Source organism: Puniceibacterium sp. IMCC21224 (assembly GCF_001038505.1).
Lineage (GTDB): Bacteria > Pseudomonadota > Alphaproteobacteria > Rhodobacterales > Rhodobacteraceae > Puniceibacterium.
In genome coordinates, this window is record NZ_LDPY01000001.1 from 1319386 (window position 1) to 2242131 (window position 922746).

Genomic DNA, 922746 nt, shown 5'->3' on the forward strand with positions numbered 1-922746 from the left:
GGGACTGACGGTTGGTGCCGTCTGTGTCTATCACGACATGATCGGCCCGGCGGTGGCCGCTCTGAACGGAGCGGGCCAAAGCAGATCAAGCCTGCCGGTGGCAGCGGTGTCGACAGGGTTCCCTGCAGGTCTGTCACCTTTTGCCCTGCGGGTGGCCGAAATTCGCGAAAGTGTGGCGGCAGGCGCGTCCGAGATCGACATCGTGATTTCACGACGCCTGGTTTTGAACGGGGACTGGCAAGGGCTGTACGAAGAGATGCGGGCCTTTCGCATGGCGTGCGGCGACGCCCACGTAAAGGCGATTCTTGCCACCGGAGAGCTGGGAACGCTACGCGACGTGGCGCGGGCGTCGCTGGTCTGCATGATGGCGGGCGCGGATTTTATCAAGACCTCGACCGGCAAGGAGCCAGTCAATGCCACCCTGCCAGTGACGCTGGTGATGCTGCGCGCGATCCGCGACTATCACGAGGCGACTGGATTTCGCGTCGGCTACAAGCCTGCTGGCGGGATCTCAAAGGCCAAAGATGCACTGATCTATCTGGCGCTGATCAAGGATGAGCTGGGGGATCGCTGGCTGCGACCGGACCTGTTCCGCTTTGGCGCGTCGTCGCTGCTGGGTGATATCGAACGCCAGCTGGAGCATCACGTGACCGGCGCCTATTCGGCAGGATGGCGCCATGCAATGGGCTAAGCGCCTGTGGAGCGGTTGCATTTTGCGTATTTGGGAAGAGAAGAAGACATGTCCGTGAGCGAGATATTCGAAACGATGGACTATGGCCCTGCCCCCGAAAGCGCAGGTGACGCGCTGGCCTGGCTGGTCGATCAAGGCAGCCGGTTCGGGCACTTTATTGACGGGGTTATGACCGAACCAGGCGATGGATTCGAGAGCCGCAATCCCGCGACCGGCGAGGTGCTGGCGTTGCTGAGTCAGGCGACGCAGGGCGATGTTGACTGTGCGGTCGCGGCGGCGCGTCGGGCGCAGGGCAAATGGGCGGCACTCGGCGGGCCTGGGCGGGCGCGATATCTTTATGCGCTGGCGCGGTTGTTGCAGAAGCACGCGCGGCTGTTCGCTGTGCTTGAGACGCTCGACAACGGCAAGCCAATCCGTGAGAGCCGGGATATTGACGTGCCACTGGCGCAGCGGCATTTCTACTACCACGCCGGGATGGCGCAGCTGATGGAGGCCGAGTTGCCGGGGCGCGAGGCGCTGGGCGTCTGTGGCCAGATCATCCCGTGGAACTTTCCCCTGTTGATGCTGGCTTGGAAGGTGGCGCCAGCGCTGGCGATGGGCAATACCGTGGTGCTGAAACCGGCGGAATACACGTCGCTGACTGCATTGCTATTCGCCGATATTTGCCGTCAGGCCGGACTGCCCAAAGGGGTTGTCAACATCGTCACAGGCGATGGTGCCGTCGGCGAGATGATTGTGGCGGCCGAGGTGGACAAGATCGCCTTTACCGGGTCGACAGCTGTGGGGCGGCGTATCCGCGAGGTCACTGCGGGAACGGGTAAGGCGCTGACCTTGGAGCTGGGCGGAAAGAGCCCCTACATCGTCTTTGAAGATGCCGATATCGACTCGGCGGTTGAGGGACTGGTGGATGCGATCTGGTTCAATCAGGGGCAGGTGTGCTGCGCCGGGTCACGTCTGATCGTGCAAGAGGGTATTGCCTCGCGATTTTATACCAAGCTGCGGGCGCGGATGGACAAGCTGCGCATCGGTGATCCGCTGGACAAGTGCATTGACGTTGGGGCCATCGTCGATCCGGTGCAATTGGCACGGATCCGGAACCTTGTGGATGGCAATACCGAGGGTGAGACCTATTTCGCCGACACGCCCTGTCCTGATGGGTGCTTTTATCCGCCGACCTTGATCACCGGATTGTCGCCGGCGTCATCCCTCATGCAGCAAGAGATCTTTGGCCCAGTGCTGGTGGCGACCACGTTCCGCACCCCGGCCGAAGCGGTCGAGATTGCAAACAACACCCGCTACGGGCTTGCTGCGACTCTGTGGTCCGAAAATATCAATGTCGCGCTTGATATCGCGCCAAAGCTGGTCGCGGGCGTGGTCTGGATCAACGGCACCAATATGTTCGACGCAGCGGCACCGTTTGGCGGGGTGCGCGAGAGCGGCTTTGGTCGTGAGGGCGGCTGGGACGGGCTGATGGCCTATACCCGCGAGGCTGGGCGCAAACCGGCGGTACTAAAACCTGTGATGGGGTATGGCGGCGGCGAGGCTGAGCCGCAGATGGTGGACCGTACGGCCAAGTTGTATATCGGCGGCAAGCAAGCGCGGCCCGACAGCGGCTATGCGCGCAATGTCTACGGCAAGGGCGGCAAGCTGATCGGACAAGCACCGCTGGCCAGTCGCAAAGACGTGCGCAATGCGGTTGAGGCGGCGCGCGGCGCAAAGGGCTGGGCCGGAACAACGGCGCATCTGAGGGCGCAGATCCTGTATTATATCGCCGAGAATTTGGCGGCACGCGAAGCCGAGTTCGCGACGCGGATCGACGCCCTGACCGGTGGGCGCAACGGAGCAAAGGAGGTTGCGGCCAGTGTCAGTCGACTCTTTACCTACGCGGCATGGGCGGACAAATTCGAAGGGCGTGTGACGCAGGTGCCGATGCGCGGCGTGGCGATGGCGATGCGCGAACCCTGCGGTGTGATCGCGGCGCTTTGCCCTGACGACGTGCCCCTGCTGGGGCTGGTGTCGCTGATGGCGCCGGCCATTGCGATGGGGAACCGTGTGGTGCTGATTGCATCCGAGCCATATCCGTTGGCCGCGACAGATTTCTATCAGGTCTTGGACACCTCGGACGTGCCGGGTGGTGTGGTCAATATCCTGACCGGCAGTCATGCAGACCTAGCCCCGACGCTGGCGCGCCATATGGATATTGAGGCGGTCTGGAGCTTTTCCAGCACGGACCTGTCGGCGGTGATCGAGCGCGGCGCGGCGGGTACGCTTAAACGAAGCTGGGTCAACAATGGCCGAGACCGCGCATGGATCGGCCCGCAAGGCGAGGGCCGGACCTTTTTGGATGCCGCAACCGAAGTCAAAACTATCTGGGTGCCTTACGGCGCGTGAATCTAACTGGCTGACACGGTGGTCCAACCCCGGCGGATCGGCGCCGGGCGTTGGTATGCGTCGGCGACAGAACCTTGCGTCTGCCCGGTAACAGGTTTATGGCGCGCGTCTTACTGCGCGCTGCGACCCCTTTGGATGCAGTGACATTGAATTGAGACCATTGTGATGTTATGTTTGACTACGCCCAGCGTCGGGGCTCTGACGGCGCGCGCGACGAAGGAGGACGATGTCCTGTCAGCAACTGCCGATGCGGCTATGGCCGCAGTGCGGGGAATGCCCATGACGGGTGTGACCCATATGGATGTGACGAGCGACATGATCCTCGCCTCCGTCCTTGAATCCCTCGACGACAACAAGGCCGAAGAGGTCGTGCAGATTGATCTGCGCGGTAAGACTGCGATTGGCGACCACATGGTGGTCTGCTCGGGCCGATCGTCGCGCCAGGTTGCGGCGATTGCGGACAAGGTGGCCGAGGATCTGAAGCAGCGTCACGGCATTCTGTCCAAGACCGAGGGCAAAGAAACCGGTGACTGGGTGCTGATCGACACGGGTGATGTCATCGTCCACGTGTTCCGGCCCGAGGTGCGTGAATTCTACCAGCTAGAAAAGATGTGGTTGCCCAGCGGTATGGCCCCGCAGTCCAAGCCGCAGTAAATGCGGGTCCATTTGTGCGTTGTGGGTCGGCTGAGGTCTGGCCCTGAGCGCGAGTTGATCGACGACTACCTGATGCGGTTTGATCGGGGCGGCCGGGCTCTTGGCCTTGGCCCTGCGGTGCTGAGCGAAGTCGAGGATCGAAAAGGTGGCGGCATGGCGGCCGAAGCGGCCCTGCTGCGCAAGGCGGTGCCGACCGGGGCGCTAATCTGTGCTTTGGATGAACGCGGCACGGTGATGTCCTCGCCCGATTTTGCGGATTCGCTGGCGGGATGGCGTGATCGTGGGGTAAATGATCTGGCCTTTGTCATTGGTGGCGCTGACGGCATTGCGCCGGATTTGCGGGACGAGGCGCAGGCGCGCCTTTCCTTTGGCCAGATGGTCTGGCCGCACATGCTGGCGCGGGTCATGCTGGCGGAACAGTTATACCGCGCGGCGTCGATCCTGGCGGGTAGCCCCTATCACCGGGTCTGATCTCGACCTTAGCTATAGGCGTAGACCAGCAGCGCGATTCCCAGAATCACCCGGTAGATCACGTAGGGTGTAAAGCTCACTGATCGCAGCAGCCGCATCATCAGCACCAGCGCAAGCAGCGCCGCGAAAAATGCAAAGATCGCAGCAATAGCGCCGTCGCGGGCGGCCTGGGCGTCAGCGGTCTGAAGCACCTCGACGCCCAACAACAACCCAGACGCGGCAATCGTCGGGATCGACATCAGCATCGACAGCTTGGCTGCATCGGTCCGATCGTACCCCAAGTGGCGTGCGCCGGTGATTGTGATGCCAGACCGCGACGTGCCGGGGATCAGCGCGATGACCTGCCACAACCCCATGACAAACGCATCCCGCAAGGTCCAGTCACTGGCGGTCTTGTCGACCGGGTCCTTCTGGTCGGCCCAGTACAGCACGATGCCAAAGATCAGCATCGTCCAGCCGATCACTGCAACCGAGCGCAACATCTCATCCAGGCCGGTCAATTTCAGTGCCAGACCGGCCAGAACCACCGGGATCGTCGCGACAGCAAGGCAGAGCGCGAGAAAAGCGCCGGGGGTGTCGACCTTGCCAATCAACAGTCGCAGCGTGCCGGCGGCAGCGATACGGACATCAGACCAAAAGTAGATGATGACAGCCAGCAGAGTGCCCACATGCACCGCCACGTCGATGGCCTGACCCTGATCGGGGATGCCCACCAGCTTTGGCAAAAGAATCAAGTGACCCGATGAGGAAATGGGCAGAAACTCGGTTATGCCCTGAATCAGGGCAAGGATCAGGAGATGCGTGAAGGGCACGTTGCGGCTCCGGTCAGAAAACTTGACATCCGTATAGGTCCATAGAAATAATTGAAAAGCGGTATATTGGGTCCGGATTGATACCTAATTTCGCACTTGCAACGTAATAAATTTCGAAAGTGAACGATTTATTGCGCATATAGGTCAGTATTTCTTACTTTTATTTCCTTTCGACCTTCGATAAAGAAGCGTCAGCTACGGGATTCAGGAGTTTTGCCCTAATGGCACATCAGCCAATGTTGAAATTCGTGAAAGTTGAACGGGCGATGCCCGAAAAGCGTGACGCAAACGTACGCAACGCCGACTTTAACGAGATTTACGCCGAATATGCCGGGGCCATGGCCAAGGAGCAGTCAAGCCGGTGCAGCCAGTGCGGCGTACCCTATTGTCAGAGCCACTGCCCGCTGCACAACAATATTCCCGATTGGCTGCGTCTGACGGCTGAGGGGCGTCTGCAAGAGGCTTATGATCTTAGCCAGGCCACCAACACCTTTCCCGAGATTTGTGGCCGCATCTGCCCGCAGGACCGTCTGTGCGAAGGCAATTGCGTGATCGAACAGTCGGGCCATGGCACCGTCACCATCGGTTCGGTCGAGAAATATATCACCGACACCGCATGGGAACAGGGCTGGGTCCAGCCGATCAAACCGCATGCAGAGCGCAAGGAAAGCGTCGGTATCATCGGCGCCGGCCCCGGAGGATTGGCGGCGGCGGATGTGCTGCGGCGGCAGGGTGTGCAGGTCACTGTCTATGATCGCTATGATCGTTCGGGCGGACTGATGACCTATGGAATTCCGGGTTTCAAGCTTGAGAAAGATGTGGTGATGCGCCGCAACCAGCAGCTTGAGGATGGTGGCGTCACCTTCAAACTGAACTGCGCGGTGGGCGAGGATATTTCGTTCGCCGACATCCGTGATGCGCATGACGCGGTGGTGATTGCGACGGGCGTTTACAAAACCCGCGATCTGGCTGGCCCGGGCAGCGGTGCCGACGGGATCGAGCGGGCGATTGACTATCTGACGGCGAGCAATCGCAAAAGCTTTGGTGATGCAGTGCCGGAATTCGACAGCGGCGCGCTGGATGCCAAGGGCAAGCGTGTCGTGGTGATAGGTGGCGGTGACACGGCCATGGACTGTGTGCGGACCGCGATCCGGCAGGGCGCGACCAGCGTCAAATGCCTGTATCGTCGGGATCGCGCCAACATGCCGGGATCGCAGCGCGAAGTGCAGAACGCCGAAGAAGAGGGCGTCGTGTTTGAATGGCTGACCGCGCCCAAGGGATTTACCGGTACGCCGGTGTCGGGTGTCATCGTGGAACGGATGCGTTTGGGGCTGCCCGACGCTACAGGACGTCAAAGCCCCGAGGTGATCGACGGGTCGGAATATGTCGAGTCCGCCGATCTGGTGATCAAGGCGCTGGGATTCGAGCCCGAGGATCTACCGACGCTCTGGGACCAGCCCGATCTGGCTGTGACCCGCTGGGGCACGATCAAGGCCGAGTTTACCTCTGGCGCGACGGCGATGCCGGGCGTCTATGCGGTGGGTGACATCGTGCGGGGCGCGTCTCTGGTGGTTTGGGCCATCCGCGACGGTCGTGATTGTGCGGCGGCGGTGCTGGAACAGTTGAATGGCGTCGCAGCCGTGGCGGCAGAATAACGACGGCCCGCGATATGGATTGCACAGATCTTTGGCGGGGCGGTCAAAGGGCGGATCAGGGCATTTGGCATTTGTGCCTGACGGGGGAGTGAGGGCATGTCGGATCGGAACGGGCAATGTCTGTGTGGCGCGGTGACATTTTCCGCCCGCGATGTCGTATCCGGATTGGGCGTTTGCCATTGCAAGATGTGCCAGCGCTGGGGCGGGGTGTTCTTTGCCGGTGTGTCGGTCGGTGCCGATCGCATCACCTGGTCGGGGAATGCGCATATCCGGGTGGGCCAATCCTCGGACTGGGCGGAACGGGCGTGGTGCGATGGCTGCGGATCGCCACTCTGGTATCGCGTGACTGCTGAGGGGCCGAACCACGGCGACTATGAGGTGCCGCTGGGCCTGTTTGACGATGCCAGCGGCCTTAAGTTGGACCGCGAGATTTTTGCCGACCGCGCCGTACCGGCGCTGAACCTGTCGGGGACACATGAACGGATCAGCGAGGCCGAGACGCTGGCCCGCTATGGTCATACAGTGCAAGGAGCATGACAATGCAAGGACAGTGCCTGTGTGGTGACGTCAAAGTCAGTTTTGAACCAGTCGAGGACAAGCTGGGCGCGTGTCATTGCGCCATGTGCCGCCGTTGGACCGGCTCTGCGTTTCTTGAGATTGATGCAAAGCCGGGAACCCTGGAATATGACGGTCCGGTCAAGGTCTATGCCTCGTCCGAATGGGCCGAACGCGCGTGGTGCGACAGCTGCGGCACAACCCTGTGGTATCATCTGACGCTGCCGGGACATGATTATTACAGTATGTCAGCCGGGCTTGTCGATGACGCCGGCGGGCTAGAGCTAAAGACCGAAATCTACATTGACGTGAAGCCGGGCGGCTATGCCTTTGCCGGTAATCACGAGAGAAAAACCAAGGCCGAAGTCGAAGCAGGCTTTGCGGCGTTTGTTGAAGGAGCGCAGATATGACCACGTATGATGCAGACTGGGTACGGGCCGAAGAGGCCAAGCGCACATGGATGGCCGAAAATGGGCTGTATTCCGAGGCCGAAGAGCATTCGTCCTGCGGCGTGGGGCTGGTTGTGTCGCTGGACGGCAAACCCAGCCGCCGGGTTGTCGGTGCGGGTATTTCCGCGCTCAAGGCGATCTGGCATCGCGGTGCTGTCGATGCTGACGGCAAGACCGGCGATGGCGCGGGCATCCATGTACAGATCCCGGTGGCGTTCTTTTACGACCAGATCGACCGCACTGGCCACACGCCGCGCAAAGACGAACTGATGGCCGTGGGGCAGGTGTTCCTGCCGCGCACGGATTTTGGCGCGCAGGAAACCTGCCGGACCATTGTGGAATCCGAAGTTCTGCGCATGGGTTACTACATCTACGGCTGGCGCCACGTGCCGGTGAACGTCGAGTGTCTGGGTGACAAGGCCAATGCGACCCGCCCCGAGATCGAACAAATCCTGATCTCGAACGCCAAAGGCGTCGACGAAGAGACGTTTGAGCGCGAACTTTACGTGATCCGGCGGAGGATCGAAAAGGCGGCAATGGCAGCCGGTGTCAGCCAGCTTTACATTGCGTCGCTGTCCTGCCGATCGATCATCTACAAGGGCATGATGCTGGCGCAGGATGTGGCCGAATTCTATCCCGACCTGATGGATGACCGTTTTGAGTCGGCCTTTGCTATCTATCACCAGCGCTATTCCACCAACACATTCCCGCAGTGGTGGTTGGCTCAGCCGTTCAGGATGCTCGCCCACAACGGCGAGATCAACACGCTCAAGGGCAACGTCAACTGGATGAAGTCGCACGAGATCCGCATGGCCTCGTCGACGTTTGGCGATATGGCCGAGGATATCAAGCCGATCATCGCCAATGGTGCCAGCGATTCCGCGGCGCTGGATGCTGTGTTCGAGGTGCTGGTACGCGCGGGTCGATCCGCGCCGATGGCCAAGACGATGCTGGTGCCGGAATCCTGGTCCAAGCAGGCGATTGAACTGCCCGAGGCGTGGCGCGATATGTATTCATACTGCAACTCGGTGATGGAACCGTGGGATGGCCCTGCCGCACTTGCCATGACTGATGGTCGCTGGGTCTGCGGCGGGCTGGACCGCAACGGTCTGCGTCCGATGCGCTATGTCGTCACCGGCGACGGGCTGCTGATCGCTGGGTCCGAGGCCGGGATGGTGCCGGTCGACGAGGGGTCGGTGCGCGAAAAAGGCGCGCTTGGGCCGGGACAGATGATTGCCGTCGATATGAAAGAGGGCAAGCTGTACCACGACGTTGAGATCAAGAACCGGCTGGCCGCCGGTCAGCCGTTTGGCGAATGGGTCGGCAAGATCAACGAGCTGGACGAACCGCTGGCCAAAGTCACTGAAAAAGCGATCTTCAGCGGTGCGGAACTGCGGCGGCGTCAGATCGCGGCGGGCTATACCATCGAAGAGCTGGAACAGATCCTCGCCCCGATGGCCGAGGATGGTAAAGAAACGCTGGCCTCGATGGGGGATGACACGCCGTCGGCTGTGCTGTCGAAAAAGTACCGCCCACTCAGCCATTTCTTCCGCCAGAACTTTAGCCAGGTGACCAACCCGCCGATTGACTCGCTGCGCGAATTCCGGGTGATGAGCCTGAAAACGCGGTTCGGCAACCTCAAGAACGTGCTTGATGAAAGCTCGGCCCAGACCGAAATCCTCGTGCTCGACAGCCCGTTTGTCGGCAACGCGCAGTTCGACGAACTCAAGACGCATTTCAACGCCAGCCTGGTCGAGATTGACTGCACCTTCCCAGTGGGAGGCAGCAAGGATGCGCTGCGTAAAGGGTTGGAGCGTATCCGCGCTGAGGCCGAGGATGCCGTGCGTTCCGGCGCCGGTCATCTGACGCTGACCGATCAGGCGGCAGGCCCCGACAAAGTGGCGATGCCGATGATTCTGGCGACCAGCGCGGTTCACAGTCATCTGACGCGCAAAGGTCTGCGGACTTTCTGTTCGATCAACGTGCGGTCGGCGGAATGTATCGACCCGCATTATTTTGCAGTGCTGATCGGCGCCGGTGCCACAGTGGTGAACCCCTATCTGGCCGAGGACAGTCTGGCAGACCGGATTGAACGCGGCCTGTTGGATCTGACGCTGACCGAGGCGGTGCATAAATATCGCGAAGCCATTGATCAGGGTATGCTCAAGATCATGTCCAAGATGGGGATCTCGGTGATTTCGTCCTATCGCGGTGGTCTGAACTTTGAGGCGGTCGGCCTGTCCCGTGCCATGTGCGCCGAATATTTCCCCGGTATGATGAGCCGGATCAGCGGCATCGGCGTCAGCGGCATCCAGACCAAGGCCGAACAGGTCCACGCGCTGGGTCTGCGCGGCGGTCAGGACGTGCTGCCCATCGGCGGGTTTTACAAGGCGCGCAAATCCGGCGAAACCCACGCCTGGGGCGCGCAGACCATGCATCTGTTGCAGGCCGCCTGCAACAAGGCGTCCTACGAGATGTGGAAGACCTACTCAAAGGCGATGCAGGCCAACCCGCCGATTCATCTGCGCGACCTGTTGGCGATCAAACCCATCGGCCCCGCGATCCCATTGGAGCAGGTCGAAAGCATCACCTCAATCCGCAAGCGATTCGTGACGCCGGGCATGTCGCTGGGTGCCCTGTCACCCGAGGCGCACAAGACCCTGAACGTGGCGATGAACCGAATCGGCGCCAAGTCCGATTCCGGTGAGGGGGGCGAAGATCCGGCGCATTTTGTGCCCGAAGCCAATGGCGATAACCCGTCGGCCAAGATCAAGCAGGTCGCCTCTGGTCGGTTTGGCGTCACCGCCGAATACCTGAACCAGTGCGAAGAGCTGGAAATCAAGGTCGCGCAGGGTGCCAAGCCCGGTGAGGGTGGACAGTTGCCGGGAATGAAGGTCACTGACCTGATCGCTCGTCTGCGCCATTCGACCAAAGGCGTGACGCTGATCAGCCCGCCGCCGCACCACGATATCTACTCGATCGAGGATCTGGCGCAGCTGATCTACGACCTCAAGCAGATCAACCCGCGCTGCAAGGTGACGGTGAAACTGGTCGCCTCGTCCGGCGTCGGCACGATTGCAGCTGGCGTGGCCAAGGCCAAGGCGGACATCATCCTGATCTCGGGCCACAACGGCGGCACTGGGGCATCGCCCGCGACCTCGATCAAATACGCCGGGCTGCCGTGGGAAATGGGTCTGACCGAAGCGCATCAGGTTCTGTCGATGAACAACCTTCGGGCGCGCGTGACGCTGCGCACCGACGGCGGTCTGCGCACCGGGCGTGATATCGTCATGGCGGCAATGCTCGGGGCCGAGGAATACGGCATCGGCACCGCGGCGCTGATCGCGATGGGCTGCATCATGGTACGCCAGTGTCAATCGAACACCTGCCCGGTCGGGGTCTGCACCCAGGACGACGACCTGCGCGCCAAGTTCACGGGTAACGCCGACAAGGTGGTGAATCTGATCACCTTCTACGCCACCGAAGTGCGTGAACTTCTGGCCAGCATCGGCGCGCGGTCGCTGGACGACGTGATCGGGCGTGCCGATCTGCTGCGTCAGGTCAGCCGCGGGTCGGATCATCTGGACGATCTCGACCTCAACCCGTTGCTGATCCGTGTCGATGGGTCCGACGACATCGTCTACGACCGCGACAAGCCGCGCAACCCAGTGCCGGACACGCTGGACGCCGAAATTGTGCGCGACGCCGCGCGGTTCCTTGAAGATGGCGAAAAGATGCAGCTGTCCTACGCCGTGCAGAACACGCACCGCACCGTGGGCACCCGCACCAGCAGCCATATCGTGCGCAAGTTCGGGATGCGCAACGCGCTGCAATCGAACCATCTGACCGTCAAACTGACCGGATCGGCGGGGCAGTCGCTGGGGGCGTTTGCCGCACCGGGGCTGAAACTCGAAGTGTCGGGTGATGCCAACGACTATGTCGGTAAGGGACTGTCGGGCGGCACGATTGTGGTGCGTCCGCCGATGCATTCGCCGCTCACGGCGTCGCAGAATACGATCATCGGCAACACCGTGCTCTATGGTGCGACCGATGGGTTCCTGTTTGCTGCGGGCCGCGCAGGTGAACGCTTTGCGGTGCGCAACTCGGGTGCCACGGTGGTGGTTGAGGGATGCGGATCGAACGGTTGCGAATACATGACCGGCGGCGTTGCTGTGATCCTTGGGCCGGTGGGTGCCAACTTTGGTGCAGGCATGACCGGCGGCATGGCGTATCTGTATGATCCTGATGGTCGGGCAACCGATCTGATGAACATGGAGAGCATTGTGACCTGCCCGGTGACGGTAGATCACTGGTCGACCCAGCTCGAAGAGCTGATCGAGCGGCACGCGGCGGAAACCGGTAGCCGCAAGGCGCAGGATATCCTCCAGCATTGGGGCGAGGAAAAAGCGAACTTCCTCCAGATTTGCCCGAAAGAGATGCTGGACAAGATCACGCATCCGCTGAGCATTGAGCCGAAGGCGATGCCTGCAGAATGAATATGCCGCTGGGAGTCGTCTGCGAAATCGTCTGATCAAGAACGATGCCGCCGGTGTGATCCGGCGGCATTATTTTATCGCCGACTATGTGGCGACACGGGGTAGGCCAGATCGTGGTCGCGGTCCCGCAAACCGCAAACTTACACCTGCCGCCGTCAATGCCGGGTGCATTCGTACCCCCAAAGCTTGTTTTACAAGCCTATCTGTGGCGTGGTGTGGAAAAGTGCGAAGGCGGTAATCTCTATGCGATTTGGTGGTGTCAGTGTCGTTATCCTCTGTTCAGCCGTGGTGCTGTGGCCGGTTTCCGTTCAGTCCGCGAACGGCTCTTGTGGATATGAGCGTTGTTTTGGCGCTATCGCAGTTGCGCCGTCAGGCAAAACCGGTTGGTCCGCAGGGCAGCGAACCGCGCCTGGCGCAACCCGCTTGGCGCAGGACAATTGCGGCGAGGAATGCGCCGAGGTCGAACTATTCTGGAATTCCTGCGGAGTCATCGCCATAAACCAGACTGGTGATTGGGCGTTTGGCTGGGACGAGGATCAGGCGGTGGCGACAAACAAGGCGTTGGACGCCTGTTCGGCAGATGGCGCGCAATGTTACGTTCGCGACTGGGCCTGCTCGAAATAGGGCGCACCTGACCGGGCGGGCGCGCGGCTGTTTCTTCATCGCACCAGCGGGGATATTCCGTGATCTGGCGCGGCCTGTGTGGCTTTTCCCCGGGCGTTTGTCGGCGTAAGGATAGCGGCCATGGCGACACGTTCGAAATCCGCAAAACCGCGCAAAACGGCCAAGGCCGCTCTGGCACCGCGTTTCCAGCCCTTGCGCTGGCTGATGCGGTGGCTCTGGCGGGTGGTCTTTGTGGCGGCGGCATTGGTTCTGCTGATGGCGCTGCTCTACAAGGTGGTGAACCCGCCGACGACCCTATACATGCTGAGCGAGGGTCGCAGGCTGGGCGCTGACGTCGATCAGAAATGGGTTCCGGCGGACCGTGTCGCCCCGGTAATGTTGCGGTCGGTCGTGGCGGCCGAGGATGCCAATTTCTGCACCCACTGGGGTTTTGATATGAACGCGATCCGCGATGCCATCGAAGGTGGCGGCGCACGCGGCGCATCGACTCTGACCCAACAGGTGGTCAAAAATGCCTATCTCTGGCAGGGGCGCACCTATACCCGCAAGGCGCTCGAGGCGCTGATCACCCCGGTGGTTGAAGGGGTCTGGAGCAAGCGTCGTATCCTTGAAGTCTATCTGAACATTGCCGAATTCGACGAAGGTGTGTTCGGCGTCGAGGCGGCAGCCTATCACTATTTTGGCGTCGGCCCGGATGCGCTGAGTCCGACTCAGGCGGCGCGTCTGGCGGCAATTCTGCCCAATCCCAAGGGGCGTTCAGCGGCAAATCCGTCGAATTTTGTCCGTCGTCGCGCGGCATCAATCCGCGACGGAGCTGCGACGATCGCACGCGATGGGCGCGCTGCCTGCTTTGAGCCGGGCTGAGGTCCGAGCACAAGGCGCCGCACTTAGGGGAATTCATCTCGCGACTCCGGTATGATAGGGGATGGCCAGCGCGTATCTGATGCCCCCGTTGGCGGGCCTCTTAAATTTGCCATCAGACCGGAAACCGTAGGAAACCCGACATGAACGTATCCTTTGATCGACGCGGCGGCATTGCAATCTTGACCATTGACCGTCCGCCGGTAAATGCGCTGTCACAGGATCTGCGCGCGTTGATTGACGCCCGTCTGCAAGAGGTCGAGGCGGATGAGACAATCACTGGTCTGGTTCTGGCCTGCGCGGGACGTACCTTTGTCGCCGGGGCCGAGATTACCGAGGTGGGCAAACTGATGCCGCCAATGCTACGCGATGTAATCGACCGGATCGAACGGCTGAACAGGCCCAGCATCGCGGCGCTGCACGGTACCACGCTTGGCGGTGGTCTTGAGCTGTCGCTGGGCTGCACCTTTCGCATCGCGGCGCCTGACACCAGATTGGGTCTGCCCGAGGTCAAGCTGGGCTTTCTGCCGGGAGCGGGTGGCACGGTGCGTGGCAGCTACCTTGCTGGCGCAGAGGCGATACTGCGCCTTGCTGGCAGCGGCGATATGATCAGCGCTGACCAAGCTATGTCGCAGGGGCTGATCGACGCCATCGCGCAGGGCGATCTGATCGAAGATGCTATCGGGTTCCTGATGGCAAAGATCGCGGCGGGCGACAGTCCGCTTCCGGTCAGTCAGCGCCGTGACACGATGCCCCCGGCCACCCCAGAGCAACTGACCAAGATCGAAGCGGCGCTGTGCCGCAAGGCGCGCTCTTCAGCGCCGTCGTTGGTGGCGATTGCGGCGGGCAATGCGCTGGCGATGCCATTCGCCGACGCCATGCGCGAAGAGCGGGCGTTGTTTGATACAGCGGTGGACAGTCTGCGCTCTGCGGCGCTGCGTCATTTGTTCTTTGCCGAACGGCTGGCGGCGAAACCGACAGGCCCGGCAGCGACGGTCACGCCGCGCGACGTTCAGTCCGTGGGAGTGATCGGTGCCGGGACAATGGGGGGCGGCATCGCGATGACCTTTGCCAATGCCGGGTTCGACGTGATGATCCGCGAAACCAATCAGCAGGCCCTGGACGTGGGTCTGGCGCGGATCAGGGCAAACTATGTCGGCTCAGTGCAGCGCGGGTCGATCCCACAGAGCGAGGCTGACAGGCGCATCGGTCGTATCACCGGCACAATTCTGGTGTCCGACCTTGCCCAGTCCGATCTGATTGTCGAAGCCGCGTTCGAGGATATCGAGGTCAAGCGCAGCATCTTTGCCGAACTGGACGCCATCGCCCGGCCAGGCGCGATTCTGGCCACCAACACCTCGTATTTGGATGTGAATGCCATCGCGGGATTTACCAATCGTTCGGGGGATGTGTTGGGGCTGCACTTTTTCTCGCCCGCCAATGTGATGAAGTTGCTGGAGGTCGTGCAAGGTGCGGACACCGCGCCTGACGTAGTTGCCACCGCGCTAAAAGTTGCGCGGCGGCTTGGCAAACAATCGGTTGTTGTTGGGGTTTGCCACGGCTTTGTTGGCAACCGGATGCTGGCCGCCCGCAACGCGCAGTTGTCGCACCTGATGCTCGAAGGGGCTTTGCCCGCGCAGATTGATGCGGCCTTCCGGGCGCTTGGCTGGCCGATGGGCCCGTGCGAGATGCAGGATTTGGCCGGACTGGACATCAGCTGGCGCAATCGCAAGGCATTGGGACGGGTGGACGCATTGCCCGATCATCTGTGCGGCCTTGGGCGATTTGGGCAAAAGACCGGCAGCGGCTGGTACAGCTATCACGCCGGGGATCGTACACCGCATCCCGATCCGGCGGTCGAACTGATTGTCACCAAGCTGGCTGCAGATGCCGGTATCACGCGACGAAATCTGAGCGACGCCGAGATCATTGACCGCACACACGGCCCGATGATTGCCGAGGGACGCTCCATTCTGAGGGACGGGATCGCCGCGCGTGCGTCGGATATCGACGTGATCTGGGTTCAGGGATACGGGTTTCCGCGCGATCTGGGCGGTCCGATGTTCTGGGATGATCACGGACGCCCCCCAGCGCCCTAAGGCATCAGCGCGCCCCGAATATGGAGGCCGGACGGCGTTCAGATTTGGCGCGTCTACATCACCGCGCCGATCTGCCAGGGAACAAATTCGTTGTCGCCCAGACCCAAGGCTTCGGATTTGGTCTGTTGACCCGACGCCGTGGCCAGAATCATTTCGACGATTTGATCTGCTTTGGCATCCAGCGTGACTCCACCCGACAGCATGTCGCCGCAGTTGATGTCCATGTCTTCGGGCATCGCCGCGAACAGCGTGTCGTTGGTCGCCAGCTTGATCGTCGGCGCCGGTTTCGACCCAAAGGCCGAGCCGCGTCCGGTTGTGAAACACAGCACCTGCGCACCACCCGCGATCTGGCCAGTGGCGGACACCGGGTCATAGCCGGGGGTGTCCATGAACGTGAAACCAGTGCCGGTGATCTGTTCAGCATAGTCATAGACCGCCGTCAGCGGCGTATTGCCGCCTTTGGCGACAGCACCCAGCGATTTTTCAAGGATCGTGGTCAGTCCGCCCTGTTTGTTGCCGGGGGATGGATTGTTGTCCATCGACCCGCCGTTCATCCGGGTATACTCCTCCCACCAACTGATGAGGGCGAGCAGCTTGTCAGCCACATCTGCGGATGCCGCGCGGCGCAAAAGCAACTGTTCAGCGCCATAAATTTCGGGCGTCTCGGACAGGATAACCGTGCCACCCAGCCCGACAATCCGGTCTGAGGCCAGACCCAACGCCGGGTTGGCGGTCAGGCCGGAATAGCCGTCTGAGCCACCACATTGCAGCGCAACCTTCAGCGCCGAGGCCGGGCAGGGGCTGCGGCTGGCCTTGTTCACCTGTGGCAGCAATTCGGCCACCTTGGCCTTGATCGCGTCGATGGTGGCACGGGTGCCGCCGGTCGCCTGAATGGTCAAGCCCGAGATACGGTCGCCACCACCTGCCTTGTTCTGCATCCGGGCGATCTGCATCACTTCGCAGCCGAGTCCGACAAAGATCGCCGCGCCGACGTTGGGGTGTGTGGCATGACCCCAGAGCACACGGTCCAGAATATCAATCCCGCGCCCCGATGACGCCATGCCGCAGCCAGTGCTGTGGGCAAAGGCTGCAACGCCGTCAACGTTGGGATAGGCGTCCAGCACGCCCGAGGCTTCGATCTCAGACGCGGCGCGGCGGATGACGGTGGCGGAACAATTGACGGTGGCGCAGAGCGCGATGGTGTTGCGGGTGCCAACCTGCCCATTCTCGCGGACGTAACCCTGAAATGTGCGTGGTGCCATCACGGGAATGGCAGCACGGGCGACGGCCAAATCGGCACCGATCTCATAGGCGCGGCTGTGGTCGGAAAAGGCGCAGTTGTGGCTGTGGACGTGATCGCCGGCCACGATATCCTGGGTGGCATGGCCGATGACTTGCCCGAATTTGTAGATCGGCTGGCCGCTGGAAATCGCCACGCGCGCAATCTTGTGACCGCCCGATACCGTTTTGGATAGCGGGTTACCCAGACCCAGCGGATCGGCCCCAGCAGGCAAACGCGCGGGCAGGACAACAACCGAGTCTGCGGGGTTCAACAACATCGGATCAGCCACGGGTTGCCGCATATTCCAGGGCACGGAACACGCCGCGCAGCTCTGCCAGACCGCGCAGGCGGCCGATCATTGGATAGCCCGGTACGCTCTTGGCGCCAATATCCGACAGGATTTCGTGACCATGATCCGGGCGGACCGGGATGGAGGCAAAATCTTCACCTGCTTCGCGGCGGCGTGCCTCTTCGGTCACAAACACATCGGCCAGCGCCACCATGTCGGTGTCCCCCTCAAGATGTGCGGCCTCTTCGAACGATCCGTCGGGTTCTTTGCGCACATTGCGCAGATGACCAAAGCGGATCTTGTTGGCAAACCGTGCGGCAATCGCGGGGACATCATTCGCCGGATTCGCACCGAGCGAACCCGAGCAAAGCGTAAGCCCGTTGGCGGGGCTGTCCACCGCCGACAGGATCCAGTCGATATCGTCGCCGTCTGACACGATCCGCGGCAGGCCCAGAATATCGCGCGGCGGATCGTCGGGGTGGACACAGAACACCATTCCCAGATCCTCGGCCGCCGGGACCACTTCTTGCAGAAAGCGTTTGTAGTTGGCGCGCAGCGTGTCACGGTCGATGCCTTCATAACTTTGCAGCACGTCGCGCAGACCGGCGATGTCGTAGCGGTCAAAGGCGCCGGGCAGGCCGGACATGATCGCATGCAGCAACGCCTCGCGGTCGCTCTCAGAGGATTGCTGAAACCAGATCGCGGCCTTGTTGCGGACGTCCTGGCTATACTCATCCTCGGCGCCTGCGCGCCCCAACATATGGATTTCGAATGCGGCCATGCGGGATGCGTCAAAACGCAGGCAACTGCCCCCACGTGCCAGCGGAGCCCGAAGGTCGGTGCGGGTCCAGTCCAGCAGCGGCATGAAGTTGTAGCAGATCGTGCGAATACCGTTGGCGGCTAGGTTCGCCATGGATTGGCGGTAATTGGCGAACAGCGTGCTCAGATCCCCTTCGCCGCGTTTGACCGCTTCGTGGATCGGCAGGCTTTCGGCGACATCCCACGTGAATCCGGCGCCGGTAATTTCGGCCTTGCGGGCGGCGATGGCGTCGTTGGTCCAGACCTCGCCATACGGGACTTCGTGCAGTGCGTGCACAATGCCTGCGGCCCCGGTCTGGGCGACTTCTGGCAGAGTGATGGGGTCAAAGGGTCCGTACCAGCGCCAACTTTCGATCATTGTCCCAGGGCCTCCTGCACGGCGGCGCGGGCGCCTTTGGCTGTCAAAGTTTCAAATGCGACCGTCACCGGCACCTTGATCTGGTCCGCGACCCCAGCCGAGAATACATCGCGCAGATTCAACAGGGCTGCAACCTTGTCGGCGGGCGTGGTTGCGCCATCGGACAGGCGTTTGAGCTGCGCCGCCAGCGGGTCGCGCACGTCGATGGGGGTTCCGGCTTCGTCGACTCCGCCGACGTAGCGCATCCAGCCCGCCACGGCGAGGCAGAGACCGGGACAGGGCGTCGTCGCGTCGTCCAGCGTGCCAAGGAGGCGCTGCGGCAGTTTCTGGCTGCCGTCCATGGCGATCTGCCATGTCAAATGTCGGATCGCCGGATTCTGGTAGCGCGCCAGCAGTGCCGCGGCATAGTTGCCCAGATCGGTGCCCTCAGGTGCGCGAAGCGTTGGTATGATCTCACGCGTCCAAAGCATTTGCGCAAATTCGGCAAAGGTCGGATCGGTCGTGGTGTCGGAAATCGTCTCGTGACCGGCGAGATAGCCAAGATAGGCCAGCGACGAATGGGTGCCGTTCAGCATCCGCAGTTTCATCAGCTCGAACGGGGCGACGTCGCGCACCAGTTCAACACCGACCGCGCCAAAATCAGGGCGCTGGGCGTCGACAAAATTATCCTCGATCACCCATTGACGAAACGGTTCGTGGATCACCGGGGCGGCGTCCTGTCTGCCGGTCAGGGCTGCGACGCGGTCAAGGTCAGCGGGTTCGGTGGCCGGCACGATGCGGTCGACCATGGTGCTGGGAAACCGACCTTCGGTTTCGATCCAGCGGGCCAGCGCTGGGTCGATGGCTTGGGCCAGATCCAGCACGGCCTGGCGCACCACCGCGCCATTGTGGGGCAGGTTGTCACAGGTCAGCACGGTGAACGGGCGCAGTCCGGCGGCATGACGCGCCTGAAGTGCACGGACAAGAAACCCCGGCGCACTGCGCGGCTGGGGATCGGTCAGATCATGGGCAATGTCAGGATGGCCCATGTTCAGAGTGCCGGTCGCAGGATTGTGGCAATATCCCTTTTCCGTGACGGTCAGTGTGACGATCCGAACGCTGGGTTGCGCCATTGCCGCGATCAGGGCTTGGGGATCTTCTGGCGCGACGAGCAGATCCTCGATCACCTCGACCACCTGCGCGGTATCGCCATCGGGACCGGCTTCGAGTGCGGTATAGGCATAGCCCTGCGGCTTCAGCGCATCGCGTGTGCCCGGGTTTTTCAGACTGGCGGCAAGGATACCCCAGTTACCACCGGATTTGGCCATCGCTTCGGCGATATAAATCGCACCATGGGATCGGAAAAAGGCACCAAGGCCCAGATGCACGATGCCAACACCGGGGCGCGGCGCGTCCGAGCGGGTTAGTCGGGGCAGATCAACGGGCAAGCCAGCCTCCATCAACGTTGAGCACCGCGCCATGGATATAATCCGCAGCGGGTGAGGACAGGAACACGGCGGTGCCGGCGATATCCTTGGCGTCGCCCCAGCGGCCTGCCGGGATACGCTCCAGAATGGCTTTGTTGCGTTCGGGATCGGCGCGCAGGGCGGCTGTGTTGTTCGTCTCTATATAGCCGGGCGCAATGGCGTTGACATTGATGCCTTTGGCGGCCCATTCGTTGGTCAGGATCTTGGTCAGCCCGGCAACACCATGTTTCGCCGCTGTGTAGGACGGCACGCGGATGCCGCCCTGAAACGACAGCAGCGAGGCGATGTTGACGATCTTGCCGGTGCCCTCGCGTGCCAGAACGGCGCGGGCAAAGGCCTGACAGGTAAAGAACACCGCCTTGAGGTTGACGTCCATCACGTCATCCCAGTCCGCTTCGGTGAAATCGACGCTGTCGTTGCGGCGGATGATCCCGGCGTTGTTCACCAGAATGTCGATGGGTTCGCCTGCAAAGGCATCGCGCGCGGCCATCGGATCGGCAAAGTCCAGCGTCAGTTCACGGGCGTTGTCGATCGTGGCGACGGTTTCGGCGCAGGACGATCGGCTGACGCAGATCACCTGCGCCCCGGCCTGACCCATCGCCACAGCAATCGCCTGACCGATACCGGTGTTGGCGCCCGTGACCAGCGCAGTTTTGCCGTTCAGCGAAAAGCTCATCGCAAATCCCCCATCGGGATCATGTCCATATCGGTGAAATCGACGTTGTCACCGGCCATTGACCAGCAGAACGTATAGCTGCCGGTGCCCGCGCCTGCGTGGATCGACCACGGCGGAGAAATCACAACCTCTTCGTTTGCCATGACGATGTGGCGCGTCTCGGACGGCTGACCCATAAAGTGAAAGACGCGCTGATCGGCGCTCATGTCAAAGTACAGATACGCCTCCATCCGGCGGTCGTGAGTGTGCGCAGGCATAGTGTTCCAGACCGATCCTTCAGCGAACTGGGTGTAGCCCATCAGCAACTGGCAGCTGTCGCAGACCTCGGGGTGCAGCAACTGGATGATCACCCGCTCGTTCGCCTGCTCTTTGGAGCCAAGCTCGACCCTGCGGGCATCAGCCACCTTGATCAGTTTGGTCGGGCAGGTGCGGTGTGCGGGGGCCGACAGAACGTAGAACCGGCCTTTGCCGGAAAAAGTGACGGCACCAGACCCCATGCCGACATACAGCACCTCACCATGCGCGACGGTGTAGGTTTCATCGCCAACGGCAACTTCGCCGGTGTCCCCGATGTTGAGCACGCCGAGTTCGCGCCGCTCAAGGAACGTCTTGGTTCCGGTCTCAGCAACATGGTCCAGCGTCAGCGCGCTGCCCGCAGGCACAACCGACCCGATCAGCAGGCGGTCATAGTGGGAATAGACCAGCGCGATCTTGCCCTCTTGGAACAGGTCGCCGACATGGAAATGATCGCGCAAGCCCTGCGTGTCGAGGGTTTTGGCAGTGGCCGGATCAATAGCGTAGCGGGTCTGGGCGGTGGTCATGTCAGGGGGTCCTTTCAGAGGAAGTCGTCGCGTCGGGGGCTGAATGTATCGATCAGCGTTCCGGACTCGATGCAGAGGCATCCGTGCTTGGCGTTTGAAGAGATGATCAGGCTATCACCCGGGCCAAGGTCATGGTCTTTGCCGTCCAGATGGAAGGTAAAGCGCCCGGCCTCGACATAGGTGGCCTGCACATGCGGATGGCTGTGCAGTTTGCCGACTGCGCCGTCCTGAAACCGAAAGGCAACGGTCATAAGATCGGGCGTTTCAGCCAGCACCTGGCGCGTCACACCCGGATCGGTAGGGACGGTTGGAAATGTCATGTCGGAACCTCAGTGAAACAGCGATGGCAGCCAAAGCGACAGTGCCGGAATGTAGGTGACAGCCATCAGCGTGGCAAATGCGGCGCCGTAGAATGGCCAGATCGACCGCATCGCCTCGGATATCGGAATTCGGCCCACGGCACAGCCGACGAACAGCACAGCGCCCACCGGCGGTGTACACAATCCGATACCAAGGTTCAGGATCAGGATCACGCCGAAATGTACCGGGTCGACCCCGAACGCCTGCGCCACCGGCAGAAAGATCGGTGTGGTGATCACGATCAGCGGCGACATATCCATAAACGTGCCAAGGATCAGCAGCATTACGTTCATTAGCAGCAGGATCACAATCGGGTTGTCCGACAAACCCTGCAACGCTGTCACCATCGACGCTGGCACGCGGGTATAGGCCAGCAGCCAGCCGAAAGACGCGGCGCAGCCGATCACCATCAGCACCATTGCCGTGGTGCGCACGGCAGCAAAGGTTGCCTCGATGAAATCGTGCCAGCTGAGTGTGCGGTAGACGAAAAACGTCACCAGCATGGCATAGACCACAGCGATGTTCGACGATTCCGACGCGGTAAAGATGCCCGACCGCACGCCGCCAAAGATGATCGCGACCAGGATCAGCCCGGGCGCTGCACTGGCGAACAGCGTGGCAACCATCCGCCAGCCGGGAAAGGCCTGGGTGGGATAGCCGCGCTTTTTCGCGACCAGATAGGCGGCGATCATCAGCGACAAGGCCAGAACAAAGCCGGGAATGATGCCGGCGGTGAACAGATCGGCGATGGAAATGCGCCCACCGGCCGAGATCGAATAGATGATCATGTTGTGGCTGGGCGGCAGCAGCAGCGCGATGATCGAACTGACAACGGTCACGCTGACGGCATAATCCACGTCATAGCCGCGTTCCTTCATTTGCGGCACCATCAGTCCACCGACGGCAGAGGCATCCGCCGCAGCAGACCCCGACACGCCGCCGAACATGACGCTTGCCAGCACGTTGACCTGTCCCAGGCCGCCGCGCAGATGGCCGACAAAGCCACCCGCCAGCGCGACCAGTCGTCGGGCAATATCGCCGCGCACCATCAGGTCGCCGGCAAAGATAAAGAATGGAATGGCCATCAGCGCAAAGACCGACACGCCGGAATTGAGACGCTGAAACACCACAACCGGGGGCAGTCCCAGATACAGGATCGTCGCGAAGGACGACACGCCCAGGCAAAAGGCGACCGGCGTGCCGATCAGCAGCAGCACCACAAAGGTGCCAAACAGAACCCAGAGTTCCATCAATCAGTTCTCCCAGTCCGGGTCTTCGCCAAAGCGGGCGGTTTGCAGTCCGGCGGCGCGGCGCGCCACCCGTTCCAGCGAAAAGAGCACGACCAGAATGCCGCCCCCCACGATGGGTATGAAATCGAAGGCGCCGGAAATGCCGAGCGAGGGCAATTTGTTCCCGGCTGTCTTGGCTGCCAGTTCCCAGCCGAACCAGATCATGCCGCCGCCAAAGCCTGCGACGACGAGGTCCGAGATTGAAAACAGGATCAGTTTGACCCGGTCGGGCAGCACATACAGCAGCACGTCAAAGGACAGGTGATATCCTTCGCGGATGCCCACGGCGGCGCCCAAAAAGATGAACCAGCCCATGATCATGACCGAGGCAGGCTCGCTCCAGATCAGTGAGGAATTGAGAAGATAGCGGAAAACCACCTGCGCCGCGATGATCACTGTCATCAGGACAAGGCCGATCCCGGCAATCCAAAGGGCGAGCCGTGCCAAAAGGCCGGTCGCCAGCGCGACTTTTTGCATGGTGTCCGCTCAAACAAAGGGGGAAAGGATGCGGCCCGCGCAAACGTGGCGCGGGCCGCAGAAAGAGTATGATTTTATTCAGTCGCCTGAATACGCTCGACCATGCTCTTGAGCGTCTCGTCGGTGACGTACTTTTCATAGACCGGGGCCATCGCCTCGATGAATGGGGTCTTGTCGATGTCGGTGATGATCTCGACACCGGCGGCGCGGATCTTGTCCTCGGACTTCTTCTCCTGGGCGACCCAGAGTTCCCGCATGACGGGGGTCGAGTCCCGCGCCGCCTGACGCACCAGCGCCTGGTCTTCCGGGCTCAGCTTGTCCCACGATATTTTCGACATCACCAGAACTTCGGGCACGATCAGGTGCTGATCGAGCGTGTAGTACTTGGCAACCTCGAAATGGCCCGAAGTGTCATAGGACGGCCAGTTGTTTTCGGCCCCGTCGATGACGCCGGTCTGGATGCTGGAATAGACCTCGCCATACGGCATCGGGGTGGCATTGGCTCCCAGTGCCGACACCATGTCGACGAACATGTCCGACTGCATGACGCGGAACTTCATGCCCGTCATGTCGGCCATTGAGGTGATCGGCTTTTCCGAGTTGTAAAAGCTGCGCGACCCGCCGTCATAGAACGTCAGACCGACCAGATCGGCGGCGGCAAACGCATCCAGGATTTCCTGACCGATGGGGCCATCCATCACCTTGTGCATGTGATCGACCGACCGGAAGATATAGGGCAGCGACGGCACCTGGGTTTCGGCCACGATGTTGTTGAACGGCCCGAGAGAGACGCGGTTCAGGTCGATCACGCCGAACTGGGTCTGTTCGATCGTGTCTTTTTCTTCGCCCAGCTGTGCCGAGGCAAAAATCTCGATGCAGATACGGCCGTCGGTTTCCGCTTTCAGGGCTTCGCCCATCGACCGGACCGCTTCGACGGTGGGATAGGTGTCGGGATGTGTGTCGGACGATTTCAGCGTCACTTCACATTCGGCCCAGGCGGCGCTGGTCAGGGCAGCGCTGGCCAGCAGCGCGCCGATGAGTGTTTTTTTCAGTTTCATTGTTGTTTCCTCCCAGAATTGGCCCGTTCAGAGCCGGTAGGCCTGTTTAACAAGCCGATATGTGAGATCATGAGCGACCTCATATGCCTCATCCTCGTTCAGCCGCCCTGTGGCGACCAGCGTGGCGAGGTATGCACAATCCACCCGCCGCGCGACGTCGTGCCGGGCGGGGATGGAACAAAAGGCGCGGGTGTCATCGTTGAACCCGGCGGTGTTGTAAAAGCCCGCCGTCTCGGTCACGTTTTCGCGAAAGCGTTTCATGCCTTCGGCACTGTCAAAGAACCACCAAGGCGGCCCCAGTTTCAGCGCCGGGTAGACGCCGGCCAGCGGAGCGAGTTCGCGGCCCTGCGTGGTTTCGTCCAGCATGAACACGATCACCGACAGACGCGGATCGGTGCCAAAGGCGTTCAGCAGCGGTTTCAGATCACCAACAAAATCCGTGCGTCCGGGGATGTCGAACCCTTTGTCGCGGCCAAATTTGTTCAGGATGCCGGGGTTGTGGTTGCGTCGCGATCCGGCATGTATTTGCAGGACAAGGCCGTCGTCGATGCTCATCCGGGCCATTTCTGTCAGCATCTGACCACGGAAGGCATCCGCATCTTCGGCATTGCCTGTGCCCAGCTTGACCCGATCGAACAGGGCGCTGGCGTCGGACATGGACAGGTTTTCGGTGCGTGCCGACGGGTGGCCGTGATCCGACGCGGTTGCGCCATGCCGTTTGAAATAGGCGCGGCGAATGCGGTGCGCCTCAAGATATCCGGCCCAGGTCTGGGTATCAGTGCCGGTCAGCGCGCCGAATTTGGTAAGGTTGGCGGCAAAGTCTGCGGAGTCGGGATCGACCACGGTGTCAGGGCGATAAGTTGTCACAACCTTGCCGCCGGTCCAACCAGAGGCGGCGATCATTTTGTGCCATTGCAGATCGTCCAGCGCGCTTTCGGTGGTTGCGATCAGTTCGATATTGAACTTCTCGAATAGGGCGCGGGGGCGATAGTCGGGGTGTTGCAGGCAGTCGCTAATGTGATCATAAATTGCGTCTGCGGTTTGCGGGGTGAATTCCTCTTCGATGCCGAACACCTCGGCAAAGGCGTGATCGACCCACATTCGCGACGGGGTGCCACGCAGCAGGTAATAGTTGTCGGCAAACAGCTTCCAGATTTTGCGGCCGTCGGTTTCGACAGGTCCGCCATCCGCCCGCGGTACCCCAAGGGATTCGAGCGGCACGCCCTGCGAAAACAGCATCCGAAAGACGTAGTGATCAGGCGTCACGAACAGTTGGGCAGGATCGGGGAACGCTGCATTCTCGGCGTACCAGCGCGGGTCGGTGTGGCCATGCGGGCTGATGATTGGCAGGCCTTTGATGGTGTCGTACAGGGCGCGGGCCAGACTGCGGGCACCGTCTTCGATGGGGAACAATCGGTCCGGGTTCAGGTATGGCACAGTTTCTCGCTTTCCGTTCTGCGACTGGTAGACTGGCGCAGGTTGTTCTAGTATGCTGGAATACTAATATGCTAGTTTGTATTTGACGTCAATCGCCGGAGAAGATCGCCATGACAGAATCCGCCATTTTAGGCCCGCTTGAACCGGTGGCCCGTGCGTCCGTTACGGATCAGGTGTTTGAGGCGCTGCATGCACAGGTTCTGTCTCTGGCTCTTCCGCCGGGGACGAAATTGTCAGAATCGGATGTGGCCAAACAATTGGGCGTGTCGCGCCAGCCGGTGCGGGACGCGTTTTATCGTCTGTCCAAGCTGGGTTTCCTGCTGATTCAGCCACAAAAGGCGACACTGGTCAGCAAGATTCACACCCAGGACGTGCGCCGTGCGCGTTTCATCCGTACCGCGATCGAGGTGGATGTGATGCGTCTGGCTGCGGATCGCTTTGGTCCCGAGGATTTTGAGCGGCTGGAACCCAACCTCGCGGCGCAGGCAGACGCGGTTGAAAACGGCGACCGGACCGAATTTCATCGCCTGGATGATCTGTTTCACCAAATGCTCTGCGAGAGCGCCGGGGTTGGTTATGTCTGGGACGTGATTCGCGAGAATAAGGCCCACACCGACCGCGTTCGCTATCTGTCGCTGGCGGGGGGGGGCGGATCCCAACTAGCCTATAACGACCATTGCGCGGTGATCCATGCTCTGAAACAAGGGGATGCAGGGGGGGCGGTGATGGCGATGCGCAAGCATCTGGGCACCATTGAAGGTATTATTCAGCAGTTGCGGGAAGACAACCACAGCTGGTTTTCGGAAGAGGAGTTGGGCGCATGAAACTGGTCTTTGCTGGCGAATGTATGGTCGAACTGGCGCCAGACGGGGCGTGCTACACCAAGGGCTTTGCTGGTGATACGTTCAACATGGCCTGGTACGCGCGCAAGATCTGCCCGGCGGCGTGGTCGGTCGGATATGTATCTGCCATCGGCTCGGACGCGGTGTCAGACGAACTGGCCGCGTTCATGTCGGATGCGGGTGTTGATATCAGCCATGTTCAACGTCACGCGGACCGGACTGTCGGCCTCTATATGATCAGCCTCAAGGATGGCGAACGTAGCTTTTCCTACTGGCGCAGTCACAGCGCCGCGCGCCAGATGGCCGCCGACGGAGCCACGCTGGACAGTGCCTTTGCCGGGGCGGATGTGGTCTGCATCTCAGGGATCACCATAGCAGTTCTGGATGGCGACGGGCGTGCAACGCTGGCTGCGGCTTTGACCCGCTATCGCGCTGATGGTGGTCAGGTGGCCTTTGATCCCAACATCCGTCCGAGACTGTGGGCCGATGCCCCCAGCATGTGCGCATCGGTGATGACCTTCGCCGCGCTCAGCGACATCGTCTTGGCCTCGTTCGAGGATGAGGCAACCCATTTTGGCGATGCCGATCCCGCTGCAACGCTGCAACGCTATCAGGATGCCGGGGTGGGGTGCGTCGTGGTCAAGGATGGTGGCAACCCGATCCTTGGCGCGCGGGGCGACGAACAGGTTTGCGTCGCACCCGAACCCGTTGCCATGGTGGTCGATTCAACGGCCGCGGGCGACAGCTTTAACGCCGGTTTTCTGGTGAGCATGCTGTCAGGTGCTGATCTGGCCACCGCCCTGATCGGCGGCGCGTCCTTGTCACGTCAAGTCATTCAACAGCGCGGTGCCTTGTCGCAGGACGCCGTGCGATTTTGTGGTGGGGCCACTTAGGCGGCTCAGTGTTTCGTTGATGTGTTCTGCCGCCTGATATGGCGGTGTCAGAACGGCAGGCCAACGTAATTCTCGGCCAGATCCCTGCGCGCGGTTTCAGACTGCGCCAAGTGACTTAGCGTGGCGCGGCGCATCTGCGCGGCAAAGGCATCTTCGCCATCAAACCGGTGCAGCATTGTGGTCATCTGCCAGGAAAACCGCATCGCCTTCCAGATCCGTGACAGGGCATGATCCGAGTACCCATCAAGACCAGCCAAATCCCCCGATCTGAGGGCGGGGATCAACGCCTGATACAGATAGTGCACATCTGACACAGCAAGGTTGAGCCCCTTTGCCCCCGTGGGTGGCACGATATGGGCCGCATCCCCCACAAGGAACAGATTGCCCCATCGCAGCGGTTCCGAGACAAAGCTGCGCAGCGGCGCAATGGATTTCTCGATCGATGGCCCTGTAATCAGGCGCGCGGCGGCCTGAACCGGGATACGTTTGCGGAACGTGCTCCAGAAACGCTCATCAGACCAGTCGGCAACTGTGTCTGTCAGCGGCACTTGCACGTAATACCGCACCAAATTTGCATTCCGCATTGAGGCCAGCGCAAATCCGTCATCGGAATTGGCATAGATCAGTTCATCATTGACCGGCGGGGTTTCGGACAGGATGCCCAGCCAGCCAAATGGGTAGACCCGCTCGAACGACTTGCGCTTGTTGGCGGGAATCGCCTCGCGGGATACGCCGTGAAATCCATCACATCCGGCAACATAGGCGCAGGTGATCCGCTGAGGTTTACCGTCTTTGGTGAACTCAACAGCCGACATGGCCTGATCCAGATCATGGATCGTCACGTCCGATACTTGATGGTGGATCGTTGTCCCCAGGGCATCCTGTGCGTCGTACAGATCGCGGGTGACGTCGGTCTGGCCGTAGACCATGACCTGCTTGCCGGTCAGATCCTTGAAATCCACATGCACCATCAAATCGGAGTCGGTGAAATAGGCGCCGTCATGCGGCAGTCCTTTGCGATCCATCCGGGCACCGACGCCTGCATCGCGCAAGAGCTGCACAGTGCCCCATTCCAAGATACCCGCCCGAATCCGTGCCAGCACGTGGGCGCGGGTTGATCGTTCGAGCACCACCGTATCCACCCCGGCGCGGTTGAGCAGCTGCGACAGCAAGAGGCCGGATGGCCCGCCACCGATGATCACAACCTGGGTATCCATTGAGGCGCTCCTTTTGGGCGTTAGGATAGGCGCGCCGGGATGCCATAGGAATGGACGCGTTCTGCAAAGGCTTGTACTATTCGTGCATGAGCCCTCGTGATATCATCCCCGCATTTAATCTGTTTGGCGAAACCGGAGAGTTTCCGGACATCGTTCACTGCGAACGGATCGTAGATCGCGCGGGTTTGCATGATTGGGAGATCTCACCGCATCGCCATGGGCGGATGGCGCAGATCTTTGTGATGGAGCGAGGCCACGCACAGATGCGGTTGGATGGCGAGACGTGCGAAATCGCCGACAATCAAACGGTTTATATTCCGCCCAATGTCGTACATGGCTTCCGTTTTGCCAAAGGCAGCCATGGCTGGGTTCTGTCGTTTCCGGTGCAAGTGGTCCATGGAATGCGACCGGTGACACAGGAACTGAAACGCAGTCAGGGCCGCTGGGCCAAAGTTTCGTACACGCCCATGCAGAGAAATCTGATCGAAGCGTTGGTGCAGGCTTTCGCCGCGTCTGGTCCTTATCGCGCGCAACGCCTGATCGCGATGTCACAGGCGGCTCTGGCCACGGTGTTCGAAGATGCCGCCCATCAGATCAAAAGCCGTCAGACGGCAGGGCCACAGATGCAGCGACTGGACGATCTGCTGGCCCGTCACGCCACGGATGGCTGGAGGGCGGGTGAGTATGCCGGTGCGCTGGGCATCACCTCTGGGCATCTGAACCGGTTATGTCGGGCTGAAACCGGACAATCGGCATCCCGCGTTATCGAAAATGCGGTGATGACCGAGGCCTGCCGCCTGCTGGCATTTACCCAATTGCCGGTGGCTGAGGTCGGCTTTGGTTTGAAATTTCACGACCCGGCACATTTCTCGCGCCGGTTCCGTATCGTTCAGGGCGAAACGCCATCATCTTATCGGGCGCGGTTTTTGCATCGGTTTGCCGGACCCGCATCATCGTAAAGGTGCGTGCGGGTGGCGTGTTTCTCTCTGCGCCTCAAGAAGAGCCTGACGAAACAGCCGCACTGGCGGTGTCGGGTCCTCTTCTGACCGGGCGAGGATGCCGACGGGGCCTGCCATTTCGGCGGTGTCGATTGGCAGGGTGCGCATTCGTCCGGCGGCCACATCGCGTGCTACGACGCCCTGGCTGATGGTCCAGACCGCCTGCGCTGGCCCCAATGTCAGGGCGCGGCCAAAGGCTTCGGATACTGTTTCGATTCGTTTCGGCCAGTCGGTAATCCCGCGGGCCACCAAAAAGCGGTCGACCAGCGGGCGGATCGCGGCGCCTTTGGGCGGATAGAGCACGCGCCAATCTGACAGCGCTGCGATGTCGGTACTGCCCTGCAACGGGTGATCCGCCGCGACCGCAAACACGACCTGTTCGGTGTATAGCTGAGTAAAAGACAGACCGTTCATCGTTTCCGGCGGCCCCATTCGCCCGATGACAAGATCCAGATCACCCGACCGCAACCGGTCCACCAGCGCGCCGATGCGACCATCCTCGACCGTGACGGGGGTCGCGGGTGACAATTCGGCAAAGCCCAGGATCACGTCCGGTAGCAGATCCGCTGCCACGCTGGGCAGGGCGCCGATGCGCAGTGGGATCGCGGCACCGGCACCCAGTGCGTCCAGGCTGGCCAAGCCGTGGTTCAGCGCGGCCAGGCTTTGTTCCGCGAATTGCTGAAACACCGCGCCTTCGCGGGTCAACTCGATCCCGCCCCGGTCGCGTCGCAGCAAAGACACCGCCAGAATCTGTTCAAGATCCTTGAGCGTCTTGGAAATCGCGGGTTGGGTCAGAAAGGTACGCCCGGCTGCCGCCTTGAGACTGCCGGAATGCACAGTCTCAACAAAGGCCGACAGGTGTCGCATTTTGATCCGGCGGGTACGGTTACTTTCCATTTTGGCAATTAAATAAGTGAATTCGTCATTTTATTTGCCTTTATCAGCGTATTATAGGTCGGGCAACTGAATTTTGGGTGGACCGCGTGTCCGAGGGGGAATTTGATGTCAAGCCGGTTAGATGCGGGAATGAAGGTCCGACGCGAGGTGTTGGGCGATGTACATGTCGACCGGGCCGAGGCGGCAAAGACATCTTTTGACCAACCGTTCCAACAGATGATTACCGAAGGCGCCTGGGGTACACTCTGGGCGGATGACACGATTTCACGGCGCGACCGGTCGCTGCTAACGCTGGCGTTGCTGGCCGCGACCGGCAATTTCGGGGAAATTCCGATGCATATCCGCGCAAGCCGCAACACTGGTGCTACCCCGGAAGAGATCTTGCAAGCCTTTATGCACGTGGCAGTCTATGCTGGTGTGCCAAAGGCAAACCATGCGATCAAGCTGGCAAAGGCGACATTTGCCGAATTGGGGGTTGAGATATGACCAAAGCGCCGACGCTGGGCGGGTTTGTGCCGCGTGATCGCAACTGGCAACCACCTGCACTGACACCGACCTACAAAACCAGCGTCAAACGCAGCCCGGGTGCGGCATTGTTGTCGTTTCCGACAACTCTGTCAGAAGAGACGGGGCCGGTGTTCGGTCACGGGATGCTGGGCAAGCTGGACAACGATCTGATCCACAATTTCGCTCAGTCGGGAGAGAGCGCGATTGGTCCGCGGATCATCGTCTATGGCCGGGTGCTGGATGAAATGGGCCGTCCCGTGCCGGGCGCGCTGCTGGAATTCTGGCAGGCCAATGCCGGTGGACGGTATCGCCACAAAAAAGAAAGCTACCTCGCGCCGCTGGATCCGAATTTCGGCGGTTGCGGGCGGACCATCACGGCTGAGGATGGTAGCTATGAATTCCGCACGATTCAGCCCGGCCCCTATCCCTGGCCCAACGGCATGAATGACTGGCGCCCCGCCCACATCCATTTCAGCGTGTTCGGGCACGGTTTTGCGCAGCGTCTGATCACGCAGATGTATTTTGAGGGCGATCCGCATATCCAGTTGTGTCCGATCGTCGGTGCGATCACCTCACCCGAGGCGGTCGCGTCGCTGATTGCTGCGCTGGACATGCACCGCACGGTGCCGATGGACAGCCGCGCTTACAAGTTCGACATCGTGCTGCGTGGACGGCGGCAGACGACCTTTGAAAACCGGGCAGAGGGGCTCTGACATGGTGCAGAAACTGGACTACCTCAAGGAATCGCCGTCACAGACTGCGGGCCCCTATGTACATATCGGCTGTACGCCGAATTTTTCGGGTATCGACATCTACGGCGGCGACCTAGGCACGGCGATGAAGACAGGCCCGGTCAAGGGACAAGAGATCACCATTCGGGGCACGGTGTTTGACGGCACCGGAACCGCGCTTCGCGACGCGATGATCGAAATTTGGCAGGCCGATGCGGATGGGTTGCACAACGCGGTGTCGGAAACACGCGGACAGGCGGACCCGAACTTTACCGGATGGGGCCGTTCGCCTGGCGATATGGCCACTGGTGAATTTGTCTTTGAAACCGTCAAACCCGGTCAGGTGCCATGCCCCGACGGGCGGATGCAGGCACCACATGTGACGTTTTGGATCGTCGCGCGGGGGATCAATATCGGGCTGCACACCCGGATGTATTTTGCAGATGAAATGGCCGCCAATGCGCAGGATCCGATCCTGACCCGGATCGAGCATCAGAACCGTGTGCCGACCCTGCTCGCTCAGCCCGAGGGCAATGGCGTCTACCGGTTCGACATCCGCCTTCAGGGTGAGGGCGAGACGATTTTTTTCGATATTTGAAACTTACCCTCTTCCCCCTTCGACGGGGGGAGAGGGTATTGTGGGTCAGATCACCGGATCAGCCTTGGCGCTTTTGCGGTTCCAGCGGATCGACGACCACAGTGCCAGACCGATCAGCGCCGCCCCGGCCAGCCCAGTGATCACTTCGGGAACGTGGATCAGCGCCTGCGCGTACATGATCAGCGACAGGATCAGGATTGCATAAAACGCGCCATGTTCGAGATAGCGGTATTCTGTCAGCGTCTCCTTTTCCACCAGCATGATGGTCATCGACCGGACATACATCGCGCCGATCCCCAGCCCGATGGCAATCACAAACAGGTTCTGGCTCAGGGCAAAGGCGCCGATCACGCCGTCAAAGGAAAACGACGCGTCGAGGACTTCGAGGTAGAGGAACGCGCCAAGCCCGCCCTGTGCCGCAGACTTGACGCTGCTGCCGCTGTCCAGAAAACTGCCCAGAACGTCAACCGAGAGGAATGTCGCCAGCCCCCAGATCGCCGAGCGAAAGAACACCTGCGCGTCTTCGCCCTCAAGCAACCGCGAGAAGCCGAGGATCAGCAACAGGACCAGCACCACTTCGGCCCCGCGCACCCCGGCATAGCGCGCCAGCCGATGTTCGAGCCAGCCGACCCAGTGCACATCCTTGTCGACGTCACAAAAGAACGCGAGGCTGACCATCAGCAGAAAGGTTCCGCCAAAAGCTGCAATCGGCAGATGGGCGTCATGCATGATTTCTGCATAGCGTGCGGGTTCGGCTGCGGCGAGGGTCAGTGCCTCCCACGGGCCGATACGGGCCGAGATGACCACGATCAGCAGCGGAAACAGGATCCGCATGCCGAACACGGCGATCAGAATGCCCCAGGTCAGAAACCGCTGCCGCCAAATTGGCTGCATGTCCTTGAGTTTGTTGGCATTGACGATGGCATTGTCGAACGAGAGAGAAATTTCCAGAACGGCCAGCACGGTACATACGAAAAAGATTGTCAGCATCCCGCTGATCGTCCCTGTCATATGCCAGCCAAGGGCCGCGCCAAGGGCTAGCCCGATGACTGTCAGTACAAAAGCCCAGCGAAAATAAGATAGCATAGAGGCATGCGAAGGCACGGGGCCCGCAGTCACGTTTGAAGATGTGGGAGACATGAGAGGTCAAAGTCCAGGCGGCTGGAACGTTTCAGTGCCGACATCACGAAAGCGCCGCCACTTTCGCCAGAGGGGCCCGGTCACCCAACGACGCCCTGATCCGGGCGTTACCGCGTTCTGAATACACCCTGTCCGGCATCCGTCGCCAGCTAAATTTTTGGCACCTGACTTTGGTGTGCCGGGGATTGGGGACGCATACAGGGCCTGGAAAATCTGCTAGACAATCCAATGTTTTGCCCCGATTGACCACCAATACGGTGACGGCAGCGGGGCGATTGAGGCAACCCAGTCGCGGTGCAAAACCACAGCGCGACGCCTGCAAAATATCTCAGACCCCTTAAGATCGATTCGCCTTTAAGGTATCGGCAATCCGGCCGCGATCACCGCCCGCCGGTCAGCTTAGCTGCATCTCACGCGCCTGCGATGGTGTCATGCCTGTCCATTCGTGAAAGGCGCGGTAAAACGAATTCGGATCCTGATAGGCCAAAAGGTAACTGGTCTCTTCGGCGCTTAGTTTCTGGTCACGCAGATAGGTCATCGCCAGCGTCGCGCGGGTTTCGTCCAGTATGTTCTGGAACGAACTGCCTTCGACTTTGAGCTTGCGTTGCAGTGTGCGCTTGCTGATCCCAAGCCGGGCACTGACTTGATCCGCCGAAACAGCCCCTGATGGCAACAGGTCGGTCAGCGTGCGCGCGACCCGTTTGGCAAGGCCGATGCCATCCGCCACGGATTCAAGTTTGCTCAGCAGATCGCGCTCGATCAGTCGGTAGAAATCCGTATCGGCCGAGATCAGAGACCTGCGCGCGTCCTGCATGGAAAAGGTGATCGCGGGGATCTGGCTTTGGACAATTGGCGCGCCGACATAGGTTTGGTAGTCCGGTGTGACATGGCCAAGATGCGGAAGCTGCACAGTTTTCGGTACAATGTGATGTGCGGTAAAGGTCCGGGCGAAATCGAGAAAAAAGATGACTTCGGTTGCGGACATGACATTCGGTACAGGCTGCCCGCATTCCGACTCGAATCCGACAGTGAAGGCGTCCTCGTCTTCTGTCAGATGAAGCCGGATCGGTGCAACGAGCGGTTTGAAGATGGCAAGCCGGTTGAATCCGGTGTGAATGTCGGGACTGGCCGCAAACGCCAGCAATGCCGGCTGAAGCGGCCCCCGCGATGCGGCGCGCCCCAGTGTCAGTGGCAATTCGGGATCTTTGCTTTCTTCGGCATAGGCTGACCAGGCCGAGAAATATGTAGTGGCATCAACGCCTTTGTCCTCGTTCTCCAGAAAATCCGCCGTCAACCCGCAGCGTTCCAGCACCCGCGCCGGTGACAAGTTCAGGATACTGCAACACTGACGCAAATATGGCGTGATTTTGTACAGGCGTGATGCGGACATTCCGGCTCTCTTCGTTCTGTGCTAAGCTGGGGGTTGTATCGGGCAATCCACACCCCCGGCGATGTGGGTGTCGTCTTGTGTTAGAATTTTGGCGTCATCCGCGAGTGTTTATCACGCGCGCGGCAACGCACAATAGAGCACATTGAATATCTCTCCGATCCGGGGGCTACCCCGAGTCACTCCCACCGAACAAGGAAGGATCAAACGTGACGCGCGAACTCAGACTCAATGGCCAGACCGTCACGGTCGATGCCGAGGACGGAACGCCCCTGCTGTGGGTGATCCGCGATGAACTCAAGATGACTGGAACCAAGTTCGGCTGCGGCGTCGCTGCCTGTGGGGCCTGCACTGTGCATGTGGATGGTGCGCCGACGCGGTCGTGCCAGACCTATATCGAAGATGTCGAAGGGGCTGAGATCACAACGATCGAAGCGATGAGCGCCGACCGCATTGGCGCCGCAGTCCAGCAGGCCTGGACCGAACTGGACGTGGTTCAGTGCGGCTACTGCCAGTCGGGCCAGATCATGTCGGCGGTCGGGCTGTTGTCCGAAAACGGCAAGCCGTCAGCGGCTGAGATTGACGATTACATGTGGGGCAACGCCTGCCGCTGCGCCACCTATCAACGTATCCGTGCCGGCGTTCAGCGCGCGGCCGAAATTCTGGAGGGTTGAGATGACTGTGAACACATCCCGCCGCGGCTTTCTCAAAGGGGCTGCCGCTGCCACAGCTGTTCTGCTGATCGGCGCCCGGCCCAACGGTGCGCTTGCCGCCGGTTCTGACGCCACCAATCTTAACCCGTTTGTGCGCATTAGCGCCGATGGTCGTGTGACCGCCATCGTTAAGCATTTTGAGATGGGGCAGGGGCCGACCACGGGCCTGACCACGCTGATCGCCGAAGAGCTGGGCGTGACGATGGACCAGATCGACTATGATTTTGCCCCGTCGAATCCAGCGGTCTATAACAACCTGCTGTTTGGCCAGTTTCAGGGCACCGGCGGATCGACCGCCATGGCCAACAGCTATGACCAGTACCGCAACGCGGGCGCTGCTGCGCGCGAGATGCTGATTGCGGCGGCGGCGGCGGAATGGGGTACGGATGCCTCGGGCCTTGATATTGTCGACGGGCAGATCACCGGCAATGGCCATGCCGCGCCGTTGGCAGAATTTGTCGCGGCCGCCCTGACCCAGGGTGTGCCCGCCGAACCGCGCTTGCGCACGCCGGATGAATGGCGCCTGATCGGCAAGGAATCCGCCGTCAAGCGCAAGGATACCCCGGTCAAGATCAATGGGTCCGGCATTTTTGCCATGGACCTACATCTGGACAATCAGATGGTCGTCGTGATCGCCCACGCCCCCCGAATGGGTGCCAAGGTTGCATCGTTCGACGCCAGCGGCGCCGAAGGGATGACGGGCTTTGTCATGGCAAAGACCCTGCCGGACAACTCTGGCGTCGCGGTCTATGCCGAAGGCACTTGGCAGGCATTGCAGGCCCGCGAAGCGATCACTGTCGAGTGGGACAATTCCGAGGCTGAGATGCGGTCGTCTGACGTTATCCGCGACGAACTTATCGCCGCCGTTCAGGGTGACAGCACCTATCAGACCAAAGGCGTTCAAACGGACACGACGGCGTTGGTTGACGGCGCTGCCACAATCATCGACCGGACTTTCTACTTTCCGCTGCTGGCTCACGCCCCGATGGAGCCGCTGACCTGCACAATCGAAGCCACCGCTGACGGTGGCGCGATCCTGCATGACGGCGCGCAGTTCCCGACATTTGGCCATATGACGCTGAGCCACGTTCTGGACCTTCCAATGGAGAAAGTTCAGGTCAAAACCGTACTGGCCGGGGGATCTTTTGGTCGCCGCGCCAATCCGACGTCTGACTACAACCTCGAATGTGCCATGGCCTTTGCTCTGACGGATCGCAGCCGCCCGGTGAAACTGGTCTGGTCGCGCGAGGATGACATTCGTGGCGGATACTACCGCCCGGCCTTTGCCCATCGTGTGCGGGTGGGGCTGGACGCCGACGGGCAGATTGTTGGCTGGGATCACCGCATCGCGGGCCAGTCGATCATGAAGGGCACCGTCATGGAGCCTATGACCGTGAAAGACGGCGTCGATGGTACGTCGGTCGAAGGGGTGGCGGACACGCCCTATGCCGTGCCGGGGATGTCGGTTGGCCTGACCGACCACGCCAGGGCAACCAGCGTTTTGTGGTTCCGCTCGGTCGGGCATACCCACACAGCTTATGTGATGGAAAGCATGATGGATATGGTGGCCGAGGAAACCGGCGCCGACCCATTGGAGTTGCGCCTGTCGATGCTGCCGGGCGACACGCCGGCGCAGACCCGCATGGCTGGTGTGCTGCGCGAGGTGGCCAAACTGGCAGACTGGCAGGCCGGTGCGCCCGAGGGGCGCGCGCGTGGGCTGGCGGTACACCACTCATTCGGGTCATTCGTGGCCGAGATTGCCGAAGTTTCCGGCGGCGGCGCGGATGCAATCAAGATCGAAAAGGTCTTTTGCGCTGTCGATTGCGGTGTGGCGGTAAACCCTGATGTGATCCGCGCCCAGATGGAGGGCGGAATCGGTTACGGCATCGGCCATGTCATGCGCAACCAGATCACGCTCACGGATGGTGAGGTGGATCAGTTCAACTTTCCTGACTACGAACCGTTGCGGATTTCGGATATCGGAGCGATCGAGGTCGCGGTGGTCAGCTCGACCGACGCGCCAACAGGTGTCGGCGAACCGGGGGTCCCACCGGCTGGACCGGCGCTGGCGAACGCGATTGCCCGCGCAGGCAGCGAGCGTGTGACCGAACTGCCGATGATGGGTCAGGTCGACTTTGCCTGAACGAAACGCGCGCGGTCCCTCTAACGGGGGGCCGCTGGTCAGCGCTTTAAGTCGCGCTGGACAGAGGCAAATACCAGACGCTTAAACCGCTTTGACAGGAGACAGAAAGCGATAGCTTTCGTTTGCTGCCACCAGGAAGCCTTCGATGATCAGGTCGGAAATCGACAGGTCATAGTCAGCGGTCCAGTCGCCAGTGGCCTCAATGTCGACAAAGGTCAGAAACGCGTCCATCGTGTCGCAGGACAAATACTCTTCTGACGGGGTGACCTCGTAAAACAGCCGCGCATCTGATTCGTCATTGGCAAGCTTGCTGATCAGAGACCGGTCTTTTACCCGCGATTTCCAATGATCAAACCATTGCTTGCCCTGCCTGCGACGGAACTCTGGCGGAAATGATGTACGCACCTCCGCGAGCAGATCCCAAAGGCCTTGGGCCTCTTTTGATACCAACTCTAACTGTCCCATAAACTCTCTCGATTCTGCGCTCTGCTGTTCGTAGTATTTAGCCGTGGGCCATCTGCGTGGCTGACAAGGCGGTGATAAGTATTCTAATTGATGGCTATCGGGGTTTCCTGGCCCATGGCCCCAGCGCAATGGTTGTCCCAGAGATTGCCCATGCGCCTAAGCGCATTTCGTGCGATGCCTGAGTTGATCTTGGCGGTCTTGCACAGCGCATAGATGACGGTCTTGCCGTCGCCAGATGGCTGATACAGAAAGAAGTGATCCGACAGCGTGATCAGGGTTTGCTCCATCCCGACGTCGGCACCAGCATAGCGATAGAACTGGCTTTGGTGTTTCAGGCAATCATGACTGGCCCGGCCGGTTGCATGGGCAACGGTTTCGTCACCCGCCAAGACGGTGCACCGGGAACTGTCTTTTACGTCGATCAGGCCGGATGCGACAATGCTGTTGAGCCCGGACACGAATTCACGCAATTCGGCGGTAACCGCCTCGGTTTCCAAAGTTCTGGTTTCGTCAACCGGCGGCGCGCTGGCGACCTCTGCCATTGGCGCATCCACTTTGGCAGTGTCTTCCGGGGCTTTGGCCGCTATGGCAGGCTCTTCGATGACCTCTGCCGCTGATTGTTCGGTGTATTCGTCCATTTCTGGCTCGGGGGTAGCTACTTGGGCGATATCGGGTTCGATCTCGGGGCGCTTGCGGGATTTTTTGGCATAGTCCGCCACCAGGCCAGACAACATATCACCCTTGGCTATGCTCCAGCTTTCGTCCGAACCGGCGGATGCGTCGATCATGCGTTTGGAGGCATGCATGAACAGGATGTCCCCGAAAAAATCGGCGGCCTCGGACTCGAGCCGGGATTGGATCTTTTCAATTTCGCGCGCGGATTTCAGTTTATCCCCACGAGACACCACCAGAATCGAATGTTCGCGCTGAGCCTTGGGAAGGCGGGCAAGGATCGTGCGTTCCGTCAGGCGCCAAGCCTGCGACCCGATGGTCACCCAGATCAACAGATCCGCCGCCGCCATCAAGGTAAACGTGTCGTCGCCAAGTTCGCCGTCATGGCTAAAGGGCGCTTCGATCAGTTCGATCCCCGCCATATGCGGCGCATCGGTAAAGATTTCACACAGGTCCGCATCTGCCAGATCTTCGCAATCCTCTACCGCATCAAAGGTCCGGGACGCGCCGGACATATCATGGACGATGGCACAGGGTTGCGCGCCGTGACGCACCACAATCATCGGACGTTTGCGTTCACCAAAAAAGCTGGGAACGATGTTCTTGCGAACCAACAAATTGATGACGCTGGACTTTCCGGAATTCACTTCGCCGCCAACGACGAGGCTGATCACCGGACTGTCGCCACCTGTGATGGCCTTGACGCCTCGCGGCTTTTGAAGGAGTGGCGCGTTCATTTTCTTTCCTTCATGCCGCCTGAGCGAGGGTGTTTTTGGCCAGATGACTGTCGCAAACCGAAACGTGCTGAATGCGACGATCCAGAATCTCAAGCTGGCTTTGCAGACGGTGCGCCAGGCGGTTCAGGGCATCAGGGTCGGCAGCGAGGCGTTGCACCTGTGCGCGATCGGTTCTGAGACGCTGCTTGCAATCCTCGACGGTGCTGTCGACCATACGGGGGATGACCTGAAGCCGGGTTTGACCCGCGACGGCCCGTTCGACACATGCCTCACTGAACGCCGCGAGGATTTTCTGAATCGCCGGACGCAGTTCCGCCGCAGCGATGATGCGCAGCGCATCGAGCGATTTTTCAACATCGATGTTCTTGCGCCGCCAGAATGCCCAGGATTTGTTGGCGATCAGAACCAGATCCAGCTTTTTCTTGGACAGGGTCAGGGTCGAGACAAATGTATCATTGGGCAGGTTCTGCAAAGTGATGCCATCTGTGTCGATTTCGAACTTGTCACTGACCGCATTCAGCGAGACGCTCATGAAATTGGACAGCACGACGTCGATCCCGGCCCGCGCCTTGTCAAAGTTCTTTTTGATGTCCGCTTCGAGGTGCTCACGCAGGGGCAGCAGGTCGATGTTGAGCGTGTTGCTGGCAGCCGAGGCCACAGAGTTGCGGAACACCCGCTCTTTGATCCGGTCGCGTTGTTCGTCGATGAACACGCCGATCGATTCATTCAGAGATGCTTCGAGTGAAGCCCAGGATTTGGACACAATCTTGTCGATCTGGGCGTTAGACGATTCATAGTTTTCGTCGATCCCAACCTGGATACCGCTGAGCGTACCAAGTTCGGCTTCGATGACTTTCAGGGAATCCTCCCAGCGGTCGATATTCAGTTTCTCGACTTGCATCTGGATCGAGTCGCGCTCGCGCTTTGAGACGAACAGTAAACCACCAATTTCCGAGCGAACGTCTTCGACGATCTGACCAATTTGCTGGCTGCCGACGCCATGGTCGATCAGGTTGGACATCGTGCGGCGGACGTCTTCCAGACCGGCGGCCGCAAAGAACCGCTCGCGCTGGTCGGTGGGAAGACTGCCGGTGATGCTTCTGACATAGTTTGCCAGCCGATCGTCATCCAGTTCGTTGCGAATTTCAGCAGCCTCTTCGTCATCGCGCAGAGCCAGATCGGCAAGATAGGCGCTGCCGGCATGGATGGTGAATTCGACGTTCGGGATCGCCTCTTTCAGCCGGCTGGCAACGTCTTTTGTGACGCGCTGGATGTCCAGATCATAGTCGTCCAGCTCATCAATCCGGTTGATGAAAATGACGACATCCTTGGTTTCCTGCTGGGCCAGAATGCGCATCAGCGCGATATCCACCTCGGTCAGGGCCTGATGCGCGGATAGAACAACGATGAATACGTCGGATTTATCAAGGCTGCGGCAAGTAAATTCGTCGCGCACAAGGAACGGATCATTCACGCCGGGGGTGTCGGTGATGATCGTCGGCACGGCAAATTCAGGACGGCGGAAATACAGGTTGGCCACCTTGGTGATCGCCGCATAGCGACCCAGCGCGTCGCGCTCGCCCTCCTGTTCAGAGCTGGGGCCGGCACACACATAGCGTTGCAGCAGATCCGGTGTCAGAAAGTCGTAGTCATGCGACGTGCCGAGCAGGGTGTGGTAATATTTACCCAACCGTTTTTGCGCGCGTTCCTTCATTTCTTCGGTTTGCTTGCGCAGCAGATCTGCGTCAAAGCCGGGCAACAGCTGCTCTGTCAGCTTGCGCACTTCGCTGCCGCCATTGATGATCTCATCCCACGAGTTTTCGTCAAAAAACTCAAAACTCGCGCCGGTTTTGGGATCGTTGGTCAGGTTGATGCGAATGTTGGTGACCACCGAAGTCCAGGGGTTCACATCAGACGGCAGGAAATTATGCTGACCAAGAAAGGCGTTCAGAAAGGTGGATTTCCCCGCCTTGACCTGACCGATCACAGCGACACGCGCGGCCCAGTTGTCCAGCCGTTCGCTGAGGACGGTAAACGGTTCCCGTGCCGCGCGGCCCGCGACACCTTCGAGATCTCCAAGAGTCTCGCGCAGAAAGTCGATCTCTTTTCTTTGAAGCGTGGCGATTTGCATTTTTTGCGGCTCCTGAAGTTTTGCTGGCGCTGGCGGGTCGTCGTCTTGTTGGGTGTGCTTCAGCGGAATAGTTACGGCGGATACGGGTTAAAGTGGTTCAGGCCTTGATTTGTCGCGGCACGTTTGCCGCACTGTCGTATTGGTGACCAAAGCCGTCCTGGTCGTCGATTTCGTGGATCAGAGCATCAACGCTGGCCAGGATCGCGACGGGGTCGGTCATGTCTGTGTCTTGGCTGATGCGGTTCCAGGCAAGCCGGGCAGGCCCAGCCAGAATGACAGGGGATGCCGACGCAGGTGCCGTAGTCAGCGCCAGAATGGCGGTGTCCGACTTGATCGGCATCGCGATCAGTTTGTTTTCGTCCAACGGCCCCGAAATCGCCGAGGCGACCTTGCTCTCCAGGTCAAGAAGAGTGCCCGGACGATTGGTTGCAGGACGGTCGCAGAAACTGGCGTGCTTGGAGGTCTGTGACTTTGGCACAATCCGGCGTGGCTGGATTTGTCCGTCAGACGGTGTTTTTACGTCGGTAGCGGCAATGTCCGTGGGGGCGGTCACCGCGTTGGGGATGAGGTTCGGCAGGTCATCCTGTTCCGGCGCCAAAGCGCCGGTAAGATCGGCAATTCCGGTCACGTTGCTGATCAGGCGGTCGGCAAATCCGGCGATGTCATTTGCATCCAGCGCCGACAGCAAATCGAACGAATGGAAGAAATCCTTGGCGTCACGTTCCACACGGCGCAAAACCTTGCCCCTGGAGCGTTCGTCGGGGATCTGATCGGCATGGGTCAGTACGATGGCGCTGTGTCGTTTCAGCCGATCAGGCATGTCATTCCAGACGGACTTTTCGCTCTGGCGCCATGCCTGATTGGCATTGGAACACCAGATCACCAGATCGGCATAGGCGATCATCCGTTCCCAGGATTCGGGTGGAATGTTCGGATCCGAATTGCCGGGGGTGTCGATAAGGTCAAAATGTTCGAGGATCGGCGCGTCTGAAGGCAACAGGCAATATTTGGTCGTGCTAACCTCGACCTCGGAAATATCGTCGACTGCGTGCCACTCTCCGTCCAGATCGAGGCGCATCGGCGATCCGCCGCGCTGCAACAACCACATCGGCGGCAGCGAGGTAGAGGTGACATTGGACGGCAGGACATTCTGCCCCATCAGCGCATTCAGCAACCGGGTTTTCCCGGCACTAAATTCACCCGCAATCACGATCCGAGGGCGGCGCGTCCGAATGGCATTTTCGATCAAAGTCTCAGATTTTGTTGTATCCGTCATGCGACCTTCTCCTGCTGGGGTCCGGTGTCAAAGAGCAAGTTTGAAGGATCTTGCCTGCCCAAACATTCGAGAATGGTCTCGACAAATTGGTCTTCGTTCGAGAGGAATTTTTTGATCAGAGCCCGATTGGTTTGGACGTAAACATCGAAATGTTCCTCCAACAACTCGGCAATCAGCGGGGTGGTTTCGGCGCGGATGACGTCCTCATACCGTTTGGCATGGAGCTTGCGCTTGCCAAACCGCCAGAACCGGCGCCACCAGGTCGGTTGCAAATCTAGCGAAAGGGTCTGGGCAAGCGTGGTCGGCGGATTGGCGCCGGCAATGACAGGAGCTTCCATATCGGTGCCATGATCTTCGATGCCGAAGTTGTCTTCGAGCAAGAGATCGTATTCTTCCAGCGCGCGGCTGTGGGCAGATTTGGTATGCTTTCTGACGGTGCCACAGGTCGAAAGAAACGCTGTCCGCATCATCATCCGCAGGCTGACGGATTCGTAGGACCAGGTGTCAAATTCGCCATACGTCGCGAGATGAGATTCCAGCGCCTCGATCGCCGAAGCAACAAAGGTCTCGCGCGAGCGCAGCAGCCGTTCCTCGATGACCTTGCGCAAATCGCTGATCTGCTGGTCATAGCGTTCCAGCGTTTCGGTGGCGATATCATCCAGGCGTTTTCTGAGCGCGGGCAGGTTCAGATTGTCGATACGCTCCTGATCGATCTGCTGGTCGGCAATATTCGACACTGTGCTGATCATTTGCGAGATATTGTCGATTTCCGCCGACACGTCTTCGATCAGCAGATGGCCGGGGCCTTCGACGATGCGGGTGGCAATGGCACGGTGCAATTCGCCAACACCGGACGCATCAAAGGCAATCTGGCGAAAATCCTGAGGATCTTGGAGATCGCTGTCGGATTTTTCGGCCCAATGCAAAAGAGCGGCGCGGCTGGCGGGCATCATCTTGTCGCACGTGTTGCCAAGGGCGCAGTTGGCCCAATAGCCTGAGCCGAAAATGATCTTTACGCCCTCGGCGACGCCGTTCTTGGCCAGCGTATTCTTGATGCTTTCGTAAATCTTGATTGAATCGCCGCGCGGGTCCACCAGGGTGTCGATCCGGTTGACAAAAATCAGGACTTCGCGGGCCTGCACGTTGCAGATGATGCGCATCAGCGCCATGTCCATCGTCGACAGCGCCTGATGGGCTGACAGCACAACAACGCAGACGCGGCTGTCGCTGATCGCATTCAGCGTGATCTGTTCGCGCATCATGAAGGTGTCGTTCACGCCGGGTGTATCGCGGAAACACAGGCCCGTCGGATAGGTCGGAATGTCGATATAAAGGTCTGCCAGTTTGGTGATGTCGGCATAGACACCTTCGTCTGGCGTGTCCGAATCGTCGGGATCACCATAGCAGATATAGCGGTCGATGACGTCCTTTTCTATGGTTTCGAACGCGTGGCTCGCCCCAAGAAGGTCGTGAAATTTGTCACCAAGACGCTGTTCCGTGGTCTGGCGCATCTCCATGACCTGGTTCTTGACGGCGACCGCTTCGGTTTCAAATCCGGCGCGGTTGGCCATTTCACCAAGTCGACCGCCGGTGGTCACCAAGCGATCCCATTCCATTTCATCGAAGAAACGGAACAATGCGCTGGTCTTTGGCGGGCGGCGACGGGAATTCAGGTGGATCGCGGTGATGACCGAGGTCCAGGGATTGACGTCCGAGGGCAGCAACTCGGTCTGACCGATCAAAGCATTCAACAATGTGCTCTTGCCAGCCTTGACCTGGCCGATCACGCTGACCGCCGGTTCAAAGGAAACGATCTTTTCGGAAATGTTTTCAACCGCTTCCTGTACAAACGGAAGCGAACTTTCGGCCAGTGCCTCGGTCGCTCTTTCGACACGCTGAAGGCGTTGCCAAAATTCTTCCAATTGGGCAAAGCCGCCCTTCCCAAACAACGCAAAAGATTCGTCTTCAGAGAACATATTGTTACTCGCAAACTAGTTTGGTTCGAGTGCGCGGGGTGTTGCGAGGCGGCGGCAATTTTTGGCGCCGCTTCGCAACCTCCGGCAGTTTCAGATCACACCTCATCGGTCCGAAGGTTGATCAGTCTCAGCAGGCTCAGACTTCGAGGGTCGCTTCGCACTGCTTCACGTTCAAACGCGCCATACCAAGGTTCGCCTGCTTCTTGTCCAGAGCAACATAGAGGAAGATGGCACTGTTGGTCGAAAGCGGGCGGATCAGGTGATACTGCTGGCCGAGGGTGATCAGGATGTCTTCGATCGAGTCTTTCAGGCCCAGGGCCTTCATCGCGGCGTTCTTGGCACGTACCACTTCGGTGTTTGCTGCACCGGCGGCTTCGAGATCCAGTTTGCCAGTGCCCGCTTCGGACGCCAGCATCAGGCCGGATTCGCTGTCTACGAGGCAAGCGCCAATAAAGCCGGGGATGTTGTTCAGGTTCGAGATATCAGTTGTCATTTCATTTGCTCCAATAGGTTTCAACGATGCCGATATGCCCAGTAGATCAGGGCTGAACTGAGGCAGTTTGGAGAAAAATTTTATCCAGTTTTGACACAACTCTAACGGAACGTAACTTTTTATCTTATTGATAAAATTGTATTTTTTAATGAGGCAGGCTCGATTTGTGGCGATAACGTCATATTTTGACAGAATACCCGCAAGAATAGATCATTGTTTCTAGATTCTTTTTTTCGCGCCAGAATCTCCAAAAAAAGATGAATGCAACCTTAGGGGTGACGTTAAATGTATGCTCTCATCCTCTGGGCGTTTTATCTCGATCCCAATTATTGGAGGCGATTCGATATTATAGGGTAGATTCGCAGGCGTATTGGGTAATTTAATTTCAACTTATTGGCGAAATACGTAATTCCGTCGGGTCAACCCAAATTCGGTGCCCAATGTAAGATCGGACTGCAACGCCGCTGTTTCAGGCCATAACTGTGCAGAATCAGGTGATTTCGATGCATGGCGGGTGAATCTGCGTTGTCCGGGCTGACGGCAAGGGATTGCTTATGCCCTACCTCCCACGGCCTATGCTGCGGAATGTTACCGCTGCCTTGCGGGTCAATTCGGTTGCATGTTGCGAATCCGGTGCCGGGTTGATCGGTTTGCCTGCGATGCCAGCAAGCGGTCATATGAGCGATACGGCATAGCCTGAACACGAGAAACCGTTGTCAGCTGTTTCGTACCCTCCTAACATCAGAATCGTCTGGGGAGACTTGTTGGGCAGGCGGTCGCTGAACTTCGACCGGCTGAGCCAAGCATCCTGAATGGAGTTGGGCGGGTAAGCGCCCTTGGTCACAAAGGTGTGGTGCATATGTTGTCAAAATTCGGAAAACTTGCTCGGGATCATCGGGATCAGCTGGGCCTGACTGTTGACGAATTCGCCCGGCTCATGCGGATGGGTGTGGAGGATATTGAAGCCTGTGAAAACCAGCGGGCGCTGTGCGACGAAGATTTGGTATCACAGTATTCGCAGGTTCTGGGCATTTCCAAAGGATCGCAACCGCATTTGAATCTGAGTGATGCCGCCAATGAGGCGAACCAGAGGTACACCTATCACCGCAAGTTTCTGGGCGATGACCGGTTGATGGCGCTGCTGGCACGGCATGGTGATGCTTTGTCGGATGCCGCCAAAGCCAAAATAAATCGTATTGTCGCTGATGACATTGCGCGCCTGGCCTCGATACCAAAATATCAGCCAAAGGATGCTGTTGCCAATGTCGATGATGCTGCGGGTAAGATTGCACCGGAACCGTTACAGCCCCGCGCGCCGCTGCCCAGCCTGAGTCCTGCCCGCTTTGCCAGCCTGGTCTTGTTGTCCGAAGACATTCGCCAACTTTATATTCAGAACGAAGAGCCATTGTCTGCCGTTGCATTTCTGAAGGCCGAAGCAGAAAGGAGCGAGGATCTTACTTTCGAAGTATGCGCAAACATGCCGCTCTTTGCGCCAGATTCGGATGTCGTCATTGCGGGTGGCAGCCGCGGCCATACGATTTTTGCTCAGGAAAGTTTTGTGGCGGGTTGCGTCGCCACGCCCCGGTCGCTTGGGAACCACGTCCTGCTGCATGAATACGCTCATCACCGGCTTCATGCGGAAGACATCAGGAACGCCGAAGCAGGATATCTGCCACCACACCGGTTGGCGCATCCTGGCGGTGCAATACCGCAGGACACTGAACTTGACGCTGCGTTCGCGCTGACCAGCCTGACCGAGCTAGAGGCAGACTTTCTTGCCACCTTGCTGACCATCCCATGGATCAAACTGGCCGAGGTGGCGATTGAGGGCTACAAGCTGCGCTTTATGACCAGAAAGCTGGCCCGCGATTTTGGCGCACCGGAACAGGTCGCGGAGCGGCTGGTGCGGTATCTCAGGATAGACGTCGCCCGGGATCGTATCCGCGAAGGGTTGTACCGGCAAAACCGGATCGACCACCCTTTTCTTTTGCTGCTTTAAGCGGTGTGCGAGGGGCGCATATCTCGAATTAATCGCTCCACGTCGCTGCGGGGCCGGGCTTGCCTCGTGAGTAGGGCAAAAGCAAAGTGCGTTGATTGTTGGTACCATGGGTCAGATGCGCTCGCATCGCAGATGACAACATCACCCGCTTAGCTGACCCGCGCTGTGGTTGAACGTCGCGCAATAGCGTAGCCGCTCAAAACCATAGCCTTGCGCTGCCGCTTTGACGCCCGAAAGGTCCGGCATCTCTGGAATCGGGAAAGGAATCTAATATTGGTCGGAGTGAGAGGATTCGAACCTCCGACCCCCTGCTCCCGAAGCAGGTGCGCTACCAGGCTGCGCTACACTCCGACCGTGGCGGGCGGGATAGCCCGTCGCGCGAGGTTTGGCAAGGGGTCAGTGTCGATCCACGCCACGGCTCGTGCGCAATCGCAGCAAACTGCTGACCCGGGGCATTGTCGCGGTTTCGAACCTGCTGCGGCTCTTGAGCACCGGGGTGTTCTCTGATGTATCGGCGTTCCCTTCGCGCAGCACGATATAGACGCCGCTGGCGATGATGATCGACGCGCCAATCAGGGTCACAGTGTCGGGCCATTCGTCAAAGAACATTGCGCCAAACACTGTGGCCCAAAGGATCTGGGAATACTGCATCGGTGCCACGATCACGGCCTCGGCGGCCTTGTAGGCATAGATTATGATCATCGACGCGGCGAAGCCCAGCACGGCCATGCCGGCGTTCAGGGCCAGATGTTCAATCGGCATCGGTACGTAGACAACAGCGGTCAGCGCGCCCATCACGATAAAGTTAGTCAGCATCGGATACAGCACCAGCACCACCGGGCGCTCTTCGTTGCCGATCTTGCGCACAATAATCGAGGCCAGAGCCGAGCCACAGGCGGCAAACAGCGCGGCCAGATGGCCAAGCTCAAACTGCGTGGCACCGGGGCGCAGCACGACGATAACACCACACAGGCCGACAATTACCGCCATCCAGCGGCGCAGGCGGACACGTTCGCCCAGAATTGGGATCGACAGGATGGTGATCAGCAGCGGCGCGGCAAAGATGATCGCATACACCTCGGCCAGTGGCAGGGTGGTGAAGGCGTAGAACGCCGACGCGGCTGTGATCATCGCGGCGGCTGTCCGCAATCCGGTCCACCAGGGATGCACAGGGCGCAAGTGGCCGGGTTCTGAATCGCGGATCAGCATGACCACAACCAGGGGAAAGCTGAACAGAACGCTGAAAAACACGATCTGGAAGGGGCTGTAGTAGACGCCCAACGCTTTGACGATCACATCATGCGTGGCATAAAGTCCAAAGGACAGGAGCGCGAGCAAGGCGCCTTTTGCGTTCGGTCCCATACCTAGCTTCCCATGTTTTCGCTAACATCTTCTTGCTAATCACGCGTCCGCATTGGGATCAAGATCAAAGACCTAGAGTCGCAGGCTTGCACCGTAGCCGGAAACGCAAAGGCCCCCGGATTATAGTTCCGGGGGCTTTCGGATTCAACGTCCGTCGGACGATCAGCTAAGACTGGCGTCCAGTGCTGCGACGACGGCATCGCCCATCTGGCTGGTCGACACCGGGCTGCGCCCCTCTTCACCCAGCAGATCGGCAGTGCGGTAACCATCGGCCAGCACAGATTCGACGGCCTTTTCCAGACGTGTCGCCTCATCACCCTTGTCAAAGCTGTAGCGCAGCGCCATCGCGAACGACAGGATACAGGCAATCGGGTTTGCCTTGCCCTGACCGGCAATGTCGGGGGCCGAACCGTGTACCGGCTCGTACAGTGCTTTGGGGCGGCCATTGGCCATCGGCGCGCCAAGGCTGGCAGAGGGCAACATGCCCAGCGAACCGGTCAGCATCGCCGCGAGATCCGACAGCAGGTCGCCAAAGAGGTTGTCGGTGACGATCACGTCAAACTGCTTGGGCCAGCGGGTCAGCTGCATGGCGCCGGCATCGGCGTACATGTGCGACAGTTCGACATCCGGGTATTCGGTGTCGCCGATGCGCTGAACCACTTCGCGCCACAGCACGCCGGATTCCATCACATTCGCCTTTTCCATCGAGCACAGCTTGTTGCCGCGCTTGCGCGCCATCTCAAAGCCAGAGCGCGCGACACGCTCGATCTCGCTCTCGGTGTAGCGCTGGGTGTTGATGCCGACGCGTTCGTTGCCTTCCTTGAAGATGCCGCGCGGTTCGCCGAAATAGACGCCGCTGGTCAGTTCGCGGATGATCATGATGTCGAGACCGGCAACGACGTTCTTTTTCAGCGACGAAAAATCCGCCAGCGCGTCAAAGCACTGCGCCGGGCGCAGGTTGGCATACAGATCCATTTCCTTGCGCAGGCGCAGCAGGCCGCGCTCGGGTTTAACGGAGAAATCCAGGGAGTCGTATTTCGGGCCACCCACGGCACCCAGCAGAACGGCATCCACCTCTTGCGCGCGGGCCATGGTGTCATCGTGCAGCGGCGTGCCGTGCTTGTCATAGGCGCAGCCGCCGACAAGATCCTCGCTCACATCAAAGGCCAGATCGCGTTTGGTACCGTACCAGTCGATGATCTTGCGCACCTCGGCCATGACTTCGGGGCCGATCCCGTCACCGGGGAGAATAAGAAGCGAGGGGTTGCTCATGATGGGCGTGTCCTTTGGTCACAAATGCTCAGTCTCGCCTACCGACCTGCGCCGCGGGCGTCAAGATTCGAAGCCCGCCCCGTAGGTATGCGCCCTGCCAAAAGAATCGCGATTCGATCCATCATGGGGCAATCGTCAGATCGACCCAGACCGGTCTGTGTGGTCCGACGGCTGGTCCGTGGCCGGCCCCTGCAACCCCAAGGTCGGCCGAGGGCAAAACATAGCTGACCCGCATGGTTCCTGGTCCGGGCGGGGGCCAATGCACCGAATCGCTGCCAGGTACGGGATCTGTCAGGCGCGAGTCGGCGAGCAGGGCAATCATGGCCGCGTGCAGGCCGTCGCCGCGCTGGGAATCCAGGTTCGCGTCACCGATCACCACAAATTCGGACGTCGGCGGCGCCCCGCCAATCGCACCGTCCAGATAGCGGCGCCAGAACGCCACCTCGTCGTGGTTGCGTCGCCCGTTTCGATCCTCGGGCCCGTCAAAGACTGGCGGCGTGGCATAAAATGCCAGCAAGTGCAGCATCCGGTCCCCCGGCAGATGCAGCGGCACATCCCAATGCGCCGAAGAGGACAGGCGCTGGACGTCATATCCGGTATCGTCAGGCGACATCAGGTTGCCCGGCAGATCGCGCCACAGCAGGTCACTGAAATCGATCACTTGATCCATACCGACTGGAAAACGGCTCATCAGCGCCATACCACCCTGACCCGCGAAATAGCCAAAGCCCTGCGCGTCGCGCGGCCCCCCCAGCCGCCCGTCACCATCTAGATCCAGGCCGGTCGGCATGCCGGTATTTGGTTTGCGCGCCCAGAGGTAGGGATATCGGTTCGCCCCGTCCGGCATCGCGTTGCGCAGCGCGTTCAGTGCGATCAGATCAAAGTCATAGTCGATGTTGGTGAGCAGCAGAATGTCCGGGTCCAGCGTATCAATGCCCTCAGTGACAGCGGCTATCTCTGTATCCTCGCCGCGCAGGATGTCACGCAGCAACAGCCCCGGACCCTTGCGGCTGAGTGGCGCGTGCCAAGTCGCGACCCGGATCGTTTCGGCATACAAAGGTCCTGACAATGTGGGGATCAACAGCGCGCAGATCAAAACGGCCGCCGATCGTTGGATCAGGCGATCTGTAAATCCGCCTGCGCGTAGGCGCGGCGGCGCTTTTCCTCGATCAGGTCGGCGATGCGCATCAGGGCCACACCGCGCATCATCAATCCAGCGGGCAGAAAGGCCCATGCACTCATCGTCCATATCAGGGTCTGCGGGTCGGACAGCGACACCGGCTCCATCAGTTGGGACACCACCGACATTGCTGCCGGGATCAGGAATGGCAGCAAAAACCCTAATGCGACGTTAACATGCGCATCCCGTTTGAGCCGTCGCAGCACATCGCCCCCGGCAGTGGGGTCGAACAGCGGTAAGTTGACCCAGAAATTAAACGAACCACGGCGGATCGGCCAGTTCAGCAGCCGCACGATGGCGACAAAAACCAGCATGGTCAGCAGCGACATGAGATAGGCCAGCCCGGCGTGGGTGCGCACCTGCGACAGCGCGCTCTGTGGTGCGTCAGAAGGCACCAGCAACACCATAAGCCGCACCGGTGAAAACGGGAAATCCATCGCCTGACCAACTTGCCCGCCGAGATTGCCAAGCGCGGTACTGACCGCTGTTGGCTGAATCTGACCGCGGCTGATCATGGTCAGCGCAAAGACCGTCGCAAACAGCGCCGCAAAGCGCAGCCGGTTGAATGGCCCGGCGTCGCGAAATTCAAGGAAACTGGGATAGGCGCTGACATATTCGGAAAAGGTCAGGATCGCAGCAATCAGCGCCAGCAGGGCGATCATCTGGGTCCGGTCAGTAGATCCATCGTGCAACATCAGCGCGGGCAGTGCAATCAACACTGCCACAAGGAAGGCGCGGCCGCCTGCGCCGATAATGCGTTTCATCACTGTACTGCCCTTGTAAATCGGACGGACACGATGCGATGCCGTGACCTTGTTCCAATCTGATCCCGCCAATTGTGGCGGACTGCCTCATTCTTGCCCAATTTGTGCCTTCTTTTGCCAACTGCCTCAAGCATCAGGGAAACAATCGCCAAGGTTTGAGGCCACAAGAGGGAACACGTGGTGCGGGAATGCATCAAGTTCGGGGCAGGAATCTGGCGAAGCTATGGGGTGTCACAACATCTGGTGGCGCTGGCGAATTGGCCACTATTGCCACGCCAAATACGTAAACAACGTGATTTTGACGGAATATTGCGCGGCACCGTGCCATCAAGGGTACGGTGCCGCCAGGCAGGTCAGACCCAGGGGCGGGACTGGGCTGCTGCGGTTTCGAACGTGTCGATCGCGGTGACCTTTTCCATGGTAAGGCCGATATCGTCGAGGCCATTCATCAGGCAATGCTTCTTGAACGTATCGACGTCAAAGGTGAAAACTTCACCATCGGACGTGGTGATGGTCTGCGACTCGAGGTTGATTTCCATCCGGGCATTGGCACCCTTTTCCGCGTCCTTCATCAGCACGTCTATCTGCTCTTGCGGCAGGGCGATGGGCAGGATGCCGTTCTTGAAGCAGTTGTTGTAAAAGATGTCAGCAAAGCTCGGCGCGATAACGCAGGAAATACCGAAATCCTTGATTGCCCACGGGGCGTGTTCGCGGCTGGATCCGCAGCCAAAGTTTTCGCCAGCCACGATGATCTGTGCTTCACGGTACTGCGGTTTGTTCAGCACGAAATCCGGGATCTCGTTGCGGTCGTCATCATAGCGCATCTCATCGAACAGATTCACGCCCAGACCCGAGCGTTTGATCGTCTTTAGAAACTGCTTGGGGATGATCATGTCGGTATCGACGTTGATCAGGTCAAGCGGCGCGGCGATGCCGGTGAGTTTGTCGAATTTTTCCATTTAGAGTCTCCTTGGAACGGATGGCGGGGTTAAACCCCGCCCTGCGGGTTGCGGTAGGGCGGGGTTTAACCCGCCGCACCGTTCACATCAGGTCGCGGACATCCGTAAGATGCCCGGTCACTGCCGCCGCAGCCGCCATTGCAGGCGACATCAGGTGGGTTCGACCACCCCGGCCCTGGCGGCCCTCGAAGTTGCGGTTGGACGTCGCCGCGCAACGTTCGCCCGGAGACAACTGGTCGGGATTCATAGCAAGGCACATGGAACAGCCCGCCATGCGCCATTCAAAACCCGCCTCGATAAAGATATCGGCGAGGCCTTCCTCTTCGGCCTGGGCACGGACGAGGCCGGAACCCGGGACGACCATGGCACGCATGCCGTCCTTGACCTTTTTCCCCTTGAGGATGGCGGCGGCGGCGCGCAGATCCTCGATCCGCCCGTTGGTGCAGGAGCCGATAAAGACCGTGTCGATCTTGATCTCGGACAGTGGCGTCCCGGCGGTCAGCCCCATGTAGTCCAGCGACCGCTGCGCGGCTTCGACCTTGCCACCGGTAAAGCTGGCGGCGGCGGGCACATCGGCCGTGATCGGCAGCACATCCTCGGGTGAGGTGCCCCAGGTGACGACGGGTGCGATGTCTTCGCCCTTGATGGTCACGACCTTGTCCCAATGGGCGTCATCGTCGGAATAAAGCGTCTTCCACCAATTCATCGCGGCCTCCCATTGCGCACCTTTCGGCGCGTGGGGGCGGCCCATGACATAGGCAAAGGTCTTTTCGTCCGGCGCGATGAGGCCGGCGCGCGCGCCGCCTTCGATCGCCATGTTGCAGACGGTCATGCGGCCTTCCATCGACAGATCGCGGATCGCTTCGCCGCAATATTCGATGACATAGCCGGTGCCGCCGGCGGTGCCTGTTTTGCCGATGACGGACAGGGTGATGTCCTTGGCTGTGACGCCGGGGGACAGCTTGCCGGTGATTTCGACCTTCATGTTCTTGCCCTTGCGCTGGATCAGCGTCTGGGTGGCAAGGACGTGTTCAACTTCGGATGTACCGATGCCATGGGCAAGGCTGCCGAATGCGCCGTGGGTCGCGGTGTGGCTGTCGCCACAGACCACGGTCATGCCGGGCAGGGTCCAGCCCTGTTCCGGGCCGACGATGTGAACAATACCCTGACGGACGTCGGACACCGGGTAGTAGTGAATTCCGAAATCCTTGGCATTCTTGTCCAGCGCCTCGACTTGAATCCGGCTATCTTCGGTCATGGTGCTGGCATCGGCGCGGTCCAGCGTGGTCGGCACGTTGTGATCCGGTACGGCAATTGTCTTGTCCGGTGCGCGGACGGTGCGACCGGTCATGCGCAGACCTTCGAACGCCTGCGGGGATGTCACCTCGTGGACAAGGTGGCGGTCGATATACAACAGGCAGGTGCCGTCTTCGGCTTCGTCAGCGACATGGGCGTCCCAGATCTTGTCATAGAGCGTTTTGGGGGACATGCGTCCTCTCCCTTTTCTGATGGTTCAACTATTGGGTGGTCATGCGAATGGGCGCACCACGGCCATGCCTGCGGTGCGCAGTGCCTTATAGTCGGGCCAGCACGGTATGCGTCGCGCCGAAAAAGCGTTCACGCAGGCGGGCGCGGTCATCGAGGTCAAATACCGGTATCATGCAGCGCAGATACCCGTTTGCCCCGAGTCTATCAAGAGCGGCGTCTGTCGGCAAAACGGCGTGGCTCTGCACAGGCCTTGTCTGCCGGCTCCGGGAATGTAAATCTGTCAGACCATGGCAGACAAGGTGAGCGATGAACTCTGACGCGCCCCCCGAGGCGATATTCGAGATGATCCAGCGGATCGTCCTGACGCTTTTGGCGCGGGCCGAAGTCTTCGTCAGCGGGCTGATGCGTCCGTGGAACGCCTATCAAATCGTGATTGCCCTGCTGGTGTTTCTGGTGGCCACCGGGCTGACGCGGATGCTGCGGCAACCGCTGAATGACTGGATGCGCACGCGCGAAGGCTGGCCCAAGTGGCGGATGCGCATTCTGGTGCTGGCGCATCGCTGGCTGCGGACCATTCTGTTTGTTGTGTTGATCTGGATCGTCGCCATCGTCATGCGCGAAGTGACGTGGCCGTCGCGATCTTACCTGATCGTGGTGGTTGCCAATCTGACAACGGCCTGGCTGGCTATCGCCTTTGTCACCCGACTGATCGGCAATTCCATGTTGCGCCCGCTGGTGCGCTATGGCGCATGGGCCTGGGTCACGCTGCACATTCTGGGGCTGACCGAAGAAACGCAGCAGGTGCTGGACGGCGCGGCAATATCCATTGGCGACATGCGGCTGTCGCTGTGGCTGATTATTCAGGCGGCGATCACGCTGGGTCTGCTGATCGCCCTGGCGCGTTTCCTCGCCGTGACCAGCACCGCGCGCATCCGCAGCAACGAAGAAATATCACCGTCGATGCAGGTGCTGGCGGTCAAATTCCTTCAGGTCACGCTATATGGGTCTGCGCTGTTTATCGGGCTCAAGCTGGCCGGGGTGGATTTGACCGGCCTTGCCGTGTTGTCAGGGGCCATCGGTGTCGGCCTTGGCTTTGGTCTGCAAAAGGTGGTGTCGAACCTTGTATCCGGCATCATCATCCTGCTCGACAAGTCGATCAAGCCGGGCGATGTCATCTCGCTCGGGGAAACCTTTGGCTGGATCAACGCACTTGGTGCGCGCTATGTGTCAATCACCACCCGTGATGGCAAGGAATACCTGATTCCGAACGAGGATCTGATTACGGGGCAGGTGGTCAACTGGTCCCATTCCAACGATTTTGTCCGGCTAGACATCTTTTTCGGTACCGCCTACGGCGACGACCCGCACAAAGTGCGCCGCATCGCCATTGCCGCCGCGTCGAGTGTGGACCGCGTTCTGACCTCGCGCGCCGCCGTCTGCCATATCGTGGGATTTGGCGATTCTTCGGTGGATTACATCCTGCGGTTCTGGATTCGCGACCCCACGGGCGGACTGACCAATATCCGCGGTAATGTGTATCTGGCGCTCTGGGACGCGTTCAAGGAAAACGGCATTTCGATCCCCTTCCCGCAGCGCGAAGTGCGCATGTTGGAGGGGTCCGAGTTGCGCATGGCCCGGCGCGGAACCGCCGACCAGCCCGACTGAACCCGCTCAGCCCCAGTCGAGAACAACCTTGCCGCTTTGCCCCGACCGCATGGCATCAAAGCCCTCGATGAACTGATCCACCGGGAAACGGTGCGTGATCACCCCGCGCACGTCCAGACCGTTTTCCAGCATGGCAATCATCTTGTACCAAGTCTCGAAAATCTCGCGACCATAGACGCCCTTGATCGTGATCGCCTTGAACACGATCCTACTCCAATCGACCGGCGATTTTCCCGGTGGGATGCCCAGCAACGCGATGCGGCCGCCCATCACCAACGCCTCGACCATCTGGTCGAGCGCGCGCTGATTGCCCGACATCTCAAGCCCGACATCGAACCCCTCTTTCATCTTGAGCCGTGACCGGACCTCGGCCAGGTCCTGGGTGGCGACGTTGACCGGGACCACATCTGTGACTTGCGCGGCCAAATCCAGCCGCGCCTGATTGACGTCGGTGATCACCACATGCCGCGCCCCGACATGCCGCACCACTGCCGCCGCCATGATGCCAATGGGACCAGCCCCGGTGATCAACACATCCTCGCCCACCAGATCAAATGACAGCGCCGTGTGCACCGCATTGCCCAGCGGGTCGAGGATGGCGCCAATGTCATCGTCAATCGCGTCGGGCAAAGGCACCACATTGAACGCGGGCAGGCGCAAATATTCAGCAAAGGCGCCGGGTTCATTCACCCCGATGCCACGCGTCGCCGGGTCCAGATGGAATTTTCCGGCGCGACTCTGACGGCTGTTGCGCCCGATCAGATGCCCCTCGCCAGAGCAGCGTTGCCCCAGCTCAAGCCCTTCGACATTGCGGCCAAGTTCGACGATCTCACCGGCGAACTCGTGCCCGGTGATCAACGGCACCGGCACGGTGCGCTGGGCCCAGTCATCCCAGTTCCAGATATGGACATCCGTGCCGCAGATCCCGGTCTTCTTAATGCGGATGAGCACATCGTCCGGGCCGATCTCAGGAACCGGGGCACGCTGCATCCAAAGCCCCTCACGCGGTTCGGTTTTGACCAGCGCCTTCATGTCGTTGTGCATCTCAGATCACCCCCAGGGATTTGCCGACCTTGCCAAAGGCAGCCAGCGCGGTGTCCAGATCGTCGCGCGTCAGGGCCGCATTCATCTGCGTCCTGATCCGCGCCCGCCCTTTGGGCACCACCGGAAAGAAGAACCCCGAAACATAGATTCCCTCATCGAACAGCCCGCGCGCCATCTCTTGGGCCAGCCGCGCCTCGTGTGTCATCACCGGGATAATCGGATGCTCTCCCGGCAGGATGTCGAACCCCAGCTTGTCCAGGCCGGCCCGCCAATAGGTGGCATTTTCGAACAGCCGCGCACGCAGGGTGTCGCCTTCTTCCACCAGCTTCAGCACTTCGATCCCGGCGGCGACCACAGCGGGGGGCAGGGCGTTGGAAAACAGATAGGGCCGCGCCCGCTGACGCAGCAGATCAATCACCACCTGCGGCCCGGCGATATAGCCGCCGATGGCGCCACCCAGCGCTTTGCCCAGCGTGCCAGTCAGAATATCGACATCCACCCCGAAATGTTCTGGCGTGCCAGCGCCGGTGGCCCCCATGAAACCGGTGGCGTGGCAATCATCGACCATGGTCAGCGCATCATATTTTGCAGCCAACGCCGTGATGTCAGGCAAAGGCGCAAGGTAGCCATCCATGCTGAACACGCCGTCGGTGGCGATCATGATATGGCGTGCACCGTCGGCGCGGGCTTGCCTGAGCTGGGTTTCGAGATCATCCATATCCGCATTGGCATAACGATAGCGCCGCGCCTTGCACAAACGCACGCCGTCGATGATCGACGCATGGTTCAGGCTGTCCGAAACAATTGCATCCTCGGGTCCCAGCAATGGCTCGAATACGGCGGCGTTGGCATCAAAACACGCCGCAAACAGGATACTGTCGTCCTTGTCCAGAAACGTCGCCAGCTTTTGCTCTAGCTCGCGGTGCAGATCCTGCGTGCCGCAGATGAAACGCACACTCGCCATGCCATAGCCCAGCGTCTGCATTGCGTCTGTGGCTGCGGCGATCAGCCGGGGATGCGCTGCCAACCCGAGGTAGTTATTGGCACAAAGGTTCAGCATTCCGCGCCCGCCCACGGTGATCTGCGCACCTTGCGGCGAGGTCAGCGGTCGCTCGGTCTTCCACAACCCCTCCGCTTCGATGCCGCGCAGAGTGTTCTGGACCTGGGTGAGAAAAGCCTGTGTCATGATGATCTCCGAGTCGCCTCAATTTCCGTAATCCCGGACAATACACATACAGACGGCAACTGAGAAATTTGTCAGGCATCCTTTCTGAACTTATAGGTTCTCGTTGCGAAATGTCCGGGTCTTGAGGTTGGGAACAGTCCCGATCACCACGCAGCATTGATCAATACGCCCGATGCGTCAAAAGGCGAAATCGCTTGCTTCCAGGTCGTCCTCTGAGAAGATGAGCACGTTTTGGGTCTCGTCGCCAATGTCAAAGCTCAGGCTTGCGTGCCCATCCTCTTGCATCAGCGCAGCCATCAAGTCCTCACCACTGGCAAATGCCGCTGTGGCGGTAAGGTCAATCTGATCCGCATCCCCGTTCGCCCCAAAATCGCTGATCGTCACGGATCCTGCAACGTCCTGCAACGCAAAGACATCGTCGCCAGCGCCGCCGTGCAGGGTATCATCGCCGCCGCCACCCGTCAGAGTGTCATCGCCGCCGCCGCCGGAAAGCAGGTTGTCTCCGGTGTTGCCGGTCAGGCTGTCATCACCCGTCCCACCGAGGACGTTTTCGATTTCGGCGTAATTATTGCCATACTGGTCGGTGCCGGTCTCCAGGTTCACCTCGTAGTCGAGGTCGCTGGCGTCCGAGTTGGCAATATCTGCGGTGTCCGTCCCGGTCCCGTCGGCCGTACCCGCGCTGTCTTCGACCCAGACCGAGCCGTCCTGAGTGATGCTGACGTCGGAAATCTCGCCGATGAGAGGGGTGAGATCGGGGTTGGACGAGGCCCCAAGCGTGTTCGACAGGCGCGGCACATCCGCAGGCACCACACCATCGCCTTCGCCGACCTGAACGCCGTCCTTTTCTATATACATAAATCCGGTCTCGTCGACGCCGACGGTCCAGGTGGCGGTCTCGCCCTCGACCAGCGCATCCTCGGCCACGATCAGAGAGGTGGCGCCGTCATGCACGATCTCGAACAGGACGGCGGTGCTGGGGCCGAGCTGGCCAAAGGTGATGCTGTCCTCACCCGCGCCGCCGAATTCAAAGACCCTCTGGCTGCCGCCCGCGCCGATGTCGTCGAAACGCACCGTGGCCTCGAATTCGAAAGCGCCGTCGATCTGCGGCAGTTCGGCCGTGGGTCCGGCGGGGACGGTCGGTTCGGTTGGGTCGACAGGATCCACGGGGTCGACAGGGTCAATCGGATCGGCGGGGTCGTCAGGATCAGTTGGATCGGCGGGGTCAACTGTTGTGCTGCCCCCGTCCTCGACCCAGACCGAGCCGTCCTGAGTGATGCTGACGTCGGAAATCTCGCCGATGAGAGGGGTGAGATCGGGGTTGGACGAGGCCCCAAGCGTGTTCGACAGGCGCGGCACATCCGCAGGCACCACACCATCGCCTTCGCCGACCTGAACGCCGTCCTTTTCGATGTACATAAATCCGGTCTCGTCGACGCCGACGGTCCAGGTGGCCGTCTCGCCCTCGACCAGCGCATCCTCGGCCACGATCAGAGAGGTGGCGCCGTCTTGCACGATCTCGAACAGGACGGCTGTGCTGGGGCCAAGCTGGCCAAAGGTGATGCTGTCCTCACCCGCGCCGCCGAATTCAAAGACCCTCTGGCTGCCGCCCGCGCCGATGTCGTCGAAACGCACCGTGGCCTCGAATTCGAAAGCGCCGTCGATCTGCGGCAGTTCGGCCGTGGGTCCGGCGGGGTCGGTCGGGTCGACAGAATCCACGGGGTCGACAGGGTCAATCGGATCGGCGGGGTCGTCAGACGCTCCCTCTGCCAAAGGAATACCCAAGGCCGCCAATTGCGCCGGGGACTGAACCTGCGCGGCAGACACACCGGCCAGAACAAGCGAGACTGCCCCCGGAAAGGTCAGCACCGCATCGCCAGTGCCATCGCCCTGCGTGTCAGACACCGTGATATCAGAGGTGTCGATCAGGTTGTCATCTTCATCCCGGATGTCGGTGACATCAAGCAGATCGTTGCTTGCAAAGACACCGCCGCCAAGATCCGTCGGGGCGAAAAATCCGTGCACCACGTCCGCGCCGCCCTGAGCGCCCAATACGACTGTATCGACACCAGCCCCAAGCAGGATGTTTTCGATTTCGTCAAATTCCAGCGTGCTGAGGCCATCGCTCACCGTTCCGACTTCGGGATAGAGGCTGGTCAGGTCAACGCGCAACGCGTCGGTGACCGCCGACAGATCCAGCGTGTCACCGTTGGTTTCCGCGACACCTTCCGCGTCAACAGTATCGTTGCCAAAGCCGTTTTCGATGTGGAACGTGTCATCACCATAGCCGCCCCAGAGATAATCATCTCCCGCACCGCCATAAAGCGCATCGTTGTCGTAAGAGCCGCGCATCCAGTCATTGCCGTCGCCGCCATAGATCGTGTCATCACCCTCGTTTCCTTCGAGGTGATCATCACCGTCGCCGCCACTGACGTAATCGTTGCCGTATTCGCCATAGATCGAGTCGTTGCCAGCACCACCCTCGATGCTGTCCCCGTCTTCGTTGCCGAAGAGACTGTCGTCGCCTTCGTCGCCAAGGATTGTATCCGCGCCGTATCCGCCACGCATCGTATCCGCGCCCTGACCGCCGGTCAGAACGTCGTCGCCTTCATTCCCCAACAGGCTGTCGTCCCCGGAATTTCCGTCCAAGTTGTCTGCACCCGCATCGCCGGTCAGGGTGTCACCGCCCTCAGATCCGGTGACAAACCGGAACGCGCTCCAACCCGTCTGCCCGCCCAGATAAGCGTCGCGTCCACCACCCGCATTGCCTGCGCCGATGCGCAGCGCCGCGGTCCCGTCGGACAAAAACAGATCCTGGCTGTTTGCGTCAAAGCTGACGTCGAATCTGTCGGTCAGTGCAGTGAAATCAAGAGTGTCCTCGCCGGCGGTGGCGGTGACTCCGTTCCAGAAACCTGGATTGTTCCAGTTGGAAGGAGTTACGTGATAATTCGCCATGATACGGTCACTCGCTATTATATGTCCTGAGCGCGCGACTTTGCGTCAGTTGAACCGGTGGAAAGTCGCGTGATTAGCGTCCGAGTGATGGTCGAAATGTGTCTAAAATGAGGCAAACCTTTTTTTTGGCGCATTTCGGCCATAGTTGTCGCCGCAGACAAAACCGTCTTGTGGTCTGGATGGGATTGTCGCTGTTTCGTGTCGGGTCGGCCAAAGAAGCCACATCAGACGTTGCGAATCGAATTAGCATTCTGTGGTCAGTTCTGGTGCAAGGGGCCACCGCGTAAAAAACACTTAAGCGGGTGGCCATTCTTGAGAATCCCAAACCCTTCTTTGCAACCGGTACCGAGAGTTACGCGGCACCCTTCCATTTTACCGGGGTCACGTAGACAATGCCGTCATCAGCGCTGACCATCACATCGCCATCCTGAATATTGATCTGGATCTTCATCGCGCGGCTTGCCAGTTTGGCCAATGCAGCTGTGTCGGCCTCGGGAAAATTCACCACATGAAGGTTATTAAACCGGGTGGTGCTATTTTTGATCTTGTCCCACCACATCTCGGCGGTTCGGCCGCCATATGGATAGACAACCACCTTGCCAGCCTTGCCACAGGATTGGCGCATCACCTTCTCGCTTGGCAGCCCCAAAGCCACCCAGACATCAAGCTCGCCGCTCAGGCTTTTTTGCCAAATATCCGGTTCATCATCCGTTGACAGCCCCTTGGTCATTTCCAGATGCTCATGGGCATTCAGCGCAAAGGCGACAAGGCGCACCATCAGCCGTTCATTTGTCTCTGACGGGTGCTTGGCCACAGTGAGTTTGTGGGTTTCATAGTAGTGACGATCCATGTCCGAGACCGAGAGTTCAACTTTGTAAATGGTGGCCTGTTGCGCCATAATCTGTCCCAAACCTCTGATGATTGGGATGCCTACTCCGTCCGGCGACTTTTGAAAAGCCGATTGAAAAACCGCAAATTGGAAGCTGCGAGGTATGCCCGGTTGTGGGATCAAACGATGCAAGATGCTTGATCCGCGTCCGCGGCTTTGTTGCACGATTCGGCTGAGGGGATTCATCTTGTGAATCCAGCATGGTAGCTGGGTAGCATGAGCAGTTGGTCACCTACAGCATGCAAAACCACGAGCTGGTCGAGCTATACCACGCACTGAGACAGCGAGGGTCGCTGTCGATCGCTTGACCGGCAGCACATGCTTGTGTTTGGCGCCTTCGGCGGCCAGCCGATCTGCCCTGAGTGCGGCTGTGTTGATCACTACGACCTCAAAACCCGTCAAGTATACAAATGCAAGGGCTGCGCAAAGCAGTTCAGTATCACGTCAGGTACAATCTTTGCCAGCCGCAAGTTGCGGGTTCGCGATATTCTGACGGCAATCGCTATCTTTATAAATGGCGCGAAGGGCTACAGCGCGTTGCAGTTGTCCCGCGATCTCGGCGTTGACTACAAAACAGCCTTCGTTTTGCTGCACAAAGTCCGCGAAAGCATAGAGGCCGCTCGTAACGCTGGCGCTCTGTCCGGCAATGTCGAAGTGGATGGCGCTTATTTTGGTGTCTATGTGAAGCCTGCAAATGAAAAGAAGGACCGCAAGGACCGTCGCAAGAAGGTTCACCAGTCAGGTAAGCGTCAGAGCGTTATCGTGATGCGTGAGCGCGGTGGTCGTACCCTTACCTTTTGTCGACGCGGGTAAAGTTTTGCCAGCGGAATCGGGGTGAGGTTTGCCAATATAGGCACAAAAAAAGACCGCCCCGAAGGGCGACCTGCGTGTCGTCATGATAATTTGAGTTCAGAGAATGTTTCGGCGAAAGACTTTTGCTCTCAGCACATTTCGGTCCATGATTGGCTCAATACCCGCACTGGCCAGCTTCATGGACATAGACTGTCAACGGCAGAGTAAAAGTGGGCCAAAGGGCAGCGCAAAATGTTGCCACTTTGGGGTGGGTATGATTGCCGCATCGGGGTGCGCCAGCATCCGGGCAGCCGCGCTTGTCATATAGCTGGCGGTTGCCCGGAAGCTTTGGCCCGTGAGGGCCAATTACCTGCGATGTTGGTATTGGGTTACGCCTTGCCCTGGCGGGCCTTGCTCTGGCCAAGGCGGTAGCTGTCGCCATTCATCTCAAGGATGTTCACGTGGTGGGTCAGTCGATCCAGGAGAGCGCCGGTGAGGCGTTCTGAGCCGAAGGTTTCGGTCCATTCATCGAACGGCAGGTTGCTGGTGATCAATGTTGCGCCGCGTTCATAGCGTTGCGAGATCAGTTCGAACAGCAACTCGGCGCCGGTCTTGCTGAGCGGCACGAAGCCGAGCTCGTCGAGGCAGGGAGGACGGCGGTAATCCTTTTCCGAAAGTCCCGCGAGGTGGGCAAACAGGGCGGCCTCCGGCAGCGCGGTTCCCGTCTCGCCGACCAGCGAACCACTGCGCGTGGGCAGGTGCGTGAAGCCGCGGAGTGCGCCGTCGCTGTCCAATGTGGCAGAGACCTGCAGATCGCTGCGCGGATGGCCGACTTTGTCACCGCGGTCTCAGGTCGTCGCAGAACCCCAGAAGTCGATGAAGGATTTACACGCGCGCGTCCTCCCACGCTTTCAATGTCACCCTGACTTGAATCTTGGGGCGGTGTTGTTCGCGTTTCGACACTGCCGATCCCCTTGGGCTGAGGATCGGCAGGCTGCATGTCATCGTTTGCGTCTTGGTGCGATTTTCGGCGGCTCGGACTTGGCAGAACCGTAAAGTCAGGCCCGCACCAGCTTTTCGTAGCCGTCCGAAATATCCCGGGTCAGGCTACCGACCTCAAAGTTGTAGGTGCCGATCTGGCCCACTGGCGTGACTTCGGCGGCAGTGCCGGTCAGCCAGCATTGCTCGAATCCTTCCAGCTCTTCGGGCATGATGTGACGCTCATGGATCTTGATCTGGCGTTCTTCGAGCATGCCCAAAACAGTCTGACGCGTCAGACCATTGAGGAAGCAGTCGGGTTTGGGGGTGTGTACCTCGCCGTCCTTGACAAAAAAGATGTTGGCGCCAGTCGCCTCGGCCACATAGCCGCGATAGTCGAACATCATCGCATCGGAACAGCCTTTGGCCTCGGCCTCGTGTTTGGACATGGTGCAGATCATATAGAGGCCAGCCGCCTTGGCATGCGACGGCGCAGTTTCCGGTGAGGGGCGCTTCCATTTTGCAATGTCGAGCTTGGCGCCCTTCATTTTGGCATCACCATAGTAGTTGCCCCATTCCCACGCCGCGATCGCCAGCCGTACCGGATTGCGTTTCGACGCGACGCCCATATCTTCGCCCACACCGCGCCAGGCGACCGCGCGCACATAGGCATCGGTGAATCCGTTGGCGTGCAGGACTTCCTGTTTGGCGGCCTCAATCTCGTCCACCGTCCAGGGGATCTGAAAATCGAGGCAGCCTGCCGAATAGTGCAGCCGTTCGGAATGGGCACGGGATTTGAAAATCTTGCCGTTGTAGGCGCGCTCACCCTCGAAAACCGAGCTGGCGTAATGCATGGCATGGGTCAGAACATGCACATTGGCTTCGCGCCAATCCACCAAAGCGCCATCCATCCAGATCTTTCCGTCACGGTCGTCATATGAACCAGCCATCTTTGGCCTCCATCTACAGGTCTTTGCAAAAGTTGCGCAACTAAGTCCGGATCGGGCATAAAGTTGCGTAAAAACTGCGGCTCGCTACCAGTTCAGACTTGGAATGTCAACAAGGCTGACTTAAAGTGATCAATAATCGGACGATTTGTGAAAGGTATGCCATGGCTGAGGCGCAAGGGGCGCAGACCCATGGGGGCGAATCGCTCCTGTTTCTGACGGACGAACAACTGCGGCAGGGGATCGAGGCGATGTTCTTTGCCTATCGCGGCTTTACGGCGGATCCTGACCGGATTCTGCAGGGCCTGTCCTTTGGCCGGGCGCATCATCGGGCGCTGCATTTTATTCATTGCGCGCCGGGGACGACGGTGAATAACCTGCTGACAATTCTGGGCGTAACCAAGCAATCGCTGAACCGTGTATTGCGCGCACTGATCGAAGAAGGTCTGGTCGAAAGCCGGGTCGGGCGTGTCGACAAACGCGAGCGGCATCTGCACCTGACCGAGGCCGGGCAGGCGCTGGAGCGCGAGTTGTCGGATGCACAGCGGGCGCGGATGCGGGCGGCGTACCGCAACGCTGGGCCCGATGCTGTAGCCGGTTTCAGAAAGGTGTTGGAGGCAATGATGGATACCGAGATGCGGCGCCAGTATCACGGCCTGCGGGAGGGCCGGGGATGAGCGATCCTGATGCCCACCTGCTGATCGTCGACGATGACGAACGTATTCGCGGCTTGTTGCAAAAATTCCTGATCCGTAGCGGGTTTCTGGTAAGTGCCGCGCGCGATGCGGCGCATGCCAGACGCATTCTGGCCGGGCTTGATTTTGATCTGATCGTGCTGGATGTGATGATGCCGGGTGAGGATGGTGTCAGCCTGACACGGGGTATTCGCGAAACCTCGATCACGCCGATTCTGCTGCTCACCGCCAAATCCGAGACCGAGGACCGGATTGCTGGGCTTGAGGCGGGGGCGGATGATTATCTGGCCAAACCGTTCGAGCCAAAGGAATTGCTGCTGCGGATCAACGCGATCCTGCGGCGGATGCCTGACACCAGCGCCAAGGACGCGGCACCTAAACTGCTGACATTGGGGCCGATCCGCTATGACATCGAACGTGGAGAGATGTGGCGCGGCGACGATCTGGTTCGATTGACCGGCACCGAAAACCAGTTGATGCGGATCTTTGCCGCGCAGCCCGGGGCCGCAGTCAGCCGGACCAAGCTGGTCGAGGATCTGGGTCGCGATCGCAGTCAGAGTCAGGAACGCGCGGTCGATGTGCAGATCACTCGTCTGCGTCGCAAGATTGAGGCAGACCCGAAACAGCCGCGGTATCTGCAAACTGTGCGCGGCGAAGGCTACATGCTTGCCCCCGACTGACCAGCCTGTCTGGGGCGTCTATTCTGGTTTTACCTGCCCTAAGCCACGGACCAGGACTCATTTCTGCATCAAGGAACTGACCGAATGACTGCTCTGATCACGCATGCCGATTGTCTGAACCACGTGACGCCAGAGGGGCACCCTGAGCGGGTGGCGCGGCTCGAGCATGTGTTGCATGCGCTTGCGGGGCTGGATTTGAATCGAATATCGGCGCCGCTGGCCACGGATGCCGATGTGTTGCGCATTCATCCGCAACGCTATCTTGATCGGATTGAGGGAGGGGTGCCAATGCAGGGATCGGCACAACTGGACGCAGACACATGGCTGTCCCCCGGTTCGGAACAGGCGGCGCGGCGCGGCGCAGGGGCGGTCTTGAGGGCGGTGGATCTGGTGCTGGGGGGCGAGGAGACAAATGCGTTTTGTGCCATTCGTCCGCCGGGCCATCACGCGGAGTCCGAGACTGCGATGGGGTTTTGCCTGTTCGGCAATGCTGCGCTGGCGGCGAAATATGCGTTGGATCATCATGGGTTGGCACGGGTTGCTGTGGTGGATTTCGACGTACATCACGGCAACGGCACGCAGGATCTGCTGTGGGACGAGCCACGCGCGTTGACGATCACCAGCCAGCAGATGCCGCTATGGCCGGGCTCTGGCGCGCCGTCCGAACGCGGTGCGCATGACAATGTGCTGAATATTGCGCTGCCGCCGGAAAGTGACGGGGCGGTGATGCGCGCCGCCTATGAGGCGCAGGTTCTCCCGCGCCTGCGCGGCTTTGCGCCGGACCTGATTATCCTCTCTGCCGGGTTTGACGCCCATCAAGACGATCCGCTGGCATCGCTGAATTGGAGCACGGACGATTTCCGCTGGCTGACACGCGAACTCTGCACATTGGCGGCGCAATTGTGTGGTGGTCGGCTGGTCTCGACTCTTGAAGGTGGCTATGATCTTGAGGCGCTGAGCGCCTCGGCGCTCGCCCATGTCGAAGAATTGCTGGAGGCGTCTAAATGACCGACACACCCGTCGAAGAAATGAGCTTTGAGCAGGCGATGGCCGAATTGGAGCAGGTCGTTGGTCAGCTTGAGCGGGGCGATGTCGCGCTGGAACAGTCGATCACGCTGTACGAACGTGGCGCGGCGCTGAAAAAGCGGTGCGAGGCCAAGCTCAAAGATGCTGAGGAAAAGGTGGCGGCGATCACGCTGGATACCGAAGGCAATCCCACAGGCACAAAGCCCGTCGAGGGGCTGTAATGTGTTTCAGGACGATCTAGGCCGGGTTGCGTCCGCGATTCAGGCGGGGTTTGACCGGCTCCTTGACGATTTTCCAGACCTGCCGATGGCGCAGGGAATGCGCTATGCAACGCGAGGCGGCAAACGTCTGCGCGGGTTTCTGGTGATCGAGGGGGCGCGCCTGCATGGCGTCGGGCAAGATCGCGCATTATGGCCCGCCATGGCGATTGAGGCGGTGCATGCCTATTCGCTGGTGCATGATGATTTGCCCTGCATGGACGATGACGCGCTGCGACGCGGGTTGCCGACCGTGCATATCAAATGGGACGAAGGCACCGCCGTGTTGGTTGGGGATGCGCTTCAGGCGCTGGGGTTTGAGCTGGCCGCGCATGAAAACGTCGGGCCCGCCGAGGTTCGCGCCAACCTCGCGCTTAGTCTGGCCCGTGCCAGCGGTGCACGGGGCATGGTGCTGGGGCAGGCGCTGGATATTGCGGCCGAAACGACTGGCGTGCCGCTGACGCTGGACCAGATCACCGCGCTTCAGGTCGGCAAAACCGGCGCGCTGTTCTGCTGGGCGGCTGAGGCGGGCGCGCGGCTTGCCGGGGCTGACATCGCGCCGCTGGGGGCGTATGCCAGCGCGCTGGGACTGGCATTCCAGATCACCGACGACATTCTGGATGTTGAGGGCGACGCAGCGACTGTCGGCAAGGCGGTGGGCAAGGATGCGGACGCAGGCAAGGCCACTTTTGTGTCGCTGCTGGGCCTGGACGGGGCAAAACGCCGTGCAACAGAGCTGGTTGAGGAAAGCTGCGCTGCGCTAACTGTGTACGGCGACGCGGCGGAGAACTTGAAGCAGGCGGCCCGGTTCGTTATTGCCCGCCGGAACTGACGCAGCGTTCAGCGTCGCGGCACTGACAGCGATGCCCACGGTGCGGGGGCGATCACAACCGGCCATAAGAAGGAGGCGCGCATGTCGTCCAGACCACAGACCCCGCTGCTCGATACGGTGCATGTGCCCGGCGACCTCAAACCGCTGAGCGATGCGGATCTGCATCGGCTGGCGCAGGAATTGCGCGCCGAGACGATCGCCGCCGTCTCAGAAACCGGTGGCCATCTGGGCGCGGGTCTGGGTGTGGTCGAACTGACCGTCGCGCTGCATGCGGTGTTTGATGCGCCGCGTGACAAGATCATCTGGGACGTCAGCCACCAGTGTTACCCGCACAAGATCCTGACCGGGCGCCGTGATCGGATTCGCACGCTGCGGATGAAGGACGGGTTGTCGGGATTCACCAAACGGTCAGAAAGCCCCTATGACCCGTTCGGTGCGGCACATTCCTCGACCTCGATCTCGGCGGCGCTAGGATTTGCCGTGGCGCGCGATCTGGGCGGAGCGAGCGAAACCGGACATGGCGACGCCATCGCGGTGATCGGCGACGGGGCGATTTCGGCGGGCATGGCCTATGAGGCGATGAACAACGCGGGCCATCTGAAAAAGCGGTTAATCGTGATCCTGAATGACAACGACATGAGCATCGCGCCGCCCGTTGGCGCAATGTCGTCCTATCTATCGCGGCTGTATGCCGAAGCTCCGTTCCACGACCTCAAGGCCGCCGCCAAAGGTGCGGTCAGTCTGTTACCAGAACCGTTCCGGCTGGGCGCACAGCGGGCCAAGGATCTGCTCAAGGGCATGGCCGTTGGCGGCACCTTGTTCGAGGCGCTGGGGTTTTCCTATCTCGGGCCGATCGACGGGCATGATCTGGATCAGCTGTTGCCGGTGCTGCGCACGGTCAAGGCGCGCGCCACGGGCCCGATCCTGATTCATGTGCTGACCCAAAAAGGCAAGGGCTATGCCCCGGCCGAGCAGGCCGTGGACAAGGGCCACGCCACGGCCAAGTTCGATCTGGTCACCGGGGCGCAGAAAAAGGCGCCGTCCAACGCGCCTAGCTATACCTCGGTCTTTGGCAAGACGCTGGTCGATCTGGCGGCGGTGGATCCACGCATTTGTGCCGTGACGGCGGCGATGCCGGATGGCACAGGACTGAACCTGATGGCCGAACGCTTCCCCAGTCGCTGTTTCGACGTGGCGATTGCTGAACAGCATGGTGTCACCTTTGCCGCCGGTCTGGCGGCTGGCGGGATGCGGCCGTTCTGTGCCTTGTATTCGACATTCCTGCAGCGCGGCTATGATCAGATTGTGCATGACGTGGCGATCCAGCGCCTGCCGGTGCGCTTTGCGATTGATCGGGCTGGGCTGGTCGGGGCCGATGGCGCGACCCATGCGGGCAGCTACGACATTGCGTTTCTGGCCAATCTGCCGGGTTTTGTCGTTATGGCAGCGGCAGACGAAGCCGAACTGAAACATATGGTTGCCACGGCTGCGGCGCATGACGACGGCCCTATCGCGTTCCGCTATCCGCGCGGAGAGGGCGAGGGCGTCGAGATGCCCGAACATGGTGTTGCCCTGGAAATCGGCAAAGGCCGGATCGTGCGCAAAGGCGCCCGCGTGGCGATCCTGTCCTACGGTACTCGTCTTGGAGAGGTGCTGCGCGCCTGTGAGGCGCTTGAGGCGCGCGGCATCAGCCCGACGGTTGCGGATGCGCGGTTCGTGAAACCGCTGGACCACGATCTGATCCTGTCGCTGGCCGGTGATCACGAGGCGCTGATCACGATTGAGGAGGGTGCTGTTGGCGGCTTTGGCAGCCACGTCGCCCAGCTTTTGGCCGAAGAGGGCGTGTTCGACGCCGGACTAAAATACCGCTCGATGGTGCTGCCGGATATATTCATCGACCAGGCGAGTCCTGCGGAAATGTACGCCGTCGCGGGCCTGAATGCGGCGGATATCGAGGCAAAGGTGTTGGCGGTTCTGGGCGTGGCTCAGGTGGGGAAAAGGGCGTAGACGTATGGCAATTCCGTCATTACCGGAGTTTTATGTTCCGCTCATGCGTGCTCTGCGCGCCGGGGCGACAAATGCACGCTCGGCTTTGCCGACCTTGCGGGATGACATGCAATTTACCGATGATGAGATGGCTGAAACGATCCCCAGCGGAACCCGGGAACGGGTCTTCGACCGGGCCGATTGGGCGCTTTTCCATCTGATGAAGGGTGGTTTGATTGATCGGCCAAGACGCGGCCACTATGTTCTGTCCTCCGAAGGAGCAGCCTATCTGGCTGCGGGGCACGATGCGCTTTCACGGGCGACTCTGGAAGCGATCCCGCAATACGCCGCCTTCAAGGCTGCGACGCGCGATGCATCGCAACTGGCATCGCCGAAGCCCGCCGGGGTGCAACAGGACACGACGCCGCTTGAGCTGATCGCAACATCGCTTGCCGTGCTTGATGCCGAGACGGCGAGCGAGTTGCGCGCGCTGCTGCTGGAGGTCAGTCCGTCCCGATTCGAGAGAATCATCGTCGATCTGCTGATCGCGATGGGCTATGGCGGGGGTGATCCGGCAATGGGACAGAGCATCGGCAGGTCCGGCGATGGCGGGATCGACGGGGTGATCAACGAGGATGCGCTGGGTTTGGATGCAGTCTACATTCAGGCCAAACGCTACGCGGTCGAGAATAAGGTTGGCCGCCCAGCGTTGCAGGCTTTCGTGGGGTCATTGACGGGCGAGGGCGCAAACAAGGGCGTGTTTGTGACCACATCTGATTTCTCGTCCGAGGCGCGAGCCTATGTTGAACGGGTGCAGCAGCGGATCGTGCTTATCAACGGTGACCGGCTGGCGCGGCTGATGATCCAACACGGTGTTGGTGTGCGGCCACGCCAGACTTATGTGATACGTTCGGTCGACGAAGATTACTTTTCGGATATCTGAGCAAGGCTCAGAACAACCCGTTCCACGCCATGACAACGCCGCAGGCCAGCGCGACAGCGCCCGCGTAGCCGAACAGCAGATATAGTCCGTCGCGTGTCATCAGGCCGATGGTGATCAGGGCCACTATCGTGGCACCGACCGAGGTAAAGAACGGAACCAGCTCTAGAAATGGCCACAGGATCACGGTGACAATCACAGCGACCCAGGCCAATGGCGCGAGCGGTCCGCTGGACAAGATCCGCAGGCGGCGCTTACTGTGGCGGTCGACCCAGGCAGCGGGCGTTTTAAGGAATTTCAGCGCCTGACGCATTCGTTGGGCCGACAGGCTGCGCCGCATGATCACGTCGGGGAGCCATAGATGATCGCGTCCCCAAATGGCCTGAAGGGCGATCAGCGTCAGGATCAGCGCCCCGAGTGTCGGCATCCCTGGAATCCCCGACACCGGTGAGACAAGGATCAGCGCAGGTATCAGGGCCGCGGGGGCAAAGGACCGGTCGCCGATCCGCTTGAGTATGATGCGAACCGATATGCCGCTGGCATCCGTGTCGGGCTGCATTGCGCGCAGCAGATCTGTCAGGGATGCAGGTGGAAGCGCGCCAGACGAGGTGTCAGCGGTTGGCTCAGAGAGTGTATCGGTCACGGTTCAGCTCTTTCCTTCGGCGGTCAGAAGCGCACGTAGCCCGGTTTGGTAATCAGGGTAGAGCAGTTCAAGGCCAAGTTCCGCCTTGGCGCGGTCGTTCGCGACGCGCTTGCTTTCGGCATAAAAACTGCGGGCCATAGGCGAAAGGTCGGCCTTATCAAAGTGAATCTCGGGCGGGGTCGGCATATTCAGCAATTCGGCGGCAAAGGCGATTACGTCCTGAGGCGGAGCCGGGTCATCGTCGCACAGGTTGTAGACCGCACCGGGATTGGGACTAATGATCGAAAGCTCGAGCGCCTGCGCGATATCGTCGACATGGATGCGGCTGAACACCTGACCGGGTTTGATGATGCGCCGCGCGGTGCCGGCCCGCACTTTGGCAAACGGACCGCGACCGGGGCCGTAAATCCCGGCCAGACGGAATACATGCAGCGGCAGGCCGGTGATCGCGCCCCATTCTGCCTCGGCCTCGACGCGTTTGATGCCGCGCTCGGTGGTTGGGGTCAGCGGTGTTGTCTCATCGACCCAGGCACCATGATGGTCGCCGTAGACGCCCGTGGTCGACAGATAGCCGACCCAATAAAGATCGCGTGCGCGCTGTGTGATCTGTTCAGTCAGCATTCGCAGACTCGGGTCGCCGCGCTCATCCGGGCCAGCCGAGACCAGCACATGCGTAGCCTGCGACAAGGCCGCCTCCAGCGCCGTTTGATCCCAGAGCACCGGCTCGATCCCCATAGCTGCCAGTGCGTCGGCGGCATCCGGGGTGCGGGTTGTGCCCAGAATTCGCCAGCCCTGTGGCAGGAGGCGTCTGGCCAGCGCGCGGGCGGTATATCCGTGGCCGAGTGAGAGCAGGGTCTGAGTCATGCGCTTTAGATGCGGTGTTGGGCCGCTATTTGCAAGCGCAGGGTAGGGTTCTGTTCCAAAGCGGCCGGGTGTAGCCGCGTCTTTAGTGGAGTCAAAGGTCGGCGTTGGCCGGCGAACTGACGGCTCTGAATTGGTGGCGGCATTGCCTGAAATGGACGCAACCGGCACGAAATCCGGCGCCCTGTGGATGTATTGTTGCGGAGTCGCCGCATCTGAAATCCGCGGGTATCTGGGCGGATCTGCGTCATACAAGGCTGGCGATGGGCAAGGAATCGCCGGTTCCGGCCCGGGGGACTGGTGCGAATCATAGGCCTGTGTAGGAAGGCAGGGCGAAATATTCGGAGTTATCATGCGTTCCTTGACCCGCCGCGCCGCAATGGGTGCGATCCTGATGACGTTGGCAGCATGCGCCGGCGGCAACGCCCCCGAGATTTCGACCCGCGCCGCACCGCTTGAGCCGCCGCTCTATCCCAACGAGACGCGGGAATTGCGTGCGCTGATCAACAAATATGCGGATATTTATCATGTGCCGCGCCCTCTGGTGCATCGTGTGGTCGTGCGAGAAAGCACCCATCGCCCGGGCGCCCGCAACGGTCCTTATTACGGTCTGATGCAAATTCTGCCCGCAACTGCGCGCGGCATGGGATTTAAGGGGCCGGATTCGGCGTTGCTGGATGCCGAAACCAACCTGAAATACGCGGTGAAATATCTGCGCGGGGCCTGGATGTTGTCCGACGGGGATCATGGCACTGCGGTGATGTGGTACGCCCGTGGCTATTATTACGAAGCCAAGCGGCGCGGAATGCTGGTCGCCACCGGGTTGCGCAAGGCCTGAACCGGATTCGGTGTCGGGATCAGGGTGTCAGAGCGCTGCGCATCCCAGCTTCGGGGAAACAAGTGGGTGTTTGGCCGCTCGCCTCTTGCCAGCGCCCGATTGAGCGGCGGGTGCGAAATCCTGGCAATCCGTCAACCCCACCGACATCGTGTCCCATCGCGACGAGCGCCTGTTGCATCCGCGCGATGTCGGACCGGTAAAGGCCACCGACATCGCCCCAGCGCCCGGCAAAATTGCCAACGCCATATTGGATTCGGTCGCCGACATGGCCGACAAACAGCGCATAGAGATCGCTGGTGTTGTATTCCTTGATGACATAAAAATTCGGGGTAACGACAAAGCTGGGACCATGGCGTCCCGCAGGCATCAGCAAAAAGCCCTGTTCCCGGCGCTCATGATCAGGAAAGGGACGACCGGACACGCGACGGAGTCCCATCGTCTCCCACTCAGCGATGCTGCGCCCCTGGTCCGGACCTTCGAGCGCGCAAGAAACCGCTTTTGGCACCGTCACCTCGAATCCCCAGTCGCGCCCCGGGATCCAGCCGTGCCGGGCGAGGTAGGTGCCGATTGACGCGATGGTATCCGCCTCGGATCTCCAGATATCGGCGTGACCGTCGCCATCGCCATCCACCGCATATTTCAGGAAATTCGACGGCATGAATTGTGGTTGACCCAACGCACCGGCCCAGCTGCTTTTCATCTGGCCACTGGGTGCGTGGCCTGCCTGCGCGATTTCAAGCGCCGCGATCAGTTCGTCGGTGAAATAGGCCGCGCGGGTGCTCATGAATCCTTTGGTGCCAAGGACACGGAACACGTTATGGGGAATCTTGGCGCGACCATAGCCGCTTTCGCGCCCCCAGATGGCCAGAATGATCCGTCCAGGAACGCCGGTTGCGCGTTCGGTGGCGCTCAGGGCTGCGGCGTGGCGCGCGGCCACTTGACGACCGATGCTGGCCGCGCTGTCCACCGCGCCACGGTTGAAATATTTGCCTGGCGCGCCGAATTCAGATTGACGTTGCTGTTTCGGGGTTTGCGCCGGCGCCCCCGGTGGCGTGAGATCGGGCAGATCCCAGTTCAGCGTCACCCCGTCAAAGGCCGTTTGGAATGTCGCGTGCGACACGCCTTTGGCCTGTGCGCGGGGCCAGACGGTGTGATCCAGCCACGCGCGAAATTGCCCGTCAACGGTGCTTCGGTCCTGCGCCTGACCTGCCAACGGCAGACTGACAAGGCAGATCAACAGCAGATCCCGCACGTGCATCGTCAGACTCCTGTTTTGTGGCTCCTTGGGCCGGGGGTCAGGTGGCGTAATCCGATCCTTCGTCGTCCAGAATGGACTTGAGTTCGGCCAGGTGCCGCTCATCCTGCTCTGGGTAATCCTCGATTTCCTGCGCGGTTTTCTCTGCGATCTCGTGGCTGAGCACCTTGAGCGGCTGGCCGGTCTGCAATGCGCGGATATATGTTTCGGCCGCACGTTCGAAATAATAAAGCCGGTTGAAGGTCTCGGCCACGGTGTCACCGATGATCATGACGCCGTGGTTGCCCATCACCAGCACCTTTTGTTTTGGATCGGTGAAGAGTTGCGCGCAGCGGATGCCCTCTTCCTCGAATGCAAGGCCGCCGTAGTCGCGATCATAGGCGATGCGGTTGTAGAAGGTGGCGCCGTTCTGGTCGATCGGCGGCAGAGTCGGATCCTCAAGGCAGGCCAGAACTGTGGCGTGGATCGAATGCACATGCATGGCGCAGCGCGCCTGCGGACAGTGGCGGTGCAAGCCGCCGTGCAGGCCCCAGGCGGTGGGGTCGGGCGCGTCGGGACCGGTCAGGGTGTCGGGGTCGTTGGCGTCCACCACCAGCAGATCCGAAGCCTTGATCCGGGCAAAATGCTTTTGGTTCGGGTTCATCAGGAACTTGGTGCCGTCATCATTGATTGACAGGCTGAAATGGTTCGCCACGCCTTCGTGCATGTTCAGCCGCGCAGTCCAGCGAAAGGCCGCAGCCAGATCCACCCGTTCGGGCCAGAAATCCATGTTGGGGCGCAGATTGGTGACGGACATAAGTGGTCTCCTTGGTCAGAATATCAGGTTCGGGTACCGAAACCCGGGCATTGCAGGGCCGAGCGGTCATGCGCCGAACTGAATCGTTCTTTGCGGTTCTGACCTCGGCACCTGCGGTTTGCGTTCCGGGTAAACTTGAACCCGAGGCATGAAGCTGTCAACGTGCCGCGCAAACAGAACAGGGTGAGCAGCAGATGCAGGACCACACGAGCAGTTTAGAGATCGTGACGCCCGATGTGGCCGGACGTGTCGCATACAGCGATGCCAAAGCTGCCGTTGCTCAGCTTGTGGCACTTTACGAGCAATCCGTCGGCTTCCTGTGTGAGCGGTTCAACACCGCGATGAACCAGGGGCATCCGGGTGTGCGGTGCCGCGCTTTTTATCCTGAGGTTCGCCTGACCACGACGAGTTTTGTCAAAGTCGACAGCCGCCTGAGCTTTGGCCATGTTGCGGGGCCCGGCACTTATGCGGCGAGTATCACGCGGCCGGATCTGTTTCGTCAGTATCTGGAGCAGCAGATCGGGTTGCTGCTGGCCAATTACGGCGTCCCGGTTGAGGTGGGTCTGTCGGATACTCCGATGCCGGTGCATTTCGCCGTGGCCAACCGCGCCGATGTGACGGTCCCGCAAGAGGGGGCGGCGGATTTTGTCCTGCGTGACGTCTTTGACGTGCCGGATCTGAGCACCACAAATGACGATATCGTCAACGGACTGGCCACAGCCGCGCCCGATGGCGCCGCCGCGCTTGCACCATTCACCGCGCAGCGGGTGGACTATTCGCTGGCCCGGTTGGCACACTACACCGCCACCGCCGCCGAGCATTTCCAGAACCACGTCCTGTTTACCAATTACCAGTTCTACGTGAGCGAATTTGAGGCTTATGCCCGTATCGTACTGGCCGATCCTGACAGTGGCTACACGGCTTTTGTCAGCACTGGGGATGTCGAAATCACCGATGCCGATCAGCCGATCGCCCCGGTGCTGAAGATGCCGCAGATGCCGACCTATCATCTCAAACGCCCCGGCGGCGGCGGGATCACGTTGGTCAATATCGGCGTTGGCCCATCAAACGCCAAGACGGCGACGGATCACATCGCCGTGCTGCGTCCGCATGCCTGGTTGATGGTTGGTCATTGCGCAGGGTTGAGAAACTCGCAGTCTTTGGGCGATTTTGTCCTGGCCCACGCGTATCTGCGCGAAGACCGTGTGCTGGATGACGATCTGCCGATCTGGGTGCCGATCCCGGCGCTGGCCGAAATCCAGATTGCGCTGGAGCAGGCGGTCGCACAGGTGACGCAATTGGAGGGGTATGATCTGAAACGGATCATGCGCACGGGCACGGTGGCCAGTGTCGACAACCGAAACTGGGAATTGCGCGATCAGCGCGGCCCAGTGCAGCGGCTGAGTCAGTCGCGCGCTGTGGCGCTGGATATGGAGAGCGCCACGATCGCCGCCAACGGATTCCGTTTTCGGGTGCCCTATGGCACGTTGCTCTGTGTGAGCGATAAGCCGCTTCATGGTGAATTGAAGCTTCCCGGGATGGCCTCGGACTTTTACAAGACGCAAGTTGCGCGACATCTGATGATAGGAATCCGTGCGATGGAGCAGCTGCGCGATATGCCGTTGGAACGGATTCACAGCCGGAAGTTGCGCAGCTTTGAGGAAACAGCCTTTCTTTGACGGTAGGAAAGCCGCAAAATGCACGTTTTCCCCTTGCAATTATACACTAATCGTTGTGTTTAAACGCTACATACGGTTAGATTACCGGGATGAGGCCCTACTGGACGGGCGGAGAAGGAGACCATGAAATGGCGATACCACCGATGACAAAGACGCAGCTTGTGGCCGCTCTGGCAGACGAGATGGGCAGTGACAAGAAAGCGGCAGCTGCCGCGCTGGAAGCGGTTTGCTCGCTGATCACCAAACAAGTGGGCGGCGGCGGTGCCGTGACGCTCCCTGGCGTGGGCAAGATCTATTGCCGCGAGCGTCCCGAGCGGATGGTGCGCAATCCCGCAACTGGTGAGCAGTTCAAGAAAGAGGCCGACAAGGTGGTCAAGATGACCATCGCAAAGGCACTCAAAGACAGCGTCAACGGCTAAGCCTTCGGGCCTCGGTCACCAGATGAGAGGGTCGCGCAGTGCGCGGCCTTTTTCGTATTCTAAGGCGGCTTGCTGCAACGCATGCATATTGTGACTAGCGATAGCGGAGTGCGTACAAGACTTTTGAAAAAAGTCTTGTTAAAAATTTTTTAAAATTTTTGGGCGGCGGCGCGGGATTAGCGCATCAGGCGATGGGTTAGACCGGCGCGTACAGCGGGCCATTCTGATGCGATGATTGAATAACAGGCGGTATCGCGGACAGCTCCGTTTGGGCTGATCTGATGCGACCGCAGGACGCCGTCCAGTTTGGCGCCGAGCCGCTCAATCGCCGCACGCGACTGACGGTTCATGAAGTGGGTGCGAAATTCCACCGCGATGCAATCGAGCGCCTCGAAGGCATGGCCGAGCATCAGCAATTTGGCTTCGCTGTTCCAGGGGCCGCGCTGACCGGCTTGGCGCAGCCAGGTCGATCCGATCTCGACCCTGCGATTGGTCGCATCGACATTCATGTATGTTGTCATGCCAAGGGTCATACCCGTGCGCGCGTCAAATGTGGTAAACGGTGTCATCTGGCCTCGTTCCTGCAGGGCCAGACGGCGCACGATCTCGGCCTCGACATCCTCCGGTCGGGGGACAGAAGTATACCAGAGCGCGGCAAGGTCGCCATCGGTGGATGCTTCGGCCAGACCCGAGCTGTGGTCGAGACTGGTGGGTTCTAGCCGGACATGTGTCCCGGTCAGAGTACAGGGGGCGGGCCACATCGGTTCGTACCTTTGACTGACAGAGGTGCGGGCACTCTCTGCCCCAGTTATGGGACAGAGAGTGGGTTCAGCCGAAGACGCGCGTCAGCGCGCCATCGACAGCTGATAGAATATTGTCGATGTCATCTTTGCTGGCGATCAGAGCCGGCGAGAAGCAGAGCGTATTGTTATACCCCGGCACTGATCGGTTGGTGGCACCAATGATGACGCCTTGTGACATGCAGTCACCGACCACCGCCTGCACCATCTTTTCGACCACCGGTTCGCGGGTGACGCGGTCCGAAACCAGTTCGGCCCCCAGGAACAGCCCTTTGCCGCGCACCTGTCCTATAACCTTGTGCCGATCCATCATCGCGCCCAGCTGGTCGAGCATGTAGTCGCCCATCGCCACGGTGTTGGCCAGCAGGTCTTCGTCCTCGATGATGCGCAGATTCTCGAGCGCAGCCGCCGGTCCCGCCGTGCAACCGCCAAAGGTCGAGATGTCGCGGAAGTAGTCAAGCGGATCGCTGGCGTCGGATTTGAACATCTCGAACACCCGTTCGGACGTCACACAGCAGGCGATGGCGGCGTAACCACTCGCGACGCCTTTGGCCATGGTGACAAAATCCGGTTCGATCCCGTAGTGCTGATAGCCGAACCATGTACCCGTGCGACCAACACCGCAGACAACTTCGTCGATGTGCAGCAAAATATCGTATTTGCGGCAGATTTCCTGCACGCGCTGCCAATAGCCTTCGGGTGGGGTAATGACACCGCCACCGGCGGTTACCGGCTCCAGGCAGAGCGCGCCGACCGTGTCGGGGCCTTCACGCAGAATGACCGCCTCGATCTGGTCTGCCGCCCACAGGCCATAGTTTTCGACCGGTGCGCCCTGATCGGCGGCACGGTATTCCAGGCAATGCGGCACCCGGACAAAGCCGGGGGTGAAGGGGCCGTATTGCGCGTTACGCTCGTCCTGGCCACCAGCGGACAGGCAACTGATGGTGGTGCCGTGATAATCGCGCTCGCGGTAGAGGATTTTAGTCTTTTTGCCACCGTAAACCTTGTGCGCGATCTGGCGCACCATCTTGAAGGCTTTCTCGTTCGCCTCGGATCCCGAGTTGCAGTAGTACACGCGGGTCAGACCCGGCATTTTGGCAATCAGCTTTTCCGAGAACAGTGCGCCGGGGATAGATCCCGCCGAGCCGGCAAAATAGTTCAGTTTCAGCAATTGATCGCGCACGGCGTTGGCGATGCTTTCGCGGCCGTAGCCGACGTTGACAGTCCAGACTCCGCCCGACACCGCATCAAGGTGTTCCTTGCCGTGCTGATCCCAGACCGTCATTCCTTTGCCTTCGACGATGATGCGCGGATCGGTCGTCTCGTAGGGTTTGTGCTGGCTCAGGTGGTGCCAGACATGCGCTTTGTCCGCAGCAACCACGCGGTCAAGATCATTGTCGTGAAAAGTGCCGTCCATAGGAGACCTCCTGAGGCTGAAAACGGGATGACGAAACGGGAATGGCGCCGCGCTTTGCGGCGTCCTTACTCCTACATCAGCCCCTTTGTTATGCAGAGGATAGGGCCAGTTGGCGCGGACTTGTAGGGCCAAAACACCGAGGCCAGTCACCGATCCGGTGCTGGTGTTCGGACAATTCCCCGAAATCACTCGGTTTCCGATACATTCGGTTATGACAAATCTGCGGACCCGGTTTGCCGAAGCGGGCAAATAGTCGCGAAAAACAATTGATCGGTTGCCCGTTTTCCGGTCGGATCAGGAACAGAGCGCCGGGAATGGCGCCAGGATCGCAGCATCTGCGCGCGATCTGCAATAATCGCTCTAACCAGGGCGTAACAACAGGGAGTTATGTGTGATGGGATTGAAAACGATTTTGGCGGGCGCTGCGGCAAGTGTTGCGGCACTGAGCGCGGGGTCGGCCTTTGCGGCGGGTCACGACGGCATCACGGTTGGGTATTTCCTCGAATGGCCGATGCCGTTCGAATACGCTAAACAAATGGGCACTTATGACGAGGCGCTGGGCATGACGGTGAACTGGGTGTCCTTTGACACCGGCACCGCGATGTCGGCGGCGATGGCGTCGGGCGATGTTCAATTGTCCGTCTCGCAAGGCGTGCCGCCCTTTGTGGTCGCGACCAGTGCAGGGCAGGATCTGCAGGCGCTGGACGTCGCAGTCAGCTATTCCGACAACGACAATTGTGTGGTGGCCGAGGCGCTTGAGATCGACAAAGATTCTGCTGGTGAATTGGCGGGCAAAAAGGTGGCGGTACCTCTGGGCACGGCGGCGCATTACGGCTTTCTCAAGCAGATGAGCCATTTTGGTGTCGACCTGGCCAGCCTCAACATCGTTGACATGGCGCCGCCGGATGGGGCTGCGGCGATTGCGCAGGGTTCGGTCGATATGTTCTGCGGCTGGGGCGGATCGCTGCGCCGTGCCAAGGAATTCGGCAACGTGCTGCTGACTGGGGCCGAAAAGGAAGAGCTGGGCATTCTGGTGTTTGACTTGACCTCTGGTCCGGCGTCCTGGGTGGCCGAGAACAGCGATACTGTGGCCAAGTTCCTTGCTGTGACAGCCGAGGCGAACGCGATGTGGGCGGACGAGGCCAACCACGCCGAGATGCTGCCGGTGATCGCCAAGGATGCCGGCATGTCCGAAGAAGACACGGCGGCCACACTGGCCACATTTGTGTTCCCGACGGTCGAAGATCAGCTTTCGGCCAAGTGGCTGGGCGGCGGCGCGCAGGAGTTCATGAGCGGCGTCGCAGACGTGTTTGTCGAGGCAGGAAGCATCGATTCGGCGCTGCCGAGCTATGCGGACAACGTCAACACCGGTCCGCTGGCCACAGCCAACGGCATGTAAACCTAACCGCGCCTCTGACCGTTGCCGGTGTCGCCAGACAGGGCGGGCCGGTAGCGGTCAGAGCGATGGTGCAATTATCCAACAATAAAACAAGGAGCGGGCGATGTCGGGACTGACCATCGAAAATCTCTCCATGCGGTTCGACTTGCCCAACGGCAGTTCGGTACAGGCGCTCAAGGATGTGTCTCTGACGCTGGGAGCCGGTGAGTTATTAAGCGTTCTGGGCCCGTCGGGTTGTGGCAAGACCACGCTCCTGAACATTGTCGCAGGCTTTCTGGCGCCGACGGACGGGCGCATCCTGCTGAACGGGCATCGCGTCACCGGGCCGGATGCGGAACGCGGCATGGTGTTCCAGCAAGGTGCGTTGTTCGAGTGGATGGACGTGCGCGAGAATGTCAGTTTCGGCCCCCGGATGCGGGGCCAGCGCGCATCACAATATAACGCCAACGTGGATCATCTGCTGGATGTGGTCGGTTTGCGGGATTTCAAGGAAAAGGCGGTGTACGAGCTGTCGGGCGGAATGCAGCAGCGCGTGGCGCTGGCGCGGTGTCTGGCCAATGACCCGGATGTGATCCTGATGGATGAGCCGCTGGGTGCGCTGGATGCGCTGACGCGCGAAAAGATGCAGAGCCTGGTGCTCAAACTCTGGAAAGAGACTGGCAAGACGATCATTCTGATCACCCATTCGGTCGAAGAGGCGCTGCTGCTGGGGGAACGCCTACTGGTGATGGCACCGCGACCGGGGCGCATTCACCGCGAATACCGTCTGCCCTTTGCCGATATGGGGGTGGCGACCGATCTGCGCGAGGTCAAGAAACATCCCGAATTCGCCCAAAAGCGCGAGGAAATCCTAAGCATGATCTGGGACATGGAAGAAGAAATCATGGGCCGTACGGAGGCCGCGACATGATTGTTCTGCTGATCTATTTGGCCATCTTTGTGCTGTCCTATACCATCGTGCATTTTGCGCTGCGGCGGGCGGCCAGCGATTACACTTCGCTCAAGACCGTGACATTTGGCGACGAGAGCGCGGTGACACCCAATCGGGTCGCCAGCGTGGTGTCGATCCTGACGATCTTTGTGCTGTGGGGCACGTTCACCGGGTCCAGCCTGTTGCCGTCGTTCCTGCATATGCCAGGGCCTTTTATCGGCACCGCGACGTTTGACTATACTGCAGAACTGAGCGATGGCGCGCGTGACGACGCCACCGTGACCGTGGTCGTGACCCGCGCCGGTGAGACGCCGGTGTTACCGGATATCGCGCCCGGCGATGGGTTCGCCAAAAATGACGTGGACGAAATTGGCGCCTGGCGCAGCGGTCTGATCCGGGTTGATCGCAACGACGATGTGCCCGAAGGGCTGAGCGAGACGGTTGTCGCCGTCAACGGGGCACCCATTGCGCCGGGTGGGTCGGTGCAGACTGACTATGGCCGCATCGGGATGAGTCCGAAAGGCACGCTGAATTTCGAACCTGCCAAGGGCTGGCAGATGGAGCCGATCTGGCTGCCGCCCCCTGAAGCGGTCGCGGCGCGACTGGTCGAGATCAGCCGCGACGGCTATCGCGACAGCACGCTGCTCGAACATCTGGGCTATTCGCTGTTCCGCGTTATCGTGGGATTTGTCTGCGGCGCTGTGGTGGGCATCCCTCTGGGTTATGCCATGGGGTTAAGCAACTGGTTTCGGGGGTGGTTCGATCCGATCGTGGAATTCATGCGTCCGGTACCGCCACTGGCGCTGATCCCACTGGTGATCATTTGGGCGGGCATCGGTGAGACCGGCAAGATCATCCTGCTGTTCCTTGCCGCGCTGTGGATCATGGCGATTGCAGCGCGGGCTGGCGTGTCGGGCGTCAATATATCCAAGGTGCATGCAGCCTATGCGCTGGGGGCCAGCAAGGCGCAGATCATGCGTCATGTGATTGTACCCAATTCCCTGCCCGAGATATTCACCGGCGCGCGAGTTGCGATGGGGGTCTGCTGGGGAACAGTGGTTGCCGCCGAACTGGTCGCGGCCGAAAAAGGGGCCGGGATGATGATCATGGTGGCGTCCAAATTCCAGCTGACCGACATCGTGATCATGGGCATCATCCTGATCGGGGTCATCGGGTTTGGTATCGACATCCTGATGCGCTGGGCCGAACGGGTGCTTGTGCCGTGGAAAGGCAAGGGCTGACCTGATACGGCCCTGCTGATAGGTAAATCCTTTGGCGGGGCCGTTTCAATTTGGACGTTACGCAGTTCAGGAGCCGGAGTCCGTAGGAGTCGCTTCTGAGCTGAGATCGTCAAGCCCGCTCAGCAATGCGGTGATTTGCCCGTCCAGCCAACCGCGCGCTGAATCGACGAAACCGACATATGAGGTCAGTGCCGGTTCCAGGCCCGGTGCCATCTCGGACAGGCGCGGCGCAAAGGCATAGAGCGCGATCGCGAACACAGCCAGCATCAGGACCGAGGCAAATCCGCGCCCAAAGCCGCCCGGCTCGTCCTCTTCGTATAGCTCGGCCCGGCCCTGCGCGGTTTCCACCTCAAGCCGCTCGGAAGATGAGCGCAGGGTCTGGTTGATTTCATCTATATCCGGCAGCTGCCCGCGGCGCGATCCGCTGGCGGCCATTGTTGCCGCGACAGCGGTGGCGACGTCTGGTTCGGCTTGCGGTGTGGGCGGTGTTGCGTCGCGCATCCGTGCCATACGCTCGCGCGCCTCGCGTGACCGGCGGACGGCTTCGTCGATTTCTGGGGCGTCCAGACCTAGCTCGGGCTGGCTTTCCAGTGCCGTGGCTTCGCTGGCGCGATGACGGCTTTCACGTTCGGCCTCTTGGCGCAGCACGTCAGCAACCGAGGGGTCGAGGCCACGCTGGCGCAGCGACGTGGCGGCGGCCGGAAACGTCGCAGTCGGCGGCGGGGCGGGGTCTGGCACGGCTTCCGGCTCTGGCGGGGGCGCGATTATGTCCTGCGGCGGTTCGCTGACCTCGGGTTGATCCGGCTTGTCGAGTGATACAGGATTCGAGTCCGGATGCACCTGGAACCAGGTGTTTCCGCAGTTCGAGCATTGCACATCGCGCCCGCCCAGCGGGACCACATCTTTTGGAACCTCGTATTGTGCGCCACAATTCGGGCAAATCAGCCGCATGTTGTCCCCTTAGCTTTGCCGTTTACGTCTCTGCCGGACGGCGTTGGTCTGATACTAGGCCGGGTAGCCGGTGGCGAAAAGTCCCTTGTCGCAGGGTCGGTGCATTGAAACCTGCGCGATGCTGCTGCACAACAGGTCTGTGCAATGATGTGTAAGGCAGGATCCGCAGTGATCGAGTTGGAAAATGTGGGTTACAGCTATGGCGGCGGCGCCTTGCTGAGCGATATTTCATTGACCCTGGCGCCGGCCTCGTTCCATTTTCTGACCGGGCCGTCCGGGGCGGGCAAGACCACGTTCCTTAAATTATGTTACGGGGCATTGCGTGCGACCGAAGGGCATGTGCGGCTTTTTGACCGTGATGTGACCGAAATGGACCGCGACGCCATCGCGCATAGCCGACGCCGGATTGGCGTGGTGCATCAGGATTGTCAGTTCCTTGACCACCTTAGTCTGGTTGAGAATGTGGCGCTGCCGCTGGTCACGTCGGGGCAGGACAGCCTTGCCGAACAGGCCAATTTGCGTGAATTGCTGAATTGGGTCGGGCTGACGGGCCGCGCCGATGCGCTGCCGCCGCAGCTGTCGGGCGGGGAACGTCAGCGCGCGGCATTGGCGCGGGCGGTGATTATGTCGCCGGATGTGATCATGGCGGATGAACCCACCGGCAATGTCGATTGGGAGATGTCGCAACGCCTGCTGCGGCTGTTGATCGAACTGAACCGGATGGGCAAGACGATCATGATCGCAACCCATGATCTGGGCCTGATCCGTGCCGCCAAGAGCCAGGTGCAGGCACGGGTGTTGCGGATCTCGAACAAAGGTCTGCAATTGGCGGGGGCGGATCTGTGAAGCTGAACCTGTCAGTCCTGTATGGTGTGATGTCACGCGATGCGGCCGCCGACCGGGTGGTGCCGCCCTCTGGGTTCACCGTGCGGCTGACGTTGTTCAGCGCCGCCGCGATGGCGTTCCTTGCGGTCTTTGCATTGGCTCTGTCGCTGGCCTCTGGACGGCTGGCGACCAGCTGGGGAGAGGCGCTGGCGCGGTCTTCGACGGTGCGGATTTCTGCCCCGGTCGAAGAGATGGCAACCCAGACCGCCGCCGCCTTGCGGGTGCTTGAGACGACGCCGGGGGTGGCTCAGGCCCGCGCACTTAGCGCGGACGAGCAGCGCGTGCTGCTTGAACCATGGTTCGGCCCGGATTTGCCGGTCGAGAGCCTGCCGGTGCCACAACTGGTCGAGGTGATCGAGACCGATGCAGGATATGACGCCGCAGGGCTGCGGCTGCGGCTGTCAGCCGAGGTGCCTGGTGCTGTACTTGATGATCACACCCGTTGGCGGCGACCACTGGTCGCGGCGGCGTCGCGGTTGCGCCTGCTGGGATGGGTGTCGATTGCGTTGATTGGCGGCGCAATGGCGGCGATGATCACGCTGGCGGCGCATGCTGCACTTGCCGCCAATGCGCAGGTGATTGCGGTGCTTCGGCTGGTGGGGGCAACGGACTCTTATATCGCCGGGGCGTTTGTGCGTCGATTTACCGGGCGGTCCATGATCGGTGCCGCTGCCGGAACCGCGCTGGGCATTATTGCAGTGCTGCTGATGCCGGGCGCCGGTGACACTGGCGGCGTATTGACCGGGTTGGGGTTTGTTGGCTGGCATTGGATCTGGCCGCTATGTGTACCGCTTGTGGCGGCGCTGGTCGCGCTGCTGGCGACGCAGGCGGCGGCGCGGCGGGTGCTGGAGGGGCTGGCCTGATGGGATATGCGGTGCAATGGCTGCGGTCGCTGCTGTTCAATGTGCAGATGTATCTGGCGATGGCGGTGATCGGATTGGCGTTCCTGCCCTGGGCGCTGGTTTCGCCACGGGGGGCGCGTCTGGCCTGCCTGACCTATTGCCGCTGGGTCCGCTGGACGCTGGGCTGGATGACCGGCCTGCGCACCGAAGTGCGCGGCACGCCGCCGCAGGATGAAGTGATCGTCGCGGCCAAGCATCAATCCTTTCTCGATATTCTGATGATTTTTGGTGCGGTGCCTGCGGGCAAGTTCATCATGAAGCAAGAGATCATGTGGACTCCGATTATCGGTCAATACGCGATGCGGATCGGCTGCGTATCCGTCAACCGCGGCAAGCGTGGTGCGGCAATCAAAAAGATGGTGGCGGATGTGGCGGCAGGGGTGGCCAATCCCGGTCAGTTGATCATCTATTCGCAGGGCACGCGGGTCGCACCAGGGGTCAAGGCCCCCTACAAGGTAGGCACGGCGGTATTATACGAGCAGTTGGGACAGGATTGCGTGCCGGTGGCGACGAACGTCGGCGTGTTCTGGCCCAAGCGCGGGATTTACCGCAAGCCGGGCGTTGCCGTGGTGGAATTCCTGCCACGCATTTCTGCAGGTATGTCGCGGGATGCGTTCCTGTCGCAGCTTGAGCTTGATGTTGAAACCACCTCAGACCAGCTGATGGCCGAGGCGGGATTTCAATCGGATCGCTGAGGGCATCACGGCGCTTTCATCGTCGTGCGCCGGAGCAAGGGTTTGGCAGGCACGAGACCATCCAGTTGAATTGCTCATTCGGGCCAACAACACCCGATGAGTGGGGGCACGCGTTTGGTCCCGTCACGATGACACGATCCAGACTTTTCGCGGCGGGGCGAATCGTGAATGCTGGCCATATCGCCGCGACCCTGCGGCAGCTATAGAAAAGGTGGCACATTGGACCGAGATCTTGGGTTTGCCTGTCGATGTGGCGCGCTGTCGGGCACCCTGCATGACGTCGCGCCGCAGAACGTCTGCCATCTGGTGTGTTATTGCCGGGATTGCCGGGCTTTTGCCCGACATATGGGCCGTTCGGATGAGTTGGAGCCCGGAGGCGGCACGCCGCTGGTGCAGGTTCTGCCGGCGCGGATCACGATCACTCGGGGGGCGGAACACGTCGCCTGCCTGCGCCTGTCGAACAAGGGTTTGCATCGGTGGTATGCTGGTTGTTGTGGCACCCCCGTTGCCAATACAGTTGGCTCTTCGCGGATGCCGCTGGCAGGGATGTGGCGACCGCTGTTCGGTGCGACGGATCGCTTCGGTCCGGTGGTGACACATGGATTTACCAAGATGGCAGTGCCGGGCGCGGGTGTTCCCAGGCGGGACAAAGGTCTGCTTCGAATGCTGGGTGGTCTGGCGCAGCGATCTTTGGCCGCTTACATGGCGGGCACAGCACGCCAAAGCCCGTTCTTTGACGCCGCCGGACGACCGGTTGCGGTGCCTCAGGTGCTGACTGCCGAGGCGCGCGCGGCAGCCTACGCGCGTTGAAGGCTGCCCAAGGTTCGCAAGCGACACCTTTTGTCGGAAATTGCCATGGTTGGTGCCGGGAACGATTGTTAGGATGATCGGGTCGAGACGGAGTTGACGATGAAATTTTCCGCGCTGCGCATCCTCAAAGAAGGTCTGACCGGGAACAAAGGTTGGGGCCCGCATTGGCGTGATCCCGAACCAAAGGCCGAATATGATGCGGTTATCATCGGCGGTGGCGGCCATGGTCTAAGCACAGCCTACTATCTGGCGAAAGAGCACGGGCTGACCAACATCGCGGTGCTGGAAAAAGGCTATCTTGGTGGCGGCAACGTTGGGCGGAATACCACCATCGTGCGCGCCAACTACTTTTTGCCCGGAAACTCCGAATTTTATTCGCATTCGCTCAAGCTCTGGGAGGGGCTGGAGCAGGATCTGAACTACAACGTCATGCATTCGCAGCGCGGGCTGATCAACCTGTTCCATTCCGATGGGCAACGGGATGCCTTCGTGCGGCGCGGCAATTCGATGATCACGCAAGGGGATGACGCGGTGCTGCTGGACCGTGAAGGCGTGCGCCGACATCTGCCTTACCTTGATTTCGACAATGGCCGGTTCCCGATCTACGGCGGGCTGCTGCATCCACGCGGCGGCACGGCGCGGCACGATGCGGTGGCCTGGGGATATGCCCGTGGTGCGGATCAACGCGGCGTTGATCTGATCCAGAACTGCGAAGTGACAGGCATCGACATCGAGGGCGGCGTTGTAACGGGCGTGCAGACCACACGCGGCGCGATCCGGGCCAAGAAAGTTGGGATCGTGGTTGCGGGCCGCTCTGGGCAGGTGGCTGCGATGGCCGGAATACGATTGCCCATCGAAAGCCATGTGTTGCAGGCTTTTGTGACTGAGGGGCTGAAGCCATGCATCGACCACGTGGTCAGCTTTGGCATGGGGCATTTTTATATCAGCCAGTCGGACAAGGGTGGGCTGGTGTTCGGCGGCGATCTGGATTTCTACAGTTCTTATGCCGCGCGGGGAAACCTGCCGATGAAAGAGCATGTGATGGAGGCGGCAATGACGCTGATGCCGATGATCGGCAAGGCGCGCGTGCTGCGGTCCTGGGGCGGGATCATGGATATGACACCGGACGGATCCCCGATCATCGACCGGACGGGGGTCGAGGGCCTCTATATCGACTGCGGCTGGTGTTATGGCGGGTTCAAGGCGGTGCCGGGGTCGGGTTTTGCCTTGGCGCATCTGTTGGCGACAGACCGGCCGCACGAGACGGCCGATCGGTTCCGGCTGGACCGGTTCCGCACCGGTCGCGGACTGATGGACGAAGAAGGCACCGGGGCGCAACACAACCTGCATTAGGCGCCAGTTGAGAGGTCTGAATTTGCGTATTTTAGAAGAGAAGAAGCCGGGGGCCGGAGCGGTTCCGTCCCTTTTCGCGGCGGGAGCGTTGGTGTGAGGTTTCCCTGTCCGATCTGTGGTGAGCGCGACCGGCGCGAGTTCTATTATCAGGGAGTGGCGTTGGTGCGGCCTGATGCGGAGGCTGGTGTCGAGGCTTGGGACGATTATGTGCATCTGCGCGACAATCAGGCGGGCGAGACGCGCGATTTGTGGCAGCACGAGGCGGGCTGCGGGGCTTGGCTGGTGGTGACGCGGAATACGGTGACGCACGCTGTATTGGGCGCGGTGCTGGTGCGCGACGGGCTGGAGACTGGCGATGCGGGTTGAGGGCAGCGGCCGGGTGGACCGGTCAAAGGTGGTTAAGTTTAGTTTTGACGGGCAGGCGATGACCGGATTTGTCGGCGATACGCTTGCCTCGGCTTTGATGGCCAACGACGTGACGCTGTTGGCGCGGTCGTTCAAATATCACCGCCCGCGCGGCGTTTTGACCGCCGGGTCCGAAGAACCGAACGCGCTGGTGACGATTGGTGCGGGGGCGGCGCGCGATCCGAATGTGCGGGCGACCACGCAAGAACTGTACGACGGATTGTCAGCGCAGAGCCAAAACCGCTGGCCGTCGCTGGAATGGGATCTTTTGTCGATCAATGCACTGGCTAAGCCATTCCTGGGGGCGGGATTCTATTACAAGACATTTATGTGGCCAAAGGCCTTTTGGGAGCGGGTCTACGAGCCTGTCATTCGTCGCGCCGCGGGGCTCGGGGCGTTGTCTGGGCGGGCAAATGATGATGTCTATGAAAAGGCCTATGCTTTTTGTGATCTGTTGGTGGTTGGTGCCGGGCCAACTGGATTGATGGCCGCGTTGGTGGCGGCGCGGGGCGGCGCGGATGTGATCCTGTGTGACGAAGGCGCTGAGATGGGTGGGCGGCTGCTGGCCGAGCAGGAGCAGGTTGGCGGGCAGCCGGGGTCGGATTGGGTCGCTGATGTTGTGGCGGAGCTGTCCGCCATGGAGAATGTGCGGTTGATGGCCCGAACAACAATCACGGGGGCCTATGATCAACGTACTTATGGTGCGCTGGAGCGGGTCGCGCAGCACCGCGCCGACCGGACCGGCCTGCCGCTGGAGTGTTTCTGGCGGATCGTGGCCCGGCGCACAGTGCTGGCGGCGGGTGCGCTGGAGCGCGGTGTTGCCTTTGGCGAAAACGACCGGCCTGGAATACTGATGGCGGGGGCGATGCGCGCCTATCTCAATCGCTGGGGCGTGGTGCCGGGGCAGCGTGTCGCCGTCTTTGGCAACAATGACGATGCACACCGGACTGCGTGGGATTTGGCGAGGGCGGGGATCGAGGTTGTTGGCCTAGTCGACAGTCGTATCGATGCGGCATCTGGCGGTGACTTCCCGGTTTTTGCCGGCGCGGTGGTCAGTCGCACCCATGGCGGGCGGCAGGGTATCACCGGGATCACGATCAAGACGCCGCAGGGTCAGCGGCGTTTGGCTGTGGATGCGCTGGCAATGTCGGGGGGGTGGAATCCGTCGGTGCATCTGACCTGTCACATGAACGGCCGACCCGTTTGGGACGAAGCGATTGCCGGGTTTGTCCCGCGTCCGGGTGCCGTGCCGGGGTTGGTGGCTGCGGGGGCGTGTGCGGGTATCTTTTCAACCCATAGCTGCCTGATGGCGGGGATCGAGGCCGGGCAGGGCGCTCTGTCCGATCTTGGACGCAAGCCTGTGGATATTTTGCCCCCCGAGGCAGAGGATGCGCCGTATCGTTTGCAACCGCTGTGGCAGGTACCGGGCAAGGTCGCGGCCTGGCTCGATTTTCAGAACGACGTGACGGTCGCTGATGTGATGCAGGCGGCGGCCGAGAATTTCCGTTCGGTCGAACATATGAAACGCTACACCACGCAGGGTATGGCGACGGATCAGGGAAAGAGTTCGAACGTGGCGGCGCTGGCGGTGCTGGCGGATGTCACCGGGCGCAGTGTGCCCGAGACAGGCACGACGACCTTTCGCCCGCCGTTTGTTCCGGTCAGTATCGCAGCCATCGGGGCGGGATCGCAGGGCATGGGGTTTGCGCCGCAGCGGCTGACGACGTCGCATGCGGGCAGCGTTGTGCGGGGCGCGCCGATGATCGAGGCGGGGTTGTGGTACCGGCCCAGCCACTTCCCCCGCGCGCAGGAGATAACATGGCGTGAGGCCTGCGACCGCGAGGTCGCGATGGTGCGCAATGCTGTTGGCGTTTGCGATGTGTCGACCTTGGGCAAGATCGACCTTCAGGGACCGGATGCCGGAAAGTTTCTGGATCTGGTTTACACCAACACCTTCAGTACGCTGAAGGTCGGGCGGGTGCGCTACGGGCTCATGCTGCGCGAAGACGGGCATGTGATGGACGACGGCACGACGGCGCGGCTGGGGACAGATCATTTTGTGATGACCACCACAACTGCGGCAGCGGGTCCGGTGATGAAGCATCTGGAGTTCGTGCATCAGACGCATGTGCCGGGGATGGATCTGCGGATGATCTCGGTCACGGAACACTGGGCGCAATTCGCCATCGCAGGGCCAAAATCGCGCGAGCTGTTGAACGGTTTGCTGGCCGAGCCGGTCGACGATGCAGGCTGGCCGTTCATGGCCTGTGGCGTGGCGACTGTGCTGGGTGTCGCGGGGCGGCTTTTTCGGATCTCGTTCTCGGGTGAACATGCCTATGAGGTTGCGGTGCCGGCCCGCTATGGCGCGGCCCTGTTTCAGGAACTGGTGGCGCGCGCCGAGGCGATAGGGGGCGGTGCCTACGGGATGGAGGCGCTGAACGTGCTGCGGATCGAAAAGGGTCACATCACCCATGCCGAGATTCATGGCCGGACCACGGCATTCGACATTGGAATGGGGCGGATGGTCAGCGCCAAAAAGGACTGTATTGGCAAGGTGATGTCAGAGCGCCCCGGTCTGACCGGCGTTCGGCGGCAGCAGATGGTGGGCCTGCGCCCGGTGGCCGACGGCACCGTGACCGCCGGAGCGCATCTGTTCGCCGAGGGGGCGAATGTGGCGCGGGAAACGGACGAGGGGTACGTCACCAGCGTTTGTTGGTCGCCGACGTTGGACTGTTGGCTGGCGCTGGGCTTCCTGCGGGATGGGCGCGCACGTATCGGCCAGCGTGTGCGGTTGCTGGACGCGCTGCGCGGAGTCGATACGCTGTGCGAAGTCACCGATCCCATGGCCTATGACCAGAGTGGGGGACGGATGCGTGGTTGAACTGACCGCAATAACACCGTGTGAGGGGCTTTTGCCGCTGGCATGCGGTGGACTGACACTGAGAGAGGTCGACCCCGGCCGCATCACCGCTTTGTCGCCGTGGATGGGGCAGGCGGATGCATTGTCCGAGGCGCTGCAGACGGCGCATGGCATGAGATTTCCTGTATCGGGGCGGGCCACAGGGGGGGATGGCGCGCGCGTGGTCTGGACCGGGCTTGATCAGGCGATGCTGCTGGGGCCAGAGCCGGATATCGCGCTCGGACAACATTGCGTGATGGTGGATCAGTCCGACGCCTGGGCTGTTGTGCGCCTTGATGGGATCGGCGCGGAGGACGTGCTGGCGCGTCTGGTGCCGGTGGACCTGCGCCCGGCGGTGTTCAAACCTGGGCATACCGTGCGCAGTTTATTGGCACATATGACGGTTTCGGTCACGCGGCTGGGGCCGGAAACATTCCAGATCATGGCCTTTCGGTCGATGGCGGGCACGTTGGTGCACGATTTGCATGCGGCCATGTCAGCGGTAATGCGCCGGTCGGATGGGTGACAGTCGCGTGGCGATCTACTAGGTACTGGGGCAGACACGCGACATGACCGAGGTTTGCCCAAAATGAAGATCACGACTTGTACCGCTCTGTTGTGCGCACTGACGACCGCACCTGCCTTTGCTCAGGACAAGGCTGCGATGTGTGGCGATCAGGCCGAGATGGTGATGCAGGTCGTTGCGGCCCGTCAGAGCGGAGTTGCCGCCGTCAAAGCCGAACAATTGGTCGTGGACGCGCTGGACGCTGATACAAGTGCCTATGCTGGGGTTGTGCCGGCTGTGGTGGCCTGGGTCTACACCCTGCCAGAGGATCAATTGGGGGATGCGGTCGGCGAAAGTTGGTCTGCGGCCTGCCTCGCGCAATAGTATTGTCAGGTTCGGTGACGTTGCGCCCCGGCTTTTGCCCTCTCGACTCTGGCCCCGCCGGGCCTGATAATCGCCCTCATGAGTCTGCCCCCCGGTTTCCTTGACGAATTGCGCACCCGCATCAGCCTTTCGGCTGTGGTCGGGCGCAAGGTGATGTGGGACAGTCGCAAGTCCAATCAGGGCAAGGGCGACATGTGGGCGCCGTGCCCGTTCCATCAGGAAAAAAGCGCGTCCTTCCACGTAGATGACCGCAAGGGCTATTATTATTGCTTTGGCTGTCACGCCAAGGGCGACGCCATCTCGTTTGTGCGAGAGACCGAGAATGTCGATTTCATGGAAGCAATCCGTATTCTGGCGGGCGAAGCCGGGATGCCGATGCCCGAACGCGACCCGCAGGCGCAGGTCAAGGCGGATCGGAGGACACAACTGGCCGAGGTGATGGAACAGGCGCTGGCCTATTACCGGCTGCAATTGCGTACTGGCGCAGCGGCGGCTGCGCGCGCTTATCTTGACCGGCGTGGGCTCAGGGTGGAAACGCAGGACCGCTTTGGCATCGGATTTGCGCCCGATGGCTGGCAGGGTCTGTGGGACGCGCTGCGCAACAAAGGCGTGGCAGAAGATCTGATCATGGATGCGGGGTTGGCCAAGTCATCGTCCAAGGGCGGCAAGCCCTATGATGTCTTTCGCAATCGCATCATGTTCCCGATCCGCGACGGGCGCGACCGCTGCATCGCCTTTGGCGGACGCGCGATGGACCCGAACGATAATGCCAAATACCTGAACTCGCCCGAGACGCTGCTATTCGACAAGGGCCGCAATCTTTACAATCACGCCCCCGCGCGTGAGGCGGCGGGCAAGGGCCAGCCGCTGATCGTGGCCGAAGGCTATATGGATGTGATTGCGTTGGTCGAGGGCGGCTTTGGCGCCGTCGTGGCGCCGTTGGGCACGGCGGTAACCGAGACTCAGTTGCAACTGCTCTGGCGGATCTCGGATGAACCGATTGTGGCGCTGGATGGCGACACTGCCGGGTTACGCGCGGCGCATCGGGTCATTGATCTGGCGCTGCCGCTGCTTGAGGCGGGAAAGTCGCTGCGTTTTGCCCTGATGCCACAGGGCAAGGACCCCGACGACCTGATTCGTGCCGAAGGGGCCAGCGCGGTGAAAAAGGTGCTCGATGGGGCGCTGCCGATGGTGCAGCTGTTGTGGCGCCGCGAAACTGAGGGGCGGGTCTTCGATAGCCCCGAGCGCAAGGCCGCATTGGATAAATCGCTGCGCGAAAAGATCAAGCTGATCCAGGATCCCAGTCTGCGCGGTCATTACGGCGAAGAGATCAAGCAACTGCGCTGGGCGCTGTTTCGGCAGCGGCCCGGCTCTGCCACGCGCCGACCCGGCCAGCGGCGGACTTGGGGCAAGGATGTGCCGCAGCCGCCAACCGCCAGCACCAAGGCGTCGCTGCTGGTGTCAGGCGGTGCCAATGGCCAAGACCAATTGCGCGAAGCGGTGATCTTGGCGGCGCTTTTGTCCGCACCCGAACTTATCGAAGCGTTCGAGACACAGATCGCGGCGATGACCTGCGCCAATCCAATCCATTCGCGTCTGCGCGAGGCGCTGCTGCGTGGCGCAGGGAACACAGAAACGGAAATCCGTCAGCTGGTTGCGGCGCATGTCGGGCATGAAGCCCTTGATAATCTGCTCTCGGCACGCCACGTGGCCATTACGCCCTGCTTGCGCTCTCCGGGGAATATGGTGCTGGCGCGCAAAACGGTGACCGAGGAATTCGCCAAGCTCGAAGCGCATCGCGGTCAGGCGGTCGAGATTGCCGAGGCGGGTGAGGACCTGCAAGCCGATCTGGCAGACGAGAGCCTGACATACCGGCTGGGGCGCGCCGCCGAGGCGCCGTTCGCAGCCGGGCGGGCACAGGACGAGGATAGTGCCGACTACGTAACGGCCGAGAATGGGGTGCAAATGGACTCGGAAGAGTTACAGCGCAGCAGGGCGATTTTTGATTCGATCGATGTCACACGAGGTGGCAAACCACGGAAATCTTCCTAATTCGGGTACGATTAGGTAAACAAATCAGGGTAAACGGGTGTGCGAATCATCAGACCGCGCTATTGAGTCGGATCAAACGAATCGAATCACCGCAGGTCGCGCGTCCCCGACAGGAGAGCCATATGGCAGCCAAAGATAACGAAGACGCAAAAGCCGAAGTTCAGGATGACGAGGTTTCCCTCGACATGAGCCAGGCAGCGGTCAAAAAGATGATCGCCGATGCGCGCGAACGCGGCTACATCACGTATGATCAGCTGAACGAAGTGCTGCCGCCGGATCAGGTCTCATCGGACCAGATCGAGGACGTGATGTCGATGCTGTCCGAAATGGGCATCCAGGTCACTGAAGACGAGGAAGGCGAGGAGGAGGACAAAGGCTCCACCGATCTGGTCGACGCCTCGTCGAACAAGGAAGTGGCGCTGTCCTCCGGCACCAGCGAAAAGCTGGACCGCACCGATGATCCGGTGCGGATGTATCTGCGTGAGATGGGGTCGGTCGAACTGCTCAGCCGCGAGGGCGAGATCGCCATCGCCAAGCGGATCGAAGCCGGGCGAAACACAATGATCGCCGGGCTTTGCGAGAGCCCGCTTACCTTTCAGGCGATCACGATCTGGCGCGACGAATTGCTGTCCGAGGACATTTTGCTGCGTGACGTCATCGACCTTGAGACGACATTCGGCAACCAGTTGGGCGAAGAGGGCGAAATTGACGAGCCGGTCGTGCAACCCGGCGCGGTCGAAACCCCCAAAGCCGAAGGCGGCAGCGGCGAAAGTGAGTTGGACGCCGACGGCAATCCGATCAGCGACGACGACGACGATGACGACGATGAACAGGCCAACATGTCGCTGGCCGCGATGGAGGCTGCGCTTAAGCCGCGGGTTCTTGAAACGCTTGACCAGATCGCGCGCGACTACGAAGAACTTGCTGAAATGCAGGATAGCCGAATCTCGGCCACACTGAACGAGGACAAATCATTCAGTGCCGCCGACGAAGGTCGTTATCAGAAACTACGCTCTGAGATTGTGCTGCTGGTGAATGAATTGCACCTGCATAACAACCGGATCGAGGCACTGATCGACCAGCTTTATGGCATCAACAAACGCATCATGTCGATCGACAGCGCGATGGTGAAGCTGGCGGATCAGGCTCGCATCAACCGTCGCGAATTTGTCGATGAGTATCGGGGCCGCGAGCTGGACCCGAATTGGATGGAGCGGATGGCCGAGAAGGCCGGGCGCGGCTGGCAGATGTTCATCGAGCGATCAAGCGAGAAGGTCGAGGAACTTCGCGCCGAAATGGCCCAGGTTGGCCAGTATGTTGGCTTGGATATCAGTGAGTTCCGCCGCATTGTTCAACAAGTGCAGAAAGGCGAGAAAGAGGCTCGTCAGGCCAAAAAAGAGATGGTCGAGGCAAACCTGCGTCTTGTTATCTCAATCGCCAAAAAATACACGAACCGCGGCCTGCAATTCCTTGATCTTATTCAAGAAGGTAACATCGGCTTGATGAAGGCCGTGGACAAGTTCGAATATCGTCGCGGCTACAAGTTTTCGACCTACGCCACATGGTGGATTCGTCAGGCGATCACCCGGTCGATCGCCGATCAGGCCCGCACCATTCGTATCCCGGTTCACATGATCGAGACGATCAACAAGCTGGTGCGCACCGGTCGCCAGATGCTGCACGAGATTGGTCGTGAGCCGACGCCCGAAGAACTGGCCGAAAAGCTCCAGATGCCGTTGGAAAAGGTTCGCAAGGTGATGAAGATCGCCAAAGAGCCGATTTCTCTTGAGACCCCGATCGGGGACGAGGAAGATAGCCAGCTTGGCGATTTCATCGAGGACAAGAATGCGGTCCTGCCACTTGAAAGCGCGATTCAGGAGAACCTGAAGGAAACCACGACACGGGTGCTGTCGTCGTTGACGCCGCGCGAAGAGCGGGTCCTGCGGATGCGGTTCGGCATTGGCATGAACACGGATCACACTCTCGAAGAGGTCGGTCAGCAGTTCAGCGTGACCCGCGAACGTATCCGTCAGATCGAAGCAAAGGCGTTGCGCAAGCTCAAGCATCCGTCGCGGTCGCGCAAGTTGCGGTCTTTCCTGGACCAGTAGCCCGATTGATCGCTGATCAGCCGGAATCCTGATTGAAACGGCAAGTTCCAGTGTGGAGCCTGCCGTTTTTTTTTGGCTAGGGTAGGTGCGGTAAATCGACGGACTGAGAGTGGCAGGTGTTGACGCACAAGATTTCTGTGCGACCACCAATTGTGCAAATCTGCGCAATTTGCCCGCTGATCGACGTTGAAAAGCGGAAATTGGTAGATATTGAATGAAAATCGGCGCGCTTCATTTTGGGCCTGCGCTCTGCGGGTTATGAACGTACCCAAGTGCTTTGGGTGCGGGTAAAATTTACGGAACATTTGTCAGGGGCGACGGGCCGCAGGCAATTAGAACAAACAGGTAAGGGTGCGCTAGCCATGACCTTTCGTGTTTATCAATGCATAGATTGCGGCCACAAAATGCGCTGGAGCGGCGGACATTGTGGCTCTTGTTATTCGACCAAGCCGATGTGGCAGCAGGCCAAAGTTGCATATCTGGGTCTGTTTTGCCTGTGTCTGGGAATGATCGTGATTGTTGCCCTGATCGTCTGGCGATTCACCTAAACTTCTTACGTCGGGTTCCGATCGGGAACCTTTGTCGGATCAGGGACGTTCGTCTTGTAACAAGCAAAGGAGCGTCCCCATGACAAGAGCTACTGTAAAGCTGACCCTCTGCGCCACGGCGCTAAGCTGTGCGGCGGCGGCTGCATGGGCCGCGACTGAGGCGCTCGGGAACGATGGTCCAACTGTGATCGAGATCGAAGTTGCAGCAAATGAGCTGGCAGAATGCAGGGCGACACTTTCACAAGTCGCACAAATGCCAGCGGTTTACGACAATGGATCGCCCATATTGTTTAACTTTTCCGACGATCTTCCGACAGTGGATTGCGTCGTGCGCTAGAGCCGCACGACGCACAGTTCAGGTGACAGACAGTTAGGTAAGATGCTCATTAAAGAACGCGATTGTCCGGTCCCAAGCAATCCCGGCCTGCTCCTCATCGTAGCGCGGCGTTGAATCGTTGTGGAACCCGTGGTTCACGCCGGGGTAAATATGGGCCGTGTACGTTTTATCATTGGCTTTGAGTGCGGCCTCGTAATCCGGCCAGCCCGCGTTCACGCGCTCGTCCAGTTCGGCGTACTGGATCAGCAGGGGTGCCTGAATGCGGGGCACATCCCCGTCGGCTGCCTGACGTCCGTAGAACGGCACTGAGGCGCCAAGCTCCGGATAGGCCACGGCCAAGGCGTTGCAGACTCCGCCGCCATAACAAAAGCCGACGCAGCCGACTTTGCCCGTGGTATCATCGCTGGCCGCCATGAATTCGTAGGCGGCAAAGAAATCATTCATCAGCTTTTCGCCATCGACTGTCTGCTGCAATTCGCGCCCCTCTGTGTCGTTACCGGGATACCCGCCAACCGAGGTGAGCCCGTCAGGAGCAAGCGCGATAAAGCCTGCCTTGGCGACACGGCGGGCCACATCCTCGATGTACGGGTTCAGCCCGCGGTTCTCGTGGATGACCACCACGGCGGGCAGGGGACCCGACGCGTTAGCGGGTTTAACCAGATAGCCGCGTACCTCGCCATGTCCGTTTGGCGACGGGTAGGTGATGTATTCCGGCGTAATGTCAGGATCGTTGAACGAAACCTGTTCCGCCAGGGCATAATTAGGAGACATCATGCCAAGGATGGTGGTGGCGGTCAGCCCGGCGACGGCAAACTTGCCCGCGCGATCCAGGAATTCACGTTTGGTGATATGACCATGGGCGTAGAAATCGTACAGTTCCAGCAACGCGGGGTCAAAATCCTTGGCCGTCAGGCGGGGCTGTGGTGTCATCTCATTCATTGTGGCCTCCATGTGGTGGGTTGCCGCATCCCGGTGACGCGGGCCGACCGCAGCGTAGCACGGAGATGCAAGTTGGAAAGCCGATGATAGAACAGACGACGTTCACAATTTCGACGGCTGGACCGGGGCTTTATGAATTCACGCGTGAGGTGGCGAATTGGGTGCGCGGGTCCGGGCTGCTGACCTTGTTCATCCGCCACACCTCGGCCAGTCTGCTGATTCAGGAGAACGCCGACCCGGAGGTGCGCCGCGACTTGCAGGCATATTTTCATCGGTTGGTTCCGCCGACGAACGATCCGCGCATGTCCTACCTGGCCCACACCTATGAAGGGCCGGACGATATGCCGGGCCATATCAAGGCGGCGTTGCTGCCGGTGTCGCTGTCGATTCCGGTGACTGACGGGGCTATGGCGCTGGGCACCTGGCAGGGGATCTATGTGTTTGAACATCGCGCGACCCCGCACCGGCGTCAGGTCGCTGCACATCTGAGCAGTTGACAGCGCATTATTTCCGGTCTGGGTCTGCGTTTTCCACCATGATCTAGCGTCGACATTTTCATGCTACCCAAATTCTGGCGGAGCCCCTATAGTGGCTGTGGATAAGTGGGGGACAACCCCATTGCCAGAGGCAGAGACGACAGAAAAGAAAAAGGGGGACGGCCCATGCGCTGCCCGTTTTGCGGAAATATGGACACACAGGTCAAGGATTCCCGCCCGGCCGAGGATCATGTTTCGATCCGTCGGCGGCGATTTTGTCCGGCTTGTAGCGGGCGGTTCACGACATACGAACGGGTGCAGTTGCGCGATTTGGTGGTGATCAAGACCAACGGGCGACGCGAAGATTTCGACCGCGACAAGCTTGAGCGCTCGATCCGTATCGCGCTGCAAAAACGTCCGATCGAACCCGATCGGATGGACCAGATGATCAGCGGCATCGTGCGACGTCTCGAGTCGATGGGCGAGACCGATATTCCCTCCAAACAGATCGGCGAGATCGTGATGGAGGCGTTGGCGCGGATCGACACCGTGGCCTATGTGCGGTTTGCGTCCGTCTACAAGAATTTTCAGGCTGCGGACGATTTTGACAAATTTGTCAGCGAATTGCGACCCGAAGCTCCACCAGAAAAGTGAGCCGAGAAATGCTGGTGGACGATGCCCGCCATATGGCTCATGCGCTGGGCTTGGGCCGACGGGGCATGGGGCAATGCTGGCCAAATCCCGCCGTCGGCTGCGTGATCGTCCAAGGCGGCAGGATCGTCGGGCGCGGCTGGACGCAACCCGGCGGTCGCCCTCATGCCGAAACTGTGGCGCTCGCGCAGGCTCAGCGTGCAGCGCACGGCGCAACGGCATATGTCACACTGGAACCCTGCGCGCATCAGGGTCAGACTCCGCCCTGCGCTACGGCACTGATCCAGGCTGGTGTCGGCCGTGTGGTGGCGCCGCTGGAGGATAACGACCCGCGCGTCTCCGGCAAAGGGTTTGCCATGCTACGGGCCGCCGGGATCGAGGTTACCTGCGGGATTCTTGCCAAAGAGGCCGCGCGCGATCATGCAGGTTTCTTCCTGCGGACCGGGGCAGGGCGGCCCTTTGTGACACTGAAACTCGCCAGCAGCTTTGACGGGCGGATTGCCACCGCGACGGGCGAAAGTCGCTGGATCACCGGACCCGCAGCGCGGGCGTTGGTCCACGGCGAACGGGCGCGCCATGATGCGGTGATGGTTGGGGCAGGAACTGCACGAATGGACGATCCCGCGCTGACGGTGCGCGGTTTTGGCGAAATGCGACAGCCGGTGCGCGTGGTTGTCTCGCGGTTGATCGACCTGCCATTGATGGGGCAGCTGGCACGTACTGCGCGCGACATACCGGTTTGGATCTGCCACGGCCCCGATGCGCCCTCTGAACTCCGCAAAGCGTGGGAAGGGTTGGGAGCGACGCTGATCCCCTGCTCAAAAAACGGCAGACAGGTCAACGCAGCATCTGTGCTTCAGGCGCTCGGAAATCGCGGTCTGACGCGAGTGTTTTGCGAAGGGGGCGGTACCTTGGCCGCAACATTGCTGTCGGCGGATCTGGTTGACGCGCTGGTCGGCTTTACCGCCGGACTGGCAATTGGTGCAGAAGGCCAGCCAAGTCTGGGCGCGATGGGCCTGGATCGCCTAACCGCCGCGCCGCGCTTTGATCTGACGGAAACTCGAGCAGTTGGGGCTGATGTGCTACATAGATGGCGTCGACGCACGAGCTGACAAACCGCTGCGAAAGGGCTTGGACACTCGAATAATCGCGCCGCCCCCGCTTCTTCTCTTAAAAAATACGCAAAATGCGGCATATCCAAATGCGCTAAGGTCGCCAAAAATGCGCCTGACTGGCCAGAAGGCCCTGCAACTTCGACAGGGATCGGTTTAACGGCCCCGAACGCGGCACCTGACCGTTGCGCAGACGCTGTGCCACCACTTCGGCCGCGCAGGGCAGACCGGTTACCGGATCGCGGTAGCGCGGATAGTCGATCAGCGCGGCATGCACCAATCCCTCAAGTGCGGGGCGCGCGGCACGTCGCGCCGGCACCGGCCCAAGGTCGCGGCTTAAACCCCAGCCAGCATAGAACGGGGCGCCCAGCGTCACGACGCGGCAGCCGCGCAACAGTGCCTCAAACCCGGTGAGCGAGGTCATGGTCCAGACCTCATCCACCACATTCAGCAACGCGCCCATATCCGCATCGTCGATGACGATATCGGCCCATAGTTCGGGCAGGGCAACCGTGCCAGGCCGTAGCCCGGCGACGACATCAGGATGCGGCTTGAATAGGATCTTGGCCGTCGGATTTGCCTCTCGCGTACGGCGCAACAGGTCGGTGTTGCACCGAAGGTCCGGGCTGCCACGCAGAATCGACGCGTCATCTTCGACCTGTCCGGGGACCAGAATGCGGTGGCCTGCGGGCAGGGGGGGAACATCGCCACCCAGATTGTATTTTGACACCCCGCCACGCACCAGCAACCGGATCAGGGCCAAAGCGCGGGCCAGTTGATCCGGACGCAGTTTGACGCTGGCACTGATCAGTGCCTCAATCCGCGAGGGCCGCGTCGGATCATAATATATGCCAAGATCGTCACTCACCAATGACAGCGGCGGCACTAATTCAGCACCGAGGCCGCGCGAACGCAAAAAACCGTCTTCGATTCGGGTGACATCCTCGGTTGGGGTGGCTTTGCCCGCCCACACCATGAGGCCACGTCCGGTCTGATAGGCTTTGACGCGGGCGGCCGCCGCGTCGTTTTCAAAGATCATCCGGGTGTCGCGCCCAAAAAACTGCTGGAATGGCCGCCGTTTCCAAAGCCGGATATCTCGCGCCACCCAGCCGAGGTGATCCTCGCGCCAGGCGCGGGCGCGGGCGTCGAGATGCGCCAACACATCCTCGATCTCACAACGCCGATCAAAATGCGGGTCGTACCATATCGGATAAAGGATCATCGCCCCGGCAAAGAGCTGCGCCCGCGTCAGCTTGCGTTCGCGGCGCGGCACCGGGCGGTCATCGTCGGTCCACCCCCATCCGGCATAGAACGGTTGACCAAAGACGCGGGGGCGATGGCCGGCCAGGATTGCTTCGAACCCCAGTTGCGACGACACGGTGTAGACGCCCACCGCCCCCTCAAGCAGCGTCCAGGGCGACACTGGCGTGTCGAGCAGCGTGACGCGGGTATTGGTATCGGCGTCGGTAAAATGCCCGGCGCGATGGCCATCGCGGGTCTCGGGGTGGGTTTTGATCACCACACGTGCGCCGGGATGTTCCTCTTGGGCATAGACCAGCATCTCGATAAACCGGGCGCGGTCGGCGTTGCTTGCTGTGACCGATGCATCACCACGGGTCTGGTCGATCACCAGCACATAGCCGGGTTCGGGCACGGGCAGGGTTGGATCAACCGCAGCGTATTTGGTCAGATGGGCCGCCTGCATCCAGGCGATGGCCGCCCGGGCGCGGTCCAGAAGCGCGCTGTCGTCCAGTGGGTGTGTAGCCAGAAGATGCTCAAGATCCGATGGGGTGCGCCCGTCGAAATGCACACCACGACGATCCAGCATCAGCCCGACGGGTGGTTCACCCGCGCGACCCGGATGGAGCGAGCGTAGAAAGGCATCCTCGATCCGCAACAGGGGTGTTTTGTGGCGTGCAGCGATCGCTTCGCCCCGGTGGGCTGTCGGCGACTCGCCCCAGACGCCGATCATATCGTCGTCGCGCGGCAGTCCCAGCGCCACGCGATACCCGGCCAGCGCCAATATGCGCCGCAACCGTGGTTGTGTCAGAAAACCGCCGTTGTAAACGCACAGGCGCCGGAGGGTTTCCCCCCCGTCATCCCGGTGCTCGGGCCCGTTTCCGGGCACAGAAGTCAGCCCCCGCTCAGCGCAGTTGATGCGGTTGTGACTGTGCTGACTGCCGAAAGTGACCCGGTCAGCGCGGCAATCGTCTTGTCCCACTGGGTAAAGGGCGCTTCGGTCACATACAGTAGATCCTGATCACGCACGACAAAATCACGCGCCATGAACAGGCCATTGGGTTCGGTCAGGTCCAGAACATAGACCATCCGTTGTTCGCCGATCAGATCCGTGCGTCCCATCACTTGATTGGCGATCTCTGCCGGTTCGTTGCGGAAGATAAAGACGCCGGTGGGATCCGCAGAGGAAGTCAGCAGGCCACCAACCTGGGCGATGGCTTCGACTGCCGACAGGGTTTGGGTTTCAAACGGAACGCGGGCCTGAGTCCCGGTGGCACCCAGGGCGGTAAAGGCGCGGGTGTCTTCCTCAACCAGGATTTTGTCGCCGCCGCGCAGTGCGATGTCCATGCCGGGATGTTCGTAAAGGTCCTGGAACCAGATCTTGCCGCTCTCGCCGCCGCGCTGGACGGTGACCTGGGCAATCTCGGGGACGATGGTCACGCCGCCGGCCCGGGCCAGCATTGCCGACAGGGTGCGGGTGGGACGTTCAATCGCATAGACGCCCTGACCACCGACCGCACCCACCAGACTGACGGTGGAGCCGTCCCCGGCAAGGCGGCGCACCTGTACCTGCGGATCAGGTGTTTGATCTTCGAGCCGCTGGGTGATCACACGGCGGATCGCTTCGGGTGAATTGCCCGCAGCTTTGATCCGCCCGGCATAGGGTACAAAAATAAAGCCAGAGCCATCGACCTGCACCTCTTCGAGTGCGGTGGAATTGGTCGCATCCGCCGCCAGCAATCCGTCGTCGACGTTTTCCCAGATGGTCAGACCCAGCGTATCGCCGGGATTGATCACGTCGGAACCGACGACACCGGCGTTTTTGAATGCCTCGGAAAAGCCAAGCGCGGGTACAATCGCGGTGGCGCGGGTGACACGGTCGTTGACGGCTACGATAAACGCATCGCCTTCGCGCTGAACCGAGCCGGCAAAAATTTCACGTTTGTTGGGACCAACGCGTGGCAGGCCGCAAGATGCCAGAACTGACACCGCAGCCAGAAGGGCGACGGACCGCGCCCAACGGGAGGGAGTTCGTTTCACTGCTCGGTCTCCTCGACCTGTTATTATTCTGCCTCAGACTTTTTCTTTTACGCTAGGGGAATCTGTCAGCAAAATAAAGCCTTTGAATGGCCAGGTCTTAGTGCACCACGCGCAACTGTTGCCGAGGAGCCGCGGTCCCACGGCGCAGTGCGTCATAGGGATCATCGGGTGACAGCATCATGTCCACCACCTGACGCAGCAGTTGCCGTCGCCCGCGCGCAGAATAGAAGCCACCAGGAAGCTGTGATGTTTCAAGCAGATAGCGTCGGTAATCTTTGTAGGCGCGATTGTCCGGTCGCGATGCCGCGCTGAAAAATTCAGCCATGGGTTGATCTGACACAAATTCGGGTTTGGCATACACCGCGTCGCCGAACACCTTGAGCGGGATGCCACGCCACAAGACCTGCTGCGCAGCCGTCGAATTGACAGTGACAGCGGTGCGCGCATCGTTGAGCAGCTGCGCCAGCTTGCCTCCGCGCACGTAATGCACGCGATCCGCGACGCCATGGTGTGCGGCCAGGTCGCGGACCGCACGGCGCACATTCACGCGGCCATCTTCGAGCGGATGCGCCTTGAACACCAGATGGTGGTGGCCGGGGGCGCCACGGGCGAACCCCTCGATTACCAGCGCCAGAAAATCGGTCAGCGAGGCAAAGGGCGAATGCTTTTGGAACGAGCTGTCATGTTCGAGTTGCAGCAGAGCGAGATGGTAGGGAAACCCGCCCATCCGGATGCGCATCGTGGCGGCAATCCGGTCAAGCGCGGTCATCGGCATCAGCAACAGGCGTTTGACATACAACCGGAATTCCGTTGTGACCGGGATCGCGCGGTGGGGCCGGAAGTTGCGATATTTTCCATTCCGAAACATCACAAACCAATGATACAGCGCGCCGTAGAATATGTGCTGACGCATATCCCCCCAATGGGCCGGGGGCAGGGGGGCCTCCATTTCCGACAGCTTGAGCGCGTCTTGCATGTCGGTCACCGACATCTGCATCAGTCGGGAATGGCCGTTGCTGCCATCGCGTTCGTAGGTCACCCAATAGGGGCGCATATAGCCCTCTTCGAACACATGAACGGTCAGGCCGCGTGCCTTGGCGATGGCAACTGCCTGAGCGTGAACCGGGCGGGTGTCGCCATACAGCACGATGTCGGTGATGTGTTTCTGTTCCAGGATCTGGCGGAACCGGTCAGGCCAGCCATCTGCATCGCCAGTATAGGCCAGATAGCTGTCGCGGTGGAACCAGAATGCCCGATCACCAGCATTGAAGCCAACGCGCCAGACTTCTGCTCCGGTCTTGCGCAGCATCTTGCCGAGGCGATGAAAAAATGGGCCATGTGGTCCCTGAAGGAACAAAAAACAGCGTTTCTGGCCGGTTGCGTTGGTCATGTCGGGGCACTATCCACTCACTCAGAAAAGATGTGTAGCGCGCCTCTGCGACAAAATTAAGGCCGCGGGCAAAAAGTCATATTGTGTGGCAGGAAAAGGACGCAGGATCAGATGTTTACCGGGATCATCACCGATATTGGCGAAGTCCGCTCGCTTGAGCAGCGCGGCGATCTCAGGTCGCGGATCGCGACCGGTTACCAGACGGGCGGCATCGACATCGGCGCGTCGATTGCCTGCAATGGCGTATGTCTGACTGTGGTGGCGTTGGGCACCGACTGGTTTGATGTACAGATCAGTGCCGAGACAGTGAGCAAGACCAACCTTGGCGCCTGGTCGGTTGGCTATCGGCTGAATCTGGAACGCGCTCTCAAGGTCGGGGACGAGCTGGGCGGGCATATTGTGTCTGGCCATGTCGACGGTCAGGCCGAGGTGATTTCCGTGCGCGACGAAGGCGACAGCACCCGCGTCACCCTGCGCGCGCCGCGCGCTCTGGCGCGGTTTATCGCCCCCAAGGGGTCAGTGGCGCTGAACGGTACGTCGCTGACCGTCAACGAGGTCAATGATTGCGATTTTGGTATCAACTTTATCCCTCATACCAAGGTTGCGACAACCTGGGGGGATGTGCAGGAGGGCGATCTTGTGAACCTCGAAATTGATACACTGGCGCGCTATGTGGCGCGGCTGGCCGAGATGTCCTGACTCGCCGCGTCTGAGCCTTCTGCTCAGACGCGGCGGCGCCGGGCCAGCCAGACATGCAGGGCCAGACCACAGGCGTAGCTTAGAAATATAAATGCCAGTCCGCCACCCGGCCCGGCCAGTGCCAGCGCCGCCAACAGAACCGGGGTCCCGGCGAGGTTGCCCATATTGCCCATCTGCGCCACTGCGCCGTTGGCCAGCGCCCGGGCCGACGGCGTATCGTTCAGCTGCGGGATCGCGGCAAAGCTTGCCGCCTGCACCAGCGCCAGCGCCCCGAACAGCAGGATCGGCGGCCAGAGCGCGCCTGGCAGGCTCCAGACCAGCAAGGTGCCAAGAGCAGAGAGCGCGAACCCCGCGATCACCACCGGCACCGCAGGCACGACCCGCAACAGCGGCGCAACCAGCACCAGCGATACGGCGATTGACGTCAGTGGCAGTACACCCGTCAACCAGGGCGGTGCTTGCGGCCCGAGCACCATCGGCAGCACCGTCAGCAGCGACACAAAGGTCAGCGTATAGCAGAGCCAACCCAACCCCGCAGCGCCGATCCGGGGGGACTGGTAGATGGTGCCATGTTGGCGCAGGATGTCGCGCCAACCCGGCAGCGGCTGTGGTGTGGCAAGCGACCGTACTGGCAGCACCGACCAGAGCAACAGCGCCATCAGCGCCATGTAGCCCCCATGTACCGCCAGCAGTGCCCCCGGTCCGAACTGGTCGATCAGCGGCAGGCCAAGCCACGCGGCCAGGCCATAGGCGACACCGAAAAAACTGCTCCACAAGGTCATGGCACCGGCGCGCCAACGGTCTGGCGCCAGTTCAGCGATCAGCGTCGGAGCTGCCACGACAATCACCAGGTGCGACAGTCCCTCGGCCAGACGGCTGAGCAAGAACACCGGTAGCGGTGGCAGCAGCGCCTGTAGCATCGACAGTGCCGCGCCCAGCATCAGTCCACTCAGCAGCATCCGCCGATAGCCCAGCCGTGCCACGATCATCCCGGCAACGACACCGAGCAACAGTCCGACAAGGCTGAGCAGGGATACTGCAAACCCCAGACTTGCTCCGGCCTGCGGATAGATCAATGCGAGCGCTGGAAAGGCCACAGAAATCTTGGCAAATTGCCCCGCAGCCCCCAGCCCGGCCCCCCACAGCGCGAGGATCACAAAAAACGTGGCGCGGGGCATCGAAACATCTCTTGATCTGGGGCGGATGCCGACGTCTTAGGACATCACAGTCCCAAGTGCCAGTCGTAGCGCGACCAAAGGGAAGCCCGTCACCAGATCAGGATGGGGCGGGTTCAAATCCGGTGTGGTCGCGCAGCATCTGTTCCAGCAAGGACCAGAAGAAATTGTCGCCCGGATAGCCTTCGATCCGGGCCAGTTCGTGGCCATCGTCGATCAGGACGAACGTGGGAGTGAACGACACTGGCCGGTCATAGATGATGCCATCCGGCGGATCCGCACGCAGATCGGCGCGCAGGAGAGGGGCAAAGCGACCCTCGGCGGTTTTGGGGTAGATCGGCGCGATTTCTGCATCCCAGCGGGCGCAATAGACGCAGCCGGGCTGTTCAACCATCACAAGGCGCGGATCGGCCAGCGCGGGTGTTGCGACCGCAGTCATGGCCCAAAGCATGAGGGCAGGAAAAATATGTCGGGTCATTCGGTAGCCTGATTGACGTATCATCATATTCATAAGTAATGTTGCGATGAGACGGGATCAAGGCCCGGCCTCCCCGTTTGCAGCTAGGCGGGCAGCCGACAGAACCAACAGACGGAAATGGGGCGGGCATGCTGGATATCACCTTTGCCGGGGCGGCGCTGGCCGGGCTACTTAGCTTTTTTACCCCATGCATTCTGCCGATGGTGCCATTTTACCTGTGCTACATGGCGGGGCTGAGCATGGCCGAGCTGCGCGACGATCACGGCCTTGCTGTCGGGGCGCAGCGGCGGCTGGTCACGCAGGCGGTGTTGTTTGCGCTGGGGGTCACGACGATCTTTGTGCTGCTGGGCATGGGGGCGACGGCGCTGGGGCGGGCCTTTGCCGATTGGCGTGAACCGCTGGGCTATGTGGCTGCGGCGGTGCTGGCAATCTTTGGCCTGCATTTCTTGGGCGTGATCCGAGTGCCAATCCTGTACCGAGAGGCCCGCGTCGAAAGCACGACCGAGCCGACGACGCTGATTGGTGCCTATGTGATGGGGCTGGCGTTTGGATTTGGCTGGACGCCGTGTGTCGGGCCTGCGCTGGCGTCGATCCTGATGATTGCCAGTGGCATGGGGGACATCGCGCGCGGCGGACTGCTGCTGGCGGTTTACGGCGCCGGAATGACGGCGCCGTTTGTCGTGGCGGCGCTGTTTTCTGGGCCGTTCCTGCGCTGGGTCGCACGGCATCGCCGGGCCATGGGGGTCGTCGAAAAAGTGATGGGCGTTATGCTGCTGATCTTTGCTATACTCATCGCGACAAATAGTATGAACCTGCTGGCAGATGCGATGCTGCGCTGGTTTCCAGGGTTCGCCGCGATAGGATGAGGCCCGGCAAGATTTCCGACATAGGGAGAGGGTGGATGAAAACTGCAATGGCACGAGGCCTGATCGGATTGGCCGCAGCGGTATGTTTGATGACGGGGGGCGCAAGAGCGGTCGAGCTGGGCGACGACGGCCTGCACAAGGCGGACTGGATGCGCGACACCTTCAAAGACCTGCGCGAGGATCTGGACGAAGCCAATGCCGAGGGCAAGCGCCTGATGCTGATCTTTGAACAGCGCGGCTGCATCTATTGCACCAAGATGCACGAAGAGGTGTTTCCGACCCCGGCGGTACATGACTACCTGAGCGAGAACTATTTTGTTGTGCAGCTAAACCTGCATGGCGATATCGAAGTGACCGATTTCGATGGCGAAGTGCTGAGCGAAAAGGACATGGCGCGCAAGTGGCGGCTGCTCTTTACGCCGACCATGATGTTCCTGCCTCAGGAGGTTGGCGACGACCTTTCGGCGGACGAAGCGGCTGTGACGATCGTGCCCGGCGCATTCGGTGTCGGGACCACGCTGGACATGCTGACCTGGGTCAACGAAAAGCGCTATCTTCTGGACAGCGATGAAGATTTCCAACGCTACCATGCACGCCGGATTCAGGAGCGCGACAACGGCAAGACCGACTGAGCCGCGTGTCGCGCGCAGGCGGGGCGTCTTGACCGACGGGGTGACATTTCACAGATTTTGTCTCTGTACAGTGAGACGCGGCGCGACCTTGCAGGGTTCGGCGCAAGGCCGGATTTCCTGCATGCCGCGTTGACGTCGCCTGCGCTGGGCGGCATCCTGCCCGCATTCTAGCGCCGTCACCCAAACCCTAATTCCCCGCCAGCCCTTGCAGCCCCCCAAGGCCGATACTAAGACTCAGGTAAGACCTTTTCGGTAAGACGACGACAACAACAGGCAGGCGGATTATGAGAGACCCAGTTGAAACCTACATGAACCTCGTGCCCATGGTGGTCGAACAGACCAGCCGTGGCGAGCGGGCTTACGACATCTTCTCGCGCCTGTTGAAGGAGCGGATCATTTTCATCAACGGCCCGATCCATGACGGGATGAGCCATCTGATCGTGGCCCAGCTACTGCACCTTGAGGCAGAAAATCCGAGCAAGGAAATCAGCCTTTATATCAACTCGCCCGGTGGCGTAGTGACCAGCGGTCTGTCGATCTACGACACCATGCAGTACATCAAACCCAAGGTCAGCACGCTCTGCATTGGGCAGGCGGCGTCGATGGGGTCCGTGCTGCTGGCAGGTGGTGAGGCAGGGATGCGTTTCTCGCTGCCCAACAGCCGGATCATGGTTCACCAACCCTCGGGTGGGTATCAGGGCCAGGCGTCGGACATCATGATTCATGCGGCTGAAACTCAAAAGCTCAAGGATCGGTTGTACGATATTTACGTCAGACACACCGGCCAGACCAAGAAAGCTGTCGAAAAGGCGCTGGACCGCGACAACTTTATGTCCCCCGAAGAAGCCAAGGAATGGGGCCACATCGACGAGATCGTGACCAGCCGGGCCAAGGCTGAAGAAGACGCGTCCTAAGTTTCTGCTGCGCCGCCGGGACAGGTGCCCGGTGGCGCATTTTGCGATTGTGGCCGGGGTGGCCCTGTCCTAAGCTTGGACGATTAAGTGGCCAGGACGGTCGCTGCGGGGCTGGAATGGCCCTTGCGACACGATCTGGACAAGAAAGGTGCGAAATGGCGACGAACTCTGGCGGTGACAGCAAGAATACACTCTATTGCAGCTTCTGCGGCAAGAGCCAGCATGAGGTGCGCAAGCTGATCGCGGGCCCGACGGTGTTCATCTGCGACGAATGCGTAGAGCTTTGCATGGATATCATCCGCGAAGAAACCAAGGGATCTGGACTGAAATCCGCCGACGGGGTGCCGACTCCGCGCGAGATATGTCAGGTTCTGGACGATTATGTGATTGGCCAGATGATGGCCAAGCGTGTGCTGTCGGTTGCGGTGCACAACCATTACAAACGGCTGAACCACAGCGCCAAGACCAACGATATCGAACTGTCGAAATCCAACATTTTGCTGATCGGCCCAACCGGGTGCGGCAAGACGCTGCTTGCGCAGACCTTGGCGCGGATTCTGGATGTGCCGTTTACCATGGCCGATGCGACCACCCTGACTGAGGCCGGATATGTCGGGGAAGACGTCGAGAACATCATCCTCAAGCTGTTGCAGTCGTCTGAATACAATGTCGAACGCGCGCAGCGCGGCATCGTCTATATTGACGAGGTCGACAAGATTACCCGCAAGTCCGAAAACCCGTCGATCACCCGCGACGTGTCGGGCGAAGGTGTGCAGCAGGCGCTGCTCAAGCTGATGGAAGGCACCGTGGCGAGTGTCCCGCCGCAGGGGGGGCGCAAACATCCGCAGCAGGAATTCCTGCAGGTCGACACCACGAATATCCTGTTCATCTGCGGCGGTGCCTTTGCTGGTCTCGATCGGATCATCTCGCAGCGCGGAAAAGGCTCGGCAATGGGCTTTGGCGCGGATGTCCGTGACTTGGACTCCCGCGGCGTGGGCGAAGTGTTCAAGGAACTCGAACCCGAGGATCTGCTCAAGTTCGGCCTGATACCGGAATTTGTCGGTCGTCTGCCAGTTCTCGCCACACTTGAAGATCTGGATGAGGATGCGCTGGTCACTATCCTGACCCAGCCCAAGAACGCGCTGGTCAAGCAATATCAGCGCCTGTTCGAGATGGAAGATACCGCGCTGACCTTTACCGACGATGCGCTGACCGCGATTGCCAAACGGGCGATTGCGCGCAAGACCGGGGCACGTGGTCTGCGCTCGATCCTCGAAGCGATCCTGTTGGAAACGATGTTCGAACTGCCCGGCATGGACGAAGTGACCGAGGTTGTGGTGAACGAAGAGGCGGTGAACTCGGACGCGAAACCACTGATGATCTACGCCGACCAAAAGAAAGAGCCGGCCAGCGCAGGCTAAGCTCCCTGTGCGAACGACGGCGTGAACAGGGCGGGGGGAATCCCGCCCTTTTTGTATGCTTGGTGGAACTGGGACGTTGACAGCCGCACTTGTTTTGCGCTGATAGCGGTAAATCATCAGAGGTGCGATCCATGACCATCAAACGTATCTATTCCGGCAGTCAGTTCGAGGAAAAGATCGGCTATGCCCGCGCCGTGGTTGCGGGCGGCTTTGTGCATGTGGCCGGTACAGTGGGACAGGGCGATACGGTCGAAGAGCAATGCCAGACCGCGCTGGGCATTATCGCCTCGGCACTGCGCCAGGCGGGCGCGACGTTTTCCGATGCGGTGCGGGTGACCTATTATCTGCCTGATGCCGCCGAGTTCGAGGCGTGCTGGCCAATCCTCAAGCAGACCTTTGGTGATGCCCCACCGGCTGCGACAATGGTGGAATGCAACCTTATTGATCCGAAATACCGCATTGAGATTGAACTGACCGCGCTGACACCGGTCTGAAACGCTGGTCTGTCGCTCGGGTGTGCTGGACCTTGTACAGCCGATGGGCCATACAGGCAGACAACAAAAGGAGTCGTCCATGGGCATTCTGAACACGCTTCTGCGCGCCGTTACCTGGTGGAACGGGCAGACACTGAATACGCAATGGTACACCCGGCGCCACGGCGAAAAAGTGGGTGAGGATACACAGGGCAACATCTTTTATCAAACCAGTGATGGCAAACGCCGCTGGGTGATTTTCAACGGCGAGAACGAGGCGACGCGCGTTGGTGCGGAATGGCATGGCTGGCTGCACCACACCTATCAGGAACCGCCGACCGAACGCCCGTTGGCCCACAAGTCTTGGGAAAAGCCGCATCAGGAAAACCTGACCGGCACCGCGCTGGCATATGCCCCGGCCGGGTCCTTACGTCGTATGGATCCAAAACCACGCAGCGATTACGAGGCCTGGAGCCCGGAATAACGCCATGACCGAGCACACCACAGAGATCCTTGTGGGGGGGGCGGTTCTGGCAGCCGCGTTCGCCTTTGGGGTCTTTACCGTCCAAGTGGCTGGAATTGGCGTCAGGTCCGAAGGATATCCACTGACCGCAAGCTTTCGTTCACTTGAGGGCATATCCGTTGGGACCGATGTTCGGCTGGCAGGGGTCCGGGTTGGAACGGTGACCGGGGTAGAGCTGAACCCTGAAACCTATCGCGCCGAAACCGTGGTGCGGATCAACGGTGACATCAAAATTCCCGACGATTCCGCGATCGTGATCGCGTCCGAGGGTCTTCTGGGGGGGAACTTTGTCGAAATCTCGCCCGGTGGGTCGCCGTTTTTCTATGAAGCGGGGGCAGAAGTTCTGGACACGCAGGGCGCAGTCAGCCTGATGTCGCTGCTGATGAAATTTGTGGGCGGGCAGGCGGGCCAATGATCCGAAATATTCTATGGTGTTGTGCCACAGCTTTGGGGCTGTCGGCGGCTGTGGTCGGCGCGCAAGAGGCGGTGACTGACAGTTCAGGCGCAGTGCTGCGTACGTTGGACAAGCTGAACGGAACGGTGCGGGATCTGGATCTGTCCAAAGGGCAGGCACAGGCGCTGGGACGCATCGAAGTTGAATTGGACGATTGCCGCTACCCCGAAGGCAACCCTTCGGGGGATGCCTACGCCTTTTTGACCATCCGCGAGGTTGGCGTTGCTCAGCCAATATTCCGCGGGTGGATGGTTGCTTCGGCCCCGGCGTTGAACGCACTGGATCATCCGCGTTACGATGTCTGGGTGCTGCGCTGCAAGACCTCTTGACCCGAGGCTGGAAGCGGCACTGAGAGTATGTTCGCCTGAGCGTCCAGTGCATCCGCAAGACGACGCTGATAGTTAGAACGCGATATTTCGACGGCCCCCAGAGAGGCGAGGTGCGGTGTCAGGAATTGGGTGTCAAACAGCATGAAACCGGTCGTGCGCAGGTGGCAAATCAACCAGGCCAGCGCGACCTTTGATGCGTTGGTACGGCGAGAGAACATAGATTCTCCGCAAAAGGCCGATCCCAGGGTGACACCATAAACCCCACCGACGAGTTCGCGGTCTTGCCAGATTTCCAGTGAGTGTGCCTCACCCCGCCGGTGAAGGGCGCTGTATAAGGCAAAAATCTCGTTACTGATCCAGGTTTCATCCCGATCCGCGCATCCATGTACGACCTCTTGAAACGCCTGATTCAAGGTCACGGAGAACGTGTCGCGGCGCAATTGCCGTGCGAGGCTGCGCGAAATATGAAACCCTTCGAGTGGAAATATGCCCCTTCGCTGCGGATCGACCCAAAAAATCTCTGGATCATTGCGGCTTTCTGCCATCGGAAAGACGCCGTCACGGTAGGCCAGAATCAAAAGATCGGGTGTCACGTTCACGCCGACGCGGGCCCAAAAGTTTCGTGAAAACCTTTGGCAAGACTTTGTTCAAAAGTCTTTGGCGCGCGTCGGGTCATGAAAAAACTAGCCTTGCTGAAGTGCCTGTTCCAGCCATTTTTCCAACCAGTGGATATTGTAGGTTCCGGCATGGATATCGGGGTCCTGCAGCAGCGCGTGGAACAGCGGGATTGTGGTATCGACACCATCGACAATCAGCTCACCCAGGGCGCGATTCAGTCGCGCCAAAGCTTCTGGTCGATCGCGTCCATGCACGATCAGTTTGCCGATCAGGCTGTCGTAATAGGGGGGAATCCGGTAGCCATCATATAGCGCGGAATCCATTCGCACCCCCAGGCCACCCGGCGCATGATACTGGGTGATACGTCCCGGGCTTGGCGCAAAGTTCGGCAATTTCTCGGCGTTGATGCGGACCTCGATGGCGTGGCCATTGATCTTTAGATCATCCTGGCTGAACGACATCGGCAGGCCCGAGGCGACGCGGATCTGTTCGCGCACCAAATCGACGCCAAAAATGCCTTCGGTCACGGGATGTTCAACCTGAAGTCTGGTGTTCATCTCGATGAAGTAGAAATCGCCGTTCTCATACAGAAATTCGATGGTGCCAGCGCCAGTGTAGTTGATCGCCGCCACGGCGTCTGCACAGGTTTTTCCAATGCGGGCGCGTTCCTCGGCTGTGATGCAGGGACCAGGGGCCTCTTCGAACACCTTCTGATGGCGGCGCTGAAGCGAGCAGTCGCGCTCGCCCAGATGCACCGCGCCGCCCTTGCCATCGCCAAAGACCTGGATTTCGATATGGCGCGGGGTGGTCAGGTATTTCTCGATATAGACTTCGTCATTACCAAACGCGGCCTTGGATTCGGAGCGGGCGGTGTGGAAGGCGTGCTCCATCCCAGTGGCGTCGAGTGCAACTTTCATGCCGCGCCCCCCGCCGCCGGCCGTGGCCTTGACGATCACTGGATAACCGATTTCTTCCCCGACTGTTCGGGCGGTATCCAGATCGGGCACACCACCTTCAGAGCCTGGGACGCAGGGCACACCAAGCGCCTTCATCGTGTCCTTGGCGGTGATTTTATCCCCCATGGTACGGATATGTTCGGCGGTCGGGCCGATAAAGGTTAGGCCGTGATCTTCGACAATCTGCACGAAGCGGGCATTTTCCGAAAGAAAGCCGTAGCCGGGGTGGATCGCCTGAGCGCCGGTCACTTCGCAGGCCGAGATGATGGCGGGAATCGACAGGTAGGAGTTTATCGAGGGCGGCGGACCGATGCAGATCGTCTCGTCCGCCATGCGCACATGCATGGCGTCACTGTCAGCGGTGGAATGCACCGCCACCGAAGCGATTCCCATTTCGCGGCAGGCGCGGATGACACGCAGGGCAATTTCGCCCCGGTTGGCGATCAGGATCTTGTCAAACATCGGAGCGGCCTTATTCGAGGATCACGAGCGGCGCACCGTATTCGACGGGGGCACCATCCTCGACCAGAATGCGTTTGACCACGCCCGCACGTGGCGCGGGAATATGGTTCATGGTCTTCATTGCCTCGACGATCAACAGCGTGTCGCCTTCTGACACCGGCTGACCGACATGGATAAAGGCAGGCGAGCCTGGTTCACCCTGCATGTAGACGGTGCCGACCATCGGTGAGGTCACAGCGCCCGGATGGGCCGCGGGATCCTCGGCTGCGGGGGCCGTTGCCGCAGCCGCGGGAGCCGCAGCAACGGCCAGTGGCGCGGCGGCCACGGGGGCCGGTGCAATCTGCGTCTGACGGCTGACACGGACGCTGAGACTGTCGTCGTCGCCATATTCACGTTTGACCTGCAATTCGGTCAGGTCGTTTTTGCGCAGCAATTCGGCCAGTGCCTGGATAAAGGCCACATCTGCGTCGTGTTTCTTTTCGGTCATGAATCCTCGCCCGGTTCAACTGCGAACGGCCCTGCGGGGCCACCATCGGCTGCCCGCTTGTAGCCCATAGGTCGCGGTATGAAAAGCGATGCTGTAGACGAATGAGTGCGGCGGCCCGGTCCTGTCAGGCAAAGATGTCCAAATGGTGGTGACTGGCCGGGTTCTTGGGCGGTACAGCGTCGTCCGAGTCGGGTGGCATGATCTGTCCCGCTATGGCGACATGCGCTGCGACGCCGGTCGAGTTGGGCTCTTGAGGGGGCGTATTGGTCGTCCCCGTCGGGTCGGATGTCGGGGTGGTATCGCGCGCCGCATCGGGAGTGATCGGGTCAGAGCGTTCGGAGGAAAGTGCGGCGTCCCTGTCGGTTTCGGCAATGGTATTTCCGGTGGTTGGGTCGATTCCCGCCTGCTCTGATAAAAGAGCGATGATTTTCAGCTGGGTGATCGAAGGGGGCGCGATATGGGTTGCAGGATCTGGCCTACCTTGCGCCTCGAACCATAGGCGGGCGGTCGATTTGTCCTGTTCGAGGCCTGTGTCGCTGGTGGACTGTTGATTGACAGGGGCGACTTTGCGACTGGTCGATGGCAGGGGCGTAGTGGCGGGCAGGCCCAGCGGATGGCCGGTGGTCTGCGGTGCTGCCCATGGCGCGAGCGTCGGAACAAGCATGATATGCGTCCTTTGTAGCTGTGGCCCCCGACCTCAGACTAGCAGAAGAGACGCCGATTTCGGCGGAGAATCAAAGCAAAAGGTTAACGCCAGCCGCATTACCGGAAAAATCACGTTTAGGATGCGGGCCACCAGCGCGGCCCGCATCAAACGATCTCAGTCGCGATGCATCCGATTTTCGATCAGGTCATCCACCACGGACGGATCGGCGAGTGTCGAAATATCGCCAAGGGTTGCGTGGTCGTTTTCCGCGATCTTGCGCAAGATACGGCGCATGATCTTACCCGAGCGGGTCTTGGGCAGGCCGGGCGCCCATTGAATCAGGTCCGGCGAGGCGATCGGCCCGATCTCTTCGCGCACCCAGCCGCGCAGTTCTTTGCGCAACTCCTCGGTGGGTTCGACTCCGTTCATCAGGGTGACATAGCAATAGATGCCCTGACCTTTGATGGCGTGGGGATAGCCAACCACAGCGGCCTCGGCGACGGCGGCGTGGGCGACCAGCGCCGATTCAACTTCGGCGGTGCCCATGCGGTGGCCCGAGACATTGATGACATCGTCGACCCTGCCGGTGATCCAATAATCCCCATCGGCGTCGCGACGGCAGCCATCACCGGAAAAGTAGTAGCCTTTGTAATCCGAGAAATACGTTTTCTCGAACCGGTCGTGATCGCCCCAGACGGTGCGCATCTGGCCGGGCCAGCTTGTCTTGATCGCCAGCACACCTTCGGTGGGGGACTCGTGGATTTCCTCGCCGCTGGTGGGGTCCAGCACGACGGGTTGTACGCCAAAGAACGGCTTCATCGCGGCGCCGGGTTTGGTGGCATGCGCACCGGGCAGGGGGGTCAGCAGGTGACCGCCGGTCTCGGTCTGCCACCAGGTGTCGACGATCGGACATTTGCCGCCGCCGATCACGTCATTGTACCAGTTCCAGGCTTCGGGGTTGATTGGTTCGCCCACGGTGCCCAGCAGGCGCAGAGACGACAGGTCACATTTTGTGACGGGATCGTTGCCCTGACCCATCAATGCGCGGATCGCAGTGGGGGCGGTGTAGAACTGCGTCACCTTGTGCTTTTCGCACACCTGCCAGAACCGCGAAGCGTCTGGCCAGGTCGGCACACCCTCAAACATCAGTGTGGTGGCGCCATTGGCGAGCGGGCCGTAAACGATATACGAATGCCCGGTGACCCAGCCGACATCCGCCGTACACCAATAGACATCGCCGTCGTGGTAATCGAACGTCACTTCATGCGTCAGCGCGGCATAGACCAGATATCCACCTGATGAGTGGACGACCCCCTTGGGCTGGCCGGTCGAGCCAGAGGTGTAAAGTATAAAAAGCGGATCCTCGGCGTTCATCTCAGCCGGTTCAAAGCTGGTCGGCGCCTCGGCCGCGAGTGCGTTGTAATCAACATCGCGGTCCTGAACCCAGGTGGTCTGGTCGCCGGTGCGCTTGACCACCAAGCATTTTACCGAATCTTTGCAATGCAGCAGCGCCTTGTCGGCGTTGGTTTTCAGCGGCGTTTTGCGACCGCCGCGCGGGGCGTGATCGGCGGTGATCACCACCTTGGCTTCGGATCCGTTGATCCGTGCCGACAGGGCGTCGGGCGAAAAACCGGCAAAGACGATGGAATGGATCGCGCCGATGCGGGCACAGGCCAGCATGGCATAGGCAGCTTCGGGGATCATCGGCATGTAGATCACGACGCGGTCGCCGCGTCCGACACCCAGATCGCTGAGCACGTTGGCCATGCGGCAGGTGTTGTCGTGCAGCTGCTGATAGGTGATGTGCTGTGCACCCTCGGCAGGATCATCGGGTTCCCAGATGATTGCGGTCTGATCCGCACGCGTGGCCAGATGCCGGTCGATGCAATTTGCCGAGACGTTCAGCGTGCCATCGGCGAACCAGTTGATCTTGACCTGTCCCAGGGTGAAATCGACGTCGCTGACCTGCGTCGGGGACTTGATCCAGTCGATGCGCTTTGCCTCGCGCGACCAGTAGCCATCGGGGTCGGTGACGCTCTCTGCATAGAGCGCGTCATAGCGCGCCGCATCCACATGCGCGCGGGCAACGGTATCTGCCGCGGGGGGATAGGTTTTATGTATCATGGGGTCCTCCAGTTTTGCGCGCAGGGAAGCTGGACTGGTGCCGGAATGCAAGCCTGCTTTGGTCGTATCGCGGCCATGCCGCGGGTCGGGTAGGGCTGCTCGCGCTGGGATCGCACCTGCGCGAACGGCCCGGACTGGGCCTGCGCCCGGCCCATTGCGTCTGAACCGCAGGGCCGGACAGGCCGCGTCAGATCGCCAGATATTCGGCGCGAAGCTGCTCGTTCTCAAGCACTTCGGCGGCGGTGCCGTCGAACACGATGGACCCGGTGTCCAGGATCACAGCGCGGTCCGCCAGTTGCAGCGCCCGCACGGCGTTCTGTTCGACGATGATCGTGGTCATGCCCTGTTCCTTGACGATGCGCAGAGTTTTTTCGATCTCGTCAACGATCACGGGGGCCAGACCTTCGTAGGGTTCGTCCAGCAGCAGCACCTTGATATCGCGGGCCAGCGCACGGGCAATGGCGAGCATCTGCTGCTCACCGCCCGATAGGGTCACGCCCTCTTGTTTGCGCCGCTCACCAAGGCGGGGGAACAGCTCGTACAGCCGCTCAAGCGACCAGCCGATGGGCGGCGCGATCTGTGCCAGTTGCAGGTTTTCCTCGACTGTCAGGCCCGCGATGATGCGGCGGTCTTCGGGAACGAGGCCAAGGCCGGCAATCGACGCCTGATACGACGACATCCGGTGCAATGGCTGATGATCGAGCCAGATTTCACCCTTTTGAACCTGCGGATCTGCAAGCCGCGCGATCGAGCGCAGGGTGGTGGTTTTGCCAGCGCCGTTGCGGCCCAAAAGGGCGAGGATCTCGCCCTCGTGGACGTTAAAGCTCACGCCCTGAACAATATAGCTCTCGCCGTAATAGGCGTGAATATCCCAGACCGAGAGAAAGGCAGGGGCTGTTTCGGCGTGGTTGGCGTGCTTGGAAAAGTCGGGTTTGACGTTCATCTGTGTGCCCTTTTTTTAGGCCGATTCGCCGAGATACGCTTCGCGTACCTTGGGGTGGCCCTTGATGTTTTCCGGCGTATCCTCGACCAGCGGGGTACCTTGCGCCAACACCGTGATCCGATCCGCGAGCGAAAAGACCACGTGCATGTCGTGTTCGATGATGCACATGGTGATGTTGCCCCGGCCCTTGATCTCTTTGAGCAGGTCGATGGTGTTGTTGGTGTCTGCGCGGGCCATGCCTGCGGTCGGTTCATCCAGCAGCAACAGGCGCGGCTCCTGCACCAGACACATTGCCATTTCCAGCCGCCGCTTGTCGCCGCGCGACATCGACGCTGCGTGCATGTCCAGCTTGTCCTGCATGTTGACCTCGGTCAGCATTTCCTCGGCCCGTTCGCGCAGGGCTTTTTCGCGGAAGACGGATTCAATCGCCCGCATGCGAAACGATCCATCCCGTTTGGCAAAGCAGGGGATCATCATGTTTTCGATCACTGTCAGATCGCCAAAGATCTCGGGTGTCTGAAACACGCGTGAAATACCCATCTGGTTGATTTCAAACGGCTTGCGCCCCAGAACTGACTGACCGTCGAACATCACTGACCCTGTGTCAGGGATCAACTTGCCCACCAGGCAGTTCAGCAAAGTGGACTTGCCCGCGCCGTTCGGCCCGATGATGGCGTGGACGGTGTTCTCCGTCACCGAGAGGTTTACGTTGCCGAGGGCCTGTAGGCCACCGAAGCGCTTGTTGACGTCTTTGACTTCAAGAATGCCCATGTCGCGCCTCCTTATTCTGCGGGTGTCTTGGCGGCGGACGCAGCTGTGTCCGAAACCTTTTTGCGGCGAAACAGCTTGCCGATGCGCTGGCCACCTTCAACGAGGCCACCGGGCAGAAAGATCACCACGGCCATGAACATCAGGCCCAGCGTCAGCGACCAGCCTTTGCCCACAAAGGGGTGCACGATGGTCACGATAAAATCTTCGAGTCCGTCTGGCATGAAAGCGAACCACTGGTGCAGGACGTTATCGTTGATCTTCGAGAAGATATTCTCGAAATACTTGATAAAGCCTGCGCCCAGTACCGGGCCGATCAGCGTGCCGGCACCGCCCAGAATGGTCATCAGGACCACTTCGCCAGAGGCTGTCCACTGCATCCGCTCGGCACCTGCAAGCGGATCCATTGAGGCCAGAAGTCCGCCCGCCAAACCGGCATACATGCCCGAGATCACAAAGGCTGCCAGCGTGTAGGGCCGTGCATTCAGGCCAGTGTAGTTCATCCGCTGCTGGTTGGATTTTACCGCCCGCAGCATCAGACCAAAGGGTGAGCGGAAGATGCGGATCGCCAGATAAAAGGCCAGCAGCAGCATAACTGCGCAGAGGTAGTACCCGACATTGAACTGGAACAGCCAAGGGCCGACATCCATCTGGTAGGTTGACCGCATTTCCAGACCAAAGATCGCAGTGGCCGGGATGCCGCCGTCAGCGGTGGCAGACACCCCCAGAACCCTGGGATCGCTAAGCGTCAATTGCAGACCGGTTTCACCATTGGTGATGGGGGTCAGTACCGAATAGGCCAGCGCAAAGGACATCTGCGCAAAGGCCAGCGTCAGGATCGAGAAATAGATGCCAGAGCGGCGCAGGCTGACAAATCCAATGACCACTGCAAAGATTCCCGACACGATGACCGACAGCACAATGGCCGGCAGCACGTTCATGCTCAGGAGTTTGAACATCCAGACCGCTGAATAGGATCCGACCCCCAGAAAGGCCGCGTGGCCAAAGGACAGATAGCCGGTCAGGCCAAAGAGGATGTTGAAGCCGATGGCAAAGATGCCGAAGATCACGAACCGCTGCATCAGGTCGGGATAGCCCGCGTTGAACTGCGCCAGCGATGAGCCTTCGGGGAACGGGTTGAGGATAAATGGGGCAAGAAGCGTCATTGCCGCCACGATCAGCAGTAGGGTGGTGTCTTTTGTGTTCAATCCGAACATGGCTTAATCCTCCATCACGCCTTTGCGGCCCATCAGGCCCCGTGGACGGGTCAGCAACACGACGATTGCCACGACATAGATGATAATCTGGTTGATCCCCGGGATCAGGTCGATCACCTGAGTCATCGACGCAAAGCTTTCGAGGACCCCGAGTAGGAAGCCGGCCAGCACGGCACCGGGCAGCGATCCCATGCCGCCGACGACGACGACTACAAAGCTCAGCACCAGAAAATCCATGCCCATGTGGTAGTTGGGCGAATTGATCGGGGCGTACATCACACCGGCCAGCCCCGCCACGGCGGCGGCGATGCCGAACATGATGGTAAAGCGTTTGTCGATGTTGATGCCCAGCAGGCCGACGGTTTCGCGATCTGCCATGCCGGCCCGCACAACCATGCCGAAGGTCGTGAATTGCAGAAAGGCAAAGACCGCACCGATGATCACTGCAGCAAAGGCAAAGTACACAAGACGCCAGTAGGGATAGATGATCGCATTGGGATCAAAGCCCAGCAAGACGCCGAAATCGAACGACCCGGTGAACACGGCAGGCGCGCCGGTGGGGATCGGATTGGCACCGTAGAAATATTTGATCACTTCCTGCAACACGATGGCGAGGCCAAAGGTGACAAGGATCTGATCCGCGTGGGGACGTTTGTAGAAATGCTTGATCAGTCCGCGTTCCATGACAAAACCGATGAAAATCATCACCGGAACCGAGAAGATCAGCGCCAATGGGACCGACCAGTCGACGATCGCCGCGCCAAATTCGGGACCAAACCAGGATTCTACATAAGGTGTGTTGATTTTGGCGGGATTCCCCAGAAAATCGGTGCGTGTCGGGTCCAGCGTTTCATAGCTTAGCGACAGAATGCGCTGTACGGTGACGGCGCAGAACGAGCCGATCATAAACAGGGCCCCGTGGGCAAAATTGACCACGCCCAATGTGCCAAAAATCAGCGTCAGACCCAGCGCGATCAGCGCATAGGCCGAGCCTTTGTCGAGTCCGTTCAGCGTTTGCAGAATGATTGCGTCCATCGTCCCACCCTTTGTGCGGTTATCATGTGGGGAAGCACCCGGGCCCATGGCCACGGGTGCGATAAAACCGGCCGCGGGGTGGCGGCCGGTTTCGAAATCGAGCGCTTAGGCGCCCGGATTACAAGCACCCAGCTGGCCGCCGGCAAACATTGGATGCTCGGGGTCATAGGTCACTTGATCGACCGGAGTCACCTCGACGATTTCCACCAGGTGGAATTCGTCCTCGGGGTTTTCGGCACCTTTCACGACCAGCACGTCCTTGAAGCACTGGTGGTCTTCGGCACGGTACGAGGTCGGACCGTTGCCAAGGCCGTCGAATTCAAACCCGGCCAGGGCTTCGCCCACGGCGCAGGGGTTGAACGATCCGGCGCGCGCCACGGCATCCGCATAAAGCAGCGTCTGCGCGTAGCAGGTCTGGGCAGCCTGGCTCGGCGGGAAACCGTATGCCTCGCCAAAGGACTTAACGAACGCGTTGGTGCCTGCATATTTGGCGCCCTTCTCGTTCTCGATCTTCCAATCCCAGTTCTGCGACCCGACGATGCCCTTGATGTTGGCACCGGCACCTTTGGCCATCAGCTCGGAGTAGAGCGGCACGACGATCTCGAAGTTCTTGCCGTTCACCTGCTTTTCGCGCAGGCCGAATTGAACCGCGTTGGTCAGCGAGTTGACCATGTTCCCGCCGTAATGGTTCAGAACCAGAACATCTGCGCCCGAGTTCAGAACCGGCGCGATGTATGACGAAAAGTCCGTCGCGGCGAGCGGGGTGAGGACGTTGTTGACCGTGGTCCAGCCCAGAGCTTCGGTTGCCGCCTGGATCGATTCCTGCTGCGTCCAGCCCCAAGTGTAGTCGGCTGTCAGGTGATAGGCGGCACGATCCGCTCCGTAGAGGTTCTTGAGCACCGGCGCCAGCGCGGCGGCTGACATATAGGCGTTGAAAAAGTGCCGGAAACCGTTGGCCTTCTTGTCCTTGCCTGTGGTGTCGTTCGAGTGGGTCAAACCGGCCATAAAGACCACGCCGGCCTCTTGGCACAGGCCCTGAACCGCCACAGCCACACCCGAGGAGGAGCCGCCGGAGATCATGATCGCGCCGTCTTTTTCGATCATCGACTTGGCCGATGCGCGGGCGGCGTCGGATTTTGTCTGGGTGTCGCCAGTCACGAACTGGACCTTCTTACCCATGATGCCGGTGCCGTCGAGCGCCTTGGACGAGAAGGTCTGCAGCATGCCGCCGTCGCCTTCGCCGTTCAGGTGCTTGACCGCCAGTTCAAAGGCACGCAGCTCGTCCGCGCCCTCATCCGCATAGGGACCGGTCTGCGGTACGTTAAAGCCGAGTGTCACGGTGTCGCCCGTCGGAGCGTTGGTAAAGCCGGAATGCGCGGCCGCAGAAAGATAAGTGGGCAGGGCAAGGCCTGCGCCGGCTACAGCACCGGTCTTGATCACGCCACGGCGTGTCAGATGTTTGGTCATTAGAAACCTCCCAGTTTTTTGAAGTGCAGAGGCGAGCTCCTCAACTCGCGACCGCGCGCACATTTGTGCAAACTCAGTATCGCGGATGTGGTGCAAATTTCGCAACAACTGCTTTATTCGTATTGATTTTTTTGTCAAAAAATGAACAAGTAGACTTGCCATTCTGTAAATTATTTTATGTCGCAGCGCAGAAAGGTATTGTTAGCGAAAGGAAATTACCATGCCGCGGGACACGTTGACCGGCAGCCGCATTCGCGAAAGACGGATCATGGCGGGGCTGCGGCAGACTGATCTCGCCAAGCGGGCAGAGATCTCGGCCTCGTATCTGAACCTGATCGAGCACAACCGCCGCAGAATCGGCGGTACTCTATTGCGGCGCATTGCCGGAATCCTCGGGGTCGAGCAGGCCTTGCTGACCGATGGCGCAGAGGCAACGCTGGTTGCGTCCCTGCGCGAGGTGGCGTCGGATCAGCGCGGTGTGGGCGCAGAGCTGGATCAGGTCGAAGAGTTTGCCGGTCGGTTTCCCGGTTGGGCCGCGCTGCTGGCCGGGACCGGTCGGCGTGTCGCCGCGCTGGAACGCACGGTTGAGACGCTGACCGACCGGATGACCCATGATCCGCATCTGGCGGCCTCGCTGCACGAGATGCTGACCACGGTGACGGCGATCCGGTCTGCCGCATCGATCCTGGCCGAGCCGGGCGAGATCGAGCCAGAGTGGCAGATGCGGTTTCACCGCAACATTTACGATGACAGCGCCCGGTTGGCGGAAACCAGCCGCGGACTGGTCAGCTATCTTGAGGCTGCCGACGATGCCTCGGCTGCGATCAGTGTGCCGCAGGAAGAGGTGGACGCGTTGCTTGAGACTGCGGGCCATCATTTTGCTGGGCTGGAAGCCGGGCAAACCACGCCGGATGCGCTGGCTGAAAAGTTGACAGGGGGGGCGTCCGATGCGGCGCAAGATCTGTTGCGCCGGGGGCTGCAACGCTATGCCGAAGATGTTGAACGTCTGCCCGAGGCAAAGTTACGGGATCTTGTGACACAGACCGGGCCCGATCCGCTGGCGTTGGCACAGGCGGCGGGCGTTGATCCCGCACTTGCGATGCGGCGTCTGGCCAGCCTGCCAGAGGATGTTTTGGCCGATCCGGTGGGGCTCGTGATCTGTGACGCGTCGGGTACATTGACCTATCGCAAGCCGCTGCCGGACTTTGCCATGCCGCGGTTTGGGTCGGCCTGCCCTCTATGGCCATTGTATCGCGCGCTGAACCGTCCCGGCATGATGCTGGCCGAATATGTGGCGCAGCCGGGTCGCGCGGCCCGGCGGTTTCGTGCCTTTGCGCTGGCACAGCCGGTAGGGCCCGTGCAGGTGAACCGCGATCCGTTGTTTCAGGCGCATATGTTGGTTGTGCCTGATCCTGCGCCCGCTCCGGCATCCGGTGCCCAAACCGGACTGGTCGGGGTCACTTGCCGGATCTGTTCACGCAGCCGCTGTGCCGGACGGCGTGAGCCGTCAATCCTGGGTGGGCCTGAAGCAGAGGAATTTTGACAGCGGCCTGCTTCTTGATGATAAGGAAGAGGCGGGACACAGGAAACAAGGGCGCAAGACCCGGCCTGTCCCGCATATGCATGACACGGGGGGAGAGGACGGGGAATGGCCAAGCATGTTCTGGTGATCGAGGACGAACAGAACATCATCGAGGCGATCAGTTTCATTCTGTCGCGGGATGGCTGGTCGGTCCACACGCATTCCAACGGCGCCACTGCCGTCGAGGCGGTACATGCGCGCGCGCCGGATGTTGTCATCCTTGATGTGATGCTGCCGGGGCGCAGCGGGTATGACATTTTGCGCGACCTGCGTGACGATCCGCGTACCCAGGCGCTGCCGGTGCTGATGCTGACCGCGCGTGGCCAAAGCCGCGACCGCGAGATGGCGCAGCGGGCCGGTGCCAGCCGCTACATGACCAAGCCGTTCAGCAATGCCGAGGTGCTTGAGGCGCTTGAGGCGTTGCGGGCGCTGGGCACACCATGAGTGACGGCCCACGGCCTCGGGTACCGCTGTTTCTGGAGCGTCAGACTTACCGGCGGCGCAGGCTGATGGACGCGGCACGGTTTCTGCCGGTGCTGGGCCTGCTGCTCTGGGCCGTGCCGCTTTTGTGGCAAAGCGGGGTGGTGGCCAGTTCCGGCGCGCTGATCTATATATTTGGCGTCTGGCTGACGCTGGTGTTGGCAGCTTTTGTCCTGTCGTTCAGGTTGCGTCTGCGCGGCGATGAGCCTGGTGCAGACAGCGGAGCAGAGTTCCGGGGTACGGATAGCGGCGTATGATGACGCTGAACGCGCTGGTCGCGATTTGCATCGCTTATGTGATTTTTCTGTTCTCGGTCGCGTTTGTGGCAGAGCGGTCGGCCTTGCGGGGGCGGGTGCGCTGGCTGCGTGCGCCGGTGGTCTACACGTTGTCGCTGTCGATTTACTGCACTGCCTGGACCTTTTACGGTGCTGTTGGATCGGCGGTGCGCACGGGGTTTGAGTATCTGACGATTTACCTTGGGCCGAGCCTTGTGATGATTGGCTGGTGGTGGGTATTGCGCAAGCTGGTGCGCATCGGTCGCAGCCAGCGGATCACGTCGGTCGCTGATCTGATCTCGTCCCGCTATGGCAAGTCGAACCTGCTGGCGATTGGTGTGACCTTGCTGGCTGTGATCGGGACGACACCTTATATCGCCCTGCAACTTCAGTCTGTAACGCTGAGCTTTGAGGTCTTTGCCCAGCCCGGTGTCCCTTCGCCCGAAGAGGGCGCGCGCAGTTTCACGGCCTTGTGGGTCGCGGTTGGGCTGACAATCTTTACCATTATCTTTGGCACCCGAAACCTGGATGCCAACGAACGCCATCACGGCGTGGTTATGGCCATCGCGGTCGAGGCGGTGGTCAAGCTGGCCGCGCTGATGGCGGTCGGCATCTTTGTGGTCTGGGGCGTCTCGGGCGGAGTCGCGGCGACACTGGATCGCATCGACGCTTCGGAACTGGGTGAATGGCAGATGGACGGCGGTCGCTGGGCGGGTCTGACGATGTTGTCGGCCGCGGCTTTCCTGTGTCTGCCACGCATGTTCCAGGTGCTTGTGGTCGAAAGCGATGATGAAACCCATCTGCGCACAGCGAGTTGGGCGTTCCCGCTGTATATGATGCTGATGAGCCTGTTTGTGGTGCCGATTGCGGTGGTCGGGCTGGATCTGTTGCCGCCGGGGTCGAATCCGGATCTGTTTGTACTGACTGTGCCCCTTAGTCAGGGACGCGAGGGGCTGGCTGTCCTGTCGTTTCTTGGTGGCTTCAGCTCGGCGACGTCGATGGTGATTGTGGCGGCGATTGCGCTGTCGACGATGGTGTCGAACCATATTGTCATGCCGATCTGGCTGCGTCTGACCGGTGGCGGTGCATCTGTATCGGGCGACGTGCGCAATGTGGTGATCCTCGCCCGGCGGCTGTCGATCGGCGGCGTGGTGATGCTGGGGTATCTCTATTATTCGTTGTCCGGGGGCGGCACCGCACTGGCGGCAATCGGGCTGGTGTCGTTTGCTGGGTTGGCGCAAGTGTTGCCTGCGATGATGGGCGGCATCTTTTGGCGCGGTGGAACCCGTGTGGGTGCGCTCGCGGGACTGACCATCGGCTTTGCCATCTGGATGTATGCGCTGTTCCTGCCCAGCATTGGTGGCGGGATCTACTCTGATGCGATGATGGCGCAGGGGCCGTTCGAGTGGACCTGGCTGCGGCCGCAGGCGCTGTTCGGGATCGAGGGGCTGGACCCGTTGATGCATGCGTTGCTCTGGAGCATGTCGCTGAATTCCATAGCCTATTTCACCGCCTCCTTGGCCAGTTTCCCGGCGCCGCTAGAGCGGTTGCAGGGGGCGCAGTTCGTCAACGTCTTTCAGCACAGCACCGGCCCGCGCAGCTGGTCCGGTGGGGTTGCCCAGACCGAGGATCTGATGATCATGGCACAGCGCATCCTGGGCGCAACAGAGGCGCAGGCGCTGTTCAGCCGCGAGGCGCAGCGCCAGGGCGCGCGCGGCGCGCTGCCAGAACCGTCGCCGGATTTCCTCGAGACGTTGGAACGGGAATTGTCCGGGTCGGTCGGGGCGGCCACAGCGCATGCTATGGTTGGTCAGATCGTCGGCGGCATGTCCGTGTCGGTCGAGGATCTGATGGCCGTCGCGGATGAAACGGCGCAGATGATGGAGTATTCCGCGCGGCTCGAGACCCAATCGAACGAGCTGAGCCGCACCGCGCGGCAATTGCGCGAGGCGAACCAGAAACTCACCCGGCTGTCGGTGCAAAAGGACGCTTTTCTCAGTCAGATCAGCCATGAACTGCGCACGCCGATGACTTCGATCCGTGCGTTCTCTGAAATCCTGCGTGATGGAAACGGGCTCAGCACCGAAGATCAGGAGAAATACGCCACGATCATTCATGGCGAGGCGATCAGGTTGACCCGGCTGCTGGACGATCTTCTGGATCTGAGCGTGCTTGAGAACGGTCAGGTCAACCTGAACCTGCGTCACGGCACATTGCGTGCGGTGTTGGACCGGGCGGTTGCTGCGACCGGAATCGAGGGCGTGCTTGAGATCCGGCGCGACCCCGGACGTGAACAGCTTTTGTTGCACAGCGATTTGGACCGACTGAGTCAGGTGTTCATCAATCTGATTGCCAATGCGCGTAAATATTGCGATGCCGCGCAGCCTTTGCTGGAAATTCGCGTCGCTCAGGATCACGGTCTGCTGGTGATAGATTTTGCCGACAATGGAACAGGTGTGAGTCGCGAGGCACAAGACCTGATTTTCGAGAAATTCGCCCGCGTCAGCGACGGTGAGGCCGGCGGTGCCGGGCTGGGACTTGCGATCAGCCGCCAGATCATGACGCGGCTGGGTGGCGAAATTGCCTATCTACCGGAGCAAGGAGGCGCGGCATTTCGCGTGACGCTGCCAGCCGATATTGCCATGGCGCAGTAATTCTGGCGGCTTAAATCGATTGGTAACCAAATCCGCCGATAATCGGTGACGAGGCAGCCGAACGATGGGCGATATACGCAATGGGTGAACCAGCAAGGCAAGATGTTCTGGGCCAGAAGGCGCGTGCTTCACGGCGGGCGTTTGAGGCCCGCGCAATGTCACCAGTCAAGGCGCTGCGGTTGGCATTGTCGCGCACAGCAGATGCGCTGTGGGATCTGGCACTGGTGACACAGGGGGTCCAGCTGGAGTTGCTGGATCAGGAGGGCGCGCATGAGGCGGTGCCGGATGGTCTGCTGCTGGTGCTGCTCGACGGTCCCGACGGGGTTGCCGGGCTGGTTGCGGTAGATCGGAACGTGATGACAGCGATGACCGAGGTGCAAACCATCCTCCAGGTGACCTCGCTCCCGGTTGAAGAGCGCGCGATCACCCATACCGACGCTGCCATGATGGCGCCACTGATCGACGGCGCCTTGTCGCGATTCGAGGCCAATCTTGAAGGTCATCCTGATCTTGAGATGCTGTCAGGCTATCGTTTTGGCGCAATGGTTGAGGATTCCCGAACCGCTGGTCTGCTACTCGAGGCGGCGCGGTATCGTTTGTTTCGGGTCGCGATGGATCTGGGGGGGGGCAAACGGCAGGGCGATTTGCAAATCATGCTGCCCGAGCGAGAGATTGCTGCGCCGCAGCGACCCGAGGTCGAGCAGGGTCCGGGTCCGCATGAACAACGGCTGATGTTGGTGCCGGCGCAAATCGACGCGGTGCTGTGCCGAATGCGATTGTCGCTGCACAAGGCAGCAACGCTGAAGCCGGGGGACCTGCTGGAATTACCGGTCGACGCGCTGGGAACCGCCGAACTGATGGTCGGACAGAGGCATCGGATGGCACGTGGTAAAATGGGGCAGATGAACGGGTTTCGCGCGATCCGGCTGGAATGGCCGTTTTCCATGGCGCAACACGAGGTCGCGGCAGCATTAGAGAACCAGGCGCCTGATTTGGAGGGACCGACCGACACCGTGCCCACCGCTATTGATTCTGACGCCGATGTGGCGTCGGTCTCTGTCCCCGTGTCACTGGATCAGGCAGAGGAGGATTTACCCGACCTGCCGCCGATAGACTTTGAAGATGGCGCGTTTGAAGGCGACGAAACAGCGTTCAACTTTGATCCTGACGCACTTGATGCCGACGCAGAGTGGGACGAAAAGTGATCCGGGATCAGTAGAAAATCGGACAGGCTGGCGGTTGGACTGGTGAAAACCGCTCAGGCAAGTGAGTCTAGCGTCGTGCGTAGCCCGGACAGATCGTACCCGGCAGCGGTGGTCGCGGCCAGAATTTCGTCGGTCGAAAGCGTGCCAGCCTGTCCAAGCGCCCAAATGACCGAGCAGCGCGTGCCCGACGCGCAATAGGCCAGAACCTGCCCGGGAGCAGCCGAAACCAGTTCCGCCTGACGGGCTATATTCTCGGCAGTCATGGTCTGGTGGGTCAGTGGCAGCAGTTCAAATTCAAGACCTGCTGCGCGCACTGCCATCTCGATCGCGGCGGCCTGATGGCTTGGTGGAACCTCGGCATCGGGGCGGTTGCAGATTACTGTCGTGAATCCTGCATCCCTGAGGGCAGGAATATCCTCGACACTGATCTGTGGTGCGACGTGATAGCGGGGCGTGATCTGGTTTATTTGCATGAGGATCGATTACTCTGCCGGAAGGGTTCTGTCCAGACGGGACCGCAGCGCTGGGGCCAGCGCCATGCCCGCCAACATTGCCATGCCAAAGGTCAGAACCGGTATGCCGCCATAGCTGAGCGCGGCAATGACCGGTCCGGGGCACAGCCCGGCCAGCCCCCAACCGATGCCAAACAGAACAGAGCCGATCACGAGATTGCGACCCAGGCCTTGGTCGGGCTGTGAGGGAAAGGCGCCGCCCAGCAGCGGTGCGGTCCGGCGTCGCGCGATTTGCCAGGCCACGGCCATGGGCACAATCGCACCACCCATGACAAAGGCCAGTGTCGGATCCCAGTCGCCAAAGACATCTAGCCAACCCTGCACCTTGGCAGTGTCGGTCATACCCGAGACAAAGAGGCCCGCGCCAAAGAGCCCTCCGGCGAGCAGGGCATAGAGGTTTCGCACTTCAGATCACCCCCAGAAAATGGCGGAACAGGATCACACTCAGTCCGCCGGCGAGAATGTAGAACACCGTGGCCACGATCCCGCGCAGACTAAGCCGCGAAATACCGCAGACCCCATGCCCCGAGGTACAGCCATTTGCCAAACGGGTGCCCACCCCGACCAACAGCCCCGCGCTGATCAGCACGACGATATTGCCGGTGGCATGGGTGTCAGGCGCGCCGAACAGTAGGGCCATCAATGCAGGCAGCCCGAGCACCCCAGCCAGAAAGCATAGCCGTTCACGTCCCGTTACACGGCCCGACCCGTCGACCAACCCGCCGATGATGCCGCTGGCCCCCATGATCCTGCCGTTGGCCAGCAGATACACCGCGCCCCCTGTGCCAATCAGAAACCCGCCCAGCAGGCCGTATATCCAGTCCATTTGCATCCCGAGTCCTTTGGCAAGATTTCGCGTCAGATCTTGTTCAATGGCACTTTGAGAAAGACGTTGCCCAGCGCATCCGCAGGCGGCATCTGACCTGCACGCATGTTGATTTGCAATGATGGGATGATCAGCCTTGGCTTGCTGAGCGTGGCGTCACGGGCGTCGCGCATGGCAACGAATTCTTCGCGCGATTTGCCGCCGCCAATATGCACGTTCAGCGCCTTTTGCGCGCCGACGGTCGTCTCCCATGCGAACTCTTCCCGACCGGGTGCCTTGTAATCGTGGCCGACAAAGATCCGGGTCTCGTCCGGCAGGGCGAGGATTTTTTGCACCGAATTGAACAGCATTTCAGACGAGCCTCCGGGGAAATCGCAGCGCGCGGTGCCAAAATCCGGCATGAACAGCGTGTCGCCGACAAAGGCCGCGTCGCCGATCACATAGGTCAGGCAGGCCGGTGTATGGCCCGGTGTGTGCAGCACATCTCCGCGCATCTGCCCGATGTGAAAGCTGTCGCCTTCTTTGAACAACTGGTCGAACTGAGATCCGTCGCGCTGAAATTCGCTGCCTTCGTTAAACACCTTGCCGAAGGTGTCCTGCACTTCGGTGATAAGCGCGCCGATGCCGATTTTGCCGCCCAGATGCAGCTGTAGGTACGGCGCGGCGGAAAGGTGGTCGGCGTGGACATGGCTTTCGAGCAGCCATTTCACATCGAACCCGTGCTGGCGCACAAAGGCGATGATTGCGTCGGCTGATCGCGTGTCGGTGTGCCCTGACGCGTAGTCAAAGTCGAGAACGCTGTCGATGATCGCGCAATCTGATCCAGACGGGTCGCGGACCACGTATGAGATCGTGTTGGTGGCGTCGTCGAAGAAACCGGTGACGTCTGGCGACATGGGGAACCCTTTCATTTCGGACGTATGAATACATATATAGATTTGGGAATGTGTTGCAAGCTGTGGATGCGCTATCGGTGTCACAAACCTGAAACAGCAGCTGTGCAACTATGACTTGATCGACTCGGCCGAGCTGGGGCAAACTACCGCTAAGCGCGAGTGATTTGGGGGTGTAGGAGGCGCTCCTGGATCTGGATGATTTAAGGGGGCTTCCGACGCTCTGTCATTTTGCGGCATGGGGCGGTCCTGGACGGATAGAGGATCGTGTCGAGTTAAGCGGTGCAACGTGTCTTGGAACCAAAGGCAAAGCCGATGCATTTTTTCGGTATATGCAAAGCTGACCATGTGAGGGAGGAAACACATGACGGATCACAGCCAGACTACACCCAGTACCGGAACACCAAGAGCCGGAAAATCGACAGTACGCACTACAGAAACCGCGTCGGTTGAAGCGCGCGTCGACCGGACAACGCAGGCTTTGTGGCACTTAGGCGTCATTGGATCGAGCAAAGGACGATCCCCAGGCGCGCGGCGCGATCAGGCGCATGACGAGTCGCTGGAGGATCAGTTCGACAACATGCCGATCTGATCTTGCCACTGCGAGCCCGCGACGCACCCATCTGTCGCGGGCAACCTGACCCTTTCGACGCGATTCCATCTGACGCCAGGGTTGCCATGGGCGTCGTTCTGGCGTCTAATGTGCTGCAAACGCGTATCAAAATCGCGTAAACCCGAGGGGAAACGACGCGCAAGCGCCGTGTGGGGGCAGGTGTATGAGTGATCCGATCATTTATTCCGTTCGCGAAGGTGTGGCCTTTGTCGCGGTATCGCATCCGCCGGTGAACGCGCTGAGCCTTGCTGTCCGCAAGGGTCTGATCGCGGCGCTGGCGCGGGCCGAGGCGGATGAGACTGTTTATGAGATCGTTCTGATCGGGCAGGGGAAAACCTTTCCTGCCGGGGCGGACATTGCTGAATTTGATCTGCCGTTAAAGGAACCGTTGCTGCCAGAGGTCTGCGACCGGATCGAGGATTGCACCAAGCCGGTTGTGGCCGCGCTGCATGGCACGGCGCTGGGCGGTGGGTTTGAAATCGCGCTGGCAGCCCATTACCGCATCGCTCATGACAGTGCACGCGTTGGACTGCCCGAGGTGCGTTTAGGATTGCTTCCCGGCGCTGGCGGCACCCAGCGCGCGCCGCGACTGGGCGGGGCCAGGGTTGCGCTCGACATGATGCTGAGCGGGCAGGCCTATCCGGTGAACAGCCCGCCGGCGCAGGTGTTTCTGGATGCGATGACCGATGGTGACCTGGCCAAGGCGGCGCAGGCCTTTTGTCTGAAGCTACGCGAGGCAGGCAAGGGGCCGCGCCGGACACGGGACCGGCGCCGTGGTTTTGTTGACCCTGCCGCCTACCAGGCCGAAATCGAGGCCCGGCGCAAAAGTGTCGCCGCGCGGCCGGAGCTGGCCCCCCAAGAGATCGTCACCGCCGTCGAGGCCGCGCTGCTGTTGCCGTTCGAGGCCGGAATGGCACTGGAATGGGATTTGTTTTCGGATTGTCTGGACTCGGATCAATCGGCGGCCCTGCGTCACGCGTTCTTTGCCGAACGGCGCGCGAGAAAATTTCCGCTGGAGCCAGGGCAAGTCGTGCCTGAGATCGCCGCAATCGCCGTTTTGGGCGGCGGGCCGTTGGCACTTCACATCGTGCTGACGGCGCTGACCGCCGGTCTTGTGGTGCGATGGGGGACACGTGATCCGCAGATCCTGCAGGCCGGTGTGTCGCAGCTAGGCGCGCTGTTCAATCAGGCGGAAGCAGCTGGTGGGCTGACGCGCGAACAGGCGCGCGCACATCTGGCGCGGCTGACGACCGGCGAAAGTGCCGAAATGGCGCGCGGCACGGACATGATCCTGCATGCCGCACGCGGGCAGGGCAATGTTCCCGCGCCTGACGATGTGGTGCGCGCCGTCGCCATGCCCGGTCGGGTCGAAGAGCTGGGCCTGCGCTTTGCACATCCGGTCCATACCGCCCGGCTGGTCGAGGTGGTCGCGGGTCCGCTTGTGACCTCGAAACAGCTGGCGGCAGGTCTAGCGCTGGTGCGGCGTCTGAGTAAAGTGGCGGTGCGGGTTGTGTCGGAGGGCGACAGCATTGCCGGACGGATGACGGCGGCGCTGCACCGCGCGGCAGATGCATTGGTGGACGCGGGGCAGAGCCCCTATGCGGTGGATGCGGCACTGCGGGACTGGGGTTGGAACCACCCGCCGTTCGAGTTGCGCGACGCGCATGGCATGGACGAACTGGCACAGGCATCACGGGCAGAAGGTGCGCGAAACTGGTCAAAGTTCTGCGTCGAGAACGGGCGTAGCGGGCAGGCCAGCGGGGCGGGGGTTTACCTTTATCCTGCGGACGGGGGCGCGCCGGAACCTGATCCCGAAATGGAGCGCCTGCTTGCCGGTCAACGCCCGACACTGGCCCCAATGCCGCCAGCGCGTCTGGTCGATCTGTTGCTAGGCGCGCTGGTCAATGAGGGCGCGCGATTGCTGACCGAAGGCTGGGTGACGCGCCCGTCGGATATCGATATCGCGATGATGCTTGGGCTTGAGTTTCCGCGCTGGCGCGGCGGGCCAATGAAAGCGGCGGATTTGACGGGGCTTTTGCGGCTCAGTCAGGCACTGTCGCGGTTTGATCACGCGGATCGTGCGTTCTGGGACCCGCATCCATTGTTTGGTGAGCTGATCAAAAATGGCCGCAGGTTCGAGGCACTGAATCGCGTGTGACGCGGGCCTAGCCCAGAAAAATACCAACGATCACCAGCATCAGGCCGATCACCGACACAAACAGCGATCCCAGATTGAGCGGCATCACCTTTTGGACGGCAGCGCGCAGTTCATCGTCGGACAACCCTGCTTTGCGGGCGCGGGCAACACGGATGATGCACCACATCAGCCCGACAAGCCCCGCGACCGAAATTGCTGCTCCGCTCCAGATCAGACTATCCATGTATCACCTTTTCCAAAGATCCGACCGACGCGCGGTAATTCATTCGCTGCCCTGCTGCAACCCCTTGATGGAGCGCGGGCAGAGCGCTAGGAAAAGGCAAACCCTGAGGAGAGACAGAGCATGGACGACCAGCAGGCCGCCGACACCTACCGCGTCACAGCAGACGAATTGCGCCAATTTATCGAGCGTATTGAACGGCTTGACCAAGAAAAGAAAGACATCGCCGAGCAGCAGAAAGAAGTGATGGCTGAGGCGAAAGGCCGTGGCTACGACACCAAGATCCTGCGCAAGGTGATCGCGCTGCGCAAGCGCGAGCCCGATGATATTGCCGAAGAAGAAGCAGTGCTCGAGATGTACAAGGAAGCGCTCGGGATGTCATAATGTGAACATAAGCGTTTGATATTGTTTAATTAAATACTGGGTGTTGCGCATGAACTCTGTTGGGAAAATCGGGTTTTGGATTTTCCCGGTGAATCCAGCGTGATAGCTGTGGGACATGAGCAGACCATCACCCCCGTCCTACAAGATCAAGAACTGGCGGGCCTACAACGAAGCGCTCAAGCGCCGGGGCTCGCTGACGATCCACTGGTAATCCCCCCCGAAAGTAAGGGGCTGCGGAAGTAGAATTTTCTCGGCAAGATGCATGAGGAGATTCAGATGAAGATGACGAGATACAGTGAGCCGCAGATCCTTGCGATCCTGCGCCAGGCCGAAGGCGGTGTTCCGGTGGCCGAGCTTTGCCGCGAACATGGTATGAGCACAGCGTCCTTTTACAAATGGCGGGCGAAGTATGGCGGGATGGATGCTTCAATGATCGCGCAGACCAAGGCGCTTGAAGACGAGAACCGACGCCTGAAGAAGATGTTCGCAGAGTTGAGCATGCAGAACGAGTTGCTGAAGGAAGCCCTTGGAAAAAAGTGACTGGGCCATCTCAGCGACGAGAGATGGCCGCAACGGCGGTAGAGCGACGCGGGGTCAGTGTCGCCGTGGCGTGCCGCACCTTTGGGGTTAGCGAGACCTGCTATCGCTACAGCCCGCTTCTGAGCGATGAGAACGAACAGATTGCCGATTTGCTTGTCGGGCTGACGGATACGAGGAAGACTTGGGGCTTCGGACTTTGCTATCTGCACCTGCGCAACGTCAAAGGTCATCCGTGGAACCATAAGCGGGTCTATCGCATCTATTGCGCGCTGGAACTGAACCTGCGGATTAAGCCCCGCAAACGGCTAAAGCGGGATAAACCCGACGCGCTGGCGGTACCCGAGGCCCCCAACATGACCTGGTCGATGGACTTTATGGCCGACAGGCTGAGCGACGGTCGTCAGTTTCGACTGCTGAACGTGCTGGACGACTTCAACCGCGAAGGGCTTGGCATTGAGGTCGACTTTTCATTGCCTGCTGAACGCGTGATCCGGAGCCTCGATCGCATCATCGAATGGCGTGGCAAGCCCGGCACGATCCGGGTCGATAATGGCCCTGAATACATCAGCATCAAGCTGCTGGAATGGGCTGAGAAACAAGGTGTTACCCTCCAGCACATCCAACCAGGACAGCCCCAGCAGAACGCCTACATCGAACGTTACAACCGCACCGTCAGGAATGAATGGCTGGACCAACACATCATCGAAAACATCGAGGAGGCCCAAGACTTCGCCACGCAATGGCTCTGGACTTACAACAACGACCGCCCGAACATGGGCATCGGCGGCATCACACCCGCACAGAAACTGAAAATGGCCGCGTAAGTTCTACGGCTGCACCCCATTAAAAATGGGGGGATTACCCACTGACCGGCAGTGCATTGCGCAGCAATGTCACTGGACTTGTCGCGATTTAGTTCCGGTCTCTTTCGAGCGATATTCGCAATGAAGGAGACACAAATTGGCACCAAGATACAGCGACGAGTTCAGACGTGATGCGGTTCGCATTGCAACAAGCAGTGGACTGACGCGACCTCAGATTGCGTCTGATTTAGGGGTTGGTGTTTCGACACTGAACAAGTGGGTTCAACACCATCAGAATGATGACCTGATGTCCGGCCCGCATGAGGATGTGGAGAAGGAGAACGCCCGCCTTCGCAAAGAGAACCGGCTACTCCGCGAGGAGAGGGAAGTGTTAAAGAAGGCGACGATCTTCTTCGCAGGCCAAAAGGCGTGAGGTTTGCCTTTATCGACACCTGGAAGAAGATCTGGCCCATTGAGTTTCTATGCCGCGTTTTGCGGGTAACTTCCCGTGGGTTTCGCGCCTGGAAGATCCGCCCTATCAGCCGAAGCCAGCGAGATGACATGGTGCTGTTGGCCCATATCAGAGAACAACACCGCCTTAGCCTGCAAAGCTACGGCCGACCTCGCATGACGGAGGAACTGCGCGATCTCGGTCTTGTTGTCGGGCACCGCCGGGTAGGCCGGTTGATGCGTGAGAACGCGATCAAGGTTATTCGAACCCGTAAACATAAAGTCACGACTAACAGCAATCACGCCTTCAATGTCGCCCCCAACTTTCTTGATCAGGACTTCTCTGCTGATGGCCCAAACCAAAAATGGGCAGGGGACATTTCCTACATCTGGACGAGCGAGGGATGGCTGTATTTGGCCGTGATCATCGATCTTTACTCCCGCCGGGTCATTGGCTGGGCGGTCAGTAACCGGATGAAGCGGGACCTGGCCATCAAGGCATTAGACATGGCAGTAGGGCTGCGAAAGCCACCCAAAGGCTGTATCCATCATACGGATCGTGGCTCTCAATACTGTTCAGGTGACTATCAGAAAAGTCTGAAGCAGCATGGATTTCTGGTCTCAATGAGCGGCAAGGGAAATTGTTATGACAATTCCATGGTCGAGACCTTCTTCAAATCTCTGAAAGCCGAACTGATCTGGCGTCAGAAATGGGCGACCCGCAGACAAGCAGAAGGAGCAATATTCCAATACATCAATGGGTTCTACAACCCGCGAAGACGGCATTCATCCCTTGGCGGGAAAAGTCCCTTGGCTTTCGAGAGACGGGCTGCCTAACATGAGCTGAGAGACCGGAACTTTTGCGTGGCAAGTCCAGACCGGTCTGGACACCGGCGATTCCGATCCTCAACTGTCTATCGCGGGCAGCGCCGGAGGGTCTACTGTCAGCTACCTCGAATTTTCGGTCTTTTGGGAAGGGGTCGCTGCTGAGACGTTGTCGGATAGCAGCGATTTTCAGTACGACATTGTGTCCTGAACCGCCCCTTGGGTTCGAAGGTCTTGCGCGGCGGACTTGGCCTGCCTGACACGGCGACAAGAGTTCAGTGTGTTCCCGCAAAAGCGGGCGCATCAGTCTGTCCCGTCCTCATCATCCTCGGGCGAAAGGAATGTGATCTCTCCCGATGTGACCATGTCGCGGATGGCGCGGATCACAATGGTCACGGCCTCTTCGCCGACCTTTTGTTTCACCTTGCCTTTGGCATCAGCATCCTCGCGCAGGCTGGCAGACATGCGCTTGGACATATTTTCACACAAGAAGTCGACGGCTCTCAGATCTTCCTCGCTTGATGCAAAGGCGAACACGGTTGTCAGGGTCGCGGCATCGACGTCACGGGTGATTTTGGGCACGTCGTTGGGGTTCAGGCGGTCGGGAATGTTGGCAAAGGTAAAAATAGCACGGCGCACCGCCTCTGCAAAGGTGCTGTCTTCTTCGTCCAGCCCACTCAGCACGTCGTCGCGGGTTCTGGAGGCCGAAAAATTCAGGATTGCGCCAACGCGATCAGACGGGGTGATGCCAAACGCTTTGGGCGGTTCGGCATCTAGCTGGCTGGCAAGGCTGAGGCCGATGCGGTCCACCGCTTCGGGGGTTACGCCAGCGGTCATCGACACGGCATACGTGATCCGACGGGCGCGGGTACCGGGCAACCGGCCCAAGAGCGTCGCGGCCTTGTTCACGTCGATTTTGGACAGCAGAACGGCGGCGATTTCGGTGCTTTCGGTCAGGACAATCTGTTGCAGCCGCTCAACACTCAGCGCGGCGATGCGGGCCCATGGATCACCGGCCTGGCGCACTCCAGCCTCTTTGCGCAGGCGACGCGCGGTCTGAGGGCTGATCCTGCCATCCAGCGCCGACAGTGCGCCGGCGATATCCCCCGGGAACGACATGCCGATCTGATCAAGCTCATCCGCAAATTCCCCAACCACGCTGTTCAGCGTGTCCCGGTCAACATACCGCATCGCGCCCAACTGCTGTGTGAGCTGCGATTGCAGATCCTCGGGCAGCGCCGAGAGCGGGACATCCGCCCCCTCGTTCAGGATGAATTGCACAATAATCGCGGCCTTGGCCCGGCGGGTCAATACCGTAGGATTTGCCGCGCCACGGGACGGCCCAGGCAAGGCAGCCAGAGAGGTCAGATTGCTCATGTCACGCACTCCGTTACAGTCTGGCAACGGATAGCGCGGCAGGGTTAAGAAAGGCTGAGACTATTCCCTAAAAACCGAGGAGATCTGACATTTCGCGGCGCTCAAATTTGTACTCTGCCATCCAGACCCCGTGATATCTGCGGTATCGGGTCAGGACGTCCATTCGTTCCGCGAAAGCGGATCAGCCAGATACAACCTTGCAACTGTTTGAGGCGCTGTCGTAGCTCATCCCATCGCTGCACGACATGGCCTGCCGTTCATGCCCGGAACAACTGGCGGACACCAGTGTCGGGGCAACCGCCAGAACGATGGCGGTGAATAGGGCCTTGATCTGCATATTGTACCCTCCTGTTAGACTCGCCTCAGGATACCACAGGTTAACGTAGGGTCAAAATGCAGCTTGAGGCACAATTTCAAAAGGTTGCTGGATTTCACGTAAAGGTGTGCGACAATTGTGGGCCGCAATTCCCACGGCGCGTCGCAGCGGACACGCCGTAGTGTTTCTGCCAATTTGATCGTTAGTCGCTGTCAAAGACCCGCGCAAAGATCGTGTCGACATGTTTGGTGTGATAGCCGAGGTCGAATTTATCTTCGATCTCGGCCGGGCTCAGCGCTGCGGTCACTTCGGGGTCGGCCAGCAGCTCGGTTTTGAAATCCGCGCCCTGTTCCCAGACTTTCATCGCATTTCGCTGCACCAGTCGGTAGCTATCTTCGCGGCTAACACCGGCCTGCGTCAAAGCCAGCAAAACCCGCTGCGACATTACAAGGCCGCGGAATTTGTTCATGTTGGCCAGCATGTTGTCGGGATAAATCACCAGCTTGTCGATCACGTTTGTCAGCCGCGCCAGCGCGAAATCCAGCGTGATTGTGGTGTCAGGGCCGATGTTGCGTTCGACCGAGGAGTGCGAGATGTCGCGTTCGTGCCAGAGCGCGACGTTTTCCATCGCCGGAACCACCGCCATGCGCACCAAACGGGCGAGGCCAGTCAGGTTTTCGGTCAGCACCGGGTTACGTTTGTGCGGCATCGCGGACGATCCCTTTTGGCCGGCGGAAAAGAACTCCTCGGCCTCAAGGACTTCGGTGCGCTGCATGTGGCGGATCTCGATCGAGATATTTTCAATTGACGATCCGATCACGCCAAGCGTGGCAAAAAACGCCGCATGACGGTCGCGCGGGATGACCTGCGTGCTGATCGGCTCGGGCGTCAGGCCAAGCTGGGCGCAGACATGCTCTTCGACAGCAGGGTCGATATTGGCGAAGGTGCCGACAGCGCCAGAAATGGCGCCGGTGGCGATTTCGGCGCGGGCCACTTTCATTCGGGTCAGGTTGCGGTCCATTTCGGCATAGAACCGGGCAAAGGTCAGACCCATGGTTGTCGGCTCGGCGTGGATGCCATGGCTGCGACCGATACGGACAGTATCCTTGTGCTCAAACGCGCGGCGCTTGAGCGCGGCGAGCAGCCCTTCGATATCCGCAATCAGAATGTCGCTGGCGCGCACAAGCTGGATGTTGAACGTGGTGTCGAGCACGTCGGACGAGGTCATTCCCTGATGGACGAACCGTGCCACATCATTGCCGATGATTTCCGCCAGATGGGTGAGAAATGCGATGACGTCATGTTTGGTCACCGCCTCGATTTCATCAATCCGGGCGACGTCGAATTCGGTCTCCTTGGCTTTCCAGACCGCTTCGGCATTGGCCTTGGGGATGACACCCAGATCGGCCTGCGCGTCGCAGGCGTGGGCCTCGATCTCGTACCAGATACGGAACTTGGTGGCGGGTTCCCAAAGGGCGACCATCTCGGGGCGGGAATAGCGGGGGATCATGGCAGCGGGCCTTTCTGAGCTTGTTCAGCGTTTGTCAGAGGTCTTAGACTGAGGGTCGGCTGGCGGCAAGAGAGGCGGACAGGATGACAAAGACGCAGGGCGCAGCGGCGCGGGAAACGTCGAGCGGGGCAGCGCAGTCCTGCGAACGGGGCGTGTCATTCGACAGTCCGCGCGCAAAGCGCCGACTGTGACGATGGGCGGTCCCCATTCCATCGTGGATTTCACCGGGCGCTGGACGTTACGACGCGAGATTGCCGACCGACAATCGGGGCGGCATGGCCAGTTCGACGGAGACGCCGAGTTCCTGTCGGACGAGGACGGTCTGAGCTATGTCGAGCGCGGGCAGTTGCGGCTAGAGGGGCAGGGCGCGATGACTGCCGAACGGCGCTATCTCTGGCGTGCCACGCCGAGTGGTGTGGCGGTGCATTTTGCCGATGGTGCCGCGTTTCACAGTTTTGCGCTGGGCGGAGGCGGCGCGGAAGCGGCGCATTGGTGCGATCCGGATCAGTACGATGTGACTTATGAGTTTCAGCACTGGCCCCGATGGCGCAGCATCTGGGAGGTGCGCGGCCCGCGCAAAGACTACAGGATGGTGTCGGTTTTTGAGCGATAGTGCATGGTTGCGCTACCACTGTGGCCTGTGGGGCGGGATGGCGCTTGCGGTGCTGAGACGCTTGGGGCAGAACGGTGCGCAGTGAATTTTCAACAGGGAGGCAGGCTGATGAACCTGGCACTGAACCGAAACGTCCTCGTCGATATGTTTGGCGCGACGACTGGCACCGGGCTGAGGATCAAGCAGGCGGCGCTGATCGTAGCAGGGATCGTTCTGCTGGCTGTTGCCGCCAAGATCAAGGTGCCGGTGCCTGGATCGCCAGTGATGATCAGCATGGGAACCTTTGCGGTTCTGACCGTTGGCGCGGCGTATGGCCCACGTCTGGGGCTTGCCACCATGCTGGGCTGGATGATCGTCGGCCTGATGGGCTATGATGTGTTCCAAAGCTCGACCGCCGATCTGAATGGCATTGAGTACATGATGGGCGGCACCGGCGGGTATCTTGTCGGCTATGTGCTGGCGACGCTGGCGCTGGGTGTGCTGGCGCGGGCAGGCTGGGATCGCACAGCGCCGAAAATGGCTGGCGCGATGCTGCTGGGCAACGTGCTGATCTACGTGCCGGGCCTGATCTGGCTGGGCATGCTGTATGGCTGGGACAAGCCGATCCTGGCCTGGGGTCTGACCCCGTTCCTGCTGGGGGATGCGATCAAGCTGGCGCTGGCTGCGCTGATCCTGCCGGTGATTTGGAAGGCAGTGGGCCGCGCCCGCGGCTAAACGCAAAATCCGCCATTTTTGATCCAATTGAGAGGCGCAGAGCAATGCTCTGCGCCTCTCTGGTTTCTGGAGCAGGCTGGGACGCGAGCCCGCCGTCGCAACGCAGCGACTGTGGTCAGACCAGTTCAGTTTCCACCCGTGCGGTGCGTTCCAGCGTACGATGAACCGGGCATTTATCGGCAATCTCCAGCAGGCGCTGCCGCTGAGCATTGTCCAATGCCCCCTCAAGGGTGATGCGGCGCCGGAACAGGTCTATCTTGGCCTCGGTCACGCAGTCGGCATCCTGAGCGTGGACCTTGTCGTGACTGATGTCGACGCGCACATGATCCAGCGGCCAACCCTTGCGGCGGGCATACATGCGGATCGTCATCGAGGTACAGGCCCCCAGCCCGGCAGCGACGAGGCCATAGGGCGACATGCCTCGGTTGGTGCCACCATAGGCCATCGGTTCGTCCGCCAAGGTATGGTGATACGGTCCGGATTGCACATCCTGAAGAAAGCCGGCCGGGTCGGCTTCGGAAACCCGCACGATGCCTTCGGGCGCGCCGATCGGCGGGGCTGGCGGGGTGAGCTCAAGGTACCGACCGGCCCAGGTGGCAATGACATCGGCGGCGTATTCCGCATCGTTGGGATCGCTGATCAGATGATCCGTGTCATCAAGGGTCACAAAGCTTTTGGGATGTTTGGCGGCGTCAAAGATCTCGGCCGCGTTGGCAATGCCCACTATTGCGTCGCGCGGCGCGTGCAGAACCAGCAGCGCCTTTTTGAGATTGGCGAGGATGGGAGCGAGATTTGCGGCCTCTACATCGCGCACGAAGCTGTCGGTGATGGTGAAGGGCCGCCCGCCAAGGTCTACCGTTGCCTTGCCGTGTTCGCGGATCGTGTCGAGCGCGCTGCCAAAGTTATGTGTCACATGCGCCGGATCGAATGGTGCGCCGATGGTGACGACGGCGCGGGCTGAGGCAATGTCGGGGGCGGCGCGCAGCACAGCCGCTCCGCCCAGTGAATGGCCGATCAGCAGCTTGGGGGCAATGCCGCGGTCTTGCAGCGCCTGCGACGCAGCCAGCAAATCCGCAACATTCGAACTGAAGGCGGTGTTGGCAAATTCACCTTGCGAATGGCCAAGGCCGGTGAAGTCGAACCGCAGCACCGCAATGCCCATCGCGGCAAGCCGGGCCGAGATCCGGCGCGCGGCGGGAATATCTTTGGAACAGGTGAAGCAATGTGCAAACATCGCCGTAGCAAGATGCGGCCCGTCAGGCAGGTCGAGCCGGGCGGACAATATGTCGCCGGAATGGCCCGGAAAGGTGAGACGCTCGGTTGGCATGGGGGTCCTTGGGTGTCTGCTACGGTCTTTGGTTGCCCCTAAGGATGTGTCCTGCCAGAGCGGGCCGCAACCATTGTGTCAGCCGTGTCACTGGATGGTGAGCCGACGATCCTGAGGTGTGATGCGATCGCGATGCTGAGGCAGGATAAGCCGCCGCTCGCGTCCGGCATTTGCCTGTGCTGTCAGGGGGCGTTGCAAAATCAACCGGCTTGTTTAGGACACGGTGTTGAACCGGCCTGTCAGCGGGCGATCAGGTGGTTTTTGTCGTTAAACCTGCTGCCGCTACGGTTGGCTGTGCGGCAGGGTGTCCCGGTCGAAATAGAGGGGGGTAGGCAGGGTATACTCCTCGGTATCGCGCTGGTCGTCGCCCTGTCCCATCAGCACCGCAACGTTGCAGGTGCCGTGGGGGCTAAGCAATCCGTGATGCCAGACGCCGCGCTTGTAGATAATTCCGGTGCCGGGCGGTAGCAGAAATGCCCTGAGTTTGCCGGTGTCGGGTGTCCCGTCTGCCTTGGACGGGCAAGCCGCCATAAGCAGGACAGCTGCGGACAGCGGCAAAAAACTTTGCGGGCTGAAGGGATGACGCTCGATCTGGGCGAAGGTGATCTTCTGCGGGGCAGCGTTCAGGCTGTTGATCCACAGCCGGGGACGGACCTGCGGTGCGATATCCTCGAACGCCATGTCGAGATAGTGTCGCTCGGGTTGACCGGTATGGCGCACGAGGGTGCCAAAGGGCGCAAACCCGGATTCGGTGATCCATGTCGGAAGGGGCGTGGTGTTCATGGCAGTTTTGTTCCGGTTCCTGAGGCGTAATCTGGCGGAAATGACGTGACGCCCGCAGAGGCGCGGCGGCGGTTAATCCGGTTTCGGCGGGTGTTCCTGCATCCAGTGGCGGGCGATGTCGACGCGTCGGCAGATCCACACTTTTTCCCGGGACTGAATGTGGCGCAGGAATCGTTGCAGCGCCAAGGCGCGTCCGGGGTGGCCCATCAGTCGACAGTGCAGGCCGATATTCATCATACGTGGCTGCGTTTCGCCCTCTTCATAAAGTAAATCAAAGCTGTCGCGCAGAAATTCAAAGAACTGCCCTGCGGTTGCCGTGTTGCCACGCGCGAATTTTCCGTCGTTTAGAGTCAGGCTGTAGGGGATCACCAGATGATCACGTTCTCCAACCTGCGTCCAATATGGCAGTTCATCGGCATAACTGTCCGAATCGTATAGAAAACCACCATGATCGGCGATCAGCTGACGCGTCCGCAGCGACGGTGCATATCGACAGTACCAGCCCGCCGGAGGTTCGCCGCACAGGGTGCCGATGACGTCAAAGGCCCGCGCTATGGCGCGTTGCTCGGTTGCGGCGTCCAGCATTTGATGCCGCACCCAGCGGTCACCATGGGCGCAGACGTCCCAGCCATTGGCGCGGATCGCCTCGGCCACTTGGGGATTCCGCTCAAGCGCCTGAGCACACCCGAAAACGGTTGCCGGAACGCCAGCCTGTTGGAGCAGGCGAAACAGCCGCCAGACGCCGACCCGGCTGCCATATTCAAACATGGTTTCAGCGCCAAGATCGCGACCGGTGAATGCACCACCGCCGCCTTCGGTCAGTCCGCCTTCGGAGAGGGCATCGCCATCGCCAAAGCTTTCTTCGGCACCTTCTTCGTAGTTCACCACGATATTGACTGCAATCCGTGCGCCACCGGGCCAGCGCGGATCTGGCGGGTTTGGACCATAGCCGACGAAATCGCGGGTGGGATGGTGGATCGCCGGTGTCCGGATGGGTGTCGGCACCGGGTCGTTTGTGCATGACTGCAGCCATTGGATGTAGTCGCGACAGGCCATATCGGGCGTGCGAAACAGAAATCCAAAGTCGCGTTCGAACCTTGTGGCGATCAGCGGCTGTCGCGCCTGTGACGGATCGTCGTGCAACGTCAGCGTACTGTCACTGCCGTCTGGCTTGCCGATCCCGGCCTGCCATGTGGGGAAGGCGACGGCCAAATGCCCGGCCAGCAGCGCAGGGTTCCAGGGCGCGCCGATCCCAAGGTTATAAAGCTCAGCCTCCAGCTTTGGCGCAGTGGCAAGATGCAAGAGCGCCTCGGCCACGTCGCGGCTGCTGGTCCAGTCGCGCTGCAGGCCCGCAGGCAGCACGGTCGGTTTCCCCGTCATCGCCTGTTGCGCCATCTGGAACGGCAGGCTCATCATGTCGCGGGTCGTGGTTTCCCGTTCATGGGGGCCGAACAGCGCCGTGATACGGGCGCAGACGCAAGACGAGCCATAGCTTTTGGCCGTTTCCGCGACCAGTCGTTCGCTCGCCAGCTTGGTATAGCCATAGACCGAGACGGGGCGGGGTGGGGTGTCTTCGGTGATGGGCGTCCCGTCATAGAGTGCGGCACCGTAGACCGCAGTCGAGCTGGGATAGACAAAGCGCGCCACACCGACTTTTCGGGCCTCGTCCAGCAGAACTGCTGTCGAGACGGCGTTGACGTCGAACGCGGTATCGGCACCGGTCATTCGGCTCGTCGGCGCCAATGTCACTGCGGCTGCGTGAATGATGCCCTGAATGTCGTGACGTTGCAGGATGGCGGCCATGGCCGCACGGTCACGCACATCCGCGATTTCGATGGTCAGGCCGGGTCTGGTCGAAAACTCTGGCGGGAGAGGCCGGTCGTTCACTGCGACGCAGGGGATCGCATGCGCAAGCAGCGCCTCGACTATGTTCAGCCCGAGAAAGCCTCCGGCACCGGTGAGCAGAATTGTCATGGCTCAGTTACTCATGTTTCGGGGCAACCAAAGCACCAGCTCGGGCACGTAGACGATCACGGCAATAAAGGCGAGAAAGGCAACTACAAACGGCGCGATTCCGATGAATACGTCGTTGATGTTGGAATCCTTTGGCCGAAGGTTCTGGATAACGTACAGATTCAGCCCGACCGGCGGCGTGATCAGTGACAATTCCATCAGGATGGTCAGAAACACGCCAAACCACAAGGGATCGAACCCGGCGGCAATCACGATTGGGACAACAATACCGACGGTGGTCACCATCATGGCGACGGCCTCAAGAAAACAGCCAAGGATCACGTAGAACAGCACCAGCAGCCAGATCAGCGCATAGGGTCCCAGCCCGGCCTGGGTGATCGCGCGCGATGCGTCCTGTGGCAGCCCGAGCAATGAAATAATGAAGTTCAGGCAAAAGGCCGATACGATGATCAGCATGATCATCGACGTGGTGCGAAACGCGGCGGCAAACGCCTTGTGCAGCATCGCGACCGACAGTTTGCCGTTGCATGCGGCCAGCATCAGCGCCGCTACGATGCCCAGGGCCGCCGCCTCGGTCGGGGTGGCCAGACCGCCATAGATGCTGCCCATGACGACCAGAAACACAAGGAAAATCGGCGCGACCTGCCAGAGCATGCGCAGCTTTTGCGCCAGCGGGACACGTTCGGTTGCGATGGTGGGCGGTGCGATAAACACCGAAACGATGACAATGGTCAGTGACATCATTCCCGCCAGAAGCAGACCGGGAATAATCGCCGCGATGAACAGTTTGCTGACGGACAGTTCGGCCAGCGTGCCATAGACGATCATCAGGATACTTGGTGGGATCAACACGCCCAGCGTCCCCCCCGAGGCAAGCGATCCATAGATCAGACGCCGGTTGTAGCCGCGCGCCTCAAGCTCGGGGATGGCGATGGTGCCGATGGTGGCAGCCGTCGCAACACTGGACCCCGAGGTGGCGGCAAACACCGTGCTCGCATAGATATTGGTATGCAACAGCCCACCCGGCAGCCGGTTCATCCAGACCGAAAGGGCCGAATACAGCTTGTCCGCGACTCCACCGCGGATCAGGATTTCACCCAGCATCACAAACAGCGGGATCGCGACCAGAGTGAACGAGTTCATCTTGTCCCAGGCGATCGAGCCGAGCGACGCTGACAGCAATCCGTTGCTCAGGATCAGATCCGCACCAAAGGCGAGCAGGATAAGCGCCGTCGCCACATGAAGCCCAAGCATCAGAAGGGCGAGAAGCCCGCCAACAAACATCAGCGCGACAGTCATTATTCGATCCCCTGAATGCGCGTGATCTGGCTGTCCTCGCCGGAACGCGCCTCGCCCAGAAGATCGCTGGTGGCGTCTTTGTCCCCCAGCAGAATGGTTTGTAGCAGATGTAGCAGCCGCAGCACGATTGCCAGAAAGAACAGGCAGAACCCTCCGGCCCAGATTGCCTGCGGGTAGTAGATCGGGGTGCGCAGCGGCGTGTTTGAAAAGGCACCGAACAGGTAGGATTCGTCCGTCAGCCTGATCGCTCCCAGCGCCAGCATCCCGACCACGATGCCAAGGGCAAGGATCGCGATCACCGCAAACACCCGGCCCAGCCTTTTCGGCAGTTTGCGCACCACCACGTCAATCTGGATATGCGCATGTTCGTAAAAGCAATAGGCCAGCCCCAGCGACGCGGTGGTCGCAAGGGTGTAGCCGCCGTATTCATCGATTCCTTGCAGGGATTCACTGAACACCTTTCGCAGGAAAACTTCGACACAGATGCCAATCGACAACAATATCACGAGCCAGCCACCGACGATGCAGGCAGCATGGGATATGGCCCTGAGGGCCGCTTCTGAGGACGGGATGATGCGTTTCATGTCATTTGCGCCGAAATTTGTTTGCCTGTGTCGATTACTGAGCCGCAATCACTTTGCCGATGGTTTCGTCAAAGCGGTCGGCGCAGTCGGGGAAGATCGGGGTACAGCTTTCTTTCCACTTGGGGATGATCGTGGTGTTGACGATCTCTGCCAGGATGTCCTTGTCGCTCGCAGAGACTTCGGTGAACGTCATGCTGCCCGGTTCGCCGCCAAGGGTACATTCGCCCTGACCCGTCGCGCAGACCACACCCTGATTGTGGACGTCGGGGGCCATGGCCCACAGCTTGTCCTCGGCTTCCTTCATCTTGGCGCTGATCATGTCCTGATCTTCGGCCGAGAGGGTGTCCCAAAAGGTCTTGTTCGCGACCTGAACAACCTGGCTGTAGCTGCCCAATGGGAAATTATAGAGATGGTTGGCGACCTCGTGCCATTTGGTACTGTAGCCATATGTGCTGCCCGTGGAGCCACAGTTGACAAGGCCGCGCTGCAACGCCTGATAGACCTCGCCGCCGGTCAGGTTGACTGCGGTCGCGCCCAGTTGATCCAGCGTGTCAGCCGCGGGTGCGCCGGACACCCGGACCTTGCGACCCTTGAGGTCGGTGATGCTGTTGACTGGTTCATTGCACCAGACGATTTGCGGATTGAACGGCCAGTGGGTCAGCAGAACACCGTCAAACCGCTCTAGTCGCTCGGCCATGGTCGGACGGTAAACATCCGAGATTTTGCGAAGCGTTTCATAGTCATACGCCAGCCCGGGCAGATCAACGGCGACCAGAGACGGTTCGTCGCCGCTGACATAGGCCGGGCTGATGGTCATGATGTCAAAGGCACCGCGCTTGAGAAACCGCAACGCCTGATCCCCCTTCAGGCCGGCCTCGTTCAGGGTCAGGTACTGAATTTCGATCCGCCCGTCGGATTCGGCCTCGATGGCTTCCCACATCGGGCGGTCCACGTCGTCGATCTGCGGCTGGTTGCCCCAGAACCCAAGGACCTTGATTGTCACGTCCGCAGCCTGCGCCATCGAAGCAGACGAGAGGGCGCCAACAAACGCCGCGCTAAGGATTTTTGATGCTGTGTTCACTGATCTGTCTTTCTGTTTGAGTTGGAAGGGTTGCGTTTATCGGGGCCAAAGACCGGGCCGCCTGCCAGAGGCTGCGACTGCCCGCACGAGGTGTTCGTCGACCATGAATTTTCTTCCCCAAGATATTTCCCGTTTCATCGACGTTTCGGACCGAACCAACACGGGGGCGCGCCCGTGACGTCCACGCTGCCATCTGCGCCTGACCATGCTGATCCGACCCTCGAAATGGTTCGCCGGATTTGCCGCTGGATGAGATGTTGCGCGTTCTGCCTTGTCGTCCAAGAGGATTGATTTCTTTGCGCCAGGCGAATTTCCAATTAAATACAGCCGCAGTCACATAAGTTGGGGTTATACAAATGAACGTCCGCTATCTTGAGATATTCCGGGCCGTGATGCAGACCGGTTCAACCCTGGCGGCAGCTGAGCTGCTCAGCATCTCGCAACCGGCGGTATCGAACCAGCTGCGTCTGCTGGAATCTCAGATCGGTTTTTCACTGTTTGATCGCCGGTCCAGACGACTTGTCCCAACAGCCGAAGCGCACCTTTTCTATGAGCGTTCAAGAAGCTTCTTTGAGGTATTACAATCACTTGATGTCTATTCAGAGGAGTTGAGGCGGGGTGAACGGGGGCGGCTGAACTTTGTGTGCAGTCCGAGCCTGGCCAACGGTCGCATTCCCGAGGCCATTCGCCGGTTTCATCGTGACCGGTCGGATGTAACTCTCAGGCTCGATATGCCGTCGAACGAGCGGATCATCGCGATGATCCTGGCCGAGATGACCGAATTCGGACTGACGATTACCCCCCTCGAACACCCGTCACTCGAATCCTCTCTGCTCGCTAAGTTACCGATATATTGTGTTTTGCCTAAAAATCATGCGCTGTCGAAACGTGCGATCATCAAGCCAGCCGAACTGGAGGGCGAGAATCTGATCGCTTACCCCAAACATTCCGAGGTTGGTCGGATCATCGATTCAATACTGCCCGTGTCCGGGCGCGCTATCGAACCCTTCGCCGAAGTGCGCTATATTTCCATGGCCTTGCGCCTGGCCGAAGCGACATTGGGGATCGCGCTGGTGGATGGTGATACAGCCCTTGCGGCGAATCCCGATCTGGTGGCGGTCCGACCGGTGGAAACCGACCAGTTCCTGCCGCTCGTCGCGACACATCTGAAAGGGCAGAAGCTTTCGCTGATCGCCGAAAGTTTCATTGCAGATTATATCAAAGTCACAACCGCCCAGCCTGGTTGAATATTTGTATCCTTTAGGCCGGTGCCTCTTGTCATTCCCGGGACGGCTGCAAAGGATCAGCGTCGGCAGACAGGCTGGACAAAAAAGGGATCAGAATATGACGACCGACAAACCACTCAACGACCGTGTGGCCATCATCACCGGGGCAGGCGGCGACATTGGTCGCGCGATTGCCATGAGTTTTGTTGAGGCTGGCGCGCGGGTCTGTCTGATCGACCTTGCACCGGTGTCCATCGCGGATTTTCCCGAAGATCGCGCCCTGACGCTGGCCTGTGACATCACCGATCCGACCGCCGTCGATGAGATGGTCGCCACGGCCGCGCGGCATTTCGGGCGGATCGACATTCTGGTCAACAACGCCGCGGCCGAAGCCCGCATCGGCAAAATCTGCGACCTTCCGGTCGAAGCCTGGACCCAAACGCTGAGTGTGAATCTGACGGGGGCCTATCTGCTGTGTCGCGCCGGGATACCGCATTTGCGCCGCAGCAAAGGGGTGATTCTGAATATCGCATCGCAATTGGGCCATGTCACCGCGCTGGGGCATGCCGCCTATTCCGCCAGTAAGGCGGGGTTGATGTCGCTTACCCGGACCCTTGCTCTGGATCATGCAGATGAGGGCATTCGCGCAGTGAGCCTGTCGCCCGGTGCGGTGATGACCAGTCGGCTGATCCGCCGCGCCGGGAGTGAAGAAGACGCTCTGGCGCTGCACGCGCCGCGCCATCCACTGGGCCGCATCGGCACGCCGGACGAGGTCGCAGACGCGGCGCTGTTTCTGGTTTCTGACGCCGCGACTTTTATCACCGGCAGCGATCTTCTTGTCGACGGCGGCTATACGCTGAAGTGAGGCTGAAAGGTTTTACAGAACGTGGCAGTCACAATGCACTGGGCCATCGAACAGCATCAAGGCCTTTCGTTGAGCCATTCACATAGACACCATACTGCGTGTGACCCATTCGGTGAAACCTGCTGAGCTATCTGCATCGGCGGGGGCGGGCGGCACGGGTGGCCGCCCGCAGCGCCCGAGGATCTGACTGGCCGGTTCGTCCGTGGGGACAGAGCCACCCGGGTGGCGTTATAGCGGCCTGACTTTCAGCCGGGTGACGCGGTTGCCTTCGCGGCCTACCACCTCGAACCGGAAGCCGTGAAAGCTAAAGACCTGCCCGGCGGTCGGAATCATCTGCGCCTCGTGAATGACCAGACCGGCGACTGTGTTGGCCTCGTCATCCGGCAGGTTCCAGTCGGTGGCGCGGTTAAAGTCGCGGATCGTGGTGGCGCCGTCGATCCAGTAATGGCCATCTTCACTGAGTTTGAGAAGCTGTTCGGCCTCGGTGTCGAACTCGTCGGTGATCTCGCCGACGATCTCTTCGAGGATGTCTTCGAGGGTGATCAATCCCTGAAGCGCACCGTATTCATCGACAACCAGCGCAAAATGCGTCCGGCGGCGCAGGAACTGGCGCATCTGGTCGTCCAGAGATGTCGTGTCAGGGATAAAGTAGGGTTTCATCGCCACATCCGAGACTTTGAAATCCTTGAGAGAGGCAAAGGTCGTGTCGGTGTCCTGGATCAGTTTGTACATCGCACGCAGCAGATCCTTGGCGTGGATCACACCGATGATGTTTTCCGGGTCGCCGCGATACACTGGCAGACGGGTGTGGCTGCTCTCCAGACACTGCGTCAGGATTTCACGCGGGTCGGTGGCGGCATCGACCATCTCGATCCCGGACCGGTGCAGCATGATCTCTTCCACCGTGCGATCGCCCAGATCAAGTGCGCCAAGAATGCGGTCGCGATCCTCTTTCTGCACCACGCCTTCGGAATGGCCCAGTTGCAACGCGCCTGCAATCTCTTCGCGCACGGCCAGAATATGGCTGTTCGGGTCGGTCTTGACGCCAAAGAGGCTTAGCACCAGCCGCACCAGAACCCGCACCGCCGACACCATCGGTGAAAAGACCAGAATGATTACGGAAATAATGGGCGACACCCGCGCGGCGGCGGTTTCTGGATTGGTGATGGCATAGGTCTTGGGCAGGACCTCGGCAAAGATCAGCACCAGCAAGGTCATCACGAGCGTCGCCAGCGCCACACCGGATTCGCCAAAAAGCCGCGTGAACAATGCAGTGGCCAGCGAAGTGGCAAGGATGTTGACCAGGTTGTTACCCAGCAGCACCGATCCGATCAGGCGTTCGTTGTCTTCGGTGATTTTGAGCGCGCGTTCAGCCCCTTTGGAACCTTTGTCCACTGCTGCGCGCAACTTGCCACGTGACGCCGCCGTCAGGGCCGTCTCGGAGCCGGAGAAAAACCCCGACAGAACCAAAAGGCAAAAAATCGACCCCGAAGTGATCCAGAAAGAGGCGTCCAGCAGGCTGGCGTCAGTGGGGTCCATGGTGGTTGCCGTTCCTTATTTGGGTTTGCAAGATATGGGTTTGCAGGTGGTTATGGCGGTGGCGGCGACGTCAATCAAGAGGCAGGGCAGGGATCAGTCCCGTGCCATCGGATGATGATCGAATACAAGTTCCCTCAGCCGCTCTTCCAGGACGTGAGTATAGATCTCGGTTGTGGCGACGTCGGCGTGGCCCAGAAATGTCTGGATCGCCCGCAGATCGGCTCCATTGGCCAATAGATGTGTCGCAAACGCGTGGCGCAGCGTGTGCGGTGTAACCTTGGCGGGGGATACTCCGCCGTCGACGGCCAGTTCCTTGATCAGCACATAAAAAGCGTGGCGCGTCAGGTGCCCGGCCTTGCCGCGCGACGCAAAAAGAAAGGGAGAGGCTGGCTTGCCGTTGATACGGGCATCGGCTTCGGCCTCTTCCCGCGCGTCCAGCCAAGCGGCCAGCGCGACCCGGGCCGGGGCGCTGAGGGGCACCATGCGTTCCTTGCCGCCCTTGCCACGGATCAGCAGCATACGCGGATCACCCCGCGCTGCCGCCAGAGGAAGGGATACAAGTTCGCTCACCCGCATCCCTGTGGCATAGAGCAACTGCATCAGGCAGGTGTTGCGCAGGCGGTCCAGATCATTGCGGCCATGGCGGGTGGCGGCGTCTAGCAGGTGGTCGACTTCTTCAGTTGTCAGTGTCTTTGGCAGGCGTTTGTCCCGGCCTGGACCCGAGATTTGCAACGCCGGGTTATCCGTCCTCAGCCCTTCTTCAAACGCAAAGCGGTAGAGCTGCTTGATCGCCGACAATCGCCGGGCGCGGGTGGATTTGGCCAGCCCCTGCGCATCGCAATACACCAGATAGCTTTCGACATGGTCCTGGGTTGCTGCACTAGGGCTGGTTGCGCGTAGATGCAGCCAGTCCTCGAAATCCTTGAGATCGCGGGCATAGGCCAGCAAGGTATTATGCGCTGCGCCGCGTTCGGCGGCCTGCGCATCCAGAAAGGCCGAGATCCAGTAGGTGTCGCTCATCGCAGGACCCCTTCGGATTGCAGGATGACCAGTTGCAGCGCGGCGCGGCGGGCGGTGTCCTCGAGTCCAACCGCGCGAAAGGTCGCAAGTGCGTCGGTCAGATCGGCGGGATTGCCATCGGCTCCGCTGGAAAACAATGCGATGGCGCGCAGAATGACTTCGCCCAGCCGACCTTCGGTAAGCTGGGCTGCGATTTCAGGCGGTGGCGCTGCATCTGCGGCAAACGCCGCCGCGATGGCCTGTTGCTGGAGGGCGTCGGGCTGGGTTACCGGGACTTCGCCGCGCGCCACTGCGCTGAGAAAGGCAAGTTCGGGTGCGGATGCGCCGATGCGGTGGGCGGCGGCCTCGTATTCTTCGGATAGCAACGCCACGCGGGGGGCAATGTTTGCGGCGCGCCCCGACAAGGGAAGAGGCAGCAGCCGGGCACCATAGAGCTGCGAGAACGGCACCAGCAGTCCCGCGCTGCGCATCTGCGGCCAGACCTTCTCTAATGCCGATCCCACTGCCGAAGGATCCCCGGTCGTCATGGCCGTGTCAAAGCGTTGCAATGCCTCGACCCTGTCCCAGATTCCGCCTGACGCGGCGCGGCGTTGCCGTGTGTAAATCCCCAGCAACCGGTTCCCTGAAATGGCTCCGGCACGGGCCAGACGTTCTGCCGCCTCAAGCTGAGCCTTCCAGCCGGTATCGCCGCTTAGATCGACGGTGGCAAAGGCGCGGGGCAGGGCGGTTGTGGACAGCGGCTCTCCGATCGCCTGAAACAGGCGAAATTGCAGCGGTGTAGGGCGCGCCGGGGGAAAGGGAACCGCCGATTCTTCGGCCAGTGCAGGATCCAGGAACCGAGCAAGAAGATCGGCATCGCGCGCGCTGATTGTCCCCAGCGCCGCACCGGTTTCCAGCACAGTGGCGGCTATGGTCCAGTCGCCGTCTCGCGCGGTACAGTAGATCCGGGTTGCGAGGTCGGTGCTGAGCGACGGGCGCGCCGCCAGTGCCGCGCAGGGCGGCTGGGGGCGGTCCGTCAGCAGCGACAGATCGAACCATCGGCTGAACAGCGCGGGCGTGCCTGCACCGGCCCGTTCGACCAGCGCCTCGGCCGGATCAATCACTCCCTGGTCGATCAGCCGATCGAGTCGCGCCGCGAGCAATGGCGTCCCCGAACGGCGTCCGCGGGGCGGATCAGCCTCGGCGAGCATCAGCGTGTGTAGCAGGGCTGACAGCGCGGGCACCGCCGGGTCCACAGCCGCAATCAACTGTACCAAGGTGTCAGTCTGGCTACCCTGCCACAGACTGCGCGGCAATCCGGTGACGGAACTGGGCAGCAGCCCCACCGCTTCGGGCGTCGGCGCGTCGAGCGGCAGCACCTCGACGTCGGGCACAAGCACCGATTGCGCCACGGGGGGCTCGGATGTCGCCGGAGGCACGGCAGGCGGGGCCAGTTGCGGCACAGCCGATTGCTTGTCCATCCAGTCAATTGCGGACAGCGGCGCCTGCGCTATCGCGGGCCCGGCAACGCAGATCAGAACAAGCGAGACCGCCTTAACCTTCATCCAGTTGTACCGGCTTACGGATTTCTGTCTGCGGCGGCGAAAAGTCCGCCCCGAAGAACGGTCCGATATAAGCGTAGGCGACAAGCGCGATTCCGCCCAGCACGAGAAGATAGAACAGCCATTTGACGATGCGACCCATGGTTTCCGGTGACTCCTGCCTCGTGTTTTTTCCAACTTATACCTAGCCTTTTGCGTAAGATCACGTCATTCACGCACCAGTTTACAAAAATGGCGGCGTATAGCCGAAGAACAAGGGCAATGCAGGCACGGCTGAAGAAAACGGTAGTTCTGGTTGGACTGATGGGGGCAGGGAAAACCGCCGTGGGCAAGGCGCTCGCGACGATGCTGCGGGTGCCGTTTCGCGATTCGGATGCCGCCATTGTCGAAGCGGCGAACATGAGCATCGCAGAAATTTTCGCCCGCGACGGAGAGCCGTTCTTTCGCCGCAAGGAAAGTCAGGTGATCGAACGGTTGCTTGATAGCACGCCTTCGGTGCTGTCGACTGGCGGGGGTGCCTTTATGCAACCTGACACGCGCGAGATGGTGACACGCAAGGGGGTGTCGGTCTGGTTGGACGCGGATTTGCCGCTGTTGTGGTCGCGGGTGCGACACAAAGACACCCGGCCGCTGCTGCGCACCGCCAACCCGTTCGAGACATTGTCAGAACTGTATTCGGCGCGGGCGCCGATCTATGCGCTTGCGGATCTGAGTGTGACCGCACGCCCACGGTTTTCGATCGAAGATACCGCGGCCGAAGTCTGCGAGGCGCTGAAATCGCGCCCCGATGTATTGGAGTTCCCGAAATGACCGACACTGTTCATGTGGCCCTGGGCACGCGGGCCTATGATGTGCGCATCGGCTCTGGCCTGATTGCTGTCGCTGGAGCCGAGATTGTGCCGCTTTTGCACCGCCCCCGCGTGGCTGTTGTCACTGACGCAACCGTCGCGGGGCTGCATCTTGAGGCATTTGTTGCCGCGTTGGCAGCGCAGGGCATCGCGGCTGAAACGCTGATCTTGCCACCGGGTGAGAGCACCAAAGGCTGGCCGCAATTCACCCGCACTGTCGAATGGTTGCTGGCGCAAAAGATCGAACGCCGCGACGTTGTTGTGGCGCTTGGCGGCGGTGTGATCGGCGATTTGGTGGGCTTTGCTGCGGCGGTGCTGCGTCGGGGTGTGCGGTTTGTTCAGGTGCCGACGTCGCTTTTGGCGCAGGTTGACAGCTCGGTCGGGGGCAAGACCGGGATCAATGCGCCGCAGGGCAAGAACCTGATCGGGGCGTTTCATCAGCCGTCACTGGTGCTGGCGGATGTTGATGTTCTCGCGACCCTGACGCCGCGCGATTTTCTGGCCGGGTACGGTGAGGTGGTGAAATACGGGATGCTGGGTGATAGGGCGTTCTTTGAGTGGCTTGAAAACAACGGTGCGGCGCTGGCAGCCGGTGACACTGCGGCGCGGGCTTATGCTGTACGCCGCTCGGTCGAAATGAAGGCCGAAATTGTCGTGCGCGATGAGACCGAGCAGGGCGACCGCGCGTTGCTGAACCTTGGCCATACCTTCTGTCACGCGCTTGAGGCGGCGACCGGCTATGGTGACCGGCTGTTGCATGGTGAAGGCGTCGCCATCGGCTGTGCGCTGGCGTTTGATCTGTCGGCGCGTCTGGGACTGTGTCCGCAGGAAGAGCCGAGCCGCGTTTCCGCCCATCTGAGCGCCATGGGGATGAAGACTACCCTTGCCGATATTTCCGGCGACCTGCCCGATGCTGACGGTCTGTTGGACCTGATGGGGCAGGACAAAAAGGTGATGGACGGCCAGCTGCACTTTATCCTTGCCCGTGGCATCGGAGCGGCCTTTGTCACGTCGGATGTGCCGCGCGATCATGTGCGTAGCCTGCTGTCCGAAGCGCTGGCCGCCCGCTGACGGTGTTTGCAGCATCATCTGTGGTCGATCTTGCGAATGCTGTGCTGCCGGTTCAGGCGCTCTGATCTTTATGACATCGGGGCACGCGAACAGAAAAACGGCGCCTAGCCCCGCCAGACGCCGCCGGTTGTTCAGATAAGGTGTATCTTAGAACGGGATTTCGTCGTCGATATCGCGCGACGGGGCCCGTGCGGGTCCGCTGTCGCCGCCGCCGGAATACCCGCCGCGATCACCACCATCATAGTTACCGCCACCCGATCCGCCGCCGTCATAGCCGCCCCGGTCGCCACCACCACCACCGGCGCTGCCACCGCCTTCGCCGCGACCGTCGAGCATGGTCAGAACTCCGTCAAAGCCCTGCAGCACCACTTCGGTTGAATAGCGATCCTGGCCGCTCTGATCCTGCCATTTGCGGGTCTGAAGCTTGCCTTCGACGTAAATCTTGGAGCCCTTGCGCAGATATTGCTCGGCAATACGCACCAGACCTTCCTGAAAGATCGCCACGCTGTGCCATTCCGTCCGCTCGCGCCGTTCGCCGGTGTTGCGATCCTTCCAGGTTTCAGAGGTGGCGATGCGCAGGTTGCACACCTTGCCGCCGTTCTGGAAATTGCGCACCTCTGGATCTGCACCCAGATTGCCGATCAGGATGACTTTGTTGACTGAACCGGCCATGGGAACCCTCGTCTCTTGCTGTTGCGAATCTGCGGCATCACCGCATTTGAATGACTCTATACCACCGCACTGGCAGGACGCCACCGCACCGCGGGGAAAATCCGCCGGTCAATTGCTCTGGCGGAATCCGGTTTTTTGTCTATAGTCCCGCAGAGCAAGGTCTAGAGGCCGAGGGACAATGATCACACGAAACTGGCTTTTGCCCTTTGCAGCATCGGTATGCCTCGCGTTCGGTACCACGGCACAGGCCGAGGTGCTGTCGAGTAAGAGTCGCGTTAAACTGTTCTCTACCCAGACCAAGGTTCTGGATACACGCGCGGCGCAGCAATACAAAAATTCGATCCGGCTACAGCCGCCCACAGTTGTAACGCCCACCAAATGGGGTACGGAGGATGGCACCTCGCCAGTCTACCGCGGTCGCTACAAGGGGGTTTATGTCGGCATGGCGCGCGAAGCCGCCCGGCGCAATGGCGTGCCCGAGGATCTGTTCCTGCGGCTGGTGCAGCAGGAATCCAACTGGAACCCGAATGCGAAATCGCACAAAGGCGCGTTGGGGCTGGCACAGCTGATGCCGGGCACCGCCCGCGTCCTTGGCGTGGATCCGAAAGATCCGGCGCAGAACCTTGAGGGTGGTGCGCGCTACCTCAACCAGCAATATCGGAAATTCGGCTCGTGGCGGCTGGCTTTGGCAGCGTATAACGCTGGCCCTGGCGCTGTCGAAAAGCATGGTGGCGTGCCACCCTACCGTGAGACCAAGAATTACGTCAAAGTCATCTGGGGCGGCTAGGCCGTCGACCGTGCAGCGCGGACACTTTGATCCGTTCCGGATCGGGGCTGTGCGATATCCACTCTGCTGATTGACGGATCAGGTCTCATCGCCGCCGGGATCCAGGGGCCGCCGATCACGGATCTGACGCAACCTCGCGCCGTGAGCACGCTGAATGTGAAGCCGCATGGTGCGTTCCGCAGCATCCTCGTCTCGCGCGATGAGAGCCGCCAGAATGGCGTCATGTTCTGCCACAACCGCTTCGGCGCGCTCGTCCTGCTCAAGGGTCGAGCGCCCGAGGATCAGCAGCGTCTTACGGACCGACTGCATGGCGCGCAGCAGGAACCGATTGCGCGCGGCGTCCAGAATAGCAGCGTGAAACGTCTGGTTCAGACGGAACAGGTCTTCGCTCAGCTCGGCCTGCGTCATTGCCTGCTGGATCGCACTGATCTCGCTCAGTTCAACCGGTGACGCGGCCCGCGCGGCAAATCGGGCGGCGGTGCTTTCCAATACGGCGCGCATTTCGTACAGCTCTGCGATCTCGGAATGATCCAATGTGCGGATGGTTGCACCCAGACGCGGCATGTGAACGACAAGGCCATCTGCCTCAAGCTGGCGGATTGCTTCGCGCACTGGCGTGCGTGACATCCTGAACCGGGTGGCCAGTTCGGTTTCGGTCAGCTTGTCACCGGGCAACAATCGTCCTGATCGGATGTCGCGCACGATTTGCAGGTAGGCGTCCTGACCGGGGGGGCGGTCAGATTTCTGAGGTGGGGTCATGGCGCCTTGTGTCCTCCTGCCGATTGCGGATACATCTGTATACACGCGGATGCAAGAAGGACGAGATTCGAATGTTACCCCTCCTGAAACCGCACAGCCCCTCCGGTAAGCGCCTGATGACGTTCCTGATCGCAGTGATCGGGACGGCCCTGTTTTGGCTGACAGGGCTGCCGCTGCCATTTCTGTTTGGTCCTCTGACCGCCTGCTTGATTGCGGCCCTGATCGGGGTGCCGCTGCGCGGTTTTGGTCAGGTTTCGGTCGGGGCGCGGTCCATTCTGGGGGTCGCTGTAGGCGCGTCGATTACGCCCGAACTGTTGGGCCAGTTGCCGCAGATGGCAGCGTCGGTCGCACTGGTCCCGGTCTATATCATCGTGATTGCGGTGATCGGTGTGCCATTCTTTCACCGGGTCTGCGGTTTTGACAAAGTGACAGCCTGGTATGCGGCGATGCCCGGCGGGTTGCAGGATATGGTTGTTTTCGGCACCGAAGCCGGCGGCGACGGACGCGCCTTGTCCCTGATCCACGCCACCCGCGTTCTGATTGTTATCTCGATCGCGCCGGTGATCCTGACCATGGGCATGGGGGCTGAACTAAGCAATCCGATCGGCGCACCGGCCCGCGATCTGCCTCTGACCGAAATGGCGCTGATGGTGTTTGCCGCACTTTTCGGCTGGAAGGGGGGCGAACGGATTGGCCTTTTTGGCGCGGCGATCCTTGGGCCGATGATTGTGACTGCCGTGCTGTCGCTGGCCGGTCTGATCCACACCCGCCCCCCGGCCGAAGGTATCCTGTTCGCGCAATTCATGATCGGACTGGGGATCGGCGTCGGCTATGTTGGCATCACACTGGTCGAGTTCCGCAAGGATGTGCTGTCGGGGGTCGCCTTTGTGCTGGTGCTCGCGCTGTTGGCGGCAGGGTTTACCGAAGTCGTGGTGTATTTCGGGCTGGCGCACGCGGTTGAAGGGTTCCTGGCCTTTGCGCCTGGCGGGCAGGCCGAAATGACTGTTCTGGCAATCGTAGCAGGGGCGGACCTCGGCTTTGTCGTGGTGCACCATTTGACGCGGATCTTTCTGGTGATCACCTGCGCACCGCTGGCGGCACGTCTGATGATTGGCAAGAGCGGGCGCTGATCCGTCGGCGTCAGTCGGGATCCAGAGCATCTGATATCTGCGCGGCGTGAACCGACATGCGTTCCGCCCAGGCGAGCATCGCACAGCGCGCTTCGTTCGGGGCCAAGCGCGGCGATAGCCATGCAGTCACCATCAGCCAGCCGATGCGAAACCAGGCATCTGCGGCACGCTGCCGTCGCTCGGGGTCGTCACATGCGATAAGGCGCTCAGCCATTTTGGCGAACAGCCCGAGGTCAAGATCGCAAGCCGCGGCGATTTCAGAGAAAACATCGAATCCAACGTGATCACGGATCAGGCGACGCTCGAGAAAATCGAGCGCCTGTATCCCGGTGGTGCCCTCATATATCGCGGCCACGCGGATATCGCGTACGATCTGTTCCAGCGGCCATTCGCGGGTGTAACCGGCACCACCGAGGACGAGCATCCCCTGATTGGCGACCTCAAATCCGGTCTCGGCACCAAAATTCTTGATCAGCGGCAGCAGGAAACCCGACAGCGCCGCGGCATTGTCACGTTCTTGGGGGTGAGGGCTGCGCCGGGCAATGTCCATGGTGCAAGCCAGTTCCAGTGTCGCGGCGCGCAACAGTTCGGTCTGGCTGCGCATGAGCAGCAGTCGACGTGCCACATCCGGGTGGCGCGCGATGGAGATAGGTGGTGCGTTCGGGGGGCCGCCCTGCAACCGGTCCTGTGCATACCCTTCGGCGATGTCGCAGGCACGGGTCGCGGCGCCCAACCCCTGACAGCCAGTTTGCAGGCGCATCAATTCGATCATCTTGAACAGGGCGGGGACGCCGCGTCCCTCTTCTCCCAGCAGGGTTGCGTGTGCGCCATCAAACTCCAGCGTGCAGGTCGGAGAACCGTGCAGCCCCATCTTTTCTTCGATCCGCAGGCAAGTGATGCCGTTTGCCGCGCCGTTGTGGACCGAGGGGCATAGAAACAGGCTTAGCCCCCGGGTACCGGGCATGTCAGAGGTGCGGGCCAGGATGCAATGGCCGATCATGTCAGTCATGTCGTGGTCGCCGAACGAAATCCAGCATTTTTGCCCTGTGATCCGCCAGATGCCACCCTCGTTCTGGGCCAAGGTCTGAATGCGCCCCACATCGGACCCGGCGTCGGGTTCCGAGATGCAGATTGTGGCGGTGCGGGTGCCGGCGATCAGCGCAGGCACCCAGTCTGCGGCCACCATTGACGGGGCAACATCAGACAGCAGCACCGCCGCCGCGCGGCTGGCCCCGGTCGCCATGTTGAAGGCGATGCTGGCCCGGTCAAACAGCGGCTCGGCCGCAGCCTGAAGGACGATGGGCAGGCCAGATCCACCCATGCTCTCGGGCAGGTCGATCCCGATCCATCCGCCATCGGCAACCGCCCGATAGGCGGCGCTGTAGGCGGCAGGCACCTGAACCCGACCCTCTGTCAGGCGGCAGCCGTCGCGGTCGGCCACGCTGTCGAGCGGCTGAATGACCGTTTCAGCCAATGTACCGGCGGCAGACAAGATCGCCTGCGCGGTGCTGTCATCGACCTCGGGACAGAGCGTCCGGACGCGCGCCCAACCCGTCGTCTGCGCCAGTAGGCTTAGTGTTCGGGCCTGCTGATCATGGGTCAGGTCATACATTGCTTATCACTCGGCTTAGGTCGATCTGCGGTGGCCGCGGAATCACATCCAGGATGGAAGGAACAGCACAAGCTGCGGAAAGGCGATGATGATGGCCACCACCACGATATCTGCCACCAGAAACGGGATCACGCCCCGGAAGATCTGAACGACCGTGGCGTATTCGCTGGCCACGCTGCGGATGACAAAGACGTTCAGTCCCACGGGTGGTGTGATCATCCCGATCTCCAACAGCTTTACCACCAGGACGCCGAACCAGATCAGGTCGATGCCCTCGGCGCGAAAGATCGGCAGCAGAACTGGAAGTGTGACCAGCAGCGCGCCGAACGGCTCCATGAACATGCCGAGCACCAGATAGATCAGAACCACGATCACCATCAGGTGGACATAGCCAAGGTCGGCGCCACTGACCGCGCTTGAGATAAAGCTCGATACACCTGTCAGCCCAAGAAAGCGGGTGAACATCGCCGCACCGACACCGATGATAAACAGCGACGACGAGGTGGTGATGGTTTCAAGGATTGCGTTGCGCAGAACCTGCCAGCCAAAACGTCCGGTCAGTGTGGCAATGATGATCGACCCCAGCGCGCCAAAGGCGCCAGCCTCGGTCGCGGTAAAGAAACCCGAAAACAGCCCGCCAAACACCACAAAGATCAGCGCGATGACCGGCCAGATATTGGCCAGCGCCTGCCGTGCGCTGATGCCTTTGGCATCCAGCGGGCGGGGCGGCGCGATGTCCGGGCGCAACCAGCACGTCAGCAGAACCACAACCGCGTAGGACACCGCCGTCAGCAGGCCGATGGTGATGCCGCCAACAAAAACCTTGGTCACGGAAGTTTCGGCAAAGACGCCGTAGACGATCATCAGGATTGACGGCGGGATCAGCGCGCCGATGGTGCCGCCCGCCGCGATAGATCCTGCGGCAAAGCTGGGCGCATAGCCCGATTTCACCATTTCGGGAATCGCGATCCGTCCCATGGCAGCGGCGGTCGCCAGCGATGATCCGCAGACCGCCGCAAACCCCGAACATGCAAAGATAGACGAGATCGCCAGCGCGCCCGGAACCTTGCGCAACACGGCTTTGGCGGCCTCAAACAACCCCGCCGTCAGCCCGGCGTGAAAGGCGACAAAGCCCATGAGCAGGAACATAGGCACCGCAGACAGCGTCCAGTTCGCCACAAACGAGAACGGTGTCGAGGACAGGATTCCAATGGCCGGGGTCAGCCCCAGCAGCCATGTGATGCCAACAAACGGCACCGCGATCAGCGCCAGCGCCACGGGTACGCGCAGTGCCAGCAGAACAAACAGCAGTGCAACGCCGAAAAGTCCGGTTTCGACGCTCATGCCGGGTTGTCCTGTTCAGGCGAGAGAATGCGCACGGCGGTGACCGCGGCCGCCAGAGCAAAACCCAGCGGCGGCAGGAAATAAGCGGGCCAGGTCGGCACCGCCACGTTCTGCGCCAGTACAAAGGTGCCGGTGGCATAATTGCCCAGCGCCGTTTTCCACGTCACCCAGGCCAGCGCCGCATAGATCACGGTCGACAGCAATGCCACGAACCTGTCGGACAGGCGCAGCAAGGCCGGGGACATCAGTGGCTCAAGCACTTCGACCTGTACCATACCGCGCCGCCGTTCGAGCCAGGCCAGCGGCAGAAACGCCAGCGCGATCATATAGTAATGCGTGACAACTTCGTAGGTCGCGGGGATCGGCTGGTTCAGCAGGTTGCGCATCGCGACATCCGCCACGACGTGGATCATCAGCGTCAGGATCGCGAGTCCCCCCAGCACCGCCAGCAGATCGAGCCCCCGGTCGCGCAGTCGAGTCAGTAACGGCATCTTGCCAGATCTCCGCAGTTCAGAGCGGTTCGGACCCGGGCGCGCGACGCGCCGGGTCCGACCGGTGTCAGCCGCCGTAGGTGGCGTAATCGATCTTGGACCAGACTTCGTCATAGGTGCGGGCGGCCATTTTCACCGGATCGTTGTCCAGTTCCTCGGCAATCGCCGTCCACTTGTCGACCAGCTTTAGGAAAGCCTCGATCTGCTCGGGCGCATCGGCAATACCGAACTGTTCCTGACTGTAGCTGCCCGCTGTCTCGATATCCGCCTCAATGAACGACTGAAGTTCTGAGATAAGGGCCGGATCAGCCTCTAGGAACTCGATCCCGGCCTCATTCGCGGCACCTTCGGCAATCGCCGGGATCTCGGCACCCCAGCGGTTGGTGAAATCGGTGTTGGCCCGGTTGGCGGCACGCGCCATGGCGGCGCGATCCTCGGCTGACAGACTATCCCACGTTACCTTGGACGTGGCAAAGTTCGAGGTCGAGATATACATGCCCAGCGGCACATAGGTGATGTATTTCACCACTTCGACCAGGCGGAATGCCAGCATATCCCCGATCGAGGCCATGGTGCCGTCGATGCTGCCCTGGCTGATTGCCTCGAACTGGTCAAAGACCGACATTTGTACTGGCACCGCACCAAAATGCTCGGCCAGTCGCGCCCAGGGGGCACCGCCTGAACGCAGGCGCAGACCTTTGAGGTCCTCGGCGGTGCGCACTGGCTTGGTGGTCAGAAATTCATAGCCGTCCGACGCCCCGGATCCAAGAAAGACCAGCCCAAGCGTTTTCATCTCGTCCTGGCAGGGGGCGCAGTTGACGACAAATTCGGACATGGCTGCGCCCATCGCCTGACTGTTCGTGCCGGTCAGGGACAGCTGTCCGGTGACTGACATCATTGGCAGGTCGGCGGGAAAATAGAGCGGTAGCAGGTTGGCAACTTCGGCGATCTGCGATTGTAGTGCGTCCTTGACCTGCGTCAGGCTGACCACTTCGGGGCCAAGCATGATACCTGTCAGTCGGCCGTCGGATTCCTCGGGCAGGTATTTCAGGAAATTGGTGTACATCACGCCGTTGGCCGGGTGGGCCGGCGGTGCGGCGGGTGCTACGCGCAATTCGCGTGCCTCGGCGGATGCGAATGCGACCAATGATATCGCAAGGGCAAGGCCTGTCGTCTTCATCAGAGTTTTCATTGTGTCTCCTCCCAGAGTGCATCCATCACAGGTTCAGCAACCTTCGCGCATTTTCCTTCAGGATGAGCGGACGCACTTCATCCCGAAAACCGGCGTTTTCAAAATCGGCCAGCCAGCGGTCCGGCGTGATCGCGGGCCAGTCCGAACCAAAGAGCATCTTCTTTTTCAGCAAAGTGTTGGAGTAGCGGATCAGGATCTCGGGGAAATACTTCGGGCTCCAGCCGCTGAGGTCGATATAGACGTTGGGCTTGTGTTGCGCGACGGACAGCGCCTCTTCCTGCCAGGGAAAGGATGGGTGGGCCATCACGATCCCAAGGTCCGGAAAATCCACTGCAACGTCGTCGATCGCCATGGGGTGGGAATATTTCAGCCGCATCCCCATGCCGCCGCGCATGCCGGACCCGACGCCGGTCTGACCGGTGTGAAACAGCGCCAGCGCGCCCTCGTCCTGGATCGCCTCGTATAGCGGGTAGGCCATCCGGTCGTTTGGGTAGAAGCCCTGCATCGTCGGGTGAAACTTGAACCCGCGCACGCCGTAATCGCGCACCAGACGCCGCGCCTCGCGTACCGCCATCTTGCCCTTCCACGGGTCGATGCTGGCGAACGGGATCAGGATATCGTCGTTTTCGGCGCAGAGCCGGGCTACATCCTCGTTGGAATAACGGTGGAACCCGGTTTCGCGTTCGGCATCAACGGGAAAGATCACGGCGGCGATGTTGCGTTCGCGGTAATAGGCGGCGGTCTGTTCGACTGTCGGCAGCATGCCACCGGCCCCGGCCGGGTTTTTGAAATAGGCGGCCATGCCGGCCTGAAATTCGTTGTAGCCATCGTCGCGCGTTGTGCAGCAGGGTTCTTCGGCGTGGGTGTGAAAATCGATGGCTGTCACGTTGTCGATATCAATCATCACGCTTGTTCCCTGCAATATACCGTTTCAGCAGCGTCAGAATCTGGTCAAATTCCTCGGGGGCGAAACCGCTCCGGTCCTTGATTTCCAAGTTTTTCAAGGTTGTCTGCTGGTGGTCGACAAAGCGCTGGCCGTCTCTGGTAAGTGACAGTGTGACCGAGCGGCGATCCTCGGGTGTTGCCTCACGTTCGACATAGCCTGCATCCACCATGCGCTGGATCAGCTTGGTCATATGTGCGGGCTTGATCCGCAAAGCTTTGGCGATGACACCCTGACGCCGTCCGGGGTTCAGGCCAATCAGGCGCAACACGGTGAATTCCCCCGGTTTCATCTGCGTCGCGTCGAACGCGGCATAGAAGGAATCGAACGCCTGCAGTTGCGCAACCCGCAGCAGAAACCCGAGCGAGGCGTTCAGGTCGCCAAAATCGAGGGTATCTTCGTCAGGCGTATCGCGCAGGGGCAGGTTCATTCGTTTGACCCCGGTTTTGCGACCTTACTACCGGCCTTTTTGCTGAGAAAGGCGTTCAGGCGCGCTTCGGCTTCGGGGCTGGTGGCGGTGAACGAGGCGATGAAGCTTTCGACAAACAGCCCGTCATCGGTGGCCATGTCCTGAATGCGGGGCAGAGCGTGGATGATCGCGTAGTTCGAAATCTCGGCATTGGTGGCTGCCTGGGTTGCCAGTTCGACGGCTTTGTCCAGCGCCGCGCCCTCGGGCATCACATATTGCACCAGATTCCAGCGTTCGGCCTGATCCGCATCGACCGAACGTCCAGTCAGCATCAGGTCCGTCATCCGCGCCACACCCATCAGCCGCGCGGTGCGCACCGACGCGCCGCCGCCGACAAAGATGCCGCGCTGCCCCTCGGGCAAAGCAAAGAACGCCGAAGTATCCGCCACACGCACGTGGGTGGACGAAGCAAGTTCCAGTCCGCCGCCAACCACTGCACCATGCAACGCGGAAATCCACGGCAGCCTGCCACGCTGGATGCGGCCAAAAACCTCGTGCCAGCGGCGCGATCCGTGCACCCCCTCGAACGGAGTCTTGCGGACATGTTCGGCCAGATCCAGCCCGGCACAGAAATGCGGGCCATTGGCATGGATCACGCCAGCCTTGGCAACCGCTTCGGCCCATGTGATCGCAGCGTTCAGCTCTTCGACAAAGGCATCGGAAATGGCGTTGCGCTTTTCCGGTCGGTCCAGACAGATCAGGGCGACGTCGCCGCGCAGTTCAGTGGTAAGATAAGGCATCAGGCAGTTTATTCCTTAGGATCGTGTCATAATGTATCCATGGAAAATATATCCCTGTAAACTAGTATTTGTTGACACGAGCCACGCGCGCCCCCCAAACATAGGCTTCGGCGCTGCTCCCAGATCCGCCGCCCATCGGGTGCTGCGCAACGGGGCGTCCGAGATCAGGAGCGGGGAGGCTCAGTCCAATGAAGTCGGGAAAACTGCGCGATGTGGCGCTTTGGCAGACGGATATCGCCTGGGAAAGACGGGCGGATGGCGCGGTTCTGGTCTGGCAGACTGGTGCGTTGCCGCCTTACCCTGACCGCCTGTCGGATCGGATCGCTCATTGGGCGCAAGTCTCCCCGCAGACTACCTGGATGGCCGAGCGGGACGATGCAGGCAACTGGGCCCGGGTCGATTATGCGGAGCTGTTCGTGCAGGTCCGATCCATCGGGCAGGCGCTACTGGATCTGAACCTGTCCACCGAACGGCCATTGGTGATCCTGTCGGGCAATTCCATCGCCCACGCGCTGATGGCGCTGGGGGCGCAATATGTCGGCATTCCCTCGGCGGCGTTGGCACCGGCCTATGCCACATCTTCGGGCGATTTCGTCAAGTTGCGGCAGATCCGCGATCAGATCACGCCGGGGGCGGTCTTTGCCGACGATCTGGCCCCGTTCACACCGGCCATAGACGCTGTTTTTACTGATCTGCCGCGACTTGGCCTGCGCGGCGCTGGACGGGTGATCGACTGGGACAGCCTGCTGGTGACACCTGTCACCGGTGCCGTTGATGCGGCCAATCAGGCCACCGGCCCTGATACAGTGGCCAAGTTCATGTTCACATCAGGCACCACCGGCGCGCCCAAGGCGGTGATCCAGACTCAGCGGATGCTCTGCTCTAACATGGAGATGGTGCGCGACTGCTTTGCCTATCTCAAGGACGAGCCGCCGGTGCTGCTGGACTGGGCACCGTGGAACCATGTGGCAGCTGGCAATAAACTGTTCAATATGGCGCTCTATAACGGCGGCACATTCTACATTGATGCTGGCAAGCCGTCGCCGGCGCTGATCGGCCAGACCATTGCCAACCTGCGTGACGTGTCGCCCAACTGGTATTTCAACGTGCCTGTCGGTTTTGAGATGCTGGTCGAGGCGATGCGCAGCGACCAAGAACTGGCGCAGAGCTTTTTCCGCAATCTCAAGCTGATGATGTACGCTGGCGCGGCGATGGCCGAACACACCTGGGCCGAATTGGATCGGTTGGCAATCGAGGTGACGGGCGAACGTATCCTGCTGTCCACCGGGCTGGGGTCGACCGAAACTGCGCCACATGCGCTGTTTTGCACGGAACCGCAGGAGAAACCCGGCAATGTCGGTCTCCCCAACAAGGGGCTGACGCTAAAGCTGGTGCCGGTCGACGGCAAATGGGAGGCGCATGTCAAAGGCCCGTCGATCACGCCGGGATACTGGCGCGATGCCAAGCTGACAGCCGAGGCGTTTGACGACGAAGGCTTTTACAACTTTGGTGATGCGCTGCGCTTTGCGGATCCCGACGATCCGTCAAAGGGGTTCTTTTTTGACGGTCGCACAGCCGAGAATTTCAAGCTGGCCACCGGCACATGGGTCAGCGTCGGCATGTTGCGCGCCAAATTGACCAATGCACTGGATGGTCTGGCGCGCGATGTGGTGATCGCGGGCGAGGGGCAGACCCGGCTGGGCGCGCTTCTGCTGCCGTTCCGTCCCGCTATCGAACGACTGGTCCCGAATGGCGCAACATTGTCGGATGCCGCACTATATGCCCATCCGGTTCTGCGTGCCAAAGTGGCCGAACTTTTGGCGCGCCACAATGCCACCGCCGGGGGCAGTTCCATGCGCGTCCCGCTGGCGCTGTTCCTGACCGAACCACTGGATTTCGACAAGGGTGAGGTGACGGACAAGGGGTCCGTGAACCAGCGTGCGGTGCTGCGTCAGCGTTCTAACCTGATCGAGGCACTGTTCGCGGGCGATCCACAGGTGATCGATAGTCAGGTTTGACCGGCAGCACCACTTTCTGATCTCGCCGGCAGGCGTTTTCCCAAAGCGCTGTACGGACAAATTCCAATTGGAACGCCGCCCCGGAGTTGTGGTCAGTGGACGTCGCAAAGCGTCTCGTTTAAGGAAGATGTCAAATGCAACAGGGGCTTTTGAACATGGCTGACTCGAACAACGTCGATATCGTATACACCAAAGTGGATGAGGCACCGGAATTGGCGTCTGCGTCGCTTTTGCCGATCATCCGCAGCTTTGCCGCTGCGGCCGGGGTGTCTGTCGGCACCCGCGATATTTCTCTTGCCGGGCGCATCATCGCCACCTTCCCGGAAAAGCTGACACCCGAGCAGCGCCAGTCCGACGACCTCGCAATCCTGGGCGATCTGGTCAAATCGCCTGACGCCAATGTCATCAAGCTTCCCAATATTTCGGCCTCGGTGCCGCAGTTGGTTGCGGCGCTGAAAGAACTGCAATCGCAGGGCTACGATCTGCCGGACTACCCCGAAGATCCGCAGACCGCCGAAGAAAAAGATGTGCGCGCCCGTTTTGATGCGATCAAAGGCTCGGCCGTAAACCCGGTTCTGCGCGAGGGTAATTCGGACCGTCGCGCGGCTATCGCCGTGAAGAAATACGCTATGGCCAACCCGCATTCGATGGGTGCTTGGGCCAGCGACAGCAAAACCCATGTCTCGACCATGTCGGCCAACGACTTCCGCTCGAACGAGACCTCGGTCACGCTGAGCGACGCCCAAGCCGGACCCGCCAAGATCGAGCTGACCGCAACCGATGGCACGGTGACCGTTCTTAAGGACGGTGTGACGTTCCCGGCAGGCACCGTGGTCGATGCGACGTTCCTGTCGGCCAAGGCGCTGGATGCATTTCTGGCCGAACAGATCGAGGCGACGAAACAGGACGGCGTCCTTTTCTCGATCCACCTCAAGGCCACGATGATGAAAGTGTCCGACCCGATCATCTTTGGCCACGCCGTTGCTGCCTATCTGCAGCCGGTGTTTGACACCTATGGCGATGCGCTGGCCGCTGCCGGCGCCAACCCGAATGCCGGAATTGGCGATCTGCTGGCCCGTGTGGCCGATATGGCGGAAAAAGACGCGATTCTGGCCGCCATCGACAGCACGCTGGCAGACCGTCCGCCGCTCTATATGGTGAATTCTGACAAGGGCATCACCAACCTGCATGTGCCGTCAGATGTGATCATCGACGCCTCGCTACCGGCGCTGATCCGCGCCGGCGGCAAGGGCTGGGGGCCGGACGGCAAAGAGGCCGATACCAACTGCGTCATCCCCGACAGCTCGTACGCTGCGGTGTATGCCGAAACCATCGCCTATTTCAAAGAGACCGGCGCGCTGGACCCGACCACCGCAGGCACGGTACAAAACATCGGCCTGATGGCGCAAAAGGCCGAGGAATACGGTTCGCACCCCACCACATTTGAAATCGCGGCAGCAGGTACCGTGCGCATGATTGCGGCCAATGGCGACGTGCTGCACGAACACGCGGTTGAGGTGGGCGATATCTGGCGCTCGGCCTCGACGCGCAAGGCCCCGGTCGAGGATTGGGTCAGTCTCGCAATTTCGCGTCAAAAGGCCGAAAACTGCCAGGCGATCTTTTGGCTGGACGAAACCCGCGCCCATGACGCGCAGCTGATCGCCTATGTCAAACCGTTGCTCGCCGCAGCGGGTGCGACTGACAAGTTCCAGATCCTCGCTCCGCGCGAGGCGACGCGCCTGTCGTTCGAAACCATCCGCAAGGGCGAAACATCCATTGCGGTGACCGGCAACGTGCTGCGCGACTACCTCACCGATTTGTTTCCGATCCTCGAACTTGGCACCTCGGCCAAGATGCTGTCGATCGTCAAGCTGATGAACGGCGGCGGTATGTTCGAGACCGGGGCAGGCGGGTCGGCCCCGAAACATGTGCAGCAGCTGGTAGAGGAAAACCATCTGCGCTGGGATTCACTGGGTGAATTCTGCGCGCTGGGGGAAAGCCTCAAATTCCTTGCCGATGTCAAAGGCAATGAAAAGGCGCGTATACTGGGCGAGGCGGTCGATGTGGCGACGCAAGGCATCCTCGACAACAACAAATCGCCCAGCCGTCGTGTTGGGCAGCCTGACAACCGCGACAGCCATTTCTTTTTTGCGCTGTACTGGGCGCAGGCGCTGGCTGAGCAGAGCAAGGATGCAGAGCTGGCCGCGCATTTCGCCCCGATTGCCGCGACGCTGGCGTCACAAGAGTCTGCAATCGTTGCCGATCTGGCCGCCGCTCAGGGTGGCGTTGCCGAGACCGGCGGTTATTATCATACCGATGCGGCCAAGACCGTCGGCGTGATGCGTCCGTCATCGGTGTTCAATAAGATCATCGGTTGATTGTTTCTAGAATTGAAGTCGCCGTCCGAGGATACCTCGGGCGGCTTTTTTACGCTTCCGGCTGGGCAATGTCGCGTGGGGTTGCGTCACGGGCGCCTATGATACCGCTGACCGATGCGCTCGGGATGTCGACGCTGCGTCCTGGGTTGCCATGGAATTTGCAAATCCCCGTTTGGTGCGGATCAGTTTCATCGGTTCAGGCGGACTACCTATAAGTATATCTTGTGTCGACTGATGCAGCCAAAAGCCTGTCAAAATTGTGGCAGAGGTGCCGAATAGTGGCGCAGATTGTGTTGTCTAGGGTGGCCAGCTCGACGGTTGATTCGGGATTTGTTACTGGAAACCGGCGGTGCGGCTGATCAATCTATCCACGTTCGGGCGATTGATGCGCCTCAATGTACAAACGCTGCCACATTTGAACGCAAGAACGCGAACAGTTTACTTCGAACTGGGATCGCTGACATTGTGTCCAATTTTGCAACAATGCGCGATTCAGCGTGCCAGAGGTTTGCAAAAATCCATGAAAAATCCATGCTAAACCGGTAATTCGACCTGAGCGGACCGCAGGACACCGCGAAGCGAACGAAACAATCATGCGCCCAAAGACACAAATGCCTAGCGGCGAATACCCCGACGCGACGACAAAAGCGGAAATGCAGAAAGCTTTCATACATTTTGTCCTTTGTTCGCGACATCAGCTTAAGTATTAATCTCTCAAGCCCAACTGGGGGGTGATGTCTGTTGGCCACGGGGGCGGCCGCTGAACTGTATCGCATCCGCAGGGTGCTAAGGGACGCGTGGGTCGGGAAACCGATGAGCCGCCAGAAGGCGACCTTTGTTCACCATTTGGGTGGGCAGACGACATCGCGCGACCTTGGCACGATTGCAAGCTATACACACAAACGAAACCGGGCGGTGCTATCGTGCTGCCGTCGCGCAGCTGCGGCATGGGGCTTGCCCCCGTCTTAATGTAAAGAGGGTCAATGAGATGACTGATTTGGTATTAGACTGGGGCACACTAGGCGCCTACGGAACGAATTTGGATAGCACGGGGCCTGATACGGTCTCTGCAACGATCGAAACCGGGGGCGTCGCAATCGACGTGATCTACACCGGGGTCGAGCCGGGCAATCAGGCGTTCACCTTCAATTCCGAAGGGTATGTGGCGGACGGCGAAACCATCGACCCGTATTCGCATCTCAAACTGTTTGGCGATGGCAGCGGCACAGCTACCCCGTCGACCGAAGAGACGTCGAACGTCGTCTTTGATTTTCGCGCGACCGACACGTCGCTGTTCACCGACAACGTTCAGAACGTGACCTTCCGGCTGTCAGATGTCGATTCCAGCGATACGAACGAAGATCTGGATGGCGAACCAAATGGGACGTTTCAGGATTTCCTGACCGTCACAGCCTATGATGCCGAGGGAAATTCGACCCCGGTGACGCTGACCCCGGCTGGCACTGCAACGGTTGCAGGTGACACCGTGTCCGGCAACACCACCAGCGGCTTTGCCGATGTGGACGGTTCGGTTCTGGTCAGCATTCCCGGCCCGATTTCGCGTATCGAATTTACCTATGACAACGGCGGCAACGCGGCTCAGGGTCTTTTGATCTCGGATGTGCAGTTTTCGACCGTGGACGTAGAAGATGAGAACGACGCGCCGGTGGCCGTCGATGATGACGTGACAACCGACGCGGATATGGATGTCACCATTGAGGCACTGGCAAACGACTCGGACCCCGATGGAGATGAGATTTCGATTGTCGACAATACTGCCCCGGCCAATGGCACTGTCACCGATAATGGTGACGGCACATTTGGCTACACGCCGAATGCAGGCTTCATCGGCACGGATACCTTTGATTATACAATCAGCGATCCCTCGGGCGCGACGGACACCGGCACCGTGACGATTAAGGTGGGCGAGGACACTATAGATGGCGGTAACCGCCCGCCCGTGGCCGAGGATGACAGCGCAACCGTGCCCAGCGGCACGACCACAGCGATCCCAGTGCTGTTCAACGACAGCGACCCTGACGGTGATCCTTTCACCATCACCACGCTGACTGCGGCCAATGGTACGGTTACCGACAATGGCGACGGCACGGTGAATTACACACCGAACGACGGTTTCACGGGTGAAGATACGATCTCGTACACCATCACGGATGATGGCGGTCTGTCTGACGATGCTGTTGGCATTGTGACCGTCGAAGTTGGTGACACCAATGGTAACCCGGTTGCCAATGATGACACGGCTGACACAATCGGCGATCCGGTGATCATTTCCGTACTGGAAAACGACACCGATCCTGACGATGATCCACTGACTGTCACCGATGTTTCTGACCCGGACAACGGCACGGTTGTGATCAATGACGACGGTACCGTGACTTACACCCCGGACGATGGTTTTGTCGGGGATGACACCATCTCGTACACGATCGACGACGGGAATGGCGGCACGGACACTGGCACAATCACCGTGACGGTTGGGACTGCGCCGCCACCGCCGACCGGTGGTGATCCGCGTATCGACGTTGATGTTTTCCCGGTGGCTGATGCGGATCAAGCGCTCGACCCACTGGACGGGCTGGACGAAGATCCCGATCCCACCGACGATATGGAAACGCTGGTTGGCACGGATGGCGCTGACAGCATTGATGGTGGCGATGACAGCGATGTGATCACCGGTGGTGCCGGGGCTGATACGCTCGAGGGCGGGATCGACAATGACACCATCGACGGCGGCGGCGGCGACGACCTGATTACGGACGAGCAGGGCTCGGACAGCATCACAGGCGGCCAGGGCAATGATACCATCGTGGCGGGTGTCGATACCTTCTCGGATTACGAAGGGGATGATCCCAGTTTCCCGCTGACCGTGGGCGGCACAACCTTCCTGTCCGATCCAAACACCACGGACGGCATGGACACCGTGCATGGCGAAATGGGCGATGACCTGATTTCGACCGGTGACGACGCCGACAGCATCACCGGCGGCGACGGCAACGACACGCTGGACGGCGGTATCGACGACGACACCATCCGCGGCAACCTTGGTGATGACAGCATCATCGGTGGCCACGGTTCGGATTCGCTCGATGGGGGTCAGGGCAACGATTACATCGACGGGTCGAACTTTGCGATCCTCGAGCAGATCGACGCCATCGACGTAAACACGGAAAACGACCGGGACAGCATCTATGGCGGTCTGGGCGATGACACTCTGATCGGGGGCGACGATGACGACACTTTGCTTGGCGGCTCTGGCAATGACCTTCTGGATGGTGGCATCGATGAGGATAGCCTCAACGGTGGTGATGATAACGACACTCTGATCGGTGGCCAGGGTGGCGACACCCTGAACGGTGGTGCAGGCGTCGACAGCATCGACGGCGGCGCGGATCGCGACGTGATTATCGTCGACAGTGCCAGCGACGGCGCCGGTGATTATGTTCAGGGCGGCAACGCGGGCGACGATTTCGACATCCTCGACCTCAGCGGTGTTGGCGTTCAGGGCACCGACTACCGTCTTGTCAACGTGACGCCCGACGATGATGGCGATCTGCCCAGCAACGGCATCGACGGGACGGTCGAATTCCTGAACGGGTCTGGCGCTGTCACCGGCACGATGGATTTCTTCAACATCGAACAGGTGGTGCCGTGCTTTACCCCGGGTACGCTGATTGCAACCCCGCAAGGCGAACGCCTGGTCGAGGATCTGCGGGAAGGTGACCGGATTATCACCCGCGACAATGGTATTCAGGAAATCCGCTGGACGGGTCGCAAGGATCTGACCGGGCATCAGTTGTCACGTCAGCCGCACATGCGTCCCATCCTGATCCAGCGCGGCAGTCTGGGCAACAACCTGCCCGAGCATGATCTGCTGGTCAGTCCGAACCACCGCATTCTGGTCAACAACGACAAGACCGCGCTGTATTTCGAGGAAAACGAAGTGCTGGCCGCGGCCAAGCACCTTACCGGCCTTGACGGAGTGGATGAGGTTGGCGCGTTGGGTGTCAGCTACCTGCACTTCATGTTCGACCGTCACGAGGTTGTGTTGTCAAACGGCGCCTGGACCGAAAGCTTCCAGCCCGGCGATTACAGTCTCAAGGGGATCGGTGGTGCGCAGCGCTCTGAAATCCTGGAACTGTTCCCGGAGCTGGAGCATGCCGAGGGCATTCAGAGCTATCAGTCGGCCCGCCGGTCGCTGAAAAAGCACGAGGCAAAGCTTTTGACGAAGTAATCGTCAGGTAAACAGACGCAGTACAATCCGGTTGGATGTACGGAAAACGGGGCGGATCACACCGCCCCGTTTTTTGATTGTGGATGGCGACAGCGACGTCAGCGGCGCATTGTCCGCGCGCGACGTCAGATTTCCGGCGGGCTGCAATCTGCCAGTTGTGTCCTGCGCCAGGCTTCCCAGGCTTCGGGGGTATCAAGGTCGGTCAAGGCGTTGTTGCCGGGCAGGGCAACCTTTCGCACCCGGTGTGCGTTAGTCTTCAGAACGTCGCGCGCACCTCGATCCCCGCTCAACCGCTTGAGCGCCATAAAGCAATCTTCGGGAAATAGGACCGGGTGGCCCGCCACACCCGCAGCAGAGCTGCCCTGATAGATTAGAGGATGGTTTGCAGAACGGAATGCCGCGATAATGCTTTGATAGTCGTCCTCGGTCAGGTCCGGCATGTCGGCGGGTGCGATGGCAACGGCCGAGATTTCTTTTGGAAGAGACGCCACGCCGCGCCGGAGCGAATTGGCCATGCCAAGTTCAGCATCCGGTACGTGGACCATGCGCAGCGGCAGGCCAGCCATAGCCTGTGCGCGGGGGCCGTCGAGCGACCGCAGCGTGACCACCACATGGTCCGCGGCTGTCAGTGCACGCAGTGCCTGACGGCGCAGCAGCGGCATGCCATCGACAGACTGCAACAGCTTGTCAGCCCCGCGCATACGGGTGCCAAAGCCGGCGGCGGGAATCAGTATGGCAACGCGTTTCATGCGGCACCATACTGCTTTATCCACGCATGCGCGCCCCATCCGCATCAAAAAGCGGCTGAGTCAAAAGAACGGCTGGCCGCATCTTGCCGAGAATTTCAATCTCGGCCTGCAATCCGTCGTGCGCCAGCGCGCGAGGGATAAGCCCCAAGGCAATGGATTTGTTGGCATAATGCGAATAGCCGCCTGACGTGCAGAACCCCTGTACCTTGTCATCAATCCAAATCGGTTCGTAGGCGTTGACGTCAGTATCGTCGGCGTCCAGCTCAAACGCGACCAGCTGGCGCGCAGGAGGAACCTCTCGCTCAGCCTCGGCTGTGGATCGACCAATGAAATCAACGTTCTTGCGGAAAGAGATAAAGCGATCCAGTCCGGTTTCCGCCGCGGTGTAGTCGGGCGAAAACTCGCGCATCCACGAGCCAAAGAACTTGTCCAGGCGCAGCGACATCATCGCACGCATGCCGAATGGTTTCATGCCATGCGGTGTGCCTGCCGTCGTAAGTGTCTGCCACAGCTGGCGTTGGGCCATGGGATCGCAATAAATCTCAAACCCAAGATCGCCAGTATAGCTGACCCGCTGCACCAGACAATCGGACATGCCAACACCCAATTGCCGCACATCCATAAAGGCCATGTCGGAAACGTCGTTGCGGGTGCAGGCTTGGAGAACGGCCCGTGCCTGCGGTCCCGCGATCTGAAAACCTGTGCGCTTATCACTGATATTTTCGATGCTTACGCCGCTGTCCTGATGCTTCTGAAACCAGCGCATATGATAGTTCTGCGCGCTATAAGATGCGGTGAGCTGGAATGTCTCGTCTTCAAGACAGGAAATGGTGAAATCGCCGATCAGTCGTCCTCTGTGTGACAACATCGGGGTCAACGACAGCCGACCCGGCTGCGGCACGCGTCCGGCCATGATCCGGTCGAGCCATGCGCGGGCGTTGGGGCCGCTGATCAGATATTTTCCAAAGTTCTGAACTTCATTGATTCCAACGGCTTCGCGTACGGCCTTTACCTCTCGTGCCGTCGCCTCAAAGGCGTTCGAGCGTCGGAATGACGGTGCTTCAAACCGTGGTTCTCCCTCGGCGGCAAAGTAATTTGGCACTTCCAACCCGTATTGCTGCCCCCAGACCGCGCCCATCTGGTCAAAAATGTCGTACATCGGCGTGGTGCGGTTCGGACGCGCGGCTGGCTTTTCTTCGTTTGGATAAGCGACGGAAAAGCGGGTCTGGTAGTTTTCGGTCACTTTGGGACGGGTGTAGCCGGGCGTGATCCAGGGGCCAAATCGGGCTACATCCAGCGCGCTGACATCGCGCTCTGCCTCGCCCTCGATCATCCATTGCGCCAGCGTCAGGCCGACGCCGCCACCCTGCGAAAAGCCAGCCATGACGCCGCAGGCCGACCAGTAGTTCCGCAACCCTGGCACAGGCCCGACCAGAGGGTTACCATCGGGGGCAAAGGTAAAGGGTCCGTGGATCACCGTCTTAACGCCGGCGGTCTCAAGCACCGGAAAGCGTTTATAAGCAAATTCAATGCTGTCCGCAATTTTGTCAAAGTCATCTGGCAACAGTTCGTGGCCAAAATTCCATGGGGTGCCATCGACGGCCCAGGGACGGCAGGGCTGTTCATAGAACCCGATACACAGCCCGCGCCCCTCTTGGCGCAGATAGGATTCTCCGGCGGGGTCCATGATATGCGGGTGTTCGGTGCCACGTTCGTAAATTTCAGGAATGTCGTCGGTGACGATGTATTGATGTTCCATCGGGTGCAGCGGGAGGTAGATACCCGCCATTGCACCGACTTCGCGCGCCCAAAGGCCACCGGCGTTGACCACATGTTCGGCGTGGATCGTGCCCTTGTCTGTCACCACGTCCCAGGTGCCGTCTGGGCGCTGGTTGGTCTCGCGCACCATGCAATGTGTCTCGATGGTAGCGCCGCCCAGCCGGGCCGCCTTGGCATAGGCATGGGTCGTTCCAGATGGATCAAGGTGCCCGTCCAGAGGATCGTAGAGCCCGCCGATAATACGGTCGAGGTTCACGATAGGCGCAAATTCAGCGATCTCGGCCGGGGTCAGGATGCGGGTATCCAGGCCCATGTAGCGATGCTTGGCGCGCTCGGCCAGCATCATGTCGAACCGGTCCTGATTGTCCGCCAACGTCACGCCACCCACATGGTGCAGCCCGCAGGACATGCCAGTGATCTCTTCCAACTCTTTGTACAGCCGGATGGTATAGCCCTGCAGCGCGGCCATATTGGTGTCGCCATTCAGCGTGTGAAATCCGCCCGCGGCGTGCCAGGTGCTGCCGCTGGTCAGCTCGGATCGTTCAATCAGCATGACATCGGACCAGCCCAGCTTGGTCAGGTGATATAGCACGGAACAGCCGACAACGCCGCCTCCGATGACAGCAACGCGGGTGGTGGTTTTCATGGCATTCTCCCAACGGACTGGGCACAGCTTGCGTTGACGGCGCGACGTGGTGCCAGCCCGTTTCCGACACATCCTGTCGCAAGGGAGCCATGAGATGAGGGCGGGGCGCAAAAAGTCTTTGCTGACCGAATGAGCGTGCGCGTGATGTGTTGCCAGGGCAAGGCCGTTTTGCGGGTGCGGCGAATGCATCGCCACGGGATACACAACTGTGTCAGATGTGGCGCGATCTAACCCAGCAGATGCGCATGCGGCCAGTGTTGCAGTGTCTCGGGCATGTGTTGGGCGCAATAGGTATAGTCGGCGGCAAAGCGGGGGAACAGCTGCCGGGCGGTTTCGGGCGGGACGGCGCTGGCGTCAGCCGAGGCATTGACCTTTTGCGCGCCCTGTTTCGGGTCCGACGGAATGCCTGCATAGCTGCTGAGCGCATCGATTGCCGGGGTGGTGAACAGTGTTTCGAACAGGCCCGTATAGCGCCGCTCGGTGGGAAAGATCTGTGAAAGAGTGGTGAGCGTGGCGCGGTAACTGTCGGCTTCACCCGGCTGGAAGGTGGTGTAGCTGTCCAGAAACGCGGTTAGGTCTGTGTGGTCGGCTGACAGATGCCCTTTGCGCCGCTTCATGCGAAACACTGACCAGGCGCGCTCAATCGGGTCGCGCATGACAAAGATCGGTTTCACCACGATGCCACGCGCGGCAAAGCCGGTGTCGATCCGCTGTAGCACCTCGGCGGGCAGGGCGGCATAGCCGGGGGTGATATCGCCGGTATGCGTGATACCCGCCCGGGCGAGGATGCCGGCAAAATAGCTGAAATATCGGTCGGGGTTTTGTTGCAGCCGGTAGCGAAACGCCTTTGCGCCAATGGGCAGGCCCAGGCGGGTGGCGAACGCCGCTTCGATCCGCTTGAACAGGGGTGGGCGGGCAATGCGGTATTTGGCATTGGCCGGAATGTGTAGTGCGTCCCAGACCTGATATTCGCCCAGTCGGCCCATATCGACCATCGGCGCAGAGTTGAGATAGCTCTGAACCCAGCTGGTGCCGGATTTCGAGGCGCCTAGCCCAAGAAGGAAGGTCGGCTGCGTCATGTTGTGGCCTCAGCTGGGAAACTCGCCGGGTTGTAGGCAGAAACCGGATTGGGCGCAATTGGCGCCTGCTTGAATGCGCGCTGCCGCGGCGGGCAGGCGATGCCACACATTGTTGTGAGGAACCTTTCACAGGGCCGGGGCCTTTGCTCATGTATAGAGACAGACACAAATCTTAAGGATACCAAAATGACCGAGCAGTCCCTCTTTTCCGCTTTTACCGCTGGTGATATCGCGCTGAAGAACCGGGTGGTGATGGCCCCGCTGACACGCAATCGGGCGCGGCCCGAAGATGATACACCGCATGGCTTGCATGTCGACTACTACACGCAGCGCGCCGGAGCCGGGTTGATCATCACCGAAGCCACGCAGATTTCGCCCGAGGGCAAGGGCTATGCCTGGACGCCTGGCATCTATTCCGACGTGCAGGTCGCAGGTTGGAAAAAGGTGACTGAGTCGGTTCACAAGGCCGGTGGCCGGATTGTTCTGCAACTTTGGCACGTCGGTCGGGTATCTCATACCTCACTTCAGGAGGGGGGCAAGGCACCGGTCGCACCCTCGGCTATTGGTGCCGGCGCCAAGACTTTTGATGGCGAGAAGATGCTTGAAACCTCCGAACCGCGCGCGCTGGAACTGGATGAGATCCCGCGCATCATCGAGGATTTTCGCAAGGCGGCCGTCAACGCCCGTCGCGCCGGTTTTGACGGGGTCGAGCTGCACGCCGCCAATGGGTATCTGCTGGATCAGTTCATGAAGGACGGCGCGAACAAGCGCGATGATGCGTATGGCGGATCGCTGGACAACCGCACCCGCCTGACGTTCGAGGCGCTGGACGCGGTACTGCAGGAATGGGAGCCGGGACGCGTCGGTATCCGCATCAGCCCGTTTTCCAACGCGAACAACATCACCGAAAGCGATCCGGCTGCTCTGGCGCTGCATGTGGTGGACCGGCTGGCGGGCTATGATCTGGCCTATATCCACCTGATTGAGGGTCAGACCGGCGGCAAACGTGAGTGGCCCGAGAGCGTTGATATGGACGACCTAAAGGCGCGGTCCGGAACGCCCTGGATGGTCAACAACGGCTATGATCGTGCCATGGCGCTGGCAGCGGTGGCGGATGATCATGCCGATCTGGTGGCCTTTGGTGTGCCGTTCATCGCCAACCCCGATCTCGTTGCGCGGCTAAAGCTGGACGCACCGTTGAACCAGGCCGACTCGTCGACTTTTTACGGTGGTGGCGCAAAAGGGTACACCGACTACCCCACACTTGATGAGGCGCAAAAGAAGGCGGGCTAAGCCGCGCCGCTACGTCGCCCCTGCCCCCCGGCATCGCACCCCTTGCGTCTGTCGGGGGCCGGGGGCATGCTTAACCGCAAAAGACGGATGTGCTTGAAAAAGTCTGGCAGGTACACCATTTCTCATAACCGAGACCGGAGACAGCCGGAGTTGCCGCATAGCGGGACAAGCGCTGTCTTGCCAATAATAAGGATTGAGCATGAAAAAGCCCCTCAATACGTCTTATCCGGTGCTGCCGCTGCGCGATATCGTGGTGTTCCCGCATATGATTGTGCCGCTGTTTGTCGGCCGCGATAAATCCGTGCGTGCATTGGAAGAAGTCATGGCCGACGACAAGCAGATCCTGCTGTCGAGCCAGATCGACCCCGCAGTTGATGACCCCGACAGCACCGGCATTTACAAGGCTGGCGTGCTGGCCAATGTGCTGCAACTGCTCAAACTGCCCGATGGCACCGTCAAGGTTCTGGTCGAAGGTCAGGCGCGGGTGCGGATCACCGAATACCTTGAAAACGACTCGTTCTTCGAGGCAAAGGCTGAATATCTGACCGAAATGCCCGGTGATCCCACCGCAATCGAGGCGTTGGTGCGCACCGTGGGCGAAGAATTCGAACGCTACGCCAAGGTCAAAAAGAACATCCCAGATGAGGCGATGAGCGCCGTGTCCGAAGCGACCGAGTCGGCCAAGCTGGCCGATCTGGTGGCCGGGCATCTGGGAATCGAAGTCCATCAAAAGCAGGAACTGCTTGAGACGCTCGCCGTCAGCGACCGGCTGGAAAAGGTCTATGGCCTGATGCAGGGCGAAATGTCCGTCATGCAGGTCGAGAAAAAGATCAAGACCCGTGTCAAAAGCCAGATGGAGCGCACGCAGCGCGAATATTATTTGAATGAGCAGATGAAAGCCATTCAGAAGGAGTTGGGCGACGGTGAGGACGGCCAGAACGAGGTTGCCGAACTCGAATCCAAGGTCGCTGCGACCAAGCTGTCGAAAGAGGCCCGTGAAAAGGCCGACGCCGAGATCAAGAAGCTCAAGAACATGTCGCCAATGTCGGCCGAGGCGACAGTGGTGCGCAACTACCTTGACTGGATGCTAAGCATTCCGTGGGGTGTGCGCAGCCGTGTCAAAAAGGATTTGGGCCGGGCGCAGAAAGTGCTGGATGACGACCACTATTCGCTTGAGAAAGTGAAAGAGCGGATCGTTGAATATCTCGCCGTGCAGCAGCGGTCGAAAAAGCTGAAAGGCCCGATCATGTGCCTTGTCGGCCCTCCGGGGGTCGGTAAAACGTCGCTTGGGAAATCGGTGGCCAAAGCGACGGGGCGCGAGTTTATTCGCATCAGCCTTGGTGGTGTGCGCGATGAATCCGAGATCCGCGGCCACCGGCGGACTTACATCGGCTCCATGCCCGGAAAAATCATTCAGGCGCTGAAAAAGGCCAAGACGACGAACCCGCTGATCCTGCTCGATGAGATCGACAAGATGGGTCAGGATTTCCGGGGCGATCCGGCGTCGGCCATGCTCGAAGTGCTGGATCCGGAACAAAACAGCAGCTTTGTCGATCACTATCTTGAAGTCGAATACGACCTTTCCGACGTGATGTTCCTGACCACAGCGAACTCTTACAACATGCCGGGGCCGCTTTTGGACCGGATGGAGATCATCCCGCTGTCGGGTTACACCGAGGACGAGAAAGCCGAGATCGCCAAGCGCCACCTGTTGGACAAGGTGAACAAGAACCACGGACTGAAAAAAGGCGAGTTCGAGGTGACGGACGAGGCGCTGACCGACATGATCCGCTACTACACGCGCGAAGCGGGTGTGCGGAACCTGGAACGTGAACTGGCCAAGCTGGCGCGCAAGGCGGTGACTCAGATCGTCAAGGGTGACATGAAAAAGGTTGTCATCACGAGCGAGAACATCGACGACTATCTCGGTGTGCGCAAATACCGCTATGGTCTGACCGAGGACGATCACCAGGTCGGCGTTGTCACGGGGCTGGCCTATACTTCGGTCGGCGGCGATCTGTTGCAGATCGAGGCGCTGCGGCTCCCGGGCAAGGGCCGGATGAAAACCACCGGCAAGCTGGGCGACGTGATGAAGGAATCGATTGATGCGGCGTCGTCTTACGTCCGTTCGATCAGCCCTCAGATCGGGGTCAAGCCACCGATGTTCGAAAAGTGGGACATCCACGTCCACGTGCCCGATGGTGCCACCCCCAAGGATGGCCCATCTGCCGGTCTTGCCATGGTGACGTCGATTGTGTCGGCGCTGACCGGAATACCGGTGCGCAAGGACATCGCCATGACCGGCGAGGTGTCGCTGCGCGGCAATGCGATGCCGATCGGCGGGCTTAAAGAAAAGCTGCTGGCGGCGCTGCGTGGCGGAGTCAAAACCGTTCTCATCCCTGAAGAGAACGAGAAAGACCTGATCGAACTGCCTGACAACGTTAAAAACGGGCTAGAGATCATCCCGGTCAGCCATGTCTCTGAAGTGCTGAAGCGCGCATTGATCCGCGCGCCCGAGTCCATCGTCTGGGATGAGGACGCCGAGGAGGCCGCCGCCCAGGCGCTGGCCAAGCAATCGCCCACGGCAGGTGCCGTTGCGCACTGAGCACGCAGCACGTTCGCTGAAGTCGTAAAACAGTTTCGCCGCCAGAGATCACCTCTCTGGCGGCGTTTCTTGTGGCGTGCTGTCCAAACGGTATTCGGGCTGAAAATGGCCCGAGCCGCGTGATCCTGGAATAGTGACCCGGATGTCGGCAAAGTTCATTAGGCCTTGCCGGGATGGTAGAAATTCGCAAAGAGGGTGCCCCACGCAAATGTTCCATGTCGATCAGGGGCTGTCAGGCCGTCGCCAGAATCGGCGCATCAGTCCAAAGACGGCGGGTGCTGCGACAATAACAAAGGTGATCCGAACCAGATGGTGCGTTGCCACATAGGCCACGTCCGCATTCAGAGCCAGCGCGACCAGGCTCATCTCGGCCAGACCTCCCGGCGCATAGGCCAGCAACACCTGATCCAGCGCCTGGCCAAAGAGCTGATGCAAAAGCAACGCAAACGCCCCTGACACACTGAGCATGATCACCGTTGCCCCCACCCCCAGCAATAGAGCGCGGCCAATCGCACGTGGGGCGCTGCCCAGGAACCGGCAACCCATGATGGTGCCCAGCAGAATCTGTGCTGCGATCACCACTTCGCGGGGTGGTGGATTGCTGGCGTATCCGGTCGCGTGGACCACGGCGCTGAACAGCATTGGCCCGACAAGAAAAGGTGCCGGAAGCCGCAGCTTTGGCCCTGCCAGATAGCCCGCAATGCCACAGATCAGTAGGATGGTCAGGTCAGAGAGGGGGACGTCAACAAAGGCCACGCCAAATTGCGAGCGATCGCTCAGATCCACGCCCAGGATCACCCGGAACCAGAGTGCCAGCAGGCAGACCACCACAACGATCCGACTGGCATGTGAGAGGATAATGATGCGGTCGTCGCCGCCCATTTCTTTGCCGATCATCATCATTTCGTTCAGCCCACCCGGCATGCCGGCGAAATAGGCGGTGACCGGGTCCAAGCCGCCAACCCAGCGGTAGTACGGCACCACAAGCAGGCCAGATATGCTCAGATAAACCGCAAGGAGTGATAGCGAAATGGCCCAATTCGACAGTTGCCCAAGCATCGCAGGGGAAAAGCCCGATCCCAGCAACACACCGATGATCACAACCACATAGGGACGGGCACGCGTCGGAGGTTGCACCGGCAGCCGCAGCACAGCGGCGATGGTACTGACCACGATTGGCCCCAGCATCCAAGGCAGCGGTAAAGTCAGCCAGTTGAACAGCACACCGCCCAAGGTGGCAGCGACAAGCGTCAGCAAAAGGCGCAGATATGTCCGATAGCGGTCGCTCAGTGTGGGGTCCTCGGTCTGGGCTGCCCCGTGCGTGCCAATATGGATCACGACGATTCCAGGCGGCCCTGTGGCAGCGTGGTTTCGTCTTAGACCGCCCGGAAGCCGGAGGAAAGCCCCGCCGGTGGAACGGAGCGTGGGTCGGTTCGAAGGTGTTGCCGATCTGGGGCACAACCGCACGTCGTGGCGCAAATAGGCAACACAAATTAAGTGCGATCACACACTTGCCAAGCCTCGTTGCGCCATGGCGTTGGTGCAGATCCCTTTGATGCGGGGCAGGGACGTCGCCCCCGTTCGGAGGGATTGGGCGGAACCCGGTTCTTCGGATCCCGCATGGAGGTCAGAATCTCTTCGTTCAGGTGCATAGGCACGACGCTGATACTGGGACCTCCATGGGGCTGAGGGTGTGCTGCTGGCGGCACACTGTGGTAGTTCGCCGGGCCGTTTGGCTCTCGCTCGGAGCGTTGGCCTTCGCAGCCGCCAGCTTGTCGGCCTTACAAACATCAGAACGCAGGTGCGTCCGGGAAATCTTCTGTTATTCCTGATGCATGGACATCATCCTCGTCACGACCGTCATTTCATCGCTGTTCCTTGTCATCGGCGCCGCCGAGCCGTTCGCTGCGCGCTTACGGCTGCCCTATAGCGTGATACTTGCGGTCCTCGGCATCCTGATCGGGGCCGGGGCTACCTTCTTTCTAAGAACCGAACTGACGGACGCGCTTAACCCCGTCGCTGAGGCGATCCTCGGTCTGCCGATCAGATCCAACGTCTTTCTTTATGTCTTTCTGCCAACGCTTCTGTTTCAGGCGACACTTGGGATGAACCTGCGGCGGATGCTGGATGATTGGGTCCCTATCCTGGTGTTGGCGGTGCTTGCCGTCGTCGTTGCCACAATCTCCGTTGGCTACGCCCTCTCTTGGGCCAGTGCGCTTCCCTTGGCGGGCTGCCTGCTGATCGGTTCCATAGTCTCGACCACCGATCCTTCCGCGGTGGTCTCGATCTTCCGCTCGATCTCGGCGCCGCGACGGCTGGCGCGCATCATTGAGGGTGAAAGCCTTCTGAACGATGCAGCGGCCATTGCGCTGTTCGGTCTCTTTATGGGGTTCGTGATGCTGGGCCTCCCGGACCCCGACCTTGGCGATGCACTGGCACGGTTTCCGATCCTCATCGCGGGTGGGGCGCTGACGGGTTGGCTGGCGGCGCGGACCGCAGTATGGGTCATGGCCCTGTTCAGCCGTCACGAACTGGCGCAGATCTCCATCTCGGTGGCGTTGCCCTACCTTGCCTATATCGTGGCAGAGCAGAGCGTCGGCGCATCGGGTGTGATTGCCGTCGTCGCCGCCGGGCTGACGCTGAACCTGACCGCTCCAGGGCGCCTCCCTCCGCAATCATGGGCCAACCTGCGCGAACTATGGGCCGTGCTCGCACACTGGGCCGGCGCTCTTATCTTTATCCTCGCCGCTTTGTTGATCCCCAGACTGCTTGAGGAAGTCAGGTTCGAGGATTTCTTGCTGATCGGTGTGGTCATCCTTGCCGCCATTGTCGCGAGAACCGCGATCCTGTTCGCCCTGATGCCGCTTTTGACGGTGGTGAAGCTTTCTCCGACTGTCGAGCGACCCTACAGGGTGGCGATTCTCTGGGGCGGGCTCAGGGGGGCCGTGACGCTCGCGTTGGCCCTCGCCGTGACCGAGAGTGTCCGCGTGCCAGGCGAAATTCAGCGCGTGGTCGGTATCCTCGCCACTGGCTTTACCCTGTTCACGCTTTTGGTGCAGGGCACGACCCTGCGCTGGATCATTGCCCGTCTCGGACTCGACCAACTGTCGCCGATGGACGAGGCGCTGTCCCGGCAGGTCGTCGCCGTTGCCTTGCAGACCGTGCGGGAAGACGTGGCGCGTACCACCGAAAACTACGACCTCAACCACGACACGGTACGGTCCGAAGCCAAGCGATTTGGCGAACGGCTCGACCTGGCGGTGAAAATGGCCGAGGAAAACGCCGATATCCTCGATCGCGACCGGATCGCCCTGGGGCTGATTGCGCTGGCTGGCCACGAACGCGACACGATCCTGGCCCGGGTGCGGGAGCGGACGATTTCGGCGCGGATGGCGGAACTGGTGCTTTCGGATGCGGACCAACTGATCGAGGGCGCGCGAACACAGGGGCGCAGCGGATATCAGCGAGCCGCGCGGAAAAGCGTCGGCTATGGACGGGGTTTCCGGGCCGCAGTTCTGCTTCACGGGCGTCTTGCGCTGTCAGGCCCGCTTGCCCGGATGACGGCCGATCGGTTCGAACTGCTCTTGTCGCAACGGTTGATCCTGCGCGACCTCGGGGCCTTCATCGACGGACGCATCCGACGCATCCACGGGCGGCGGGTTGCCGAGTTGCTGCACGAACTGCTGTCCCGGCGGATCGAAGCTGTCGAAACCGCGCTGGAGGGCCTGCGACTGCAATACCCCGGTTATGCCGAAGAGCTTGAGCGGCGCTTTATTCGCCGCACGGCGCTGCGGATGGAAGAACGGGAATATGTTGCGATGCGCGAGGATGGCCTGATCGGCGCGGAGGTCTACACCGCGCTGATGCAGGAACTTGCGACCCGCCGGGTGGCGGCGGAGGACCGCCCGCGCCTCGACGTTGCGGTCCAGCGCGCGGCTTTCGTTCGGCAGTTCCCGCTTTTTGCCGATCTCGATGACGGCTTTCTGAAGCGTCTGGGGCGGTCACTTACAACGCGGTACGTCGATGCGGGCGAAGTGGTCCTGCGCAAGGAAAGCGCGGCCAAGAGCGTGTCCTTCATCGCTTCCGGTGCTGTCGAGTTGGAAAGCGCAGGCCAGACATGGCGCCTGGGGCGCGGCGAGATGTTCGGCCAGATGGCCATCCTGACACACAAGGCGCGCCGTGCCGATGTCCGTGCGATTTCCCCCACGACGTTGCTTGTCCTGGACGAGGATCGGTTCCGGCGATTGCTCAAGCAGAGCCAGGCGCTGCGCGATGCCGTCCGAACCAGCGCTGAAAAACGCGGGATTGATCCGGCTGTTCTTTTGCCGAACGAATGAGACAATGGCTGCGATGCGTACGTATGCCCGGTTCCCGAGATGGTGCGCCACCACGATTTGGGTCAGGCTCCGTTGACCTGCTCGCCTGAAAAGTCCGCGATTTGCAGTTAGTCTGTTCCTTGCAAAAGACGCATGCGATGAAGTGATCATGGAAGATGCCGAGCCAGAAGCCGCGCAGGTCGGGAAACCTATCAGGATCATCAAAGGGAATCGGGTTGGTGTTGTGCCCTTCCAGACCGAATGGGTCAGTCCGCGCGTTGCCCTCTATGTTGAAATCCCGAGATCTTGCGGACTGCTCTTTATGCAGAGCTGGCGGTCATCGGGCCTTCATTCAACCGTGATCTTTGCCTGTCGCAGAGCGAGGATCTTGTCCTTTCGGACCAGAGACACGGTGCCGGTATAGGCCCCCTTCGGCCAGCCACCCTCGGGCGCGTGACGGCCGAAGGCGCGGAAAAGTTGGCTTTGGCCGCGATCGATGGTGAGGCGATGGGTAAAAACTGCGCCGTCTGGGCCCGTTGCCGTTAATTGCATCTCGTCGCCAGTTTCGGCAAAAAACGCAAAGCCATAGAGGATCAAATCATGATCTGGCCGTGCCGAATCGCGTCGCGCGGCGCCGGACTGAACATGCGTGAGGCGCGGCATCGACGTGGTGAAGCTGGCGGTGAACAGGCCGGTCCGACCATAGATCGGCGGGTCAAACCAGAGTGTGCCACTGCCAGTGCCACAAGCGGGTTCGATCCCGGCAGGGACTTCGGGGGCGAAGGGGTCTACGACCTTGCCATCTTTGAGCACTGTGATGTGGACATGGGGGAAATTGGATTGGCCGCTCATCCCGACCTGACCGATGGGGGTGCCGGTGGTGACCTGTTGGCCCTGCTGCACCGCCAAACTGCTGCGCTTCATGTGGCAATAAAGCGTTTGATACCCGTTGGGATGCAGAATCCGAACCGCATTGCCGCATTCCTGCCCGGCGATTTCGGCGGCAATTTCCGCGCTGTAGGGGCGGTCCGGAACACCATCGCGCACCGCTTCGACCACCCCATCGGCTGCGGCCAAGACTGCGGTGCCGCGGTCCATCGCGTCGTCCGACAGCAGGGCGATATCAGTGCCGCGGTGCCCATCGCGGGATTTCAGTCCGCAGGTATAGTCATGTTGTGCGATGCCAGGGTCGGCATCCACGTAATCCTCGATAAAGCAGGTCTGCCCCAGTGTGCAGTCCAGCGGCAACGATAGAAAGGGAGCCTCCGCCGCGGTGGGCGCGGCGGAGGCTGTCAGGATCAAGGTCGCCAGCAGAGCTTTGGCGGGCCCTTGCATCACGCCGAACATCACTCGGCGGTCAGCAGCGGCGGCTTGTTTCCCGAGAGGCGGGGACTCTGCGGTCCTTCGAGGTCGAGAACGATTTTGCCGTCGCGCACGCCGACCTTGACCAATCCGCCCTTCATCAACTGACCAAAGAGCAATTCTTCTGCCAGCGGTTTCTTGATGTGTTCCTGAATCACGCGGCCCAGTGGACGTGCGCCCATCTTGCTGTCGTACCCCTTGTCGGCGAGCCATTCTGCCGCAGCGGTGCTGAGTTCGATCGTCACGTTGCGGTCCATCAGCTGTGCCTCGAGTTGCAGCACGAACTTTTCGACCACCTGCATGATCACCGATTTCGGCAGTGGCTGGAAGCTGATGACTGCATCCAGACGGTTGCGGAATTCCGGCGTGAACGTCCGTTCGATCGCGGCAGTATCTTCGCCCTCGCGGCGGTCGCGCCCAAATCCGATGGCTGCTTGCGCCTGCTCCATCGCGCCGGCGTTCGACGTCATAATCAGGATCACATTGCGGAAATCCACTGTGCGGCCGTTATGATCCGTGAGCGAGCCGTGATCCATCACTTGCAACAGGATGTTGTAGACATCCGGATGGGCCTTTTCCATCTCATCCAGCAGCAACACACAATGCGGATGCTGATCAACACCGTCGGTTAGCTGCCCACCCTGATCAAACCCGACATATCCCGGAGGCGCGCCTATCAGACGGGATACCGCATGTTTTTCCATGTATTCGGACATGTCAAAGCGCAGCAGTTGCACACCTAAGGTATCCGCCAGCTGTTTCGCCACCTCGGTCTTGCCGACGCCTGTCGGCCCGGCAAACAGGTAATTGCCAATGGGCTTTTCCGGTTCACGCAGACCGGCGCGCGCGAGCTTGATCGCTGACGACAAGGCCGTGATGGCATTGTCCTGACCGAACACGACCCGTTTGAGCGATGCCTCAAGATCCTTGAGTACCTCGGCATCGTTCTTTGAGACGTTTTTCGGCGGGATGCGGGCGATCTTGGCCACAACGTCCTCGATTTCCTTGGTGCCGATGGTCTTGCGGCGTTTGCTGTCGGGCAGCAGATGCTGGGCGGCACCGGCTTCGTCGATTACATCAATGGCTTTGTCCGGTAGCTTGCGGTCGTTAATATAGCGGGCCGACAGCTCGACCGCGGTTTTTACTGCGTCAGCAGTGTATTTCACGCCGTGATGCTCCTCGAAATAGGGCTTCAGGCCCTTGAGGATCTTGACCGTGTCTTCGACGGTCGGTTCGTTGACGTCGATCTTTTGGAACCGGCGGGCAAGGGCGCGATCCTTTTCGAAATGCTGGCGGAACTCCTTGTAGGTGGTCGAGCCCATGGTGCGCAGCTTGCCACCCTGAAGTGCGGGTTTCAGAAGATTCGACGCATCCATCGCGCCGCCGGATGTGGCACCCGCACCAATCACTGTGTGGATCTCGTCGATAAACAGCACGGCATCGGGGTGATCTTCCAGTTCGGTCACAACAGCCTTCAGCCGTTCCTCGAAATCACCACGATAGCGGGTGCCGGCCAGCAGCGCCCCCATGTCGAGCGAATAGATCGTGGTTTTTGACAATACCTCAGGCACTTCGCCATTGACGATTTTACGCGCCAGCCCTTCGGCAATCGCCGTCTTGCCGACGCCCGGATCACCCACCAGCAGGGGATTGTTCTTGCGGCGGCGGCAAAGCACCTGAATGCAGCGCTCAACTTCAGTGGCGCGGCCGATCAACGGATCGATATCGCCCTTGCGCGACTTGGCGTTCAAATCGACGCAATATTTTGCCAGCGCCGATTCTTTTTGTTCGCCGCCCCCCGATGAGGTTTCGGAGGTGTGCGAATCCTCTTCGGCGTCAGAGGCGCCAGTGATTGGGCGACTTTCGCCATAGGCCGGGTTCTTGGCGACGCCATGGGCAATGAAATTGACCGCATCGTAGCGCGTCATTTCCTGTTCTTGCAGGAAATAGGCTGCGTTGCTTTCGCGTTCGGCAAAGATCGCGACCAGAACGTTGGCGCCGGTCACTTCGGTCCGCCCCGAGCTTTGGACATGGATCGCCGCGCGCTGAATGACCCGCTGGAACGCCGCAGTCGGCACCGCTTCGGAGCCTTCTATATCTGTCACCAGATTGGACAGATCCTCATCGATGAACTCGACCAGAGTGGTGCGCAGTTCCTCGGTGTCAACGCTACAGGCCTTCATCACCTGCACGGCATCGGGTTCATCGACAAGCGCGAGCAGCAGATGCTCCAGCGTTGCAAATTCGTGAGATCGCGAGTTGGCCAGCGCCAGCGCCGCGTGAATGGACTGCTCAAGTGTGTTCGAGAATGAAGGCACGTTTGGTGCTCCTTCTTATCTGTGTCAGACCGAGGCATCGGTCCAGACTGGCCTCTTACGTTTAAAGTTTGGTCTATATTGACCGAGCTTCAAGTTTTTTCTGTGTCTGCGCATCTCACTTTGTCACACGAGCCCGTAACATGAGGTGAATTTGCACTAGAAACGGTCCTTGCGCTGGCGAATTTCGGCAAAGACGGCGGCATCGGTGGCGTCCGGCATACCAACAGCCTCTTTCACCGAAGGCTGGGCGGCGCGCAGGAAGGGGTTTGTGGCCAGCTCGTCCGACAGAACCGAGGGGACGGTCGGGATACCTTCGGCACGAGCTTTGGCGATTGCATCGCAACGATATTTAAGCGCAGCGTTTTCCGATTCAATAGTCAGGGCGAACTTTGCGTTGGCGGCTGTGTATTCATGACCGGAGCAGACGGTGGTATCGTCGGGCAGCGCCGCCAGCTTGGACAGGCTGTTCCACATCTGGTCAAAGCTGCCCTCGAACACCCGACCGCATCCCAGCGCCATCAGGCTGTCAGCGGTAAAGACCAGTTTCGAACCCGGCAGATAAAACGCGATATGGCCGACCGTGTGGCCTGACACGTCAAGGATCTGTACCACCTCGCCCCCGAACGAGAATTCATCGCCGTCAGCCACGGCGTGATCAAGGGGGGGCAGGCGATGCGCGTCAGCGGCGGCGGCGATCACCCGCGCTGGGTGCTTGGCCAGTAGGGGCGCGACGCCGTCGATATGATCGCCATGGTGATGCGTCAGCCAGATTTCTGTCAGTGTCCAGCCGCGCTCGGACAGGGCAGCATCGATGGGGGCGGCATCCGGGACGTCGATGACGGCGGTGGCGCCCGATGCGGCGTCATGAATCAAAAAGGCGTAATTATCGCTGCGCGCCGGGATGGTGACAAGTTCAAGGGGCATGGTCATTCGGCTCCGTCTGGGTACACTGGCCCCAGCTTGGACGATCAGTAGCGGGGCTGCAATGCACCTGGACGTGACGCATCTTCGCAATTTCTATTATCGCAGCGCGCTGGGTCGCGCCGCCCAAAAGATCGTGCGCGATGAGGTCGTCCGGCTTTGGCCGGTAGCCAAGGGTCATACCGTTGCCGGCTATGGCTTTGCCGTGCCGCTTTTGCGCCCTTACTTGCGCGATGCGCGCCGGGTGATCGGGCTGATGCCTGCGCCGCAGGGCGTGATGCACTGGCCGGTGGGAATGCCCAATGTCGCGGTCCTATGCGAAGAGACGCTGTGGCCGATCGAAACCGGGCGCGTCGACCGGCTGGTACTGATGCACGGGCTGGAGACGTCCGAGAATGCCACGGCCCTGCTCGAGGAATGTTACCGGGTTCTGGGGCCGGGGGGGCGGGCGCTGTTCATCGTGCCGAATCGATCTGGCCTATGGGCGCGCAGCGATGTGACGCCCTTTGGCTATGGCAGGCCATATTCGCTCGGCCAGCTCGAAGCGCAGTTGAAGCGGCACGAATTTATCCCCGAGCGCACGCGCTCCGCGCTGTATCAACCGCCATCGTCGCGCCGGTTCTGGATGAAAACCGGGCCGATGTGGGAAAGGACCGGGCGCGCCGCGGCGGTCATCATGGCCGGCGGCGTGCTGATGGTCGAGGTGGCCAAACGCAGCCCGCCGCGCCCCAAAGGTTTGTCGCAGGCGGCGCGCAAGCCGTTGGGCGTACTGATCCCATCCCCCAAACCCAAGGCGGTCTGACCCGCACTATGCCGCTTGCTTGATGGATGGATTCGCCAGTTGACACGGGGGCGGTCAGGGCAAGGTGTCGCATGCGCCTAAAAATGAGGCGGTTTTGAGACAGAGCGGGATTCGACGCCCGCCGCGAAAAAACCCATGCTACGCGAGGGCAGACAGACGGCAAACTGCGACCACTGGCGCAATCTCCATGAAATAAAGGGTTATGCGGACGAGGCAAAAACGTCTAAGCATGTTGCGGGGGTGGGAACGCTCTGCTACATCCGCGCTGATTTTAATGCCCTGGGACAGTCCAGGGTCGCTATAAACGCCTCCGGACCCGGCAGCGATGTCGGGCCACGGGGGCATAATATCGGAAGGGTGGACGTGTCTGAATCAGCTTCGATATCCTCCGGCATCGCCAAGCGCTATGCCACGGCAGTCTTTGAGATCGCCAACGAGAGCAAGCGGCTCGACAAGCTTGAAGCCAATATCAATGACCTCTCGGCAGCTCTGAGCGAAAGCGCGGATCTGCGGGACCTGATCCACTCGCCGCTTCTCAGCCGCGAAGTGCAGGGTGCGGCCATCGGGGCGGTGGCCAAAAAGATGGGCCTGACCCCCGATATGCAGAACACGCTGGGCCTGATGGCCGCGAAACGGCGTCTGTTTGTGCTGCCGCAGATGGTGGCAAAGCTGCGCGAGATGATCGCGGAGCACAAAGGCGAAGTCACCGCTGATGTGGTCTCAGCCACCGCGCTGACCGCCGCACAAGCCAGCAAGCTTTCCGAGACGCTCAAGGCCCAGGTTGGCCGTGACGTCAAAATCAATGCGAGCGTCGATGAGAGTCTCATCGGTGGTCTAGTTGTCAAGATGGGCTCGAAGATGATCGACACGTCGATCCGCGCCAAGCTCACTTCCCTCCAGAATGCAATGAAAGAGGTCGGATAAATGGGTATCCAAGCAGCCGAGATTTCTGCCATCCTCAAGGAGCAGATCAAGAACTTTGGCCAGGACGCTGAAGTCACCGAAGTGGGCCGCGTGCTGTCCGTCGGCGACGGGATCGCGCGTGTCTACGGACTCGACAATTGCCAGGCTGGCGAAATGGTCGAATTCCCCGGTGGTATCCGCGGCATGGCACTGAACCTCGAATCCGACAACGTCGGCGTCGTGATTTTCGGTTCTGACCGCGACATCAAAGAAGGTGACGTCGTCAAGCGCACCAAGTCCATCGTGGATGTGCCGATCGGTGACGCCCTGCTGGGTCGTGTTGTAGACGGTCTGGGCAATGCGATTGACGGCAAGGGCCCGATCGAGACCACCGAGCGCGGCATCGCCGACGTTAAGGCACCGGGCATCATCCCGCGTAAATCGGTTCACGAGCCGATGGCGACGGGCCTGAAGTCCGTCGACGCCATGATCCCGATTGGCCGTGGCCAGCGCGAGCTGATCATTGGTGACCGTCAGACCGGCAAGACCGCTGTCGCGCTCGACACGATCCTGAACCAGAAATCGTACAACGACGCTGCGACCAACGAAGGCGAGAAGCTGTATTGCATCTACGTCGCCATCGGTCAGAAGCGTTCGACCGTGGCACAGCTGGTGAAAAAGCTCGAAGAGAGCGGCGCGATTGAGTACACCATCGTTGTCGCCGCAACCGCGTCCGACCCGGCGCCGATGCAGTTCCTGGCACCCTATTCCGCCACGGCAATGGCCGAGCATTTCCGCGACAACGGACGCCACGCCCTGATCATCTATGATGACTTGTCTAAACAGGCCGTGTCCTACCGTCAGATGTCGCTGCTTCTGCGTCGCCCGCCGGGCCGCGAAGCCTATCCCGGCGACGTTTTCTACCTTCACTCACGTCTGCTCGAGCGTTCGGCAAAGCTGGGCGACGATCATGGCAACGGCTCGCTGACGGCTCTGCCGATCATCGAAACCCAGGGCGGCGACGTTTCGGCGTTTATCCCGACCAACGTGATCTCGATCACCGACGGCCAGATCTTCCTCGAAACCGAACTGTTCTACCAGGGCATCCGCCCGGCGGTGAACACCGGTCTGTCGGTATCGCGTGTGGGTTCTTCGGCTCAGACCAACTCGATGAAATCCATCGCAGGACCGGTCAAACTGGAGCTGGCGCAGTACCGCGAAATGGCGGCCTTTGCGCAGTTTGGTTCTGACCTCGATGCCTCGACCCAGCGCCTGTTGGCACGTGGTGCGCGTCTGACCGAACTGATGAAGCAGCCGCAATACGCACCGCTAACGAACGCAGAAATCGTCTGCGTGATCTTTGCCGGTACCAAAGGGTATCTGGACAAGGTGGCAGTCGCTGATGTGGGCCGGTTCGAAAAGGGCCTGCTGAACCACTTGCGCAGCAAGCGTAAGGACGTTCTTGACTTCATCACCAAGGAAGATCCCAAGATCAAAGGCGATGCCGAGGATAAAATCCGCGCAGCGCTTGATGAATTCGCCGCCGACTTCGCATAAAGGGGAGATAAGGCAATGCCGAATCTCAAGGTCCTAAAAAACCGGATCGCGTCGGTCAAATCGACCCGCAAGATCACCAAGGCCATGCAGATGGTGGCCGCCGCAAAACTGCGGCGGGCACAGGAAGCTGCCGAACAGTCGCGTCCCTATACCGAGCGGTTCAATGCCGTGATGGGGGCGCTTGCCGCCTCAGTCGGGGACTCGGCCAGCGCGCCGAAACTTCTGGCCGGCACGGGCAGCGATCAGGTCCAACTTCTGGTCGTGATGACGGCGGAACGCGGGTTGTGCGGTGGCTTCAACTCGAACATCGCCAAGCTGGCCAAACAACATGTGGCCAAGCTCAAGGCTGCTGGCAAAACGGTCAAGATCCTGACCGTGGGCAAAAAAGGCCGCGACAGCATGCGCCGCGAATACGGCGACATGTTTATCGGTCACGTCGATCTGACCGAGGTCAAGCGGGTCGGCTATGTCGACGCGCAGGGCATTGCCAGTGACATCCTCGGGCGGTTTGATGCCGGGGAATTCGACGTCTGCACGATCTTCTTCTCACAGTTCGTCAACGTTGTGTCGCAGATCCCGACCGCGCAGCAGATCATTCCGGCGTCTTTCGAGACGACCGCAGGTGATGCAGAGCAGACGCTCTATGACTACGAGCCGAGCGAAGAAGAGATCCTGGCCGACCTGCTGCCGCGCGGCGTGGCGACCCAGATCTTTGCGGCGCTGCTCGAAAATGCCGCCTCGGAGCAGGGGTCGCGGATGTCCGCAATGGACAACGCCACCCGCAACGCAGGCGAAATGATCGACAAGCTCACGATCGAATACAACCGTTCGCGTCAGGCCGTCATCACCAACGAACTGATCGAAATTATCTCGGGCGCGGAAGCGCTCTAAGAACCGGAGACGAAACATGGCAAACGCAGTAGGCAAAATCACCCAGGTGATCGGCGCTGTTGTCGACGTTCAGTTCAGCGATGATCTTCCCGAGATCCTGAACGCCCTGACAACGGACAACAACGGCAAGAAACTGGTTCTCGAAGTCGCGCAGCATCTTGGCGAAAACACCGTCCGGACCATCGCGATGGATGCGACCGAAGGTCTGGTGCGTGGTCAGGCTGTGACCAACACCGGCGGGCAGATTACGGTGCCGGTTGGCAACGAAACTCTGGGCCGCATCATCAACGTCACCGGCGACCCGGTCGATGAAAAGGGCCCGGTAAACTCGGCGACGTCCCGCGCAATCCACGGCGACGCACCGACCTTCGCCCAGCAGTCCACCGCGACCGAGATCCTCGTGACCGGCATCAAGGTGATCGACCTGCTGGCACCCTACACCAAGGGCGGAAAAATCGGCCTGTTCGGTGGTGCCGGTGTGGGCAAGACGGTTCTGATCATGGAACTGATCAACAACATCGCAAAGGTGCACTCGGGTCTGTCCGTGTTCGCCGGCGTGGGTGAGCGGACCCGTGAAGGCAACGACCTGTATCACGAGATGATTGAATCGGGCGTTATCGTTCCCGACAATCTGGTCGATTCCAAAATCGCGCTGGTCTACGGCCAGATGAACGAGCCTCCGGGTGCGCGTATGCGTGTGGCCCTGACCGGTCTGACGCTGGCCGAGCAGTTCCGTGATGAATCGGGTTCGGACGTTCTGTTCTTCGTCGACAACATCTTCCGCTTTACCCAGGCGGGTTCCGAGGTTTCGGCGCTTCTGGGTCGTATCCCTTCGGCCGTTGGCTACCAGCCGACACTGGCGACCGACATGGGCGCGATGCAGGAACGTATTTCGTCGACCAAATCGGGTTCGATCACGTCTGTTCAGGCCGTGTACGTACCTGCGGACGACCTGACCGACCCCGCGCCGGCCACATCGTTTGCGCACCTCGACGCGACCACGGTTCTGGACCGTTCGATCTCGGAAAAAGGCATCTACCCGGCTGTGGACCCGCTTGGTTCGACGTCGCGTCTGCTCGATCCGCTGATCATCGGTGACGAGCATTACAAAGTTGCGACCGACGTGCAGAAGACGCTTCAGCGCTACAAATCGCTGCAGGACATCATTGCCATTCTTGGTATGGATGAACTGAGCGAAGAGGACAAAGTGGCCGTGGCCCGTGCCCGTAAACTGGAACGTTTCCTGTCGCAGCCGTTCGACGTGGCCAAGGTGTTCACCGGTTCTGACGGTGTGCAGGTCCCGCTGGAAGATACGATTGCGTCGTTCAAGGCGGTTGTGGCCGGTGAATACGATCACCTGCCCGAAGCGGCTTTCTACATGGTTGGCGGTATCGACGACGTAAAGGCCAAGGCCGAGCGTCTGGCCGCAGACGCAGCCTAAGAAGCGTGGTGCGAAGGGTCCAACCGGGCGCTTCGCACTCCAAAGGAGGGCCATATGGCAGAGACGATGCAATTCGACCTGGTCAGCCCCGAGCGGCGGCTATACTCGGCAGAGATTCTGTCGGTGCAGATCCCGGGTGCAGACGGCGACATGACGGTGATGCCGAACCATGCGCCGACGATCACAACCCTGCGCCCCGGTGTACTCAAGGTTGAGACCGAAAAAGGCACCGAAGAATTTGTCGTGACGGGCGGTTTTGCCGAAATCGGCGAAAGCGTGAGCGTTCTGGCTGAACGTGCGCTGCCACGCGGTGACGTGGATCAGGCGACCTACGAAACCATGGTGGACGAAGCTCATGCCGCATATGGCAAGGTCAAGGACACCTTCAAGAACGAGCCCGGCCCGGTGGATGACGCAGCCAAGCTGCTGTCGGACATGGTGGCCGTAGGCACACATATCGGGTTGTCGCCCAAGCAGCCGTCACTCTGACGCACGACGACTTTCGCTGAAAACGCCAAGGGCCCCGTGATATGCGGGGCCCTTTTGCGATTCCACCACGCAACTTTGCCCGGGTGATCAGTTTGACCTTGGTGGACGAAGAACACCGGATTTTGCCATTCCAAAATCCGCGAGTTTCACGGACTATCCGCACGCGCACCGGATGAGGCAGGAATGAAAAAACTCAGAGCAACCACCATAGGCGTCGATCAGGGCAAAGTTGAACTGTTTTCAGAATTTGCCGAAGGCGGCGAAATGTGGGTCGGATCGGGAACCCGCGAACGGCGGCAATATATCCCATTCTCAACCAGCTATCGCACACCGCCGACGGTGCATCTGTCCTTTGCCCTGTGGGATGTTGATCGGAGCGCCAATCTCAGGGCAGATCTGATGACAGAGAACCTTGGCACCGACGGTTTCGATATGGTGTTTCGCACCTGGGCGGACACTAGGATCGCCCGGGTGCATGTGGCGTGGATGTCGATCGGTGAGGTTGCCTCGGACGATGACTGGGATCTCTGACGCTTTGGCAGTGCGGTGTCAGAGAATGCCTTCGTAGATCGGGCCCAGTGTTTCTGTCTCGAACAGGGACGACACAGAAGTACCGTTCCAGATGTTCAGGATCGCCTGCGCAAACATTGGCGCGGTTGGCAAAATGCGGATGTTGGGGGCATTTTTGACTGCATCGTTCGCGTGAATGGAATCGGTAATCACCAGCGACTTCATCACAGATTTGGTGATCCGTTCGACCGCAGGACCGGACAGAACGCCGTGGGTGATGTAGGAGTGCACCTCGGTCGCGCCATGTTCCATCAGCACCTCCGCGGCCTTGCAAAGCGTGCCGGCCGTGTCACAGATGTCGTCGACGATGATGCATTTCTTGCCGGTCACGTCGCCGATTACGGTCATTTCCGCAATTTCTCCGGCCTTTTCGCGCCGCTTGTCGACGATCGACAGAGGCACGTTGATCCGCTTGGCCAGCTCGCGGGCGCGCGCCACGCCGCCGACATCCGGCGACACGACCATCACATCCTCCACCCCGTCCTTGAACTGGTTCAGCACGTCGAGTGCGAAGATCGGCGAGGCATAGAGGTTGTCGACCGGAATGTCGAAAAAGCCCTGAATCTGCGCCGCGTGCAGGTCCATGGTCAACACCCGTTCGATGCCCGCTTCGGCGATCATATTTGCCACCAGCTTGGCCGTGATCGGGGTGCGCGCCTTGGTGCGGCGGTCTTGCCGGGCATAGCCGAAATAGGGGATCACGGCGGTGATGCGCGACGCTGAACTGCGTCGCAGCGCGTCCGCCATGATCAGAAGTTCCATCAGGTTGTCATTGGCGGGGTTCGACGTGCTCTGGATGATGAACATATCCTCGCCGCGGACGTTCTCGTAGACTTCGACGAAGATCTCAGCGTCGTTAAACCGTTCGATCCGAGCATCGACCAGCCCCACGCTCATGCCACGATACAGCGACATGCGGCGGGCAATGGCCTGACCAAGAGGCAGGTTTGCATTCCCAGAGATTAACTTGGGTTCGATGAGTGTCGGCATGAGGGGGCAGCTCCGGTCCGTGAATGACAGATTCGTGACGTTGCGCACCGCTTAACATGCCGTTACCGTCCGGCAAAGCGCATGACGACAAGGGAGAAACCGAATGACCGCCATTGATTACTTTTTCGTGACACTGTCGCCGTTTAGCTATCTGGCGGGCACCCGACTAGAAGAGGTTGCTGAGCGGACCGGGGCGACGATCACCTACAAACCGCTGGATATTATGGCGCTTTTTGCCCGCACGGGCGGTACAGCCCCTAAGGACCGCCATCCAAGCCGGATGGAATACCGCGCGCAGGAACTTCTGCGGATGGCCAAACATCTGGATATGCCGCTAAACCTTAAGCCAGCACATTGGCCGACCAATGCCGCACCGTCATCCTATGCCATCATCGCAGCCCAAAGCGCGGGCGGCGGCGATCTGGGCAAGCTGACCCATTCAATCCTGCGCGCCTGCTGGGCTGAAGAAAAAGACATCGCTGACGACGGGGTGATCAAAGACTGCCTCGAACGCGCGGGATTTGATCCCAACCTGGCTGATAGCGGACTGCTAGCGGGCGCTGAGACCTATTCCTCCAATCTGGAAGAGGCTGTGGCCAAGGGCGTGTTTGGCGCACCCTTTTACATCACGGATGACGGTCAGCGTTTCTGGGGCCAGGACCGGCTGACCTTTCTTGAGGCGCACCTTGCCGGCAACGCCTAGTGCCGCAGGCCATTCGCGCCGGATATTCGGTTTTCTGGCAGGAATTTGGCACCGGGTCGGATCCGGCGCTGCTGTTGCATTGTGCACTGGCACATTCGGGGGCTTGGTCGGGACTGGCTGAACGGTTAGAGGGGCGTTTGCGAATGCAGGCGCCCGACCTGCCGGGCCATGGGCAAAGTGCGGATTGGGACGGACGCTGCGACTATCATGATCAGGCCACGGATATCGCGGCTGATTTCCTTGCGCCGGGGACGCATCTGATCGGGCATTCTCTGGGGGCCACCGTGGCCCTGCGTCTGGCGCTGAACCATGAAAGCGCGCTGCGGTCGCTGACACTGATTGAGCCGGTTCTGTTCGCCGGGGTGCGCGCCAGAAATCCCGATCTTTACGCGGCGCATCAGGCGTCCAATGCCCCCTTTGCCGCTGCAATGGAGACTGAGGACTGGGACCATGCGGCGCGGATCTTTACCGCCCAATGGGGGGCAGGGCGGCCATGGGATAGTTTGAAGCCGCAGCAGCGGGCGAACCTGACGGCCCGTATCAGAATTGTCGGCGAAACCAGCCGTGCCCTGAACGAGGATTCAATCGGCCTCTTGACGCCGGGACGTCTCGAATCGTTGAAAATGCCCGTGTTGTTGATCCGTGGCGCGCGTTCCGAGCCTGTCATCAAGGGCATTCACGACGCTCTTGCCGCGCGGATTCCTGTTGTTCGCCAGGCATGTATTTCCGGCGCCGGGCACATGGTGCCGCTGACGCATCCCGATGCTGTCGCCGCCGAAATCCTGACATTTCTGCCCTGAAGGCGTGTGTCAGCTATCCGCAGCCGGGGGGGCAACCGTGAACGCCTCAATGGCGAGCTGTTTATCGTCCGAATCATTCTCATAGATCGTGCGGCTGGTGACACCGGGCAGTTTGGCAAAACTCTGGCTTAGTTTCAGCGGAAAGAAGGTCGCAGGCATGTCCTCGAACCCGGGTAATTTGCGCAGGATGGACGATGTGCTTTGGGTGCAAAAGGTCTGCCCGACTGCCCCGTTGTCCTGCACCAGACGCAGCGCCTGTTCGGCGACGGCCGGGGATACTTCGATCTGTTGGACGATGACGTGATAGGTGGCGCGGGCGTGGGCGCTTTCATAAAACGCCTCAATCCGCGGGGTGATCCCATACAGCACATCGCCGCTTTCCGGCACGGCAGAATGGCGCACCGATCCGGCCGGATCAAAGATCACCCGCTGCGAGGCGTTGACCATCAGACTGGTGTGCGCACCCGCGCCCGAACGGTTCGACACCATTGTGAACAGCGTCAGCGCCGGGGGGCCGTCGTGACGATATACGGCGCGCTGGATTTCGTCGGGGGACGAATCTGTGGGGCTGGTATTGGCGGCACACCCCGCCAGCGCGAGGGAGGCGGCAAAGGCAAGAAAGGCCGCGCGCCACAGCGCCCAGCCTTTAGCAAACAGTCGGATCACCCGCCGACTATGGCCAGAAAAATAACGCACACCAAGATCGCGATCACTGATTTGGTGGTGAAGCTGATAAAACCAGAAAATGTTTTCTCTTGGGTCGAGATATCCATGCTGCCGTGCTTGTAGTCTGCCATGTGATTGGTCCTTGTCAGAGCGCTTTGTCGTTGATTAGCCGATTTGGTACGGGCTGTCACGTGGTCTGCGCCGCGCATTCTGACGCGGGTCAGGCCGTCTGATCGGCGTTGATCCCCTGTGACAGCTGGAACCCGATACGGCGCGGCGTCTCTTCACCGGACGGTTTTGGCAGGGCGCGCAAAATCACGCTCAGCTGGCTGATGTGCTGGATCAGTTGGGTGCGCGCGCCGTTGGCATCGGAGCCATAGAATGTCACGATATCAGGGTCAAAATAGCCCATACCTTCGATCCGCAACACACCGGCGTCGCCGCCGACGAACCCCATGGCGACCTCTTGTGCGGGGTCAAGCTGCTCTTCGAAATTGCGGATGTAGAGCACTAGCCGTTCATAGGCCCATTCGGCGGGTGATTTGGATTTGACCGGCTTGCGCGTCACCTCTTCGGGCAGGTCGGCGCAGGCGCTGCGTTGCGGGGCATCGGTGTGAACGTCAATCTTGCGGGGCAGGGCGTCGGCCTCGTAGGCTTCGGCGGTGGTGGCGATTTCGTCGATCATATCAGTCCTTTCACAGCGGCAGGGCAGTGGTATCCTTGATCTCTTCCATCACAAAACTGGCCGAGATGTCGGACAGGTTAACCTGCGCGATCAACCGTTTATAAAAGTGGTCATAGGCGGGCACATCCGCAACCCGCACCCGCAAGAGGTAGTCCAGATCGCCAGACATCCGGTAAGCGCCGGTGATCTCGGGCATGGCGCGAATCGCCTTTTGGAAACCGGCCATCCACCCCGCCTCGTGTGCCGAGGTGCGCACCATCACCATAACCTCAAGCGGGCAGCCGACTTTGCGAGCGTCGGCCAGCACAACGCGGCCACGGATCACGCCTGACTCCTCCATCAGGCGGATGCGTCGCCAGCAGGCGTTGCGCGACAGGTTCACCCGGTCCGAGATGTCATCGACACTTAAACTCGCATCCCGCTGAAGGACGCCCAGGATGCGCCGGTCGATTTCGTCAATATTCTCTCTCATTCTGGGATACTGTCCCATACTATCGCGATTTGACAGGTATATTTGGGACATAGCGCCGGGATGTGCAGGATAGAGTGCCCTAAATCCCGCCCATGTGGCCCGAACGTAGGAAAACGACCATGACCGCTGTTTCTGGCAATCCGCTGAACCGCTTGTTCCTGAACCATCCAGCCAAGGTGAACGAAAGCTATTTCCAGCATATGCAGGAGGCGCTTGGCTTTGCCTTCTGGCTGACGGTGGCCGCCGCCGCCGCGCTGATACATGCCTTTGTGCCCGCCCTGTGCGAAACCACAGCGAGCCGGATCCTGCGGCGGCTGACCGGCAAGATGCAGCGCCGTCACGTTCATTGACGGGCTCAGCCGATGTCAGATGGCGCCAAATGCCCAGGCACCGTCGTCGCGTAATCTACGTGTCGCGCGGCCTTCGTGCCAAAGGTGCATGCAATGGGCCATCGCCTCGACCAGGGCTAGGCCATATTCCGCCTCACCGATCGCACGCTTAAAGAGCGGGGCAAAGCAGTCACCGGCTGCTTTTGGCGATGTCAGGTGCTTTTCCAGTCGGACCAGCGCGCCGTGATGATTGTCGATCAGCTGGCGCATTCGCGTCGGCAATCCGGTAAACGGCAGCTTGTGCCCGCCGAGAACCAGATGATCGGGCCGCGCCAACCGTTCGAGCCGCTCACAAGCTTCCAGCCAGTCGGCGACTGGATCAGCCTCGGGTTCGGTCGCGTAGACGCCGATGTTCGAGCTGATCGACGGCAGCATCTGATCACCGCCCAGCACGAGATTGTCATCGCGCGACCACAGGGTGGCATGTTCGGGCGCATGGCCGTTGCCGATATGCACGTCCCAGGTTCGCCCGCCGATCTGCACCGTATCGCCCTGCCGGATGCGTTTGAAACCAACCGGCATCGGATACACCACATCGGCAAAGTTGAACGGGCGTTCAATGGCGCGTTTGGCATGCAGCGCCGGGTCCATGCCGCAGAGCTGCCAGAAGGCAAGGGTTTCCGGCGTCGCCACGTCCTGATTGTCCAGCGTCAGCATGCGCGAAAACAGCCATGCGGTGCGGGTGGTGATCAGCTCGGCACCGTGCTGTGTCTGAAACCAGCCCGCCATGCCGACGTGATCGGGGTGGTGATGCGTCACCAGCACACGGCGCACCGGGCGCCCCGCCAGCGGTCCGGCCATCAGCGCTTTCCAGATCTCAACGGTGTGCAGCGAATAAAACCCGGTGTCGATCACGGTCCAGCCATCGCCATCGTCCAGCGCAAAGACGTTCACGTGATCCAGCTTCATCGGTAGCGGCAGGCGCATCCAGATCACGCCGTCCGCGACTTCGATGGCCTCACCGGTGGCCGGTGGGGTGTCCCACGGATAGCGGATGCCTGTTTGCGTCCCGTCCATCATGCAGCCAGATCCTCGGGGCTCAGGGCCATCAGATCGGTCGCCCCGGCGCGGGCATGGTCAAAATTGCCCTTATGTTCGGGCAGCAGCCGAGTGATGTAGAACCGGGCCAGCCGTTCGCGGGCTCCGCCTGGTTCGGCCAATGCGGCTTTGAGGTGGTAATGCGCGCCCAATACCCGGGCAAAGCCCCGCAGGAACGGAACAGAACCGGCAAACCGCGCACCCAGATCCTGCTGCGCCACCAGCCATTCGATGGCTTCTCGCAGGGTTTCTGAGGCTTGCCAGACGGGGTCGGCCAGATCGGGCAGCGTGGTCTTGGCGGCTTCGGCGTCGGCCTCGATCTCGTCGAGCAGGGTAAAAGCCGCGTCGCCACCGTCCATCATCTTGCGCGCGACCAGGTCCATCGCCTGAATGCCGTTGGTGCCTTCGTAGATCGCGGTGACGCGGACATCGCGGCTGAACTGCGCGGCGCCGGTTTCCTCGATAAAGCCCATGCCGCCGTGGATCTGCACACCCATGTCCGAAACAGCGATGCCGGTGTCGGTGCCAAAGGCCTTGGTGATCGGGGTCAGCAGGGCGGCGCGGGCGGACCATTCGGCATCGCCGGTGGCGCGGGCCATGTCGATGGCAACGGCACAGGACAGCGCGATCGCGCGGGCGGCAAAGATGTCGGCCTTCATCGTGGCCAGCATCCGGCGCACATCCGCATGATCGACAATGGCGCCCGTCTCACCCGATGTTTTGCCCTGCCGACGTTCCGTGGCATAGGCCAGAGCATGCTGATAGGCGGCTTCGGCCACGCCGATGCCCTGACCGCCGACGCCAAGCCGGGCATTGTTCATCATGGTAAACATGCACTTCATGCCGTCATTCGCGCCGCCAATCAGCCAGCCCTGCGCGCCATTATATTGCATCACGGCTGTTGGCGATCCGTGCAGGCCCATCTTGTGCTCTAGGCTGACAACGTTGAGCGTGTTGACCTTGCCGGGATTGCCGTCAGAATCGGGAATGTATTTCGGCACCAGGAACAGACTGATCCCCTTGGTGCCGGGGATCGATTCAGGCAGCCGCGCCAGTACCAAATGGCAGACGTTTTCGGTAAAATCGTTGTCGGCCCACGAGATAAAGATTTTCTGACCGGTGATCGCATAGCTGTCGTCGTCGTTTGGTTCCGCCCGGGTCCGTAGCGCGCCGACATCTGATCCGGCCTGCGCCTCGGTCAGGTTCATCGTCCCGGCCCATTCGCCTGAAATCAACTTTGGCAGATAGATCTCTTGCAACGCGGGCGAGGCGTGATGCTCCAGCGCCTCGATCTGGCCCTGCGTCATCAGCGGATTCAGCTGTAGCGACAGGCAGGCGGCCGACATCATTTCGTTCACGGCTGTGGTGACGGTCATCGGCAGGCCCATGCCGCCGTGATCCGGACTGGCGGCAATCGAAACCCAGCCACCATCGGCAATCGCCCGGTATCCCTCGGCAAAGCCGGGAGATGTGCGCACAACGCCATTCTCAAGATGGGCAGGGTGCAGATCGCCATTGCGTTGCAGCGGGGCCAGCACCTCTTCGCACAGCTTGCCGGCTTCGGTCAGGATCGCGTCGACCACATCCGGCGTCGCATCGGCAAATTTGTCTGTACCCGTGACCTGCGGCAGGGCCACGATATGATCAAACAGGAAACGGTAGTCAGCGACGGGCGCGCGATAGGGCATGGCGATCTCCAAACATCAATGAATGGGGCGGGTGGCTTGGCAATGGCTCGCGGCTCCTCTATGTAAGGCCGCGTCCCCGAGGTCCAGACTTATCCGGGGGGGCTGTCTCTTCAACCGAAACGCGGCGTCACAAATATGCCCAAGTTTGCCACCCAGGTCCTGGGGACCAATTCCGAGGCAGTTGGGCAGGCGGCAACGATGCTGCGTGGCGGCGGTCTTGTCGCCTTTCCGACCGAGACGGTGTATGGTCTGGGCGCCGATGCAACGCAGGATCACGCAGTGGCGCGGATCTTTGAGGCGAAGGGCCGCCCGAGCTTTAACCCCTTGATTGTGCACGTGGCCGAGGTGTCGGCGTTAAAACATCTGGTGCAATGGTCCGACGCGGCGCAGGCCGTGGCGGACGCGTTCTGGCCTGGGCCGCTGACGCTGGTTCTGCCGCTGCGCGCGGGGGCGGCTATCTCCAAACTTGTGACGGCGGGATTGCCCACTCTGGCGGTGCGCATTCCGGCGCATCCTGTGGCGCGGGCGTTCCTGGCGTCGTTTGGCGGGCCGGTCGCGGCCCCCTCGGCCAACCGGTCGGGACAGATGAGCCCGACCCGGGCGGCGCATGTGACTGCGGATCTGTCGGGCCGGATCGAGGCGGTGGTTGATGGCGGGCGCTGCGGTGTCGGTCTGGAATCTACGATCCTCGGGCTGGCAGGGGTCCCGACGCTGTTGCGCCCGGGGGCAGTGACCGAGGACGCGCTCGCGCGGGTTCTGGGCCGGGCGGTGGCGCAGCGGCAAGACACCGAAACGCTGAGTGCGCCGGGGCAGATGCTGTCGCATTACGCCCCCGCTGCGGGGGTGCGTCTGAACGCGCTCGACTGGCGCGAGGACGAGGCGCGTCTGGGGTTCGGTGCGGTCGATTGCGATCTGAACCTGTCGGAAACAGGGGACCTGACCGAAGCGGCGGCCAACCTGTTTGAATATCTGCACCAGCTCGATGCGCGCGGCGCGCCTGTCATCGCGGTGTCGCCCGTGCCGCATCGCGGGCTGGGTGTTGCGATCAACGACCGGCTGTCGCGGGCGGCAGCACCGCGCTAACGCAGATGTCGGCAAAGTTCAAAGATGCTTGCGTCAGGCGCGACCGCCCTCGGAGGAAAGGTTCAGCGCGCTGACACCCAGCGATTCGAGCGAGGCCTGCCACTTGGCGTCGTTGGTCTGGTCAAACACCAGATCGGGCGAGGCGTCGCAGACCAGCCAGCCATTCTGAGCAAGCTCGCTTTCCAGTTGCCCCGGCCCCCAGCCGGCATAGCCCAGTAGCATAAGCCGCTGTTGCGGGCCGGTGCCCCGGGCAATGTCTTCGAGCACGTCAAGCGTGGCGGTCATGCGGAACTCTGCGTCGACCTCAAGCGTCGTCACCACCGATTCGTAATCCGAGGTGTGCAGAACAAAACCGCGCCCGGGTTCGACCGGTCCACCAAAATGGACCTGCTGGTGCGACAAATCCGCAGAGGGTTCGATCGACAGCTGTGTCAGCAGGTCGTTCAAGTCGAGCCCGTCGGCAGGTTTGTTGACGATCAGGCCCATCGCGCCTTCGTCGGAATGGGCGCACATGAAGATGACCGAGCGTTCGAACCGTGGGTCGCCCATACTGGGCATGGCGATCAGCATCTTGCCGGTCAGATCGGTTGTGCTCATTGCTGCGCCCGCCTTTCTTTGGGTCCGGATCCTTGCGTCCTGGGTCTGGTTCAACATGGCCCCACCAGATGGCAGGTGCAAGTCCGCCCCCGTTGGAAACCGATGTGGCGGGTCCGCTGCACACGGCAGGATCGCCGCAACGTGACTTGGCAAGGTGGCGGAAAACCGCCATTCCGGCTGTATGAGACATATCAGGTTACTTTCGCTGGCGCTCTGCGCTGTGGTGCTGGGCGCTGTTCCCGGTGCGGATATGGCGCGGGCAGACGAGTTCGACAGCGGACTGCGCGCCGAATTACGGCCCGGCTGGCGGCTTGCCGATGGCAGCCACATGGCGGCGCTGCATCTGACGCTGGCACCCGGTTGGAAGACCTACTGGCGCGCGCCGGGGGATGCGGGCATTCCGCCGCTATTCAACTGGAGCGGATCGCAGAATGCCGCCTCTGTCGGCGTGGTCTGGCCAACACCCAAGGTGTTCCATCAGGCCGGGATGCGCTCAGTTGGATATGCGGATGAGGTGGTTCTGCCGCTACGGATCGCGGCGCGGCAGGGCGGCGACATCCGGTTGCGCGGTGAGATGCAGTTGGGGGTGTGCAAGGATATCTGCCTGCCCGAGACGCTGCGGTTTGATGCCGTGCTGCCGGCGGGAACCACGCGGCCCGATCCGGTGATTGCAGCTGCCATGGCCGAAGTACCGTTTTCCGAATCCGAGGCCCGCGTTGGCACGGTGCGCTGCTCTATTGGTGCCGGTGGTGAGGGGCTGACCCTTCGGGCCGAGATTGACATGCCGACCACCGGTGGCGCTGAGGAAACCGTGGTCGAGACGGCGAACCCGCTGCTGTGGGTGGCCGAGCCAAAGACCCGCCGCGAAGGCGGCAAACTGGTGACCGAGACAAGGATGGAGCATGTCGAAGGCCGGGCCTTTGCGTTGGATCGGTCCGCTGTGCGGATCACGGTTCTGGGCGGGAAACACGCCGTCGATATTCAGGGCTGCGACGGCTGAGTCCGGCTGCGGTGGATCAGCACCGCGATGCAGACCAGCACATAGACTGCCAGCGTCACCACCGTGACCCCGGCAACAAAAACCAGCAGCGCCGCCTGTAAGGCGCTGATCCCCGGCACGGCCAGCCCATAGGGTAGTGCGCCGGTTGCCAGTACCCAGCCCAGTGTCGCCGCCAGCCAGACAAGCATCAACGCTCCTGCCGCCAGCATCGCCGCGCGCACGCCGCGGGCCCGGAACTTCAGACCGTGGCGGAAGGCAGCGATCTGGCGCGCCATGTCCTGTTGCACCGCCATCAGGGCGGGCACCACCAGCAACACCAGCACCATGCCAAAGCCGAGGCCATAGACCAGGGTGATTACCGTGGGTTTCAGAAATTGCGCATCCGCCGACCCTTCGTACAACAGCGGCGCGAGGCCCAGAACCGTGGTCAGCGTGGTCAGCAGCACCGGGCGCAACCGGTCCGATGCGCCATCGATGATCGACGGCACCAGCCCGCGTGTGGCCGCATGTTCGTCGATGGTTGTCACCAGCACGATGGAATCGTTGATGATGATGCCTGTCATGCCCAGCAGGCCGATCACCGTGAACATGCTGAGCGGAACATCCCACAGCGCATGACCCCAGATCGTGCCCACCAACCCAAATGGAATGATCGCCATCACCACCAGTGGCCGTGTCCAGCTGGCAAAGACCCAGGCTAGAACCAGATAAATGCCCAGCAGCACAAGGGTCAGCCCGGTTGTGGCGTCACTCAGGAACGCGTCCTCTTGTTCGCTCAGACCCGACAGACGGTATTCGACCTGCCGTTCTTCGGCGATTTTTGGCAGGATTTCCTGTTCTAGCACCTGCATGATCTCGGTGGCGACGGCGGGGTCATCCTCGGAAATGTCGCCGGTGACGGACAGCAGACGTATGCCGTTTTCGCGGCGCACGGTGCTGAATCCGGTGCGACGCTCAACGCTGACCAGATCGGCCAGTGGCACATATTGCCCGGCGGCGGTGCGCAGCTGCATCCGCTCAAGGAAATCTGCTGTCAGCTCGTCCTCGGGCAGCTCAACGCGGATCGCGGCAGAGCGCGGTCCGTCGGGATAGGTCGCGGCCTCGATCCCGCCCAGCCGGTTGCGCAGCACCGACCCCAGCCCGTCGATGTCAAACCCCAGCGCCTGCCCCTGCGGCGTCAGCTCAAGGATCAATTCCTCTTTGTCGTAGGACAGGTTGTCTTCGACCGCCGAAACTTCGGGAAACCGGGCCATTGCGGTTTTCAGGTCTTCGGACGCGGCCTTGAGTACCTCGGACGAAGCGCCAGAGAACTGCACGTCTAGCGCATCACCGCCGGGCCCGTTGCGCATTCCGCGAAAGCTGACGGTTTCGGACATCGGGTGCGGGACAACCGCCTCTTGCAGCTCACCAACAAAGGCAAAACTTGAGAATGGGCGCAGGTCGGCTGCGATCAGTTCGATGGATATGGCGCCCAGCTGGTCGGCATCCTTGCTGTCGGTACCTGCCAATCCGCGACCGGCATTGCCACCAATTTCAGCGATGACATAGGCGATGGGGTTGGTGCCGTATTCTGCCTCGTATTTTGCGCCCAATGCCTCGGTCGCGCGCTGCATTTCGCGCATCATGGCGATGGTGTCGTCGCGTGTCGCCCCCGGTGCCATGGCAAAGTTGCCGGTGACAGACGCCTGTTCGGGGGCGTTAAAGAACCGCCATTGCACGTCACCCCGGATCAGCAGCGCGACCTGTGACGCCAACAGAACCAGCGCCCCGGCCAGCACCACGTAGCGCGCAACCACAACCCCGGCCATCAGCGGGCGGAACACAGCGTCGCGGAACCAGCGGAAGCCACGATTGAACAGCCTCGACGGCAGATCGTACCAGTGCTCTTTCGAGGAATGCGCCAGCGCCTTGGACATGTGATGTGGCAGGATCAGGAAACATTCAGCGAGCGATGCAAGCAGCACCACAATCACAGTAAACGGGATATCCTTGATCAGATCGCCGAACCGCCCGCCAACCGCCACGAGGCCGAAAAACGCGATCACGGTGGTCAGCGTGGCGGAAAACACCGGCAACGCCATGCGCCGCGCCGCAGTTTCGGCTGCCTCGACCGGCGTAAGGCCGCGCCGCGACAGCTGGTCGGCATGTTCCCCGACTACAATCGCGTCATCCACGACGATCCCCAACGTGATGATTAGTGCAAACAGCGACATCATGTTGATCGTGATGCCAAAGGCGTACATCAGGGCAATCGCCGCCAACATTGAGGTGGGAATGCCCGCCGCAACCCAGATGGCCGTGCGGGCGTTAAGGAACAGAAACAGCAAGCCGAGCACCAGCACCAACCCGGTCAGGCCGTTTTCCAGCAGGATATCCAGTCGCCCGGTGATATCCTCGGCCCGCGTGCGGATCAGATCGAGCGTGACACCCTGCGGCAGCGCGGCCTGCATTTCGGCGGCAACGGCTTCGACCTGATGCTGGATACCGATGGCATCCCCCCGCGCGGTGCGGTCGACACGAACGGAAATGGCAGAGTTGTGGCCGACAAAATACGTGCGCTGACGATCGATGCCTTCGGAGCGCAGGGTGGCAACATCACCGATGGTCAGGCTGGTCCCATCGGAGTTCGAACGCAGGACAATGCCCGCGATCTGGTCGGCGCTGCGTTTCTCGACCCCAGTGCGGACGCGGGCGTTGGCACCGCTTACGTCGCCAGCCGGGTCGGCGTCGACTTCGGCGGCGATGGCATCGGCAATCTCGCGCATGGTGACATCGTTGGCGATCAGCTTGGCCGACGGCACTTCGACCACCACCTGCGGGGCGGCAAGGCCCCGGATGGTGGTGCGCGTCACCCCTTCGGCAAACAGCCGGACCACCAGCTCATCGGCAAGACGGGCAAGCTGTGCGGGGTCCAGTGGACCAGTGATCACTACGTCGGTCACGCGATCGTACCAGACGCCGCGCCGCACTTCTGGGGTGTCAGCATCGTCGGGCAGCGAACTGACGCCATCCACCGCCTGCGCCACATCCGCCGCAGCGCGGGCCATGTCCCAGCCCGGCTCGAATTCGAGCGTGATGCTGGCGCTGCCTTCGCGCGACCGCGCCTCAGAGGTTTCGACACCTTCGACGGCCAGCAGCACCGGCTCAAGGATCTGCACAATGGCACCGTCGACATCGTCGGCCCCCGCGCCGTCCCACGAGACGCTGACAGTGATGTCGTCCACCACCACGTCAGGGAAATACTGCGCCCGCATATTGGGCACGGCCAGTGCGCCGGCGACGATCAGGATCACCAGCAGCAGGTTGGCCATCGTCGCGTGGCGGGTAAAGTAGCTAAGGATGCCGCCCGCGCGGGCTGGAATATGTCGTGCCATAGGTCAGCCTCCGATCCGGTCTTCGAGACGTTGCACCACCTGTGCGGGCACCGTCGTCTGCGCCAGCTGCGCCAGAATGCGCTGCTTGGCTTCGGGCGGCATACGGTTGTTGTCCTCGACAAAGGCGACAAGCTTGGCGCGCCGCGCGTCTGTCAGCTCCAGCATGTCCGGCCCGGTCGGGGCAGGGGGGGCGGCCTGGGCAACCTGTTCCGCGCTCGTGTCCCCGGCGGGGGTTAACGTGCGAACCTTGATCCCCGCGCCCAGCAGCGGTGTGCGTTCCGCCACCACATCGCGACCTGGCAGCGCATCGGCGCGGACCAGCACGTCGTCGCCCTGGCGCCGCACCAATGTGACTTGCATCGCCTCAAGCCGCTCATCCTCAGCCAGAACCAGCACAGAGCCATTGGCATCCACTGCCGTGGCGGGTAGGCGCACCACGTTTTCAACCGGGGCCTCTTGAACCGAGACGGTGATGAAATCACCCGGCTTGAACCCCGGTGCGGCGTCCAGTCGGGCAAAGATCTGCCGTCCGGTCTGGCCCTCGCCCACCGAGGCACTGTCGCGGCTGAGCGCACCCGTAGCAACGAGATCGGTGCCGTAGACATCCAAGGTCACAGTGACCGGGGCAGGCCGCAACGTACCTGCGTCATCCAGCAGCCGCGCATACCCTTGGGTCGAAACCCGGAACGCCACTTCGAGGGCGTCGGGGTCAATCAGCATGCCCAGTTGTTCATTGGCCGAAACCAGCCGCCCCTCAACCACGCTCACGTCGCTGAGCATTCCGTCGAAACCGGCGCGGATCGCGGTGTCATCCAGCCGCCGCTGCGCCTCTTCTACGGCCAGTTGTGACCTTGCGGTCAGGGTCTTGGCCTGATCAACGCGCGCTTCGGCCTGCGCCAGCGACTGCCGCTGGTTCAGCACTGATGCTCGGGCGTTCGAGGCGCTGAGTTCGGCGGCTTCGACGGTGGCAGCTGTGCCGACGCCGCGTGCCTCAAGGCCGAGCTGGCGTTGAAACGCCTTTTCATACAGCGCGGCCTGTTCTTCGGCAGCGGCAAGGGTATCCTGTTGCAGAGTCACGGCGCGGACGGCTTCGCGGGTTTCGGCCTCGGCATCCAACAGGTCACTGCGGACCCGTTCCAGCGCCGCCTCGGCATCCGCCGGGTCGATCTGGGCCAGAAGCTGCCCCGCAGTGACGTGGCCGCCTTCCTCAAACCCGGGGGCGAGACTGACGAGCCGACCCGTCGTGGCTGAGCGGAGTTCAAGCGTGCGGCGACTCTGGACCTGGCCAAAAGCTTCGAGAACGGGAGTTTCAGTTGTTGCCCCGGCTGTGATGACGTTGACGGCGAACACCCGTTCACGGGCTTGCGGCACACGCGGCGTATCCGACAGCCGCACCTGTACCGCATCATTTACGAGCGCCCCGGCATAGACCAGCAGCCCCAGCGTGAGAGAAACCAGAAACAAGCCTGTCAGGCTCTGGCGCAGAAACCGCATAAACGTCCTTTCCTGCCAGAGGCGGGACCAGCTGGGTCCAATGCCTCAGGTAAGTTAAATCCGGGGTTAGCCCCTGCCAAGCAACGTCTGCGTGACGCCTTGTATTACGCGGGCGCTGCGGCACTCCGTCGCCAGGTGACATCACGACTGCGTGATCGACCTATTTGCGACGCTGATGTTCGTCCAGGCGCGGCAGGATTTCGACGAAATTGCAGGGGCGATGGCGATAATCGAGCTGCTTTTCCAGAATTTCGTCCCAGGCATCGCGGCAGGCCCCGGGACTGCCGGGCAGGGCGAACAGATATGTGCCCATCGCGACGCCGCCAGTGGCGCGACTTTGAACGGCGCTGGTGCCGATCTTTTGCATGCTGACGATGGTAAAGACGGTGCCAAAGGCGTCGATTTCTTTCTCGTAGACATCGCGGTGTGCCTCGACCGTTATATCGCGTCCGGTCAGCCCGGTGCCGCCGGTCGATATCACGACGTCGATGCCAGGGTCGGCGCACCACGCGCGCAGCTGGTCTGCAATGTCGCCACGTTCATCACGCAGGATGCGGCGATCGGCAACCACATGTCCCGCCGCCTCGATCCGCTGCACCAGCGTGTCGCCGGACCGGTCGTCTGACAGATCGCGGGTATCACTCACGGTCAGAACGGCAATGTTCACCGCAAGAAAGTCGCGGCTGTCGTCGATGCGGCTCATTTACCGTCCTTTGCCTTTGGGGGTGTCCTTTAGCCGCGCCTGCAATTCCAGCAGGTCGGCCCAGGCCTCGTGCTTGGCCGTCGGGGTGCGCAGCAGATAGGCGGGATGGACCATCGGCAACACTGGGCGATCATAGGCCTTGTCCCACTGGCCGCGCAGACGGGTGATGCCGCGTTTGCCCAGCACCGCCTGACACGACACATTGCCGACCACGACGAGAATATCCGGCGCAGCAAGTTCGACATGGCGTTGCAGAAACGGCTGCATCATGGCGATCTCATCAGGTTTCGGATCGCGGTTTTGTGGCGGCCGCCAGGGCAGCACATTGGTGATGTACAGCGCAGCGTCGCCCGTGCGATCACGTCCGATCCCGATGGCGGCAAACATCCGATCCAGTAACTGGCCGGCCTTGCCAACAAAGGGGCGGCCCTGCTGGTCTTCGTCCCGGCCCGGTGCCTCGCCGATAATCATCACGCGGGCGCCGGGGGTGCCGTCGCAGAAAACCAGATTGCGCGCACCTTTTTTCAGCTCGCAATGATCATAGGCCGTCATGGCAGCGGCCAGTTCGTCCAGAGTCCGGGCTGACTGCGCGGCACGCTGCGCCTCTGCCACTGGATCATCGGTTTGGGGGCGGGCGGTGGCCGCGACGGCCGCGACCGACGCCTGCGCCGCAACCATTTCGGCGGCGGCCTCGTAGCGGTTCACCGGCGCGTCGCACATCGCCTCGGTCACGCCAAGTTCCACTTGCCATGCCAAGAGCGCGTGGGCGCTGTGCCAGTCCAGATCCGATTCCATGCCGCACCCTATCCTGCCCGCCGGGCTGCGAAAAGCACTGTTGAATGGGCAACAGACCGCATCCGCCGACAGCGCGGCCTTGCCGCCTCATGCCGGGCTTTCTATAAGCGCCCTCAACAGGCAAGGAACCCGCATATGCGTTTTGATCAACGTCACCTTCTGGGCATCGAATCACTGCGCCCGGACGAAATCACCACGCTGCTCGATCTTGCCGATCGTTATGTCAAACTGAACCGCCAGCGCGAGAAACATTCCTCGGCCCTGGCCGGACTGACACAGATCAACATGTTCTTTGAAAACTCGACCCGTACACAGGCGAGTTTTGAGCTGGCAGGCAAGCGGCTGGGCGCGGATGTAATGAACATGGCGATGCAGGCCAGTTCGATCAAAAAAGGTGAAACGCTGGTCGACACGGCGTTGTCGCTGAATGCGATGCATCCCGATCTCTTGGTGGTGCGGCACCCGCATTCCGGTGCCGTCGATCTGTTGGCGCAAAAGGTCAATTGCGCGGTGATCAATGCTGGCGACGGGCGGCACGAACACCCGACGCAGGCATTGCTGGATGCCCTCACCATCCGCCGCGCCAAGGGGCGGTTGCACCGGCTGTCAATTGCGATCTGCGGTGACATCGCCCATTCGCGTGTTGCACGGTCAAACATCCTGCTGCTTGGTAAGATGGAGAATCGCATCCGTCTGGTCGGCCCGCCGACGCTGATGCCAGCCGGGATCAATGAATTTGGTGTCGAAGTTTATGAAGATATGAACGAAGGACTGCGAGACGTTGACGTCGTGATGATGCTACGCCTGCAAAAGGAACGCATGGACGGCGGGTTTATCCCCTCCGAGCGCGAATATTATCACCGCTACGGGCTGGACGCGGAAAAGCTGGCGCAGGCCAAACCCGATGCAATCGTGATGCACCCGGGACCGATGAATCGCGGTGTCGAAATTGACGGCACTCTCGCCGACGACATCAACCGGTCGGTGATTCAGGAACAGGTTGAGATGGGGGTTGCGGTGCGTATGGCGGTGATGGATCTGCTGGCGCGCAATCTACGGGCCCGCCCGCGCGAGGTGATGGCATGATTGGCCCGAACCGACGGATGGCCGCTATTCCGACGTGGAACTCGGTCGCTCTGCGATGGGTTGGGTTGATCACACGCACTTCGCCGAAGGGGGCAGACCGGCGGCGGGGATCGCAGTGCCAATTCTCGAAGGGGCTAGCATGACACAGATGCAGATCAGCGCGACAGAAACAGGCACCCTCAGGGTGTTCCACATCGACCTGCCCGCGCAGGCGATCCACCGCTTTACCACCCAGGCGGGCACAGGGGAATGGCCGTTGCAATATGCGCTGGGCGCGAAAAACCTGCGATCGTCTTTTGTCGAGGTGGTGTCGATCCGGGATCTTGAGCAGATGACGCTATCGACCTATCTGGCCGAAGGCTATGGCCTGAGCGGGTCGTGTTTGGAGTCCGCGCGCCAACAGCTTGATGGGATCAAGGGGCATGTCCTGTTGTTGCCCGCGTCGGCGTTTGGCAATGTGGCGCAGACGCTGACCATTGCCAGCCCACTGCGCTGGGTGGCGACGTTTTCCGAAAAGACGCGGCCTGCCTCGCTCAATCCGCTGCGGTCAGCGGGTGCCAAAGGCGTTTTGGCCGAGGATACCGGCACTGACGCAAATACCGAGAGCGGAGCCAAGACTCTGCGCGGGTTGTTGATGGTGGCGTGCTGCATCGTGCTGCTGGTGCTGGGTATGCTGTTGTTGAAGGTGACGCAGTGACCGAACCTGCCACGGCAATGCGTGCTGGCGGTGCGCCCCAAGCTTTACGCTTGATGCGCGAGATTCAGAAAGAAACACAATGACCCAACACCTGATCACGAATGTTCGTCTGATCGACCCCCAGGCAGATCAGGTCCGGCACGGCGCGCTGCTGATCCGCGACGGGAAGATTGCCGAAATTTATGACGTGCCAGAGCCTGGGGTCGATGTCGCGACTGTTCCGGCCGAACATCGCCAGGATGCGGACGGCCGCTTTGTAGCGCCTGGCATCGTCGATATCGGCGTCAAGGTCTGCGAACCGGGTGAGCGGCATAAGGAAAGCTTTCGCTCGGCGGGGCTGGCGGCAGCGGCGGGTGGTGTGACCACCATTGTGACGCGGCCAGACACCCTGCCCGCCATCGACACCCCCGAGGCGCTTGAATTCATCCGCCGCCGTGCGAACGAGGCGGCCCCGGTGCATGTTCTGCCGATGGCGGCGCTGACCAAGGGCCGCGCGGGCCGCGAAATGACCGAAATCGGGTTTCTGCTGGATGCCGGCGCGGTCGCCTTTACCGATTGCGACCACGTGGTCACCGACACCCGCGTACTAAGCCGCGCCATGACCTATGCCAGGTCGCTGGGCGCGCTGGTTCTGGGCCACCCGCAGGACCCGGGACTGTCAGCCGGGGCGGCGGTCACATCGGGAAAATTTGCCACGCTGCGCGGATTGCCGGGGGTTACGTCGATGGCCGAACGCATGGCGCTGGATCGCGATATGGCGCTGGTTGAAATGACGGGCGTGGCCTATCACGCTGATCAGATCACCACCGCCCGCGCCCTGCCTGCGCTGGAGCGGGCCAAGCGTAACGGGTTGAACGTCACCGCCGGGACGTCGATGCACCACCTGACACTGAACGAATTGGACGTGTCCGACTACCGCACCTTTTTTAAGGTGAAACCGCCCCTGCGATCCGAGGAAGACCGGCAGGCGATGATCGAGGCGGTGCGCGACGGGTTGATCGACGTGATCTGTTCGATGCACACGCCGCAGGACGAAGAAAGCAAGCGCCTGCCCTATGAAGAGGCCGCGTCGGGCGCCGTGGGCCTTGAGACGATGTTGCCGGTGATGCTGCGGCTCTATCACGCAGGCGATCTGACGCTGCCACAGCTGTTTCGCGCGCTGGCGCTGAACCCGGCGCGGCGGCTTGGCCTCGAATGTGGGCGGATCACCGTGGGGGCACCTGCGGACCTGTTGCTGTTTGATGCTGACAAGCCACGCATTCTGGATCGTTTCAAACTTGCGTCAAAATCCAAGAACACGCCCTTTGACGGTGCCCGCCTGCAAGGTAAGGTTCTGGAAACCTTTGTGTCAGGCGTTTCTGTCTATCGGAGCAATTAGATGGTCGCAGTTGAAAATACTCCTCTGATTTTGGGTCTTTGGGCGCTGGTTGGCTATCTTCTGGGAACTATTCCCTTTGGCATTTTGCTAACGCGTGCCTTGAATCTTGGGGATCTGCGCAGCATCGGATCGGGCAATATTGGCGCCACCAATGTTCTGCGCACCGGAAACAAGGCGGCGGCGGCTGCGACACTGCTGCTTGACGGGGCCAAGGGCGCGGTTGCGGTGTTGCTGGCACGGGCCATGGCGGGCGAAGACGCGGCACAAATTGCCGGCCTTGCGGCGTTCCTGGGCCATTGCTATCCGATCTGGCTGCGGTTCCGGGGGGGCAAGGGGGTTGCGACCTTTCTGGGGATTCTGCTTGCGCTGGTCTGGCCTGTTGGCATCGCCTGCTGTGCCACTTGGCTGGCGGCGGTGGTGATCACCCGGATATCAAGCTTTGGCGCGCTGGCCGCTGCGGCGTTTTCAACCATCTGGATGTTTATATTCGGCTCGTTTGACGCATTTTTTCTGGGAATCGTGCTGACCTTGCTGATCTACTGGCGTCACCGTGCCAATATTTCCCGACTGCGCGCCGGAACTGAACCGAAGGTCGGGCAGAAATCCTTAAGCGTCAGCCCAGAACATAGCCCATGACGATCAGTGTGGCCGCGCCACTCAGCATGGTGACAATGACGTTTTTTGTCAGGTAGCCAACCACTATGGCGACCGCGGCGGTGATCAGTCTTGCGGGGTCGGGCTGCCCGCCTGTTGCCTGCGGCCAGAGCACCAAGGGGGCAACAAGGGCCGGCAAAACCGCCACAGCGGTATAGCGCAGATGCCGCAACAGCCAGTCCGGCAGCTGCCGGTCGCCGACAAAGCCCAAAAATACGAACCGCATGGCAAAGCTGCCAAGGCCCAGGCCAAAGATCACAACCCAGATATTGCTTGTGTCGATCATTGCTGTGCCCTTTGTTCCAGCCAGACTTCGGTCCGGGCGCCCGCCATCATGCCGCCGATACCGCCGACGATCAGCGCAAGATTATAGGGCAGCCACGCACAGCCAAGTGCCAGGACCACGGATACCAGTGCGGCGGCCCGGTGCGCCGGGGTACGCAGCAGCGGCATGATCATCGAGATAAAGGCGATCGGCAGCACAAAGTCGAGGCCGAGTTCCGTCGGAATCGCGGCCCCCAGCCAGCCGCCTAAAAGGGTGGCCGCATACCAGGGCAGGCAAATCGGCGTACAGGTTCCAAAGAAATAGCCGACTTTTTCGCCCAGCGTCATTCCGGGACGTTTGTCATATTCAAGGAGCGAGGCGGCATAAGTCTGATCGACCAGAAAATACGCGATCAATCCGCGCTGCCACAGCGGCGCCGCTCCGAGATAGGGCGTGATTGAGGCGGAATACATTGCCATACGCATGTTCACCGCCAATGCAGAGGCCAGAACGACAACCGTTGGCGCCTGTTCGGACATAAGCTGAAGCGCTGTGAACTGCGATGCTCCGGCGATCACCACGACACTAAAGGATACCGTCTCAAACAGGCTTAACCCGGCCTCGGTCGCCAGAACCCCAAATAGCATGGCAAAGGGCAGTACGATGACCAGAAAAGGCGTCGCATCCCGCAACCCGCGCAGATAGGCGTGGCGCGCGCCCGCACGCACTTGACGCCCGTCTGGCAGCTCTGGTCCCTGACTTGACATTGCAGCACCGCCCGCCATGACTGTCCCCTGTCCGTGTTTGGCACAGACCTAGCCACAGTACAGGAAAGATGCAATTGCCCGTCTCCCCCGAAACATTGCCGAATGATGACACCTACCTGATCGCTCCGAATCCTCAGGCACCGGGGCTGACACGGGCAATGACCGGGCGGGATCAGGCCGGGGCCGAGGTGGCGCTGCATGTGGTTGAAGAGCGGCCGCTGACGATTTACCTGAATGCGCAGGAAATCGTGACAGCCATGACCATTGGCGACTATCCAGAATATCTGGCGCTGGGATTTTTGCGCAATCAGGGCATGCTGCGCGACGGTGACGATGTGACAGGCGTCGACTACGACGAAGAGTTGGGCGTCGTTGTGGTGCGCACTGCCAGCCAGACCACCTATGAGGACAAGATGCGTAAAAAGACCCGCACCAGCGGTTGCGCCGTGGGTACGGTCTTTGGTGACATGATGGAGGGGCTTGACGGAATCCATCTGCCAGGGTCCCCGGTGCGCCTGTCCTGGCTTTATGCGCTGGCGGCGCGCATCAACACCACGCCGTCGCTGTACCTTGAGGCGGGCGCGATCCATGGCACGGTGCTGTGCTGTCAGGACCGGCCCTTGGTCTACATGGAGGATGTCGGACGTCACAATGCGGTGGACAAGATTGCGGGCTGGATGTTGAAACACGGCGTCGAAGCCGAGGACAAGATCCTCTACACCACGGGGCGACTGACATCTGAGATGGTGATCAAAACTGCGCTGATGGGAATCCCGGTGCTGGCGTCGCGCTCCGGCTTTACAGCCTGGGGAGTCGAGATCGCGCGGCAGGTCGGGCTGACTTGCATCGGACGGATGCGGGGGCGACGCTTTGTCTGTCTGAGCGGTGAGGGGCGGCTGGTACGCGATATTACCCCCGATGAGATCCCTGAGGAGGGACGCCGTGTGGGCCGTGAACGGACGGGCCGATGAGCTGGGGCCAAAATTTTTATCAAAAATTTTTACAAGAAAATTCAAAATTTTCTTGGCCGCGCGTGACAGGGCGAATGACATGATCCAGCCGCTGGGTGTGATTTTGGCCGGGGACTCGCGCGGCGTATGGGCGGCGGGGACAAGGGTCTGCTGTCACTCGCTGGTCGACCACTGTTATCCCACGTTGTCGAGCGGCTAGAACCGCAGGTCGCGAATGTGGCTCTGAATGCGAATGGCGATGCGGCGCGGTTCGCAACCTATGGCTTGCCGGTGATTTCGGATTCCATTGCCGAGTTTCCGGGGCCGCTTGCCGGGGTGTTGGCCGGGCTTGATTGGGCCGCCGCGGCGGGCGCCGAGGCGGTTGTCACGGTGGCTGCTGATACCCCGTTTTTCCCATGCGATCTGGTGCCGCGGCTGCTGCTCGCAGCAGAAGGCATGGCGGCGCCGCTGGTGCTGGCCGCAACCCCGGACGCCGAACGCGGTACGGCGCGGCATCCGACCTTTGGCCTTTGGCCCGTGTCGCTACGCGAGGATCTGCGCGCTGCCTTGCGGGATGGCATGCGCAAGGTCGTGCGCTGGACCGATCAGCATAACGGGCGCGAAGCGGTGTTTCCTGTGACCGGGGGGGACCCTTTCTTTAACGTCAACACGCCGCAGGATCTGGCGCAGGCTGAGGCAATGATGGCATGAAGCTCTATGGGGTGACCGGCTGGAAGAATGCGGGCAAAACCGGATTAATGGAGCGCCTTGTGACCGAAATCACTGGTCGCGGTCTGTCCGTTTCGACCGTCAAACATGCGCATCACAGCTTTGACGTGGATCATGCGGGCAAGGACAGTTTCCGCCATCGCCAGGCCGGCGCGCAAGAGGTTCTGTTGAGTTCGCGTAACCGCGTGGCGTTGATGACTGAATTGCGCGGGGCAGATGAGTTCGCCTTAGAGGCGCTGCTGACCCGGCTCGCGCCGGTTGATCTGGTGTTGGTCGAAGGTTACAAACGCGATCCGCATCCCAAGATCGAGGCGTTTCGCGCCGAGACTGGCAACCCTCTGATCGCGCCGGGCGATCCGACGATTCGGGCGATCGCCAGTGACGTGCCGCTGGAGAGTGATCGCGCGGTCTTTGATCTGAATGACACCATCTCGATTGCTGACTTCATCCTGCGGGAGGTTGGCCTGTCAGGGGGCAGACCGTGAGCCGGTTTGATACGATTGTGGTAGTCGACTGGTCAGGTGGTAACGACCGCGGGCTGACACCAAAGCCGGATGCTATTTGGGGTTGCGTGGCGCGTTCTGGTGTATCCAAGGAGCCGGTCTATCTGCGCAACCGGCAGGTGGCCGAGATGTGGTTGCATGACCTTATCGAGGCCGAACTGGCTGCCGGACGGCGGGTATTGGCCGGGTTTGATTTTCCGTTTGGCTATCCTGCTGGGATGGCTGAGGCGCTAACCGGCGCAAGTGATCCGCTGGCCCTTTGGGATTGGTTCGAAGCGCGCATTGAGGATGCTCCCAAAGCCAACAACCGCTTTGATCTTGCCGGGCGGATCAACCAGAATTTTGGGGGCCAGGGGCCGTTCTGGGGCAATGGCCTGCGCCGCGATGTCGATGGTTTACCGCGGAACAAGGCGCGTTATTCCAACCCGTTTGCTGATCGCCGACAGGCGGAATTACAGGCGCCGGGGGCCTTTACCTGTTGGCAGATGGCGGGGGCCGGATCGGTCGGCAGTCAGGTGTTCATGGGGTTGCCGGTGCTTGCACGATTGCGCAGGGCCTTTGCTGGTCGGGCGTCCGCGTGGCCATTCGAGACACCGGATCGGGAGATTGCGCTCGTCGAGGTGTGGCCGTCGCTGTCGGTTTCAAAGCCGCCGGAGGGCGTTATCAAGGATGCGTATCAGGTGGCGACGCTGGCGCGGGTATTGTCAGCGCTACCAGCGCGAGAATTGGACGAAATGCTGCTGGTGAGCGCGCCGGAGGAGGGTTGGATCCTCGGGCTCGGGTATGAACATCGGCTGGTGGATAGCGCCGCAACGCGCCCGGAATTACAGCCCCCGCCACTGCGCAACGATTGCTTTGCGCTGCCTGCTGGAATCGACTGGACGCCGGTGGATCAGGCACTGGGGTTGTTGCGCACTGGGTTACATCCTGTTGTTCTACAGGAAGACGTGCCAGTGATGCAGGCGGTGGGGCGGGTGCTGGCGCATGATCTGATGGCGCGCCGGTCGAACCCGCCGCATCGCAACACAGCTGTGGATGGGTATGGTTTTGCCGCAGGGTCGGTTGGCGAGGGTCCGCAGGTGCTGCCGCTGATGGCGGGACGATCAGCGGCCGGAAAACCCTTTGACGGTGTGGTGCCAGAGGGCCGTGCGCTGCGGGTGCTGACCGGCGCTGATTTGCCTGCGGGCGTCGACACGGTTGTGCTGGATGAAGATGTCACCCGCGGCACTGGTGAAATTGCCTTTCGTGGCGCATTGCGGCGCGGGGCGAATACGCGTGAGGCTGGCGAAGATGTGGCGCGGGGTGCGCTGGTGCTGTCGGCGGGGCGGATTCTGACCCCGGCTGATCTGGCGCTGGCCGCAGCGGTCGGGCACGGTAGTTTGCGGGTATTTGCGCGGTTGCGGGTGGCGGTGATCTCAACCGGTGATGAACTGGTCGAAGCAGGCGCCGCAGCCGAGCAAGGCCAGATTTACGATGCAAACCGACCGATGCTGCTCGCGATGGCGGCACGCTGGGGCTTTACCTCTGTTGATCTGGGGCGGTTGCCGGATAACCGCGCTGTTTTGCGCGACACACTGGATCAAGCTGCGCAGCAAGCGGATGTAATTCTGACTTCAGGCGGCGCTTCGGCGGGGGATGAGGACCATGTGTCCGCCCTGATGCGCGAGAGCGGTGCCCTGCAGGAGTGGCGGATAGCGTTAAAGCCGGGGCGTCCGCTGGTGCTTGGGTTGTGGCAGGGTGTGCCGGTCTTTGGTTTGCCGGGCAATCCGGTGGCGGCACTGGTTTGCGCACTCGTGTTTGCACGGCCCGCGATGGGCATTCTGTCGGGCGAGGGCTGGCACGATCCGGTCGGATATGATCTGCCCGCAAACTTTGAAAAGCGAAAAAAGCCGGGGCGGCGGGAGTATCTGCGGGCGCGGGTACGCAACGGCAAGGTTGAGGTGTTCCGCTCGGAGGGATCTGGGCGGATCAGCGGACTGAGCTGGGCCGAGGGGCTGGTCGAGCTGGAAGACGGCGCATGTCACGTCCAGCCCGGTGATCCAGTGCGGTATATCCCGTTCGGCAGTTTCGGTTTGTAGGCTGAAACAGATGTAACCTAGCGGAGCACGTGTGCTGCGCGTGTCAATCGAACGTCCCGGCGACACGGCCCAGTAACATAAAGGCGCGGGCGGTGCGGGTGTTGGAAAACTCTGAAATGTCACTGTCGCTTGCGTTGCCCTCGAAGCGGGCGAATGTTTTGTCAAAAAGGCGCAGGAAATGATGCGCGGCGTCGCGAAAAATCGGGTCCTGTTTCATCCGGCCCGCCGTCAACGCGAGCGACGACCGGTCGCGCACGCCGCCAAGGGCGGCGATGGCACGGCCACGATCACCGGCAGCAAAGTGGCGCCAGACCTCGGGGCGGGCCTGATCGGGGCGCAGGTCGTCCATATAGATGCCATCCTGGCTGAGCAGGGTCAGTACATCCTGGCTGGCCTGCACTAGTTGCGCAGACGGTCGGTCGCGCAAGGCGCGGCGCAAGGCAGCAAAGCCTGCTGTGTCCTCGGCTGTGTCGGGAAAATTCAGCGCGCGGATCAGGTCGGTGTTCGTCAGCGGCGGCGCGAGAGATTCGGCCGGCGTGCCGAGTGCCAGGCCAGGTTGATCACTGCCGCCAGCTGGCTGGGCGACGGGCTTGGGCGCGACGGTGTTTGGATGCGGCACACGTATCGAGGTGAACATCGCCAACGCCGTCTCGGCCTTTTTCTGCGCTGCCGCAATATCGTCGAGCTTTTTCGCGATGGAGGGGCTGGTGGTGTCGTGCGCGGATTGCTGTTGTTGCGCGACATACGCGTGGCGGATCGCGTCGATCGCGCTTTGCAACCGCGCGCTTTCTTCGCGCATCACGCGGCTGGCGCGGGTTGCCGTCGCCCCGACCCAGATCATTGCCACCGGCAGGAACAGCGTTATCACGGTCAGCATCTGCCGCAGACCGTCGGCGCCATCAGTGGCACGCAACAGAAAATACCCCCCCGCGAGCACCAGCCATAGCCCGCTGAGCACGAGGGCGGTGATCTCGATCCCGGTTACAGCGCTGCCAGCGCGTCGGTCATAAAGACCGAGCGGCGTGGTGCGGGCATCGTTGCTGTCGGCCATGGGCCCCTCGCTCTGTCAGATATACGCGATCTTGAGCACTTCGTAAGATTTGACGCCGCCGGGAGTCTTGACCTCGACGCTGTCGCCTTCTTCCTTGCCGATCAGCGCGCGGGCGATGGGCGAGCGTATATTCAACAGGCCTTTTTCGATGCTTGCCTCCTGCTCGCCGACGATCTGCCAGGTTTTTTCCTCGTCGGTATCCTCGTCCACCAAGCTCACGGTGGCGCCGAATTTGATCGACCCCGACAGCTTTTGCGGGTCAATCACTTCGGCCAGACCGATAATGCCTTCGAGTTCTTTCACACGACCTTCGATAAAGGACTGCTTTTCGCGGGCAGAATGATATTCGGCATTTTCGGACAGATCACCATGTTCGCGGGCTTCGGCGATCGCGCGAATGATCGCGGGGCGTTCAATGGATTTGAGCGTCTTCAGCTCGGTTTCGAGCGCCGTGTGCCCGGCGCGGGTCATCGGGATCTTGTCCATGGTCCTACCAAAAAATGTACCGCGCGCCCGTTCCCGGACGGCGGTGGGTGTGTGTCAACAATCGCCGTTAACTGTGCATTGGCGCGCGCAGAATGCAAGCCAGAATCATAGACCGGGCGGCGGGCCTTTGCCGGTTGATTGAACGACGATTGTGCAGTTGGCATCGCCAAAGACGTGTGTAATGGTCGCGTCCGGGGCATTTTACGCGGTGTGCAATTGAACTGCGGCTGCCCCTGAGGTAGCGATTCCCGGAAGAAAATAGACGGGTCAGCCGGGGCCCGTGGATAGCATGGGGAGCCGTCTGTTATGGGTGATGTGATACGCGAAGCGATGGAGTATGACGTGGTGATCGTGGGAGCGGGGCCTGCGGGCCTGTCTGCCGCCATCCGTCTTAAACAGCTCGACGCGGATCTGAACGTCGTGGTGCTGGAAAAAGGCTCTGAGGTTGGCGCGCATATCCTGTCGGGCGCGGTGCTGGATCCCCGCGGGCTAGACGCGTTGATTCCGGAGTGGAAAACCAAAGGCGCGCCGGTCAAGATCCCTGTGCGTGAGGACAATTTTTATCTGCTGGGCGAGGCGGGCAAGATTCGTATCCCCAACTTTCCGATGCCCCCGCTGATGTCGAACCACGGCAATTATATTGTCAGCATGGGCAATGTCTGCCGCTGGATGGCTGAACAGGCCGAAGAGTTGGGGGTCGAGATTTTCCCCGGAATGGCCTGTTCCGAGATGGTCTATGGCGACAATGGCGAAGTGCGCGGTGTGGTCGCGGGTGAATTTGGCCGAAACCCCGACGGCACCCCCGGCGATGGCTATGAACCGGGGATGGAGTTGCTGGGCAAATATGTGTTCCTGAGCGAGGGGGTGCGTGGATCTCTGGCCAAGGAAGTCATCAATAAATACGACCTGAGCGCAGGCAAGGAACCGCAGAAATTCGGCCTTGGCATGAAAGAAATCTGGGAGATTGACCCGGCCAAGCATAGCGAAGGCACCGTGACCCATACCATGGGCTGGCCGCTGGGCAGCAACGCCGGCGGCGGGTCGTTCATCTATCATCTTGAGAATAATCAGGTCTATGTCGGCTTTGTGGTGCATCTGAACTACAAGAACCCGCATCTGTATCCCTACATGGAATTTCAGCGGTTCAAGCATCACCCGATGGTCGCAGAATTGCTGAAGGGTGGCAAACGTGTGGCCTATGGCGCGCGGGCGATTTCAGAAGGTGGCTATCAGTCGATGCCCAAGATGGTGGCGCCGGGCGTGGCGTTGCTGGGCTGTTCTGTCGGCATGGTCAACGTGCCGCGGATCAAGGGCAACCACAACGCGATGCTGTCAGGCAAGGCAGCGGCCGAGGCGGCCCATGCCGCCATTCAGGTGGGTCGTGGGTCCGACGAATTGATCGCATATGAGAAAGAGGTACGCAATGGTGACATCGGAGCGGACCTGAAAAAGGTGCGCAATGTCAAACCTTTGTGGTCCAAGTTCGGTCTTGTGGCGTCGCTGACGCTGGGTGGGTTCGACATGTGGACCAACACCTTGGGGTTTTCGCTGCTAGGCACTGTCGGGCATGGCAAAACCGACGCCGCTGCGACCGGTAGGGCAAGCCTGTTCGAGCCGATTGATTACCCCAAACCCGATGGAAAACTGTCGTTTGACCGGCTGACCAACGTGTCCTTCAGTTTTACCAATCACGAAGAAAACCAGCCCGCGCATCTTAAGCTCAGGGATCCCTGGGTGCCGATCGGCACCAACCTTCCAGCCTATGCCGAACCGGCGCAACGCTATTGCCCGGCTGGCGTCTATGAGGTGGTGCGCGAAGAGGGCAAGGATCCCCGTTTCGTGATCAATTTTCAGAACTGCGTCCATTGCAAGACGTGCGATATCAAGGACCCTAGCCAGAACATCGTCTGGACCGTGCCGCAGGGTGGCGACGGGCCGAACTATCCCAATATGTAACTGTTTTTTGCGTTGGGGGCTTACGAAACGGTTTCCGGCGTTTCTGTGTCTTGCTGCCGTTTCAGACGATCACGGGAACGTTTTCGCTGCTTTTGTTGGATTTCGGTGCTCTGCATTGCGCGTTCAGCGCTCTGCGGCTAGTCTCGCTCCAAACAGATCATGGCAGAGTGAGGCAACATGACCAATTGGGCAAACCAGCTGCTGCGTGGCGTCGTTCTGGCCGCAGCTCTGGGCGCTCCGGCAGCAGGCACTGCCGCGGGCATTTCGGGCGACTATCTGGCAGCACGTCAGGCGAACTACTCCGGCGATTACAAGGCTGCAGCCAAATATTACGGTCAGGCGATCCTGCTGGACCCCGGCAATGGCGATCTGATGGAGCGCGGGGTTCTTGCCAATCTGTCGCTGGGCGATTTTGACCGCGCGATTGCGCTGGCGGATCAATTGTCCGACGGCGGCTTTAGCAGTCAGATCGGGTATATGGCACAGATGGCGGGCCTTGCCGCATCCGAGAATTACAGTGCGATCCTCAAACAGGTCGATGCAAACAAGGGCGTCGGCGTGCTGATTGACGGGCTCGTGCAGGCCTGGTCAGAACTGGGGCAGGGCGACCTGAGCGCCGCCCTCGTCAAATTCGACGAGGTGGCGACCATTGATGGCATGGGGCCGTTTGCCGCCTATCACAAGGCGCTGGCGCTGGCGTCAGTCGGTGATTTTGAGGGGGCCGAGACGATCTTTGCCGCAGGCACTGCCGGGGGCATGCAGATGACGCGCCGGGGCACCGTGGCGCGGGCCGAGATCCTCAGCCAGTTGGATCGCAACGCTGATGCGGTCGCGATGATTGACGAAAGTTTTGGTCCCGATCCCGATCCGGGACTCAGCACGTTGCGGGCAGATCTAGCGGCTGGCACCCGACTGCCGTTTTCCCACATCAGCGGCGCACGCGATGGGTTGGCCGAGGTGTTCTATACCCTCGCCGGGGCGCTGTCGAACGAGATGAACGACGATTTTACCCTGCTTTACACCCGTGTTGCAGTCTACCTGCGCCCCGATCACGTCGATGCGTTACTTCTGGGCGCCGAGCTGTTGGAAAAGCTGGAACAGAATGATCTTGCGGTGGCGGCCTACAAACAGGTTCCGCGCGACAATCCGGCATATTACGCTGCTGAACTGGGTCGCGCCAATGCGTTGCGTGCCTCGGGCAAGGTGGATGCAGCTGTCGAAGTGCTGGAACAACTGGCTGAAACGCATGGCGACCTGCCGCTGGTGCAATCGACGCTGGGCGACCTGTTGCGCCAGCAGGAACATTTCGAAGACGCGATTACCGCCTATACCCGCGCGCTGGATACCTTTGACGAACCCAATGTCACGCAGTGGTTTCTGTATTACGCTCGTGCGATCAGTCATGAACGTCTCGACCACTGGGACGAATCCGAGGCCGATTTCCGCGCCGCGCTAGAGCTGAACCCCGAACAGCCCCAGGTGTTGAACTATCTTGGCTATTCGCTGGTCGAGAAGCAGCAAAAGCTGGATGAGGCGCTGAACATGATCGAACGGGCCGTCGCTGCGCGACCCGACGCTGGGTATATCGTCGATTCGCTGGGCTGGGTGCTGTACCGACTGGGTCGCTATCAAGAGGCGGTCGGACATATGGAACACGCAGCCGAGTTGATGGCGGTCGATCCGGTGGTGAACGATCATCTTGGCGATGTCTATTGGGCGGTGGGACGCAAGCTCGAAGCGCAGTTCCAATGGAAACGCGCGCTGTCCTTTGCCGATTGGGAGGATGCGTCAGAAGAGGCCGACACGGACCGTATCCGGCAAAAGATCGCCGTTGGGCTGGATCAGGTCCTGCGCGAAGAGGGGTCGCCGCCGCTTGAGGTTGCTCAGGACAGTGCTGTCCCGAGTGACTAAGGCGTTTGCGCCCGCCAAGATCAACCTGACCCTGCACGTCACTGGCCAGAGACCGGATGGGTATCACCTGCTGGATTCGCTGGTGGTGTTTGCCGATGTCGGCGACCAACTGGTCCTGACGCCTGGATCTGCACTGACGATTGAGGTTTCGGGGGCGTTTGCCGCCGGTGTGCCACTGGATGCACGCAATCTGGTCTGGCGTGCGGCAGTGGCTGCGGGCTGGACGGGTCGGATCGTTCTGGAAAAGAACTTACCTCACGGCGCCGGGCTTGGCGGTGGATCGGCGGATGCGGCGGCGGTGCTGCGGTCGTTGTTCGGTGATGATGTGCGGTCAGGAATCGGGTTGGACGCCGCACTTGCCCTTGGGGCTGATGTGCCGGTCTGTCTGAGCAGCGCACCGCAGCGGATGTCAGGAATAGGCGAACGACTTGAGCGCGTCTGGCCGGTTCCGCAGCTTGACCTCGTGCTGGTCAACCCCGGCATTCACGTGGCAACCCCAGAGGTGTTCCGCGCGCTTGCGTGGCGCGATAATCCGGGGATGGAGCGGTGTGACGGCTGGTCCGACAGGCAGAATTTTGTCAATTGGCTGGCCATTCAGAGCAATGACCTCGAACCAGCAGCGTGCACGGCGGCACCGACCATCACGCGTGCCCTTGATGCACTAGCCGGTGCGCAGGTGGCGCGTATGTCCGGATCGGGCGCGACCTGTTTCGGGCTGTACCGATCCGCCGCCGCAGCGCAGGACGCCGCCCGTCAGATCGGCGCGCAACACCCGGACTGGTGGGTGGTGGCGACGCGCACTGTTGGGGTTGGCTGCGCCTCAGCTTAGCCGCGCAACAACGTAATCGGCCAGATCTGTCAGCATGTCCCGCAGGTCTGACGCGGGCAGGGCCTGTAACGCTGCTTTGGCATTGGCCGACCATGTCAACGCATCCTGACGCGTTTCCTCAAGCGCGCCATGATGGTTGAGGAGGGAAATTGCGTGCTCAAGATCGCCGTCTTCCTGCTTGCCGCGCTCGATCACGCGGGACCAAAAGGCGCGCTCGGTGGCTTCGGCTTTGGCCACTGCCTTGATCACCGGCAGCGTCAGTTTGCGTTCGCGGAAATCGTCGCCGACATTCTTGCCTGTGGCCTTGCTGTCGCCCTGATAATCCAGCAGGTCATCGACAATCTGAAAGGCGATCCCCAGCGCGTCGCCGTAGTCAAACAGCGACCGGATCACGGATTCCTCGGCATTGGCGATGACGCCGCCCACTTCGGTTGCAGCGGAAAACAGTGCCGCCGTTTTGCCGCGTACGATTTGCAGGTAGATCGCTTCGTCTGTGCGCAGATCCCGCGCGGCTGAGAGTTGCAGCACTTCGCCCTCGGCAATGGTGGCCGATGCGTTGGCTAGGATGTCCAGAACCCGCAGCGATCCGGTTTCAACCATCAACTGGAACGACCGGGCAAACAAATAGTCCCCGACCAGAACACTCGACTTGTTGTCCCACAGCAGGTTCGCCGTGGGTCGTCCGCGCCGCTGGCCGCTTTCGTCCACTACGTCGTCATGCAGCAGGGTCGCAGTGTGGATGAATTCAACCGTCGCAGCCAGATGCACATGGAACGGCCCGTCATAGCCGCACATCCGGGCCGCAGCGAGGGTCAGCATCGGACGCAGACGTTTGCCGCCAGCCTCGACCAGATGGGCTGTCACCTCGGGGATGCGGGGGGCGTGTTTCGATGCCATTCGAACCCGAATCAGCGTGTTGACTTCGGCCAGCTCTGCCGACAGAGCCGTGGCCAGACGTTCATGCGGTTTCGCTGCGACGTGGTCCAAGCTCATACCCTTTCCCCCGGACAAGGCTCGACAACTGCGCGCCCGATCCCTAAATCTTCTGTATGGAAGAACTCTTGCGCACCAATGACATCACGCTGATCCCGCGGGCTCAAGGTCTTCTTGAGGACGAGGGTATAGCCAGCTTTGAATTGGACGTAAATATGAGCATCCTCGAAGGGTCCATTGGCATTTTGCCGCGCCGTCTGATGGTGCGCAGCGCCGATCTGAACGATGCCCGCCGCATTCTGCGCCTCAACGGGGTCCGGTTCGAGGCGCGCTAGGCGGTGGAGGCCGGGGATTTCCCTGAGGATGCGCTGGTCTGCAACGACTTTTTGGGCGGACGGGTGCGGTTGTGGCAGCCGCGCAGGGGGTATCGCGCGGGCATCGATCCGGTGCTGCTGGCCGCTTCTGTGCCTGCGCGGCGCGGCGAAACTGTGCTGGAACTTGGGTGCGGCGCGGGTCCGGCGATGTGCTGTCTGGCCGCACGTGTGCCAGAATTGGATCTGGTCGGGGTCGAAAGGCAGGCGGCCTATGCCACGCTGGCGCGGCGCAACGCGATGCAGAATACCGTCAATGCCACGATTGTAACCGCTGATCTGACGTTGCTTCCTGTGCCGGTTTCGCAGCGACAATTCCACCACGTGATGGCCAATCCACCTTATTTTGACGCCACCGCCCGAACGGCCGCCATAGATCCTGGGCGCGAGGCCGGGCTGGCTGAGGACACGCCGTTGTCGTTCTGGGTCGCCACTGCTGCGCGCCGCACCCGGCCCGGCGGTTCGGTCACGATGATCCATCGCGCCAGTCGTCTGCCAGACCTGTTGGCGGCTTTTTGCGCATCTCTGGGGGCTGTTGAGGTGCTGCCGCTGTCCCCACGTGCTGACCGCGACCCCAAGTTGGTTCTGGTGCGTGGCAGGCAGGGCGGACGGGCGGCATTCCGCTTGCACAAGTCATTGATATTGCACGAAGGTCATGCTCATCCGGGCGATAGGGAGCATTACCGGCCTGAAATCCGCGCGGTGCTGCGCGATGCTGCAGCCCTCGGGTTTGCGTCTTGATTTTGTGGCGATGAATTACAATGTAACAATTTGGTAACCGTTTATTGCCACAGCTAGGTGACAGAATCTGATTTCTGTGATCGACTGAAGATCCATACAACATTCAGGAGGATAATATGAGCTTGAGTTCGCACCTGCAGGAACTGAAGAAAAAGCACCAATCCCTCTCGGACGCCGTAGAACAGGCGCAACGCGCCCCTGGTATTGACGACATGCATATTTCTGAGCTGAAAAAGCAGAAGTTGCGACTCAAGGAAGAGATTGCACGACTGTCGCCACAGACGATGCACTGACGACGCTTGGGTCCGGCGCAAACTGTGCCGGGCTCATTGTCCTTCGGCAGAGGGACGCATTTGATCCATTCGCCCAGTGAGATCAGAACCGAGGCGCTTGGGTATTTCTGATTTCAGCCACGACAGAAAAGCCGCGCCGCGCGGGCAAACAGCTGTTGATCGTAGGCTTTGGCACGGAGTTAACGCCTCTCAGCTTCACGATGACCAGGTTGCTGTTTTTAGTTCATCCAGAACGATAGCGCTGGAATGGCATATGCGTGTGCGATCTGGTTGGGGACGTAAAATGCCCCGGTCTTGTTGTGACCGGGGCATTGGTTCTGACCCTTCACGGGTTATGGCTTTTGTCGGATGTCAGGCAAAGAACTGGGCACCGTTGGCCGAGATGGTCGAGCCGTTGATAAAGCCAGCGTCGTCCGAGGCAAGAAATACCACGCAGCGGGCAATTTCTTCGGGTTCGCCAAGACGCCCGGTTGGGATCTGCGCGATGATCGAATCTCGGACTTTTTCTGGCACGGCCATGACCATCTCGGTGGCAATATAGCCGGGGCAGACGGCGTTGGCAGTGATGCCGGCGCGAGCACCTTCTTGGGCCAAACTCTTGACGATGCCAAGATCACCCGCTTTGGTCGCGGCATAGTTGACCTGTGCGAACTGACCCTTTTGGCCGTTGATCGAACTGATCACGATGACACGGCCGAACTTGCGTTCCCGCATTCCTGGCCAAATGGGGTGAACGGTGTTGAAAACACCGGTCAAATTGGTGTCGATAACGTCGTTCCACATCTCGGGTGTCATCTTGTGAAATGGCGCGTCGCGAGTGATGCCGGCATTGGCAACAACCACGTCGATCGGGCCAAGATCGGCTTCGACCTGGGCCAAACCGGCCTTTGACGCGTCATAGTCGGCGACGTTCCATTTGTAGGTCTTGATCCCCGTCTCTGCGGTGAAGGCTGCGGCTTTTTCATCGTTGCCGGCATAGGTTGCGGCGACGCTGTAACCGGCCGCTTGCAGTGCTTTGGAAATCGATTCGCCGATGCCACGGCTTCCTCCGGTGACGAGTGCAACTCTTGCCATATTTTCCTCCAGTTCTGGCTGATCTTTGTAACTTTGCTATCGGATTGAATTGCCTGGCGCAATAATATTACAACGCCGCGCTGCGGCATTTACGGTTTTTCCCATCTTTCTGGCCGCAGACATGCCAAGGGGCGCCCTAAAGCGCCCCCGGTTTGTGTCGTAATAACAGCCTTTTACGGACGCTCGACGCAGAGCGCGACACCCATGCCGCCGCCGATGCACAGGGTAGCAAGGCCTTTCTTGGCACCGCGCCGCTTCATCTCGAACAGCAGAGTGTTGAGAACGCGGGCGCCAGAGGCCCCGATCGGATGGCCAATGGCGATGGCGCCGCCATTGACGTTTACAATCGCCGGATCCCAGCCCATGTCTTTGTTCACGGCGCAGGCCTGAGCGGCAAACGCCTCATTCGCCTCGACCAGATCAAGATCTTCGGCCTTCCAGCCGGCCTTGGCCAGCGCCTTGCGCGACGCATAGATCGGGCCGACGCCCATGATCGAAGGATCAAGCCCGGCAGTGGCATAGGACACGATCCGTGCCAGCGGTTCGATCCCGCGCTTTTCGGCATTGTCCGCCGTCATCAGCAACACGCCAGCCGCGCCGTCATTCAGGCCCGAAGCATTGGCCGCTGTAACCGAACCGTCCTTGGTAAACGCGGGGCGCAGTTTTTGCATCGCTTCCATGGTAGCGCCGTGACGGATGTATTCGTCTTTGTCGACCACGGTTTCGCCCTTGCGGGTCTTGATGGTAAAGGCGATCACCTCGTCATCGAATTTGCCGGCCTTTTGCGCGGCCTCGGCCTTGTTCTGGCTGGCGACGGCAAATGCATCCTGCATCTCGCGCGTGATCTGCCACTGATCCGCAACGTTTTCGGCGGTCTGCCCCATGTGGTAGCCGTTAAACGCATCCCAAAGGCCGTCACGGATCATCGTGTCGATATAGGTCATGTCACCCATCTTGTGACCCTGACGCAGGTTGGCGGCATGGGGCGACATTGACATGTTTTCCTGACCGCCGGCGCAGATGACGTCGGCATCGCCAAGCAGAATGTGCTGGGCCCCAAGGGCAACCGCGCGCAGGCCCGAGCCACAGACCTGATTGATGCTCCAGGCGGCGGCTTCTTTGGGCAATCCGGCGTTAATATGGGCCTGACGGGCGGGGTTCTGGCCCTGTGCGGCTGTCAGGACTTGGCCAAGAATGGTCTCTGACACTGCGTCCTTTTCGATTCCGGCGCGCGCGACCAGCGCTTCGAGCATGGCTGCCCCCAGATCATGCGCGGGCGTATTGGCGAAAGATCCGCCAAAGCTACCGACAGCCGTCCGGGCGGCAGATGCGATTACGACATTGGTCATGTGTGGTCCTCCAGCAGGTTCCTGGCCAAGCGCCGATGCGCTTTGCCTCGCCCCCAGAAACCTTTCCTGTTCCGGTACGTCAAGGGGCTATCGCGGATTGGGTGCATCCTCGGGGCTGGCGAGGCCGTTATAAATGTGGGCTGGTGCTGACGGCACTTACCGAATCAGGCGAGCCTGATCGCTGCGCTGTGATCACCGGCTATAGAGGGCCGCATGTCAGGCCTTGGCGCGCTTTGGAAGGCGCTGTTGCCATGGCGGTGCGACGGTTGGCGCCCCGTAGTGATACCCCTGCAGGCAATCGACGCCCATCTGTTCAAGAAACGCCGCGTCCGCAGCCGTTTCGACAAATTCCGCCACCGTGAACATGTCAAACTGTTGTGCCACCAGCAGCATGGCCCGGGTGATTACCTGATTGTCGCAATCACTCGCGATTCCGCGAATAAACTGGCCGTCGATCTTGAGAATATCAAAGCTGAAGTCCTTGAAATAGCGGAACGCAGTGTAGCCCGCGCCGAAATCATCCAGGGCAAAGGAAATGCCATGCCGCTGGAGGTCCTGCATGAATGTGACCACCAATTCCGGCACCAGCATGGCAGAATTTTCGGTGATTTCCAGAATCAGCCGTTCCGCGATCAGAGGGTTGCGGTTCAAACCGCATGTGAGGATATGCATCCATTTCTTGTAACCGATTGAACGCGCCGACATATTGATGGCAAGCCGCAGCGATGGCTCATTCTCCAGCTCGGCAAGTCCCTTTTCCAGCGCGATGCAGTCTATGATCCGCCCGGTTTCGGTTTCTTCCACCGCGGCAATGAACTCCCGCGCCGGAATGATGCGCCCGGTTTCGTCCAGGACTCGAATCAACGCCTCGTGATAGGCGATGTGATCTGGGCGGCTGGCCTGTACCACCGGCTGGAACGCCAACAGCACATGGCCGTGGCGAACTGCGTCCCTTACCATGCCCAGAATAGTGCTATCGCGCGTCGCGACGGCCTCTGATATTGGGTCTGACGTCTGCGGGTCAGCGTCTCTGAAACCTTGTGGTGTCACCTGAACCTCCAATTCTTGACGGCCATCTTCACGCCACAAGGTTTAAGCAAGGTTTAAATTCACTAGGCCCGGTCAATTGGAGCTATTCTGCTGGGCGCAGGGGCTAGGTCACGCCTGGCGCCGGGATGCCGGTTGACACCGCGCATGTAGCGCCTATAAGCGCGCTTTCATTGGTGTTGGTGGGCCCTGCAAAGGGATTCCTGTCGGGGTTTCGGCCCAGAGGACAACGCCCTTCATCGTGCCGCGACCAGTCTAAAGCTGGTTCAGTCACACCCCTAAGAAGGAGATCAGACGGTGACCAAACGCACCTCTGCCAAGTATAAAATTGACCGCCGCATGGGCGAAAATATCTGGGGCCGCCCCAAGTCCCCGGTGAACCGTCGTGAATACGGCCCAGGCCAGCACGGTCAGCGCCGCAAAGGCAAGGTTTCGGACTTTGGCTTGCAGCTGCGCGCCAAGCAGAAACTGAAGGGGTATTATGGCGACCTGACCGAAAAGCAGTTCCGCCGCATTTTCCGCGATGCAGAGCGTCAGCGCGGTGACACCGGTGAGTTGCTGGTTGGTCTGCTCGAGCGTCGTCTCGACGCTGTGGTCTATCGCGCCAAGTTTGTGGCAACCGTGTTTGCCGCACGCCAGTTCGTGAACCACGGCCATGTGACCGTGAACGGCCAGCGTGTGAACATCCCGTCGTACCGCGTGAAAGAGGGTGATGTGATCGCCGTTCGCGAGAAATCCAAGCAGATGGCAGCGATCCTTGAGGCCGTCAGCCTGAGCGAGCGCGATGTTCCTGACTACATGGAAGTAGACCACAACAAACTCAGCTGCACCTTTGTGCGTGCGCCGGGTCTGTCGGATGTGCCCTATGCGGTTGTGATGGAACCTAATCTGGTCATCGAATATTACGCACAGAACTGATCCCGAGGCCGGGTCCGGGCGAGGGGATTCCCCTTACCCGGCCCGGTTTTGCGTCAAATGATCGACAAACAAAAAAGCCGCGCCCCGAAGGGCGCGGCTTTTTTGTGTCCGCACAACCTCTGAACGTGGCGTCAGAGGTAGAACATGTCACGGAAGACGTAGTGTACGATTTCGTCACGCTTCAGCCCTCGGTTGGCGAGTTGTTCGTCGCTCATCGCTTGCAGGCGCTCTACTTCCTGGATCTTGCGGTTGCTCTCAGCGATACGGACGAGGCCGCGACCGATGGTCTTGAAAATTTCGCCGATGACGTTGCCGCGATTAGGGGCTTCGGCGTGGGCGTGTGGTTCGACAAATGCAGTTGCCATTGTTCATATCCTTATGTCTGTGTTGCAGCCAACATATGCCCGCCTGCCCTCGGCGACCACAGACAGGTTGGAATAGCCGCATCCTTGGAATTGCATGGCTGAAACGGTGAAAAAACAGGCAGTTTTCCCGGTGGTGGGGTGCTTGCTCGACATATAATTTTTACCAGTTGATAAAAAAATTAACCTATGACAGCCTTTTCTGACAAATACGGCTCACGGAGTGGCGACAGATGGACGGAAAAGCGTTTGCGACAGGCGTGGTGCCCGGGCGGCTTGGTGCTGCTGATATTGCCGCGGGATTTGCTGATTTGCACCCGGTGCTGAACGATCACGAGGCGCTGGTCGCTTCTGATCGCTGCTATTTCTGCCACGATGCGCCCTGCATCACCGCCTGTCCGACCGATATCGACATTCCGCTCTTTATCCGGCAGATCGCCACGGGCACGCCGGATGCTGCCGCAAAAACGATCCTGAGCCAGAATATCTTGGGGGGTATGTGCGCGCGTGTTTGTCCGACCGAGACGCTGTGTGAAGAGGCGTGCGTGCGCGAAGCGGCCGAAGGCAAGCCGGTGGATATCGGGCGGCTTCAACGCTATGCCACTGATGGGCTGATGGAGCAGGGGATTCACCCCTTTGTTCGTAACGTCGACAGCGGCAAAAGGGTTGTCGTCGTTGGGGCCGGTCCGGCAGGACTAGCCTGCGCGCATCGCTTGGCGATGTATGGGCATCAGGTCGAGATCCTGGATGCGCGACCCAAGGCAGGCGGGCTGAACGAATACGGCATTGCGGCTTACAAGGCGACCGACGATTTCGCCGCCCGTGAGGTCGATTGGCTGCTCAAGATTGGTGGCATAACCATACGGACAGGGATCGCGCTGGGCCAGAATGTGGCGCTTGAATCCCTGCGGGCCGATTACGATGCGGTGTTCCTTGGCGTCGGGCTTGGGGGCGTTAACGGATTTGATACGCCTGGCGCGGACAAGTCCGGGGTATCGGATGCCGTGGATTTCATCGCCGACCTGCGCCAGACCAAGGATATGACGGCGTTGCCAGTGGGGCGCGATGTTGTGGTGATCGGGGGCGGGATGACTGCCGTGGACGCAGCTGTGCAGGCGCGGCTACTGGGCGCGCTGAATGTCACGATCGTGTACCGCCGTGGGCAGTCAAGGATGAATGCGAGCCGGTTCGAGCAGGATCTGGCCGCCTCAAAGGGGGTGCGGATTATCACCAATGCGTCGCCTGTGGCTGTGTATGGAAACGGTGCCGTGCGCGAGATCGAGTTTGAGTATACGGACGATGCGTTGACTCCTACTGGCCAAAAGTTCCGTCTGGCTGCCGATCAGGTGTTCAAGGCGATTGGTCAATCGCTTGAGGATGTTGATCTGCCAGCGTTGGACGGGCGCAAGATCGCTGTATCAACCGCTGGACGAACATCGTTGGATCTGGTCTGGGCAGGCGGCGATTGCGCCGCAGGCGGAGACGATCTGACGGTGACCGCCGTGGCTGAGGGGCGCGACGCTGCTGAGGATATTCACGCAAAACTGATGGCGGTGGCAGAGTGATTTCCACCCGACAGGAGGTACGCAAATGGCTGATCTGACAACCGAATTCGTAGGCATTAAGAGCCCGAACCCCTTCTGGCTGGCTTCGGCGCCACCAACAGACAAGGAATACAACGTCCGCCGTGCCTTTGAGGCTGGCTGGGGTGGCGTGGTCTGGAAAACCCTTGGCGAAGCCGGGCCACCGGTCGTCAACGTCAATGGTCCGCGTTACGGCGCAATCTGGGGGGCGGACCGGCGGCTGCTGGGGCTCAACAATATTGAACTGATCACCGACCGCCCGCTCGAGGTCAACCTGCGTGAGATCAAAGCGGTCAAGCGCGACTATCCCGATCGAGCGTTGGTCGTTTCGCTCATGGTGCCCTGTGTCGAAGAGGCATGGAAGGCAATCCTTCCACTGGTCGAAGAGACGGGCGCCGACGGAGTTGAGCTGAACTTCGGCTGCCCGCATGGTATGTCTGAACGCGGTATGGGCTCTGCGGTCGGCCAGGTGCCAGAGTACATTAAGATGGTGACACGCTGGGTCAAACAGAACACACGGATGCCCTGCATCGTAAAACTCACTCCGAATATCACCGACATAAAACAGCCGGCGCTTGCCGCGCTTAACGGCGGTGCCGACGCCGTGTCGCTGATCAACACGATCAATTCGATCACGTCGGTCGATCTGGATCTCTATGCACCGGAACCGACCATCGACGGCAAGGGCGCGCACGGGGGCTATTGCGGGCCCGCGGTTAAGCCTATCGCTCTTAATATGGTGGCCGAGATCGCGCGTACCCCTGAAATGGCACATCTGCCGATCAGCGGAATTGGGGGTGTGACTACTTGGAAGGATGCTGCCGAATTCATGGCGCTTGGTGCCGGTAATGTTCAGGTCTGCACGGCGGCGATGACCTATGGTTTCAAGGTGGTGCAAGAGATGATCTCTGGCCTTTCCGACTACATGGATCGCAAAGAGATGGTTGCCACATCGGAACTGGTGCGCAAGGCGGTACCGAATCTGTGCGACTGGCAGCATTTGAACCTGAACTATATTGCCAAAGCAAAAATTAATCAGGATCTGTGCATTTCCTGCGGTCGCTGCTTTGCGGTCTGTGAAGATACCTCGCATCAGGCGATTGCAATGACAGCTGATAGGGTATTTTCGGTGAAGGATGACGAATGTGTCGCCTGCAACCTCTGTGTCAATGTTTGCCCAGTAGAAGACTGCATTACAATGGAAGAAATGAAGCCAGGTGCTATCGATCTGCGCACTGGGAAAGTGGTAGATCCACACTACGCCAATTGGACGACTCACCCAAACAATCCGGGCGTTATCAAAGCCGCTGAGTAGACCTTAGCTCAAGATTTTTCGTACGAAAAATCTTGGTCCATATCTCTGCATCAACGAAAATTCGTAAGAATTTTCTTAGAGCCTAGCATATTACACGCATATGTCCGTCGTGGCAGATAATCACGTATTGGTCGCCACATGCGATGAGGTGAAAACCACGTCTCCGAACTTCATCAATGAGAGCCTCGCGACCGACCTCTCGATGGACATCACGCATTTTGCGCCGAACGACGCCGCCAGTGTGGGCCGCTTGCGCGGAAAAGATCCGTGACATCCAAGCCAAATTGACCGGCCGGTCAATCTGTTCGAGGGCGCGTTGCGAAAGAGAGGATGTGTGAACCTGCATGCTCCGAAACTTAGCTGGACAATGGTAAATGCCTCGTAAGTGATGTTTCAAGTCATATGCTGAGCAGTTTGTTGAACAGCATTTCCACATGTCGATCGGCACCCTTTTGCGCCGTTTCGACATCGGGCAGCAGGACCTGCACCTGCGAGGCGAAATCTGCATAATGCTGAGTGATCGCCCAGATCGAAAAGATCAGATGCTCGGGTTCTATCTGTGCAATCTTTCCGTCATCCATCCAGCCGCGAATTAGAATGCACTTCTCGTCAAACAGTGGCTTCAGTCTTGCGTGCAGATGTGGGCCGATCCGCGGTGCCCCTTGTGTGATCTCATTGGCAAATAGCCGACTTTCGCGTGGGTATGCGCGGCTCATCTCCATCTTGCGACTGATGTAGCGTAGCAGTTCTTCGAGCGGCGCACCCTCCGGGTCCATTTCTTCGAGCGGCGCCAGCCACTCATCCATCAAGGTGTTGAGCAATTCGATATGGATCGCCTCTTTGCTGGCAAAGTAATAGAGCATGTTTGGCTTGGACAGACCTGCAGTTTCGGCGATCTGGTCCAGCGTCGCGCCGCGAAACCCGTAGCGCGAAAATACATCCAACGCCGCGTCCAGAATCTTGCGCCGGTTGCGCAATTGAATGCGGCTTGGCTTTTTCTCAGTATTTTCAGTAGCCATCCGCGTCGCGTCCTATTCCGTCTTGCTTCTGGATTATGCAGCGCCTGACAGCGACCACCGGTTGCTATCAATTGCCCCAAGTGAAACCTTGACAGTCTGATGACGCATTGCAATCGTGTCTTGACCAAATGGTAAAAAACATGTGGGCCGGGGGCAACAGATGCCTGCCTGGTCGGAAGTGACGGGGACAAGACATGGCTGCACCGGGCGAAAACCTGAGGATAAACGGCGACCGGCTGTGGGAGACCCTGGTGCAGATGGCAAAGGTCGGTCCCGGTGTCGCGGGTGGCAACAACCGCCAGACTCTGACCGATGCGGATGCTGAGGGTCGCGCGCTGTTCCAGTCCTGGTGCGAGGCGGCAGGGTGCAGCATGGGATTGGATGCACTTGGCAATATGTTTGCGACGCGGGCCGGAACTGACCCCGACGCGTTGCCGGTCTACGTGGGCTCACATCTGGACACGCAGCCCACGGGCGGCAAGTACGACGGCGTTCTGGGCGTTTTGGGCGGGCTTGAGCTCCTGCGGACGCTCAACGATCTGGACATCAAAACCCGGCATCCGATTGTGGCAACCAACTGGACCAACGAAGAAGGGGCCCGGTTCGCGCCACCCATGCTGGCTTCGGGTGTCTTTGCCGGTGTGCATGCGCAGGACTGGGCCGAGAGCCGCGAAGACGCAAAGGGGCTGCGCTTTGGCGACGAACTTGATCGGATCGGCTGGCGCGGCGATGAACCTGTTGGCGCGCGCAAGATGCACGCCTTTTTCGAACTGCATATCGAGCAGGGTCCGATTCTCGAGGCCGAAGGCAAAGACATTGGCGTCGTGACCCATGGACAGGGGCTGTCCTGGACGCAAGTCACCATCACCGGCAAGGATGCGCATACCGGATCCACGCCGATGCCGATGCGGCGCAACGCGGGCCTTGGGATGGCGCGGGTGCTGGAATTGGTCGAAGAGATTGCATGGTCGCACAAACCTGATGCCGTCGGGGCCGCAGGACATATTGATGTCTATCCGAACTCGCGCAACGTGATTCCGGGTAAAGCGGTCTTTACTGTCGATTTTCGGTCGCCGGATCTTGGAGTGATCAAAGACATGGAGGCGCGCCTCAAGGTTGGCGCTCAGAAGATCTGTGACGATATGGGGCTTGGTGTCGAGTTCGAAGTGGTCGGAGGCTTTGATCCGGTGACCTTTGATCCGACCTGTGTTTCTGCGATCCGCGATGCCGCCGAGCGTCTGGGCTATTCTCACCGCGATATCATTTCGGGTGCCGGGCACGACGCCTGCTGGATCAATCAGGTGGCGCCGACGGCTATGATCATGTGCCCGTGCGTCGATGGGCTGAGTCACAATGAGGCTGAAGATATCTCAAAGCAGTGGGCGACAGCGGGGGCGGATGTGCTGTTGCACGCGGTGGTCGAGACGGCGGGAATCGTCGAATAAGGTGCAGGATAAATCGGGGGCTCTGCCCCCGGACCCCCGGCATATTTGGGAACAGAAGAAGACAAGGGTGCGGCCACGAGCCGTAGCGGATCGGAAGGGACTGAAATGACGACAGTCATCAAGAACGGCACAATCGTGACGGCGGATCTGACCTATGAGGCGGATATTCTGATCGAAGGCGGCGTGATCACCGAGATCGGCATCGGGCTGAGCGGCGACGAGGTTCTCGACGCGACCGGGTGCTATGTCATGCCGGGTGGGATTGATCCGCATGTGCATCTTGAGATGCCGTTCATGGGCACCTATTCGGCGGATGATTTTGAGAGCGGGACCCGCGCCGCGCTGGCGGGCGGAACGACGATGGTGGTGGACTTCTGTCTGCCAAGCCCCGGGCAGGGCCTGCTTGACGGATTGCAGATGTGGGACAACAAATCCACCCGGGCGCATTGCGACTATTCCTTTCATATGGCGGTGACCTGGTGGGGCGAAAAAGTATTTGAAGACATGAAGGTGGTGACCGAGAGGGGCATCAATACCTTCAAGCACTTCATGGCCTACAAGGGCGCGCTTATGGTGAATGACGATGAGATGTATGCCTCGTTCCAGCGCTGCGCTGAACTGGGCGCGATCCCTCTGGTGCATGCCGAGAATGGCGATGTGGTGGCGGAGCTGTCGGCGCGGTTGCTGGCCGAGGGCAACAATGGGCCCGAGGCACATGCCTATTCGCGGCCGCCGCAGGTCGAAGGAGAGGCCACCAACCGCGCGATCATGATTGCGGATATGGCGGGCGTGCCACTCTATGTTGTGCATACAAGCTGTGAAGAGAGCCACGAGGCGATCCGGCGGGCGCGGATGCAGGGCAAGCGGGTCTGGGGCGAGCCGCTGATCCAGCATCTGACGCTCGACGAGAGCGAGTATTTCAATGCCGACTGGGATCACGCCGCGCGGCGGGTGATGTCGCCGCCATTCCGCGACAAGCGCAATCAGGACAGCCTGTGGGCTGGGCTGCAGTCAGGGTCGTTGTCCGTGGTCGCGACGGATCATTGTGCGTTCACCACCGACCAGAAACGCTATGGTGTAGGGGATTTTACCAAGATCCCGAACGGGACCGGCGGGTTGGAAGACCGGCTGCCGATGCTCTGGACCTATGGTGTTGCGACGGGTCGACTGACGCCGAACGAATTTGTCGCAGTCACGTCGACCAATATTGCCAAAATCCTGAATGTGTATCCGAAAAAGGGTGCCATTCTGGTGGGTGCGGATGCGGATATCGTGGTTCTGGACCCTGAGAAAGAAAAAACCATCACCGCTGCGTCGCAGCAATCCGCCATTGATTACAATGTGTTCGAAGGCAAGAAGGTCAAAGGCCTGCCGCGGTATACCCTGACCCGAGGCCGGGTTGCCGTCCTGGATGGTCAGATCAAGCCGATGGAGGGACACGGTCGGTTTGTACCGCGCGCACCGATGGGCACTGTGAACAAGGCGCTGTCATCCTGGAAAGAACTGACGGCGCCACGCAAGGTCGAGCGGACCGGCATCCCGGCGAGCGGGGTCTAGGGAGATGCAACAGATAGACAAAGCGGTGCCGGTCAGTTTCACTGCCGGTATCGTCGAACTGATCTTTGGTAATTCTCGGACTAGGGGCGGGCGAGTATTTAGCGAGCAAAATTCGGATGGTCGCAATTCAGCTGGCGTTGCTTCTGACAAGTCGAATATTGCGATCTGTTTGGTGCGGGGTCTGCTGTTGAAACTGTCCCTGGGTTTGTGGGAAATTTCGGCCGGATATAGTTCTGTTTTAGAGAGGCCGCGCTAGCCGTGTCTATTTCGCCAGACGCAGACCGGGCCATTGACCGCGATACGCAAGCTGTGATCTCTGCCCGTAACCTTGACCTGACATTTCAGACCGGAGACGGGCCGGTGCAGGCGCTGAGCGATGTCGATCTTGATATCGCAAAGGGTGAATTTGTCAGCTTTATTGGTCCGTCTGGCTGTGGAAAGACGACCTTTCTGCGGGTCATGGCGGATCTGGAGCAGCCAACGGGGGGCGCGATCACCGTCAACGGCGTGTCGCCGCGCGAGGCGCGGTTGAGCCGGGCGTATGGCTATGTGTTTCAGGCAGCAGGTCTGTACCCATGGCGCACGATCGGCGGAAATATCCGTCTGCCGCTGGAAATCATGGGCTATTCGCGCGCCGATCAGGCCGAACGGGTGGCACGGGTGCTCGAGCTGGTCGAGTTGACCGGGTTCGAGAAAAAATTCCCGTGGCAGTTGTCTGGGGGGATGCAGCAGCGGGCGTCGATTGCGCGGGCGCTGGCCTTTGATGCTGACATCCTGTTGATGGACGAGCCGTTCGGCGCGCTGGACGAAATTGTGCGTGATCATCTGAACGAGCAGTTGCTGGCGCTTTGGAAGCGCACCGAAAAGACGATCTGTTTTGTGACGCATTCAATCCCCGAAGCGGTCTATCTGAGTAGCAAAATCGTGGTGATGAGCCCGCGGCCCGGACGGATCACCGATGTGATCGATAGCCCGCTGCCAAGAGACCGGCCGCTGGATATTCGCGATTCTGCGGTATTTCTGGAGGTGGCGCACCGGGTGCGCGAGGGGCTGCGGGCAGGGCACGCCTATGATGGATAGGATTCGCCCGACCCCGCATGGACGGTATGAGGATGTCGCCCGGTCGGGCACATGGCTGTCATCGAGCCCGGGGATCGATGTCCTAGCCGCTGGATCGACTGGAGGCGGGAGGATGCGCGCGATGATGGGGCGGATTTTGCGTATTTTAAAAGAGAAGAAGCGGGGAGCGGCGTGATGCGGCGCAGCGTCCTGCCGGTTGTTGTGGTGATCGCGGCGATTCTGATGCTTTGGTATGCGGGGGCAGTCTGGCTGAACGCAGAATGGGCACGGGATCAGGCGCGACGGGCCGGGGTGGAACTGACGGTTTTTGAACTGGTGGCGGATACCTGGGCCCAGGCAAAACCCAAGCTTCCGGCACCGCATCAGGTCGGGGTTGAGCTGTGGCAGACGGTGGCAGAGAAGAAAGTCACTTCGCGTCGGTCGCTCGTGTACCACGCCTGGATCACGCTGAGTGCGACATTGCTGGGGCTGGGTTTAGGGACGGTGTTAGGGTTCACGCTGGCGATCGGGATCGTCTACAATCGGGTGATGGATATGTCGGTGATGCCTTGGGTGATCGCCAGCCAGACCATCCCGATCCTGGCGATTGCGCCAATGATCATCGTGGTGCTGAACGCCGTCGGGATCAGCGGGCTGCTGCCCAAGGCGATCATCAGTATGTATCTGTCGTTCTTTCCAGTCGTGGTGGGCATGGTAAAAGGGCTGCGCAGCCCGGACCGGATGATGCTAGACCAGATGCGCACATGGAACGCCAGCGCGACGCAGGAGTTCTGGCGGTTGCGACTACCGATGGCGGCGCCGTATTTCTTTACTTCGATGAAGATCGCGATGGCAGCGTCTCTGGTGGGGGCCATTGTCGGAGAATTGCCGACGGGGGCCGTCGCGGGGTTGGGGGCGCGGTTGCTGGCGGGCTCGTACTATGGACAGACGATTCAGATCTGGTCGGCGCTGATCATGGCGGCGGCTCTGGCGGCGCTGATGGTGGGCCTGATCGGGGTTTTACAGCGGGTAACGCTGAAGCGGATGGGCATGGTATGAACCTGGTGGCGCTGGCGGTGGTGATCTGGGCGGTCGGCTGGGCGCTGAACGTCTGGCTTGTGCGACGTGGGCGCGGCGGAGTGTTGGTTCCGGTGATCTTTGGCCTGACCATCGTGCTGGTCTGGGAATGTCTGGTGCGCGGGCTTGAGGTTAGTCCGGTGCTGCTGCCCACACCTTCGGCGATTGCCGTGCGGTTTGCTGCATCGACCAATGTGCTGTGGGAGGATTTTGTTCAGACGGTAATCAAGGGCGCATTGACGGGCTATGTCACCGGGTGCGGCGCTGCATTTGTACTGGCGATTGTGGTGGACCGGTTCGATTTTCTGCGACGGGGCCTGCTTCCGGTGGGTAATTTCGTCGCCGCTTTGCCGATCATCGGGCTTGCTCCGATTATGGTGATGTGGTTCGGGTTCAACTGGCACAGCAAGGCCGCGGTTGTCGTGGTCATGGTGTTCTTTCCGATGCTGGTGAATACGGTACAGGGGTTGGCTGATAGCAGCGCCATGCAGCGAGATCTGATGCGGACTTATGCGGCGGGCTACTGGATCACGCTTTGGAAATTACGGCTGCCGACGGCGATGCCCTTTATCTTTAACGGGTTGAAGATTGCCACCACGCTGGCGCTGATCGGGGCAATCGTCGCTGAATTTTTCGGCTCTCCGATCCGGGGCATGGGCTTTCGCATCTCGACCAGTGTCGGGCAGCTTGCGCTTGATCTGGTATGGGCGGAAATCGTCGTTGCGGCTTTGGCGGGATCGGCCTTTTATGGGGGTGTGGCGATGCTGGAACGGGTGGTGACCTTTTGGCATCCGTCACAACGCGGTCGGACGTGATACAAAATCAACAGGACCAACAGGGAGTTAAGACAATGAAAAAAATTGGAATGGTAACAGCTGCGGCGCTGGGCCTGACGGCCAGTGTTGCGACGGCGGCGGATGATATGACGCTGCAACTCAAATGGGTGACGCAGGCGCAGTTCGGGGGCTATTACGTCGCGCTCGAAAAAGGATTCTATGAAGAAGAGGATCTGAATGTCACGATCAAACCGGGTGGGCCGGATATCGCTCCGGTTCAGGTGTTGCTGGGCGGCGGTGCGGATGTGATGGTGGACTGGCTTCCCTCGGCGCTTGCTGCGCGGGAAAAAGGTGCGCCGATTGTGAACATCGCGCAGCCGTTTGCCAGTTCGGGTCTGATGCTGACCTGTCTCAAGGAGCATGGCATCACATCGCCCGCAGATTTTCCCGGTCATACGCTTGGCACCTGGTTCTTTGGCAACGAGATCCCGCTCTATTCCTGGATGGGCAAGCTGGGCTATGCCACCGACGGATCGGATGGCGGTGTGACGATCCAGAAGATCAACTTTAACGTTGATCCGCTGCTGCAAAAGCAGGTCGAATGCGCCACCACGATGACCTATAACGAATATTGGCAGGTGATTGATGCGGGCCTGGCGCCTGACGATCTGGTGGTTTTCAAGTATGAGGACGAAGGCATCTCGACTCTTGAGGATGGCCTGTACACCACCGAAGATAAGCTGGCCGATCCGGCTGAAGTTGAAAAGCTGGTCCGCTTTGTTCGTGCTTCGATGAAGGGCTGGAAATACGCCGAGGCGAACCCGGACGAAGCTGCGGATATCGTGCTCGAATATGACGAGACCGGTGCCCAGACCGAAAAGCACCAGCGCCGTATGATGGGCGAAATTGCCAAACTGACTGCCGGATCCGACGGCGCGCTGGACGAGGCGGCGTTTGATCGCTCGGCCGAGATAACGATGGAAGGTGGCATGATCACCGAAGCGCCGGAAGGTGCCTGGACCCACGCTATCACCGACGAAGCCTTGAAATAGCGGCGACTTCGCCTTGAAATCAGCGGGGTGTTTCCCTTGGAGCCACTCCATTGTCAGTTCGCGGAACAGTTTCACTGGCGCGAGCGAAATGAGGGGCAGCCTTTCGGCCGCCCCTTTTGTTTTGAAATGTCTGTTCGAAAATGCGTAGCCACATCCGGGGAGATACGGAAAAGGTTTGGTCTGAAATCCGCGTGCATGATGTGCCGTTTGGGTAGCCACCCAGTGTGACAAGGGCATGTCAGTTCAACAAAGCTTTTCTTGCGGCGCGCGGGAAAGGCGCAAATCAGACTGCGGTGTGGATTCGCGCCTAGGATCAGGCCGGAAGCCGGTTTATTCCGCTGCCAGCGCGATTTCGCTGCGTACCCCGAGGAACCGTTGTGCGGCTTCACCCGCCAGATGGGTAATGCGACCGCCGCTGATTGTGGCCTCAATCGCGCGGGTGTGTTTGTGAACCACAACTAGATCGGCGCGCAATCCGTAATCGATGACGCCACGGTCCGGCAGACGCAGGATCTGTGCGGGGGTGGCTGAAATCATCGCCCAGGCCTGAGGTAAAGACAGAACATTGTCGTCGACCAGTCGGAACGCCGCTTGCAACAGTGCCGGGTAGTAGAAATCCGACACCAACACATCACAAAGCCGGGTGCGGATCAGATCGATAGCCGCCACATGCCCGGCTTGTGATCCGCCACGTACCACGTTGGGGGCCCCCATCAATACCGGATCGCCGACGGCGCGTGCGAGGGCGGCGACACCGCGCCGCAAGGGAAATTCGCAAATCTTGGCGCCAATCATCGAAAACGTCTCTCGGGTTTCGCCGTCGGGGTCGTCATGGCTGCCATAGACCACGCCGAGCGTGTCGAACGCCTCGGCAAGACGGCAGAGATAGCGTGGGACATCCCGCTTTTGCGCCTGGGCGCGGCGGATCACATCCAGCATCTGGGCAGCGCTGCTTTCGGTGTCCCTTGCCCAGTTGACCAGTGAATCGGGGCTGGAAATGGCCGTGGCCAGCGTCTGCTCAATATGATTGTTGAATACGACATACTTTACGCGGTGGCGGCGTACGGCGGCAAGCAAGCGGTCAGCGGTGTCGGTGGTATGGGTCTCGCATCTGATCTGCACACGCAGATCGGTAAGGGCCTGCGCGCGGTAACGGTCCAGCGCCCGAAGGAACTGTTCCGCATGATCGGGGCTGCGCAGCCCTCCCTCCCAGCTCCAGCCCTGGGTGATCCAAGCGGTGGTGACACCGTTCGCGGCGGCATCGCGGTCAGTGGCCCGCAGGGCGCTCTCGATCGAGAAGGCCGCGTTGGGGCGTGGCATCTGATGCCGTTCACAGGCATCGCCATGCAGATCAATGATTCCAGGCAGGATGTAGTAGCCCGAAAGGTCCACCTCGGGCAGGGGCCCCTTGGAGATGCGCCCATTCTTGATCGCGACCGAACGGTTCTGCAGCGTGCCATCACGCAGCGAGGTGGCGCCGGTCAGGCGAAGGGAAAGGGGCGAAGGGATCATCGGGGGACTGCACCTGAAATTTGCTTGACACTAGCGGGGCAATGTATCGGTCAAGTGACAGAATTTTGCGGGAAATCCGGTTCTTTTCCATCAATGCGGGTGTAAATGGATCGTGGACAACCGCGCGCCGGAACTCATTCGCCAAAAGGGATGCGATGTAGCGCGTGGAACCGGCCTTGCTCATCTTCGCCGCATAGTGTCAGCGCGTCGATGACATAGGGGCGCGGTAGCAAAGGGGCCAAATGCGGCATCAACGCTGCGTGCGTGGTGGTAAGGTTGGTGCGCGACAGCCGATCGGTAAGTGTGATGTGAAACCGGAACGCCTCGAAGACGTAGGGATAGCCCCAGCGTAGCAGCAATGCGTTTTGCACAGGACTAAGGCGGGCGTTGCGGCGGCTCGCCAGTTCCAGTGGGCTCAGCGCGGCGCGCAACGGGTCGAGCCGGGTGACCGCAGCATCTGCCAGCGCCGAGAGGGCGCGGGTGTCGCCCTCTGGGGTGAGGGCCAGAAAACGACCAAGCGGGCCAAGCGCCAGCCCGTCGAGGGTTATCGGCGTCATCTCGCGACAGAGCTGTGCGAAACAGCGCGCCAGGTCGTCGGGAGTTGCCCCGGGAGCAAGGCGAAAAGGCGGTTTTATCGTTCCGTGCATGCCATATTTGCGCGGTGTCGCAGTCAGGTTATGGGGATCGTCAGGCAGACCCGCGATCTCAGGCGCGGCAGTATCTTTACCACGGGCGACGTCCCAACCCAGCCAGGCCGCGCCAAAGTCAGCCAGCGGTCCTGGCGGGCAGGTATGGTAAACAGCGTAGCGGCTGAACTGCATGGGTCTTTTGGTCCTTTCCGGCCCTGTACCACAATGATATGACTCAGATGGCATGACGCAAGCGAGTGTCTTCACCAATCTGCGGCCGCTGATGCGGGGCGGGTCAGAGTGCGCCAGGTACTCCGTTTGATGGATCGCGATACCAGCCGTCATTCAGGTCAAACCGATCCAACCCGGCAAAGCGGGTGACACGGGACAGTTCGGCGGTAAGACGTGCCTGACGCGCGTCAGTCCAGCGCACCCCAACTTCGGGCCAGAGGCCGGTGACATTTAGCACACCGCCCGCCCGGTCGGCCTTCATGTCGATCCGGCCCACCAGACGGTCACCTTCGAGCAGGGGAAAGACGTAGTAGCCGTATCGCCGCTTGGGCGCGGGTACAAAAACTTCGATCCGGTAGTGAAAGCCGAACAGCCGCTCGGCGCGCGCCCGGTCACGCAGCGCCGGGTCAAACGGGCTGAGCACGCGCATTCGGGCGGGGGGTGTCGGTGCGACCTCGGCCTCGCTCAGCACATCGGGGCGGGCAAAGCTGCGGCGCAACTGCCCGTCAGCACCCTGCACATCCACCTCGATCAGGGTACCTGCGGAGAGGGCCTGTGCCGTCCATGCGGCGGCCTCTTTCGCAGAGGCAATGTCCCAAAAGGCGGCAATCTCTCCGCTGGTGGCAAAGCCAAGCCGGTCGATCGCCGCGTTGCAGAGCCAGTCGATGCTGTGATCCGGGTCAGGGAGGACGTCGCGCAAATCGTCGGGGATCACGTTCGGGCTAAGGTCATAAACTTTGCGAAACCCGTCGCGCCGGGTCACCGACAGGGTGCCGCTGCGCCACAGATATTCCAGTGCAGTCTTGGACGGGTGCCAATCCCACCATCCACCAGAGCCGCGTGCCTCACCCTCACCCACATCGGCGGAACAGACCGGGCCCTGTTCGCGGATGCGTTTGACGATGGTCTGGCATTGCTCAAGATAGCCCGCCCGGCGACCATCGCGCCAACGCCCCGGCAACTGTTCAGCGTCCCGAGCGAACTTGATCTGCCAGTGCGGATAAAATGCCGTCGGGATGATCGCGGCGTCATGGGTCCAGTGTTCGAACAGCGTGCGGTCGCGGTCCAGCAATGGCGCCAGATGTGCGGGCCGATAGCTTTGTCGCCGGGCAAACAGGATCATGTGGTGGGCGCGTTGCACCGTGTTGATGCTGTCGACCTGCACAAATCCCAGCCGCTGAATCAGAGCGCAGAGATCGTCACCCTTGGTAGGGCCGCTTGGTGACTCTGCCAGCGCGTGACGATGCAGGAACAGCCGCCGGGCAAGGCGGTTGGGCAGGATGGAACGGGTCATGCCGAAAGTGGCCGCGCGTGCAACATCAGCGCCGCTTGAGCGTGTCGCCAAAAGTGATTTTGGGCGTCAGTTCGACCAGGGTTTCGATCTCGGCATTCGGATCTTCGACCCGTGCGGCAATGATCTGGGCGGCGCGTTTGCCGATTTCCGCTCGACAGGCATCCATCGTCGCCAGTTGACGCGGCAACCCTTGCAGCAGTTCGACCCCGTTGAACCCGGCCAGGCCAATCTGCATCGGGATATCGATTCCTTTTTCCAGCAGGTACAGCAATCCGCCCGCCGCAATCATGTCATTGGAATAATATAGAAAATCCAGATCTTCGGTGCGCTCCAATAGGGCTTGTGTCATCTCGCGCCCCTTGGCAAGAGCGGAACCGCCGGAATAGAAAATCTGATCCGCAACCTCAACTCCGCCCTTAGCCAATGCCTCGGTAAACCCTTCGAAGCGTTTGCGGGCGCGGTGATCCAGCGGCATCTTGGTGCCCAGAAAGCCGATGCGTTCGTAATTCGCCTTGAGGATCGCCTGCGCCATCATCCGACCTGCGCGGCGATGAGAAATTCCGACCATCGCATCGACCGGCGTGCCGTCCACATCCATGATCTCGACCACCGGAATACCGCTGTTCTTAAGCATGGCGCGAGCGGCATCGGTATGTTCAATGCCTGCGATGATCACGCCTGAGGGTCGCCAAGAGAGCATTTCATACAACACCCGCTCTTCTTTTTCGGGCAGGTAATCCGTGACGCCGAACACCGGCTGCAATTCAGTCTCTTCCAACACGTGGGAAATGCCGGTCAGCACCTCAGGAAACACCATGTTGCTGAGGGACGGCACAATAACCGCGACCAGGTTCACCCGCTGGCTGGCCAGAGCGCCCGCGATCTTGTTGGGAACATAGCCCAGCGTCTTGGCCGCCTCGAGCACCTTTTCCCGGGTTTCGGCTGAGACATCGCCGCGGTTGCGCAGCACCCGGCTGACAGTCATTTCAGAAACGCCAGATGCCTCAGAGACATCACGGAGCGTCAGGGGGCGGGGGTCGTCATGAGCCACATACGCTCTCCTCAATTGGGCATGTTCGCGGGTAACGTAGAACGGCAGAGTGCCACATGGTAGGGGTATCTGAACGGGATTGTTGGCAATAGGCGAAAATCGTAGTTCCAGTAGATGACAAGCCGGAAGTGGCGGGCTATGCAGTCGTGGCGTGGTCCCGTGGCTCAACTGGATAGAGCAGCCCCCTCCTAAGGGGCAGGTTGCAGGTTCGAATCCTGCCGGGGTCACCAAAAACACCTGAAAAATATGGCTTATTTACAGGGCTTTGTGCAGGAGCTTGCAGAAACTCCCGTGAGCTTTCGGGCCGAATTCTGCTGAAACGGCGGAAATCTCGTACAAATCCCGTACAAAATTCGCACGTCCTTGCGTCTTTTGAAGCCTTCCAATGAGCTGGCGGGTTGCAAACACATGCGCGGAACGGAAGTTCGGCAGCGCCACACGCAAGCAGATCATCATGTTCTTGGCGGACAAGGCGTCAGATGATGGTTCAGGTATCTGGTGTTCCAAGGGCACAATCCAGCGACATACCGAGCTGGGGGAGACCACGGTTAAGCGAACCGTCCGCGAGTTTTTGAAAGAAGGTATCTTGATCGAGACCGGCGCACGCACCTGCAAGAACGGTTTCACCGTCGTCTACCGGATCGATCTGGCCAAGGTTGAGGCGCTGGACCCCACGCTTGAACCCGAGATTGAGACGGGGTCCACAGTGGCCCCCGTCCAGTCTGGACCGGGTACGGGGTCCACTGTGGCCGGGGTACCGGGGCCACCACGGCCCCCAAACCATCCTAAAACCATCCATAAACCACCTACGCGCGAGCGCGAGGCGGCGGCGGATCAAGAAGCTGAGAAGGTTTTGGCAGCTTACCCGCCCGACCGGCTGCGGGGCAAAGCGGCCTGCCTTGTCCAGATCGAAGAGGCCATGAAGGAAGGTATCAGGTCAGAGGACATGCGGCAGGCCGTCCAAGCTTATGCCACCGACAGCGCTGGTTTTACCCGCTCCAAGGTCTGCTTTTCCGACAACTGGTTTCAGTTGCGGCGCTGGCAGGCTTATGTCGAGAAGCAGGCGGAAGATCGAGAAAAGGCGACCGCGTTGCAGGCGGACCACCATGCGCGGCTGGCCTGCTGGATCAGTGATCGCAGCCCGATGTGCAAACACATCACGGCCAAGCAGATCGACGGATTGCTGGCCTCAAGGCTGGTGACGCAGGCCCAAATCCTAGCCGCAGGCCTCAAATCATGACCGCTACTGATCCCACTGAAGAGCAAACAGCAAGGCGACCCATGTCATACGCTGGCGCTGCTGACACGGGACCTTGCGAGGGGCGGCAAGCCTCCCCTTCGAACCCCACCGGCGCTGGCAAAGCCCGCACCAAAGAGCCGCTGGCCGAGACCTTCGTCTTTCGGTGCACAGCGGCAGAGAAGGCCCAGTTGCGCGCCAAGGCCGAGGCCGCTGGCTTGCCTGCCGCGACCCTGCTGCGCGAGGCACTTGGGCTGACCGAGGCCCGCCGTCGCAAGCCCATCCCCCGCGTCGATCCGGCGCTCGTGCTGGCCGTCGGGCGCATCGGCGGCAACCTCAACCAGATCGCCCGCTGGCTGAACCGCGCGATGCTGGCGGGTCGCGTTGATCTCGACACGCTCACCGTTGCCCGCCGCTTGCTGACAATCGAGCGCCAGCTTGCCCAGATCGTCGAGGCCGCACGCCGATGCTGATCAAGTTCTTCCGCAACGGCAAAGGCGCGGGGGCGGGTCCTGTCGGCTACCTCGTCGCGGACAAGGTGCTGGCCTATGACGACAACCGCGACCTGATCCGCGATGCAGACGGCCAGCCGATGACCGTGACGCGGGAGCCTTTGCCTGAAGTCCTTCGCGGCAATCCCGACCGCACCGAAGCCCTGATCGATGCCAGCCGCCACCAGTGGACCTACCGCGCGGGGGTGATCAGCTTTGCCGCCGAGGATGCCCCGACCGAGGATCAGCAGGCCGAGGTCATGGACGGGTTCGAGCGTCTGGCCTTCGCGGGGCTGGACCCTGAGCAATATGACGTGCTCTGGGTCCGACATACCCACGAAGACCGGGTCGAGCTTCACTTCTGCACACCGCGCTTGGAACTGACCTCGGGCCGCAGCCTGAACATCGCCCCGCCAGGCTATGAGAAGGCCTTCGATAGCCTGCGCGACGTGATGAACCAGCGCCACGGCTGGGCCGATCCGATGGAGCTGGAGCGCACCCAAGAGGTCCGTGACGCCATCGAGACACCAACCCGCGCCCAAGGCCGCGACGAGTTGCATGGGTGGCTCCAAGACCAGATCAGCGTCGGTCTGATCATCGACCGTGCCAGCATGCTCGATGCGCTCACCGATGCGGGCTTCGATATCCCGCGCGCAGGCAAAGCCTACCTGACCGCCCAAGACCCCGACACCGGCGAGCGCTGGCGTTTGAAAGGAGAGATTTTCCATGAAAACTGGCAAGCCGACCCGGCTGAGCGAGAAGTTGAACGCGGAGCTGGACACGATCCGGCAAGACTACGCTGCCTCGATGGCATCCCAGCTCGAGAGCTTCAGGACCGATTTGAGCAAAGTTGCGACCATCGCGCATCGTACAATGGTAATCCCCCCATTAAAAATGGGGGGATTACCACGACACCCCTGACAGCCTTGGAAAGCGACTTGCTCGCCTGCGTCGAGCGGTTGGTGACGGCCTGCGAGGTCTCAGCAAAGGAATTGAGCGGATTAGAGGAACGCTCGACGAACAGGATGCAGAGCCAGCTGGATGGTATCGCACAATGCGTGACACTGCTGGTGCGTTCGCAAGCCGTATCAATGAAAGCATTGCGTGGATTGTTGAACAAGGAAGCGAGCTACGCGACGCTGGACGAACAATTGAGCACGAGCTTGAGCTTAGCGAAGGACGCCGAAGAGAGGCTGAGACAGAGCTAGAGGAGCGGGAGGTCGAGATGGATCGGGGGATGACGCATTAGGAGTCAGTTGGGGTCAGCAGTGTGGCGAAGCAAACTTTCGCTGCTCATACCAAATACCTGTGAAAATTGGTGCGAAGTGTTCAGAGATCGAAATGGGAGGCACATTTTACCCAAAGCGGAATTTGGGACAAGTCTACTTTGGAAGCGAAGTCGCTTCCATAACGCTGTCCATCAATGGCACTCAGAACCTTCAGTGTGCAAAGCGCCTGATTTGTTGCCAGCATAGGTAATTCTGAAAACTGACTTTGCCACTCGACAATAAACGCAGAAATCAAATCTCTTCCGGGGTCAACCGTCAGAGACCAGTCGTTCTCGTTAAGCGATCTCATATGAGCGCCGACTGACTGTGCTGCTGGATGAGCGTAGCCGCAAAGTTCAGTATACATATCATAAATTCTTGGTGCATAGGGCTCCAAGCTTTTGACATACACGTGTGTCCGCTCGGCGCGATGGCTGTCAGCACTATCTTCGCCGTTCTTCACCTTCCTTGCGTGAGTATAGTGAATCAATGAATTTTCTAAGTCACTTGAAGAAATAAAAGGATTCGAGTTTCCGCCAAGCATTCTTTTTATTTCTGAGCTATTTTCAGCTATCGTGAGCGGCACCAAATTTAGGGAGTGAATAGTGTCTCCGGAAAATTCAGTAAGTGCGCGAACGGACGACATGAATGATAAGAAATTATCGTCTTCATAAGCAGAATCGATTGCCCTTACCCAATTGACTGTTCTGATGATCGCGGTTGCACTTGAAAAGTGGGCTCGGTCCAAAATTTCTTGCCAGTATTGAATGCCCGCTCGACCCATATCTTTGGATGCCAGGTCTCTAAACTCATCTTCGCTCAAAAAGTTGTAAACGATGTTACCGTCTCTAAACTCTCCAACAAGAGTAGACAGGTTAGTCATGATCGTTTGACCAGTTTCACCAAAGATTTGTGTTACGTTTTTCACGAGACGCCCCCAAAATTTGGATCAATAGGCCATATAAACTAACTGATATAAAGGGCAAATAGCCTTGAAGCGGACATTTTTGCGCGCCGCAGCAACCACGGTGGCGTAAGTGCAGAATTGCACCCATTTACGCGACTGGCTGCCACTAGGCGGCAACGAGCGGTTCGATGCTAGACACGTCGATTTCTTTGGCCGCTACCGCCATGTCGTAGTTTGTCTGCAGGTTCACCCAATAAGCCGGTGTCGTGTTGAACACGCGGGCGAGACGGAGCGCCGTATCAGGCGTGATCCCCGTAGTTCCCTTGATAAGCCGCTCGATGCGTGTCCGGGGTACACCCAGACGTCGCGCAAACGCGATTGCTCCCAGGTCCAAGGGATCAAGATAAAGTTCTTTCAGGACTGCACCGGGGTGTATTGGTTCATCAAGTACGCTCATCAACATTCCTTTCTTGCGGTAATAGGCAGTCTCGATTTACTTAGTGCCGTCCGGCGTCTGAAAATATTTCGTGGTAACAAAACCCATCAAGAAACACCCTGTAGTCCCGCAGAAAAACTCTACCTCTTGCTGGATTTGTGGAGGAAAGCCCAGTGATTGCTCGTATGTTTGGTCCGAATGACAAGCCGCGCAATGAAAATTCACCTGCCATGGCCAATTTTGTGAAACGACCAGGGCAACTAGTCATCAGCCTTCGCGGAATTTTTTTGAGCGACTTTTTGGTAAGGGCGTGTACCTATTGTTTTTGGGTCTGCATCGATACCGTTGAGCAGATCCGACATGGATATACCAAGTGCAAAAGCTATCCGCGAGAGTGTCTTAAGATTTAGGTTTTGCCGACCTGCTTCAACTCTCCAAGCGTAGTTATTGCTCATTCCTGCTGCCTCAGAAAACGATTGCTGAGAATGACCAGATTCCATCCGAAGCTGTCGAATCCGAAGTCCAACTGCCTGTAAGAGTGGTTCACCGACTTCTTTCGTCTGTTCTGTCATGCGATCTACTCGTCATCTTCCGCTGGGAGAAAGTTGATTTCGTAAATTGCCGTTGCGAAATCAAGTTGATCAAAAGGTGACTTAAGTTCGCATAGTACTGGCGCATCGTTCAGATTTCCAACCCGCAAGATAACGTAGGTTTCAGGGTTAGCGTCCGCGAATACTTTCTCTGGAGCGGACATAAAGAAGCGCGTTTCTAGCGGCCCCTGAGTAGCCTTAACTTCAACTAGTCTGTCTGTCCCATCGAGTTCAAAGGATTTGATGTCATATCCTTTCGTGTCATCTTCCAATGACACATGCTCGATTTTCTCTACCAGATCAGGATGGCCGCGTAGTCTCCATTGTTCATATTGAAGCGCAAATTCCTCGCCGACACGGCCAACTATGTCGTTGCGTTCTTGCTTTCGCTTATGGTCAATTTTCTTCGGAGCAGAGCCCCCCTTTTTTCTAGGTTTTTTCTTAGGTGGTTGAGGAGCCGCGCGTTCTACTTTTTCAAAATTTATCTCAGCTGGCAGCTTTAAGATGGCATCTGGCTTGGTAGTATCGGTGCGACCACCTTTAGCCTGGTCACTTGCAGGACCGGCTGGAATCCCGATATTGGCGATAATCGCAGCAAACTTTTCTATCTGTTTTTCGTCAAACGAGTCCCATTGCCTTGGCCGTCTGGGTTGCCCAAACTCCCGCAGCAATGTTCGCGGATCTTGCTTTGGCGTTGCCATTATCTCAAGAGCAAGGCAGACCGTTGCTCGAGCCTTTCCACGTGGAATTTTTCCGCCAATGGCACGGGCAACTTGATCTGCCGCTGATTGTGTTTCCTTATCTGCGGCAACCTCTTCAGCATAGTCATCAAGGTCATACTCAATGGCCTCAACAGGTACTTTTTCGTCTCTGAAAGCGGAGCCGGGCGCAAAGCCATCTATAGAGTTGTCAAGGTAATTCAGAATGAAGAGCGCATCCCAGTTGTCGAGTAATTTGTGCGGGTCGTATGATGACCGGAGCTCAGCCCAGTATTCAGCATACGATACATAGGCATCTACATTCAGTTGCCGAGCTTCATGCATAAGCAAGAATGTCCGCGCAAACTCATCTGCCATGGAGTCGTTCGCCACATCGTACTTCAACCAAGAATCAAGTGTCGCGTTGCCTAACTCTGTAAGTGTCGCCGTATCGACGGCACCAACTACAAGACCTGCGCTCCTAAGATCCGTTATTCTTTGGACTTGATCATTGTGAGTGAGCGGTTCACCAGCCCGAACAGACAATAGATTAACCGTTACATCGTCTAGATCACGCATTGATGTAGCGAATGGATCAAGACGGCGCTCAGTTGTTCGATTACTTTTGCCGGTGGCTGTTAACCAATCAAGAACGCGTGCTCCTAGCCCGACATCATCCCAATCCACTGCTCGCTCCTATCGTCACCTGCTTTTGCGGCGATACTAGCCTTGCTTGCGGAGAAAAGAAATTCCTTAACTTCCTTTGCCTTATGGCCACCATAGCTTTGGTAGTTAGTTCGGGAAACCGGCTGAAATTTGACGCTGTTCGGTTGGAACAGGTCACTACGAAAGAATGCTTCAAGAACTTCTTTTCCGAGGAGCTCGCTTTCCGCAGTCTTAAATTGTCCCCAATGGTTTCGGCCATCGAAGTAGCTTAAAACAACATGGTCTGCTTTGGAGCGTTCAATGAGGCGCTTGAGTGAGGGCATGAAGCCAGTTTTGCTGCAAAAAGTTGACTTGAAATCACTTTCCATGTTTTGCCCTCGAACAAACTCAATCCGCGCAAAGAAGTTGTCAAGGTCATCAACTTCTGCATGGGACGAAAGCAAGTTAAGCATGAAGTAGTACGATGTATATTGCCGAAAATTGTATGGTGGATCGAGATACAACACTCGGTGACGAGGGATCGTGCAAACAAAATCCATCGAATCTTGCTCTTTGCCGATGTGAGTGCTCTTCAAACCGCTAAAAATCTCGTCGGGCGGCACTTCAAGCGATATAAAATTAAGTGCCCGAGAATCGATAAGATCCCTTGGGAAATCATGATAAGTGCCTTGCGTATTGCTTACCTTTTCAACGGCACTTAACAGCATTGCTGTTAGGATGCAGCGAGTGCGCTGATCAATTGATTCCGTTCTAAACCAATGTCTTATGCGTGAAAGCGCTCTATCAATCGCTTTAGCGTTGTCGGTTGAAAAGAAGCGACGGCGACCGGTAGTGCCCCTTGAGCTTTGAAAGCCACTTTTTTCGCCTTCTTCACAATAATGATCAAATATGTCAGTGCGGCGTTCGAGCTGAGGAAACTTTCCATCATATGGTGCTATGAGTTCGGTTGCTAAGCTTTGCCAGAGTTTCCTTCGCTCTGTCGAAGATACTACACGACCATTAGGCGCGTATGGATGGTTTCCCGAAAAGAACGCATGTGCGAAAACCCAAGAAAAGTGATTGATGTCGTTGCACGCAACGCGGTAACCGGCTCGACGAAGTGATGCAGATACTGCCAAAGAGCCCGAGAATGCGTCAACAATTAGGTCGCCTGGGCTGGCAAGTTCGCCAATGGCATTAATGATCTCATCCGAGATCGTAGATTTGTTGCCAAGATAGCGCTGAATTAGACCGATTTGCATAGTATCAGAACTTCCTTGTCATCGCGTTTTGAGTTTGAGTTTCCTGTGCTGTTGAACTGCCTATAACGATGATCCATCGTTTGACATTCCACTCGGCTTTTCCCAAAGGCACCAACGCATATTTCTTGTAGCTCGGAAAGAGAGACCATTCTAGCGTTTCCATCCGAACCAGCGGAAGATGCAGAGTAGCTGATTATCGCAGAAGCGCCTTGGGCTGCGATCTTACCCATTAGACTAGCGAATGCTTTGGGCGCTTTGGAGCGAGCACTGAAAGCAGATTTATAACGGTTTTCTGGGTAGAGCCCTGTCGTAATCGGGGTGTTCGCTGGCAGCTTTGGCACTCCATCATCCGCTAAGGTCTCTAGAAAATGGTAAAATCGAGAATATTGCTGAGCTGTATAAGGCGGATCGAGGTAATAGAGTTGCTGAGCACCAATATCGCTAACGATGTTTTCTGCAGCGCCTTTTAGTGAGCGATGTTCATCTTGGGAATAGAACGGTGTGGAGGACACAGATTGACAGCCCTCCAAGAACCGAACGATGATGTCTTCGCGACGATCAGAAAGAAGTCGCCCATCGAGAAAGCGAGTATTTTCGGAAGTGGTTTTAAATGGCTGTGCAAAATGCTTTCCTGCTGAGTGCACGGCCACTGATGCGGCATGCATCAATGCGGTTTTCGAAGCAGCCCGCTGCCACAAAGACAGTTGCTGGTTGCCCGCAAGCTCTGCACAAAGTGAGTGCAATATATCTAGCGAAAGTGTTTGCCTAACTCCAAAATAGCTACCGGCGTACACTGAAGTCATCGGTGATGTATTTGATGCCGTATCAGGCCGTTTCCAAGATAATGGAAGCCCTTCATAAAGATCTCGAAGAGCTGAAATATCTTGAGTGGCGATGGCTTCGTCCTCACGAACCATCGCACTCGTCCATTGAGCATATTCAGGCGTCGCCATTTTTCTATCAAAGTGTTCGTTGAGCCCCTCGAGGGTCAAATTTTCGCCTGCTACTCGGTGCACGCCAAGAAGAGCAGTTCCAAAAATTTCAGCATAAGCTTGTGTATCTATTGCAGTTACTTTGTAGCCGTCTGAAGCAAGCGCCTGAGCAACAACCGTCGAGCCCGTGAAAAGGTCCACGACTTGTGCGTTGGGAGCAACCAGCTCCGCAACTGCAGCCCGAATTTCATTTAGCACTCGCATCTTACTGCCCAGATATTGAACCGGGCGGTAAGGAGCATAGTCCGCTTTCGCGGCTTCAGAAGTAATTGGCGCACTGACCATGGTATTCACGTTTTCGCTTTCATCTAACCGTCTGTAGGCCATGCGACCACAAAACTACATCTTCTACGTGCGAATTTGCACTAACGCGAATATGTACTTTAAAGTACATACAGTCAACGTCTATTTGACGCCGATATTTTGTTGCCTTGGCGCAAAGAAAAATTGCCCTTACGTGCATGATCAAACAACATCTTCGCTCACACTCCCTGCCTCTGGAAAACGTTCAGAACGTGAACATCTTTCTGCAATGAAGGTATCAAAAGTGTAGTTCTCAAAGTACTGATTGCATGAAAATAATGGCTTCTTTAGATGTCTTTCAGCGACGATAGTTAGGTAATCCCCCCCGGTAATCCCCCCCGAAAGTAAGGGGCTGCGGAAGTAGAATTTTCTCGGCAAGATGCATGAGGAGATTCAGATGAAGATGACGAGATACAGTGAGCCGCAGATCCTTGCGATCCTGCGCCAGGCCGAAGGCGGTGTTCCGGTGGCCGAGCTTTGCCGCGAACATGGTATGAGCACAGCGTCCTTTTACAAATGGCGGGCGAAGTATGGCGGGATGGATGCTTCAATGATCGCGCAGACCAAGGCGCTTGAAGACGAGAACCGACGCCTGAAGAAGATGTTCGCAGAGTTGAGCATGCAGAACGAGTTGCTGAAGGAAGCCCTTGGAAAAAAGTGACTGGGCCATCTCAGCGACGAGAGATGGCCGCAACGGCGGTAGAGCGACGCGGGGTCAGTGTCGCCGTGGCGTGCCGCACCTTTGGGGTTAGCGAGACCTGCTATCGCTACAGCCCGCTTCTGAGCGATGAGAACGAACAGATTGCCGATTTGCTTGTCGGGCTGACGGATACGAGGAAGACTTGGGGCTTCGGACTTTGCTATCTGCACCTGCGCAACGTCAAAGGTCATCCGTGGAACCATAAGCGGGTCTATCGCATCTATTGCGCGCTGGAACTGAACCTGCGGATTAAGCCCCGCAAACGGCTAAAGCGGGATAAACCCGACGCGCTGGCGGTACCCGAGGCCCCCAACATGACCTGGTCGATGGACTTTATGGCCGACAGGCTGAGCGACGGTCGTCAGTTTCGACTGCTGAACGTGCTGGACGACTTCAACCGCGAAGGGCTTGGCATTGAGGTCGACTTTTCATTGCCTGCTGAACGCGTGATCCGGAGCCTCGATCGCATCATCGAATGGCGTGGCAAGCCCGGCACGATCCGGGTCGATAATGGCCCTGAATACATCAGCATCAAGCTGCTGGAATGGGCTGAGAAACAAGGTGTTACCCTCCAGCACATCCAACCAGGACAGCCCCAGCAGAACGCCTACATCGAACGTTACAACCGCACCGTCAGGAATGAATGGCTGGACCAACACATCATCGAAAACATCGAGGAGGCCCAAGACTTCGCCACGCAATGGCTCTGGACTTACAACAACGACCGCCCGAACATGGGCATCGGCGGCATCACACCCGCACAGAAACTGAAAATGGCCGCGTAAGTTCTACGGCTGCACCCCATTAAAAATGGGGGGATTACCCAGCGACGAGTACAGACGTGATGCGGTTCGCATTGCAACAAGCAGTGGACTGACGCGACCTCAGATTGCGTCTGATTTAGGGGTTGGTGTTTCGACACTGAACAAGTGGGTTCAACACCATCAGAATGATGACCTGATGTCCGGCCCGCATGAGGATGTGGAGAAGGAGAACGCCCGCCTTCGCAAAGAGAACCGGCTACTCCGCGAGGAGAGGGAAGTGTTAAAGAAGGCGACGATCTTCTTCGCAGGCCAAAAGGCGTGAGGTTTGCCTTTATCGACACCTGGAAGAAGATCTGGCCCATTGAGTTTCTATGCCGCGTTTTGCGGGTAACTTCCCGTGGGTTTCGCGCCTGGAAGATCCGCCCTATCAGCCGAAGCCAGCGAGATGACATGGTGCTGTTGGCCCATATCAGAGAACAACACCGCCTTAGCCTGCAAAGCTACGGCCGACCTCGCATGACGGAGGAACTGCGCGATCTCGGTCTTGTTGTCGGGCACCGCCGGGTAGGCCGGTTGATGCGTGAGAACGCGATCAAGGTTATTCGAACCCGTAAACATAAAGTCACGACTAACAGCAATCACGCCTTCAATGTCGCCCCCAACTTTCTTGATCAGGACTTCTCTGCTGATGGCCCAAACCAAAAATGGGCAGGGGACATTTCCTACATCTGGACGAGCGAGGGATGGCTGTATTTGGCCGTGATCATCGATCTTTACTCCCGCCGGGTCATTGGCTGGGCGGTCAGTAACCGGATGAAGCGGGACCTGGCCATCAAGGCATTAGACATGGCAGTAGGGCTGCGAAAGCCACCCAAAGGCTGTATCCATCATACGGATCGTGGCTCTCAATACTGTTCAGGTGACTATCAGAAAAGTCTGAAGCAGCATGGATTTCTGGTCTCAATGAGCGGCAAGGGAAATTGTTATGACAATTCCATGGTCGAGACCTTCTTCAAATCTCTGAAAGCCGAACTGATCTGGCGTCAGAAATGGGCGACCCGCAGACAAGCAGAAGGAGCAATATTCCAATACATCAATGGGTTCTACAACCCGCGAAGACGGCATTCATCCCTTGGCGGGAAAAGTCCCTTGGCTTTCGAGAGACGGGCTGCCTAACATGAGCTGAGAGACCGGAACTTTTGCGTGGCAAGTCCACCATCTTGAGAGCCAGCCTGACTTCCCAAACATCAATGGTAAAATCCGCCAGCAGGTCGTGACCGATTTGTTCAACCGCGTCCTCTACGCAGGATACATAGAACATCAGCCTTGGGGCATCTCTCGCCGCAAAGGGCATCATGAAGCGCTTGTCTCACTGGAGACCTATGAGCGCATCCAAACCCGCAAAGCTGAGCGCAAACTGGCACCTGCACGCACTGATCTCAATCACGACTTCCCACTGCGTGGGGCCGTTGCCTGTGCCTGTTGTGACGCGCCGATGACGTCCTGCTGGTCAAAGAGCGCAACTGGCAAGCGCTATCCCTATTACTGGTGTCAGACAAAAAACTGCGGAATGTATCGCAAGAGCATCCGTGCGGAAAAAATTGACGCCGCCTTTGCGGAGATCATGCAATCCCTTGAACCATCAAAGGGCTTGATCGCGATCACCCAGGCAATGCTCAGGGATGCTTGGCACCAACGGTTGGTGCATGCTGATGCTCAGAAAGACGGCCTCAAGCGCGAAATCACCAAATTGGACAAACAGCTCGATGGCTTGCTGACTCGCATTGTGGAGACCCAAAACGCAACGGTCATCACCGCTTACGAAACTAAGATTGCCAAGCTGGAAAGCGACAAGATGCTACTGGCAGATAAGGTTGCTCGAAACGACAAACCCAAGCACACACTTGAAGAACTTTTCGAACTTTCCATGAGATTCTTGGCAAGACCTTGGAATATATGGGAAAATGGGAATCACTCACTTAAGAAAACAGTTCTGAGAATGGTGTTTAAGACGCCATTGGCCTACAGTAAAGAAAGCGGATTTCGAACTCCGCAAACCTCTGTAATCTTTATGTTTTTAGATAATATCACATCAAAGTGTGAAATGGTGCGGTCGAGAAGACTCGAACTTCCACGGGTGTTACCCCACAGCGACCTCAACGCTGCGCGTCTACCAATTCCGCCACGACCGCACTGTCCCGACTTGGTAGCGGGCGTATAGATCAGCAGTGAGGCCTTGTGAAGAGTAAAATCACGGTTTCTCAAATACGTGCCGCAGATTCACGGCCACATCCCGTTGAGCTTAGCTGAACGTGACGTCTTACCGTCTGAAAACAGAGCGATGACATCGTAGTGGTCCTGCTTTGTCTAGGAGGTTTTCCGATCAGTCAGGCCGAAACTCCCGGACCGACGTCGAGGGGCGAAGGGCGCGTGCCCCCAGCGGAAGAATACCATTCCCTGACTATGTCAGTGCCCTGTTCGAGGCAGTTCTGGGGACCCGTCAGCGGCGGTCAAACAAATCGCTGCCCCGATCAGGGATCTGGATACCCGCACGTGCTGCAAGGTCGATCTCATCGCGTGAGCCGGGCGTGCAGGACACAAATTCGCTTTGGGTGCAGTACGGCAAACCTAATGCCGCGATCAGTGGCGCGTCGTAGTGACCGGACAATAGCAGGATGCCGTCGCGGGCCAAACGATCGCGCGTCCCCTTGCTGTTGTCCGAACGTATGCGCCGCATGAAGTCCTGTTGTTGGGCCACCGCCTCGACAACGTCGCGGGTGATTGGTGTCCTCTGTACTTCGCGGAACAGATTGGCCATGCGTTGATTGCCGGATTTGCCCGAAAATATCCGTTCAATCACGTCTGTTGGCATCGTACGCCAGAAATTCGCAGGGTAGGGATGATCGCGCAGCAGCCACAGGATGTTGGAGAACCCCTGCGCTGAGACGCTTTTTTTGGCATCTTTGTTCTGGCCGTGGGTCAGATATTCTAGGCGCGCCACAAACAGGCCGAGGTAGCAAATCGCCCGCTCCTCGTCGGCGGCGACTAGAATGCAGGGGTGGTCAACTGCTTCGGTTGGGATCATCCAATTGTTGCCCATTGTGTTCTTGATATCGACATCCTGTCCCAGAATGACGGTATCCAGCTTGCCCTTGGGCAGGCGCAGCATCGCGCGCAACTCAATCTCGACCCGCGTGCCGATATAGGTCTTTTCGGTCTTTTCCAGCTCGTCGTACGAGCGCCGCCCGGTTTTGGGCGTCATGATCACGTCATCAACACATTGGCGCAGCATGACAGAGAACTGGGTGACCAAGGCGTCGTCGCCGCCCGCGCGCTTTGATATCTCCTTCGCGATGGCGGTCAGGGCAGTGTGGTCACTATGTCCTGCGACAACGGCGCTCTCTGGAATGGTTTTTTTCAAATGCTCATCGTCCTGAGCCTCTGTTGTTTCTCAACAAACTGTCGCGTGTAAAGCCGTCTGAGACGGCTATGCGTTGACTGTGCGCAGCACCCGCTTGCGCAGCGCCTTGGCGATCTGGCCGGACACCGCCTGCGCCACAGGGGGCGGAAACGCATTTCCCACCTGCTTGTACGCGTTGGTTTTGGCCCCGGTAAAGTGCCAGTCGTCGGGAAAGCCCTGTATCCGGGCCACCATTGGCACCGTCAGGCGCGGCATCCCGGTATGAAAGGCATCGGGTGCCTCGGGCGCAATGGTTCGCCCCTCAACGCCGAGAGTGGCCCAGGCGGCACGGGCACGGGTTGGGCCAAGGTCGGGGCCGCCATGCTTTTTTGAGCCGCCAACAATGGTTGGGGCAATTTCGTCGGCTTTGGTTGCCCAGTCGTCCGCGCCAGGCCAGCCACCGGCGGCCATCAGGTCGCGCAGGGTTTCACCAACGGTGGACGGGTTATGTGGATTCGGTTCGGGCCAGTCAAAAAAGTCCGCGCGCTGCCTTTGGACAGCCACGATCACCACGCGGGGTCGAAGCTGCGGCACGCCAAAATCCGAGGCATTCAAAAGCCGCCAGTCGGTCCTGTACCCCAACTTGTCCAGCTGAGTCTTCAACCGCTCGCGATAGTCGTGGAACACGGCATCCAGAAATCCGCGCACGTTTTCGATCATCACGGCGCGGGGCCGGGCCGCATCCACGATGTCGATGGCATCATTAAACAGATTGCGTTCGTCCTGTTCGCCCAGTTGTTTGCCCGCGACCGAGAAGGGGGGGCAAGGCAAGCCACCAGCCAACAAATCCATGCCTTTGTAGTCGGCGGCACGCTCCTTGAAGTGACGCATATCTTCTTCGAGGACATTCCACTGTGGTCGATTGTGGCGCAGCGTGTTGCAGCAATGTTTGTCAATCTCGACAAGGGCGGCGTGGGCGAATCCGGCCTGCTCCAGCCCAAGGGCCTGACCGCCGGCGCCGGCGCAAAGTTCAACGGATGTCAGCATTTTGCCGGCCCTCTTTTCGCAGATAAAATCCGTTGTGCGCGTCCGGCGCAACCTTGGAGTGGCGCAGGGGCATATGTTCCACGTTCGTTCCTATCGAAAATTGCCGCGACGGGCAAGCCTTGGCGACGCAACGCTCTCAAAAGCAAAGGCCGCCCGAAAGGGCGGCCTTGGATGCGTAGACTTTGCGTATCGACTGGAGCGGGCGAGGCGATTCGAACGCCCGACCCTAACCTTGGCAAGGTTATGCTCTACCCCTGAGCTACGCCCGCGCTTCAGTCGTTATCAACGCCATTGGAGCGGGCGAGGCGATTCGAACGCCCGACCCTAACCTTGGCAAGGTTATGCTCTACCCCTGAGCTACGCCCGCGTACCAATGGATGTCGGGGCGGTGTATCCAGTACCGCGCGCGTCTGCAAGTAAAAAAATCCCAGTTTTTGACGAACCAAAAGAGTTCTTTGGCGAGAACGCTGAACCAGCCCTTCCGCCGCCTAGCGTTGGATGGAGGAATAGCGGACAAAACGTAAAAACCCCGGATCAGAGATCCGGGGTTTCGTCATATTGGTATATCAGCTGTGTTCGAACAGTGCATCATGCCTTGCGGCGAAATGCTCCGAGTCCAACCAGTGCCCCGAACAGCAGGAACGCTCCTGCAGGAAGCGGAACCGGTGAGGCGAAGCCCTCGGGCGGTGTTTGGATCGAGAAAGAGAACCCGGGTGCATTTACGTCGTTCCCGGTGAACGAAAAGCTTGCTGTTTCGGCCAGCAGCGTCAAAGTCGGCGACCATACTGTCAACAGACCGGCAAGGTTCCAGCTCGAAGCAAAACCAGGATTTGCTGTTACCGACGCGATCGCTGTGTCGGAAATTGTAAATGTGATGTTGTGCGATCCGGAAACCGCCGAAAAGGTTTGTCCATTATTGACAGCGCCAGTGCTCAGCACAAGATTGCCCACGGACACCAGATCAAACCCTGCGTATTCACCTCCGGACGATCCTTCGAACAGGCTGCTCGAGAATTGGATTGTCGAACCTGGTGTGATCGGGAGGGAGGAGGCTTCGGTAAAGCCAATACCCGTAAGCGACCCGATGGTCGCCGCATGCGCGGAAAACGCGATGCTCGATAGTGCTACAGTTGCTGCGACAGCAGCGATTTTGAAGAGCTTCATGCCTGACCTCATTATAAGAGTTTACTTACTAAGTCTTTGGACTTTGGCTAGCAAGCTTTGACCAAATCGTAAAGAGGTTTATTCAAATTCAATGAACTGCGCGGCGAAGCGAATGTGATTCTGAACCGATCTCGGTACTGAATGAAACTTGAGAGGCGCCCGGCTTTCAAACTTTGAGAAGCGTGACTTTCGGCCTGCGCTGATATGCTTTGGCGCGGGCCGAAAGTCGTATTTTTCAGTTATTCCAGCTCAATCAGCAGATCTTTGGCGTCGATCTGGCCGCCGGCCTGGACATGCACCGCCTTGATCACGGCGTCGCGCTCGGCGTGCAGACCGGTCTCCATTTTCATGGCTTCGATGGTCAGCAGCAGGTCGCCTTCTGTGACTTTTTTGCCGACCTGTGCCGATACGGTGGCGACCACGCCGGGCATGGGGGCGCCGATGTGATTGGGGTTGCCAACCTCGGCTTTGGGACGTGCGATGGACGTGGCCTTGGCCTTGCGGTTGGGGACACGCACAGCGCGGGGCTGGCCGTTGAGTTCAAAGAACACCCGCGCCTCGCCATCCTCATGGGTTTCGCCAACGGTGATCAGGCGAATTTCCAGCGTCTTGCCGGGGTCGATCTCGGCGGTGATCTCTTCACCCGGTTCCATGCCGTAAAAGAACGTCCGCGTTGGCAGAACCCGCACCGGGCCGTAGGTTTTGTGACGGCCCATATAGTCGAGGAAGACCTTGGGATACATCATGTAACCCATCAGATCCTCGTCATCGACCTCTTTGCCGTCCATCTCTTTGCTAACCTCTGCGCGCGTGCTTTCCAGATCAGCGGCAGGCACGTGTTTGCCGGGACGTTCGGTGTTGGGCTTTTCGGCTTTCAGCACTTTTTTAACAATTGTATCGGGAAAGCCACCCGGAGGCTGGCCGAGGTTGCCGCGCATCATGTCGATCACCGAATCGGGAAAGCTGACGTCTGTGGCGGGATTTTCCACGTCGGCGCGGGTCAGACCCTGAGAAACCATCATCAGCGCCATGTCACCGACCACCTTGGACGAAGGCGTCACCTTGACGATATCGCCGAACATCTGGTTCACGTCAGCGTAGGTCTGCGCAACCTCGTGCCAACGCTCCTCGAGCCCCAGCGAGCGCGCCTGCGCCTTGAGGTTGGTGAACTGCCCACCCGGCATTTCGTGCAGGTACACCTCAGAAGCGGGAGCCTGAAGCGAGGATTCAAAGGCGGCATACTGGCCGCGCACCGCCTCCCAATAGTTGGACATTTCGCGGATCACCGACATATCCAGCCCGGTGTCGCGGTCTGTGTTCTTGAGTGCCTCGACCACAGACCCGAAAGTCGGCTGAGAGGTGTTGCCCGACAGCGCGTCCATCGCCGCATCCACCGCATCGACACCGGCAGCAGCGGCAGCCATGATCGACGCGATGGCGGCGCCAGAGGTGTCATGTGTGTGGAAATGGATCGGCAGGCCGACTTCTTCCTTCAGCGCCTTGACCAAAGGCCCGGCGGCCGAAGGTTTGAGCAGCCCCGCCATGTCCTTGAGCCCCAGGATATGCGATCCGGCGGCCTTTAGTTCCTTGCCCATCTCGACATAGTATTTCAGCGAATATTTGGCGCGGGCCGGGTCGAGGATATCGCCGGTATAGCAGATCGACCCTTCGAGCACCTTGCCCGACTCAAGCACAGCGTCCATCGAGACGCGCATGTTTTCAACCCAGTTGAGCGAATCAAACACGCGGAACACATCGACCCCGGACAGCGCAGCGCGCTGGACAAAGGCCTGCACCACGTTGTCGGGATAGTTGGTATAGCCAACGCCGTTCGACCCACGCAGCAGCATCTGCGTCATGATGTTGGGCATCTTTTCGCGGATATCGCGCAGGCGCTGCCATGGGCATTCCTGCAGGAACCGGTAGGCCACATCAAAGGTCGCACCGCCCCAGCATTCGACCGAGAAGAGTTGCGGCAGGTTGGCAGCATAGGCCGGTGCGGCCTGAATCATGTCGATTGACCGCATCCGCGTCGCCAGTAGCGACTGGTGCCCGTCACGCATGGTGGTGTCGGTGATCAGAAGCTGTTTCTGCGCCGCCATCCAGTCGGCCACGCCCTGCGGTCCCTTTTCGTCCAGCAAGTTACGGGTGCCTGGGGTGGGTGTTTCGGTGCGCAAGATCGGTGCCTTGGCGGGTTTGAGATCGGGGTGCGGACGGGCGCGGCCCTCAACCTCGGGGTGACCGTTCACGGTTATGTCGGCGATATAGGTCAGCACCTTGGTGCCGCGATCACGGCGCTTTTTGAAATGGAAAAGCTCGGGCGTCTCGTCGATGAATTTGGTGTGGTACTGGTTATTCAGAAATGTCGGATGTTTCAGCAGGTTTTCGACAAAGGCGATGTTCGTGCTGACGCCGCGGATACGGAATTCGCGCAGGGCGCGGTCCATCCGGGCGATGGCCTTTTGCGGGGTCTGTGCTGATGCGGTGATCTTGACCAGCAGCGAATCGTAGTAGCGGGTGATCACGCCGCCGGCATAGGCGGTGCCGCCATCAAGTCGGATGCCCATCCCCGTGGCCGAGCGATAGGCCGAAATGCGGCCATAATCGGGGATAAAGTTGTTCTGCGGATCTTCGGTGGTGATCCGGGTTTGCAGCGCGTGGCCGGTCAGGCGGATGTCATACTGGCTGGCCTTGCCGGTGGCTTCGGCCAACGACTTGCCCTCGGCGATCATGATCTGCGCCTGCACGATGTCGATGCCGGTCACTTCCTCTGTCACCGTGTGTTCGACCTGCACCCGGGGGTTAACTTCGATAAAGAAGAACTTGCCCGAATCCATATCCATCAGGAATTCGACCGTGCCCGCGCATTCATAGTTAACATGGGCGCAGATCTTGCGACCCAACTCGCAGATTTCTTCGCGCTGTGCCTCGGAAAGATAGGGTGCAGGGGCGCGTTCCACGACCTTTTGGTTGCGGCGCTGAACCGAACAGTCGCGTTCGAACAGGTGGTAAATGTTACCGTGGCTGTCGCCAAGGATCTGCACCTCGACGTGGCGGGCGCGCATGATCATTTTCTCAAGATAGCCTTCGTCGTTGCCAAAGGCAGCAGCGGCTTCGCGACGGCCTTCCTTGACCTTCTCCTCAAGCTCCTTCTCGGCCATGATCGGGCGCATTCCGCGCCCGCCGCCGCCCCAGGACGCCTTGAGCATCAGCGGATAGCCGACCTCGGCTGCCTGTTTCTTGATCAGCTCCATGTCGTCACCCAGCACTTCGGTGGCGGGAATGACCGGCACGCCTGCCTCGATCGCAACCCGGCGGGCGCTGGCCTTGTCGCCCAACTGGCGCATGGTCTTGGCCTTGGGGCCAATAAAGGTGATGCCGGCCGCGTCGCAGGCATCGACAAATTCCGGGTTCTCGGACAGCAGTCCATAGCCGGGGTGGATTGCGTCGGCGCCGCATTCCTTGGCCACTCGGATGATTTCGGGGATGCTCAGATAGGCGGCGACGGGGCCCAGCCCTTTGCCGATGCGGTAGGCTTCGTCGGCCTTGAACCGGTGCAGGCCCAGCTTGTCCTCTTCCGCAAAGACGGCGACCGTCTTTTTGCCCATTTCATTGGCAGCACGCATGATGCGAATGGCGATTTCACCACGGTTGGCGATGAGGATTTTCTTGAAATCGGGCATGGGGATCTTCCTGGGACTGAGGATGCCATTAAGGGTACGTAAGAATTATCCGGGCTACAACTCGGGGCAACGCGTAGGTTCGTCGTCTGGGGGCGGATGCCTTGTTTTGCGGCGATTGTATCAATTGGTGACGGCCTGTCCGCGCAGGTCAGCGGGCTTGGCAACGCCAAGCTGGCCAAGATTGGCAACAAGATCGCGTTGTAGGATATCGATCAGATGCGCAGGCCCGTCGCGCCCAAGCGCACCCAGCGCATAGTGGAATGGACGACCCAGCATGACAAAATCGGCCCCCAGCGCGATCGCGCGCAGGATGTCGAGGCCGCCAGTCACACCGCTGTCAAAGATCAGCGGCAGCGTGGTCTGCGCCCGGATCAGTGGCAACGCCTCGATGCTGGCGGGGGCGGCGTCGAACTGTCGTCCCGAATGGTTGCTGACCCAGATCGCATCGACCCCCGCAGCCTGCAGGCGCGGCGCGTCGTTCGGGTCCAGCACGCCCTTGACGATCAGCGGGCCATCCCAGTGTTCGCGCAGCCAGTCCAGGTAATCCCAATCCGGCGAGGTGCGCAGAAGATAACCGACATGGGCCGTAGAATCACGCGCGCCGGTATCGCTGCTGTAAGTATCGAGCGTGCGCATATGCGGCATGCCGATCCGCGCGGTGCCAAGCGCCCAGGCGGGCCGCAGCGCAACCTGCGCCAGTAGGCGCGGCGTCAGTCGGGGCGGCTGCGTCAGGCCCGATCGCAATTGCCGCTCGCGGCGCGATGCAACCGGGACATCGACGGTCAGAACAAGGGTCGAGAAACCAGAATCACGCGCACGCTTTAGCATGTCCTTGCGAATCTCGGTGTCGCGGGGCGGATAGAGTTGAAACCAGCCCTTGCCACCGGTCAGCGGGCCGACGGTTTCGGGCGTCTGTGCCGCGACAGTTGACAGCGTATATGGCAGCCGCGCGTTCGTGGCGGCCTGCGCCAAGAGGCGTTCGGCATCGGGCCAGATCAGACCGGACATCCCCAGCGGGGCTACGCCGAACGGCAGCGGATATTCCTCGCCCAGTAACGGTGTGGTGAGGTCTGGCGCGATCTCGCCGTGCAGGATTGATGGCACGAACCGCACCTGATCGAGCGCCTGCCGGTTGCGGTTCAGGGTTGCTTCGGTGCCGGTGCCACTATCGAGGTAGTCCCAGACGAAACGCGGGATCCGGCGACGCGCCTGGGCACGCAGGTCCGAGATGGCGGGAAAGCGACTATTGGCATCCATGCCGCATGAATGGCGTTTTGTCGCGGCGGCTGCAAGAGGGGCAATGCCGCAACTGCATTCTATTAGGCAGTCCGCACGGCTCAACCCAATGATCCGGTCGGCGGGCAACAGATATTGTTACGGAACAATGCCCGAACATCTCTTTATCTCGGGGGATATCGCGGCTACTCTGGCAGGATGAGCAGTTTCGATGAAATGGACGCCTTTGAAGGTGCATCGCTGTCCGCGCGCGCGATGGCCGCGCGACCTGCGCCCTATCTGGACGAATTGAACCCGGCGCAGCGCGAAGCGGTCGAGACGATGGATGGCCCGGTGCTGATGCTGGCGGGGGCAGGCACCGGCAAAACCAAGGCGCTGACCGCGCGAATCGTGCATCTTCTGAACACCGGGCGCGCCCGCCCAAACGAGATTCTTGCTGTGACCTTTACCAACAAGGCCGCGCGCGAGATGAAGAATCGCGTGGGCCGCATGTTGGGTGAGACGGTTGAGGGGATGCCTTGGCTCGGCACCTTCCATTCGATCTGCGTCAAGCTGTTGCGGCGGCATGCCGAACTGGTCGGGTTAAAGTCGAACTTTACCATTCTGGACACCGACGACCAGATCCGACTGATGAAGCAATTGATCGCGGCCGAAAAGATCGACGACAAGCGCTGGCCCGCGCGGATGCTGGCGGGCATTATCGACCAGTGGAAGAACCGCGCGCTGACCCCGGACAAAGTGCCTGCCGCCGACGCCGGAGCGTTCAACAACAAAGGGCCACGGCTGTATGCGCTGTACCAGGCGCGGCTCAAGGAGCTGAACGCCGTCGATTTCGGCGATCTGCTTCTGCATGTGGTGACGATTTTTCAAACCCATGGCGATGTGTTGGAGCAGTATCAACGCTGGTTCCGCTACATCCTTGTCGATGAGTATCAGGATACCAACGTCGCGCAGTATATGTGGCTGCGGCTGCTGGCGGCATCGCATCGCAACATTTGCTGCGTTGGGGATGATGATCAGTCGATCTATGGCTGGCGCGGGGCTGAGGTCGGCAACATCCTGCGGTTCGAAAAGGATTTCCCTGGCGCCCATGTTGTGCGGCTTGAGCAGAATTACCGCTCGACCCCGCATATTCTGGCCGCCGCCAGCGGTGTGATCGCCGGCAATCAGGGACGCTTGGGCAAGGAGCTGTGGACCGAGGCGCAGAACGGCGAAAAAGTTCGCCTGATCGGCCATTGGGACGGAGAGGAAGAGGCGCGCTGGATCGGTGAGGAAATCGAGGCCGGGCAAAAGGGCAGCCGTGGCCTGCGGGCATTTTCGCTGGATGAGATGGCGATTCTGGTGCGGGCGTCACATCAGATGCGCGCGTTCGAGGATCGGTTCCTGACCATCGGACTGCCATATCGGGTGATTGGCGGCCCGCGATTCTACGAGCGGATGGAGATCCGCGATGCCATGGCGTATTTCCGGCTGGTGATCAGCCCTGACGACGATCTGGCGTTCGAGCGGATCGTGAATACACCCAAACGCGGCTTGGGTGACAAGGCGCAGCAGACCATTCAGCTGGCGGCGCGATCAAGCGGCGTCTCCCTGCTGGAAGGCGCGCGTTTGACCGTCGATCAGGGGCTTATCAAGGGCAAGGGCGGTGCCGCACTGCGCGAACTGGTCGACGGGTTGGCGCGCTGGAGTAGTAAGATTCGTGGGCCGGTCCGTGAGGTTGGCGCCGACCCCGACAGTGTGATCGACGACGACTTCGGGGCGGTACGTTATGAATACGGCCCGCCCGAGATCAGCCATATGGAACTGGCCGAGGTCATCCTGGACGAAAGCGGCTACACGACGATGTGGCAGAACGATAAAACGCCCGAAGGGCCGGGGCGGCTGGAAAACCTCAAGGAACTGATCAAGGCGCTGGATAATTTCGAGAACCTGCAAGGGTTTCTGGAACATGTCAGCCTGATCATGGACAACGAAAGCGACGATGGTGGCGCCAAGGTGTCGATCATGACACTACACGGTGCCAAGGGGCTGGAATTCCCGATGCTGTTCCTGCCGGGTTGGGAGGATGGGTTGTTCCCCTCGCAACGGTCCATGGACGAAAGCGGCGTCAAGGGGCTCGAGGAGGAACGGCGGCTGGCCTATGTCGGCATCACCCGCGCCGAAGAGCTCTGCACGATTTCCTTTGCCGCCAACCGCCGCGTGTTCGGTCAATGGCAGTCGGCGTTGCCGTCACGGTTCATTGATGAATTGCCCGAGGATCATGTCGATGTGCTGACGCCGCCGGGACTGTATGGTGGTGGCTATGGCGCGGCAGGTATGGGTGGTGTGTCCAGCGGCATCGAAAGCCGTGTCGCCGAGGCGAATGTTTACAATTCTCCGGGATGGAAACGGCTACAGGCGCGGGCATCCGAACGGTCGGTGAACCAGCCAAAGGTCAGCCACGGCACGGTGATCGACCTGAACGCAGTGTCGTCTTATGTGATGGGTGAGCGGGTGTTTCACCAGAAATTCGGCTATGGCGCGATCATCGGGATCGAGGGCGACAAGCTCGAGATTGATTTTGAAAAGTCCGGTGCCAAAAAGGTCGTGGCACGATTTATCTGTGCGGCGGATGACGTGCCGTTCTGACGGGTGGCGCGTCAAAACAGCGGGCTCAGGCGATGCGATGTGTGTGGTTGTACCAGGCGGTCTCACAATGTAGCGCCTCGCCGCGAAAAGAGGCGCAATAGAGGTCAATGCCCGCACCCATCGCTGCCCAGATCATCCGCGTCGACAGCAATCGCGCCGTCTTGGACGAATTATGGCACCGAGCGGAAAAGGTCATGTCGGGTGCTCCACCGGTCAGACGGTTGAGACGGATCGACAACACGAACAGCAATGCTTCGGTGAATTCCTCTTCGAGGGTCCCGTCGGGCATCGCGCTCGTGATCGCGGTTTCGAGGGTGTCGCGCCACATCTCGAGTCGCAAAGCCCCGGACAGAGCATTCCGGCTGGCTGAAGTGTCAAAGAAGTACATGTTCAAGCCCCACTACATCTTGTTGCCTTTCAGTAGTTCATCCATACGAAGCTAGCGTGAAGCGGGGGTTACAGCTGCGTGACGGTCTTGACCTGTGATGCAACGGGTCGTAGACCACATGCTGTGGCGATTTGTTACCGGATTGCGGGCCACGTAAAACATACCGCTAAAGAGGTCAGACGACGAGGGGACCCCCTTTCGCTTGGCCGCGACGGGGGTTTTTTTGTGGCCCATGAGGCCCGGGAGCGTAAGAGATGAAAAAACGGACACAGCTCGTGCATGGCGGCACCAAACGCAGCCAGTGGGGAGAGCTGAGCGAGGCGATCTTCCTGACTCAGGGGTTTGCCTATGACAGCGCCGAGCAGGCCGAGGCGCGGTTCATCCAATCCGGGCCGGACGAATATATCTATGCCCGTTACGGTAATCCGACCGTGCGCATGTTCGAGGAACGGATTGCACTGCTGGAAGGGGCCGAAGACGGCTTTGCCACAGCGAGCGGCATGGCCGCTGTCAATGGCGCGCTGGTGTCGATGTTGAAGGCTGGCGATCATGTCGTGTCGGCCCGGGCATTGTTCGGCTCTTGCCTGTACATCCTTGAGACGATCCTGCCGCGCTTTGGCGTCGAAGTTACCTTTGTTGACGGTGCGGATCTGGACCAATGGACGGCGGCGCTGCGCCCGGACACCAAGGCGGTGTTCTTTGAATCCATGTCCAACCCGACGCTGGAACTGGTCGACATCGCCGGGGTGTCCGCGCTGGCGCATACGGTCGGCGCGACCGTGGTGGTCGATAACGTCTTTTCCACCCCGGTCTATTCCAAGGCGATCGAGCAAGGCGCCGATGTGGTGGTCTATTCCGCGACCAAACATATCGACGGCCAGGGCCGCACCCTTGGTGGTGTGATTCTGGGCACGCAAGAGTTTATCCGCAAGACGGTCGAACCCTATATGAAGCATACCGGCGGCTCGATGAGCCCGTTTACGGCCTGGGTCATGCTCAAGGGACTTGAGACGATTGACTTACGGGTGCGGGCGCAGACATCCACGGCACTGGCTATCGCCGAGGCAGTCAGCGGCCATGACAAACTGCACCAGGTGATTTATCCCGGTCTGCCCGAGCATCCGCAACACGGGCTGATGCTACGCCAGATTGGCAAGGGCGGAACGATGGTGTCACTCGACCTTTCGGGTGGCAAAGAGGCAGCGTTCCGGTTCCTCAACGCGCTTGAGATTGTGCTGATCTCGAACAATCTGGGCGATACAAAATCCATCGTGACCCATCCGGCGACCACAACACATCAGCGTCTAAGCCCTGAGCAGCGCGCGTCGCTGGGGATTTCGGACGGTTTGGTGCGGTTGTCAGTCGGGATCGAGGATCCAGACGATCTGGTGGCCGACATTCTTCAGGCGCTGGCGCAGGCGTGATGGTTTTCGGCGCGGTTCCGGCTGAAACCGGGATCTCGCCGATACCTTTGTCGCGAAATGCTGCTTAGAATTGGAATTCCTTTACGCAAAGACCTATGTAAGCTGTCTGCGATGACGCAAAGGGGCCACCTGATGAACATTCACACGCCAGAGATTGATCGCGTGCCAAGCCGGGAAGAGGCTGCAAAGGCGCTCGCGCTGTTGCGGCTCTGGGCCGGCAAGGTACCCGATTCCGAGATCGAGGCGCTGGACCCGGTGCTGGCACGGCTGGCCCCGGATGCCCCGGCGGATGAATACCCGGTACTGTCGCGGGATTACCCCCAGAGCTTTGCCGTAACGGGTGCTTACAAGGCGACACTGCCGGATCTGCAAAACGGTTCGGCCACGCTGATCCGGGGGGCGGACCGCGCGATCCAGCATGTTGGCATCTCGAACTTTCGGTTGCCGCTGCAATACCGCACCCGTGACAGTGGCGCATTGACCTTGGAAACCAGCGTGACCGGCACCGTCAGTCTGGATGCGGGTAAAAAGGGCATCAACATGTCCCGGATCATGCGATCGTTCTACAAACACGCAGAAAAGACGTTCAGCTTTGGCGTGATTGAGGCGGCTCTCGACGATTACAAAAAGGATCTCGAGAGTTTTGATGCGCGGATCAACATGCGGCTGTCTTTCCCGGTGCGGGTTGAAAGCCTGCGCTCGGGCCTGTCAGGATATCAGTATTACGACATTGCGCTTGAGCTGGTCGAGACGGCGGGTGTCCGCCGCGAGATCATGCACCTGGACTATGTCTACAGCTCGACCTGCCCCTGTTCGTTAGAGCTTGCAGAACACGCCCGGCGCACACGCGGGCAGCTGGCAACACCGCATTCGCAACGCTCGGTCGCGCGGATTTCGGTCGAGGTGCTGGACGGAAAATGCCTGTGGTTCGAAGATCTGATCGAGATGTGCCGCAACGCTGTCCCAACCGAGACGCAGGTGATGGTCAAACGCGAGGACGAACAGGCTTTTGCCGAGCTGAACGCCGCGAATCCGATCTTTGTCGAGGATGCCGCGCGGCTCTTTGCAGAGCAGGTGCAAAAAGACCGGCGGATCGGGGATTTCCGTGTACTCGCCTCGCATCAGGAAAGTCTGCACAGTCACGACGCGGTGTCGGTGTTGACCGAAGGTGCGCTGTTCGCTGACGAATCCCTGGATCCGAAATTGTTTTCGACATTGTTCCACGTCGGCTGACGTCGGCGGGGTGGCGGGGCCGATTCTGACCGCGCGACAACATCTGTCGGGTCGCGCGGTCCGGCAGGGCGGGATGGCTTGACACTGACACGGGCGCAGGCCAACGCTGCGCCCATGTTCGACCTGCGCCCCGTTGCTTATGTGATCAGCCTGCTGGTGGCCATTCTGGGTCTGACCATGCTGTTGCCGATGCTTGTGGATATCGCCGAAGGGCGCGGCGCCTGGCCGGTCTTTGCCCAGAGCGCGATCATCACCGTGATGAGCGGCGCGCTGGTGGCGATGGCCTGTGCTAACTCGGTGCCCGACCGGCTGTCGATCCAGCAGACTTTTTTACTGACCACGGGGGTCTGGGTGGCGCTGCCGATCTTTGGTGCATTGCCCTTTGTACTGGGGGCGACCGAGGCGCGGTTTGTCGATGCGTTGTTCGAAGCGATGTCGGGGCTGACCACAACCGGATCGACCGTCTTTACCGGGCTCGAGGAACTGCCCAAAGGCATTCTGCTGTGGCGCGGGCTGTTGCAATGGCTGGGCGGCATTGGCGTGATCGTCGTAGCGATGGTGTTCCTGCCCGCGCTGCGGGTCGGCGGGATGCAGGTGTTCCGGTCCGAAGCGTTCGAGACCATGGGAAAAATCCTGCCGCGGGCGACGCAGATCGCGTCGAGCATTTCGACCATCTATGTGACGCTGACGCTGGTTTGTGCGCTGGCCTATATCGTGACGGGGATGAACGCATTCGACGCGTCTGTGCATGCGCTGACCACGGTTTCGACAGGCGGTTTTTCCAACTACGATGCCTCGTTTGGTAAGTTTTCAGGCTCTGCGGAATATGTCGCCTCGGTCTTTATGCTGCTCGCGGCGCTGCCATTTGTGCGCTACGTGCAGATGGTTAACGGCAACCAACGGGCGATATTCCGTGACAGCCAGGTGCGGACATTCTTTGGTATCATCTTTGTGCTGGTGGCCGTCATGGTGTTTGTGCTGTTGCGCACCTTTCCGCATCATCCCGAACAGGCGGTCCGAGAGGCGCTGTTCAATATCACCTCGATTATCTCGGGCACCGGCTATGCGTCGGTGGACTATATGTTATGGGGTCCGTTCCCGATTGCGCTCTTCTTTTTTATCGGGCTGATTGGTGGTTGCGCCGGTTCGACCGCCTGTTCGGTAAAGGTGTTCCGCTATCAGCTTTTGTTCGCGGCCATCGCGATTCAGCTGCGCAAGATTCGCAACCCACACGGGATTTTCACCATGCGGTACGAAGGACGCCCGGTGGGCGAGGATGTCCTTAGTTCGGTGATCTCGTTCTTTGTTTTCTTTGTGGTGACGCTCGGGGTGATTTCGGTCGCGCTGGGGATGACGGGGCTGGATTTCATCACCGCGATTTCCGGCGCTGCCACGGCGCTGGCCAATGTCGGGCCGGGGTTGGGGGATCAGATTGGCCCCTCGGGCACGTTCCAGGGATTGAACGACCCCGCTAAGTGGTTGCTGATCATCGCGATGCTGTTGGGTCGCCTCGAACTATTGGTGGTATATGCGATTTTGACGGTGCAATTCTGGCGGGGCTGACAGTCAGACAGCGGCATGGACGACAGTCCGCGTCGGACCGCCCGGCGCATCAGACCACAGCAGTCTGAGCCTACACGGACCTTGGCCAGCCCAATCACGTAAAAGGCGCGGGAAGGCACCGCGCCTTTTAGGTTTCTATCACCTGTGCCGCTTAGCCAAGTTCGGCCAGGCGGGCGAGGGCGGCGCTGAGCGCCGCGGCCTCTTCCTCACGCGCGGCCAGATTGTCGCGGGCTTCTTGTACAACCTCATCGGGGGCGCTGGCGGCGAATTTCGGATTGTTCAGCCGCCCCTTGAGACCGCCGATTTCCTTGGCCAGTTTGCCCAGACTCTTTTCCAGCCGGGATTTTTCCGCCTCAACGTCGATAATCCCGGCGAGCGGGAGACCAAAGACCCCGCCTTCGACTGGGATGATCACACAACCTTTGGGGAACGCCTCAACCGAGTCGAGCGATTCGATCCGTGCAAGTCGTTTTATCAATGCCTCGTTGCGTTCCCATGCGGCCTGTCCGGCTGCGTCCAGATCCGTGACCAGCATCGGCACCTTGAGGCCGGCCGGGACATGCATCTGTGCGCGCGCGGACCGCACACCGTCAATCAATGAAATCACCCATGTCATCTCGCGATCTGCGACTGTATCCACCAGTTCGACGGGCGCATAGCTGGGCCAGTCGGCATGGATCAACAACTTGGTGCGCGGCGCGAGGGTGCCCCACAACTCTTCGGTGATAAAGGGCATGATCGGGTGAAGCAGGATCAGGCACTGGTCCAGAACCCAGGCCATCGTGGTGCGGGTTTCGGAAATGATTTCAGCGTCCTGGCTGTCAAACAGCGGCTTTGAGAATTCGACATACCAATCGCAGACCTTGCCCCAGACAAAGGCATACAGCGCGGTCGCCGCATCGTTGAAACGGTAGGTGTCCAGCGCGGCGTCAACCTCGGCCCGCACGCGCGCGGTTTCACCGATGATCCATTTGTTGGCGGTCTGTGACGGGGTCGGGACCTGCGCGGTGCTTGCGACACGTCCCTCAAAGACGCTATTCATCTCCGCGAAACGGCAGGCATTCCACAGCTTGGTGCTGAAATTACGATATCCCGCGATGCGCTGAGTATCCAGCTTGAGCGCGCCACCAAGCGACGCCATGGCGGCATTGGTGAACCGTAAGGCGTCAGCGCCGAATTCGTCGATCAGCTCCAGCGGATCGACGACATTGCCCAGCGATTTCGACATCTTCTTGCCCCGGGCATCGCGCACAAGGCCGTGCAGGTAGACCGTCTTGAACGGCACCTGATCGACGACCGTCAGCTGCATCATCATCATCCGCGCAACCCAGAAGAACAGGATGTCAGTACCAGTGATCAGGTCACTGGTCGGAAAGTATTTCTGCAACTCGGGCGTCTGTTCGGGCCAGCCAAGGGTGCCAATCGGCCAGAGACCGGACGAGAACCAAGTGTCGAGCACGTCGGAATCGCGCCAGACCGGATAGACCAGTTGGGTCGGATCCTGAGTGGCGGTATAATCGGCAAGGCTTTGTGCCAGTGTGTGAATTGCTGTTGCGCGGTCAGCGACCTCGACAACCCGGCAATGGTTGAGCGGGGTCGGCAAAGTGTCGAGCACGTCACTGAATTGTTTGCTGACGGATTCGAAATCCGACGCACAGTGAAAACGGTCCGTGCCTTCGATCAGGTCTTGATCCAGCAAAAGCCGCCCCATTTCGACCAGATCAAGCGCCCCGTCGCTTTCGTCATCGACAAAGCCGTGACGTTCGAGGTCAAGACCATACCAAACCGGAATTTGATGGCCCCACCAAAGTTGGCGGGAAATACACCAGGGTTCGATGTTTTCCAGCCAGTGGAAATAGACCTTTTTCTCGCGCTCGGGGATAATCTGCGTGTCACCATTTCTCACGGCATCCAGCGCCGGGCCGACGATCTTGTCGGTGTCGACAAACCACTGATCCGTCAGCATCGGTTCGATCACCACTTTGGAGCGGTCACCAAACGGCTGCATGATGGATTTGTTTTCAACATACGCAATGGTCGGCTGCATTTCTTCACGCGCGTCGGCATCCGCCGCTTCCCACGCAGGATTCGGCACCATGACGGCCAGCCCCTCGGCGGTGATGTCGGCAATCACCATGTCACGCGCCGCAAACCGGCCCAGCCCGCGATAGGCATCCGGGACAAGGTTGATCGAATCAATCTCGGCCTCGGTAAAGGCCTGTCCGTTGACGATGGCCTGCGCTTTGGCGGCTTCGTCGGCGTAGGACGCACCATCGGCGCGCATCGCGGCGCGGGTGTCCATCAGGCGGTAACACGGAATATTGCCGCGTTTTGCCACGGCGTAGTCGTTGAAATCATGTGCGCCAGTGATCTTGACCGCGCCAGAGCCGAAATTGCGGTCGGGGTAGTCGTCGGTGATGATCGGAATCAGGCGGCGGTGTTCTTTGGGGCCGACTGGAATTTCGCACAGCTTACCGACGATCGGTGCATAGCGCTCATCCAGCGGGTGAACGGCCACCGCGCCGTCGCCCAGCATGGTTTCGGGCCGTGTCGTGGCGATTGAGATATAGTCGCGCACCTCTTCGAACAGGACATTTCCGTCTTCGTTCTTTTCGACATAGGTATAGGTTTCACCACCCGCGAGCGGGTATTTGAAATGCCACATATGGCCTGCGACGTCGATATTCTCGACCTCAAGGTCCGAAATTGCGGTCTCAAAATGCGGGTCCCAGTTGACCAGCCGCTTGCCGCGATAGATCAGCCCCTTGGCGTACATCTCGACAAAGACCTTGATAACGGCGTCGTGGAAATTGCCGGCTTCACCTTCGGGGGCACCGGGTGCGCCGGACATGGTGAACGCCTCGCGCGACCAGTCGCAACTTGCACCAAGACGTTTGAGCTGGCCAATGATCGTGCCGCGCGATGCGATCTTTTGCTGCCAGACGCGCGACAAAAAGGCGTCGCGGCCCATATCGCGGCGCGTTGGTTCACCGTTGGCGGCCATTTCACGTTCTGTCACCATCTGGGTGGCAATGCCGGCGTGATCGGTGCCGGGTTGCCACAGGGTGTCATAGCCCTGCATGCGTTTCCAGCGAACCAGGATGTCCTGCAACGTGTTGTTGAACGCATGCCCCATGTGCAGCGAACCCGTCACATTGGGCGGTGGGATCATGACCGAATAATGTTCCGCCCGCGAGGCGTTGGCCCCGGCCTTGAACGCGCCCGAGTCTTCCCAGGCCTGATAGAGGCGCGCCTCGGCCTCGGTCGCATCAAATGTCTTTTCCATAGCCATGGGTTTGTCCCCGTCCTTGGGGCGCGCGGCCCCGGTCCTGTCCTGTAACCTGATCCTCTACCGAAGCTGAGGCCCGAGGGAAAGCCGGCAGGTGGGGAAATGCGGGATGTGGGGTGGCCTTGGACGGGGTGGGGCGTGCAGATCACTGTTCGATCCGCGCAATCTTACGCGTTCGATGTGCAGCCGATCGAGACGCAAAAAAAACGGCGACGCATGTTTCAGCGTCGCCGTTCAAGTTCACGAAACCCCAGGGAGGAGGAGAGGGGCCCCGAACTGTGATGGGACCAAGTGGGCCCCGAATGTCTGGTGCGGCGACACCAGGGAGGAGGAGAGGTGCCGCCGCGTTTCCGACCGGCCCAGGGAGGAGGAGAGGGCCGCCGAACTGTGGTGGGGTCCGATGACCCCGGAATAGAAAGGCGCGGCGACGCCAGGGAGGAGGAGAGGCGCCGCCGCAGTTTCGAACGGCCCAGGGAGGAGGAGAGGGCCTTCGATACCGATGGGACCATGTGGGCCCCGAATGTCTGGTGCGGCGACACCAGGGAGGAGGAGAGGTGCCGCCGCGTTTCCGACCGGCCCAGGGAGGAGGAGAGGGCCGCCGAACTGTGGTGGGGTCCGATGACCCCGGAATAGAAAGGCGCGGCGACGCCAGGGAGGAGGAGAGGCGCCGCCGCAGTTTCGAACGGCCCAGGGAGGAGGAGAGGGCCTTCGATACCGATGGGACCATGTGGGCCCCGAATGTCTGGTGCGGCGACACCAGGGAGGAGGAGAGGTGCCGCCGCGTTTCCGACCGGCCCAGGGAGGAGGAGAGGGCCGCCGAACTGTGGTAGAGATCTAGGATCTCCTGTGTTCTTCAGGGTGACGGACTGTCCGTCACCGGGGTGCAGCGGGTATATCCCGCCGCGCCGTCAGGTCATGCCCCGTAGGCTGCCTCTTGCGCAATGCTGCGGATCGACGACCGGCTGATGCCCAGATCTGCCAGTTCGCGGTTGCTCAGTGCTTCGAGTTCACGCAGGGTCTGGTTGTAGGTCCGGCGCTGGGCCAACTGCAGGCGCAGTTTGGTCAGAAGCGCGGAAAATACGGAGACGTCAGTGCCTTGTGCGGCGGATGTGATGTGCGTTGCGTATGCCATTTTAGGTTCGCCTGTTTCGCTTTGTTCGTTTCGTTGAGTTGAAGATGGGGCAATTGCTGCAGTTGCACAATAGCTTTCGGCCTCAATGCTGCTATGCAGAAAACGCATGGACTTTTTTGTTTGTGTAGTAGCGTTTTGCCTGAAATGTGTGCGTTGAATGAACCGCTGTTTCCAGGTGATGGGCAATTGCCCGATGATTTGGCAATTATGCAAGGAGAAGAGGCATGAGTGATATTCGGACCGATGTGCAGGCTGCGCTGGCGCGGCTTGCGCTGCCTGACGGAGGCGACCTGATTGCGCGGGATATGATTCGCGCCTTGACGATCGAGGGTGGCGCCGTGCGTTTTGTCATCGAGGCACCGTCGCCCGAGGTCGCGCGGCAGATGGAGCCTTTGCGCCGCGCCGCCGAGGCCATTGTCGCCGGGGTGCCCGGCGTCGATAGCGTATCAGCGGTCCTGACAGCCCATGCAGCCGAGAAAAAGCCGCCATCGCTCAAGATCGGGCGTCACGCAGAGCCACAGGCCGGGCCGACCCGCCCCGATGGCGTGGCAAAGGTGATCGCGATTGGATCGGGCAAAGGCGGCGTTGGCAAATCGACGGTGTCGTCGAACCTGGCTGTGGCCTTGGCGCGGGCGGGGCGGCGTGTTGGTCTGCTGGACGCGGATATATACGGTCCCAGTCAGCCACGCATGATGGGCGTGAACCAGCGCCCCGCCAGCCCGGATGGCAAGACAATTCACCCGCTGCACGCGCATGGTGTCACGCTGATGTCGATCGGCCTGATGCTGCCCGAGGACAAGGCCGTCGTCTGGCGCGGTCCGATGCTGATGGGGGCGTTGCAACAGATGCTGGGGCAGGTGCTCTGGGGCGAACTGGATATTCTGCTGGTCGATTTGCCGCCCGGCACCGGCGATGTGGCGATGACCCTGTGCCAAAAGACCGATCTGGCGGGGGCGATTGTGGTGAGCACGCCGCAGGATGTGTCGCTGATCGACGCGCGCAAGGCGCTGGACATGTTCTCGACACTCAAGACCCCGGTTCTGGGGTTGATCGAGAATATGTCGCTGTTTGTCTGCCCGCACTGCGGAGGAGAGAGCCACATCTTTGGCCATGGCGGTGTGCGCGAAGAAGCTGAGCGGCTCGGCTTGCCGCTGCTTGCGGAACTGCCGATTGATCTGGAAACCCGGTTGTCGGGTGATTCAGGGCGTCCGGTGGCGGCAGGCGACGGGGAGATGGCTGCGGCCTATGCCCGGCTGGCCGAGACACTGATCGCGCAAGGCGTGGCCTGAGCCGTCTCAGCGGCGGTGACGCGTCACCGCGGATCAAGGCCTTAGCGCGCCGGGTTATGAGTCCCGGCGCAGCTTGCAGTGGGGTGTTGTCCGCGGCGATTGCGTGGCCGCGGTCTGACACATGCGCGGAATGGTCAGCATACCGGCGCCTCGCCGGAGATAAGACGGACGAGCGCATCCAGCCCATCGGTCAATGCCGCAGGGCCGGGCTGCAGCAACAGCGGCGATTTGATCTCGTAGAGCCGCCCATGGCGGACGGCCGGGATCGCGTCCCAGCCGGGGCGGGCAGTGACCTTGTGCGGCGCGAACTTTTTGCCACACCATGAACCGATGATGATATCGGGCTGGGCGTCGATCACCGCCTCAGGCGGGACGATCCGGTTGATCGCGGCCTGTTCATGACGCAGATGGCCAAAGCAATCGGCACCGCCTGCAATCTCGATCAATTCTGACACCCAGCCGATGCCGGTGATCAGCGGCTCGTCCCATTCCTCGAAATAGACGCGCGGGCGGTGCGTCGGCTGTGCGGCGCGCAGAGTGGCAATGCGGTCCTCGTATCCGGTGGCCAGCGCCTCGGCGTCTGCTGTGCAATCGGTGAGGCGGCCCAGCATACGGATCATCCCAAGGATGCCCGCAATACTGCGCTGGTTAAAGGTGTGGACATCGAGCCCCTCGCGGATCAGATCTGCGGCGATATCTGCCTGCAGATCCGAAAAACACAGCACCAGATCTGGGTTCAGGGCGAGGATCTTTGGCACATCCGCCGAGGTAAACGCGCCGACGCGCGGCTTTTCACGCCGTACACGGGGCGGGCGCACGGCATAGCCGGTCACGCCGACGATCCGGTGTTCTTGCCCCAGAAGATAGAGCGTCTCGACGGTTTCTTCGGTGAGGCAGACGATACGGGACGGAGCGGTCATGACAACACATCCAATGCCTGAAACAGCGGCCCGTCAGGGGTGTCATGGATTCGGGCGCTGAGCGAAAACACTTGAGCGAGGTTTTTGGCTGTCAGGACGTCAGCGGGCGCGCCATCAGCCACCTTGCGACCCTGCCCCAGCAGCACCAGCCGCGTGCAGTAGCGTGCTGCCAGACTCAGATCGTGCAGCGAGGTCAGAACCGCGCGCCCCTCGGCGGCGAGGCTGGCAAACACCCGCAGCGTTGAAATCTGCGCGGCGGGGTCGAGCCCGGCAATCGGTTCGTCCGCCATCAGAAGCGGGGTATTTTGGGCAAGGGCGCGCGCAATAAGGACGCGTGCCTGTTCGCCACCCGAAAGTTGCGTGGCAAGGCGGTGGCGAAACGCGGAGAGTCCCATCCGGTCCAGTGCAGCGTCGACGGCGCGCTGATCCTGGGGGCGCAACCGAGTGCCGCGCGGCAGATGTGGCAAACGACCCAGCGCCACGACGGTTTCGACGGTGACGGGCCACGCAATTTCGCGTTGTTGTGGCAGCCACGCGACAGTCGCGGCGCGTTCACGCGGGCGCAATGTGGCGAGAGTGCTGGCACCAGTATGCGGCAACAGCCCGAGGGCGGCGCGCATCAACGTGGTCTTTCCCGATCCATTGGGTCCGATCAGCCCAACGCATTCGCCTGCTGGGACCGTGATCGAGATACGGTCGACCACCGGGCAGGTGGCGCGTGTGACCGTGAGGTCTGTGGTGCGCAGCAAGTTCATCGCGGCGCACCCGTGCCGAAGCTGCAGGCGTTGAAGATGCGGGCGATACCGGTTGCGTCAGACAGTGGCGTCACAGGATCTCCCTCCGGGTTCTGTAGATCAGATGCAGGAATAGCGGTGCACCGATGATGGCCATCACCACCCCCAGCTTCAAATCCCGCGTTGGCAGGACCAGTCGCACGGTCAGGTCTGCCGCCAGTACCATGGATGCACCACCCAGCATTGACGCCCACAACAGCATCGACGGGCGCGCCCCGGTCAATGGGCGCAGCAGATGCGGCACGATCAACCCGACAAAGCCGACAGCCCCGGCGACCGCAGTGGCCGCCCCGACAGCTGCCGCTGTACCGCCCAGCAACCGCAGACGCAGCGATGACAGCGATACGCCCATCGCCTCGGCTGCGTCTTCGCCCAGCGTCAGCGCATCGAGCCCGCGCCCCAATGTCAGCAGCAGCCCCCAGCCCAGCAGCATCAGCGGCAGGGCCAGCGTGACATGACTAAACGACCGGTCCGCCACCGACCCCATGATCCAGAAAATGATCTCGGACGCCGCATAGGGATTGGGCGAGAGGTTGAGCACCAGAGAGGTCAGTGCGCCAGCCAGAGCCGAGATCGCGATTCCAGCCAGAATTAGCGTCAGCGATGCCCCGCGCGGACCTGCCAGCACAAGGATCAGCACCACCGCCACCAAGGCGAACGCCAGCGCCATCAGAGGCAATGCCAGCGTAAACCACGCAGCGAGGCCGGTTTGCAGCGCGATCACCGCCCCCAACGCCGCCGCACCCGAAACGCCGATCAGCCCCGGTTCGGCCAGCGGATTGCGCAGATATCCCTGCATGGCTGCCCCGGACAGCCCCAATGAGGCTCCGACCATGGTGGCCAAAAGCGCGCGCGGCAGCCGGATTTCTTGCAGGACCATGACGATCAGCGGATCGTCGGCACCCCATAAGGCGCGCAGTGACTGCATCGGGCTGATATCGCCCTGTCCCACCAGCAGCGACGCCACAAAAAGAATGATAAGAAGCGCGGACAGGCCGAACAGCAGTCTCATGCCTGACACCTGTCGCTAAGGGCGCGCGCCGACCCGGAACCGGCAGGGCGCACACCGCTGGCGCGCACCCTTGTGTTCACGCTTGGCGCGCCGCCGTCACAAGGCGGCGGCGCGCTGGCGAGGATATGTTCAGAACGACGCATTGATCCCGAAGAATACGGAACGTCCGGGCGAATTATAGCCGCCGGAAGTCACATAATCCTGATCTGTCAGGTTCTCGACCCGCAGATACACCTCGGCGGTGTCGGTGATCTCGTAGGCCAGATTGGCACCCCAGAGTGTGTAATCCGGCAGCGGTGTGCCAAAATCGTCCGGTCGGTCGACGATGCGCTGCACGCTCAGCCCGCCGCGCAGGGCGTCGCTCAGCTGTGCCTGCACGCCCAGTGCCAGATCGTAGCGTGGAATCCGCAGCTGGGGATCGTCCAGCGCGTCCCGGCTGTCGGTATAGGTGAAGGCCCCGGAAACCGAGACCCGATCCGACAGCGGCACCGCGCCCGACAGTTCAAGTCCGCGCGTCTTTGTGGTGCCGGTCACCTGATTGTACCCCCCGGCAATCGGCCCAAGGTATCCGTCGGGATCGAAATACTGGATCAGATCGTCGATTTCGGTATAGAACAGCGTCGCCTGAACGCGCGCGCCACCGGCAAAGGACTTTTCCACACCCAGCTCGGCGTTGCGGCTGACTTCGGGGTCCAGCGTCGCATTGCCATAGGTCGGATTGTACAGCTCGTACAGCGACGGTGCGCGAAAGCCATTGGACAGCAGCGCCCGAACCGTCAGATCCGGCAACGGCCGCCAGGCCAGCGCCGCGCGGGCCGAGGTGGCACCGCCAAAATCGGAATGATCGTCATGGCGCAGCGATAACGTCAGATCGAGTTTGTCGGTGGGCGCATACAGCGCCTCGGCAAACACACCGGCAATGGTCGAGTCGCTCTCGGTTGAGGCGCTGCCCGAACGGGCAAAGGTCACCGGGTCATAGACAGCGCCTGTGGTCATCGCCTCTTCGCGGGTCCAATCGGCACCAAAGGACAATGTCAGTGCCTGCGACGCATGCCAGGTCCCTTTGTAATCCACGCGGTTGCGGGTGCCACCAAAGGGATCGGCAAAGCCGCCCGCAGTGCTGGTGCGGTCGATGGTAAAGCGCGAGACAGAGAAGCTGTGGTCAATCGTGCCAGTCGTCAGTTCGGCATAGGCACGTATCGCGCGGGTCTGAGTCTGGGTTTCGCCGCCTTCGGGTTTGGCGGCAAAAGGGCCATCGTCAAAGTCAGCATCAGCATCAAGGGCATAGCCCGACAGGCCAATGCGCAGGGTGTCCGTGACATCATAGTAGCCGTCAAAGGTCAGCCGTTTGCCGTCAAAGCCGTCGTCTTCGTCAAAGCCAGCATCGCTGCGGGCGGAAATGCCGTCGCTCTGGGTGCGGCTCAGGCCAAAGGACAGCCCGGCGCGTTCGGTCCGGGTGCCGATGTTCACAGTGGCAGAGCGGGTATTGTCGGTGCCGAATTCCGAATTGGTGTCGATCTGTGTGCCGATTTCGTCCGGGATCTGCGCGGTGGTGATGCTGATCACGCCGCCGATCGCCTCAGAGCCGTAGACTGCCGATTGTGATCCCTTGACCACCTCGATTCGGCCAATGTTGCCCAGCGTCAGGGACCCCCAGTCGAACTGGGTCTGGGTGCTGGACGGGTCGGTGACGTCGATGCCATTGATCAGCACGGGGACATAGGCGCCCGAAAGCCCGCGCAGGCGCAGGGTCGATCCGGTGCCCAGCCCGCCATTGCTGCTGACCGATACGCCGGGCAGCGTGTCGAGGTAATCGACAAGCCGCGTGGTGGGGGCCAGCTTCAGATCCTCTTCTGTCACCACCTCGACGGACGCGCCGGTATGGTCAAGCGCGGTTTCGGTTTGGTTGGCGAAAACGGTGATCACGTCGAGGTCCATGACCTCTTGGGCGTAGGATGGGGCGGGCAGGGTGGCCAGTGCAAACAGAGAGGCCGAGCATAGCAGGCGCGTCATTGTGATTCTTTCCAGTTTGGTCCCGCGCGGTGCGCGGTCCATGGGTCGTGTATCGAAAATGTCATTGGAAAGGGTGCCCCCTCCGCAAACGGTGAAAGGTCGCCACCACATACGGAGAACCGTAACCCGTGCGCGCCCCGCGCTGGGGTAGGGTGATCGCTGCGGCAGGTCTCCTGACTTGCGGGTCGTTGCGTGAACCGGGCCTTCCCGGAGGTTTGGATCCCCCCAGTGGCGTAGAGCCGGTCACACTCGCCGCTTACAGTTGCGGGGGCAGTCATGGAATTGCAGCGATTGCACCGCGCACCACGTTCCCTTTTCACCGGATGTCCCCATCCGGACCGAAGCAGGCACTGGGTAGGGCCGTCACGAGGCAAAAGCAAGCGCGATTGCATCGCATGCGGCCTGACTTGGCGTCCTTGGTGGGCGCTGGCAGGGATTTCATGGGTCAGATATCGGGGTTTTGAGCTCGTGTGGGAATACATGGGACAAAATTGGGGCTGCCCGGAGGTCGCACTTAATTTGCGACGCGTTTCACGACGGAGTCGCGGTATTGTTGGTTGATTCGCGAACCGAAGTACGGAACAAATGGGTCTCTGGCACGTTTTTAGCCATCGATATCGACGTTAATAGAATTTTTCCGGGATATCATGGGATTTTTCGCGACCTGAATTTTTCCACTATATATTGTGTTTTTTCGAATGATATTACCATATCGGCGATATTTGGTCCCGTTCTGGCATCAATATCTTGTTTTGGAGAGGTCTGTAGGGCAAGATGCAGTGGGTTGGAGTGAAATTATCAGTTGCCACCCACGATTTCCCGTGGCATCAATAATTACACGATGAGGGACGGGAAAGGCAAAGGGGTCCCCAAGAACCCCGGCGACACATCCCAATGATAATAAAAGAGAACTGGCAGGTTCCATACAGGTCCCGGCCTTCATCGTGAAGCAGAATCCGGCGCGCGAGCGAGCAGACATCCCCCCAGGTGGCGCGTGCAGTCGGACTACCCGCAACGCGGGATACAGGGCGACGGGTTGATCGGTGGCAGCGGATCAACCCGTCGCTTTTTCAGTTTTCGGGGGTCAGGCACAAAGGGCGCACGGGACAGTGGGTCAGAGGTTCAGGGGCGAAAGCCAGCACAAGGTGGACAGCAAGGGCCGGGTCTCGATCCCGTCCCTGTTTCGTCGTGTGCTCGAATCCGCTGACCCGAACTGGGAAAAGGGCAAGAACCCCGAACTGGTCATTGTCTATGGTGATCACCGCAACAGTTGCCTTGACTGCTATTCGATGGAAGCGATTGCCGAGATTGACGCCAAGATCGACGCCTTGCCGCGCGGATCGCAGAAGCGCAAGATCCTGCAACGGCTGTTCCACGGTCAAAGCTATCCCACCAATGTCGACGAGACCGGCCGGCTGGTGTTGCCCGCCAAGCTGCGCGAAAAGATCGACCTAAATGGCGAGGCGTTCTTTATCGCCAACGGCGATTCTTTCCAGATCTGGAAGCCAGAAACCTATGAGGTCGAAGAGGTGGCCAGGACCGAGGAATGGCTGGACGATCAGGACGAGGATTTTGATCCGCTGATGCTTTTGGACGACCAAGCGGGGGTGTAGAAAATGTCTGCGCCGCAAACCCCACCCGACATAGGGTCAAAGCCGCCCCACACTCCTGTTCTGCTGCGCCCGCTGTTGCGGGCGGTTGCGCCTGTTGGAGGGGTCTGGATCGACGGCACCTTTGGTGCGGGCGGATATGCGCGCGGGCTGCTTGCGGCGGGTGCCGATCAGGTGATCGGGATCGACCGGGATCCGCTGGCGCATGAAATGGCCGCGCCCTGGGTTGCCGAATATGGCGACCGGTTGCGGCTGGTGGTCAGCAATTTCGCCCAGATGGACGAAGTGGCTGAGGCCGTGGATGGCGTTGTGCTCGACCTGGGTGTCAGTTCGATGCAGCTGGATTTGGCCGAGCGTGGCTTTTCCTTTATGCGCGACGGCCCTCTCGACATGCGGATGAGCCAGCAGGGGCTTAGCGCCGCTGATCTGGTCAATACCGCTGACGAAAGCGATCTGGCGGATATTCTTTACGTCTATGGCGAAGAGCGCATGTCGCGCCGGATCGCGCGCGCCATCGTGAAATCGCGCGAAGGTGAGCCGATCCGCACAACACTGCGGCTGGCCCGGATCGTCGAAGGATGCCTGCCACGCTCCAAACCGGGGCAAAGCCATCCTGCGACGCGCAGTTTTCAGGCGCTTCGAATTGCGGTGAATGACGAATATGGTGCGCTCTATCAGGGGCTTATGGCCGCAGAGCGGGTTCTGCGCCCCGGCGGTTTGCTGGCGGTTGTGACCTTTCATTCGGTCGAGGACCGTATGGTGAAACGGTTCTTGCAGAATCGGGGCGGGCAGCTTGGCCGCGCCAACCGCTATGCGCCCGAGGTGCAAGAGCAGCTGTCGCAATTCGATCTGGTGACGCGCAAGGCCGTTGGACCCGACCCGGACGAGCTGGATGAAAATCCGCGGGCACGTTCTGCCAAGTTGCGCGTTGCCCGCCGCACCGATGCGCCCGCCGGAGAAATTGAGGCCAGGGCCGTGGCGATGCCGCTACTCAAGGGGGAACGGAGTTGAAATCACTATTGTACGTGATGACCTTTATGGCGGTCATCGGCGCGGCCTTCTGGGCCTATCACGAAAATTACAAAACGCAGGACGCGCTGAGCGAGGTCGAGACGCTGCAACGCCAGATCGGCGCTGCGCGCGAACGGTTGGCATTTCTGCGCGCCGAATGGGCCTATCTGAACCGACCCGACCGGCTGCGTGATCTTGCGGACATCAACTTTGACCGGCTGGGCCTGCTGCCGCTGCGCCCGGATCAGTTTGGACGTGTCGATCAGATCGCCTATCCGGCCCCGCCGATGCAGGACCTGACCATCACCAACCCTGTCGATATCTCCAGCGCCGGAGCCGAATTCCCATGATCCGCATACCGCTGCGCCCGTTGGCGCGTATCCTCGATGCCCGCAGCAAGGGCGAGAACACCGACGCAATCGAGCGCGAGAACCTGCGCATCCGGCACGAGCAGATGCGCGACAAGGCCCGCAATCGCGCCGAAGGCCGTCTGTTGATGCTGGGTGTGGTGTTCTTTTGCGCCTTTATGGTGGTTGGCGCGCGTATGGGCATTCTGGCCAGCACCGAACCAACCGAGCCGCGCGCGCAGGCGGCGGGTGCGTCGATCGTGGCACAGCGTGCCGATATCGTTGACCGGCACGGACGAATTCTGGCCACCAACATGGAAACCCATTCCCTGTACGCCCACCCGCAGCAGATGATCGAACCGGAACGCACCGCCAAAGCGCTGGTCAAGATCTTTCCAGAGCTGAAAGAAGAGCGGCTGATCAAGGATTTCACGGGCACGCGCAAGTTCTTGTGGGTACGTAAGAAACTCAGCCCCGAGCAAAAGCAGGCGGTGCATGATATCGGTGAACCCGGTTTGCTGTTCGGCCCGCGCGAAATGCGGCTGTATCCCAACGGTAAATTGGCGGCGCACGTGTTGGGCGGATCCAGCTTTGGCCGCGAAGGCGTCCACTCTGCCGAGGTGATCGGCACCGCCGGGATCGAGAAATTTGCCGACGAGATGTTGCGCGATCCGGCACGGGAAGGTGCGCCGCTGGAATTGTCGCTGGACCTGACCGTACAGGCGGCGACCGAACGGGTGTTGCTGGGCGGCATGAAGTTGATGAACGCCAAAGGGGCCGCAGCGGTGCTGATGGATGTCCATACCGGTGAAGTGATTGCGATTTCCAGTCTGCCCGACTTTGACCCCAACGACCGGCCCAATGGCCCGGTTACCGGCAGCCCGAGCGATTCTCCGCTGTTCAATCGCGCCGTTCAGGGGGTTTACGAGCTTGGGTCGACCTTCAAGATATTTGCCGCCGCACAGGCGATGGAGCTGGGGCTGGTCAATCCGGATACGGTGATCGACACCTCGCCGCCGCTAAGGGTTGGCGGCCACAATATCGGAGAGTTCAGCAACCACAATTACGGTAAGCAGACGGTCGAGGGCATCATCGTCAACAGTTCGAACCGCGGCACAGGCAAACTGGCGCTGGCCATCGGTATTAAGCGGCAGCAGGAGTTCCTTGAATCGCTGGGCATGTTCGTGCCGACCCCGCTCGAGATTGTTGAGGCAAAGGGCGGCAAGCCGCTGTTGCCCGCCCGCTGGACCGATCTGAGCACCGTCACGATTTCCTATGGGCATGGCATCAGCACCTCGCCGCTGCATCTGGCGGCGGGCTATGCTGCAATTGCCAATGGCGGGCGCGTGGTTCACCCAACGCTGTTGAAACAGAGCAGCCCGCAACTGGGGCCGCGGGTGATCTCTGAACGCACGTCGGCAGCGGCGCGGTTGATGCTGCGCAAGGTGGTGACCGAAGGCACAGCCAGCTTTGGCGAAGTTGCGGGCTATGCCGTCGGCGGCAAAACCGGCACTGCGGACAAGCCCAAGGAAATGGGCGGCGGCTACTATAAGGACAAGGTCATCACGACCTTTGCCTGCATGTTCCCCGCGCATGATCCAAAGTACGTTTTGGTCCTGACACTGGATGAACCGGTCGAGACCAGCGGAGACAAGCCGCGTCGCACGGCGGGCTGGACTGCTGTCCCGGTGGCTGCCGAACTGATTGGCCGGATTGCCCCGCTTCTGGGCTTGCGTCCCGAGGTGGAACCGGGGCAATTGGCAGGCGTCGTCCTGACGAGCAACTAAGACAGTGCTACTGCGGCAGGACAGGAACATGGACTAAAGGCCGGGGGCTTTCGTGACCGAGGCGACCAAGACATTAGGCGATTTGGGCCTGACCGCCCGGAGCATGCGCGAGGCGACGATTACAGGACTCGCCGTGGACAGTCGCGCTGTCAAACGTGGCTATCTCTTTGCGGCGCTGCCGGGCACGCAGGTGCATGGCGCAGAGTTTATCGGAACCGCGCTCGACATGGGGGCGGTGGCCATCCTGACCGATGCCGAAGGTGCCCGGATCGCCCAGGCCGAGATCGGGCGTGCGGACCCGGCGGTGGTGGTCGCGGCGGACCCGCGTCAGGCGCTGGCCTATACGGCGGCGCTGTGGTCGGGCATGCAGCCCGAGGTGATGATCGCCGTGACCGGCACCAACGGCAAGACGTCGGTGGCAACTTTTGTCCGGCGGATCTGGCAGGAATTGGCCCTGCGCGCGGTCAATGTCGGTACAACCGGTGTCGAGGGCGATTTTGAGACACCCCTACGCCACACCACGCCCGAGCCGATCACCCTGCATCGCGTATTGGCCGAGGCGGCCGAGGCGGGTGTAACTCACGCCGCGATGGAGGCGTCGTCGCACGGTCTGGCACAGCGCCGGTTGGATGGCGTGACGCTGCGTGCGGCGGGCTTTACCAACTTCACCCAGGATCATCTGGATTATCACGCCAGCTTTGACGAATATTTCGATGCCAAGGCGGGGCTCTTTGCCCGTGTGCTGCCCGAAGATGGCGTTGCGGTGATCAACATCGACGATCCGCGTGGTGTCGATATGGCGGCGATTGCACAGGCGCGCGGTCAGGGCCTGATCACAGTCGGCGAAGCCGAAGGTGCGGATCTGTGCATGATGGCGCAGCGATTCGATGCCACGGGTCAAGAAATCCGGCTGCGCTGGATGGGGCGTGTGGTGCAGATGCGGCTGAACCTGATCGGCGGGTTTCAAGGGGAAAACGTCTGTCTCGCGGCGGGGCTTGTGATTGCCTGCGGCGGTGACCCCGACCATGTGTTCGCGGTGCTGCCACGGCTGGAAACGGTGCGTGGGCGGATGCAGTTGGCAGCCAAGCGCGACAATGGTGCTGCGGTCTTTGTCGATTATGCCCATACGCCTGATGCAGTCGAAACCGCAATCCGGGCGTTGCGTCCGCACGTTATGGGGCGGCTTGTGGCCATTGTGGGCGCGGGCGGTGACCGGGATCGCGGCAAACGACCGCTGATGGGTGCTGCGGCGGCCGAATGTGCCGATATGGTCATCGTCACCGACGACAACCCGCGCACCGAAGATCCGGTCAGCATCCGGGCTGAAGTTCTGCGTGGCGCACCGGGCGCCACTGAGGTGGCTGACCGCGCCGAGGCGATCCTGCGCGGCGTTGACGCACTGGGGCCAGGGGATGCGCTGCTGATCTGTGGCAAAGGTCACGAGACGGGACAGATCGTCGGAATCACGGTCTATCCGTTTGATGACGCCGAACAGGCAAGCGTTGCTGTTGCGGCCTTGGACGGGAGGCTGGCATGACCCTCTGGACCGCAGCCGAGGCCGTGATGGCCACCAATGGCCAAAGCACCCGTGACTGGCAGGCCGACGGCGTGTCGATCGATACCCGGACGCTAAAGCCCGGCGATCTGTTCGTGGCGCTGAAGGCCGCGCGCGACGGCCATGACTTTGTCGCTCAGGCGCTCGCCGCTGGTGCCGCCGCGGCGCTGGTCGATCATGTGCCCGAGGGGCTGCCCGACAATGCGCCGCTGCTGATCGTGGACGATGTGCTGACCGGGCTTGAGGCATTGGGCGTGGCTTCGCGGGCGCGGACAGCGGCGCGTGTCGTGGCGATCACCGGGTCGGTCGGCAAGACTTCGACCAAGGAAATGCTGCGAAAGGTTCTGTCGGGTCACGGCAAAACCCATGCCGCCGAGGCGAGCTATAACAATCATTGGGGGGTGCCGCTGACGCTGGCGCGCATGCCGCGAGACACCGAATTTGCCGTGATCGAGATCGGCATGAACCACCCGGGCGAGATCGCGCCGCTTAGCCGCATGGCGCGCCCGCATGTCGCGTTGGTGACGATTGTGGCACCGGCCCATCTGGCGGCGTTCGAAAGCATTGAGGGCATCGCGCAAGAAAAGGCGTCGATCATCGAGGGGCTCGAACCGGGCGGAACCGCGGTGTTGAACGCCGATCTTGAGACGACGCCATTGTTGATCGCAGCCGCCAGGGCGCGGGGTGCGCGGGTTGTGACCTTTGGCCAGTCGCGGCGGGCGCATCACCGCATCACCGATCTGCGGATCGGCGATCAGGCAACCGTGGTGCAGGGCAGGGCATGGCGCACCCCGGTGTTGTACAAGATCAGCGTTCCGGGTCGTCATTTCGCCGAAAACGCCATGGCGGTGGTTGCAACTGCGGGCGCGTTGAAACTGGATCGCGCCCTTGTCCTCGCCGATCTTGGCCGGTGGGAGCCGGGCGCGGGGCGTGGTCAGCGCGAAGTCATTACGCTTGACGTGGTTGATACCCACATGACCTTTGAACTGATCGACGACGCCTACAATGCCAACCCGGCCTCAATGGCGGCGGCGCTTGAGGTGCTGGCAGCCGCTGAGGTGCGCCATGACGTGGGACGGGTCAGCAAGGGGCGGCGCATCGCCTATTTGGGCGACATGAAAGAGCTGGGCGCGACCGAAGCGGCGCTGCACGCCGCTCTGGCAGAACATCCGGCAATGGCAGAGATCGACGTGGTGCATTGTGTCGGGCCGCTGATGCAGTCGCTTTACGACGTGCTGCCCGCCGAAAAGCGCGGGCGCTGGACCAGGGACACCGATGGAATTCTGGTTGGGCTGCGCTCGGATCTGGATGCCGGGGACGTGGTTCTGGTCAAGGCCAGCCTGAGCATGGGGCTGGGTCGCGTGGTTGACGCGATCCGTAAAATGGGCCAAGGCGCGGCCTCAATCGAGGTATAGGGGACGGGTGATATGTTATACTGGCTGACCGAATTGTCGGATGGCGGCGACGTCTTCAACCTCTTTCGCTACATCACGTTTCGCGCCGGTGGCGCGTTTATGACCGCGCTGATCTTTGGCTTTCTGTTCGGACAGCCGCTGATCAACGTGCTGCGCCGCCGCCAGGGCAAGGGCCAGCCGATCCGCAGTGACGGACCCGAGGGCCATTTTGTCAAGGCAGGCACGCCGACCATGGGCGGATTGCTGATCGTCGGGGCCTTGCTGACGTCGACATTGCTTTGGGCGCGGCTGGACAATCCCTTTGTCTGGATGGTGCTGTTTGTCACTATGTCCTTTGCCGCCATTGGCTTTGCCGACGATTACGCCAAGGTGAGCAAGCAGAACTCGGCCGGAGTGTCCGGGCGGGTGCGGCTGCTGTTGGGGTTCCTGATTGCTGGCGTGGCCAGCTATTGGGCAGCGGTCTATCACCCGGACGAGCTGAGCTTTCAACTGGCATTGCCGGTGTTCAAGGACACGCTGGTCAATCTGGGCTACCTGTTTATTCCCTTTGCGATGATCGTGATCGTCGGTGCAGCCAATGCGGTCAACCTGACTGACGGGCTGGACGGGCTGGCGATCATGCCGGTGATGATCGCGGCGGGCGCGCTGGGGGTGATTGCCTATGCGGTGGGCCGGGTCGATTTCACCGACTATCTGGACGTGCATTATGTGCCGGGAACAGGCGAGATTCTGATTTTTACCGCCGGCGTCTTTGGCGGTGGACTTGGGTTCCTGTGGTACAATGCGCCGCCGGCGGCGGTGTTCATGGGCGATACCGGATCACTGGCGCTGGGCGGCGCGCTGGGCGCAATCGCGGTCGCCACCAAGCACGAGCTGGTGCTGGGCATTATCGGCGGGCTGTTTGTCGTCGAGGCGCTGTCGGTGATCATTCAGGTGCTTTATTTCAAGCGCACCGGGAAGCGCGTGTTCCTGATGGCGCCAATCCATCACCACTACGAAAAGAAGGGCTGGGCCGAGCCGACAATCGTGATCCGGTTTTGGATTATCTCGCTAATCCTCGCAATTATCGGGCTGGCAACACTCAAGGTTCGCTGAAGTTTCAAAGATATCGTCAGCCCGTCGCGCATATCTGACGCGCCAGTCGGGTGATCTTGCGAATTCATGATCTTGGCTCGGGTTTGCCGTGTCGCCCGGTTGGGATGCAGGCGTTCATCCAGACGACTCAGCTCCGCTTGGAGATTGGTGAAATCGAGATTTTCACAGATTTTCACAGATTTCCGCGGCGTCAGACGGACCAATTTGTTCTAAGGCTATTTGATATATTATACTCGCAATATATGCGAGTATCGCGGTCCTGACGATGCAGTTCCAGAGAGAGCCTCGATGACCCGCGCCACTGTTTCCCGTGACCTCAGTCTCAAATCGCTCGAACTGTTCCAGATCTGCGCCAAGGACGGCTCATTGCAGGCCGCCGCGCGCGAGGCGGGCTTGACCGTCAGCACCGTCTCGCACCATTTGCGCAGCCTTGAAGAGCATCTCGGGGTCGAACTCTTCAACCACGCGCGCCGCCCGATGGTGCTGACCCCGAAGGGCCAGGTTTTCTTGCGCAACATTGACGATGCGCTGCGGGCGATCCGCAAGGCCCGGGCCGAGGCCTCGGCCGGCAGCGTCGCCGAGGCGAGCTATCTCCGGATCGGCTCGATCGAGGATTTCGAAAGCGACATCGTCCCCGAACTGGCGGTCTCGCTGTCGGCCAACATGCCGGCCTGCGATTTCATGTATCACACCGGCTCGAGCCATGATCTGATTGAGATGCTGCGCAACCGCCAGCTCGATCTTGGCATCACAACCGCCCCTTCCGAGCGGATGAGCGATCTGCAAGACCGCCCGCTGCTGCGCGATCCCTTTGTCGCAGTTCTGCCGCGCCTCTCCGGGCTGTCCCTTTCCGATACCGTCAACGGGGACACCAAACTGCCGTTTCTGCGCTTCACCAGCAATCTAATGATAGCACGGCAGATCGAGTCGCAGTTGCGACGGATCGGTGCAACGTCGCCGCACCGATTCGAATGCAGCAACAACCAAACGCTGATGGCAATGGTGGCCGCCGGTGCCGGCTGGACGATCACCACCCCGCTGCTGTTTTCGCGCGCGAAGGAGTTTCATCACCAACTGCGGATGCACCGCTTTCCGGGCAAGGCCTTTGCCCGGACCCTCGCGCTGGTCACAACGCCCGATTGCTCCAGATCAGTGATTGAACTGGTTGACAGCAAGGTGCGTAGCCTGATCCTCCGTCATGCCATCACCCCGCTGCAACACAGCGATCCGTGGCTGGCTGACAGTTTCAGGTTGCTCGAGTGATCGGCAGTGTGGGTCTCAGAGAACGGTGAATTGCGCGCGAAACTCGCGATCCAGCGCTTCCGACAGGTCGGCGGGCCGGCCATCTCGCGGCACCTTGCCCTTGCCCATGCCCAGATATCCTCCGCACGCTTCTTCGCCGTGAATGTGTGGTTCGCTGCCAAGGAAATGGCCCTCGCAAGGAGCGGGGCTTCGTGCCGCGCCATGCGCGTTTTCCGTCCGCTGCGGCTGTTGCTCGTTCCGGCCATGATGATTCCGGCTGCGATGCATACGAACCAGACGCGTTCTTGCCTGCGTTAGGTGTTCAGCCCCGGCATCTGGTGGATCGGGTTGCGTGGCTCTCGGGTTCGGAACGTGTAAATTTTCGAATTTTACGTCAGCGGGGCAGAATTTCTAAAACCAAAGAACGAAATAGGTTTTCTGGTGCGAGATCCCAGTCTTGCCCGATCAAGGTTTCAAGTTGAACCGGTTAGGTTCCAATTTTGACCGAACGCCACACATACTTAGATAATTTGACACCTACAGGATTCCCGTTTGCGGGTTTGCGGGCTTGTGCGCCTACTCTTGGCAACACGCATTCGGAGGCTTGCACATGAAATCTCGGACCAAGGTGGTTGTTGTCGGCGGCGGCATCGCTGGTTGCTCGACGCTGTATCATCTCACACAGGAAGGCTGGAGCGATGTGGTTCTGGTCGAGCGGAACGAGTTGACCTCGGGCACGACATGGCACTCGGCCGCGCAGGTGACGAATTTCGGCGGCAACCAGACCATGGTCGGGCTAAAGACCCATTCGATCAACCTGTACAAGACGCTGTCCGAAGACCCGGAATATCCGATCAACTATCATCATGCCGACGGCGGCATCCGGCTGGCCAACACGCCAGAGCAGATGATGGGCTATCGCCACTTTTCCTCGATGGCTCGCGGCATGGGGGTCGATCTTGAAGTCATCGACGCGGAGGAATGCGCCCGCCGTCACCCGCTGATCTCGACCACCAACCTGCTCGGCGGGCTTTGGGATCCGCTGGACGGCGACATCGACCCGGCGCAGCTGTGTCAGGCGCTGGCCTATCATGCCCGCAAGGCCGGGGCCGAGGTGTACCGCGAAACCCCTGTCACCGCGTTGACCCAGCGCAAGGACGACACCTGGACCGTGCACACCGAAAAGGGCGACATCGATTGCGACATCGTGGTCAACGCCTGCGGCTACCGCGTGAACGAGGTCGGCGCGATGATGGGTGTGCATCACCCCGTCGCCTCGATGGAACACCAGTATTTCCTGACCGAAGACATCCCCGCCATCGCTGAGGCGGGCCACCGCATGCCGCTGCTGCGTTGCCCGATTTCGGATTACTACAGCCGACAAGAGAAGAATGGGCTGCTTGTCGGCTTCTACGAACAGGACTGCAAGACATGGGGCATGGACGGAATCGACCCGAACTTTGTCAACGCGCTCTGCCCCGACGATCTGGATCGTGTCATGGACGTGATGGAAGGCGCCTTTGAGCGGATGCCCGCCTTGGCCGAAACCGGCATCCGCTCCATCGTCAACGGCCCGATCACCTATACCATCGACGGCGCGCCGCTGGTCGGCCCGATCCCGGGCAAGCGCAACGCCTTCTGCATCATCGGTCTGCGCGCCGGTCTGGGCGAAGGCGGCGGCCATGGCTGGCTGCTGGCGCAACAGATCGTGCACGGCGAAGCCTGCTATGACACCTGGGTCATCGACCCGCGCCGTTTTACCGGCCACACCAACGTCGAACTGACGGCGCTGAAGGCCATCGAAGATTACCAGAACGAATTCCGCTTTCATTTCCCGCACGAACATCGCCCGGCTGGCCGTCCCGCGAAAACCACGCCGCTGACTCCGATACTGGCCGCTGAAGGCGCCGAGTTCACTGTCGTCAACGGTTGGGAGCGGGTGGATTACATCAAGCCCACACCCGGCTTTCACCCGACGCTGACCTTCAACTTCGATGAGGCGTTCGATGTGGTCGCGGCCGAGGTGAAAAACGTGCAGGAAAACGTCGGCCTCTGCGAGGTCAACGGCTTCAATCGGTTCGAGATCACCGGCGCGGATCGCCACGCTTTCCTCGACCGGATGTTTTGTGGCGCGGTGACCAAACGCGATGGCCGAGTCGGGCTGGGCTACCTTCTGAATCATCACGGCATGATCAAGGGCGAAGCCACCGTGGCCAACCTACCGGCCTCTGACCGCGGCCCGGCGCGGGCCTGGTACGGTTCGGCAGCGGCCAGCGAATATCACGACATGGACTGGCTCCAGATGCACTTGCGGGCCGACGAGGACGTTCACATCCGCAGCCTGACCAACGACCAGACCATCCTCGTTCTGGCCGGTCCGAAAGCGCGCGACGTGCTGTCGGCTTGCGCCCGGGGCGACTGGTTGAAAGCGGCATTTCCGTGGCTCAGTGTGCGCGAATGTTTCATCGGATTCGCCCCAGCCACGGTTCTCGGCGTCAGCTTCTCGGGCGAGTTGGCTTACGAAATCCACGTGCCGAATGCATCGCTCTACGCCGCCTACCTCGCGCTGCGCAAAGCGGGCGAGACGCACGGGCTGAAATTGTTCGGCGCCCGAGCCGTTGACTCGATGCGGATGGAGAAGGGCTTCTTGCACTGGAAGGCTGATCTGATCACGGAATTCGATCCATACGAGACGGCACTCGACCGGTTCGTAAAACCCGAGAAGGGTGATTTTATTGGCAAGGCCGCGCTGCTCAGACGCATCGAGGAGGGACCGCGCAAGAAGCTGGTCACGCTGACGGTCGATGCCACCCATGCGCCTGCTCATGGTGGTGCCTCGCTGATGCGGGAAGGCAAAGTCGTGGGCACGATTACCTCTGGCGACTGGGGGCATCGGGTGGGGATGAACCTCGCCTATGGTTTCGTTGATCCCGATCTGGCGGCGCCTGGCACGCGGGTCGACCTCGATCATTATGGCGACATGGTGGCTGCCGAGGTGATCGAGGCGTCGCCTTACGACCCCGATTACAGCCGGATGCAAGCATGATTGACTTGTCCGGCCCGCACGCCGCACGGGCTGGCATCAGGACCACGCCCTAACAATCAATACCGAATACGGATTGAAGAAGTCTTTGGTCGGGCCAAAACCGTCGGCGGCAGAGCGCAAACCGGCGATCGCGGCGTTGAACAGGTCCGATTCCGGGTCATTCTGGCGACCGCCGTCAACATCCCGTCCCAACGGCGCATTGTCGAGAGCAAGAGGCGGACGGCGACTGCCCGGAGGCCGAAAATCCCGCACCATGTTGAGACAGGAAGGGCGTATACCCCAGCGCAAGAATACCATCCCGACGTGTCGACTGTTTCAGCGGCCTGATATAGCTGACCTGAGTTGTGTATCGCGCTTCCGAAGTCGTTCTGCTGCGGATCTTGGCTGGCCCCACTTGACCCTTACCCCATCCTCCCCTAAACGACCCCATCGGCGCAGCCCCGGATTCGTCCGGGGCTTGCCTTTTTTGTTCGGCGCGGGTTTGCCCGCACTTCAGGACAGCGAAAATCGGGCACCTTCGGGGGCCTATACTCAGGCCACCTTCGGGGGGCTTTAACATAGGCGGGGGCCTGTTCCCTGCCGTCTGCTAACGGAAGACAGAAAGCATGGCACTCAAGTCGTATAAGCCGACGACGCCGGGCCAGCGCGGGCTGGTGCTGATCGACCGTTCGGAACTGTGGAAAGGACGCCCCGTCAAATCTCTTACTGAGGGTTTGACGAAATCGGGTGGCCGGAACAATACCGGACGAATCACATCGCGCCGTCGCGGTGGTGGGGCGAAACGCCTCTACCGGATCGTTGATTTCAAACGCAACAAATTAGATGTGACCGCGACCGTCGCGCGCATCGAGTATGACCCCAACCGGACCGCGTTCATCGCGCTGGTGCAGTATGACGATGGCGAGCAGGCCTATATCCTAGCGCCGCAGCGTCTGGCTATCGGCGACCGTATCGTCGCGGGTTCCAAGGTCGACATCAAGCCGGGCAACGCGATGCCGTTCTCGGGCATGCCTATCGGTACGATCATCCACAACATCGAACTGAAGCCCGGTAAGGGCGGACAGATTGCCCGCGCTGCGGGCACCTATGCCCAGTTCGTCGGTCGGGATGGCGGTTACGCCCAGATCCGCCTGTCGTCGGGTGAACTGCGTCTCGTGCGTCAGGAATGCATGGCCTCTGTCGGTGCCGTGTCGAACCCCGACAACTCGAACCAGAACTTCGGCAAGGCCGGCCGGATGCGCCATTATGGCAAACGTCCGTCTGTTCGTGGTGTCGTGATGAACCCGATCGACCACCCGCATGGTGGTGGTGAAGGTCGGACCTCGGGTGGTCGCCACCCGGTGACCCCATGGGGCAAGCCGACCAAGGGTGCCAAGACCCGTAATACCAACAAGGCCTCGCAAAAGCTGATCATCCGCTCGCGCCACGCCAAGAAGAAAGGGCGCTAAGATATGTCTCGCTCTGTTTGGAAAGGTCCCTTCGTTGATGCCTACGTGCTCAAGAAGGCCGAAGCGTCCCGCGAAAGCGGTCGCAGCGAAGTTATCAAGATCTGGTCGCGCCGCTCGACGATCCTGCCCCAGTTTGTGGGTCTGACGTTTGGTGTCTACAACGGCCGGAAACATATTCCTGTCAACGTCTCTGAGGACATGATTGGTCAGAAGTTTGGTGAATATTCGCCGACACGGACCTACACCGGTCATGCGGCAGACAAAAAAGCGAAGCGGAAGTAAGCCATGAGCAAGGATAAAAATCCCCGCCGCGTGGCAGACAACGAAGCAATGGCAAAACTGCGCATGCTTCGCACCAGCCCGCAGAAACTGAACCTGGTTGCCGCGATGATCCGTGGCAAAAAAGTTGGCAAGGCCCTGACGGACCTAACCTTCTCGAAAAAGCGGATCTCGGACGATGTGAAGAAATGCCTTCAGTCGGCCATCGCCAACGCCGAGAACAACCATAATCTGGACGTGGACGAACTGATCGTTGCCGAAGCCTATGTCGGTAAGAACCTGACGCTCAAGCGCGGTCGCCCGCGCGCACGTGGTCGGTTTGGCAAGATCGTGAAGCCGTTCTCGGAACTCACCATCCTGGTGCGTCAGATCGAGGAGCAAGCCTAATGGGTAACAAGACCAATCCGATCGGGATGCGCCTGCAGGTCAACCGGACCTGGGACAGCCGCTGGTACGCCGACACCAAGGATTATGGCAAGCTTCTGCTCGAAGATCTGGCCATCCGTGCCTTCATCCATGAAGAGTGCAAGCAGGCCGGCGTCAGCCGCGTGATCATCGAACGTCCGCACAAAAAGTGCCGCGTAACGGTGCACACTGCACGTCCGGGCGTCATCATTGGCAAGAAAGGCGCGGACATTGAGACGCTGCGCAAAAAGCTTGCTGCGATGACCAAGTCCGAGCTGCACCTCAACATCGTTGAGGTTCGCAAGCCCGAGCTTGACGCACGTCTTGTTGGCGAGAGCATCTCGCAGCAGCTCGAACGCCGGGTGTCTTTCCGTCGCGCCATGAAGCGCGCCGTTCAGAACGCCATGCGCATGGGTGCTCAGGGTATCCGGGTGAACGTTGCTGGTCGTCTCGGCGGTGCCGAGATCGCGCGTACCGAATGGTACCGCGAAGGTCGCGTTCCGCTGCACACGCTGCGTGCCGACATCGATCACGCGCATGTCGAGGCCACAACGGCCTACGGCATCATCGGGATCAAGGTCTGGATCTTCAAAGGCGAGATCATGGAGCACGACCCCCAGGCACGTGACCGCAAGGCACAAGAACTCCAGGACGGCCCGGCACCTCGCGGTGCAGGCGGTGGCCGTCGCGATGATCGGAGATAAGTCATGCTTCAGCCAAAGCGCACTAAATTCCGCAAGCAGTTCAAGGGCCGCATCAGCGGTGACGCCAAAGGCGGTTCGGACCTGAACTTTGGGACGTTTGGCCTCAAGGCCTTGCAGCCCGAGCGTGTGACAGCCCGTCAGATCGAGGCGGCTCGCCGCGCGATGACGCGCCACATGAAGCGTCAGGGCCGTGTCTGGATCCGGATCTTCCCGGATACGCCGGTAACCTCCAAGCCCACCGAAGTTCGGATGGGTAAGGGTAAAGGTTCCGTCGATTACTGGGCCTGCAAGGTCAAGCCGGGCCGGGTCATGTTCGAACTGGACGGTGTCGGAGAAGATGTTGCCCGCGAGGCTCTGCGCCTTGCCGCGATGAAATTGCCGATCAAAACCCGCGTAGTGGTCCGCGAGGACTGGTAAACCGGGTGGCGCGCCAAGTGCGCGCCCCAGCCTAAAAATTCAAAGCCCCCGTCGGGAAACCGGCGGGGGCTTTGCTGTGTGTGACCGGGGCAGGGCGCAGAAACTTGCGTGTATCGGGGCAACTAGTCCGCGATCCAGCGTTTCGCCTCGGCGAGTTGATCTGCGTCGAAATATCGGACGTCGCCTTTGATCAACTTTCTGGCCAAAAGTCTCGCCGCCTTTTCAAAGGAGTTGGTGCCAACGATGGCACATTTCTGAACCAGATTTCGGTGATCCCGCACCAGGGTGAAATGCTGCCCAAGTGCGCCAATTCCCTGCCAGCCGTCAAAGTCGCGCAGGTCCAGCAGCAGCCGAAATCCGTCATGTGCTCGGGCATATGCACTCATGTCCTGTGCTTCCTCTGCATAGACGGCAGCGTCGAGTTTGCCGCGCAACTGCACGTGCAGCACGCCGCCGCCAAGGTCGGTCTGGTGGATGCTGCCCAGTGATTCCACCAGCCAGCGGCGGGCCTCGTCCTCTTGCGACAGATCAAAGAGCATGACCGGGCAGGGCATGAACACGCTGAACGCCCGCACCGCCCGCGTTATCCCGCTCGTATCGGCAACCACGGCAATTCGGTCAAAGCCGGCCCAATGCTTCAGCCCGACCCGGGCGTCCTCGAAAATCGCGCCCAAGGTGTAATCTTCAAAGTCGCTTTCGATCCTGACCAGCAGACGGATGTTTTCATATGTGTCGATGGCGTCTTCCAGTGCCGGGATCAGGACCGCTCTGTAGTCCTCTTCAGTCACAGAGCCAGAGATCCGAAATTCGAGCAGGTTCCGGCGCGATGTTGCCATGATTTCGAGCATACAAAGTCTCCTTAAGGTGTCAGCTGCCGGGACGAGTCGCGTGCATGTTACACAGCCGTCTCGAATGCGTCTTGATCTATCGCAACCGCGCGCGGGCTTGCGCGCCCTCTCGCCATGGCGGTCGCGCTGGTCTATCACCACAGCATGTCCCAGATTGATTCCCTTTTTGTCACCCGCCTGTATCGCGCTGCACTGTCCGAACTGGGCAAACCGGTCGACATGGCCGAACTGGAAACCTCGTGTCTTTCGATTGCCGAGGATGACGAGGCCGGCCAACTCTGGTGCGAAGAGAACGGATATCCCGGCTACACCAGCTATGCTTCGCTGACGGATCTTGGCTGGCGCTTTCCGATCTTCAAGGACCTGGTCAAGGTGCTGAACAAACACGTCGCTGGTTTTACCAAGGACCTGCAATTCAATCTCGACGGCAAAAAACTCAAGCTCGAGGATATCTGGATCAATATCTTGCCCGAGGGCGGCACTCATTCCTCGCATATCCATCCGCATTCGGTGATCAGCGGTACGACCTATGTCACCATGCCCAAGGGTGCCAGCGCGATCCGGTTCGAGGATCCGCGCCTGGCGATGATGATGGCGGCACCTGCCCGAAAAAAATCAGCCCGCGATGAGCTGCGTCAGTTCATCTATGTCGCGCCAGACGTCGGTGAAGTGTTGCTGTGGGAAAGCTGGCTGCGCCACGAAGTCCCCCTGAACATGTCGGATGAAGAACGGATCAGCATCAGTTTCAACTACAGCTGGGGATAGCGGGCGGCGGCGCGCTTTTGCTTTGCGGCACATCCAAACTGGTTTGAAACCGGCTGTTTGCCGTTCCTGATCTTATGGAGCCGGGTCACAGGCGTGTGAGATTGATTCTGGCTGGATCAAGGTCGGCCTTTAAATCCCCTTGCATTTGGTATACCAAATTGACAGCTTGCGATCAGAGTGTGTCGCATCCTTGCGACCGGCGGAAGGAAATCAAGATGTCAGATACGCGCGCGCACAAACGGTTCCGGTCTCAGGAATGGTTCGACAACCCGAACAATCCGGGGATGACCGCGCTCTATATCGAGCGGTATCAGAATCAGGGGTTTACCCGTGGCGAATTACAGGGCGACCGGCCGATCATCGGTCTGGCCCAGACCGGCAGCGATCTGGCGCCGTGCAATAAGATCCATTTGTTTCTTGCCGACAGGGTCAAGGCGGGTATTCGCGACGCAGGCGGCGTGCCGATGGAATTCCCGGTGCATCCCATCCAGGAGACCGGCAAACGGCCGACTGCGGCGTTGGACCGCAATCTGGCCTATCTGTCACTGGTCGAGGTGCTGCACGGCTACCCCATCGACGGGGTGGTGCTGACAACCGGGTGTGACAAGACCACGCCCGCGATGTTGATGGGCGCGGCCACGGTCGACCTGCCGGCGATTGCACTGAACGGCGGTCCGATGCTGGATGGCTGGTGGCAGGGCAAACGTGCAGGATCTGGCACGATCATCTGGCAAAGCCGCCGGTTGCTGGCTGAGGGCAAGATTGATTACGAAGAGTTCATGGATCGCGCCTGTGCGTCGGCCCCGTCGCTGGGCCATTGTAACACGATGGGCACCGCCAGCACGATGAACGCTATGGCCGAGGCCTTGGGCATGACGCTTACTGGGTCGTCGGCCATTCCCGCGCCGTTCCGCGAACGGATGAATATGGCGTATGAGACGGGTCGCCGTATCGTGCAGATGGTGCTGGATGACCTTAAACCGTCTGACATTCTGACCCGTGCGGCCTTTGAGAATGCTATTGTCGTCAACACGGCGATTGGCGGATCAACCAACGCACCACCGCACCTTCAGGCCATTGCACGCCATGCCGGGGTCGACCTGTCGGTCAAGGATTGGGAGACCGTCGGGTTTGACGCGCCGCTGCTGGTTAACATGCAGCCGGCCGGCGAGTACCTGGGCGAAAGTTTTTTCCGCGCCGGTGGGGTGCCAGCAGTGATGGGCGAGCTGGCCAAAGCCGGGATGCTGCGCGGTGGCGCGATGACCGCGACCGGCCAGAGCATGGCCGAAAATCTGGGCAATTGGGGTAGTCGGGATACCGAAGTCATCCGCCCGGTCAGCGATCCTATGCGGCAAAAGGCCGGGTTCCTCGTGCTGTCGGGCAATCTCTTTGACTCAGCTCTGATGAAAACCTCGGTGATTTCTGCCGACTTCCGCAAGCGGTTCCTGTCAGCGCCGGGGGCAGAGGGCATCTTTGAAGGCCGTGCCGTGGTCTTTGAAGGTCCCGAGGATTACCATGACCGGATCAATGACGAGAGCCTTGAGATTGACCCCGAGACGGTGCTGTTTATTCGCGGCGTCGGCTGTGTCGGCTACCCCGGATCGGCCGAGGTGGTGAACATGCAGCCGCCCGATGCGTTGATCCGTCAGGGCATCGAACACCTGCCCACTGTGGGCGACGGGCGGCAATCGGGCACATCGGAAAGCCCATCGATCCTGAACGCCTCACCCGAGGCAGTGGTGGGTGGCGGCCTTGCGTTGCTGCAAACAGGTGACCGTATCCGGTTGGATCTGAACGCCTCGACGCTGAATGCGTTGGTCGGCGACGCAGAATGGCAGGCCCGCCGCGACGCCTGGGTGGCCCCGGTACTGCACCACCAGACCCCGTGGCAGGAAATTTACCGCACCCATGTCGGTCAGCTGGCCGAGGGCGGGTGCCTGGAACTGGCCACGGCCTATCAGCGGATCGCGCGGGATCTGCCACGCGACAATCACTAAGGAGACACCCTATGCCATCGATCATCATCACCGGAGCCGGCAGCGGCGTTGGACGTGCAACCGCCACAGCGTTTCTGGATGCAGGCTGGCAGGTCGGTCTCGTCGGACGTCGCGAACAGCCGCTGGCAGAAACGGCGGGTGGCCGCGATGCGCTGGTGCTGCCGTGCGACGTGACGGACGAAGCATCTGTCGATGCCGCCTTTGACCAGGCGGCGCAGCATTGGGGGCGCATTGACGCGTTGTTCAACAATGCCGGCGTCAGTCTTGGCGGGGCACCGATCGACGAACTGGCCGTTGCGGACATTCGCAACCTGATCGACGTGAATGTCATGGGGGCATTCATTGCGGCGCGCGCCGCCTTTGGCCAGATGCGCAAACAGGACCCACAGGGCGGGCGCATCATCAACAATGGCTCGGTGTCGGCTGCGGTTCCGCGCTGGGGGTCCGCACCCTACACGGCGTCGAAACATGCGATCACCGGCTTGACGCGCACGATCTCGCTCGATGGGCGGCCATTTGGCATCGCTTGCGGTCAGATAGACATTGGCAACGCGCTGACCGACATGGCCGCCAAGATGACCAAGGGTGTGCCGCAGGCCGATGGCTCTATGGCGGTTGAACCGGTGATGGATGTCAGCAATGTCGCGGCGTCGGTGTTGCATATGGCGTCTTTGCCGCTTGGGGCGAATGTGCAGTTCATGACCGTCATGGCAACCAACATGCCGTTCATCGGGCGCGGCTGACAGGCGGATCGCCGATATGTTTTCTGACCTTTCCGGATTTCGGTCAGGTTGATTTTGGGAAATGCCTAGCGAGGGAACGGACATGGCAAACGGCACTGTCGCAATTTTTGGCCTTGGGGCTATGGGGCTCGGTATGGCGGGTTCGCTGTTGCGGGCCGGGCTGACGACGCATGGTTTTGATGTGAACGCTGACGCGGTGGCCCGGTTTCAGGCCGCCGGTGGGGCCAAAGGCGCGCTGTCCGAGGTCGCACAGGATATTCAGGCCGTGGTGGTGGTGGTGGTGAATGCCGCCCAAACCGAGGCTGTGCTGTTCGGCGATACAGGCATAGCCGGGCAACTCTGCCCCGGTACGGTTGTTGTCGCCTGCGCGACCGTCGCGCCCGAATTCGCCCGCGACATGGGTGCACGCTGCGCCGAACTGGGGTTGCACTACCTTGATGCGCCGGTGTCAGGCGGCACGATCCGCGCGGGTGAGGGAACGTTGTCGATCCTCGCCTCGGGTTCCGCCGAGGCCTTTGCCCGCGCCCGTCCGTCGCTGGATGCGATGGCGTCGCAGGTGTTCGAACTGGGGGACGAGGTCGGCGCAGGGTCGTCGATGAAGGCGGTCAACCAGATGCTGGTTGGCATCCAGATCGCCGCCATGGCCGAGGCGCTGACATTTGGCATCACGCAGGGGGTCAAACCTGACCAGTTCCTTGAGGTGATCCGCCAATGCGCCGGCACAAGCTGGGCGCTGGAAAGCCGCGCGCCACACGTGATCGCCGGTGACTACACGCCGCTGAGCGCGGTTGACATCTGGCTCAAGGATCTGGGAATTGTGCTCGACATTGCAAAGGGCGCGAAGTTTGGAGCGCCGCTCACGGCTGCTGCGCTGCAACAATATCTGGCGGCCTCCGGCTCTGGTCTGGGGCGCGAAGATGACGCCGCAGTGGCCAAGGTCTATGCCCGCAATGCCGGTCTGACGTTGCCAGGGTCCGACTGAGGCCAGGTCAACAGCCCGTTGTATCCAAGTCCCGCATTGCCGGTGTTTTCAGAGATGTCGACCAGCGGCATCAAAGAGCATCTCGTGGGAGCTGTCCCAGGTCAGCTGTGTTGTTTCACCTTCGGATAGGAAACCATCAGACGCGCTCTGACGGGCCGTGACGATTGTGCCATCTGTCAACTTCACATGGACAAGCGTCTCTGCACCCAGCGCTTCGGTATACAGCACCGTGCCGCTGACCTTGTGATCGGTGGTGGTGATCAACAGATGCTCGGGACGGACCCCGAGGGTCACGGCATCAGCACTGGCGCCGTTTGCGAGATCTGCCGTCATAAAGTTGGTTGGCGGTGATCCGATAAACCCGGCCACAAATTCTGTGGCGGGACGGGCATAAACCTCTAGCGGCGCACCGATCTGATCGGCGACGCCGCCGTTCATCACTATCATCCGGTCCGCCAATGTCATGGCCTCGACCTGATCATGCGTCACGTAAAGCGATGTCACCCCAAGCCTGCGTTGCAGTTGCTTGATCTCTAGCCGCATTTGGACACGCAGTTTGGCGTCCAGATTGGACAGTGGTTCATCGAACAGGAACACAGCTGGCTTGCGCACAATCGCGCGGCCCATTGCAACCCGCTGACGTTGGCCGCCCGACAATTCGCGGGGGCGGCGTTTAAGGTAGGGTTCAAGTTGTAGCAGTTTGGCGGCGTCCTGCACCCGCTCTGCGATCTCGGATTTGGGACGACCGGCAATTTTGAGGCCGTAGCCCATGTTGGCCTCGACCGTCATATGCGGGTACAGGGCGTAGTTCTGAAACACCATTGCAATGTCCCGATCCATCGGCTCTAGCGTATTGACGATGCGGTCACCGATATGGACCTCACCACTGGTCACAGTCTCAAGCCCGGCCACCATGCGCAAAAGCGTGGACTTTCCACAACCTGACGGCCCGACAATCACGATGAATTCGCCATCCTTGATGTCGATGTCCACGCCGTGGATCACATCGGTCTTGCCGAACGATTTCTTGATGTTCTTTAGGCTAACGGTCGCCATTGCTATTTCTCACTATCGACAAGGCCACGGATAAACAGCCGTTGCATGCTGATGACGACAATCACAGGCGGGATCATCGCAAGGATAGAGGTCGCCATGATCACTGGCCAATCCGCGATATCGTCACCCGAGGGGAACATCTGTTTGATCCCCATGACGATGGTGTTCATCGACGGGTCCGTGGTGATCAGCAGCGGCCAGAGATATTGGTTCCAGCCATAGATAAACAGGATCACAAACAGAGCCGCCACATTGGTCCGGCTCATCGGCAGCAGAATGTCCCAAAAGAACCGCATCGGGCGTGCGCCGTCGACGCGGGCCGCTTCGGCCAGTTCATCCGGTACGGTCATAAAGAACTGGCGGAACAGGAATGTCGCCGTAGCCGAGGCTATCAGCGGAAATATCAAGCCAGAGTAGCTGTTGAGCATGCCAAAGCCTGCGACCACCTCGTAGGTTGGGACAATCCGAACCTCAACGGGCAGCATCAAGGTCAGAAAAATCAGCCAAAAGAACGCCTTGCGCCCCGGAAATCGGAAATACACGATCGCAAAGGCCGACAGCAGCGATATCGCGATTTTGCCCACGGCGATGCCCATCGCCATGATAAGCGAATTCAGCATCATCCAGGCCACGGGCGCATTGACCCCCGCCAAGAGCGCCTTGCTGTAATTCGCAAAAAACTGATCGCCCGGTAGCAGCGGCATCGGCGGGCTTACGATTTCGGGCTGAGACACTGTGGAGGCGACAAAGGCCAGCCAGATCGGGAAGAACACAAACAGCAGACCGATGATCAGACCCAGATGGGTCAGCCAGTATCCTGACCCGCGATTTTCGACCATGCCGGTACGCTGGGCCATCAGTAATGCACCCGCCGTTCGATGAACTTGAACTGAACGATTGTCAGCAGTCCAACGATGAACAGCAAAATCACAGATTGCGCCGCGGATGACCCAAGATCCTGGCCAACAAACCCATCGGAATAGACCTTGTAGACAAGGATTGTGGTGGATTGCTGTGGACCACCGCTGGTGATCGTATGGATCACGCCGAAGGTTTCGAAAAACGCATAGACGATATTGACGACCAACAAAAAGAACGTGGTCGGTGACAGCAGCGGAAACACGATGGTGCGAAAGCGGGTCCAGAAATGCGCGCCGTCTATGGCAGCAGCCTCGATCACGGATTTTGGAATTGCCTGAAGCCCGGCGAGGAAGAAAAGGAAATTATAGCTGATCCGACCCCAAGCTGAGGCGACAACGACCAGGCCCATCGCCTCTTCACCGTTCAGGACGTGGTTCCAGTCATAGCCGAGCACGCCCAGATACCACGTCACCACACCAACGCGCGTGTTGAACATGAACAGCCAAAGCACACCCGCAACAGCCGGAGCCACGGCATACGGCCAGATCAGCAGCGTCCGGTAAACGCCCGAACCTTTGATCAACCGGTCCGCCAGCAAGGCAAGGTAAAGCGCGATGCCCATAGAAACGACTGTCACAAGGATCGAAAAGACCGCCGTCGTCACAAAAGACGCACGATAATAGGCGTTGCCCAGCAAGTATTCGAAATTCCCAAGGCCGACATATCGCATCGACAAACCAAAAGGATCGGGAATGAACAGCGACTGCCAGACCGCTTGACCGGCAGGATAGAAAAAGAAGACAGCCGTGATCACGATCTGCGGAAAAATCAGCAGAAGTGGCAACCAGATGCCTTTGAAAGTGACGCGTTTTTCCATCGGGGTCAGCCGCGCCCTACGTCAGCAGGGCGCGGCCTTTTCCTTAGCGGTTTGCTTGCTCAAAGCGGCGCAGCAATTCGTTGCCACGGCTCGCAGCACTGTCCAGCGCGGCTTTGGCATCCTTGTCGCCAACCCAGACTGCCTCAAGTTCTTCGTCGATGATCGTACGGATCTGATCGAAGTTGCCCAGACGCAGACCCTTGGAGTTTTCGGTCGGCGCATTGGTGGTCATCTGAATGACCGCCACGTCGGTGCCGGGGTTCTCCTCATAGAAACCCTGCTCGCGGGTCAGTTCAGCAGCGGCGCTTGTGATCGGCAGATATCCGGTATCCTGATGCCATTGCGACTGAACTTCGGGCGAGGACAGATAGTTCAGAAAGGCCGCGACGCCCTCGTATTCCGAGTCCGTCTGACCAGCCATCACCCAAAGCGATGCACCACCGATGATGGTGTTTTGCGGCGCCTCGACCAATGCGGACCAATAGGGCAGCGGTCGTACGTCAAAGTCAAAGGTGGCTTCGGATTTGATCCCGGCGTACCCGGCAGAGCTTTCGGTGAAAAGCGCGCATTCACCGGCGCGGAAGTTGGCCCCGCCTTCGTTGCGACGCCCGGCGTAGATGAATTTTCCGTCCTTCGCCCAGTCCCCCATGGCTGCGATATGCGCGACCTGCGCGTCGCCATTCAACACCAGTTCCGTGTCCAGACCGCCAAATCCGTTCTCTTTGGTTGCAAACGGGACGTTGTGATAAGCCGACAGGTTCTCAAGGTGAATCCAGCTTTGCCACGCAGTGGTCATCGGGCAGGTGCTGCCCGCTTCTTTCAATTGGTCCAGCACCGGGCCAATGTTTTCCCATGTGGACAGGTCTGTGTCGGGGTCGATGCCGGCATCTGACAATGCAGTGCGGTTGACCCAAAGCACCGGCGTCGATGAATTGAAGGGCATCGACAGCATGTCGCCGTCACTGGTTGTGTAGTAGCCTTTGACCGATCCGATGAACGCATCGGGGTCAAAATCCGCGCCTGCGTCGGCCATCACTTCGTAGACCGGTTTGATTGCCCCTTGCGCAGCCATCATGGTTGCGGTGCCAACCTCAAAGACCATCAGGATGTCGGGCTGCTCGCCCGCGCGGAACGCAGCAATACCGGCATTCAGCGTCTCGGAATAGTTGCCCTTATGCGACGCGGTGACAATGTAGTCGGATTGTGTCGCATTAAATTCATCGACTTGTGCCGCGACCAATTCCCCGAGTCGTCCGGTAAAAGCGTGCCAAAATTCAACCTCTGTTTGTGCGGCCAAGGGTCCAGCGAGGACCGTGACCGCGGTTGAAGCGAGCAGCAATGGCTTGATGTTCATGATATTTCCCCCAGTACATCAAAATTCGTCTCCGATAACGATAAAGCCACGTCTGCCGCCTAGGCAACCTACTTGCGCAGAAACTGGGCAGGTTTGAAAAAATCCGGTTCCGGACACAAAAAAAATTGACCGCTCAGAAGGGGGGCATGTATTGTCCATTTGCCCATGCGGGCGAAAGACATCAGACCTCAGAAATCCGGCAATGTACGGGCGAATAGCAAGCGCGCGGCGCAGCAGGGGGCGCCCGGACAAAGGATGTTGGCGAGCGGTCGACCCTGACGCTTTTGTCCTGCCACAGCGCAGGTTTGGTTTTGCACCAGCAGTATGGCGGGGGAACAATTCACTCGTTGATTGATTTATGTCAAATTGATACAATCAAAGCGGTTGCGCGAATGTTGGGAATCCGTAGAGAATTTCTACGGCCTATCCACAATTTCAATATATTCTTATCCTTGGGAGCGTCCATATTATGACCAGATCCACCAAGCTCATGTTAACCGCTACTTTCATTGCCGTGCCTGCACTCACGGCGTTCGGTCAGGGGTCTTACGGCACATGCACTGATGAGGGGTGGCTGACCAAGTCGGACGCGGCGTTCGCGGCTGATTGCGCCGCCATGGCCTTTGACGGCGGACTTGAAGAGCGTCAATCGCTGGCCTGGATGTTCTTTGCGCGGGTCAATCAGTTGATCGAGGACGCCGATAATGGGGGCATGTCTGGTTCGGGACACGTGCCAGAATGGATGGCCTGGCCCACCGATCCCGACACCTTTGGCACCACCAAGCCGTTTGACTTTGAGGCCGCTCCGCGTTCGGATCTAAGGCCGAGCGCCGAGAAAAAGGATATCGAAGCAGGCCGCGTCGCCACCGCCGACCCAGATGGCGCCAACGAGGAAGTGACGCGCAACAAGATCAGCTATGATTATCTGGTCCAACGGGGCCTGACGACCAAGCTGGATGTGGCCGCCTACTTTGCCCAGAACGACTATGTCGACATGCCTGTCGGCACGATTGAGCTTAAGGCGTCGTGGTTGCAGGTGACCGAGGGCAGTCCGGTACCGGATGGCGCGCTGACCTTCAAATTCGACACCGGCGAATACTGGTGGCGCGGCCTGCACATCATGGTCAAGATGCAGTCGCTCGCGAATCCGGGTGACACCTTTTATACCGAGGACCCAAGCTGGTTCTGGACCACATTCGAGTTCAGCGACAACCCCGGTGTCGCCCATGTGCGCGACACGCTGATCACCCAGCGGGCGGAATTGCCCGAGGCCGAAATCGCCGCAATCCTCAGCGAAGCTGACCTTGCGGGGTTCGGCTTTGACTCTTATGCCCCGAACGGCACTCAGATCCGCTTTACCGTGGACGGAACGGGCGACACGCCGGTAATTCTGGGGCACACGGATATGGAGGATTTCGCCGGCAGTCCCAATACCGCGCAGCCGCAATATTGGACCGGCTTCGAGGCAAGCTGCCACAGTTGCCATGCCACGGCGGCGTATAATCCGCAAACGCGGGCCTTCTTTCCATTTTCGGTGCCGACAGGCGCGTTACACTCAGGGTACAACATGACCGACAAAACTGGCGAGGTGCGCTACTTGGGGCAAGGGTACAAGCCGCTGGACTTTATGTGGCCAATCGCGTTCCAGACCCGCTGACCTAAACGGGGCACAGCTGTGACCAAACGATCTGTCCCGCAGTATCCACGCTGCGGGACAGATCGTTTGGCAACGCCGATTGCGCGCCGTCAATATCCTTCATCCGCAGGTGCATCGCCCAGAACATAGCGTGGCCCGGCGCCCTTTCCGCCGGCAATATCGCCCTGATTGTATAGCTTGCATTGGCGCAAAGACAGGCAGCCACAGCCGATACACCCGTCCAGCCGGTCGCGTAACTCTGTCAGACCCTGAATCCGGGCGTCGAGATGATGTCGAAAGCCCCGGCTCAGGCGTGTCCAATCGGATCTGGTCGGTGTCCGACCCTCGGGTAAATGCGACATCGCCTCTCGAATCTCGGCGATGGAAAAGCCGAGCCGCTGAGAAATCATCACAAATGACAGCCTGCGAATGTCGCTGCGGGCAAAGGTCCGCCGACCACCGGCTGTCCTGTCCGGGTGCACAAGGCCCATGTCTTCGTAGTAGCGGATCGCGGAAACGGCGAGGCCCGTCCGCTGGGCGACTTCACCGATGCTGAGGTTTGCCATAACCTAAAGTATACTTGAGTTTCCGATGTCTGTCCAAGACCGAATTGTCGTCAGAATGAGCTTAAAACAAGGCGTTTGTGGAACGCATCATCTGGCGATGACTGGTTTGTTGCGTGTGCAATGAAAGCGCTCATTGCAAGGAATGCAACCGTTTGAAACGACATGGATGCTGAGCGTTCTGCTGGGTCACGCGGCGCTGCGGTATCGCCGGGGTAACACGGCAGCATCATTGGGGATTGTCGCTGTTTGAACGGAACCCCGCCTATAATTGGCATGTACTGCTGACATCGACAGCCGTAATGCTAGATCCATGACCATGCCAAGTGACCAGACCCAAATATTCATCCTCCTCGCCGCAGTTGTTGTTCTGCTGATCTGGGGGCGATTGCGCTACGATCTTGTGGCGTTTGGCGCGCTGATCCTGGCCGCCTCGCTTGGGCTTGTCCCAACCGAGGAAGTGTTTTCAGGGTTCGGGCATTCTGCGGTTGCGATCATCGCCCTTGTCCTGATTGTCAGCCGTGGTCTGTCATCATCGGGCGCGGTTGAACTGGTTGCTTCCAAACTGATCGATCCTGATCGGCCCCTGCCGCTACACATCGCCATCATCGCAGCCGTGGGCGCCGGACTATCCGCGATCATCAACAATGTGGCGGCTCTGGCCCTTCTGATGCCGCTGGACATGGAAGCGGCGAAAAAGGCAAAACGGGCGCCGGGGCGAAGCCTGATGCCGCTGTCGTTTGCCACGATCCTTGGCGGTATGATCACCCTGATCGGCACACCTCCGAACATCGTGATTTCCGAGTACCGGAGCGACGCCCTGGGCCAGCCGTTTGCGATGCTGGACTTTGCCCCGGTCGGCCTTGCTGTGGCGATTGTCGGTATATCGTTTGTGTCCATTCTGGGCTGGCGCCTACTGCCCGCTCGCACCTCAGCCGCAGAGGACGGGGGCGAAATCCGTCAAGGCCGCTACGTGGCCGAGCTTCGGGTGGGCGATCAAACATTCGAGGACGATATTCTGGTTCAGGATCTTTATCCCAAGGCCAACGAGTCCGACGTTCACATTCTCGGCCTCATCCGAAACGGCAAGAGACGACCGGGGTTTGCAACGCGTGAGACGCTGCAATCGGGCGATTTCCTTGTTGTCGAAGGCGAGCCAAAATCCATCGAGACGTTTATGGGGCAGTCCGGGCTCGAATTTGTCGGCTCGGAAAAGCACGACGGCGGCGTTACCGCGCGCGGGCTGACGCTGACGGAAACGATTGTTCCTGATGGCGCCCGCATCCAGAACCGGACCGAGCGCAGCCTGCAATTGCTCAGCCGTCATTCGGTAACCCTGCTTGGGGTGTCGCGCGAAGGGCAGCGGTTTCGGGATCGGGTCCGGCTCCTGACGATACGGGCTGGCGACGTGCTCTTGCTGCTGGGAACGCCGGAACGGGTGGCCGCCGCCACCGACTGGCTGGGTGTTCTGCCGATTGAGGGGCGCCGTACCGAGGTGATCCAGCGGACCAAGGCTGGCCTGTCCATCGGGATTTTCGTCGCCGCTGTGGGGCTTGCGGTTGCTGGCCTGTTGTCACTGACCGTCGCACTCGGCGCCGCAGTGATCGGGTATGTGGTGCTGGGACTGGTGAGTGGCCGCGAAGTTTACAATTCGATCGAATGGAAGGTGATCGTGCTTCTGGCGAGCCTTATACCGCTGGCCGAAGCGTTCGAGCGCACCGGCGGGGCCGAGACTCTGGCCAATCAGATCGCTGGTCTGACCGATGGGTATCCGGCCTGGGTCACGCTGACCGTGCTGATGGTTGTGACCATGACGATGTCGGATTTCCTGAACAATGTTGCAACGACCCTGATCGCCGCGCCGATTGCACTGTCGATTGCGTCGGCAACCGGCGCGAACCCGGATACCTACCTTATGGCGGTTGCTGTGGCCGCATCCTGTGCATTTCTTACGCCGATCGGACACAAGAACAACACGATCATCCTTGGTCCGGGCGGCTATCGTTTCTCGGATTATTGGCGGATCGGATTGCCGCTGGAGCTGTTGGTGATTGCAGTTGCGGTGCCGATGCTGCTTGTGGTTTGGCCGCTGTAGCGGTCAAACCAATATGGCGGGCGAGGCCAGATTGCGTCGCGCGTGGGCCGCGGGGCAGATCACCCTGGACACTCGAGGATATCAGCTTGTGCCGCCCATGGCCTTGTTTCAGGCGCAGTGGGGTTGCGACATTTCCCCGCCAACCCGATGCGCAATCTTGTCGGCGACATACGCCGCATCGTCTGCCACGCCTAGGAACCGTCCCGACCCCCATGTGTGCAGCCAACCCAGACCTAGAAAATAGACACCAGCCTCGTCACAGACACCACGCGTGTGAATGGGTCTGCCGCGCTCGTCCAGGCAGCTCACACGCAGCCAGCTGTAATCCGGGCGAAATCCGATGCACCACAGGATTGAGGTGATCCCCTCGGCGGCGGCGTCGATCTCGGTCGTCTCGGTTTCCGGGCGCCAGACCTTTTCAAACGGGGCTTCGACAGGGGCCTCAATCCCCTGGCGGGCAATGTGGTCGTCGATCATCGTGCGGATGCCGACATAGCTCTGATCTGCGGCATCTAGATTGGCCTCAAGATCGGGCAGAAACCGGATGGTGTTGCCCTGCATTCCCGCGACCGAACCGTAAAGGCGCAGACCATCTTTGGCAAAGCGGCGCAGGTCGATTTCGTGACCACCGTCGCGTCCGGACATATAGTGGTTGGTCTTGGCCTCGGTCGAGCGCGGATCGGGTTGCTGATCGATGGTCATGTCATAGTATTTCAACTGATGCAGCCAATCGGTCGCGTCCTTGCCGCGATACCAGCGCGGACTGCGCGGCGCCGGACCCACGGCAAGACGCACATCGCGCCCGGCGATGCGAAGATCTTCCATCAGTTGAACACCGGATTGCCCGGTACCAACGACCAGACAGGTTCCATCGGGGATATCCGACGGACGTCGGTAAGATTTCGAATGGATCTGGCGGATCGCAGGAGACAGCGCGGCGGCAAAGGGTGGAGTAATCGGGCGGTCATAGCCACCCGAGGCCACGATGACATGATCGGCAGACCAGAGGCCGTGATCGGTGTCGACCTGAAACCGCCCCTCAGGTCCGCGCTCCACCCGTGTAACGGTGACGCCTTCGCGCAGCGGGGCATCAAAACTGTCGGCAAAACCTTCGACATAGTCAATGATCTGATTCTTGAGCATAAAGCCTTCGGGATCGTCGCCGCGGTAGGGCCAGTCCGGCAGCTTGCATTGCCAGTTGGGCGTCACAAGGCAGAACGTGTCCCAGCGATCCGTCTTCCAGGAATGGAATCGCTTGTGACGTTCCAGCACGACATGGTCGATCCCGGCACGGCACAGGTGATACGACGCTGACATGCCCGCCTGACCAGCGCCGACGATTGCGACGGTGACAGAGGTCCGGGCGTCCGGCGTTAGCTGATGGACAGACATAATACACTCTCCTCGGGGGTATAGCGTTTGGCTGAGGCGGCGATCCGCGCGGCCTGGGCATCGGCGCGGCTGCACCGATAGCCGAATTTCGCCTCAACCCGCCGCGCCGCGTGGTCAAGCGCGGTTGTGCTGCGCGCGTGAAAGTCGTCGACCCGGTAAGTCTGCCCGGCCAGGAGATGCTGGTGAATCGCGGTTGAGGGCGAATAGCAGTCCTCTTCCTGACCATCGGGCCAGCGGATGCGAAAGATCGCTTCAGGCAACGGCTGTCTCCTTTTTTTCCGGGCCAAGTCCAAGGTAGGGGTGGGCGGCGTGATCCCAGACCACGTGGTGTGTCGCCCCATCGCTCAGCGACAGGGTGCTGCCGGCAGTCACGCTGCCGATCACCGCCGCGCCGATATCGCGCGCTTGGAAACGGTGCAGCACGGTGTCGGCGTTTTCGGGGCGGGCAGTCAGCAGAAAGCCAAAACTGGGGAATGCGGTCATCCACCGGGTCAGATCGCCATCGGGCGGAGTGATGTCACCCGGCGTGATGCGGATACCGACGCCTGAGCATTCCGCCAACATCAGTGCTGTGCCTGCGATGCCACCCTGGCTGATGTCCTTGCCGGCGGTGGCTAATCCATCCTCGGCCAGAGTCGGCAGCAGATCCATGTCGCCACGCAGCCGCGCAGCGGGGGTGTTAAGGAACGCGGGGAAATTGTCGCTGTCGCCGGCATACGCGCCGCGCTGGTCGGTTGCGGCGATCAGCACGTCGCCGGGGCGTGCGTCAAAGCTGGTGATGAGTGCCCGCGCACGCCCCCAGATCGCTGCCGCCAGTTGCGGCTGGTCCGTGCGCAAATTGGTGTGCCCGCCGACGATGGGCACGCCGTAGGTTTCAGAGGCGTCGCGCATTCCGCGCAGGATCTCTTGGGCGGTTGCGGCGTCGGGGGCCCAAAGCGCATTGGTCGCCGCCGTCGGACGCCCGCCCATGGCGAGGATATCCGACACATTGACCATCACCGCGCACCAACCCGCAAACCACGGCGCAGCGGCCACGAAATCATTCATGAACCCCTCGGTCGCCATCAACTGCCAGCCGTCGGCGTCGGGTATAGCGGCGGCGTCGTCACCGGGGCGGCCAGGGCTGTTCTGTGACAGACCCAGCGCGGCACAGGCGACGTCGATGTCGCGTTTGCCCGTGATATGCGGGTGTGTGGCCAGCGCCGCAGCAAGGGCGGTCAGGTCCGTCATGCGGCCCGCCTGCGTGTCAGCGACATCCAGCCCCGTGCCGGATCGGCGATTGGTGGATAATACGCCAGATCGGCCTGCATTTTCATGTGCGGGTGACCGTGCAGGTCCTGCTGGCCCAGAGGCACCCAGTTCAGTTTCTCGAACAGGGGTACGTTTTGCATCTGGACGTGGGCGAGGAATTGTTCGCACCCGCGCCCATGGGCCGTGCCAACCGCAAGGCGGATCAATTCCGCCCCCAACCGCCCGACGCGGCGGTAATCCGGGGCAACCGCAAGACGCGACCCCCACCATATCCCCGGGGGGACTTCGTGGATGCGGACGGTGCCCACAACCTCGTCGGCCTCTGACGCCATGGTCGAGATCGCGACAAGCGGCAGTGCGGTCTTGTCGATTTGATCGCGGTCGTGCCCTTCAAAGATGCCCTGTTCAGTCACAAAGGTGCGATGGCGCAGAGAGGCCGCGCCGCCGATCTCCCAGCTTTCGGTGGCGAGGCGGATCAGGAATTCCGGGGTTACAAAGGCGGCGGGGCGTTCGATGATCATGACACGGCCCGTTCCAGCGCAGGCTTTTTGAACTTTTCAAACGCCGACAGGGCCGAGCACGCGCCGCAGCGTCCACAGCCCGCTTTGATATCCTCGGCCCGCATACCCTGATCGACGATCATCTGCGATAGGGGGCCCAACACCCGGTGCATGAAGTCCGCTGTGGGGGCCGGGTGGCTTTCCAACGGCGTGCCGGTGACGGGAACAAAGGGCACAACAAAAGGGTAAACGCCGATTGCCGTCAGCCGTTCGCACATCGACAGGATCGCCTCTTCGGTGTCGCCCAGCCCTGCGAGGATGTAGGTCGACACCTGGCCCCAGCCGAAAACCTCAACCGCGGCTGCAAAGCTGTCAAAGTATTTTGACACCGGAACCTGTGCTTTGCCGGGCATGATCTGATCGCGCAGCGCTGGCGTGACCACTTCAAGATGCATACCAAGGCTGTCGATGCCCGCGTCCTTCATTCGTCTGTGCCAGACATCATCCTCGGGCGGTTCGCACTGGCCTTGCAGCGGTAAATCGACGGCGGCGCGGATCGCGGCGGCACTTTCGGCCAGCACCTTGGCACCGCGATCCTTGCCAGCCGGGGTGCCGGTGGTCAGCACCATATGCTTGACCCCGTCCAGCAGCACGGCGGCGCGGGCGACTTCGGCCAGTTGGGCCGGGGATTTGTGGGCGATGGTCCGACCGGCGGCCAGGCTTTGACCAATGGCGCAGAACTTGCAGGTCTTCTTGCGGCTCTCGTAGCGGATGCAGGTTTGCAGCACCGTTGTCGCCAGCACGTCTTTGGCATGCAACTGCGCGATATGGCCATAAGGCACGCCCTCGGCCGTCGAAAGATCAAGGAACTTTGCCCGCTGCGGAAACTGGACATCAGCAAAAAACGCACCGTTCTTAAGCACACGCGCATGGCCTGCGGCGTCGGGGGCTTCGACGATATAGGGCGATTCAAACGCTGTGGCGGTATGGACCGGAATCATCACGGTCATGTTGTTGATGGTCACAGCCTTGTGGTCCGTCGGGCCAGCACCGCCGCGGCGGCTGTCAGCGCCGGCACGCGGATCAATCAGGCGCATGCCGCGGGTTTGCAGGTCGTTGATGATGTCGCCAGTCTGCATGTCAGTCCTCCAGGGGGATCGGCTGAAATTTTGGCCCAGACGCGGTTGCGTGCCGGGTCGGCGTCAGGTCAGTATTATGGTGCAGGGACAGCAGCTCAGGCCGTGCGTAATGGCCGACGGAATCCATCATCCGCTTGCGCTTGGTCACCAGCGCCATGTCGAGGTCGCCATAAAGTATACCCTCGCCCGAGGTCAGCGGAGGGACGACATGACGACCCTCGGGCGTGACAATGCAGGTCATGCAGCCGTCGCGCAGCGCCTTTTGCAGCGCCGGGTCGGGTGTCACGCTGTCGATCTGCGCATCGGTCAGCCAGCCCGTGGCATTGACCACAAAACAGCCGGATTCCAGCGCGTGGTGGCGCATTGTCACTTCGATCTGTTCAGCAAAGATCGGCCCCACGAGTGAGCCGGGAAACTGCGCGACGTGAATTTCCTCGTGTTGGGTCATCAGGGCATAGCGGGCCAGCGGGTTGTAATGTTCCCAACAGGCCAGTGCACCGACGCGGCCGACACGGGTGCCCACGACTTGTAACCCAGCGCCATCGCCCTGTCCCCAGACCATGCGTTCGTGATAGGTCGGCGTGATCTTGCGCCGCTTTAATAGCAGCGTGCCATCCGCGTCAAAGATCAGCTGCGCATTATACAGCGATCCGTGATCGCGTTCATTCACGCCCAGCACCACAACGACGCCGTGATGGGCGCAGCGCTCGGCGACGCGACGCGTTTCGTCAGACGGGACCGTCACTGCCTGCTCATACAGATGCAAATGCGGTTTGCCCTGTTGGCAAGGCGGCAGAACGAACGAGAAATAGGGGTAGAACGGAACAAAGGTTTCGGGAAATACGATCAGGTCAGCCCCATGGCCTGCGGCCTCGTCGATGGCATCCAGAACGCGGGCCATCGTCTTGTCGCGGCTGGTCAGATCGGGGGCGATCTGGACGGCGGCGGCTTTGATGATGGGGGACATGGCGCTTCCAATCCGAATGGTGGCCGGGGCCTGCGCGGCCCCGGCGGACAATCTTTAGACCGTCCAGGTGTCGATGATCACCGCGTTGTCGCGCATGTGCAGCAGCTTGAGGTCCAGCACATCCTGCGGCGCAATCGGGATAATACCCGGCAGCAGCGACGGCTCTCCGTGGCCATAAAGTGCCTGTAGCGCGAAACGGCAGGCGTAGATCTTGCCGCCTTCGCCCATGAACTTTTTGAGGTTGTCGGCAAAGTTCTGATGACCCGGAAAAGCCGCATCGCCCAAGGTGGGAAAGCCGCGCTGGATGCCCAGCGTCACACCCGGACCATACAGCAGGATCGACGTCTCAAATCCTTTGCGGGACAGACGGATGGCATTGAGCATGTTGACCAGACCGATAGAGCCCTCAAAGGCGACGGTGTGAAAGGTCACAAGCGCCTTCTGGCCTTCTTCGGCTTTGACGTCCTCAAACACCTTGTCTTCGTAATCGACGAAAAAGTCCCCGTCCTTGTGCTTTTCCATAGTGACTGCTGGCATGTGCTTTCTCCCTGTATGCGACTGACCGGCTGCGGTCATCTGGTGTGAAGAGAGCGTGCATTGCGCGAAATGTATCCATCAATATGGCAATCAATAATGCATACAATTAAGATTTTAAAACGCGCCCTTTGGCGTATTTTTTCGGGCAAGTCGGCTAAATAGGCGGCAAAATGTGAAAAATATCTGCACAGGTAGTGAATATATCCATACAAATCGCTTCAATTTGGGGCGAATCATCGCTAGAGGTCATGTATGCAGAACTGGACACCAACCCTGCGTCGCGACGGCGCGGCCCGATACCTTCAGCTGGCCGATGCCATCGCCGAGGGTATTGCGCTGGGCACCCTGAAACAGGGTGATCGCCTGCCGCCGCAACGTCGGCTGGCAGATCGGCTTGGGATCGACTTTACCACGGTATCGCGCGGTTATACCGAGGCACGGCGGCGTGGCCTTGTCGACAGCCATGTCGGACGGGGCACTTTTGTCGCCAAGAATGGCGATCGAGACCCACAACGCGAATTGCGGCGTCATGCCGATGTCGACCTGACGATGAACCTGCCGCCGGAACCCGAGGATTCGGTGCTTCTGGCGCGGATGCAGGCCGGATTGCAGACAGTGTCTGCGAACCTTATCGACCTGCTGCGGTATCAGGCGTCCACCGGCGGGCAGATCGACAAAGAGGCCGCCTCGACATGGTTGTCGTTGCGCGGACTTGTACCGTCGCTTGACAGGATCGCGGTGACGCCGGGGGCGCATCCGACGATCCTGGCCATCCTGATAGGACTGGCGCGTCCGGGCGATACGGTTCTGTGCGAGGATGTGACCTATGCCGGGTTTCGCGGCATCGCCGCTCGGCTGGGTCTGACCCTGATCGGTTTGCCCGGCGATGCGGACGGAATCGACCCCGACGCGCTGGATGTGGCGATCCGGCGGCATGGGCCAAAGGCGCTCTACCTCAATCCGACGTTACAGAATCCGACGACACGGACGATTTCGCTGGACCGTCGGCAGGCGATCGCCAATGTTATCATCGCCCACCGGCTGCCATTGATCGAAGACGACGCCTATGGCTTTATCCCGCCCAGTCCACCGGCACCGCTCGCCAGTTTTGCGCCGGATCTGGTCTGGCACATCGGTGGCCTGGCCAAATGTATCGGTGCCGGCCTGCGGCTGGCCTATACCGTTGCGCCCAACAGCCATGCTGCGCGGGAACTGGCGCATCATCTCAAACTGATTTCGGTGATGCCGTCGCCGCTGATGATGGCGCTGGCGACCCGGTGGATCATGGATGGCACGGCAGACGGCATTCGGCGCTTTGTTCGGGCTGAAACTCAGGCCCGTCAAAAGATCGCGGCAGGGGCGCTAAGCGATTTCCGGTTCGAAGCGGCACCGCACGCCTTTAACGTCTGGCTGCATCTGCCGACTGGCAGCACGCGGGCCGATGTTATTGGTCGTATGGCAGGGACGGGGATAGGATTGATGCCCGCCGACGCCTTCACGGTTGCGGGCGAGCCGACGGAATCGATTCGTGTCTGTCTGGGCGGGCAAATCGGACGAGAGCAACTGCGTGACGCACTCGGGTTGCTATCTTATGTCATTTCCAGCCGTTTCTGAGGTGGCCGCCAATGACGCGGCACTGATGTCTCAGTCCTGAACGGCGGAAAATTCCTGAGCGATCGCGAGCAAGGCGCTGATCAGTTTGCCGCCTCGACGCTCTCTGAGGCAGATCAGAGCCTCTTCCATCATCATCTGACCCTCATTTTCCAGAGGAATGCGGATCAGCCGGGAATCTTCGCCAAATTCCGCAACCGAAACAAACCCGAGGCCCGCACCAGACGCCACGATTTCGCGCACGGCTTCGCGCCCTTCTGCGACGATGGTGGGGAGCAGCTCATATCCCGCCGCCGATGCGGCCTCTTCCAGTTTTTGGCGTGTCCGGGATCCGCGTTCGCGCATGACCAGCGGGATGTCTGTCAGGTCTTTGAAACGTAGCGATGTGCGGTCGGCCAGAGGATGCGAGCGACAGACAAAGGCCGAAATTGGCGTTGAATTCAGCAGGACCGTTTCAAAATCGCGACCGGTCGGGATTTCGCCAAGAACTCCGATATCGGCCTGATAACTGAACAGCTGGTCAATCACGTTGTCGGTGTTCCCGGCGCGGATCTCAATCGCGACGCCGGGATAGCGTTCGCGAAACCGCGCAAGGATGTGCAGAACATGCTGCGCGCTGTCCGCCATGATCCGCAGTTTGCCCGCCCGCATCACCCGGCTTTCCGACAAAAGTTCGCGGGCCTGCTGCTCACTGTCAAAAAGCCTGCGGGTGATTTCGAGCAGGCGGTCGCCTTCGGGGGTCAGGGTCACCTGTTTTTTGTGCCGGTTGAACAGCAGGATGTCGTATTCCTCTTCCAGTTTGCGCACCTGATCGGAAATGGCAGGCTGAGTCAGGAAAAGCTCTTCTGCGGCGCGGGAAAAGCCGCCGCAGATCGCGACGTAGTGAAAGGCCCGAAGCTGAACATAGCGCATTGCGGTTGCCGGGCCTTTCTATCGCCTTAGTCAATGTTATCATTAGAACTAACGATTTTACTATCGGCCTGCAACCTCGCAGGCTTGGCAATCGCTGCCGCGATCAAAGGAGTGCCGATGTTGCCCCTGACGTTTTTGTTGCATCTTGCCGGGTCTGTCATGCTGTTGCTTTGGGCGGTGCGGATGGTGCGTACCGGAGTCGAGCGCGCCTTTGGCACCTCGCTCAAGGCGGCGCTGCGCGGGGCACGCGACGGCAAGGTCAAAATGGCGGTCGCGGGGATGGTTCTGGCCATCGGTCTGCAAAGTTCTACGGCGGTTGGTATTCTGGCTGCCGGCTTTGCAGCGAGCGGCATTCTGACGGTCAGCGCAGGCATCGCGGCGCTGTTGGGGGCTGATCTTGGCTCGGCTCTGGTGGTCAAGATCCTGTCCTTTGATCTGAGTGGCCTGATTCCGATCCTGCTGTTGGTCGGTGGCACATTGTTCCTGAAGTTCGAGAAACGATCATGGCGGCAGGTGGGTCGCATTGCCTTGGGTATCGCCTTTATTCTGTTGTCCCTGACGATGATCGGTGACGCGACTGCCCCGTTGCGCGACAGCGCGGCGCTGCCGCAGCTGGTTGGCTATCTGCGTGGTGACCCGCTGACGGCGTTTGGCATCACGGCGCTGCTGGCGTGGCTTGTGCATTCTTCGGTGGCGACCATTCTGATGTTGGTGAGTTTTGCCGCCGTCGGTCTGCTGCCGTCATCGGTCGCCCTTCCGATGGTGCTGGGGGCCAATGTGGGTGGCGGCATCATCGCGGTGTGGCTGAGCCGTTCAATGGATGTTGCGGCGCGCAGAATCCCGGTTGGGAACCTGATCTTTCGCGGTACGGCGGCGTTGCTGGCGCTGTCCGTCAATTTGGTGGTCGACGTTCCTGTGCATCTGTTCGGTACGACCGAAGCCGCGCAACTGGTTAACCTTCATGTGGCGTTCAACGCGGTGCTTGTCGTTGTGGCGCTGCCTTTCGCGGGGCCGATGACTGTGCTCACTGAACGGATGCTACCGCGCGCGCCGGACAGCACTGACTCGATGGATCAGGCGGGATCGGTCAGCGTGCTGGATCGCAGCGCGCTCGACATGCCGTTGGTGGCGCTGGCCAGTGCCAGGCGCGAAGTGCTGCGCATGGGCGATATCCTGTCATTAATGTATCACCCGCTGATGGATCTGATGGACGGCGGAAACCTCGAGGTGGTCGGGGCGCTGCGCCGCCGAGATGACCAGGTCAACGCGATCCATACCGACATCAAGCTGTTCGTCGCCGAGGTGAACCGGCGCGAGCTGAGCGAACGCGAGGCGAAAATGGGGATCGAGCTGATGGATGCGGCGATCAACCTCGAACATATTGGCGACATCATCTCAAAGAAGCTACTCCCCCTGGTCGAGGAGCGGGCGGTTCGCAAGCTGCAGTTTTCCCCCGAGGGCTGGATGGAAATGAACCTGCTGCATGCGCGGGTCGAGGCAAACATGCAGCTTGCCCTGAATGTGCTGATTTCGTCCGACATCGCCAGCGCCCGCCAGCTTGTGCGCGAAAAGGAATCGATGCGACGATTGGAGCGCGACAGCCACGACAAACATCTGGCGCGACTGAATGCGGGCAATTCCGAGAGCGTGGAAACCAGCGACATCCATTTGACGATGGTGCGCGGGCTCAAGGACATCAATTCCCTGTTGGTGATGATCGGGTATCCGATCCTGACCGAAAGCGGTCAACTGCTTGAAAGCCGGTTGGCTGTGCCGGTTTGAAATGAGATGATTCATTGTATCGTTTAAAATGATATAACGATATAATTTAACGATTTTACAAATGATACGTGCCGTGGGAAATATCTGACGAACGCACCAGAAAACGAGAGGGAGGACATCATGCCTTTGGAGCAAACAGTCGCCAACCTGGCTTTTCCGGAGCCAGAAATGGGCGAGCCTTTTCTGCTGACGCCGGGCCCGCTGACCACAGCATACAGCGTAAAAGAGGCGATGTTGCGTGACTGGGGCTCTTGGGACGGTGATTTTCGTGGCATGACAAAATCCCTTTGCGAACAGCTTGTTGCGCTGGCCGGGGATACCGATGGCGCGTTCGACTGTGTGCCGATGCAAGGGTCGGGCAGTTTCTCGGTCGAGGCGCTATTGGGCAGTTTCGTGCCGCGCGACGGCAAGGTGTTGGTGTTGGCCAATGGTGCCTATGGGTTGCGGGCGGCGGAAACGCTGCGCTACCTCGGGCGCGATCACGTGGTGATCGACAAAGGGGATTATATGCCGCCGCGCGGAACCGAAGTTGGGGCGGCGCTGGACGTTGACCCGGCGATCACCCATGTGATCATCGTGCATTGCGAAACCTCCTCGGGCATCCTGAACCCTGTGGCTGAAATATCCGAGGCGGTCTATGCCCGCGGGCGCAAGCTGCTGATCGACAGCATGAGCGCGTTTGGTGCGCTGGAGTTGAGAGTGAACGACATCCGCTATGAGGCGATGGTGTCGTCCGCCAATAAATGTATCGAGGGCGTGCCGGGGTTCGGTTTTGTCATCGCCCGCAAGACTGAGCTCGAGGCGGCCAAGGGCAACAGTCATTCACTGTCACTGGATGTACATGCGCAATGGGCCGCGATGCAGAAAACCGGCCAGTGGCGCTATACCCCGCCGACGCATGTGGTCGCGGCCTTCCTTGAGGCGTTGCGCCTGCATTCGGCCGAGGGTGGCGTCGCTGGGCGCGGCGCGCGCTATACCCGCAACCGCGATGTGATGGTCGAAGGTATGCGTGCGCTGGGGTTTGAAACCCTGCTCAAGGATCGCTGGCTTAGTCCGATTATCGTCACCTTTTTCTGCCCGGCACATGAACGCTTTGATTTCAGCCGCTTCTATGAGGCTATGAAAACCAAGGGTTTCATCATCTATCCCGGTAAGCTGACCGTGGTCGAGTCGTTCCGTATCGGCTGCATTGGCCGGATCGACGAGCATATCATGCGCCGCGTCGTCACCGCCGCCGGTGAAACCCTGGCCGAGATGGGCGTTGATACCGCCGCGCCGCCCGCAGCAGCCATTGCCGAACGCGCCAAACTTGCCGCCTGAGGCCGCCCCAAATGATCGACACCCGAGAGGATTCGCTATGAAAGATACCCACCACGCCGATGTTGCCGTCAACGCGCGCAGCTATCCCTGGCCCAAAGTCCCCGCCATCGCCATCTGCCTGGACGGCTGTGAACCCGCCTATCTGGAAGAGGCAATCAAAGCTGGGTTGATGCCGACGCTCAAACGGATGCGCGAAATCGGGACGGACCGGCTCGCTCATTCGGTGATTCCGTCCTTTACCAACCCCAACAACCTGTCGATCGCGACCGGGCGCCCGCCCAGTGTCCATGGCATCTGCGGCAACTACCTGTTCGATCCCGAAACCGGCGAAGAGGTGATGATGAACGATGTGAGGTTCCTGCGGGCGCAGACGATCTTTTCCGCCTTTTACGACGCTGGTGCGCGTGTCGCTATCGTCACCGCCAAGGACAAGCTGCGCGCGCTTTTGGGGGCCGGACTTAAGTTCGACGCTGATCGCGCCAAGTGCTACTCGGCGGAAAAATCCGCGACATCGACCGCAGCCGAGCACGGTCAGGACAATGCCAGTGCCTGGCTTGGTATGGCCCAACCCGAAGTGTATTCGGCGGACCTGTCCGAGTTTGTGTTCGCCGCCGGGGTCAAGCTGCTGCGCGACTGGAAACCGGACGTGATGTATCTGACCACCACGGATTACGTGCAGCATAAATACGCACCGGAACAGCCCGAGGCGCAAAGCTTTTATAAGATGTTCGACACCTATCTCACCGAATTGGACGCCTTGGGCGCCGCCATCGTTGTGACTGCGGATCACGGCATGAAGGCCAAGCACACCGCCGATGGTGAACCCGCAGTTGTCTATGTGCAGGACCTGCTGGATCAATGGCTGGGTGAGGCAAAGGCCCGTGTGATCCTGCCGATCACCGACCCTTATGTCGTGCATCACGGCGCGCTGGGCTCCTTTGCCACAGCCTATCTGCCGGAGGGCGCGAACAAGGTGGACATTATTGCCAAACTTCTTGCGGTCGAGGGCATCACCGTGGTCGTCGACAAAGCCGAGGCGATCCGCCGTTTTGAACTGCCCGGCGACCGGATCGGCGACATAGTGATGATATCGGGTACGCATATGACCATCGGGACGTCGGCGCACCGGCACGACCTTGCCGCGCTCAACGAACCGCTGCGCAGCCATGGCGGACTGACTGAACAAGAGGTGCCGTTTATCGTCAATCGCGTGCTCGACCTGCCGAACGAACCGGTCTTGCGCAACTTCGACGCGTTCTTTTTCGCGACCACTGCGGCGGCGCTGTGATGAACAAGGTTGTGACAAATGCCCCTATCGCGATGCGGCACGAAGCGATGCGGATCGCCGGTCGCAAGGTCGACACCAAAGACCGCGTGCCGGTCCATTATCCCTACACCGGTGATGTGATTGGATCGGTCCCGGCTGGCAATGCCGAGCATGTGCGCGAAGCCTTTGCCATCGCCAAGGACTACCAGCCGACGCTGACCCGTTATGAGCGGCAGAAAATCCTGCTGAACGTCGCCAGGATCATCAATGACCGCAAGGCAGAGCTGGCGCCGATCATCACTGCCGAACTGGGCATCTCGCTCGCTGACAGTCTGTATGAATGCGGACGTGCCTATGATGTCTACACGCTGGCCGGCCAGATGTGCATCCACGACGACGGTGAGATCTTTTCCTGCGATCTGACCCCGCATGGCAAGGCACGCAAGATCTTTACCACGCGCGAACCGCTGCGGGCGATTTCGGCCATCACACCGTTCAATCACCCGCTGAACATGGTCAGCCACAAGCTGGCCCCGGCGATTGCCACCAACAATTGCGTCGTGCTCAAACCGACCGAGTTGACGCCGCTTACCGCGATCTGGCTCGCGGATGCGCTGTACGAGGCTGGTCTGCCGCCGCAGATGTTGTCGGTGATCACCGGCTGGCCGCAAGACATTGGCGATGAAATGGTCGTCAACCCGGACTACGACCTGATCACCTTTACCGGTGGTGTGCCGGTGGGCAAAATGATCGCGGCCAAGGCGGTCTACAAACGTCAGGTGCTGGAACTGGGCGGGAACGATCCGCTGATCATCTGCAACGATCTGTCGGATGCCGATCTGGCCAAGGCGGCGGATCTGGCGGTTGCCGGGGCGACCAAAAACTCGGGTCAGCGTTGCACCGCAGTCAAGCGTATTCTGGTGCAGGAAAGCGTGGCGGACCGGTTTGTGCCGTTGGTGTTGGAGCGGGCGCAAAAGCTGCGGTATGGCGATCCGATGGACCCTACGACCGAACTGGGCACCGTGGTTCACGCCCGCGCCGCCGAGACGTTCGAGGACCGCGTCTTCAAGGCCGAAGCGCAGGGCGCCAAGGTGCTCTATCATCCGGGGCGCAATGGCGCGTCACTGCCACCCATCGTGGTCGATCACGTCCCGCACGAGAGCGAGCTGGTGATGGAGGAAACCTTTGGTCCCATCGTTCCGATCGTGCGTGTGCCGGATTGCGATGAGCAGACCATCGCCATCTCGAACTCCACCGCCTTTGGTCTGTCGTCGGGTGTGTGCACCAATGATTACCGCCGGATGCAGCACTACATCCGTGATCTGGTTGTCGGTACGGTGAACATCTGGGAGGTGCCGGGCTACCGGATCGAGATGTCGCCGTTTGGTGGCATCAAGGACAGTGGCAACGGCTACAAAGAAGGTGTGATCGAAGCGATGAAGAGCTTTACCAATATCAAGACGTTCTCTCTGCCCTGGGGCTGAGGCCTGTTGTTTCAATATCCGGGCGGGGCCTTTGCGGGCCTCGCCCTTTCTTGCGTTCTTAAGGAAGTATCATGAGTCAGGCCGTTACCCATACCGAGGGCGAATCCAACACCTCTGCCGCCCGCCGCGCCTGGGCTGAAACGCATCCCGATGCCGCAACCCGCGACCTGCTGGCGCGCGATGCCGACGCGTTCCTGCATCAATCCCTGTCCAGCCCCTGCGTGTCGACCATAGCCAAAGCCGAAGGCATTTGGATCGAGGATACCGCCGGCCGTCGTTTCATGGATTTCCATGGCAATTCGGTACATCACCTTGGCTATGCCCACCCCCGGCTGGTGGCGGCAATCAAGGCGCAGTTGGATGATCTGAGCTTTGCCCCGCGTCGGTTCACCAACGCCGTGTCAGTTGAATTGGCGGAAACGCTGGGCGCCATCGCGCCGGGGGATCTGAACAAGGTATTGTTCACCACCGGCGGATCGGATGCGAACGAAGTCGCGTTGAAAATCGCGCGCGCCGCGACCGGACGGTTCAAGACCATCAGCTTTTGGGACAGTTTTCACGGCGCCGGTTTTGGCGCGGCCAGCATCGGCGGAGAAGAGACATTTCGCAGCCACATCGCAGGGCCACTGATGCCGGGAACCGAACATATCGCCCCGTTCAACTGCTATCGCTGCCCCTATAATCATGCCGGGCCAGAGAGCTGTGGCCTCGCTTGCGCGCAGATGGTGGACTATGTTCTGGGCCGCGAGGGGGATGTTGCTGCGGTGATCGCAGAACCGATGCGCGCGGTGCCGGTGGTGCCGCCACCGGGATTTTGGAAGGCCGTGCAAGAGGCATGCCACAAGCGCGGCGCATTGCTGATCATGGATGAAATCCCGACCGGTCTGGGCAAGACCGGTCGCATGTTCGCGTTCGAGCATGATGAGGTGATCCCGGACATCGTCACGATGGGCAAGGCGCTGGGCGGAGGCATTCTGCCGATTGCGGCCGTTGTCGCCCGCCACGATCTGGATGTTTGCGGCGATTTTGCCATTGGGCATTACACCCACGAAAAGAACCCGGTGACCGCACGCGCCGCCCTGACCACTATCGCGATCCTGCAAGAAGACGGGCTGGTTGAACGCTCTGCCGAACTGGGGGCTTATGCGTTGACCCGATTGCGGACGGCACTGGCCGATAATCCCATTGTTGGCGATATTCGGGGCAGGGGGCTAATGTTCGGGATCGAGATTGTCGAGGATCGCGGCACCCGCGCTCCGGGCCGCACGGCGGCGGAACGGATCTATTATCGCTGTCTTGAGGCGGGTCTGAGTTTCAAAATCAGCGCGGGCTGCGTCCTGACGCTGTCGCCGCCGCTGATCATATCGCGCGAAGATCTGGACCGCGCCCTGGGCATTGTCGAAGACGCCATCCGCGCCGAGGCGACCCAGTGAGCCTGTTTGCTCTGGGGATTGTCCTGTTCGCCGCCGTGATGCACGCCAGTTGGAATGCGATGGTAAAGGCGGTGCCGGATCGCGCTGCTGTTTTGGCCGGCGTTTCGGGTTGCCACGCACTGATCGGGATCGTGTTGATCTGGATGTCGCCCAGCCCCGACCCGGCAAGCTGGCCGATGATCGTGATTTCGGCAGTGGTACATTACGGCTATTACCTGTTGCTGTTCTACTCCTATCGCTTTGGCGATCTGTCGCAGGTCTATCCGATCTCGCGCGGTATGGCCCCGCCGACGGTTGCGTTGATGGCGTTTCTGCTGGTGGGTGAGACGTTGCCGGTCTCTGGCTGGTTCGGACTGGGTGCGGTCTGCCTGGGGATCAGCATTCTGGCGCTGCAACGCGGTGCCGTCGACGCCCGGCGCAGTACGGTTCTGCTGGCGCTGTGCCTGGGCATCTGCATCTCGACATACTCGGTGGCGGACGGGATCGGGGTGCGGCTGTCGGATGCGCCGCTGGGCTATATCGGTTGGCTGTTTGTGCTCGAAGCGCCGGTGCCGATGGCGATCATCATCTCGCGCGGGGTTGGCGGGGGGCGGTTCGAACTGCGCCCGTTGCTGGCGGGACTGCTGGCTGGGGTTCTTGCCGGGGCCGCTTACGGGTTGGTGCTCTATGTCAAAACCTTTTCACCACTTGCGGCCGTGTCGGCGGTTCGCGAATCCAGCGTCATCATCGCGGCACTCATCGGAGTGGTGCTTTTCGGCGAACGCCCATGGAAAGGGCGGCTTGCCGCCGCAGTAATCGTTGGGGGGGGCGTTATCGCCTTGTCCATAGGATAATTGGCCATATCGAACGTTTCTCTTAATCCAACCATAAGATAAATAGATTTTACTTATTGTTGGGCAGTTCCCAGACTGAATTCAGGATCACGATCCAAATCGGCGGTGATATCACCCGTGTCATTAAAATGTGATGCGCCGCCGCAATAAGAGAACCGCGAACGCGGGTGGCCAAGCGGCGGATTCACCGGCGCTGACCGCGCGCCAACCAACAGGGACCTGCAATGAACACGAAAACGCTTTTGAATCTGACAGTTTGCGCCACGGCTTTCAGCGCGACAATGGCCTTTGCCGAAACCGAACTTACGGTCTACACCGCTGTCGAGGCCGAAGATCTGGCCCGCTACGCCGCGACCTTTAACGAAGATCATCCGGATATCAAAATCAACTGGGTGCGCGATTCAACCGGTGTGATCACGGCCAAGCTTTTGGCCGAACGGGAAAACCCGCAGGCGGATATGGTCTGGGGTCTGGCGGCAACATCGCTGCTTGTCCTCAAATCCGAAGGGATGCTTGAGCCATATTCACCCGCCGGTCTGGATGCGCTTGATGCGCGTTTTCGCGATGGCGATACACCGCCGTCCTGGGTCGGTATGGACGCTTGGGTCGCATCGGTCTGCTATAATACCGTCGAAGGGGACAAGCTGGGCCTGACTGCGCCAACATCCTGGGCCGACCTGACGAAGCCGGAATATGCCGGTCACGTTGTCATGCCGAACCCGGCATCCTCGGGAACCGGGTTCCTTGATGTGTCGAGCTGGCTCCAGATCATGGGCGAAGATGCGGGCTGGGCCTACATGGATGCGCTGCACGAAAACGTCGCGGCTTATACCCATTCCGGCTCTAAACCGTGCAAGATGGCGGCATCGGGCGAAACCGTCATCGGTGTGTCCTTTGCCTTTCGCGGCGCCAAATCCAAGGCTGAAGGCGCGCCGCTGGAAATCGTCGTTCCGACAGAAGGCATCGGTTGGGACATGGAAGCCACGTCGCTGATTGCAGGCACCATGAACGAAGAGGCGGCCAAGACGCTGATCGACTGGTCGATCACGCCAAAGGCGATGGAAATGTACAATGTTGGCTACGCTGTGGTCGGCATTCCGGGCATCGCCAAACCGGTGGATTATTTCCCCGAAGGCATCACCGACGCGATGATCGACAACGACTTTGAATGGGCGGCGAACAACCGCAGCGCCATTCTCGAAGAGTGGACCAACCGGTACGACACCAAGTCCGAGCCCAAGGGCTAAGGCCATCCGGTTTCGGTGCCGGGGCGCCCCAAGTGGCGCCCCGGCGGTCCAAACTCTATCCTGGAACAGACAGCATGAATGCAATCGTACAGGGCGGCATTGCGCCCGCGACTGATGGGGACGTCATTATGGACGCAGCGCAGCCGTATCTTCGGATTCGGAACCTCTGGAAAGCCTTCGGAGATTTCGTTGCGCTGAAGGATATCAACCTTGACGTTGCATCCGGCGAATTTGTCTGTTTTCTGGGACCGTCCGGGTGCGGCAAGACCACGCTGTTGCGCACCATTGCCGGGCTGGATCCGCAGTCGCGTGGAGCCATCCATCAGGGTGGCACCGATATTTCGTCGCTGCCGACATCCAAGCGCGATTATGGCATCGTGTTTCAATCTTACGCGCTGTTTCCGAACCTGACCGTGCGCCGCAACATCGCCTTTGGGCTTGAAAACACCGGACGGCCCAAACCCGAGATTGCCGCGCGGGTGAGCGAGCTGCTTGATCTGGTCGGCTTGCCGGAACAGGCTGAAAAATACCCGGCGAATCTGTCCGGCGGACAACAGCAACGAATTGCGCTGGCGCGTGCCATCGCGATCAATCCCGGTCTGTTGCTGCTGGATGAACCGCTCTCGGCGCTGGACGCCAAGGTGCGTGTGCACCTGCGCCACGAGATCAAGGAATTGCAGCGCAAGCTGGGTGTGACCACCATTATGGTGACGCACGATCAGGAAGAGGCGTTGTCGATGGCCGACCGGATTGTGGTGATGAATCACGGCGTGATCGAACAGGTCGGCAGTCCGACCGACATTTACCGCCACCCGGCGTCGCTGTTTGTGGCCGATTTCATCGGTGAGACCAACAAGATCGAAACACGGCTGAACGATGGCCACGTACAACTGGGCGATGTAACGCTAAAAACCGGCGCGGCGGGCATCCGCGACGGATCGGACGTTACGGTGGCGATCCGCCCCGAAGATATTCTGCCGCATCCGGCAGGTGAGGCGGGGGCAGACAATCTGCTGCCGGTCACAATCACGGATATGGAGTTTCTGGGATCATTCTGGCGCACACATCTGCGCAGCAACGCGCTTGCCGGGGTGCCTCTGGTGGCCAACTTTTCGATGAATGCGATGCGCAGGCTGGCGCTTGAAACGGGCACCGATCTGAGCGTCGAACTGCCGGCCGAACGTGTTCTGGCCTTTGTCAGGGGCGCCTGAGCATGAACACCGCTGACACCACGTTGCCGTCCGGTCGCCCTATTCGTCTGTCGCTGGATCGCGATGGCGTCGTCAAACGTGGCTTTATTCTGATTATCGCGCTCTATCTGATCGTGGCGTTGGCGCTGCCGCTGTATACGATGCTGTCCAAGTCGCTTGTGACCTATGGCTTTGATCTGGCGCGGTATGAAATTCAGGCCAGCGACGCGGCGGGAACCTTTGCGCCACCGGTCAATGTGGCCAAGCTGAACCAGCAGACTGGTGCCTATAGCGCGGATGATCTGAAAACCAGTTCGGACGGTCGGCTCGCGGTCACAAAATTCTTTGCTGATTTCAGTTTCCGCAGTCCGGTGATGTATCGCATTCGTAGCCTTGATGCCGACGCGCCCTATCTGGTCGGCCTTGATCTGCAACGCACGACAAAATGGCAGGAATACGACAGCAACGCGTGGCGACGGATCAACCTGCGGCCGGTGCAATCGATCGGGTTTCAGAACTATGCTGAATATTTCTCAAACGCGTCGCTGTATCAGTCGATCCAGAATTCGCTGTTCATCGCCGGTCTTAGCACCGTTGTGACTGTCTTTCTGGCCTTTGGCTTTGCCTATGCGCTTAGTCGCAGTTGTATGGCCTACAAAGGCGCGTTCCGGCTGATTGGGATGATGCCGATCCTTGTGCCATCGCTGCTGCCTGGGATTGCGCTGATCTATATGTTCGGTAATCAGGGTTTTGCCAAAGAGTTGCTGTTGGGGCAGTCGATTTATGGCCCACTTGGCATTGTCGTAGGGTCAGTGTTCTTTACCTTTCCGCACGCCATGATCATCATATCCACGGCCTTGTCTATCGCGGATCAACGCCAGTACGAGGCCGCGGATTCCCTGCGCTCGACCCCGTGGCGTACGTTCTGGACCGTGACTATTCCCGGTGCACGCTATGGATTGATCTCGGCGGCGTTTGTGGTCTTTACGCTGGTTATCACCGATTTCGGCCTGCCAAAAGTGATTGGCGGGCAGTATAATGTGCTGGCCATCGACATTTACAAACAGGTCATCGGCCAGCAGAACTTTGAAATGGGTGCGGTGGTGTCGGTGGTTCTGCTAATTCCGGCAGTGCTGGCTTTTGTCGTTGACCGGCACGCGCAGAAAAAGCAGGTCTCGTTGCTGTCGGCGCGCTCGGTGCCGTATGAGCCCAAGCCGGACCGGGTTTTTGACAGACTTTGCATGGTTTGGTGCGGGGCCATCGCGCTGTTCATCATCGGGCTGATCGCCACGTGTCAGTTCGCAGCATTGATCAAGTTCTGGCCCTATGATCTGAGCCTGAGCCTGAACAATTACGATTTCAATCGTATGGATGGCGGCGGTTGGGCGGCCTATGGCAATTCGATCAAATTGGCGTTGCTGACAGCCGTGTTCGGCACCGTAATCGTCTTTACCGGCGCGTATATGGTGGAAAAGATCGACGGTTTTGGCGCGGGGCGCGGGTTTTACCAATTTCTTGCGATGCTGCCGATGGCGGTGCCGGGCATGGTGCTGGGATTGGCCTATATCTTTTTCTTTAACAGCCCGGACAACCCTTTGCACTTTGTCTATGGTACGATGGCGATCCTTGTGCTGTCTACAGTGACCCACTTCTTTACCGTCGGACACCTGACGGCGCTGACGGCCCTCAAACAGATTGATGCAGAGTTCGAGCCTGTTGCCAGCTCCTTGCGCCAGCCGTTTCACAAGTTATTCGCGCAGGTTACCGTGCCGGTCTGTCTGCCGGCAATCCTCGACATTTCGATTTACTTGTTCGTGAATGCGATGACCACGGTGTCGGCGGTTGTGTTCATCTATTCGACCCATACCGCACTGGCGTCAGTCGCGGTTCTGAACATGGATGACGCGGGCGATATTGCGCCGGCTGCCGCGATGGGGATGATGATCTTTTACACCAACGTGGCGGCGCGCCTGCTGCATCTGTTGGCATCCCGCAGGATCCTGAAACGGACCCAGGCCTGGCGGACGCGGTGACGCCATAGCCCCGGATAGCATAGCTGGCGATTGGGTTCGCTATGGTCACACCGCCTGCAACCCGACTGGAATGCGCGGCGTCTCTCTGAGGCGGAGGATTTCCGGTTCAGCCCGTGGCGCTGCAGTCGCTCGGTTTTAGCGCAGACGGTTGTGTCGCGCCATCAGCCGTCCAGAAACGCCCTTTGCGCGTCGCGCAGGGCGAAGATATCGATGTCATCGACAATCTCGACATCGTCCAGACGAACGATTTGATCCTTCTTGATCGGCTTTTTCAGTTTTATGTTATGCGCCAACCCGATGGGCAGTGCATTCAGCCGGTGTGACTGCTGGGCGGGGATCGCCTTGGCCCAGACTTTATAGCCGCCTTCGCCGTCCAGATAGTCGCCCGCACCAAAGTCGCCCTTGGAGGTGGCCACGGCGTCGCCACGCCAGCGGGTTGACGACCCTGTCGCCTCGCCGCGCAGACAGGCAGACAGCACGGAGACCGATGTTTCCAGCCCGATCAGGTGGAACGGTCGCCACATCGAGCCGTACCAGCCCGACGGATCAGTCAGCAGGCCGTATTGCTGGAAACAGGCGCGTGTGTATTCGTCGGGTGCCTTGAACGTCACGAACATGCCGTACTGGATGTTGTTCAGCACCACGCGTCCGTCCGGTTCGCGACTGGATGCGATGTCGACAAGGCCGGGTTTTGCCAGTTGACCACCCTCGGATTTTGGGCGGAACACACTGGCGAGATCCTGCAGCCCGGCCGGATGAAACGCCAGCCCGTCGTCCGGGCAATCCATCCCCGTCGCATTGGCCACCGCCGCCATTTCGATCGCTGCCTTGGTGCCATCAGTAAAGGAATTGTACATCTTGGGGTTAAAATCGCCAGCCGCCACCTCTTCGTCGCTCCAGCCGAAATAGCTCCAGACTGTGTCGGGTGTTGAGTAGCGATAGGGCGGGGCAAAGTTCATGCCCTTGCCCGCCGCGATCAGTTCAAAGCCACATGACCGCACCCAGTCGACAAGTTCGCAGATCGCGGCGGGCTGGTCGCCATACGCCATGGAATAGACCACACCCGCCTGCTGCGCACGATTCGCCAGCACAGCACCACACAGCACATCCGCCTCGACATTGACCATGATCACATGTTTGCCCGCTTCAATTGCGGCCAGCCCGTGGCGGGTGCCAGCCAACGGATGGCCCGTCGCCTCGATGATGCATTCTATGGCGTCGCAGGCAAACAGGGCGGCGGCATTGTCGGTGATGCAGGTCGTTCCGTTCTGCACCGCATCACCCATCGACGTGGCGCCATAGCGATCCGCCGTCCAGCCGGTGCGGTTCAGCGAGGCCCGCGCCTTCTCCACGTCGAGATCGGCGATTCCAACGATCTGAAAGCCGGGAATATGTTTGGCCTGTGCCAGGATCATCGACCCGAATTTGCCCGCTCCAATAAGGCCGACGCGCACCGGCTGCCCGTTAGCTGTGCGGGCGGCAAGAAGAGATGACAGGTTCATGATATTGCTCCGGGTGTGAATTTTCAGCCAGGCTAACATGTGCGGGCGTCGACATCTTTTAAGCTTAGCTAAATAATTGGTTAAGAATAGTTGATTGAACTGACCGTCCGGGAATGCTGTTCTGACCGCAGAGTTTCGGAGGGGGAGCCATGGACAGCACAACAGTCAGGGGCGGATCAAATGTCAGCCTTGAGCGGCGCGCCTGGGCGATCCGGCGCAACGCGCTGCGAATGGGCGAGGTGCAGGGCCAGGGCTATATCGGTCAGGCGCTGGGTGTCGCGGACGTGCTGGCGGTGTCGTATTTTCACGCGCTGACCTACCGCGCCGCCGATCCGGAATGGGAGGGGCGCGATCGGTTCCTGCTGTCCATCGGGCATTACGCGATTGCGCTGTATGCTGCGATGATCGAGGCAGGGATCCTGCCCGAGGACGAGATCCCGACCTATGGCATGGATGACAGCCGGATGCCGATGTCCGGCATGGCGGCCTATACGCCGGGGATGGAGATCACCGGCGGCTCGTTGGGCCACGGGCTGGGGATCGCGGTCGGTATGGCGCTGGGACTGAAACGCAAGAACAACGCAGCCTTTGTCTACAACCTGTTGTCGGACGGCGAATTGGGCGAGGGATCGACATGGGAGGCGGTGATGTCAGCCGTGCAGTGGAAACTGGACAACCTGATTGCCATCGTCGATTTCAACAACCAACAGGCCGACGGGCCGACCCGCGACGCGCTGGCGCAGGTGCCTGAGGCGGGGCGCTGGCAAGCGTTTGGCTGGTTCGCGCAAGAGGTCGATGGCAACGATATGACGGCGGTGGTCGCGGCCTTTGATGCCGCCCGCAATCATGACGCCGCTCAGCCGCGCGTGATCATCTGCAACACCAAGATGTGCAACGGCATCCCATTTTTGGAAGATCGCGAGATCACGCATTTTGTACGGGTCGAGCCCGAGGAATGGGCAAGTGCATTGCGTATTTTAGAAGAGAAGAAGCCGCAATGAACCATCAACATTTGTCCCGCCGCGCGTCGAAATATACACCACGCCGCGCGCCCAAAGGTGAACGGCTGGCCACCTCGGCGATGATCGCGTCGTTGGATTCCGAAGGGCGCGACACCGTTGCGGCCCCCTTTGGTCATGCGCTGGTCGATCTGGCGAAAACCCGCGACGATATCGTCGGGTTGACGGCGGATCTGTCGAAATACACCGACCTGCATATCTTTGCCAAAGCGTACCCGGACCGGTTCTACCAGATGGGCATGGCCGAGGCGGTGATGATTTCGGCGGCCGCCGGTCTGGCGCGCGAAGGGTTCACGCCCTTTGCCACCACCTATGCGGTCTTTGCCGCGCGCCGGGCGTATGATTTCATCATCATGGCCATTGCTGAGGAAAATCTGCCGGTCAAGATCGTTTGCGCCTTACCGGGGCTGACTACGGGTTATGGCCCCAGTCATCAGGCGACCGAGGATCTGGCGATCATGCGCGGGATGCCGAACCTGACAATCATCGACCCCTGCGATGCGACCGAGATTGATCAGGCCACCCGTGCCATCGCCGATCATCCCAGCCCGGTTTACATGCGCCTGTTGCGCGGGCAGGTGCCAAACGTGTTGGGCGAATACGGCTATCAGTTCAAGCTGGGTCGTGCGCAAATTCTGCGCGATGGGCGGGATGTGCTGTTTGTGTCCAGCGGGTTCATGACGATGCGGGTGCTGGACGCGGCGGCCCGGTTGCAAAGGGATGGCGTCGATTGCGCTGTGCTGCACGTGCCGACGATCAAGCCGCTGGATGTGGAGACGATTGTGGCCGAAGCGTCCAAAGGTGGCAGGCTGGTTGTGGCGTCGGAAAACCACTCAGTCACCGGCGGTCTGGGCGAAGCGGTCGCGGCGACTTTGATGCGTGCAGGTGTGCATGTGCCGTTCCGCCAGATTGGCCTGCCGGATGCGTTTCTGGACGCTGGCGCCCTGCCGACCCTGCACGATCAATACGGAATCTCTGTCGATGCGGTCACCGCATCGGTGAAATCCTGGCTCTGAGGGAACGGACATGGAACTGCTGAGAGGCAAGACGGCAATCATCACCGGCGCGGCCAGCCCGCGCGGATTGGGCAAGGCAACGGCGATGCTGTTCGCGCAGCATGGCGCGCGGGTGGCAATTCTGGACCTTGACCCCGACGAGGCGGCAGAGGCGGCGGCAGATCTGCCGGGAACGGGGCACACCTCGGGCGTGTGTGACGTCACGGACAAGGCGGCCTGTGATGCTGTCACCGCCGATCTGGTCCAGACGCTGGGTCAGATTGACATTCTGGTGAACAACGCAGGCATCACCCAGCCGCTGAAGGTCATGGAGATTGCGCCCACGAACTATGATGCGGTGATGGACGTGAATCTGCGCGGCACACTTTACATGAGTCAGGCCGTGATCCCGCATATGCGAGGGCGCGGGCAAGGGGCGATCGTGAATATGTCCTCGGTCTCGGCGCAGCGGGGCGGCGGCATCTTTGGCGGGCCGCATTATTCGGCGGCCAAGGCAGGCATCCTTGGCCTGACCAAGGCGATGGCCCGCGAACTGGCACCCGATGGTGTGCGCTCAAATGCGATTTGTCCGGGCTTTATCGCCACCGATATCACCGCAGGCAAGCTGACTGATGAGATGCGCGCGCAGGTTCTTGCGGGCATTCCCATGGGGCGGGCGGGGACTGCGTTGGACGTGGCGGGGTGCTGCCTGTTCCTGGCGTCGGACCTGTCGGCATATGTCACGGGGGCCGAGGTCGACGTCAACGGCGGCTCGCTTATCCACTAACAGATTCAACGCGGTCAGTGGTCCGGGCGCCGATAAAGCTGGGTCTCGGGGTCGATGTCGCTGACGCAAAGCCCGTGCAGATCCAGCAACCGTGCGACTTCGGCCTCGTGCAGCGCGGCCTGATCTTTGGCCCAGTCCAGAAACAACCGCACGGGGCGACGTTTGACAAACCGAGCGGGACAGAGCGCCCAGTAGGCCGGGAACCGCAGCACAGGATGGGCTGGAGTGACCGGCACCAGATCGCCACTGGCCAGTTCCGCACTGGCCAGTGCCAGCGATTCAAGAACCACGCCAGCACCATCCAGCGCCAGTTGCAAGGCCATCGACGATCTGTCCATCAGGATCGTCTTTTTATTGGCACGGGACGCTATTCCATTGTGCCAAAACCAATAATCCCATTGGCATAGTGCTCGCGCGCTGTCGATAAGCCGCGCCCCTGCCAGCGGATCATCGCGGCGCAAACCTGCCAGGTAGTCGGGACTGGCCAATGGCAGCACATGATCCGCGACCAAAGGTTGCGAATACAGTCCTGACCATTGACCGGTGCCATAGCGCACGTCCAGATCCATGATCTCGCGATCAAAGTCGGTAGGGTCGGGGGCGGCGTCCACCCGCAGATCCCAATCCGGGTGCTGCGTCAGAAATTCCGACAACCGCGGCCCGAGCCAGCGCACCCCGAAACTGGGCGACACCCGCAGATTAAGCCGCCGTGCGGTGCGGGTCTGACCAAGGTTGGCCTGTGCATCCGTCAGCATCCGCAGAGCGGTGCCCGCCGTCTGGGCCAGCAACTCGCCCTCCAGCGTCAGGTTCAGCGCGCGACCGCTGCGGCGAAACAAGCGGACTCCCAGTTGTTGCTCCAGCAGCTTGATCTGTTGGCTGACGGCCGAAGGTGACACGGCCAATTCCTCGGCTGCGCGGGACAGGCTGCCGCGCCGGGCGACGGCCTCGAAATAGGGCAGTGCGTTCAGATTCGGGGCGCGCGCCATACCGGGGGCTAGGTCGGGCTGTCGTCGTCCGACCCGGAGGCTGACGCGATTTCCAGCGAGATCACCTCGAGAATGTCCTGAGCCAGCCGGTCCAGATGCACACCCAACGAATCCCGTAGCGCGAGGGGATTGCGTGCCCTGAGGGCCTGGGCAATCATCGAGTGGTGGTCGATGACCCGCTCGCGATTGCGGCGTTTGACAGCGGACAGGAACCGCGCACGCCAGAGTCGGGCCAAAAAGGTCTTGTGGATTTCAGCCAGCGGCGCGTTGTGCGAGGCGACAGCGATGGCGCTGTGAAAGCTCATGTCGGTTTCAAACAGATCAAGTGGATCGGCGGTTTCGAACCGTTCCGACATGTCTTCGACAATTGCGAGGATTGCCTCAATCTCGGCGTCGGTGGCGCGAATACAGGCAAGTTCACCAGACAGCTTTTCGACCGCCAAAAGCACCTCGACATCATCTGAGATTTGCCTGAGGGAAGGCATTGAAACGATTGGGCTTCTTGCCGGGCGCAGTTCGATCAGGCCCTCTTTGGACAGGATGCGGATTGCCTCGCGCAGGGGGGTGCGGCTGACGCCCAATTCTGCGGCGTTGTCGCGTTCCTTGACCGAGGCACCCGGAGGTAGTTTGCCGCGCAGGATGTCACGGCGCAACTGGGACGCAATCTGTTCGGCAAGGATCTTTTCAGTCATTCGATGGGGTCCGCCCCTGATTTGCCCCGAGACATCCGTGGCTGCGGGAATTTGGTATACCGAAATTCATTGATTGTCGAGAATCGAGTCGCTATCGTCTTTTGAGATGGTATACCATCTGTGTGAACGCCAGAGGAGGTGGCGTGGACATCAAAAAAAGGCGGTCACGATACCGTCAAGGGAGGAGTTAACCTATGAAACTAAAGGCACTTTTGACGTCTGCCGTAGCCGTTGCGGCTATTGCCGGACCGGCGCTGGCGCAGGACGTTACACTGCGAATCCAAACGCACTATGCCACCGAACACCCGACCGGCCAGTTGCTTGCTCAGTGGATCGACGACGTGCAGACAATGTCGGACGGAGCTATCGCGGTCGAGATGTTCTATTCGTCGTCCGTCGTCGCCACGACCGAGACATTCGACGCTGCAATCAACGGTATTCTGGACTGCGACGCTACGGGTGGCGCCTACCAGACTGGTAAGAACGCCGCCTTTCAGTTCGTTGGGGATATCATGGGCGGTTATGACACGCCTTGGCAGCAGTACAGCTGGCTCTATTACGGTGGCGGCTATGACGCGGCGCAGGAACTCTACAATGCGCAGGGTATGCAGCTGATCGGCTGGTCGATCTACGGTCAGGAATCGCTGTCTTCGTCCAAGCCGCTGGCCGGTTTTGCCGATCTCGACGGTTGGAAGTTCCGCTCGCCTCCGGGGATGGAGACCGAGATTTTCCAGGAACTGGGTGCGTCGCCCATCGTAATGGACTTTACCGAGATTTTTACCGCGCTGGAAACCGGCATCATCGACGGGGCTGACGCGTCCGGTCTGGCCAACAATGTCGGTTTGGGCATCTATGATATCGTCAAACATGCCACCTATCCCGGCTTTCATTCGATGCCGTCCGACCATCTGGCCTGCAACCAAAGCGTCTGGGAAGGTCTGACCGAAGGTCAGCGCCGGATCATCGACACCGCGTGGCAGAAACTGTCGTTCCAGGTGGCGCTGTCCAATGAAAAGGCCAATGCCGAAGCTGCAGCAGCGCTGCGCGAAGACGGTGTGAAGCTGTATAACTGGTCTGCCGAGGATCGCGCCGCCTTCCGCAAAGGCGCCCAGGTCGCGTGGGAAGACTGGGGCACACGCAGCCCCGAGGCCGCGGCCCTGCTGGAAAGCCACAAGACCTATCTGGGTCAGCTTGGCCTGCTGAATTGATCGACGACGTTCCAAATTGAACGTTTGATCACATCAGGCGGGCCCCCTTAGCGGGGCCCGCCCCATCAGCGGCGCGCGACCAGCGCGGGCGGAGGAGGCCTGACATGCAAACCAATTCCTTGTGGCTGGGACGCATGCGCGGCCCGATCAAAATGGCGATGATCGGCTTTATTGGCCTGACCGTTGTCATTTATCTGTGGTTGGTCGCGCAGGCCATCTTCAGTGCAGAACCTTATGGCATGTTCGAGATGATCCGCCCGGCGGGACGGCCGCTGGCGCAACTTATGCTGTTCAGTCTGAGCGGAGCGCTGTTGTTTGCCTCGCTGTTCCTGTCCGACACCAAGGGGGTGATCGAGACGCCGCCTGACGGTTTCTTTGATCTGGTGTCGGTGGTGATCGGGCGGCTGGCGATGATTTTGACTGCCTTTATCGTGATCGTGATGTTTTACGAGGTGGTGTCGCGCTACGTCTTTTCCAAACCCACCCTCTGGGCCAATGAGATGTCACTCTGGATTGCGGCTTTTGTGTTCCTGTTTGCCGGGCTTTACGCCATGCAGCAGCGCAGCCATATCCGGATCTACATTATTTACGACATGATGCCGCGCTGGGGGCAGAAGGTGTCGGATGCGGTGTCTGTCCTGCTGATCGTGTTTTTCACCTTTGCGTTGGTCTGGGGCGGGTACACAGATGCGATGAACCGCTGGATGCGGATGGAGACATTCGGCACCGCCTGGGATCCGCCGATTCCGGGCATCGTGAAACCGGCGCTGCTGATCATCATCGTGCTGGTCTGTATTCAGGCCGTGTCCAATCTGTTCGCCGATTGGAACAAGGCCCCCGAAAGCCATACGCCCGCAGACGAGATCGACGAAATCGAAATCGAGAACATCCGCCGCACGCTTGAGGAGAAGTGAGTCATGGTCGATATCGGCACACTTAGTCTGATCCTGCTGGCCGCGATGTTTGCCTTGTTGGCAATCGGGATGCCGCTGGGATTTGCCTCGGCGTTTCTGGCTGTGGTCACGCTGATGATGAAATTCGACCCTGGCCTGTTGTTCGGCGATTTCGGTCGCGGGCCGCTGTCGGTGCTGGGTCAGGCGGTCTATCGGCAGATGACAAATTATGTGCTGATCTCGGTGCCGCTGTTTATCTTTATGGCCGCGTTGCTCGAACGATCTGGGATCGCGCGCGACATGTATTCGTCGCTGAACGTCTGGATGAGCCGGATGCGTGGTGGTATCGCGTTTGTGACCTCGATCATGGCGGTGATCATGGCGGCAATGTCCGGCATCATCGGCGGAGAGGTGGTGCTGCTGGGACTGATCGCGCTGCCGCAGATGCTGCGGCTGGGGTATGACCGCAATCTGGCGATCGGGACGATCTGCGCCTCTGGGTCGCTGGGCACGATGATCCCGCCGTCGATTGTGCTGATCTTTTACGGGCTGGTGACGGAAACCTCGATCAAGGCGTTGTTCACGGCGTCCTTTCTGCCGGGCTTTATGCTGGCGTCGTTCTTTCTGATCTACATCGTGGTGCGCACGCAGATGAACCCGTCGCTCGCTCCGCTGCCGCCCGCCCAACCCGGAGAGCCGGAGGGCCGCGACAAGGGGCTGATGTTTCTTGGCTTCCTATCACGCTTTACCCTGTGGATCGCAGGAGTTCTGCTGGCGCGCGCGCTGTTCTTTACCGCCACTGGTGAGAACGTGGTGCGTGAGGGCGAGGACCCAATTCCGTTGGGCATGGTCAGCGATATTCCGTGGATCATCGGCACCTTTGTGCTGGCGTTGCTGCTGATCTTTGTCGTCGTCGGGCGCGCCCGCACTGCCAAAGGCTGGGAAATGGGCAAAGGGTTGATTGCGCCAACGGTTGTGATCGGTGTCGTTCTGGGTTCGATCTATGGCGGCATCACCGGCATCACCGAAGCCGCCGGTATGGGCGTGGTGGCGGTCTTTGTCATCGGGATGCTGCGGCGCGAGATGACATTCGACATTGTCTGGGACAGCCTGATCCGCACGCTGCGATCAACCGGAACCATCATCTGGGTCACGATCGGGGCGGCGGCGCTGGCGGCGGCGTATACGCTGGTCGGCGGGCCGACTTATGTCGCCAAGCTGATCGTGGGGGCGGAACTGCCGACCATGGGGATCATCCTGGTAATGATGCTGGTGTTCCTGATCATGGGGATGTTCATGGACTGGGTCGGCATCGTGCTGCTGATCATGCCGGTGTTCCTGCCCATCGTCGTGCGCCTGCCAGCCGAAGAGATTGGATTCCTCGGCCATGTCGATGCGCGCTATGTGCCGATCTGGTTCGGCGTGGTGTTCTGTATGAACATGCAGGTCAGTTTTTTGTCTCCACCATTCGGGCCAGCTGCGTTCTATCTGAAATCGGTCGCGCCGCCCGATATTTCGCTGACCGATATCTTTCGCGGCTTTCTGCCATTCATCGCATTGCAGCTGTTGGCGCTGTCGGTGCTGTTGATTTGGCCGCCTATCGTTACCCTGTTCTTGTGAGGGTGAGTGACGCAGGGCGGCAGGGCGTCGGACTAACTGGACGGACGACATGCCCGGCCCCGATGGCGGCGCGCCGTTGGATTTGATCAAAATTGGGAGTGTACGCATATGAAGCTGTCGCAGGATCAACGCACGCAGTTTGAAACCCAGGGCTATCTGGTGGTGCCGGATGTGCTGGCGGCGGATCGTCTGGCGCAGATCAAGGGCGAATATTCCGCGCTTCTGGATCGGCTTTATGCCGGGTGGCAGGCCGAGGGGCGTGTGCCCGCGTGCGACGGTGATTTCTATGAAAAGCTGTTGGTCAGCTACCGTGCGGGCTGTGACTGGTTCCAGCCGATGGATATTTCCCTGCCGGGGGATGAAATTGCCGCTGACTGTCCGTTTCACATCAGTCCAGCGGTGTTCGACATGGTGACAGATTCCAGCCTGCTGGATCTGGTCCAGGATCTGATCGGACCCGAGATTACGTCAAATCCGATCCAGCATGTTCGGCTGAAACCGCCGGCGATCACGCTGCGCGGAGAAGAAGCGCGGGCGCATATCATGGCCACCGACTGGCATCAGGATCGCGCTGTGGCCTTGGCAGAAGGTGACAATACGCAAATGGTGACGGTCTGGCTGGCAATATCGGATGCGACGCTGGACAATGGCTGCTTGCAGGTGATCCCCGGACGGCCGCAGATGTATCCGCACTGCCCCAAGCGGCAGACCGCGATTGCCGACGGCTGCCTTGACCTGAGTACGGCGACGCCGCTGCCGGTCAAGGCCGGGGGGGCGGTAATATTTCATCCGCTGACGCCGCACGCATCGCGCGACAATAGTTCGGATCAGTTTCGCTGGTCGTTCGACATCCGCTATAACGTCAGCGGGCAACCGACCGGCCGTAGCCATTTTCCGGAATTTATCGCACGTTCGGCCACGGCGCCGGAAACCGAATTGCGTGACTGGCGGGAATGGCACCGGATGTGGGAACAGACGCGCGCCGATCTGGCCAGCCGAACTCATATCCCGATACACCGCTGGTCCTCTGATGCACCGGCTTGCGCGTGATGGTGGCAATCTGCACATGTAACGCGGGCGGATGAGGTATCCGTCGCGTCACCGTTTCAGGTGCGCAAAGGTTCCTGCCGCTCGATGCCTGAATGGTATGCAGGCAATTTCCGCCTTGAATGCGGGGCTGAAAACCGTGCAGACAGGGCTCATGCCGCCCATGGTGGCATAAGGCCGAACAACCCGGCCCCACAAACTACAGGCGGACAATGTCCCATATCGTAGCCCCAAAAGAAGAGCGCATCGTCATGGGCCTGGCGGCAATGGCCGGTGGGGTGGTGTTCTTTACCATGATCGACACATCGGCCAAATGGCTGGTGACCGCTGGCATTCCGGTGATGCAGGTGGTTTTTGCCCGCTATCTGATGCATTTCCTGATGTCTGCGGCGATTTTCCTGCCGCGCGAGGGGCGCACAGCATGGCGCTCAAACGCGCCATTCAAACAGGTGCTGCGGTCGTTCTTTCTGTTTGGCAGCACCTTGCTGAATTTCCTCGCGCTGCGGTATCTGCCGATTACTGTCACAACCACAATCATGTTCGCCGGGCCCATTGTCGTGACGCTGCTGGCGATTCCGATTTTGGGGGAAAAGGTCGGACTCCATCGGCTCGTCGCGGTCTGCGTCGGCTTTCTGGGCGTGCTCTTTGTGATGCAGCCATGGGGGGCGGGGTTTCATCCGGCGATGTTCTTTAATCTCGGGGCGCTGTGTGTGGCGTCGATGTATTTTATCATGACGCGGATGCTGGCTGGTGTGGACAGCAACGCCACCAGCCAACTCTGGGCGTCGGGGCTTGCGACGATCTGCCTGTCTCCGCTGGCTATTCCGATTTGGGTTTGGCCGGACACGGCGGCCAGTTGGGCGTTTTTGCTTCTGATCGGGGTGTTTGGCGGCACCGGGCATATTCTGGCCACTGCGGCGCATCGGATGGCGGATGCGTCCATCCTGGCGCCGGTGGTCTACATCCAGATCTTTCTGGCGGCGGCGGCGGGCATTCTGGTGTTCGACACCTGGCCGACAATCTGGACATTGGGCGGCGGGCTGATCATCATCGCCGCCGGGATTTATATCTGGCATCGCGAACGATACCTCGGGATTGCCGCGGCGAAAGAGCCGAAAGGCCCGCCGGTCTAGGGCACGATCAGCGACGAATTCGCAGGATAAGTTCGGAACGCATCAATGGGGGGAGTGAGGCTTTGGGACGACTGACAGGCAAACGGGCGTTGGTGACGGCAGCGGGACAGGGGATCGGGCGGGCCAGCGCGCTGGCGATGGCGTCTGAGGGGGCGCAGGTTTTTGCTACCGATATCAACGCGGCGGCGCTGGACGATCTGATCGCGGACGGGATCGAGACCTTTGTGCTGGACGCCCGCGACACCGATAGTGTGAACTTAGGCATGGCCCGTGCCCAACCGGACGTGGTGTTCAACTGCGCCGGATTTGTCCACAACGGCACAATCCAGGAGGCGACGGACGACGATTGGGACTTTGCCTTTGACCTAAACGTGCGGTCAATGTTCCGCACCATCCGCGCCGCCCTGCCGGGTATGGTTGATCGGGGATCGGGGTCAATCGTCAACATGTCGTCGGTCTGCTCAAGCATCGTCGGGGCGCCAAACCGGTTTATCTATGGCACGACCAAAGCGGCGGTGATCGGGATGACGAAATCCGTGGCGATCGACTATGTCGCCAAGGGAATCCGCTGCAACTGCATCTGCCCCGGTACCGTCGAAAGCCCAAGCTGGCATGACCGGGTCAAGGCGCTGGGTGAACAGATCGGATCCTACGACGCGGCGATGCAGCAATTCGTATCACGTCAACCCATGGGCCGCGTCGCCAAAGCCGAGGAAGTTGCGGCGCTGGTGGTCTATCTTTCGGCCGACGAAAGCGGGTTCACAACCGGGCAGGCGCATGTGATCGACGGCGGCTGGTCCAGCTAGGGGCCGCGGCGCGGGTCCGACCTGTCAGGCTGTGGTTCCATCCGTGGCCCCGGGCAGCGTCGACAGGATCTGTTTGTCGAGCATCATGTGACTGCCCTTTTGCTCGTTCACGATCTGGGTGATCCGCAGATCGCCGGTCAGGCTGAGCAGCATGTAAATCTCGGCGCGTGACAGGGTGCAGCGGGTTTCCACCCAGTCGATCATCCGCCGGAGCGCATCCCGCGCGGCGTTGTCCAGATCGGCATCCATGCCCATCGTGATCAGATGTGTCGGGGTTTCGGCGCGGGGATAGGTCCAGCTCCGCCCCTTGTGCAGATGGAATTCAAAGCGCCCGATCAGCGCGGTTTCAATGGCCGTGACACAAACTTCGCCATCCCCCTGCAAGCCATGGCCGTCACCGCAGGAAAACAACGCCCCTTCGGTATGGACCGGCAGGTAAAGGGTCGATCCGGCAACCAGTTCTTTGTTGTCTAGATTGCCGCCATGCGCGCGCGGCTGAATCGAAGAAATCGCCCCCCATCCCGCCGGTGGGGCTACGCCCATCACGCCAAAGAACGGGCATAACGTCAGCTCGGTGCCCCAGGGCAGTCGCGCAGTACCGCGCGCGAGGTCCAGCGCGGTGTGAATCTGCATTCCGGTGTCAAAATCATCCGGCAGACCGCCCGCCAGTGGCCGCATAAAGGTATAGCCCCAATCCAGCCGGGGGCGAATATCCTGAATGCGGATTTCCAGCACGTCACCCGGCTGCGCCCCGCGCACATGCACCGGACCAGTCAGCATATGCCCCGGCAGTCGGCGCGGGGCGGACTGATGAATCGCGAGCAGTTCGGGCGGTACGGTGAATCCCTCTGGCGGCAGGTTGAGCGGGCCACCCGACAAGGACGAGATCACGACGGTATCGCCGCTGTCGATGGTCAGGATCGGGGGCATCCCGGCCTCGAACCAACCCCAATGTACCGTGTCCGGTCCGGCGTCGAGTTGATGTTCGGCCATGGTGTCCTCCGCAGTGGCGTTCGTTGCTGCAAACGTTAGGCGGCTGACGCTGCGGATGCCAGCGTTCTGTCAGACTGGATGCTGCGTAAACTGCGACGTTAGGGCTGTTGTTCACGGCGCCGGTGGCTGTTAGCCGATCCTGCGACCCGGTGCTGGCAGAGCGCGCCCGTCGTGTCACAGAAACAGGAGATGTCGATGCTGCGTACAGTTGTCTTTGATCTGGACGGGACGCTGGTTCACAGCGCACCGGACCTGCAGGCCGCCGCGAACCGGATGCTCGCTGATCTGGGGGCCGCACCGCTGGATATGGAAACCGTGATTTCGTTCATCGGGCGCGGTGTTGCCGTGTTGGTGCGGCGCTGTCTGACCCATGTCGGTCTGGATACCGACCCGGACGCTGCGCTGGCGATATTTGAGGCGCATTACGCCCGCGACCTGACCACGCTGACCCGGCCCTATCCGGGCGCCGAGGTGATGCTGGCGACCTTGCGGGATCGGGGGCTGACGCTGGGACTGTGTACCAACAAACCCGAGGGGCCGGCGCGGGCGCTGTGTGACGCACTGAACCTGACACAGTATTTTGATGTCATCGTCGGTGGGGACACGCTGACGGTGCGCAAGCCCGATCCCGATCCGCTGTGGCATGTCATCACGGCGCTGGGCGGCAAACTGCCCGAAACGCTATATGTTGGGGACAGCGAAACCGACTACCTGACAGCGCGGCGCGCGGGTGTGCTTTTTGCCTTTTTCGAGGGGGGATATCAGCCGGGCGAGATCGCAGGATTCAAGCCGAATTTCCGGCTGGCCCGGATTGAAGATCTGGGGAAGTTGCCGGAACTCAACCCTAAGATTTGACCGGATCGGCCGCAAACGTCACACCAACGTCGCAACCGTTGCAATTCGGCCACAAATAGGTATTATGCATTGGAGCAGTCAAAAAGAATATTTAACGGTGGCCGATGTCAGAAACAGGCGAACAGATCGCGGCTTTGCCCATGCGATGGGACAAGTCGGGCAATCTCAAAATTTTACTTGTAACCTCACGTGATACAGGCCGTTGGGTCATGCCCAAGGGGTGGACCATGGACGGTCACAAACCTTGGGCCGCCGCCGAGATTGAGGCATTGGAGGAAGCGGGGGCCAAGGGCTATATCGCGCGTGAGGAAATCGGCACCTATCGTTACCCCAAGATCCTGGATGGCGGCGGGATCATACCGTGCCGGGTGCGGGTTTATCCGATGATCGTGGAAAAGCTTTTGAAGCATTGGAAGGAACGGCACGAACGCACTCGGCGTTGGTTCAGTCCGAAATCCGCCGCGCGTAAAGTGGACGAAGAAGACCTGTCGAAGCTATTGAAAAGCCTTTCCAAAAAGCCGCGCAAGCAACCGGTGATCCAGGAATTGCTCCGCGCGTCGTGACGGCGATCAGTCGACCCGCAGACCGCTGGCCACATGGTCATGGCGATTCAGTGGACGGATTGCCTGCCATCTCGAATTGCGAGGTCATCGGAAACAGCGCTTGCGCGGCGGTGGGTGAGTTTTGCAATGCCTACCCAAGATAGATACCAGGCGTTTGGCTGCGGTGGTGCTGATGGGCTGCAGGCGCGTGTCGACATTGAACCAGCGCGCAATCTGATCGACGATTACTGTGTGTGGATGTATCCGCTCCGCTAAGTATGGCGCCGCCCGCCGGGGAGCAAGCGATCACTTGCCCCCGGTGCGGGCGGGCCTGCTAACGCATCGGCATAAAGAGCAGCGTCAGCACAAACAGTCCGGCCCAGAACCCGATTTCCAGGGTTTCTGTCATAGGTTGCGTGCCTTCTGCCCAGCCCCAGATATGGACCACGACCATAAACACGCAAAAAACCGCAAAAAACTCTAGCATGGTGGTGGCCCCGGTGCCGTAAATCCCGGCGCGCAGGAAAAACAGATTGGTGACAATGGCAAAGGCGCCAAGGCAGCGAGCAAAGTACCACGCCAGATCGGTGTCGTCAGGGATGCGCCAAAGCAGCAGTTTTGCCCACATCCCCGGTCGCAGAAAGATTGGCAGGCTGAAGGCGAAAAACGTGATTGCGGTTAACACCAGAATATAGCTGCTGGAATGCGCGGACCAAAGGCCGATCATGTTCATCTCGGCCCCCTTCAGAACAGCTTCGGCGCGTATTTCCACGCGTCGGCATCTGGGGTCACGGAATCGAGGTCATACTGGTTTTCAATCAGATGCCGCGCCGAGGTATCGCCCAGATTTGCTGCACGTTCGATCATCTGCCGTCCCTGCGCGTCATCCTGCGCCACCCCGCGACCGCGCAAAAGATCCAGCCCGTAGTTGAACATACCAACCTCGCTGCCAAGTGCCGCTGCCCGCCGGTCCCATTCCGCCGCTGCCTTTGGGTTTTCCGGCCCGGCCAGGCCGTTGTCGTCCATCCAGGCCAGCCATGTCATGGCCTGCGCACTGTTTAGTCGCGCGGCTGCGCCTTCGAAGATGCGGCGCGCTTCGGCATGCAGACCGGCCTTGGCCGCGCCGTAACCCAGGGCGTATTCCATCGGATGCGCTTGGTCATGCGACAACCGGTCGAGCAACCCGTTCAACGACAGTTCTTCGGGGTTCAGCGTGCCTAAATCGTCGGCTACGGTGTCCGACTGGGCGACGGTCGCGGCACACAGGGCCACTGTAAATGTCAGGTGTTTCAGCATCATGTCCTCCTCTTGGTTGCTGGTTCTGGGCGTGGGGACAGATTGACCTGCGCCGCCGGTAGATGGGTCAGCCGGTTGCAAGAGAATTGCAAGAATTCTGCAAGTTCAGCCGGTATAGCGGTATCCGCGCCCATGCACTGTCTCGATCACACCGGGATGACGGCGGTCCGGGTCCAGTTTGCGGCGCAGGGTCAGGATGTGCTGCTCCAATGCGCGGCTGTTGGCGTGAAATGTCTGGCCCCAGCCGGTGTCATACAGGTCATCTTTGGAACAAACGTCACCCGATCGGCGGCGGAAAATCTCGATCAACTTGAGATCGCGCAGGGTCAGATCGCTGAGTGTCCCGTCGCAGTCGACCGTCATCTGACGCGGGTTGATGGTTGTGTGACCAAAGCCAAAACTGTCTGGGTCGGGGGGCGTACCATGCGCCGAACGTGCCGGTCGGGCCATCACTGCGATCCCAGCGAGGGCGCAGAGCAACACACCGCCAACAAGCAGGATCAGCGGCGTGTGGTTGGTATCGCCCTCAATCAGGAAACGGTGATCGTCTGCCACACGCCCGAGCGCCGTGGCCAGGTCGGGGCCACTGATATCCAAACAGCGCAGTGGCGTGCATTGATAGTAGCGCTCTGCGCCTTTCGACGCGATATCCCACACTGGCGTCGTCGACGTGGCTCTGAGTGCGTTCAGGCGTTCGATGTCTGACAGGATGTGCTCTTCGGACACATGGGGAATGGTGTTGGCGGGGGGAAAGACACGAGTGCCGCGGCTGTCCCAGATCACCATTGTCTTGATGATCGGTTCGGCCCAGATCGCAAATCTCAGCGCGCTGGGATCAAGCGACATCCAAGGTGTCACCAGACGATCAAGATAGTCATCCGGCGTGTCGATTGTACCGCCAGACAGCGGCAGCATCAGGGCAGATATGATCAGAGCGCGGCGCAGCATGTGACATCAATGCGCAAGGCCACGTGGCGTGGCAATTGGGCGTTGGTCGGTACTGCACGCCCGGCGGCGCCAGGCGATGGGTCCGTCAGGGAATAGGGGGCGACCGGGTGAAACTGAAACGGCGCGGCGTTGCCGCCGCGCCCTCAATCACAATGTCTGGTCTGGTTCAGTGGCGGCGCTGATCAGCCCTTGGGGCGTCTGGGGACATCGTTGCCGCCCGGCTTTCCTGCGGGTTTGCCCGTAGACTTCGCACCCGGTTTGCCAAAGGGCTTGCCACCGCCAGGTTTCGCGCCCGGTTTAAAGCTGCTCTTGCCGCTGGGTTTACCCTTGGCGCCGGGGGGCACAAAGCGTTTCGACGTGTCAGTCGCTTTGGGCTCCGGGGCTTTGGCGGGGCCATCGGCGCGGGCATATGATTTGCCTGCGCCCCCGTCGGTGGATTTTCCATATGGTTTGCCGCCGGGCTTGCCATCAGATTTGCCAAACGGTTTGCCGTGGGGGCGGTCCTCGGACTTGCCATACGGTTTCCCGCCGGGTTTTCCAAACGACTTGCCACCGGGTTTTCCATCCGGCTTGCCATAGGATTTGCCGTGGGGTTTGTCGCTGCTGCGGGCTGGACCTCTGGCATCATCGCTGCGCGGCGCACGCGGCTTGTGAATTTCTTTGTGCGCTTCTTCTGGCGGATGCTTGGGCTCGGACGCCGTATCGGCGTAAGACCGCGGGGTGCTGCGTTCATAGGCGGGCTTGGGGCCTGAAGCCGGGGCCGAGCGCGGAGCGCGACGTTCGCGGGGACCAGAATCTCGGGGACCAGAGTCACGACGGGGCGGAGCCGAAAGCGTGGGCGGTGTGGCAAGCCGGGTGATGGTGACCCCGCCCTCAAGCTCGCCCGCGTCACCGATAGCGGCGACAAAGCGGTCGGCATCGGCGGCAGCAAGTTCAACAAAGCTCTCGGTTTCCTGCACCCGGATCGCGCCAAGGCTGTTCTTGTCCACATCACCCGCGCGGCACAGCAATGGCAGCAGCCAGCGCGCTTCGGCCCGCTCATTGCGGCCAACCGAGACGGTGAACCAGACTGACGGGCCGAATTCGCGCGGCGCGCGTTCGGCGCGGGCAGGTTTGGAGTCGGGGGGCGACAGATCTTCGGGTGCAGAGCGGCGCGACTGATGCAGCCGCAGATAGGCGGTGGCCAGCTGCATTGGCGTAAACGTCTCGCTTAGCTTGGTGGCAAAGGCCTCTTGGTTTTCGTTGGCGGCTTCGGTCCAGGCCGGGTCGGTCAGCAGACGCTCTTCTTCGCGCGCGACGATGTCATCGGCCGACGGGGGCACGGTCCACTCGGCCGTCAGCTTGGCGAATTTCAGCAGGCGCTGTGCCTTGGAACGCACCTTGGGTGCAACGATCAGGGCGGAAATCCCCTTGCGGCCCGCGCGACCGGTGCGGCCTGAGCGGTGCAACAGCGTTTCCGAATTCGACGGCAGTTCAGCGTGAATCACCAGCTCAAGATTGGGCAGGTCGATGCCGCGCGCCGCCACATCCGTCGCGACGCAGACACGGGCGCGACCATCGCGCATGGCTTGCAATGCGTGGGTGCGTTCGGATTGCGACAGCTCGCCGGACAGCGACACGGTGGCAAAGCCGCGGTTGGTCAGACGGGCGGTAAGGCGGGCGACCATGGCGCGGGTGTTGGCAAAGACCAGCGCGTTCTGGGCGTCATGGAACAGCAGCAGGTTAATGACGGCATGTTCGGCATCGTGTTGCGATACGTTGAGCGCCTGATATTCGATATCCGCGTGCTGTCGGGTGCCGGCGGCAGTGTTTACGCGGGCGGCGTCGCGCTGATATTGTTTTGCCAGCGTGGCGATCATCGGCGGCACGGTGGCCGAGAACATCAGTGTGCGGCGGTCATCCGGGGATTCGCCCAGCATAAACTCTAGATCTTCGCGAAAGCCAAGGTCGAGCATCTCGTCCGCTTCGTCCAGCACGATGGCGCGAATACCCGACAGATCGAGCGAGTTACGCTGGATGTGGTCGCGCAGACGACCGGGTGTGCCGACAACAATATGCGCGCCGCGCTCCAGCGTGCGTTTCTCGGTGCGCATGTCCATGCCGCCGACACAGGTCGCGACCTGTGCACCGGTTTTGGCGTAAAGCCAGGTGATTTCGCGCTGCACCTGAAACGCCAGTTCGCGGGTCGGTGCCACAATCAGCGCCAGCGGCGTGGCTGCGCGGCCCATGCGGCCATCTTCGTCCAGCAGCGTATCGGCAATGGCGAGGCCAAAACCCACCGTTTTACCCGATCCGGTCTGGGCCGACACCAGCATGTCGCGGCCCGCAAGCGCGGGATCGGTCACGGCCTCTTGCACCGGAGTGAGAGTTTCGTAGCCTTTTTCGGCTAGCGCATCGGCGAGAGTCTGGATCATGTGGCAGTGTCCTGATAGCATCCGAGGCCGGGCGGCTCGGCCAAGCGTCGGTCCCTAATGCGGATTGCCCCCATTGTATAGGGGCGATTGCTGCATCGTGCAATCCGCGCCGGTTCCGGCCCCGTGACGTTGGGGCGCGCGGCTCAGCTGCGCAGGTCGCGCAGCGGTGAGCGGCGCATCGCCAGCAGTGCAGGCAGCAGGGCGCAGAGCAGTGCCAGCGTCAGAAACCCCGCCGCCAGATGCAGTTCGGTCCAGCCCGGCGCGGCGCTGATCTGGATCGAGGTGCGTGCGGTCAATATCCGCGATAGCATCGCGGCCGCACCGATCCCAAGGCCAAGGCCCAGAACGGTACCAATCGTCAGCAGGGTGGCGGCGTAGCTCCAGACCACGGCCAGCAGGAACCGAGGCGCCGCGCCAAGCGCGCGCAGCACGGCAAGGTTGCGGGCAAACAGTCGGGCGATCATCATCAGCCCGGCCAGAATAGCCACGGCGACAAGGATCTGGCTGACAATTGTCAGCAACGACATCGCCGCGCGCACATCCGCCGCCAGCCCGTGCAACTGGCTCAGCACCGCGCCGGGAAAGAAGGCCATCATGTCCGCGCGCGAAAATTGAGTGCGCAGGGCGTAGCTTTGATAGATCTGTTCGGGCTTGATCAGGACGGCGGGGGTGCCGGGGAAAAGGTCAGGCGTAAAGGGCGGGCCGATCTGTTCGGCTGTCGCGGCGTTGTGACCATTGGCCAGTCCATGCAGTTCCCATACGATTTCGACCGGGACAAGGATCGCGCGATCCCACGGGCTGCCGGTGGGGGGCAGCTTTCCGACCACCTTGTAGTGAATATCGTGATGCTCGTGATCGTCGTGGCCATCTTCGTCGTCGTGAACCTCGGCTTCGATCTCGACCGCGCCATGGCTTGGCACAACCTCATCCCCGATCTCGACAGGGGCAAAGGCCCCAGCGACTGCCTCTTCATGGGCACTGAACATTCGGCCTGCAATCCGGTCGTCGGACAGGTGGGTGACAAAATCAGCGGTCGTGCCGACAACCGGATGGCCCTGCCAGTTGTCGCCAAAGGCCAGCGGCGCGGCAAAGCTGACACCATCAGCTTGTTCGATCTCGGCATATTGCGCGCCACTCAGCAGCGGCAGGTCGTTGGGCTGAAGGTAGACAGCGGTCAGCAGCGATGTGATCTCGGACCCGGGCGCGGTGACGATCAGATCGAATTTGTCTGCGGCGCGGGCGCTGCCTTGTCGCAAGGCGCGCTCTTGTGCGGTCAGCCCCACCCCCAGCGCCACCGAAAGCGCCACCAGCCCGATAAACACCAGATTGACCGGCGCAAAGCGGCGCAGCATGGATGTGGTAAGCGCGCCGGGGGCGAGGCCGCGTGACACCCATAGTGCGATCACCACGGTGGGGAGCAGGAGGGCGACCAGTATCGCAGTATCCTGAAGCGTGTTAGGCAATGCGACCCAGAGATTGGTCAGAATGTCAGGCAGCATGTTTGGGGGCCTCCGCGGTGCCATCGCTTAGCGTCAGGGTCTGGCCAAGCCGCCAGGCCAAAGTGTCGTCATGGGTCACGCAGATCAGGCCAAGGCCAGTACGCCGCGCCGCATCCAGCAGATCGTCCGTCAGCCGGTCGGCATTGGCGCGGTCAAGGCTGGCGGTGGGTTCGTCCGCGAGCAGCACTGCGGGGTTCTGTGCCAGCGCGCGGGCCACGGCAATGCGCTGTCGTTCGCCGCCGGAATAGGTCGCGGCGCGGCGCTGGTCCTTTGGATCCAGTCCAAGCGCGGCCAGTGCCGATGCCGCGCGATCCAGAATTTCCGCGCGCTCGGCTCGGGGGGCAAACAGCCGCGCGACAGCGGCATTCTCAAGCGCAGGAAGTTCGTCAAACAACAGGAAATCCTGAAAGATCTGACCGATATGGCGGCGGCGAAAATCGCCCGCTTTGGCGTCGGACAGGCACGCCAGATCGGTATCGCCCCATAGGATCTGGCCCCGCGCGACCGGCAAAAGCCCTGCCAACACATGTAACAGCGTGGATTTGCCTGCCCCTGACGGGCCACGAATGGCCAGGCTCTGACCCGCGGGAAGGGAAAACTGCGGCAGATCCAGCAAAATGCGACCAGACGGGGCGGTGACATGGATGTCGTGCAAGGTCAAAGTCAACGACGTCATCGGCTCAGGCCCGTGAGAAGGTTGCATTGGTGATACGCACCTTTGAATAAAAACCAAGCTCGGGGTCGGTGTAGTCCCCCAGATCTAGCGTGCCAGTTACATGGACCGGCACGTTGAACGGGATCACCTGCACTATGCGGCGGGCATAGATCGCAAGGATGTCGCGCGGCCATGTGGTGCCGGGTTCGCAGAACGGGCAGACAGCCATCGGGCGCTTGGTCAGCACAAAGAAATCGGATTCCGCCTTGAGCGGCGGCGCCATGAAGCCCGAGACCGTAATGCGCCCATCCTTGTAGGCCAGCGCCACGTCGGAAAAGCTCAGATCCTTGTTGTAGAGGTCACGCATCCTGATCGGACCTTCTTGCGCGGCATGTCCGCGGTATGGGGTCGCGAGGGTTGCGGCAAGCGCGGTCAAAAGGGTGCGTCGGTGCATCTGTGCTCTCCCTTCGGGGGGGTATGGCGGGGGTGGACGTCTTGCAGACAGTGTAGCGGAAAAACGCAAAACCGGGCCAAGAGGGTGGCCCGGTCTGATATCGTTCAAGCCGGGATTATTCGACGGTGACGGCCTGACGCATCACGTGGAAGATCACGTTCTGCTCGATCACACCGTTAAAGAGATGCGCCCAGGGGCCCTGTGCAAAGATTGCAACATCTTCACCCGAGTGGGTTTCCGACGAGGCGGGGATCAGCGCCTGCTGGATGTAGTCGGGATCCATTGCTTCTTCGTCGGTCACGTCGGGGCGAACGCCGGAATAGGTGCCGTCGGCCTGTTCCTTAAGAACCGAACCAACGCCGTTGAGGTAGCCGGCCACGGTGTAGGGCTTGCCATCGGCGCCAAGCAGCGGCTCACCGGTGTTCATCATGCCGTTATCGTTGATGTCCATGCACAGGCCGGTGATGTGCGATCCGCGTCCGCAATAGCCGTTGAACGCGATGGCATGTTCATGGTCCGCAGTCACGATGATCAGCGTGTCCTCGGGGTTGGTCAGCTCCATCGCCTTGCGGATGGCGGCGTTGAAGGCGACACCGTCCGTCAGGGTGCGGTGCAGGTTGCCATCATGGTTGGCGTGGTCGATACGGCCAGCCTCAACAGACATATAGAAACCGTTCTCGTTGGATGAGAGCGTCTTGATCGCTGCTTCGGTCATTTCCGCGAGCGACGGCTCGCCGGTGCGGTCCTGCTCGTACATCATGTGCGACGGTTCAAACAGGCCGAGGATCGGCGCGTTGGACCCTGTGGTGGTCAGCGCCAAGAACTCTTCTTCGGTCTGGGCGTACTGGGCTCCCATGGCCTGTGCTTCTTCGACCAGGTTACGGCCATCTGTGCGCTTGCCGGTCTTGCCTTCGGCATCAGTCACGTCTGTGCCGATAAAGTGACGGCGTCCGCCGCCCATGGCCACGTCGATCGTGCCGGCCTTCATGGCGGCGATCAGCTGGGCTGCGATGTCTTCCTGATTGGTGCAATCTTCGGGGACGGCAGTGTTGTCTTCCCAGTTGCGGTTCACGGTCTTGGAGTAGACAGCCGCCGGGGTGGCGTGTGTCAGACGTGCGGTCGAGATGACGCCGACCGATTTGCCCATGCCTGATACGATCTCGGCAAAGGTGGTCAGTTCGTGACCCTTCATGCCCGCGCAATCATTCACAGCGACAGCGTCAGAGACGTTGATCATGGTGTTCTTGGATTTGACGCCGGTGTTCATTGCGGATGCGGTGGGGGCCGAGTCAGGCGTCTGGCCGTTGGTTGTGTAGGTTTTCACCAGAGCCGAGTTCGGGAAAGCTTCGTGTGGCTGAACGAAATCGTCACCGGTGCCGCCGTTCAGCTGACCTTCAAACAGACGGATGGCGTAGTTGGTGCCTACGCCGTTCCCGTCGCCGGTGAACAGGATCACGTTCTTGGCGCGGCCCGTGTTGGGCATCGCGGCCATATGCGCGGCAATGGTGTCCTGGGCGGCTGTGAACCAGGGGTCATCGGCCTGTGCGATGGTCTGGGCAAATGCGGGGGCGGCGAGTGCGGCAAAGGCGACGCCAGCAAGAAGGGTGCGTGTCATAAAAGACTCCTGAGAACTTCGGTGGGGCCGGGTTAGTCGGAGTCTGTGACGGTTTTATTTGGCTTTTGTGACAGGTTGATGAGGTGTTCTTTTTCCGAGCTTTCCGGGGGCGACCCCGCGTTATGTACGCCTGAGGGCGTTGGCGTGGGCGGTGGGACTGCAAAAGGCCGCAGCGGGTGCTGCGGCCTTGGGACGTTTGATGTGATCTGAATGGAAGATTAATTCAGATCGCTGGAATAGGCTGTGTCCAGATCCGCTTCGGCCTCGGACACAGCGGTGGTCAGCGCCTCAAAGATCTCTGGCCCGCCTTCGACATTTTCCTGGAACCACGAATAAACCGGCTCGGCCGCCGCGCGGAACGCCTCTTTCTCTTCGGGGGTCGGCACGTAGAGATCGCCGCCCGCCGCGACGAAATCCTCATAGGCCTGGATCGACTTGCGCTTGGGCGAGGCAAAGGTGGCCTGCTGAAGCTCGGCAAAACCATCGACCACGACGCGGCGCATGTCCTCGGGCATCGACAGGAAATTTTCGTTGTTCATCACCCAGATGGCCCCCATGTAGGCGTGACCGTCGAGGGTCAGGTATTTCAGCCCGGCCTCTGGGAACTTCATGTTCATGATGTCGGTGATGCCGTTCTTGGACCCCTCAACCACGCCAGTCTGAAGCGAGGTGAACAGTTCCGGCCAGGAAATCGGCGTGGGTGACGCCCCCAGCGCCTTGACCAGTTCCTGCGGCAGATCGGCCACCACGGTGCGGATCTTAAGCCCGGCCAGATCCTCGGGCTTGGTCACGCGGTGCTGAGTGTTGGCAAAGTTGCGCCAGCCCCCCGTATTGCCGATGGTCATCACGCGGATGGTGTCGCCGGATGACGCCAGCGCCATGTCGCGCATGGTGCGGGTGAAATCGCCGGACAGCACCGCCTCGGCGACGCGGTCACTCGACATCAGGTATGGCAGGTCGAGCACCTGAACATAGGGAAAGATGCCGGCCGCCCCGCCAGAGGTGGTGACAAACACGTCGATCGACCCGTCCGCCACACCCTGAAGGCATTCCGCCCCGCCCGAGCAAAGCTGCGTGCCGATAAACAGCTCAACCGCGATGGCACCATTCGATGCGGATTCAACGTAGTTTTTGAACACGACAAGGCCGTCGTAATCTTCGTCATTGTCGTTCGAATTGGCGGTGGCGCGAATGGTGTATTCCTGCGCTGTCGCGGTCATGGCTGTGCCTGCGAGCAGGGCGGCGGTGAGCGCCGCTGTGGTAAGACCTTTGAGCATTCTGTGAACTCCCTATGCTGGATGGTCGGTGGATCAGTTGACGAACCCGAAGAGGCGCGGGACCGTCATGGAAATGGCCGGGATAAAGGTGATCAGAAAGATCACAACCACCTCGACCAGAAGGAAAGGCAGGATGGCGCGGGCGATGGTTTCGACCCGTTCGCCAGAGACCGAACTGGCGACAAACAGCACCAGCCCCATCGGCGGTGTGGCCAGACCCACGGTCAGGTTCACCGACATGATGATCGCGAAATGTACCGGATGAATGCCGAGATCGACAAAGATCGGCCCCAAAATCGGCCCCAGGATGATGATTGCCGGGCCTGCGTCCAGAAACATGCCAACGACAAACAGCAGCAGGTTGATCAGAAACAGCAGGACCAACGGATTTTCGGACAGGGCAAGGATAAACGCGGCCAGCTGTTCCGGCGCGTGAGACAGGCTGACGACCGTCTTGAATGCCATCGCGGCCCCCACCAGCAGTAGCACCACGGCTGATGTCATCGCTGCACGTGACAGCACATCGGGCAGGTCGCGCAGTTTCAGGGTGTTGAGGACAAACATGCCGATGAGGATGGCATAGGCAGCCGCGACAGCGGCGGCTTCGGTTGGGGTGAACACACCACCAAGGATGCCGCCAAGGATAATCACCGGCGTCAGCAGCGGAAAGAACGCGCGCAGCGATGCCTGCCCCTTTTCGCCCCAGGTCGAGCGGTTGCGGGATGCCGGGAAATCATAGCGGTCCGCCATGAATTTGACCATAATCATCAGGCCCAGACCGACGAGGATTCCAGGCACAATGCCGGCCAGAAACAGCGCTGCGACGCTTTCGCCCATGACATAGGCGTAGATGATCATGATGCCGCTGGGCGGAATGATCGGGCCGATCACGGATGACGCGGCGGTGATGGCCGCTGCGAATTTACGGGTATATCCCTCGCGCTCCATCGCCGGAATCAGCATCGAGCCGAGCGCCGAAGTGTCTGCCACGGCTGAACCCGAAAGGCCCGCAAACAGCATGGACGACAGCACGTTCACATGCGCCAGACCGCCGCGGAAATGGCCCATCATGGCCTGACTGAATTCCACCAACCGCATCGTGATGCCACCACGGTTCATCAGCTCGCCCGCCAGCATGAAAAACGGGATCGCCATCAGCGGAAAGCTGTCCATACCGTTGTAGACATTGCGATAGAGCAGCGACAGGTCACGTTCCTGCCCGTTCAGCATCAGTAGGATGCCGGGGGCGGCCAGCATGCCAAAGAAAACCGGCAGGCCGATCATCAGAAACACCAGAAACAGCGGCAGGAACCAGACCAGCATTTATTCGACCCTCAGTTCGGCATCGGCCAGCGGGCGCAGGTTGCGCTCTCCTCCGAACATGGCAATGACCGCGCGCAGGATAAGTTCGATATTGACGGCGAGCAGCAGGATCAGCCCGACATAGAGCGACATGTACATCCAGGCGAGTTTCAGCTTGAAACCCTTCATGCCGATCCATTCCATAGGCACCCGCAGCGAGGATGAGGAAAACAGCCAGCCGGAATTGACGTGTTTGATGCCCAGTTGCAGTCCGACCACCAGGACCATGCCAGACAGGATCAACAGGGTCAGCGACAACAATGCGGCCAGACTGCGCGGCAGTAACGCCGACAGCATGTCAATCGCCACAAATCCACCGCGGCGATAGGCCGAAGGCGCCATCAGCCCGGTCATCCAGAGCATGAGAAAGCGCGCGGCCTCTTCGGGCCAGGGCAGGGCGTTGTTCAGCACATAGCGGCAGAACACCTGCACCAGAATGGCGACCACCATCAGCGCAATCGCCACGATCGACACTGCGCGCCCCGCGCGCAGCACCACATCGTTGACAGCTTGCAGGGGGCGTAAAATCCCCAGCAATACGGCCATTGGCCTTCCTCCTCCCTGGCGCCCCGGTTTTTGTGTTATGGGGGCGGATTATGACACTTAGGCAAAACCGCCGTAGGTGCCGCTGAAAAACAGCAAAGGCGCACCCGGACGTGTGGACACGCGCGTCACACGCGCCACGACAATGGTGTGGTCGCCGCCATCATGTTCGGCAATCTTTGTACATTCAAACCGCGACAGGCAGCCTGACAACAGCGGCACGCCGGTCGGCCCGCGTTCCCAGTCGCCGTTGCCAAAGGCGGTACCATCGCGGGCAAAGCCACTGCACAGCGGGCCCTGTTCGGCGCCCATGATGTGGATCGCAAAATCCTGCGCCGCAGCAAAGAACCCATAGCGGGACGAGGTTTTTGCCGGTGCCCAAAGCACCAGCGGCGGGTCCAGCGACACCGAGGCAAAGCTGTTGGCGGTGATGCCCAGCGGACCATCAGCGGTATCACAGGTCACCACGGTGACGCCGGTGCCAAACCGGCCCAGTGCATCGCGAAAGGCGCGCGGGTCTTCGGTTGCGGGGTCAAAGTTCCGGGGTTGTGTGCTCATGCTGTCACCCGCAGCGATCCGATCGCAATTCTGGCATCTGACGTGCAAGCGTTTGTGTCATGCCACTTCATGGCCGATGGCGTGGGTGTATAGTTCAAACCAGGTCTCCCGATCCAATGTCACACGGGCAGCATCGCTTATCAGGGCGATGCGGTCCAGATTGTTGGTTCCAAGGACCGGCAGGATGCGTGCCGGATGCGCCAGAAGCCAGGCAATCGCGACGGCGGTTTCATCAACACCCTGTTCGTTGGCGACACGGCTCAGTGTTGTGCGCAGGTCGGCATGCTTTGTGTCAAAGAACAGCGATCCGCCGCCCAGAGGTGACCAGGCCATCGGCGCAATGCCGTTTTTCTGAAGAAATGCGATGTCGCCGTTGGTGAAAGCTTCGTTCGCGGCCAGCGAAATCTCGATCTGGTTGGTGGCCAGCGGCGTGGACATGGCCGATTGCAGCAGCGACCAGTCCCACGGGCGAAAATTCGACACGCCGACCGAGCGCACTTTGCCCGAGGCAACCAGTTCGTCCAGCGTGGCACCGGTTTCATGCGGATCCATCAGCGGATCAGGCCGGTGGATCAGCAACAGGTCGATCACATCGGTCTTCATCAGACGCAGCGATTGTTCGACCGAAGCTACAATATGCGCGCGCGAGGTATCGTAATATTTTACCCGCGCGGCAGAATGACGTCCGACCGGGGCGACAATGTCGCATTTGGTGATGATCTCGATCTTGTCACGCAGGGCGGGGGTGAGGGCATTGCCCAGCACCTCTTCGGCCATGTAGCCGCCATAGATATCGGCCTGATCCATTGTGGTAATGCCTTGATCAAGGCAGGCGTCAATCTTGGCCCGGACATGCTCGGGGGCGGTGTTTTCATCGTCGCTCAGCCGCCACATGCCATAGACAAGGCGGCTGAGGCTGACATCGGGGGTGATCTGAATACGGTCCATCAACGTCTCTTTCCTGCGCCAAGCGGCGTCTGCGGGGTCTTGGTGGGCACCCGGCCATAGGCCTGGGGCAGCGAACAGGTTTTCATTTGCTGCAGCACGCGACTGCCAAAGTGACGACATTCGTCGATATGCGGATAGCCGGACAGGATAAAGGCCCGGATGCCCATTTTCTGATAATTCTCAAGCTCGGACAGAACCTGATCCGTGGATCCGACCAGTGCGGCACCACAACCCGAGCGCGCGCGGCCAATGCCGGTCCAGAGGTGGGGTTCGATGAACCCCTCCATATCCGCCAGATCGCGGTTGCGGGCCTGATGCGACACCCCGAGCGAGGTCGAATCAAGCGCGCGGTCGCGGATCTGCTTGCCTGCATCGTCGTCCAGCTGGCTGACCAGATGCTGCGCGTATTCGCGGGCCTCTGCCTCGGTATCGCGGACGATAACATGCACGCGCAGGCCGTAATCCAGCGTGCGGTTGTGGCGGGCGGCGACAGCGTGAACGTCCGTCATGCGCTGGGCGAGGGCGTCTTTGGTTTCGGGCCACATCAGATACACATCGCAATGTTGTCCGCACAGTTCCAGCGCATCGGGGGAATAGCCGCCAAAATACAGCAACGGGCCGCCAGACTGATAGGGGCGCACCGGGTCGGTGGTCAGCCCCTCGAACTGATAGACCTCGCCTTGATAATTGATCTCGTCCTGGGTCCATGCCTGTTTCAGGATCTCGACAACTTCGCGCGACCGCTGATAGCGGAACGGCGATGGCTCTTTTTGACCGGGAAAGTCCGACGAGATAATGTTGACCGTCAGGCGACCCTCAAGCATGTGATCGAGCGTTGCAATCGTGCGGGCCAGCATGATCGGCTGCATTTCGCCACAGCGCACGGCGGCCAGCATGTTGATGTGGTCGGTGATCGGCGCGCAGCCAGCCACAAAGCTAAGTGTATCCTGACCAACCTGATAGGACGACGGGCACAGGATGTTGCGAAACCCCTGTGACTCTGCCTCTTTGACGATATCCGAGCAATGCGCCCAGGATGATCGCAGCGCCTCGTCGGGCACGCCCAGATAGGCGTAATCGTCTGAGCAGAGCGCCGAGAACCACGACACTTCGGCGGCGTCGAGGTCCGGTGAGGTGATCGGCACAATGGTCATTTGGATGTCCTCTGATGCGGAATTTGCGCTTGCGTAGCATTCAATTTGATGTAGATCAATAGTGTATCAATCTTACAGCATCAGGCTATGGATGACCGACAGCCACTCACTTCCGCTCTATATCCAGCTCAGCGAGCTATTGATCCGCGAGATCCAGTCAGGGCGGCTGGCGGATGGCGAACGGTTGGCACCGGAACGTGAGATGGCCGCGCAGCTGGGCACCTCGGTCGGGACATTGCGCAAGGCGCTGGCGGATCTGACGGGTAAGGGCCTGCTTGAGCGGGTGCAGGGCTCAGGCAACTACGTGCGTGCCAAAGTCGATGCCAAAAGCGTCTATGCCTTTTTTCGGGTCGAACTTCTGGATGGGGGCGGGTTGCCCACTGCCGCGCTGCTGGATGTGGCCCGTGTGGTCAAGGCCCCCGGCCTGCCCGAATTCGGCAACAGCCCCGAGGGGCACCGCATCCGCCGACTGCGGTCGCTGAACAGGCAGCCTGCCGTGTTAGAGGAAATCTGGCTCGATGGGGATTACACGCCGCGGATCGACCCCGAGGTGCTGTCGGAATCGCTGTACCTGTTTTACCGCGAGGCGTTGGGCCTGTGGATCACCCGGATCGAAGATCGCGCTACGATGGATGTGGTGCCGGACTGGGCGCCGATCAGCTTTGGGGTGATGCCGGGCGCGCCTTGTCTGCGCATACAACGGATCAGCTGGGCGCAGGATGGTACGCGGGCGGAAGTCTCAAACAATTGGATCGACAGTACGGTCGCGACCTATGTGACGCGGCTGACATGAGGAGTGGTCAAATGAATGCAATGGATCAGATGCAGAATGGCGCGGTCGGTACAGGGGTGATGCGGTACGGTCTGATCGGCTGCGGCATGATGGGTCAGGAGCATTTGCGCAATATCGCATTGTTGGAGAATGCCCGCGTCACAGCGATTTTCGAACCTGACGCACAGATGCTGGCGGCGGCGCTGGCGCTGGCGCCGGGGGCGCAGGCCTGTGCAACGGTTGAGGATCTGCTGGCGATTCCGGACCTGGATGCGCTGGTGATCGTGTCGCCCAATCATCTGCATGTGCCACAGCTTGAGCTGATCGCGCAGCGCAGGCCGTTGCCGATATTGGTTGAAAAGCCGCTATATACTCAGGCGGCGGATCTTGAGCGGGTGCAATCCTTTCTGGCCAGCTATCCCGCGCCAGTGTGGGTGGCAATGGAGTATCGCTATATGCCCCCGATCGCCGCGTTGCTTGAGCAGGCGCAGGCGGCGACGGGAGGGGTGCAGATGTTGACCATCCGCGAGCACCGGTTTCCGTTCCTGCCCAAAGTCGGCGACTGGAACCGCTTCAACCGCAACACCGGCGGTACATTGGTCGAAAAATGCTGCCACTTCTTTGACTTGATGCGGTTGGTTGTGCAGTCCGAACCTGTGCGCGTCATGGCCAGCGCGGGGCAGGCGGTGAACCACCGGGACGAAGTATATGACGGCGAAACACCAGATATCTGGGACCATGGATATGTCATCGTGGATTTCGCCAGCGGAGCGCGCGCGATGCTGGAACTGTGCATGTTCGCAGAGGGCAGCCGCTATCAGGAAGAGGTGAGCGCGGTTGGCCCGAACGGCAAGATTGAGGCGCTTGTGCCGGGACCGGGGCGGTTCTGGCCCGCAGATCTGGGCGCGCCGCCGGTGCCGCAGGTGATCGTCAGTCCGCGCCGCCCCCAAGGGCCACGCAGTGTTGAGATTCCGGTTGATCCGGCGTTGTTGCAGGCAGGGGATCACAACGGATCGACGTTCTACCAGCATCAGCGGTTTTTGCAGGTGGTGCAGGGTGTTGCCCGGCCCGAGGTGACGCTGGACGATGGTGTGGCTGCGGTGCGGATGGGCCTTGCTGCGCAGCAGTCTGCCCTGACAGGACAGGCTGTAGCGCTCTGATTTCGCAACAGAAAGACTATGGCGTGGCGGCTCGGCTTAACTGTTACGCCACGACGATTTTTTTGGCTCGGCGCATATTGAGTGTAGAAATTGTGGCAGAATTGCGGTAATCCGGTTCCAAATTAATAAGGCCGTCTGCCAAAAAGACGTCCATGAGCGAGCGGTGATAGTATGAATGCGATCAATTATGTGGTCCGCACAGGTGCGGGCGCAACGAATTATGGTACGGTCGGTGGCGAGGGGCAGGGTTTGGTTGTCCCGGCGGGCACCGGAAATGAAATTTCCCTGAACCTGTCCCAGGCGGATCTGCGCGGGTATGACCGTGCAGGTAGCGATCTGCTGATCACGCTGGCCGATGGTCGTGTCATTGTGCTTGATGGATATTTTGACGGTGCCGCAGCCGATGCGAACCGCCTGTTCCTAAGCACGGATGGGACCTTGAGCGAAGTCAGCCTTGTCGGCGCCGAAGGTGGCGCGTTGTATGCGCAATACGGCCCGACCGAGGCTTGGGATAAGTGGAGCCCATCGGATGCGCTGATATTCGTGGATCGGCCCGAAGTGCTCGCCGCTGCAGCCGACGCTGACGAGGATGTCAGCATGTTGGCGGCAGGCCTGCTGGGTGGTCCGGGTCTGCTGGGATTGTTGGGCGTGGGCGGGGCCGCAGCTGGTGCGACGCTGCTCGGGTCTGACGGCGACGGTGATGGCAACGGTGGTGGTGACAACGGCGAGAATGGCGGTGATGGCGGCGGCAGCGATGGCGGCGACAATGACAACGGTGGCAGCGATGGCGGTGGCAGCGATGGCGGTGGCAGCGATGGCGGTGGCAACGGTGGTGGAGGCGGCTTCCCCGGTGGTGGCGGTTACGGACCCGACGGCAGCGGCAGCGACGAATGGGGTGTCCCGACAATTGATACGCCCGACGATTATTTTGAGGTTGGCGGCAGTGATGAGCAGATCATTCCGGTCACCGGCACGGCTGAACCCGGCTCAGAGGTGGTTGTCACCATCGGTGACGAGACACAGACCACCACATCTGACCCGGCGGGCAACTGGGATGTCGACTTTGACGGCGAGGATTTCCCCGTAGACGGAGAATACCCGATCACGGCCGAGGTAACGGACCCGGACGGAGAGGTGGTGATCGTTCCCGGACCGACCGTCGCGATTGACACCACGCCTCCGGCGCTGGAAATCAACGAAGGCACGGTTTCGGTCGGTGAGATCGTCAACGCAGTTGAGCACCAAGACGGGGTCCAGATTGGCGGCACTGTCGAACCGGGCGCCATGGTTGTTGTCACAATCGACGACGTCGATTTTGCCGCAACGGTTGATCCTGCGGGCAACTGGACCACGGTGATCGACACCACAGTCCTGCCGGGCGGCGAATACACCCAGAGTGTGACGGTCACCGCGACCGACAGCTTTGACAATGCGACAATTGTGGTTGATGCGGTTGAGATCGACACTGTGCCGCATCCGCTGACGATTGATTCGGTGGGGGGCGATGATCTGATCAACGCGGCCGACGCCGAGGCGGGTTTCGACATCACCGGGACCAGTACGCCCGGGGCGGAGGTCGTTGTGGTCTTTGCCGACACAACCCACACCGCGACCACCACTGCCGAAGGCACCTGGTCGGTCTCGGTCGAGGCGGGAACGGTGACGGGCGAATACACCTCGACCATCACCGCACAGACTGTGGATGTGGCTGGCAACCCCAGCAGCGCCTCGTCCGAGGTGCAGATCGATACGGTTGTGACGCTGGAAATTACCAACCTGCCGCTGGCCGTCGATGATATCGTCAACGCGGACGAACAGGATGCAGGCGTGGCTCTGACCGGCACCGCGCAGGCCGGATCCAGCGTGACAGTCACCATCGGCGACGTCACCCAGGCCGTCACCGCCACGGCCGAGGGCACCTGGACTGTAACCTTTACCGCCACAGATCTGCCCGGTGGCACCTATGGCACCGAAGCGGTTGTTGCGGCGGTCGATACCTCTGGTAACTCGACTCAGATCACCCACGGCTTTAGCGTCGATACCGAGATTTCGGTGACAATCGACAGCACGCTGGCAGGTGACGGGCTGCTGAACGCCGCCGAGGCGGGGCAAGGCTTTGACATCACCGGCACAGCCGAGGTTGGGGCGACCGTTACTGTCACGTTCAACAGCCGGACATACACCACGGTCACGACCGAAACCGGCACGTGGTCGGTCACGGTTCCGGCAGCCGACATTACCGCAGGCGCCTATGAGGCCGAGATCACTGCAACGGCCGTCGATGCGGCAGGCAACTCCGGCTCTGCAAACGGCAGCATCAGCGTCGACACCACGGCGGGCGTCACGCTCGACGGTGGAATCGGGGGTGAGGACGGAATTCTGAGCGCCGCCGAGCGCGCCGAAGGTGTCACCCTGACCGGCACCGCACAGAGCGGATCAACCGTCACGGTGGTCATCGCCGGTACCAGCTTTGTCGCCACCGCAACCGAGGCCGGTATCTGGAGTATGGATGTCCCCGCCGGAGCCATTCCCGAGGGAACGCAGGATGTGGCCATCAATGTAAGCGCGGTGACACTGGTTGGCAACACCGCCACCACCACCGGTACAATGAGCGTCGACACCGAAGCCTTTGTATCGGTCGACGCCTCCGGCGCGGGCGGTGACGGCACGGTCAACGCGGCTGAGCATCCGGATGGTGTGACCCTGACTGGTCAATCCGAACCGGGATCATCCGTGGATGTGACCATGGGGGCTGTAACGCAGGCCGCTACTGTGGCCGCTGACGGCAGTTGGACGGTCAGCTTTGCCGCGGATGCCGTGCCGACAGGTGAACAGGACGTGACCGTGACCGCCACCGCGACTGATGCGGCAGGCAACATGGCGACGGCCAGCGATATCTTTGCCGTGGATACCGTGACCTCCGTTTCGCTCGATGCGTCGGGTGTGGCGGGGGATGGTGTAGTCAACGCGGCGGAACGTGCTGCGGGTGTGACCTTTACCGGGCAGGCCGAAGCAGGATCAACCGTGTCGGTTGTCATCGGGTCGACAACGCAGGCCGCGACGGTGGCGACTGATGGCAGCTGGACCGTCACCTTTGGTGGCGGCGCGATGCCAGAAGGCGAAAAGCAAGTGACCGTTACCGCAACCGCAACCGATGCGGCGGGGAACACAGCCACAGCCAGCGATACCTTTGATGTCGATACGATCACGTCAGTGTCGATCAGCGATGAACGGGTGGAAACCGACGGCATCGTCAACGCCGCCGAACGTGTGGACGGCGTGACCCTGACCGGACAGGCCGAGGCGGGGTCAACCGTCTCTGTGGTCATGGCAGGAGTGACCCAAGCTGCGACTGTCGCCGCTGACGGAAGCTGGAGCGCGACCTTTGCCGCCAGCGCCATTCCCGAGGGTGAAACCGTTCTGGACGTGACTGCCACATCCACTGATGCGGCTGGCAACCGCGCCACCGCCAGCGGACAGGTGCAGGTCGATACAATTGTGCGCAACTTTGCCATCGGCAGCACGCCGGGTGGGGATGATGGCGTGATCAACGCCGAAGAGGCGACGCAAGGCCTGACCCTGACCGGCACAACCGAAGAGGGCGCAAGCGTTACCGTCACGCTGAGCGGCATCAGCCATGCTGCGACAGTCGCCGCAGATGGCACATGGACCGTCAGCTTTGCCGCCGCTGAACTGCCGAGCGGCGAACAGACCGTCACGCTAAGTGCGAGCAGCATCGACATTGCAGGCAATACCGAGACAGTGACTCAAGATGTGATCATCGACACCGTCGCAGGCACGCTGACGATCAGCGAGGCACCGGTCGAAGGCGACGATGTGGTCAATTTGGTCGAGGCGTCGGATGGCGTTGTGTTGACGGGGACATCGGACGCAGGTCAGGACGTGGTGGTGACGCTGGATGGCGTTTCGGTCACAGTGCCGACCGGCGCGAATGGCATCTGGGTGGCGAACTTTGCTGCTGATCAGATCACCCCCGGGACGCATGACGCGCAGATCACCGCAACGATCACTGATCCGGCGGGCAACACTCTGACACGCACGGATTCAGTGCGGGTCGATACCGAGGTGGAAAACTTTGCTGTCACCGCCACACCCGGCGGGGCCGACGATGTGGTCAACGGCGTTGAGGCATCGGCAGGCATCACGCTAAGCGGCACGACCGAAGTCGGCGCTACAGTTTCCGTTGCGCTGGGCGATGTCACCCACGCGGCCACGGTCGATGCGGCGGGCAACTGGTCCGTCGATTTTGCCGCGAACGAGATCGCAGAGGGGCAGTACACCGCTACCGCCCATGTCGCTACCACCGATGCTGCGGGCAATACGGCGCAAACCACCGCGTCATTCGGAGTGGACACCTATGTTGACACGCTGACCCTGTCGCCCGACCCGGTGACGGCGGACAATGTGATCAACGCAGCAGAAGCGGCGCAGGGCGTCACTCTGCGCGGCACCGTCGAAACCGGCTCGCAGGTCACAGTCACACTCGGCGGGGTGGCACATGTGGCCACCGTCGCGACCGATGGCAGTTGGAGCGTCGATGTGCCGCCAGGGTCGATCCCCGCCGGTACGCTGGACGCGCCGGTGCTGGTCGAAGCGGTCGATGCCGCAGGCAACACCCGCGACATCAGCGACACGCTGAGCATCGACACCGAGGCACCTGTTTCACCTGATGCGGCATCTTACACCCGCGACCACACCGGCCTGCGCGGCATCTCGATCGAGTCGAGCGACGATGCCGTGGCCATCGGCCATGTCGAAGGCACCGGCGCGAATACGGTGGTTGATCCGGTCAGCTTTAGCCGGTTCGATGTCTCAGCTCTGAACGAGACCAATTTTGCCTTTGCCGAAAACGTGCCGGACGGATCGCACCTGGTCATCACGGCGACGGATGATGCGGGCAACACCAGCGGTACCTACTTGGTGGTGGATGACACCACGACGAGCGTTGTCGACATGAGCGCGGCGGGCGTTCTGGGGCAGTTCCAGATCGAGACGATTGATCTGCAATTCGCCGAGGAAAGCCAGTTGACCATTACCGAGGCGCAGATCCTGGCGCTGTCGTCCAACAGCGACACAGTCACGGTTATCGGTGGTGTCGACGATCAGGTCACCATCACCGGGGCGCAGGCTGCAGGTCATGTGGTCGAGGATGGCAAGGGGCTCAACGTCTTCCATCTGGGCGAAGGCACGGTGCTGATCGATGACGACATCACAAACGTGGTGATCTGAGACCGGCGGGCGCGCCGGTGGACTTCAGAGTTTCCCGGCGCGGGATACCAAAAAGACGAAACCCGACAACGGGGGCAAGAGCATGAGGCAGAGCCGCTGGCAGACCTATGGTCTGATTGCTGCAATAACGGCGCTGACAGGCTGTGCCGAGGGGCCAGGCGGCGGCAACGCTGTCACCCGGTTTCTGAACGACACGACAGGCAGGGGGGCGGCGCAGATCGACGCACCCGAACCCTCAGAGGACGAAGCGGCGTCGCCGATTATCCGCGATTTGCGGGCGCGCCAGTCGGTGCTGGTCGTCGACAGTGCCTATGGTCAGATCGCCGCGTCGGTGCTGGCCGCTGATGCACGTGTGGCCGAAGCTGAGCTGCGTATCGCCCGCCTGCGGGCCGAAGCGGCGCAGCGCAACTGGCTGCCGACCATCGGGCCGCGCATTTCCTTGACGTCTTTGGGCGATATGGCTGCTGATCTGGTGATCAATCAGGTGCTGTTCGACAACGGCCGCAAAAAGGCGGAACGCGATCTGGCCCGCGCCGATGTGGAACTGGCCGCTGTGGGGCTGGCCGAGGATGGCAACAACCGGGTCTACGAGGCGTTGTCGCTGTATCTGTTGGCAGAGGAAGGTCGCGCCGCCAGCGCCCATTTCGGTCGGGCACTGGATGACATGTCGCAATTCGAATGGGTGATGAACGAACGGGTGCGGGGCGGGGTGTCGGACACCTCCGACCTCAATATCCTGCGCCAGCGGCTGGCGGATCTGCGGGCGCGTAAATCCGCATCGCAAGAGCAGGCCACAACCGCACTGGCCGAACTGACCGCGATGTCCGCGACTCCGCTGGACGGGGTTCGGGGGCTAAGCGGGCTGAACATGGCACCGGGTGGCGTCGAACCGGTCGCGGTTCTGGCCGCGCAGGCGCAAAAAGGCCGCGCGGTCGCGCAGGCGCGGATCACGCGCGCGTCGCATCTTCCGGGGCTTTCGGCCGGCGGCAGTATCGGTGATTCCGGGGATCAATACGGCCTGAACATCGAATCCGAACAGCTGTTGGGTCTGGGTACCGGAGCTACGCTGCAATCTTTGGCCGCCGTCGAAGAGACCGAAAGCCGCAAGATCGTGCAGGCCCGTGAAGACGCTCAGCGCGAGGTGCAATCGCAATTGCGTCAGCGTGATGCGCTGCAACGCCAAGCCAAAGAGGCCAAGACGCTGACGGTTCAGGCCAAGGCGAACCTCGACCTCTTTCAGCGCCAATATGAAGGTGGGCAACGGCAGGTTATGGATGTTGTGGGGGTTTACGAGACGTATGCCCACGCATTGGAGAAAGAGTTGGATCTGACCTATGGTGCCGCGCGGGCCGGGCTTGAAATTGCCCGCATCCGTGGTGTCCTTGCCGATGGGGGCCTGATGTGAGCGGCGCGGCGGTACCAGATCTCGCCGGTCGGGCCAGGCAGGCGGTTCTGCGGGCCGTGCCAACACCTGATGCCGCGACAGACGCTGTTGCGAACCGTCCGAACCCGGCACCGCGCCAGTCTGAACGCGCCCGCGCGCGGGCGGATCTGATCCGGGTTCTGGCCCGTCGGTTGGGGCTGAACGCACGTCAGCCCGATATCCTTGACGCGCTGGCCCGCCACTCGGATGGCGCGACGATTGAAGCCAAGGCGATGCTGGCCGGTCTAAAGGCTGCGGGATTGCGCGCCGAAATCCAGCAGATTCGCGCACCCGATGCCACGCTGTGGCCCGCACTGGCGATGATGACCAGCGGTCAGGTGGTTCTGGTGCTGGGGCAAGAGGGCGCACTTCTCTCAATCTATGACGACAGTCAGCCCGAGAAACGCTCGGACGTCGCGATCGCCGACTTTACCCCGTATTTCACCGGCACGCTGCTGCGGGCCGAGGCGGCTCTGGACGCGCTGGGCGACGTTCACAAGGACACTGAGCGTCAGCCGCATTGGTTCTGGGGCCAGTTCGCCCGGTTTTCAAAACCCTTTGGCGAGGTGGCGTTGGGATCGTTTGTCGCCAATCTTCTGGCCGTCGCCGTGGCGCTGTTTTCGCTTCAGGTCTACGACCGGGTGATTCCGCATCAATCTGAGGCGACGCTGTGGGTACTGGCCGCCGGCGCCGCAATTGCACTGCTGATGGAGGGGTTCCTGAAACTCGCGCGTTCGCAACTTCTGGATGGTGCCGGTCGTCAAATCGAAGTGACGGTGCAGGATATGCTGATGACCCGGCTGCTGGGAATGCGGTCTGACATGGTGGGGCGATCCCCCAGTCAACTATTCTCGTCGATGCGGGAATTCGGGTCGGTCCGAGAGTTTTTTACTGCCTCAACCGCCGGTGCGCTGGCGGATATTCCGTTCATCTTTGTGTTCCTGCTGCTGGTCTGGTCGATTGCCGGATCTGTGGTCTGGGTGCTGGTACTGGGCGGTGTCCTGATGGTGTTGCCGGGGCTGGTGATGCAGAAACGCATGATCCGCCTGACGCAGGAAATGCAGGGCGCATCTGCCCGACTGTCGCGGTTGCTTCAGGAAACCGTGGTAGAACTGGACACAATCAAGACACAGCGCGGCGAAGACCGGTTTCGCAGGCTCTGGTCCGAACTGACGGCGCTTCAGGCGGTCAAGACATCGGAGCAGCGGCGGCTGTCGTCAAAACTGACGTTCTGGAGTCAGGGCGTGCAGCAGGCGACCTATGTGGCGGCGGTCATCATGGGCACCTATCTGGTGTTCGCGGGTGAATTCACTGTTGGCTCGATCATCGCCACTGGCATTCTGACGTCGCGCACGCTTGCTCCACTGACGCAGGCCACGGGTATTTTGGCACGCTGGGGCAACGTCAAGGCCGCCCTCGACGGGCTGGATCGGATTGCTGACGCACCGCAAGACCGCAGCGCCACCCGCACCTATCTGCGCCGCGAACGCCTGACAGGCGCCTATGTGCTGCGGGCCACGCGGTTCCGTTACGGCGAAGACGACGCCGCCGTGCTGGATATCGCGCAACTGGCGATTCAGCCCGGGCAAAAGGTGGCAATCCTTGGTCCCAACGGGTCGGGAAAATCAACGCTGCTCAAGCTGCTGTCGGGGCTTTATGCACCGTCCGAAGGCGGGGTGATGATCGACGGGTGCGAGATGGGCCAGATCGACCCGCGCGATTTGCGCCGCTGCATCGGTTATCTGGGGCAAGAGGTGCGGCTGTTTCAGGGCACCCTGCGCGACAACCTCAACCTTAGCCTGTTGGAGCGTGATGACGACCGGCTGTATCAGGCCCTCGATTTCGCCGGGTTGGGGCAATTTGTGAAATCGCATCCGCTGGGACTGGATCTTGAGATTCGCGATGGCGGTGAGGGAATGTCTGTCGGGCAACGTCAAAGCATCGGCTGGGCGCGGCTGTGGTTGCAGGATCCCGATATCTGCCTGCTGGATGAACCCACTGCGGCATTGGATCAGACCTTGGAAAAGACGCTGATTTCCCGGCTTGAGGGCTGGTTGCAGGGGCGCACGGCGATCATTGCCACGCATCGCGTGCCGATTCTGGCGCTGGCTGACCGCACACTGATTCTGGCCGGTGGCCGGATGGCCGTGGACGGACCGCGTGATGAGGTGTTGGCCCATCTGCGCGGCTTGGGACAGGGGATTGGCTGATGGCAATGCAGGCGACCAATCTGGGCGGACAACTGGGCGCCAGGATGCGTGGGCCGTCGCTGACGATCTGGCTGTGTGCCGCGACGGTGGGGTTGTTCATCCTCTGGGCCGGCTTTGCCTGGGTTGACGAGATCGTGCGCGCCGAGGGCGAGATTATCAGCGAGTCGCGCCCGCAGATCATTCAGAATCTCGAAGGTGGGATTCTGTCAGAACTGTTGGTCAAAGAGGGCGATACAGTGGAACGCGGCGATGTGTTGGCCCGGCTGCACGGGACGATGTTCCAATCTTCGGTCGATGATCTCAGCGATCAGATCGCCGCGCTTGAGATCCGGCGGTTGCGGCTAGAGGCGGAATTGGCCGAACAGGCAGAGTTCACTGTACCTGATACACTGGCGGTGCAAAGCCCCGGTATTGTTGCGTCGGAACGGGCGCTGTTGGCCGCGCGGGTGGCCGACAGTCTGAGCCGCAGGGGTGGGGCCAAGCGTGTGCTGGATCAGGCGGCACAGGAACGCACGTTGATGGAGGACCTTCTGGGCAAGAAGGTCGTGTCGCTGATCGAGGTGACGCGCGCACGCAAGGCCCATGCTGATGCCCGGATGCAGTTTGACGAGATCGTCTCGCAGACCGAACTGACGCGGGCGCAAGAGTTTTCAGACACGCTTAAGGAACTGGCGACGCTGCGCCAGAACCTGAAGTCAAGCACCGACCAATTGAGCCGCACGGTTCTGGTCAGTCCGATGCACGGCGTGGTCAACACGTTGTCCGTGACTACCATCGGCGGCGTTGTTCGTCCGGGCGAAGAGATCCTGCGCATCACGCCCTTGGACGAGGAACTATTTGTTGAGGCACAGGTCAAGCCCGAGAACATCGCCAATATCCGCGGCGGGCAGGAGGCGACGATCAAGTTGTCGGCCTATGACTACACGATCTACGGCACGCTCAAGGGGCGGGTCGACGTGATCTCGGCTGATACCTTCAAGGACGAGCGCCGGGCAGATGCCGAACCGCATTACAAGGTCACGTTGCGGGTGGACCGGACCGAACTGACTGAGCGTCAGCGCAATATCGAGATTCGGCCGGGGATGCTGGCACAGGTCGAACTGCACACTGGCGAAAAAACCATTCTGCAATATTTGCTCAAACCGCTCTATAAATCGCGTGAGGCGTTCCGCGAGCCCTAGGCGTGGCGGTATCCGCTCGCACGTCCGTGCGGTGTGGGGTAGGCGGGGGATCTGAGCCGGGGAATTTGGATGAATTGTATATTGTGTGGGGCGGATGGCGCCACAGCGTTGGTGGTTCCGGTCTCAGAGCTTCAGACGCAGGTGTGCGACACCTGCCGCAGCGGGATCGAGGCGGCACCCGAGGACGGACCGCACTGGCAATGCCTGCACGACGCAATCTGGTCTGGCGATGCGGGCGGGCAAATCCTGGCATGGAGAGTGCTGCACCGGTTGGACACGCTCTGGGCGCGCGAATTACTGGAGATTGCCTATCTGGAGCCCGATGTGCTGGCGCAGGCAGAGGCGGGATTGGTCGATGCAGGAATACCCGACGTGGTGCATCGCGACAGCAATGGCGCTGTGTTGGCGCAAGGCGATACGGTTGTGCTGATCAAGGATCTGGTGGTCAAGGGCGGCGGGTTCACCGCCAAGCGTGGTACTTCGGTGCGCGGGATCTCTCTGGTTTCGGACAATGCGATGCAGATTGAAGGTCGCGTCGACGGCCAGAGAATCGTGTTGTTGACGCAGTTTGTTAAGAAATCTTGAGCTCATGACGGTCAGGCTGTCGTGATCCAAAGGGGCGGCCTGCGGCCGCGCCGGATATCTCGGCTATGGCCCTTTGGGCCAACGCCTCGGGTTGGCGCGCGTTGTGACGGTGCGGGCCGATCAGTCGCGTTGCATGGTGTCGGGTGGGCCGATCCGGCTTAGCGCGCGGTATCAAGCCAGAGCGTGATTGGTCCATCGTTGACAAGTGCCACGGCCATGTCGGCGCCGAAGCGGCCTGTGGCGACCGGGATGCCTTTTGCACGGACCTGATCTGCGAACGCCTGATACAGGGTTTGGCCGGTGGCGGGATCGGCTGCGGCAGAAAAGCCGGGGCGATTGCCGCGTGTGGTGTCGGCCGCCAGGGTGAACTGACTGACGATCAGCGCTGCGCCGCCGGTGTCCACGAGGGAGCGGTTCATTTTGTCGGCGTTGTCGCGAAAGATCCGCAGCTTGGCAACCTTTGACGCAAGAGTTGCCGCCTCGGCCAGGGTGTCGTTCTGCATCGCGCAGACGAATATCAACAGGCCGGGGCCGGTTTGGGCGATTACCGTATCATCGACGCTGACCGATGCTTGGGTGACGCGTTGCAGCAGTGCCCTCACAGTTCGTCCAGCCAGGGTGGATTGGCGCCGGCGCGGCTGACGGTGACGGCTGCGGCACGTGCGCCCAGTTCCACAGCGGGGCGCAGGTCTGTCAGTGCGGCGGCGCGCATCTTTGCACGATCAAGAAGTCCGTCGCGGGCCAGCCCGGCCAGCACGCCGGCGTTAAAGGTGTCGCCAGCGCCCACGGTGTCGACGACGGTGGCGCGGTTGGCGGGGACACGCAATGTTCCGCCGGCGGTGGTGGCATCAACCCCTTCGGCGCCGCGGGTGACAAGGACCAGCGCAGTGCCTGCGGCGATAAGTTGCTCTGGGGTCGTGCCGAGCCAATCCATATCCTCGTCCGAGACCTTGATCACATCGGACTGCGCCAGCATGGCGGTCAGGCGGGTGCGATAGCGCGGCTCGTCCGTAATAAAGGTGGGGCGGATGTTGGGATCGAGCATCACAAGCCGCGATCCCACCTCACGCGCACAAAGCGCAGCATAGCTGTCGGCCGCGGGTTCCGACACCAGGCTGATGCCGCCAAAGAACAGCGCCTGTACCTCGGGGCCGAGTTCGGGCAGATCATCGGCGCTGAGCATCCGCCCGGCGGTATTTTCGTCGTAAAAGGCGTATTTCGCGTGACCATCGGTCAGGGTTACAAAGGCCAGCGTTGAGGGGCGGTCGCTGCGCGGTGACAGGCTGTAGTCGACGCGGCTTGCGTCTAGGGCGGCGCAGAGTTGTGTGCCGAAGATATCTGTCGAAAGGCCACCGAAATAGCCCGAGGATGCGCCGAGGCGGCCCATGGCAATGGCGGTATTGAACACGGCGCCGCCGGAATGCGGGGCAAAAGCGGGCTCTCCCGCTGTGGTTTCGCGGGGCAGCATGTCAATGAGGGCTTCGCCACAGCACAGGATCATTTGGGGAGTCCTCCGGAATGTTTGCGCTAAACTGCCCTGTGGGCAGCGGTGATACAAGCCCCCGATGCGCATGCGGGGGGCAAAACTGGCAGCCCTGTGGGGTCAGCTCCGAAAGGCTAACCGCACGTGCTGGGTGCTACTGGTTTGTGGCATAGACATAGCCCACGCCCGCCGCGACGATCAGGCTCAACAGCACCGCAAAGGCAATCTTCGAGGCTGACCACGGGCGTTCGCCCTGCACCCGGCCACTTTGACCGTTCACCACAAACCGGTAGGTGGTGCCGCGATATTTGTAGGCAGCCAGCCAGACGGGCAGCAGAATATGTTTGAAGGTAACGGCACTTACATCGGTATCGACGCGGTGGATGCGCTGGCGGTCACCGCCAATGTCGAATTTCACGTCGCGTTTGATCTGGCGATCCATGATGCCGCGCGCCTCGGCAAAGCCGGTGTCGAGTTCGACTGTATAGGCCTCGGCCCGGAATCCGGCAAGGAACTCAGGTTGGTAAGGTTCGAGGGCGGACAAGTCCCAGGGTTGTAGCGCGTCGGTAAAGCGTTTGGGCAGCGACGTCGACGCCAGCACCAGAACATCGTCAAAGAACCGCGCGACGCGGCCCCGGGCGGGGCTCCAACGGATTTTTTGCACCTGTTGGGTGGTGCGCTTGCCGTCACGCATGACGGTGCGCGTCTCGTAATAAATCGTGCCGCGCTCACCCGAATAGCCAGAGGTGGTCTCAGCATCATAGGTCCAGTAGGGCACATAGATACCCTGCATTTTCCGTCCCTTGCGGGCGTATTCCGTCAGGCCATTGGGCGCAAACCAGAGCGCGCCCAACCAGTTGGTCATCGCCGCGCGGGCCTGGGTTTCGTTCAGAACAAAAGGCAACACGCCGCGAGGTTTGATGTGACGGTTGGTGCCGGTGTCTGCCACGATGGGTGTGGCGCAGAACGGGCATTCGGTGGCGTGGGTGGCGGGGTCAAATGCCACCTGCGCCGCGCAATTGGGACAGGAGGTGACGCGGGTTTCCTCAAGTTCCTGCAACGGCAGCAGGTTGTCGATTGCGGCGCGGAAATCGAGCTCTTTTACGCCACCTTCCCACGGGCCTGCGCCAGATACCTGTTCGCTGTTGCCGCAATGTTGGCAGACCAACATGCCGACCTCAGGATCGAATTGCATGTCAGAGCCGCATTGATCGCAGGGAAAACGATGTTCCTCGACCAGATCAGACGGTGCGGGGGGCGGGGACTGGGACATGAAACGAAATGCCTCTGGCGTGAAGGGGGGCGGTCAGAAGAAACGGGGCCTGCATCGGGTCGTCGATCCGGTCGCCAACGATGTCAGGGCTAAACCGCTGTCTGATCGCATCGTCGACGTTTTGCTGTCAAACGCCCGGCGGTGGGGGCGGCGGCAGGACGGTGAACAGCTGCGCCAGTTCAGCGATATCCTCGGCCTGTTTCCAACCATCCTGACCGGCGGTCCAGACCATGCTCTCGCGGCGGATTTCGCCACTGGTTGCCATGCGGCCCAGAGCAGCGCGCGAATATGGCCCGCGCGTCTGGCCATTCTCGGCGATGTGCCAGACATGCTCTACGAGCGGCGGCGGGGGCGGAGGAGGCGCGGCTGCCTCGGGACGGGCACCCCATGGACCGGGTTGGGCCATCTGCTGTGCCATCGCCAGGCCCATGCCGGCACCAAGACCTGCCGCCATACCACCACCCGCGGGATTGTTGGCGGCTGCGGTCATCGCTTCGGCGGCTGAATATTGCGTGAATTTGCCCAAATCACCCGCCAGCCCCATTGAGGTGCGTTTGTCCAGCGCCTGTTCGACCGCGGGCGGAAGCGAGATGTTTTCGATATACATCTCGGGCATGGTCAGTCCGTACGTCGCAAGCGTCTTGGACACTTCGGTCGCGACGAGCCGGGCCAGATCGGCAGTGTTGGCGGCCATATCCAGCACCGGTATACCGGACGAGGCGAGCACGCGACTGACCTCTTGGACAATGATATTGCGGATCTGAAAGCTGATCTCGTCCATGGTGAATTCGCCGTCCGTGCCAACGATTTCGGTCAGAAAACGCGCCGCCTCAGTTACGCGAATCGAATAGGTGCCAAAGGCGCGCAGGCGTACCGGACCAAATTCGGGATCGCGCGCCATGATCGGATTTTTGGTGCCCCATTTCAGATCGTTAAAGCGGGTGGTGTTGACGAAATATACCTCTGATTTGAACGGGGACTTGAAACCATGATCCCAATGCTGAAGCGAGGTCATGATCGGCATGTTGTTCGTCTCAAGCATATAGAGACCGGGCGTGAACACGTCTGCCAATTGGCCTTCGTGCACGAACACCGCCGCCTGACCTTCGCGGACCGTCAGCTTGGCGCCGTATTTGATCTCGTGGCCCTCGCGCTCGAACCGCCAGACCATGGTGTCGCGGGTGTCGTCAGTCCAGTGGATGACGTCGATGAACTGTCCGCTGAGGAAATCGAAAATGCCCATGGGTCATGGCCTCCTTAGGAATGTAGGAATATCAGCTTGGCCCGCCGATCAGCGTCGAGGCAAGCTCGGACGCGATGGGCAGGACCTCTTCGGCGCTCATCCCCGGCGTCAGGCGGGGGTTGTAGAGCATCTTGAGCAGGTATTCGTCCTGCGTGGTCAGCAATGCGAATTCGTCGTCATCGTTAAAGATCGACGGGCGCGCGCGGGGGCTGTCATTGGCCAGGCCAAGTCCCTGCGCCACCTCTTCGTGGATGCATGAGCGGCGCAACAGGTCGGGATGTTCCGCCCGAACCAGCGCAATCGCGCGGCCATAGCTATAGCCCCCAGGCGAATCGGAAAATGCGATCACAAGGCAGTGGATGGCGCGCGGCAACCGGTCAAAGATCGCCAGAGATGCCGGGTTGATATCGGGGACGAGGGCGCGAATGCGCGGCTTGATCAGGGCGCGGTCATCCTCGCTCATGAACAGGACGTGAAAGTTTGCGGCGCTTTCGGACATCAGGACCGGATGACCCGTTACACGTGACAGCCGGTCGACATAGCGGCTGAGTTCGGCGGTATCCTTGGTGCGCTGCGCTTCACTGACCGAGGGGCCAAATTCGGCGGTGACGCGCACCGGCAGTTCCCATTTCTTGATCCGTCCGGGCGCCCCGTTCGACGGGCGCAGCCCTTCTCCACGTTCATACTCCTCTTCCAGTGCGATGCGGACAAAGTTGCGCACCAGCATGGTGTCGGTGATTGGCGTGTCGGGGCCACCGCCATCGGTGCGCAGCAATCCCTGCGCCAAAAGGTCGCTTTGCACCTGGGCGTAATAATTTGCCAGCGCCAGACTCTCTTCGGACGGTCCTTTGGGCACAACTGGCGGTTTGGGCGCCGGGGCAAGGTCGGCAGGTCGGGCCTGCGGTTTGACCCCCGGCGGCGCCGGGGGCAGAGGATCACAGCCGCTCAGCGCCACAACACCCAGCGTCGCCAAAGTCAGCAAAAGCGCCCCGCGCAGTGTCATGATCAGGCCTGCGGAACCGAAGTGGCTGCGTTGTCGCCAACCCCGTCGCGGCGGGCTTTGGCGGATGAAAGGGTATCGCGCAACTCTGCTTCCATCTTCTTGAGTTCAACTTCGGCCTTGGCGCGGCGTGCCTTGCCCTCATCCGCGATCTGGAGGCTTTCGTTGATCGTGGCGACAAGATCGGCATTGGCCTGCTTGACCGCTTCGATATCAAAGACACCGCGCTCCATTTCGGTGCGGATCATCTTGTTGCTGTCGCGCAGGTTTTTGGCATTCGCGGTCAGCAATTCGTTGGTCAGATCGTTGGCATCGCGTACGGCAGCGGCGGCTTCTGCCGAGCGTTGGATGGTAACGGCCTGCGCCAGCTGGGTTTCCCACAACGGCACGGTGTTCACCAGAGTCGAGTTGATCTTGGTCACGAGGCTCTTGTCGTTTTCCTGCACCAGACGGATCGACGGCAGCGACTGCATCGTCACCTGACGGGTCAGTTTCAGGTCATGGACGCGGCGTTCCAGATCGTCGCGCGCGGCGCGCATGTCGCGCAACTGTTGCGCAACCATAACGCCCTCTTCTTCGGGGGCGGCTTCGACCTCGGCCTCTTTGACGGGGATGGTGATGGTGTCAAGTTCGCGCAGTTTTTCGGTACCGGCTGCGATATACAGCGCCAGCTCGTCATAGAAATTCAGCGTTTTCTCGTACAGCATGTCGAGCGACTTGATATCTTTGAGCAGCGTATGCTCGTGCTTGAGCAGATCGTCAGTGACGCGGTCGATCTGGCCCTGAACTTCCTCGAATTTGGCGGTGAATTTGGCAAAAGGCGCCGCGCGGCCCAGCAGTTTTTCCCACCAGGACCGTTCGCGGCGCACGTCCAGCTCAGACACCGAAAAGCCGCGGATCGTGGTGACGATACCGCGCAAGGAGTCGCCCGCCGGGCCGACATCCTTGTTGCGGACGTCCTGTAGCATCGCCTGACTGATTTCCTGCAATTCGGCCTGCGCGGCAGATCCGAACGACACGATGGACTGGGTGTCGTCCATGTCAATTTCGGCCATACGCGACCGGATCTCTTCACCCACGGGGGCGTCAGCCTCGGCCAATGGGACGATGGCACCGGCCTCTTTGGGTTCGGGCAGGATCACGGCGTTGACTTCATCGACCATCGCAAGAGTCTGTTCGGCCTTGGCTCGGGTATTTTCGGACATGGGGTTCCTCGTCGTTGATTTCTGGACGCCTCAGGGATCGAGGCGCACACCTTCGCGCTGCAACCGGTCGCGCAGCACTTCGATCTCGACCGTGAGATCGCTGTTATTGTCGAGCAGAAGCGCCTTGGTTTTCTGGCCAAAGCTTTCTTCGAGATCGGTCAGCAGCATCATAAAGTCGCTGCGGGCACCTGTATCGCGGGTACGGCTATAAATATCGGCGAATTTGACGGACGCGTCGCGCGCGCCCATCAGATAGACCACCAGAAATTTGCGGGCGGCGGTCAGGTCGCGGGGGTCTTCCTCGACTGTGCGAATCAATTCGCGGGCCTTGGTCTGGAACCGTTCGACGCGGCTTTCGACCTGGCGATCAGCGGCACGGCGCGCCGCTTCAGACATGGCGGTCAGATAGCTTTCGGCCTCGTCCACGACGCGGGCGACGCGGTCCTGCTGAAAGGTGTCGATCCCTTCCATCCCCTTGTCTCGCAAGGGGTCAATGCCAAAGGCGCCGATGTGCAGCGCGCCAGCGGCCACGCCGTAGATCAGGGGTGCGATCACTCCGGGTTCCGATGTCCAGGCCGCCAGCGCGGTGCCAAGCCCCGCGAACAGGGCTGCCCCGATCTTGCGCGGCAAGGCAGGGCGCCGCGCGATCCGGCGGGCGGTATATTGCGCCTCGGCCCGCAGACCATCGCGCAGCATCCAGGCGCCCAACGCCAGTGCGGCAGCGCCAGTCAGACCGACCGCCAGTAGCGTCGCGCCCGAGGTGAGTGAGGTAAAGGCCAGCACAACCGGTGGCAGGAATAGCACATTGCTGCGCGCGCCAACCGGATCAACCTGCGCGCCGTGAAAGGCGGGGCGGTCCTGATCCCCGGATGGGCCGGATTCATCGGGACTGAATTTACCGCCATAGCGTTGCGCCATGTCCTATAGCCCCCCGAGAAAGCCGGACGTTACCCCGAAAAGGAGTGCAACCAAAAGCACATAGGCCACTTTCTGTATGCCGCTGCCGGACATCTTTCCCCCGCTGATCCGAAGTATATCCGGAACTTAAGGGAATCACGCTCGCCTTGCTAGGGGGAAAGCCCGGCCCGGCGGCTCAGGCGGCAGTTTCGCGGTTCATCCGCTCAATCAGCAGGTCGGTTTCCAACCCAAAGGCATCATGCCGGACCAGAGCGCGCTGACGGGCCCGTAGTTCAAAGGCGCGGGTCAACGCCCCGAGCCGGGTCACATAGCGGATTCGGGCCTGATCGCGATGCGGGCCGTCCCATGCGTCGACAAGCAAAGCACCTTCGTCGAGGGCGAGTTCCAGAACCTTGACCAGCGGTTTGCGTAACCCGCGCAAAGCAGCCGGATTGCCCGCAAGCGCGCGGACAAGGGTCATCATCGACCGCCGCGCGGCATCGGTGCTCCGGATCAGGTCCTCGTCGTCCAGTTTGGTGACATCGCTGACCAGCCGAGCAAGCGAACGGTCCGCCGCATCTGTCATCTCGGCGGCGCGGTGGCGTAGCAGAATTTCGGGATCGTCGGTGCCCTTGTCCGACATTGGATCAAGGCCAAAGGCCGCAACCGCCAGCATCGTGGCAAGAAGCCCCACACCCATCGCCGACAGAATGCCGTCCATCTGTGCCGACGCCAGGAACGTAACCAGCAGGCCGATCAGCCCCGATCCGATGATTTTGCGCGGCAGACGCGGGCGCCTGGCAATTTCGGCGGTATCATAGGCTTCGCAAATCCGTTGTCCCTGAGCCAACAACCACAGCGCTGCAGCAAACAGCGCCAGCAGCAATACAGTGGCCAAGACGTTGGCCGCGGTCCCGTGAAACAGCCAAAAAAGCATCGGACAGGCGGCGCAGTACAGCACAACCAGTCCAGGAGATCTGGCACCAGTGGTAAAGACGAAAGGTGAGGTTCGTGTCAGCATTGCAAAGGGTCCCAGATCACGCATCCCCCCGACTCACGCGTAGGACAGCGTGAAGATCAGGATCCACAGCATTCCGAACGCTAAGTTCGGAGCAAGACGTCCGTTCAACGAAAGCTGAGTCATCACATCGCGCAGAACCTGCAGGGTGTCTTGTGCCACAAGACGCAGATTGCTCAGCACCAAGAGCGCCGAGCCGAGCAATACCAAAAGTGCCAGAAGTGATGTCATCATGGCACGAAGTGTGCCGGGCAAACTGGGCAAAAAAACGGCGAGCGGCGGGAAAATTCGCGATGATTGCAACCTAAAGTTGCGCAAACTGTGGCTAATTTCAGGCAGCGCGCGTGTATTCGATTCGTTTTTGGATACCGATCACGCGCACCTAGTCGCGCGACTGCGGGCGGTTTGCGTCTGATCTGCGGCGGCGCACGGGTTTGGGGGTGTCCGGCACCGGGCCGTCCAGGCCCAACTGATCGCGAACGATCTTGCGGCGGACTTCCTCGACTCCGCCGGGCTTTAGCTGACCCAGCTGGAATGGCCCGTAAGAGGTGCGGATCAGGCGATTGACGCTTAGCCCGATGTCCTCCATCGCGCGACGAATTTCGCGGTTTTTGCCTTCGCGCAGACCGATGGTGAGCCAGGCGTTGGCACCCTGCTGGCGGTCGATCGAGACAATCATCGGCAGATACCGCTGGCCATCGACGGTCAGCCCGTCTCGCAATGGTTGCAATGTATTGTCGCTGGGGCGGCCATTGACCCGAACGCGGTATTTGCGCAGCCAGCCGGTGGAAGGCAGCTCCAGCTTGCGTTTGACCCCGCCATCGTTGGTCAGCAGCAGCAACCCTTCAGAGTTGAGGTCAAGCCGACCGACTGACATCACGCGTGGCAGGTCCTCGGGCAGATCGTCATAGATCGTAGCGCGGCCCTTTTCATCCTTGTTGGTTGTCACCAGCCCGGTGGGCTTGTGATACAACCACAGGCGCGGCGCGTCCGGTTCGCCCAGTGCCTTGCCGTCTACGACGATTTTGTCGGCGTCGGTGACATTCAGGGCGGCGCGGGTGATGATCGTGCCATTGACGGCAACGCGACCGGCCTCGATCATGCGTTCGCATTCGCGGCGGCTGGCGATGCCTGCGCGGGCCAGAACCTTGGCGATCCGATCGCCGGGAGGGGAGTCTTTGCTCATGTCCCTGCGCTAGCCTATATTCGTCCCGCAGGGAAGAGCGCGCAAACACCTGAGATAGCGATGAGAGGCAGCAGGCATGAGGTTTACCAGCCATATGGCGGCGGCGCTGAGTGAAGCGCGCGCAGCAGGCACCCGTGGCGAGGTGCCGGTGGGTGCCGTGATCGTCGCCCCGTCGGGCGCTGTCGTCGCGCAGGCCGGCAACCGCACGCGCGAGCTGAACGATCCCACGGCCCATGCCGAGGTGCTGGCGGTCCGCGCGGCCTGTGCCGCGCTTGGGTCCGAACGGCTGCCGGGGCATGATCTGTATGTGACGCTTGAACCTTGTCCGATGTGCGCGGCGGCGCTGTCCTTTGCCCGGATTCGGCGGCTTTATTACGGCGCGGCCGATCCAAAATCGGGTGGGGTGGCGCAGGGCGCGCGGATCTTTGCCCAGCCGCAATGCCATCATGTGCCCGAAATCTATGACGGCATTGATGCAGCACCGTCTGAGGCGCTGTTGCGCCAGTTTTTTCAGGCGCGCCGCGATCATGTCTGAGCGCCGCGCAAAAGCAGCGACAAGCGGCAAACCCCGTGTGCTGCTGCTGAACAAACCCTATGGTGTGCTGTCACAATTCACTGACAAGGGCACCGAAGGGTCTGCGCGTGCCACGCTGTCGGATTATGTCAACGTGCCCGGTGTCTATCCCGCTGGTCGGCTCGACCGCGACAGCGAAGGGCTTTTGGTGCTGACGGATGACGGTGCGCTTCAGGCCCGGATCAGCAATCCACGTTTCAAGCTGACCAAAACCTATCTGGTCCAGGTCGAAGGCGAACCCGACGTGACCCAGATCGAGGCGCTGCGCCGTGGTGTGACGCTGAAAGACGGCCCAACCCGACCCGCCAAGGCCGAGGAGATCGCCGCGCCTGATCTGTGGCCGCGCGACCCGCCGGTCCGATTCCGCAAATCGGTGCCGGATCGGTGGCTGCGCCTGACGATTTCCGAGGGGCGCAACCGCCAAGTGCGCCGGATGACAGCGCATGTGGGGTTGCCCTGCCTGCGGCTGATCCGTTGGTCAGTCGGGGGCTGGTCGCTGGACAACGTAGCGCCGGGGCACTGGATCGAAGCCACGCCCGACGGCGCGACCTGACTTAACGCGCGTGCGAAATTTTGAACGCTGGTTTTGCGCGCAGGCTCAGACCCACTTGGCCATTGGTGGCAGGCTCATCAGGACGGCATTGGCATCGTGGCCAGTTTCCAGCCCGAATTTGGTGCCACGATCGTAAACCAGATTGTATTCAGCATAGAGGCCCCGGTGGATCAGCTGCGCATCTTTGTCGGCGTCGGACCAGTCCTGCACCCGGCGCTGTTCGACCAGCGGCACATAGGCGGGCAGAAACGCGCGGCCAACATCCTGAATCAGCGCAAAATCCGCGTCCCAGTCACCTGTGCAGTGATCATCCAGAAAAATGCCACCGACGCCACGGGCGCGATTGCGGTGGGGGATGTAGAAATACTCGTCGGCCCAGGCGCTGAGCCGGGGGTATAGCTCGGTGCCGTGGGGGTCCAGATGCGCCTGCTGCACCGCATGGAAATGCGCGGTGTCGTTGGTATATTCGATGCAGGGGTTCAGGTCCGATCCGCCGCCAAACCACCAGGCCTGCGGCGTCCAGAACATCCGCGTGTTCATGTGAACCGCCGGGGCATGCGGGTTTTGCATATGCGCCACCAGGCTGATGCCCGAGGCCCAGAACCGCGGATCGGCCTCCATGCCGGGAATACCCTTGCGGGCGGCCATGGCTGCCTGCGCGCGCGGGGCAAGCGTGCCAAACACGGTTGAGACGTTGACCCCGACTTTTTCGAACACACGCCCGCCGCGCATCACCGACATCAAACCGCCCCCGGCGTCCGATCCGTCGTCAGACGCGCGCTGCGTCGGCGTCACTTCGAACCGGCCCGGTGCTGCGTCGGACAACGGTCCGGTGGAATGACCGTCCTCAAGCGCCTCGAACGTGCTGACAATGGTGTCGCGCAAATCGCGGAACCAGGCTGATGCGCGGGATTTCTGTGTTGCCAATTCGTCGGTCATGACCCTGTCCTGTCTGGTTGCGCGACTCCTAGCCGAGGGCTGGCGCATCCGACAATCACGAAACAACGGTTGCGCCGACGCGTCGCAGGGCAGGGCGGCCCGCCCCGTCGGCTTTAGTGCGCCGGTGCGGCCACGGAATCGAGGAGTGTGCGCCCCCCGTCCAGAGTCATGATCTGCCCCGTCATAAAGCCGGCCGCTTCGGAACACAGGAATTGCACTGCTTCTGCCAGTTCGACGGGTGCGGCGATGCGGCCAAGCGGGGTGTGCGCCTCAATCTCGGCGCGGTATTCGGAATGTTCCTTTAGCGCCCCCTTGAGACTGGCCGACATGACCGACCCAAAGGCCAGCGCATTCACTCGGATGCGGTGCGGTGCCAGCGCCAACGCCAGTGATCGCGTCATCTGATCCAGCGCCGCGCAGGACACAGAATAGCCCAGCAAATCGGGATGCGTGCGCCGCGACGCAATGGACGACAGGTTCACAATCGCACCGACCTGGCCCTCGGGCTGACCTTCGGCCTGTTTTATCATGCGCTTGGACACCACCTGGCTCAGGCGCAGGGCTGTCATCAGGTTCTGCGTCAGCAGCGCCTCGGTTGATCCATCCTCAAGATCCAAAGCATCCGTCGGCAGGATCTGACGGCTGCCGTTTACCAGAATATCTACCCGATCAAACGCATCGAGCGTCGCAGACAGCAGGTTCGCCAGCGTCAGCCGTTCCCGCAAATCGCCTGCGAAATAGCGCATTGTGCTTTCTTCGGGCGTTTCGCCCAGTTCCTTGGCCAGTCGCGCCTCGTCCATATCGGCGAACATGACGTTGGCACCCTTTTGGGCAAAGTGGCGCGCAATGGCGAGACCGACGCCATTGGCAGCACCTGTGACGATGGCAGTCTTGCCGTCGAGGGAATAGGACATGAACGAGGCCTTTGGCTGTTGCAGAGTGCGCGCAAGAGCGACCCTAGCCCGGATCAGCGCCGGGTGCGAGCGGGGCGTTGCGCATGCAGGATCTTGAAACGTGAATCGCCGCCAACCTCAGTCACTTGCGCAAAGATCGAGCTAAGGGCGGATTCGTAGGGCAGGTGCCGATTCGCGACCATCCACAGACTGCCCGAGGGTTTCATCGCCCGTGCAGCCGCCGCGATAAAAGCCTGACCCAGACCGGGATCGGCCTTGCGTGACACATGGAATGGCGGGTTCATCACCACGCTGTCCACGAGTTCGCGCGACAGCCAGCGGGTGGCATCCTCCCAATAGAAATGTGCGCGCGGGTCGGTGACATTGGCGCGGGCACAGGTCAGTGCGGTGTGATCCGCCTCGACGACATGCAGGGTGGTGACCTCGGGTCTGCTCAGGATCTGCGCCGAGAGATAGCCCCAGCCCGCCCCCAGATCGGCCACCCCAGACCCCAGCCGTGCGGGCAGGGTCGCCGCCAGCAGGGCCGAGGCCGGGTCTATGTCATCGGCAGAGAACACGCCGGGCGCGGTCAGATAGCCCGCCGCATTTGTGGTTATTCCCGCACTGGTCCAGTCCGCAAACGCCGGGCTGCTGGCAAACCAGAACGCCTTTCCGTGGGCCTTGGAAATATGGCCATCCACCGGCACGCGTGCGCGGATATGCCTGAGCATGGAGTCGACGCCATCCGTTTTTTGTCCATCGACCAGCACGGGGCCATCGGGTGCGGCGGCGCAGGCAGCGGCAATCTGCGCCTGACTCAGTTCGCGCACCCGTGGCAGGAATACGATTGCAGCTGCATATAGCCCGTCCGGCGCGGTCACACAGTCAAATCCGCGGGCCGCAAGCGCATCCGCATCCGAGCGAAAGGATTGAATCACCTGACAGCGGTCTAACGGCAGATCCGACAGATCCGTATCGGCGGGTGGTTCAAACAGCGCGATTTTTCCCGTTGCGGGCAGTATCAACCCATCCGGGCCAAGTGCTGTGTTCAATCTGGATGAAGCCATGTCAGAGCGTCCGCACGTGGGGGCGGATCATTCCTTTTCCATGGTGCATTGCAGCGGATGCTGATGCCTGCGGGCGAAATCCATCACTTGTCCTACCTTGGTCTCGGCGATCTCGTGGCTGTAGACACCTACCACGGCGACCCCCTTTTTATGCACCGTCAGCATGATCTCGAACGCCTGAGCGTGAGTCTTGCCAAAGAATCGCTCCAATACGTGCACGACAAACTCCATCGGAGTGTAATCATCGTTCAGCAACATTACCTTATACAGTGGCGGGCGCTTGGTTTTTGGTTTGGAATCAACCACAACGCCCACATCTTCCGCGTCGCCGGGCGGTTTGGCTGCGCCGGTGGTCTGTTGGGTCAGGACGGAAACGCCAGAGCTCATATCGGGTTTATACGCTTTTTGATTGCGGCATGGGAGGGTGTATATAGCCACTGATCCCAAGGTGAAAAGGGGCGGGTTGCCGCCAGAGGAGCGAATGGTGCCGAATCTTGAGACAATTGGCCTCGATGCGGATGACACGCTTTGGCACAATGAGCGGTTTTTCAAGCTGACGCAGGAACGATTCGCGGACTTGCTGGCCCAACACGGCGACCGCGATCTGCTGGATGCGCGATTACTGGCGGCTGAACGGCGCAATCTGGGCAGCTATGGCTTTGGGGTCAAAGGTTTTGTTCTGTCGATGATCGAAACCGCGGTCGAGGTCAGCGGCGGCACGGTGCCCGGCCCGGTTCTGAGCGAGCTTCTTGCAATGGGACGCGAGATGCTGGCGCATCCGATCGATTTGTTTCCGCATGTTAAGGAAACCGTCGCGGGGTTGGCATCGAGCCACCACCTCATTTTGATCACGAAAGGCGATCTGCTGCATCAGGAACGTAAACTGGCACAATCAGGGTTAGGCGACTTTTTCGCCAGGGTCGAGATCGTGTCGGACAAACGGCCGCAGACTTACGCGCGGATCTTTGGCGGCACCAGCGGGGGCGCAGAGCGGGCGATGATGGTTGGCAACTCGATGAAGTCGGATGTGGTTCCCGCAATCGACGCCGGAAGCTGGGGAGTCTTTGTTCCGCATGACTTGGCGTGGGACTTGGAGCATGCCGATGCGCCCGAGGACAGGAGATTCCGGGCGATTCCCGATTTAGGTGGATTGCCAGACCTCGTGGCCGAAATCGGATGAAATGGGTCGCGAGTAGCCACGCTTGCCAGGATCTGCCTTATTCTTGCCACAATAGCCGGTGTTGCGTGTGCAGCATTTCTTTCCGCTAGATGTTGTTTTTCGGCGAATCGAAAAACTGAAAAACCGAGTGTTCAAGAGGGTTTATCGAACACAGTTCGTGTGCTACGCTGGAATCAATCAAGCAGAAAATAAGCCCACCGAAAAATCGGGGGCACGAGGCAGAAGGCAGTAGAATCGTGACGGGACGGCGTTCAAAGCCGGGCCTATTTGGCCTGTATTTCATGACATTTCTCTGGTTGGCGGTGCTGATCCCGCTGAGTGCGCGAGCGGCGCCCTATGCGGCAATCGTGATGGACGCGCGCAGCGGCGAGGTTCTGCACTCAGAAAACGCCGACACGCGCCTGCATCCGGCCTCGCTGACTAAGATGATGACACTGTACATCGCGTTTGAGGCGATTGAGCACGGAGAGCTGTCGCTGGATACCGATATCAAGGTGTCGCGGAACGCTTCGTCTGAACCGCCGTCGAAACTGGGGCTGCGCACCGGGCAGACCATCAAACTGCGCTATCTGATTCGCGCTGCAGCAGTAAAATCGGCAAACGATGCAGCCACTGCGATTGGTGAAGCGATCTCGGGCTCGGAAGCAGCCTTTGCGCGGCGGATGAACCGCACGGCTAAATCGCTGGGCATGACACGTACCACATTCAAGAATGCAAATGGCCTGACCGAAAGCGGTCACCTGTCGACCGCCCGCGACATGTCCATCCTTGGCCGACACGTGTTGTATGACTATCCGCAATATTACAACCTATTCTCGCGCCGCACCGCGGATGCGGGGATGAAGGCCGTGAACAACACCAATACGCGCTTGCTGAATGCCTACAAGGGCGCGGACGGGATCAAAACGGGGTACACCAATGCTGCGGGTTTCAACCTCGTCGCGTCAGCCGAGCGAGGGCCGGAGCGGGTGATCGCCACGGTGTTCGGGGGCAAGTCGACCGCGTCCCGCAATGCCAAAGTGGCTGAACTGCTGGACCTTGGTTTCAAAAAGGCACCGACCCGGATGGCGCTGCGCGCGCCGGGCCGTCCTGCCTATCAGGGGCGGGGGATGTCGATGTGATGATCGCCGAAAGCAACGATCCGATGCCGGGGACGCGGGCGAAATCCATTCGGGTGGCCTCGGCTGCGGTGTCACGCAGCTTGCGCCCGCCCCTGGCCCGCCAAGCGGTGGCGCCCGAGCAACCGCCACTTGTGGCCGAAGTTCGCACCGAAATCGACACGGTTCTGGCCGAGATTCAGGACGTGCAGGCAAACCCGGTCGTCGTGGCATTGGCGGTGATGGAAGCCAACGGCGTTGCACCCGATGTTTCGATTAAACCAATGCGCCGCCCCAGTGGGCTGGTCCTGGCCAGTGCAAGCGCGGTGACAGCCAAAGCTCCAGCTCCCGCGACACCAGCGGCGGCCCCCCGCCGGGCGAGGTGGTCGAACGGCTCTCGACGTCGGGTGGACGGCATTGGGGCATCAATATCGGGCGGTATCCGAGCAAGTATGAGGCTGAAAAGGTTCTGCTGCGCACTGCACTCGCCGAGATGTCGACGCTAGACGGCAGTTTGCGTAAAGTCGCCAACCGAAAGAACGGATACGACGCCAATTTCATGGGGTTGTCGCGGGACATGGCGGATCTGGCCTGTCGTCGGCTTCAGGCGCGCCAGGTCACCTGCTTCATGATCGGGCCGAGCTGAGCGCAAATCTTTTGACAAAAGATTTGACGAAAAAGTTAGTAAGATGTTTCTAAAAAATCTTCGGCGCGGTTTGCGCGAGTTAGCGCTTCGCCTCTCGCCGTAGCCAGGTTGTGAACGCGTGCAGTGGTTGCCGCTGAACGCCTGTCCCGATGACAATGTGGTAGCCAAGACCGGGCGGCTCTTCGAACATTTGACGCAGTCGGCCGGCGCGAATATCTTCTTCAACCCAGACCCGCGCCGTGATGGCGATGCCTTGACCGCTGCGTGCAGCGTCCAGCATCAGGTTGCCGGGCAGGTGCATCATGCCGGTGGGTTTGGCATCTCTGACTCCATTGCGTTCCAGCCAGAGTGTCGCCTCGGACGTGCCGAGTTCCTGGAGCCAGGGAAAGCGAGTCAGATCCCGTGGGCCCTGAGGAACCAGATCGCCGATCAGCGATGGCGCTGCCACTGCGACGATGGGCGACGCGACGAGCAGCTCGGACTGAAGTCCCGGCCAGTCGCCTGCGCCATATCGGATGGCCAGATCAATGCCGCCGGGTGTGGGATTGCATAACTCTGCGCTCGAACTGATCATGATGTCCGTCTCCACATGCGTGGCGCGAAACCCCGCCAGCCGTGGCATCAGCCAGTTGGCAGCAAAGCTTGGCGTGGTGGTCACATACAACGCGCGGTTCGCATCCGCGCCAGTTAAAAGCTCGACTGTCTGCATGATGTGGCCAAAGCCGGTTTCAAGCGCCGCCGCCAGCTGAGCCCCTTCGGGGGTTAGCGTCATGGCGCGGCCAGACCGGTCGAGCAGCCGGATGCCAAGATGCGCCTCAAGCCCGCGCAGTTGCTGGCTGATCGCAGCGTGACTGACGTTGAGCGCGGCGCCAGCCGTCGTGACTGATCCTGCATCAGCATAGGCTGCAAACGCCCGCAGAGCCGAGAGCGGCGGCAAGGTGTCCCAATTCATATGTAACTCCAGCTTACATAGTATCTATATTCCTGAGTCGCATTCTTCCAATTTTTACGCAATAGGTTATCTATGCTCAGATCATACAGGAGGCACTCATGATAGGAATACTTGCAAATAGCTTTATGACGGCTACCCGTCAGCAGACGCTGCCCGACCGCCGCAATACCTGGGATGCGCCGCCTGCGTGGCGCGAAGGACCGTCGGCCGTGACACGGCGCGACACCGATAGAGACCGGGCAGATGATTGATCCGGTTGTCTATCAGGCTGACGTTATCGTGCGCCATGGCGCCGGTGCATCGCAACTTGTCCTATGGCCATGGCGTGGCGGACGCTGGGCGCATGGAACCCGCCACATCCCGCGCCCACGTTTCCGTAGCGCTCGGTGAACAAAACATATTCCGGCGACAGACCTTTCAACGTCGCCGGAACTTTTCAGAAGAGAATAAGTCAAACGGAAAACAGCGTGCTGGCGCGATCATTCAGCGCTCCGTTTATGCCCTTTTCAGACGGCGATTCCGGCGTCGTTCCCGGCTGCTGCACTTAGCTTGGTTGGGTCGGGTACCGTTACATTTCGGGTTCCATTCAGCGTGATCACGCCTTCGCGGCGTAGGGCAGACATTTGGCGACTGACCGTTTCCAATGTAAGTCCCAGATAATCCGCCATCGCTTCGCGGGTGATCGGCAGATCAAACACCTGCCTCGAGATGCATCCAGCACCGGCGTCAGCGTTGCTGCGGTTGGCGATGGAGGCCAAGAGCGAGGCGATCTTTTCGCGCGCGGTCTTGCGGCCCAAAACCAGCATCCATTCGCGGGCGGCGTCCAGTTCGTCCAGGGTCATTTCCAGTAGCCGTTGGGTGATGTGCGGTGTGGTCTCAAGCAGTTTTTCGAATGGGGCCTTGCGGAAACAGCACATCATCAGATCAGTGGTCGCAACCACATCATAGGCAGCGTGCGCCCGATTCGGGCGGCCAACAAAATCGCTGGGCAGAAGCAGTCCGACCATCTGGGTGCGGCCATCTTCAAGCGTCTGCGTCAGGGTCGCAACGCCTGATACGACCGAACCGACAAACTCCATCCGTTCACCGGCATTAATCACCGACTGCCCGGCGTGAAATTTTTGGTAATACTTGACCGCCTCAAGTTCGCGCAGTTCGTCCGCGTCGCAGCGGGCGCAGACGGCGCGATGGCGAATCGGACAGTCACCACAATGCTGCGACAGAAGGACAAGCCGGTCTTTTGTCATGATTACTCGATTTTCCCCGCACTGATGGTGCCAGCGAACGCGGCTGCGTTAAACACGCACAGGGTACACCGATCTGGGTTCCTATGGCCAGATCAGCCGTGACCGGGCCTGCCGCGACACCTGCGCACGGGGCTGTTAGCCAGTGGGCGTCAGCGCGGCGTCGAGCAGGAGCCGGGTATATTCGGTCTGCGGCGCCTCGAATACCTGCGCAGCTGGCCCGTATTCCACCACATCCCCTTGCTTCATCACGATGACCTGATGCGACATGGCGCGGATCACCTTGAGATCGTGGCTGATGAAAAGATAGGCAAGTTCATATTTGCGTTGCAATGCCCGCAACAGATCGACGATCTGCACCTGGACCGTCATGTCCAGCGCGCTGGTCGGTTCATCAAGCACCACCAGTTTCGGACGCAGCACCATGGCACGGGCGATGGCGATGCGTTGGCGCTGCCCCCCCGAGAATTCGTGCGGATAGCGGTGCATGGTCATTGGATCGAGCCCGACCTCATCCATCACTTCGGCCACGAGATCGCGGTGCGGACGACCGTCCGATGCACCATGCACGCCCAGCCCCTCGGCGATGATCTGTTCGCAGGTCATCCGCGGCGACAGCGATCCGAACGGATCCTGGAACACGATCTGCATTTCGGATCGCAGGCGGCGCAATTCTTTGGTGGACCAGCCGCGCACGTTCTGGCCGCGATAGGTGATGCCACCCTCGGACCCGATCAACCGCATAATGGCCAGCGCGAGCGTCGTCTTACCTGATCCAGATTCGCCAACGATACCAATCGTTTCCCCGGCGCGAACCCGCAGAGAGGCATCGTTGACCGCCTTGACGTAGCCCACTGTCCGACGCAGCAGCCCCTGCTGAATCGGGAACCAGACCTTGAGGTTGTCGGTGCGGGCGATCTCCTCGGCGTCGTCGGGCACCGGATCTGGCACGCCTGTCGATTCGGCAGACAGCAGAATTTGCGTGTAGGGATGCTGTGGATTGGCAAAGATTTCGGTGGTTGGTCCGGTCTCGACGATTTCGCCGTGCTGCATGACGCAGACACGGTCAGCGATTTTACGGACGATGCCCAGATCATGGGTGATGAACAGCAGGCTCATATTGTGGCTGCGTTTGAGCCCGGCCAGCAGTTCGAGGATCTGCGCCTGAATGGTGACATCCAGCGCCGTCGTTGGTTCATCCGCGATCAGTAGCTCGGGTCCGTTGGCCAATGCCATGGCAATCATGACCCGCTGACGCTGCCCACCCGACAATTGATGCGGATAGGCCCCCAGCCGGGATTCAGGGTCACGGATGCCGACTTGCGTCAGCAGCTCGATGATGCGGGTGCGGGCGGCGTCCCCCACAAGGCCTTGATGCAGGGCAAGGCTCTCGGTGATCTGCTTTTCCAGCGTGTGCAACGGATTGAGCGACGTCATCGGTTCCTGGAAGATGAACGAGATATCATTGCCGCGCACCTTGCGCAGCAGTGCATCGGACGCGCCGATCATTTCCTGCCCGTCATAGGTGACCGAGCCAGAGACCAGCGCCGAATCGCCCAGAAGCGACACCGTGGACAGCGCCGTGACCGATTTACCGGACCCGGATTCACCGACCAGCGCCACGGTTTCCCCCTTGTGTACGGTAAAGGACACGCCGCGGACGGCGTGGGTCAGCGCGCCGTCCTGGCGGAAGCTGACAGAGAGGTTCGTAACCTCCAGCGTTGCACTCATTGAAATGTCTTTCTGGGATCGAACGCGTCGCGGACCCCTTCAAAGATGAACACCAGCAGCGACAGCATCACCGCAAACACTGTGAAGGCGGTGAACGCCAGCCAGGGCGCCTGAAGGTTCTGTTTCGCCTGCAATGTCAGCTCTCCCAGACTGGGTGCCGAGGACGGCAGGCCAAAGCCGAGGAAATCCAGCCCCGCGAGGGTCGAGATTGTGCCGGTAACGATGAAGGGCAGCATCGTCACCGTAGCCACCATCGCGTTGGGCAGCATGTGGCGGAACATGATGCGGGCGTTTGACACCCCCAGCGCTTTGGCCGCGCGGACATATTCCAGATTGCGGGCGCGCAGGAATTCTGCCCGTACCACCCCGACCAGCGCCATCCAGCCAAACAGCACGGTCAGGAACACCAGCAGCCAGAACCCCCGCCCCAAAATCGCAAACAGGATGATGATGACATAAAGCGACGGGGTCGAGGACCAGATTTCGATCACACGTTGAAAGATCAGATCGACCCAACCGCCGAAATAGCCCTGAACCGCGCCAGCAAAGATGCCGATCGCTGAGGCGCAGACCGTCACGATCAGGGTGAACAGGATCGACAAGCGAAATCCATAAATCACCCGTGCCACCACATCGCGTTTGGTATCATCGGTGCCCAGCCAGTTCTGGCTGTTGGGGGGCAGGGGGGCGGCACCGGGACGGTCCACGGGTGTCTTGTAAGAATAGGGAATCACCGGCCAGATCATCCAGCCCTTTTGGAAGTCATCCCCCAGAACCTGACCGGCGTCGACCTGCGCAATCAACCCGTCGGGATCGTCAAAGCAATCCTCAAGCCCGCCGGTGCGGATCAGGCATTTCACCTCGGGGTCGCGATAGGCGGCTTCGGTCCTGAAATCGCCACCAAAGGCCGTTTCAGGGTAAAAGCTGAAGATTGGGGCGTAGTAATCACCGCGATAGTTCACGAGGATCGGTTTGTCGTTGGCGATGAACTCGGCGAACAGCGACAGGCCAAACACCAGTGCAAAGATCCACAGCGACCACAGCGCCCGACGGTTGCGTTTGAAATTGTTCCAGCGACGGCGGTTCAGCGGCGACAGGGTAAAGCGGCCCGTCGGTGCGGGCGGGATCTGCAACGGTGTTTTGGAAAGGTCTGGATGTGCCACTCTGTCAGCCCTCCCGCTTTTCAAAGTCGATGCGTGGGTCAACCAGCACATACATCAGGTCCGACAGGATACCGACCACCAGCCCGATGATGCCAAAAATGAACAGCGTGCCAAAGATCACCGGATAGTCGCGCGCCACCGCCGCCTCAAACCCGAGCCGTCCAAGCCCGTCGAGGGAAAAGATCGTCTCGATGATCAGCGAGCCGCTGAAGAACACGCCGATGAATACCGCCGGAAAGCCGGCGATCACGATCAGCATCGCATTGCGAAAGATGTGCCCATACAGGACGCGGGATTCCGTCAGCCCTTTGGCCCGCGCGGTCATCACATAATGCTTCTTGATCTCATCCAGAAAGCTGTTCTTGGTCAGCAGCGTCAGTGTTGCAAAGGCCGCGATAGTCGACGCCAGAACTGGCAACGCGATATGCCAGAAATAATCCACGATTTTGCCACCCCAACTGAGGCTGTCCCAGTTGTCCGAGGTGAGGCCGCGCAGTGGAAAAATCTGCCAGTAGGATCCGCCTGCAAACAGCACCAGCAGCAGGATTGCGAACAGAAAGCCGGGGATCGCATAGGCCACGATGATCGCGCCGCTGGTCCAGGTGTCAAACGCCGAACCATCTGTGACAGCCTTGCGAATGCCCAGCGGGATCGACACCAGATAGGCGATGACCGTCGACCACAGCCCGAGCGAGATCGACACCGGCATCTTTTCCATCACCAGATCAAAGACCGAGATCGAGCGGAAGTAGCTGTCACCAAAATCCAGCCGCATGTAATTCCACATCATGCTGAGGAACCGTTCCAGCGGCGGCTTGTCAAAGCCGAATTCGCGCTCGAGCTCCGCGATGAAATCCGGCGGCAACCCGCGCGACCCGGCATAACCTTCGGATCCGGCGGATGCGATATCCGAGTTGCCGCCGGCAAAGCCTGCGAACACGTCGCCCTCGCCCTCGATCTGGGCAAGGATCTGTTCGATAGGACCGCCGGGCACAAACTGCACGAGCGCAAAGTTGATGATCATGATGCCCAGCAGCGTCGGGATGATCAGCAGCAATCGCCGAAGGATATATGCGCCCATAGTCTTGTTGCCCTTTCCGGGTCTGTCGTTGTGCTCAGGCTCAGAACGCGCCAGCGGCCTTTAGGGCTGCGGCTTTTTCAGCGTTGTACCACCAGATCGACATTTCGCCCATGGCATAAGGCGGCGGGGTGTCAGTATAGGGGCGGTCGTACATGTCGAAATAGGCGATGGTATGCTCGCCCTTGTACCATTGCGGCACCCAGATGTGCATCGCCCGCAGCACCCGGTCCAGCGCCTTCACAGCCGTGGTCAGATCTTCGCGGGTCGTGGCGTTGGCGATCAGGTCCACCAGTTTATCCACCGCCGGATTGGCGAGACCGGCAATATTGGCCGTGCCTTCGACATTCGCGGTTTCCGAACCAAAGATGGTCCGTAATTCGTCTCCGGGGGTTGATGACATGGCAAATCGCTGGGTCACGATGTCATAGTCATAGGTTTTTTCGCGTTCCTGCGCTTCGGCGGCATCGACGCGAGTGGCGTCGGCATCAATCCCAAGACGTGCGAGATTTTCGATCATCGGGTTGATAATCCGATCAAAGCTGGGGCTGTCGTTCAGCACCGTCACGGTCAGTTTCTGGCCGTCCTTGTAGCGGATTCCGTCGTCGCCCACGATCCAGCCCGCGTCTTCCAGCAGCTTGCCCGCAGTACGCAGCGACCGGCGGTCGGCAAGGTCATTCGGACTCGACGTTGGCGGGACATAGGCTTCTTCGGTAAAGACCGTATCGGGGATGTCCGCGCGCAGGGGTTCAAGCAGGGCGAGCTCGGCCTCGGACGGCATACCACTGGCCTGAAGAGTGTCCGAGTTTTCCCAAAAGCTGTCAGTGCGTTCGTAGGAGCCGTAGAACAACGATTCATTGGACCATTCAAAGTTGAACGCCAGCCCGATCGCTTCGCGCACGCGCGGATCCTGAAATTTTTCGCGCCGCAGGTTGAACCAGAAACCCTGCGTGCCGGCCGGGCGGCCATCATCAAGGACCTCTTGTTTGACCCAACCCTTTTCCAGCGCGGGGAAATCATACCCCGTTGCCCATATCTTGGACTGGTATTCCTCGCGAAAGCTGTATGCGCCACCTTTGAACGCCTCAAACGCGGTGGTGTAATCACCGAAATATTCGACCTTGATCACGTCGAAATTGTTCTGACCGACATTGACCGGCAGATCCTTGGCCCAGTAATCGTCGCGTCGTTTGTAGGCGACGGACCGGCCCGGATCGACCGACAGCAGTTCATATTCGCCTGATCCCATCGGCGGCTCAAGGCTCGATTCGCTGAAATCGACGGTCTCGTAATAGGCCTTGGAAAAGATCGGCAGCCCGCCGGCGGTCATCAGCAATTCGCGCAGCGGGCCGTCGGGGTTAAACGTGAACTTGACTGTGTGATCATCCAGTGCCTCGACATTCTGGAAATCTTTGAAACTGACGCGGAACGACGGGCGTCCCTTTTCGATCAGCACATTAAACGAAAACACCACATCTTCGGCGGTGACTGGTGTGCCATCGCGGAACATCGCTTCGGGGCGCATATGAAAGATCACCCATTCGCGGTTCTCGGGGTATTCCAGACTTTCGGCGACCAGTCCGTACATTGACGCGGGTTCGTCCAGATTGCCGGTCAGCAGAGAATCGTAAAATACCGACGACATCGACGCGGCGTTGCCCTTGAGAATATAGGGCGTCAGGCTGTCAAAGGTGCCAAAAGCCCAGGTCGAAAAGGTGCCGCCCTTGGGCGCGTCGGGATTGACGTAATCGAAATGCTTGAAATCCGGCCCGTATTTTAAATCCCCAAAGGTTGATATGCCGTGCGCCGTGATGATTTTGTCAGCGGTCCCGGATTGCGCCATGGCCTGTGTGGCCATCACAGCCAATCCAAGCGCCATGAGCGCGCCCAGGATCATCGGGCGAATCGCCGGGACAGGAGCGGCTTGGGTGCGTTCGCGGGCGGGGCGTTTCGTCATGGTTCCTCCGGTTCGGCATCTTGGTGATGCATATATCTAAGCTAAAACCCGCAACTGCCCACATACAAGTTACGTTTCCGTAATCTTTGGCCAATCCGGCCATGGCGAGGGGGCAGGCATGAAAAAGGCCGCTGCATCGGGCAGCGGCCTTGTCATTTTGCGGCGTTCCAGCGGATCGATCAGTCGTCCGTCGAGTCGAGATAAGCAATCAGGTTGGCGCGATCCTCGGCTTTGGGCAGACCGTTAAAGCTCATTGCGGTACCGGGCGCGAAACCGCGCGGGCTTTCCAGAAAGTGGCTGAGGTTCTCAGGCGTCCAGGTGTCCACAACCTTTTCCAGCGCGCCGGAATAGGTGTACCCGGCGGCAGTATCGACCGCGCGACCGACAACCCCGTAAAGGTAGGGGCCGGTGGCGTTGGCGCCATCTTCCAGCTTGTGGCAGGCGCGGCACTTGCCGAACACCTTTTCACCCTTGGCGACGTCAGCTGATGCAAGCAGCGTGTCAAAATCCACCTCGGGGGCATCACCAGAGGCGGCGTCGTCCGATCCGGTGTCGATCACATAGGCCTGGGTGTGGTCGCCATGGCCGCCGCCGACGTGATAGATCGTCTCAGCGCCCCATTTGCCCAGCAAAAAGATCAACAGCGCGCCGCAAAAGCCGCCGAGAACCTTGGTCATTGTCATCGTGTCAAGCATTGTCCGGGTGTCCGTCTATTGTCTGTCGCGGCGGTATCTATTGCTTCCCCTCACGCAAGGCAAGGTGTAGAAGCCGCGACCAAACGCCACCAAACCGTTATGACAGGCGGTCAGCACACAGGCAATCCCGATGACCCAGACGATCGCATTCCAGGGCGAATTAGGCGCCTATTCACACCAGGCCTGCCGCGAAGCGCGTCCTGAGATGGAGGCGATGCCCTGCCGCACCTTTGAAGACGCGATCGAGGCCTGCCGGTCAGGGGGTGCCGCGTTAGCCATGTTGCCGGTGGAAAACTCGACCTACGGACGGGTGGCCGACATGCATTCGCTGTTACCGCAATCGGGTCTCAACATTGTCGATGAGGCGTTTGTGCGGGTGCACATAAACCTGCTAGGCCTACCCGGCACGCAGATTTCCGACATTTCTCAGGCCAAGAGCCATACTGTTCTACTGGGTCAGTGCCGCCAGTTTCTGACCGAACACGGCATCGCCCGACTGACCGGCGCGGACACGGCAGGATCGGCGCGCGAAGTGGCAGAGCTGGGCGATCCAGCGACGGCGGCGCTGGCGTCCGAGCTTGCGGGTGAAATCTACGGCCTCGACGTTCTGGCCCGCCATATCGAGGATCAGGGCAACAATACCACCCGATTCCTGATCATGTCGCGCGAAGCGGATATGACGCGGCGCGGTGATCACGGCATGATCACCACCTTCATCTTTCAGGTCCGCAACATACCGGCGGCGCTCTACAAGGCGATGGGCGGTTTTGCCACCAATGGCGTCAACATGACCAAGCTGGAATCGTATATGGTCGGCGGGTCGTTCACTGCGACGCAATTTTATGCAGATATCGAAGGCCATCCAGACGATCCGGCGGTGAAGCGCGCGCTTGAGGAACTGGATTACTTCACCGATATGCTCGAAATCCTAGGCACTTATCCCCGCGACCCGCGCCGCGACTAGCCGTTAGATCAGCAATCCAGCGGCACCTTCGTGACGCAGCAGCCAGACTTTAGTTTCGACGCCGCCATCCCCCGAAAACCCGCCGAGTCCGCTGGCACCCAGCACCCGGTGGCAGGGGATGATCAGCGGTACCGGATTGCCGCCGCAGGCTTGTCCTACGGCTTGCGCGGGCAGCGACAGGGCACGGGCGATATCGCCATAGGTCAGCGTCTCGCCCAATGGGATCGCTGACATGGCGCTGCAGACACGGGTTTGCGTGTCTGATGCTGCCACGCGCAGGGGCAGATCGAATCGCGTCAGATCCTTGCGAAAGTAGGCAGCGATCTGTTGCGCCGCGTCGCGTAACAGCGGGGTGTCGTCCTGTGCGTCTGGCGTCGCGCGTGCGCCCCAGCACAGGGCGGTGATTGCGCCCTCCGTCTCGGTGACGGTGAGCGGTCCAAGCGGGGAGAGCAGGGTCAGTGTTGCGACGGTCATCTCATCTCCGGCTATGGGGAACGTCGCGGGTGTGTGCCGCGCGTCGTCCGTAGGTTGATCCAGTCCGAGGGCGGGCACAAGCGTCGCCTGATCACGGGCCGAAATGGCGCCGCTCGACCCGCAGTGTTCCGACAGATGAAACGGTGACAATCCATAGATCGCCATACTCCAGCGGGGCCGCGCCGGGCGCGCCAAGCGCCTTCCAGATCGCGGCGAGATTGCCTTTGTTCCCGATCCAGATGGCTGATTGACCAGCGATGCGCTGCGGCAGGAGCCGGGCGGCCTGGCCATCAGAGATACGCGAGACGGATATGCCACGCGCTGCGGCCAGCGGCGCGGCTGTGTCAAGATTGCGTTTGATGCCGGGGCTGTAAATCGCATCCAGCGGAACGCCCTCCAGCGCCACCACAAGTGCGTCTGCGCGGGCGCGCCCGGTGGCGTTCAGCATCTCGTCCGATCCACTTCGGTCGCCGTGGCGCACCATGATCAGCCGTGTATCAGCACCAAGGTTGGTCTGACTGTGCGCGCTGCCGCTGACCGCGCACAGCAACAGGCCCAGTCCGACCACGATCTGGCGTCTTGCGATCATGCCACCCCTTCCGAATTTGCTGTATTTTAACAATACCAAATCCGAAGGGAGCAGCAAAGTTCTAATCCGTTGGGGGTCAGCTCTGACTTAGCGCCGCGTCGCACCGTGCGCAGGTGCCCGCGTGGCTATGGGTTCCAACATCTGGCAGGATTTTCCAGCATCTCTGGCATTTTGTGCCATCTGCGGCCTCGAACACCACACCGAATCCCGGCACATCTGGCAGGCGGAACGCCTCGGACGGGCTGGGATCGCCGGTCAGGGAAACGGCCGAAGTGATGATCACATCCTCGAACGTCACCGATTTCAGCGCGGCCAGTGTGTCTGGATCTTCGACATGCACCACCGGAGCTGCTTCGAGCGAGGCACCAATCACCTTGTCGGTCCGCTGCACTTCCAGCGCGGCGGTCACGGCGCGGCGGGCACGGCGCACCTTGGTCCATTTGGCAGCCAGTGGTTCGTCCAACCAGTCGGCGGGTGTTGCTGGGATATCCTGCAAATGGACCGAACTGTCGTCGCCGGGGAAGCGTTCGAGCCAGACTTCCTCCATCGTAAAGACCAGCACGGGGGCAAGCCAGGTGGTCAGGCGATGGAACAGGATGTCCAGCACGGTCCGCGCAGCCCGACGGCGCGGCGTGTCGCCATCGCAATACAGGACGTCCTTGCGGATATCGAAATAGAACGCCGACAATTCGACCGTGGCAAAGTTGAACAGCGCCTGAAACACCCCCTGGAAATCATAGGCGGCATACCCTGTGCGTACCCGGTGATCGAGTTCCGCCAGCCGATGCAGCACCCAGCGTTCCAGTTCCGGCATCTCGGACACGTCGACCCGGTCGCTTTCCTCGAACGACGACAACGCGCCCAGCAGGAACCGCATGGTGTTGCGCAGGCGGCGATAACCGTCCGCCGTTCCCTTGAGGATTTCCGGCCCGATACGCAGATCGGCGGTGTAGTCGGCCTGCGCCACCCAAAGCCGCAGGATATCGGCGCCGTATTGCTGCACGACCTTTTCAGGGGCCACGGTGTTGCCCAGCGACTTGGACATCTTGTTGCCCTTTTCGTCGAGGGTAAAGCCATGCGTCAGCACGCCGCGATAGGGCGCGCGTCCCTGTGTGCCACAGCTTTGCAGCATCGATGAATGGAACCAGCCGCGATGCTGGTCAGTGCCCTCCAGATACAGGTCCGCCAGTCCGTCATCCGATCCATCGGCGCGATCGCGCAGGACAAAGGCATGGGTCGACCCGGAATCGAACCACACGTCGAGGATGTCGAACACCTGATCCCATTCGGCAGGGTCGTAGTCAGTGCCGAGGAAGCGTTCCTTGGCGCCGTCCTTGTACCAGGCATCTGCGCCCTCAGCCTCGAACGCCCCGAGCACGCGGGCATTCACGCCCTCGTCGCGCAGCAAGAAATCACTGTCCGTCGGCAGCGCGCCCTTGCGGGTAAAGCAGGTCAGCGGCACACCCCAGGCGCGCTGGCGCGACAGCACCCAGTCGGGCCGCGCCTCGATCATTGAATACAGGCGGTTGCGCCCGGTCTGCGGCGTCCATGTCACCAGCTTGTCGATCGAGGTCAGCGCCCGTTCGCGGATCGTGGTGCCATAGGTGTCCAGCCCGTCACCGACGGGGCGGTCGATGGCAGCGAACCACTGCGGCGTGTTGCGGAAGATGACAGGCGCCTTGGAGCGCCAGGAATGCGGATAGCTGTGTGTCACTCGCCCACGCGCCAGCAGGCCGCCAACCTCTACCAGTTTATCGATCACAGCGGTGTTGGCCTTGCCCTCTTTGCCCTTGTGATCGAACACCTTGAGGCCCGCGAAGATCGGCACATGCGGCAGGAATTCAGATTCCTCGCCGACGTTGTGGGTCATCCGGTCCATCCAGCCGCGTTTGACGAAGCAATCGAAGTCGTCGGCGCCATGCGAGGGCGCGGTGTGCACAAAACCCGTGCCCGCATCGTCGGTTACATGATCGCCGTCGATCATCGGCACATCGTAGTCCCAGAAGCCAACTTTGTCTGGTAAATCTATCGCATCGGGAAGGCCTGAATGGACATAAGGGTTCAAGTCAAGGAAAGCGCGACTATCAATGCCAGAGTCGGCGATTCCACGGAGAGGGTGAGCTAGAACCAAACCTTCAAGGTCGGTCTCGGTCAAGTCGTCGATGCGGTTCCACTGACCGGGTTCAAGACGCGCTTTGGAAAAGACTTCCTCTGCTAGCTTATCGGCCAGCAAATAGCGTTGGCCCTTTTTGGCCCAGCATTCATCGGGAGTGCTTGTGACCTCGTAAAGGCCATAAGAGATGGCGGGGTTGTAGGCCACAGCCCTGTTGGACGGGATGGTCCAGGGGGTTGTTGTCCAAATAACGATATTTGTGCCAACTAATGATTCTCGGCGACTTTCTAGTTCGCCGACTTGTTCAGGTGTCAGCTTTTCATATAGTTCGTCCGACAGCGCCAAGGCATTCATTACCCGAAACGGCACCCAGATCGTGTGGCTCTTGTGATCGTGGTATTCGATTTCGGCCTCGGCCAACGCGGTCTTTTCCACCGGCGACCACATCACGGGTTTGGACCCCTGATACAACGTGCCGCTCATCAGGAATTTCTGGAATTCCTCGGCGATGATGCGCTCGGCGCGGAAATCCATCGTCAGGTACGGTTTGTCCCAGGTCCCGGTGATGCCCAGACGTTTGAATTCGTCGCGCTGGATGTCGATCCAACCCTCAGCGAACTTGCGGCATTCCTGACGAAAATCGACGACCGGCACGTCGTCCTTGTTCAGCCCCTTGTTGCGGTACTGCTCCTCGATCTTCCATTCGATCGGCAGGCCGTGGCAATCCCAGCCGGGGACATAGCGCGCATCACGCCCCATCATCTGCTGCGAGCGCACCACCATATCCTTGAGGATCTTGTTCAGCGCGTGGCCGATATGCAGATGGCCATTGGCGTATGGGGGGCCGTCATGCAGGGTAAACGGCGCGCGCGCGTCAGATGTCCCAGTGGCAGCCTTTTCGCGCAGGCGGCCATAGACGCCGATTCGTGCCCAGCGATCCAGCCACTCCGGCTCGCGCTTGGGCAGCCCCGCACGCATCGGAAAATCGGTGCGGGGCAGGTTCAGGGTGTCTTTGTAGTCGGGGGTCTCGGGCGTTTCGGCGCACATTTCGGGCGTCCTCGGTATTCGTCAGGGCGGGTTTGGGGTGAGGGGCGGCGCGGCGATCCGGACGCCTGATCCCGGCGCAACGTAAGTTTACGGCGCCGGGCAAGTAATTCGCAGAATGATCTTCAAGGGATCCATCATGACGGGCGTTATAGGCTCCGCACCTCTGGCCGTCCAGAGCAGAGGCGATATCGACCAGAAAGCCCGGGTTCGCAACGTCCGCGCAACCGCAACACAAATAAGATGCGTATTTGGAAAGAGAAGAAACCGGACAGCCCGATCAACACTCAGGTTCTGCGGCCGGAGCTCCACAGAGCGCTTCTTCTCTTTAAAAATACGCAAAATCTGACCTGCGCCACAGGTGCTACCTCAGGTAAAAAGAGTGCCGACGAAATAGGCAATGCTGGCGGCGATCCCGCCGATGGCCAGCGTTTCGAGGCCAGAACGCCACCAAGAAGACAGCGACCAGATGCTCTTGTAGGTTCCAATGGCGAAAAACACCGCCAGCGTTAGTATCGTCGAGACCTGGAATGCCAGTTCAAGGCCCAGAAGGAAGGGCACCAGCGGCACCATTCCAGCCACAAGAAACGCTACAAACGTGGCGAGTGCAGCCCGCATCGGTTCCGGATCGACCGGAGCAAGGCCGTATTCGCCTTCGAGCATGATCTGAATCCACGCCTCTTTGTCCGAGGCGATCTGTTCAACCGCCTCATCCAGTGCCGGGCCAGACAATCCCTTGAGGTGCAGGATATGCCGCAATTCGCGCTTTTCGCCGTCGGGATCGTCGGCGATATGGCGCTCTTCGATCCGGCGCAGGCGTTTGATATTGTCTAATTCGGTCTTGGTGCCGGAGTAATTTCCAGCGGCCATCGAAAACCCGTCGGCCAGAACATTGGCAATGCCAAGAGCGACGATAATTACTGGCGATAGCCCGGCACCGGCGACGCCCGCGACGATGGCAAATGTCGTCACTGATCCATCAATGGCACCATAGACAATATCGCGCAGATAGCCGCGTCCAGGGGGCGTTCCAATCCGGTCTTCGATTTCGTGCTGGCTGTGGCCATGTTCTGCGATATCGGTCGGCATTATAATCTCCGGGCAGTGCGGAGGGGCCTTATGACAACGGATCGCGCGGGGGTAAAGCGGGTATTCGGGCCAGCTGTGAACCGGGCGGCGAAGGTCGGCCTGATATCGCCGGTATTCAGGACTTGTCCGAGGTAAAGAGACCGCTGAGCGCGGTGCGGATGATTGCACGAACAGACGGGCGTTGGGTGCGCGCAAAGGGCAGGGGGCGGCAGACCTCCATCGCGGCGACACCGACCCGTGCGGTGAGTGCGCCGTTCACCAGCCCTTCGCCAAAGCGGCGCGACAGCTTGGCTAGCAATCCGCCACCCAAAATAGGTTCCAGCATGTCGTCGCCCACTGCGACAGCGCCTGTTGCCACGAGATGTGACATTACGGCGCGGGTCAACCGCCAGCTGCCCAACGTCCCTGAACGGCCGCCGTAGATTTCGGCAATGCGACGGATCATACGGATATTTGATGTCAGCGCCGCGCCAATGTCGGCAAACGCCAGCGGCACAAGGGCGGTCACAGTCGCGACCTGCCGCGCAGCCCCCTCGACTTCGCGCCGGGCGGCAAGGTCGAGCGGACCCAAAAGCTCGGTTTCCGCAAGACCCAGCAGAGCCGAGGCATCGAACATGTCACCCTGTCGCTCAGCCAGCTTTTCGCGGCCCCATTTTGTGTCATCGCGCCCGGCGTAGAGACCGTTGAGTTGCGCCACCACGCCACGGGCGGCATTCAGATCTTCGTCTGCCAGCGCCTGAGTGGCGGCGCGGTGCAGGCCATCAATGCGCTTGAGTCGGGAAAAGACCGACAGCTCCTTGACGACAATGATCAGCACCACTAAGCCGAAGAGCGCAAACAAACCGGCAACGATGTAGCCCAGGATTGGCTGGCTGGCGATCAGGCCCGTGACGAAATTCCACGCGGTAATCGACACCAGCGTACCGATCAGCACCGACAGAGTGGCCCAAAACCAGCGGGCCAGCCGTGAGGGAGGCCGCGCGGCAAGGGCGGCGGCGGTGGCCATGGCCTGCCCCTTGGGCGCTGGGGCGTCGAGGTCGGGCACCGGCGGGGCTTTGGCCGGGTTGGGCCGCGACGCGGAGGTGGTTTCGTCCAGCGGGATGAGCACGGGGCCTTTGCGGTCGGTCATGTCTGGGGATCCTGCGAGCGGTCGGTTTGAGCGGTGGCCCGTGTCGGCACCACCGGCGGTTTGCGTTCCCAGACATACAGGATGTCCGGCAGGCCTTCGTCGTTGTCGGCGCCATCGGTGCGGCGGTCCGCAGTAAACCCTTCGCGTTCGTAGAACTTGCGCGCTCCGGCATTGGCCTCGAAGGTCCAGAGTTCGAGCCGGTCGCTGGCAGCCTGCGCGTCCTCGATCAGCATCCGGCCAACACCGTCGCCCCGCGTGTTCGGGTGGATATAAAGCGCATGAACATAATCCTCGTTGCGGGCGATAAAGCCCACCACGGCGCCGCCCTGACCGCGGGCTGCGACCGTGACCCAGCCGTGGTCGATCATCTGCCCGGCATGGACGATATCTTCGACTGCGGAATGCAATTGCGGCTTCCAGTCGTTATCGCGCACGGCGCTGCTGATCATCTCGCCCAGCTTGCCGGCATCAGTGCTGCGGGCGGGGCGCAGAATTACCCTCACAACCGGTCTCCGATCAGGAATTGCGCCGCCCGGTCAAGCCGGATATGCGGCGGCCCCTCGCCGGGTTTCAACGATAGCGGTGCGGGGGCGAATGCCATAATCTGATAATCCTCGTCCAGCCAACTGTCCGCGCCCTGCCGTGCGGGATTGAGCAGATGCGCCGGATCTTCGGGCAGGGCGCCGGGATAGAACGCCGCCGTCTTGCCCGTCGACAAAAGTGTGCCGCGTACGCAGTCCAGTTCCCGGCCCTGATGGGTCAACGTTTCTTCGGTTGTGGCGCGCAGGGCGGCCAGCGACATCGACTGCGTTTCGGCCCCGGCAAAGCGGGCGCGGTCGCGGGCGTCACGAGTCAGCGCCTCCATGATCGCGGTTAGGCGGGGGTGTTGGGTATGATGCAGATGGTCGGCCTTGGTCGCGGCGAACAGGATTTTTTCCACCCGTTTGCCCAGCAGAAGCTTGCTGAGAAAGGCGTTCCGGCCGGGGCGAAACGCGGTGAGGATATCAACCATGGTGCGGCGCAGATCCTCGACCGCCTTTGGCCCCTGATGGATCGCGCCCAATGCGTCGACCAGCACCACCTGCCGGTCAATCCGGCTAAAGTGATCGCGAAAGAACAGAGTGACAACGCGGGATTTATACGCCTCGAACCGGCGGTCCATCTCGCGCCAGAGCGATTTGCGCGGGGCCTTGTCCATCGGCGGCAGCGGCGCAAAGGTCAGCACCGGCGATCCCGCCAGATCCCCCGGCAGCAGGAACCGCCCCGGCGTCAGATCGCTATACCCTGCATCCCGCGCGGCGTTAAGGTAATCGGTAAAGCTGCGGGTGAGCGCCTGCGCGCGCACTTCGTCCAGATCCTGCGCGCCATCCTCTGCCTTGGCCATGGCGCGGAAATCGGTGGCGCTGTCGCGCGTTTGCAGCCGCTCCAGGGTCTCGGCGGACCATACGGCATAGCTTTTGTCCAGCAGGCCCAGATCCAGCAGCCATTCGCCAGGGTAATCCACGATATCGATATGCACTGTACGGGGCCCCTGAATCCCGGCCAGCAGCCCCGATGGCCGCACCTTGAGCGACAATCGCAGTTCCGAGATTGAGCGGGTGTTGTCGGGCCAATGTGGCGTGCGTGAGGTGAGCGCGCTCAGGTGCGATTCGTATTCAAACCGGGGCATTGTGTCGTCGGGTTGCGGTTGCAGATAGGCGGCAGTGATGCGCCCCTCAGAGGCGGCGACAAGGCCGGGCATCCGCGCGCGGTCCAGCAGATTGGCCACCAGCGACGTGATGAAAACCGTCTTGCCCGACCGCGCCAGCCCGGTGACCCCCAACCGGATGACCGGATCCATGAACACGCCCGTCACCCCGTCGGCAACGTTTTCCACGCTGCGCGTGATCGTGTCGGCGATGGTTCCTATCACCACGTGGTCATTCTCCTGCATCAACTGGCTTCGGGGGCAAGATAGACACGCAACGGGCCGGGTGCCAGTACCGTGCGGGGGATTGTTCGCGGCGCAAGCCCGCGCTATGGGGCGGGATGCCCAGATATGCCCTGAAAATTGAATATAACGGCGGACCGTTCTGCGGCTGGCAGCGACAGACCGGCCAGCCGTCGGTACAGGGCGCCATCGAGGCGGCGTTGGCGCGGCTCGAACCGGGGCCGCACACGATTGCCGCCGCCGGGCGGACCGATGCGGGGGTGCATGGTCGCGGTCAGGTCTGCCACTGCGATCTGCAAAAGGACTGGGAGGCGTTCCGATTGTCCGAGGCGCTGAACTATCATCTCAAGCCGCTGCCCGTGGCCGTCGTCGCGGCGGCACAGGTTAGCACGGACTGGCACGCACGGTTTTCCGCAGTCGAGCGGCGCTATCTTTTCCGCATCGTCGCGCGGCGCGCGCCTCTGACGCTTGAGGCCGGGCAGGTCTGGCGGGTGAACCACGATCTGGATGTCGCAGCGATGCGAGAAGGGGCGGCGCATCTGGTGGGGAATCACGATTTCACCACCTTCCGGTCGGTGATGTGTCAGGCGCTGTCACCGGTCAAGACGCTGGACGCGCTTGAGATCGGAACATTTGAAGGACCGGCAGGGCGCGAAATTCACGCCCGGTTCCAGGCGCGGTCGTTCCTGCACAATCAGGTGCGCAGCCTGATAGGCACGCTGGAACGGGTGGGTGCCGGGCGCTGGGCGCCTGATGATGTAAAAACCGCGCTTGAGGCGCGCGACCGTGCCGCCTGTGGCCCGGTCAGCCCGCCGCAGGGATTGTATCTGACGGATGTGGGATACCCCGAGGATCCTTTTGCCTGAAGCTATGTGGTTAGAACGTTGGTCAGTCGTTTTCGATCAGACCTGCACCCGCACCCGTGCGGCGTGACGCATCCGTTGCGGGCACATACGTCCGCGCTGCCAGTGTTTCGAGACGGTTCAGCAGCTCGGACGGGGCGATGATCCGGGGCGGCAACGCTGTGCAGGTTTTGGCGGACAGATCAACGGTGATCCGCAGGCGGTGCTGTGCGTCGCGGGTGATGATGGATTGATCCTGTACCGCCACCGGCAGCAGATGCGCATAGCTCTGTGCCAGCGTGTCATCGCCGTTGTGCAATGTCAGCTCAATCGGGCCGCTCATCGCGGCGGCGGCGCTCAGGACGTCATCCATCAGCAGTGGCAATCGCAGGATCGGGCTGTCAGCGGGATTGGCCAGCGCCGCGATCAGCGGCGCCGCGCCGCCCCCCTGAGCCAGATGCAACGGGCACGCCCTGCCAAACAGATCAGCTTGGGCCGGGGGAAATCCTGCGCCGCGCGCGGCTTTGGTTGCCAGCGTCTGAAGCTCGTTTGCGGAATGGGTCATGCAAAGTCTCCGGTCTGTGTGTCGGTGGGTCCGGTTGGCAACCACCAGTCATCAGCGCCCGGCGTGCCCAGGTCCTCGGGTAGCGGTGCGCCCTGCGCCAGCGTGATACGGGTCCAGCGGTCGGATTTGGGATCGAACCGGGTGGCGCCAAAAAACGCCAGCTTGCAGCGCAGCATGTCGATGGGCAGGCAATCGGCGGCAATCAGATTGTCGCGGATTTCTCCGTACGGCGCGTGCGCTGCACAGCGCACACGGGTCAGGGCAAGTTCGTGTTCAGGATGGCAGAGGCGGAATTCGCGCAGCGGCTGCGATTGCACCGGCAGCGCCTGCCAGAGGGCCTGTACCCGCGCCGCAATGTCGAGCGGGCTTTCCAGCCCCGCGTCCGGCTCTTGATCGCGCAGACCAAGGCGTGGTTCACCCTTTTCCGCAGATACATACCAGAATCGATGTCGTTGCGCGGGGTCATCAAAGTCGCAGGCAAGTGCCCAGTCGAACTGCGCCTCGATCGTGTCGCGCAGCGCGTCGGTGGTGTCGATCTGTTCCTGCTGCGGCCCGAACGGGTCGGACATGCAGTCGCTCAGCCCGTCAACCAGTGGGCCGAAGGGTTCGATCAGCAGGGCGGCGGTCAGTTCCTGCACGTCGCGAGAGAGGGGTTCTGTTCTGGTCATGATCAGGTCTAACGGCTGTGGGGCGCTCAGGGTTCCCTGATCCAGCCATCCGCGCACCTGCGACCATTGCGCGCGCAGCGTGTCGCCACGGGCCTGATGCACCGGGGCATCCATCTGCCAGTGCGTCAGGTGAACGGCGGCGCGGTCGGCCAGGCGCCGCAACTCGGCAGCCTGATCGCGGGTCACCGCAGGCAGGGCACGTACCCGCGCCAGCGCCGTTTCCCGCGCCATCATCCAGTTGTTCAGCAGCATCGGGTGTGTCACCAAAAACGGTGCCATTCCCAACCCGGTGGCATTGCCGATGCCCAGATACCGTTTGAGCGCAGGCGCCAATCTGACACCGCCGATATGTTCAGCCAGCTCGTGGGTAAAGCTGCGGATCAGCCAGACGGTCAGCATCTCGGCGGCAAACGCTCCGCTCAGGCCGGGCCGGTGGGCATAGAGCGTGCGATCGGCAATACCGAATTTGCCATTGCCGTAAACCGCAGTGGTGCGCATGAGATAGCCAACGTCGCGGATCTTTTGCGGATCAGGCTGGCTGCCTGAACGCAGGCTTTCGACCACATATGCAAATAGCCGAACGGATTTGTTGGCGCGGCTAAGGATCAGATCGCGTTCGGTGAACCGCGCGGCCTCTTGATGCGGGGCGGTGGCGACGATGCGCGCGATCTCGCAATTGTCCGGGATCCCGTCATAGAGCACATAGGTGGTGTCCCACGCCGTTGCGATGACCCGGTCTGTGCGCATGTCGTCCGGCAGCTCAGTTGACACCGCCACCAGCGAATAGTCATGGCCACCCAGCGGAATGGTATAGACCGCGTGACCATGCCCCTTGGCGTCGATGTTCCAGACCGGACGGTGCATGCTGGCACCTTCGGACGCCAAACGGCGCAGCAGCACACGCAGGAACGACAGCCGCGTCGGAAAGGCCGCGCCCATACGGTGTAGGCGCATGACCTGAGACGGCGCGCGCAAGGCGGTCTGAGGAAAGGCAGACACATCGGGCATAGTGACAGAGTGCCATCGCACCGACCGCTTGGGAACCCGGATCGCGCATGTTTCCGCGCTGACGGCCTGTATTGCGCGCGTCCGAATCGCGTTGAATCCTGACCTCGGGCGGCATCTGGGGGCTCGGGCTGGTCAATCTGAACCCACCAGTTTATCCCGGCGGTAACAGCCAAGGATCCGCCTATGCCCACAGACATCTCCTCTGCCGAACTTGCCGCCGAAGAGCGCCGTTCGGGCTGGCGTACGATTCGGCGGGTCGGCCCTTATCTGTGGCCCAAAGATCCGGCTTGGGTGCGGCACCGGGTGGCACTTTCGCTCAGTCTGTTGCTGGTGGCCAAGCTGATCGCCGTGGCGACCCCGTTGCTATACAAACAGGCGGTGGACCGGCTGGATGGAACGGTGCCTGACGTGGCCATCGGCGCGGTCGGCCTGACCGTCGCATATGGCATTGCACGTCTGATGAACGTCGGGTTTCAGCAACTGCGCGACGGCGTCTTTGCCCGGGTCGGGCAGCGGGCATTGCGGACGCTTGCGCTTGAGACTTTTACCCATATCCATCGATTGTCGATGCGCTATCATATCACGCGCAAGACTGGCGGGCTGAGCCGGATCATCGAACGCGGGGTCAAAGGCGTCGATTTCCTGCTGCGTTTCATGCTGTTTTCGGTCGGGCCGCTGATTCTGGAGTTGGCGCTGATCCTGGGTATCCTGCTTTATCTGTTTGATGTCTGGTACATGGCAGTGGTGGCTGTCACCATCGCGCTTTATGTCTGGTTCACCTTCAAGGTCACCGAATGGCGCGTGAAGCTGCGCCGCGAGATGAACGATCAGGACACTGACGCCAACCAAAAGGCGATCGATAGCCTGCTGAATTTCGAAACCGTCAAATATTTCGGCGCCGAGACGCGCGAGGCCGGGCGCTATGACCGCGCCATGCAGAAATACGAGGCGGCGGCGATCAAAACCGCCACGTCGCTGGCGTTTCTGAACTTTGGTCAATCGTTCTTTATCACCACAGGGCTGGTGATTGTCATGGTGATGGCGGCGGTTGGTGTGCAGAATGGTGCGCTGACGGTTGGTGATTTTGTCATGGTCAACGCCTACATGATCCAGATCACCATGCCGCTGAATTTCCTTGGCACGGTGTATCGCGAGATCCGGCAGAGCCTTGTGGACATGGCGCAGATGTTCGATCTGCTGGAACAACCGGCCGAGGTCAGCGACAAACCCGGTGCGCCTGATGTGCAGATCGGCGGCGGCGTCGTGGAACTGCGTGATGTCAAATTTGGCTACGATCCGGCGCGGCCGATCCTCAAGGGTGTGTCGATCAGGGTCGGTGCAGGTGAGAACGTGGCGCTGGTGGGCCCTTCGGGGTCGGGTAAATCCACCATTGGGCGGCTGTTGTTCCGGTTTTACGATGTTAGCGGTGGCGCGCTGACCATCGACGGGCAGGATGTGCGCGACGTAACACAAGACAGCCTGCACCGATCCATTGGCGTGGTGCCGCAGGATACGGTGCTGTTCAATGACACCATCGGCTATAACATCGCCTACGGGCGCGACGGTGCGACCGAGGACGAGATCTTTGATGCCGCTCGCGCGGCGCAGATCCACGATTTTATCCAGTCGCTGCCCGAGGGCTATGACACTATGGTGGGCGAACGCGGGCTTAAGCTGTCGGGCGGGGAAAAACAGCGGGTCGGGATTGCCCGCACCCTGCTCAAAAACCCGCCGATCCTGTTGCTGGACGAGGCGACGTCAGCTTTGGATACCGAGACCGAGGCCGAGATCCAGACCGCGCTGAAACGTGCAGCCGAAGGGCGCACCGTCATCACCATCGCGCATCGCTTGTCGACCATTGCCGATGCGGACCGCATTGTGGTGCTGCAGGACGGTGAGGTGGTTGAGCAGGGCACGCACGACGCACTGTTGGCGCGTCAGGGACGCTATTCGCAGTTGTGGCAGCGCCAGCAGGCCGAGGACGGCGAGGCGGCCTGAGTGACAGGCCGCGCACATTCGCGCGCGGCGCAGGTTTATTCCGCGGCGCGCAGCGGTAGGCCGGGTGGATTTGTGGGCATGGCGGTGGCGGGCTCAGCTTCTGGTTCGTCGTCCCACAGGATGGTCGGTGCACGGACTCGACGTGCTGCACGGTTCAGTGCCCAGTCCCGCGCCGCGTTGCTGCCCCGGCCAAACGACAGGCGCGCCAGAAGCCGCGCGATCCAGCCTGCATAGGTCACCGTCCAGATCCGCAGCGCCAGCATTGACGGGGTAAAGACCAGCGTCAAAACCGTTGCGATGCCAAGGCCAAAGACCACAGCCGTCGCCAGTTGCTTCCACCAAAGCGCCGTCGGGCTGTCGATGGAATAGCCGCCGCCAAAGAAGTCCAGTGACAGGCCAAACATCATTGGCGCCAGGCCCGCCATGGTGGTGATCGTGGTCAGCAGCACCGGGCGGATGCGATCCTCGGCTGTGCGCACGATGGCTTCGATCCGGGGCATGTAGCGTTCGTATTCCTGAAATGTGTCGATCAGAACGATGTTGTTGTTCACCACAATCCCTGCCAGCGCCACGATCCCTGTGCCGGTCATGATGATGCTGAATGTCTGGTCCATCACCAGCATTCCGATCAGCACGCCGGCCGTGGACATGACCACTGCCAGCAGCACCAGAGTGGCGTTGTAGAACGAATTGAACTGCGCCAGAAGAATGATGAACATCAGCCCAAGTGCCCCCAGAAAGGCCTGACCCAGAAACGCCTGGCTCTCTTCCTGTTCTTCCTGATCGCCAGTCCATTCCCAGTCGATGCCTGCGGGCAGGGGATTGGCCGTGATCCATTTTGTCAGGGTCTCGATCCGTTCGTTGGCATTGATCGAGACGGCCTTCAGGTCATCGTCTTTCAGCCCCTTTTGCAGGGTGTCGGCGGTTTCACCATCCTCCAGGCTGACAATCTGGTAGCGGGTGCCGTCACTGGCGCTCAGCTCGTTGCTGCCCGGTTTGGCCGCAACATCTTCGGACAGGATCAGTACAGTGGCCAGCGGTTCCGGGTTGTCGCCGACCAGCTTGACCAGATTGGGGGCGACATCTGCCTTGACGTCAAAGAACCGCTTTTGCCCGATCCTGTTGATCTCGGCCAGTTTTGCGACTGGCTTGCGCGTAACAAAGTTGGACAACGGCACCAGACCGCTGGCCGTGCGCACCTTGAGCGTGTCGAGGGTCGAAAGCACGCGGTCCTCTTCTGGCAGGCGCACACGAATGTCGATTTCCTCGTCCGAGCTGTCGACCCGCATGGTGTCCAGCAGCACACCACGAGTGACCAGCTGCACCATCGCCCCCACGGTGGCCACATCCGCGCCGTAACGCCCGGCCTTCTCTACATCGACGTCGATCTGCCAGTCGATGCCGGGCAAGGGCAGCGTATCGTCGACCAGCGTCAGGCCGGGGGTCTGTTCGAACTGTGCACGCATGGCGGCTGTGGTGTTCAAAAGCTTGTCCCAGTCGTTGCCCATGATCCGCAGATGCAGGGGTTTGCCGTTGGCTGGTCCCTGGGCCAGTTCCTTGATCTCGGTCTGCACGCCGGGAATGGTCAGCAACTGCGCGCTTAACTCATCAATCACCTGATTGCCGTCCAGCTCTGGCCGGTCGGCGCGGTCCTCCCAGGGAATCGTTTCGAACTGGACCTGACCAATTGTGTCTTTGGGGATCTCGGCGCCGCCGGTGTTGCTGTTCAACCCGCCTTCACCGGCAAAGGCAAAGGCGGTGATGACGCCGGGATGTGCCATGACGATTGTCTCGGCGCGGCGCAGCAAGGCGTCCTTTTCCTCAAGGCTCAGGTTGCCGCGGGCGCGGACATAGACGATGCCTTGTTCTGGCTCGGATTCGACAAAGAATTCCACGCCTTTGTTGTTGGCGCCATAGTAGCCGAATGTACTGATCACAAAGAAGATAACTGCGCCGATGGTCACCAGCGGCATGACGGGATTTCCAGCGACAAACTGGATCACCCTGCCAAAGGGAGTGCGACGGTAGCGCCCGTCGACCCGCGTGGCCTTGTGCTCGATCCGGGCGGCACCCAGCACAATCGACGCCGCAGCGGCAAAGATCAGGAACGGTGCCGCCTGCACCAGTAGTGCCAGCGGCAGGCTGATGGCGGGTGGCATATTGGCCCTGATCCCGGCGACAGCGGTGCCGATGGGCGGCAGGTAGTTGGCGTTGAGTATGGTCATTGCCCCGGCGAATAACCCCAGTAGCACCACGGGCACCAACAGCGCCCGCGCGACCCACGGCAGGCGGCGCTTAAGCGCATCGGTGGCATGGTCGAGCTGGCGCGAAAACCGTCCGGTGACGCCACCCATGACCGGCAGATAAACCAGCGCCACGATCAACGATGCGGACAGCACAAAGATCAGCGTGACCGGCAGCATTCCCATGAACTGCCCCGGCACGCCCGGCCAGAACAGCATCGGCAAAAAGGCACAAAGCGTTGTCGCGGTAGAGCTGACGATGGGCCAGAACATCCGCTTGGCCGCCTCGACATAGGCATGCATCGGTCCGGAGCCTTCGGAAATCCGTTTGTCGGCGTATTCGACGACCACGATTGCGCCATCGACCAGCATGCCCACCGCCAGAATCAGGCCAAACATCACGATGTTCGAGACGCTGACGCCCATCAGCGCCAGAAAGATAAAGCACAGCAGGAACGAGGTCGGGATGGCGAACCCCACCAGCAGCGCGGGCCGGGTGCCAAGTGCTGCAAGCACCACAATCATGACCAGCGCGATGGCGGTCAGTACGGACCCTTCGAGTTGGCGCACCATACTGTCCACCTGACGGCTTTGATCATTTGATGTACCGGCAGCAACCGCAGCACGCAGTTCGGGCGGCCACTCAGCGCGCTCGGCCTCGACCTCGGCACGGATCTGCGCCACCGTGTCGATCAGGTTAAAGCCTTTGCGCTTGACCACCTGCAACGCCACGGTGTTTTCGCCATTAAAGCGCGCGGTGCCGGTGCGGTCGACAAATGTCAGGTTGATGCGGGCCAGATCGCCCAGCGTCACAACCCGGTCGCCGTTGGTCTTGACCGGCAGGTCATAGACGTCGCGGGCGTCATCAAAACTGGACGGGATCTTGACGCTGAATGTGCCGTTGCGGGTCTCGACCTCGCCGGCGGCGATCAGCTGATTGTTGTTCTGCACGACCGAGATCAGCTCGGCTGCGGTGACGTTGTAGGATTCCAGCCGCAGCGGGTCGATCACCACCTCAAGCATCTCGTCGCGGTTGCCGGCGATCCCGGCCTCAAGCACAGCGTCCAGCCCTTCGAGCCGGTCCTGAAGATCCTTGGCCACCCGTGTCATGGTACGTTCGGGGACAGGGCCGGTCAGGTTGACGATGATGATCGGGAATTCGGAAAAGTTGATTTCAGTGATGGTGTATTGCTCGGCGCCGGTCGGGAATTTGGACTGGGCGTTGCTCATGGCGTCGCGGACGTCGGCCATGATCTTGGTCTTATCCCAGCCAAATTCGAACTCCATCGACACGCCGGCATACCCTTCGGCGGCTGTGCCTCCGAGCTTTTTCAATCCGTCAAGATCGGCCAGTTCCGTCTCCATCGGTTTGACCAGCAGGGTCTCAGAGTCTTCGGCAGATATTCCGGGGAAGGGGACCGACACAAACAACGCCGGGATTTCGATATCCGGCTCGCCCTCTTTGGGGAGCGAGGTATAGGTGACCCAGCCGACCACAATCGACAGCACGATGAACGCAATGACCATGCGGGCGTGCTGTGACGCCCAGTCGACGATGCCGGTCATTGAATGACCTCCTCGAAGCTCGGGGCGACGGGGATGCCATCGGTGACATATTCCTGTCCCAGGATGATCACGTCCGCGGTGTCAGGCAGGCCGGTCACAAAGATACCGTCTGACGTATCGCGCAGCACATTGATCGGCACAAACAGCGCTGTGCCATCGGCGGCGATGGTGCGGACACCAAGGACTCCGCTGTCGTCCAGCGTTAGCGCGGATTGCGGCAACAGATGCGCCAGCGCGCCTTCGGCTGCAATCGCGATTTCAGCCGTTTGACCGGCCCGCACGGCAAGATCGGGGTTGGGCACTGTAATCTCGACACGGAAGGTCCGGGTCACCGCATCGGCGCTGCGTGACAAAAAGGTAACGCGGCCCTCGACACTGCCGCCCTCGATCAGGCGGGCGCGGGCACCGGCACCAACCTCGACCCGGCTCACCGACATTTCGGGCACAAATCCCACCAGCTTGACCGGATCGAGCTGGATGATCGTGGCACAGAGGGCAGCGCCTCCGCCACCACCACCGCCCTGGAGCAGCGCCCCAAGTTCAGCCGAGTCGGTTTCCAGCAGGCCGGAAAACGGCGCGTGGATCTTGAGATTGTCGATTTCGGTCTGGGCGCGCGCAACAGCGGCCTCGGCGCTTTGAATTGCGGCATCCACGCCCTCCATCCCGGCGCGGGCGGCGGTCAGTCCGGCCTCGGCGCCACGCACGCCTGCTTCGGCGCTGCGCACCGCAGCCTGCGTGTTGGCGACGCGGGTGTCTGAGGCAAAGCCGCCCTGGCTCAGCTTGCTCGCGGCATTGGCGTTGATTTGCGCCTCTTCGAGCTGGGCTTTGGCCTCTTCGACGCGGGCTTCGGCTTCGGGGACGCGGGCTTTGGTCTCGGGGATGCGGGCGCGGGCCTCGGCCAGACGCGAATTGGCCTCGGCCAGGGAAATGACGCTGGTGCCGGGGTCAAGCTGACACAGCAAATCACCCTCGTCGACAAAGGCCCCTTTGCGCAATGGGGGGGAATTCACCTTACCCGAGCTTTCGGCCAGCACATCGACCTGGCGCAGAGCCTGGGTTTCTCCGCGCAGGATCACCGCGCTGTCGGTTTCGCGCGCTACGGAGCGGCGGGCCATTACGGCGACGGCGCCGTCGTGCGGTTTGGTCGTGGCCTTGGGGGTCGCCACAATCGTCACATCAGCGTCATTCTCGGGGGCAGGTGCATCGGGATTGGACATGGCTGGGCTGCTTGACTGGACAAAAGCCATCAGACGCTCGCGCTCGATCACAATCGCATAAAGTAAGGCCGCCACCAGGCAGGCTGTAATGATCGGAATGAGGCGCATGCATTTTTCCTGTATACGTGTCCGGCAGAAACGATCCGCTGGAGGCCGGGTTTAAATATGTCTTATACGGTAAACCGGTCGGTTCAAATTAAGGATTTCCGGCCTGTTTCGCAAGTCGCGCGGGTAATGTTACTGCGATTGACATATGCGCTGGCGATCTGCACGGCAATAAGGCAGTTGCGAGATGCCTTGGCACTGCAACCGCCCCGCGTTAAGAGAGGGCCAGACATATTCAGGCGAGGCATGGCGTGAGCAATACCGACAGTTTCATCGACGAAGTCACCGAAGAGGTCCGCCGCGACCGGGTTTTCGATCTGGCGCGACGTTATGGCTGGATCGCGGTTTTGGCCGTGCTGCTGCTGGTGGGCGGTGCCGCGTGGCGCGAATATACCAAAGCGCAAGAGATTTCAGCGGCTCAGGCGTTTGGCGATGCCATTCTGGCGGCGTTGAAGGATGACGCCCCGAGTGATCGGATCACCGCGCTACATGCCATCACCCCGTCACAAGAAGGGGGCGAGGCGATCCTCAGCATGCTGATCGCCGCCGAAGAGGCCAATGCCGACAACGATGCAGACGCCACGGCAACCCTGCAAGCGATCGCCGACAACCCGCAGGTGCCGATGATCTACCGCCAGATCGCCAGCTACAAGGCGCTGAGCCGCGCTGCCGGCACCCTGAGCGCCGAAGACCGCCGCGCCGGATTCGAGGCGCTTTCGGTGCCGGGTCAGCCGCTGCGCCTGCTGGCCGAAGAGCAGCTTGCCCTGATCGACATTGAAACCGGCGACACCGATGCGGCGATCAGCCGGTTAGAGCGGATCATTGCGGATTCAGAAGTGACGGCGGGCTTGCGCCGTCGGGCCTCTCAGTTGATTGTGTCGCTGGGTGGCACTCTGGGAGCGGCCTGATGAGGCGGCGAACGGTGATGGCACCGAAGGTCGGACGACTTACAGACGGCGGGGATACGGCATTGCGCAATCTGACGATCACACTCGGACTGACAGCCCTGACCGTGCTGGGTGCCTGCACTGAACGCGAAGATGTCCTGCCCGGCGAACGTCTGGGAATACGCGAAGTGCTGCAAGGGCCAAGCGGCGAATCCCCGATCCCCGAGAACAGCAGCCGACCGATTGCACTGGCTGTGCAGACCGTCAACGCAGACTGGCCCCAAAGCGCGGTCAGCCCGTTTGCCCGCACCGCGCATCCCGGATTGTCGCTGCCGCTGAACCCGGCCTGGTCGGTGTCAATCGGTCAGGGCGACAAGCGCAAGGTGCGGCTGAACACTGATCCGGTGGCGGCTGGCGGTCGGATTTACACGATCGACAGTGCCAATATGGTGCGCGCAACCGCGGCCGCTTCGGGCGACGCGCTGTGGTCCTTTGATTTGACGCCGCTGCGCGACAAGAGCGATCAGGCGCAGGGCGGCGGATTGGCGGTCGAAGGTGGGCGGCTCTACGTCTCTTCGGGGTTTGGCACGCTGAGCGCGCTGGATGCGGGTACCGGGGCTGAAATCTGGACCCAACGTCTGGATGTCGCTGCCACGGGGGCACCAACGGTGCGCAATGGCGTGGTTTATCTGACGTCGGGCGACAAGATCGGCTGGGCAGTCGAGGCCGAGGATGGCCGCGTTCGCTGGCAGATCGAAGGTCTTGCCGACACCAATAATGTGGCTGGGGCACCGGCCCCTGCGGTCAATGACCAGCGGGTGATTTTTGCCTTTGGAAATGGTACGATTCAGTCGGCCTTTCTTCAGGGCGGGCTGCGGTTGTGGAACGCTGATGTTGTCGGATCGCGCGAAGGTTTTGCCATCTCGACCGTCAGCGACATCACCGGCGATCCGCTGATTGACGGCAACACAGTCTATGCGGGCAATCACTCTGGTCGGCTGGTGGCCTTTGACGTCGACAGTGGCGAACGGCGCTGGACCGCGCTTGACGGGGCGCTGGATGCGGTCTGGCCGGCCGGGGATTCGGTGTTCTTTGTCTCAGATCGCTATCAGCTGATCCGCGTTGATGCGCGGGACGGGTCGCGGATCTGGGCGGTGGATCTGCCGGGCTATGAACCCACCCGCAAACCGCAAAAGCGGCGCGATTCAGCCTATGCGCATCATGGCCCGGTTCTGGCGGGCGGGCAGCTGATCGTTGCCTCATCTGACGGGCAGTTGCGGGCCTTTAACCCCGAGAATGGCGCGCTGATCAGCAGTACGCCTATCGACGGCGGCGCGACCACGCGACCGATCGTGGCGGGTGGTGTGCTGTATGTTGTATCGGGCAAGGGGCAATTGCACGCTTTCCGTTGACGCCGGTTTGCGGTAGAGGGGCGGATTGACGCGCCTCGGAGCACCTCTATGACCTTTAGCCTCGCCATCGTGGGCCGCCCCAATGTGGGCAAATCCACCCTGTTCAACCGTCTTGTGGGCAAACGTCTGGCACTGGTCGATGACCAGCCCGGCGTGACACGCGACCTGCGCGAAGGTGCGGCGCGGCTGGGGGATCTGCGCTTTACGGTGATCGACACCGCCGGGCTGGAAGAGGCCACTGACGAGTCGCTTCAGGGCCGGATGCGCAAGCTGACCGAACGGGCGGTGGATATGGCAGATATCTGCCTGTTCATGATCGACGCCCGCACCGGTGTGACGCCGATGGATGAGGTTCTGGCCGAAATCCTGCGGAAACGCGCCAAACATGTGATTCTGGCCGCGAACAAGGGCGAAGGCTCTGCCGCCGATTCCGGTGTGATCGAAGCCTGGGGCCTGGGATTGGGCGAGCCGATCCGCCTGTCGGCCGAGCATGGTGAGGGGCTAAATGACCTCTATGCGCTATTGATGCCGCTGGCAGACGAATACGAGGAACGCGCAGAAGAGGATGCGCCCGAGACGGATGTTGATGTCTGCGAGGATGATCCCGATGCGCCGCGCCCGATCACCAAGGCGAAGCCATTGCAGATTGCCGTGGTCGGACGCCCGAACGCGGGCAAATCGACGCTGATCAACCAGATCATGGGCGAGGAACGCCTGCTGACCGGCCCCGAGGCCGGGATCACACGCGACGCAATCTCGGTGCAGGTCGACTGGGACGATGTGCCGATGCGGATCTTTGACACCGCTGGCATGCGCAAAAAGGCCAAGATTCAGGAAAAGCTGGAAAAGCTGTCGGTGTCGGATGGGCTGCGCGCGGTGAAATTCGCCGAAGTAGTGGTGGTTCTGCTGGACGCGGCGATACCGTTTGAACAGCAGGATCTGCGGATTGCGGATCTGGCTGAACGCGAGGGCCGCGCTGTGGTGATCGCGGTCAACAAATGGGACGTTGAAGAGGACAAGCAGGCCAAGTTGCGCGAACTGCGCGAAGAATTCACGCGGCTCTTGCCCCAGTTGCGCGGCGCGCCGCTGGTCACGGTTTCGGCCAAGACCGGCAAAGGGTTGGACCGTTTGCATACGGCAATCATGAAGGCGCAGGCCGTCTGGAACCGACGTGTGACCACAGCGCAGCTGAACCGCTGGCTGGCCGGGATGCTGGAACAGCACCCACCACCCGCGCCGCAAGGCAAACGGATCAAACTGCGCTACATGACCCAGGCCAAAACCCGCCCGCCCGGTTTCGTGGTGATGTGTTCGCATCCCGACAAGATGCCCGACAGCTATTCGCGCTATCTTGTCAATGGCTTACGCGAAAGCTTTGACATGCCGGGGACGCCGATCCGGCTGTACATGCGCGGTCAGTCTGACAAGAACCCCTATAAGGGACGGCGCAAGGTCAACGCCGGCGCCCTGACCAAGCATCTGGGCAAGGGGCGCCCCTCGGGCAGGTAGCCCGAGGTGATCCCGCGGTGTGCGCCTGCGGCGCACGCAGGTTTCCGGAGTATATGGCGAGGTGAGCCCATATGTCACCCACGGCGATGGGTGTTGCGGTCAGGGCATCCCTCGGTTTGACCGCAGTTTTATCCGCAAGACCGTGGCCGGGCCTATTCGGTGTCGGTGCCCCGCAGTGATAGAATTGCAAGAATCCCCAAGGTTGCGAGGCCAGCCACCGCGATGTTGAGCGGCTGGCTATTGGCGACAATCACACCGACCAGAGCCCAGATCACCGTCATGCCATATTCTGGCGCACGGTGCAGGCGGTATTGCACGACCAGGGCAACGCCTAGGCCCAGCAGCAATGCCAGCAGAGCCGCCGGGGTCTGTGTCATCAGCCCAAACCCTGCCAGCAGCAGTCCGAGGGATACCGCGCAGGCCACCGTAAGCCAGCCTGCGTAGATCGCAACCGGGAATTGCTGCCACCAGCGGTCTGTATCGCCGCATCGAAACAGCGCGAGCAAAGCGGCTGCCAGCATGATCCAGATCAACAGCGTAGCCCAGAGCGGCGACATCATGGCCACCGGCAGCCATGTTGCTCCGATCAGGAGGCTGAGCGCCAGCGGCGGACGCATGGCGGCCCAGTCAGGATCTGCAACGCGGCGCAACAGGCCAAAGCCCGTCCCCGCGATGAGCCAGGCATAAATCAGACCCCAGATTGCAAAGGCATACCCGGCTGGCTGAACCGGAGCATCAACCTGTGGGATCGGGAACTGATCGGCAGTAAATCCACGAAATCCGGGAACAAGGAGCGGCGAGGTTGCAAAAGCAATTGCAGCGATCACCGTCAAGAGCGACCAAAGACGTGCCATGGTTCAGACCAATGCCCCATCCGCGTCAATTCGGGTCTTGCCGCGCAGCCAGGGGTGCAGAGCGGCGGGGAGTTCGACGGATCCGTCCTCTTGCTGACCGTTTTCCAGCACTGCGATCAGGCAGCGGCCCACCGCCAGCCCGGACCCGTTCAATGTGTGCACGAATTCGGGTTTGCCGCCATCAGCCGGCTTGAACCGGGCATTCATTCTGCGGGCCTGAAAATCGCCACAGACCGAGCAGGAGCTGATCTCGCGGTAGGTGTTCTGGCCGGGCAGCCAGACCTCGATGTCGTGGGTGCGTCGTGCGCCGAATCCGATATCGCCGGTGCACAGTGTGACGGTGCGATAGGGCAGCTCTAGTCGTTCCAGGATGCCTTCGGCGCATTTTGTCATTCGGTCGAGTTCGGCGCGGCTGTGCTCGGGCTCGGTGATCGAGACCATCTCGACCTTTTCGAACTGGTGCTGGCGCAGCATGCCCGCAGTGTCGCGCCCGGCGCTGCCCGCCTCGGAGCGAAAGCACTGGCTGTGCGCGACGTAGCGGCGTGGCAGGTCATCGTGGTCGATTGTCAGACCATTGACGATATTGGTCAGCGTCACCTCAGCCGTAGGGATAAGCCACCAGCCGTTGGTGGTCTGGTAGCTGTCTTCACCGAACTTTGGCAATTGCCCGGTGCCCTGCATCATCTCGCCGCGCACCAGAACTGGTGTCCATGTCTCGGTCAGGGCGTTCTCCTCGACATGGGTGTCGAGCATGAATTGCGCCAGTGCACGGTGCACACGGGCGACGGCCCCGGAGAGCACGACAAAGCGTGCACCTGACAGCTTGGCGGCGGTGGTGAAATCCATTCCGGGCAACACGCCCTTGATTTCAAAGTGCTCTTTGGGCGCAAAGTCGAAGGCGCGCGGCGTGCCCCAGCGGTGCGCCTCGACATTGTCGGCCTCGTCAGCGCCATCGGGGGTATCGTCATATGGCAGATTGGGGATACCCATGAGCAGGGTGGTCAATTCCTCGTTCAGCTCTTTGGCGCGGGCCTGCATCGTGGCCACTTCGGACTTCTTGTCAGCGACAAGACTGCGCAGGCGGGCGAACTCTTGTTCGTCTCCGCTGGCTTTGGCGCGGCCAACATCCTTGGAGGCGGCGTTTTGCGCCGCCTGCGCGGTTTCAGCGGCATGGATGGCTGCGCGCCGTGCCTCGTCCAAGGCCACGATCTGTGCCGACACAGGGGCGGTCCCACGGCGGGAGAGGGCTGCGTCAAAGGCGGCCGGTGTCTCGCGAATCGTGCGGATGTCATGCATGGGTCAGGCTCCTGCGGGTTGGTTGCGGTCGCGGTATGCCCTGATTTGGGGGCAATTTGAAGAGGGCTGAGTTAGGTTGGCGACGCGCGCGAGGCGATTTCATGTTGTGATGCGCCAGTCGGCAGTGTGCGCTCGAATCATATTGAAATGGCCCGGCGGGTGATCCCACCGGGCCATTGACTGTATTGCCAGCACCCCGGAGGGTTGGCTGCCCGTGGTTCAGCGCAGCGCCTTGCGGGCGATCTCTTCGGCGAGCGCCAGGCTGGCTGCGCCACGGGCGGCAGCGATCTGCGCAGGGGTGGCATTTTCGGGCAGAGGTACGGCGATCGAAAATTGGCCTGAAGGTTCGCGGCCGTCATCCTCGGGGGCGACAAAATACTGACCTGCGATCCGGAAGGTGCCGCTGGCCGTGGCCAACATCTCTTCGAGGCGCACGTCCACCTTGGCGGCGGCGTAGCTGCGGAACGGCCAGGGTGCGGGTGCCACGGTTGCGCCGGTGATGTTCGTCAGATCCCGCGCCAGTTGCAATGTCAGCGCCCGCGCCGGATCGTCAGCCCAGAGCCCGCCAAGTTCGCTGATCGCGCCATCGGCGGACTGCACAAAGATCGCCTGATCAGCGGCATAGCTGGGCAACGTCACCTCGACCACCTCAAGGCTTTGATAGCGCGATGAGATCCGCGCCGAGGGTTCGACTGGCGGCGTGGCATAGCGGGTGTCATTCCCCGAGCAGGCCGAAACCGACAGCAGGACTAGGCCCATAAGGGACGAGGAAAAAGCGTTCATGGTCATGGTTTTATCGTCCCAATAGCAGCGAATTCGGATTGCGTTCGATGGTGCGGGCCAGCTTTTCGATCGCCGAGGCGGCGGATTGAATCTGGCGGATCGCACCGCGGGTTTCGCGGGAAAAGGTGGAATTGTCAGCATAGGCAGACAGCGTGACCCCCGCCTGATTGGCAACATTGCGCAACTCTGTGGCCAGACGCGGCAGGCTGCTCGACGCCTCGGCAATGGCGTCGGCGGCCGAGCGTGCCGAGGCCAGCGTCGCGTTCGCGTTGTCGATCAGCCCACCGTTCTGTAGTTCGTTCAACGTCTGTTGCACCGCATCCAGCGCTGCGTTCAACTCGCCGGGCAGGGCGCGGGTGCTGTCCTGATCGATCAGCGCATTTGCGGCCTCAAGCAAGTTAGTCGCCCGTTCGGCCAATGCATCCAGTGGGATGTCATTGGCGTTTGACACAATGCTGCGCGCCTCTTCGACCAGCTGTGGCAGATCCTCCGCAGCCGCTGCCACATCGTCGATTGCGGCGGTCAGCTTGCCCACCACATTTTGCGTCTCAAGATCGTCAAGCATACGGTTGACCGACGTCGTCGTGTCGAGCAGCGAGGTGACCACTTCGGTCGCGCGGGCGGGCAGGGCCTGCATGTCCGCGCCTTCGGTGATTTGGCGAACTGACGCCAGCAACCCACGCAATTCACCCGGTACCGCCTGCACTTCGGCACTGGCGATCAGGGTCTGCACCTGCGCGAGCACATCCGACACCGTTTGCGTAAGATCTGCCAGCGGCACCGCTTCTGCCTTGGCCAGCACAGCGCGCAGATCGGCCAGCAGATCAGGCAGCGCATCCGTGGCGGCGTTGACGCTGTCGATGGTGTCAGTCAGCTTGCCCGTCGCATTCTGCGTCTCAAGGTCTGTCAGCATCCGGTTGATCGTGGCCGAGCTGTCCTGAAGCCCGGCGACCAGTGCGGTCGCCTGATCCGGCAGACCCTGCACCGCCGGGTTTTCGGTGATGTCACGTACAGACGACAGGATGCCGCGCAACTCAACCGGCAGACCCTGAATGTCGTCACTGGCCAACAGGGCGTCAGCGGTGGCCAGAAGATCGGAGACGGATTGCGACAGTGCCTCAAGCGGAACCGCCTGCACATTGGCCAGCACGCCGCGTATATCAGCCATCAGATCGGGCAGAGCTTCGGTTGCGGTGCCGACGTTTTCGATGACGTCGGTCAGCTTGCCTGGGGCGTCCTGCGCCTCTAGATCCGCCATCACGCGGTTGAGCGTGGCGCTCGTGGTCTGAAGATCGGCCAGCAATGTACCGACCTGATCGGGAATCGTCTGGATTGCCGGGCTCTCTGCCACGCCACGCACGGCGGCCAGAAGGCCGGTCAGCTCGGCGGGGGCCTTTTGCAGCTCCTCACTGCCGATAAGGGTTGAGGCGTTGTCAAGGAAGCCGGTGATCGACTGCATGACCTCTTCGATTGGCAGGTCGCTGACACGTTGCAACGCGCCCTGCGCCGTGGCACCGACATCGGTTACCCGCGCGGCAGAGGTGGGAAAGCGTGTCAGCGGTTCGGCATCGCGGTCAAGCGTGGCCTCGGGGGCGCCCGGCACCATTGCCAGCTCCACCTTGAGCCCGCCGGTAAAGATCGACGCATTGATCAGACGGGCGCGCAGCCCCTCGGCTATGCGGGTGTCGAGATAGGTCAGCAGCGTGGCCTCGTCTGCGTCTTCGCCCAGTCCGATGCGCGCGGGGTTGAGCTGCACAGACGCAATCAGACGCACCTCATTGTCGCCGAACCGGTCGCGGTCCACCAGACCGTTGATGCTGGTCACCTGACCGATCCGTAGGCCACCCAGTTCAACCGCAGCGCCCGCAGCGAGACCGGCAAGGTTCTCTTCAAACACCATGGTCATATCGACAGACGTTCCGGCATCACCCTGCGACAGGAAATCGTCGCGCGCCGCGTCTTCGTTGGCAAAAAGATCGTAAGTCGCGCCATCTTCAAGCGGCACACCGCCCGAACCGATGGTGTCAAACGTCACACCGCCACCGATCAGCGAAGCCAGCGAGGTAAAATTCAACTGCGCCCCGGACGCGCCAAGCGAAAAGCTGAACCCGGAAATGTCCCAGAACCGGGTCGAGCTGGTGACAAAGGCCGCGTGCGGCTCGTAGATCACTGCAGGGGCGGTAACGCCCGAACCATCCTGGTTGACGGTGGAATATCCGACGACGCCAACCTCAACGCCTTTGTACAGGATCTGGGTTCCGGCTGACGGCAAGCCATCGCTGGATTTAAGGGTAAAGGACACGCCGTCCTTGTCGACCGGCAGCAGTGGCGCTTCGGTCAGACCTTCGAATTCGCCGTGCAGACCACCTGCAATCTCGTCCCACGCGCCCTGCACATAGACCCCGGACAGCACGGTATCGAGGCCAGAGACCCCGCGCGCGCTCACTTCGGGGCGAACAACCCAGAACCGCGCGCTTTCGTCGATATAATCCGCCAGATCCTTGCGCACCCGGACCGATACAATCACCTCATCCAGATCAGGACCAAATCCAACCTCTTCGACCGTGCCGACAGCGATGTCGCGATAGCGCAACTGTGTCTCGTCGGCCTTGATGCCCGCGGCATTCTGGAACCGGATTTCGATCACCGGACCTTGGGCGTCATAGGTCCGCCATGCGGCCCCCAATGCGACGGCAAGTGCTGCGACCGGGATAATCCAGACGATGGAAGCCATGTCCCAGAGCGATTTTCTGGCAGGTTTGATCGGCACGTCGCCCGGTACCGGCGATTGTAGATTGTCAGGCGTTTCGGACACTATAATTTCCTTTGCGGCGCATCTTCGTCCCAGAACATGCGTGAATCGAAGGACTGCGCGGACAGCATGGTGCAAACCACCGACAGCGCGAATGTGAGAGCGGCGGGGCCGGGGTGGATTGACGCCACCACGGACAATTGAACCAGCGAGCTGAGGATCGCCACCACGAAGACGTCGATCATTGACCAACGTCCGATAAATTCAACCATTTCATAGACGTGGTGCCTGCGCCCGGACGACAGGTTGGACCCGCGATGAACCGACAGGGCGAGATAAGCAATCGCAAGGAATTTTCCCATCGGGATCAGCACTGATGCGACCAGAATAATCACCGCCACACCGACCGCGCCATGGTGCAGCAAGTCGACCGCGCCACCAACAATCGTGCTTTTTGAGGTGTCCAGCAGTGTCTGTGTGACCAGCATCGGGTAAATATTGGCGGGAATGTAGCAGATTAGCCCGGCAATCCATAGCGCCCAGACCCGGCCTAGACTGCCGGTGTCGCGCGACTGCAGTCGCGCACCACAGCGCCCGCATTCCGTGGTGCCCATTGGCCAGACCCGTGCGCAGCGGCGACAGGCCACCAACCCCGCCTCGCGGGCGGTCAAGATTCGTCTGTTTCCAGTGATTTCCATACTGACCAGTTACATAGATACATGTCGTTGAAAAGGACGATGACCACGAGCGCGCTGAACATCCAGAAGGCGGGTCCAAAGCCAATGCTGGCCAGCGACGCCACCTTGACCAGGGCCACGGCGCAGCCGATGGCAAAAATCTCGGCCATGGCCCAGGGTTTCAGTTCCTGGGACAGTCGAAAGGCGTGGCGCGCATGGGCATAGGGCGGAAGGTTCATCACAATTGGTGTCAGCACATACAGCACCAAAACCATGCGCAACAGTGGGATCAATACGATCATCGCGGCAGTGGCCAACGACAGCAACAGCAAAGCGCCACTGCCAAAGCTTGATGCGGTGTCCATGATCGAAGCCTGGTTGGCGAAACCCTGAACGTGGATGGTCAGAAACGGAAAAAACAGCGCCGAAATGACCAAAATCAGTACCGTCAACGTCAGTGCGATGATTCTGAGCCCGGCCTTGCGCCGTGGCGCGATCAATACCGTGTGGCAGCGTTCGCAGACCGCACGTTCCCCGATCTCAGGCATCCGCGCGGTATACAGCGCATCGCATTGCGGGCAAGCGATCAGGTCTTCCAGCGCCAGATCGCTATGCGTCATTCCAATCCTGTCCTGCACGGTTGCGTTGTTCACGATATCCTGATGCCTGCCTTTGGCCCCAATTCTGGGCGCCCATTTCAGACGGCCTCTGCCTTGATACCGTGTCGAAAGCCAAAGGAAAACGCTTATCTATCGTATGTGCGCACCGGTCGGCGTTACCCTACGTTGCGCCGCATCATTCGGTCGGTCCTGATCCGACGCATCGTTCCAGCGAATATCTGCATCGCGGCGGGTGGTCAGACAGTCGCCAGGCAAAGATCTATCAGCGATTGCAGCGGCGTTGCCCCTACAGCGGCAAAGTCAGTGGCATTGGCGCGATCCTGCCGGTTGCGGTCGGACCTGATTGCGCTAACGTGCGCCGGACCGGACAGGAGGGATCAAGATGTCGGATCATATACGCTGGGGAATTCTGGGCGCTTCCAAGTTTGCGCGTGAAAAAATGGGGCCCGCGCTCCATCTGGCGTGCGGTGGAGCGCTGGAGGCGCTGGCGACGTCGGAGCCGGCCAAGGCGGCGCCGTTTGCGGATTTTGCGCCGGGGCTACGGGTGCATAACGACTATGATGCGCTGCTGGCGGATTCCGGGATTGATGCGATCTATATTCCGCTGCCCAATCATCTGCACGTGCCCTGGATCAAAAAGGCCGTGGCAGCCGGCAAACACGTGCTGTGCGAAAAGCCGATCGCCATGCAAGCGCCCGAGATCGACGAACTGATTGCCCTGCGCGACAGCAGCGGCCTGTTGGTGGCCGAAGCGTTTATGATTGTGCATCACCCACAATGGCAGACCGCGCGGCAGATGTATCGCGACGGCGCAATTGGACGGCTGATCGGAGTGGATGCCAGCTTTTCCTTTTCCAACGTTGACCCTGCCAACATCCGCAATCAGGCCGAAACCGGCGGCGGTGGGTTGCGGGATATCGGGGTCTATATCTTTGGCGCCACCCGGTTTGTCACCGATGAAGAGCCGCAAGAAATTCTGAGCACCGATGTTGAATGGACAAACGGCGTGGACACGCGGGCGCATCTGACTGCGCGTTTCCCATCATTCCATTACACCGGGATGGTGTCGACCCGCATGGCGCCGCGTCAAGAGGTGGTATTCCACGGCGATGTAGGGGTGATGCGGCTGACCACGCCGTTCAATGCGCAGGCGTATGGTATGGCGCAGATCGTGCTTGAGGCACCGGGGTTTCGCACCGAAACTCTCCGCTTTCCATCGGACAACCAATATGTGCATCAGGTCGAGGCGTTCAATCGTTCGGTGCGCCGCAAGGAGACCTATCCCTGCCCGCTGGAGTTTTCGCGTGGGACGCAGGCGATGATGGATATGGTGTTCGATCACGCGAAATAGGGCGGCGACTGGCCCGATCGACAAAAAATGGCGACGCGGGAAAATCCTGCGCCGCCATTTTTATGCATTGTATCGCCAGCTTTAGGCAGCGTTGTTGGTATTTGCGGAAACCGGTTTTGACCCCGAATTGGCGTCGATGAATTCGAGCACGAGCGGGCGGATGTTGTTGCGCCAGCTCTTGCCCGCAAAGATGCCGTAATGGCCGGCACCGGGTTCCAGATGGCTCGCCTTTTTGCTGTCGGGCAGGCCGGTGCAAAGCGCCAGCGCCGCGACACACTGACCGGGCGCCGAGATGTCGTCGTTGGCACCTTCGACCGTCTTGACCGCAACCGACGTGATCTTGCCGATATCGACATGCTTGCCCGCGACAACAAACTCGTTCTTGGCAATCTCGCCATTCTTGAAGATCCGCTCGACCGTGGAGAGGTAGAATTCGGCCGGCATGTCCATCACCGACAGGTATTCGTCGTAGAATCGGTTGTGGGCATCGTGATCCGACGCTTCACCGCGCGCCACACGCATGATCTGTTCGTTGAACGCCTTGGCGTGGCGATCCGAATTCATCGAGATGAACGAGGTCAGTTGCAGCAGGCCCGGGTAGACCTGACGCCCGACGCCCGGGTATTTAAAGCCGACGCGCTGAATCATGGTCTCTTCGAGCTGGCCCATGGTGACACGGCGGCCAAAGTCGGTGACATCGGTCGGTGTGGCATCAGGGTCGATCGGACCGCCGATCAGGGTCAGCGACCGCGGCTGCGCTTTGGGGTCCTCTTCGGCGAGATAGGCGGTGGCGGCGAGGGTCAGCGGCGCCGGCTGACAGACCGCGATCACATGGGTGTCCGGGCCAAGGTGGCGCATGAAGTCAACGAGGTATAGGGTGTAATCCTCAATGTCGAACTTGCCGGCGCTGACTGGAATGTCACGTGCATTATGCCAGTCGGTCACGTAAACTTCGCAATTGGAGATGAGGGAGATCACGGTGGACCGGAGGAGGGTGGCGTAATGGCCAGACATTGGCGCGACCAGCAGGATTTTGCGCGGCTGTTCTGTGCGGCCATTCACGTTAAAGTGGATGAGGTCGCCGAAATCCTTGTTGACGACGGTGTCGACGCTAACCAGATGGTCGCGACCATCCTCGCAGGTGATGGTGCGGATGTTCCAGTCGGGTTTGACCGCCATGCGGGCAAAGGACCGTTCGGCAACCTCACCCCAGGCCGAAAGCCATTGCATCGCTGGATTGGGGATCACCGACATCGCCGGGTAAGATGCCATCGTTCGCGCGGTTGCGCCCATCCACTGGCTGGTGTTGCGGAAGGTCTCCATGAAATCGTAAGTCGCCATGTTACGCATAAGCGTCTCCTTTTCCGGTGGGGTTCCGGGTAAATCGTCGCGATGCCTCCCGAACAGCGCGGCATTATTCTGCACAGCAGCAACGATAGAGTGGAAAGTTTAACATGACAACTGATGACATAGTCTCATCCCAGGAGCTGGAGCGGTTGAACGCGAATCTGGCCAAGGTCGAGGATCTGACGCAGCGTCTGTTGACGGCCATGGGACACAAGAAACCACTGAGTTCGTCTCTGAGCGGCCCGAGTCAGGACCTCTATGCCAACGCATTGGGGGCCTATTGGCAGGAATGGGTGCAGAATCCTGCGAAGATTCTTGAACATCAGATCGCGTTCTGGGGCAAATCCGTGACTCATTTTGTCGAAGCGCAGCAGGCGCTGACCAAGGGCAAACTGGTGGCACCGCAAGATCCGGGCCCCAAGGACCGGCGCTTTGCCAATCCGCTGTGGGACACACATCCGTATTTCAACTTTATTAAACAGCAATACCTGATCAACGCCACCGCGATCCAGCAGGCGGTGGATGATATCGACGACTTGGACCCAATCGAAAAAAAGCGATTACGTTACTTTTCACGCCAGATCGTCGATATGATGGCGCCGACCAACTTTTTGTCCACCAACCCCGATGCCTTGCAAAAGGCGGTCGAGACCGAGGGCGCGAGTCTGGTCAAAGGGCTGGAGAATCTGGTCGCAGATCTCGAGGCCAACAATGGTGAGCTGATCGTGCGGCTGGCAGACGAAGGCGCGTTTCGCATTGGCGAGAATATCGCCACGGCCAAAGGTTCTGTGGTCTATCGCAATCGCATGATGGAACTGATCCAATACAGTCCCTCGACCGAAAAGGTTCGCGAAACGCCGATCGTGCTGTTCCCGCCATGGATCAACAAATATTACATTCTGGACCTCAAAGCCGAAAATTCGCTGATCCGGTGGATCGTCGACCAAGGCTACACGTTGTTTGTAGTCAGCTGGGTGAACCCGGATGCGTCGTTCGCGGATGTCGGACTCGAGGAGTATATCGAAGACGGCTATCTGACCGCGATCAATGAGGTGAAGGCAATCACCAAACAGGACAAGGTCAACGCGGTGGGCTATTGCATCGCTGGCACCACGCTAAGCCTGACATTGTCGCTGATGAAACAAAGGGGCGACAAGTCGGTCAAGTCCGCGACCTTCTTTACTGCGCTCACCGATTTTAGCGATCAGGGCGAATTTACGCCCTTCCTGCAGAATGATTTCATCGACGGGATCGAGGCAGAGATCGGCGACAGCGGGTTGCTGCGGTCCTTTATCATGGCGCGGACCTTTTCGTTCCTGCGTTCAAACGACCTGATCTATGGCCCCGCGATCAAGAGCTACATGATGGGTGAGACGCCGCCGGCGTTTGATCTGCTTTATTGGAACGGGGACGGCGCCAACCTGCCGGGCAAGATGGCAATCGACTATCTGCGACGGCTTTGTCAGGACAACCGGTTTTCAGACGGCGGTTTCGAAATTCTGGGCCATACATTGAATCTGTCGGATGTGGACGTGCCGCTGATGTCGATCGCCTGCGAGACGGATCACATCGCGGCGTGGAAGGATTGCTATCGCGGGGTGCAAAAGATGGGTGGCCGCTCAAAGACGTTTGTGATGGCCGAGTCCGGACATATCGCGGGGATCGTCAATCCGCCAAAGAAAAAGAAGTACGGCCATTACCTGAACTCCGACCTTAGCCTGGACCCCGAGGCATGGCAGGCCAGAGCAGAACACCACCAAGGATCATGGTGGCCGATCTGGGAGGCCTGGCTGGCCAAACGGTCTGGTCGCTGGATTGTCGCAAGGGAACCCGGTGATTCGGATCATCCGGTGCTCTGCGAGGCGCCCGGCACCTATGTCATGGTAAAGGCTGCTGCATCAAATCAGTGACTTGGCAGATTTTTGCTGCGGTGCGGCATTTTCCCTTGAAATGCTGCGTCGCAGCATGCATATTCCTGACAGCTGCAATGAAACGCGGGGTGGGCCCGCACAGCAGATAAAGGAATATTTTTATGGCTACTGCAAAAACACCCGATTTCGCCGCGATGATGAAAGACATGATGGGCGCATACCCGGTGGACACATCGTCCATGGAAGAAGCGTTCAAAACAACCGCCACGCTGAACGAAAAGCTGAGCCAGGTTGCCATCGAAGCCGTCGGCAAGTCGACCGAGATTTCGTCCAAGTGGACAAAAGAGACCCTGGCCAAGCTGGCTGACATGTCCAAAGCCAAAGCTGAGCCTGCTGACTATGCAAAGTCGATGACCGATTTCGCTTCGGCTCAGGCCGAAGTGGCGTCCGAGCACATGGCCGCCTTTGCTGAAATCGCGAAAAAAGTTCAGATGGACACCGTCGAGCTGATGATGGCCGCCGGCAAAGACATGACCGAGGACGCAACCGCGGCCGTCAAGAAAGCCACGACTGACGCCACCGCAGCCGCCAAAAAGGCAGCGACGGTCGCCACGGCAAAGTAACGAAGAACGCCACAGGCATCCATTCCTCCCGATGTGATGTCGCGTGACGGGGCGGGTTCCAATGGAACCCGCCCTTTTTTTGTGTCTGTACCACTCCCGAGCGATGTGGCGCGGGCAAGGGCCAGAAGACAGTTCGACTGTGGCGGTAAGCTAACGCTTTCCATTTACGCAGACGCAGCATAGACTTTTTCTGCACTGCTGAATTTTTGGAGGGACCTCGTGGCTGACAAGACCAAATCGCTGCTGATCAAGCGCTATGCCAGTCGCAGGCTGTATAACACTGAAACAAGTGACTATGTGACGCTTGAGGATATCGCGGGCTTCATCCGCGCCGGCCGCGAAGTTCAGATCGTCGATCTGAAATCCGGCGATGACCTGACCCGGCAGTATCTGCTCCAGATTGTGGCCGAGAACGAAAGCAAGGGTCAGAGCGTTCTGCCAATCAACGTGCTGACCGATCTTGTGCGCAGTTACACCACACAAGCGACATCTGTTGTGCCGCAATTTCTGGCGGCCAGTTTCGACATGTTCCGCGACAGCCAGTCAAAATGGGTCGAAAACATGGGCTCGATCAACCCGATGACCAAGCTGCCGGGTTTCGAGGCGGTGCAGGCACAGCAAGAAGCGTTTCTCAAGGCGATGTCAGGCGGCGTCGGCAAGCAGTGGTCTGGACCCGAGCCCGAGCCGGTCGACGACCCGCCCGAGGATCTGGACGCGATCCGCAAGGAACTGGCCGAGCTTAAGCAGAAATTGTCCAAGCTTGAAAAGTGACTGGCCGAGGCCGTGCGCAGCAACTGGCATGGGTGAGGGGACGACCCCGTCGCCCCGGCTTGGGCTGAAAACGCGGTCGGGCGCAGGCGGGAATTTGCGGCGTTTTAAGTGCCGTAAGCGCGGGTCGGCAGAGACATGACCTGATCGGCCGCCGTCAACAACAGTTGGGCCACTGCCTCACATTCGACGAGGGTCAGGCGTGCGGGCAGGCGGGTGTCACAGGCGCGCATCAGCATTGCGCGGGTTTGGGGCAGGTCGGGCAGGTCGGGCAGGAACTGCCAGTTCCAAAAGGCCCGCGCGTTGTCGCGACTGAGGCCAAAGACCTGCACCTTGATCCCGGCGGACTCTGCGGCAGCAACAAAGGCCAGAACCTCATCATCGCTCATTCCACTGAGATTGAATTGCAGTGAATCGGGCGCGCGTTCTTCGGGGGACAGTTTCGACGGCACATTGATCCACGGGCTGGCAGTCAGCGCATGTGCCACATGGTCATGGTTGCGGCGACCGTCGCGGACGCGGCGCGCGATATGCGGGATCTGGGGGCGGATCACGGCGGCGGACAGGTTCGAAAGCCGTAGATTGTACAACGGCAACAGGTTCTGCCAGGTGGCGCAGGCCGTATGTACCGCACCGTGCTTGGCCCAGTTCTGCTCGTAAGCGCCGGACATGATGATGGCGCGGGCGACCAGATCCGCATCGTCGGTGACAAGGATACCTCCTTCGCCCGCGTTGATCAGCTTGTAACTCTGAAAACTAAAGCAACCGATGCGACCCAGCGTTCCGATGTTGCGGCCACGCCAGGTGGTGCCCAGGCTATGCGCGGCATCCTCGATCACCGGAACGTCAAGCGCGGCGCAGAGCGTCAGGATCGCATCCATATCCGAGGTGTGCCCCCGCATATGGCTGATGATCACCGCCTGAACGTCAGGCAGTTTGGCGGCAAAATCGTCCAGGTCGATGCGGTAATCCGTGCCGACTTCGCACAGCACGGGGCGACAGTCGGCATGCACCACAGCCGACGGGACCGCAGCAAAGGTAAAACCGGGGATCAGCACAGCAGCGTTGCGGGGCAAGTCCAGCGCCTTGAGCGACAGAAACAGCGCCGCAGAACAGCTGCTGACGGCGAGTGCGTAGCGTGACCCGAGGAATTGCGCGAACTCCTGCTCCAGCAGGGTGACGGGGGCGTCCTGCGGTGCGGTATAGCGAAACAGGTCGCCCGACTGCAGCAGGCGGTCAATCTCGGCGCGGGCTTCGGGCGGGATCGATTCCGCGTCATGCATGTTGGGAAGTGCGCTCATTTCCAAATTCCTGAAGCAAGGTTTCAGGTTTTGTAAATCAAGCGGTTAAAATTCCAAAGTGATAATCTTGTGACATCACTGTCGGCGATTAAATCCCTAGCCGGTCGCGCAGCGCAAACCAGCTCATCGCGAGGACAAGCAGCGGCGATCGTAGTACCGTACCGCCGGGAAAGGCCGGGGTGGGCATGGCGGCCATGGTGTCAAAGCCTTCGGCCTGGCCCTGAATCGCCAGCGCCATCAATTGGCCCGCATGCACAGCAGTGCCGACCCCGTGGCCGGAATACCCCGAGGCCGACAGCATGTTAGGTGCGATTCGGGCAAGGTGGGGAAGGCGCTTCATCGTGATCGCCAGCGTGCCGCCCCACGCATACTCCAACCGGACATCGCGCAGATGTGGAAACACGGCCAGCATCGGTTTTGACACCACGGCGCGAATATCACGCGGGAACCGGTAGCCATAGCTTTCGCCACCGCCGAACAGCAGCCGTTTGTCATGGCTCAGGCGGAAGTAGTTGACCACAAATCGAGAATCGGCAACCGCTACGTCACGGGTCAGCACCGTAGCGGCACGATCCCCCAAGGGTTCGGTGGCAACGATAAAGTTGTTGATCGGCATGACACGGGCCGCGACGCTGCGCTCCAGCCCGCCCAGATATCCGTTGGTGGCCAGGATGACATGGTGCGCGGTGACGCGCCCTGCATCCGTCTGCACTGTGGCGGGATCACCTTTGGCAATATGATGCACAGCGCTGTCTTCGAATATCCGAACACCAGCGTTGGACGCCGCCCGCGCCAACCCAAGGGCCAGCCGCAGGGGATGCAGATGCGCCGCACCGTGGTCCAGAATCCCGCCGCGATAGTCGGGGGACGGGCACAGGGTGAAACAGGCATCACGGTCCAGAACCTCGATCTGATCATAGTCATACTGCTGGTCCAGATGCGCGGCATAGCGATGCAGATCCGCGACCTCGGCGGTAGAAGAGCCGGTCCATGCGACGCCGGGCTTTTGATAGCAGTCGATTTTGTGGCGGGTGATCAGATCCTTGACCAGCGCCTTGGCGCCCTCGCCAAGTGTCCAGAGCTGGCGCGCATGATCGCGGCCCACCATCGATTCAAGCTTCAGCTGATCCTGCCGCTGACCTGAGCCAAGCTGACCGCCGTTGCGGCCAGAGGCACCAAAGCCCGCGCGATGCGCCTCGAGCAAGACAACATCCAACCCGGCTTCGGCCAGATGCAGCGCCGCAGACAGGCCGGTGTAACCGCCACCAACGATGCAGACATCCGCCGTTATGTCGCCGCGTAGCGCGGCGCGACGTTCCGGGATATCCGCAGTCGCGGCGTACCAGCTATCCGGATAGCTGCCACGCTGGTCGTTGCTGTAGAGCAGGTTCATGATCTTCTTTCGCGTCGCGCCGGTGCGGCACCTTTAGACATTCAACAGCAGGTGTTCGCGTTCCCAAGGGCTGATGACCTGAAGGAACTCTTCGTATTCGGTGCGTTTCACGATGGAATAAACCCGTGCGAATTCCGGACCCAGGACGTCGTGCAATTCCTTGGCCTCGTCAAACAGATCCAGCGCCTGGCCGAGTACGCGGGGAATGTCGCCTTCCCCCTCGTAGGCGTCACCCTTGAACTGCTTTGACGGGCGGCGCTCTTCCATCAGACCAAGGTAGCCGCAGGCCAGCGACGCCGCGATGCCGAGGTAGGGGTTGCAGTCCATGCCCGCCAGCCGGTTCTCGATCCGCCGCGCCTCGGGTGTCGATAGCGGAATACGGATGCCGGTGGTGCGGTTGTCGCGGCCCCACTCAAGGTTGATCGGCGCGGCGTGGTCTTTTACATACCGCCGGTAGGAATTCACATAGGGTGCCTGTACCGCAATCGCTGCGGGCATATGATGTTGCAACCCACCAATAAAGTGAAAGAACGCGTCGGTCTCACCGCCGCCGGGACCGGTAAAGATGCTCTTGCCGGTTTCGATATCGAGGATCGAATGATGGATATGCATCGCCGATCCAGGTTCCTCTGCAATCGGTTTCGCCATGAAGGTGGCAAAACAATTGTGCCGCAGCGCCGCCTCGCGGATCAGGCGTTTGAAAAAGAACACCTCGTCTGCCAGTTTGATCGGGTCGCCGTGGCGCAGGTTGATTTCTAACTGGCCGGCGCCGCCCTCTTGGGTGATGCCGTCAATCTCGAATCCCTGGGCTTCGGCAAAGTCGTAGATATCGTCGATCACCGGGCCGAATTCATCAACAGCCGTCATTGAATAAGCCTGACGCGCGGCAGCGGGGCGGCCCGAACGGCCCATCATCGGCTCAATGCTCTTGGCAGGGTCGATGTTGCGCGCGACAAGGAAAAATTCCATTTCGGGGGCCACAACCGGCTGCCAGCCTTGCTTTGCGTACAGATCGCAGACCCGGCGCAGCACGTTGCGCGGCGCACAGGCCACGGGGCGGTCCTTGCGATCATAGGCATCGTGGATCACCTGCAAGGTCCAGTCGCCAGTCCATGGCGCGGCGGTGGCCGTGCTCATATCCGGTTTGAGGATCATGTCACGTTCGATAAAGCCCTCGTTCGCATCCGCAGCTTCACCCCAGTCTCCGGTGATGGTCTGGTAAAAGATCGAATCCGGCAGGTGGAAGTATTTCTGCTTGGCGAATTTCGACGCTGGCACTGCTTTGCCACGCGCAATGCCGGGCAGGTCAGAGATGATGCACTCAACTTCGTCCAGCCGACGGCCTTCGAGAAAGGCGCGGGCGGATTCGGGCAGGGCGTCGGTCCAGTCTTCGCTCATGCGATCCTCTTTTCCTTGAAAAACAGCGTGATCAGATCGGCAAGCCGGGCACTGTCGGTGGGTTCGTCGAGTTGCGACAATGCCTCTTGCCTCAGGTTTTCGGGCACAACCCCGGGCGCACGAGTGTCGAGCAGCCCTTTCAGATAGGTGCGGTTGATCTCGGGATGGGGCTGGAGGGTAAAGGCACGGCCCGTGTACAGCAGCGCCGCGTTGGCACAGAACGCCGTGGATGAAATCACCTGAGCGCCTTCGGGCACGGCCGTTACCTGATCCTGATGCCAGGCATTCAGCGCGAAAGTGTCGGCGCCGATGGTGTAATCTTGGCGTCCCACCGACCAACCCCCATCGAATTTTTCGACCCGCCCGCCAAGCGCCTGAGCGATGATCTGGTGGCCAAAGCAGATGCCGACCATAGGCCGCCCACTGACGTAAATGGCGCGTATCAACGCCTCAAGCGGGGCGATCCACGGCAGATCCTCATAGGCGCCGAATTTTGATCCGGTGATCAGCCAGCCGTCAGCGGCCTCTGCGCCGGAGGGAAATTCCCCGTCCACCACCGGATAATTGTCAAAGACAAGGCCCTGATCCGCAAGGAAATGGGCAAAGATTTCGGGGTAGTCACCGTTTTCATCGACGAGCTGTTCGTTGACATGTCCGGTTTGCAGGATGCCGATTTTCATGGGGTACCGATCCTCGGGTGATGCGTGCAGGGTAGAGCGCGGCCACATGGACAGCAAGAGCGCCGTCCATGTCGCAAGAGGCGGTGTCAGACCGTGTCGAGGTAGATTTCGACCTGTTCGTTGGGGCTGAGTTCGGCCATGTAGAACAGTTCCTGACGTTTGGTCAGCACAAGGTTGCGGATCATCTCGGGGGAAAACAATCGCGGGATAATGGCGCTTTGTTCAAAGGCGTTGATCGCTTTGCCCCAGGTACCGGGGATGCGGTCCAGTTCCAGCGCGTAGGCGTTGCCGGTGATCGGCTCGGGCGGCTCGATCCCGTCTTCGATCCCGTTCAAAGCAGCCCCCAGAATGGCAGTCAGCATCAGATAGGGGTTCACATCGCCCCCGGCGACGCGGTGTTCGATCCGCCGCGCGGCGGAACTGCCTGACGGGATGCGGATGGCTGCTGTGCGGTTCTCATAAGCCCAGCAGATACCCGACGGCGCATGCGCGCCCGGAACCATGCGGTCATAAGAGTTGAGATGCGGCGCAAAGATCAACGTGCTGTCGTGCATCGCGTTGATGCAGCCTGCCACCGCATGGCGCATCAGCGCCGTGCCTTTGGGGCCGCCATCGTCAAAGATGTTGGCGCCATTCTTGTCGACCACGGAAAAATGCGTGTGCAAGCCTGAGCCGGCGTAATCCTCGTAGGGTTTGGCCATGAAGGACGCGGCAAAGCCATGGCGACGCGCCAGCCCTTTGACCAGGATCTTGAACAGCCAGGCATCGTCGGCAGCGCGCAAGGCGTCGTCGCCATGCATCAGGTTGATTTCGAACTGGCCCAGACCGGCCTCGGATATCGCGGTGTCGGCGGGAATATCCATCGCCTCGCAGGCGTCGTAGAGGTCGGTAAAGAACGTGTCGAACTGGTCGAGCGCGCGGATCGACATGGTTTCGGCCGCCTTACGCCGCTTGTTCGACCGAGGGCTGATTGGCACCTGAAGATTGCGCCCGGAATCGTCGATCAGAAAGAACTCAAGCTCGACCGCGACAACTGGTGTCAGGCCCTTTTCCTTGTAGCGATCCACGACGGTCCGCAGCGCCTGACGCGGATCACCCTCGTAGGGGCGGCCATCCTCGCGAAACATCCAGATTGGCAGCAACGCGGTGGGGGCTTCGAGCCAGGGCATGGGCAGAAAGCCGCGTTCAGTGGGTTTCAGCACCCCGTCCGCATCACCGGATTCGAACACCAGTGGGCTATCGTCGATGTCTTCGCCCCAGATGTCCAGGTTGAGGACAGACAGTGGAAAGCGGGTGCCATCCTCGACCACTTTGTCGGCAAAGCGTGACGGCACACGTTTGCCGCGCGGTTGGCCGTTGAGATCGGCAGCCGCCACGCGGATTGTCCGCACCTCGGGATGTTTGCGCAGATAGTTCTTCATGACGGAGGACATGGGGCACCAGGGTTGAAATTAATTTGATCAAATTATGGATAGCGATGAACACCCCCACTTGGCAAGCACAAAGGCGGGACGATCGCACGGGGCGATCTTTCACGCGCCAGAGGTTGGGGAACCCTAGCGGATCAGGTTGGGGCGGATACGCAGTTTAGGCCGCTGGGCTTGTGGCAGATGACGGTTCAACCGACGGTTCACCAGACCAAAGCAGGACACCACAATCAGGGTGAGAACGATGAAATAGCAGGCCAGAATTGGATAGGGGACAAAGGGGTTAAAGGTCTTATCGGCAAAGTAATTGGCGTAATACAGCGCGTCGCCGCCCTGTTGCCGCGCCGGAAAACCGGAAAAGAACACCAAAGTGGTGGCGTGAAACAGAAAGATTGCCTCGTTCGTATAGGCGGGCCAGGCCAGCCGCAGCATTGTCGGCCAGATGATCCGCCGGAACCGGTTCCAGCCGGTAAGGCCGTAGGCGTCCGCCGCTTCGACATCACCGCGCGGTACCGAGCGCAGCGCGCCATAAAAAATCTCACCGGAATAGGCGGCGGTGTTCAAGAACAGCACTACAAGCGCGCCAAGCCAGGCTGACGAGAACGGGTCAAAGACCGACGAGACGGATTTGAGGCTTTGAAATCCAAAATAAGCAAAGAAGAACTGAATGAACAGCGGCGAGCCGCGGAAGATAAAGATGAACCACTCCGACAGTTTGCGCAGCGCTTTGACCTGCGATGCCTTGCCCACCGCCACAGCCGTCGCCAGAAAGAACCCAGAACTAAGCGCAACGACCCCGAAATAGATATTCCAGATCATGCCCGACCCGATCAGCACCACCTGCTGACAGAGCGTGAAATCCGCGCGCGGCAACAGGCGCTCACCAATCCCGAGCGAGCGTAGACCGTAGTCGGCGATCGTCTCCCAGCAGCTCATACCGTGGCCTTTCGCTGCGCGTTGCCGCCCAGAGTAGCCTGCCCGTGAGTCAGACGTGTCATCACCCGTTCAAGCACCAGTTCCGAAACCCGTGTGAACAGCAGATAAAAGACCAACAACACCAGGAAATACCACATCCGCCAGTCGCCATGCGGATAGTCGGTAAAGCGCGGCGTCTTGGCACCGCCGAGCTCGCGTGCCCAATACACGATATCCTCGACCCCGAGGAGGAATAGCAGCGGCGTCGCTTTGATCAGCACCATCCACAGGTTGGACAGGCCGGGCAGGGCATAGACCCACATTTGCGGCACCAGAATGCGCCAGAAACATTGACGTGGCGACATACCATAGGCCTCGCCTGTTTCCAACTGGCCCTGCGGCACGGCGCGCATGGCACCATAGATTACATTGGCGGCAAAGGCGCCAAAGACGATGGCAAAGGTCAGCACCGCTAGGAAGAATCCATAGATTTCATGCATGTATTGTGGTGCGTTGCCCAGTGGCAGCTTGGCGATTTCGCAGACAACAAAATCGTTGCCCTGACGGATCGGGGCGTCCCAGTCCGGGCATTTTACCTTGTGCCGGACATATTCAAGCGCCTGATCCAGCGCGATGACGAAGAACAGGAAAAAGGCGATGTCGGGAACGCCGCGCACAATGGCGATATAGGCCTGACCGAACCACCGAACCGGCAGGATACGTGAGCGCGCGGCCGCAGCGCCACCAAAACCGAACGCCAGAGCAGTGGGTGCAGTGATCGCGAGCAACAGCAGAACCGTCCCAAACGACCAATACAACGCCATGTGTTTGCCGGTCGTCAGATAACAGGCCAGCCAGGCGGCATCTGACAATTGGCCGGGATCTGTGCAAAACTCGAAAATGGGTGCGCCTCGGGGTCAGGTCAGAAAGAGCGTATTTTTGAAGAGAAGAAGCCGACAAGGGAGAGGCAGCGCCCCTCCCTTATTGGTCTGCGATATCAGAACAGGGCTGAACCGGGCAGCCATTCTTCGATCAGTGCATTCAGCGAACCATCCGCCTTCATCGACTCGATGGCGGCTGAAAATTTCTCTTTCAGTTCGGCGTCGCTTTCGCGGATGCCAAGGCCGATGCCGCCGCCGATCAGCACGTCGTCGCCGACAAGGGCGAGGTCGGCGCTTTCTTCTGCGATTGGCAGCAGGTAGGCCTTGTCAGCCAGGGCCGCGTCAGCTTCGCCGTTGCGCACTGCGGCCACGGTTTCGTCCGGGGTCGCGAATTCGAGCAGGGTGGCCCCGGCGCTGGCGATGTGGCTGGCCTGGATTGTGCCCGCCTGCGCCGCCAGAACACCGCCGGTGAAATCCACATCAGCGCCATCAAGCCCGATGTAGGACGAGGGATCGGGTTGGGTATAGTTGGTGGTAAAGTCGATCACCTCGTCACGCTCGTCGGTGATCGACATGCCTGCGATGATCGCATCGTAATTTCCGGACACCAGGTTCGGGATGATGCTGTCCCATTCGTTGGTGACCCATTCGCAAGTCAGTTCGGCCCGCTTGCACAGCTCATCACCGAGCTTGCGTTCGAAGCCATCGACTTCACCCGCGTCATTGATGAAGTTGTACGGAGGGTAGGCGCCTTCGGTGCCGAGCCGTACAACCGAATGCGCAGCCGCAAAGGCCATGCTGGCCGAAAGCATCAGCGCGGCGGTGCCAGTCAGGATCGTTTTCATCTGTTTTCTCCCTGGAGTGGTTTTGGCGTGGAATTGACTGCGGCCTTTGGGGCCGGTCAGGCGTGTTGGGTGGATCGCAGAAAGCCCTGCAACCGTTCGGATTTTGGAGCACCGAACAAGCTGGCTGGCGGCCCTTCCTCTTCGACCAGCCCCTGATGCAAAAATACCACATGATTGCTGACATCATGGGCCATCTTCATGTCATGCGTCACGATCAGCATGGTGCGGCCTTCGGCGGCAAGATCCCTGATGACCTGCACCACTTCTTGTTCAAGCTCGGGATCGAGTGCGGAGGTCGGTTCATCGAACAGGATCGCTTCGGGCTCCATACATAGCGCGCGGGCGATGGCGGCGCGCTGCTGCTGGCCACCGGACAGCTGGGCGGGAAAGTTGTCACATTTGTCGCCGATGCCGACCTTATCGAGATAGCCGCGCGCGGCCTCTTCGACGTCGGACGGGGCGCGGCCCAGAACGGTCACTGGTGCCTCCATCACGTTCTGAAGGATGGTCAAATGAGACCACAGATTGAACTGCTGGAACACCATCGAAAGGTTGGTGCGGATGCGCAGCACCTGCTTGGCGTCGCCGGGCCGGCGGCCAAGGCCACTGCCGTGCCAGATGACCGGTTCACCTTTGAACATGACGTCGCCCTGCTGGCTGTCCTCGAGCAGGTTGGCGCAACGCAGCAGTGTCGATTTTCCGGATCCCGAAGATCCGATGAGAGAAACCACGTCGCCACGGTGGGCAGTGATATCCACACCCTTGAGCACCTCAAGCGGGCCATACTGCTTGTGCAGATTGCGAATGCTGATGACGGGGGCTGAATTTATCACGAGGGCCTGTTGTGTTGCATAAATTGGGTTCACATCAGAATGGCGATAAATTTCCGCGCATTGCAACGTGCAAAACAGCACAAACGGCCATTTCGCGGGCAGGATGACCCCAGGTTCGCCCGTTTCGTCAACGATTGGGCGGGTTGGGAACATCAAGATAGGCGGCCGCGGGAACCGCCGCGATCCCGTGCAGGTTCAGGTTGTCGCGGGTGTGCCGGGGCAGGGCTGCGATACCATCGCTGAGGGCGCAGCGTAGTGCATCGGCGTCTTGCCCGAGGCTGGTAATAAAGGGGGTGGCGGGTGTCGGTTCAGTCCGGGCAAGCTCGCGTAGGGCAGCGGCGTGAGGGTCAAACCGCTGGATCAGCCGCCATGAGTGCGCATCGATCGCCGTGATATCGCCGACGCCATCAGCCACCATGCGCGCCGAAAAGACGTGGCCGCCGCTCTCGCAGATCGGGCCAAGTGTGAGGCCACGCTCGCGTGCAAAATTATAGAGGCTGCCATACCCAGACTGGCTGTGGGTCTGGTTGATCACCACGCGCCGGGTCATGATTTCGACCAGCGTGCCGGGCGTGTCGTGCCGGGTAACAAATACAGAATTATAATACCCCGGCGGGCACCCGGGCAAACCGTAATCCGGGCTGCCAAGCAACTGTACCTTGCCGTGCAGGCGCGTCCGGTATGGCAGGCCGCAAGTTTGCGACAACAGCAGATCCGGCCCAAGCCAAGCATCCCAGAGGTCGATATCGCGATCAACCTGCTGTGGGCCATATCCCAGTTGTGTCCGCACTGACTGCCAGAGTGCGTCAGTATCCGCGGCCGTCTCAGCGCGGTCATACATCGGCAGGCTGACGATCACTTCTGTGCCTCGACCCGCTGGCGTGCCATGGCGCTGTCGACGTCTGACACACCCAACAGCGACGAGACGAGGCGCAGCAGCGAATCCTCTTCGTCGCTGCGCACACCATCGGCTAATGCGACCTCCCACAGGGCTTCGACCACGTCGATTCGGTGATCATAGGCCACGGCATCCTTGATCGCGCGGGTAAAGCGCACAGTGTCTGGAGCCTGGATTTCCAGCTCTTCCGCGTGTGCGCGCAGATTGCGCGCAGCATCCGGCGATAGGGCATAGCGGCCAGCCGCGATGCGGTCTATCCGCGCGCGTTCGGACTGGTCGTAACTGCCGTCAGAGCGAGCGACACGCACAAGTAACGCGGTCAATGCCAGCCGGGCGTCGGCATCGGGCATTTGCGAAGGGTCAGGCTGAGTCAGCCGCTTCAGAAAATCACTAAACATGACATGCGATATAGGGCGATTTGACCGCCGGGCCAATGGGCTATGTGGCCGCAAGAGGTGTCATCAGGTGACAGTTGCAGCTGCCTTCGCGGAAGCTCAAGCGCAGGGCCGCGCGGCTAATGGCGTGCGCCGGGGGGCGGATCAAGCCCCAGAAGGTGGTGCAGATCGACATGGGACAGATCGGCACATGACAGACCGCGCCGGTTTTGGGGCAGGCAGGACAGCAGGGCGCGCCGCTCGTGATCAGGTACATTTGCGCTGAGCAGGTCGGCCAGAACCGGCCAGGGCGGTGCCTGATCGGCGACGATTTCGCAGTTGCGGCGCATCTCGGTGGCCTCGGCGGCGGTCAGATGATGATGACGGGCAAGGGTTTCATCCACATCCCGCATGCCGCCAATGGCGCCGGGATGGTCACGCGCCACCATCACCAGCAGCGTGCCCAATGCCATCGGAGTATCCGCCGGGTCGAGCCAGGCGCAATCCGGGGCGTTCAGCCACAAGAGCAGGCGCGCGGACATAGGTCACTCATAACCTTCGACGATGACCAGATCCCCGGTCGAAACGGGATCGCGCAGCGCCTTAGCCGCCTGGTAGGCGTCGCTGTTATAGCAGGCGTGGGCCGCTTCGATACTGGGGAATTCGATCACCACAGTGCGCGGGCGTGTGTCACCCTCGCACTGTTCCTGCGGCCCTCCCCTGACCAGAAACCGCGCGCCGAATTCGCGAAACGGGGCGGCGTTGGCAGCTTTGTACGCTTCATATATCTGCGCGTCGTTCACGGTAACATGCGCGACCCAATAGGCTTTTGCCATATCCTCCTCCTTCTCCTCCCGGAGCTGTCCAAACAGCAGTTTGCGTCAAGCACGGTGACTTGGCAATGGCGGCGGTTTCTGACCCTGCGGGCTGGGGTCTGGGTGGGGGCAGTGGTAGCGAATCCTTTGGCGCGTCCAACTCTAACCACAGGGGGGCGATGCTGATGCTGTGCCGAACACCCCCCAGTTTCCGAGGCCGTCAGGGCGGGGAATTCAGCTGAGCCGCGCAAAATGCCCGGACAGGATCGCAGCTTGTGCGTCAGTGCCATAGGGCGGATTGATTATAAACATCCCCGAACCCACCATGCGGTGCCCATCACGAACCGGGGGAAAGCTCACCTCATGACGCAAGGTTGTGGGGTGCGCCGCGCTTAGCGCGTCCAGCATCGGATGATGTGCGCCCGAGGTCAGGATCGGATACCACAAGACCAGAATACCGACGTTCCATTTGCGGTGCAGCGTCGTCAGAATGCGCGGCAGATCGGCATAGTCGCTCTTGATTTCGTAGGACGGGTCGATCAGCAGCAGCCCGCGGCGCGGCTCTGGCGGGCATAGGGACTGCGCGAGGGCAAAGCCATCCTGGTGGTGGATATGGATGTTCTTGCGATCGAGGGCGGACTTCAACGCGGCATGTTCACCGGGATGCAGTTCCGCCAGATGCAGTCGGTCCTGCGCCCGCAACAACGTCGCCGCGATCATCGGAGATCCGGGATAGGCGTCGGGGCCGTGGTCCTGGCGCAGTGCCGCCAACGCGCGGGCATAGGGATGCGCTGGCGCAAACCACTGATCGGCGCGCAGGATACCCTTTGCCGCTTCGCCTGTGCGCATGGCCTCGGGCGCGCTGAGGTCGTACAGACCGCGCCCGGCGTGGGTTTCGATATAGCTGAGCGGCTTGGGCTTTTGCGTCAGATAGTCCAGCATCCACGCCAGCAGCGCATGTTTGTGAACATCCGCCAGATTCCCGGCGTGGTAGTGATGTTGATAGGAAAGCATATCGGCGAAGTAGGCGGGATAGGGTCGCGGCGCAAGGCCCGCGCCCCCTAGCGCAATGGGCGTCGACGTAACAGGCGACCCAACACCTGCATCGGCGCCTGTTCGGTGCGCGCCAGTGTGGTGATCCGGTCCCACAACACAGTTAACCGCGCGGAATTCACGGTGCAGACATCCGCAACATCGCGCAGGCTTTGATATTGGATCTCTGCCTCGGCCTGCGACAAGGCAGGCGGGGCGATTGCGGCAAAGCTGATTCCAAACTGCTGCGCCAGCCAATCAAGGTCGGTACAGCGCGCTTCGATCACTGGGCCAAGCCCTGGCCGCAGTGTCGGCTTGGTCCGTGCCGGCGTTTGTGCATCCGCCCGGCGCACCAGCGCCTTGAACCGTTGGGCGCGACGGGCGTACCACGGATGAGGCGCGGAAAATTTACCACGGAAATACGATTGCAGGATCTGCATCGCCTCGGGACTAAGGCTGGAATTCTCTTCCGCAGCCAGCGTGCCCAAGGCGTCGATATCCAGACCGGGCAGGAAATTGGCACAGAAGTCATGGACCACATTCGCGTCCTTCAGCGCCTTACGGTCAAATTTCAACGCCGTGACCGGGCCGGGGCCATGGGTCTGCCATGGCTCTAGCGTGTCGCGGAACCGGCTGGCCGAAGGCAGGGCAAAATCGCCGTTCTTCTTGAGGTCCTGTTGCACGGCCGACAGAAAATACGACGCGGGCGCCCGCAGGTAACAGACCACGCGGACGGATTTGAACTGCGCGTGCAGCACGTGGTTCATCCGCTCAAACGCGGCAGGGTCAAACGGGCGGAACTGATTTTCACAACTGATGACCACTGTGTCGGGGCGCTGGGCCTCAATCGCCAGAAGCAGATTTCGCCACAGCCGTTCGGCGTTTTTCAGCGCGTGTTCTGGGCTTTCGTCGCTGCCGGTTTGGATCTTTGGCACGCCAGTCAGATGCGCAAATAGCCGCTGGTGATTGGCGTGCCCATCCGCGTCGGCCATGAGGATGTTCGCGGCTTTCAGCGCATCAGGGGCGTTCTGAAGGCTACGCTGGATCGAGGTCGACCCGGTTTTGCCATGGCCGATATGGAGGAGGAGGTCGGGTGTGTGGGGCATTGCTGTGCTCTGATCCGCTTGGAGGCGGGTGTAACAGGTCCGGGCGCCGGGGGGAATGTGTGGGGTTTTTGCTTTCGACGGCGGGTCTGTGCCCCCGGACCGGAATCAAGCGCGAAGCGCGCCGGTCCAACGCCTGCCGCCCCCCGGGCTGGCGCTTTGGTGAGGTCAGTGCGGACGTCTGAGTGAGGACGGCTTGGCTGGCATAAAGTGCCCCGAACCGCCGTTGCACGCGCCATCCCGCGGGCAGGCGCTGGACCTTTGTTGGGTAAATATGGGTAGCAATCTGAGCTACATTCGAAAAATTATGGTGAAAAGTGGAATATATCTCTCCGCTCGATTTTTCCATCTCAGAAGAGAACCAAATTTTGTAACTATCACACTGATCTTCAATCGAACTATTTGGATCTTCCTCTCCAATATTAAAGTTTCCTGGAACAGAAAATCGCTCACCCATCCGAAGCAAGGAGTGAACTGTGTATTCGTATCCATCGGCTTGATGTTCAAAGTTTTCAATAGCACACATTCCAAATTTAGAAAATAAAATTGGATCAAGATTTCGGTAGATAAACTTAAATGCCAAGAACCTACTACTTTCGGCAAAGCTATCCCATGTATCATGATGAAAGAAGTGTTGTAGTGCATTTCTCCTTGCTCTCACTAGTTCAAATATCTCTGGATCCGATATTTTTTCGCCAGTTACCAACCAAAGAATGTTTGGTAGAACTGAAAAGTCGTGTGTTTTTGCGCTTGCAATAAGTGAGTCTAGATCTGGACCGGGTTCCCCGATCAGTTTGAGAGAAAAGATATCTCGAAAAATCAGCAGCGGATGTTGCTTTGCGATTGTTGCTTTGAATAAAAGCTCTCCGGCGCGAGCGGCATCTAGGATGGAAGCAGTGCCATAGTGATCCAACGAATAGTCAAAATAAGTCGCATGGTGGTTTGCTGATTTCAAAGCCATCAGCGCTCCAGTCAACAACGCGTCGGAAATATTCTTTTATACGGCCAGCATCAAACCAACCTCGACACATCCTTCGCCGCCCTGACAAAATCCTTGAACAACGGATGCGGTTCGAACGGCTTTGATTTCAGCTCGGGATGGAATTGCACGCCGATGAACCATGGATGGTCTGACCATTCGACGATCTCGGGCAATTTTCCATCCGGGGACATGCCGGAGAAGCTGAGCCCTGCCTTTTCGAGTGCTTCGCGGTAGGTGATATCGACCTCGTAGCGGTGGCGGTGACGTTCGTCGATGGTCGTCTTGCCATAGATCCCGGCGACGCGTGATCCTTCGGCTAATACGGCGTCATAGGCACCCAGGCGCATGGTGCCGCCTTTGTCGTCGCTTACCGAACGGTTGACTTTTTCGTTGCCCTGCACCCATTCTTTGAGGTGGTAAACCACCGGCTCGAAACGCTTTTTACCAGTCTCGTGGTCGAATTCCTCGGAGCCTGCGGTCTTGACGCCTGCGACGTTGCGCGCGGCTTCGATCACCGCCATCTGCATCCCCAGGCAGATGCCAAGGTAGGGGATTTTGTGTTCGCGGGCGTACTGTGCGGCCTTGATCTTGCCTTCGGTGCCGCGTTCGCCAAAGCCGCCGGGGACCAGAATGGCGTGAAAACCGCTGAGGTAGGGTGCGGGGTCTTCGCGATCGAAAATCTCGGCATCGACCCACTGGATATTGACCTTGACCCGATTTGCCATGCCGCCATGAGTCAGCGCCTCGGCAATCGATTTATAGGCGTCTTCGAGCTGGGTGTATTTGCCGACGATGGCGACGCTGACCTCGCCCTCGGGATTGTAGATCCGGTCGGCGACATCTTCCCACCGGTCGAGTTTCGGACGCGGGGCGGGGGTGATGGCAAAGGCGTCAAGCACGGCCTGATCCAGTCCTTCGCGGTGATAAGCCAGCGGTGCCTCGTAGATCGACTTGAGATCCTGCGCGGCAATCACGCTGTCGGGGCGAACGTTGCAGAACAGCGCCAGCTTTTCGCGCTCTTTGATCGGGATCGGCCCCTCAGAGCGACAGACAAGGATATCAGGCGCGATACCGATAGAACGCAGTTCCTTGACCGAATGCTGAGTCGGCTTGGTCTTTAGTTCGCCCGACGCCTTGATGAACGGCAGCAGAGTGAGATGCATAAAGATACATTGGCCACGCGGTTTGTCCTGGGAGAATTGGCGGATCGCCTCAAAGAACGGCAGACCCTCGATGTCACCGACGGTGCCGCCGATTTCGCACAGCATGAAATCAACCTCGTCCTCGCCGATCGAGATGAAATCCTTGATCTCGTTGGTGACGTGCGGGATCACCTGAATCGTCTTGCCAAGGTAATCGCCGCGGCGTTCCTTTTCCAACACATTGGAATAAATCCGGCCGGACGAGATGCTGTCGGTCTTTCGCGCAGAGACCCCGGTGAACCGCTCATAATGGCCAAGGTCGAGGTCGGTTTCGGCCCCGTCATCCGTGACAAACACCTCGCCATGTTCGAACGGCGACATGGTGCCGGGATCGACGTTGAGGTAAGGGTCCAGTTTGCGCAGTCGGACGGAAAAGCCGCGCGCCTGAAGCAAGGCGCCCAGAGCAGCCGAAGCCAGCCCCTTGCCAAGGGAAGAGACCACACCGCCGGTGATGAAGATAAAACGAGCCATGTGGCGCGAACCCCGTGATTTTATTACGTTTTTAAATCCCACAGATCCCAGAGGATCGGTAGCATCACGGGATTTAACATATAGAGGATTCGCATCGCCAAAGCAAGCCGGCCGCAAGATGCTGTTGCGGACGTGACGTCATGCTCAATCCGTTGTGGTGTCGTCGCCCTGCCGAGTGTGCGGCGACGGGATAACCGGATCAGTCGGCGCGCGGCACCAGTGGTGCGTCGGTGTCGGTGCCCGACGGTGGCGGTAGCATGGAATCGGTGTCGAGACCGGGGATACCCGGTACGCTGTCTGTCGTCGGAGCTGCGCTGTCGGAGGTGCCGCCGATCCGGTCCATGATCGACGTACCAGACGCGCTGGATGCCGCAATGATCGTCAGCGCGATCGAGGTGCAGATAAAAGCAATAGCCAAGATCCAGGTCAGTTTCCCCATCGCCGTGGCTGCAGCGCGACCAGTCATCGCACCGCCGCCGCCGCCGCCCATACCGAGCCCGCCACCTTCGGAGCGCTGCATCAGCACGGCGCCGATCAGCGACAGAGCAAGAAGGAGGTGGATGATGAGGACGACGTTTTCCATTGTGGACCTGTGCGCTGCTGTGCGGTTTGGCGGTATCTAGGCCCAATGAGGCCTAGGCGCAACCCGTGGAAACGCGACTGACCGGGCAATCCGCGCCGGGTTGCCGGTGGTTGCGATATTGCCTTGGGCGTCTGACGGGCGGAACTGAGATACGCGGTTGGCTTGGTCATCTGCCTGATCTGTCGCAAAGTGCGTATTTTAGAAGAGAAGAAGTCGGTGTGGGGGTTATTCGTCGACGTCGTCCACATCTGCCTGTCCCGAGAGTTTGCGGCGGATGATGCTCCAGCTTAGGCCGATTCCGAGCACCAGAGACAGCGCGAGGAGGCCGAGCCATTGGCTCGCCGTTTGGTTGCTCAGATCCAGCAGGCCATAGTCAGACAGCACCCAGAGCAGTGCAGCGACTAGCGCCAGAACCAGCAGCATGCCAAAGGCGCCGATGGATCGTAATGTTGCGCGTAGATAGATTATGTAACCGATCAGCAGCACGAGGCCGAGCAGAACGGTCAGGGGCAATTGCGTGTCGAAATTGTTCGGCGCCCAGCGGGCATAGCTCCACGAGGTTGGATTGTAGGTGGCGGCCAGCAGGACAAAGGCACAGACCCAGCGCAACAGAAATCCCATTAAACCCTCGTCAATTGTTTTGCACGTGCGACTGTTTTGCCCGTGCGACTGGGCCATTGATGGACCGAAAGCGTTGAGCCTGTCCAGCCCCGAGGCCGACCCTGCAAATTGGTGGTTTCGCCGGGCCACTGGGATGGCTATACACACGCGGGTTTGAACGTCGGATCGAAAGGGTCAAAGACATGGCAAATGTTGTGGTCGTGGGCGCGCAATGGGGCGACGAAGGCAAGGGCAAGATCGTTGACTGGCTGAGCGAGCGCGCCGATGTCATCGCGCGCTTTCAGGGCGGGCATAATGCTGGCCATACGCTGGTGATTGACGGGACTGTTTTTAAGTTGTCGCTGCTGCCCAGCGGAATTGTGCGCGGTGGCAAGTTGTCGGTCATTGGCAATGGAGTTGTGCTGGACCCGTGGCATCTGAAGAAAGAGATCGCGCAACTGCGCGGGCAGGGGGTCACGATCACCCCGGAAACCCTGATGATTGCCGAGAATACGCCGCTGATCCTGCCGATCCATGGCGAGCTGGACCGGGCGCGCGAATCTGCGACAAACGTGGCCAAGATTGGGACCACCGGTCGCGGCATTGGTCCCGCCTATGAGGATAAAGTGGGCCGCCGCTCGGTGCGGGTGGCTGACCTGGCCGATCCGGCAACTCTGGAAGAGCGGGTCGATCGTGCGCTGGTGCATCATGATGCGCTGCGGCGGGGTCTGGGGCTGGAGCCGGTTGATCGCGCCCGGCTGTTGGCCGACCTGCGTGAGATTGCTCCGGTGGTGCTGGAATATGCGGCGCCGGTCTGGAAAATTCTCAATGAAAAGCGCCGGGCGGGGAAACGCATCCTGTTTGAGGGCGCGCAGGGAGCGCTGCTGGACATCGACTTTGGCACCTATCCCTTTGTGACCTCGTCCAACGTCATCGCCGGGCAGGCGGCGACTGGTACGGGCATCGGCCCAGGGGCAATTGATTTTGTGCTGGGGATCGTCAAGGCCTATACCACACGCGTCGGCGAAGGTCCGTTCCCGGCCGAGTTGCACGATGCCGATGGGCAGCGCCTAGGTGAGCGAGGTCACGAGTTTGGCACCGTAACCGGACGCAAGCGCCGCTGTGGGTGGTTCGACGCGGTTTTGGTGCGCCAGACCTGTGCCACATCGGGGGTGAACGGAATCGCGTTTACCAAGCTCGACGTATTGGACGGTTTCGAGACGCTGAAAATCTGCATCGGCTACGAGCTGGACGGCACCCGTCTGGATTATCTGCCGACGGCGGCAGATGCACAGTCCCGCTGCACACCTATTTATGAGGAAATGCCGGGCTGGTCACAGTCGACCGAGGGCGCGCGCAGTTGGGCTGATCTGCCCGCAGAGGCGATCAAATATGTTCGCCGCGTCGAGGAGCTGATTGGGTGCCCTGTTGCGCTGCTCTCGACCTCGCCCGAGCGCGAGGACACGATTCTGGTCACCGACCCGTTTGCAGATTGAGGGGGCCAAACATGGCGCTGAGCTATAAAAGACGCCGGTGGTTTTCTGTTCTGATCCTGCTGGTGGGACTGCCGCTCTATATCGTGCTGTCGATCAGTATCATGAATTGGCTCGGGCGGCCGCCGCTGTTGCTGGAGCTTGGCATTTATGTCGCGCTGGGTCTGCTCTGGGCGCTACCGTTCAAATACGTGTTCCGTGGCGTCGGGCAGGCTGATCCGGACGAGGGCAAGTAACCGCAGCGCGGTTTGATGTGCCGCCACGCCTGTCTTTGGCGTCGTGTAATTGATCATGGGCACCATACATGCGCATTCGAAGAATATGCTCGGGCTTAGGGCTGACGTTCTTCGCGCTGCATAGCAAAACGGCGGGTCTGGCGACCCGCCGTTTTCGCATTTTCCGGGCTGATTATCTTAGCCTGCGCGTTCGCTCGGTTTAAAGCTGATCCGGTCCGAGGCAGTAAACCGCCCGCCACGGGTCTTTTCGATCTTGCCGTCCCGCAGCAATTGACCAAAGCTGCGCAGCCGGTCCTCGCGGCTGGATTCGGACTGTTCAGCGGCACGCACTTTGGTCATTAGCTGCGGACGCGAAAACTGTTCGCGGCCTTCGACGAACGACATGTAAGACGCGGCGGCCTCGAGAAGCTCTGGCAGGTGGGTGGCCCCCATGGTTTCAGCAAACTCGCTAAAGCCGATGTCGGCGGCCTGATCCGCTTCGTTGATCCGGGCGGTGTTGCGCACGACGCGGCGCGGGCGCACGATCACAGGCTGATCCGAAGCGGGTGTCGCTGCGGCAGGGGCCGGAGCCAACGGACGCGGAGCGACGGCAGCCGGGGCGGGATTGACGCGCTGTTCTGCCACCAGTTTGAGCGGCGCAGGACGCGACTGGGTCGGGCGGTCAGAACGGCTGGCATCCGGCACCGCGACGGGACGACGTGGGCGTACAGCACTGGCTAGGTCGGCGCGATAAGGCTCGGCCTCTTTTTCGACGTCCTTTTTGCGGCCAAGGATGCGGTCGGCGCGGGTGGCCGCAACAGCGGCACGCAGGTGGGCGATAGCACTGCGGCGGCGGTTGCCCTCGGGTTCGCTAAGCTGGGTGTTGGTTTCGTCCAGAATGCGCGAAACTGACGTGCCTTCTTCTTCGATACGGTTTTCCGTCAGCATAACGCGGGCCGGGCTGGAAAGTTTGACCGCCTTGCGCGCCCCTTCCCGGGCCATACGGTCCAGCGCTTCGTCTACATCGTCGCGAGCAAAGAGGCTGTTACCATCCTCGGCTTCGTCGTCGTCCTCGTCATCCAGCAGCGACGACAGATCGTCGTCATCGTCCAGATCGGGATTGATGGCAGAATCGTCCGTAGCGATGGCATCGACCGGCGGCGTCGCGACCTCATCCTCCTCCTCAGATGCGGTTGGTGTGTCCCAGGCGTCTTCGGCGTCGCTGTTCCCTGTGGATCGCTCGGCTACTGCCACCAGCGGTGTGTTATCGTCGGCGTCGTCCAGCGCAAATTGGTCCCAATCGTCACTGTTCGCATCGTCTGCGATCGGGGTCGTTGCGGCAGGGGCATTCCATTCTTCATCAGCGGTCTCCTTGGCGAGCGAGACCGGCGTAGACACTCTGGACACTTGCGGGCTGACGTCACTGGCCGGGGTATCCCATTCCTCTTCGTCATCGGCGTCGTTATATGCGTCGGGTGCCGGTGTTTCGAGAGCCTCGAGTTTGATGTCGCCGAATGTCGGCGTGTCCCATTCGTCGTCGTCATCCAGATCGGCGGTTTCGTCCTGCGTCTGGGCCTGATCGGCGTCATCGTCCCAATCTTCGTCGAATTCGCTGGAAACAGTGGCGAGTTCGCGGGCGAGGTCTGCTTCTTCTTCGGCGCTCAGGCTGCTGATCTGCTCGGCGACCGGATCGGGCTTTACTTCTTCGAGCTGGCCCGCCGCGACTGCGGCATCAAACGCGGCGCGCTTGATTTTGATAACACGCGCCATGGGGCGCGGTGCCGGGGGGGCTGAACGCGCCACCTCGGGGACAGAAAACTCCGAGAGATCAACGGCATCATCTGTGGCGCTGTCTGCGGACTCTTCGATCGGGGCTTCGTCGGTATCTGTTGCATTTGTCTGCGACAGGTCTTCGTCAGTCGTCGGGGCATGATCGGTGTCGTCCGCGTCCTGCGCGTGAATTGCTGATTCTGCACTAAGAACGCTGGCGATTGTGTCCGCGAAGAGGGCATCCGCGTGCGATTCAGCGGTTTCAGGTGCGGCGTCCGGTTCGATATGTACTTCTGCACGGGCCGAGGTTTCGTCGCTGGCGGGGAAACCACCCATAAAGGCGCTGACCGCGTCTTCGTCAAAGGCTTCTTCGGCGTGCTCGTCCTCGGAATAATTGGTGCTGGTCGTGCGGTTTGCCATGACGACAGCACGAATCCGCTGAAGTTTTGCGGCGACGCTGGATTGGTCGCTCTGTGCCGGAGCGGTCTGCTCGGGCGTTTCACTTGCCACAGGTTCGACAATCGCTGCACTTTCGGTGCTTGCGGTTTCAGTGGTCGCGCTGGCTGTGTCGGCGGGCGGATTTGCCACTTGAGGCGCTTCGACCTGGGGCATAGCGGTCGTCGGAGCATCATATGTGACTTGGGTCGCAACCGTAGTGTCGGTGGCAGCGATGGTGTCGTCTTTTACCTCGGGCGTCGGTGCCGGGTCGGTTGTCGCAACAGGTTCCGGCGCAATTGTGGATGTGGCCGGCGATTCTACCTGCTGCGGCGCGTCCTGTACCTCGTCATCCGCAGGCAAAATTCCGGTTTCGCTCAGAGGCTGGGCGGCTTGGTCCGTCTCGTCAGCCGGTGGCAGGTCAGCAGCGGCTGGGGGCAGGTCAGCGGCGCTTGCGGCGGGGGCAGGCTGGTCGTCCACTTTGGCCTGTGCAGCTGGGGCCGGGGTGGGAACGGGCATTTCGGCTTGTGTCGCGGCTGGGCCACCCGAGGCAGGCGCGGCGTCGGGGCGGTCGAGAGCGGCACGCAACACGTAGCTGCCATTCTCCATCCGGGCGTCAACCCGGCGGGCAATCTCGCGCTCGGCGATGCGGGCGAGCATCTCGGCGTCCGGCGATGGCGGTTCAGCGCCGAAGTAGCGGTCGTCCTGCGTCAGATCACGAAAATACTCCGCAATCGCCTTCATGGTATCAAAGGAATCGTCGAACCCTTCTAGGGTACATGAGAATGTACCGTAGGAGACTGTTAAAATCTTACTCGAACTTACCATGTGCCTGCTCACTTTCACATTTTCTGCAACAGTGTGTTTAGCATGTTACCCAAGTCTAAAGCTGACCGAATCTGTGCCTTTGAGCGTATCATTTCATGGCTAGATTGTGATCGGTTTCCAAACACTGTCTTAATTGGGGGTAAAAATCGTGATTGTTCACAAAAATACCCCGATTCTGCTGGTTGGCGGCGCGCCGGGCGACGTGACGCAACTTGCGGCGCTCTGCGACATGGTTAACACCGTCGTCGCGGCGGATGGCGGGTTAGAACCACTCCTGCGCTTGGGAACGACCCCAGTGGCGGTGATCGGCGACATGGATTCGGTGTCTGAACAGGCGCTCGATGCGCTGCCACCGGGGGGCGTCCACCGGATAGATGGGCAGGATGACACCGATTTCGAGAAATGTCTGCGCCGGATTGAGGCGCCGCTGGTGCTGGGCTGGGGATTCCTGGGTGGACGGGTCGATCATGAACTGGCGGCACTGACGGTACTGGCACGATACCCCTCGCGGCGCTGCGTGCTGGTGGGGGCATCGGATCTGGTGTTGCTCTGCCCGCCGGAGCTGGATCTCGATCTGCCTGAGGGCTCGCGATTGTCGCTCTGGCCGCTGGCGCCAGTGACGGGCACATCGCAGGGATTGCGCTGGCCGATTGGCGGACTGCGATTTGCGCCGGATCAGGTGGGGGGTACCTCGAACCAGGTCATCGGGCCAGTCCACTTGCGGATCGCGGCGGCGAAGATGCTGCTTATTCTGCCGGTGTCGGCACTTGAGACGGTACTTGCGGCATTGCGCGGGCAGACAGCATCATGGACCGCTCTCTGATCACAATATAGAGACCGGCGGCAACAGTCACACAGATACCTATGGCGGCAAGTGCATTGGGCAGATCGCCAAAGACGGCAAAGCCGATGATCGTGGCGATCGGGATCTCTAGATACTGCATTGGCGCCAGCGTAGCAGACGGGGCAAAGCGCAGCGACCATGTCATCAAAAGATGCGCAAGGGTGCCAAGCAGGCCGATACCGATCAGTAGCGACCAGGTTGCACGGCTGGGCGATTCCCAGGCCAAGGCAGGAAAGGCATCCGCCGGGATCAGAATCACCAGCGGTGCGATTAGGCAGACGGCCATGACGCCTGACACAGCCTGCAATCCAATCGGATCTGTTTGCCGCGCAATTTGACGGGTGACCAGCATGAAGACCGAAAAGTTGACGGCAACACCCAACGGAAGCAAGGCGGGCCAGCCGACTTCGGCAAAGGCGGGCTGAACCACCAAAAGTGTGCCGATAAACCCAACGGCGCAGGCCAGCAGACGGCGCATGCCAACCTCTTCTCCCAGAACGAAATGTCCCAGGATCAGCATCAGGAAAGGCATGATAAAGGCGATAGCGACCGCGTCTGCCAGTGGCAGATACATCAGCGCGGAAAACATCATGCCGATGCCAAGGATATGCAGCAGGGTGCGCAGAATGGTAAGCGCCAGCAAGCGCCCCCGCAGACGCCAGCTGCGCCGGGTCAGCAACAAAAATGGGATCAGTGCAATGGCTTGGATACCAAAGCGAACCAGCAGCAGCTGTGCAAGTGGGACTTGGCCCCCCAATAGCTTGGCCACTGCATCGCCCATGGGGGCCACGATACAGAAACCCAGCATCAAGAGGATGCCCAGAAGTGGGTTATCCTTGTGCATGACCGGACGCTAGCCAGAAGCCAGAGCTAAGACAAGTCTCACGTTTAAATTAAGAGGAGAGAAATTTATCAACTTGAAGTTGCATTTTTATGATGACTTTCCACTCGGTTTAGGGGTTTGCGTGGCGAATCCCGAGCCGCCGGAGAATTGGGGGTGATCCGCTGTGATCATACCTTTCAGCAATTGGGGATATTGACAGCCAGACCACCCAGAGAGGTTTCCTTGTACTTTTCCGACATGTCGACGCCGGTCTGGCGCATCGTTTCGATACAGGCGTCCAGTGGTACTAAATGCACCCCGTCGCCGCGCAGCGCCAGTGACGCGGCTGATACTGCCTTGATCGCGCCCAGCCCGTTGCGTTCGATGCAGGGCACCTGCACCAGCCCGCGAACCGGGTCGCAGGTCATGCCAAGGTGATGTTCGAGCGCGATTTCGGCCGCATTTTCGATTTGCGCCGGTGTCCCGCCAAGCACGGCACACAGTCCGGCTGCTGCCATTGCCGCGGCGCTGCCGACTTCGGCCTGACAACCGGCCTCGGCGCCGGAAATACTGGCGTTGTACTTGACCAATCCGCCAATCGCCGCCGCAGTGAGCAGGAAATCAGGCACAAGCCGTTCGCTCGCCCCGGGGACATGGTCCAGCCAGTAGCGGATTGTCGCGGGCACGACGCCAGCCGCGCCGTTGGTGGGGGCGGTCACGACCTGGCCACCAGCGGCGTTCTCTTCGTTCACGGCCATGGCGTAGCAGCTCATCCAGTCGTTGATCGTGTGCGGCGGGCTTTGGTTCTGGCCGCGTTCGGCCAGCAGCGCCTGATGAATCGCGCGGGCGCGGCGACGGACCTTGAGCCCGCCGGGCAAGATGCCATCGTTTGCCATGCCCCGATCAATGCAATCGGTCATCACCTGCCAAATCCGGGTTAGCCCGCGATCCAAATTGGCCGCGCCGCCCCGCGCCACCTCATTGGCGCGTTTCATCTGGGCGATGCTCTGCCCGCTGGATTGGGACATGGAAAGCATCTCGGTCGCTGATCCAAACGGATACGGGATCGGCGGGCCATCGTCGCTTGCCTTGCCTGCGGCCAGCTCGGTGTCGGTCAGCACAAAACCACCGCCGATCGAATAATAGGTTTGTTGCAGGATCACGTCGCCCTGCGCGTCGGTTGCCATCAGGATCATGCCATTGGCATGGCCGGGCAAGTTTGGGCCAAAGTCGAAATGCAGATCATTCACCGGATCGAAGGTCAGTTCCGGCAACCCCTCGGGTGTCAGTCGGCACGTATCGCGGATGGTTGCAAACGCCAGGTCGGCGGCGGTGGCATCGTAAGTTTCGGGCCGAAACCCGGCGAGGCCAAGGATCGTGGCCCGATCGGTGGCGTGTCCGACACCGGTAAAGGCAAGACTGCCGTGCAACGACGCGCGCACACCGGCAAAGGCAAACGGCGCCGTCCGCATCTGATCAAGGAACCGCGCGGCGGCCACCATCGGCCCCATCGTGTGGGACGATGACGGACCGATTCCGACTTTGAACATATCGAAGACCGAGAGGAACATGCGCGGGCACTCTTTTCAGCTAAAGGGGGCGTTGACGTCAGTGTTTCGCGTCCGGCGGCGGGTCGCAAGGGCCTGCGGGGCTCAGGTGGCGCTGCCCTCGGGAGGAGCGGCGCGTTGTGGCGCGGAGAACGGCGAGGGACCAAGCCCTTCGGCCTGAGATGCGATACGGACAGTGTCGCGCGCCTCGAACCTCGTCGCGATGGCGTGCAGGGCAGGGGTGTCGGACAGGCGGAACCAATCCGTATGCCCGTCTGGATACAGGGCGCACCAGCGCAACAGCGGACACAGGTAGATATCGAGCAGCGTCGGCTGCTCTGCGCCGAACCATGAATGACCCGTGCCCGCAGCCTGATCCAGCAGACCAAGATGTCCGCAAATGTTGTCCTGAATCCGGAGACGCAGGCCCTGCTGTACCGACTGATGTGGCCCTGCATAGGTTGCAGGATAGAACAGCATCCGCATCTCGGCATGCACTGTGTTGGACAGAAAAAACAGCCAGGCCAGAAACGCCCCGCGCCCAGGGGAATCAGCCGCCGGAGCAAGGCCGTTATGGGTCTCTGCCAGCCAGAGCAGGATGGCGCCGGTCTCAAACACCGGGCCGTGTGGCGTCTCGATCATGGGGATGCGCCCGACAGGATTGAGCGCGCGGTAAGCCGGGCTGCGCTGTTCCCGCGCGCTGCGATCCACCAGCACCGTTTCAAACGATTGCCCCAGTTCGAGCAGCGCCAGCCGCACGATCAGCGACGCGTTGTCCGGGGCGTAATGCAGGCGGTAAGGCTGGTTCATACTTATCCAGTAGCGCGCGGGTCGGTTGTGGCCCGTCTGCTTGCGACGATTTATATGCGTTTCCAGACGTTGGCACCGATGCCGACAGTTCGCAAGCGGACAGGCCATGGGACATCGTGCGTCCGGCGATGTGGGCGGAGGGATCAATTGTCTCTCGCCCCCAGCGGCACCGCGCATTATAAGGCCGCCAATCAGACCGAGGCCGTCAGACCGAGGCCAACCAGACAGAGGAATGCCAGATGACCGGAGAATTGTCCCCCATCGACAAGGCCAAGTTTGTAGCCGCCAAACGCGCCGCCGAATATGTCGAGGATGGCATGCGGGTCGGGCTGGGCACTGGATCTACCGCCGCCTGGCTGGTGCGCTGCCTGGGCGAGATGGTGCGCGACGACGGGCTCAAATTCCGCGGCGTCCCGACGTCGACGCGCACAGCGCAACTGGCCCGCGACGTCGGGATTGAGGTCATCAGCCTCGACGAGGCGCGCTGGCTGGACCTGACGATCGACGGTGCCGACGAATTCGATCAGGAGCTGAACCTGATCAAGGGCGGCGGCGGCGCGCTGTTGCAGGAAAAGATCGTGGCCACGGCCAGCGACCAGATGATCGTGATCGCCGATGCCGCCAAAGAGGTCGAGCATCTGGGCGCATTTGCGCTGCCGGTCGAGCTTGTGCCGTTTGGCTGGCCCACCACGCAGGCGCTGATCGAGGAAACGCTGGTGGCGATGGATGTGATGGGGCGCGCAGCGACGTTGCGGATGAATGGTGATCGACCGTTCATCACCGACGAGGGCAACCATATCCTTGACCTGCATCTGGGCCGGATCGGCAATCCGCGTCAACTGGCGATGGTGCTGAACCAAATCCCCGGTGTGGTCGAGAATGGCCTGTTCATCGACATTTGCGACGTAGTGGTGATCGGATACGGCGACGGACGGGTCGAGCTGCGCGATATCAACGCGGGCACCGTTCAGGAAGAGCGGTTGGATTTTGTCGAGACTGACAATCTTTTTCGCGACCTTGGTGAATAAGTTTTAGGGCGAACCGGCGTCAGGCAGACAAATCTGGTTCTGCGTATTCGGCCGGTTGGTTTACGGCGGTGTTAAGCAGGATCAGGGGCACGCCGATCGACCGGGGTTTGGGCCAGTTGCCACTTGATCCGGGCAAAACCCATTTGCACCGCCAACCCAGCAAGGACATAGCCAAAGTCGAACATCCACGGATCGTCGATCAACCCCGCCCGGATTGACTGACCCAGAATCGACAGCACCGTGCCGAGCGCAAAACAGGCTAGGCCAAAGCGTCCCATTAACTGGACCGGCCAGACCCAGCGGCTGGCGGACAGGCGCCGCACCCAGCCTTGGGTCGAGAGGAAATAGACCAGCGCCAACACATGCAGCAGTCGCGGCGCGGCAAGGTAAGTCTTGTCAAAATTGGTGATGTAAAACGGCCAGCCATGGTCGCGCAAATAGCTCAGACCTGAATTTCCGGCCTCGCGGATCACGTCGACCTTCATCCACACCACAACGAATACCAGCACGGCCAGCGACAGCCACTTTGCCCACGCCACATTGGGCAACAGCCGCTTGCCGGATTTTAGTTGCATCCCCGTGGCAAGGCCCACCGCAAACAAGAGCTGCCAGGCGAACGGGTTAAAAAACCACCCGCCGGGGTTCGGATAGGCCGGAAGGTTCAGCCGAGTCTCGCCGGTGATGATCCACAACAGCACCGAAATCCCAAGCATAAGCCAGATATTGCGCTGACCGATCAGGATCATCACCGGTGTCATCAGCAACAGCGCGGCATACATCGGCAGAATATTGAGATAGCCAAACTGGTGCCCCAGAATGGCGATTCCGATGGTCGCCTGTACCGGCGCGCCGATCCAGGGGGCGACGTTATTGACCTTCCACATCTTGTCCGCGCCGAACCAGTAGGCCGCACCCAACATGATCGCGAGCGAGATCACAGTGATCACCAAATGCACGGAATAAAGCGTCCAGGCCCGGCCCCAGCATTTTGCGATCGCCCGCCACAACGGCAGGCGGACAAAGGCCATTGGATAGGCCAACCCCGCCGCGACACCCGACATAAACACAAAGCCCTCAGCCGCATCGGAAAAGCCGAAGTTGCGGTTGGTCAGGGATTCGAGCGGATTGCCCGGCACGTGGTTGATGAAAATCATCACCAGCGCGAGGCCACGGAAAAAATCCAGTCGCGGGTCGCGCGTTGACGGCGGCGCGCCGATTGGTGACTTTTGGGGGGACATATCAGGCCGCTGCTTCGGTCGCGTCGGCGTTTGGGGCGGGCGTATCGTGTTCGGGGCCGGCCCAGAGTGTCAAAATCCGGCGATGGTCGGCGATCACCGGCGGAATCCTGGATTCTTCGGGGGTCAGGAACAGCGGCGGGTGCGAGGGCTGCGAACTGAGACAGATGACCAGCGGCGCGATGAGCAGTGGCACACCGATTGGCAGCACCCAAAGCATGAGGCTCGGGGCGAGGGTCTGGGTAAGCAGGATCACCGCCAAACCCCAGCACTGAATCCACCAGCTGGCGGCAAAGGAGTCCGCCAAAGTCAGCCGCCCGTCACCACGGGTCTGGGCCGGCCAGCCGCCATCGCGCCCCATCAGAACTTGCAGCACCGCCCGCGTTTGCCACATCAGCATGATCGGCGCATTGATCGACGACGTGACCAGTTCCGTCACCATTCCGCGCAGAGCGGTGATTGTTCCACCAAAGCCAGACACGCGTCCACGCAGGGCGGCGTCCAGCAGGATCAGCACCTTGGGAAACACCAGCAGACCGAACACCCCAACTGCAAGGCCAACGGCCTTTGAGGTCTGGTCAGACGGAAACACCGGGAACAGTTGGAACGGTTCGGGAAAGAAATCCGGCGCGGGGGCTGTCGCCGTCGCATAGAGGTTCGAGGCCAGAAACATTGCCCAGAACAGCGGTGCGATATAGCTTAGAATGCCTTGGAAAAATACGAATCGCGACCACGCTCTGAGCCGGGGCGCCGACAGCAGGCGGATATGTTGCAGATTGCCCTGACACCACCGGCGGTCGCGCTTGGCAAAGTCGACCATGTTCTCGGGACCCTCTTCGTAAGATCCCGCCAGACTCGGGTCCATGCGCACCGACCAACCTGCGCGCGCAAGCAGCGCAGCCTCGACGTAGTCATGGCTGAGGATATGCCCGCCAAAGGGAGGCGGACCGCTGAGTTCCGGCAGGGCGCAGCTGTCTGCAAACGCGCGCACCCGCACCAGCGCGTTATGGCCCCAGAACGGTCCGGTGACGCCCTGCATTGCTGCCTGACCGCGCGCAAAGACCGGCGAATAGAACCCCGCAGCGAACTGCATCGCGCGTCCGAACCGCGAACGGGCGCTGGTGATACGCGGCAGAGTTTGCAACAGGCCCAATTTGGGATCGGCCTGCATTTGGCGGACCATCTCAGCGATAGTGCTGCCCTCCATCAGACTGTCGGCATCCAAGATTAGGGCATAGTCATAATTCGCCCCCGAGGATTCGAAAAAATCCTGAATGTTGCCCGCCTTGCGCCCGGTATTCTGAGCCCGCCGCCGATAGAAAAACCGCGCGGGCTTGCCCGCCTCGCGCCTGGCATCCTGCGCCCGATCGTCCCACAGGCGGACAAACCAGCTTTCTTCCTCGGCGGCGACGCGATCATCCTGCGTGTCTGACAACACCGCAAAATCAAAATGCTCTTCCAGCCGCATTCGCCTGATCGAGTCGTCCATCGCGGCGACGCGGGCAAAGACTACGGCGGGGGCTTCGTTGTAGACGGGCATCAGGATCGCGGTGCGGGTGGTAATCGGGGTTCCAAGCGGAGCGGGTGCAGGGCGTACGGAAATAAGCCCTTCGACGGATTGCATCGCCCCCCATGCCAGCCAGAAAGTTGTGATGAACACAAGCGCCGCGCGCACTCCGTCGACAATTTGCAGTCCGTCCGCCGCGCCAAACTGCAAGAACAGGGCCGCCGCCCCGATGCCAAGGCCAATACTGACGAGCAATGCAAAAGCACGCGCCGACAGCGCGTCGCCAGAGGGCTTTGACGGTGTCATTTTCTACCGGCCCCGGGCTGCCCGGCCGAAACCACTGACCAGGTCGCCAAACAGGCGCAGCACACCTGAGATACCGACAAATGGCGCCTCGATCACCTGCGCTGGCATGACCAGCGGAGCATCGGGAAGCCTGGCGTCGTGCAGAACAACGGCCCTGCGCGCGGCGATTGCCCGCGCATCGGTAGCGGAAAAAGTAGAGTGTTGCGGCATCATTCGCGCATCCATTGGTATACCCATGTTTCAGTTAGCTTGCGTCCAAAACCCGCAACATGGGCAACAAGTTCCACCAACTGCTCATTTCCTCCGTCTACGTCGATCACTAGTCGCCATTTTGTGGTGCCGTCGATCTTTGACAGGGCAATGTGCTGAATTTTGCCGCGTGAGACGGTCACAACCGGTTCCATCTCGGCATCAACCGGCAGACCCGCCATCAGCCCGCCATCAAAATCAATGACGAATTTGCGTAATGATGAGTTGGTTTCGGACACGCCAGAGGTGCCCCCCTGGCCGGCCAAGGTATTGACAATCCACGCGCGATCACCGTCCCGATCTGTGCCAAGCGCGCCCCACCGCAGCCGATAGGCATATTCGCGCATCTCGCCCGCGCGCGGTTTGCTGGACGGCACCCAGAAGCTGACGATGTTGTCGTTGCCCTCCAGATCCGACGGGATCTCGACCAGGCGGATCGCGCCGCCGCCCCAGTCGCCTTGGGGTTCGACCAGCACCGAAGGTCGGTCCTGATAATGCGCGCCGGCATCCTGATAATCGTCAAACGCGCGGTCGCGCTGGATCAGACCAAAGGATTTTAGGTTCGGCTCACCCAGGTAAGAACTGGCCAGTCGCACAGGGTTGTTGAGCGGGCGCCACAGCACATCGCCATCCTGACGCACCACCATCAGGGCGTTGCTGTCATGCACCTGCGGACGATAGTCGTCAAAGGTATCGCTGTTCTTTTCGTCGAACAGGAACATCGAGGTCAGCGCGGCCACCCCCAGCTGTTCTACATCGCGGCGAAAATGCAGTCTGGCGGTTACGTCAATCACTGTCTCAGCCCCTGGGCGAATGACGAAACGATACGCGCCAGTGCAGGACGGGCTGTCAAGGGCGGCATAGAGCACGACGTTTTCCTGACCCTCGGCGGGCCGTTCCAACCAGAACTCGGAAAAGCGCGGGAATTCTTCGGTTCCGCTTAGCCCGGTATTGATCGCTAGGCCCCGCGCCGACAGACCATAGCTGCTGTCGCGCGCCAGAGCGCGAAAATAGGACGCTCCGACGAATGAGACCAGCTCATCGAATTTGTCAGCGCGGTTCAGCGGCGTGTTCAGACGAAAACCCGCCACCCCCGGAAGGTCCTGATTCTTTGGTACACGGTCGGCCAGATCGTTGTAATACAGGAAATCCTCGGTCGAAAAGGTCATCGGCACCTGCACGCCGTTCACCACCTCATGGATCGCCACAGTGGTCTTGTAGAGCCAGCCGGGATGAAAGGCGTGGACGCGAAACAGCGCACCTTCTTCGCGCCAGCGCGCCCGCTCGGGATTGAACTGGATCAGGCGGTAATCATCGTAATCGAGATCCGCGATCACCTCTGGCGCCTCGATCGGCGCAACGTAGTCAGCCTGCGCCGCCTCGGCCATGCGTGCATCCAGCCAGTCAAAAGAAAACGGCTGTTGCTCAACCGGTTCCGCGACAGGCTGCCCTTCGGCCGTTGCTGTTTCCGGGGCTTCCTGCTCTGGTCCGGTGTCCTGCTGGGCCAGGGCGCTGCGTGCGAAAGCAATCGCAGCCACCGATCCCGTCAGGGTGGCAATAACGGAACGACGCGTGGGCCGTGATGGACCTGCTTCAGGGGACAGTGATTTTACAGACATTGAACCAAGATTGCTTCCCGTACACACAGATATCCTGCACGTGCGACTCATTCACACGACAGTTCAGTGGCGCTAGTTCAATTATGTCCGCTTTTGCTGCACCGCCACATAAATCTGTTGAACTGGTTGAGAACTGGCGGTTTTTCGCAAATTCATATGCTGAATTTTCGGGGTTTCTTGCCGTTTCTTATGTCCTGCGTTTGTGACGTGCATAAATATCTGGCTTACTGGCTGTGGCTGTGCACCGAGCAGGCACGTCTCAGGATAGGGAGCGGATGATCGAAGAACTAGGTCTATATGGGGTTTGGGCTGCCTGTCTGGGGGGCCGATGCGCTGCTCGGTTCGACCGCGCACCAAATTAAACTGCGACTCGCCATGGACGTTGCGGGGTGAATCCAATGCCCCTGAAACGCACCGATGCAGGATCGGAGCCATGGCTGGATGCACATAAATCTGGTGCCACGACGGATACGCTGGGGGCGATGTCATCCTCCGCGGATATCTCTTCATTTTTTATTTTATATCAATTAATTGTGGGATTAAAGTAACCCAGTAGATTAAGAGTCATTCCCGTATTTCATCGCCCCAGAATACCCGGCAGGTTCAGCTGGTTTTCGCGCGCGCAGTCCAATGCGATATCGTAGCCCGCATCGGCGTGGCGCATCACACCGGTGGCCGGATCATTCCACAGCACATTAGCGATACGGCGGTCGGCATCTTCGGTGCCGTCGCAGCAAATCACCATCCCAGAATGCTGGGAAAAGCCCATGCCTACGCCGCCACCATGGTGCAGCGACACCCATGTCGCGCCACTCGCCACGTTCAGCATGGCGTTGAGCAGCGGCCAGTCGCTGACCGCATCCGATCCGTCGCGCATCGCCTCGGTCTCGCGGTTGGGGCTCGCGACCGAACCACTGTCGAGGTGGTCGCGGCCAATCACTACCGGCGCGCTCAGCTCTCCGGTGCGGACCATTTCGTTGAACGCCAGCCCCAGCTTGTCACGCAAGCCCAGACCAACCCAGCAGATCCGCGCGGGCAGGCCCTGAAACGCGATCCGTTCGCGCGCCATATCCAGCCAGTTGTGCAGATGCGGGTCGTCAATCAGTTCTTTGACCTTGGCATCGGTCTTGTAGATGTCCTCGGGGTCGCCGGACAGCGCGCACCAGCGGAATGGCCCCACGCCACGGCAGAATAGTGGGCGGATGTAGGCAGGTACAAAGCCGGGGAAGGCAAAGGCGTTTTCCAACCCTTCTTCTTGCGCGACCTGCCGGATGTTGTTGCCGTAATCCAGTGTCGGCACCCCGGCGTTCCAAAAATCCACCATCGCGGCGACCTGCACTTTCATGCTGGCGCGGGCGGCTTTTTCCACCGCCTTGGGGGCCGTTTCCTGTTTTGCACGCCATTCGGCCACGCTCCAGCCCTGCGGGAGATAGCCGTGGATCGGATCATGCGCGCTGGTCTGGTCGGTAACGATATCGGGTTTCACACCGCGCTTGACCAGTTCGGGAAATACGTCCGCCGCATTGCCGATCAGCGCCACAGATTTCGCCTCTCCGGCCTTGGTCCAGCGTTCGATCATCGCCAGCGCCTCGTCCAGATCGCTGGTCTTTTCATCGACATAGCGGGTACGCAGGCGGAAATCGGCGCGGGTTTCGTCACATTCCACCGCCAGACAGCAGGCCCCGGCCATCACCGCGGCCAAAGGCTGTGCACCGCCCATGCCGCCCAGACCGCCCGTCAGGATCCAGCGGCCCTTGAGTGAGCCGTCATAATGCTGGCGACCGGCCTCCATGAAGGTCTCGTAGGTGCCTTGCACGATGCCCTGGGTGCCGATGTAGATCCAGGATCCGGCGGTCATCTGGCCGTACATCGCCAGACCTTTTTTATCCAGCTCGTTGAAATGGTCCCATGTGGCCCAGTGCGGCACGAGGTTGGAGTTGGCGATCAGCACGCGCGGCGCGTCCTTGTGGGTGCGAAACACGCCCACGGGCTTGCCGGATTGTACCAGTAGTGTTTCGTCATCGTTGAGCGTCTTGAGCGTGGCGACGATGCTGTCAAAATCCTCCCATGTGCGGGCGGCGCGTCCGATGCCGCCGTAAACCACCAATTCATGCGGATTTTCGGCCACATCGGGGTGCAGGTTGTTCATCAGCATCCGCATCGGTGCTTCGGTCAGCCAGCTCTTGCAGGTAATCTCGGGTCCGGTGGGCGGATAGACGTCGCGCAGGTTGTGGCGGGAATTTGTCATCTTGTGCCTCCGAGGGATGGGGCCAGTTGGGCCAAAGTGGTCAGGATTTCGCGCAGATGGACGCGCAGGCGATCGGATTTCGGTGTGTCATAGGCCCATGGCGCACATTCATCGGTGAGGTAGGCGGATTGCGCCAATTCCATCTGAATCGCGTGCACCCCGTCGGTGGGGCGCCCGTAGTGCCGGGTGGTCCAGCCGCCCTTGAACCTGCCATTGGTCACAGCGGTATAGCCTTGCGCCTGGGTGCAAATGTTGCTGGTTGCCGCGGCGATTTCCGGCGCGCAGGTCAGGCCGTCGTTGGTGCCGATGTTAAAGTCGGGCAAAGTGCCATCGAACAGAAACGGGATGTTCCCCCGGATCGAGTGGCAATCATACAGGATTGCAACCCCATGTCTGGCATGTACCCGCACGACTTCGGCCGCGAGGGCGGCGTGGTAGGGGGTATGCCAGGTGTCGCGCCGAAGTGAGATTTCGGCTGCGTCGGGCGGGCTGTTCCAGATTTCCTCGCCTTCGAAATCAGTGAGTGGCACCAGTCCGGTGGTGTTCTGGCCGGGATATAGGCTCTGGCCGCTTGGGTCGCGGTTGGCGTCGATCACGTAGCGATGAAAGGTGGCACGCACCGTCGTGACGCCGGGCAGCAGGCCATCATACAGTTGATGAATATGCCAGTCGGTGTCAGCCAGTGTGCGGCCCAACGGGTTCAGCTGGGCCATGATGTCATCGGGCACATGGGTGCCGGTATGCGGCAGGCCCAGAATGACCGGGCTGTCGCCGCGGGTAACGTCGACCGGGGTCATGCGCGCTCTCCTTTGACAAATGCAGGTAAATCGACGGCATCCACCAGGCGGCCATGCGCGACCATCCTGGCTGCGGCCTCAAGCGACGGGGCGAGGTACCTATCTTCGTTCAAAGCATCAACTTCGAGCCGTAATTCACTGACAACACGCTGTAATGGCAAAGACGTTTGCAGTGGATGGCGAAAGCCAATGCCTTGGGCCGCGCAGATCGCCTCGACCCCCAGAATGACGTTGAGGTTGGCGTTCATCCTTTCCAGACGCCGTGCGGCGTGGGCGGCCATGCTCACGTGATCCTCTTGATTGGCAGACGTCGGCGTGCTGTCGGTGGTGCAGGGATTGGCGAGGTGCTTGTTCTCGCTCATCAATGCGGCGGTGGTGACCTCGGCGATCATCAGGCCAGAGTTCAGGCCGGGATCGGGGGTCAGGAACGGCGGCAGATCAAAGCTTAGCGTCGGGTCGACCATCAGCGCAACCCGGCGCTGCGCTATTGCGCCGATCTCGGAAATCGCGACGGCAATCTGGTCCGCAGCAAATCCTACGGGTTCGGCGTGAAAATTCCCGCCCGACACGATCAACCCCTCTTCGACCAGCACCAGCGGGTTGTCTGTCACGGCGTTGGCCTCAACCTCCAAGGTGCGGGCGGCAAAGTGCAGAAGATCCATTGCAGCGCCGCTCACCTGCGGCTGACAGCGGATGCAGTAGGGATCCTGGACGCGGCTATCGCCGTCGCGGTGGCTCTCGCGGATTTCAGATCCTTGCATCAGCGCCCGCTGCGCCCGCGCCACGGCGATTTGTCCGGCATGGCCGCGCAGCGTGTGAATGGCGTCCTGTAACGGCGCGGTGGATCCCATGATGGCATCGGTGGACAGGGCCGCCGTGATCACGCAGGTCGCCGCATTCTGCCACGCCCCCCACAGGCCGACCAGCGCGCAGGCGGTTGAAAACTGAGTGCCGTTGATCAGTGCCAACCCTTCCTTTGGACCCAATGTGATTGGCTCAATCCCCGCCATAGCCAGAGCAGCGCCGCCAGGCATCCGCGTGCCCTGCCACAGCGCCTCGCCTTCGCCGATCATCACTGCGGCCATATGGGCCAGGGGGGCCAGATCGCCGGATGCGCCAACCGACCCTTGATCGGGGATCACCGGGATCACGCCTTTTGCCAGCATCGCCTCAATCAGCGCGACAGTGGACCACGCAACGCCTGAGGCACCACGCCCCAGGGACAGTAGTTTCAGCGCCATCATCAGCCGGGTTGTGTTTGTGTCCAGCGCGGCGCCGACGCCGCAGCAATGCGACAGGATCAGGTTGCGCTGCAGCCGGGCAGTGTCGCCCGACGCGATCTTGACGCTGGCGAGTTTGCCGAAACCCGTGTTGACGCCGTAGACTGCGGCGTCGCCCTGTGCCGCCCGCGCCACCAATGCCGCTGCGGCTTCGATCCCCGGACGCGCCGCGGGGTCGAGCGTGACCGCAGCGTCCGCGGTCCAGATCGCGCGCAGGGTTGCCAGAGAGGTGGTGCCGGGGGTCAGGGTGATACTCATGATGCTCCGCCAAATATCCGCTGATGCAGGGGGTTAAATCCGATGCGATAGGCCAGTTCCGCCGGGTGGGACGCATCCCATACCGCCAGATCGGCCCGCATCCCTGCCACGATGCGTCCCCGGTCGGCGCATCCCAGGGCGCGGGCGGCCTGAACCGTCACGCCCTGCATCGCCTCAAGCGGAGTCAGCCGGAACAATGTGCAGCCCATGTTCATCGCCAGCAGCAATGAGGCAAGCGGCGATGAGCCGGGGTTGCAGTCGGTGGCCAGCGCCATAGGAACGCCGTGGTCGCGAAACGCCTGCACGGGCGGCATTCGGGTTTCGCGCAGAGTGTAGAACGCGCCGGGCAGCAGCACCGCGACTGTGCCGGACCGGGCCAGTGCGGCAGCATCCGCAGGCGTTGCGTATTCCACGTGGTCCGCCGACAACGCGCCATAGGTGGCTGCCAGTTGTGTGCCGCCAATGTTCGACAATTGCTCGGCATGGAGTTTCACCGGCAAACCCAGTTCTTGCGCGACATCAAAGACCCGTGCGATCTGCGCGGTGTCAAAGGCGATGCCTTCGCAGAACCCGTCCACAGCATCGACCAGCCCCTGAGCATGGGCGGTGCGCAGGGTCGGGATGCAGATTTCGTCGATATACGTGTCGGCATCCATGCCCATGGGCACAGCGTGGGCACCAAGAAAGCTGGTGCGGACATCAATCGGGCGCATCTTTGCAATCTTGCGGGCGACGCGCAGCATTTTCAGTTCGGTGTCAGTGTCCAGCCCGTAGCCGGATTTCACCTCGATCAGGGTCACGCCTTCGCGGATCAGGGCATCGGCGCGGGTCAGGGCATCCGTCAGCAGCGCGTCCTCGGTCGCGGTGCGGGTCGCCGTGACGGTCGAGATGATGCCACCGCCAGCGCGTGCCACCTCTTCGTAGCTGGCACCGTTCAAGCGCAATTCAAATTCAGCGGCGCGATTGCCGCCAAAGACCAGATGGGTGTGACAGTCGATCAGTGCGGGGGTGATCATACGCCCCTGCATGTCGTGCTGTTCCAGCCCGGCATATTCTGCAGGCAAATCAGTTTCCCGGCCGACCCATGCGATCGTCGCTCCGTCTATCACAATGGCACCTGCCTCAATCAGGCCAAAGCCTGTTCCTTTGGCAAGTGTCGCAATTTTGGCGTTTGTCAGGATCATTGGCAGTGGCCCACTTGTGTCATACGCTTAGCTTGTTATTATGCATGCACATAATATCTGTCAAGCGAGGATGCGATGACCCTGATCCGTGCCGCTCAGGCCCTGTTGCCCGATGGCTGGGCAAGCGATGTCTTGGTGGGCATCGCACCAGACGGGCGCATCGCCAATGTGGTCCAAGGGCCGGGGCAGGCTGCGGATCATCATGTCGGGATCTTGCTGCCCGCGCCGGTCAATGTCCATTCCCATGCGTTCCAGCGCGCCATGGCCGGCCTGACCGAACGGCGTGGCCCCGATCCGAGCGATAGTTTCTGGACTTGGCGGCGCTTGATGTTCCGGTCCCTTGACCGCCTGACGCCAGATCACGTACAGGCCATCACCGCCTATGTGCAGATGGAGATGCTAGAGGCCGGATATGCCACCAATGCCGAATTCCATTATCTGCACCACCAGCCCGGCGGCACACCCTATGACAATCTTGCCGAAATGTCGCAACGGGTTGTCGCAGCGGCGTCTGACACCGGCATCGGGCTGACCCTGTTGCCGGTTCATTACCAGTTTGGCGGTTGTGACGGACGCGGACTGGGACCGGGGCAGATCAGGTTTGGCTGTGACCCGGACCTGTTTGGACAGTTGCATGCGGATGCGGGCACTGCGCTGGGCCACCTGCCGTCCGATGCCGGTCTGGGCGTCGCACCGCATTCGCTGCGCGCCGTCGGGGCCGATACGCTACGCAGCTATGCTGATCGGTTTCCTACCGGTCCGATCCACATGCATCTGGCCGAGCAGATCCCCGAGGTCGATGAGGTGCAAGCGCATTGGGGCGCGCGCCCGGTTGACTGGGCGTTGGATAACATGGCCCTCGACGGCCGCTGGTGCCTGATCCACTGCACCCAGATGACATCAGACGAAACTATACGGCTTGCGCGGACCGGCGCGGTTGCTGGCCTCTGCCCGATCACGGAATCCTCGTTGGGGGATGGCATTTTCGATGGGGTGCGCTGGCTTGGGGCTGGGGGTGGGCTGGCCATTGGGTCGGATTCCAACATCCGCATCGCCCTGGCCGAAGAGTTACGCACGCTCGACTATTCCCAGCGTCTGCGCGATGGCAGCCGCGCGGCGCTCGCCTCGGCTGAGATGTCGACCGGTCGCAGGCTGTATGATGCGACATTGCGCGGTGGGGCGCAGGCCATTGCCCGCGACACTGGTGCAATCGCGGCGGGAAACTGGGGCGATCTTCTGGTACTTGACGCCACCTCGGTACATCTTGAGGGACGGGAAGGCGACACAGTGCTCGATTCCTGGATCTTTGCCGGCGATGATCGGCTTGTGACGGATGTATGGTCAGCGGGGCGGCATCAGGTGCAAAATGGGCAGCATGTCGGTCGCGATGCGATCACCGCTGCGTACCGTCGTGCGATGGCGGATCTGAGGGACGCATTGTGAGTGTTGAGTCCCCGCCCAGCCTGCGCAATTGGCAGGCGGTGCAAGAAGAAGTGCTGCGCCGCATCCACGCACGAATCTGGAAACCCGGCGATCTGATCCCGAACGAAGCAGACCTTGCGCTGGAATTTGGCTGCGCCCGGACCACCGTGAACCGTGCCCTGCGCAGTGTAGCTGAATCCGGCCTGCTGGACCGCCGTCGCAAGGCAGGTACCCGCGTGGCATTGCAGCCGGTGGTACGGGCAACGCTGAGCATCCCGATCCTGCGTCACGAGATTGAGGCGCGAGGCCATGATTATACCTATCGCTTGGTGTCGCGTCAGATGTTGTCCGCGCCTGATACGGTCGCCGCGACCCTGCGTGTGGCGGCGAACAGCGAACTGCTGCATCTCAGGGCGCTGCATCTTGCCGATTCTTGTCCCTATGTGGTCGAGGATCGGTGGATCAATCCTGCGGTTGTGCCGGATGCTTGTGAGGAAACATTCGAACACATCAGTGGCAATGAATGGCTGCTGATCAACGCACCTTATACCCATGGTGAGATCGCGCTGTCTGCCGATGCGGCCAGCCGGTCCGAGGCGCGCGAATTGGGCTGTGCTGCGGGCGACGCGGTGTTTGTGCTTGACCGGTTGACCTGCGACCACGCGGCAGCGATCACCAGCGTGCGGCTGGTCTTTGCGCCGGGGCATCGGGTTCAGATGGATCTTTAGCCGGGTTCGGGCGTCAGGCGGCTGGCGGGATCACATCAATCTCGGCTGAGGGCAGGATCCAGTCTTCGGCCTCTGCTTCGGTGATCCAGCGTTGCATCGCGGGCAGGGATCGCACAGCTTGCATATAGGCGGCGATATCTTCGGGCACGGCAATCGCATAGGTCGTCAGCCGGTTCACTAGATGCGCCGACATGGCGTCGGCTATGCTAAACTGACCACACATGAACGGCCCGTCAGACCCATGCGCCGTCCGCAGCCGCCGCCATCCTTCAATCAGGTAGTCGATTGCGGCTTGTACTTCGGGCTCGGGCACCACAGGGTCAGTGCGTCGCCGCACGTTGGTGTCGAGCGAAAAGATGATGTGTCGCACCGCACCGGGATAGCTGCCGCCGGTGGCGTGCATTTCGCATGCAAAGGATCGCGCCATGGCCCGTGCCGCGCGGTCCTGCGGCCAAAGCTGCGCGTCGGGGGCCAGATCGGCTACGTAGTCGCAGATTGCCAGCGAATCCCAGATCACAAGCCCATTGTGATGCAGCACCGGCACCCGCCCGGTTGGGCCATATTCCAGCATCTTTGCCCGTCGGTCGGGATCGCGGAAACGGATCAAAACTTCTTCAAACTCGAACCCTGCATGGCGCAGGCAAAGCCAGGCGGGCAGGGGCCAGAGGCAATAATTCTTGTCCGCAAGAACAAAAGTCATTTCAGCCATTTAGCACCGCCTCAAGTTCACTGACGGATGTGAACATCGGTGAATGCGAAAACGCCGACGCGGTGATCCGCAGGTCGGGGAAATGCGTGACCATGTAGGCGATGACCTCTTCGATCTCGATCGTGACGGCAAAGCGGCCGATGCAGGAAAAGATGCCGCCGCCAAAGTTCAGATGCGCAGGGCGGTCGGGGCGATGGATGTCAAACTGGTCCGGTTCGGGAAAATAATTCGGGTTCCAGTGCGCGGCGCCGATATTGGGAAAAATCGCAGCGCCCATCGGGATAAAGACGCCGTCCATTTCCAGATCCTCAAGCACCTCGCGCGACGTGCTGAGCGAGCGCGGATGATAGCGCATCACCTCGCGCAGGGCCTGCGGCACCAGCGACGGATCGCGGCCCAGTTCGGCCCAGACATCGGGGCGCCGGGCCAGTTCGATCACGGCGATGCCGATCTGATGCGAGGAATTGTCGGTATTGGCTTCAGCCAGCTTGACCACCCAGTTGCGCAACTCCTGTTCGCTCAGGTGGCCATCATCTGTTGCACGGATCAGATCGTGCAGCAGCGTGTTGGCCGGGGCGGCGCGCGCTTCGGCCACCCGCTGTTCGACATAGTCGAGCAGATCCTCGAAACCGCGTATGACTTCGCCAGTGGTCTCGGGATTGCGGGTGTGGACCTGCTGCACGATATGCGAGGTTCGCGAAACAAAATCGGCATCCTCGACCGGCGCGCCAACCCAATAGCAGTACACGCGGCTGGGAATACGATCACACAGGGCGGCGATCAGATCGACGGGGGAATCCTTTGGTAACTCGTCAAACGTTGTGGCAACCACGTGCCGAATATCGGTGCGAAAGCGTTCCGATCCTTGCGGCCCCATGAGCGAGGTCAGCGGCACGCGCAACTTGCGCCGCGTTTCGCCCCGGTTGTGGAACGATATCGACTGACGTTTGTAGGCCAGCGCCGGACCTTCGGGCAGGCCAAGCAGTTCCATCAGCCGGGGGTGGCCGGTGCCAAAGCGGCGATTCAGGATCGTGTCGCGGCACAGATCGTAATCAAAGATCTCGATCCCGCGTTGCGAGCGGCCCAGCTTGAACCGCTCGGCATATCCCGCAAGCGTCGGCAGCGGCGCGGCGCAGTAGTCTGCAGCGGTAAAGTCGATCTCGGGTAGCTCGTGTACCTGGCGCATCTTTAGTCCCCTCGGCTATGGGTGTACTGTGCTGCGCCCGGGGTGGGGTGTTCAAGCGGCTTTTTGCGTCTGCGAACAGGGCTGACACGCGGGCACCGACGCATGGGCGAAGAATGCGTCGATCCGCCGGAGTGACGCACAAACATCACCCACCTTCAGCCCAAAATCGCGCGCGATGTCGCGGGTACCGTTGTGGCCGGTGCAGTGCGTTGCTAACGTTCAGTGTATTGGAAACGGAGGTTTCGATGTCATCGGATGTGCGCACCCCTATCACTCAGGCGATGAACGACGGTGCCCTGACCCGGCGCGAGCTGAAGGCGCTGATGATCCGGTCCGACCGTCCGGCGCTGACCCGTGTGGCGGGGTTCGTGCTGTTGTTGGTGATCGCGTCGTTGTTGATCTGGTTCGCGCAGGGCCATTGGTGGATTATGCCCGCAATGTTTTTGCAAGGCATTGTGATCGTGCATCTTTTTGCGCTGCAACATGAATGTGTTCACTACACCGCCTTCAAGACTCGCAAGCTGAACGATGTGTTCGGCAATCTCTGTGGCTATGCCATCATCCTGCCAAACCAGCAATTCCGTTATGAGCATTGCAACCACCACACCTATACCCAGCTCAAGGGGCAGGACCCCGAGCTGATCGAGCTGCCGATTTCGATCTGGAAATACCTTTGGTACATTTCGTCAGTGCCATATTGGCAGAACAAATTCCGTCAGATTGCCCGCAACGCCCCTGGGCAGTTGAACGACGAGGATCGCACTTTTCTGAGCAAATATGAGGCACCGATCATCATCCGCGAGGCGCGGTTGATGGTGGCGTTCTATGCAGTGCTGGGGCTGATTTGTCTGGCGACGGGTTGGACTGGTCCGCTGTGGTACTGGCTGCTGCCGCTGTTTCTGGGTGAGCCGGTGATGCGATTCATCCGGCTGACCGAACATGTTGGCCGTCCGAATGTCGACGACATGGCGGAAAATACCCGCACGTCGCTGGTGTCAAAACCGATGCAATTTCTGTCGTGGAATATGAATTTTCACGCCGAACACCACTATGCCGCTTCGGTCCCGTTCCACGCCCTGCCGCAACTGCACAAAAAACTGCATGGCTACGTCCATGTTGAAGAGCGCGGATATCTCGGCGCGCATATCGACATTGTGAAACAACTGACCGGGCGCAAACCCCGCAGCGATACACAGGCACCAAACGCGTGAGCCGTGACAAGAGTTGGCAGGATCTGATTGCTGTGGACGCGCTTGAACCGGGGGATGTCACCCCGGCAACGCTCGGGTCGCGCGATCTGGCGGTGTTTGATGCCAGCGACGGGCTGTTTGTCAGTATGGCGCGCTGCACCCATGGAGCGGCGAACCTTTGTGACGGGCATTTTGATGGCAGGTTTATCGAATGCCCGCTGCATCAGGGGCTGTTTGACGTGTGCGATGGATCTGCACGGGCGGCCCCCGCCCGAGTTCCGTTGCGGATGATTCCAGCGCGAGTGCGGGACGGGATGGTTCAGGTTCTGCTGTGATCTGCCGGTTTGGACCATAGACCACCGATTTCGCGCCCGGCGACATGGCGTGCCAGCAGCAGCGACAGCACCAGACCAGACATGACGCTGGTGCCAATCCCGAACCAGACCGACCACAGATCCCAGCCGCGCAAATTCAGGTACAGCCAGACAAAAAAGGCGACACCAAAGCCCTGACGGTAGATGCTGATCCACAGCACATAGATTGGCCGCTTTAACGCCTGAAGCAGCGAATTGATCAGGAACAGCATCGCATAGACCGGCAGCAACAGCGTGTCGAAATGCAGATAGCTGACACCGGCGGCGCGCACTTCGGGATCGTCGGTAAAGACGCCCATCGCCCAATCTGCCCCGAGCCACAGAATCGGGCAGGTGATCGCCATGAAGGTCAGCGCGACCTTGACACCATAGGCCAGCGCAGCACGAACCCGGTCAAAATCCCGCGCACCAAAGTTCTGCGCCGCAATCGGCAACAGTGATGTCGCGACCCCGAGAATGGGCAACAGCACCATTTGTTCGATTCGCAATCCGACGCCATAGGCGGCAATCGCGTGTCCGCCAAAGCCCTTGAGCGCAAACTGCACGGCAATACCGGCGAGGATCATCACTTGCAGGGAAAAGCTGGTCGGCAACATCTGCACGGCCAAAATGCGGAATGTCTTGACCCGTGGACGGAAATGTCGACGCTGCAGTCCCTCGGCCACTTCGGACCCGAGCAGCCGCCAAAGCATAAAGACCATAACGCCAGTCTGGCTAAGCACGGTGGACACCGCCAGCCCGTCAAATCCGATTCCGCCCCAAAGGCCAGGTAGTCCGTAGATCAGCAGAGGATTCAGGATGACATTGGCCAGAAATGCCACCCCCAGCGCCCGCGTCAGCGACACTGAATCGCCCTGTGCCTGCAGCGCTCCGTTGCAGGCGTAGGCGACGACAAAACCCGGAATCGCCAGTTGAAGCACCAGAAGATAGCGTGCGGCGGCGTCGCGATAGGCACCCGGTTCGGACACCAGCTGTACGATCCAGGGGCTTAGGATCAGCCCCACAGCCATCAACACGCCCGAGATCAATGCGGCGAATATCAGCGCCTGTCCGGTCAGGCGTCGCGCCTGTCGCGCGTCACGTGCGCCCAAGGCGCCGCCGACCAGCGCACTGACCCCCGACCCCAGGCCGAACCCAAACGCGACATAGACAAAGAACACACCAAAGCCGATGGACAGACCCGCCTGCGACGACGTCTCCAGCCGCCCGGCAAAATACATGTCGACCATGTTGTAGGCAGTGTTGAACACCATGCCGAGCGCAGCGGGCACCGCCAGCGTACGGAAATGCTGCGACATCGGGCCGATGGTCAGATCGACCTTGGGCGCGCGTTTCATCGGCGGGTCATACTGGGGTATCCGTCCCTTGCTCTGCTGCAATTTCGCGCGCCAGGCGCATGCGGAACAGCTTGGTCCCGGCATCCAGCCCCAAATCAATAAACGGCGTCGCGGGGGCTTTCATGCCCTTGTGAACCTCTTCCAGAACGACGCGGTCTTCCTCAAACGCCATGCGGGCGCCGGCGTTCATCTTTTCCGAGATCGCTTTGTCCTGCGGGTCAGTGTTGCGGTGCTGGAACCAGAAATAGCGTGTGCGGTCTGCGTCTATCGGGGTCATGAAATTGTAAGAGATGTTGATCAGTGTCAAATCCACCGGGGCGGCATCCGGCCCGCCTGTGCCCGGAGGGGTGTAGACAGATTTGTTCAGCGCAATGGCCGGCAGGCACATCTCGTAATGTTGCAGCCGGTCGCAATCGCCTTTGAACTTGACGATACCGGCGTAATAGGGCGACGGTGGTTGGCCATAGATCCAGCGCGACACGATCACGCCGCTGTCGGTTTTGACCACGTCCAGCGGTTGATCGTCCGTACCAGCCCCCGCAAACGAGGTGACATGCACCCAGGCGACATGGCTCGGGTCCAGCAGATTGTCGACGACCCAGAGGTAGTTGCAGTCGATGTCCAGCACACCGCCATCGGTATAGCCCCAGTCGGGATTGTCGAAATTCTCGATTGGAAAGATCAGGTCGGGGTCTGCCTGATCCGCGTCGCCCATCCAGATCCAGAGCAGGCGGTAGCGATCCACCACCGGATAGGATGTCACCACAGCGCGCCGTGGAATCTGGCCGGATTGGGTCGGGGCGGCGACGCAAGCACCTTGGCCGTCAAAGGTCAGCCCGTGATAGCCGCATTCCACAGCATCGCCCACAACCTTGCCCATCGACAGTGGCAGTTTGCGGTGTGGGCAGGCGTTTTCCAGGGCAACCGGGGTGCCATCCTGCTTGCGGTAGATCACGATATTTTCGCCCAGATACGTCTCGGCGGTCATGGCGCGGGTGTAATCTTTGGACCATCCGGCCACGTACCAGAAATTCTTTAGAAACATGCGTTTTGCCCCGTTTTGATCCCGGTGTCATATTGCGCCTCTTGGGTGTCGAAATCCAGCGCCAAGCGGTTATGATTGCGATAAGCGGGGCTAATCCTGTCGTGGTTTTGATTTCAGTGACGCGGGCAGGGGCGGCTGCTGGGCTGCTTCGCGTTTGATCCAGTTGATGAAGCGCGCGATTTTATCAGATTTTTTCTGCGCTTCGCCATACACCAGCCAATACGCGAGCGGCGAACGCGCCGTCTGCGAAAAGGGCCGCACCAGTCGCCCGCCGTGCAGCGCATCCATCACCAGTGGCCCGCGCCCCAGTGCCACGCCGATCCCCTGGATCGCCGCTTGGATCACCAGATTCGACTGACCAAAGCGCCGGGTGCGCGCCGGGGTAGGCAGGCTCAACCGGTTCTCACGCGCCCAATATTCCCAGTTTGGCGGGGTTGTGGTGTAGGGGGCGTATTCGTCGCGCAACTGCGTGTGCCAGACCAGATCGGCAACGTCGTTCAGCGGATGTGGCCCCCGGAGTAACGCGGGCGAGCAGACAGGAAATACGTCTTCTTGCATCAGTTTTTCGACCACGAACCCTGGATTGTGGCCGGTGCCATAGCGAATGCCGATATCGGCCTGCCCTTCGGCGAACCCACCTGTGCCGCTGTCCGTGGTGATCGAGATCGACAGATCCGGGTGCATCAGGTCGAAATTCATCAACCTCGGGAACAGCCAGACAAAGGCGAATCCCGGCAGACAAGAGATCACGATTGTATTATCGGCCCGTCGTTTGTCGCGGATATCCTCACAGACGTCCGAGATCCGGCCCAACCCTTCGGCAATGGCCTGGGCCAGCCGAGCGCCGTCGCGGTTGGGCTGGGACCGCCGTGCGCCGCGGGTCAAAAGGGCGTGGCCCAACCAATCCTCGAGCGATTTGACGTGCTGGCTGACTGCTGACTGACTGACGCCCAATTCATCGGCCGCGCCGGAAAAACTGGCGTGGCGCGCAACTGCCTCGAAGGCGCGAAGCGAGGTAAATGGCAAATTCAGGATCATATTAGTCAGACTAATAGAATTCATTATCGGATTCAATTGGTGCTGCACCTGCAAAGCGCGCAGCATGACACGACTATGACGGAGTGCGACATGACGCCCGCTGACGGTGCCACCAACATGCTGCTCAATTGCGCCGATGCTCGGATCGGCGAGCGGTTGCTGATTGCCTATGAATCCGCCGAACACGGCTACTACGGCGCTGACGCGGTGCCGTGTGTGGTCGCGGCCGCTGACGCGCTGGGGCTTGATGTGATGACGATGGATGTCGGGTTTTCGCCGCATAGTCCGCAGCTGACGCCAGAGTTGCTCGAGGGGATCGGCAGGTCAGACATTGTTGTGTTTCTTGCCCGGCTGGGGGATCAGCTGCGGTTTGCCGAAATGCCAGCAGGCAAACGTGTGGTGGTCAGTTTTGCCCTTGATGGGGATCACTTTGGCTCTGCCTTTGCCACAACTCATCACAAGGCAATGGTCGCATTGAAAACCCAGGTCACCGCTGCGCTGGAACAGGCACGCGATGTACGCGTGACTTGCGCGCTGGGCAGTGATTTTGCCGGGATGCCGAATATGGGGTCCGGGGCAGGTGGCGATACTTCGGTTCGCCGCTTTCCGATGTCGGTGTTTCAGCCGGTCCCGGCGCATGGATTCAGCGGCAAAGTGGCGCTCTGCGGCTTTCTTACCGGCACCGGTTCGCTGTATTACGACAATTACACACTGGAATTCGATGGGCCTGTGCTTGCTGTGATGCGCAATGGCCAGCTTGTGGGATTCGAGGGCGGGGCTAGTGATGTGGCGGCGGCCAATGCCCATTACGACAGAGTGTCCTCGATGTTCGGAATCGCGCGCAACCATGTGCATTCCTGGCATGCGGGCATCCATCCCGGTTGCGGCTATCTGCAAAACGCGCGGGACAATTTCGAACGCTGGGGGGGGGCTTCCTTTGGCAACCCGCGCATCCTGCACCTGCATACCTGTGGCACCTATGCCCCGGGCGAGATTTCGTGGAACATGCTGGATCCAACGATCGAGATTGACGGAGTCCCGGTTTGGGAAGGCGGCGCCTTTCACCCCGAGCGCGTTCCGGGCGGACAGGCGGTGCTCGACCGTTTTCGCTGCGCCGCCTCGGTGTTCAGCCGTCCGGAGCGACGGATCGGGTTTTGCAACTGACGCAGGCCCTGTTGCGGCGGTGTTGCAGAACTCTGGAATGAAGGATTCACAGCGAGCATCCATGGCGTTAGATTGGTGGCATGAGTAAGCCATCACCGCCCCGATACCGCACCACGAACTGGTTCGCCTACGACACTTCGCTGCGCAAGCGCGGGTCCTTGCTGATCTGGCTGGACAAGGAGATGAGCAGGCTCGCGCTGCATGATGCCCAAGGTGTCCACCGACGCCTTCATTGTGGGCGGGCCTGTCTACTGGGACGACTCCGCAGGCGTCGTGACAACCGACGAAGACGAGGTCGCTAAGCTGCCCCCAAAGAAGTAATAGGGTTGGATAGATGCCAATGAGTACCAAGGTCGAGAAGACAGTCGAGGGTACCCTGCGCCAAGTGGCTGTTTCTGCGGGCGTTGGCCCCGACGCCGACCGCTTGATTGTGGGCATCCCCGAAATCTGTTTCTGAAATCCAAGGGCCAACTTGGATTACTGCCCCTATAATAATGGGTGCGTAAGCAACAGGAAGTCGGTGCCTAGAAGAAAAATCCACGAAGGGATTGAAGCACTTTTAGAAGAGCTCGTTCCAGGGGAAGTCGGGCTGAAAGTCTTCACAACATTCATAGATGAGGCTGCCCGACGCAGTTCGAAAACGCTTCGAGCGACCGAGACAATCTTAGTAAAGAAATCGACGGCATGAAGCAGCAATGCCAAAGGCTTCTAGAAAAAATCGTGATGGAAGACGACGCTGATATCGCTTCCGCATTCAAGGGCATGCTCAAGAAAATGCAAATGCAAGTGAAGTTAAAAGAGCTTCAACACCTGAAATTGGTAGAGGAGGTTCAGTCTACCCCTGAATTGTCCGAACACTCAAATCGTTTCCTGGCAAACCCCTTAAAAATATGGAGAAATGGGGATCTACTGGGTAGGCGAACGATTCTTCGAGCTTGTTTTGCAACTCCCCCTAGATACGCCTTTGGGCGAGGGTTTCGAACACCAAAACCCACCTTGATTTTCAAGGCGTTAGGTGACGCAAAGGAGGGCGAGTTAGTTTTGGCGGAGAGACAGGGATTCGAACCCTGGGAACCCGTGAAGGCTCAACGGTTTTCGAGACCGCCCCATTCGACCACTCTGGCACCTCTCCGCAGGGTCTGGTGGGTGCGTTTAGCTTTATGCTGGCGGCAGCGCAACAGGGAAAATCAGCGTCGCGGGAAAATTCGCATGCGAATGCTGAGGGGAGGTGGGTTAGCCACTAGTGTGGCTTGGAAATTCGATCCGTACAGCATATCTCGGAGGGGCTGGTTGCAAAAGGATGGTATGCCATGATCGCTCGTCTTGTTTCTGTCGTGTTACTTGCGGTCTGTTCCGGTCCTGTGTGGGCATCTGACGCGTCGGACGAGCTGCTGCGCGCGCTTGGGATTGATGAAATCATTGATGTCATGCGCGACGAAGGCCTCGACTATGGTGCGGAAATGGCTTTGGATTTTCTTCCTGGCGGTGCGACGCAAGCCTGGAGCGAGATTGTATCGCAGCTCTACAATACGGATTCGATGTATCAGACGGTCCGCGAAGGATTCGCGGACGGACTCGAGGGCTCGGATCTGACCCCGTTGATCGCGTTCTTCAAAGCCGAGGAGGGTCAAAGGATCGTCGCGCTTGAGGTGAGCGCCCGACGGGCCATGATTGACGGCGATGTGGAGGAGGCTGCGCGCGACGTGTTTCGCGATCTTGACGGCACAGACAATCCGCAAGTTGCGCGGGTCGAACCGTTTGTCGCTGCCAACGATTTGATTGAGGCGAATGTCGCAGGTGCGATGAACGCCAGCTACAAATTTTATTCCGGTCTGGTGGATGGCGGCGCGCTTGAGCTTTCGGAAGACGAGATTTTTGCTGATGTCTGGTCGCAGGAAGAAGAGACCCGCGCAGATACGCGCGAATGGCTCTATGGGTTTCTGATGCTGGCTTATGGACCATTGGAGGACGAGGTTGTGGACTCGTATGTGGCGCTATCGTCGACGCCAGAAGGCAAGGCGATGAACCGGGCGCTGTTTGCCGGATTCAATACGATGTACGACGACTTGTCGTATGCATTGGGGCTGGCTGCGGCGCATCAGATGCGGGGCGAAGATTTATAGACCCGCAGGCGTGGCCTTTTGCCGCCACCCACGCTTGACAAATCGGGCGCGGGGCAACATAAGCGCGGCTCGCATCCCGATCCATCGACTTTGGGGTGTTTTCACGTTTGTTCATACGCCCTGAGATGGGGCGCGCAGTTCGAGGCGGCACGTGCCAGAAACATCCGGGCGACCGGACGGCCAGAGGACGCGGCAGAAAAGGAAATGACGCATGTTTGCGGTGATGAAGACCGGCGGCAAGCAATACAAGGTTCAGTCGGGCGATACGCTTCGGGTGGAACGGCTTGCAGCTGATGCTGGTGAAAAGATCCAGTTCAACGATATTCTGATGCTTGGCGGCGACACCACTGTCGTCGGCGCGCCCTTTGTAATGGGTGCTGCTGTGCAGGCCGAAGTGATCGATCAAGTCAAAGGTGACAAGGTCATTCATTTTGTGAAACGCCGCCGTAAGCATGGTTCGCAGCGGACCAAAGGCCACCGCCAAAAGCTGACACTGGTGCGTGTGACTGACATTCTCGCCGAAGGCGGTGACGCATCGGGTGTGAAGGCTGCGATCGGGTCGGGTTCTGTCTCTGGTGTGGCTGTTGCGTCTGCCACCCCGGCGGCGACTGCCCCCAAGGCCGCTCCGGCGACTGTTGGTGGCGACGATCTCAAGGTGCTGTCCGGCGTTGGCCCCGCGCTTGAGAAAAAGCTGCATGATGCAGGCGTGACCACCTACGCCCAAATCGCTGCCTGGACCGAAGCAGATGTCGAATCGTTTGGCGAGCTGCTGTCCTTCAAGGGCCGGATCGAGCGCGAAGGCTGGATCGAACAGGCCAAAAACCTGACATCGAACTAAGGAGACTGACCCATGGCACATAAAAAAGCAGGCGGTAGCTCCCGCAACGGTCGCGACTCGGCGGGACGTCGTCTTGGCGTAAAGCTGTACGGCGGCCAGTCGGCGATTGCCGGCAACATCATCGTGCGCCAGCGCGGCACCAAGTTTTGGCCGGGCGAGGGCGTTGGCCTGGGCAAGGATCACACCATCTTTGCCAAGACCGAGGGCGCTGTGACCTTTCACAAGGGCCTCAAGGGCCGCACCTTTATTTCGGTTCTGCCAGTGGCGGAGGCCGCTGAATAAGCCGACCTCAGGGTATTTGAACTTCGGGGGATCGGTGATAGCCGGTCCCCTTTGCTTTTTCCGGTGGCGATGGCCATCTGTAACGAAACTCTCAGATTTCACGGATATAGCCGCGATAGGGGCGCGGAGGCCGCGCAGGCGGGCCCTTTTCAAACGCACCACGGGATCTTGTACGCGCGGACAGATGATCCACGCATCTGGAGGAGATGGACTATGGGATTGGATCACGCTGCTTTGCAAAGCACGGTTGAAACCGAGCGTTTCGATTTGCGGCCGCTGCGCCGGTCGGACATGGGGCTGATCGCGCATTACACTGGGGATGTGCGTGTCGCCAGGATGACCACCAGCATCCCGCATCCGCTGCCACCGGGCAGTACCGAAGCATTTGTATCCCGTGCAGTGACCCCCGACCGGACCGAAGATATCTGGGCCATGGACGGGACCAAGGCGGAGGGACCCGAGGTGATGGGGTTGATTTCGCTTGAACGGCTGGATCGGGATCAGTCCGAAGTGGGCTATTGGGTCGCGCCGGGTTTCTGGAACACCGGCCTTGCATCGGATGCTGTTCGCGCGCTGGTCGAGGCAAATCCATTGGGCAGCGCCACCATGTTTGCCAGCGTATTTCAGGACAATCAGGCATCTGCGCGGGTGCTGACGAACTGCGGCTTTGAATATATCGGCGATGCCGAGGCGTTCTCGGTCGCGCGCAATTCCAAGGTCGCGACTTGGACCTATCTCAAGCGGCTGAAATAGCGCGTGGGGCAGGGCGGAAACGCTGTGCCCCTCCGGCGGCCAACGGGGAACGACCGAACATCGGTGCAGGGCGCATGCCCGGACTTGAGCCTGCACCCAATACGCTTTATCGCCTGAACCGCAACGCATGTGAGGCCCGCTATGAAATTTCTTGATCTCTGCAAGGTCTACATCCGCTCAGGTCAGGGTGGAGGCGGCGCTGTCAGCTTTCGCCGCGAAAAGTATATTGAATTCGGCGGGCCGGATGGCGGCGATGGTGGCAACGGCGGTTCAGTCTGGGTCGAGGCGGTGGATGGGCTTAACACGCTGATCGACTTTCGCTACCAGCAGCATTTTTTTGCTGACAATGGCCAGGCTGGCATGGGCCGACAGCGCACCGGCAAGACCGGCGAAGATATCTTATTGCGCGTCCCCGTCGGGACCGAAATTCTGGACGAAGACGAAGAGACCGTGATTGCCGATATGACCGAGCTGGGGCAACGCGTGCAACTGGCCAAGGGCGGCAATGGCGGCTGGGGCAACCTGCAATTCAAAAGCTCGACCAATCAGGGTCCGCGTCGCGCCAATGCGGGCCAGCCCGGGGTGGAACGTACGATCTGGCTGCGGCTCAAACTGATTGCGGATGTCGGTCTGGTCGGTCTGCCAAATGCCGGGAAATCGACCTTTCTCGCCGCGACGTCGAACGCGCGGCCCAAAGTGGCAGATTACCCGTTTACCACGCTGCACCCCAATCTCGGTGTCGTTGGTGTCGACAATGTCGAATTTGTCGTCGCCGACATTCCCGGCCTGATCGAAGGTGCGCACGAAGGCCGTGGTCTTGGTGATCTGTTTCTTGGCCACGTCGAACGCTGTGCGGTGTTGCTGCACCTGATTGACGGCACGTCTGGAACGCTGGTTGAAGATTACCAGACAATTCTCGACGAACTCTCGGCTTACGGTGCTGGGCTTGACGAAAAGCCAAAGATCACGGTCCTGAACAAGATCGACGCGCTCGACGATGAGGAACGCGAGTTTTTGAGGGGCGAACTTGAGGCCGCCGGCGCCGAGAACGTCATGCTGATGTCAGGCGTCAGCCGCGAAGGCGTAACCGAAGTGCTGCGTGCCCTACGGGCCGAAATTGACGACAATCGCCTCCGCGACCGCGTGGGAGAGGTCGAGGAGAACCAGCCGTGGCGTCCCTGACAACCGCTCGACGGTTGGTGGTCAAGATCGGTTCGGCGCTTCTGGTGGATCGGGTCAGCGGCGCGTTGCGGGCCGAATGGCTTGGCTCTATCGCGGCGGATGTGGCGCGGATCAAGGCACGCGGAACCGATGTTGTGCTGGTCTCTTCCGGTTCCATCGCGTTGGGGCGTCGGGTGCTGAGCCTGCCCGAAGCGGTTCTGCCACTAGAACAGTCGCAGGCCGCCGCAGCCGTCGGGCAAATCCGCCTTGCCCGCGCCTGGGAAGAAGCGCTGGCGCCGCATGATCTGACCACGGCGCAGATCCTTGTCACGCTTGAGGATAGCGCCGATCGCCGCCGTTATCTCAATTCCCGCGCCACGATGGAGACGTTGCTGGGCTTTGGCGTGGTGCCAATTGTGAACGAAAATGATACCGTCGCCACGGACGAGATTCGGTTTGGTGATAATGATCGTCTCGCGGCGCAGGTGGCGGTGACTGTCGGGGCTGACCAGCTTGTCCTGTTGTCAGACGTCGATGGGTTCTACACCGGCAACCCCCAGATCGACCCCAGTGCCACCCGCTATGACGTGATAGATCAGATCACCCCCGAGATCGAGGCGATGGCCGGCGACGCGGGATCAGGTCTCTCCAAAGGCGGGATGAAGACAAAACTGATGGCCGCGCGCACCGCGACCGCCTCTGGTTGCACCATGGCGATTACCGAAGGCTCGGTGCTGCACCCGTTGACTGCCCTTGAGCAGGGCGCGCCTGCGACCTGGTTCACCGCTCAGATGGACCCGCATGCCGCCCGAAAACGCTGGATCGCGGCGATGAAACCACAGGGCACACTGATCGTCGACGCCGGTGCGGCAGGGGCCCTGGCACGTGGAAAATCTCTGCTGCCGGCCGGAATTGTCGCTGTCGAAGGCAACTTTGGTCGTGGTGATCCGGTTGCGATCCGCAGCGGCGCGGGCAGTGATCTGGGACAGGGGCTCACCCGCTATACCGCTACAGAGGCGCGCGCCATCCAAGGACATAAATCCACGGAAATCGAAACTATTCTGGGCTATCCAGGCCGCGCCGTGCTGATCCACAGGGATGACATGGCGGTCTAGCCGCACTTCTTCTCTTTCTAAATACGCAGATCCGACCGCAGAAAAAGGCACTGACTCATGCAGGACCATAGCGACATTCCCACTCTGATGGCCGACATTGGCACCCGCGCGCGCGTGGCTTCCAGCCAGCTGGCCAATGCGTCGCCAACGGCCAAAACACAGGCGCTGATGGCTGCCGCTGACGCCGTTTGGGCCGCGCGGGAAACAATCATCGCCGCCAACGAGAAAGACATGGCGTTCGGTCGCGACAAGGGATTGTCCGATGCGATGATGGATCGGCTGTTGCTGACCGAAGCGCGGATTCAATCCATGGTTGACGGGCTGCGCGCCATCGCCGGACAAGAGGACCCGATTGGCACGGTGATGACAGAATGGGACCGTCCCACCGGTCTGCATATCCAACGGGTGCGCACTCCGCTGGGTGTCATCGGCATTATCTACGAAAGTCGGCCCAACGTGACGGCGGATGCCGGGGCGCTCTGCCTGAAATCCGGCAACGCGGCAATCTTGCGCGGCGGCTCCGAAAGCTTTTATTCCGCAACCGCCATTCACGCCTGCCTGGTTGCCGGGTTGCGCGCAGCGGGTCTGCCCGAGGACGCGATTCAACTGATCCCCACACGCGACCGCGCCGCCGTATCTGAGCTTTTGACAATGACCGGGACTGTCGATGTGATCGTACCGCGCGGCGGCAAGGGACTGGTCGGACTGGTTCAGCGCGAGGCAAGGGTGCCGGTGTTTGCCCATCTCGAAGGGATCGTTCACATTTATGTCGACGCCAACGCAGATCCGGTCAAGGCGCTGAACGTGGTTCTGAACGCCAAGACGCGGCGCACCGGAATTTGTGGTGCCGCGGAATGCCTGCTGATTCACCGCGACGTGGTGGACACGATTGGGCAGGGGCTGATCCGGGCCTTGCTGGACGCCGGAGTCGAGGTGCGCGCCGACGAGACGCTCCAGGCCATTCCCGGCACCGTCGCCGCGACCCAAGCGGACTGGGGCACAGAATTCCTTGATATGGTGATTGCAGCCCGTGTGGTGCCGGATATCGACGCGGCGATCGCTCATATCCGTACTTACGGATCTAGCCATACGGAATGTATCCTGACCGAGGATGATGCCGCCGCCGGCCAGTTCTTTGACCAGCTGGACAGTGCGATCCTGATGCGCAACGTTTCGACCCAATTCGCCGACGGTGGTGAATTTGGAATGGGGGCCGAGATTGGTATCGCGACGGGCAAGTTACATGCGCGTGGCCCGGTCGGAGCCGAACAGCTGACCAGCTTTAAGTACCTCGTTACCGGCGACGGCGCGATTCGGTCCTGACGCCCGCCGCTGGGGCGATCAAACCACGACCAGTAGCCTGTCATCCTCGGGGTGGCAGGCAAGCGTTCTCTCGGTATCTCGTAGCAACACCCGCAGCAGCGCAAATTGCACCATCGCAGGCGAAATCTCGACATCCTCGGCGTTGTCGGTCAGCACCGACCAAAGCTCGGGTTGGATGGTCAGGCGTGGCGATGTGCCCTCAATCCGAAAGCGCCCATCGGACCAGTGTACAACCACCGACCCACCGCGCGGCATTGTGGATTCGATACACATCAGCACCAAAAAGGCGAGTTGCACTTCGTGTCTGGGCAGATCCCCAGTCACCTGCCAGTCCGTTTTCACGCGCGACCCGGCGTCTAGATCGCGCAGCACCGCCAACACCTCGCGCTGGCTGATCCGCTGTGCATCGCCAGCGCTGCCAAAGGCGATGCGAAAGAAACGAATCCGTGCGGCGGCGCTGACACAGCTGTCATTGATCAGCTGCATTTCCGGGCTGGTGCTGTCGGTTCCGCCCATCGACATTAATTCCAGCCCGTTGCTTATAGCGCCGATCGGGCTGATCAGATCGTGACAGATGCGTGACCCTATCAAAGCGGCGAGGTCGGTAGTATCTTTGGGCATGAATTGCTCCGAAACGAGGAGGTGTGGATGAACGCGCTGAATGCAATACTGGAACCGGGCATGCTGGTCACGCATCCCGATCAGCCTGACTGGGGAACCGGGCAGGTGCAATCAAACATCGGGGACAGGATTACGGTGAATTTCCGCGAAGAGGGCAAGGTTGTTATAGATGGTTCCCGTATCACGTTGCTGCCCTTCTTTGAAGCACCAGACTAGGGTGCGATAGTTTACGACAGGTTAATCTCCGGCATCGCGCAGCGGTTGCCAACCCTGTTGTCCCGGCCTAGACACCCCGTGATGACGTTCGTCTGGGAGCCGATCATGGTAGCCACCTCGCCCGAATTTACCGTTCGGCTGGCACGGTCCGCCGCGGATCTGCGCGCGGCGCAGCGGTTACGCTACGAGGTATTTGTAGCCGAGCTGGGCGGCGGCGGCGCGATGGTCGACCACGACGCCCGCCTCGAGCAGGACCGGTTCGACCCGTTCTTTGATCATCTCATTTTATGCGACGCCGCGCGACCCGGTGAGGTTATCGGCGTTTATCGTGTTCTGCGCAGCGATCAGGCTGCCGCGGCCGGTCAGTTCTACTCGGAAGATGAATACGACCTGGCCCCGCTGCAAAACACCGGGCGCACGCTGCTGGAATTGGGGCGATCCTGTTTGCATCCAGACTATCGCGGTGGATCCGCGATGGTCCATCTGTGGCAGGCGCTTGCCCGGTATGTCGATGAGCACGGTATCGAAATCCTGTTTGGCGTCGCCAGCTTTCACGGCACCGATGTCGAGGCGCTTGCGCATCCCTTGTCGTATCTTCATGCGCGCCACCTTGCACCGGACGAGTTGCGGGTTCGCGCGCGGGCGTACCAACCGATGGATCTGTTGCCCCCGGACGAGATTGACCGCAAACGTGCGGTGATCGAAACGCCGGCCTTGATCAAGGCCTATTTGCGGCTGGGCGGGTGCGTTGGGGATGGTGCGTTTGTGGACCATGCCTTTCACACCACCGATGTCTGTCTGGTGATGGATACAGCGCGGATGAATGACCGTCAAAAGGGCCTGTATCAGCGCGATGCGGCGAAATGAGCGTCACATGGAACGCTGGAGATGCCCCCGAACCGCAGAAATACGGTGTCCGCGACTGGCTAAGGGTCTTGCGGCGCGGGCTCATGCTGGGGATCGTGGTCTTTGGCGGACTTGTGCTGCTGTTGCTGGTCCGGCTGATTGAACGCCCGCTATGTGGTATGGACCGACCGGTGACACCCTATATCACTCAGGGGGTGTGTCGCGCGGCGTTTGTCATTCTCGGTTTGCCAATTCGCGTGCAGGGTCCACGCATCGGTGGGCCCGGTGCGGTCGTGGCGAACCATTCGTCCTGGTTGGATATCTTTGCGTTGAATTCGCGCAAGAACGTTTACTTTGTTTCAAAATCCGAGGTGGCAGGCTGGCCCGGTATCGGCTGGCTCGCCCGCGCCACCGGCACATTGTTCATCCGCCGTGATCCGCGCGATGCCAAGGCGCAGACTAGGGCATTTGCGCAACGGATGTCGCACGGCCACCGGCTGTTGTTCTTTCCCGAGGGGACCTCGACCGACGGGTTGCGGGTCTTACCCTTTAAATCAACGCTTTTCGCGGCGTTCTTTGATCCGTCGCTGCGCCAGAATGTGCAGATCCAGCCGGTCACAGTGGTGTATCATCCGCCACCGGGCGCCGATCCGCGGTTCTATGGCTGGTGGGGCGACATGAGCTTTGGCAGCCATCTGGTCAAGACGCTGGCAGCGCCGAAACAAGGTCGGGTAGAGCTGATCTATCATCCGCCGCTGCGGGTCGCCGATTTTCCCACCCGCAAGGCCCTGGCGCAGCAGCTCGAAGATCAGGTGCGTCGCGCCCATTCCCGGCTGTCAGCACCAGAGTCCTGAAGGTGTTAGCTGGCAGTCTCTGAGAGCCCCTGCATCAATACCCGCAGTGCATCTACCGGATCATTCTGGCGCCAGATCTCTTCACCGATGGCAAAGAAGTCTGTCATGTGGGCCAATCTCCGGATCGTCGCATCGTCCAACGCGCCTTCCGCGACAACCGGCAGTTCAATCATTTCGGACCACCACTGGAACAGATCCGTGTCCGCTAATGTACCGTCGCCCAACGCGTTTGGCCCGACCGGGCCAAAGCTGATGTAATCCGCGCCAGCCTCAGCCGCGTTGATGCCCTCATGGCGGGAATCGCCGCAATATGCGCCGATAATCGCCTCGGGCCCAAGGGTTTTCCGGGCAAAGCGGATTGATCGTGCCCCATCGACCAAATGCACACCGTCTAAACCCAGTCGCTGCGCCAGCATCACATGGGTGTCGATGACCATGGCGACGTCATGCGCATGCGCAATTTCGCGCAGCGCATCGGCGGCCCGAAGAATGCGATCCTCGTCCTGGGTGGCCAGCGCCAGCCGGATACAGGCCACGTCGGTGGTTTCCAGCACGGCGGACAATTGCGCAGGAAAGCTGTTCAGGTCGAACTCAGGCGGGGTGATCAAGTATAACTGTGGCTGCTCGGTCTCGGTCATATCCGGGCGCTCCCTCGGTAATCGCGGCATTCGCGTGGCTATAGCGCGCTGCATTCGGTTTGACCATCGGGTTGCTGCTATTTCGATGACTGGTTCATGACACGGGGTTGCGACGATTGGCGACAGAAAAACGCCAGTTGCCGGGCACTGCGCACTTGCCGCCCGTCGCCGGGCGGCATAGGCAATTCGCCATGACAGATCCAACCGCCAGCCCCGCGCCCTTGCCCCAACCCAGCGTTGTCCTTGTGCGTCCGCAGATGGGTGAAAACATTGGTGCAGCTGCCCGCGCCATGCTGAATTTCGGTCTGGACCGAATGCGGCTTGTTGCGCCGCGTGACGGCTGGCCGAACCAGAGCGCGGTTGCCATGGCGTCCGGTGCCGGGCGGGTGCTGGACGGGGTACAGGTCTATCCAACCACGGCTGAGGCGGTCGCGGATGCGAGCTTTGTGCTGGCCACCACGGCGCGGGTGCGCGGGCTGACGAAGCCGGTCTATAGCCCCGAAGGCGCGATGATCGAGGCGCAGGCGCGCATCGCGGCAGGCGAAAAGGTGGCGGTATTGTTCGGCCCGGAACGCGCCGGGTTGGAGAATGACGATATTGCATTGGCCAATGCCATTGTGACGGTGCCGGTCAACCCGGAGTTTCCGTCGCTGAACCTGGCGCAATGCACATTGCTGATGGGCTATGAGTGGCGCCGCGCAACAACCGCGATTGCCCCACGGACAGAGGCAATGGCCGGATCTGACTGGGCCACCGTGCTGGACGTCGAAACGCTTGCGCAGCATTACGAAGATCGGATGGAAACGGCCGGTTTCTTCTTTCCCGAGTCCAAGGCGCAGAGCATGAAGATCAATCTGCGCAATCTCTGGAGCCGGATGCCGCTGACGCAGATGGACGTGCGGATGCTGCACGGGGTGATGCGTCAAATGGTGCGCTGGAAGGAACATGGCGACTGACTTGAAGCGTCACGCAGAGGGGCCTAGGTTCCCGCAGAATAAGGAGCCAGCGATGACAGGGAAACGCAGCATTTTCGAAGAGGTGGGTACCGATGCCCCCAAACCGCAGGACCGTGCGGCGACGACCGGTATCATCGACCGTGGCCGGAATGGCGCACGCGGGGCGATCCGGCTGTGGATTATGATGCTGTTTACGCTCGTCGTGGTGATGATTGCGGTGGGCGGGCTGACCCGGCTGACGGATTCGGGGTTGTCGATCACGGAATGGCAACCGGTTTCGGGGGCGATGCCACCCTTGAACCTTGCTGACTGGCAGGCGGAATTTGCAAAATATCAGGCCAGCCCGGAATACCAGTTGCAGAACCAGGGCATGAGCCTGTCGTCGTTTCAGTTCATCTATTGGTGGGAATGGGGGCACCGGCAATTGGGCCGGGTTATCGGACTGGTCTGGGCCGTCGGGTTCTTTGGGTTTCTGGCGGCGCGCAAGATCCCTGTGGGCTGGACGGGTCGGCTATTGTTGCTTGGGGCGTTGGGCGGCGCGCAGGGGGCAATCGGCTGGTGGATGGTGTCGTCTGGCCTGACCGGGGATCAGACTGACGTGGCGAGCTATCGACTGGCGACGCATCTGGGGCTGGCCTTTGTCATTCTGGGTTTCATTGCGTGGTATGTCTTTGCGCTGGGGCGCGAAGACCGGGTGCTGATGCAGGCGCGCCGTTCGCGCGAATCGCGTCTGGCAGGTTGGGGGACGGCGCTGGCCGTTCTGGCCTTTGTGCAGATCCTGATTGGCGCGCTGGTCGCGGGCATTGACGCAGGCCGCAATTATACCGACTGGCCGCTGATGGCCGGAGCATTCTTGCCACCAACGCCGTTCGAGATCGAACCGATCTGGCGCAATTTCTTTGAAAATGACGGCCTTGTGCAGTTTGTGCACCGCATGGTTGGCTACGGTCTGTTTCTGCTGGGCCTGGTTGTCTGGACCCGCGCGCGCAAATCGCCCAATTCGGATACGCGATTCCGGTTCAACGCCGTGCTGGGGATGCTGGTGCTGCAGATGCTACTGGGCATCGGCACAGTGCTGTACGGCGCGCCCTGGCATATCGCGATCCTTCACCAGCTTGGTGCGGTTCTGCTGTGGGTGCTGATCCTGCGCGCCCGCTTTGCCGCACAATATCCGATTGCTCAATCCCTGAGAGGGACCAGATGACCAACGCTTTTGACGATCTCATGGCCTTTCAACGCGACACCGGCGCCCTTGGGCAAATCGCGGGGCGGCTGGGCTGGGATCAGGAAACCATGATGCCGCGCGGCGCTGCCGACCAGCGCGGCGATGAGATGGCCGCGATCGAATCCGTGCTGCATGCCCGCAAGACTGACCCGCGGGTTGGTGACTGGCTGGCCGAGCTGGCGGGCGCGCAACTCGACCCTGTGGGGCAGGCGCAGCTGCGCCATATCCGCCGCACCTTTGATCGCGCAAGCCGGGTGCCGGCGCGACTGGCGTCGGAGATTGCCCGTGTCACATCACGATCCCACGGCCTGTGGGCCGAGGCGCGCGCGGCGGACGATTTCGCAACTTTCGCACCCGTGCTGAAAGAAGTGCTGGCCCTGCGCCGCGAAGAGGGGGCCGCGCTGTCAGACGGGGCCGATGTCTATGACGCGCTGCTTGACGATTACGAACCCGGAGCGACTGCGGCGGGCCTGTCGACGATGTTTGGTGCGCTTCGCCCGCGTCTTGTTGCCCTGCGCGCAGAGATCCTGGAGAGGCCGCAGCCCAAGGGGCTGTCGGGTGAGTTTGACGAGGCGGCGCAGATGAAGCTGACGCGCCAGATTGCGCAAACCTTTGGCTATGATCTGAGCCGCGGGCGGGTGGATAAGGCGGTGCATCCGTTCAGCTCCGGTTCCGGCAACGACGTGCGTATCACCACGCGCACCAGTGCGAGCGATCCGTTCAACTGTCTCTACTCCACGATCCACGAGGTCGGCCACGCCTGCTACGAACAGGCGATTGCGCAAGAGTATCGGCTCACGCCGCTGGGGCAGGGCGTGTCGATGGGCGTACATGAAAGCCAGAGCCGGATTTACGAGAACCAACTGGGCCGCAGCCGCGCCTTTACCGGATGGCTGTTCGCCCGGATGACGGATAACTTTGGTGATATGGGGCTGGCGGATGCTGATGCATTCCACGCCGCCGTCAACCGGGTGCAGAACGGTTTTATTCGGACCGAATCCGATGAGGTGCAATACAATTTGCATGTGCTGCTGCGGTTCGATCTGGAACGCGCGCTGATCGCAGGCGCGCTCGAGGTTGAGGATCTGGAAGTCGCGTGGAATGATCGCTTTAAGGCGGATTTCGGCTTCGATGTCGACCGCCCCTCGAACGGGGTGCTTCAGGATGTGCATTGGTCGGCGGGGTTGTTTGGCTATTTCCCGACCTATTCATTGGGAAATGTTTATGCCGGATGTCTGAATCAAGCGTTGCGCGCGGCGGTGCCGGATCTGGATGACCAACTGGCGCAGGGTAATCTGACAGCTGCCACAGCATGGCTGCGCGAACACGTGCAACAATATGGTGGATTGTACGAGCCGCGCGAGGTCATTGCGCGGGCCTGCGGTGCAGAGCCTTCGGAGAAGCCACTGCTCGATTACTTGGAGACCAAGTTCGGCGCGATCTACGATTTCGCAACCTGATCCTGCGGAGTGCGCGTGCCGCGCACGCTGGTTTCCGGAGTGTGTGGCACGCGCGAGCCCGCTCCGAGGGGTGGTGTCGGCGGATAGGTCTGAGCGCCATTGCCTGGAGTGCTCTGGGAGCGGTCGCGTTGCTGGAGCGAGAGCGAGTCCTGCAAGAACGGGGAGTGAGATTTTCGCTGCGGTGCGTGCCCTGTTTGAGCAGCGGCTGACGCAATGGGCGGATCCTGGACTGTGAGACGGGCTGTCAGCCAGGTTCCCAAACGCATATTCCCATTCATTTCCGCCACGATTCACGCTAGGAAATCGTCTATGTTTGTTCCCTTCTTTGAAAACTTGCGCAACGCATCCGTGCCAGTGTCCCTGCGTGAATACCTGACTTTTCTGTCGGCGATGAAAGCGGGGCTTGCCACCTATGACCCCGAGGCGTTTTATTATCTTGCCCGAACGGCGATGGTGAAGGATGAACGCCACATCGACCGCTTTGACCGTGCCTTTTCCGCCAGCTTTTCTGGGTTGGATGCAATCAGTCCTGAGCAGGTGATGCAGGCGGTGGATGTGCCCGCTGACTGGCTGACCAATATGGCCGAAAAGCACCTGACACCCGCAGAAAAGGCCGAGATCGAAGCGCTTGGCGGGTTTGACAAGCTGATGGAGACGCTGCGCGAGCGGCTGATGGAACAGCAAGGGCGCCATCAGGGCGGCAACAAATGGGTGGGCACCGCGGGCACGTCGCCATTTGGGGCCTATGGGTATAATCCCGAAGGGGTGCGGATCGGGCAAGACGGATCGCGCCACCAGCGCGCGGTCAAGGTCTGGGACAAGCGCGAGTTTCGTAATCTTGACGATTCGGTCGAACTGGGCACACGCAACATCAAGGTCGCGCTCAAACGCCTGCGCAAATGGGCCCGCGTCGGTGCAGTGGACGAACTGGATCTGGACGGCACAATTCGCGCCACCGCCGAGCATGGATATCTGGATGTGCAGACCCGGCCCGAGCGGCGCAACGCTGTCAAGGTGCTGCTGTTCCTTGACGTGGGCGGATCGATGGATCCGCATATCAAAGTTGTCGAAGAGTTGTTCAGCGCCGCCCGCGCCGAATTCAAGCATATGGAATATTTCTACTTCCATAATTGCTTGTACGAGGGGGTGTGGCGCGACAATCGCCGCCGCTGGGACGCGCAGACCACAACCGCCGAGGTGCTTCGCACCTATGGTGCTGATTACAAATGTATTTTTGTGGGTGATGCCTCGATGTCGCCTTACGAGGTCGCCGCCCCCGGCGGCGCGAGTGAGCATTGGAACGCCGAGGCGGGTCAGGTCTGGCTGGCACGGGCGCGGCAGCAATGGCCGGCGAACCTCTGGATCAATCCGGTGCCTGAAACTCATTGGCAATACACCCAGTCGATCGGAATGATCCGCGACGTGTTCGAGGATCAGATGGTGCCGATGACACTGCAGGGGCTGGATCGCGGGATGCGGGCACTGACACGTTAACGCACCTTCGCATGTTGCCGTGTGCGGGATCGAGGGCGCGATGCAGGTGGCTGGTCGCCCGGGTATCTGCCGCTCAGACGAGCAGCTTTTCAATGGCGATGGTCAGGATCAGACCGACCAATGCAAAGCAGATGCCAAAACCCGCCGCGTATTGTGCGATATCGGCGGCACTTCCATTGCGGCGGCGGGCGGTCAGTCCCCCCGTCAGTGCCCCCAAAAGTGCCCCTGCAATCACGATCATATGCGCCCCACGTTCCCCTTGAGCGGATTGAGCGAACCGATCTCGCGCAGCTTTGCGCGTACGGCCCAATCCGGGCCGAACCCGTAGCGCGCCCAGCCCAGAGAGTCCATGCGCACTTCACGCCCCTCGGACACCCGTCCCGCCAGATCCAGCGCTTCGGCGCGTAGCAGCATCAGCGTAGCGAGAAGTGCGGCGTTTTCGTGCCGCGCGGCGATGTCGATGGCACCACCCAACAGGGCCAGCGCTTCATCCGGCCGGTTCTGGCTGATTGCATAGGCGGCCAATTGCGACGCGGTGTAGGCGCGGTGTAGTCCAGTTCCCGGTGTTGCGCCAAAATAGCGGTCGGCAAGGGTGAACTGTGCGTGGGCAGCCTTTGGGTCGCTGGCTTGTAGAATTCGGCCCATGGCATAATGGGCAAAGCCGCGCCGGTGGTCGCTCCAGCCCATGACACCTGCAATCTTGACCGCCTCACGCGCTGCGGCCTGGCGCTGCGACGGGCTTGCTCCCGGGCCGAGGGCCTCTTGCACCGCGTTGATCCATGCACGCGGAGTCGATCCAAGCCGACGCGGCGGCAGTCCCTCGCCTGCCGGGTTGAGCCGCGCCAGTACCGCGGGCAGACGTCGGGCGGCTTCACTGCGGCGCATGCCGTTGCGCAGGGCCGGATCGTAGTAAATCCGCAGCACCAGCATATCAAACCCGGTCAGGACGGTGTGGACATTGTCATCGTTGAACACGGAATCGGGCAGGCGATACAGGTCGTTGAGCGGCCCAAGCGCCTGCGCCAGTTCCTCGTGCAGGCAGTCGCGCACCTCTTGCGGACTGGCATCGTTGGGCAGGAAGATGGCGACGCGGGTGCGGGCGGTCATCCGGCTCCAGTTGACGCGCGCTGAGCGGCGGGCGCTGCGGTATTCGCCCAAAGAACTGACGTTTGGCGCGACAAAGCACGCGGCCTGTGGCAACGTCTTGCGGATGGCACTGCGCGGCACGGCCTCGATTGTGACATTGGCGGCGGCGGCAGCAGTCTGGTTGATGTCCATCCCGGCCTCGCTGCGCAGTCGGTACAGCAGCCGGTTCAGATCGGGTACCAGGTTAGGCGGTGGTGCGCCGGTCACGCGCACCGAAATCGGCCCGTCAAAGCGGGTCAGCACCGGCAGGGCACGCCCGGATTCCAGCTGAAACGCCAGATCAAGGAAATCGCGCGACAGGTCACGGTTGGACACATGCGGCGGCACCGGGCGCGGCGCAGAGAACACCTTTATCGGTGGAAGGGCGGATTCGGTGACTGTGCCCATGTCGGACCGGGTGGCGGTGTCCTGCGAGGTGACAGGCATACAGGCGCCCAGCAGTAGATACAGGGGGAGGATGAATTGACGCATCAGAACCTCGGATCGCTTAGGTCAGGGGGACGGCAGCCGGTCCCGCAGGGCCTGCCGGGGCGGTGACCTGGACGATCCGTAACAGGCGGGTAAGGTCGCTACAGATGTGATCGGCCCGTTGGCTGGGACGCGAAGCAGATGCCAGCCAAACCCGCAAGGCGCGCGGCGCGTCACGTTCATTGCTGAGCGCATCATCAGTCAACCGGCGCGCAAGGCGCACCGTCAGAGCCGTTCTGTGGGACATGTGGTCAGCCTGCCTGCTCGTTTTGAATGATTGAACCATCCGTTGTTTTTTTGTCCTCGATACGATGACTATAGGGCCAAATCAGGGTTTCTGACTATGGCCGAGCGAACAAGCCTGAAATTTTGTCTGTGCAGGGCTCAAAATTACCATGAATTGTTAGGTATCAATTTGTTAAGCTGTGCAGTTCAGCAACAATCACCTTAGAAACGGACCACTTTTTCGATATTGATCCCGCTCTAAATACAGCCATTTTGTGGCGACGGTCCGTGATGATGCGAATGCATTGGCGCCAGATCGCAGACAATGCGGCCGGTCGGGATAGGGGGATGGATTTACGGTCACGTGACTGGCGGGCATTCGGCCTCAGGCCAGCAATGCGAGCGGGATCAGCGATAGCAGGCAGGTCCATATTATGACCGGGGTGATGGCGTCGCTGCGCACTCCGTGCAGCAGCGCCAGCGAAAACGCCATCATGCCCGAAGGGCCCGCCGCGTTCAGGATAAACTGCGGTGCCGCCGGATCGCCGGGCGAAAATTGGGAAATCAATGCCCAGACCATCAGCGGAAACAGCACCAGTTTTAGCCCCGCGATAGTGATGACGACCGGTGTGGGGACAAGCGGGCTGGCCGACAGAATCACACCGACAGCAAACAATGTCAGTGGCGGCGCGGCGGCTCCGGCAAAATCCAGCGCCGTGACCAAAGGCGCGGGCAGGGGCAGCGCGATAAGATTTGTGAGAACTGCGAGCAGGATCGCCAGCAACACCGGGTTGCGTGACATCGATGCAACTGCGGCCCCCGCGCCACGATCACCACTGAGGAGCTCGATCGAGATGATGAAAAACGCGAATGCCACCGTGGAGTCCCAGGCGACAATGGCTCCGATCGAGGTCACGCCGTCGAGGCCATAGATGAGCACGGAGATCGGCCAGATATAGAGCAGCGAATTGACAAAGACGACCGCCATGGCCAGCAGCCAGGCCTCGGCCACCTCACGTCCAAAGATGCGGCGCGCGATCTGATAGGTCAGCACAAACGCCACGATTTCGGCACAGGCATACAAGGCGAGCGGTCGGACCGGAAAACTGGCCACGTCAATTCGCGCGATCAGCAGAAAGATCAGCGGCGGTTGAAACACAATGAACGAGACCCGGTTGATCGCGCGGGCTTCGATGCCACTGACCATGCCGATCCGACCCAGGAGAAATCCCAGCGCCAGAACCGAAAAAACCGGGAGGATATTCCCGGTGAGGACATCGAACATGGGGGCGACCCTACCGGCCGCGCCGGGCCATAAAGGCCAGACGTTCAAACAGGTGAACATCCTGTTCGTTCTTGAGCAGCGCGCCGTGCAGTTTTGGCAACGCATTGGCGCCGTCGCGTTTCAGATCGTCGGGCGCCAGATCCTCGGCCAGCAGAAGTTTGAGCCAATCCAGCACCTCAGAGGTCGACGGCTTTTTCTTGAGCCCCGGCGTCTCGCGCAGCTCGTAGAATTGGGTCAGGGCTGTGGTCAGTAATGCCTCTTTGATACCGGGGTGGTGGACGGCGACGATCTTGCGCAGCACCTCGGGTTCGGGGAAGCGGATATAGTGAAAGAAACAGCGCCGCAGAAAGGCGTCGGGCAGTTCCTTTTCATTATTCGAAGTGATGATGATGATCGGGCGATGGCGCGCGGTGACTGTCTCTCCGGTCTCGTAGACGTGGAACTCCATCCGGTCGAGTTCCTGAAGCAGATCGTTGGGAAATTCGATATCGGCCTTGTCGACCTCATCAATCAGCAGCACGACCTTTTCATCAGCCTCGAATGCCTGCCAAAGCTTGCCCTTACGGATATAGTTGGACACGTCATGCACACGCTCTTCACCCAGCTGGCTGTCGCGCAGGCGGCTGACGGCGTCATATTCATACAGGCCCTGTTGCGCGCGCGTGGTAGATTTCACGTTCCATTCGATCATCCGCAGACCCAGGGCGCTGGCAACCTGACGGGCCAGTTCGGTCTTGCCTGTACCCGGCTCACCCTTGACCAGAAGCGGGCGCTCCAGTGTGACTGCAGCGTTCACCGCCATGGTCAGATCACCTGTTGCCACATAATCGGGCGTGCCTTGGAATTTCATCTGTTGCGGTCCTTACTGTCCGGTTGGTCCGGGGCCACAAACGCGCTGTCGCGGCTGGTATTTTGTCGTGACAATCCCGAGGTCGTGGGTTAAATGCTGCGCGCAGGGGTGCCAGATATCTGAGGAAATTACCATGGCAGATGTTGGCCTGAACGAGGGGAAAAAGATGAAAGCCGAATCGTTCTTGCCGGATGATTACCGACCGGCCGAAGATGAACCATTCATGAACGAACGCCAGTCGGAATATTTCCGTCTCAAGCTGCTGGCGTGGAAGAATGACCTGATGGCGGACACGCGGGACACGCTCGAAGGGTTGCAGGACGGAACACGCAATATTCCCGACGTGACGGACCGTGCCTCGGAAGAAACTGACCGGGCGCTGGAGTTGCGGACCCGCGATCGCCAGCGCAAGCTGGTGAGCAAGATTGACGCCGCGCTACGCCGCATTGACGAGGGCGAGTTCGGCTATTGCGAAGTGACTGGAGAGCCAATTTCGCTCAAGCGTCTGGATGCGCGGCCGATTGCGACGATGAGCCTTGAGGCACAGGAACGTCACGAGCGCCGCGAAAAAGTGCACCGCGACGATTGAAATGGTGGTGGCGCGGAGATGATGCGTCGCCGGGCCTTTGGGTGGACAAGTTGGAAAGCGCCGGGGCAGATGCCCCGGCTTTTTCATTTGGGGAGGGCCGTGATGAGCAAAAGGCAACAGGATGGCGCGTAACGTCACGGTGATCGGCGGCGGAATCGGCGGGCTGGCGGCAGCACTGTGCCTGCGTCGGCGCGGGTATGATGTGCGGGTGCTGGAACAGGCTGATGCGTTGCGCGAAGTCGGCGCCGGATTACAGATCTCGCCCAACGGGCTTTGCGTGCTGCGGGCACTGGGGCTGGAAGGCGCGCTGGAGGCTGTTTCGGTCAGGGCGCAGGCGGTGGAATTGCGGGATTATGCGCAGGGGGCACGGGTATTGCGGCTTGACCTGGCGCGCGCGGCGCAGGGTTATCATCTGGTTCACCGGGCGGATTTGTTGGACCTACTGGTTGCAGCGGCGCGCGCTGCAGGGATCGAGATCCTTCTGGGGCAGCGCGTGCGGGAAGTGGTGCCGGGGCCCGTTCCATTACTGCGGATGGAGTCCGGGGATCTGGCGGGCGGTGATCTGGTTGTCGGCGCGGATGGCTTTGGTTCCGTTCTGCGGCCAGTTCTAAATTCAGAGCCGACGCCCGCGTTCTCCGGTCAGGTAGCATGGCGGGCGCTGGTGCCCAACACCTTGGCACATGGAGCAGAAGCGCGGGTTTACATGGGGCCGGGACGCCATTTGGTGAGCTATCCGCTGCGGGGCGGGACGTTGGTCAATCTGGTCGCAGTCGAAGAGCGCAGCGATTGGGCCGCCGAAGGCTGGAACCATGTGGACGATGCGGATGCGCTGCGCCGCGCCTTTGCCGGGTTTGGCGGTGAGGTGCCCGCGCTGTTGCAGATGGTTGAGGCGCCTCGGCTTTGGGGATTGGTCCGGCATCCGCCGGCGCAGGTCTGGTGGGGCGATGGCGTTGCTTTGCTGGGCGATGCGGCGCATCCAATGCTGCCGTTTCTGGCGCAGGGTGCCAACATGGCGCTTGAAGATGCCTGGGTGCTGGCAGATTGTCTGGCGCAGAATTGGGGGCCGGCCGGACTTGCCGCTTATCAGGCCGCACGGCGCCCGCGCGTCGCACGAGTTGTCGCGGCTGCTGCAGGCAATACCTGGAAATACCATCTGCGCAATCCGCTCCTGCGGCACGGCGCACATCTGGGGCTGCGGGTTGCGGGCAGGGTCGCGCCGGGCCACATGATGCGGCAGTTTGACTGGCTCTACGGGGTGGATGTGACTGCCGGGGTGTGATCCGGCGGCGCGCGCAGGTTTCTGGATAGTGTGGCAACGCGAGCCCGACGGATTGACACTGTGCTAGTTGATGAAGCAGCGCGACTCAAAGTGGACTTTGGCAGGGGGCGACTCTGCCCCGCGCCGTGATAGAGTGACGCAAAACGGAGGATTGGGCATGGATAGATTTGACGGGATCCCGGAAACCGCCCTGGCCTGGCATAAGGCCGGAACGGGGGCGGTTCTGGCGACGGTCACGCAGACTTGGGGGTCGGCACCGCGCCGGGTCGGGGCGCAGCTTGCCATTTCGGGTCAGGGCGAGATCGCTGGATCGGTGTCGGGCGGTTGCGTCGAAGGGGCGGTGATCGTTGAGGCGTTGGAGGCGCTGGAGGCGGGCGAGGCGCGGGCGCTGGAGTTCGGGGTGAGCGATGACGATGCCTTTGCGGTCGGTCTGGCCTGTGGCGGCACAATACGGGTCATGGTCGAGCCGGTGGGCGCGGTGCTGCCCGAGGCACTGCTGGCCGATCTTGTGACTGCGCGGGCGGCGCGACAGCCAGTGGCGTATGTGGTCGATCTGGACAAGAGCGAGCGGCGGATCGACCGCGATGATCATATCGATCGGTTCCGCATGGATCGTTCCGGCTTTGACGACGAGGGTGGCCCCTTTGTTGCGATTCACAACCCGCCGCTGCGGCTGATTGTGGTCGGGGCGGTGCATATCGCCCAGGCGCTGGTGCCGATGGCGCGGATTGCGGGGTATGATCCGGTGATCATCGACCCACGCGAAACGTTCGGATCCGAGGCACGTTTCCCGGGTGAGCGGATGCTGCATGATTGGCCGGACGAGGCGTTGGTGGCAGAGGGCCTGGATTCGCGGACCGCGCTGGTGCTGCTGACGCATGACCCCAAGCTGGACGACCCGGCGTTGGAGCGGGCGCTGGCATCGGGCTGTTTTTACATTGGTGCTCTGGGATCGACCCGGACGCATGCCAAACGGGTTGAACGGCTGACGGCGGCAGGGTTTACCCCCGATCAGATCGGGCGGATCCACGGGCCTATCGGTCTGGATATCGGGGCGGCGGGACCATCGGAGATCGCCGTGTCGATTCTGGCTGAGATGACCCGCGTGCTAAGGCGCGGGGCGTGAAATTCGGCTCCGTCCCCCTCGATCGGGCCGAAGGTGCGGTGCTGGCGCATTCCGTGGCGCTCTCTGATGGGCGGTTGCGCAAAGGCACTGCGCTGGGGGCTGCCGAACTGGCGCGACTGGCGCAGGGTGGCATCGCAGAGGTGGTCGTTGCGCGTCTGGCACCAGAAGATGTGGCCGAAGACGCGGCAGCGGCACGCCTTGCGCAGGCATTGGTGCCTGACCCGGATTTGGTCGGCCTTAGGATCGGACCCGCGGCGACGGGACGGGTCAATCTGTTTTCGCAAGTTACGGGTGTCGCCGAAGTGGATGCTGCGCGGATAAATGCGGTCAATGCGGTACATCCGATGATCACCGTGGCGACGGTGCCCAAATGGCAGCGCATGGCACAGGGCGCCATGGTGGCGACGGTCAAGATCATCTCATATGCCGTTCCCGAGAGCGATCTGGTGCAGGCCTGCGCCGTCGCTGCGGGCGGACTGCAAATGCGGCCCACGTCGATTGCCACGGCGCAGCTGATCCACACAGCGGTCGGCGACGATGACTGCGACAAGGGCCAGCGCGCCATTCAAACCCGGATGGAGCGCATGGGCGTTGCGCTGGGTGACAAGATGGTGGTCCGGCATCAGATTGACGCACTGACTGTGGCGCTGCGCGGGGTGACGGCCGATCTGGTGATGATCCTGACCGGTTCGGCCACTTCGGACAGTCGCGATGTCGCGCCCGAGGCCGTGCGCGCGGCTGGCGGTACGGTGACACATTATGGCATGCCGGTTGATCCTGGAAATCTGCTGTTTATTGGCACGCTTGGGGGGCGACCGCTGATTGGGTTGCCGGGGTGCGCACGTTCACCGGCGCTGAACGGTGCCGACTGGGTGATGGAGCGGCTGATCTGCGGTGTGCCGGTCAGTTCTGCCGATCTTATGGGGATGGGGGTGGGCGGGCTGCTCAAGGAGATCCCGAGCCGTCCGAGACCGCGCAACGCCGGACAGTAGCAGCGGCGATCCGGTACACCGCGTGGTGCCGCAGATCGGTCACCCGGAACAAAAAAAGGGGCGCGCCGCTGCGCACCCCTTGGATCGTTGCCCGGATCAGGTGCGGGCCTGTGCCGATCTGGTTACTTGGCAACCGGTCCGATCATCATGATCATCTGGCGGCCTTCCATCTTTGGCATATTCTCGATCTTGCCGATCTCTTTGACATCTTCAGCCACGCGTTCGAGCAACTCGCGCCCAAGGTTCTGGTGCGCCATCTCACGGCCACGGAACCGCAGGGTGATCTTGCACTTGTCGCCATTCTCGAGAAACTTGAAAACCGAACGCATCTTCACTTCGTAGTCATGCACGTCCGTGTTCGGCCGGAATTTGATTTCCTTGACCTCGATGATCTTCTGTTTCTTGCGCGCTTCGGCTTCGCGTTTTTGCGTCTCGTATTTATACTTGCCAAAATCCATGATCTTGCAGACCGGCGGAGCGGCATTCGGCGAGATCTCGACCAGGTCGAGCCCGGCTTCTTCGGCCATGACCATCGCACGCGCTGGCGTTACGACGCCGACGTTTTCGCCATCCGCGCCAATCAGGCGGATTTCCGGCGAACGGATGCGGTCGTTGATGCGAGGGCCGGTTTCGCGCGTTGGAGGCGCGTTATGGGGTCTGCGGGCTATGGTAATGTTCCTTATATGCTTCCACGTCAGGGGCGCAGGGTAAACTTCGTGCGCGAACGTTTCAAGCGACAAATAGGCTGTTTTGCGCCGAATTCTAGTGCAAAAGCCTTGTGATTTCGTGGGTCGGGGGGCACATGCCAGACTGAAATACCCCTTTGGCGCGAGCAGACAGGTCGCGCTGCTTTTCAACCTCATGAAAGGAGCGTGAAATGAAGAACGTGATTATCGGACTTGTGGTCGTCGGAGCTGTGGCTGGGGGCTATGTGCTCTGGTCTGGCCAGACCACGACTGTTGTTGAGACAAATGTGACGATGCCTGAGGCCGTAAATACCAATATCGCCCCTGAATCCGAAGCGGTCCCAGAGTTGGACGAGGCCGTGACCGAAACGGAACAGGCCATGGAAGAGGTCGGTGATTCTGTCGCGGCGACTGTCGAAGCGGGTGAGGCTGAGGCCGATTCCATGGTGACGGATGCGCAGGACATGGCAGACGACGCGATGACCTCGGCTGAAGAAACGGCAGAGGCGGCTGGCGAATCGGCTGCGGATGCTGCGGACGACGTTGCCGCCGGGACTGATGCGGCATTGGACGCAGTCGGTGAAACGGCAGGGGCGATGGCAGATGCCGCGAGTGATGCGGCGTCGGCGGCAGGCGATATGCTGCGCTCAGCTGAAACTGCTGCGACTGACACCGCAGACGACGCGGCAGTCGCAGCGACTGAAATGTCTGAAACCGTTGCTGATGCGGCGGATGAAGCCGCAGACGCAGCGCCCGAGATGGCGAGTGACGCCGCTTCGCAAACCGCGGACGCAACCGCCGAGGCCGCAGACACTGCAACGGATGTCGCACCTGACGCCGCAGCGAGCGAGAGCGCACCGTCCGCCACCGAGGATCTGCTGGACGGCACCGCGACCGAGGGAATGGCGGCTCAGGCCGCCGAAGGGGCCGACCTTACCGTCGAGCAGCTAGGCGAGTTGCTGACTGTAGATGGCTATGATCATGACAAGGTGATTGAGGCAATCAACGCCTCGGGGATGAACGCCGGTTTGCGACTGACCACCACCACGGCGCTTGAGGCTGCGCGCAACAATCCGCAACTCTTGTCAGGTCTGCTGGATCAGCTGCGCGAGCGGCTGGGGTTCAGCGAATAACCGCATTTGGGGTGTGGCACGGTTATTCATTGCGCGTGACCGTGCCTGTCGTCTGAAACGGGCAGCGCCACCAAGAAAAAGGGCCTGCCCGTCACCGGGAAGGCCCAAAACACAGACTGACATCCATGCGATAAAGGCGGCATTCAGTCCAGAAACGCCTTTTCCACCACATAGTGACGCGGCGCGGAATTTGCACCTTCCTCGAGGCCATACCCTTCGAGCAGTTCTTTGATTTCTATGTTGAACGCCAGGTTGCCACAGACCATCGCGCGGTCAGCTTCGGGCGACAATGGCGCTACATCCAGATCGCCAAACACCGTGCCGTCGCGCATCAGGTCGGTGATGCGGCCCATCTTGGCACTCTGTTCGCGGGTCGTGGTGGGATAGTAACGCAGCTTGGCCAGGTTCTCGGCGCCGATCAGTTCGTTCAGTATCTCATCTTTGCGGATATCGTCGATCAGCGCGGCCCCATACGCCAGTTCGCCCAGTTCGCGACACGTATGAGTGATGATGACCTCGTCATAATCTTCATAGGTTTGCGGATCGCGCAGCAGGGAAGCAAAAGGCGCAAATCCCGTCCCGGTGGCAAAGAACCACAGCCGTTTGCCGGGCAGAAGCGCGTCATGCACCAACGTACCGACGGGTTTCGGACGCAGGATGATGTCGTCCCCGACCTGGATGTGTTGCAGGCGCGAGGTTAGCGGACCATCCTGCACCTTGATCGAATAAAACTCCAATTCCTCGTCCCACGAAGGTGAGGCGATGGAATAGGCCCGCAACAGCGGCTTTTGCTTGCCGGTCTTTGGGTCCGGTTCGCCCATAAGTCCGATCATCACAAATTCGCCTGACCGGAACCGCATTGACGCGGGGCGGGTCACGCGGAACGAAAACAGCCGATCGGTCCAGTGTTTCACGGCTGTGACTTTCTGGGCGTCGGGCAGGGTGGGTACTTTGACAGCTTTGGCGTCGGTCACTGGGCGTTGCTCGGTCATCTGTTTCAATTGCCGGACATGGGTCCGACTCCTGTCTTAAGGTGTGTTGTTACGTGTGGAAAGCGTAACATTTATTTATTCGTATGCAAACGAATTATCCGCGCAGGCGTGCCTGATAATCATGCGCCTGCCAATCCGCACGAAAGCGCCATTCAGCCGCGGGCTGACGTTCGGCCTGCGCATCGTCAATCTCGACCTCATCGAAACCGGCGCGGCGCGCCATCGCGTATTGATCGGAAATGACATGGCCCTGCGCTCGCAACCGCCCCTTGTAGCCGCGCAGCCGCAGCAGACGCGCCAGCGTGAAGCCGCGCCCGTCAGAGAAGCTGGGAAAGGCGATGCGGATCATCGGTGCGCCCTGGGCGCGGTCCAGATCCTCAGGCGCGGTGTCGGACGCCAGGTCCAGCGCCTGATCCGTAGCGGTTTCAGCGGCTTCAAAAACCGCAAAGCCAGCCTGCCAGTCATCGGCGGAAAAACCGCTGTCAGTCACGATCACGCTCATGCGCTCTCTCCTTGTCTTACGGCGCGGCCATCCACGATGTGAATACCGCATTCTTCCTTGTCAGCGCCGCGCCAGCGACCGGCGCGGGGGTCTTCACCCTCGGCCACCTTGGACGTGCAAGGCGCGCAGCCGATCGACGGGTATCCCTGTGCCACCAGCGGATGCCGGGGCAGGCGGTTTTCGTCCATATAGGCGCGGACATCCTCGGGGGCCCAATGGGCCAGCGGGTTCACCTTGATCCGTCCGGTCGGCTCATCCAGTTCAAAGAATTCAAGCGCGGCGCGGCTGCCCGACTGGAACCGTTTGCGCCCGGTGATCCAGCCGTCAAACCCCTGCAACGCAGCCTCAAGCGGCACGGTCTTGCGCAGGGCGCAGCAGGCGTCCGTGTCCGAAAACCGCAGCGCACCATAGGGATCGCGTGCCTTCAGCGTTTCGTCGTCCGTCCTGAGGATGCGAACATCGCGCAGACCGAGTCGTTCGGCAACCTCGGCTTGGTAGACCAGCGTTTCGGCGAACAGAAGCCGGGTGTCGATGAACAGCACCGGGGTACGATTGTCGACCATCGCGACCAGATGCAACAACGCCACGGATTCGGCGCCAAAACTCGACACCATGGCGATGCGCCCGGCCTCGGGATCGGTGAGCGCGCCGCGCAGCACATCCGTCGCCCCGTGGTGACGATAGCGGCTGTTCAGCGCGGCGACGCGGGCGCGCAATGCTTCGGTTTCTGCCTCGTCTGTTACCAGGGTGCTCTTGGTCAATAGTTCTGGCGTACGATCATGCCGCATCTCGGACCACCTCTTTGTCGGGATAAAGCGCCGCCTTGAACGGTGCCATGCCAGTGCGGCGGAAGGTTTCGATAAAGGTCTCGTCCGCGTTCAGGCGGATGTCGAGATACCCCGCCACCAAACGTTCGATTGCGGGCACGATTTCATCGGCGGAAAATCCGGGGCCGGCGCGTTGTCCAACCTTGGCAGTCTCGGTGTGGTCGCCGCCCAGCGTGATCTGGTAGTTTTCAACCCCGGCGCGGTCGAGGCCAAGAATGCCGATGTGACCGACGTGGTGATGGCCGCAAGCGTTGATGCACCCCGAGATCTTGATTTTCAGATCACCGATCTCGTGTTCAAGTTTCAGATCGTCGAACCGGGTCGCGATTTCCTGCGCGATTGGGATGCTGCGGGCGGTGGCCAGGGCGCAGTAATCCATGCCGGGGCAGGCGATGATATCCGAGATCAGGCCGATGTTGGCGGTCCCCAACCCGTTCTGTTGCAGGATTGCATGGATCTGCGGCAGGTCGGATTTGTGCACATGCGGCAGCACGACGTTCTGCTCGTGGCTGATGCGCAGTTCGTTGTGGCTGTATCGTTCGGCCAGATCCGCCATCACCCGCATCTGTTCGGCACTCGCATCGCCCGGCGTGGCGCCATGCGCCTTGAGGCTGATCTGCACAATCGCATGATCGGCGTCGCGGTGCGGTGACAGGTTGGTATCGGCCCATGAGCGGAATACCGGATCTTTGGCGCGCGCCAGATCGTAGCTGTCCAAAGCGGCAGTTTTCAGGGCAGGCGCGGCGAATTGCGCCTCGATATCGGCCAGCATCTGCTGGTCGGTGCCGGAAAACGCCGGGCGCAACTCGGCAAAGCGGGCTTCGACCAGATCGCGGATCGCTTCGATCCCATGCTCGTGCACAGTGATCTTGATCCGTGACTTGTACTTGTTGTCCCGCCGTCCCAGCAGGTTCCAGACGCTGACCACCGCTTCGAGATAGGGTAGCAGATCGGCGCGGGGCAGGAAATCGCGCACCACCTTGCCGATCATCGGAGTCCGGCCCAGACCACCACCAACAAGCACCTCGAACCCGGCTTCGCCGTCGCGCTTGACCATGCGCAGGCCGACATCATGCGCACGCGTTACAGCGCGATCATTGGGGCTGCCGGTGACGGCTACCTTGAACTTGCGCGGCAAGAACTGGAATTCCGGGTGGTCGGTGGACCATTGCCGGATTAGTTCGGCCACCGGACGCGGATCGGCAATTTCGTCCGCTGCGGCACCAGCGAAATGGTCCGCCGTCACGTTGCGGATGGTGTTGCCCGAGGTCTGGATCGCATGCATCTGCACCTCGGCCAATGCATCCAGCATGTCGGGGACGTCGCGCAGCTCGGGCCAGTTATACTGGATATTCTGGCGGGTGGTGAAATGGCCGTACCCCTTGTCCCAGCGTTCAGCGATATAGGCCAACTGCCGCATCTGGCCGCCGTTCAGCGTGCCATAGGGGATTGCGACCCGCAGCATGTAGGCATGCAATTGCAGATAGAGGCCGTTCATCAGGCGCAGTGGCTTGAACTCATCCTCGGTCAGGGCACCGCTGACGCGGCGCTCGACCTGGGCGCGGAACTGTGCGTTACGCTCGGCTACAAAGGCGGCGTCAAAGTCGGTATAGCTGTACATCGTCGGATCCTTTTTGCATGGCGCCGGCAGGGGCGTGGCGCTGTGTCCCACCGGGGGGGCGCCTGAAAACCTATAGGTTTTTCGCGTCAACCTGCCTGTTTGCCGTGGTGATAGTTCGAGGGGCCGGTACGGCGGAATTCCTCGCGGAAATGGGTCGGCTGCGGGCCTGATGCGTCGGCACTGACGTCAGCCAGATAGACGCCCACAGCTTCGGCGCTGCGCGACTGCGCATCCAGCAGCCGAATCTGCGCCACAGCCTCATCGGTGATGACTTCGGCCTCGGCGAGATGCCGGGTCCACTGATCATTCTCGGCCAGATAGATCACGTCGCCCTCAAGCAACGCGTTGGCGGTCACAACCTTGGGGGTAAAATCACGGGGCATCAGGCAAACTCCTGCTGTTTGATCTCGGAAAGGGTGGCCATCGCGGCGCGTGGCGCCAGGCCGTAAAGGGTAAGCGCCGGACCAGAGAGCCCTGCCGCAGTCAGATCTGCGGGCAGACTGGCCAGGGTTGACGCGATCACGCGCTGATCGGCGCGCGAGGCATTCTCGATCACTGTGACAGGTGTTGCAGGATCTGCGCCGTGCATGATCAGGCGACCCTGAATGAACCGCGCGGCCTTTTTGCCCATGTAGATCGCGGCAACTTCGCCGGACCGCGCCAGGGTTTTCCAGTCGTGATCTGCGAACCCCTTCATGTCGTGCCCGGTCAGGAAACGGACCGAAGCGTTGCGGTCGCGCCGCGTCAGGCTCTGTCCGATGCTGGCCACCGCAGCCGAGGCCGCCGTGATACCCGGCACGATATGCCATGTTACATCCGCTTCGGCGCAGGCGTCGATCTCTTCATCGAGGCGGCCAAAGATCGTGGCGTCGCCACCTTTCAGCCGCACCACCTGCGCGCCTGTCCGGGCATGTCGCACGATCAGCGCGTTGATCTCATCCTGTGACATCGACGGGCCAAAGCCCTCTTTGCCGGCGTCGACCAGCACCGCTTCGCGCCGTGCCAGTTCCAGGATTTCGGGGCTGATCAGCCGGTCGTGGATCACCACATCCGCTTCGTCCAGCGCCCGCCGCGCCTTGAGCGTCAGCAATTCCGGGTCGCCGGGACCGGCGCCGACAAAGGCGACATGGCCCGGTCGGGCCTCAATCGTCAGATGCCGGTCAAGCAGCCGATCCAGCGTCTCGGCAACGGCATCCTCGCCCTGGTCCAGCGCCCGGGGGCCGTCGCGAAAGTAATAGTCTGCCCAAAAATCCCGCCGTTTGCGGCCCATCGGCAGCGCGTCCGCCACCTTGCGAAACGCCTTGCCAATCCGCGCCAGCGTACCGAGCCCAACGGGCAGGCGTGCCTCAAGATCGGCCTTGATCGCACGGGCCAGTACCGGCGCGGCCCCCTCGGTGCCGATGGCAACGGTCACAGGATCACGGTCGACGATGGCAGGGGTGATGAATTGACTGTCTTCGAGATTATCAACGATGTTGATCAATGCCCCCTCGGCGCGGGCGATGGCGCTGGTGCGGGCATCGGCAACGGCATCCTCGTCAGCGGCGTAAAAGAGGACGGCACCAATTGCATCGCCGGATTGCATCGCGCGACGTTGCAGGTCAAGACGGCCGGCTGTCGCCCAATCGGCAATCTCGGGCGCCGGATCTGTCGCAAAGACGGTAAGATGTGCGTTGGTCTTCAGCAGTAGCCGCAACTTGGCCAGTGCCGCATCGCCACCACCGGACAAAACCACGCGCCGACCTGAAAGGGCGACGAAGATCGGGAAATGTTGCATGGTCAAGTCTCCAACTTTTGTCTGCCGTCTCCGCTTAGATATAGAATTTCTTCCCGTATTTTGGCTAGTGCCTTGCTAAAACAAGGATGTTTGTTCTAGCGTGACGCCAAAGGCGAACGTTTGGTTTCGTTGCGGCGCAAAAGGTGGGATATGGTTCGCATTGACGACACGGATCGAAAAATTCTGATCGCCCTGCAACAGGATGCGGGTCAATCGCTGGACGATATCGCGAAATCTGTGGGGTCCTCAAAGACACCCGTGTGGAACCGGATCCGCAAATTGCGCGAGGCCGGCGTGATTGGCCCGCAGACCGTGGTTCTGGATGCCGAGGCTTTGGGATTTGAGGCGTGCTTTTTTGTGCTGATCCGCACATCTGAACATGAAGCCGACTGGCAACAGGCATTCCTGCGAGCGCTTCAGGAACGCCCCGAGGTACAGGAAGCCCACCGGCTGGCGGGGGACATCGACTATATCCTCAAGGTGCGGGTTCGTAACGCGCGTGCCTATGACGCATTTTATCAGGCGCTGATATCCGAGGTGCGGGTCCACAACGTCACCGCGCTCTTGTCGATGGAAGAGATCAAGTCGACGACGGCGTTGCCACTGTGATCTGGTCTATCGGATTAGCTGGCGCGCCCCGCGATAACGGGCGATCTGTATCTGCTTTTGGGTGGTGACGCGGTAGCAGGCCATCCATGAGATGCCTTGCGCGGGATGGGTGGGATTGTCACCCCTCTTGGCCAAGTCGACAGGCGACATCATCCGAGTATGACGACCTAGTTTGTGGCCCTGCCGAGGTCGGGCGGTGCTGTTTCGCCGAAATTTCCGGTAATTCGGTCGATTGAGATGTGATGGCACACTCAAATACTGTGCCATCACAGAGGTCGCAGAGCTAGTTAGCCCGGCCCTGGTGCCTCATTTTCTGAGGCCGGCAGCTTCGATGACTTTGTCCCATTTCTCAACTTCTACGTTAAAGAACGCCTCCATCTCTTCGGGCGTGCTGTGGACCAGTTTGGCACCCATTCCTGCCATGCGCTCTCTGAGGGCCTCATCCGAAACCGCGACGGCCAGACCTTCGTTCAGGGCGGCCACGACGCTGTCATCGGTCGCTGTTGGAACCATAACGCCGTACCATGTTGAATACGCGTAGCCTTCGACGGTGTCAGAGACCAGCGGCACGCCGATATCGCTCGGGGCTTCGTCGGTGAGGGCAATCATCCGGATTTTGCCCGCTTCAAGCATGGCTGTCAGCGATGGAATCGAGCTGAGCGACATATCAACCGCGCCCGCCGCAAGATCGACGATGGCCGGGGCAGAGCCCTTGTAAGGAATATGCTCGATCTCGACACCGGTCGCGAGTTTGAACATCTCGAACCCAAGGTGAGCGGCAGCACCTGTCCCCGCCGAGCCAAAGTTCAGCTCTCCGGGATGCTCCTTGGCGTATGCGATCAGCTCAGCAACGTTTTGCACCTCGAGGTCGTTGTTGACGACCATCGCATGCGGGCTTTTCGACACCAGACCAACCGAGCGCAATTGCTTGGCGATTTCGGTGTTGCCGTCCATCAGCGGGCGGATCACCACGTTCCCGGCAGCGGCAAAAAATATGGTCTGCCCGTCGGGATCAGACGAAGCGACATGCTGTGCGCCGATAATCCCACCAGCGCCGCCCATATTTTCGACGATGACCGGCTGGCCAAGGAATTCACCAAGACGCTGCGCGATTTCGCGGCCCACCAGATCGACGGGGCCGCCCGGCGCAAACGCAACGATCATGCGCACCGGCTGATCTGGGCGCCAATCCTCGGCGTAGGCGGCTGAGCCTGCCAGCAGTGTCGTAGTGACCCCCGCCATCACGATTTTCATGAAATTCTTCATTGTCTCTCTCCCTTATGAAGTTTCTGATTATGGATCTGTTCGTTCTCTTGTCAGTCGATCATCCGAGGCCATTGCAACTGTAAAGATTGTCGACATTTGCTGTCTTGCGGATTATGCCCTGTCGCCGTGCGCAAGCGATCGCAAGGCTCAGGCTTGGCTCCACCGCCTTTCGCCCGAATGGTGTTGGGTTCCCAGCCATCTTAATGCTGGTTTCAAGCGCCTGTATGAAGTTGGTCACCACCAACGGGTGTCGAGCGGCAAAGGTGCGCGGAACCGTCATGACATGATTGATCTGGATGGCGCTTTCGCGCTGGCACCATGTTTTGCCTGCGCTGTGCGGATTGGGGATCACGGGCACAAAATCGTACCCATCGGGGGCGGCGCGTAGCACCGCTGCGTCCAGCGCGCCGTTGTTCAGCATCTCTTCGGCGGTGAGGCCATCCGGGGCGGGGCTGACATTCGCCGGGTTGTCGAAATTGTCCAGATGCGGCTCTTCGAATGTGACCCAGGTGATATCGTTCCGGCTAACCCCGTGCTCGCGTTCGAGGATGTCGCGCAGCCATGTCACCGTCGTGACCGGATACGCACGCACTCCGATCCGTTTGCCTGCCAGATCGGCCGGGTGTCGGATGGGGCCGCCCGCTTTGCAGAACAAATGGGCATGCTGATAGCCGCCCAAAACAACCGCTGGAAGCAGCGCCAGCGGGGCCTCGCGTTCATGCGCCATGAGAAAGGTCATGATCGGAAATTCAGCGATATCAATATGAAGATCGCGCGCGAATTTACGAAAATGCGTCACAGGGCGACCCGGCAGAAAGTCAACATCAAGATCCGGGTTAGGGGTGTCCCTGAAAAACCGCGTACCGGGGTAATTGCCCAAGAGTGCTGAAATTTTCACTGCATCCTCGTTCTCGAAGCGTTGAAACCTGCGCCGGGCACTAGCCCAACAGTTCGATGCGTTGGGGCAAGACGCGTTGACTGATCTCGCGACAGATGGACCCGGCCGCGCGCCCGTTTAGAAGCCTGTGGGGCAGGGCAGCGGTGCCGACGCATTCGTTTCGCATTTATGGGCTTCCTCAGGGGATTTCCTATTTGCCGACAGGCTGACGCGCATGGCGTACAAGAGCCAGTCCATGACCCGCACCCGTCATTCAGGGACACCTTACCGCCTCTCTGATAAAATGCAACGTCATTTCAAAAAATGAATCTTGGAGCTTGTGGCTTGTTGCCAACTCTGTAAATTGAACCCGCGCTAGCGCCCTGCGACCAAGAGGGGATACCGATAATCTAATGTCAGAATGCGGTTTCCGAACGACACGAGTTCGCACGTGCCATGCTGACTGAAGCTAAAAGTGAACTGTGACAGTGAATTAGGGCGCGCTTCTCAAGCGGCGCTCGTAGGGGAAAAAGGGCGAAATGGGTAAAATTCAAAACGAACATGTTAAGCCAACGCATGACGAGGACCGGATTTCGCAACTGTTTGCTGGTCGCTACGGCGCATCTGATGCTGAGATGCCGGGGTATTGCGGGCAGGTTCTGGATACGATCCTGGGGCACAGTACTGTTCGATCCTATCTGCCAGATCCGGTCGCAGAAGATGACATCAAGGTTGCGATCGCAGCCGCGCAATCCGCGCCGTCCTCGTCCATGCTTCAGCTTTGGAATGTGGTGACGGTCACTGACCCGGCACGCAAATCACGCCTGGCGGATTTGGCCAATCGGCAAAAACATATCTATGCCGCGCCATTGCTCATGGTCTGGATCTGCGACCTGTCCCGCTTGCGTCGGATGACGGAAACCGAAGGTGTCACTGCTGATGGGCTAGACTATATGGAGCTGTTTCTGACGTCGGTTGTCGATGTGACGCTTGCTGCGCAGAATGCTTGTGTGGCGCTGGAATCAATGGGGTATGGCACCTGCTACATCGGCTCGATGCGGAGCAATCCGATTGAATTGTCGGCCGAACTGAACCTGCCCAAAGGGGCGTTTTCGGTGTTCGGGCTTACGGTCGGGCGCGAAAATCCTGACCATCCTGCCTCGGTCAAACCCAGGCTGCCGCAGCGCACGGTGCGCCATCACGAAACCTTTGACGCAGACAAGCAGGATCAGGACATCGAGACCTATAATGCCACGATGCGGATCTTTCAGGAGCAGCAGAACATGGCAGTCATGAACTGGTCGCTTAAGTCCGCCGAACGCGTTGCGTCTGCCGAGGTTCTGAAAAACCGTGACAAGCTTCGGGGGTTTCTTGAGACGCTGGGCTTTTCGTTCAAGTAACCAGATTTTGCGGCGACGGGCGCTTTGGGCGATTGCTGCGGTTAGTGCTATGCCGCGAGTGCATCGGCAATCACCGCGTTAAAATCCGCAGGGCTTTGTACGGCGGCGATGTCGGATGCCTCGACCACGATTCCCCAGTTGCGCGCGATCGCCTCGTATCGTGGCTGGCGATGGGCCAGCGCCTGGGCAAAGGTCCAGCGGATAAAGGTATCTGGGTTAACGTCAGCCTCTTCGCAGTTGTTTTCGTTTAAATATTGCTCCCAGACACGGGCGAGAAATGCGGGCTGGTAGGCCATCGGTTTTGGTGCGCTGTCAAAGCGGCGGACCAGATCAGCGGTATGCGCCTCAGTTCCGCGAATCCAGACCATCAGGCAGTTTTGCGACAGCGCGGTAAGGATCGGATCGGCGGGATCGTCAGCGTCGACCCATTCACAGATCGAGCCGCCGGTGTCGCAGACAAAATGCGGATAGCCGTACAGATCCTGCGCGCGGTCGATGAAATAGGACGTGTCGAGAAGGGCTTGCATCTCGGCTCGGGCGAACTGGTCCTGGCGGCGGGCATAAACCGCCATCGGCATGCCGCCGTGGTCGGGATCACCCGGTTTGCCCAGATAGGCCGACACCGGGGCCAGATTGTCAAAGGTCAGGTTTGATCCGATATAGATGGAATCGCTCATCAGCAGGTCACGCAGAAACGGGATCTTCATCGCCTCGCGTTTGGCATTGTCGGCGATGTATTCGCCCATGTAGCGGGTGCCGATGCGGTAATCGATCGAATAGTGGAACCAGTCGCCATGCGTCCGCAGCATGTTCGACACATGGGTTTTGCCCAATCCCGACATGGCAAAAAGCACAACACGTTTTGACGGGGCGTCGCGCCAGTCTGCGGCAGTGGGATAAAGCATGAGGCGCGCCTTTTGGTCGGGGATCTGGCGCGAGTGGTAGCCAGAGGCGCGGGCGGCGTCAAACCCTGCGCGAGGGTTCCGGGGCCGCGCGACGCAGGATGCGACCATCCAGCACCAGCAACCCCAGCGCCAGCAGCGCAAAGCCGGCATAGGCGCCCGTCTGCAATGCCTCGCCCCGCACCCAGGTGCCCAGAAGGATGGCCACGGGCGGGATCATGAGCGTGACCAGCATAAGGTTGCCGCTGCCCGCCATCGCCAGCACACGATAATACAACAGATACGCCAGCGCGGTCGAAATTGCGGCATAGTAGGCGATCGCGGCGATGGTACGCGGCGCCAGATCAAGCGTTGGTATGCCTTCGGTCCATAGCGCCGTCGGCGCGATCAGTAGGGTCGATCCAGTGAGCATCCCGGCAGCAGCCACCAGCGGCGGTTGACCGCGCAGGTGGCGGCGTGCCCAGGCCCCGGCACAGGCATAAGACAAGGCGCCAGCAAGAATGGCGAGTTGCGCGAGGCTGCGGATGTCGAATTGCGCCAGACTGTCCAGCCCGATGGCGCAGGCGACACCGGCAAATCCAAGGGTCACACCCAGCGCACGGCGCGGAGTCAGTCGCTCATCTGCAAAGACCAGCGCGGCAACGAGAACCCCAAAGATCGCCGTAGCTGCATTGAAAATTGACGTCAGCCCGGTCGAGATATGCAACTGCCCCCAGGCCATCAGCGTAAAGGGGATTGCGTTGTTCAACAGCCCCATCATCAGAAAGCTGCCCCAGATGCGTGGATCGCGCGGCAACGGCAGGCGGCGCAGAGCCACCACAGCCCAAAGCAGGATCATCGCCCAGAATGTCCGGTGCAGGACCGAGGTCAGCGGCCCGATCTCGTCCAGCGCGGTGCGGATGGCCAGAAACGACCCACCCCAAATCAGCGCCAAAAGCGTCATCTCGGTCCAGGCGCGGGGGGACAGGGTGGTTTGCTGAGTCATGCGTTCCTTGTGTCAGGATTGGTGGCCGCAGGCGACCCGGATCTTGCGCCAAGCGCAGTCAGAGCGCGTCGGGCAAAGAAAAGCCGTCCGGAGTTGCTGCCGGGCGGCTTAATATTCGTCATAGGCAGAGCGATCAGAACTTGTAGGCGATCTTAAAGCCGACGCCGAGTACGGTGTTGTCCTTGAAATCAGCGCGGGCCACATCTGGCGTGCCGGTTTCGGGCTTGGCATTGCCCAGCCAAGTGTAGCTGACACCACCCGACAGCGTCACGGCATCGTTGAACTTGTATGCGCCGCCAACCGACAGGCTGGTGAACCCGTCTGTGGGGGCCAATGGCGACACCAATTCGCCTGTGCCCGGTTCGTACGCGACTGTCACGGAGCCAGAGAATTTGTCGTTGAACTTGCGCCCCAGACCCAGGCGATAGGTCGTGGTATCCTCAAGGTCGATCAGGCCGCTGCCCGTCACCAGGTCCAATTGCACGGGATCGACGCGGAACTGGGAATGTTTGACATGGCGGATCGAGCCAAAAAGCAGCGTGTCTTTGGCTATGCCGGACTGAAATTCGAGGTTCCAGCTTTCGGGTAATTTGGTCGTAGTCTCGGATGTGCCTGCCAGCAGTGGCAGCGACGGCAGCGGGCCGGGGCCGTCGGGGTCCACCAGCGGACCGGTTTCCGTGGTGTCGAAATCGTATTCAATGGACGAATTGTAGGTCAGGGCCACACGCAGCGCGATCTCGGGCTTTTCATAGGCGACGCCTGCAACGTAGCCAAAAGCGCCCTGTCTGTCGAGTTCGACATCATAGCCTGACACTGGGCCATAGGCCGCGCCTTGCAGGTGGATCGCGCCCTCAGCGGTCATATGACGGACGCCGCCAAAGGCGCTGAAATTCGGCGTAAAACTGTACTTCATCAGCGCGGTGATCGCAGTGGTCGACGCCTCGGCTGTCGTGCCGCCGAGCATCGCATCGCCCATGCCATAGCTCACATCTGCGCCAAACGGGCGGTCGACGATCAGCGCTGCCGCGAGCCGGTCGCTCAGATCCATTTTGAGCGCAAAGCTGGGCAGCACGTAATCGCCGGCGACATTGTCAATGTTGCTGGAAACGGGCGGGCGGCTTTTGCCATCGACCGACGGCTTGACAAATCCGAACGAAATTTCGGCATGATTGCCGGTTTCGAACAGGACCATTGCTGATTGCGTGGTGCGTTCGATACCACCCGCAAAGGCGGTGCCAGCGCAAAGGGCAAGCGCGGTGCCGCTGACCAGAATCGTTTTCATATTTTTCCCCATCCCTAAAAGACTTGTCTCCTCAGAGTTGAGAGTATGAGAGAGTTCACAAAACGGTCAATCTTTGACCCAGCGTCACGATTTCCAAGCTCCGTAACGTCACACTTTTGTGACGCGGCGGGTTTCGGTCCATATATTATAGTAATTCGCGCCGAAGATTACGATCGCTCCCAGGAAAACAAACGGGTCGATTGCCTCGGCGTAGAACAGGACGCCAATGATGGCGATCACGGGAAGTCGCGCAAAATCAATTGGCATCACAACCGTGGCGGGTGCTAGACGCAACGCAGTGGTGAGGCAGAAATGCGCGACCAGCCCGGCGCAGGCGATGAGCACGATCCAGGGCCAGTTGGCAGAGGACGGCCATTGGATATCACCATCATAGCCCGCGCAGATCAGCCCGAACACCGCCTGCATTAACGTCAGATAAAATAGGATGCAGGTGATCGTCTCGGTTCGTGTTAGCTTGCGGGTAAAGACCGCAGAGCCGGCAAAGCCGATGGCAGCCAGCGCCGCAGCGACCAGGCCGATGTGAAATGTCTCTGGGCTGGGGCGGGTGACGATCAGAATGCCGACAAACCCGATCAGTGCCGAAATCGCGCGGGCACGGGTCAGCCGTTCGCCCAGCACCAGCGGCGACAGCGCAATGACCCAGAGCGGCGAGGTGAATTCAAGCGCAAAGACCTGCGCCAGCGGAATCACAGCGATGGCGTAAAACCACAGGTTCTGACCGATGAAATGGCTGATGTTGCGCACGGTATGCAGCCCCAGAGAGCGCCGCGTGATCTGGTTTCGCGTGCCCGCGACGCTGGATACAACAACAACCAGCACAAGGCCGATCATGCTGCGGTACATCATGATCTCGAACGTATCGAGGTCGAGGCTGACGGCGCGCCCCCCCACGGCCATGGATGAAAAGCAAACGATGGCGCCAATCATCCATAGACATGCACGCAGCGTATCGGATGTTGCGGGAGGGGCGACGGCAGTCATTTTTCGGTCACCGCGAAGTCGCGCGCCATCTGACCGGTGATGCGATACCAGTCACTGGCGCGGGTGCGCGTCTGGTGCGCCTCGAACGCAGCCCGGTTGGCGAATATTTCGTCGACCTTATAGGTGCCCGGCACGGTTTCGATGATGTCAAAGGATAGACAGCCGGGTTCAGCCCGCGTCAGCCGAATGTGGTCTGGGAGGGCGGCGCGAACAACCGCGATATCCTCGTCGGGGCAGGTCAGCGTGCCGGTCAGGTAAATTTTGGTCATGAGGGCCTCATTTTTCCGCCGAACGCCATCCGCTGCGCGGCCCCACTGAATTGGGGTGAGTACGACGCTGTAAAACCTATTCCCACTCAATCGTGCCAGGCGGTTTCGAGGTTACGTCATAGGTCACACGGTTGATGCCCTTGACCTCGTTGATGATCCTCGTGGCGGTTTCGCCCAAAAAATCATGCGTGAAGGGATAGAAATCAGCCGTCATCCCATCCACCGACGTCACCGCGCGCAGGGCGCAGGCATAGTCGTAGGTGCGGTAGTCGCCCATGACGCCAACGGTGCGCACCGGCAGAATCGCCACAAACGCCTGCCAGATTTCGTCATAAAGGCCATGCTTGCGGATCTGGTCGATATAGACAGCGTCTGCTTTGCGTAGAATTTCCAGCTTTTCGCGGGTGATCTCGCCGGGGCAGCGGATCGCGAGGCCGGGTCCGGGGAACGGATGACGCCCGATAAAGCTGTCGGGCAGGCCAAGTTCGCGACCAAGGGCGCGGACCTCGTCCTTGAACAGCTCACGCAAGGGCTCCACCAGCTTGAGGCCCATCTTCTCGGGCAGGCCACCAACGTTGTGATGGCTTTTGATTGTGACGCTGGGTCCGCCACTGAACGAGACGGATTCAATCACGTCCGGGTAGAGAGTGCCCTGCGCCAGGAACTCAGCACCGTCGATCTGGTGCGCGTATTTCTGGAACACGTCAATGAACAGACGGCCAATGATCTTTCTCTTGGTTTCCGGATCACTTACGCCGTCAAGTTCACCCAGAAATAGTTCGGCTTCGTCGGCATGAATCAGCGGCAGATTATAATGCTCGCGGAACATGGTGACAACTTCGGCCGCTTCGTTCAGGCGCAGAAGCCCGTGATCGACGAAGACACAGGTCAGCTGGTCGCCAATTGCCTCGTGGATGAGAACGGCGGCAACCGAGCTGTCGACCCCGCCTGACAGACCGCAGATGACCTTTTTGTCGCCGACCTGTTCGCGGATCTTGCGGATCGCCTCGTCCTTGTAGGCGTCCATGGTCCAGTCGCCGGTAAAACCTGCGTCACGGATGAAATTTGCATAGAGCGTGCTGCCATTCGGGGTGTGGTGCACCTCGGGGTGGAACTGCACAGCGTAGAAACGACGCTCAAGGTCTGCGGTGATGGCAAAGGGCGCACCGGGCGAGGTGCCGTAGACGGCAAAACCGGGGGCGATTTTCGACACATGGTCGCCGTGACTCATCCAGACCTGTTCACGACCCTCGATGAACCATCCGCCCAGTAGGTCGATCCGGTCATCGGTGGGCTGCACATAGGCGCGGCCAAATTCGGCTGTGCCATCGCCGCGCTCTACATGGCCGCCAAGGCAATGCATCATCACCTGCTGGCCGTAGCAGATCCCCAGAATTGGAACGCCAAGGTCAAAGACCGACTTTGGCGGCATTGGGGCACCGTCATCAAATACTGACGCGGGCCCGCCAGACAGGATCACCGCCTTCGGCGCGAATTCTGCCAGAAAGGCGTCGGTGACGTTCTGGTAGGGGTGAATTTCACAATAGACGTTAAGCTCGCGCAGGCGACGCGCAATGAGCTGCGTCACCTGACTGCCAAAATCTATGATTAACAGGCGGTCATGCTGGGTCTGGGTCATGTCTGCCCATTAGGGCCAAGAGCGCGGCGGCGCAAGGGATTTGCGGCGCCCGGCTGATCCCAGTTCATCATTCATATGTTTGCCCGACGCGCGGCACAGGACATTTGGCGGCTGTCTGTGCGACTTGCGGCACAATGCCATGCGCAAATGTCGCTTTTGCACCGGATGCGCCGCAATCCTGATTTGTCACGGCGCGGTGGTGGGGTAAGCAACGGTAATCAATACTGTAACGGCAAGGACGATGGGCATGACAGAGGCAGTCACACAGCGCAGGGCACGGGGTGGCGGCGGTGCTGCGCGGCGCGCGGAACGGTCGGCTATCAGCGTCGAAACCGCCAAGTACATCGAACGCAACATTCCGAACTTCGAGATCCTGACCGAAGAGGCGCTGGAAATCATCGAGGCCAATGCCGAAACCGTTCTGGCCGAGATCGGGGTGAACTTTGTCAACAACCCCGCCGCGCTGGAACTGTGGCGCAATGCCGGTGCCGAGATTGAGGGCGAGCGGGTGCGCATTCCGCGTGGTCTGGCGCGGCAATTATGTGCCACGGCCCCGTCACAATACACCCAACATGCCCGCAACCCCGAACGCAATGTCGTCGTGGGCGGCAAAAACCTTGTCCTTGCACCGGTTTACGGCCCGCCGTTTGTGCATGATGTTGAAAACGGTCGACGCTATGCGACGATGGCGGATTTCCGCAACTTCGTGAAGCTGGGCTATATGTCCAAATGGCTGCACCATTCGGGTGGTACGGTTTGCGAGCCGACGGATGTGCCGGTGAATAAACGCCACCTCGACATGTTGATGGCGCATATGGTGTTGTCGGACAAACCGTTTATGGGATCCGTGACCGAACCCAGCCGGGCGCAGGACAGCGTTGAGATGTGCGAGATCCTGTTCGGCAAAGAGTTCGTGCAGGAAAATACCGTGATGACATCGCTCATCAACATCAACTCGCCCATGACGTTTGATGACACGATGATGGGCGCACTCGAAGTGTATGCCCGCAACAATCAAGCCTGCATCATCAGCCCGTTTATCGTCGGTGGGGCGATGGCACCGGTTTCGGTGGCGGGCACCTTGACGCAGGTTCTGGCCGAGGTGCTGGCCGGGATCGCCTACAGCCAGTTGGTGCGCAAAGGCGCGCCGGTGATCTGTGGGGCCTTCGTGACCTCGATCGACATGAACTCGGGCGCGCCGACCTTCGGCACCCCTGAGGCGGCACATATCACTTATGGCGCGGGTCAGCTTGCCCGACGTTTGGGGTTGCCATACCGTTCGGCGGGGTCGTTCTGCGGATCGAAATTGCCCGACGCGCAGGCGGCGTATGAAACCGCCAATTCGCTCAACATGGGCTTGTTGTCAGGCGTCAACTTTATGTTGCATGCCTGTGGATGGATGGAGGGTGGGTTGGTGTCGTCCTACGAAAAATTCGTGATGGACGCCGACCAACTGGGTTGCCTGCATCATCTGGCGCGCGGTGTGCAGATCGACGAGAATGCGCAGGCAATGGATGCGATTGCCGAAGTTGGCCCCGGTGGGCATTATCTGGGCTGCGCGCACACGCAGGCGAATTTCAAGAGTGCGTTCTGGCGGTCGGACCTGCTGGATTACAAACCGTTCGAGACCTGGAGCGAAGAGGGCGCGCGCGACACCATGACGCTGGCCAGCTTGCGGGTGAAACGGCAGCTCGAAACCTATCAGCAGCCGCCACTGGATCCTGCCATTGTCGAGGCTCTGGAGAGCTATGTTGCCGCCAAAAAGGACTCAATGCCCGACGCATTTATGTAACTGGGGTTCGTCGACGTCTGACCAGGCGGCCCTGGCGCGGTTCACATGTTTGTGCGTGGCTGAATTTTAAGTTGACCGCGTCGGCTCTGGGAGTCCGTAGCTAGGCTTCGCCAGTACTCCCGGGGTGTCCGCGCGCTGTAGGGCACTTTTACGGAACTGCGGATGTCGCAACCTGAGCTCGTATTCGGGCGGTTTGGGGCTCGTATCGGCAGAAACACGCTGTCCTTTTGCCCTCTCTGAACGACTGGCTTGCCAACATTTTTTGATTCGGAAACGTTGGACTTACGAGTTTTTCGGAAAGTTTTAGGTAAATTGCGCGGGTGTTTTTATCCCGCGCTGTTCACATTTTGTGTTGGTTTGTTACATTTGGCTGACAAGTTGCAGCGTCGGCGCCGTCGATTGAGCGGTCGCCTGAAGCAACCGCGCCTCGCCCATCATTGCGACAAGAACCTCGATATGGCGCACGACTGGATAATTGGAATCGTCGTTGCGCCGCTGCGAGTCTAGCTCCTCTTCCATCGTGATCAATCGCTTTAGGGCCAGACTGGTCGCTGGCAGCGAATCGTAGCCCAAAAGCCTTTTGAGATGGGGGTTTCGGCGATATTCCTCGACGCCGATCCGTGCTGTACGGATCAGGAAACGCGGCCGCCGGAGCTGTTGCAAAAAGCTGATGAGGTCTGTCATCGGAACCGTCCTTTGTTTCTGGTTCGTCAACAATTGCACAATCTCAGCGGGTGTTGCGTATATGGAAACAATCACGAACGGAGCTTTAAGCAAAGCGAAGTCTCTGGAAACAATGATTTGAATTGCGTCTTTTCAGTTAACGAACAGGTAACAAATCGCACGCAAGGGTTGATCCAAACCTGGGGAAAAGCCTGGGGAAAAGCAGAAGATTCCGAAGGGACTAGGAAAATGTTCTGTGTTGAAAACGATCAATTCGGGTCGGCTTTGCCGACCTGGGTGCCAGAGTCGGCGCGCCATTACCTGGCGCATACGGAAACCGGACTGCCGATCCGGGCGCTGGCCCGCGATGCGGGGTGCCATGCGTCTACGGTGTTGCGACAGGTGCGCAAACTGGAAAGCCGCCGAGACGATCCTTTGGTGGACGCTGCCTTGCGTCGCCTGGGGCAGCGGCATTTTCAACCGGCTGACTGCCAGCCAGAACAGAAAGACAACGCGATGACATTGTCCGTTTTTCCGGAACAGACCCAAATAAACGATGCAACCCTGGCGAGCGAGGGGCGGCGCGTCCTGCGCCGGTTGTGCGAAACCGGTGCCGTTCTGGCGGTCGCCGCCGAGATGGACAAAGCCGTCGTCGTGCGCGACACCGGAGAGGGCGGTGCCACCCGCACTGCGGTGGTCGAGGCCAATGTGGCGCAGGCGCTGGCACTCAAGGAATGGATCCACTGCGACGAACCGGGACGGATCTCGCGGTATCGGATCACGGCGGCAGGGCGCGCGGCCTTGGGCAAGCTGCTGGCCGAGCGTGAGAGCCGGGTGCGTGGCTTTGCCGAGGCGCAGGCCGGGTTCGACACCGGGCGCGATGCTGATGCCGCTCTTGAGGCGCTGGATCTGGATCCGCGCGGGCACAAATCGCGGTTTGCCTTGTCAGACAGCCCATTGGCGGCGCTCGCACGGCGGCGCGACAAAGATGGTAAGCCCTTTATTGCGCCCGAGCTGGTCAGTGCGGGCGAACGGCTTCGTGAAGATTTCGAGCTGTCGCAACTCGGCCCCAAGGTGACACAGAACTGGGACCAGTTCCTGACAGCCGGCGTTCAGAGCAACGGTCGCGGCGACGATGGTCGCCAGCCGGGGGCCGAGGCCGCGCGGTTGCGGGTACAGGCCGCGTTAAAGGATCTGGGGCCTGGCCTGGCGGATGTGGCGCTGAGGTGCTGCTGCTACCTTGAGGGGCTGGAAACGGCCGAAAAACGGATGGGGTGGTCGGCACGCTCGGGCAAAATCGTGCTGCGGATCGCATTGCAACGCCTTCAGCGGCATTTCACCGAGACGAGCGGCGCTGGCGGGCGGATGATCGGTTGACCCGGATCAGAGGTCGTCCTGCCCACTCAGGTCGACCTTGCCCCCTTCGAACAGGATCTCTTGGTCCGGTCAAAAGCGACCACAGGCCGGTGCCCCACAGCTTCACCGTTAACAACCCTGCACTATAGGTGCATATCAGGGGGGATCGAATTGTGGTCCGGGTGGGACGATTTCAGCACCCCGCGAGGTATACAGCGCGCGGTAAACCGCCCGCGGAGCGATCTTGTGAGCCTGAGCGCAATGTCATAGAGGTTCTGCGACGCCAAATTACCGGGATCCCCACATGCGCCTGAGCCGATATTTCCTGCCCGTTCTCAAAGAGACCCCCGCCGAGGCGCAGATCGTCAGCCATCGGCTGATGCTGCGCGCGGGCATGATCAAACAGGCCAGCGCCGGGATCTATTCCTGGCTGCCGCTGGGTTACAAAGTGCTGCGCAAGATCGAGGCCATCGTTCACGAGGAACAGCAACGCGCGGGTCATATCCCGATGCTGATGCCAACGCTGCAATCCGCCGATCTGTGGAAGGAATCCGGCCGTTACGACGCGTATGGTCCCGAGATGCTGCGCATCAAGGACCGTCAGGATCGTGACATGCTGTACGGTCCCACAAACGAAGAGATGATCACTGACATTTTCCGCTCCAACGTCAGCTCCTACAAGGATCTGCCGCTGACACTTTACCACATCCAGTGGAAATTCCGTGACGAGGTACGGCCCCGTTTCGGCGTGATGCGTGGACGTGAATTCCTGATGAAGGACGGTTACAATTTTGACCTGACCAAAGAGGATGCGCTGCACGCCTATAACCGCCATCTGGTCAGCTACCTGCGCACCTATGAACGCATGGGCCTTCAGGCGATCCCGATGCGTGCGGATTCCGGCCCCATTGGCGGTGACGATACGCATGAATTCCTCGTCCTGGCAGAGACCGGCGAATCCGAGGTGTTCTATGACAGCGCGATCACCGATCTGAAGTTTGGCGATCGCCAGATCGACTACGATTCGGTGGATCAATGCCAGGCGGTGCTTGAGGAGTTCACCTCGCGCTATGCCCGCACCGACGAGACGCATGATGAGGCGCTGTTCAACGAGGTCCCTGAGGAACGCCGCCGCACGGCGCGCGGCATCGAGGTCGGTCAGATCTTTTATTTCGGTACCAAGTATTCCGATGCCATGGGTGCCCTGGTCGCCGATGGCGAGGGCGGCAAAGTGCCGGTGCACATGGGCTCGCACGGGATCGGCGTCAGCCGCCTGCTGGGCGCGATCATCGAAGCCAGCCATGACGACAAGGGCATCATCTGGCCCGAAGGCGTGACACCGTTCCATTGCGGCATCGTCAATCTCAAGCAGGGTGACGCCGAGGCGGATGCCGCCTGTCAGTCGCTCTACGGCAGCCTGACCGCGCTGGGTCTTGAGCCGCTTTATGATGACCGCAACGAGCGTGCGGGAGGGAAATTCGCGACGATGGATCTGATTGGCCTGCCGTGGCGGATCACGGTCGGGCCCAGGGGGCTGAAAAATGGCGTGGTTGAACTGACGTCGCGCCGGACGGGCGAAAGCGAAGAATTGCCACCCGAGATCGCCATCGCGCGGATCGCAGCAATCTACGGCCAGACAACAGCCTGACGGCCGGATTGGCCCCGATTGGTCCGGTGCAGCCGCTGCGCGCCGGGCTTTCTGTACGACCACGGATCTGCTATAATTCCGCTCGCGCCCCGCGAAGAGGGCTGTGGTTGAGAGGCACGCGCAATGATCCTGCGGGTATTGACGATGGTGGCAGGACTGACCGGCGCGGCGGGCCTGTCGCAGTTTCCTGAATTTTCGCAGCAATACACACAGCGGTTGGGCGGTGCGGTGGACGAGTTGTCGCGCATTGTGCAACATTTCGACCGGGACGCGGCAAAGGTTGGCCTGACACGCGAAGAGGCTCTGGGAGAATTACGCAAAGGCAGTGCTTTTGGCGCGGCTCACGCAGCGAGCATGACTCAGACCATCTCGCGCCATACCCGGCTGAGCGCGGATATTGCAGCCCTCAATGGCGCAGGGCCCTTCATGCGCGTCAAACTTGCCAGCCATCTTGCAGACTCGGAGATCGCAGAACGCGCCTGGCAAAGCTATCAACCTGCAGTTCCTGCGACGTTCGAAGGCGCTGTTTTTGCCGTCACTGGCTTTGCCGCAGGCTGGGGCGGTCTAAGCCTGCTCCTGTCGATACTGTCGAGCGTTTTTCGCCGCAAACGCCGCACCGCCGCCTGAGCAGTGCGCAAGACTTTTATGTAAAAGTCTTGCCAAGAGTTTTCGAGAAAACTCTTTTCCTCCCCTCAGACCGCCGCGCGGACCTCCGCTACGATACTGTCTATCACCTGCTCCAACAGGGATTCGTCCTCGCATTCCGCCATCACGCGGATGAGCGGTTCCGTACCGGACTTTCGGATCAATAGGCGCCCCTTGCCAATCAGCGCCACCTCGGCCTCTGCTATTGCGCCTTTGACATTTTCCGCGTCCAGCGGTGCCTGACCAGCTGTGTAGCGAACATTGCGCAGCAGTTGTGGAACCGGTTCGAAGTTGTTTGCCAGATGGCTGGCAGGCTGGCCTGTTCGGATCATTTCTGCAAGGAACTGCAATCCTGCCATCAGGCCATCACCCGTGGTCGCATAGTCGGTCATCACGATATGGCCTGACTGTTCCCCACCCAGATTCCAGCCCCCATGGCGCATTGCCTCGACCACGTATCGGTCGCCCACGTTGGTCCGCTCCAATGTCAGGCCACGGCTGTGCATGAACCGCTCGAGCCCGAGGTTGGACATCACCGTCGCCACCAGCGTACCGTCGCGCAAGCGGCCTTCTTCTGCCCAGCGGGCGGCCATCAGCGCCATGATCTGGTCACCGTCGGCTACCTTGCCGGTCTCATCAATAATCATCACCCGGTCGGCGTCGCCATCGAGGCAAATGCCCACATCGGCTCCGTGCGCCACCACGGTTTCGGCGGCGGTGCGCGGCTGGGTCGATCCGCAATCTTCGTTGATGTTGTGGCCGTTCGGAGAAACGCCGATCTTGATGACTTCGGCACCCAGTTCCCACAGCACGTCCGGTGCGGCGCGGTAGGCCGCACCATTGGCGCAGTCGATCACCACCTTGATTCCATCGAGCCGCATTCCAGCCGGAAAGGTCGATTTGACCCGTTCCTGATATCTATACCGGCCATCGTCGATTCGCTGCGCGCGACCAATCTGATCGGCCGAGGACGGCTCGACCCCGGCCTCTACCAGTGCCTCGATCTCGCTCTCGGCCTCGTCGGATAGTTTGAATCCGTCGGGGCCAAAAAATTTGATGCCGTTGTCCTGGCTTGGGTTGTGGCTGGCCGAGATCATGATGCCCAGATCAGCCCGCATCGACGGTGTCAGCAGACCGACAGCCGGCGTTGGCACCGGACCCAGCAGCAGCACGTTCATGCCGGTCGAGGTGAGGCCCGCCGTCAGCGCGTTCTCGAACATGTAGCCCGACAGGCGGGTGTCCTTGCCGATCACCACCCGGTGCACGCCGCCACGTTCGCGTCGGAAATAGCGCCCGGTCGCCGCACCCAGTGCCATCGCCATTTGCGCGGTCATCGGCGGCGTGTTGGCCGTGCCGCGCACGCCATCGGTGCCAAACAGTTTACGCACCATATCGCTCTCCGTGTTGAACAGCGCACCAAAGCGCCAGTGCCTGACGGGTTTCGGCAACGTCGTGGACCCGCAGGATCTGCACGCCTTGGGCCACCGCAGCGAGCGCCACAGCGATCGAGCCGGGCGCACGTTTGCGGGCTTCGGGAACCGAAGCGATGCGCCCGATAAACCCCTTGCGCGAGGCCCCGATCAGGATCGGGCAGCCAAGACCGTGAAACAGACTGATGCCGTTGAGTATTGCCAGATTGTGCTGCAGCGCCTTTCCAAAGCCGATACCGGGATCGACGATGATACGGCTGCGCGGAATGCCCGATTGTTCAAGCATCACGACCTGCGCCGCAAGGAAGTCATAAACATCCAGCAGCACGTTATCGTAGCGCGGATTTTCCTGCATGGTTTCGGGATCGCCAAGCGCATGCATGACACAAACGGGCAGTTCCAAGCGCGCGCAGTAGGGCGCAAGCATGCGATCATAGGTAAAGCCCGAGATATCGTTGACCATCGCAGCGCCCGCCTTGATTGCGGCATCTGCCACGCTGACCTTGCGTGTATCGATCGATATCGGCGCGTTCAGTGTATGGCCAAGCGCCGTAATCACCGGCTCGATCCGGGCGATCTCGGCCTCGACTGGGACGGGCTGTGCTCCGGGGCGGGTGGATTCCCCGCCGACGTCTATGATGTCAACGCCATCCTCGACCATCTGCAGGCCGCGCGTTGTCGCCCGCGTCGGGCCGATATTGTGGCCGCCATCCGAAAAGCTGTCTGGTGTGACGTTCAGAATCCCCATGATCCGTGGCTGGTCCAGCGACATACCAAGGATCGGACCGCGCGGCCGCGACAGTGCATCGCGCACAGGGCCGGGAATAGCGTCAATATCGACCCGTTCCGAATGGCCATCGCGGCGCAAAAGTTCGGCATGGGTGAACCAACCTGTCCCTCCGGCGATACAGAGGGCCTCGGTCGGGCGGGGAAAATCGTTGCGGACCAAAGGTCGAAAATACTCTGACATGGCGCCTGAATGCTGTATCGGGCACAGCTTGGCAAGCGCTCAGATCACTGTATCGTCCAACTTTGCCACACGTGCCGGGATGGACGTTGCGATAGGCTGGAACGTGCCGATCGCGACAAATTCGCGTGCAGATAACTGCTCAGCCAGCCACACGGCGAGGGCGAGTGGCTCACCATCCGGTGTGACGGGGCCATGCGTTGCGTCAAGCACCATCTTGGACGGGGCCCAGATGCAGATCTGGGCGTTCTTCATCGCCCAGTCCAATTCGGTCCGGGTGGCGACGACCTTGCAACGTGAATCGCGCCCCGCCAGAACCCAACCGTTCTGCTCAATCGAGAGCAGGTCGATACGGCGCTGCACCATTGTGTTCGCGGCAACGGGCGGGGCAGTATCAGGCGCCCCGACGACCAGAATGACCGGCACGTTACCCGCCTGAAAACCGTCGATCCAACGATTGAGGGCCTCAGAGGAAATGGCGGCATTTGACAGATACACCACTTTCGGGTGGGGTGGTTCCTGCGCGGATTCTCCGTCTTTGGTGTCGATATCCTGACGGGCGCGGACGATTTCGACCCCCAACGCCCCCGGGCCACGGTCCAGCTTTTCGATGCGCACAAAGACGCGCATCGCCTGGGGCTCCAACAGGATCCGCTCGGCGATCCGTTCGGCCAGGGTTTCCAAAAGGTTGACGCGCTCGGCGTCCAGTTCAAAGGCAATGGCTTCGGTCACGCGGTCGTAGGACAAGATGCGATCAACATCGTCGTCCAGTGGTCCGGTGAATGGCATCACCTCGACCACCACATTAAAACTGATCCGCTGGGTTGTGCCGCGTTCGGCCTGAAACGCGCCGATGTCGACCTCGACCACATGATCGCGCAGCGAAATGCGGTCGCGCGGTGCATCCCCCGCCGTGGCGATTGCTCGTTCCGATGGGTGGGCAAAGGCCAGTCGAATATCTGTGCTCATCTCTTGCTTTCGGTCCGGGGCGGTGTTCGGTCTACCCCGGGTTGGCCGGATCTCCAACCTATCCACCCGTAGCGGCGGCGAAAAAAGCAAAAAAGCCTGACCGGCACGTGAAGCGCCGATTGCGGCTCAGTTTTGGCTGAGGCGGGTGGGCTGACGATAAAAGAAATGGTCGCCGATCCGCGCCGTCAGCGGGAATTTGCGTGCCCAGTTCGGGCTGACCGCGCCGGTGTGGTAATGCGTGGCGCCATCAGTCAGCGCGCGGGTCGCGCCGGACAACATGACGCGTGCCACCTTGCCAACCTGCGAAAAGGCCGAAACCTCGTGAATAGCGTCCGACCGACCGTCACAGGTATAGGAAAACTGGCAGGCGTATTTCCGGCCCGTGCCCTGATTGATCACGCCGCAAACCGAATTGGGATAGCGCGGGCTGTCCACCCGGTTCAGGATCACCTCAGCCACCGCAAACTGGCCTTTGACCGTCTCGCCGCGGGCCTCGAAATACAGCGCCTCGGCCAGACATTGCCATTGCGCGCCACCTTGCGCCGACGACATGGTGCTGAGAAAACCAGCATCATAGCGCAGATCCTGCGCCGTCACAGGCTGTGGTGTCACCAACGTCTTGAGATGTGCAGGTCCGACGGCGCTGAGGCCGCGCTGTTCCATCTTTAGTAGCGCGCTGGCGTGGTTGGATTTGACGTCTGAAAATGCGGGGGATGCAATACAAAGTCCAGCCAGAATGGCAAATGCAAAAGATCTAATCATGGTGGTTCTCTACCTTCGAAGCATTACGGCACGTCATGCCGCACAAAACCAAGGCGTCTTAGACAAAATTTTAACCTGCGTCCAGTTAACCAGCCATGCGGTTCCGGCATGGCTGCTGCCATGGGCGGAATTCCACCAGATCGGGCGAAATGCCCTGTTTTACCTACCTCATCTTGTCGCGCAGGGCGAGTTGTGCGACAGCGAGTCGCGCCACCGGAACCCGGAATGGTGAACAACTGACATAGTCGAAACCGGCATTTCGGCAGAATCGGATCGATTCGGGGTTGCCACCATGCTCGCCGCAGATCGACACCGTGATATCGGGTGAGGCTCTGCGCGCGCGCTCAACTGCGATGCGCAGCAACTCTCCGACACCGTCGACATCCAGCAGGTGAAATGGATCCTCGGGAAAGACCCCTTGCTGCACGTAGTCGGACATAAAGCGCCCGGCATCATCACGGGACAGGCCATAGGTCATTTGCGTCAGATCATTGGTGCCGAAGCTCAGAAAATGCGCGTGTTGCGCGATTTCATCGGCCCGCAGGCAGGCGCGGGGGGTCTCGACCATCACGCCCAGCCGATAGGTAAAGTTGACGCCGCGTTCAGCCCGCACAGCGGCGGCCACTGCGTCGACACGGGCACGCACGATTTCGACCTCGCGCTGGGTCGACACCAACGGAATCATCACCTCGGGAACCACTGGGTCGCCATTGCGGCTGGCATCTATAGTCGCCTCAAAGATCGCGCGGGCCTGCATGTCGTAGATTTCCGGCACGGTGATGCCCAGACGCACACCACGCATCCCCAGCATGGGGTTGTATTCGCCCATCGCCTCGACCCGGCGGGTGACGTCCGAGACTGGCAAGGCCAGCGCCTCGGCCAGATCGCGCAGGCCGGCGCGGTCGGTTGGCAGAAATTCGTGCAGCGGCGGATCAAACAGGCGGATGCAGACCGGTTTGCCCTGCATGATGGTGAACAGCTCGGTAAAGTCGGCGCGCTGCATCGGCAGCAGTTGATCCAGTGCCGCGCGCCGATCCTCGGTCGCGTCGGCAAAGATCATCTCGCGCATCACGGTCAGCCGGTCAGCCTCAAAGAACATATGTTCGGTTCGGCACAGCCCAATCCCCTCGGCAGCAAAGTTATGCGCGGTCTGGGCGTCGGCAGGTGTATCGGCATTGGCGCGGATGCCAATGTCGCGTTCGGCATCGGCCCAGGCCATCAGGGTCTGGAACGAATCGTCCAGCGTCGCCTCGACCATCTCCGGCGCACCTGACAGCACTTCGCCATTGGTGCCGTCGACGGTGATCACATCGCCTTCGCGAAAGACGCGGCCATCTTCGGTAACAATCTGCTTGCGGCGCAGATGGAATTTCATCCGCGCTGCCCCGACGACGCAGGGCAGGCCCAACCCGCGACCGATCACCGCCGCGTGGCTGGTCATGCCGCCACGTTCGGTCAGTACCGCGCTGGCCGCATGCATCCCGCGAATATCCTCGGGCGACGTTTCGCGCCGCACCAGCACGCAGGCGTCGCCGCGCGCAGCACTCGACTGCGCCTCGGCGGCCGAGAACACGATTTTGCCAGTGGCGGCCCCCGGACTGGCGGGCATTCCGCGCCCGATCACATCGCGCGGTGCATCCTCGGACACTTGGCGGTGCAACAGTTCCGACAGCGCGCGCGGTTCAACCCGCATCACCGCCTCTTGCGGCGTGATAATGCCATCCTCGACCAGACAGACTGCGATGCGCAGCGCGGCGCGGGCGGACCGGCGCACGCGTACGCCGTCCAGAATGTGGACATGCCCATTCTCGATGGTGAATTCGATCTGCATCTCGGCGCGCAGGCGACGACGCATCAGAGCGGCATGGATTTTCAGGTCTCGGAACGCCTCGGGCGCCAATTCCTCAAGCGATGGGCCGCGCGGGTCGCGTTCCAGAAACAGCGAGGCGGCATCACCTTCGAGGGCGTCGCGGCCCTGACTCTGGCTCAGGTAGCGCCCAGTGATCTGCGGCAGCCCGGTATCGGAATCCACCAGTTGCAGCACACCCGATCCGCATTCGCCCGTGCCCAGCCCCAGCTTCATCGCCTGCACCACAAGGCCCAGACCGGCATCGACCGGCGCGCCCTTGGCCTGACGCAGCAGTCGTGCGGTCGTCCCCTCCCACGCGCGCGCCATAGATGTCAGCACATCGGCCAGTTGCCGGCCCAGATCCTGTGGAAACGGTTCCTCGGCTTCTTCCTCGTAGGCGTCCAGCGCCTCAGTCAGTGACAATGCGCCGTTATCAGCGATGCCGTCGAACGTGTCGGGGTCAAGCCGCGCGACATGAATGGCATAGGCCTGAATGAACCGAAGATAGAGCGAGGTTGCGGCCTCATTCCCAAGGGTTTCGCATAATTCGGCGTGGCGCGCGGTGTTCATCCCGATGTTCAGCACAGCCCCGGGCCCGCCCCAATCGGGATCTTCGGACGAGGGGCGGATGCACAGCAGCGTGCCGGGATCAAAGTGGCTGAGGATTGCCGGGATATCTGGCAGGGTGCCGCGCGCGATTTGTAAAACGATATCGAACGACAGCGCCACGGTGCACGGCACCGGCAGATCGAGCCGCACGAGACGTTGCAGGCATTTCGCCCGCCCGCCATGTGTCGGCGTCGCCACCGGTGCCGATGGCGTGATCAGTGTGATATGGCGGTCTTCGATCTGGATATTCTGCACTGCAGCACCTCTTTTCGCCTAGGCAGAATACGCCTGTTGCCCCGCGTGTAAAGCTGAGACAGGTCGCAGATCAGCCGTCGAGCCGGGTCAGATCCGCGACCTGAAGGCAGATCGTGCGAATCCGGCTGAGCAGGTTAAGCCGGTTGCGCCGCAGCACGGGGCTGTCTGCATTGACCTGCACATCGGTAAAGAATGCGTCAACGGCGGGACGCAGCGCGGCCATGGCCTGCATGGCTGTGGCAAAATCCTCGTCCACCATTGCGGGGGTGATTGTCTCCTCGGCACTGTCAAGCGCGGCAAAGAGCGCCTTTTCCGCGTCCTCCTCGGCATATTTCACATCCGCACCATAAGAGTATTCGACGCCATCCTTTTCCTCGGCCTGAGTGAGGATGTTGTTGGCGCGCTTGAACCCCTGCACAAGGTTGGTGCCATCCTCGGTATCGAGCACGGCCTGAAGTGCCCGGGCGCGGTTGATCAGCAGGGTAAGGTCGTCATTGCCGGGCATTGCTAGGCAGGCGTCGATGACGTCATGGCGGATGCCGTCGTCTTTCAGGAAGACCTTGAGGCGGTCGTGGAAGAATGACAGCAGGTCGGTGGACCAAGAATTTTCGGCGAAAATTCTTGTCAACGGGAGCCGCAGCGAATTGGTCACGACCAGCCGGATCACCCCCAACGCCGCGCGCCGCAGCGCATAGGGGTCTTTCGACCCTGTGGGTTTCTCATCAATCGCCCAAAAGCCAGTCAACGTGTCCAGCTTGTCGGCCAACGCCACAGCCACGGAAACGGGCGCAGTCGGCACGTCGTCGGACGGGCCGAGGGGCGAGTAATGCTCCTGACAGGCGGCAGCAACCTCCGGCGGAAGACCTGCGGCATCGCTGTAATAGCGACCCATAAGGCCCTGCAATTCCGGGAATTCATAGACCATTTCCGATGATAGATCGGCCTTGGCCACACGCGCGGCCTGTTCCGCCAGATCGGGGTCGGCACCCACGGCAGGCGCAATCTCGCGCGCGAGTGCCGCGATGCGTTCGATTCGGTCCTTTTGCGAGCCGAGCTTGTTGTGGAATGTCACATCGGCCAGCTTGTCCGTCCAGACCGACAGGCCGGGGCCGCGCGCCACGCGCAGGTCGTTTTCCCAAAAGAACTTGGCGTCCGACAGCCGTGCTGCCAGCACCTTCTGGTTGCCCGCAAGGATCGTTGCGCCATTGTCAGCCGTCTCGATATTAGCGACGGTGATGAACTTTTCGATCCGCCCGGTGGCGGGGTTCTTCACGGAAAAGAATTTCTGATGCTCGCGCATGGAAGTTTGCAGCACCTCTGGCGGCAGCGCCAGAAAATCCGCGCCAATCTCGCCCATAAGGACTACCGGCCATTCAACCAAGCCCGCAACTTCAGCCAGCAATCCACCGTCCGCGACAACCTCTAGCCCCGAGGCAAAGGCCTGGTTGGTGGCGTCGTGCCAGATCGCTTCGGACCGTTCAGAGGCAGAGAGGATGACGCGAGCGCGCTTGAGCTTGGCTGCGTAATCTTCAAAACCTGTGACAGAAAACACGTCCGGCGCCAGGAAGCGGTGACCGCGTGTGGTGTTGCCAGCGGTGATGCCATCAATTTCCAATGGCACGGTTTCTGACCCGGCCTCGGACGTCAGCACACAGAGGATCGAATGCAGCGGGCGCACCCAGCGCAAGGTGCCGTCGCCCCAGCGCATCGACTTGGGCCAGGGAAAATTGCGGATGACCTGTTCCAGCACTTCGGCGATGATCGCCGGGGCTGGGCGGCCTGGGCGTTCGATCACCGCATAGAACACGCGGCCCTTCTTTTCGTCGCGTTCGACCAGCTGGTCACGGGTCAGGCCCGCGCCGCGCAAGAAGCCTTCGATGGCTTTTTCCGGCGCGTCGGTGCGGGGGCCTTTGCGTACTTCGCGGACTATTGGGCTGGCGTCAAGCAGCCCCTCGATGGCCAGGGTCAGGCGACGCGGCGTGCTAAAGGCGGCGGCCCCTGCATAGGTCAGCCCGGCCTCAACCAGCCCGTCGGTGACGCGGGATTTGAGATCGTCGGCAGCGCGCGTTTGCATGCGGGCCGGGATCTCTTCGGAAAAAAGCTCGATCAGCAGGTCGGACATCAGGTGTCTCCGTCTGTGTCGTGGGGCGGCGGCGGGCAGGTGTCGTCCAGCGGGCTGCCGTCATAGGCCTTGTCGCCGCAATCGTTGATTTCGTGCCAGATATAGCCACGGCCGTCCTGGGTCACGGCGATGACGCGGTCGATGCCATAAGTGATGTTGCGCTGGCTGGTGAACGCCATGGCGCGCCCGGCCTCAAGGTCTTCGCCGATTGCCTCGGCGTCGAAACAATCGAACCAACCGGGTGCGACGCGGGGCGCTGCGCCGACATATTCTTTGTAGGTGTCGCTCAGGGTCGACAGCCCCATCGGCGTGGTAAAGCAGGCGCGGTAGCGGATCGGAGAGCTATTGGCGTCAATGGCGCGGAAATCCTCATACAGGATGACCTCGGGTTCGCCCGATACCTTGGCGGTCAATTGCACATCGTCCGTGCCGGTGGCGATGACCGGTTCGTAAAAGGCATAGACCTGAAGATAATACATCGCCGCCCCGGCCACGATAGCTGTGACAAGGATCGAGAGGGCAAGGATCTTGCCAGTGATATTCTGTGCCACGCGTTCAGGTCCTGTCTGGGGCAGGGCCGGAACGGCGCGCCGATGGGCGATAAGGCTGCTGCATCAGGCCACATAGCCCCCGGCTTCGGTCTGCACGAACGCATCGGCGCATGCCTTGGCCAGCGTGCGCACCCGGCCGATATAGGCCTGTCGTTCGGTGACCGATATCACGCCACGTGCGTCCAGCAGGTTAAAGAGGTGCGATGCCTTGATGCATTGGTCATAGGCCGGGTGGGCCATGATGATGCGCCTGCCGGTCTTAGGGTCTTCCGCCGGTTGATCAAGGATACGGGCGCATTCCGCCTCGGCGTCCTTGAAATGCTGAAGCAGGGTATCGGTGTCGGCCACGTCAAAATTCCAGCGGGAATATTCCTGCTCGGTCTGGCGAAAGATGTCACCGTAGGTCAGTGCAATCGGGGTTTGCGGATCGTTGAACGGCATGTCCATGACATGATCGACGCCCAGCACATACATCGCTAACCGTTCGAGGCCGTAAGTCAGCTCGCCCGCCACGGGGTGGCAGTCATGGCCGCCGACCTGTTGGAAATAGGTGAACTGCGACACTTCCATGCCGTCACACCAGACCTCCCAGCCCAGACCCCAGGCGCCCAAAGTTGGGCTTTCCCAGTCATCTTCGACAAAGCGCACATCGTGCAGCGCCATGTCGATGCCGATGGCCCGCAAGGAGCCAAGGTATAGATCCTGCATGTCGGGCGGCGACGGTTTGATCAGCACTTGATATTGGTAATAGTGCTGCAACCGGTTGGGGTTTTCGCCATAGCGTCCGTCGGTGGGGCGGCGCGACGGCTGTGCATAGGCCGCAGCCCAAGGGCGCGTGCCCAGCGACCGCAACGTGGTGCCGGGGTGAAACGTGCCGGCGCCAACCTCCATATCATAGGGTTGCAGGATGGCGCAGCCCTTGGAGGCCCAATAGGATTGCAGCCGCAGAAGGATCTCCTGAAAGCTGCGCGGTTTGCCCGCATCTGTGCCGGTGGTCTGGTCCATGCGATCTGCCCCAAGTAATGTCCGCGCCTGCTTAGGCTGATGGCGGACAAGGGTCAATTGCAGCGCTCGCCATATTTTGACGTGCATGCAGCGCGGCATTTGATACACACAGTCCGATACAACGTATAAAACGTGGAACGTACCGGGGGCATACACAGGTATGATACGATTGATTTTGACGCTGCTGACCGCGGTTTTTCTGATGGTCCGGGGCGCGCAGGCACAGGACATGGCATATGTCCAGATCGAAGCACAACCATCGCTGACCAGCGCAGAAGACCGGGCGCGCGATTACGCAAGTTACCTGCGCGATGTGAACGGGTTTGCGCTTGGGGCCGGGTGGTACGGTATCGCGCTCGGTCCCTACCTTCGCCCCGAGGCCGAGGCGCGCCTGCGTGAATTGCGCGCATTGGGCCAGATCCCGCGCGACAGCTTTATTGCCTTACCCGGCGATTTCCAGCGTCAGTTCTGGCCAGTCGGCGTCGCATTGCTGCGCGCGCCCGATCCGTCGGTGCCGTCGCAGGGCGTAACACCGGAACCCGCACCCGCCATCATCGCCGAACCGGCGCCCGTTGATGAAACCCCGCGCGAAGCCGCCGCCAGTGAGGCGCGTCTGCTGCGCAATGAACGTGAGGCGTTGCAGATTGCACTGCAATGGGGGGGCTTTTACGACTCCAGCATCGACGGTGCCTTTGGCCGTGGCACCCGCAATTCCATGGCGGCTTGGCAGACCGCAAACGGCTATGTCGTCACCGGGATTCTGACCACCAAACAACGCCAAGAGCTGCTGCGGCAATACAATGCCGTGCTTGAGGGGATGAACCTGCAACAGGTGACCGAGGCCCGTGCCGGCATCCAGATCGACCTGCCGCTGGGGGTTGTCGCGTTCGAAAAATATGAATCGCCGTTTGTGCATTTTGAATCCACCACCGACCTTGGTGCGCGGGTGCTGCTGATCAGTCAGCCCGGTGATCAGACCACACTGTTTGGTCTGTACGAGATCATGCAGACGCTTGAAATTGTGCCACTTGAGGGCCCGCGCGAACGCCGCCGCGAGGGTTTTACCCTGACCGGCAGCAACAGCCGCATCGTGTCACATACCGAGGCGCGGCTGCGTGATGGCGCAATCAAGGGGTTCACCCTGATTTGGCCCGTAGGGGATGAGGAGCGCCGCACACGCGTTCTGCGGGCGATGCAGGACAGCTTTACCACAAGCACGGTTGTGCTGGATCCCGGCAGCATGTCGGATGACACACCGTCCATTGATCTGCTGGCAGGCCTGCAGATCCGCAAGCCAAGGCTGACCGGATCGGGCTTTTATATCGACGCGGCCGGCACCGTGGTCACATCGGCGGAAACGGTCGCGTCCTGCGGGCGGATCACGCTGGATGACCGCTATGACGCCAGCGTCGTGGCGCGGGATGACGTTCTGGGCGTGGCGGTCCTGCGCCCCGATGCGGCGCTGGCACCGCAATCGTTGGCCGCGTTCAGGTCTGACCAGCCGCGTCTGCAATCCGAGATCGCGGTTTCGGGCTATTCCTTTGGCGGGGCGCTGACCGCGCCGACACTGACCTTTGGCACGCTGGAGGATCTGCGCGGGCTGGACGGGGATACCAGCCTTAAACGGCTCGCCATGGCGACGCTGCCGGGGGATGCAGGAGGGCCGGTGCTCGATTCCGGCGGTGCGGTTCTGGGTATGTTGCTGCCACGTCAGAATGGCGCGCGGCAACTGCCGGATGATGTAAGCTTCGCTGTCAAATCGGCGGATATCCAGAGTGTATTGGTCAAGGCTGGCTTGAGCGCGCGCGACACCAGTGGCGATGCGATCATGGCGCCTGAAGACCTGACGGCTGTGGCTGTCGGTATGACGGTGCTAGTCAGCTGCTGGGACTGAGCAGGGGTGCATGCGCGCCCGTCCCGCAAGGGGCGCTGAACTGCTTCTTTGACACCGGTGCCGCCTAAGAGGACCGGGACATAAAAAGGCCCCGGAGCATGCTCCGGGGTCTTTGTCGTTCGCCTGTTCGTAGATGCGGCAGGGCTTAGTTCTTGGACTTGTCGACCATCTTGCCAGCCGAGATCCACGGCATCATGCCGCGCAGTTTTTCGCCTGTCGCTTCGATCTGGTGTTCGTCGTTGATCCGGCGCGTGGCCTTGAACGACGGCTGACCAGCCTGATTTTCCAACATGAAATCACGCACAAATTTTCCGGTCTGAATGTCGGTCAGGACCTCTTTCATCCGTGCCTTGGTTTCTGCGTAGGGCAGGATGCGCGGGCCGGACACATATTCGCCGTACTCGGCTGTGTTCGAGATCGAGTAGTTCATGTTGGCGATGCCGCCTTCGTAGATCAGGTCTACGATCAGCTTCACTTCGTGCAGGCACTCGAAATAGGCCATCTCGGGCGCATAGCCCGCTTCGACCAGCGTCTCAAAGCCCATGCGGATCAGTTCAACCAGACCGCCACACAGAACTGCCTGCTCGCCGAAAAGGTCGGTTTCGCATTCTTCGCGGAAGTTGGTTTCGATGATCCCAGAGCGACCGCCACCGATGGCCGAGCAATAGGACAGGCCGATTTCCAGCGCCTTGCCGGTTGCATCCTTGTCTACGGCAACAAGGCAGGGCACGCCGCCACCCTTGGTGTATTCGCCGCGCACGGTGTGGCCGGGGCCCTTGGGCGCCATCATGATGACGTCGGTGCCGGGCTTGGGTTCGATCAGGCCAAAATGCACGTTCAGGCCGTGTGCGAATGCAATTGCCGCACCTTCACGCAGGTTATCATGCACGTATTTCTTGTAAGTGTCGGCCTGAAGCTCGTCGGGCATGGTGAACATGATCAGGTCACACCAGGCGGCTGCCTCGGCGATGCCCATAACCTTGAGCCCTTCGCCTTCAGCCTTCTTGGCTGAGGGGGAGCCTTCGCGCAGGGCGACGACGACATTCTTGGCACCCGAATCGCGCAGGTTCAGCGCATGGGCGTGACCTTGGGATCCATAGCCGAGGATGGCCACTTTCATGTCCTTGATCAGGTTGATGTCGCAATCGCGGTCATAATAAACGCGCATAGGGGTCGTCCTTCCTTGGTTAGTCTGTCGGGTCTTGCTGACCCTTGTGCGGCGCAGCATAGGCATTGGCGCGGGAATGAGTTCGCGAAATTCGCGCCGTTTTACATGATTGTGGGGTTTTCATGCGCCCAGTCCTGAAGTATCGCAATTTTCATGCTTGATGATACCGATCGCCGTATTCTGCGCCAGTTTCAGGCGACCCCCGACGCCCCGGCGCTGGAGCTTGCCGATCGCTGTGGTGTGACGGCGACCACGCTGGCGCGTCGGCTGGACAGGCTGCGCGAAACCGGCATCCTGCGCGGCACCCGCGGCGTGATCGACTGGAAGGTGCTGGGTTACGCGGTTGAGGTCAGCCTGCGCATCACACTGGACAAGACGCAGCCGCGGGCCTTTGACGATTTCGCCGAGGCTGCGCGCAAAGTGCCCGAGGTGATCGAGATCCAGACTTTTCTGGGTCAGGTCGATGTGCGCCTTTCGGTGATCGCGCGTGACATGCCCCATTATCAGCAGCTTTACCGGCAGAATATCCTGACCCTGCCGCATATCAGCGATGTTGAGGCGCTGATGCATGTGGCGCTGCTGAAATCTGACGAAAGCCTGCCGCTGTGATTGATCTGGACGACACCGACCGGGCGCTGATCCGTGCGCTGGCGCAGGATGCCACGCAAAGTGCGGGCGCATTGGGGCGTGCGCTGGGCCTGTCGCAACCTGCCGCGTGGCGCCGGATCAAACGGCTGCGCGACGCGGGGGTGTTCCGGGGGCAGCGATTGGATCTGAACCGCGAGGCGCTGGGTTTTGGCGTCACCGTTTTTCTGGGGGTCAAACTGGCCACCAAGGGGCGTGTTAGCCTGGATGATTTTGAACGCGCCGTCTGTGCCATCCCCGAGGTGCAGACAGTCGAGCATGTGCTCGGTATGTATGATTACCGTCTGCGGGTGGTGGCCCGCGACATTTCGGATTTTGAGCGGGTTCTGCGCCGACGCATCATGACATTGCCCGGTGTTGGAAATCTGGACGCCAATGTCATGCTGTCGGAGGAACGCTGCCCCGGGCCGCTGGGCTAGGGCGCGGCAATTCAGACTTTGCCAAGCCCGCCCGCCTGAGGTAGCGATGGGCAAATTCTGAAGGAGGATACCATGGCTGCTTTGCTCGACACGATCGACCCTGAAGGGCTCGAAGAATTTTCGGTGGTGTTTACCGACCGCGCGCTGAACCACATGTCTGGCGCGTTCCAGCAGGTGATGCGCGACATCTCTGGCATGCTCAAAGAGGTCTATGGCGCCGATGCGGTGGCTGTGGTCCCCGGTGGCGGCACCTACGGGATGGAGGCCGTGGCGCGTCAGTTCGGCCGCGATGCCGAAGTGCTGGTGGTGCGCAACGGCTGGTTCTCGTTCCGCTGGAGCCAGATTTTCGACGCAGGCGGATTCGCCGCTTCGACCGAGGTGATCAAGGCGCGTCAGACCGGCAACGGCGTCACCGCCCCCTATGCACCCGCACCGATCGACGACGTGGTGGCCCGCATCCGCGACACACGCCCGACAATTGTGTTTGCCCCGCATGTGGAAACCTCGTCCGGGATCATCCTGCCCGATGACTATATCGCAGCGTTGGCGGCTGCGGCGCATGAGGTCGGCGCGTTGATGGTGCTGGATTGCATCGCCAGCGGCTGCATCTGGGTCGATATGCGCGCCACCGGCGTGGATGTACTGATCTCTGCGCCGCAAAAGGGCTGGTCGGCCACGCCCAGCGCCGGTCTGGTGATGATGTCTGATCGTGCGGTGGCGCGTCTGGCCGAGACGACGTCGGACAGCTTTTCCGTTGATCTGAAGAAATGGCACCAGATCATGCAAGCCTATGAAAACGGCGGTCATGCCTATCACTCCACAATGCCGACGGACAGTCTGCGCGCCTTCCGCGATACCATGGCCGAAACACGGGACTATGGGTTCGACAAGCTGAAACAGGCGCAATGGGCGCTTGGCAACGGCGTGCGCGCGATGCTGGCCGAAAAGGGCGTGGCCTCGGTCGCTGCCGAAGGCTTTTGTGCACCGGGTGTGGTGGTCTGCTACACCAGAGATCCCGAGGTCCAGTCGGGCCGCGCCTTTGCCGCCCAGGGAATGCAGATCGCGGCCGGCGTGCCTTTGCAATGCGACGAACCCGAAGGGTTCAGCACCTTCCGGTTGGGTCTTTTTGGTCTCGACAAACTGTATGACGTGGACGGCACCATCACCCGTCTGCGTCGGGTCGTCGATCAGGTGTTGTGATACAGCCGGGCCGCGCGTCAGGGATTGACCTGCGGCCTCACTCGATCCATGGTGCGTGTGCCCAGGCCCAGCGACATCAGCCCCTTGCGCAGTGGCGTGAGTGCAAATAGCGCCTCAAGCCCCTGCGCCCGCAAATCCCGCAACAGCGGGGCCTGCGCCATCGACGCGCGGTTGAGCAGCGTGATCCCGGCGACGCGGGCGCGAATATCTGCCCCGCGCGCGCGGGCATAACGATCCAGCATGTGACGTGTCCCCAAACCGGTCCGGTCTGCCACTGCGAGATCCAGCAGCACGCCCAGATCGGTCAGGCTCATGTTCAGCCCCTGCGCGCCAATCGGTGGCAGCACATGCGCGGCCTCGGCCACCAGCGCCACGCGCTCCCCCACCAGCCGGTCCGCCTGTTGCGCAATGATCGGCCAAAGCGTGCGTCGCGACGCCAATGTCAGCGGCCCAAAGAGATGGCAGGACCGTTCGCTCATAGCGGCCTCAAAGGCGCTGTCGTCCAGTGTCATCAATGCGTCGGCGTTTGCGGTCGTCTCCATCCAGACAATCGCCGAGGATGGTTGCCCGTCTACATCCGGTAGTGGAACCAAGGTGAATGGCCCGCCAGTGCGGTGAATTTCGGTTGAAACATTGCCGTGGGGTACGGGATGCGTGACGGCAAAGGCCAGTGCCTTTTGACCGAACCGGGTGGTGGTGACGCTGATCCCCGCCGCCTTACGCATGGGGGAACCGCGCCCGTCGGCCGCGATCACCAGCCGGGTCTGCACACGGGCGCCATCGGTCAGCGTGACGCGGGCCGAGCCAGAGCGCGTGAAAAGCGACTGCGTCGCCGTGCCGGGGCGATAATCTACGTCGGGCATTCGCCGTAGATGTGCCGCCAATTCACGCCGTAGCAGCCAGTTGGGCAGGTTCCAGCCAAACGGAAGCTTCGATATATCCTCGGCCCGGAAATCGCGCGACACGCGGGAGGCGGGGTCCGCGCCTCCGGCATCGACGATGCGCATGGTCTGCAAGGGCGTTGCGTGTTCCGCCAACCTGGCCCAAACACCGGCCGTCTCCAGAAACGCGCGGGCAGGTTGCAGAAACGCGGTGCTGCGCAGGTCGGCGCCCGCCGTTTCGCGGTCGGTGACAGGTGGCGCGGGATCGACGCAGAGGATTGAAAATCCCTGTGCCCCGAAGGCCGCCGCCGCCGTTAGTCCGGCAATGCCGCCACCGGAAATCACGATGTCACAGTCCATTCTGGGCTCCTGTCCCGGTGATCCTGCAGACCTGCGTCGCCAGTCTCAGGTCAGCCGCGCAAGAAAGGTGTTCAGATCATCGGTATGATGGTGAATATGCGCCGCCTCAAGCCGATCCGGTGCCACATGTACCGTGCGCATTCCCATTTCATGCGGAGCGGTCAGGTTACGTGGATCATCCTCGAACATCGCTGCGGTTGCGGTGTCGGTGCCATCGCGTGCGAAGATGGCGTCAAACGCTGCGCGTTCGGGTTTTGGTGCGAAATCAGCATGTTCCACGCCATAGATCGCGTCAAACGCGGCATCTAATCCGCGCGCCCTCAGCACCTGCGCGGCATAGGGGGCCGAGCCGTTGGTATAGACGATCTTGCGCCCCGGTAATTCAGAGATCAGCCGCGCCAGATGGGGATCCGGCACCAGCGCGTCAAACGAGATGTCGTGAACCTCGTGCAAATACGGCGCGGGGTCTACGTCATGTTCACGCATCAACCCCGCCAGCGTGGTGCCGTAGGTCTGCCAATACTGTGTGCGCAACTGGTTGGCGCGCGTCTTGTCGATTCCCAGCGCCTGCATGACAAAGCGGGTCATCCGCTCCTCGATCTGATCGAACAGACGCGCGGCAGGCGGGTACAAGGTGTTGTCGAGATCGAACACCCAGTGGCGGACATGCGAGAAGCTCTTTTTTGTCATGACTTCAGGGTAGTGCGTTTCTGCGTGGAACGGAACTGAAATCCGCAACTGTACAGGTCAGCCTTTCGGGTGAGGGGGTCGCCCGGCATGTCGGATCCCCGCGATACTTGATTGCACATGCATTGCGGGGCTAGGGTGGCGGACAGCGCCAAAGGAACCCGGATGACCCAGACCAAACCGCAGCAAAAGGACGCCTATGCGCTGATCCTCGAAGCGATCGACGTCGGCGTCTATCGCCCCGGCGATCGTCTGGTCGAAAGCGATCTTGCAGAACGGTTTGGTGTGTCTAGGACGCCGATTCGTGAGGCATTACAACGGCTTGAAACCCAATCTTTATTGGCGCGCGACGGTCGATCACTGATTGTGGCGTCGCTGGATCACAACCAGATGGCCGAACTATATGCGGTCCGGACCGAGCTTGAGGGGTTGGCCGCGCGGCTGGCTGCACGTCACGCCACAGCAGAGGAACTCCAGGTTCTGAGTGACATGGTGGTCGACGATCATGCACTTCTGGGTGATCCGCAGGCGCTGTCCCGGGCCAACCGGCGGTTTCACAAGCAGATCCACCTTGCGTCGCACAACCGCTATCTGGTGCAGCAGCTTGATCTTGTTCACCGGTCCATGGCGTTGATGGCGACAACGTCGCTGGCCGCTGACGGAAGGGGCGAGGTCGCGCTGGCGGAACATCAGGCGATTGTGGATGCGATTGCCAGGCGTGATGAGGCGGCGGCCTACCGCGCGTTGCGCGATCATATCTCGGTGGCGTTTGTGACCCGGCTCAAACTCGATTCGCAGTCTCGGCGCGCATAGGTTCAGTCGGGCGGCAGGTCGGCACCGGCGCTGTCGGGCAGGGAATGGCCATGCGCGGTTTTATCCCAATAGAATGGTCGGGCGACAACCTCGTACAGCGCCTTATAGGCGGCAAAAACTGCCAACGGAAAATAAAGGATCATCGTCGGAATCCATAGCATCAGCCTTTGATGCGGGCTGCGTGCCACAGCGGCGATGGCCACGATGAGCGATATCGCTTCGCTGGTCAGGAATAGTCCGATCAGTGCGGTCAGCCAGGACGCCGTCAGGATGCCGTCCAGCGGATGCGGAAGGCCAATAAGTTTGAGCCAAAAAGTCCACAAAATCGGCGCCAGAAGAACCTGAAGGATCGACGACAGGAAAAAGATGTTGAACCCAACCGCCTTCCAAGTCCCCAGATCCCGCCACAGCCGCAGCGGATGCCGTATATGCACAAGATAGGTGATCATATAACCCTTGAGCCAACGCGAGCGTTGCTTGACCCAAGGCCACGGCCGGTTGTTGGCCTCTTCGCGGGTCACACTGGCCAGCAGTTCAGTGCGGTAGCCATAGCGGGCCAGTCGGACGCCCAGATCGGCGTCTTCGGTCACATTGTGCGCGTCCCAGCCTTGTACATGATCCAGAGCGGTGCGGCGGAAAAACACGGTGGTCCCACCCAGCGGGATCGGAAAGCCAAGCCGGGCGACACCGGGAAGAACAACCCGAAACCAAGTGGCATATTCGATGGCAAAACACCGCGAGAGCCAATTGGCGCGCGGGTTGTAGAAATCCAGAATGCCCTGCAGGCAAGCCATCTGAGGTGGCGCGCGGCTGAACCGCCCGGCAACGCGCAGCAATTGATCCGGGGCAGGGGCATCCTCGGCGTCATAGATGCCAATGATTTCTCCGCGGCAAAACCGCAGCACATAATTGAGCGCGCGCGGCTTGGTGGTGATGCTGCCCGATGGCACTTCGATCACGCGGATCCAGGACGGCAGGTGCACCGCAGCCAGTACCGAACGGGTCTGTTGGTCCGTTGCCTCAAGCGCCAGAATCACATCAAGCTGCGCACGCGGGTATTGCAGCCGATCAAGGCGGGCCAGAAGCGCCTCGGCAATACGCTCTTCTCGATACAGTGGCACCAGAATCGACATCGTCGGCGTCACGCCCTGTAGGACGGTGTCTGCTATTGGTCCCGAGCGATGTGCCGCAATAGCCGCGCCAACTTTGAGGATCTGTGCAAAAATCAGCGCAACAAGGGCGAGCGCAAAGGCTGCGGCAAAGAACAGCTGTGGGGAAAGCGCGAGGATACACAGGCAGAGGCTGGCAAAGAGCAATCCAATTGCCGTGCGGCGCGGAGTCAGAAGATTGAGATCACGGCAGCTTTCCTCGGCCCGGACCCAATGTTCCGCGTCGCGCACCAATTGTGGCCCGTGGCGGTCGGCGATGATGGTCTGAATATCGCGCTCCAGTGCCAGCGCCATCGTGACCGGGCCGATATCGTCCGGTAACAGGCTGTGCAATGCGTCAAAATCGTCGGGCCGGGCAGTCGCAATCAACAGCGTATCGCCGATACGATGCCATGGCAGGATACCGTGTGACAGGCAAAACTCTGGTGCAAGTAGCGTGTTCAGTTGCGGGTCGGGCGGGGTGCGCGCCGGATCGACTTGCGTCGCACCCCAATGCAGCGCCTGGGCATGCAGCACGGTTTCAGGGGTGGCCAGAGCCTCTGCCACAACAACCTGAGCAGGGGTTGCACCAGTTTGCCGCGCCATGGTCAGAACCCGCAGCATATCCTCGGCCGCGATGCCCCCGTGTTCCATCAACACGCGGGCAAGCGGTTGCGTCCGGGCAGAACCGGACTGTGCCCGCTGGCAGTCAATCAGTCTGACGCGATTTTCGGACATACCGAACCCCAGATTAACGGAGTGTCCTGTATGCATAACCTCTGGTTAATTGATCGTTAAAGCGCAGCAGATTTTGTTGACGATTTGTTCAGATTTTGGCCATTGAGGCGGCAAATCGTTCGAACAGGTAGAAACTGTCCTGCGGGCCGGGGCTTGCCTCGGGGTGATGCTGCACTGAAAATACCGGGCGATCCGCCATCCGAATCCCGCAGTTTGAGCCATCAAACAGCGACACATGCGTCTCGACCACACCTTGGGGCAGGCTCTGACTATCGACGGCGAATCCATGGTTCATCGAAGTGATCTCAACCTTGCCGGTGGCCACTTCCTTGACAGGGTGGTTGGCGCCGTGATGGCCGTGGTTCATCTTGACCGTGCGGGCCCCCAGCGCCAGCGCCAGCATCTGATGGCCAAGGCAGATGCCAAAGACCGGGATCTCTGAGCGGTCGAGAATGCTCTGAATCATCGGCACCGCATAGCTGCCGGTCGCCGCCGGATCACCGGGGCCATTGGACAGGAACACGCCATCTGGATTTTGCGCCAGCACATCCTCGGCTGTGGCGGTCGCAGGCATCACAGTGACGTCGCAACCGGCCGAGGCAAGGCAGCGCAGGATATTGCGTTTGGCACCATAGTCGATGGCGACAACCTTGTGCTTCGGCTCGGTCTGGCGGGTGTAGCCGTCGGGCCAGGCCCATCGCATCTCGTCCCAGCGATAGGACTGTGCACAGGTCACATCGCGCGCGAGGTCCAGACCGGTCAGACCCGGAAAGGCCCGGGCCTTTTTCACCAGCGCGTCGATATCGAATTCGCCATCCGGATTGTGCGACAGCGCCGCATGGGGCGCACCCTGCTGGCGGATCGCACGGGTCAGGCGGCGGGTGTCGATGCCACCGATGGCGATGCGGCCCCGTGTGGCCAGCCAATCGCCCAGCTCTTGCGCGGCGCGCCAGTTCGACGATTGCGTCGGCATCCATTTGACGACCATACCCGCGGCGACCGGATCTGCAGTTTCGTCGTCCTCGGGGGTGACGCCGGTGTTGCCGATATGCGGAAAGGTAAAGGTGACGATCTGCCCGGCATACGACGGGTCTGTCATGATCTCCTGATAGCCTGACATGGCAGTGTTGAAACACAGCTCGGCCACAGTATCACCAACAGCGCCAAAGCCCTGTCCGTAAAAGATGGTCCCATCGGCCAGAACTAGGCAGGCGGTGGGCTTGGAATTCATGGTGTCTGGCATGGCGCGACTCCGTTAGGGGGTCAAACTTGGCGGAACCTAAGGGCGGGGCCAGTGAGGGTCAAGGCCTGAATGAAATTGTGATATTCAATCAAAACAGGGACTTGTCGTAACGTCGGCGCAGTTGCGCGGCGCGACGGATTCGCATAGGGTCGGAATTTGCGAAATCAAGGGGATGGCGGATCAATGGATTTGCGGACACGCGTCAACGCGGCGATGAAACAGGCGATGCGCGACAAGGCGGTTGACCGGCTGTCGACGATACGATTGATCAACGCGGCGATCAAAGATCGCGACATCGCGGTGCGGGGAGAAGGCAACGATGAGGGGGTGGGCGAGGACGAAGTGCTTGCCATCCTTGGGAAAATGGTCAAGCAGCGCCGCGAAAGTGCCAAGACTTATGAAGAAGGAGGGCGGTTGGATCTGTCCGAACGGGAGCTGGCCGAGATCGTGGTGATCGAGGAATTCCTGCCACGCAAGCTGTCAGACGATGAGGTGGCCAAAGCCGTGGACGCGGCTGTGGCCGAAGTCGGCGCGAGTTCGATCCGCGACATGGGGCGGGTGATGGCGGTGCTCAAAGGCAAGTATACCGGTCAGATGGATTTTGGCAGCGTCGGACCGATGGTCAAGGAACGGCTGTCTGTCGGTTGATCCGATACCCGGCGTCTCAGGGCGCCGGGAAGTCTGCGGCAATTTCGGACAAGGTGGCGGGGGCGGTGATGCGAAACCGTTCGACAAACCGGGTCTTGAAGCCGACGCGCCCGCGCCGCGCGCCAAAATTTTCCCCATGGTTCAGAACATAGAGCACGGCAGGCCGTGACAGCGGCGACAGCCGGTGACCCGCGAGCCGCGCAAGATACGGGAACATCCGGTGTTCGTGCTGCGTCATCGCCCGCAGGAACGCCCCCCCCTCGGACATCTGCGGATCGTGATATAATGCGGTGCACGAGCCACACAGCTTCCAAAACGGTTTGCGCAACGGTCGGCTCAGGTTGGGCGCATCCGCCAGCGCAATCGCGCCAGTGGCGTAGTCCATGACATACCCTGACTGCACCAGATAACCGCGCGCCTGTCTTTCCAGCATCTCAGCCACCGCCGCGCGGTGCAAAAGATCGTCGGCATCAAAGCTCATCACATACCCGGGGATCGGTTCCAACGCACCAAGGTGGTCACACAGCGCCGCCAGCTTGCGCCATTTGTCATTACCCGGAGTGGGGTCGTCAAACGGCAGATGGGTGATACGCGGATCGTCGGGCAGGGTGGGGCGGGTCTGGCAACAGATCACCGCGCGCCAGTTCGGGTTGGTTTGGTTCAGCAGGCTTTGCAGCGTGGTCGCCAGTCGCGCGCTGACGGCGGCCCAATCGCGAACGTGATGCGCGCCGACCAGCGGGATCAGAAATGTGACGATCTGCGCCTTGGGTCGCGCGTGCTCGCGCATGGCCAGCCGCAGCTCCAGCGCGGCGCGTTCGGACGCGACCAGCGCCGCGCCGTGGCACGACAGTTCTGGGCCAAAGGTGACGGCAGCAGCCAAAAGTGCCGCGCGCTTGAGCTTGGGTGAGGCTGGGATCTGCGCCATTTAGTGCGCCATCCGGCGCAAGCAGTCCGACAGATCACCATAGAGCGCCATACGCTCGTCCTCGGACAGAAAGGCACCGATCTCGACCTCGCGGCCTGCACCGGCTAGGGTGATGTAATTCGGTACCGGTCCGCCATCGGGGTGCAGCCTCAGTTGTGCCCAATAGGGATTGCAGTGCCATTCCCGTGCCGCTTTGCGCGGATCGTGGCGCACCAGACGCATATCGTCGGGGGTCACGGTCAGCACCTCAAGGATCTGCCGGTCCCGGTCATTGCGCCGCAACGCATAGTAGACCCCGCCAAGCGCCAGCATCACAAAGGGCAACAGACCCCACATCAGGATTGTTCCCAGCATCACAAACAACGGCAGGGTGGCCAGCGCAAACGTGCCCAGCATGAACGCCGCAAAGCCGCGTGGCGGCAGGGATTGATGCGGCCAGAGGCGCAGCTCTTGGGCCGGGTCGGCGGGGGCTTTCTGAATCCAGTTATATGGCATGCTGATCTGCTTCTAGCATCCGCACGCTCGGTGTCTAACGGGAATTTGCCGCAGGGCTGAGCCAGCCGGTCGTGACAGCCTGCGCCCAGTCGGCACGGCCATGGCCACGGGCGGCGTCTGCCATGCGGCTGGCGTCATAGGGCAGGGTACGGAACGTCGCGTGCCAGCCGCCCGGGCCGCGTTCAAGCAGTGCATATGAGGCGTCGGGAGTGCCGGTCTGCATGATATGAGGCACCGGGTGGATGTCATCATATGCCGGGCAGCCGACGCTGCCGGGGTTCACAATCAATGGCCCGTCGGGGATTCGGATACTGCGCGGAACGTGTGTGTGGGCGCAGAGAATCAGGCTGTGGGGTAGGTCAGTCACGTGTGGCGTGATCAGATTCAGAGGGGCGGCATGTGGCGTGCCGTCGGGCGTCAGAGTTTCAAGCCAGTAGGTTTCGTCATCCGTCGGGGTCGCGTGACAGAGCAGGATATCATCAATGGTCAATGTCGCGGGCAGGCTGCGGAGCCAACTCAGGTCACGCGTTGACAGCTGATCATAGGCGACCGCGTCGGATGGATGCATCTCATGGCGTGGGGTTTCGATCAGATAGCGGTCATGGTTACCGCGGATCGCGCTCAGCTGGCGGCTGTGCAGCAGCGTCGCGGTGCCAGCGGCATCCAGTGGGCCGCTGAAATGATCGCGCAACACCACAAGATCACTTACCCCAAACGCGTCAATATCCGCCAGCACGGCGCGCAGGGCGTCAGCATTTCCGTGGATATCGGCAAGTGCGGCAAAGCGGATCAGCATCCGGTGATTTGGGCGCGCCGTCGATGTCAAAGCAAGTCCGTTTCGCGTCGACGTCAAAATTTATCAATGATCAGCCAAATGCTAAAAGGCCCCGCACAATGGCGGGGCCTTTCCGGTGTTGTGAAGGGGCGAAGCGGACGCTTAGTGAGCGTGGCCCTTGTCCCAGTCAGACTGTTTTGGCAGCTGCTCGAACGTGTGCTCGGGCGGCGGCGACGGCAGGGTCCATTCCAAGGTATCCGCGTATTCGTTCCAGGGGTTGGCCTGGGTGCAGGCGGCACCTTTGCGCAGTGTCCAGACCATCACCCCGATGAAGAAGATGAACGAAGCGAAGGAAAGGAACGCCCCCAGCGACGATACATAGTTCCAGGTGGCAAACGCCTCGGGGTAGTCGATGTAGCGGCGCGGCATGCCTTGACGACCTAGGAAGTGCTGCGGGAAGAAGGTGATGTTCGCACCGATGAACATGGCCCAGAAGTGCAGCTTGCCTGCCCATTCAGGATACATCTTGCCGGTCATCTTGGGGAAGTAAAAGTAGATCCCCGCAAAGATCGCAAAGACCGCGCCCAGCGACATCACATAGTGAAAGTGCGCCACGACATAGTAGGTGTCATGGTAGGCCCGGTCGATGCCTGCCTGAGACAGGATGATGCCGGTTACGCCGCCCACGGTGAACAGGAACAGGAAACCAAAGGCCCAGAGCATCGGTGTCTTGAACTCGATCGAGCCCCCCCACATGGTCGCGATCCAGCTAAAGATCTTGACCCCTGTGGGGACCGCAATGACCATCGTCGCCATCATGAAATAGCTCTGCTGCGTCAGTGACATACCCACGGTGTACATGTGGTGCGCCCAGACCACGAAACCCAGCGCGCCAATGGCGATCAGCGCCCAGACCATCGGCAGATAGCCAAAGATCGGTTTGCGCGAGAAGGTCGCGATGACGTGGCTGATTATACCGAAACCGGGCAGGATCACGATGTACACTTCCGGGTGGCCAAAGAACCACAGGATGTGCTGGTAGAGGATCGGATCGCCCCCGCCTGCCGGGTCGAAGAAGGTGGTGCCAAAGTTACGGTCGGTCAGCAGCATGGTGATCGCGCCCGCCAGAACCGGCAGCGACAGCAGAATCAGCCACGATGTGACAAAAATAGACCACGAGAACAGCGGCACCTTGAACAGGGTCATGCCGGGGGCGCGCATATTCAGGAAGGTGGTGATCATGTTGATCGCGCCCAGGATCGACGATGCGCCTGACAGGTGAACCGCAAAAATGGCGAGGTCCATCGACAGGCCGCCTTCGCGCACCGACAGGGGCGGATACAGCACCCAGCCGACACCCGAGCCAGCCTGACCGTTGCCACCCGGAGCCATGACCGAACAGACCGCCATGGTGGTGCCCGCGACATACATCCAGAACGACAGGTTGTTCATGCGCGGAAACGCCATGTCAGGCGCGCCGATCTGCAACGGCATGAAGTAGTTGCCGAAACCGCCGAACAGGGCCGGAATGACCACAAAGAACATCATCAGGATGCCGTGACCGGTGATCAGCACGTTCCAGAGGTGGCCGTTCGGCGTACAATCCGCAACGGCGGCGGCAAAGAAGCGCGCGCCTTCCATGCACATGTACTGCACGCCGGGGTGCATCAGCTCCAGCCGCATGTAGACGGTGAAAGCGACAGAAACGAAACCGGCCAGACCTGCAACGATCAGGTACAGGATGCCGATATCCTTGTGATTTGTGGACATGAACCAGCGGGTAAAGAATCCACGCTCATCCGTGTGATCGTGGCCGTGAATGGCGGCGTCTGCCATGTGTGCCTCCTCGAAGGTGATAATTTGGGCGTAGACGGAGGACCGCCGCGCTTGAGTGTTCTCTGTTACACGTTCTAGAACTTGCGCACGTCACGGGCAATGACCGCTTTTGCCGCAGAGCGAACATTTTTGTCGCAGGGCCTTGCAGACGCGACGCAGTATCCCGTGAGGGAGGTGTCATGGGGGGGGTGGGCGCCGGGACACAGGTCGCACGCCATCGTGACGGGGGATCAGTCTGCGTCGGCTGACTGTGTTAGGGCAGGAAAGACCGTATCAAAGCTGCGGCGCAGGGCGATATCAACATCCGCCATCGTCACGGGCAGGCCCAGATCTACCAGGCTGGTGACGCCGTAGTCGGTGATTCCACACGGGACGATGCCGTCGAAATGTTCAAGATCCGGCTCGACGTTGATTGACAGGCCATGAAAGCTGACCCATTTGCGCAGACGGATACCGATGGCGGCGATTTTGTCCTCGGCGATGTCGCCGTTGACGGTCGCCGGACGATCCGGGCGTTCAATCCAGACACCGACGCGGCCTTCGCGGATATGGCCGGTCAGATTGAATTCGGCCAGGGTTGAGATCACCCAAGCCTCAAGATCCTGAACAAAGCGGCGCACATCGCGACCGCGGTTGCCCACGTCCAGCATCACATAGGCCACACGCTGGCCCGGGCCGTGATAGGTGTATTGTCCGCCGCGCTGGGTTGTATGGACCGGAAAACGATCCGGATCGACCAGATCTGATGCTTTGGCCGAGGTGCCCGCCGTATAGAGCGGGGGGTGTTCGACCAGCCAGACACATTCCAGCGCAGTGCCTGCGGCAATGGCTGCCGCGCGCGCTTCCATAAACGCCACGGCGTCGGCATATTCGGTCAGACCGTCAGAGGAGATCCATTCAATCATACCGGGCGACGTAATCCCGCACGCTTGACAGGTCAACCATTCATGGCGGACACTTCGGCAACTGCATATTTCCGGTCGTCGTTTATTAATATCTGCGCCGGTTTTTATAATTCCTGGGTTTGGTTATTTGGAGTCGGATGATGACAAGTCGAAATGGATTCAATATATTGATTGCTGCCGCAATCGCATTGGCGCCGGTACCCGCCCTTGCAAATGATGCGCTGATCGGCGGGCTCGTCGGGGGAATCATCGGCGGTGCCATCGCCAATCAACCGCGGCAGCGCACAACGCAGAAGGTTTATCGCAAATCCACGACGACCAAGAAAAAGGCAGTTTCTAGCGTCTCCTCCGCCACTCGGAACGCCAATCGCGAGTCGCAAACCGCGCTGAACTATTTTGGGTTTAATTCAGGAACGCCAGACGGGGTTCTGGGATCGCGGTCGCGTTCGGCCATCTCTGCCTACCAGGCGCATCTGGGCTATACGCCCACCGGTCAACTGACACAGTATGAGAGGGATTTTCTGATTTCCGCCTATTACCGCGCCCAATCGGGCGAGCCAGCGACGTCACAGCTTATTGCGTCGAACCCGCAGGGCGTGCGTGGTTTGTTGACCGTATATCGCGACGAACAGCTCAACGGCAGCGGCAATAGTGCCACATCGGCGATCGGAGGGCATTACGGTCTGCCCAGCATTGTGGCCCAAGCGGTGCACGAAATCGCCAAAAGTTCGGATCCGTCGGCGGAACAACTGGTGCAGCGGTCCGGTTTTATCCAGCTATCGGACATCAATGGCGACGGGCAGACAGATTACATCCTTGATACCTCGGTCACAGGCAGCGCGTTTTGGTGCAACGCGCAGACCTGTTCCGTGCGAGTGTTTGCCTCAACCCCGGATGGGTATGAGCGCAACGATTTTCAGGCGTTCAACGTGACCCCGGCGATGTTCACCTGCCAGCGTGGCCATTGCGCCAAGACCGGTTCACCCGAAACGCAGATGGTGGCGGCTCCGATGCTGCCCACACCCGCGCCGCAAACGCAACTTGTCGCGACTCCGGTGCCCACGGCACAGCCGGTGGTCAAGTCCGCGCCGCAAGTGGTCGCCGCCGCACTGGCGCTGCCCGATTTCTTTGGTGGTGCGCAGGCGGCGGCGCCGTCACTCGCGTCCCATTGCAACAAGGTCAATTTGCTGACGTCTACCAACGGTGGCTTCACCACCGAGGCCACTCTGTCGGACCCGGATCTGGCGCTGGCCGAACAGATGTGTCTGGCGCGGACCTATGCCATTTCGGCCGGTGAGGATCTGATGGCCAAGGTGCAGGGCGCAACGACGACGCAGATCGTTGAACAGTGCAAGAGCTTTGGCCCGCTGCTCAAGGATCACGTGGCTGCCGTTTCGTTGCAATCGCGCGACGAGGTGCTGCGCGGGGTCGCAGGTTTTGTTCTGGCGTCGGGCATGTCGCCCACCCAGCTTGAGGCGACGGCGCGGATTTGCCTGTCAGCGGGCTACAAGCTTGACGATATGCAGGTTGCAATGGGATCGGCGCTGCTGCTGGTGTCGCTGGGGAAGGCCCCGTACTCTGAAATTCTGGGTCATCACCTGAGCCAAGGCTACGGTGCCGCACAGCGCGATGATCTGGCGCTTGTATGGTACAAGGATGCGCTGGATGCGTTGCAGAGCGGCGTCACACCCGTATTCGCTCCGGGGCAACCGGAGCGGTCTGGCCTGATCCGAAAGGCTTCGATGATGCTGGGCGGCAACGCGTCAGCCGTGGTGTTGGCGCCTGTGCCTGCCTCGGCGTCGCTGCCTGTGTTCACAGTTAGCGAATAACAACGGTTTCGCTGTTGGCGGACTGGCGGCGGCTGGGATCAATCAGCGCCGCCAGTTTCGTTCCTGACGTACCATGTCAGTGGCCCAATGCTGCTGCTTCGGACGCCAGTTCGGTAATCGCCTTCCAATCGCCCTTGGCGACCAGATCTTTGGGCGCGACCCAGCTGCCCCCGACGCAGAGGGTGTTCGACAGGGCCAGATAATCCGGGGCATTCTTTAGGGATACGCCGCCGGTCGGGCAGAACCGGACCTGCGGAATCGGCGCACCGATTGCTTTGAGCGCAGGCACGCCGCCGTTGGCTTCGGCGGGAAAGAACTTTTGTACTGTGTAGCCGCGTTCGAGCAGCCGCATCGACTCGGAAGCCGTAGCGACGCCGGGCAATAGCGGCAGGTCCGCGTCTTCGCAGGCTGACAGTATGGTGTCTGTGGCACCGGGCGAGACGCCGAATTTGGCACCCGCGGCGATGGCTGCCTTGACGTCAGCCGGTGTCAGAAGGGTGCCAGCCCCGACTGTGCCGCCTTCGACCTTGGCCATCTCGCGAATCACGTCGAGCGCCGCAGGGGTGCGCAGCGTGACTTCGAGCGCGGGCAACCCTCCGGCGATCAATGCTTCGGCCAGGGCGCGGGCGACGCTGGCGTCTTCGACGACCAACACGGGAATCACCGGGGCGAGGCGACAAAGCGCTTCGGATTGGGTGCTGGCTGCTTGGGGAGTGAGCATGAGGTACCTCGGGATTTTTGGCCAGGGCCGGATTTTGCGTATTTTTGAAGAGAAGAAGCTGAAAGAGCGTCAGACAACCACAGCTGCGCCATTGGAGGCAAGGCCAACATTGCGTCGGAACACTTCGAACAATTCGCGGCCGACGCCGTGTCCATTGTCGGACAGGTCCGCAGTCGCCGGTGTTCGACCCTCGAAATCCGGGGCGAGGCAGGAAATTGAGCCTGCCACGGCATCAAGGCGGATTATGTCGCCGTCGCGGACACGGGCCAGCGGACCGCCCAGGGCCGCCTCGGGGCAGACATGGATTGCTGACGGTACCTTGCCCGATGCGCCGGACATGCGTCCGTCGGTGACAAGCGCGACCTTGAGCCCGCGATCCTGCAGCACGGCCAGCATCGGGGTTAGGCTGTGCAATTCCGGCATGCCGTTTGAGCTGGGGCCCTGAAAGCGGACGACGATCACAGTATCTGTTTTGAATTCACCGGCCTTGAACGCGGCTTTGACCGCGTCCTGGTTTTGGAATACGCGGGCGGGGGCCTCGATGATGTGGCGTTCGGGTGCCACGGCTGAAGCCTTCATCATGCCGTGGCCAAGATTGCCATGCAGCTGCTTGAGGCCGCCAGTGGGCAGGAACGGATCGGCTGAGGGACGCAGAATCTTGTCGTTGAGGCTTTTGCCTGCGCCGGGGCCGTAGTGCACGCGGCCATCAACCAGTGTTGGTTCCTGCGTATAGAGCGTGAGGCCGTCACCCGCGACGGTCTTGACGTCGTCATGCAGCAGGCCGACGTCCAGCAGGTCGCCGATCATGTAGCCCAATCCGCCAGCCGCGTGGAAATGGTTCACGTCAGCCAGCCCGTTGGGATAGACCTTGGCCATCAGTGGTGTGACCGACGAGATCTCGTCGAAGTCCTCGAGTTCGAGGTCAATGCCGGCGGCGCGGGCCATGGCGGGCAGGTGCAGCACCAGATTGGTCGACCCGCCGGTGGCCATCAGTCCGACGATGCCGTTCACAAATGCCTTGGCGTCCAGAATGTCGCTGACGGGGCGGTAGTCATTGCCCAGAGCGGTGATTTCCAGCGCCCGTTCGGCACCGGCCACGGTCAGTGCCTCGCGCAGTGGCGTGTTGGGGTTGACGAAGGACGCGCCGGGCAGATGCAGGCCCATGAACTCCATCAGCATCTGGTTCGAGTTGGCGGTGCCGTAAAAGGTGCAGGTGCCGGGGCCGTGATAGCTCTCCATCTCGGCTTTCATCAGGGCGTCGCGACCGACTTCGCCATTGGCGAATTGCTGGCGGACTTTTGATTTCTCGTCATTGGGCAGGCCGGAGGTCATCGGACCGGCGGGCAGGAAGATGCCGGGGATGTAGCCGAATGTGGCGGCTGCGATCACCAGACCTGGTACGATCTTGTCGCAGACGCCCAGGTAAATCGCCGAATCGTATGTGTTGTGGGACAGGGCCACGCCCGTTGCCAGTGCGATCACATCGCGGGAAAACAACGACAGCTCCATGCCGACCTGGCCCTGCGTTACACCGTCGCACATGGCGGGTACTCCGCCTGCGACCTGTGCCGTGGCGCCCTGAGATCGGGCGGCAGCGCGAATGATGTCGGGATATTTTTCGAAGGGCTGGTGTGCCGAAAGCATGTCGTTATAGGCTGACACGATGCCAATATTTGGCGCGCGGCTGACAGCCAGCGCATCCTTGTCGGTCCCCATAGCCGCGTAGGCATGGGCCTGATTGCCGCAAGTCAGGTGGGCGCGGCGCGGCCCTTCCTCGGCGGCTTGGGCCATCCGGTCCAGATAGGTGGCGCGGCGCGTGGCGCTGCGGCGTTCGATGCGATCTGTGACTTTGGCAATCGTTGCATTCAGGGTCATGGAGTGCTCCTTGTCCCGAGGGAGAGTGTCCCGAGGTTTGCGTTGAGGCAAGCTTAGTTCAGTTAGCGCTAACAGTCCAGTGCGGCATAGGGTCCGCCGCTGAATTCTAGGCGATATGGGCGCCGATGTGCAGCAGGATTGGCCAAGACTGCCCATTTTGCGGCAGCGCGTCTGTGTCTGACCAGAAACCACGGCCCAGACGTGTAAAAATGGCGTGGGTCGCCGCGTTGTGGTGCTTTCCTCTAGTCGCAGGAGTCGCTAAGAGGGCGGCATGGAAACATCTGCATCCCCTTTGCCCGTCGTCCGTCTGTTGCCCAAGGCCAATGCCCGCGCTGTGCGCCGTGGCTTTCCCTGGGTATATGCCAATGAACTGGTGGTCGACCGGCGCACTCGTGGGCTCGCGCCCGGTACCATCGCCATGCTTGAAGACAGCGAGCGCACACCGATGGGTCTGGTGGCGGTCAATCCGCAGTCCAAGATCATCTGCCGGATGCTTGATCCGGACGGTGAGGCGGAGCCAGATCAGGCCTGGTTTGCACAGCGCCTCAGCCGTGCGCTTTCGCTGCGTGCGCGCCTGTTTGATGCACCGTTCTATCGTTTGATCCATGCCGAGGCGGATGGGTTGCCCGGAGTGATTATCGACCGCTTTGGTGATGTCGCTGTGGTGCAGCCGAATGCGGCGTGGGCAGATGCGCTGCTCGAACCGCTTGTGGCGGCGCTGGTCGAGGTGACGGGCGTCACAACTGTGCTCAAGAATGCCGGCGGGCGTGGGCGGACCCTCGAAGGGTTGGACGATGCGGATGCCGTGCTGGTGGGCACCGCGCCTGTGGCACCGCTGCCCGTCGTGATGAACGGCGCGACCTATCTGGCCGATGTTACTGGCGGGCAAAAGACCGGCCTGTTCTACGATCAGCGGCCGAACCACACCTTTGCGCGGGAATTGGCGGATGGTGCGCGGGTTTTGGATATGTTCAGCCACGTCGGTGGTTTTGCGCTGGCCGCTCTGGCTGGTGGCGCTGTTTCGGCGCTGGCTGTCGACGGTTCCGCCCCGGCGCTGGAACTGGCCGAAGGTGGCGCGGCACAGATGGGGGCCACCGACCGGTTCACCACCCGCAAGGGCGATGCCTTTGACGTGCTGACCGCGCTGGGAGCCGAGGGCGCTGAATTTGACCTGGTGGTCTGCGATCCCCCTGCCTTTGCTCCGGCCAAACCGGCGCTTGAGGCCGGGTTGCGCGCCTACGAGCGTGTGGCCAAACTGGCCGCGCCGCTGGTAAGCGAAGGTGGATATCTGGTGCTGTGCTCGTGCAGCCATGCGGTGGATATGACGGCCTTTACTGGCGCGTGTTTGCGCGGCATCGGGCGGGCAGGGCGGCGGGCGCAACTGGTCCATTCCGGCGCAGCGGGCGCGGATCATCCGCTGATGCCGCAACTCGCCGAAAGCGGCTATCTCAAGGCGCTGTTCTTTCGGTTGTGAAAGTTCTGATCGACACCTGCGTGCTGTACCCGACCGTGATGCGCGAAATCGTGCTGGGGGTGGCCGCTACCGGCGCATTCACCCCGCTTTGGTCGGCGCGTATCCTCGAAGAATGGGCGCGGGCGGCACGCAAGCTTGGCCCCGGAGGTGAGGATCAGGCACGCGCTGAAATCGCCATTTTGCGCCGCGACTGGCCAATGGCCGAAGTGATCTGGCCGCCGTCGCTGGAGAAGCGCCTGTGGTTGCCCGACCCGGACGATGTCCATGTACTGGCCGCAGCGGTTGCGGGATCGGCTGATGTGATCGTGACCCTCAACGCTTCGGATTTCCCGCGCAACGTGCTGGGGGACGAGGGGCTGAGTCGTGCCGACCCGGATGCCTTTGTGCTGGGTCACTGGCGGGGCGCGCCGGATTTGGTAGCATCGGTTTGCAACAGTGTATTGGCCGAGGCGCAGCGCCTTTCGGGCCGCGATTGGGAAATGCGTGCATTGCTGAAAAAGGCACGGTTGCCGCGTCTGGCCAAGGCGCTGACAACTGCGGCTTGATGTCGTCCGGACCGGGGCAGGCTTGCGCAGCCGCCGCCTGCCTGATACTGCGCCCGAAACCCGATGCTTTCCCTCAGATACCGACGCGAGGTAGCGCGTGACCGCCCCTGTCCCCCGGCTTGAAATCCGCAATATCACCCGCCGGTTCGACGGTAAGGCGGTCGTGGACAACGTATCGCTCAGCATCCTTCCCGGTGATGTCACTTGTTTGCTTGGGCCGTCCGGATGCGGCAAGTCCACAACCCTGCGAATGATCGCCGGGGTCGAGATGCAGGATGTGGGTGAAATCTACGTCGATGGTCAGCTGCTTTGCGACACGCAGTTCCGGGTGCCACCCGAGCGCCGGTCGATCGGGTTGATGTTTCAGGATTTTGCGTTGTTCCCGCATCTGAGCGTTGGCCAGAACGTGGCCTTTGGCTTGCGCGGACAAAAGGTGGATACGCGCCGCCGGGTGTCAGAATTGCTCGACAGGGTTGGTTTGCTGCATTTCATCGACGCCTATCCGCACGAGTTGTCGGGGGGCGAACAGCAGCGGGTGGCGTTGTCGAGGGCGCTGGCGCCCAGGCCGCGCGTGATGCTGATGGATGAGCCGTTCTCGGGGCTCGACAACCGGTTGCGCGATGGTATCCGGGATGAGACTTTGGCGCTGCTCAAGGAAGAGGGCACCAGCGTTCTGCTGGTCACGCACGAGCCGGAAGAGGCGATGCGCATGGCTGACGAGATTGCGCTGATGCGCGATGGTCATATCGTACAGCGTGGCGCCCCCTACAACATCTACAACGCTCCGCTGGACAAAGAGGCTGTCGCATTCTTTAGTGATATCAATATTTTGCGTGGTAAAGTTCAAGGCGCTCTGGTTGATACCGCCTTTGGTCAGTTCCTTGCCCCCGGGGTGTCAGATGGCACCGGAGTTGAGATTGTATTTCGTCCGCAGCATGTTGGCATAGATTTTGACCGTGCAGGGCGTGGCCCCAACCCGACCGCAGTGCAGGGCGCGCCGGCGCGCGGCGTGGTCGAACGGGCCCGGTTCATGGGATCGGAAAGCCTGGTGGAATTTCGGATGGATCACGACGAAGCCGTGCTCAAGGCGACGGTGCCGAACGTGTTTCTGCCTAAGCGGGGGACGGCGATGTGGCTGACTGTGCGCCGCGACCGCTGTTTCGTTTTTGCGGCGGCTGACTGACGCCGCAGAAGGCCAGACTTTGACCCGTTACCGCCTTTACCGCGCCTGATAATCGGCAAGCCGCTTGCCGGGTTCGTCGACAAACAGACCGGGCAACGGCGACAGCTCTGCGATCCGGTCGATCCGCAGGCTGGCAAAATCGCCGGTATCTTCGTCCCAGACAATGCCGGTCCAGATACGTCCCCAGTAGTCGATATGCAGCGGGCGCACGGCATGCGCCGCTGCCTCACCGATCAACGCGATCCGCAATTTCTGACGTGCCCGGATCGCGGCTCGAAAGGCTGGCATGTGGCGAAATCCCTGCGCGGCCTCGGCAAAGGGATACGTCGCAAAGCCAAAGCGGCCCGGCGCGGCACCGGCATCCTCGGGCAGGACGGCGTCGATTTTGGCAGACAGCGCCGCCGCCGCAGATGCCAGATCGGGCAATGTTCCTGCCCCTACAGCGGCCAGACCCAGATGCAGCGCCTCAAGTTCGGTTTGGGTCAGATTCAGGGGGGGCAATGTGATGCTGGCATGCGCGGTATAGCCTGCGCCACGCGCGCCTGCGACGGGCACACCCGACGCGGCCAGCGTGTCCATGTCGCGATAGATCGTGCGTACTGACACGCCCAACGCGGTTGCCAGATCCTCGGCCCGGTGCAGTGATCCGTCCCGCAGTCGGGTCATGAGGGCATAGAGGCGGTCGGCGCGTTTCATCGGGGTGATTCTCTGACTGGTTTCAGCCAATACTGACAAAAACCTGTCAACTGACAACCTCTTGACAAAACCTGTGTGAAAATACCCGTCGGACGCGGCAAATAAGGCCCGTCAGGCGCTTTTCGATGCTGGCCAAAACCCTTAGATACCGGACAGAGATTTTACCGGGCCAAGGATGGCCCGCGATGTGAGGAGAGACACATGCTCAACAATATCGGCCTTCCCGGCCTTCTGCTGATTGCCGTCGTGGTGTTGGTGCTGTTCGGCCGCGGCAAGATTTCCAGCCTGATGGGCGAAGTGGGCAAAGGTATCACAGCCTTCAAAAAGGGTGTCAGCGACGGCTCCAAGGAGCTTGAGGACGAACAGGCCGAAGCGGCCAAGGACGTGACGCCCGAAACCGAGAAAGACAAGGTGTAAACCGCCATGTTCGATCTTGGCTGGACCGAGCTTCTGGTCATTGGCATCGTTGCGCTGATCGTTGTCGGCCCCAAGGATCTGCCGGTGCTGTTTCGCAACGTGGGACGGTTCATGGGCCGGGCCAAGGGCATGGCGCGCGAATTCAGCAAAGCGATGAACGACGCCGCCGATGACAGCGGCGTTCGGGATGTCGCCAAGACGTTCAAATCGGCCACCAACCCGATTGGCAGCGCGATGGACGGCATAAAGGATGCGGCAAAGTCGATGACCAACTTTGATCCCGACAGTGAAACCGGGAAATTGGCCAAGGAACGCGAGGCTGATCGCAAGAAGATCGAAGCCTCGACCGCGCGCGCCGCCGCCGACCGCAAAAAACGCGAAGCCGAAGCCGCTGCAAAGCGCGCAGACGAGTTGGACGCCGCCCTCAGGGCCGAGACAGCGCCAACAGCAACAGCACCGACCGAACCGGTCGCAAAGGGTGACGCATGAGCGCCAGTGACGAAATCGAGGACAGCAGCGCTCCGCTGATCGAGCATCTGGCCGAGCTGCGCACGCGTCTGATCCGCTGTGTTCTGGCATTCATCGTTGGAATCGTGCTGGCCTTTACGGTGGCCGAGCCGCTGTTGCAGTTCCTGCTGGGACCGATCGAAGAGACGCTGCGCGCGCTTGGCGATCCATCGCCGACAATGCAGTACACGTCGCCACAGGAATATCTGTTTACCCTGTTCCGCATTTCGATGGTGTTCGGGTTCGCGCTGGCGTTTCCGGTGATCTCATATCAGATGTGGCGGTTTGTGGCGCCCGGCCTGTACAAGACGGAAAAGGGGGCGTTTCTGCCGTTCCTGGTGGCATCGCCGTTTATGTTCTTTCTTGGCGCGGCCTTTGCGCATCTTGTGGTTACTCCTCTGGCGATGGCGTTTTTCCTGGGCTTTGCTGATGTCAGCTCGATCTTTGCCAATCTTCTGGCAGCGACGGTCGACAGGCTGCCCGATGGTACCCAAGTGCCCGCCGATCTGGCGGTGGTGCCTGAAACCGTCGATGGCGTGCGCATCACCTTTTTCGGCAAGGTGAACGAGTCACTGGATATAACCCTGAAATTCATCATGGCGTTTGGTCTGTGTTTTCAGTTGCCGGTTCTGCTGACGTTGATGGGCAAAGCCGGGCTGGTCAGCGCCGCCGGTCTGGGGGCTGTGCGAAAATATGCGATGGTTGGCATTCTGTTGCTGGCCGCTGTGGTGACGCCGCCGGATGTGACGACTCAGCTGATCCTGTTTGCCGTGGTCTATGGTTTGTACGAGATTTCGATTTTCCTGGTGCGCTATGTCGAAAGGGCGCGGGAAAAACGGATGCGGGCCGAAGGCACCTGGTTCGAGGATGACGAAGACGAAGATCCAGAAGCCGAGGACAAGACCCCGTGAGCAAACCATTGAAACGTATCGCAGAGGCGCTGGAACGGATGGCTCCGGCGCCGCTGAAAGCGCCGGATTTCGACGCGGCAGACGCCTTTGTCTGGCATGTCGCCCCCGACCGGCTGGAGCCGGTGCCAAAGGTGTCGCGCGTGGATATCTCGTTGTTGATCGGGGTCAACCGCAGCCGTGATACGCTGCTGGCCAATACCGAACAATTCGCCCGTGGCCTGCCTGCGAACAACGCCCTGCTTTGGGGTGCGCGGGGCATGGGGAAATCCAGCCTTGTCAAGGCGGTACATGCCGAAGTGCTGACGCGCGGCCATGCGCTCAAGATTGTGGAACTTCAGCGCGAGGATTTGCCAACCGTCGCGCGTCTGCTCAACCTGCTGCGGGCGTCGTCTGAGCGGTTCGTGCTGTTTTGCGACGATCTGTCATTTTCGAACGACGATCAGCATTACAAAAGCCTCAAGGCGGTGCTGGACGGCGGCATTGAAGGGCGTCCCGAGAATGTGGTGTTCTATGCCACCTCGAACCGTCGCCACCTTATGCCGCGCGATATGATCGAAAATGAACGGTCATCCGCGATTAGTCCGGCTGAGGCGGTTGAGGAAAAGGTTTCGCTGTCAGACCGTTTCGGACTGTGGCTTGGGTTTCATCCCTGCACACAGGACGATTATCTGGCGATGATTCAAGGGTATTGCGACGCCTATGGGCTGCGGATTTCCGAAGATCGTCTGCGCGCCGAAGCAATTGAGTGGCAGGCGACGCGCGGATCGCGATCTGGCCGGGTGGCCTGGCAGTTCTTTACCGACCTGGCGGGTCGGGAAGGGTTGGCTATCCAGTAATATCACTTTGCGCGCTGGAACAAATCCAGCGCGCAAAGTGATGGCGCCAGATGAATTTCTTACTGAAGATATTTCAGGGGATCGACGCTGTCGAACCCGTCGCGCACTTCGAAGTGCATCCGCGTGGGATCGCCGGCAAGCACCTTGCCGATGGTCTGCCCACGGCTGACAGCGTCGCCTTTTTTTACGGTCAGACTGTCGATATGGGTATAGACCGTTAGCAGGTTGTCGGGATGTTTGATCACCACAATCGGCACATTGTCGGTGTTGGTGGTGATCGCTGCGACTGAACCCGAGGCCGCCGCCTTGACCGCAGTGCCTGCCGACGCAGAGATATCGATGCCGTCGTTGCGACCCTTGGAATATTCGCGGATGATGTTGCCCTGAACCGGATAGGACATTCGCGCATTGCTGCTGGCGGTTTGCTTGCCGATGTCGGGCTTTGGGATCGCTGGGGCCGGGGTAGAGGCGGCGGGCGGTGTCTCGATCGGTAGCGGCCGCGATGCACTTGGCGGCACTGGCGTGATCGAGCCCTGACCAGGGGCGGGGCTCGACTCGACTTCGGCGACGACGGGCGTGCGGCGCTCACTACCGGGCAGAGTGACGGGGATCAGCAGATACTGGCCTTCGCGGATCGCAAAGTCCGAACCAAGCCCATTCCAGTCAGCCAGCGCGCGCGGGGTGACGTTGTAAAGCCGCGCGATAGTAAAGGCGGTCTCGCCACGCTTGACTTGATGGCGCACCGGCTCGACTCCGCCGGGCATGGTGGCCGGAGGCGTTGCAGGCGCCGCAGCGGTCGTCGAGGCGGGCGCTCGCTCAATCGCGCTTGACGCCAGTTCGGTGATGTCGATCTGGCCCGCCGGGCGGATCACGTCATTGGCGGGGGGCGGTGCGATTGCAGAACCGGCATCGACACGGCGCGGCAGGGCGATGATCTCACCCGCGCGCAGGTTGTCGTCGGTCTTGAGGCCGTTGAAGGCGGCGATTTCTGACACGGGCAGGCCGACACGCGCGGCAAGGCTGGTCACTGAATCACCGCGTTGAGCGACAGCGACCTGATAATTCGGGTAGCTGAGAATGCCGCGACTGTCAGGCGCCGGGCGCGACTCCGTGGCATTGCGCGCCGCCTGCGACGTATCAACCGAACCACCCATCCTCCCGCGCAGGTCAAAATCCAGCGGCTCTGAGGAACATGCCGCCAGAGACATCACAACCAGCGTCGAACCGCAAAGCAGCAGCGAAGATCGGGTACGGGGGGTCACTTGGGTCATCTCGATGTCCTCTGGCGCGTCCCTTGTTTCGGCGCGGATGCCGGGACGTCTTGGAGTAAATTTCGGCGTCAGCTGTCCTTGCCCAGACCTTCCACCAGCGGCACAAAGCGCACGGGGCGCAGTTCATCATAGTCGAAACCCGTTTCAGATCGCGTGACCCGGATCAGGCTTTGTACTGTGTCCGACTGACCCACGGGCAGTACCATGATACCGCCGATTTTCAACTGGGCCAAGAGGGGGCCGGGCGGGTCTTCCGCAGCGGCAGTGACCAGAATCCGATCAAACGGCGCCTGATCGGGCAGCCCGTGTGATCCGTCTGCGGTAAAGGCGGTAATATTGTTCAGGCTAAGAGTATCGAACACGGCGCGCGCCTCGCGCACCAAACGCATGTGACGGTCAACGGTGTAGACACGGCGCGCCAGACACGACAGGATTGCCGCCTGATATCCCGATCCGGTTCCAACCTCGAGCACCTTGTCACGGCTGGTGATTTTCAGCGCCTGTGTCATCAGCCCCACGACCGAGGGTTGCGAAATGGTCTGACCGCAGGCAATCGGCAGCGGCATGTCATCGTAGGCGCGTTCAGCGAAATAGCCACGGATGAACGGACCGCGGTCGATTTTTTCCATAGCAGACAGCACGGCGTGATCGGTCACGCCCTTGGAGCGGAGCGCATAGAGGAACTGCATCTTGCGTTCCGCGTCCTCGATCATGGGCGGCGGTTCCGGGTCATGACAGCGCTTTGTCCAGGGTTGGCAGGGCGTCATGCGCCGTCAGATCCGCGCGCATCGGAGTGATCGAGATATAGCCGTCCAGATTGACCTGTGCGTCCGCGCCGTCCTGTGTCGGTGCGCGCTGATCGCCGCCCCGAATCCACAAAAACCGACGCCCCGACGGCGAAATCTGTGGTTCGGTCGAAAAACAGGTGCCCTGACGCAGGCCCTGCGGCGCGGCGCGGGTGCCTTTCACAGCATTGGCAGGCACAGGCGGGAAATTGACGTTATAAAACAGCCGATATGGCGTTGCAGCAGAGTCGGTGTGATCAAGAATGCTGCGAATGGTGGCAGCGCCGTGCTGGCGGGCGGCTTCGAACGGATCGTCAAGCTGTGCGTTGTCGGGGCCGTAATATTGCGACAGGGCAATGGCGGGAAGACCCTGAAGCGCGGCCTCCATCGCGCCGCCAAGCGTGCCGGAATAGAGTGCATTCTCGGCCGAGTTGTTGCCACGGTTGACACCGGACAGCACCAGATCCGGTTGCGCGTCCTTTAGCACGTCATGCAGCGCGACCAGCACACAATCAGCCGGGCTGCCTTCGGCGGCAAAACGGCGCGGGGCCAGTTCCGCAACCATCATCGGGCGGGTGTAGCTGATGCAATGGCCAACGCCGGATTGCTCGAACGCGGGGGCCACGGTCCAGACTTCGCCGTCGGGGCCCGCCAGATCTGTGGCGATTTCGGTCAGGACCTCAAGGCCCGGCGCGTTGATGCCGTCGTCGTTTGTGATGAGAATGCGCATGAAGCCGCCCGTTTGTGCCTGCTGGCTTCGTGCATATGCGAGCATGCGCCGGGGGGCAAGCCGGGCAGGGAGATGCGGGCCCCAGGTGTGGCACAGGGGGCGATGTTGCCTTCAGGATCGGCGTGCTGACCGCCGGGGTCCGGTCGGATGTCGTGATCCGGTCGCTGTGTCGACATCAACGCATGCAGCACATTGGCGCTAAGGTGTCAGCGCCGGGAAGGTAACGGTGACGCACAGGCCGGGCGCGTTGTCCGATAAGGCGATCGTGGCGTTGTGTCGGTCCGCGACTGCCTTGGCCAGCGCGAGGCCAAGGCCGCTGCCAGTGTCGCTGCGCGGTGCGCTGCCGCGAAAGAACGGATCGAACACTCGTTCCCGGTCGTCGGGCGGAATGCCGGGGCCGTTGTCAGAAACTGTCAGTGTCACCGCGCCGGTGTCCCGCGTCAGCGCCACAGTCAGCGCCGCGCCAGGTGGCGTGTGGGTCACCGCGTTCTGCAACAGGTTGACCAGCATCTGCGTCAGCATCTGCGCGTCGCCTGCCACCATGAATTTGGTTGGTATGGCAGGGGTCAGGGTCAGCGTTTGGTTGTTGTCCTCGGCCACGGCGCGAAATGTCTCGGCCAGATCGGCCACCAGCGGGCCAAGATCCATCGGTGTCACACCCTTGTCACTGCCATGCGCCTCGATCCGCAGAATACGCAGGATCGTCTCAAAGGTGGTGTTGAGGCTGGCCAGATCCTCTTGCGAACTGTCGAGCGCTGCGCGCGGATCGCGACCGGCATCAAGCGCGCGCGTGGCCTCTTCCAACCCCAGATAGGCGCGGGCCAGCGGCGTCTTGAGGTCATGCGCGATGGCGGCAGCACTGGCGCGGGTCGAGGTCATCAGTTTTGACAACCGGTCCAGATGGGTGTTCATCCGCCGCGAAATCCGGTCGATCTGGTCATTGTCGGGCGATACGGTCAGCCGTGCGGCCATGTTGCCCTGCGATACCTGATCGAGTGTGACCTCCATCCCCTGCAATTTTCGCAGGGATTGGCGGCTGATGAGATAGCCAGTGGTCAGGATCGCCACCAGCACCAGAGCGCCACTCAGCAGCAGGGCGCGCAGTAGCGTCTGCTCTGTCGTCTCAACCAGATCAAGGCTGCGACCTACGACCAGCGTGGTACCCGACAGGGCCATGGACGTGATATAATAGGGTTGGCGTCCATAGGTCTGATACCGCCCGCTTTCAGTGCGGTGGCCCATGGTCAGTACCTCGCGCGACCAGCCCAGCACATCCGGCGCGGTCGAGATATTGCCAGCCAGCCGCGCGCCCGTGCGATCAAATAGGGCAGCAGCGCGCGGACTGGCGGCGTCGTCAAACGCCTCTAGCCGCGTCAGTGCGCTGCGCAGGGCGGCGGGGCCACTGTCCTGCAGGATGGCGTTGAACAGCAGTTGTTCTTGCCGGATCTGGCTTTGAAGGACGCCGATCATCGTTGATTGCACGTAGAAATACGCCGAAGCCCCGGTGGCGCCCAACACAACCAGAACGATGCCTGCCGACAGCAGCGCGCCCTTGAATGCCGCACCCGACAGGACATTGCCGGGCAGCAGACGGGCAGACAGGGATCTAACGCGGGCCATGTAACGAATAGCCCGAGTTGCGCAGGGTGTGCAGCAGTGGCACGTCAAACGGCTTGTCAATCTTGGCGCGCAGGCGGCTGATGTGGGTTTCGACGACGGTGGTGCCGGGTTCAAAGTTAAAGTTCCAGACCCTCTCGAGCAGCATGGTGCGGGTCACGACGCGCCCGGCGTTGCGCATCAGAACTTCGAGCAGGGAAAATTCCTTGGACTGAAGTTCGATCACCGTGCCCTGCCGTTCAGCGGTCCGGGTCAGCAGATCCAGCGTAAGGTCATGCACGGTAAGGCTTGTGACCTCGCTCTGGTCCTTCTGCCTGCGTGTGGTCGCGGCCATCCGCGCCAGAAGTTCCGAGAAATGGAACGGTTTGACCAGATAATCGTCACCGCCTGCCGCCAGCCCCTCGACCCGGTCATCGACATCTCCCATGGCTGACAGAAAGATCACCGGGATATCCTTGCGCGCGGCCCGCAGCGCCTTGAGCACCGACAACCCGTCCATGCCGGGCATCATCCGATCAAGAATGGCAAGGTCGGGGGTGTTATAGAGGCAAAAGCTCAGTGCATCGCGGCCATCGGCGACATGTTCGACATTGTGTCCATGTTCGGCCAGACCCGAGGTGATGTAATCGGCCATCTTGAGATCGTCTTCGGCAAGAAGAATATGCACGGGTGTTTGTTTCCAGAGTTGCTGCGCCGGGACAGGGTAGCGCGGGACGCAGAGAAGCCCAAGCAGAGTTCGGATGAAGCGGTTCAGCGAACCCCAGATCCAATTGAACCAGCGCCAGTGCGCGGGCACGGTTTGCACCTCCATCAAAACGGACAACCATCATCTCATTCAAAAGATGCGCCGCCCCCGGTCCCGTTCTCTGGGAAGGCGGGCGGTGTCAGATCACATCGAGACTAATTCACTTCATATTACCCCTCCGCCCGTGCGGCCTAGGCTGAGCGCTGATATCATCGATCGCGGTATCCGGATGGTGGGGCACGAATGGCCTGAACAGTACATCAACCGTATCGACCCTAATGGTGAGTGCAGGCCACCGATAGGCCCGGCATTGCACCGCACAGTGGCTCTGGGCTGACAACTCCCCCTCTCGGAACACTGCTGCACAAACCACGCCACCCAGCCGAACGACGAGGTATGGAGATAGGCAGTATCACACAGGGCACCGTCTTTCGGCTTTGAAACAATCCACAGCACCGCCTCCGGCGCGCCTTTCACCCCCAAAGCCCGAAAATGGCAAAATCAATCCACCCGTAAAAAGGCGAGGATGACCATGCGTGGCCTTGGTCGGATTTTCCGCTGGCCTCCCGAGTGTCGCTTTGCTAGATACCCAGAAGTTAGGGGCGCTTGCGCCGCAACTGTCGTGCGGGTGTGGCGGAATTGGTAGACGCACCAGATTTAGGTTCTGGCGCCTATGGCGTGGGGGTTCGAGTCCCTTCACCCGCACCACTTTGAAAATGCTGACTTATTTTCGCTAGTGCAGAAAAATCTGGTAGTTGTCCAAGGTCGGTTTTGCACATTGTTTTGCACATTCACGATTTGGGCGCGATTTGTTCCCGCGCCATCTGAGCCCGCTTGCCCTCTTTTCCTGCGATGCTCGGTCGCGATATTTCTGGACCATCTCCAGCGTCTTGTGGCCAGTGACCGATTGGATCTCCGAGTCGCTGGACCCAGCCTCTGCCAGTTCAACAGCGGCGTTATATCGCCAGCCGTGGGGCACCAGCCGCCCGGCGCCGTGCATAGCGCCTATTTCCGTCCTGACTGCCTCTACGGCCCCTTGCACCTGCCGTTTGCCAATGGGCTGCGTCAGGTTCTTTGCCAGAATGTGCGCGCCGCGTTTCGGCGCCGTGGCGAGATAGTTTTGCAGCCGCGAAGGGCAGTAGATCCGCAGATGCGCGCCAGTCTTTTCCTGCACGACCCGCATCACGCCGCTGTCAAAGTCGGACCACCGCATCTTGACGCAATCGCCCAGTCGCTGGCCGGTGCCGATGGCCAGCTCATAGGCTGTTCGGGCGATATGGGCGTCGATCTCGGTGCACTTGGCTTCGTAGGCTCTCAGTGCGGCAGCAGGCCACGGCTCGTACTCCCCGCCCTTCAGCTTCGAAACATCTACCACTGGGTTGCGGTCTATCTATTCCAGATCCACGGCGCGGCGGCACAGGGCAGACAGGACGTTCGCCTTTGACCAGGTGTCCTGCAGGGCATCCCGTGCGGCGATGGCATGTGAGCGGTGAAACCCTCGCATGTCCTTCGGTCCGTTCTTCTCTCGGATCGCCTCGCAGTGGCGTCGATAGTCGGCCTTCGTGCCTTTGCCCAGATCCTGAAACTCGGGGCTTTGAAAGTAGCTGATGATCAGGGCGTCCCAAGATGTCTTGACCGGCCCTGTCGATGTGCATTCAAAATTGACCCGGTGTGATCAACTAAAACTGACCCAGGTCAGAGGTGGCAAAGCCCACAGGCGAGCGGCCGCCAAATAGCAAGCTCGTCTGTGGGCTTTGTTTTTGGTGTTTCAGGTTTTCTGGCGGGATTTGCTTTGGGCGAAGCGATCGGATGTGTTGCCGGTTTCGATGATGCTGCAGTGGTGTGTGACCCGATCAAGCAAGGCAGTTGTCATCTTGGCATCGCCAAACACAGAGACCCATTCGCCGAACTCGAGATTGGTCGTGATGATGACGCTGGTCGTTTCAGACAGCTTGCTGATCAGATGGAACAGCAGTGAGCTGCCGGATTTTGGGAACGGGATATAACCAAGCTCGTCGATGATCACGCATTCCAGGGCGGTCAACTGCTTGATGATTTTTCCGGTATTTCCGTCGGCCTGTTCCAGGATCAAGGCATTGATCAGATCGACGGCGTTGTAGAATCGAACCCTCTTGCTCTGATTGATCAGGCTGGTTCCCAAGGCGATTGAGATGTGCGTTTTGCCGGTTCCAGTCCCGCCGACGAGGATGATGTTGTGCGCGTCCTTGGTGAATTGACCAGAGCAGAACGGGTCGATCTGCGCCTTGGTGATGGTTGCAGCGCCATAATCGAAGGTAGCAAAGTCCTTGTGGTGGGGGAATTTGGCAATGCGCATCTGATACTGAATGGACCGCACCCGGCGTTCCTGGGTTTCCGCTGCGATCAAGGTCTTCAACGCTGTCATCAGGCTGGGCGGCGTGCGCGAGGCCAGCAAGTCTGCCGCGCAGGCCGCCATGCCATGAAGTCTGAGGGCAGCGAACTGGTCGATGATGGCGTTCATGCAGCAACCTCCCCGGCGGCACACAGCGTCTCATATCGCTTGCAATCTGCCTCGGGGCGCAAGGTCAGCTGCGGGTAAGCATGGGTGTTGACCAGCGGGGGAATGACGGGTTCCAGCAACTGATTGATCAGGTTGATGATGGCAGGCAGGGTGTGTTGTTCGACAGCCAGATCGCAGGCCGTCTCGACCACGTCGATGCCATGTGTCAGCGCCAGAAGCAGCAGGTCGACGAATTCCCGATCCCCCTCTTTCCCGCGCATGTAATGGTCCTTGATTTGCGCCATCGCCTTGGGCAATTCCCAACCACTGAAGGGCGCGCCATCACGCAGGGCGCCGGGCGTGCGATCGAGCAGGGGAACATAGTGCCACGGCTCGAAATAACTGATATTGCGTGTAAAATGGCGCTTGTGGTCGGCGACAATCTCCTTGCCCGCAACCACGACAATCCGATCAGCATAGGCGCGCAACGAGACATGGCGCCCCGCGTGTTCGGACGGCACGGGGTAGCGATTGCTGTCATATTGCACCAGACATGTCGATCGGACCCGCACAGTCTTTTCGACATAGCCATCAAAGGGGCGGCCCAGCGGACGTAACTCTCTCTGCTCATCCGCAAAAACAGCGGCAATCGTGCGATCCTGCTGATCGGGATGCAGGCGATTGGCCAGCGCCTTGCAGCGCAGGTGCAGCCAGGCATTCAGCTCATCCAGATCGTCAAAGGCAAGCCTTGGACAGAACAGCTCGCCGCGGAGGAACTGGACCTGGTTCTCGACCTGACCCTTCTCCCAGCCCGAGGCGGGAGTGCAAGCAACAGGTTCGATGACATAGTGGTTCATCAAGGCCAGAAAGCGTGGATGAAAGATCCGATCCTTCGACCGTGAGACATAGGTCACCATGGTTTTGGGGTTATCAATGATCACCCGGCGCGGGACGCCGCCAAAGAACGACAGTGCCCGCACAAAGGCATCAAGCACCATTTCCTGCTTCTCGTTCTGATAGGCCACGACAAACGGCTTGCGGCTGTGGCATAGCCGGAAATGGGCCACGTGAACCTTCTGCTCGACGCCGCCCAGAACGACATGTTCCTCACTCCAATCGAACTGAAGCGCATCGCCCATCAAGAAATACTGGACTTGCCACGCAAAAGTTCCGGTCTCTCAGCTCATGTTAGGAGGCCGTCTCTCGAAAGCCAAGGGACTTTTCCCGCCAAGGGATGAATGCCGTCTTCGCGGGTTGTAGAACCCATTGATGTATTGGAATATTGCTCCTTCTGCTTGTCTGCGGGTCGCCCATTTCTGACGCCAGATCAGTTCGGCTTTCAGAGATTTGAAGAAGGTCTCGACCATGGAATTGTCATAACAATTTCCCTTGCCGCTCATTGAGACCAGAAATCCATGCTGCTTCAGACTTTTCTGATAGTCACCTGAACAGTATTGAGAGCCACGATCCGTATGATGGATACAGCCTTTGGGTGGCTTTCGCAGCCCTACTGCCATGTCTAATGCCTTGATGGCCAGGTCCCGCTTCATCCGGTTACTGACCGCCCAGCCAATGACCCGGCGGGAGTAAAGATCGATGATCACTGCCAAATACAGCCATCCCTCGCTCGTCCAGATGTAGGAAATGTCCCCTGCCCATTTTTGGTTTGGGCCATCAGCAGAGAAGTCCTGATCAAGAAAGTTGGGGGCGACATTGAAGGCGTGATTGCTGTTAGTCGTGACTTTATGTTTACGGGTTCGAATAACCTTGATCGCGTTCTCACGCATCAACCGGCCTACCCGGCGGTGCCCGACAACAAGACCGAGATCGCGCAGTTCCTCCGTCATGCGAGGTCGGCCGTAGCTTTGCAGGCTAAGGCGGTGTTGTTCTCTGATATGGGCCAACAGCACCATGTCATCTCGCTGGCTTCGGCTGATAGGGCGGATCTTCCAGGCGCGAAACCCACGGGAAGTTACCCGCAAAACGCGGCATAGAAACTCAATGGGCCAGATCTTCTTCCAGGTGTCGATAAAGGCAAACCTCACGCCTTTTGGCCTGCGAAGAAGATCGTCGCCTTCTTTAACACTTCCCTCTCCTCGCGGAGTAGCCGGTTCTCTTTGCGAAGGCGGGCGTTCTCCTTCTCCACATCCTCATGCGGGCCGGACATCAGGTCATCATTCTGATGGTGTTGAACCCACTTGTTCAGTGTCGAAACACCAACCCCTAAATCAGACGCAATCTGAGGTCGCGTCAGTCCACTGCTTGTTGCAATGCGAACCGCATCACGTCTGAACTCGTCGCTGTATCTTGGTGCCAATTTGTGTCTCCTTCATTGCGAATATCGCTCGAAAGAGACCGGAACTAAATCGGGACAAGTCCAGTTCAGTGTTCGACGGTACTTGTCCTGTGTGTTTTCCCTGATCTGAGCAAACTTGTAGTAGCGCTCCGCAACTTTCGTGATCGTGTCCGGTGATCGGGCCACCCGCGCGATCTTACGTTCTAGACGTTGCTTGCTCAGGTCGAACTCATCTCTGTCTTCCGGGTCGCGCGGAGGCGTTATGTCAGGTCCGAAATGAGAGTTGAGCACATCAACCAAACGGTCATGGTACTCATCGTCGTCCATGGGTGACAGGATGCGAGGAAGAAAGCGAACGGCCTCCTGTACACGCGTGCTCGCCGCCCCGACCAACGCCCGGTATTGTGGGTAGGGCGGGAGCGTTATTCGTGGCGGGTCGGTATCTGAGGCTTCTACATGCGCTATTAGAGTTTCCAGAAACGCCGGGTCACATTGGTTTTCAGCTCGTTCGCTTTCTAGGCCAGCCATTAATCGGGCCGCGCTCTCCCACGGGCGTTCGCGTGCTTCAGCGGTCAGGGATAGTGATTTTGGGTCCTCACCGAAGGACTCGGGGTCATCGCAATTATTGTCAGACAGCCACTGGCGATAGGCCGTGTCAGAGGCAACGTCTTTTGCTGACTGTCCAGCTTCGCGGGTCCGACGGGTCTCGGATTTTCGATCTCGGAGCTTTTCCGGGTCCTTCAAAGACAACAGAAGGGCGTCGTGTTCCTTGGTCAGTTCTCGCACGCGGTCGACAGCAGGCACGTAGTCCGCACCCAGTGGCTGACGCCATTTCTTGGCACCTAGGGTGTCCTGAAAGTCGAGCGGGACTTTGCGCTGGTAGTAGTACCTACCGCGCTCGAAAAGCAGGTGTGGAATTTTGTCTGAAGCCATGCTCGGTACCGAAAAACACCTTTTGGGTACCGAAAATCGGCCCATCTGGCTCCTAGGGTAGCAGGAACTGTAATATTTTTCAATAAGATGGAGTGTATGGTGGGCGACCCTGGAATCGAACCAGGCGTGCGTCTCCGCGAGGGAGTTACAGTCCCCTGCCACACCTTGCGGCCTGTCGCCCACTGTTGCGATGGCCGGTGGCCTGCAACGTGAGGGGGTGATTACTAGCGGCTCTCTGCGGCGTCAACTGGAAAATCCATCGAAAATACCTTGCGGTGCCCTGCGTGGACGCGCATGGTCCCGCGCGTTCAGGAAAGGGCCGGAGAATGGTGAAAAAACCGAAATGGGTGGTCGAGAAAGAGCAGGCGCGCAAGGCTTCGGCGGCGGAAACCGTGTGGCTCTTTGGATTGCATGCGGTGCGAGATGCGCTGATGAACCCGAAACGCGAAAAGCTGCGGCTGGTTGTGACGCTGAATGCGCAGGACAAGTTGGCGGACGCCATTGCCGGCGCAGATATCGAGCCTGAGATCAGCGATCCGCGCCGGTTTGCTGCGCCGCTGGACCCGCAATCAGTGCATCAGGGGGCCGCACTTGAGGTTAAACCGCTGAATTGGGGCCGACTCGACGAGGTGGCGCTGGGGGCGGGGACGATCCCGCCGCGCGTGCTGCTGCTTGATCGGGTGACGGACCCGCATAATGTCGGCGCAATCCTGCGATCCGCTGAGGTGTTTGGCGCCTGCGCCGTGATTGGCACGTTGCGTCATTCTGCGCCCGAGACCGGTGCCCTGGCCAAGACCGCCAGCGGCGCGCTGGAGCGTCAACCCTATCTGCGCGAACGCAATCTGGCGGACGCGATGGAGCGGCTGCGCGGTATGGGATATCTGCTGCTGGGTCTGGATGGCGCGGCGGATCAAAGCATCGAGGCTGCACTGGACGGTAAGCGCGACCGCGCCGTGGCTTTGGTGCTGGGGGCTGAGGGGCCGGGGCTGCGGCAAAAGACCAAGGACACCTGCGACGCATTGGTGCGGATCGACTTTGCAGATTCCTTTGGATCACTGAACGTGTCAAATGCGGCGGCGGTCGCCTTGTATGCGTCGGTACGGCGCTGAGACGGCGAGCGTTTTAGGGGCAAGCGCGGTCTGACGGTCATTTAGGCATCGCGGAGCAGACCGCGCCTGTGCGTTGGTGCAGTGCAGGTCTGCAGCGCGGCGTGTCAGGTCGCTCTGGTCAAGCGGGGCGGGGTGGCGTATCTGGCGGTCAGAAAATACTGGAGGCCACATGGCGGAATTTGAGACACCAGGTCCGGTCGAAGAGAACTGGAAGGATGCCATTTCCTCGGTCGAGGAGATAATTGAGGACGCGCGCAACGGGCGCATGTTCATTCTGGTTGATCACGAGGATCGCGAGAATGAGGGTGATCTGGTTATCCCCGCGCAATGGGCGACGCCGGATGCGATCAACTTTATGGCGATGCACGGGCGTGGGCTGATCTGCCTGGCGATGCCGTCTTCGCGGATCGACCAGCTGGGTCTGACACTGATGAGTTCCAACAACTCGTCGCGGCACGAGACCGCCTTTACCGTGTCGATCGAGGCGCGCGAAGGCGTGACCACTGGTATTTCGGCGGCTGATCGGGCGCGGACCGTGGCTGTTGCGATTGACGCGTCTAAAGGCGCTCAGGATATCGCAACGCCGGGGCATGTGTTCCCGCTGCGGGCCAAGAACGGCGGTGTTTTGGTACGTGCCGGCCATACCGAGGCCGCAGTCGATGTGAGCCGTTTGGCGGGGCTGAACCCGGCAGGCGTGATCTGCGAGATCATGAACGAAGATGGAACCATGTCGCGGTTGCCGGAACTTGTGGCCTTTGCCCAGCGCCACAACATCAAAATCGGCACGATCAGCGATCTGATATCCTACCGTCGTCGCAACGATAATCTGGTACGGGTGCGCAAGGATGAGACCATTACCAGCGAGTTCGGCGGTGAGTGGAACATGCGAATTTATGCCGATGAAACCCACGGCGATGAACATATCGTTCTGACCAAGGGCGATCTTTCGGGGGATGCGCCGGTTCTGGTGCGAATGCACGCGATGGATCCGCTGCTGGACGTTGTGGGCACCGGTCCCAAGGGACGCGCAGACGAATTTCAGGCTGCAATGATGGCCGTTGCGGATGCGGGGCGTGGCGTCGTCGTGCTGCTGCGCGACACGTCGATGAAGATCGATGCACATGACGAGGTGTCGCCAAAAACGCTGCGGCAATACGGCCTTGGCGCGCAGATCCTGTCGTCACTGGGACTGTCACGGCTGACGCTTCTGACCAATTCTCCGACGCCCAAGATTGTCGGGCTCGAGGCGTATGGCCTTGAAATTGTTGGAACCCGCAAGATATCGGATCTGGGTTGATGGCCGCGAACGAACAGCATTACACCCTGCCACGGGCAGAATTCAGCAAGCCGGTCAAATTGCTGATTGTGGTGGCGCCGTATTATCGTGACATCGCGGATGAAATGATCGCAGGCGCGCGGGTCGAGATCGAGGCGGCGGGCGGCACCCACGAAACGGTCGAAGTGCCCGGCGCGCTTGAGGTGCCGACGGCGATCGGCATTGCCGAACGTTTGTCGCATTTCGACGGTTACGTGGCCTTGGGCTGTGTGATCCGGGGTGAGACGACGCATTATGACACGGTGTGCAACGATTCGTCGCGGGGGCTGACTCTGCTTGGCCTTCAGGGGTTGTGCATTGGCAATGGCATCCTGACGGTCGAAAACAGGGCCCAGGCCGAAGCCCGTGCAGAAGCGGCGGGCCAGAACAAGGGCGGCGGTGCCGCAGCGGCGGCCTTGCATCTTATTGCGCTCAGCCGTAAGTGGGGCGGCCAGCGCGAGGGGGTGGGCTTCAAACCATCCCGTGACGAATTCCAGATCGCTGGCGACAGCAAAGGCAAAACCACCGCATGACCACCGACCCCGCCGAACAGCCTGACGCCCGAACCACAGCGGGTAAGGCACCGTCCAAACGTGACCGGAAATCTGCGTCGCGGCTGTATTCCGTGCAGGCGCTGTTCCAGATGGAGCATTCCAGCCAGACAGTGGATCAGGTGAGGAATGAATTCCTCGATCATCGGTTCGGCGCCGTCTACGACGGAGATGAGATGATGGAGGGCGATGTGGGGCTGTTTTCGGCGCTGCTGGATGGCGCGGTGTCGATGCAAGCCAAAATCGACCAGATGACGGACCGGGCCTTGGTGGCAAAGTGGCCGATTGCGCGGATCGACCCGACGCTGCGGGCGCTGTTTCGTGCGGCAGGGGCAGAACTGCTGGCCGACACGACGCCGCCCAAAGTGGTGATCGTGGAATTTGTCGACGTCGCCAAAGCGTTCTTTCCCGATGGCAAGGAACCTAAATTCGTCAACGCTGTGCTTGATCATATGGCGCGCGAGGCCAAGCCCGAAGCGTTCTGATCCCTACAAGCCGAAATTTATGGCCCGAACGGCGCTGGTAACGCCGCCGTAGCGTGTGGGATTAGCACGCCCACCTTTTGCAGTTTCTCATACCGAGGTCATAGGCCCTGTCGCGAGGACTGCGCCGGTTGGGGCACCTGTCGGCGATCCGCCCGGCGGCTCGTCACTGATCGCGAGCGTCAGATGCGCTGCTTGCGCACGCAAGGGCGCGGGCAACGTCAGGGTCATCGACCGGTCTTGCGGTAAAACACCCAGCGACACCGGCGGCGTTCCCTCGGCAATGGCCCACAGCTCTAGTACCCGGCCGGGAGCGGGCGCGCCGACGGTGCGGGTCAATTGGAGGGCCGCGTTGGTTGGGTCAAACACGGTCTGAATGCGCAGCGACTGATCTCCGGCAGAGATTTCTGAGATCAGCAGAGGCGCGGTGCGCACAGAGGTGTGGTGCGAAAACTGCCAGACTTGCCATGTTATGGCTGCGGCCACAGCGAGCGATACAAAGCTGAGCCCTTGCCGCAATCTAGATTGCCGCCAGAAGGGCAGCGGTTGTTGCTGGCCAAAAAGCTGCTCCGTCAAGCCACGCAACAGTGACGACGGCGGACGCGCAGCCTCTACCTGCTCATCAAGACGTGAAAACCGCGTCGCCCAGAAGATCACATGATTCATCAAAGCCGGATCGCGAGCCAGGCGCGTTTCAAATACCGATTGTTCGTCTGCAGGCAGCAAGTGCAGCACATATTCGGCTGCCAATAGGTCATCGTTCGGGCGATCAGCCGAGGGGGATGTCATTGTTGTAAATCCTCACTTTTTGACCGACGTGAACCATCAGTGGCCCGTGAAGGACGGTGGTCCCCCTGAATTTCTGTCGACTGTTTCGCTCACTCATGGTCAAAATGCACGTCCATCAAATCACCACATTGTCTGGCAAGTAGGCGCGATGCTCACCTAGCCGATCGCCAAGGACTGCGCAGAACCAGACTATGGTTGGTTGGCGCGCTTCTGCGATCTTGCGGTTCATCGTCTGCCTTTCCGTTAATATGGTTCAGCCGGGACGCGCACGATTTGCTTGCCTCGATGTTCAACACACGGAGCGGACCCGTAAAAAGTTTCGCAGCATGTGAAAGGCAGCTTTCCTGGACCTCGCGCGAATGCCGGAATGCCGCCAGGTAAATGTCAAAGCCGCAGGCCCGGGCTAGGTCGGCAGCGTAGGAAGTTGGATTTTGTTCATAAGTTGAGAAAGTTTCAAAAAATTATTTTAAATAAAATCAGATAGTTCCAAACTTTCGAGAAATAATTCGCGTGACGGCGAAACTTTGCCAGTCGGTTTGACGTGAACTTATTGTGGGGGCGAAGATGGGGATCGACGCGAATGCTGCTGAAATACTTTAACACGTTTGGTGAACTGGCGCGGGGCCGTTGCCATTCATTGGCGGGGCGCACCACGACCGGCGCACTAAACGAGGTCAAGGTAGGTCTGACTCGAAACGAGCTTGAAAATCTATTCGGGGATCTGCTGGGACGGACTGCGTCGACCTAGATGTTCAGAGGAGTTGCGTCGGGACCGGGGCGATCTGCCGCGCCGGACCGACCAGCCCCTCACACCGCTGAAGCGGGGCAGAAGCGGCGGGAACCACCACAACCGTGGGGTTTTCTCATTCCCGAGGACCTGTATGTACAGGTGGGCGTCAGGTAACCGAACCAGGGCCCGGACAGAGCCAACTCCCTCGGAATTGCTTAAGGCCACCGGAATGCAACCATGAACGAGAAGGGCAGAACCCGCCTTGGGCATAGATAGGAGCGGTGGATGCGCGCGACAAGGGGCATTTTCAGGAACCTTCGTGTGTTTGTTCTAATGATACTCGCGGAGGGGATGTTTGCGGGCCGTTTGCAATCTGGACAGTTTTCGGCGCGCGGCGTTTGCCGCCATCTAGCCAGCCACGGCTTTGCCGTGATGAAAGAATTTGTGCCGCAGCGTTTGCGCCGGGTTGATGTGATCGCGCCGGGTCCGTTTCCGATGAAAAACACCCGTTCGCGAGCGGAGAAATCCGGCGCTTGAGACAGGGGCGAGCGCCCTTCCGATCAGACTTTGCGAGTTTGCTGCGGTGCGAGAAGGATCTTTGCGAGTTTACGGAGGGTCTCCTGTCCAAAGTGGAATGAGATGGGTTCCCATGGGCGTTGTTGCACAACTCTGACCGGATATGCCACCTGCCACAACATATTGGCCGATTGCGGCTATGACGCCGATTGGTCCCGTGAAGCCGTTGAAATAAGGGGATCTCGGCATGCGATTCCATTGCGAAACGGCCCCAAGGCTCCGCCCCACCACGGCAAGGTACCTATCACATGCGCCACGAGATCAAGAATAGCTTTACTGCCTCAAAGAGACCGGCGGCGCGCCGTAACCAGTTGCTCATGCCGTTCCTGTCAGGCCGCGCTCTCGTCTCCATCATTATGTTCTGGCTATGAAGTGACCCTAGTCAGAGTCTGCCGACAGCGCTTTGATATAGGTGGCTACGGCGGCGCGGTCCTCGGTCGGTAGCTTGGCAAAGTTGTTGACGACGGCGACCATATGCCCGCCGACGCTGTCAAAGTCGGGGGTAAATCCGGTTTCTAAGTAATAGGCGATATCGGTTGCGGACCAGGTCAATTTGTCCGGGGTTAGCGCCGGAATGCGGCCTTCGCCGGTTGGGTTGGGCGCACCGGTCAACCATGCATCCTTTTGCAACCCGCCAAGCGCGTCGCGCGGCGTGTGGCATTCGCCGCAATGGGCCAGCGCCTCGACCAGATAGCGGCCACGGGTCAGCATCGGGTCATCGCTGTTGGGCATCACCCAGTCGTCCGTCAGGTACAGGACCTTCCATCCGCCGACACTGCGGCGGATATTGAACGGAAACCCGACCTGGTGCGGCTGGCTGGGTGTGGCGTCTGCGGGCAGGGTCTGCAGATGCGCCCACAGGTCGGCCACATCTTGCGGTGTCATGTGAATATAGGCGGTGTAGGGAAAGGCGGGGTAGTAATGCGCGCCCTCGGGCGAGACGCCGCGCGTGACCGCGCTGGCGAATTGTGTCAGGCTCCAGCCTCCGATGCCGTGTTCGCGGTCGGACGAGATGTTGGGCGCGATGAACGTCCCAAAATCCGAGGCGAAACGCTGTCCGCCGGACAGCGGGTTTGCTGCGTCTTCTGGCGCGTCGGGCGCATGGTGACACGAGGCGCAGCCCGCAGCGACAAAGATCTGGTCACCACGATCCGCGTCGCCCCTCAGCCCGGAATAAACCGCATCAGACACAGGATTGGCGCGTGTCAGCCAGAGGCCGACGCCTAAGGCGCAGACTCCGGCCAGCAGCACTGCGACCAATACGCGTCGCATCCCCCGAGTCAGCCGGCAGGGGCGCGGTGATTGTCGTGGCAAGCCTTGCAAGCGCCACCTAACATGCCCAGCATCGGGCCAAGCGCCTCTTGACCCGTTCCGGCGGCGGCCTGAATTTTTAGCGCAGCCTCACCCAGACCGGCCCATTTTGCCAGAAAATCCTCGCGATTGTCCCAGACGGATGGCTGGGCGCGCGTGTCCTCAATGCTCATGTTGTCCGAGCCTGCGGGAAAAAGCGGCGGCTGATTGATCATCGACACCGCGACAAGGGTGTCGGCGGCGGTTTGGGCCGCCTCTGCGTCATATGGCGTCTCACCCTTGGCCATACCGCCCAGAATGCCAAGGTTGATGGCCAGAATATTGAACTGGCCTTTGCGCGCCTTGAGCGCGCCAGAGAAATCATCCTGGGCGCTGGCAGTGGTGCCAAAGGCAAGCGATGCGACGACAAGTGCAATGAGGCGTTTCTTCATGGTGAACTCCCTGTGGTTAGTTTGACCCTAGGTTAGGATCACACCGGCACGGAATAAACGTTTATGTGAAGTGATGTGAAAAGGTAAAACCCGTGTGACGACAGGGCGATGTCGCACACCCCCATGCCTTTCAGGGCAGAACGCGGACCGCTCCGCGGTGCGGTGTGACGGTCAGCGCCTCGGGCCAGCCGATCCATCGCTCCACAACAAAAAGTCCAACGCAGATGGCGACGACGGACATCACCAGAACCACTGTGCGGGGTGAGGGCGGATGACGGACCCAGCGCGTCATTCGCAACAGGTGCAGCGGGTTCATGGTTGCGGCTCATCAGGGAACCGGACCTTGCCGATAAAGGGCAGGTTGCGGTTGCGCTGTGCATAATCAATGCCGTAGCCGACGACAAATTCGTCCGGGATCACGAATCCAGTCCAGTCGGCGGTCACATCAACCTCGCGGCGCGACGGTTTGTCGAGCAGAGCAATGGTGCGCAGGCGGGCGGGATCGCGGGCGGACAGAAAGCTAACCACCCGGCTAAGGGTGAAGCCGGTGTCGACGATATCCTCGACGACCAGCACGTCGCGCCCCTCGATCTGACCGCGCAAATCTTTGAGAATTCGGACCTCGCGGCTGCTCTCCATGCCGTCGCCATATGAGGAAACTTCTAGGAAATCCACCTCGACCGGCAGATCGAGTTCGCGCACCAGATCGGCGATGAACACGAACGATCCGCGCAGCAGCCCGACGACCAGCAACTGTTCGGTGTCCTTGAATTCAGCGGCAATTTCGTGGCTCAGCGCCTCGATCCTTGCGGCGATTGATTTGGCCGAGATCATTTCGTCGATGACATATGGACGCTGTGACATGAGTTTCCCTTGATTTTCCGGGCGTAGCATACGACATGCACGCCCACTGTCACGATCAAAACGGGGCGATATGCCGACCCATTCCGAGACCCGCAAACTGCCCTACACCGCCCAGCAGATGTATGATCTGGTGGCTGATGTGGGGTCTTATCCGCAATTTCTGCCGTGGTGCGCTGCCGCGCGTGTCCGATCAGTCACGCCACAAGGCGCGGCACAGGTGATGGAGGCCGATCTGGTGATCAGTTTCAAGGTGTTCCGAGAACGCTTTGGTAGCCGGGTGACGCTGTGGCCGGATGACCGGCGCATTGATACCGAATATCTTGAAGGACCATTTCGCTATATGAAATCCAACTGGGGTTTTGCGGACACCGACGACGGTGGCTGCGATGTATCGTTCTACGTTGATTTCGAATTCAAGAATGCGGTGTTGCAGGGCATCATCGGGCTGGTATTCAACGAGGCGATGCAGCGGATTGTGCGCGCATTTGAGCGACGGGCGGCCACACTCTACGGCTAAGTTACTACGACTAGAATAAAATTCGGGGGCAGGGCATGACGAACAGCAGCGCAGACTACGATATCACAGCGGCGCTGGCGCAGTTTGCCAGCAGCACCCGGGATGATGACCTGCCAAGGGACGCGCGGGCGGTGATGGGGCTGTCGGTGATCGACTGGCTGGCGGTGGGCCTTGCTGGGCGGGACGAACCGGTGGCACGGGCCGTGCGGGCGCTGGTGGTCGACGAAGGTGGCGCGCCTCAGGCGCATACTTTGGGACTCGAGGGGCGGTTTCCCGCCCGTGCTGCCGCACTGCTCAATGGCACGGCGAGTCATGCACTGGACTATGATGACACGCATTTTGGCCATATCGGCCATCCGTCGGTGGCGGTTGTTTCTGCGGCCCTTGCCGTGGCCGAAAAGGTTGGCGCATCAGGCGCGGCGTTTCAGGCAGCGGCGCTGATCGGGGTCGAGGCGTCGGTGCGCGTCGGTCTTTGGCTTGGTCGCGGGCATTACCAGATTGGATATCATCAGACCGCGACCGCAGGTGCCTTTGGCGCCGGGCTGGCAGCGGGGCGGTTGCTTGGGCTGACTGCGGGGCAGATGGCGGATGTGCTGGGTGTGCTGTCGACCCGTGCCTCGGGCCTGAAATCGCAGTTTGGCACGATGGGCAAGCCGTTCAATGCCGGAATTGCCGCCGCCAACGGGGTAGAGGCCGCGCTGTTGGTGGCGCATGGCCTGCAGCCCCGACGCGGCGCTCTCGATGGGCCACAGGGCTTTGGTGAAACGCATCACGGGGCGGCGGATCCGACCGCGATCGCGGGGCTGGGGCAGGTCTGGCTGTTCGAACAGGTCAGCCACAAGTTCCACGCCTGCTGCCACGGTCTGCACGCGACGCTTGACGCGTTGGCGGATGCGTCGGCGATTGGCGCGGATACGGTCGAACGTGTCGACGTGCGGACCAGCCCGCGCTGGCTGAGCGTCTGCAATGTCGCCGACCCGACGGGCGGGCTTGAGGCAAAGTTCTCGTATGCTCAGGTCGTCGCCATGCGCCTGCTGGGGCATGATACCGCGCGACTGGACAGCTATTGCGATGCGCTCTGCCACGATCCGCAGATCACGGCGCTGCGTCGTCGGGTTGCCGTCTCCGGCGACGACACTCTGAGCGAAACGCAGGCGCGGGTGACGCTGCACCTGACTTCTGGTGAGGCGGTGAAACTGTACCACGATCTGTTGGAGCCACAGCCGCTGGCGCTGCGCGACGCCCGGGTCAGAGCCAAAGCCGAGTCACTGCTGGGGGCGACGCGCGCCGCGCAGGTGCAGGGGCTTGTGGATGGGTTGGCAGACCCGTCCGACATCGGAATTCAGCTGGCGCAGGTGTGAGGCCGCTTTGAGTGCGTTGCCTTAGATTTAGTCGGTAACATGCTGACGTACCCAAGGTTTAGGGTGTTGGTATCGCCTCGATCGCACCCTTCAAAAGGGTCAGCGCGTGTCGGGTCGCGGCCGCACGGACATGTGTGCGGCCAAGTGCGCCGAACTCAATGGTTTCGGTCGTGACACCGGCGTCAGTGGCAAGGCCAAAGCAAACGCGCCCCTCGGGTTTGAACTCGGATCCCCCCGGACCGGCAATGCCGCTGACCGAGACAGCGATATCCGACCCGGCCGCGTGCAATGCCCCCAGCGCCATTTCGGCACAAACCTCTTCTGACACCGCGCCGACAGAATCGAGGGTTGCGGCCGAGACGCCGATCATCTCTTGTTTGGCTAGGTTGGAATAAGTCACGAACCCTCGCTCAAAAATTGCTGAGGAACCTGCAATATCGGTGATCGCTGCGGCAACCAGTCCGCCAGTACAGCTTTCGGCACAGGTCACGGTGAGGCCGCGCGCCAGGGAAAGTTGCAGGATTTCGGTGGCAAGTGCCTCTGTCATCTCACTGGCCTCACATAAGTAAACCGTGGGCGAGTCCGGCCAAAATAATCGCCACCAGCGCCGCAAACACCCCTGCGATCACGTCATCCAGCATGACACCCAGCGCATCCCCGCGCCGGTCTGCCATCCCGACCAGCCAGGGCTTCCAAATGTCGAACAACCGGAACAGCAGGAAACCGGCGACCCAGCCGGGCCACAGCCGGGTCACATCGACCCCCATCATTCCCGCACCAAAGGACACCGGCCAAAGGGCGATCCACTGGCCGACAACCTCGTCGATGACAATCTCGGACGGATCGTCGTCGTCGCTGCCTGCGGTTTCGCGCATCGTGGCCCACCAGCCGACCCCGAACACAATCACCGTGGCCAGCACGCACAACGCAATGCCACCCGCCACATGCAGCGCCCAGAACAGCGGCAGCGCCGCCAACGATCCCCAGGTGCCGGGCGCGGGGCGCAGATATCCGACGCCCAGCACGGTTGCGATCAGGCCGCTCATGTCCGCACCAGCGCTGCGGTGGCGATTGCAGCGATCCCTTCGCCGCGGCCGGTAAAGCCCAGCCGCTCTGACGTGGTCGCCTTGACCGATATCTGATCCGGGCGCAGATCCATGATCCCGGCCATGGCCTGCATCATCGCGGCGGCATGTGGCCCAACCTTGGGCTGTTCGCAGATCAGGGTGCAGTCCACGTTGGCAATCGCATACCCGCGCGTCCGCGCTAAATCCGCGGCGTGACGCAGGAAAATCGCGGACTTGGCGTCCTTCCATTGCGGGTCCGACGGCGGGAAGTGGCGACCGATATCCCCATCGGCAAGCGCGCCATAGAGCGCGTCGGTCACCGCATGCATACCTACATCGGCGTCGGAATGACCGACCAGCCCATAACCATGTGCGACCTTTACGCCGCACAGGAAAACATGGTCCCCCGGCCCGAAGGCATGCACGTCAAAGCCGTTGCCCAGTCGAATATCCATCGTGTTCTCCAGCAGCTTGGCGGCCCGGGCGAAATCGTCGGGGCCGGTGATCTTAAGATTGTTTTCGGACCCCGGCGTGATTGTCACGCTCAGACCGGCGGCACGCGCGACTTCGACATCGTCTGCGGCAGCGCCGGGATGGCGGCGATGGGCATCCAGGATGGCGGCAAAGTGAAACCCTTGCGGCGTTTGCGCCCGAAACAGCCCGGTTCGGTCGCGGGTGCCGGTGACCCGCGCGCCGGTCCCGGTCCAGAGTGCGTCGGTGACGGCCAGCGCAGGGGCGGCGGCGGGGCCATGCTCAAGTGCGGCCAGCACGCCGGCAATCACATCGGCAGGCACACAGGGGCGCGCCACATCGTGAATCAGTACCAGGTCGGGCGGGTCCAGGCCCAGCGCCTCAAGCCCGGCGCGCACAGATCCGGCGCGATCAGTGCCGCCCTCGACCAGTGTCACGGGCAGCCCGGCGCAGACCTGGCGCGCGATATCGCGGTCAGCGGCGTTAACAACCAGTACAATCCGGTCGAAATGGCGAAAGCGTTCCAGCGACCACCGCGCCACTGATTTTCCCGCAACCTGTTGCCATTGCTTGGCGAGAACGCCGCCGGCGCGGGTGCCACGGCCTGCGGCAACAATGAGGGCGGCGGTGGTCATACGGCATCCTTTTGCTTGGTGCATGGTTTAGGCCTTGTGCGGTGGCTGCGCAATCACCCTCCTGTTGCTGCCTATTAATTGAGCAATGGGGAATTCTGCGGGTGCAAAATGGGTTGGAAAGATTGTATAGCCGAGTGGGCCACGTTAGCCCAAATGCAGATGCACAAGGAATAGGCGCTTGAATACTCAGCAGCCGCACATCCCCATAGCGTTCCCGGTCTTGCTGGCTCCGCTGGCGGGAATCACTGATGTGCCGTTTCGGTCCCTGGTGTCGCAGTTCGGCGCCGGCCTGGTGGTGAGCGAGATGGTCGCCAGCCAGGAAATGGTGCAGGCGCGCCCCGGCACCCGCGAAAAAGCTGAACTGGGACTGGGGGCCGGGAATACATCGGTTCAACTGGCAGGGCGCGAGGCGCATTGGATGGCCGAGGCGGCGCGTATGGTCGCAGCAAACGGCGCGCGGGTGATCGACATCAATATGGGGTGCCCGGCGAAAAAGGTGGTGGGCGGCTATTCCGGCTCCGCCCTGATGCGTGACCCGGATCACGCCCTGCGCCTGATTGAGGCGGTGGTGGGCGCGGTCGATGTGCCTGTCACCCTCAAGACCCGGTTGGGCTGGGACGATGATTGCCTGAATGCGGCGGATCTGGCGCGCCGCGCCGAAGGGGCAGGGGTGCAGATGGTGGTCATTCATGGCCGCACCCGCTGTCAGTTCTACAAGGGACGCGCCGATTGGGCTGCTATTCGCGCGGTGCGGGACGCGGTGTCGATTCCGGTGATTGCCAACGGTGATATCGTGGATGCCGCCACGGCGCGCACCGCGCTGGCACAGTCGGGTGCGGATGGTGTAATGATCGGGCGCGGGGCGCAGGGCTGCCCCTGGCGTTTGGCTGAAGTGGGGGCGGCGCTTTACGGCCGCGCTGCGCCGCGTATCCCGCAGGGCCGGGCGCTGGTCGACATGGTGGCCGGACATTACGATGCCATGCTGGCGTTCTACGGCGCGGATCTGGGTTTACGTGTCGCGCGCAAACATCTGGGCTGGTACATGGATCATGCCGATACCGGGGCGGCGCTGCGCCGCAGCGTACTCACTGCGAAAGCCCCGTCCGAGGTGTTTACAATGATCGGAGAGGCGCTGAACACTTCCACGCCTGTGGCCGCATGAGCGACGATATGGACGCCTTGCTTTGGTCTTCTCTTCCTGTTCCGGCGATTCTGCTGGATGCGGACGAACGGATTGCGGACATGAATCCCGCCGCCGAAGGGTTTATGAACAATTCGGCCAAATGGTTGCTGGGCCAGCCGATCTGGGACCGTCTGGCGATTGACGCGCCGCTTGAGGACAGTCTGGCGCGGGCGCGTGCCAATGGCACGCCGCTATTTGTCAACGACGTGGACGTGGGCACCGGATCCCGCGCGCCCTTGGTCTGTAACGTGCAGATCGCACCAGTACAGGGCAAGCCGGGCTGGATGATCATGATGATCAGTCCGCGCGAACTGGCTGGCCGCATGACGCAGAACCATTCGGTAAAATCCGCCGCCAAATCCGCCATCGGCATGGCCGAGATGCTGGCGCACGAGATCAAGAACCCGCTGGCGGGCATCACCGGTGCCGCGCAGCTTCTGAGCATGAGCCTGAGCAAGGACGATCTGGAACTGACCGATCTGATCGTGGAAGAAACACGGCGCATCGTGAAGCTGCTTGAGCAGGTCGAACAGTTCGGCAACCTTAGCCCGCCGGATCGCCGCGCGGTCAACATCCATGACGTTCTGGACCGCGCCCGGCGGTCGGCGCTGTTGGGATTCGGCGCGCATATGAAGATTGTTGAGGATTACGACCCGTCGCTGCCGATGGCATATGGCGACCCGGACCAGATGTTGCAGGTCGTATTGAACTTGCTCAAGAACGCCTCGGAAGCAGCTGATTCAAAAGGCGGAACCATTCGGTTGCATTCCTTTTACGAACATAGCTTCCGGCTACGTCGGTCGGACGGCTCGGGCCAGTCGCTGCCGTTGCAGGTAGAAATCATTGATGACGGGCCCGGTTTGCCGGACCACATCCGGGGCGATATCTTTGACCCATTTGTATCTGGCCGCGAAAATGGAACCGGTCTGGGGCTGGCGCTGGTCAGCAAGATTGTGTCCGACCACGACGGCTGGATTTCGGTTGAATCCGTTCCCGGTCGCACCGTTTTTCGAATTTCGCTGCCCATGGCCCCGCGTGACAAACAGGAGAGTAACTGATGGATGGCACTGTTCTCGTCGCTGACGACGATCGCACGATCCGCACCGTTCTGACACAGGCGCTGACCCGCGCGGGCTGCAAGGTGCATGCCACCTCGTCGCTGACCACGCTGATGCGCTGGGTGGCCGAGGGCAAGGGCGACGTGGTGATTTCTGACGTTGTCATGCCCGATGGCAACGGGTTGGAAATGCTGCCCAAGATCGCGCAGGACCGGCCCGGATTGCCGGTGATCGTGATCTCAGCGCAGAATACCATCATGACCGCCATTCAGGCCGCCGAGGCTGAGGCCTATGATTATCTGCCCAAACCGTTCGATCTGCCGGATCTGATGAAGCGCACCGCGCGGGCGTTGGAATCGCGCAACCTGTCACCCCGGCGCGATGAACGTGTCGAACATGCTGACGGGCCGGATGAATTGCCGCTTGTGGGTAAAACGCCGGCGATGCAGGCGCTCTATCGGCTGGTAGCGCGCGTGATGAACACCGATCTGCCAGTGCTGATCTGCGGCGAGAGCGGCACCGGGAAATCACTGATTGCGCGCGCGGTTCACGATTTTTCCGACCGGCGGACATTGCCTTTTGTAACTGTGACCAGTTCGGATCTGTCCGAGCTGGAGGGGCCGGCGAGGATTTTGGCGCGGGTCAAGGGCGGTACGCTGCTGATCGACGAAATCACCGATTTCGACGACGAAATTCAGGCGCGCATTGTGCGGATGATGGATGTCCCCGGCGAACACGTGCCGCGCTTTATGGCCACGAGCCAGAGCGATCTGGCGCAGGCGATGGAGGATGGCGATGTGCGTCAGGATCTCTATTACCGTCTGGGCGGAGCAACAATTTCGGTGCCATCCTTGCGCGAGAGGGTAGAGGATATTGCCCTGCTGACCGAACATTTCCTGACACGGGCAGAACGCGACGGCGCGTCGAAACGCTGGTTGTCCAAGGATGCGGTTGAACTGTTCCGCGCCTATAGCTGGCCCGGGAATGTCCGTCAGTTGGAGAATGCGGTGCGGCGCCTGTCGCTGACCAGTCGCGCGGACGAAATCACCCGCGCCGAGGTCGAAGCCGTGCTGGGCAACCAGCCTGAAACTGGCCCGATTCTGCGTGGTGGTGATGCCGAGAAACTGGGAACTTCTGTGGCGCGGCATCTGCGGCGCTATTTTGACCTGCATGGCAACATGCTGCCGCCTCCTGGCCTTTACACCCGAATCCTGCGCGAGGTTGAGGCACCGCTGATTGAAATCGCGCTGGACGCCACCGGTGGAAATCAGGCGAAATGTGCTGATTTACTGGGAATCAATCGAAATACCTTGCGAAAGAAGATCACCGACCTCGATATCCGCGTGACACGCCGCCGCAAATTGATGTAAAAGGGCCACACAATTGTGGCCACACCGCCATGCGCGGTGATAGGACCACAAGATATGGCGGTCCGCTGCCCTGAGCAGCACATCTGAATGAGGTCGGTCTGTGGCCACTTGGGCACGTTCGTTGAACTGGTCGCGTTTGAACCGTCTGCGCCGTATGCGCAGGGTGCAAAATGCGGCGACGCTTGGGCTGGTCCTTTTGGGGCCGCTTTTGGCGGTTGCGACGTTCCTTGTTCTGGGTCCGCTTGATCAGGGACGTGGGACGCAACTCAGCCTGCGGCTCGTTTTGCTGGCCGATCTGGTATATGTGCTGCTTTTGGCGGCGCTGGTTTTACAGCGCGTTGCGAGGATGATTGCGGCGCGGCGTGCGAAATCGGCAGGGTCGCGGCTTCACCTTCGTCTTACGGGTGTGTTTGCGCTGATGGCGCTGTTGCCGACGGTCACCGTGGCGGTGTTTGCGGTGCTGACCATCAACATCGGGCTTGAGACATGGTTTTCCGAGCGGGTGCGCAACGTGGTCGGCGCGTCACTAAGCGCGGCCGAGGCCTATGAGCAAGAGCATCGCTTGGGGCTGACGCAGGACGCGCAGGCGCTTGCCAATTACCTCGACGTGAGCCGCCGCGCGGTGTTTATTATGAACGATGGCGAATTGCGCAGGATCCTGAGTCAGGGCCAGTCGCAGATTCAGCGCGGTTTGCGCGAGGCCTATGTTATTGACGGAACAGGAGAAATCCGGGCGCGCGGCGAAAGCTCATATCTGTTTGACTTCGAACGGCCCAATGCCGAACAGATCGCTGAGGCGGGTGCAGAAGGCGTCGCCGTGATCGCTGATTGGGACAACAACGAATTTCGTGCGCTGATCCCGCTTCACTCCTTTGTCGATCGTTACCTCTATGTCAGCCGCGAGGTTGATGGCGGCATCTTGAATCTGTTGGACAAAACCCAGGAGACGGCAAAGTTCTATCAGCAACAAGAAAGCGAGCGGGGGCGGCAATTGTTTGACTTTGCGCTGCTCTACCTAGGGTTTGCGGTGCTGCTGATCCTTGCGGCGACCTGGCTGGGGTTGTGGTTTGCCGAGCGCCTGAGCCGCCCGGTCGGCAGCCTCACCGGTGCCGCGCAGCGGGTCGGATCGGGGGATCTGGACGTACAAGTGATCGAGGATGAGGGCGACGACGAGATTGCCATGCTGGGGCGATATTTCAATCAGATGACCCGGCAACTCAAGGCGCAGCGCCAGACGCTGGTGGATAACACCCGCCAGATCGAGCGGCGTCAGCGATTGTTCGATTCCGTGCTGAGTTCGGTGACATCCGGTGTGGTGGGGTTGGACGAGGCGGGCAAAATCACCTTTGTGAATCGGTCGGCCGAGAAACTGCTCGGCGCGCAGGATATTCAGCGCTCTGTCCCGATCCATGTCGCGGTGCCGGAATTCGGCGCGATCTTTGAACGGTTGCGCGACAGCGGGGCCGAAACTGTGCAGGACGAGGTCAAGGTCAGCCGCGAGGGGCAACTTGAAAATCTGCTCGTCCGGGTGGCCACGCGGCGGCGTCAGGATGACAGCCTTGAGGGGTTTGTGGTGGCGTTCGACGATGTGACCGATCTGGTCAGCGCGCAGCGGATGGCGGCATGGGGTGACGTCGCACGGCGCATCGCGCACGAAATCAAGAACCCTCTAACGCCGATTCAACTGTCCGCCGAACGGATCAAACGCAAATTCAGCACCCGTGTCGGGGATCAGGCCGATAGTCTGGCGCAGTTGACAGACGTAATTGTGCGCCAAACCAACGACTTGAGGCGGATTGTTGATGAGTTTTCGAAGTTTGCGCGGATGCCGGAACCGGAACGCAAGCCCGAGGATGTCGTTGATCTGTTGCGCGGCGTGGTGTTGTTACAGGAGTCCGGTCAGCCAGACGTGCACTTTGTGACCGATCTGCCCGATGCCGGACTGGGGACCGAAGTGGATGCGACGATGATCGGTCAGGCGCTGACCAACCTGATCAAGAACGCGGGCGAAGCGATTGAATCACGACAGGAATCCGGGGTTGAGGCGGGCTTTGTCCCCGAGATCCGCATTTCCTGCATCTCAGAGGGCGGCAAGGCCGAGATTCGTATCGCTGACAATGGCATCGGCCTGCCCGAGGATCGGGCGAGGCTGTTCGAGCCCTATGTCACAACACGCGACAAGGGCACCGGGTTGGGCCTGCCCATCGTCAAGAAGATTATCGAGGAACATGGCGGCAGCCTGACCCTCGTCGATGCGCCACAGTTTGATGGCGCGTCACATACCGGGGCGATGGCGGTGATCCGTCTGCCTCTGAGCGACGTGCGGCAGATGCCGCGCGACATCTTAGAAGAAACGGTCTGAACAGGTGAGGCGCACATGAGTGATATTCTGATAGTCGACGACGAACGCGATATCCGCGAACTGATCGGGGATATTCTTGAGGATGAGGGCTATACCACGCGCCTCGCCGGCAATTCCAACGAGGCGATGAGCGAGATCAATTCCGAGCCGCCCGCGCTGCTGATCCTGGATATCTGGCTCAAGGATAGCAAGATGGATGGGATCGACATCCTGAAATCAGTCAAGCGCGATAACCCTGATGTCCCGGTGGTGATCATTTCGGGACACGGCAATATCGAGATCGCGGTGGCCGCGATCAAGCAGGGCGCTTACGATTTCATCGAAAAGCCGTTCAATATCGATCAACTGCTCGTGGTGATCCGTCGGGCGATGGAAACCAGCCGCCTGCGGCGCGAGAATCAAAAGCTCAAGCGCAAGGATGTCGCAGCGGCCGAGATGATGGGGGATGGTGCCGCGTATCGGGGGCTGCTGAGCCAGCTCGACAAGGTGACGAAATCCAACGGCAGGGTGATGCTGTCGGGGCCTGCAGGCAGCGGCAAGGAACTGGCGGCGCGCTACATCCACGGCCATTCGGCGCGCGCCAATGCGCCGTTTGTCACGGTCAATTGTGCAGGCGTTGCGCCCGAGACGATGGAAGAGGTGCTGTTTGGCCGCGAAACAGCGGATCGCGGGATTGAACCGGGTCTGTTAGAGCAGGCGCATGGCGGGGTGATTTATTTCGACGAGGTGGCGGATATGCCGCTGGGCACCCAGTCCAAGATTCTGCGCGTGCTGGTCGATCAGCAGTTTCAGCGCGTCGGTGGCGCCGACAAGGTACGGGTGGATCTGCGGGTGATCTCGTCGACCAATCGCGATCTGGCAGAAGAGATCGACGCCGGGCGGTTCCGTCAGGAGTTGTATCACCGGCTGAACGTGGTTCCGGTTGTGGTGCCGTCACTTGAGGATCGTCGCGAAGACATCCCGATGCTGGCCGAGTATTTCATTGATCAGTGTCACAAAACCCAAGGTTTGCCGCTTCGCGTATTGGGTGAGGATGCGATTGCCCTGATGCAAACCATGATCTGGCCGGGCAATGTTCGCCAGCTCAAGAACCTGGTTGAGCGTGTCCTGATCCTTGGCGATGGCACCGGTGAGATCGAGGCTCGTGAACTGCCACAGGACAACTCTTTCAGTGGTGGCGAAGAAGGTCGCGTGGTGCTGTCGGGCACGCTGGCGACGCTGCCGCTGCGCGAAGCGCGTGAAGCGTTCGAGCGCGAGTATCTGCTGACGCAGATCAACCGCTTTGGCGGCAACATCAGCCGCACCGCGAGTTTTGTCGGCATGGAGCGCTCGGCCCTGCATCGCAAATTGAAATCGCTGGGGGTTGTGACCGGCTCCAAGGGGGGGGCGCGTATCGCCCAGCTTGAGGATGAGGTGGACGAATCTGAACAGATCGAAGCCTGACGCCGGGGATTCCAATCCACTGATCCCCAACCTTGTCGCGTGATGCGCGCTAGCGTGGGGTGACTTCGGTCAGCAAAGGCAGAGGCGGGGGGATGCATTGTCGAACCCGGCACAATCGCATCAGTTGACCCTGCCGCGGGCTTCTGTCACTCAGATATCAGTCGGGATCATGCGGGACGGCACATGAAAGTCATCATTTGCGGGGCGGGTCAGGTCGGCTGGCAAATCGCGCGGCACCTGTCGGGTGAGCGCAACGACGTTACCGTTGTGGACAACAACGCCGATCTGGTGCGACGGGCGACGGATTCGCTGGATGTGCAGGGGATCGCGGGCTTTGCGTCTTATCCTGATATTCTGGAACGGGCTGGTGCGCGCGACGCTGACATGATTATCGCCGCCACCTATTCCGACGAGGTCAACATGGTGACCTGTCAGGTGGCGCATTCGGTATTTTCAATCCCGCGCAAGATCGCGCGGCTGCGCTCGCAAAGCTATCTGACAGCGATCTATTCTGATCTTTATCGCCGCGATCACATGCCAATTGACGTGGTGATCAGTCCGGAGCGCGAAGTGGCCGAAGCGGCGCTGCAACGGCTCTCTGCCCCCGAAGCGTTCGATACCGAGGTGTTTCTGGATGGAAAGGCGCAGATGCTGGGTCTGACTATCGACGAGGATTGCCCGGTGGTAAACACGCCTCTGCGGCAGTTGACCGATCTGTTTTCGACGCTGCGGTCGGTCGTGGTCGGGGTGCGCCGTCAGGGGACGCTGTTTGCGCCCGAGGCCAGCGATCAGTTGTTTGTCGGCGATGCGTGTTATGTCATCGTACATGCCGAAGATATCCGCCGCACGATGGAGATATTTGGCAAAGCCTACCGCAAGCAAGAGCGTATTGTTCTGGTAGGTGGTGGCAATGTCGGGCTGACGGTCGCACGCGAGCTGGAAAAGCGCGCCGACCGGGTGCGTACCAAGGTTATCGAGCGCGACCGCGCCATCGCCGAGCGCGCTGCCGAGGCGCTCGAGCGTACGATTGTGCTGCATGGTGACGGTTTGGACGCGGCCCTGCTGAGCGAGGCAAATGTTGAACGCGCCGATGCGGTGCTGTGCGTCACCGATGACGACAAGACTAACATGCTGGCCGCTGTGCGGGCCAAGGCGGCTGGCTGCCATATGGCGATTGCACTGATCAACGATCCGACTCTGGTGCCGCTGATGGGGCCGCTGGGGATTGACGCGCATATCAACCCGCGCGCGACCACGGTCAGCTCGATCCTGCGCCATATCCGCCACGGGCGGGTCCGCGCCGTCTATTCTATCGGCGATGCCGAGGCCGAAATGATCGAGGCCGAGGTTCTGTCGACCTCGCCCATTGCCGGGCTCTCGATCCGCGAGATCGACTTTCCCGAGGGTGTGCTGGTTGGTGCGGTGCTGAAACAGGGCCATGTGGTCAAACTGTCGGGCGCGCTGCGGATCGAAGAGGGGGATCTGATCGTGCTCTTTGCCCTGACCAAGGATGTTGCCGAGGTCGAGCGGCTGCTCCAGGTCTCGATCGACTTTTTCTGACCTATGCGGCGTTTGTTTGCCCTGCCGTTCCTGTTGCTGCTGGCCATTCTTGCCTTTGCGTCGATGATCGTTCCGGCCGTGTTCGCGCTGATGATCGAAGAGCATCACGATTCCCGCAGCTTTTTCTATGCCGGGGTGGTGGGGCTGGTTCTGTGCACGATGATTGCCATCGCCCAGGCGACACGCCAGCACAATCAAAGCGCGATGCGGCAGTTGCTGGGCTTGTTGGCTGCCTTTGTGGTGTTGCCGGCCATCCTGGCTGTGCCGTTTCACGAGGCCGTGCGCAACACCACATTTCTGAACGCCTATTTCGAAATGGTGTCGAGCCTGACCACCACCGGCGCGACCTTGTTCGACGCCGCGCGTCTGTCCCCGCCAGAACATCTGTGGCGGGCGCAGGTCGGTTGGATGGGGGGCCTGCTGATGTGGGTGTCCGCTGCGGCGATCCTCGCGCCGCTGACGCTGGGCGGTTTTGAGGTGACCGCCATGGGCGAGCCGGGACAGTCGCCGCCGCTGGGTTCGGCGCGTCTGGACATGAGCAATCCGGCGCGGCGGTTGGAGCGCACATTTGGCGCGCTGTTCCCGATCTATACCGGGCTGACTGTGGCGTTGTGGATCATGCTGGTGATGGCGGGGGATTTGCCATTGGTTGCGCTGATCCATGCGATGTCGGCGATGGCCACTTCGGGCATCTCACCCGTTGGTGGCATCGCCGGGGCCCAGAGCGGGCTGGCCGGGGAAATGATCCTGTTCTGCTTTTTGTTCTTCGCGCTATCCCGGCTGACGTTTTCGCGCGACACCAGTAGTGCGCGGCAATCGCGCCTGCGCAACGATCCTGAATTCCGCATGGGCCTGATCCTGATCGTCCTGGTGCCGGCGCTGCTTTTCATGCGGCACTGGCTCGCCTCGTTTGAAGTTGGCGAAGAAGAGAACCTGATCGCGGCGCTGCATGCGCTTTGGGGGGCGGTGTTCACCACGCTGTCGTTCCTGACCACAACCGGATTTGTCAGTGCCGACTGGATCTCGGCGCAGGGCTGGTCGGGATTGAGCACGCCGGGGCTAATCTTTATGGGACTGGCGCTGATCGGGGGCGGGGTCGCGACCACCGCAGGTGGTGTCAAGCTGTTGCGGGTGTTCGTTCTCTACCTCAACGCGCGGCGGGAAATCGAAAAGCTGACCCATCCGTCGTCGATCGGGCGTTCGGGGCCGATGGGGCGGCGGATGCGGCGCGAGGGCGCGTTTATCGCCTGGGTGTTCTTTATGATCTTTGCGCTGACCCTGGCTGCGGTGACTCTGGCGTTGACCGCGCTAGGCGTGGATTTCGAGTCGGCGCTGATTCTGACCATCGCCACATTGTCCAATACCGGGCCGCTGGTACTGATCGCGGGTGAGGTGCCGATTGATCTTGTGATCTTGTCCGCCGAGGCAAAATCGCTGCTTTGTCTGGCAATGATTTTAGGGCGGCTGGAAATGTTGGCGCTGATTGTTATCCTGACCCCCGACATCTGGCGCGAGTGAGGCGGCGATACCGCAACCGCGAAAAACCGGAATTTTCCGCTGGAACTTCGGGAATGTGCAATACATAGTTGTACGAAACCGCGCGCTGTCCTTAGGCGCGAACGAGAAAAAAAGGCAATTCCAATGGCTTCGGACAAACAGAACCTTCAAGACGCATTCCTGAATCATGTGCGCAAAACAAAGGTTCCGGTGACGGTCTTTCTGATCAATGGCGTCAAATTGCAGGGTGTGATCACCTGGTTTGACAACTTTTGCGTGCTTTTGCGTCGCGATGGTCAGTCCCAGTTGGTGTACAAGCACGCAATCTCGACCATCATGCCGTCGCAGCCAATCAGCTTGTATGACGGCGAAGACAACAATTGAACGAACATGACACGCATGTAACCCGCGCCTGGGTTCTGCATCCCGACATCAAGTCGGACCGAGACCGCCGGGACGCTTTGGCAGCGCTGGATGAAGCTGTGGCGCTGGCCGCAGCGCTGCCGAATCTGGAAGTTGTTGGATCGACCGTCGTGCCGCTGCCAAAACCCCATGCCGGGCGGTTGTTCGGGTCGGGAAAAATCGCCGAACTAAAGGCCCAGTTGGAAGAGGCCGAGGCCGAACTGGTTCTGGTCGACGGCCCTGTGACACCTGTGCAGCAGCGCAATCTGGAAAAGGATTGGAACGTCAAGTTGCTTGACCGCACCGGTCTGATCCTCGAAATTTTCTCGGACCGGGCGGCGACGCGCGAAGGTGTGCTTCAGGTCGAGATGGCGGCGCTGTCCTATCAGCGCACGCGGTTGGTGCGGGCCTGGACCCACCTGGAACGGCAGCGTGGCGGGTTGGGGTTTGTTGGTGGTCCCGGCGAGACGCAGATCGAGGCGGACAGGCGTGCCATCGACGATCAATTGGTGCGCATTCGCCGCCAGATCGACAAGGTGTCCAAGACACGCGGGCTTCATCGTGCGGCGCGGGCCAAGGTGCCGTTTCCGATTGTGGCGCTGGTGGGGTATACCAACGCTGGTAAATCGACGTTGTTCAACCGGCTGACCGGGGCCGAAGTGATGGCCAAGGACATGCTGTTCGCCACACTGGACCCGACGATGCGGGCGGTGCGGCTGGATGGTCGGCTGGACGTGATCCTGTCCGATACCGTGGGCTTTATCTCGGATCTGCCAACCGAATTGGTGGCTGCGTTCCGCGCCACCCTCGAAGAGGTGCTGGCCGCGGATCTGATCGTGCATGTGCGCGACATCCACCACGCCAACACAGCTGAGCAGGCCGAAGATGTACGCAGCATCCTCAAAGCATTGGGAGTCGGCGAGGAAACTCCGCAGCTCGAAGTATGGAACAAGGTTGATCTGCTTGAGGACGAAGCACGCGAGGCGGCGTTGAACCGTTCGGGGCGCGATGACAATATTATTTCCGTCTCGGCCCTGACGGGTGAAGGGTTGCCCGACTTTCTTGCCGCTGTGATGCAGCGGCTCGAGGTCGAAAAGCGCACCGAGCAGCTGCACCTTGGGTATGATGACGGCAAGCGCCGGGCCTGGCTGTTCCAAAAAGGATTGGTCGAGGCCGAGAGCGAAAGCGAAGCCGGTTTTGATCTGACCGTGCGCTGGTCAGCGCAAGAGGCGCTGGCGTTCGGGCGCCTCTGATCAGGGGGTGACCAGCCGGGTCACCCCGACCGATGCGGCCCGCGCGAGGTCGATATCCAGCGACATCGGTATATATTCACCGCGCCGCCACAACTCGCCCAGATCATCATAGTGTCGCGACAGAAAATGCCCTGACTGACCTGTGGCATTGATGTAAACTGATGAATCCGGGTCGGCAAAATCATAGACTCCGCGATACCCCGCCGCGTGAACATTCTGGAACGGGGCAGGATCCTTGCCGGAGGTGCGTCCGCGTTCCAGCGTATTGTCGCCGCCGCTGGTGCTTTGCCGGATGTTCACGAAATACCTTAGAACCGGCACATCACCGAGTACCGGATGATCATGCGTGGCCTGATGCGCGTCGCCCCAGCGCAGGCTTTCCAGCGCCGGGCCGTAGGTCTCTCCTATCCACACCAGCGCATCGTCCAGTGCGAGGCGCGAGATGTCAGAGCAGGTTTCCTTGGCGGCTGAGCGCAGGATGTCGCACCAGGCCGCGGCGCCGTCCACATCGCGATAGACCCGCTCGATGAATAGCGGCTCCACATGGTCGAATTTATCCGCAAGCGGCCCCAGATCGTCACGGATCAGTCTGTCCTGTAGCGCGCGCAGCCAGGCGGCATAGATCAGCGGTTCGGGCAGATGTTCGTTCATCTCGCCGTTCCAGTTGGCCAGCAGCGCCAATGCGCGCTGGCGCTGGCGCTCGGGGGTGCCGTCGGGGGCGGCCTCTCCGGTGAACCACAGATCGGCACCGATCAGCGGCAGCAAGGCGCGCGCAGTGATCGACACGGTATCAAGCTGCGCCTCGATGAAACTATCGCGGGTGTGGACCTCGCGGCCCTGCATCAGCCCCTCCCAGCGCATGATGCGTTGGCTGTCGCCCCAGTCGAACGAGACGTGCAACGGAAAGGGGCGATCGACAATCTTGTTGTTGGTGTTGCCGACGATACCGCCAGAGGGGGCGACAAATTCGGGATTGGCGGAATAGGGCAGGACGCCTTGCCAGCGGTTTGACGCGATCCAGCCGGGGCTGGGCATGCGGCCCTTGCTCTGGTGCCCGGCGTCGCGGCGCGGCATGGCACCGACGGTCTTGAGCGCGATGGTGTCCGCGTCGATCAGCGTCAGGTTCTGCGACGGCGCGATGTAGGCGGCAGAGACGTCCAGCGCCTCGGCTACAGATGCGGCATGCATCAGCCCCACAGCGGCACTGACCGATGTGTCGCGGGATGACAGCGCCGTCCAGGCGAGCGATGCAACATGCCCCGGCGGTGTGATGGTGGACAGGCCAAAGTCACTGCCCGACAGCACTGGGCCATTGTCGGTCCAGCGCAGGGTCAGCGTGACCGGAGCCGCGCCTTTGATGTCAATGATCGAGCGGCGGGTGACAAAGCGTTTGAACCCGTCCGGGGTGCGGTATTCCTCGGGGTTTTCAGGGTTCAATTCTTCGATATACAGGTCCTGATCGTCAAGGTAGGACGAGGTCAGGCCCCAGCCCAGGTTCTCTGAGCGGCCGACCATGATGGCGGGAATGCCGGGGATCGACCCGCCAATGACCCCACCCGAACTAAGCTGCATCCGTGCCAGATACCAGATCGACGGCGCGGTCAGTCCCAGATGCGGGTCGTTGGCCAGCAAGGTGCCGCCCGACGCGGACCGTGATGGCGCGGCGGCCCAGGCGTTTGAGGCACCTGATAACCCGCGCGGCTGCACCGGCATCAGCATGTCCTGGCCGGGCGATTGTGCGTTGGCGTAACGTGGCAAGTCAGGAAAGAGTGCCGCATATTCCGGCAGCGCCGCGACGCCCTGGCCCGGAATATCGGGCAGGATATCCGCCAGCCGGTCGAGATCAGGCAGTAACAGTGATGTGCGGGCCCGCAGCACTTCTTCGCCCATCTGACCAGAAAGTTGCAGTGCCATAAGTTTGACCACGGCGATGGAATCTGCGGGTTGCCACGGTGACAGCGGTGCGTTGAACAGGAAAAACTCGGGCGCGCCGCGACCCAGGGAATCGGCATTGATCTCGGCAATCCTGGCATTCACCCCGGCGGCATAACTTTCCAACGCATCGCGGGTGCGGGGATCCTGTGCTGCCACCGATTGTACCGCCAGTGGATAGAGGTCGAGCCGACGCAGCAGCTTGTCGGTTTCCAGCGTGCGGGTGCCAAATATTTCGGACAGGCGACCCTGTGCAGTACGGCGCAGCAGCGTCATCTGCCACAACCGGTCTTGGGCATGCACGTAGCCAAGGCCGAAAAACGCATCACGGTCAGACGCGGCCATGATATGCGGCACGTCGGAATTGTCGCGCACAATCTCCAGATCCGCAGTCAGGCCGGACACGGCCAACGTTTTGTCATAGTCGGGCAGGGATCGGGATCCAAGGTAATAGACGACGACCACAACAAGCACCGCCAGCGCGATTGCGGCGCTGGTCAGCCGAAGCAGCCATCGAAAGAGCAGGGCCATGTCCGTCTCCGTCTTGCGCAGCAGGTTGGCGCCGCGATCTACGCGTTACCGCGCCACAGCGCCCTTGCCAAGGGGGGCGGAGAGCGGCAAGACAGCGGGGTAAAGCTGAATGAGAGGGGTATTCAAATGGCAAAGGTCGCATTTCTGGGGCTGGGAGTGATGGGCGCGCCGATGGCCGGACATCTGGTCAAAGCCGACCACGAGGTGACAGTCTACAACCGTACAGCGGCTCGGGCTGAGGCTTGGGTGGCTGCGAACGGAGGCACATTTGCCGCGACGCCGCAAGCGGCGGCGAAAGATGCCGAGTTTGTCATGTCGTGCGTCGGAAACGACGACGACCTGCGCTCTGTTTGCCTGGGCGAGGCTGGCGCGTTTGCCGGAATGACGCGTGGTGCAATCTTTGTCGACCACACCACTGTATCGGCCAAAGTTACAGCCGAACTGTATGATACGGCCAGCGAGCAGGGAATCCCGTTCGTCGATGCACCGATTTCGGGCGGGCAGGCAGGGGCCGAAAACGGGGCGCTGTCCGTGATGTGCGGCGGCGATCAGGCGGCGTTTGATGCCGCTGTGCCGGTCATTGACGCCTATGCGCGGATCTGCAAACGCATCGGTGATAGCGGCGCGGGGCAGATGACCAAGATGTGCAACCAGATCGCTATTGCCGGTCTGGTACAGGGGCTGTCCGAGGCACTTCACTTTGCCGAGAAGGCGGGGCTGGATGGCCGCGCCGTGGTTGAAGTGATCTCGCAGGGTGCTGCTGGGTCATGGCAGATGGCCAACCGGTACGAGACGATGCTGGACGATCATTTTGAGCACGGATTTGCAGTGAACTGGATGCGTAAAGATCTGGGTATCTGTCTTGAGGCAGCGAACGAGGTGCAGGCCTCCCTGCCTGTGACCGCACTGGTTGATCAATTCTACAAGGACGTACAACGGTTAGGTGGTGGTCGCTGGGATACGTCTAGCTTGATCAAACGCTTGAACTCCTTCGGTTGAGGCGCGCCCGAAAACGCTTCGACGAAGCGTTTTCACCGCCTCCGGCGGGGGACATGCTACAGACCTCAAATGTGAGAGCTGTTCGAAAACGCTTCGTCGAAGCGTTTTCTGAGGCGTCGCCTCTCTACATCTGAGGCCATCTTTGCTGAACGTAATGCAATCAATGCGTGTTTTCGACTTTTCGACGCAGACGGCGATTGCCCATTGTCATCCGCCCGCCGCTGGCTTTATGCTTGTCCACAGGATTTTGCATTATGGTGCAGGCCGCACAAGTTTCGCTGGACAGACACGGGGCAGGACATCCTGACCGCTGGACAGACCTATCAGGCCGCAAGGCCGCCAAATTCGCCCGGCTGCTGCAATGCATCAGGCATCACATGGGCGCAACCGGATCACGATCTTGGTTTGCGTCGGAGAAGAACCGCGATGAAGCGCGCCACCTTTGAGAGGCAATACGCCATGGACCCCGGGTCCGTGCATGCCCGTGCGCCTTTGTTCGCCCAGACAAGTCACCACCTTTCCGCGTCGCGCCCCTTTCTAAGGTCCGGCGCGCGTCTGGTGTGCAAACGGAAAACATGCCCAAGAAAATGCTTATCGACGCCACCCACGCGGAAGAAACCCGCGTTGTGGTGGTGGATGGAAACAAGGTCGAGGAATTCGATTTTGAATCTGAAAACAAACGCCAGCTCGCTGGTAACATCTACCTTGCCAAGGTAACCCGGGTCGAACCGTCGCTTCAGGCCGCGTTTGTCGATTACGGCGGAAACCGCCACGGTTTTCTGGCTTTTTCGGAAATCCACACCGATTATTATCAGATCCCCATTGCCGACCGTCAGGCGTTGATGGAGGAGGAGCAGGCCTATGCCGAAGCTCAGAATCGCGACGAGGACGAGGAAAAGCCGAAAGCCCGCTCGCGCAGCCGTTCCAGGTCGCGCAGTACCACCAAACCCGCCAGCACCACGAGTGATGACAAGACCACGACACAGGATGTCGCGGAAGAAATCACCGGGATGGAGACCATCGATCTGGACGACGATGTCGCCGCCGATGACGAAGGACTGTCGCCGATGGAGACGGTGGCCGACACCCCCGTCGCTGAGCCTGCAGATAATCCTTCGCAAGAGAGTAATGCTGCAGACGAGAGCGCCTCTGTGGCGGACGAGTCTCAGGCTGAAGCATCCGAGGGGGATGCCGCCAGCCCATCTGCTGATCCTTCGGCACGGGATGAAAGCATCGAGTCGGTCGCGGATGACGACACCGAAGAGGATCTTCGCCCGGTGCGCAAACCGCGCCCGCGTCGCTACAAGATTCAGGAAGTCATCAAGGTTCGCCAGATCCTGCTGGTGCAGGTCGTCAAGGAAGAGCGTGGCAACAAAGGCGCCGCACTGACCACTTACCTCAGCCTTGCCGGTCGCTACTGCGTCCTGATGCCCAACACGGCCCGTGGCGGCGGTATCAGCCGCAAGATCACCAATGCCGCTGATCGCTCCAAGCTCAAGGAAATTGCCCAGAGCATCGAAGTCCCCAAAGGTGCCGGCCTGATCGTGCGCACCGCCGGTGCCAAGCGCACCAAGACCGAGATCAAGCGCGACTACGAATACCTCCAGCGCCTATGGGAACAGATCCGCGAATTGACACTGAAGAGCATCGCGCCTGCCAAGATTTATGAAGAAGGCGACCTGATCAAGCGCTCGATCCGCGATCTCTATAACCGTGATATCGACGAGGTCTTTGTCGAGGGCGAACGCGGCTACCGCATCGCCAAGGACTTTATGAAGATGATCATGCCGTCGCATGCCGTCAACGTGAAGCATTACCGCGAGTCGATGCCGCTGTTCGCGCGTTATCAGGTGGAAAGCTATCTCAGCTCGATGTTCAACCCGACGGTGCAGTTGAAATCCGGCGGCTACATCGTGATCGGTGTGACTGAGGCGCTTGTGGCGATCGACGTCAACTCGGGTCGCGCCACCAAGGAAGGTTCGATCGAGGATACCGCGACCAAGACCAACCTGGAAGCCGCCGAAGAGGTCGCACGACAGTTGCGTTTGCGCGATTTAGCTGGTCTGATCGTTATCGATTTCATCGACATGGACGAGCGCAAGAACAACCTCGCCGTCGAGAAAAAGATCAAGGACAAGCTCAAGACCGACCGCGCCCGCATCCAGGTTGGTCGCATCAGCGGTTTTGGTCTGCTTGAAATGTCGCGCCAGCGTCTGCGCCCCGGCATGATCGAGGCGACCACCGCACCATGCCCGTCTTGCCATGGTACGGGTCTCATTCGGTCGGACGACAACCTTGCCCTGCAAGTGCTGCGTCAGATCGAAGAGGAAGGTGTGCGCAAGCGGTCGCGTGAGGTGCTGATCAAATGCCCGGTCGGTATCGCCAATTATCTAATGAACCAGAAGCGTGAGCACATCGCTCAGATCGAACTGCGTTACGGTATGGCCGTGCGGATCGAAGGCGATCCGCATCTGGTCAGCCCGGATTTCTCGATGGAGAAGTTCAAGACTGCGACCCGCTCGGTCCCCGAAGTGTCAGCGCATGTTGTGTCGGTCGACACCTCGCTGATGGATCAGATCGACGAAGACAACAACTATGACGACGATGACGTGCCGGACGCCGAACTGGTCAGCGAAGAGCTCGAGGCTGAGACCGCGAATGAAACCGGTTCCGTGGCCCAGGACGCCAATGGCGACGAAGGCAAACCCAAAAAACGTCGCCGTCGGCGGCGTCGCAGTCGTGGCAAGTCGGCTCAGGAGGGGGATGACGCGTCGAATGCGGACGAGTCCGGATCGGACGCGCCCGAGGCTGATCAACCCGCAACGGCAGATGTCGCGTCTGAGGAAACCCCTGCGGCGGATACCGGGCCGGTTGAGGCGCCGACTGAGGCTGTTGAACCGGTCGCAGAGCCCGAAGTAAAGCAGGCAGAGCCAGTAGCGGAAGAAGAGGCGCCAAAGCCGAAACCCCGGACACGGTCGCGGTCGCGTAAAAAGCCGGTTGCGGCAGAAGATGCAACACCAGACGAGGTGACTGCCAGCGGCGAGGTTGACGATGCACCCGCGGCCAAGCCGAAGCCAAAGCCGCGCACGCGCAGAAGCAAGAAAGCCGCTGAGCCCGTTGTTGAGCCAGTCGCGGAGATTGCAGTGGACGCGACCACAGAGCAACCGGCGATAACTTCCTCCGAAGAGCTGGTGCGCGTCGAGGCGGATGACGTTCAAAAGCCAGAGCCGGTGGCAGAAGTGTCGGCAGATCCCATTGCCGAGGCTGCGCCGGAACCCGTCCCTGAGGCGGCATCCGACCCGGTCGTCGAGTCCGAGCCGACGACGCAGACCAAAGCCGACCCTGAACCGGTTATGCAACCCACAGCTGATGCAGCGCCAGTAGTCGACGCGGATGCGGCCCCGGAACCTGCGGCCCCGGAACCTGCGGGCGCGACTCCTGAACCGGCGGTCGCAGAGGCGGAACCTGACAGAGAGCTTGAGGCGGCTGAGGTCAGCGACGAGGCAGACGACACCAAGCCGAAGAAACGCGGCTGGTGGTCGATGGGACGCTAAGACGCGCCAAGAGCGATTCAAAAAACGCCCCGGCACTGTGTCCGGGGCGTTTTTGCATTCTGCGAGTGTTGTTTTGCGCAACCCTCTCGCGCGGCGGGAATGAGCTGTCAGCCGCCTTTGCGAATGATCCAGACCGTGTCGGTCCCGTCCTGGGTGCTGCTGTCCAGTGCATGACCTGCCTCGGCGCAGAAATGCGGGACGTCAATCACTGCGGCGGGATCATCGGTCCGCAGTCGCAGGGTGTCGCCGCCCGGCAGTGCCATCAACCGTTTGCGCGCCTTGAGAACGGGCAGGGGGCACAATAGCCCGGTGGCGTCGAGATCATGGATCATGCAAGGGCCCTTTGCCGTTTGCGATTGGTCTGAAACGGACGCATTGAGCGACACGCGTCAAGCCGGTAAAGCCTGATATTGTAACACAAATGCCCGCCGTATCCGGATTTAGGCGCTCTGTTACAAGCTGTCCACAGCGTTGTGACCGGCGCATGGGTGACGCGCGCGGCACAACCCTCTAAGACCATGATCATGTTTGGAATCGAGATCATCGACGCAGGGCTGATCCCTGCGATGTTCGTGGCGCTGTTGGCCGGGGTGATTTCATTCCTTAGCCCCTGCGTATTGCCGATCGTGCCGCCATATCTGGCCTTTATGTCCGGCGTCAGCGTGTCCGACATGCAAGGCGGGGGTTCAGCCCGGATGCGGGCGGTGACGGCGGCGCTGTTCTTTGTGATGGGTCTGTCCACGGTGTTTTTGCTGCTGGGGTTCACCGCATCGGCGTTTGGCATGTTTTTCCTGCAAAATCAGGTGTTGATGTCGCGGATTTCCGGCGTTGTCGTCATCATTTTTGGGCTGCATTTCCTGGGCATTTTCCGCATTCCGTTCCTTGATCGCGAGGCGCGGATCGAAGCGGGCGACAGTGGTGGATCTGCCTTTGGTGCCTATGTTCTGGGGCTGGCCTTTGCCTTTGGCTGGACACCGTGCATTGGCCCGCAACTGGGCGCGATCCTCAGCCTTGCAGCGTCCGAGGCATCTGTGACGCGTGGTACTTTGCTTTTGGGGGTTTATGCGGCGGGGCTGGGCATTCCGTTTCTGCTGGCGGCGCTGTTCCTGTCGCGTGCCATGACGTTGATGAACCGGATCAAGAAACATATGAAGATGATCGAGCGGGTGATGGGCGCGCTGCTGCTGGCGGTGGGCCTCGCGCTGGTTACTGGCGCGTTCACAACCCTCTCGTTCTGGCTGCTCGAGACGTTTCCGGCGCTGGGGCAGTTGGGCTGATCGCAGCAGGCTGTGGGTCTGGCGGCGCAAAATCACGGGTATCGCGCCCGGTCACGACAGCTGAAAACGGCTCGTGGATCTGAGGGAGCCGTTGTGTACCACCTTCGATTTAGTCACCAAATCAACAAGGTGCGCCAGCGTGTTGCGCGCCGCCGCAGGTAGCAGATCTGGCGGTATCTCAGTGTAGATCTGTGCTGCCAGTGTGGCGGCATCGGCAGGGCCAGAGCCAAGCGCGGCAAGAATCTGCGCCTCGCGGCTTTGACGATGGCTGATCAGCCAGTCGATGCGGGTTAACGGTTCGTTGATCGGCGCCCCGTGGCCGGGATGCAGCCGGGCCCAATTGCCAGCCCGGACCCGCGCGCAAGACGCCATGAAATCCGTCAGATCGCCATCCGGGGGCGAAACCAGTGACGTTGCCCATCCCATCACCAGATCGCCGCAAAACAGTTGCTGACCCCAGCCCAGTGCGATGTGATTGCCAAAATGCCCCGGCGTGTGCAACACTTCCAGATCCCAGCCATCGCCCGAGATCACCGCGCCGTCGGGTACCGCGATATCCGGCATGAACGCGAAATCCACGCCTTCGCCACCTTCCATCAGACCGGAATCGGCCAGTCGCTGCATCACCGCGCTGCGCCCGGCCTGTGCGTCGCCAAAGGCCAATACCGGCGCTCCGGTCGCTCGGGATAGGGCGCGCGACAGCGGTGAATGATCCCGGTGTGCGTGGGTTACAATGATATGGCTGATGCTCTGACCGGGTTTGAGGGCCGCCAGAATCGCCGCGAGATGCGTGGGATCATCCGGACCGGGATCAATCACAGCCAGCGCGCGTTCGCCGAGCAAATAGGTATTGGTGCCACGAAAGGTCATCGCCGATGGGTTCGGTGCCACGATCCTGCGCAGCCCCGGCCTCAGGGTGTCGGTCAGACCGTGCTGGGGGCGGAATGACGGATCGGGATCTTGCATGGCGCGGGCTTTCTGAGTGGGGACGTAAACGGCATTATGGCATGGTGCACAGCGTCGGCTTTGGATAGCTTTAGCGCATGTCGTTCCAATGGCTCAAACGCTATATGCCGCGCGGGATTTACGGACGCGCGGCGCTGATCCTGATCCTGCCGGTTGTGACCCTGCAACTGGTGGTGTCTGTCGTGTTCATTCAACGCCATTTCGAAGGTGTCAGCGATCAGATGACCCGTGACGTAGCGCGTGGGGTGAATTTGGCACTGCGGCTTCAGGGAAGTGATATTGCGGGGCAGGTGACGCCCGCGCTCGATTTCACCGTGACCGAGGCGGACGCCGATGAGATGCCCGCCGCTGATCAGCGCCGATGGTACGATTTCTCGGGAATTGTGGTAACGCAGACCTTGTACGACGCTGTACCGGGGTTGCAGCGGGTGGTGTTGCCGACGGATCGGCTGGTATCGCTTTTTGTTACGCGCGGGGGCACGCTGTACCTTGTGTCGTTTGACCGGCGCCGGGCTTCGGCCTCGAATCCGCATCAGTTGCTGGTCAACATGGTATTCTTTGGGGTGCTGATGACCTGCATCGCCTTTGTGTATCTGCGCAATCAATTGCGTCCCATCACCCGTCTGGCCGAAGTTGCTGAGGCGTTTGGCCGTGGTCGGCACGAAGATTATAGCCCGTCGGGCGCGGTCGAGGTACGGGCAGCCGGCAACGCCTTTCTTGACATGCGGGCGCGGATCGAACGTCAGATCGAACAGCGCACGATGATGCTGTCGGGGGTGAGCCACGATCTGCGCACGCCGTTGACCCGGATGAAATTGGCGCTGTCGATGCTAGAGCATGAGGATCGCGAACCGTTGGAGCGCGATGTGGCTGATATGCAGCGGCTGATCGACGCCTTCCTTGATTTTGCGCGCGGTGACGCAGAAGCCGGTGTGGCGGAACCCACCGACCCGCTGGCGCTGGTCGCAGGTATCGTGACCGAGGCGCAGCGTGGCGGCGGCGCAGTCTCTGTGGTCGAGGCCGTGGGCAAGGGCGACATTTCCTTGCGTCCCACTGCAATGCGCCGCGCAATCGACAATCTGATCGGCAACGCGCTACGCTATGGATCAAATTGCGAGGTTTCGGTTGTCTTGTCTGACAAATCCCTGCGCATTCGGGTCGAAGATGACGGCCCCGGTATTCCACCCGAGCGGCGAGATGAGGCGCAGCGTCCCTTTGTGCGGCTCGACTCTGCGCGCAATCAGGACAAGGGATCAGGGGTCGGTCTGGGTCTGGCGATCACAGCCGATATCGCCCGTGCCCATGGCGGCGTACTGCGGCTGGGTTCCAGTGACCGGTTGGGCGGTCTGCGCGCAGATATCGTCATTGCCCGTTGATCTTAAAAGGGCCCGGCACGCTGATCGGGGCCCTCTGAACCGTCCAAATTTCGGCGACTGTACGCTGACAAACCCAGACATACTGGCTTGCTCTGAGGCCATCAACAAAGTCGCCGGAGGCGCCAATTAAACCAGCATTGCAATTGGGTGCTCCAGATTTTCGACGATCGCGCTAAGCAGTTCTGCCGCCAATGCGCCGTCAATCACCCGGTGATCAACGCTCAGCGTGACTGACATCACCGTGGCGATACCCAGTTCGTCCTGGGCGGTCACAACGGGCTGGCGGATACCAGCACCCACAGCGAGGATCGCGCCATGTGGCGGGTTGATCACCGCGTCGAAATTTTTGACCCCAAACATACCAAGGTTTGAAATCGCGAAACTGCCACCCTGGTATTCGTGCGGCGCAAGCTTGCGATCACGGGCGCGGGCGGCGAGGTCCTTTATTTCGGCCGAGAGGGCGGTCAGGCTCTTTTGATGTGCGTCTTGCAGAACCGGGGTAAACAGCCCGCCGTCGATGGCCACGGCAACCGCCACATCCGAGGGGGTCAGTTGCAGGATGCGGTCACCTGCCCAGACGGCGTTGGCAGCTGGCACCTGTTGCAGCGCCAAGGCGCAGGCCTTGATGATGAAATCATTGACAGAAAGCCGAATGCCGCGTTTTTCCAGCTGACGGTTGATCTCGGTTCGGAACGACAAAAGCGCATCGAGCCGGATGTCGCGGCGCAGGTAGAAATGTGGAATGGTTTGCTTGGCTTGGGTCAAACGGGCGGCGATGGTGCGGCGCATCCCGTCCAGCTGTATCTCGGTATAGTCGCGCTTAGCATAGAGTGCAGCGATATCGCCGACCTCGGACGCCTGCGGTTGCACAGCAGAATCCTGCCCAGCTGGGCTGCGGGATATTTTTGTCTCTGGCGCACGGCCTGCGGGGGCAGCCCCTTCAACATCGGCACGCACAATCCGGCCATGTGGCCCGCTGCCGACAATCTGGCCAAGATCGACGCCTTTTTGCACGGCAATGCGCCGGGCGAGCGGAGAGGCAAAAATCCGCTTTGCCGACGACGGCGTTGCGGCATCCTGCGTTCCCGGGACGGTGGGCGCGGATGGGGGGGCGTTTAGGGGCGGCGCATCGGGTACTGTCGGGGCCGAGGATTCAGCGCTGTCCCCGTCTGCCAGAAGCACAGCAATTGGGGTGTTGACGGCCACGCCAGCGGTGCCTGCCGCGATCAGGATCTGGCTGATTGTGCCGTCGTCCACAGCTTCGAATTCCATGGTTGCTTTGTCGGTCTCAATCTCGGCGATCACGTCGCCTGAAGTCACGCTGTCCCCCGCGCGGACCAGCCATTTGGCCAGCGTACCCTCCTCCATTGTCGGGGACAGGGCGGGCATGAGGATTTCAACAGGCATCAACACTCTCTCGTTCTGGACAGGGACGCGCGCCCGATCACTCGTCTGGCGTGCGGTTTGGAATTGCGCGCGGGTTCACCGATAGGTCACCTTTTTCACCGCCGCGACCACCTCATCGACCGCAACCAGCGCCAGTTTTTCAAGGTTCGCCGCGTAGGGCATCGGAACGTCTTTGCCTGTGCAGTTGATCACCGGCGCGTCGAGATAGTCGAAGGCTTCCTGCATCAGCAGCGCCGAGATATGGTTGCCAATTGACCCGACCGGCCAGCCTTCTTCGATGGTCACACACCGGTTGGTTTTTTTCACCGAGGCAATGACGGTCGCACTGTCGAGCGGTCGCAGGGTTCTTAGGTCGATAACCTCTGCGCTGATGCCGTCCGCCGCCAGCGTTTCGGCGGCAGCTAGAGCGTGCGAAACGCCAATACCAAAACTGACGAGGGTGGCGTCACTGCCTTCACGCCAGATCCGCGCCTTGCCGAATGGAACGGTGAAATCTTCAAGAACCGGTACGTCGAACGTGCGACCATACAGAATTTCGTTCTCAAGAAAGATAACCGGGTTGGGGTCGCGGATCGCGGATTTCAGCAATCCTTTGGCGTCCGATGCGGAATAGGGAATTGCCACCTTGAGGCCAGGAACATGCGCATACCAGGCCGCGAAATCCTGACTGTGCTGGGCGCCGACCCTTGCGGCCGCACCGTTGGGGCCACGAAAGACCATCGGTGCGCCCATCTGGCCACCAGACATGTACAGCGTCTTGGCTGCCGAATTGATGATCTGGTCCATGGCCTGCATGGCAAAGTTGAAGGTCATAAATTCGACGATGGGCCGCAATCCACCAAAGGCGGCACCAACGGCGATGCCGGTAAAGCCGTGTTCGGTGATCGGTGTGTCGATCACGCGCTTTGATCCGAATTCGTCCAGCAACCCCTGGCTGATTTTGTAGGCGCCTTGGTATTCCGCCACTTCTTCGCCCATCAGAAAGACGCTGTCGTCCTGCCGCATCTCTTCGGCCATGGCATCGCGCAGGGCCTCGCGGACGGTCTGGGATCTGAGTTTTGTCCCTTCGGGCCAATCTGGGTGGGTCGCGGGCGCGTCCGCCCTGACCGTTGCCGGAGTTTCTGGTTCCATTGAGATGGCAGGAGCGCTCTGTTTAGGCGCAATATTCGCGACAGCATCGGCGGGTTCGCCGTCGGCCAGCAACACTGCGATGGGGGTGTTGACTTTTACTCCCCTGGCCCCGTCAGGGACCAGAAACCGACCGATGACGCCATCGTCCACAGCTTCGAATTCCATCGTCGCCTTGTCGGTCTCGATCTCGGCCAGGATATCACCCGATCGAACCTGATCGCCCTCTTTGACCAACCATTTGGTCAGCGTACCGTCTTCCATCGTCGGGGATAGGGCGGGCATCAGAATTTCGGTTGCCATCTCAGCCCCCTTTCTGCGACGGACCGGACAGGCCAACAATATTTCCCTGACCATCTTCGCAATAGGCGATCCGCGCCATACCGGGGTAGTCGGTCGGCGGCAACGCTTCGGCACCACCGTTGGCCAGCGCCCAAGCATAGGCGACATCAACATCGGCCACTGGAAACGTCAGCATGGCCCCCCGAACCGGGGCACCCACGCCCGCAGATCCAGCCATCCGCCGCATCATTCCGCCGTCAATGGCTGCCCCTGTGATCCGGTGATATTCTACCGCCTCTGCGCCCGCCATTGGGTGAAATGTCCAGCCAAACAACTGTGAGTAAAACGTCATCGCTTTTGACATATCGGTGACGTGGATTTCAAACCGGGTCACGGACATTTCTTATGCCTCCGCATAAATGTCGGTCCATAGCTCGGACAGTGCAGGTTCCGGGCTTTGGCGGGCAAATTCAGCACTGGCGTTGACCACTGCCTTGATCTCTCGGTCGATGGCCTTAAGGTCGTCTTCGCCCGCATGTTTTCCGGTTAGCAACAGGTCGCGCACATGATCAATTGGATCGCGTTCGGCGCGCATCTTCTGCACTTCCTCGCGGGTTCGATATTTGGCCGGATCAGACATCGAATGGCCGCGATAGCGATAGGTCTTGATTTCGAGGATGTAAGGTCCCTTACCCGCGCGGCAATGGGCCACCGCCTTTTCACCAGCAGCTTTGACAGCAAGAACATCCATGCCGTCGACCTCTTCGCCCTTGATTCCGTAGGCGGCGCCGCGTTCCCACATAGAAGGGCTCTTGGTTGAGCGTTTTACAGAGGTGCCCATGGCGTATTGGTTGTTTTCAATGACAAAGATCACCGGCAATTCCCAGAGTTCGGCCATGTTGTAGGTCTCGTAGACTTGCCCCTGATTGGCAGCGCCATCTCCAAAATAGGTGAAGGTCACGCGGCCGTTGCCCTTGTACTTATCGGTAAAGGCCAGCCCGGCGCCAATTGGCACCTGAGCTGCAACGATGCCGTGGCCGCCGTAGAAATGCTTGTCCCGGGAGAACATGTGCATCGAACCGCCCTTGCCCCCGGAATACCCACCCTCGCGGCCGGTCAGTTCTGCCATAACGCCATTCGGGTCCATACCACAGGCTAGCATGTGCCCGTGATCGCGGTACGACGTGATGCGTTTGTCCCCGTCTTCGGCAGCGGCTTCGAGGCCGACAACAACTGCTTCCTGACCGATATAAAGATGGCAGAAGCCACCGATCAGGCCCATGCCATACAATTGGCCTGCCTTCTCTTCGAACCGGCGGATCAGGAGCATGTCTTTGTAATATTTTAGCAAATCTTCGGCCGCCACATTGGGGGCCGAAGCGGACTTTCGGGGTGCCATGCGCCATCCTCCTCCCTGAAGGTTCGGATCGTTTAGCGTTGAACTACATTTAGAATACGACCAGCTGTGGCCTGAGTAAAGGACGAAGAGATCCCCCATGCGCAGACGCGAAAAGTCTTAAAAAAGACTTTTCCCCAGAAAATTGGGAATTTTCTACAATTTTTTTTGACAAAAAAATTTTCCGGGCCTCAGCGAACGACGACTTCATCCGCGCGAGTGAGGCCCAGAACATCGCGAGCCTGCTGATCCAGCAGGTCCAGGTCAAGATACGCGTCCGACAGACGATGCGTCAGGTTTTCCATTCGCGCGACATCTTCCCGAATTCGGTCCAGTTCTGCGTTCAGTTGGTCAGCTTCGACATTGATCTCGGCGCGACGGAACAGGCCATAGTCACCCTGCACGGCGGCAAAAATGAAATAGGCGCCGATGCTGAGCGCACCTGCGGAATAGATCAGGCCCCCGAAGGCGGGCCGGTTGCGGAATGCGCTCATGTTTCTGCCTCTCCCGCGCCTCTTTTGGGCGTGTGGAGGGGAGTATGCCACAGGCTGGCGGGACTGTGAATCCCCTGCGTTGGCGATTTTCGCACCCTAGCTCAGAGCGGCCACTCCTGGCAGCACCTTGCCTTCCATCCATTCAAGAAAGGCCCCGCCTGCTGTAGAGATATAAGTGAAATCCGCGGCCGCGCCCGACTTGTTCAGTGCGGCCACCGTGTCCCCGCCTCCGGCGACTGAGACGAGTTTGCCCTCTTTGGACAGTTGCGCTGCCTGCGCGGCGGCGGCGTTGGTCGCGGCATCGAATGGGGCGATCTCAAACGCTCCTAGTGGGCCGTTCCAGATCAGGGTGCTGGCTTGTTCAAATGCCCTTGCGATATGCGCCACGCTCTTGGGGCCGGCATCAAGGATCATTGCGTCTGCCGGACACTCGTCGGCCATCACCACCTCGTTTTTGGCGCCCGCTTTGAATTCCCAGGCGATAACGACGTCGCGCGGCAGAAGGAGTTCGCAGCCTGCCTGTGCCGCCTTTTCAACGATCTCTTTAACCGTACCCGCCATTTCATGCTCGCACAGTGACTTGCCGACGTCGATGCCCTGCGCCGCAAGGAAAGTGTTGGCCATGCCGCCACCAATCACCAGCACATCGACCTTTTCCACAAGGTTCGACAGCAGTTCGAGCTTGGTCGATACTTTCGCTCCACCGACAACCGCTACGACCGGTCGCTTTGGTGCGCCGAGTGCGGCTTCTAGCGCGCTCAGTTCAGCCTGCATCAAGCGTCCGGCGCAGCAGGGCAAGAGCCGGGCCAGCGCTTCGGTCGAGGCATGTGCTCGGTGCGCTGCTGAAAAGGCATCGTTGCAATAGATGTCGCCCAGTCGCGCCATATCCGCAGCCAGATCGGCGTCGTTCTTTTCCTCACCGGGGTGAAAGCGCGTGTTCTCGAGCAGCAGTACCTGACCCGGCTGCAGCGCGGCAACCGCTGCTTCGGCAGCGGGCCCGACGCAATCGGCGGCAAAGACAACGTTCGCCCCCAGCGCCTTTTCGAGGGCCGGTATTAGTGGTTGCAGACTCATCTCAGCCACTCGCTGACCCTTTGGGCGGCCAAAATGTGCCAGCAGCACCGGATGTCCGCCCGCCTTCAGAATGTCCGATACCGTGGGCGCAATACGTTCCATCCGGGTGGCATCGGTGACTTGGCCATCCTCGACCGGCACGTTGATATCGACCCTGGTCAGCACCCGGTTGCCCGCCAGATCCATGTCGTCGAGTGTTTTCCAAGCCATCATGCTCTCCTTTTTCGCTTGGTCAAGGTTTCGCCCGACCGAGCGCAGAGGTCAATGCACCGTCTTGTCCATTTGGACCCCGCGCATTAGGTAGATCGCCAAAGACAGCCAAGGGAGAATATCATGGCCGAGATCAAAGACCCCGAAAACACCATCCTGCTCGAACTCAAGGGCGGTACCGTGACGATTGAATTGCTGCCTGATGTAGCGCCCAAGCACGTCGAGCGGATGAAGACGCTCGCCCGCGCCGGTGCCTATGACAACGTCTGCTTTCACCGGGTGATCCCAGACTTCATGGCGCAGACCGGCGATGTGGCCAACGGCAACATGGAACAGGATTTCAACATTCGTGCGGCGGGTACCGGTGGATCCGAGCACCCCGACGTGCCTGCGGAATTCTCGAAACTGCCGCATGACCGTGGCACGATTGGTGCGGCCCGCAGCCAGAACCCGAATTCCGCCAATTCGCAGTTCTTCATCAATTTCAAGGACAACCATTTCCTCAACGGTCAGTACACAGTCTATGGTCGGGTGATTTCCGGCATGGAACATGTCGACGCCATCACCAAGGGAGAGCCGCCCGCGAACCCTGACCGCATGATCTCGGTCAAGGTGGCAGCAGATGCGTAATGCGGCGTTTGCCCTGATGCTCAGCGCCAGTCCGGCGCTGGCCAGCGGTCTTGAAATCCAGATGGATGGCGAGGCCAAGGGGGTCATCACCATCGACCTATTCGAAGACGTCGCGCCGCAACATGTCGAACAGATTACCGTGCTCGCAGCCGAAGGTGCATACAATGGCGTGGTATTTCACCGCGTGATTGACGGCTTCATGGCGCAGACCGGGGATGTCGAATTCGGCAAGGTCGGCGGCGACATGCGCATGGCGGGGCGCGGCGGATCTGACCGGGCCAATGTGCCAGCGGAATTCTCGGATATTCCGTTTGAGCGCGGCGTGGTGGGCATGGCACGGTCGCAGGACCCGAATTCAGCCAACTCGCAGTTCTTCATCATGTTCGATCAGGGCGATTTTCTGAACGGCCAGTATACCGTCGTTGGTAAAGTCACCGGTGGCATGGATGTGGTTGACGCGATCAAGCGCGGGACAGGGCAGAACGGATCCGTGGTTGGTGCGCCGGACGTGATGACATCGGTAACTGTTACCGACTGACACCGAGTCAGCTCAGAAAACCTTGGGCGCGCGGCAAAACCGTTCCGCGCCCGAGGCCGCGTTTTCCAAATGATATTGCGGGTCGTCAGTGCTCGGCTTTGCGCCGACCGGTTGCGGCTGCACCGTGCGACGGTCACCGCCGCCCAGCGCGCCATGCTCACGTCGCCATGAACCGGGGCAGACGTCGCGCCACTGGCGTCAGACACGGATGCCAGATCCAGGTGCCTCCCAATCTGTGCCGCGCCGCACCGGTGCCCAGCTTGAACCGGGCAAGTCCCGGAGCATCCTGAGTGTTGATCATGCCCAGATCCAGACGTGTGACGCCTTGGCCCGACAACCACAGCATCGCCTGCCACAGCAGCAGATTCATGGCGTTGGTTTTGCGACCGTCCTCGGCGCTGTGTCCTATGTGGTATGTCGCCATGGAGCCATGGCGCAGAATTAACAGCCCGGCCAACCGCTGAGACCCGCGCCAAGCCTCGAATAGCTGCGCGGCACCGGGATTGGCGACGGCGTAGGCCGCTGAGAAGACGGCAGGCCAGCCACGATACCCCTTGGCACTGGCTTGCGCGGCTTCGGCCTGCAACAGCCAGTGATTGGCGTCGCGCAATGGGTTGTGTGTGACATGCAGGCCTGCCGATTCGGCGCGATTTAACCGGTTGCGCCACTTTTGTCGCAATGCCCCGCGCATTGCGACCGGCGTGCCCAAAGGCAACAATGCCAGCGTCGCGGGGGTGACCAAAGGCCAAAAGCCTGCCGCGCGCAGGGCTGTGGCGTCGATGCCATCTGCATTCAGGATAAGCGGGCGTTTCACTTGGTTTAGCCAGGCTTTCGGTGCCGCCGCGCAATGCCAGACTGGCCCGCGCGAGACGATGTCGACAGCCCCCAGAATGGGCACCCGCCGCTGTCGGGATTGCCAGACCGCCTCATGCGTCTCGTGGCGCTGCAACGCAATACCAAGATGCGCACAAGTTTCGGCAAATTCAGTCGATTGGGGCAGGGGGCGGTCAGGGAATCGCATGACCCCAGTAACACTCTGGAAAGTTTCCACAGGTTTAATGCCCGGATGACCGATATCGCATTTAAGGGCGCCAAAGCACCGCGCCCCCGACCGACCCGTGCAGCAGCTCTGTTGATCGCTGTGATGCTGTCCATTCCCTTTGCTTTGCTATGCTTTGTTGCGCAAATCTGGGTTTGACCGCAGTGCCTGACTCCTCGGCCGAAGGTGTCCTGGGGCATCGGTGACCGGTAGCCCCGAGCGTTGTAACCACTCAGCGCAGCGATACTGTCCAAAGCCCAGCGACCCGACGATCAAAGTCTGGGTGTATACGCGCCGCCATCGCTATGCACATAGTTTCAGGGCCGCAATATCATCATCTCGGCATGATCTACCTGTCCCTAGCATTGAAAAAACAAGCGCTCTTCCTGGCATGCACGACGGTCGGGCAGTCTTAGTGACGATCCGGTTCTTGACGTTGGGCCTTGGCCTTGATTTTGTGGACGTGTACGGGACATCCGGGAACGCAGTGTCCACACCCGGCGGACATCACAATATAAAGGATTTTCTTTTGATCAGTCTCAAACATTGGGGACTGGCCGCCTGCCTTGTGGCAGGTGCGGCGAGTGGCGCATCAGCCGGTGCGTGGCCGCGCGGAGAGGGTAAATCCTTTCTGTCGCTTTCGCTTCAGTCGCATGTCGCGGGCACGGGTCAGGGCAACTTTCTCTCGCTGTTCTATGAACGTGGTCTGAGCCCTGATCTGACGCTGGGTCTGGATGCGGGCCATGAGCTTACCTGGGGGACATACACAACTCCTATCGTGTTTTTGCGCAAATCATTCGCGCGGTCGGATGGGTCAAGTGTCTTTGCGGCCGAACTGGGGTTGGGCGTCACCGATCTGGGCAACGGGTCGCTGACGACGATACGGCCTGGGCTATCCTGGGGGCGTGGGGTTTCGTCCCGGTTGGGGCAGGGCTGGATCGGTATCGAGGCGACCTATGCCCATCGTTCGGACGGGTCAGCCCTGGGCAAGATTGATACGACTTTTGGGTTAAATCTGGAAAACGGATCGCTGGCGTCGCTGCAGTTTCAGTATTCCGCCCCCTCGGACGGTGATCAGTCGCTGGCGATTGCACCGTCTTATGTGATGAAGGTGAACGACCAGGTATTTATCGAGATGGGAGGCAGCTACGAGATGATCAGCGGCCGCAAGACGATCAAGCTGGGTGCCTGGTTCAGCTATTGAGCCAGCGTTGACCTGACTGCGCTTCGATTGATGGTGGGCGGCGCGGGTCCATAGGTCTGACACCAAGGTCGCATTCTGGCATCGCAAACGGTGTGATTATCTTTGCGGATGAATGCTTGTCGCCTGATCCTCGTCTTTTTGACCTATCTCTGTGCCGCCGTGGCCGCAGGCGCCGCACCGTCCGAACGCGACGTGATTGCCGCCCTTGTGGCCCCGCCCATGAGTTTGGGTGAGCGGATCAATGACAACGGTGTCTATCAGCTGTTGAATTCGGGCGGCGCCGCTGCGGGATATGTGTTTGAAACCGAACCGATGGCACCATTGCCGGGCTTTTCGGGCGCACCGATCAACGTGTTGGTGATACTCGACCTCGACGGGCGGTTTCTGGACGTCAGACTGCTGAGCCATAATGAGCCGATCTTTGTCTCTGGGCTGGGCGAGGCACCATTTCACCGGTTTTTTGAACAATACCGGGGCCATTCGATTTCCGAGACATTGGTGGTCGGGTCGCCCTACGGCGCGGGTGACGGCGGCGGGCAGTTGGTATATCTGGATGGGGTGACCAAGGCGACGGCCAGCGTGCGGATTGCGCATGAATCCATCCTTGCAGCCACGCTGACTGTGGCGCGGGAAAAGATGCAGGGCGTGTCGGCAGGCCCGCCCGCCGCGCCCGATCCCGACTATTACGAGGATCTGACCTGGACCATGCTGGTCGATCAGGGGCTGGTCGCCCATCTGCGCGTGACCAACGGTGCTGTGAGGGATGCATTTCGCGACACAATCTGGAGTGATGATGATCCCGAGGCCGCCGATAGCCCAGATGCGGATTATCTTGACCTTTGGGTTGTGGACCTTGGTCCACCCAGCCTAGCTCGCGTGGTTCTGGATGACGCGACGCTGGACCGACTGGCGCATTTTCGTGAGGTTTCCGGCTCGGACGAGCCGCTGTTGCTGATCGAGACGGCGCGCCACGGGCTGGTCTCAGAGGATTTTGTACGCAACACCGCGCCCGATTGGATCGGCATGCATCAGGACGGGTTGCCGGTGGCGCTGCGGGATGCTGATCTGCTGGTGGGTTTGCAACAAGACATGCCGCAGGCGTTGCACGACGGGGTCCAGATGATCCTGCGCACCGACCGGCGGTTGGGGTTTGACCCGACGCGCGACTGGACGCTTAAGGTGCAGGCGGTGCGCGAACACGGCATGTTCCGTCCCGAAAGTGGCGCTGTGACACTGTCGCTGACCCATCGCACCGCTGATCGGTTCTTTGCCCGTAGTGATGCGGTGGCGCGGCGCAGCCCGTTCAAAGAGGCGATCCGCAACCGGCAGGGTGATCTGCTGGCGTTGTCGGTTGGATTGGCGTCGCTGCTGGCTGCATTGCTACTGGCGCAGTCGCTGCTGGCCGGGCTGCGGGACTATACGCCGGTGCGGCTGGCGATTTTGGCCGTGGTGTTGGGCTTTGTCGGCTGGTGGGGCCAGGGGCAATTGTCGATTGTCACGCCGCTGGCGACGTTGCAGGCGGCGCTGCGTGGCGGCAGCTTTGCCTTTCTGCTGTATGATCCGTTTTCATTGCTGCTTTGGGGTGGGGCGATTGTTGGCTTTGTGCTTTGGGGGCGGGGGTTGTTTTGCGGCTGGCTGTGTCCGTTTGGTGCGATGCAGGAATTTGCACATCATCTGGGGCGGGTGCTGCGTCTCCGTCAGATTGAGGTGCCTGCACACTGGGATGCGCGGTTAAAACGGCTGAAATATCTGGTGCTGGCGGGGCTTGTCGGCGTGACAGTGTTGGCGCCTGCGTCGATGGACAAAGCGGTCGAAGTCGAACCGTTCAAAACCGCGATCACCACCTTTTTTGTCCGCGAATGGTATTATGTCGCCTATGCGCTGTTCTGGCTGTTTCTGAGCATGGTCCTGTTCAAGGGGTTCTGCCGCTATGTCTGTCCGCTGGGTGCGCTGATGGCGATTGGTGGCGCTTTGCGACTGCGGCGCTGGATCCCGCGACGGATTGAATGCGGAAGCCCGTGCCAGCTGTGCCGGGTTAAATGCAACTATGGCGCCATCGCCAAAACTGGAGAGATTGATTATGCAGAATGTTTTCAGTGTCTTGACTGCGTGAGTATCCATGAGGACCCAGCCCGTTGCGTGCCTTTGGTGTTGCAGATCAAGGCGTCGCGACGTCCGCAGCGATGCAGCAACCCGCCAGAGCGGGTGCCCGCGCAATGAGGCGGCGCAGATTCCTGTCGCTGGCCGCCAGCTTTGCCTGTGTACCGCAGTTTAGCGTCGCGCAGGCGTGGCGGGGGCGCGCCCTTGGGGCTGATTTTTCGGTCCGGATTGACGGACCGCGGGCGCTGGTCGGTCAGGCGTTGTCTGAACTGCCGGGATTGCTGGCTGCGGTCGAGAGGACGTTCAGCCTGTTTGACCCAGCGTCAGAATTGTCGCGCCTCAACGCGATCGGGCATGCGTCGCGTGTGTCGCCGATGCTGCGCGATGTCGTGGCCATCTCTGACCGGGTGCATGATCTGACCGGCGGGGTATTTGATCCTACGGTGCAGCCGCTTTGGCGCGCGTTGGCCAGCGGCGGTGATGCGGTTGCGGCGCGCCGGGCTATCGGCTGGGGACGGGTGCGGCATGGGGATGGTATTACACTGGATAGTGGGCAGGCGCTGACCTTTAACGGTGTCGCGCAAGGCTACGCCACCGATCTGTTTGCGCAACGGCTGACCACGCTGGGCGCCACACGGGCGTTGATTGATCTGGGTGAACAGGTGGCGCTGGGGGGGGCTTTCCGGCTGGGCCTAGCGGACCCGGATCAGGGCATTGTCGGTTGGCGCAGCCTGACCGATGCGGCGGTTGCGACCTCGAGTCCGGCGGCGATGGCTTTGGGGCAGGGACAGACACATATCCTGTCGCCGGATGGATCAGACCCCGTTTGGTCAACCGTCAGTGTCGAAGCACCGACCGCGACCCTTGCCGATGCGCTGTCGACTGCGGCGGTGTTTATGGACCGCGCCACGCTGCGCCGCCTCAGGGTGGTGGCGGGGCTGGGACGGATCATGACCGTTGACCGGGCAGGCCGAGTGTACCGGATCTGAAGGGCCTACCATTCGGGTGGCTGAAACGTCAGGCCATAGTCGGCGTAGATCGCCGGGATGCGCCCATCCTCCAAGGCGGCGCGAATCGCGTCGTCCACAGCATAACCCAGCGGCTTGTAGCCAAAGTGCAGCGCCACGCCGATCAGCCATTTCGAGCGCGCAAATCCGGCCAGCGGCGGTTGATGTACCGCCAGTGACGGCGCGAGCCCGTATTCCAACTGCGCCTTTGGTCCCATGGCTGCCATCACAGCACCCGACGAAAGTGCCGCCATTGCATCCTGCATGTCGGGGTAGCGATGCACCCCCCGCGCCAATTGGCCCCCGGCAAAGCCCGTCAGATAGAAATCCGCGATCGAATCATTCTCGACCGCGACGCTATCAAACCGGAAATAGGCTGGAACCGGCCCGCCATCGGGATAATGTGCGACGTCATAGGCAATCGCGATGCTTTCGCTGGCATAGATCCCGGTGAATGTCACCTGTTCGACCCGGCAGGCATAGGCGCTGTCATAGGGCACCCGCATCATCACATTCGAAACCGAGCCGCCGACAACCGGCCCCTTCCAGATATAATTGCGCAGATCCGCATCCAGCGTTTCGCTGGCGCCAACAAAATCGAAACGCGCCTCAACCCCCATGGCGTCGGCCACCAGCCGGGCGATGTCCACATCGACGCCGCGCGGCGTGCCGTTCTGCTGCCAGGAATAGGGGGGGTAATCCGCGTAAACGGCAAAGCGGATCCAGCCGCGATCAATAATCGTATCGACATCCTGACCAACCACGTCGCGCCCCGCGTTCTGGGGTTTGGGCTGGGGTGTGAAATCTGCGCAAGGGTCAGCCGCAAAAACGGCGGCAGGTGCGCAAAGCACCGCCGCCGCCGTTACAGCACACGCCCGGAGGAGAGAGGTCATGGCCGTATCGTAAAACGGGATCACTGCGTCGCCGACAGACCGATGGTCAGCGTCTCGGCGGCCTTGTCATAGGCGGCGGATGAGCCGTCGATCAGATTACCGGCCCGATATGCCACCGAATCCGCCACCGGCGCGCCCGACAGCGTGTCGATGTTGCTCGCAATGTCTGACAGTCGCCCCTTGAGGGCATCCGGGTCTGCGCCCGTCGAATCCAGCGCATAGGTTTTCAATTGGTCGCGGATGGCGTGCAATTCATCCGAAACCGCGTCCATTGCATCGCTGTCCGGGCGGGTTTCGACATAGGTGCGGATCGCCCAGGCCGCCTTTTGGCCCAGCAATTCGCCAAAGGCCGGCATCTTGGTGGTGCCGTTCTGGGTATAGCCGGTGCGGAACCGTTCGATGAACCACTCATCACCATATTCCTCGGCCTCCAGGAACCGCAGATCGGGGGCCAGCCCGCCGGACACCCCCTGCAAGCCATGGCAGCGTGCGCAGTTCTGATTGTAACCGGAATCGCCGATGTCGATGGCTTTGGCCCAAACCTCTTCACCGGCGGCTTCGGCGCGATAGGGGTTTTCTGTCAGCCAGTCCTCACCCACTTCGGGCAGGGAGGCGGTGTCGACGGGCTGCGGTGCGACATCCCCGTGTGCCAAGGTCAGGGTTGCAGTCGTCAGCAGCGCGGCGGCGCCCGTCATCAGGTGGGTTTTAAAACAGGTCATGGCGGTCCTTACGTATGACTGGGCGGTTTTCGTAGTCTCTATCCGGTGTAAAAAACCGGGCCATTGCCGGATATTGGACTTTCGTGCCAAAGGCCGCGCAGGCGGGTGCCGAGGTGTTGGACATTGGTCGTATTGGCGCCGCGCCTGCCGGTTTCTAGCCTCTGACATCAGGAGGATCTCATGCAGAAACGGTGCGTTTTCGGATGGCTTGGGCTGATCTTTGCGCTTGGGTGCGGGCCGGTTTTCGCCGGGGATCTGGCGGGTGGTTTGGCGGTCGGGGTGACCTATCTTCGCCATGAAGTGGCACCGCCACCGACATTGTCGAACCTCGACCCCGAGCCTGCGGATCGCGGCGTGGCTGGTGCGGCCCTCGGAATGCAAGAGAACGCCACGACCGGGCAATTCCTTGGTCAACATTACAGTCTCGACGTTGTTTCAATCCCTGAGGGTGGCGATTTTCTGGCGGCGGTGCGTGCGGCGCTGACCGGATCGGATCTGCTGCTCCTGGATGCCCCGGCTGAGGATGTGCTGGCCGCTGCGGATCTGCCTGGGGCGGCCAAGGCTCTGTTCCTCAATGTTTCGGCCGCTGACAGCCGTCTGCGTGGATCAGATTGTCGCACCAACCTGCTGCATACACTGCCATCCCTGGATATGCGGGCGGACGCGCTGGTCCAGATGCTGGTGCAGAAACGCTGGCGCGATGTGGCGATGATCACTGGGCCGAACCCTGTTGATCACGCCTTTGCTGATGCGATTGAGGCATCCATTCATAAATTCGGCCTCGAAATCGGCAGCCGTGCCGATTGGGATATCAACGCCGATATGCGCCGCAACGCCGCCGCTGAGGTGCCGCTGCTGACGCAGGCGCTGGGTGACTTTGACGTGCTGATCGTCGCGGATGAGGCGCATGATTTCGGGCGCTTTGTCCAATACAACACCTGGTTGCCGCGCCCGGTGGCGGGATCTGAGGGGCTGGTGCCCCGCACCTGGGCGCCGGTGATAGAACAATGGGGCGCAGCGCAGTTGCAGGCACGGTTCAGCGACCATGCAGGCCGCGCGATGAGTGACGAGGATTACGCCGCCTGGGCCGCCGTACGGGCAATTGGTGAGGCGGTGACACGCACGGGCCGGACCGATGCTGTCGCCCTGCGGGCCTATCTGTTGGGCGATGATTTTGAACTGGGCGGATTCAAAGGCAGCCCGATGACTTTTCGCGCCTGGAACGGGCAGATGCGCCAACCGATAGCGCTGGTACATCCGCGTGCTCTGGTGGCCACGGCGCCGTTTGACGGCTTCCTGCATCAGCGCAACCCGCTCGATACACTGGGTCTGGACGAAAGCGAGGCTGGATGTGAGGCGTTCCAATGATTGATGTATTTGCACGGAAACGTGGCACGGTTTTCGCTGTTGCCATCGTGGCGCTAGTCGGAGCGCCTGCTGTGGCGGACGAGATCTGGGTCACCAACGAAAAAGACAATACCATTTCGGTCATCGACATCGACACTCAGACCGTGACGCGCACGATTCCGACCGGGGAACGCCCGCGTGGCATCATCTTTTCGCATGATTTCAGTGTCGCCTATATTTGCGCCTCTGACAGCGATGCGGTGCAGGTCATGGACCCGGCAACCGGCGAAATCTTGCACGATCTGCCGTCGGGCGAAGATCCTGAACAGTTTGCGCTGCACCCTGACAACATTCACCTGTACATCGCAAACGAGGATGACGCGATCACCACCGTCGTCGATGTCGAAACGCACCGCGTGGTGCGCCAGATCAACGTCGGGATCGAACCCGAAGGCATGGCGGTGTCACCTGATGGCACATTGGCTGTCACCACGTCGGAAACCACCAATATGGCGCATTGGATCGACACGGCGAGCGGCGAACTGGTTGCCAACACGCTGGTGGATTCGCGCCCGCGGCACGCCGAGTTTGTCAAACACGGTACCGAGCTATGGGTCAGTTCCGAGATTGGCGGTACAATCACCGTCTTTGATGTTGCCACCAAGGCAGAGAAGGCAAAGATCACCTTTGATCTGCCGCGCATCCATCCGGATCTGATCCAGCCGGTCGGGTTTGAGTTTACCCGCGACGATGGTCTTGCCTTTGTGGCGCTGGGACCGTCAAACCACATCGCCGTGGTCAATGCCGACACCTACGCGGTCGAGGATTACATTCTGGTTGGGCGCCGGGTCTGGCACATGGCGTTTGATCGCACTCGTGACCGTCTCTTTACCACCAATGGCGTGTCGGGGGATGTGACCATGGTGGATGTGGCCAGCCGCAAGGCGATCAAGACCATCAAGGTCGGGCGCTATCCGTGGGGTGCCGCCTTTCGTCAGGTCGACTGATCCATAGCCGCGACAGGCGTAGTCATTGCGCGACCCATCCACTCTATGGGCCGGTCAGGCGTCGTCTGAGTTAGGGCGGCGTTGGTGGTCGTGTGCAGGACGGGTTCCGCCGCAACCCGATCCGCAACCAAAGGCGTAGGCCCGGGCATGCGACCAAAGCACAGCATGGCCCTGGCGGGCGTCCCTGAGCAGGCGGATGGCTGATCGGACTATCGGATTTGCGCTGAAACCGCCCGAACAGCGCCATTTCATCATCAAATCGCGTGATTCCGGCGCGAATTCGGCTCTGACTGCGGCTTGGCTGTCAAGTCCACATCAGTCGTACGACCTAAGCGCCGTAGGTCGCAGCACCCCGGTTTCGGTAGGTTAAGACCGAGGCCGGACACCGGGTGTATCCCAGCGTTCCGGGTTTCACGACCACCACTCAAGGGAGGACCAGCATGAACAAATTCATAACAATCGTCACCGCAAGCATCCTGTCGGCAACTGCGGCCCACGCGCAGGTAACAGAAGAGATGATCGCCAACGATCAGATCATGACCGACCAGATCGTGACCAACGGCATGGGCCGTGCGTTGCAACGGTATTCACCGCTCGACACGATCAACAAGGATAACGTCAAGAATCTCGTTCCGGCCTGGGCCTTCAGCCTTGGCGGCGAAAAACAGCGCGGGCAGGAAACCCAGCCGCTGATCTATGACGGTGTGATGTATATCACTGGCTCGTATTCCCGCCTGTATGCGATCGACGTGATGACCGGTGAGGAACTTTGGCAATACGACGCGCGCCTGCCCGAAGGCATTTTGCCGTGCTGTGATGTGGTCAACCGGGGCGGGGCGATCTACGGTGACAAGATCTTCTTTGGTACGTTGGACGCCCGCATCGTCGCGCTGGATCTGAAAACTGGCGATGTGGTCTGGCGTGATCAGATTGCGGATTACAAGGCAGGGTATTCTTACACTGCCGCGCCGCTGATCGTGGATGGTCTGGTGATCACCGGCAACTCGGGTGGTGAATTCGGCATCATCGGCGAAGTGCAGGCGCGTGATGCTGAAACCGGCGACATGGTCTGGACCCGTCCGGTGATCGAAGGCCACATGGGCACGCTGAATGGTGAAGAAAGCACCATGACCGGCACGCTCAATGCGACATGGCCGGGGGATATGTGGAAAACCGGCGGTGGTGCGACGTGGCTCGGCGGGTCATACGACGCTGACACGGACACGCTGGTCTTTGGCGCGGGCAACCCTGCGCCGTGGAACAGCCATCTGCGCAATGCCGGTACGCCGGTTGAGGGCAACACCGGTGACAACCTCTATGCTGCATCGCGCATCGGCATCGACCCGCACACCGGCGAAATAAAATGGCATTTCCAGACCACGCCGCGTGAAGGTTGGGACTATGATGGCGTCAACGAAGTGGTCGCCTACGAGGACCGCGCCGGCAACAAGCGCTTTGGCACCGCCGACCGCAACGGCTTTTTCTATGTGCTGAACCGTGAGGATGGCGCATTTGTCTCGGCCAAGCCGTTCGTCAAGGATATCACCTGGGCCAGCGGCATCGACGACACTGGCCGTCCGATCTTTAACGAAGACAACCGCCCCGGCGATCCTTCGGCAGCGACCGATGGCAACAAAGGCGAAGTGGTCTTTTCGTCCCCGTCCTTCCTGGGGGGCAAGAACTGGATGCCGATGGCGTTCAGTCAAAAGACCGGCAACTTCTATGTGCCCTCGAATGAATGGGGCATGGATATCTGGAACGAGCCGATCACCTATAAAAAGGGGGCTGCCTACCTTGGTTCGGGCTTTACCATCAAACCGAATTACGAGGATCATATCGGCTCTCTTAAGGCGATCGACCCGGACACCGGTGAATGGAAGTGGGAATACAAGAACGACGCCCCGCTCTGGGGTGGCGTGATGACCACAGGCGGGGGCCTTGTCTTCTTTGGCACGCCCGAAGGCAAGTTCTTGGCGCTGGATGACGAGACGGGCGAAACCGTGTGGTCGTTCCAGACCGGGTCCGGCATCGTCGGTCAGCCTGTCACGTGGGAACAGGATGGCGAACAATATGTCTCGGTCATTTCTGGCTGGGGTGGGGCTGTGCCGCTCTGGGGTGGCGATGTTGCCAAAAAGGTCAGCTATCTCAATCAGGGTGGCATGGTGTGGACATTCCGTCTGCCCCGCGATCTGGCGATGATTAAGTAAACCACGCGATCCAGCGAAACCACAGGGCGCCCGGCTTTTGCACCGGGTGCCCTTTTTTGTCTGCTGCGGTTGAATGCGGCGGTGCTATGGTCGTTCTGCGCAATGATCAGGCTCGCGGAAATGTGCCTGTCCGGGCACGCTTACGGGACTTGTGTTCCGTGCGGCCATCTAATAACAGACAAAAACACTTTGTCTTTCTGACGCGCGTGTTACACGCTGCCAGAAGACCAAAACCGGATCGCGTCCGACGTGATCAGACGAATTTAGGCGCCCACCCAGACGTTTAGGCAGGCACGCCCCAAAACAGGGACGACGAGCCACGATGGCGCAACACGAAGATATTCTGCGTCTCGGCGAAGGCCGGGTGCAAGGGGCGGTTCAGGACAATCGCGCGCTGCTGCGCGTTGGCGGAATTTCAGGGTTTGGGCGACGCGGTGGGGCGATCGCCGCGCATGCTGCAGAGCTGGCCAAAGCTGCCACTGGTTTGTTCGCGCGATCCGACGCACCACCCGTCGTGCTGGGCGCGCTGCCGTTTGATCCGGGCGCACCGGGTTTCCTGATTGCGCCCGAAGAGGTCCATATCGTTGACGCGGCCGCCGAAGATCGCCCCGCCGCCGTGGCCGAACCGCTTCAGGGCACGGATCTGACCTTCCGCGAAAGCCCGTCGCGCGAAGCCTATGCCGCACATGTGGCTGAGGCACTTGTCGCAATAGCGGCAGGTGACTTGGACAAAGTCGTGCTTGCCCGTGCGCTGGATGTCGAGGGGGGCGAGGCGTTTGATATTGCAACATTGGTCGGGCGACTGGCCAGCGATAGCTCGACCGTGCCTTATTGTCTTCCGCTGCCTGGATCGAATGCCACGCTGGTTGGTGCCTCGCCAGAGCTGCTGGTTTCGCGCACCGGGCGTAATGTGCTGTCACATCCGCTGGCCGGATCGGCGCGGCGACGCAGGGATGCCGTGGCGGACCGTGCGGCGGCGGCGGCGCTAAACGGGTCGCTCAAGGACCGGCATGAACACGCATTGGTGGCCGAACATGTGCGCGACATCCTCGCGCCGTTTTGTCGCCAGCTGACGCCTGAAATCGCCCCGACGCTTAGTGCGACGCCGGCCATGTGGCATCTGGGCAGCCGGATCGAAGGCGAGCTGAAAGATGCGCACACCCCGGTGCTCGACCTGGTTGCGGCACTGCATCCGACACCAGCGGTTTGTGGCAGTCCAACGGCTGCGGCGGCCAGCGCCATCTCCCGACTCGAGCCGGTGCCACGCGGATATTACGCCGGCGCCGTGGGGTGGAGCGATGCGCAGGGCGATGGCGCCTGGCATGTAGCCATCCGCTGTGCCGTGGTGCAGGGTGCGTCGGCGCGGCTGTTTGCCGGGGCTGGGGTGGTTGCAGGTTCTGACCCCGCCGCCGAGGCCGAAGAGACCGCCGCCAAATTTGGCACCTTGCTTGCCGCACTTGGCCTGTCGCCAAGATTGCTGTTGCAGGGGCGTACAGGATGACACGGCCCGTGCAACCGTTTCCCACTGACCGTGTGGTGGCCTATCGCGCTGCCGGACATTGGCGCGGGGATACATTTCCTGCGCTGTTGCGGCGTCTGGTGGCCGAACATGCCAACCGTACCGCCGTGGTGGATGGTGAGCGTCGTCTCACCTATGCAGACCTCGCCACGCGGGCGCAGGTGACAGCTGCGGGGCTGTTGGCACTGGGTCTGCGTCCCGGCGACCGCGTTCTGGTGCAGATGCCGAACCGGGTCGAGACACTGTTGGTGGTGTGGGCCTTGTTCGCAGCTGGTCTGCTGCCAGTCTATGCGCTTCCGGCCCATCGGCGCACCGAAGTGGCGCATTTCCTCGATAAGTCGGGCGCACGTGCCTACATCGTCCCCGACCGGGCGGACGGGTTCGACCATGTGGCACTGGCCAAAACCCTGAAGGATGAGATCGCCACACTTGATCACGTGATCGTCGCGGGGGGCGCTCAGGGCTTTGTCGCGCTTGAAGACTTGCGGGGCGATCCCGCGATATTGCCTGACGATCCTGATCCGCAGTCGGTGGCGTTTCTCCAGATCTCGGGCGGATCGACGGGGTTGTCCAAGCTGATCCCGCGCACCCATGACGACTATATCTACACACTGCGCGAAAGTGCACGGATCTGCGGGCTGACACCCGACAGCCGCTATCTGGCCGCACTGCCGGTGTCGCATAACTTTACCATGAGCAGTCCGGGTTGGCTGGGGGCGATGTATGCCGGGGCCACGGTCGTTCTGGCGCCGCGCCCCGCGCCGGATGTCTGTTTTCGCCTGATTGCGGCCGAAGGTGTGACCATCGCTGCACTCGTGCCGCCACTTGCCATGCTGTGGATAGAGGCGGCGCGTTTGATGAAACCTGACCTGTCAACGCTGGAGGTGCTTCAGGTTGGCGGTGCCAAGTTCCCACCAGAGGCGGCAAAACGCGTGCGTCCGGCGCTGGGCTGCCAGTTGCAGCAGGTGTTCGGTATGGCCGAGGGGCTGGTTAACTATACCCGGCTGGATGATCCCGATGACATCGTGACCGGCACACAGGGTCGCCCGATCAGCCCTGATGACGAGGTACTGATCACCGACGATGCGGGCAATCCGGTGCCGGATGGCACGCCGGGACATCTGCTGACGCGCGGGCCCTACACAATCAATGCCTATCACAACGATGACGGCGCCAATGCGCGCAGCTTTACCGCTGACGGTTTCTATCGCACCGGCGATATCGTGGTGCGTGGCGCGGGTGGCTATTTGACGGTGCAGGGCCGCGCCACCGACCACATCAACCGCGCCGGCGAAAAAATCTCGGCCGAGGAGATCGAGGATCATCTGTTAGCACATCCACAGGTCTTTGATGCGGTGGTGGTGTCGGTTCCCGATCCGGCGCTGGGCGAGCGGTCGTGCGCGTTCATTCAGCCGCGCGGGCCCGCGCCAAAGCCGGTCGAGATACGCCGCTGGATGGGGCAGCGCCAGATTGCAGCGTTTAAGATTCCCGATGAGATCCGGTTTGTCGACGGCTTTGCCACAACCGCAGTGGGCAAGATTTCCCGCAAAGAGCTGCGCGCGAGGTTGCGCGCCAACCTGCAAGACCAAGGAGCTAAGTGATGGCCATCCCGCGTATCGCCGCCTACGATCTGCCAAAGGCAGAAGACCTGCCGATACCACGTGCGCCCTGGCGGTTTGATCCGTCACGTGCGGCGCTGCTGGTCCACGATATGCAGGGCTATTTTTGCGCAGCCTACGACCGGGATGCGGCACCGCTCGCGCCTGTGATTGCCAATATCGCGCGGCTTGCTGCGGCGTGCCGGGTCGCGGGCATTCCGGTGTTCTATACGGCGCAGCACGGCGATCAGGACCGCCGGGACCGTGGACTTCAGGCCGACCTTTGGGGTCCGGGCATGTCCGAGACGCCGGAACATGTGGACATCCTACCCGAACTCGCGCCGCAGGCGGGCGACATCCGGCTGCTCAAGCATCGCTACAGCGCCTTTCAGCGGTCGAACCTGGACAGCCTGATGCGGGTGCGCAATCGCGATCAGCTGATCATCACCGGGATCTACGCCCATATCGGATGTCTCGCCACCGCCGCCGAGGCATTCCAGCGCGATATCGAACCGTTCTTTGTCGCTGATGCGCTGGCCGATTTCAGCCGCGATCGGCACGACATGGCCGTGGACTGGATCGCGGCCTGTTGCGGTGTGCCGGTGATGACCGAGGCGCTTGTCTCGCAGTTTTGAAGGACCTCAATAATGACCCCGACATTCGAAACCCTGCGCACCGAAGTGGCCCGGCAGTTGCGCACAGATCCCGCGACGCTAGGGCCCGATGACAGCCTGTTGGATCTGGGGCTGGATTCGATGCGCCTGATGAGCCTGTTTGTGGAACTCGAAAATCAGGGGCTGGTGGTGGATTACGCGCTGTTTCTCGAACGTCCGACGTTAAGTGGTATTTGGGCGGCTGCGGGACAGGGAACCGCCCCGGCATGAGTGGGCGCCTGTCCCTGACCGCTGCGCAACAGGGGATCTGGTATGCGCAGGCGCTCGATCCGACGAGTCCGGTGTTTAATACCGGACAGGTGGTGCATATTGACGGTCCGCTGGATCTGCCTGCATTCACGGCCGCAGTCGCGGCGATGATCGCTGAGGTTGATAGTTTCCGGCTGCGGTTCGACGCTTCAGGGGCTGAGGTCCGCCAATGGCTCGACCCGACTACGGCACCGGTGATGGAGGTGCGCAATCTGCGCGCGTTCCCGGATTCGGTGGCGCTGGCGCGGGCTGAGATGACGCAGGATCACGCAAGCGCAGTTGATCTGGCGCAGGGGGGAGTTGCACAATTTACGCTGTTTCTGACGGGGCCGGATCAGGCGCTCTGGTACGAGCGGGCGCATCATCTGGCGCTGGACGGCTTTGCCATGGTGCTTGTGACGCAAAGGGTGGCCGCGCTTTACAACGCCGCTCTGGATGGGCGCGCGCCGCCGCCGCCGTTGGCGCCGCTGTCGCGGGCGCTTGAGGAGGACGCGGCCTATCTGGCCAGCCCGAAATGCGCCGCTGACCGCGGGTTCTGGCACAATGCCGGGGTGCAGGGCGGCGCGCCCGAGGCGCTGGGGCAGGGGCGGGTGGTTTCAGCAGCGCGGTTTGATCGCAGCCGCCATCCTATCAGCGCAGCACAGCGCAGCGCCATCCTGGCACGGGCCGAAACCACCGATGTGCCCTGGCCCGACCTGTTGACTGCCCTGACCGGTGCATATGCGGCCCGCTTTGCGCCTGAGGGTCACGTGGTTCTGGGGGTGCCGCATATGGGGCGCATGGGATCCTCTGCGGCGCGGGTGCCATGTACGCTGGTCAATGTGTTGCCGTTGGCGATGACCCCGGACGAGGATGCGCCGCTGGACGATCTGTTGCGACGCACCGCTGCGGACCTGGCGCAGGCGCGGCGTCACGGTCGCTACCGGGCAGAGGGTCTGCGCCGTGATCTGGGGCTGATCGGCGGTGGCAGACGGCTGCACGGGCCGATGGTCAATGTGTTGCCGTTTGATGCGACGCCGCGCCTGTCGGGAACGCGCACCAGGCTCGAGATCCTGGGCGCCGGGTCGGTTGATGATATTACGTTCACCTTTCGTGACGATCCGGGGTCCGGGCTGCTTCTCGAAGTTGATAGCAACCCCGAACGCTACTCAGGAGATGAGGCGGCAGCGCATGGTGAACGGCTTTTGTGCTTTCTCGATGCCAGTCTGCGGGCGACCACACTGGCCGAGGTTCCTCTGGCCACGCCTGCCGAAACTAACCGCTTTCTGATCGCCGCGAATGCGACCGATCATCCGCTGCCCGACACCACGCTGACCACTCTGATCCAAGAGGCGCTGAGCGCCCGGCCCGACGCGCCCGCACTGACGTTGGGGACTGAAACCCTGAGCCATGCTGCGCTGGACCACCGCAGTCTGTTGCTGGCGCAGACACTGGCGTCGCGTGGCGTCGGACGGGGGGATATAGTGGCGGTGGATTTGCCACGGTCGATTGATCTGGTGGTCGCGCTGTTCGGAATCCTGCGGGCAGGGGCGGCATGGCTGCCGCTGAACCCAGAGGATCCGCCCGCCCGCAAGGCGCAGATCCTTGAGCTTGCGCAGCCTGCGCTGGTGCTGGGATACGACGCTGATGCGCTACCGCCTTCGGGCTGGACAACAACGCAAACCATCCCTCGTGCTGTGCCAGAACCCGATGATCCGGCCTATGTGATCTTCACCTCCGGCTCAACCGGTGCGCCAAAGGGCGTTGTCGTCGGGCATCGTGCCATCGTCAATCGGCTGCTCTGGATGCGCGATCAATATGGTGTCGGACCCAGAGACCGCATTTTGCAAAAGACGCCCGCGACGTTTGACGTCTCGGTTTGGGAGTTTTTCTTGCCAATTATCTCGGGCGCCGAACTGGTACTGGCCCCGGATGGCGCCCATCGCGATCCGCGCCACATCGCCCGCCTGATCCGCGACCATGCCATCACGACCGTGCATTTTGTGCCCTCAATGCTTGAGCTGTTTGTTGAATGCCGCGAAGCGCAGGGTCTGTCGATAGCCCGCGTTTTTACCAGCGGCGAAGCGCTGCGCCCGGATTTACGTGATCGGTTCCACGCCGCATTGCACGCGCAGCTGCACAATCTTTATGGCCCAACCGAGGCGGCGGTGGACGTCAGTTTCTGGGATGCCGGGCCTGCGGATCGCTCTGACCCGCTGCCGATCGGGCATCCGGTGTGGAATACCCGGATTTATGTGTTGGATGATCGCTTGCGGGCGCTGCCTGCGGGTGTGCCGGGGCGGCTCTGGATCGGCGGCGTGCAACTGTCGCATGGCTATCTTGGGCGCGACGACCTGACAGCGGATCGGTTTCGGCCCGACCCGTATATGCACGGCGCACGGATCTATGACACTGGCGACATGGCGCGATTGCGCGACGATGGGGCGATCCTGTACCTTGGTCGGTTGGATCATCAGGTCAAGCTGCGCGGCATCCGCATCGAACCGGGTGAAATCGAGGCCCGCCTGCTGGCCGCCTGTCCGCTGACCCAGATCGCGGTGGTACCGGTCGAACTGCGCGCGGATGAGCGCCGCCTGGTTGCCTATGCCGTCGCGGCGGCAGGGACCAACCCAACCACAGGCGATCTGCGCGCGATTGCGGCTCAATTGCTGCCGGAAGCAATGCGCCCGCTGAATTGGGTGCTGATGGACACGCTGCCGCTGGGATCCTCGGGCAAGCTGGACCGCAAGGCGCTGCCATTGCCGCAAGAGGCGGCCACCGCCGCAGATACCGATCTGACGCCGACCGAACGCCGGATCGCACAAGCGTTCGCCGACGTTCTGGGATTGAGCGCTCTGCCAGCCCGCGATGCGGATTTCTTTGACCTTGGGGGGGATTCCCTGGCGGCGGTCAGATTGGTGATGGCGCTGGAACAGGCGTTCGGCAGTGATCCCGGCCTTGGCACGCTGTTTGAGGCACCGACCGTCGCGGGGTTGGCCGCAGCCATCGCTGCACAGGCCGAAGTCTCCGCCGGGGCGGAATCGGTGCTGCGGCTGTCGCAGGGCGCGGGTGTGCCGCTGTGGTGCCTGCCACCTGCGGGCGGACTGGGCTGGTGCTACCGGGATCTGGCGCGGGCGCTGACCCGATTGTCTGACCGGCCGGTGATAGCGCTGCAATCGCCAACGCTGGATGTCGAAGCACCGGCACCAAACAGCATCGACGCGTTGGCCAGGCTCTACCTGGATCGTATCTGCGCGGTTCAGCCCGAGGGGCCGGTGCATCTGCTGGGCTGGTCCGTGGGCGGGATCGTGGCGCAGGCATTGGCCGCACAGCTAGAGGCTGCGGGCCGGACTGTCGGCGCATTGGCGCTGCTGGACGCCTACCCATCAGAGAACTGGCGCAATGCGCCCGAACCCGATGCCGTCGCTGCACTCAAGGCGCTGCTGGCAATTGCCGGAGAAGACCCAGACGCGCATCCCGAATTGCGCACACCCGAGGCAGTTCTGGGTTTCCTGCGTTTGCGTGGTCATCCATTGGGGATGCTGCCCGAGCCACTGGCGCGCGGGGTGATCCGCACGGTTCAGGGCACCAACCGGTTGATCCGGGCGCATCAGGAGCCACGGATTACGGCCCCTTTGCTGCATTTCACCGCGGCGCTGGATCACGCCGGAACCGGGATGTCGTCGCGGCAATGGTGCGCCTTTGCAGGTCAGGTCAGCGCAGTGCCGCTGAGCCAGCGCCATGCCGGGATGGTGTCGGCAGCGGCGAGCCGCCAGATCGCCGAACGACTGGCATATGAGATGACAGAACGGGAAAGGGATGCCCATGCAACTGACAGGGTTTGACGGACGGATTGCGCTGGTCACGGGGGCAGGCGGCGGGATTGGCCGTGCCACGGTTTCGGCACTGTATGATGCGGGCTGCACTGTGGTTGCAACCGATCTGCCGGATATGTTGAACGCGGCACCACAGCAGCATGGTGTGCATCTGCGACCGCTGGATGTCACGGACGCCGTGGCCGTCGATGCGCTCGTGGCCGAGGTCGAGGCAGAGCTGGGACCGGTGGAGCTGTTCGCCGGGACGGCTGGTATCCTGTCGACCCAACCCATAGCTGAACTTAGCGCCGAGGAGTGGCACCGGGTGTTTGATGTCAACATGCATGGCTCCTTTCACGTCACCCGTGCCGTGGCGCGTGGCATGGCAGCGCGGCAGCGCGGGGCAATGGTGGTGGTCAGTTCGAACGCTGGCGGCATCCCACGCCTCAATATGTCCGCTTATGCGGCGTCCAAGGCGGCGTTGACGATGTATGTCCGCTGTTTGGGGCTTGAGCTTGCTCCGCGGGGCATCCGCTGCAATGTGATTGCGCCGGGATCGACGCTGACCCCGATGCAGACTGGCATGTGGGCCGACGCCAGCGGCGCAGAGGCGGTGATTGCAGGATCGCTCGAAGGGTTCAAAACCGGCATCCCGCTGGGCAAGCTGGCGACGTCCGAAGATATCGCCAATTCGGTGATGTTCCTGCTGTCAGAGCAGGCCGGCCATATCGCGATGGCCGATCTGTACGTGGATGGTGGCGCGACCCTGCGGGGGTAGGGGCGGCTAGACCTCGGCCCATTGGCGCAGCAGATTGTGGTAGATGCCGCTTAGATCGGTGACAACCGGGTTTTGGGCATCCGCGATGGTCAGGCGCTGGATCGAGGTGTCGAGTTCGAACAGCAGGCGGCGTTTTTCGATATCGCGCACCAGGCTTTGAATCCAAAAGAATGACGACACCCGCGCGCCACGTGTCACCGGCTCGACCCGGTGCAGGGAGGTCGCGGGATAGAGAATAAGGTCGCCCGCCGCCAGTTTGACCCCATGGGCACCGAACGTATCTTCGACCACCAATTCGCCGCCATCGTAATCGTCGGGATCGGTCAGGAACAGGGTGCAGGACAGATCGGTGCGGATGCGGCTACCGTCCAGCGGCGACACGCGCATGGCATTGTCGATATGGTTGCCAAAGGTCTGGCCGGGTCCGTAGCTGTTGAACATTGGCGGATACAGCTGATGCGGCAGGGCGGCCGCGACGAACAGCGGATGCGCCAGCACGGCGCGGCGCACCATCTCACCGGCCTGACGCGCGGCGTCGCCGGTTTCGGGCAACTGATCATTGCGTTTGACCTGTGCTGCGATATGGCCCGCCGTCGCACTGCCATCGGCCCAGCCGCCGACATCGACGACCGCGCGGCATTGTGTGACCTGGTCCGGGGTCAGGACGTTGGGAACGTGCAATAGCATTTAAACCTGCCTTTCATGTGGAAAGGGGCCGCCCAAAGGCGGCCCCCGTTTTCTGGAAACTCGCCGCAATCAGAATTCGAAGTTTGCGGTCAGGTTGATCGAGCGGCCAGCCGCAACCGTGGCATAGTGGGTGCTGTACGATTTCTCGATATAGCGGTTGTCGGTCAGGTTGTTGATGAACAGCCGCAGCGACGCCTTGTCGTTGAACTGATATTGCGCCATCGCGTCCAGCCGCCAGAACCCGTCAAATTCGCGGGTGTTGGCGCTGTCGCCGAACTGCGAACTTCGATAGGTGGCGCCACCGCCCAGAGTGAGTTGCGGCGTCGCCTCGTAAGTCGACCAGACGTTAAAACTGTGCTTGGGCGTGTTGGGGAATTCGTTGCCCGCATTGCTGCCGTCGCCATCGTCGATGATGACCGCATCCAGATAGGTGTAGCCGCCGAACACCGTCCAGCGATCGTTGATATTGCCGGCCAGGCCCAATTCGAACCCGCGCACGCGGTTTTCACCCAGGTTCTTGGTCACGCCGTTGTCGCTGACGCGGGCATTGCTGGTCTTGTTCTCGAAAATGGCAGCATTGAGCGACAGGTTGCCATTATAGAGGTCCCATTTGGTACCCAGTTCCAGGCTGGTGGTGCGCACCGGATCCAGATCCTCGACTGCGGTGGACAGGTTATCGCCGCCTTCACCGTTGGACAGACCCGCAGGTTCCGCAGCTGTGGCAAAGCTCAGATAGATGCTGCCGTTTGGACGTGGTTTGTAGACGGCGCCCAGCTGATAGGTGAAGAATTCGGAATCGCTCTCTCCGCTGTAGGGGCCACCGCGTCCACCTGCGGTTTCGCGCTCAACATGGAAGTTGTCGTAGCGCAGACCAAAGTTCGCCTGCCATTTTTCGTTGAACTCGATCGTGTCGAAGGCAAAGATCGACAGGGTCTCCGCCGAGCCGGTGGTCGCCGATGTCGACCGGGCAACGGAACCCGACCATGGATCGCCGGGGTTGGGGTTGAACAGCGATGTACAGTTATAGTTCGATGCCGCCCCGACAAGCGCCGCGGTACAGTTCCTGGAATTGTTGGGATCCAGCGGATCGGCATCGGTGTCGACCGAATAGCCTGCGTTTGTGCTCTCTTCTTTGCTGATCTCGACCCCAAGGGCAAAGCTGTGGCGCAGCCGCCCAGTGGTTGCTGTACCGGTGAGTTCGGTCAGGTTGTACCAGGATTCGGTTTCCGAGCCGCGTGATTTCACTGAGCGCCAGACATAGCCGTTTGCCACGTTGCCGGCGCTGTCGTCCGGGTTGGTGGCGATGTATTCCAGCGATGATTTGGTGAACCGTGTGGTGTTGGAAATCATCAGTGTCGGGTTGAGGTCATACTCGAACCGCATGGTGGCGGAATCGTTGCTGGATTCCTGGAAATCGCGATCCGACAGGCCATAGAAGTTGTCGTAATCCACATCGGCAAGGTCCCCGGTGCCCGCAATCCATGGGATGCCGTAGTCGGGGGTATTGTCCTCTTCATAGTGGCTGTAGGACAGGGTCGAACGGAAAGGAGTGTTCATCCCGAATGAGATTGTTGCGGCTCCGCCGAACGAGCTTTCTTCGACGTCGTCGCGCCCGGCGATGCCGCCGCTTTGTTTCATCAGGTTGATACGCGCCGCGATGGTGTCGGACAGGACAAAGTTGCTGTCCAGCGTCGCGCCGGCGGTCTGGTCGGTGCCATAGGTCAGGCTGCCGCGAGTGAATTCATAATCCTTCGCGGTTTTGGACACCAGATTGATACTGCCGCCAGCGCCGCCGCGTCCGCTGAACGCCGAATCCGCGCCTTTGACGATTTCGACCTGTTCAAGGTTGAACGTGCCACGGCTTTGCGCGCCGGGGTCACGCATGCCATCGACCAGAACGCTGTTTTCCGCACTGAATCCACGGATGATCGGCCGGTCGGCGTTCGGTGTGCCGCCTTCGCCCGAGTTCATGCTGATGCCAGGGGTGGTGCGGAACACCTCTTCCAGCGTGGTGATCCCGCGCTCTTCGAGCAGTTCTGCGGGCAGCACAGTCACAGTCTTGGGGGTGTCGAGCAGCGGCGCGGTAAAGCGGCTGTCCGCCGAAGATTCGACGTTCAGCGGCGCTTCGCCGTCCTGGCCTTCGACCAGGATCGCGTCGATTTCTGTGGCGCCGGTGGTGTCCTGCGCAACGGCTGGCATCGACAGGCCAGCCGCAGCGGACAGCCCAAGGCCAAAAGCGGTGGTCAGGGTGCGCCCGTTTCGCGCGGTGTCGTGGCGCCACGATCTGATCGGTGCGCGTGTGGTCGGAATTGGTAGGTCTGTCATGGTGATCCCCGGTGGCAGAATGAGAAAAGTGATTCTGCTTGCTTAGGGACGCTGCGGATGCAGGCCGCGTGTGGCTGGCTGGTCCGGTCGGTGTAAAACAATACCTGACAATTTCAAGTGGTCTTTGTAATATTCTGATAATAATGCGGCTTTTCTCTGCGCTGCGCTGCGCTGCAACAGTGACACAGCCCGGGACATGCCCAGGCTGTGATCAGATCAAGTGTGACGGATCAGGGCATCAATCGATAAGGCTGATTCGCGTGATCAGATTGCCTTCGTCATCGTTCTGTCCTGCAGCCTTGTTCACCAGGAACACCTCGCCTTTGCCGTCTGTTGCCATGGCATTGGGGCGGCTGCCAGAGGGCAGGTTGGCGACAATCTCACCCTCGGGCGACAGGACCACCAGCCGGTCGGCGAGGCGAATGGATACAAATGTCAGCCCGGATGCGGGATCCACCAGTGCGTTCAGCGGGTTAGCGCCCACGCTTACGGTTCTGACAATGTCGCCCGATGCCAGATCGACATATGCCAGATTGTCGCTTTGCTGGCCGGTGACGATGGCCTGATTGGTCGCCGGATCATAGGTGACGCCGATTGCCCCTTTGACAGGGGTCGCAAAGACATCCGTGACCACGCCCGATGTCAGATCGACGGTTGCCACCTCGTTCGATGCCAAGCTTGTCACCACCAGCCGGTTGCCTGTAGCATCCAGAGCCATCGCACCGATGCCGAAATCCTGCCCGCGCAGCTTTGAGGTGATTTCAATCACACCGGCAGGTTCCAGCGTCTTGGTGTCAAATACCGCGATTTCACCGGTAAAGACCTGACCGACATAGGCTTTGCCGTCATGCACCAGAACGCCGCGGGCGTGCTGCGCCAGTCCGGCGGGAAATTGTTTGATCAGCGACAGATCTTCGGGGTTATAGACTGCGACAGTATTTACGCGGGTGTTTGTGACCCAGATCTGATTTTCTGTATCGGAGACGGTGATGCCGAATACGCCAATGACACCGGGTGCGCGGCCATCGTCACGCGCCGGGGCTGCCGGGGGGGTGACCTGCGCCAGGATATCGAGGGTGTCGGGGTCCAGCTTGTAAAGTGCCGAAAAGTCCGACACGCCGCGCCCGGTGGACGAGGTGACATACAGCGCATTTTGCTGCTGGGAATAGGCCGCCTCATACAGCCCGCCCTCAAGCTGTTTCGAGGTCATGGCGAAGTTGTCCATGCCCAGATCCGCCAGTACCGGCGACACCTTCATCTCGACAATCGCGTTATAGGCGGGCGAGGCGAATTCAGCCACCAGCGGATAGGTGCCCGGCGCGGCGGTGTCGGGAATGGTGATATCGGCGCTCAGCTCGCCTTTGTCATCGGCGGCAAAGCTCTGGCCATCGGCCAGCGCCAGCCCGTTCAATCGCAATATCATGGTCTGACCCGGTGTCAGACCCTGGGCGCTGATCTGCGCGGTCGAGCCAGCGACAACTGCACCCTGACCGTCTGCCAGTCCGGCGCGCAGCCGTGCGCCATACCCGGTATCAAGGTTGTTAAACGTGTCCTGGGCCTGCGCGGTCATGGCGGTGGTGGCCAGCAGCAGCGCCAAAAGAGCGGGACGGATAGAGGTGATCATGGAGAGGTATCCTTTGATATGAAGCAGGCACCTGCCGGGTGGCAGGTTCGATGGTCGGGGGCCCTGTTTGCTTCAGAATATCTGTGGCTCGGTCGGTGCCGGAACGATCCGGCAGGAAAGGGCCAGGGCGGTGCCTTTCCGAATGGGGTGGTCAGATCCGGGTTGCGGCCTCCAACGCGTGCGGCAGCGACAGCGCCAGCGCGGGACCGTGCTGCGCGCCGGGGAAAACCGTCTGCCGCATCGTCAGATCGCCGCGCTGTTCCAGCCGGTCCAGCAGGCGTAACGTTGCGGGCGCCGGCGCGGGGCGTTGCAGGGGCGGCGCGCCCGAGCGGCTTTCGTTGTCTCCCATGGTGCATAGCAACTGGCGACGTCCCAGTGGTGGGGCGGCAATTGCCAAGGCAGTGATTGTCGCTTCAGCTGCCCAAACGGACGGGCTGGCGGGAACATACCCGGCGAATTGTTCGGGGGCGGTCAGCAATTGCGTCAGGGTAAACAACCCGCCGACTGAATGCCCCCAAAGGCTGCGGCGCGTTGGATCAATCTCAAGTCCGGCTTCGGCGCTTTGGCGCAGATCGCCTGTCAGCAGTGTTGAAAAGACCCGCGCGTTGCCAGTGGCATAGTTGAGGTTGGCTGTCTCATCCGGCAACAGGGTCGGTGTATAGTCGCGATAGCGGTCAACCGGAGAAAAGGCGCGGGGGGTGTCATACCCCACGGCGATCACGGCAACGCCGGGGTGGCGCGCCAGTAGATCCGGCACCAGAAGCGGCGGCAGCGCCCCGCCATCTAGCATATAGAGCACCGGACCTTCGGGGCGCAGTGGTCGCGCGATAAACAATCGCAGATCGGTGGCATCGCTTCGGGGCAGGATGCGCTGGCTCAGGTCATGCGTTGGATGTGGCCCCTGCCACAGGTCGGTCTGCGCCGGGGCATGGCGGATGTCAGCAGGCGTCGGCATGGCGCACCCCGTCGGTATGGACATGCAGGAACCCGCGCGAACAGCGTTCGACCCGCGCCTGCACGTCATAGGCACGCGCCAGCGTGGTCGGTGTCACCACCTCTTCGGGCAGGCCGGCTGCGATCACCTGACCCGCCTGCATCAGCACGATGCGGTCGGCCCAGCGCAACGACAGTTCCAGATCATGCAGCACCACAATCCCCAGCGCCTGAGATGAGGTCAGCACATCGCGCAGGATCTCCATCACTTCGAACTGGCGCCGAGGATCGAGAGCGCTGGTCGGTTCATCCAGCAGCAATACCTTGGGCTGCCGTATCAGCGTCTGTGCCAACCCGGCCAGTTGCCGTTGTCCGCCCGACAGGCGCGACAACGGGCGCAGCGCCAGATCGGCGATACCCAGCCGTGACAGCATCGCCACCGCCTGTCTCCGCGCCTGATCGGGTGCAGATCCACCCGGCGCGGCCCTTAATGCGGTCAGGACCGCATCCAGCACCGACAGTTCGGCGTTTTGTTCCGTGGATTGCGGCATGTAACCAACCAGCTGCGCCCGTTCGCGGCGGCCGATCTGCGACAGGTCGACATCGTTTAGGGAAACCGCGCCCGAGGCGGGCAGCAGGCCAGCCAGCGATTGCAGCAGCGTCGTCTTGCCGGCGCCATTTGGACCAATCAGCGCGGTCAGGCTGCCGGGTGGCAGCGTCGGCAGGTCAATGCCGCGCAGCACCTCGGCTCCGCCGCGCCGCAGGTGCAAGTTGCGAATGCTCAGACCGTTTGCCATCACGCGCCCCGCCGCAGGATCAGCGCCAGAAACACCGGCAACCCGACCAGCGATGTGACAATGCCCGTTGGCAACAGCACGCCGGGAATCAGTACCTTGGACAGGGTTGAGGATGCTAGCAGCACCGCCGCCCCGACCAGCGCGCTTGCCGGTAGAAAGAACCGATGATCTTCGCCGACAGCCAGTCGGGCGATATGTGGCGCGACCAGCCCGATAAATCCGATGGTACCGACAAAGGCGACTGAAATGGCCGCCAGTAGCGTCACCCGCAGCAGTGCTGCCAGCCTTAGACGGCCCGTGTCGATCCCCAGCGCGCGGGCGCGATCTTCGCCCAACCGCAGTGCGGTCAGCTGCCAACTGCTGGCCATCGACCACGGGGCGACGACGGCCAGACAAACCGCCAGAACGGCAAGCTGGCTCCATTTTGTCTGCGACAGGCTGCCCAGCGTCCAGTGCACAAATTCTTGCAACGCGCTTTGCGAGGCGGTGAATTGCAGCAGCGCCACCAGCGCATTAAAGCCAAAGACCAGCGCGATGCCCAGCAATACGATGGTGCCCGGGCCGCGCCCCAGTCTAGATGCTACAAATTGCAGGATCAGCATGGCAGCTGCGGCAAAGACAAAAGCGTTAACCGGCACCAGCCAGCTGATCGGCAGCCAGGGCAGCGACACATTGGCGATCAGCGCCAGCGCCGCCCCAAGCGATGCCGCCGACGACACGCCCAGCGTAAACGGACTGGCCAGCGGATTGTCGAGGATAGTCTGCATCTCGGCCCCCGCCAGTGCCAGCGCGGCACCAACCAGCAGCGCGGTCAGCGTCTGTGGCAGGCGCACGTTCCAGACGATCAACGCATCGGTCGGCACATCGGACGTGCCAAACAGCGCCTTCAGGACAGCGGATGGCGACATCATCGTGGCCCCGGTGAACAGATCCAGCAGAAAAGTCAGCACCACCAGCGCACCAATTGCGGCCACCAGCAACGCCCGCCGCCGCAGGGTTCGGCTGTGCTGGTCCAGGATTGCCTCGGGGGTGATGGCGGCGTCGGTCATCGCGCTCATTCAGTCGCTCCCGGATGCACCGACATCGTGCCGTTTAGCGGCACAGGCAGGAAACGGCGGTTGATTTCGGCCTGCGTTGCCTCGGGCGACAGGTCAGCGAACAGATTGGGGTGCAACCACGTCGCCAACATTTCCAGCGCGACGATATTGAGCGAAGTGTTGAGATAATTGTGCCAGATCCCGTAGGCCCGCCCGGTGCGCACCGCCGACAAGCCGCTGATGATCGGAGCGGCGTCCAGAAACGCATCTATCGACGCGCGCGCGGTGTCAGGCGTCACATCGGGGCCGGTGACGATGCCGCGCCCGATGCCGAAATGCGTGCCACCTGTGCCGATCCAGACCTGCGGGTCCGCCGCGATGACATATTCGGCGCTGAGCGGCCCAAAGATACCCGGCACCACCTCTGCGCCAATGTTGCGCCCGCCGGCGGCTTCGATCATGGCACCAACGCCGGCAGCGCCGGGGGCGGTCAGCGGACCATCGACCTGCGGCTGCATTTGCAGGAACACCGTGGGGCGTTCAGGTTGCGCCTCGGCGATGCGATCCAGAATGTGCTGTCGGTGTGCCTCGATATAGTCAACATAAGTTTCGGCGCGCTCGGGGTGGCCAAGTGCGGCGCCTAGTGCGCGGATCGACGGCACAGTGTTGGCATAGGGATCCGCACGGAAATCGACAAACAGCGTTGGAATACCAACCGATTCGAGCATTTCGGCCAAGGCGGCCGAGTTGGCGACCGAATCCGATCCGCCACTGAGGATCAGCAGATCCGCCCCGGCAGCGATGATCTTTTCCGCCGAGGGCAGTCGATCACCGTCGACCTGCGGTACCGCAGCCAACGCCGGGAATCTTGCGAAATAGTCGCGCTGCAATTCGGTATCAAACCGTTTCAGAGCCGCCAGCCCGGCGATCCGCTGGTCAAAATCCGCTGCGACAATCGACAGCGCTGGAATCTGGCGTGCCTCGGCTAGAACGACCCGCTGTGCCGGGCCGGGCAGGGTAACGACCCGCCCGGCAGCATCGGTCACCGTGATTGGTGCGGCGTATAGCGGCAAGGCCAGTGCAAAGGTGATTGCAGCTGCGCTCAGGCCACGTTGGAAACGTCCCATATCCTTGACCTTTTGATCCTGTTTGGCACTGTCTATAAATCTTGAGTAAAACAGTCAATAATTGAGCGACGGCAAAGCATCAACGTCGCGCAAAAGTGCGGGCGTGATGTCGCTCAGGCGATTGCAGCCGCACAACGCCATGGTGATTTCCAGCTCATCACGCAGCAGGCGCAGCACATGTGCGACACCATGCGCGCCCTTTACCGAAAGCGCTTCGACAATCGGTCGGCCAATCAGAACGGCGGACGCACCCAAGGCCAGCGCCTTGAGCACATCCGTCCCGCGCCGGATTCCGCCATCCACCAGCAATGGCACCCGCCCTTCGATAGCGGTGGAAATTGAAGGCAGCTGCGTCACTGCGGGCATTGCTCCATCCAGCACCCGCCCGCCGTGATTCGATAGAATAAGCCCATCAGCGCCGATATCGACCGCACGACGGGCATCGTCTGGGTGCAGGATGCCCTTTAGCACCAGTTTCAGCCGCGTTTCGCCCCGCAGCCAGGCGATGTCGCCCCAATTGGGTGCCTGCGTCATGAACTGATCGAACACGGCGCTGCCTCCTGGGGGCAGGGGTGGCGCAGGCGGGTTTGGCAACCCATGCAGATTGATCGCAGATATGCCGTCGGGCAGCTGAAAACCGGCGCGCATCTCGCGGTTGCGAACCCCACTGAGCGGTGCGTCTACCGTCACCACGATCGCCTCATATCCCGCGGCTTCGGCCCGCCGGACCAAGGCCAGCGTGGCCGCGCGGGCAGGCTGCATGTAGATCTGGAACCAGCGGCAGGTGCGGCCCACATTGGCCGGAGCCTCGAGCGGTTCAGAGGATTGGCAGCTAAGCACCATCAGCGCGTCCAGCGCGGCGGCAGCCTGAGCGGTGCCGCTTTCGCCGTCAGGATGCGCCAGTCGCTGAAACGCAACCGGGGCCAGAATCACGGGGTGTGCCAGATCGCGCCCCAGCAGCGTTAGCGCGGTCGAGCCGCCGCTTTTGCCGGTCAGCACCCGTGGCACCAGGCCGATCCGCTCGAACACCCGGCGATTCTGCGTCAGAGTTATTTCTTCCGCTGCCCCGCCGAGAAAATAGGCGGCAGCCATCGGGTTCATAAGCTGCGCGGCGGCCGCAGCATAATCCCCCAGAGAGGTGAGGACGAGGTCAGCATTATTTGTGTCCATCACCTGAAAACCTGCCTGTTCCTGCCCATCGCCGCAGCACCCACGCGGGCAAAGCGCCGTTGATATACAAACCGCCCGTTTGTATGGATTAGCGCGCGTGGGTTGTCTTGACAATCCTTACTATAACAGTAAGTTTCTTTCCCGACAGGCAGCGCGAGGGTAGAAACGGCCCGTGCAACCCAGATTGCTCGATTGATTACTCAGAACGTCAGGGACCGACATATGGACGCCTATCTTGATCATGCCAGAGAATCACTTGGCCCGACTTTTGCCGAGGCACTGGATTTCCTTGTGCTTGGCGGGCCGTCGATCTGGGCGATTGCGGCCCTTGCTGTGCTGACGCTGGCCTTGATTCTGTGGAAGACGTGGCGCCTGTTTCTGGCGGGGGCCTGGCGCGGCGGTCGCCGCACGTCCCGGGCCATCGACGCCTGGACTGCTGGTCGTCTTGCCGAGGCGATTGCCCTGCTGGACGGCCGCCGTAATCCACGGGCGCGGGTTGCGCTGACGGCGATGCGGTCGCAACTGGACCCGACATTGACGCAGGCCGGTGCAGAATCCGAAGCACAGCGTGTCGCGAAATCCGAGCTGGCGCGGCTGCGCGGCGGTCTCAAGGCGCTGGAGCTGTGTTCGACGATTGCACCGTTGCTGGGCCTTCTGGGGACGGTTTTGGGCATGATCGCGGCGTTTCAGGCGTTGCAGGATGCAGGCGCGCGGGCCGATCCGGCGGCGCTGGCTGGCGGTATCTGGGAGGCGCTGTTGACCACTGCCGCAGGCATGGCCGTCGCCATCCCGGCTTCGGTTGGCCTTACATGGTTCGAAAGCGTGGTCGAGCGGATGCGCCACAACATGGAGGACGCCGCCACGCGCATCTTCCTGCGCCCGGTGGTTGCGGATGATCCTGTTGCGGCGCCGCGTGCCGTGGCCGTTCATGCATCGCAGGGCAGGGCAATGGCAGCTGCCGAATGAGTCTGAGTTTTGGCTCTCCGCCCGCGCCGCGCCGCCCCAATCTGACGCCGATGATCGACGTGGTGTTTCTGCTGCTGGTGTTCTTTATGCTGGCGTCGCGCTTTGGCACCGAAAGCGCCGTCAGCCTGACCGTTGCCGGGCAGGGCGGCGGGTATTCCGGGCCACCGCGGCTTGTGACCGTCTACCCTGACCGGCTGACGCTGAACGGCGTGGCGCTGGACCCTGATGTGTTGGCAACCGAGCTTGACCGGATGACCGAGACGCCCGGAGACATCATCGTGCTGCGCCCGGCCGAAGACGCGCCGTTGCAACGTATCGTCGAGATGCTTGACCTGATGGGGGCCGCCGGGTTCAGCCGCGTGGTTCTGGTGGAATAGCCATGCAGATCGACCTTGCTCCGGTGCGCAGGACCGGTGAAAATATCCTGCCGATGATCAATGTGGTGTTCCTGCTGCTGATCTTTTTTTTGATATCGGCACGGCTGACGCCGCCCGAACCGTTTCCCGTGACGCCGCCCGAATCGCAGGCTGATGGTGACACCGAAGGTACGCTCCAGCTGTTTCTGGCCGCTGATGCGCGGTTGGGGTTTCGCGAACACGAGGGCGAAGAGGCGGTGATGGCGGCGCTGAGCGCCGAGCTTGAGGTGATGTGCGCCGAACTGGGCTGCGAGACGCCTGCCGACCGTCCGCCGCTGCAACTGCGCGCCGATGCCATGGTGCCGGGGTCCGAACTTGCGCGGCTAATGCCGGTACTGGGCGGGCTGGGATTTGGCCGTGTCGAACTGGTGGTGGTGTCGCAATGAGAGCGTATTTCGAACTCCCCGCCTTTGCGATGATCGCGGTTGCGCTCATGATGCTTGGCTTTGCCATTAATCCGCCGGTTGAGGCGTCGGCTTCTTCCGGGGCCGGGGGTGAAGACCTTGTGACGATGGAAGCCTCGACCGCCAGTGTCGAGACGATGGTTGAGGACTGGCTCGCGCCGCCCGAAGTGGTCGATACGCCCGATATGCCGGAACCGCAGATCGATATGGCCGCAGTGGAAATGCCGCCCGCGCCGCCGACCCGTCCAACAGAAGCACCGACAATGCAGATGCCCGCAGTACCGGACATGGTACTGCCCGATTTGCCCAGTCTGCCGGACGCCGCGATGGCAGAGCTGCCACCGCCGCCAAAACCCGAACCCGAGCCAGTCCCCGAACCCGTGCCGGACACTGAGCCAGAGGTGGTGACGTCGCAATTGGCGCCCGTAGCTTCTGAGCGCCCGCAGGTGCGCCCCGACCGGCTGGTTCCAGAACCACCCCGCAAGGTGACCAAGGCCCAACCAAAGCCGAAACCGACCAATCGGGAAAAGCCGGTTCGCAAAAAGGCACCAGCCAAGGCACCCAGCAAGGCATCGGCGGACAGTGCCGGTCAACGCGCCGCCGGGGCAGGTGGTGGGGCGCAGGCTGGACAGGCCCGCGCGGGCAGTTCCGCGACTACGACCAAAGCGCAGCAAAACAATCTCAAGGCGTCCTGGGGTGCATCAATTCGATCGCGTGTCGAACGTCGCAAACGGTATCCGGGCGCAGCGGGCCGGGCGTCTGGCACAGTTGGCCTTTGGCTCAAAGTCACCAGCACGGGCGGGTTGGCAGGCGCGGGCATCTCGCGCTCGTCCGGCAATGCGGCACTGGATCAGGCGGCCCTGAGTGCGGTGCGCAGCGCCAGGATGCCATCAGCACCGCGAGGGCTGACGCAGGGCACACATAGCTTCACCTTGTCGATGAAATTCTCGCGCTGATCTGACTGGCAAGCGGGCCGCGTGGCCCCAGATTGATGCAAGGCCATGGCATTTGCGACCCCAGCTACGTCCCGGCCAGTGGGCAGGCGACCGCGTGGCCAAGAGCGGCTGACAGGTTGTGCCAGGACAGGGCCAAACCAGAGAAAGAGCGGAGCGTCGCGCATAAATACGCCTTGCGCGCTTGGCCCCCGAGGCATAGAAGACGCGAAATTCGGAACATGACGGGGCAGGGGCCCCGCACAGAAGCATGGGGAAATGTATGCAGGTCACTGAGACGCTGAACGAAGGTCTGAAGCGCAGCTACGCCATCATCGTGACGGCAGCCGAGCTTGAGGCAAAGGTCACCGAAAAACTGACCGAGGCGCAGCCCGATGTCGAGATGAAGGGCTTTCGCAAGGGCAAGGTGCCGATGCCACTGCTGAAAAAGCAGTTCGGTCAGAAGCTGTTGGGCGAAGCGATGCAGGAAAGCATCGACGGTGCCATGTCCAAGCATTTCGAGGAAAGCGGCGATCGTCCCGCGCTCCAGCCCGAAGTCAAGATGTCCAACGACGACTGGAAAGAGGGTGACGACGTTCACGTCGACATGTCCTACGAAGCACTGCCCGTTGTACCCGAGCTGGACCTTTCCACCGTGAAGCTGGAACGTCTGGTCGCCAAGGCCGACGACGCGTCGGTCGAAGAGGCGCTGGCCAATCTCGCAGAGACGGCGCAGGATTTCCAGGACCGCAAGAAGGGCACCAAAGCCAAGGATGGCGATCAGGTCACGTTTGACTTTGTCGGCACGGTCGATGGCGAAGCGTTCGACGGCGGTTCCGCCGAGGATTATCCGCTGGTGCTGGGGTCGAACTCCTTCATCCCCGGCTTTGAAGAGCAGCTGGTTGGCGTCAAAGTTGACGAGGAAAAGGCCGTTGAGGTCACGTTCCCCGAAGAATACCAGGCCCCTCATCTGGCCGGCAAAGCCGCTGTGTTTGCCTGCACGATCAAGGCGGTCAAGATGCCTGTCGCGGCCGAAGTCGATGACGAGCTGGCCAAGAAGTTCGGTGCCGAAGATCTGGCCGGACTCAAGTCTCAGATCTCCGAGCGTCTGGAGGCTGAATACGTTGGTGCCGCACGTGCGGTCATGAAGCGTGGACTGCTGGATGTGCTGGACGGCATGGTGACATTCGACCTGCCGCCAAGCCTGGTCGACGCCGAAGCCAAGCAGATCGCGCATCAGCTGTGGCACGAAGAAAACCCTGACGTTCAGGGCCATGACCACGACACCGTTGAACCGTCGGACGAACATATCGCGCTGGCCGTGCGCCGGGTGCGTCTGGGCCTGCTTCTGGCCGAACTGGGCCAGCAGGCCAAGGTCGAGGTGACAGATGCCGAGATGACTCAGGCAATCATGAACCAGGCGCGTCAGTACCCGGGTCAAGAGCGTCAGTTCTTTGATTTCGTGCGCCAGAATCAGCAGATGCAGCAGCAAATGCGTGCGCCGATTTTCGAGGACAAGGTCATCGACCACATCGTCTCGCAGGCTCAGGTGACCGACAAAGAGATCACCAAAGAAGAGTTGCAGGCAGCCGTTGAGGCGCTCGACGAAGACGAGTGATTTCACCTGTCTGACACAGAGATCAGGGTCGCCCGATGGGGCGGCCCATTTTCGTTCCTATGGGCCGTGCCGCCGGATCAGCGCGCGTAGCGTTCGGCCGTAAGCCCTTCGAATGAAATCTCGGGTGTTTTGCCCAGCACCACATCAGCAACGGCGCGGCCCGACCCGCAGGCCATGGTCCATCCCAGCGTGCCATGCCCGGTGTTGAGGAACAGATTGTCATAGCGCGACGGCCCCAAAACTGGTGTGCCGTCGGGGGTCATCGGGCGCAGCCCGGTCCAGCCTTCGGCCTTGGAGATATCGCCACCCTTGGGGAACAGATCGCCGATCACGTGTTTCACTGTGTCGGTGGCATGTGGACCCAGTCGGTTGGAATAGCCTGCAATCTCTGCCGTGCCGGCGACGCGGATGCGGTCGCCTAGTCGGGTGATCGCCACCTTGTGCGTTTCATCCATGATGGTGGATTGCGGCGCATAGGCATCGTCGGTGACGGGCAGGGTGACCGAATAGCCTTTGACCGGATAGACTGGCAGCCGAACCCCGATGGGGTTCAGCACACGCGGCCCATAGCTGCCCAGAGCGCAGACATAGGCGTCACCAGTGATGCGGCCGGCCACTTCTGTATCGACCCCGGCAACTTTGCCATCCTCGATGGCAATGGACCGGATCGACTGGCCATATTGGAATTCGACACCCATTTCGGCGCATTTTTCGGCCAGCGCGATAGTGAACAGACGGCAATCGCCGGTACGGTCTGCCGTCAAACGTAGCCCGCCGACAAATTTATTGCGCACCTCGGCCAGCGCCGGTTCGACTGCGATGCAGGCGTCGCGGCCCAGCACCTCGTAGGGGCTGTCGTATTCCGCCAGGATGTCCTGATCAGCCTTTGATCCCTTCATCTGCTTGGCGGTGCGGAACAGTTGCAGTGTGCCCTGTTCGCGCCCCTCGTAGTCGATGCCGGTCTCGGCGATCAGATCGGGCATCACGTCGCGTGAATAGTTCGATATGCGGACCATCCGCCCCTTGTTGGTGCGATAGCTGTCGTCGTTGCAATTGCGGATCATCTGCCACGACCATTTCCACATAGTCGGGCTGATCAGTGGCCAGATGAACAATGGGCGGCGTTTCATGAACAACCACTTTATCGCCTTCACGGGGATACCGGGGGCCGCCCAGGGCGAGGTCATGCCATAGCTCAGCTCACCGGCGTTGGCATAGCTGGTCTCAAGCCCCGGACCCGCCTGCCGGTCAAGCACCACAACCTCGGCCCCGCCTTTGGCAAGGTAATATGCGGTGGTGACGCCGATGACGCCTGCGCCCATCACAACGACTTTCATGATCCGGCTCCTCCTGTTGGGATTTCCGGATCAGTGTGACGGGGAGTCGCGGCGATCACAAGGATGACACATCTGTGGGTGGTCGTGGGGTGGACAGCACATCAGACTGCGCCACAAAAAGAAACAGCCGCACGGGGTGGGCCCGCGCGGCTGTTGCTGCCATCCCCGCAGGGACAACGAGGCAGGTGCCTCAATCTTCGTCGTTGTCGTCCGAACGCGAGGGACGATCGTCGTCGTCGTCCATTCCAGCAGCGCCAAGATCGTCGAACAGCTCGGCGATCTCGAACTCTGCAGCGGCCTCTTCTTCGGCTGCCAGTTCCTGGATCGACTTGCCTGCCGCCTGCAGTTCCGCCTCTTCGGGCGAGCGGGCGATGTTCAGGGCTATGGTCACGGTCACTTCGGGGTGCAGCACCACCGAAACGTCGTGAATACCCAGGTCCTTGATCGGCGCAATGATGACGACCTGCTTGCGGTCGACCGAGAAGCCAGCCTCGGTCGCGGCTTCGGCGCAGTCACGGGTGGTGACCGAACCATAGAGGCTGCCGCCGTCCGAAGCCGAGCGAATTACGACGAACTGCTGTCCATCGAGACGGTCGCCCAGGGCTTCTGCTTCCTGGCGGGTTTCCAGGTTGCGTGCTTCGAGCTGCGCTTTCTGCGTCTCGAAATTGGCGATGTTGGCGGGCGATGCGCTCAGGGCCTTGCCCTGTGTCAGCAGATAGTTGCGCGCGTATCCGGGCTTGACGTCGACGACGTCGCCCATCTGGCCCAGCTTGGCCACACGTTCCAAAAGGATCACTTGCATGTCTTCGCTCCTTATTTCACGGCGTAGGGCAGGAGGGCGAGAAAGCGGGCGCGTTTGATCGCGCGCGACAGTTCGCGCTGCTTCTTGGCCGAGACGGCGGTGATGCGCGACGGCACGATCTTGCCACGCTCGGAAATATAGCGCTGAAGCAGTTTCGTGTCTTTGTAGTCAATTGCAGGTGCATTGTCGCCCGAGAACGGGCAGACCTTGCGGCGGCGGAAAAATGGTTTTGCGGCCATGGTTTAGCTCCTTGTGCTCAGATCAGGCGGGACGACGTTCGCGGCGTTCGCCACGGTCACGGTCGCCTCGGTCACCACGGTCGCCGCGATCACCACGTTCGTCACGTTTCTGCATCTGTACCGACGGGCCATCTTCGTGGGCGTCGACCTTGATGGTCAGAACGCGCATGACGTCGTCATGCAGGCGCATCAGGCGTTCCATCTCTTGCACGGCCGTCGCGGGGGCGTCTGTGCGCAGATAGGCATAGTGACCCTTGCGGTTTTTGTTGATCTTGTAGGCCATGGTTTTCACGCCCCAGTACTCGGACAGGACGATAGAACCGCCGTTGTCTGTCAGCACTGTGGTGAAATGTTCGACAAGGCTCTCGGCCTGCGCCGAGGACAGATCCTGGCGCGCGATAAAGACATGCTCGTACAGCGGCATGTGATCTCCGTTCTTTGCGGGCGCATTTCAAAGGACAGGCTGTGATCCTTTCGCGCCTGCCCACGAGAGACTGCGCGGTTCATATACTTGCGAAAGGAATGCCTCATATACACGCATCCACCCCATGCACAAGTCGCTACTGCCCTTTCATCGGTCCGCCGCACCCCGGTCGCGGTGTTTCCCATTTGCCGCCGCAATCGTGCCCATTTGTGTCGGCATGGTTCGGTTAACGAATGTAAATTTGTAGTTAATACGATGGGAGACGGAACATGAGTGTCAGTGCAGACCCAGCAGAACAGACACATCAGGCCGCACCGGGCACGGTGGGGCGGTTTTTCTATGCAGTAGCCGGTTCGGCGTTGCTGTTTTCAGCTCTTGGATTGTGGATGGTTCCGTCGGGCGCTGCGCTGCCGGAACTGACATTGATGAAGCTGGGGTTATCGGTACTGATGCTGGTGGGTGGTTTGTGCTGCCTTGTCAGCACGCGCGGCCGACGCTCGTAATCCTGCGCTGCGGGTAGGACACAGGCGCCGGACAGACGATTTTTTGTCACTTGGTGCCGCAACACAGCGACGGTCGGCGATCGTTATTGCGCTAGCGCTGTACCCGTCATGCCGATTCTGCGCGGTCTGAGTTTGAGCGGTGTTTCGCAAGGCAACAGGATCGAGTGTTCGTCAATGCACAGGGTCTGCGGGAATACCCGGGCTTGCGCAGGCGTCACAACTAACCCACCTACGTTCGCATCACGTCCAGCACAGAAAGATGCGAATATGAAAACTTTGATCACAGCCGCTGCGATTGCAGCCACTACTTTTGCCACCACGGTACAGGCCGCTCCCGAGGCCTATGTGCTGGATTCCAGCCACAGCCAGATTGTGTTCCAGTACAACCATCTGGGCTATTCCACAGGATATGGCATGTTCTCCGGTTTTGCCGGTGAAATCCAGTTCGACCAGGAAGACCCCGCCGCATCGTCGGTCACCGTCTCGTTTCCGGTCAAATCCATGCTGACCGGCTGGCAGGCGCGGTTTGATCACTTCATGTCGCCGGATTTCTTTGCGGCTACCGATGACGAGATGGTGACATTCACCTCGACCGCGATCGAAGTGACGGGTGAGAATACCGCGCTGATCACCGGCGATCTGACGCTCAACGAAGTGACCAAGCCGGTTGTCTTGGACGCAACGCTGAACCAGGTCGGTGATCACCCGATGGAGGGCAAGCCCTGGGCTGGTTTCAGCGCCACCGCAACCGTGCTGCGCAGCGATTTCAATCTGGGTGCCTTTGCGCCGTTCATCAGCGACGAAGTGCAAATCAATCTGTCGGTCGAGGCCATGAAGGCCGACTGAACCGGGCAGCGGGTCGGCTCTGATCCCGCACTCCGATGATTTTTTAGCGAATGATGCCCGCCGGACCCTCGTCCGGCGGGCTTTTTCCAATTCATTTTAGTGGCGGTGATCGTCTTTCGGACCTCAGGCGACCCTGCCGGAGTGATCGTAAAGCGGTAACACCTCAGGCCGACGGATGTGGCGGTGGAATCGTCTGAAGATAGCGGAGGATAAGTGCGCTAGGCAATTGCGTGCCAGGCATGACCGGGGCGGCAAGCCGACCCGGTCTAGACTTTAATCCGATGTCCGGATCGCGGTCAGAGCGATATCCAGGGCGACCGAAAAACCTAGCTGGCTTTCGTCGCTCATGCTGGTGCCGACAGCAAAGTCACGCCGATCCAGCGATACCTGTCCCTGCATCGCTGCGGTGTCGCCATCAATGTGCAGCTGGAACGGTAAACTTACCGGCACTTCGGCCCCCTTGAGGCGCAGGATCCCATCAGTCACGTAGCCATCGGCGGACTTAATCAGATCGGCGGTAAACGTGGCGGTCGGGAATTGGTCTGCATCAAAGAAATCCGGACCCATCGCCTGCGCGCTGACCGATCCCAGCGTCAGAGATCCGATGGCGACGGTCACGGACACTGTGCCGGTCTTGCCGGGGGCGTCCTGTTGTGTGAACCGGATGTCCGCCGTCCAGTCGGCGAATTGGCCAGTGACCTCTGATCCGAATTGCCTCACGCTTAGGGCCAGTGTCCCGTCTTCGACATGCCAGTTGCCCTGTGCGTCATCCAATATCGCGACCTGTGCCGCAGTGGCCTTGTGCTGGAACGCACCAAGCCCGGCGCCCACGCCAAGTGCGGCAACCCACATCACAACGGCAGACAGCATGGGCACCAGTCCCCTGTGGCGTTGGCGCGGATCACCCGCTGTGGTGGAACCGGGCCACATCCGACGCAAAGTGGCATCGCGGTCGATAAAATGATGCTTCAGCGCCCCAGCGATATGCAGCCCCAGCGCGATGAGCAGCACGCGTTCAAAGATGATGTGCAGTGCGGCGGTTGCGTCCGCGACGCCCTGCGATTTTGGAACAAACGGCAGCGACTGCCCGAACGGCATCCAGATTGGCGCGAACCCGGTGGTAGCCGCATGGTGTATCCATCCTGTCAATGGCACGAGTATCAGCGAGCCATACAGTAACCAGTGCACGGTTTCGCCCAGAAACGATTCGAGCCGCCGTTCGGGATGCAGCGGCGCGGGTTTGGGCTGGATCAGGGCCCAGAGGATTCGCAGCACGGCAATCAGAAAGATCGTGACCCCCAGCGTCTTGTGCAGTGAAAACAGCAACGCTTTTGTGGCGAGTTCCTCGCTGTTGGAAAACGGGGCGTCATTGGCAAAGAGCCCAAGCGGAATTGCCAGCAGAATGCCAAGCGCAGTGAGCCAGTGCAGCGTCTTGGCGACGCCACCATAGCGGGTGGTGGTGTTGGTCAGGGGCATGAATCTCTCCGATACGCGTTTGCCCGCAGATTACCGACGCCGCCCCCCATGGCAATCCGCAAGGTCGCACAGACAGGGTGCAGCGATGCGCCTTGGACGTTGCACCCCTGCGTTGGGGCCGCTAAGTCAGAAAGTCAGCGACAGACTGACAGGCAGGGAGGCCTCACATGAGCCGCGCATTCGTTTTCCCCGGACAAGGGGCGCAGACCATCGGCATGGGGCGCGACCTGGCCGAGGCGTATCCGGCGGCGAAAGCCGTGTTCGAAGAGGTTGACGCGGCACTGGGGGAAAACCTGAGCGGTCTGATCTGGGATGGTGACGCCGAGGTGCTGCAATTGACCGAAAATGCACAACCAGCGCTAATGGCGATGTCACTGGCCTGCATGCGCGCGCTCGAATCCGAAGGCGTCGGGATCGACAGCGCCGCGTATGTGGCCGGGCATTCTCTGGGGGAATATAGTGCGCTCACCGCTGCTGGGGCGCTGAGCATTACCGATGCGGCACGCCTGCTGCGCGCCCGAGGCCGCGCGATGCAAGAGGCTGTGCCGGTTGGTGTCGGCGCGATGGCGGCGCTTTTGGGGCTGGATTTCGCAACCGTGACCGAAATCGCAAACGAGGCGGCAGGGGACGATATCTGCGCGGCGGCCAATGACAACGATCCGGCGCAGGTGGTTGTCTCGGGCCACAAAGCAGCGGTCGAACGGGCTGTAGAGTTGGCAAAGGCCCGTGGCGCCCGGCGCGCTGTGATCCTGCCGGTCAGCGCACCATTTCATTGTGCGCTGATGGAGCCAGCGGCGCGTGTGATGGCCGAAGCGTTGGCCGACGTCGACATTCGCCAGCCTGCGGTGCCACTGGTGGCGAATGTAACTGCTGCGGCAGTGGACACACCCGCAGCGATCCGGTCGTTGCTGATTACCCAAGTTACGGGGGCCGTTCGTTGGCGCGAATCCGTCTCTTGGATGGCGGCGCAGGGTGTGAGCGAAATCTGGGAGATCGGTGCAGGTAAGGCGCTGTCGGGAATGATCCGGCGGATTGCACGCGATGTTGCAACGCGCAGCATTCAGGGGCCCGACGACATTCGTTCGACACTCGAGGCGTAAGTACGAGGATGCCGGTGGCGCAAAACTTTTTCAAAAGTTTTGGAAAAACTTTTTGGCGCCGGTTGGGCCGGCAGGAAAGGATATGGAATGTTTGATCTGAGTGGCAAGACAGCGCTGGTGACTGGCGCGTCCGGGGGTATCGGTGCCGAGATTGCGCGCTGCTTGCATGGAGCCGGGGCCAGTGTCGGCCTCAGCGGTACTCGCACGGAACCCCTTGAGGCTCTGGCCGCAGAGTTGGGAGAGCGCGCGTATGTTCTGCCGTGCAACCTGAGTGAGACGGACGCGGTCGTTGCGTTGCCGAAGCAGGCGATCGAGGCGATGGGGGCCGTCGACATTCTGGTTAATAATGCCGGTATCACCCGCGACAATCTATTTATGCGGATGTCGGACGACGAATGGCAATCGGTGATTGATGTGAACCTGACTGCGGCTTTTCGGTTGAGCAAGGGAGTTCTGCGCGGAATGATGAAGGCGCGCTGGGGGCGCATCGTCAACATCACGTCGGTTGTGGGCGCCACCGGAAACCCTGGGCAGGGGAATTATGCCGCCGCCAAGGCAGGTCTTGTCGGCATGTCCAAGTCGCTGGCCTATGAGGTGGCGTCGCGTGGCATCACGGTCAATGCCGTGGCGCCCGGTTTTATCGCCACCGCGATGACGGACAAACTCAGCGACGACCAGAAGACGGCGATCATGGGCCAAATTCCGGTTGGCCGCATGGGTGATCCGTCCGAGATCGCGGCGGCAGTTCTGTATCTTTCCAGTCCCGAGGCCGCCTATGTGACTGGCACGACCTTGCATGTGAATGGCGGAATGGCCATGCTTTGACACCTGTGGTCTGCGCGCCGCCGCAGGCCATGGGAAAGCGTTTGCCATCGCGGTCCCATGTGCTATAGGCGCGTCAGCTTTGGATCTGGGGTCAGCTATGGCTGCCGGTCCGATCCCGCACTGCGGGCAATGCAGCCGCCCGCAAGGGCAACAGAACGCCACCCCGCCAGGGCGAGGGCAAATCAGGGTTTTAGAACCCGACATGATGTGAGGATGACAGAATGAGCGACGTCGCAGACCGCGTTAAAAAGATTGTGGTTGAGCATCTGAGTGTGGAAGAGAGCAAGGTTGTTGAATCTGCCTCTTTCATCGATGATCTGGGCGCAGACAGCCTCGACACAGTCGAGCTGGTGATGGCATTTGAAGAGGAGTTCGGCATCGAGATCCCGGACGACGCCGCCGAAAACATCCAGACCTTTGGCGACGCGGTCAAGTTCATCAGCGAAGCCTGATCTTCCGATCTTTGGGTTCGGCACACGAATCCTGACGGCGCTACCCTTGGATGGGTGGCGCCGTTTTTCGTGCTCGTTGTGGATAGGGTGTTTCGATTTCGCCCGGCGATGAGGTGCGGGGCGGTTTATCTGCGCGGCGCAGGCGAGAGTAGTGATGTGTTGAGAGAAATTTGGCCGGTTCGTACCTGGTGTGGCGGCGGCGAATAAGGCACTCTCACCGCTATCGTCCTGGTGTTGCGCGGCGCCTGATCCGGGAGGGAACAGGCGCCGCGCTGGCGAATTTTCAGCCGTCGAAATTGACTTCTTCCATGATCCGCAGTGCATCTGCGCGCAGCGGCGGCAGCGAGTCGAGGCTGATCGTGTCCGGTGTGAATGTCCCCCACGAGGCAACCAGTTTCGATGCTGGAACGCCGGGCGTGACCGGGAATTCATAGTTCACTTCAGCATAGACCGCCTGCGCTTCGGGTGAGGCGAGGAATTCCATGAATGTCAGAGCATCTTCGGGATGCGGTGCGGCTGCGGTCATTGCAACGCCAGAGATGTTCATGTGCGTTCCGCCGTCTTCAAAGACCGGAAACACGATGCGCACCGAATTGGCCCATTCGGTCTGTTCCGGATCTTCCAGCATTTTTCCCATGTAGTAGGTGTTGCCAAGCGCGATGTCACACTCGCCGGCCCAGATCGCCTTGACTTGCGCGCGGTCGTTGCCCTGCGGCTTGCGGGCGAGGTTGGCCTTGATGCCTTCGGCCCAGACCTTGGCTTCATCCGCGCCGTGATGTGCGATCATCGCCGACAGCAGCGCAAGGTTGTAGGGATGCGTGCCCGAACGGGTGCAGATGCGGCCCTGCCATTTTGGATCGGTCAGATCCTCGTATGTCGTGATCTCACCATCTGCGACACGGTCTTTGCTCGCGTAGACGATCCGGGCGCGTGAGGTGACAGCAAACCAGCTGTTGTCGGCGCCGCGAAATGCCTCGGGGATATTCTCGTGCAGCACGGCGCTTTCGACCGGCTGTGTGACGCCTGCCTCAACGGTTTGCGAAACGCGGGCAATATCAACGGTCATGACGATGTCCGCCGGGCTGCGCGATCCTTCGGCCTCGAGCCGTTCGGTCAGGCCCTGATCCAGATATACCACGTTGGTTTCGATCCCTGTCGCAGCAGTAAAGGCATCGGTGATCGGTGCGATCAGTTCGGGCTGGCGCTGCGAATAGATGTTGACCTCGGCCAGGGCTGGCGTGGCGGCAGCTAGGGCGGCGAGTGCGGTTGTGACGCGAAAATGCAAGGGAACCTCCTGTGATATGGCATTTCCACAGTTAAACTCGACTGAATTTGTCGGGTCAATACTTGACAAAAAGAATCAGAATGCCGGTGCGTCGATATCGGCATATTTTTAACGCACCAGCAGGCGGTGTTCGCAGAAATCCGCCCCTAGTCTCCGCGCTTTTCGGCGGCTTTGGCGGCGTCCCAGAGTGCGTCCATCTCAGCAAGGTCACTGTCGGCAGGCTTGCGCCCCTCTGCCGCCAGCGCCGCCTCGATCGAGCCAAAGCGGCGGGTGAATTTAGCGTTGGCCGCGCGCAGTGCGGCCTCGGGATCTATCTCCAGATGGCGGGCAAGGTTGGCCATGACAAACAGCAGATCACCGAATTCTTCTTCACGGTGGGCCGCGCCCTCAGCTTCGCGCAGCTCTTGTGCTTCTTCGACAATCTTGTCGATTACCTCGTCCGTTGTTGGCCAGTCGAACCCGACACGTGCGGCGCGTTTCTGTAGCTTGACCGCCCGCATCAGCGCAGGCAATCCCATCGCCACACCGTCCAGCACACCGGTTTCCGCCTTGGAGGCACGTTCCGCCGCCTTGATCTGCTCCCAGTCATGGGTTTGCTGCTCGGCGCTTTTGGCGTTGCTTTCATCGCCAAAGACATGAGGATGACGTGCCACCATCTTGTCTGCGATGGCATTGGCCACATCGTTGAAATCGAACAACCCAGCCTCGGACGCCATCTGCGTGTGATAGACCGATTGCAGCAACAGGTCGCCCAATTCGCCCTTTAGCTCGTCCCAAGCCGCGCGCTCGATCGCGTCGGCAACCTCATAGGCCTCTTCGATGGTGTACGGCGCGATCGAGGCAAAATCCTGCTCGATATCCCAAGGGCAGCCGGTCTGAGGATCGCGCAGGCGGCGCATGATTTCGATCAGGCGTGGCATCCCGCCTTTGGGGTCGTGGATCAGGGCGTCTGTCATTGCGCGGCCTCTCGAAACTGGTATCTGCGTCAGGGATGGGACATCACAAGCAAGGAGTCCAGCCATGCCAGTCATCAACCGGATTGCAGAATTCGCCGAAGATATGACCGCATGGCGGCGTCATCTGCATCAACACCCTGAACTGGGGCTGGAGTGTCATCAGACGGCTGAATTTGTAGCAGACAAGCTGCGCGAATTTGGTGTCGACGAGGTGCACCAGGGGTTGGCGACCAGTGGCGTGGTGGGGGTGATCCGTGGGCGTGGTCCGGGGCCTGTCACTGGCTTGCGCGCTGATATGGATGCGCTGCCGATGGCGGAAGAGACCGGGGCGGACTGGGCGTCGACCATCCCCGGCCGGATGCATGCCTGTGGCCATGATGGTCACACCACGATGCTGCTGGGCGCGGCGCGGTATCTGGCCGAGACGCGAAATTTCAGCGGCTCCGTGGCGCTGATCTTTCAGCCTGCCGAAGAGACGATTGGCGGCGGGCGCATCATGGTCGAAGAGGGCATGATGGAGCGGTTTAGCATAGATCAGGTCTATGCCCTGCACACCGATCCGTTTGGCGATCTGGGCGAATTTCGCACCAGGCCGGGGCCGATCATGGCGGCGGTGGATGACTGGACCATCACGGTGCGTGGCAAGGGCGGGCATGCCGCCTATCCGCAGGATTGCAGCGATCCGATGCCCTGCGCGCTGGCCATCGGGCAGGCACTGCAAACCATCGTGTCGCGCAATGCCAATCCGCTGGCGGCCGCAGTGGTATCGTTGACCCAGGTGCATGGTGGCACGGCCCACAACATTATCCCCGAAAAGGTGACACTTGCAGGCACGACGCGCACCTTTGACGCTGATTTGCGCGATCTAGCCGAGGCGCGTTTGCGTGCAATCGCTGCCGGGCAGGCGGCCAGCTATGGTGTCACGGCTGAGGTGGATTATGAGCGGAATTACCCGCCGACGGTCAACCACGCCGAGCAGACGCAGTTGGCGGTTCAGGTGGCGCGGTCAGTGTCAGGCCAGGTGATCGACGATTTAGCGCCCGAGATGGGAGCCGAGGATTTTTCCTATATGCTGAACAGCCGCCCTGGCGCATTTCTGTTTCTGGGGCAGGGCAAAGGGCCGTCGGTGCATCATCCAAAATTTGATTTCAATGATGCCGCCGCCCCCTATGGCGCGTCGTTCTTTGCTGAACTGATCGCGCGGTTGCAGCCGCCAGAGTGAGGCTTGCGCCCCGGGCGGCTAGGTGATTGAGTGCCGCAAAAAAGGAGTCGCCCCATGCCCGTTCTCAATCGCATTGCCGCTTTTTCGGATGAAATGACGGGCTGGCGTCGCCATTTGCACCAGCATCCCGAACTGGGTCTGGAATGTCATAATACCGCCCGCTTTGTCATTGATAAGCTAAAGGAATTCGGGATCACCGACATTCACGAAGGCATCGCCACCAGTGGCGTTGTCGCGATTATCGAGGGACGGGGTGATGGCCCCACCATCGGGTTGCGCGCCGATATGGACGCCCTGCCGATGGACGAGACCAGCGGCGTGGCCTATGCCTCGACCGTGCCGGGCAAGATGCACGCCTGCGGCCATGACGGCCATACGACCATGCTGCTGGGGGCGGCGAAATATCTGGCTGAGACGCGCAATTTCTCGGGTCGGGTGGCGCTGATCTTTCAGCCCGCCGAAGAGGGCGAAGGCGGTGGCCGCATCATGGTCGAAGAAGGCATGATGGACAGGTTCGACATCGCGCAGGTGTACGGCATCCACAACGCGCCCGGTGACCCGGTGGGTCATATCGGAACCAACCCCGGTGCGCTGATGGCGGGGGTCGATACCTTTTGGGTTGATGTACAGGGCGTCGGGGGCCATGGCGCGATGCCTTATCAGACCCGTGATCCGATCATGGCGGCAGTGGCGATGGTGCAATCGCTTCAAACGATTGTTAGCCGCAATATCAATGCGTTAGATCGCGTTGTTGTGACGGTGACGCAGATCCACGCCGGGTCGGGTACCAACATCATTCCAGACACGGCGCAGATCGTTGGCACGGTACGCACCTTTCGTCCCGAAATGCAGGCACTGGTGAAAGAGCGCATGGCCACCATTGTCGAACATCAGGCGGCGGTGTTCGGAATGACGGCTGATCTCACATATGAGGATGGCTATCCCCCGACGGTAAACCACCCGGAACAGACGGCACTGGCCGCTGCGGTGGCGCGCGATGTGGTCGGGGCTGAGCGTGTGAACGAGGCCGCTGACCCGATTATGGCAGCCGAGGATTTCTCGTATATGTTGCAGGCGCGGCCTGGGGCGTATCTGTTCCTCGGGCAGGGCGATACTGCGTCCTGCCATCATCCGGCGTATGATTTCTGTGACGAGATCGCGCCGGTCGGGGCGACCTTTTTTGCCAGGCTGGTTGAAACCGCCCAGCCGGTATAGTGGCATCGCTTTCCATATCACGACCTGAAAGGGCATCCAATTCATGGCACTTGAAGACGCAAAAAACCAGATTGATCAGGCGTTTACCCGCGATAATTTGCGTGGTCTGAGCTATGAAAACGCCTTTGGTGGCGCGACCTCTTTTCTGCGCCGCCGCTATACCAAGGATCTGACCGGTGTTGATGTGGCGGTGACGGGCATTCCGTTCGATCAGTCCGTCACCAACCGGCCCGGCACCCGGCTGGGCCCCCGCGCCATCCGCGAAGCGAGCAGCCTGCAACCATATGATCCGCCTTATGGCTGGGGCTTTGATCCGCTGGGTGAATTTGCGGTGGTGGATTATGGCGACGTGGCGTTTGACTATGCCAAGGTCAGCGCCTTTCCCGAGGCAGTGACCGCGCATATCCGGGGGATTCTTGCGTCGGGGGCCGCGTCGGTGGTGCTGGGCGGCGATCATTTCATCACTCTGCCGATTCTGCGGGCTTATGTTGAAAAATTCGGTCCGGTGGCGCTGGTGCAATTTGATGCCCATTCCGACAGCTGGGTCGATGATGACCCGGAACGGATCGACCACGGGACCTTTGTGTACAAGGCGGTGCGCGAGGGGCTGATCCTGCCGGAAAAATCCGTGGCCATCGGTATCCGCACCGAAAACCCTGACACCATGGGCGTGCATATCATCGACGCGCCCGAGGTGCACCGCACCGGCCCGTCTGCGGTGGCGGCGCGGGTGCACGAGATTGTCGGCGACACCCCGTGCTATCTGACGTTTGACATCGATTGCCTCGACCCCGCCTTTGCGCCGGGCACCGGAACGCCGGTCTGGGGCGGGTTAAGTTCGGCGCAGGCAGCTGTTATCCTGCGGGAAATCGCCGGTTTGAACGTTCTGGGCGGCGATGTGGTTGAGGTCTCGCCACCTTTCGACAATACCGGAGCGACGGCGGTGGCCGGAGCCCATGTGGCGATGGAGATTCTGTGCCTTTGGGGCTGGACGCGACGAGTTGGATGATCAGCGCGCGCAGGCGCCCGGCGGCCCGGAAATGAAGTCAAAAAGGGATAAGGCGGCGTGCGGATGATATTCTGGATCATTGTGCTGGCAATTGTGGGCTGTCTTGTGTGGATTCGGCTTGCCCCTTCCAACCCTGAGGTGTGGAATGTCGATCCGATGGTAACTGCGGATCAGGATCTGGCGAGTGGTGTGCGGCGCGGTTTTCAGGGCGGGCGCCCGACAATGGAAGTTCTGGATCGCGTCATCCTAGCCACCCCCCGGACCGAGATTCTTGCGGGGTCGATTGATGCGGGCCTGATCACCTATGTCACACGCTCTGAATGGATGGGCTTCCCGGATTACACCACGGTGCAGTTGAACGACGACAGGGTGGAACTCTATGCCCGCCTGCGCTTTGGCCAGTCGGATATGGGCACCAACAAGGCGCGGGTCGAAGGATGGCTGAGTGCTGTTGCGGCCCAGCAGGGCGATTGAACGTCGTGCACTGGTTCGTGGGATGCCACCCTTGACGGCGCTGGCGGGATAAGGGACAGACAGCCGCATGGTTCCTGCAGAGCGTCTTGCCCAGATCACCCAGCGTTTCGAATATCTTGAGGCCAGGATGGCCCAGGGGGGTGGCGACGTTGCGACCTTTGGTCGGGAATACGCCGAACTGAAACCCGTGGTGGATCAGATTGCTGCGTGGCGCCGCCTGGTCGATGGCATCGCCGAGGCCGAGGCGCTGTGCTCAGATCCCGAGATGCGCGCATTGGCCGAAGATGAATTGCAAGAGCTGCGCCGTGCATTGCCAGAGTCCGAGCGCGTTTTGCTGGTGGCCCTGTTGCCGCGCGATGCCGCCGACACCCGACCGGCGATGCTGGAAATCCGGCCCGGTACGGGCGGGGATGAGGCCGCATTGTTCGCCGCTGACCTGCTTCGGATGTACCAGCGCTATGCCGAGGCGCAGGGATGGCGCGTCGATATCATCGAAGAGCAGACAACCGAACTGGGCGGAATCAAGGAAGTGATCGCCCATGTCACCGGCACCGATGTCTTTGCCCGTCTCAAGTTCGAAAGCGGCGTTCACCGTGTCCAGCGTGTCCCGTCGACCGAAAGCGGCGGACGTATCCACACCTCTGCCGCAACAGTGGCCGTTCTGCCCGAGGCCGAAGAGGTCGACATAAAGATCGACGCTAACGACCTGCGCATCGACACCATGCGTAGTTCTGGGGCTGGCGGGCAGCACGTCAACACCACTGATTCGGCGGTACGGATCACGCATATCCCGTCGGGCATTGTCGTCACCTCGTCGGAAAAGTCGCAGCACCGCAACCGCGAGATTGCCATGCAGGTGCTACGGACCCGCCTGTTCGATATGGAACGGCAAAAGGCTGACAGCGCCCGATCCGCTGATCGCAAGGCGCAGGTGGGCAGCGGCGACCGGTCGGAACGAATCCGCACCTACAACTTTCCCCAAGGCAGGATGACCGATCACCGCATCAATCTGACGCTTTATAAGCTGGATCAGGTGATGCAGGGCGATCTGGACGAAGTGATTGACGCGCTGACCGCCGATGCACAGGCCAGCGCATTGGCCGAGATGGGCGGATGAGCGCAGTCGCCACTGGTTCGCAACTTCTGGCGCGCGCGACCCGAACCCTGAACGCCGCCGACGTGCCCGATGCCGGGCGTGATGCGCGCCGGTTGCTGGCGCATGTGTTGCGGGTGCCTGCCGGACGGCTGACGCTGTTTTTGCCCGAACCTGTCGAGGCAGATCTTGCCGCGAACTTTGACGCGTTGATCGAACGTCGCGCCCTGCGTGTGCCTGTATCGCATCTGACCGGGCGCCGCCTGTTTTACGGACGCGAATTTCTGGTGACGCCCGAGGTGCTGGACCCGCGCCCCGAAACCGAAACGTTGATCGAGGCGGCGCTGGCCGAACCGTTCGAACGGGTTCTGGATCTGGGTACTGGATCGGGTTGTATCGTGCTGACGCTGGTCTCTGAAATGGCTGGCAGCATCGGTGTTGGCACTGACCTCAGCGATGCGGCGCTGAACGTCGCGTTCTGGAACCGCAACGCTCTGAAGCTGGAATCGCGGGTGTCGCTGGTACAGGGCAGTTGGTTCGATCCGATCACGGGGCAGGCGCCGTTCGACCTGATCGTGTCGAACCCGCCCTATATCGCCATGGACGAAATGCCTGGGCTGTCGCCCGAAGTGCGCGAGTTTGAACCGCACCTGGCCCTGACTGACGGGGGCGATGGGTTGCTGTGTCACGCCGCGATCTGTCGTGCCGCGCCTGCGCATTTGGCCCCCGGCGGGCGGCTGATGATCGAAATTGGCCCGACCCAGGCGCGGGACGTCTGCGACATGATGACCCGGGCGGGTCTGACGGATTTGCGGGTTATTGCTGATTTGGATGGCCGCGACCGTGTGGTTTTGGGCATAAACCCGCGAAAATAGGACCAATAGGGTCTAATCATCATGAGTTCCGCGTTTTTTGCTTGTGCGGGGCGCAAGGCATGGTTAGCTAGTCCGCAGTTGAGACGGTGGATGCCCTAGGGCGGTCCCGCTTGACGACAAGCCACCCTTAGACGTGATCCGGCAGATTTGGTGCAAAAAGCACCCAAAGCGGTCACAGGAACAGTCACAAACAAGGCTGAATTTACCTTATGAGATCTTCTAAAACACGTTCGCGGTCCAAGTCTAACCGCAACCGCTCGACCGTTGGGAATGTTGTCAACCGGGTGTTCGACAGCTCTGGCCCCGAAAGCAAGGTGCGCGGGACGCCACAGCAGATCATCGACAAATACAACCAGCTTGCCCGTGATGCGCAGCTGAGCAATGATCGCGTTGCGGCCGAGAACTTTCAGCAGCACGCTGAGCATTACATGCGCATGCTGAGCGAGGCGACCCGCGAACAAGAGCAGCGTCGCGAGCAGCAGGAACGCGAAAATCGCGAGCGCCAGACCCAGCGTAATGACAGCAGTGGTGGCAACCATAATAACCAAAACAACAATAACAACCAATCCGGCGGGCAGAATAATTCTGGCGGTCAGGACGCGGGCAATGGCGGCCCGGATCAGGGTAGCAATGACCGCGGACAGCAGAATCGTGATCAGCGCGACAACAATCGTCAGAACTCTCGTCGCGAACAGCCGCAGTTTGAGCGCAGCGATGACGTCGTTGATCTGTCAGACGACAGCACAAACGATAGCGGTTTAGTCGAGACACCGGAAAATTCGGTCGCGCCGACACCTGTGAAAGAGCACGCTGCTCCGGTTTCCAAGACGAACGATCAAGGTGGCGTGACGCCGGCTCCGGCTCCTGCGGCAGTCGAAGCACCGGTGGCAGAGGCTCCTGTGGCCGGTGACCAAACCGCGCCCGAAGCCGAGGCGAAACCCAAGCCCAAGCCGCGCCGCAAACCGCGCAAGAAACCCGAACCCAAGCCGGACAGTGAAAGCGCCGCGACCGTAGCACCTGGTGAAACCCCCAGCGCCGCCGAGTAACCTCGGCATTCCCGCTTGGAATCAGCTCTCAGCGCGCGGCGGCAACGGCACGCGCGAGGGCGCAGAACCCTTCCAGAGGCACTTGTTCGGCGCGCTCTGTCGGTGCGATTCCGGATTCGCGCAACAGATCCTCGATATCCGGATGCAGGCCGCGCAGCGCGGCGCGCAGCATTTTGCGGCGCTGATTAAAGGCCATCGCCACAACCTGCTCAAGTACCTTAGGCTCCGCAGGAAATCGCGGCGCGGGGAGGGCAGTCAGATGCACCACGGCGGAACTCACTTTGGGGGCTGGCGTGAACGCTTCGGGTGGCAGCGACAGTACGATCTGCGCCCGTGTGCGCCACTGCGCCAGCAACGCCAGTCGCCCGTAGGCTTTTGATCCCGGTATGGCGACGATTCGTTCAGCCACTTCTCGCTGGAACATCAGCGTGAGGGATGACCAGAATGGCGGCCACTCGGGCGGAGTCAGCCAGCGCACCAACAGTTCGGTGCCCACATTGTAGGGCAGATTGGCGGCAATCGCGATCGGCGGCGTCAGATGTGCCAGTGCGTCGACCTTTAGCGCATCGCCCTCGATCACCTGCAGCCGACCGGGGTAGGCTGCGGAGATCTGGGCCAGAGCTGGCAGGCAGCGGGCGTCCTTTTCGATGGCCAGTACACGGCGCGCACCCTCGGCCAGTAGGCCGCGGGTCAGCCCGCCGGGGCCGGGCCCGATTTCCAGGACATCCATGCCTGTCAGATCCCCGGCCTGGCGCGCAATCTTGGCGGTCAGGTTCAGGTCCAGCAGAAAGTTCTGCCCCAGCGACTTGCGCGCCACCAGCCCGTGTTCGGCGATGACCCGGCTGAGGGGGGGAAGGTCGTCAATGCCGCTCATGTCTTCTTCTCTTCAAAAATATGCAGTATCGGGTCGCAAGCGCACCAACAGGCACAATCCTCTAGCGTCCTCTGCCGCGGATTTCAATCGCGCCGGAACAAAAGGCGAATTCGCTCGCTGCAGTACCTGATAGCCGACGGTACGCTCAGGCGAAACTGGCAGAAACCTCCGCGAACAGGGAAAAGGTGGGCTGTGCTCACGACGCTCTGTCTGCTTCTGCTCTGCCCCCTAAAAACTGGACCATTTTGAATTAGAGTTTCCGACTGCTACTTTCCTGGCTGGAAAAGGAGTGGACGCGATGAAAGCATCCAAATTCACGGACGCCCAAAAGGCGTTTATTGTTAAGCAAGGTAATGAGGGCACGACGGTTGCGGAGATTTGCCGCAAGTCCGGGATAAGTCCGGCGACGTATTTCAACTGGAAGAAAAAGTATGAGGGGCTGATGCCGTCAGAGATGCGCCGGTTGCGTGATCTGGAAGACGAGAACAACCGTTTGAAACGGATTGTCGCTGATCTGACGTTGGATCGTGAGATGTTGCAGGACGTTATCAAGCGAAAGCTCTAAGGCCGGATCGAAAGCGTGAGCTTGTCGATGGGATGCGGTCTGATTGGCGTGTGTCGATCCGAAAGGCATGTGGTGCTTTGCGGTTTGATTGCTCGACCTATCATTACAAATCCCGCCGCACCGATCCGGCCGCGTTGAAAAAGCGCATTAAGGAGATTTGTGAGACACGCGTTCGATATGGATATCGGCGCGTCCATTTTGTGTTGCAGCGTGAGGGTTGGCCAGTGAACGCTAAAAAAACATATCGTATTTACAAGGAGATGGGTCTTCAACTGCGCAACAAGACACCGAAACGTCGCGTGAAAGCGAAGCTGCGGGATGCTCGCACAGAAGCTGTGAAGAATAACGACGTCTGGGCAATGGATTTTGTGCATGATCAACTCGCCACAGGCCGCAAATTGCGCGTTTTGACCGTCGTCGATACGTTCTCGCGCTATGTGCCAATTCTAGACGTAAGGTTCAATTATCGCGGTGAGGATGTGGTTAAATCTCTTGATCTGGCTTGTGCCAAGATTGGGTATCCTAAGACCATTCGAGTCGATAATGGGCCGGAATTTATCTCTCGGGATCTGGATCTGTGGGCTTATCATCGGGGCGTGGTTTTGGATTTTAGCAGGCCAGGAAAACCGACAGACAACGCCTTCATCGAGGCCTTCAACGGTAAGTTTCGCCAGGAATGTTTGAACGCGCATTGGTTCTTGAGCCTTGCGGATGCGGCAGAAAAGGTGGAGACTTGGCGTAGATACTACAACGAAGAACGGCCCCACAGCGCGATCGGAAACAAGTCACCGATCATGCTCGTAAAATCAGAAGGTGAAACCAGCCCACCGATCTGACGAAAGCCGGAAATCTCTAGACCCAGGTGGTCCAAGGTTGGGGGCAAGTGCATCAGACCCGCAAACTCTCGTTATAAATTAGGGAACCTCGGGGGGCAGGTCAAAAGCGTTATGAGCACTCTGCTCTAACCAGTTGAGCTACAGGCCCTCCACGCAGCTAATTATTATCCGCGTCGAACGCGTCAAGCGGAATGGGCCGGTGGCGCGCCCCCCGCATAGCGAACCGGGCCGACCGTTGTTTGGTGCCGAGGGGCAAAGTAGCAGAAACGTGCTGCCATCAGGCGGGGTTAGCTCTTGCGCAATGCGCCGACCCAGATTGCGACCAGCAGAAGTGATGCCACAGCGTTCCAGCTGGCCATCGACAGGGTGAACAGCTCCCACGGTACCTCGTCACAGCGCACCAGCGGGGCGTTCATGATCTGGTTCATCAGATTGTCCGCCGAGAGGCCAGACACCGGGCCTGATGTGCAGGTGGTCGGACCTTCCCACCAGCCGCGCTCGACTCCGGTGTGATAGATCCCGATCCCGGCAGTGGCGGCGGCAGCCAGACCACCCAGTGCAGGAAAGACGCGACCAGGACCGGCCAGCGCGGCAAGGCCCGCAATCACCGCTGCGACATGTGGATACCGCTGCCAATAGCACAGCTTGCAGGGCGGCATTTCGCCGAGGAACTGAAAGCCAAGAGCGCCCATTAGGAGGGCAGCTGAACCGGCCATCGCCAGCAAGATCAGGGTTTTGCGAGTCATAGGTAGCGCACCAGAAAAAATCCTCCGACAAGGATGAGCACGAAGAGGGTAAAAACAAGACCCAAACGACGTTCGATGAAATCGCGGACCGGGTCGCCAAAGGCGCGCAGCAATGCCGCCACGACAAAGAACCGCAGCCCGCGCGCCAGGATAGATGTGGCGACAAATGTCGCCAGCGGCATTGCGGTCCAGCCGGACATGATGGTGATCACCTTGAACGGAAACGGCGTCACCCCAGCAGTCAATACCGCCCAAAATCCCAGATCATTGAACCGGGTCCCGAATTCCGCCATGGCGTCACCCTTGCCCATGGCTGTCAGGATCGGGGCGCCGATCTGTTCGTAGAAAAAATACCCGATGGCATATCCCAAAAGCCCGCCCAGAACCGACGCGACCATCGCCACTGTCGCGATCAGCCAGGCCCGGCTGGGGCGGGCCAGGATCATCGGGATCATCAGCACATCGGGCGGGATCGGAAAGACCGAGCTCTCGATGAAGGCGACAAACGCCAGAACCCACAGTGCCTGAGGGTGATCGGACATCGCCAAAGTTCGATTATAGAGACGACGCAGCATCGGGCTCTCCCTCGGATCGGGGCCAGAGACCACGGTGCGGAACCAAGGTCAAGCTGAACGCGGCCACGCTTGCGTGACAGCACTTGGGCGCGGTGAAACGGCCCGGTGCGGGCTGTGTTCGCACAGAACGCAGGCTTGCAAGTGGCGCGCAGCATTGTACCAATGACAGCGGCGGCGTAAGACCGCGCAAGGGAGGAACCTGTATGAAACATCATCTTCTTACCGCAGCGGTTGCGGCTGTTACTCTGGGGCTGTCGGTCTCTGCCGGGATCGCGCAAGAGGTCACGCTGCGCTGCCAGCATTTTCTGCCCGCCGTGGGGTCTGTACCAAAATTCTTTATGGAACCATGGGCCGAGAAAATCGAAGCCGAAAGCAATGGCCGCATCAAGGTTGAACTTTACCCGTCAATGCAGCTGGGCGGCAAACCACCGGCGCTGTATGACCAGATTCGCGATGGCGTGATCGACTGCGGCTGGGTGCTGCCAGCCTATACGCCGGGTCGTTTCCCGGAATCCGAGGCGTTCGAGCTGCCATTCATGACACCGGTCAACTCAACGGATGCCTCAAAGGCGCTGTGGGAGTTTACCGAGAAATACATGAGCGAACGCTTTGGCGACATTCATCTGATCGCAGTGCACACCCATGGTCCGGGGGTGATCCACAAAAAGGGTGAGCCGGTCACCAAACTTGAGGATTTTGCCGGCCTCAGCCTGCGCGGTCCATCACGTCAGGCCAACAAGCTGCTGGAAACCCTGGGTGCCATTCCGATCGGAATGCCGGTCCCGGCCTTTCCCGAGGCGCTGTCCAAAGGCGTTGTCGATGGCGGCGTCATCCCGTGGGAGGTGGTGCCCGGCCTCAAGGTGCACGAGTTGGCCGAGGCACATACCGAGATCCCCGGCGACAGGTCGCTGTACAACACATTCTTTCTTTGGGGGATGAACAAGGCGAAATACGAAAGTCTGCCGGACGACCTCAAGGCGGTGATCGATGCCAACTCGGGGCTTGAGACATCGGGACTGGCGGGTGCCGCGATGGACAAGGGTGACGATCTGGCCAAGACCATGATCGGCGAGCGCGGCAACAAGATCGTGTCGCTTGACCCTGCTTTGGTCGATAAATTGCGTGAAATCGGCGCAGCGCAGACCGAAGAATGGATTGCCGAAGTTACGGCTCTTGGGCTTGACGGTGCGGCGATGGTGGCCGATGCGCAGGCTCTGGTTGCAAAATACGACACTGGCGGGTTGTAACGTCCGCTCGATCCGGCGCAGGGGTATTTCGCCTGCGCCGGGGTGCATCGCCACACCCTGTAAAGTCGGTATGGAAATCCTGCGCTAGGGGCCGTAAACCCGCGGTCAAACCAGACGCCCGACGATGGGTCATTCCGGTTGATGCAAGGGGCAGGGACAGACAATGGCATTGGCTGAAACGACGCGCCTGCGCGTAGGCGACGGGATTGAGTGCGCCGCACAGGCGCTGGCCATTTTGGGCGGGTTGATCCTGTGTGCGATGGCGGTGATGACGATGGTGTCGATCGCCGGACGCATCCTTGGGCCGTTCGGTCTGGGCCCGGTGCGTGGGGATTACGAACTGGTGGCCAATGGCTGCGCGCTCGCCGTTTTTGCGTTTTTGCCCTATTGCCAGCTCAAGCGCGGTCACGTGACCGTCGATATTCTGACAGGACAGTTTTCGCCGCGTTTACAGGCTGTTTTCGGCCTGATCGGGGATGCGCTGATCGCGGTGGCGGCCGTTCTGATCACGCGGCAGCTGTGGTTCGGTTTTGGTGAAAAGTTCCCATACGGATCCGACGTGCTGCGCGCCGCACTTGGCATGGGATCCAGGCCGTTCTTTCCCGAGACCACCTATGAATTGGCGATCCCCGTTTGGATTCCCTACGGCCTCGCGGTGATGGGGGCAGGGGTCTTTGCTCTGGTGAGTTTGTTTTGCGTCTGGCGTGCGGCGGCTTGGGTTCTTGACGGACAGGAGTCTGCGACATGACCGGGTTGTCACTTGCGCTTGCCGCGTTTGGCCTGATGCTGGGCGGGATCTTTTTGCGGGTGCCGGTGGCGCTGGCGATGGGACTGACCGGGTTCTTTGGCACATGGTATGTGCTGGGCAGTCCGGTGGCGCCGATGGCACAGATGAAATCACTGTCCTACGAGACGTTTTCCAATCAGGGCCTGTCGATCATACCGCTGTTCCTGCTGATGGGGCAGTTCGCGACCCGCACCGGCATGTCGGCGGCGTTGTTTCGCGCGGCGTCGGATTTCCTTGGGCATCGCAAAGGTGGCATCGCTATGGCCAGCGTCGGTGCCTGCGCCGGATTTGGTGCGATCTGCGGCTCATCCCTGGCCACAGCCAGCACGATGGCACAGGTGGCCCTGCCCGAAATGCGCAAACGCGGCTATTCCGACAGCCTGAGCACCGGGGTTCTTGCGGCTGGCGGCACATTGGGCATTCTGATCCCGCCCTCGATCATTTTGGTGATCTACGCGATCATGGCCGAGCAGAATATCGTCAAGATGTTCATGGCGGCGCTGATTCCGGGCCTTTTGGCCGCCGCCGGATATATGCTGACGGTGATGATCTATGTCCGGGTGCGGCCGGATGCCGCTGACACCGCCGAAAGGGTGCCCTTTGCCGCGCGGATGCGCACGCTGGCGGCGACCTGGCCGGTTATCGTGATCTTTGGCCTCACCATCGGTGGCATCGTTGGTGACTGGAACTGGGTCAAGCCGGGACCGCAGGCGCTGTTTACCCCCAATGAGGCAGCGGCCTTTGGTGCCGTTGCGACTGGCGTCTATGGTCTGGTGATGGGGCGCCTCAGTCTGAGCGGTTTTGTTCAGGCGATCCTTGAAACCGCCAAGGCGACGGCGATGATATTTTTCATCCTGCTTGGGGCCGAAGTGCTCAAGGGATTTCTCGCGCTGACGCGTGCACCGGATATGCTGGCGGACTGGATTCTGACTCAGGGCTTTGCGCCGCTGACGGTTCTTGGGATTATGTTGCTGGCCTATCTGATCTTTGGCTGCGTGATGGACAGCCTGTCGATGATCCTGCTGACAATCCCGATTTTTCTGCCGGTGATCAACGTGCTCGATTTCGGCATGACGGCCGAGGACACCGCAATCTGGTTCGGAATCATTGCGTTGATTGTGGTCGAAGTCGGGCTGATCACCCCGCCTGTTGGGATGAACCTGTTTATTATCAATGGTGTCGCGCCGGATATCCCGATCAGCCGCACCTATGCCGGTGTTGCGCCGTTTGTGCTGTCCGACATCGTGCGGGTTGGCATTCTTGTGGCTTGTCCGGGGATCACACTTTGGTTGGTGCAGGTGATGTTCTAACCTGCACTTTGGCTCTGGACGCAGCGCTTGAGTTTGGCTAAAGACACACGCGGGCCCAAGTGGCGGAACGGTAGACGCAGGGGATTCAAAATCCCCCGCCGCAAGGCGTGTGGGTTCGATTCCCACCTTGGGTACCAATGGCTTAGCAGAGCAACGCCTACTCACACAGGGCGTTGCTCCCACGGAATACTCCCACTTTCACGTTTGGGTTCGTTCTGTTCTGATGCCATCCAGTCCATTCGTTCTCTCCTTTTTTGCGCCGATTCGGACAGTTTCCGACGGCTTGCCTTGGCGCGGTAAAGCGCCACCATCTCCGCAGACTGACCTGTCACAGCCTGAATTTCCGCATCACTTGCGCCAGCCTCGGCCAGTCGTATGATGGCCAGTTTGCGCAGGCCGTGCAGGGAATACGGGCGCGCCTTTTAGCCAAGCCCCGCGCGCCATGCTCGGAACGCCTTTTCGATGGCGTCGTATCCAAGCGGCTCGGTCAGGTTCTTTGCCAGCAGATGCGCGCCTGAGTTTGGGGTGGCTTCGATGTAAACGCGCAGCGAGACCGGGCAGTACGTCTCGAAGTAGACACCGGCCTTTTCGTCCAGGACACGCATCCACTCGCCTTGAAACTGGTCGCGGCGCATGGTGATTGCAGCGTTGGGGCGCTGGCCGGTCCCGAGGATTAGTTCGGCGGCGGTGCGGACGGATAGCGGTGCCTCCGCGATCTTCTTGACCATCCATTCCGGCCACGGCAGAAATTCACGCTGTTTACTGAAATGCTCAATCCCGGAAGCGGGGTTGTCACCGACGGGCCAATCCAATTTGTTCTTGCCGAAATTCCAGAGAAGCGAAATTGTCTGTAGATGGCGGTCTGCCTTGCGCGGCGTGTCGGCCAGCTTTTCATACGCGGCACGGATGGCCTGCCGGGTTGTCTTGCGCACGTCCTTTGCGCCGTTCTTTTCCATGATGGAATCCATCGGCAGGCGATAGCTGCGTTTTGTGCCGTCAGACAGGCGCTTCTGCACGCGGGGGTCGCTACGCCATGCGATGGTCAGTTCACGCCATGTGTACCGCGCCGGGGCCTTCTGGGCATCATGCCGCCCCGCCTGACAGGTCCAATACAGTGCATCCAGCCGTTCCGGGTCGCCCATCCAGTCAAGCCGGACGACACGCTCTGTGCGCTAGCCCGCGACGGTTTTTGTGACCCTGTGGTACGGTTCCCACGCGCCTTTTGCCTTGCTCCATTTCCCGTGAGGCGCGGCTTGACGATGCGCGGTTTCGGCGGGCGTTTCAAATCTCAAAGTCCTCATTTGGCAGGGCGGCGGTGCCGTCCAGAATGGCGCGCAGATCGTCTATACGCCACCGCTCAAATTCACCGATCCTGCACGCCTGAGGCAGCGCGCCCATGCTCACCAGACGCCGGAACGCAGTCACGGGCAGATCCAGCATGGCAGCGGCGGTGCGCTCACCAGCGGCAAGGGATGGACGCGCGGCGGACATCAGTCGGCGTCCTCAAGCAGCCACGCGATCACCGCAAGCAATGCAGCGCCCTGGGTCATGTAGAACCAGCGGACCATCGGTTTTGGCCGGTCAATTCCAAGCGTGTGGGCTGCGAGTGCGAATGCGATGTTGAGGGCGAACCCTGCGCTAACAAGCTTGATGATATCCATCACTTGCCCCTCCGCTGCTTGCGCGCGGTCTTGACCTTGGCGCGCTTTTTCGTCGGCCCCTTCGGGTGCGCAGCCTGCGTTATTTTCCATTGGGGGATTTAGCGGAATTGCGGGACGTTCGCTCCCATCGCCGCGACCATCGCGCCAATTTGCCGTATGCTGTGCATCACTCGTCCCCTGCAATTGCGCGCCGCGTCTGCGTCTTGCGACCGGCCAACAGCGCCTGCACCATAGGCCCGGAAAAAAAGGATCGGTTTGTCGGTCATCACACCTCCCCCTGCGGTTCTGCTGTCGCATCGAACGGCAAGCGACTGGCCCGCTGTGATATCGAGGGCGGAGCGGGCCGGATAATCCCGGACGCAGCCGTTCCCGTGATTGCCCGCGCGCTAAAGGCTGACGGCAGGCTATTCGTCGGAGAGCGCACGTGGCGGGTCGAATCCGAGGGGTTTGGCGAGCTGGCCTCTAGCCTGGGCGCGGTGCTGCCTTTTGCCCAAAAGGTGGGGGTGTCGTTTGATGAGGTTGCGGCCACGACCGCTGCCCTAACCAAGGGCGGGATCAGTACATCGGTCGCGGTGATTGGACGCCGCGCGGCACTGATCGCGGTGCTCAGCCCGACAGAACAGGCGCTGACGCTTGCCAAAGACCTGAAACTTGCCAACGGTGACGGCCTTGATTTTAGTGTCGCATCACTTGAGGCCAAGGGTTTTGCGCAATTCATGCGGGGAATTACAGAGGCGACCGGCGGCAGCGTCGAGCAACTATCCGCGCTGTTTAGCTCGTCTGAGGCTGGCGCGGTGGCCATGTCCTTGGCCGGGGAGGCGGGGAAGTTCCTCGCTGACAATATGGAGGCGATGGGCAAGAAGGCTGGCCAGGCGCAAAAAGCGTTTGATCTGATCGACGTGACTTGGGCCGAGCGCTACGACCAAGCGATAGTCGGGATCTCCAACACCCTGACCCGGCTCGCGGCTGGCGCTCTGCTGACTGTAATAAGCGCGGCTGAATTGGCGGGGTCGGCACTAACCGCTCTGATCGACAATGCCGACATTCTGGGCGTATCGCTTGCCGTTCTTTCTGCGAGCCGCCTGCCTGCGCTGACCGGCGGCATCACGTCAACGGTAGCGTGGCTGGGCACAATGTCCGGCGCGATGACGGTGGCCGTCTATCAGGCGCGCGCGCTGGCCTTTGCGATGAATGCGGTCCCATTCGTCGCCGTGGTGTCGGGGCTTAGGTTTGCCTATCGAGCGTACGCAGAGGCGGAGGCGCACCCGGAAGCGTCCAAGTTGGTCGCGGAGAGCAAGGCGCGGCTGAATGAGCAGCTTGAGATTTATGCGACCAGCCGTGCGCCAGCGGCGAAGACGGCGATTGAGGGGGAAAGGCGCGCGCTGATTGAAAACGCCCGCGCGAATCTGATTGCATCCGAGGCCACCTTGAAAATGTTCGAGGCCAACCGGAACGGCATGAACCCGGCCCTTCGAGACAGCGCGGTAATGATTGAGGCGTCAGAGAGGGTTCTGAAGTATCGGAGCGAACTTGACGGGCTTCGCAGGACACTTGCGGCCTTTGAAATGGGGTCTCTGGGTTCGATTAGCGGCTGCATTTTCGTAGCCAAGAACAGCCAGCGGACGTTTACCCGTGGGGCTTGAGTTTCACCCGGCGATTGAGCGGGCGCGGGCAATCTGGCGATCCACGCCTTTCGACTGGAACGGTGCCGACTGCATGGCGTCGGTCTGCGATTATGTCGCGGATCGTTGGGGCGTCGATCCTGCCAGCCCGTGGCGCGGGGCATACAGCGACGAAGCGGGCGCGCGGGCGATCTAACCACCCTACGGCGGGCCGCTTGCGGTGTTCCGGCACGGCATGGCGCTGGCTGGTCTTGTCGAGTGCGAGCCGTGGCCCGGCGCGCCGGTCATCGTGGATTTCTTCGGGCATGAAATCGCCGGGATCTGTCTTGGCAACCGCACGATGTTGCGGATTGAGGGGCGCGGCATGATCGACTGGCCAGCGCCGGTTTTGGGGGGGCATGGAAATGCGCATAACCCAACTGATCCTCTGGACCACAACGGCGATCATCACGCCTGCGCTGGCATTCGTCGATCCCGTGTCAGCATTTGTCGCGGGCCTCTCTGGCGCGGTGGCCGGGGCGGTCGGTGGCCTGACGGCTATCGGTTTTACGCTCGGCAACTTCTTGGGGCAGACGTTGCTTGAAGGGCTGCTGCTGAACCTCGGTCTTGCCTACCTTCTAAGGCCGGAACAGCAAGGCCCGCCGAAAATCGAACGGGCGCAGGTCAATACCCGGATCGCAGACGCGCCGCGCTACCAGCTTGGCGGATCAGTCAAGGTTGGCGGTGCTGCGGGGTCTTTTGCGGAATACGCTGCGGACGGGGCATTTTGGTATTCAGTGATCCATGGCGATGCCGAAATGGCTAGCGAGCCGCAATACTATCTTGACGGCATTGAGGTTGAGCTTGCCGATTATGGCCTGACCCTCACGACGGACGTTGTGACGGCAAGCACCGAGGATCTTGACCTGTCGTCGGCAACCGCCGTGATTGGTGGCTATACCGTTGAGGCCGATGATCGGGTGTTGGTGAAAGACCAGACAGACCCGGTGGAAAACGGCATCTATACCGTTTCGTTTGTTGATGACGGGATGGGCGGTGATGACGTGGTTCTGTCCCGCGCGGCTGACATGGCGGCAGCTCTTGTCGTTGGCCGTGGGTTCGCGGTGGACGTTGACGGGGACGGATCGCCATTCATCGAAAGCAGCGCGCGTTACCACGTCACAACCGATGGCGTGACAGTCGGCACCGATGCAATGGCATGGGAAGCGTCCGAATATGAGTCGCTGGAAATCGGCGATGTTATCACCAACAAATTCTGTTTTACCGAAGACAAAAAGGAATACACCGGCAGCGGCGAAAAGCGTTGCGCGTACCGGGTTTACACTGTCTCGCCTTCATCTGCGCAGGTCTATGGCGATCTGCCGACCGCGTTCACTGACGCCTTTCCCGATCTGCCAGCGGACTTTCTGTTGGCCGGGGTCTGCTATTCCATCGTCCGGGCGCGCGCGGGAAGTACCGAGGCCAAGCCGCTGATCTATCGCTGGCGCGGTCTTATCGGGATCGGCGAACCAGCGGTGCAGGTCTACGCTAATTTCACCCGCATGTACGACCCACGCAACGGCGCGCACGACATAGACGACCCGGACACATGGACGGCGGGCGACGGGAATCCGGTGATCCTCTGGGCATGGTGGCGCACCAACGTCTGGGGCCGCAACCAGCCTATGACGGCGATCAACTGGACCGAAGTCGCGGCGCGGTCGGACATCTGCGACACGACCGTACTGGACCGCAATGGCGATCCGGTGCCGCTCTATCGCTGCGGCATCGCAGTACCGGACAATCAGACCCGACAAGAGGCTGAACAGGAAATCCTCAAGACCATGGACGCCTTTGTTGCCTATGACGACGAAGGCAGGGCCTATGCGATCCCCGGATATTACGAGACACCAACGCTGGAATTCAGCGCGGCTCGGGATATTTTTACGGCCAAAACGCAGACCGTGAACGATGGCGAGCAGCCGATGGACGGCGTTGTCGTCAATTACCTGTCACCGGGCCACGGCTACACCAAGCAGCCTTGCAGCCCGTGGAATAACCCGGATTTCTACGATGCGGCCCGTGAGCCGAACTATCAGTTTGTCGATGCGCTCGGCTGCCAGAACCACAATCAGGCCGTGCGTCTGGCCAAGGCAATCGGCGGGCGTGTCCAAGCCGAAAACCGCGCGGCGCTCGGCACCACGATCAAGGGGATACTGGCCAAGCGCGAGCGGGCGATTGATCTGGCTTATGACGCGGTGTTCACCGGGCCGCATGAGATTGTGGGGCCGGTAGAAGAGGACGGCGACGGCATGGCCTGCGCGTTCGCCGTGGTGCCGCTGGCGTCCGACCGGTGGGCCCTGAATGAAGGCGAGGAAGGGGCGCCACCTGCGCCGACCCCGTCGCTTGATATTGACGACAGCCTCGGCGCGGCCGCGAGCGTGGTGCTTTCGTCCGAGCCGATCACGACCGACAGTGGCTTGGCCGTCCGCATCCGGGCCACGTTCGCAGCGCCCGCGCGTGAATCCTATGTGTATCGGTTCCGATATGCGCCAGAGGGAACGTACAACTATGAGTATTTCCTCACCGACATGGACGGGCTTTACGCCTATTCCGCGCTGCTGAACGATGGCGCGACCTACGATGTGCAATGGCAGACCGTGGATGGCGACCGGGCCACAGCCTACAGCGATATCACGCAAATCACCGCCACGGCCAATGACACCGCCCCGGCTGCGCTGGCGTCTGCGTCTGCGACAGCTGGCGGCGCTGGTGAAATCGACACCTCATGGACCACGGCCAACGACGCCAACCAATACGCGGTCAGGATCTACCTGAGCGCAACCGCCGATATCGGCATGGCAACCCTTGCCGCGACCATCATCACCCCGGCCAACACGTTCCGCGCCTACACTGAAACCGGCTTGGCGGCTGGCACCTTCTACGTTTGGGCGGTTCCGGTGAATGGATCGCTAGTCGAAGGCACGCCAAACGGGCCGTTTGGGCCAATCACAGTAACTTAGTGTCATCGAGGTACGCATGACCCTGAGCAAGCCAATCCAGACCGTCGTCCAGGGCAACCCGGTTGCGGCGAACCATCAGCCGGTCCCGAGCGAAATGACCGTCCTGTTGACGGAAATGCACGCGGAAACTCTGGCGCTGTCAGCACGTGACGGGACCGCGCCGAATCCGAAATCAGCGGTTGTCGCAGCCACCACAGCCAACGTCGCGCTGACGGGGGCCTATACTGTCGACGGCGTGACCGTGACAAATGGTCAGCGGTATCTGGCAAAGGATCAGACAGATCCGGCGGAAAATGGCATTTACACCTACAATAGTGCCGGGGCGCATACTCGGGCAACGGATCTCGACGCGGATGCTGAGGTGGACTTCGCCAGCACGCTGGCCGTTGGCGGGTCTGCGCATGGCGGGCAGGTCTGGCAAACCACGGCAAGCGGCATCACTCTGGGGACCGATCCAATGGTGTGGGTCTTGGTGCAGAGCGGCGTCACCCCGGACGACCTTGGCCTAGCGACGGTCGCGACATCTGGCGACTATGACGACCTGACCAACAATCCGACGCTCGGGACGGCGGCGGCAACCGATGCCGACGCTTATGCCACGTCAGAGCAAGGGACGCTTGCCGACAGCGCGAAGAGTTCCTGTGGGACGGCCACGCATCGGCGGATGCTCTTTCTTCACTGCAAAAGGATACCGGCGGAATGGAAATGTTGCCGCGTGGCGCTGCGCTTGGTGGGTGCTGATGGTCAGATACTCCGCAATCTGGTCTGGAACCGGGAATATGAGACCTTCCTTTGGGAGGATCACGCATCGACTGCCGAGGTGTCCACGCTGTCCAAGGATAGTCCTGTCGGTTCACATGACGTCCGCCGCTTCTGTATGACTTCAATGGCACGCGCGACGTTTCAGGCCATGGGCGCTGGTGTAAACGTCTGAATGAGAAGGATTCGTGTTGTGAAACCAAGTAGTTACCCTGATCGCATGATCAAGCCGCGTCCCGCCCGCTACCGCGCCACCAATTGGTTCAGCTACCGCGCATCGCAGCGAAAGATCCTGATCGCCAGACCGCCGAAATCACTTCCGCATCGCACTCATGACCCGCTTCAATGCCCTCGGCATCGCCGATATCGCCCCAGTGGGCTAAGGGCAACTCATGCCGCAGGCGCTCGTGCTGCAGCAAGGTTCCATCGATGGTAGAACGCGCGCCGACAACCTCATTGCCGCGAGGCTCCGCCAGGTTTTTAGCCAAAACATGCTGGCCGGTTCTGAAGGTCACGTCTGCTGCTCTGGGTGTCGCGCGCAGCGCAGTCGCTCATTTTTCGACCACCGAGTCTGGCCATGGCAGATGCTACAGGGCCAGTTTGACCAGCGCATGCCGCTTCTTACCGGCGCTGAGTTTGACTGGGGCGCTTAGCGCGTCGGTATCCAGCATCATCGCCGGATCATCGAGCAAAGTATCGTCGATCCGGGCGCCGTTTTCGGCAATCAGGCGCTTGGCGTCCTTGCCGGATTTGGCAAGGCCGGCACGCACCAGAACCTGGATGATCGAAATGCCATCCAGAACCTCGTCCGGCGACAGCTCTAGCGTGGGCAGATCGTCACCGACGCCGCCCTTTTCAAACACCTCACGCGCCGTCTCTTGGGCTGTGGCTGCGGCATCAGCACCGTGACAAAGCGTCGTCACCGCGTTGGCCAGAATGATCTTGGCGGCATTGATTTCTGCGCCCTCAAGCGCGCCCAGACGGTCACACTCCTCAACCGGGATTTCGGTGTAGAGCTTGAGGAACCGGCCAACGTCGGCATCATTGGTGTTGCGCCAGAACTGCCAGAACTCGTAGGGGCTCAGCATGTCGGCATTCAGCCACATCGCGCCACCTTGGCTCTTGCCCATTTTGCGCCCGTCCGAAGTGGTCAGAAGTGGCGAGGTCAGGCCAAAGATCTGCTGGTCCAGCACCCGACGGGTCAGGTCGATGCCGTTGACGATATTGCCCCACTGATCCGAGCCACCCATCTGCAACACGCAGCCGTAGCGGCGATTCAATTCAAGAAAATCATAGGCTTGTAAGATCATGTAGTTAAATTCGAGAAAGCTGAGCGACTGTTCCCGGTCGAGCCGGGATTTCACGGATTCAAAGCTCAGCATTCGGTTGACGCTGAAATGCCGACCGATGTCGCGCAGGAAATCAAGGTAGTTTAGCCCGTCGAGCCATTCGGCGTTGTTCAGCATCAGGGCATCTGTCGGCCCATCGCCATAGGTCAGGTACTTGGCAAAAACCTGCTGCATACCGGTGATGTTGGCATCGATCTGGTCCGGCGTCAGCAGCGGACGCTCATCTGCACGGAACGATGGATCGCCCACCTTTGTTGTGCCACCGCCCATCAGGGTGATCGGCTGATGTCCGGTCTTTTGCAGCCAACGCAGCATCATGATGTTGAGCAGATGGCCCACATGCAGCGAACTGGCGGTGGCGTCATAGCCGATATAGGTGGTGACCACGCCTTGGCTCAGCGCATCATCAAGGCCCTGATAATCGGTGCAGTCAGCCAGAAAGCCGCGTTCCATCATGACATGCATGAAGTCCGATTTGGGATGGTAGGTCATGGTCTGTCCCCTATAAGATCGCGGCCATCTATAGAGCGCGTTCCGAAAAGTGGGAACCGGTTTTCGGATCAAAACGCGCGAAGTCGAACGAAAGCGCGTTCCGAAAAGTGGGAACCGGTTCTCGGATCAAAACATGCGACCAGCAACGTGTCGCAACCGCAGAGGAACAGAGCATGTTGGGCAAAGATCCGGTCTGGGCGCTTGGGGCGATGTCGGGCACCTCTCTTGACGGGGTGGACGCGGCGATGCTGCGCACTGACGGCGAGTCGATCTTTGAATTTGGACCGCACGCCTACCGTCTATATACGCCCGACGAACAAGCGGTTCTGCGCGCCGCGCTGGGGCGCTGGCCGGGGCCAGGGCTAGAGAACGCATTGCGGGTGGTGCAGAGCGCCCATACCGAGGTTCTGCGCGGGTTCGACGCGGCTGAACTGGTCGGGTTTCACGGTCAGACTCTGGCCCACGATCCGCACGGGCGCGGCACGCATCAACTGGGCGATGGCACTGCGCTGGCACATGCGTTGGGGCTGCCGGTGGTGTGGGATTTCCGATCGTCTGATGTGCAGTTGGGCGGAGAGGGGGCGCCGCTGGCGCCGTTCTACCATTTCGCCTGTGCGCGCTGGATCGGAGCGACGCGGCCGCTTGCCTTTCTGAACCTCGGCGGGGTCGGCAATCTGACGTGGATTGATCCGTCATATGCCAGACCCGAGGTGGATGGCGCTCTGCTGGCCTTTGACACTGGCCCTGCTAATGCACCGATCAACGATCTGATGACGCTGCGACGGGGGCTGGACTGCGACCGCGACGGGGCGCTGGCTGCGACCGGGCAGGTCGTGGATGGCGCGCTTGAGCTGTTCCTCGACGAAGGATATTTCCTCAAGATGCCGCCAAAATCGCTCGACCGGGATGATTTCGGGCTGATGCTGGATTTGGTACGCGAACTGGATGATGCCGATGCTGCCGCGACCATGACAGCGATGGCCGCCGCTGCGGTGATGCGCGGGATCGAGCATTGCCCGGAACCGCCCGAACGATTGCTGGTGTGCGGTGGTGGGCGGCACAATCCAGTGATGATGGCGATGCTGGCGGCTGGTCTCGATATGCCCGTCGAACCGGTCGAGGCGGTGGGCCTGAACGGCGACATGCTCGAGGCGCAGGCCTTTGCCTATCTCGCAGTGCGGGTTGCGCGGGGGTTGCCGACGTCATGCCCGTCGACCACAGGTGTTCGTGCGGCGGTCGGGGGCGGAGAGATCAGCCGCCCCTGAGCTTTAGCCGCCAGTATGGCTCATGTGGCGTGACACGCGGCCATCGACGTTTTGGCGGGAATAATCGAAATCATGCCCTTTGGGTTTATGCGAGATCGCGTCGCGAATGGCCTGCTCTAGCGGCGCGTCATTGACCGGGTGATTTCGCAGGGCGGACCGCAGATCGGCGTTATCCTCTTGTCCGAGGCACATGAACAGCTCACCAGTGCAAGTCAGGCGTACCCGATTGCAGCTTTCGCAGAAGTTATGCGTGAGCGGGGTGATAAAGCCGATCTTTTGCCCGGTCTCTTCGATCCGCACGTAGCGCGCCGGGCCACCCGAGCTTTCGGGTAGGTCGGTCAGCCTGTAATGCTGGCCCAGAGTGTTGCGCAGTTCGGAAAGTTTCCAGTACTGGCCCAGGCGATCCTCGTTGCCGATGTCGCCCATGGGCATGACTTCGATCCAGGTCAAATCCATATCGCGGGACGCGCACCATTCGGCCAGCGTCAGCAGCTCATCCTCGTTGAAGCCTTTCAGCGCCACGGTGTTGATTTTGACCCGCAGCCCGGCCTTTTGCGCCGCGTCGATGCCACGTAGAACCTGCGGCAAACGCCCCCAGCGGGTGATATCTGCGAACTTCTTTTCATCCAGCGTATCGAGCGAGATGTTCACCCGCCGCACACCGGCATCAAAAAGATCCGCAGCAAAGCGTTCGAGCTGTGATCCGTTGGTGGTCAACGTCAGCTCTTTCAGCGCGCCACTGTCGAGATGCCGGGTCATTGCGCGAAAGAACGTCATGATATCGCGCCGAACCAGCGGTTCACCGCCGGTGATGCGCAGCTTTTCGACACCAAGTCCGACGAAGGTTGAACACATGCGGTCCAGCTCTTCGAGGGTCAGCAGCTCTTTCTTGGGCAGAAAGGTCATGTTTTCCGACATGCAGTAGACGCAGCGAAAATCGCAGCGGTCGGTGACCGACACACGCAAGTACGAGATTGGACGCAGGAAGGGGTCTATCAATGGGGCTGTCATGACCGTACCCTAGTATTGCGCGCACGAATGGGCAAGTATGCCTACGATGTTGTGAGGCAGGACAAAAGTCTGAGGGTCGGGTGATGAGAATTTGTATTCCAATGGGTCTGGCGTTGGTTCTAAGCGGTTGCAGCAGTGGTTTTTTTTCCAAAGATGCGCCCGAGGTCGTAGCGTCACAACCTGCGCCTGAAAATCTGGCGGCTGCACCCGTTGCGCCTGCCCGTACCCCGCCGCCGCAGGCCCGCACTGCGGCGCAGTTTGATGTGACGACGCAAGAAGAGCGCAAAACCGCCGCTGCGGCCTCCGCCAATCCGGGTGGCGAATCTGCGCTGGGGGATACCGTGGCCTCGCTCGGGGATCCGTCGCGTGCGGGATTCTGGCTGGAAACGCCGTTGATTTCGACGCCGACCAAGGGACGTGTGCTGTACCCGGGGTCGGGAAAGTCGGCGCAAGTCGATCTGATTCCGATCGAGGGCCCCGCGACAGCCGGCAGCCGGTTGTCTCTTTCGGCAATGCGGCTGATTGAGGCGCCATTGACGGATCTGCCGGTGATCAAAGTGTTTACTGCAGGGTGACCGGCCGTTGTGGTTTTGTGTGGCGTCTGCTGGATTTGCGTATTTTTGAAGAGAAGAAGCGCTTAGGGCTGTTCCAGATAGCGGGCGGCTTCGCGCCGGGCAAAGGGCTTCATGTCGGCACCATGTGAGGCGAGGAAGCTACGGGTGCGCTCTGGATCATGTTTGGACAGATCGCGCAGCCACCAGGCGATGGCCTTTTGGATGAACCAGGTGCTATCCTCGATGTAGGTCGCCGCCCAGCCTAAAATGCGGTCGCGGGCGGCAAGCTCTTGTTGTGATGGGAAATTCTGCTTGGTCCAGGGCAAGGTTATGACCAGTGCCGCGCGTCGCGTCCACATATGCGGGCTTTGTGTCCAGGATTCGATCACGTCCAGCCGCACGGGGTCGGCGGTGAGGCGGCGTTGCCCCGCCATGCAGGCGTGATCCGCAATAGCCCAGCTGTCGAAATCCGGCACCCACGATTGGAACAGATCCCAGACCGGGCGATCATCCGGGCGGATCCGAGCCTGCGTCAGCAGCTTGGCCGCAGTCAGCCGCGCCTCGAATATATCGCTGTCCCAGAGGGCTTGGGCCAGGCTGACTCTCTGGTCAAGATCAAGCGTTTGCCGCCAATCCTGCGACATAGCGTTGATCGCGGGGTTGGGCACACCCAGATAGGCGCGAGGTGTCTTGTGATAGGCGGCCATCTGTTCGGCCCGTCCTGGTTCAGCCTGTGCCCGCAATGCGGCCAGCGCGTCGTCCAGCGTCATGTGAGATTGCTCTCGATTCCGGTCGGAAACCCATCAATGGTCGAATGATTGCGCTCGGCCCAGTAGATGCGCACCCCATCCGGTCCTTTGTCGTCGGCCCATTTTTTCAACGTCTCACGTGGGGCATCCAGTGACATAAGTGGCACGGCGTAGCCGCATGAGGATTGCACCATTTCCACCGTCACATCATAGATTTGCCGCGCGCCCAGCGGATCCCGGAACAGAGTTACAAGGTCGGCGAAGTCACTATGATCGCGGTGCAGCACACGGGCGGTGCCATAGCAGCGCAGGATGATTGGACGTTTGGCAAAGCTGCACCACATCAGGGTCATGCGTGGATCGCGCACCACATGGGCGGCGGTCTCATTGCCGGAGCCAGTAAAGTTCAGCCACACGATCCGGTTCGGGCCCAGAACCCGGAGCGAATCCATCCCCTTGGGCGAGACGTTGATGCGTCCCTCGGGGGCTGCCGATCCGGTAAAGAACATCGGTTGCGCGGCGATAAAGCTGCGGTGATCGTCCGAGATGCTGTCGAATTGCTTTCCCATACCTTGACTCCTTGCGAGATTATTCAACCGTGACAGATTTGGCCAGATTGCGGGGTTGGTCCACGTCTGTGCCTTTGGCGACCGCCGTGTGATAGGCCAGCAGTTGCGCGGGCAGGGCGTAGAGGATCGGACTCAGCACGCTGGGCACTTCGGGTAGCACGATGGTTTGCCAGACATCCTGGCCTGCGGCGGCGGCCCCAGCGGCATCGGTGATCAGCAGCACTTTGCCGCCACGGGCCATGACCTCTTGCATGTTCGACACGGTCTTGTCGAACAGAGTGTCACGCGGAGCCATGACCACAACTGGCACCGTCTTGTCGATCAGGGCGATGGGCCCGTGTTTAAGTTCGCCTGATGCATAAGCTTCGGCGTGTATATAGCTGATTTCTTTTAGTTTAAGGGCGCCCTCAAGGGCGAGGGGGTACATCAGGCCGCGTCCCAAGAACAGCACATCCCTTGCCTCGGCGATCAGCCGCGCGGCTTTCTGGATCACCGGGTCGCGGTCCAGAGCGATGTTCAACACACCGGGCAATCCGCGCAGGGCCGACAGTATTTCGGTCCGGGTTTCTGGCGTCATGCGACCACGCTCCACCGCCGCCTTCAGGGCCAGCAGCAGCAGCACATTGAGCTGGCAGGTAAATGCCTTGGTCGAGGCAACACCGACCTCGATTCCTGCATGGATTGGCAGGGCCAGATCGCTTTCGCGGGCGATCGAGGATTCGGGCACATTGACGATTGATACGATCTGCTCGGCCTTGCCCTCGCAATAACGCAGCGCAGCGAGGGTGTCGGCGGTTTCGCCGGACTGGCTGACGAACAGGGCGGTCGTTCCGGGTGTGATCGGCGGCTCGCGGTAGCGGAACTCCGAGGCGACATCGACTTCGACTGGCAGGCCCGCCAGTTGTTCGAACCAGTATTTCGCTGTCAGGCATGCATAAAAGGCGGTACCGCACGCCACCATGGTCAGCCGCTCGATCCCGGTGAAATCAAGTCCGTCGCCGGGCAGTCGAATGGTGTCACCATCCAGATAGCTGTTCAGCGCATCGGCCAGAACCGTGGGCTGTTCGGCGATCTCTTTCGCCATAAAGTGTTTGTACCCCGCCTTGTCGACGCGGGTGGCATCCGCGTGGATGAGTTTGACCGGCCGATTGACCAGCCGACCATCTTTGTCTCTGATTTCAAGCGTCTTGCGGGTGATGATCGCGCGGTCGCCCTCGGCCAGATAGGTGATGCGGTCGGTGAGCGGGGCCAGCGCGATGGCATCCGATCCAACATACATTTCGCCGTCGCCGTGGCCAACGGCCAGCGGCGATCCTTTGCGCGCGGCGATCATGAGATCGTCTTCGCCATCGAACAGGAACACCAGTGCAAAGGCCCCTTCGAGGCGCGCCAGCGTGTGCTCGGCCGCCTGCACATGGTTCAGGCCCTGCGCCAGATGATGTTGCGTGAGCAGTGCCACGGTTTCGGTATCCGTCTGGGTGGCAAAGCTGTAGCCGTGCTGGGCAAGTTCCTCGCGCAGTTCACGGTAATTCTCGATGATGCCGTTATGGACAACGGCCACTGGTCCGGCCTTGTGCGGGTGCGCGTTCGAAGTGGTCGGGGCGCCATGTGTGGCCCAGCGGGTGTGGCCGATCCCGGCCTTGCCTGCCAGCGGTTCATGCACCAGCAGATCCGACAGGTTGACCAGCTTGCCAACCGCGCGGCGACGATCGAGATGACCATCGTTCACGGTGGCAATGCCCGCACTGTCATAGCCGCGATATTCCAGCCGTTTCAACGCCTCAACAAGGATTGGCGCGACCTCATGATCCCCGAGAACCCCAACGATACCGCACATTAGTCAGTCTCCTTTTGCAGCCTGGCTTTTTTGGCCTTTAGCATCTCGACCAGTTTGCGGCCGTAACCGTCCTTTGTGGCCTGTTTGGCGCGTCCCAGCGCCAAAGCATCGTCAGGCACGTCACTGGTGATCACTGACCCGCTGCCGGTAAGCGCGTTGTTGCCCACGCGAACCGGGGCAACCAGCATGGTGTTGGAGCCGATAAAGGCATGTGCGCCAATGGTTGTGCGATGCTTGAACACGCCATCGTAGTTGCAGGTGATGGTGCCGGCACCGATATTGGTGCCTTCGCCGATGTCGGCATCACCTATATAGCTTAGATGGTTGGCTTTGACGCCAGTGTCGAGATGGGCGTTCTTGATCTCAACAAAGTTGCCGACATGCACGTCCTCGGCCAGTTCCGCGCCGGGGCGCAGACGGGCGTAGGGGCCGACCACTGCGCCGCGTGACACGTGGCACCCTTCGAGATGCGAAAAGGCGCGGATGCGGGCACCGGATTCCACTGTGACACCGGGGCCGAAGACCACGTTCGGCTCAATCTCGGCATCGCGGCCGATGGTGGTGTCATAAGACAGGAACAGCGTTTCGGGGGCCTGAATGGCGACCCCATCCTCGATCAGAGCGGCGCGGGCGCGGGTCTGGAACAGCGCCTCGGCGCGGGCCAGCTCGGGTCGCGAATTGATGCCCAGCGTCTCAGATTCGTCGCAGGTCACGGTGGTGGCTGTCAGGCCGCGGGCGTGGGCCAGCGCTACGATATCGGTAAGGTAATATTCCCCCGCCGCATTGTCGTTGCCGACTCCGGCGATCAGATCGAACAACGTTGCCGAATTCGCCATAAGAACCCCGGAGTTGCACAGTGTCAGGGCGCGCTCGTCCTCGGAGGCGTCCTTGTATTCGACAATTCGCTCCAGCTTGTCGCCTTGCATCACCAGTCGACCATATCGGCCCGGATCTGCGGCGTCGAATCCCAGCACGACCAGATTATGGCGCGCCCGTGCGACGGCCATCTTTTCGAGGGTTTGCTGGCGGATGAACGGGGTGTCGCCGTACAGCACCAGCACATTGCCGTCGAATCCGTGCAGTGCGTCGCGCGCCTGTGCGACAGCATGCGCAGTGCCCAACTGTTCGTCTTGTCGTACCACGCTGGCCTCGGCATCGTAATCGGTCACGACGGCGCTGACCTGATCCGCGCCGTGCCCTGCGACCACTACGATCCGATCCGGGGCGAGCGCCGATCCGGCCTGCATTGCGTGCACCAGCATCGGCGCGCCGGCGATCTTGTGCAGCACCTTTGGGGTGTCGGACTCCATTCGGGTGCCCTTGCCTGCGGCCAGGATGACCAATGCGATGCTCATGCCACACTCTCTTTTGTTATTTGACTGGGCCCGTTTTATCGGTCCTGTGGCGCAGGGCAAGGTGGCATGGCTTCACGATGGATTGCGGGTTGTGACAGGTAAATGAGGGATGGGGAAAATATGCGGACAGTGATTTTTGATCTCGACGGCACTTTGGCGGACACAAGTGGCGATCTGATCGCCGCCGCCAACGCCTGTTTTGTCGCGCGTGGGGATGGTCCGCAACTGGACCCGGCAACCGATGCGGGCACGGCACTGCGCGGCGGGCGGGCGATGTTGACGCTGGGGCTGGAACGCATCGACGCCCTAAGTGTTGAGGACGTGGATCGCTGGTATCCGGTTCTGCTGGAGGAATACGGCAAAGCAATTGCTACTCATACGGTGCTTTATCCCGGTGCGCTGGCTGCGGTGACAAAGCTGCTCGAGGCGGGCTACAAAGTCGGGATCTGCACCAACAAACCCGAGGGACTGGCCGAGCAGTTGTTACAGGCGCTGGGGATTCGGTCGCATTTTGCGTCGCTGATCGGGGCGGACACTCTGACAACCCGCAAACCTGACGCGGCACCCTATGTTGCAGCGGTCGAGCAGGCGGGCGGTGCCGTAGCGCAAAGCTGTCTGATCGGGGATACGGTGACGGACCGGAACACGGCGCGAGCGGCAGGGGTGCCCTGCGTGTTGGTTACCTTCGGCCCATCCGGCGGGGATATGGCGGCGCTGGATCCCGAGGCGCTGATCGGCCATTTTGATGAACTTGCGGGCGTCGTCACCAGGTTGATCGGCTAAGACATCCCGCCGACACGCGAGGCCCCATTGACCGGCCCTTGGTTGTCCCGCATCAATGCACCATGGACGAGATATTCACGGGCAGTTTCACCCAACAAGAGCCGATTTCCGATGACGGAATCGCGGCGGCTCTTGACGTGCTGCGCCATGGTCGCTTGCATCGCTACAATACGCAGGGCGATGAGATCGCAGAAACCGCGCTGCTGGAAGAGGAATTTGCGGCCCTCATCGGCGCGCGCTATTGCCTTGCGGTGGCGTCGGGTGGCTATGCCATGGCCACAGCGTTGCGGGCTCTTGGGGTGGGGCCGTGCGATAAGGTGCTGACCAACGCCTTTACCCTGGCGCCCGTACCAGGTGCGATTGCCGCCGTTGGCGCGGTGCCGGTGTTTGTCGGCGTCACCGAGGCTTTGACCATCGACCTTGATGACCTTGCGGCCAAGTTGGATCAGGCAAACGTGCTGATGCTTAGCCATATGCGCGGTCATATCTGCGACATGGACCGGCTGATTGCGCTGTGCAACGCAGCGGGTGTGCGGGTGATCGAGGATTGCGCCCATACCATGGGGGCCAGCTGGAACGGTGTGCCGTCGGGACGTCATGGCGTGATCGGCTGCTATTCCTGCCAGACCTACAAGCATGTAAATTCGGGCGAGGGGGGATTTCTGGTCAGTGATGATGCCGACCTGATGGCCCGGTCGGTGATCTTGTCGGGGTCCTATATGCTGTATTCCCGCCACCGCGCCGCCCCGCCACCCGAGGCGTTCGAGGCGGTAAAATACATCACGCCAAACATCTCGGGGCGGATGGATAACCTGCGCGCGGCGATCCTGCGGCCACAGTTGCGGGATCTGGACGCGCGGGTGGCGCGCTGGAACGAACGCTATGCGGTGGTCGAGGCGGGGCTGCACGATCTGCCCGGCCTTCAGTTGATCCCGCGATCAGCTGCCGAGCAGTTTGTCGGATCATCACTCCAGTTCCTGCTGCTTGATTGGTCAGCCGACGCTGTGCGCCAGGTGTTGCGCCGCTGTTCGGCACGCGGGGTTGATCTGAAATGGTTTGGCGGGACTGAGCCTGTGGCGTTCACGTCGCGCTATTCTTCGTGGCGCTATGCACCGTCGGAGGCGATGCCGACATCGGACCGAATCCTGGACGGGATTATCGATCTGCGATTGCCGCTGACCTTCAGCCTTGAGGATTGTGCGCAAATCGCGCGAATCATTCGGGCCGAGGTGGCTGTGGTATTCCAGTCCGCGCCGGTATGACCGGAACGTCCGAAGTTTGGACGGAAATGGACGATCGCGTCGCCACCGGTGTCGATGGGGTCATCCGTCACGGTCGCTATCGCTTTGAATTTCGCGGTGCCCCATGCAACGCTGTCACCTGACGACGGGCCAAACACAACCGACATCCAGATTGGCTGACTCGGTGGCCGCGTGAGCTGAAAATTGCACAGGCGTCCGGTAGACTGGCGTCTGTCAAAAGGGGGAGGGACTGCAGGTGTTCAACGCGGTGATGAAATTCGATTTGGGTGAGGACGTGAATGCCCTGCGTGACATGGTCCACCGCTGGGCACAGGATCGTATCCGCCCGATGGCGACGCAGGTTGACAGCAGCAATATCTTTCCGCCCGAGCTATGGCGCGAAATGGGCGATCTTGGCCTGCTTGGGATCACGGTGCCCGAGGAATATGGCGGTGCGGGTATGGGATACCTTGCCCATGTCATCGCGGTCGAAGAGATTGCCCGCGCCTCGGCCTCGGTTTCGCTGTCCTATGGGGCGCATTCCAACCTGTGTGTCAATCAGATCAAGCTGAACGGCACCCCTGAGCAGCGCCAGACTTACCTGCCGGGACTGGTGGCAGGCGCGCATGTCGGCGCTTTGGCGATGTCCGAGTCCGGGGCTGGATCAGACGTGGTGTCGATGAAGTTGCGGGCCGAGAAACGCAATGACCGCTATGTCCTGAATGGCAACAAATACTGGATCACCAATGGCCCGGACGCCGATACGCTGGTGGTCTATGCCAAGTCCGATCCCGACGCGGGATCCAAGGGAATCACCGCCTTTCTGATCGAAAAGACGATGCAGGGGTTTTCGACCAGCCCGCATTTCGACAAGCTGGGAATGCGTGGATCAAACACCGCCGAGCTGATCTTTGAGGATGTCGAAGTGCCGTTCGAAAATGTTCTGGGCGAAGAGGGCAAGGGCGTGCGCGTTCTGATGTCGGGGCTCGACTATGAACGCGTTGTGCTGGCCGGGATTGGCACCGGGATCATGGCGGCCTGCCTTGACGAGGTGATGCCCTACATCGCCGAGCGCAAGCAATTTGGCCAGTCAATCGGGTCGTTTCAGCTGATGCAGGGCAAGATTGCCGATATGTACACTGCGATGAATTCTGCCCGCGCCTATGTCTACGAAGTGGCCAAGGCCTGTGATCGCGGCGATGTCACCCGTCAGGACGCGGCGGCCTGCTGCCTCTATGCCTCGGAACAGGCGATGGTGCAGGCACATCAGGCGGTGCAGGCGATGGGTGGGGCCGGGTTCCTGAACGATGCGCCGGTTGCGCGGCTGTTTCGCGATGCCAAGCTGATGGAGATCGGAGCCGGCACCTCTGAAATCCGCCGCATGCTGATCGGACGCGAGCTGATGACAGCTATGGTGTGACCGGCAGACGTATTTGCAAAGTTCGCGAGATAGAATTTTGAACACAACAGGAAAACTGCCGCATGATCCGTTTGCATCACGTCCCGTTCTCACGCTCGTTTCGGGTGCTGTGGCTGCTTGAGGAGTTAGGGCTAGACTTTGACGTTGTGCCTTACGCGATCCGCGACGGATCGTTGCGCGGCGCGTTTCAAGGCCTGTCGCCGGCGGGCCGGGTTCCGGCGTTGGAGATTGATGGTCTGACCGTGTTCGAGAGCGGCGCAATCGTGGAATTGCTGAGTGAGAGGTATCCAGAGGCCGGATTGGGACGTGACGTTGGCGATCCGCAAAGGCCGCGCTTTTTGGAATTTCTGCACTTTGCCGAAACCATGGCATCGGTGGTGGAGCAGTTGAACCTGAATCACATTTTCCTGCGTGATCCGGCGCAGGCTTCGCCGGTGGTTATCAAGGTCAACACTGCCCGACTTGCGGGGACACTCGCCGCGCTGGAGCGCCTGTTAGAGCAGGGCCCCTGGCTGTTGGGCGACCGGTTCTCGTCCGTGGATACGATGATGGGGTTCAACCTGTTTGCGGCTCCGTATTACGTTTCTCTGGACGCCTATCCGCGGCTTCAGGCCTATGTCGCACGACTTGAGACTCGTGAGGGATACCAGAGGGCGCGCCTTCGCGATGGCGTGCAGGATTTCTATACCAAGGATTTCTATCCGGTGCCCGAGATCGGTTGAGCCCAGTATCAGGCAAAGGTCCTGTTCCGGGTTGGATGCCTGAACTTTTCTGAATAGTTTTGGTAAAAGTCTTTTGAACGCGGCACAGGGGGCCACAGCCGGATGCGAGTCGCTGATGTGGCGGGTTGGGCGTGGGCTGTGCGCCCAATTTGGCAGCGAATGTTTTGTAAATTTGCCGCTATGGCCCGTTTGTACCGGGAAAATTTAGGATAGAGGGTTGAATCTGAACCCTTTTTCCCAAGACACTGGCATTGTGCGCTTGGTTGACCCCGCCGGGGAGCAGGGATAAGTCATGGTAGCAAGTCAAGTCAGCCAATTTGACGCCGCGCGCAGGACGCGCGACGGGAAAGGAGCCGCCTCGTGGAAGAGATGCTGAGGGAGTACCTCCCCATCCTTGTGTTTCTGGTGATCGCCGTGGGGTTGGGGCTTGTTCTGATCCTGGCCGGTGTGATCATCGCTGTGCGCAATCCAGATCCAGAAAAAGTGAGCGCCTACGAATGCGGGTTCAACGCGTTTGATGATGCCCGGATGAAATTCGATGTGCGGTTCTATCTGGTGTCGATCCTGTTTATCATCTTCGATCTTGAGATTGCGTTTCTCTTTCCCTGGGCCGTGGCCTTTCAGGATGTGAGCATGGTCGGCTTCTGGTCGATGATGGTGTTTCTGGCGGTCCTGACCATCGGCTTTGCCTATGAGTGGAAGAAGGGGGCCCTGGAATGGGAGTGATGGCTGAAAAAGTGCAGACTGGTGCCAACACCGCGGGCGGCGACAAAGAGGTTGCAACGCAGGCACTGAATGCGGAACTCGCCGACAAGGGTTTTCTGCTGACCTCGACCGAAGACATCATCAACTGGGCGCGCACCGGGTCGCTGCACTGGATGACGTTTGGTCTGGCCTGCTGTGCGGTCGAGATGATGCACACCTCGATGCCGCGCTATGACCTTGAACGCTTTGGCACCGCGCCGCGTGCCAGTCCGCGCCAGTCGGATCTGATGATTGTGGCGGGGACGCTGACCAACAAGATGGCACCGGCGCTGCGCAAGGTGTATGACCAGATGCCCGAACCGCGCTACGTGATCTCGATGGGATCATGTGCCAATGGTGGCGGTTACTATCACTACAGCTATAGTGTTGTGCGCGGCTGCGATCGCATCGTTCCGGTGGATGTGTATGTGCCGGGCTGCCCGCCGACAGCCGAGGCGCTTCTATACGGCATTCTGGCGCTGCAACGAAAGATCCGGCGCACGGGACGCTTGTACGATGACCGAAGCCTTGTTGGAATTGGGCGGCTATATCGCCCTCAAACGCCCCGATTGCGTTCTTGGGTGGGATGTGTCGCATGGCGAGCTGAATGTCGACGTCGCCCCGTCGAGCATCAAGGGACTTGTTGAGTTCCTTAAGACCGACAGCACCTGCCGATTTTCGTCGCTGGTGGACATCACCGGGGTTGATTACCCGCAGCGGCCCAAGCGGTTCGACGTGGTCTATCACTTCCTGTCGATGTACCAGAACCATCGCATCCGTCTGCGCGTCAGCATTCGTGAAGATGAGATGGTGCCATCGGTGACCGCGATCCATCCCTCGGCCAATTGGTTCGAGCGCGAAGTGTTCGATATGTTCGGCATCCTGTTCTCGGGGCATCCTGACCTTCGGCGCATCCTCACCGACTACGGATTTCGCGGCCACCCGCTGCGCAAGGACTTCCCGACCACGGGCTATACCGAAGTGCGTTATGATGATGAGCAAAAGCGCGTCGTCTATGAGCCGGTGAGCCTGGTGCAGGAATATCGCCAGTTCGATTTCATGTCGCCTTGGGAAGGTGCGCAATATGTGCTGCCCGGTGACGAAAAGAAGGAGGCTGCCAAGTGAGCCCGCTCGCCATGCCGCTTTATGACCCGTCGCTTGGGGCGTTTGGATTTGTGCTGATGTACCTGCTGTGTGGGCTGGTCTGGGCTTATCCTCTATCACGGCTGCTGCCAAAGCACGGCTACAGTGCCTGGTGGGCGCTGTCTGCCTTTGCGGTTGGCGGCCTGGCCGCGCTGGTTGCGATCTGGCTGATTGCCTTTCCCGAAAAATGGACTCCACCGGAGGACAACGCATGATGGACGGCGCAAAAGGTTTCGACGACGCCCTGACGGGCGAGCAGAAGATTCGCAATTTCAACATCAACTTTGGCCCGCAGCACCCCGCCGCGCATGGCGTGTTGCGGCTGGTGCTTGAGCTGGACGGCGAAATTGTGGAACGCTGCGACCCGCATATTGGCCTGCTACATCGCGGCACCGAAAAGCTGATGGAAAGCCGCACCTATCTGCAGAATCTGCCGTATTTTGACCGGTTGGATTATGTCGCGCCAATGAATCAGGAACATGCCTGGTGTCTGGTGATCGAAAAGCTGACAGGCGTGCAGGTGCCGCGCCGCGCCAGCCTGATCCGCGTGCTGTATTGCGAAATAGGGCGTATTCTAAATCACCTGATGAACGTCACGACGCAGGCGATGGACGTTGGCGCGCTGACGCCGCCGCTCTGGGGGTTCGAAGAACGCGAAAAACTGATGGTGTTCTACGAACGGGCCTGTGGTGCGCGCCTGCATGCGGCCTATTTCCGGCCCGGTGGCGTACATCGGGATCTGCCTGCCGACCTGCTGGACGATATCGACACCTGGGCGGATGAATTTCCCAAGTTTCTGGCCGATATCGACGGTCTGTTGACCGAAAACCGGATCTTCAAGCAGCGTAATGCCGACATCGGTGTTGTGACCGAGCAGGATATCGTCGACTGGGGATTCTCTGGGGTCATGGTGCGTGGTTCTGGCCTCGCCTGGGATTTGCGGCGGGCGCAGCCCTATGAATGCTACGATGAATTTGAATTCCAGATTCCCGTCGGCAAGAACGGCGACTGCTTTGACCGCTATCTGGTGCGCATGGAAGAGATGCGTCAGTCGCTCAGCATCATCAAACAGGCCATTGTCAAACTGAATGCCCCCGAGGGGCAGGGTGACGTGCTGGCACGAGGCAAGATCACGCCACCGTCGCGGGGGGATATGAAAACCTCGATGGAGTCGCTCATTCATCACTTCAAGCTTTATACCGAAGGGTTCCACGTCCCCGAGGGTGAGGTTTATGTCGCGGTTGAGGCGCCCAAAGGCGAATTTGGTGTCTACCTCGTTGCCGACGGCACCAACAAACCCTATCGCGCCAAGATACGTGCGCCGGGGTTCCTGCATCTGCAAGCAATGGACTATGTGGCCAGCGGTCACCAACTGGCGGATGTGGCCGCGATTATCGGGACGATGGATGTCGTCTTTGGGGAGATTGACCGATGAAATCTGTAGTGACTGGCCTTGCGGGCCTGAGTTTTTTGGCCGCATGTGCCCTGCCACCGCAGGGCATCGACAAAGAACGGATCGCGGTGTTCGACACTGCCGTCGCGTCGATTGGCTGCGATCTGGTGTCCGAGTCGGATTACATCCCGGTCGAATTGCAGACTGGCCTCACGCGTGAACAGGTGCAGGAAGTGGCGGCGTACAAGCTGCAGCTCGAAGAGGGTGTGGCGCTGTCGAACGGCGGCTTCCGACTGAAAACCGGAGCCTGTGCCGATGTTGCGTAGACTCAGCAAAGAGCAACCTGACAGCTTTGCCTTTACGCCTGCCAATCTGGCCTGGGCCGAGGCTCAGATCACCAAGTACCCCGAGGGGCGTCAGGCCAGCGCGGTCATTCCGTTGCTGTGGCGCGCCCAGGAGCAGGAGGGTTGGCTGACCCGTCCCGCGATCGAGGGTGTCGCGGATATGCTGGGCATGGCCTATATGCGCGTGCTCGAAGTGGCTTCGTTTTACTTTATGTTTCAGCTGCAACCTGTTGGTACCGTTGCGCATATCCAGGTATGCGGCACCACCTCGTGCATGATTTGCGGTGCCGAAGATCTGATCGGTGTCTGCAAGGACAAGATCGCCGCAAAGGCGCATATGTTGTCGGCTGACGGCAAATTCTCGTGGGAAGAGGTGGAATGCCTTGGGTCCTGCGCCAACGCGCCGATGGCGCAGATTGGCAAGGATTATTACGAGGATCTGACCACTGCGCGGATGGCCGAGATCCTTGATGAACTGGCGGATGGCAAGGTGCCGGTGCCGGGTCCGCAGAACGGGCGCTATGCGGCCGAGCCAAAGATGGGGCTGACCAGCCTTCAGGAGTATGCCAAGGACCGGCCACAGTATAATGCCAGCGCGCAACTCGCTGTGGACATCGGTGACAGCATTAAGCGTATCGACGGCACCGAAGTGCCGCTGACCGCGCCGTGGCAGGATCGCTCGGACAAAAAAGGCGATGCGGTGCCGGATCTCTCGACCCCGGAACTTGCGGATGATCGTCCGGTGGATTCCACCGGGATCGACAAACGCGAGGCCCCGGTGGAATCCACTGGACGCCCCGAGAGTGGTGCCCCGGCTGAGGCGGCGTCAGACAAGGCGACGGCTGAGGATGCGCCGGGCGTCAAGCCCGCGACACTCAGCGGGGCGCGTGATGGTGGGCCGGATGACCTCAAGATGATCAAGGGGGTTGGCCCTAAACTGGAAGCGCTGTTGAACGAACTGGGCTTTTATCATTTCGATCAGATTGCCGCGTGGACCGGCGACGAAATCGCATGGGTCGATCAGAATCTTCAGGGGTTCAAGGGCCGTGTTACGCGTGATGATTGGGTATCGCAGGCGCAGACTCTGGCATCGGGGGGCGAAACCGAATTCGCATCCCGTGTGAAAAAAGGGGACGTCTACGAATAGCGTTTATCGACCACAGGGAGAGTAAGAGATGAGAGAGCCACTCAAAGTAATGGGGTGTGCCCAGGGATGTTGGGTCATTGCTGCGGCTGCCGGAGTGTTGATCGCCTTGTTGTTGCTTCTGTTTGGCGGCTATGGCTTTGCCGGTGCACTCTTTCTTGGGTTGGTTCTGTGTGTGCTGGTCGGTGTGCTATTGAACATGGTTCTGTGTCGCGACATCGGGCAACCGACGGCGAGTAGTGTGGCGCCGCCAACGTCACAAGTCGCGACGCACGAGCTGATTGAGGTTGAGGTTGCTGTTGCGCCGACACCCGAGGCACCTGAAGCCGTTGACGCACCTGCGACCGGCGATCCGGTGTCCGAGGTACCGCATGAGCCGAGCGCTGCTGTCGAGGAGACTGCGGTTGGGATGATCAAACCTTCGACGGTGCTGGCGGGGCAGGTCGAGCTGGCGGAACGCAAGGGGAGCTGGAAGTACCAGGGTGAGGCTGAACCAAACACTCTGGCGGCTGCTGCCGAACCAATGGTCGGCGCAGCTGAGGCTGCGGCGGATAGTAGCCGACCAACCACTCTGGAAGGACCTCGTGGCGGAACGGCGGATGATCTAAAGCGGATCAAGGGGATCGGCCCCAAACTGGAACAGCTCTGCAATCGGCTGGGCTTTTACCATTTTGACCAGATTGCCGGTTGGAGTGCGGCAGAGGTCGCCTGGGTCGATCAGAACCTCGAAGGGTTCAAAGGACGTGTGACCCGGGATACGTGGGTGGCGCAGGCGAAACTGCTTGCGGCCGGCGACGAAACCGAGTTCTCGGCACGGGCATTGTGAACTAAAGGCGGGGCGGAACGGCATGACACAGTGTGGCGATACCCGGCGCCAGGGGCGCGTGATTGCGTTGCTGATAGCTGGCGTCGGGCTGTTCTGGATCGGTGCCACCGCACTGGGCGGTGCGCTGGACTGGAGCCAGCGGATTCGCGCGTTATTCGATCTGGCGGCACTTGCCGGGTTCGGACTGGCGTTATGGATGATATACGGGCTCTGGCGCGACAGCCGGAAAGACAAGGATTGAGCGATGCTGCAGGATAAAGACCGGATCTTTACCAACCTTTACGGGATGCATGACCGCACGCTGAAGGGCGCGCAGGCGCGCGGCCACTGGGATGGTACAGCGGGCATTCTGGCCAAGGGCAAAGACTGGATCGTCGATCAGATGAAACAGTCGGGCCTGCGCGGACGTGGCGGGGCGGGATTCCCAACTGGACTGAAATGGTCGTTCATGCCCAAGGAAAGCGACGGTCGCCCGGCCTATCTTGTGGTGAACGCGGACGAATCCGAACCGGGCACCTGCAAAGATCGCGAGATCATGCGCCACGATCCGCACACGCTGATCGAGGGCTGCCTGATTGCGTCTTTCGCGATGCAGGCCAACGCCTGCTACATCTACATTCGTGGCGAATACATTCGCGAAAAAGAGGCGCTGCAAAACGCCATGGATGAGGCCTATGAGGCCGGTCTGGTCGGCCGCAACGCATGCGGGTCGGGCTATGATTTCGACATTTACCTGCATCACGGCGCCGGTGCCTATATCTGTGGTGAGGAAACCGCGCTGCTCGAAAGCCTTGAGGGCAAAAAGGGCATGCCGCGCATGAAGCCGCCATTCCCGGCGGGCTCGGGCCTTTATGGATGCCCGACGACAGTCAACAACGTCGAATCGATTGCGGTTGTGCCGACGATCCTGCGCCGGGGGCCTGAATGGTTCTCGTCCTTTGGTCGTCCGAATAACGCAGGCACCAAGCTGTTCGCGATCTCGGGCCACGTCAACAACCCCTGCGTCGTCGAAGAGGCGATGTCGATCACTTTTGAAGAGCTGATCGACAAACATTGCGGTGGCATTCGCGGCGGCTGGGACAACCTCAAAGCTGTCATTCCCGGTGGTTCTTCTGTGCCGTGCATCCGTGGCGAGCACATGAAAGAGGCGATCATGGACTTCGACTATCTGCGCGAGCAGCGGTCAGGTCTGGGCACAGCCGCGATCATCGTGATGGATCAAAGCACCGATATCATCAAGGCGATCTGGCGGCTGTCCAAGTTCTACAAACACGAAAGCTGTGGCCAGTGTACGCCCTGCCGCGAAGGCACCGGCTGGATGATGCGCGTCATGGACCGTCTGGTCTCAGGCGAGGCAGAGGTTGAAGAAATTGACATGCTGCTTGACGTGACCAAGCAGGTCGAGGGCCACACAATCTGCGCCCTTGGTGATGCCGCCGCATGGCCGATCCAGGGCCTGATCCGCAACTTCCGGGACGAGATCGAGGACCGGATCAAGCACAAGCGCACAGGGCGCGTCAGCGCCGTGGCGGCGGAGTAGACCGATGGGTCTGTTCCCAGAGTATTCCCATGCCATAGCGTCCCTGGCGGTGTGGGCGCTGATCGTGATCGTTCTGTCGGGAGTGTCGATCAGCGGGAAGGCTGTGGCGCGGTGCGACTGCGGCAAGCCCAGGCGTGACTATGCCGACCCGGTCTATCGCCGGGATCGTGCCTTTCAGAACGCACTTGAGACGTCCGCCCCGTTTCTGGCGGCGACGATTGCCGCGATCCTGGCGGGGGCGCCGCCGTTTTGGGTGAACCTTATGGCGTCGATCTTTGTGGTGTCGCGGGTCGCGATGGCTGTTGTGCATATCGGAACCGAAATTCAGCCGCTGCGATCGGCTTTTTACGGTATCAGTTGGCTGTGCATCCTCGTGACTGCGATCCTGACGTTTGTGGCGGTGTTTTGATGCAGCCTCATGGACATCATCTTGCCGAATTGAACGTGGGCCGCCTTTTGGCACCGACCGACGATCCGCGCGTGGCCGAGTTCATGGAAAACCTTGACCGGATCAACAGTTTGGGCAAACGGATGCCAGGCTTTGTTTGGATGATGGAAGGGGCGGGTGAACCCGGCACCGGCAATACCGAGGCCAAGATCGACAGAGACCCGCAGCAGGTCAGCAACCTGACCGTTTGGGAAAATATCGAGACTTTGGAAGCTTTTGTCTGGAACACCGTGCACCGGCAGTTCTATGAGCGGCGGGCCGAGTGGTTCGAGGTTCTGGGTGAGATGCATTTTGTGATGTGGTGGGTGCCCGAGGGTCATCAGCCAGCACTGGACGAGGCGCTGGAGCGGCTAGCGCATTTGCGGCTGCATGGTGACAGCGAAGATGCCTTTGGCTGGACATACCTGGCTGCGGCGACAGAATGGCACAGCAAGAGTTGCGCAGCGGAGTGACGATGATGCGGACGGTACTTTTGATCACATGTGCGACGCTGGTGTTGGCGAGCTGCACCAGAGACCGTGCAAACGTGCATGCCTTCAATGGCGTGAATTACCGCGGCAAGGTCAGTTCGACCCGTGCAGACCGCCAGCACTTTGTTGCCACGGTCAGTCCAGTTTCAAAAGGGCTGGAAGGCGCGATTGAGGCGGGGCGCTATGAGGGGACCAAGCATTGCATCGAATTTTACGGCACAAGCGACATTGACTGGGTGGTCGGGCCTGACACGCCGCAGGACCAGTTGCGCTTGGACGGTGACGCGCTGACCTTTCAGGGAGCCTGCGCCGGATGATGAATATTGGGGCGATAACAGGGTGTTGGAATGCGTGTTATTGCATATCTGCCGCTCCTGTCCCCATCTTTGCCTGTGGGGGGCTTGCATCGCAGGCCCGTTTCGCATGCAAGGAGAATTGAAATGCGCATGAAGCTTGGAAATCCTTTGGCCGCTGCGCTGTGTCTGGCGCTGTCGACCAACGCAATGGCGGCTGCGGCGCAGGCCAAACCGCCGCTGCGCGAGGTTGCGGTGATTGATGACGGGCTGTTCGCTGTCGCGATGGCAGACGAGATCCGCAACAAATGTGACGGTGTGTCAGCTCGGCTAATCACGGCCTACACGTTTTTGTCGCGGCTCAAGTCCAAGGCGCGGGAACTGGGCTATTCCGACGACGAAATTGACGATCATGTCACCTCTAAACCCGAAAAGGCGCGGATGCGCGCCCGAGGCGAGGCTTATCTCAAAGCCAACGGGGTGACGCTCGGGGACAAGTCCGGCTACTGCAGGCTGGGCAAACAGGAAATCGCGAAGGGCAGCCAGATCGGCGCACTTCTCAAAGCAAGGTGAGACCATGTCAGACCTCCGCAAGATCAATATCGACGGTCAGGTGATCGAAGTCGACGGTGCCATGACCCTGATCCAGGCCTGCGAACAGGCGGGAATCGAGGTGCCGCGGTTCTGTTATCACGAGCGGCTGTCGATTGCGGGTAACTGCCGGATGTGTCTGGTCGAGGTTGTGGGCGGTCCGCCCAAGCCTGCCGCCTCGTGCGCTATGCAGGTGCGCGATCTGCGCCCCGGCAAGGATGGCGAGCCGCCGATGGTCAGGACCAACAGCCCCATGGTCAAAAAGGCCCGCGAGGGCGTGATGGAGTTTCTGCTGATCAACCACCCGCTGGATTGCCCGATTTGCGATCAGGGCGGCGAATGCGATCTTCAGGATCAGGCGATGGCCTATGGCGTCGACTTCAGCCGGTTCCGCGAACCCAAGCGGGCGTCGACGGATCTGGACCTGGGTCCGCTGGTCGAAACCCACATGACGCGCTGCATTTCCTGCACCCGTTGCGTGCGCTTTACCACCGAGGTGGCTGGCATCACCCAGATGGGCCAGACGGGTCGTGGCGAAGATTCCGAGATCACCTCGTATCTGGGGGAGACGCTGGATTCGAACCTTCAGGGTAATATTATCGACCTGTGCCCGGTGGGCGCACTGGTGTCGAAACCCTACGCCTTTACCGCCCGGCCATGGGAACTGACCAAGACCGAATCAATCGACGTGATGGATGCGCTGGGGTCCAACATCCGGGTGGATACCAAGGGGCGCGAAGTCATGCGGTTCCTGCCGCGCAATCATGACGGCGTGAACGAGGAATGGATCAGCGACAAGACGCGATTCGTCTGGGACGGGCTGCGGCGTCAGCGGCTCGATACGCCGTATATTCGTGAGAATGGCAAGCTGCGCAAAGCGAGCTGGCCCGAGGCGCTGTCGGCTGCGGCTGCGGCGATGAAGGACAAAAAGGTCGCGGGTCTGGTTGGGGATCTGGCCCCGGTCGAGGCGGCTTATGCGCTGAAAACCCTGATCGAGGGGCAGGGTGGCCATGTCGAGTGCCGTACCGATGGTGCTCAATTGCCCGCTGACAACCGCTCGGCCTATGTTGGGACTGCGACGATAGAGGATATTGATACTGCCAAACACATTCAACTGATTGGCACCAACCCGCGCGAAGAAGCGCCGGTGCTGAACGCGCGGATTCGCAAGGCCTGGGCCAATGGTGCCAACGTCGGCCTGATCGGTGCGCCGATCGATCTGACCTATGATTATGTCCATGTTGGCACTGACCGTGCCGCGCTGGATGGGCTGCTGGGCCACAAGTTCGACAAGGTTCTGGACGAGCCGTCGGTGATCATTATCGGCCACGGCGCGCTGACCGAAGCAGATGGCGCGGCGGTTCTTGCGGCAGCGATGCAACTGGCGGAGCGGACAAAATCCAAGTTCATGGTGCTGCATACGGCTGCTGGCCGGGTCGGCGCGTTGGATGCGGGGGCTGTTACGGATGGCGGCATGGCGACGGCATTGGGTGGGGCGGAGGTGGTCTATAACCTCGGTGCTGACGAAGTCGAGATCGCGGCGGGGCCATTTGTGATCTATCAGGGCAGCCACGGTGATCGCGGCGCACATCGCGCCGACATCATTCTGCCGGGGCAGCCTATACCGAAGAATCCGGTCTGTTTGTGAACACCGAAGGGCGGCCGCAACTGGCCCTGCGCGCGGGGTTCGCCCCCGGCGAGGCCAAAGAAAACTGGGCTATTCTGCGCGCGCTAAGTGCCGAACTGGACGCGACATTGCCATTTGATTCGCTGGCGCAGCTGCGTCAGGCGCTGATAAAGGCGGTCCCGCATCTGGGGGCGATCGATTCGGTCGCGGAAAATGACTGGCAGCCAGTCGAGTCTGCCAAGCTGGCCAAAGCAGATTTCCGATATGCGATCCGTGACTTTTATCTGACCAATCCGATTGCCCGCGCCAGCCAGCTAATGGCCGAACTTAGTGCCGGGGCTAAGGCGCGCAAAGAGACAATGCTCGCGGCGGAGTAAGGCGGATGCGTGGGATCACCTGCACCTTGCTGGTCTGCATGCTGGGTGGCTGCGCCACATCAGATCGGCAGACCGGACCCTTTGCGCCGGAATACGAGGGAATCGAAACCCGCCTTCTGGATGGCGATCTGGTGAACTTTCTGGTCGAAATGCGGGGCGCGCGGGACACAGATGATGTTGCTGCCTATGCAGAATGCGCTGCGGCACAGTATGCTTTGATACGAGGTTACGGTTTCGCGCGTCATTTACGCACAAATGCGTCCGAAGAGGGTGGCCTCTGGCGCGGAGATGCGGTTTACACGATCTCGCCAGCGTTGCCGCGCGGACTAAAGACGATAGACGCAGAAGTTGTCGTTTCGAGCTGCGCGGAAAATGGAATACCGACGGTATGAGGACTTGATGGCTGATTTCTTTACCACTCCTGGCGGCATTGCCCTGATCATTGTGGCGCAATGCCTTGCCGTTCTGGGCTTTGTCATGGTGAGCCTGCTGTTCCTGGTTTACGGGGACCGCAAGATCTGGGCCGCCGTGCAAATGCGGCGTGGACCCAACGTGGTGGGCCCGTTTGGTCTGTTGCAGACCGTAGCGGACGCGCTGAAATATGTCGTCAAAGAGGTCGTTGTGCCTGCAGGCGCGGACCGGACGGTGTTCATGCTGGCGCCGCTGACCAGTTTTGTCCTTGCGATGATTGCCTGGGCGGTGATTCCATTCTCTGACGGATGGGTTCTGTCCGACATCAATGTGGCGGTCCTGTTCGTGTTGGCTGTCTCCTCGCTCGAAGTTTACGGCGTGATCATGGGGGGCTGGGCCTCGAACTCGAAATACCCGTTCCTTGGGTCGCTGCGGTCGGCAGCCCAAATGATTTCCTACGAAGTGTCGCTGGGCCTGATCATCATTGGCATCATCATCTCGACCGGATCGCTGAACTTTGGCGACATCGTGCGGGCGCAGGACGGGTCGTTCGGGTTCTTCAACTGGTACTGGCTGCCGCATTTCCCGATGGTCTTCCTGTTCTTTATCTCGTGCCTGGCTGAAACCAACCGCCCGCCGTTTGACCTCCCCGAGGCTGAATCCGAACTGGTTGCCGGTTATCAGGTGGAATATTCCTCGACGCCATTCCTGCTGTTTATGGCCGGCGAATATATCGCGATCTTCCTGATGTGCGCGCTGACATCGCTGCTGTTTTTCGGCGGCTGGCTGTCGCCCATTCCGGGCCTGCCGGATGGCGCGCTGTGGATGGTCGGCAAGATGGCGTTCTTCTTCTTCCTCTTCGCTATGGTCAAGGCGATCACGCCGCGCTACCGCTACGACCAACTGATGCGGCTGGGCTGGAAGGTGTTCCTGCCGTTCAGCCTGTTCTGGGTGGTTTTCGTAGCATTCGCGGCAAAATTCGGATGGTTCTGGGGCCTCTATGCCCGCTGGACCGTAGGAGGCTGATATGGCTCAGATGGATTACACTCGCGCAGCGAAATACTGGCTACTTCAGGATTTCTGGGTCGGCATGAAACTGGGGCTTAAGTATTTCTTTGGTCCCAAGGCGACGCTGAACTATCCGCATGAAAAGGGGCCTCTTTCGCCCCGGTTCCGCGGTGAACACGCTTTGCGCCGCTATCCCAGTGGCGAAGAGCGCTGCATCGCGTGCAAACTCTGCGAAGCGGTCTGCCCGGCGCAGGCCATCACCATCGACGCCGAACCGCGCGATGATGGCAGCCGTCGCACGACGCGCTATGATATCGACATGACCAAGTGCATCTACTGCGGTTTCTGCCAAGAGGCCTGCCCGGTTGATGCGATTGTCGAGGGGCCGAATTTCGAGTTCGCCACCGAGACCCGCGAAGAACTGTACTACGACAAGGCCAAGTTGCTGGAAAACGGCGACCGCTGGGAAGCCGAGATTGCCCGCAATCTGGAAATGGACGCGCCCTACAGATGAGCCTGGATGAGCCAAATACAGACGCCTATACGCGGGGCAAGGCGCTTTCTGAACGGGTGAATCCCGGGATGGAGGACGCATTGCAAGCGCGGTATGACGCCTTGGTTCCGGGCATGGCGCGCACGGTTGTGGATGTGGCGTATGGCCAGTTCTACGCCCGTGGCGTGGTCGACGAAAAGACCCGGTTGCTTGCGACAGTAGCGGCTCTGGCAGCACTTGGCGGGCAGACGCGACCCCAGCTCAAGGTTAATATCGCCAGCGCCCGCGCCGTCGGAGCCAGCCGCGAGGAGGTCTGCGAGATCATCTTTCAGATGGCGCTCTATGGTGGCTTGCCGTCGATGATCAACGCGATGAACGCCGCATTAGAAGTCTTTGAGACTGAGGAGACGTCAGCATGAGTGGCAAGACCCCGTTTGAGCTGATGATGGAGCAGGCGCAGGAGATGGCGAAGGCGTTCAATCCGGCAATGACCTCGTTCGATCCCAAAGGGTTTGAACAGCTTTGGCCAACAATGCCCAAGGAATTTATGGAGATGAGTTTCGGCAGGGGCATCAGCAAGGAAGGTCTGGACGCCAAGACCCGGCTGTTGCTGACGCTGGCCGGGCTGACAATGCAGGGCGCACAGGCTGATACGCAGGTGCGCATGACTGTACGCCATGCGCTTGAGGCGGGCGCCACCAAAGACGAAATTGCCGAGACCATCGCACAGATGTCGATGTTCGCAGGTATACCGGCCATGACCCGCGCCATGGAATTGGCGCGCGATGTCATGGAAGACAAAAAGGATCCCGAGACATGAGCGTCTTTGCCTTCTACCTCTTTGCGATCAGCACAATCGTCGGCGGGTTGTTCACCGTCGTCAGCCGCAACCCGGTGCATTCGGTGCTATGGCTCATTCTGGCGTTTCTGTCGTCGGCGGGGCTGTTCGTGCTGCTGGGGGCGGAATTTGTCGCGATGCTGCTGATCATTGTTTATGTCGGCGCGGTCGCGGTGCTGTTCCTGTTTGTGGTGATGATGCTCGATATCGACTTTGCTGAACTCAAGGCTGAAATGGCGCGCTATATGCCGCTGGCGTTGCTGTTTGCCGTGATCATCCTGATGCAATTCGCCATCGCCTTCGGTGCATGGCAATCCTCTGATGCGGCTGAGGGTTTGCGCTTGAACGAAATCGTCGCCGGAACCGAGAATACCGCCGCTCTGGGGCTGGTACTGTATGATCAGTATTTCCTGCTGTTCCAGCTGGCAGGCCTGATCCTGCTGGTGGCGATGATTGGCGCGATTGTGCTGACATTGCGCCACCGTACCGGGATCAAACGCCAGGACGTGGTTGCCCAGATGATGCGCGATCCGGCCAAGGCGATGGAGCTGCGTGATGTGAAACCTGGGCAGGGTCTCTGACGGGGCCCGAACTGGCACGAGACGACAGGCCGCAGGCAACCTGCTGCCGAACCAAAGTAAAAAGACGGGCCAGGCCCGGAGGGACATGATGATCGGACTTGAACATTATTTGACAGTTGCGGCGACGCTGTTTGTCATTGGCATCTTCGGGCTTTTCCTGAACCGCAAGAATGTGATCATCCTGCTGATGAGCATCGAATTGATGCTGCTGGCGGTGAATATCAACTTTGTCGCCTTTTCGTCGTTCCTGAACGATCTGGTGGGGCAGGTCTTCACGCTGTTTGTCCTGACGGTTGCAGCGGCCGAAGCGGCGATCGGTCTGGCCATTCTGGTCTGCTTCTTCCGCAACCGCGGCACGATTGCCGTGGAAGATGTCAACGTGATGAAAGGCTGATCCCATGGAATCGCTCATCCTCTTTTCGCCTTTGGCGGGGTCGCTGATTGCGGGGTTCGGCTGGAAACTGATCGGCGAACGCGGCGCCATGTGGGTCTCCACTGGGCTGCTGTTTGTGGCCTGCGCGTTTTCGTGGATCATCTTTCTGACCTTTGACGGCGTCACCGACAAGATCGAGATTTTCCGCTGGATCGAAAGCGGCACCCTCAGCACTGATTGGGCGATCCGTCTGGACCGGCTGACAGCGATCATGCTGATCGTGATCACTACGGTATCGGCGTTGGTTCACCTTTATAGCTTTGGCTACATGGACCACGACCCGCAGTGGAAAGACGACGAGGTCTACAAACCCCGGTTTTTCGCCTATCTGTCGTTTTTTACCTTTGCCATGCTGATGCTGGTGACGTCTGACAATCTTGTTCAGATGTTCTTTGGCTGGGAGGGCGTTGGCGTCGCATCCTACCTCTTGATCGGGTTCTACTACCGTAAACCCACGGCCAACGCGGCGGCAATCAAGGCATTTGTGGTCAACCGTGTCGGCGATTTCGGCTTTGCGCTGGGAATTTTTGGGCTGTTCTACCTGGTGGATTCGATCAAGTTCGACGATGTATTCGCCGCAGGACCACAGCTGGCGCAAACGCAGATTTCGTTCCTGTGGAGTGAATTTAACGCAGCCAACCTGATAGCTTTGCTGCTGTTCATAGGCGCGATGGGTAAATCGGCACAATTGTTCCTGCACACATGGTTGCCCGACGCGATGGAAGGTCCGACGCCTGTTTCGGCCCTGATCCATGCCGCAACGATGGTGACCGCCGGTGTGTTTCTGGTTTGCCGTATGTCACCGCTGATGGAATACGCACCCGAGACGATGCAATTTGTCACCTTCCTTGGTGCGACGACGGCGTTCTTTGCCGCCACCGTGGGGCTGGTCCAGAACGATATCAAGCGTGTGATTGCCTATTCGACCTGCTCACAGCTGGGCTATATGTTTGTGGCCGCTGGCGTTGGCGTCTACGGCGTCGCGATGTTCCACTTGTTCACGCATGCCTTCTTTAAGGCGATGCTGTTCCTCGGCGCTGGTTCGGTGATCCACGCGATGCACCACGAACAGGACATGCGGAATTATGGCGGTCTGCGTAAAAAGATCCCGTATACATTTGCGGCGATGATGATCGGCACGCTGGCGATCACTGGGGTTGGTATTCCGCTCACCCACATTGGTTTTGCAGGCTTCCTGTCCAAAGACGCTGTGATCGAAAGCGCTTGGGCCGGGACCCAGGGCGGTTACGCCTTCTGGATGCTGGTGGTCGCGGCGCTGTTCACCAGTTTCTATTCATGGCGGCTGATCTTCCTCACTTTTTATGGTGAGGCGCGCGGCGACAAACACACGCATGAACACGCACACGAAAGCCCGATGGTCATGCTGATCCCTCTCGGGGTCCTGGGGCTGGGCGCGATCTTCTCGGGGATGCTGTGGTACAACAGCTTCTTTGGCGACCATGACAAGATGAACGCCTTTTTCGGTCTTCCGGCACACCGCGCCGAGGCCTCGGAACATGGCGCTGTCGAAGCCGGGCATGCCGAAGCATCGGCAACCGACCGTGCCGAAGAGGCGGCAGAGCCGGATCATTCGGGTGCGGCCAGCCTTGACGCGGGTGAAGCCACGGATCATGCAATCGCAGCCGACGGCACGCATGTGACCATGGGGGGGATCGTGCCGCAGGGTGCCATCTATATGGGCAGCGACAACACCGTGATCGACGATGCCCACCATGCGCCTGTCTGGGTCAAGATCAGCCCGTTCATTGCGATGATCATCGGGTTTGGCGTGGCGTTCCTGTTCTACATTATGAACCCAACACTCCCCGCGCGTTTGGCCGCAAGTCAGCAACCGCTCTATCAGTTCCTGCTGAACAAATGGTACTTTGACGAGATCTACGACTTTATCTTCATACAACCGGCCAAGGCGCTGGGGCGTTTGCTGTGGAAACGCGGCGATGGCGATGTGATTGACGGATCGTTGAACGGTATTGCCATGGGAATTGTGCCGTTTTTCACCCGGCTCGCCGGGCGGGCACAATCGGGATACATCTTTACCTACGCCTTTGCGATGGTTGTTGGAATTGCGGTGCTCGTCACCTGGATGTCCTTTGTCGGAGGGGTCGAGTAAATGGATAACCTTCTTTCCATTGTCACGTTTCTTCCGGCTTTGGCTGCGCTGATCCTGGCCCTGTTTCTGCGCGGCGGTGATCCGGCTGCGGATCGGAACGCGAAATGGCTGGCGCTGATTGCGACCTCGGCCACCTTCCTGATCTCGCTGTTTATTCTGGCACAGTTTGACCGGACCAACACCGGCTTCCAGATGGTTGAGCAGGGTGATTGGCTGCTGGGCACGCAGTACAAGATGGGCGTTGACGGGATCTCGATCCTGTTTGTGATGCTGACCACCTTTATGATGCCGCTGGTGATTGCAGCGTCCTGGGACGTCAACTCCCGCGTCAAGGAATACATGATCGCCTTCCTGCTGCTGGAAACGCTGATGCTTGGCGTGTTCATGGCGCTGGATCTGGTGCTGTTCTACCTTTTCTTCGAGGCGGGTCTGATCCCGATGTTCTTGATCATCGGCATCTGGGGCGGCAAAAACCGGATCTACGCGTCGTTTAAATTCTTCCTCTACACGTTCCTCGGATCGGTTCTGATGCTGGTGGCGATGGTGGCGATGTTCACGGACGCAGGCACCACCGATATTCCGACGCTGATGACCCATGACTTTGCATCCGAAACGATCAGCGTGCTGGGAATCCAGGTGATTGGCGGATTGCAGACGATGATGTTCCTGGCGTTCTTTGCGAGCTTTGCGGTCAAGATGCCGATGTGGCCAGTCCATACCTGGCTGCCGGACGCGCATGTGCAGGCGCCGACCGCAGGGTCGGTGGTACTGGCAGCGATCCTGCTCAAGATGGGGGGCTATGGTTTCCTGCGGTTCAGTCTGCCGATGTTCCCGATTGGCGCCGAGGTAATGACGCCGCTGGTCTTGTGGATGAGTGCGATCGCGATTGTCTACACCAGCCTCGTCGCGCTGGTGCAGGAGGATATGAAAAAGCTGATCGCCTACAGCTCCGTTGCCCATATGGGGTATGTCACCATGGGGATCTTTGCCGGCAACCAGCAGGGTATTGATGGGGCGATCTTTCAGATGATCAGCCACGGCTTTATCTCTGGCGCTCTGTTCCTGTGCGTGGGCGTGATCTACGACCGGATGCACACCCGCGAGATTGACGCCTATGGTGGTCTGGTGAACCGGATGCCGGCCTATGCGATGATCTTTATGTTCTTCACCATGGCCAATGTCGGCCTGCCGGGGACATCTGGTTTCGTTGGTGAATTCCTGACGCTCATGGGCATTTTCCAGACCAACACCTGGGTTGCTGCGGTTGCGACCAGCGGCGTGATCCTGTCGGCGGCCTATGCGCTGTGGCTGTATCGTCGGGTGGTGATGGGCGATCTGATCAAGGAAAGCCTAAAAACCATCAAAGACATGACCCGGCGCGAAAAGGCGATTTTTGCGCCGCTGGTGGTGATGACGCTGTGGATGGGGGTTTATCCGGCACCAATCCTTGACCGCATCGGCCCGTCGGTCGAAGCACTGGTGGCACAATACGATACGGCACTGGCCGACGCGGCTGACGCGCGGCAAGTGGCCGAGAACTGAGGGACGGAACGATGATCCAGGCTGATCTGACGATAATCCTGCCAGAAATTGTGCTGGCCGTGTGTGCCATGCTGGCTCTGGTGGGGGCGGTCTATACCGAAAAGGACAAGCTGGCCCCGGCATTGGTCTGGGGCACGGCGGGGCTTTTTGTGCTCATCGCGGTGTTGATCGGCAGCAGCGGCGAGGGCACGCAGGTGGCCTTTGGCGGCATGTTTATCGACGATGCCTTTTCCCGGTTTGCGAAAATCGTGATTTTGGTCTCGGCGGCTGCGGTCTTGCTGATGAGCGTCGAATATATGACCCGGCGCGGGCTGCTTCGGTTCGAATATCCGGTTCTGGTGGTGCTGAGCGTCGTCGGCATGATGATGATGGTGTCCGCGGGCGATCTGATGTCGCTTTATATGGGGCTGGAACTACAATCTCTGGCGCTTTATGTCGTTGCGTCGCTGCGCCGTGATTCAGCAAAATCGACCGAAGCCGGTCTGAAGTATTTTGTGCTTGGCGCGCTCAGCTCGGGTCTTCTGCTTTATGGTGCGTCACTGACTTATGGCTTTGCCGGAACGACGCTGTTCTCGGGGATCATTCAGACGGTTGCAGATGGCGACGTGTCGCTGGGCCTGCTGTTCGGCCTTGTGATGATGATCGCTGGTCTGGCTTTCAAGGTATCAGCGGTGCCGTTTCACATGTGGACCCCGGACGTCTATGAGGGCGCTCCAACTCCGATCACCGCATTTTTTGCGACGGCGCCCAAGATGGCCGCGATGGGTCTGTTCGCGCGGATGCTGCACGATGCCTTTGGTGGTGCAGTGGGGGATTGGCAGCAGGTAATCGCGCTGCTGTCGGTGCTTTCGATGTACCTGGGGGCGGTGGCCGCGATTGGTCAGCGTAATATCAAACGTCTGATGGCCTATTCGTCGATCTCGCATATGGGCTTTGCCCTGATGGGCCTGGCAGCGGGTACGGCGCTGGGTGTGCAAGCGATGCTGATCTACATGGCGATCTATGTGACGATGAACGTCGGAACCTTTGCTTTTATCCTGTCGATGGAGCGGGACGGTGCGCCGGTGACGGATATTATGGCGCTCAACATGTATTCCAAAAAAGAGCCTGCGCGCGCGTTGGCGATGCTGGTGCTGTTGTTCAGCCTGGCCGGGGTGCCGCCGCTGGTTGGCTTCTTTGGCAAGCTATATGTGTTGCGCGCCGCGTATGATGCGGGACTGGGCTGGCTGGCGGTGGCCGGTGTTGTAGCGAGCGTGATCGGCGCATTCTATTATTTGCGGATGGTCTTCTACATGTATTTCGGTGACGAAAGTGAAGAGGGTTTGGATGTCGGCGGATCGCCGGTGCTCTTTGGGTTCCTTGTGGCGTCGGCAGCGATCATGGTGATCGGCGTTGTGAACCTGTTTGGGATAGAGGGTGCCGCGGCATCAGCGGCAGTAACGCTTGTCAACTGATCGAATTCAGTCAGAGCCAATCCAAAGCGGCGCGCCTTGGGGTGCGTCGCTTTGGTTTGAGCGGGCAGTCTGTGTTTTGCGTATTTTAGAAGAGAAGAAGCAGGTGGTGCTGTGAGTTGGCCCGAGGGCTACGAACGTCGTGTGTTGGCTCAGGTGGATAGCACCAATGCCGAAGCGTCACGGATCGCGGACACTTTGGCAGGGCCTGCGTGGATACTTGCACGACATCAGACGGCGGCGCGTGGTCGACGTGGGCGTCCATGGTCGATGGCAAAGGGTAATTTTGCAGCAACACTGGTGCTACGCCCCGTCGAGACGGCCGAGGTTGTGGCGTTGCGGTCCTTTGTGGCGTCGCTTGCGCTGCACGAGGCGCTGGTGATGACCACGGGCCGGACCGATGGGCTGAGTTTGAAATGGCCCAACGATGTTTTGCTGAACGGTGGCAAGGTAGCGGGCATTTTGCTGGAGAGTCTGGGTCAGCGCCAAGGGGTCAGCCATCTGGCGATTGGTATCGGTGTGAACCTGGAAGTAGCCCCGTCCGAGGATGAGGTCGAACCCGGAGCGATACGACCGGTTTCTCTGATGTCTGCCACAGGCGTGGCGATTGATCCCGAGGCGTTCCTCGATCTGCTTGCGACGGCCTATGCGCGGGTCGAGACGATGTTTCGCACGCAGGGTTTTGCGCCGATCCGGCAGGCGTGGCTGTTACGTGCTGCAAGATTGGGTGAAATCATCACGGCCCGAACTGGCACACGCGAGACAACCGGCACGTTCGAAACCGTCGACGCGCAGGGTCATCTGGTGCTGGTGACGGCGCAGGGTCGCGAACGGATCGCAGCGGCAGATGTTTTTTTCTGAACAGGGGGCCGGGGATGCTTCTGGCGATTGATTGCGGCAACACGAATACGGTTTTTTCCATCTGGGACGGGACTGGCTTTGTTGCGACCTGGCGTACCTCGACTGAACATCAACGGACGGCGGATCAGTATTACGTCTGGCTGAGTACGTTGATGCGGTTTCAGAACATCGACGCGAATATCACCGATGTGATCGTGTCGTCGACGGTGCCACGTGTGGTGTTCAACCTGCGGGTTCTGGCTGATCGTTACTTTAACACCCGGCCCATCGTGGTGGGCAAGCCGGAGTGCCTGTTGCCGGTGGCGGTCCGCGTCGATGCGGGCACCCAGGTCGGGCCGGACCGGCTGGTAAATACGGTGGCGGGGTTTGACTTGTTCGGCGGCGATCTGATCGTGGTGGATTTCGGCACTGCGACGACCTTTGATGTGGTGGACAGTGATGGCGCCTATGTTGGCGGCGTGATAGCACCCGGCGTGAACCTGAGCCTTCAGGCGCTGCATCAAGCAGCGGCGGCACTGCCGCATGTAGACATTTCGAAACCGCAGTCCGTGGTGGGAACAAACACCGTGGCTTGCATGCAATCAGGGATTTTCTGGGGCTACATCGGGCTGGTGCGAGAGATTTGTGCGCGCATCAAGGCCGAACGTGAGCGGCCCATGAAGATCATCGCGACAGGCGGGCTGGCGCCTTTATTCCAGCAGACCGAGGATCTGTTCGACCATTTGGTCGAGGATCTGACCATGCACGGGCTGACCGTGATTCATCAATATAACAGAACTGAGGACTGACAAAATATGAGCAGCGAACGCATTATCTACCTGCCCCTCGGAGGGGCAGGCGAAATCGGTATGAACGCCTATGTCTATGGCTATGGCAAGCCGGATCAGGAACGGCTGATCTTGGTTGATCTGGGTGTCACCTTTCCGGATATGGACGGCACACCCGGGGTCGATCTGATCCTGCCCGACATCAGCTGGCTCAAGGAACGCCGTGACCGGCTTGAGGCGATTTTTATTACTCACGCGCACGAGGATCACGTCGGCGCGATCGGGCATTTCTGGGAACAATTGGGTGCACCAATCTATGCCCGTGCCTTTACCGCCAATATTGCACGGCACAAGATGGCCGAGCATGGCCATTCCGAACAAACGGTCAAGGTGGTTACCCCCTGGCCTGAGACAACTCAGGCCGGGCCGTTCAGTGTCGGTTTTTTACCGATGTCGCATTCGATTCCCGAGAGCTCGGCTTTGGTGATCGACACGCCGCAGGGGCGGCTGTTGCATACGGGCGATTTCAAGCTGGACGAAACGCCGCTGGTGGGCGAACCCTTCGATCCCGCCGCCTGGGCCGATGTCTCAAAGGATGGTGTCAAAGCGCTGATATGCGATTCCACCAATATCTTTTCTCAGCACGCGGGTCGTTCCGAGGCAACAGTCGGCCCCGAGATTGAGCGGCTGGTGGGTGAGGCGAAAGGCATGGTCGTGGCGACCACCTTTGCCAGCAATGTCGCACGGGTCAAGACGCTGGCCGAGGCGGGGTCGCGGGCAGGGCGGTCGATCGTGCTGCTGGGCCGTGCCATGCGCCGCATGATCGAGGCAGCGACCGAAACCGGCGTGCTTAAGGGATTTCCGCCTGTGGTGCCGCCCGAAGAGGCGTCGTCGATTCCGCGCGAAAATCTGATGCTGCTGGTCACCGGGTCACAGGGTGAACGGCGCGCGGCGTCGGCGCAACTGGCACGCGGAAAGTATCAGGGGCTGGTGATGAAAGAGGGGGATACCTTTCTCTTTAGTTCCAAGACCATTCCGGGCAATGAAAAAGGTGTGATCCGCATCATGAACCAGTTTTCCGAACTGGGGGTGGATGTCGTTGATGACAGCTCGGGCTTGTATCATGTGTCGGGCCACGCCAACGGTCCGGATCTGGCGCGGCTGCAGGATATCGTTGCGCCGCAAATTGTGGTGCCGATGCACGGCGAACACCGCCATCTGCGCGAACATGTGAAATTGGCGCAGGGCAAAGGCCGCAAAGGCGTTCTGGCGGTCAACGGCATGATGATCGACCTGTCGGGCAACACACCGACGGTGGTCGACTACATCGAAACCGGCCGTACCTATGTAGATGGTTCGGTCAAGATCGGTGCGCTTGACGGCGTGGTGCGTGATCGTATCCGCATGGCGCTGAACGGCCACGTGATCATCACGGTGATCATGGACGAAAACGATAAACCGCTGGGGGAACCTTGGTGTGAGACGATGGGCCTGCCGGAAAAGGGGCGCAGTCACGTGCCGCTGGTTGATGTGCTCGAAGAGGATCTGAGCCAGTTTATGGGACGTTCGGGCGACAAGATTTTGCGAGACGATGACAAGCTCGAAGAGGGGCTAAAGCGCGTGGCGCGCCAATCCTCGCAGAGCGAGATCGGCAAGAAACCGGAAGTCACAATTGTGGTCAGCCGTCTGAGTTGATCGCAACCGTCTATGACCGGGGCTGGATGGAATAGTCCGGCAGAAATGATAACGGGCGCATCCAGTTGGGTGCGCCCGTTTTTATCTGTCTAACCTTCGCTATATGGAAGGCGGCGAATTCAGCTCGTGCGCCGCTCGTCAAAGCTCAGTGCGATAAAGCTCGGCATGTGGTCGCCCATGCCCAGAATTTTGCTGTTGTCAGAGCCGCGACCGCGCTGTTGCGTGCCGCTGCGATAATTGTCACGGCCGCGCGGCGCAGGATCGCGCTGATCATCGGTTTCGCGGACGGTTGGCTGCTGCACCGGGTCTGTCGCTTTGACCTCTTCAGCCGAAGCCTGGACCGGAGCGGTCTCGCTCGGCGCTTCTTTCACTTCATCCTGGGCGGGGCCGGACCGGCGAATCCGGTTGCGGCTGCGCGACGGTTTCTTTTCCTCGCGCGGGGCTACTGTATCCTCGGCCGATGCGGTGATCGTGCCCATCGGGTTTTCCAGGCGCGGGATTTCGCGTTGGATCAGCTTTTCGATGGCTTCGAGGTTCTTCTCGTCTTTGGCGGCGCAGATCATCATCGCCTTGCCCGACCGTCCGGCCCGTCCGGTACGACCGATGCGGTGGACGTAATCTTCGGCATGGCTCGGTACGTCGAAGTTGAACACATGGCTCACCGCGGGCACGTCAAGACCACGTGCTGCAACATCCGAAGCAACAAGGAAGCGCAACTCACCATTGCGAAATCCGTCCAGCGTTCGGGTGCGCTGCGACTGATCCAGATCGCCATGGATCGGTGCAGCATCATAGCCATATTTTTTCAACGACTTGGCAACTGTGTCCACATCCATCTTGCGGTTGCAGAAGATGATCGCGTTGGTGCATTTATCGCCTTCGGCGTCAATCATCATGCGTAGAACCTGCCGCTTTTCCGATCCCTCGCGGTCACGACGTGAGGCGCGGAAAACCACCACGCCCTGTTCGATTGTCTCAGACGCGGTGGCCTGGCGGGCCACTTCGATCCGGGCGGGATTGGACAGGAAGGTGTTGGTGATCCGCTCGATCTCGGACGCCATTGTGGCGCTAAAGAACAGCGTCTGGCGGGTAAACGGCGTCAGGCCAAATATCTTTTCGATATCGGGGATGAACCCCATATCTAGCATCCGGTCGGCCTCGTCTACCACCATAACCTTGACGTCTGACAGGATCAGTTTGCCGCGTTCAAAGTGGTCCAGCAGGCGACCGGGTGTCGCGATCAGCACGTCCACACCTTTGTCGATCAGCAGATCCTGCTCTTTGAACGATACGCCGCCGATCAGCAGCGCTTTGGTCAGTTTGACGTGTTTGGCGTAGGTGTCAAAGTTCTCTGCGACCTGCGCGGCGAGTTCCCGGGTCGGACAGAGCACGAGGCTGCGCGGCATCCGCGCGCGGGCACGGCCACGCGCCAGCATGGTGATCATCGGCAGGACAAAGCCCGCTGTCTTTCCGGTGCCGGTCTGGGCGATGCCCAAAACGTCGCGCCCTTCGAGCGCCGGGGGAATCGCGCCGGCCTGGATCGGGGTGGGGGTTTCGTAGCCAGCCTCTTCGATGGCTTTCAAAACCTTGGGATTGAGGTTCAGGTCAGAGAATTTTGTCATGTGTATCCGGTTTTTACGGACACATTCTGGCCCGTACATCTGATTGAGGGTCAGGCCCGTCCGGCCTTGTGATATCCACATCTGTGACCCACGCGCGGCTTGTACAGAAATACCGGTCAAGGGTCAATGTGGGGCGGGTTTTGCCCCCAATGGCGCGTCATTCTGGCCGATTTGATGCCTGTTGCGGCGGGGATTCGGGGTTTGACGCCGATTTCTGCGCGGTTTCGTGCTGTTACTCGACGGTTTTGCGCATCTGATACGGTCGAGGATCGCGGAGGATCAATGACCCGGAAAATGCCGCGCCCGCCGCGCGGCGAGGTCAAGCCGGTGCCGCCGCAGCAGGCCATACGCCTGCAACCGGGCGCAAAGTGCTGGGTTGGCGGTGCAGGTCTCATCATAAAAGGCCCGCAGCGCTGCTTCACCTCCGGTCGCCTCGATCCTGACAAACAGGTCGTGCAGGTTGAGCGCGCCGTCGACGCGCGATTGCGGTTTCAGATCGGCCCGATACGACCCACGGGCGAGGCGAAAGCGGTAGGCAGTGAGAAAATCGTCCCAGCTTTTGGCGTGCATATGCCCCAATTCGATTCCGGGCAGTGCGGCCTGGCCAGGGTTGGTGACGTCGTTCAGGTTCACGTTGTGAATTCGGATCTGCAATCCTTTCAGTCCAGTGCGAAAGAACAGTTTGCCTGCGACATGGCTGAGAAACCCCCCCGGCAGTTGCGCACCCCAGGTCGGGAAACATGCGATTGATGCAGTTTGGCGCGCCTGCTGATCCAGCAGAAAGGCCTTGAACACCGTCGCGCCGGTGTTATCGACCGGGGCCAGCGCCTCGATCGGGCGGACACGGGCGCAGAGTGCTGTGTCGGACAGGGCGCCCAGCTGGGCGGCAATGGGGGTTTCGGGCAGCAGAAATTCGTCAACGTCGATATGGGCCAGCCAGTCCACCTCGGCGCGGCGGTTGTTGGCGTGGCGTGCGTTCAGAGACTGGCGCGTCTGGTGTTTCTCAGGCCGCCCCTTGCGTTTGGCCCACCAGGCGGCGTCGGTGTGCCGCGCGCGAATCGCCGGATGCGCATTGAGCACCGACAGGGTTTCGGGAACATCGTCGTCGATATAAAGATAAAACTGCGCTGCGCCCTGATCGAGGTGCCAGGCGACAAAGTCCAGAATATCAGGCAGCGGCGCCCGGATGGTTGATACGATGCCCCATGTGGTTCCGACATTGCGGGTCACGGCAATTCTCCGAAGACCCGCAAGACTGCTGCATCGGGATCAAGCGGGTGCGTCACCAGCATGCCATGCGCCGCAAGACGCGCGCGCAATTCCGCACTGTCCTGCGCCACCTCGTCAAAGAGGGCGCGCAGCCCATCTTCGCCTTCAGTTTCGGCGAGATACGCGATGATGTCGGAGAGATCCAGCGCGCCCTTGTCGGTGCGTGGCCGGTACGATCCGTGGCGGCGGCGAAAATCGAAATGATGACGGAAGTGATCCCAGTTGGGCGCATGGAAATGTCCCAGAAACACGTCGGGCAGGGGGGCGGCATTGCTGGCCTCTTCGCCTTTGTATTTTAGCGTGTGAATGCCTAGGCGGGTGTCGGGGATGCCGGTGCGGGCAAATACCTTGCCCGAGGTATGGCTGAGAAATCCACCATACAGGTGCAGCCCAAAGGTCGGGTAGATATCCTGTAACGTGGCCTTGGGAACACCACCGCCCTTGTGCGTCAGTTTGAAATGCTGCGGCTGGAGGTTGGAATCGGTGGCCAGCGCTTCGGCCGGGCGCAGGCGGGCAACAGCGACGTCGGGGTCGATCTGGGCAAGCGCGTCGCAGATCGGCGCATCCGTCAGCAGGTACTCATCGACGTCGGTATGTCCCAGCCAGTCCAGATCGTCTGAAGCCGCGCGCAATGTTCGCGTCGCGTTAAAGGCCTGGCGTAACTGATGTGCCTCCATCCGGGGTTTGCCCGCGTCGTGCCAGTAGGCAGCATCGCATTGCGTGACATGGATACGGGGATGGCGCGACAGCCAGTCAGCCGCCCCGACATCCGGAACATCCAGATACAGATGCAGCGCCGCCGCCCCAAGGTCGAGGTGATGTGCCGCGAACCGGGCGATCTGAGGCAACGGCGCCTTGATGGTGCTGACAAGCCCCCAACGCAGATTTTGCGCGATCACGGGGGGAGCACCTGTCGGGACGGGGGCCATATTCACCTGTTTGCCACGTTTGATTGGCTTGCTCGCCTCTTGGCGCAGTTTGCGTTTGCGCATGGTCATCAGACGGCGGAACAGAGTGCGGTCATCATGGATCAGCAAGTCAAGCAGGTGATGCGCCAGCGGGGCAATAACTGCATCGCCCTGGGCCTCTTGCCACAGACGCCCCAGCATGTTGACGTCCAGCCCGCCGGCGGTGATCGCATAGGCGTCCATTTCGGTTGCCAGCGTGGCTTTGACTTTTGCATCCAGCGCAAAGGCGCGCTCGGGTGGCAGACCGGAATAGAGCCGCTCGGTTTCATAGAGCTTCATGGTGCCAAACAGCACGGACAGCGCCAGTCCGACACTGCGCTGAACTGGGGTCGCTCCGTGATCGCCAAACGTCGTGATCGAAGACACCAGCCAGCGGGGATTGAGATGGGCCAGCAAATGCGGTGCTTGTTCGGTCCAGAGTCGGAGAAATAGCGGTGCAGCGTGGTCTGGCACTTCGCGTTTGCGCAGATGCGCAATCAGCAGGCCGTTCAGGCAGCAAAGCTCGCTTGCACCGGCAAATTCCTGACGCAGCACCCGGCGTTTGCGGGCATAGGACGATCGGGCAGGTTCTTGTTCCTCTGGGTCGTGGCGGGGATCGGTGACACATGCCTGCGCCAGCGGTTCCAGTACGATGTTCGGCGGCGGCAGGCCCTCGCCGGGGGCATAGGAAAACGCGTCGCGCCGCCCCTCCATCTGGGACAACACGGCCTGTATGCCGCCGGGGTAGGTGGGCTGTCGGCCCTTGTCTTGACTGCTCATGGCGGCAGAGTGGCGCTAAGTGCGGGTCAGCGCAACAATGACATGATGCGCACGCGCGGACGGGGATTCGGGCAGGGCAACCCACGCGGCGCCGCCGGATGAGTCGCATGTTGTGCGGAAACTCGCACGGCAAGCAGGATTGCCTGTGCGGAAATCCGCACAATGCTGCATCGCGGCGGAGGGCGAGTAGGTCGATATGCGCGTCAACTAACTGATTAGTTTGCCAAAAATCCTGCAACCTCGACACGGCATACTACCGCTTGCGCCGATTCGGAACAAAGGCTTTGCTGCGCGACAGAGGCGCTCAGGGAGGGGCGTCTTGGCCATACCCAAAATGTTCCGGGAGGACACCCATGAAAAAGTTTCTCATGACCGCGGCTGTGATTGCGCTTGGCGCCACGGCTCAGACTGCTACCGCTTCTTGCGAAGACGGCGAAATGGTCATCAAGTTCAGCCATGTCACCAACACCGACAAACATCCCAAAGGCCTTGCCGCCAGCCTGCTTCAGCAGCGCGTCAACGATGAGATGAACGGCTCTGCCTGCATGGAGGTGTTCCCGAACTCCACGCTCTACACAGACGAGCAGGTGATCGAGGCGATGCTGCGCGGCGACGTGCAACTGGCGGCTCCGTCGCTGTCGCTGTTCGAATCCATCACCAAATCCTACCGCCTGTTCGATCTGCCATTCATGTTCAAGAACATCAACGCCGTTGATGCATTCCAGGCCTCTGACACCGGTCAGTCCATGCTGGACGCGATGCAGCGTCGCGGCCTTCAGGGGCTGGGTTTCTGGCACAATGGGATGAAACAGATTTCGGCCAACAAGCCGCTTCTGGAACCGTCGGATGCTGCGGGCCTCAAGTTCCGGGTGCAGCCCTCTGACGTGCTGGTCGCGCAGATGAATGCGCTGGGTGCAAGCCCGCAGCCGATGGCCTTTGCCGAGGTGTATGGCGCGCTTCAGACCGGTGTTGTTGATGGTCAGGAAAACACCTGGTCCAATATCTATGGTCAAAAGTTCTTTGAGGTGCAGGACGGTATCACCGAAACCAACCATGGCATCATCGACTATCTGGTGGTGGCGTCGGTTGACTGGCTCGACAGCATGGATGCCGATGTCCGCGAGCAGTTCCTGACCATCCTTGATGAGGTGACGACCGAACGTAACGCCGAGGTGGGCAAGGTCGATCTGGAAGCGAAGCAGTCGATCGTGGACGCTGGCGGCATCATCCGCGAGCTGACCGCTGAGCAGCGTCAGGCATGGGTCGACGTGATGAAGCCGGTCTGGACTGAGTTCGAAGAAGAAGTCGGCGCCGAAAACATCGCCGCAGCACAAGAGATCAACGCAGCCAACTGATTGCTGTAACGATTTATAGGACGCGGCCCGTTAACGGGCCGCGTCAATCGTATCGGGAGGGGACATCATGAGCGGCAAATACGCGCCCAAAGGCCCAGTTGGTCGCATGGTCCACGGGTTCGAGGAGACGGCAATCGCCGTCATGCTTGGCCTGATGACCATGCTGACCTTTGCCAACGTCATTTTACGCTACGCCTTCAACGCCAGCATCATCTGGAGCCTCGAAGTGGTTCTGGTGCTCTTTAGCTGGCTGGTGCTGTTCGGTGTGGCCTATGCCTTTAAAATCACCGCGCATCTGGGGGTCGACGCCGTCACCAACCTGTTGCCGCCAGTCCCGCGCAAGGTGGTCGCGCTGATTGCCGGCGCAATATGCATCTTTTACGCGCTGTTGCTGTGCAAAGGGGCCTGGGATCAGTGGGCGCCGTTTGCCGATTTACCACCTACGTCGGGCCATTGGTTCCCCACCGGGCTGGACACTGCGGCGCGCGGGCGATCGTTCTTTGAGACCGACCAGATCCCGATGCCCGAATGGCTGCGGTTTCTTGAGGACTGGATCAACTACGGCGAACGGTATTCCAAGCTGCCGCGCGTGGTGCCCTATACCATCCTGCCGGTGGCCGCTGTGCTGATCCTGTTTCGGATCTGTCAGGCCGTGCGCCGCGTCTGGACCGGCGAGAGCGAGAGCCTGATCGTCAGCCACGAAGCCGAAGATGCCGTCGACGACGTCGCAGCCCTGAATCGCGGAGATTGATCGCATGGAAGTTCTTCTGCTTTTTGTCATGATTGTCGGGCTATTGCTGATCGGCGTGCCGATTGCGGTGGCGCTGGGGATCAGCTCGATCTTTTTCCAGCTGGCATTTTCCGACACCTCGCTGGCCTCGGTGGCACAGTCGCTGTATCTGGCCATGGCCGGGCATTACACGCTGCTGGCGATTCCGTTCTTTGTTCTTGCGTCGTCGTTCATGTCGACCGGGGGCGTGGCGAAACGGATCATCCGCTTTGCCATCGCCTGTGTCGGGCACCTGCAGGGTGGTCTGGCTATTGCCGGCGTTCTGGCCTGCATGATGTTCGCAGCACTTTCTGGATCATCGCCTGCCACGGTGGTCGCCATCGGCTCTATCGTCATCGCGGCGATGCGGCAGGTTGGGTATACTAAGGATTTCGCCGCTGGTGTGATCTGTAACGCGGGTACGCTGGGCATTCTGATTCCGCCGTCGATCGTTATGGTGGTCTATGCCTCGGCCACTGACGTGTCTGTGGGGCGTATGTTCCTGGCGGGCGTCATTCCCGGCATTCTGGCCGGCGTGATGCTGATGGTCACAATCTATGTGATCGCGCGGGTCAAGAATATGCCAAAGGGCGAATGGAAGGGCTGGGGCGAAGTCGCGGATTCGTTCCGTGATGCGGTCTGGGGTCTGTTGCTGATCTTCATCATCATGGGCGGCATCTATGGGCACCCCTGGATCCGGTTCGACGGTGGCAGCCTGATCTATTGGAAGGGTGGGGCATTCACCCCAACCGAAGCCGCCGCAGTGGCCGCAGTCTATGCCTTTATCGTGGCGTGTTTTATCTACCGCGACATGGGCCCGCTGGCCGCAACCAAGGAAGGGGGGCGCCCGCTGCCGCTCTATCGTAAACCGGTTGCCCTGATCACTGCCTTCTTTCACCGCGATACGCAGGCGACGCTGTTCGAGGGCGGCAAGCTGACCATCACACTGATGTTCATCATCGCCAACGCGCTGCTGCTGAAGCACGTGCTGACGGACGAGCAAATCCCACAACATATAGCTGGCGCGATGCTCGACGCGGGATTTGGACCAATCATGTTCCTGGTGATCGTCAACGTGATCCTGCTGATTGGTGGTCAGTTCATGGAGCCGTCGGGGCTGATCGTGATTGTTGCACCGCTGGTGTTTCCGATTGCGATTCAGCTGGGCATTGATCCGATCCATTTGGGCATCATCATGGTGGTGAACATGGAGATCGGGATGATCACGCCGCCGGTGGGGCTTAACCTGTTTGTGACCTCGGGCGTGGCGGGCATGTCGATGATGCGGGTCGTCAAGGCGGCGCTGCCGTTCCTGGCGGTGCTGTTCGTGTTCCTGATTATGGTGACCTACATCCCGTGGCTGTCGACATTCCTGCCGACCAGTATCATGGGGCCCGAGATCATCACCAACTGAGCGGCCATTCCCAAATTGAGCGCTACCGCGCGCTCTTGCTCAGAAAACTGCAACGCGACGCCTCTCCGGAGGCGTCGTTTTGGTTTCCAGGGCAAAGGTTATTTAGTCGACGTTGAACAACACCTACGCGGCGATTTGCAGTGCTATTGATCGGACGGTGAAGGCGTTGATCGCGCGCTGCGCCCGTGACAGGCCCTCGAACAACAGGAACAAAAGGGCCCTCAGGCTTGTCTGGACTTGCCACGCAAAAGTTCCGGTCTCTCAGCTCATGTTAGGAGGCCGTCTCTCGAAAGCCAAGGGACTTTTCCCGCCAAGGGATGAATGCCGTCTTCGCGGGTTGTAGAACCCATTGATGTATTGGAATATTGCTCCTTCTGCTTGTCTGCGGGTCGCCCATTTCTGACGCCAGATCAGTTCGGCTTTCAGAGATTTGAAGAAGGTCTCGACCATGGAATTGTCATAACAATTTCCCTTGCCGCTCATTGAGACCAGAAATCCATGCTGCTTCAGACTTTTCTGATAGTCACCTGAACAGTATTGAGAGCCACGATCCGTATGATGGATACAGCCTTTGGGTGGCTTTCGCAGCCCTACTGCCATGTCTAATGCCTTGATGGCCAGGTCCCGCTTCATCCGGTTACTGACCGCCCAGCCAATGACCCGGCGGGAGTAAAGATCGATGATCACTGCCAAATACAGCCATCCCTCGCTCGTCCAGATGTAGGAAATGTCCCCTGCCCATTTTTGGTTTGGGCCATCAGCAGAGAAGTCCTGATCAAGAAAGTTGGGGGCGACATTGAAGGCGTGATTGCTGTTAGTCGTGACTTTATGTTTACGGGTTCGAATAACCTTGATCGCGTTCTCACGCATCAACCGGCCTACCCGGCGGTGCCCGACAACAAGACCGAGATCGCGCAGTTCCTCCGTCATGCGAGGTCGGCCGTAGCTTTGCAGGCTAAGGCGGTGTTGTTCTCTGATATGGGCCAACAGCACCATGTCATCTCGCTGGCTTCGGCTGATAGGGCGGATCTTCCAGGCGCGAAACCCACGGGAAGTTACCCGCAAAACGCGGCATAGAAACTCAATGGGCCAGATCTTCTTCCAGGTGTCGATAAAGGCAAACCTCACGCCTTTTGGCCTGCGAAGAAGATCGTCGCCTTCTTTAACACTTCCCTCTCCTCGCGGAGTAGCCGGTTCTCTTTGCGAAGGCGGGCGTTCTCCTTCTCCACATCCTCATGCGGGCCGGACATCAGGTCATCATTCTGATGGTGTTGAACCCACTTGTTCAGTGTCGAAACACCAACCCCTAAATCAGACGCAATCTGAGGTCGCGTCAGTCCACTGCTTGTTGCAATGCGAACCGCATCACGTCTGAACTCGTCGCTGTATCTTGGTGCCAATTTGTGTCTCCTTCATTGCGAATATCGCTCGAAAGAGACCGGAACTAAATCGGGACAAGTCCACGACTGGGGGGGAGCTCAGTCCAGGCCGACCACCTGCAGCAGGTTCTCGACGAAGCTCGTGGCCTGACGTAGCGCCGTGCCGAACAACATTTTTATTGTCCGGTATGTCTGAAGAGCTGCCTCACTGTAGGTCTGCTTCCGACCGCGCTTGCCTGATGGCGCAAATCCCAGATCATTTCTGGGTCATACCAGTCTCTCGGGACAGCGCGTCGCGATATCCTTCCGGTCAATGGATCGTCAGGGGTCTGCGGCGCCTGAGCGCTTCGTTGTAGGGAGGCCCTATAGTTCAATGGCCGCTGATGTCGCGTAGCCGCCATCCTGGATTCACGACATGAATCCCTCACGGGTTTGGCGTTGTGCAGGCTTCTGTTGCCAGGTGCCTGCGAACCCCGCCTTACGCTGCTAGGCGCAAGGGCTTAAGTTTCGATATTTCCGACCGCTTACGCGGCAAGAGCCATCGGAGCACGATTGTCATTTGCAATTGTACTGTTTTCGCCGGTAACGGTGGCAGACCGCCGAAACAAAGCTAACCCCTTTAGACGTTCGTCGATCCTATTTCCACCCCAAGGCCGCCAAATGAGCGGGGGTATTGGTGGAGTGGCCGGGTACCGCCCCCGGGTCCGATCCGCGTATTACGAGCGCGTTTATGTTCATAGTCTGTTGCCAGACACGCCCAATATAGGCGCGTTTGCAGGCGGGTTCAATGGGCTTGCTTCACGCCGGGGCCGTTTCTGATCTCAGGTATGACGGGTTGCGTCGCAACGTATCAACCGCCTCGCGGATGAATTTCTGTCGCAAGCCGGATGCCCCTGCAATGTGGACATGCGGGGGCGTCCGCACGTGCGGCGTGATCGCGGGTATTTTTGTGGCGTTAGTGCTGAAAAATTGCTACCCGATCCAACGTGCAAAAGGAAACGACATGGCCCGTCTGAACCGGATTGATGTTCAGCGAACGAAGGTCAACAAGATCTTCCATGATCTCTATACCGAGATCGCGTTGCTTCGCCTGATGCCGGGCGAAAAAATTTCCGAAGTCGATATCGCCGAGAAATACGGCGTGTCACGTCAGCCCGTGCGCGATGCGTTCAACCGACTGGACGCCATAGGCTTCCTGTTGATCCGCCCCAAAAGGGCGACCGAAGTGCGACGGTTTTCGGTGCGTCAGATTGAAAAGTCCCGCTTTGTACGCGCGGCGATCGAAGCGGCTGTACTGCGGCAAGCATCTGCAGTGTGCGACACATCCGGAGCAAAGGCGCTGAAACGGAGCCTTGATGATCAGAGTTCCGCCATGGAGACGGCCGATTTCAAGGCATTCAGCGCCCTCGACTACAGTTTTCACCGTACCCTATGCGAGATTGCGGGTCTTGAGTTCGCGTTTGACGTGATCTCGACTGAAAAGGCCAAGGTTGATCGCCTCTGCGTTCTGGGGCTCTCGAGAGAGGATCGGATGCCGCAATTGCTTGACGATCATACGGCGATTGCAAGCGCCGTTGTCCGTGGCGACGCAGAGACGGCGGTGAATGTCAGCACGCTGCATCTGTCGCGGCTGGATGATACCATTGCGGCGATCATGCAAAACAATTCGGATTATTTTGAACCCGATTTGACCTGATCCCCCGGCCCGGGGCAGCCTGTCACTGGCTTTCTGACCACGAAAACGTGCTCGATTTGGTTCGGATACTCAGTGCGGGGTATGAAGGCGTTCCGCTGCGTTACCTGTTGACCAGGAATCGGCGCTTCAAAAACCCGTGATCGTTCTGCGTTGGGATCGCCATGTCCTCAAGGAGCATCATCTATATAAGATATAACATACTGAGTTTAATTAAAAATAAAAGAACTGGTATACTACATTTCCGAATGCTAAGCTTTTTGAGTTCGCGGCTGTCAGGTGAGGTTTTGGGGAGGAGGATTCCCCAAACATAGGGATCGGCATGCGAGGAATTTTATCAGACAAAGACAGGGAGGAGTAAAATGAAAATACTTCAATCAGCACGCGCACTGCTCAAAGGCGCAACGGTGGTGGCCACTCTGGCCGTCGCCGCTCAGTCCGCTCAGGCCGACACGATTCAATTGCGGGGTGCCAGCCTTTTTGATGAGGAGCACGCCTATACCAAGACCCTGCGCGAACTCGAGAAATTGATCGGGGACGCGTATGAGGGCGATATCGAATTCGAAATTCACCTGAACGGCGAATTGGGCGACGAGAGCGATTTTGTCACCTTCCTTCAACAGGGTGTTGCGATTGACTATGCCGTCATGGCACCGTCGAATATGGCGGTTTTTGCCCCGTCGATTCCGTTGATGGATATGCCGTTCCTGTTCCGCGATTTGGATCACTGGAACGCAGTCCTGTCGAGCGACGTGCTTAAGCCGCTCGAAGATTTGTTGTACGAAAAGGCTGACATCAAGATCATCGGTTATGCCGGCGGTGGCGTGCGCAACCTGGCTTCGGCTGAACCGATCCACAACATCGACGAGCTGACCGGCCACAAGATGCGCGTCATGGGTGCGCCGATTCAGGCGCAGATTTTCGCGTCGATCCAGGCGGCGCCGTCGGTGATTGCCTATAACGAGGTCTATAATGCCATCCAAACCGGCGTGATCGGCGGATTTGAGAACGAGGCCGCCTCGATCCAGAACCTCAAGTTCTACGAAGTTGCCCCCAACATCACCCTGACCAAGCACGCTATTACAGTGCGTCCGGTGGTGATGAGCGGCAAGACGTTCCGCAAGCTGCCCGAGGACCTTCAAGCCATCGTGATAGAGGCCGGAGCCAAGGCTGGTGCATTTGGTCGCGAGCTGGAAAGCCGTCAGGACGGTGAAAAGATGCAGGAAATGATCGACGCTGGTCAGGTCATGGTCACCGAGTTCGAAGGCCGTGAAAAGCTGCTCGAAATGGTGATTCCGGTGCAGGACGCCTATGCGGCTGAACTGGGCGCAACCGAGCTTTTGGACGCAATTCGCGCGAAGTAAATCAACCGATCAGGGACACCCCGGCAAAAACCTGGGGTGTCTTGCCATTTGCGGAACTGACCCGGATGGCAATAATCCGTAAGGGGGGAGCGACGTTGGGAATTGTTCTAGAGCGGTTCTGCTTGGGGCTGCGCGTACTGATCGGGGGTCTGATGGTGGCGCTGGCACTGCCGGTCGGGGCACAGGTGATCGCGCGTTACACGGGTCTGATCCCGGTCTATTTGTGGACCGAAGAACTGGCCACATTCATCTTTGTCTGGGTCATCATGATCGGCTCTATGATCGCGGTGTGGGACGGCACACATTTCGATGTGCGCGTATTGCCAGACGCCAAAAGCCGGTTGGGTATATTGTTGCAAAAGGGACTGGTGCTGGTGTTGATCTGCTTTTTTGGGGTGCTTTTTGCCTGGTATGGCATTGAATACACAAAATTTGGCGCAATTCAGCATTCGGTCATGATGAGCGCGAATATGGCGCTGACGCATGTCTCGGTACCGATTGCCGGTGCGGTCTGGGCCATCTTTTCCGGCTATCGGCTGGTCGAAGTTTTCAGGGAATACCGTATGCCGGGGAGTGCCGCGCAATGATCGTTTCAACGGGGCTCGCTTGTAGCGTCATGATCGGCTCTTTTCTGGTGCTGGTTGCCATTCGCATCCCGGTGGCCTTTGCGCTGGGGCTGGCGACGATTCCGATTGTTCTGATGGATGTGCGGCTGACGCCGTTCATCGTGCTGGACCGGATGTTTCAGTCGTACAACTCTTTTATCCTGCTGGCGGTGCCGTTCTTTCTGCTGGCTGCGAACCTGATGAACTCGGGCAAGATCACCGACAAGCTGATTGACCTGTCGCGGGTGTTGACCGGCTGGATGCCGGGCGGGTTGGGCCATGTCAACGTCGCCGTATCGATGTTGTTTGCCGGTATTTCGGGGTCGTCGACCGCTGACGCGGCCGGCTGTGGCAAGATCCTGATCCCGGCCATGGTCAAAGAAGGCTTTGATACCCGGTTCGCCATTGCCATCACCGCCTGTTCGTCAGTCATGGGGGTTATCATTCCGCCGAGCATCCTGATGGTGGTGTGGGGTGGCGTGATGCAGGTATCGGTCGGCGCGTTGTTTCTGGCCGGAGCCGTCCCTGGAATAATGATTGGCCTCGCGCTGCTGGCCACGGTCTATGGCTACGCCAAGGTCTATGATTATCCCACCGCCGGGCGCCCGACATTTGCTGAGTTCTGGGAGGCGCTGCGCGGATCGTTTCTGGCATTGCTGACGCCGGTTCTGGTGATTGGCGGAATTGTGGGCGGCATCGTTACCCCGACAGAAAGCGCAATTATTGCAGCTGGTTATGCGCTTATCCTGGGGTTGTTCGTCTATCGCACTGTCTCGATCCGCGACCTTGGACAGATCTTTTATGACACCGGGCGCTTTGCGTCGATCTCGCTCTTTGCGATCGGGACGGCATCAGCGTTCGGCTGGCTACTGGCATTCTTCAAGGTGCCGCGGCTGATTGTTGAAATGCTGACCAGCTATGATCTGGGGATGTTCGGAACATCGCTTGTGATCGCCGGGCTGTTTCTGCTGTTCGGACTGTTCATCGACGCGATTCCGACAATCATCATCCTTGGCACGGTTCTGCTGCCGGTGGCGGCGGCGGCGGATATCCATCCGGTGGTGTTTGCGGTGATCGGAATCATCTCACTGGCCTTCGGACTTGTGACACCACCTTACGGGCTGTGTTTGCTGATTTCCGCGTCGATTGGCGGCATGAACGTGGTGCAGGTGATGCGCGATGTGGTCATCATTCTGATCCCGATGCTGCTGATCATGCTGCTGATCATGCTGGTGCCTGAAATTGCACTGTGGTTGCCACGAATGCTGATGCCGTCAGCGGTCTGACCCTTTGGCGCGGCGATCTGTTTGCCGCGCCGAAAGGCCGCGCTCCGCATTACAAGGGCGACATTGCAGACACCTGTTTGGATGGTCATAGTAACCTTGCTATCCACGCGATTGCGCCGCCAACATCAGGGCCCATAGATCAAGGCAATTAAACCGGCACACTGCCATGCGATTGGGGACAGTGTCGTACCACATCCCCTGGTGCCAAGAAACGATCCAGTCCAAAGCCCGCGTAATTTATAGCGAGGCCAAAGAATTCCTGATATGGCAGCGCATTATCTGAGCGCAAATGTCTGAAATAACACGGGAACTCATGATCATGGCTGACAACCTTTCGCTTCGCACGGGCGGGCATATCCTTGCTGATCAGCTCAGGGTACTTGGCGCCGATACCGTCTTTTGCGTTCCGGGAGAGAGTTTTCTTGATCTGCTGACGGGCTCTTTGATCACACAGATCACATTCGCACCGTTGTGTGCCGTCACTAAGGCTGCGCGGCCAATATGGCCGATGCCTATGGCAAGATGACCGGCAAACCGGGGATCTGTGCTGTGACGCGCGGGCCGGGGGCGACCAACGCCTCGAACTGGGTGCATACTGCGTTTCAGGATTCCACGCCGATGATTTTGCTGATCGGTCAGGCTGGGCGCGACATGGCGGATCGCGAAGTCTTTCAAGAGATGGACTACCGGCAGGTGTTCGGGCAGATGGCGAAATGGGTGGCGCAGATTGACGACGCCAGCCGCATTCCCGAATACATGTCGCGTGCATGGAAAACCGCGCTCTCCGGTCGGCCGGGGCCGGTGGTTCTGGCGCTGCCCGAGGACATGTTGACCGACGCGGTTGCGGTTGCTGACTTAACCCCGACGCAGCATGCGGTATCCGCGCCGACCCCTGCGGCGATTGCCGATCTGGGCGCGCGTCTGGCGCAGGCGCAGAACCCGATGATGATGGTGGTGGGTGGTCCGGGATGGAGCGCGGAAACCGCACAACGCGCGATGGACTTTGCCGAACGCATGGGCCTGCCGGTTGTCACCAGTTTCCGCTGCCAGGATTATGTCGACAACGCACATCCCAACTATGTTGGTGTGCTGGGAATTGCGCCGATTCCGACCCTGCGTAAACGGATTGCCGAAGAGGTCGATCTGCTGATCGTTGTCGGATCCCGGCTGGGTGAGATGACAACACAGGGCTATTCTCTGATCGACATTCCCGATCCGCAGATGGCGTTTGTGCATGTGCATCCAGGGGCCGAGGATCTGGGCCATGTCTACAACCCGGCATTGTCGATCCAGTCCGGTGCCGCCGCGTTTTTCGAGGCGCTGAGCGCGCTTCCCGATGGTGACGGAAAAGCACGCCGCGCCGATTGGATTGCAGGGCAGCGCGCAGAATACGAGGCGTTTCAGCAGCCAACCGACGTGCCGGGGGATCTGAACATGGGCCAGGTGATTGCGCAAATCACCAGCACGATGCCCCAGGATACCATATTCACCAACGGGGCAGGGAACTATACCGTTTGGCTGCACCGGTTCCACCGTCATTGCGCGTATCGCACGCAACTGGCACCAACCAGCGGTTCGATGGGCTATTCCGTGCCCGCTGCTGTCGCGGCCAAGATTATCGCACCGGAACGACCCGTTATCAGTGTCGCCGGGGACCGATGCTTTTTGATGACCGCGCAGGAAATGGCCACGGCGCGGAAATACGGCGCCGACGTGATCTATCTGGTGGTCAACAACGGCATGTCGGGCACAATCCGCATGCATCAAGAGCGCCACCACCCGGATCGCACGATGGCCACCGATTTGTGGAATCCCGATTTTGTCGCTTATGCCGCCTCCTTTGGTATCAAGGGGGAGCGTGTGACCGTCACGGCGGATTTCCCGGCGGCGCTCGAACGGGCCCGCGGCGCGGCGGGTGGCTATCTGATCGAATTGGTTGTTGATCAACAGGCGCTGACACCGACCCAAACGTTGTCCGGGGCAACCGCCCAAGGTCTCAGCACGGCGACCACTTGATCCCGTCGCCTTTGAGAACGCCAAACAGACTGCGCGGATAGGGCCATGAATATCTACAATAAGGAAACGCCTGATGATTGACCTTTATACCTGGACCACCCCCAATGGGCGCAAAATTTCGATCATGCTCGAAGAATTGGGCATCGACTATGCCGTGCATCCGGTCAATATCCAAGAGGGCGAACAGAACACCCCTGAGTTCCTGAGCATTGGTCCGAACAACAAGATCCCGGTGATCGTGGATCAGGATACCGGGCTATCGGTGATGGAAACCGGTGCGATCCTGATCTACCTCGCTGAAAAATACGGAAAGTTTCTGCCGACGGATCCAATGGCGCGGGCCGAAGTCATGGAATGGCTGATGTGGCAAATGAGCGGACTTGGTCCGATGTGCGGTCAGGCGCATTATTATTTGCGCAACAACCCCGGCAAGGCGCCCCATACCGAAGACCGGTTGCGGGCCGAGGTTGCCCGGCTTTACAAGGTGCTGGACACGCGACTAGAGGGGCGGGAATTCATCTGCGCCGACTATTCGATTGCCGACATGGCCTGCTGGCCTTGGGTGTCGCGCTATGAGTGGCATCAGGTCAATCTGGCCGACCATCCCAACGTTCGCGCCTGGTATCAGCGTCTTTTGCAGCGCAAGGCGGTGCAAAAAGGCTATCATGTGCCTAAAAACGTTGGAGAAATTCCCTCTGGCTAAGGGCGTCGCCCTGACCGCACAAAGTGAGATAGCGGTCCAACCGTCGTCGCCATAGGTGTGGTAGGAGGTGGCGCAGTCGTCGGGGTCAATCTGGTCCGGCGTCTCTGTCCCGCAATCCGCTGCGCTGGATCTTGGCGTTCAAAGTCCGGCGCGGAATCCCAAGCTGAGCCGCGGCGGCGGCGGTGTTGCCGTGGCACTGATCCAGCACTCGCGCAATTTCAAGCGCCTCGAATTGTTCGACCTTTTCGCGCAGTGTGCCGGTCTGGGTGATGGCTGTGACCGCCCCCGTGCCGCCCAGCCCCAGCACCTGACGTTGGGCGGCCTGACGCAGTTCGTGGCAATTTCCCGGCCAATGGTGCCGTTGCAAGGCCTTGCGTTCGGAAAAACTCAGGCCCGGCGCCGTCAGGTCATGGCGCGTGGCAGCTTGTTGCATGAAATGGGCATAGAGTTCGGGAATGTCCGCAGGCATTTCGCGCAGGGCGGGCAGGGTGATTTCAACCCCGGCCAAGCGATAAAACAGATCTTCGCGGAACTGGCCTAGGGCGATCTGGTCGCGCAGATCGGTGCCAGAGGCCGCGATGACGCGAATATCGACGCCGCGCGGCGCGCCGCCACCAACCGGTTCGACCACGCGGGTTTGCAGCAGGCGCAGCAGCTTGGGTTGCAGACCGCGCGGAAGATCGTCGATCTGATCAAGAAACAGCGTGCCGCCATCGGCCTGTTCGATGCGCCCAGTCACATCGCTGCCGTCATCGCGCAGTTTGCCAAATAGGTCTGCCTCGGTTCCGGTTTCGGGCAGGCTGGCGCAGTTGACGGTCACAAACGGGCCATTCCCGCGTCGGCCCGAGCGGTGGAGCAGGCGCGCCGCCAGATCCTTGCCGGTGCCGGTTTCACCCTGCACGATGACGTCGACATCCAGTGGCCCGATCCGGGTCAGTTTTTCGCGCACCAGCGTAATCGCGGTGCTGGTGCCCAACAGATCGCCATGCTGCATCCGCAGGCTTTGGCGCAGTATGGCATTTTCTGCCTCCAGCCGCGACAATTGCAGGGTACGCGCCACAACCGTCAACAGGTGGTCAGCGTCATAAGGCTTTTCCAGAAAATCCTGCGCGCCGCCCTGCATGGCGCGCACCGCCTGACCGACATCCCCATGTCCGGTCAACAGCACCAGGGGCACGTCGCAGTCATGGCCGCGCAAGGCCTCAAGAAAGGCAATTCCGTCCAGACCGGGCATCCGCAGATCGCTCAGGATCATTTGCGGCCTGTCCCCGCCCAGTGCGTTCAGCGCTTCCTGGCCGCTTTCAAACCCGACGGGATCATACCCGGCAGCATCCATAAGATCGCACAGCCCGATGCGGTGATCGCTGTCGTCATCGACAACCCAGATCCGCGCGCGGCTCATGCGGCTGCGACGCTTGGCATGGTGGCGCGGGGCAGGCTCACAGTGACGCGAGTGCCGCCCGAATCGGACGCGGTGATCTGCATGGTGCCGCCGAATTCCCCAAGGATCGTGCGACAGATCGACAAGCCAAGGCCCAGACCATCGCCCGATTGCTTGCTGCTAAAGAATGGCTCTCCAATCTTGTCTAGGATGTCTGAGGAGATGCCAGATCCGTTGTCTGTTACCGCGACCTGCACATGCTGGCTGTCACTGATCATGGAAACCTGAACCTGCCCGCCGGGCCGGGTTTTGCCGTTTTCCAGCAGCAGGGCATCCAGCGCATTGAGCAGCAGATTGACAAACACCTGTTCGAGCCGAACCATGCCCGCCATGACATCCGGCGCATCCCCATCCGGCGAGAAAAATACGACCTCGACGCCCATCCCCTGCGCGCGGTGCCGCACAAGGTCGATGGCGTTTTCCACCGGAGCGTCGATGCGGATGCGTGACAGGCTGCCGGATTCCCGACGGCCAAAGCTTTTGAGATGTTTGATCGTGCGCAGCATCCGCCGGATATGTTTGCGGGCGGTTTCGATACGGGTGCTGGTGCCCTCATCGCTGTGATGGGCGCGCAGGGCGGCGGCGGCCAGTGTCGCCTCCATCGCCGCCAGCGGTTGGCTGATCTCATGCGCGATGGCGGTCGACATCCGGCCAAGGGCCGCCATTTTTTCGGCGTGAATCAGCGCCTCTTGGGTGTTGCGTAACTCTGCCTCGGCGGCGATGCGGATGTCGACCTCCTGTGCCAGTTCGCGAGTGCGCCGTTCAACCTGCGCCTCCAGCAAACGCCCCTGCCGCAGCCGCATCCCGATCAGTCGCCGCCGTTGGATCAGCGTCTGACCCAGCAGAAACGCCGCGACCGTCGCCAGTGCCGAAAATGCCGCCACGCTCCAGGCGAGGGTCAGTGTATTGGTCAGCGTACCGGCCAGCAGGATCATCCAACCGTCCTGCGGCAGCGGCAGGCTGCGCACCAACCGCCGATCATCACCCAGACGCAACGGCCCGGGGGCAGACAGGTCAGGCTGGCCGCTGCCAAGCAGGGCGTTGTCTGCCGTCAGCGATATGCCGTCGTAGCGTCGCGTGGTCTGGATCCGTTCGAGCGCGGGCGCGGGCAACTTATATAGCGGTTTATAGAGCCAGTCGGCCTGACCGCTTAGAAACACGATGCCATCTGCGTCAACCAGCGCGGTCAGCGCGTTGGTGCTGCGCCAGGCCTGTTGCAGTTCCAGCAACTCGACCTTGACCACCATGACGGCGCGGTGCCCGTCCGGCAGGTCGATGCGCGTTGACATGAAATACCCCGGACGCCCGGTGGTGACGCCAATGGCGTAGAAACGGCCAAGGCCCGTCTGCATCGCATCGCCGAAATAGGGGCGAAAGCTGTAATCATAGCCGACAAAGCTGCCAGCCTCGTTCCAGTTGCTTGACGCGATGGTGGTGCCTGACTGGTCCAGTAAATAGAGCTGAGATGCACCGGATTCCGCCGCTATCGTTTCGAGGTAGCGGTTGGCGGCATCAATCGTTGCGGGGGTGTCAGGCGCGGTAACGACCCGGCTGATGCGGATGTCATGGCCCGCGACCTGCGGCAAATAGCGAAAGCGGTCGATTTCTGCCGCGATGGCGCGCTGGGTCAGGATCAGCGACTGGTCCAGCCGTTCAGCCAATCGCGCCTGCGCGATGCGAAGCGCCACAGTCCCGGCCACTGTCGCAGACAGTAGCGACAGGCATAGCACAACAGCCACGTATTTGGGTCGGATCAGCGTTTTCATGACTGGCCTAGTCTGGCAGTCGCTTGGACAAAATCAATGCCTGTTCTGTCACGACACCGCAGGGGGCCACCGTGATGGGCGCCTGCGCCTGCGCGCCGATCTCGTGGCAGGCGCCATCGGCGCAGAGGGTCCATGGGCTGACCGTCCTACCCGACGCGGCAAGCGTCAGCGACGACACAGTAAACGTGCTGTTGGACACCCACCAGCCATCGCGCAAAACGGCGTCGGGTGCAGGCTCCATCCCGGCGCCCGATCCCTTGATCCGCGAGGATTGCAGCGTGAGGCGGGTATCGCTGATCAACCAGCTTTCTTGCCATTCGACCTTTTCGACCGAATGCGTCCAGGCCAGGGTAAATTCTGGCCCGGACAGGTGTAGTAGCATGGCCCCGACAGCCAGGCAGGTGTTCACGCTGCGACCGCCTTGCGATTGCGCAGAACAATCAGACCGATCACCACCGCCGCGAGGGCAAAGCCGATCTCGTCCGTCATTGGCAGCGCCGCGATCAGGGTAAAGGCCGCAACCACAGCAAGTGCGCGCAGCGGCCAGCCAAGCGGGCGACCAACCCAGCCGATCACCGCAGCCCCCCAGAGGCCAATGGACAGCACCGCCTTAACCACGATGTAAGCCACGGCAGGCCAGTACCCGATGGAGTCGGCCAGCGGTCCACCAGCCTGAAGCATCAGCGCCGGTGTGTATACTGCCATGAAGGGGATGACAAAGCCGGCCGCGGCGACCTTGATCGCTTCGAACGAGATTTTCAGCCCGCTCTCTTTGGCGATTGGTGCGGCGGCAAAGCAGGCCAGCGCCACAGGTGGCGTCAGATCCGCCAGAATGCCAAAGTAGAAGACAAACATGTGACTGACGATCAGCGGCACACCCAGGGCCAGCAGTGCCGGGCCGGCGATGGACGAGGTGATGATATAGTTCGGGATCGTCGGGATGCCCATGCCCAGCAGAATGCAGGTGAACATGGTCAGAACGAGGCTTAGAAACAGGCTCGATTGTCCGACTGACACAATGAACTGACCAAAGGTGTTGGCAGCCCCGGTCAGGGTCATGGTGCCGATGATCACACCGACCAGTGCACAGGCGACACCGACGGGCAGGGCGGTCCGCGCCCCTTCGGCCAGCGAATCCCGGCACAGGATTAGCGTTTCACGGCCGCCTTTGCTGAACGCGCACCATGCGATCAGAACAACCAGCGCCGCGACCAGCACATTGATCCCGAATTGCAGGAAACCTGCCGCCACCAGCCCGAGGCACATCCAGAAGATCACCCGCATCGTCCCTGCAGGCAGACCCAGTACAACCGACCCGCCAAGGATCAGCAAGACGGTCAGCCCCAGGCCGATGGTCCCGGCAAAGAGTGGCGTGTAGCCGCCAAACAGCAGGTAGATTAGCACCGCCAGCGGCACCAGCAGCATCCAGTTCTCGCGGATTGCGGCGCCGGCCGATGGAAGCTCGGCCCGGTTCAGGCCGCGCAGGCCATAGCGACCGGCCTCAAGATGCACCATCCAGAAGGCTGAGGCGAAATACAGGATCGCCGGGATCAGCGCCGCCTTGACCACCTCGACATACGGTACGTCCAGAGTCTCGGCCATGATGAACGCCACTGCGCCCATCACCGGTGGCATGATCTGGCCCCCCATCGACGCCGTGGATTCCACGCCGCCCGCAAAGGCGGCGCGATAGCCGAATTTTTTCATCAACGGGATAGTGAACTGGCCCGTGGTGACGACATTGGCCACGCCGGACCCCGAAATCGTACCCATCAGCCCCGATGACACCACGGCCACCTTGGCGGCACCACCTTGACGGTGGCCGAACAGACCCATCGCCACGTCGGTGAACAGCTTGATCATACCCGCGCGTTCCAGAAAACTGCCGAACAGGATAAACAGAAAGATGTAGGTTGATGAGACATACGTTGGGATGCCGTAAATCCCTTCGGTCCCATAGGCCATGTGATCCACGACCTGCGAAAAAGAATAGCCGCGATGGTTCAGCGGTGCGGGCAGATATTCGCCAAACAGGCAGTAGGCCAGAAATCCGCCCGCAATGATCGGGAGGGCAGGACCCATCATCGACCAGGCGGCGGAAAAGACCACGACCAGCGCCACGACGCCGAACACGATATCCATCGTCAGCGGGCGGCCAGCACGCAGGATAAGCGGCTGATATTCCCACCATTGATACAGCGCGACCGCGACACCCGCCGCCGCAAAGGCCCAGGCCAGTGTCCGCACAGCCTGACCGGCACTGCGCCCGTAAGCCACAACAGGGAATGCCAGCAGGGTCAGAAATCCGACGTGAAAGGCGCGCGTGATCTGACTGGGCAGGTCAATCAAATGCGCGGCCGTGGCGATCTGGAACGTGGCAAATACGACGGCGATCCAGAACAGGACACGTCCGGTCGCGTCCGCGCCAAAGGTGAAATCATGCCCGCCCTTGGGGGCAGGTGGAGTGGCTGTATCTGACATGGCATCCTCGGTCTGCGGAACGCGGAAAAAGGGCCGCGACGCATGGTACGTCGCGGCCCCGATTTAGTGGCTGATCAGTTGATCATGCCTTGTTCGCGATAGAACCGCTCGGCTCCGGGATGCAGCGGGATCGGCATGCCGCTCAGTGCATTCTCAAGTTTGATCTGTGCCGCCGCCTTGTGTGACGCCTCAAGCGTGTCGAGGTTTTCGAACAGCAGTTTGGTCATCTGATATGCAACTTCATCGGTGACACCCTCGTGCGTGACGAGGAAGTTGGACACAGCCACGGTCGACACGTCTGCGGTCTGGCCGTCATAGGTGCCTGCCGGGATGGTCGCAGCAACATAGGGCGCGCCCAGCGTTGCAGCCACGTCGGCGGGAACTGCCACCACGTTCAGCGGCAGGGACGAGGCCAGATCGCGGATCGAAGCCACACCCAGACCGGCAGATTGCAGCGTCGCATCCAACTGGCGGTTCTTGATCAGTTCGACCGATTCCGCGAAGGGCAGGTATTCGACCTTGCCCAGATCGTCATAGGACATATCCATGGCGCCAAAGATCGCACGTGCGTTCAGTTCGGTTCCCGAAGCAGGCGCACCCACGGACAGGCTCTTCCCTTTGAGGCCGGCAAAATCGGTGATGCCGCTTTCGGAGCTGGCCACGATCTGGATATAGTTCGGATAGATTGCTGCGATGCCGCGCAGGCGGTCGAGCTTGACCGGAAATCCGACGTCAGCATTACCTTCCCAAGCCAAGGCCACGGAATCGCCCAGCGCAAAGGCCAGTTCTCCGCGACCATCCTGAAGCAGGTTCAGGTTTTCAACCGACGCCTTGGTCGACTGAACCTGGGTGCGCACACCCTCGATATTCTCACCATAGATATTCGCCAGTCCGACGCCCAACGGGTAATAGACACCCGAGGTGCCGCCCGTCAGGACGTTGACAAAATTCTGTGCGTTTGCAGCAAGCGGGGCTGTTGCCAGCACAGCCGTGACAGCACATCCGCGAAATGCGGTTTTCAGATTGATCATGGTTTCCTCCCAGAGATCCAGGGCAGTCCCGACCGGGCCGGGCTGCCAGTGCGGCGTTTGTCCTTCAGGGTTCGGTCATCTGGCAAGAAAAGTCGAGGGGGATAGGTAAAAGGTCTGGCTGAAACTGGCTTCTTTCGGGGCTGAAAATGGCCACAGTCAAAACGCGGACGCACAGATTGACTGCCAGCCGGGGGGAATTGGACGGGACGAAATTACCGGCCTAGTTGAAATCTTCGGTAAAAATTGCCGTTTCTGTCAAAATTCTGGCTGTCGTTACGTCTGGTTTGCGGCCCATGGTTTTGCGTCGCCTGAACTGGGTTGGTATTGGCAGTGCCTGACCTGGAACGCGCTTGTCCCCTATGAAAGCGCTGCGTGGCGCAACGCCCATCAAGTCTCGCGCGCGCCAAGACGTAAAACGAAGCTGTTGCGCAGGACGATGTCCTGGCTATGGTTGCCAGACGCCAGCCAGACTTAGGGACGCAGATGGATCCTCGCAAGCTTGAAATGACGGTGCTGATGACGCCTGATATGGCCAACTTTAGTGGCAAGGTGCATGGTGGTGCGCTGTTGAACCTGTTGGACCGGGTGGCGTTTTCCTGCGCCTCGCGGTTTTCGCAGCAATATGCCGTCACGCTGTCGGTGGATCAGGTCGTGTTCAAAGAGCCGATCAATGTCGGCGAACTCGTCTCGTTCCGGGCCAGCGTAAACCATGCCGGTCGCACCTCGATGGAGATCGGTATCCGGGTCGAGGCCGAGGACATCCGCAAAGGCACCCGGCGACACACCAATTCGTGCTACTTTACCATGGTCGCGGTCGACGAGGACGGTCGCCCTGCCGAGGTGCCGCAGCTGGACATCACCACCGATATCGAGCGCAAGCGCCATCAATCGGCGCTGGCCCGACGCCGGTTGCGCCGCCAGTTCGAAGAAGAGATGCGCAAGATCGGCGATGGCGAACCCTGACATATGCCTGTGCTTATCCACTGGGCAGGATGCCGAAATCCCCGTCCTGCGCAGGCGTGATGCCTTTCGCTGCCGAAAACGTCAGAGCATAGTCACGACAGTATTTGCATAAGAATGGGGCCTAACATGGCGCGCACCGACAAGCTCAAGCTTGGAACCTTTGTCTACACCTTCGGGTTTCATCCCGCCGCCTGGCTGCATCCCGGTTCGGACGTAAACGGTGCCAACGATATCACCCATATGGTCAAGGTCGCGCAGATTTCCGAGGCGGCGAAACTGGACTTCATGTTCTTTGCCGACAGCCCCGCTGCCGCCGTTGGCCACCCCGAAGCACTGGCGCGTCAGCCGACCAAGATGAACCGGTTCGAACCCATTACCGCCATCACGGCGCTAAGTATGGTGACCCAGCGGCTGGGCTTTGTTGCCACCGCCTCGACCAGTTATTACGAGCCCTTCAACATTGCACGGCTCTATGCGTCGGCTGACCATATTTCGGGCGGGCGGATGTGCTGGAACGTGGTGACATCGGACCATGACGAGACCGGCTATAACTATAATCGCAAGGGGCTGGACCCGCACGCCGACCGCTACGACCGGGGAGAGGAATTCCTGGATGTGGTTCTGGGCCTTTGGGACAGTTTCGAGGATGATGCCCTGCTGCTGGACCGCGAAAACGGCATTTACCACGACAAGGACAAGTTGCATCAGCTAGACCATGTTGGTCCGCACTTTCAGGTCCGCGGGCCGCTGAACATTGCGCGCACGCCGCAGGGGCGTCCTGTGATTGCGCAGGCCGGTGGGTCGGAACGTGGCAAGGAATTGGCGGCACGCACCGCCGAGATCGTTTTTTCACTGGCGTCCAACATCGACAAGAATAAGGCGTTTTATGCAGATGTGAAATCGCGCATGGCCAAATACGGCCGCGCGCCATCTGACCTCAAGATCATGCCGGGCATTGTCATCAACGTTGGTGAGACCCGCGCCGAAGCCGAGGCTCGTGCACAGGAAATGGTGGACGTCATGCACCCCGAGGTGGGGCTTCTGATGTTGCAGGAGTTTCTTGAAACCGACCTGCACGGCGCGGATCTGGACGCGCCCTTTCCAATGGAGCGGATGCCGGACAAGGCCAAGGGATCGGTCGCGATGTTCGCTGAGGTCAAGGAATTTGTCTCGCAAGGCCACAGCCTGCGCGACCTGATCACCCACTATGCACAACGTCACACCGGCAACGGTTTGACCGGATCGTATATCGAGGTGGCGGATTACATGCAGGAGTGGTTCGAGGCCGAAGCCGCAGACGGGTTCATCCTGATGTGCCCGACCCTGCCGTCGAGCCTTGCCGATTTCACCCGGCTTGTGGTGCCAGAGCTGCAACGCCGGGGCCTGTTCCGCGATGAATACGAAGGTGCGACCCTGCGCGAAAACCTTGGTCTGTCCTTTCCGGTGAATCGCTACGCCGCCGCGCGAGGAGACAATGCCGGGTGACGTCAAAGCCCGAATTTGCCGCAATCATTGGCAAAAGTGCTGTGCGAGTCGGGGCCTGGATCTGCCGACGAAATCGTTACACTGCTAAACGAATTGGATCAACTGATCGGATCTCTGCCTGATGGTTGCGCTGCGATTTGGAAATATGCACAATTAACGGGCGGTCTGGAGTGTTGTCCTAATTAATTAGCGCTTGATTTTACTGTTCATGGGTATTTGTGTACACAAATGCATCGCTGTGCCATCTGACGCGGTACAGTCCAGAAAACCATCAACGATGCCTCACACGAGGCGCACAGGGAGATTATTCATGCGCAAGCACATTCTTGCCGCCCTCGCAGGAGCGGCCTTTGTCATCGGTTCCGGTGTCCCGGCACTGGCTCAGGACGCGCTCGAACGCGTGATGGCGGCCGGCGTGCTCAAGGTCGGCACCGAGACGGCCTTTGCCCCGTTCGACTTTGTTGATGCAGGCACACATACCGGCCTCAATACCGAGATCTATGCAGAGATCGGCAAAGACATGGGTGTCGAGATCGAGTGGATCACCCTTGACTGGACCGGGGTTCTGCCCGGACTTGAAGCGGGTCGTTTCGACGTGGTCGCAGGCCCCGCCACCATCACCAAGGAACGGATGGAGCGTTACCGCTTTTCCTCGCCCATTGCCGAGGCCACCGTGGCCCTGCTGGTTGGCGCGGGTAGCGACATCGCGGCACCCGCCGACATCGCGGGCAAACCCGTAGGATCGGGTACAGGTACGGCGCAACTGGCACAGCTTCAGACCTTTGGTGCCACCCTCGATACGCCACCGACTGAGTATCGCGAATATGTCTCGTTCAATGAATCCTACGCCGACCTTGCCGCTGGCCGGATCGAGGCGGTTGCCAATTCTCTGCCCAACATCGCCTTTGTGGCCAGCCAGCGCCCCGAAGTCTTCAAGGTCGTGACACCTGCCTTTGGCACGCCGACATATTTCGGTTTTCCGGGTCGGATCGAGCCGGAATTTGCCAGCCTGATGGACAAGATCGACGAGATCCTGCTGGCAATGAAGGCAGACGGCCGCATGGAAGCACTACAAGAGAAATGGTTCGGCACCACCTTTGACATGCCCGACTATGTAACCGAGCCGAATATCTGATATCAGCTCTATCTGCTGCGGGGCGTGTCGCGCGCCCCGCGACTTTGTCTAAGACGCATGTCGCCGAAACAGGAACGGACCTAAGATAGATGACCTGGTATCTGTTCCAGCTCTTGCTGCAGGCGTCGCTGATGACGATTTTTGTCAGCGCAATTTCGATCTTTGCCGGGCTTGGAATCGCCATTCTGCTGTCTGCGATGCGGATGTCGGGGAACCGATGGGCCTTTCGCAGCGCCGGAGTGTTCATTTCCTTCTTTCGCGGCGTGCCGCTGCTGGTGCAGCTCTTGCTGATCTTCAACCTGTTGCCGGTGATCGGAATCACGTTACCCAGCCTCGCTACTGCCGTCATCGGCCTGTCGCTTTGCACAGCTGCCTATCAGGCGGAAAACCTGCGTGGTGGTTTCGAGGGGGTGCCGGTCGGCTTGATCGAAAGCGCGGAAATGGCCGGATTTTCGCGGATCCAAAGCTTTTTCTGGATCCGCACGCCTATTGCCCTGCGCATGACGTTTCCGGCGCTGGTGAATGAGGCAATCCTGATCCTCAAGGCATCGTCGCTGGTGTCGGTCGTAGGGTTGGTCGAACTGACCAAGATGGCGCAGAACCTCTCAGCCTCAACCTACCAACCGCTGCCGATCTTTGCCTCTGCCGGGCTGATCTATCTGGTGATCAACCTGATCGTTGCCTTTTTCGCCCGACGGGCCGAAGACGCATTGCCCGGGTTGCCTGCCAAATGAGCTTTGATTTCGCTGTCATCCTTGCCAAAGGTCCGCAGATTCTAGCCGGGCTGGGCGTCACCATTCTGTTGTGGATTGCGGGAACTGCGCTGGCGGTGGTCATTGGATTTCTAATCGCGACGGCACGCCGTTTTGGCGGACCAATGATAAACCTTCTGCTGTCGATCCCGGTCGAAATACTGCGCGGCACACCGTTTCTGGTGCAGATTTTTCTGCTGTATTTCGGCGGGCCCTATATCGGTCTGCGGCTTGATCCGGTGACGGCGGGGTTGCTGGGGCTGAGCCTGTATGGCGCCGCCTATTATTCCGAGATTTTCCGCGCCGGTTATCAGTCGGTCCCGGTCGGCCATGTAGAGGCGGCGGAATGCGTCGGTTTCAGCCGCGTCCAAACCATCCTGTATGTGCTGCTGCCGGAAATGGCGCTGCTGGTGTTGCCGCCTTCGCTGAATATGACCGTGATCCTGCTCAAAGAGACTGCGCTTTTGTCTCTGATCACGGTGCCCGAGATGACCATGACGGTCAGCGCTATCGGATCGCAGCAATACGCCTTTGTCGAATCCATCGTCGTTCTGGCACTGGTCTACTGGGCGCTGGTCGAACTGGCGAATCTGCTGGGCCGGATCACCGAACGCAAACTTTCAAAGCTGAGTATAACCTGACATGACCGAGCCCGCGATCCGCATCGAAAACGTCTCGAAAAAGTTTGGTGACACGGTTGTGTTGCGCGACATCAACCTTGAGGTGCCGCGCGGGCAGGTGTCCTGCTTGATCGGGCCGTCAGGGTCGGGTAAATCGACGCTTCTGCGCTGTATGGCGTTTCTCGAAGAGGCCAACAGCGGCACCATCACGATCGAGGGTGAACCGCTGGGCTTTGTCACCGGTCCCCACGGGCGACGGCGCCAGAGCGCGGCCGAACTGCGCAAGGCGCGTTCGAAGATTGGCATGGTGTTCCAACAGTTCAATCTGTGGCCGCATATGACAGCGCTCGGCAATGTCGCCGCCTCCTTGCGGCGGGTGCGCAAAATGCCCCGCGCCGAAGCAGAGGCCAAAGCCATGGCGCAACTGGAAAAGGTCGATCTTAAGGAGCGCGCCGGGCATTACCCTTCGCAATTATCCGGTGGACAGCAACAGCGGGTGGCGATTGCCCGCGCTCTGGCGCTGGATCCGACGATCATGCTGTTTGACGAACCGACTTCGGCGCTCGACCCCGAACTGACTGGCGAGGTGCTGAATGTGATGCGCACACTGGCCGACGAAGGCATGACCATGGTTGTCGTCACCCATGAGATCGGATTTGCTGCATCGGTCGGCAACAACGTCTGTTTTCTGGATCATGGCAAGCTGCTGTTCCACGATACGCCGCAAAAGGTTTTTGCCGCGCCGCGCAATCCCCGGCTTGAACAGTTTCTCGATACATATCTCGATCGGGGCGCCTTTCTGTTGCAGTGAGCCATCGATAGAACCAAACTCAGACGCTGGGATATTAGATCAGGCTTTGAAATCGAATTTGCTCGCGATGGCTTTGCCTTGACGCAATCCAGTCAGCATGTAGCTTGGCCTATATCAAGCAATTCATATTTTCGGAGCTATAGATGGTCAGCATTATAACAGTTTCGCCGTCCCCTGCGGACGAATCGGTGCAATTCGGGAACGGTGGTTTTCTAGAATTCGGTTTGAATCTTTCCGAAGCATCGACAAACGTCATTACGGTTGGGTATCGGCTCTTTGCTGGCACAGCTGTGTTGGACAGGGACACACCGACGCGGGTCGGCGCCGTGACTTTTGCACCCGGAGATTTGAACCAAAGCGTTGATTTCCGCGTCACCAGCGACAGTGTCGCGGAATCCGATGAATCTGTGGTGATGGAGTTTTTTGACCCCACTGGCGGCGCACTCTTTGCTGGTGATGCGCAAACTCTGCGGGCGACGAACTTTATCCTTGATGACGACAGTATCGGCAACACCCGGTCATTGCTGGTGTCGTCTCCGATCATCGTTGAGGGCGATAACGGCAGCAAACAGGCCATCTTCGACGTCTCGATCTCGCAAGCGTTTGAGACGTCGACCAGCTTTGCCTACAGCACCAAAGACGGCTCTGCGACGGCCGGTCAGGATTACACGGCGCAAAGCGGTGTTGTGACCTTTGCGCCCGGATTGTTGCGGGTGCCGGTCACAATCAATATCTCGGGCGATACGCAGATCGAGGCCAGTGAATTCTTTCAGTTGGTCGTGGAAACCAATGACTCCATCGGCGATGGCGGTATCGGCGCGGTGGGCGAGGCGCGCATTCTGGACGACGATGCCGGCGGCGCGTTGCCGACCATTTCGTTCGAAGGCAACAACGCACAGGAATCCATTGCCTTTGGCAACGGCGGACTTACCACCTTTGTCATTCGGCTGTCCGAACCTGCGACCGATGTGGTTACGGTCGACTACCGGACCTATCAGGGCACAGCGACCAAACATGACGACTATCCCGCGGTCAGTGGCACAGTAACCTTTGCCATCGGGCAGACGGTGGCGGCGATCAATATCGAGGTTGTCAGTGACAGTGACGCCGAACCCGACGAGAGCTTTTTCCTTGAGCTCGCGGACCCGGTGGGCGCAGAATTTGCCGGTGGCGCTCCGGTGCTGCGCGAAACCGCCTTTATTTATGATGATGACGGTGTCGGGCAGGTCCGCGGGTTGCATGTGTCGTCGCCGGTTATTGTCGAAGGCGATAGCGGAACGCAAATCGCGAATTTTGACGTCACCCTGTCGCGCCCCTCGGACGTGGCGCTTGCGTTTCAATATACCACTCAGGATGCAGGTGGCGCTGCGGGCAGCGACTATGTTGCGCGGTCGGGAACCGTCATCTTTGCGCCGGGGCAGACACATGCCAACATTGCGGTGACAGTGAACGGCGACACCACAAGCGAACCGACTGAGCTGGTGCAGCTGGTTGTCACCCCGACCACTGCGCTGGGGGATGGAGGCACAGGTGCTGTGGGCGAACTGACTATCCTGGACGATGACGCGGGCGGCGCCTTGCCGACGTTCTCGGTTTCGTCGGGCAACGCACCGGAATCCATACGGTTCGGCAATGGCGGCAATGCGATGTTCGTCGCCACTTTGTCCGAGGCGGCAACCGACACCGTCACCGTCGGCTATCGCACGATTCCCGCCACCGCGACTGCTATTACCGATTTCAACAGCACCAGCGGCACGCTGACCTTTGCACCGGGTGAAACGTCGCAAACGCGGTTGTTCGGCGCGGTCAGCGATTCGATTGATGAGGACGACGAAGCCTTTACGGTCGAGTTCTTTGATATCATCGGCGCGGTCTTTGCGGGCGGGGCCAAAACCCTGACGAACAGCAGTTTCCTGATCGACGACGATGGCGTCGGATTGGACCGTGGCCTGCTGGTGTCGAACCCGACTCTGATCGAGGGCGATGACGGCACGGCGCTGGCACGTTTCGAAGTGATGATTTCGCGCCCCAGCAGCGACACGCCGATCAGCTTTGCTTACGCGACGCAGAATGGCAGCGCCGTTGCCGGTTCGGATTATGTGGCCACTTCGGGCACGCTGACCTTTGCGCCCGGGCAGACCCGTGCCTTTGTCGATGTTGCCGTGTCGGGGGATTTGATGCCTGAGGTTTCGGAATTCTTTCAGTTGGTTGTGACGCCGACGACCGCGTTGGGCGATCGCGGCGCAGGGGCCGTGGGCACCGCCGACATTCTGGACGATGATGGTGCGGACGGTTTGCCCAGTATCTCGGTGAGGTCCAGCAACGCCGACGAATCCGTGCCTTTTGGCAATGGCGGCGTGATCGACTGGATCCTGACGCTGTCCGAACCTGCGGCGGACACGGTGACCGTGCGGGTGCGTGCTGCGGATGTCACGGCGGTTGGTGGGACGGATTTCCCGGATCTGGCCGAAACCGTGACCTTTGCGCCCGGCGTTACCTCAGTCACCATGTCGCTGCGGGTCAGCAGTGACTCGCTTGACGAGGCGGATGAATCTCTGGCGCTCGAACTTTATGACCCGGTCGGGGCCGTGTTGGCGGGTGGTGCCCCGGTGCTGCAGTCAGGTGCCTTTATCCTGGATGACGACGGGGTGGGTCTGAACCGTGCGATCCTTGTCTCTGATGTGCAGGTGGTCGAAAACGATGACGGCCCGGTGATTGCCACGTTTGAGATCGCGGTATCGCGTCCCTTTGATGTGGCCACAACGATCAGTTACGAAACCATCGGTGTGACGGCGACCTCGGGCGCCGATTTCACCGCTTCCACCGGGTCGATCACCTTTCAGCCTGGACAAACGCAGGCCGCAGTGAATGTTGCGGTGCTGGCCGACAGTGCGGTTGAGACGGCGGAAACCTTCCTGCTATCGCTGGTCACTCCGCTCCCGACGAGCCTGACCGGAAACGCTCAGGGGACGTTGGGCACGGCAACGATCCTGCCACCGCCGAATTCGCTGCCCGGCGGGAACGTGACTATCGCGGGCTCGCCGTTCGAGGATCAGGTTCTGACCGCGATCACAAGCGCAATCACCGATGCGGACGGAGTGCCAAGCGACGGTTTCGTCTATCAATGGCATGTCGATGGCGCCGCGGTTGGGGGGGCAACTGCCCGGACCTACACACCGGGGCAGGCGCAGGTCGGCAGCAACATCAGCGTGACGGTCACCTATATCGACGGTGGTGGCACCACCGAAACGCTGACCAGTGCCGCCACTGCGGCGATCCTCAATAGCAACGACGCACCGGTCGGGTCGGTCCAGATCGTCGGGGATGCGCAGGCAGGCAAAGCGCTGTTAGCCGATACGAGCAGTATCGCAGATCCTGATGGGCTCGGGGCGTTTTCGTACCAATGGTTGCGGGGCGGGATCGCGATTCCGGGTGCCTCTGCCACCGCATACACGGCACAACCGGATGACATCGGATCGGTGCTGTCGGTGCGGGTCAGCTATGTTGACGCCTTTGGCACGGCAGAGATGCTTAGTGCGACGGCTGGTATGGTGCGGGTCGCGTCAGCAACCAGCGGAAATGATTCCATTTCGGGTGGTCCGCGTGACGATCGGGTCGAAGGTGGCGATGGCAACGATACCTTGAACGGTGCCGGCGGCGATGACGGTGTGCTCGGGGCCAGCGGTAATGACTCGCTCTTTGGTGGGCTGGGTGACGACAATATCGCGGCGGGTGACGGCAACGATTTTGTTGATGGCGGCGAAGGCAATGATTTCATCGGTGGCGGCTTGGGCGATGACACGCTTTTGGGCGGTGCCGGCAATGACACGCTGGGCGGCGGTTCCGGCAGAGACAGCATCTCTGGCGGCGACGGCGATGACGTGATCGCGGGCGGCGGCGACGATGACTACATTAATGGGGGCGCGGGCAACGACACGATCGGCGGATCGTTTGGCCACGATACAATTCTGGGCGGTGATGGCGACGATTCCCTTGGCGGTGGCACCGGACGCGATTCACTGGTCGGTGGGAACGGCGACGACGCAATTGGCGGCGGCGAAGGCGACGACACGGTCGAAGGCGGCGCGGGCGATGATTTCCTTGCCGGCGGCGGGCGTGACGACGTGATCGACGGCGGTGCAGGCGATGACCGGATCAACGGCGGCACAGGCAATGACACCATGACCGGCGGCGCCGGTGCGGATCTGTTTATCTTTAACGGGTTCGTCGATGGGGAAACCGACACCATCCTCGGCTTCGAGGACGGCGTTGACAGGTTCCGCATGGCCGGTGTCGAGAATGCGCCGGGTTCGGGGCTTCGGGGGTTTGTCGATGCGCTGAACATCACCGACACACTGGTCGAGGGCGTCGCAGGGGTGGAAATGTCGTTTGGTGGCCAGACCATTCTGGTTGCCGGTGTCTCTGCCGACGGGCTGACATCTGACGATTTTATCTTCGTCTGAGCGTAAACCAGCAGGATCGCGGGCAGACCCAATACGTCATATGATGGGTGCTGTCTGCGGCCGCCTCTGGATCGCGGGCCTGACGCGCACCAGCGGCCTTGGGGGCGGATCAATCGCACCAGCGTTGAAATCCGCTATATCCCATAAACCTGACAATCTGTGGCGGCATCACGGCAGATGCCCATTGTATTGACGTGCTCATCCGCTATCACCGGACCATAGTTGGCCGTCGCAGGCTTCGTCTCAATAACGAGTCCGGGCGGCTGAAATTGCGCCGAAACATGATGAAAGCGAGACAGCCATGCTAGATGATCCCAAATTCAAACCTCACGGCAAACATCTGATCGCGGGTGAGTGGCTTGCATCCGGACAAAGCTTTGAGTCCGAGCCAGCCAACGGACCCGCGCACGCGTTTTCCGTCGGATCGGTCGATCTGGTCAACCAAGCCTGCGAAGCGGCCGAGGACGCATTCTGGACCTATGGCTACACCACACGCGCCGAACGGGCCGCGTTTCTGGACGCCATCGCTGACGAGATTGAGGCCCGCGCCGATGCCATCACTGAGATTGGCAGCCAGGAAACCGGCCTGCCCGAAGGTCGGCTTCAGGGGGAACGCGGTCGCACCACGGGTCAGTTACGCCTGTTCGCCAGCCATATCCGCGACGGTGCTTATCTGGATGTACGCCACGATGCCGCACTGCCCGACCGCGCGCCGCTGCCGCGCCCTGAATTGCGTATGATGCAGCGTCCGATCGGCCCGGTTGCAGTCTTTGGCGCGTCTAACTTTCCTCTCGCGTTTTCGACGGCGGGGGGCGACACGGCGGCGGCGCTGGCGGCAGGTTGCCCGGTGGTGGTCAAAGGCCATTCCGCCCACCCCGGCACCGGCGAAATCATCGCCGAAGCGATCCATGCTGCGATCAATAGCTGTAACATGCCCAAAGGTGTCTTTAGCCTGATCCAGGGCGGGCGGCGCGATGTGGGTACTGCGCTGGTGCAGCATCCGCTGATCAAGGCGGTCGGCTTTACCGGATCTCTGGGTGGTGGGCGTGCGCTGTTTGATCTGTGCGCGCAGCGTCCTGAACCAATCCCGTTCTTTGGCGAACTCGGCTCGGTCAATCCGATGTTTGTGTTGCCTGCTGCCGCTGCTGCGCGTGGGGCCGAGATCGGCACCGGATGGGCCGGGTCGCTGACCATGGGGGCCGGTCAGTTCTGCACCAATCCCGGTATCGCCGTGGTCGAAACCGGTGCGGCTGGGGATGCGTTTGTCGCCGCTACGCGGACCGCGCTTGAGGGCGTCGGCGCGCAGGTCATGCTGACCGACGGTATCGCGAGCGCCTATCGCGACGGCCAGCAACGGTTCGATGGGCGCAATGCAGTGACCCCACTGCTGTCGTCACAAAACGAAGGGCGCACCGCGAAACCCGCGCTGTATGAAACCGACGCTGCCAACTATCTGCAGGATCACGCCTTGGGCGAAGAGGTGTTTGGCCCGTTGGGGTTGGTCGTCCGGGTCGCGAATGCACAAGAGATGATCGCTCTCGCCAAGGGGTTTGAGGGGCAGTTGACCGCCACGATGCAGATGGATGCGGATGACGCGCCGCTGGCGCGACAATTGCTGCCGGTGCTGGAACGCAAGGCGGGCAGGGTGCTGGCCAACGGATTTCCCACCGGGGTCGAGGTCGCGGATACCATGGTGCATGGTGGGCCCTATCCGGCATCGACCAACTTTGGCGCCACATCGGTCGGGACGCTGTCGATCCGGCGTTTCCTGCGCCCGGTCTGCTATCAGAACATCCCTGCTGATGTGCTGCCCGCCGATCTGGACTGAACCTCGGCACTGAAACTCTCTGTCCCGGCGACGAAGGCTGGGGCAGAGCGATAGAGGGACAGCGCGTATCACCCGCGACTCTTATCCCGATGCACGCAGGACCAAGACACCCGATGCTTGACAACCATGATCTTCAGGATCGGATCCGCAACTGACTTTTGTCCTTTCCGGTGACACCCTTTGGCGACAACGGCGACTTTGCTCCGGTTCAGTTTCGCGCTCACCTGGAATGGTTGTCCGATTATCCGGTTGCGGGCCTCATCGTTGCCGGCGGCACGGGCGAGCTGTTTTCGCTGACACCAACCGAGGTGATCGAGGTGGTGCGCACTGCCAAAGCCGCGCAGCCGGGGCAACCGATCATCTCGGGCTGTGGGTATGGCACCCGTCAGGCCTGCGAAATGGCGCAGGGGATCGAGGCGGCAGGCGGCGACCGGTATCCTGCTGCTGCCGCAATACCTTATCGGCGCGCCCCAGGACGGGATTGAGGCGCATATTCGCGCCGTCTGCAACAGCACGCGCATGGCGGTCATTGTTTACAATCGCGGTCAAAGCCGTGTCAGCGCTGATACCCTGATGCGTCTGGCCGATGATTGCCCGAACCTGATCGGTTTCAAGGACGGGACCGGCGATATCGACACCGTGCGCCGGGTGACGCTGACGCTGGGCGACCGGCTGAGTTATATCGGCGGTATGCCCACGCATGAGTTGTTTGCGCAGGCGTATCGCGGGGCAGGGATGCCGACCTATTCCTCGGCTGTGTTCAACTTTGTGCCTGCCACCGCACTCGAATTCCACCGAGCATTTTCAGCGGGGGATGATGCCACCTGCGAACGGCTATTGGCCGAATTCTACTACCCGTTTGCCAAAATTCGTGATCGCAAGATCGGGTATGCGGTTTCTGCAATCAAGGCCGGTGTGCGGCTGCGCGGGTTTGACGCGGGGTCAGTGCGCACACCGCTGACGGATCTGACCGGTGAAGAAATCGAACTGATGCAGGACCTGATGCGCGGCCGTAGCTGAGGCCGCGCAATTTTCCGTCAGCTCAGCAACCCACGCCGGGCCAGATTGCGCATCAACGCCGCTGTGCCAAAGGTCCAGGGCGGGCAATCGGGGCTGAGCGCCACGGTGTTTTCCAGCGCCCCAAGCCCGGAACTTGTGATCCGCACCACGTCGCCCACGGAATGGGTGAACCCCTGACCCGGTGCACCGCGATCCTGTGTCGGCGCGAACATCGTGCCAAGGAACAGCATGAAACCATCGGGATACTGGTGATGCGCGCCGCAAGTCTGCGCCACAAGGTCGAGCGGATCGCGGCTGATCTTGGTCATGGACGACCGCCCTTCGAGGGTAAAACCGTCGTCCCCCCGCACCTCAAGCAGCACCTCGGCGTTGCGGATATCGTCTATGCCGAAACTGCCGTCAAACAGGCGGATCATCGGGCCGATGCTGCACGAGGCGTTGTTGTCCTTGGCCTTGCCCAGCAACAGGGCGGACCGCCCCTCAACATCGCGTAGGTTGACGTCGTTGCCCAGGGTCGCGCCCAACGTCTCGCCGCGGCTGTTGACGGCCAGCACGATCTCGGGCTCTGGGTTGTTCCAGTGCGACACAGGATGCAGGCCAACCATCGCACCCGGCCCGACCGATGACATCGGCTGCGCCTTGGTAAACACCTCGGCATCGGGGCCGATCCCGACTTCGAGGTATTGCGACCACATCTTGCGGTCGATCAGCGTCTGTTTGACCCGTTCTGCCGCCGCGCTGCCGGGTTTCAGCGTCTCGATGGCGCCGCCGATGATCTCCCCCAGATCCGCGCGGATTGCAGCGGCGCGGGCGGGATCGCCGGCTGCGCGCTCTTCGATCACGCGTTCCAGCATGGACTGGGCAAAGGTGACGCCGCAAGCCTTGATCGCCTGAAGATCACACGGTGGCAGCCATTGCGTGACCTCGACCGCGCGGCCCGGCGCAGAGGCCACATAGGCGGCGGGGTCCGGTTGCTCCAACACATCGCGCAGGGTGGGGGCCGTCGCCGAGGTGATATCCTCAACCGTGCCCCGCATCCGCCGCACGATGATCGGCCCGTCCGCTGCAGTGTCCCATGCCCGCCCGACATAAAGTCCGGCATCCTCCAGATTATCCGAAACGCTCATACGTGACTCTCTCCCTTGCTGCGGTGTGTCGCGGGACTGTTTCACGCTTCGAGCCAAAGCTCCACCATCTTTGACTTTCTGTGGCCGCGTGCTGACTTGTGCGCTGCTGACTGGAACAGGGCTGATACAATACGCAAAATCTCTGATACAATTGCCGCATTCATTTGAAGGTGGCCCGTCGCCAACAGTGTCGGCTGGTCGCGCGATTTAATTTCACGAGGGCATCCGAAATGAGCAAAATCCCATCTGTCACAACATTAACGCGGTTCTGCGCCCTGAGTTTGGCCTGTATTCTGTGGGTGGCGTCAGCTGAAACTGGACGGGCGCAATCGCCGTTCGAAGGCGGTTGGTCGCTGCAACCCACCATGTCGAACCTGCGGTTCCAGTCGGTCAAGAAACAGACCGTGGTGGAATCCAGCAGTTTTGCCAGCTTGCAGGGGTCAATCGACGACCAGGGCACGGCGCTGGTGACCGTCCTGCTTGATTCCGTCGATACCAATGTGGATCTGCGCAATGTGCGGATGCGGTTCCTGTTTTTCGAGACATTCAAATTCCCCGAGGCCCGGATCGTGGCCCGGATCGACCCGGCGCAATTGGCCGACCTGCCAACCCGGCGCCGCAAGACGATCCCGGTCAGCTATGTCATTGATCTGCACGGCGTACAAAAAGCGTATGAATCCGAAGTCATTGTCACTCTTCTGAGTGATGACATGGTGTCGGTTGCATCTGACGCTCCTATTTCTGTGGCAGTATCAGACTTTAACTTGTTGGAAGGGCTGCAAAAACTACAAGAGGCAGCGAATGTCGATATCATCCCGTCGGCGACGATATCGTTCGATTGGGTGTTTGCCCGTGACACCACGACCGCGACACCCGCGCCATCGCCTGTGACGCCATCTTCGGTCGCGCTTGAGACACAGGGGAATTTTGACGCCGAGGCCTGCAAGGGCCGGTTCGAAATCCTGTCGCGCACCGGCAATATCTATTTCACCTCCGGCTCTGCACGACTGCAAGACGAGAGCGCGCCACTGCTGGACAGTCTTGCCGATATCGTTCTGCGCTGCCCGGATATGATGATCGAGGTGGGCGGACACACCGATTCCGTTGGGGGCGAGGCGCAGAACCAGCGCCTGTCGCAATCACGCGCCGCGTCGGTGACAGAATATTTGTTGGGCAAGGGGCTTGGAAAAGGCACAATGGTCAGCAAAGGTTACGGAGAATTGTCGCCCATCGCCAGCAACGACACGAGCGAGGGGCGTCTGAAAAACCGCCGGATCGAATTCAAGGTGCTCGAAAACTAGATGATGAGTTTTGCCCGCTGCGTCCTGTCTGCTATGTTTGTCCTCTGGGCTTTGGCCGCCGGGGCGGAACCGCGCATCGCGCTGATCGTTGGCAACGGCAGCTATTCGTCGGTCACTTCGCTGGAAAACACTGTACCGGACGCCGTTCTGATGGCGGATACCCTGCGTGGGCAGGGGTTCGAGGTGACGATTCTGACCGACGTGGAGCAGTCCGCGCTGAACGAAGGCATCTCGCAATTCGGGCGCGATCTGCGGGCGGCGGGAACCGAGGCGACCGGGCTGTTCTACTATGCCGGCCATGCGGTGCAGTCCTTTGGCACCAACTTTTTGCTGCCAACCGATGCCGCGCTGGCGGATGCCGCTGATCTGTCGCTGGTGGCAGTGCCCGCTGACGCGGTGTTGCGGCAGATGCGCTCGGCGCGCAATCAGACCAACATCGTCATTCTGGATGCCTGCCGCAACAACCCCTTTGCCGCGATCCGCGATCTGACCGACAACGGTCTGGCCGAAATGAACGCCCCCACCGGCACCTTTCTGTCATACTCCACCGCCCCCGGCGCCGTGGCGCTGGATGGTCAGGGCGACAATAGCCCCTTTACCAAGGCGCTGGCCCAAGAGATCCGCGCGCCCGGTGTGCCCATCGAACAAATCTTTAAAAAGGTGCGTGTGGCCGTCATTGCCGAAACCAATGGTCAGCAGACGCCGTGGGACACCTCATCCCTGACTGGCGAATTCTCGTTTGTCACCAAGGTCAGGCTGACGGCTGAACAAATGCAGGAAGAGCAGCTGTGGTTTTCGGTACGCGAGAGCGGTGATCCGGTGCAGATCATCCTCTTTCTGCGCAGCTATCCCGAAGGGCGGTATCAAGCCGACGCACGCACATTGCTGAGCACGCTGATGAACGCCGAACTTGGGGCCCAGGTCACGGCAGAGCCCGAACACCAGTCGCCGCCTCTGGCTGTCAGGACACCCTCGGTCTCAGAAGAGGGGTTGATCGCCGCGGCCCAAGCCAGCGGCGACGCTGCCGGGTATCAGGCATATCTGGATGCGTTCCCCGGCGGAATATATGCCGAACTGGCGGCGTTCGAGCTAAGCGTTTTGGCTGACACTGCCGCCGCAGTGGTGCCTGAAGTCGAAGCACCCGCAGAACCAACCACAGCCGAGCCGACACCTGCACAGCCACCCGCGTCTTCTGCTGATCTGGAGGGGCTGACTTTTACCACGCCGTTTCCCAGCGGCGGAGAACCGGTCCAAGGCCGTAGCATCGAAGAGATTATCACGCTCTCGCCACTCTTCCCGCCGATCGAAGGGCTGCCCGAAGAGGTATGGAAGGGCAAACATTGTGCTGATTGCCACAATTGGACGCGCGAGGCCCTGTGTACACAGGGCAAGACCTATCTGGTCCAGGATACCGCCCGCGCCCTGTCCAAAGAGCATCCGCTGGGTGGTATGTTCAAACGTGGGCTCAGGGTCTGGGCCGATGCGGATTGTCCCTGACGGTCTGCGCGACCTGACGCGTGTCCGCGCCTGAGGTGAAGCGGTTGTGATGCGCGGCCTCTTGCGCCCGAACCGCGATACGCTCAGTCTGTCAGGAAAACACGGCAAAAAGGGCACAAAACATGCAGGTCACACGGCGATGGATCGCTTTGGCAGGAACGGCAGCGCTGTTGTCGGGGTGCGGCGGGGGCAGCGGTCCGGCAACCGTCAGCGCGGCGCGCCCCGATCCCGGCCTGCGCCCGCAGCCCAATGCAGGATATGACGCATGGGTTGCGGCATTCCGTGGGCGGGCGCAAGCGCAGGGCGTGTCACCCGCGACGCTGAATGCGGCGTTTCGAAACGCGGGCTATCTGCCCGGCGTTGTCGAGAGGGACCGCAACCAGACCGAATTTTCCCGCACGCTCGAAGATTACCTCGCTATCGTCGCCTCACCCGACAAAGTGGCGACCGGGCGGCAGAAATTCCGCCAGCACGCAGGCCTGCTGTCCGAGATCGAGGGCCGTCATGGCGTGCCCGCCAATGTCGTCGCCGCAGTCTGGGGGATGGAGAGCAACTATGGCGCCCGGCGCGGCGATATCCCTGTCATCTCAGCGGTGTCGACGCTGGCGTATGACGGGCGGCGCGGCGTGTTCTTTGAAAAGCAGCTGATCGCGGCGCTGCGCATTCTGGAGCGGGGGGATGTGTCCGCAACCAATCTGGTCGGCAGCTGGGCTGGCGCCATGGGGCACACCCAGTTCATTCCCACGACGTTCGAGGCCTATGCCGTGGATTTCCGAGGCGACGGGCGGCGCGATATCTGGTCCGAAGATCCGACTGACGGGCTGGCGTCAACCGCGGCCTATCTTGGGGCGTCTGGCTGGCGGCGGGGGATGCCATGGGGCCAGGAGGTGCGCCTGCCATCGGGGTTTGATGCAGGTCTGGCCGGTCGGGGCCGTCGCCGCGCGGTATCAGAATGGTCGGCACTTGGCGTGCGCGCGGTGTCTGGCGGGGCGGTGCCGGATCACGGGGCGGCGGCGCTGTTGCTGCCGATGGGCCTGACCGGTCCCGCCTTCCTTGCCTTTCTCAACTTTGATGTGATCTTGCGCTACAATAATTCTGAAAATTACGGCATCGGCGTCGGCTACCTGTCGGACCGTATCGCCGGGGCCGGGCCGCTGTCAGCCAGTTTTCCGCCAGATCGCAACGGTCTGACGATGGATGATCGGCAAATGCTGCAACAGCGACTGACGGCGCACGGGTTTGACACCGGCGGCAGTGACGGTGTGATCGGTCCCAAGTCCGAAGAGGCAATCCGTGCCTATCAGGCCAGCGTTGGTCTGCCCGCAACCGGCCAGCCGTCGCGTGAATTGCTGAGGCGCTTGGGTTAGGTCTTGGCGGCAAACGACGCTGCCGCGCGGCTATAGCCATCGCGCGTCTGTGGCGTCTTGATCCCCAGAATCGACCCGGCAATCTGGGTTCTCAGGATCTGCGCCGTGCCGCCCGCGATGGTAAACATCCGGGCGTCGCGCACGTGCCGCTCAAGCGCGAGATTGCGCGAATAGCCCATCGACCCGTGGATCTGGAGCGCGTCGTTTGTGACCTTTAGCGCGGTCTCGGATGCCAGTACTTTGGCGCGTGCCGCTGCGGCCATATCGGGAAATCCGTCACCCGCCGTCATCGCCGCGCCGTGCAGTAGCGCCCGCGACGCATCCAGCCCGATGGACATATCCGCCAGCATCCATTGCAGCCCCTGAAATTCCCCAATTGGCCGACCGAACTGTTCGCGCCGACCGGCATAATCCAGCGCCGCCTCGTATGCGCCCTGGGCAATCCCCAGTGCCACAGTTCCCGCGCCAACCCGCTGCGCGTTATAAGCGTTCATCAACCCGGCAAATCCGCGCCGCATACCTTGGGGCGGGATCAGGATACGATCCTCGGGGATCTCCATATCCTGAAAATCGACATAGGTTTCAGGGATGCCCCGCACACCCATTGCAGGTTCGCGCGCGCCGATGATCAGGCCCGGCGTCTCATCGCGCAGGGCGATGAAGCCGGCAATGCCCTGCGAAACGCCATCCTCGACCAGCTGGGCAAAGATCAGATGGAATCGTGATACACCGCCGCCGGTAATCCAGTATTTTTGCCCGTTCAGAATATAGCGGTCGCCGCGCTTGACTGCGGTGGTTGTCATCTCGGTCGCGGCGGATCCGGCGTTTGGTTCTGTGATACAGATCGCGGGTTTATCCCCCGACAGCACGTGATCCGCCGCCAGCCGTTTCTGGGCCTCGGACCCATAGGCCATGACGGCACCGATCGCGCCCATATTTGCCTCGACCGTGATGCGGCCCATGGTGGCGCAACAACGGGCCATTTCCTCAATCACGACAACGGTGTCGTGATAACTGCGGCCCTGACCACCATAAGCCTGGGGAATGGTCATACCCATGAAACCGGCCGCATTCAGCGCGGCGACAGAGTCCCAGGGATAGGCCTCGGTCTGGTCAACCTCGGCTGCGAGAGGGCGAAACTGGGTTTCGGCGAGGTCGCGCGCGCGGGCCATGAGGTCGCGCTGATCAGAGCTGAGCGGGTACATCTAGGCGGTCTCCTTGCCGTTGGGATCTGCGAGCAACGCGGCCAACAGGTCATTGTCCTGACCGCAGGTCGGCGGGGCGTGGCGATAGGTGACCGGTGTCTGGCTGAATTTCACCGGGTTGCCGATCAGATCAACCTTGCCTGAACTGGCGCGCGATTCCGGCATCGACACCACCATGTCACGCGCCGCCACCTGATCCGAGGCAAAGACATCGGGCAGGGTGTTGATCGGTCCGCCGGGCACGCCTGCATCCTCCATTCCGCGCACCAGATGATCGCGCGCGTGACAGGCGATTTCAGCGGCAAGGATCGGGATCAGCACGTCGCGGTGTTCAACGCGGAGCAGGTTGGTGGCAAAGCGCGGGTCCGTTGCCAGATCGTCGCGCGTCAGCAGTCTGCAGAGCCGACTGTATTGTGCATCATTTCCGGCGGCGACAATCAAATGCCCGTCGGACGCGGCAAAGACCTGATAAGGCACGATGTTGGGATGCTGATTGCCCAGACGCGGCTGCGGCGTGCCGGATGTGAGGTAGTTGGTGCCAGCGTTCACCAGCCATGCGACCGTCGTGTCAGCCAGCGCGATGTCGATATGCTGACCTTGGCCCGTCATATCGCGGTGGCGCAGGGCGGCAAGAATGGCGGTGGCGGCATATAATCCGCAGACCACATCGGCAATGCCGACGCCGACCTTTGTCGGTTCGCCTTCGGGGGCGCCAGTCAGGCTCATGATGCCACCAAATGCCTGCGCCAGCAAATCATAACCGGGTTTGTGCGCGTTCGGACCGGTTTGGCCAAACCCGGTGATCGAGCAATAGATCAGCCCCGGATTGTCCCGCAGCAATGTCGCGTGATCAAGGCCGTATTGTGCGAGGCCGCCGACTTTGAAATTTTCAATGAATACATCGAATTGCGGCACCATCCTGCGCACGGTTTCGGCACCCGAAGCGTTCGAAATATCGACAGAAACTGAGCGTTTGTTGCGATTGGCGCTGAGGTAATAAGCGCTCTCAGACGTTGGTTTTCCATCTGGATCGGTGACATAGGGCGGTCCCCAGGCACGTGTGTCGTCGCCCAAACCGGGGCGCTCGACTTTGATTACTTCGGCGCCGTAGTCACCCAGCAATTGCGTACAGGTCGGCCCGGCCAGAATGCGCGACAGATCCATAATGCGGACCCCGGCCAAAGGTCCGTTTGAGCCAGCCGCGCAAGGGGGGTGAGGGTGTGACACGCGGCCTCCGGTTCTTGCGCAGCTTTGGCGCACAGTCACCGAAACCCGATCATGGCGCAAGGTCTATGACCTCAGGCCACTGGGTTTCAGGATCAGTGGGCGCTGGGACTGGCCGCCCCCAGTTCACATTCCGAGGTATTCAACCAGAGCGCCTGCCGCACGGGCCGGATCGTTTGGCGGGCGCACAATCAGCGCATTCGCCTGCGCAAGTACGCTAAGCAAGGCACTGTCCTGCCGGTCAAAAGCGCGCAACTTCCCATCTTCGATCCGGGCGCGCATGTAATGCTCGCGTGGTCCGTTGGTTGGCAGTGGTTCGGCCAGAAATGCGCTGCGGCGCGGCGCAAAAGTCTGTTCTAACCCCAGCATCGCGCGGACCACGGGGGCAACGAACACATGACCACAGACCATGGCGGACACCGGATTCCCCGGCAACCCGATCAGCATCGATTGCCCCAACCGCCCCGCCATCAGCGGTTTGCCTGGACGCATCGCCACCTTGTAAAAGGCCCGCTGCATTCCAAGGCTTGCCGTCACCGGAGCAACCAGATCATGATCCCCAACTGAAGCACCGCCAATGGTGATGATCAAGTCAGCACCGCGCGCCAATTCCAACACCGTGCGCAGTGCCTCTGGGGTGTCGCGGGCGATGGGCAGTAACCTTGGTTCCGCCCCCAGCGCGATAAGATGTGCGAACAGACCAAAGCTGTTCGACGCAACGATCTGATCCGGTCCGGGGGGCTCTCCGGGCATCACAAGCTCGTCTCCGGTGGCGATCAGCGCCACCACGGGACGCCGCGTGACCTGGACGTGGGCAATGTTCATCGACGCGAGCAAGGCGATGTCGTTTGGCGCCAGCTGACGAGGCGCAGAAAGCCGTGCGCCAACAGTAAAATCGTTTCCTGCCGGACGGATATGGGTCGAAGTATCTAGGTTGCCACCCAGTACGATGCGGTCTTCACTGCGGGTCACGTCCTCTTGGATGATCACGCGCGTGGCCCCTTGTGGCAGGGGGGCACCGGTGAAAATGCGCACGGCCTGACCGGGACCGACCGAACCATCAAATCCATGGCCTGCGGCTGACGCGCCAATTACCGTCAGCGTCGCGCCTGGGGTGGCGTCTGTCACCGCATAGCCATCCATGGCGGATGCGGCAAAGGGCGGCTGATCACGCAGCGCCACCGCGTCATTCGCCAAAACCCGGCCGAGTGCGTCGCATAACGCCACAGTTTCGGTCTGCATCGGCGGCACAAGCGCAAAGAGCTGATCGAGCGCCTCGGCGACGGCGATCATGGCGCCTCGAACCGGCCGGATTTGCCACCGTCCTTGAGCAATACGCGGATACCGCTGATCTCCATCTGTTTGTCCACCGCCTTGGCCATGTCATAGACGGTCAGCGCGGCGATACTAACAGCGGTCAGCGCTTCCATCTCGACGCCGGTCTGGCCTGTGGTCTTGACGGTTGCGGTGATACGAAGTCCCGGCAGGTCGGCGTCCGGCTCAAGCTCGACCGACACTTTGGTGACGGGTAGCGGATGGCAGAGCGGGATCAGATCCGGCGTTTTCTTGGCGCCCATGATACCGGCAAGCCGCGCAATGCCGATCACATCGCCTTTTTTGGCGCGACCTTCGGTAATAATATCAAAGGTTTCTTTGGCCATTTTAATGTAACCTGCGGCCGTTGCGATACGCGACGTCACCGCCTTATCGGAAACATCGACCATATGGGCGTCGCCCTTGGCATCGAAATGGGTCAGATCCGCCATCTTATGCAGCCACCGGGTTGGCCAGCAGCGTCCTGGTCGCCTGCGCAACATCCTCTTGCCGCATCAGGCTTTCGCCGATGAGGAAGGCACGCGCGCCATGCGCGGCCATATCCGCCAGATCAGCTGGGGAGTTGAGCCCGGATTCCGAAATCAGCATGCGGTCAGCGGGGACATGTGCCGACAAGCGGCGGGTGGTATCAAGAGTGGTCTCGAACGTCTTGAGATTGCGGTTATTTACACCAATCAATCTGGATTTCAGCGCAAGTGCGCGGTCAAGTTCGGCCCGGTCATGCACCTCAATCAGCGCGTCCATACCCCAATCCGTTGCGCATGCCTCAAGCTCTGCTGCCTGCATGTCCGAGACCGAGGCCATGATGATCAGAATACAGTCGGCATTCAGGCTGCGCGCCTCGGCCACCTGATATGGGTCGTACATAAAATCCTTGCGCAGCGCGGGCAGGTTGGTAGCGGCGCGTGCCTGGGTCAGAAACGGTTTTGCACCTTGAAAACTGGGGGTGTCCGTCAGAACGGACAGGCAGGTCGCGCCACCAGATTCATAAGCCGTAGCGAGGGTGGATGGATGAAAATCCTCCCGGATCAACCCTTTGGAGGGCGAAGCTTTCTTAACTTCGGCGATCAGGCCGTAGCCATCGGTCTGTGCCGCCTGTAATGCTGTGCCAAAGGGGCGTACCGGATCTGCGGCACGGGCGCGCGCTTCGACCTCGGCCATTGGCAGGGCGGCTTTGTCGGCGGCGACCTCGGCCAGCTTATAGGCCTTGATCTTGTCCAGAATGGTGCCTGTCATGTCTTTGTCCAGTTGATGGGATCCTCGCCCCTTGCAATAAGCCAGACGTTGACCTGGGAAAAGGGGCGAGAGCCGAAAAATCCCCGGTACACCGAGAGTGGCGAGGGATGCGGGCTGCGTAGGATCAGATGATCTGGTCCAGTGATGTGGCGGGCAAAGCTTTGTGCCGGCCCACCCCAGAGCACAAAGGCACAGGGTCTGTCCGACAGGGCGATCAGCACGTCACGGGTCAACTGGGCCCAGCCCAGTTTTGCGTGGCCTTTCGCCTTGCCCTCGGGCACCGTCAGTGCGGTATTGAGCAGAAGTACCCCCTGTCGCGCCCAGTCGGACAGGTCGGTGCGATCACGTGGGGCGCCAAGGTCGGACTCTAACTCTTTGAAAATATTACCAAGGCTGTCAAGCCTGCCGCCAAAATCCTGCGGGATTGAAAAGGCCAGCCCATCAGCCTTGCCCGCTGTGTGGTAGGGATCCTGTCCAAGGATAACCACTTTGGTCGCCTCTGGCGGGGTCAAATCGAGAGCGCGAAAGATGTAGCGTTTGGGCGGGAAAACCGCGCGATCCTCTTCCGCAAGGGCCTGAGAAATACCCGGCAGCGTCTGGGTAAAAAACGGCAGATGCGCCCATGCAACAGGTGGTGACAGATCAGCCATTCTGAGTGGCGCGCGCCAATGCCTCAACGCGTCCAAGGGCTGCGCCGCTGTCGATGCTTTCACGTGCCTTTTCAACGCCATCCGGTAGAGAGTTTACGTGGTCCGCAACCAATAGCGCCGCTGCGGCATTCAGCAGAACAGCGTCGCGGTAGGCCGAAGGTTCGCCCGCGAGGAGTGCGCGAAAGGCGCGACCATTCTGTTCGGGTGTGCCACCGACGATCGATTCAAATGGATGTATAGGCAATCCGGCCTCTTCCGGGTGGACTTCGCGGTCGGTCACAGAACCGTCCAGCCCCAGTTCGGCCACCCAGCTGATCCCGGTGATCGTCAATTCATCGGTGCCGTCCGATCCATGCACCAGCCAGGCCTTTTCCGATCCAAGCTGCGCCAGCGTTTCGGCCATAGGCCGGATCAGGTCGCGACTAAACGCCCCTGTCAGTTGGCGTTTGACCCCAGCCGGGTTGGTCAGCGGCCCGAGGATGTTAAAGATCGTGCGGGTTCCCAGCTCGGTTCGAACCGGGCCGACATGGGCCATAGCCGGATGGTGCATAGGCGCCATCATAAAGCAGATCCCGACATCATTCAGCGCTTTTTCAGCATGTTGCGCGTCGATCATCACGTTGATTCCCATCTGGGTCAGCGCGTCTGCCGCCCCAGATTTTGACGACAGATTGCGGTTGCCATGCTTGGCCACCGGCACACCCGCGCCCGCGACCACAAAGGCGGTCGCGGTCGAGATATTCAGCGTGCCTTTGCCATCACCGCCGGTTCCAACGATGTCCATCGCGCCCTTGGGCGCCCGCACCTTGTGACATTTTTCGCGCATGACCCAGGCGGCGGCGGAATATTCATCCACCGTTTCGCCGCGTGTCCGCAGAGCCATCAGCAGCCCGCCGATCTGGCTCGGCGTGGCCTCGCCTGCGAACAAAAGGCCAAACGCTGTCTCGGCCTCGGCGCGGGTCAAGGGGCGGTCGGCGGCTGCGCCAATCAGCGGTTTGAGTAGATCGCTCATGCCGGGACTTTCAGGATGTTCAGGAAATTGCGCATCAGTGCGTGGCCGTGTTCGGACTTGATGGATTCGGGGTGAAACTGCACACCGTGGATTGGCAGATCGCGATGCTGCAGGCCCATTATGGTGCCATCCTCAATATCTGCCGTGATTTCTAGACAGTCGGGCAGGGTAGCACGGTCCACCACCAGTGAATGATAGCGCGTCGCGTCAAAGGGCGACGGCAGGCCCGCAAACAGGCCAGAGCCGGTGTGCCGCATCTGGCCCAGTTTGCCATGGACAATCTCGGCGTGTTGCACGACCGTGCCGCCAAAGGCCTGGCCGATGGTCTGATGACCCAGACAAACGCCCATCAGCGGTGTTGCCGTTTCAGCGGCAGCCATCGTTAGGGCCAGGCAGATGCCGGCATGGTCCGGGTCGGACGGCCCGGGCGAAAGAACAATGCCAGAGGCGTTCATCGCCATCGCCGCCTGCACGTCCAGCGCGTCGTTGCGCATCACTCGCACTTCGGTCCCAAGCTCGCCAAAGTAATGCACGAGATTGTAAGTGAAGCTGTCGTAATTATCGATCAATAGCAGCATTGGGGCACAGCCGGTTGTTTACATTGCGCTCGCATCATATCGGGTCAGGTGTCGGCGCAAAAGGGGGGGTGAATCCTTGGACGCGCCTGCCAGCCTGCCCGGAATTGCAGAAGCATTGGCGCGACTTATTGCCGATCAGCGGGTCTGTGTAAACCGCGCCGGGCAAAGCCTGGTCTCCGCGCGCTCAGATCGACTGAATTGGCGGCGGATGCGGTATTCAAAAGATGCGGGAGAATCCGTGTTGAATCGGCATGAGTGTGTTGTGGCAATACTGTTCCAGACGGCACGATATGGCGCAGTCTGGATGTTTCTTCATTTCCGGGACTGGTCTGGTGGATAGGTATAGCGGTATACCTGTGCAGGTGCGGGGTGCGACGTCAACAGGCGCGGATCCCGGCGGTCGGTCAGAGGAATGAGGTCGGCCCGAAGTCGCGAGGCGCAGCGCAGTTAGTGAGAGGGCAAAGTCATGGTCAAAGGATATGTAACAGGTGCGCTCGCCGGTGCCGTTCTTTCGGTCGTCGGGGCTGGTGCCATATCGGTGGCAATTGGAGTGCCATCTTCAAACGATGCGATGGCAGCACCCTCTGAACTGAAAGAGCAGACCGCCAGCACGCTGCCCGAGACCAAGACCAATCCCGAAGTTGCGCCGACTTCCTCCGAAGCCCCGTCTGATGTGCCGCCCGTCCGGTATGAGGAGGCCGCGACCGAGGCGCCGCAATCACCAGCGCCGCCCGCAGCGGCCCGTCGCCCGGGCGACGAGAGCGAAGTGGCGCAAACCGAACCCGCCCCTTTGCCGCAGGCCGGGAACAGCGATCAGGCGGTGACGAGTGACACCACACCGGGCAGCGCGCCGCAGGTTGCCCCGGCTGACAGCATCGGGATCGCTCCCGACGTGTCGGATAGCGGTGCATCGGTCGCGGTGATCGCAGACACGCCTGTCAGCCCCAGTGTTCAGTCTCAGGCGCCCCGTGCTCCGACAGCCGAGCCAGAACCATCGATTGCGACCGAACCGGCGCAGCCACCGGCACCACAGGTTCCGACTGAGGATAGCGGATTGGTTGCTGCCGATGAACCGCCCGAGGCTGCGCCTGAGATGCCGCCTGTTGTCGCCGATGCGGACGCGGAAGCTGTTGAGGCCGACAAACCGGACGAGATCGCGATGGTCGAACCAGCCCCGATTGCAGTTTCTGAGCCGCAAGCCGGGACCGAAGGTCAACCTGATGCTGGCACAGACCGGGTCGCCGTTGCCGAGCCAGATGCCGCCCCTGACGCGGAACCCGCCCCCGAGCCACCCAATGGCGAAGCCTCCGCGCCCGCTTTGAATCGGCCCGCGATCGGTAAACCGGCGGTGTCACTGGTTGACCGGGACCCGGCGGCGGCGACCGGGCGGTTACCGACCATCGGCGCGACAAATTTTGTTCCCGCGCCGGTTGCCGAGGACCCCGCCGCAGACGATGCATTGCCGCCCTTGCAGCGGTTTGCCGTTCCGGTTGAGGTGACGCCTGACCTACCGCTTATGGCTATCATTCTGCTTGATAACACGCAGGGGCCGCTTGGCCCCGATGCGCTGGATGCGTTTCCCTTTGCCATCACATTTGCGGTTGATCCAGCCAGTCCCAACGCCGCCAGCCGCATGTCAGGGTACCGCGCCCAAGGGTTCGAAGTGATGGCGCTGGCCGCTATCCCTGAAGGTGCCATGCCCAGCGATGTCGAGGTGAGCCTTGCCGCTTCGGTCGCGGCGGTGCCCGAAGCGGTGGCGTTGCTCGAAAGCCCGCAAGGTGGCCTTCAGGCCACGCGCCGGGTGTCGGACCAGGCAGCGCAGTTCAGCGGGTCATCCGGGCGCGGGCTGGTGTTTCAACCCAATGGCCTGAACACAGCGCAGGCGCTGGCCGCGCGCGACGGCGTCGCCGCAGGCAGCGTGTTCCGCGACTTTGACGGCGAAGGACAGGATCCGCGCACCATCCGCCGGTTCTTGGACGGAGCCGCGTTTCGGGCGCGTCAGGATGGGGCGGTGATTGTTATGGGGCGGCTTCGGCCCGACACCCTGTCGGCGCTGTTGCTCTGGGGGTTGCAGGATCGTGCTGCACAGGTGTCTCTGGTGCCGGTGTCGGCGGTTTTGACCCGCTGACAACCAAGCTGGGTCAGCGTCGGGCCCAACCATCCAGCGTGGTTTCCAGATCACCATATCCAGTGTAGCGGCGTTCAAACGCCAGGCCAAGGCGCTCTGCATAGCTGCGCGCTCGCTCGGTCAGTGCGGGATCGTTGGTTTGCGCCTGATAGACCAGGGTTTGATAATTGCCGAAATACATATCACGCAGATCCGGGTGCCGATCGAGTCCAAGCGGCTTCCAGACAAAAGCATCAAATTGTCGGACCAAAAAATCGGTGAGATAAAACGCGGTGATCTCATCGCGGTCGGCAAAGGTGCTGTTGCCCTCGAAAAAGCTGTAACAATGTGGACCGGCGACCAGTTCGACGCCCAGTTCCGCGCAGGCTGCCTGCAATAGCCCACCGGTGCCGCAATCTGCATAAACCACGTGCACCGATTCGTAGGCGTCCCGATGCCGCGCCACAGCGGCGCGTACAGCGTCGGTGATCTTATCCGGGTGGTTGTGCAGAATTGCGGGCAGGCAGGTCAGGTCCATGTGGTCCCAACCGTTGCGATCCCTGACGTCGATGATTTCGCGTGCGAGCGCACCACACGCAACGAGCAGAATGCGCCCGGTGCGTTGCGGTGCTAGCCCCACATCAGTCAGCTCGCCGTCAGTCGGTTTCGCGCTTTCGGAGGTACCAAAACCTTCACGAGTAGCTGTGTTTTCAAGGATGGCTGTCATCAAAGGGAACACGACCCAGCGCCCATCGCCCTATCAGGCCGATTGCCATTGCAACCGGCAAAACAGTCAGCACCCCCCAAGCATTGAGCGCCCAGACGGTCAGCCCGCCGGCTCCGATGACACCCAGAATCATGAGGGCAAATGACGTAACTGGCATGCGAATCTCCCTTCTTTGCATCATATGGTATTCACCACGGAAAACAAAAGGCACAGACGCATATCCAGCCACCAAAAGGCAGGAATTCGCCTGCCGCGCGCGTCAGGCCACCTGATTATGCTTGCGGTTGACGAATTCTTTGGCCGTTTCGACCGCAACAGCAGCATCCCGGCAATACGCATCCGCGCCGATTGCCTTGCCGAATTCCTCGTTCAGGGGCGCACCACCGACCAGAACGATGTAATTGTCGCGGATTCCACGCTCGATCATCGTGTCGATCACCACCTTCATATATGGCATGGTAGTGGTCAGCAGGGCTGACATTCCGACGATATCGGCGCCTTCGGTCTCGGCAGTGTCAAGGTAGGCGTCGACCGGGTTGTTGATGCCCAGATCTACGACTTCGAAACCCGCACCTTCCATCATCATGCCGACAAGGTTTTTGCCGATATCGTGGATATCGCCCTTGACCGTGCCGATCACCATCTTGCCGACGCGGGGCGCGCCGGTTTCGGCCAGCAGCGGCTTGAGGATAAACATTCCGCCCTTCATCGCATTGGCGGCCAGCAGCACTTCGGGGACAAAAAGGATGCCATCGCGGAAATCCTTGCCGACGATGGTCATGCCGCCCACCAGCGCCTCGGTCAGAATCCCGTAAGGCGTCCAACCGCGGCTGAGAAGGATGTTCACGCCTTCTTCGATCTCTTCCTTGAGACCGTCATACAGATCGTCAAACATCTGCTGGACCAGCTCGTCGTCATCAAGTTCGGACAGGATGATTTCGTCGTCGTCAGACATTGTGTTTTCCTTTGTGCAGGCACCGCGGGCGGTCTTTGCAGGTGTTTGATCCCGTGTAATCGTTCTTTTGTCCAAGTTTCAATTGGCCGATTGCGACATTCACGGCCCGTTCCCCGACTTAGTCGCGACTTTACGCGGGTTTGTGGTGAATATGCATATCTTTCCGCCAGCTATGTTCAGTATCCGTTCTGGATTGAGATGCTGCGCGGGTCACGAACTGCGTGCTGTCGGGACAGCTGGGAATGGTTGATTGCGCCAGGTGCGTATTTAGAAAGAGAAGAAGCTGGGGGCGCTTCGTCTTCGCGCACGGCGCGACGGTTCAGGTATTTTGTTTTGGGGTTGCCCGCTGAAGCATCCCGAACAGGTCGCGGGGGTCGTCCGGATCCGCCAAAAGGTCGAGCGGATGGAAGAAGGGCGTGCCTTTGATCTGTGCGCGGATGTAGCGCAGGGCGCTGAAATCCTCGATCGCGAATCCGACACTGTCGAAAAGTGTGATCTGGCGCGCATCCCGCCGCCCCTGGGCCTGACCGGCGATAACATGCCAGAGTTCGGTCACCGGATAGTCAGCAGGCAATTGCTGGATCTCGCCTTCGATCCGGGTTTGTTCGGTGTATTCCACAAAGATAGCCGCGCGGTGCAGAATCGCCGGGGCGAGTTCTGTTTTGCCGGGGCAGTCACCGCCGATGGCGTTGATGTGAACGCCTGCACCGACCATGTTGTCGGTCAGGATGGTGGCGTATTGTTTGTCAGCGGTGCAGGTGGTCAGGATCTGCGCGCCCTCGATGGCGTGTTCCGGGCTGGTGCAGGTGGTGACTGACAGGCCAGAGGCTGCGAGGTTGCGGGCGCATTTGGCTGTGGCAGCAGCGTCGGTGTCGTAGAGGCGGACATTGGTGATGCCGCAAATCGCCTGCATGGCGACGCTCTGAAACTCCGACTGTGCGCCGTTGCCGATCATCGCCATGGTGGTGGCGCCCTTGGGAGCCAGATATTTTGCGGCCACGGCGGACATGGCGGCGGTGCGAAGTGCGGTCAGCAGGGTCATTTCGGACAGTAGCACCGGGTAGCCGTTGGCGACATTTGCCAGCAGGCCAAAGGCTGTCACGGTCTGCAACCCGTCTACCGTGTTGGCGGGATGGCCGTTAACGTATTTGAAGCCGTAGACTTCACCATCCGAGGTCGGCATCAGTTCGATCACGCCGTTCGCGGAATGCGAGGCCACGCGCGGCGTTTTGTCAAACAACTCCCAGCGGCGGAAATCCTCTTCGATATTGGCGGCGATGCCGCGCAGCATTTCGGGCAGGCCGATGTGATGGATCAGCTGCATCATGTGATCGACAGAGACAAATGGCACGAGGGCCTTGGCAGAGGGTTGCATCTGGGATTCCTTCAAAGTGAACGCGGCGTGGGGCGGTCAAAAACGCGACGGCCGAGGGACGAAGCGGCCAGGTCAACCATCAGATGCGCGGTGCGACCGCGATCATCCAGCATCGGGTTCAGCTCAACCAAATCGAGCGAGGTCATCAGCCCGGAATCGTGCAGCATTTCCATCACCAAATGCGCCTCACGCACGGTGGCACCGCCGGGCACAGTCGTGCCGACGGCGGGCGCGACGGATGGGTCGAGGAAATCAACATCGAGCGAGACGTGCAGCATGCCGTTCACAGCGGCAACGTCACTCAGAAACGCGGAGAGCGGTTTGGCGATACCGTTTTCGTCGATGTCGCGCATGTCATGGCGGCGGATTTGGCTTTGCGTCAGCATGGCGCGCTCGGGCCCGTCGACGGATCGCAGGCCGATGATGCAGACGTTTTCCTCGGGGATAGGGTGTGGCACTAGCGGGAAGTCGTCAAACCCACTGCGGCCGGTCAGATAGGCCAGCGGGGTGCCATGCAGATTGCCGGAATCCGTGGTCTCGGTGGTGTGAAAATCCGAATGAGCATCGAGCCAGAGTACAAATTGCGGGCGACCCAGGGTGTTCGCATGGGCGGCGACGCCATGAACGCTGCCCAGCGACAGGGCGTGATCACCTCCAAGAAAGATTGGCAGCCCCTCGGTCATCATAGCCTCAGCCGCGCGGCTGAGCGCGCTGGTCCAGCCGACAGTCTCGGGAAGGCGATGCAGACCGGGGCGCGAGGTCAGGGAATTGGTGTCGGGGACCACATTGCCGGTATCGATGACCCGGTGTCCCAGATCTTCGAGCACACCACCGAGTCGCGCGGTGCGATAGGCGTCGGGGCCCATCAGGCAGCCAAGGCGGGTCTTGCCGCTGTCCACAGGCGCACCGATCAGCAGAATGTTGTGTTGCGTCATGGTTCGGGTCCTTTGATTCACAAGAGGTTGCAGGCATGTAAGTGGCGGTTTGTGATGGCGTAAAGGCTGCATTTCGCGCATTCTGGCTGGTAACTGTACGAAACGGATGCACTGATTGGCATAATGGACAATACAGATCACAAGTTGATTTCTGCGCTCAGGCATGACGCCCGGGCCTCACTGTCGGATCTGGCCGGGTTGCTGGGGTTGTCGCGCGCCACCATACGCGCTCGGATCGACAAATTGCGGGCGTCGGGTGACATCCTCGGCTTTACTGTTGTGCTGCGCGATGATGCGGTGCGGGACCCGGTGCGCGGATTGATGATGATCGGGATCGATGGGCGCGGCACCGATCGCATCCTGCGACAACTGAGCGGTTTTCCCGAAGTGCGCGGCCTGTATGCCACCAATGGCCGCTGGGATGTCATTGCGGAACTAGGGGCCCCGACGCTTGAAGCGCTGGATGAGGTGCTGAGCCGGATCCGCCGATTGGATGGCATTGCGACCAGCGAAACATCTTTGTTGTTGTCGACGCGCAAGTCGTCGCGGTCGTGACCTGCTTTAATCGACGTTTCAGTCGCGTTACACAGCGCCATGGCGTTGTTACACAACTCTGATCGTGAATGATTCATAACGTGAATCCATGCGGTTAGCTCTGCCACAGGAGCAAGCGATCACCCGCCCGCTGCCACACCGCCATCATCGACCGGCAGGCCACTGCGATCATCCCGGTCCGCAAGAACGGGAGGCCCTGGAAGGAAGACGCCCGGTCGCGGTCGCTCGCAACGATACCCTGCTCGCCACCCGGCACTACGGCAGGGCACTCTGGAAGCGCTGGACCAAAAGGGGAAATCGCGCCTCAACTATGAGTAACGCAACAACGCCGTTCGCTACCCGGTTTCCGTCTGCGTCCAGCGGCGGGGTGCCCGTTCGGGCTTGGGTTGTGTTGTCACTGTGCGTATCCTGACTTTTTGGTACTGATGAAGATCAGGCGCGGCGGCGACGACGACCGCCGCCTTCGCGGTCTCCGCCCGCGTTAAAGGATACCTGCGGAATGGTCACAATCTTCATCAGCTCTGGGAACGTGTCGGTCTTGTGCGGGATCGCGTTGGCGGCGACGAAATGGTCCTGAAACTTGGGCTCGATCGCGGTTTCAACCTTGGTGATCTGGCGCACGACGCGCTCGATCTCGGCGCGTTTTTCAAGATTGCAAAGCGCGATACGCGCCCCGGTGCCAGCGGCGTTTCCGGCGCTTGAGACGTTGGCCAGCAGCGCGTCGGGGATCATCCCCAGAACCATCGCGTGCAAGGATGAGATATGTGCGCCAAATGCGCCGGCCAGTACGACGCGGTCGACGGTATCGACACCCATTTCGTCCATCAGCAGCCGCGCGCCAGCATACAGCGCGGATTTGGCCAGCTGAATGGCGCGGATGTCACCCTGGGTCACTGTGATCAGCGGACCGTCATCGGCAGTGCCGTCAAAGATCACATAAGAATGGGTCCGCCCCTCGGGCACCATGCGGGGGGTGCCGGTCTGCTCGGCAGATCCCAGCAGGCCAGACCCGTCGAGCAAACCAGCCAGCCGCAGTTCGGCCACAGCCTCGATAATTCCCGATCCGCAAATTCCGGTGATGCCGGTGGTCGCGGTTGCGGCATCAAATCCATCTTCGTCCGACCATAGTTCGCAACCGATGACACGGTAGCGCGGCTCCTTGGTCACGGGGTCGATGCGGATTGCCTCGATTGCGCCGGGGGCGGCGCGCTGGCCGCTGGAAATCTGCGCCCCTTCAAAGGCCGGGCCGGTGGGCGATGAACAGGCCAGCACCCGGTTCTTGTTGCCCAGCAGCAGCTCGGCGTTGGTGCCGACATCGACGATCAGCACCAGATCGTCGGATTTTCCCGGCTCTTCGGACAGGGCAACAGCGGCCGCATCCGCGCCCACATGTCCCGCGATGCAGGGCAGGATATAGATTTGCGCGGCGGCGGGCAGGGTGCCCAACTCCAGATCCCGCGCGGTCAGGTTCAATGCGTCGGACGTGGCCAGCGCAAACGGCGCCTGACCCAATTCGACAGGGTCAATTCCCAGCAGCAGATGGTGCATCACCGGGTTGCAGACAAACACCGTCTCAAGGATCAGCGACGGGTCGATCCCGGCCTCTTTGGCGATCTCGGCGGCCAGCGCGTCGATGGCCTCGCGCACAGCGCGGGTCATTTCGGTGTCGCCACCGGGGTTCATCATGGCATAGCTGACGCGGCTCATCAGATCCTCACCAAAGCGGATCTGCGGGTTCATGATCCCGGACGACGCGACGACCTGACCGTTTTCGAGGTTGGTCAGATGCGCCGCGATAGTGGTTGATCCCAGATCGATGGCGAGGCCAAAGAGCCCGCCTTCGTGAAAGCCGGGCCAGACGGCGATCATCGTTGGCGTCGCGTCGGCTCGGGTCTTGTGCAAAGCAACTGTGATCTTCCAGCCGCCCTTGCGCAGCACTGGCTGCAACTGGGCCAGTGTCGGCAAATCCGTCGTCAGGCCGGTCACATCCCATTGCTGACGCAGCGCTCGCGCGACCCGTTCCAAATCGCCGGTCGGCGTGTGCATATCGGGTTCGTCTACCTCAATGTAATATAGCCGGGTGGCGGGATCCATGATGATCGGCCGGGCCGAGGCCGCCTTGCGCACCACTTGCCGATGGACTTGACTCTCGGGTGGCACATCGATCACCACATCCCCCATGACGCAGGCCTGGCATCCCAGACGGCGACCGGATTTCAGGCCGCGTTTTTCGTCATACCGTGCCTCGACCGCATTCCAGTCGCTCAGCGCATCTGGTGCAACGGTGACGCCGTGTTTGGAGAATTCACCATAAGACGGCGTGATCTGGCATTTCGAACAAATCCCACGCCCACCGCAGACTGAATCAAGGTCAACGCCCAACTGCCGCGCCGCCGTCAGCACCGGTGTACCTTTTGCAAAACGACCGCGTTTGCCCGAGGGGGTAAAGACGACCAGTGGATCGGTGCTCATTCTCGTGTTCCTAAATTTTGTCGTGCGCCGGTGTCGCACCTGTGTTGCCCGCACCATAGTCGCTTGGGCGGTGAGCGAAAGCCGACAAGCGGCGCGACAGGCGCAGAAAACGCCGTTCAAACGCTAGTTGGTCCACGGCAGGACGTGCACGCCGAAGAACCACACCAGCACTGGCAGCGGCGCGGTACACAACACAAAGGTCAGCAACGTCGCGGCCACGGCAAAGATCCGGCTGAACCCGGCCAAAAGTGCAAGCCCGCCACCGCCGCCAATCACCACATTGCCCGGCAGATTCACCAGCAACGCCAGCGCCAGATAACGCCAGTCCCGGATCACCGGCGTCAGCCAGCCCGGCGCGCGCTGGCACAGAAACCGCAGGCGCTGATCTGAGGGCAAGTCGTTCAGGCGGGCGATCATATCGGCGGTGCCGGTCATCCGCAGATCACGCAACAAGCCGGTGATCCAGCGCAGCGAAAACCATTGCCCAGCAAGATAGGCCAGCATCAGTCCCAACACGGTGGCCGCCCAGACAAACGGGGCAGCTTCGGCGCCGCGCATCATCAACAGGGTAAAGCCGATCTCGATACCCGGCATGAACGGCACCGCCAACAGCAACGCATACACCAGCAGTATCAGCCCCAGTGCCGTCATGTTGAATGCCGGACTGTCGGTGGTTTCGTGCAGCCAGTCCAGCCCCTGCAATCCCACCCAGACGACCACCGCCACAGCGCCCAACCGCAGCGCCATACGCAGCAGGGACGCCGGTAACGGCGGAGCGGGGTCCGGGGTGGTCATCGCGTCCTTCTAGCACGAGGCCGGGGGGAGGGTGCAGCCGTGAAATGCTGCGGCGCAGATAATTTTCCCCAGGTGTAGGAACCGCCCAGGGTCGAGGGCGGTCAACACGAGTGCTTAGGTCAGGTCGCCACCATCGAGCCAGCGCAAGATCTCGCCGCGGTTGCCGTCCAGATCCGGGGCCGGCGCGCGCGAGGTCCGGTCTTCGAAGTCGCTCATCTTGATGGGATTTCCTGCGGCCTTGAAGGCGGTGCGCCCGTGTTTATCGAGCACGTCCACCACCATATTGCGGGCCAGGATCTGTGGATCTTTCAGCACCTGCTCCATATTCTGGATCGGGCCGGTGGGGATACCCGCGGCGGTCAGCCTGGCAATCCACGCGGCCTTGGTTCCGTCGATCGTCACCGCTTCGATCAGCCGCTTCAGCAGGCGGACATTTTTGCAGCGCTCGGGATTGGTGGCAAAGCGCGGATCATCGGCCAGTGGCAGGTTGAGCAGCACGCACAACTTTTCAAACAGCACATTATTGCCAGCCGCAATCACAAACAACCCATCCGAGGCATGAAACGTCTCGAACGGCGCAATGGACGGGTGCCGCGCGCCCGACGGCACTGGCGATTTGCCTGTGGTGGTGGTTATGGCGACGGCATGTTCCAGAATGGCAAGCTGGCCGTCCAGCATCGAGATGTCGATCTTGCGCCCCCGTCCGGTGCGGTCGCGGTCGAGCAGCGCCGCCAGCACCCCCTGCGTCAGATACATCCCCGCCACGATATCCCCGATCGAGGCCCCGACGCGCACCGGATCGCGCCCGGCCTCACCGGTGATCGACATGACGCCGCTGCGTGCTTGCACCACCATGTCATAGGCGGGCCGTTTCGCGTCAGGTCCGGTGTGGCCAAAGCCGGAGACCGCACCGTAGATCAACTTGGGGTAGGTTGCGTGCAGCGTGTCCCAGCCATAGCCCAACCGCTCCATCACGCCGGGACGATAGTTTTCCAGAATGATATCGGCACGGGCCAGAATACGTTCGAAAACAACACGGTCTGCGTCGGATTTAAGGTCAAGCGCGATGGATTTCTTGCCATGATTGATGGCGGCAAAATAGGCGCTCTTGCCTTCCTTAAAGGGGGGAAAGGCGCGGGTGTCATCGCCGATGCGCGGGCGTTCGACCTTGATCACCCTTGCCCCCAGATCCGAGAGGGTCATTGAACAGAACGGCCCGGCCAAAACATGGGTCAGGTCTAGGATTGTCGTTCCGGCAAGCGGGTTTGGCATGGGGGTGTCCGGTGTGTCTGGGCTGCTCTGGTGTTTTGCGCACAGTGAATCCTCATGCGTCGGTCACGGCAACCCCAAATTGCAGCGCGCACAGCGAACTTTCGCCAAAAGACGCCAGCGTGACGCCCAACTCAGCACTATTCTGCGGGCTGTGCGTGAAAGATGAAGCCGAGCAAATTGAGCAGCACCTGCGCCGCCAGAATCGACGTACTGCCAGCCGGGTCATAATCCGGCGCCACCTCGACCAGGTTAATGCCAATGATCTTGTGGCGGCGGGCCACGATCTGCAACAGATCAAGCACTTCGTAATACAGGAACCCGCCATGGCTGGGCGTGCCGGTTCCTCGTGGAATTGATGGGCAGAACGCGTCGGTCTGTTGAATTGGGTCAGTGCCGCGAACGGCAGCTTTCGGTCCTCGGATATCTCTTGAATTGGCATGAACCAAAAGCGCTTTGCGCAGCCTGCGAATTGGGCAGTTGTACCCCTGATCGCGGCGCGTGTCCCCACCAGACGACGAATCGGGCAGCACAGACCGCCCGTCGTTCAACTATGGCGCAATAGGGGTTTCCCTGACCGCGCAAAGCTGCGATAGGGACGCGCCAAACGATGGTTTCCCAGGAAAGGTATTCCCATGGAGATTCGCGAGGCTCTCACCTTTGACGATGTATTGCTGGTTCCGGCTGCTTCCTCTGTGCTGCCCGGCACGGCGGACACCCGTACGCGTGTCACGCAGGCCATTCGGCTGAACATTCCGCTACTGAGTTCCGCAATGGATACTGTAACCGAGGCGCGGATGGCGATCACCTTGGCGCAGGCCGGTGGCATGGGCGTCATTCACCGAAATCTGGATATCGAACAGCAGGCGCGCGAGGTCCGGCGGGTCAAACGCTTTGAAAGCGGGATCGTCTATAGCCCGGTGACATTGCGCCCGGATCAGACGCTGGCCGATGCCAAGGCACTGATCGAGCGATACAATTTCACGGGTTTTCCGGTTGTCGACGACAGGGGCCGGGTGATGGGGATCGTGACCAACCGGGACATGCGCTTTGCTGAGGCGGACGATACGCCGGTGCGTCTGATGATGACCTCGGACGATCTGGCGATCCTGCGCGAACCCGCTGACCGCGACGAAGCGATCAGCCTGATGAAGGCGCGCCGGATCGAAAAGCTGTTGGTGACGGACAAGGATGGTCGACTGACCGGGCTTTTGACGTTGAAGGACACCGAACAGGCAGTGCTGAACCCGACAGCGTGCAAGGACGGGCTGGGGCGGCTGCGGGTGGCGGCGGCCTCGACTGTGGGGGATGCCGGATATGAACGCAGTCAGGCGCTTGTGGATGCTGGCGTCGACATGATTGTGATCGACACGGCGCATGGACACTCCGAAGGGGTGGCACGCGCGGTCGAACGGGCCAAGATGCTGTCGAACGAGGTTCAGGTCGTGGCCGGAAACGTTGCCACCGGCGAAGCGACGCGGGCGTTGATCGGTGCCGGTGCCGACGCGATCAAGGTTGGTATCGGGCCGGGGTCGATCTGCACCACGCGGATGGTCGCGGGTGTTGGCGTGCCACAGCTGACGGCAATTATGGATTGCGCCGCAGCAGCTGGTGATATTCCGGTCATTGCCGATGGGGGCATCAAGTTCTCGGGTGACTTTGCCAAGGCGATAGCCGCCGGCGCCTCGTGCGCGATGGTTGGTTCGATGATCGCCGGTACCGACGAGAGCCCGGGCGAGGTGATCCTGTATCAGGGCAGGTCGTTCAAGGCGTACCGCGGCATGGGCAGCCTTGGCGCTATGGCGCGCGGCTCAGCCGACCGTTATTTCCAAAAGGATGCCGCCAGCGATAAACTGGTTCCCGAAGGCATCGAAGGGCAGGTGCCCTACAAGGGCTCAGCCAGCGCGGTACTGCACCAGTTGGTGGGCGGTTTGCGGGCGGCCATGGGGTATACCGGCAACGCAACCGTCGACGAAATGCGCCGCAATTGCAGCTTTGTGAAGATCACCGGCGCAGGGCTAAAGGAAAGCCATGTGCATGACGTGCAGATCACCCGCGAGTCCCCGAACTATCGGATCGGCTGAGCTAGATAAAAGGCGTTCGGTGAAAACCCATCGAACGCTTTTGCAGCTAAACCATCAGAACGCATCGGGAAATTTCGCCGGTTTCAGTCGCGATGTGGATACTTGGACAACGATGGCGACTGCATGCTGCCAGCAGACGAGGTACGGGCGGGGTACCCAGAGGTGACAGTCAGAGCCTGTATCGAGATGGATACCAGGGTTGACGGTCTGTTGGATGATGCTGAGCTGAAAGCGGCACAAGAGGCTGGAATACAAGACGCCGGGTCCAACGACAACGATCGCTCAGAGCATCATACCTTTTGGCTCAGCCGTCTCCTCTTGTAACATCCTGTGCAGAGAGGTCTTGCGTCGTCAGGAATTGGCGATGTAGCGGTCGCGGCGGTGATTGATGGTGATGATCAGATTCAGCACGACCGCCCCAAGCAACGACCACCCCACGATCTGCCATGGAAACAGCAGCAACGCGACGGCAAAGACGCATAAATCAAACAGCAGCTGGGTATTGCCCGCCTTGATCCCGCGTGTGTCCTGAAGCCAGAGCGCGACAATCCCGACGCCGCCCAAAGTTGCTCCATGGCGAAACAGCGACAGCAGGCCGATTCCCGCCAGAATCCCGAACAGCACCGCCCCAAGCGCCGGATGAAGATGACTGATCGAAATCGCATATGGCATGATATCGGTCATGGTCGACATCAGTGTGACCGCGATGAAGTTCTTGACCGTAAAGCGCCACCCCATCTGACGAAGGGCAAGCACGTAGAATGGCAGGTTCAACGCAAAGAACACTGCCCCGAACGACCAGCCGGTGGGATAGGACAGGATCAGCGACAACCCTGCAATCTGGCCCGTGAAAAGTTCGGATGCGCGCAGGAACTGAATTCCCAGCGCGACAAGGGTCGTACCGATCAGAATGCCCTGAACATCTTCGGCGATTGTATGGCGATCGGGCAGGGGCGAATCAAGCAACAGCATACCCAAGCCAGTCGTGGTCGGAGCAGTCAGTGTCAACGATCTGCCGGTCTGTTTGGCATGGATTCGCGGATGGTTTTCCAAAATGCACGAAATAACGCCGGCCCCCGTCCTCAGCGGCTCTGCGCCTCGGAAAATTAGGAGCAACTATGTATTGGCATCAACACATGATGCGGCGCAAAGCGGGGGTGTACCCGCAAGAATATGTCAAAAACTCGTAAAAAATGTCGATCCTATCCGAGGGCATACGGGCTCGGACAAAATTTGTTTTGACGAAAAACCTATTTGGCTTGCAGCCTTGGAAATGACAAAATTGACCTTTATATTCGATCCATCAATTCCTCTTGTCATATGAGTTCCAGATGTCCCGTCTCGCTCTGCGTAGCGTAATGTTTGCGCTTGTTTCGATCCCTTTGTGTGCTCTGTCCGTGTCAGCGTCGACGGTGAACGAAACGTCTGTGTCGGGGGGGGATTTCTCTGGCGATTGGCAGAATTTTTCAATCATCGAGTCCGGCGCGACAACCGTCAACGGGATCTGGAACGGCGGCGGCGACCATGACTTCCTTGCCTTTACCAGTCTCGCAACCGGGGCGCAGACCGTCACGCTTAGCTTCAGCCCGATCGGCCCGCAGGGGTACAGCTATTCGGCGGGTGGATCTGTTCTGTGGAAAACCTCGCCGTTGCAGTACAGTGCCTGGGAAGGCACCACGCTGGGCAATGTGAACTTCAACCACGGCAACCAGTCGACGTCCCAAACTCTGAGCCTTGCTCTGGACGAGACATTCGGCGGTGCTTTGTACCTGCAACTCTACAACAACAATGGAACGCTGCAGTACTCGATTTCTGCACCGGGTAACGCGCTTGGCCCAGCGTCGGGGTCTGGCGATCCACTGGTCGCCGCCGTTCCGCTGCCATCGGCTGCATTGCTGATGTTCGGTGGCCTGGCCGCGCTGCTTAGCTTTGGCGTAAACCGACGCCGCAGCGCCTGAGCATTTTGTAGGTCTGCGTTATCCATTGGATTTGAACGTCAATAGCCGACCCTTGGGTCGGCTATTTTTGTATCACGAGGTTGCGGCGTCGCTGCGATCAGGACAGCGCCTTGTTCAGATTTTCGTCCACCTTTTCGAGGAAACCCATGGTGGTCAGCCAGCTTTGGTCCGGTCCCACCAGCAACGCGAGATCCTTGGTCATGTGACCAGCTTCGACAGTTTCGACGACAACCTTTTCCAGCGTCGCGGCAAAGGTCAGCAGCGCGTCGTTCCCGTCCAGCTTGGCGCGATGCTTTAGCCCGCCGGTCCAAGCATAGATCGAGGCAATGGAATTGGTCGAGGTTTCCTCGCCACGTTGATGCTGGCGGTAGTGGCGCGTGACGGTGCCGTGGGCGGCCTCGGCCTCGACGATCTTGCCATCGGGTGTCATCAGTTGCGATGTCATCAGACCAAGCGAACCAAAGCCCTGCGCCACGGTGTCGGATTGCACGTCACCGTCATAATTTTTGCAGGCCCAGACAAATCCCCCTGACCATTTCATCGCGCTGGCCACCATATCGTCGATTAGACGATGCTCATACCAGATCCCCGCCTCTTTGAATTTATCGGCGAATTCCTCGTCGAACATCTTTTGGAACAGCAGCATGAATTGGCCGTCATACTGTTTGAGAATGGTATTCTTGGTCGACAGATACAACGGCCAGCCCATGTCGAGCGCGTAGTTCATCGACGCGCGGGCAAAGTCGAGGATCGACGCGTCAAGGTTGTACATCCCCATGTAGACACCCGAGGAGGGTGCCTTGTAGACTTCTTCTTCGATCACGGTCCCGTCGTCACCGACAAATTTCATCGTCAGCGTGCCGGCGCCGGGGAATTTCATGTCCGTGGCTTTGTACTGATCCCCAAAGGCATGACGTCCGATCACAATCGGCCGCGTCCAGCCGGGGACAAGTCGTGGCACATTGCGGCAGATGATCGGAGCCCGGAACACCACGCCACCCAGAATGTTGCGGATCGTACCATTGGGTGAACGCCACATCTTTTTGAGGCCGAATTCCTCAACCCGGCCCTCATCCGGCGTGATTGTCGCACATTTGACCGCAACCCCGACCTCTTTGGTCTTTTCGGCGGCATCAATGGTGATTTGATCGTCGGTGCGGTCTCGCTCTTCCATCCCGAGATCGTAATAAAGCAGATCAAGATCCAGATACGGCAGGATCAGTTTCTTTTTGATGAAATCCCAAATGATCCGGGTCATCTCGTCCCCGTCCATCTCGACGATTGGATTGTCTACCTTGATCTTGGACATGCGGCACGGCCTTTCCTGTGGTGTTGGGGCAGTGTGGGCGCCCCGGCTTAGTCTGTCTTTGCCGGGATATACAGTATACCTTTGCATACTGCGATGCGGCATATTTTGCGCACAGTCGACACGCCGCTGCTGCTTTTTTCACAGTCTGCGATGTTACACAGTCTTATAAAAGCAATATGAACCCGAACGGCTGACCGGCAGGCGAAAAGCCTCGATGCCCTGATTCTGGCCCCGGCTTTGACGCTCAGCATAGCCGATGCATCAGCTTATTGATCTGTCGATCTGACCGGACGCAGTCCAGCGGCGCGTTCGGCTTTCAACAGGTACAGCATAAGAATGAGCGCGGCACAGACTTCGACGAACACACCCACGGCCAGCGGCAACGGTGTGCCGTCGAACATCAACCCGACCGGCACCGAAAGCATCACCGCCGCAACTGTCGAAATCGCGCCAGTGACGCTGGCTGCCATACCGGCGATGTGGCCCATTGGCTCCATCGCCATGGCATTGAGATTGCCGATGGTCATCCCGGCCTGAAAGAACAGCGATGCCTGCCAAACGACAAAAACAGCAAAGAACAGCGTTCCCTGCGCCCCGGCCAGTTCAAAGGTAATCATAAGTGTGGTGATGACCAACTGAACCGCCAGCATCACCGTCACCAACAACCGCATGCCCAGGCGCATCACCAACAACGCATTTAGAAAGCTTGCCGAACTCGCTGCAATGGCGATACCGCCAAACCACAGGGGAAAGCTCTCGGCCCGTCCAAAAGTCACATCAAAGATCTGCTGGGTCGACGAGATCATCGAGAACAGCATGCCAAAGCTAAGCGACTGGACCGCGATCGACAGCCGCACGGTTGGATGCGACAGCATCTCGCGCACCGCGCCGGTCAGAGTTGACAGGCGGAACGGGCGTCGGTTTTCAGGCGCCAGCGTTTCGGGCAGGCGGATCATGAACCACAATGTGCTGATGATCGCAAAGACGACAAACGCGACAAACACAGCGCGCCAGCCGGAATAAGCAATGATCACAGCGCCCATGCTGGGCGCAAGCGCCGGAACCAGCGTGAAGATGATCATCACAAACGACATGATGCGCGCCATGCTGCGACCGTCAAACAGGTCACGGATGATCGCCAGCGCCACCACCCGGGGTCCCGCAGCACCCAGCCCCTGAACCACCCGCGCTGCCAGCATCACCTCAAGGCTCTGGGCCTGCGAGGCAACCAGCGCCGCCACGATGTAGATCGCCACACCGGCGAGCACGACAGGTTTGCGCCCGAAGGTGTCGGACAAGGGACCGGTGAAGAATGTGCCGACGCCCATGCCCAGCATGAAACTGGTGATGACCAGCTGCGCGGCGTTCAGGTTGTTGGGTGACAGCGTGGCACCGATCGCAGGCAGAGCAGGCAGCATCGAATCGATGGAAAAGGCAATGGTTGCGAACATCATCGCGATCAGCGCGATGAATTCCGTGCGGCTCATGCTTAGCGGCATCTGAACTCTTTCGTTTAGTATGATCGCGGCGTAGCACGCTTGACCCGCCCGAGCCAGTGAACCCGGCTGTGCGAAATTGCACAAATGCACCCGCATCACCGCACCGGTGCAGGGTCATACGGCGTTGAAGTGTAATATTATGAATGGGTTAAGTGGCCGCTCATGCGCGGCCGCTACATGCCAGCAACATTATGCATGGCTGCTATTCAAAAACCGCATGGCTGGATTTCGGTTCAACCGGGGTTTTCGGCCCCGGCGCGCAGTTCCTTGATCACCTTGAGCCACAATTCCGTGGGTTGCGCCCCCGGCACCGCGTGCTGACCGGCAACGATAAAGGTCGGGACAGACTGAATGCCCATGTTGCGTGCCGCCGCATCGCGACCCTGGATCGCCTCGCGGTCCGCATCGGTTCCAAGCAAACGCATAATCACCGACGCATCCAGCCCGGCACCATCCGCGATATCGCCCAGCACTTCGACGTCGCCAATGTCGCGGCCATCATTGAAATAGGCGCGGAACAAGGCGGACACCACGGCGGTCTGGCGACCTTCGATCCCGGCCCAATGGATCAGGCGGTGAGCGTCCAGCGTATTGGGGGTCCGCCCGATATTGTCGAGCTTGAGATTCAGGCCCGCCTTTTCGCCATGCTGGACCACCGGCAGGTAGGCCTGTACCGCCTCTTCCTTGCCGCCGAACTTGCCCTCAAGATAGGCGCGTCGATCCATTCCACCGGCCGGCATCTCGGGGTTCAGCTGAAAGGGCTGCCATTCGATGATAAAGGGGTGATCCGGTACCTGCTCAAGCGCGCGGTCAAGATAGGTCTTGCCGATATAGCACCAGGGGCAGATCGGGTCGGACATGATGACAAGTTTGACCATTGGGTCGGGCCTTTCAACAGAATTTCGCCTGTCTAGCAGGGTCGGGCGGGCTTTGCGACCGCTGGGTTTTGGATCATTGGATCAGTTAGGCAACAACGGGCGCAGCGCGCGGCGCAAGAGTTTGCCATTCGGATTGCGCGGCAGCGTGTCGAGATGGACAAACATGCGCGGCTGTTTGTAACGCGCTAGCCGATCAGCGGCCCACGCGGTCAAAACATTGTCGGGAATGGGCGCGGGGCCGGTGTAAAAGGCGGCAATCAGGCCCACATCTGCTTTGACTTCGACTTCGGTCACGCCGACTTCGGTGATATCGGGATGGGTCAGCAAGGCGGCCTCGACCTCAATCGGCGAGACACGATAGCCGCCGGCATTCATCATGTCATCATCGCGACCCAGATAGGTGATCTGATCGGACGGCAGCATGACGCCCTGATCGCCGGTGATAAACCAATCGCCTTGGAATTTCGCTGCGGTCTCTTCTGGGGCACCGACATAGCCCAGCATCAGCCCGGGATCGTCACGATGAATCGCGATGGTTCCGGGCTCTCCGCGTGGGACGGGGCCATCGAGACCAAGGATGGCCACCCGGCGCCCTGGTTGCGGACGTCCCAACGCACCCTCGTCGGCTGGAAACTCGGGTGATGCCGACAGGAAAGTCGAACACTCGGACATGCCAAATGCCTCGAATATCTGGGTGCCTGTGGCATTTTCCCAGGCATAGCGCAGGGTCAGGGATAGCTTTTCGCCAGCGGCCAGCCCGTGGCGCAGATACGGCAATGATCCCGTCGGATGCTTGAGGATATTTCGGTAAACGCCTGGTGCAGCGGCAAATATACTGACTTTGTGATCATGTAGCAGCGGCGCAATAGACGCGTGATCGACGCCCGCTGCAGGGATCAGTGCGGTGGCCCCCATGGTCCAGGGGTCCATTAGCCCGGTTCCCAGCGTATAAGTCCAGTTGAACGCGCCCGCATGCAGCAGGCGGTCGGAGTCTGACAATCCATACCACCCCCGCATCATCATTTGCCGCGCCCAGATTGCACGGTGAGCATGACCAACAGCACGCGGCCGCCCCGAGGTGCCAGAGGTGTAGATGATGTAGGCCAGCCGGTCGGGATCACCCATAGCGTAGTCTGCGGGCGGCAGATTCCGCCAGCCAGCCATGGTTGCTGTGTCGTAGACCGGGCAGTCTGTTGGCGGGCAGGGTACACCGGCACCCACCAGGATTGCGGCAGGGTCCAGGGCCTGCACCATGGCGGCGACTTCGGTTTCGGTCAGTTGCGAGGATGTCGGAACCGGTACGATTCCGGCGGCGATGGCCCCTAGATAGGCGACTGGAAAATCGACGGTATTCCCCAGCCGCATCAACAGGATATCGCCAGGTTTCAATCCGGATTTCAAAAGCCCGGTTGCGGTGCCCCTCACAGCGGTTTCCAGCTCGTCGTAGCGCCAGTTTTCGGCGTTGCCCGGCTGGACCACAGACAGCGCAACCTTGTCGGGCAGCGCTTTGGCCCGGCCAAGAACATGCGCGGCCAGATTAAAGGGGGACGGGCAGGGCGCGGATGCGCCATTATCAAACAGGGACAACATGGCCCGAGGATTACGCGGCGCAGAGCGCCGAGGCAAGGCAGAGCGGACAGTTGGTAGTGGGGCAGTTTGAAATCCAGCGTTGAAAATTCGTCAACTCAAAATTTGCATGATGCAAGAACAAGGCTTACATTTGCAGGTATGACAGACAAACCCAAGAGACCCCGCGACGCCAATCAGCTTGCCAAGTTCATTTTGGACGTGGCGACGGGTGAGGTTGAAGATAAGACGCCTGAAAAATCCGAAGCCCAGAGCCTTGGGGGAAAGAAGGGAGCAAAGATTAGGACCAGCAATCTATCTCCGTCTCAGAGGTCAGATATAGCTAAAAAGGCTGCGAACACCCGCTGGGGAAATGACGACTAACTATTGTGGACGAGACATGAAGAAAGCAATCGATCCGTAGCTACCCGCAGAAGTATCATTCAAGCAGTGCTCTGTGTGACTGATATCGAATGATTGCCCTAACTTGCTACTCCACACGTCGGGGGCGATCAGCTTAGCGGCATGCGTGGGCAGGTTTTTTAAATGAAAAATTGCTATTTTCTCACTCGCCTCGTCATAATCGCCCCCCGCGCAAAGCGTGAATCCAAGTGTTTCAAAAGCTGATTGAAATACCGGTAGCGTTGGGAGCCGTATAACATTCGCTGGCCAATACTGTAGGCCCAAAGAATCTGGCCACCACCATCGTGTTTCGTCGCCAGCCGCGTAGGCAATGCAGTTATATGTGGAAGTCTGTGGACTTGTAATGGTCGCTGCATTTTGAATATTTGGAAAGTTAACCCTCAGAATATCGGCGTGAGATTTACCTATTGTGGTCATGCCAATCCAGCCAAGATTCCGTCATTTTCAAAATATTACCAGCACTATTTGGCGGCATTGGATTTTCTCCAGTTATTAAACACAAAGCCGCTACCAGAAAATCAGGGCGCTTTTTAAGCTCATCAATGATAAGTGGTATTACAACATCGCCCATTGCAACGATTTCTTTAAAAGAGGCATTATTAATAATCTCATCCGCAGAAGATGAAATCATAGTCTCAAACCTCCATTTTCGTAGCGACGCATAAAAATTAGAGCGATAATCCGAACTGCTAGGTGAGTATCGAGCATACGCCCGCGAAGAAAACTGCGCGGGCGTTCCCGAGTAACGACCTGAAGTCCCTGAATCCCTCAAGTTACTTTTCATGTTTCTCCACCTCTATTTTTTAGTTCTTTTACCTGGCTAGATAGCCATTCTATCATGGCTTCTGCGGTCTGTAGGTCAAGAAAAACATCAGCAGACATTTCTCTTACTATTGAATCTCTAGATTGAACTTCCACTAACTCGCCGAGCTCTCCCGATTCAGAAATCTTGTAAGTTAGCCTGCGCGGTATTGCTGGTCTTTCTGAATAAATTGCCATGTGGATGCGTCCCGACGGCGTTATCCCACCTATGACCCCATCCGCTCTCAGCGACTGGAAGTTCGGAGTTTTTAGATAGTCGAATGCAACTACCGGTTGCTCTGGGTCAAAGTTTTTCGGCTCGTCAGCCATCTTTACCTGCCACCAAAATGCCCCCCCCACGATCAACGTGTATCCATCTAACACTAAGATTCGATTGATAGCAATAGAATTTCAAAATGACCCTTATGCTTGACTATCATTGCATTGGCTACTAAATAGAACCTATGAGAAAATTGGACACCAAAACCCGCGCCCTGATCATCCGCCTCTTGGTGGAAGGTAACTCCATCCGCGCCACGACGCGGATTGCTGACGTGTCCAAGAACACCGTCACCAAGTTGCTTGAGGATGCCGGGAAAGCCTGCGCTGTCTACCATGACGCAAACGTGCGCAACGTCGCAGCTAAGCATGTGCAGGCCGATGAAATCTGGGCGTTCTGCTATGCCAAAGCTCGCAACGTGGCTGACGCAAAAGCAGCACCTTCCGACGCGGGCGATATCTGGACTTGGACCGCTATGGACCGGGATAGCAAGCTGATGATTTCCTACACCGTTGGGGATCGCTCGCAGGGCACGGCGCGCGAGTTCATGTTTGATCTTGCATCGCGCCTCGCAAACCGCATCCAACTGACCACAGACGGCCACGGCGGCTATCTAAAGGCCGTCACAGACGCATTCTCGGGCGAAGTGGACTATGCCATGCTGATCAAGCAATACGGCGATCCGACCGGAACCAAGGGTCACGAGCGCAAGTATTCCCCCGCCGAATGTACCGGCGCAATCAAAGAGGCGATCTTTGGAAAGCCTGACATGGCCGAAGTCGGCACCAGCCATATCGAGCGCCAAAATCTGACAATGCGCATGGGTATGCGCCGCTTCACACGCCTGACTAACGCTTTTAGCAAAAAGGCAGAGAACCACGCTTACGCAGTTGCTTTGCATTTTATGCACTACAACTTCTGCCGGGTTCACAAGACACTTCGCATGACGCCTGCAATGGCTGCAAACGTGACTGATCGCCTTTGGGATGTTGAGGATATTGTTGCACTGGTCGAAAAGGCAGAGGCGGAAGCGACACAGAAAAAGCGCGGCCCCTACAAGCCCCGCAAGAAAACGATTTCAGAGTGACCCACTACCGGACAGTTGCAAGGATAGAGGCGCGGCCCTATAGCAGCGTCATGACGGAACGTGACCCTAAAACCCTGATCACCATCGCCCGCTCGTCGGGGGGCGAAGAGGCGGGCGAGCCGCTGAACCTCGGCACCCGGGTGCGCGAGCTGCGTAAGGCGCGTGACTGGACGCTTGAACAAGCGGCAAAGCGGGCCGGGTTGGCACGATCAACGCTGTCGAAAATCGAAAATGGTCAGATGTCGCCAACCTATGACGCACTCAAGAAGCTGGCGACGGGGTTGCAGATCTCGGTGCCGCAACTGTTCACGCCGCCGCAGCGCGAACAGGTGAATGGACGGCTGGCCGTGACCAAGGCCGGGGCGGGGGCGCAGCATGCCACCACGACCTATGAACACGAGCTGCTGGCCGAAACTCTGACCAAAAAGCAGATGCTGCCGTATCGCGCGAGGGTCCGCGCCAGATCCGTCGATGAATTTGACGGCTGGGTGCGCCATGATGGCGAGGAGTTTCTGTTCGTGCTGACCGGGGTGATCCGGCTGTATACCGAATTTTATGAACCGATCGAGATGCGGCGCGGCGACAGCGCCTATTACGATGCCACCATGGGCCATAACGTGGTTTCAGTCAGCGATGACGACGCCAATATTCTTTGGGTGACATCCCTGACGTGATCCGGACGATGCGTTAGCGCGAAGGCGCGTCACTGTCGTGTTGTGCGAGGCTTTCGACGAACAGCCAGTCGTCCAATTCCTGCTCAGCCTCAAACGCGGTAAGGCGCTGACACTGGGCCAGATGGCGGCTCAGATCAGGTCGGTTCTTGGGTGGGGTGCGCAGGGCTTTTCGATCCAGATTGGGAAAACGCTGCTGTAACCGCCCCAGTCGGGCGGTCCAGTTTTCAGTGATCTCGGTCCAGGTCATGGCAGGCGTTCCCCTAAACACCTATGGCTGAGTCCTACGATGCCGCAGAATCAGGTATCTGAAAACCCGGTACTAAAGGTGTAGTCCCAAATTTTGCCGTTTTCTGACAACTCTTGGCCCATCACAGGCTGCGCTGCACCGTTCGCGCCGCCCCCGAGATGTCCTGACCCAACCCGTCAATCGTGCCACATCCTGCCATAAACAGCAGACATCCAATCGTTAGTATCGTTTTCATTCCTGCCTCATTCCTCGTACCACCAGACATCTGGCTGCCACCCGATCCAGTCGCCGTATATCGGCAGTTTTTCCGGGTATTTCAACTCTTTGGTATGGGCGATCCGGCTGACGTTCCACTGATAGACCGGGATCACGTAACGCCCTGTCGTCAGCACCCGGTCCAGCGCCCGTGCCGCAGCGATAAAATCCTCGCGGCTGGTGGAACTCAAGAGCCGGTCGATCATCGCGTCGGCGGCCGGCGAATTCATGCCCATCCAGTTGCGCGACCCGGGTTCGCTCACGCCTTGCGCGCCCCAGTACAGCCTTTGTTCGTTCCCCGGAGACAGCGACAACCCGCGCCGATAATAGGTCATGTCAAAATCGTAGGTGTTGGTGCGCTCCTGATACTGCGCGGCGTCGATGACCGAAATGCGCGGCGTGATGCCCATACGCTCGAGCGCCTGCGCATAGATGTCGATGATCGACTGCTCTTCGCCACTGCCCTGACTTAGCACGATTTCAAAGCTGAAGGGGCGACCTTCGGAGTCTTTCATCACGCCGTCCTGAATGGTCCAGCCGGCCTGCTCCATCAGCGCCATCGCCTGACGGATGTTGCCCCGGTTGCGGGCCGACCCGTCGCCATGGGGCAGGGCATAGCCATCCAGCGCGCCGGGCAACAGCGTCTCTGCATAGGGTTCAAGGAATTCGCGCACCCGCCCGGTTGCAGGACCCTCGTCCATCCCCAGCACCGAGTTCGAGAAATACGAACTGATGCGCGGCTGTTTCGATCCGGTCATCGTCTCGTTGATATATTCAAAGTTAAAGGCGTGGATCATTGCGTCGCGCACCCGCCAATCCTTGAACACGTCGCGCCGAGTGTTCATCACAAAGCCGGTGATGCCGGACGGGCGCTGATGCGGGATCTCGGACTTCACCACGTCGCCGCGCTGAACGGCGGGGAAATCGTATTGGCTGTCCCACTTTTCGACATTGTTTTCGCGGTTCGAATTCAACTGCCCGGCTTTGAACGATTCGAACTGGGCGGTGCCGTCGCCGTAGAACTCCATCCGGATTTCATCCAGATTGCCCTGTCCGCGCATGAACGGCAGATCGCGGCCCCAGTACTCGGGATTGCGTTTCAGGCTGACGTAGCGCCCGGCCTCAAAGCTGTCGACGACATAGGGCGCGGTTCCGATCGGTATGATGTCGATACCGGATTGCGCGAAATCGCGTCCCTCCCATTGGGCCTTTTTCAGGATTGGGCGCATGCCGATGATCAGGGCAAGTTCGCGATCTTCGACACTAAAATCGAACCGCACCGAGCGCGGCCCGGTTTGCTGCATCTGCGCCACCTTGGCCCATGTCCCGTGATAGCGCGGGTGGCCTTTGGTGCCGAGGATTTCATAAGACCACATCACATCTTCGACAGTGACGGGGCTGCCGTCGGAAAACTGCGCCTCTGGGCGCAGAGTGAATTCTGCCCACTCACGATTCGGCCCGACCTCAATCGATTCGGCCAAAAGACCGTACAGCGTGAACGGTTCATCCCAAGAACGGCCCATAAGTGATTCATAAGTCAGGGATGCCAACTGCCACGGAACCGTCCCCTTGAGGATGTGCGGATTGAGGCTGTCAAAGCTTCCGGTTTCGCCGGTGACGATCCGCCCGCCCTTTGGCGCGTCCGGATTGGCATAGGGCAAAGACACAAAATCATGTGGAAGTGCAGGGTTGCCATACATAGCTATGCCATGCATCGGGTCAGCGGCAGCGAATCCCCCCCACGCCAGCCATGTCAGAACAGCTAGTATGCGCCCCGCACAATGGAAATAGTTCGTCGCCATATTCACTGTAATCCCCGTCAGCCATTGTTTTATGAAGCCGGAACGTAACGGTGGATTCACCCCAATTCAAACTTTTTGCTTGGCCCCCGGCAGCTTAGGGCTTATAACGATGTCACTGCTCGATAGGTTTCTTGCCTGTATGAAACCTGCCTCAATAACTTAACGCCCGCTTCGTGCGGGCGTTTTTTTTGTGCAGTTCCTCAGGACTGGATGGAACAAAACCGCCCTCAGCCCCCTTATTTTGCAGGAGCAGCATGTTATGCTGCATCCGCAAAGTAATCAGGAGTTTCGGAACATGTCACTGAAGGGCAAAACCGCCGTCATCACCGGATCGAATTCGGGAATCGGCCTGGGAATCGCGCATGAGCTTGCGCGCGCAGGGGCCGATATCGTGCTAAATTCTTTCACAGATGCGGATGAGGATCATCAACTTGCCGCCGACATGGCGACCGAACATGGCGTGACCGTGCGCTACATTCAGGCCGATATGTCTAAAGGTGACCAATGCCGCGCCCTGATTGAAAAGGCCGGGTCTTGCGACATTCTGGTGAACAATGCCGGGATTCAGCATGTGGCACCGATTGATGAATTTCCTGTCGCCAAATGGGATGCAATCATCGCCATTAACCTAAGTTCGGCGTTTCACACCACGGCTGCCGCGCTGCCGATGATGCGCAAGGCGGGGTGGGGCCGGGTGGTGAACATCTCGTCCGCACATGGTCTGACAGCCAGCCCGTTCAAAAGCGCATATATCGCAGCCAAGCACGGCGTCATCGGGTTGACCAAGACCACCGCGCTGGAAACCGCTGAACAGCCGATCACCGCCAATGCGATCTGTCCGGGCTATGTCCTGACACCGTTGGTCGAGGCACAGATCCCCGATACGATGGAAAAATATGGTATGGGCCGTGACGAGGTGATCAAGAAAGTGATGCTTGAGCGGCAGCCGTCGCGCGAGTTCGCCACTGTCGAGCAGCTGGGCGGTACCACCGTGTTTCTGTGTTCCGATGCGGCGGCGCAAATCACCGGCACAACGATTAGCGTCGACGGCGGCTGGACAGCCCTCTGACAGCCTCGACAACGGTGCCAGGGTATCCATCCCTGGCCCAGACCTGCGGACGCGGACAGCTGCATTTCGCGGCTCCGCATCGTTGCGGGCACACAGATAAATTCAGGAGCACGAACATGAGGCGGATCAATCTTGCGTTGCAGGGCGGTGGCGCGCATGGCGCCTTTACGTGGGGCGTGCTCGACCGGCTGCTCGAAGAAGAGGACATCGAGATTGCCGCAATATCCGGCACCTCGGCCGGGGCGCTGAATGGTGCAGCGCTAAAATCCGGCTGGATCTCGGGTGGACGCGAGGGGGCGCGGGAGAACCTCAGTTGGCTCTGGGCGCAGATGGGTGCCACCGAAGAGACCGAGGCCAACGCCTGGATGCGGGCCTGGCTGCCTGATCCCTGGCTGGTGAGCCAGGCATTGCAATTTGCGCCGGGGTATATTGTGGCGGATGCCATCGGCAGGATGGCATCGCCCTATAGCTGGGGGCCGCTATATCGAAATCCGCTGGAAAAGATCGTTCAGAAATTCGATTTTGGCAACATCTGCACCGACGATGGCCCAGAGCTGTACATTTGCGCCACCAATGTTCGCGATGGCAAAGTACGGGTGTTTGCCAACGACCGGATCTCGACCAACGTGATCCTCGCCTCAGCCTGTCTGCCAACGCTATTTCAGGCGGTCGAGGTCGAGGACCCTGAGACCGGGCTGATCGAAGCGTTCTGGGACGGCGGCTATACCGGGAACCCGGCGTTGTTCCCACTGTTCGCCGCGCATCTGCCGGACGATCTGGTGATCATCAACATCAACCCGATGGTGCGGGATTCCGTCCCGGTGACCCCAGCCGAGATTCAGAACCGGATCAACGAGATCAGCTTCAATTCGTCGCTGCTGCGGGAATTGCGCGCGATCGAGTTTGTGCAGCGCCTGCTGGTCAGTGGAACGCTGCCCCCAGGCTCGATGAAGCAACTGCGCGTTCACATGATTGCCGACGATGCCCTGATGAATGCCCTTTCCGAAGTGACCAAACAAATCCCGGTGCCGTCGGTGTTGCAGCAACTCAAAGAGGCCGGACGCCGCGCCGCAGGGCGGTTTCTGAGTGATGACGGCGAGTCGCTGGGCGTGTGTCAGAGTGCCGATCTGCGGGCAATGTTTGCCTGAGCGGATCTGGCCCCACATGGCGGGCAAAACTGGTACTGGCGCACGCACTGTGTGCCAGTCAGGGTACCGCCATGGATTTTGATCTAAGCCCCGCGACCGAATGTGACCTCTCCGCGATCCGCGATCTGATTGAGGCAGCTTACCGCCCTTGGGCCATCGAGATCGGCCAAGAGCCCGGCCCATTGCGCGACGATTACGGCGCCCGCATTGCCCGCGGGCAGATCACCGTGGCGCGGACATCCGGCAGGATCGCGGGACTTGTGGTGCTTGAGCGGGACGGCGCCGACTTGTTACTTGACAACATCGCGGTTGCGCCATGGGCACAGGGTTCCGGGCTGGGGCGGAAATTGATGCTCTGGGCCGAGACACAGGCCCGGGAATGCACTGCAATCACGCTCTATACGCATCAAAAGATGGCGCGGAATATCCACATTTACGAGCGGCTGGGCTATACGGAAACCCACCGCGTCACCGAACTGGGTTTAGCGCGCGTGTATATGCGCAAGCGCATATGATTGCAGAAAAATCCCTAACTGGGTACTCGTAAAAGCGCTCTCAGGACACCAATCGCGCCGCAGGCTGTGACGGATCCTTGGCGTTGGGATAGACCAGCCCGGCAGAGATCACCAGTTTGGCGGCATCCTCAATCGTCATGTCCAGTTCGATCACGTCTTCGGCGGGAAAGAATAGCAGAAACCCCGATGTCGGGTTCGGTGTTGTCGGCACAAAAACCGATATCAGCCCCCCCGATGTCTGCGCCCGCACCGCCACTTCACCACGCGCCTTGGTCGAGATAAAGCCGATCGCCCAGATTCCCTTGCGCGGGTACTCAATCAGACAGGCCTTTTCAAAACTGCTTTCCGACTGGGCAAAGACGGTCTCGGCGATCTGCTTGACCCCGCTGTAGATTGAGCGGACCACCGGCATCCGGCCCACCAGCCCTTCGCCAAAGCGGATCATCGAGCGGCCCAGAAATCCCTTGGCCACCCAGCCGACCAGTATGGTGAACAGCAGGAAAAAGATCACTCCGATGCCGCGCAGGTTAATCCCTATATAGGCCTCGGGATTGAACCGGGCTGGCACCAGCGGCAGGACAAACCCGTCGATCCAGCCAATCACCGTCCAGATCAGCCAGATTGTCAGCCCGACTGGTGCAATCACCACCAGACCCGTCAGGAACGCGGCACGCAACCGGGCAAAAAGGCCGGGGCGGCGCGGTTGCGGAACAAAGGGCGTGGTCATATGAAGCCTCGTGGTGTGTCCGCGCAAAACCTAGGCACCCGCTGCGAATTCTACAATGGCTACCGGTGCATACGCGGCACAATCGGTCAGTCTTTGACCATTTCGCAGGCGATGGCAGCCCCCAGACGGGCATTGTTCAACACCAGCGCAATATTGGCGTCGAGCGATCGGCCCTCGGTCAGCTCGAAAATCCGCTGGAGCAGATAGGGTGTCAGCGCCTTGCCGGTGATGCCATGCTCTTCGGCGTCGCGGGTGGCCTGGGCGATGACGGGGGCCAGCACCGAGCGGGGGATCTCGGCGCTTTCTGGGATCGGGTTGGCAATCAGCTGCCCGCCGGGCAATCCCAGCGCCTGCCGCATCTTGTGAGCCCGTGCAATGGCGGCGGGCGTGTCCATGCGCAGCGGTGCGCGCAATCCGGCTGCACGCGACCAAAAGGCCGGCAATTGGTCCTGACCATAGGCGATGACCGGCACGCCCAGGGTTTCCAGCACTTCCAGCGTTTTGGGCAGATCGAGGATGGCCTTGGCACCCGCCGCGACCACGGTGACCGCAGTTTGCGCCAGTTCATGCAAGTCGGCAGAAATATCGAACGAGGCTTCAGCCCCTTTGTGAACGCCGCCGATGCCGCCGGTGGCAAAGATCTGGATACTGGCAAGATTCGCCGCAATCATTGTCGCGGCTACCGTAGTGGCGCCGGTCCGGCCCTCGGCCATGCACACGGCCATATCGGCGCGGCTTAGCTTTGCCACCCCGCGCGCCTGCGCCAGCGCGGTCAGCTGGTCGTCGTCCAGCCCGATGCAAAGCTGCCCGTCGATCACCGCGATGGTGGCGGGCTCAGCGCCCCCGGCGCGCACAGTTGCCTCGACCTTGCGCGCCACCTCAAGATTCTGCGGCCAGGGCATGCCATGGGTGATGATGGTCGATTCGAGCGCGACAACAGGACGTTTGTTGGCAAGTGCATCAGAGACAGCAGGTGAAAGGTGAAACAGGGTCATGCGTTGTCCTTGAAGGATCTGAGTGCGGGGCAGGGCGGTCCTGTTTCCGATACTGCGCCGCGCGGCAGGTGTCGAGCGACAGTGCCCGAACGGAAACGCCGGCGCGGTTAGTTCGGCGTATCACCCGAGACATAGGTGGCGGCAGCCTGCAACGCCCGGGCCAGCGCGGCGTCACGATCCGCGCCGGCGCGCTCAGCGGCGATATGCGCTGCCATGAATGTGTCGCCCGCGCCGGTCACACGGGTCACCAGTACTTTGGGCGGGCGTCGCGTCACGATGCCCTCGCTGTGTGCGTCGCAGGTCATCTCACCGCCATCCGTCACCAACACCCGTGCAGCACCGCGCGCCAGCATGGCCTCGCCCGCCTCTGCCGCGTCGCTGAACTGACATTGGCACAGCACACCGGCCTCTTCGAGATTGACGTATAGCGTTCCGCGCCCCGCCTTAAGGAACGGCAGCAGGCGCTCGGCTTTGCCCGGTGACGCAGGCGCGACACGCAGATCCGCGCGGCGGAATGCCGGACTGCGCGCGATTTCTTCGAGCAGTGCGACCGTCAGATTGCCATCCAGCGCGATGGTTCCGTTGTAAGGTGCGTCGCCGCGGCCCAGCGGTCCGTCGGTCAGTGGCCTTAGTATTTTGGCCCCAGCGGATTCTAGAGAATGGGCATCCGCAATGGCGGCGATCAGACCATTCCCGCCCTCGATTGCCATGTACCAGTCGGTTGGCAGATCCTCTGAGCGGTACAGATGTGCGGTTTCCAGCCCCAGCACCTTGCAGGCGGCGACCAGCGCATCGCCCTCGGCATCGCGCCCGACCGATGACAGCAGCGACGGGCGCAAACCGAACCGCGCCAGCGTCATCGCAATGTTCAGCGCCACTCCGCCCGGCAAACGCAGGATGCGACCGGGCACATCACTGCCGGGGCTCATATGGCTGGCGGACCGGCCGATCACATCCCATAGAACGGAACCGATACAAAGGATGTCAGGTGCTTGGGTCATGCCTATCAATGGCGCGCTCGTTTGATGTGCGCAAGCCTGTGAATGACCCCTGGGGCACACCCGGAATGCGCGGGACGTGGGGTGGATCGGGAAAGGTGGCAAGTATTTGGCCCGCGTTCCGCAAAACGACGCAAAAACCTTTCGCGTGGCTCTTGAGGGTTCCGGGAAAAGCCGCAGAGTGGCCGCGATAAAAAAACAAAGGAGTACGACCCCATGCGCATCTTTGTATTGGTGTTCACTGCCATCCTGGCCCTGACCCATGCTGCCCTGGCGCATGAGGTCCGCCCGGCCATCGGCGATCTGACGGTGACAGACGGGCAAATGCGCCTGACAATCACCCTGAACGCCGAGGCTATCGTGGCCGGCGTCAACCTTGACGGGGTCGAGGATACCAACGCGACCGCTTCCGCCGAAGAGGTGGATGCCCTGCGAGTGCTGGAACCCGACGTACTCGCCAGCCAGTTTCGGGATGGGATTGACGCCTTTGCCGCAGCGCTGAAGATGACCGCAGACGGTGTTCCGGTTGACCTTTCTGAGGTCGAAATTGTAGTGGATCCGGTGGGGAACATTGATCTGCCGCGCGACACCCGGATTACGCTTGAGGGGGCTGTAGCGCCGGGGGCTGATGCGTTGGAAATGGTCTGGCCAGCGCGGTTTGGCACACTGATCCTGCGTCAGCAGGGGGTGGACGAACCCTATACCGGCTATCTTGCCGGGGGTCAGGCCACGGGCCCCATTCATCTGGGTGGCGGCGATCTGACCACAGCTACAGGGGCGTTGCTGGGCTATATTCCGGTGGGGTTTGACCACATTGTCCCGCTCGGGCTTGATCATATCTTGTTTGTGCTGGGTCTGTTTTTCCTTTCGACCCGGCTTGGTCCGCTGTTGTGGCAGGTTTCGGCCTTTACGCTGGCGCATACCGTCACGCTGGCGCTTGGGGCGCTGGGGCTGGTGACATTGCCTGGCAACATCGTCGAGCCACTGATCGCCGCGTCGATTGTCTTTGTCGCGGTCGAGAACATCCTGACATCGGGGCTTAGCCGATGGCGACCGATGGTGGTGTTTGTCTTTGGTCTGCTGCACGGGCTTGGCTTTGCCAGTGTGCTGGGCGAATTCGGCCTGCCCGAGGCACAATTTATTCCCGCGCTTCTTGGCTTTAACATCGGGGTCGAGATCGGCCAGCTCTTTGTGATTGCGATGGCGTTCCTTCTGGTCTGGACCGCGCAGAAAGTGGACGAAGGCGACACTGATCCAAAGATCGGCCAAGTGACCTACGGTTTTTTGGCGCTGGTCTTTTTCGTGTTGGGCTTTGTGTTCGACGCACCATGGTTCAGCGCCGCAATGGGGGCGTCGGCACCGGTGTTCCTGTGGCCACTGGCGGGTCTGTCGGTCTGCTGTGGGTTGGCGGCGGTGAATGTCGACAAGCTGGATGCCTACCGCCGGTTTGTCGCAATCCCGGCGTCGGTCGGGATTGCCACGGTTGGCGCCTACTGGTTTGTCGAGCGGGTCTTTCTTTGACCGGAAACACGGCTTTTCAGCTTTAGCGATATTTGCTCCCGCCATTGATATAAAATGTAGCGCGACCCTGATTGCCGCCATATTATGCGGCACATCAGGGCGTTACGCCTGAGAGATTTTGTTTCAATTGGCCGGGGTCGCTATAGGCACAATGGCCGTGACAGAGAGTGTTTAGACGATGGCTATTTCCCTGACCGGCACCCCGTTCGACGCAATTCCCGACGGCGCAGGCCGTGTCCATTCCTACAGCTTCGACAACAAGCTGGTACTGACTTGGACCAGCCTGAGTGCAACATTTAGCGACGTGATCAGTTTCACGGCCCTGTCGCTGGGCGACGGCAGCGTGATCGTGCCCCCGACGACGATCGACACCGGGGATCTGGACGCGCAGAATGGGTATGACGACAGCATCGTGAATGTGTCTTCGGATGGCGCGGGCGGCTACGTCTTTATCGTCTCGCATTCCGTCAACGGGTTTATCGACGGAGACGGCGGCTTCTCGCCCTACACGGAAGAAAGGCTCGCCCTGTCGGTCAACGCGGGGGGCGCAGTCACCGACACCGTGGCCAACCCTCTGCCCTTTGTCCTTTGGGAAAATTCCTCGTCTGTCACGCTTGAAAACGGCAATATCGCGTTGCTGTCCCGGTCAACTGGCACACAGACCGTCAGTCTTGAGATCATGGGCCCGGACGGCGCGCGCCTGTCGAACACGGTGTTGGAGGGCACCTTTGGCACTTTCGAAAACGAAGGCATTTTCTATCAGCTGACAGCGGGCCTCGATGTAGTCGAAACCGGCGGGCAGATCCTGACACTGCACCGCGACAGCCTGACGGATGAGGTCTTTGGCCAGTTCTTTTCGCAGGCCGGAGTATCGCAGGGCGATGAATTCCAGATCTCCTCGGGCCAGCACGGGAACGAAAGCGGGGCGGCGGTGTTCCATGACGGATATCTTGAGGCCGTGACGCTGACCGATGGTCGGGTGGCGATCACCTGGGCTGATGAGGTGGACGGTGACATCAACGTCTGGGTGACGGTTCTGAACGCTGACGGTTCGGTTTCGGTGGCCGAGAGGCAGGTCAACACAGGTGATTTCGCCGCTGGAGAACAGTTTCACGCCAACGTGCATGCGCTGGCTGATGGCGGTTTTGCCGTGACCTGGAACCAGAACTTTGCCGGCGCGCAGGACCCAGGCGGGTTCGTGCAGTGTTTCGCGGCAAACGGCAGCCCTGTGGGCGACACTCTGGTCGTGGCGAACGGTACAGCCAGCGGCGTGGGCTATGGATTCATCGACCTTGATGGCAGCGGTCTACTGGTGGATTGGTACGGCAATGTCAGCGACCTGACCGGCGGCACCGTGGACGAGGTCGTGATCCCCGGACAGACACTGACAGGGGACGATACCAACGACACCCTAGCTGGCGGCGCAGGAGACGACACGATCCTGGGGAACGGCGGCAAGGACGTGCTGTCGGGTGGCGATGGCAACGATATCGTCGGCGGCGGCGCGGGCGCGGATGGCATTCAGGGCAATGACGGCAACGACAGCATTGATGGTGGCGGTGGCGACGATCTGATCGCGGGTGGCGACGGCGATGATGTGATCGACGGTGGTGCCGGCAATGACAACATCGGCGGCGGGCTGGGCAACGACACCATTGGCGGCGACGATGGCAGGGATACGATTGGTGCGGGGCAGGGCGATGACTTTGCCGATGGCGGTGCCGACGATGACGTGATGGCCGGCGGCGCGGGCAATGACAGCCTGTTCGGCGGTGCCGGAAACGATGTCATGGGCGCGAGCTATGGCAGCGACAGCCTGTCCGGGGGCATTGGCAACGACAACATGGGTGGCGGCTTTGGTCAGGACACCATCGTGGCCGGGGCCGGAGACGACTCGGTTGGCGGTGGTGAGGGTAATGACAGCATCTCGGGTGGTTCGGGCAACGATTTCCTGGCCGGTGGCGGGCGCGATGACACGATCGAGGGTGGCGTTGGCGCTGACACGATCAACGGCGGCGCCGGGAACGATCTTTTGACGGGGGGGGCTGATGCGGACTTTTTCGTGTTCAACACCCTCACCGCGGGCGAAGCTGACGTCATCACCGACTTTGAAGCAGGTATCGACTCTGTCCGGCTGAACGTTGTCAGTGGTACAAAATTCGCCGATCTGATGTTCAATGCCGCGACGATTGATGGCGCCGATGGCGTGATGCTGAGCGTCGAGGGGCAGACAATGTTTTTTGCCGATCTGACGCTGGATGACGTGGCTAAGGACGACTTTGTTCTGATTTAGGTCCTCGGAGCGCGGCAGAGCGCGCCGACGCTGCCACTGTCGACCGGCATCCCCATAGCCAGAGGGGTTGCGATGGGCGAAAAAGCCCGCTATACGCGCGTCACTTAATCCCGCAGGCGGGGTCGGGCCGTTGGGGGAGACATCCCCAAAGGTCCACCGGTTGTCACATTCGTGACCTCACCCCCGCCCAGGCGTAAACCGGAAAAGGAAAAGACATGGCTCTTCCCGAGTTCACAATGCGTCAGCTGCTCGAAGCTGGTGTTCACTTTGGTCACCAGACGCAGCGTTGGAACCCCCGCATGGGCGAGTTCATTTACGGCGCACGCAACGGCATCCACATCATGGACCTGACGCAAACCGTCCCGATGCTGGACGCTGCCCTGAACATCATTCGTGACACCGTGGCCAAAAACGGTCGCGTGCTGTTCGTCGGCACCAAGCGTCAGGCCGCACAGCCGGTCGCAGATGCCGCCGAAAAATGCGCGCAGTATTACATGAACCACCGTTGGCTGGGTGGCACGCTGACCAACTGGCAGACCGTGTCCAAGTCGATTCAGCGTCTCAAGCAGATTGACGAGCTGATGGAGCACGGTTCCGAAGGCCTGACCAAGAAAGAGCGTCTGGGCATGGAGCGTGACCAGCTCAAGCTGCAGGCGTCGCTGGGCGGCATCCGCGAAATGGGTGGCGTTCCCGATCTGCTGTTCGTCATCGACGTCAAGAAAGAGGCGCTGGCCGTCGCCGAAGCCAACAAGCTGGGTATCCCGGTTGTGGCCGTGGTCGACACCAACTGCCCGCCCGATGGCGTGGATTACATCATTCCGGGCAATGACGATGCTGCACGCGCGATTTCGCTGTATTGCGATCTGGCCAGCCGCGCCGCCCTGGACGGTATGACCGCTCAGATGGGTGCCGCTGGTGTTGACCTTGGTGCGCTCGAAGATGCGCCGGTCGAAGAAGTTCTGGAAGAGACCACTCCGGCCTGAGCTGACTGACGCTCCTGTCGCAAAAGCGACATCGGACCATGACATGAGGAACAGCCGCAGGGCTGTTCCGGGGGAGGGCGCAACGGCCCTCCCGCAACCGCAATTGACATGAGGAGATCCGGGTATGGCGATCACAGCATCCCAGGTGAAAGAGCTGCGCGAGATGACCGGCGCAGGCATGATGGACGCCAAGAAGGCGTTGACCGAAACTGACGGCAACACAGACGCCGCTGTTGACTGGTTGCGCACCAAAGGTCTGGCCAAAGCCGCCAAAAAGGCCGGCCGCACCGCCGCAGAGGGCCTTGTTGCCGTCGCAGTCGAAGGCGGGCATGGCGTTGCGGTCGAGGTGAATTCCGAGACCGATTTTGTTGGCAAGAATGCTGATTTCCAGAAAATGGTCGCAGGTATTTCTGCTGCCGCTCTCAAGGTTGATGGCCTTGAAGCGCTTATGGCGGCGGATCTGGGCGGCAAGACCGTTCAGGACGAGATCACCGCAAAAATTGCGACCATCGGTGAAAATATGTCGGTGCGCCGGATGGCAAGCCTGGATGGTGATACGGTTGTGTCCTACGTCCACAACGCCGTGACCGACGGCATGGGCAAGATCGGCGTTCTGGTCGCTCTCAAGGGCGAAAACGAGGCGTTTGGCCGTCAGGTCGCAATGCACATCGCTGCCGCCAACCCGGCATCTCTGTCCGAAGCCGATCTTGACGCCGCTGTGGTCGAGAAAGAGCGTCAGATCCAGATCGAAATCGCACGTGAATCGGGCAAACCCGACGCCGTGATCGAAAAGATGATTGTCGGTCGGATGAAGAAATTCATGTCCGAAGTCACGCTGCTGGGTCAGGCCTTTGTGGTCAATCCCGATCTGACCGTCGCCGCCGCCGCCAAAGAAGCAGGCGTCGAAGTGACTGGCTATGTTCGTCTGGAAGTGGGCGAAGGCATCGAGAAAGTCGTCGAAGATTTCGCCGCCGAAGTAGCCAAGGCCGCACAAGGCTAAGTGTGTATCGCGTTCGGACTGCCAAATCAGGGCGGTCCGGCTGATATCATGCATGGGGCAGGGGTGCCATCACCCCGACTTGCCAATCTGCATCGCGATCCTGAATAAAAACGGAGCCGTCCTTAACAGGACGGCTCCGTCTGCCTTAGTCCGCACCCCCGAGACATTGGGGATGAGTAGGGATGCGGTTAGGGTGGCCGACGCCCGAACCAATATACGCCAAAGCGCCGACCCCGACATATGTCGGCGAACCTGCAGAGCCCTGAAAATAACAGCGAATGCAGATCCTACGTTCCAAGGCTAACGCCACCACTCACGGAACATCACTAAATTGACAAGATTCGTGACGCAACGGAAGTCAGGAATCCCTGACCTTTGCCCAAGTCCCCGGTATATACGCCTTTTTCACGCAACATTCACGGTTCAGAGCCAGCGCAAAATCACAAAGTTGCAGCGCTTAAATCGGTTCACGCCTCAAGCACGAACATTTGATTCTGAAACGCGGCCTTCATCACCGCCTGTGCCGTAGTATCGACATTCATCGCTTCTCGGGCCAATCGCAAATGTTTTTCAATCGTACCCTGAGTGAGGCCCATGATCTGCGCGATGTCCTGCGTGGTTTTGCCATCGCCAACCCACTCCAGCGCCTCGCGCTGGCGTCGTGTCAGCGATTGGTTGGGTGGCATATAGGGCAGGGTGAGGATCTTGAGATGTACGAGATTGTTCATCAGCACAATGTCGTTGCCATGCTGGTCCCAGGTTGCATCGACATCCGCCTGATCCGTGCCCGCCCGGGCAGTTAACGCAATGGCCCCTTTAGCGCGGCTCGAGATTGATTTGAAACTGACGGAATAGCCCGCGGTCACGTGCTGGCGCAGATTGAACTCCACCACCCGGCGCGCCGCAGGGCTTAAACGGCCCTGATCCATCAGCTGCGCCAGTACACGCCAACTGCATGCACCTTCGTTTTCAAGCGCCCAAGTGACCATCGGTGCCTGCGCATAAAGCCCTTCGCCGATGAACGTGTCCATATAACTTTGCGAATGGTTCGTAAGCAGCACAAAATCGTTCGGATCGCCCAGCGACGTCAGCGTCAGAAATCGCGTAAATCCGTAAAGCAGCCGGTCAAAGCCATAGTCTGCCATGCGCTCACAATGCATCGCCCAAAGAATTTCGATTGTCGGCGCGTTGGTCAGATCGGTCAGATAGGTCCGGAGTTCCGGCGTCATCCCACCGCCTCCAGGTGGCCCAAAAGTGCGTCCATGGCGAGGACGTAGCCACGCGGCCCAAACCCGCAGATCTGGCCCACAGCGACGGGCGCGACATAAGATGTGTGGCGATAGCTTTCGCGGGCGTGAATGTTGGACAGATGCAATTCCACCACCGGCAGTTCGATCGACCGGATTGCGTCCATGATCGCAATCGAGGTGTGGGTATAAGCGCCTGCATTCAGGATCACACCATCCTTGGCGCCGCGCGCTGCATGCAACGTGTCGATCATCACACCTTCATGGTTGCTCTGGGCAAAATCCACCGAGACGCCAATCACGTCGGCATGTGACCGGCACATCGTCTCGATGTCGGCCAGCGTTGTATGTCCGTAGACTTCTGGCTGACGGGTGCCCAGCAAGTTAAGGTTCGGACCGTTCAGGATAAGAAAAGAGCGCATTAGGTGACCTTTGAGTTTATTGACTTAGACAATGCCGCTGCGGCGCTGTCCAGCGTATCCAAGTTAATTCAGGTATGGGTCAAGTGCCGGTTAGTCGATGATTTTACATAATACTGATTATGCGACTTACAATTACCGTGAGGGCACATTCCATTTTGGATTGCATCACTGGATATATTTCTGATGCAGATCAGGAGGATGTGATGAGACGACCCTACCGAAAATTGAACCTGGATGAACGCAGAATTTTAGCAACGATGCTTCAGGCGAAGGCTACGAAGACGAAGATCGCTGAGGTGCTTGGCCGCGACCGCTCTACGATCTATCGTGAGATCAAGCGCAACCGGTGGCACGACGAGGAAGTTCCGCAGGCTGATGGCTATTGGCATGTGACGGCACAAACGCTCGCCGATGGTCGCCATCTGAAGCGCCGTAAGCTGGAACAGCACGAGGATTTACGCAACGAAGTGATCGGCAAATTGATAACCGGCTGGTCGCCCGAACAAATTGCGGGTCGGCTTAGGATTGAACTGGACTTGTCGCGATTTAGTTCCGGTCTCTTTCGAGCGATATTCGCAATGAAGGAGACACAAATTGGCACCAAGATACAGCGACGAGTTCAGACGTGATGCGGTTCGCATTGCAACAAGCAGTGGACTGACGCGACCTCAGATTGCGTCTGATTTAGGGGTTGGTGTTTCGACACTGAACAAGTGGGTTCAACACCATCAGAATGATGACCTGATGTCCGGCCCGCATGAGGATGTGGAGAAGGAGAACGCCCGCCTTCGCAAAGAGAACCGGCTACTCCGCGAGGAGAGGGAAGTGTTAAAGAAGGCGACGATCTTCTTCGCAGGCCAAAAGGCGTGAGGTTTGCCTTTATCGACACCTGGAAGAAGATCTGGCCCATTGAGTTTCTATGCCGCGTTTTGCGGGTAACTTCCCGTGGGTTTCGCGCCTGGAAGATCCGCCCTATCAGCCGAAGCCAGCGAGATGACATGGTGCTGTTGGCCCATATCAGAGAACAACACCGCCTTAGCCTGCAAAGCTACGGCCGACCTCGCATGACGGAGGAACTGCGCGATCTCGGTCTTGTTGTCGGGCACCGCCGGGTAGGCCGGTTGATGCGTGAGAACGCGATCAAGGTTATTCGAACCCGTAAACATAAAGTCACGACTAACAGCAATCACGCCTTCAATGTCGCCCCCAACTTTCTTGATCAGGACTTCTCTGCTGATGGCCCAAACCAAAAATGGGCAGGGGACATTTCCTACATCTGGACGAGCGAGGGATGGCTGTATTTGGCAGTGATCATCGATCTTTACTCCCGCCGGGTCATTGGCTGGGCGGTCAGTAACCGGATGAAGCGGGACCTGGCCATCAAGGCATTAGACATGGCAGTAGGGCTGCGAAAGCCACCCAAAGGCTGTATCCATCATACGGATCGTGGCTCTCAATACTGTTCAGGTGACTATCAGAAAAGTCTGAAGCAGCATGGATTTCTGGTCTCAATGAGCGGCAAGGGAAATTGTTATGACAATTCCATGGTCGAGACCTTCTTCAAATCTCTGAAAGCCGAACTGATCTGGCGTCAGAAATGGGCGACCCGCAGACAAGCAGAAGGAGCAATATTCCAATACATCAATGGGTTCTACAACCCGCGAAGACGGCATTCATCCCTTGGCGGGAAAAGTCCCTTGGCTTTCGAGAGACGGGCTGCCTAACATGAGCTGAGAGACCGGAACTTTTGCGTGGCAAGTCCAACCACTGTTTGCTGCAACAACCTTCTGTCGGCTGCTGGGGCAAGCTCTCCTCCAAGAAGATCAATCCGATGACGTGCGTATCGGCGGCATGTTTCACACCGCCGGGTTCGGTATCGCGCGCCATGGCGAGGCAGCCATCCGCGAAGCCCTCAATCGGATTGCCGCGGCGGCCACTGGCCACCTTGACGAGCCCAACAAGGCCTTCGGTCCCATGTATCCGGCTCTCAATAAGAGTTACGCCGAGGAATCCGGGTTCGCACCGTTCCGCCGCCTGCTACGGGAGTGTATCCTCAATCACTGGCCCATCGCCCCCGGCCAAATTTTTCTTAGTGAGGTTTTAGCCGAACGCCGCCTGCATTCAATTGTCACTGCGGCAAAGGAGTTTGACCTCGATGCGCAGGTTATCGAACACTTTTTGATCGAGGTCGGCGCGATCCCCAAACTGGATGATCGTCCCCGAAGCCGACGCATGTTCGATGCAAAAGCCCATGCTGAACTATTGGCCGAGATTCCCACCCTTGTTGGACCCATTGCCATGCGCCGAGCGATGGGCGCGACGAGACATGAACTCATGGCGCTGGAGGAGGAAAACCTCCTGCCCCCGCGCACCCGCGTTGCCAAAGTCAAAAATCCATGGAGGATCTCTGATGGGGAGACCCTTGTTGCCGGTCTTCTCAAAGGGGCTATCGCTGTCGCAGAGGACGACACGGATTGGGAGACTGCTCCTCACCCGCAAGCGGATAGAGGTGAGCTTGTCTGACCAGTTCGACGCGATCCGAGATGGCCGGCTAAGGGTCGGTCGACGGACGGGGATTGTAGGCTTTCACGGCATCGTCGCCCCCAAGAGCGACATCGAGGCTCTTATCCGTTTTCTCCAAAAGGCTGCAAGTTCTGTGGAGAATGCGCTGCCAGGAATAATGAGCGCTGCGGAATTTGGCCGGTCCGTCGGGTTGCGCGACAATGGTTGCTTCATTGCGCTGGTCGAGGCAGGTCATACCTCTGCTGTGCAATGCTCGAACCCCAGGACGGGACGCGCCCAATACCGCCTCGGCGACGGGGATATCTCATCGTTCCACCAACGCTTCGTTACTCTGCCAACATTGTCAGAGGAAACCGGATATCACCGCAACACGCTGAAAAAGCTTCTCGAGGCGTCCCAGGTCGCGCGGTTTACTCCTGACGGACAGGATTACGGTCCAATTTACCTCAGGGAAGAGGCGACCAGAGCGCTCGGACAACGGGGCAAAAGGTGATCCATCCCGTGGCGCTTGTGGTCGTCCATATTTCACAGATATCGGCTGGATTGGCTCACAGGTGCGTGGGAATTCATTTCGATACAGCCGCTTAAGAGAGTTTTCCGCCAGATTTCAAGATAGCCCTTGACAAGGGTGCGCACGAAAAACTGCTGTTTTACGCACTCTTATGCCCCATTGACAATCAGCTTAGATTTTGGCGGCCCCGGAAGGAATCGAACCCTCAACCTCGGACTTAGAAGGTCCTTGCTCTATCCAGTTGAGCTACGGAGCCGCTGAAAGCAGTCTGTAAAACAGTCCGCGATATTTTACTACTTGCTAAACGCCTTTGTTTCAAAACGAAATTTAGGCTTGATCAACCGAGTAGCAGTTAAGGCAGCGTACTTTCCCGAATTACGTGGGCCGCCTTTATAGGCTTCCGTGCGGGTCAAGACTGGTCTCAACTTGAAGAGCGGTTCCATGCGCGTTGTTGTACCACTCTGTCCGCGGACGATTCATCCACTCTGTCCGCGGACGATTCATACTGTGAATCCATACGGTTAGACTTACCGCAGAGCAAGCCCGTTTTCGTGCGACGAATTGGGCCTCCGACAAGGGCGGGATTGCCCTGGTCAAGCCGAGACCGGCAATCAGACGCGGTTATGTAAATACTCCTCAGCTCAGCAGAAAGGTCCTGTCGAAAATACCAATTGCAGCTCCAGACGGACGCTGCCCCGTAACAGCGCCAGCCGACCGAAAGCGACCTCACCCTAACTGCGACAGGCCCTAAAACACACCTCGAAAACGCCATGTGTGGCAGACACCTACCGAGGAGTCCCGCGCAAAGATGATGCAGGAAATGCGATGAGGCCTCTACTCTGAGTAACATATGAGTCGCGGTTCAGCCAGCTCACAGAAGATCACGCCAAGCGCCCCAACAAATTCGGTCGTGCCGTCGCGCAGCATCAGCGTTTTTATCACCAGAGCATCAGACATCCGGGTCCCCTCCTCCGTCGACAATATTGTACGGCCAGCGCCATCACGTTCGTGTGGCTGGCGTTTGGCACCTCACCAACAAGCAGCCATTCCGGCACCTTCGGGACCAGTCACAAAGACATACTGCCCGCTCTGCCCGAGAGACGTACGATCTGCGCTCGCGCGGAGTGTATATTATCGACGGTCGGAACCGCCTCAGTGCAACCAACAGCGGCCGACTTTCGTGTGCAGTGATTTCGGCCAACTCCAGGATCGAATTACGCATAATCTGGCGTATGGCATCCTGAAACTTGATTTAATCGCTGTGCCAGTCATCCAAAGTCGCCCGGACGTTGCAACATTCAGTTCCCGAGCGTCTAGCATGAACATTTCAAAATGTAGCGCCGTCTGAGATATCGACTTGGGGCCGCAGGAGTTCAGCCGCGACACTTTCCCGAACCGGCCAGACCGTCAGCGAATTTTCAACCCCGATTGACAGGTCATGCATTTGCCCCGCGCAGATAACACGCCGACAACAAAGAGCCGCAGGAAATGATCTAAAAGCGACCACAGGTCGGAAACAGCACAGATTACAAATCCCAAGACCTCAGTATCGGTGTATTGGCAGGAGAGGCGCCATGATATTGGAACGGTCCATTCTAGCGCGAACCCAACGCACCATCGGTGCCCGTCGCGGGCGCGCGGCACGCGGTCGTCCGGCCTGCTAGGCAGACCTGGACTCGTCACGCATCTTTAGCATCAAGACTGTGGATATCATGAATCATCCTCTTTCCCGCCGATCCGGCGGTCGCTCTGCCCGGTATTCGGCGCGGACATCCCCCTTGGCTGCGCATCTGCGCCCGGTGCGTCCGGGGCTGACGGGCGGTCAGTACAGCCCGCTCACCGACGCCGGGATGCAACGTATTCACCGCGCCATTCTGCAAGCACTGGAAGAAGTCGGACTCGCCAATGCTCCGCCCAGCGGGATCGCCGCCATGTCAGCCGTGGGCGCCGTGCTTGGTGGTGATGGCCGCCTGAGGTTTCCGGCGGCTCTGATCGAAGACACCATCGCGCGCGCAAACCGGTCGATCACGCTCTATGGTCGCGCCCCGATGCATGACATGGACCTGTGTGGTACTCAGGTGCATTACGGCACGGCTGGCGCCGCCGTTCATATGGTCGATGTCGAAACCGAGGATTACCGCGACAGCACCGTGCAGGATCTGCACGACGCGGCGCGTATTGCCGACACGTTGGACAACATCCATTTTGTCCAACGCCCGATGGTGGCGCGCGACATCATCGACAATCGTGAAATGGATCTGAACACGCTCTATGCCTGCTGCTCGGGCACGACCAAACATGTCGGCACCTCTTTTACCGAGGCCGCTTTTGTCCCGCCCGCCTTTGAGTTGCTGCACCTGATGGCCGGCGGCGAGGCCAAGTGGCGCGAGCGGCCGTTTGTGTCGAATTCAAACTGCTTTGTCGTGCCGCCGATGAAATTCGCCACCGAATCCTGCGAGGTGATGGAGGCGTGCATTCGTGGCGGCATGCCGATTCTGCTGTTGTCGGCCGGTCAGGCCGGCGCCACAGCTCCCGCCTCGATCGCTGGGGCGATTGTGCAGGCGGTCGCCGAATGTCTGGCTGGATTGGTCTATGTCAACGCCATTGCACCCGGACATCCAACGATCTTTGGCACCTGGCCGTTCGTCTCTGACCTGCGCACCGGGGCGATGTCAGGCGGGTCCGGCGAACAGGCGTTGCTGACGGCGGGCTGTGCGCAGATGCACCGGTTCTACGACCTTCCCGGAGGTGCCGCGGCCGGCATTGCCGACAGCAAGCTGCCCGACATGCAGACCGGATGGGAGCAGATGTGCTCGAACGTGATGGCCGGGCTATCGGGATTGAACATGGTCTACGAGGCGGCGGGCATGCACGGATCACTCATGGGGTTCTGTCACGAGTCGCTGATCCTGGGCGATGATTTGATCGGTCAGGCGTTGCGCTGTGTGCGCGGGATCGAAGTGACCGAGGATTCCGTCAGTGTCGACGTCATCCGCGACGCCTGCATCGACGGTCCGGGTCACTATCTGGGCTCTGGGCAAACCCTGTCGCTGATGCAGACCGACTATATCTACCCCACGCTAGGCAATCGGTCGTCGCCCAAAGAGTGGATCGAGAAAGGTAAACCCAACCTCGTCGCCGCTGCAACTGCCCGCAAGCTCGACATCCTGTCACGACCCTCTGCGGCACGGTTTGATCCTGCGACGGATGCGGAAATTCGGCGAAGGTTCGCAATTCATCTGCCGACCTGACTGCATCACCCCAAGCCAGCGCCGGTCGGTTGCAATCTTTCCGCCCACTGGCGCTGGCTGCGGTTCGCGGATAGGGCAATTCCCTGTACGTATTAAGCAGCGTTACATCCAAGGAATCGACATGCCTTATTTTATCCTCGCGATTGCGATCCTCGCGGAAACTATCGCCACCACGGCACTGCAAGCCAGCCAGCAGTTCACCAAACCCCTGCCCTCGCTGATTGTGGTCATCGGCTACGGCGTTGCGATCTATCTTTTGTCGGTTTCACTCAGAACCTTTCCGGTCGGCATTGCTTATGCGCTCTGGTCCGGGCTGGGTATCGTGTTCATCGCGGTGATCGGATTTACGGTCTTTGGCCAGCGGCTGGATCTGCCTGCGGTTCTGGGAATGGCGCTGATTATCGCCGGAATCGTCGTTATTAACCTCTTTTCCGCTACGTCCACGCATTAGGGCTGGCCTTTTGTGGTCTGCGCCGTTACCCCGCGCCCAAACCATCCCTTAAAGGTATTCGACATGGACCTTCGCAACGTTGCGATCATCGCTCACGTGGACCACGGCAAAACGACGCTTGTGGACGAGCTGCTAAAGCAATCCGGCACCTACCGCGAAAACCAGGCCACCACTGAACGGGCCATGGATAGCAACGACCTGGAGCGCGAACGCGGCATTACGATTCTGGCCAAAGCCACATCCGTGGAATGGAAGGGCCACCGCATCAACATCGTTGACACCCCCGGCCACGCCGACTTTGGTGGCGAAGTTGAACGCATCCTGTCCATGGTGGACGGTGTTGTCCTGCTGGTGGACGCGGCCGAAGGGCCGATGCCGCAGACCAAATTTGTGACGTCCAAGGCGCTCGCGCTGGGGCTGCGTCCGATTGTGGTGCTGAACAAGGTCGACAAGCCCGACGCCGAGCCCGACCGCGCGCTGGACGAATGCTTTGACCTCTTTGCCAACCTCGACGCTGACGAAGACCAGCTCGATTTTCCGCATCTCTATGCCTCCGGCCGCGCCGGCTGGGCCGATGCGGAACTGGACGGACCGCGCAAGAACCTTGATGCGCTGTTTCAGCTGATCATGAACCACGTGCCCGCGCCGCGTCAGCTTAAACGTCGGGACGAAGATTTCCGCATGCTGGCCACCACGCTGGGCAACGACCCCTTTGTGGGCCGGATCCTGACGGGCCGTGTTGAATCGGGCCACATCAAGGTCGGCGCCACCGTGCAGGCGCTGTCCCGCATTGGCCAGAAAATCGAACAGTTCCGTGTGACCAAAATCACCGCCTTCCGTGGTCTTGGCCAACAAGACATCCCCGAGGCAGAGGCAGGCGATATCGTTTCGCTCGCTGGTATGACCAAGGCGACCGTCGCAGACACAATCTGCGCCCTTGCCGTCGAAGAGCCGCTTGAGGCGCAGCCGATCGATCCGCCCACCATCACCGTGACCTTTGGCATCAACGACAGCCCGCTGGCTGGCCGCGACGGCAAAAAGGTGCAGTCCCGCGTCATCCGCGAACGTCTGCACAAAGAGGCTGAATCCAACGTCGCGATCAAGATTGCCGACACTCCCGGTGGCGAAGCCTTTGAGGTGTCGGGTCGTGGCGAACTCCAGATGGGTGTGCTGATCGAAAACATGCGCCGCGAAGGGTTCGAGCTTTCGATCTCGCGCCCGCAGGTAATCATGCGCGAAGGTGAAAACGGCGAGCGGCTTGAGCCAATCGAAGAAGTCACCATCGACGTTGACGACGAATACTCGGGCGCGGTGATCGAAAAAATCACCGGTGCCCGCAAGGGTGATCTGGTCGAGATGAAACAGGCCGGTGCCGGCAAGACCCGGATCATCGCCCACGCTCCGGCGCGTGGCCTGATTGGCTATCACGGCGAGTTTCTGACCGACACCCGCGGCACCGGCGTGATGAACCGCGTCTTCCACTCCTGGGCCAAGCACAAGGGTCCGATCCCGGGCCGTCGTGCTGGTGTGCTGATCTCGATGGAAAACGGCACCGCCGTATCCTATGCGCTTTGGAAGCTCGAAGATCGCGGCAAGTTCTTTATCGGTGCGCAGGCGTCGGTATACACTGGCATGATCATCGGTGAGCACAGCCGCGAGAACGACCTTGAAGTGAACCCGCTGAAGGGCAAGCAGCTAACCAACGTCCGTGCGTCGGGTACCGACGAAGCCGTGCGCCTGACCACCCCGATCACGCTGTCGCTGGAAGAGGCAATTGCCTATATCAACGATGACGAACTGGTTGAAGTCACGCCGAACGTGGTCCGGCTGCGCAAACGCTACCTTGATCCGCATGAACGCAAGCGGATGTCAAAGTCCAACTAAGCGACAGACATGCTCCCCAAACCCGGTTTAGGGATTGGGGAGCATGTCTGGTTTCCGCTGAGCGTTTGGTCTGGATGCCACAATTTCGCGGCCGTTAGATATCTGAACCACCTCAGCGAGATCTCGCTCGCAGCAACAGGCTGATTTACGATAGAAGGCGGCTCAGAAGGACAACCCTTCTGAGCCGCTTTTAATTTGTGCCGCGGTTTATTCTGTGGTTTCGACGATGATCAGGTCACGCTCAGACGCGCCGCGTGCATGGCCAAGCGCCTCTTGATACTCGGGCGAATGATAACAGGCTTCCGCCGCCTCGACACTGGGGAATTGCGCCACCACATGGCGTGCACGATCCTTGCCTTCCAGCGTCACATAGCGGCCACCACGGGCGACAAACGCGCCACCATGGGCCGCAATCGCCGGTCCGGCCAGTTTCGCATAGCGCCCATAAGCATCCGCATCCGTCACGTGCACATGTGCAATCCAGAGTGCTGGCATCGTCTTATCCTTCCACAACTTTTGTCGCCGCCGCGATGGCCGCATCCGCATTCTCAACGCTGGTGCCTCCACCCTGCGCCATATCCGGACGTCCGCCGCCGCCTTTTCCGCCCAGTTCAGCCACCGCGGCCCGGACCAAATCAACTGCGGATAGGCCCGATTTAAGGTCGTCCGTCACGCCCGCAGCCACAGCCGCCTTGCCACCCGTATCAGCAATCAGCAGCACTGCACCTGACCCCAGTCGCGCCTTGTGTTCGTCAATCAACGGCGGCAAATCCTTGCCCGAAACGCCAGACAGCACTTGCGCGAGGAATTTCACGCCGTTCACATCCGTAGGCTCAGCTCCACCACCCTGCCCCGCACCGCCAGACATCGCCAGCTCACGGCGCAGTTGCGCAACTTCGTTTGACAACGCGCGACGTTCATCAAGCAGCGCCCTGACCCTTGTCGGCACGTCCGCCGGTTGCGATTTCAGCTCTTGCGCGGCGTCGGACAAGGTTCTGCCCTGCGCACTAAGATAGGCAAAGGCCCCAGCCCCGGTCAGCGCCTCGATCCGGCGCACACCAGCGCTGGACGCGGAATCGCCGAGCAACGCAAACACGCCAATGTCTCCGGTCTGGCCAACATGGGTGCCACCGCAAAGTTCGAGTGAGTAGGTATCCTTAGTCATGCCTTTGCCCGACCCGGACTGTATCCCCATCGAGACGACCCGCACCTCGTCACCGTATTTTTCGCCAAAAAGCGCCTGAGCCCCGATGCCGCGAGCGTCATCCGGTGTCATGATCCGCGTTTCGACCGACGAATTCTGACGGATAAATTCGTTCACCTCAGCCTCGACCTGCTGCAATTCGGCGGGCTCCAATGCCTTGGTATGGGAAAAATCGAACCGCAACCGATCAGCCGCATTCAAAGAGCCGCGCTGCGCCACATGGTCACCCAGCGCACGGCGAAGCGCCTCGTGCAGCAAATGGGTGGCAGAGTGGTTGGCACGGATCGCGCTGCGCCGTGAATGGTCCACGACCAACACACCTGCCTGACCACGACTGACCGTGCCCTCGATCACCTTTGCAAGGTGAATGAAAACACCTGCAACCTTTTTGGTATCGGTGATCTGGGCCAACCCAGAGCCGGTTTTCAAGGTGCCGGTATCGCCTACCTGCCCGCCACTTTCTCCGTAATACGGCGTCTGATTAAAGACGATCTGAACCTCTTCGCCCTGCCCGGCCCCGCCAACTTGTGCACCGTCGCGAACCAGCGCCAACACCTGCGCTTCGGCGGTTTCTGTATCATAGCCAAGAAAGTCGGTGGTGCCGTGGGTCTCTGCAAGATCAAACCAGATCGCGGCGTCTGCGGATTCTCCTGTCCCAGACCACGCCGCGCGGGCCTTGGCTTTTTGTTCGGCCATGGCCGCGTCGAAGCCTTCAGTCTCAACCGAACGACCCTTTTCGCGCAATGCGTCCTGCGTCAGATCAAGCGGAAAACCGTAGGTGTCATACAGTTTAAACGCCGACGCGCCGGGTAATGCCGCCTCGTCGGGCAGGCCCGCCAGCTCATCGTCCAGCAGTCGAAGACCGCGGTCCAGCGTTTGCTTGAATCGGGTCTCTTCGAGCTTCAGCGTCTCCTGTATCAACGATTGCGCACGCCCCAGTTCGGGGTAGGCTGCGCCCATCTTGCGGATCAGCGCTGGAACCAGTTTGTACATCACCGGATCCTTGGACCCCAGCATATGTGCGTGGCGCATCGCGCGGCGCATGATCCGCCGCAGGACATAGCCGCGTCCATCGTTGCTGGGCATCACACCATCCGCGATCAGAAACGAGGTCGACCGCAGGTGATCCGCAATAACCCGGTGATGCGTCTTTCCCGGACCATCCGGGTCGGTCGAGGTTGCATCGGCGGATGCCTCTATCAGGCTGCGCATCAGGTCGGTGGCGTAGTTGTCGTTGGTGCCCTGCAACAATGCCGCCACCCGTTCGATCCCCATACCGGTATCGATAGATTGGGCGCCCAATTCCTTGCGGCTGCCATCGGCGAACTGCTCGTATTGCATAAAGACGAGATTCCATATCTCGACAAAGCGGTCGCCATCCTCATCTGGGCTACCCGGAGGGCCACCCCAGATGTGGTCGCCATGATCATAAAAAATCTCGGTGCAGGGCCCGCAGGGACCCGTCGGCCCCATCATCCAGAAATTATCATTGGTTGGGATACGGATGATCTTGTCATCTGACAGGCCGGCGACCTTCTTCCAGATCGTCGCTGCCTCGTCATCCGTATGATAGACGGTGACCAGCAGGCGGTTCTTGTCGATACCCAACTCTTTGGTAATCAGCTCCCAGGCAAAGGGAATGGCGTCATTTTTGAAATAGTCGCCAAAGCTGAAATTTCCCAGCATTTCAAAGAAGGTATGGTGCCGCGCGGTATAGCCGACATTGTCCAGATCGTTGTGCTTGCCGCCGGCGCGCACACATTTCTGCGCGGTTGTCGCGCGGGTGTAATCACGGTGTTCGACCCCGGTAAAAAGGTTCTTGAACTGCACCATGCCCGAGTTTGCAAACATCAGCGTGGGATCGTTGCGTGGAACCAGCGGACTCGACGATACAACCTCGTGGCCCTGCTTTTCGAAATAGCTTAGAAAGGTTGATCGGATGTCGTTTAACGTCTGCATATCACGGGTCTCTTCCGGCGCAAAATTCTTGGGTTCGGGCAGATGTATCGTCGCAGTCGTCCTCTGTCCATGGGGTCATGGGTTTGAGCACCTGGCGCGGGCTTGTCGTGCTCCACGCAAAACGAAAACAGGGCGCCCATATAGGACGCCCTGTTGTGCAATATCACCGCCAGAGGATCACGGCCCCGTCCACCGTCGGCATATTAAGCTTCCATCACGTCATCGCCGCCGTCTTTTCCGTCTTCTTCTGACATATGGAAATCCAACCCGTGCGCCGCGCGGATTTTGTCTTCGATCTCAAGCGCGATGCGGGTATTTTCCTTAAGGAAGTTTTTGGCGTTCTCCCGGCCCTGACCGATGCGTTCGTCGCCATAGCTGTACCATGAGCCGGATTTTTCGACCACACCAGCCTTGACGCCAAGGTCAATCATCTCACCGGTTTTCGAGATACCTTCGCCATACATGATGTCAAATTCCACCTGCTTGAACGGCGGCGCCACTTTGTTCTTAACCACTTTGACGCGCGTGGTGTTGCCAACAACTTCGTCACGATCCTTGATCGCGCCGATACGGCGAATGTCCAGACGAACCGAGCTATAGAATTTCAGCGCATTACCGCCCGTCGTCGTCTCGGGCGAACCAAACATGACGCCGATCTTCATGCGAATTTGGTTGATAAACACCACCATACAGTTCGACCGCGAAATCGAGCCAGTCAGCTTGCGCATAGCCTGACTCATCAGGCGGGCATGCACGCCAACCGACGAATCCCCCATGTCGCCCTCGAGTTCGGATTTGGGTGTCAGCGCCGCGACGGAATCGATCACCACCATGCTTACGGCACCAGAGCGCACCAGCGTATCGACGATCTCGAGCGCCTGTTCCCCAGTGTCGGGCTGCGAAATCAGCAATTCATCCAGATCAACCCCCAGCTTACGGGCGTAGAGCGGGTCGAGCGCATGTTCGGCGTCGACAAAGGCGCAAACGCCACCTTTCTTTTGCTCTTCGGCGACGCAATGCAGCGTCAACGTGGTTTTGCCAGACGATTCAGGGCCGTAAATCTCGACAATGCGACCCTTGGGCAGGCCACCGATGCCAAGCGCGATGTCGAGTCCCAGGGAACCGGTCGACGTCGACTCTATATCCTTGATCGGGTTATCGCCGCCCAACTTCATGATAGAGCCTTTGCCGAACTGCCGTTCGATCTGCGCCAGGGCACTATCCAGCGCCTTTTGCTTGTCCGCGTTCTTCTTGCTGTTCATTGTCAAAAGATCTGCCATTGCCATGCGTCCCCATCCTTATTTCACAGCCACCACCTGGCGGCAATTGCTGCTTTTGTTCACTTCTTGTTCTCGACTGTATGAGATCAAAGGGAGAACAAATCAAGTGAATATTCTATTAGCCGACTGTCACGCCAAAGAGTTAAGGAGTAGTTTACCAAAAACAGACGACAAAGGCGGGCCTGAGATGCTGGTGTTCTGGAAACAACGACTGGTGTTCCTTGCGGTGCCCAAAACCGGAACCTCTGCTTATGAGGCCGCACTGGCACCGCATGCGTCAATGACGGTGTTGGATCCGCCTGAACTCAAACACGCGCCAGTCTACCGGTACAATCGATTCTTTCGCCCGATGTTCGAAAAGATGGGCGCCAGTCATATGGACGTTTTGGCAGTCATCCGCGAACCCGTCAGTTGGCTGGGGAGTTGGTACCGCTATCGTCAGCGCCCTTATCTGGAACGACGGCCAACCTCGACCGCCGACATCAGCTTTACCGAGTTCGTTGAGGCCTATTGCAGGGGCGATCGCCCGCCCTTTGCCAATGTTGGCAGCCAGTCGAAATTTGTTGAGCCACGCCCCAACGGCACAACCGTCAGCCACCTGTTCCGCTACGAGGATCAGGGGCGTTTGGTCGCGTTTCTTGAGCAGCGACTCGACCTGACACTCAATCTGCCACGCGCGAACGTTTCCCCCGCGCGCAACTTGACCTCGCCCCCGCGACCGAGACCAGGCTGAGGCGGAAATGTGCGGCTGAGTTCACGCTTTGGGAGCAGGCGGGGGGGAACGAATGCACGAATGCAGTTGACCCAAAACGGGAACAAGACTAGAACAAAAAGAGTTAACTGGCGGAGATACCCCATGCTGACACGAAAACAGCTCGATCTTTTGGACTTCATCAACAAGCGCGTCGCGCGCGACGGAGTGCCGCCCAGTTTTGACGAGATGAAAGTGGCGTTGGATTTGCGGTCAAAATCCGGGATTCACCGTCTTGTCACAGCACTTGAAGAACGTGGGTTTATCCGACGGCTCGCTCATCGCGCGCGCGCCATCGAAATTGTTAAATTGCCAGATAGCATGAGTCCAAAATTGACGTTTGTACCACGCCTGATCGACGGCGATGTTCCCGACCGGCGGCCAGCAAACGCGCAGCCGATCGAAGGGGTTCATGCATCGGAACTGCCGCTGATGGGACGGATTGCGGCCGGTATACCGATCGAGGCAATCAATGACCCCGCCCCGACCATCGCCGTTCCGGGACAGATGCTGTCCGGCTCGGCCAAGCATTACGCGCTTGAGGTCAAAGGAGATTCGATGATCGACGCAGGTATCAATGACGGCGACGTCGTGGTGATCCGCGAAACCACTCAGGCCGAAAATGGCGATATCGTTGTCGCTCAGGTCGAAGGCTACGAGGCCACGCTCAAACGGTTTCGTCGCAAGGACGGTATGATCGTTCTCGAAGCCGCGAATGAGGCATTCGAATCCCGCGTTCTGCCCGCCGGGTCGGTCAATGTGCAAGGCAAACTCGTCGGCCTAATCCGGACTTACTGATACAGGAATGCGACCTTCGGTGAACCTTTGGATCGCGCTGCATGCCACAGGCGATGCCCCGTGGTCGCTGCGGATGAGACAAACCGCAAACCATCAGCTGTGCGGATCACTGCCATCGCGCCGGTCCGGGTCAGAATTTCGGGATCTAGAACGTCGCAGCCCGCAAGCGCATCCAGCGGATGTGTGGTTACGATGATATCCTTTGGCTGACAGCTTGTCACGGTTGCCGCAGCGCGCTTGCCTGACACATGGATCAACTGACCGCTTTCGAGCGGGGTGCGGGCGATACCGCCGCTGACCTCGCCCTTCCAACGCGCAGAAGCAGTCAACTGATCACCGGCATCTCCGTCATTTTCAAGCCACGTGCGCGCCAAAAATCCGCCCCCCTTGGCTCGCGACAGGGCACGCCCTGCGTCGGTCATGACACCGACAAGCCCTCCGTCATCTGCTATTAGGATATACGGTCGCTCGGATTGCGCCCAAAGCAGCAGTGACAGCGCCACTGGAACGGTGCCGAGCCACCGCAGATACCCCCGCCAGAGCATAACCCAGAGCGCGCCCAAAGCCAGTATTGGCAGAACCACCGGAGCAGGTGCCGCGATCTGGCCAACAGCGCCGTCCCAGTCCGCAATCCGGTGCGTGACAGCCAGGATCCAGTCCACGCCCAGCGACATCAGTGCCAGACCGATCCAGTCCAGCCCCAGCGGCATCAAGACAACAGCGATCACCGCTGACGGCATCACCACAAGGCCCATAATTGGCACCGAAAGCAAATTTGCGACTAGCCCGTAATGCGAAATCTGATTGAAATGCGCCATTCCGATCGGAGCGGTGGCGAGCCCCGCCACCGCAGATGACAGCGCCACTGCAGCAATCGGCGAAAGCCAGCTGGGCAATCGACGCTCGTCTGGCAGGTTGCGTAAGACGGAAAACACCGCCACCAAGGCCGTTGTGGCGGCAAAGGACATCTGGAATCCCGGTCCCAGCAGCGACTCGGGACGCAGAAACAGGACCACCAACGCCGCCATCGCCACCGCCCTGAGCGAAATCACGCGCCGGTCCAGCATGATCGCAATCAGACCGACCGATGCCATCACAAAAGCCCGTTCAGTGGCGACATTTCCGCCCGAAAGCGCGAGATACCCCGCAGCGGCGATCAAGGCGCCGAAGGCTGCGAGTTTCTTGACCGGCCAGCGCAGACCGATGCCGGGGGTCAGCAGCAGCCCAAGCCGCAAAGCGCCAAAAACCACGCCTGCGAGTAGCCCCATATGAAGGCCCGAGATCGCCAGCAAATGCGCCAGATTGGTCGCGCGCAGATCGTTAAGCGTCCCCTGCCCCATACCACTGCGATCTCCGGTCATGACCGCAGCGGCGAACGCACCACTTTCACCTGCAATCCCCTGTTGCACGCGGCCCGACAATGCCATGCGCGCGGCAAACACTGGCAACGACCGTTCCGGCGGTGCCAGCAACAATACCGGCGAACGCGTGTAGCCAATCGCGCCCAATCGCAAGAACCAGGCATGACGGCGAAAATCAAAGCCGTATGGTTCAACCGCACCGGCCGGAGCCGAGAGATGGCCGCTCAGGAAAATCGTGGCACCGGGTTCAGGTGTAATATATCCCTGTTGGCCGTGCAGTGACACCCGAACCCGGGTCGGGGTATCGGCAGGCGCCAACCGTTCGAGGACGACCCGGTCCAGGGTGAGGCGCACCGCATCCGAGGCAGAGCGGTCGATGCCGACAATCCGGCCCTCAATCGGGCCGTAATACCGGAAATCCAGCACCGGACCACGAACCCAATGCGCGCGCGCCCCCGCAAGTGAGAGGCCCAGAAAAACCAGCGCCAACGCCGTGATCATCGGCCCTGCCACAGCACCTAGGCGAGGTCCCAGCGTCAGCGTGACACAACCCGCCACCGCGCCCACCATAAGGGCAACAACCGGGGGTTCGAACCTCAGCATAAAATATAGACCGATGCCAAGGCCCAGACAGACCGGAACCCACGAAAACAGATGGCCGCGCTGACCCAGCAGCGCTGCTTCGACACGGCCCCAGATGTGCCCCATGCTTGTCCTTGTGCCGCCCTGTGGTTAAGGAATGTCCAACGCTAGCCCCCTCCTGGTTATCAAAAGGTAAATGCAGCTCATGGCCCAGCAAACCGTCACCCGTTTTGCCCCTTCTCCCACCGGATTTCTGCATATTGGCGGCGCGCGCACTGCGTTGTTCAACTGGCTGTACGCCCGCGGTCGCGGCGGTAAATTCCTGCTGCGCATCGAGGATACCGACCGCGCCCGCTCAACCCCAGAGGCGACGGCTGCGATTCTGCGCGGCCTGAATTGGCTGGGCCTGGATCACGACGATGAGGTGATCAGCCAGTTCGAACGCGCCCCGCGCCATGCCGAAGTGGCGCATGACATGTTGGCCAGCGGCAACGCCTACAAGTGTTTTTCGACCCAGGACGAGATCGAAACCTTCCGCGAAACTGCAAAGGCGGCAGGCAAATCCACCTTGTTTCGCAGCCCGTGGCGCGACACTGACCCAGCGAGTCACCCCGATGCCCCGTTTGTAGTCCGACTGCGCGCACCGCAGGACGGCAACACCGTGATAAAGGACACCGTTCAGGGCAATGTGACGATCCGGAACGACCAATTGGATGATATGGTTCTGCTGCGTTCGGACGGGACGCCGGTCTATATGCTGGCCGTGGTGGTTGATGACCACGACATGGGTGTGACCCATGTAATCCGTGGCGACGACCATCTGAACAATGCGGCGCGCCAGATGGGGATCTATAGCGCGATGAACTGGACGGTTCCGGTTTGGGCGCATATTCCGCTGATCCACGGCCCCGACGGCAAAAAACTGTCGAAACGCCACGGCGCGCTTGGAGTCGAGGAATACCAACAGATGGGATATCCTGCGGCAGGTATGCGCAATTATCTGGCACGGTTGGGCTGGAGCCATGGCGACGACGAGTTTTTTGACGATCAACAAGCGATTGACTGGTTCGATCTGGCGGGAATCGGACGCTCGCCTGCGCGGCTCGACTTTAAGAAGCTGGAGAATGTGAGCGGACAGCACATGGCTGTTTCGCAAAATGCTGCACTGCTGCATGAATTGCAGGCATTTATGCAGGTCACCGATCAGCCGCCGTTGACTGAAGAACAGAACGACGGACTGTTGCGCGGTATGTACTGCCTAAAGGATCGCGCGAAAACATTCGGAGATCTTATTGAAAAAGCACAGTTTATACTGACTGATACGCCGATTCAGCCAGACGAAAAATCCGCCAAATCCCTTGATACGGTATCCCGTGGTATACTAGCTGCGTTGACGCCGCAGCTGCTAAATGCTAGCTGGTCCAGAGACGAATTGGAGGCGATCACAACCCGTGTTGCCGAAGAACATGGGACCAAGTTCGGCAAGTTGGCAGGCCCGATGCGGGCCGCACTTGCAGGCCGTTCGGTGACGCCTAGCGTATTCGACATGATGTTGGTCCTGGGCCGGGACGAAACGCTTTTGCGCCTGGGCCAGGCCGCTGCCGCCCAAGGAATCTGACCAAGAGTCAGCTTTCCTCGTGTGGCCGGTAACAATACTCCGGGGTCATTACCCGGCTATCAAGACGAAGGAAAAAGTTCATGGCTGATACCTCCAAAACCGCGACCCTGACGATCGACGGTACGTCTTTTGACCTGCCGATTCATTCGCCGACCATCGGGCCGGATGTGCTCGATATCCGCAAGCTGTATGGCCAGGCGGGTGTCTTTACCTATGATCCGGGCTTTACCTCGACGGCGGCCTGCGACAGCACCATCACCTTTATTGACGGCGACAAAGGCGAGCTGCTGCATCGTGGCTACCCGATCGACCAGCTGGCGGCAAAGTCGCATTTCCTCGAAGTTTGCTATCTGCTGCTGTACGGAGAATTGCCCTCGGGCAAGCAACTCGAAGATTTCGAGAACCGCGTGACCAACCACACCATGCTACACGAGCAGATGCAGAATTTCTTCCGTGGGTTCCGTCGTGATGCGCATCCGATGGCCGTCATGGTGGGCGTGGTGGGCGCAATGTCAGCGTTTTACCACGACAGCACCGACATCACAGATCCGTGGCAGCGAGAAGTTGCGTCGATTCGACTGATCGCCAAAATGCCGACAATCGCCGCCTGGGCATTCAAATATCACGTCGGTCAGCCGTTTGTGTATCCGCGCAACGATCTGGACTATGCGTCGAACTTTCTACGCATGTGCTTTGCCGTCCCGGCCGAGGAATATGTGGTCAACCCGATCCTGAGCCGCGCGATGGACCGGATCTTTACCCTCCATGCGGATCACGAACAGAACGCCTCGACCTCGACTGTGCGTCTGGCGTCGTCGTCCGGTGCCAACCCGTTTGCCTGCATCGCGGCAGGTATCGCCTGTCTCTGGGGGCCTGCACATGGTGGCGCCAATCAGGCCTGCCTGGAAATGCTTAAGGAGATCGGAACACCGGACCGCATCCCTGAATTCATTGCCCGCGCCAAGGACAAGAACGATTCCTACCGCCTGATGGGCTTTGGCCACCGGGTCTACAAAAACTTCGATCCCCGTGCGACGGTGATGAAACAGTCTGCCGACGAAGTTCTCGAGCTTCTGGGGGTCGAGAATAACCCGATCCTCGCCACCGCCAAGGCGTTGGAAGAGGCGGCGCTGGCTGATCCGTATTTCGCTGAGAAAAAGCTGTTTCCGAACGTCGATTTCTATTCCGGCATCATTCTTGAGGCGATGGGATTTCCCACTTCCATGTTCACGCCGATCTTTGCCGTGGCGCGCACTGTCGGTTGGATTTCGCAGTGGAAAGAGCAGATCAGCGATCCACAGCTCAAGATCGGTCGCCCGCGCCAGCTGTATCTTGGTGCCGAGGCCCGCGACTATGTGGACATCGAAACGCGTTAAGCCTTTCACCACCAATACGACAAACGCGCGCCCTTTGGTCGCGCGTTTTTTGTTGTCCTGCAGTTCCTTGATTTCGCGGTGCGACAGTCGAAATATGTCGAAACTAGCGCAAGACTTAGGCGCCAGGACTTACTCATATCCCTGCTCAGTAAAAATTACGCCACAATTGAAAACCCTGCGCCGAATCGAACCGCCGCGGCAGAATTTTGGGGAATTTGACCAGAATTCAACGCAACCGGGCATTCGCGCGGAATTTAGCTTGGCGTAGCCCGGGAACAATAACACGGCCCGCCCGGCAATTGTTGAGCGAACGCGACCTAGAAAAACTGAATTGTGGCAAGACTTTGTCCGAAACACAGTGTTTCCCGAAAATAACGTGGCACGCACGGCCTTATGCGCGACACAGCTGATGTAACCCACCGTTTCCCCGTTGAGGAATAAGCACCATGAGCACTGGCCAGAGCACCGAAACCATTTTGGGATGTGACCCGCAGGTGCGCGTCGTCATATCAGAGGATGAAGGGAATCTGGTTGTTCAGGTGTTTGCCCTCGACCCCGCCGCCACCGATGTTGATGCGCTGTTCTTTAACCTGACCAATGATGCTGTTGCGTCCGATGTGACGATCTACCCGGCAGTCGACACCCAAGAAATCACCGGGTTTGATGTCGCCCCCGGCACATTGAACCAGATGAACAACGGCGCCCAGTTGCAAGAGGCCTATGATTGCCGGATCGAATTTGGCCAGCTGCCGTCAACCAGCCAGGGCGATATTGATCAGGCGGCGTTCACGCTCTACCTGGATGGTGAGATGCCTCTGTCGCTGTCGGATATCGACATCTCTAATATGACGGCTGTGATCAATTCTGATGGCGGAAACGGACTGGCGCTAACCTCGTCCGCGCAAGCCCCCGCGCCCATGGTTGAAACGGTTGCAGTCAGCGAAGATTTTTCGGGTATCTGGTCCCCGGATCAAAGCGACGCGGTCGAAAGCGATGCCCATTGGGGTATTCATCATGGCAAGCTGCTGACCAATGGCTGGCACGACGGCACGTTGCAGTTCGAGTCAGTTGAAACTGACGGGCCGGTGTCGTTCAGCGTTGAGGCTCAGGGCATCAACCTGAACCGTTTCGACGCCGATGGCTGGGGCCGGGATTCCCTCCGGGTTGAGGTGCGCCTGGACAATGGCGACTGGATATTGCTGGACGAATTTGTGGTAAATGACGCCGGCACAGCCCTGGTTGGGTCGGAAACGGGCCAGATCATCGGGTCTGAATCAGGTGCTCTTAGCTATTCCGGTGGCGTACTCGACGCTGCGACAGATGAGGCACAGTTCCGCATCGTTTCGGACATTTCGTCGTATGATGAGATCGTATTGTTCGACAACGTCGAAATCACCGTCAGCGAAGCCGCCGAGGCGGGCACCGGCGTCGGCACAGAGGTTGTGCAATCCGAAGATTTTGATGACGTTTACAACCCTTCACACAGCGCCGAGGTCGTTCGCGACGACGGTTGGGAAATCCGCAACGGGCAGGCCTACACCGACGGCTGCAACGACGGAAAGCTGATATTTGCCGAAGTCGAAACATCTGAGCCCGTCGCGCTGAACATCGACATGCGTGCCGAAAACTTGCGCAATTTTGAGAATGGCGGCTGGAATGCCGACAGCCTGCGGCTCGAGGTGCAGATCGACGGCGGCAACTGGGTTCTGCTGGACGAATTTCAGGTCAATGATGCCGGCACCGCGATGGTCGGATCAGAAACCGGGCAGACCTTTGATACCGATCTGACAACGCTGAACTATTCCGGTGGTGTGCTCGACACTGCTAATGAGGATGTGCAGTTCCGACTGGTTTCGGACCTCTCGGCGCGGGACGAAAAGATCTATGTCGACAATATGCAGGTTCTGACCATTGATGACGTCGAAGGCGCAGATCACATCGACGCCGGGTTTGATGAGGCCGAGGTCGGCGACACCGCCTCAGATCAATTCGCTGGTTTCACCGTATCCGCGCAGCGCGCTGGCGACGATCCGAACAGTGAAAATGATGCGATGATCTTTGACACTGCGAACCCCACCGGCGGCGATCACGACCTGGGGTTTGCCGATGAGGGCAATGCGATCATCATTTCCGAAGATAATGACGCCGACGATCCGGATGACAACGCTCAGGGCGGCACGATCACCTTCAACTTCACTGATCCGTCCGACGTTGTCAGCCTCACACTGCTGGATGTTGAGGAACAGGGCGGTGTCATCGACCTGTACGATATTGATGGTACGCTGTTGAACTCGGTCGATATTCCGGTCAGAGGCGACCACTCAGCGCAGGATCTGGACATCGACACCGATGGCGTGTCGGTGATGGACGTAACCTTTGCTGGGTCGGGTGCGGTCAGCAATCTGCGCTATGTGCCAACCACTGACGATGATGAGGACTGCGCGCAATATGCCGTCGGCTATGACGATATCGCGCTAAAGACTGCGCTGCTCGAAGAGCCGGAAGAAGAAGAGCAGGACGACGCCGAAGGCATGATGGCCTTTGCCTGATGCACCTATCGGGGTCGCCAGTCAGCGGCGCCGATAGGTGATGCGATCTCAGCGCCCCTCGTATTTCGCGGGGCGTTTTTCTAAGAAGGCGACGACGCCTTCCTTGAAATCACGTGTCTTGCCGCATTCGCCCTGAAGCCGCGCCTCAACAGCGAGCTGTGCTTCGAGGTCATTGTCAAACGATGCGCGGATCGCCGTTTTGACACGGGCATACGCTGCGGTCGGCCCATTTGCCAAATGCGCCGCGCGGGCGCGCCAATGGGCGTCAAAGGCATCATCTTCGATTGCTTCCCAGATCATACCCCAGTCATCAGCCTGACGCGCACTGATCTTGTCCGCGAACAAGGCTGCGCCCATCGCCTTGGCGAGCCCCATCTGGCGCGGCAGCGTCCATGTGCCGCCGGCGTCAGGAATCAGGCCGATGCGGGTGAAAGCCTGTAGAAAGAATGCGGATTCTGTGGCGATCACCACATCCGCCGCAAGAGCAAGGTTTGCCCCGGCCCCGGCTGCCGCGCCATTGACGGCGCAGATCGTTGGCACCGGACAGTCAAAAATCGCCCGCAGCATTGGCACATATTCGTCCCGCAATGTCCGTTCAAGATCAATATTGGCAACATTGGCCCGGTCGCCCAGATCCTGGCCCGAACAAAAGGCCCGGCCCGTTGCGGTCAACACAACCACGCGCGCCTCGCGGCCACCCTGCGTTACCGCATCGGTGATTTCCGCGCGCATCTGGGTGTTGAGAGCGTTCATCACCTCTGGCCGGTTGAGCGACACCACCGCCACATTGTCGGTGATGTCGAACGTCAGGGTTTCGTAGTGCATAATCCGCTCCTGCTGTGTTGGTTGGTCGCATCAAACACACCGGCACGCATTTTGGCAAAGCCAAACGCGGCGTCATTTCCGATAGTTGCGCGATGCGCCAATGTTTCAGCTTCGCCTGTGCGGAAGAACCTGCCGCATCAGAGCTTGCGCCTCGGCGGACAGCGGGGCTTCGACCCTGCGGTATTGCGCCCCATCCAGAGTACGCGTCAATCCGCCCGCTTCGATCAGGGACCGACGGATTTGTGCGGCATCGCGAAAACCGCAGAGTTCGTCAATCCTGGCGCTGATCTGGCGTTCAGTCATAACCTCACGCGTGGGCAGCTGCGACCAGATCACCCAGCAACATAGCATCTGAATTCCGGTTCGTGCCGGCCAGCGGGCAAAGCAGCCGTTCTGGTCAAAATACCGCGCGGCGCGGGCAACCCTGCGGTCGTCAATTGGAACATGCGGCTGCGACGCGTTGCGGGACAACAGGTGCTGGTAATTGCGATACCCTGATGCCCGGGCAATCATTCCGAGCATATCAAGATGCGCGGGCGCTGCCGACAGTTCGGCACGCAGGGATTTAGCGAATTGCGAAAGATCGTGGATGATCAATTGGGTCACGTCACGGGACATGGTGCTCTCCGGTGCGATACCGCGCCCCTGCTATGGGGTGGATGTCCGCCCTTGTCCGTGGGTCTCGCTTGGGGAAAACTGGTCCGTTGCGCGACAAAAAGCAGGTTTAGAAGCTGGCGGAACCTGGGTGAACTGCGGACCCTGTGTGTGATCTAGCATCCCGCCCCACCCCGTGCAACGGGTCACTCGTTCAGAATGTCACGCAGGCGCGCCTGTTCCTGTTCGCTCAGTCCCGCCTCATCCTCTGGCGGCGCAGCGGCCCGCCCCCGAACGTAAAACACGCCCATAGCCAGTGCCAACAACAGCATCAAAGGGCCCGCCGCCCAAAGCAGAATATTTGCACCACCCATTGACGGTTGCAGCAACACAAATTCGCCGTAGCGCTCCACGATGAAATCAATCGCCTCTTGATCGTTATCGCCGGCCACCAAACGTTCGCGCACCAGAATCCTGAGGTCACGGGCAAGCGACGCGTTGGATTCGTCGATGCTCTCGTTCTGGCACACCAGACAGCGCAGACCCTTGGACAGCGCGCGCGCACGTGCCTCAAGCGCCGGATCATCCAAAACCTCGTCCGGCTGGACCGCATAAGCCGCACCGGCAAAGACGCCGAGAACCACCCCAGAGGCACTGCCTAAAAGCAGCAGCGACAACAGCAGCGCCTTCATTCTGCGGGCACCGCTTTGGGCTGTGCCGCCTTGCGGGCGCCAGCGGCAATGCGATAGCGTCGGTCCGACAGGCTAAGCCCGCCACCCAGCGCCATCAGCAGACATCCCCCCCAGATCCAGTTCGCGAGCGGTTTGATGTAGGTGCGGATCACCCATCCGCCGTTCTGTTGTTCGTCACCGATGACCACATAGACGTCGCGCAGAAAACGATAGTCGATTGCGGCCTCGGTTGTCGGCATTTGCGCCACCGGATAGGTGCGCTTTTCCGGGTACAGCGTACTCACCGCCCGCCCACCTTCGAACAGCGCAACCGTGCCCTTGGTGTAGAAATAGTTCGGGCCCTTGCCGCTCGCCACGTCCTGCAATGTCAGCTCGTAATCGCCGACGTCAAAGCTTTGGCCGACTTGGACGACGCGGATATCTTCCTGTTGCCAGGCCATCAGGCCGGCGATGCCCATCATGGTGACACCCATCCCCGCATGGGCCACGGCCTTGCCCCAGTCGGCGCGCGGCAAACGCAGCAGGCGTGACATATCGCGCGACCGTCCGGTCCGCGTCCAAAGGTCGGTGAACGATCCAGCGATCAGCCAGACCCCGAGGAAAACACCAATCGGTCCCATCAGGCTGCGTCCAGTCTGCATCGACCAGACCAGACCAGCCAGCGCAAGCGCCAGCCCAAAGGCCGGCAGTAACGCCCGCAAAGTGCGCGTAACCTTGCCACGTTTCCACGCCATCATGGCACCTAGCGGCAGGATCAGCCCCAGCAACATCATGAATGGCGTAAAGGCCATGTTAAAGAACGGCGCACCGACGCTTAGCTTGCGATCAAAAAACATTTCGGCCACAAGCGGCCACATCGTCCCGACGAACACGACAAGCGCGCTCACTGCGAGCAGGATATTGTTGGCCACCAGCGCGCTTTCGCGGCTGACCACGCCGAACACACCCTTGGCCTGCATCGTCCCCGCGCGGGCGGCAAACAGCATAAGCGCGCCGCCCGTGAAAAACACCAGAATCATCAGGATAAACACACCGCGTTCTGGATCATTGGCAAAGGCGTGAACACTGGTCAGCAGGCCTGATCGGACGATAAAAGTTCCGATTAACGAAAAGCCGAACGCCAGAATTGCCAGCAGGATGGTCCAGCTCTTCAACGCCTCGCGCTTTTCCACCACGATCGCCGAATGTAGCAGCGCTGCGGCCAGCAGCCATGGCATGAACGACGCATTTTCGACCGGGTCCCAGAACCAGAAACCGCCCCAGCCCAGTTCGTAATAGGCCCACCAGGATCCCAGCGCGATACCGATGGTCAAGAAAATCCACGCCGCCAGTGTCCAGGGTCGAACCCACCGCGCCCAGGCAGCATCGACACGCCCCTCGATCAACGCGGCAACCGCAAAGCTAAAGCAGATGCTGAGTCCAACATATCCGAGGTACAAAAACGGCGGATGAAAGGCCAGTCCGGGGTCTTGCAGCAGCGGGTTCAGATCCTGACCATCAAACGGCGGCACCGCCATGCGCAGGAACGGATTCGACGTAAACAAAATGAAGGCAAAGAACGCCACGGCAATCGACGATTGCACCGCCAGCACCCGTGCCCGCAAGGTCGGTGGAAGATTGCCGCCAAACCATGCCGCCATTGCCCCGAACAGCGCCAGAATCAGCACCCAGAGCAGCATCGACCCCTCGTGATTCCCCCAGGTACCGCTGATTTTATAGAGCAACGGCTTGGCCGAGTGCGAGTTGAGCACAACCAGGCGCAAGCTGAAATCCGACACCACAAAGGCGTGCATCAAGGCGCCAAACGCCATCGCCGTCAGCAAAAACTGCGCTGTAGCCGCCGGTTCGGCCACCGCCATCCAGCCCGGCCATCGCTTATGCGCGCCAATCATCGGCACGACGGCCTGCACGCAGGCGATCAGAAAAGCAAGGATAAGGGCGACGTGACCGAATTCTGTAACCATGGATCACGTATAGGGCTTTGACCGATGCGGGCCAACGAGTTTCGACGCGGCCCGCGGTTCACATTGTCGCGGGGGCTTTTATCCAGCGAGTGCCCGCCATTCAGCAAGTGCAGGATTGGCGTCATCCCCCTGAACAACAGCCTCTGCTGCGCTTGATGACGTCGTGGCCACAGAGACAGACACAGGGGGAGATACATCGGCAGACACATCTCGCAGGGTTCTAAGCCCCTCGACCGTGCGAACCACCTGCGGCGCGGCGGCGACGGTTGCGGCCAGATCCCGCCGAAAATCCTGCCCCTTGGCCTGATGCCGCGCGCCAAAATAAAAACTCACGATCGCCCCCAGCAGCCACCACAGTGGCTCTGGCACCAAGGCAAGCCCCGTCATGCGTTCGGCAAACCACACCGGATCGATCATGGCCGCGATGAACAACCCAAGTGTTCCCAATGCCAAGGCCGGGCGCGGCACGCGGTTCAACCCATCCATGAACCGGTCGAACAGGCAGCGGCGTCCTGCCAAAAATTCGCGTCCGAACTGATCAAGCGCCTGCCCCTGAAGGCCCGCCTCGCGGTTGGCCTGTGCTTCGGCGTTGACGCGGAACACTTCGGCTGTTTCCGCCACCAGGTTGCGCCCGGACCCAAAGAGCAGCCCCAAAACCTTATCAATCAGCCCCATTGTGCCACCCTCGCCTGAAACTGAGCATCGCTCAGGTGATACCGGGGCGAGATAAATTCTTCTGCGCGCGCGATCCAGCCGCCTTTGCCGCCATCACGTCTGCGGGCGTATTTGCGCGACGCCACCCGACCATCCGCCAAACCAAAATAGTAGTTTCGCCGTGCAATCCCGTAGGCGTCGACAAAAGCCTCTGGCGCTCTGGCCATTGCGGTTTGTGCCGCGGCAAGGGTGCGTGGACCAATCGCCCCGTCGTCTGCCAGCCGATAGCCCATCTGCGTCAACAACCGTTGCAGGATCTTGACCGCGTTCGACCCGGCATTGACATACATATCAAACACCGACGGATGTAGCGCCGTTGGCAAATCGCTGATCCGAGGTCGGCGGAAGTAATGCGTGATAAAGATCTGGACCGCCTGTTCGCGGCTGAGGCCCCGCACATCAGCGCTGGTGATGCGCCCGTCGCCGGTCAGATCGAGCCCGAGCCGCTGCATCGTACCAAGCGTGACCCCAAAATTGGTCGCTCCGCCCGGATCGTCAGGGTCATTTACATAGCCGCCTTCGCGGGCGACAATCTCTTCGGCAATCTGCCGAACGGTCTTGGGAAATTGGGACATGGTTCTAGCCTCTCGGTCGGTGATAGCCCGACCACAGACGCTGCCGCAGATTGGTTAACGCCACCTCAGGCCACCGAACGGAGTCGCACCAAAATGCCAGACCGAAGCGCAGACGATATCATCGCCAAACTGGACCTCGCCCCACATCCCGAAGGTGGATTCTATCGCGAAACCTGGCGTGAACCTAGCGACGGGCGCGGCACTGGCACCGCGATCTATTTCCTTCTGGCCAAGGGTCAGATCAGCCACTGGCACAAGGTCGATGCCGCGGAAATCTGGCATTTCTACGCAGGTGCGCCGCTGATCCTGTCGGTTTCCGAGACGGACGCCGGACCGCGACGCGATCTGACACTGGGCCCGGACCTGGCCGCAGGTCAAGCGCCGCAACTGATCGTGCAGCCACACCATTGGCAAGCGGCACAGACCACAGGTGCCTGGACTCTGGTGGGTTGCACCGTTTCACCGGGATTTGAGTTCAGCGGCTTCACGCTGGCTGGGCCGGGGTTCAATATCCCCTGACGCCCTAGCCTGCGTAAGTCAGCACATAGTCGATCAACTGCCGGGTTGATCCGTCCTTGTCATCCGCAGGTTCCTTGCCCTCTACAAGCGGCCCAAGCTTGGTCGCCAGTTCCTTGCCCAGCTCAACGCCCCATTGGTCGTAAGAATTGATACCCAGGATCACCCCTTCGACAAACACCCGGTGCTCATACAGCGCGATGATCTTGCCAAAAACCTCGGGGGTGAGTTGCGCATAGAGCAACGTGGTCGAGGGGCGGTTTCCGGGGAACACCCGGTGCCGTGCCTGACGGTCCAGTTCAGCGCCCGTCAGCCCCTTTGCCCGTATGATATCCAGCGCCTCGTCCAGCGATCGACCCGTCATCAACGCCTCGGACTGGGCAAGACAATTGGCCACCAGCAGCGCGTGGTGATGTTTCAGATCCGGCTCGTGTCCTCCAGCAGCGACCATGAATTCGACCGGGACAACGCGGGTGCCCTGATGGATCAACTGGTAAAAGGCGTGTTGACCGTTGGTCCCCGGCTCGCCCCAGACTACGGGGCCAGAGGGCACGGTCAGATCAGCGCCATCCATCGACACGCCTTTGCCGTTGCTCTCCATCTCAAGCTGCTGAAGGTACGCAGGCAGGCGGCCCAGCCGGTTGTCATAGGGCAGCACGGCGCGGGTTGTGTAGCCCAGCACCTGATTGTGCCAGAGTCCCACCAGCGCCAGCAAGACCGGCATATTCTCGTGCAGGGGCGCGGCGCAGAAATGCCGGTCCATGTCCTGCGCGCCGCGCAGAAAGGCACGGAACGCCTGCGGACCGATCGCCACCATCAACGACAGACCAATCGGCCCCCACATGGAATAGCGCCCGCCAACCCAATCCTCGAACCCCAGAACACGCTCGGGCGGGATACCCCATTCGGCGGCCTTCCCCGCGTTGGACGACAGCGCCACAAAGCGGCCGTCGCTGCCGATACCGTGATGGTCGAGCCAGTCTTTTGCCGTGCGGGCGTTGGTCATGGTCTCGATGGTGGTAAAGGTCTTGGAGGCAACGATGAACATAGTTGTCGCCGGATCGCAGCCGCGCAACACATCCGAAATGTCGGCTGCATCCACGTTGGACACAAAATGGCAGCGCGGTCCATCGTGATAGGGTGACAGCGCTCGTGCCGCCATCGCGGGCCCAAGGTCTGAGCCGCCGATGCCAATATTCACCACATCGGTGATGGTGCTGGCGCGTATCTCGTCAGCCACCGCGGCCATCTGATCAAGGGTTGCCAGAACCGCGGGCATCACGTCCTGCCCATCGACCAGCACTGGCCCCCCGTCGAGGTTGCGCAGGGCGGTATGCAGCACCGCGCGGTCCTCGGTTTCGTTGATTTTTTCGCCAGCAAACATGGCCGCGCGGCGCGCCTCAACCCCGGTATTTTGTGCAAGGGCGATCAAAGCATCACGGATCGGCGCGTCCAACTGCGTCTTGGAATAATCGAACAGCATCCCCAAAGCCGAAGTGCTGAAATCCGCAGCGCGTCCTGCATCGTCAAAGAGATCTTCGATCCGCCGTCCGTCGGTCCGGCTGGCCAGATTTTTTACATCGTCCCACATCGTCTCTACTCCGCCCAATGCACCACCGCGCCATCCAGAATGGCGTTGATCGGTGCGTCTTCCACTGATTGCCCCCGCGCCTGCTCCAGCGCCTCGCGCTTTTCGGGGCCAAAGATCAGCACATGTTTTTTCATTGCATCGTCCAGCACCCGCGCGCTCAGGGTAATGCGTGGCTCGGGCGCGCCAGGGGCCCGCATCGGCAACAACGCCGGAGCATCAGCCGATAATGCCTGGGACAGCAGATCCGCGCCGGGAAAGATCGAGGCTGTGTGCAGGTCCGCCCCCATGCCCAGCAGCACAACCGACAGCGGCAGACTGGCCTCGATGGTGGCAGACAACCCGTCCAACACCTCTTCGGGCGTCTCGGCCGGCGCATAAAGCGGCAGATACCGCGCCTTGGCGGCGCGATCGACCAGCAGCCGCTTGTGCAGCAACCGCGTATTGGAACGACCGTGATCCTCGGGCACCCAGCGTTCATCTGTCAGCATCACGTCAACCCGTGACCAGTCCAGATCAACAGCGCAAAGATCGTCAAATACCGGCCCGGGCGACGTGCCGCCCGGCACCGCAAAGGACACGCGGTCATGTTGTGTCAAAGCCGTCCGCAAATCACCAGCCAGCCGGTCGGCCAGACCAATCGCCAGAAGTTCACGATCAGGATATTCCTGCAAGGTGTAGCTCATGCCTTCAATTCCCTCCAGCGGCGACCATCGCGATGCATCAGGACCAATGCGTCCTCGGGACCGGCACCACCAGGATCGTAAGTCTTGGGGACGTCGCTGCGCCGAATCCAGCCCTCAATGATCGGATCGGTCCAGGCCCAGGCGGCCTCAACCTCGTCTCCGCGCATGAACAGCGTCTGATTGCCGCGGATCACATCCATGATCAGCCGCTCGTAGGCCTCGGTTGCCTGCTCGGCATCCGGTCCCAAGGCTTCGGCAAAGGACATGTCCAGCGGCACATCGACCAGCCGCATTCCACCCGGCCCCGGTTCCTTGATGGTGACATCCAGCGTCATGCCTTCATTCGGTTGCAACCGGATCGCCAGCACGTTGCGGTGCCGACCGGCGTCGACACCAAAGATCGAATGCGGCGCGTCCTTGAACACCACGACAATCTCTGACGTGCGCGCCTTGAGCTTTTTGCCGGTGCGCAGATAGAACGGCGTGCCAGCCCACCGCCAATTCGAGATATGTACCTTGAGCGCCATAAAGCTTTCGGTGAAAGAGCGCAGGTTTTCCACATCCTGACGATAGCCCGACGCTGTGTCTGTGGCAGCATATTGACCCCGCACGATATGGTGCGGCTCTACCGGCTCCAGCGCCCGGATCACCTTGAGCTTTTCGTCACGCACCGCGTCGGGTTCGAATTTGGCCGGCGGCTCCATCGCGATCAGGCACAAAAGCTGCATCAGGTGGTTCTGCACCATATCCCGCATCGCGCCAGATTGATCATAATAGCTGCCGCGCCCGCCGACACCCACGGTTTCGGCCACGGTGATCTGGATGTGATCGACATATTGGGCATTCCAAAGCGGCTCAAACAACACATTGCCAAAGCGCACCGCCATCAGATTCTGCACCGTTTCCTTGCCCAGATAGTGGTCGATCCGGTAGATCTGATGTTCGTCAAAGTGCTTTTCCAGCACGGCGTTCAGCGCCCTTGCGCTTTCCAGATCCTTGCCAAACGGCTTTTCAACCACGATCCGTGCCTCATCCCCGGCCAAACCATGCTCGTGGAGCCGCTCTGCCAAGTCACCAAACAGCGACGGCGCGACGGAAAAGTAGAATGCATGCACCAGATTGTCGCGCACCCGAGCGCTCAACTCTTTCCAGCCACCCTCGCCTTTGGCGTCGATGACGACGTAGCCAACACGATCCAGAAACGCATCAAGCATGCCGTCCTCGACCACCGCGCTGCCGCCAAACTCGGCAATTGCCTCGGCAGTGAATATGCGGAATTCAGCATCGGTCATTTCGGACCGGGCGGCACCGATGATTTGCGCCTCTGGCGGCATCTGACCCGAGCAAAAGCGACGGAACAGACCCGGAATGATTTTGCGACGGGCAAGGTCGCCAGTACCGCCAAAAATGACCAGATCGAAAGGATCGACCGGAATGACACGAGAGACCATGACAGACAGCTCCGTATTGCTTGCACCTGCGCCCGGATCAGACCGTTAGCGCTAACGAAAGTGACGTACCCCAACTTGTGCCTAAAGTCTAACCTCCTCTTGAACGAACTCAAAGAGGTGCGGATCGGGATAGGAACACACCAACCCATTGCCCAGTTCGGCACGGGCAGCAAGGAAAGCTTGCCTCGGGGCCGCCAAAACTGCGGTCTTTTGCCTGTTCTGCACTCGTTTTCCTTGGTGCAGGTCGCGTCATGCACCGGGATGCGACCATCCGGAACGGCGCAACTGCCCAACCATTGGCCTTGATCAGGCCGGCTCGGCGTGGCACCACGACGCAACACGGGGACGGGACCAGACCATGCGCAAGATCATCATCGACACTGATCCGGGGCAGGATGACGCCGTTGCGATTCTACTCGCGCTTGCCTCACCGGACGAGCTTGAGGTGCTGGGGATCACCGCCGTCGCGGGCAATGTGCCGCTATCGTTGACGCAAAAGAACGCCCGCATCGTCTGTGAACTGGCCGGTCGGCCCGACGTGCCGGTTTTTGCCGGTTGCGACGCACCTATGGCACGCAAACTGGTGACGGCAGAGCATGTGCATGGCAAAACAGGCCTGGACGGTCCGTCCCTGCCCGACCCCCAAATGCCGCTGCAAGACCAGCATGCCGCCGATTTCATCATCGACACCTTGCGCGCCGAACCATCGGGTAGCGTCACGCTTTGCCCGATTGGCCCGCTCACCAACATTGCCACAGCGCTGCAAAAAGCCCCGGATATTGTCGGACGGGTCCAAGAGATCGTCTTGATGGGCGGCGCCTATTTCGAGGTGGGGAACATCACTCCGACGGCAGAATTCAACATTTACGTCGACCCAGAAGCTGCTGATATTGTATTTAAATCAGGCATCCCCCTAGTGGTCATGCCATTGGACGTCACCCACAAGGCACTGGTCACGAATGCGCGCAATCAGGCTTTCCGGGCGCTGGGGAATGCAGCAGGTGTCGCTGTCGCACAGATGACCGACTTTTTCGAACGCTTTGACCGCGAGAAATACGGCTCGGACGGGGCGCCGCTGCATGACCCTTGTGTGACCGCGTATCTGTTGAAACCCGAGTTGTTTGGCGGGCGGAACGTCAATGTCGAGATTGAAGTGACATCCCCCCTGACCCTGGGCATGACGGTTGCGGATTGGTGGGGCGTGACCGACCGACCGCCCAACGCGTTTTTCATCCGGGATATCGATTCGGATGGGTTCTTTGCACTGTTGACCGAACGACTGGCGCGGCTGTGAAATCCCTGCACCTTGCCGATGCCGACGACACTGCGCGCCTGCTACCGCTGGTAGCGGCGCTGCATGCGGAACTGGGTTTTGGCACCGATGCCACACATCAGGAGGCGGCCCTGTCACCGCTGCTCCACGGCTCTCCTCATGGTGCCGTGTGGCTGGTCGGCCCCCGCCGCGCGCCGGTGGGGTATCTGGTGGTCAGTTTTGGCTGGTCGGTTGAATTCGGAGGCATGGATGCAATTGTCGACGAACTCTATATTCGTCCCGGTGTACGTGGCCGCGGCATGGGCGGCGAGGCGTTGAACGCTGTGGCGCAAGCGCTAAAGCAGACCGAAGTCCGCGCCCTGCACCTGGAAGTAAATCAACTCGACGACGCAGCGCTGCGTCTGTATACCCGTGCCGGTTTCAAGGCGCGGGACAATTACATTTATATGTCCCGCAAGTTGTGACGACGCGGCTTGGGCGCTATCGGCCTTCGATACCTGGTACGAACTGGTGATCCAGATCTGGCAGCGTTAGTGTCTGCCCCGCGATTGCTGTATCCTATCCCATTCAATGCGCTTTGCCGGCACTGCCACGTTCAAGAACGAGCTGGCCGGTACCGCACCGAAAAGGTTTTAGAAAACCTTTGGCCAAGACCGTTCTGAAAAGCCTTGGCCACTGATATCCTAGGGATAATAATCGCGACCAATCCCAAGGGTTTAGACGTTAAAGCGACGCCTGATAGATCTTGTCGATATTCGCTCCGAGGGCATCGTTGAAATCCGCATCGGATTGCTTTTTGCTCAGCCCCTCGGTTAATGCGCGCGAGAAACTTGCAATCATCTTGCCGTTTGTCGCCAGCTTTGCACAGGCGTCGTCGGTGGAATATCCGCCAGACAATGCCACAACACGCAGCACACGTGGATGGTCAGCCAGCACATCATAGATATTGGCCTGTGTCGGGATCGTCAGCTTCAGCATCACGTTCTGGCTTGCGTCCAATGCGCCGAGATGCTTGAGGATCGCGTCGCACAACAGCGTTTCCGCCTCGGCCTTGGTCTTGGAATGAATGTTGACTTCGGGCTCGATGATCGGAACCAGGCCCGCACCGACAACAACGCGCGCGACGTCGAACTGTTGCGCCACAACCGCCTCGATCCCAGCCGCGTCTGCCTCTTGAATGACCGAGCGTTCCTTGGTTCCGAAGATACCAAAGCCCACGGCATCCGCCAGCAGCGCCTCAAGATCCGGCATCGGCTTCATCAACTGCACGCCCTGCGCTTCGTCTTCCAACCCTTTGTCTATCTTGAGGAATGGGACGATTCCGCGATCTTCCCACAGCAGTTGCGCCACCGGCTTGCCGTTGATCGAACCGCGCATCGTGCGTTCAAACAGGATCGCTCCCAAAACTTTGGCGCTGGTAAAGTCGCGCGCCATGATGATGCGGCTGCGCATCAGATGAATCTCGTTGAACATCGCCTCGTCACCGGAATATTCATCCGCTTCGACGCCATAGAGTTTCAGCGCCTTTGGGGTCGATCCGCCGCTCTGATCAAGCGCGGCGATAAAGCCCTTGCCGGTTGTCATCCGCTCTGCTTGTTCCTGAAAAGTCGCTGTCTTCTGTGCCATGGCTTTGAAATTCCCCTCGTTCAACGATGTTTCGCAGGGTTTAGGCCAAGTCGCGTCACGATGGTAGATGCTCTGACAAGGTTTAGCGCTAACTGTTTGAAATTACCGACTTCACCCAGCTCATCGACGGGTTACACGCAGAAAAATGCCGTTGCGCGACCGCACCGTCAGATGCGCCACGGGTTCTGGTGTGCGGTTCTCGACCAGGTCCACCCGTAGATCCCGCAACAGCAGCGACAGCAGCAATGGCCCCTCGACCATGGCAAATCCCGCCCCGGTACAGACCCGCGCCCCGGCAGAGAATGGAATAAAGGCGTCGCGGGCGCAGGTCCGGCCATTTTCGGTGCCCCAGCGTGCCGGATCAAAATCGTCGGGTCTGTCCCACAGACGCTCGTGACGATGCAGGTGCCAGGGGCTCAGCACCATTTGGGCGCCTTTGGCAATGTTGCGGTCACGGAACTGCTCCGGGCAGCGGTTTTCACGCACCATCATCGGCACAGGCGGATACAGCCGCAAGGTTTCACGAAAGACATCACGGCTGATCTTCAAACGCCCGGCCTCGGCGAAATCGCCGGTTCCCAGTGCCTGCGCCTCGTCCGCCACCTTGTCCTGCCAGTCGGGGAACAACGCCAGCAGATAGAGCGCCCAGGACAACGCGCTGGCGCTGGTCTCGTGACCGGCAAGAAAGAAGATCGCCACCTGATCCACCATTTCTTGGGTCGAGAAGGTTTCGTTCGTCAGGGGATCACGTGTGGTCATGATTTTGGTCGCCAGATCATCGGGGGCAGTCCCCGCAGCGATCTCGGCCTGACGGGCGGTCGTCAGCCCAGTGATCAACCCCCGGATTCGCGCCGCCGCCGCCCGTGTGTCGCGACGAAAAAACCGCGGCATCCAGCGTGGCAGCGGTACAAAAGCCGCAAGATTGAGGATGGGTTGCGTTCGTTGGTAGGCGCGAAATTCCTGAAACACCGCCTGCGCGACCTCATCCTCGATAGGTAATGAGAATAGCGTGCGAAAAATGACGTCCGCCGCCGCGTGACTGGTAATCTCTTCAATCTCGACCACCTGCCCCGCCTGTCGCGCCAGCCGCGTACGCGCCGCCTCGGCCGCGGCCCACATCGCGGGGTAGGTATCGCGCAGCCTGCCCCCCTCAAAGGCCGGGTCGATGATGCGCCGCTGACGTTCCCATTGCGCCCCATTCGTCAGGAACACCGACTCGCCCAGCAAGGGTCGCAAGCCTTCGCTGATGCGATCGGATTTCGGGAAATCCTGTGGCCTCTCCTTTAGTACCAGGCGAACCAGATCCGGTTGATTCAGCAGATAGGACCGAAAGAAAGGCGTGCGGAATTCGGCCATCCAGGCACGGTAGAGCCTTGCGGGCTGCGCCGACAGGATATCGGCCCGAAACAACTGCATATAGCGCCAGAGAGACACGCGATCAGGCCGGGTCTTTGGCTTGGGCGGTTTGGGTGGGGTCATGCGGCCCTTGATGTGTATTTCGAAACCGCCACATCGATCCGACTGGCCGAGGGCGGGCGCCCGGCATAGCGCGCACCCAAAGTCACCGGGCCAGCGGTAATACGGAAATAATCATAGTCCAGCGGTTGATCAAAGGCGCAAAGATACTGAAAGTGCAGACGAAAGAACTTCCAGCGCAATGTTTTCCAACGCTCAGGGCTGAGTGACTTTGTGAACTGCGCCGAAAACACCAATGGCCAGAGTTTGCCCTCAGGCGCCACACCGGACACCGCAACCGGATCGCACAGCGCAAAGGCGCAGCCATCACCGGGGGCAGTGACGTCAACCCAGGTCAGCTCTTTGCGTGCAGCAAGGTCGTGCAAATCCGCCCGCAGGCGATCGGCCTTCGGCAGAAACGACAGCATCGGAACCACCTGCCCAAGGCTCAGAAACGACAGTGCCGGGCCGTTCGCAGGCGCCCGCCCCTGCCGGATCAGGTCGGCCAATATCGACACCGCCAAATGCGCACCCGAGGAATGGCCGATCACCAGCACTTCATCGACCGGGCTGCGCAACGCGTCGGCGATGATCTCGGTAAACTCTGCCATCCGCGCTTCGAGTTCGGGCGGATTGGCACCGTTCCAGCGTGCGGAATACGCGTAATCATGCATCAGGTAGTAGGCAAAAATCTTGCCATCTTTCTGTTTAAACCAACGCAGCACCGCCACCGCCACGCCGATCCAGCCGACCAGGCCAAGGACCGTTGCAACTGAGCCCAACAACGGAGCAAGCAGCGCGGTCACCAGCCCAAACATCGCCCACCCCAACCCCAGCGCAATCAGCGCCTGGACCAGCAGCATACCCACAGGATAGAGCGCCGCGATCACCGGCCCCTTGCGCAGCCGCATCAACCGCCGCAACGTGCCCGAGCCGATGTAGATCCAGGCGGTCCGGATCAATTGCAGGTAAGTTGCGGGAATGGTGTTCGACATGCTGGAGCGAACGATGTCGGACCAGACCAGCACTTCGACCTCGGTCTCGACCTCAACGCCATCCATCTGTGCAGTGACCTGCCAGCCATAGTGGCCCTTGCTGGTCTTGGGGCTAAGCGACAGCGCGTAGTCCGAAATTGCCGCCTGATCCGCGCCCTCTTTTCGGTAAAGCTCGCGGTATCGCCGGGGATGAATCGGGTCATAGCCCGGGATGTAAAACACCCGGCGCGTACGCACATCCTGACGCGTTTGCGGCATATCTCGCCCTCCTGCCTTGGCGCCCAGACTACGCGGTGTCTTTGACGGGAGTAAGGAAAAACGATGACGCAGCAGCGATTGCCCCCCTTCCGGCTGCGACACGCAGTTGCGGCTGTGTTGCAAAGCCCAAGTGGGGGCGTTGAGGTCGCCGCAGCGAAATTCCTAGGTGAACAGCGCCCGGAGTAGGTATTGAGTACATCTGTCATTGATCTGCAACTTTGAAGGAACACTTAGTGGGTACGCCCCGTCCAGTTACCCCCACTATACCCGACCGAAGACCTGGTTGGTCCCGAAAGCACGTCCGACCAAACCGAATGCATCAGGCATGGGGCACGTTCCTGATTTCAAACCGGGCCAAGACCGCCTCTTGCCTCCCACCTGTCCCACCGCCTAAACCCCCTTTCAAGCAATCCGGAGGATACTCCTTGACCCGCAGCCTACCTGACAAACTTGTCACCGGCAGCCTGACCGACCGGATGGTGGACGCTGGTCTGCGCGGGCTGATAAGATTGGCGCTGCTCTTGCCGCTCCGACTGCGGCTGTGGCTGATGGGGCGGCTGGTGGCGCGGTTGGTCGCGCCCTTGACGGGATATCGGCAACGCGCTCTCGACAACCTCAGCCATATCTGGCCCGACATGCCCACGGCCGAAAAGACCCGCATCGCAAATGCCGTGGCCGACAATGCCGGCCGCACGATGATCGAGAATTACGACACCGACGGGTTGCGCGACCGCATGGCAACCGCGCAGGTCACCGGACCCGGACTGGCCGCGATTCAAAAGGCTCGCGCGAACGGCACTCCGGTGCTGTTTGTCACCGGTCATTACGGCAATTTCGAAGCACCGCGCGCAGCACTTGTAGCCCGTGGCTACCAGATCGGCGGGCTCTACCGGCCAATGTCCAACCCGTTTTTCAACGCTCACTATGCGCAGAACATGCATGCGCTTTCCGGCCCGGTGTTCGAGCAGGGGCGGCGCGGAACGATGGGGCTGCTGCGTCATATCAAAGAGGGCGGCATGGGCGTACTGCTGTTCGACGTTTACGACAGCGCCGGGCAGATCTTTGATTTTATGGGAAAACCTGCGCCGACTCTGACATCAGCTGCGGATATCGCACTGCGCACCGGGGCGCTCATGGTGCCATTTTTTGGTATCCGCCAGCCCGACGGCATCAGCTTTGAGGCGGTGTTTGACGCGCCGATCCCGCATGGTGATCCGGTCGAGATGATGAAGGCTGCGTCAGCTGCGCTTGAGCAGCGCATTCGCGCCGATCCCGGGCAATGGTTCTGGATCCACCGCCGCTGGAAACCGAAACGTCAACGCAAACGCGCCGCCGCCAGAATGGCACCATGATCCGGGCGTTGCACCAGCACAACAACCGGTCCTGCCTCGCCAAGTGCGACGCTCTTGTCATACGTGCCCTGACCGTTCCAGGTTCCAACCACATCCCAATCTGACACAATTGAGGTATAGGTGATTGTCTTGCCCGCATTCTCGCCCCGTCCGACCTGTACCGTCGCACTGGGAAGATATCGGACCAGCTGAATTTCGGTCGGTCCAACCGATTTCGGCGCATCGGCGCGGATGCTTAGCCCGGAACCATTGCGCGCGAGGGTGAGATGCACTTTTTGACGACGCGATTTATGCGCTTTGATGACCTCGGCCACGTCCATCGACCGATTACCGACAACGTTGCTCTTGCCATTGATAACCATCTGCGGGGTATAGATCGACCGGCTGTGCATCGCCCGGGCATAGCCGCGCTGACGTTTGGTGAACATTGCCTTGGCAAATTCATCCTTCCAGCCCAGATAATCCCAATAATCTACGTGCAGGGCCAACGTGATCACGTCGTCCCGCTCGGACAGTCGTGCAAGCAGCGCGTCGGCCGACGGACAGGACGAACACCCCTGCGACGTATAGAGTTCGACAACCACCGGGCTTTGTTGCGCCTGCACAGCGCCTCCGCAAACCGCCCAAAGAGCGATGAATATAACGGCAAAGCTGCGCATCCGGTGTCCCATCCCGATTATCCCCTGCCAAAACCCGTATCGCCATGGCGCTGTAATAACCAATCAAGGTTTTGCGAGAGATCGTGAGACGACCGGAATGCCACACACCTGTGATCGCCCATCCCATCCTGCCCATCTGCCCACTTGCCTGCACCAAGTTCCGCCGAGCTGTGCCCTACCCCACATTGTGTACCAAGGTATACAAATTTGCGCGACCCCCCTTGATCGGTGGGCAGACATGATGCAGATAGCACCTGAACGTCCAAGCTTCACAACTCTTCCGAGGAAGGATCCCCATGACCATCATCGTCGGACAAGACACCGCCAAGACGCGCAAAACAATTACCGTCAACGGCAAGTCGCTGAACTACTACTCCATTCCCGCAGCCCAGGCCGCCGGCCTTGGCGATTTCTCGAAATTGCCCGCCGCGCTGAAAGTCGTGCTGGAAAACATGCTGCGCTTCGAAGACGGCAAGACCGTCACCGTTGATGACATCAAGGCCTTTGCCGAATGGGGCGCCAAGGGCGGCAAGAACCCGCGCGAGATCGCCTATCGTCCGGCCCGCGTTCTGCTACAGGATTTCACCGGCGTGCCGGCGGTTGTCGACCTTGCCGCGATGCGCGACGCGATCATCAGCCTCGGCGGCGACCCGGACAAGATCAATCCGCTGAACCCGGTTGATCTGGTCATCGACCACTCGGTCATGATCGACGAATTTGGCAATCCTCGTGCATTCCAGATGAACGTGGACCGTGAATACGAGCGCAACATGGAGCGCTACACCTTCCTCAAGTGGGGCCAGTCGGCGTTTAACAACTTCCGCGTTGTACCGCCGGGAACCGGTATCTGCCACCAGGTGAACCTGGAATACCTCAGCCAGACGGTCTGGACTGACACGGATCAGAACGGTGAGATGGTCGCCTATCCCGATACGCTGGTTGGCACCGACAGCCACACCACCATGGTCAACGGTGCCGCCGTTCTGGGCTGGGGTGTTGGCGGGATCGAAGCCGAAGCCGCGATGCTGGGTCAGCCGATCTCCATGCTGATCCCCGAGGTTGTCGGCTTTGAACTGACTGGCAGGATGCTCGAAGGCACCACCGGCACCGACCTCGTGCTCAAGGTTGTCGAGATGTTGCGCGCCAAAGGTGTGGTCAGCAAGTTCGTCGAATTCTACGGCGAAGGTCTGGACCATCTGCCGCTGGCGGACCGTGCGACCATCGCCAACATGGCGCCCGAATACGGCGCGACCTGTGGCTTCTTCCCGATCGACAACGAGACGCTGCGCTATCTGCGCAACACTGGTCGCGACGAAGACCGCGTCGCCCTGGTCGAAGCCTATGCCCGCGAGAACGGGTTCTGGCGCGGTGCCGATTACGCGCCGATCTACACCGACACGCTGACCCTCGACATGACGACAATCGTGCCGGCCATCTCGGGCCCCAAGCGCCCGCAGGACTATACCACGCTGGACATGGCCGCACCGGCCTTCCTTGACGTCGTCAATGAATACCGTGGTGTCGACACCACTGCCCCGGCCGAAGACATGGCCGCCGAAGGACCCGCGACCGCAGCCAAGATGGATCCGCGCAAGTCGGTCAAGGTCAAGGGCGAGGATTACAGCATCCGCGACGGATCTGTGGTGATCGCCTCGATCACCTCCTGCACCAACACCTCGAACCCTTATGTGATGATCGGCGCCGGTCTCGTCGCCCGCAAGGCACGTGCCCTTGGCCTGACGCGCAAACCCTGGGTCAAGACGTCACTGGCACCCGGTTCGCAGGTTGTGTCAGCTTATCTTGAGGCTGCTGGGCTTCAAGAGGACCTCGACGCGCTCGGCTTTAACCTTGTGGGTTATGGCTGCACCACCTGCATCGGCAACTCCGGTCCGATTCAGGCCGAACTCACCGAGGCAATTTCCGAAGGTGACCTGATCGCCACCGCTGTGCTGTCGGGCAACCGCAACTTTGAGGGCCGGATTTCCCCCGACGTGCGTGCCAACTACCTTGCCTCACCGCCGCTGGTTGTGGCCTACGCCATCGCCGGTGACATGAATATCAACCTCACCACCGACCCGCTGGGCGAGGACAAGGACGGCAACCCGGTCTATCTCAAGGATATCTGGCCCACCACGCAAGAGGTTGCCGAAACCGTCGAGGCCACTGTGACCCGCGCCGCGTTCCTGTCGAAATATGCCGACGTGTTCAAAGGCGACGAAAAGTGGCAGGGTGTCAAAACCACCGATGCCAAGACCTATGACTGGCCGGTGTCGTCGACCTATGTTCAGAACCCGCCCTATTTCCAGGGCATGGGGACCGAGCCGGGCACGATCTCGAACATCGTGGATGCCCGTGTGCTGGCCATCCTTGGCGACATGATCACCACTGACCACATCTCGCCCGCGGGATCGTTCAAAGACACCACCCCGGCCGGCAAGTACCTGATTGAACGCCAGGTGCCGCAGCGCGAATTCAACTCCTACGGATCGCGCCGGGGCAACCACGAGATCATGATGCGTGGCACCTTTGCCAACATCCGCATCAAGAACGAGATGCTGGATGGCGTCGAAGGTGGTTACACCAAGGGCCCCGATGGCGATCAGGCCGCGATCTTTGACGCTGCCATGGCCTATCAAGAGGCGGGCACTCCGCTGGTGATCTTTGGTGGAGAGCAGTACGGCGCAGGATCGTCGCGTGACTGGGCAGCCAAGGGCACAGCCCTGCTGGGCGTCAAGGCCGTGGTCGCCGAAAGCTTTGAGCGTATCCATCGCTCCAACCTGGTTGGTATGGGTGTGATCCCGTTCGAATTCACCAATGGCGACACCCGGAAATCGCTGGGCCTGACCGGGGATGAGACTGTGTCAATCTCGGGTCTCGATACGATACAGCCGTTGCAGGTTGTGCCCTGCACCATCACCTTTGCTGATGGCACGGTGAAAGAGATCCAGATCAAGTGCCGGATCGATACGGCGATCGAGATCGAATACATCGAACACGGCGGCGTGCTGCATTACGTGCTGCGCAATCTGGCCAAAGCGGCCTGATCCACGCTGCGACGACATCGAAAGAAAGGGCCCCGGTTTTGCCGGGGCCCTTTTTGCTGGATGGCGACGCGTTCTATGCATCGCTCAGGCGTCAGCCGTCATTCGCGCTTCTTCCTGCGCGGCCAAGGCCGCTGATGGATGCGCGCCGCAGCGTGCCACCCAGTCGCGGATGGATTGCGCTGCGGGCATGAATTCGGGAAACCACACAAACGGCGACGCCATCAGTAAATCTGCGGCACTGTAATCGTCTCCCAGCAAAAAGGGCTGATCGGTGAGTGCGGCACTCAACTCGGCCTCCATCTCGGGGCGACCGCGAAAGGTGCTCTGCATTGCCGGGTGGTCTGCAACGCCAGCAGCCTCAGAGATCAATACCGGCTCGACCACATTGCCGTAATAGGCCAGCCAGCGCAGATACGACGCGCGCCCCGCCGCACCGACGTCGCGCCCCAGATCCGAGCGAAAATGATCCGTCAGGAACAACACAATCGCATTTCGTTCGCGCAGCATTTCCTTTCCGACCATCAGCGTGGGAACCTTGCCCTCGGGATGCGGGTTCGCGGAATCCGCCGCGCCGGTCCCATCCGATCGCCGCAGACCGACGACACGCACATCAACGGCATCGCGTTTTCCCATCGCGTGCAGCAGGGCAAGCACCCCGGTCGACCGCGTATTGGGCGCATGGAATAGTGTAAGCATCTGTGTCTCCTTTGACTTACGACACCCACGCAATAGCCCGCCCTCCTGACAGAAATCGTCAGCAGTCCACCCGCCCGAACAGAGGGCCGTGATCCCACTGGCGGCTTTCTGCCGCTCCCGAACCCGTGATCGGACAAATCGGCCGACTCCGGTTTATCTCTGTCGCAACACTCCCACCTAGAGGAGGCAACTGTGAGGCACGAGACCATGAAACTTATCACAATCCTTCAGGCAATTGCATTGGCCATGCTCATGGTGGCGGGGGCCTATGCGTCTGCGCGCGCACCGCAAGCCTGCCCCTCGGTCGATGCCGTGGCCCAATGCGAATTATGATTCACTGATTCTGCCGGGGCGCGGCCGACGGCGCCCGGGCTTGAACGCCGGGTTCCCGGACAAACGGGGGTGACGTAAATCCGACCCTGCGGACAGAGTTCTAGACTTCAAGATAGCGCCGATTCAGTCCAAGTATAGCCCGAAGAGGTTGAGCCTTGCGACAAGGCTGGCCTGCAATCGGACTGAAAGCTCCCCGAGCCCGGGCTGGCCTACCCCGTACAGACGCACCTGATAGCACAACAGGTCGAGACGCTGAACCATCAGATCCGGGCCGTGTCGGTCTTTACGCGGTATTCGGGGTCGGTTTTCCAACCCAATTGGCGTTCCCACGCGCGGGATCAGCCATCCGCGATGTGTTGGAGGATCGTTTTGGCGCCACCGGCCAAACCTAGCGGTTGAAGAGGTTCGCTGCCCCCCGCTTAGTCGGCCTGTGCTGCGGTCAATGCGGGCAGAAACCGCTGTTCATAGTCGCTGCCGACCAGCGGCCCTGCAAAGCGGAACAGCACCACACCGTCACCATCGACAATGAACGTCTCGGGCGGCGCGGTCACGCCCCATTCGATTGCCGTGCGGCCCTGCGGATCAAACGCCACCGCAGAAAACGGATTGCCGTCATCATCAAGGTAGCTTTCAGCCGTTCCCGCCTGATCCTTAAAGTTCACACCGATGATCGGAATACCCTGCCCCGCCATTTCCAGCAGCTTGGGATGCTCGGCCCGGCAGGGCGGGCACCAGCTGGCCCAAAAGTTGATCAGCGTCACCTGCCCCGTGTGCAACATTCCCGGTTCCAGTCCGGGATAGTCCGCCAGCCGCTTTTCAGTGATCGCAGGCGCAGGCAGTCCCACCCGGGTCGAGGGCAGCCCCTGGGGGTCGTCGCGGTACATGCCCACGTAAGCCAGCGCGGCAAAGGCTGCAAAGATCAGCGGCGGCGCAATCATCAGCGGTGAAATCTTAGCCATTTCTGCGTCCTTTCAGCACCCGTGCCTCAACCTTGTCCAGCTCGGCGCGGATCTTGCGGGCACGCCACAGGCTAAGCGACACCAGCACAACGATCAGCCCCAGCGCCACCGCGTAAGACGACAGCACCGCGCCTGCATATTTCCCGAGTTCCGGCATTATCCCTGACGCTCCCGTGCCAGTAGCGCGCGCGTGCGTCGCGCCCTGATTTCAGTCTGGGTACGCAGGAACACCAACGCCAAAAACAGCAGGACAAAACCGCCAATACAGACCAGCAGCGGCAGCCAGAACACGTCTGCCACGTTCTCTTCCTTGTCCAGACTTAGTGATGCCCCCTGATGCAGGCCCTGATTCCAGAAATTTACCGCGTAGCGACTAAGTAAGGCAAAGACTGATCCGACCAGGCACAGGATCGCGGTAAGGTCGGCGGCCGTATCGTCATCTTCGATCGCCTCCCACAGGGCGATGTAGCCGAGATAGAACAGAAACAGGATCAGGAACGAGGTCAGGCGCGGATCCCACGCCCACCAGGTGCCCCACATCGGCTGACCCCAGATCGCGCCGGTGGCCAGGGCAATCACTGTCATCACAGCACCAACCGGCGCCGCCGCGCGGGCCGCCAGCGCGCTGACGTGGTGTCGGCGCACAACCCAGATGACAGAGGCGACCAGCATCATCAGCCAGGCATTGATCGCCATAAGTGCCGAGGGAACGTGCAGATAGATGATTTTGACCGTCGATCCCTGCCGGTAATCGTCAGGCGTAAAGAAGAAACCCCAGATCAGTCCGACAACCAGACACAGCACCGCCAGCACCGAAATCCACGGCAAAACGATGTCCGTGGTACGGATGAATCTGACCGGATTTGCATATTCCCACAACGACATGGCGCTTCCTATCCTGCTCCCCTTACGGGTTCAATTCACAACTACGCTTGGGCGATCCGGTCATCGCAAATTGATCCGCAGCACGACGGCAGAGGCAAAGGGCAACAACGCCATCGCGCCAAAGCTGATACCCCCCAGCATCGCCAGCGGAGTGGCGACGGCCAGTCCTTCGGCGCCGCGCCGCGCGACCTCGGCGCCAAAGATCAGCGTCGGCACATAGAGCGGCAGCACCAGCAGTGATAGCAGCAGCCCGCCGCGTTTGATTCCCACCGTCAGCGCCGCGCCAAAGGTGCCGATCACTGACAGCGCCGGCGTACCAAGCGCCAGTGACAGCACCAGCCAGAGATAGCCTGACGGTGGTAAATTCAACAACACCCCGAGGGCCGGGGCCGCCAGCACCAGCGGCAACCCGGTGGTGATCCAGTGGGCCAGCGCCTTGACGCTCACCACGGCTTCCATCGGCAATGGGGCGGTGGCCAGCAGATCCAGCGACCCATCCTCCCAATCCAGTGCCAGAATCCGATCCAGTGACAGCAGGCAGGCCAACAACGCCCCGATCCACAGCACACCGGGCGCGATCCGCGACAGCAGGGCCGCGTCCGGGCCGACACCAAACGGCACCATCACCGTCACGATCAGGAAAAACGCAAGGCCCAGGCCAAACCCGCCCCCTGCCCGCAACGCCAGCCGCAGATCGCGCAGCAACAACGCAATCACAAAAAGGCCTCGTCTGCTGATGCCATGACGCAACGCGCCCGGAAAGGCGTCAGGTCCAGTGTGTCGGCCTCGGCCAGGCCCAGATCAATATGTGTCGCCATAAGGGCCGATCCGCCCGTCGCAAGATGACGCCGCACCGCTGCGGCGAACAGATCGACCGACGCGGCATCCAGCGACACGGTTGGCTCGTCCAGAATCCAAATTCGTGCGCCACTGACCATCATCCGCGCCAGCCCCAGCCGCCGCTTTTGCCCCGCAGACAGTGTCCCCGCAAGCCGATCCTGCAAGTCCTGAAGATCAAACGCCACGAGCGCATCGTCGATGCCGCTGGTCCCGAACACGCTGGCCCAGAAGGCCAGGTTCTCGGCAACACTCAGCATCGCCTTGAGCCCGTCCGCATGACCGCCATAAGCCAGAGATTCGCCTGCGCACGCGACCTTACCGGCGAAGGGCGGCTGCAACCCGGCCACGGTACGCAGCATCGTGGTCTTACCGACGCCGTTAGGCCCACGCAGCACCAATGCCCGCCCGGACACCAGACCAAAGCTGACGCCCTCAAGCACAGTCACCCCGCCGCGCGCTACTGCCAGATCCACAACCCTCAACATCATGGGCCATGACTTAGCCCAAGCGCCCGCAGCACAAAAGCTGCAATACGCCGCACAGCCCCCTGCTGCCCGCAAAGCTTAGGTAAGTCTGATCAAAGTTCGCAGGGATGTAGGGGACACCGCGTCCCTCAATCGCTTCAGGAACAAGCCACCAAGAGGCAATGCGCCGACGCACCAATGCCGGATGGCTCAGACCGGCAACACGGCAAGCGCCACGCGCCGCCCCTCGGACAGCAGCACATTGTATGTCCGGCAGGCCGAAGGCGAATTCATCACTTCGACACCCAGACCCGCCGCATCCAGCAAGTTGCGCAAGGCAGGCGGCAGATGCGTGATCTCGCTGCCAGTGCCTAAGAAAAGGACATCAACCTGACCGACAAAGCTGAGCAATGTCGCGCTGTCGTCGAATCCCCCCCAGGGTTCGACGCCGCGACCCGACAGGCACAGCGGTCCATTGACGGCCCGGCCTCCGATGCGAAAGAACCCAGGACCGTAGGCTTCGACCGGCACGGCATCGCTGTATATCACTTCATTGAGGCGCATTGTGACCTCTCCCATTTGTGATCGTTCAGTCCCAGATCGGCAATCCGAACACTATTGATACACCAATTAGCACATATGCTGCAGTGCAGTATAGTGCTTCCCTCTCTGGTTGAAACAGCGCCTGACCTACTCTCGTTCCGAGGCCATACGGCACCAGCATGATCAGCCCCAACCACAGAGCAGAGCCTGTCAGCAGGCCCTGAATCGCCAAAAGCGGCAACAACAACAGACTGGTGATGGTCAGAAAGACCAACGCCGTCGCGCGCGACGTTGCGACCGAATCGCTGCCTGCCAGTTGAAACAGCACCATCACCGGCCCCATCAGCCCGGTTGATCCGCCGACAAATCCCGTGGCCAGACCAACAGCGGCGCGCGTTCGCGCCCGTGGTACGGTACGATAGCGCCAGCCACCGATCAGCGCCGCCAGTGTGATCCCGGTAATCCCGACGACTCCCCAGCGCAGCAGATCTATATCGGCGGTGCGCAACACCCAGATCCCGGCCGACGCGCTGAACGTGGCGCAGACCACCATCAGCGCCACACCGCGCCGTTCCACCTGTGGCCAGGCGCGCGGCAGTACGGTGAACAGTGATGACAAGGCCGAGACCGAAAAGGCGGCCACCGCGACCTCCATCGGCAGCAGTCGCGTGGCGAACGGCATATAGATCAGCGCCGCGCCAAAACCAACAAAGCCGTAGACCAGGCCAGCGGCAAACACCACTATCGCCAACCAGGGCAGCCCCGGGATCGCGAGTGACTGAACCATCAGATCAGGCATTCCCAACGGCCCGAACCGCCGGATCAGGCATCAATATCCGCAAATTGGGTGCCCGATTTGGCGTCGGTCTTGGTCCAGTCCCGCTTGACCCCAAGGTAGAGCAGGATCGCAGAAGCGACAAAGATCGACGAATAAGTGCCCACAAGAATGCCCCACATCATCGCAAACACAAAGCCACGGATCACGTCACCGCCCAGTACAAACATCGCCACCAACGCAAGCATCGTGGTCAGCGAAGTCATGATGGTCCGGCTCAGCGTTTCGTTGATCGAAGTGTTGAGCACCTCTTTCAGCGGCATCTTTTTGTATTTGATCAGGTTCTCGCGCACCCGGTCGAACACGACGACAGTATCATTCAACGAATAGCCGACAATCGTCAGCAGCGCTGCGATGATGGCGAGGTCAAAGCGTATCTGAAGTTCGGAAAACACACCGATGGTCAGCAGAACATCATGCACCAGCGCCAGAACCGCGCCTGCCGCGAACTGCCATTCAAAGCGCAGCCAGATGTATATCAGCACCGCGCCGATGGCGAGAACCACGGCGATCACAGCGGTTTGGATCAACTCTCCTGACACTTTTGGGCCGACGGATTCGACCGATTCAAAGCTGATGTCCGGCACAGTCGCCGCCAGCGCTGACTCGACATCTGCGATCAGTTCGGCCGTCACCGCCTCTTGATCGTCCTGCGCCTGAATGCGGATCATCGCCACGTTGCGATCGGCGGCAAAACTGGGATCAAAGACCTCGGTTATGGTGATATCACCCAACCCGAGTGGCGAGATCGCATCGCGGTAAGCGCCGACATCGACGCTTTGAGTGCTCGATGTGCGGATCGTGGTCCCACCGCGAAAGTCGATACCGTAGTTAAGGCCTTGCACCATGAACGAGGCAAAGGCCACAATCATCATCACACCGGAAATACCCAGCCACAGTTTCCAGCGGCCAAAGAAATCCACGTTGGTATTATCGGGAACCAGTCGCATGCGCATCAGAGTGCCGCCTTTCAGACTTCGATGGTTTTCGGGCGGGTGCGCCCGAACCAGATCACAATCATCAGCCGCGTGACATAAATCGCGGTAAAGACCGAGGTGACGATCCCCAGACCCAGCGTGATGGCAAAGCCGCGCACCGGACCAGAGCCCATGGCGAACAGGATCACAGCCGTGATGATCGTGGTCAGGTTGGCGTCGACGATAGCGCTCAGCGCTTTTTCATAACCCAGTTCGATGGCACGGGCGGGGCCACGCGCGGTGCGCAATTCTTCGCGGATCCGCTCGAACACCAGCACGTTGGCATCCACCGCCATACCGACCGTCAGCACGATCCCGGCAATGCCAGGCAGCGTCAGCGTACCACCGATCAGGCTAAGTACACCAAACAACAGCGCGATGTTAAAGATCAGGGCGATATTGGCAAAGACACCGAACAGCCCGTAAGACAAGAACATGAACACCAGCACGGCGGCAAAGGCCACCATGGTTGCGATCTTGCCCGCGTCGATGCTGTCCTGACCCAGTTCCGGCCCGACAGTGCGTTCCTCAAGGAATTCCAATCCGGCAGGCAGTGCACCGGCGCGCAGCAGGACCGCCAGATTGGTCGATTCCTCGACCGAGAAATTGCCGGTGATAATGCCGGACCCGCCTGCAATATGGCTCTGGATGACCGGGGCGCTGATCACTTCGCTGTCCAGCACGATGGCAAAGGGGCTGCCGATGTTGTCTGCCGTGTAATCGCCAAATTTACGCGCGCCCGCCGGGTTAAAGCGGAAGCTGACCGCCGGACGCCCGTTCTGATCAAAGCTGGGCTGGGCATCGACCAGCTCTTCGCCGGTGACGACCGGCGCCTGTTCCAGCGTGTAATATAGCCCCTCTTCGTCGGCGGCCGGCAGAATCTCGTTGCCGATGCCGGCGCTGGCCTGTGCGTCAGATCCGCGGCCGACAACAGGCTGAAAGGTCAGTTGCGCCGTGGTGCCAATGATTGCTTTCAGCTCAGCCGCTGACCCGACACCCGGGACCTGGATCAGAATGCGGTCCGCGCCCTGACGCTGAATCGTCGGTTCGCGCGTGCCAACCTCGTCGATCCGGCGCCGGATAATCTCAAGACTCTGGCGCATGGTGCGGTCGTCGGTCGCCTCGCGCTCGGCCTCGGACAGGGTGATGGTGATCTCGTCGTCCACGCCCTGCACGTCAAGATCGCTTGACCCTGCTGCCGTCAGCGACACCACCGGCTGCGCCAAACCGCGCACCAGTTCAAGCGCACGCGCCATGCCACCGGGTTGCGAAATCTTCACCCGAAGCGCATCAGCCGGTCCAGGTTGCAGACGCACGGTGCCAACCACTGCCCGCTCAGGACGCAGGGCATCGCGCACTTCGGGCCACAATGCCTCGAGTCGGGATTGATAGACATCCGCCACCCGAACTTCGGCCAGCAGATGCGCACCACCGCGCAGATCAAGCCCCAGATTGACAAGCCCAGAGGGCAGAAAATCCGGCCATTGTGCCACCTGCGCGGCCAGTTCCGGCGTCTCACCCGACTGGGTGATCGCCTTGACAGCGTCGTTATGCCCCTCAACCCGGCCATAGAACAGGTTGGGCATCGACAGCCACAGTCCCAATGCAACCGTGCCCCAGATCAGCACCCGTTTCCATAAATCAATCTGCAACATCTCGGGCGTCCGTCAGGTCAGGTCGTGGGCAATTGGAGGCAAAGCGCGGTCAGTCCAGCGTCACTTGGTCAGGCTGGGTCCGCGGTCGTTGGCCGGCTCGGTCTTGGAGAGCACCTGCGAGATCGTGCTCTGCACCACCCGCACTTTGACGTTCTCGGCCAGCTCGACCTCGACCTCGTTGTTTTCCTTGACCTTCACGACCTTGCCGATCAGACCACCCTGGGTCACGACCTGATCGCCCCGGCGCAGCGCCTTGACCATGGCAGTATGCTCTTTGAGCTTTTTCTGCTGTGGCCGGATCAGAAGGAAATACATGATCCCGAAGATCAGGATCAGCGGGACGAATTGCGCAATGGCACTGCCATCCATAGAAAGGCTCCTTGGTGCAAGGCGGGGCACCCCCGCGAGAATTGGCCGTTACCTAAGTCCTGTGCGCAGGAATGGCAACGGGGGAGGCCCGCAAATCCCCTTACCCGCGCCACGACACAACGATGTGGGTGCGAGTCACCCCGCCGCCCCCCTCATGTAGGGTCCCGATCACCTGCCAGATCAGCCGTGCAACAGCGCGCGGGTTGTGATGCCCGCTGCTCTGGCCTATCTCTGCGGCTCTGCACCAACCGGACTTATTCCCATGCCGATAAAACTGCCCTCAGATCTGCCAGCATATGACGTTCTCAACCGCGAAGGCGTCATGGTCATAGACGAAGATGTGGCGTCGCTTCAGGATATCCGCCCACAGCGGATCGGGCTGCTCAACCTGATGCCGAAAAAGATCCAGACCGAGAACCAGTTCGCCCGGCTGATCGGCGCCACACCGCTACAGATCGAACTGTCGCTGATCCGGATGACGGAACATGCCACCAAAAATACCGCCGCCGAACATATGGAGGCGTTCTACCGCCCGTTTGCCGAGGTGGCCGCTAGCGGTGAAAAATTTGATGGTCTGATCATCACCGGTGCCCCGATCGAGCATCTGGAGTTTTCCGACGTCACTTATTGGGACGAGTTGCAGCAGGTTTTCGAGTGGACCCAGACCAATGTGCATTCGACCCTTGGCGTCTGCTGGGGCGGTATGGCGATGATCAACCATTTCCACGGCGTTCCCAAACATATTCTGGATCACAAGGCGTTTGGCTGCATCCGACACCAGAACCTGGCGCCCGCATCGCCATATCTGCGCGGATTTTCCGACGATATGGTGATTCCCGTCAGCCGCTGGACCGAATTGCGCCGCGATGAGATTACCGCCGCCCAGTTGCCGATCCTTATCGACAGCACCGACAGCGGTCCGTGTCTGGTCGAGGACCCGGCCCATCGCGCGCTCTATCTGTTTAATCATTTTGAATATGACAGCGACACGCTGAAACAGGAATATGATCGCGATGTCGCCTCGGGCACGGCGATCAATGTGCCGGCCAACTACTATCCCGAGAATGACCCGGCGCGGGCACCACAGAATCGCTGGCGCAGCCACGCGCATCTTCTTTATGGAAATTGGATCTCAGAGATCTACCTGACGACTCCGTTCGATATCGACGCGATTGGCCGCAACTCGACCGATTTGCGCAAGTCGGCAAAGCCCAGAAAGGACCCCGCTGTCTGAGGTCCTTCTGCGCTGCGCGCAGTTGTTTCCAGTGTGAAAGTGTCCCTCGTGATGTTCAAGACCCTCGCCATCCTATCCATCGCTGTTCTCGGTGGCTGTTCCGCCCTGATCGAAACCCGCGCCAGCACACGAGAGGCGGACGCCCTGCGCGACTGGCCACCGCTGGGTCAGTTCGTCGACGTGGGGGGCGGACGGCAAGTCCACGCTTTTGTGACCGGTCAGGGCCCCGATCTGGTGCTGATCCACGGAGCTTCGGGCAATCTGCGCGACTTTACCTTTGATTTTGTCGACCGGGTTCGCAACAACTACCGTGTCATCGTGTTTGATCGCCCCGGACTGGGATATACCGACCGTGTCGGCGACAGTTTTGGCGGCGCGTTCAATACCTCTGCCGAAAGTCCGGAACAACAGGCCGCCATGCTCTGGAGCGCTGCCGACCGGCTGAGCGTCACAAACCCTATCGTGCTGGGCCATTCCTATGGCGGGTCTGTCGCCATGGCCTGGGGGCTGAATCATCCGGCTTCGGCCCTGGTGATTGTGTCAGGGGCGACGATGCCGTGGCCCGGCAAACTTGGCCCGTCATATACCGTGCTGGGATCGGGCCTTGGCGGCGCGGTTGTTCCACCGTTCGTGACGGCATTCGCCTCGCAAGAGACGATCAACGACGCCGTTCGCAGCGTCTTTGCCCCCAACGCCGCGCCCGATGGCTATGCCCAATATGTCGGCCCCGGCCTGACCCTGCGCCGCGAGTCGCTGCGCGCCAATGCCCGGCAGGTCAATTCGCTGCGCCCGCATCTGGTGCAGATGTCGGCGCGGTATCCGTCGCTGGACCTGCCAATCGAACTGATCCACGGTGACGCCGACACCACTGTCCCGATCGACGTGCATGCACGCCCGCTGGACGCGCTGCTGCCCAATTCCGCGCTGAACGTGTTGCCGGGCGTCGGCCACATGCCGCATCATGTGCAACCACAAACCGTGGTGGATGCCATCAACCGCGCCGCGCATCGGGCGGGTTTGCGCCAGGAGTTATAAACAGCAAAAACGGCTCCACCACCTGGGAACACGGTGAGGGGCATGTGCCCGTCTGGGCGTAGCGGGAACCGCCCCGCGCGTTGGGTACCAGCCTTTGACAAGAGCGCGCCGAAGCGCCTGCGCCCCGTCCGACATGACCCCGCCAATCGACCGACAGCGATTGCGTTAAGCCAGTTAACATCCCATATTACTGGCCAAGAGCAGAACAAAAGAGGCCCTGTCCCGTGACCCTTCCTTTTGACGGCGCCATCAGCGCCTATTACAAAAACGATGCCCCAAAGGATGTGCGCGACGCAATCGAGCGCGCCGACAAGGACGATATTCTGTCCAACGCCTATCCTTATTCTGAAGAAGTCTCAAAAAAGACGTATGAAAAGGAAATGAAGGCGCTGCAGATCGAACTGGTCAAAATGCAGTCCTGGGTGCGCGACACCGGTGCGCGCATCGCCATCGTGTTTGAGGGGCGCGACGCTGCCGGCAAAGGCGGCACGATCAAGCGTTTTCGCGAAAACCTGAATCCGCGCGGGGCGCGCAATGTAGCGCTGGCCAAACCGTCCGACACCGAGATGACGCAATGGTATTTCCAGCGCTACATCACGCATCTGCCGGCTGCTGGCGAAATCGTATTCTTTGACCGCTCGTGGTACAATCGCGGCGTGGTCGAACACGTCTTTGGGTTCTGCACCGATGAACAGCGCGAACACTTCTTTGCTCAGGTCAACGACTTTGAAAAGATGCTGGTGCAGGACGGGATTCATCTGTTCAAGCTCTGGCTCAACGTCGGGCGCGCGGAACAGTTGCGCCGCTTTCTGGACCGCGAAAAGGATCCGCTGAAACACTGGAAACTGTCGTCGATTGATGTCGAAGGACTGGCCAAATGGGACGCCTACTCTACCGCGATCCATGAAACGCTGACCCGGTCGCATACCAAAAAGACACCCTGGACTATTGTGCGCTCGGACGACAAACGCCGCGCGCGTTTGGCGGCAATCCGCAGCGTTCTGGGGTCGCTGGACTACGACAAAAAAGACGCAAAGGCGCTGGGTGAGCCAGATAAAAAGATCTGCGGTGGTCCCGACCTCTGGGATGTCTAAACGCGGATATCATCACGGCAATCTGGCGCAGGCACTGGTTGCGGCAGCCCTGATCCTGATCGAGGAAAAGGGGCCGACCGGATTTACCCTGTCCGAAGCCGCAAAACAGGCCGGTGTGACCCCGGCGGCGGTCTACCGTCATTTTGCTGGGCGCGAGGACCTGATCGCCGAGGCGGCACGTCAGGGCTACGATATTTTTGCCGATGTGATGCAATATGCCTATGACAGTGGCCAGCCCTCGGCGCTCGCCGCATTCGAGGCGACGGGCCGGGCCTATCTGGCCTTTGCCCGGCGCTATCCCGGTCATTACATTGCGATGTTCGAAAGCGGCGTTTCGGTTAATCATTCACCGGAACTGGCGACGGCGTCATCGCGGGCCCGCGCAGTTCTGGAACTTGCCGCGACGGATCTGTCGCAACACATTCCCCCGGACAAGCGGCCCCCCGCTTCGATGTTCTCGGCGCATATCTGGGCGCTCAGCCACGGCGTGGTCGAACTGTTTGCCCGCAATGCTCCGGGCAGCCGCAGCCCCTTCCCGCCCGAAGATCTGCTTGAGACCGGCATCGGCATCTATTTACGCGGACTCGGACTGATCCGACCGGATTCATAAGCCGCGCCTAATTTGGGTCCAAGCGGCACCATACCGCCCGACCTCACCATCATCAGGCCGCCGTTACAGGGCCTCGATATCTCCGGCGGCGCGCATCGCGTGAAATTCGCCCTCAAATTCCGCAAACCGCCCGGCACTGATTGACTCGCGAATTCCCTGCATAAGATCTTGATAGTAATGCAGATTATGCCATGTGAGCAGCATCCCGGAAATCATCTCTTGCGCCCGGAACACATGATGCAGATAGGCGCGGGAATAATTCCGGCAGGCCGGACAGGTGCAATCTTCGTCCAGTGGACGCGGGTCATCCTGATGGCGGGCATTCTTGATGTTGAGCTGCCCGCGCCGGGTCCAGGCCTGTCCTGTGCGGCCCGAGCGTGAGGGCAAAACGCAGTCCATCATGTCAATGCCGCGCTTGACCGCGCCCAGAATATCGTCCGGCTTGCCGACCCCCATGAGATAGCGCGGCTTGTCGTCGGGTAGCATATCGACGGCAAAATCCAGCGTCTGGAACATCATCTCCTGCCCCTCGCCCACGGCCAACCCGCCAACCGCATAGCCGTCAAAGCCGATGCGTTTCAGCGCCTCGGCGCTTTCCTGGCGCTGATCGGGGAACACGCTGCCCTGCTGGATTCCAAACAGCATATGCCCCGAACGATCGCCAAAGGCGTCGCGCGACCGCTGCGCCCAACGCATCGACAGCCGCATGCTGTCCAGCGCCTGCGCCTCGGTGCAGGGATAGGGTGTGCATTCGTCAAACGCCATCACGATGTCCGACCCCAAAAGGCGCTGGATCTCCATCGAGCGTTCTGGCGTGATCTCGTGTTTCGAGCCGTCGATATGGCTTTTGAAGGTTACGCCGCGTTCGGTCAATTTGCGCAGATCCGCCAGCGACATCACCTGAAAGCCACCAGAATCCGTCAGGATCGGGCGATCCCAGTTCATGAATTTGTGCAGGCCGCCCAAGGCGTGAATGCGTTCAGCCGTGGGTCGCAACATCAGATGATACGTATTGCCCAGCAGGATATCTGCCCCGGTGGCGCGGACGCTCTCCGGCATCATCGCCTTAACCGTCGCGGCAGTGCCGACGGGCATGAAGGCAGGTGTGCGGATCTCACCACGGGGGGTTGAGATTGCGCCGGTGCGGGCACGGCCATCGCGGGCCGAGACGGTGAATGAGGTGCTCATGGCGGGATGCTTTAGGCTGCGAAACGGCGTCGCACAAGGGCGCGGCGCAACACTCGGTCAATCCACCCGCCTCTCCCAAGGGCAATCAGCACTTTGCTGGTTTTGCGATTTCAGTCGGGGGGACATCACGCTGATCCCGTTCAGGGACCGATACTAATTGACATTGCATTGACCGGAAAACCCACGTCCACTACGCCAGTATCAGCCAAAGGAGACGCCCGTGCCCCCAGAACTCCAGCTTTTGATCGACGAATTTTTTTCCGGCAACCTGATTTTTATACTGCTTGCCCTGCTGGTCGTCATTGTCATCCTGCGTGCGGTGCGCATCGTGCCACAATCGGAACAATATGTCGTCGAACGATTTGGCAGGCTGCACGCGGTGCTTGGGCCGGGGATCAACCTGATCGTCCCGTTTCTGGACCGGGTTGCGCATAAAATCTCGATCTTGGAACGGCAGTTGCCGACCATCACGCAGGATGCCATCACGCTTGATAACGTTCTGGTGCAGGTCGACACATCGGTATTCTATCGCATCATCGAGCCGGAAAAAACCGTCTACCGCATTCGCGACGTCGATGCCGCCATCTCAACCACGGTGGCGGGGATTGTGCGCTCAGAAATCGGCAAGATGGAGCTGGATCAGGTCCAATCGAACCGCGGCACCCTGACGGCAACGATCAAGGAACAGATCTTTGCCGTGGTCGACGACTGGGGGATCGAGGTGACGCGCGCCGAACTGCTGGACGTCAATCTGGATCAGGCCACCCGATCGGCAATGCTGCAACAGTTGAACGCCGAACGCGCACGCCGCGCCCAGGTGACAGAGGCCGAGGGCAAGAAACGAGCCGTCGAACTGGGTGCCGACGCCGATCTCTATGCTTCGGAACAGGCGGCCAAGGCGCGGCGGGTGCTGGCCGACGCCGACGCTTATGCCACGGGTGTCATCGCGCAGGCGATCGCCGCCGGAGGACTCGAGGCGGCGCAATATCAAGTGGCCCTCAAACAGGTCGATGCGCTGAATGCGCTGGGGGCCGGCGAAGGTAAGCAAACCATCGTGCTGCCCGCCAACGCGCTTGAGGCCTTTGGCGATGCGTTCAAGATGCTCAAGGGCAAACTGCCATGATCTGGGCCATCTGGTGGGTCTGGCTGGCGGGTGCGCTGGCTCTGGCAATCCTCGAATTGCTGGCACCGGGGTTCATTTTCCTTGGTTTTGCCATCGGTGCTGCGGCCGTCGCGCTTTTGCTGCTGATCCCGTTCACGACGTCGCCCGCTGTCCTGCTGGCCGTGTTCGCGCTGCTGTCACTGGCGGCATGGGCGCTGCTGAGGCGGCTGTTTCGCGCCCCCAAAGGTCAGGTGCGCTTTGTGCGCCACGACATTAACGACTGAACCGCCGCATCACTGAGATATGGCGAAACGCAGCGTCGGCGCTCACCTTTCTGTCATACACCTGTGCCAAGGCTGGCTTGCGGCGCTCTGGTCCTGTTGATAGGGCTTGGCGTTCATTTGGCCAAAGGACGCGACATGCACGACGATCTGCCCGAGACACCCGACCTCATCCGATTCGGATGGGAGGAATGGGTGGCATTGCCGGATCTCGGCCTTCCGTCCCTGCGCGCCAAGGTCGATACCGGGGCGCGCACTTCCGCGCTGCACGCCTTTGACATCGAAACCTTTGGTCCCGCCGCCGCCCCCAGGGTGCGGTTTACCATCCACCCGATCCCCGGCCGCGACGATCTGATCATTCCCTGTTCGGCCCCCATCGTTGACCGCCGCACCGTCACATCGTCAAATGGAGAGAGCGAGAGCCGCTATGTCATCGCCTCGACCCTTCGGGTCGGTGGCAATAGCTGGCGGATTGAGCTGACGCTGACCAACCGCGACCGGATGAACAGCCGGATGCTGCTGGGGCGTGAGGCGCTCAAGGATCATATCACCATCGTTGCCACTGACCGGTTCTGTCAGCCGGAACTTAGCTATGATGTCTATTCCAGCCAGACCGTGCGCACCTCAGCCCCGAAACGCGCGCTGCGGGTCGCAGTGTTGAGCCGCGAGGACAATTACTCGACCCGGCGACTGGTGCAAGAGGGCGAATCGCGTGGTCATACGGTCGAGGTGATCGACACAACCCGCTGCTACATGGCCATCAACGCCATGGCCCCAGAGGTGCATTATGACGGTGCCCGCCTTCCCCGCTATGATGTGGTGATCCCGCGTATCGGCACCTCTGTCACCGCCTATGGCACCGCCGTCATCCGCCAGTTCGAAACCATCGGCACCTTTTGCGTCAACGGGTCCGAGGGCATCACCGCGTCACGCGACAAACTGCACGCGCATCAGTTGATGGCCCAGCATAAGATCGGCATGCCTAACACCGCCTTTGCCTCGTCCCCCAAGGACACAGACAGCCTGATGCGGCTGGTTGGCACCGCGCCGCTGATCGTCAAGCTGCTGGAATCAACCCAAGGCAAAGGCGTCGTTCTGGCAGAGACAAAGAAGGCCGCACAATCGGTGATCGACGCCTTTCGCGGGCTGCGCGCCAATTTTCTGGTGCAGGATTTCGTCAAGGAATCAGCGGGCGAAGATATCCGATGCCTTGTCGTCGGCACCAAGGTCGTCGCCGCGATGAAACGCACCGGAGCCGATGGCGATTTCCGCTCGAACCTGCATCAGGGCGGCACCGCGCAGGTGGTCCGCATCACCAAGGAAGAACGCGAAACCGCGGTGCGCGCGGCCCGAGCGTTCAAACTTAACCTTGCAGGCGTCGATCTGCTGCGTTCGGACACCGGGCCAAAGGTGCTTGAGGTCAACTCGAGCCCCGGGCTCGAAGGGATTGAAAACGCAACCAAAAAGAATATCGCTGGTTTGCTCTATGACCACGTCGAAGAACGCGTGCGCCCCGCCCCCGTGCGGCGACGCAAAGTGCTGGGCTAACGGCTGTGGCCCCAGCCAGTCAGCTCCGGGGCTAAACGGGGCCAGCTTTGCCCATACGCACTACAGAGTCCAGGCAGGCACCCTTTACGCGGCGATTGGCATTCCCTATATCTTTGCTCAGGTAAGCGAAAAGGACAAACCCCATGCAAGACGCCAGTCCCCAGCTTGAAGGTGCTCCACTGATTGCGCCCTCCAGCACGGATCATCCGCTCTACGAGCAGGTGGTCGAGGCGTGTCGTGGCGTCTATGACCCGGAAATTCCGGTAAATATTTATGACCTTGGTCTGATCTATACCATTGATATATCGCCGGAAAACGCGGTGGCGGTAACGATGTCTCTGACCGCGCCGGGCTGCCCGGTGGCAGGCGAGATGCCCGGCTGGGTGGCGGAAGCCATCGAACCGCTGGCCGGGATCAAGCAGGTCGATGTCGAACTGACGTTCGAACCGCCCTGGGGCATGGAGATGATGTCAGACGAGGCGCGACTCGAACTCGGTTTCATGTAGGTCACACGGTGGCTTGGGGTCCGCCCCCTTGTGCCAACCGGGCCAGGTGCCTAGATTGATCGTAACAACAGGAGATCCCGCATGTTCGGCATTCCCGGCAAGCCCCCAGTCAGCATGACCGCCCGCGCTGTGACCCAGATCACCAAGCTGATGGAGCGTGACAACCGCGCGGGCCTGCGTATCGGCGTCAAAAAGGGCGGCTGCGCAGGCATGGAATACACCATGGAATATGTCGATACCGCCGACACCAACGACGAGGTGATCGACCAGGATGGCGCGCGGGTGATGATAGCCCCCATGGCGCAGATGTTCCTGTTCGGCACCGAGATTGATTACGAGACATCGTTGCTGGAATCCGGCTTTCGATTCATCAATCCCAACGTGGTTGATGCCTGCGGTTGCGGCGAGTCGATCAAGTTCAAGGACTTGGCCGAACTTGAGTCTCCGGGCAACGGCTGAGTCCGTCCGGCCGCCCCGACCTTCTCTCCTTGGTGCAATCACGCTACACAACTTGACCTTTGGTGCGTTGCCGTGATGATGCGCAACTGTGATTCATAGGAGACGACATGCGACGCAAACTGGCCGCCGGAAATTGGAAAATGAACGGAACTCAGACAGCTCTGGCTGAACTGAGCGCCCTTGATGGCACCAGCAGCCCGACCGTCGAGGTGCTGATCTGCCCGCCCGCAACGTTGCTCCATGCTGCTAAGGGTGTCGCTGGTGACGTCGCCATCGGAGCGCAGGATTGCCATGCTGCAGCCAGCGGTGCCCATACCGGGGATCTGTCAGCGCCGATGCTTGCCGACGCAGGCGCAACCTATGTCATCACCGGCCATTCCGAACGCCGCGCTGACCACGGCGAAAGCGACGCGATCGTCGCCGCCAAAAGCCAAGCTGTCTGGGATGCAGGCCTGACCGCGATTGTCTGCATCGGCGAAAGCCTGGAACAGCGCGACAGCGGCAAGACGCTTACCGTGATCGGCACGCAGCTTGCCAATTCCGTGCCTGATGGCGCGACCGGTGCAAATCTGGTAGTCGCCTACGAGCCGATCTGGGCCATTGGCACCGGCAAGGTGCCCACCATTCATCAAATCGGCGAAGTACACCAATTCCTGCGCGCAGAACTTGTCAGCCGGTTTGGAAACGACATCGCTGGTGCCATCCGCCTGCTCTATGGCGGCAGCGTGAAGCCCGCAAACGCGGCCGAGATCTTTGCCGTCAAAGACGTCGACGGCGCACTGGTCGGTGGCGCAAGCCTCAAAGCCAGCGACTTTGGCCCCATCATTGCGGCCCTGACCAAAGCCTAAACTCAACTCCCAACATCGCGATTCATCTGCGGGTCAAGGATCGCCGCAGGCGACCGCGTGCAAACGCGGCCCATCCTTGAGACGCAGACGACCCGTCAGATCATGGAAGCGGCGCGTTCAGATGCGGACCTGCCGCTGAACCGTCTGCCTAAACAGTTCGGCTTGAACAACTGCCATGTAGCTGAATCACCAAGATAAATCGGATATTTTTCCGGCTTCAAACTGCAGGAATCCGTAGAATCCAATTGAAAAGGCTGCAGTTTGGATCCTGCCATGAAGCACCGCTCGCGTCCTGAGGAACAGGATGATCTCCTCCGCCCCCGATTGGTCGACATGATCGACATGCGCCACGAGCTTGTAAAGCTGGCAGACTTGATCGACTGGGAGGTCTTCGAACGGGAGTGGGCTGGTTTCTTCCCGTCGGCGACAGGGCGGCCTGCGACGCCGCCACGGTTGGTGGCGCCTCATGTATCTGCAGCATGCCTATCGGCTCTCGGACGAGGCCGTGATCGCCCGCTGGGTGGACTCCCCGTATGTCCAGCATTTCACAGGGGAGACGTTCTTCCAGCATCAGCCGCCGATTCATCCGTCCTCGCTCAGCCGCTGGCGTGATCGCATCGGCGAAGAGGGCGCGGAGTGGCTGCTGACCAAGACGATTCAAGCGGGCCGGTCTGTCGGTATCATCGACGACGACAGCCTGGCGCGCGTCTCCGTCGACACCACCGTGATGGAAAAGAATATCGCGTATCCAACCCCCTCCCGGCAGCATCCTGCGGATGCGCCTGCCGGGCAATGGACGCCCGGCTCTACGAGAAGGCGCGGGTGAAGTTGGTCGCGCTGGCAAAGGACCTCGCCGCCCGGACCTCGCCGTCGTGGACCGCGGCTACCGTGGACACGGTGTCGGAACAACCCATGTGTTGATCTCCGGAATGCGTCGCGGGCTGACGGATGGGCTGAAAGCGCAGCTCCGAAGGCGCAGTGCGATCGAGCCGGAGATCGGCCACATGAAGACCGATGGCCGCCTCGCGCGCTGCCCTCTCAAAGGGACCAAGGGCGATGCGCTCTTCGCTGTCCTGTGCGGCTGCGGGCACAACATCCGCAAGATCCTGGCCCGCCTGAGGGCCCGTTTGGTCCTGTTGTTCGAGGGCCTGTCACGGGCGCAGCGCGCGATCAACGCCTTCACCGTCCGATCAATAGCACTGCAAATCGCCGCGTAGGTGTTGTTCAACGTCGACTAAATAAAGGCCCCCAAGAAAGCCTCTTTTTCATAACCGCGCATTTCGTCGAATTTTGAAATTCGACGAAATTACGGCTTCTGACAAACACCTCTCTCCACCCCTCGAATCTTCAGCTACAGCCGGACGTTCCGCCGCAAGTGTTGCACTTCATGCAGGTCCCGTTGCGCACCAGCGTGTAGTTGCCACATTCGCCGCAGGCTTCGCCCTCGTAACCCTGCATCTTGGCTTTGGTGACAGCGTTGATCGCCAGACCGCTGGTCGCGGCTGTCGTCGTTGTGCTGGTGGCATAGCTGACCGACGTGCCGCCCGAGGCAACCGCCTTTTCCGCCACCAGTGACGTCACCTGCGTGGCCGCGCCAAACCCACTTTGGCCGCCCTGCAACACCATCAGATCTTGCGGCAGACGTTTGCGCAGATACCCGGTTGAGCTGATCTGTTTCAGCACCTCAAGGCTGCGCGACGCTGCTGATTCCGAGATTTCCTTGACGTTGGACACGCCTTCTTCCACGCCCCGGCCGATATCGTCAAAGGTGGCGCCCTGCGGTTTGACATGCGCCAGATCGGTGCGGTCAAGGTAGGACACCGCCAGTTCGCGGAAGATATAGTCAAGGATCGAGGTCGCGTTCTTGATACTGTCGTTGCCCTGCACCATGCCGGCAGGTTCGAATTTGGTAAAGGTGAAGGCATCGACGAACTCTTCCAGCGGCACGCCGTACTGAAGACCAACCGACACCGCGATGGCAAAGTTGTTCATCATGGCGCGGAAGCCCGCCCCTTCCTTGTGCATGTCGATAAAGATTTCGCCCAGGTTGCCGTCCTTGTATTCGCCGGTACGCAGATACACCTTGTGACCGCCAACAATGGCCTTTTGGGTATAGCCCTTGCGCCGCTCGGGCATCTTTTCGCGGCCACGGGCGACCTCTTTGACGATGATCTTTTCGACGACTTTCTGCGCCAGCACAGCGGCCTTTTCATGCATCGAGCCGCTTTCCAGCACCTCCATTGCTTCGTCGTCATCTTCGACCAGCGCCGACGCCAGCGGTTGGCTCAGTTTCGATCCGTCGCGATAGAGCGCGTTTGCCTTGACCCCCAGGGACCACGACAGCTCGTATGCGGCCTGGCAGTCGGTGATGGTGGCGTCGTTGGGCATGTTGATCGTCTTGCTGATCGCGCCCGAGATGAACGACTGCGCAGCGGCCATCATGTAGATATGGCTTTTAACACCTAGATACCGCGTGCCTTTTTTGCCGCAAGGGTTGGCGCAGTCAAAGATCGCGTAGTGTTCTGTCTTGAGAAATGGCGCCCCTTCGAGGGTCATGGTGCCGCAGACGTGATCATTAGCCAGTTCGATGTCGCGCTTGGAATAGCCAAGGTGGCGCAGCAGATCAAAAGTCGGGTCCGACAGCTTGGCCACCGGGATACCCAGCACCTCGCGGCAAAAGGTTTCGCCCAGCGTCCACTGGTTGAACACAAAGCGGATGTCGAATGCCGACGCCAGCGCGCTCTCGACTTTTTCGATCTGCGCCGGGCCAAAGCCGTGGCCGATCAACGAGGTATGATTGATCCCCGGCGCGTTGCCGATCGTGCCATGACCGACAGCATAGGCGACGATCTCTTCGATCTGACTGCTGGAATATCCCAGTTTGTCCAGTGCCGCAGGAACCGAGTGGTTGATAATCTTGAAATACCCACCGCCGGCGAGCTTTTTGAACTTCACCAGGGCAAAGTCAGGTTCGATCCCGGTGGTGTCGCAATCCATCACCAGACCGATGGTGCCAGTCGGAGCGATCACGGACACCTGCGCATTGCGATAGCCGTTGGCTTCGCCCAGACGCAGCGCCTCGTCCCAGCTGCTTTTGGCCAGACCAATCAGGGTGGCATCGGGGCAGTTAGCATGGTCCAGCGGCACCGGTTTGACGTCCAGCGCTTCGTAGCCATCCGTCGCGCCATGGGCTGCCTTACGGTGGTTGCGGATCACCCGCAGCATATGCGCCTTGTTGCGCTCATACCCCGAGAACGCGCCCAGTTCACCGGCGATCTCGGCCGATGTGGCGTAGGATACGCCGGTCATGACCGCGCTCAGCGCACCACAAAGCGCCCTGCCCTCGTCGCTGTCATAAGAATATCCCATGTTCATCAGCAGACCGCCAATATTTGCATAGCCCAGGCCCAGGGTGCGGAAATCATAGGATCTTTGTGCAATTTCCTGGCTGGGAAATTGCGCCATCGTTACGCTGATTTCCAGTGTCAGGGTCCATAAACGGGTGGCGTGGATGTAATCCTCGGACTGGAACGCGCCGTCCTTGAGGAAGGTCAGCAGGTTCATCGACGCAAGGTTGCAGGCTGTATCGTCGAGGAACATATATTCCGAGCACGGGTTCGACCCACGGATCGCGCCGTCTTCGGGGCATGTGTGCCAGGCGTTGACAGTATCGTGAAACTGGATGCCCGGATCGGCACAGGCCCAGGCCGCGTGGCCGACATCTTCCCACAGGTCGCGGGCTTTGATGGTTTTGGCGACCGACCCGTCGGTACGGCGGATCAGTTCCCAATCGGCATCGTCCTTGACCGCCTTGAGAAAGGCGTCGGTGACCCGGATCGAGTTGTTGGAATTCTGGCCCGACACGCTGGCATACGCCTCGGAATCCCAGTCGGTATCATAGGTTGGAAATTCGATCGAACCGTAGCCCTGCTTGGCGTAATCCAGCACACGCTTGACGTAAGTTTCGGGGATCGCGACCTTTTTGGCCTGACGAATTGCGGCCTTGAGCGTTTCGTTTTTCTTGGGATCGTAGGCGTCAGCCTCGGCTCCGTCCCATTCCCGGATCGCGGCAAAGATCAGGTTCAGTTTCTGTTCGTGCATCTTGGAGCCGGCCACGATGCTTGCGACCTTCTGCTCTTCCTTGACCTTCCAGTTGATGAATTCCTCAATATCCGGGTGGTCGGCGTCGATGATCACCATCTTGGCGGCGCGGCGCGTGGTGCCGCCCGACTTGATCGCACCCGCCGCGCGGTCACCGATCTTGAGAAAGCCCATCAGGCCCGACGATTTGCCACCGCCCGACAGCGGTTCGTTCGCCGCGCGCAGGCTGCTGAAATTGGTGCCGGTGCCGGAACCATACTTGAACAAACGCGCCTCGCGAACCCACAGATCCATGATGCCACCTTCGCCGACCAGATCATCCTTGACCGACTGGATAAAGCACGCATGGGGCTGCGGATGCTCGTAAGCGGATTTGGATTTGGTCAGTTTTCCGGTTTTGTAGTCAACGTAATAGTGGCCCTGTCCGGGGCCGTCGATGCCATAGGCCCAATGCAGGCCAGTGTTGAACCACTGCGGGCTGTTGGGCGCGGCGCGCTGACTGGCCAGCATATTGCGCATCTCGTCGTAATAGGCGCGCGCATCCGATTCGGTGGTGAAATAGCCACCTTTCCAGCCCCAATAGGTCCATGCGCCGGCCAGACGGTCAAAAACCTGCTTGGACGATGTTTCGCCAACTTTTTCAGTCTTGTCCGACGCCGGAACCGACCGCCACAGAAATTCGGGAACACCCTTTTCGGCGACTTTCTTCAGCTCAACGGGCACACCGGCCTTGCGGAAATATTTCTGGGCGATGACATCGCTGGCGACCTGGCTCCACTTGGTGGGCACTTCGACGTTGTCGAGTTTGAAAACAATCGTGCCGTCCGGATTCCGGATTTCGGACACTGTGGTCGCAAAGTCGATCCCCTGATAGGCATCTTGACCCGCGCTTGTGAATTTTCTCTCGATTTGCATCTGTTTTGCCCCATGTTTCCAGTCGTTCGTCGTTTCCCCGACGGAGGTGCCGTTTTGCAAAGGCAACAAAGCCGACAGTCCACACGATGTTTGCGGCCTCGCAGGGTGTCCTGCTGTTGTCAGTTCTGATTTTCTCTGCACCCGATATGGCCACTACATCTTGTGGCTCTTCGTCCGGCCCGCACAAACTGGCGTATTATCCCCCGGTCGGTCAACGGATAATTTTACGATTTGGTGACATCTTTTGCGTTGACCGGACTTGGGTTTGCACCTGTCCCCAGCCCCCCACTGATTCATCCACAAAAGGTTAATTTTCGATCAGACTGACGGAAGCTTCAAAAACACTGGTTTCGCGCCAAGTTACGGCACTACATTGCGAGGTTGCGTGAACTTGTGCACAGCCCCGTTGTGGATACACTGCATCTGGTAGGTGACGTTTCGTAATGTGGCAAAACTGCACAAGATGCAGAGAATATCCGCCGATCCGCGCCAGCGCGTAAATTTTCATCCTGCCTGCGCGGGCTTAGTCCAAAGCATGCCGAACAGCACGGCGGCAGCGATCACATCGATCACGGCAATCGCCCAAAAAGCCAGTGCAACAAGGCTAAATTCCGATAACGCGCCCGCCAAAGCCGCTGTGACGCTGCCGAGCGTGGCAATAAATGCCAGATACGCCACCCATCGCATCCGCAATATCAAACCCATCCCCAACGCGGCTAACACGAGAATCACAAAGATCGTCTGAGCGCCATAGTCGCGCCAGTTCAAGACGAGCACGGGCAGATGCAGAACCGCCACCATGAACAGCAATGTCGCGGCGGATTGGTATTTTCGGTCGGTGTTTGTCATCGCGGCAACCTCATCGTATTGGGCATGGCTGACCCGCTACACCCCAGGCCAGAACATCGTCCACATGTTGCTGAAGGCTGCCGGGCGCAGGGTCGCGCCCCCCGCCAGGCATCCAACCCCAGAGCACAAATCCCCGGTGGTTGGCATCGTCGACCAGATGCTCGGCCAGCGCCATCCAGTCACGGCCACCGGTCCGGGCAGGGTCGGACAATTGCGCGCAGATCTCGGCGGGTGATTTGCCAAACCATTCAAATTCGACCGGAGCCAAACGCCAGTCCAGTGCGGTGTGCGGCGGCGCATGTGGCGCGCTCTCCAACACCGGGGATGTGCGGTGGCAGGTCGAACACATCAGCGTTTCGGCGCCAATGCGGCTGATTCCGGCGTCGATGTTCATACCATGCGGCCGCGCGGGGCCTGCGATGCCGCCATCCCACATCGGGATGTTGTTCGCGCCCACATGGCAGTTGGCACAGCGCGGATGGGTGACCACCGCATAAATGCGCTCAAACGCGCTGATCCCGTCAGCCACCGCAACCGATCCCTCTGCGGGCGGCGCAATCACCAGGACCGGCATTTCGGCGCGTGACTGAGCTGCAATCATCATTGCGGCACTGACCAGCAGGATCCTCTTGTGGACCGCCCCCCACATCAGACAAACGCCACATGTTTGTTCAGTGGCAATTCGCGGATGCGCTGTCCGGTGGCGGCGAAAATCGCGTTGGCCAACGCCGGGGCCGCAGGCGGCACACCCGGTTCACCAATGCCGCGAATCTTGGTCCCGTTGGTAAGAACGCGCACATCTATTTCCGGGGTCTGATACAGGCGCATCCCCTCGTAGGCGTGAAAATTGGTTTGCTGTGGGGTGTGATTGTCATAGGTCAACGCGCAATTCATTGCGTGGCCCAGCCCGAAAATTACGCCACCACATACCTGCGCCTCTAGGTTGACGGGGTCGAGCACCTGACCAACATCCACCGCAACATGCACCTTGTCGATGCGGATGCCGCGCGCGGTCATTGTGACGTCGACCACCTGCGCCACCGGCACCCCGAACGACAGGCAGAATCCAACGCCCCGCCCCCGATTTTCCCCGATCCCTGGTCCGTCCCACCCCGACATCTCGCCCACGGCCTCGAGCACCCTGCGAGAGGTGTCATCCATGCACAGGCGGATGCGCTCGGCCAGCGGGTCAGCCCCCGCAGCATGAATCAGTTCGTCCAGAAAGCAGTCATGCAGGAACCCGTTGCCCGATGCCCCGACCGACCGCCAGGACGACACTGGCACCATGTCTGGTGCGCGGTAGCCCGTGACGCGGTAATTGGGGATGGCAAACGGCTGATCCCACGATCCGGTGGTGATGGTAGTGTCCGGGCCGGGTAAACTCATCCCGCTCAGACGGCGAACCCAGCCCGGAGTCATGGCCGATTGCCCCACCGAAAGGTCAAACGTTTCAACCCGGCCATCGACCACCCTGCCCCGCGCCCGTGCCACAGCGGCCGGGCGTGGGTAATCATGGGTCATGTCCTCGTTTCGGCTCCAGACCAGTTTGATGGGGGTGCCTTTCATCGCGACGGCGATGTGTAACGCCTGCTCGACATGCGTCATCTCAAGCCGGTGACCAAAGCTGCCACCCATGGGCAGGACATGGACCAGCACCTTGCCCTGATCCAGTCCGGTGATCTGCGCTGCCCGGGCACGAATGAACAGCGGGATCTGCGTCCCAGTGCGAATCTCGCAATGATCGTCGGTGACATGGACAAGGGCGTTCATCGGCTCAAGCGGCGCATGGGCCAGATAAGGAATTCGGTAATTCGCTTTGATGACGTCGCCCCGTGCCAAGGCCGCATCGACGTCGCCGTCATCGCGCCGGCGGTGATCAAAGGACTGATCGTTGTCCAACACCGCCTCAAGCGCGTCAAAGATTTCGGCGCTGCTTGCTGGATAGGGCGGTGGACCCCATTCGATCCTGACCGAATCCGCGGCGCGAAAAGCGGTCCATGTGTTGCGGGCCACAACTGCCACGCCATGCGGAACCGGCAGAACGCCAAGGACGCCGCTCATTGCCTCGGCATCTGTGGCATCAAAAGACACGACATCGCCATTGATACCGGGATTGGCACGCACGGTGGCGTAGACCATCCCGTCGACGCTGTCGTCGATGCCATACACTTCGGTGCCGGTACATTTGGCCACCATATCGGTGCGGACGGCAGTTTTTCCGAGCCGCTTCCAACGCTCCGGCGGGCGAAGTTCTACATCCCGGATCGGTTCGATTCCGGCTGCATCCGCTGCCAGATCGGTATAGGCGATGCGGTCGCCCGTCGGCAGGATCACATGGCCCTCCGCAGTATCCAATTGATCACGCGGCAGCCCTGTTCGCCGGGCTGCTGCCTCTTTCAGGGTTTCGCGCGCCACGGCGCCGGCCATCCGCAGCCTCGTGAACCCATCCGGCACAGTTGATGATCCGCCGGTGATCTGAAGCTGCAACACCTTGGCTGGTACCGCCATAAAGCGGCGCATCGCTTCGGCCAGGATACTTTGGTCATAGGCCGGGAACGGCACGCTCTCGGCCAATACCGCGCCATTGTAATAGGCAGGCCCCGGCAAACCCGGCGTGATCGTTGCACTGGCCGGATCGATATCCAGTTCTTCGGCGATCAGCGCGGCCTGAACCGAATAGGCCCCCTGCCCGCTGTCGGCGCGCGGTGTGATCAGGGTGATACCGTCCGCCGCAATCAGAACATATGGTGTGATCGCGACCTCACCGTCGGCCAGGGTATCCAGCAGCGGATTCCTGACCGGTGTTTTGACGACATAAGTGCCAAAGGCCACCCCGCCAGCAACGGCAACCGATCCAATCAGAAAGCTGCGGCGGGTAAGTGTGCCAAGGCTATCCATTGCTCAGCGACCGACTGCCGCAGACGCAGCCCGGATCGCGGTACGGATCCGTGGATAGCTGCCGCAACGGCACAGATTACCCGACATCACCGCGTCAATTTCGGCGTCCGACGGGTCGGGATTGCCTGCAAGCAGCGACGCGGCCTGCATGATTTGGCCCGACTGGCAGTATCCGCATTGTGCCACCTGCGTCTCGATCCAGGCCTGCTGAACCGGGTGTGGTGCCTCTGGCGTGCCCAGACCTTCGATGGTGAGGACCGTTGACCCGTCAAGTTCGCGCGCCTCAACCTGGCAGGCCCGAACGGCCATACCATCCAGATGCACGGTACAAGCCCCGCATTGCGCAATGCCACAACCGTATTTGGTCCCGGTCAACGCCAGCTCATCGCGCAAAACCCAGAGGAGCGGCATATCTTCAGGCACATCGACCTGGCGTTCCTCTCCGTTGACAGTGAAACGTGCTTGCATATTTGGCCTCACGGGGTTCCGATGTCTGGCACAACCATAGCACCGCAGCCGAATTCCGGGCAGTGGCAAATGACGACAACGCCACCCTGGATCGCGCCGAGGGGCTGTGACCTTACGGCAAAGTGAGGCACTGGGTTTGCACACCGACGTAAACGACGCTGGCTGATCTATCGGAACCGGCGTCCCGGACCGGGCGCCAGGATTCGAACCCGTGTCATCCGCGTCGAAGGCGCGCGTTAAAATCGCAATACTTGGCGTCTCGTCAAAACCCTAGGGCTTCAAAACAAGAGCTTTTGGCGATCTTTATTGTCGGTGGAAGAAATCTGGAGCGGGCGGCGGGAATCGAACCCGCGTCTTCTGCTTGGAAGGCAGAGGTCTTACCATTACACAACGCCCGCTCAGATGCCCCTCACATATTTCAGCGTCGCTCCGGCGTCAAGCTTTTGGCTGAGATTCCAGTCGTAGTGGGCTCTTACAGCTTTGATGCGCAAATCAAATGAGTGAGTCATCACGTAAACCCAGCGTGACTGGCGGCGCAGATGAGCAATTGAACCCCTGCGAAGGACAAGACCGCGAACTCGTCGTCCCACAAGACCGGTACGGATTGCAGTCGCTCCATCGCCCGGCAGGCGGCGGAGGTCCTGATGCGGATTTGGCCGGTGACATGGGCACGAATGGTCGGTTCGTGAAGCCGCACTGCGGCGCTGACCGCTGCCTCGAGAGGCCGGTTAGGGCCGTGATCGCCGTGATCCAAGGCTCAGTGTTACTCTGTATCCGATGATAGCATAGAATCCATTCATCACGTGGCGAAAGCTCGGCTTGATACTTGGATCGAATTCTTGTCGGGGTCCTTTGCGTTCGCAAAGACATATCCGTCAGCTTTGTGAATCTTTCCGAATGCGAGACCGTCTTTCCTCACGGCTTCGCAAAACGCTTCAACATCCTCGACATCGAATACGAGCTTCACAATCGCCTGCCCCACTCGCTGCCCTTTAGCTGCGGGATGAAGCAAAATAGTTATGCCCGTGTTTTGCGGCCTGAGTTCCACAATGCGATCAGACGCGGCGTGTACGATCGAAAAGCCGAAGTGGCGGGCGTAAAAATCCACCATCCTGTCAATCTGACCAGTATAGATGATCAAGCGTCCCAGCGCCAACGACATCCTCTTTCCCCCGCTAGTTTCCACAGGCAAAGCCTAGCACAGATTAGCGCACTGCGGCCGCTTTGGCCCACAACCATTCATTCCGCCTGTGAAAGTGCTGCGCGATGCAAGAACGGCCGGGTTGTGTCCAGCCGGATCCCAGCTGCAATGCGCAGAAACGACTCTCCGGATGGGTTCAAAGCCCAGACCTAACAAAATCCGAACTACCCTGTTTTTCACTTTGCGGCAGCATTTTTCAGGGCCTCGTTCATGTAGCGCTCAGCAAGCTGGTCAAGCACCCGTACAGCCGCGACCCGGCTACCGAACGCAGGAGTTTACCACAAACAGGCAAAGCTTGCCCTCCGAGGTCTGCACCTCGGCAATATGATATGGAAAGTAAGCGTCCGGCCTGCCTGTTCCCGATGCGGCTGGAGAAGGGCCCGTTCGTCTGGCCCACGGCGAAGGAGGGCGAGATCGCCCTGACGCCCGCGCAGCTGGCGATGCTTCTGGAAGGCATCGACTGGCGCCTGCCGCACCGGAGCTGGAAGCCGCTGAAGGCAGGATGAACAGGCCCGCAATGACACGTCCGGGATTCCCCGAATGCGTCAATCGGGTATCATCAGACCATGCTGGACGTGGTCAAATCTCTGCCGGAAGATCCTGATGAACTGAGGCAGTTCACGGCGCTTCTGCTCGCCGAGGTCAAGTCGCAGGCCATGTTGATCGAGAAGTTGCGCCACCAACTGGCAGGCCACCGCAACCATCGTTTCGGCTCTTCATCCGAGAGCATTGAGCAGCTTCAGCTGACGCTCGAGACAAGCGAGATTGCCATCGCCAGGATGACTGCAAGGTCGCGGCTTGCTGATGAAGAGCCGGGGGACAAACCGAAGCGTCGGCCCATCCCCGATCATATCCCGCACCAGAAGATCGAACCGACCACTGGAGATGACGCTTGTGTCCAATGCGGTGGCACGCTGCGCCGTTTGGGCGAGGATGTGACCGAGGAGATGGAGTATGTTCCGGGTCGATTCATCCTGAGCCGCATCGTGCGGCCACGCTCGGCCTGTTCCGGTTGCGAGGCCTTCACACAGGCCCATTACCATCCCGTCCGATCAAGCGCGGGCGGCCCCGGTCCCGGCCTCTGATGCGCTTTCCCAAGCGTGCAGATATGCGTCCGGTCTGACTGGTGTTGACTTATTCTGGCGTCCAGCTCCAAGACATGAGCTCTTCGAGCTGGGTCATTTTGTGGTCTGAGACGCGCGCGAGGACCCAGGCCAGCCAAGCTTTGGGATCGACCTTGTTCATGTGACAGGTTTCAATGAGGGTGTAGGCGACGGCGCAGCATCGCTACCGCCCTTTGACCCCATGAACCGATAGTTTTTACGGCCCAGAGCCACTGGCCAGATTGATCGCTCGTAAATATTATTGTCCAACTCCAACGTGCCGTTTTCAAGATATACCCGCGCTTTTGGCATGCGGCCGGGCGCGTAGCGGATGGCCGCTGCGAGGGTCGATTTGTCGGCGATTTTGGGCAATTGCAGCGAGAGCCATTCGTCCAGGCCGTCGAAGATCGGCTTCGCCTTTTTCTGCCGTTGGGCAACGCGCGTATCAGTGGGCTTGTAGCGCGCCTCTTTTTCTACAGCATACAGAGCGGCGATGCGCTTGATCACTGTCTCAGCGATGGCGGACCCCTCGCTTTCATAGATATCGGCAAACTTGCGGCGCACATGGACCATGCAGGCCTGCTCGCTGGCGCGATCTGCACCGAACAGGCCATTGAAACCGGTAAAGCCGCCAGCATGCACCACACCTTTGTATCCGGCGAGATGGGATGAGGGGTGCTCGCCCTTGCGGTCCACGCTGAACTGATACCACGCACAGGGCGGCGTTTGTCCGCACACGGGCGTTCATCGCGGACATAACTCCAAAGCCGGGAGGTTTGCGCGCGGCCTTTGGCCTGCATCTTGACCGGCGTATCGTCCACTGCCCGGCAGTGCATGTTTACATGCACGAGAGGGGGCGAATAACGCGGGTCCGGCGCGCACTAGTTTGCCAATGTGGATCGCTAAGGGGTCCACCCAAGCTGTCAGCGTGGAGCGATGCAGATCGACCTTGTCACGGGCATAGATCTCGGATCTGCCGGTATAATGGCAAGTGATCGCAATATTTGCCGACCAGGATATGGGCCAACAGACCCGGTCCGGGGCGGTCGCGTGTGATTGGGCGCGAGGGCAGGTCGGCCTGGGCGAAGGCCTCACAACAGGTGCAGGTCATGCGTGGACGCACTATGCGTTTTACGACGAAGTGGCCGGGGACGTATTTCAGCTCTTCTGTCACGTCTTCGCCGAGTTGCTTGAGCGCGCCGCCACACTCAAAGCAGGTGTCACCAGGTGAGAGGATCTCGTCTTGTCGCGCAAGGTGATCGGGTAACGGTGCGTGATTGTGGGTGCTCTTGGCGGGAGTGGTCTCATCCCCGTCATCTGCCGGGGCAGTCTTTTGAGCGAAGGCGGCAATCTCAGCGTCCTCCTGCAGATCAAACGCCTGCTGATCCATAGTCGCGGATTTACTGCCAAAACGGGCCTTGCGGTGGGCTGCCAGTTCCTTCTTCAGCTTCTCGATCTGATAGGCTTGCGACATGATCTCTGCCGCCATCAACTCGCTGACTGCGCGCAGCTTAGTGAGGTCTTCAGGAAGGATTTTGAAGGTCCCGCGCATGGGGATTTTTTTTCCGTTCGACCGGCACAACGGAACGAAAAATGCGCCAGACCCCATGTTTTATTGGGCTATCCAGCCTGCGTTGGCCGCCATGTTCGTTGTGGCGCGCGCCGGTCAATGCCTTCCAGCAGCATCGAAAGCTGCGCCGCCGTTCACAGGGGCAAAACGAGGGTCTTTAAGTCATTTCAAAATCAGGTTCGCATTCATGCAATAGCGCCGCGCAACCTGCGCAACGGAAACGCCCGCTTTCAGCGTTTGTGCGCAAATCGTGCGCTTCTCGTCCTCAGACCAGACACGCTTATTCAAGCCCTTCTTTCCCGCCATCACCCACCTCAAGATGTCCACTATACATGGTGGACACTATCACCCACTCCATCACCTAGGCAGGAGAGCCACACCGGACGGATACATATGAGCGGCTTCGTCACCTTCAGCAGATTGTCGGCTATACCTCGATCAAAGCGACCTTGGCGATCTTGTCGAGGCTCCATATCCAGCCGAGTAAATATGGCCGCCGGATTCTGTTCTAAACCGCCAAGCGCAAGCGGATCGTGTCGATTCCCGTGGCGCAAAAGATGGGCGAGCTGATCGACATGCCCGACGAGCTGGGCGCGCTTCTTTCGAGGCTGGCGGGGAATGAAAATGGATCAAAGCTGTAAACGGCCCTGTAAACCGTACTGGTTGAAAACCAGCTAAGTAGTGGTCGGGGCGATAGGATTCGAACCTACGACCTACGGTACCCAAAACCGTCGCGCTACCAGGCTGCGCTACGCCCCGAACTCAGGGGTCGTTTAGCGACACCTGCAGGGATTGAAAAGGGGTTTTTCACTCGACTGTGCAGGACCATGCGGCAATGTCCTGACTGATCGCGGGATGCTGCATCTCGCTGCCCGTAACGATACCAAGTGATTTCGCCAATCCGCCGTTGATTTCCAGCACATATTGGATACCATCACCGCCCGGAATGCCGGTGAGATCACCGGGAATGGCATTGGCATGCACCCGCTGGACCACACCCGTCGCGTCGGCAAAAATCATGTCGAGCGGAATCAAAGTGTTCTTCATCCAGAACGCCACCGGACCCGGCGCAGGATAGGCAAACAACATTCCCGCAGCCTGCGGCATATTTTCGACAAACATCAGGCCCTGCGCCCGCTCTGCCCCGGTGTCGGCGACCTTGACGCTAAATCGCGCGCTTCCCCAATCACCACGCAGCCACAACGTGTCGTCACGGCAAGCAGCGTCAACAGACGCGGCCGACAGACCGAGCGCCACAATCCCACAAAGCGGTTTCAGGATTCCTTGGACAATGCGGTTTCCCACGGGCAGACCTCCGACGCCATACAGCCGCGCTTGCCGTCGATCACCCGGATGGCCAGCGCCTCTCCGGGTTGCAGATCGGCGAGGCCAGATCGGCGCAACACTTCGACATGAACAAACACATCTTCGCTGCGACCAAAGACATTTGCAAATCCAAAGCCCTTGGATTTGTCGAACCACTTCACGCGCGCCGGCTCTAACGGGGCTGCGCGCATCACTGCCGGGTCGATATCTTCAAAATCGGCAAGCGGCATGTCCGATGTATTTTCGGGTGGTTGAATCCGGTACACTTCAACAGCCTGAACACCGCGATCAGTGGCTTGCACGCCAATCTCGATCCGGGCCTGGTCCGCAACTGAACCCTGGCCGAAATTTCTCAGGACATTCGCATGGAGCAGGATGTCAGGTCCGCCAGTATCCGAAACAACAAAGCCAAAGCCCTTGACCGGATCGAACCACTTAACCTTCCCCAATACGCGCTGCGTCTCTGCATCGTCGTGTTTCAACACTATTTCCACATTTTGTATCTCGCATAACTCTTGCGGCAATCGTAGCACGATTTGCAAGCGTAATTCCCCTTGGTTTCGAGGGATTCAGTATCGCTGACGGTTGACGTCACGCAAATGTCAGGGGTTTAGGCGGTCGACCGTCCATCCATCGGCAGGCGTCCGCCGACGCCAGACAAAGCGGTCATGCAGGCGAAAATCACCGTCGGCCCAGAACTCTATCTCTGTCGGAGCGATGCGAAATCCGCCCCAGAATTCAGGGCGTGGCGGATTTGTGCCGAACCGCGCGGTTACTTTAGCGACCTCGGCCAACAGACTGGCCCGTCCGGCCAAAGGCCGTGATTGCTGCGACGCCCAGGCGCCCAGGCGGCTCTTGAGGGAGCGGCTGGCATAATAGTCATCCGCCTTCGGCCCATCCTCGCGACTGACCAGCCCGCGCACACGAATTTGGCGACGCAGCGATTTCCAGTGCAGGACAAAAGCCGCCTTGCCAGCATGGTCAATCTCTCGTGCCTTGGCGCTGTCGTAATTGGTGTAGAACACAAAGGCCGAATCCTCGATTTCTTTCAGCAGCACCATGCGCACATTGGGCAGACCGTTCGCATCCACCGTGGACAAAGCCATGGCATTGGGATCGTTCACTTCGGCGGATTCGGCCTCTCTCAGCCAAGCCTGCGCAATCACAAAGGGATCATCGCCTGCGAATTTCCCGCTCCGGTCTGCCATGGCTCTTTTCCCCCTGTTCCGTTTATCTGCAAGCTGGCGCCGCTTGCCGACTGTCCGCCCTTGATGGGACAACGCCTATCGCCTAAAGGACAGGCCACACAAGGTGGGCGGAGAATACAGATGTCAAATCAACTTATGGCTGGCAAACGCGGGCTGATCATGGGGCTCGCCAATGACAAGTCCATCGCCTGGGGCATTGCCCGCGCGCTGGCCGATGCCGGGGCTGAGCTGGCGTTCTCGTATCAGGGTGACGCACTGAAAAAGCGGGTCGATCCGCTGGCCGCTTCGCTGGGGTCGGATCTGGTCCTGCCCTGCGATGTCGGGGACGAGGCGTCGATGGATGCGTTGTTCTCTGCGCTGGGGGAAAAATGGGACGGGCTGGATTTTGTCGTCCACGCCATCGGCTTTTCCGACAAGAACGAATTGCGCGGCCGCTACGTCGACACCTCGCGCAACAACTTTACCCTGTCGATGGATATATCGGTCTACAGCTTTACCGCCATTGTGCAGCGCGCCGAAAAGATGATGAACAAAGGCGGATCCTGCCTGACCCTCACTTATTACGGCGCCGAGCGGGTCATGCCGCATTACAACGTCATGGGTGTGGCCAAGGCAGCGCTCGAGGCATCGGTGCGCTATCTGGCCGAGGATCTGGGCAAGGATGGCATTCGCGTCAACGCGATATCAGCCGGCCCGATCAAGACGCTGGCCGCCAGCGGCATCGGCGATTTCCGCTACATCATGAAGTGGAACGAATACAACTCGCCCCTGCGCCGCAATGTGACCATCGGCGATGTGGGTGGATCGGCGCTGTATCTGCTTTCGGACCTCGGATCAGGGGTCACTGGCGAGGTGCTGCATGTTGACGCGGGCTATCACGTCGTCGGAATGAAGGCCGTCGACGCCCCGGACATTACAAAGGGCTGAAAATGATCGACGCGGCGCATCTTCTGGCTTTTAACCTGACCCTGCTGGCTGCGATGGCCAGTCCGGGTCCGGCCCTTCTGCTGGCGCTGCGCACGAGCCTTGCCTATGGACCTGCGGCTGGCATTGCCACCGGAGCAGGTTTGGGTCTGATGGCGGCGACGTGGACTGCCGCAGCGTTGTTGGGGCTTGGTTTGGTGTTCGCGCTGTTTCCCTTTGCCTATGTCGCGATCAAGACGGCTGGCGCGCTCTATCTGCTGTGGATCGCCTATACGATGTGGCGCGACGCCCGCCAGCCGCTGACCGAGGCGGCAGGACCGCTCGACCGTGCCCGCGCCTTTCGCACCGGGCTGCTGGTCAATCTGGGCAATCCCAAATCGGTGCTGTTCGCCAGTGCCGTGCTTTTGGTGATCTTTCCGCCGGATCTGAGCCTGACTGCCAAGGCGCTGATTGTCCTCAACCATCTTGTGGTTGAGGTGATCGTCTATTCCTGCTTTGCCCTGCTGCTTAGCACGCCGCCCGCGCGGTCTGGATATCTGCGGGCGAAACCGATGCTTGACAGGATCGCGGCTGGAGTGCTGGGTCTGCTCGGCCTGCGCCTGCTGCTGGATCACCCGGAATGACCCCGCCACTGACACCCCAAGGAGAGACCCCATGACCGACCGCCTGCCGCACGAAAAAGGCTTCCACGTCAGTTGGGATCAGCTCCACCGCGATGCCCGCGCGTTGGCGTGGCGACTACAGGACCACGGGCCCGCAGACACCGGCTGGCGTGCTGTCGTCGCCATTACCCGTGGCGGCATGACCCCGGCGATGATTGTTGCGCGCGAACTCGATATTCGCACCGTTGATACGATTTCGGTCAAAAGCTATGACCACCAGACGCAGTCCGAACCGCGGGTGATCAAGTCGCCTGATATGAACGTCATCGGTGACGGCACCGGCGTTTTGATCGTCGACGATCTGGTCGATACCGGCCGCACCCTCGAAGTGGTGCGCAGCCACATGCCAAAGGCGCATGTTGCAACGATCTATGCCAAACCCATGGGCCGCCCGATGGTCGACACCTTTGTGACCGAAGTCAGTCAGGACACCTGGATATTTTTCCCCTGGGACATGGCCCTGCAATATGTCGAGCCGTACCGCGGCAAGGAATGATGCCTCCACCGGTTGTTGGCCCTGCCTCAAGACGGGCAACCGCTATTCTGGACGGTTTCTACAGACTCGGCCTGATGACCAAGGCCGGGGTCGGTTTGCTGCAATTCGGCGCAGGTCTGGGCCTGAGCCTATCCCCGAGCGACAGTATGGTGCGGTTGGTTGACTGGCTCACCCGCAACCGTCTGGCCGCCGATTCCACCACGCGGGTCTTAAGACACTGGGCGGACACGCTGCCGGTGCAGGCCGAGACATTTTATGCCCTCTATTTGATGGGTCATGGCGCGCTGAATTTCCTGATTATCTTTGGCCTCGTTCTGCATCTGCGCTATGCCTATCCTGTGGCTATGCTGGTTCTGTCGGGCTTTGTCCTGTATCAGTTGCGCGAATTCTTGGTCGGGCACGACCCGGCGTTTCTGGTGCTCTGCGCCGTTGACCTGACGGTGATGATCCTGATCTCGCTCGAACGCCTGATTTCTCACAGGCGGATGGCAAATTTGTGATCGCGGGCCTTGGGCCTCTCGACTCCTGCCCGTCTTGTGGCCACAAATGCTTCGGAACGTGAGTGGTCAGCCGCTTTTGACATTCACCAAACCCTGCACGAACATCAAGGAATTTCCATGACCAGCCGCACTCAGAGCACCTTTGCCCCCCCGGTCATGGAGGCCCGCCGCTGGCTCAATGGCGTGAGCTTTCCGCCCGACCGTCCGCTGATCAACGTCAGTCAGGCGGCACCGGTCGACCCGCCGCCACCTGCGATGCGCGCCGCAATGGCTGAGGCGATCGAGGATGCCGCGACGCATCTGTACGGGCCGGTGCTGGGCCTGCCCGATTTGCGCGACACGCTGGCGGCGCATTGGTCGGCGCACTACCACGGCACCGCGCGGGCCGAACAGGTGGCGATCACTGCAGGTTGCAATCAGGCCTTTGCCGCGACCTTGACCGCCCTGTGCGCCGAAGGAGATGAAGTTATTCTTCCAACCCCATGGTACTTCAATCATAAAATGTGGCTGGATATGTCAGGTGTCACGTCGGTTGCGCTGGCCACTGGCCCGGATCTCATCCCCTCGGCTGAGGCAGCGCGCGCCCTGATCACGTCGCGCACCCGCGCTATTGCGCTGGTCACTCCGAACAACCCCGGCGGTGTTGAATACCCAGCCGAAACCCTGCGCGCCTTTTTTGATCTTGCGCGGGAATCCGGCATCCGCCTGATCGTGGACGAGACCTACCGCGATTTTGACAGCCGCCCGAATCCGCCGCATGATCTTTTGTCCATAGAAGATTGGGATCAAACGCTGATTCAGCTTTATTCGTTTTCCAAGGCCTATCGTCTGACCGGCCACCGCGTCGGCGCGGTCATCGCCGACATCACGCTGCTGGCCGAGATCGAGAAATTCCTCGACACCGTGAGCATCTGTCCGCCGCAACTGGGTCAGCGCGCCGCGCTTTGGGGACTTGAGAACCTGGGCCAATGGCTGACCGGTGAGCGGGCCGAGATTCTGGATCGCCGCGCTGCCATTTCGGATCACATGCCGCAGTTGACCGCCAAGGGTTGGACGCTGATGGGGGTCGGTGCCTACTTTGCTTATATCGCGCATCCGTTCGCCGATCCGTCGGATGTGCTCGCGCCGCGGCTGGTTCAGGACGCGGGTGTGCTGGCCCTGCCCGGCACCATGTTCATGCCTGCGGATGATCCTGCCGGCGGGCGCCAATTCCGCATCGCATTCGCCAATGTCGATCGCGCGGGCATCGCAGAGCTGTTCGCAAGGCTCGCCGCACTTGACTGGCCCCTTGCGAGCACGCAGCGCACCGCATAAACAGCGCCCCTAGGCGCAAAGCCCAAATTCAGGAGAAAGCCCCATGGCCCGCAAATCCGGCAGTCTGTCCAAAACCGTTGTCTGGATCATCCTGGCACTGGTCATTGTCGGCCTGGGTGGCTTTGGCGCGGTCAACCTCTCGGGGTCTGTCCGGTCGATCGGGTCGGTCGGGAACTTGTCCATTAGCGTTGACAGCTACGCCCGCGCCCTACAGAACGAGATCCGAGCTTTTGAAGGACAGACTGGCCAGCAGATGACCTTTGCTCAGGCGCAGCAGATCGGTCTGGACACGCAGGTTCTGGGACAGCTGGTCACCGCCCGCGCCTTTGACTTTGAGGCGGACCGCCTTGGCCTGTCGGTCGGAGACGCCGCGCTGGCACAGGACCTTGCCCAGATTGCGGCGTTTCAGGGCCCGGATGGTAAATTCAGCCGCGACGCCTACAGGTTTGCGCTGCAAAATGCCGGCTTGTCCGAGGCCGAGTTTGAAGCCGATCTGCGCAGCGATTCTGCACGCACCCTGTTGCAGGGCGCCATTCTGGCCGGCAATGCCCTGCCCGCCATCTATGCTGATACGCTGATCGCCTACGCCGGTGAGCGCCGCGCCTTTACCTATGCGACTCTGGGCGATTCCAGCCTGCCAACTGGCGTGGCCGAGGCATCGGACGAAGATCTGCAAACCTATTACGACGCCAACATCGCCAACTATACTCGCCCCGAGACCAAGCAGATCACCTATGTCTGGCTGACACCCGAGATGATCCTCGATTCCGTCGAAGTCGACGAGACCGCGCTCAAACAGGCGTTTGACGACCGCGCCGATCAATACATTGTGCCCGAGCGACGGCTGGTCGAACGGTTGGTCTTTGCGGATGATGCAACCGCCGCCGACGCTGCCGCCCAATTGGCCGCAGGCGATACGGATTTCGAAACGCTGGTCGAGGATCGCGGTCTGTCCCTTGGCGACGTCGACCTTGGCGATGTCACCCGCGCTGGTCTGGGCGCAGCCGCAGACGCGGTCTTTGACGCCGCACCTGGCGATATTGTCGGCCCGCAGCCTTCGTCCCTTGGCCCGGCATTGTTCCGGGTCAACGGCGTGCTGGCCGCACAAAGCACCAGTTATGAAGAGGCGCTACCCGATCTTCGCGACGAACTGGCGCTCGATCGCGCCCGCCGTGTCATCGAAACTCAGGCGCAGGACTATGACGATCTGCTCGCCGGTGGCGCCACCCTCGAAGATTTGGCGCAAGAGACCGAAATGCAACTGGCTAAAATCGACTGGGCCGAGGATACCGATACTGATATCGCGGCCTACAACAGCTTTCGCGCTGCGGCTGCGGCACTGACCACGGATGATTTCCCCAAGATCGACCAGCTTGGTGATGGCGGCGTCTTTGCGATGCGGCTTGATACGCTGCTCGCGCCTGCACCCTACCCGCTTGACGATGTGCGCGACCGCGTCCGCACCGGCTGGGAAACCGAGCAAAAGACCCAAAGCCTGAGCAGCGCCGCCGAGGCACTGGTCGCGCAACTGGGCGAAGGCCGCACATTTGAGGCGCTCGGTCTGGCCACAACCGCAGAAGAGGGGCTGACCCGCAACGCAGCCCCCGACGGCCTGCCCACCGGCCTGCTACAAGAGGCGTTTGAAATGGAAACCGGCGACCTGCGTGTTGTACCGGGGAACGGCGAGGTCCGGATCCTGCGTCTCAACGCAGTTTTGCCCGCCGACCGCGGCACTGCGGATGCGCAGACGCTGGCCGAAAACCTGTCCGATCAGGCCGCCAACGATGTCGCTCAGGACCTGTTTCGCGCCGTGGCCACAGATATCCAGGGCCGCGCCGGGGTCGAGATCAACCAGCAGGCGCTGAACGCCGTCCACACACAGCTGCCCTGACCGATGGCTCTGACACCCTCTTTCAACGACTTCGCCGCCGCCTATGCTGCCGGACAGAACCAAGTGGTCTACACCCGGCTGGCCGCCGATCTCGACACGCCTGTGTCGCTGATGCTGAAACTGACGGGCGCGGCCAAGGACGCCTTCATGCTCGAATCCGTCACCGGCGGTGAGGTTCGCGGGCGCTATTCGATCATCGGGATGAAGCCCGATCTGATCTGGCAATGCCACGGTACCAGCGCACGTCTGAACCGCCACGCCCGCTTTGATCCCGATGCGTTTGAGGATATGCCGGGCGATCCGCTGAGCGCCCTGCGCAACCTGATCGCCGAAAGCCGGATTGATCTGCCCGATGATCTGCCCCAGGCGGCGTCCGGCCTGTTTGGCTATCTGGGCTATGACATGATCCGGCTGGTTGAACGCCTGCCGGACGTGAACCCCGACCCGCTGGGCCTGCCCGATGCCGTTTTGATGCGCCCCTCCGTCGTGGCGGTACTTGATGGTGTCAAGGGCGAGGTCACTGTTGTCTCGCCAGCCTGGGTCAGCGATGGACTCTCGGCGCGCGCAGCTTACGCACAGGCGGCCGAGCGGGTGATGGACGCGGTCCGCGATCTGGAACGCGCGCTGCCGCAGGCCAGCCGTGATTTGGGTGAAGCACAAGAAGCCGGACCGCCGATTTCAAATTTCACCCATGAGGCGTACAAAGCCGCCGTTGAAACCGCCAAGGATTACATCCGCAAAGGCGACATCTTTCAGGTGGTCCCGTCGCAGCGCTGGACTCAGAGCTTTCCACTGCCACCTTTCGCGCTCTACCGCTCACTGCGGCGCACCAATCCATCACCCTTCATGTTCTATTTCAACTTTGGTGGCTTTCAGGTGATCGGCGCCTCGCCCGAGATTCTCGTGCGGGTCTTTGGCCGCGAAGTCACAATCCGCCCCATCGCCGGCACCCGCCCGCGCGGCGCTACCCCTGCCGAAGACAAGGCGCTGGAGGAGGAGTTGCTGTCGGACAAAAAGGAACTGGCCGAACACCTGATGCTACTGGACCTGGGCCGCAATGACACCGGTAAGGTGTCGCGCATTGGCACTGTGAAGCCGACGGAACAATTCATCATCGAACGCTACAGCCACGTCATGCATATTGTGTCGAACGTGGTCGGTGAACTGGCCGAGGATCAGGATGCCTTGTCGGCGTTCTTTGCCGGCATGCCCGCCGGAACAGTTTCAGGCGCCCCCAAAGTCCGCGCAATGGAAATCATCGACGAGCTTGAGCCAGAAAAACGTGGTGTCTACGGTGGTGGCGTTGGTTATTTCAGCGCGGGTGGCGATATGGATATGTGCATCGCCCTGCGCACCGCCATCGTGCAGGATCACAAACTCTATATCCAGGCCGGCGGCGGTGTGGTCTATGACAGCGACCCCGAGGCCGAGTATCAGGAAACCGTGCATAAATCCAATGCGATCCGCCGTGCCGCGGCTGATGCCGCGCGCTTTACCGGCAACGGAAACGCCTGAGAGCCTCAACCACCGCACCGGATCAGGCCGCTGCTGCCGCCAATGTCCGGATGCGCTCGACCATCGCGCGCAGCCCGTTGGACCGCTGCGCCGAAAGGTGATCATTCAGACCGAGCCGCCCGAGTTCCGCCCGTGCATCCACGGCCGACACCTCACCCACAGCCAGCCCGTCATAAAGCCGGTGCAACACGGCGATCAGCCCGCGCACGATCATCGCGTCGCTGTCGCCGTCAAAGTGGAAATGCCCTGCCGAGATCTGCGGATGCAACCAAACCTGACTGGCACAGCCATCGACCTTGGTTGCGGGCACTTTCAACGCGTCAGCCAGCGGCGGCATCGCTTTGCCCATGTCGATCACCAGCCGATAGCGATCTTCCCAGTCATCAAGGAATTCAAAATCCTCGACCACAGCTTCGAAACCTGCCTGTGCCATGTTGCGTCCCTCTATCTTCAACTTATGACCTAAGGATGCCCCGGAAAAAGGTCCAGCCCCGCCTTCATGCTTTTCAAGCCGCGCGCAATGCGTTACCCCGATGCAAGGCAGGCAAAGGTCCGTTTTCCATGGTCAAACCACTTCTCGCCCTGACGATATCGGCTCTGGTGCTCGGCAGCTGCGGTACTGTGCGCGAGTCGCGTGTGAACCCTTTCAACTGGTTCGGGCGCGGGCAGTCCGAACCAGTCTCCGCAAACGCCGATTCGGGCAATCCACTGATTCCGGCGCGCAGCCGGTCGCTGCTTAACCTCAAAGATAACGAAGAGGTCGAATATGCCGGTCAGCCGATTGCCGAGGTGTCGGAACTGCTGATCGAACGCCGTCCGGGCGGGGCTATCATCCGCGCCACCGGAGTGGCGAGCCAGGTCGGCCCCTTTGACGTGCGTCTGATTCCGGTACCTGATGAGACGGATCTGACCACGCTCAGCTATTCGCTGCGCGCCTTGCAGCAGCCGGGGCCGCGATCCACCGGCCCCGGTGCGCGATCTGTCATCGTTGCGATCTGGCTGACTGATCAGGAAATGGCGGGCATCACCGCAATCCGCGTCAGCGGACAGTCCAACACTCTGGCGTCGCGCCGCTAACATCCGCGGTGCCGGGCGGGACCAATGGTTCCGTCGCGCCCGGCACCGGGTTTACAATTCTATCACGGCGACAGTTTTTCCTTTGGCGGCCAGCGCGATACGACCCTCGCACAGACGCAGCGCATCGTCCCCAAAGACTTCGCGCCGCCAGCCGGTCAGTGCCGGAAGATCGCGCAGCCCGGCGGCAATCGCGTCAAGGTCCGCCGCAGGCGCGATCAACTTGGATGCCACGCCCGAGCTTTCTGTCTTGGCCTTCAGCAGCACCCGCAAGAGATCGGCCAGCGCCGGATTGACCTGCATCTTTTCGCGCGATGTATCGGTTTCCGGCAGGTTTTCTTTTGGACAATCCTGACCGGCTTTGACGGCCGCCAGTATCCCCTCGGCAATGTCTCCTCTGCGCGCTTCGCGCAGCAGCAACCGTGAACGCCCCAGGTCTTCCATGGTCGCGGGCTTGGTCGACGCCAGTTCGACCAGCGCGTCGTCCTTGCAGACACGGCTACGCGGAATGTTGCGCTCTTGGGCATAGGTTTCCCGGAACCGCGCCAATTCGCGCACGATTGCCAAAAAACGCGGCGACGAGGTGCGCGTCTTGACCCGGAGCCAGGCATCCTCGGGTCGGGTGATATAGGTTTCCGGCGCAGTCAGCAGCTGGATCTCTTCGGCCACCCAGCGGTGGCGTCCGGTCTCTTCCAGCTTGTGGGCGAGAAATTCGTAGATCTGGCGCAGATGGGTCACATCCGCCAAAGCATAGCTCTTTTGGGCGTCTGACAGCGGTCGCCGCGACCAGTCGGTAAAGCGCGACGACTTGTCAACCCCCGCTTTTACGATCCGTTTGACCAGAGTTTCGTAGCCAGCCTGTTCGCCAAAGCCACACACCATGGCCGCGACCTGCGTGTCAAACATCGGTTCCGGGATCACCCCGTAATCGACATAGAAGATTTCCAGATCCTGCCGTGCGGCATGGAACACCTTGACCACATCGGTATTGCGGAACAGCGTCATCAACGGGTCCAGTGACAGCCCATCAGCCAGAGGATCCACCAGAACCGCGTTGCTGTCATCCGTACCGGGCAACGCCAGTTGTACTAGACACAGCTTGGAATAATAGGTCCGTTCGCGCAGGAATTCGGTGTCGACCGTAACATAGGGTGCCTGCGCCGCCTGTTCGCAAAAGTCGGCAAGCTCGGTGGTTGTGGTGATTGTCTTCATACGGGCTCCGGCCGATTGTATTTATTGTTATGTCTCACCTAATCCCATAACCGCAGCAAAGCAAAGCCTGTCGCGCATCAAACGCTTTCAGTGCGCCGTTCATGACCGCCTAACGATCATTGGACAGCATCGTCGCGCGCTGCCGGAACACATCAATATCTGTTATGAATGCCTAAAAAACATTCATTTCACGAATGCATGGCGCGTAGCTATATGCACGCATATGAATGTTTTACCGGAGTTGAAACCATGACAACCGTCGAAATCCACGACCTGCACACCGTTGCGGATCACCCCTCGTCCCTGCCCGCGATTCTGGCCGGTGCCGCCCTGCTTTTGCTGATTGGTGTGCCTGCGCTGATGGCGCCAGCCACTTCGACCACCGCCCTCGACTGGCACGGCAATACCGCGTCGGTAACAACCATCCGCTAGGGCAGTTGCACCAACGTCCGGTCACCCGTCGCAAAGCGGCGCAGCACCGCCGGATATAGCTGATGCTCTGAAATCAGGACACGCGCGGCCAGGGTGTCGGGCGTGTCGTCGGGCTTTACAGGAACATAGGCCTGGCCCAGAATCGGACCCAGATCCAGTTGTGGCGTAACCTCATGTACGGTGCAGCCATGCTCGCGATCGCCTGCCTCCAGTGCGCGGGCGTGGGTGTGCAGCCCGCGGTATTTCGGCAGCAGCGACGGATGAATATTCAGCATCCGCCCCTGCCAGCGCGACACGAACCCCTCGGTCAGCACGCGCATAAAGCCGGCAAGGCACAAGATATCCGGTTTTGCCGCATCAATCCGCGCATGCAATGCATCCTCGAACGCGGCGCGGTCCCCCTTGAACGGGCGGTGGTCCACCCAATCGGTATCGACCCCTAGCGCGCGGGCCTTGTCCAGCCCACTCGCGTTTTCAGAATTTGCCATCACCAGAACCGGCCGCGCCGGGTGATCGCCGGTCATGCTCTTGACCAGCGCCACCATGTTCGAGCCGCCACCGGACAGCAAAATAGCGACGCGTTTGGTCACAAAAGCGATCCGCTATAACGCACTCCGACACCCGCCGTCACATGCCCCAGTTGGTGGACTGTCTCGCCCTCACCCTCAAGCAACGCAGTCAGATCCGCCGCCCGACCAGGTGCGACCACGGCAATCATGCCAATGCCGCAGTTGAAGGTCTTGAGCATTTCAGCCTGATCCATGCCGCCGGTCTGCGCCAGCCACTGAAACACAGCCGGCAGCGTCCAGCCGTCCAGGTTAATGTCCGCGCCCAATCCCTCGGGCAACACACGCGGCAGGTTTTCGGTCAAACCGCCGCCGGTGATATGGGCCAGTGCATGTACGCCCCCTGCCCGCACGGCTGCCAGTGTCTGCGTCACATAGAGCCGCGTCGGCGTCAGCAATACCTCACCCAACGACCCATCCCCCCAGGGGCACCTGGCGTCCCAGCCCAGCCCTGAAACTTCGACCAACTTGCGGACCAGCGAATAGCCATTGGAGTGAACCCCGTCGGACGATAGGCCCAGAAGAACATCGCCCTCGGCGACACCTTCGGGCAAAGCGGTGCCCCGTTCCATCGCGCCGACGGCAAAGCCGGCAAGATCAAAGTCGCCCGCAGGATACATCCCCGGCATTTCCGCCGTCTCCCCGCCGATCAGCGCACAACCCGAGCGTACACAACCCTCAGCGATGCCTTCGATCACCCGGGCGGCACTGTCGGTATCAAGCTTTCCCGTTGCGAAATAATCGAGGAAGAACAGCGGCTCTGCCCCCTGACACACCAGATCATTGACGCACATTGCCACCAGATCAATGCCGACGCCGTCCAGATGTCCGGTGTCAATTGCGATCCGCAGTTTGGTGCCAACGCCGTCCGTAGCCGCAACCAGAACCGGATCGCTATACCCCGCACCTTTGAGATCGAATAATGCGCCAAAGCCGCCAAGCCCCGACATGGTGCCCGCCCTGTTGGTCCGTTTCGCCGCCGGTTTGATCCGCTCGACCAAGGCGTTGCCCGCGTCGATATCCACACCGGCATCGGCATAGGTGATCCCGTTCTTGCCTTGGGTCATGGTGCTGTCTCCGCATGAAAAGTTGCGGCGGGTTTACAGGAGCTGGTGAAAAAGGAAAAGCGGCCTCTTGATCGTTCCGGCGGGTCTGGGTCCGTTCATCGCTGATTTATGGCAAACAGGCTTTGTTGACCCAGCATGGACTAAAAAATTTGACCCATTCGAAGCGGTTTTCTTGCGATGTCGTGATCGGGTCATTTTCGTCGTCTCGTGGCTATTGTGTTTCAATCGCTCGGATACCCCACGCCCAAGTCCATCGGTCTTCAGCAGGCACGCCTTGCCCTGACGCATTTTCCGGCGGCACGACAGGAAGGCACCAAGGCCGGTTAAAGATGGGCCGCTGACGGCGCTGTTTTGGGAACACTCAGTACAAATCAGATCCTGTCACAGGGGTCGACTGTTCCTCAGTGACTTACTGGTGTTTTCCCTGGCAGCCCCCGAAAGAGATACTGTTCTTCACCGCTGCAAAAGATGAAACCAATCCAAATACACCCCCGTTGGGAGACAATTGGGTTCCGTCGAATTTCGAGCCACTCTTCGCCGGATAGGAACGACAGCCAGCCGCACTCCTCTCGTCACGATAACCCTGCGACACGCAAAATCATGCTGTTCAGCAAAGCTGGTTGTACACAGTTTCCGCCAGTTCGTTCAATGAGAACGGCTTAGGCAGAAAAACCGAGTTCGGGATCGTTTCCTTGTCATCCCCAAATACGTCTTCCGCGTATCCGGACACAAAGACCACCCGTACATCGGGCCGATCAACAAGGGCCTGACGCACCCATGTCGGCCCGTCCATACCCGGCATAACCACATCGGTTACAAAAACATCAACCGAAAGGCTCTGATCCTGGAGTGTCGTCAAAGCATCTTCTGCGGATTCCGCCTCGACCACCGTGTAGCCACGCAGACGCAAAGCCCGCGATGCAAAGGCGCGAACCGGCGCTTCGTCCTCTACAAGAAGCACGACGCCAGTGCCCTGATTGCCTTGTCGTTGCGGCATCTCGATGGGCTGCGAAACCGGAACGCGGGCGGGGGCATCATGGCTCGGGAACAATAGGGTAAAACAGCTTCCGGCACCGACAACGCTGTCGACAAAAATGAAACCGCCAGTTTGCTTGACGATTCCGTACACCGTCGACAGGCCAAGCCCTGTGCCCTCACCTGTACGTTTTGTCGTGAAGAAAGGTTCAAACACCTTTTGCAGCTTATCCTGTGGAATACCGGTGCCTTCATCCGTCACTTTGACTGAGACATATGAACCCGGCGCCACAACGGCGCGATCCCGCAACAGCGGATCTTTCAGCACGCAGCGGCTGGTCTCTATCACGATCGTACCACCCCCCTTCATCGCGTCACGGGCATTGACGACGAGGTTCATCATGACTTGTTCCAGCTGACGCTTGTCGCCACGAATCGGTGGCAGAACCGGATCATGGCGCAGGGTGAGCGAGACTTTTTCACCCACAAGACGGTTTAGAAGATGCGTCAGATCAGACAGAGTATCCCGCAGATCGAGGATCTCTGGCCGCAGGGTCTGTTTTCGCGAAAATGCCAAAAGCTGACCGACAAGTGCGGCGGCCCGATTGGCGTTTTGATTAATCTGAACCAGATCCCCGAAATCGAGATCCCCCTGATCGTGGCGCAGCAATAGCAGATCGCAATGACCCGAAATTGCCGTCAGAAGATTGTTGAAGTCATGCGCTATCCCGCCGGCCAACTGACCAATCGCCTGCATCTTCTGACTTTGAACAAACTGCGCTTCGAGCGTCTTAAGCTCGGTCGCGTCGTTCAGCACCGCGACCAGGACCGGCAACCCGCCTTCCATCACCCGGTTCAGCGTCACCTGTACAAAGACTTCCCGATCCGCGCGCGAAAGCCGCAGGAATTCTGATCGATTCAGGCCCCGCCCGGCGGCCGCATCGCCAAGCCAGTCCTTGATTGATCGTCCGAGTCCTTCCATGAACTCGGACAGCATGTGCCCGTCGACCACCTCGGCATTCAGCATTTTCTGCGCCTCACGATTAGCACGCAAAACCGTCCCATCCGATGCAACCTTGAGGAGTGGAACCGGGAGCGTGTCAAAACCTGCTGATCGGTCACGGTCGTGCGAATCGTCGGGGATCGGCAGCAACACCAATTCCTGACGACCGGGCCCGGTTTCGACCAGGCTGGTCAGGAAAAGCACTGGCCCTTCTAACGTCAAAACCTCATTGGGTCGCCCGGCCTTGACCGGGAGGTCCGCAATGACTTCCTCAAGACGTTTGGGACGTTTTCCGGTAAGTGCGCGCGCTGCCTCGTTCACGGACAGCACCACGCCGTTGCGGCCGAGCGTCAATACCGGCACTGTCGGTCCATGGCCAGAACGACTATCTGCCGTGGAATCTTCAAAGAACTCAATGCGCCACAGGAGGCAGTTTTCAGCCATGATTCGCGCGGTGATCCGAACCAGACCACCGCGGATGGCGACATCCTCGCTTGCGACCGCGTCACTCTCGGCGGCGGACCGCAAGCGGTACAGCAATCCGACCGGATTCGCAAAAACAGGGCGCAAAACCGCAGCGACCGTGGTGCCATCAGCAATCGTAAAGCGTTTGCGCGCAGCCCCATTGGTATGCAGAACCGCGCCTTCCTGATCGGTGATCATACAACTTGCGAGATCCCGTTCCACAAACGCTGAAATCACGCGAAACAACCGGCCATGCGACCAAGTTTCGAACATCGTGAGCAGATGTGCCACCAGAGCCATGGTGACAAATGCTGCACCGCCCGCAATCAATCCGACCTGAACCGGCGGCTGCGGGGCAAAAAACGCGACCAACAGACACAAGATGCCAAGCGCAAAGACCAGTCCCGTGCGCCGCCGCAGGCTGCGTGATGCCCGCAAAACGGTACCCGGTAACAAAATTGCGTCTGACACTACGTTCCCCAAACCTGGTCGATTCGAACCTTGTGAACTACGCACCCAAAGCGGTTAACCTCATCTTAAATCAACCATTCGGATTTAAACATTTTTTTGACGGAACTCAAAAATTCAAACCTTTTGCGCGCAATTTCCAAGACAGGTCACATAAAATCCATCCCCCCTCGGCGAGCAGAAACTGCCGTTCTGCACCCCTTTCCCACTAGGATTGCGGTCAAGAAATCCCTGAATTTGCTCCTAATTTTCCTCGGTCAACACGGAACATGTGGCATACGCAAGGGTGCCCCCTTCGCCACCAATGGCGCTGCTAGGTGCCTGAACGGAGCAGAGCTGCGCCAGACCGTCCGTTGCAGCGTCCACCGACCTTCGGGCGCGCCTCCAGGCTCCACTGCCCGAACAGGGAACGTCGCACAGAACCACATCGTAGGGCCCGCGTGGTTCTTCAACCTGCATCTCCCGTGTGCCTGCCCGTTCAGCGCGTTGTGGCAAGTCGCGCATGCGCGCGGGATTGGCGCCATGAGTCTCGACAGGTCCCGCTTAGTCTCGCGGCCATGGCCTGTGCCTTGCCGCCACCGCCTGCGATATATGGGCCGATCATGCGTTGCATACCTGAGCTATGCCCTATCTGTTCATTCCCGGCTTTTTGTGGATCGGTACTATGATGAATTTCCCGGCTCGGAAGTCCAGATTTTGCAGATGTATTCGTATGCCGTGAGGCTGCCGAGTATCTTGAGCCGCGGGCATAGTTGTAGGCTGTCATGAAGTTGGCGAGATGGGTTCGCAGCTTAGCGTGGATATCGCAATGAAAGCGTTTGACATTTGCGTCCTTGATCGTGCGATTCATCCGTTCGACCCGCTGCCCTCTCGGCGATTGCAAGCAATCGCCGAGAGGGGGACCGTTGGTCCGCGGATGGTTCGGTTTCGCCGGGCGGTGCTCGTTCCCATTGGCCTCGCAGATCATGTCGAAACGCATTGGCCGAGAATAGATAATGTTGCGGTTCCGGGGTTGCTTGGCGAACTGAATGCCGTTGTCCGTGAGAATGGTGTGGAGCTGATAGGGTACGGCCTCGAGTATGTGCTGCAGGAATTCCCAGGCAGTGCGCCTGTCGGCCTTATTTACGAGTTGGGTAACGGCGAACTTGCTGGTGCGGTCAATGCCGACAAAGAGATAGAGCTTGCCTTCCGCAGTCTGCACTTCGCCAATGTCCTTTCTCGTGCACGTGAACATGCACTGCCGGGCAGTGGATGTGAAAGAACCCGATCGGGTAGCGTTTGAATTTCTGACGCTTTGGCTTGTCTCCCTCAATGTCCGGCAGACGCGATATGCCGTGTCGGTGCAGGCACCAATTAAGGGCTGAGCGTCAACCTCTCGGAACATTTCCTGCGGAAATACCCTGCCGGGCAGTGGATCGCTGTATTGCAACTCTGACGGCGTACATGCCCTCTCATGGTTTGCTTTGCAAACCACTGCCGGGTGGACAGTACGTGGCGCTTGACCTGCTCCCCATTGTGTCCGCTAATTTAGGTTAGCTCTGTTCAGATTTTGGTCGTCTTTTGATCGGTTAGCATATTCTGCTGGCGTCAGGCCAGCGAGGCTTGTGTGCGGGCGGTGATGGTTAAAGTCATTGCGCCACGCTGTGATCAGACTGCGTGCATGCCGCAGGTTGTCGAACAGGTGTTCGTTCAAACACTCGGCCTTATGTATCAAACGCACCAACAATATATCTGAACAATTCGGCGCTGTGAATCCATAATGGGGTATGGAACTTGTCACACAAACCCTAGAGCGCAAACGGGCTGAGATAATCGGGGCTATTAAGAAGCATGAGGCACAGATAGCGCAGGCCAAGCATGACCTAGCGCACATCAACGCGACCTTGAAGATCATTGGGGAACCGCAGGGGCGTGGGTACATCGTGTCGCAGGGCTTCTTTGCCAAGGGCGAGATTGCTGCGGTCTGCCAGGGTCACCTTATTGACGGGCCGCTGAACACCCGTGAACTGGCAGAGCGTGTGATGGGCGAAAAGGGCTTGGACGTATCAGACACCCCATTGCGCAACTCTGTCGTCTACAAGGTCGTGCAGGCGCTCAGACACGCGCGCAGGCGCAATGCCGTGCGGATGCTAGAGAAGCGTGGCGGGCTATGCGTGTGGGGCGCGATATAGGGCATGTTGTGCAGGACTTCGGGCCAGATGGGTGTTTGTGGATGCTGGCCCCCGATGGACCAGCATCCTGAGTCAATTTGTCGTCTTGCCCTATGCTGCTTCCTTACAAGCGCATACGAAAAGACGATCCTCGTTGCGGAGAGTGGAGAGAAGGCGGTCACGAAGCTGAGCCGCTGACCCAGCGTAATCAACCCACCATACTGTTTCGAGAACCCTGCCCGCTTTTGAAGAAATCGAGCGGATCAGATCATCCATCTCTTTGTGAGACGGAGTTGGGCCGTTGAGATCGTAAGAGAGAAGATAACTTGCCATGAGATGAATCTCCTTTGTTGGCGTTAGATTGACGCCAACAGGAGACTTGACCGTGCTGCTCACCCGTGTAAAAAGAAGGGGTGATCACAAACTCTAGCCCCTGATGGCTAGTTCGAAATAGAGGCGGCAGGGCCACTAACCCCGACCGCCTCAATTTTTCGTTGATCATGAATCATTTAGCTGGTCTAGTGGTGTTCCCCTTTCACCCCTACCATCTGTTGTGCCTCAAGCCGCCCGCTGCCAATAGCCCTTCCAGTTGCGCGACACTGGCGAACCCATCGCGTTCTACACCACGATCTGCGCCAGTGTGCCGTTGTCGGTGCGGCGGTTATCTTCCAACCATGCGGCGTGGTTTGCATACTGGTAAAGGTATTGAGGCGACACATGGTGGTGCTGGCCCTCAACCATGCGGCGCAGGCGGCTAAAGAAGCTTTCAACCATGTTGGTGTGTTTGCCGTGGTCGCTGTAAATCTCGGAGTGGTTCACGCGGTCAACGTAGTGGCCCAAGTGCAATTCATCCCAATGGTTGGCTTCATCCGCTGACATGGTGGACAGGCGCGACACGTTCTCGTTTGCCAGTGCTACACCTTCGCCCTCGGACATGCCCACGAATGGCAGTGTACGGCCCTCACGCTCACGCAGGGCAATTACAACGCGGCGCTTGCCTGTCTGGTGTTCTTTCTTGCGGCGATCAACACGATCCACCTTGGCGTTTTCAGGGCGGATATGGCCTCCGAAATACGCACCGTCAATTTCAACATGGCCCTCCAGCACTTCGCCGGTGTGGACTTCCCGCGCCATTGCTTCGCGCAGTTTATGGGCCAGTACAAAGGCTGTCTTGTACTGGCAATCAAGGTCACGGCTCAGTTGAACCATGCTCACGCCCTTGGAGGCGTTCACGATGATGCAGATCGCCGCCCACAGGTCCACAAAGTCCATCTTGCGTGATGCAAAGATTGTGCCGGACGTGACGCTAAACTGGTGGTGACATGCCTTGCACTTGAACTTGCGGCGGGTGGTGATCTTGTAGGCTTCATCAAAACCGCAGCATGGGCAAACAGCTTCGCCATTTGTCTCAGGCCAGCGCATCTCGCAAAACGTCTCATAGGCCGCATCTTCGCCAGCTTTGTAAATCGAACGCAGAGAGAGCGTCCGAGATGCTGCTGAAAGAAGGAAGTGTTGGGTCATTGTCATCATATCCAGTGCTGTTGCACTAAATGTGGATACATCATGCACTCTTGTCAAGTGCTTTAGCACCATATATAATGACGAAAATATTATGGAGGGTGACATGGTAGACCGTACAGACTGGGAAGAAATGGCGAAGGGGTTGCTTCGGGCTGAAATGGCTCGGCGCGGAACAACATACGCTCAGCTTGTCGAAAAGCTGGCGGCTATCGGAGTTGAAGACAACGAGAGGAATTTACGCAATAAGGTCAGCAGGGGAAAATTTACCGCAGGATTCCTTTTACAATGCCTTTACGCTCTTGGATGTTCAAAATTGCAGCTGGATTAGTGTGCTTGGCTTTAATTGGATATGCTGGAAAGTATTCGTGGGACCAGTTTTCAGCCTACCAAGAGGATAAATCCGACGAACGCATATCCGCATCCCATGATGAT

At 60.4% G+C, this 922746-nt stretch carries 836 protein-coding genes, 12 tRNA genes, 1 other RNA gene, 21 pseudogenes and 2 riboswitches (2 of these 872 cut by a window edge); of the genes and pseudogenes, 421 read left to right on the plus strand and 449 right to left on the minus strand.

What is annotated here, in order from left to right:
- The 4 genes from deoC to rlmH all read left to right on the plus strand — a co-directional run.
- Positions 1-691: the 3' portion of a deoxyribose-phosphate aldolase gene (gene deoC / locus IMCC21224_RS06070; RefSeq protein WP_047994587.1), read on the plus strand. The gene continues 314 nt to the left of window position 1, outside the view; only the last 691 of its 1005 coding nucleotides appear in the window; its start codon lies off the left edge, out of view; the stop codon is at positions 689-691.
- A 48-nt stretch (positions 692-739) separates the two neighbouring features.
- The gene (locus tag IMCC21224_RS06075) at positions 740-3082 is read left to right on the plus strand and encodes an aldehyde dehydrogenase family protein (RefSeq protein WP_047994588.1); all 2343 of its coding nucleotides are present in this window, start codon (positions 740-742) and stop codon (positions 3080-3082) included.
- 165 nt (positions 3083-3247) lie between these two features.
- The gene (gene rsfS / locus IMCC21224_RS06080) at positions 3248-3736 is read left to right on the plus strand and encodes a ribosome silencing factor (RefSeq protein ID WP_231582022.1); all 489 of its coding nucleotides are present in this window, start codon (positions 3248-3250) and stop codon (positions 3734-3736) included.
- The gene (gene rlmH / locus IMCC21224_RS06085; RefSeq protein WP_047994589.1) at positions 3737-4207 is read left to right on the plus strand and encodes a 23S rRNA (pseudouridine(1915)-N(3))-methyltransferase RlmH; all 471 of its coding nucleotides are present in this window, start codon (positions 3737-3739) and stop codon (positions 4205-4207) included.
- Positions 4208-4215: 8 nt separating this feature from the next.
- On the opposite strand, the gene IMCC21224_RS06090 is transcribed toward rlmH, so the two are convergent.
- Positions 4216-5019 (minus strand): undecaprenyl-diphosphate phosphatase, encoded by an 804-nt coding sequence (locus IMCC21224_RS06090; RefSeq protein ID WP_047994590.1) that lies wholly within the window; start codon positions 5017-5019, stop codon positions 4216-4218.
- A gap of 221 nt (positions 5020-5240) precedes the next feature.
- On the opposite strand from IMCC21224_RS06090, the gene IMCC21224_RS06095 reads away from it, so the two are divergent.
- From IMCC21224_RS06095 to IMCC21224_RS06125, 7 genes are all read left to right on the plus strand, one after another.
- Entirely contained in the window at positions 5241-6674 is a 1434-nt protein-coding gene (locus IMCC21224_RS06095) for an NAD(P)-dependent oxidoreductase (protein WP_047994591.1), read from the plus strand.
- A 96-nt stretch (positions 6675-6770) separates the two neighbouring features.
- Positions 6771-7211, plus strand: coding sequence for a GFA family protein (locus tag IMCC21224_RS06100; protein ID WP_047994592.1), 441 nt, complete (start codon positions 6771-6773; stop codon positions 7209-7211).
- Positions 7212-7213: 2 nt separating this feature from the next.
- Positions 7214-7639 carry a GFA family protein gene (locus tag IMCC21224_RS06105; protein ID WP_369796009.1) on the plus strand — a complete coding sequence of 142 codons (426 nt, stop codon included), beginning with the start codon at positions 7214-7216 and terminating at the stop codon, positions 7637-7639.
- Entirely contained in the window at positions 7636-12174 is a 4539-nt protein-coding gene (gltB, locus tag IMCC21224_RS06110; protein ID WP_047994594.1) for a glutamate synthase large subunit, read from the plus strand. The genes IMCC21224_RS06105 and gltB overlap by 4 nt, the downstream gene beginning before the upstream one ends.
- A gap of 243 nt (positions 12175-12417) precedes the next feature.
- Positions 12418-12798, plus strand: a complete 381-nt coding sequence (locus IMCC21224_RS06115) for a DUF4189 domain-containing protein (RefSeq protein ID WP_047994595.1) — start codon at positions 12418-12420, stop codon at positions 12796-12798.
- A 120-nt stretch (positions 12799-12918) separates the two neighbouring features.
- Positions 12919-13662, plus strand: coding sequence for a monofunctional biosynthetic peptidoglycan transglycosylase (mtgA, locus tag IMCC21224_RS06120; protein WP_047994596.1), 744 nt, complete (start codon positions 12919-12921; stop codon positions 13660-13662).
- 140 nt (positions 13663-13802) lie between these two features.
- Positions 13803-15758 carry a 3-hydroxyacyl-CoA dehydrogenase NAD-binding domain-containing protein gene (locus tag IMCC21224_RS06125; RefSeq protein WP_047994597.1) on the plus strand — a complete coding sequence of 652 codons (1956 nt, stop codon included), beginning with the start codon at positions 13803-13805 and terminating at the stop codon, positions 15756-15758.
- Positions 15759-15811: 53 nt separating this feature from the next.
- Here the strand turns inward: IMCC21224_RS06125 and IMCC21224_RS06130 are convergent, their stop codons facing one another.
- The 10 genes from IMCC21224_RS06130 to uxaC all read right to left on the minus strand — a co-directional run bounded on the left by IMCC21224_RS06130 (position 15812) and on the right by uxaC (position 26090).
- A complete protein-coding gene (locus IMCC21224_RS06130) occupies positions 15812-17329 on the minus strand; it encodes a UxaA family hydrolase (RefSeq protein WP_369796010.1) in 1518 nt (505 codons plus the stop codon).
- The gene (uxuA, locus tag IMCC21224_RS06135; RefSeq protein ID WP_047994599.1) at positions 17322-18506 is read right to left on the minus strand and encodes a mannonate dehydratase; all 1185 of its coding nucleotides are present in this window, start codon (positions 18504-18506) and stop codon (positions 17322-17324) included. The genes IMCC21224_RS06130 and uxuA overlap by 8 nt, the downstream gene beginning before the upstream one ends.
- Entirely contained in the window at positions 18503-19945 is a 1443-nt protein-coding gene (locus tag IMCC21224_RS06140; protein WP_047994600.1) for a mannitol dehydrogenase family protein, read from the minus strand. Before IMCC21224_RS06140 ends, uxuA begins: the two co-directional genes overlap by 4 nt.
- Positions 19923-20648, minus strand: a complete 726-nt coding sequence (gene kduD / locus IMCC21224_RS06145) for a 2-dehydro-3-deoxy-D-gluconate 5-dehydrogenase KduD (RefSeq protein WP_047994601.1) — start codon at positions 20646-20648, stop codon at positions 19923-19925. The genes IMCC21224_RS06140 and kduD overlap by 23 nt, the downstream gene beginning before the upstream one ends.
- Complete coding sequence (gene kduI / locus IMCC21224_RS06150; protein ID WP_047994602.1) at positions 20645-21469, minus strand: 5-dehydro-4-deoxy-D-glucuronate isomerase; 825 nt, start codon at positions 21467-21469, stop codon at positions 20645-20647. The genes kduD and kduI overlap by 4 nt, the downstream gene beginning before the upstream one ends.
- 14 nt (positions 21470-21483) lie before the next feature.
- On the minus strand, positions 21484-21789 hold the full coding sequence (locus tag IMCC21224_RS06155) for a cupin domain-containing protein (RefSeq protein ID WP_047994603.1): 306 nt from the start codon (positions 21787-21789) through the stop codon (positions 21484-21486).
- A gap of 9 nt (positions 21790-21798) precedes the next feature.
- Positions 21799-23079: a TRAP transporter large permease gene (locus IMCC21224_RS06160; protein ID WP_047994604.1), complete on the minus strand. Its 1281-nt coding sequence runs from the start codon at positions 23077-23079 to the stop codon at positions 21799-21801.
- A 3-nt stretch (positions 23080-23082) separates the two neighbouring features.
- Entirely contained in the window at positions 23083-23595 is a 513-nt protein-coding gene (locus IMCC21224_RS06165) for a TRAP transporter small permease (RefSeq protein ID WP_047994605.1), read from the minus strand.
- A gap of 74 nt (positions 23596-23669) precedes the next feature.
- Complete coding sequence (locus IMCC21224_RS06170; protein ID WP_156178151.1) at positions 23670-24653, minus strand: TRAP transporter substrate-binding protein; 984 nt, start codon at positions 24651-24653, stop codon at positions 23670-23672.
- 27 nt (positions 24654-24680) lie between these two features.
- The gene (uxaC, locus tag IMCC21224_RS06175) at positions 24681-26090 is read right to left on the minus strand and encodes a glucuronate isomerase (protein WP_047994606.1); all 1410 of its coding nucleotides are present in this window, start codon (positions 26088-26090) and stop codon (positions 24681-24683) included.
- A 110-nt stretch (positions 26091-26200) separates the two neighbouring features.
- Between uxaC and IMCC21224_RS06180 the strand changes: the two genes are divergently transcribed.
- A complete protein-coding gene (locus IMCC21224_RS06180) occupies positions 26201-26914 on the plus strand; it encodes a GntR family transcriptional regulator (RefSeq protein WP_047994607.1) in 714 nt (237 codons plus the stop codon).
- A complete protein-coding gene (locus IMCC21224_RS06185) occupies positions 26911-27825 on the plus strand; it encodes a sugar kinase (protein ID WP_047994608.1) in 915 nt (304 codons plus the stop codon). Before IMCC21224_RS06180 ends, IMCC21224_RS06185 begins: the two co-directional genes overlap by 4 nt.
- A 47-nt stretch (positions 27826-27872) precedes the next feature.
- On the opposite strand, the gene pobA is transcribed toward IMCC21224_RS06185, so the two are convergent.
- Positions 27873-29042 carry a 4-hydroxybenzoate 3-monooxygenase gene (gene pobA / locus IMCC21224_RS06190; protein WP_047994609.1) on the minus strand — a complete coding sequence of 390 codons (1170 nt, stop codon included), beginning with the start codon at positions 29040-29042 and terminating at the stop codon, positions 27873-27875.
- A gap of 86 nt (positions 29043-29128) precedes the next feature.
- Here pobA and IMCC21224_RS06195 point away from each other — a divergent pair, with 86 nt between their 5' ends.
- Positions 29129-30001 (plus strand): helix-turn-helix domain-containing protein, encoded by an 873-nt coding sequence (locus tag IMCC21224_RS06195; RefSeq protein ID WP_047996913.1) that lies wholly within the window; start codon positions 29129-29131, stop codon positions 29999-30001.
- On the opposite strand, the gene pcaQ is transcribed toward IMCC21224_RS06195, so the two are convergent.
- Positions 29993-30907, minus strand: a complete 915-nt coding sequence (pcaQ, locus tag IMCC21224_RS06200) for a pca operon transcription factor PcaQ (RefSeq protein WP_231582023.1) — start codon at positions 30905-30907, stop codon at positions 29993-29995. The two genes, IMCC21224_RS06195 and pcaQ, sit on opposite strands and share 9 nt — an antisense overlap.
- Before the next feature lie 135 nt (positions 30908-31042).
- Here pcaQ and pcaC point away from each other — a divergent pair, with 135 nt between their 5' ends.
- Genes pcaC through pcaG form a run of 3 tightly spaced genes read left to right on the plus strand, consistent with a single transcriptional unit; the run spans position 31043 to position 32773 of the window.
- Complete coding sequence (gene pcaC / locus IMCC21224_RS06205; protein ID WP_047994611.1) at positions 31043-31423, plus strand: 4-carboxymuconolactone decarboxylase; 381 nt, start codon at positions 31043-31045, stop codon at positions 31421-31423.
- Positions 31420-32157: a protocatechuate 3,4-dioxygenase subunit beta gene (gene pcaH / locus IMCC21224_RS06210; protein ID WP_047994612.1), complete on the plus strand. Its 738-nt coding sequence runs from the start codon at positions 31420-31422 to the stop codon at positions 32155-32157. Before pcaC ends, pcaH begins: the two co-directional genes overlap by 4 nt.
- 1 nt (position 32158) lies before the next feature.
- On the plus strand, positions 32159-32773 hold the full coding sequence (gene pcaG / locus IMCC21224_RS06215; protein WP_047994613.1) for a protocatechuate 3,4-dioxygenase subunit alpha: 615 nt from the start codon (positions 32159-32161) through the stop codon (positions 32771-32773).
- Between the two features lie 45 nt (positions 32774-32818).
- On the opposite strand, the gene IMCC21224_RS06220 is transcribed toward pcaG, so the two are convergent.
- Both IMCC21224_RS06220 and IMCC21224_RS06225 read right to left on the minus strand, forming a co-directional pair.
- Positions 32819-33859 carry a DUF475 domain-containing protein gene (locus tag IMCC21224_RS06220; protein ID WP_197089171.1) on the minus strand — a complete coding sequence of 347 codons (1041 nt, stop codon included), beginning with the start codon at positions 33857-33859 and terminating at the stop codon, positions 32819-32821.
- 448 nt (positions 33860-34307) lie between these two features.
- Positions 34308-35303, minus strand: a complete 996-nt coding sequence (locus IMCC21224_RS06225) for an AraC family transcriptional regulator (RefSeq protein WP_047994615.1) — start codon at positions 35301-35303, stop codon at positions 34308-34310.
- 206 nt (positions 35304-35509) lie between these two features.
- Between IMCC21224_RS06225 and IMCC21224_RS06230 the strand changes: the two genes are divergently transcribed.
- Both IMCC21224_RS06230 and IMCC21224_RS06235 read left to right on the plus strand, forming a co-directional pair.
- Positions 35510-35974 (plus strand): (2Fe-2S)-binding protein, encoded by a 465-nt coding sequence (locus tag IMCC21224_RS06230; RefSeq protein ID WP_047994616.1) that lies wholly within the window; start codon positions 35510-35512, stop codon positions 35972-35974.
- Between the two features lies 1 nt (position 35975).
- Positions 35976-38156, plus strand: coding sequence for a molybdopterin cofactor-binding domain-containing protein (locus IMCC21224_RS06235; RefSeq protein ID WP_047994617.1), 2181 nt, complete (start codon positions 35976-35978; stop codon positions 38154-38156).
- A gap of 81 nt (positions 38157-38237) precedes the next feature.
- Here IMCC21224_RS06235 and IMCC21224_RS06240 read toward each other — a convergent pair whose 3' ends face one another.
- The 6 genes from IMCC21224_RS06240 to IMCC21224_RS06265 all read right to left on the minus strand — a co-directional run bounded on the left by IMCC21224_RS06240 (position 38238) and on the right by IMCC21224_RS06265 (position 45906).
- Positions 38238-38621 carry a hypothetical protein gene (locus IMCC21224_RS06240; RefSeq protein ID WP_047994618.1) on the minus strand — a complete coding sequence of 128 codons (384 nt, stop codon included), beginning with the start codon at positions 38619-38621 and terminating at the stop codon, positions 38238-38240.
- A gap of 83 nt (positions 38622-38704) precedes the next feature.
- Positions 38705-40030 (minus strand): hypothetical protein, encoded by a 1326-nt coding sequence (locus IMCC21224_RS26405; protein WP_053078908.1) that lies wholly within the window; start codon positions 40028-40030, stop codon positions 38705-38707.
- A gap of 10 nt (positions 40031-40040) precedes the next feature.
- Positions 40041-42161, minus strand: coding sequence for a dynamin family protein (locus IMCC21224_RS06250; RefSeq protein WP_047994619.1), 2121 nt, complete (start codon positions 42159-42161; stop codon positions 40041-40043).
- A 97-nt stretch (positions 42162-42258) separates the two neighbouring features.
- The gene (locus tag IMCC21224_RS26410) at positions 42259-43437 is read right to left on the minus strand and encodes a GTPase (protein ID WP_053078909.1); all 1179 of its coding nucleotides are present in this window, start codon (positions 43435-43437) and stop codon (positions 42259-42261) included.
- Positions 43434-45359 carry a dynamin family protein gene (locus tag IMCC21224_RS06260; RefSeq protein ID WP_231582024.1) on the minus strand — a complete coding sequence of 642 codons (1926 nt, stop codon included), beginning with the start codon at positions 45357-45359 and terminating at the stop codon, positions 43434-43436. Before IMCC21224_RS06260 ends, IMCC21224_RS26410 begins: the two co-directional genes overlap by 4 nt.
- Before the next feature lie 190 nt (positions 45360-45549).
- The gene (locus IMCC21224_RS06265) at positions 45550-45906 is read right to left on the minus strand and encodes a hypothetical protein (RefSeq protein ID WP_047994621.1); all 357 of its coding nucleotides are present in this window, start codon (positions 45904-45906) and stop codon (positions 45550-45552) included.
- Between the two features lie 859 nt (positions 45907-46765).
- On the opposite strand from IMCC21224_RS06265, the gene IMCC21224_RS06275 reads away from it, so the two are divergent.
- Positions 46766-47905, plus strand: coding sequence for a hypothetical protein (locus IMCC21224_RS06275; RefSeq protein WP_047994623.1), 1140 nt, complete (start codon positions 46766-46768; stop codon positions 47903-47905).
- 274 nt (positions 47906-48179) lie between these two features.
- Here IMCC21224_RS06275 and IMCC21224_RS06280 read toward each other — a convergent pair.
- From IMCC21224_RS06280 to leuC, 7 genes are all read right to left on the minus strand, one after another.
- Positions 48180-48256: transfer RNA gene (locus IMCC21224_RS06280), tRNA-Pro, on the minus strand.
- A 45-nt stretch (positions 48257-48301) separates the two neighbouring features.
- Positions 48302-49267: a DMT family transporter gene (locus IMCC21224_RS06285; RefSeq protein WP_047994624.1), complete on the minus strand. Its 966-nt coding sequence runs from the start codon at positions 49265-49267 to the stop codon at positions 48302-48304.
- A 162-nt stretch (positions 49268-49429) separates the two neighbouring features.
- The gene (leuB, locus tag IMCC21224_RS06290) at positions 49430-50539 is read right to left on the minus strand and encodes a 3-isopropylmalate dehydrogenase (protein ID WP_047994625.1); all 1110 of its coding nucleotides are present in this window, start codon (positions 50537-50539) and stop codon (positions 49430-49432) included.
- A 121-nt stretch (positions 50540-50660) separates the two neighbouring features.
- Positions 50661-51608 carry an endonuclease/exonuclease/phosphatase family protein gene (locus tag IMCC21224_RS06295; RefSeq protein ID WP_047996916.1) on the minus strand — a complete coding sequence of 316 codons (948 nt, stop codon included), beginning with the start codon at positions 51606-51608 and terminating at the stop codon, positions 50661-50663.
- Between the two features lie 47 nt (positions 51609-51655).
- Positions 51656-52483, minus strand: coding sequence for a hypothetical protein (locus IMCC21224_RS06300; RefSeq protein WP_197089173.1), 828 nt, complete (start codon positions 52481-52483; stop codon positions 51656-51658).
- Between the two features lie 353 nt (positions 52484-52836).
- Complete coding sequence (leuD, locus tag IMCC21224_RS06305) at positions 52837-53442, minus strand: 3-isopropylmalate dehydratase small subunit (RefSeq protein ID WP_047994626.1); 606 nt, start codon at positions 53440-53442, stop codon at positions 52837-52839.
- 82 nt (positions 53443-53524) lie between these two features.
- Complete coding sequence (gene leuC, locus IMCC21224_RS06310) at positions 53525-54931, minus strand: 3-isopropylmalate dehydratase large subunit (protein ID WP_047994627.1); 1407 nt, start codon at positions 54929-54931, stop codon at positions 53525-53527.
- Positions 54932-55236: 305 nt separating this feature from the next.
- On the opposite strand from leuC, the gene IMCC21224_RS06315 reads away from it, so the two are divergent.
- A complete protein-coding gene (locus IMCC21224_RS06315; RefSeq protein ID WP_047994628.1) occupies positions 55237-56595 on the plus strand; it encodes a mechanosensitive ion channel family protein in 1359 nt (452 codons plus the stop codon).
- Between the two features lie 6 nt (positions 56596-56601).
- Here IMCC21224_RS06315 and tdh read toward each other — a convergent pair whose 3' ends face one another.
- The 4 genes from tdh to IMCC21224_RS06335 form a co-directional block, all read right to left on the minus strand.
- Entirely contained in the window at positions 56602-57639 is a 1038-nt protein-coding gene (gene tdh, locus IMCC21224_RS06320) for an L-threonine 3-dehydrogenase (RefSeq protein ID WP_047994629.1), read from the minus strand.
- Between the two features lies 1 nt (position 57640).
- Positions 57641-58825, minus strand: a complete 1185-nt coding sequence (locus tag IMCC21224_RS06325; protein ID WP_047994630.1) for a glycine C-acetyltransferase — start codon at positions 58823-58825, stop codon at positions 57641-57643.
- Between the two features lie 177 nt (positions 58826-59002).
- Complete coding sequence (locus IMCC21224_RS06330; RefSeq protein ID WP_047994631.1) at positions 59003-61777, minus strand: calcium-binding protein; 2775 nt, start codon at positions 61775-61777, stop codon at positions 59003-59005.
- A 352-nt stretch (positions 61778-62129) separates the two neighbouring features.
- Positions 62130-62675, minus strand: a complete 546-nt coding sequence (locus IMCC21224_RS06335) for a YaeQ family protein (protein ID WP_047994632.1) — start codon at positions 62673-62675, stop codon at positions 62130-62132.
- A 333-nt stretch (positions 62676-63008) separates the two neighbouring features.
- Between IMCC21224_RS06335 and IMCC21224_RS06340 the strand changes: the two are divergent.
- Positions 63009-63461: pseudogene (locus tag IMCC21224_RS06340) on the plus strand (IS1595 family transposase); the annotation flags it as partial.
- Positions 63462-63847: 386 nt separating this feature from the next.
- Here the strand turns inward: IMCC21224_RS06340 and IMCC21224_RS28815 are convergent.
- A pseudogene (locus IMCC21224_RS28815) lies at positions 63848-64279 on the minus strand (ATP-binding protein); the annotation flags it as partial.
- Between the two features lie 237 nt (positions 64280-64516).
- Positions 64517-65386, minus strand: a complete 870-nt coding sequence (locus tag IMCC21224_RS06350; protein ID WP_047994633.1) for a branched-chain amino acid aminotransferase — start codon at positions 65384-65386, stop codon at positions 64517-64519.
- Between the two features lie 161 nt (positions 65387-65547).
- Here IMCC21224_RS06350 and IMCC21224_RS06355 point away from each other — a divergent pair, with 161 nt between their 5' ends.
- The 7 genes from IMCC21224_RS06355 to IMCC21224_RS06385 all read left to right on the plus strand — a co-directional run bounded on the left by IMCC21224_RS06355 (position 65548) and on the right by IMCC21224_RS06385 (position 71802).
- The gene (locus tag IMCC21224_RS06355; RefSeq protein ID WP_047994634.1) at positions 65548-66060 is read left to right on the plus strand and encodes a MarR family winged helix-turn-helix transcriptional regulator; all 513 of its coding nucleotides are present in this window, start codon (positions 65548-65550) and stop codon (positions 66058-66060) included.
- A complete protein-coding gene (locus IMCC21224_RS06360) occupies positions 66057-66758 on the plus strand; it encodes a response regulator (protein ID WP_047994635.1) in 702 nt (233 codons plus the stop codon). Before IMCC21224_RS06355 ends, IMCC21224_RS06360 begins: the two co-directional genes overlap by 4 nt.
- An 84-nt stretch (positions 66759-66842) precedes the next feature.
- Positions 66843-67766 carry a histone deacetylase family protein gene (locus tag IMCC21224_RS06365; protein WP_047994636.1) on the plus strand — a complete coding sequence of 308 codons (924 nt, stop codon included), beginning with the start codon at positions 66843-66845 and terminating at the stop codon, positions 67764-67766.
- Complete coding sequence (locus IMCC21224_RS06370) at positions 67763-68005, plus strand: exodeoxyribonuclease VII small subunit (protein WP_047994637.1); 243 nt, start codon at positions 67763-67765, stop codon at positions 68003-68005. The genes IMCC21224_RS06365 and IMCC21224_RS06370 overlap by 4 nt, the downstream gene beginning before the upstream one ends.
- Before the next feature lies 1 nt (position 68006).
- A complete protein-coding gene (locus IMCC21224_RS06375) occupies positions 68007-68873 on the plus strand; it encodes a polyprenyl synthetase family protein (protein WP_047994638.1) in 867 nt (288 codons plus the stop codon).
- 81 nt (positions 68874-68954) lie between these two features.
- Entirely contained in the window at positions 68955-70880 is a 1926-nt protein-coding gene (gene dxs, locus IMCC21224_RS06380) for a 1-deoxy-D-xylulose-5-phosphate synthase (protein ID WP_047994639.1), read from the plus strand.
- A 4-nt stretch (positions 70881-70884) separates the two neighbouring features.
- On the plus strand, positions 70885-71802 hold the full coding sequence (locus IMCC21224_RS06385) for a restriction endonuclease (protein WP_047994640.1): 918 nt from the start codon (positions 70885-70887) through the stop codon (positions 71800-71802).
- 7 nt (positions 71803-71809) lie between these two features.
- Here IMCC21224_RS06385 and IMCC21224_RS06390 read toward each other — a convergent pair whose 3' ends face one another.
- Both IMCC21224_RS06390 and IMCC21224_RS06395 read right to left on the minus strand, forming a co-directional pair.
- On the minus strand, positions 71810-72442 hold the full coding sequence (locus IMCC21224_RS06390; RefSeq protein ID WP_053078910.1) for an exopolysaccharide biosynthesis protein: 633 nt from the start codon (positions 72440-72442) through the stop codon (positions 71810-71812).
- Positions 72443-72445: 3 nt separating this feature from the next.
- A complete protein-coding gene (locus IMCC21224_RS06395) occupies positions 72446-73306 on the minus strand; it encodes an SDR family oxidoreductase (RefSeq protein ID WP_047994641.1) in 861 nt (286 codons plus the stop codon).
- Positions 73307-73655: 349 nt separating this feature from the next.
- Here IMCC21224_RS06395 and IMCC21224_RS06400 point away from each other — a divergent pair, with 349 nt between their 5' ends.
- Positions 73656-74141 (plus strand): transglycosylase SLT domain-containing protein, encoded by a 486-nt coding sequence (locus IMCC21224_RS06400; RefSeq protein WP_082135147.1) that lies wholly within the window; start codon positions 73656-73658, stop codon positions 74139-74141.
- 19 nt (positions 74142-74160) lie between these two features.
- Here the strand turns inward: IMCC21224_RS06400 and IMCC21224_RS06405 are convergent, their stop codons facing one another.
- The gene (locus IMCC21224_RS06405; protein WP_047994642.1) at positions 74161-75399 is read right to left on the minus strand and encodes a lytic murein transglycosylase; all 1239 of its coding nucleotides are present in this window, start codon (positions 75397-75399) and stop codon (positions 74161-74163) included.
- 37 nt (positions 75400-75436) lie between these two features.
- Positions 75437-76192: a class II aldolase and adducin N-terminal domain-containing protein gene (locus IMCC21224_RS06410; RefSeq protein WP_047994643.1), complete on the minus strand. Its 756-nt coding sequence runs from the start codon at positions 76190-76192 to the stop codon at positions 75437-75439.
- Between the two features lie 194 nt (positions 76193-76386).
- On the opposite strand from IMCC21224_RS06410, the gene IMCC21224_RS06415 reads away from it, so the two are divergent.
- Positions 76387-77871, plus strand: a complete 1485-nt coding sequence (locus IMCC21224_RS06415; RefSeq protein ID WP_047994644.1) for an AMP nucleosidase — start codon at positions 76387-76389, stop codon at positions 77869-77871.
- 128 nt (positions 77872-77999) lie between these two features.
- Complete coding sequence (locus IMCC21224_RS06420; RefSeq protein WP_231582025.1) at positions 78000-78290, plus strand: HU family DNA-binding protein; 291 nt, start codon at positions 78000-78002, stop codon at positions 78288-78290.
- Between the two features lie 176 nt (positions 78291-78466).
- Here IMCC21224_RS06420 and IMCC21224_RS06425 read toward each other — a convergent pair whose 3' ends face one another.
- On the minus strand, positions 78467-79051 hold the full coding sequence (locus tag IMCC21224_RS06425; protein WP_047994645.1) for a GNAT family N-acetyltransferase: 585 nt from the start codon (positions 79049-79051) through the stop codon (positions 78467-78469).
- Positions 79052-79118: 67 nt separating this feature from the next.
- Positions 79119-80507 carry an aspartate aminotransferase family protein gene (locus tag IMCC21224_RS06430; protein ID WP_047994646.1) on the minus strand — a complete coding sequence of 463 codons (1389 nt, stop codon included), beginning with the start codon at positions 80505-80507 and terminating at the stop codon, positions 79119-79121.
- Between the two features lie 394 nt (positions 80508-80901).
- Here IMCC21224_RS06430 and IMCC21224_RS06435 point away from each other — a divergent pair, with 394 nt between their 5' ends.
- The 3 genes from IMCC21224_RS06435 to IMCC21224_RS06445 all read left to right on the plus strand — a co-directional run bounded on the left by IMCC21224_RS06435 (position 80902) and on the right by IMCC21224_RS06445 (position 84078).
- Positions 80902-81906 (plus strand): ABC transporter substrate-binding protein, encoded by a 1005-nt coding sequence (locus IMCC21224_RS06435; protein WP_047994647.1) that lies wholly within the window; start codon positions 80902-80904, stop codon positions 81904-81906.
- Between the two features lie 103 nt (positions 81907-82009).
- Positions 82010-82816, plus strand: a complete 807-nt coding sequence (locus IMCC21224_RS06440; protein WP_047994648.1) for a taurine ABC transporter ATP-binding protein — start codon at positions 82010-82012, stop codon at positions 82814-82816.
- The gene (locus IMCC21224_RS06445; RefSeq protein ID WP_047994649.1) at positions 82813-84078 is read left to right on the plus strand and encodes an ABC transporter permease; all 1266 of its coding nucleotides are present in this window, start codon (positions 82813-82815) and stop codon (positions 84076-84078) included. Before IMCC21224_RS06440 ends, IMCC21224_RS06445 begins: the two co-directional genes overlap by 4 nt.
- A gap of 66 nt (positions 84079-84144) precedes the next feature.
- Here IMCC21224_RS06445 and IMCC21224_RS06450 read toward each other — a convergent pair whose 3' ends face one another.
- Entirely contained in the window at positions 84145-85029 is an 885-nt protein-coding gene (locus IMCC21224_RS06450; RefSeq protein ID WP_047994650.1) for a zinc-ribbon domain-containing protein, read from the minus strand.
- A gap of 168 nt (positions 85030-85197) precedes the next feature.
- On the opposite strand from IMCC21224_RS06450, the gene IMCC21224_RS06455 reads away from it, so the two are divergent.
- The 12 genes from IMCC21224_RS06455 to IMCC21224_RS06510 all read left to right on the plus strand — a co-directional run bounded on the left by IMCC21224_RS06455 (position 85198) and on the right by IMCC21224_RS06510 (position 98912).
- A complete protein-coding gene (locus tag IMCC21224_RS06455; protein ID WP_047994651.1) occupies positions 85198-85875 on the plus strand; it encodes a cell division ATP-binding protein FtsE in 678 nt (225 codons plus the stop codon).
- Between the two features lie 29 nt (positions 85876-85904).
- Positions 85905-86777 (plus strand): ABC transporter permease, encoded by an 873-nt coding sequence (locus IMCC21224_RS06460; RefSeq protein WP_047996923.1) that lies wholly within the window; start codon positions 85905-85907, stop codon positions 86775-86777.
- Positions 86777-87511 carry a 1-acyl-sn-glycerol-3-phosphate acyltransferase gene (locus tag IMCC21224_RS06465; RefSeq protein ID WP_047994652.1) on the plus strand — a complete coding sequence of 245 codons (735 nt, stop codon included), beginning with the start codon at positions 86777-86779 and terminating at the stop codon, positions 87509-87511. Before IMCC21224_RS06460 ends, IMCC21224_RS06465 begins: the two co-directional genes overlap by 1 nt.
- 219 nt (positions 87512-87730) lie before the next feature.
- The gene (locus IMCC21224_RS06470; RefSeq protein WP_047994653.1) at positions 87731-88321 is read left to right on the plus strand and encodes a DUF6151 family protein; all 591 of its coding nucleotides are present in this window, start codon (positions 87731-87733) and stop codon (positions 88319-88321) included.
- 99 nt (positions 88322-88420) lie between these two features.
- A complete protein-coding gene (locus IMCC21224_RS06475) occupies positions 88421-89674 on the plus strand; it encodes a sarcosine oxidase subunit beta family protein (protein WP_047994654.1) in 1254 nt (417 codons plus the stop codon).
- Between the two features lie 93 nt (positions 89675-89767).
- A complete protein-coding gene (locus IMCC21224_RS06480) occupies positions 89768-90040 on the plus strand; it encodes a sarcosine oxidase subunit delta (RefSeq protein WP_047994655.1) in 273 nt (90 codons plus the stop codon).
- A complete protein-coding gene (locus IMCC21224_RS06485) occupies positions 90030-92960 on the plus strand; it encodes a sarcosine oxidase subunit alpha family protein (protein ID WP_047994656.1) in 2931 nt (976 codons plus the stop codon). The genes IMCC21224_RS06480 and IMCC21224_RS06485 overlap by 11 nt, the downstream gene beginning before the upstream one ends.
- A complete protein-coding gene (locus tag IMCC21224_RS06490) occupies positions 92953-93504 on the plus strand; it encodes a sarcosine oxidase subunit gamma (protein ID WP_047994657.1) in 552 nt (183 codons plus the stop codon). Before IMCC21224_RS06485 ends, IMCC21224_RS06490 begins: the two co-directional genes overlap by 8 nt.
- 63 nt (positions 93505-93567) lie before the next feature.
- Positions 93568-93867 carry a hypothetical protein gene (locus IMCC21224_RS06495; RefSeq protein WP_047994658.1) on the plus strand — a complete coding sequence of 100 codons (300 nt, stop codon included), beginning with the start codon at positions 93568-93570 and terminating at the stop codon, positions 93865-93867.
- 78 nt (positions 93868-93945) lie between these two features.
- Positions 93946-95919 carry a DNA primase gene (gene dnaG, locus IMCC21224_RS06500; protein WP_047994659.1) on the plus strand — a complete coding sequence of 658 codons (1974 nt, stop codon included), beginning with the start codon at positions 93946-93948 and terminating at the stop codon, positions 95917-95919.
- Between the two features lie 122 nt (positions 95920-96041).
- Entirely contained in the window at positions 96042-98027 is a 1986-nt protein-coding gene (gene rpoD / locus IMCC21224_RS06505; protein WP_047994660.1) for an RNA polymerase sigma factor RpoD, read from the plus strand.
- Positions 98028-98654: 627 nt separating this feature from the next.
- A complete protein-coding gene (locus tag IMCC21224_RS06510; RefSeq protein WP_047994661.1) occupies positions 98655-98912 on the plus strand; it encodes a hypothetical protein in 258 nt (85 codons plus the stop codon).
- A 33-nt stretch (positions 98913-98945) separates the two neighbouring features.
- On the opposite strand, the gene yghX is transcribed toward IMCC21224_RS06510, so the two are convergent.
- Positions 98946-99842: a YghX family hydrolase gene (gene yghX / locus IMCC21224_RS06515; protein ID WP_047996924.1), complete on the minus strand. Its 897-nt coding sequence runs from the start codon at positions 99840-99842 to the stop codon at positions 98946-98948.
- Positions 99843-99934: 92 nt separating this feature from the next.
- Between yghX and IMCC21224_RS06520 the strand changes: the two genes are divergently transcribed.
- From IMCC21224_RS06520 to ribD, 3 genes are all read left to right on the plus strand, one after another.
- Positions 99935-100348, plus strand: a complete 414-nt coding sequence (locus IMCC21224_RS06520; RefSeq protein WP_047996925.1) for a secondary thiamine-phosphate synthase enzyme YjbQ — start codon at positions 99935-99937, stop codon at positions 100346-100348.
- A 165-nt stretch (positions 100349-100513) separates the two neighbouring features.
- Positions 100514-100981 (plus strand): transcriptional regulator NrdR, encoded by a 468-nt coding sequence (nrdR, locus tag IMCC21224_RS06525; protein WP_047994662.1) that lies wholly within the window; start codon positions 100514-100516, stop codon positions 100979-100981.
- 32 nt (positions 100982-101013) lie between these two features.
- Entirely contained in the window at positions 101014-102090 is a 1077-nt protein-coding gene (gene ribD / locus IMCC21224_RS06530; protein ID WP_047996926.1) for a bifunctional diaminohydroxyphosphoribosylaminopyrimidine deaminase/5-amino-6-(5-phosphoribosylamino)uracil reductase RibD, read from the plus strand.
- 94 nt (positions 102091-102184) lie between these two features.
- Here the strand turns inward: ribD and IMCC21224_RS06535 are convergent, their stop codons facing one another.
- The 3 genes from IMCC21224_RS06535 to IMCC21224_RS06545 all read right to left on the minus strand — a co-directional run bounded on the left by IMCC21224_RS06535 (position 102185) and on the right by IMCC21224_RS06545 (position 106759).
- Complete coding sequence (locus tag IMCC21224_RS06535; protein WP_082135300.1) at positions 102185-104125, minus strand: capsular polysaccharide biosynthesis protein; 1941 nt, start codon at positions 104123-104125, stop codon at positions 102185-102187.
- Between the two features lie 98 nt (positions 104126-104223).
- Complete coding sequence (locus IMCC21224_RS06540) at positions 104224-105369, minus strand: polysaccharide biosynthesis/export family protein (RefSeq protein WP_047994664.1); 1146 nt, start codon at positions 105367-105369, stop codon at positions 104224-104226.
- A 97-nt stretch (positions 105370-105466) separates the two neighbouring features.
- On the minus strand, positions 105467-106759 hold the full coding sequence (locus IMCC21224_RS06545) for a capsule biosynthesis protein (RefSeq protein ID WP_047994665.1): 1293 nt from the start codon (positions 106757-106759) through the stop codon (positions 105467-105469).
- 111 nt (positions 106760-106870) lie between these two features.
- On the opposite strand from IMCC21224_RS06545, the gene IMCC21224_RS06550 reads away from it, so the two are divergent.
- Positions 106871-107458: a riboflavin synthase gene (locus IMCC21224_RS06550; RefSeq protein WP_047994666.1), complete on the plus strand. Its 588-nt coding sequence runs from the start codon at positions 106871-106873 to the stop codon at positions 107456-107458.
- A 23-nt stretch (positions 107459-107481) separates the two neighbouring features.
- Here the strand turns inward: IMCC21224_RS06550 and IMCC21224_RS06555 are convergent, their stop codons facing one another.
- On the minus strand, positions 107482-108636 hold the full coding sequence (locus tag IMCC21224_RS06555) for an MFS transporter (RefSeq protein ID WP_047994667.1): 1155 nt from the start codon (positions 108634-108636) through the stop codon (positions 107482-107484).
- A gap of 97 nt (positions 108637-108733) precedes the next feature.
- Positions 108734-109111: a thioredoxin fold domain-containing protein gene (locus IMCC21224_RS06560; protein ID WP_047996927.1), complete on the minus strand. Its 378-nt coding sequence runs from the start codon at positions 109109-109111 to the stop codon at positions 108734-108736.
- Positions 109112-109239: 128 nt separating this feature from the next.
- Here IMCC21224_RS06560 and IMCC21224_RS06565 point away from each other — a divergent pair, with 128 nt between their 5' ends.
- From IMCC21224_RS06565 to IMCC21224_RS06600, 8 genes are all read left to right on the plus strand, one after another.
- On the plus strand, positions 109240-109977 hold the full coding sequence (locus tag IMCC21224_RS06565; RefSeq protein WP_047994668.1) for a cytochrome c biogenesis CcdA family protein: 738 nt from the start codon (positions 109240-109242) through the stop codon (positions 109975-109977).
- A 47-nt stretch (positions 109978-110024) separates the two neighbouring features.
- Complete coding sequence (locus tag IMCC21224_RS06570; protein WP_047996928.1) at positions 110025-110609, plus strand: thioredoxin family protein; 585 nt, start codon at positions 110025-110027, stop codon at positions 110607-110609.
- 284 nt (positions 110610-110893) lie between these two features.
- Positions 110894-111523: an ATP-dependent Clp protease proteolytic subunit gene (locus IMCC21224_RS06575; RefSeq protein WP_047994669.1), complete on the plus strand. Its 630-nt coding sequence runs from the start codon at positions 110894-110896 to the stop codon at positions 111521-111523.
- Between the two features lie 155 nt (positions 111524-111678).
- Positions 111679-112944 carry an ATP-dependent Clp protease ATP-binding subunit ClpX gene (clpX, locus tag IMCC21224_RS06580; protein ID WP_047994670.1) on the plus strand — a complete coding sequence of 422 codons (1266 nt, stop codon included), beginning with the start codon at positions 111679-111681 and terminating at the stop codon, positions 112942-112944.
- Positions 112945-113075: 131 nt separating this feature from the next.
- Positions 113076-113438: a RidA family protein gene (locus IMCC21224_RS06585; RefSeq protein WP_047994671.1), complete on the plus strand. Its 363-nt coding sequence runs from the start codon at positions 113076-113078 to the stop codon at positions 113436-113438.
- Between the two features lie 79 nt (positions 113439-113517).
- The gene (locus IMCC21224_RS06590) at positions 113518-113901 is read left to right on the plus strand and encodes an NADH:ubiquinone oxidoreductase subunit NDUFA12 (protein WP_047994672.1); all 384 of its coding nucleotides are present in this window, start codon (positions 113518-113520) and stop codon (positions 113899-113901) included.
- 4 nt (positions 113902-113905) lie between these two features.
- On the plus strand, positions 113906-114355 hold the full coding sequence (gene mlaD, locus IMCC21224_RS06595; protein WP_047994673.1) for an outer membrane lipid asymmetry maintenance protein MlaD: 450 nt from the start codon (positions 113906-113908) through the stop codon (positions 114353-114355).
- The gene (locus IMCC21224_RS06600) at positions 114352-114723 is read left to right on the plus strand and encodes a DUF2155 domain-containing protein (RefSeq protein ID WP_047994674.1); all 372 of its coding nucleotides are present in this window, start codon (positions 114352-114354) and stop codon (positions 114721-114723) included. The genes mlaD and IMCC21224_RS06600 overlap by 4 nt, the downstream gene beginning before the upstream one ends.
- Here IMCC21224_RS06600 and aat read toward each other — a convergent pair.
- The 10 genes from aat to IMCC21224_RS06650 all read right to left on the minus strand — a co-directional run bounded on the left by aat (position 114687) and on the right by IMCC21224_RS06650 (position 125446).
- On the minus strand, positions 114687-115322 hold the full coding sequence (gene aat / locus IMCC21224_RS06605; RefSeq protein WP_047994675.1) for a leucyl/phenylalanyl-tRNA--protein transferase: 636 nt from the start codon (positions 115320-115322) through the stop codon (positions 114687-114689). The genes IMCC21224_RS06600 and aat overlap by 37 nt on opposite strands.
- Positions 115323-115406: 84 nt before the next feature.
- Entirely contained in the window at positions 115407-116759 is a 1353-nt protein-coding gene (gene accC, locus IMCC21224_RS06610; RefSeq protein WP_047994676.1) for an acetyl-CoA carboxylase biotin carboxylase subunit, read from the minus strand.
- A gap of 10 nt (positions 116760-116769) precedes the next feature.
- On the minus strand, positions 116770-117246 hold the full coding sequence (gene accB, locus IMCC21224_RS06615) for an acetyl-CoA carboxylase biotin carboxyl carrier protein (protein WP_047994677.1): 477 nt from the start codon (positions 117244-117246) through the stop codon (positions 116770-116772).
- 124 nt (positions 117247-117370) lie between these two features.
- Positions 117371-117910 carry a hypothetical protein gene (locus IMCC21224_RS06620; protein ID WP_047994678.1) on the minus strand — a complete coding sequence of 180 codons (540 nt, stop codon included), beginning with the start codon at positions 117908-117910 and terminating at the stop codon, positions 117371-117373.
- 156 nt (positions 117911-118066) lie between these two features.
- Positions 118067-120016, minus strand: a complete 1950-nt coding sequence (gene acs, locus IMCC21224_RS06625; RefSeq protein WP_047994679.1) for an acetate--CoA ligase — start codon at positions 120014-120016, stop codon at positions 118067-118069.
- A 187-nt stretch (positions 120017-120203) separates the two neighbouring features.
- The gene (locus IMCC21224_RS06630) at positions 120204-120959 is read right to left on the minus strand and encodes an ABC transporter ATP-binding protein (RefSeq protein WP_047994680.1); all 756 of its coding nucleotides are present in this window, start codon (positions 120957-120959) and stop codon (positions 120204-120206) included.
- Between the two features lie 15 nt (positions 120960-120974).
- Complete coding sequence (locus IMCC21224_RS06635) at positions 120975-121730, minus strand: ABC transporter ATP-binding protein (protein ID WP_047994681.1); 756 nt, start codon at positions 121728-121730, stop codon at positions 120975-120977.
- 11 nt (positions 121731-121741) lie between these two features.
- Positions 121742-122944 carry a branched-chain amino acid ABC transporter permease gene (locus tag IMCC21224_RS06640; RefSeq protein ID WP_047994682.1) on the minus strand — a complete coding sequence of 401 codons (1203 nt, stop codon included), beginning with the start codon at positions 122942-122944 and terminating at the stop codon, positions 121742-121744.
- 3 nt (positions 122945-122947) lie between these two features.
- Positions 122948-123979, minus strand: a complete 1032-nt coding sequence (locus IMCC21224_RS06645) for a branched-chain amino acid ABC transporter permease (protein WP_047994683.1) — start codon at positions 123977-123979, stop codon at positions 122948-122950.
- A 105-nt stretch (positions 123980-124084) separates the two neighbouring features.
- Entirely contained in the window at positions 124085-125446 is a 1362-nt protein-coding gene (locus IMCC21224_RS06650; RefSeq protein ID WP_047994684.1) for a substrate-binding protein, read from the minus strand.
- A gap of 220 nt (positions 125447-125666) precedes the next feature.
- Between IMCC21224_RS06650 and IMCC21224_RS06655 the strand changes: the two genes are divergently transcribed.
- The 5 genes from IMCC21224_RS06655 (at position 125667) to IMCC21224_RS06675 (ending at position 131642) form a co-directional block, all read left to right on the plus strand.
- The gene (locus IMCC21224_RS06655; protein ID WP_047994685.1) at positions 125667-126989 is read left to right on the plus strand and encodes a helix-turn-helix domain-containing protein; all 1323 of its coding nucleotides are present in this window, start codon (positions 125667-125669) and stop codon (positions 126987-126989) included.
- Between the two features lie 105 nt (positions 126990-127094).
- Positions 127095-127472, plus strand: coding sequence for a response regulator transcription factor (locus IMCC21224_RS06660; RefSeq protein ID WP_047994686.1), 378 nt, complete (start codon positions 127095-127097; stop codon positions 127470-127472).
- Entirely contained in the window at positions 127469-127765 is a 297-nt protein-coding gene (locus tag IMCC21224_RS06665) for a hypothetical protein (protein WP_047994687.1), read from the plus strand. The genes IMCC21224_RS06660 and IMCC21224_RS06665 overlap by 4 nt, the downstream gene beginning before the upstream one ends.
- A complete protein-coding gene (locus tag IMCC21224_RS06670) occupies positions 127762-130437 on the plus strand; it encodes an ATP-binding protein (RefSeq protein WP_047994688.1) in 2676 nt (891 codons plus the stop codon). The genes IMCC21224_RS06665 and IMCC21224_RS06670 overlap by 4 nt, the downstream gene beginning before the upstream one ends.
- A 155-nt stretch (positions 130438-130592) precedes the next feature.
- Positions 130593-131642, plus strand: coding sequence for a flagellar motor switch protein FliM (locus IMCC21224_RS06675; RefSeq protein ID WP_197089175.1), 1050 nt, complete (start codon positions 130593-130595; stop codon positions 131640-131642).
- A 53-nt stretch (positions 131643-131695) separates the two neighbouring features.
- On the opposite strand, the gene IMCC21224_RS06680 is transcribed toward IMCC21224_RS06675, so the two are convergent.
- The 4 genes from IMCC21224_RS06680 to IMCC21224_RS06695 are packed head-to-tail and all read right to left on the minus strand — an operon-like array spanning position 131696 to position 133876.
- On the minus strand, positions 131696-132115 hold the full coding sequence (locus IMCC21224_RS06680) for a TIGR01244 family sulfur transferase (RefSeq protein WP_047994689.1): 420 nt from the start codon (positions 132113-132115) through the stop codon (positions 131696-131698).
- Between the two features lie 9 nt (positions 132116-132124).
- Positions 132125-132559 carry a DUF6691 family protein gene (locus tag IMCC21224_RS06685; RefSeq protein WP_047994690.1) on the minus strand — a complete coding sequence of 145 codons (435 nt, stop codon included), beginning with the start codon at positions 132557-132559 and terminating at the stop codon, positions 132125-132127.
- Between the two features lies 1 nt (position 132560).
- Positions 132561-132986: a YeeE/YedE family protein gene (locus IMCC21224_RS06690; RefSeq protein ID WP_047994691.1), complete on the minus strand. Its 426-nt coding sequence runs from the start codon at positions 132984-132986 to the stop codon at positions 132561-132563.
- Positions 132987-133012: 26 nt separating this feature from the next.
- Positions 133013-133876, minus strand: coding sequence for an MBL fold metallo-hydrolase (locus tag IMCC21224_RS06695; protein WP_047994692.1), 864 nt, complete (start codon positions 133874-133876; stop codon positions 133013-133015).
- A gap of 361 nt (positions 133877-134237) precedes the next feature.
- Between IMCC21224_RS06695 and IMCC21224_RS27690 the strand changes: the two genes are divergently transcribed.
- Complete coding sequence (locus IMCC21224_RS27690) at positions 134238-134465, plus strand: hypothetical protein (protein WP_156178157.1); 228 nt, start codon at positions 134238-134240, stop codon at positions 134463-134465.
- Between the two features lie 184 nt (positions 134466-134649).
- On the plus strand, positions 134650-136644 hold the full coding sequence (locus tag IMCC21224_RS06700; protein WP_047994693.1) for an enoyl-CoA hydratase-related protein: 1995 nt from the start codon (positions 134650-134652) through the stop codon (positions 136642-136644).
- Positions 136645-136651: 7 nt separating this feature from the next.
- On the opposite strand, the gene IMCC21224_RS06705 is transcribed toward IMCC21224_RS06700, so the two are convergent.
- Positions 136652-136867 carry a hypothetical protein gene (locus IMCC21224_RS06705; RefSeq protein ID WP_047994694.1) on the minus strand — a complete coding sequence of 72 codons (216 nt, stop codon included), beginning with the start codon at positions 136865-136867 and terminating at the stop codon, positions 136652-136654.
- Between the two features lie 120 nt (positions 136868-136987).
- Between IMCC21224_RS06705 and IMCC21224_RS06710 the strand changes: the two genes are divergently transcribed.
- From IMCC21224_RS06710 to IMCC21224_RS06730, 3 genes are all read left to right on the plus strand, one after another.
- Entirely contained in the window at positions 136988-137248 is a 261-nt protein-coding gene (locus tag IMCC21224_RS06710) for a DUF2312 domain-containing protein (protein ID WP_047994695.1), read from the plus strand.
- Between the two features lie 276 nt (positions 137249-137524).
- Positions 137525-138612, plus strand: a protein-coding gene (locus tag IMCC21224_RS06720) for an IS3 family transposase (protein ID WP_156178101.1) whose coding sequence is annotated in 2 segments (ribosomal slippage) — positions 137525-137786 and positions 137786-138612 — 1089 coding nt in all. Because the reading frame shifts where the segments join, the coding sequence is not laid out codon by codon here.
- 136 nt (positions 138613-138748) lie between these two features.
- Positions 138749-139878 (plus strand): IS3 family transposase gene (locus IMCC21224_RS06730; protein WP_156178107.1). Its coding sequence is split into 2 segments (ribosomal slippage): positions 138749-138989 and positions 138989-139878, totalling 1131 coding nucleotides; the frame shifts between segments, so codons are not numbered across the junction.
- 291 nt (positions 139879-140169) lie between these two features.
- Here IMCC21224_RS06730 and IMCC21224_RS06735 read toward each other — a convergent pair.
- The 3 genes from IMCC21224_RS06735 to purB form a co-directional block, all read right to left on the minus strand.
- Positions 140170-141243, minus strand: a complete 1074-nt coding sequence (locus tag IMCC21224_RS06735; protein WP_047994697.1) for a flagellar motor switch protein FliG — start codon at positions 141241-141243, stop codon at positions 140170-140172.
- Between the two features lie 181 nt (positions 141244-141424).
- Positions 141425-141580: a hypothetical protein gene (locus IMCC21224_RS06740; RefSeq protein ID WP_047994698.1), complete on the minus strand. Its 156-nt coding sequence runs from the start codon at positions 141578-141580 to the stop codon at positions 141425-141427.
- Positions 141581-141761: 181 nt separating this feature from the next.
- Positions 141762-143069, minus strand: coding sequence for an adenylosuccinate lyase (purB, locus tag IMCC21224_RS06745; RefSeq protein ID WP_047994699.1), 1308 nt, complete (start codon positions 143067-143069; stop codon positions 141762-141764).
- A 193-nt stretch (positions 143070-143262) separates the two neighbouring features.
- Between purB and IMCC21224_RS06750 the strand changes: the two genes are divergently transcribed.
- Both IMCC21224_RS06750 and IMCC21224_RS06755 read left to right on the plus strand, forming a co-directional pair.
- A complete protein-coding gene (locus IMCC21224_RS06750; RefSeq protein WP_047994700.1) occupies positions 143263-143682 on the plus strand; it encodes a DUF6314 family protein in 420 nt (139 codons plus the stop codon).
- 108 nt (positions 143683-143790) lie between these two features.
- Positions 143791-144396 (plus strand): biotin transporter BioY, encoded by a 606-nt coding sequence (locus tag IMCC21224_RS06755; RefSeq protein WP_047994701.1) that lies wholly within the window; start codon positions 143791-143793, stop codon positions 144394-144396.
- 115 nt (positions 144397-144511) lie between these two features.
- Here the strand turns inward: IMCC21224_RS06755 and IMCC21224_RS06760 are convergent, their stop codons facing one another.
- The 6 genes from IMCC21224_RS06760 to IMCC21224_RS06785 form a co-directional block, all read right to left on the minus strand.
- On the minus strand, positions 144512-145723 hold the full coding sequence (locus tag IMCC21224_RS06760) for a bifunctional alpha/beta hydrolase/OsmC family protein (protein ID WP_047994702.1): 1212 nt from the start codon (positions 145721-145723) through the stop codon (positions 144512-144514).
- Positions 145724-146005: 282 nt separating this feature from the next.
- A complete protein-coding gene (locus IMCC21224_RS06765) occupies positions 146006-146506 on the minus strand; it encodes an ureidoglycolate lyase (protein WP_047994703.1) in 501 nt (166 codons plus the stop codon).
- Between the two features lie 72 nt (positions 146507-146578).
- Entirely contained in the window at positions 146579-148480 is a 1902-nt protein-coding gene (locus tag IMCC21224_RS26975) for an NAD-dependent epimerase/dehydratase family protein (RefSeq protein ID WP_082135148.1), read from the minus strand.
- Positions 148481-148483: 3 nt separating this feature from the next.
- On the minus strand, positions 148484-149779 hold the full coding sequence (locus IMCC21224_RS06775; RefSeq protein WP_047994704.1) for a TRAP transporter large permease: 1296 nt from the start codon (positions 149777-149779) through the stop codon (positions 148484-148486).
- Positions 149779-150363, minus strand: a complete 585-nt coding sequence (locus IMCC21224_RS06780; protein ID WP_053078912.1) for a TRAP transporter small permease subunit — start codon at positions 150361-150363, stop codon at positions 149779-149781. The genes IMCC21224_RS06775 and IMCC21224_RS06780 overlap by 1 nt, the downstream gene beginning before the upstream one ends.
- A gap of 34 nt (positions 150364-150397) precedes the next feature.
- Positions 150398-151444, minus strand: coding sequence for a TRAP transporter substrate-binding protein (locus IMCC21224_RS06785; RefSeq protein WP_053078913.1), 1047 nt, complete (start codon positions 151442-151444; stop codon positions 150398-150400).
- 356 nt (positions 151445-151800) lie between these two features.
- Between IMCC21224_RS06785 and IMCC21224_RS06790 the strand changes: the two genes are divergently transcribed.
- Positions 151801-152691 carry a LysR family transcriptional regulator gene (locus tag IMCC21224_RS06790; protein ID WP_047994705.1) on the plus strand — a complete coding sequence of 297 codons (891 nt, stop codon included), beginning with the start codon at positions 151801-151803 and terminating at the stop codon, positions 152689-152691.
- A 97-nt stretch (positions 152692-152788) separates the two neighbouring features.
- Positions 152789-153535 (plus strand): SDR family NAD(P)-dependent oxidoreductase, encoded by a 747-nt coding sequence (locus IMCC21224_RS06795; RefSeq protein WP_082135149.1) that lies wholly within the window; start codon positions 152789-152791, stop codon positions 153533-153535.
- Positions 153536-153763: 228 nt separating this feature from the next.
- Here IMCC21224_RS06795 and IMCC21224_RS06800 read toward each other — a convergent pair whose 3' ends face one another.
- From IMCC21224_RS06800 to IMCC21224_RS28180, 4 genes are all read right to left on the minus strand, one after another.
- The gene (locus IMCC21224_RS06800) at positions 153764-155074 is read right to left on the minus strand and encodes an HlyC/CorC family transporter (RefSeq protein ID WP_047994706.1); all 1311 of its coding nucleotides are present in this window, start codon (positions 155072-155074) and stop codon (positions 153764-153766) included.
- Positions 155075-155167: 93 nt separating this feature from the next.
- Positions 155168-156094, minus strand: a complete 927-nt coding sequence (locus IMCC21224_RS06805) for a site-specific tyrosine recombinase XerD (RefSeq protein ID WP_047994707.1) — start codon at positions 156092-156094, stop codon at positions 155168-155170.
- Positions 156091-157638 carry a hypothetical protein gene (locus IMCC21224_RS06810; protein ID WP_047994708.1) on the minus strand — a complete coding sequence of 516 codons (1548 nt, stop codon included), beginning with the start codon at positions 157636-157638 and terminating at the stop codon, positions 156091-156093. The genes IMCC21224_RS06805 and IMCC21224_RS06810 overlap by 4 nt, the downstream gene beginning before the upstream one ends.
- A complete protein-coding gene (locus IMCC21224_RS28180; RefSeq protein WP_197089177.1) occupies positions 157628-157777 on the minus strand; it encodes a hypothetical protein in 150 nt (49 codons plus the stop codon). The genes IMCC21224_RS06810 and IMCC21224_RS28180 overlap by 11 nt, the downstream gene beginning before the upstream one ends.
- An 89-nt stretch (positions 157778-157866) precedes the next feature.
- Here IMCC21224_RS28180 and IMCC21224_RS06815 point away from each other — a divergent pair, with 89 nt between their 5' ends.
- Both IMCC21224_RS06815 and aroB read left to right on the plus strand, forming a co-directional pair.
- The gene (locus IMCC21224_RS06815) at positions 157867-158445 is read left to right on the plus strand and encodes a shikimate kinase (RefSeq protein WP_047994709.1); all 579 of its coding nucleotides are present in this window, start codon (positions 157867-157869) and stop codon (positions 158443-158445) included.
- A complete protein-coding gene (gene aroB / locus IMCC21224_RS06820; RefSeq protein WP_047994710.1) occupies positions 158442-159554 on the plus strand; it encodes a 3-dehydroquinate synthase in 1113 nt (370 codons plus the stop codon). The genes IMCC21224_RS06815 and aroB overlap by 4 nt, the downstream gene beginning before the upstream one ends.
- A 147-nt stretch (positions 159555-159701) precedes the next feature.
- On the opposite strand, the gene ssb is transcribed toward aroB, so the two are convergent.
- Positions 159702-160226: a single-stranded DNA-binding protein gene (gene ssb / locus IMCC21224_RS06825; protein ID WP_047994711.1), complete on the minus strand. Its 525-nt coding sequence runs from the start codon at positions 160224-160226 to the stop codon at positions 159702-159704.
- 178 nt (positions 160227-160404) lie between these two features.
- Here ssb and IMCC21224_RS06830 point away from each other — a divergent pair, with 178 nt between their 5' ends.
- Positions 160405-161013, plus strand: coding sequence for a lytic transglycosylase domain-containing protein (locus IMCC21224_RS06830; RefSeq protein WP_047994712.1), 609 nt, complete (start codon positions 160405-160407; stop codon positions 161011-161013).
- 78 nt (positions 161014-161091) lie between these two features.
- Here the strand turns inward: IMCC21224_RS06830 and IMCC21224_RS06835 are convergent, their stop codons facing one another.
- Complete coding sequence (locus IMCC21224_RS06835) at positions 161092-161772, minus strand: GntR family transcriptional regulator (RefSeq protein WP_047994713.1); 681 nt, start codon at positions 161770-161772, stop codon at positions 161092-161094.
- Between the two features lie 71 nt (positions 161773-161843).
- On the opposite strand from IMCC21224_RS06835, the gene IMCC21224_RS06840 reads away from it, so the two are divergent.
- Positions 161844-162902 (plus strand): AbrB family transcriptional regulator, encoded by a 1059-nt coding sequence (locus IMCC21224_RS06840; protein ID WP_197089178.1) that lies wholly within the window; start codon positions 161844-161846, stop codon positions 162900-162902.
- 10 nt (positions 162903-162912) lie between these two features.
- Here the strand turns inward: IMCC21224_RS06840 and IMCC21224_RS06845 are convergent, their stop codons facing one another.
- The 7 genes from IMCC21224_RS06845 to IMCC21224_RS06875 form a co-directional block, all read right to left on the minus strand.
- Positions 162913-164514, minus strand: a complete 1602-nt coding sequence (locus tag IMCC21224_RS06845) for an acyl-CoA dehydrogenase family protein (RefSeq protein WP_047994714.1) — start codon at positions 164512-164514, stop codon at positions 162913-162915.
- A gap of 42 nt (positions 164515-164556) precedes the next feature.
- The gene (locus IMCC21224_RS06850) at positions 164557-165858 is read right to left on the minus strand and encodes a TRAP transporter large permease (protein ID WP_047994715.1); all 1302 of its coding nucleotides are present in this window, start codon (positions 165856-165858) and stop codon (positions 164557-164559) included.
- On the minus strand, positions 165855-166349 hold the full coding sequence (locus IMCC21224_RS06855; protein ID WP_047994716.1) for a TRAP transporter small permease: 495 nt from the start codon (positions 166347-166349) through the stop codon (positions 165855-165857). Before IMCC21224_RS06855 ends, IMCC21224_RS06850 begins: the two co-directional genes overlap by 4 nt.
- Before the next feature lie 67 nt (positions 166350-166416).
- On the minus strand, positions 166417-167541 hold the full coding sequence (locus IMCC21224_RS06860; protein ID WP_047994717.1) for a C4-dicarboxylate TRAP transporter substrate-binding protein: 1125 nt from the start codon (positions 167539-167541) through the stop codon (positions 166417-166419).
- Positions 167542-167566: 25 nt separating this feature from the next.
- Positions 167567-168445: an amidohydrolase family protein gene (locus tag IMCC21224_RS06865; RefSeq protein ID WP_304413792.1), complete on the minus strand. Its 879-nt coding sequence runs from the start codon at positions 168443-168445 to the stop codon at positions 167567-167569.
- Entirely contained in the window at positions 168438-168914 is a 477-nt protein-coding gene (locus IMCC21224_RS06870) for a MarR family winged helix-turn-helix transcriptional regulator (RefSeq protein ID WP_047994718.1), read from the minus strand. Before IMCC21224_RS06870 ends, IMCC21224_RS06865 begins: the two co-directional genes overlap by 8 nt.
- Positions 168911-169693 carry a crotonase/enoyl-CoA hydratase family protein gene (locus IMCC21224_RS06875; protein ID WP_047994719.1) on the minus strand — a complete coding sequence of 261 codons (783 nt, stop codon included), beginning with the start codon at positions 169691-169693 and terminating at the stop codon, positions 168911-168913. The genes IMCC21224_RS06870 and IMCC21224_RS06875 overlap by 4 nt, the downstream gene beginning before the upstream one ends.
- Before the next feature lie 188 nt (positions 169694-169881).
- On the opposite strand from IMCC21224_RS06875, the gene IMCC21224_RS06880 reads away from it, so the two are divergent.
- The 3 genes from IMCC21224_RS06880 to IMCC21224_RS26415 all read left to right on the plus strand — a co-directional run bounded on the left by IMCC21224_RS06880 (position 169882) and on the right by IMCC21224_RS26415 (position 178341).
- Positions 169882-171711, plus strand: coding sequence for a feruloyl-CoA synthase (locus IMCC21224_RS06880; RefSeq protein ID WP_047994720.1), 1830 nt, complete (start codon positions 169882-169884; stop codon positions 171709-171711).
- A 134-nt stretch (positions 171712-171845) separates the two neighbouring features.
- Positions 171846-174089: an NADP-dependent isocitrate dehydrogenase gene (locus IMCC21224_RS06885; protein ID WP_369796011.1), complete on the plus strand. Its 2244-nt coding sequence runs from the start codon at positions 171846-171848 to the stop codon at positions 174087-174089.
- Between the two features lie 988 nt (positions 174090-175077).
- Complete coding sequence (locus IMCC21224_RS26415; RefSeq protein ID WP_053078914.1) at positions 175078-178341, plus strand: Ig-like domain-containing protein; 3264 nt, start codon at positions 175078-175080, stop codon at positions 178339-178341.
- Positions 178342-178466: 125 nt separating this feature from the next.
- Here the strand turns inward: IMCC21224_RS26415 and IMCC21224_RS06895 are convergent, their stop codons facing one another.
- From IMCC21224_RS06895 to IMCC21224_RS06905, 3 genes are all read right to left on the minus strand, one after another.
- Positions 178467-179090 carry an NTP transferase domain-containing protein gene (locus tag IMCC21224_RS06895; RefSeq protein ID WP_047994721.1) on the minus strand — a complete coding sequence of 208 codons (624 nt, stop codon included), beginning with the start codon at positions 179088-179090 and terminating at the stop codon, positions 178467-178469.
- Positions 179091-179106: 16 nt separating this feature from the next.
- Positions 179107-181515: an FAD-dependent oxidoreductase gene (locus tag IMCC21224_RS06900; RefSeq protein ID WP_047994722.1), complete on the minus strand. Its 2409-nt coding sequence runs from the start codon at positions 181513-181515 to the stop codon at positions 179107-179109.
- Between the two features lie 227 nt (positions 181516-181742).
- The gene (locus tag IMCC21224_RS06905) at positions 181743-182594 is read right to left on the minus strand and encodes a sulfotransferase family protein (protein ID WP_047994723.1); all 852 of its coding nucleotides are present in this window, start codon (positions 182592-182594) and stop codon (positions 181743-181745) included.
- A 186-nt stretch (positions 182595-182780) separates the two neighbouring features.
- Here IMCC21224_RS06905 and IMCC21224_RS06910 point away from each other — a divergent pair, with 186 nt between their 5' ends.
- Both IMCC21224_RS06910 and lon read left to right on the plus strand, forming a co-directional pair.
- Positions 182781-183887, plus strand: coding sequence for an alkene reductase (locus tag IMCC21224_RS06910; RefSeq protein ID WP_047994724.1), 1107 nt, complete (start codon positions 182781-182783; stop codon positions 183885-183887).
- Positions 183888-184086: 199 nt separating this feature from the next.
- Positions 184087-186492: an endopeptidase La gene (gene lon / locus IMCC21224_RS06915; RefSeq protein WP_047994725.1), complete on the plus strand. Its 2406-nt coding sequence runs from the start codon at positions 184087-184089 to the stop codon at positions 186490-186492.
- Between the two features lie 222 nt (positions 186493-186714).
- Here lon and IMCC21224_RS06920 read toward each other — a convergent pair whose 3' ends face one another.
- Positions 186715-187830, minus strand: coding sequence for an AbrB family transcriptional regulator (locus IMCC21224_RS06920; RefSeq protein ID WP_231582028.1), 1116 nt, complete (start codon positions 187828-187830; stop codon positions 186715-186717).
- Positions 187831-188327: 497 nt separating this feature from the next.
- Between IMCC21224_RS06920 and IMCC21224_RS06925 the strand changes: the two genes are divergently transcribed.
- Positions 188328-190829 carry a cation:proton antiporter gene (locus tag IMCC21224_RS06925; RefSeq protein ID WP_047994726.1) on the plus strand — a complete coding sequence of 834 codons (2502 nt, stop codon included), beginning with the start codon at positions 188328-188330 and terminating at the stop codon, positions 190827-190829.
- Between the two features lie 327 nt (positions 190830-191156).
- Here the strand turns inward: IMCC21224_RS06925 and IMCC21224_RS06930 are convergent, their stop codons facing one another.
- The 3 genes from IMCC21224_RS06930 to gloB all read right to left on the minus strand — a co-directional run bounded on the left by IMCC21224_RS06930 (position 191157) and on the right by gloB (position 195412).
- Positions 191157-192143, minus strand: coding sequence for a M23 family metallopeptidase (locus tag IMCC21224_RS06930; RefSeq protein WP_047996939.1), 987 nt, complete (start codon positions 192141-192143; stop codon positions 191157-191159).
- A gap of 11 nt (positions 192144-192154) precedes the next feature.
- Positions 192155-194488, minus strand: coding sequence for an ATP-dependent Clp protease ATP-binding subunit ClpA (gene clpA, locus IMCC21224_RS06935; RefSeq protein ID WP_047994727.1), 2334 nt, complete (start codon positions 194486-194488; stop codon positions 192155-192157).
- A gap of 156 nt (positions 194489-194644) precedes the next feature.
- Positions 194645-195412, minus strand: coding sequence for a hydroxyacylglutathione hydrolase (gloB, locus tag IMCC21224_RS06940; protein ID WP_197089179.1), 768 nt, complete (start codon positions 195410-195412; stop codon positions 194645-194647).
- Between the two features lie 61 nt (positions 195413-195473).
- Between gloB and IMCC21224_RS06945 the strand changes: the two genes are divergently transcribed.
- The 7 genes from IMCC21224_RS06945 to IMCC21224_RS06975 all read left to right on the plus strand — a co-directional run bounded on the left by IMCC21224_RS06945 (position 195474) and on the right by IMCC21224_RS06975 (position 202023).
- Entirely contained in the window at positions 195474-196211 is a 738-nt protein-coding gene (locus IMCC21224_RS06945; RefSeq protein ID WP_047994729.1) for a class I SAM-dependent methyltransferase, read from the plus strand.
- 363 nt (positions 196212-196574) lie between these two features.
- Positions 196575-197135 carry a F0F1 ATP synthase subunit delta gene (locus IMCC21224_RS06950; RefSeq protein ID WP_047994730.1) on the plus strand — a complete coding sequence of 187 codons (561 nt, stop codon included), beginning with the start codon at positions 196575-196577 and terminating at the stop codon, positions 197133-197135.
- Positions 197136-198671 carry a F0F1 ATP synthase subunit alpha gene (gene atpA, locus IMCC21224_RS06955; RefSeq protein ID WP_047994731.1) on the plus strand — a complete coding sequence of 512 codons (1536 nt, stop codon included), beginning with the start codon at positions 197136-197138 and terminating at the stop codon, positions 198669-198671.
- Positions 198672-198686: 15 nt separating this feature from the next.
- Positions 198687-199562 carry a F0F1 ATP synthase subunit gamma gene (locus IMCC21224_RS06960; RefSeq protein WP_047994732.1) on the plus strand — a complete coding sequence of 292 codons (876 nt, stop codon included), beginning with the start codon at positions 198687-198689 and terminating at the stop codon, positions 199560-199562.
- A 16-nt stretch (positions 199563-199578) separates the two neighbouring features.
- Positions 199579-201003, plus strand: coding sequence for a F0F1 ATP synthase subunit beta (atpD, locus tag IMCC21224_RS06965; protein ID WP_047994733.1), 1425 nt, complete (start codon positions 199579-199581; stop codon positions 201001-201003).
- A 54-nt stretch (positions 201004-201057) separates the two neighbouring features.
- Positions 201058-201492, plus strand: coding sequence for a F0F1 ATP synthase subunit epsilon (locus IMCC21224_RS06970; protein ID WP_047994734.1), 435 nt, complete (start codon positions 201058-201060; stop codon positions 201490-201492).
- 183 nt (positions 201493-201675) lie between these two features.
- Positions 201676-202023, plus strand: coding sequence for an H-type lectin domain-containing protein (locus tag IMCC21224_RS06975; RefSeq protein WP_047994735.1), 348 nt, complete (start codon positions 201676-201678; stop codon positions 202021-202023).
- Between the two features lie 18 nt (positions 202024-202041).
- Here the strand turns inward: IMCC21224_RS06975 and IMCC21224_RS06980 are convergent, their stop codons facing one another.
- Positions 202042-203052: a ribose-phosphate pyrophosphokinase gene (locus tag IMCC21224_RS06980; protein ID WP_047994736.1), complete on the minus strand. Its 1011-nt coding sequence runs from the start codon at positions 203050-203052 to the stop codon at positions 202042-202044.
- Positions 203053-203155: 103 nt separating this feature from the next.
- On the opposite strand from IMCC21224_RS06980, the gene IMCC21224_RS06985 reads away from it, so the two are divergent.
- The gene (locus IMCC21224_RS06985) at positions 203156-203755 is read left to right on the plus strand and encodes a 2-hydroxychromene-2-carboxylate isomerase (protein ID WP_047994737.1); all 600 of its coding nucleotides are present in this window, start codon (positions 203156-203158) and stop codon (positions 203753-203755) included.
- Positions 203755-204555 carry an alpha/beta fold hydrolase gene (locus IMCC21224_RS06990; protein ID WP_053078915.1) on the plus strand — a complete coding sequence of 267 codons (801 nt, stop codon included), beginning with the start codon at positions 203755-203757 and terminating at the stop codon, positions 204553-204555. The genes IMCC21224_RS06985 and IMCC21224_RS06990 overlap by 1 nt, the downstream gene beginning before the upstream one ends.
- Positions 204556-204564: 9 nt before the next feature.
- Here the strand turns inward: IMCC21224_RS06990 and IMCC21224_RS06995 are convergent, their stop codons facing one another.
- The 4 genes from IMCC21224_RS06995 to IMCC21224_RS07010 all read right to left on the minus strand — a co-directional run bounded on the left by IMCC21224_RS06995 (position 204565) and on the right by IMCC21224_RS07010 (position 206378).
- Entirely contained in the window at positions 204565-205221 is a 657-nt protein-coding gene (locus IMCC21224_RS06995) for a hypothetical protein (RefSeq protein ID WP_369796012.1), read from the minus strand.
- A complete protein-coding gene (locus IMCC21224_RS07000) occupies positions 205218-205352 on the minus strand; it encodes an aa3-type cytochrome c oxidase subunit IV (RefSeq protein WP_047994738.1) in 135 nt (44 codons plus the stop codon). The genes IMCC21224_RS06995 and IMCC21224_RS07000 overlap by 4 nt, the downstream gene beginning before the upstream one ends.
- Before the next feature lie 89 nt (positions 205353-205441).
- Positions 205442-205906, minus strand: a complete 465-nt coding sequence (locus IMCC21224_RS07005) for a DUF6173 family protein (protein ID WP_047994739.1) — start codon at positions 205904-205906, stop codon at positions 205442-205444.
- Positions 205907-205916: 10 nt separating this feature from the next.
- Positions 205917-206378, minus strand: coding sequence for an Lrp/AsnC family transcriptional regulator (locus tag IMCC21224_RS07010; RefSeq protein ID WP_047994740.1), 462 nt, complete (start codon positions 206376-206378; stop codon positions 205917-205919).
- Positions 206379-206497: 119 nt separating this feature from the next.
- On the opposite strand from IMCC21224_RS07010, the gene IMCC21224_RS07015 reads away from it, so the two are divergent.
- Positions 206498-206728 carry a DUF6356 family protein gene (locus tag IMCC21224_RS07015; protein WP_047994741.1) on the plus strand — a complete coding sequence of 77 codons (231 nt, stop codon included), beginning with the start codon at positions 206498-206500 and terminating at the stop codon, positions 206726-206728.
- A gap of 15 nt (positions 206729-206743) precedes the next feature.
- Here the strand turns inward: IMCC21224_RS07015 and IMCC21224_RS07020 are convergent, their stop codons facing one another.
- Together IMCC21224_RS07020 and IMCC21224_RS07025 are read right to left on the minus strand one after the other, a co-directional pair.
- Positions 206744-207787, minus strand: coding sequence for an MBL fold metallo-hydrolase (locus tag IMCC21224_RS07020; RefSeq protein ID WP_047994742.1), 1044 nt, complete (start codon positions 207785-207787; stop codon positions 206744-206746).
- Complete coding sequence (locus IMCC21224_RS07025) at positions 207784-209493, minus strand: acyl-CoA dehydrogenase (RefSeq protein WP_047994743.1); 1710 nt, start codon at positions 209491-209493, stop codon at positions 207784-207786. The genes IMCC21224_RS07020 and IMCC21224_RS07025 overlap by 4 nt, the downstream gene beginning before the upstream one ends.
- A gap of 135 nt (positions 209494-209628) precedes the next feature.
- Here IMCC21224_RS07025 and IMCC21224_RS07030 point away from each other — a divergent pair, with 135 nt between their 5' ends.
- Positions 209629-210576, plus strand: a complete 948-nt coding sequence (locus IMCC21224_RS07030) for an L-threonylcarbamoyladenylate synthase (RefSeq protein ID WP_047994744.1) — start codon at positions 209629-209631, stop codon at positions 210574-210576.
- A 33-nt stretch (positions 210577-210609) separates the two neighbouring features.
- Here IMCC21224_RS07030 and IMCC21224_RS07035 read toward each other — a convergent pair whose 3' ends face one another.
- Positions 210610-211173, minus strand: coding sequence for a YqgE/AlgH family protein (locus tag IMCC21224_RS07035; RefSeq protein ID WP_047994745.1), 564 nt, complete (start codon positions 211171-211173; stop codon positions 210610-210612).
- Between the two features lie 181 nt (positions 211174-211354).
- On the opposite strand from IMCC21224_RS07035, the gene IMCC21224_RS07040 reads away from it, so the two are divergent.
- Positions 211355-212173, plus strand: a complete 819-nt coding sequence (locus IMCC21224_RS07040) for a protein-disulfide reductase DsbD domain-containing protein (protein ID WP_047994746.1) — start codon at positions 211355-211357, stop codon at positions 212171-212173.
- Here IMCC21224_RS07040 and IMCC21224_RS07045 read toward each other — a convergent pair.
- From IMCC21224_RS07045 to IMCC21224_RS07060, 4 genes are all read right to left on the minus strand, one after another.
- The gene (locus tag IMCC21224_RS07045) at positions 212155-215547 is read right to left on the minus strand and encodes an efflux RND transporter permease subunit (RefSeq protein WP_047994747.1); all 3393 of its coding nucleotides are present in this window, start codon (positions 215545-215547) and stop codon (positions 212155-212157) included. The two genes, IMCC21224_RS07040 and IMCC21224_RS07045, sit on opposite strands and share 19 nt — an antisense overlap.
- Before the next feature lie 3 nt (positions 215548-215550).
- Positions 215551-217041: an efflux RND transporter periplasmic adaptor subunit gene (locus IMCC21224_RS07050; RefSeq protein ID WP_047994748.1), complete on the minus strand. Its 1491-nt coding sequence runs from the start codon at positions 217039-217041 to the stop codon at positions 215551-215553.
- A 160-nt stretch (positions 217042-217201) separates the two neighbouring features.
- Positions 217202-217744 carry a molybdenum cofactor biosynthesis protein B gene (gene moaB, locus IMCC21224_RS07055; protein WP_047994749.1) on the minus strand — a complete coding sequence of 181 codons (543 nt, stop codon included), beginning with the start codon at positions 217742-217744 and terminating at the stop codon, positions 217202-217204.
- The gene (locus IMCC21224_RS07060) at positions 217745-218539 is read right to left on the minus strand and encodes a uracil-DNA glycosylase family protein (RefSeq protein ID WP_047994750.1); all 795 of its coding nucleotides are present in this window, start codon (positions 218537-218539) and stop codon (positions 217745-217747) included.
- A gap of 135 nt (positions 218540-218674) precedes the next feature.
- Here IMCC21224_RS07060 and IMCC21224_RS07065 point away from each other — a divergent pair, with 135 nt between their 5' ends.
- The 4 genes from IMCC21224_RS07065 to plsY all read left to right on the plus strand — a co-directional run bounded on the left by IMCC21224_RS07065 (position 218675) and on the right by plsY (position 222336).
- Entirely contained in the window at positions 218675-219625 is a 951-nt protein-coding gene (locus IMCC21224_RS07065; protein ID WP_047994751.1) for an aspartate carbamoyltransferase catalytic subunit, read from the plus strand.
- A 139-nt stretch (positions 219626-219764) separates the two neighbouring features.
- Entirely contained in the window at positions 219765-220322 is a 558-nt protein-coding gene (locus tag IMCC21224_RS07070) for a hypothetical protein (protein ID WP_047994752.1), read from the plus strand.
- A gap of 79 nt (positions 220323-220401) precedes the next feature.
- Complete coding sequence (locus tag IMCC21224_RS07075) at positions 220402-221700, plus strand: dihydroorotase family protein (protein WP_047994753.1); 1299 nt, start codon at positions 220402-220404, stop codon at positions 221698-221700.
- Positions 221701-222336 (plus strand): glycerol-3-phosphate 1-O-acyltransferase PlsY, encoded by a 636-nt coding sequence (gene plsY, locus IMCC21224_RS07080; protein WP_047994754.1) that lies wholly within the window; start codon positions 221701-221703, stop codon positions 222334-222336.
- On the opposite strand, the gene IMCC21224_RS07085 is transcribed toward plsY, so the two are convergent.
- The gene (locus IMCC21224_RS07085; RefSeq protein WP_047994755.1) at positions 222314-222640 is read right to left on the minus strand and encodes an AzlD domain-containing protein; all 327 of its coding nucleotides are present in this window, start codon (positions 222638-222640) and stop codon (positions 222314-222316) included. The two genes, plsY and IMCC21224_RS07085, sit on opposite strands and share 23 nt — an antisense overlap.
- Complete coding sequence (locus tag IMCC21224_RS07090) at positions 222637-223386, minus strand: AzlC family ABC transporter permease (RefSeq protein ID WP_082135301.1); 750 nt, start codon at positions 223384-223386, stop codon at positions 222637-222639. The genes IMCC21224_RS07085 and IMCC21224_RS07090 overlap by 4 nt, the downstream gene beginning before the upstream one ends.
- A 68-nt stretch (positions 223387-223454) precedes the next feature.
- Between IMCC21224_RS07090 and IMCC21224_RS07095 the strand changes: the two genes are divergently transcribed.
- The 4 genes and pseudogenes from IMCC21224_RS07095 to glp (IMCC21224_RS07110) all read left to right on the plus strand — a co-directional run bounded on the left by IMCC21224_RS07095 (position 223455) and on the right by glp (IMCC21224_RS07110) (position 227646).
- Positions 223455-224357: a formate dehydrogenase accessory sulfurtransferase FdhD gene (locus IMCC21224_RS07095; RefSeq protein WP_047994756.1), complete on the plus strand. Its 903-nt coding sequence runs from the start codon at positions 223455-223457 to the stop codon at positions 224355-224357.
- Positions 224358-224436: 79 nt separating this feature from the next.
- Positions 224437-225047, plus strand: a pseudogene (mobA, locus tag IMCC21224_RS07100) (molybdenum cofactor guanylyltransferase MobA).
- Positions 225044-225550, plus strand: coding sequence for a molybdopterin-guanine dinucleotide biosynthesis protein B (gene mobB / locus IMCC21224_RS07105; protein ID WP_047994757.1), 507 nt, complete (start codon positions 225044-225046; stop codon positions 225548-225550). The pseudogene mobA and the gene mobB overlap by 4 nt, the downstream one beginning before the upstream one ends.
- Complete coding sequence (gene glp, locus IMCC21224_RS07110) at positions 225547-227646, plus strand: gephyrin-like molybdotransferase Glp (protein WP_047994758.1); 2100 nt, start codon at positions 225547-225549, stop codon at positions 227644-227646. The genes mobB and glp (IMCC21224_RS07110) overlap by 4 nt, the downstream gene beginning before the upstream one ends.
- A gap of 43 nt (positions 227647-227689) precedes the next feature.
- Here glp (IMCC21224_RS07110) and IMCC21224_RS07115 read toward each other — a convergent pair whose 3' ends face one another.
- Together IMCC21224_RS07115 and greA are read right to left on the minus strand one after the other, a co-directional pair.
- Complete coding sequence (locus tag IMCC21224_RS07115; RefSeq protein ID WP_047994759.1) at positions 227690-228697, minus strand: hypothetical protein; 1008 nt, start codon at positions 228695-228697, stop codon at positions 227690-227692.
- Positions 228698-228712: 15 nt separating this feature from the next.
- Complete coding sequence (greA, locus tag IMCC21224_RS07120) at positions 228713-229183, minus strand: transcription elongation factor GreA (RefSeq protein WP_047994760.1); 471 nt, start codon at positions 229181-229183, stop codon at positions 228713-228715.
- A 306-nt stretch (positions 229184-229489) separates the two neighbouring features.
- Between greA and IMCC21224_RS07125 the strand changes: the two genes are divergently transcribed.
- From IMCC21224_RS07125 to IMCC21224_RS07135, 3 genes are all read left to right on the plus strand, one after another.
- Positions 229490-231139 (plus strand): electron transfer flavoprotein-ubiquinone oxidoreductase, encoded by a 1650-nt coding sequence (locus tag IMCC21224_RS07125; RefSeq protein WP_047994761.1) that lies wholly within the window; start codon positions 229490-229492, stop codon positions 231137-231139.
- Between the two features lie 177 nt (positions 231140-231316).
- Positions 231317-233050: a tetratricopeptide repeat protein gene (locus IMCC21224_RS07130; protein WP_047994762.1), complete on the plus strand. Its 1734-nt coding sequence runs from the start codon at positions 231317-231319 to the stop codon at positions 233048-233050.
- Complete coding sequence (locus IMCC21224_RS07135; protein ID WP_047994763.1) at positions 233043-233879, plus strand: 4-(cytidine 5'-diphospho)-2-C-methyl-D-erythritol kinase; 837 nt, start codon at positions 233043-233045, stop codon at positions 233877-233879. The genes IMCC21224_RS07130 and IMCC21224_RS07135 overlap by 8 nt, the downstream gene beginning before the upstream one ends.
- Here the strand turns inward: IMCC21224_RS07135 and IMCC21224_RS07140 are convergent.
- Entirely contained in the window at positions 233871-234872 is a 1002-nt protein-coding gene (locus IMCC21224_RS07140) for a polyprenyl synthetase family protein (RefSeq protein ID WP_047994764.1), read from the minus strand. The two genes, IMCC21224_RS07135 and IMCC21224_RS07140, sit on opposite strands and share 9 nt — an antisense overlap.
- A gap of 56 nt (positions 234873-234928) precedes the next feature.
- Between IMCC21224_RS07140 and IMCC21224_RS07145 the strand changes: the two genes are divergently transcribed.
- The 3 genes from IMCC21224_RS07145 to IMCC21224_RS26980 all read left to right on the plus strand — a co-directional run bounded on the left by IMCC21224_RS07145 (position 234929) and on the right by IMCC21224_RS26980 (position 236217).
- Positions 234929-235147 carry a DUF2007 domain-containing protein gene (locus tag IMCC21224_RS07145; RefSeq protein ID WP_047994765.1) on the plus strand — a complete coding sequence of 73 codons (219 nt, stop codon included), beginning with the start codon at positions 234929-234931 and terminating at the stop codon, positions 235145-235147.
- A 3-nt stretch (positions 235148-235150) separates the two neighbouring features.
- On the plus strand, positions 235151-235924 hold the full coding sequence (locus IMCC21224_RS07150; RefSeq protein WP_047994766.1) for a tRNA1(Val) (adenine(37)-N6)-methyltransferase: 774 nt from the start codon (positions 235151-235153) through the stop codon (positions 235922-235924).
- 116 nt (positions 235925-236040) lie between these two features.
- On the plus strand, positions 236041-236217 hold the full coding sequence (locus IMCC21224_RS26980) for a YdcH family protein (RefSeq protein WP_082135152.1): 177 nt from the start codon (positions 236041-236043) through the stop codon (positions 236215-236217).
- A 351-nt stretch (positions 236218-236568) separates the two neighbouring features.
- On the opposite strand, the gene phbB is transcribed toward IMCC21224_RS26980, so the two are convergent.
- From phbB to IMCC21224_RS07165, 3 genes are all read right to left on the minus strand, one after another.
- On the minus strand, positions 236569-237291 hold the full coding sequence (phbB, locus tag IMCC21224_RS07155; protein ID WP_047994767.1) for an acetoacetyl-CoA reductase: 723 nt from the start codon (positions 237289-237291) through the stop codon (positions 236569-236571).
- A 173-nt stretch (positions 237292-237464) separates the two neighbouring features.
- Positions 237465-238640 carry an acetyl-CoA C-acetyltransferase gene (locus tag IMCC21224_RS07160; RefSeq protein WP_047994768.1) on the minus strand — a complete coding sequence of 392 codons (1176 nt, stop codon included), beginning with the start codon at positions 238638-238640 and terminating at the stop codon, positions 237465-237467.
- Between the two features lie 216 nt (positions 238641-238856).
- Positions 238857-239600, minus strand: a complete 744-nt coding sequence (locus IMCC21224_RS07165; RefSeq protein WP_082135153.1) for an EAL domain-containing protein — start codon at positions 239598-239600, stop codon at positions 238857-238859.
- Between the two features lie 384 nt (positions 239601-239984).
- Between IMCC21224_RS07165 and rpsD the strand changes: the two genes are divergently transcribed.
- Complete coding sequence (gene rpsD, locus IMCC21224_RS07170) at positions 239985-240605, plus strand: 30S ribosomal protein S4 (protein ID WP_047994769.1); 621 nt, start codon at positions 239985-239987, stop codon at positions 240603-240605.
- A 131-nt stretch (positions 240606-240736) separates the two neighbouring features.
- Here rpsD and IMCC21224_RS07175 read toward each other — a convergent pair whose 3' ends face one another.
- Positions 240737-240970 (minus strand): hypothetical protein, encoded by a 234-nt coding sequence (locus tag IMCC21224_RS07175; protein ID WP_047994770.1) that lies wholly within the window; start codon positions 240968-240970, stop codon positions 240737-240739.
- Between the two features lie 230 nt (positions 240971-241200).
- On the opposite strand from IMCC21224_RS07175, the gene IMCC21224_RS07180 reads away from it, so the two are divergent.
- The 3 genes from IMCC21224_RS07180 to IMCC21224_RS27695 all read left to right on the plus strand — a co-directional run bounded on the left by IMCC21224_RS07180 (position 241201) and on the right by IMCC21224_RS27695 (position 244136).
- The gene (locus IMCC21224_RS07180; protein ID WP_047994771.1) at positions 241201-242532 is read left to right on the plus strand and encodes an NAD(P)-dependent oxidoreductase; all 1332 of its coding nucleotides are present in this window, start codon (positions 241201-241203) and stop codon (positions 242530-242532) included.
- Positions 242533-242557: 25 nt separating this feature from the next.
- Positions 242558-243865: an NAD-dependent dihydropyrimidine dehydrogenase subunit PreA gene (preA, locus tag IMCC21224_RS07185; protein ID WP_047994772.1), complete on the plus strand. Its 1308-nt coding sequence runs from the start codon at positions 242558-242560 to the stop codon at positions 243863-243865.
- Between the two features lie 100 nt (positions 243866-243965).
- Positions 243966-244136, plus strand: coding sequence for a hypothetical protein (locus IMCC21224_RS27695; RefSeq protein ID WP_197089180.1), 171 nt, complete (start codon positions 243966-243968; stop codon positions 244134-244136).
- A 127-nt stretch (positions 244137-244263) separates the two neighbouring features.
- Here the strand turns inward: IMCC21224_RS27695 and IMCC21224_RS07190 are convergent, their stop codons facing one another.
- Positions 244264-244884 carry a TetR family transcriptional regulator C-terminal domain-containing protein gene (locus IMCC21224_RS07190; protein WP_047994773.1) on the minus strand — a complete coding sequence of 207 codons (621 nt, stop codon included), beginning with the start codon at positions 244882-244884 and terminating at the stop codon, positions 244264-244266.
- 194 nt (positions 244885-245078) lie between these two features.
- Here IMCC21224_RS07190 and IMCC21224_RS07195 point away from each other — a divergent pair, with 194 nt between their 5' ends.
- The 6 genes from IMCC21224_RS07195 to IMCC21224_RS07225 all read left to right on the plus strand — a co-directional run bounded on the left by IMCC21224_RS07195 (position 245079) and on the right by IMCC21224_RS07225 (position 251850).
- A complete protein-coding gene (locus IMCC21224_RS07195; protein ID WP_047994774.1) occupies positions 245079-246329 on the plus strand; it encodes a Zn-dependent hydrolase in 1251 nt (416 codons plus the stop codon).
- A 105-nt stretch (positions 246330-246434) separates the two neighbouring features.
- Positions 246435-247886, plus strand: a complete 1452-nt coding sequence (gene hydA / locus IMCC21224_RS07200) for a dihydropyrimidinase (RefSeq protein WP_047994775.1) — start codon at positions 246435-246437, stop codon at positions 247884-247886.
- A gap of 258 nt (positions 247887-248144) precedes the next feature.
- A complete protein-coding gene (locus tag IMCC21224_RS07205; RefSeq protein WP_231582029.1) occupies positions 248145-248966 on the plus strand; it encodes an ABC transporter ATP-binding protein in 822 nt (273 codons plus the stop codon).
- A 174-nt stretch (positions 248967-249140) separates the two neighbouring features.
- On the plus strand, positions 249141-250004 hold the full coding sequence (locus IMCC21224_RS07215; protein WP_047994777.1) for an ABC transporter permease: 864 nt from the start codon (positions 249141-249143) through the stop codon (positions 250002-250004).
- Entirely contained in the window at positions 250001-250837 is an 837-nt protein-coding gene (locus IMCC21224_RS07220) for an ABC transporter permease (RefSeq protein ID WP_047994778.1), read from the plus strand. Before IMCC21224_RS07215 ends, IMCC21224_RS07220 begins: the two co-directional genes overlap by 4 nt.
- Positions 250838-250872: 35 nt before the next feature.
- Complete coding sequence (locus IMCC21224_RS07225; RefSeq protein ID WP_047994779.1) at positions 250873-251850, plus strand: ABC transporter substrate-binding protein; 978 nt, start codon at positions 250873-250875, stop codon at positions 251848-251850.
- Positions 251851-252180: 330 nt separating this feature from the next.
- Here IMCC21224_RS07225 and IMCC21224_RS07230 read toward each other — a convergent pair whose 3' ends face one another.
- The 4 genes from IMCC21224_RS07230 to IMCC21224_RS07245 all read right to left on the minus strand — a co-directional run bounded on the left by IMCC21224_RS07230 (position 252181) and on the right by IMCC21224_RS07245 (position 256567).
- Entirely contained in the window at positions 252181-253362 is a 1182-nt protein-coding gene (locus tag IMCC21224_RS07230; protein ID WP_047994780.1) for an alpha-D-ribose 1-methylphosphonate 5-triphosphate diphosphatase, read from the minus strand.
- A 134-nt stretch (positions 253363-253496) separates the two neighbouring features.
- On the minus strand, positions 253497-254183 hold the full coding sequence (locus IMCC21224_RS07235) for a DUF1045 domain-containing protein (RefSeq protein ID WP_047994781.1): 687 nt from the start codon (positions 254181-254183) through the stop codon (positions 253497-253499).
- Between the two features lie 103 nt (positions 254184-254286).
- Positions 254287-255516, minus strand: coding sequence for a winged helix-turn-helix domain-containing protein (locus IMCC21224_RS07240; RefSeq protein WP_047996945.1), 1230 nt, complete (start codon positions 255514-255516; stop codon positions 254287-254289).
- A gap of 25 nt (positions 255517-255541) precedes the next feature.
- Entirely contained in the window at positions 255542-256567 is a 1026-nt protein-coding gene (locus tag IMCC21224_RS07245) for a LacI family DNA-binding transcriptional regulator (protein WP_156178161.1), read from the minus strand.
- Positions 256568-256720: 153 nt separating this feature from the next.
- On the opposite strand from IMCC21224_RS07245, the gene IMCC21224_RS07250 reads away from it, so the two are divergent.
- The 4 genes from IMCC21224_RS07250 (at position 256721) to IMCC21224_RS07265 (ending at position 259503) form a co-directional block, all read left to right on the plus strand.
- Positions 256721-256797: transfer RNA gene (locus tag IMCC21224_RS07250), tRNA-Arg, on the plus strand.
- A gap of 224 nt (positions 256798-257021) precedes the next feature.
- Positions 257022-257807, plus strand: a complete 786-nt coding sequence (locus tag IMCC21224_RS07255) for a hypothetical protein (protein WP_231582030.1) — start codon at positions 257022-257024, stop codon at positions 257805-257807.
- A gap of 41 nt (positions 257808-257848) precedes the next feature.
- Positions 257849-258277, plus strand: coding sequence for a plasmid mobilization relaxosome protein MobC (mobC, locus tag IMCC21224_RS07260; RefSeq protein ID WP_231582031.1), 429 nt, complete (start codon positions 257849-257851; stop codon positions 258275-258277).
- The gene (locus tag IMCC21224_RS07265) at positions 258271-259503 is read left to right on the plus strand and encodes a relaxase/mobilization nuclease domain-containing protein (RefSeq protein ID WP_053078916.1); all 1233 of its coding nucleotides are present in this window, start codon (positions 258271-258273) and stop codon (positions 259501-259503) included. The genes mobC and IMCC21224_RS07265 overlap by 7 nt, the downstream gene beginning before the upstream one ends.
- A gap of 121 nt (positions 259504-259624) precedes the next feature.
- Here IMCC21224_RS07265 and IMCC21224_RS07270 read toward each other — a convergent pair whose 3' ends face one another.
- The 6 genes from IMCC21224_RS07270 to IMCC21224_RS27000 all read right to left on the minus strand — a co-directional run bounded on the left by IMCC21224_RS07270 (position 259625) and on the right by IMCC21224_RS27000 (position 265378).
- Complete coding sequence (locus IMCC21224_RS07270) at positions 259625-260491, minus strand: hypothetical protein (protein WP_156178163.1); 867 nt, start codon at positions 260489-260491, stop codon at positions 259625-259627.
- 145 nt (positions 260492-260636) lie between these two features.
- Entirely contained in the window at positions 260637-260927 is a 291-nt protein-coding gene (locus IMCC21224_RS07275) for a HigA family addiction module antitoxin (RefSeq protein ID WP_047994785.1), read from the minus strand.
- A 239-nt stretch (positions 260928-261166) separates the two neighbouring features.
- Positions 261167-261478, minus strand: a complete 312-nt coding sequence (locus tag IMCC21224_RS26990) for a helix-turn-helix domain-containing protein (protein ID WP_082135155.1) — start codon at positions 261476-261478, stop codon at positions 261167-261169.
- 5 nt (positions 261479-261483) lie between these two features.
- Positions 261484-262881, minus strand: a complete 1398-nt coding sequence (locus tag IMCC21224_RS26420; RefSeq protein WP_156178165.1) for a DUF3883 domain-containing protein — start codon at positions 262879-262881, stop codon at positions 261484-261486.
- Positions 262857-264101: a DNA adenine methylase gene (locus IMCC21224_RS26995; RefSeq protein ID WP_082135156.1), complete on the minus strand. Its 1245-nt coding sequence runs from the start codon at positions 264099-264101 to the stop codon at positions 262857-262859. The genes IMCC21224_RS26420 and IMCC21224_RS26995 overlap by 25 nt, the downstream gene beginning before the upstream one ends.
- On the minus strand, positions 264086-265378 hold the full coding sequence (locus tag IMCC21224_RS27000; protein ID WP_231582139.1) for a DNA adenine methylase: 1293 nt from the start codon (positions 265376-265378) through the stop codon (positions 264086-264088). The genes IMCC21224_RS26995 and IMCC21224_RS27000 overlap by 16 nt, the downstream gene beginning before the upstream one ends.
- A gap of 415 nt (positions 265379-265793) precedes the next feature.
- Here IMCC21224_RS27000 and IMCC21224_RS07295 point away from each other — a divergent pair.
- The 3 genes and pseudogenes from IMCC21224_RS07295 to IMCC21224_RS28460 all read left to right on the plus strand — a co-directional run.
- Positions 265794-266881 (plus strand): IS3 family transposase gene (locus tag IMCC21224_RS07295; RefSeq protein ID WP_156178101.1). Its coding sequence is split into 2 segments (ribosomal slippage): positions 265794-266055 and positions 266055-266881, totalling 1089 coding nucleotides; the frame shifts between segments, so codons are not numbered across the junction.
- Positions 266882-266906: 25 nt separating this feature from the next.
- Positions 266907-268036, plus strand: a protein-coding gene (locus IMCC21224_RS07305) for an IS3 family transposase (RefSeq protein ID WP_156178167.1) whose coding sequence is annotated in 2 segments (ribosomal slippage) — positions 266907-267153 and positions 267153-268036 — 1131 coding nt in all. Because the reading frame shifts where the segments join, the coding sequence is not laid out codon by codon here.
- A 319-nt stretch (positions 268037-268355) separates the two neighbouring features.
- A pseudogene (locus tag IMCC21224_RS28460) lies at positions 268356-268421 on the plus strand (hypothetical protein); the annotation flags it as partial.
- A gap of 544 nt (positions 268422-268965) precedes the next feature.
- Here the strand turns inward: IMCC21224_RS28460 and IMCC21224_RS07310 are convergent.
- From IMCC21224_RS07310 to IMCC21224_RS07345, 8 genes are all read right to left on the minus strand, one after another.
- A tRNA-Leu gene (locus tag IMCC21224_RS07310) sits at positions 268966-269052 on the minus strand.
- Positions 269053-269360: 308 nt separating this feature from the next.
- Complete coding sequence (locus IMCC21224_RS07315; RefSeq protein ID WP_047994788.1) at positions 269361-270281, minus strand: NaeI family type II restriction endonuclease; 921 nt, start codon at positions 270279-270281, stop codon at positions 269361-269363.
- 66 nt (positions 270282-270347) lie between these two features.
- A complete protein-coding gene (locus IMCC21224_RS07320; protein WP_047994789.1) occupies positions 270348-271307 on the minus strand; it encodes a DNA cytosine methyltransferase in 960 nt (319 codons plus the stop codon).
- Between the two features lie 194 nt (positions 271308-271501).
- Positions 271502-271576, minus strand: a tRNA-Gly gene (locus IMCC21224_RS07325).
- A gap of 23 nt (positions 271577-271599) precedes the next feature.
- Positions 271600-271674: transfer RNA gene (locus tag IMCC21224_RS07330), tRNA-Gly, on the minus strand.
- 221 nt (positions 271675-271895) lie between these two features.
- On the minus strand, positions 271896-272471 hold the full coding sequence (locus IMCC21224_RS07335) for a VPLPA-CTERM sorting domain-containing protein (protein ID WP_047994790.1): 576 nt from the start codon (positions 272469-272471) through the stop codon (positions 271896-271898).
- A 239-nt stretch (positions 272472-272710) separates the two neighbouring features.
- A complete protein-coding gene (locus IMCC21224_RS07340) occupies positions 272711-276154 on the minus strand; it encodes a pyruvate carboxylase (protein WP_047994791.1) in 3444 nt (1147 codons plus the stop codon).
- 120 nt (positions 276155-276274) lie between these two features.
- Entirely contained in the window at positions 276275-277411 is a 1137-nt protein-coding gene (locus IMCC21224_RS07345) for an alpha-hydroxy acid oxidase (RefSeq protein WP_047994792.1), read from the minus strand.
- Between the two features lie 177 nt (positions 277412-277588).
- Between IMCC21224_RS07345 and IMCC21224_RS07350 the strand changes: the two genes are divergently transcribed.
- Positions 277589-280018 carry an ATP-dependent helicase gene (locus tag IMCC21224_RS07350; protein ID WP_047994793.1) on the plus strand — a complete coding sequence of 810 codons (2430 nt, stop codon included), beginning with the start codon at positions 277589-277591 and terminating at the stop codon, positions 280016-280018.
- Positions 280019-280043: 25 nt separating this feature from the next.
- Here IMCC21224_RS07350 and IMCC21224_RS07355 read toward each other — a convergent pair whose 3' ends face one another.
- Complete coding sequence (locus IMCC21224_RS07355) at positions 280044-280406, minus strand: hypothetical protein (RefSeq protein WP_047994794.1); 363 nt, start codon at positions 280404-280406, stop codon at positions 280044-280046.
- Positions 280407-280519: 113 nt separating this feature from the next.
- A riboswitch (SAM riboswitch) is annotated at positions 280520-280597 on the plus strand.
- 63 nt (positions 280598-280660) lie between these two features.
- On the opposite strand from IMCC21224_RS07355, the gene metZ reads away from it, so the two are divergent.
- The 3 genes from metZ (at position 280661) to IMCC21224_RS07370 (ending at position 284626) form a co-directional block, all read left to right on the plus strand.
- Positions 280661-281830, plus strand: a complete 1170-nt coding sequence (metZ, locus tag IMCC21224_RS07360) for an O-succinylhomoserine sulfhydrylase (protein WP_047994795.1) — start codon at positions 280661-280663, stop codon at positions 281828-281830.
- Between the two features lie 132 nt (positions 281831-281962).
- Complete coding sequence (gene folE2 / locus IMCC21224_RS07365) at positions 281963-283063, plus strand: GTP cyclohydrolase FolE2 (protein WP_047994796.1); 1101 nt, start codon at positions 281963-281965, stop codon at positions 283061-283063.
- Between the two features lie 114 nt (positions 283064-283177).
- Positions 283178-284626, plus strand: a complete 1449-nt coding sequence (locus IMCC21224_RS07370) for a TrkH family potassium uptake protein (RefSeq protein ID WP_197089243.1) — start codon at positions 283178-283180, stop codon at positions 284624-284626.
- A gap of 151 nt (positions 284627-284777) precedes the next feature.
- Here the strand turns inward: IMCC21224_RS07370 and IMCC21224_RS07375 are convergent, their stop codons facing one another.
- Entirely contained in the window at positions 284778-287918 is a 3141-nt protein-coding gene (locus tag IMCC21224_RS07375; protein ID WP_047994798.1) for a valine--tRNA ligase, read from the minus strand.
- A gap of 910 nt (positions 287919-288828) precedes the next feature.
- The gene (locus tag IMCC21224_RS07385) at positions 288829-289047 is read right to left on the minus strand and encodes a DUF1127 domain-containing protein (protein ID WP_047994800.1); all 219 of its coding nucleotides are present in this window, start codon (positions 289045-289047) and stop codon (positions 288829-288831) included.
- Between the two features lie 224 nt (positions 289048-289271).
- Between IMCC21224_RS07385 and IMCC21224_RS07390 the strand changes: the two genes are divergently transcribed.
- Positions 289272-290336 (plus strand): Mrp/NBP35 family ATP-binding protein, encoded by a 1065-nt coding sequence (locus IMCC21224_RS07390; protein ID WP_047994801.1) that lies wholly within the window; start codon positions 289272-289274, stop codon positions 290334-290336.
- Positions 290337-290470: 134 nt separating this feature from the next.
- Here IMCC21224_RS07390 and IMCC21224_RS07395 read toward each other — a convergent pair whose 3' ends face one another.
- From IMCC21224_RS07395 to IMCC21224_RS07410, 4 genes are all read right to left on the minus strand, one after another.
- Positions 290471-291256 carry a cobalamin-binding protein gene (locus IMCC21224_RS07395; RefSeq protein ID WP_047994802.1) on the minus strand — a complete coding sequence of 262 codons (786 nt, stop codon included), beginning with the start codon at positions 291254-291256 and terminating at the stop codon, positions 290471-290473.
- A complete protein-coding gene (locus IMCC21224_RS07400) occupies positions 291253-292011 on the minus strand; it encodes an ABC transporter ATP-binding protein (protein ID WP_047994803.1) in 759 nt (252 codons plus the stop codon). Before IMCC21224_RS07400 ends, IMCC21224_RS07395 begins: the two co-directional genes overlap by 4 nt.
- Positions 292012-292081: 70 nt before the next feature.
- On the minus strand, positions 292082-293062 hold the full coding sequence (locus IMCC21224_RS07405; RefSeq protein WP_047994804.1) for an iron ABC transporter permease: 981 nt from the start codon (positions 293060-293062) through the stop codon (positions 292082-292084).
- Positions 293063-293191: 129 nt separating this feature from the next.
- The gene (locus IMCC21224_RS07410; RefSeq protein ID WP_047996948.1) at positions 293192-295075 is read right to left on the minus strand and encodes a TonB-dependent siderophore receptor; all 1884 of its coding nucleotides are present in this window, start codon (positions 295073-295075) and stop codon (positions 293192-293194) included.
- A 145-nt stretch (positions 295076-295220) separates the two neighbouring features.
- A riboswitch (cobalamin riboswitch) is annotated at positions 295221-295433 on the minus strand.
- Between the two features lie 751 nt (positions 295434-296184).
- Here IMCC21224_RS07410 and mraZ point away from each other — a divergent pair.
- From mraZ to rplP, 14 genes are all read left to right on the plus strand, one after another.
- Positions 296185-296688 carry a division/cell wall cluster transcriptional repressor MraZ gene (mraZ, locus tag IMCC21224_RS07415; protein WP_197089181.1) on the plus strand — a complete coding sequence of 168 codons (504 nt, stop codon included), beginning with the start codon at positions 296185-296187 and terminating at the stop codon, positions 296686-296688.
- A 3-nt stretch (positions 296689-296691) separates the two neighbouring features.
- Positions 296692-297696, plus strand: a complete 1005-nt coding sequence (gene rsmH / locus IMCC21224_RS07420) for a 16S rRNA (cytosine(1402)-N(4))-methyltransferase RsmH (RefSeq protein WP_047994805.1) — start codon at positions 296692-296694, stop codon at positions 297694-297696.
- Positions 297693-298046, plus strand: a complete 354-nt coding sequence (locus IMCC21224_RS07425; protein ID WP_047994806.1) for a cell division protein FtsL — start codon at positions 297693-297695, stop codon at positions 298044-298046. The genes rsmH and IMCC21224_RS07425 overlap by 4 nt, the downstream gene beginning before the upstream one ends.
- Positions 298043-299830: a penicillin-binding protein 2 gene (locus tag IMCC21224_RS07430; RefSeq protein WP_047994807.1), complete on the plus strand. Its 1788-nt coding sequence runs from the start codon at positions 298043-298045 to the stop codon at positions 299828-299830. The genes IMCC21224_RS07425 and IMCC21224_RS07430 overlap by 4 nt, the downstream gene beginning before the upstream one ends.
- Before the next feature lie 103 nt (positions 299831-299933).
- A complete protein-coding gene (locus IMCC21224_RS07435) occupies positions 299934-301367 on the plus strand; it encodes a UDP-N-acetylmuramoyl-L-alanyl-D-glutamate--2,6-diaminopimelate ligase (protein WP_047996950.1) in 1434 nt (477 codons plus the stop codon).
- Positions 301364-302800 carry a UDP-N-acetylmuramoyl-tripeptide--D-alanyl-D-alanine ligase gene (murF, locus tag IMCC21224_RS07440; RefSeq protein ID WP_047994808.1) on the plus strand — a complete coding sequence of 479 codons (1437 nt, stop codon included), beginning with the start codon at positions 301364-301366 and terminating at the stop codon, positions 302798-302800. The genes IMCC21224_RS07435 and murF overlap by 4 nt, the downstream gene beginning before the upstream one ends.
- A gap of 12 nt (positions 302801-302812) precedes the next feature.
- Positions 302813-303895, plus strand: a complete 1083-nt coding sequence (mraY, locus tag IMCC21224_RS07445; protein ID WP_047994809.1) for a phospho-N-acetylmuramoyl-pentapeptide-transferase — start codon at positions 302813-302815, stop codon at positions 303893-303895.
- 288 nt (positions 303896-304183) lie between these two features.
- Positions 304184-305158: a LysR family transcriptional regulator gene (locus tag IMCC21224_RS07450; protein ID WP_047994810.1), complete on the plus strand. Its 975-nt coding sequence runs from the start codon at positions 304184-304186 to the stop codon at positions 305156-305158.
- A 589-nt stretch (positions 305159-305747) separates the two neighbouring features.
- Positions 305748-308183: an FAD-dependent oxidoreductase gene (locus IMCC21224_RS07460; RefSeq protein WP_047994812.1), complete on the plus strand. Its 2436-nt coding sequence runs from the start codon at positions 305748-305750 to the stop codon at positions 308181-308183.
- A gap of 605 nt (positions 308184-308788) precedes the next feature.
- On the plus strand, positions 308789-309631 hold the full coding sequence (gene rplB, locus IMCC21224_RS07470) for a 50S ribosomal protein L2 (RefSeq protein ID WP_047994814.1): 843 nt from the start codon (positions 308789-308791) through the stop codon (positions 309629-309631).
- A 3-nt stretch (positions 309632-309634) separates the two neighbouring features.
- Entirely contained in the window at positions 309635-309913 is a 279-nt protein-coding gene (gene rpsS / locus IMCC21224_RS07475; RefSeq protein WP_047994815.1) for a 30S ribosomal protein S19, read from the plus strand.
- A gap of 3 nt (positions 309914-309916) precedes the next feature.
- Positions 309917-310297, plus strand: a complete 381-nt coding sequence (gene rplV, locus IMCC21224_RS07480) for a 50S ribosomal protein L22 (RefSeq protein ID WP_047994816.1) — start codon at positions 309917-309919, stop codon at positions 310295-310297.
- Positions 310297-311019, plus strand: coding sequence for a 30S ribosomal protein S3 (gene rpsC, locus IMCC21224_RS07485; protein ID WP_047994817.1), 723 nt, complete (start codon positions 310297-310299; stop codon positions 311017-311019). Before rplV ends, rpsC begins: the two co-directional genes overlap by 1 nt.
- Before the next feature lie 3 nt (positions 311020-311022).
- On the plus strand, positions 311023-311436 hold the full coding sequence (gene rplP / locus IMCC21224_RS07490) for a 50S ribosomal protein L16 (RefSeq protein ID WP_047994818.1): 414 nt from the start codon (positions 311023-311025) through the stop codon (positions 311434-311436).
- Between the two features lie 122 nt (positions 311437-311558).
- Here rplP and IMCC21224_RS07495 read toward each other — a convergent pair whose 3' ends face one another.
- Positions 311559-312284, minus strand: coding sequence for an STAS/SEC14 domain-containing protein (locus IMCC21224_RS07495; RefSeq protein ID WP_047994819.1), 726 nt, complete (start codon positions 312282-312284; stop codon positions 311559-311561).
- Between the two features lie 144 nt (positions 312285-312428).
- On the opposite strand from IMCC21224_RS07495, the gene IMCC21224_RS07500 reads away from it, so the two are divergent.
- The 4 genes from IMCC21224_RS07500 to ltnD all read left to right on the plus strand — a co-directional run bounded on the left by IMCC21224_RS07500 (position 312429) and on the right by ltnD (position 316771).
- On the plus strand, positions 312429-313049 hold the full coding sequence (locus IMCC21224_RS07500) for a 2OG-Fe(II) oxygenase family protein (RefSeq protein ID WP_047996951.1): 621 nt from the start codon (positions 312429-312431) through the stop codon (positions 313047-313049).
- 215 nt (positions 313050-313264) lie between these two features.
- A complete protein-coding gene (locus tag IMCC21224_RS07505; RefSeq protein ID WP_047994820.1) occupies positions 313265-315046 on the plus strand; it encodes an IlvD/Edd family dehydratase in 1782 nt (593 codons plus the stop codon).
- Positions 315047-315057: 11 nt separating this feature from the next.
- Positions 315058-315789, plus strand: a complete 732-nt coding sequence (locus tag IMCC21224_RS07510) for an SDR family oxidoreductase (RefSeq protein WP_047994821.1) — start codon at positions 315058-315060, stop codon at positions 315787-315789.
- Between the two features lie 82 nt (positions 315790-315871).
- A complete protein-coding gene (gene ltnD / locus IMCC21224_RS07515; protein ID WP_047994822.1) occupies positions 315872-316771 on the plus strand; it encodes an L-threonate dehydrogenase in 900 nt (299 codons plus the stop codon).
- 48 nt (positions 316772-316819) lie between these two features.
- On the opposite strand, the gene ugpC is transcribed toward ltnD, so the two are convergent.
- From ugpC to ugpB, 4 genes are read right to left on the minus strand one after another with little or no spacing between them, the layout of a single operon-like run.
- Complete coding sequence (gene ugpC, locus IMCC21224_RS07520) at positions 316820-317827, minus strand: sn-glycerol-3-phosphate ABC transporter ATP-binding protein UgpC (protein ID WP_047994823.1); 1008 nt, start codon at positions 317825-317827, stop codon at positions 316820-316822.
- 2 nt (positions 317828-317829) lie between these two features.
- On the minus strand, positions 317830-318666 hold the full coding sequence (gene ugpE, locus IMCC21224_RS07525; RefSeq protein WP_047996952.1) for a sn-glycerol-3-phosphate ABC transporter permease UgpE: 837 nt from the start codon (positions 318664-318666) through the stop codon (positions 317830-317832).
- Between the two features lie 17 nt (positions 318667-318683).
- Entirely contained in the window at positions 318684-319565 is an 882-nt protein-coding gene (gene ugpA / locus IMCC21224_RS07530; protein ID WP_047994824.1) for a sn-glycerol-3-phosphate ABC transporter permease UgpA, read from the minus strand.
- A 43-nt stretch (positions 319566-319608) separates the two neighbouring features.
- Positions 319609-320919: a sn-glycerol-3-phosphate ABC transporter substrate-binding protein UgpB gene (ugpB, locus tag IMCC21224_RS07535; protein ID WP_156178171.1), complete on the minus strand. Its 1311-nt coding sequence runs from the start codon at positions 320917-320919 to the stop codon at positions 319609-319611.
- 469 nt (positions 320920-321388) lie between these two features.
- Between ugpB and IMCC21224_RS07540 the strand changes: the two genes are divergently transcribed.
- Complete coding sequence (locus IMCC21224_RS07540; protein ID WP_156178173.1) at positions 321389-322576, plus strand: hypothetical protein; 1188 nt, start codon at positions 321389-321391, stop codon at positions 322574-322576.
- 89 nt (positions 322577-322665) lie between these two features.
- Here IMCC21224_RS07540 and soxR read toward each other — a convergent pair whose 3' ends face one another.
- Positions 322666-323121, minus strand: a complete 456-nt coding sequence (gene soxR / locus IMCC21224_RS07545; protein ID WP_047994826.1) for a redox-sensitive transcriptional activator SoxR — start codon at positions 323119-323121, stop codon at positions 322666-322668.
- 310 nt (positions 323122-323431) lie between these two features.
- Between soxR and IMCC21224_RS07550 the strand changes: the two genes are divergently transcribed.
- Positions 323432-325213: an SLC13 family permease gene (locus IMCC21224_RS07550; protein ID WP_369796013.1), complete on the plus strand. Its 1782-nt coding sequence runs from the start codon at positions 323432-323434 to the stop codon at positions 325211-325213.
- Between the two features lie 108 nt (positions 325214-325321).
- Here IMCC21224_RS07550 and IMCC21224_RS07555 read toward each other — a convergent pair whose 3' ends face one another.
- From IMCC21224_RS07555 to IMCC21224_RS07585, 7 genes are read right to left on the minus strand one after another with little or no spacing between them, the layout of a single operon-like run.
- Complete coding sequence (locus IMCC21224_RS07555) at positions 325322-326605, minus strand: MSMEG_0569 family flavin-dependent oxidoreductase (protein ID WP_047994828.1); 1284 nt, start codon at positions 326603-326605, stop codon at positions 325322-325324.
- Positions 326587-326865 carry an MSMEG_0570 family nitrogen starvation response protein gene (locus IMCC21224_RS07560; RefSeq protein WP_047994829.1) on the minus strand — a complete coding sequence of 93 codons (279 nt, stop codon included), beginning with the start codon at positions 326863-326865 and terminating at the stop codon, positions 326587-326589. Before IMCC21224_RS07560 ends, IMCC21224_RS07555 begins: the two co-directional genes overlap by 19 nt.
- Entirely contained in the window at positions 326858-327835 is a 978-nt protein-coding gene (locus IMCC21224_RS07565) for a sll0787 family AIR synthase-like protein (protein WP_047994830.1), read from the minus strand. The genes IMCC21224_RS07560 and IMCC21224_RS07565 overlap by 8 nt, the downstream gene beginning before the upstream one ends.
- A complete protein-coding gene (locus IMCC21224_RS07570) occupies positions 327832-328377 on the minus strand; it encodes an MSMEG_0567/Sll0786 family nitrogen starvation N-acetyltransferase (protein WP_047994831.1) in 546 nt (181 codons plus the stop codon). The genes IMCC21224_RS07565 and IMCC21224_RS07570 overlap by 4 nt, the downstream gene beginning before the upstream one ends.
- A complete protein-coding gene (locus IMCC21224_RS07575) occupies positions 328374-329495 on the minus strand; it encodes an MSMEG_0568 family radical SAM protein (protein WP_047994832.1) in 1122 nt (373 codons plus the stop codon). Before IMCC21224_RS07575 ends, IMCC21224_RS07570 begins: the two co-directional genes overlap by 4 nt.
- Before the next feature lies 1 nt (position 329496).
- Positions 329497-330462 carry a Nit6803 family nitrilase gene (locus tag IMCC21224_RS07580; RefSeq protein WP_047996954.1) on the minus strand — a complete coding sequence of 322 codons (966 nt, stop codon included), beginning with the start codon at positions 330460-330462 and terminating at the stop codon, positions 329497-329499.
- Positions 330463-330516: 54 nt separating this feature from the next.
- Positions 330517-330999 carry an MSMEG_0572/Sll0783 family nitrogen starvation response protein gene (locus IMCC21224_RS07585; RefSeq protein WP_047994833.1) on the minus strand — a complete coding sequence of 161 codons (483 nt, stop codon included), beginning with the start codon at positions 330997-330999 and terminating at the stop codon, positions 330517-330519.
- A gap of 252 nt (positions 331000-331251) precedes the next feature.
- Here IMCC21224_RS07585 and IMCC21224_RS07590 point away from each other — a divergent pair, with 252 nt between their 5' ends.
- On the plus strand, positions 331252-332613 hold the full coding sequence (locus IMCC21224_RS07590; RefSeq protein WP_047994834.1) for a PLP-dependent aminotransferase family protein: 1362 nt from the start codon (positions 331252-331254) through the stop codon (positions 332611-332613).
- A gap of 30 nt (positions 332614-332643) precedes the next feature.
- Here the strand turns inward: IMCC21224_RS07590 and IMCC21224_RS07595 are convergent, their stop codons facing one another.
- Positions 332644-333522 (minus strand): LysR substrate-binding domain-containing protein, encoded by an 879-nt coding sequence (locus IMCC21224_RS07595; protein WP_047994835.1) that lies wholly within the window; start codon positions 333520-333522, stop codon positions 332644-332646.
- Between the two features lie 117 nt (positions 333523-333639).
- On the opposite strand from IMCC21224_RS07595, the gene IMCC21224_RS07600 reads away from it, so the two are divergent.
- The 9 genes from IMCC21224_RS07600 (at position 333640) to IMCC21224_RS07640 (ending at position 346111) form a co-directional block, all read left to right on the plus strand.
- Entirely contained in the window at positions 333640-335304 is a 1665-nt protein-coding gene (locus IMCC21224_RS07600) for a Na/Pi cotransporter family protein (protein ID WP_047994836.1), read from the plus strand.
- Positions 335305-335472: 168 nt separating this feature from the next.
- On the plus strand, positions 335473-336624 hold the full coding sequence (locus tag IMCC21224_RS07605) for a 2-aminoethylphosphonate--pyruvate transaminase (protein ID WP_156178175.1): 1152 nt from the start codon (positions 335473-335475) through the stop codon (positions 336622-336624).
- Positions 336625-336661: 37 nt separating this feature from the next.
- A complete protein-coding gene (phnA, locus tag IMCC21224_RS07610; protein WP_047994838.1) occupies positions 336662-337912 on the plus strand; it encodes a phosphonoacetate hydrolase in 1251 nt (416 codons plus the stop codon).
- Positions 337912-339375 carry a phosphonoacetaldehyde dehydrogenase gene (phnY, locus tag IMCC21224_RS07615; RefSeq protein WP_047994839.1) on the plus strand — a complete coding sequence of 488 codons (1464 nt, stop codon included), beginning with the start codon at positions 337912-337914 and terminating at the stop codon, positions 339373-339375. Before phnA ends, phnY begins: the two co-directional genes overlap by 1 nt.
- 71 nt (positions 339376-339446) lie before the next feature.
- Positions 339447-340808 (plus strand): aspartate aminotransferase family protein, encoded by a 1362-nt coding sequence (locus tag IMCC21224_RS07620; RefSeq protein ID WP_047994840.1) that lies wholly within the window; start codon positions 339447-339449, stop codon positions 340806-340808.
- Positions 340805-341641 carry an EamA family transporter gene (locus tag IMCC21224_RS07625; RefSeq protein WP_197089182.1) on the plus strand — a complete coding sequence of 279 codons (837 nt, stop codon included), beginning with the start codon at positions 340805-340807 and terminating at the stop codon, positions 341639-341641. Before IMCC21224_RS07620 ends, IMCC21224_RS07625 begins: the two co-directional genes overlap by 4 nt.
- Positions 341642-341865: 224 nt before the next feature.
- Positions 341866-342888 carry a putative 2-aminoethylphosphonate ABC transporter substrate-binding protein gene (locus IMCC21224_RS07630; protein ID WP_047994841.1) on the plus strand — a complete coding sequence of 341 codons (1023 nt, stop codon included), beginning with the start codon at positions 341866-341868 and terminating at the stop codon, positions 342886-342888.
- Between the two features lie 74 nt (positions 342889-342962).
- Positions 342963-344099, plus strand: a complete 1137-nt coding sequence (locus IMCC21224_RS07635; RefSeq protein WP_231582032.1) for a putative 2-aminoethylphosphonate ABC transporter ATP-binding protein — start codon at positions 342963-342965, stop codon at positions 344097-344099.
- 2 nt (positions 344100-344101) lie between these two features.
- Positions 344102-346111 carry a putative 2-aminoethylphosphonate ABC transporter permease subunit gene (locus IMCC21224_RS07640; RefSeq protein ID WP_047994842.1) on the plus strand — a complete coding sequence of 670 codons (2010 nt, stop codon included), beginning with the start codon at positions 344102-344104 and terminating at the stop codon, positions 346109-346111.
- A gap of 161 nt (positions 346112-346272) precedes the next feature.
- On the opposite strand, the gene IMCC21224_RS07645 is transcribed toward IMCC21224_RS07640, so the two are convergent.
- The gene (locus IMCC21224_RS07645) at positions 346273-347613 is read right to left on the minus strand and encodes an NAD(P)H-dependent oxidoreductase (RefSeq protein ID WP_047996957.1); all 1341 of its coding nucleotides are present in this window, start codon (positions 347611-347613) and stop codon (positions 346273-346275) included.
- A gap of 149 nt (positions 347614-347762) precedes the next feature.
- Here IMCC21224_RS07645 and IMCC21224_RS07650 point away from each other — a divergent pair, with 149 nt between their 5' ends.
- From IMCC21224_RS07650 to IMCC21224_RS07660, 3 genes are read left to right on the plus strand one after another with little or no spacing between them, the layout of a single operon-like run.
- The gene (locus IMCC21224_RS07650; protein WP_047994843.1) at positions 347763-348614 is read left to right on the plus strand and encodes a transketolase; all 852 of its coding nucleotides are present in this window, start codon (positions 347763-347765) and stop codon (positions 348612-348614) included.
- The gene (locus IMCC21224_RS07655) at positions 348611-349648 is read left to right on the plus strand and encodes a transketolase family protein (protein ID WP_082135159.1); all 1038 of its coding nucleotides are present in this window, start codon (positions 348611-348613) and stop codon (positions 349646-349648) included. Before IMCC21224_RS07650 ends, IMCC21224_RS07655 begins: the two co-directional genes overlap by 4 nt.
- A 10-nt stretch (positions 349649-349658) precedes the next feature.
- Complete coding sequence (locus tag IMCC21224_RS07660; protein WP_047994844.1) at positions 349659-350414, plus strand: SDR family NAD(P)-dependent oxidoreductase; 756 nt, start codon at positions 349659-349661, stop codon at positions 350412-350414.
- Between the two features lie 14 nt (positions 350415-350428).
- Here the strand turns inward: IMCC21224_RS07660 and IMCC21224_RS07665 are convergent, their stop codons facing one another.
- Positions 350429-351400, minus strand: a complete 972-nt coding sequence (locus IMCC21224_RS07665; protein WP_047994845.1) for a LysR substrate-binding domain-containing protein — start codon at positions 351398-351400, stop codon at positions 350429-350431.
- An 8-nt stretch (positions 351401-351408) separates the two neighbouring features.
- On the minus strand, positions 351409-352092 hold the full coding sequence (locus tag IMCC21224_RS07670; protein WP_047994846.1) for a GntR family transcriptional regulator: 684 nt from the start codon (positions 352090-352092) through the stop codon (positions 351409-351411).
- Positions 352093-352286: 194 nt separating this feature from the next.
- Between IMCC21224_RS07670 and IMCC21224_RS07675 the strand changes: the two genes are divergently transcribed.
- The 6 genes from IMCC21224_RS07675 to IMCC21224_RS07700 all read left to right on the plus strand — a co-directional run bounded on the left by IMCC21224_RS07675 (position 352287) and on the right by IMCC21224_RS07700 (position 358799).
- Entirely contained in the window at positions 352287-353300 is a 1014-nt protein-coding gene (locus IMCC21224_RS07675; protein ID WP_047994847.1) for a TRAP transporter substrate-binding protein, read from the plus strand.
- A gap of 104 nt (positions 353301-353404) precedes the next feature.
- Positions 353405-354214: a TRAP transporter small permease subunit gene (locus IMCC21224_RS07680; RefSeq protein ID WP_047994848.1), complete on the plus strand. Its 810-nt coding sequence runs from the start codon at positions 353405-353407 to the stop codon at positions 354212-354214.
- Positions 354215-354217: 3 nt separating this feature from the next.
- Positions 354218-355813: a TRAP transporter large permease subunit gene (locus IMCC21224_RS07685; RefSeq protein WP_047994849.1), complete on the plus strand. Its 1596-nt coding sequence runs from the start codon at positions 354218-354220 to the stop codon at positions 355811-355813.
- Positions 355814-355921: 108 nt separating this feature from the next.
- Positions 355922-356863 carry a phytanoyl-CoA dioxygenase family protein gene (locus tag IMCC21224_RS07690; RefSeq protein WP_047994850.1) on the plus strand — a complete coding sequence of 314 codons (942 nt, stop codon included), beginning with the start codon at positions 355922-355924 and terminating at the stop codon, positions 356861-356863.
- Between the two features lie 209 nt (positions 356864-357072).
- Positions 357073-357993 (plus strand): DMT family transporter, encoded by a 921-nt coding sequence (locus tag IMCC21224_RS07695; RefSeq protein WP_047994851.1) that lies wholly within the window; start codon positions 357073-357075, stop codon positions 357991-357993.
- Positions 357994-358055: 62 nt separating this feature from the next.
- A complete protein-coding gene (locus tag IMCC21224_RS07700) occupies positions 358056-358799 on the plus strand; it encodes an SDR family oxidoreductase (RefSeq protein WP_047994852.1) in 744 nt (247 codons plus the stop codon).
- Positions 358800-358823: 24 nt separating this feature from the next.
- Here IMCC21224_RS07700 and IMCC21224_RS07705 read toward each other — a convergent pair whose 3' ends face one another.
- Positions 358824-359792: an acetamidase/formamidase family protein gene (locus IMCC21224_RS07705; RefSeq protein ID WP_047994853.1), complete on the minus strand. Its 969-nt coding sequence runs from the start codon at positions 359790-359792 to the stop codon at positions 358824-358826.
- Positions 359793-359987: 195 nt separating this feature from the next.
- Here IMCC21224_RS07705 and gph point away from each other — a divergent pair, with 195 nt between their 5' ends.
- Together gph and IMCC21224_RS07715 are read left to right on the plus strand one after the other, a co-directional pair.
- Positions 359988-360647 carry a phosphoglycolate phosphatase gene (gene gph / locus IMCC21224_RS07710; RefSeq protein ID WP_047994854.1) on the plus strand — a complete coding sequence of 220 codons (660 nt, stop codon included), beginning with the start codon at positions 359988-359990 and terminating at the stop codon, positions 360645-360647.
- A 140-nt stretch (positions 360648-360787) separates the two neighbouring features.
- Positions 360788-361210, plus strand: a complete 423-nt coding sequence (locus tag IMCC21224_RS07715; protein WP_369796014.1) for an NUDIX hydrolase — start codon at positions 360788-360790, stop codon at positions 361208-361210.
- A gap of 313 nt (positions 361211-361523) precedes the next feature.
- Here the strand turns inward: IMCC21224_RS07715 and IMCC21224_RS07720 are convergent, their stop codons facing one another.
- The 14 genes from IMCC21224_RS07720 to IMCC21224_RS07785 form a co-directional block, all read right to left on the minus strand.
- Positions 361524-361922: a hypothetical protein gene (locus IMCC21224_RS07720; RefSeq protein ID WP_197089183.1), complete on the minus strand. Its 399-nt coding sequence runs from the start codon at positions 361920-361922 to the stop codon at positions 361524-361526.
- Between the two features lie 11 nt (positions 361923-361933).
- On the minus strand, positions 361934-362488 hold the full coding sequence (locus tag IMCC21224_RS07725) for a tetratricopeptide repeat protein (RefSeq protein WP_231582033.1): 555 nt from the start codon (positions 362486-362488) through the stop codon (positions 361934-361936).
- Between the two features lie 102 nt (positions 362489-362590).
- Positions 362591-363433, minus strand: a complete 843-nt coding sequence (locus tag IMCC21224_RS26425) for a winged helix-turn-helix domain-containing protein (RefSeq protein ID WP_053078920.1) — start codon at positions 363431-363433, stop codon at positions 362591-362593.
- Positions 363434-363615: 182 nt separating this feature from the next.
- Positions 363616-365847, minus strand: coding sequence for a DEAD/DEAH box helicase (locus IMCC21224_RS07735; protein ID WP_047994856.1), 2232 nt, complete (start codon positions 365845-365847; stop codon positions 363616-363618).
- 143 nt (positions 365848-365990) lie between these two features.
- Positions 365991-367346: an FtsX-like permease family protein gene (locus IMCC21224_RS07740; RefSeq protein ID WP_231582034.1), complete on the minus strand. Its 1356-nt coding sequence runs from the start codon at positions 367344-367346 to the stop codon at positions 365991-365993.
- Complete coding sequence (locus IMCC21224_RS07745; protein WP_047994857.1) at positions 367336-368022, minus strand: ABC transporter ATP-binding protein; 687 nt, start codon at positions 368020-368022, stop codon at positions 367336-367338. Before IMCC21224_RS07745 ends, IMCC21224_RS07740 begins: the two co-directional genes overlap by 11 nt.
- A gap of 4 nt (positions 368023-368026) precedes the next feature.
- Positions 368027-368455 carry a hypothetical protein gene (locus IMCC21224_RS07750; protein WP_047994858.1) on the minus strand — a complete coding sequence of 143 codons (429 nt, stop codon included), beginning with the start codon at positions 368453-368455 and terminating at the stop codon, positions 368027-368029.
- Positions 368456-368570: 115 nt separating this feature from the next.
- The gene (locus tag IMCC21224_RS07755) at positions 368571-370070 is read right to left on the minus strand and encodes an alkaline phosphatase (RefSeq protein WP_047994859.1); all 1500 of its coding nucleotides are present in this window, start codon (positions 370068-370070) and stop codon (positions 368571-368573) included.
- Between the two features lie 218 nt (positions 370071-370288).
- Entirely contained in the window at positions 370289-371347 is a 1059-nt protein-coding gene (gene dctP, locus IMCC21224_RS07760; protein ID WP_047994860.1) for a TRAP transporter substrate-binding protein DctP, read from the minus strand.
- A 33-nt stretch (positions 371348-371380) separates the two neighbouring features.
- The gene (locus IMCC21224_RS07765) at positions 371381-372670 is read right to left on the minus strand and encodes a TRAP transporter large permease (RefSeq protein ID WP_047994861.1); all 1290 of its coding nucleotides are present in this window, start codon (positions 372668-372670) and stop codon (positions 371381-371383) included.
- Complete coding sequence (locus IMCC21224_RS07770) at positions 372671-373255, minus strand: TRAP transporter small permease (RefSeq protein WP_047994862.1); 585 nt, start codon at positions 373253-373255, stop codon at positions 372671-372673. It abuts the gene before it with no gap.
- A 57-nt stretch (positions 373256-373312) separates the two neighbouring features.
- A complete protein-coding gene (locus IMCC21224_RS07775) occupies positions 373313-373810 on the minus strand; it encodes a flavin reductase family protein (protein ID WP_047994863.1) in 498 nt (165 codons plus the stop codon).
- Positions 373811-373867: 57 nt separating this feature from the next.
- Positions 373868-374758 carry an aldo/keto reductase family oxidoreductase gene (locus tag IMCC21224_RS07780; RefSeq protein ID WP_047994864.1) on the minus strand — a complete coding sequence of 297 codons (891 nt, stop codon included), beginning with the start codon at positions 374756-374758 and terminating at the stop codon, positions 373868-373870.
- Positions 374758-375912 carry an LLM class flavin-dependent oxidoreductase gene (locus IMCC21224_RS07785; RefSeq protein WP_047994865.1) on the minus strand — a complete coding sequence of 385 codons (1155 nt, stop codon included), beginning with the start codon at positions 375910-375912 and terminating at the stop codon, positions 374758-374760. The genes IMCC21224_RS07780 and IMCC21224_RS07785 overlap by 1 nt, the downstream gene beginning before the upstream one ends.
- Positions 375913-376003: 91 nt before the next feature.
- Here IMCC21224_RS07785 and IMCC21224_RS07790 point away from each other — a divergent pair, with 91 nt between their 5' ends.
- The 7 genes from IMCC21224_RS07790 to IMCC21224_RS07820 all read left to right on the plus strand — a co-directional run bounded on the left by IMCC21224_RS07790 (position 376004) and on the right by IMCC21224_RS07820 (position 388493).
- Complete coding sequence (locus tag IMCC21224_RS07790) at positions 376004-376705, plus strand: GntR family transcriptional regulator (protein ID WP_047994866.1); 702 nt, start codon at positions 376004-376006, stop codon at positions 376703-376705.
- Between the two features lie 11 nt (positions 376706-376716).
- Complete coding sequence (locus IMCC21224_RS07795; protein ID WP_231582035.1) at positions 376717-377844, plus strand: Gfo/Idh/MocA family protein; 1128 nt, start codon at positions 376717-376719, stop codon at positions 377842-377844.
- A 171-nt stretch (positions 377845-378015) separates the two neighbouring features.
- Entirely contained in the window at positions 378016-383094 is a 5079-nt protein-coding gene (locus tag IMCC21224_RS26430; protein WP_053078921.1) for an Ig-like domain-containing protein, read from the plus strand.
- An 82-nt stretch (positions 383095-383176) separates the two neighbouring features.
- A complete protein-coding gene (locus tag IMCC21224_RS07805) occupies positions 383177-384499 on the plus strand; it encodes a TolC family protein (RefSeq protein WP_047994867.1) in 1323 nt (440 codons plus the stop codon).
- Positions 384500-384546: 47 nt separating this feature from the next.
- Entirely contained in the window at positions 384547-386727 is a 2181-nt protein-coding gene (locus IMCC21224_RS07810; RefSeq protein ID WP_047996965.1) for an ATP-binding cassette domain-containing protein, read from the plus strand.
- Positions 386727-387908 carry an HlyD family efflux transporter periplasmic adaptor subunit gene (locus tag IMCC21224_RS07815; RefSeq protein WP_197089184.1) on the plus strand — a complete coding sequence of 394 codons (1182 nt, stop codon included), beginning with the start codon at positions 386727-386729 and terminating at the stop codon, positions 387906-387908. Before IMCC21224_RS07810 ends, IMCC21224_RS07815 begins: the two co-directional genes overlap by 1 nt.
- 69 nt (positions 387909-387977) lie before the next feature.
- Positions 387978-388493, plus strand: a complete 516-nt coding sequence (locus IMCC21224_RS07820; protein WP_047994869.1) for an alkylphosphonate utilization protein — start codon at positions 387978-387980, stop codon at positions 388491-388493.
- A gap of 158 nt (positions 388494-388651) precedes the next feature.
- On the opposite strand, the gene dtd is transcribed toward IMCC21224_RS07820, so the two are convergent.
- The 10 genes from dtd to IMCC21224_RS07870 all read right to left on the minus strand — a co-directional run bounded on the left by dtd (position 388652) and on the right by IMCC21224_RS07870 (position 397798).
- Complete coding sequence (gene dtd, locus IMCC21224_RS07825) at positions 388652-389095, minus strand: D-aminoacyl-tRNA deacylase (RefSeq protein ID WP_047994870.1); 444 nt, start codon at positions 389093-389095, stop codon at positions 388652-388654.
- Positions 389092-389994: a carbohydrate kinase gene (locus IMCC21224_RS07830; RefSeq protein WP_047994871.1), complete on the minus strand. Its 903-nt coding sequence runs from the start codon at positions 389992-389994 to the stop codon at positions 389092-389094. The genes dtd and IMCC21224_RS07830 overlap by 4 nt, the downstream gene beginning before the upstream one ends.
- Before the next feature lie 136 nt (positions 389995-390130).
- Positions 390131-391249, minus strand: coding sequence for a TFIIB-type zinc finger domain-containing protein (locus IMCC21224_RS07835; RefSeq protein ID WP_047994872.1), 1119 nt, complete (start codon positions 391247-391249; stop codon positions 390131-390133).
- Positions 391250-391376: 127 nt separating this feature from the next.
- Positions 391377-392492, minus strand: coding sequence for an SPFH domain-containing protein (locus tag IMCC21224_RS07840; RefSeq protein WP_047994873.1), 1116 nt, complete (start codon positions 392490-392492; stop codon positions 391377-391379).
- 31 nt (positions 392493-392523) lie between these two features.
- On the minus strand, positions 392524-393495 hold the full coding sequence (locus IMCC21224_RS07845; protein ID WP_047994874.1) for a DUF2927 domain-containing protein: 972 nt from the start codon (positions 393493-393495) through the stop codon (positions 392524-392526).
- A 2-nt stretch (positions 393496-393497) separates the two neighbouring features.
- Complete coding sequence (locus IMCC21224_RS07850) at positions 393498-394697, minus strand: toxic anion resistance protein (protein ID WP_047994875.1); 1200 nt, start codon at positions 394695-394697, stop codon at positions 393498-393500.
- Between the two features lie 30 nt (positions 394698-394727).
- Positions 394728-395615, minus strand: a complete 888-nt coding sequence (locus IMCC21224_RS07855) for a 5-bromo-4-chloroindolyl phosphate hydrolysis family protein (RefSeq protein WP_047994876.1) — start codon at positions 395613-395615, stop codon at positions 394728-394730.
- Positions 395616-395790: 175 nt separating this feature from the next.
- Entirely contained in the window at positions 395791-396615 is an 825-nt protein-coding gene (locus IMCC21224_RS07860; protein ID WP_047996966.1) for a hypothetical protein, read from the minus strand.
- A 33-nt stretch (positions 396616-396648) separates the two neighbouring features.
- The gene (locus IMCC21224_RS07865; RefSeq protein WP_047994877.1) at positions 396649-396846 is read right to left on the minus strand and encodes a hypothetical protein; all 198 of its coding nucleotides are present in this window, start codon (positions 396844-396846) and stop codon (positions 396649-396651) included.
- A 148-nt stretch (positions 396847-396994) separates the two neighbouring features.
- Positions 396995-397798 (minus strand): pseudouridine synthase, encoded by an 804-nt coding sequence (locus tag IMCC21224_RS07870; protein ID WP_047994878.1) that lies wholly within the window; start codon positions 397796-397798, stop codon positions 396995-396997.
- Positions 397799-397874: 76 nt separating this feature from the next.
- Here IMCC21224_RS07870 and IMCC21224_RS07875 point away from each other — a divergent pair, with 76 nt between their 5' ends.
- Both IMCC21224_RS07875 and IMCC21224_RS07880 read left to right on the plus strand, forming a co-directional pair.
- Entirely contained in the window at positions 397875-398333 is a 459-nt protein-coding gene (locus IMCC21224_RS07875) for a nucleoside deaminase (protein ID WP_047994879.1), read from the plus strand.
- Entirely contained in the window at positions 398326-398925 is a 600-nt protein-coding gene (locus IMCC21224_RS07880) for a pseudouridine synthase (protein WP_047994880.1), read from the plus strand. The genes IMCC21224_RS07875 and IMCC21224_RS07880 overlap by 8 nt, the downstream gene beginning before the upstream one ends.
- A 45-nt stretch (positions 398926-398970) precedes the next feature.
- Here the strand turns inward: IMCC21224_RS07880 and hemF are convergent, their stop codons facing one another.
- The 4 genes from hemF to clpS form a co-directional block, all read right to left on the minus strand.
- The gene (gene hemF, locus IMCC21224_RS07885) at positions 398971-399864 is read right to left on the minus strand and encodes an oxygen-dependent coproporphyrinogen oxidase (protein WP_047994881.1); all 894 of its coding nucleotides are present in this window, start codon (positions 399862-399864) and stop codon (positions 398971-398973) included.
- A 113-nt stretch (positions 399865-399977) separates the two neighbouring features.
- Entirely contained in the window at positions 399978-400778 is an 801-nt protein-coding gene (locus IMCC21224_RS07890; protein WP_047994882.1) for an SDR family NAD(P)-dependent oxidoreductase, read from the minus strand.
- 53 nt (positions 400779-400831) lie between these two features.
- On the minus strand, positions 400832-401824 hold the full coding sequence (locus IMCC21224_RS07895; RefSeq protein ID WP_047994883.1) for a class I SAM-dependent methyltransferase: 993 nt from the start codon (positions 401822-401824) through the stop codon (positions 400832-400834).
- A 27-nt stretch (positions 401825-401851) separates the two neighbouring features.
- A complete protein-coding gene (gene clpS / locus IMCC21224_RS07900; RefSeq protein ID WP_047994884.1) occupies positions 401852-402211 on the minus strand; it encodes an ATP-dependent Clp protease adapter ClpS in 360 nt (119 codons plus the stop codon).
- Between the two features lie 94 nt (positions 402212-402305).
- Here clpS and IMCC21224_RS07905 point away from each other — a divergent pair, with 94 nt between their 5' ends.
- Both IMCC21224_RS07905 and IMCC21224_RS07910 read left to right on the plus strand, forming a co-directional pair.
- Entirely contained in the window at positions 402306-403004 is a 699-nt protein-coding gene (locus IMCC21224_RS07905) for an HAD family hydrolase (protein ID WP_047994885.1), read from the plus strand.
- Between the two features lie 281 nt (positions 403005-403285).
- Positions 403286-404747: pseudogene (locus IMCC21224_RS07910) on the plus strand (D-alanyl-D-alanine carboxypeptidase family protein).
- Positions 404748-404826: 79 nt separating this feature from the next.
- On the opposite strand, the gene IMCC21224_RS07915 reads toward IMCC21224_RS07910, so the two are convergent.
- Positions 404827-405699: a LysR family transcriptional regulator gene (locus tag IMCC21224_RS07915; RefSeq protein WP_047994886.1), complete on the minus strand. Its 873-nt coding sequence runs from the start codon at positions 405697-405699 to the stop codon at positions 404827-404829.
- 98 nt (positions 405700-405797) lie between these two features.
- On the opposite strand from IMCC21224_RS07915, the gene IMCC21224_RS27700 reads away from it, so the two are divergent.
- Positions 405798-405950, plus strand: a complete 153-nt coding sequence (locus IMCC21224_RS27700) for a hypothetical protein (protein WP_156178179.1) — start codon at positions 405798-405800, stop codon at positions 405948-405950.
- 255 nt (positions 405951-406205) lie between these two features.
- Here IMCC21224_RS27700 and fnrL read toward each other — a convergent pair whose 3' ends face one another.
- The 6 genes from fnrL to IMCC21224_RS07945 form a co-directional block, all read right to left on the minus strand.
- A complete protein-coding gene (gene fnrL / locus IMCC21224_RS07920; protein WP_047994887.1) occupies positions 406206-406946 on the minus strand; it encodes a transcriptional regulator FnrL in 741 nt (246 codons plus the stop codon).
- Positions 406947-407081: 135 nt separating this feature from the next.
- A complete protein-coding gene (locus IMCC21224_RS07925) occupies positions 407082-408674 on the minus strand; it encodes an ABC transporter ATP-binding protein (protein WP_047994888.1) in 1593 nt (530 codons plus the stop codon).
- Complete coding sequence (locus IMCC21224_RS07930; RefSeq protein WP_369796015.1) at positions 408671-409837, minus strand: ABC transporter permease; 1167 nt, start codon at positions 409835-409837, stop codon at positions 408671-408673. The genes IMCC21224_RS07925 and IMCC21224_RS07930 overlap by 4 nt, the downstream gene beginning before the upstream one ends.
- Before the next feature lie 4 nt (positions 409838-409841).
- A complete protein-coding gene (locus IMCC21224_RS07935) occupies positions 409842-410918 on the minus strand; it encodes a microcin C ABC transporter permease YejB (protein WP_047994889.1) in 1077 nt (358 codons plus the stop codon).
- A 40-nt stretch (positions 410919-410958) separates the two neighbouring features.
- On the minus strand, positions 410959-412872 hold the full coding sequence (locus IMCC21224_RS07940; RefSeq protein ID WP_047994890.1) for an extracellular solute-binding protein: 1914 nt from the start codon (positions 412870-412872) through the stop codon (positions 410959-410961).
- 179 nt (positions 412873-413051) lie between these two features.
- Positions 413052-413567: a cytochrome c family protein gene (locus IMCC21224_RS07945; protein WP_047994891.1), complete on the minus strand. Its 516-nt coding sequence runs from the start codon at positions 413565-413567 to the stop codon at positions 413052-413054.
- A 130-nt stretch (positions 413568-413697) separates the two neighbouring features.
- On the opposite strand from IMCC21224_RS07945, the gene IMCC21224_RS07950 reads away from it, so the two are divergent.
- Positions 413698-414531, plus strand: coding sequence for a prephenate dehydratase (locus IMCC21224_RS07950; RefSeq protein WP_047994892.1), 834 nt, complete (start codon positions 413698-413700; stop codon positions 414529-414531).
- A gap of 3 nt (positions 414532-414534) precedes the next feature.
- Here the strand turns inward: IMCC21224_RS07950 and IMCC21224_RS07955 are convergent, their stop codons facing one another.
- From IMCC21224_RS07955 to IMCC21224_RS07985, 7 genes are all read right to left on the minus strand, one after another.
- The gene (locus IMCC21224_RS07955; protein ID WP_047994893.1) at positions 414535-415005 is read right to left on the minus strand and encodes a methylated-DNA--[protein]-cysteine S-methyltransferase; all 471 of its coding nucleotides are present in this window, start codon (positions 415003-415005) and stop codon (positions 414535-414537) included.
- Positions 415006-415096: 91 nt separating this feature from the next.
- Positions 415097-415594, minus strand: coding sequence for a histidine phosphatase family protein (locus IMCC21224_RS07960; protein ID WP_047994894.1), 498 nt, complete (start codon positions 415592-415594; stop codon positions 415097-415099).
- A 76-nt stretch (positions 415595-415670) separates the two neighbouring features.
- A complete protein-coding gene (gene ileS, locus IMCC21224_RS07965; protein WP_047994895.1) occupies positions 415671-418754 on the minus strand; it encodes an isoleucine--tRNA ligase in 3084 nt (1027 codons plus the stop codon).
- Between the two features lie 366 nt (positions 418755-419120).
- Positions 419121-419840 (minus strand): VIT1/CCC1 transporter family protein, encoded by a 720-nt coding sequence (locus tag IMCC21224_RS07970; protein ID WP_231582037.1) that lies wholly within the window; start codon positions 419838-419840, stop codon positions 419121-419123.
- Between the two features lie 115 nt (positions 419841-419955).
- Positions 419956-420969, minus strand: a complete 1014-nt coding sequence (locus IMCC21224_RS07975) for a YcjF family protein (protein WP_047994896.1) — start codon at positions 420967-420969, stop codon at positions 419956-419958.
- Positions 420966-421472, minus strand: a complete 507-nt coding sequence (locus tag IMCC21224_RS07980; protein ID WP_231582038.1) for a GNAT family N-acetyltransferase — start codon at positions 421470-421472, stop codon at positions 420966-420968. The genes IMCC21224_RS07975 and IMCC21224_RS07980 overlap by 4 nt, the downstream gene beginning before the upstream one ends.
- The gene (locus tag IMCC21224_RS07985) at positions 421469-422884 is read right to left on the minus strand and encodes a YcjX family protein (protein WP_047994897.1); all 1416 of its coding nucleotides are present in this window, start codon (positions 422882-422884) and stop codon (positions 421469-421471) included. The genes IMCC21224_RS07980 and IMCC21224_RS07985 overlap by 4 nt, the downstream gene beginning before the upstream one ends.
- Before the next feature lie 113 nt (positions 422885-422997).
- On the opposite strand from IMCC21224_RS07985, the gene truA reads away from it, so the two are divergent.
- Positions 422998-423765, plus strand: a complete 768-nt coding sequence (truA, locus tag IMCC21224_RS07990; RefSeq protein WP_047994898.1) for a tRNA pseudouridine(38-40) synthase TruA — start codon at positions 422998-423000, stop codon at positions 423763-423765.
- Between the two features lie 22 nt (positions 423766-423787).
- On the opposite strand, the gene IMCC21224_RS07995 is transcribed toward truA, so the two are convergent.
- Both IMCC21224_RS07995 and IMCC21224_RS08000 read right to left on the minus strand, forming a co-directional pair.
- Positions 423788-424306, minus strand: a complete 519-nt coding sequence (locus IMCC21224_RS07995) for a hypothetical protein (RefSeq protein ID WP_047994899.1) — start codon at positions 424304-424306, stop codon at positions 423788-423790.
- Positions 424303-425928, minus strand: a complete 1626-nt coding sequence (locus IMCC21224_RS08000; protein ID WP_231582039.1) for a hypothetical protein — start codon at positions 425926-425928, stop codon at positions 424303-424305. Before IMCC21224_RS08000 ends, IMCC21224_RS07995 begins: the two co-directional genes overlap by 4 nt.
- Positions 425929-426165: 237 nt before the next feature.
- On the opposite strand from IMCC21224_RS08000, the gene IMCC21224_RS08005 reads away from it, so the two are divergent.
- The gene (locus IMCC21224_RS08005; RefSeq protein ID WP_047994901.1) at positions 426166-427980 is read left to right on the plus strand and encodes an ABC transporter ATP-binding protein/permease; all 1815 of its coding nucleotides are present in this window, start codon (positions 426166-426168) and stop codon (positions 427978-427980) included.
- A gap of 35 nt (positions 427981-428015) precedes the next feature.
- On the opposite strand, the gene IMCC21224_RS08010 is transcribed toward IMCC21224_RS08005, so the two are convergent.
- Together IMCC21224_RS08010 and IMCC21224_RS08015 are read right to left on the minus strand one after the other, a co-directional pair.
- The gene (locus IMCC21224_RS08010) at positions 428016-431789 is read right to left on the minus strand and encodes an efflux RND transporter permease subunit (protein WP_047994902.1); all 3774 of its coding nucleotides are present in this window, start codon (positions 431787-431789) and stop codon (positions 428016-428018) included.
- Positions 431786-433114 carry an efflux RND transporter periplasmic adaptor subunit gene (locus IMCC21224_RS08015; RefSeq protein ID WP_047994903.1) on the minus strand — a complete coding sequence of 443 codons (1329 nt, stop codon included), beginning with the start codon at positions 433112-433114 and terminating at the stop codon, positions 431786-431788. Before IMCC21224_RS08015 ends, IMCC21224_RS08010 begins: the two co-directional genes overlap by 4 nt.
- A 248-nt stretch (positions 433115-433362) precedes the next feature.
- Between IMCC21224_RS08015 and IMCC21224_RS08020 the strand changes: the two genes are divergently transcribed.
- Genes IMCC21224_RS08020 through der form a run of 3 tightly spaced genes read left to right on the plus strand, consistent with a single transcriptional unit; the run spans position 433363 to position 436919 of the window.
- Positions 433363-434019, plus strand: a complete 657-nt coding sequence (locus tag IMCC21224_RS08020) for a hypothetical protein (protein ID WP_047994904.1) — start codon at positions 433363-433365, stop codon at positions 434017-434019.
- The gene (locus tag IMCC21224_RS08025; RefSeq protein WP_369796016.1) at positions 434019-435410 is read left to right on the plus strand and encodes a PQQ-binding-like beta-propeller repeat protein; all 1392 of its coding nucleotides are present in this window, start codon (positions 434019-434021) and stop codon (positions 435408-435410) included. Before IMCC21224_RS08020 ends, IMCC21224_RS08025 begins: the two co-directional genes overlap by 1 nt.
- Before the next feature lie 48 nt (positions 435411-435458).
- A complete protein-coding gene (gene der, locus IMCC21224_RS08030; protein ID WP_047994905.1) occupies positions 435459-436919 on the plus strand; it encodes a ribosome biogenesis GTPase Der in 1461 nt (486 codons plus the stop codon).
- Between the two features lie 152 nt (positions 436920-437071).
- On the opposite strand, the gene IMCC21224_RS08035 is transcribed toward der, so the two are convergent.
- The 6 genes from IMCC21224_RS08035 to IMCC21224_RS08060 all read right to left on the minus strand — a co-directional run bounded on the left by IMCC21224_RS08035 (position 437072) and on the right by IMCC21224_RS08060 (position 443901).
- Positions 437072-437773, minus strand: a complete 702-nt coding sequence (locus IMCC21224_RS08035; protein WP_047994906.1) for a hypothetical protein — start codon at positions 437771-437773, stop codon at positions 437072-437074.
- Positions 437774-437776: 3 nt separating this feature from the next.
- The gene (gene serS / locus IMCC21224_RS08040) at positions 437777-439069 is read right to left on the minus strand and encodes a serine--tRNA ligase (RefSeq protein WP_047994907.1); all 1293 of its coding nucleotides are present in this window, start codon (positions 439067-439069) and stop codon (positions 437777-437779) included.
- Between the two features lie 219 nt (positions 439070-439288).
- Positions 439289-439858 carry a membrane integrity-associated transporter subunit PqiC gene (locus tag IMCC21224_RS08045; RefSeq protein ID WP_231582040.1) on the minus strand — a complete coding sequence of 190 codons (570 nt, stop codon included), beginning with the start codon at positions 439856-439858 and terminating at the stop codon, positions 439289-439291.
- A 4-nt stretch (positions 439859-439862) separates the two neighbouring features.
- On the minus strand, positions 439863-442667 hold the full coding sequence (locus IMCC21224_RS26435; protein ID WP_053078924.1) for an MlaD family protein: 2805 nt from the start codon (positions 442665-442667) through the stop codon (positions 439863-439865).
- Complete coding sequence (locus IMCC21224_RS08055; RefSeq protein WP_047994908.1) at positions 442667-443302, minus strand: paraquat-inducible protein A; 636 nt, start codon at positions 443300-443302, stop codon at positions 442667-442669. The genes IMCC21224_RS26435 and IMCC21224_RS08055 overlap by 1 nt, the downstream gene beginning before the upstream one ends.
- Complete coding sequence (locus IMCC21224_RS08060; protein WP_156178181.1) at positions 443272-443901, minus strand: paraquat-inducible protein A; 630 nt, start codon at positions 443899-443901, stop codon at positions 443272-443274. The genes IMCC21224_RS08055 and IMCC21224_RS08060 overlap by 31 nt, the downstream gene beginning before the upstream one ends.
- Positions 443902-444283: 382 nt before the next feature.
- On the opposite strand from IMCC21224_RS08060, the gene IMCC21224_RS08065 reads away from it, so the two are divergent.
- Positions 444284-445252, plus strand: a complete 969-nt coding sequence (locus IMCC21224_RS08065) for a Gfo/Idh/MocA family protein (RefSeq protein ID WP_047994909.1) — start codon at positions 444284-444286, stop codon at positions 445250-445252.
- 81 nt (positions 445253-445333) lie between these two features.
- Here the strand turns inward: IMCC21224_RS08065 and phaZ are convergent, their stop codons facing one another.
- Entirely contained in the window at positions 445334-446602 is a 1269-nt protein-coding gene (phaZ, locus tag IMCC21224_RS08070) for a polyhydroxyalkanoate depolymerase (protein WP_047994910.1), read from the minus strand.
- 104 nt (positions 446603-446706) lie between these two features.
- Here phaZ and IMCC21224_RS08075 point away from each other — a divergent pair, with 104 nt between their 5' ends.
- The 3 genes from IMCC21224_RS08075 (at position 446707) to phaR (ending at position 449864) form a co-directional block, all read left to right on the plus strand.
- Entirely contained in the window at positions 446707-448509 is a 1803-nt protein-coding gene (locus IMCC21224_RS08075) for an alpha/beta hydrolase (RefSeq protein WP_047994911.1), read from the plus strand.
- Positions 448510-448631: 122 nt separating this feature from the next.
- A complete protein-coding gene (locus IMCC21224_RS08080) occupies positions 448632-449093 on the plus strand; it encodes a phasin family protein (protein ID WP_047994912.1) in 462 nt (153 codons plus the stop codon).
- Between the two features lie 219 nt (positions 449094-449312).
- Positions 449313-449864 (plus strand): polyhydroxyalkanoate synthesis repressor PhaR, encoded by a 552-nt coding sequence (phaR, locus tag IMCC21224_RS08085; RefSeq protein ID WP_047994913.1) that lies wholly within the window; start codon positions 449313-449315, stop codon positions 449862-449864.
- A gap of 104 nt (positions 449865-449968) precedes the next feature.
- Here phaR and IMCC21224_RS08090 read toward each other — a convergent pair whose 3' ends face one another.
- The 19 genes from IMCC21224_RS08090 to IMCC21224_RS08180 form a co-directional block, all read right to left on the minus strand.
- The gene (locus IMCC21224_RS08090) at positions 449969-451162 is read right to left on the minus strand and encodes a DegT/DnrJ/EryC1/StrS aminotransferase family protein (RefSeq protein ID WP_047994914.1); all 1194 of its coding nucleotides are present in this window, start codon (positions 451160-451162) and stop codon (positions 449969-449971) included.
- Positions 451163-451250: 88 nt separating this feature from the next.
- Positions 451251-452555 carry an FAD-binding oxidoreductase gene (locus IMCC21224_RS08095; protein ID WP_047994915.1) on the minus strand — a complete coding sequence of 435 codons (1305 nt, stop codon included), beginning with the start codon at positions 452553-452555 and terminating at the stop codon, positions 451251-451253.
- Positions 452556-452588: 33 nt separating this feature from the next.
- Positions 452589-453953 (minus strand): glutamine synthetase family protein, encoded by a 1365-nt coding sequence (locus tag IMCC21224_RS08100; RefSeq protein WP_047994916.1) that lies wholly within the window; start codon positions 453951-453953, stop codon positions 452589-452591.
- Complete coding sequence (locus IMCC21224_RS08105; protein ID WP_047994917.1) at positions 453950-454633, minus strand: type 1 glutamine amidotransferase; 684 nt, start codon at positions 454631-454633, stop codon at positions 453950-453952. The genes IMCC21224_RS08100 and IMCC21224_RS08105 overlap by 4 nt, the downstream gene beginning before the upstream one ends.
- An 86-nt stretch (positions 454634-454719) precedes the next feature.
- Positions 454720-456054 carry a glutamine synthetase family protein gene (locus IMCC21224_RS08110; protein ID WP_047996974.1) on the minus strand — a complete coding sequence of 445 codons (1335 nt, stop codon included), beginning with the start codon at positions 456052-456054 and terminating at the stop codon, positions 454720-454722.
- 135 nt (positions 456055-456189) lie between these two features.
- The gene (locus IMCC21224_RS08115) at positions 456190-456996 is read right to left on the minus strand and encodes an ABC transporter permease (RefSeq protein WP_047994918.1); all 807 of its coding nucleotides are present in this window, start codon (positions 456994-456996) and stop codon (positions 456190-456192) included.
- Complete coding sequence (locus IMCC21224_RS08120; protein ID WP_047994919.1) at positions 456993-457877, minus strand: ABC transporter permease; 885 nt, start codon at positions 457875-457877, stop codon at positions 456993-456995. Before IMCC21224_RS08120 ends, IMCC21224_RS08115 begins: the two co-directional genes overlap by 4 nt.
- Positions 457878-457972: 95 nt before the next feature.
- Positions 457973-458701: a transporter substrate-binding domain-containing protein gene (locus IMCC21224_RS08125; RefSeq protein WP_047994920.1), complete on the minus strand. Its 729-nt coding sequence runs from the start codon at positions 458699-458701 to the stop codon at positions 457973-457975.
- A 56-nt stretch (positions 458702-458757) separates the two neighbouring features.
- Positions 458758-459534 (minus strand): ABC transporter ATP-binding protein, encoded by a 777-nt coding sequence (locus tag IMCC21224_RS08130; RefSeq protein WP_047996975.1) that lies wholly within the window; start codon positions 459532-459534, stop codon positions 458758-458760.
- Between the two features lie 127 nt (positions 459535-459661).
- A complete protein-coding gene (locus IMCC21224_RS08135) occupies positions 459662-460393 on the minus strand; it encodes a phosphate/phosphite/phosphonate ABC transporter substrate-binding protein (RefSeq protein ID WP_047994921.1) in 732 nt (243 codons plus the stop codon).
- On the minus strand, positions 460390-460830 hold the full coding sequence (locus IMCC21224_RS08140) for a TerB family tellurite resistance protein (protein WP_047994922.1): 441 nt from the start codon (positions 460828-460830) through the stop codon (positions 460390-460392). The genes IMCC21224_RS08135 and IMCC21224_RS08140 overlap by 4 nt, the downstream gene beginning before the upstream one ends.
- 116 nt (positions 460831-460946) lie before the next feature.
- A complete protein-coding gene (locus IMCC21224_RS26440; protein WP_053078925.1) occupies positions 460947-461348 on the minus strand; it encodes a hypothetical protein in 402 nt (133 codons plus the stop codon).
- Between the two features lie 3 nt (positions 461349-461351).
- Positions 461352-461642, minus strand: a complete 291-nt coding sequence (locus tag IMCC21224_RS08150; protein ID WP_047994923.1) for a DUF1330 domain-containing protein — start codon at positions 461640-461642, stop codon at positions 461352-461354.
- Positions 461643-461855: 213 nt separating this feature from the next.
- On the minus strand, positions 461856-462635 hold the full coding sequence (locus IMCC21224_RS08155) for a 23S rRNA (adenine(2030)-N(6))-methyltransferase RlmJ (RefSeq protein WP_047994924.1): 780 nt from the start codon (positions 462633-462635) through the stop codon (positions 461856-461858).
- Between the two features lie 47 nt (positions 462636-462682).
- On the minus strand, positions 462683-463759 hold the full coding sequence (locus IMCC21224_RS08160) for a hypothetical protein (protein ID WP_047994925.1): 1077 nt from the start codon (positions 463757-463759) through the stop codon (positions 462683-462685).
- The gene (locus IMCC21224_RS27705) at positions 463689-464717 is read right to left on the minus strand and encodes a hypothetical protein (RefSeq protein ID WP_156178183.1); all 1029 of its coding nucleotides are present in this window, start codon (positions 464715-464717) and stop codon (positions 463689-463691) included. The genes IMCC21224_RS08160 and IMCC21224_RS27705 overlap by 71 nt, the downstream gene beginning before the upstream one ends.
- A gap of 50 nt (positions 464718-464767) precedes the next feature.
- Positions 464768-466411, minus strand: coding sequence for a CTP synthase (locus IMCC21224_RS08170; protein ID WP_047994927.1), 1644 nt, complete (start codon positions 466409-466411; stop codon positions 464768-464770).
- 199 nt (positions 466412-466610) lie between these two features.
- Positions 466611-466994 (minus strand): preprotein translocase subunit SecG, encoded by a 384-nt coding sequence (gene secG, locus IMCC21224_RS08175; protein WP_047994928.1) that lies wholly within the window; start codon positions 466992-466994, stop codon positions 466611-466613.
- A gap of 225 nt (positions 466995-467219) precedes the next feature.
- Positions 467220-467615 (minus strand): DUF6524 family protein, encoded by a 396-nt coding sequence (locus IMCC21224_RS08180; RefSeq protein ID WP_047994929.1) that lies wholly within the window; start codon positions 467613-467615, stop codon positions 467220-467222.
- Between the two features lie 182 nt (positions 467616-467797).
- On the opposite strand from IMCC21224_RS08180, the gene IMCC21224_RS08185 reads away from it, so the two are divergent.
- Both IMCC21224_RS08185 and IMCC21224_RS08190 read left to right on the plus strand, forming a co-directional pair.
- Complete coding sequence (locus tag IMCC21224_RS08185) at positions 467798-469090, plus strand: adenylosuccinate synthase (protein WP_047994930.1); 1293 nt, start codon at positions 467798-467800, stop codon at positions 469088-469090.
- Between the two features lie 11 nt (positions 469091-469101).
- On the plus strand, positions 469102-469323 hold the full coding sequence (locus IMCC21224_RS08190) for a DUF2842 domain-containing protein (RefSeq protein WP_047994931.1): 222 nt from the start codon (positions 469102-469104) through the stop codon (positions 469321-469323).
- A 177-nt stretch (positions 469324-469500) separates the two neighbouring features.
- Here IMCC21224_RS08190 and IMCC21224_RS26445 read toward each other — a convergent pair whose 3' ends face one another.
- Positions 469501-472335, minus strand: a complete 2835-nt coding sequence (locus IMCC21224_RS26445; RefSeq protein WP_156178185.1) for a hypothetical protein — start codon at positions 472333-472335, stop codon at positions 469501-469503.
- A 148-nt stretch (positions 472336-472483) separates the two neighbouring features.
- Here IMCC21224_RS26445 and IMCC21224_RS08200 point away from each other — a divergent pair, with 148 nt between their 5' ends.
- The gene (locus IMCC21224_RS08200) at positions 472484-473158 is read left to right on the plus strand and encodes a thiamine diphosphokinase (protein ID WP_047996978.1); all 675 of its coding nucleotides are present in this window, start codon (positions 472484-472486) and stop codon (positions 473156-473158) included.
- On the opposite strand, the gene IMCC21224_RS08205 is transcribed toward IMCC21224_RS08200, so the two are convergent.
- The 3 genes from IMCC21224_RS08205 to IMCC21224_RS08215 all read right to left on the minus strand — a co-directional run bounded on the left by IMCC21224_RS08205 (position 473082) and on the right by IMCC21224_RS08215 (position 476359).
- Positions 473082-474023, minus strand: a complete 942-nt coding sequence (locus tag IMCC21224_RS08205; RefSeq protein ID WP_047994932.1) for a DMT family transporter — start codon at positions 474021-474023, stop codon at positions 473082-473084. The two genes, IMCC21224_RS08200 and IMCC21224_RS08205, sit on opposite strands and share 77 nt — an antisense overlap.
- Before the next feature lie 176 nt (positions 474024-474199).
- Entirely contained in the window at positions 474200-475573 is a 1374-nt protein-coding gene (locus IMCC21224_RS08210; RefSeq protein WP_047994933.1) for an L-serine ammonia-lyase, read from the minus strand.
- Positions 475574-475654: 81 nt separating this feature from the next.
- On the minus strand, positions 475655-476359 hold the full coding sequence (locus IMCC21224_RS08215; protein WP_047994934.1) for a glutathione S-transferase family protein: 705 nt from the start codon (positions 476357-476359) through the stop codon (positions 475655-475657).
- A 239-nt stretch (positions 476360-476598) separates the two neighbouring features.
- Here IMCC21224_RS08215 and rpiA point away from each other — a divergent pair, with 239 nt between their 5' ends.
- Positions 476599-477387, plus strand: a complete 789-nt coding sequence (gene rpiA / locus IMCC21224_RS08220; RefSeq protein WP_047994935.1) for a ribose-5-phosphate isomerase RpiA — start codon at positions 476599-476601, stop codon at positions 477385-477387.
- Positions 477388-477458: 71 nt separating this feature from the next.
- Here rpiA and IMCC21224_RS08225 read toward each other — a convergent pair whose 3' ends face one another.
- The 4 genes from IMCC21224_RS08225 to IMCC21224_RS08240 are packed head-to-tail and all read right to left on the minus strand — an operon-like array spanning position 477459 to position 482303.
- Positions 477459-478625 carry an OpgC family protein gene (locus IMCC21224_RS08225; RefSeq protein WP_047994936.1) on the minus strand — a complete coding sequence of 389 codons (1167 nt, stop codon included), beginning with the start codon at positions 478623-478625 and terminating at the stop codon, positions 477459-477461.
- Between the two features lies 1 nt (position 478626).
- The gene (gene mdoH / locus IMCC21224_RS08230) at positions 478627-480435 is read right to left on the minus strand and encodes a glucans biosynthesis glucosyltransferase MdoH (protein ID WP_047994937.1); all 1809 of its coding nucleotides are present in this window, start codon (positions 480433-480435) and stop codon (positions 478627-478629) included.
- 3 nt (positions 480436-480438) lie between these two features.
- Positions 480439-480648 (minus strand): hypothetical protein, encoded by a 210-nt coding sequence (locus IMCC21224_RS08235; RefSeq protein ID WP_197089185.1) that lies wholly within the window; start codon positions 480646-480648, stop codon positions 480439-480441.
- Complete coding sequence (locus IMCC21224_RS08240; protein WP_047994939.1) at positions 480645-482303, minus strand: glucan biosynthesis protein; 1659 nt, start codon at positions 482301-482303, stop codon at positions 480645-480647. The genes IMCC21224_RS08235 and IMCC21224_RS08240 overlap by 4 nt, the downstream gene beginning before the upstream one ends.
- A gap of 398 nt (positions 482304-482701) precedes the next feature.
- Between IMCC21224_RS08240 and IMCC21224_RS27710 the strand changes: the two genes are divergently transcribed.
- The gene (locus tag IMCC21224_RS27710) at positions 482702-482851 is read left to right on the plus strand and encodes a hypothetical protein (RefSeq protein ID WP_156178189.1); all 150 of its coding nucleotides are present in this window, start codon (positions 482702-482704) and stop codon (positions 482849-482851) included.
- Between the two features lie 29 nt (positions 482852-482880).
- On the opposite strand, the gene hutU is transcribed toward IMCC21224_RS27710, so the two are convergent.
- The 4 genes from hutU to hutI are packed head-to-tail and all read right to left on the minus strand — an operon-like array spanning position 482881 to position 488070.
- On the minus strand, positions 482881-484551 hold the full coding sequence (gene hutU / locus IMCC21224_RS08245; protein ID WP_047994940.1) for a urocanate hydratase: 1671 nt from the start codon (positions 484549-484551) through the stop codon (positions 482881-482883).
- Positions 484548-485348, minus strand: a complete 801-nt coding sequence (gene hutG / locus IMCC21224_RS08250) for an N-formylglutamate deformylase (RefSeq protein WP_047994941.1) — start codon at positions 485346-485348, stop codon at positions 484548-484550. Before hutG ends, hutU begins: the two co-directional genes overlap by 4 nt.
- Complete coding sequence (gene hutH / locus IMCC21224_RS08255; protein WP_047994942.1) at positions 485345-486886, minus strand: histidine ammonia-lyase; 1542 nt, start codon at positions 486884-486886, stop codon at positions 485345-485347. Before hutH ends, hutG begins: the two co-directional genes overlap by 4 nt.
- Entirely contained in the window at positions 486883-488070 is a 1188-nt protein-coding gene (hutI, locus tag IMCC21224_RS08260) for an imidazolonepropionase (protein WP_047994943.1), read from the minus strand. The genes hutH and hutI overlap by 4 nt, the downstream gene beginning before the upstream one ends.
- Positions 488071-488145: 75 nt before the next feature.
- Here hutI and IMCC21224_RS08265 point away from each other — a divergent pair, with 75 nt between their 5' ends.
- Together IMCC21224_RS08265 and IMCC21224_RS08270 are read left to right on the plus strand one after the other, a co-directional pair.
- Positions 488146-489513, plus strand: a complete 1368-nt coding sequence (locus tag IMCC21224_RS08265; protein ID WP_047994944.1) for a formimidoylglutamate deiminase — start codon at positions 488146-488148, stop codon at positions 489511-489513.
- The gene (locus IMCC21224_RS08270) at positions 489510-490220 is read left to right on the plus strand and encodes a GntR family transcriptional regulator (RefSeq protein WP_231582041.1); all 711 of its coding nucleotides are present in this window, start codon (positions 489510-489512) and stop codon (positions 490218-490220) included. Before IMCC21224_RS08265 ends, IMCC21224_RS08270 begins: the two co-directional genes overlap by 4 nt.
- Before the next feature lie 13 nt (positions 490221-490233).
- On the opposite strand, the gene IMCC21224_RS08275 is transcribed toward IMCC21224_RS08270, so the two are convergent.
- On the minus strand, positions 490234-490929 hold the full coding sequence (locus IMCC21224_RS08275) for a glutathione S-transferase family protein (protein WP_047994945.1): 696 nt from the start codon (positions 490927-490929) through the stop codon (positions 490234-490236).
- Positions 490922-492115, minus strand: a complete 1194-nt coding sequence (locus IMCC21224_RS26450; protein ID WP_053078929.1) for a cytochrome P450 — start codon at positions 492113-492115, stop codon at positions 490922-490924. Before IMCC21224_RS26450 ends, IMCC21224_RS08275 begins: the two co-directional genes overlap by 8 nt.
- Positions 492116-492360: 245 nt before the next feature.
- Between IMCC21224_RS26450 and IMCC21224_RS08285 the strand changes: the two genes are divergently transcribed.
- Together IMCC21224_RS08285 and IMCC21224_RS08290 are read left to right on the plus strand one after the other, a co-directional pair.
- A complete protein-coding gene (locus tag IMCC21224_RS08285; RefSeq protein WP_047994946.1) occupies positions 492361-493326 on the plus strand; it encodes a fatty acid desaturase family protein in 966 nt (321 codons plus the stop codon).
- Positions 493323-493640: a non-heme iron oxygenase ferredoxin subunit gene (locus IMCC21224_RS08290; RefSeq protein WP_047994947.1), complete on the plus strand. Its 318-nt coding sequence runs from the start codon at positions 493323-493325 to the stop codon at positions 493638-493640. Before IMCC21224_RS08285 ends, IMCC21224_RS08290 begins: the two co-directional genes overlap by 4 nt.
- Here the strand turns inward: IMCC21224_RS08290 and IMCC21224_RS08295 are convergent.
- From IMCC21224_RS08295 to IMCC21224_RS08305, 3 genes are all read right to left on the minus strand, one after another.
- On the minus strand, positions 493625-495016 hold the full coding sequence (locus IMCC21224_RS08295) for an MATE family efflux transporter (protein ID WP_047994948.1): 1392 nt from the start codon (positions 495014-495016) through the stop codon (positions 493625-493627). The two genes, IMCC21224_RS08290 and IMCC21224_RS08295, sit on opposite strands and share 16 nt — an antisense overlap.
- Positions 495017-495023: 7 nt before the next feature.
- Positions 495024-496061, minus strand: coding sequence for an aromatic ring-hydroxylating dioxygenase subunit alpha (locus IMCC21224_RS08300; protein WP_047994949.1), 1038 nt, complete (start codon positions 496059-496061; stop codon positions 495024-495026).
- Between the two features lie 90 nt (positions 496062-496151).
- Entirely contained in the window at positions 496152-497123 is a 972-nt protein-coding gene (locus tag IMCC21224_RS08305; RefSeq protein ID WP_231582042.1) for a LysR substrate-binding domain-containing protein, read from the minus strand.
- A 66-nt stretch (positions 497124-497189) separates the two neighbouring features.
- Between IMCC21224_RS08305 and IMCC21224_RS08310 the strand changes: the two genes are divergently transcribed.
- The 4 genes and pseudogenes from IMCC21224_RS08310 (at position 497190) to IMCC21224_RS28820 (ending at position 498720) form a co-directional block, all read left to right on the plus strand.
- Positions 497190-498263, plus strand: a complete 1074-nt coding sequence (locus IMCC21224_RS08310; protein WP_231582043.1) for a hypothetical protein — start codon at positions 497190-497192, stop codon at positions 498261-498263.
- 80 nt (positions 498264-498343) lie between these two features.
- Positions 498344-498469 (plus strand): annotated as a pseudogene (locus IMCC21224_RS27715) (IS5/IS1182 family transposase); the annotation flags it as partial.
- Positions 498468-498584, plus strand: a complete 117-nt coding sequence (locus tag IMCC21224_RS28915; RefSeq protein WP_369796041.1) for a capsid cement protein — start codon at positions 498468-498470, stop codon at positions 498582-498584. The pseudogene IMCC21224_RS27715 and the gene IMCC21224_RS28915, both read left to right, overlap by 2 nt.
- Positions 498585-498597: 13 nt before the next feature.
- Positions 498598-498720, plus strand: coding sequence for a hypothetical protein (locus IMCC21224_RS28820; RefSeq protein WP_255347984.1), 123 nt, complete (start codon positions 498598-498600; stop codon positions 498718-498720).
- A gap of 585 nt (positions 498721-499305) precedes the next feature.
- On the opposite strand, the gene IMCC21224_RS08315 is transcribed toward IMCC21224_RS28820, so the two are convergent.
- Positions 499306-499395, minus strand: a tRNA-Ser gene (locus tag IMCC21224_RS08315).
- Positions 499396-499573: 178 nt separating this feature from the next.
- Here IMCC21224_RS08315 and IMCC21224_RS08320 point away from each other — a divergent pair.
- From IMCC21224_RS08320 to IMCC21224_RS08350, 7 genes are all read left to right on the plus strand, one after another.
- Complete coding sequence (locus IMCC21224_RS08320; RefSeq protein ID WP_047994952.1) at positions 499574-500386, plus strand: DUF2059 domain-containing protein; 813 nt, start codon at positions 499574-499576, stop codon at positions 500384-500386.
- A 211-nt stretch (positions 500387-500597) separates the two neighbouring features.
- Positions 500598-501224 carry a 50S ribosomal protein L21 gene (locus IMCC21224_RS08325; protein WP_047994953.1) on the plus strand — a complete coding sequence of 209 codons (627 nt, stop codon included), beginning with the start codon at positions 500598-500600 and terminating at the stop codon, positions 501222-501224.
- 12 nt (positions 501225-501236) lie between these two features.
- Entirely contained in the window at positions 501237-501506 is a 270-nt protein-coding gene (rpmA, locus tag IMCC21224_RS08330; protein WP_047994954.1) for a 50S ribosomal protein L27, read from the plus strand.
- Between the two features lie 213 nt (positions 501507-501719).
- Entirely contained in the window at positions 501720-502259 is a 540-nt protein-coding gene (locus IMCC21224_RS08335) for a GNAT family N-acetyltransferase (RefSeq protein WP_047994955.1), read from the plus strand.
- 141 nt (positions 502260-502400) lie between these two features.
- Positions 502401-503441, plus strand: a complete 1041-nt coding sequence (gene obgE / locus IMCC21224_RS08340) for a GTPase ObgE (RefSeq protein ID WP_047994956.1) — start codon at positions 502401-502403, stop codon at positions 503439-503441.
- Positions 503429-504535, plus strand: coding sequence for a glutamate 5-kinase (gene proB / locus IMCC21224_RS08345; RefSeq protein WP_047994957.1), 1107 nt, complete (start codon positions 503429-503431; stop codon positions 504533-504535). The genes obgE and proB overlap by 13 nt, the downstream gene beginning before the upstream one ends.
- Before the next feature lie 57 nt (positions 504536-504592).
- Positions 504593-505858 carry a glutamate-5-semialdehyde dehydrogenase gene (locus tag IMCC21224_RS08350; protein ID WP_047994958.1) on the plus strand — a complete coding sequence of 422 codons (1266 nt, stop codon included), beginning with the start codon at positions 504593-504595 and terminating at the stop codon, positions 505856-505858.
- Between the two features lie 18 nt (positions 505859-505876).
- Here the strand turns inward: IMCC21224_RS08350 and IMCC21224_RS08355 are convergent, their stop codons facing one another.
- Complete coding sequence (locus tag IMCC21224_RS08355; protein WP_047994959.1) at positions 505877-506479, minus strand: histidine phosphotransferase family protein; 603 nt, start codon at positions 506477-506479, stop codon at positions 505877-505879.
- A gap of 27 nt (positions 506480-506506) precedes the next feature.
- On the opposite strand from IMCC21224_RS08355, the gene IMCC21224_RS08360 reads away from it, so the two are divergent.
- The 3 genes from IMCC21224_RS08360 (at position 506507) to IMCC21224_RS08370 (ending at position 508395) form a co-directional block, all read left to right on the plus strand.
- Positions 506507-506695: a DUF3553 domain-containing protein gene (locus tag IMCC21224_RS08360; protein WP_047994960.1), complete on the plus strand. Its 189-nt coding sequence runs from the start codon at positions 506507-506509 to the stop codon at positions 506693-506695.
- 105 nt (positions 506696-506800) lie between these two features.
- On the plus strand, positions 506801-507562 hold the full coding sequence (locus tag IMCC21224_RS08365; RefSeq protein ID WP_047996981.1) for a GNAT family N-acetyltransferase: 762 nt from the start codon (positions 506801-506803) through the stop codon (positions 507560-507562).
- Complete coding sequence (locus tag IMCC21224_RS08370; protein ID WP_047994961.1) at positions 507559-508395, plus strand: 1-acyl-sn-glycerol-3-phosphate acyltransferase; 837 nt, start codon at positions 507559-507561, stop codon at positions 508393-508395. Before IMCC21224_RS08365 ends, IMCC21224_RS08370 begins: the two co-directional genes overlap by 4 nt.
- Before the next feature lie 5 nt (positions 508396-508400).
- Here the strand turns inward: IMCC21224_RS08370 and IMCC21224_RS08375 are convergent, their stop codons facing one another.
- Positions 508401-509033, minus strand: a complete 633-nt coding sequence (locus tag IMCC21224_RS08375; protein ID WP_047994962.1) for a thiamine phosphate synthase — start codon at positions 509031-509033, stop codon at positions 508401-508403.
- 191 nt (positions 509034-509224) lie between these two features.
- Between IMCC21224_RS08375 and IMCC21224_RS08380 the strand changes: the two genes are divergently transcribed.
- From IMCC21224_RS08380 to IMCC21224_RS08395, 4 genes are all read left to right on the plus strand, one after another.
- Positions 509225-509989 carry an RNA methyltransferase gene (locus tag IMCC21224_RS08380; RefSeq protein WP_047994963.1) on the plus strand — a complete coding sequence of 255 codons (765 nt, stop codon included), beginning with the start codon at positions 509225-509227 and terminating at the stop codon, positions 509987-509989.
- Positions 509990-510041: 52 nt separating this feature from the next.
- Positions 510042-511193 (plus strand): heme A synthase, encoded by a 1152-nt coding sequence (ctaA, locus tag IMCC21224_RS08385; protein WP_047994964.1) that lies wholly within the window; start codon positions 510042-510044, stop codon positions 511191-511193.
- A complete protein-coding gene (locus IMCC21224_RS08390) occupies positions 511190-512674 on the plus strand; it encodes a carboxypeptidase M32 (protein ID WP_047994965.1) in 1485 nt (494 codons plus the stop codon). Before ctaA ends, IMCC21224_RS08390 begins: the two co-directional genes overlap by 4 nt.
- Before the next feature lie 309 nt (positions 512675-512983).
- Positions 512984-514168, plus strand: coding sequence for a VWA domain-containing protein (locus IMCC21224_RS08395; RefSeq protein ID WP_047994966.1), 1185 nt, complete (start codon positions 512984-512986; stop codon positions 514166-514168).
- Between the two features lie 73 nt (positions 514169-514241).
- On the opposite strand, the gene IMCC21224_RS27010 is transcribed toward IMCC21224_RS08395, so the two are convergent.
- From IMCC21224_RS27010 to IMCC21224_RS08415, 5 genes are all read right to left on the minus strand, one after another.
- Positions 514242-514409: an apolipoprotein acyltransferase gene (locus tag IMCC21224_RS27010; protein WP_082135163.1), complete on the minus strand. Its 168-nt coding sequence runs from the start codon at positions 514407-514409 to the stop codon at positions 514242-514244.
- Positions 514406-515785: a DUF2927 domain-containing protein gene (locus IMCC21224_RS08400; RefSeq protein WP_047994967.1), complete on the minus strand. Its 1380-nt coding sequence runs from the start codon at positions 515783-515785 to the stop codon at positions 514406-514408. The genes IMCC21224_RS27010 and IMCC21224_RS08400 overlap by 4 nt, the downstream gene beginning before the upstream one ends.
- A 16-nt stretch (positions 515786-515801) precedes the next feature.
- Positions 515802-516029, minus strand: coding sequence for a hypothetical protein (locus IMCC21224_RS08405; protein ID WP_156178191.1), 228 nt, complete (start codon positions 516027-516029; stop codon positions 515802-515804).
- Positions 516030-516392: 363 nt separating this feature from the next.
- A complete protein-coding gene (locus tag IMCC21224_RS08410; protein ID WP_047994969.1) occupies positions 516393-517292 on the minus strand; it encodes an AEC family transporter in 900 nt (299 codons plus the stop codon).
- A gap of 10 nt (positions 517293-517302) precedes the next feature.
- Entirely contained in the window at positions 517303-518142 is an 840-nt protein-coding gene (locus tag IMCC21224_RS08415; protein WP_047994970.1) for a MoxR family ATPase, read from the minus strand.
- A gap of 166 nt (positions 518143-518308) precedes the next feature.
- On the opposite strand from IMCC21224_RS08415, the gene dksA reads away from it, so the two are divergent.
- The 4 genes from dksA (at position 518309) to IMCC21224_RS08435 (ending at position 522128) form a co-directional block, all read left to right on the plus strand.
- Positions 518309-518731: an RNA polymerase-binding protein DksA gene (gene dksA, locus IMCC21224_RS08420; RefSeq protein WP_047996982.1), complete on the plus strand. Its 423-nt coding sequence runs from the start codon at positions 518309-518311 to the stop codon at positions 518729-518731.
- A gap of 121 nt (positions 518732-518852) precedes the next feature.
- Positions 518853-520010 (plus strand): FAD-dependent monooxygenase, encoded by a 1158-nt coding sequence (locus tag IMCC21224_RS08425; protein ID WP_047994971.1) that lies wholly within the window; start codon positions 518853-518855, stop codon positions 520008-520010.
- A gap of 157 nt (positions 520011-520167) precedes the next feature.
- Entirely contained in the window at positions 520168-521136 is a 969-nt protein-coding gene (locus IMCC21224_RS08430; RefSeq protein WP_047994972.1) for an XdhC family protein, read from the plus strand.
- On the plus strand, positions 521133-522128 hold the full coding sequence (locus tag IMCC21224_RS08435; RefSeq protein ID WP_047994973.1) for a molybdopterin-binding protein: 996 nt from the start codon (positions 521133-521135) through the stop codon (positions 522126-522128). Before IMCC21224_RS08430 ends, IMCC21224_RS08435 begins: the two co-directional genes overlap by 4 nt.
- 122 nt (positions 522129-522250) lie before the next feature.
- On the opposite strand, the gene infC is transcribed toward IMCC21224_RS08435, so the two are convergent.
- Positions 522251-522796, minus strand: coding sequence for a translation initiation factor IF-3 (infC, locus tag IMCC21224_RS08440; RefSeq protein ID WP_047996983.1), 546 nt, complete (start codon positions 522794-522796; stop codon positions 522251-522253).
- Between the two features lie 209 nt (positions 522797-523005).
- Here infC and IMCC21224_RS26455 point away from each other — a divergent pair, with 209 nt between their 5' ends.
- Positions 523006-523947: a hypothetical protein gene (locus IMCC21224_RS26455; protein WP_053078930.1), complete on the plus strand. Its 942-nt coding sequence runs from the start codon at positions 523006-523008 to the stop codon at positions 523945-523947.
- 143 nt (positions 523948-524090) lie between these two features.
- Here IMCC21224_RS26455 and IMCC21224_RS08450 read toward each other — a convergent pair whose 3' ends face one another.
- From IMCC21224_RS08450 to cysG, 6 genes are all read right to left on the minus strand, one after another.
- Positions 524091-524939 (minus strand): ferredoxin--NADP reductase, encoded by an 849-nt coding sequence (locus tag IMCC21224_RS08450; RefSeq protein ID WP_047994974.1) that lies wholly within the window; start codon positions 524937-524939, stop codon positions 524091-524093.
- A gap of 94 nt (positions 524940-525033) precedes the next feature.
- A complete protein-coding gene (locus IMCC21224_RS08455) occupies positions 525034-525441 on the minus strand; it encodes a DUF934 domain-containing protein (protein ID WP_047994975.1) in 408 nt (135 codons plus the stop codon).
- On the minus strand, positions 525438-526229 hold the full coding sequence (locus IMCC21224_RS08460; RefSeq protein ID WP_082135164.1) for a phosphoadenylyl-sulfate reductase: 792 nt from the start codon (positions 526227-526229) through the stop codon (positions 525438-525440). Before IMCC21224_RS08460 ends, IMCC21224_RS08455 begins: the two co-directional genes overlap by 4 nt.
- A complete protein-coding gene (locus IMCC21224_RS08465) occupies positions 526219-527889 on the minus strand; it encodes a nitrite/sulfite reductase (RefSeq protein ID WP_047994976.1) in 1671 nt (556 codons plus the stop codon). The genes IMCC21224_RS08460 and IMCC21224_RS08465 overlap by 11 nt, the downstream gene beginning before the upstream one ends.
- Positions 527890-527975: 86 nt before the next feature.
- Positions 527976-528272 (minus strand): DUF2849 domain-containing protein, encoded by a 297-nt coding sequence (locus IMCC21224_RS08470; RefSeq protein ID WP_047994977.1) that lies wholly within the window; start codon positions 528270-528272, stop codon positions 527976-527978.
- Positions 528272-529666 carry a siroheme synthase CysG gene (gene cysG / locus IMCC21224_RS08475; RefSeq protein WP_047994978.1) on the minus strand — a complete coding sequence of 465 codons (1395 nt, stop codon included), beginning with the start codon at positions 529664-529666 and terminating at the stop codon, positions 528272-528274. The genes IMCC21224_RS08470 and cysG overlap by 1 nt, the downstream gene beginning before the upstream one ends.
- Positions 529667-529816: 150 nt before the next feature.
- Here cysG and IMCC21224_RS08480 point away from each other — a divergent pair, with 150 nt between their 5' ends.
- Complete coding sequence (locus tag IMCC21224_RS08480; RefSeq protein WP_047994979.1) at positions 529817-530275, plus strand: Lrp/AsnC family transcriptional regulator; 459 nt, start codon at positions 529817-529819, stop codon at positions 530273-530275.
- A 306-nt stretch (positions 530276-530581) separates the two neighbouring features.
- On the opposite strand, the gene IMCC21224_RS08485 is transcribed toward IMCC21224_RS08480, so the two are convergent.
- Together IMCC21224_RS08485 and IMCC21224_RS26460 are read right to left on the minus strand one after the other, a co-directional pair.
- Positions 530582-531541: a tripartite tricarboxylate transporter substrate binding protein gene (locus IMCC21224_RS08485; RefSeq protein ID WP_053078931.1), complete on the minus strand. Its 960-nt coding sequence runs from the start codon at positions 531539-531541 to the stop codon at positions 530582-530584.
- 58 nt (positions 531542-531599) lie between these two features.
- Positions 531600-532439, minus strand: a complete 840-nt coding sequence (locus tag IMCC21224_RS26460) for an ABC transporter substrate-binding protein (protein WP_156178193.1) — start codon at positions 532437-532439, stop codon at positions 531600-531602.
- A 518-nt stretch (positions 532440-532957) separates the two neighbouring features.
- Between IMCC21224_RS26460 and IMCC21224_RS08495 the strand changes: the two genes are divergently transcribed.
- Entirely contained in the window at positions 532958-533818 is an 861-nt protein-coding gene (locus tag IMCC21224_RS08495) for a nitroreductase family protein (RefSeq protein ID WP_053078933.1), read from the plus strand.
- Between the two features lie 47 nt (positions 533819-533865).
- Here the strand turns inward: IMCC21224_RS08495 and IMCC21224_RS08500 are convergent, their stop codons facing one another.
- The 6 genes from IMCC21224_RS08500 to guaA all read right to left on the minus strand — a co-directional run bounded on the left by IMCC21224_RS08500 (position 533866) and on the right by guaA (position 539897).
- Complete coding sequence (locus IMCC21224_RS08500) at positions 533866-534723, minus strand: hypothetical protein (RefSeq protein WP_047994980.1); 858 nt, start codon at positions 534721-534723, stop codon at positions 533866-533868.
- A gap of 58 nt (positions 534724-534781) precedes the next feature.
- Positions 534782-535705 carry a DMT family transporter gene (locus tag IMCC21224_RS08505; protein WP_047994981.1) on the minus strand — a complete coding sequence of 308 codons (924 nt, stop codon included), beginning with the start codon at positions 535703-535705 and terminating at the stop codon, positions 534782-534784.
- 133 nt (positions 535706-535838) lie between these two features.
- Positions 535839-536987 carry an OmpP1/FadL family transporter gene (locus tag IMCC21224_RS08510; protein ID WP_047996989.1) on the minus strand — a complete coding sequence of 383 codons (1149 nt, stop codon included), beginning with the start codon at positions 536985-536987 and terminating at the stop codon, positions 535839-535841.
- Positions 536988-537095: 108 nt separating this feature from the next.
- On the minus strand, positions 537096-537989 hold the full coding sequence (locus IMCC21224_RS08515) for a DMT family transporter (RefSeq protein ID WP_047994982.1): 894 nt from the start codon (positions 537987-537989) through the stop codon (positions 537096-537098).
- Positions 537986-538258, minus strand: coding sequence for a putative quinol monooxygenase (locus tag IMCC21224_RS08520; RefSeq protein WP_047994983.1), 273 nt, complete (start codon positions 538256-538258; stop codon positions 537986-537988). Before IMCC21224_RS08520 ends, IMCC21224_RS08515 begins: the two co-directional genes overlap by 4 nt.
- A gap of 76 nt (positions 538259-538334) precedes the next feature.
- Positions 538335-539897: a glutamine-hydrolyzing GMP synthase gene (gene guaA / locus IMCC21224_RS08525; RefSeq protein ID WP_047994984.1), complete on the minus strand. Its 1563-nt coding sequence runs from the start codon at positions 539895-539897 to the stop codon at positions 538335-538337.
- Between the two features lie 247 nt (positions 539898-540144).
- Between guaA and IMCC21224_RS08530 the strand changes: the two genes are divergently transcribed.
- Complete coding sequence (locus IMCC21224_RS08530) at positions 540145-541689, plus strand: trimethylamine methyltransferase family protein (protein ID WP_047994985.1); 1545 nt, start codon at positions 540145-540147, stop codon at positions 541687-541689.
- A 360-nt stretch (positions 541690-542049) separates the two neighbouring features.
- On the opposite strand, the gene IMCC21224_RS08535 is transcribed toward IMCC21224_RS08530, so the two are convergent.
- Entirely contained in the window at positions 542050-542373 is a 324-nt protein-coding gene (locus IMCC21224_RS08535) for a DUF6477 family protein (RefSeq protein WP_047994986.1), read from the minus strand.
- Between the two features lie 228 nt (positions 542374-542601).
- On the opposite strand from IMCC21224_RS08535, the gene IMCC21224_RS08540 reads away from it, so the two are divergent.
- The 3 genes from IMCC21224_RS08540 to IMCC21224_RS08550 all read left to right on the plus strand — a co-directional run bounded on the left by IMCC21224_RS08540 (position 542602) and on the right by IMCC21224_RS08550 (position 545983).
- The gene (locus IMCC21224_RS08540; protein ID WP_047994987.1) at positions 542602-543729 is read left to right on the plus strand and encodes a DUF6456 domain-containing protein; all 1128 of its coding nucleotides are present in this window, start codon (positions 542602-542604) and stop codon (positions 543727-543729) included.
- Between the two features lie 283 nt (positions 543730-544012).
- Positions 544013-545356: a proline--tRNA ligase gene (gene proS, locus IMCC21224_RS08545; RefSeq protein ID WP_047994988.1), complete on the plus strand. Its 1344-nt coding sequence runs from the start codon at positions 544013-544015 to the stop codon at positions 545354-545356.
- Positions 545357-545479: 123 nt separating this feature from the next.
- Positions 545480-545983: a DUF2937 family protein gene (locus IMCC21224_RS08550; protein ID WP_047994989.1), complete on the plus strand. Its 504-nt coding sequence runs from the start codon at positions 545480-545482 to the stop codon at positions 545981-545983.
- Between the two features lie 65 nt (positions 545984-546048).
- On the opposite strand, the gene glmM is transcribed toward IMCC21224_RS08550, so the two are convergent.
- The 8 genes from glmM to IMCC21224_RS08590 form a co-directional block, all read right to left on the minus strand.
- Positions 546049-547392 (minus strand): phosphoglucosamine mutase, encoded by a 1344-nt coding sequence (glmM, locus tag IMCC21224_RS08555; protein ID WP_047994990.1) that lies wholly within the window; start codon positions 547390-547392, stop codon positions 546049-546051.
- The gene (gene folP, locus IMCC21224_RS08560) at positions 547382-548401 is read right to left on the minus strand and encodes a dihydropteroate synthase (protein ID WP_047994991.1); all 1020 of its coding nucleotides are present in this window, start codon (positions 548399-548401) and stop codon (positions 547382-547384) included. The genes glmM and folP overlap by 11 nt, the downstream gene beginning before the upstream one ends.
- Before the next feature lie 39 nt (positions 548402-548440).
- On the minus strand, positions 548441-549367 hold the full coding sequence (locus IMCC21224_RS08565) for a dihydroneopterin aldolase (RefSeq protein WP_047994992.1): 927 nt from the start codon (positions 549365-549367) through the stop codon (positions 548441-548443).
- Positions 549368-549493: 126 nt separating this feature from the next.
- Positions 549494-550129 (minus strand): cell wall hydrolase, encoded by a 636-nt coding sequence (locus IMCC21224_RS08570; RefSeq protein WP_047994993.1) that lies wholly within the window; start codon positions 550127-550129, stop codon positions 549494-549496.
- A 163-nt stretch (positions 550130-550292) separates the two neighbouring features.
- On the minus strand, positions 550293-552842 hold the full coding sequence (locus IMCC21224_RS08575) for a putative PEP-binding protein (RefSeq protein WP_082135165.1): 2550 nt from the start codon (positions 552840-552842) through the stop codon (positions 550293-550295).
- A 70-nt stretch (positions 552843-552912) separates the two neighbouring features.
- A complete protein-coding gene (glyS, locus tag IMCC21224_RS08580) occupies positions 552913-554964 on the minus strand; it encodes a glycine--tRNA ligase subunit beta (RefSeq protein WP_047994994.1) in 2052 nt (683 codons plus the stop codon).
- A complete protein-coding gene (locus IMCC21224_RS08585) occupies positions 554964-555443 on the minus strand; it encodes a DUF6446 family protein (protein WP_047996991.1) in 480 nt (159 codons plus the stop codon). The genes glyS and IMCC21224_RS08585 overlap by 1 nt, the downstream gene beginning before the upstream one ends.
- Before the next feature lie 135 nt (positions 555444-555578).
- Positions 555579-556520 carry a glycine--tRNA ligase subunit alpha gene (locus tag IMCC21224_RS08590; protein WP_047994995.1) on the minus strand — a complete coding sequence of 314 codons (942 nt, stop codon included), beginning with the start codon at positions 556518-556520 and terminating at the stop codon, positions 555579-555581.
- A 160-nt stretch (positions 556521-556680) separates the two neighbouring features.
- Between IMCC21224_RS08590 and IMCC21224_RS08595 the strand changes: the two genes are divergently transcribed.
- Positions 556681-558414 carry a serine protease gene (locus tag IMCC21224_RS08595; RefSeq protein ID WP_047994996.1) on the plus strand — a complete coding sequence of 578 codons (1734 nt, stop codon included), beginning with the start codon at positions 556681-556683 and terminating at the stop codon, positions 558412-558414.
- A gap of 145 nt (positions 558415-558559) precedes the next feature.
- On the opposite strand, the gene ilvC is transcribed toward IMCC21224_RS08595, so the two are convergent.
- Positions 558560-559582, minus strand: coding sequence for a ketol-acid reductoisomerase (gene ilvC, locus IMCC21224_RS08600; protein ID WP_047994997.1), 1023 nt, complete (start codon positions 559580-559582; stop codon positions 558560-558562).
- Between the two features lie 153 nt (positions 559583-559735).
- On the opposite strand from ilvC, the gene IMCC21224_RS08605 reads away from it, so the two are divergent.
- The 3 genes from IMCC21224_RS08605 to IMCC21224_RS08615 all read left to right on the plus strand — a co-directional run bounded on the left by IMCC21224_RS08605 (position 559736) and on the right by IMCC21224_RS08615 (position 561846).
- On the plus strand, positions 559736-560191 hold the full coding sequence (locus IMCC21224_RS08605) for an Lrp/AsnC family transcriptional regulator (protein WP_047994998.1): 456 nt from the start codon (positions 559736-559738) through the stop codon (positions 560189-560191).
- Positions 560188-560646 carry an Lrp/AsnC family transcriptional regulator gene (locus IMCC21224_RS08610; RefSeq protein WP_047994999.1) on the plus strand — a complete coding sequence of 153 codons (459 nt, stop codon included), beginning with the start codon at positions 560188-560190 and terminating at the stop codon, positions 560644-560646. The genes IMCC21224_RS08605 and IMCC21224_RS08610 overlap by 4 nt, the downstream gene beginning before the upstream one ends.
- Before the next feature lie 72 nt (positions 560647-560718).
- Positions 560719-561846 (plus strand): aminotransferase class V-fold PLP-dependent enzyme, encoded by a 1128-nt coding sequence (locus tag IMCC21224_RS08615; RefSeq protein WP_047995000.1) that lies wholly within the window; start codon positions 560719-560721, stop codon positions 561844-561846.
- 17 nt (positions 561847-561863) lie between these two features.
- Here IMCC21224_RS08615 and IMCC21224_RS08620 read toward each other — a convergent pair whose 3' ends face one another.
- Positions 561864-563087 carry a UbiH/UbiF family hydroxylase gene (locus IMCC21224_RS08620; RefSeq protein ID WP_047995001.1) on the minus strand — a complete coding sequence of 408 codons (1224 nt, stop codon included), beginning with the start codon at positions 563085-563087 and terminating at the stop codon, positions 561864-561866.
- Between the two features lie 45 nt (positions 563088-563132).
- Positions 563133-563777 carry a pyrimidine 5'-nucleotidase gene (locus IMCC21224_RS08625; protein WP_047995002.1) on the minus strand — a complete coding sequence of 215 codons (645 nt, stop codon included), beginning with the start codon at positions 563775-563777 and terminating at the stop codon, positions 563133-563135.
- Between the two features lie 162 nt (positions 563778-563939).
- Here IMCC21224_RS08625 and IMCC21224_RS08630 point away from each other — a divergent pair, with 162 nt between their 5' ends.
- Positions 563940-564587 (plus strand): GntR family transcriptional regulator, encoded by a 648-nt coding sequence (locus tag IMCC21224_RS08630; protein WP_047995003.1) that lies wholly within the window; start codon positions 563940-563942, stop codon positions 564585-564587.
- A gap of 2 nt (positions 564588-564589) precedes the next feature.
- On the opposite strand, the gene IMCC21224_RS08635 is transcribed toward IMCC21224_RS08630, so the two are convergent.
- Positions 564590-566473 (minus strand): glycosyltransferase, encoded by a 1884-nt coding sequence (locus tag IMCC21224_RS08635; RefSeq protein ID WP_231582045.1) that lies wholly within the window; start codon positions 566471-566473, stop codon positions 564590-564592.
- A gap of 88 nt (positions 566474-566561) precedes the next feature.
- Positions 566562-567716, minus strand: coding sequence for a glutamine-hydrolyzing carbamoyl-phosphate synthase small subunit (gene carA, locus IMCC21224_RS08640; protein ID WP_047995004.1), 1155 nt, complete (start codon positions 567714-567716; stop codon positions 566562-566564).
- A gap of 183 nt (positions 567717-567899) precedes the next feature.
- On the opposite strand from carA, the gene IMCC21224_RS08645 reads away from it, so the two are divergent.
- Positions 567900-568364 carry a GatB/YqeY domain-containing protein gene (locus IMCC21224_RS08645; RefSeq protein WP_047995005.1) on the plus strand — a complete coding sequence of 155 codons (465 nt, stop codon included), beginning with the start codon at positions 567900-567902 and terminating at the stop codon, positions 568362-568364.
- 16 nt (positions 568365-568380) lie between these two features.
- Here the strand turns inward: IMCC21224_RS08645 and IMCC21224_RS08650 are convergent, their stop codons facing one another.
- The 5 genes from IMCC21224_RS08650 to lipB all read right to left on the minus strand — a co-directional run bounded on the left by IMCC21224_RS08650 (position 568381) and on the right by lipB (position 573300).
- Complete coding sequence (locus IMCC21224_RS08650) at positions 568381-569289, minus strand: hypothetical protein (RefSeq protein ID WP_047995006.1); 909 nt, start codon at positions 569287-569289, stop codon at positions 568381-568383.
- The gene (locus IMCC21224_RS08655) at positions 569290-569784 is read right to left on the minus strand and encodes a DUF2244 domain-containing protein (protein ID WP_047995007.1); all 495 of its coding nucleotides are present in this window, start codon (positions 569782-569784) and stop codon (positions 569290-569292) included.
- A 34-nt stretch (positions 569785-569818) separates the two neighbouring features.
- Positions 569819-570610, minus strand: coding sequence for a metallophosphoesterase (locus tag IMCC21224_RS08660; RefSeq protein ID WP_231582046.1), 792 nt, complete (start codon positions 570608-570610; stop codon positions 569819-569821).
- 111 nt (positions 570611-570721) lie between these two features.
- Complete coding sequence (gene ctaD, locus IMCC21224_RS08665) at positions 570722-572395, minus strand: cytochrome c oxidase subunit I (RefSeq protein WP_047995008.1); 1674 nt, start codon at positions 572393-572395, stop codon at positions 570722-570724.
- A 230-nt stretch (positions 572396-572625) separates the two neighbouring features.
- A complete protein-coding gene (lipB, locus tag IMCC21224_RS08670) occupies positions 572626-573300 on the minus strand; it encodes a lipoyl(octanoyl) transferase LipB (RefSeq protein WP_047995009.1) in 675 nt (224 codons plus the stop codon).
- A 167-nt stretch (positions 573301-573467) separates the two neighbouring features.
- Here lipB and IMCC21224_RS08675 point away from each other — a divergent pair, with 167 nt between their 5' ends.
- Positions 573468-575129 carry a peptidoglycan-binding domain-containing protein gene (locus IMCC21224_RS08675; protein WP_231582047.1) on the plus strand — a complete coding sequence of 554 codons (1662 nt, stop codon included), beginning with the start codon at positions 573468-573470 and terminating at the stop codon, positions 575127-575129.
- A 76-nt stretch (positions 575130-575205) separates the two neighbouring features.
- On the opposite strand, the gene IMCC21224_RS08680 is transcribed toward IMCC21224_RS08675, so the two are convergent.
- Positions 575206-575850 carry a bifunctional 4-hydroxy-2-oxoglutarate aldolase/2-dehydro-3-deoxy-phosphogluconate aldolase gene (locus IMCC21224_RS08680; RefSeq protein ID WP_047995011.1) on the minus strand — a complete coding sequence of 215 codons (645 nt, stop codon included), beginning with the start codon at positions 575848-575850 and terminating at the stop codon, positions 575206-575208.
- A 69-nt stretch (positions 575851-575919) separates the two neighbouring features.
- Positions 575920-577725: a phosphogluconate dehydratase gene (edd, locus tag IMCC21224_RS08685; RefSeq protein ID WP_047995012.1), complete on the minus strand. Its 1806-nt coding sequence runs from the start codon at positions 577723-577725 to the stop codon at positions 575920-575922.
- 271 nt (positions 577726-577996) lie between these two features.
- On the opposite strand from edd, the gene IMCC21224_RS08690 reads away from it, so the two are divergent.
- The 3 genes from IMCC21224_RS08690 (at position 577997) to IMCC21224_RS08700 (ending at position 580927) form a co-directional block, all read left to right on the plus strand.
- Positions 577997-579199, plus strand: a complete 1203-nt coding sequence (locus IMCC21224_RS08690; protein WP_047995013.1) for an RSP_2647 family RNA methyltransferase — start codon at positions 577997-577999, stop codon at positions 579197-579199.
- The gene (locus tag IMCC21224_RS08695; protein WP_047995014.1) at positions 579196-579744 is read left to right on the plus strand and encodes an RSP_2648 family PIN domain-containing protein; all 549 of its coding nucleotides are present in this window, start codon (positions 579196-579198) and stop codon (positions 579742-579744) included. The genes IMCC21224_RS08690 and IMCC21224_RS08695 overlap by 4 nt, the downstream gene beginning before the upstream one ends.
- Before the next feature lie 97 nt (positions 579745-579841).
- Positions 579842-580927: an ABC transporter ATP-binding protein gene (locus IMCC21224_RS08700; RefSeq protein WP_047995015.1), complete on the plus strand. Its 1086-nt coding sequence runs from the start codon at positions 579842-579844 to the stop codon at positions 580925-580927.
- 36 nt (positions 580928-580963) lie between these two features.
- Here IMCC21224_RS08700 and IMCC21224_RS08705 read toward each other — a convergent pair whose 3' ends face one another.
- Positions 580964-581623 carry a YafY family protein gene (locus IMCC21224_RS08705; protein ID WP_047995016.1) on the minus strand — a complete coding sequence of 220 codons (660 nt, stop codon included), beginning with the start codon at positions 581621-581623 and terminating at the stop codon, positions 580964-580966.
- Positions 581624-581824: 201 nt separating this feature from the next.
- Between IMCC21224_RS08705 and IMCC21224_RS08710 the strand changes: the two genes are divergently transcribed.
- Genes IMCC21224_RS08710 through IMCC21224_RS08725 form a run of 4 tightly spaced genes read left to right on the plus strand, consistent with a single transcriptional unit; the run spans position 581825 to position 584294 of the window.
- Positions 581825-582040 (plus strand): twin-arginine translocase TatA/TatE family subunit, encoded by a 216-nt coding sequence (locus IMCC21224_RS08710; protein WP_047995017.1) that lies wholly within the window; start codon positions 581825-581827, stop codon positions 582038-582040.
- 6 nt (positions 582041-582046) lie between these two features.
- On the plus strand, positions 582047-582529 hold the full coding sequence (gene tatB / locus IMCC21224_RS08715; protein ID WP_047995018.1) for a Sec-independent protein translocase protein TatB: 483 nt from the start codon (positions 582047-582049) through the stop codon (positions 582527-582529).
- Positions 582526-583458, plus strand: a complete 933-nt coding sequence (locus IMCC21224_RS08720) for a twin-arginine translocase subunit TatC (RefSeq protein WP_047995019.1) — start codon at positions 582526-582528, stop codon at positions 583456-583458. The genes tatB and IMCC21224_RS08720 overlap by 4 nt, the downstream gene beginning before the upstream one ends.
- Entirely contained in the window at positions 583455-584294 is an 840-nt protein-coding gene (locus IMCC21224_RS08725) for an ATP-binding protein (RefSeq protein ID WP_231582048.1), read from the plus strand. Before IMCC21224_RS08720 ends, IMCC21224_RS08725 begins: the two co-directional genes overlap by 4 nt.
- 59 nt (positions 584295-584353) lie before the next feature.
- Here the strand turns inward: IMCC21224_RS08725 and IMCC21224_RS08730 are convergent, their stop codons facing one another.
- From IMCC21224_RS08730 to IMCC21224_RS08750, 5 genes are all read right to left on the minus strand, one after another.
- On the minus strand, positions 584354-585565 hold the full coding sequence (locus tag IMCC21224_RS08730) for a LysM peptidoglycan-binding domain-containing protein (protein WP_047995020.1): 1212 nt from the start codon (positions 585563-585565) through the stop codon (positions 584354-584356).
- 68 nt (positions 585566-585633) lie between these two features.
- A complete protein-coding gene (locus IMCC21224_RS08735) occupies positions 585634-586278 on the minus strand; it encodes a protein-L-isoaspartate(D-aspartate) O-methyltransferase (RefSeq protein WP_047995021.1) in 645 nt (214 codons plus the stop codon).
- Between the two features lie 16 nt (positions 586279-586294).
- Positions 586295-587080, minus strand: a complete 786-nt coding sequence (surE, locus tag IMCC21224_RS08740) for a 5'/3'-nucleotidase SurE (RefSeq protein ID WP_047995022.1) — start codon at positions 587078-587080, stop codon at positions 586295-586297.
- A 198-nt stretch (positions 587081-587278) separates the two neighbouring features.
- The gene (locus IMCC21224_RS08745) at positions 587279-588700 is read right to left on the minus strand and encodes a HAMP domain-containing sensor histidine kinase (protein WP_047995023.1); all 1422 of its coding nucleotides are present in this window, start codon (positions 588698-588700) and stop codon (positions 587279-587281) included.
- Positions 588687-589364 carry a response regulator transcription factor gene (locus tag IMCC21224_RS08750; protein WP_047996995.1) on the minus strand — a complete coding sequence of 226 codons (678 nt, stop codon included), beginning with the start codon at positions 589362-589364 and terminating at the stop codon, positions 588687-588689. The genes IMCC21224_RS08745 and IMCC21224_RS08750 overlap by 14 nt, the downstream gene beginning before the upstream one ends.
- 702 nt (positions 589365-590066) lie before the next feature.
- On the opposite strand from IMCC21224_RS08750, the gene IMCC21224_RS08755 reads away from it, so the two are divergent.
- Positions 590067-590150 (plus strand) — tRNA-Leu (locus tag IMCC21224_RS08755).
- Between the two features lie 25 nt (positions 590151-590175).
- Here IMCC21224_RS08755 and IMCC21224_RS08760 read toward each other — a convergent pair.
- The 6 genes from IMCC21224_RS08760 to IMCC21224_RS27720 form a co-directional block, all read right to left on the minus strand.
- Positions 590176-590817, minus strand: a complete 642-nt coding sequence (locus IMCC21224_RS08760; RefSeq protein WP_053078934.1) for a tyrosine-type recombinase/integrase — start codon at positions 590815-590817, stop codon at positions 590176-590178.
- Between the two features lie 393 nt (positions 590818-591210).
- Positions 591211-591942 (minus strand): IS21-like element helper ATPase IstB, encoded by a 732-nt coding sequence (gene istB / locus IMCC21224_RS08765; protein WP_047995024.1) that lies wholly within the window; start codon positions 591940-591942, stop codon positions 591211-591213.
- Complete coding sequence (gene istA, locus IMCC21224_RS08770) at positions 591939-593060, minus strand: IS21 family transposase (protein WP_047995025.1); 1122 nt, start codon at positions 593058-593060, stop codon at positions 591939-591941. The genes istB and istA overlap by 4 nt, the downstream gene beginning before the upstream one ends.
- Positions 593061-593099: 39 nt before the next feature.
- Positions 593100-594238 (minus strand): IS3 family transposase gene (locus IMCC21224_RS08775; protein ID WP_156178119.1). Its coding sequence is split into 2 segments (ribosomal slippage): positions 593100-593998 and positions 593998-594238, totalling 1140 coding nucleotides; the frame shifts between segments, so codons are not numbered across the junction.
- A gap of 12 nt (positions 594239-594250) precedes the next feature.
- A complete protein-coding gene (locus IMCC21224_RS08785; RefSeq protein ID WP_047995026.1) occupies positions 594251-595150 on the minus strand; it encodes a DUF6538 domain-containing protein in 900 nt (299 codons plus the stop codon).
- Between the two features lie 97 nt (positions 595151-595247).
- Positions 595248-595331 (minus strand) — tRNA-Tyr (locus IMCC21224_RS27720).
- 145 nt (positions 595332-595476) lie between these two features.
- Here IMCC21224_RS27720 and IMCC21224_RS08790 point away from each other — a divergent pair.
- The 4 genes from IMCC21224_RS08790 to nusB all read left to right on the plus strand — a co-directional run bounded on the left by IMCC21224_RS08790 (position 595477) and on the right by nusB (position 598610).
- Positions 595477-596259 carry an RNA methyltransferase gene (locus IMCC21224_RS08790; protein ID WP_047995027.1) on the plus strand — a complete coding sequence of 261 codons (783 nt, stop codon included), beginning with the start codon at positions 595477-595479 and terminating at the stop codon, positions 596257-596259.
- Between the two features lie 169 nt (positions 596260-596428).
- Positions 596429-597556, plus strand: a complete 1128-nt coding sequence (ribB, locus tag IMCC21224_RS08795; protein WP_047995028.1) for a 3,4-dihydroxy-2-butanone-4-phosphate synthase — start codon at positions 596429-596431, stop codon at positions 597554-597556.
- Entirely contained in the window at positions 597556-598107 is a 552-nt protein-coding gene (locus tag IMCC21224_RS08800; protein ID WP_047995029.1) for a 6,7-dimethyl-8-ribityllumazine synthase, read from the plus strand. The genes ribB and IMCC21224_RS08800 overlap by 1 nt, the downstream gene beginning before the upstream one ends.
- Positions 598104-598610 carry a transcription antitermination factor NusB gene (nusB, locus tag IMCC21224_RS08805; RefSeq protein WP_047995030.1) on the plus strand — a complete coding sequence of 169 codons (507 nt, stop codon included), beginning with the start codon at positions 598104-598106 and terminating at the stop codon, positions 598608-598610. The genes IMCC21224_RS08800 and nusB overlap by 4 nt, the downstream gene beginning before the upstream one ends.
- An 87-nt stretch (positions 598611-598697) precedes the next feature.
- On the opposite strand, the gene IMCC21224_RS08810 is transcribed toward nusB, so the two are convergent.
- Positions 598698-599396, minus strand: coding sequence for an anti-sigma factor domain-containing protein (locus IMCC21224_RS08810; RefSeq protein WP_047995031.1), 699 nt, complete (start codon positions 599394-599396; stop codon positions 598698-598700).
- A gap of 580 nt (positions 599397-599976) precedes the next feature.
- Between IMCC21224_RS08810 and IMCC21224_RS27725 the strand changes: the two genes are divergently transcribed.
- Together IMCC21224_RS27725 and IMCC21224_RS28465 are read left to right on the plus strand one after the other, a co-directional pair.
- The gene (locus tag IMCC21224_RS27725) at positions 599977-600144 is read left to right on the plus strand and encodes a hypothetical protein (protein WP_156178195.1); all 168 of its coding nucleotides are present in this window, start codon (positions 599977-599979) and stop codon (positions 600142-600144) included.
- Positions 600145-600477: 333 nt separating this feature from the next.
- Positions 600478-600615 (plus strand): annotated as a pseudogene (locus IMCC21224_RS28465) (DNA repair protein MmcB-related protein); the annotation flags it as partial.
- A gap of 465 nt (positions 600616-601080) precedes the next feature.
- Here IMCC21224_RS28465 and IMCC21224_RS08820 read toward each other — a convergent pair.
- The 4 genes from IMCC21224_RS08820 to hpt form a co-directional block, all read right to left on the minus strand.
- Positions 601081-601974, minus strand: a complete 894-nt coding sequence (locus tag IMCC21224_RS08820; RefSeq protein ID WP_047995033.1) for a cytochrome c — start codon at positions 601972-601974, stop codon at positions 601081-601083.
- Positions 601975-601982: 8 nt separating this feature from the next.
- On the minus strand, positions 601983-602444 hold the full coding sequence (locus IMCC21224_RS08825; RefSeq protein ID WP_047995034.1) for a cytochrome c: 462 nt from the start codon (positions 602442-602444) through the stop codon (positions 601983-601985).
- Between the two features lie 130 nt (positions 602445-602574).
- The gene (locus tag IMCC21224_RS08830; protein ID WP_047995035.1) at positions 602575-602760 is read right to left on the minus strand and encodes a hypothetical protein; all 186 of its coding nucleotides are present in this window, start codon (positions 602758-602760) and stop codon (positions 602575-602577) included.
- On the minus strand, positions 602757-603308 hold the full coding sequence (gene hpt / locus IMCC21224_RS08835; RefSeq protein ID WP_047995036.1) for a hypoxanthine phosphoribosyltransferase: 552 nt from the start codon (positions 603306-603308) through the stop codon (positions 602757-602759). The genes IMCC21224_RS08830 and hpt overlap by 4 nt, the downstream gene beginning before the upstream one ends.
- A gap of 70 nt (positions 603309-603378) precedes the next feature.
- Here hpt and IMCC21224_RS08840 point away from each other — a divergent pair, with 70 nt between their 5' ends.
- Positions 603379-603825 (plus strand): type II toxin-antitoxin system RatA family toxin, encoded by a 447-nt coding sequence (locus tag IMCC21224_RS08840; RefSeq protein WP_047995037.1) that lies wholly within the window; start codon positions 603379-603381, stop codon positions 603823-603825.
- A gap of 35 nt (positions 603826-603860) precedes the next feature.
- Positions 603861-605186 carry an MmgE/PrpD family protein gene (locus IMCC21224_RS08845; protein ID WP_047995038.1) on the plus strand — a complete coding sequence of 442 codons (1326 nt, stop codon included), beginning with the start codon at positions 603861-603863 and terminating at the stop codon, positions 605184-605186.
- Positions 605187-605244: 58 nt separating this feature from the next.
- Here the strand turns inward: IMCC21224_RS08845 and IMCC21224_RS08850 are convergent, their stop codons facing one another.
- From IMCC21224_RS08850 to IMCC21224_RS08860, 3 genes are read right to left on the minus strand one after another with little or no spacing between them, the layout of a single operon-like run.
- On the minus strand, positions 605245-605733 hold the full coding sequence (locus IMCC21224_RS08850) for a CinA family protein (RefSeq protein WP_047995039.1): 489 nt from the start codon (positions 605731-605733) through the stop codon (positions 605245-605247).
- Between the two features lie 10 nt (positions 605734-605743).
- Positions 605744-606232: a phosphatidylglycerophosphatase A gene (locus tag IMCC21224_RS08855; protein ID WP_047995040.1), complete on the minus strand. Its 489-nt coding sequence runs from the start codon at positions 606230-606232 to the stop codon at positions 605744-605746.
- The gene (locus tag IMCC21224_RS08860) at positions 606229-607359 is read right to left on the minus strand and encodes a bifunctional 2-C-methyl-D-erythritol 4-phosphate cytidylyltransferase/2-C-methyl-D-erythritol 2,4-cyclodiphosphate synthase (protein WP_047995041.1); all 1131 of its coding nucleotides are present in this window, start codon (positions 607357-607359) and stop codon (positions 606229-606231) included. The genes IMCC21224_RS08855 and IMCC21224_RS08860 overlap by 4 nt, the downstream gene beginning before the upstream one ends.
- A 178-nt stretch (positions 607360-607537) precedes the next feature.
- Between IMCC21224_RS08860 and dusB the strand changes: the two genes are divergently transcribed.
- The 9 genes from dusB (at position 607538) to hflX (ending at position 619487) form a co-directional block, all read left to right on the plus strand.
- Positions 607538-608521, plus strand: a complete 984-nt coding sequence (gene dusB, locus IMCC21224_RS08865) for a tRNA dihydrouridine synthase DusB (RefSeq protein WP_047995042.1) — start codon at positions 607538-607540, stop codon at positions 608519-608521.
- Entirely contained in the window at positions 608518-609600 is a 1083-nt protein-coding gene (locus IMCC21224_RS08870; protein WP_047995043.1) for a nitrogen regulation protein NR(II), read from the plus strand. Before dusB ends, IMCC21224_RS08870 begins: the two co-directional genes overlap by 4 nt.
- Positions 609600-610970, plus strand: coding sequence for a sigma-54-dependent Fis family transcriptional regulator (locus IMCC21224_RS08875; RefSeq protein ID WP_047995044.1), 1371 nt, complete (start codon positions 609600-609602; stop codon positions 610968-610970). The genes IMCC21224_RS08870 and IMCC21224_RS08875 overlap by 1 nt, the downstream gene beginning before the upstream one ends.
- A gap of 154 nt (positions 610971-611124) precedes the next feature.
- On the plus strand, positions 611125-613332 hold the full coding sequence (locus IMCC21224_RS08880; RefSeq protein WP_047996996.1) for a PAS domain-containing sensor histidine kinase: 2208 nt from the start codon (positions 611125-611127) through the stop codon (positions 613330-613332).
- A 15-nt stretch (positions 613333-613347) separates the two neighbouring features.
- Positions 613348-614775, plus strand: a complete 1428-nt coding sequence (locus IMCC21224_RS08885; RefSeq protein WP_047995045.1) for a sigma-54 dependent transcriptional regulator — start codon at positions 613348-613350, stop codon at positions 614773-614775.
- A gap of 183 nt (positions 614776-614958) precedes the next feature.
- A complete protein-coding gene (gene trkA, locus IMCC21224_RS08890; RefSeq protein ID WP_047995046.1) occupies positions 614959-616335 on the plus strand; it encodes a Trk system potassium transporter TrkA in 1377 nt (458 codons plus the stop codon).
- Between the two features lie 3 nt (positions 616336-616338).
- A complete protein-coding gene (locus IMCC21224_RS08895) occupies positions 616339-617853 on the plus strand; it encodes a TrkH family potassium uptake protein (RefSeq protein ID WP_047995047.1) in 1515 nt (504 codons plus the stop codon).
- A 123-nt stretch (positions 617854-617976) separates the two neighbouring features.
- The gene (gene hfq / locus IMCC21224_RS08900; RefSeq protein WP_047995048.1) at positions 617977-618216 is read left to right on the plus strand and encodes an RNA chaperone Hfq; all 240 of its coding nucleotides are present in this window, start codon (positions 617977-617979) and stop codon (positions 618214-618216) included.
- Positions 618213-619487, plus strand: a complete 1275-nt coding sequence (hflX, locus tag IMCC21224_RS08905) for a GTPase HflX (RefSeq protein ID WP_047995049.1) — start codon at positions 618213-618215, stop codon at positions 619485-619487. The genes hfq and hflX overlap by 4 nt, the downstream gene beginning before the upstream one ends.
- On the opposite strand, the gene IMCC21224_RS08910 is transcribed toward hflX, so the two are convergent.
- Positions 619488-621950 (minus strand): penicillin acylase family protein, encoded by a 2463-nt coding sequence (locus IMCC21224_RS08910; RefSeq protein ID WP_047995050.1) that lies wholly within the window; start codon positions 621948-621950, stop codon positions 619488-619490.
- 126 nt (positions 621951-622076) lie between these two features.
- Here IMCC21224_RS08910 and IMCC21224_RS08915 point away from each other — a divergent pair, with 126 nt between their 5' ends.
- Together IMCC21224_RS08915 and IMCC21224_RS08925 are read left to right on the plus strand one after the other, a co-directional pair.
- Positions 622077-622949, plus strand: a complete 873-nt coding sequence (locus IMCC21224_RS08915; RefSeq protein ID WP_047995051.1) for an NAD(P)-dependent oxidoreductase — start codon at positions 622077-622079, stop codon at positions 622947-622949.
- Between the two features lie 575 nt (positions 622950-623524).
- A complete protein-coding gene (locus IMCC21224_RS08925) occupies positions 623525-626503 on the plus strand; it encodes a ribonuclease E/G (RefSeq protein WP_047995053.1) in 2979 nt (992 codons plus the stop codon).
- Positions 626504-626610: 107 nt separating this feature from the next.
- Here IMCC21224_RS08925 and IMCC21224_RS08930 read toward each other — a convergent pair whose 3' ends face one another.
- Entirely contained in the window at positions 626611-626835 is a 225-nt protein-coding gene (locus tag IMCC21224_RS08930) for a sulfurtransferase TusA family protein (RefSeq protein WP_047995054.1), read from the minus strand.
- A gap of 192 nt (positions 626836-627027) precedes the next feature.
- Between IMCC21224_RS08930 and IMCC21224_RS08935 the strand changes: the two genes are divergently transcribed.
- Positions 627028-627780, plus strand: coding sequence for a cytochrome c biogenesis CcdA family protein (locus IMCC21224_RS08935; RefSeq protein WP_047996997.1), 753 nt, complete (start codon positions 627028-627030; stop codon positions 627778-627780).
- Between the two features lie 51 nt (positions 627781-627831).
- On the opposite strand, the gene IMCC21224_RS08940 is transcribed toward IMCC21224_RS08935, so the two are convergent.
- Positions 627832-628746, minus strand: coding sequence for an MBL fold metallo-hydrolase (locus IMCC21224_RS08940; protein WP_047995055.1), 915 nt, complete (start codon positions 628744-628746; stop codon positions 627832-627834).
- 77 nt (positions 628747-628823) lie between these two features.
- Between IMCC21224_RS08940 and IMCC21224_RS08945 the strand changes: the two genes are divergently transcribed.
- Positions 628824-630122, plus strand: coding sequence for an ATP-binding protein (locus IMCC21224_RS08945; protein WP_047995056.1), 1299 nt, complete (start codon positions 628824-628826; stop codon positions 630120-630122).
- Positions 630123-630248: 126 nt separating this feature from the next.
- Here the strand turns inward: IMCC21224_RS08945 and IMCC21224_RS08950 are convergent, their stop codons facing one another.
- The 6 genes from IMCC21224_RS08950 to pgk all read right to left on the minus strand — a co-directional run bounded on the left by IMCC21224_RS08950 (position 630249) and on the right by pgk (position 636113).
- Positions 630249-631529, minus strand: coding sequence for a pyruvate dehydrogenase complex dihydrolipoamide acetyltransferase (locus tag IMCC21224_RS08950; protein ID WP_047995057.1), 1281 nt, complete (start codon positions 631527-631529; stop codon positions 630249-630251).
- A 75-nt stretch (positions 631530-631604) separates the two neighbouring features.
- Positions 631605-632960 carry a pyruvate dehydrogenase complex E1 component subunit beta gene (locus tag IMCC21224_RS08955; RefSeq protein WP_047995058.1) on the minus strand — a complete coding sequence of 452 codons (1356 nt, stop codon included), beginning with the start codon at positions 632958-632960 and terminating at the stop codon, positions 631605-631607.
- Position 632961: 1 nt separating this feature from the next.
- The gene (locus IMCC21224_RS08960) at positions 632962-633333 is read right to left on the minus strand and encodes a VOC family protein (RefSeq protein ID WP_197089186.1); all 372 of its coding nucleotides are present in this window, start codon (positions 633331-633333) and stop codon (positions 632962-632964) included.
- A gap of 9 nt (positions 633334-633342) precedes the next feature.
- Positions 633343-634338: a pyruvate dehydrogenase (acetyl-transferring) E1 component subunit alpha gene (gene pdhA, locus IMCC21224_RS08965; RefSeq protein ID WP_047995060.1), complete on the minus strand. Its 996-nt coding sequence runs from the start codon at positions 634336-634338 to the stop codon at positions 633343-633345.
- 188 nt (positions 634339-634526) lie between these two features.
- Positions 634527-634829 (minus strand): septum formation initiator family protein, encoded by a 303-nt coding sequence (locus IMCC21224_RS08970; RefSeq protein WP_047995061.1) that lies wholly within the window; start codon positions 634827-634829, stop codon positions 634527-634529.
- Positions 634830-634925: 96 nt separating this feature from the next.
- A complete protein-coding gene (pgk, locus tag IMCC21224_RS08975) occupies positions 634926-636113 on the minus strand; it encodes a phosphoglycerate kinase (RefSeq protein ID WP_047995062.1) in 1188 nt (395 codons plus the stop codon).
- A gap of 123 nt (positions 636114-636236) precedes the next feature.
- On the opposite strand from pgk, the gene IMCC21224_RS08980 reads away from it, so the two are divergent.
- Complete coding sequence (locus tag IMCC21224_RS08980; protein WP_047995063.1) at positions 636237-636743, plus strand: peptidylprolyl isomerase; 507 nt, start codon at positions 636237-636239, stop codon at positions 636741-636743.
- Positions 636736-637281 (plus strand): peptidylprolyl isomerase, encoded by a 546-nt coding sequence (locus IMCC21224_RS08985; protein ID WP_047995064.1) that lies wholly within the window; start codon positions 636736-636738, stop codon positions 637279-637281. The genes IMCC21224_RS08980 and IMCC21224_RS08985 overlap by 8 nt, the downstream gene beginning before the upstream one ends.
- Positions 637282-637438: 157 nt before the next feature.
- On the opposite strand, the gene IMCC21224_RS08990 is transcribed toward IMCC21224_RS08985, so the two are convergent.
- The gene (locus tag IMCC21224_RS08990; RefSeq protein WP_047995065.1) at positions 637439-638302 is read right to left on the minus strand and encodes a GNAT family N-acetyltransferase; all 864 of its coding nucleotides are present in this window, start codon (positions 638300-638302) and stop codon (positions 637439-637441) included.
- A gap of 547 nt (positions 638303-638849) precedes the next feature.
- Here IMCC21224_RS08990 and IMCC21224_RS08995 point away from each other — a divergent pair.
- From IMCC21224_RS08995 to IMCC21224_RS09005, 3 genes are all read left to right on the plus strand, one after another.
- On the plus strand, positions 638850-639524 hold the full coding sequence (locus IMCC21224_RS08995) for a hypothetical protein (protein WP_156178197.1): 675 nt from the start codon (positions 638850-638852) through the stop codon (positions 639522-639524).
- A gap of 108 nt (positions 639525-639632) precedes the next feature.
- Complete coding sequence (locus IMCC21224_RS09000; RefSeq protein ID WP_047995066.1) at positions 639633-641744, plus strand: 4Fe-4S binding protein; 2112 nt, start codon at positions 639633-639635, stop codon at positions 641742-641744.
- The gene (locus IMCC21224_RS09005) at positions 641741-642613 is read left to right on the plus strand and encodes an FAD:protein FMN transferase (protein ID WP_047995067.1); all 873 of its coding nucleotides are present in this window, start codon (positions 641741-641743) and stop codon (positions 642611-642613) included. The genes IMCC21224_RS09000 and IMCC21224_RS09005 overlap by 4 nt, the downstream gene beginning before the upstream one ends.
- 5 nt (positions 642614-642618) lie before the next feature.
- Here IMCC21224_RS09005 and IMCC21224_RS09010 read toward each other — a convergent pair whose 3' ends face one another.
- Positions 642619-643524 carry an ABC transporter substrate-binding protein gene (locus IMCC21224_RS09010; protein WP_082135307.1) on the minus strand — a complete coding sequence of 302 codons (906 nt, stop codon included), beginning with the start codon at positions 643522-643524 and terminating at the stop codon, positions 642619-642621.
- 20 nt (positions 643525-643544) lie between these two features.
- Positions 643545-644243, minus strand: coding sequence for a cytochrome c-550 PedF (pedF, locus tag IMCC21224_RS09015; RefSeq protein WP_047995068.1), 699 nt, complete (start codon positions 644241-644243; stop codon positions 643545-643547).
- A 180-nt stretch (positions 644244-644423) separates the two neighbouring features.
- Here pedF and IMCC21224_RS09020 point away from each other — a divergent pair, with 180 nt between their 5' ends.
- From IMCC21224_RS09020 to IMCC21224_RS09060, 9 genes are all read left to right on the plus strand, one after another.
- On the plus strand, positions 644424-645611 hold the full coding sequence (locus IMCC21224_RS09020) for an ABC transporter substrate-binding protein (RefSeq protein WP_082135167.1): 1188 nt from the start codon (positions 644424-644426) through the stop codon (positions 645609-645611).
- Entirely contained in the window at positions 645608-646597 is a 990-nt protein-coding gene (locus IMCC21224_RS09025) for a YVTN family beta-propeller repeat protein (RefSeq protein ID WP_047995069.1), read from the plus strand. Before IMCC21224_RS09020 ends, IMCC21224_RS09025 begins: the two co-directional genes overlap by 4 nt.
- Positions 646598-647037: 440 nt before the next feature.
- On the plus strand, positions 647038-648804 hold the full coding sequence (locus IMCC21224_RS09030; RefSeq protein WP_047995070.1) for a PQQ-dependent methanol/ethanol family dehydrogenase: 1767 nt from the start codon (positions 647038-647040) through the stop codon (positions 648802-648804).
- Between the two features lie 322 nt (positions 648805-649126).
- Positions 649127-650305, plus strand: a complete 1179-nt coding sequence (locus IMCC21224_RS09035) for an isochorismate synthase MenF (RefSeq protein WP_053078937.1) — start codon at positions 649127-649129, stop codon at positions 650303-650305.
- Entirely contained in the window at positions 650302-651924 is a 1623-nt protein-coding gene (locus tag IMCC21224_RS09040) for a (2,3-dihydroxybenzoyl)adenylate synthase (RefSeq protein ID WP_047995071.1), read from the plus strand. Before IMCC21224_RS09035 ends, IMCC21224_RS09040 begins: the two co-directional genes overlap by 4 nt.
- Positions 651924-652556 carry an isochorismatase family protein gene (locus tag IMCC21224_RS09045; RefSeq protein ID WP_047995072.1) on the plus strand — a complete coding sequence of 211 codons (633 nt, stop codon included), beginning with the start codon at positions 651924-651926 and terminating at the stop codon, positions 652554-652556. Before IMCC21224_RS09040 ends, IMCC21224_RS09045 begins: the two co-directional genes overlap by 1 nt.
- A gap of 12 nt (positions 652557-652568) precedes the next feature.
- Positions 652569-652805, plus strand: a complete 237-nt coding sequence (locus IMCC21224_RS09050) for a phosphopantetheine-binding protein (RefSeq protein WP_047995073.1) — start codon at positions 652569-652571, stop codon at positions 652803-652805.
- Positions 652802-656668, plus strand: coding sequence for a non-ribosomal peptide synthetase (locus tag IMCC21224_RS09055; protein WP_047995074.1), 3867 nt, complete (start codon positions 652802-652804; stop codon positions 656666-656668). The genes IMCC21224_RS09050 and IMCC21224_RS09055 overlap by 4 nt, the downstream gene beginning before the upstream one ends.
- The gene (locus tag IMCC21224_RS09060) at positions 656649-657416 is read left to right on the plus strand and encodes a 2,3-dihydro-2,3-dihydroxybenzoate dehydrogenase (protein WP_047995075.1); all 768 of its coding nucleotides are present in this window, start codon (positions 656649-656651) and stop codon (positions 657414-657416) included. Before IMCC21224_RS09055 ends, IMCC21224_RS09060 begins: the two co-directional genes overlap by 20 nt.
- A gap of 6 nt (positions 657417-657422) precedes the next feature.
- Here the strand turns inward: IMCC21224_RS09060 and IMCC21224_RS09065 are convergent, their stop codons facing one another.
- The 8 genes from IMCC21224_RS09065 to IMCC21224_RS09100 all read right to left on the minus strand — a co-directional run bounded on the left by IMCC21224_RS09065 (position 657423) and on the right by IMCC21224_RS09100 (position 667116).
- A complete protein-coding gene (locus IMCC21224_RS09065) occupies positions 657423-658103 on the minus strand; it encodes a Fe2+-dependent dioxygenase (RefSeq protein ID WP_047995076.1) in 681 nt (226 codons plus the stop codon).
- A 69-nt stretch (positions 658104-658172) separates the two neighbouring features.
- Positions 658173-660428: a TonB-dependent siderophore receptor gene (locus tag IMCC21224_RS09070; protein WP_047995077.1), complete on the minus strand. Its 2256-nt coding sequence runs from the start codon at positions 660426-660428 to the stop codon at positions 658173-658175.
- 238 nt (positions 660429-660666) lie between these two features.
- Positions 660667-662052: a YncE family protein gene (locus IMCC21224_RS09075; RefSeq protein WP_047995078.1), complete on the minus strand. Its 1386-nt coding sequence runs from the start codon at positions 662050-662052 to the stop codon at positions 660667-660669.
- 151 nt (positions 662053-662203) lie between these two features.
- A complete protein-coding gene (locus IMCC21224_RS09080; protein ID WP_053078938.1) occupies positions 662204-663007 on the minus strand; it encodes an alpha/beta hydrolase in 804 nt (267 codons plus the stop codon).
- Positions 662991-663782, minus strand: a complete 792-nt coding sequence (locus IMCC21224_RS09085; protein WP_047995079.1) for an ABC transporter ATP-binding protein — start codon at positions 663780-663782, stop codon at positions 662991-662993. Before IMCC21224_RS09085 ends, IMCC21224_RS09080 begins: the two co-directional genes overlap by 17 nt.
- Positions 663782-664840, minus strand: coding sequence for an iron ABC transporter permease (locus tag IMCC21224_RS09090; RefSeq protein WP_197089187.1), 1059 nt, complete (start codon positions 664838-664840; stop codon positions 663782-663784). Before IMCC21224_RS09090 ends, IMCC21224_RS09085 begins: the two co-directional genes overlap by 1 nt.
- On the minus strand, positions 664837-665946 hold the full coding sequence (locus IMCC21224_RS09095; RefSeq protein ID WP_047995080.1) for an ABC transporter substrate-binding protein: 1110 nt from the start codon (positions 665944-665946) through the stop codon (positions 664837-664839). The genes IMCC21224_RS09090 and IMCC21224_RS09095 overlap by 4 nt, the downstream gene beginning before the upstream one ends.
- A gap of 54 nt (positions 665947-666000) precedes the next feature.
- A complete protein-coding gene (locus tag IMCC21224_RS09100; RefSeq protein WP_047995081.1) occupies positions 666001-667116 on the minus strand; it encodes an alpha-hydroxy acid oxidase in 1116 nt (371 codons plus the stop codon).
- 270 nt (positions 667117-667386) lie between these two features.
- On the opposite strand from IMCC21224_RS09100, the pseudogene IMCC21224_RS09105 reads away from it, so the two are divergent.
- The 5 genes and pseudogenes from IMCC21224_RS09105 to tig form a co-directional block, all read left to right on the plus strand.
- Positions 667387-668082: pseudogene (locus tag IMCC21224_RS09105) on the plus strand (MotA/TolQ/ExbB proton channel family protein); the annotation flags it as partial.
- Positions 668079-668459, plus strand: coding sequence for a biopolymer transporter ExbD (locus IMCC21224_RS09110; protein WP_047995083.1), 381 nt, complete (start codon positions 668079-668081; stop codon positions 668457-668459). The pseudogene IMCC21224_RS09105 and the gene IMCC21224_RS09110, both read left to right, overlap by 4 nt.
- 2 nt (positions 668460-668461) lie before the next feature.
- The gene (locus tag IMCC21224_RS09115; RefSeq protein WP_047995084.1) at positions 668462-668884 is read left to right on the plus strand and encodes a biopolymer transporter ExbD; all 423 of its coding nucleotides are present in this window, start codon (positions 668462-668464) and stop codon (positions 668882-668884) included.
- Positions 668881-669858, plus strand: a complete 978-nt coding sequence (locus tag IMCC21224_RS26465) for a TonB family protein (RefSeq protein WP_053078940.1) — start codon at positions 668881-668883, stop codon at positions 669856-669858. Before IMCC21224_RS09115 ends, IMCC21224_RS26465 begins: the two co-directional genes overlap by 4 nt.
- Positions 669859-670117: 259 nt before the next feature.
- Entirely contained in the window at positions 670118-671452 is a 1335-nt protein-coding gene (tig, locus tag IMCC21224_RS09125) for a trigger factor (protein ID WP_047995085.1), read from the plus strand.
- Between the two features lie 77 nt (positions 671453-671529).
- Here tig and IMCC21224_RS09130 read toward each other — a convergent pair whose 3' ends face one another.
- From IMCC21224_RS09130 to rpsF, 4 genes are all read right to left on the minus strand, one after another.
- Positions 671530-672789: a D-amino acid dehydrogenase gene (locus IMCC21224_RS09130; protein ID WP_047995086.1), complete on the minus strand. Its 1260-nt coding sequence runs from the start codon at positions 672787-672789 to the stop codon at positions 671530-671532.
- A 190-nt stretch (positions 672790-672979) separates the two neighbouring features.
- A complete protein-coding gene (rplI, locus tag IMCC21224_RS09135) occupies positions 672980-673591 on the minus strand; it encodes a 50S ribosomal protein L9 (protein WP_047995087.1) in 612 nt (203 codons plus the stop codon).
- 11 nt (positions 673592-673602) lie between these two features.
- On the minus strand, positions 673603-673830 hold the full coding sequence (gene rpsR, locus IMCC21224_RS09140) for a 30S ribosomal protein S18 (protein ID WP_007813591.1): 228 nt from the start codon (positions 673828-673830) through the stop codon (positions 673603-673605).
- Positions 673831-673852: 22 nt separating this feature from the next.
- The gene (gene rpsF, locus IMCC21224_RS09145) at positions 673853-674254 is read right to left on the minus strand and encodes a 30S ribosomal protein S6 (RefSeq protein ID WP_047995088.1); all 402 of its coding nucleotides are present in this window, start codon (positions 674252-674254) and stop codon (positions 673853-673855) included.
- A 269-nt stretch (positions 674255-674523) separates the two neighbouring features.
- On the opposite strand from rpsF, the gene IMCC21224_RS09150 reads away from it, so the two are divergent.
- Entirely contained in the window at positions 674524-674757 is a 234-nt protein-coding gene (locus tag IMCC21224_RS09150; RefSeq protein WP_047995089.1) for a hypothetical protein, read from the plus strand.
- A gap of 267 nt (positions 674758-675024) precedes the next feature.
- Positions 675025-675603 (plus strand): YceI family protein, encoded by a 579-nt coding sequence (locus IMCC21224_RS09155; RefSeq protein ID WP_047995090.1) that lies wholly within the window; start codon positions 675025-675027, stop codon positions 675601-675603.
- A 273-nt stretch (positions 675604-675876) separates the two neighbouring features.
- On the opposite strand, the gene IMCC21224_RS09160 is transcribed toward IMCC21224_RS09155, so the two are convergent.
- Positions 675877-677079, minus strand: a complete 1203-nt coding sequence (locus tag IMCC21224_RS09160) for a cytochrome b/b6 domain-containing protein (RefSeq protein WP_047995091.1) — start codon at positions 677077-677079, stop codon at positions 675877-675879.
- Between the two features lie 167 nt (positions 677080-677246).
- On the opposite strand from IMCC21224_RS09160, the gene fabD reads away from it, so the two are divergent.
- The 3 genes from fabD to IMCC21224_RS09175 all read left to right on the plus strand — a co-directional run bounded on the left by fabD (position 677247) and on the right by IMCC21224_RS09175 (position 679456).
- Positions 677247-678179: an ACP S-malonyltransferase gene (fabD, locus tag IMCC21224_RS09165; RefSeq protein WP_047995092.1), complete on the plus strand. Its 933-nt coding sequence runs from the start codon at positions 677247-677249 to the stop codon at positions 678177-678179.
- Between the two features lie 87 nt (positions 678180-678266).
- Positions 678267-679004, plus strand: coding sequence for a 3-oxoacyl-ACP reductase FabG (fabG, locus tag IMCC21224_RS09170; protein WP_047995093.1), 738 nt, complete (start codon positions 678267-678269; stop codon positions 679002-679004).
- 221 nt (positions 679005-679225) lie between these two features.
- Positions 679226-679456: an acyl carrier protein gene (locus IMCC21224_RS09175; protein ID WP_047995094.1), complete on the plus strand. Its 231-nt coding sequence runs from the start codon at positions 679226-679228 to the stop codon at positions 679454-679456.
- Positions 679457-679739: 283 nt separating this feature from the next.
- Here the strand turns inward: IMCC21224_RS09175 and IMCC21224_RS09180 are convergent, their stop codons facing one another.
- Entirely contained in the window at positions 679740-680741 is a 1002-nt protein-coding gene (locus IMCC21224_RS09180) for a Fe(3+) ABC transporter substrate-binding protein (RefSeq protein ID WP_047995095.1), read from the minus strand.
- Positions 680742-680887: 146 nt separating this feature from the next.
- Entirely contained in the window at positions 680888-681697 is an 810-nt protein-coding gene (gene mazG, locus IMCC21224_RS09185) for a nucleoside triphosphate pyrophosphohydrolase (RefSeq protein WP_047995096.1), read from the minus strand.
- Positions 681698-681761: 64 nt separating this feature from the next.
- On the opposite strand from mazG, the gene IMCC21224_RS09190 reads away from it, so the two are divergent.
- From IMCC21224_RS09190 to IMCC21224_RS09220, 7 genes are all read left to right on the plus strand, one after another.
- On the plus strand, positions 681762-682919 hold the full coding sequence (locus IMCC21224_RS09190; protein WP_047995097.1) for a M20 aminoacylase family protein: 1158 nt from the start codon (positions 681762-681764) through the stop codon (positions 682917-682919).
- Between the two features lie 54 nt (positions 682920-682973).
- Positions 682974-684134, plus strand: a complete 1161-nt coding sequence (locus IMCC21224_RS09195) for a M20 aminoacylase family protein (RefSeq protein ID WP_047995098.1) — start codon at positions 682974-682976, stop codon at positions 684132-684134.
- 43 nt (positions 684135-684177) lie between these two features.
- Positions 684178-685143: an agmatinase gene (gene speB, locus IMCC21224_RS09200; protein WP_047995099.1), complete on the plus strand. Its 966-nt coding sequence runs from the start codon at positions 684178-684180 to the stop codon at positions 685141-685143.
- Positions 685144-685206: 63 nt separating this feature from the next.
- Positions 685207-685617, plus strand: a complete 411-nt coding sequence (locus IMCC21224_RS09205; RefSeq protein ID WP_047995100.1) for a DUF1499 domain-containing protein — start codon at positions 685207-685209, stop codon at positions 685615-685617.
- Between the two features lie 67 nt (positions 685618-685684).
- Positions 685685-686734 carry a peptide chain release factor 1 gene (gene prfA / locus IMCC21224_RS09210; RefSeq protein ID WP_047995101.1) on the plus strand — a complete coding sequence of 350 codons (1050 nt, stop codon included), beginning with the start codon at positions 685685-685687 and terminating at the stop codon, positions 686732-686734.
- Positions 686731-687585, plus strand: coding sequence for a peptide chain release factor N(5)-glutamine methyltransferase (prmC, locus tag IMCC21224_RS09215; RefSeq protein WP_047995102.1), 855 nt, complete (start codon positions 686731-686733; stop codon positions 687583-687585). The genes prfA and prmC overlap by 4 nt, the downstream gene beginning before the upstream one ends.
- A gap of 209 nt (positions 687586-687794) precedes the next feature.
- A complete protein-coding gene (locus tag IMCC21224_RS09220; RefSeq protein ID WP_047995103.1) occupies positions 687795-688631 on the plus strand; it encodes a DUF4167 domain-containing protein in 837 nt (278 codons plus the stop codon).
- A gap of 28 nt (positions 688632-688659) precedes the next feature.
- Here the strand turns inward: IMCC21224_RS09220 and rsmA are convergent, their stop codons facing one another.
- A complete protein-coding gene (rsmA, locus tag IMCC21224_RS09225; protein ID WP_047995104.1) occupies positions 688660-689505 on the minus strand; it encodes a 16S rRNA (adenine(1518)-N(6)/adenine(1519)-N(6))-dimethyltransferase RsmA in 846 nt (281 codons plus the stop codon).
- A gap of 298 nt (positions 689506-689803) precedes the next feature.
- Here rsmA and IMCC21224_RS09235 point away from each other — a divergent pair.
- Positions 689804-690906 (plus strand): IS3 family transposase gene (locus tag IMCC21224_RS09235; protein ID WP_156178069.1). Its coding sequence is split into 2 segments (ribosomal slippage): positions 689804-690065 and positions 690065-690906, totalling 1104 coding nucleotides; the frame shifts between segments, so codons are not numbered across the junction.
- A 287-nt stretch (positions 690907-691193) separates the two neighbouring features.
- Here IMCC21224_RS09235 and IMCC21224_RS09240 read toward each other — a convergent pair.
- Both IMCC21224_RS09240 and IMCC21224_RS09245 read right to left on the minus strand, forming a co-directional pair.
- Positions 691194-691652, minus strand: a complete 459-nt coding sequence (locus tag IMCC21224_RS09240) for a disulfide bond formation protein B (protein WP_047995105.1) — start codon at positions 691650-691652, stop codon at positions 691194-691196.
- A complete protein-coding gene (locus IMCC21224_RS09245) occupies positions 691649-692227 on the minus strand; it encodes a YqaA family protein (RefSeq protein ID WP_047995106.1) in 579 nt (192 codons plus the stop codon). The genes IMCC21224_RS09240 and IMCC21224_RS09245 overlap by 4 nt, the downstream gene beginning before the upstream one ends.
- 203 nt (positions 692228-692430) lie before the next feature.
- On the opposite strand from IMCC21224_RS09245, the gene IMCC21224_RS09250 reads away from it, so the two are divergent.
- From IMCC21224_RS09250 to IMCC21224_RS09265, 4 genes are all read left to right on the plus strand, one after another.
- Positions 692431-693474 (plus strand): TRAP transporter substrate-binding protein, encoded by a 1044-nt coding sequence (locus tag IMCC21224_RS09250; protein ID WP_047995107.1) that lies wholly within the window; start codon positions 692431-692433, stop codon positions 693472-693474.
- Between the two features lie 163 nt (positions 693475-693637).
- Positions 693638-694222, plus strand: coding sequence for a TRAP transporter small permease (locus IMCC21224_RS09255; protein WP_047995108.1), 585 nt, complete (start codon positions 693638-693640; stop codon positions 694220-694222).
- The gene (locus IMCC21224_RS09260) at positions 694219-695571 is read left to right on the plus strand and encodes a TRAP transporter large permease (protein ID WP_047995109.1); all 1353 of its coding nucleotides are present in this window, start codon (positions 694219-694221) and stop codon (positions 695569-695571) included. The genes IMCC21224_RS09255 and IMCC21224_RS09260 overlap by 4 nt, the downstream gene beginning before the upstream one ends.
- A gap of 53 nt (positions 695572-695624) precedes the next feature.
- Positions 695625-695708, plus strand: a tRNA-Leu gene (locus IMCC21224_RS09265).
- Between the two features lie 285 nt (positions 695709-695993).
- Here IMCC21224_RS09265 and IMCC21224_RS09270 read toward each other — a convergent pair.
- The 3 genes from IMCC21224_RS09270 to IMCC21224_RS27730 all read right to left on the minus strand — a co-directional run bounded on the left by IMCC21224_RS09270 (position 695994) and on the right by IMCC21224_RS27730 (position 697232).
- A complete protein-coding gene (locus tag IMCC21224_RS09270) occupies positions 695994-696713 on the minus strand; it encodes a hypothetical protein (protein ID WP_047995110.1) in 720 nt (239 codons plus the stop codon).
- A gap of 139 nt (positions 696714-696852) precedes the next feature.
- Positions 696853-697062, minus strand: coding sequence for a hypothetical protein (locus tag IMCC21224_RS09275; RefSeq protein ID WP_047995111.1), 210 nt, complete (start codon positions 697060-697062; stop codon positions 696853-696855).
- Entirely contained in the window at positions 697062-697232 is a 171-nt protein-coding gene (locus tag IMCC21224_RS27730) for a hypothetical protein (protein WP_156178199.1), read from the minus strand. The genes IMCC21224_RS09275 and IMCC21224_RS27730 overlap by 1 nt, the downstream gene beginning before the upstream one ends.
- Before the next feature lie 203 nt (positions 697233-697435).
- Here IMCC21224_RS27730 and IMCC21224_RS09285 point away from each other — a divergent pair, with 203 nt between their 5' ends.
- From IMCC21224_RS09285 to IMCC21224_RS27735, 5 genes and pseudogenes are all read left to right on the plus strand, one after another.
- On the plus strand, positions 697436-698875 hold the full coding sequence (locus tag IMCC21224_RS09285) for a phage tail tape measure protein (RefSeq protein ID WP_156178201.1): 1440 nt from the start codon (positions 697436-697438) through the stop codon (positions 698873-698875).
- A complete protein-coding gene (locus tag IMCC21224_RS09290; protein ID WP_047995114.1) occupies positions 698865-699050 on the plus strand; it encodes a hypothetical protein in 186 nt (61 codons plus the stop codon). The genes IMCC21224_RS09285 and IMCC21224_RS09290 overlap by 11 nt, the downstream gene beginning before the upstream one ends.
- 208 nt (positions 699051-699258) lie before the next feature.
- Positions 699259-701856 (plus strand): hypothetical protein, encoded by a 2598-nt coding sequence (locus IMCC21224_RS09295; protein WP_156178203.1) that lies wholly within the window; start codon positions 699259-699261, stop codon positions 701854-701856.
- Positions 701857-701872: 16 nt separating this feature from the next.
- Positions 701873-702790 carry a hypothetical protein gene (locus IMCC21224_RS26470; protein ID WP_053078941.1) on the plus strand — a complete coding sequence of 306 codons (918 nt, stop codon included), beginning with the start codon at positions 701873-701875 and terminating at the stop codon, positions 702788-702790.
- 98 nt (positions 702791-702888) lie between these two features.
- A pseudogene (locus IMCC21224_RS27735) lies at positions 702889-702998 on the plus strand (IS5/IS1182 family transposase); the annotation flags it as partial.
- Between the two features lie 204 nt (positions 702999-703202).
- Here the strand turns inward: IMCC21224_RS27735 and tyrS are convergent.
- The gene (gene tyrS / locus IMCC21224_RS09310; protein WP_047995117.1) at positions 703203-704456 is read right to left on the minus strand and encodes a tyrosine--tRNA ligase; all 1254 of its coding nucleotides are present in this window, start codon (positions 704454-704456) and stop codon (positions 703203-703205) included.
- A gap of 173 nt (positions 704457-704629) precedes the next feature.
- Between tyrS and IMCC21224_RS09315 the strand changes: the two genes are divergently transcribed.
- Entirely contained in the window at positions 704630-705721 is a 1092-nt protein-coding gene (locus IMCC21224_RS09315) for an anhydro-N-acetylmuramic acid kinase (protein WP_047995118.1), read from the plus strand.
- Positions 705722-705724: 3 nt separating this feature from the next.
- On the opposite strand, the gene moaA is transcribed toward IMCC21224_RS09315, so the two are convergent.
- On the minus strand, positions 705725-706732 hold the full coding sequence (gene moaA, locus IMCC21224_RS09320; RefSeq protein WP_047995119.1) for a GTP 3',8-cyclase MoaA: 1008 nt from the start codon (positions 706730-706732) through the stop codon (positions 705725-705727).
- Positions 706733-706815: 83 nt separating this feature from the next.
- Here moaA and IMCC21224_RS09325 point away from each other — a divergent pair, with 83 nt between their 5' ends.
- Complete coding sequence (locus tag IMCC21224_RS09325) at positions 706816-707307, plus strand: hypothetical protein (RefSeq protein WP_047995120.1); 492 nt, start codon at positions 706816-706818, stop codon at positions 707305-707307.
- 62 nt (positions 707308-707369) lie between these two features.
- Here the strand turns inward: IMCC21224_RS09325 and IMCC21224_RS09330 are convergent, their stop codons facing one another.
- The 4 genes from IMCC21224_RS09330 to glmU are packed head-to-tail and all read right to left on the minus strand — an operon-like array spanning position 707370 to position 711796.
- The gene (locus IMCC21224_RS09330; RefSeq protein ID WP_047995121.1) at positions 707370-708056 is read right to left on the minus strand and encodes a DNA alkylation repair protein; all 687 of its coding nucleotides are present in this window, start codon (positions 708054-708056) and stop codon (positions 707370-707372) included.
- Positions 708053-708604, minus strand: a complete 552-nt coding sequence (locus IMCC21224_RS09335) for a pyridoxamine 5'-phosphate oxidase family protein (protein WP_047995122.1) — start codon at positions 708602-708604, stop codon at positions 708053-708055. The genes IMCC21224_RS09330 and IMCC21224_RS09335 overlap by 4 nt, the downstream gene beginning before the upstream one ends.
- A gap of 19 nt (positions 708605-708623) precedes the next feature.
- Positions 708624-710441, minus strand: coding sequence for a glutamine--fructose-6-phosphate transaminase (isomerizing) (glmS, locus tag IMCC21224_RS09340; protein WP_047995123.1), 1818 nt, complete (start codon positions 710439-710441; stop codon positions 708624-708626).
- Complete coding sequence (gene glmU, locus IMCC21224_RS09345; RefSeq protein ID WP_047995124.1) at positions 710441-711796, minus strand: bifunctional UDP-N-acetylglucosamine diphosphorylase/glucosamine-1-phosphate N-acetyltransferase GlmU; 1356 nt, start codon at positions 711794-711796, stop codon at positions 710441-710443. The genes glmS and glmU overlap by 1 nt, the downstream gene beginning before the upstream one ends.
- 120 nt (positions 711797-711916) lie before the next feature.
- Between glmU and IMCC21224_RS09350 the strand changes: the two genes are divergently transcribed.
- The 32 genes and pseudogenes from IMCC21224_RS09350 to IMCC21224_RS09505 all read left to right on the plus strand — a co-directional run bounded on the left by IMCC21224_RS09350 (position 711917) and on the right by IMCC21224_RS09505 (position 739113).
- Positions 711917-712579, plus strand: coding sequence for an HAD-IA family hydrolase (locus IMCC21224_RS09350; RefSeq protein WP_047995125.1), 663 nt, complete (start codon positions 711917-711919; stop codon positions 712577-712579).
- A gap of 62 nt (positions 712580-712641) precedes the next feature.
- Positions 712642-713841, plus strand: a complete 1200-nt coding sequence (locus tag IMCC21224_RS09355; protein ID WP_047995126.1) for a DegT/DnrJ/EryC1/StrS aminotransferase family protein — start codon at positions 712642-712644, stop codon at positions 713839-713841.
- A 235-nt stretch (positions 713842-714076) separates the two neighbouring features.
- Entirely contained in the window at positions 714077-715240 is a 1164-nt protein-coding gene (locus IMCC21224_RS09360; RefSeq protein WP_047995127.1) for an isovaleryl-CoA dehydrogenase, read from the plus strand.
- A gap of 62 nt (positions 715241-715302) precedes the next feature.
- Complete coding sequence (locus IMCC21224_RS09365) at positions 715303-715962, plus strand: glutathione S-transferase family protein (protein ID WP_047995128.1); 660 nt, start codon at positions 715303-715305, stop codon at positions 715960-715962.
- A 360-nt stretch (positions 715963-716322) separates the two neighbouring features.
- Positions 716323-716688 (plus strand): NADH-quinone oxidoreductase subunit A, encoded by a 366-nt coding sequence (locus IMCC21224_RS09370; protein ID WP_047995129.1) that lies wholly within the window; start codon positions 716323-716325, stop codon positions 716686-716688.
- Positions 716688-717218 (plus strand): annotated as a pseudogene (locus IMCC21224_RS09375) (NADH-quinone oxidoreductase subunit B family protein); the annotation flags it as partial. The gene IMCC21224_RS09370 and the pseudogene IMCC21224_RS09375, both read left to right, overlap by 1 nt.
- Positions 717219-717222: 4 nt before the next feature.
- On the plus strand, positions 717223-717831 hold the full coding sequence (locus tag IMCC21224_RS09380; RefSeq protein WP_047995130.1) for an NADH-quinone oxidoreductase subunit C: 609 nt from the start codon (positions 717223-717225) through the stop codon (positions 717829-717831).
- Positions 717828-718064: a hypothetical protein gene (locus IMCC21224_RS09385; protein WP_156178205.1), complete on the plus strand. Its 237-nt coding sequence runs from the start codon at positions 717828-717830 to the stop codon at positions 718062-718064. Before IMCC21224_RS09380 ends, IMCC21224_RS09385 begins: the two co-directional genes overlap by 4 nt.
- Positions 718064-719284, plus strand: coding sequence for an NADH-quinone oxidoreductase subunit D (locus tag IMCC21224_RS09390; protein ID WP_047995132.1), 1221 nt, complete (start codon positions 718064-718066; stop codon positions 719282-719284). The genes IMCC21224_RS09385 and IMCC21224_RS09390 overlap by 1 nt, the downstream gene beginning before the upstream one ends.
- Entirely contained in the window at positions 719281-719568 is a 288-nt protein-coding gene (locus tag IMCC21224_RS09395; protein ID WP_047995133.1) for a hypothetical protein, read from the plus strand. The genes IMCC21224_RS09390 and IMCC21224_RS09395 overlap by 4 nt, the downstream gene beginning before the upstream one ends.
- The gene (locus tag IMCC21224_RS09400) at positions 719558-720733 is read left to right on the plus strand and encodes an NADH-quinone oxidoreductase subunit E (RefSeq protein WP_047995134.1); all 1176 of its coding nucleotides are present in this window, start codon (positions 719558-719560) and stop codon (positions 720731-720733) included. The genes IMCC21224_RS09395 and IMCC21224_RS09400 overlap by 11 nt, the downstream gene beginning before the upstream one ends.
- Before the next feature lie 28 nt (positions 720734-720761).
- Positions 720762-721556 carry a hypothetical protein gene (locus IMCC21224_RS27015; protein WP_047995135.1) on the plus strand — a complete coding sequence of 265 codons (795 nt, stop codon included), beginning with the start codon at positions 720762-720764 and terminating at the stop codon, positions 721554-721556.
- 22 nt (positions 721557-721578) lie between these two features.
- Positions 721579-721797: a DUF5337 domain-containing protein gene (locus tag IMCC21224_RS09410; protein WP_047995136.1), complete on the plus strand. Its 219-nt coding sequence runs from the start codon at positions 721579-721581 to the stop codon at positions 721795-721797.
- 3 nt (positions 721798-721800) lie between these two features.
- The gene (gene nuoF / locus IMCC21224_RS09415; RefSeq protein WP_047995137.1) at positions 721801-723096 is read left to right on the plus strand and encodes an NADH-quinone oxidoreductase subunit NuoF; all 1296 of its coding nucleotides are present in this window, start codon (positions 721801-721803) and stop codon (positions 723094-723096) included.
- 4 nt (positions 723097-723100) lie between these two features.
- A complete protein-coding gene (locus IMCC21224_RS09420; RefSeq protein WP_047995138.1) occupies positions 723101-723505 on the plus strand; it encodes an MAPEG family protein in 405 nt (134 codons plus the stop codon).
- Positions 723505-723996 (plus strand): DUF3291 domain-containing protein, encoded by a 492-nt coding sequence (locus tag IMCC21224_RS09425; RefSeq protein ID WP_047995139.1) that lies wholly within the window; start codon positions 723505-723507, stop codon positions 723994-723996. Before IMCC21224_RS09420 ends, IMCC21224_RS09425 begins: the two co-directional genes overlap by 1 nt.
- Positions 723997-724001: 5 nt before the next feature.
- Positions 724002-724331 carry a hypothetical protein gene (locus tag IMCC21224_RS09430; RefSeq protein ID WP_047997007.1) on the plus strand — a complete coding sequence of 110 codons (330 nt, stop codon included), beginning with the start codon at positions 724002-724004 and terminating at the stop codon, positions 724329-724331.
- A gap of 123 nt (positions 724332-724454) precedes the next feature.
- Positions 724455-724880, plus strand: a complete 426-nt coding sequence (locus IMCC21224_RS09435; RefSeq protein WP_197089189.1) for a DUF5333 domain-containing protein — start codon at positions 724455-724457, stop codon at positions 724878-724880.
- Positions 724881-724884: 4 nt separating this feature from the next.
- Positions 724885-726902 (plus strand): annotated as a pseudogene (gene nuoG / locus IMCC21224_RS09440) (NADH-quinone oxidoreductase subunit NuoG).
- A 38-nt stretch (positions 726903-726940) separates the two neighbouring features.
- Entirely contained in the window at positions 726941-727294 is a 354-nt protein-coding gene (locus tag IMCC21224_RS09445; RefSeq protein ID WP_231582141.1) for a hypothetical protein, read from the plus strand.
- A 7-nt stretch (positions 727295-727301) separates the two neighbouring features.
- Positions 727302-728339: an NADH-quinone oxidoreductase subunit NuoH gene (gene nuoH, locus IMCC21224_RS09450; RefSeq protein WP_047995141.1), complete on the plus strand. Its 1038-nt coding sequence runs from the start codon at positions 727302-727304 to the stop codon at positions 728337-728339.
- Position 728340: 1 nt separating this feature from the next.
- Positions 728341-728835, plus strand: a complete 495-nt coding sequence (gene nuoI / locus IMCC21224_RS09455; RefSeq protein WP_047995142.1) for an NADH-quinone oxidoreductase subunit NuoI — start codon at positions 728341-728343, stop codon at positions 728833-728835.
- Positions 728832-729233 (plus strand): carboxymuconolactone decarboxylase family protein, encoded by a 402-nt coding sequence (locus IMCC21224_RS09460; RefSeq protein ID WP_047995143.1) that lies wholly within the window; start codon positions 728832-728834, stop codon positions 729231-729233. The genes nuoI and IMCC21224_RS09460 overlap by 4 nt, the downstream gene beginning before the upstream one ends.
- Complete coding sequence (locus IMCC21224_RS09465; RefSeq protein ID WP_047995144.1) at positions 729230-729634, plus strand: carboxymuconolactone decarboxylase family protein; 405 nt, start codon at positions 729230-729232, stop codon at positions 729632-729634. Before IMCC21224_RS09460 ends, IMCC21224_RS09465 begins: the two co-directional genes overlap by 4 nt.
- Positions 729631-730233 carry an NADH-quinone oxidoreductase subunit J gene (locus IMCC21224_RS09470; RefSeq protein WP_047995145.1) on the plus strand — a complete coding sequence of 201 codons (603 nt, stop codon included), beginning with the start codon at positions 729631-729633 and terminating at the stop codon, positions 730231-730233. Before IMCC21224_RS09465 ends, IMCC21224_RS09470 begins: the two co-directional genes overlap by 4 nt.
- Before the next feature lie 88 nt (positions 730234-730321).
- The gene (gene nuoK, locus IMCC21224_RS09475; RefSeq protein WP_047997009.1) at positions 730322-730627 is read left to right on the plus strand and encodes an NADH-quinone oxidoreductase subunit NuoK; all 306 of its coding nucleotides are present in this window, start codon (positions 730322-730324) and stop codon (positions 730625-730627) included.
- A gap of 4 nt (positions 730628-730631) precedes the next feature.
- On the plus strand, positions 730632-732797 hold the full coding sequence (gene nuoL, locus IMCC21224_RS09480) for an NADH-quinone oxidoreductase subunit L (RefSeq protein ID WP_047995146.1): 2166 nt from the start codon (positions 730632-730634) through the stop codon (positions 732795-732797).
- The gene (locus IMCC21224_RS09485) at positions 732798-734339 is read left to right on the plus strand and encodes an NADH-quinone oxidoreductase subunit M (protein WP_047995147.1); all 1542 of its coding nucleotides are present in this window, start codon (positions 732798-732800) and stop codon (positions 734337-734339) included.
- 11 nt (positions 734340-734350) lie between these two features.
- The gene (gene nuoN, locus IMCC21224_RS09490; RefSeq protein ID WP_047995148.1) at positions 734351-735793 is read left to right on the plus strand and encodes an NADH-quinone oxidoreductase subunit NuoN; all 1443 of its coding nucleotides are present in this window, start codon (positions 734351-734353) and stop codon (positions 735791-735793) included.
- A 111-nt stretch (positions 735794-735904) separates the two neighbouring features.
- Positions 735905-736651, plus strand: a complete 747-nt coding sequence (locus IMCC21224_RS09495) for a biotin--[acetyl-CoA-carboxylase] ligase (protein ID WP_047995149.1) — start codon at positions 735905-735907, stop codon at positions 736649-736651.
- Positions 736652-736665: 14 nt separating this feature from the next.
- Positions 736666-737439: a type III pantothenate kinase gene (locus IMCC21224_RS09500; RefSeq protein ID WP_047995150.1), complete on the plus strand. Its 774-nt coding sequence runs from the start codon at positions 736666-736668 to the stop codon at positions 737437-737439.
- Positions 737440-737445: 6 nt separating this feature from the next.
- On the plus strand, positions 737446-739113 hold the full coding sequence (locus IMCC21224_RS09505; protein ID WP_047995151.1) for a ribonuclease J: 1668 nt from the start codon (positions 737446-737448) through the stop codon (positions 739111-739113).
- A 119-nt stretch (positions 739114-739232) separates the two neighbouring features.
- Here the strand turns inward: IMCC21224_RS09505 and IMCC21224_RS09510 are convergent, their stop codons facing one another.
- The 3 genes from IMCC21224_RS09510 to IMCC21224_RS26480 all read right to left on the minus strand — a co-directional run bounded on the left by IMCC21224_RS09510 (position 739233) and on the right by IMCC21224_RS26480 (position 743731).
- Entirely contained in the window at positions 739233-740735 is a 1503-nt protein-coding gene (locus IMCC21224_RS09510; RefSeq protein WP_047995152.1) for a DEAD/DEAH box helicase, read from the minus strand.
- A gap of 279 nt (positions 740736-741014) precedes the next feature.
- Positions 741015-741965: a glycosyltransferase family 2 protein gene (locus IMCC21224_RS09515; protein ID WP_156178207.1), complete on the minus strand. Its 951-nt coding sequence runs from the start codon at positions 741963-741965 to the stop codon at positions 741015-741017.
- Complete coding sequence (locus IMCC21224_RS26480; protein WP_053078942.1) at positions 741962-743731, minus strand: glycosyltransferase family 2 protein; 1770 nt, start codon at positions 743729-743731, stop codon at positions 741962-741964. Before IMCC21224_RS26480 ends, IMCC21224_RS09515 begins: the two co-directional genes overlap by 4 nt.
- A gap of 353 nt (positions 743732-744084) precedes the next feature.
- Between IMCC21224_RS26480 and IMCC21224_RS09525 the strand changes: the two genes are divergently transcribed.
- From IMCC21224_RS09525 to IMCC21224_RS09535, 3 genes are all read left to right on the plus strand, one after another.
- Positions 744085-745086: a DctP family TRAP transporter solute-binding subunit gene (locus IMCC21224_RS09525; protein ID WP_047995154.1), complete on the plus strand. Its 1002-nt coding sequence runs from the start codon at positions 744085-744087 to the stop codon at positions 745084-745086.
- 67 nt (positions 745087-745153) lie between these two features.
- Positions 745154-745837 carry a TRAP transporter small permease gene (locus IMCC21224_RS09530; protein WP_047995155.1) on the plus strand — a complete coding sequence of 228 codons (684 nt, stop codon included), beginning with the start codon at positions 745154-745156 and terminating at the stop codon, positions 745835-745837.
- A 4-nt stretch (positions 745838-745841) separates the two neighbouring features.
- Positions 745842-747269 (plus strand): TRAP transporter large permease, encoded by a 1428-nt coding sequence (locus IMCC21224_RS09535; protein WP_047995156.1) that lies wholly within the window; start codon positions 745842-745844, stop codon positions 747267-747269.
- 261 nt (positions 747270-747530) lie between these two features.
- On the opposite strand, the gene IMCC21224_RS09540 is transcribed toward IMCC21224_RS09535, so the two are convergent.
- From IMCC21224_RS09540 to ssrA, 3 genes and pseudogenes are all read right to left on the minus strand, one after another.
- Positions 747531-748669 (minus strand): IS3 family transposase gene (locus IMCC21224_RS09540; protein ID WP_156178119.1). Its coding sequence is split into 2 segments (ribosomal slippage): positions 747531-748429 and positions 748429-748669, totalling 1140 coding nucleotides; the frame shifts between segments, so codons are not numbered across the junction.
- A gap of 81 nt (positions 748670-748750) precedes the next feature.
- Positions 748751-749015: pseudogene (locus IMCC21224_RS27020) on the minus strand (transposase); the annotation flags it as partial.
- 72 nt (positions 749016-749087) lie between these two features.
- Positions 749088-749440, minus strand: a transfer-messenger RNA (tmRNA) gene (gene ssrA / locus IMCC21224_RS27025).
- 211 nt (positions 749441-749651) lie between these two features.
- Between ssrA and IMCC21224_RS09550 the strand changes: the two genes are divergently transcribed.
- The 6 genes from IMCC21224_RS09550 (at position 749652) to IMCC21224_RS09575 (ending at position 756315) form a co-directional block, all read left to right on the plus strand.
- Positions 749652-750344, plus strand: coding sequence for a GntR family transcriptional regulator (locus tag IMCC21224_RS09550; protein WP_047995157.1), 693 nt, complete (start codon positions 749652-749654; stop codon positions 750342-750344).
- A gap of 359 nt (positions 750345-750703) precedes the next feature.
- A complete protein-coding gene (locus IMCC21224_RS09555; RefSeq protein WP_047995158.1) occupies positions 750704-751705 on the plus strand; it encodes a TRAP transporter substrate-binding protein in 1002 nt (333 codons plus the stop codon).
- Positions 751706-751770: 65 nt separating this feature from the next.
- The gene (locus IMCC21224_RS09560; protein WP_082135171.1) at positions 751771-752292 is read left to right on the plus strand and encodes a TRAP transporter small permease; all 522 of its coding nucleotides are present in this window, start codon (positions 751771-751773) and stop codon (positions 752290-752292) included.
- The gene (locus IMCC21224_RS09565; protein ID WP_047995160.1) at positions 752289-753596 is read left to right on the plus strand and encodes a TRAP transporter large permease; all 1308 of its coding nucleotides are present in this window, start codon (positions 752289-752291) and stop codon (positions 753594-753596) included. Before IMCC21224_RS09560 ends, IMCC21224_RS09565 begins: the two co-directional genes overlap by 4 nt.
- Before the next feature lie 501 nt (positions 753597-754097).
- On the plus strand, positions 754098-755612 hold the full coding sequence (locus tag IMCC21224_RS09570) for a thiamine pyrophosphate-dependent enzyme (RefSeq protein WP_369796017.1): 1515 nt from the start codon (positions 754098-754100) through the stop codon (positions 755610-755612).
- A 73-nt stretch (positions 755613-755685) separates the two neighbouring features.
- A complete protein-coding gene (locus IMCC21224_RS09575; RefSeq protein ID WP_047995161.1) occupies positions 755686-756315 on the plus strand; it encodes a glutathione S-transferase family protein in 630 nt (209 codons plus the stop codon).
- A gap of 85 nt (positions 756316-756400) precedes the next feature.
- On the opposite strand, the gene IMCC21224_RS09580 is transcribed toward IMCC21224_RS09575, so the two are convergent.
- The 5 genes from IMCC21224_RS09580 to IMCC21224_RS09600 all read right to left on the minus strand — a co-directional run bounded on the left by IMCC21224_RS09580 (position 756401) and on the right by IMCC21224_RS09600 (position 763034).
- Positions 756401-757717, minus strand: a complete 1317-nt coding sequence (locus IMCC21224_RS09580; RefSeq protein WP_047995162.1) for a sigma-54 dependent transcriptional regulator — start codon at positions 757715-757717, stop codon at positions 756401-756403.
- The gene (locus tag IMCC21224_RS09585) at positions 757714-759522 is read right to left on the minus strand and encodes an ATP-binding protein (protein ID WP_047995163.1); all 1809 of its coding nucleotides are present in this window, start codon (positions 759520-759522) and stop codon (positions 757714-757716) included. Before IMCC21224_RS09585 ends, IMCC21224_RS09580 begins: the two co-directional genes overlap by 4 nt.
- A gap of 7 nt (positions 759523-759529) precedes the next feature.
- Positions 759530-759931, minus strand: coding sequence for a DUF1850 domain-containing protein (locus IMCC21224_RS09590; RefSeq protein ID WP_197089190.1), 402 nt, complete (start codon positions 759929-759931; stop codon positions 759530-759532).
- Positions 759928-762003: a TRAP transporter permease gene (locus IMCC21224_RS09595; RefSeq protein WP_047995164.1), complete on the minus strand. Its 2076-nt coding sequence runs from the start codon at positions 762001-762003 to the stop codon at positions 759928-759930. The genes IMCC21224_RS09590 and IMCC21224_RS09595 overlap by 4 nt, the downstream gene beginning before the upstream one ends.
- 74 nt (positions 762004-762077) lie before the next feature.
- A complete protein-coding gene (locus tag IMCC21224_RS09600; RefSeq protein ID WP_047995165.1) occupies positions 762078-763034 on the minus strand; it encodes a TAXI family TRAP transporter solute-binding subunit in 957 nt (318 codons plus the stop codon).
- Positions 763035-763517: 483 nt separating this feature from the next.
- On the opposite strand from IMCC21224_RS09600, the gene IMCC21224_RS09605 reads away from it, so the two are divergent.
- The 9 genes and pseudogenes from IMCC21224_RS09605 (at position 763518) to IMCC21224_RS09645 (ending at position 776111) form a co-directional block, all read left to right on the plus strand.
- Positions 763518-763997: an acyl-CoA thioesterase gene (locus tag IMCC21224_RS09605; protein WP_047995166.1), complete on the plus strand. Its 480-nt coding sequence runs from the start codon at positions 763518-763520 to the stop codon at positions 763995-763997.
- Between the two features lie 126 nt (positions 763998-764123).
- Entirely contained in the window at positions 764124-765482 is a 1359-nt protein-coding gene (locus tag IMCC21224_RS09610) for an LLM class flavin-dependent oxidoreductase (RefSeq protein ID WP_047995167.1), read from the plus strand.
- Between the two features lie 310 nt (positions 765483-765792).
- Positions 765793-766617, plus strand: a complete 825-nt coding sequence (locus IMCC21224_RS09615; RefSeq protein WP_047995168.1) for a transporter substrate-binding domain-containing protein — start codon at positions 765793-765795, stop codon at positions 766615-766617.
- 89 nt (positions 766618-766706) lie between these two features.
- Positions 766707-767351 carry an amino acid ABC transporter permease gene (locus IMCC21224_RS09620; RefSeq protein ID WP_047995169.1) on the plus strand — a complete coding sequence of 215 codons (645 nt, stop codon included), beginning with the start codon at positions 766707-766709 and terminating at the stop codon, positions 767349-767351.
- Entirely contained in the window at positions 767348-768010 is a 663-nt protein-coding gene (locus IMCC21224_RS09625; RefSeq protein ID WP_047995170.1) for an amino acid ABC transporter permease, read from the plus strand. The genes IMCC21224_RS09620 and IMCC21224_RS09625 overlap by 4 nt, the downstream gene beginning before the upstream one ends.
- 1 nt (position 768011) lies before the next feature.
- Positions 768012-768800: an amino acid ABC transporter ATP-binding protein gene (locus IMCC21224_RS09630; RefSeq protein WP_047995171.1), complete on the plus strand. Its 789-nt coding sequence runs from the start codon at positions 768012-768014 to the stop codon at positions 768798-768800.
- Between the two features lie 143 nt (positions 768801-768943).
- A complete protein-coding gene (locus IMCC21224_RS09635; RefSeq protein ID WP_047995172.1) occupies positions 768944-773263 on the plus strand; it encodes a Calx-beta domain-containing protein in 4320 nt (1439 codons plus the stop codon).
- Positions 773264-773564: 301 nt separating this feature from the next.
- Entirely contained in the window at positions 773565-775091 is a 1527-nt protein-coding gene (locus tag IMCC21224_RS09640; RefSeq protein ID WP_047995173.1) for an aldehyde dehydrogenase (NADP(+)), read from the plus strand.
- A 158-nt stretch (positions 775092-775249) separates the two neighbouring features.
- A pseudogene (locus IMCC21224_RS09645) lies at positions 775250-776111 on the plus strand (5-dehydro-4-deoxyglucarate dehydratase).
- Positions 776112-776128: 17 nt separating this feature from the next.
- Here the strand turns inward: IMCC21224_RS09645 and IMCC21224_RS09650 are convergent.
- The gene (locus tag IMCC21224_RS09650) at positions 776129-777238 is read right to left on the minus strand and encodes a fumarylacetoacetate hydrolase family protein (RefSeq protein WP_047995174.1); all 1110 of its coding nucleotides are present in this window, start codon (positions 777236-777238) and stop codon (positions 776129-776131) included.
- A gap of 230 nt (positions 777239-777468) precedes the next feature.
- On the opposite strand from IMCC21224_RS09650, the gene IMCC21224_RS09655 reads away from it, so the two are divergent.
- The 3 genes from IMCC21224_RS09655 (at position 777469) to IMCC21224_RS09665 (ending at position 781403) form a co-directional block, all read left to right on the plus strand.
- Positions 777469-778539 (plus strand): OmpA family protein, encoded by a 1071-nt coding sequence (locus IMCC21224_RS09655; protein WP_047995175.1) that lies wholly within the window; start codon positions 777469-777471, stop codon positions 778537-778539.
- Complete coding sequence (locus tag IMCC21224_RS09660; RefSeq protein ID WP_047995176.1) at positions 778540-780036, plus strand: caspase family protein; 1497 nt, start codon at positions 778540-778542, stop codon at positions 780034-780036.
- A gap of 122 nt (positions 780037-780158) precedes the next feature.
- Complete coding sequence (locus tag IMCC21224_RS09665) at positions 780159-781403, plus strand: lytic murein transglycosylase (protein ID WP_047995177.1); 1245 nt, start codon at positions 780159-780161, stop codon at positions 781401-781403.
- Here IMCC21224_RS09665 and acdA read toward each other — a convergent pair.
- The 8 genes from acdA to IMCC21224_RS09705 all read right to left on the minus strand — a co-directional run bounded on the left by acdA (position 781400) and on the right by IMCC21224_RS09705 (position 788643).
- A complete protein-coding gene (acdA, locus tag IMCC21224_RS09670; RefSeq protein WP_047995178.1) occupies positions 781400-782608 on the minus strand; it encodes a 3-sulfinopropanoyl-CoA desulfinase in 1209 nt (402 codons plus the stop codon). The genes IMCC21224_RS09665 and acdA overlap by 4 nt on opposite strands.
- Positions 782609-783835: a CaiB/BaiF CoA-transferase family protein gene (locus IMCC21224_RS09675; protein WP_255347987.1), complete on the minus strand. Its 1227-nt coding sequence runs from the start codon at positions 783833-783835 to the stop codon at positions 782609-782611.
- A 123-nt stretch (positions 783836-783958) separates the two neighbouring features.
- On the minus strand, positions 783959-785125 hold the full coding sequence (gene glp, locus IMCC21224_RS09680) for a gephyrin-like molybdotransferase Glp (RefSeq protein WP_047995180.1): 1167 nt from the start codon (positions 785123-785125) through the stop codon (positions 783959-783961).
- Positions 785122-785598 (minus strand): cyclic pyranopterin monophosphate synthase MoaC, encoded by a 477-nt coding sequence (gene moaC, locus IMCC21224_RS09685; RefSeq protein ID WP_047995181.1) that lies wholly within the window; start codon positions 785596-785598, stop codon positions 785122-785124. The genes glp (IMCC21224_RS09680) and moaC overlap by 4 nt, the downstream gene beginning before the upstream one ends.
- 1 nt (position 785599) lies before the next feature.
- A complete protein-coding gene (trpC, locus tag IMCC21224_RS09690) occupies positions 785600-786403 on the minus strand; it encodes an indole-3-glycerol phosphate synthase TrpC (protein WP_047995182.1) in 804 nt (267 codons plus the stop codon).
- Positions 786400-787053, minus strand: a complete 654-nt coding sequence (locus IMCC21224_RS09695) for a uracil-DNA glycosylase (protein ID WP_047995183.1) — start codon at positions 787051-787053, stop codon at positions 786400-786402. The genes trpC and IMCC21224_RS09695 overlap by 4 nt, the downstream gene beginning before the upstream one ends.
- Positions 787046-788065 (minus strand): anthranilate phosphoribosyltransferase, encoded by a 1020-nt coding sequence (gene trpD / locus IMCC21224_RS09700; RefSeq protein ID WP_047995184.1) that lies wholly within the window; start codon positions 788063-788065, stop codon positions 787046-787048. The genes IMCC21224_RS09695 and trpD overlap by 8 nt, the downstream gene beginning before the upstream one ends.
- Positions 788062-788643, minus strand: a complete 582-nt coding sequence (locus IMCC21224_RS09705; protein ID WP_047995185.1) for an aminodeoxychorismate/anthranilate synthase component II — start codon at positions 788641-788643, stop codon at positions 788062-788064. Before IMCC21224_RS09705 ends, trpD begins: the two co-directional genes overlap by 4 nt.
- A gap of 466 nt (positions 788644-789109) precedes the next feature.
- Here IMCC21224_RS09705 and IMCC21224_RS09710 point away from each other — a divergent pair, with 466 nt between their 5' ends.
- Positions 789110-790771 (plus strand): divergent polysaccharide deacteylase family protein, encoded by a 1662-nt coding sequence (locus tag IMCC21224_RS09710; protein ID WP_053078943.1) that lies wholly within the window; start codon positions 789110-789112, stop codon positions 790769-790771.
- 13 nt (positions 790772-790784) lie between these two features.
- Here IMCC21224_RS09710 and IMCC21224_RS09715 read toward each other — a convergent pair whose 3' ends face one another.
- The 5 genes from IMCC21224_RS09715 to rocF form a co-directional block, all read right to left on the minus strand.
- The gene (locus tag IMCC21224_RS09715; protein ID WP_082135172.1) at positions 790785-791477 is read right to left on the minus strand and encodes a DUF1638 domain-containing protein; all 693 of its coding nucleotides are present in this window, start codon (positions 791475-791477) and stop codon (positions 790785-790787) included.
- Positions 791461-791634, minus strand: a complete 174-nt coding sequence (locus IMCC21224_RS28185; RefSeq protein ID WP_197089192.1) for a hypothetical protein — start codon at positions 791632-791634, stop codon at positions 791461-791463. The genes IMCC21224_RS09715 and IMCC21224_RS28185 overlap by 17 nt, the downstream gene beginning before the upstream one ends.
- A gap of 102 nt (positions 791635-791736) precedes the next feature.
- The gene (locus IMCC21224_RS09720; protein ID WP_047995186.1) at positions 791737-792432 is read right to left on the minus strand and encodes a B12-binding domain-containing protein; all 696 of its coding nucleotides are present in this window, start codon (positions 792430-792432) and stop codon (positions 791737-791739) included.
- Between the two features lie 319 nt (positions 792433-792751).
- A complete protein-coding gene (locus IMCC21224_RS09725; RefSeq protein ID WP_047995187.1) occupies positions 792752-793807 on the minus strand; it encodes an ornithine cyclodeaminase in 1056 nt (351 codons plus the stop codon).
- An 11-nt stretch (positions 793808-793818) separates the two neighbouring features.
- Entirely contained in the window at positions 793819-794742 is a 924-nt protein-coding gene (gene rocF, locus IMCC21224_RS09730) for an arginase (RefSeq protein ID WP_047995188.1), read from the minus strand.
- 123 nt (positions 794743-794865) lie between these two features.
- Between rocF and IMCC21224_RS09735 the strand changes: the two genes are divergently transcribed.
- Both IMCC21224_RS09735 and IMCC21224_RS27740 read left to right on the plus strand, forming a co-directional pair.
- Positions 794866-795297, plus strand: coding sequence for an Lrp/AsnC family transcriptional regulator (locus IMCC21224_RS09735; protein ID WP_047995189.1), 432 nt, complete (start codon positions 794866-794868; stop codon positions 795295-795297).
- Between the two features lie 128 nt (positions 795298-795425).
- Positions 795426-795583: pseudogene (locus IMCC21224_RS27740) on the plus strand (IS5/IS1182 family transposase); the annotation flags it as partial.
- A gap of 146 nt (positions 795584-795729) precedes the next feature.
- Here the strand turns inward: IMCC21224_RS27740 and IMCC21224_RS09740 are convergent.
- The 4 genes and pseudogenes from IMCC21224_RS09740 to IMCC21224_RS27030 form a co-directional block, all read right to left on the minus strand.
- Positions 795730-797769: an ASKHA domain-containing protein gene (locus IMCC21224_RS09740; RefSeq protein ID WP_047995190.1), complete on the minus strand. Its 2040-nt coding sequence runs from the start codon at positions 797767-797769 to the stop codon at positions 795730-795732.
- Positions 797770-797892: 123 nt separating this feature from the next.
- A complete protein-coding gene (locus IMCC21224_RS09745) occupies positions 797893-798564 on the minus strand; it encodes a hypothetical protein (RefSeq protein WP_047995191.1) in 672 nt (223 codons plus the stop codon).
- Between the two features lie 114 nt (positions 798565-798678).
- A complete protein-coding gene (locus tag IMCC21224_RS09750; protein ID WP_047995192.1) occupies positions 798679-799836 on the minus strand; it encodes a CaiB/BaiF CoA-transferase family protein in 1158 nt (385 codons plus the stop codon).
- A 137-nt stretch (positions 799837-799973) separates the two neighbouring features.
- Positions 799974-800207, minus strand: a pseudogene (locus IMCC21224_RS27030) (arginase family protein); the annotation flags it as partial.
- Positions 800208-800468: 261 nt separating this feature from the next.
- Between IMCC21224_RS27030 and guaB the strand changes: the two are divergent.
- Positions 800469-801917 carry an IMP dehydrogenase gene (guaB, locus tag IMCC21224_RS09760; protein WP_047995193.1) on the plus strand — a complete coding sequence of 483 codons (1449 nt, stop codon included), beginning with the start codon at positions 800469-800471 and terminating at the stop codon, positions 801915-801917.
- A 351-nt stretch (positions 801918-802268) separates the two neighbouring features.
- Here the strand turns inward: guaB and IMCC21224_RS09770 are convergent, their stop codons facing one another.
- A complete protein-coding gene (locus tag IMCC21224_RS09770) occupies positions 802269-802889 on the minus strand; it encodes a YitT family protein (protein ID WP_047997015.1) in 621 nt (206 codons plus the stop codon).
- A 359-nt stretch (positions 802890-803248) separates the two neighbouring features.
- Here IMCC21224_RS09770 and IMCC21224_RS09775 point away from each other — a divergent pair, with 359 nt between their 5' ends.
- The gene (locus IMCC21224_RS09775) at positions 803249-803875 is read left to right on the plus strand and encodes a hypothetical protein (protein ID WP_156178211.1); all 627 of its coding nucleotides are present in this window, start codon (positions 803249-803251) and stop codon (positions 803873-803875) included.
- A 97-nt stretch (positions 803876-803972) separates the two neighbouring features.
- Here IMCC21224_RS09775 and IMCC21224_RS09780 read toward each other — a convergent pair whose 3' ends face one another.
- From IMCC21224_RS09780 to IMCC21224_RS27750, 6 genes are all read right to left on the minus strand, one after another.
- The gene (locus IMCC21224_RS09780) at positions 803973-805184 is read right to left on the minus strand and encodes an NADP-dependent isocitrate dehydrogenase (protein WP_047995196.1); all 1212 of its coding nucleotides are present in this window, start codon (positions 805182-805184) and stop codon (positions 803973-803975) included.
- A gap of 266 nt (positions 805185-805450) precedes the next feature.
- A complete protein-coding gene (locus IMCC21224_RS09785; protein WP_047995197.1) occupies positions 805451-806683 on the minus strand; it encodes a multidrug effflux MFS transporter in 1233 nt (410 codons plus the stop codon).
- A gap of 233 nt (positions 806684-806916) precedes the next feature.
- Positions 806917-807561 (minus strand): DsbA family protein, encoded by a 645-nt coding sequence (locus tag IMCC21224_RS09790; RefSeq protein ID WP_047995198.1) that lies wholly within the window; start codon positions 807559-807561, stop codon positions 806917-806919.
- 81 nt (positions 807562-807642) lie between these two features.
- Positions 807643-809151: a class I adenylate-forming enzyme family protein gene (locus IMCC21224_RS09795; protein WP_047995199.1), complete on the minus strand. Its 1509-nt coding sequence runs from the start codon at positions 809149-809151 to the stop codon at positions 807643-807645.
- 799 nt (positions 809152-809950) lie between these two features.
- Positions 809951-810181 carry a hypothetical protein gene (locus IMCC21224_RS28470; protein WP_156178213.1) on the minus strand — a complete coding sequence of 77 codons (231 nt, stop codon included), beginning with the start codon at positions 810179-810181 and terminating at the stop codon, positions 809951-809953.
- A gap of 149 nt (positions 810182-810330) precedes the next feature.
- Positions 810331-810681, minus strand: a complete 351-nt coding sequence (locus IMCC21224_RS27750) for a hypothetical protein (protein WP_156178215.1) — start codon at positions 810679-810681, stop codon at positions 810331-810333.
- A 134-nt stretch (positions 810682-810815) separates the two neighbouring features.
- Between IMCC21224_RS27750 and IMCC21224_RS09805 the strand changes: the two genes are divergently transcribed.
- The gene (locus IMCC21224_RS09805) at positions 810816-811718 is read left to right on the plus strand and encodes a transposase (protein ID WP_047995201.1); all 903 of its coding nucleotides are present in this window, start codon (positions 810816-810818) and stop codon (positions 811716-811718) included.
- A 50-nt stretch (positions 811719-811768) separates the two neighbouring features.
- Entirely contained in the window at positions 811769-812392 is a 624-nt protein-coding gene (locus IMCC21224_RS09810) for a helix-turn-helix domain-containing protein (protein ID WP_047995202.1), read from the plus strand.
- A gap of 13 nt (positions 812393-812405) precedes the next feature.
- Here IMCC21224_RS09810 and IMCC21224_RS09815 read toward each other — a convergent pair whose 3' ends face one another.
- From IMCC21224_RS09815 to IMCC21224_RS09820, 3 genes are all read right to left on the minus strand, one after another.
- Positions 812406-812639, minus strand: a complete 234-nt coding sequence (locus IMCC21224_RS09815) for a hypothetical protein (RefSeq protein WP_047995203.1) — start codon at positions 812637-812639, stop codon at positions 812406-812408.
- A 121-nt stretch (positions 812640-812760) separates the two neighbouring features.
- On the minus strand, positions 812761-812874 hold the full coding sequence (locus IMCC21224_RS28195) for an entericidin EcnA/B family protein (protein ID WP_197089194.1): 114 nt from the start codon (positions 812872-812874) through the stop codon (positions 812761-812763).
- A 7-nt stretch (positions 812875-812881) separates the two neighbouring features.
- Positions 812882-814696 carry an extracellular solute-binding protein gene (locus IMCC21224_RS09820; protein ID WP_047995204.1) on the minus strand — a complete coding sequence of 605 codons (1815 nt, stop codon included), beginning with the start codon at positions 814694-814696 and terminating at the stop codon, positions 812882-812884.
- A 295-nt stretch (positions 814697-814991) separates the two neighbouring features.
- Between IMCC21224_RS09820 and IMCC21224_RS09825 the strand changes: the two genes are divergently transcribed.
- The 3 genes from IMCC21224_RS09825 to IMCC21224_RS09835 all read left to right on the plus strand — a co-directional run bounded on the left by IMCC21224_RS09825 (position 814992) and on the right by IMCC21224_RS09835 (position 817428).
- Positions 814992-815765 (plus strand): 3-hydroxybutyrate dehydrogenase, encoded by a 774-nt coding sequence (locus IMCC21224_RS09825; RefSeq protein WP_047997016.1) that lies wholly within the window; start codon positions 814992-814994, stop codon positions 815763-815765.
- Positions 815766-815881: 116 nt separating this feature from the next.
- On the plus strand, positions 815882-816913 hold the full coding sequence (locus IMCC21224_RS09830; RefSeq protein ID WP_047995205.1) for a patatin-like phospholipase family protein: 1032 nt from the start codon (positions 815882-815884) through the stop codon (positions 816911-816913).
- A 71-nt stretch (positions 816914-816984) separates the two neighbouring features.
- Complete coding sequence (locus IMCC21224_RS09835) at positions 816985-817428, plus strand: GNAT family N-acetyltransferase (RefSeq protein WP_047995206.1); 444 nt, start codon at positions 816985-816987, stop codon at positions 817426-817428.
- A 40-nt stretch (positions 817429-817468) separates the two neighbouring features.
- Here IMCC21224_RS09835 and IMCC21224_RS09840 read toward each other — a convergent pair whose 3' ends face one another.
- From IMCC21224_RS09840 to IMCC21224_RS09850, 3 genes are all read right to left on the minus strand, one after another.
- Complete coding sequence (locus tag IMCC21224_RS09840; RefSeq protein WP_047995207.1) at positions 817469-818155, minus strand: DUF502 domain-containing protein; 687 nt, start codon at positions 818153-818155, stop codon at positions 817469-817471.
- An 86-nt stretch (positions 818156-818241) separates the two neighbouring features.
- On the minus strand, positions 818242-819150 hold the full coding sequence (locus IMCC21224_RS09845) for a pseudouridine-5'-phosphate glycosidase (RefSeq protein ID WP_047995208.1): 909 nt from the start codon (positions 819148-819150) through the stop codon (positions 818242-818244).
- Positions 819151-819257: 107 nt separating this feature from the next.
- Positions 819258-820151, minus strand: coding sequence for a PfkB family carbohydrate kinase (locus IMCC21224_RS09850; protein ID WP_047995209.1), 894 nt, complete (start codon positions 820149-820151; stop codon positions 819258-819260).
- Between the two features lie 213 nt (positions 820152-820364).
- Between IMCC21224_RS09850 and IMCC21224_RS09855 the strand changes: the two genes are divergently transcribed.
- From IMCC21224_RS09855 to tsf, 4 genes are all read left to right on the plus strand, one after another.
- On the plus strand, positions 820365-821669 hold the full coding sequence (locus tag IMCC21224_RS09855; protein ID WP_047995210.1) for a HupE/UreJ family protein: 1305 nt from the start codon (positions 820365-820367) through the stop codon (positions 821667-821669).
- Between the two features lie 178 nt (positions 821670-821847).
- Complete coding sequence (locus IMCC21224_RS26485; protein WP_053078945.1) at positions 821848-823962, plus strand: calcium-binding protein; 2115 nt, start codon at positions 821848-821850, stop codon at positions 823960-823962.
- 215 nt (positions 823963-824177) lie between these two features.
- Positions 824178-824945 carry a 30S ribosomal protein S2 gene (gene rpsB, locus IMCC21224_RS09865; protein WP_047995211.1) on the plus strand — a complete coding sequence of 256 codons (768 nt, stop codon included), beginning with the start codon at positions 824178-824180 and terminating at the stop codon, positions 824943-824945.
- A gap of 124 nt (positions 824946-825069) precedes the next feature.
- Positions 825070-825945: a translation elongation factor Ts gene (tsf, locus tag IMCC21224_RS09870; protein WP_047995212.1), complete on the plus strand. Its 876-nt coding sequence runs from the start codon at positions 825070-825072 to the stop codon at positions 825943-825945.
- Between the two features lie 467 nt (positions 825946-826412).
- Here tsf and IMCC21224_RS09875 read toward each other — a convergent pair whose 3' ends face one another.
- Both IMCC21224_RS09875 and aroQ read right to left on the minus strand, forming a co-directional pair.
- A complete protein-coding gene (locus IMCC21224_RS09875; RefSeq protein WP_047995213.1) occupies positions 826413-827174 on the minus strand; it encodes a LuxR family transcriptional regulator in 762 nt (253 codons plus the stop codon).
- Entirely contained in the window at positions 827171-827614 is a 444-nt protein-coding gene (aroQ, locus tag IMCC21224_RS09880; protein WP_047995214.1) for a type II 3-dehydroquinate dehydratase, read from the minus strand. The genes IMCC21224_RS09875 and aroQ overlap by 4 nt, the downstream gene beginning before the upstream one ends.
- A gap of 203 nt (positions 827615-827817) precedes the next feature.
- Here aroQ and IMCC21224_RS09885 point away from each other — a divergent pair, with 203 nt between their 5' ends.
- From IMCC21224_RS09885 to IMCC21224_RS09905, 4 genes are all read left to right on the plus strand, one after another.
- Positions 827818-828243 carry a helix-turn-helix domain-containing protein gene (locus tag IMCC21224_RS09885; protein WP_047995215.1) on the plus strand — a complete coding sequence of 142 codons (426 nt, stop codon included), beginning with the start codon at positions 827818-827820 and terminating at the stop codon, positions 828241-828243.
- Positions 828209-829338, plus strand: a protein-coding gene (locus tag IMCC21224_RS09895; RefSeq protein WP_156178107.1) for an IS3 family transposase whose coding sequence is annotated in 2 segments (ribosomal slippage) — positions 828209-828449 and positions 828449-829338 — 1131 coding nt in all. Because the reading frame shifts where the segments join, the coding sequence is not laid out codon by codon here. Before IMCC21224_RS09885 ends, IMCC21224_RS09895 begins: the two co-directional genes overlap by 35 nt.
- Positions 829339-829450: 112 nt before the next feature.
- Entirely contained in the window at positions 829451-830137 is a 687-nt protein-coding gene (locus IMCC21224_RS09900) for a hypothetical protein (protein WP_156178217.1), read from the plus strand.
- Positions 830138-830294: 157 nt separating this feature from the next.
- On the plus strand, positions 830295-830630 hold the full coding sequence (locus IMCC21224_RS09905; RefSeq protein WP_156178219.1) for a hypothetical protein: 336 nt from the start codon (positions 830295-830297) through the stop codon (positions 830628-830630).
- Between the two features lie 197 nt (positions 830631-830827).
- On the opposite strand, the gene IMCC21224_RS09910 is transcribed toward IMCC21224_RS09905, so the two are convergent.
- Together IMCC21224_RS09910 and IMCC21224_RS28830 are read right to left on the minus strand one after the other, a co-directional pair.
- Positions 830828-830904: transfer RNA gene (locus IMCC21224_RS09910), tRNA-Arg, on the minus strand.
- Positions 830905-831482: 578 nt separating this feature from the next.
- Positions 831483-831605, minus strand: coding sequence for a hypothetical protein (locus IMCC21224_RS28830; protein WP_255347988.1), 123 nt, complete (start codon positions 831603-831605; stop codon positions 831483-831485).
- A gap of 755 nt (positions 831606-832360) precedes the next feature.
- Here IMCC21224_RS28830 and IMCC21224_RS09915 point away from each other — a divergent pair.
- The 3 genes from IMCC21224_RS09915 (at position 832361) to typA (ending at position 836234) form a co-directional block, all read left to right on the plus strand.
- Positions 832361-833899, plus strand: a complete 1539-nt coding sequence (locus IMCC21224_RS09915) for a trimethylamine methyltransferase family protein (protein WP_047995218.1) — start codon at positions 832361-832363, stop codon at positions 833897-833899.
- Between the two features lie 121 nt (positions 833900-834020).
- Positions 834021-834350 (plus strand): multidrug efflux SMR transporter, encoded by a 330-nt coding sequence (locus tag IMCC21224_RS09920; protein ID WP_047995219.1) that lies wholly within the window; start codon positions 834021-834023, stop codon positions 834348-834350.
- A gap of 63 nt (positions 834351-834413) precedes the next feature.
- On the plus strand, positions 834414-836234 hold the full coding sequence (gene typA / locus IMCC21224_RS09925; protein WP_047995220.1) for a translational GTPase TypA: 1821 nt from the start codon (positions 834414-834416) through the stop codon (positions 836232-836234).
- A 207-nt stretch (positions 836235-836441) separates the two neighbouring features.
- Here the strand turns inward: typA and IMCC21224_RS09930 are convergent, their stop codons facing one another.
- The 3 genes from IMCC21224_RS09930 to recA form a co-directional block, all read right to left on the minus strand.
- A complete protein-coding gene (locus IMCC21224_RS09930; protein WP_047995221.1) occupies positions 836442-836729 on the minus strand; it encodes a DUF1330 domain-containing protein in 288 nt (95 codons plus the stop codon).
- Between the two features lie 4 nt (positions 836730-836733).
- On the minus strand, positions 836734-839397 hold the full coding sequence (alaS, locus tag IMCC21224_RS09935) for an alanine--tRNA ligase (protein ID WP_047995222.1): 2664 nt from the start codon (positions 839395-839397) through the stop codon (positions 836734-836736).
- A gap of 203 nt (positions 839398-839600) precedes the next feature.
- Positions 839601-840683 carry a recombinase RecA gene (gene recA, locus IMCC21224_RS09940; protein ID WP_047995223.1) on the minus strand — a complete coding sequence of 361 codons (1083 nt, stop codon included), beginning with the start codon at positions 840681-840683 and terminating at the stop codon, positions 839601-839603.
- Positions 840684-840864: 181 nt separating this feature from the next.
- Here recA and IMCC21224_RS09945 point away from each other — a divergent pair.
- Together IMCC21224_RS09945 and lexA are read left to right on the plus strand one after the other, a co-directional pair.
- Positions 840865-841502 (plus strand): annotated as a pseudogene (locus tag IMCC21224_RS09945) (gamma-glutamyl kinase).
- A gap of 31 nt (positions 841503-841533) precedes the next feature.
- The gene (lexA, locus tag IMCC21224_RS09950) at positions 841534-842226 is read left to right on the plus strand and encodes a transcriptional repressor LexA (protein WP_047995224.1); all 693 of its coding nucleotides are present in this window, start codon (positions 841534-841536) and stop codon (positions 842224-842226) included.
- On the opposite strand, the gene IMCC21224_RS09955 is transcribed toward lexA, so the two are convergent.
- The gene (locus tag IMCC21224_RS09955) at positions 842220-844295 is read right to left on the minus strand and encodes a ComEC/Rec2 family competence protein (protein WP_047995225.1); all 2076 of its coding nucleotides are present in this window, start codon (positions 844293-844295) and stop codon (positions 842220-842222) included. The genes lexA and IMCC21224_RS09955 overlap by 7 nt on opposite strands.
- 79 nt (positions 844296-844374) lie before the next feature.
- Between IMCC21224_RS09955 and gltX the strand changes: the two genes are divergently transcribed.
- The 3 genes from gltX to IMCC21224_RS09970 all read left to right on the plus strand — a co-directional run bounded on the left by gltX (position 844375) and on the right by IMCC21224_RS09970 (position 849712).
- Complete coding sequence (gene gltX, locus IMCC21224_RS09960) at positions 844375-845787, plus strand: glutamate--tRNA ligase (protein WP_047995226.1); 1413 nt, start codon at positions 844375-844377, stop codon at positions 845785-845787.
- A gap of 80 nt (positions 845788-845867) precedes the next feature.
- Entirely contained in the window at positions 845868-847163 is a 1296-nt protein-coding gene (gltA, locus tag IMCC21224_RS09965) for a citrate synthase (protein WP_047995227.1), read from the plus strand.
- 446 nt (positions 847164-847609) lie between these two features.
- The gene (locus IMCC21224_RS09970; protein WP_047995228.1) at positions 847610-849712 is read left to right on the plus strand and encodes a hypothetical protein; all 2103 of its coding nucleotides are present in this window, start codon (positions 847610-847612) and stop codon (positions 849710-849712) included.
- Positions 849713-849760: 48 nt separating this feature from the next.
- Here IMCC21224_RS09970 and IMCC21224_RS09975 read toward each other — a convergent pair whose 3' ends face one another.
- The 6 genes from IMCC21224_RS09975 to IMCC21224_RS10000 form a co-directional block, all read right to left on the minus strand.
- Complete coding sequence (locus tag IMCC21224_RS09975) at positions 849761-850537, minus strand: enoyl-CoA hydratase-related protein (protein WP_047995229.1); 777 nt, start codon at positions 850535-850537, stop codon at positions 849761-849763.
- 105 nt (positions 850538-850642) lie between these two features.
- Positions 850643-851155, minus strand: a complete 513-nt coding sequence (locus IMCC21224_RS09980; RefSeq protein ID WP_047995230.1) for a DUF2087 domain-containing protein — start codon at positions 851153-851155, stop codon at positions 850643-850645.
- Positions 851156-851337: 182 nt separating this feature from the next.
- Positions 851338-851823 (minus strand): cytochrome c-type biogenesis protein, encoded by a 486-nt coding sequence (locus IMCC21224_RS09985; RefSeq protein WP_047995231.1) that lies wholly within the window; start codon positions 851821-851823, stop codon positions 851338-851340.
- Positions 851820-853787: a heme lyase CcmF/NrfE family subunit gene (locus IMCC21224_RS09990; protein ID WP_047995232.1), complete on the minus strand. Its 1968-nt coding sequence runs from the start codon at positions 853785-853787 to the stop codon at positions 851820-851822. Before IMCC21224_RS09990 ends, IMCC21224_RS09985 begins: the two co-directional genes overlap by 4 nt.
- 78 nt (positions 853788-853865) lie before the next feature.
- Positions 853866-854462 (minus strand): holin family protein, encoded by a 597-nt coding sequence (locus IMCC21224_RS09995; RefSeq protein ID WP_047995233.1) that lies wholly within the window; start codon positions 854460-854462, stop codon positions 853866-853868.
- The gene (locus IMCC21224_RS10000; protein ID WP_047995234.1) at positions 854453-855076 is read right to left on the minus strand and encodes a holin-associated N-acetylmuramidase; all 624 of its coding nucleotides are present in this window, start codon (positions 855074-855076) and stop codon (positions 854453-854455) included. Before IMCC21224_RS10000 ends, IMCC21224_RS09995 begins: the two co-directional genes overlap by 10 nt.
- A 93-nt stretch (positions 855077-855169) precedes the next feature.
- On the opposite strand from IMCC21224_RS10000, the gene IMCC21224_RS10005 reads away from it, so the two are divergent.
- Complete coding sequence (locus IMCC21224_RS10005; protein ID WP_047995235.1) at positions 855170-855595, plus strand: cupin domain-containing protein; 426 nt, start codon at positions 855170-855172, stop codon at positions 855593-855595.
- A gap of 4 nt (positions 855596-855599) precedes the next feature.
- Here IMCC21224_RS10005 and pgi read toward each other — a convergent pair whose 3' ends face one another.
- The 3 genes from pgi to zwf are packed head-to-tail and all read right to left on the minus strand — an operon-like array spanning position 855600 to position 859317.
- Positions 855600-857183, minus strand: coding sequence for a glucose-6-phosphate isomerase (pgi, locus tag IMCC21224_RS10010; RefSeq protein ID WP_047995236.1), 1584 nt, complete (start codon positions 857181-857183; stop codon positions 855600-855602).
- A gap of 5 nt (positions 857184-857188) precedes the next feature.
- Complete coding sequence (gene pgl / locus IMCC21224_RS10015; protein WP_047995237.1) at positions 857189-857866, minus strand: 6-phosphogluconolactonase; 678 nt, start codon at positions 857864-857866, stop codon at positions 857189-857191.
- Positions 857863-859317 (minus strand): glucose-6-phosphate dehydrogenase, encoded by a 1455-nt coding sequence (gene zwf, locus IMCC21224_RS10020; protein WP_047995238.1) that lies wholly within the window; start codon positions 859315-859317, stop codon positions 857863-857865. The genes pgl and zwf overlap by 4 nt, the downstream gene beginning before the upstream one ends.
- Positions 859318-859675: 358 nt before the next feature.
- Between zwf and IMCC21224_RS10025 the strand changes: the two genes are divergently transcribed.
- Both IMCC21224_RS10025 and IMCC21224_RS10030 read left to right on the plus strand, forming a co-directional pair.
- Positions 859676-860611 (plus strand): nucleoside hydrolase, encoded by a 936-nt coding sequence (locus IMCC21224_RS10025; protein WP_047995239.1) that lies wholly within the window; start codon positions 859676-859678, stop codon positions 860609-860611.
- Positions 860608-861054: an N-acetyltransferase gene (locus IMCC21224_RS10030; protein WP_047995240.1), complete on the plus strand. Its 447-nt coding sequence runs from the start codon at positions 860608-860610 to the stop codon at positions 861052-861054. The genes IMCC21224_RS10025 and IMCC21224_RS10030 overlap by 4 nt, the downstream gene beginning before the upstream one ends.
- Before the next feature lie 259 nt (positions 861055-861313).
- Here IMCC21224_RS10030 and IMCC21224_RS10035 read toward each other — a convergent pair whose 3' ends face one another.
- The 3 genes from IMCC21224_RS10035 to IMCC21224_RS10045 form a co-directional block, all read right to left on the minus strand.
- Positions 861314-862216: a fructose bisphosphate aldolase gene (locus IMCC21224_RS10035; protein WP_047995241.1), complete on the minus strand. Its 903-nt coding sequence runs from the start codon at positions 862214-862216 to the stop codon at positions 861314-861316.
- Between the two features lie 120 nt (positions 862217-862336).
- A complete protein-coding gene (locus IMCC21224_RS10040) occupies positions 862337-863695 on the minus strand; it encodes a cytochrome P450 (protein ID WP_047995242.1) in 1359 nt (452 codons plus the stop codon).
- Positions 863692-864924, minus strand: coding sequence for a hypothetical protein (locus tag IMCC21224_RS10045; RefSeq protein ID WP_047995243.1), 1233 nt, complete (start codon positions 864922-864924; stop codon positions 863692-863694). The genes IMCC21224_RS10040 and IMCC21224_RS10045 overlap by 4 nt, the downstream gene beginning before the upstream one ends.
- A 476-nt stretch (positions 864925-865400) precedes the next feature.
- Between IMCC21224_RS10045 and IMCC21224_RS10050 the strand changes: the two genes are divergently transcribed.
- Positions 865401-866276 carry a lysophospholipid acyltransferase family protein gene (locus IMCC21224_RS10050; protein WP_047997018.1) on the plus strand — a complete coding sequence of 292 codons (876 nt, stop codon included), beginning with the start codon at positions 865401-865403 and terminating at the stop codon, positions 866274-866276.
- Here the strand turns inward: IMCC21224_RS10050 and IMCC21224_RS10055 are convergent.
- On the minus strand, positions 866240-866947 hold the full coding sequence (locus IMCC21224_RS10055) for a thioredoxin family protein (protein ID WP_231582049.1): 708 nt from the start codon (positions 866945-866947) through the stop codon (positions 866240-866242). The genes IMCC21224_RS10050 and IMCC21224_RS10055 overlap by 37 nt on opposite strands.
- Before the next feature lie 284 nt (positions 866948-867231).
- On the opposite strand from IMCC21224_RS10055, the gene acnA reads away from it, so the two are divergent.
- Positions 867232-869979 carry an aconitate hydratase AcnA gene (gene acnA / locus IMCC21224_RS10060; RefSeq protein WP_047995244.1) on the plus strand — a complete coding sequence of 916 codons (2748 nt, stop codon included), beginning with the start codon at positions 867232-867234 and terminating at the stop codon, positions 869977-869979.
- Between the two features lie 84 nt (positions 869980-870063).
- Here the strand turns inward: acnA and IMCC21224_RS10065 are convergent, their stop codons facing one another.
- Complete coding sequence (locus IMCC21224_RS10065) at positions 870064-870675, minus strand: glutathione S-transferase family protein (protein ID WP_047995245.1); 612 nt, start codon at positions 870673-870675, stop codon at positions 870064-870066.
- A 207-nt stretch (positions 870676-870882) separates the two neighbouring features.
- Between IMCC21224_RS10065 and IMCC21224_RS28835 the strand changes: the two genes are divergently transcribed.
- Positions 870883-871008 (plus strand): hypothetical protein, encoded by a 126-nt coding sequence (locus IMCC21224_RS28835; protein ID WP_255347990.1) that lies wholly within the window; start codon positions 870883-870885, stop codon positions 871006-871008.
- A gap of 419 nt (positions 871009-871427) precedes the next feature.
- Here the strand turns inward: IMCC21224_RS28835 and IMCC21224_RS10070 are convergent, their stop codons facing one another.
- The 10 genes from IMCC21224_RS10070 to yajC form a co-directional block, all read right to left on the minus strand.
- The gene (locus tag IMCC21224_RS10070) at positions 871428-871967 is read right to left on the minus strand and encodes a DsbE family thiol:disulfide interchange protein (protein ID WP_047995246.1); all 540 of its coding nucleotides are present in this window, start codon (positions 871965-871967) and stop codon (positions 871428-871430) included.
- Complete coding sequence (gene ccmD / locus IMCC21224_RS10075; RefSeq protein WP_369796018.1) at positions 871960-872124, minus strand: heme exporter protein CcmD; 165 nt, start codon at positions 872122-872124, stop codon at positions 871960-871962. The genes IMCC21224_RS10070 and ccmD overlap by 8 nt, the downstream gene beginning before the upstream one ends.
- Positions 872124-872852: a heme ABC transporter permease gene (locus IMCC21224_RS10080; protein ID WP_047995248.1), complete on the minus strand. Its 729-nt coding sequence runs from the start codon at positions 872850-872852 to the stop codon at positions 872124-872126. The genes ccmD and IMCC21224_RS10080 overlap by 1 nt, the downstream gene beginning before the upstream one ends.
- 60 nt (positions 872853-872912) lie before the next feature.
- Positions 872913-873569 (minus strand): heme exporter protein CcmB, encoded by a 657-nt coding sequence (ccmB, locus tag IMCC21224_RS10085; RefSeq protein WP_047995249.1) that lies wholly within the window; start codon positions 873567-873569, stop codon positions 872913-872915.
- Positions 873566-874180 (minus strand): heme ABC exporter ATP-binding protein CcmA, encoded by a 615-nt coding sequence (ccmA, locus tag IMCC21224_RS10090; protein ID WP_047995250.1) that lies wholly within the window; start codon positions 874178-874180, stop codon positions 873566-873568. The genes ccmB and ccmA overlap by 4 nt, the downstream gene beginning before the upstream one ends.
- 186 nt (positions 874181-874366) lie before the next feature.
- Positions 874367-874720 carry an Mth938-like domain-containing protein gene (locus tag IMCC21224_RS10095; protein WP_047997020.1) on the minus strand — a complete coding sequence of 118 codons (354 nt, stop codon included), beginning with the start codon at positions 874718-874720 and terminating at the stop codon, positions 874367-874369.
- Between the two features lie 25 nt (positions 874721-874745).
- Positions 874746-875498, minus strand: coding sequence for a sulfite exporter TauE/SafE family protein (locus IMCC21224_RS10100; protein WP_047995251.1), 753 nt, complete (start codon positions 875496-875498; stop codon positions 874746-874748).
- Between the two features lie 23 nt (positions 875499-875521).
- Positions 875522-876490 carry a protein translocase subunit SecF gene (gene secF / locus IMCC21224_RS10105; RefSeq protein ID WP_047995252.1) on the minus strand — a complete coding sequence of 323 codons (969 nt, stop codon included), beginning with the start codon at positions 876488-876490 and terminating at the stop codon, positions 875522-875524.
- Between the two features lie 14 nt (positions 876491-876504).
- The gene (secD, locus tag IMCC21224_RS10110) at positions 876505-878166 is read right to left on the minus strand and encodes a protein translocase subunit SecD (RefSeq protein ID WP_047995253.1); all 1662 of its coding nucleotides are present in this window, start codon (positions 878164-878166) and stop codon (positions 876505-876507) included.
- Positions 878167-878226: 60 nt separating this feature from the next.
- Entirely contained in the window at positions 878227-878535 is a 309-nt protein-coding gene (gene yajC, locus IMCC21224_RS10115) for a preprotein translocase subunit YajC (protein WP_047995254.1), read from the minus strand.
- 262 nt (positions 878536-878797) lie between these two features.
- On the opposite strand from yajC, the gene metA reads away from it, so the two are divergent.
- From metA to IMCC21224_RS10135, 4 genes are all read left to right on the plus strand, one after another.
- Positions 878798-879769 (plus strand): homoserine O-succinyltransferase, encoded by a 972-nt coding sequence (metA, locus tag IMCC21224_RS10120; RefSeq protein WP_047995255.1) that lies wholly within the window; start codon positions 878798-878800, stop codon positions 879767-879769.
- Positions 879770-879820: 51 nt separating this feature from the next.
- A complete protein-coding gene (locus tag IMCC21224_RS10125) occupies positions 879821-880804 on the plus strand; it encodes an alpha/beta fold hydrolase (RefSeq protein WP_047995256.1) in 984 nt (327 codons plus the stop codon).
- Between the two features lie 224 nt (positions 880805-881028).
- Positions 881029-881898, plus strand: coding sequence for a polyphosphate kinase 2 (gene ppk2, locus IMCC21224_RS10130; protein WP_047995257.1), 870 nt, complete (start codon positions 881029-881031; stop codon positions 881896-881898).
- Positions 881891-882508: a TetR/AcrR family transcriptional regulator gene (locus tag IMCC21224_RS10135; protein WP_047995258.1), complete on the plus strand. Its 618-nt coding sequence runs from the start codon at positions 881891-881893 to the stop codon at positions 882506-882508. The genes ppk2 and IMCC21224_RS10135 overlap by 8 nt, the downstream gene beginning before the upstream one ends.
- 63 nt (positions 882509-882571) lie before the next feature.
- Here IMCC21224_RS10135 and tgt read toward each other — a convergent pair whose 3' ends face one another.
- Positions 882572-883696: a tRNA guanosine(34) transglycosylase Tgt gene (tgt, locus tag IMCC21224_RS10140; RefSeq protein ID WP_047995259.1), complete on the minus strand. Its 1125-nt coding sequence runs from the start codon at positions 883694-883696 to the stop codon at positions 882572-882574.
- 220 nt (positions 883697-883916) lie between these two features.
- On the opposite strand from tgt, the gene IMCC21224_RS10145 reads away from it, so the two are divergent.
- The 7 genes and pseudogenes from IMCC21224_RS10145 to IMCC21224_RS27035 all read left to right on the plus strand — a co-directional run bounded on the left by IMCC21224_RS10145 (position 883917) and on the right by IMCC21224_RS27035 (position 889657).
- Positions 883917-884819, plus strand: coding sequence for an SPFH domain-containing protein (locus IMCC21224_RS10145; RefSeq protein WP_047995260.1), 903 nt, complete (start codon positions 883917-883919; stop codon positions 884817-884819).
- Positions 884816-885082 carry a hypothetical protein gene (locus IMCC21224_RS10150; protein WP_047995261.1) on the plus strand — a complete coding sequence of 89 codons (267 nt, stop codon included), beginning with the start codon at positions 884816-884818 and terminating at the stop codon, positions 885080-885082. Before IMCC21224_RS10145 ends, IMCC21224_RS10150 begins: the two co-directional genes overlap by 4 nt.
- Before the next feature lie 135 nt (positions 885083-885217).
- Positions 885218-886627: a 30S ribosomal protein S6--L-glutamate ligase gene (rimK, locus tag IMCC21224_RS10155; protein WP_047995262.1), complete on the plus strand. Its 1410-nt coding sequence runs from the start codon at positions 885218-885220 to the stop codon at positions 886625-886627.
- Between the two features lie 143 nt (positions 886628-886770).
- Complete coding sequence (locus tag IMCC21224_RS10160) at positions 886771-887133, plus strand: SUF system Fe-S cluster assembly protein (protein WP_047995263.1); 363 nt, start codon at positions 886771-886773, stop codon at positions 887131-887133.
- 81 nt (positions 887134-887214) lie between these two features.
- Positions 887215-887592 (plus strand): iron-sulfur cluster assembly accessory protein, encoded by a 378-nt coding sequence (locus tag IMCC21224_RS10165; protein ID WP_047995264.1) that lies wholly within the window; start codon positions 887215-887217, stop codon positions 887590-887592.
- Between the two features lie 107 nt (positions 887593-887699).
- A complete protein-coding gene (gene tpiA / locus IMCC21224_RS10170) occupies positions 887700-888440 on the plus strand; it encodes a triose-phosphate isomerase (protein WP_047995265.1) in 741 nt (246 codons plus the stop codon).
- A 273-nt stretch (positions 888441-888713) separates the two neighbouring features.
- A pseudogene (locus tag IMCC21224_RS27035) lies at positions 888714-889657 on the plus strand (transposase).
- A gap of 130 nt (positions 889658-889787) precedes the next feature.
- Here IMCC21224_RS27035 and IMCC21224_RS10180 read toward each other — a convergent pair.
- The 7 genes from IMCC21224_RS10180 to IMCC21224_RS10215 all read right to left on the minus strand — a co-directional run bounded on the left by IMCC21224_RS10180 (position 889788) and on the right by IMCC21224_RS10215 (position 898833).
- The gene (locus IMCC21224_RS10180; RefSeq protein WP_047995266.1) at positions 889788-893456 is read right to left on the minus strand and encodes a vitamin B12-dependent ribonucleotide reductase; all 3669 of its coding nucleotides are present in this window, start codon (positions 893454-893456) and stop codon (positions 889788-889790) included.
- Between the two features lie 504 nt (positions 893457-893960).
- Positions 893961-894305 (minus strand): hypothetical protein, encoded by a 345-nt coding sequence (locus tag IMCC21224_RS10185; protein ID WP_047995267.1) that lies wholly within the window; start codon positions 894303-894305, stop codon positions 893961-893963.
- Positions 894306-894315: 10 nt separating this feature from the next.
- Entirely contained in the window at positions 894316-894909 is a 594-nt protein-coding gene (locus IMCC21224_RS10190) for a hypothetical protein (RefSeq protein WP_231582050.1), read from the minus strand.
- 44 nt (positions 894910-894953) lie between these two features.
- Positions 894954-897203: a xanthine dehydrogenase family protein molybdopterin-binding subunit gene (locus IMCC21224_RS10195; protein ID WP_047995269.1), complete on the minus strand. Its 2250-nt coding sequence runs from the start codon at positions 897201-897203 to the stop codon at positions 894954-894956.
- A 3-nt stretch (positions 897204-897206) separates the two neighbouring features.
- Complete coding sequence (locus tag IMCC21224_RS10200; RefSeq protein ID WP_047995270.1) at positions 897207-897671, minus strand: (2Fe-2S)-binding protein; 465 nt, start codon at positions 897669-897671, stop codon at positions 897207-897209.
- A 324-nt stretch (positions 897672-897995) separates the two neighbouring features.
- Positions 897996-898069: transfer RNA gene (locus tag IMCC21224_RS10205), tRNA-Gly, on the minus strand.
- A gap of 401 nt (positions 898070-898470) precedes the next feature.
- Positions 898471-898833, minus strand: a complete 363-nt coding sequence (locus IMCC21224_RS10215; RefSeq protein WP_197089195.1) for a VOC family protein — start codon at positions 898831-898833, stop codon at positions 898471-898473.
- A 386-nt stretch (positions 898834-899219) separates the two neighbouring features.
- Here IMCC21224_RS10215 and tnpB point away from each other — a divergent pair.
- Together tnpB and IMCC21224_RS10225 are read left to right on the plus strand one after the other, a co-directional pair.
- A pseudogene (gene tnpB, locus IMCC21224_RS27040) lies at positions 899220-899378 on the plus strand (IS66 family insertion sequence element accessory protein TnpB); the annotation flags it as partial.
- A gap of 60 nt (positions 899379-899438) precedes the next feature.
- A complete protein-coding gene (locus IMCC21224_RS10225) occupies positions 899439-899957 on the plus strand; it encodes an IS66 family transposase zinc-finger binding domain-containing protein (protein WP_053078948.1) in 519 nt (172 codons plus the stop codon).
- 49 nt (positions 899958-900006) lie between these two features.
- Here IMCC21224_RS10225 and IMCC21224_RS28475 read toward each other — a convergent pair whose 3' ends face one another.
- From IMCC21224_RS28475 to pdxH, 9 genes and pseudogenes are all read right to left on the minus strand, one after another.
- Positions 900007-900117: a transposase domain-containing protein gene (locus tag IMCC21224_RS28475; RefSeq protein WP_231582052.1), complete on the minus strand. Its 111-nt coding sequence runs from the start codon at positions 900115-900117 to the stop codon at positions 900007-900009.
- Positions 900114-900671, minus strand: a complete 558-nt coding sequence (locus tag IMCC21224_RS28480; protein WP_231582053.1) for an IS66 family transposase — start codon at positions 900669-900671, stop codon at positions 900114-900116. The genes IMCC21224_RS28475 and IMCC21224_RS28480 overlap by 4 nt, the downstream gene beginning before the upstream one ends.
- 256 nt (positions 900672-900927) lie before the next feature.
- Positions 900928-901527 carry an IS66 family transposase zinc-finger binding domain-containing protein gene (locus IMCC21224_RS28485; protein ID WP_231582054.1) on the minus strand — a complete coding sequence of 200 codons (600 nt, stop codon included), beginning with the start codon at positions 901525-901527 and terminating at the stop codon, positions 900928-900930.
- Between the two features lie 68 nt (positions 901528-901595).
- Positions 901596-901679 (minus strand): annotated as a pseudogene (locus IMCC21224_RS28920) (IS66 family insertion sequence element accessory protein TnpB); the annotation flags it as partial.
- Positions 901680-901707: 28 nt separating this feature from the next.
- A complete protein-coding gene (locus IMCC21224_RS27045; protein WP_231582055.1) occupies positions 901708-901851 on the minus strand; it encodes a transposase in 144 nt (47 codons plus the stop codon).
- A 376-nt stretch (positions 901852-902227) separates the two neighbouring features.
- A tRNA-Pro gene (locus IMCC21224_RS10240) sits at positions 902228-902304 on the minus strand.
- A 48-nt stretch (positions 902305-902352) separates the two neighbouring features.
- Positions 902353-902850 (minus strand): DUF192 domain-containing protein, encoded by a 498-nt coding sequence (locus IMCC21224_RS10245; RefSeq protein ID WP_369796019.1) that lies wholly within the window; start codon positions 902848-902850, stop codon positions 902353-902355.
- On the minus strand, positions 902820-903353 hold the full coding sequence (locus IMCC21224_RS10250; protein WP_047997023.1) for a cold-shock protein: 534 nt from the start codon (positions 903351-903353) through the stop codon (positions 902820-902822). The genes IMCC21224_RS10245 and IMCC21224_RS10250 overlap by 31 nt, the downstream gene beginning before the upstream one ends.
- 120 nt (positions 903354-903473) lie before the next feature.
- A complete protein-coding gene (pdxH, locus tag IMCC21224_RS10255) occupies positions 903474-904079 on the minus strand; it encodes a pyridoxamine 5'-phosphate oxidase (protein ID WP_047995273.1) in 606 nt (201 codons plus the stop codon).
- A gap of 120 nt (positions 904080-904199) precedes the next feature.
- Between pdxH and fabI the strand changes: the two genes are divergently transcribed.
- The 7 genes from fabI (at position 904200) to trpE (ending at position 911381) form a co-directional block, all read left to right on the plus strand.
- A complete protein-coding gene (fabI, locus tag IMCC21224_RS10260; protein ID WP_047995274.1) occupies positions 904200-905006 on the plus strand; it encodes an enoyl-ACP reductase FabI in 807 nt (268 codons plus the stop codon).
- 2 nt (positions 905007-905008) lie between these two features.
- Entirely contained in the window at positions 905009-905626 is a 618-nt protein-coding gene (locus IMCC21224_RS10265) for a LysE family translocator (protein WP_047995275.1), read from the plus strand.
- Between the two features lie 31 nt (positions 905627-905657).
- Positions 905658-906161, plus strand: coding sequence for a xanthine phosphoribosyltransferase (gene gpt / locus IMCC21224_RS10270; protein ID WP_047995276.1), 504 nt, complete (start codon positions 905658-905660; stop codon positions 906159-906161).
- Between the two features lie 74 nt (positions 906162-906235).
- Positions 906236-906661 carry a DUF2127 domain-containing protein gene (locus tag IMCC21224_RS26500; RefSeq protein WP_053078949.1) on the plus strand — a complete coding sequence of 142 codons (426 nt, stop codon included), beginning with the start codon at positions 906236-906238 and terminating at the stop codon, positions 906659-906661.
- Positions 906662-906778: 117 nt separating this feature from the next.
- Complete coding sequence (locus IMCC21224_RS10280) at positions 906779-907975, plus strand: aminotransferase (protein WP_047995277.1); 1197 nt, start codon at positions 906779-906781, stop codon at positions 907973-907975.
- Between the two features lie 43 nt (positions 907976-908018).
- Complete coding sequence (locus tag IMCC21224_RS10285) at positions 908019-909866, plus strand: peptidylprolyl isomerase (RefSeq protein WP_047995278.1); 1848 nt, start codon at positions 908019-908021, stop codon at positions 909864-909866.
- Positions 909867-909869: 3 nt separating this feature from the next.
- Positions 909870-911381: an anthranilate synthase component I gene (gene trpE / locus IMCC21224_RS10290; RefSeq protein ID WP_047995279.1), complete on the plus strand. Its 1512-nt coding sequence runs from the start codon at positions 909870-909872 to the stop codon at positions 911379-911381.
- Between the two features lie 22 nt (positions 911382-911403).
- Here trpE and IMCC21224_RS10295 read toward each other — a convergent pair whose 3' ends face one another.
- Positions 911404-911814 (minus strand): SufE family protein, encoded by a 411-nt coding sequence (locus IMCC21224_RS10295; RefSeq protein ID WP_047995280.1) that lies wholly within the window; start codon positions 911812-911814, stop codon positions 911404-911406.
- A gap of 128 nt (positions 911815-911942) precedes the next feature.
- Here IMCC21224_RS10295 and IMCC21224_RS10300 point away from each other — a divergent pair, with 128 nt between their 5' ends.
- Positions 911943-912458: a hypothetical protein gene (locus IMCC21224_RS10300; protein WP_047995281.1), complete on the plus strand. Its 516-nt coding sequence runs from the start codon at positions 911943-911945 to the stop codon at positions 912456-912458.
- Between the two features lie 51 nt (positions 912459-912509).
- Here the strand turns inward: IMCC21224_RS10300 and rnd are convergent, their stop codons facing one another.
- The gene (gene rnd, locus IMCC21224_RS10305; RefSeq protein WP_047995282.1) at positions 912510-913667 is read right to left on the minus strand and encodes a ribonuclease D; all 1158 of its coding nucleotides are present in this window, start codon (positions 913665-913667) and stop codon (positions 912510-912512) included.
- Between the two features lie 249 nt (positions 913668-913916).
- On the opposite strand from rnd, the gene IMCC21224_RS10310 reads away from it, so the two are divergent.
- Positions 913917-914099: a hypothetical protein gene (locus IMCC21224_RS10310; protein WP_156178223.1), complete on the plus strand. Its 183-nt coding sequence runs from the start codon at positions 913917-913919 to the stop codon at positions 914097-914099.
- Here the strand turns inward: IMCC21224_RS10310 and purN are convergent.
- From purN to IMCC21224_RS27760, 6 genes and pseudogenes are all read right to left on the minus strand, one after another.
- Complete coding sequence (gene purN, locus IMCC21224_RS10315; RefSeq protein WP_082135175.1) at positions 914096-914689, minus strand: phosphoribosylglycinamide formyltransferase; 594 nt, start codon at positions 914687-914689, stop codon at positions 914096-914098. The two genes, IMCC21224_RS10310 and purN, sit on opposite strands and share 4 nt — an antisense overlap.
- Positions 914686-915732, minus strand: coding sequence for a phosphoribosylformylglycinamidine cyclo-ligase (purM, locus tag IMCC21224_RS10320; protein ID WP_047995284.1), 1047 nt, complete (start codon positions 915730-915732; stop codon positions 914686-914688). Before purM ends, purN begins: the two co-directional genes overlap by 4 nt.
- Positions 915733-916339: 607 nt before the next feature.
- On the minus strand, positions 916340-918646 hold the full coding sequence (locus tag IMCC21224_RS10325) for an ATP-binding protein (protein WP_047995285.1): 2307 nt from the start codon (positions 918644-918646) through the stop codon (positions 916340-916342).
- Positions 918647-918886: 240 nt separating this feature from the next.
- Positions 918887-919147, minus strand: coding sequence for a hypothetical protein (locus IMCC21224_RS28925; RefSeq protein WP_082135176.1), 261 nt, complete (start codon positions 919145-919147; stop codon positions 918887-918889).
- 123 nt (positions 919148-919270) lie between these two features.
- A pseudogene (locus tag IMCC21224_RS10330) lies at positions 919271-920010 on the minus strand (DDE-type integrase/transposase/recombinase); the annotation flags it as partial.
- Between the two features lie 155 nt (positions 920011-920165).
- A pseudogene (locus tag IMCC21224_RS27760) lies at positions 920166-920348 on the minus strand (integrase core domain-containing protein); the annotation flags it as partial.
- A 178-nt stretch (positions 920349-920526) separates the two neighbouring features.
- Here IMCC21224_RS27760 and IMCC21224_RS10335 point away from each other — a divergent pair.
- Positions 920527-920814: a hypothetical protein gene (locus IMCC21224_RS10335; RefSeq protein WP_231582056.1), complete on the plus strand. Its 288-nt coding sequence runs from the start codon at positions 920527-920529 to the stop codon at positions 920812-920814.
- A gap of 90 nt (positions 920815-920904) precedes the next feature.
- Here IMCC21224_RS10335 and IMCC21224_RS28490 read toward each other — a convergent pair whose 3' ends face one another.
- Together IMCC21224_RS28490 and IMCC21224_RS10340 are read right to left on the minus strand one after the other, a co-directional pair.
- Positions 920905-921126, minus strand: a complete 222-nt coding sequence (locus IMCC21224_RS28490; RefSeq protein WP_156178225.1) for a hypothetical protein — start codon at positions 921124-921126, stop codon at positions 920905-920907.
- Between the two features lie 285 nt (positions 921127-921411).
- Positions 921412-922314 (minus strand): IS1595 family transposase, encoded by a 903-nt coding sequence (locus IMCC21224_RS10340; protein ID WP_047997026.1) that lies wholly within the window; start codon positions 922312-922314, stop codon positions 921412-921414.
- Between the two features lie 103 nt (positions 922315-922417).
- Here IMCC21224_RS10340 and IMCC21224_RS10345 point away from each other — a divergent pair, with 103 nt between their 5' ends.
- Together IMCC21224_RS10345 and IMCC21224_RS10350 are read left to right on the plus strand one after the other, a co-directional pair.
- Positions 922418-922642: a DUF6471 domain-containing protein gene (locus IMCC21224_RS10345; RefSeq protein ID WP_047997027.1), complete on the plus strand. Its 225-nt coding sequence runs from the start codon at positions 922418-922420 to the stop codon at positions 922640-922642.
- On the plus strand, positions 922618-922746 hold the 5' portion of the coding sequence (locus tag IMCC21224_RS10350) for a hypothetical protein (RefSeq protein ID WP_156178227.1). Its footprint extends 846 nt past the window's final position; only the first 129 of its 975 coding nucleotides appear in the window; the start codon lies at positions 922618-922620; its stop codon lies beyond the right edge, outside the window. Before IMCC21224_RS10345 ends, IMCC21224_RS10350 begins: the two co-directional genes overlap by 25 nt.

Coding starts and splice junctions, on each gene's coding strand:
- IMCC21224_RS06075 (WP_047994588.1), top strand. CDS start 740: ATGTCCGTGAGCGAGATATTCGAAACGATGGACTATGGCCCTGCCCCC.
- rsfS (WP_231582022.1), top strand. CDS start 3,248: ATGTTATGTTTGACTACGCCCAGCGTCGGGGCTCTGACGGCGCGCGCG.
- rlmH (WP_047994589.1), top strand. CDS start 3,737: ATGCGGGTCCATTTGTGCGTTGTGGGTCGGCTGAGGTCTGGCCCTGAG.
- IMCC21224_RS06095 (WP_047994591.1), top strand. CDS start 5,241: ATGGCACATCAGCCAATGTTGAAATTCGTGAAAGTTGAACGGGCGATG.
- IMCC21224_RS06100 (WP_047994592.1), top strand. CDS start 6,771: ATGTCGGATCGGAACGGGCAATGTCTGTGTGGCGCGGTGACATTTTCC.
- IMCC21224_RS06105 (WP_369796009.1), top strand. CDS start 7,214: ATGCAAGGACAGTGCCTGTGTGGTGACGTCAAAGTCAGTTTTGAACCA.
- gltB (WP_047994594.1), top strand. CDS start 7,636: ATGACCACGTATGATGCAGACTGGGTACGGGCCGAAGAGGCCAAGCGC.
- IMCC21224_RS06115 (WP_047994595.1), top strand. CDS start 12,418: ATGCGATTTGGTGGTGTCAGTGTCGTTATCCTCTGTTCAGCCGTGGTG.
- mtgA (WP_047994596.1), top strand. CDS start 12,919: ATGGCGACACGTTCGAAATCCGCAAAACCGCGCAAAACGGCCAAGGCC.
- IMCC21224_RS06125 (WP_047994597.1), top strand. CDS start 13,803: ATGAACGTATCCTTTGATCGACGCGGCGGCATTGCAATCTTGACCATT.
- uxuA (WP_047994599.1), bottom strand. CDS start 18,506: ATGATCGAAAGTTGGCGCTGGTACGGACCCTTTGACCCCATCACTCTG.
- IMCC21224_RS06140 (WP_047994600.1), bottom strand. CDS start 19,945: ATGGAGGCTGGCTTGCCCGTTGATCTGCCCCGACTAACCCGCTCGGAC.
- kduD (WP_047994601.1), bottom strand. CDS start 20,648: ATGAGCTTTTCGCTGAACGGCAAAACTGCGCTGGTCACGGGCGCCAAC.
- kduI (WP_047994602.1), bottom strand. CDS start 21,469: ATGACCACCGCCCAGACCCGCTACGCTATTGATCCGGCCACTGCCAAA.
- IMCC21224_RS06155 (WP_047994603.1), bottom strand. CDS start 21,789: ATGACATTTCCAACCGTCCCTACCGATCCGGGTGTGACGCGCCAGGTG.
- IMCC21224_RS06160 (WP_047994604.1), bottom strand. CDS start 23,079: ATGGAACTCTGGGTTCTGTTTGGCACCTTTGTGGTGCTGCTGCTGATC.
- IMCC21224_RS06165 (WP_047994605.1), bottom strand. CDS start 23,595: ATGCAAAAAGTCGCGCTGGCGACCGGCCTTTTGGCACGGCTCGCCCTT.
- IMCC21224_RS06170 (WP_156178151.1), bottom strand. CDS start 24,653: ATGAAACTGAAAAAAACACTCATCGGCGCGCTGCTGGCCAGCGCTGCC.
- IMCC21224_RS06180 (WP_047994607.1), top strand. CDS start 26,201: ATGACAGAATCCGCCATTTTAGGCCCGCTTGAACCGGTGGCCCGTGCG.
- IMCC21224_RS06185 (WP_047994608.1), top strand. CDS start 26,911: ATGAAACTGGTCTTTGCTGGCGAATGTATGGTCGAACTGGCGCCAGAC.
- pobA (WP_047994609.1), bottom strand. CDS start 29,042: ATGGATACCCAGGTTGTGATCATCGGTGGCGGGCCATCCGGCCTCTTG.
- IMCC21224_RS06195 (WP_047996913.1), top strand. CDS start 29,129: ATGAGCCCTCGTGATATCATCCCCGCATTTAATCTGTTTGGCGAAACC.
- pcaQ (WP_231582023.1), bottom strand. CDS start 30,907: ATGCGACACCTGTCGGCCTTTGTTGAGACTGTGCATTCCGGCAGTCTC.
- pcaC (WP_047994611.1), top strand. CDS start 31,043: ATGTCAAGCCGGTTAGATGCGGGAATGAAGGTCCGACGCGAGGTGTTG.
- pcaH (WP_047994612.1), top strand. CDS start 31,420: ATGACCAAAGCGCCGACGCTGGGCGGGTTTGTGCCGCGTGATCGCAAC.
- pcaG (WP_047994613.1), top strand. CDS start 32,159: ATGGTGCAGAAACTGGACTACCTCAAGGAATCGCCGTCACAGACTGCG.
- IMCC21224_RS06220 (WP_197089171.1), bottom strand. CDS start 33,859: ATGCTATCTTATTTTCGCTGGGCTTTTGTACTGACAGTCATCGGGCTA.
- IMCC21224_RS06225 (WP_047994615.1), bottom strand. CDS start 35,303: ATGTCCGCATCACGCCTGTACAAAATCACGCCATATTTGCGTCAGTGT.
- IMCC21224_RS06235 (WP_047994617.1), top strand. CDS start 35,976: ATGACTGTGAACACATCCCGCCGCGGCTTTCTCAAAGGGGCTGCCGCT.
- IMCC21224_RS06240 (WP_047994618.1), bottom strand. CDS start 38,621: ATGGGACAGTTAGAGTTGGTATCAAAAGAGGCCCAAGGCCTTTGGGAT.
- IMCC21224_RS26405 (WP_053078908.1), bottom strand. CDS start 40,030: ATGAACGCGCCACTCCTTCAAAAGCCGCGAGGCGTCAAGGCCATCACA.
- IMCC21224_RS06250 (WP_047994619.1), bottom strand. CDS start 42,161: ATGCAAATCGCCACGCTTCAAAGAAAAGAGATCGACTTTCTGCGCGAG.
- IMCC21224_RS26410 (WP_053078909.1), bottom strand. CDS start 43,437: ATGACGGATACAACAAAATCTGAGACTTTGATCGAAAATGCCATTCGG.
- IMCC21224_RS06265 (WP_047994621.1), bottom strand. CDS start 45,906: ATGACAACTGATATCTCGAACCTGAACAACATCCCCGGCTTTATTGGC.
- IMCC21224_RS06275 (WP_047994623.1), top strand. CDS start 46,766: ATGTTGTCAAAATTCGGAAAACTTGCTCGGGATCATCGGGATCAGCTG.
- IMCC21224_RS06285 (WP_047994624.1), bottom strand. CDS start 49,267: ATGGGACCGAACGCAAAAGGCGCCTTGCTCGCGCTCCTGTCCTTTGGA.
- leuB (WP_047994625.1), bottom strand. CDS start 50,539: ATGAGCAACCCCTCGCTTCTTATTCTCCCCGGTGACGGGATCGGCCCC.
- IMCC21224_RS06300 (WP_197089173.1), bottom strand. CDS start 52,483: ATGAAACGCATTATCGGCGCAGGCGGCCGCGCCTTCCTTGTGGCAGTG.
- leuD (WP_047994626.1), bottom strand. CDS start 53,442: ATGGAAAAATTCGACAAACTCACCGGCATCGCCGCGCCGCTTGACCTG.
- leuC (WP_047994627.1), bottom strand. CDS start 54,931: ATGTCCCCCAAAACGCTCTATGACAAGATCTGGGACGCCCATGTCGCT.
- IMCC21224_RS06315 (WP_047994628.1), top strand. CDS start 55,237: ATGAACTCTGACGCGCCCCCCGAGGCGATATTCGAGATGATCCAGCGG.
- tdh (WP_047994629.1), bottom strand. CDS start 57,639: ATGCACAACGACATGAAGGCGCTGGTCAAAACCGAACCGCGTGAGGGG.
- IMCC21224_RS06325 (WP_047994630.1), bottom strand. CDS start 58,825: ATGACACAGGCTTTTCTCACCCAGGTCCAGAACACTCTGCGCGGCATC.
- IMCC21224_RS06330 (WP_047994631.1), bottom strand. CDS start 61,777: ATGGCGAATTATCACGTAACTCCTTCCAACTGGAACAATCCAGGTTTC.
- IMCC21224_RS06335 (WP_047994632.1), bottom strand. CDS start 62,675: ATGGCGCAACAGGCCACCATTTACAAAGTTGAACTCTCGGTCTCGGAC.
- IMCC21224_RS06350 (WP_047994633.1), bottom strand. CDS start 65,386: ATGGCTGGTTCATATGACGACCGTGACGGAAAGATCTGGATGGATGGC.
- IMCC21224_RS06355 (WP_047994634.1), top strand. CDS start 65,548: ATGGCTGAGGCGCAAGGGGCGCAGACCCATGGGGGCGAATCGCTCCTG.
- IMCC21224_RS06360 (WP_047994635.1), top strand. CDS start 66,057: ATGAGCGATCCTGATGCCCACCTGCTGATCGTCGACGATGACGAACGT.
- IMCC21224_RS06365 (WP_047994636.1), top strand. CDS start 66,843: ATGACTGCTCTGATCACGCATGCCGATTGTCTGAACCACGTGACGCCA.
- IMCC21224_RS06370 (WP_047994637.1), top strand. CDS start 67,763: ATGACCGACACACCCGTCGAAGAAATGAGCTTTGAGCAGGCGATGGCC.
- dxs (WP_047994639.1), top strand. CDS start 68,955: ATGTCGTCCAGACCACAGACCCCGCTGCTCGATACGGTGCATGTGCCC.
- IMCC21224_RS06385 (WP_047994640.1), top strand. CDS start 70,885: ATGGCAATTCCGTCATTACCGGAGTTTTATGTTCCGCTCATGCGTGCT.
- IMCC21224_RS06395 (WP_047994641.1), bottom strand. CDS start 73,306: ATGACTCAGACCCTGCTCTCACTCGGCCACGGATATACCGCCCGCGCG.
- IMCC21224_RS06400 (WP_082135147.1), top strand. CDS start 73,656: ATGCGTTCCTTGACCCGCCGCGCCGCAATGGGTGCGATCCTGATGACG.
- IMCC21224_RS06405 (WP_047994642.1), bottom strand. CDS start 75,399: ATGCACGTGCGGGATCTGCTGTTGATCTGCCTTGTCAGTCTGCCGTTG.
- IMCC21224_RS06410 (WP_047994643.1), bottom strand. CDS start 76,192: ATGTCCGTCACCAATCTGCGCCCCAACATGGATTTCTGGCCCGAACGG.
- IMCC21224_RS06415 (WP_047994644.1), top strand. CDS start 76,387: ATGCAGGACCACACGAGCAGTTTAGAGATCGTGACGCCCGATGTGGCC.
- IMCC21224_RS06420 (WP_231582025.1), top strand. CDS start 78,000: ATGGCGATACCACCGATGACAAAGACGCAGCTTGTGGCCGCTCTGGCA.
- IMCC21224_RS06425 (WP_047994645.1), bottom strand. CDS start 79,051: ATGTGGCCCGCCCCCTGTACTCTGACCGGGACACATGTCCGGCTAGAA.
- IMCC21224_RS06430 (WP_047994646.1), bottom strand. CDS start 80,507: ATGGACGGCACTTTTCACGACAATGATCTTGACCGCGTGGTTGCTGCG.
- IMCC21224_RS06435 (WP_047994647.1), top strand. CDS start 80,902: ATGGGATTGAAAACGATTTTGGCGGGCGCTGCGGCAAGTGTTGCGGCA.
- IMCC21224_RS06440 (WP_047994648.1), top strand. CDS start 82,010: ATGTCGGGACTGACCATCGAAAATCTCTCCATGCGGTTCGACTTGCCC.
- IMCC21224_RS06445 (WP_047994649.1), top strand. CDS start 82,813: ATGATTGTTCTGCTGATCTATTTGGCCATCTTTGTGCTGTCCTATACC.
- IMCC21224_RS06450 (WP_047994650.1), bottom strand. CDS start 85,029: ATGCGGCTGATTTGCCCGAATTGTGGCGCACAATACGAGGTTCCAAAA.
- IMCC21224_RS06460 (WP_047996923.1), top strand. CDS start 85,905: ATGTCACGCGATGCGGCCGCCGACCGGGTGGTGCCGCCCTCTGGGTTC.
- IMCC21224_RS06465 (WP_047994652.1), top strand. CDS start 86,777: ATGGGATATGCGGTGCAATGGCTGCGGTCGCTGCTGTTCAATGTGCAG.
- IMCC21224_RS06475 (WP_047994654.1), top strand. CDS start 88,421: ATGAAATTTTCCGCGCTGCGCATCCTCAAAGAAGGTCTGACCGGGAAC.
- IMCC21224_RS06485 (WP_047994656.1), top strand. CDS start 90,030: ATGCGGGTTGAGGGCAGCGGCCGGGTGGACCGGTCAAAGGTGGTTAAG.
- IMCC21224_RS06495 (WP_047994658.1), top strand. CDS start 93,568: ATGAAGATCACGACTTGTACCGCTCTGTTGTGCGCACTGACGACCGCA.
- dnaG (WP_047994659.1), top strand. CDS start 93,946: ATGAGTCTGCCCCCCGGTTTCCTTGACGAATTGCGCACCCGCATCAGC.
- rpoD (WP_047994660.1), top strand. CDS start 96,042: ATGGCAGCCAAAGATAACGAAGACGCAAAAGCCGAAGTTCAGGATGAC.
- IMCC21224_RS06510 (WP_047994661.1), top strand. CDS start 98,655: ATGACAAGAGCTACTGTAAAGCTGACCCTCTGCGCCACGGCGCTAAGC.
- yghX (WP_047996924.1), bottom strand. CDS start 99,842: ATGACACCACAGCCCCGCCTGACGGCCAAGGATTTTGACCCCGCGTTG.
- IMCC21224_RS06520 (WP_047996925.1), top strand. CDS start 99,935: ATGATAGAACAGACGACGTTCACAATTTCGACGGCTGGACCGGGGCTT.
- nrdR (WP_047994662.1), top strand. CDS start 100,514: ATGCGCTGCCCGTTTTGCGGAAATATGGACACACAGGTCAAGGATTCC.
- ribD (WP_047996926.1), top strand. CDS start 101,014: ATGGCTCATGCGCTGGGCTTGGGCCGACGGGGCATGGGGCAATGCTGG.
- IMCC21224_RS06545 (WP_047994665.1), bottom strand. CDS start 106,759: ATGACCAACGCAACCGGCCAGAAACGCTGTTTTTTGTTCCTTCAGGGA.
- IMCC21224_RS06550 (WP_047994666.1), top strand. CDS start 106,871: ATGTTTACCGGGATCATCACCGATATTGGCGAAGTCCGCTCGCTTGAG.
- IMCC21224_RS06555 (WP_047994667.1), bottom strand. CDS start 108,636: ATGCCCCGCGCCACGTTTTTTGTGATCCTCGCGCTGTGGGGGGCCGGG.
- IMCC21224_RS06560 (WP_047996927.1), bottom strand. CDS start 109,111: ATGACCCGACATATTTTTCCTGCCCTCATGCTTTGGGCCATGACTGCG.
- IMCC21224_RS06565 (WP_047994668.1), top strand. CDS start 109,240: ATGCTGGATATCACCTTTGCCGGGGCGGCGCTGGCCGGGCTACTTAGC.
- IMCC21224_RS06570 (WP_047996928.1), top strand. CDS start 110,025: ATGGCACGAGGCCTGATCGGATTGGCCGCAGCGGTATGTTTGATGACG.
- IMCC21224_RS06575 (WP_047994669.1), top strand. CDS start 110,894: ATGAGAGACCCAGTTGAAACCTACATGAACCTCGTGCCCATGGTGGTC.
- clpX (WP_047994670.1), top strand. CDS start 111,679: ATGGCGACGAACTCTGGCGGTGACAGCAAGAATACACTCTATTGCAGC.
- IMCC21224_RS06585 (WP_047994671.1), top strand. CDS start 113,076: ATGACCATCAAACGTATCTATTCCGGCAGTCAGTTCGAGGAAAAGATC.
- IMCC21224_RS06590 (WP_047994672.1), top strand. CDS start 113,518: ATGGGCATTCTGAACACGCTTCTGCGCGCCGTTACCTGGTGGAACGGG.
- mlaD (WP_047994673.1), top strand. CDS start 113,906: ATGACCGAGCACACCACAGAGATCCTTGTGGGGGGGGCGGTTCTGGCA.
- IMCC21224_RS06600 (WP_047994674.1), top strand. CDS start 114,352: ATGATCCGAAATATTCTATGGTGTTGTGCCACAGCTTTGGGGCTGTCG.
- accC (WP_047994676.1), bottom strand. CDS start 116,759: ATGTTTGACAAGATCCTGATCGCCAACCGGGGCGAAATTGCCCTGCGT.
- accB (WP_047994677.1), bottom strand. CDS start 117,246: ATGACCGAAAAGAAACACGACGCAGATGTGGCCTTTATCCAGGCACTG.
- IMCC21224_RS06620 (WP_047994678.1), bottom strand. CDS start 117,910: ATGCTTGTTCCGACGCTCGCGCCATGGGCAGCACCGCAGACCACCGGC.
- acs (WP_047994679.1), bottom strand. CDS start 120,016: ATGATACATAAAACCTATCCCCCCGCGGCAGATACCGTTGCCCGCGCG.
- IMCC21224_RS06630 (WP_047994680.1), bottom strand. CDS start 120,959: ATGAACGTCAAACCCGACTTTTCCAAGCACGCCAACCACGCCGAAACA.
- IMCC21224_RS06635 (WP_047994681.1), bottom strand. CDS start 121,730: ATGGGCATTCTTGAAGTCAAAGACGTCAACAAGCGCTTCGGTGGCCTA.
- IMCC21224_RS06640 (WP_047994682.1), bottom strand. CDS start 122,944: ATGTTCGGATTGAACACAAAAGACACCACCCTACTGCTGATCGTGGCG.
- IMCC21224_RS06645 (WP_047994683.1), bottom strand. CDS start 123,979: ATGGACGCAATCATTCTGCAAACGCTGAACGGACTCGACAAAGGCTCG.
- IMCC21224_RS06650 (WP_047994684.1), bottom strand. CDS start 125,446: ATGACCAAACATCTGACACGCCGTGGCGTGATCAAGACCGGTGCTGTA.
- IMCC21224_RS06655 (WP_047994685.1), top strand. CDS start 125,667: ATGCCGCGGGACACGTTGACCGGCAGCCGCATTCGCGAAAGACGGATC.
- IMCC21224_RS06660 (WP_047994686.1), top strand. CDS start 127,095: ATGGCCAAGCATGTTCTGGTGATCGAGGACGAACAGAACATCATCGAG.
- IMCC21224_RS06665 (WP_047994687.1), top strand. CDS start 127,469: ATGAGTGACGGCCCACGGCCTCGGGTACCGCTGTTTCTGGAGCGTCAG.
- IMCC21224_RS06670 (WP_047994688.1), top strand. CDS start 127,762: ATGATGACGCTGAACGCGCTGGTCGCGATTTGCATCGCTTATGTGATT.
- IMCC21224_RS06675 (WP_197089175.1), top strand. CDS start 130,593: ATGTCACCAGTCAAGGCGCTGCGGTTGGCATTGTCGCGCACAGCAGAT.
- IMCC21224_RS06680 (WP_047994689.1), bottom strand. CDS start 132,115: ATGCAAATAAACCAGATCACGCCCCGCTATCACGTCGCACCACAGATC.
- IMCC21224_RS06690 (WP_047994691.1), bottom strand. CDS start 132,986: ATGCAAATGGACTGGATATACGGCCTGCTGGGCGGGTTTCTGATTGGC.
- IMCC21224_RS06695 (WP_047994692.1), bottom strand. CDS start 133,876: ATGTCGCCAGACGTCACCGGTTTCTTCGACGACGCCACCAACACGATC.
- IMCC21224_RS27690 (WP_156178157.1), top strand. CDS start 134,238: ATGACGGATCACAGCCAGACTACACCCAGTACCGGAACACCAAGAGCC.
- IMCC21224_RS06700 (WP_047994693.1), top strand. CDS start 134,650: ATGAGTGATCCGATCATTTATTCCGTTCGCGAAGGTGTGGCCTTTGTC.
- IMCC21224_RS06705 (WP_047994694.1), bottom strand. CDS start 136,867: ATGGATAGTCTGATCTGGAGCGGAGCAGCAATTTCGGTCGCGGGGCTT.
- IMCC21224_RS06710 (WP_047994695.1), top strand. CDS start 136,988: ATGGACGACCAGCAGGCCGCCGACACCTACCGCGTCACAGCAGACGAA.
- IMCC21224_RS06735 (WP_047994697.1), bottom strand. CDS start 141,243: ATGAGCAATCTGACCTCTCTGGCTGCCTTGCCTGGGCCGTCCCGTGGC.
- IMCC21224_RS06740 (WP_047994698.1), bottom strand. CDS start 141,580: ATGCAGATCAAGGCCCTATTCACCGCCATCGTTCTGGCGGTTGCCCCG.
- purB (WP_047994699.1), bottom strand. CDS start 143,069: ATGATCCCCCGCTATTCCCGCCCCGAGATGGTCGCCCTTTGGGAACCC.
- IMCC21224_RS06750 (WP_047994700.1), top strand. CDS start 143,263: ATGGGCGGTCCCCATTCCATCGTGGATTTCACCGGGCGCTGGACGTTA.
- IMCC21224_RS06755 (WP_047994701.1), top strand. CDS start 143,791: ATGAACCTGGCACTGAACCGAAACGTCCTCGTCGATATGTTTGGCGCG.
- IMCC21224_RS06760 (WP_047994702.1), bottom strand. CDS start 145,723: ATGCCAACCGAGCGTCTCACCTTTCCGGGCCATTCCGGCGACATATTG.
- IMCC21224_RS06765 (WP_047994703.1), bottom strand. CDS start 146,506: ATGAACACCACGCCCCTTCCGACATGGATCACCGAATCCGGGTTTGCG.
- IMCC21224_RS26975 (WP_082135148.1), bottom strand. CDS start 148,480: ATGACAATTCTGCTCACCGGTGCCGGAGGCTTTCTCGGGCTGAACATA.
- IMCC21224_RS06775 (WP_047994704.1), bottom strand. CDS start 149,779: ATGACTGTCGCGCTGATGTTTGTTGGCGGGCTTCTCGCCCTTCTGATG.
- IMCC21224_RS06780 (WP_053078912.1), bottom strand. CDS start 150,363: ATGAAACGCATCATCCCGTCCTCAGAAGCGGCCCTCAGGGCCATATCC.
- IMCC21224_RS06790 (WP_047994705.1), top strand. CDS start 151,801: ATGAACGTCCGCTATCTTGAGATATTCCGGGCCGTGATGCAGACCGGT.
- IMCC21224_RS06795 (WP_082135149.1), top strand. CDS start 152,789: ATGACGACCGACAAACCACTCAACGACCGTGTGGCCATCATCACCGGG.
- IMCC21224_RS06800 (WP_047994706.1), bottom strand. CDS start 155,074: ATGGACCCCACTGACGCCAGCCTGCTGGACGCCTCTTTCTGGATCACT.
- IMCC21224_RS06805 (WP_047994707.1), bottom strand. CDS start 156,094: ATGAGCGACACCTACTGGATCTCGGCCTTTCTGGATGCGCAGGCCGCC.
- IMCC21224_RS06810 (WP_047994708.1), bottom strand. CDS start 157,638: ATGAAGGTTAAGGCGGTCTCGCTTGTTCTGATCTGCGTTGCCGGGCCC.
- IMCC21224_RS28180 (WP_197089177.1), bottom strand. CDS start 157,777: ATGGGTCGCATCGTCAAATGGCTGTTCTATCTTCTCGTGCTGGGCGGA.
- IMCC21224_RS06815 (WP_047994709.1), top strand. CDS start 157,867: ATGGCGGCGTATAGCCGAAGAACAAGGGCAATGCAGGCACGGCTGAAG.
- aroB (WP_047994710.1), top strand. CDS start 158,442: ATGACCGACACTGTTCATGTGGCCCTGGGCACGCGGGCCTATGATGTG.
- ssb (WP_047994711.1), bottom strand. CDS start 160,226: ATGGCCGGTTCAGTCAACAAAGTCATCCTGATCGGCAATCTGGGTGCA.
- IMCC21224_RS06830 (WP_047994712.1), top strand. CDS start 160,405: ATGATCACACGAAACTGGCTTTTGCCCTTTGCAGCATCGGTATGCCTC.
- IMCC21224_RS06835 (WP_047994713.1), bottom strand. CDS start 161,772: ATGACCCCACCTCAGAAATCTGACCGCCCCCCCGGTCAGGACGCCTAC.
- IMCC21224_RS06840 (WP_197089178.1), top strand. CDS start 161,844: ATGTTACCCCTCCTGAAACCGCACAGCCCCTCCGGTAAGCGCCTGATG.
- IMCC21224_RS06845 (WP_047994714.1), bottom strand. CDS start 164,514: ATGTATGACCTGACCCATGATCAGCAGGCCCGAACACTAAGCCTACTG.
- IMCC21224_RS06850 (WP_047994715.1), bottom strand. CDS start 165,858: ATGAGCGTCGAAACCGGACTTTTCGGCGTTGCACTGCTGTTTGTTCTG.
- IMCC21224_RS06855 (WP_047994716.1), bottom strand. CDS start 166,349: ATGCCGTTACTGACTCGACTGCGCGACCGGGGGCTCGATCTGCTGGCG.
- IMCC21224_RS06860 (WP_047994717.1), bottom strand. CDS start 167,541: ATGAAAACTCTGATGAAGACGACAGGCCTTGCCCTTGCGATATCATTG.
- IMCC21224_RS06865 (WP_304413792.1), bottom strand. CDS start 168,445: ATGATTGATATCGACAACGTGACAGCCATCGATTTTCACACCCACGCC.
- IMCC21224_RS06870 (WP_047994718.1), bottom strand. CDS start 168,914: ATGAACCTGCCCCTGCGCGATACGCCTGACGAAGATACCCTCGATTTT.
- IMCC21224_RS06875 (WP_047994719.1), bottom strand. CDS start 169,693: ATGCCTTATCTTACCACTGAACTGCGCGGCGACGTCGCCCTGATCTGT.
- IMCC21224_RS06880 (WP_047994720.1), top strand. CDS start 169,882: ATGAAGTCGGGAAAACTGCGCGATGTGGCGCTTTGGCAGACGGATATC.
- IMCC21224_RS06885 (WP_369796011.1), top strand. CDS start 171,846: ATGCAACAGGGGCTTTTGAACATGGCTGACTCGAACAACGTCGATATC.
- IMCC21224_RS26415 (WP_053078914.1), top strand. CDS start 175,078: ATGACTGATTTGGTATTAGACTGGGGCACACTAGGCGCCTACGGAACG.
- IMCC21224_RS06895 (WP_047994721.1), bottom strand. CDS start 179,090: ATGAAACGCGTTGCCATACTGATTCCCGCCGCCGGCTTTGGCACCCGT.
- IMCC21224_RS06900 (WP_047994722.1), bottom strand. CDS start 181,515: ATGAAAACCACCACCCGCGTTGCTGTCATCGGAGGCGGCGTTGTCGGC.
- IMCC21224_RS06905 (WP_047994723.1), bottom strand. CDS start 182,594: ATGACGCAGCCGACCTTCCTTCTTGGGCTAGGCGCCTCGAAATCCGGC.
- IMCC21224_RS06910 (WP_047994724.1), top strand. CDS start 182,781: ATGACCGAGCAGTCCCTCTTTTCCGCTTTTACCGCTGGTGATATCGCG.
- lon (WP_047994725.1), top strand. CDS start 184,087: ATGAAAAAGCCCCTCAATACGTCTTATCCGGTGCTGCCGCTGCGCGAT.
- IMCC21224_RS06925 (WP_047994726.1), top strand. CDS start 188,328: ATGGACATCATCCTCGTCACGACCGTCATTTCATCGCTGTTCCTTGTC.
- IMCC21224_RS06930 (WP_047996939.1), bottom strand. CDS start 192,143: ATGCAAGGGCCCGCCAAAGCTCTGCTGGCGACCTTGATCCTGACAGCC.
- gloB (WP_197089179.1), bottom strand. CDS start 195,412: ATGCCCCTTGAACTTGTCACCATCCCGGCGCGCAGCGATAATTACGCC.
- IMCC21224_RS06945 (WP_047994729.1), top strand. CDS start 195,474: ATGCACCTGGACGTGACGCATCTTCGCAATTTCTATTATCGCAGCGCG.
- atpA (WP_047994731.1), top strand. CDS start 197,136: ATGGGTATCCAAGCAGCCGAGATTTCTGCCATCCTCAAGGAGCAGATC.
- IMCC21224_RS06960 (WP_047994732.1), top strand. CDS start 198,687: ATGCCGAATCTCAAGGTCCTAAAAAACCGGATCGCGTCGGTCAAATCG.
- atpD (WP_047994733.1), top strand. CDS start 199,579: ATGGCAAACGCAGTAGGCAAAATCACCCAGGTGATCGGCGCTGTTGTC.
- IMCC21224_RS06970 (WP_047994734.1), top strand. CDS start 201,058: ATGGCAGAGACGATGCAATTCGACCTGGTCAGCCCCGAGCGGCGGCTA.
- IMCC21224_RS06975 (WP_047994735.1), top strand. CDS start 201,676: ATGAAAAAACTCAGAGCAACCACCATAGGCGTCGATCAGGGCAAAGTT.
- IMCC21224_RS06980 (WP_047994736.1), bottom strand. CDS start 203,052: ATGCCGACACTCATCGAACCCAAGTTAATCTCTGGGAATGCAAACCTG.
- IMCC21224_RS06985 (WP_047994737.1), top strand. CDS start 203,156: ATGACCGCCATTGATTACTTTTTCGTGACACTGTCGCCGTTTAGCTAT.
- IMCC21224_RS07000 (WP_047994738.1), bottom strand. CDS start 205,352: ATGGCAGACTACAAGCACGGCAGCATGGATATCTCGACCCAAGAGAAA.
- IMCC21224_RS07005 (WP_047994739.1), bottom strand. CDS start 205,906: ATGATCGACGAAATCGCCACCACCGCCGAAGCCTACGAGGCCGACGCC.
- IMCC21224_RS07010 (WP_047994740.1), bottom strand. CDS start 206,378: ATGAGAGAGAATATTGACGAAATCGACCGGCGCATCCTGGGCGTCCTT.
- IMCC21224_RS07015 (WP_047994741.1), top strand. CDS start 206,498: ATGACCGCTGTTTCTGGCAATCCGCTGAACCGCTTGTTCCTGAACCAT.
- IMCC21224_RS07020 (WP_047994742.1), bottom strand. CDS start 207,787: ATGATGGACGGGACGCAAACAGGCATCCGCTATCCGTGGGACACCCCA.
- IMCC21224_RS07025 (WP_047994743.1), bottom strand. CDS start 209,493: ATGCCCTATCGCGCGCCCGTCGCTGACTACCGTTTCCTGTTTGATCAT.
- IMCC21224_RS07030 (WP_047994744.1), top strand. CDS start 209,629: ATGCCCAAGTTTGCCACCCAGGTCCTGGGGACCAATTCCGAGGCAGTT.
- IMCC21224_RS07035 (WP_047994745.1), bottom strand. CDS start 211,173: ATGAGCACAACCGATCTGACCGGCAAGATGCTGATCGCCATGCCCAGT.
- IMCC21224_RS07040 (WP_047994746.1), top strand. CDS start 211,355: ATGAGACATATCAGGTTACTTTCGCTGGCGCTCTGCGCTGTGGTGCTG.
- IMCC21224_RS07045 (WP_047994747.1), bottom strand. CDS start 215,547: ATGGCACGACATATTCCAGCCCGCGCGGGCGGCATCCTTAGCTACTTT.
- IMCC21224_RS07050 (WP_047994748.1), bottom strand. CDS start 217,041: ATGCGGTTTCTGCGCCAGAGCCTGACAGGCTTGTTTCTGGTTTCTCTC.
- moaB (WP_047994749.1), bottom strand. CDS start 217,744: ATGAGCCGCATCGACGACAGCCGCGACTTTCTTGCGGTGAACATTGCC.
- IMCC21224_RS07060 (WP_047994750.1), bottom strand. CDS start 218,539: ATGGAATCGGATCTGGACTGGCACAGCGCCCACGCGCTCTTGGCATGG.
- IMCC21224_RS07065 (WP_047994751.1), top strand. CDS start 218,675: ATGCGTTTTGATCAACGTCACCTTCTGGGCATCGAATCACTGCGCCCG.
- IMCC21224_RS07070 (WP_047994752.1), top strand. CDS start 219,765: ATGACACAGATGCAGATCAGCGCGACAGAAACAGGCACCCTCAGGGTG.
- IMCC21224_RS07075 (WP_047994753.1), top strand. CDS start 220,402: ATGACCCAACACCTGATCACGAATGTTCGTCTGATCGACCCCCAGGCA.
- plsY (WP_047994754.1), top strand. CDS start 221,701: ATGGTCGCAGTTGAAAATACTCCTCTGATTTTGGGTCTTTGGGCGCTG.
- IMCC21224_RS07085 (WP_047994755.1), bottom strand. CDS start 222,640: ATGATCGACACAAGCAATATCTGGGTTGTGATCTTTGGCCTGGGCCTT.
- IMCC21224_RS07090 (WP_082135301.1), bottom strand. CDS start 223,386: ATGTCAAGTCAGGGACCAGAGCTGCCAGACGGGCGTCAAGTGCGTGCG.
- IMCC21224_RS07095 (WP_047994756.1), top strand. CDS start 223,455: ATGCAATTGCCCGTCTCCCCCGAAACATTGCCGAATGATGACACCTAC.
- mobB (WP_047994757.1), top strand. CDS start 225,044: ATGAAGCTCTATGGGGTGACCGGCTGGAAGAATGCGGGCAAAACCGGA.
- IMCC21224_RS07115 (WP_047994759.1), bottom strand. CDS start 228,697: ATGGCCGACAGCAACGATGCCCGCACCACGCCGCTCGGTCTTTATGAC.
- greA (WP_047994760.1), bottom strand. CDS start 229,183: ATGGACAAGATCCCGATGACCCGCGCCGGGCACACGGCGCTCGAAACC.
- IMCC21224_RS07125 (WP_047994761.1), top strand. CDS start 229,490: ATGGGTGATGTGATACGCGAAGCGATGGAGTATGACGTGGTGATCGTG.
- IMCC21224_RS07130 (WP_047994762.1), top strand. CDS start 231,317: ATGACCAATTGGGCAAACCAGCTGCTGCGTGGCGTCGTTCTGGCCGCA.
- IMCC21224_RS07140 (WP_047994764.1), bottom strand. CDS start 234,872: ATGAGCTTGGACCACGTCGCAGCGAAACCGCATGAACGTCTGGCCACG.
- IMCC21224_RS07145 (WP_047994765.1), top strand. CDS start 234,929: ATGGAAGAACTCTTGCGCACCAATGACATCACGCTGATCCCGCGGGCT.
- IMCC21224_RS26980 (WP_082135152.1), top strand. CDS start 236,041: ATGAGCTTGAGTTCGCACCTGCAGGAACTGAAGAAAAAGCACCAATCC.
- phbB (WP_047994767.1), bottom strand. CDS start 237,291: ATGGCAAGAGTTGCACTCGTCACCGGAGGAAGCCGTGGCATCGGCGAA.
- IMCC21224_RS07160 (WP_047994768.1), bottom strand. CDS start 238,640: ATGACCAATGTCGTAATCGCATCTGCCGCCCGGACGGCTGTCGGTAGC.
- IMCC21224_RS07165 (WP_082135153.1), bottom strand. CDS start 239,600: ATGGTAAGGGACGCAGTTCGCCACGGCCATGTGCTGTTGGCGTTCCAG.
- IMCC21224_RS07175 (WP_047994770.1), bottom strand. CDS start 240,970: ATGGCAACTGCATTTGTCGAACCACACGCCCACGCCGAAGCCCCTAAT.
- IMCC21224_RS07180 (WP_047994771.1), top strand. CDS start 241,201: ATGGACGGAAAAGCGTTTGCGACAGGCGTGGTGCCCGGGCGGCTTGGT.
- preA (WP_047994772.1), top strand. CDS start 242,558: ATGGCTGATCTGACAACCGAATTCGTAGGCATTAAGAGCCCGAACCCC.
- IMCC21224_RS27695 (WP_197089180.1), top strand. CDS start 243,966: ATGTCCGTCGTGGCAGATAATCACGTATTGGTCGCCACATGCGATGAG.
- IMCC21224_RS07190 (WP_047994773.1), bottom strand. CDS start 244,884: ATGGCTACTGAAAATACTGAGAAAAAGCCAAGCCGCATTCAATTGCGC.
- IMCC21224_RS07195 (WP_047994774.1), top strand. CDS start 245,079: ATGGCTGCACCGGGCGAAAACCTGAGGATAAACGGCGACCGGCTGTGG.
- hydA (WP_047994775.1), top strand. CDS start 246,435: ATGACGACAGTCATCAAGAACGGCACAATCGTGACGGCGGATCTGACC.
- IMCC21224_RS07215 (WP_047994777.1), top strand. CDS start 249,141: ATGCGGCGCAGCGTCCTGCCGGTTGTTGTGGTGATCGCGGCGATTCTG.
- IMCC21224_RS07220 (WP_047994778.1), top strand. CDS start 250,001: ATGAACCTGGTGGCGCTGGCGGTGGTGATCTGGGCGGTCGGCTGGGCG.
- IMCC21224_RS07225 (WP_047994779.1), top strand. CDS start 250,873: ATGAAAAAAATTGGAATGGTAACAGCTGCGGCGCTGGGCCTGACGGCC.
- IMCC21224_RS07230 (WP_047994780.1), bottom strand. CDS start 253,362: ATGATCCCTTCGCCCCTTTCCCTTCGCCTGACCGGCGCCACCTCGCTG.
- IMCC21224_RS07235 (WP_047994781.1), bottom strand. CDS start 254,183: ATGCAGTTCAGCCGCTACGCTGTTTACCATACCTGCCCGCCAGGACCG.
- IMCC21224_RS07240 (WP_047996945.1), bottom strand. CDS start 255,516: ATGACCCGTTCCATCCTGCCCAACCGCCTTGCCCGGCGGCTGTTCCTG.
- IMCC21224_RS07255 (WP_231582030.1), top strand. CDS start 257,022: ATGTTCTTGGCGGACAAGGCGTCAGATGATGGTTCAGGTATCTGGTGT.
- mobC (WP_231582031.1), top strand. CDS start 257,849: ATGTCATACGCTGGCGCTGCTGACACGGGACCTTGCGAGGGGCGGCAA.
- IMCC21224_RS07265 (WP_053078916.1), top strand. CDS start 258,271: ATGCTGATCAAGTTCTTCCGCAACGGCAAAGGCGCGGGGGCGGGTCCT.
- IMCC21224_RS07275 (WP_047994785.1), bottom strand. CDS start 260,927: ATGAGCGTACTTGATGAACCAATACACCCCGGTGCAGTCCTGAAAGAA.
- IMCC21224_RS26990 (WP_082135155.1), bottom strand. CDS start 261,478: ATGACAGAACAGACGAAAGAAGTCGGTGAACCACTCTTACAGGCAGTT.
- IMCC21224_RS26995 (WP_082135156.1), bottom strand. CDS start 264,101: ATGCAAATCGGTCTAATTCAGCGCTATCTTGGCAACAAATCTACGATC.
- IMCC21224_RS27000 (WP_231582139.1), bottom strand. CDS start 265,378: ATGGTCAGTGCGCCAATTACTTCTGAAGCCGCGAAAGCGGACTATGCT.
- IMCC21224_RS07320 (WP_047994789.1), bottom strand. CDS start 271,307: ATGCTGACATCCGTTGAACTTTGCGCCGGCGCCGGCGGTCAGGCCCTT.
- IMCC21224_RS07335 (WP_047994790.1), bottom strand. CDS start 272,471: ATGAAGCTCTTCAAAATCGCTGCTGTCGCAGCAACTGTAGCACTATCG.
- IMCC21224_RS07340 (WP_047994791.1), bottom strand. CDS start 276,154: ATGCCCGATTTCAAGAAAATCCTCATCGCCAACCGTGGTGAAATCGCC.
- IMCC21224_RS07345 (WP_047994792.1), bottom strand. CDS start 277,411: ATGGATGCCAATAGTCGCTTTCCCGCCATCTCGGACCTGCGTGCCCAG.
- IMCC21224_RS07350 (WP_047994793.1), top strand. CDS start 277,589: ATGAGCAGTTTCGATGAAATGGACGCCTTTGAAGGTGCATCGCTGTCC.
- IMCC21224_RS07355 (WP_047994794.1), bottom strand. CDS start 280,406: ATGTACTTCTTTGACACTTCAGCCAGCCGGAATGCTCTGTCCGGGGCT.
- metZ (WP_047994795.1), top strand. CDS start 280,661: ATGAAAAAACGGACACAGCTCGTGCATGGCGGCACCAAACGCAGCCAG.
- folE2 (WP_047994796.1), top strand. CDS start 281,963: ATGAACATTCACACGCCAGAGATTGATCGCGTGCCAAGCCGGGAAGAG.
- IMCC21224_RS07370 (WP_197089243.1), top strand. CDS start 283,178: ATGTTCGACCTGCGCCCCGTTGCTTATGTGATCAGCCTGCTGGTGGCC.
- IMCC21224_RS07375 (WP_047994798.1), bottom strand. CDS start 287,918: ATGGCTATGGAAAAGACATTTGATGCGACCGAGGCCGAGGCGCGCCTC.
- IMCC21224_RS07385 (WP_047994800.1), bottom strand. CDS start 289,047: ATGGCATACGCAACGCACATCACATCCGCCGCACAAGGCACTGACGTC.
- IMCC21224_RS07390 (WP_047994801.1), top strand. CDS start 289,272: ATGAGTGATATTCGGACCGATGTGCAGGCTGCGCTGGCGCGGCTTGCG.
- IMCC21224_RS07395 (WP_047994802.1), bottom strand. CDS start 291,256: ATGACCGCTCCGTCCCGTATCGTCTGCCTCACCGAAGAAACCGTCGAG.
- IMCC21224_RS07400 (WP_047994803.1), bottom strand. CDS start 292,011: ATGAACTTGCTGCGCACCACAGACCTCACGGTCACACGCGCCACCTGC.
- IMCC21224_RS07405 (WP_047994804.1), bottom strand. CDS start 293,062: ATGAGACTGCTGTTCGGCCTGTCCGCGCTTCTTATCATTCTTTTTGTG.
- IMCC21224_RS07410 (WP_047996948.1), bottom strand. CDS start 295,075: ATGACGCGCCTGCTATGCTCGGCCTCTCTGTTTGCACTGGCCACCCTG.
- rsmH (WP_047994805.1), top strand. CDS start 296,692: ATGTCTGCGCCGCAAACCCCACCCGACATAGGGTCAAAGCCGCCCCAC.
- IMCC21224_RS07430 (WP_047994807.1), top strand. CDS start 298,043: ATGATCCGCATACCGCTGCGCCCGTTGGCGCGTATCCTCGATGCCCGC.
- IMCC21224_RS07435 (WP_047996950.1), top strand. CDS start 299,934: ATGCGCGAGGCGACGATTACAGGACTCGCCGTGGACAGTCGCGCTGTC.
- murF (WP_047994808.1), top strand. CDS start 301,364: ATGACCCTCTGGACCGCAGCCGAGGCCGTGATGGCCACCAATGGCCAA.
- mraY (WP_047994809.1), top strand. CDS start 302,813: ATGTTATACTGGCTGACCGAATTGTCGGATGGCGGCGACGTCTTCAAC.
- IMCC21224_RS07450 (WP_047994810.1), top strand. CDS start 304,184: ATGACCCGCGCCACTGTTTCCCGTGACCTCAGTCTCAAATCGCTCGAA.
- IMCC21224_RS07460 (WP_047994812.1), top strand. CDS start 305,748: ATGAAATCTCGGACCAAGGTGGTTGTTGTCGGCGGCGGCATCGCTGGT.
- rplB (WP_047994814.1), top strand. CDS start 308,789: ATGGCACTCAAGTCGTATAAGCCGACGACGCCGGGCCAGCGCGGGCTG.
- rpsS (WP_047994815.1), top strand. CDS start 309,635: ATGTCTCGCTCTGTTTGGAAAGGTCCCTTCGTTGATGCCTACGTGCTC.
- rplV (WP_047994816.1), top strand. CDS start 309,917: ATGAGCAAGGATAAAAATCCCCGCCGCGTGGCAGACAACGAAGCAATG.
- rpsC (WP_047994817.1), top strand. CDS start 310,297: ATGGGTAACAAGACCAATCCGATCGGGATGCGCCTGCAGGTCAACCGG.
- rplP (WP_047994818.1), top strand. CDS start 311,023: ATGCTTCAGCCAAAGCGCACTAAATTCCGCAAGCAGTTCAAGGGCCGC.
- IMCC21224_RS07495 (WP_047994819.1), bottom strand. CDS start 312,284: ATGCTCGAAATCATGGCAACATCGCGCCGGAACCTGCTCGAATTTCGG.
- IMCC21224_RS07500 (WP_047996951.1), top strand. CDS start 312,429: ATGTCCCAGATTGATTCCCTTTTTGTCACCCGCCTGTATCGCGCTGCA.
- IMCC21224_RS07505 (WP_047994820.1), top strand. CDS start 313,265: ATGTCAGATACGCGCGCGCACAAACGGTTCCGGTCTCAGGAATGGTTC.
- IMCC21224_RS07510 (WP_047994821.1), top strand. CDS start 315,058: ATGCCATCGATCATCATCACCGGAGCCGGCAGCGGCGTTGGACGTGCA.
- ltnD (WP_047994822.1), top strand. CDS start 315,872: ATGGCAAACGGCACTGTCGCAATTTTTGGCCTTGGGGCTATGGGGCTC.
- ugpC (WP_047994823.1), bottom strand. CDS start 317,827: ATGGCGACCGTTAGCCTAAAGAACATCAAGAAATCGTTCGGCAAGACC.
- ugpE (WP_047996952.1), bottom strand. CDS start 318,666: ATGGTCGAAAATCGCGGGTCAGGATACTGGCTGACCCATCTGGGTCTG.
- ugpA (WP_047994824.1), bottom strand. CDS start 319,565: ATGGAAAAACGCGTCACTTTCAAAGGCATCTGGTTGCCACTTCTGCTG.
- ugpB (WP_156178171.1), bottom strand. CDS start 320,919: ATGAACATCAAGCCATTGCTGCTCGCTTCAACCGCGGTCACGGTCCTC.
- IMCC21224_RS07540 (WP_156178173.1), top strand. CDS start 321,389: ATGACCAGATCCACCAAGCTCATGTTAACCGCTACTTTCATTGCCGTG.
- soxR (WP_047994826.1), bottom strand. CDS start 323,121: ATGGCAAACCTCAGCATCGGTGAAGTCGCCCAGCGGACGGGCCTCGCC.
- IMCC21224_RS07550 (WP_369796013.1), top strand. CDS start 323,432: ATGACCATGCCAAGTGACCAGACCCAAATATTCATCCTCCTCGCCGCA.
- IMCC21224_RS07555 (WP_047994828.1), bottom strand. CDS start 326,605: ATGTCTGTCCATCAGCTAACGCCGGACGCCCGGACCTCTGTCACCGTC.
- IMCC21224_RS07565 (WP_047994830.1), bottom strand. CDS start 327,835: ATGACGGACCTGACCGCCCTTGCTGCGGCGCTGGCCACACACCCGCAT.
- IMCC21224_RS07570 (WP_047994831.1), bottom strand. CDS start 328,377: ATGATCATCGAACGCCCCGCCGCCTTTGTAACCCCGGAATTCCTGATC.
- IMCC21224_RS07575 (WP_047994832.1), bottom strand. CDS start 329,495: ATGCAGACTGGCGACATCATCAACGACCTGCAAACCCGCGGCATGCGC.
- IMCC21224_RS07580 (WP_047996954.1), bottom strand. CDS start 330,462: ATGTCCCCCATCATCAAAGCCGCCGCCGTCCAGATCGCCCCCGATCTG.
- IMCC21224_RS07585 (WP_047994833.1), bottom strand. CDS start 330,999: ATGCCAGCAGTCACTATGGAAAAGCACAAGGACGGGGACTTTTTCGTC.
- IMCC21224_RS07590 (WP_047994834.1), top strand. CDS start 331,252: ATGCAGAACTGGACACCAACCCTGCGTCGCGACGGCGCGGCCCGATAC.
- IMCC21224_RS07595 (WP_047994835.1), bottom strand. CDS start 333,522: ATGCGCTATGTTCAGCTTCGGGCCTTTCACTACGTCGCGATCTGCGGC.
- IMCC21224_RS07600 (WP_047994836.1), top strand. CDS start 333,640: ATGTTGCCCCTGACGTTTTTGTTGCATCTTGCCGGGTCTGTCATGCTG.
- IMCC21224_RS07605 (WP_156178175.1), top strand. CDS start 335,473: ATGGGCGAGCCTTTTCTGCTGACGCCGGGCCCGCTGACCACAGCATAC.
- phnA (WP_047994838.1), top strand. CDS start 336,662: ATGAAAGATACCCACCACGCCGATGTTGCCGTCAACGCGCGCAGCTAT.
- phnY (WP_047994839.1), top strand. CDS start 337,912: ATGAACAAGGTTGTGACAAATGCCCCTATCGCGATGCGGCACGAAGCG.
- IMCC21224_RS07620 (WP_047994840.1), top strand. CDS start 339,447: ATGAGTCAGGCCGTTACCCATACCGAGGGCGAATCCAACACCTCTGCC.
- IMCC21224_RS07630 (WP_047994841.1), top strand. CDS start 341,866: ATGAACACGAAAACGCTTTTGAATCTGACAGTTTGCGCCACGGCTTTC.
- IMCC21224_RS07635 (WP_231582032.1), top strand. CDS start 342,963: ATGAATGCAATCGTACAGGGCGGCATTGCGCCCGCGACTGATGGGGAC.
- IMCC21224_RS07640 (WP_047994842.1), top strand. CDS start 344,102: ATGAACACCGCTGACACCACGTTGCCGTCCGGTCGCCCTATTCGTCTG.
- IMCC21224_RS07645 (WP_047996957.1), bottom strand. CDS start 347,613: ATGAACCTGTCATCTCTTCTTGCCGCCCGCACAGCTAACGGGCAGCCG.
- IMCC21224_RS07650 (WP_047994843.1), top strand. CDS start 347,763: ATGGACAGCACAACAGTCAGGGGCGGATCAAATGTCAGCCTTGAGCGG.
- IMCC21224_RS07655 (WP_082135159.1), top strand. CDS start 348,611: ATGAACCATCAACATTTGTCCCGCCGCGCGTCGAAATATACACCACGC.
- IMCC21224_RS07660 (WP_047994844.1), top strand. CDS start 349,659: ATGGAACTGCTGAGAGGCAAGACGGCAATCATCACCGGCGCGGCCAGC.
- IMCC21224_RS07665 (WP_047994845.1), bottom strand. CDS start 351,400: ATGGCGCGCGCCCCGAATCTGAACGCACTGCCCTATTTCGAGGCCGTC.
- IMCC21224_RS07670 (WP_047994846.1), bottom strand. CDS start 352,092: ATGACTGAAAAGATCCTTGCCGAACAGATTGCGTCCCAGTTGCGCCGT.
- IMCC21224_RS07675 (WP_047994847.1), top strand. CDS start 352,287: ATGAAACTAAAGGCACTTTTGACGTCTGCCGTAGCCGTTGCGGCTATT.
- IMCC21224_RS07680 (WP_047994848.1), top strand. CDS start 353,405: ATGCAAACCAATTCCTTGTGGCTGGGACGCATGCGCGGCCCGATCAAA.
- IMCC21224_RS07685 (WP_047994849.1), top strand. CDS start 354,218: ATGGTCGATATCGGCACACTTAGTCTGATCCTGCTGGCCGCGATGTTT.
- IMCC21224_RS07690 (WP_047994850.1), top strand. CDS start 355,922: ATGAAGCTGTCGCAGGATCAACGCACGCAGTTTGAAACCCAGGGCTAT.
- IMCC21224_RS07695 (WP_047994851.1), top strand. CDS start 357,073: ATGTCCCATATCGTAGCCCCAAAAGAAGAGCGCATCGTCATGGGCCTG.
- IMCC21224_RS07705 (WP_047994853.1), bottom strand. CDS start 359,792: ATGGCCGAACATCAACTCGACGCCGGACCGGACACGGTACATTGGGGT.
- gph (WP_047994854.1), top strand. CDS start 359,988: ATGCTGCGTACAGTTGTCTTTGATCTGGACGGGACGCTGGTTCACAGC.
- IMCC21224_RS07715 (WP_369796014.1), top strand. CDS start 360,788: ATGCGATGGGACAAGTCGGGCAATCTCAAAATTTTACTTGTAACCTCA.
- IMCC21224_RS07720 (WP_197089183.1), bottom strand. CDS start 361,922: ATGAACATGATCGGCCTTTGGTCCGCGCATTCCAGCAGCTATATTCTG.
- IMCC21224_RS07725 (WP_231582033.1), bottom strand. CDS start 362,488: ATGATGCTGAAACACCTGACATTTACAGTGGCCCTGTGTGCCGCGACC.
- IMCC21224_RS26425 (WP_053078920.1), bottom strand. CDS start 363,433: ATGCTGCGCCGCGCTCTGATCATATCTGCCCTGATGCTGCCGCTGTCT.
- IMCC21224_RS07735 (WP_047994856.1), bottom strand. CDS start 365,847: ATGATCCAGACTCTCGCCGATGCGCTAGCCGAAAAAGGCTACGAAACT.
- IMCC21224_RS07740 (WP_231582034.1), bottom strand. CDS start 367,346: ATGCTGCCTGACATTCTGACCAATCTCTGGGTCGCATTGCCTAACACG.
- IMCC21224_RS07745 (WP_047994857.1), bottom strand. CDS start 368,022: ATGACGTCGTTGACTTTGACCTTGCACGACATCCATGTCACCGCCCCG.
- IMCC21224_RS07750 (WP_047994858.1), bottom strand. CDS start 368,455: ATGCACCGACGCACCCTTTTGACCGCGCTTGCCGCAACCCTCGCGACC.
- IMCC21224_RS07755 (WP_047994859.1), bottom strand. CDS start 370,070: ATGACACGCACCCTTCTTGCTGGCGTCGCCTTTGCCGCACTCGCCGCC.
- dctP (WP_047994860.1), bottom strand. CDS start 371,347: ATGCTCAAAGGTCTTACCACAGCGGCGCTCACCGCCGCCCTGCTCGCA.
- IMCC21224_RS07765 (WP_047994861.1), bottom strand. CDS start 372,670: ATGCTGGTCTGGTTCCTGCCGCTGTTTCTGGTGTTTCTGATGATCGGC.
- IMCC21224_RS07770 (WP_047994862.1), bottom strand. CDS start 373,255: ATGGCCGTATTGCTGGGGATTTTACGCCCCCTGCAAGCTGTCAACGAT.
- IMCC21224_RS07775 (WP_047994863.1), bottom strand. CDS start 373,810: ATGAGCACACAACCCCGGAACTTTGACCCCGCAACCGAAGACCCGCGC.
- IMCC21224_RS07780 (WP_047994864.1), bottom strand. CDS start 374,758: ATGGACCGTATTCAGATCACCCCCGATGTCAGCCTCAGCCGCCTTGTC.
- IMCC21224_RS07785 (WP_047994865.1), bottom strand. CDS start 375,912: ATGACCATTGTGCCGATCACCTCACCGGACCTCGACGCCGCCGAAGTG.
- IMCC21224_RS07790 (WP_047994866.1), top strand. CDS start 376,004: ATGACCGACAGCCACTCACTTCCGCTCTATATCCAGCTCAGCGAGCTA.
- IMCC21224_RS07795 (WP_231582035.1), top strand. CDS start 376,717: ATGAATGCAATGGATCAGATGCAGAATGGCGCGGTCGGTACAGGGGTG.
- IMCC21224_RS26430 (WP_053078921.1), top strand. CDS start 378,016: ATGAATGCGATCAATTATGTGGTCCGCACAGGTGCGGGCGCAACGAAT.
- IMCC21224_RS07805 (WP_047994867.1), top strand. CDS start 383,177: ATGAGGCAGAGCCGCTGGCAGACCTATGGTCTGATTGCTGCAATAACG.
- IMCC21224_RS07815 (WP_197089184.1), top strand. CDS start 386,727: ATGGCAATGCAGGCGACCAATCTGGGCGGACAACTGGGCGCCAGGATG.
- IMCC21224_RS07820 (WP_047994869.1), top strand. CDS start 387,978: ATGAATTGTATATTGTGTGGGGCGGATGGCGCCACAGCGTTGGTGGTT.
- IMCC21224_RS07830 (WP_047994871.1), bottom strand. CDS start 389,994: ATGATCCTGTGCTGTGGCGAAGCCCTCATTGACATGCTGCCCCGCGAA.
- IMCC21224_RS07835 (WP_047994872.1), bottom strand. CDS start 391,249: ATGTCCCAGTCCCCGCCCCCCGCACCGTCTGATCTGGTCGAGGAACAT.
- IMCC21224_RS07840 (WP_047994873.1), bottom strand. CDS start 392,492: ATGGGCATTTTCGATTTCCTCAGCGGACAGTTCATCGACGTCATCCAC.
- IMCC21224_RS07845 (WP_047994874.1), bottom strand. CDS start 393,495: ATGACACTGCGCGGGGCGCTTTTGCTGACTTTGGCGACGCTGGGTGTT.
- IMCC21224_RS07850 (WP_047994875.1), bottom strand. CDS start 394,697: ATGTCCGAAAATACCCGAGCCAAGGCCGAACAGACTCTTGCGATGGTC.
- IMCC21224_RS07855 (WP_047994876.1), bottom strand. CDS start 395,615: ATGGCGCAACGCTATGGCGGTAAATTCAGTCCCGATGAATCCGGCCCA.
- IMCC21224_RS07860 (WP_047996966.1), bottom strand. CDS start 396,615: ATGCTGACACGAACCTCACCTTTCGTCTTTACCACTGGTGCCAGATCT.
- IMCC21224_RS07865 (WP_047994877.1), bottom strand. CDS start 396,846: ATGATGACATCACTTCTGGCACTTTTGGTATTGCTCGGCTCGGCGCTC.
- IMCC21224_RS07870 (WP_047994878.1), bottom strand. CDS start 397,798: ATGAGCAAAGACTCCCCTCCCGGCGATCGGATCGCCAAGGTTCTGGCC.
- IMCC21224_RS07875 (WP_047994879.1), top strand. CDS start 397,875: ATGAGGTTTACCAGCCATATGGCGGCGGCGCTGAGTGAAGCGCGCGCA.
- IMCC21224_RS07880 (WP_047994880.1), top strand. CDS start 398,326: ATGTCTGAGCGCCGCGCAAAAGCAGCGACAAGCGGCAAACCCCGTGTG.
- hemF (WP_047994881.1), bottom strand. CDS start 399,864: ATGACCGACGAATTGGCAACACAGAAATCCCGCGCATCAGCCTGGTTC.
- IMCC21224_RS07890 (WP_047994882.1), bottom strand. CDS start 400,778: ATGTCCTATTCCCTCGACGGCAAGACTGCCATCGTCACAGGTGCTGCC.
- IMCC21224_RS07895 (WP_047994883.1), bottom strand. CDS start 401,824: ATGGCTTCATCCAGATTGAACACAGCACTTGGCCCGGATGGGTTGATA.
- clpS (WP_047994884.1), bottom strand. CDS start 402,211: ATGAGCTCTGGCGTTTCCGTCCTGACCCAACAGACCACCGGCGCAGCC.
- IMCC21224_RS07905 (WP_047994885.1), top strand. CDS start 402,306: ATGGTGCCGAATCTTGAGACAATTGGCCTCGATGCGGATGACACGCTT.
- IMCC21224_RS07915 (WP_047994886.1), bottom strand. CDS start 405,699: ATGAATTGGGACACCTTGCCGCCGCTCTCGGCTCTGCGGGCGTTTGCA.
- IMCC21224_RS27700 (WP_156178179.1), top strand. CDS start 405,798: ATGATAGGAATACTTGCAAATAGCTTTATGACGGCTACCCGTCAGCAG.
- fnrL (WP_047994887.1), bottom strand. CDS start 406,946: ATGACAAAAGACCGGCTTGTCCTTCTGTCGCAGCATTGTGGTGACTGT.
- IMCC21224_RS07925 (WP_047994888.1), bottom strand. CDS start 408,674: ATGAGTGCAACGCTGGAGGTTACGAACCTCTCTGTCAGCTTCCGCCAG.
- IMCC21224_RS07935 (WP_047994889.1), bottom strand. CDS start 410,918: ATGGGCGCATATATCCTTCGGCGATTGCTGCTGATCATCCCGACGCTG.
- IMCC21224_RS07940 (WP_047994890.1), bottom strand. CDS start 412,872: ATGACGAAACGCCCCGCCCGCGAACGCACCCAAGCCGCTCCTGTCCCG.
- IMCC21224_RS07945 (WP_047994891.1), bottom strand. CDS start 413,567: ATGCTTGACACGATGACAATGACCAAGGTTCTCGGCGGCTTTTGCGGC.
- IMCC21224_RS07950 (WP_047994892.1), top strand. CDS start 413,698: ATGACCCAGACGATCGCATTCCAGGGCGAATTAGGCGCCTATTCACAC.
- IMCC21224_RS07955 (WP_047994893.1), bottom strand. CDS start 415,005: ATGACCGTCGCAACACTGACCCTGCTCTCCCCGCTTGGACCGCTCACC.
- IMCC21224_RS07960 (WP_047994894.1), bottom strand. CDS start 415,594: ATGATCGCAAGACGCCAGATCGTGGTCGGACTGGGCCTGTTGCTGTGC.
- ileS (WP_047994895.1), bottom strand. CDS start 418,754: ATGTGCGCCGAAACGCCCGAGACCCCCGACTACAAAGACACCCTGAAC.
- IMCC21224_RS07970 (WP_231582037.1), bottom strand. CDS start 419,840: ATGCCGACCGATATCGCAGAACATGGCCACAGCCAGCACGAAATCGAA.
- IMCC21224_RS07975 (WP_047994896.1), bottom strand. CDS start 420,969: ATGACCGACCGCAAAGGCCCCGTGCTCATCCCGCTGGACGAAACCACC.
- truA (WP_047994898.1), top strand. CDS start 422,998: ATGCCCAGATATGCCCTGAAAATTGAATATAACGGCGGACCGTTCTGC.
- IMCC21224_RS07995 (WP_047994899.1), bottom strand. CDS start 424,306: ATGACCCATTCCGCAAACGAGCTTCAGACGCTGGCAACCAAAGCCGCG.
- IMCC21224_RS08000 (WP_231582039.1), bottom strand. CDS start 425,928: ATGCGCCTACACCGTATGGGCGCGGCCTTTCCGACGCGGCTGTCGTTC.
- IMCC21224_RS08005 (WP_047994901.1), top strand. CDS start 426,166: ATGCCCACAGACATCTCCTCTGCCGAACTTGCCGCCGAAGAGCGCCGT.
- IMCC21224_RS08010 (WP_047994902.1), bottom strand. CDS start 431,789: ATGACCGGCATCGTCGACTGGGCGTCACAGCACGCCCGCATGGTCATT.
- IMCC21224_RS08015 (WP_047994903.1), bottom strand. CDS start 433,114: ATGCGCCTCATTCCGATCATTACAGCCTGCCTGGTGGCGGCCTTACTT.
- IMCC21224_RS08025 (WP_369796016.1), top strand. CDS start 434,019: ATGAGGCGGCGAACGGTGATGGCACCGAAGGTCGGACGACTTACAGAC.
- der (WP_047994905.1), top strand. CDS start 435,459: ATGACCTTTAGCCTCGCCATCGTGGGCCGCCCCAATGTGGGCAAATCC.
- IMCC21224_RS08035 (WP_047994906.1), bottom strand. CDS start 437,773: ATGGCACGTCTTTGGTCGCTCTTGACGGTGATCGCTGCAATTGCTTTT.
- serS (WP_047994907.1), bottom strand. CDS start 439,069: ATGCATGACATCCGCACGATTCGCGAGACACCGGCCGCCTTTGACGCA.
- IMCC21224_RS08045 (WP_231582040.1), bottom strand. CDS start 439,858: ATGACCATGAACGCTTTTTCCTCGTCCCTTATGGGCCTAGTCCTGCTG.
- IMCC21224_RS08055 (WP_047994908.1), bottom strand. CDS start 443,302: ATGGAAATCACTGGAAACAGACGAATCTTGACCGCCCGCGAGGCGGGG.
- IMCC21224_RS08060 (WP_156178181.1), bottom strand. CDS start 443,901: ATGACGCATAGCGATCTGGCGCTGGAAGACCTGATCGCTTGCCCGCAA.
- IMCC21224_RS08065 (WP_047994909.1), top strand. CDS start 444,284: ATGTCGGATCATATACGCTGGGGAATTCTGGGCGCTTCCAAGTTTGCG.
- phaZ (WP_047994910.1), bottom strand. CDS start 446,602: ATGCGTAACATGGCGACTTACGATTTCATGGAGACCTTCCGCAACACC.
- IMCC21224_RS08075 (WP_047994911.1), top strand. CDS start 446,707: ATGACAACTGATGACATAGTCTCATCCCAGGAGCTGGAGCGGTTGAAC.
- IMCC21224_RS08080 (WP_047994912.1), top strand. CDS start 448,632: ATGGCTACTGCAAAAACACCCGATTTCGCCGCGATGATGAAAGACATG.
- IMCC21224_RS08090 (WP_047994914.1), bottom strand. CDS start 451,162: ATGAGCGCACTTCCCAACATGCATGACGCGGAATCGATCCCGCCCGAA.
- IMCC21224_RS08095 (WP_047994915.1), bottom strand. CDS start 452,555: ATGAACCTGCTCTACAGCAACGACCAGCGTGGCAGCTATCCGGATAGC.
- IMCC21224_RS08100 (WP_047994916.1), bottom strand. CDS start 453,953: ATGAGCGAAGACTGGACCGACGCCCTGCCCGAATCCGCCCGCGCCTTT.
- IMCC21224_RS08105 (WP_047994917.1), bottom strand. CDS start 454,633: ATGAAAATCGGCATCCTGCAAACCGGACATGTCAACGAACAGCTCGTC.
- IMCC21224_RS08110 (WP_047996974.1), bottom strand. CDS start 456,054: ATGAAGAACTATCTGCGCAAACATCCCGAGGTGCGGACAATCCGCGTG.
- IMCC21224_RS08115 (WP_047994918.1), bottom strand. CDS start 456,996: ATGAGCTGCTGGGAGACGATCGCCGACTACGGTCTACGCTCGCTCGGG.
- IMCC21224_RS08125 (WP_047994920.1), bottom strand. CDS start 458,701: ATGAAAACGATCCTGACTGGCACCGCCGCGCTGATGCTTTCGGCCAGC.
- IMCC21224_RS08140 (WP_047994922.1), bottom strand. CDS start 460,830: ATGTTTAGTGATTTTCTGAAGCGGCTGACTCAGCCTGACCCTTCGCAA.
- IMCC21224_RS26440 (WP_053078925.1), bottom strand. CDS start 461,348: ATGTCCGCGCGCCTGCTCTTGTGGCTGAACGCCCCGGATTGCGCCTGG.
- IMCC21224_RS08150 (WP_047994923.1), bottom strand. CDS start 461,642: ATGGCAAAAGCCTATTGGGTCGCGCATGTTACCGTGAACGACGCGCAG.
- IMCC21224_RS08155 (WP_047994924.1), bottom strand. CDS start 462,635: ATGCTTTCCTATCAACATCACTACCACGCCGGGAATCTGGCGGATGTT.
- IMCC21224_RS08160 (WP_047994925.1), bottom strand. CDS start 463,759: ATGCCCCACACACCCGACCTCCTCCTCCATATCGGCCATGGCAAAACC.
- IMCC21224_RS27705 (WP_156178183.1), bottom strand. CDS start 464,717: ATGGCTTTGAAATCAGCAAACCACCATGCGACTTATTTTGACTATTCG.
- IMCC21224_RS08170 (WP_047994927.1), bottom strand. CDS start 466,411: ATGGCTCGTTTTATCTTCATCACCGGCGGTGTGGTCTCTTCCCTTGGC.
- secG (WP_047994928.1), bottom strand. CDS start 466,994: ATGGAAAACGTCGTCCTCATCATCCACCTCCTTCTTGCTCTGTCGCTG.
- IMCC21224_RS08180 (WP_047994929.1), bottom strand. CDS start 467,615: ATGGGATTTCTGTTGCGCTGGGTCTGTGCCTTTGTCCTGCTGGCCGCC.
- IMCC21224_RS08185 (WP_047994930.1), top strand. CDS start 467,798: ATGGCAAATGTTGTGGTCGTGGGCGCGCAATGGGGCGACGAAGGCAAG.
- IMCC21224_RS08190 (WP_047994931.1), top strand. CDS start 469,102: ATGGCGCTGAGCTATAAAAGACGCCGGTGGTTTTCTGTTCTGATCCTG.
- IMCC21224_RS26445 (WP_156178185.1), bottom strand. CDS start 472,335: ATGGTAAGTTCGAGTAAGATTTTAACAGTCTCCTACGGTACATTCTCA.
- IMCC21224_RS08205 (WP_047994932.1), bottom strand. CDS start 474,023: ATGCACAAGGATAACCCACTTCTGGGCATCCTCTTGATGCTGGGTTTC.
- IMCC21224_RS08210 (WP_047994933.1), bottom strand. CDS start 475,573: ATGTTCCTCTCGGTCTTCGATATGTTCAAAGTCGGAATCGGTCCGTCA.
- IMCC21224_RS08215 (WP_047994934.1), bottom strand. CDS start 476,359: ATGAACCAGCCTTACCGCCTGCATTACGCCCCGGACAACGCGTCGCTG.
- rpiA (WP_047994935.1), top strand. CDS start 476,599: ATGACCGGAGAATTGTCCCCCATCGACAAGGCCAAGTTTGTAGCCGCC.
- IMCC21224_RS08225 (WP_047994936.1), bottom strand. CDS start 478,625: ATGTCCCCCCAAAAGTCACCAATCGGCGCGCCGCCGTCAACGCGCGAC.
- mdoH (WP_047994937.1), bottom strand. CDS start 480,435: ATGACACCGTCAAAGCCCTCTGGCGACGCGCTGTCGGCGCGTGCTTTT.
- IMCC21224_RS08235 (WP_197089185.1), bottom strand. CDS start 480,648: ATGATGCCGCAACACTCTACTTTTTCCGCTACCGATGCGCGGGCAATC.
- IMCC21224_RS08240 (WP_047994939.1), bottom strand. CDS start 482,303: ATGTCTGTAAAATCACTGTCCCCTGAAGCAGGTCCATCACGGCCCACG.
- IMCC21224_RS27710 (WP_156178189.1), top strand. CDS start 482,702: ATGCCCCTGAAACGCACCGATGCAGGATCGGAGCCATGGCTGGATGCA.
- hutU (WP_047994940.1), bottom strand. CDS start 484,551: ATGACAAATTCCCGCCACAACCTGCGCGACGTCTATCCGCCCACCGGA.
- hutG (WP_047994941.1), bottom strand. CDS start 485,348: ATGACCCCGGTCGACGTTACCCGCGGCGACAGCCCGGTCATTCTGGGC.
- hutH (WP_047994942.1), bottom strand. CDS start 486,886: ATGAGTATCACCCTGACCCCCGGCACCACCTCTCTGGCAACCCTGCGC.
- hutI (WP_047994943.1), bottom strand. CDS start 488,070: ATGATCCTGACAAACGCCAAAATTGCGACACTTGCCAAAGGAACAGGC.
- IMCC21224_RS08265 (WP_047994944.1), top strand. CDS start 488,146: ATGACCCTGATCCGTGCCGCTCAGGCCCTGTTGCCCGATGGCTGGGCA.
- IMCC21224_RS08275 (WP_047994945.1), bottom strand. CDS start 490,929: ATGGCTGAAATGACTTTTGTTCTTGCGGACAAGAATTATTGCCTCTGG.
- IMCC21224_RS26450 (WP_053078929.1), bottom strand. CDS start 492,115: ATGCGCCAGGTACACGAGCTACCCGAGATCGACTTTACCGCTGCAGAC.
- IMCC21224_RS08285 (WP_047994946.1), top strand. CDS start 492,361: ATGTCATCGGATGTGCGCACCCCTATCACTCAGGCGATGAACGACGGT.
- IMCC21224_RS08295 (WP_047994948.1), bottom strand. CDS start 495,016: ATGAAACGCGCGCCCAAGGTCGATCTGACCATCGGCCCGATGTCGCAG.
- IMCC21224_RS08300 (WP_047994949.1), bottom strand. CDS start 496,061: ATGTTTCTAAAGAATTTCTGGTACGTGGCCGGATGGTCCAAAGATTAC.
- IMCC21224_RS08305 (WP_231582042.1), bottom strand. CDS start 497,123: ATGAATTCTATTAGTCTGACTAATATGATCCTGAATTTGCCATTTACC.
- IMCC21224_RS08310 (WP_231582043.1), top strand. CDS start 497,190: ATGACGCCCGCTGACGGTGCCACCAACATGCTGCTCAATTGCGCCGAT.
- IMCC21224_RS28915 (WP_369796041.1), top strand. CDS start 498,468: ATGCCCAAGGTGTCCACCGACGCCTTCATTGTGGGCGGGCCTGTCTAC.
- IMCC21224_RS28820 (WP_255347984.1), top strand. CDS start 498,598: ATGCCAATGAGTACCAAGGTCGAGAAGACAGTCGAGGGTACCCTGCGC.
- IMCC21224_RS08320 (WP_047994952.1), top strand. CDS start 499,574: ATGATCGCTCGTCTTGTTTCTGTCGTGTTACTTGCGGTCTGTTCCGGT.
- IMCC21224_RS08325 (WP_047994953.1), top strand. CDS start 500,598: ATGTTTGCGGTGATGAAGACCGGCGGCAAGCAATACAAGGTTCAGTCG.
- rpmA (WP_047994954.1), top strand. CDS start 501,237: ATGGCACATAAAAAAGCAGGCGGTAGCTCCCGCAACGGTCGCGACTCG.
- IMCC21224_RS08335 (WP_047994955.1), top strand. CDS start 501,720: ATGGGATTGGATCACGCTGCTTTGCAAAGCACGGTTGAAACCGAGCGT.
- obgE (WP_047994956.1), top strand. CDS start 502,401: ATGAAATTTCTTGATCTCTGCAAGGTCTACATCCGCTCAGGTCAGGGT.
- IMCC21224_RS08350 (WP_047994958.1), top strand. CDS start 504,593: ATGCAGGACCATAGCGACATTCCCACTCTGATGGCCGACATTGGCACC.
- IMCC21224_RS08355 (WP_047994959.1), bottom strand. CDS start 506,479: ATGCCCAAAGATACTACCGACCTCGCCGCTTTGATAGGGTCACGCATC.
- IMCC21224_RS08360 (WP_047994960.1), top strand. CDS start 506,507: ATGAACGCGCTGAATGCAATACTGGAACCGGGCATGCTGGTCACGCAT.
- IMCC21224_RS08365 (WP_047996981.1), top strand. CDS start 506,801: ATGGTAGCCACCTCGCCCGAATTTACCGTTCGGCTGGCACGGTCCGCC.
- IMCC21224_RS08370 (WP_047994961.1), top strand. CDS start 507,559: ATGAGCGTCACATGGAACGCTGGAGATGCCCCCGAACCGCAGAAATAC.
- IMCC21224_RS08375 (WP_047994962.1), bottom strand. CDS start 509,033: ATGACCGAGACCGAGCAGCCACAGTTATACTTGATCACCCCGCCTGAG.
- IMCC21224_RS08380 (WP_047994963.1), top strand. CDS start 509,225: ATGACAGATCCAACCGCCAGCCCCGCGCCCTTGCCCCAACCCAGCGTT.
- ctaA (WP_047994964.1), top strand. CDS start 510,042: ATGACAGGGAAACGCAGCATTTTCGAAGAGGTGGGTACCGATGCCCCC.
- IMCC21224_RS08390 (WP_047994965.1), top strand. CDS start 511,190: ATGACCAACGCTTTTGACGATCTCATGGCCTTTCAACGCGACACCGGC.
- IMCC21224_RS08395 (WP_047994966.1), top strand. CDS start 512,984: ATGTTTGTTCCCTTCTTTGAAAACTTGCGCAACGCATCCGTGCCAGTG.
- IMCC21224_RS27010 (WP_082135163.1), bottom strand. CDS start 514,409: ATGATCGTGATTGCAGGGGCACTTTTGGGGGCACTGACGGGGGGACTG.
- IMCC21224_RS08400 (WP_047994967.1), bottom strand. CDS start 515,785: ATGCGTCAATTCATCCTCCCCCTGTATCTACTGCTGGGCGCCTGTATG.
- IMCC21224_RS08405 (WP_156178191.1), bottom strand. CDS start 516,029: ATGTCCCACAGAACGGCTCTGACGGTGCGCCTTGCGCGCCGGTTGACT.
- IMCC21224_RS08410 (WP_047994969.1), bottom strand. CDS start 517,292: ATGTTCGATGTCCTCACCGGGAATATCCTCCCGGTTTTTTCGGTTCTG.
- IMCC21224_RS08415 (WP_047994970.1), bottom strand. CDS start 518,142: ATGAAATTCCAAGGCACGCCCGATTATGTGGCAACAGGTGATCTGACC.
- dksA (WP_047996982.1), top strand. CDS start 518,309: ATGAAAGCCGAATCGTTCTTGCCGGATGATTACCGACCGGCCGAAGAT.
- IMCC21224_RS08425 (WP_047994971.1), top strand. CDS start 518,853: ATGGCGCGTAACGTCACGGTGATCGGCGGCGGAATCGGCGGGCTGGCG.
- IMCC21224_RS08430 (WP_047994972.1), top strand. CDS start 520,168: ATGGATAGATTTGACGGGATCCCGGAAACCGCCCTGGCCTGGCATAAG.
- IMCC21224_RS26455 (WP_053078930.1), top strand. CDS start 523,006: ATGAAGAACGTGATTATCGGACTTGTGGTCGTCGGAGCTGTGGCTGGG.
- IMCC21224_RS08450 (WP_047994974.1), bottom strand. CDS start 524,939: ATGACCGAGCAACGCCCAGTGACCGACGCCAAAGCTGTCAAAGTACCC.
- IMCC21224_RS08455 (WP_047994975.1), bottom strand. CDS start 525,441: ATGAGCGTGATCGTGACTGACAGCGGTTTTTCCGCCGATGACTGGCAG.
- IMCC21224_RS08460 (WP_082135164.1), bottom strand. CDS start 526,229: ATGCGGCATGATCGTACGCCAGAACTATTGACCAAGAGCACCCTGGTA.
- IMCC21224_RS08465 (WP_047994976.1), bottom strand. CDS start 527,889: ATGTACAGCTATACCGACTTTGACGCCGCCTTTGTAGCCGAGCGTAAC.
- IMCC21224_RS08470 (WP_047994977.1), bottom strand. CDS start 528,272: ATGCCCCGTGATTTTACCCCCAAGGTTGTGACCGCCAACGCGTTGCTT.
- cysG (WP_047994978.1), bottom strand. CDS start 529,666: ATGCAACATTTCCCGATCTTCGTCGCCCTTTCAGGTCGGCGCGTGGTT.
- IMCC21224_RS08480 (WP_047994979.1), top strand. CDS start 529,817: ATGGTTCGCATTGACGACACGGATCGAAAAATTCTGATCGCCCTGCAA.
- IMCC21224_RS08485 (WP_053078931.1), bottom strand. CDS start 531,541: ATGAAGAATTTCATGAAAATCGTGATGGCGGGGGTCACTACGACACTG.
- IMCC21224_RS08495 (WP_053078933.1), top strand. CDS start 532,958: ATGGGTAAAATTCAAAACGAACATGTTAAGCCAACGCATGACGAGGAC.
- IMCC21224_RS08500 (WP_047994980.1), bottom strand. CDS start 534,723: ATGCTTTATCCCACTGCCGCAGACTGGCGCGACGCCCCGTCAAAACGT.
- IMCC21224_RS08505 (WP_047994981.1), bottom strand. CDS start 535,705: ATGACTCAGCAAACCACCCTGTCCCCCCGCGCCTGGACCGAGATGACG.
- IMCC21224_RS08510 (WP_047996989.1), bottom strand. CDS start 536,987: ATGAAAACGATTCTGGTCAGCGGCACCGCGCTTGCCCTTTGCGCTGGC.
- IMCC21224_RS08515 (WP_047994982.1), bottom strand. CDS start 537,989: ATGACTGCCGTCGCCCCTCCCGCAACATCCGATACGCTGCGTGCATGT.
- IMCC21224_RS08520 (WP_047994983.1), bottom strand. CDS start 538,258: ATGACCAAAATTTACCTGACCGGCACGCTGACCTGCCCCGACGAGGAT.
- guaA (WP_047994984.1), bottom strand. CDS start 539,897: ATGACCCAGACCCAGCATGACCGCCTGTTAATCATAGATTTTGGCAGT.
- IMCC21224_RS08530 (WP_047994985.1), top strand. CDS start 540,145: ATGACAGAGGCAGTCACACAGCGCAGGGCACGGGGTGGCGGCGGTGCT.
- IMCC21224_RS08535 (WP_047994986.1), bottom strand. CDS start 542,373: ATGACAGACCTCATCAGCTTTTTGCAACAGCTCCGGCGGCCGCGTTTC.
- IMCC21224_RS08540 (WP_047994987.1), top strand. CDS start 542,602: ATGTTCTGTGTTGAAAACGATCAATTCGGGTCGGCTTTGCCGACCTGG.
- proS (WP_047994988.1), top strand. CDS start 544,013: ATGCGCCTGAGCCGATATTTCCTGCCCGTTCTCAAAGAGACCCCCGCC.
- IMCC21224_RS08550 (WP_047994989.1), top strand. CDS start 545,480: ATGATCCTGCGGGTATTGACGATGGTGGCAGGACTGACCGGCGCGGCG.
- glmM (WP_047994990.1), bottom strand. CDS start 547,392: ATGGTGCGTAAACTGTTTGGCACCGATGGCGTGCGCGGCACGGCCAAC.
- folP (WP_047994991.1), bottom strand. CDS start 548,401: ATGTCAGAGTATTTTCGACCTTTGGTCCGCAACGATTTTCCCCGCCCG.
- IMCC21224_RS08565 (WP_047994992.1), bottom strand. CDS start 549,367: ATGAGCACAGATATTCGACTGGCCTTTGCCCACCCATCGGAACGAGCA.
- IMCC21224_RS08570 (WP_047994993.1), bottom strand. CDS start 550,129: ATGATTAGATCTTTTGCATTTGCCATTCTGGCTGGACTTTGTATTGCA.
- glyS (WP_047994994.1), bottom strand. CDS start 554,964: ATGTCCGACCTGCTGATCGAGCTTTTTTCCGAAGAGATCCCGGCCCGC.
- IMCC21224_RS08585 (WP_047996991.1), bottom strand. CDS start 555,443: ATGTATTATCTTCAGGTCTATGCCTTTTACGAACCGGTCATCGCCACC.
- IMCC21224_RS08590 (WP_047994995.1), bottom strand. CDS start 556,520: ATGGACCAGACCACCGGCACAGATGCGGGCAAACCGCGCAGCTTTCAG.
- IMCC21224_RS08595 (WP_047994996.1), top strand. CDS start 556,681: ATGATACGATTGATTTTGACGCTGCTGACCGCGGTTTTTCTGATGGTC.
- ilvC (WP_047994997.1), bottom strand. CDS start 559,582: ATGCGCGTTTATTATGACCGCGATTGCGACATCAACCTGATCAAGGAC.
- IMCC21224_RS08605 (WP_047994998.1), top strand. CDS start 559,736: ATGCTTGATGATACCGATCGCCGTATTCTGCGCCAGTTTCAGGCGACC.
- IMCC21224_RS08615 (WP_047995000.1), top strand. CDS start 560,719: ATGGCTGCTTTGCTCGACACGATCGACCCTGAAGGGCTCGAAGAATTT.
- IMCC21224_RS08620 (WP_047995001.1), bottom strand. CDS start 563,087: ATGGACTGTGACATCGTGATTTCCGGTGGCGGCATTGCCGGACTAACG.
- IMCC21224_RS08625 (WP_047995002.1), bottom strand. CDS start 563,777: ATGACAAAAAAGAGCTTCTCGCATGTCCGCCACTGGGTGTTCGATCTC.
- IMCC21224_RS08630 (WP_047995003.1), top strand. CDS start 563,940: ATGACCCAGACCAAACCGCAGCAAAAGGACGCCTATGCGCTGATCCTC.
- IMCC21224_RS08635 (WP_231582045.1), bottom strand. CDS start 566,473: ATGTCCGAAAATCGCGTCAGACTGATTGACTGCCAGCGGGCACAGTCC.
- carA (WP_047995004.1), bottom strand. CDS start 567,716: ATGCCAGACACCATGAATTCCAAGCCCACCGCCTGCCTAGTTCTGGCC.
- IMCC21224_RS08645 (WP_047995005.1), top strand. CDS start 567,900: ATGGATTTGCGGACACGCGTCAACGCGGCGATGAAACAGGCGATGCGC.
- IMCC21224_RS08650 (WP_047995006.1), bottom strand. CDS start 569,289: ATGGCGCAGATCCCAGCCTCACCCAAGCTCAAGCGCGCGGCACTTTTG.
- IMCC21224_RS08655 (WP_047995007.1), bottom strand. CDS start 569,784: ATGCCATATAACTGGATTCAGAAAGCCCCCGCCGACCCGGCCCAAGAG.
- ctaD (WP_047995008.1), bottom strand. CDS start 572,395: ATGGCAGACGCCGCCATTCACGGCCACGATCACACGGATGAGCGTGGA.
- lipB (WP_047995009.1), bottom strand. CDS start 573,300: ATGATTGAATGGATCTCCTCTGACGGTCTGACCGAATATGCCGACGCC.
- IMCC21224_RS08680 (WP_047995011.1), bottom strand. CDS start 575,850: ATGCTCACTCCCCAAGCAGCCAGCACCCAATCCGAAGCGCTTTGTCGC.
- edd (WP_047995012.1), bottom strand. CDS start 577,725: ATGACCCTGAATGCAACGATTGCCAAAGTCACAGATCGCATCGAACGC.
- IMCC21224_RS08690 (WP_047995013.1), top strand. CDS start 577,997: ATGGAAACATCTGCATCCCCTTTGCCCGTCGTCCGTCTGTTGCCCAAG.
- IMCC21224_RS08705 (WP_047995016.1), bottom strand. CDS start 581,623: ATGAAACGCGCCGACCGCCTCTATGCCCTCATGACCCGACTGCGGGAC.
- IMCC21224_RS08710 (WP_047995017.1), top strand. CDS start 581,825: ATGCTCAACAATATCGGCCTTCCCGGCCTTCTGCTGATTGCCGTCGTG.
- tatB (WP_047995018.1), top strand. CDS start 582,047: ATGTTCGATCTTGGCTGGACCGAGCTTCTGGTCATTGGCATCGTTGCG.
- IMCC21224_RS08720 (WP_047995019.1), top strand. CDS start 582,526: ATGAGCGCCAGTGACGAAATCGAGGACAGCAGCGCTCCGCTGATCGAG.
- IMCC21224_RS08730 (WP_047995020.1), bottom strand. CDS start 585,565: ATGACCCAAGTGACCCCCCGTACCCGATCTTCGCTGCTGCTTTGCGGT.
- IMCC21224_RS08735 (WP_047995021.1), bottom strand. CDS start 586,278: ATGATCGAGGACGCGGAACGCAAGATGCAGTTCCTCTATGCGCTCCGC.
- surE (WP_047995022.1), bottom strand. CDS start 587,080: ATGCGCATTCTCATCACAAACGACGACGGCATCAACGCGCCGGGCCTT.
- IMCC21224_RS08745 (WP_047995023.1), bottom strand. CDS start 588,700: ATGGCCCGCGTTAGATCCCTGTCTGCCCGTCTGCTGCCCGGCAATGTC.
- istB (WP_047995024.1), bottom strand. CDS start 591,942: ATGAACGCCATCATCGACCAGTTCGCTGCCCTCAGACTTCATGGCATG.
- istA (WP_047995025.1), bottom strand. CDS start 593,060: ATGGGCGATGCGCTTCAGTTCGATTGGAGTGAGGAACATGTCGTTCTG.
- IMCC21224_RS08785 (WP_047995026.1), bottom strand. CDS start 595,150: ATGGCTTCAGACAAAATTCCACACCTGCTTTTCGAGCGCGGTAGGTAC.
- IMCC21224_RS08790 (WP_047995027.1), top strand. CDS start 595,477: ATGGTGAAAAAACCGAAATGGGTGGTCGAGAAAGAGCAGGCGCGCAAG.
- ribB (WP_047995028.1), top strand. CDS start 596,429: ATGGCGGAATTTGAGACACCAGGTCCGGTCGAAGAGAACTGGAAGGAT.
- IMCC21224_RS08800 (WP_047995029.1), top strand. CDS start 597,556: ATGGCCGCGAACGAACAGCATTACACCCTGCCACGGGCAGAATTCAGC.
- nusB (WP_047995030.1), top strand. CDS start 598,104: ATGACCACCGACCCCGCCGAACAGCCTGACGCCCGAACCACAGCGGGT.
- IMCC21224_RS08810 (WP_047995031.1), bottom strand. CDS start 599,396: ATGACATCCCCCTCGGCTGATCGCCCGAACGATGACCTATTGGCAGCC.
- IMCC21224_RS27725 (WP_156178195.1), top strand. CDS start 599,977: ATGCTGCTGAAATACTTTAACACGTTTGGTGAACTGGCGCGGGGCCGT.
- IMCC21224_RS08820 (WP_047995033.1), bottom strand. CDS start 601,974: ATGCGACGCGTATTGGTCGCAGTGCTGCTGGCCGGAGTCTGCGCCTTA.
- IMCC21224_RS08825 (WP_047995034.1), bottom strand. CDS start 602,444: ATGAAGAAACGCCTCATTGCACTTGTCGTCGCATCGCTTGCCTTTGGC.
- IMCC21224_RS08830 (WP_047995035.1), bottom strand. CDS start 602,760: ATGAACCCGCTGCACCTGTTGCGAATGACGCGCTGGGTCCGTCATCCG.
- hpt (WP_047995036.1), bottom strand. CDS start 603,308: ATGTCACAGCGTCCATATGTCATCGACGAAATGATCTCGGCCAAATCA.
- IMCC21224_RS08840 (WP_047995037.1), top strand. CDS start 603,379: ATGCCGACCCATTCCGAGACCCGCAAACTGCCCTACACCGCCCAGCAG.
- IMCC21224_RS08845 (WP_047995038.1), top strand. CDS start 603,861: ATGACGAACAGCAGCGCAGACTACGATATCACAGCGGCGCTGGCGCAG.
- IMCC21224_RS08850 (WP_047995039.1), bottom strand. CDS start 605,733: ATGACAGAGGCACTTGCCACCGAAATCCTGCAACTTTCCCTGGCGCGC.
- IMCC21224_RS08855 (WP_047995040.1), bottom strand. CDS start 606,232: ATGAGCGGCCTGATCGCAACCGTGCTGGGCGTCGGATATCTGCGCCCC.
- IMCC21224_RS08860 (WP_047995041.1), bottom strand. CDS start 607,359: ATGACCACCGCCGCCCTCATTGTTGCCGCAGGCCGTGGCACCCGCGCC.
- IMCC21224_RS08870 (WP_047995043.1), top strand. CDS start 608,518: ATGAGCGACGATATGGACGCCTTGCTTTGGTCTTCTCTTCCTGTTCCG.
- IMCC21224_RS08875 (WP_047995044.1), top strand. CDS start 609,600: ATGGATGGCACTGTTCTCGTCGCTGACGACGATCGCACGATCCGCACC.
- IMCC21224_RS08880 (WP_047996996.1), top strand. CDS start 611,125: ATGCGCAGGGTGCAAAATGCGGCGACGCTTGGGCTGGTCCTTTTGGGG.
- IMCC21224_RS08885 (WP_047995045.1), top strand. CDS start 613,348: ATGAGTGATATTCTGATAGTCGACGACGAACGCGATATCCGCGAACTG.
- trkA (WP_047995046.1), top strand. CDS start 614,959: ATGAAAGTCATCATTTGCGGGGCGGGTCAGGTCGGCTGGCAAATCGCG.
- IMCC21224_RS08895 (WP_047995047.1), top strand. CDS start 616,339: ATGCGGCGTTTGTTTGCCCTGCCGTTCCTGTTGCTGCTGGCCATTCTT.
- hfq (WP_047995048.1), top strand. CDS start 617,977: ATGGCTTCGGACAAACAGAACCTTCAAGACGCATTCCTGAATCATGTG.
- IMCC21224_RS08910 (WP_047995050.1), bottom strand. CDS start 621,950: ATGGCCCTGCTCTTTCGATGGCTGCTTCGGCTGACCAGCGCCGCAATC.
- IMCC21224_RS08915 (WP_047995051.1), top strand. CDS start 622,077: ATGGCAAAGGTCGCATTTCTGGGGCTGGGAGTGATGGGCGCGCCGATG.
- IMCC21224_RS08925 (WP_047995053.1), top strand. CDS start 623,525: ATGCCCAAGAAAATGCTTATCGACGCCACCCACGCGGAAGAAACCCGC.
- IMCC21224_RS08930 (WP_047995054.1), bottom strand. CDS start 626,835: ATGATCCATGATCTCGACGCCACCGGGCTATTGTGCCCCCTGCCCGTT.
- IMCC21224_RS08935 (WP_047996997.1), top strand. CDS start 627,028: ATGTTTGGAATCGAGATCATCGACGCAGGGCTGATCCCTGCGATGTTC.
- IMCC21224_RS08940 (WP_047995055.1), bottom strand. CDS start 628,746: ATGCAAGATCCCGATCCGTCATTCCGCCCCCAGCACGGTCTGACCGAC.
- IMCC21224_RS08945 (WP_047995056.1), top strand. CDS start 628,824: ATGTCGTTCCAATGGCTCAAACGCTATATGCCGCGCGGGATTTACGGA.
- IMCC21224_RS08950 (WP_047995057.1), bottom strand. CDS start 631,529: ATGCCTGTTGAAATCCTCATGCCCGCCCTGTCCCCGACAATGGAGGAG.
- IMCC21224_RS08955 (WP_047995058.1), bottom strand. CDS start 632,960: ATGGCAACCGAAATTCTGATGCCCGCCCTATCCCCGACGATGGAAGAC.
- pdhA (WP_047995060.1), bottom strand. CDS start 634,338: ATGGCACCCCGAAAGTCCGCTTCGGCCCCCAATGTGGCGGCCGAAGAT.
- IMCC21224_RS08970 (WP_047995061.1), bottom strand. CDS start 634,829: ATGAGCGCATTCCGCAACCGGCCCGCCTTCGGGGGCCTGATCTATTCC.
- pgk (WP_047995062.1), bottom strand. CDS start 636,113: ATGGCTTGGAAAACACTCGACGACATGGATCTGGCGGGCAACCGGGTG.
- IMCC21224_RS08980 (WP_047995063.1), top strand. CDS start 636,237: ATGGCCGAGATCAAAGACCCCGAAAACACCATCCTGCTCGAACTCAAG.
- IMCC21224_RS08985 (WP_047995064.1), top strand. CDS start 636,736: ATGCGTAATGCGGCGTTTGCCCTGATGCTCAGCGCCAGTCCGGCGCTG.
- IMCC21224_RS08990 (WP_047995065.1), bottom strand. CDS start 638,302: ATGCGATTCCCTGACCGCCCCCTGCCCCAATCGACTGAATTTGCCGAA.
- IMCC21224_RS09000 (WP_047995066.1), top strand. CDS start 639,633: ATGAATGCTTGTCGCCTGATCCTCGTCTTTTTGACCTATCTCTGTGCC.
- IMCC21224_RS09005 (WP_047995067.1), top strand. CDS start 641,741: ATGAGGCGGCGCAGATTCCTGTCGCTGGCCGCCAGCTTTGCCTGTGTA.
- IMCC21224_RS09010 (WP_082135307.1), bottom strand. CDS start 643,524: ATGACCTCTCTCCTCCGGGCGTGTGCTGTAACGGCGGCGGCGGTGCTT.
- pedF (WP_047995068.1), bottom strand. CDS start 644,243: ATGACCTGTTTTAAAACCCACCTGATGACGGGCGCCGCCGCGCTGCTG.
- IMCC21224_RS09020 (WP_082135167.1), top strand. CDS start 644,424: ATGCAGAAACGGTGCGTTTTCGGATGGCTTGGGCTGATCTTTGCGCTT.
- IMCC21224_RS09025 (WP_047995069.1), top strand. CDS start 645,608: ATGATTGATGTATTTGCACGGAAACGTGGCACGGTTTTCGCTGTTGCC.
- IMCC21224_RS09030 (WP_047995070.1), top strand. CDS start 647,038: ATGAACAAATTCATAACAATCGTCACCGCAAGCATCCTGTCGGCAACT.
- IMCC21224_RS09035 (WP_053078937.1), top strand. CDS start 649,127: ATGGCGCAACACGAAGATATTCTGCGTCTCGGCGAAGGCCGGGTGCAA.
- IMCC21224_RS09040 (WP_047995071.1), top strand. CDS start 650,302: ATGACACGGCCCGTGCAACCGTTTCCCACTGACCGTGTGGTGGCCTAT.
- IMCC21224_RS09045 (WP_047995072.1), top strand. CDS start 651,924: ATGGCCATCCCGCGTATCGCCGCCTACGATCTGCCAAAGGCAGAAGAC.
- IMCC21224_RS09050 (WP_047995073.1), top strand. CDS start 652,569: ATGACCCCGACATTCGAAACCCTGCGCACCGAAGTGGCCCGGCAGTTG.
- IMCC21224_RS09055 (WP_047995074.1), top strand. CDS start 652,802: ATGAGTGGGCGCCTGTCCCTGACCGCTGCGCAACAGGGGATCTGGTAT.
- IMCC21224_RS09060 (WP_047995075.1), top strand. CDS start 656,649: ATGCAACTGACAGGGTTTGACGGACGGATTGCGCTGGTCACGGGGGCA.
- IMCC21224_RS09065 (WP_047995076.1), bottom strand. CDS start 658,103: ATGCTATTGCACGTTCCCAACGTCCTGACCCCGGACCAGGTCACACAA.
- IMCC21224_RS09070 (WP_047995077.1), bottom strand. CDS start 660,428: ATGACAGACCTACCAATTCCGACCACACGCGCACCGATCAGATCGTGG.
- IMCC21224_RS09075 (WP_047995078.1), bottom strand. CDS start 662,052: ATGATCACCTCTATCCGTCCCGCTCTTTTGGCGCTGCTGCTGGCCACC.
- IMCC21224_RS09080 (WP_053078938.1), bottom strand. CDS start 663,007: ATGCCGACGCCTGCTGACATCCGCCATGCCCCGGCGCAGACCGACCTG.
- IMCC21224_RS09085 (WP_047995079.1), bottom strand. CDS start 663,782: ATGGCAAACGGTCTGAGCATTCGCAACTTGCACCTGCGGCGCGGCGGA.
- IMCC21224_RS09090 (WP_197089187.1), bottom strand. CDS start 664,840: ATGAGCGCGATGACCGACGCCGCCATCACCCCCGAGGCAATCCTGGAC.
- IMCC21224_RS09095 (WP_047995080.1), bottom strand. CDS start 665,946: ATGGGACGTTTCCAACGTGGCCTGAGCGCAGCTGCAATCACCTTTGCA.
- IMCC21224_RS09100 (WP_047995081.1), bottom strand. CDS start 667,116: ATGGACACAAATAATGCTGACCTCGTCCTCACCTCTCTGGGGGATTAT.
- IMCC21224_RS09110 (WP_047995083.1), top strand. CDS start 668,079: ATGAGTCTGAGTTTTGGCTCTCCGCCCGCGCCGCGCCGCCCCAATCTG.
- IMCC21224_RS09115 (WP_047995084.1), top strand. CDS start 668,462: ATGCAGATCGACCTTGCTCCGGTGCGCAGGACCGGTGAAAATATCCTG.
- IMCC21224_RS26465 (WP_053078940.1), top strand. CDS start 668,881: ATGAGAGCGTATTTCGAACTCCCCGCCTTTGCGATGATCGCGGTTGCG.
- tig (WP_047995085.1), top strand. CDS start 670,118: ATGCAGGTCACTGAGACGCTGAACGAAGGTCTGAAGCGCAGCTACGCC.
- IMCC21224_RS09130 (WP_047995086.1), bottom strand. CDS start 672,789: ATGAAAGTCGTTGTGATGGGCGCAGGCGTCATCGGCGTCACCACCGCA.
- rplI (WP_047995087.1), bottom strand. CDS start 673,591: ATGCAAGTGATCCTTTTGGAACGTGTGGCCAAGCTGGGCCAGATGGGC.
- rpsR (WP_007813591.1), bottom strand. CDS start 673,830: ATGGCCGCAAAACCATTTTTCCGCCGCCGCAAGGTCTGCCCGTTCTCG.
- rpsF (WP_047995088.1), bottom strand. CDS start 674,254: ATGCCGCTGTACGAGCATGTCTTTATCGCGCGCCAGGATCTGTCCTCG.
- IMCC21224_RS09150 (WP_047995089.1), top strand. CDS start 674,524: ATGAGTGTCAGTGCAGACCCAGCAGAACAGACACATCAGGCCGCACCG.
- IMCC21224_RS09155 (WP_047995090.1), top strand. CDS start 675,025: ATGAAAACTTTGATCACAGCCGCTGCGATTGCAGCCACTACTTTTGCC.
- IMCC21224_RS09160 (WP_047995091.1), bottom strand. CDS start 677,079: ATGCCCCTGACCAACACCACCACCCGCTATGGTGGCGTCGCCAAGACG.
- fabD (WP_047995092.1), top strand. CDS start 677,247: ATGAGCCGCGCATTCGTTTTCCCCGGACAAGGGGCGCAGACCATCGGC.
- fabG (WP_047995093.1), top strand. CDS start 678,267: ATGTTTGATCTGAGTGGCAAGACAGCGCTGGTGACTGGCGCGTCCGGG.
- IMCC21224_RS09175 (WP_047995094.1), top strand. CDS start 679,226: ATGAGCGACGTCGCAGACCGCGTTAAAAAGATTGTGGTTGAGCATCTG.
- mazG (WP_047995096.1), bottom strand. CDS start 681,697: ATGACAGACGCCCTGATCCACGACCCCAAAGGCGGGATGCCACGCCTG.
- IMCC21224_RS09190 (WP_047995097.1), top strand. CDS start 681,762: ATGCCAGTCATCAACCGGATTGCAGAATTCGCCGAAGATATGACCGCA.
- IMCC21224_RS09195 (WP_047995098.1), top strand. CDS start 682,974: ATGCCCGTTCTCAATCGCATTGCCGCTTTTTCGGATGAAATGACGGGC.
- speB (WP_047995099.1), top strand. CDS start 684,178: ATGGCACTTGAAGACGCAAAAAACCAGATTGATCAGGCGTTTACCCGC.
- IMCC21224_RS09205 (WP_047995100.1), top strand. CDS start 685,207: ATGATATTCTGGATCATTGTGCTGGCAATTGTGGGCTGTCTTGTGTGG.
- prfA (WP_047995101.1), top strand. CDS start 685,685: ATGGTTCCTGCAGAGCGTCTTGCCCAGATCACCCAGCGTTTCGAATAT.
- prmC (WP_047995102.1), top strand. CDS start 686,731: ATGAGCGCAGTCGCCACTGGTTCGCAACTTCTGGCGCGCGCGACCCGA.
- IMCC21224_RS09220 (WP_047995103.1), top strand. CDS start 687,795: ATGAGATCTTCTAAAACACGTTCGCGGTCCAAGTCTAACCGCAACCGC.
- rsmA (WP_047995104.1), bottom strand. CDS start 689,505: ATGAGCGGCATTGACGACCTTCCCCCCCTCAGCCGGGTCATCGCCGAA.
- IMCC21224_RS09240 (WP_047995105.1), bottom strand. CDS start 691,652: ATGACTCGCAAAACCCTGATCTTGCTGGCGATGGCCGGTTCAGCTGCC.
- IMCC21224_RS09245 (WP_047995106.1), bottom strand. CDS start 692,227: ATGCTGCGTCGTCTCTATAATCGAACTTTGGCGATGTCCGATCACCCT.
- IMCC21224_RS09250 (WP_047995107.1), top strand. CDS start 692,431: ATGAAACATCATCTTCTTACCGCAGCGGTTGCGGCTGTTACTCTGGGG.
- IMCC21224_RS09255 (WP_047995108.1), top strand. CDS start 693,638: ATGGCATTGGCTGAAACGACGCGCCTGCGCGTAGGCGACGGGATTGAG.
- IMCC21224_RS09260 (WP_047995109.1), top strand. CDS start 694,219: ATGACCGGGTTGTCACTTGCGCTTGCCGCGTTTGGCCTGATGCTGGGC.
- IMCC21224_RS09270 (WP_047995110.1), bottom strand. CDS start 696,713: ATGGGCGACCCGGAACGGCTGGATGCACTGTATTGGACCTGTCAGGCG.
- IMCC21224_RS09275 (WP_047995111.1), bottom strand. CDS start 697,062: ATGTCCGCCGCGCGTCCATCCCTTGCCGCTGGTGAGCGCACCGCCGCT.
- IMCC21224_RS27730 (WP_156178199.1), bottom strand. CDS start 697,232: ATGGATATCATCAAGCTTGTTAGCGCAGGGTTCGCCCTCAACATCGCA.
- IMCC21224_RS09295 (WP_156178203.1), top strand. CDS start 699,259: ATGCGCATAACCCAACTGATCCTCTGGACCACAACGGCGATCATCACG.
- IMCC21224_RS26470 (WP_053078941.1), top strand. CDS start 701,873: ATGACCCTGAGCAAGCCAATCCAGACCGTCGTCCAGGGCAACCCGGTT.
- tyrS (WP_047995117.1), bottom strand. CDS start 704,456: ATGACCTACCATCCCAAATCGGACTTCATGCATGTCATGATGGAACGC.
- IMCC21224_RS09315 (WP_047995118.1), top strand. CDS start 704,630: ATGTTGGGCAAAGATCCGGTCTGGGCGCTTGGGGCGATGTCGGGCACC.
- moaA (WP_047995119.1), bottom strand. CDS start 706,732: ATGACAGCCCCATTGATAGACCCCTTCCTGCGTCCAATCTCGTACTTG.
- IMCC21224_RS09325 (WP_047995120.1), top strand. CDS start 706,816: ATGAGAATTTGTATTCCAATGGGTCTGGCGTTGGTTCTAAGCGGTTGC.
- IMCC21224_RS09330 (WP_047995121.1), bottom strand. CDS start 708,056: ATGACGCTGGACGACGCGCTGGCCGCATTGCGGGCACAGGCTGAACCA.
- IMCC21224_RS09335 (WP_047995122.1), bottom strand. CDS start 708,604: ATGGGAAAGCAATTCGACAGCATCTCGGACGATCACCGCAGCTTTATC.
- glmS (WP_047995123.1), bottom strand. CDS start 710,441: ATGTGCGGTATCGTTGGGGTTCTCGGGGATCATGAGGTCGCGCCAATC.
- glmU (WP_047995124.1), bottom strand. CDS start 711,796: ATGAGCATCGCATTGGTCATCCTGGCCGCAGGCAAGGGCACCCGAATG.
- IMCC21224_RS09350 (WP_047995125.1), top strand. CDS start 711,917: ATGCGGACAGTGATTTTTGATCTCGACGGCACTTTGGCGGACACAAGT.
- IMCC21224_RS09355 (WP_047995126.1), top strand. CDS start 712,642: ATGGACGAGATATTCACGGGCAGTTTCACCCAACAAGAGCCGATTTCC.
- IMCC21224_RS09365 (WP_047995128.1), top strand. CDS start 715,303: ATGATCCGTTTGCATCACGTCCCGTTCTCACGCTCGTTTCGGGTGCTG.
- IMCC21224_RS09380 (WP_047995130.1), top strand. CDS start 717,223: ATGACCGAAGCCTTGTTGGAATTGGGCGGCTATATCGCCCTCAAACGC.
- IMCC21224_RS09390 (WP_047995132.1), top strand. CDS start 718,064: ATGGACGGCGCAAAAGGTTTCGACGACGCCCTGACGGGCGAGCAGAAG.
- IMCC21224_RS09395 (WP_047995133.1), top strand. CDS start 719,281: ATGAAATCTGTAGTGACTGGCCTTGCGGGCCTGAGTTTTTTGGCCGCA.
- IMCC21224_RS09400 (WP_047995134.1), top strand. CDS start 719,558: ATGTTGCGTAGACTCAGCAAAGAGCAACCTGACAGCTTTGCCTTTACG.
- IMCC21224_RS27015 (WP_047995135.1), top strand. CDS start 720,762: ATGAGAGAGCCACTCAAAGTAATGGGGTGTGCCCAGGGATGTTGGGTC.
- IMCC21224_RS09410 (WP_047995136.1), top strand. CDS start 721,579: ATGACACAGTGTGGCGATACCCGGCGCCAGGGGCGCGTGATTGCGTTG.
- nuoF (WP_047995137.1), top strand. CDS start 721,801: ATGCTGCAGGATAAAGACCGGATCTTTACCAACCTTTACGGGATGCAT.
- IMCC21224_RS09420 (WP_047995138.1), top strand. CDS start 723,101: ATGGGTCTGTTCCCAGAGTATTCCCATGCCATAGCGTCCCTGGCGGTG.
- IMCC21224_RS09425 (WP_047995139.1), top strand. CDS start 723,505: ATGCAGCCTCATGGACATCATCTTGCCGAATTGAACGTGGGCCGCCTT.
- IMCC21224_RS09430 (WP_047997007.1), top strand. CDS start 724,002: ATGCGGACGGTACTTTTGATCACATGTGCGACGCTGGTGTTGGCGAGC.
- IMCC21224_RS09435 (WP_197089189.1), top strand. CDS start 724,455: ATGCGCATGAAGCTTGGAAATCCTTTGGCCGCTGCGCTGTGTCTGGCG.
- IMCC21224_RS09445 (WP_231582141.1), top strand. CDS start 726,941: ATGCTGGGTGGCTGCGCCACATCAGATCGGCAGACCGGACCCTTTGCG.
- nuoH (WP_047995141.1), top strand. CDS start 727,302: ATGGCTGATTTCTTTACCACTCCTGGCGGCATTGCCCTGATCATTGTG.
- nuoI (WP_047995142.1), top strand. CDS start 728,341: ATGGCTCAGATGGATTACACTCGCGCAGCGAAATACTGGCTACTTCAG.
- IMCC21224_RS09460 (WP_047995143.1), top strand. CDS start 728,832: ATGAGCCTGGATGAGCCAAATACAGACGCCTATACGCGGGGCAAGGCG.
- IMCC21224_RS09465 (WP_047995144.1), top strand. CDS start 729,230: ATGAGTGGCAAGACCCCGTTTGAGCTGATGATGGAGCAGGCGCAGGAG.
- IMCC21224_RS09470 (WP_047995145.1), top strand. CDS start 729,631: ATGAGCGTCTTTGCCTTCTACCTCTTTGCGATCAGCACAATCGTCGGC.
- nuoK (WP_047997009.1), top strand. CDS start 730,322: ATGATCGGACTTGAACATTATTTGACAGTTGCGGCGACGCTGTTTGTC.
- nuoL (WP_047995146.1), top strand. CDS start 730,632: ATGGAATCGCTCATCCTCTTTTCGCCTTTGGCGGGGTCGCTGATTGCG.
- IMCC21224_RS09485 (WP_047995147.1), top strand. CDS start 732,798: ATGGATAACCTTCTTTCCATTGTCACGTTTCTTCCGGCTTTGGCTGCG.
- nuoN (WP_047995148.1), top strand. CDS start 734,351: ATGATCCAGGCTGATCTGACGATAATCCTGCCAGAAATTGTGCTGGCC.
- IMCC21224_RS09500 (WP_047995150.1), top strand. CDS start 736,666: ATGCTTCTGGCGATTGATTGCGGCAACACGAATACGGTTTTTTCCATC.
- IMCC21224_RS09505 (WP_047995151.1), top strand. CDS start 737,446: ATGAGCAGCGAACGCATTATCTACCTGCCCCTCGGAGGGGCAGGCGAA.
- IMCC21224_RS09510 (WP_047995152.1), bottom strand. CDS start 740,735: ATGACAAAATTCTCTGACCTGAACCTCAATCCCAAGGTTTTGAAAGCC.
- IMCC21224_RS26480 (WP_053078942.1), bottom strand. CDS start 743,731: ATGAGCAGTCAAGACAAGGGCCGACAGCCCACCTACCCCGGCGGCATA.
- IMCC21224_RS09525 (WP_047995154.1), top strand. CDS start 744,085: ATGAAAAAGTTTCTCATGACCGCGGCTGTGATTGCGCTTGGCGCCACG.
- IMCC21224_RS09530 (WP_047995155.1), top strand. CDS start 745,154: ATGAGCGGCAAATACGCGCCCAAAGGCCCAGTTGGTCGCATGGTCCAC.
- IMCC21224_RS09535 (WP_047995156.1), top strand. CDS start 745,842: ATGGAAGTTCTTCTGCTTTTTGTCATGATTGTCGGGCTATTGCTGATC.
- IMCC21224_RS09550 (WP_047995157.1), top strand. CDS start 749,652: ATGGCCCGTCTGAACCGGATTGATGTTCAGCGAACGAAGGTCAACAAG.
- IMCC21224_RS09555 (WP_047995158.1), top strand. CDS start 750,704: ATGAAAATACTTCAATCAGCACGCGCACTGCTCAAAGGCGCAACGGTG.
- IMCC21224_RS09560 (WP_082135171.1), top strand. CDS start 751,771: ATGGCAATAATCCGTAAGGGGGGAGCGACGTTGGGAATTGTTCTAGAG.
- IMCC21224_RS09565 (WP_047995160.1), top strand. CDS start 752,289: ATGATCGTTTCAACGGGGCTCGCTTGTAGCGTCATGATCGGCTCTTTT.
- IMCC21224_RS09570 (WP_369796017.1), top strand. CDS start 754,098: ATGGCCGATGCCTATGGCAAGATGACCGGCAAACCGGGGATCTGTGCT.
- IMCC21224_RS09575 (WP_047995161.1), top strand. CDS start 755,686: ATGATTGACCTTTATACCTGGACCACCCCCAATGGGCGCAAAATTTCG.
- IMCC21224_RS09580 (WP_047995162.1), bottom strand. CDS start 757,717: ATGAGCCGCGCGCGGATCTGGGTTGTCGATGACGACAGCGATCACCGC.
- IMCC21224_RS09585 (WP_047995163.1), bottom strand. CDS start 759,522: ATGAAAACGCTGATCCGACCCAAATACGTGGCTGTTGTGCTATGCCTG.
- IMCC21224_RS09595 (WP_047995164.1), bottom strand. CDS start 762,003: ATGTCAGATACAGCCACTCCACCTGCCCCCAAGGGCGGGCATGATTTC.
- IMCC21224_RS09600 (WP_047995165.1), bottom strand. CDS start 763,034: ATGATCAATCTGAAAACCGCATTTCGCGGATGTGCTGTCACGGCTGTG.
- IMCC21224_RS09605 (WP_047995166.1), top strand. CDS start 763,518: ATGGATCCTCGCAAGCTTGAAATGACGGTGCTGATGACGCCTGATATG.
- IMCC21224_RS09610 (WP_047995167.1), top strand. CDS start 764,124: ATGGCGCGCACCGACAAGCTCAAGCTTGGAACCTTTGTCTACACCTTC.
- IMCC21224_RS09615 (WP_047995168.1), top strand. CDS start 765,793: ATGCGCAAGCACATTCTTGCCGCCCTCGCAGGAGCGGCCTTTGTCATC.
- IMCC21224_RS09620 (WP_047995169.1), top strand. CDS start 766,707: ATGACCTGGTATCTGTTCCAGCTCTTGCTGCAGGCGTCGCTGATGACG.
- IMCC21224_RS09625 (WP_047995170.1), top strand. CDS start 767,348: ATGAGCTTTGATTTCGCTGTCATCCTTGCCAAAGGTCCGCAGATTCTA.
- IMCC21224_RS09630 (WP_047995171.1), top strand. CDS start 768,012: ATGACCGAGCCCGCGATCCGCATCGAAAACGTCTCGAAAAAGTTTGGT.
- IMCC21224_RS09635 (WP_047995172.1), top strand. CDS start 768,944: ATGGTCAGCATTATAACAGTTTCGCCGTCCCCTGCGGACGAATCGGTG.
- IMCC21224_RS09640 (WP_047995173.1), top strand. CDS start 773,565: ATGCTAGATGATCCCAAATTCAAACCTCACGGCAAACATCTGATCGCG.
- IMCC21224_RS09650 (WP_047995174.1), bottom strand. CDS start 777,238: ATGAGCGTTTCGGATAATCTGGAGGATGCCGGACTTTATGTCGGGCGG.
- IMCC21224_RS09655 (WP_047995175.1), top strand. CDS start 777,469: ATGAGCAAAATCCCATCTGTCACAACATTAACGCGGTTCTGCGCCCTG.
- IMCC21224_RS09660 (WP_047995176.1), top strand. CDS start 778,540: ATGATGAGTTTTGCCCGCTGCGTCCTGTCTGCTATGTTTGTCCTCTGG.
- IMCC21224_RS09665 (WP_047995177.1), top strand. CDS start 780,159: ATGCAGGTCACACGGCGATGGATCGCTTTGGCAGGAACGGCAGCGCTG.
- acdA (WP_047995178.1), bottom strand. CDS start 782,608: ATGTACCCGCTCAGCTCTGATCAGCGCGACCTCATGGCCCGCGCGCGC.
- glp (WP_047995180.1), bottom strand. CDS start 785,125: ATGATCGCCGTCGCCGAGGCGCTCGATCAGCTCTTTGCGCTTGTGCCG.
- moaC (WP_047995181.1), bottom strand. CDS start 785,598: ATGGCGGATCTGACCCATTTCGATGCCAAGGGCGACGCCCATATGGTC.
- trpC (WP_047995182.1), bottom strand. CDS start 786,403: ATGACAGGCACCATTCTGGACAAGATCAAGGCCTATAAGCTGGCCGAG.
- IMCC21224_RS09695 (WP_047995183.1), bottom strand. CDS start 787,053: ATGGCTGATCTGTCACCACCTGTTGCATGGGCGCATCTGCCGTTTTTT.
- trpD (WP_047995184.1), bottom strand. CDS start 788,065: ATGAGCGATCTACTCAAACCGCTGATTGGCGCAGCCGCCGACCGCCCC.
- IMCC21224_RS09705 (WP_047995185.1), bottom strand. CDS start 788,643: ATGCTGCTATTGATCGATAATTACGACAGCTTCACTTACAATCTCGTG.
- IMCC21224_RS09710 (WP_053078943.1), top strand. CDS start 789,110: ATGGTCAAAGGATATGTAACAGGTGCGCTCGCCGGTGCCGTTCTTTCG.
- IMCC21224_RS09715 (WP_082135172.1), bottom strand. CDS start 791,477: ATGACAGCCATCCTTGAAAACACAGCTACTCGTGAAGGTTTTGGTACC.
- IMCC21224_RS28185 (WP_197089192.1), bottom strand. CDS start 791,634: ATGCCAGTTACGTCATTTGCCCTCATGATTCTGGGTGTCATCGGAGCC.
- IMCC21224_RS09720 (WP_047995186.1), bottom strand. CDS start 792,432: ATGTCTGACGACGACGAAATCATCCTGTCCGAACTTGATGACGACGAG.
- IMCC21224_RS09725 (WP_047995187.1), bottom strand. CDS start 793,807: ATGCAACCCTCTGCCAAGGCCCTCGTGCCATTTGTCTCTGTCGATCAC.
- rocF (WP_047995188.1), bottom strand. CDS start 794,742: ATGACGCAACACAACATTCTGCTGATCGGTGCGCCTGTGGACAGCGGC.
- IMCC21224_RS09735 (WP_047995189.1), top strand. CDS start 794,866: ATGGACAATACAGATCACAAGTTGATTTCTGCGCTCAGGCATGACGCC.
- IMCC21224_RS09740 (WP_047995190.1), bottom strand. CDS start 797,769: ATGAGCACCGATCCACTGGTCGTCTTTACCCCCTCGGGCAAACGCGGT.
- IMCC21224_RS09745 (WP_047995191.1), bottom strand. CDS start 798,564: ATGACCACCCCGGACCCCGCTCCGCCGTTACCGGCGTCCCTGCTGCGT.
- IMCC21224_RS09750 (WP_047995192.1), bottom strand. CDS start 799,836: ATGCCAAACCCGCTTGCCGGAACGACAATCCTAGACCTGACCCATGTT.
- guaB (WP_047995193.1), top strand. CDS start 800,469: ATGGAGATTCGCGAGGCTCTCACCTTTGACGATGTATTGCTGGTTCCG.
- IMCC21224_RS09770 (WP_047997015.1), bottom strand. CDS start 802,889: ATGCTGTTGCTTGATTCGCCCCTGCCCGATCGCCATACAATCGCCGAA.
- IMCC21224_RS09775 (WP_156178211.1), top strand. CDS start 803,249: ATGTCCCGTCTCGCTCTGCGTAGCGTAATGTTTGCGCTTGTTTCGATC.
- IMCC21224_RS09780 (WP_047995196.1), bottom strand. CDS start 805,184: ATGTCCAAGATCAAGGTAGACAATCCAATCGTCGAGATGGACGGGGAC.
- IMCC21224_RS09785 (WP_047995197.1), bottom strand. CDS start 806,683: ATGCCGCTAAGCATGAGCCGCACGGAATTCATCGCGCTGATCGCGATG.
- IMCC21224_RS09790 (WP_047995198.1), bottom strand. CDS start 807,561: ATGGTCAAACTTGTCATCATGTCCGACCCGATCTGCCCCTGGTGCTAT.
- IMCC21224_RS09795 (WP_047995199.1), bottom strand. CDS start 809,151: ATGTTGTCCCTGTTTGATAATGGCGCATCCGCGCCCTGCCCGTCCCCC.
- IMCC21224_RS28470 (WP_156178213.1), bottom strand. CDS start 810,181: ATGATTTCATCTTCTGCGGATGAGATTATTAATAATGCCTCTTTTAAA.
- IMCC21224_RS27750 (WP_156178215.1), bottom strand. CDS start 810,681: ATGGCTGACGAGCCGAAAAACTTTGACCCAGAGCAACCGGTAGTTGCA.
- IMCC21224_RS09805 (WP_047995201.1), top strand. CDS start 810,816: ATGAGAAAATTGGACACCAAAACCCGCGCCCTGATCATCCGCCTCTTG.
- IMCC21224_RS09810 (WP_047995202.1), top strand. CDS start 811,769: ATGACGGAACGTGACCCTAAAACCCTGATCACCATCGCCCGCTCGTCG.
- IMCC21224_RS09815 (WP_047995203.1), bottom strand. CDS start 812,639: ATGACCTGGACCGAGATCACTGAAAACTGGACCGCCCGACTGGGGCGG.
- IMCC21224_RS28195 (WP_197089194.1), bottom strand. CDS start 812,874: ATGAAAACGATACTAACGATTGGATGTCTGCTGTTTATGGCAGGATGT.
- IMCC21224_RS09820 (WP_047995204.1), bottom strand. CDS start 814,696: ATGGCGACGAACTATTTCCATTGTGCGGGGCGCATACTAGCTGTTCTG.
- IMCC21224_RS09825 (WP_047997016.1), top strand. CDS start 814,992: ATGTCACTGAAGGGCAAAACCGCCGTCATCACCGGATCGAATTCGGGA.
- IMCC21224_RS09830 (WP_047995205.1), top strand. CDS start 815,882: ATGAGGCGGATCAATCTTGCGTTGCAGGGCGGTGGCGCGCATGGCGCC.
- IMCC21224_RS09835 (WP_047995206.1), top strand. CDS start 816,985: ATGGATTTTGATCTAAGCCCCGCGACCGAATGTGACCTCTCCGCGATC.
- IMCC21224_RS09840 (WP_047995207.1), bottom strand. CDS start 818,155: ATGACCACGCCCTTTGTTCCGCAACCGCGCCGCCCCGGCCTTTTTGCC.
- IMCC21224_RS09845 (WP_047995208.1), bottom strand. CDS start 819,150: ATGACCCTGTTTCACCTTTCACCTGCTGTCTCTGATGCACTTGCCAAC.
- IMCC21224_RS09850 (WP_047995209.1), bottom strand. CDS start 820,151: ATGACCCAAGCACCTGACATCCTTTGTATCGGTTCCGTTCTATGGGAT.
- IMCC21224_RS09855 (WP_047995210.1), top strand. CDS start 820,365: ATGCGCATCTTTGTATTGGTGTTCACTGCCATCCTGGCCCTGACCCAT.
- IMCC21224_RS26485 (WP_053078945.1), top strand. CDS start 821,848: ATGGCTATTTCCCTGACCGGCACCCCGTTCGACGCAATTCCCGACGGC.
- rpsB (WP_047995211.1), top strand. CDS start 824,178: ATGGCTCTTCCCGAGTTCACAATGCGTCAGCTGCTCGAAGCTGGTGTT.
- tsf (WP_047995212.1), top strand. CDS start 825,070: ATGGCGATCACAGCATCCCAGGTGAAAGAGCTGCGCGAGATGACCGGC.
- IMCC21224_RS09875 (WP_047995213.1), bottom strand. CDS start 827,174: ATGACGCCGGAACTCCGGACCTATCTGACCGATCTGACCAACGCGCCG.
- aroQ (WP_047995214.1), bottom strand. CDS start 827,614: ATGCGCTCTTTTCTTATCCTGAACGGTCCGAACCTTAACTTGCTGGGC.
- IMCC21224_RS09885 (WP_047995215.1), top strand. CDS start 827,818: ATGAGACGACCCTACCGAAAATTGAACCTGGATGAACGCAGAATTTTA.
- IMCC21224_RS09905 (WP_156178219.1), top strand. CDS start 830,295: ATGAGCGCTGCGGAATTTGGCCGGTCCGTCGGGTTGCGCGACAATGGT.
- IMCC21224_RS28830 (WP_255347988.1), bottom strand. CDS start 831,605: ATGTCTGATGCTCTGGTGATAAAAACGCTGATGCTGCGCGACGGCACG.
- IMCC21224_RS09915 (WP_047995218.1), top strand. CDS start 832,361: ATGAATCATCCTCTTTCCCGCCGATCCGGCGGTCGCTCTGCCCGGTAT.
- IMCC21224_RS09920 (WP_047995219.1), top strand. CDS start 834,021: ATGCCTTATTTTATCCTCGCGATTGCGATCCTCGCGGAAACTATCGCC.
- typA (WP_047995220.1), top strand. CDS start 834,414: ATGGACCTTCGCAACGTTGCGATCATCGCTCACGTGGACCACGGCAAA.
- IMCC21224_RS09930 (WP_047995221.1), bottom strand. CDS start 836,729: ATGCCAGCACTCTGGATTGCACATGTGCACGTGACGGATGCGGATGCT.
- alaS (WP_047995222.1), bottom strand. CDS start 839,397: ATGCAGACGTTAAACGACATCCGATCAACCTTTCTAAGCTATTTCGAA.
- recA (WP_047995223.1), bottom strand. CDS start 840,683: ATGGCAATGGCAGATCTTTTGACAATGAACAGCAAGAAGAACGCGGAC.
- lexA (WP_047995224.1), top strand. CDS start 841,534: ATGCTGACACGAAAACAGCTCGATCTTTTGGACTTCATCAACAAGCGC.
- IMCC21224_RS09955 (WP_047995225.1), bottom strand. CDS start 844,295: ATGGGGCACATCTGGGGCCGTGTCGAAGCAGCGCTGCTGGGTCAGCGC.
- gltX (WP_047995226.1), top strand. CDS start 844,375: ATGGCCCAGCAAACCGTCACCCGTTTTGCCCCTTCTCCCACCGGATTT.
- gltA (WP_047995227.1), top strand. CDS start 845,868: ATGGCTGATACCTCCAAAACCGCGACCCTGACGATCGACGGTACGTCT.
- IMCC21224_RS09970 (WP_047995228.1), top strand. CDS start 847,610: ATGAGCACTGGCCAGAGCACCGAAACCATTTTGGGATGTGACCCGCAG.
- IMCC21224_RS09975 (WP_047995229.1), bottom strand. CDS start 850,537: ATGCACTACGAAACCCTGACGTTCGACATCACCGACAATGTGGCGGTG.
- IMCC21224_RS09980 (WP_047995230.1), bottom strand. CDS start 851,155: ATGTCCCGTGACGTGACCCAATTGATCATCCACGATCTTTCGCAATTC.
- IMCC21224_RS09985 (WP_047995231.1), bottom strand. CDS start 851,823: ATGAAGGCGCTGCTGTTGTCGCTGCTGCTTTTAGGCAGTGCCTCTGGG.
- IMCC21224_RS09990 (WP_047995232.1), bottom strand. CDS start 853,787: ATGGTTACAGAATTCGGTCACGTCGCCCTTATCCTTGCTTTTCTGATC.
- IMCC21224_RS09995 (WP_047995233.1), bottom strand. CDS start 854,462: ATGGGGCTGATTGATAAGGTTTTGGGGCTGCTCTTTGGGTCCGGGCGC.
- IMCC21224_RS10000 (WP_047995234.1), bottom strand. CDS start 855,076: ATGTCCCAATTTCCCAAGACCGTTCGGCAGATTGCCGAAGAGATTGTC.
- IMCC21224_RS10005 (WP_047995235.1), top strand. CDS start 855,170: ATGCCAGACCGAAGCGCAGACGATATCATCGCCAAACTGGACCTCGCC.
- pgi (WP_047995236.1), bottom strand. CDS start 857,183: ATGTGGGACGATGTAAAAAATCTGGCCAGCCGGACCGACGGACGGCGG.
- pgl (WP_047995237.1), bottom strand. CDS start 857,866: ATGAGCTACACCTTGCAGGAATATCCTGATCGTGAACTTCTGGCGATT.
- zwf (WP_047995238.1), bottom strand. CDS start 859,317: ATGGTCTCTCGTGTCATTCCGGTCGATCCTTTCGATCTGGTCATTTTT.
- IMCC21224_RS10025 (WP_047995239.1), top strand. CDS start 859,676: ATGCGCAAGATCATCATCGACACTGATCCGGGGCAGGATGACGCCGTT.
- IMCC21224_RS10035 (WP_047995241.1), bottom strand. CDS start 862,216: ATGGCACAGAAGACAGCGACTTTTCAGGAACAAGCAGAGCGGATGACA.
- IMCC21224_RS10040 (WP_047995242.1), bottom strand. CDS start 863,695: ATGACCCCACCCAAACCGCCCAAGCCAAAGACCCGGCCTGATCGCGTG.
- IMCC21224_RS10045 (WP_047995243.1), bottom strand. CDS start 864,924: ATGCCGCAAACGCGTCAGGATGTGCGTACGCGCCGGGTGTTTTACATC.
- IMCC21224_RS10050 (WP_047997018.1), top strand. CDS start 865,401: ATGGTGGACGCTGGTCTGCGCGGGCTGATAAGATTGGCGCTGCTCTTG.
- IMCC21224_RS10055 (WP_231582049.1), bottom strand. CDS start 866,947: ATGGGACACCGGATGCGCAGCTTTGCCGTTATATTCATCGCTCTTTGG.
- acnA (WP_047995244.1), top strand. CDS start 867,232: ATGACCATCATCGTCGGACAAGACACCGCCAAGACGCGCAAAACAATT.
- IMCC21224_RS10065 (WP_047995245.1), bottom strand. CDS start 870,675: ATGCTTACACTATTCCATGCGCCCAATACGCGGTCGACCGGGGTGCTT.
- IMCC21224_RS28835 (WP_255347990.1), top strand. CDS start 870,883: ATGAAACTTATCACAATCCTTCAGGCAATTGCATTGGCCATGCTCATG.
- IMCC21224_RS10070 (WP_047995246.1), bottom strand. CDS start 871,967: ATGGCTAAGATTTCACCGCTGATGATTGCGCCGCCGCTGATCTTTGCA.
- ccmD (WP_369796018.1), bottom strand. CDS start 872,124: ATGCCGGAACTCGGGAAATATGCAGGCGCGGTGCTGTCGTCTTACGCG.
- IMCC21224_RS10080 (WP_047995248.1), bottom strand. CDS start 872,852: ATGTCGTTGTGGGAATATGCAAATCCGGTCAGATTCATCCGTACCACG.
- ccmA (WP_047995250.1), bottom strand. CDS start 874,180: ATGATGTTGAGGGTTGTGGATCTGGCAGTAGCGCGCGGCGGGGTGACT.
- IMCC21224_RS10095 (WP_047997020.1), bottom strand. CDS start 874,720: ATGCGCCTCAATGAAGTGATATACAGCGATGCCGTGCCGGTCGAAGCC.
- IMCC21224_RS10100 (WP_047995251.1), bottom strand. CDS start 875,498: ATGCCTGATCTGATGGTTCAGTCACTCGCGATCCCGGGGCTGCCCTGG.
- secF (WP_047995252.1), bottom strand. CDS start 876,490: ATGCGCATGCGACTGGTTCCCGATAATACCAACGTGGATTTCTTTGGC.
- secD (WP_047995253.1), bottom strand. CDS start 878,166: ATGTTGCAGATTGATTTATGGAAACGGGTGCTGATCTGGGGCACGGTT.
- yajC (WP_047995254.1), bottom strand. CDS start 878,535: ATGGATGGCAGTGCCATTGCGCAATTCGTCCCGCTGATCCTGATCTTC.
- metA (WP_047995255.1), top strand. CDS start 878,798: ATGCCGATAAAACTGCCCTCAGATCTGCCAGCATATGACGTTCTCAAC.
- IMCC21224_RS10125 (WP_047995256.1), top strand. CDS start 879,821: ATGTTCAAGACCCTCGCCATCCTATCCATCGCTGTTCTCGGTGGCTGT.
- IMCC21224_RS10135 (WP_047995258.1), top strand. CDS start 881,891: ATGTCTAAACGCGGATATCATCACGGCAATCTGGCGCAGGCACTGGTT.
- tgt (WP_047995259.1), bottom strand. CDS start 883,696: ATGAGCACCTCATTCACCGTCTCGGCCCGCGATGGCCGTGCCCGCACC.
- IMCC21224_RS10150 (WP_047995261.1), top strand. CDS start 884,816: ATGATCTGGGCCATCTGGTGGGTCTGGCTGGCGGGTGCGCTGGCTCTG.
- rimK (WP_047995262.1), top strand. CDS start 885,218: ATGCACGACGATCTGCCCGAGACACCCGACCTCATCCGATTCGGATGG.
- IMCC21224_RS10160 (WP_047995263.1), top strand. CDS start 886,771: ATGCAAGACGCCAGTCCCCAGCTTGAAGGTGCTCCACTGATTGCGCCC.
- IMCC21224_RS10165 (WP_047995264.1), top strand. CDS start 887,215: ATGTTCGGCATTCCCGGCAAGCCCCCAGTCAGCATGACCGCCCGCGCT.
- tpiA (WP_047995265.1), top strand. CDS start 887,700: ATGCGACGCAAACTGGCCGCCGGAAATTGGAAAATGAACGGAACTCAG.
- IMCC21224_RS10180 (WP_047995266.1), bottom strand. CDS start 893,456: ATGCAAATCGAGAGAAAATTCACAAGCGCGGGTCAAGATGCCTATCAG.
- IMCC21224_RS10185 (WP_047995267.1), bottom strand. CDS start 894,305: ATGACAAACACCGACCGAAAATACCAATCCGCCGCGACATTGCTGTTC.
- IMCC21224_RS10190 (WP_231582050.1), bottom strand. CDS start 894,909: ATGATGATTGCAGCTCAGTCACGCGCCGAAATGCCGGTCCTGGTGATT.
- IMCC21224_RS10195 (WP_047995269.1), bottom strand. CDS start 897,203: ATGGATAGCCTTGGCACACTTACCCGCCGCAGCTTTCTGATTGGATCG.
- IMCC21224_RS10200 (WP_047995270.1), bottom strand. CDS start 897,671: ATGCAAGCACGTTTCACTGTCAACGGAGAGGAACGCCAGGTCGATGTG.
- IMCC21224_RS10215 (WP_197089195.1), bottom strand. CDS start 898,833: ATGTCGTTGGCGCTGGGACGCTTGATCATCTATACTGGTCAGATTGAC.
- IMCC21224_RS10225 (WP_053078948.1), top strand. CDS start 899,439: ATGCTGGACGTGGTCAAATCTCTGCCGGAAGATCCTGATGAACTGAGG.
- IMCC21224_RS28475 (WP_231582052.1), bottom strand. CDS start 900,117: ATGAACAAGGTCGATCCCAAAGCTTGGCTGGCCTGGGTCCTCGCGCGC.
- IMCC21224_RS28485 (WP_231582054.1), bottom strand. CDS start 901,527: ATGCGCGGGACCTTCAAAATCCTTCCTGAAGACCTCACTAAGCTGCGC.
- IMCC21224_RS27045 (WP_231582055.1), bottom strand. CDS start 901,851: ATGGCGGGAAAGAAGGGCTTGAATAAGCGTGTCTGGTCTGAGGACGAG.
- pdxH (WP_047995273.1), bottom strand. CDS start 904,079: ATGGCAGACCGGAGCGGGAAATTCGCAGGCGATGATCCCTTTGTGATT.
- fabI (WP_047995274.1), top strand. CDS start 904,200: ATGTCAAATCAACTTATGGCTGGCAAACGCGGGCTGATCATGGGGCTC.
- IMCC21224_RS10265 (WP_047995275.1), top strand. CDS start 905,009: ATGATCGACGCGGCGCATCTTCTGGCTTTTAACCTGACCCTGCTGGCT.
- gpt (WP_047995276.1), top strand. CDS start 905,658: ATGACCGACCGCCTGCCGCACGAAAAAGGCTTCCACGTCAGTTGGGAT.
- IMCC21224_RS26500 (WP_053078949.1), top strand. CDS start 906,236: ATGACCAAGGCCGGGGTCGGTTTGCTGCAATTCGGCGCAGGTCTGGGC.
- IMCC21224_RS10280 (WP_047995277.1), top strand. CDS start 906,779: ATGACCAGCCGCACTCAGAGCACCTTTGCCCCCCCGGTCATGGAGGCC.
- IMCC21224_RS10285 (WP_047995278.1), top strand. CDS start 908,019: ATGGCCCGCAAATCCGGCAGTCTGTCCAAAACCGTTGTCTGGATCATC.
- trpE (WP_047995279.1), top strand. CDS start 909,870: ATGGCTCTGACACCCTCTTTCAACGACTTCGCCGCCGCCTATGCTGCC.
- IMCC21224_RS10295 (WP_047995280.1), bottom strand. CDS start 911,814: ATGGCACAGGCAGGTTTCGAAGCTGTGGTCGAGGATTTTGAATTCCTT.
- IMCC21224_RS10300 (WP_047995281.1), top strand. CDS start 911,943: ATGGTCAAACCACTTCTCGCCCTGACGATATCGGCTCTGGTGCTCGGC.
- rnd (WP_047995282.1), bottom strand. CDS start 913,667: ATGAAGACAATCACCACAACCACCGAGCTTGCCGACTTTTGCGAACAG.
- IMCC21224_RS10310 (WP_156178223.1), top strand. CDS start 913,917: ATGACAACCGTCGAAATCCACGACCTGCACACCGTTGCGGATCACCCC.
- purM (WP_047995284.1), bottom strand. CDS start 915,732: ATGACCCAAGGCAAGAACGGGATCACCTATGCCGATGCCGGTGTGGAT.
- IMCC21224_RS28925 (WP_082135176.1), bottom strand. CDS start 919,147: ATGCGCGACTTGCCACAACGCGCTGAACGGGCAGGCACACGGGAGATG.
- IMCC21224_RS28490 (WP_156178225.1), bottom strand. CDS start 921,126: ATGGCAAGTTATCTTCTCTCTTACGATCTCAACGGCCCAACTCCGTCT.
- IMCC21224_RS10340 (WP_047997026.1), bottom strand. CDS start 922,314: ATGACCCAACACTTCCTTCTTTCAGCAGCATCTCGGACGCTCTCTCTG.
- IMCC21224_RS10345 (WP_047997027.1), top strand. CDS start 922,418: ATGGTAGACCGTACAGACTGGGAAGAAATGGCGAAGGGGTTGCTTCGG.